At 61.0% G+C, this 708,590-nt stretch carries 615 protein-coding genes, 4 tRNA genes, 10 pseudogenes and 2 riboswitches; of the genes and pseudogenes, 325 read left to right on the forward strand and 304 right to left on the reverse strand.

What is annotated here, in order from left to right; translation table 11 throughout:
• Positions 1 to 36 precede the first annotated feature (36 nt).
• Positions 37 to 360, reverse strand: coding sequence for a DUF1820 family protein (locus AACY25_RS05525; protein ID WP_090249225.1), 324 nt, complete (start codon positions 358 to 360; stop codon positions 37 to 39).
• 135 nt (positions 361 to 495) lie between these two features.
• Between AACY25_RS05525 and miaB the strand changes: the two genes are divergently transcribed.
• The 5 genes from miaB (at position 496) to lnt (ending at position 5,966) form a co-directional block, all read left to right on the forward strand.
• Positions 496 to 1,821: a tRNA (N6-isopentenyl adenosine(37)-C2)-methylthiotransferase MiaB gene (gene miaB / locus AACY25_RS05530; RefSeq protein ID WP_304866648.1), complete on the forward strand. Its 1,326-nt coding sequence runs from the start codon at positions 496 to 498 to the stop codon at positions 1,819 to 1,821.
• A gap of 177 nt (positions 1,822 to 1,998) precedes the next feature.
• Positions 1,999 to 3,000 carry a PhoH family protein gene (locus tag AACY25_RS05535; RefSeq protein ID WP_339523007.1) on the forward strand — a complete coding sequence of 334 codons (1,002 nt, stop codon included), beginning with the start codon at positions 1,999 to 2,001 and terminating at the stop codon, positions 2,998 to 3,000.
• Complete coding sequence (ybeY, locus tag AACY25_RS05540; RefSeq protein WP_339523008.1) at positions 2,993 to 3,466, forward strand: rRNA maturation RNase YbeY; 474 nt, start codon at positions 2,993 to 2,995, stop codon at positions 3,464 to 3,466. The genes AACY25_RS05535 and ybeY overlap by 8 nt, the downstream gene beginning before the upstream one ends.
• Positions 3,467 to 3,506: 40 nt before the next feature.
• Positions 3,507 to 4,346 (forward strand): HlyC/CorC family transporter, encoded by an 840-nt coding sequence (locus AACY25_RS05545; RefSeq protein ID WP_339523009.1) that lies wholly within the window; start codon positions 3,507 to 3,509, stop codon positions 4,344 to 4,346.
• Positions 4,347 to 4,445: 99 nt separating this feature from the next.
• The gene (lnt, locus tag AACY25_RS05550; RefSeq protein WP_339523010.1) at positions 4,446 to 5,966 is read left to right on the forward strand and encodes an apolipoprotein N-acyltransferase; all 1,521 of its coding nucleotides are present in this window, start codon (positions 4,446 to 4,448) and stop codon (positions 5,964 to 5,966) included.
• Here lnt and AACY25_RS05555 read toward each other — a convergent pair.
• From AACY25_RS05555 to AACY25_RS05580, 6 genes are all read right to left on the reverse strand, one after another.
• Positions 5,963 to 6,865: a 5-oxoprolinase subunit C family protein gene (locus AACY25_RS05555; protein ID WP_339523011.1), complete on the reverse strand. Its 903-nt coding sequence runs from the start codon at positions 6,863 to 6,865 to the stop codon at positions 5,963 to 5,965. The two genes, lnt and AACY25_RS05555, sit on opposite strands and share 4 nt — an antisense overlap.
• Positions 6,862 to 7,539 carry a 5-oxoprolinase subunit PxpB gene (pxpB, locus tag AACY25_RS05560; protein ID WP_339523013.1) on the reverse strand — a complete coding sequence of 226 codons (678 nt, stop codon included), beginning with the start codon at positions 7,537 to 7,539 and terminating at the stop codon, positions 6,862 to 6,864. Before pxpB ends, AACY25_RS05555 begins: the two co-directional genes overlap by 4 nt.
• On the reverse strand, positions 7,536 to 8,279 hold the full coding sequence (locus AACY25_RS05565) for a 5-oxoprolinase subunit PxpA (protein WP_339523014.1): 744 nt from the start codon (positions 8,277 to 8,279) through the stop codon (positions 7,536 to 7,538). The genes pxpB and AACY25_RS05565 overlap by 4 nt, the downstream gene beginning before the upstream one ends.
• A 113-nt stretch (positions 8,280 to 8,392) precedes the next feature.
• The gene (locus tag AACY25_RS05570) at positions 8,393 to 9,010 is read right to left on the reverse strand and encodes a tetratricopeptide repeat protein (protein WP_339523015.1); all 618 of its coding nucleotides are present in this window, start codon (positions 9,008 to 9,010) and stop codon (positions 8,393 to 8,395) included.
• Positions 9,011 to 9,083: 73 nt separating this feature from the next.
• On the reverse strand, positions 9,084 to 11,606 hold the full coding sequence (locus AACY25_RS05575; RefSeq protein ID WP_339523016.1) for a sulfite reductase flavoprotein subunit alpha: 2,523 nt from the start codon (positions 11,604 to 11,606) through the stop codon (positions 9,084 to 9,086).
• A gap of 55 nt (positions 11,607 to 11,661) precedes the next feature.
• Positions 11,662 to 13,779, reverse strand: coding sequence for a TonB-dependent receptor (locus tag AACY25_RS05580; RefSeq protein WP_339523017.1), 2,118 nt, complete (start codon positions 13,777 to 13,779; stop codon positions 11,662 to 11,664).
• A gap of 304 nt (positions 13,780 to 14,083) precedes the next feature.
• Between AACY25_RS05580 and AACY25_RS05585 the strand changes: the two genes are divergently transcribed.
• The 4 genes from AACY25_RS05585 (at position 14,084) to AACY25_RS05600 (ending at position 17,709) form a co-directional block, all read left to right on the forward strand.
• The gene (locus AACY25_RS05585) at positions 14,084 to 14,683 is read left to right on the forward strand and encodes a PepSY-associated TM helix domain-containing protein (protein ID WP_339523019.1); all 600 of its coding nucleotides are present in this window, start codon (positions 14,084 to 14,086) and stop codon (positions 14,681 to 14,683) included.
• Between the two features lie 10 nt (positions 14,684 to 14,693).
• Positions 14,694 to 15,206 (forward strand): DUF2271 domain-containing protein, encoded by a 513-nt coding sequence (locus tag AACY25_RS05590; RefSeq protein WP_339523021.1) that lies wholly within the window; start codon positions 14,694 to 14,696, stop codon positions 15,204 to 15,206.
• Between the two features lie 32 nt (positions 15,207 to 15,238).
• A complete protein-coding gene (locus tag AACY25_RS05595; RefSeq protein WP_339523022.1) occupies positions 15,239 to 16,102 on the forward strand; it encodes a DUF4198 domain-containing protein in 864 nt (287 codons plus the stop codon).
• A 65-nt stretch (positions 16,103 to 16,167) separates the two neighbouring features.
• Positions 16,168 to 17,709 (forward strand): sulfite reductase subunit alpha, encoded by a 1,542-nt coding sequence (locus AACY25_RS05600; protein WP_339523023.1) that lies wholly within the window; start codon positions 16,168 to 16,170, stop codon positions 17,707 to 17,709.
• Positions 17,710 to 17,748: 39 nt separating this feature from the next.
• Here AACY25_RS05600 and AACY25_RS05605 read toward each other — a convergent pair whose 3' ends face one another.
• The 4 genes from AACY25_RS05605 to AACY25_RS05620 all read right to left on the reverse strand — a co-directional run bounded on the left by AACY25_RS05605 (position 17,749) and on the right by AACY25_RS05620 (position 23,297).
• Positions 17,749 to 18,870 carry an alpha-hydroxy acid oxidase gene (locus AACY25_RS05605; protein ID WP_339523024.1) on the reverse strand — a complete coding sequence of 374 codons (1,122 nt, stop codon included), beginning with the start codon at positions 18,868 to 18,870 and terminating at the stop codon, positions 17,749 to 17,751.
• A 1-nt stretch (position 18,871) separates the two neighbouring features.
• Positions 18,872 to 19,549: a Fe2+-dependent dioxygenase gene (locus AACY25_RS05610; protein ID WP_339523026.1), complete on the reverse strand. Its 678-nt coding sequence runs from the start codon at positions 19,547 to 19,549 to the stop codon at positions 18,872 to 18,874.
• A 76-nt stretch (positions 19,550 to 19,625) separates the two neighbouring features.
• Positions 19,626 to 21,899, reverse strand: a complete 2,274-nt coding sequence (locus AACY25_RS05615) for a catecholate siderophore receptor Fiu (RefSeq protein WP_339523027.1) — start codon at positions 21,897 to 21,899, stop codon at positions 19,626 to 19,628.
• Positions 21,900 to 22,133: 234 nt separating this feature from the next.
• Positions 22,134 to 23,297, reverse strand: coding sequence for a type III PLP-dependent enzyme (locus tag AACY25_RS05620; protein WP_339523028.1), 1,164 nt, complete (start codon positions 23,295 to 23,297; stop codon positions 22,134 to 22,136).
• A 473-nt stretch (positions 23,298 to 23,770) separates the two neighbouring features.
• Here AACY25_RS05620 and AACY25_RS05625 point away from each other — a divergent pair, with 473 nt between their 5' ends.
• Positions 23,771 to 25,354, forward strand: coding sequence for a peptide chain release factor 3 (locus AACY25_RS05625; protein WP_339523029.1), 1,584 nt, complete (start codon positions 23,771 to 23,773; stop codon positions 25,352 to 25,354).
• Positions 25,355 to 25,476: 122 nt separating this feature from the next.
• Here AACY25_RS05625 and AACY25_RS05630 read toward each other — a convergent pair whose 3' ends face one another.
• On the reverse strand, positions 25,477 to 25,851 hold the full coding sequence (locus tag AACY25_RS05630) for an endonuclease domain-containing protein (protein WP_339523030.1): 375 nt from the start codon (positions 25,849 to 25,851) through the stop codon (positions 25,477 to 25,479).
• A 61-nt stretch (positions 25,852 to 25,912) separates the two neighbouring features.
• Here AACY25_RS05630 and AACY25_RS05635 point away from each other — a divergent pair, with 61 nt between their 5' ends.
• Positions 25,913 to 26,707 (forward strand): TatD family hydrolase, encoded by a 795-nt coding sequence (locus tag AACY25_RS05635; RefSeq protein ID WP_339523032.1) that lies wholly within the window; start codon positions 25,913 to 25,915, stop codon positions 26,705 to 26,707.
• Between the two features lie 128 nt (positions 26,708 to 26,835).
• Here AACY25_RS05635 and AACY25_RS20905 read toward each other — a convergent pair whose 3' ends face one another.
• Both AACY25_RS20905 and AACY25_RS20910 read right to left on the reverse strand, forming a co-directional pair.
• Positions 26,836 to 27,549, reverse strand: coding sequence for a methyl-accepting chemotaxis protein (locus tag AACY25_RS20905; protein ID WP_445262127.1), 714 nt, complete (start codon positions 27,547 to 27,549; stop codon positions 26,836 to 26,838).
• A 144-nt stretch (positions 27,550 to 27,693) separates the two neighbouring features.
• A pseudogene (locus AACY25_RS20910) lies at positions 27,694 to 28,833 on the reverse strand (HAMP domain-containing protein); the annotation flags it as partial.
• A 252-nt stretch (positions 28,834 to 29,085) separates the two neighbouring features.
• Between AACY25_RS20910 and AACY25_RS05645 the strand changes: the two are divergent.
• Positions 29,086 to 29,979 (forward strand): ROK family protein, encoded by an 894-nt coding sequence (locus AACY25_RS05645; protein WP_339523034.1) that lies wholly within the window; start codon positions 29,086 to 29,088, stop codon positions 29,977 to 29,979.
• Between the two features lie 6 nt (positions 29,980 to 29,985).
• Here AACY25_RS05645 and ampE read toward each other — a convergent pair whose 3' ends face one another.
• The 3 genes from ampE to AACY25_RS05660 form a co-directional block, all read right to left on the reverse strand.
• The gene (ampE, locus tag AACY25_RS05650) at positions 29,986 to 30,822 is read right to left on the reverse strand and encodes a regulatory signaling modulator protein AmpE (RefSeq protein ID WP_339523036.1); all 837 of its coding nucleotides are present in this window, start codon (positions 30,820 to 30,822) and stop codon (positions 29,986 to 29,988) included.
• Positions 30,819 to 31,382 carry a 1,6-anhydro-N-acetylmuramyl-L-alanine amidase AmpD gene (gene ampD, locus AACY25_RS05655; protein ID WP_339523038.1) on the reverse strand — a complete coding sequence of 188 codons (564 nt, stop codon included), beginning with the start codon at positions 31,380 to 31,382 and terminating at the stop codon, positions 30,819 to 30,821. Before ampD ends, ampE begins: the two co-directional genes overlap by 4 nt.
• A gap of 140 nt (positions 31,383 to 31,522) precedes the next feature.
• On the reverse strand, positions 31,523 to 33,838 hold the full coding sequence (locus AACY25_RS05660) for a DUF1631 domain-containing protein (RefSeq protein ID WP_339523039.1): 2,316 nt from the start codon (positions 33,836 to 33,838) through the stop codon (positions 31,523 to 31,525).
• A gap of 354 nt (positions 33,839 to 34,192) precedes the next feature.
• Here AACY25_RS05660 and nadC point away from each other — a divergent pair, with 354 nt between their 5' ends.
• Positions 34,193 to 35,041 carry a carboxylating nicotinate-nucleotide diphosphorylase gene (gene nadC / locus AACY25_RS05665; RefSeq protein WP_339523040.1) on the forward strand — a complete coding sequence of 283 codons (849 nt, stop codon included), beginning with the start codon at positions 34,193 to 34,195 and terminating at the stop codon, positions 35,039 to 35,041.
• Between the two features lie 75 nt (positions 35,042 to 35,116).
• Here nadC and AACY25_RS20915 read toward each other — a convergent pair whose 3' ends face one another.
• Both AACY25_RS20915 and AACY25_RS05675 read right to left on the reverse strand, forming a co-directional pair.
• Positions 35,117 to 35,461 carry a pilin gene (locus tag AACY25_RS20915; protein ID WP_445262116.1) on the reverse strand — a complete coding sequence of 115 codons (345 nt, stop codon included), beginning with the start codon at positions 35,459 to 35,461 and terminating at the stop codon, positions 35,117 to 35,119.
• Between the two features lie 379 nt (positions 35,462 to 35,840).
• Positions 35,841 to 35,949: pseudogene (locus AACY25_RS05675) on the reverse strand (prepilin-type N-terminal cleavage/methylation domain-containing protein); the annotation flags it as partial.
• 223 nt (positions 35,950 to 36,172) lie between these two features.
• On the opposite strand from AACY25_RS05675, the gene pilB reads away from it, so the two are divergent.
• The 5 genes from pilB to yacG all read left to right on the forward strand — a co-directional run bounded on the left by pilB (position 36,173) and on the right by yacG (position 41,075).
• Complete coding sequence (gene pilB, locus AACY25_RS05680) at positions 36,173 to 37,876, forward strand: type IV-A pilus assembly ATPase PilB (protein ID WP_339523042.1); 1,704 nt, start codon at positions 36,173 to 36,175, stop codon at positions 37,874 to 37,876.
• A gap of 3 nt (positions 37,877 to 37,879) precedes the next feature.
• Positions 37,880 to 39,106, forward strand: coding sequence for a type II secretion system F family protein (locus AACY25_RS05685; RefSeq protein ID WP_339523044.1), 1,227 nt, complete (start codon positions 37,880 to 37,882; stop codon positions 39,104 to 39,106).
• Positions 39,107 to 39,109: 3 nt separating this feature from the next.
• Positions 39,110 to 39,979 carry a prepilin peptidase gene (locus AACY25_RS05690; protein ID WP_339523045.1) on the forward strand — a complete coding sequence of 290 codons (870 nt, stop codon included), beginning with the start codon at positions 39,110 to 39,112 and terminating at the stop codon, positions 39,977 to 39,979.
• A gap of 284 nt (positions 39,980 to 40,263) precedes the next feature.
• Positions 40,264 to 40,878 carry a dephospho-CoA kinase gene (coaE, locus tag AACY25_RS05695; protein ID WP_339523046.1) on the forward strand — a complete coding sequence of 205 codons (615 nt, stop codon included), beginning with the start codon at positions 40,264 to 40,266 and terminating at the stop codon, positions 40,876 to 40,878.
• Positions 40,875 to 41,075, forward strand: a complete 201-nt coding sequence (yacG, locus tag AACY25_RS05700) for a DNA gyrase inhibitor YacG (RefSeq protein ID WP_305589768.1) — start codon at positions 40,875 to 40,877, stop codon at positions 41,073 to 41,075. Before coaE ends, yacG begins: the two co-directional genes overlap by 4 nt.
• 3 nt (positions 41,076 to 41,078) lie before the next feature.
• On the opposite strand, the gene AACY25_RS05705 is transcribed toward yacG, so the two are convergent.
• Together AACY25_RS05705 and AACY25_RS05710 are read right to left on the reverse strand one after the other, a co-directional pair.
• Entirely contained in the window at positions 41,079 to 41,294 is a 216-nt protein-coding gene (locus AACY25_RS05705; RefSeq protein WP_305589770.1) for a hypothetical protein, read from the reverse strand.
• Positions 41,295 to 41,398: 104 nt separating this feature from the next.
• Positions 41,399 to 42,088, reverse strand: a complete 690-nt coding sequence (locus AACY25_RS05710; RefSeq protein WP_339523049.1) for an energy-coupling factor ABC transporter permease — start codon at positions 42,086 to 42,088, stop codon at positions 41,399 to 41,401.
• A gap of 133 nt (positions 42,089 to 42,221) precedes the next feature.
• Here AACY25_RS05710 and AACY25_RS05715 point away from each other — a divergent pair, with 133 nt between their 5' ends.
• From AACY25_RS05715 to AACY25_RS05730, 4 genes are all read left to right on the forward strand, one after another.
• Positions 42,222 to 42,851: a DUF1780 domain-containing protein gene (locus AACY25_RS05715; RefSeq protein WP_339523050.1), complete on the forward strand. Its 630-nt coding sequence runs from the start codon at positions 42,222 to 42,224 to the stop codon at positions 42,849 to 42,851.
• On the forward strand, positions 42,848 to 43,342 hold the full coding sequence (locus tag AACY25_RS05720) for an MOSC domain-containing protein (RefSeq protein WP_339523051.1): 495 nt from the start codon (positions 42,848 to 42,850) through the stop codon (positions 43,340 to 43,342). Before AACY25_RS05715 ends, AACY25_RS05720 begins: the two co-directional genes overlap by 4 nt.
• An 81-nt stretch (positions 43,343 to 43,423) precedes the next feature.
• Positions 43,424 to 43,597: a DUF3094 family protein gene (locus tag AACY25_RS05725; RefSeq protein ID WP_160085534.1), complete on the forward strand. Its 174-nt coding sequence runs from the start codon at positions 43,424 to 43,426 to the stop codon at positions 43,595 to 43,597.
• A gap of 63 nt (positions 43,598 to 43,660) precedes the next feature.
• Complete coding sequence (locus tag AACY25_RS05730) at positions 43,661 to 44,962, forward strand: NAD(P)/FAD-dependent oxidoreductase (protein WP_339523053.1); 1,302 nt, start codon at positions 43,661 to 43,663, stop codon at positions 44,960 to 44,962.
• A gap of 166 nt (positions 44,963 to 45,128) precedes the next feature.
• Here AACY25_RS05730 and AACY25_RS05735 read toward each other — a convergent pair.
• From AACY25_RS05735 to AACY25_RS05745, 3 genes are all read right to left on the reverse strand, one after another.
• Positions 45,129 to 45,204 (reverse strand) — tRNA-Lys (locus AACY25_RS05735).
• A 5-nt stretch (positions 45,205 to 45,209) separates the two neighbouring features.
• A tRNA-Pro gene (locus tag AACY25_RS05740) sits at positions 45,210 to 45,286 on the reverse strand.
• A 9-nt stretch (positions 45,287 to 45,295) separates the two neighbouring features.
• Positions 45,296 to 45,371: transfer RNA gene (locus AACY25_RS05745), tRNA-Asn, on the reverse strand.
• Between the two features lie 212 nt (positions 45,372 to 45,583).
• Between AACY25_RS05745 and AACY25_RS05750 the strand changes: the two genes are divergently transcribed.
• Together AACY25_RS05750 and AACY25_RS05755 are read left to right on the forward strand one after the other, a co-directional pair.
• Entirely contained in the window at positions 45,584 to 47,941 is a 2,358-nt protein-coding gene (locus tag AACY25_RS05750; protein WP_339523054.1) for a DUF1631 domain-containing protein, read from the forward strand.
• Positions 47,942 to 47,950: 9 nt separating this feature from the next.
• The gene (locus tag AACY25_RS05755) at positions 47,951 to 48,286 is read left to right on the forward strand and encodes a PilZ domain-containing protein (RefSeq protein ID WP_339523056.1); all 336 of its coding nucleotides are present in this window, start codon (positions 47,951 to 47,953) and stop codon (positions 48,284 to 48,286) included.
• Between the two features lie 82 nt (positions 48,287 to 48,368).
• Here AACY25_RS05755 and clpB read toward each other — a convergent pair whose 3' ends face one another.
• From clpB to rluD, 3 genes are all read right to left on the reverse strand, one after another.
• Positions 48,369 to 50,933: an ATP-dependent chaperone ClpB gene (clpB, locus tag AACY25_RS05760; protein ID WP_339523057.1), complete on the reverse strand. Its 2,565-nt coding sequence runs from the start codon at positions 50,931 to 50,933 to the stop codon at positions 48,369 to 48,371.
• Between the two features lie 154 nt (positions 50,934 to 51,087).
• Positions 51,088 to 51,813 carry a peptidoglycan editing factor PgeF gene (gene pgeF, locus AACY25_RS05765; RefSeq protein ID WP_339523058.1) on the reverse strand — a complete coding sequence of 242 codons (726 nt, stop codon included), beginning with the start codon at positions 51,811 to 51,813 and terminating at the stop codon, positions 51,088 to 51,090.
• A 49-nt stretch (positions 51,814 to 51,862) separates the two neighbouring features.
• Positions 51,863 to 52,837 carry a 23S rRNA pseudouridine(1911/1915/1917) synthase RluD gene (gene rluD, locus AACY25_RS05770; RefSeq protein ID WP_339523059.1) on the reverse strand — a complete coding sequence of 325 codons (975 nt, stop codon included), beginning with the start codon at positions 52,835 to 52,837 and terminating at the stop codon, positions 51,863 to 51,865.
• A gap of 147 nt (positions 52,838 to 52,984) precedes the next feature.
• Here rluD and AACY25_RS05775 point away from each other — a divergent pair, with 147 nt between their 5' ends.
• The 4 genes from AACY25_RS05775 (at position 52,985) to AACY25_RS05790 (ending at position 57,337) form a co-directional block, all read left to right on the forward strand.
• A complete protein-coding gene (locus tag AACY25_RS05775) occupies positions 52,985 to 53,968 on the forward strand; it encodes an outer membrane protein assembly factor BamD (RefSeq protein WP_339523060.1) in 984 nt (327 codons plus the stop codon).
• 210 nt (positions 53,969 to 54,178) lie between these two features.
• Positions 54,179 to 54,418, forward strand: coding sequence for a PP0621 family protein (locus tag AACY25_RS05780; protein ID WP_339523061.1), 240 nt, complete (start codon positions 54,179 to 54,181; stop codon positions 54,416 to 54,418).
• Positions 54,408 to 55,997, forward strand: coding sequence for a sensor histidine kinase (locus AACY25_RS05785; protein ID WP_339523063.1), 1,590 nt, complete (start codon positions 54,408 to 54,410; stop codon positions 55,995 to 55,997). The genes AACY25_RS05780 and AACY25_RS05785 overlap by 11 nt, the downstream gene beginning before the upstream one ends.
• Positions 55,998 to 55,999: 2 nt before the next feature.
• Positions 56,000 to 57,337 (forward strand): sigma-54-dependent transcriptional regulator, encoded by a 1,338-nt coding sequence (locus AACY25_RS05790; RefSeq protein WP_339523064.1) that lies wholly within the window; start codon positions 56,000 to 56,002, stop codon positions 57,335 to 57,337.
• A gap of 67 nt (positions 57,338 to 57,404) precedes the next feature.
• Here the strand turns inward: AACY25_RS05790 and thiO are convergent, their stop codons facing one another.
• A complete protein-coding gene (gene thiO / locus AACY25_RS05795; RefSeq protein ID WP_339523066.1) occupies positions 57,405 to 58,523 on the reverse strand; it encodes a glycine oxidase ThiO in 1,119 nt (372 codons plus the stop codon).
• Positions 58,524 to 58,568: 45 nt separating this feature from the next.
• Between thiO and AACY25_RS05800 the strand changes: the two genes are divergently transcribed.
• The 7 genes from AACY25_RS05800 (at position 58,569) to AACY25_RS05830 (ending at position 66,207) form a co-directional block, all read left to right on the forward strand.
• Complete coding sequence (locus AACY25_RS05800; protein WP_339523067.1) at positions 58,569 to 59,096, forward strand: GspH/FimT family pseudopilin; 528 nt, start codon at positions 58,569 to 58,571, stop codon at positions 59,094 to 59,096.
• A gap of 99 nt (positions 59,097 to 59,195) precedes the next feature.
• Entirely contained in the window at positions 59,196 to 59,654 is a 459-nt protein-coding gene (locus AACY25_RS05805) for a GspH/FimT family pseudopilin (RefSeq protein WP_339523068.1), read from the forward strand.
• Between the two features lie 13 nt (positions 59,655 to 59,667).
• Positions 59,668 to 60,228: a type IV pilus modification protein PilV gene (gene pilV / locus AACY25_RS05810; protein WP_339523070.1), complete on the forward strand. Its 561-nt coding sequence runs from the start codon at positions 59,668 to 59,670 to the stop codon at positions 60,226 to 60,228.
• The gene (locus AACY25_RS05815) at positions 60,225 to 60,785 is read left to right on the forward strand and encodes a PilW family protein (RefSeq protein ID WP_339523072.1); all 561 of its coding nucleotides are present in this window, start codon (positions 60,225 to 60,227) and stop codon (positions 60,783 to 60,785) included. The genes pilV and AACY25_RS05815 overlap by 4 nt, the downstream gene beginning before the upstream one ends.
• Positions 60,786 to 60,788: 3 nt before the next feature.
• A complete protein-coding gene (locus AACY25_RS05820) occupies positions 60,789 to 61,214 on the forward strand; it encodes a PilX N-terminal domain-containing pilus assembly protein (RefSeq protein ID WP_339523074.1) in 426 nt (141 codons plus the stop codon).
• Positions 61,215 to 61,258: 44 nt separating this feature from the next.
• Positions 61,259 to 65,827, forward strand: coding sequence for a pilus assembly protein PilY (locus tag AACY25_RS05825; RefSeq protein ID WP_339523076.1), 4,569 nt, complete (start codon positions 61,259 to 61,261; stop codon positions 65,825 to 65,827).
• Between the two features lie 8 nt (positions 65,828 to 65,835).
• The gene (locus AACY25_RS05830) at positions 65,836 to 66,207 is read left to right on the forward strand and encodes a type IV pilin protein (protein ID WP_339523078.1); all 372 of its coding nucleotides are present in this window, start codon (positions 65,836 to 65,838) and stop codon (positions 66,205 to 66,207) included.
• Between the two features lie 124 nt (positions 66,208 to 66,331).
• Here AACY25_RS05830 and ispH read toward each other — a convergent pair whose 3' ends face one another.
• From ispH to murJ, 6 genes are all read right to left on the reverse strand, one after another.
• Positions 66,332 to 67,276 carry a 4-hydroxy-3-methylbut-2-enyl diphosphate reductase gene (ispH, locus tag AACY25_RS05835; RefSeq protein ID WP_339523080.1) on the reverse strand — a complete coding sequence of 315 codons (945 nt, stop codon included), beginning with the start codon at positions 67,274 to 67,276 and terminating at the stop codon, positions 66,332 to 66,334.
• A 201-nt stretch (positions 67,277 to 67,477) separates the two neighbouring features.
• Entirely contained in the window at positions 67,478 to 67,915 is a 438-nt protein-coding gene (gene fkpB, locus AACY25_RS05840; protein ID WP_339523081.1) for an FKBP-type peptidyl-prolyl cis-trans isomerase, read from the reverse strand.
• Positions 67,908 to 68,432, reverse strand: a complete 525-nt coding sequence (gene lspA, locus AACY25_RS05845) for a signal peptidase II (protein WP_339523083.1) — start codon at positions 68,430 to 68,432, stop codon at positions 67,908 to 67,910. The genes fkpB and lspA overlap by 8 nt, the downstream gene beginning before the upstream one ends.
• Positions 68,425 to 71,256: an isoleucine--tRNA ligase gene (gene ileS / locus AACY25_RS05850; RefSeq protein WP_339523085.1), complete on the reverse strand. Its 2,832-nt coding sequence runs from the start codon at positions 71,254 to 71,256 to the stop codon at positions 68,425 to 68,427. The genes lspA and ileS overlap by 8 nt, the downstream gene beginning before the upstream one ends.
• Positions 71,257 to 71,303: 47 nt before the next feature.
• Positions 71,304 to 72,230, reverse strand: a complete 927-nt coding sequence (gene ribF, locus AACY25_RS05855) for a bifunctional riboflavin kinase/FAD synthetase (RefSeq protein ID WP_339523087.1) — start codon at positions 72,228 to 72,230, stop codon at positions 71,304 to 71,306.
• A gap of 76 nt (positions 72,231 to 72,306) precedes the next feature.
• Positions 72,307 to 73,851, reverse strand: coding sequence for a murein biosynthesis integral membrane protein MurJ (gene murJ / locus AACY25_RS05860; RefSeq protein WP_339523089.1), 1,545 nt, complete (start codon positions 73,849 to 73,851; stop codon positions 72,307 to 72,309).
• A gap of 177 nt (positions 73,852 to 74,028) precedes the next feature.
• Here murJ and rpsT point away from each other — a divergent pair, with 177 nt between their 5' ends.
• A complete protein-coding gene (gene rpsT / locus AACY25_RS05865) occupies positions 74,029 to 74,307 on the forward strand; it encodes a 30S ribosomal protein S20 (protein WP_136663161.1) in 279 nt (92 codons plus the stop codon).
• A 111-nt stretch (positions 74,308 to 74,418) separates the two neighbouring features.
• Here the strand turns inward: rpsT and AACY25_RS05870 are convergent, their stop codons facing one another.
• The 5 genes from AACY25_RS05870 to rplU form a co-directional block, all read right to left on the reverse strand.
• Positions 74,419 to 74,883, reverse strand: a complete 465-nt coding sequence (locus AACY25_RS05870; protein ID WP_339523090.1) for a CreA family protein — start codon at positions 74,881 to 74,883, stop codon at positions 74,419 to 74,421.
• Positions 74,884 to 75,035: 152 nt separating this feature from the next.
• Positions 75,036 to 76,154: a glutamate 5-kinase gene (gene proB / locus AACY25_RS05875; RefSeq protein ID WP_339523091.1), complete on the reverse strand. Its 1,119-nt coding sequence runs from the start codon at positions 76,152 to 76,154 to the stop codon at positions 75,036 to 75,038.
• A gap of 68 nt (positions 76,155 to 76,222) precedes the next feature.
• Complete coding sequence (cgtA, locus tag AACY25_RS05880; RefSeq protein ID WP_339523092.1) at positions 76,223 to 77,446, reverse strand: Obg family GTPase CgtA; 1,224 nt, start codon at positions 77,444 to 77,446, stop codon at positions 76,223 to 76,225.
• A gap of 168 nt (positions 77,447 to 77,614) precedes the next feature.
• On the reverse strand, positions 77,615 to 77,872 hold the full coding sequence (gene rpmA, locus AACY25_RS05885) for a 50S ribosomal protein L27 (RefSeq protein WP_003176049.1): 258 nt from the start codon (positions 77,870 to 77,872) through the stop codon (positions 77,615 to 77,617).
• Positions 77,873 to 77,911: 39 nt separating this feature from the next.
• Positions 77,912 to 78,223 (reverse strand): 50S ribosomal protein L21, encoded by a 312-nt coding sequence (rplU, locus tag AACY25_RS05890; protein ID WP_339414415.1) that lies wholly within the window; start codon positions 78,221 to 78,223, stop codon positions 77,912 to 77,914.
• A 246-nt stretch (positions 78,224 to 78,469) separates the two neighbouring features.
• On the opposite strand from rplU, the gene AACY25_RS05895 reads away from it, so the two are divergent.
• Complete coding sequence (locus AACY25_RS05895; RefSeq protein ID WP_339523093.1) at positions 78,470 to 79,438, forward strand: polyprenyl synthetase family protein; 969 nt, start codon at positions 78,470 to 78,472, stop codon at positions 79,436 to 79,438.
• Positions 79,439 to 79,594: 156 nt separating this feature from the next.
• A complete protein-coding gene (locus AACY25_RS05900) occupies positions 79,595 to 79,822 on the forward strand; it encodes a PA4570 family protein (protein ID WP_339523094.1) in 228 nt (75 codons plus the stop codon).
• Positions 79,823 to 79,925: 103 nt separating this feature from the next.
• On the opposite strand, the gene AACY25_RS05905 is transcribed toward AACY25_RS05900, so the two are convergent.
• From AACY25_RS05905 to ettA, 8 genes are all read right to left on the reverse strand, one after another.
• The gene (locus AACY25_RS05905; RefSeq protein ID WP_275960653.1) at positions 79,926 to 80,543 is read right to left on the reverse strand and encodes an FKBP-type peptidyl-prolyl cis-trans isomerase; all 618 of its coding nucleotides are present in this window, start codon (positions 80,541 to 80,543) and stop codon (positions 79,926 to 79,928) included.
• Between the two features lie 61 nt (positions 80,544 to 80,604).
• Positions 80,605 to 80,751, reverse strand: a complete 147-nt coding sequence (locus AACY25_RS05910) for a DUF2256 domain-containing protein (protein ID WP_339523096.1) — start codon at positions 80,749 to 80,751, stop codon at positions 80,605 to 80,607.
• Complete coding sequence (locus tag AACY25_RS05915) at positions 80,748 to 82,283, reverse strand: cryptochrome/photolyase family protein (protein ID WP_339523098.1); 1,536 nt, start codon at positions 82,281 to 82,283, stop codon at positions 80,748 to 80,750. The genes AACY25_RS05910 and AACY25_RS05915 overlap by 4 nt, the downstream gene beginning before the upstream one ends.
• 11 nt (positions 82,284 to 82,294) lie before the next feature.
• The gene (locus AACY25_RS05920) at positions 82,295 to 82,600 is read right to left on the reverse strand and encodes a DUF6482 family protein (RefSeq protein WP_339523100.1); all 306 of its coding nucleotides are present in this window, start codon (positions 82,598 to 82,600) and stop codon (positions 82,295 to 82,297) included.
• A gap of 141 nt (positions 82,601 to 82,741) precedes the next feature.
• Positions 82,742 to 83,239: a TIGR00645 family protein gene (locus tag AACY25_RS05925; protein WP_304866230.1), complete on the reverse strand. Its 498-nt coding sequence runs from the start codon at positions 83,237 to 83,239 to the stop codon at positions 82,742 to 82,744.
• Positions 83,240 to 83,441: 202 nt separating this feature from the next.
• Positions 83,442 to 83,783: a PA4575 family protein gene (locus AACY25_RS05930; protein WP_339523109.1), complete on the reverse strand. Its 342-nt coding sequence runs from the start codon at positions 83,781 to 83,783 to the stop codon at positions 83,442 to 83,444.
• 198 nt (positions 83,784 to 83,981) lie between these two features.
• Positions 83,982 to 86,444 (reverse strand): Lon protease family protein, encoded by a 2,463-nt coding sequence (locus tag AACY25_RS05935; RefSeq protein ID WP_339523111.1) that lies wholly within the window; start codon positions 86,442 to 86,444, stop codon positions 83,982 to 83,984.
• A gap of 198 nt (positions 86,445 to 86,642) precedes the next feature.
• Complete coding sequence (gene ettA / locus AACY25_RS05940; RefSeq protein WP_339523113.1) at positions 86,643 to 88,310, reverse strand: energy-dependent translational throttle protein EttA; 1,668 nt, start codon at positions 88,308 to 88,310, stop codon at positions 86,643 to 86,645.
• A gap of 265 nt (positions 88,311 to 88,575) precedes the next feature.
• Here ettA and AACY25_RS05945 point away from each other — a divergent pair, with 265 nt between their 5' ends.
• A complete protein-coding gene (locus AACY25_RS05945; RefSeq protein ID WP_339523115.1) occupies positions 88,576 to 89,268 on the forward strand; it encodes a DUF421 domain-containing protein in 693 nt (230 codons plus the stop codon).
• A 14-nt stretch (positions 89,269 to 89,282) separates the two neighbouring features.
• Here the strand turns inward: AACY25_RS05945 and AACY25_RS05950 are convergent, their stop codons facing one another.
• Both AACY25_RS05950 and AACY25_RS05955 read right to left on the reverse strand, forming a co-directional pair.
• Entirely contained in the window at positions 89,283 to 89,828 is a 546-nt protein-coding gene (locus AACY25_RS05950) for a hypothetical protein (protein ID WP_445262117.1), read from the reverse strand.
• 174 nt (positions 89,829 to 90,002) lie between these two features.
• Entirely contained in the window at positions 90,003 to 90,503 is a 501-nt protein-coding gene (locus tag AACY25_RS05955; RefSeq protein WP_339523117.1) for a YciE/YciF ferroxidase family protein, read from the reverse strand.
• 456 nt (positions 90,504 to 90,959) lie between these two features.
• On the opposite strand from AACY25_RS05955, the pseudogene AACY25_RS20920 reads away from it, so the two are divergent.
• From AACY25_RS20920 to AACY25_RS05975, 5 genes and pseudogenes are all read left to right on the forward strand, one after another.
• Positions 90,960 to 91,646, forward strand: a pseudogene (locus AACY25_RS20920) (PAS domain-containing protein); the annotation flags it as partial.
• 105 nt (positions 91,647 to 91,751) lie between these two features.
• A pseudogene (locus tag AACY25_RS20925) lies at positions 91,752 to 92,186 on the forward strand (methyl-accepting chemotaxis protein); the annotation flags it as partial.
• Positions 92,187 to 92,408: 222 nt separating this feature from the next.
• Positions 92,409 to 96,596, forward strand: a complete 4,188-nt coding sequence (locus tag AACY25_RS05965; protein ID WP_339523850.1) for a sensor domain-containing protein — start codon at positions 92,409 to 92,411, stop codon at positions 96,594 to 96,596.
• Positions 96,597 to 96,721: 125 nt separating this feature from the next.
• On the forward strand, positions 96,722 to 97,978 hold the full coding sequence (gene glyA, locus AACY25_RS05970; protein WP_339523121.1) for a serine hydroxymethyltransferase: 1,257 nt from the start codon (positions 96,722 to 96,724) through the stop codon (positions 97,976 to 97,978).
• A gap of 139 nt (positions 97,979 to 98,117) precedes the next feature.
• Complete coding sequence (locus AACY25_RS05975; protein ID WP_339413517.1) at positions 98,118 to 98,492, forward strand: PilZ domain-containing protein; 375 nt, start codon at positions 98,118 to 98,120, stop codon at positions 98,490 to 98,492.
• 248 nt (positions 98,493 to 98,740) lie between these two features.
• Here the strand turns inward: AACY25_RS05975 and radA are convergent, their stop codons facing one another.
• The 3 genes from radA to AACY25_RS05990 all read right to left on the reverse strand — a co-directional run bounded on the left by radA (position 98,741) and on the right by AACY25_RS05990 (position 100,780).
• Positions 98,741 to 100,105 (reverse strand): DNA repair protein RadA, encoded by a 1,365-nt coding sequence (gene radA / locus AACY25_RS05980; protein ID WP_339413515.1) that lies wholly within the window; start codon positions 100,103 to 100,105, stop codon positions 98,741 to 98,743.
• A 68-nt stretch (positions 100,106 to 100,173) separates the two neighbouring features.
• Positions 100,174 to 100,452, reverse strand: a complete 279-nt coding sequence (locus tag AACY25_RS05985) for a YdcH family protein (RefSeq protein WP_339523122.1) — start codon at positions 100,450 to 100,452, stop codon at positions 100,174 to 100,176.
• A gap of 85 nt (positions 100,453 to 100,537) precedes the next feature.
• The gene (locus tag AACY25_RS05990) at positions 100,538 to 100,780 is read right to left on the reverse strand and encodes a YdcH family protein (protein ID WP_339523124.1); all 243 of its coding nucleotides are present in this window, start codon (positions 100,778 to 100,780) and stop codon (positions 100,538 to 100,540) included.
• Positions 100,781 to 100,915: 135 nt separating this feature from the next.
• Between AACY25_RS05990 and AACY25_RS05995 the strand changes: the two are divergent.
• Together AACY25_RS05995 and mscL are read left to right on the forward strand one after the other, a co-directional pair.
• Positions 100,916 to 101,661: pseudogene (locus tag AACY25_RS05995) on the forward strand (EAL domain-containing protein).
• A 67-nt stretch (positions 101,662 to 101,728) separates the two neighbouring features.
• Positions 101,729 to 102,142: a large-conductance mechanosensitive channel protein MscL gene (gene mscL / locus AACY25_RS06000; RefSeq protein ID WP_339413510.1), complete on the forward strand. Its 414-nt coding sequence runs from the start codon at positions 101,729 to 101,731 to the stop codon at positions 102,140 to 102,142.
• Between the two features lie 57 nt (positions 102,143 to 102,199).
• On the opposite strand, the gene AACY25_RS06005 is transcribed toward mscL, so the two are convergent.
• A complete protein-coding gene (locus AACY25_RS06005) occupies positions 102,200 to 102,973 on the reverse strand; it encodes a ferredoxin--NADP reductase (RefSeq protein WP_339523126.1) in 774 nt (257 codons plus the stop codon).
• Between the two features lie 109 nt (positions 102,974 to 103,082).
• Positions 103,083 to 104,078 carry a DctP family TRAP transporter solute-binding subunit gene (locus tag AACY25_RS06010; protein ID WP_339523128.1) on the reverse strand — a complete coding sequence of 332 codons (996 nt, stop codon included), beginning with the start codon at positions 104,076 to 104,078 and terminating at the stop codon, positions 103,083 to 103,085.
• Positions 104,079 to 104,470: 392 nt separating this feature from the next.
• Between AACY25_RS06010 and AACY25_RS06015 the strand changes: the two genes are divergently transcribed.
• Positions 104,471 to 105,595: a class I SAM-dependent methyltransferase gene (locus AACY25_RS06015; protein ID WP_339523130.1), complete on the forward strand. Its 1,125-nt coding sequence runs from the start codon at positions 104,471 to 104,473 to the stop codon at positions 105,593 to 105,595.
• A gap of 111 nt (positions 105,596 to 105,706) precedes the next feature.
• Here AACY25_RS06015 and AACY25_RS06020 read toward each other — a convergent pair whose 3' ends face one another.
• The 8 genes from AACY25_RS06020 to AACY25_RS06055 all read right to left on the reverse strand — a co-directional run bounded on the left by AACY25_RS06020 (position 105,707) and on the right by AACY25_RS06055 (position 114,891).
• Positions 105,707 to 105,850: a DUF2474 domain-containing protein gene (locus AACY25_RS06020; RefSeq protein ID WP_339523131.1), complete on the reverse strand. Its 144-nt coding sequence runs from the start codon at positions 105,848 to 105,850 to the stop codon at positions 105,707 to 105,709.
• A 224-nt stretch (positions 105,851 to 106,074) separates the two neighbouring features.
• A complete protein-coding gene (cydB, locus tag AACY25_RS06025; RefSeq protein ID WP_339413504.1) occupies positions 106,075 to 107,082 on the reverse strand; it encodes a cytochrome d ubiquinol oxidase subunit II in 1,008 nt (335 codons plus the stop codon).
• Between the two features lie 2 nt (positions 107,083 to 107,084).
• Positions 107,085 to 108,524 (reverse strand): cytochrome ubiquinol oxidase subunit I, encoded by a 1,440-nt coding sequence (locus AACY25_RS06030; RefSeq protein WP_339413502.1) that lies wholly within the window; start codon positions 108,522 to 108,524, stop codon positions 107,085 to 107,087.
• A gap of 239 nt (positions 108,525 to 108,763) precedes the next feature.
• Positions 108,764 to 109,330: a nucleotidyltransferase family protein gene (locus AACY25_RS06035; RefSeq protein ID WP_339413501.1), complete on the reverse strand. Its 567-nt coding sequence runs from the start codon at positions 109,328 to 109,330 to the stop codon at positions 108,764 to 108,766.
• Between the two features lies 1 nt (position 109,331).
• Positions 109,332 to 110,303, reverse strand: coding sequence for an XdhC family protein (locus tag AACY25_RS06040; RefSeq protein WP_339523132.1), 972 nt, complete (start codon positions 110,301 to 110,303; stop codon positions 109,332 to 109,334).
• 16 nt (positions 110,304 to 110,319) lie between these two features.
• Positions 110,320 to 111,528, reverse strand: coding sequence for a cytochrome c (locus AACY25_RS06045; RefSeq protein WP_339523133.1), 1,209 nt, complete (start codon positions 111,526 to 111,528; stop codon positions 110,320 to 110,322).
• Between the two features lie 2 nt (positions 111,529 to 111,530).
• Positions 111,531 to 112,070 (reverse strand): (2Fe-2S)-binding protein, encoded by a 540-nt coding sequence (locus AACY25_RS06050; protein WP_339523134.1) that lies wholly within the window; start codon positions 112,068 to 112,070, stop codon positions 111,531 to 111,533.
• Positions 112,063 to 114,891, reverse strand: a complete 2,829-nt coding sequence (locus tag AACY25_RS06055) for a xanthine dehydrogenase family protein molybdopterin-binding subunit (RefSeq protein WP_339523135.1) — start codon at positions 114,889 to 114,891, stop codon at positions 112,063 to 112,065. Before AACY25_RS06055 ends, AACY25_RS06050 begins: the two co-directional genes overlap by 8 nt.
• Before the next feature lie 275 nt (positions 114,892 to 115,166).
• Between AACY25_RS06055 and AACY25_RS06060 the strand changes: the two genes are divergently transcribed.
• On the forward strand, positions 115,167 to 116,393 hold the full coding sequence (locus AACY25_RS06060) for an MFS transporter (RefSeq protein ID WP_339523137.1): 1,227 nt from the start codon (positions 115,167 to 115,169) through the stop codon (positions 116,391 to 116,393).
• A gap of 4 nt (positions 116,394 to 116,397) precedes the next feature.
• Here the strand turns inward: AACY25_RS06060 and AACY25_RS06065 are convergent, their stop codons facing one another.
• Entirely contained in the window at positions 116,398 to 116,952 is a 555-nt protein-coding gene (locus tag AACY25_RS06065) for a DJ-1 family glyoxalase III (RefSeq protein WP_339413493.1), read from the reverse strand.
• A 193-nt stretch (positions 116,953 to 117,145) separates the two neighbouring features.
• Here AACY25_RS06065 and AACY25_RS06070 point away from each other — a divergent pair, with 193 nt between their 5' ends.
• The 3 genes from AACY25_RS06070 (at position 117,146) to AACY25_RS06080 (ending at position 120,206) form a co-directional block, all read left to right on the forward strand.
• Positions 117,146 to 118,438, forward strand: a complete 1,293-nt coding sequence (locus tag AACY25_RS06070; protein WP_339413491.1) for an NCS2 family permease — start codon at positions 117,146 to 117,148, stop codon at positions 118,436 to 118,438.
• 54 nt (positions 118,439 to 118,492) lie between these two features.
• A complete protein-coding gene (gene trmA / locus AACY25_RS06075; protein WP_339413489.1) occupies positions 118,493 to 119,581 on the forward strand; it encodes a tRNA (uridine(54)-C5)-methyltransferase TrmA in 1,089 nt (362 codons plus the stop codon).
• Between the two features lie 130 nt (positions 119,582 to 119,711).
• A complete protein-coding gene (locus AACY25_RS06080; protein ID WP_339523139.1) occupies positions 119,712 to 120,206 on the forward strand; it encodes a DUF4136 domain-containing protein in 495 nt (164 codons plus the stop codon).
• 1 nt (position 120,207) lies between these two features.
• On the opposite strand, the gene AACY25_RS06085 is transcribed toward AACY25_RS06080, so the two are convergent.
• Positions 120,208 to 120,594, reverse strand: coding sequence for a DUF4345 domain-containing protein (locus AACY25_RS06085; protein WP_339413486.1), 387 nt, complete (start codon positions 120,592 to 120,594; stop codon positions 120,208 to 120,210).
• 128 nt (positions 120,595 to 120,722) lie between these two features.
• Here AACY25_RS06085 and AACY25_RS06090 point away from each other — a divergent pair, with 128 nt between their 5' ends.
• Positions 120,723 to 121,163, forward strand: coding sequence for a DUF411 domain-containing protein (locus AACY25_RS06090; RefSeq protein ID WP_339523140.1), 441 nt, complete (start codon positions 120,723 to 120,725; stop codon positions 121,161 to 121,163).
• A 70-nt stretch (positions 121,164 to 121,233) separates the two neighbouring features.
• Positions 121,234 to 122,103: a KPN_02809 family neutral zinc metallopeptidase gene (gene ypfJ / locus AACY25_RS06095; RefSeq protein ID WP_339523142.1), complete on the forward strand. Its 870-nt coding sequence runs from the start codon at positions 121,234 to 121,236 to the stop codon at positions 122,101 to 122,103.
• Between the two features lie 189 nt (positions 122,104 to 122,292).
• On the opposite strand, the gene AACY25_RS06100 is transcribed toward ypfJ, so the two are convergent.
• Positions 122,293 to 123,180, reverse strand: coding sequence for a PA4780 family RIO1-like protein kinase (locus tag AACY25_RS06100; RefSeq protein WP_339523143.1), 888 nt, complete (start codon positions 123,178 to 123,180; stop codon positions 122,293 to 122,295).
• A gap of 348 nt (positions 123,181 to 123,528) precedes the next feature.
• Here AACY25_RS06100 and AACY25_RS06105 point away from each other — a divergent pair, with 348 nt between their 5' ends.
• On the forward strand, positions 123,529 to 123,933 hold the full coding sequence (locus tag AACY25_RS06105) for a DUF2218 domain-containing protein (RefSeq protein ID WP_339523144.1): 405 nt from the start codon (positions 123,529 to 123,531) through the stop codon (positions 123,931 to 123,933).
• 3 nt (positions 123,934 to 123,936) lie between these two features.
• Here the strand turns inward: AACY25_RS06105 and AACY25_RS06110 are convergent, their stop codons facing one another.
• Positions 123,937 to 124,827 carry a LysR family transcriptional regulator gene (locus tag AACY25_RS06110; protein WP_339523145.1) on the reverse strand — a complete coding sequence of 297 codons (891 nt, stop codon included), beginning with the start codon at positions 124,825 to 124,827 and terminating at the stop codon, positions 123,937 to 123,939.
• Between the two features lie 100 nt (positions 124,828 to 124,927).
• On the opposite strand from AACY25_RS06110, the gene AACY25_RS06115 reads away from it, so the two are divergent.
• Complete coding sequence (locus tag AACY25_RS06115) at positions 124,928 to 125,569, forward strand: NAD(P)-dependent oxidoreductase (RefSeq protein WP_339523147.1); 642 nt, start codon at positions 124,928 to 124,930, stop codon at positions 125,567 to 125,569.
• 25 nt (positions 125,570 to 125,594) lie between these two features.
• Positions 125,595 to 125,876: a DUF2218 domain-containing protein gene (locus tag AACY25_RS06120; RefSeq protein WP_339523148.1), complete on the forward strand. Its 282-nt coding sequence runs from the start codon at positions 125,595 to 125,597 to the stop codon at positions 125,874 to 125,876.
• On the opposite strand, the gene AACY25_RS06125 is transcribed toward AACY25_RS06120, so the two are convergent.
• Together AACY25_RS06125 and AACY25_RS06130 are read right to left on the reverse strand one after the other, a co-directional pair.
• Complete coding sequence (locus AACY25_RS06125; RefSeq protein WP_339523150.1) at positions 125,877 to 127,064, reverse strand: response regulator; 1,188 nt, start codon at positions 127,062 to 127,064, stop codon at positions 125,877 to 125,879.
• 13 nt (positions 127,065 to 127,077) lie between these two features.
• Positions 127,078 to 130,584: a response regulator gene (locus AACY25_RS06130; protein WP_339523152.1), complete on the reverse strand. Its 3,507-nt coding sequence runs from the start codon at positions 130,582 to 130,584 to the stop codon at positions 127,078 to 127,080.
• A 122-nt stretch (positions 130,585 to 130,706) separates the two neighbouring features.
• On the opposite strand from AACY25_RS06130, the gene ada reads away from it, so the two are divergent.
• Positions 130,707 to 131,744: a bifunctional DNA-binding transcriptional regulator/O6-methylguanine-DNA methyltransferase Ada gene (ada, locus tag AACY25_RS06135; protein ID WP_339523154.1), complete on the forward strand. Its 1,038-nt coding sequence runs from the start codon at positions 130,707 to 130,709 to the stop codon at positions 131,742 to 131,744.
• A gap of 243 nt (positions 131,745 to 131,987) precedes the next feature.
• Here the strand turns inward: ada and AACY25_RS06140 are convergent, their stop codons facing one another.
• Positions 131,988 to 133,265: an acetyl-CoA C-acetyltransferase gene (locus tag AACY25_RS06140; RefSeq protein WP_339523155.1), complete on the reverse strand. Its 1,278-nt coding sequence runs from the start codon at positions 133,263 to 133,265 to the stop codon at positions 131,988 to 131,990.
• A gap of 170 nt (positions 133,266 to 133,435) precedes the next feature.
• Here AACY25_RS06140 and AACY25_RS06145 point away from each other — a divergent pair, with 170 nt between their 5' ends.
• Positions 133,436 to 134,791, forward strand: coding sequence for a 3-oxoacyl-ACP reductase (locus AACY25_RS06145; protein WP_339523156.1), 1,356 nt, complete (start codon positions 133,436 to 133,438; stop codon positions 134,789 to 134,791).
• A gap of 164 nt (positions 134,792 to 134,955) precedes the next feature.
• On the opposite strand, the gene speA is transcribed toward AACY25_RS06145, so the two are convergent.
• The 4 genes from speA to AACY25_RS06165 all read right to left on the reverse strand — a co-directional run bounded on the left by speA (position 134,956) and on the right by AACY25_RS06165 (position 139,464).
• Positions 134,956 to 136,869, reverse strand: coding sequence for an arginine decarboxylase (gene speA, locus AACY25_RS06150; protein WP_339523157.1), 1,914 nt, complete (start codon positions 136,867 to 136,869; stop codon positions 134,956 to 134,958).
• Positions 136,870 to 136,993: 124 nt separating this feature from the next.
• A complete protein-coding gene (locus tag AACY25_RS06155) occupies positions 136,994 to 137,365 on the reverse strand; it encodes a translation initiation factor Sui1 (RefSeq protein WP_339523158.1) in 372 nt (123 codons plus the stop codon).
• A 485-nt stretch (positions 137,366 to 137,850) separates the two neighbouring features.
• Complete coding sequence (locus AACY25_RS06160; RefSeq protein WP_339523159.1) at positions 137,851 to 138,387, reverse strand: NUDIX hydrolase; 537 nt, start codon at positions 138,385 to 138,387, stop codon at positions 137,851 to 137,853.
• Between the two features lie 3 nt (positions 138,388 to 138,390).
• A complete protein-coding gene (locus tag AACY25_RS06165) occupies positions 138,391 to 139,464 on the reverse strand; it encodes a DUF2333 family protein (RefSeq protein WP_339523160.1) in 1,074 nt (357 codons plus the stop codon).
• Between the two features lie 307 nt (positions 139,465 to 139,771).
• On the opposite strand from AACY25_RS06165, the gene AACY25_RS06170 reads away from it, so the two are divergent.
• The 29 genes and pseudogenes from AACY25_RS06170 (at position 139,772) to AACY25_RS06310 (ending at position 172,700) form a co-directional block, all read left to right on the forward strand.
• Positions 139,772 to 141,391: a PleD family two-component system response regulator gene (locus tag AACY25_RS06170; RefSeq protein WP_339523161.1), complete on the forward strand. Its 1,620-nt coding sequence runs from the start codon at positions 139,772 to 139,774 to the stop codon at positions 141,389 to 141,391.
• 1,615 nt (positions 141,392 to 143,006) lie between these two features.
• Positions 143,007 to 143,522 (forward strand): annotated as a pseudogene (locus AACY25_RS20930) (methyl-accepting chemotaxis protein); the annotation flags it as partial.
• A 136-nt stretch (positions 143,523 to 143,658) separates the two neighbouring features.
• Entirely contained in the window at positions 143,659 to 145,425 is a 1,767-nt protein-coding gene (locus tag AACY25_RS06180) for a protein-disulfide reductase DsbD (RefSeq protein WP_339523163.1), read from the forward strand.
• A gap of 119 nt (positions 145,426 to 145,544) precedes the next feature.
• A complete protein-coding gene (aroQ, locus tag AACY25_RS06185; RefSeq protein ID WP_160085619.1) occupies positions 145,545 to 145,994 on the forward strand; it encodes a type II 3-dehydroquinate dehydratase in 450 nt (149 codons plus the stop codon).
• 22 nt (positions 145,995 to 146,016) lie between these two features.
• Positions 146,017 to 146,475: an acetyl-CoA carboxylase biotin carboxyl carrier protein gene (gene accB, locus AACY25_RS06190; protein ID WP_339523165.1), complete on the forward strand. Its 459-nt coding sequence runs from the start codon at positions 146,017 to 146,019 to the stop codon at positions 146,473 to 146,475.
• Positions 146,476 to 146,492: 17 nt separating this feature from the next.
• On the forward strand, positions 146,493 to 147,842 hold the full coding sequence (gene accC, locus AACY25_RS06195) for an acetyl-CoA carboxylase biotin carboxylase subunit (RefSeq protein ID WP_339523167.1): 1,350 nt from the start codon (positions 146,493 to 146,495) through the stop codon (positions 147,840 to 147,842).
• Between the two features lie 144 nt (positions 147,843 to 147,986).
• Positions 147,987 to 148,865, forward strand: coding sequence for a 50S ribosomal protein L11 methyltransferase (gene prmA / locus AACY25_RS06200; RefSeq protein ID WP_339523169.1), 879 nt, complete (start codon positions 147,987 to 147,989; stop codon positions 148,863 to 148,865).
• Between the two features lie 203 nt (positions 148,866 to 149,068).
• On the forward strand, positions 149,069 to 150,406 hold the full coding sequence (locus AACY25_RS06205) for a DUF3426 domain-containing protein (protein ID WP_339523170.1): 1,338 nt from the start codon (positions 149,069 to 149,071) through the stop codon (positions 150,404 to 150,406).
• A 179-nt stretch (positions 150,407 to 150,585) separates the two neighbouring features.
• Positions 150,586 to 151,584 carry a tRNA dihydrouridine synthase DusB gene (dusB, locus tag AACY25_RS06210; protein WP_339523171.1) on the forward strand — a complete coding sequence of 333 codons (999 nt, stop codon included), beginning with the start codon at positions 150,586 to 150,588 and terminating at the stop codon, positions 151,582 to 151,584.
• Entirely contained in the window at positions 151,581 to 151,901 is a 321-nt protein-coding gene (fis, locus tag AACY25_RS06215) for a DNA-binding transcriptional regulator Fis (RefSeq protein ID WP_160013071.1), read from the forward strand. Before dusB ends, fis begins: the two co-directional genes overlap by 4 nt.
• A gap of 74 nt (positions 151,902 to 151,975) precedes the next feature.
• Positions 151,976 to 153,583 (forward strand): bifunctional phosphoribosylaminoimidazolecarboxamide formyltransferase/IMP cyclohydrolase, encoded by a 1,608-nt coding sequence (gene purH / locus AACY25_RS06220; RefSeq protein WP_339523172.1) that lies wholly within the window; start codon positions 151,976 to 151,978, stop codon positions 153,581 to 153,583.
• A 199-nt stretch (positions 153,584 to 153,782) separates the two neighbouring features.
• Positions 153,783 to 155,072 (forward strand): phosphoribosylamine--glycine ligase, encoded by a 1,290-nt coding sequence (gene purD, locus AACY25_RS06225; protein ID WP_339523173.1) that lies wholly within the window; start codon positions 153,783 to 153,785, stop codon positions 155,070 to 155,072.
• A 113-nt stretch (positions 155,073 to 155,185) separates the two neighbouring features.
• Positions 155,186 to 157,966 (forward strand): hybrid sensor histidine kinase/response regulator, encoded by a 2,781-nt coding sequence (locus AACY25_RS06230; RefSeq protein WP_339523174.1) that lies wholly within the window; start codon positions 155,186 to 155,188, stop codon positions 157,964 to 157,966.
• Between the two features lie 72 nt (positions 157,967 to 158,038).
• A complete protein-coding gene (locus tag AACY25_RS06235) occupies positions 158,039 to 158,635 on the forward strand; it encodes a MarC family protein (protein ID WP_090249576.1) in 597 nt (198 codons plus the stop codon).
• Between the two features lie 186 nt (positions 158,636 to 158,821).
• Entirely contained in the window at positions 158,822 to 160,624 is a 1,803-nt protein-coding gene (gene atzF, locus AACY25_RS06240) for an allophanate hydrolase (protein ID WP_339523175.1), read from the forward strand.
• Positions 160,625 to 160,628: 4 nt separating this feature from the next.
• Entirely contained in the window at positions 160,629 to 161,360 is a 732-nt protein-coding gene (locus AACY25_RS06245) for a GntR family transcriptional regulator (protein ID WP_339523176.1), read from the forward strand.
• Between the two features lie 97 nt (positions 161,361 to 161,457).
• Entirely contained in the window at positions 161,458 to 162,723 is a 1,266-nt protein-coding gene (gene urtA, locus AACY25_RS06250) for an urea ABC transporter substrate-binding protein (protein WP_339523177.1), read from the forward strand.
• A 116-nt stretch (positions 162,724 to 162,839) separates the two neighbouring features.
• Entirely contained in the window at positions 162,840 to 164,411 is a 1,572-nt protein-coding gene (urtB, locus tag AACY25_RS06255) for an urea ABC transporter permease subunit UrtB (protein WP_339523178.1), read from the forward strand.
• A gap of 148 nt (positions 164,412 to 164,559) precedes the next feature.
• Complete coding sequence (gene urtC, locus AACY25_RS06260; protein ID WP_339523180.1) at positions 164,560 to 165,651, forward strand: urea ABC transporter permease subunit UrtC; 1,092 nt, start codon at positions 164,560 to 164,562, stop codon at positions 165,649 to 165,651.
• Complete coding sequence (gene urtD, locus AACY25_RS06265) at positions 165,651 to 166,502, forward strand: urea ABC transporter ATP-binding protein UrtD (protein ID WP_339523182.1); 852 nt, start codon at positions 165,651 to 165,653, stop codon at positions 166,500 to 166,502. The genes urtC and urtD overlap by 1 nt, the downstream gene beginning before the upstream one ends.
• 132 nt (positions 166,503 to 166,634) lie before the next feature.
• Complete coding sequence (gene urtE / locus AACY25_RS06270) at positions 166,635 to 167,333, forward strand: urea ABC transporter ATP-binding subunit UrtE (RefSeq protein ID WP_339523184.1); 699 nt, start codon at positions 166,635 to 166,637, stop codon at positions 167,331 to 167,333.
• A gap of 63 nt (positions 167,334 to 167,396) precedes the next feature.
• Positions 167,397 to 167,813, forward strand: coding sequence for a hypothetical protein (locus AACY25_RS06275; protein WP_339523185.1), 417 nt, complete (start codon positions 167,397 to 167,399; stop codon positions 167,811 to 167,813).
• A complete protein-coding gene (locus AACY25_RS06280) occupies positions 167,810 to 168,643 on the forward strand; it encodes an urease accessory protein UreD (protein ID WP_339523187.1) in 834 nt (277 codons plus the stop codon). The genes AACY25_RS06275 and AACY25_RS06280 overlap by 4 nt, the downstream gene beginning before the upstream one ends.
• Entirely contained in the window at positions 168,643 to 168,945 is a 303-nt protein-coding gene (ureA, locus tag AACY25_RS06285) for an urease subunit gamma (RefSeq protein WP_269379893.1), read from the forward strand. Before AACY25_RS06280 ends, ureA begins: the two co-directional genes overlap by 1 nt.
• Positions 168,946 to 168,987: 42 nt before the next feature.
• Positions 168,988 to 169,500 (forward strand): GNAT family N-acetyltransferase, encoded by a 513-nt coding sequence (locus AACY25_RS06290; protein ID WP_339523188.1) that lies wholly within the window; start codon positions 168,988 to 168,990, stop codon positions 169,498 to 169,500.
• Positions 169,500 to 170,030, forward strand: coding sequence for a GNAT family N-acetyltransferase (locus tag AACY25_RS06295; RefSeq protein ID WP_339523189.1), 531 nt, complete (start codon positions 169,500 to 169,502; stop codon positions 170,028 to 170,030). The genes AACY25_RS06290 and AACY25_RS06295 overlap by 1 nt, the downstream gene beginning before the upstream one ends.
• Positions 170,027 to 170,332 (forward strand): urease subunit beta, encoded by a 306-nt coding sequence (locus tag AACY25_RS06300; RefSeq protein WP_339523190.1) that lies wholly within the window; start codon positions 170,027 to 170,029, stop codon positions 170,330 to 170,332. Before AACY25_RS06295 ends, AACY25_RS06300 begins: the two co-directional genes overlap by 4 nt.
• A gap of 101 nt (positions 170,333 to 170,433) precedes the next feature.
• On the forward strand, positions 170,434 to 172,134 hold the full coding sequence (gene ureC / locus AACY25_RS06305; RefSeq protein ID WP_339523191.1) for an urease subunit alpha: 1,701 nt from the start codon (positions 170,434 to 170,436) through the stop codon (positions 172,132 to 172,134).
• 101 nt (positions 172,135 to 172,235) lie between these two features.
• On the forward strand, positions 172,236 to 172,700 hold the full coding sequence (locus AACY25_RS06310; RefSeq protein WP_339523193.1) for a hypothetical protein: 465 nt from the start codon (positions 172,236 to 172,238) through the stop codon (positions 172,698 to 172,700).
• Positions 172,701 to 172,798: 98 nt separating this feature from the next.
• On the opposite strand, the gene AACY25_RS06315 is transcribed toward AACY25_RS06310, so the two are convergent.
• The 7 genes from AACY25_RS06315 to AACY25_RS06345 all read right to left on the reverse strand — a co-directional run bounded on the left by AACY25_RS06315 (position 172,799) and on the right by AACY25_RS06345 (position 178,326).
• Positions 172,799 to 173,245 carry a hemerythrin domain-containing protein gene (locus tag AACY25_RS06315; RefSeq protein WP_339523194.1) on the reverse strand — a complete coding sequence of 149 codons (447 nt, stop codon included), beginning with the start codon at positions 173,243 to 173,245 and terminating at the stop codon, positions 172,799 to 172,801.
• A gap of 75 nt (positions 173,246 to 173,320) precedes the next feature.
• Positions 173,321 to 173,587 (reverse strand): DksA/TraR family C4-type zinc finger protein, encoded by a 267-nt coding sequence (locus AACY25_RS06320; RefSeq protein WP_339523195.1) that lies wholly within the window; start codon positions 173,585 to 173,587, stop codon positions 173,321 to 173,323.
• A gap of 74 nt (positions 173,588 to 173,661) precedes the next feature.
• Positions 173,662 to 174,525, reverse strand: coding sequence for an isocitrate lyase/PEP mutase family protein (locus AACY25_RS06325; RefSeq protein WP_339523196.1), 864 nt, complete (start codon positions 174,523 to 174,525; stop codon positions 173,662 to 173,664).
• Positions 174,526 to 174,631: 106 nt separating this feature from the next.
• Entirely contained in the window at positions 174,632 to 175,630 is a 999-nt protein-coding gene (locus tag AACY25_RS06330) for a type II secretion system F family protein (protein WP_339523197.1), read from the reverse strand.
• A 72-nt stretch (positions 175,631 to 175,702) separates the two neighbouring features.
• The gene (locus tag AACY25_RS06335) at positions 175,703 to 176,458 is read right to left on the reverse strand and encodes a substrate-binding periplasmic protein (protein ID WP_339523198.1); all 756 of its coding nucleotides are present in this window, start codon (positions 176,456 to 176,458) and stop codon (positions 175,703 to 175,705) included.
• A gap of 54 nt (positions 176,459 to 176,512) precedes the next feature.
• A complete protein-coding gene (locus AACY25_RS06340) occupies positions 176,513 to 177,280 on the reverse strand; it encodes a substrate-binding periplasmic protein (RefSeq protein ID WP_339523200.1) in 768 nt (255 codons plus the stop codon).
• 104 nt (positions 177,281 to 177,384) lie between these two features.
• On the reverse strand, positions 177,385 to 178,326 hold the full coding sequence (locus AACY25_RS06345) for a substrate-binding domain-containing protein (protein ID WP_339523201.1): 942 nt from the start codon (positions 178,324 to 178,326) through the stop codon (positions 177,385 to 177,387).
• 332 nt (positions 178,327 to 178,658) lie between these two features.
• Between AACY25_RS06345 and AACY25_RS06350 the strand changes: the two genes are divergently transcribed.
• From AACY25_RS06350 to AACY25_RS06365, 4 genes are all read left to right on the forward strand, one after another.
• Positions 178,659 to 179,387 (forward strand): VC0807 family protein, encoded by a 729-nt coding sequence (locus AACY25_RS06350; RefSeq protein ID WP_339523853.1) that lies wholly within the window; start codon positions 178,659 to 178,661, stop codon positions 179,385 to 179,387.
• A 24-nt stretch (positions 179,388 to 179,411) separates the two neighbouring features.
• Positions 179,412 to 179,849 carry a YqaA family protein gene (locus AACY25_RS06355; RefSeq protein ID WP_339523203.1) on the forward strand — a complete coding sequence of 146 codons (438 nt, stop codon included), beginning with the start codon at positions 179,412 to 179,414 and terminating at the stop codon, positions 179,847 to 179,849.
• 145 nt (positions 179,850 to 179,994) lie between these two features.
• The gene (locus AACY25_RS06360; RefSeq protein ID WP_339523204.1) at positions 179,995 to 180,951 is read left to right on the forward strand and encodes a lysylphosphatidylglycerol synthase transmembrane domain-containing protein; all 957 of its coding nucleotides are present in this window, start codon (positions 179,995 to 179,997) and stop codon (positions 180,949 to 180,951) included.
• 159 nt (positions 180,952 to 181,110) lie between these two features.
• Positions 181,111 to 182,376 (forward strand): Hsp70 family protein, encoded by a 1,266-nt coding sequence (locus AACY25_RS06365; protein ID WP_339523205.1) that lies wholly within the window; start codon positions 181,111 to 181,113, stop codon positions 182,374 to 182,376.
• Positions 182,377 to 182,528: 152 nt separating this feature from the next.
• On the opposite strand, the gene AACY25_RS06370 is transcribed toward AACY25_RS06365, so the two are convergent.
• Positions 182,529 to 184,844 carry a YgiQ family radical SAM protein gene (locus AACY25_RS06370; RefSeq protein ID WP_339523855.1) on the reverse strand — a complete coding sequence of 772 codons (2,316 nt, stop codon included), beginning with the start codon at positions 184,842 to 184,844 and terminating at the stop codon, positions 182,529 to 182,531.
• Between the two features lie 233 nt (positions 184,845 to 185,077).
• Between AACY25_RS06370 and AACY25_RS06375 the strand changes: the two genes are divergently transcribed.
• Positions 185,078 to 186,955, forward strand: coding sequence for a diguanylate cyclase (locus AACY25_RS06375; protein WP_339523206.1), 1,878 nt, complete (start codon positions 185,078 to 185,080; stop codon positions 186,953 to 186,955).
• A gap of 267 nt (positions 186,956 to 187,222) precedes the next feature.
• On the forward strand, positions 187,223 to 189,127 hold the full coding sequence (locus tag AACY25_RS06380) for a diguanylate cyclase (RefSeq protein ID WP_445262118.1): 1,905 nt from the start codon (positions 187,223 to 187,225) through the stop codon (positions 189,125 to 189,127).
• Between the two features lies 1 nt (position 189,128).
• On the opposite strand, the gene alr (AACY25_RS06385) is transcribed toward AACY25_RS06380, so the two are convergent.
• Complete coding sequence (gene alr, locus AACY25_RS06385) at positions 189,129 to 190,208, reverse strand: alanine racemase (protein WP_339523208.1); 1,080 nt, start codon at positions 190,206 to 190,208, stop codon at positions 189,129 to 189,131.
• Between the two features lie 248 nt (positions 190,209 to 190,456).
• Here alr (AACY25_RS06385) and AACY25_RS06390 point away from each other — a divergent pair, with 248 nt between their 5' ends.
• Positions 190,457 to 190,822, forward strand: coding sequence for a VOC family protein (locus AACY25_RS06390; protein WP_339523210.1), 366 nt, complete (start codon positions 190,457 to 190,459; stop codon positions 190,820 to 190,822).
• A gap of 63 nt (positions 190,823 to 190,885) precedes the next feature.
• Positions 190,886 to 191,587, forward strand: coding sequence for a helix-turn-helix transcriptional regulator (locus tag AACY25_RS06395; RefSeq protein ID WP_339523212.1), 702 nt, complete (start codon positions 190,886 to 190,888; stop codon positions 191,585 to 191,587).
• Between the two features lie 30 nt (positions 191,588 to 191,617).
• Here AACY25_RS06395 and dnaB read toward each other — a convergent pair whose 3' ends face one another.
• From dnaB to rnr, 7 genes are all read right to left on the reverse strand, one after another.
• Positions 191,618 to 193,012, reverse strand: a complete 1,395-nt coding sequence (gene dnaB / locus AACY25_RS06400; RefSeq protein ID WP_304869401.1) for a replicative DNA helicase — start codon at positions 193,010 to 193,012, stop codon at positions 191,618 to 191,620.
• A gap of 119 nt (positions 193,013 to 193,131) precedes the next feature.
• Positions 193,132 to 193,578, reverse strand: a complete 447-nt coding sequence (rplI, locus tag AACY25_RS06405; RefSeq protein ID WP_298186889.1) for a 50S ribosomal protein L9 — start codon at positions 193,576 to 193,578, stop codon at positions 193,132 to 193,134.
• A 21-nt stretch (positions 193,579 to 193,599) separates the two neighbouring features.
• Positions 193,600 to 194,481, reverse strand: coding sequence for a hypothetical protein (locus AACY25_RS06410; protein ID WP_339523213.1), 882 nt, complete (start codon positions 194,479 to 194,481; stop codon positions 193,600 to 193,602).
• 35 nt (positions 194,482 to 194,516) lie between these two features.
• Positions 194,517 to 194,747 (reverse strand): 30S ribosomal protein S18, encoded by a 231-nt coding sequence (gene rpsR, locus AACY25_RS06415; protein WP_069519637.1) that lies wholly within the window; start codon positions 194,745 to 194,747, stop codon positions 194,517 to 194,519.
• Between the two features lie 28 nt (positions 194,748 to 194,775).
• Positions 194,776 to 195,198, reverse strand: a complete 423-nt coding sequence (gene rpsF, locus AACY25_RS06420) for a 30S ribosomal protein S6 (protein WP_339413376.1) — start codon at positions 195,196 to 195,198, stop codon at positions 194,776 to 194,778.
• A gap of 253 nt (positions 195,199 to 195,451) precedes the next feature.
• The gene (gene rlmB / locus AACY25_RS06425) at positions 195,452 to 196,207 is read right to left on the reverse strand and encodes a 23S rRNA (guanosine(2251)-2'-O)-methyltransferase RlmB (RefSeq protein WP_339523214.1); all 756 of its coding nucleotides are present in this window, start codon (positions 196,205 to 196,207) and stop codon (positions 195,452 to 195,454) included.
• A complete protein-coding gene (gene rnr / locus AACY25_RS06430; protein WP_339523215.1) occupies positions 196,204 to 198,750 on the reverse strand; it encodes a ribonuclease R in 2,547 nt (848 codons plus the stop codon). Before rnr ends, rlmB begins: the two co-directional genes overlap by 4 nt.
• A 215-nt stretch (positions 198,751 to 198,965) precedes the next feature.
• Between rnr and AACY25_RS06435 the strand changes: the two genes are divergently transcribed.
• Positions 198,966 to 199,052, forward strand: a tRNA-Leu gene (locus AACY25_RS06435).
• Between the two features lie 105 nt (positions 199,053 to 199,157).
• Here AACY25_RS06435 and AACY25_RS20935 read toward each other — a convergent pair.
• The 14 genes and pseudogenes from AACY25_RS20935 to AACY25_RS06500 form a co-directional block, all read right to left on the reverse strand.
• Positions 199,158 to 200,042: a methyl-accepting chemotaxis protein gene (locus AACY25_RS20935; RefSeq protein ID WP_445262128.1), complete on the reverse strand. Its 885-nt coding sequence runs from the start codon at positions 200,040 to 200,042 to the stop codon at positions 199,158 to 199,160.
• Positions 200,016 to 200,945 (reverse strand): annotated as a pseudogene (locus tag AACY25_RS20940) (HAMP domain-containing protein); the annotation flags it as partial. The pseudogene AACY25_RS20940 and the gene AACY25_RS20935, both read right to left, overlap by 27 nt.
• Before the next feature lie 284 nt (positions 200,946 to 201,229).
• Positions 201,230 to 202,525: an adenylosuccinate synthase gene (locus AACY25_RS06445; protein ID WP_339523218.1), complete on the reverse strand. Its 1,296-nt coding sequence runs from the start codon at positions 202,523 to 202,525 to the stop codon at positions 201,230 to 201,232.
• A 64-nt stretch (positions 202,526 to 202,589) separates the two neighbouring features.
• Positions 202,590 to 203,777, reverse strand: coding sequence for an ATP phosphoribosyltransferase regulatory subunit (locus tag AACY25_RS06450; protein ID WP_339523219.1), 1,188 nt, complete (start codon positions 203,775 to 203,777; stop codon positions 202,590 to 202,592).
• A 37-nt stretch (positions 203,778 to 203,814) separates the two neighbouring features.
• Positions 203,815 to 204,000: a DUF2065 domain-containing protein gene (locus tag AACY25_RS06455; protein ID WP_339523858.1), complete on the reverse strand. Its 186-nt coding sequence runs from the start codon at positions 203,998 to 204,000 to the stop codon at positions 203,815 to 203,817.
• A gap of 100 nt (positions 204,001 to 204,100) precedes the next feature.
• Positions 204,101 to 204,970, reverse strand: coding sequence for a protease modulator HflC (gene hflC / locus AACY25_RS06460; RefSeq protein ID WP_339413363.1), 870 nt, complete (start codon positions 204,968 to 204,970; stop codon positions 204,101 to 204,103).
• Complete coding sequence (gene hflK, locus AACY25_RS06465; RefSeq protein WP_339523220.1) at positions 204,970 to 206,127, reverse strand: FtsH protease activity modulator HflK; 1,158 nt, start codon at positions 206,125 to 206,127, stop codon at positions 204,970 to 204,972. Before hflK ends, hflC begins: the two co-directional genes overlap by 1 nt.
• 96 nt (positions 206,128 to 206,223) lie before the next feature.
• On the reverse strand, positions 206,224 to 207,525 hold the full coding sequence (gene hflX, locus AACY25_RS06470; RefSeq protein WP_339523221.1) for a ribosome rescue GTPase HflX: 1,302 nt from the start codon (positions 207,523 to 207,525) through the stop codon (positions 206,224 to 206,226).
• A gap of 14 nt (positions 207,526 to 207,539) precedes the next feature.
• The gene (hfq, locus tag AACY25_RS06475) at positions 207,540 to 207,800 is read right to left on the reverse strand and encodes an RNA chaperone Hfq (RefSeq protein WP_090249679.1); all 261 of its coding nucleotides are present in this window, start codon (positions 207,798 to 207,800) and stop codon (positions 207,540 to 207,542) included.
• A gap of 101 nt (positions 207,801 to 207,901) precedes the next feature.
• A complete protein-coding gene (gene miaA, locus AACY25_RS06480; RefSeq protein ID WP_339523222.1) occupies positions 207,902 to 208,879 on the reverse strand; it encodes a tRNA (adenosine(37)-N6)-dimethylallyltransferase MiaA in 978 nt (325 codons plus the stop codon).
• Positions 208,880 to 208,907: 28 nt separating this feature from the next.
• Positions 208,908 to 210,785, reverse strand: coding sequence for a DNA mismatch repair endonuclease MutL (gene mutL / locus AACY25_RS06485; RefSeq protein WP_339523223.1), 1,878 nt, complete (start codon positions 210,783 to 210,785; stop codon positions 208,908 to 208,910).
• A complete protein-coding gene (locus tag AACY25_RS06490) occupies positions 210,782 to 212,200 on the reverse strand; it encodes an N-acetylmuramoyl-L-alanine amidase (RefSeq protein ID WP_339523225.1) in 1,419 nt (472 codons plus the stop codon). The genes mutL and AACY25_RS06490 overlap by 4 nt, the downstream gene beginning before the upstream one ends.
• Before the next feature lie 19 nt (positions 212,201 to 212,219).
• Positions 212,220 to 212,687, reverse strand: coding sequence for a tRNA (adenosine(37)-N6)-threonylcarbamoyltransferase complex ATPase subunit type 1 TsaE (gene tsaE, locus AACY25_RS06495; RefSeq protein WP_339523227.1), 468 nt, complete (start codon positions 212,685 to 212,687; stop codon positions 212,220 to 212,222).
• Entirely contained in the window at positions 212,675 to 214,174 is a 1,500-nt protein-coding gene (locus tag AACY25_RS06500; RefSeq protein ID WP_339523229.1) for an NAD(P)H-hydrate dehydratase, read from the reverse strand. Before AACY25_RS06500 ends, tsaE begins: the two co-directional genes overlap by 13 nt.
• A gap of 60 nt (positions 214,175 to 214,234) precedes the next feature.
• On the opposite strand from AACY25_RS06500, the gene queG reads away from it, so the two are divergent.
• A complete protein-coding gene (gene queG, locus AACY25_RS06505; protein WP_339523230.1) occupies positions 214,235 to 215,296 on the forward strand; it encodes a tRNA epoxyqueuosine(34) reductase QueG in 1,062 nt (353 codons plus the stop codon).
• Positions 215,297 to 215,351: 55 nt separating this feature from the next.
• Here the strand turns inward: queG and orn are convergent, their stop codons facing one another.
• Together orn and AACY25_RS06515 are read right to left on the reverse strand one after the other, a co-directional pair.
• Entirely contained in the window at positions 215,352 to 215,894 is a 543-nt protein-coding gene (gene orn / locus AACY25_RS06510) for an oligoribonuclease (RefSeq protein ID WP_339523232.1), read from the reverse strand.
• A 76-nt stretch (positions 215,895 to 215,970) separates the two neighbouring features.
• On the reverse strand, positions 215,971 to 216,750 hold the full coding sequence (locus tag AACY25_RS06515) for a class I SAM-dependent methyltransferase (protein WP_339523234.1): 780 nt from the start codon (positions 216,748 to 216,750) through the stop codon (positions 215,971 to 215,973).
• Between the two features lie 119 nt (positions 216,751 to 216,869).
• Here AACY25_RS06515 and rsgA point away from each other — a divergent pair, with 119 nt between their 5' ends.
• Positions 216,870 to 217,901, forward strand: a complete 1,032-nt coding sequence (gene rsgA, locus AACY25_RS06520; protein WP_339523235.1) for a small ribosomal subunit biogenesis GTPase RsgA — start codon at positions 216,870 to 216,872, stop codon at positions 217,899 to 217,901.
• A gap of 124 nt (positions 217,902 to 218,025) precedes the next feature.
• Here rsgA and motB read toward each other — a convergent pair whose 3' ends face one another.
• Both motB and motA read right to left on the reverse strand, forming a co-directional pair.
• Positions 218,026 to 219,042 carry a flagellar motor protein MotB gene (gene motB / locus AACY25_RS06525; RefSeq protein WP_339413340.1) on the reverse strand — a complete coding sequence of 339 codons (1,017 nt, stop codon included), beginning with the start codon at positions 219,040 to 219,042 and terminating at the stop codon, positions 218,026 to 218,028.
• Between the two features lie 8 nt (positions 219,043 to 219,050).
• Positions 219,051 to 219,902: a flagellar motor stator protein MotA gene (gene motA / locus AACY25_RS06530; protein WP_339413339.1), complete on the reverse strand. Its 852-nt coding sequence runs from the start codon at positions 219,900 to 219,902 to the stop codon at positions 219,051 to 219,053.
• A gap of 119 nt (positions 219,903 to 220,021) precedes the next feature.
• Between motA and AACY25_RS06535 the strand changes: the two genes are divergently transcribed.
• From AACY25_RS06535 to AACY25_RS06555, 5 genes are all read left to right on the forward strand, one after another.
• The gene (locus AACY25_RS06535) at positions 220,022 to 221,536 is read left to right on the forward strand and encodes an HDOD domain-containing protein (RefSeq protein WP_339523236.1); all 1,515 of its coding nucleotides are present in this window, start codon (positions 220,022 to 220,024) and stop codon (positions 221,534 to 221,536) included.
• Between the two features lie 45 nt (positions 221,537 to 221,581).
• Complete coding sequence (locus tag AACY25_RS06540; protein ID WP_339523237.1) at positions 221,582 to 222,397, forward strand: rhodanese-like domain-containing protein; 816 nt, start codon at positions 221,582 to 221,584, stop codon at positions 222,395 to 222,397.
• Positions 222,398 to 222,433: 36 nt separating this feature from the next.
• On the forward strand, positions 222,434 to 223,294 hold the full coding sequence (gene asd / locus AACY25_RS06545) for an archaetidylserine decarboxylase (RefSeq protein WP_339523239.1): 861 nt from the start codon (positions 222,434 to 222,436) through the stop codon (positions 223,292 to 223,294).
• Between the two features lie 232 nt (positions 223,295 to 223,526).
• The gene (locus tag AACY25_RS06550) at positions 223,527 to 225,332 is read left to right on the forward strand and encodes a molecular chaperone (RefSeq protein WP_339523241.1); all 1,806 of its coding nucleotides are present in this window, start codon (positions 223,527 to 223,529) and stop codon (positions 225,330 to 225,332) included.
• A gap of 64 nt (positions 225,333 to 225,396) precedes the next feature.
• A complete protein-coding gene (locus AACY25_RS06555; RefSeq protein ID WP_339523242.1) occupies positions 225,397 to 227,466 on the forward strand; it encodes an EAL domain-containing response regulator in 2,070 nt (689 codons plus the stop codon).
• A gap of 54 nt (positions 227,467 to 227,520) precedes the next feature.
• Here AACY25_RS06555 and serB read toward each other — a convergent pair whose 3' ends face one another.
• The gene (serB, locus tag AACY25_RS06560) at positions 227,521 to 228,735 is read right to left on the reverse strand and encodes a phosphoserine phosphatase SerB (protein WP_090249722.1); all 1,215 of its coding nucleotides are present in this window, start codon (positions 228,733 to 228,735) and stop codon (positions 227,521 to 227,523) included.
• Between the two features lie 174 nt (positions 228,736 to 228,909).
• Here serB and AACY25_RS06565 point away from each other — a divergent pair, with 174 nt between their 5' ends.
• Entirely contained in the window at positions 228,910 to 230,445 is a 1,536-nt protein-coding gene (locus AACY25_RS06565) for an AhpA/YtjB family protein (RefSeq protein ID WP_339523243.1), read from the forward strand.
• A gap of 33 nt (positions 230,446 to 230,478) precedes the next feature.
• On the opposite strand, the gene AACY25_RS06570 is transcribed toward AACY25_RS06565, so the two are convergent.
• The 10 genes from AACY25_RS06570 to thiC all read right to left on the reverse strand — a co-directional run bounded on the left by AACY25_RS06570 (position 230,479) and on the right by thiC (position 241,725).
• On the reverse strand, positions 230,479 to 231,189 hold the full coding sequence (locus AACY25_RS06570) for a PqiC family protein (protein ID WP_339523244.1): 711 nt from the start codon (positions 231,187 to 231,189) through the stop codon (positions 230,479 to 230,481).
• Between the two features lie 152 nt (positions 231,190 to 231,341).
• A complete protein-coding gene (gene parC / locus AACY25_RS06575) occupies positions 231,342 to 233,594 on the reverse strand; it encodes a DNA topoisomerase IV subunit A (protein ID WP_339523246.1) in 2,253 nt (750 codons plus the stop codon).
• 7 nt (positions 233,595 to 233,601) lie between these two features.
• Positions 233,602 to 234,126, reverse strand: coding sequence for a retropepsin-like aspartic protease family protein (locus AACY25_RS06580; RefSeq protein WP_339523247.1), 525 nt, complete (start codon positions 234,124 to 234,126; stop codon positions 233,602 to 233,604).
• Complete coding sequence (locus AACY25_RS06585) at positions 234,123 to 235,109, reverse strand: esterase-like activity of phytase family protein (RefSeq protein WP_445262129.1); 987 nt, start codon at positions 235,107 to 235,109, stop codon at positions 234,123 to 234,125. The genes AACY25_RS06580 and AACY25_RS06585 overlap by 4 nt, the downstream gene beginning before the upstream one ends.
• Positions 235,106 to 237,010 (reverse strand): DNA topoisomerase IV subunit B, encoded by a 1,905-nt coding sequence (gene parE / locus AACY25_RS06590; RefSeq protein ID WP_339523250.1) that lies wholly within the window; start codon positions 237,008 to 237,010, stop codon positions 235,106 to 235,108. The genes AACY25_RS06585 and parE overlap by 4 nt, the downstream gene beginning before the upstream one ends.
• A gap of 15 nt (positions 237,011 to 237,025) precedes the next feature.
• A complete protein-coding gene (locus AACY25_RS06595) occupies positions 237,026 to 237,637 on the reverse strand; it encodes a YqiA/YcfP family alpha/beta fold hydrolase (RefSeq protein WP_339523251.1) in 612 nt (203 codons plus the stop codon).
• Positions 237,638 to 237,692: 55 nt separating this feature from the next.
• Positions 237,693 to 238,514, reverse strand: a complete 822-nt coding sequence (gene cpdA, locus AACY25_RS06600; protein WP_339523253.1) for a 3',5'-cyclic-AMP phosphodiesterase — start codon at positions 238,512 to 238,514, stop codon at positions 237,693 to 237,695.
• Positions 238,515 to 238,688: 174 nt separating this feature from the next.
• Positions 238,689 to 239,153 carry a DUF1249 domain-containing protein gene (locus tag AACY25_RS06605; protein ID WP_339523255.1) on the reverse strand — a complete coding sequence of 155 codons (465 nt, stop codon included), beginning with the start codon at positions 239,151 to 239,153 and terminating at the stop codon, positions 238,689 to 238,691.
• Positions 239,144 to 239,743: an NUDIX domain-containing protein gene (locus AACY25_RS06610; protein WP_339523256.1), complete on the reverse strand. Its 600-nt coding sequence runs from the start codon at positions 239,741 to 239,743 to the stop codon at positions 239,144 to 239,146. Before AACY25_RS06610 ends, AACY25_RS06605 begins: the two co-directional genes overlap by 10 nt.
• Positions 239,744 to 239,832: 89 nt before the next feature.
• On the reverse strand, positions 239,833 to 241,725 hold the full coding sequence (gene thiC, locus AACY25_RS06615) for a phosphomethylpyrimidine synthase ThiC (RefSeq protein WP_339523258.1): 1,893 nt from the start codon (positions 241,723 to 241,725) through the stop codon (positions 239,833 to 239,835).
• Positions 241,726 to 241,820: 95 nt separating this feature from the next.
• Positions 241,821 to 241,927, reverse strand: a riboswitch (TPP riboswitch).
• Between the two features lie 220 nt (positions 241,928 to 242,147).
• On the opposite strand from thiC, the gene AACY25_RS06620 reads away from it, so the two are divergent.
• On the forward strand, positions 242,148 to 243,590 hold the full coding sequence (locus AACY25_RS06620; RefSeq protein WP_339523260.1) for a TolC family outer membrane protein: 1,443 nt from the start codon (positions 242,148 to 242,150) through the stop codon (positions 243,588 to 243,590).
• Positions 243,591 to 243,722: 132 nt separating this feature from the next.
• Here AACY25_RS06620 and waaA read toward each other — a convergent pair whose 3' ends face one another.
• Together waaA and AACY25_RS06630 are read right to left on the reverse strand one after the other, a co-directional pair.
• Positions 243,723 to 245,018, reverse strand: a complete 1,296-nt coding sequence (waaA, locus tag AACY25_RS06625; protein ID WP_339523262.1) for a lipid IV(A) 3-deoxy-D-manno-octulosonic acid transferase — start codon at positions 245,016 to 245,018, stop codon at positions 243,723 to 243,725.
• Between the two features lie 254 nt (positions 245,019 to 245,272).
• Entirely contained in the window at positions 245,273 to 246,157 is an 885-nt protein-coding gene (locus AACY25_RS06630; protein ID WP_339523264.1) for a LysR family transcriptional regulator, read from the reverse strand.
• Between the two features lie 87 nt (positions 246,158 to 246,244).
• Here AACY25_RS06630 and AACY25_RS06635 point away from each other — a divergent pair, with 87 nt between their 5' ends.
• The 4 genes from AACY25_RS06635 (at position 246,245) to AACY25_RS06650 (ending at position 249,592) form a co-directional block, all read left to right on the forward strand.
• Positions 246,245 to 246,577, forward strand: coding sequence for a DMT family transporter (locus AACY25_RS06635; RefSeq protein WP_090249763.1), 333 nt, complete (start codon positions 246,245 to 246,247; stop codon positions 246,575 to 246,577).
• Between the two features lie 76 nt (positions 246,578 to 246,653).
• Positions 246,654 to 247,826 carry an NAD(P)/FAD-dependent oxidoreductase gene (locus AACY25_RS06640; RefSeq protein WP_339523266.1) on the forward strand — a complete coding sequence of 391 codons (1,173 nt, stop codon included), beginning with the start codon at positions 246,654 to 246,656 and terminating at the stop codon, positions 247,824 to 247,826.
• The gene (locus AACY25_RS06645; RefSeq protein ID WP_339523268.1) at positions 247,826 to 248,644 is read left to right on the forward strand and encodes an aldo/keto reductase; all 819 of its coding nucleotides are present in this window, start codon (positions 247,826 to 247,828) and stop codon (positions 248,642 to 248,644) included. Before AACY25_RS06640 ends, AACY25_RS06645 begins: the two co-directional genes overlap by 1 nt.
• 63 nt (positions 248,645 to 248,707) lie before the next feature.
• Positions 248,708 to 249,592, forward strand: a complete 885-nt coding sequence (locus AACY25_RS06650; RefSeq protein ID WP_339523270.1) for a metal ABC transporter ATPase — start codon at positions 248,708 to 248,710, stop codon at positions 249,590 to 249,592.
• Positions 249,593 to 249,653: 61 nt separating this feature from the next.
• On the opposite strand, the gene AACY25_RS06655 is transcribed toward AACY25_RS06650, so the two are convergent.
• The 4 genes from AACY25_RS06655 to msbA form a co-directional block, all read right to left on the reverse strand.
• A complete protein-coding gene (locus AACY25_RS06655) occupies positions 249,654 to 250,862 on the reverse strand; it encodes an acyl-CoA dehydrogenase family protein (protein WP_339523272.1) in 1,209 nt (402 codons plus the stop codon).
• Between the two features lie 12 nt (positions 250,863 to 250,874).
• Positions 250,875 to 252,158: an acyl-CoA dehydrogenase family protein gene (locus AACY25_RS06660; RefSeq protein ID WP_339523273.1), complete on the reverse strand. Its 1,284-nt coding sequence runs from the start codon at positions 252,156 to 252,158 to the stop codon at positions 250,875 to 250,877.
• A 112-nt stretch (positions 252,159 to 252,270) separates the two neighbouring features.
• On the reverse strand, positions 252,271 to 253,692 hold the full coding sequence (hldE, locus tag AACY25_RS06665) for a bifunctional D-glycero-beta-D-manno-heptose-7-phosphate kinase/D-glycero-beta-D-manno-heptose 1-phosphate adenylyltransferase HldE (protein ID WP_339523274.1): 1,422 nt from the start codon (positions 253,690 to 253,692) through the stop codon (positions 252,271 to 252,273).
• Between the two features lie 98 nt (positions 253,693 to 253,790).
• Positions 253,791 to 255,614, reverse strand: coding sequence for a lipid A export permease/ATP-binding protein MsbA (msbA, locus tag AACY25_RS06670; protein ID WP_339523275.1), 1,824 nt, complete (start codon positions 255,612 to 255,614; stop codon positions 253,791 to 253,793).
• A 36-nt stretch (positions 255,615 to 255,650) separates the two neighbouring features.
• Between msbA and AACY25_RS06675 the strand changes: the two genes are divergently transcribed.
• Entirely contained in the window at positions 255,651 to 256,265 is a 615-nt protein-coding gene (locus AACY25_RS06675; RefSeq protein ID WP_339523276.1) for a lipopolysaccharide kinase InaA family protein, read from the forward strand.
• Here AACY25_RS06675 and AACY25_RS06680 read toward each other — a convergent pair.
• The 14 genes from AACY25_RS06680 to glnE all read right to left on the reverse strand — a co-directional run bounded on the left by AACY25_RS06680 (position 256,235) and on the right by glnE (position 273,554).
• Positions 256,235 to 257,074 (reverse strand): lipopolysaccharide core biosynthesis protein, encoded by an 840-nt coding sequence (locus AACY25_RS06680; protein WP_339523277.1) that lies wholly within the window; start codon positions 257,072 to 257,074, stop codon positions 256,235 to 256,237. The genes AACY25_RS06675 and AACY25_RS06680 overlap by 31 nt on opposite strands.
• Positions 257,075 to 257,103: 29 nt before the next feature.
• Positions 257,104 to 258,327, reverse strand: a complete 1,224-nt coding sequence (locus AACY25_RS06685) for an O-antigen ligase family protein (RefSeq protein WP_339523278.1) — start codon at positions 258,325 to 258,327, stop codon at positions 257,104 to 257,106.
• Positions 258,328 to 258,407: 80 nt separating this feature from the next.
• Positions 258,408 to 259,691 carry a capsule biosynthesis protein gene (locus tag AACY25_RS06690; RefSeq protein ID WP_339523280.1) on the reverse strand — a complete coding sequence of 428 codons (1,284 nt, stop codon included), beginning with the start codon at positions 259,689 to 259,691 and terminating at the stop codon, positions 258,408 to 258,410.
• Position 259,692: 1 nt separating this feature from the next.
• Entirely contained in the window at positions 259,693 to 260,838 is a 1,146-nt protein-coding gene (locus AACY25_RS06695; RefSeq protein ID WP_339523281.1) for a glycosyltransferase, read from the reverse strand.
• Entirely contained in the window at positions 260,825 to 262,579 is a 1,755-nt protein-coding gene (locus AACY25_RS06700; RefSeq protein WP_339523282.1) for a carbamoyltransferase family protein, read from the reverse strand. Before AACY25_RS06700 ends, AACY25_RS06695 begins: the two co-directional genes overlap by 14 nt.
• A 14-nt stretch (positions 262,580 to 262,593) precedes the next feature.
• Positions 262,594 to 264,042 (reverse strand): lipopolysaccharide kinase InaA family protein, encoded by a 1,449-nt coding sequence (locus AACY25_RS06705; protein ID WP_339523283.1) that lies wholly within the window; start codon positions 264,040 to 264,042, stop codon positions 262,594 to 262,596.
• Entirely contained in the window at positions 264,042 to 264,785 is a 744-nt protein-coding gene (locus tag AACY25_RS06710; RefSeq protein ID WP_339523285.1) for a lipopolysaccharide kinase InaA family protein, read from the reverse strand. The genes AACY25_RS06705 and AACY25_RS06710 overlap by 1 nt, the downstream gene beginning before the upstream one ends.
• Complete coding sequence (locus AACY25_RS06715) at positions 264,782 to 265,519, reverse strand: lipopolysaccharide kinase InaA family protein (protein ID WP_339523287.1); 738 nt, start codon at positions 265,517 to 265,519, stop codon at positions 264,782 to 264,784. The genes AACY25_RS06710 and AACY25_RS06715 overlap by 4 nt, the downstream gene beginning before the upstream one ends.
• Positions 265,516 to 266,346, reverse strand: coding sequence for a lipopolysaccharide core heptose(I) kinase RfaP (gene rfaP / locus AACY25_RS06720; protein WP_339523288.1), 831 nt, complete (start codon positions 266,344 to 266,346; stop codon positions 265,516 to 265,518). The genes AACY25_RS06715 and rfaP overlap by 4 nt, the downstream gene beginning before the upstream one ends.
• Positions 266,343 to 267,464, reverse strand: a complete 1,122-nt coding sequence (locus AACY25_RS06725) for a glycosyltransferase family 4 protein (protein ID WP_339523290.1) — start codon at positions 267,462 to 267,464, stop codon at positions 266,343 to 266,345. Before AACY25_RS06725 ends, rfaP begins: the two co-directional genes overlap by 4 nt.
• Complete coding sequence (gene waaC, locus AACY25_RS06730) at positions 267,464 to 268,465, reverse strand: lipopolysaccharide heptosyltransferase I (RefSeq protein WP_339523292.1); 1,002 nt, start codon at positions 268,463 to 268,465, stop codon at positions 267,464 to 267,466. Before waaC ends, AACY25_RS06725 begins: the two co-directional genes overlap by 1 nt.
• Position 268,466: 1 nt before the next feature.
• Positions 268,467 to 269,501: a lipopolysaccharide heptosyltransferase II gene (waaF, locus tag AACY25_RS06735; RefSeq protein ID WP_339523294.1), complete on the reverse strand. Its 1,035-nt coding sequence runs from the start codon at positions 269,499 to 269,501 to the stop codon at positions 268,467 to 268,469.
• Between the two features lie 112 nt (positions 269,502 to 269,613).
• Positions 269,614 to 270,537 carry a branched-chain-amino-acid transaminase gene (ilvE, locus tag AACY25_RS06740; protein WP_339523296.1) on the reverse strand — a complete coding sequence of 308 codons (924 nt, stop codon included), beginning with the start codon at positions 270,535 to 270,537 and terminating at the stop codon, positions 269,614 to 269,616.
• 68 nt (positions 270,538 to 270,605) lie between these two features.
• Positions 270,606 to 273,554 (reverse strand): bifunctional [glutamate--ammonia ligase]-adenylyl-L-tyrosine phosphorylase/[glutamate--ammonia-ligase] adenylyltransferase, encoded by a 2,949-nt coding sequence (gene glnE / locus AACY25_RS06745; RefSeq protein ID WP_339523297.1) that lies wholly within the window; start codon positions 273,552 to 273,554, stop codon positions 270,606 to 270,608.
• A gap of 266 nt (positions 273,555 to 273,820) precedes the next feature.
• Between glnE and aceE the strand changes: the two genes are divergently transcribed.
• Together aceE and aceF are read left to right on the forward strand one after the other, a co-directional pair.
• Positions 273,821 to 276,466 (forward strand): pyruvate dehydrogenase (acetyl-transferring), homodimeric type, encoded by a 2,646-nt coding sequence (gene aceE, locus AACY25_RS06750; RefSeq protein WP_339523298.1) that lies wholly within the window; start codon positions 273,821 to 273,823, stop codon positions 276,464 to 276,466.
• Between the two features lie 11 nt (positions 276,467 to 276,477).
• Complete coding sequence (gene aceF / locus AACY25_RS06755) at positions 276,478 to 278,148, forward strand: dihydrolipoyllysine-residue acetyltransferase (protein WP_339523299.1); 1,671 nt, start codon at positions 276,478 to 276,480, stop codon at positions 278,146 to 278,148.
• A 96-nt stretch (positions 278,149 to 278,244) separates the two neighbouring features.
• Here aceF and AACY25_RS06760 read toward each other — a convergent pair whose 3' ends face one another.
• On the reverse strand, positions 278,245 to 278,721 hold the full coding sequence (locus AACY25_RS06760) for a hypothetical protein (RefSeq protein ID WP_339523301.1): 477 nt from the start codon (positions 278,719 to 278,721) through the stop codon (positions 278,245 to 278,247).
• A 131-nt stretch (positions 278,722 to 278,852) separates the two neighbouring features.
• On the opposite strand from AACY25_RS06760, the gene AACY25_RS06765 reads away from it, so the two are divergent.
• The 3 genes from AACY25_RS06765 (at position 278,853) to AACY25_RS06775 (ending at position 282,466) form a co-directional block, all read left to right on the forward strand.
• Entirely contained in the window at positions 278,853 to 281,495 is a 2,643-nt protein-coding gene (locus AACY25_RS06765; RefSeq protein ID WP_339523303.1) for a sensor domain-containing protein, read from the forward strand.
• A 65-nt stretch (positions 281,496 to 281,560) separates the two neighbouring features.
• On the forward strand, positions 281,561 to 282,208 hold the full coding sequence (msrA, locus tag AACY25_RS06770) for a peptide-methionine (S)-S-oxide reductase MsrA (RefSeq protein WP_339523304.1): 648 nt from the start codon (positions 281,561 to 281,563) through the stop codon (positions 282,206 to 282,208).
• A 60-nt stretch (positions 282,209 to 282,268) separates the two neighbouring features.
• Positions 282,269 to 282,466 carry a YjfB family protein gene (locus AACY25_RS06775; protein WP_339523306.1) on the forward strand — a complete coding sequence of 66 codons (198 nt, stop codon included), beginning with the start codon at positions 282,269 to 282,271 and terminating at the stop codon, positions 282,464 to 282,466.
• A gap of 42 nt (positions 282,467 to 282,508) precedes the next feature.
• On the opposite strand, the gene AACY25_RS06780 is transcribed toward AACY25_RS06775, so the two are convergent.
• Positions 282,509 to 284,161 carry a phytoene desaturase family protein gene (locus AACY25_RS06780; RefSeq protein ID WP_339523308.1) on the reverse strand — a complete coding sequence of 551 codons (1,653 nt, stop codon included), beginning with the start codon at positions 284,159 to 284,161 and terminating at the stop codon, positions 282,509 to 282,511.
• Between the two features lie 127 nt (positions 284,162 to 284,288).
• Between AACY25_RS06780 and AACY25_RS06785 the strand changes: the two genes are divergently transcribed.
• Together AACY25_RS06785 and AACY25_RS06790 are read left to right on the forward strand one after the other, a co-directional pair.
• A complete protein-coding gene (locus AACY25_RS06785) occupies positions 284,289 to 284,825 on the forward strand; it encodes a PadR family transcriptional regulator (protein ID WP_339523309.1) in 537 nt (178 codons plus the stop codon).
• 85 nt (positions 284,826 to 284,910) lie between these two features.
• Positions 284,911 to 286,164 (forward strand): HD-GYP domain-containing protein, encoded by a 1,254-nt coding sequence (locus AACY25_RS06790; RefSeq protein ID WP_339523310.1) that lies wholly within the window; start codon positions 284,911 to 284,913, stop codon positions 286,162 to 286,164.
• On the opposite strand, the gene AACY25_RS06795 is transcribed toward AACY25_RS06790, so the two are convergent.
• Entirely contained in the window at positions 286,161 to 287,009 is an 849-nt protein-coding gene (locus tag AACY25_RS06795) for a 23S rRNA (adenine(2030)-N(6))-methyltransferase RlmJ (protein WP_339523312.1), read from the reverse strand. The two genes, AACY25_RS06790 and AACY25_RS06795, sit on opposite strands and share 4 nt — an antisense overlap.
• A 123-nt stretch (positions 287,010 to 287,132) precedes the next feature.
• Between AACY25_RS06795 and AACY25_RS06800 the strand changes: the two genes are divergently transcribed.
• From AACY25_RS06800 to selO, 5 genes are all read left to right on the forward strand, one after another.
• A complete protein-coding gene (locus AACY25_RS06800; protein WP_339523314.1) occupies positions 287,133 to 288,176 on the forward strand; it encodes an NAD(P)H-dependent flavin oxidoreductase in 1,044 nt (347 codons plus the stop codon).
• Between the two features lie 339 nt (positions 288,177 to 288,515).
• Positions 288,516 to 290,333 carry an acyl-CoA dehydrogenase gene (locus AACY25_RS06805; RefSeq protein ID WP_339523316.1) on the forward strand — a complete coding sequence of 606 codons (1,818 nt, stop codon included), beginning with the start codon at positions 288,516 to 288,518 and terminating at the stop codon, positions 290,331 to 290,333.
• A 144-nt stretch (positions 290,334 to 290,477) separates the two neighbouring features.
• The gene (locus AACY25_RS06810) at positions 290,478 to 292,223 is read left to right on the forward strand and encodes a potassium/proton antiporter (RefSeq protein WP_339523860.1); all 1,746 of its coding nucleotides are present in this window, start codon (positions 290,478 to 290,480) and stop codon (positions 292,221 to 292,223) included.
• Between the two features lie 88 nt (positions 292,224 to 292,311).
• Positions 292,312 to 295,662: a mechanosensitive channel MscK gene (gene mscK, locus AACY25_RS06815; protein WP_339523318.1), complete on the forward strand. Its 3,351-nt coding sequence runs from the start codon at positions 292,312 to 292,314 to the stop codon at positions 295,660 to 295,662.
• A gap of 76 nt (positions 295,663 to 295,738) precedes the next feature.
• Positions 295,739 to 297,199, forward strand: coding sequence for a protein adenylyltransferase SelO (gene selO / locus AACY25_RS06820; protein ID WP_339523319.1), 1,461 nt, complete (start codon positions 295,739 to 295,741; stop codon positions 297,197 to 297,199).
• A gap of 79 nt (positions 297,200 to 297,278) precedes the next feature.
• On the opposite strand, the gene AACY25_RS06825 is transcribed toward selO, so the two are convergent.
• Positions 297,279 to 297,974: an aspartate/glutamate racemase family protein gene (locus AACY25_RS06825; protein WP_339523320.1), complete on the reverse strand. Its 696-nt coding sequence runs from the start codon at positions 297,972 to 297,974 to the stop codon at positions 297,279 to 297,281.
• A gap of 239 nt (positions 297,975 to 298,213) precedes the next feature.
• On the opposite strand from AACY25_RS06825, the gene AACY25_RS06830 reads away from it, so the two are divergent.
• The 4 genes from AACY25_RS06830 (at position 298,214) to AACY25_RS06845 (ending at position 301,927) form a co-directional block, all read left to right on the forward strand.
• Complete coding sequence (locus tag AACY25_RS06830) at positions 298,214 to 300,010, forward strand: SLC13 family permease (RefSeq protein WP_339408842.1); 1,797 nt, start codon at positions 298,214 to 298,216, stop codon at positions 300,008 to 300,010.
• A 55-nt stretch (positions 300,011 to 300,065) separates the two neighbouring features.
• Positions 300,066 to 300,500 (forward strand): thioredoxin TrxC, encoded by a 435-nt coding sequence (trxC, locus tag AACY25_RS06835; protein WP_339523322.1) that lies wholly within the window; start codon positions 300,066 to 300,068, stop codon positions 300,498 to 300,500.
• A 94-nt stretch (positions 300,501 to 300,594) separates the two neighbouring features.
• Positions 300,595 to 301,038 carry a PaaI family thioesterase gene (locus AACY25_RS06840; RefSeq protein ID WP_339523324.1) on the forward strand — a complete coding sequence of 148 codons (444 nt, stop codon included), beginning with the start codon at positions 300,595 to 300,597 and terminating at the stop codon, positions 301,036 to 301,038.
• Positions 301,039 to 301,126: 88 nt separating this feature from the next.
• Entirely contained in the window at positions 301,127 to 301,927 is an 801-nt protein-coding gene (locus AACY25_RS06845; RefSeq protein WP_339523326.1) for a universal stress protein, read from the forward strand.
• A 57-nt stretch (positions 301,928 to 301,984) separates the two neighbouring features.
• Here the strand turns inward: AACY25_RS06845 and AACY25_RS06850 are convergent, their stop codons facing one another.
• Positions 301,985 to 302,755 carry a ParA family protein gene (locus AACY25_RS06850; protein ID WP_339408847.1) on the reverse strand — a complete coding sequence of 257 codons (771 nt, stop codon included), beginning with the start codon at positions 302,753 to 302,755 and terminating at the stop codon, positions 301,985 to 301,987.
• 228 nt (positions 302,756 to 302,983) lie between these two features.
• Here AACY25_RS06850 and AACY25_RS06855 point away from each other — a divergent pair, with 228 nt between their 5' ends.
• From AACY25_RS06855 to AACY25_RS06960, 22 genes are all read left to right on the forward strand, one after another.
• A complete protein-coding gene (locus AACY25_RS06855) occupies positions 302,984 to 303,700 on the forward strand; it encodes a beta-ketoacyl synthase chain length factor (protein WP_339523328.1) in 717 nt (238 codons plus the stop codon).
• Complete coding sequence (locus AACY25_RS06860) at positions 303,673 to 304,488, forward strand: lysophospholipid acyltransferase family protein (protein ID WP_339523329.1); 816 nt, start codon at positions 303,673 to 303,675, stop codon at positions 304,486 to 304,488. Before AACY25_RS06855 ends, AACY25_RS06860 begins: the two co-directional genes overlap by 28 nt.
• Complete coding sequence (locus tag AACY25_RS06865; RefSeq protein ID WP_090249897.1) at positions 304,463 to 304,723, forward strand: phosphopantetheine-binding protein; 261 nt, start codon at positions 304,463 to 304,465, stop codon at positions 304,721 to 304,723. Before AACY25_RS06860 ends, AACY25_RS06865 begins: the two co-directional genes overlap by 26 nt.
• A gap of 11 nt (positions 304,724 to 304,734) precedes the next feature.
• Positions 304,735 to 304,995, forward strand: a complete 261-nt coding sequence (locus tag AACY25_RS06870; protein WP_339523330.1) for an acyl carrier protein — start codon at positions 304,735 to 304,737, stop codon at positions 304,993 to 304,995.
• Positions 304,995 to 305,540, forward strand: a complete 546-nt coding sequence (locus tag AACY25_RS06875) for a hypothetical protein (protein ID WP_339523331.1) — start codon at positions 304,995 to 304,997, stop codon at positions 305,538 to 305,540. Before AACY25_RS06870 ends, AACY25_RS06875 begins: the two co-directional genes overlap by 1 nt.
• Positions 305,537 to 307,207: an AMP-binding protein gene (locus tag AACY25_RS06880; protein WP_339523333.1), complete on the forward strand. Its 1,671-nt coding sequence runs from the start codon at positions 305,537 to 305,539 to the stop codon at positions 307,205 to 307,207. The genes AACY25_RS06875 and AACY25_RS06880 overlap by 4 nt, the downstream gene beginning before the upstream one ends.
• Positions 307,208 to 307,334: 127 nt before the next feature.
• Positions 307,335 to 308,117: a glycosyltransferase family 2 protein gene (locus AACY25_RS06885; protein WP_339523334.1), complete on the forward strand. Its 783-nt coding sequence runs from the start codon at positions 307,335 to 307,337 to the stop codon at positions 308,115 to 308,117.
• Entirely contained in the window at positions 308,114 to 309,043 is a 930-nt protein-coding gene (locus AACY25_RS06890; RefSeq protein WP_339523335.1) for an LpxL/LpxP family acyltransferase, read from the forward strand. Before AACY25_RS06885 ends, AACY25_RS06890 begins: the two co-directional genes overlap by 4 nt.
• Complete coding sequence (locus tag AACY25_RS06895) at positions 309,033 to 310,565, forward strand: HAL/PAL/TAL family ammonia-lyase (RefSeq protein ID WP_339523336.1); 1,533 nt, start codon at positions 309,033 to 309,035, stop codon at positions 310,563 to 310,565. The genes AACY25_RS06890 and AACY25_RS06895 overlap by 11 nt, the downstream gene beginning before the upstream one ends.
• Positions 310,558 to 310,983, forward strand: coding sequence for an acyl-CoA thioesterase (locus tag AACY25_RS06900; RefSeq protein WP_339523338.1), 426 nt, complete (start codon positions 310,558 to 310,560; stop codon positions 310,981 to 310,983). The genes AACY25_RS06895 and AACY25_RS06900 overlap by 8 nt, the downstream gene beginning before the upstream one ends.
• Positions 310,980 to 311,573, forward strand: a complete 594-nt coding sequence (locus AACY25_RS06905; RefSeq protein ID WP_339523340.1) for an outer membrane lipoprotein carrier protein LolA — start codon at positions 310,980 to 310,982, stop codon at positions 311,571 to 311,573. The genes AACY25_RS06900 and AACY25_RS06905 overlap by 4 nt, the downstream gene beginning before the upstream one ends.
• A complete protein-coding gene (locus AACY25_RS06910; RefSeq protein ID WP_339523342.1) occupies positions 311,563 to 313,929 on the forward strand; it encodes an MMPL family transporter in 2,367 nt (788 codons plus the stop codon). The genes AACY25_RS06905 and AACY25_RS06910 overlap by 11 nt, the downstream gene beginning before the upstream one ends.
• Entirely contained in the window at positions 313,926 to 315,077 is a 1,152-nt protein-coding gene (locus AACY25_RS06915) for a sodium:proton antiporter (protein WP_339523344.1), read from the forward strand. The genes AACY25_RS06910 and AACY25_RS06915 overlap by 4 nt, the downstream gene beginning before the upstream one ends.
• A complete protein-coding gene (locus AACY25_RS06920) occupies positions 315,064 to 316,308 on the forward strand; it encodes an NAD(P)/FAD-dependent oxidoreductase (protein ID WP_339523346.1) in 1,245 nt (414 codons plus the stop codon). The genes AACY25_RS06915 and AACY25_RS06920 overlap by 14 nt, the downstream gene beginning before the upstream one ends.
• A gap of 219 nt (positions 316,309 to 316,527) precedes the next feature.
• Positions 316,528 to 317,265: a class I SAM-dependent methyltransferase gene (locus tag AACY25_RS06925; protein ID WP_339523348.1), complete on the forward strand. Its 738-nt coding sequence runs from the start codon at positions 316,528 to 316,530 to the stop codon at positions 317,263 to 317,265.
• On the forward strand, positions 317,262 to 317,762 hold the full coding sequence (locus AACY25_RS06930) for a hypothetical protein (protein ID WP_339523349.1): 501 nt from the start codon (positions 317,262 to 317,264) through the stop codon (positions 317,760 to 317,762). Before AACY25_RS06925 ends, AACY25_RS06930 begins: the two co-directional genes overlap by 4 nt.
• Positions 317,762 to 318,985: a beta-ketoacyl-[acyl-carrier-protein] synthase family protein gene (locus AACY25_RS06935; protein WP_339523350.1), complete on the forward strand. Its 1,224-nt coding sequence runs from the start codon at positions 317,762 to 317,764 to the stop codon at positions 318,983 to 318,985. Before AACY25_RS06930 ends, AACY25_RS06935 begins: the two co-directional genes overlap by 1 nt.
• Positions 318,982 to 319,446, forward strand: coding sequence for a hotdog family protein (locus AACY25_RS06940; RefSeq protein ID WP_339523351.1), 465 nt, complete (start codon positions 318,982 to 318,984; stop codon positions 319,444 to 319,446). Before AACY25_RS06935 ends, AACY25_RS06940 begins: the two co-directional genes overlap by 4 nt.
• A gap of 14 nt (positions 319,447 to 319,460) precedes the next feature.
• Entirely contained in the window at positions 319,461 to 320,189 is a 729-nt protein-coding gene (gene fabG, locus AACY25_RS06945; protein WP_339523862.1) for a 3-oxoacyl-ACP reductase FabG, read from the forward strand.
• On the forward strand, positions 320,189 to 321,424 hold the full coding sequence (locus tag AACY25_RS06950) for a beta-ketoacyl-ACP synthase (RefSeq protein ID WP_339523352.1): 1,236 nt from the start codon (positions 320,189 to 320,191) through the stop codon (positions 321,422 to 321,424). The genes fabG and AACY25_RS06950 overlap by 1 nt, the downstream gene beginning before the upstream one ends.
• A 232-nt stretch (positions 321,425 to 321,656) precedes the next feature.
• Positions 321,657 to 322,100 (forward strand): excinuclease, encoded by a 444-nt coding sequence (locus AACY25_RS06955; RefSeq protein ID WP_339523354.1) that lies wholly within the window; start codon positions 321,657 to 321,659, stop codon positions 322,098 to 322,100.
• A gap of 144 nt (positions 322,101 to 322,244) precedes the next feature.
• The gene (locus AACY25_RS06960; RefSeq protein ID WP_339523355.1) at positions 322,245 to 322,484 is read left to right on the forward strand and encodes a hypothetical protein; all 240 of its coding nucleotides are present in this window, start codon (positions 322,245 to 322,247) and stop codon (positions 322,482 to 322,484) included.
• A 26-nt stretch (positions 322,485 to 322,510) separates the two neighbouring features.
• On the opposite strand, the gene hemE is transcribed toward AACY25_RS06960, so the two are convergent.
• The 11 genes from hemE to AACY25_RS07015 form a co-directional block, all read right to left on the reverse strand.
• A complete protein-coding gene (gene hemE / locus AACY25_RS06965; RefSeq protein ID WP_339523357.1) occupies positions 322,511 to 323,581 on the reverse strand; it encodes a uroporphyrinogen decarboxylase in 1,071 nt (356 codons plus the stop codon).
• 241 nt (positions 323,582 to 323,822) lie between these two features.
• Positions 323,823 to 325,241 (reverse strand): FAD-dependent oxidoreductase, encoded by a 1,419-nt coding sequence (locus tag AACY25_RS06970; RefSeq protein WP_339408868.1) that lies wholly within the window; start codon positions 325,239 to 325,241, stop codon positions 323,823 to 323,825.
• 34 nt (positions 325,242 to 325,275) lie between these two features.
• On the reverse strand, positions 325,276 to 329,724 hold the full coding sequence (gene gltB, locus AACY25_RS06975) for a glutamate synthase large subunit (protein ID WP_339523358.1): 4,449 nt from the start codon (positions 329,722 to 329,724) through the stop codon (positions 325,276 to 325,278).
• A gap of 240 nt (positions 329,725 to 329,964) precedes the next feature.
• Positions 329,965 to 331,521, reverse strand: a complete 1,557-nt coding sequence (locus AACY25_RS06980; RefSeq protein WP_339523360.1) for an AAA family ATPase — start codon at positions 331,519 to 331,521, stop codon at positions 329,965 to 329,967.
• Between the two features lie 10 nt (positions 331,522 to 331,531).
• On the reverse strand, positions 331,532 to 332,635 hold the full coding sequence (aroB, locus tag AACY25_RS06985) for a 3-dehydroquinate synthase (RefSeq protein WP_339523864.1): 1,104 nt from the start codon (positions 332,633 to 332,635) through the stop codon (positions 331,532 to 331,534).
• 51 nt (positions 332,636 to 332,686) lie between these two features.
• Positions 332,687 to 333,205, reverse strand: a complete 519-nt coding sequence (gene aroK / locus AACY25_RS06990; RefSeq protein WP_339523362.1) for a shikimate kinase AroK — start codon at positions 333,203 to 333,205, stop codon at positions 332,687 to 332,689.
• Between the two features lie 4 nt (positions 333,206 to 333,209).
• Positions 333,210 to 335,330, reverse strand: coding sequence for a type IV pilus secretin PilQ (gene pilQ, locus AACY25_RS06995; RefSeq protein ID WP_339523866.1), 2,121 nt, complete (start codon positions 335,328 to 335,330; stop codon positions 333,210 to 333,212).
• Positions 335,331 to 335,385: 55 nt separating this feature from the next.
• Positions 335,386 to 335,907 carry a type 4a pilus biogenesis lipoprotein PilP gene (gene pilP / locus AACY25_RS07000; protein WP_339523364.1) on the reverse strand — a complete coding sequence of 174 codons (522 nt, stop codon included), beginning with the start codon at positions 335,905 to 335,907 and terminating at the stop codon, positions 335,386 to 335,388.
• On the reverse strand, positions 335,907 to 336,530 hold the full coding sequence (gene pilO, locus AACY25_RS07005; protein ID WP_339523365.1) for a type 4a pilus biogenesis protein PilO: 624 nt from the start codon (positions 336,528 to 336,530) through the stop codon (positions 335,907 to 335,909). Before pilO ends, pilP begins: the two co-directional genes overlap by 1 nt.
• Positions 336,527 to 337,099, reverse strand: a complete 573-nt coding sequence (pilN, locus tag AACY25_RS07010; protein ID WP_339523366.1) for a type 4a pilus biogenesis protein PilN — start codon at positions 337,097 to 337,099, stop codon at positions 336,527 to 336,529. Before pilN ends, pilO begins: the two co-directional genes overlap by 4 nt.
• Positions 337,099 to 338,163, reverse strand: coding sequence for a pilus assembly protein PilM (locus AACY25_RS07015; protein ID WP_339523367.1), 1,065 nt, complete (start codon positions 338,161 to 338,163; stop codon positions 337,099 to 337,101). Before AACY25_RS07015 ends, pilN begins: the two co-directional genes overlap by 1 nt.
• Positions 338,164 to 338,347: 184 nt before the next feature.
• On the opposite strand from AACY25_RS07015, the gene AACY25_RS07020 reads away from it, so the two are divergent.
• Positions 338,348 to 340,762, forward strand: coding sequence for a penicillin-binding protein 1A (locus AACY25_RS07020; protein ID WP_445262119.1), 2,415 nt, complete (start codon positions 338,348 to 338,350; stop codon positions 340,760 to 340,762).
• Between the two features lie 98 nt (positions 340,763 to 340,860).
• On the opposite strand, the gene AACY25_RS07025 is transcribed toward AACY25_RS07020, so the two are convergent.
• The 4 genes from AACY25_RS07025 to rpmE all read right to left on the reverse strand — a co-directional run bounded on the left by AACY25_RS07025 (position 340,861) and on the right by rpmE (position 344,710).
• Entirely contained in the window at positions 340,861 to 342,129 is a 1,269-nt protein-coding gene (locus AACY25_RS07025; protein ID WP_339408879.1) for a malic enzyme-like NAD(P)-binding protein, read from the reverse strand.
• A gap of 102 nt (positions 342,130 to 342,231) precedes the next feature.
• Positions 342,232 to 343,671, reverse strand: a complete 1,440-nt coding sequence (locus AACY25_RS07030) for a M48 family metalloprotease (protein WP_339523369.1) — start codon at positions 343,669 to 343,671, stop codon at positions 342,232 to 342,234.
• Positions 343,668 to 344,468: a thermonuclease family protein gene (locus AACY25_RS07035; protein WP_339523370.1), complete on the reverse strand. Its 801-nt coding sequence runs from the start codon at positions 344,466 to 344,468 to the stop codon at positions 343,668 to 343,670. The genes AACY25_RS07030 and AACY25_RS07035 overlap by 4 nt, the downstream gene beginning before the upstream one ends.
• A gap of 26 nt (positions 344,469 to 344,494) precedes the next feature.
• A complete protein-coding gene (rpmE, locus tag AACY25_RS07040) occupies positions 344,495 to 344,710 on the reverse strand; it encodes a 50S ribosomal protein L31 (protein ID WP_275960444.1) in 216 nt (71 codons plus the stop codon).
• Between the two features lie 157 nt (positions 344,711 to 344,867).
• Between rpmE and AACY25_RS07045 the strand changes: the two genes are divergently transcribed.
• The 3 genes from AACY25_RS07045 (at position 344,868) to AACY25_RS07055 (ending at position 349,999) form a co-directional block, all read left to right on the forward strand.
• Positions 344,868 to 347,087 carry a primosomal protein N' gene (locus tag AACY25_RS07045; protein ID WP_339523371.1) on the forward strand — a complete coding sequence of 740 codons (2,220 nt, stop codon included), beginning with the start codon at positions 344,868 to 344,870 and terminating at the stop codon, positions 347,085 to 347,087.
• 235 nt (positions 347,088 to 347,322) lie between these two features.
• Positions 347,323 to 348,702, forward strand: a complete 1,380-nt coding sequence (gene dbpA / locus AACY25_RS07050; RefSeq protein WP_339523373.1) for an ATP-dependent RNA helicase DbpA — start codon at positions 347,323 to 347,325, stop codon at positions 348,700 to 348,702.
• 61 nt (positions 348,703 to 348,763) lie between these two features.
• Positions 348,764 to 349,999 (forward strand): diguanylate cyclase domain-containing protein, encoded by a 1,236-nt coding sequence (locus AACY25_RS07055; RefSeq protein ID WP_339523375.1) that lies wholly within the window; start codon positions 348,764 to 348,766, stop codon positions 349,997 to 349,999.
• A gap of 31 nt (positions 350,000 to 350,030) precedes the next feature.
• On the opposite strand, the gene AACY25_RS07060 is transcribed toward AACY25_RS07055, so the two are convergent.
• Positions 350,031 to 350,861 carry an alpha/beta hydrolase family protein gene (locus tag AACY25_RS07060; RefSeq protein WP_339523377.1) on the reverse strand — a complete coding sequence of 277 codons (831 nt, stop codon included), beginning with the start codon at positions 350,859 to 350,861 and terminating at the stop codon, positions 350,031 to 350,033.
• Between the two features lie 136 nt (positions 350,862 to 350,997).
• On the opposite strand from AACY25_RS07060, the gene AACY25_RS07065 reads away from it, so the two are divergent.
• A complete protein-coding gene (locus AACY25_RS07065) occupies positions 350,998 to 351,996 on the forward strand; it encodes a GlxA family transcriptional regulator (protein WP_339523379.1) in 999 nt (332 codons plus the stop codon).
• A gap of 35 nt (positions 351,997 to 352,031) precedes the next feature.
• Here the strand turns inward: AACY25_RS07065 and AACY25_RS07070 are convergent, their stop codons facing one another.
• Positions 352,032 to 352,769 carry a substrate-binding periplasmic protein gene (locus AACY25_RS07070; RefSeq protein WP_339523381.1) on the reverse strand — a complete coding sequence of 246 codons (738 nt, stop codon included), beginning with the start codon at positions 352,767 to 352,769 and terminating at the stop codon, positions 352,032 to 352,034.
• Positions 352,770 to 352,907: 138 nt separating this feature from the next.
• On the opposite strand from AACY25_RS07070, the gene AACY25_RS07075 reads away from it, so the two are divergent.
• The 5 genes from AACY25_RS07075 (at position 352,908) to AACY25_RS07095 (ending at position 359,432) form a co-directional block, all read left to right on the forward strand.
• The gene (locus AACY25_RS07075) at positions 352,908 to 353,483 is read left to right on the forward strand and encodes a GNAT family N-acetyltransferase (RefSeq protein WP_339523382.1); all 576 of its coding nucleotides are present in this window, start codon (positions 352,908 to 352,910) and stop codon (positions 353,481 to 353,483) included.
• Positions 353,484 to 353,538: 55 nt separating this feature from the next.
• Positions 353,539 to 354,723, forward strand: a complete 1,185-nt coding sequence (locus AACY25_RS07080) for an NAD(P)/FAD-dependent oxidoreductase (RefSeq protein WP_339523383.1) — start codon at positions 353,539 to 353,541, stop codon at positions 354,721 to 354,723.
• 88 nt (positions 354,724 to 354,811) lie between these two features.
• A complete protein-coding gene (locus tag AACY25_RS07085; protein ID WP_339523384.1) occupies positions 354,812 to 356,635 on the forward strand; it encodes an SLC13 family permease in 1,824 nt (607 codons plus the stop codon).
• A 146-nt stretch (positions 356,636 to 356,781) separates the two neighbouring features.
• On the forward strand, positions 356,782 to 358,953 hold the full coding sequence (gene yccS, locus AACY25_RS07090; protein ID WP_339408890.1) for a YccS family putative transporter: 2,172 nt from the start codon (positions 356,782 to 356,784) through the stop codon (positions 358,951 to 358,953).
• Positions 358,950 to 359,432: a GreA/GreB family elongation factor gene (locus tag AACY25_RS07095; protein WP_339523385.1), complete on the forward strand. Its 483-nt coding sequence runs from the start codon at positions 358,950 to 358,952 to the stop codon at positions 359,430 to 359,432. The genes yccS and AACY25_RS07095 overlap by 4 nt, the downstream gene beginning before the upstream one ends.
• Here the strand turns inward: AACY25_RS07095 and AACY25_RS07100 are convergent.
• Positions 359,429 to 360,184 carry a substrate-binding periplasmic protein gene (locus AACY25_RS07100; protein ID WP_339523386.1) on the reverse strand — a complete coding sequence of 252 codons (756 nt, stop codon included), beginning with the start codon at positions 360,182 to 360,184 and terminating at the stop codon, positions 359,429 to 359,431. The genes AACY25_RS07095 and AACY25_RS07100 overlap by 4 nt on opposite strands.
• 152 nt (positions 360,185 to 360,336) lie before the next feature.
• Between AACY25_RS07100 and AACY25_RS07105 the strand changes: the two genes are divergently transcribed.
• Positions 360,337 to 360,570, forward strand: a complete 234-nt coding sequence (locus tag AACY25_RS07105) for a DUF2789 domain-containing protein (RefSeq protein WP_339408893.1) — start codon at positions 360,337 to 360,339, stop codon at positions 360,568 to 360,570.
• Positions 360,571 to 360,735: 165 nt separating this feature from the next.
• Here the strand turns inward: AACY25_RS07105 and AACY25_RS07110 are convergent, their stop codons facing one another.
• From AACY25_RS07110 to AACY25_RS07120, 3 genes are all read right to left on the reverse strand, one after another.
• Positions 360,736 to 361,239 carry a M48 family metallopeptidase gene (locus tag AACY25_RS07110; RefSeq protein WP_339523387.1) on the reverse strand — a complete coding sequence of 168 codons (504 nt, stop codon included), beginning with the start codon at positions 361,237 to 361,239 and terminating at the stop codon, positions 360,736 to 360,738.
• 80 nt (positions 361,240 to 361,319) lie between these two features.
• Positions 361,320 to 362,420, reverse strand: coding sequence for a PQQ-dependent sugar dehydrogenase (locus tag AACY25_RS07115; RefSeq protein WP_339523389.1), 1,101 nt, complete (start codon positions 362,418 to 362,420; stop codon positions 361,320 to 361,322).
• 31 nt (positions 362,421 to 362,451) lie between these two features.
• Entirely contained in the window at positions 362,452 to 362,907 is a 456-nt protein-coding gene (locus tag AACY25_RS07120; RefSeq protein WP_339523391.1) for a hypothetical protein, read from the reverse strand.
• Positions 362,908 to 363,083: 176 nt separating this feature from the next.
• On the opposite strand from AACY25_RS07120, the gene AACY25_RS07125 reads away from it, so the two are divergent.
• Positions 363,084 to 364,052: an alpha/beta hydrolase gene (locus tag AACY25_RS07125; RefSeq protein ID WP_339523393.1), complete on the forward strand. Its 969-nt coding sequence runs from the start codon at positions 363,084 to 363,086 to the stop codon at positions 364,050 to 364,052.
• A gap of 3 nt (positions 364,053 to 364,055) precedes the next feature.
• Here AACY25_RS07125 and AACY25_RS07130 read toward each other — a convergent pair whose 3' ends face one another.
• Entirely contained in the window at positions 364,056 to 364,388 is a 333-nt protein-coding gene (locus AACY25_RS07130) for a hypothetical protein (RefSeq protein ID WP_339523395.1), read from the reverse strand.
• 514 nt (positions 364,389 to 364,902) lie between these two features.
• Here AACY25_RS07130 and AACY25_RS07135 point away from each other — a divergent pair.
• Positions 364,903 to 365,589, forward strand: coding sequence for a polysaccharide lyase family 7 protein (locus AACY25_RS07135; protein WP_339408899.1), 687 nt, complete (start codon positions 364,903 to 364,905; stop codon positions 365,587 to 365,589).
• Between the two features lie 112 nt (positions 365,590 to 365,701).
• Here AACY25_RS07135 and fba read toward each other — a convergent pair whose 3' ends face one another.
• The 6 genes from fba to tkt form a co-directional block, all read right to left on the reverse strand.
• On the reverse strand, positions 365,702 to 366,766 hold the full coding sequence (gene fba / locus AACY25_RS07140) for a class II fructose-bisphosphate aldolase (protein ID WP_296222065.1): 1,065 nt from the start codon (positions 366,764 to 366,766) through the stop codon (positions 365,702 to 365,704).
• Positions 366,767 to 366,934: 168 nt separating this feature from the next.
• Positions 366,935 to 367,261, reverse strand: a complete 327-nt coding sequence (locus tag AACY25_RS07145; RefSeq protein ID WP_339523397.1) for an MliC family protein — start codon at positions 367,259 to 367,261, stop codon at positions 366,935 to 366,937.
• 12 nt (positions 367,262 to 367,273) lie between these two features.
• On the reverse strand, positions 367,274 to 367,462 hold the full coding sequence (locus AACY25_RS07150) for a hypothetical protein (RefSeq protein ID WP_339523399.1): 189 nt from the start codon (positions 367,460 to 367,462) through the stop codon (positions 367,274 to 367,276).
• A 127-nt stretch (positions 367,463 to 367,589) separates the two neighbouring features.
• Positions 367,590 to 368,753 carry a phosphoglycerate kinase gene (locus tag AACY25_RS07155; RefSeq protein ID WP_339523401.1) on the reverse strand — a complete coding sequence of 388 codons (1,164 nt, stop codon included), beginning with the start codon at positions 368,751 to 368,753 and terminating at the stop codon, positions 367,590 to 367,592.
• Positions 368,754 to 368,839: 86 nt separating this feature from the next.
• Positions 368,840 to 369,946, reverse strand: a complete 1,107-nt coding sequence (gene epd / locus AACY25_RS07160) for an erythrose-4-phosphate dehydrogenase (RefSeq protein WP_339523402.1) — start codon at positions 369,944 to 369,946, stop codon at positions 368,840 to 368,842.
• A gap of 66 nt (positions 369,947 to 370,012) precedes the next feature.
• Positions 370,013 to 372,010: a transketolase gene (gene tkt, locus AACY25_RS07165; RefSeq protein WP_339523404.1), complete on the reverse strand. Its 1,998-nt coding sequence runs from the start codon at positions 372,008 to 372,010 to the stop codon at positions 370,013 to 370,015.
• A gap of 196 nt (positions 372,011 to 372,206) precedes the next feature.
• Here tkt and AACY25_RS07170 point away from each other — a divergent pair, with 196 nt between their 5' ends.
• Together AACY25_RS07170 and metK are read left to right on the forward strand one after the other, a co-directional pair.
• Positions 372,207 to 373,238 (forward strand): ArsR/SmtB family transcription factor, encoded by a 1,032-nt coding sequence (locus tag AACY25_RS07170; RefSeq protein ID WP_339408906.1) that lies wholly within the window; start codon positions 372,207 to 372,209, stop codon positions 373,236 to 373,238.
• Positions 373,235 to 374,425, forward strand: coding sequence for a methionine adenosyltransferase (gene metK, locus AACY25_RS07175; RefSeq protein WP_339523406.1), 1,191 nt, complete (start codon positions 373,235 to 373,237; stop codon positions 374,423 to 374,425). The genes AACY25_RS07170 and metK overlap by 4 nt, the downstream gene beginning before the upstream one ends.
• A gap of 67 nt (positions 374,426 to 374,492) precedes the next feature.
• Here metK and AACY25_RS07180 read toward each other — a convergent pair whose 3' ends face one another.
• Positions 374,493 to 375,356 (reverse strand): hypothetical protein, encoded by an 864-nt coding sequence (locus tag AACY25_RS07180; protein WP_339523408.1) that lies wholly within the window; start codon positions 375,354 to 375,356, stop codon positions 374,493 to 374,495.
• Positions 375,357 to 375,487: 131 nt separating this feature from the next.
• Between AACY25_RS07180 and ligB the strand changes: the two genes are divergently transcribed.
• Complete coding sequence (gene ligB, locus AACY25_RS07185; RefSeq protein WP_445262120.1) at positions 375,488 to 377,170, forward strand: NAD-dependent DNA ligase LigB; 1,683 nt, start codon at positions 375,488 to 375,490, stop codon at positions 377,168 to 377,170.
• A gap of 7 nt (positions 377,171 to 377,177) precedes the next feature.
• Here the strand turns inward: ligB and AACY25_RS07190 are convergent, their stop codons facing one another.
• Positions 377,178 to 377,627 carry a c-type cytochrome gene (locus tag AACY25_RS07190; protein ID WP_339523412.1) on the reverse strand — a complete coding sequence of 150 codons (450 nt, stop codon included), beginning with the start codon at positions 377,625 to 377,627 and terminating at the stop codon, positions 377,178 to 377,180.
• Between the two features lie 122 nt (positions 377,628 to 377,749).
• On the reverse strand, positions 377,750 to 378,136 hold the full coding sequence (locus AACY25_RS07195; protein WP_339523413.1) for an MAPEG family protein: 387 nt from the start codon (positions 378,134 to 378,136) through the stop codon (positions 377,750 to 377,752).
• Between the two features lie 190 nt (positions 378,137 to 378,326).
• A riboswitch (S-adenosyl-L-homocysteine riboswitch) is annotated at positions 378,327 to 378,420 on the forward strand.
• Positions 378,421 to 378,442: 22 nt separating this feature from the next.
• Between AACY25_RS07195 and ahcY the strand changes: the two genes are divergently transcribed.
• The 4 genes from ahcY (at position 378,443) to AACY25_RS07215 (ending at position 384,479) form a co-directional block, all read left to right on the forward strand.
• Positions 378,443 to 379,837: an adenosylhomocysteinase gene (gene ahcY, locus AACY25_RS07200; RefSeq protein ID WP_339523415.1), complete on the forward strand. Its 1,395-nt coding sequence runs from the start codon at positions 378,443 to 378,445 to the stop codon at positions 379,835 to 379,837.
• 99 nt (positions 379,838 to 379,936) lie between these two features.
• Entirely contained in the window at positions 379,937 to 380,782 is an 846-nt protein-coding gene (gene metF / locus AACY25_RS07205; protein ID WP_339523416.1) for a methylenetetrahydrofolate reductase [NAD(P)H], read from the forward strand.
• Positions 380,783 to 381,006: 224 nt separating this feature from the next.
• A complete protein-coding gene (gene ppnN, locus AACY25_RS07210; protein ID WP_339523418.1) occupies positions 381,007 to 382,380 on the forward strand; it encodes a nucleotide 5'-monophosphate nucleosidase PpnN in 1,374 nt (457 codons plus the stop codon).
• Positions 382,381 to 382,610: 230 nt separating this feature from the next.
• Positions 382,611 to 384,479, forward strand: a complete 1,869-nt coding sequence (locus AACY25_RS07215) for a DEAD/DEAH box helicase (protein ID WP_339523419.1) — start codon at positions 382,611 to 382,613, stop codon at positions 384,477 to 384,479.
• 111 nt (positions 384,480 to 384,590) lie between these two features.
• On the opposite strand, the gene AACY25_RS07220 is transcribed toward AACY25_RS07215, so the two are convergent.
• Entirely contained in the window at positions 384,591 to 385,169 is a 579-nt protein-coding gene (locus AACY25_RS07220; protein ID WP_339523420.1) for a YceI family protein, read from the reverse strand.
• Positions 385,170 to 385,229: 60 nt separating this feature from the next.
• Complete coding sequence (locus AACY25_RS07225) at positions 385,230 to 385,775, reverse strand: cytochrome b (protein WP_339523422.1); 546 nt, start codon at positions 385,773 to 385,775, stop codon at positions 385,230 to 385,232.
• Positions 385,776 to 386,079: 304 nt separating this feature from the next.
• Here AACY25_RS07225 and AACY25_RS07230 point away from each other — a divergent pair, with 304 nt between their 5' ends.
• Both AACY25_RS07230 and AACY25_RS07235 read left to right on the forward strand, forming a co-directional pair.
• Positions 386,080 to 387,486, forward strand: a complete 1,407-nt coding sequence (locus AACY25_RS07230; protein WP_339523423.1) for an adenosylmethionine--8-amino-7-oxononanoate transaminase — start codon at positions 386,080 to 386,082, stop codon at positions 387,484 to 387,486.
• Positions 387,487 to 387,646: 160 nt separating this feature from the next.
• On the forward strand, positions 387,647 to 388,366 hold the full coding sequence (locus AACY25_RS07235; protein WP_339523424.1) for a 16S rRNA (uracil(1498)-N(3))-methyltransferase: 720 nt from the start codon (positions 387,647 to 387,649) through the stop codon (positions 388,364 to 388,366).
• 57 nt (positions 388,367 to 388,423) lie between these two features.
• Here the strand turns inward: AACY25_RS07235 and AACY25_RS07240 are convergent, their stop codons facing one another.
• The 8 genes from AACY25_RS07240 to pilG all read right to left on the reverse strand — a co-directional run bounded on the left by AACY25_RS07240 (position 388,424) and on the right by pilG (position 401,864).
• Positions 388,424 to 388,894: a chemotaxis protein CheW gene (locus AACY25_RS07240; RefSeq protein WP_339523425.1), complete on the reverse strand. Its 471-nt coding sequence runs from the start codon at positions 388,892 to 388,894 to the stop codon at positions 388,424 to 388,426.
• 31 nt (positions 388,895 to 388,925) lie between these two features.
• On the reverse strand, positions 388,926 to 389,945 hold the full coding sequence (locus tag AACY25_RS07245; protein ID WP_339523426.1) for a chemotaxis protein CheB: 1,020 nt from the start codon (positions 389,943 to 389,945) through the stop codon (positions 388,926 to 388,928).
• Positions 389,942 to 397,375, reverse strand: coding sequence for an Hpt domain-containing protein (locus AACY25_RS07250; protein WP_339523427.1), 7,434 nt, complete (start codon positions 397,373 to 397,375; stop codon positions 389,942 to 389,944). The genes AACY25_RS07245 and AACY25_RS07250 overlap by 4 nt, the downstream gene beginning before the upstream one ends.
• A 30-nt stretch (positions 397,376 to 397,405) precedes the next feature.
• Positions 397,406 to 398,263, reverse strand: coding sequence for a protein-glutamate O-methyltransferase (locus tag AACY25_RS07255; protein ID WP_339523869.1), 858 nt, complete (start codon positions 398,261 to 398,263; stop codon positions 397,406 to 397,408).
• Positions 398,264 to 398,331: 68 nt separating this feature from the next.
• The gene (locus tag AACY25_RS07260; RefSeq protein WP_339523428.1) at positions 398,332 to 400,377 is read right to left on the reverse strand and encodes a methyl-accepting chemotaxis protein; all 2,046 of its coding nucleotides are present in this window, start codon (positions 400,375 to 400,377) and stop codon (positions 398,332 to 398,334) included.
• Between the two features lie 84 nt (positions 400,378 to 400,461).
• Complete coding sequence (locus AACY25_RS07265) at positions 400,462 to 400,998, reverse strand: chemotaxis protein CheW (protein WP_160012894.1); 537 nt, start codon at positions 400,996 to 400,998, stop codon at positions 400,462 to 400,464.
• 45 nt (positions 400,999 to 401,043) lie between these two features.
• Positions 401,044 to 401,409, reverse strand: a complete 366-nt coding sequence (gene pilH, locus AACY25_RS07270; protein ID WP_090250086.1) for a twitching motility response regulator PilH — start codon at positions 401,407 to 401,409, stop codon at positions 401,044 to 401,046.
• A gap of 47 nt (positions 401,410 to 401,456) precedes the next feature.
• Positions 401,457 to 401,864 (reverse strand): twitching motility response regulator PilG, encoded by a 408-nt coding sequence (gene pilG, locus AACY25_RS07275; protein ID WP_160012893.1) that lies wholly within the window; start codon positions 401,862 to 401,864, stop codon positions 401,457 to 401,459.
• Positions 401,865 to 402,104: 240 nt separating this feature from the next.
• On the opposite strand from pilG, the gene gshB reads away from it, so the two are divergent.
• From gshB to AACY25_RS07310, 7 genes are all read left to right on the forward strand, one after another.
• The gene (gene gshB, locus AACY25_RS07280) at positions 402,105 to 403,067 is read left to right on the forward strand and encodes a glutathione synthase (protein WP_339523429.1); all 963 of its coding nucleotides are present in this window, start codon (positions 402,105 to 402,107) and stop codon (positions 403,065 to 403,067) included.
• A gap of 56 nt (positions 403,068 to 403,123) precedes the next feature.
• Complete coding sequence (locus AACY25_RS07285; RefSeq protein WP_339523431.1) at positions 403,124 to 404,020, forward strand: energy transducer TonB; 897 nt, start codon at positions 403,124 to 403,126, stop codon at positions 404,018 to 404,020.
• 72 nt (positions 404,021 to 404,092) lie between these two features.
• The gene (locus tag AACY25_RS07290) at positions 404,093 to 404,662 is read left to right on the forward strand and encodes a YqgE/AlgH family protein (protein WP_339523432.1); all 570 of its coding nucleotides are present in this window, start codon (positions 404,093 to 404,095) and stop codon (positions 404,660 to 404,662) included.
• Entirely contained in the window at positions 404,662 to 405,099 is a 438-nt protein-coding gene (gene ruvX / locus AACY25_RS07295) for a Holliday junction resolvase RuvX (RefSeq protein ID WP_339523433.1), read from the forward strand. Before AACY25_RS07290 ends, ruvX begins: the two co-directional genes overlap by 1 nt.
• Positions 405,100 to 405,322: 223 nt before the next feature.
• The gene (gene pyrR / locus AACY25_RS07300; protein ID WP_339408929.1) at positions 405,323 to 405,829 is read left to right on the forward strand and encodes a bifunctional pyr operon transcriptional regulator/uracil phosphoribosyltransferase PyrR; all 507 of its coding nucleotides are present in this window, start codon (positions 405,323 to 405,325) and stop codon (positions 405,827 to 405,829) included.
• Between the two features lie 10 nt (positions 405,830 to 405,839).
• Positions 405,840 to 406,850 (forward strand): aspartate carbamoyltransferase catalytic subunit, encoded by a 1,011-nt coding sequence (locus AACY25_RS07305; RefSeq protein ID WP_339523434.1) that lies wholly within the window; start codon positions 405,840 to 405,842, stop codon positions 406,848 to 406,850.
• A complete protein-coding gene (locus AACY25_RS07310) occupies positions 406,850 to 408,121 on the forward strand; it encodes a dihydroorotase (protein ID WP_339523436.1) in 1,272 nt (423 codons plus the stop codon). Before AACY25_RS07305 ends, AACY25_RS07310 begins: the two co-directional genes overlap by 1 nt.
• A gap of 129 nt (positions 408,122 to 408,250) precedes the next feature.
• Here the strand turns inward: AACY25_RS07310 and AACY25_RS07315 are convergent, their stop codons facing one another.
• Complete coding sequence (locus AACY25_RS07315) at positions 408,251 to 408,649, reverse strand: TM2 domain-containing protein (protein ID WP_339523438.1); 399 nt, start codon at positions 408,647 to 408,649, stop codon at positions 408,251 to 408,253.
• Between the two features lie 156 nt (positions 408,650 to 408,805).
• Here AACY25_RS07315 and AACY25_RS07320 point away from each other — a divergent pair, with 156 nt between their 5' ends.
• Both AACY25_RS07320 and AACY25_RS07325 read left to right on the forward strand, forming a co-directional pair.
• Entirely contained in the window at positions 408,806 to 410,017 is a 1,212-nt protein-coding gene (locus AACY25_RS07320; RefSeq protein WP_339523440.1) for a putative DNA modification/repair radical SAM protein, read from the forward strand.
• Positions 410,017 to 410,895 (forward strand): TIGR03915 family putative DNA repair protein, encoded by an 879-nt coding sequence (locus AACY25_RS07325; protein ID WP_339408934.1) that lies wholly within the window; start codon positions 410,017 to 410,019, stop codon positions 410,893 to 410,895. Before AACY25_RS07320 ends, AACY25_RS07325 begins: the two co-directional genes overlap by 1 nt.
• Here AACY25_RS07325 and AACY25_RS07330 read toward each other — a convergent pair.
• Together AACY25_RS07330 and AACY25_RS07335 are read right to left on the reverse strand one after the other, a co-directional pair.
• Entirely contained in the window at positions 410,861 to 412,006 is a 1,146-nt protein-coding gene (locus AACY25_RS07330) for a PilT/PilU family type 4a pilus ATPase (RefSeq protein WP_275960388.1), read from the reverse strand. The genes AACY25_RS07325 and AACY25_RS07330 overlap by 35 nt on opposite strands.
• A gap of 106 nt (positions 412,007 to 412,112) precedes the next feature.
• The gene (locus AACY25_RS07335; RefSeq protein WP_090240439.1) at positions 412,113 to 413,147 is read right to left on the reverse strand and encodes a type IV pilus twitching motility protein PilT; all 1,035 of its coding nucleotides are present in this window, start codon (positions 413,145 to 413,147) and stop codon (positions 412,113 to 412,115) included.
• 63 nt (positions 413,148 to 413,210) lie between these two features.
• Between AACY25_RS07335 and AACY25_RS07340 the strand changes: the two genes are divergently transcribed.
• The 14 genes from AACY25_RS07340 to AACY25_RS07405 all read left to right on the forward strand — a co-directional run bounded on the left by AACY25_RS07340 (position 413,211) and on the right by AACY25_RS07405 (position 428,237).
• On the forward strand, positions 413,211 to 413,897 hold the full coding sequence (locus AACY25_RS07340) for a YggS family pyridoxal phosphate-dependent enzyme (RefSeq protein WP_339523441.1): 687 nt from the start codon (positions 413,211 to 413,213) through the stop codon (positions 413,895 to 413,897).
• Between the two features lie 36 nt (positions 413,898 to 413,933).
• Positions 413,934 to 414,752: a pyrroline-5-carboxylate reductase gene (proC, locus tag AACY25_RS07345; RefSeq protein WP_339523443.1), complete on the forward strand. Its 819-nt coding sequence runs from the start codon at positions 413,934 to 413,936 to the stop codon at positions 414,750 to 414,752.
• Positions 414,753 to 414,761: 9 nt separating this feature from the next.
• Positions 414,762 to 415,352, forward strand: a complete 591-nt coding sequence (locus tag AACY25_RS07350) for a YggT family protein (protein ID WP_090380362.1) — start codon at positions 414,762 to 414,764, stop codon at positions 415,350 to 415,352.
• 305 nt (positions 415,353 to 415,657) lie between these two features.
• Entirely contained in the window at positions 415,658 to 417,640 is a 1,983-nt protein-coding gene (locus AACY25_RS07355; RefSeq protein WP_339523446.1) for a dynamin-like GTPase family protein, read from the forward strand.
• A gap of 375 nt (positions 417,641 to 418,015) precedes the next feature.
• On the forward strand, positions 418,016 to 419,155 hold the full coding sequence (gene metX / locus AACY25_RS07360) for a homoserine O-succinyltransferase MetX (RefSeq protein WP_339523448.1): 1,140 nt from the start codon (positions 418,016 to 418,018) through the stop codon (positions 419,153 to 419,155).
• A 2-nt stretch (positions 419,156 to 419,157) separates the two neighbouring features.
• A complete protein-coding gene (metW, locus tag AACY25_RS07365; RefSeq protein WP_339408942.1) occupies positions 419,158 to 419,778 on the forward strand; it encodes a methionine biosynthesis protein MetW in 621 nt (206 codons plus the stop codon).
• Positions 419,779 to 419,816: 38 nt separating this feature from the next.
• Positions 419,817 to 420,236, forward strand: a complete 420-nt coding sequence (locus AACY25_RS07370) for a DUF4426 domain-containing protein (protein WP_339523450.1) — start codon at positions 419,817 to 419,819, stop codon at positions 420,234 to 420,236.
• A gap of 13 nt (positions 420,237 to 420,249) precedes the next feature.
• Positions 420,250 to 420,846, forward strand: a complete 597-nt coding sequence (gene rdgB, locus AACY25_RS07375) for an RdgB/HAM1 family non-canonical purine NTP pyrophosphatase (protein ID WP_339523452.1) — start codon at positions 420,250 to 420,252, stop codon at positions 420,844 to 420,846.
• On the forward strand, positions 420,843 to 422,003 hold the full coding sequence (gene hemW, locus AACY25_RS07380) for a radical SAM family heme chaperone HemW (RefSeq protein WP_339523454.1): 1,161 nt from the start codon (positions 420,843 to 420,845) through the stop codon (positions 422,001 to 422,003). Before rdgB ends, hemW begins: the two co-directional genes overlap by 4 nt.
• Before the next feature lie 30 nt (positions 422,004 to 422,033).
• The gene (locus tag AACY25_RS07385) at positions 422,034 to 422,357 is read left to right on the forward strand and encodes a DUF3392 domain-containing protein (protein WP_339523456.1); all 324 of its coding nucleotides are present in this window, start codon (positions 422,034 to 422,036) and stop codon (positions 422,355 to 422,357) included.
• A 284-nt stretch (positions 422,358 to 422,641) separates the two neighbouring features.
• Positions 422,642 to 424,903, forward strand: coding sequence for a type II secretion system secretin GspD (gspD, locus tag AACY25_RS07390; RefSeq protein WP_445262121.1), 2,262 nt, complete (start codon positions 422,642 to 422,644; stop codon positions 424,901 to 424,903).
• Between the two features lie 223 nt (positions 424,904 to 425,126).
• Positions 425,127 to 425,807, forward strand: a complete 681-nt coding sequence (locus AACY25_RS07395) for a hypothetical protein (protein WP_339523460.1) — start codon at positions 425,127 to 425,129, stop codon at positions 425,805 to 425,807.
• 36 nt (positions 425,808 to 425,843) lie between these two features.
• Positions 425,844 to 427,640, forward strand: a complete 1,797-nt coding sequence (locus AACY25_RS07400; RefSeq protein WP_339523462.1) for a zinc-dependent metalloprotease family protein — start codon at positions 425,844 to 425,846, stop codon at positions 427,638 to 427,640.
• Between the two features lie 66 nt (positions 427,641 to 427,706).
• Positions 427,707 to 428,237 carry a type II secretion system protein N gene (locus AACY25_RS07405; protein ID WP_339523464.1) on the forward strand — a complete coding sequence of 177 codons (531 nt, stop codon included), beginning with the start codon at positions 427,707 to 427,709 and terminating at the stop codon, positions 428,235 to 428,237.
• A 118-nt stretch (positions 428,238 to 428,355) separates the two neighbouring features.
• Here the strand turns inward: AACY25_RS07405 and AACY25_RS07410 are convergent, their stop codons facing one another.
• The 5 genes from AACY25_RS07410 to AACY25_RS07430 form a co-directional block, all read right to left on the reverse strand.
• Positions 428,356 to 429,699 (reverse strand): DUF1329 domain-containing protein, encoded by a 1,344-nt coding sequence (locus AACY25_RS07410; RefSeq protein WP_339523466.1) that lies wholly within the window; start codon positions 429,697 to 429,699, stop codon positions 428,356 to 428,358.
• Positions 429,700 to 429,882: 183 nt separating this feature from the next.
• Positions 429,883 to 430,602, reverse strand: a complete 720-nt coding sequence (trmB, locus tag AACY25_RS07415; RefSeq protein WP_339523468.1) for a tRNA (guanosine(46)-N7)-methyltransferase TrmB — start codon at positions 430,600 to 430,602, stop codon at positions 429,883 to 429,885.
• A gap of 211 nt (positions 430,603 to 430,813) precedes the next feature.
• Positions 430,814 to 431,608 (reverse strand): thiazole synthase, encoded by a 795-nt coding sequence (locus AACY25_RS07420; protein ID WP_339523470.1) that lies wholly within the window; start codon positions 431,606 to 431,608, stop codon positions 430,814 to 430,816.
• A 47-nt stretch (positions 431,609 to 431,655) separates the two neighbouring features.
• A complete protein-coding gene (gene thiS / locus AACY25_RS07425) occupies positions 431,656 to 431,856 on the reverse strand; it encodes a sulfur carrier protein ThiS (protein WP_339523471.1) in 201 nt (66 codons plus the stop codon).
• A gap of 102 nt (positions 431,857 to 431,958) precedes the next feature.
• On the reverse strand, positions 431,959 to 432,345 hold the full coding sequence (locus AACY25_RS07430) for a DUF423 domain-containing protein (RefSeq protein ID WP_339523473.1): 387 nt from the start codon (positions 432,343 to 432,345) through the stop codon (positions 431,959 to 431,961).
• 67 nt (positions 432,346 to 432,412) lie between these two features.
• On the opposite strand from AACY25_RS07430, the gene mtgA reads away from it, so the two are divergent.
• A complete protein-coding gene (gene mtgA / locus AACY25_RS07435; protein ID WP_339523474.1) occupies positions 432,413 to 433,150 on the forward strand; it encodes a monofunctional biosynthetic peptidoglycan transglycosylase in 738 nt (245 codons plus the stop codon).
• Position 433,151: 1 nt separating this feature from the next.
• On the opposite strand, the gene AACY25_RS07440 is transcribed toward mtgA, so the two are convergent.
• The 7 genes from AACY25_RS07440 to AACY25_RS07470 all read right to left on the reverse strand — a co-directional run bounded on the left by AACY25_RS07440 (position 433,152) and on the right by AACY25_RS07470 (position 440,901).
• On the reverse strand, positions 433,152 to 433,763 hold the full coding sequence (locus AACY25_RS07440) for a hypothetical protein (protein ID WP_339523475.1): 612 nt from the start codon (positions 433,761 to 433,763) through the stop codon (positions 433,152 to 433,154).
• A 212-nt stretch (positions 433,764 to 433,975) separates the two neighbouring features.
• Complete coding sequence (gene rpoH / locus AACY25_RS07445) at positions 433,976 to 434,830, reverse strand: RNA polymerase sigma factor RpoH (RefSeq protein ID WP_160012860.1); 855 nt, start codon at positions 434,828 to 434,830, stop codon at positions 433,976 to 433,978.
• A gap of 112 nt (positions 434,831 to 434,942) precedes the next feature.
• A complete protein-coding gene (gene ftsX / locus AACY25_RS07450; protein WP_339523476.1) occupies positions 434,943 to 435,962 on the reverse strand; it encodes a permease-like cell division protein FtsX in 1,020 nt (339 codons plus the stop codon).
• Positions 435,959 to 436,627: a cell division ATP-binding protein FtsE gene (ftsE, locus tag AACY25_RS07455; RefSeq protein ID WP_339523477.1), complete on the reverse strand. Its 669-nt coding sequence runs from the start codon at positions 436,625 to 436,627 to the stop codon at positions 435,959 to 435,961. Before ftsE ends, ftsX begins: the two co-directional genes overlap by 4 nt.
• 1 nt (position 436,628) lies before the next feature.
• A complete protein-coding gene (gene ftsY / locus AACY25_RS07460; protein WP_339523478.1) occupies positions 436,629 to 438,092 on the reverse strand; it encodes a signal recognition particle-docking protein FtsY in 1,464 nt (487 codons plus the stop codon).
• Positions 438,093 to 438,300: 208 nt separating this feature from the next.
• The gene (locus AACY25_RS07465) at positions 438,301 to 439,050 is read right to left on the reverse strand and encodes a TorF family putative porin (RefSeq protein ID WP_339523479.1); all 750 of its coding nucleotides are present in this window, start codon (positions 439,048 to 439,050) and stop codon (positions 438,301 to 438,303) included.
• Between the two features lie 108 nt (positions 439,051 to 439,158).
• Entirely contained in the window at positions 439,159 to 440,901 is a 1,743-nt protein-coding gene (locus AACY25_RS07470; protein WP_339523480.1) for an amidohydrolase, read from the reverse strand.
• A gap of 108 nt (positions 440,902 to 441,009) precedes the next feature.
• Here AACY25_RS07470 and AACY25_RS07475 point away from each other — a divergent pair, with 108 nt between their 5' ends.
• The 5 genes from AACY25_RS07475 to AACY25_RS07495 all read left to right on the forward strand — a co-directional run bounded on the left by AACY25_RS07475 (position 441,010) and on the right by AACY25_RS07495 (position 446,734).
• Entirely contained in the window at positions 441,010 to 441,939 is a 930-nt protein-coding gene (locus AACY25_RS07475) for a LysR family transcriptional regulator (protein ID WP_339523481.1), read from the forward strand.
• 245 nt (positions 441,940 to 442,184) lie between these two features.
• On the forward strand, positions 442,185 to 443,540 hold the full coding sequence (locus tag AACY25_RS07480) for a M16 family metallopeptidase (protein ID WP_339523482.1): 1,356 nt from the start codon (positions 442,185 to 442,187) through the stop codon (positions 443,538 to 443,540).
• Positions 443,533 to 445,014: a M16 family metallopeptidase gene (locus AACY25_RS07485; protein WP_339523483.1), complete on the forward strand. Its 1,482-nt coding sequence runs from the start codon at positions 443,533 to 443,535 to the stop codon at positions 445,012 to 445,014. Before AACY25_RS07480 ends, AACY25_RS07485 begins: the two co-directional genes overlap by 8 nt.
• On the forward strand, positions 445,014 to 445,622 hold the full coding sequence (gene rsmD / locus AACY25_RS07490; RefSeq protein ID WP_339523485.1) for a 16S rRNA (guanine(966)-N(2))-methyltransferase RsmD: 609 nt from the start codon (positions 445,014 to 445,016) through the stop codon (positions 445,620 to 445,622). Before AACY25_RS07485 ends, rsmD begins: the two co-directional genes overlap by 1 nt.
• Positions 445,623 to 445,744: 122 nt before the next feature.
• Positions 445,745 to 446,734, forward strand: coding sequence for a hydrolase (locus tag AACY25_RS07495; protein WP_339523486.1), 990 nt, complete (start codon positions 445,745 to 445,747; stop codon positions 446,732 to 446,734).
• A gap of 139 nt (positions 446,735 to 446,873) precedes the next feature.
• Here AACY25_RS07495 and AACY25_RS07500 read toward each other — a convergent pair whose 3' ends face one another.
• Entirely contained in the window at positions 446,874 to 447,533 is a 660-nt protein-coding gene (locus AACY25_RS07500) for a TetR/AcrR family transcriptional regulator (RefSeq protein WP_339523487.1), read from the reverse strand.
• A 236-nt stretch (positions 447,534 to 447,769) separates the two neighbouring features.
• Between AACY25_RS07500 and AACY25_RS07505 the strand changes: the two genes are divergently transcribed.
• The 7 genes from AACY25_RS07505 (at position 447,770) to ggt (ending at position 454,594) form a co-directional block, all read left to right on the forward strand.
• Positions 447,770 to 449,224, forward strand: coding sequence for a coniferyl aldehyde dehydrogenase (locus tag AACY25_RS07505; RefSeq protein WP_339523488.1), 1,455 nt, complete (start codon positions 447,770 to 447,772; stop codon positions 449,222 to 449,224).
• 32 nt (positions 449,225 to 449,256) lie between these two features.
• A complete protein-coding gene (locus AACY25_RS07510; protein WP_339523489.1) occupies positions 449,257 to 449,802 on the forward strand; it encodes a twin-arginine translocation pathway signal protein in 546 nt (181 codons plus the stop codon).
• A gap of 173 nt (positions 449,803 to 449,975) precedes the next feature.
• Entirely contained in the window at positions 449,976 to 451,568 is a 1,593-nt protein-coding gene (locus AACY25_RS07515; RefSeq protein ID WP_339523491.1) for a GMC family oxidoreductase, read from the forward strand.
• Positions 451,569 to 451,590: 22 nt separating this feature from the next.
• Positions 451,591 to 451,971 (forward strand): phosphopantetheine adenylyltransferase, encoded by a 381-nt coding sequence (locus AACY25_RS07520; protein WP_339523492.1) that lies wholly within the window; start codon positions 451,591 to 451,593, stop codon positions 451,969 to 451,971.
• A 79-nt stretch (positions 451,972 to 452,050) separates the two neighbouring features.
• On the forward strand, positions 452,051 to 452,530 hold the full coding sequence (gene coaD, locus AACY25_RS07525) for a pantetheine-phosphate adenylyltransferase (protein WP_339408974.1): 480 nt from the start codon (positions 452,051 to 452,053) through the stop codon (positions 452,528 to 452,530).
• 106 nt (positions 452,531 to 452,636) lie between these two features.
• The gene (locus AACY25_RS07530) at positions 452,637 to 452,888 is read left to right on the forward strand and encodes a YfhL family 4Fe-4S dicluster ferredoxin (protein WP_339523493.1); all 252 of its coding nucleotides are present in this window, start codon (positions 452,637 to 452,639) and stop codon (positions 452,886 to 452,888) included.
• The gene (gene ggt / locus AACY25_RS07535) at positions 452,885 to 454,594 is read left to right on the forward strand and encodes a gamma-glutamyltransferase (RefSeq protein WP_339523494.1); all 1,710 of its coding nucleotides are present in this window, start codon (positions 452,885 to 452,887) and stop codon (positions 454,592 to 454,594) included. Before AACY25_RS07530 ends, ggt begins: the two co-directional genes overlap by 4 nt.
• A 78-nt stretch (positions 454,595 to 454,672) precedes the next feature.
• Here the strand turns inward: ggt and AACY25_RS07540 are convergent, their stop codons facing one another.
• From AACY25_RS07540 to AACY25_RS07555, 4 genes are all read right to left on the reverse strand, one after another.
• Positions 454,673 to 455,011 carry a multidrug transporter gene (locus AACY25_RS07540; RefSeq protein WP_339523495.1) on the reverse strand — a complete coding sequence of 113 codons (339 nt, stop codon included), beginning with the start codon at positions 455,009 to 455,011 and terminating at the stop codon, positions 454,673 to 454,675.
• A 76-nt stretch (positions 455,012 to 455,087) separates the two neighbouring features.
• The gene (locus AACY25_RS07545) at positions 455,088 to 455,666 is read right to left on the reverse strand and encodes a lysophospholipid acyltransferase family protein (RefSeq protein WP_339523496.1); all 579 of its coding nucleotides are present in this window, start codon (positions 455,664 to 455,666) and stop codon (positions 455,088 to 455,090) included.
• 81 nt (positions 455,667 to 455,747) lie between these two features.
• Positions 455,748 to 456,560, reverse strand: a complete 813-nt coding sequence (gene mutM, locus AACY25_RS07550) for a bifunctional DNA-formamidopyrimidine glycosylase/DNA-(apurinic or apyrimidinic site) lyase (protein ID WP_339523499.1) — start codon at positions 456,558 to 456,560, stop codon at positions 455,748 to 455,750.
• A gap of 71 nt (positions 456,561 to 456,631) precedes the next feature.
• On the reverse strand, positions 456,632 to 457,444 hold the full coding sequence (locus AACY25_RS07555; RefSeq protein WP_339523871.1) for an HDOD domain-containing protein: 813 nt from the start codon (positions 457,442 to 457,444) through the stop codon (positions 456,632 to 456,634).
• A 185-nt stretch (positions 457,445 to 457,629) separates the two neighbouring features.
• Between AACY25_RS07555 and AACY25_RS07560 the strand changes: the two genes are divergently transcribed.
• From AACY25_RS07560 to AACY25_RS07580, 5 genes are all read left to right on the forward strand, one after another.
• A complete protein-coding gene (locus tag AACY25_RS07560) occupies positions 457,630 to 458,826 on the forward strand; it encodes a class I SAM-dependent rRNA methyltransferase (protein ID WP_339523501.1) in 1,197 nt (398 codons plus the stop codon).
• Between the two features lie 274 nt (positions 458,827 to 459,100).
• Positions 459,101 to 460,213, forward strand: coding sequence for an ABC transporter ATP-binding protein (locus AACY25_RS07565; protein ID WP_339523503.1), 1,113 nt, complete (start codon positions 459,101 to 459,103; stop codon positions 460,211 to 460,213).
• A gap of 37 nt (positions 460,214 to 460,250) precedes the next feature.
• A complete protein-coding gene (locus AACY25_RS07570; protein WP_339523505.1) occupies positions 460,251 to 461,324 on the forward strand; it encodes an ABC transporter substrate-binding protein in 1,074 nt (357 codons plus the stop codon).
• Positions 461,325 to 461,378: 54 nt separating this feature from the next.
• Complete coding sequence (locus AACY25_RS07575; protein ID WP_339523506.1) at positions 461,379 to 462,611, forward strand: ABC transporter permease; 1,233 nt, start codon at positions 461,379 to 461,381, stop codon at positions 462,609 to 462,611.
• 276 nt (positions 462,612 to 462,887) lie between these two features.
• Positions 462,888 to 463,742: an ABC transporter permease gene (locus AACY25_RS07580; protein ID WP_339523508.1), complete on the forward strand. Its 855-nt coding sequence runs from the start codon at positions 462,888 to 462,890 to the stop codon at positions 463,740 to 463,742.
• A gap of 29 nt (positions 463,743 to 463,771) precedes the next feature.
• Here AACY25_RS07580 and AACY25_RS07585 read toward each other — a convergent pair whose 3' ends face one another.
• Positions 463,772 to 464,617, reverse strand: coding sequence for a poly(ethylene terephthalate) hydrolase family protein (locus AACY25_RS07585; RefSeq protein ID WP_339523510.1), 846 nt, complete (start codon positions 464,615 to 464,617; stop codon positions 463,772 to 463,774).
• 474 nt (positions 464,618 to 465,091) lie between these two features.
• Here AACY25_RS07585 and ilvD point away from each other — a divergent pair, with 474 nt between their 5' ends.
• Positions 465,092 to 466,939, forward strand: a complete 1,848-nt coding sequence (gene ilvD, locus AACY25_RS07590; RefSeq protein ID WP_339523511.1) for a dihydroxy-acid dehydratase — start codon at positions 465,092 to 465,094, stop codon at positions 466,937 to 466,939.
• A 70-nt stretch (positions 466,940 to 467,009) separates the two neighbouring features.
• On the opposite strand, the gene AACY25_RS07595 is transcribed toward ilvD, so the two are convergent.
• The 3 genes from AACY25_RS07595 to AACY25_RS07605 form a co-directional block, all read right to left on the reverse strand.
• Positions 467,010 to 467,657 carry a YitT family protein gene (locus AACY25_RS07595; RefSeq protein WP_339523513.1) on the reverse strand — a complete coding sequence of 216 codons (648 nt, stop codon included), beginning with the start codon at positions 467,655 to 467,657 and terminating at the stop codon, positions 467,010 to 467,012.
• Between the two features lie 166 nt (positions 467,658 to 467,823).
• On the reverse strand, positions 467,824 to 468,336 hold the full coding sequence (locus tag AACY25_RS07600; RefSeq protein WP_339523515.1) for a dihydrofolate reductase: 513 nt from the start codon (positions 468,334 to 468,336) through the stop codon (positions 467,824 to 467,826).
• A 64-nt stretch (positions 468,337 to 468,400) separates the two neighbouring features.
• Positions 468,401 to 469,576: a GGDEF domain-containing protein gene (locus AACY25_RS07605; RefSeq protein WP_339523517.1), complete on the reverse strand. Its 1,176-nt coding sequence runs from the start codon at positions 469,574 to 469,576 to the stop codon at positions 468,401 to 468,403.
• Positions 469,577 to 469,748: 172 nt separating this feature from the next.
• Here AACY25_RS07605 and AACY25_RS07610 point away from each other — a divergent pair, with 172 nt between their 5' ends.
• Together AACY25_RS07610 and AACY25_RS07615 are read left to right on the forward strand one after the other, a co-directional pair.
• Positions 469,749 to 471,143 carry a DUF2868 domain-containing protein gene (locus tag AACY25_RS07610; protein ID WP_339523519.1) on the forward strand — a complete coding sequence of 465 codons (1,395 nt, stop codon included), beginning with the start codon at positions 469,749 to 469,751 and terminating at the stop codon, positions 471,141 to 471,143.
• Positions 471,144 to 471,248: 105 nt separating this feature from the next.
• Complete coding sequence (locus tag AACY25_RS07615) at positions 471,249 to 472,640, forward strand: GTPase/DUF3482 domain-containing protein (protein WP_339523521.1); 1,392 nt, start codon at positions 471,249 to 471,251, stop codon at positions 472,638 to 472,640.
• Here AACY25_RS07615 and AACY25_RS07620 read toward each other — a convergent pair.
• The 4 genes from AACY25_RS07620 to AACY25_RS07635 all read right to left on the reverse strand — a co-directional run bounded on the left by AACY25_RS07620 (position 472,622) and on the right by AACY25_RS07635 (position 476,275).
• Positions 472,622 to 473,689 carry a transporter substrate-binding domain-containing protein gene (locus tag AACY25_RS07620; protein ID WP_339523522.1) on the reverse strand — a complete coding sequence of 356 codons (1,068 nt, stop codon included), beginning with the start codon at positions 473,687 to 473,689 and terminating at the stop codon, positions 472,622 to 472,624. The two genes, AACY25_RS07615 and AACY25_RS07620, sit on opposite strands and share 19 nt — an antisense overlap.
• A gap of 198 nt (positions 473,690 to 473,887) precedes the next feature.
• Positions 473,888 to 474,682 (reverse strand): thymidylate synthase, encoded by a 795-nt coding sequence (locus AACY25_RS07625; protein ID WP_339523524.1) that lies wholly within the window; start codon positions 474,680 to 474,682, stop codon positions 473,888 to 473,890.
• Positions 474,679 to 475,482 (reverse strand): prolipoprotein diacylglyceryl transferase, encoded by an 804-nt coding sequence (gene lgt, locus AACY25_RS07630; RefSeq protein WP_339523526.1) that lies wholly within the window; start codon positions 475,480 to 475,482, stop codon positions 474,679 to 474,681. The genes AACY25_RS07625 and lgt overlap by 4 nt, the downstream gene beginning before the upstream one ends.
• Positions 475,483 to 475,492: 10 nt before the next feature.
• Positions 475,493 to 476,275 carry a sulfite exporter TauE/SafE family protein gene (locus tag AACY25_RS07635; RefSeq protein WP_339523528.1) on the reverse strand — a complete coding sequence of 261 codons (783 nt, stop codon included), beginning with the start codon at positions 476,273 to 476,275 and terminating at the stop codon, positions 475,493 to 475,495.
• 122 nt (positions 476,276 to 476,397) lie between these two features.
• On the opposite strand from AACY25_RS07635, the gene AACY25_RS07640 reads away from it, so the two are divergent.
• The gene (locus AACY25_RS07640; protein WP_339523529.1) at positions 476,398 to 476,766 is read left to right on the forward strand and encodes a hypothetical protein; all 369 of its coding nucleotides are present in this window, start codon (positions 476,398 to 476,400) and stop codon (positions 476,764 to 476,766) included.
• A 3-nt stretch (positions 476,767 to 476,769) separates the two neighbouring features.
• Positions 476,770 to 477,516 (forward strand): NRDE family protein, encoded by a 747-nt coding sequence (locus AACY25_RS07645; RefSeq protein ID WP_339523530.1) that lies wholly within the window; start codon positions 476,770 to 476,772, stop codon positions 477,514 to 477,516.
• A gap of 18 nt (positions 477,517 to 477,534) precedes the next feature.
• Here AACY25_RS07645 and ptsP read toward each other — a convergent pair whose 3' ends face one another.
• Together ptsP and AACY25_RS07655 are read right to left on the reverse strand one after the other, a co-directional pair.
• Positions 477,535 to 479,814: a phosphoenolpyruvate--protein phosphotransferase gene (ptsP, locus tag AACY25_RS07650; protein ID WP_339523531.1), complete on the reverse strand. Its 2,280-nt coding sequence runs from the start codon at positions 479,812 to 479,814 to the stop codon at positions 477,535 to 477,537.
• An 18-nt stretch (positions 479,815 to 479,832) separates the two neighbouring features.
• Positions 479,833 to 480,312: an RNA pyrophosphohydrolase gene (locus AACY25_RS07655; protein ID WP_339523533.1), complete on the reverse strand. Its 480-nt coding sequence runs from the start codon at positions 480,310 to 480,312 to the stop codon at positions 479,833 to 479,835.
• Between the two features lie 143 nt (positions 480,313 to 480,455).
• On the opposite strand from AACY25_RS07655, the gene AACY25_RS07660 reads away from it, so the two are divergent.
• Positions 480,456 to 481,109, forward strand: coding sequence for an HAD family hydrolase (locus tag AACY25_RS07660; RefSeq protein WP_339523534.1), 654 nt, complete (start codon positions 480,456 to 480,458; stop codon positions 481,107 to 481,109).
• Positions 481,110 to 481,177: 68 nt separating this feature from the next.
• On the opposite strand, the gene AACY25_RS07665 is transcribed toward AACY25_RS07660, so the two are convergent.
• Entirely contained in the window at positions 481,178 to 481,618 is a 441-nt protein-coding gene (locus AACY25_RS07665; RefSeq protein WP_339523535.1) for a DUF2269 family protein, read from the reverse strand.
• A gap of 162 nt (positions 481,619 to 481,780) precedes the next feature.
• The gene (gene ilvA, locus AACY25_RS07670) at positions 481,781 to 483,295 is read right to left on the reverse strand and encodes a threonine ammonia-lyase, biosynthetic (protein WP_339523536.1); all 1,515 of its coding nucleotides are present in this window, start codon (positions 483,293 to 483,295) and stop codon (positions 481,781 to 481,783) included.
• A 189-nt stretch (positions 483,296 to 483,484) separates the two neighbouring features.
• On the opposite strand from ilvA, the gene rpiA reads away from it, so the two are divergent.
• Both rpiA and AACY25_RS07680 read left to right on the forward strand, forming a co-directional pair.
• A complete protein-coding gene (gene rpiA / locus AACY25_RS07675; protein WP_339523537.1) occupies positions 483,485 to 484,159 on the forward strand; it encodes a ribose-5-phosphate isomerase RpiA in 675 nt (224 codons plus the stop codon).
• 117 nt (positions 484,160 to 484,276) lie between these two features.
• Positions 484,277 to 486,061, forward strand: a complete 1,785-nt coding sequence (locus AACY25_RS07680) for a GspE/PulE family protein (RefSeq protein WP_339523539.1) — start codon at positions 484,277 to 484,279, stop codon at positions 486,059 to 486,061.
• 148 nt (positions 486,062 to 486,209) lie between these two features.
• Here the strand turns inward: AACY25_RS07680 and AACY25_RS07685 are convergent, their stop codons facing one another.
• The gene (locus AACY25_RS07685) at positions 486,210 to 486,920 is read right to left on the reverse strand and encodes a murein L,D-transpeptidase catalytic domain family protein (protein WP_445262122.1); all 711 of its coding nucleotides are present in this window, start codon (positions 486,918 to 486,920) and stop codon (positions 486,210 to 486,212) included.
• Positions 486,921 to 487,039: 119 nt separating this feature from the next.
• On the opposite strand from AACY25_RS07685, the gene AACY25_RS07690 reads away from it, so the two are divergent.
• The 4 genes from AACY25_RS07690 to AACY25_RS07705 all read left to right on the forward strand — a co-directional run bounded on the left by AACY25_RS07690 (position 487,040) and on the right by AACY25_RS07705 (position 491,431).
• On the forward strand, positions 487,040 to 488,626 hold the full coding sequence (locus tag AACY25_RS07690; RefSeq protein ID WP_339523541.1) for a L,D-transpeptidase family protein: 1,587 nt from the start codon (positions 487,040 to 487,042) through the stop codon (positions 488,624 to 488,626).
• 124 nt (positions 488,627 to 488,750) lie between these two features.
• Positions 488,751 to 489,671, forward strand: coding sequence for an SPFH domain-containing protein (locus tag AACY25_RS07695; protein WP_269379685.1), 921 nt, complete (start codon positions 488,751 to 488,753; stop codon positions 489,669 to 489,671).
• 3 nt (positions 489,672 to 489,674) lie between these two features.
• Positions 489,675 to 490,130 carry an NfeD family protein gene (locus AACY25_RS07700; protein WP_339523542.1) on the forward strand — a complete coding sequence of 152 codons (456 nt, stop codon included), beginning with the start codon at positions 489,675 to 489,677 and terminating at the stop codon, positions 490,128 to 490,130.
• A gap of 17 nt (positions 490,131 to 490,147) precedes the next feature.
• A complete protein-coding gene (locus tag AACY25_RS07705; protein WP_339523544.1) occupies positions 490,148 to 491,431 on the forward strand; it encodes an esterase/lipase family protein in 1,284 nt (427 codons plus the stop codon).
• A 79-nt stretch (positions 491,432 to 491,510) separates the two neighbouring features.
• Here AACY25_RS07705 and gcvH read toward each other — a convergent pair whose 3' ends face one another.
• The 5 genes from gcvH to AACY25_RS07730 form a co-directional block, all read right to left on the reverse strand.
• Entirely contained in the window at positions 491,511 to 491,900 is a 390-nt protein-coding gene (gene gcvH / locus AACY25_RS07710) for a glycine cleavage system protein GcvH (RefSeq protein WP_339523545.1), read from the reverse strand.
• 142 nt (positions 491,901 to 492,042) lie between these two features.
• Positions 492,043 to 493,125 carry a glycine cleavage system aminomethyltransferase GcvT gene (gene gcvT, locus AACY25_RS07715; RefSeq protein ID WP_339523546.1) on the reverse strand — a complete coding sequence of 361 codons (1,083 nt, stop codon included), beginning with the start codon at positions 493,123 to 493,125 and terminating at the stop codon, positions 492,043 to 492,045.
• Between the two features lie 167 nt (positions 493,126 to 493,292).
• Positions 493,293 to 494,909 (reverse strand): ABC transporter permease, encoded by a 1,617-nt coding sequence (locus AACY25_RS07720; protein ID WP_339523548.1) that lies wholly within the window; start codon positions 494,907 to 494,909, stop codon positions 493,293 to 493,295.
• Positions 494,910 to 495,119: 210 nt separating this feature from the next.
• Entirely contained in the window at positions 495,120 to 496,121 is a 1,002-nt protein-coding gene (locus AACY25_RS07725) for an extracellular solute-binding protein (protein WP_339523550.1), read from the reverse strand.
• A gap of 111 nt (positions 496,122 to 496,232) precedes the next feature.
• On the reverse strand, positions 496,233 to 497,882 hold the full coding sequence (locus AACY25_RS07730; protein WP_339523552.1) for an acyl-CoA synthetase: 1,650 nt from the start codon (positions 497,880 to 497,882) through the stop codon (positions 496,233 to 496,235).
• Positions 497,883 to 498,125: 243 nt separating this feature from the next.
• Here AACY25_RS07730 and AACY25_RS07735 point away from each other — a divergent pair, with 243 nt between their 5' ends.
• Complete coding sequence (locus AACY25_RS07735) at positions 498,126 to 500,036, forward strand: beta-ketoacyl synthase (RefSeq protein ID WP_339523554.1); 1,911 nt, start codon at positions 498,126 to 498,128, stop codon at positions 500,034 to 500,036.
• Positions 500,037 to 500,085: 49 nt separating this feature from the next.
• Here the strand turns inward: AACY25_RS07735 and cysQ are convergent, their stop codons facing one another.
• A complete protein-coding gene (cysQ, locus tag AACY25_RS07740; protein WP_339523556.1) occupies positions 500,086 to 500,907 on the reverse strand; it encodes a 3'(2'),5'-bisphosphate nucleotidase CysQ in 822 nt (273 codons plus the stop codon).
• A 20-nt stretch (positions 500,908 to 500,927) separates the two neighbouring features.
• Positions 500,928 to 501,494: an ADP compounds hydrolase NudE gene (gene nudE, locus AACY25_RS07745; RefSeq protein ID WP_339523558.1), complete on the reverse strand. Its 567-nt coding sequence runs from the start codon at positions 501,492 to 501,494 to the stop codon at positions 500,928 to 500,930.
• Between the two features lie 133 nt (positions 501,495 to 501,627).
• Between nudE and yrfG the strand changes: the two genes are divergently transcribed.
• Entirely contained in the window at positions 501,628 to 502,290 is a 663-nt protein-coding gene (gene yrfG / locus AACY25_RS07750) for a GMP/IMP nucleotidase (protein WP_339523560.1), read from the forward strand.
• Between the two features lie 76 nt (positions 502,291 to 502,366).
• Here yrfG and lysM read toward each other — a convergent pair whose 3' ends face one another.
• Entirely contained in the window at positions 502,367 to 502,801 is a 435-nt protein-coding gene (lysM, locus tag AACY25_RS07755) for a peptidoglycan-binding protein LysM (RefSeq protein ID WP_339523562.1), read from the reverse strand.
• Positions 502,802 to 502,995: 194 nt separating this feature from the next.
• On the opposite strand from lysM, the gene AACY25_RS07760 reads away from it, so the two are divergent.
• The 4 genes from AACY25_RS07760 (at position 502,996) to AACY25_RS07775 (ending at position 507,731) form a co-directional block, all read left to right on the forward strand.
• Positions 502,996 to 503,904, forward strand: coding sequence for a LysR family transcriptional regulator (locus tag AACY25_RS07760; RefSeq protein ID WP_339523563.1), 909 nt, complete (start codon positions 502,996 to 502,998; stop codon positions 503,902 to 503,904).
• A gap of 97 nt (positions 503,905 to 504,001) precedes the next feature.
• A complete protein-coding gene (gene fdhD, locus AACY25_RS07765; protein ID WP_339523565.1) occupies positions 504,002 to 504,844 on the forward strand; it encodes a formate dehydrogenase accessory sulfurtransferase FdhD in 843 nt (280 codons plus the stop codon).
• Positions 504,841 to 507,162 (forward strand): FdhF/YdeP family oxidoreductase, encoded by a 2,322-nt coding sequence (locus AACY25_RS07770; RefSeq protein WP_339523567.1) that lies wholly within the window; start codon positions 504,841 to 504,843, stop codon positions 507,160 to 507,162. The genes fdhD and AACY25_RS07770 overlap by 4 nt, the downstream gene beginning before the upstream one ends.
• A 143-nt stretch (positions 507,163 to 507,305) precedes the next feature.
• Positions 507,306 to 507,731, forward strand: a complete 426-nt coding sequence (locus tag AACY25_RS07775) for a glycine zipper domain-containing protein (RefSeq protein ID WP_339523568.1) — start codon at positions 507,306 to 507,308, stop codon at positions 507,729 to 507,731.
• 70 nt (positions 507,732 to 507,801) lie between these two features.
• Here AACY25_RS07775 and AACY25_RS07780 read toward each other — a convergent pair whose 3' ends face one another.
• The 4 genes from AACY25_RS07780 to AACY25_RS07795 all read right to left on the reverse strand — a co-directional run bounded on the left by AACY25_RS07780 (position 507,802) and on the right by AACY25_RS07795 (position 512,565).
• Positions 507,802 to 508,245: an acyl-CoA thioesterase gene (locus tag AACY25_RS07780; RefSeq protein ID WP_339523569.1), complete on the reverse strand. Its 444-nt coding sequence runs from the start codon at positions 508,243 to 508,245 to the stop codon at positions 507,802 to 507,804.
• Between the two features lie 28 nt (positions 508,246 to 508,273).
• Positions 508,274 to 509,437, reverse strand: coding sequence for an iron-containing alcohol dehydrogenase (locus tag AACY25_RS07785; protein WP_339523570.1), 1,164 nt, complete (start codon positions 509,435 to 509,437; stop codon positions 508,274 to 508,276).
• A 69-nt stretch (positions 509,438 to 509,506) separates the two neighbouring features.
• Positions 509,507 to 511,297 (reverse strand): acyl-CoA dehydrogenase C-terminal domain-containing protein, encoded by a 1,791-nt coding sequence (locus AACY25_RS07790; protein ID WP_339523571.1) that lies wholly within the window; start codon positions 511,295 to 511,297, stop codon positions 509,507 to 509,509.
• Positions 511,294 to 512,565, reverse strand: coding sequence for a 3-hydroxyacyl-CoA dehydrogenase (locus tag AACY25_RS07795; protein WP_339523572.1), 1,272 nt, complete (start codon positions 512,563 to 512,565; stop codon positions 511,294 to 511,296). The genes AACY25_RS07790 and AACY25_RS07795 overlap by 4 nt, the downstream gene beginning before the upstream one ends.
• A 209-nt stretch (positions 512,566 to 512,774) precedes the next feature.
• On the opposite strand from AACY25_RS07795, the gene AACY25_RS07800 reads away from it, so the two are divergent.
• The 3 genes from AACY25_RS07800 (at position 512,775) to AACY25_RS07810 (ending at position 516,748) form a co-directional block, all read left to right on the forward strand.
• Positions 512,775 to 513,674: a LysR family transcriptional regulator gene (locus tag AACY25_RS07800; protein WP_339523573.1), complete on the forward strand. Its 900-nt coding sequence runs from the start codon at positions 512,775 to 512,777 to the stop codon at positions 513,672 to 513,674.
• Positions 513,675 to 513,740: 66 nt separating this feature from the next.
• Positions 513,741 to 514,385, forward strand: coding sequence for a methylamine utilization protein (locus AACY25_RS07805; protein ID WP_339523574.1), 645 nt, complete (start codon positions 513,741 to 513,743; stop codon positions 514,383 to 514,385).
• Positions 514,382 to 516,748 (forward strand): putative bifunctional diguanylate cyclase/phosphodiesterase, encoded by a 2,367-nt coding sequence (locus AACY25_RS07810; RefSeq protein WP_339523575.1) that lies wholly within the window; start codon positions 514,382 to 514,384, stop codon positions 516,746 to 516,748. Before AACY25_RS07805 ends, AACY25_RS07810 begins: the two co-directional genes overlap by 4 nt.
• 241 nt (positions 516,749 to 516,989) lie before the next feature.
• Here AACY25_RS07810 and AACY25_RS07815 read toward each other — a convergent pair whose 3' ends face one another.
• The 3 genes from AACY25_RS07815 to AACY25_RS07825 all read right to left on the reverse strand — a co-directional run bounded on the left by AACY25_RS07815 (position 516,990) and on the right by AACY25_RS07825 (position 519,611).
• Entirely contained in the window at positions 516,990 to 517,160 is a 171-nt protein-coding gene (locus AACY25_RS07815; protein ID WP_339409031.1) for a hypothetical protein, read from the reverse strand.
• Between the two features lie 182 nt (positions 517,161 to 517,342).
• Positions 517,343 to 518,833: a flavin-containing monooxygenase gene (locus AACY25_RS07820; RefSeq protein WP_339523576.1), complete on the reverse strand. Its 1,491-nt coding sequence runs from the start codon at positions 518,831 to 518,833 to the stop codon at positions 517,343 to 517,345.
• A gap of 175 nt (positions 518,834 to 519,008) precedes the next feature.
• Positions 519,009 to 519,611, reverse strand: coding sequence for a nitroreductase family protein (locus AACY25_RS07825; protein WP_339523577.1), 603 nt, complete (start codon positions 519,609 to 519,611; stop codon positions 519,009 to 519,011).
• 153 nt (positions 519,612 to 519,764) lie between these two features.
• Here AACY25_RS07825 and AACY25_RS07830 point away from each other — a divergent pair, with 153 nt between their 5' ends.
• Together AACY25_RS07830 and AACY25_RS07835 are read left to right on the forward strand one after the other, a co-directional pair.
• Positions 519,765 to 520,703 (forward strand): class I SAM-dependent methyltransferase, encoded by a 939-nt coding sequence (locus AACY25_RS07830; protein WP_339523578.1) that lies wholly within the window; start codon positions 519,765 to 519,767, stop codon positions 520,701 to 520,703.
• A gap of 98 nt (positions 520,704 to 520,801) precedes the next feature.
• The gene (locus AACY25_RS07835; protein WP_339523579.1) at positions 520,802 to 521,455 is read left to right on the forward strand and encodes a DUF3313 domain-containing protein; all 654 of its coding nucleotides are present in this window, start codon (positions 520,802 to 520,804) and stop codon (positions 521,453 to 521,455) included.
• Between the two features lie 11 nt (positions 521,456 to 521,466).
• Here the strand turns inward: AACY25_RS07835 and AACY25_RS07840 are convergent, their stop codons facing one another.
• On the reverse strand, positions 521,467 to 521,808 hold the full coding sequence (locus AACY25_RS07840; protein WP_339523580.1) for a cupin domain-containing protein: 342 nt from the start codon (positions 521,806 to 521,808) through the stop codon (positions 521,467 to 521,469).
• 191 nt (positions 521,809 to 521,999) lie between these two features.
• Here AACY25_RS07840 and AACY25_RS07845 point away from each other — a divergent pair, with 191 nt between their 5' ends.
• From AACY25_RS07845 to AACY25_RS07865, 5 genes are all read left to right on the forward strand, one after another.
• Positions 522,000 to 522,926 (forward strand): exopolyphosphatase, encoded by a 927-nt coding sequence (locus AACY25_RS07845; protein ID WP_339523581.1) that lies wholly within the window; start codon positions 522,000 to 522,002, stop codon positions 522,924 to 522,926.
• Between the two features lie 274 nt (positions 522,927 to 523,200).
• The gene (locus tag AACY25_RS07850) at positions 523,201 to 524,346 is read left to right on the forward strand and encodes an MlaE family ABC transporter permease (protein WP_339523582.1); all 1,146 of its coding nucleotides are present in this window, start codon (positions 523,201 to 523,203) and stop codon (positions 524,344 to 524,346) included.
• Complete coding sequence (locus AACY25_RS07855; protein WP_339523583.1) at positions 524,343 to 525,131, forward strand: ABC transporter ATP-binding protein; 789 nt, start codon at positions 524,343 to 524,345, stop codon at positions 525,129 to 525,131. The genes AACY25_RS07850 and AACY25_RS07855 overlap by 4 nt, the downstream gene beginning before the upstream one ends.
• On the forward strand, positions 525,132 to 526,049 hold the full coding sequence (locus AACY25_RS07860) for an MlaD family protein (RefSeq protein WP_339523584.1): 918 nt from the start codon (positions 525,132 to 525,134) through the stop codon (positions 526,047 to 526,049). It begins immediately after the preceding gene.
• Positions 526,046 to 526,657 (forward strand): ABC-type transport auxiliary lipoprotein family protein, encoded by a 612-nt coding sequence (locus AACY25_RS07865; RefSeq protein WP_339523585.1) that lies wholly within the window; start codon positions 526,046 to 526,048, stop codon positions 526,655 to 526,657. Before AACY25_RS07860 ends, AACY25_RS07865 begins: the two co-directional genes overlap by 4 nt.
• 175 nt (positions 526,658 to 526,832) lie before the next feature.
• Here the strand turns inward: AACY25_RS07865 and AACY25_RS07870 are convergent, their stop codons facing one another.
• Positions 526,833 to 527,183, reverse strand: coding sequence for an antibiotic biosynthesis monooxygenase family protein (locus tag AACY25_RS07870; RefSeq protein ID WP_339523586.1), 351 nt, complete (start codon positions 527,181 to 527,183; stop codon positions 526,833 to 526,835).
• Positions 527,180 to 527,527, reverse strand: a complete 348-nt coding sequence (locus tag AACY25_RS07875; RefSeq protein ID WP_339523587.1) for an NIPSNAP family protein — start codon at positions 527,525 to 527,527, stop codon at positions 527,180 to 527,182. The genes AACY25_RS07870 and AACY25_RS07875 overlap by 4 nt, the downstream gene beginning before the upstream one ends.
• 74 nt (positions 527,528 to 527,601) lie before the next feature.
• Between AACY25_RS07875 and AACY25_RS07880 the strand changes: the two genes are divergently transcribed.
• A complete protein-coding gene (locus tag AACY25_RS07880; protein ID WP_339523588.1) occupies positions 527,602 to 528,345 on the forward strand; it encodes an ArsR/SmtB family transcription factor in 744 nt (247 codons plus the stop codon).
• A gap of 21 nt (positions 528,346 to 528,366) precedes the next feature.
• Here the strand turns inward: AACY25_RS07880 and AACY25_RS07885 are convergent, their stop codons facing one another.
• Positions 528,367 to 530,301, reverse strand: coding sequence for a RecQ family ATP-dependent DNA helicase (locus AACY25_RS07885; RefSeq protein WP_339523590.1), 1,935 nt, complete (start codon positions 530,299 to 530,301; stop codon positions 528,367 to 528,369).
• A gap of 137 nt (positions 530,302 to 530,438) precedes the next feature.
• Here AACY25_RS07885 and AACY25_RS07890 point away from each other — a divergent pair, with 137 nt between their 5' ends.
• A complete protein-coding gene (locus AACY25_RS07890; protein ID WP_339523592.1) occupies positions 530,439 to 530,864 on the forward strand; it encodes a hypothetical protein in 426 nt (141 codons plus the stop codon).
• A gap of 62 nt (positions 530,865 to 530,926) precedes the next feature.
• Here the strand turns inward: AACY25_RS07890 and AACY25_RS07895 are convergent, their stop codons facing one another.
• Together AACY25_RS07895 and hslO are read right to left on the reverse strand one after the other, a co-directional pair.
• On the reverse strand, positions 530,927 to 532,468 hold the full coding sequence (locus AACY25_RS07895; protein ID WP_339523593.1) for a phosphoenolpyruvate carboxykinase: 1,542 nt from the start codon (positions 532,466 to 532,468) through the stop codon (positions 530,927 to 530,929).
• 321 nt (positions 532,469 to 532,789) lie between these two features.
• Positions 532,790 to 533,677 (reverse strand): Hsp33 family molecular chaperone HslO, encoded by an 888-nt coding sequence (gene hslO, locus AACY25_RS07900; RefSeq protein WP_339523594.1) that lies wholly within the window; start codon positions 533,675 to 533,677, stop codon positions 532,790 to 532,792.
• Positions 533,678 to 533,893: 216 nt separating this feature from the next.
• Between hslO and AACY25_RS07905 the strand changes: the two genes are divergently transcribed.
• A complete protein-coding gene (locus tag AACY25_RS07905; RefSeq protein WP_339523596.1) occupies positions 533,894 to 534,688 on the forward strand; it encodes a phosphatase PAP2 family protein in 795 nt (264 codons plus the stop codon).
• Here the strand turns inward: AACY25_RS07905 and AACY25_RS07910 are convergent.
• Positions 534,685 to 535,116: an RNA-binding S4 domain-containing protein gene (locus AACY25_RS07910; RefSeq protein ID WP_339523598.1), complete on the reverse strand. Its 432-nt coding sequence runs from the start codon at positions 535,114 to 535,116 to the stop codon at positions 534,685 to 534,687. The two genes, AACY25_RS07905 and AACY25_RS07910, sit on opposite strands and share 4 nt — an antisense overlap.
• A gap of 99 nt (positions 535,117 to 535,215) precedes the next feature.
• On the opposite strand from AACY25_RS07910, the gene rimB reads away from it, so the two are divergent.
• Together rimB and rimK are read left to right on the forward strand one after the other, a co-directional pair.
• The gene (gene rimB, locus AACY25_RS07915; RefSeq protein WP_339523599.1) at positions 535,216 to 535,683 is read left to right on the forward strand and encodes a retropepsin-like aspartic endopeptidase RimB; all 468 of its coding nucleotides are present in this window, start codon (positions 535,216 to 535,218) and stop codon (positions 535,681 to 535,683) included.
• Positions 535,680 to 536,585: a 30S ribosomal protein S6--L-glutamate ligase gene (gene rimK, locus AACY25_RS07920; protein WP_339409051.1), complete on the forward strand. Its 906-nt coding sequence runs from the start codon at positions 535,680 to 535,682 to the stop codon at positions 536,583 to 536,585. Before rimB ends, rimK begins: the two co-directional genes overlap by 4 nt.
• Before the next feature lie 155 nt (positions 536,586 to 536,740).
• Here rimK and AACY25_RS07925 read toward each other — a convergent pair whose 3' ends face one another.
• The 3 genes from AACY25_RS07925 to ompR form a co-directional block, all read right to left on the reverse strand.
• Positions 536,741 to 540,511, reverse strand: a complete 3,771-nt coding sequence (locus AACY25_RS07925) for a bifunctional diguanylate cyclase/phosphodiesterase (protein ID WP_339523600.1) — start codon at positions 540,509 to 540,511, stop codon at positions 536,741 to 536,743.
• 64 nt (positions 540,512 to 540,575) lie between these two features.
• The gene (locus AACY25_RS07930) at positions 540,576 to 541,889 is read right to left on the reverse strand and encodes an ATP-binding protein (RefSeq protein WP_339523601.1); all 1,314 of its coding nucleotides are present in this window, start codon (positions 541,887 to 541,889) and stop codon (positions 540,576 to 540,578) included.
• A 112-nt stretch (positions 541,890 to 542,001) separates the two neighbouring features.
• Positions 542,002 to 542,736 carry an osmolarity response regulator transcription factor OmpR gene (ompR, locus tag AACY25_RS07935; protein WP_339523602.1) on the reverse strand — a complete coding sequence of 245 codons (735 nt, stop codon included), beginning with the start codon at positions 542,734 to 542,736 and terminating at the stop codon, positions 542,002 to 542,004.
• A gap of 225 nt (positions 542,737 to 542,961) precedes the next feature.
• Between ompR and AACY25_RS07940 the strand changes: the two genes are divergently transcribed.
• The 6 genes from AACY25_RS07940 (at position 542,962) to mgtE (ending at position 551,595) form a co-directional block, all read left to right on the forward strand.
• Positions 542,962 to 545,289, forward strand: a complete 2,328-nt coding sequence (locus tag AACY25_RS07940; RefSeq protein WP_339523603.1) for a Tex family protein — start codon at positions 542,962 to 542,964, stop codon at positions 545,287 to 545,289.
• A gap of 224 nt (positions 545,290 to 545,513) precedes the next feature.
• Positions 545,514 to 547,094, forward strand: coding sequence for a glutamate--cysteine ligase (gshA, locus tag AACY25_RS07945; RefSeq protein WP_339523605.1), 1,581 nt, complete (start codon positions 545,514 to 545,516; stop codon positions 547,092 to 547,094).
• Between the two features lie 158 nt (positions 547,095 to 547,252).
• The gene (gene rmf / locus AACY25_RS07950) at positions 547,253 to 547,462 is read left to right on the forward strand and encodes a ribosome modulation factor (protein WP_445262130.1); all 210 of its coding nucleotides are present in this window, start codon (positions 547,253 to 547,255) and stop codon (positions 547,460 to 547,462) included.
• A 282-nt stretch (positions 547,463 to 547,744) separates the two neighbouring features.
• Positions 547,745 to 548,626 (forward strand): N-carbamoylputrescine amidase, encoded by an 882-nt coding sequence (aguB, locus tag AACY25_RS07955; RefSeq protein ID WP_339523609.1) that lies wholly within the window; start codon positions 547,745 to 547,747, stop codon positions 548,624 to 548,626.
• Positions 548,627 to 548,734: 108 nt separating this feature from the next.
• The gene (aguA, locus tag AACY25_RS07960; protein WP_339523611.1) at positions 548,735 to 549,841 is read left to right on the forward strand and encodes an agmatine deiminase; all 1,107 of its coding nucleotides are present in this window, start codon (positions 548,735 to 548,737) and stop codon (positions 549,839 to 549,841) included.
• Between the two features lie 122 nt (positions 549,842 to 549,963).
• Positions 549,964 to 551,595, forward strand: a complete 1,632-nt coding sequence (mgtE, locus tag AACY25_RS07965) for a magnesium transporter (protein WP_339523613.1) — start codon at positions 549,964 to 549,966, stop codon at positions 551,593 to 551,595.
• A 57-nt stretch (positions 551,596 to 551,652) separates the two neighbouring features.
• On the opposite strand, the gene AACY25_RS20945 is transcribed toward mgtE, so the two are convergent.
• From AACY25_RS20945 to desA, 10 genes and pseudogenes are all read right to left on the reverse strand, one after another.
• Positions 551,653 to 552,093, reverse strand: coding sequence for a methyl-accepting chemotaxis protein (locus tag AACY25_RS20945; RefSeq protein ID WP_445262131.1), 441 nt, complete (start codon positions 552,091 to 552,093; stop codon positions 551,653 to 551,655).
• Positions 552,094 to 552,192: 99 nt separating this feature from the next.
• A pseudogene (locus AACY25_RS20950) lies at positions 552,193 to 552,969 on the reverse strand (PAS domain-containing protein); the annotation flags it as partial.
• Positions 552,970 to 553,075: 106 nt separating this feature from the next.
• Positions 553,076 to 554,797: a SulP family inorganic anion transporter gene (locus AACY25_RS07975; protein ID WP_339523616.1), complete on the reverse strand. Its 1,722-nt coding sequence runs from the start codon at positions 554,795 to 554,797 to the stop codon at positions 553,076 to 553,078.
• A complete protein-coding gene (locus tag AACY25_RS07980) occupies positions 554,787 to 555,650 on the reverse strand; it encodes an MBL fold metallo-hydrolase (protein WP_339523617.1) in 864 nt (287 codons plus the stop codon). Before AACY25_RS07980 ends, AACY25_RS07975 begins: the two co-directional genes overlap by 11 nt.
• A gap of 38 nt (positions 555,651 to 555,688) precedes the next feature.
• Entirely contained in the window at positions 555,689 to 556,105 is a 417-nt protein-coding gene (locus tag AACY25_RS07985) for a DUF6691 family protein (protein ID WP_339523619.1), read from the reverse strand.
• A 2-nt stretch (positions 556,106 to 556,107) separates the two neighbouring features.
• Positions 556,108 to 556,539, reverse strand: coding sequence for a YeeE/YedE family protein (locus AACY25_RS07990; protein ID WP_339523621.1), 432 nt, complete (start codon positions 556,537 to 556,539; stop codon positions 556,108 to 556,110).
• Positions 556,539 to 556,862 carry an ArsR/SmtB family transcription factor gene (locus AACY25_RS07995; RefSeq protein WP_339523622.1) on the reverse strand — a complete coding sequence of 108 codons (324 nt, stop codon included), beginning with the start codon at positions 556,860 to 556,862 and terminating at the stop codon, positions 556,539 to 556,541. The genes AACY25_RS07990 and AACY25_RS07995 overlap by 1 nt, the downstream gene beginning before the upstream one ends.
• Before the next feature lie 178 nt (positions 556,863 to 557,040).
• Positions 557,041 to 558,303, reverse strand: coding sequence for an OprD family porin (locus tag AACY25_RS08000; RefSeq protein WP_339409065.1), 1,263 nt, complete (start codon positions 558,301 to 558,303; stop codon positions 557,041 to 557,043).
• Positions 558,304 to 558,777: 474 nt separating this feature from the next.
• Positions 558,778 to 559,749 (reverse strand): GGDEF domain-containing protein, encoded by a 972-nt coding sequence (locus AACY25_RS08005; RefSeq protein WP_339523623.1) that lies wholly within the window; start codon positions 559,747 to 559,749, stop codon positions 558,778 to 558,780.
• A 166-nt stretch (positions 559,750 to 559,915) separates the two neighbouring features.
• On the reverse strand, positions 559,916 to 561,103 hold the full coding sequence (gene desA / locus AACY25_RS08010; RefSeq protein ID WP_339523625.1) for a delta-9 fatty acid desaturase DesA: 1,188 nt from the start codon (positions 561,101 to 561,103) through the stop codon (positions 559,916 to 559,918).
• A 168-nt stretch (positions 561,104 to 561,271) separates the two neighbouring features.
• Here desA and dibA point away from each other — a divergent pair, with 168 nt between their 5' ends.
• The 10 genes and pseudogenes from dibA to AACY25_RS08055 all read left to right on the forward strand — a co-directional run bounded on the left by dibA (position 561,272) and on the right by AACY25_RS08055 (position 575,131).
• Positions 561,272 to 563,560, forward strand: a complete 2,289-nt coding sequence (gene dibA, locus AACY25_RS08015) for a phosphodiesterase DibA (RefSeq protein ID WP_339523626.1) — start codon at positions 561,272 to 561,274, stop codon at positions 563,558 to 563,560.
• A 10-nt stretch (positions 563,561 to 563,570) separates the two neighbouring features.
• Positions 563,571 to 564,704, forward strand: a complete 1,134-nt coding sequence (locus AACY25_RS08020) for an HDOD domain-containing protein (protein WP_339523627.1) — start codon at positions 563,571 to 563,573, stop codon at positions 564,702 to 564,704.
• 1,192 nt (positions 564,705 to 565,896) lie between these two features.
• A pseudogene (locus AACY25_RS20955) lies at positions 565,897 to 566,361 on the forward strand (GAF domain-containing protein); the annotation flags it as partial.
• A gap of 3 nt (positions 566,362 to 566,364) precedes the next feature.
• Positions 566,365 to 569,205: pseudogene (locus AACY25_RS20960) on the forward strand (PAS domain S-box protein); the annotation flags it as partial.
• Entirely contained in the window at positions 569,198 to 569,584 is a 387-nt protein-coding gene (locus tag AACY25_RS08030; protein WP_339523629.1) for a response regulator, read from the forward strand. The pseudogene AACY25_RS20960 and the gene AACY25_RS08030, both read left to right, overlap by 8 nt.
• Positions 569,577 to 571,229 (forward strand): diguanylate cyclase, encoded by a 1,653-nt coding sequence (locus AACY25_RS08035; protein ID WP_339523631.1) that lies wholly within the window; start codon positions 569,577 to 569,579, stop codon positions 571,227 to 571,229. The genes AACY25_RS08030 and AACY25_RS08035 overlap by 8 nt, the downstream gene beginning before the upstream one ends.
• 8 nt (positions 571,230 to 571,237) lie before the next feature.
• Positions 571,238 to 571,696, forward strand: coding sequence for a GNAT family N-acetyltransferase (locus AACY25_RS08040; protein WP_339523633.1), 459 nt, complete (start codon positions 571,238 to 571,240; stop codon positions 571,694 to 571,696).
• Positions 571,697 to 571,783: 87 nt separating this feature from the next.
• A complete protein-coding gene (locus AACY25_RS08045) occupies positions 571,784 to 573,073 on the forward strand; it encodes an NAD(P)/FAD-dependent oxidoreductase (protein ID WP_339523634.1) in 1,290 nt (429 codons plus the stop codon).
• Between the two features lie 129 nt (positions 573,074 to 573,202).
• Complete coding sequence (locus AACY25_RS08050; protein WP_339523636.1) at positions 573,203 to 573,760, forward strand: helix-turn-helix domain-containing protein; 558 nt, start codon at positions 573,203 to 573,205, stop codon at positions 573,758 to 573,760.
• A gap of 24 nt (positions 573,761 to 573,784) precedes the next feature.
• On the forward strand, positions 573,785 to 575,131 hold the full coding sequence (locus AACY25_RS08055; RefSeq protein WP_339523873.1) for a glutamine synthetase family protein: 1,347 nt from the start codon (positions 573,785 to 573,787) through the stop codon (positions 575,129 to 575,131).
• A 40-nt stretch (positions 575,132 to 575,171) separates the two neighbouring features.
• On the opposite strand, the gene chrA is transcribed toward AACY25_RS08055, so the two are convergent.
• A complete protein-coding gene (gene chrA, locus AACY25_RS08060; protein ID WP_339523637.1) occupies positions 575,172 to 576,515 on the reverse strand; it encodes a chromate efflux transporter in 1,344 nt (447 codons plus the stop codon).
• Positions 576,516 to 576,657: 142 nt separating this feature from the next.
• On the opposite strand from chrA, the gene pbpG reads away from it, so the two are divergent.
• Positions 576,658 to 577,575 carry a D-alanyl-D-alanine endopeptidase gene (gene pbpG / locus AACY25_RS08065; RefSeq protein WP_339523638.1) on the forward strand — a complete coding sequence of 306 codons (918 nt, stop codon included), beginning with the start codon at positions 576,658 to 576,660 and terminating at the stop codon, positions 577,573 to 577,575.
• A 55-nt stretch (positions 577,576 to 577,630) separates the two neighbouring features.
• Here the strand turns inward: pbpG and AACY25_RS08070 are convergent, their stop codons facing one another.
• The gene (locus tag AACY25_RS08070; RefSeq protein WP_339523639.1) at positions 577,631 to 579,304 is read right to left on the reverse strand and encodes a putative bifunctional diguanylate cyclase/phosphodiesterase; all 1,674 of its coding nucleotides are present in this window, start codon (positions 579,302 to 579,304) and stop codon (positions 577,631 to 577,633) included.
• A gap of 266 nt (positions 579,305 to 579,570) precedes the next feature.
• Here AACY25_RS08070 and rep point away from each other — a divergent pair, with 266 nt between their 5' ends.
• Both rep and AACY25_RS08080 read left to right on the forward strand, forming a co-directional pair.
• Entirely contained in the window at positions 579,571 to 581,580 is a 2,010-nt protein-coding gene (rep, locus tag AACY25_RS08075; protein ID WP_339523640.1) for a DNA helicase Rep, read from the forward strand.
• 183 nt (positions 581,581 to 581,763) lie between these two features.
• Positions 581,764 to 582,336 (forward strand): xanthine phosphoribosyltransferase, encoded by a 573-nt coding sequence (locus AACY25_RS08080; RefSeq protein WP_339523641.1) that lies wholly within the window; start codon positions 581,764 to 581,766, stop codon positions 582,334 to 582,336.
• A gap of 12 nt (positions 582,337 to 582,348) precedes the next feature.
• Here AACY25_RS08080 and AACY25_RS08085 read toward each other — a convergent pair whose 3' ends face one another.
• The 6 genes from AACY25_RS08085 to dadA form a co-directional block, all read right to left on the reverse strand.
• A complete protein-coding gene (locus tag AACY25_RS08085) occupies positions 582,349 to 584,478 on the reverse strand; it encodes an acetyl-CoA hydrolase/transferase C-terminal domain-containing protein (protein ID WP_339523642.1) in 2,130 nt (709 codons plus the stop codon).
• A 165-nt stretch (positions 584,479 to 584,643) separates the two neighbouring features.
• Positions 584,644 to 585,066: a c-type cytochrome gene (locus AACY25_RS08090; RefSeq protein WP_339523643.1), complete on the reverse strand. Its 423-nt coding sequence runs from the start codon at positions 585,064 to 585,066 to the stop codon at positions 584,644 to 584,646.
• A 252-nt stretch (positions 585,067 to 585,318) separates the two neighbouring features.
• Positions 585,319 to 585,867, reverse strand: a complete 549-nt coding sequence (locus tag AACY25_RS08095) for a cupin domain-containing protein (protein WP_339523644.1) — start codon at positions 585,865 to 585,867, stop codon at positions 585,319 to 585,321.
• A 102-nt stretch (positions 585,868 to 585,969) separates the two neighbouring features.
• Positions 585,970 to 587,043, reverse strand: a complete 1,074-nt coding sequence (gene alr, locus AACY25_RS08100; protein WP_339523645.1) for an alanine racemase — start codon at positions 587,041 to 587,043, stop codon at positions 585,970 to 585,972.
• A gap of 88 nt (positions 587,044 to 587,131) precedes the next feature.
• Complete coding sequence (locus tag AACY25_RS08105; RefSeq protein WP_339523646.1) at positions 587,132 to 587,482, reverse strand: RidA family protein; 351 nt, start codon at positions 587,480 to 587,482, stop codon at positions 587,132 to 587,134.
• Positions 587,457 to 588,755 carry a D-amino acid dehydrogenase gene (dadA, locus tag AACY25_RS08110; protein ID WP_339523647.1) on the reverse strand — a complete coding sequence of 433 codons (1,299 nt, stop codon included), beginning with the start codon at positions 588,753 to 588,755 and terminating at the stop codon, positions 587,457 to 587,459. The genes AACY25_RS08105 and dadA overlap by 26 nt, the downstream gene beginning before the upstream one ends.
• A gap of 155 nt (positions 588,756 to 588,910) precedes the next feature.
• Between dadA and AACY25_RS08115 the strand changes: the two genes are divergently transcribed.
• On the forward strand, positions 588,911 to 589,399 hold the full coding sequence (locus tag AACY25_RS08115; RefSeq protein WP_090240673.1) for an Lrp/AsnC ligand binding domain-containing protein: 489 nt from the start codon (positions 588,911 to 588,913) through the stop codon (positions 589,397 to 589,399).
• Position 589,400: 1 nt separating this feature from the next.
• Here the strand turns inward: AACY25_RS08115 and AACY25_RS08120 are convergent, their stop codons facing one another.
• Positions 589,401 to 589,754, reverse strand: coding sequence for a YkgJ family cysteine cluster protein (locus AACY25_RS08120; RefSeq protein WP_339523648.1), 354 nt, complete (start codon positions 589,752 to 589,754; stop codon positions 589,401 to 589,403).
• A 175-nt stretch (positions 589,755 to 589,929) separates the two neighbouring features.
• On the opposite strand from AACY25_RS08120, the gene AACY25_RS08125 reads away from it, so the two are divergent.
• Complete coding sequence (locus AACY25_RS08125; RefSeq protein WP_339523649.1) at positions 589,930 to 591,243, forward strand: NAD(P)/FAD-dependent oxidoreductase; 1,314 nt, start codon at positions 589,930 to 589,932, stop codon at positions 591,241 to 591,243.
• 43 nt (positions 591,244 to 591,286) lie between these two features.
• Here AACY25_RS08125 and AACY25_RS08130 read toward each other — a convergent pair whose 3' ends face one another.
• Complete coding sequence (locus AACY25_RS08130) at positions 591,287 to 591,529, reverse strand: DUF1127 domain-containing protein (RefSeq protein WP_339523875.1); 243 nt, start codon at positions 591,527 to 591,529, stop codon at positions 591,287 to 591,289.
• Positions 591,530 to 591,709: 180 nt separating this feature from the next.
• On the opposite strand from AACY25_RS08130, the gene AACY25_RS08135 reads away from it, so the two are divergent.
• On the forward strand, positions 591,710 to 593,170 hold the full coding sequence (locus tag AACY25_RS08135; RefSeq protein WP_339523650.1) for an aminotransferase-like domain-containing protein: 1,461 nt from the start codon (positions 591,710 to 591,712) through the stop codon (positions 593,168 to 593,170).
• Here AACY25_RS08135 and AACY25_RS08140 read toward each other — a convergent pair.
• Positions 593,160 to 594,308, reverse strand: coding sequence for an MFS transporter (locus tag AACY25_RS08140; protein ID WP_339523651.1), 1,149 nt, complete (start codon positions 594,306 to 594,308; stop codon positions 593,160 to 593,162). The two genes, AACY25_RS08135 and AACY25_RS08140, sit on opposite strands and share 11 nt — an antisense overlap.
• Positions 594,309 to 594,601: 293 nt before the next feature.
• A complete protein-coding gene (locus tag AACY25_RS08145) occupies positions 594,602 to 596,095 on the reverse strand; it encodes an aldehyde dehydrogenase (RefSeq protein ID WP_339523653.1) in 1,494 nt (497 codons plus the stop codon).
• Between the two features lie 394 nt (positions 596,096 to 596,489).
• Here AACY25_RS08145 and AACY25_RS08150 point away from each other — a divergent pair, with 394 nt between their 5' ends.
• The gene (locus tag AACY25_RS08150; protein WP_339523654.1) at positions 596,490 to 596,855 is read left to right on the forward strand and encodes a cupin domain-containing protein; all 366 of its coding nucleotides are present in this window, start codon (positions 596,490 to 596,492) and stop codon (positions 596,853 to 596,855) included.
• Between the two features lie 205 nt (positions 596,856 to 597,060).
• On the opposite strand, the gene rpmG is transcribed toward AACY25_RS08150, so the two are convergent.
• Together rpmG and rpmB are read right to left on the reverse strand one after the other, a co-directional pair.
• Entirely contained in the window at positions 597,061 to 597,216 is a 156-nt protein-coding gene (rpmG, locus tag AACY25_RS08155; protein ID WP_007894709.1) for a 50S ribosomal protein L33, read from the reverse strand.
• A gap of 10 nt (positions 597,217 to 597,226) precedes the next feature.
• On the reverse strand, positions 597,227 to 597,463 hold the full coding sequence (rpmB, locus tag AACY25_RS08160) for a 50S ribosomal protein L28 (RefSeq protein WP_090240685.1): 237 nt from the start codon (positions 597,461 to 597,463) through the stop codon (positions 597,227 to 597,229).
• A 344-nt stretch (positions 597,464 to 597,807) separates the two neighbouring features.
• Here rpmB and AACY25_RS08165 point away from each other — a divergent pair, with 344 nt between their 5' ends.
• A complete protein-coding gene (locus AACY25_RS08165) occupies positions 597,808 to 599,397 on the forward strand; it encodes an ABC transporter substrate-binding protein (protein WP_339523656.1) in 1,590 nt (529 codons plus the stop codon).
• Here the strand turns inward: AACY25_RS08165 and radC are convergent.
• Complete coding sequence (gene radC, locus AACY25_RS08170) at positions 599,394 to 600,068, reverse strand: RadC family protein (protein WP_339523657.1); 675 nt, start codon at positions 600,066 to 600,068, stop codon at positions 599,394 to 599,396. The genes AACY25_RS08165 and radC overlap by 4 nt on opposite strands.
• 191 nt (positions 600,069 to 600,259) lie before the next feature.
• Between radC and coaBC the strand changes: the two genes are divergently transcribed.
• From coaBC to AACY25_RS08195, 5 genes are all read left to right on the forward strand, one after another.
• Positions 600,260 to 601,468, forward strand: a complete 1,209-nt coding sequence (gene coaBC, locus AACY25_RS08175) for a bifunctional phosphopantothenoylcysteine decarboxylase/phosphopantothenate--cysteine ligase CoaBC (RefSeq protein WP_339523659.1) — start codon at positions 600,260 to 600,262, stop codon at positions 601,466 to 601,468.
• A gap of 28 nt (positions 601,469 to 601,496) precedes the next feature.
• Positions 601,497 to 601,952 (forward strand): dUTP diphosphatase, encoded by a 456-nt coding sequence (gene dut, locus AACY25_RS08180; protein ID WP_339523661.1) that lies wholly within the window; start codon positions 601,497 to 601,499, stop codon positions 601,950 to 601,952.
• Positions 601,953 to 603,208: 1,256 nt separating this feature from the next.
• On the forward strand, positions 603,209 to 604,597 hold the full coding sequence (algC, locus tag AACY25_RS08185) for a phosphomannomutase/phosphoglucomutase (RefSeq protein WP_339523876.1): 1,389 nt from the start codon (positions 603,209 to 603,211) through the stop codon (positions 604,595 to 604,597).
• A 30-nt stretch (positions 604,598 to 604,627) separates the two neighbouring features.
• Entirely contained in the window at positions 604,628 to 605,533 is a 906-nt protein-coding gene (gene argB / locus AACY25_RS08190; protein ID WP_339523663.1) for an acetylglutamate kinase, read from the forward strand.
• A 271-nt stretch (positions 605,534 to 605,804) separates the two neighbouring features.
• Positions 605,805 to 606,251 carry an acyl-CoA thioesterase gene (locus AACY25_RS08195; protein ID WP_339523664.1) on the forward strand — a complete coding sequence of 149 codons (447 nt, stop codon included), beginning with the start codon at positions 605,805 to 605,807 and terminating at the stop codon, positions 606,249 to 606,251.
• Between the two features lie 2 nt (positions 606,252 to 606,253).
• Here the strand turns inward: AACY25_RS08195 and AACY25_RS08200 are convergent, their stop codons facing one another.
• Positions 606,254 to 606,847 (reverse strand): DUF4124 domain-containing protein, encoded by a 594-nt coding sequence (locus AACY25_RS08200; RefSeq protein WP_339523665.1) that lies wholly within the window; start codon positions 606,845 to 606,847, stop codon positions 606,254 to 606,256.
• A gap of 22 nt (positions 606,848 to 606,869) precedes the next feature.
• A complete protein-coding gene (pyrE, locus tag AACY25_RS08205; RefSeq protein ID WP_305284982.1) occupies positions 606,870 to 607,511 on the reverse strand; it encodes an orotate phosphoribosyltransferase in 642 nt (213 codons plus the stop codon).
• A 93-nt stretch (positions 607,512 to 607,604) separates the two neighbouring features.
• On the opposite strand from pyrE, the gene AACY25_RS08210 reads away from it, so the two are divergent.
• Positions 607,605 to 608,384: an exodeoxyribonuclease III gene (locus tag AACY25_RS08210; protein WP_339523670.1), complete on the forward strand. Its 780-nt coding sequence runs from the start codon at positions 607,605 to 607,607 to the stop codon at positions 608,382 to 608,384.
• Positions 608,385 to 608,517: 133 nt separating this feature from the next.
• Here the strand turns inward: AACY25_RS08210 and AACY25_RS08215 are convergent, their stop codons facing one another.
• Positions 608,518 to 608,889, reverse strand: coding sequence for a DUF4870 domain-containing protein (locus AACY25_RS08215; RefSeq protein WP_339523672.1), 372 nt, complete (start codon positions 608,887 to 608,889; stop codon positions 608,518 to 608,520).
• Positions 608,890 to 608,929: 40 nt separating this feature from the next.
• Positions 608,930 to 609,652 carry a ribonuclease PH gene (gene rph, locus AACY25_RS08220; protein ID WP_090250558.1) on the reverse strand — a complete coding sequence of 241 codons (723 nt, stop codon included), beginning with the start codon at positions 609,650 to 609,652 and terminating at the stop codon, positions 608,930 to 608,932.
• A 142-nt stretch (positions 609,653 to 609,794) separates the two neighbouring features.
• On the opposite strand from rph, the gene AACY25_RS08225 reads away from it, so the two are divergent.
• From AACY25_RS08225 to AACY25_RS08250, 6 genes are all read left to right on the forward strand, one after another.
• The gene (locus tag AACY25_RS08225; RefSeq protein WP_339523673.1) at positions 609,795 to 610,658 is read left to right on the forward strand and encodes a YicC/YloC family endoribonuclease; all 864 of its coding nucleotides are present in this window, start codon (positions 609,795 to 609,797) and stop codon (positions 610,656 to 610,658) included.
• 49 nt (positions 610,659 to 610,707) lie between these two features.
• A complete protein-coding gene (gene gmk / locus AACY25_RS08230) occupies positions 610,708 to 611,328 on the forward strand; it encodes a guanylate kinase (protein ID WP_339523674.1) in 621 nt (206 codons plus the stop codon).
• Positions 611,329 to 611,442: 114 nt separating this feature from the next.
• Complete coding sequence (rpoZ, locus tag AACY25_RS08235; RefSeq protein ID WP_090250565.1) at positions 611,443 to 611,706, forward strand: DNA-directed RNA polymerase subunit omega; 264 nt, start codon at positions 611,443 to 611,445, stop codon at positions 611,704 to 611,706.
• A 60-nt stretch (positions 611,707 to 611,766) separates the two neighbouring features.
• Positions 611,767 to 613,875 carry a bifunctional GTP diphosphokinase/guanosine-3',5'-bis pyrophosphate 3'-pyrophosphohydrolase gene (gene spoT / locus AACY25_RS08240; protein WP_339523675.1) on the forward strand — a complete coding sequence of 703 codons (2,109 nt, stop codon included), beginning with the start codon at positions 611,767 to 611,769 and terminating at the stop codon, positions 613,873 to 613,875.
• Between the two features lie 144 nt (positions 613,876 to 614,019).
• The gene (locus tag AACY25_RS08245; RefSeq protein ID WP_090250570.1) at positions 614,020 to 614,400 is read left to right on the forward strand and encodes a RidA family protein; all 381 of its coding nucleotides are present in this window, start codon (positions 614,020 to 614,022) and stop codon (positions 614,398 to 614,400) included.
• Between the two features lie 48 nt (positions 614,401 to 614,448).
• Positions 614,449 to 615,183: a hypothetical protein gene (locus AACY25_RS08250; RefSeq protein ID WP_339523677.1), complete on the forward strand. Its 735-nt coding sequence runs from the start codon at positions 614,449 to 614,451 to the stop codon at positions 615,181 to 615,183.
• Positions 615,184 to 615,196: 13 nt separating this feature from the next.
• Here AACY25_RS08250 and AACY25_RS08255 read toward each other — a convergent pair whose 3' ends face one another.
• The 14 genes from AACY25_RS08255 to AACY25_RS08320 all read right to left on the reverse strand — a co-directional run bounded on the left by AACY25_RS08255 (position 615,197) and on the right by AACY25_RS08320 (position 631,017).
• Complete coding sequence (locus AACY25_RS08255) at positions 615,197 to 616,048, reverse strand: SDR family oxidoreductase (RefSeq protein ID WP_339523679.1); 852 nt, start codon at positions 616,046 to 616,048, stop codon at positions 615,197 to 615,199.
• Positions 616,049 to 616,078: 30 nt separating this feature from the next.
• Positions 616,079 to 617,554, reverse strand: a complete 1,476-nt coding sequence (gene nuoN / locus AACY25_RS08260; protein ID WP_339523681.1) for an NADH-quinone oxidoreductase subunit NuoN — start codon at positions 617,552 to 617,554, stop codon at positions 616,079 to 616,081.
• A gap of 7 nt (positions 617,555 to 617,561) precedes the next feature.
• Complete coding sequence (nuoM, locus tag AACY25_RS08265) at positions 617,562 to 619,091, reverse strand: NADH-quinone oxidoreductase subunit M (protein WP_339523683.1); 1,530 nt, start codon at positions 619,089 to 619,091, stop codon at positions 617,562 to 617,564.
• A gap of 15 nt (positions 619,092 to 619,106) precedes the next feature.
• Complete coding sequence (gene nuoL, locus AACY25_RS08270; protein ID WP_339523685.1) at positions 619,107 to 620,957, reverse strand: NADH-quinone oxidoreductase subunit L; 1,851 nt, start codon at positions 620,955 to 620,957, stop codon at positions 619,107 to 619,109.
• Positions 620,954 to 621,262, reverse strand: a complete 309-nt coding sequence (gene nuoK / locus AACY25_RS08275; RefSeq protein WP_090250586.1) for an NADH-quinone oxidoreductase subunit NuoK — start codon at positions 621,260 to 621,262, stop codon at positions 620,954 to 620,956. Before nuoK ends, nuoL begins: the two co-directional genes overlap by 4 nt.
• Positions 621,259 to 621,768, reverse strand: a complete 510-nt coding sequence (gene nuoJ / locus AACY25_RS08280) for an NADH-quinone oxidoreductase subunit J (protein WP_090250589.1) — start codon at positions 621,766 to 621,768, stop codon at positions 621,259 to 621,261. Before nuoJ ends, nuoK begins: the two co-directional genes overlap by 4 nt.
• Before the next feature lie 9 nt (positions 621,769 to 621,777).
• Complete coding sequence (gene nuoI, locus AACY25_RS08285; protein WP_160086025.1) at positions 621,778 to 622,326, reverse strand: NADH-quinone oxidoreductase subunit NuoI; 549 nt, start codon at positions 622,324 to 622,326, stop codon at positions 621,778 to 621,780.
• 13 nt (positions 622,327 to 622,339) lie between these two features.
• Positions 622,340 to 623,332: an NADH-quinone oxidoreductase subunit NuoH gene (gene nuoH, locus AACY25_RS08290; protein WP_160086028.1), complete on the reverse strand. Its 993-nt coding sequence runs from the start codon at positions 623,330 to 623,332 to the stop codon at positions 622,340 to 622,342.
• Positions 623,329 to 626,049 (reverse strand): NADH-quinone oxidoreductase subunit NuoG, encoded by a 2,721-nt coding sequence (gene nuoG / locus AACY25_RS08295; RefSeq protein ID WP_339523688.1) that lies wholly within the window; start codon positions 626,047 to 626,049, stop codon positions 623,329 to 623,331. Before nuoG ends, nuoH begins: the two co-directional genes overlap by 4 nt.
• 147 nt (positions 626,050 to 626,196) lie before the next feature.
• The gene (gene nuoF / locus AACY25_RS08300; protein WP_339523877.1) at positions 626,197 to 627,570 is read right to left on the reverse strand and encodes an NADH-quinone oxidoreductase subunit NuoF; all 1,374 of its coding nucleotides are present in this window, start codon (positions 627,568 to 627,570) and stop codon (positions 626,197 to 626,199) included.
• A 5-nt stretch (positions 627,571 to 627,575) separates the two neighbouring features.
• A complete protein-coding gene (nuoE, locus tag AACY25_RS08305) occupies positions 627,576 to 628,076 on the reverse strand; it encodes an NADH-quinone oxidoreductase subunit NuoE (protein ID WP_339523690.1) in 501 nt (166 codons plus the stop codon).
• A 1-nt stretch (position 628,077) separates the two neighbouring features.
• Complete coding sequence (nuoC, locus tag AACY25_RS08310; RefSeq protein ID WP_339523691.1) at positions 628,078 to 629,859, reverse strand: NADH-quinone oxidoreductase subunit C/D; 1,782 nt, start codon at positions 629,857 to 629,859, stop codon at positions 628,078 to 628,080.
• A gap of 56 nt (positions 629,860 to 629,915) precedes the next feature.
• Entirely contained in the window at positions 629,916 to 630,593 is a 678-nt protein-coding gene (locus AACY25_RS08315; protein WP_108489146.1) for a NuoB/complex I 20 kDa subunit family protein, read from the reverse strand.
• A gap of 10 nt (positions 630,594 to 630,603) precedes the next feature.
• Positions 630,604 to 631,017 carry an NADH-quinone oxidoreductase subunit A gene (locus AACY25_RS08320; protein WP_339409111.1) on the reverse strand — a complete coding sequence of 138 codons (414 nt, stop codon included), beginning with the start codon at positions 631,015 to 631,017 and terminating at the stop codon, positions 630,604 to 630,606.
• Positions 631,018 to 631,277: 260 nt separating this feature from the next.
• Between AACY25_RS08320 and AACY25_RS08325 the strand changes: the two genes are divergently transcribed.
• The 3 genes from AACY25_RS08325 (at position 631,278) to AACY25_RS08335 (ending at position 635,785) form a co-directional block, all read left to right on the forward strand.
• A complete protein-coding gene (locus tag AACY25_RS08325) occupies positions 631,278 to 632,204 on the forward strand; it encodes a hydrogen peroxide-inducible genes activator (RefSeq protein WP_339409112.1) in 927 nt (308 codons plus the stop codon).
• Positions 632,205 to 632,212: 8 nt separating this feature from the next.
• Positions 632,213 to 634,288, forward strand: a complete 2,076-nt coding sequence (recG, locus tag AACY25_RS08330; RefSeq protein WP_339523694.1) for an ATP-dependent DNA helicase RecG — start codon at positions 632,213 to 632,215, stop codon at positions 634,286 to 634,288.
• 90 nt (positions 634,289 to 634,378) lie between these two features.
• Positions 634,379 to 635,785: an aminoacyl-tRNA deacylase and HDOD domain-containing protein gene (locus AACY25_RS08335; RefSeq protein WP_339523695.1), complete on the forward strand. Its 1,407-nt coding sequence runs from the start codon at positions 634,379 to 634,381 to the stop codon at positions 635,783 to 635,785.
• Between the two features lie 55 nt (positions 635,786 to 635,840).
• Here the strand turns inward: AACY25_RS08335 and AACY25_RS08340 are convergent, their stop codons facing one another.
• The 6 genes from AACY25_RS08340 to AACY25_RS08365 form a co-directional block, all read right to left on the reverse strand.
• Complete coding sequence (locus tag AACY25_RS08340; protein WP_339409115.1) at positions 635,841 to 636,578, reverse strand: hypothetical protein; 738 nt, start codon at positions 636,576 to 636,578, stop codon at positions 635,841 to 635,843.
• A 79-nt stretch (positions 636,579 to 636,657) separates the two neighbouring features.
• Positions 636,658 to 637,050 carry a helicase gene (locus tag AACY25_RS08345; RefSeq protein ID WP_274087006.1) on the reverse strand — a complete coding sequence of 131 codons (393 nt, stop codon included), beginning with the start codon at positions 637,048 to 637,050 and terminating at the stop codon, positions 636,658 to 636,660.
• A 140-nt stretch (positions 637,051 to 637,190) separates the two neighbouring features.
• Positions 637,191 to 637,463 (reverse strand): HU family DNA-binding protein, encoded by a 273-nt coding sequence (locus AACY25_RS08350; protein ID WP_090250753.1) that lies wholly within the window; start codon positions 637,461 to 637,463, stop codon positions 637,191 to 637,193.
• Positions 637,464 to 637,649: 186 nt separating this feature from the next.
• Complete coding sequence (locus AACY25_RS08355) at positions 637,650 to 638,798, reverse strand: NAD(P)/FAD-dependent oxidoreductase (protein ID WP_339409116.1); 1,149 nt, start codon at positions 638,796 to 638,798, stop codon at positions 637,650 to 637,652.
• Between the two features lie 63 nt (positions 638,799 to 638,861).
• Positions 638,862 to 639,029 (reverse strand): rubredoxin, encoded by a 168-nt coding sequence (locus AACY25_RS08360; RefSeq protein WP_090379673.1) that lies wholly within the window; start codon positions 639,027 to 639,029, stop codon positions 638,862 to 638,864.
• A gap of 241 nt (positions 639,030 to 639,270) precedes the next feature.
• Entirely contained in the window at positions 639,271 to 639,438 is a 168-nt protein-coding gene (locus AACY25_RS08365; RefSeq protein ID WP_090240746.1) for a rubredoxin, read from the reverse strand.
• A gap of 213 nt (positions 639,439 to 639,651) precedes the next feature.
• Here AACY25_RS08365 and AACY25_RS08370 point away from each other — a divergent pair, with 213 nt between their 5' ends.
• From AACY25_RS08370 to AACY25_RS08390, 5 genes are all read left to right on the forward strand, one after another.
• Positions 639,652 to 640,206 carry a chorismate--pyruvate lyase family protein gene (locus AACY25_RS08370; protein WP_339409117.1) on the forward strand — a complete coding sequence of 185 codons (555 nt, stop codon included), beginning with the start codon at positions 639,652 to 639,654 and terminating at the stop codon, positions 640,204 to 640,206.
• A gap of 153 nt (positions 640,207 to 640,359) precedes the next feature.
• On the forward strand, positions 640,360 to 641,253 hold the full coding sequence (gene ubiA, locus AACY25_RS08375; RefSeq protein ID WP_339409118.1) for a 4-hydroxybenzoate octaprenyltransferase: 894 nt from the start codon (positions 640,360 to 640,362) through the stop codon (positions 641,251 to 641,253).
• Between the two features lie 91 nt (positions 641,254 to 641,344).
• Complete coding sequence (gene phoB / locus AACY25_RS08380) at positions 641,345 to 642,034, forward strand: phosphate regulon transcriptional regulator PhoB (protein WP_090379663.1); 690 nt, start codon at positions 641,345 to 641,347, stop codon at positions 642,032 to 642,034.
• Between the two features lie 69 nt (positions 642,035 to 642,103).
• Positions 642,104 to 643,411, forward strand: a complete 1,308-nt coding sequence (gene phoR, locus AACY25_RS08385) for a phosphate regulon sensor histidine kinase PhoR (protein WP_339523696.1) — start codon at positions 642,104 to 642,106, stop codon at positions 643,409 to 643,411.
• Positions 643,412 to 643,480: 69 nt separating this feature from the next.
• A complete protein-coding gene (locus tag AACY25_RS08390; protein WP_339523698.1) occupies positions 643,481 to 644,821 on the forward strand; it encodes a hemolysin family protein in 1,341 nt (446 codons plus the stop codon).
• 68 nt (positions 644,822 to 644,889) lie between these two features.
• Here the strand turns inward: AACY25_RS08390 and AACY25_RS08395 are convergent, their stop codons facing one another.
• From AACY25_RS08395 to AACY25_RS08425, 7 genes are all read right to left on the reverse strand, one after another.
• Complete coding sequence (locus AACY25_RS08395) at positions 644,890 to 645,786, reverse strand: peptidoglycan DD-metalloendopeptidase family protein (protein WP_339523699.1); 897 nt, start codon at positions 645,784 to 645,786, stop codon at positions 644,890 to 644,892.
• A gap of 279 nt (positions 645,787 to 646,065) precedes the next feature.
• The gene (locus AACY25_RS08400; protein ID WP_339523700.1) at positions 646,066 to 646,977 is read right to left on the reverse strand and encodes a response regulator; all 912 of its coding nucleotides are present in this window, start codon (positions 646,975 to 646,977) and stop codon (positions 646,066 to 646,068) included.
• Between the two features lie 133 nt (positions 646,978 to 647,110).
• Positions 647,111 to 647,842, reverse strand: coding sequence for a phosphate signaling complex protein PhoU (phoU, locus tag AACY25_RS08405; RefSeq protein ID WP_339409123.1), 732 nt, complete (start codon positions 647,840 to 647,842; stop codon positions 647,111 to 647,113).
• 142 nt (positions 647,843 to 647,984) lie between these two features.
• Positions 647,985 to 648,818, reverse strand: a complete 834-nt coding sequence (gene pstB / locus AACY25_RS08410) for a phosphate ABC transporter ATP-binding protein PstB (RefSeq protein WP_339409124.1) — start codon at positions 648,816 to 648,818, stop codon at positions 647,985 to 647,987.
• Between the two features lie 65 nt (positions 648,819 to 648,883).
• Entirely contained in the window at positions 648,884 to 650,560 is a 1,677-nt protein-coding gene (gene pstA / locus AACY25_RS08415; RefSeq protein ID WP_339523702.1) for a phosphate ABC transporter permease PstA, read from the reverse strand.
• A 15-nt stretch (positions 650,561 to 650,575) separates the two neighbouring features.
• Positions 650,576 to 652,861 (reverse strand): phosphate ABC transporter permease, encoded by a 2,286-nt coding sequence (locus AACY25_RS08420; RefSeq protein WP_339523703.1) that lies wholly within the window; start codon positions 652,859 to 652,861, stop codon positions 650,576 to 650,578.
• Positions 652,862 to 653,041: 180 nt separating this feature from the next.
• Positions 653,042 to 654,013, reverse strand: a complete 972-nt coding sequence (locus AACY25_RS08425) for a PstS family phosphate ABC transporter substrate-binding protein (protein ID WP_339409127.1) — start codon at positions 654,011 to 654,013, stop codon at positions 653,042 to 653,044.
• A gap of 310 nt (positions 654,014 to 654,323) precedes the next feature.
• Between AACY25_RS08425 and AACY25_RS08430 the strand changes: the two genes are divergently transcribed.
• Entirely contained in the window at positions 654,324 to 654,725 is a 402-nt protein-coding gene (locus AACY25_RS08430) for an acyl-CoA thioesterase (RefSeq protein ID WP_339409128.1), read from the forward strand.
• Between the two features lie 65 nt (positions 654,726 to 654,790).
• Here the strand turns inward: AACY25_RS08430 and AACY25_RS08435 are convergent, their stop codons facing one another.
• Complete coding sequence (locus AACY25_RS08435) at positions 654,791 to 655,891, reverse strand: TRAP transporter substrate-binding protein (protein WP_339523704.1); 1,101 nt, start codon at positions 655,889 to 655,891, stop codon at positions 654,791 to 654,793.
• A gap of 196 nt (positions 655,892 to 656,087) precedes the next feature.
• Between AACY25_RS08435 and AACY25_RS08440 the strand changes: the two genes are divergently transcribed.
• The 29 genes from AACY25_RS08440 to AACY25_RS08580 all read left to right on the forward strand — a co-directional run bounded on the left by AACY25_RS08440 (position 656,088) and on the right by AACY25_RS08580 (position 696,258).
• On the forward strand, positions 656,088 to 656,633 hold the full coding sequence (locus AACY25_RS08440; protein WP_339523705.1) for a TRAP transporter small permease subunit: 546 nt from the start codon (positions 656,088 to 656,090) through the stop codon (positions 656,631 to 656,633).
• Positions 656,626 to 658,002 (forward strand): TRAP transporter large permease, encoded by a 1,377-nt coding sequence (locus AACY25_RS08445; RefSeq protein WP_339523707.1) that lies wholly within the window; start codon positions 656,626 to 656,628, stop codon positions 658,000 to 658,002. The genes AACY25_RS08440 and AACY25_RS08445 overlap by 8 nt, the downstream gene beginning before the upstream one ends.
• A 104-nt stretch (positions 658,003 to 658,106) precedes the next feature.
• Positions 658,107 to 659,012 (forward strand): D-hexose-6-phosphate mutarotase, encoded by a 906-nt coding sequence (locus tag AACY25_RS08450; RefSeq protein ID WP_339523709.1) that lies wholly within the window; start codon positions 658,107 to 658,109, stop codon positions 659,010 to 659,012.
• A gap of 468 nt (positions 659,013 to 659,480) precedes the next feature.
• Positions 659,481 to 661,043 carry a type VI secretion system protein TssA gene (gene tssA / locus AACY25_RS08455; RefSeq protein ID WP_339523711.1) on the forward strand — a complete coding sequence of 521 codons (1,563 nt, stop codon included), beginning with the start codon at positions 659,481 to 659,483 and terminating at the stop codon, positions 661,041 to 661,043.
• Between the two features lie 33 nt (positions 661,044 to 661,076).
• Entirely contained in the window at positions 661,077 to 661,583 is a 507-nt protein-coding gene (tssB, locus tag AACY25_RS08460) for a type VI secretion system contractile sheath small subunit (protein ID WP_090379617.1), read from the forward strand.
• Between the two features lie 24 nt (positions 661,584 to 661,607).
• Complete coding sequence (tssC, locus tag AACY25_RS08465) at positions 661,608 to 663,083, forward strand: type VI secretion system contractile sheath large subunit (protein WP_108489172.1); 1,476 nt, start codon at positions 661,608 to 661,610, stop codon at positions 663,081 to 663,083.
• Positions 663,084 to 663,091: 8 nt separating this feature from the next.
• Positions 663,092 to 663,499, forward strand: coding sequence for a type VI secretion system baseplate subunit TssE (gene tssE / locus AACY25_RS08470; RefSeq protein WP_339409138.1), 408 nt, complete (start codon positions 663,092 to 663,094; stop codon positions 663,497 to 663,499).
• Positions 663,500 to 663,508: 9 nt separating this feature from the next.
• A complete protein-coding gene (locus tag AACY25_RS08475; protein WP_339523712.1) occupies positions 663,509 to 665,044 on the forward strand; it encodes a PAAR domain-containing protein in 1,536 nt (511 codons plus the stop codon).
• The gene (locus AACY25_RS08480) at positions 665,037 to 665,423 is read left to right on the forward strand and encodes a hypothetical protein (RefSeq protein ID WP_339523714.1); all 387 of its coding nucleotides are present in this window, start codon (positions 665,037 to 665,039) and stop codon (positions 665,421 to 665,423) included. Before AACY25_RS08475 ends, AACY25_RS08480 begins: the two co-directional genes overlap by 8 nt.
• Positions 665,424 to 665,449: 26 nt before the next feature.
• Positions 665,450 to 667,240 carry a type VI secretion system baseplate subunit TssF gene (gene tssF / locus AACY25_RS08485; RefSeq protein ID WP_160013785.1) on the forward strand — a complete coding sequence of 597 codons (1,791 nt, stop codon included), beginning with the start codon at positions 665,450 to 665,452 and terminating at the stop codon, positions 667,238 to 667,240.
• Positions 667,241 to 667,316: 76 nt separating this feature from the next.
• A complete protein-coding gene (gene tssG / locus AACY25_RS08490; protein WP_339523716.1) occupies positions 667,317 to 668,354 on the forward strand; it encodes a type VI secretion system baseplate subunit TssG in 1,038 nt (345 codons plus the stop codon).
• A gap of 11 nt (positions 668,355 to 668,365) precedes the next feature.
• Positions 668,366 to 670,981, forward strand: a complete 2,616-nt coding sequence (gene tssH, locus AACY25_RS08495) for a type VI secretion system ATPase TssH (RefSeq protein ID WP_339523718.1) — start codon at positions 668,366 to 668,368, stop codon at positions 670,979 to 670,981.
• A 10-nt stretch (positions 670,982 to 670,991) separates the two neighbouring features.
• A complete protein-coding gene (locus AACY25_RS08500) occupies positions 670,992 to 672,503 on the forward strand; it encodes a sigma-54 interaction domain-containing protein (protein ID WP_339523878.1) in 1,512 nt (503 codons plus the stop codon).
• 17 nt (positions 672,504 to 672,520) lie between these two features.
• A complete protein-coding gene (locus AACY25_RS08505) occupies positions 672,521 to 674,599 on the forward strand; it encodes a type VI secretion system Vgr family protein (RefSeq protein WP_339523720.1) in 2,079 nt (692 codons plus the stop codon).
• Positions 674,584 to 675,426, forward strand: a complete 843-nt coding sequence (locus tag AACY25_RS08510) for a DUF4123 domain-containing protein (RefSeq protein WP_339523722.1) — start codon at positions 674,584 to 674,586, stop codon at positions 675,424 to 675,426. Before AACY25_RS08505 ends, AACY25_RS08510 begins: the two co-directional genes overlap by 16 nt.
• On the forward strand, positions 675,423 to 678,599 hold the full coding sequence (locus AACY25_RS08515) for a hypothetical protein (protein WP_339523724.1): 3,177 nt from the start codon (positions 675,423 to 675,425) through the stop codon (positions 678,597 to 678,599). Before AACY25_RS08510 ends, AACY25_RS08515 begins: the two co-directional genes overlap by 4 nt.
• A complete protein-coding gene (locus AACY25_RS08520) occupies positions 678,589 to 679,545 on the forward strand; it encodes a tetratricopeptide repeat protein (protein WP_339523726.1) in 957 nt (318 codons plus the stop codon). Before AACY25_RS08515 ends, AACY25_RS08520 begins: the two co-directional genes overlap by 11 nt.
• A gap of 431 nt (positions 679,546 to 679,976) precedes the next feature.
• Positions 679,977 to 680,108, forward strand: coding sequence for a type VI secretion protein (locus AACY25_RS08525; RefSeq protein WP_160016316.1), 132 nt, complete (start codon positions 679,977 to 679,979; stop codon positions 680,106 to 680,108).
• 19 nt (positions 680,109 to 680,127) lie between these two features.
• Entirely contained in the window at positions 680,128 to 681,324 is a 1,197-nt protein-coding gene (gene tagH / locus AACY25_RS08530; RefSeq protein WP_339523730.1) for a type VI secretion system-associated FHA domain protein TagH, read from the forward strand.
• A gap of 5 nt (positions 681,325 to 681,329) precedes the next feature.
• A complete protein-coding gene (gene tssJ, locus AACY25_RS08535; protein WP_339523731.1) occupies positions 681,330 to 681,812 on the forward strand; it encodes a type VI secretion system lipoprotein TssJ in 483 nt (160 codons plus the stop codon).
• A gap of 3 nt (positions 681,813 to 681,815) precedes the next feature.
• Positions 681,816 to 683,147, forward strand: a complete 1,332-nt coding sequence (tssK, locus tag AACY25_RS08540; RefSeq protein WP_339523734.1) for a type VI secretion system baseplate subunit TssK — start codon at positions 681,816 to 681,818, stop codon at positions 683,145 to 683,147.
• 2 nt (positions 683,148 to 683,149) lie between these two features.
• Positions 683,150 to 684,031, forward strand: coding sequence for a type IVB secretion system protein IcmH/DotU (gene icmH / locus AACY25_RS08545; protein WP_339523736.1), 882 nt, complete (start codon positions 683,150 to 683,152; stop codon positions 684,029 to 684,031).
• Positions 684,028 to 687,567 (forward strand): type VI secretion system membrane subunit TssM, encoded by a 3,540-nt coding sequence (gene tssM / locus AACY25_RS08550; RefSeq protein WP_339523738.1) that lies wholly within the window; start codon positions 684,028 to 684,030, stop codon positions 687,565 to 687,567. Before icmH ends, tssM begins: the two co-directional genes overlap by 4 nt.
• Positions 687,567 to 688,295, forward strand: a complete 729-nt coding sequence (locus AACY25_RS08555) for a PP2C family protein-serine/threonine phosphatase (RefSeq protein WP_339523739.1) — start codon at positions 687,567 to 687,569, stop codon at positions 688,293 to 688,295. The genes tssM and AACY25_RS08555 overlap by 1 nt, the downstream gene beginning before the upstream one ends.
• A 10-nt stretch (positions 688,296 to 688,305) precedes the next feature.
• Positions 688,306 to 689,301 (forward strand): serine/threonine-protein kinase, encoded by a 996-nt coding sequence (locus tag AACY25_RS08560; RefSeq protein WP_339409155.1) that lies wholly within the window; start codon positions 688,306 to 688,308, stop codon positions 689,299 to 689,301.
• Between the two features lie 54 nt (positions 689,302 to 689,355).
• Positions 689,356 to 691,404, forward strand: coding sequence for a type VI secretion system Vgr family protein (gene tssI, locus AACY25_RS08565; RefSeq protein ID WP_339523740.1), 2,049 nt, complete (start codon positions 689,356 to 689,358; stop codon positions 691,402 to 691,404).
• Between the two features lie 59 nt (positions 691,405 to 691,463).
• Positions 691,464 to 694,406 (forward strand): hypothetical protein, encoded by a 2,943-nt coding sequence (locus tag AACY25_RS08570; protein ID WP_339523741.1) that lies wholly within the window; start codon positions 691,464 to 691,466, stop codon positions 694,404 to 694,406.
• Positions 694,406 to 695,353 carry a hypothetical protein gene (locus tag AACY25_RS08575; protein WP_339523742.1) on the forward strand — a complete coding sequence of 316 codons (948 nt, stop codon included), beginning with the start codon at positions 694,406 to 694,408 and terminating at the stop codon, positions 695,351 to 695,353. Before AACY25_RS08570 ends, AACY25_RS08575 begins: the two co-directional genes overlap by 1 nt.
• A gap of 404 nt (positions 695,354 to 695,757) precedes the next feature.
• Positions 695,758 to 696,258 (forward strand): hypothetical protein, encoded by a 501-nt coding sequence (locus tag AACY25_RS08580; protein ID WP_339523744.1) that lies wholly within the window; start codon positions 695,758 to 695,760, stop codon positions 696,256 to 696,258.
• A gap of 68 nt (positions 696,259 to 696,326) precedes the next feature.
• Here AACY25_RS08580 and AACY25_RS08585 read toward each other — a convergent pair whose 3' ends face one another.
• The 4 genes from AACY25_RS08585 to purE all read right to left on the reverse strand — a co-directional run bounded on the left by AACY25_RS08585 (position 696,327) and on the right by purE (position 698,834).
• Positions 696,327 to 696,860: a DUF3299 domain-containing protein gene (locus tag AACY25_RS08585; RefSeq protein WP_339523747.1), complete on the reverse strand. Its 534-nt coding sequence runs from the start codon at positions 696,858 to 696,860 to the stop codon at positions 696,327 to 696,329.
• 34 nt (positions 696,861 to 696,894) lie between these two features.
• Positions 696,895 to 697,140 carry a GlsB/YeaQ/YmgE family stress response membrane protein gene (locus AACY25_RS08590; RefSeq protein ID WP_136663682.1) on the reverse strand — a complete coding sequence of 82 codons (246 nt, stop codon included), beginning with the start codon at positions 697,138 to 697,140 and terminating at the stop codon, positions 696,895 to 696,897.
• Between the two features lie 113 nt (positions 697,141 to 697,253).
• Positions 697,254 to 698,339, reverse strand: a complete 1,086-nt coding sequence (locus AACY25_RS08595) for a 5-(carboxyamino)imidazole ribonucleotide synthase (RefSeq protein WP_339523753.1) — start codon at positions 698,337 to 698,339, stop codon at positions 697,254 to 697,256.
• A 3-nt stretch (positions 698,340 to 698,342) separates the two neighbouring features.
• Positions 698,343 to 698,834: a 5-(carboxyamino)imidazole ribonucleotide mutase gene (gene purE / locus AACY25_RS08600; RefSeq protein WP_339523754.1), complete on the reverse strand. Its 492-nt coding sequence runs from the start codon at positions 698,832 to 698,834 to the stop codon at positions 698,343 to 698,345.
• Positions 698,835 to 699,138: 304 nt separating this feature from the next.
• Here purE and AACY25_RS08605 point away from each other — a divergent pair, with 304 nt between their 5' ends.
• From AACY25_RS08605 to AACY25_RS08620, 4 genes are all read left to right on the forward strand, one after another.
• Positions 699,139 to 699,933, forward strand: a complete 795-nt coding sequence (locus tag AACY25_RS08605) for a hypothetical protein (protein ID WP_339523756.1) — start codon at positions 699,139 to 699,141, stop codon at positions 699,931 to 699,933.
• A 101-nt stretch (positions 699,934 to 700,034) separates the two neighbouring features.
• On the forward strand, positions 700,035 to 701,027 hold the full coding sequence (locus AACY25_RS08610) for an AraC family transcriptional regulator (protein WP_339523757.1): 993 nt from the start codon (positions 700,035 to 700,037) through the stop codon (positions 701,025 to 701,027).
• 283 nt (positions 701,028 to 701,310) lie between these two features.
• Positions 701,311 to 702,339, forward strand: a complete 1,029-nt coding sequence (locus tag AACY25_RS08615) for a histone deacetylase family protein (RefSeq protein WP_339523760.1) — start codon at positions 701,311 to 701,313, stop codon at positions 702,337 to 702,339.
• Positions 702,340 to 702,481: 142 nt separating this feature from the next.
• Positions 702,482 to 703,594: a polyamine ABC transporter substrate-binding protein gene (locus AACY25_RS08620; protein ID WP_339523762.1), complete on the forward strand. Its 1,113-nt coding sequence runs from the start codon at positions 702,482 to 702,484 to the stop codon at positions 703,592 to 703,594.
• A 23-nt stretch (positions 703,595 to 703,617) separates the two neighbouring features.
• On the opposite strand, the gene AACY25_RS08625 is transcribed toward AACY25_RS08620, so the two are convergent.
• The gene (locus AACY25_RS08625; protein ID WP_339523765.1) at positions 703,618 to 704,523 is read right to left on the reverse strand and encodes a LysR substrate-binding domain-containing protein; all 906 of its coding nucleotides are present in this window, start codon (positions 704,521 to 704,523) and stop codon (positions 703,618 to 703,620) included.
• A gap of 169 nt (positions 704,524 to 704,692) precedes the next feature.
• Here AACY25_RS08625 and aspA point away from each other — a divergent pair, with 169 nt between their 5' ends.
• The 3 genes from aspA to AACY25_RS08640 all read left to right on the forward strand — a co-directional run.
• Entirely contained in the window at positions 704,693 to 706,117 is a 1,425-nt protein-coding gene (aspA, locus tag AACY25_RS08630) for an aspartate ammonia-lyase (protein ID WP_339523881.1), read from the forward strand.
• A gap of 163 nt (positions 706,118 to 706,280) precedes the next feature.
• Positions 706,281 to 707,534, forward strand: coding sequence for a dicarboxylate/amino acid:cation symporter (locus AACY25_RS08635; protein WP_339523766.1), 1,254 nt, complete (start codon positions 706,281 to 706,283; stop codon positions 707,532 to 707,534).
• Between the two features lie 514 nt (positions 707,535 to 708,048).
• The coding region (locus AACY25_RS08640; RefSeq protein ID WP_339523767.1) for an alanine:cation symporter family protein at positions 708,049 to 708,590 on the forward strand (542 nt) is incomplete at its 3' end.

Below are 708,590 nucleotides of genomic sequence, written 5' to 3' on the forward strand. Positions count from 1 at the left end.
GACATCCACCCTACGCCCACATACCAGACGAAACCCTTACTTATCCGGCATCGGCATGGGGAACGGCATAACATTGCCGCCGCCCTTGGCCTCGCTGATCTTTGGCGTGCCCAAGCGCTCGACTTCGTCGATGCGGATGATCGCGTGCATGGGGATAAAACTGCGCACCACACCGTCAAACTGCGCCTTGAGCTTTTCCTCGCTGGGGTCGACGACCACCTGGGTGCGCTCGCCGAAGACGAACTCTTCTACTTCCAGAAAGCCCCACAGATCGCTTTGAAAGATCTGCTTGGCGTACATCTCGTACACCTGACCCTGGTTGAGGAAAATCACCTTGTAGATGGGTTCGCGCTTGCTCATGGCTATGCAGTTCGTACCGATGGGTTAATTGAAAGGGCGCGGATCATAGCATAGCCGCCTAGCAGCCAACGCTAGGAACCCTGGCACTAGCTCCCTATAATGCGCGGTTCTTCGAATCACCCTTTTTGAGCGCGCATGACCAAGAAGCTTTATATCGAAACCCACGGTTGCCAGATGAACGAGTACGACAGCTCGCGCATGATCGACCTGCTGGGCGAACATCAAGCCCTGGAAGTCACCGAGAAGGCCGCAGACGCTGACATCATCCTGCTCAACACCTGCTCGATCCGTGAAAAAGCACAGGACAAGGTGTTCTCGCAACTCGGCCGCTGGCAAAAACTGAAGATTGCCAATCCCGACCTGGTGATTGGAGTCGGTGGCTGTGTGGCCAGCCAGGAAGGCGCGGCGATTCGTGATCGCGCGCCCTACGTCGACGTGGTCTTCGGCCCGCAGACCCTGCACCGCCTGCCGGAAATGATCGACGCCGCGCGCACCACCAAGATCGCCCAGGTCGACATCAGTTTCCCCGAGATCGAGAAATTCGACCGCCTGCCCGAACCGCGCGTCGATGGCCCCAGCGCCTACGTGTCGGTGATGGAAGGTTGCAGCAAGTACTGCACCTTCTGCGTGGTGCCTTATACGCGCGGCGAAGAAGTCAGTAGGCCGATGGCCGATGTACTGGGTGAAATCATCCACCTGGCCGAACACGGCGTGCGTGAGATCACCCTGCTGGGGCAGAACGTCAACGGCTACCGCGGCGCGACCCAGAATGGGCAGATCGCCGACTTCGCCGAGCTGCTCTACGCCGTGGCCGCCATCGATGGCATCGACCGCATCCGCTACACCACCAGCCATCCGCTGGAGTTCTCCGACGCACTGATCCAGGCCCACGCCGAGATTCCCGAGCTGGTGAAGTACCTGCACCTGCCGGTGCAATCGGGCTCCGACCGCATTCTCGCGGCGATGAAGCGCAACCACACCGCACTGGAATACAAGTCGCGCATCCGCAAGCTGCGCGCCGCCGTGCCGGACATCCTGATCAGCTCGGACTTTATCGTCGGCTTCCCCGGTGAAACCGAGAAGGACTTCGAGCAGACCATGAAGCTGGTCGAGGATGTCGGTTTCGACTTCTGTTACTCCTTCGTCTACAGCTCGCGCCCCGGCACCCCGGCAGCAGACCTGCCCGACGACACGCCGCTGGAGCTGAAGAAACAGCGCCTGGCATTGCTGCAACACCGCATCACCCAGCAGGGTTTCGAAAACAGCCGACGAATGGCGGGCACTGTGCAGCGCATCCTGGTCAACGATTACTCGAAGAAGGACCCCGGCATGCTCCAGGGCCGCACCGAGAGCAACCGGGTGGTTAACTTCCGCAGTGATAACCCACGCCTGATCGGCCAGTTCGTCGACGTGCATATCGACGAAGCAATGCCCAACTCGCTGCGCGGCACATTGCTGTAGGGTGGATGTCGTTTTTTACATCCACCATGGCTGCGTGATTGGTGGATGGGTGAGGCGTCATCCACCCTACGCGAACGGCTCTGCAACAGGTTGCTGGCGGCCCGAGCTTCCCCCTCGCGGCCGCTAGCGCTATTCTTCGTTTCACTACCCCAGCCGACTGGCGGCCATCACACGACCTTGAACGCATCCATAGAACCACTCCGTTTTATCCTTGAACCCTTTGAGGCTCGCCGCTTCGCTAACCTGTGCGGCCAATTTGATGAGCACCTGCGCCTGATCGAGCAGCGCCTGGCCATCGAAATTCGCAACCGTGGCAACCAGTTCGAACTGGTCGGCACAGCCGGCCAGACCCGCGCCGCCGAGCAGCTGCTGCACCGCCTTTATCGCGAAGCCGAAAACACCGAACTGTCGCCCGAGCTGGTGCACCTGTTTCTGCAGGAGTCCGGGATCGAGGAAATGAGCAACCCGACCGTCGAAGCCAGCGTCGCCCTGCGCACCCGCAAGGGCATGATTCGTCCGCGCGGGGCCAATCAGCAGCGCTACGTCAAAGCCATTCTCGACCACGACATCAACTTCGGCGTCGGCCCGGCCGGTACCGGCAAAACCTACCTGGCCGTGGCCTGCGCGGTGGATGCGCTGGAGCGCGAGCAGATTCGCCGCATCCTGCTGGTGCGCCCGGCAGTAGAGGCCGGCGAGAAGCTCGGTTTCCTGCCTGGCGACCTGTCGCAGAAGATCGATCCCTACCTGCGCCCGCTGTACGACGCACTCTACGAGATGCTCGGCTTCGAGCAGGTGGCCAAACTGATCGAGAAGCAGGTGATTGAGGTCGCGCCGCTGGCTTATATGCGCGGCCGCACGCTGAACAACAGTTTTATCATCCTCGACGAAAGCCAGAACACCACCCTGGAACAGATGAAGATGTTCCTCACCCGCATCGGCTTCGGCTCGACCGCGGTGATCACCGGCGATATCACCCAGGTCGACCTGCCGCGCGGCACCAAAAGCGGTCTGACCCACGTGATCGACGTGCTGCGTGACGTCCCCGGCATCAGCTTTACCCACTTCAAGCCCAAGGACGTGGTGCGCCACCCACTGGTGCAGCGCATCGTCGAAGCCTACGAGCGCTACGACAACCGCATGCACGGCAAGCTTGTCGACGAGCAAGACGACAATGCTTGAACTCGACCTGCAAATTGCCAGTGAAGCTGCCAGCCTGCCGAGCGAAGCGCAGTTTCGCGCCTGGTGCGAAATTGCCCTGCGCCAGCGCAGCGCCGACTCCGAGCTGACCATTCGCCTGGTGGATGAAGCCGAGGGCCGCGAACTCAATCACACCTGGCGTCATAAGGATTACGCCACCAACGTACTATCCTTCCCTGCCGATGTACCGGACGAGGTGGGCGGCACTCCGCTGCTCGATATTCCTCTGCTCGGCGATCTGGTGATCTGCGCGCCGGTGGTTGAGCGCGAAGCACAGGAACAAGCCAAAACCAGCGAAGCGCATTGGGCGCACCTGGTGATCCACGGCTGCCTGCACTTGCTCGGCTACGACCACATCGAGGATGAAGAAGCAGAAGAGATGGAAGCGCTGGAACGAGAATTGCTCGCCGAACTGGGTCACCCCGACCCTTACGCCGACCACGAATAATCCCCTCAACGAAAATACAAAAGGTTCCTGAGTAACCACCATGAGCGAAGACCGATCGAGCAACGAGCAGAAGTCCTGGTTTAACAGACTGACCCAGGCTTTTGCTCATGAGCCGAAAAACCGCAAGGAATTGCTGGAAGTGCTGCGCGAAGCGCATCAGAACAAGCTGCTCGACAGCGAAGCACTGGCCATCGTTGAAGGTGCAATTCAGGTCGCCGACCTGCAGGTTCGCGACATTATGGTGCCGCGCTCACAAATGATGAGCATCAAGGCCAACCAGACGCCCAAAGAATTTCTGCCCTCGATCATCGAGGCTGCGCACTCGCGCTACCCGGTGGTTGGCGAGAGCCTCGACGATGTTATCGGCATCCTCCTGGCCAAGGATCTGCTGCCGCTGATCCTCTCGGGCGAACAGCCCAACTTCAATATCAAGGACCTGCTGCGTCCGGCCACCTTTGTGCCCGAGTCCAAGCGCCTCAACGTGCTGCTGCGCGAGTTCCGCGCCAACCACAACCACATGGCCGTGGTGATCGATGAGTACGGCGGCGTTGCTGGCCTGGTGACCATCGAGGACGTGCTGGAGCAGATCGTCGGCGATATCGAAGACGAGCACGACGTAGAGGAAGACAGCTACGTCAAACCACTGCCTTCAGGTGATTTTCTGGTCAAGGCGCTGACGCCGATTGAAAGCTTCAACGAAGCCTTCGATACCGAATTCTCCGATGACGAATTCGACACCGTCGGCGGCCTGGTGATGAGCGCCTTCGGCCACCTGCCCAAGCGCAACGAAGTCACCCAGATCGGCGAATTCCGCTTCCGCGTCCTCAATGCCGACAGTCGCCGCATCCATCTGCTGCGCCTGAGCCCGGTTAGCAACTAACAGCCACCGGCCACCTTCAGGGTGGCCGGTTCGCAACACTTCCCCCGCCTGCTCTACCGCTTTACCCTTGCGCCACCTCAATCCAAGGACCTGCATGCAATGCACTGGATAACCCGACCTGGCTGGCCCGGCAACCTGATCGCGCTGCTCGCTGGCGCTATCACGCCCCTGGCGCTGGCGCCTTATGACCTGTGGCCGCTGGCCATCCTCTCCATCGCCCTGTTCTACCTCGGCCTGCGTGACCTCAGGCCGCGCCAGGCAGTGCTGCGTGGCTGGAGTTATGGCTTTGGCATGTTCGCCGCCGGCACCAGCTGGGTGTACGTAAGCATCCACGATTACGGCGCGGCCTCGCCGCCCCTGGCGGTCCTTCTGACCCTACTGTTTGTCGGCGGCCTCGGTCTACTGTTCGCCCTCAGCGCCTGGGTCTGGACGCGCTGGCTGCGCCGGGTCGAAGCGCCGCTGGCCGACGCATTGGCCTTCGCCGCCCTGTGGCTGGCGCAGGAAGCCTTCCGCAGCTGGTTTCTCACCGGTTTCCCCTGGCTGTATGCCGGTTACAGCCAGTTGGATGGCCCGCTGGCCGGGCTGGCCCCGGTGGGCGGCGTGTGGCTGCTGTCCTTTGCCTTGGCACTAAGCGCCGCGCTGCTGGTGAATCTGGCGCAACTGCGCACGCGCAAGGTGTTTCTCGCCATCGGCGTTGTGCTGCTAATCGCCCCGTGGATTGCAGGTATCGCCCTCAAGGGTCACGCCTGGACCCAGCCGCTGGGCGAGCCGCTTAGCGTGTCGGCCATGCAGGGCAATATCGAACAGAACATGAAGTGGGACCCCGAGCAGCTCAACGCGCAGCTCGCGCTGTACCGCGACATGACCTTCAGCGCCAAGCCGACTGACCTGATCGTCTGGCCGGAAACCGCCATCCCCGTGCTCAAGGACCGCGCCCAGGGCTACCTGGGCATGATCAATCGCTTCGCCAATGAGCGAAATGCTGCGCTGATTACCGGCGTACCGATTCGCCAGAGCAACGAGCGCGGCGAACAGCGCTACTACAACGGCATCAGCGTGGTCGGCCAGGGCAGCGGTGATTACCTCAAGCAGAAGCTGGTGCCGTTTGGTGAATACGTGCCGCTGCAGGAAGTGCTGCGCGGGCTGATCGCCTTCTTCGACCTGCCGATGTCCGACTTCGCCCGTGGCTCCGCCGAACAAAGCCTGCTGCAGGCCAAGGGCCATTCGATTGCCGCGTTTATCTGCTACGAAGTGGTCTACCCGGAGTTTTCCGCCGGCCTGGCCGCGCAAAGCGACCTGCTGCTGACCATCAGCAACGACACCTGGTTTGGCCGCTCCATCGGCCCGCTGCAACACCTGCAGATGGCGCAGATGCGCGCCCTGGAAGCCGGCCGCTGGATGATCCGCGCGACCAACAACGGCGTCACCGCGCTGATCGACCCGCAAGGCCAGATCACCACGCAACTGCCGCAGTTCGAACAGGCGGTGCTGTATGGCCAGGTGCAACCGATGCAGGGCCTCACGCCTTACCTGTACTGGCGCGGCTGGCCCATGCTGATCATCTGCCTGCTGTTATTCGCCTGGGCGTTGCTGGCCAGCCGTATGGCCAAGACCCTTTAACGGCGAAAGAATCGGTAGAACTCGCGCAGCTCAGCCTGCGCGTCGCCGATGCTGACCGGGGTAAAGCGCAGCGGATGGTGCGCCGGGCATTGCGCCAGGCGACCCTGATCGAGGGGATGCAGCCAACCGAGCAGCGGGTAACCGCCCATGCTCTGGTGGTCGGCCTGGAGGATGATCGGCTGGCCATCCGGAGGCACCTGAATCGCCCCCCGGCCAACCCCCAATGACCACTGCCGCACGGGCGGTTGCACGGCCTCGCCGAGCAGCCGCGCGCCCATGCGGTCGGAGTGCGGGCTGAGCTGCCAGGTCTGAGCGAAAAAGCCCTGCAACTGGCCTTCCTCGAAACTCGCCGCATCGCCGCCGGTAATCACCCGCAACAAGGGTTTGCAGCGGTAATCCGGCAGATAAGGCCAGGGCATGCTGGCGGCGTGAGTGAAATGTGCGGGCCGGCAGGCCAGCAGATCCCCAGTCTGCAACGCCTGCCCCAGCCCTTCACGCAATTGCACGCTGACGCTGCCCAGCACCGGCGCCGCATTGAAGCCGCCGGCCACCGCCAGATAGGCGCGCTGGCCGCTGCGGGCAAAGCCCAGACGCAGCAGCTGCCCCTTGCGCAGCGGCAAGCGCGTCCACAACGGCTGCGGCTGATCATCCAGGCTCAGCGGCACCTGGGCGCCGCAAACCGCCACCCAGGTGTCGACCTCGGCCTGCAACTCGACGCCGCCCAGGGCGATTTCCAGCAGCGGCGTGCCCCAGGGATTGTTCAGCAGATGATTGGCCCAGGCCGCACCATGCCAATCCAGCGGCCCGGCTGGTGATACGCCCAGGTGTTGCCAGCCCTGCCGCCCGGCGTCCTGCAGCAGGCTTTGCGGCCCTGGTTTGAGCACCCGCAGGCCGCTCATGGCTGACCGCCTTCGCGGATAAAATCACGCTCATCAATGCTGCGAAAACGTACCCGATCACCCAGCGCCAGCGGACATGGCGGGGTTCGCGCGGCATCGAACAGCGACCAGGGGCAACGGCCGATCAAGTGCCAGCCGCCGGGCGAGCTGTGCGGGTAGATCGCCGTTTGCCGCTCGGCAATCGCCAGGCTACCGGCCGGTACGGCGATACGCGGGGTGGTGCGACGCGGCAACGCCAGGCGCGCGTCCAGCTCGCCGAGGTAGGCAAAGCCTGGGGCAAAACCAATCGCGCCAACGCGGTACTCGCTCGCCGCATGCAGTTCGATCACCTGAGCGACACTGAGCTGACACAGAAGCGCGACCTCGGCGAGGTCTTCACCGTTATACAAGATAGGGATTTCATGCAGCCGCCCGGCCTGCGCGACAAAAGGCTCGTCCAGCCAGCGCTCCAGCAGCGGTTTGAGTCGCTCGGCCAGCTCCAGGTGATCCGCGCGCATTAGGTCGTAGTGCAGTAGCAGGCTGGTCCAGCCCGGCACCAGATCGGTAAGCACCTCACCCAACTCGCCACGGATGCGCTCGGCCAGCAGGGCGATACGCTGCGGCAGCTGCGCATCCGGCTGCTCGGCCAGCACCAGCAGCAGCGCTTCGGCACCGGCCGGTTCGAGGCGGATCATAGGGCGTCCAGGCTGGCCCGCAAACGCCGCAGTACGGCCAGGGAGTCGGCGTTATCGCCATGCACGCACAGGCTGTCGGCGCGCAGCTGCAGCGGCTTGCCGTCAATATCAGCGAACGGCTCACCGCGAGCAATCGACAACGCCTGCTGCAAGATCCGTTGCGGATCATGGTGCACCGCGCCACTCAGGCGTCGGGGCGCCAACTGACCATCGGCCAGGTAGGCGCGGTCGGCAAAGGCCTCGAACATCAGCGGCACATCGGCCGTATCGGCCAGCTGCAGCTCACGGCTGTTGTCAGCCAGCGCCAGCACCATCAGCGGCAAGCCTTTGCGGTAACTGGCGCAGGCCTCCAGTACCGCGTTGAACAGCGCATCGTCACGTACCAGATCGTTGTACAGCGCGCCATGGGGTTTGACGTAGGCCAACTGGGTGCCGGCCGCGCGACAGAAGGCATCCAGAGCGCCAAGCTGATACAGCACCAGCGCGGTGACCTCCTCCGGCGAGCAGGCGATATGCCGGCGGCCAAAACCGAGCAGATCCGGATAGGCCGGGTGCGCACCAATGCTCACCCCATGCTGCACCGCCAGGGCGACGGTGCGTTGCATAGTCATCGGGTCGGAAGCATGAAAGCCACAAGCCAGATTGGCCTGATCAACCAGCGGCATGGCATGCACGTCATCGCCCATGCTCCACACGCCGAAGCTTTCACCCATATCGCAGTTCAGCAGGATTCTTTTCATGCCCACAAGCTTAGAGCCGGAGGACAAACGGCACCAGCCCGGGTGCCGTTTGGTCTGATGCATTCCCAAGTATAAGCACGGATGCGATCAGCAAGCCTCGGCAGAGCAATGTCTCACTGCAATGCAGGAGCGCCATACTCCCTACCCGCCCCCGGCAGGCGAGAGATGGCCAGCTGTCGATCATCCAGCCCCTGGTTGTCGCCCAGACGCTGGCGTGCCACGCCACGCCCGTACAACGCGCGCATATTTATCGGGTTTTCCGTCAATGCAGCCTCAAAATCTACCAAGGCATCCTCATTGCGCTGCAGCGCTAGATACGCTTGCCCCCGAGCAACCAGCGCGTTCCCCTGCTTACCGGGCTGTGCCAGCGCCTTGCTGCAATCGGCCAAGTCCGCACTGGCGGGGGCTGCAACAACCCGCGCGACACAGCGCGCGCCAAGATAGCGTGGGTTATTTGGCTGCCGCGCTACAGCGTGATCGAGATCGGCCAGGGCCTGTTGCACCTGACCCAGGCTCAGCAGAATCTGCCCCCGGTCGAATCGCGCGCTGGCGTGCTGCGGATCGAGCGCCAAGGCCTGATCAAGCACCCTGGCCGCAGCCTGAGTGCGTCCCTGCTCGGCCAGTTTGTGGCCTTGCCGGGCCAGTTCGTCGGCTGACTCAGGGCTCACAGAGTGGCTTGAGCAGCCAGAAAGAAGAACAGCGCTAAGGGTTATGGTGACGGCTACTTTCATGCAAAACACTCCATTGATTGATTTAAAACATCCTGTTGTTGCAAGCAAAAAGCCACGCAGCACGTCACTCCACTCAGTAAACGTCGCGGCGATAACGGCCCTCTTCGCGTAGCGTGTTGACTGCGGCTTCGCCGAGCAGCTCATGCAACACCTGATCCACCCCGGCGGCCATGCCATCGAGGCTGCCGCAGACATAGATCGCCGCGCCCTCGGCTAACCATTCGCGCAAATGCTCGGCGGACTCACGCAGGCGATCCTGCACATAGACCTTGGTCGCCTGATCGCGGGAGAAGGCCAGGTCCAGGCGCGCCAGCTCGCCTGAGGCCAGCCAGCCCTGCAGCTCGTTCTGGCAATAGAAGTCATGCGCCGCATTGCGCTCGCCGAACAGCAGCCAGTTAGCGGTATGTCCGGCGACGATCCGCGCCTTGAGCAGGCTGCGCAACCCGGCCAGGCCAGTGCCATTGCCGATCAGCATCAGTGGCCGCGCATCTTCCGGCGCGTGGAAAGCGCTATTTCGCCGCACCCGCGCCAGCAACTGGCCGTGCAGCGCCGCGCCTGCGGTCAGCCAACCGGAGCCGAGGCCCAGCAAGCCGTCGGGATGCCGCTCCTGACGCACGATCAGTTCCAGCTCGCCGTCGCTGGGCAAGGAAGCAATGGAATATTCGCGAGCGGCCAACGGTACCAGTGCATCGAGCAGAGCCTGGGCGTGCAGACCGACCAGATGGGTGAACTGCTCGGGTAGCTGCTTGCCGCGCAGCGCCTGCTGCAGCGATTGCGTCAGGCCATCGAGGCTGACCGTCTGGCTGCAGTCCAGCGCATGGGCCTGCAACCAGGCCTGCACGGTGGCGTCGCTGTGACGCGGCGGCACTTCGAGAATATCGCCGGCATTCCAGTTAGTCGGCTGTTCAGCACGCAACGCCAGCAGATAGGTCGGTGCGCCCTGGCTGCCAGGGTTGAGCAGTTCGCGGCGCGTCAGCGTCCATAGGCCATAGGGTGTTTCGCCCTGATGCAGCGGTTGGGCGCCAGTCAGCTCACTGAGTTGGCGCTGCCAGCTGGCCAGCGCCGCTGTATCGGCGGCATCTACCTGCACCGCATCGAACAGGCTGCGTGCGCCCTGCCGCGCTAACCAGTCCTGCACCCGCAGGGCAAAGCCGCAGAAGTGCTGATACTGGCGATCACCAAGGGCGAGCACGGCGTAACGCAGTTGCGGTAGATCCAGGGCCTGGCCGAGCAACTTGCGCTCGAAGCCGCGCGCGCTGTCCGGGGCCTCACCGTCGCCAAAGGTGCTGAGCACAAACAGCGCGTTGTTGGCCTGGCGCAGCACCTGTTCATTGAGTTTGGCCAAGGGTTGCACACTGACGGCCAGGCCGGCGGCCTGCAACTGCCCGGCGGTTTGCCAGGCCAGTTGCTCGGCGAAGCCGCTCTGGCTGGCAAAGCCGATCAACCAGCCATCGCCCTGCCCTGTGCTCGGCTGCAAGGCACCACGCGCATGCAACATCGCACGCTTCTTGCGCCGACGGTCGAGGTAGAGCAGCCAACCGGTGATGGCGAACAGTGGCATGCTCAGGCTAGCGAGGAACATCAGAATGCGCCCGCTCAGGCCGAAGTAGCTGCCCACATGCAGGGCATACACGCTGGTCAGCAACTGATCGCCAAATGCCTGCTGGTCATAGCGTTTGTGCTGCTTCGCCGCGCCGCTTTGCGCATCCAGGCTGAGTTGGTTAAAGGCACGTTCATGGGGCGCATCGGCCCGCAGATAGAACACCGTCGCCGGCTCCTCGGCGCTAGCCGGCAAACGCAAACTGTAGCCGGTCAGCTGCGAGCCGGCAGCCTGTTGCAGACCCGACCAGAGCGCCGGGTAATTCACCTCTGGCACAGCGCCGGCAGTTGGCCGGCCACCGCGCTTACGCGGCTCACCGGCAGGCTCGCTACTAAGCAGGCCGGTCAGGCCTTCGCGGTACCAGTCATAGGACCAGTACAGCCCAGTCAGACCCGCACACAGGTAGAAAATCAGGCACCAAGTGCCGGCCACCGCATGCAGATCCCAATTGAATGCACGGCCGCGCTTGGCCCAGTCCAGAGTCAGCCAGGCGCGCCAGTTCAAGGCCTGGCGTGGCCAACGCAGGTAAAGGCCGGAGAGGCAGAAAAAGATCAGCGCCAGGGTGCTGGCAGCGGTGATCTGCTTACCGTATTCGCCCATGGCGAGAAAGCGGTGCAGCTCCACCATCAAATCGAAAAAACCCTGACCACGCGGTTCGCCCAACAGCTCGCCCGTGTAAGGGTTGAAATAGCGCGACTCGCCACGCCGTTCGCCCACAGGCGGCGCGAAGCCTACTCGTCCGGCGTGCTCGGCATCCGCTTCGACATTCAGGCGTACTACGCGCTGCTGGCTGGCGGCCTCAATCCGCGGCACCAGCACGTCAGGCGACAGCACGCCGCTGGCACGCACTTCAACCTGCAACACCTCGGGGTTAAACGCGCGCAGCAATTCGTCCTGAAACGAATACGCCGCGCCGGTCACGCCCATCAGCGCCAGCACCAACCCGGCCGTGATGCCGAAAAACCAGTGCAGTTGGAAGAGGACTTTCTTCAGCATTTTTCCGACTCAGTAACGGCCCGGTTTGGGCTCGCGATGGTTTAAAAGCGGCTTTTTAGAAACTGAGTCGATAACCCAGAGTCACAGTGCGCCCACGGCCCATAAACATCTGATCGTCACGCTTGCTGGCAGCCTGGGCGTAGTAGCTCAGGTATTCCTTGTTCAGCAGGTTTTCGATGCCCAGGCTGGCCTCACCGACCGGCAGGCGATAGCCAAGCGAGGCGTCAACCAAGCTGTAGCCGTCGAAGTCCAGATCCGGGTCGTCAAAGCCACGGCTGGCGTAGTGATTGGCCTGCACGCGGGTGTTCAGCTTGTCGGTCCAGTTGGCCTGCCAGCTGACGCCGTAACGGTCCGGGGAGATGTTGGCACCATCCAGATCGGTATCGACCTTGCCGTCGCCGTCGGTGTCGGACTGACCATTGACCTGGGCATAGGTGGCCTGCATGCGATGCACCGGGGTGATCTGCCAGCCGGCCGTGGCCTCGATACCGTCGATTTCGCTGCGCTCGCGGCGAATCTGATAGACCCCGCCGACATTCTCCAGGCGCGCGCCCAGGTCGGCATTGGATTCGAAGTAGCCGATTTCCGCATCGAACGGACCATGGTTGAAACGCAGGCCAACCTCGCGGTTGTCGGTGACGATCGGCTGCAAATCAAGAAAGCTGTCGACACTCATACCCGGCTGGCTGATGCCGCGCAGCACACGGCCAACATCAGGCATGCCAAAACCTTCGGAGTAGTTGGCGTAGAGCTGCGCCCAGTCGGTGAGCTCAAACACCAGGCCGGTGTTGAACAGGGTTTCCTCGAACGTCGGGCTACCGCCTTCGACACTTACCCCACCGCGCGGCGTGGTGGTCGAAGCGATGGTGTGGAAGCTGCCCACCTCCAGTTCGGCATACTCGTGGCGCACCCCGGCGTGCAGGGTGAGGCGCTCGTGGGCGCGGATTTCCGCCTGGAGAAAGGGTGCGAAGTTGCGGAAGCGGGTTTCCGGCACCCACTCTCGGCCGGTGGCGATCAGCATCTGGCTGGTGGTGTCCTGCAGCACATCGAGACCACCGGTGAGCATCAGGTGGTTGTCGAACAGGCCATCGCGGCTCAGGGTGAACTTGCCGCCGTACTTGTCCGACTCATTCTGCGACTGATCGAACAGGGTGCCGACCGGCGCAATCGAGGCATCCTGAAAAGATGCCAGGCTGTTACCCCCAAAACGCCCGCGGAAGCGCTGACTGTAGAGCTGCGCGCTCAGACGGTTGCCGTACAGGTCGTCATGCTTGTAGCTCAGGCTGGTGGCCAGCACCTCGTTTTGCGGCGCTTCACCCGGCGGGCTGCCCTTACGTGAGGTGGCCGGCGTACCCGCGGCGCGATTGCCCGGCACATTGACGTACTCGTGCTCGCCCTCGATCTGAAAGCGATTGACCATCAGTTCCAGGTTCTGGTCGGCGTCGAACCAGTAACCGAGCTTGAGCAGCAGGTCGCTGCTGACCGAATTCATGATGTCGCCCTGGGTGTCGTCGACGCCGATCAGCGTGCCGTTGGCATCGTAGGACATGCCGCGGGTCTGCCAGCTGGCGGCGGCCAGGTAATCCCAGCTGCCTTCGTTGCCTTCAACCCGGTAATCCAGCTTGTAGCCCAAGCCGGCGGATTCATAGTCAGTCGGCGCGTCAAAGCTGACTCCGGCATGCTGCTTGAGCGTACCGCCCTGGGGACGACGGGTGACGTAGTTGATGATCCCGCCAGTGGCGCCCAGGCCGTGTTCGGCGCTGGCACCGTGGATCACCTCGATGCGTTCGACCATCGCCATATCGATGGTGTAACCGTCGCGGGCGCTATCGCGCAGCGGCGTGGACTGCGGCACGCCATCGATCAGCACCAACGCCGAGCGCCCACGGAAAGTCTCGCCGGCGCTGCTCATCTTCTGCCGGCTCGGCGAATAGGACGGAATCAGGTTGCTGAGGATCTGCCCATGATCGGAGGTGATCGCCAGTTGCTGCTCGATCTGCTCGCGAGTGATCACGGTGATCTTCTGCGGCGTCTTGCCCGCCTCGCTCTTGGCGCGGGTGGCACTGATGGTCACGGCCTCCAGCTCGACCGCCTCTTGCGCAAATACAGAAACACCCGGCAAGGCGAGACAGGCCAGGGAAATGCTCAGACAGAGGGGAGAACGGTAGAACACAGGGGGCGGCCTCTTGAAGGAATTGCGCAGGGAACGCATCAGGGGCGCGCACAATACATCAATTGCGAATAGCTTGCATTAGCGCTTGTATCAAGATATCAACGCGCGCGATATGCCGAACCACCGCCCTCGGTTCGCAACCAGGATAAAAGCGCTAGACGCCTCAGCTCTCGCCCTAACCGTGGCAAATACAGGGCACGGTATGGGCGACATACTTATCGAGAATGTATAGCCTTTGTAAATATTTAGTATTTGCATCCAAGCCTTTATAGAATCCCCCTTCTTTCCTGACCTCGCGAAGCCTATGAACGCTCTCCCCTGGCTCGGCACCCTGCGCCAATGGCACTGGATCAGCTCGGCGCTGTGCCTGGCCGGCATGCTGCTGTTTGCCGTCACCGGTATCACCCTCAACCATGCCGCGCAGATCGAGGCCAAGCCGCAGGTGATCAACCATCAGGCGCAGTTGCCCGAGGCGTTACAGGCTGCGCTGCAAGACAAGCAGCCAAGCCAGGGCCTGCCGTTAGATCTGCGCCAGTGGCTGGAAGCGGAACTGGCGATTCGCCTGGATGGCCGCGACGCCGAATGGTCGGATGGCGAGTTGTATATCGGCCTGCCGCGCCCCGGCGGCGATGCCTGGCTAAGCCTGGATATCGAATCCGGCACGCTGGAGCTCGAGTCCACCGACCGCGGCTGGATCGCCTACCTGAATGACCTGCACAAGGGCCGCAATACCGGTACGGCCTGGTCCTGGTTTATCGATGCATTCGCCGTCCTGAGCGTGGTGTTCTGCCTCAGCGGCCTGTTGCTGCTGCAACGCTACGCCGGTAACCGCCCCAGTACCTGGCCGATGCTCGGCCTCGGCTTGGTACTCCCTGTTCTGCTGGCTCTGCTGTTTATTCACTAAGGACATCCTTATGCCGAAAAGCTTGCTGTTGCCCCTGTGCGCCCTGTTGAGCACGCCCGTTCTGGCTGCTGAGTTGCAGCTTGAGGTGGAAATCCCGCGTATGCAGGTCGCCGAGTATCACCGTCCCTACGTCGCCATCTGGCTGGAGCAACCGGACCAGAAACACGTCGCCAACCTGGCCGTGTGGTACGACCAGAAGCTCAAGGACAAGGAAGGCGAGAAATGGCTGAAAGACATGCGCCAATGGTGGCGGCGCAGCGGCCGTAGCCTGGAGATGCCGGTCGATGGCGTCAGCGGTGCGACCCGCGCCGTGGGCAAGCAGAGCCTGAGCTTCAACAGTGCCGATGCGCCGCTCAAGCAGCTGGCACCTGGCGAGTATCGCCTGGTAGTGGAAGCCGCCCGTGAAGTCGGCGGCCGCGAACTGCTGCGCCTGCCGTTCACCTGGCCACCACAGCAAGCCGCCAGCCACAGCGCCCAGGGCAGCAGCGAGCTGGGCCAGATCAACCTGCGACTCAAGCCTTGAACTTCAGACCCAACTTATTAAGGAAGCCTGCCATGCACCCACTCGTAAAATGGACCGCCCTGACCCTGGCCATCTGCCTGCCGCTATCCGCCCAGGCCCACCGCGCCTGGATGCTGCCATCGGCCACCGTACTGTCCGGTGAAGACCCGTGGGTGACCGTGGACGCGGCCATCTCCAACGACCTGTTCTACTTCGAGCATTTCTCCATGCACATCGCGGGCGTGGGTGACGTCAGCACCCAACCCGCCGGCCAGCGCGCACGCCAGGCCGCGACGCTACGCGTGATCGCCCCGGATGGCAGCGAAGTGAAGCCGCAGAACGGTGCCATCGGCCGCTACCGCAGCACCTTCGACCTGCACCTGACCGAGAAAGGCACCTACAAACTGGCCATCGCCAACAGCGGCCTGTTCGCCAGCTGGAAGGAAGGCAAGGAAAACAAGCGCTGGATGGGCAAGGCCGAAGATTTCGCCAAGCAAGTGCCGGCCAACGCCGCCGAGCTGAAAGTGGCGCAGAACAGCAGCCGCATGGAGGTCTTCGTCACCTCCGGCAACCCGACCACCAGCGTGCTGAAAACCACCGGCGTGGGCCTGGAGCTGGCACCGATCACCCACCCCAACGACCTGTTCGCCGGTGAAGCAGCCGAGTTCAGCCTGCTGCTCGATGGCAAGCCTGCCGCCGGTGTGGAAGTCAGCGTGATTCCCGGTGGCAACCGTTACCGCGACGAACTGGGCGAGATCAAAACCACCAGCGACGCCAACGGCAAGATCAGCATCACCTGGCCGAACGCCGGCATGTACTGGCTGGAAGCCGAGCTGAAAACCAGCGAAGGCATCAGCGCCCCCGCCACCGAACGCCGCGCCTCCTACAGCGCGACTCTGGAAGTTCTGGCGCCCTGATACCAGCCCGAACGCTGTCGCCGCCCGGCGACAGCGCTTCCTACCTCATTAGCTGAATACTCGACTTGATCACCACCCCGCGACTTCACGCCCTGCTCCATTGGCCCCTGCCGACCTGCCTGCTACTGGCCGGACTGCTGCTGTGGCTGCAACCGGCGCGCGAACTCAGCGCTGGGCTGATCAGCGTCACCTATCTCGCGCTGTGCCTGCATTATTGCTGGCCGCAGCGTCGCCAGGCGCAGACCGGCGAACTGCTGGTCGCCTACGCCAGCCAGGGCGGCAAAGCCCAGCGTTTGGCCGAACGCAGCTGCGCGCAATTACTCGCCAGCGGCATGCCAGCACGTTGCATCGCCCTCAACCAGTTGAGCAGCACGCAGCTGAAAAACCTCGAACGCCTGCTACTGGTGGTCAGCACCTACGGCGACGGCGAAGCACCGGACAACGCCGCACGCTTCGAGCGCATGCTGCTCAGCCAACAGGCGCTACCGCAACTGCACTTCGCCATCCTGGCCCTGGGCGACAGCAGCTACCCGCAGTTCTGCGCCTTTGGCCAACGCTTGCAACAGCGCTTGCACGCACTCAAGGCACAGCCGCTTTTCGACCTGCTCAGCGTCGATTGCCTGGATGCCGGCACCCTGCGCCACTGGCAGCAACAGCTCGGCCACCTAAGTGGCAACAGCGATTTTGTCGACTGGCAGCCCGCGCACTACCACCCGTGGCGGCTAGACCGACGCAACTGCCTTAACCCCAGCAGCATCGGAGCACCGATCTTCCACCTGAGCCTGAGCAGCACAGAAGCAGTCGACCGGCGCGCCGGCGACATTGCCGAAATCGGCCCACGCCATGCCCCGCAACGGGTAATCGACTGCCTACAGCAACTCGGCCTTGAACCGCGCACTCGCCTGGCTAACGGCCAGTTGCTAAGCGATGCCTTAAGCAAACTCCATCTGCCCACAACCAGCCCTGATAAGAACGGCATAGAACAGTGGCTGGCGGAGTTGACGCCCCTGCCCCACCGCGAATATTCGATTGCCTCCAGCTACGGCAGCTCGCTTGATCTGCTGGTGCGCCTGCAATACCAGGCCGATGGCAGCCCCGGCCTGGGCTCGGGCTGGTTATGTGAGCATGCCGAAGTGGGCGGCACGCTCGACCTGCGCATCCGCCGTAACCCCGGCTTCCATGGCCAGGACGCCGCCACGCCGATGATTCTGATCGGCAGCGGCAGCGGCCTCGCTGGCCTGCGCGCGCACCTGCAGGAGCGCGCCACCAATCCACACTCACGCAACTGGCTGCTATTTGGCGAACGTAACGCCGCCCACGACGCCCTGCTGGTCGACGAACTGCGCGCCTGGCAACACAGCGGCCACCTCGCACGCCTTGACCTCACCTATTCGCGCGACGGCAACCCACAGCGTTATGCGCAGGACGCCCTACGCGATGCCGCCCCCACTCTGCACACCTGGCTTGCAGACGGCGCGGCCATCTACCTATGCGGCAGCCTCGAAGGCATGGGCCGCGACGTCGATACGTGCCTGCGTCAGTTGCTGGGTGATGAGCAGCTGGAACAGCTAAGCCAGAGCGGTCGCTATCGGCGGGATTTGTACTGAGGATCGCGAAGTCTGAATCCGCATAGATCACCGCGCTGGTTATTTAGGTGCGAAGGGCCAGTCACCGGCGCGGCACAGCAAATCCGCAGTTATCTCGCTCAGAGTGCGGCAACCACTCAACGCCATGGTCATCTCCAGCTCCTCGCGCAGCAGCCTGATTAGATGAGCCACACCTAAAGCCCCGGCCGCGGCCAAGGCGTAAATATAAGGTCGACCGATCAGCACAGCATCGGCGCCGAGCGCCAGGGCCTTGAACACATCGGTACCGCGCCGAATACCGCCATCCACCAGAATAAGTGCCTCTGCACCCAATTCATCGCGAATGCCGGGCAAGGCCTTGAGCGCCGGCCACTGCGAGTCCAGCACGCGGCCGCCGTGGTTAGAGACGATCACACCTGCCGCACCCGCCTCCATGGCCAAGCGCGCATCGCTCGGATGCAAGATGCCCTTTAGCAGCACCGGCAAACGGGTCTGCCGACACAACCAGCGCACATCGTCCCAGGTCGGTGCGATGGCCAGCATGGCGTCGAATACCGCACTGCCACCGGGCGGCACCTGCGGCACAACCGGCGGCGTTGCGATATTCACTGCGGCGATGCCTTCCGGCAGAGTAAAACCTGCACGCTGCTCGCGATTGCGCAGCCCCGACACCGGCGCATCCACCGTCAGCACCAGCGCGCGATAGCCCGCCGCCTCGGCGCGTTGCGCCAGGGCCAGGGTCGCCGGCCCGTCGCCCTGCCAATACAGCTGAAACCACAGCGGGCCAGGCGCCGCCTCGGCGACCTCTTCCAACGGCGTGGAGGCGAACGAACTCAACACCGCGGCACCGCCCATCACCCCGGCACCCAGAGCAGTGGCCAATTCGCCCTCGGCGTGGAACAGGCGCTGATAGGCTACCGGCGCGAGCAATATGGGGTGCTGCAGCTCATCGCCCAGCAACTGACAACGGGTATGACCACCACGCAGATCGCGCAACAGGCGCGGCACGATTGCCCAGTCGCGCCAGGCATCCAGATTGGCCTGGCAGGTCAGCTCATCCGCCGCACCGCCCTGCAGGTAGGCCAGGGCATTGGCATCCAGCCGCTCCAGGGCATAACGCTGATAATCACAGGCCGCGACCAGGTCGGCCGGGATCGCACTCTGAGGTTCGCGCAAGGCCATCTCAGTCCGCCCACTGGCGCAGCAGGTTGTGATAGGTGCCAGTCAGACTCACCACCTCGGCACTGTCGCCCAGCTCGTGACGCAGCTTAAGGATGGTCATGTCCAGATCGAAGAGCATCTTGCGTTGCCAGGCATCGCGTACCCGGCTTTGCGTCCAAAGGAAGGAGGCTATACGTGCGCCACGGGTCACCGGTTCGACGCGGTGCAAGCTGGTCGCAGGATAGATGATCGCATCGCCCGCCTCCAGCTTGATCTCGTGCTCGCCGTAGGTGTCCTCGACGATCAGCTCGCCGCCGTCGTACTCGTCCGGCTCGCTGAGAAACACCGTGGTGGAAACATCGGTGCGCAGCTGATCATTACTGAAGCGGTCACGCTGCAGGGCGTTGTCTACATGGTTGCCATAGCGCCCGCCGGCCTGGTAGCAGTTGAACATCGGCGGCAGCATATGCCGTGGCAGCACCGCGGAAACGAATAGCGGGTGACGCGCCAGGGCATCGGCCACGCGCTGCGCCAGCCCAGCGAAAGCTGGCGAGTCCGCCGGGAACTGCAGATTTTGCTTGAGGCTCGCCGCCTGCGCGCCGGAGGTCTGCACGCCATCGACCCAGTCATGGGCCGCCAGTTCGGCACGCAGCACCATGGTTTCCTGCTTACTCAACACCTGGGGAATATGCAGCAGCATCGACCTTCTCCCATCAATACAAAATGCAAAAAGCCCGCGCTTGCGCGCAGGCTTCAGGTACGGCTGGTTGTTTCTATCAGAAGCTGAGCTCGGTGGTAAACATCGCCGAGCGCGGAACGCCCATACGGGCACGGGCACCGCTGTTGTTTAGCGACTCGATGTATTCCTCGTCGAACAGGTTGTACAGGTTCACCCGCAGGTTGACATTATCGTTGACGCGATAAGCGGCCATGGCGTCCGCAACCCAGTAGGATGGGATTTCCGGCATGTTCTGGGTCGCCAGGTCGGTGCCAGAGGTGATCACTCGATCCTGCTCAGACACATAGCGCGCGCCGCCGCCCAAGGTCAGATCACCCATGGTATAGGACGTCCACAGGGTGGCGGTCAGGTCCGGCGACCAGCGCACGCCAGTGCTCTCGCTAACCACGCCCGAGTTATTGCGGCTGGCTTGGTCGATCTGCTTGGTTTCCATATGCGCGATACCCGCCGACACCTGCCAGAAGTTGCTCAGCTGGCCAACCAGACCCAGCTCGACGCCGTCAACACGGGTCTTGCCTTCCTGGAAATAGGTGGCAGTGAAGGAGTCGTAGCTGACCTGGTTTTCGTTCTCCGTGCGGTAGGCCGCCAAAGTCAGTGCCAGGCGCTCATCCAGCAGATCCCACTTGGTGCCCAGTTCGACGTGCTCGGTTTCTTGCGGGTCCAGGCCCTCCTGCTCATTGGACGAGGACGTTGCAGAGTTAGCGGCCAGGTTGAAGTTGCCACTGCCTGGAGGCGTTAGCGAGTTGGCATAGGACAGATAGATACTGCCGTTCTCTAGGGGTTTAAACACCACGCCGGTATTCCAGCTGGTTAAATCACCCGACTCATAGCCCTTGCCCGGAACACGAGCGCCAGAGGTAATGGCAACACTGTCAGTCTCGGTGCGGAAGTGCTCGAAACGTACACCGCCATTAAGCGCCCACTGCTCGTTCAGGTGCAGGGTGTCGAACAGATAAAGCGCCGCAGTCTTGGTTTCACCGTCGGTTTTGGCGCCGGTCTTGTAAGGATCGCCAAGGCCGTCGTGCGCACTCGGATCATAGAGATTGCCAGGAGGGAGCGGTACAGCAGGGTAAGCCACACCGTCGATAACCTGAGCAGCCGTGGCGTAACTGCGATTGAGCTGTTTCTCGCTCATCAGCTCGAGGCCTGCGGCCAGTTCGTTGCGCAGGCCGAAGGTGTCGAACTCGGCGTTCAGGCTGGTCTGGTTGGCAAGAATTTCGTTTTCCTGATCGACCACCTGGCGCGAACGAGCAACGGTCCAGTTCGCAGGGTCAGCCGAGGCATTGGTGGCCAGGCCGTTTATCCCGGTGAGAGTACGGTCGTTATTGCTGCGGCCCCAACGCGACAGGTTGCGTATGGTAAGAGCGTCATTGACGTCGTGCTCGACCTTGAGGGTGAACATGTCACCGTCGATGCGCTCGGAGTCACCCTTGGCGCCATAGTAATTGTCAGTATCGACTTTACGACCGGAGTTCAACGCAGCATCTGCGTTGTAGAAGCCATGCATGCCGATGGTGGGGATGCCGCCATCCGGAGTGTTGTCCTGGCGAACATGCTGGGAATAGACGTAAACGCGAGTGTCCGTATCCAGGCCAAAAGCAATCGACGGCGCCACGCCGTAGCTGCTGTTGTCGACATAATCGCGGCCATCAACATCGCCATCGCGACGCATCAGGTTCAAACGGAAGGCCGAGCTGTCGCCCAGTTGCTGATTGATATCGGCAGTGAGGTTGCTCTTATCCGCAGTGCCGTAACCGACGGTCGCGAAGACCTCGTTAGTCAGGGTCGGCAGCTTGGAAATCAGATTTATATAGCCGGACGAAGCACCGCGGCCGATATCAGAACCGGCAGCGCCTTTCACCACTTCAACCTGCTCGAGGTTGAATACGTCACGGCTCACTGCACCGAGGTCACGCACACCGTCAACGAAGGTCGAGTTCTGCGTGGAGAAACCGCGCATCATAAAGGTGTCGCCGGCCGAGGTATTACCGTTCTCACCCAGCTGCATGGTGATACCGGGAGTATTGCGCAGCGCTTCCATCAGGCTGTTGGCACCCTGCTCGCGCAATACTTCCTTCTTGATCACCTGGATGGTTTTCGGCGTATCCAGCAGCGGCTGGGTCAGCTTGCTGTTGGCGCTTTTGTTGGCCTTGTAAGGCACCTCGGTCTTGGCTGTCACAGTAGTAGCCGGCAAGCTGAGTTCCTCTTGCGCAGCGCCATTCTGGGCGGCACATGCCATGCCAGGAACGGCTGCGGCGATCAACAGCGCCAGATGACTGCTCTTGTAATGCTTGCGGCTACGAATGGACATGGTTTTTCCCCGGATCTAAAGGTATTCCGCCCACCGCAAATGCTGCGTAAGAGCGAATAATTCTGAAAGCGCGCGGATGATAATTATTAACAACAAATACAGCAATACATGTTGAGAACTATTTGCATCGCTGTTTGTCTTCCTCGAAATGTTGTCGGCAGGCGGTTTCCAAGCGGCGAATCGCAGGCATAAAAAACCCCGCCATTAGCGGGGTTTTCAGTCGGACGTCGGCTGTTACAGGTAGAACGACTTCAGGGGCGGGAAGCCGTTGAACTCCACTGCGCTGTAGCTGGTGGTGTAGGCACCGGTCGAGAGCCAGTACACACGGTCACCAATGGCCAGGTTCAGAGGCAGGCCGTACTTGTAGTTCTCGTACATGATGTCGGCGCTGTCGCAGGTCGGGCCGGCGATCACCACCTCTTCCATCTCACCCTTCTTCTCGGTGTAGAGCGGGAACTTGATCGCCTCGCCCATGGTTTCGATCAGGCCGCTGAACATGCCGACATCGACATACACCCAGCGTTCCACGGCGGTGCGCGACTTGCGCGCAACCAGTACCACTTCGCTGACCAAGATGCCGGCGTTGGCGATCAGCGAGCGGCCCGGCTCTAGGATGATTTCCGGCAGGTCATCGCCGAAGTCTTCCTTGAGGAAACGGATAATTTCCTCGGCATAGGTTTCCAGGCTGTTGGTGCGGGTGATGTAGTTAGCCGGGAAGCCGCCGCCCATGTTGATCAATTTGAGTTCGATGCCGTCTTCTTCTTTAAGGCGCTCGAAGATCACCTTGACCTTGGCAATTGCCGCGTCCCACACAGAGATATCACGCTGCTGCGAGCCTACGTGGAACGACAGGCCGTAGGGCACCAGACCCAAGTCACGCGCCAGGATCAGCAAATCCATGGCCATGTCGGTCTGACAGCCGAACTTGCGCGACAGCGGCCAGTCGGCCGTGGTCGAGCCCTCTGTGAGAATGCGCACATAGACTCTCGAACCCGGCGCAGCCTTGGCGATGTTACGCAGGTCGGCTTCGGAGTCGGTGGCAAACAGGCGCACGCCCTTCTCGTAGAAGTAGCGGATGTCCTTGGATTTCTTGATGGTGTTGCCGTAGCTGATGCGCTCTGGGCCAACACCACGGCTCATGACCTTATCCAACTCGTAGATAGAGGCGATATCGAAGCTGGAGCCTTTTTCCTTGAGCAGATCGATAATTTCGACGGCTGGGTTGGCCTTGACCGCGTAATACACCTTGGCAAACTCGAAACCGGCACGCAGGTCATCGTAAGCCTGGCTGATGATCGCGGTATCGATCACCACGAACGGGGTTTCTTGGGTGTCGGCGAACGCCTTCATGCGCTGAAAAGTGGCGGGTGCGTAATAATCTTCGACCTTGATCGACATACTCGGACTCCAGTGGCTGAACCAGTTAAAACAGTTTAGTCAGGCAAGCGCTGCACTCGCAGACCGCTGCCCATCATCTAGGGAGGCTCGGCGGATGACCGCACAAGCAGAACGTCTGATCAGTTTCCCCACTTTGGTTCGCCTACTTCCCAAGGCATGTCGCCGAGCACCCTGCGGGTCTCTCGTCGTCAGTACTTGAGCCGGATGGATCGTTGCCAGCATGGACGTTCGGGCGCGAACTTTAGGGCCATGGGGGGCTGAGATCAATCAAAAATGCCGTGCTTTTGATCCTCGCTGTCGCCATATTGATTGAACGTTTTATATTCAAAACAAAACGTCAGGAATGCTGCACAAAGAGCGAAAAAACGGTGATTCTGTCCTCTGACTACAGGTCGCCGCGTTGATCGACGTTTACCGTTATAATCGCCGCCTTTTTTGACAGACCGACTATTCAGTCGACGGGTTCCCGCACAATGACCACCCAGGCCATCGAAGTCGGCAAACGCCGCACATTCGCGATCATTTCCCACCCCGACGCCGGTAAAACCACCATTACCGAAAAGCTCCTGCTGATGGGCAAGGCGATCGCCGTGGCCGGCACGGTGAAGTCGCGTAAATCCGACCGCCATGCCACCTCCGACTGGATGGAAATGGAGAAGCAACGCGGCATCTCCATCACCACCTCGGTGATGCAGTTCCCCTACCGCGAGCACATGGTCAACCTGCTCGACACCCCCGGCCACGAAGACTTCTCGGAAGACACCTACCGCACCCTGACTGCGGTGGACAGCGCGCTGATGGTTCTCGACGGCGGCAAGGGTGTGGAACCGCGCACCATCGCCCTGATGGACGTGTGCCGCCTGCGTGACACGCCCATCGTCAGCTTTATCAACAAGCTCGACCGCGATATTCGTGACCCGATCGAGTTGCTCGACGAGATCGAAGCGGTACTGAAGATCAAAGCTGCGCCGATCACCTGGCCAATCGGTTGCTACCGCGATTTCAAGGGCGTGTATCACCTGGCTGACGACTACATCATCGTCTACACCCCGGGCCACGGCCACGAACGCACCGAAACCAAAATCATCGAGAAGCTCGACTCCGACGAGGCCCGCGCCCACCTGGGCGATGAGTACGAGCGTTTTGTTGAACAGCTGGAATTGGTCCAGGGTGCCTGCCACGAGTTCAACCAGCAAGAGTTCCTCGACGGCCAACTGACCCCAGTGTTCTTCGGCACCGCGCTGGGCAACTTCGGCGTCGACCATGTACTCGACGCCGTGGTCGACTGGGCACCCAAGCCGCTGGCGCGGGTTGCCAACGAGCGCACCGTCGAGCCGGTGGAAGAGAAGTTCAGCGGCTTCGTGTTCAAGATCCAGGCGAACATGGACCCCAAGCACCGCGACCGTATTGCCTTTATGCGCATTTGCTCGGGCAAGTACTCGCAAGGCATGAAAATGCGCCACGTACGCACCGGCAAGGATGTGCGCGTTGGCGATGCCCTGACCTTCTTCTCCAGCGAGCGCGAGATGCTGGTTGAGGCCTACGCCGGCGACATCATCGGCCTGCACAACCACGGCACCATCCAGATCGGCGACACCTTCAGCGAAGGCGAAGTGCTGGGTTTTACCGGTATCCCGCATTTCGCCCCAGAGTTATTCCGCCGCGTACGCCTGAAAGATCCGCTGAAATCCAAGCAACTGCGCCAAGGCCTGCAACAGCTGGCCGAAGAAGGCGCAACCCAGGTGTTCTTCCCCGAGCGCAGCAACGACATCATCCTCGGCGCCGTCGGTGTGCTGCAGTTCGATGTGGTCGCCAGCCGCCTGAAGGAGGAATACAAGGTCGAGTGTGCCTACGAGCCGATTACCGTGTGGTCGGCGCGCTGGATCGATTGCGCGGACAAGAAGAAGCTTGAGGAATTCAGCAACAAGGCCGTGGAAAACCTCGCCCTGGATGGCGGCGGCCACCTCACCTACCTGGCTCCGACCCGTGTCAACCTGAGCCTGATGGAAGAACGCTGGCCGGACGTGAAATTCCGCGCGACGCGCGAGCATCACTAAGCCATACACCCTCTCCCCAACCCTCTCCCGCCGGCGGGAGAGGGAGCCGAACGCAGCAGGCCGTAGATGCGCTAGCAACGCCTTGACCATTGGCTGAATCACTAATCCAACAAGCTACGCGGTCAACTCCCCTCGCCCGCTTGCGGGAGAGGGGCCGGGGGAGAGGGCCGCTGTTGCTCTACCCACAAGCGCAACTGCTCCAACACCGCATCTGTTTGCAGCAACACCTCATGATTCCAGAAACGCAAAACGTCAAAGCCCTGCGCCCGTAGCCAATCATCACGCTGCTCGTCATAGGCCGCCTGCTGCACATGCTGGCCGCCGTCTAGTTCGATGATCAGTCGCCTCTCCTGGCAAACGAAATCCACGATGTAACAACCGAACGGCTTTTGCCGTTTGAACTTCAGCCCCATAAAGCGATGGGCGCGCAGTTGATACCAAAGACACCACTCTGCCTCGGTCATCTCACGTCGCAGCGTTCTGGCACGCTCACTCATCAGCCCGCCCATAAGCTACCCTGCTCCCTGCAAAGCCCACTGTTTGAGCAAACACTAGACCATGCATCTGACCGACACCCACACCCACCTCGACTTCCCCGACTTCGATGCGGACCGCAGCGAGCTGCTGGCCCGTTGCCACACCGCAGGAGTCGAGCGCCTGGTGGTATTGGGTGTACATCAAGCCAACTGGCAGCGCTTGTGGGATCTGGTACAGGCCGAAGACAGCCTGTATGCCGCCTTCGGCCTGCACCCGGTTTACCTAGATGAACACCAGCCCGAGCACCTAGGTGAACTGCATGACTGGCTGGCACGCTGCGCCGGTCACCCCAAGCTCTGCGCGGTGGGCGAGATCGGCCTGGACTACTTTCTCGAACAGCTTGATCGTGAGCGGCAACAACAGCTGTTCGAGGCGCAGCTCAAGCTCGCCATTGAGTTCGAACTTCCGGCGCTGCTGCACGTGCGCCGTGCCCACGCGGCGACCATTGCCACGCTAAAACGTCTCAAGCCCGTGCGCGGCGGCATCATCCATGCCTTTTCCGGCAGTTACGAAGAAGCTCGCGAGTACCTCAAGCTCGGTTTCAAACTCGGCCTGGGCGGTGCCCCAACCTGGCCGCAGGCCTTGCGCCTGCGCAAGGTGGTGGCGCAATTGCCACTGGAGGCGATCGTGTTGGAAACCGACTCACCCGACATGGCGCCTGCCATGCACCCTAACCAGCGCAACAGCCCGGAACACCTGCCGGACATCTGCGCAGCCCTGGCCGAACTCCGCGGCATCAGCGCCGATGAGCTTGCCTGTGCCAGCAGCCGCAACGCAGTCGAAATATTCGCCTGGAATGCTGACGCAACGCAGTAGCCCGGATGCAATCCGGCGATATCTATCCGCTGACGCCGCCCCTGGACTTCATCGCTTAAGCCGCAACCGACAGCACAGAAAGCACAAAGCCCGCCAAATGGCGGGCTTTGTTGGTGTTGCAACCGAGATCAGACGCGGAATGCGCCGATCAGCTGCTTCAAGCGCGCCACCAGCCCGGACAATTCACGGCTGGCCTGCTCGGTCTGGCTAGCACCTTCGGCAGTGCGCTCGCCCGCCTGACTGATTTCGACAATGTTCTGGTCGATATCATGCGCCACGGCAGTCTGCTCTTCGGCAGCAGTGGCGATCTGCTGGTTCTGATCGACTATCATGCCCACCGCGCCGAGGATATTCTCCAGCGCCTGCTGTACCTTGCCCGACTCGTTGACCGTGCTATCGGCCATTTGATGGCTGGTGTTCATCGCCTTAACCGCCGCACCAACACCGCTTTGCAGCTTGGCGATCATTGACTCAATTTCCTCAGTGGACTGCTGCGTACGCTTGGCCAGATTGCGTACCTCATCAGCCACCACAGCAAAGCCGCGGCCCTGCTCACCAGCACGCGCCGCCTCAATTGCGGCGTTGAGCGCCAGCAGATTGGTCTGCTCGGCAATGCCCTTGATTACATCCAACACCTGGCTGATCGACGCACTGTCGCTGGCCAGTTTGTTAATCACCGCCACCGACTGATCGATCTCACCGGCCAGGCGCTGAATGCTGCCTACCTGGGACTCAACCAACGCGCGACCGCTGACCGTTTCATCATTCACGCTCTGCGCGCTGCCCACCGCCGCAGCGGCGCTGTGCGCCACTTCCTGTGCGGTCGCTGACATCTGATTCATTGCGGTGGCGATCAGGTCTATCTGTCCACGCTGTCCGGCGACCGCCTGGTTACTCTCACCGGAGACCTGTTGCACGCGGTCCGCCTGGCGCTCGACCTCAACCACGGTCTGGCCTACGCGCTCGATCAACTGGTGAATCTTGCTCACCGTCTCGTTAAATACCTGACCCAGCTCGCCCAGTTCATCCTGACTCTGCGCCTTGAAGGTTACGGTCATATCGCCGGCGGCTACTTGATTCATTACCTGGCCGAGCTTCTTCAACGTGGTGCGAATCGATACGTAGAAGCCGCCGTACAGGTAGACAATCAGCAGGAACACCACGACCAGGGCGGCGACCAGCAGCACCATTTGCGTACGGTTTTCCTCCAGGCGTACCTGCAATTGCTTGTCGAGGAATACCAGCACTGCATCATTTAACTGATAGGTCTGCGCCATGGCTCCGCTGACATCAGCGTAGAACTGCGCCCAGGGCGTATCCAGCGAGTCGGCGATAACCACCTTGTCTTCAAACAGCACGGCTGTGGTTTTCAAGGTTTCCAGGCTGCTCGCGGCCTGGCTGGCGAGCTCTGTGCGGGCCTGCGCGCTGCTGTTGAGTGATGCCTGCAGGTTCAAACCATACTCGGCATGCAGCTTTTCCAGCTCCAGCAGCAGTTCGTCAAATGTGGTACTTGCCGATGAATTGAGAAAACCCTGGGCTAGCGAATAGGCCCCCACCGCACGGCCCTCACTAAGCGCCACAGTGACTTTGGGCGTGTCCACTGTGATCAGTTCGATCATCTGCCGCACGGCGCCCTGACGGTCCTGGCTCAGACCGGCTTGCGCGGCGACCAGCTTGATAAACACCTGAGAGCTGCCCAACAGTTTTTCGGCCAAAGCAATCTTGCCCTGCAACGAGGTTTCGGCTTGCACCGCGCCCAGCTCAGCAATCAGCTGATCACGCTGGTTGTTGAATTCCTCGACCTGCTCAGGTTCGCGCACGACCGCGACCATAGCTTGCAGCGTTTCGCCGAGGCCGTCTTGCACCTTGACCAGACGCGCCACAAGGTCACCCGCTTGGCCGGACTGGCCAATCATCGCGTTGATCTCAATAAGGTCGACGAAGTCTTCAAGATTACGCCGCAGCGTCAGGCTTTGACCGAGCAGATCAATACTTTCGAGGGCCGCCTGGGTACTGACGAACTGCCGATAGGAATCACGCACCAGATAGAAGTTGGTGACCAGCATGGGCAGAAAGAAAAGAACACTGATCAGACTGAACTTCATGCCGAAGCTGAGGCGATTCATTAGCGCGATGGCCGGATACAACACGCTCTTCACAGGACGTCTCCAGTTCTAATTATTGTCGTGTAAGGTTACAAAACGGCCGCGCAGAATCTCAAACGGCGGACTGCATGTCCCTTGCTGCTCGACCTGTGGCATTTGCATCAACGGAGTAAATACGGGCAGATTAACGTGAGCAATGTCACAAAATAACGGCCGAGCATGGCGCCATGTATACCTCTTATCGACCTCAACCTCTGTAACTTAAGGTTAATGATGCGCACCCCACTAAAGCTCGGCATTGATCTGGGTGGTAGCAAAGTCGAAATAATTGCACTGGAAGATGGCCTGCCTGTATTGCGCCGCCGCGCCCCAACACCGCAGGGCGACTACCAGAAAACCGTCGCACTGATTGCCAGCTTAGTTGAAGATTGCGACCGCGAACTGGGTCGCCGTGGCAGCGTCGGTGTCGGCATACCCGGCACCCGCTCCCCCGACCACGGACGAATTAAAAATGCCAACTCGCAGTGCCTGATCGGTAAGGACCTGCAGGCCGATCTTGAGCAGCGCCTGCAACGGCCGGTGCGCCTGGCCAATGACGCCGACTGCTTTGCTCTCTCGGAAGCCTGCGATGGCGCGGGCCGAGGTGCCGCAAGTGTTTTCGGGGTAATTCTTGGTACTGGCGTCGGCGGCGGTCTGGTCGTGCATCAGCAACTGCTCAGCGGTCCTAACTCCATCGCCGGCGAATGGGGGCACAACCCGCTGCCCTGGCGCCGCAGTGAGGATGGTCCGAGCCGGCGCTGTTATTGCGGCTTGGAGGATTGCATCGAGACCTTTCTCAGCGGTCCGGGCTGGGCGGCGCGTAGCAATCTTGGCCTGGATGCAAGCGCCTTGGTGAGCGCTGCAGAAGCGGGCGATCCAGCAGCGCAGCAGGCCGTTGCCCGCTACTGCGACCAGCTGGCCCGCGGCCTGGCGTCAGTAATCAACCTGATTGATCCGCATGTGATTGTGCTGGGCGGCGGGATGTCCAACAGCGCCGCGCTCTATTCCCAGGTAGCGCCACAGCTGCAGCGCTATGTATTTTCCGATCAGGTCAACACGCGCCTGCTGCAGGCCAGGCATGGCGACTCCAGCGGTGTGCGGGGCGCGGCCTGGCTGTGGAATGAATAAAACGCCTTAGATGAGCAGGGTCCACACGGCAAACACCGCGTACCAAAACACTGCGGCACGCACCAACAACTGCCAAAGCCCGTCCAGGCTGCTGACGCCGATTTCGCCAATCACCGGCTCCGGCGTCTCGCCAGCAGCCCTCGCGGTAATGATCACCAACTGCGCAGCGCTGATATCCCAGCTGAGCAGCTCATGCAGCAAGGTCCGGCTAACCCCGGCAAAATTGCCCACCAAGGCAAAGCTGGCAGCCAACACACGCACTGGCAGCCAGTCGAAGCCGTGACGCACCTGTACGGCGGCATCACGTAAAGCAGGCAGAGTCGCATGCTCGCTAACCAGGGCAATTAACCGATACGCCAGCGCCGCCAGCGGCCCGAGCAACGCGTACCAGAAAATCACCGCAAAAAAGCTCTGGTAGGCCTGCCACACCAGATACCCCTGCACGCGCTGCAGCAACTCGCCCTCTTCGTCCGCCTCCAGAGCCAGATCACGACGCGCCACCAGATACGCGGCTTCGCTATCCTCACGGCGCCAGCTGTCGCGGAATGGCCCCAGCGCCGTCAGCAAATCACCACGCCCCAGACTGTAAATCACCACCAGCAGATGCACTGGCAGGGCTAACCAGCCGTACGCCACGGACTCCAGCATCAGCAGAATCAGCCCCAACGCCAGTAGCGGCAACAGCACCAGCAACGCCAGCGTCAGCCAGGGCCGCTCAGCCCACTGCGGCTTGCCCTCAACTGCGACCAACAAGCGCAGCCAAGGGCCATCATGTTGAATGGGTTTACGCCAGGACGAGAACTTCTCTATCCACAGCACCAGCAGTAGCACCAGAAAATTCATGTCAGTTCCTTGTCTTGCTGCAATGCCATGCACACACGCTGCCAGTCGAATGCTGGGCCGGGATCGGTCTTGCGCCCTGGCGCGATATCGCTGTGGCCACAAATGCGCTGCAGGGTGATGGCCGGGTAAGCAGCTTGCAGCTGGCGGATCAGCTTAATCAGAGACGAATACTGGGCGGTCGTGAACGGCAGATCATCGGTGCCTTCAAGTTCAATACCCAAGGAAAAATCATTGCAGTTCTCCCGTTCGGCAAACCGCGAAACACCAGCATGCCAGGCGCGCTCGTTACAGGAGACGAATTGCGTTACGACGCCATCACGTTCGATAAAGAAATGTGCGGATACCTGAAGGCTGGCAATGCTTTCGAAATAGGGATGCTCATGCGCATCCAGGCGGTTCTGAAAAAAAGCCTGCACCTTGGCCGTGCCGAACTGCCCCGGCGGCAAGCTAATGTTATGGATGACCAATAGAGAAACTTCCCCCAGCGGCCGCTGGTTGAAATTCGGCGATGGGCAGCGCTGAATACCATCGCACCAGCCACTGGAAGGATCTAACTGCATAAAGACTCCTTGAACGAGCCACCACTCTAGTGCAGCGCTTGCTCAAGGCCAAGGGCGAATACCCGAGCAAACATGCAGAAGCAAAAACGCCGCCAAGGCAATAAGCCCGGCGGCGTTGTCGTGGCATCAAGGCAAGTCGATCAAGCGCCTTTGAGCTTACGCAGGTTGCCGATCACCGACTCCAGCGCCCGATCAAACAGCAGCGCATCATCAAGTAGGCGAATCGCACTGCGGCGGAACTCCACGGCCAGGCCCATACGGGTTTTCTCCAGCACCTTCATACCGGTACGGTTGACGAAGATGTACTTGCCGGTTGGCTTGATAACCGCCGCCAGCTTGCAACGCAGCTTATGCTCTTCATCTTCCTGAAACTCGACCCAGCTGCCGACCCGCAGGTTATCAACCTGCAGCAGCGACTCATCGTCATCCGGCAGGCTAGCTTCCGGCTCAGCGGCACGCAGTTCGCCAGGCGCCAGCAGAATGATCTCTTCGACTACCTCGACCATCGCTGGCTCTTCAACCACTTCCGCCGCCGGCAGCTCCAGCAATGGCAACTCGATACCGGCCTCGGCCAAAGCAGCGCGCTGCTCTTCATCGATTTCAGCAAGCGCTGGCGCATCGCCTTGTGGGTTTTCTTCCGGCAGGCTGCGCTTGAAGCGCTGGAAGGCCTGCACATGCAAAGCTTCCAGCTGGCTGAAGAATTCACCGGTGGAGAACGGATCAAAAGCGGCGCTGGCCATACCTTCACGCAGCGCCTTGAGCAACCCCGGTACCATCTCCAACAGACGCATACGCGCTTCCGGCTCTTCGTGCAGCTCAACACTCCAGACCAGATCGTCCATAGTCGTCAGCGCAGCCTGCCACTCGGCTGAATCAATGCCGTGCTTCAGGCAGGTCAACATCAGCACCTTGCTCCAGGCTTCCTGCAGCAGACGCACCACTACTTCCGGTAAGGTCTTGCCGAGCAAACGCTCATTCAGCGCCTGTTCGACTTCACGCCGCGCCAATGCAGCCTTGGCACTGCCCTCTTCGGCATCGCGGGTGCGCTGCTCAAGCAATTCGCTACGACGGCGCTCATCACCGGTGAATGCCAGGAACTCTGCCAGCAGTTCGGAGAAGATCACCGGATCATCGACAAAATCATTGAGCAGACGTTGCACCACCTGCTCGATCTTTTGATACAGGCTGTCGCGCTGCGCATCGTCCTGCTCACCCCAACCCAGGGCAGCAGAAGCAATTTCATTGAGTAAACGGCGGGCCGGGTGGCTGCCGCGGCTGAAGAAGGTTTTGTCGATCACCGCCACTTTCAACATCGGGATCTGCAAGCGTCCGATAAGCGCCTTGAGCGAGTCCGGCAAGGTGCGGTCGTCGAGAATAAATTCAAATAGCATCGACACTAGGTTGATAACGTCTTCATCAACCTCACCGACTACCCGCGCCTTGCCGGCTTTGGCACTGGCACGGGTCAGCAAACCTTCCAACTGCTCACGCAAATCAAAGTCATCACTGACCTGCGCGGGCGCACGCTGTTGCATATGCGAGAGCAGGCGCATCAGGTCATTGCTGGAGATCGGCATGGCGTCCGCCGGCCGATTGCGTCGAGGCACCAGCGTGCCGCGAGCCTGGGACAGCAGCTCCTGCAATGCGCCGAATACCTCCTGCACACCTTCATCGGCAAACTCCGCCGATAGTTCTGGCGATGCGTCCTGCCGGCTGCTGCTGGTCGATGCGCTGGCGCGCGAAGGATTACGCCGCGCAGGGGCGGATTTAAGCTCAGGCAACACACCGGCCGCGATTAATGCCTGGTTGGCCTCGGCATACAGCTGATCGAGGTCACTAAGTACATACTTCTCGAACAGCTTAAGGATGATCAGCTTGACCCGGATCTCGACACCCAGGCTGCTGCAAGCATCAAGGAAGAATTCGCAGAGGCTGGCAGGACCGACGGGATTGGTCTTGTCATCCAGCTTCTTGCTGACCATGGCGTTGAAGCGCGTTGTCAGGTGACCGAGCGCCGTAGCATCTCGGCTCATGACCTTGGCGACCATAGAATCCAGCGCCACCGATTCTTCCAGCGCGTCGTTCTGCACCAGCGACAGGCTGTCAAACGACACCGCATCTAAGGGTGCAGGCTTGCCGATCTCATATTGATTCAGGGTGGCGAAGGCTTCGAAGACCTTCTGCAGAAAGCCACGCTCGATATTTTTGCGCTTCAAGCGCAGATCGCGCATCGCCTCAAAGAAAGCATTCTGCTCGGTATTGCTGGTGGCACGATCAGCCATCTCGAACAGCGTATCGTCCGCATTGTCGAACAGCGCCTGCAACGCCGTTTTCAGCTGTTGCGCCGCTTTGTCACGCACATTTGTCAGCGCCACAGGCAGTCTTCCTACCGGCGAGGTGGGCGATTGCTCAGAGGCCACCTTATTCAGGTGAACCACGTTCGCATCAGTCTTCATTGCGAGTCTCCTGCAGACTGCCCCTCTTGGGCGAACCGATCTGCACAGCGATCAACTGAGCGTCATCCGTAACGTCAAAGGCCTGGCGTCAACAATTCTAAAAAGTAAAGCCATTATAGGGATGCGCGCGCGCATACCAAGCGGACTTTTCCTTCAGACATGACCCGCGTCACAGATGCAGCACCACAGCTTCCCAACGGCTACCTGCATACGACCAACGCAACAATCCTATACATATCGGCGCATACAGCCAACGAAGAACCTTCACCAGCATAGCCTCACAGCCGCCAGAGAACACTGCGCAAACAGCTATCAATCCCTATAATCGGCGCATTCTGCTGACTGGAGCTCATCATGCCTAACCTTATCCTCGCCGACCTCGCCAACGAAATCGAGGCCAATGTGCGCCGTGCACTGGCAGAGGATATTGGCAGCGGCGATATCACCGCCCAACTGATCCCCGCCGAGCGCTTGGCGCATGCCAAGGTCATCACCCGCGAGTCCGCGGTAATCTGCGGCACCGCCTGGGTAGACGCGGTATTTCGCCAACTCGACCCACGGGTCGCCGTGCACTGGCATATCCAGGACGGCCAACGCGCCGAACCCAATCAGGTACTGTTTGAACTCGAAGGCCCCGCCCGCGCCCTGCTCAGCGGCGAGCGCAGCGCCCTGAATTTTCTGCAAACACTCTCAGGCGTGGCCACCCGCTGCCAGCACTATGCCGACCTAGTGCAAGGCACCGCCGTCAAACTGCTCGACACCCGCAAAACCCTACCCGGCCTGCGCCTGGCGCAGAAATACGCCGTAACCCAAGGCGGTTGCCACAACCACCGCATCGGCCTGTATGACGCCTTCCTTATAAAGGAAAACCATATCGCCGCCTGCGGCGGTATTACCCAAGCAGTAGCCGCCGCCCACAAGATTGCCCCCGGCAAGCCGGTGGAAGTCGAAGTGGAAAGCCTAGGGGAGCTGCGCCAGGCACTGGATGCCGGAGCTGATATCATCATGCTAGATGAACTGAGCCGGGACGAGATGCGCGAAGCTGTCGCGCTCACTCAGGGCCAGGCAAAACTCGAAGCCTCGGGCGGAGTGAATGAAAGTACCTTGCGGGGGATTGCCGAGACCGGGGTAGATTACGTGTCGATTGGCGCAATGACTAAGGATGTCAGGGCGGTGGATTTGTCGATGCGGCTAAGCCTCTGAGATGATTAACGGGCAGCATGGCCGCACTTTCGTCGCCCGGCCCTATGCAACCTCGTTATTGCGCAAGAAAAAGCTTCAGTTATGAGTGCAGGCTCCACCGGAGGCTAGATTGCAGGTTACTGTACCAGTGCCGGGAGTACGGGGAGTAGCTGTAAAAGAGCCGACCAGGGTCAAGGTAGCGCCAGCACCAACATAGGCAGAACAGGCACCATTAACGGCAACTGCGGGGCTTTCGGAACTATTCAATCTCACCAGAGCGTCATTAGCATAGCCTTTTGCCTCAATCAGGCAGGCATTGTTTGCCGATTTGACGGTGTAGTTCTGATAGGCCGGTAGTGCAATAGCAGCCAAGATACCGATAACCGCAATGACGATCATCAATTCAATAAGGGTGAAACCTTTCTGCACTTGATCCTGCATGTGCATCTCCTTGAAGCAATAGGCATCAGGCTGCGAGAGACAGGACGCCCTTTAACGTGACTGAAAAAAATGCCCCGCATAAAGCGAGGCCTTTTTTATAACCGGCATAGAGTGGAAGCGCCTTAGGCGACCCCACTCTACAAATCAATCCGATCCGATTATGGCAGGGAGCAGGAAGCGCTTTCGGTACAAGTAATAGTTGCATCACCTGGGGCCTTGGCAACAACGGTGAAGTCTGCAGAGGTGTTAGGAATTTGCGAATTGCAGGCTTGCGCGGTGTGCACTGGAGCGGTACCCGTGCTGCCATTGGAAAGATAAACCAGTACAGCGCCAGAATGGCCTTTGGCTTCAGCCAGACAGGCTTTGTTACCAGCCGACTTGGTGTAATCCTGATAAGCCGGCAGTGCGATAGCAGCCAAAATACCGATGATCGCCACCACGATCATCAGTTCGATCAGGGTAAAACCTTTTTGAGCTTGAGCTTTCATAATCATTCTCTCCGAAATATGGACAGGTCCAGCGACCTGCATCATGCAATGCAGGCAACATGCCAACTTCTACAAGTCTGCCGGCCAAGCCCTGGCATAACTAGCTAGAGCGTCACATACGCACAGGCAAGGCACTAACTGCCATTTTTCGTCACCCGCATCCGCCGTATTTGGCAGCCTAAGGCAACTAGGCTATAACGCAGGCATTGTTATGGAGCCTGCGATGAACGATCACGTCACCCTTACAGGCCTGGCCAAGCAAATGGTGCTGGCCGAGCTACTGGATGAAAAAACTGCCCAACAAGCCCAACAACAGGCCCAGCGCAATAAGCTGTCGCTAGTGACTTATCTGGTGCAGAACAAGCTGGTTAAAAGCCGGGCGCTGGCCGATCTGGCTAGCGAACAGTTTGGCGTGCCTTTTATCGACCTAAATACGATCGACAAAGATAGCCAACCCAAGGATTTAGTTGCGGAAAAGCTGGTACGCCAACACCGAGCACTACCACTCTGGCGGCGCGGCAATAAGCTATTCTTAGCCGTATCCGACCCCACCAACCACCAGTCGGTTACCGATATCCAGTTCAGCACCGGGATGAATACCGAGGCCATTCTGGTCGAGGATGACAAACTCGGCGAAGCCATCGAGAAATTTTTCGACAGTGCCAATAGCGGCATGGAAGACCTGGGTGATGTCGACCTGGATGGGCTTGATGTAGAAGCGGTTAATGACGATGGCCAAGACGCCGGTGATGGCAACTCGGCAGACGATGCCCCGGTGGTGCGTTTCGTCAACAAGATGCTGCTGGATGCGATCAAGATGGGCTCATCCGACCTGCACTTCGAACCATATGAGAAGACCTACCGAGTACGCTTTCGCACCGACGGCATCCTACAAGAGATTGCCCGCCCACCGATCCAGTTAGCTCCACGTATTTCCGCACGACTAAAAGTGATGGCAGGACTGGACATTTCCGAGCGCCGCCGCCCGCAGGATGGCCGCATTAAAATGCGCATATCCAAGACTAAATCCATCGATTTTCGCGTCAGCACCTGCCCAACCCTATGGGGCGAGAAAATTGTGATGCGAATTCTCGACTCTGCCAGCGCACAAATGGGCATCGACGCCCTGGGCTATGAGGAGTCGCAAAAAGACCTGTATATGACTGCTCTCAAACAACCCCAGGGCATGATCCTGGTCACCGGCCCTACCGGCTCGGGCAAGACAGTATCCCTCTATACCGGCCTCAACATCCTCAACACCGTGGACGTAAATATTTCTACAGCGGAAGACCCGGTCGAGATCAACCTAGAGGGCATTAACCAGGTCAACGTCAACCCCAAGCAAGGTATGGACTTTACCGCCGCCCTGAAATCCTTTCTGCGCCAGGACCCGGATATCATCATGGTTGGCGAGATTCGCGACCTAGATACCGCATCCATCGCCATTAAAGCCGCGCAAACAGGGCATATGGTGATGTCTACCTTGCATACCAATAGCGCGGCAGAAACCCTGACCCGCCTACGCAATATGGGCGTGCCCTCCTTCAATATCGCCACGTCGGTCAACCTGATCATCGCCCAGCGTCTGGCGCGCAAGCTGTGCAGCAATTGCAAGAAGGAAATCAATATCCCTCGGGAAGCCCTACTTGAAGAAGGCTTCCCGGAAGACCAAATCGGCAAATTCAAGATTTACGAACCCGCAGGCTGTGAAAACTGCAATGGCGGCTATAAAGGTCGTGTCGGGATTTATGAAGTGGTTAAAAACACGCCAGCCCTGCAACGGATTATCATGGAGGAAGGAAACTCTATCGATATTTCCATCCAGATGCGCAAAGACGGCTTTAATGACCTACGAACCTCGGCGCTGCTAAAGGCCATGCAGGGCGTAACGAGCCTCGCCGAAGTCAACCGCGTGACCAAGGACTAACCCATGGCGACGACAAATACACTAAAAAATAGCACCTTCGTTTGGGAAGGCACTAACAAGCAAGGCGCGAAAGTCAAGGGAGAGTTAAGCGGCGCAAACCCAGCCTTGGTAAAGGCACAGTTACGCAAGCAGGGCGTCAACCCAACCAAAGTGCGCAAAAAAGCTGCCTCATTGTTCAGCGCCGGGAAAAAGATCAAACCGCTGGATATCGCCCTGTTTACCCGGCAAATGGCCACCATGATGAAGGCCGGCGTACCGCTGCTGCAGAGTTTCGACATCATCAGCGAAGGTTTTGAGAACCCCAATATGCGCAAGCTTGTGGACGACCTGAAACAGCAGGTGGCCGCCGGTAACTCCTTTGCCTCAGCTCTGCGCAAACAACCGCAATATTTCGATGACCTATACTGCAATTTGGTGGACTCCGGCGAGCAATCCGGCGCACTGGAAACACTGCTCGAGCGAGTAGCTTCCTACAAAGAGAAAACCGAAGCCCTTAAAGCCAAAATCAAAAAGGCCATGACCTACCCGATCTCGGTCATCGTAGTCGCGGTTATTGTCACCACCATTTTGCTGCTCAAGGTTGTGCCAGCGTTTGAAGATGTATTCAAAGGCTTTGGCGCTGAACTACCCGCCTTTACTCAGATGGTCGTGGCTCTATCGAAAGGGTTACAAAAATGGTGGTTTTTGATCACGGTCGCCCTGTTTGCCTTTGCCTTTATCTTTAAAGAAGCGCGCAAGCGTTCAGAGGGCTTTCGCAATTGGCTGGATCGCTCACTGCTGAAATTACCGGTTGTTGGCGACATTCTCTATAAATCAGCAGTCGCACGTTATGCCCGCACGTTGTCCACCACCTTCTCTGCGGGAGTGCCCTTGGTGGAAGCGCTCGATTCGGTATCCGGCGCAACCGGTAATATCGTCTTCAAAAACGCAGTCAATAAGATCAAGCTAGATGTTTCCAGCGGCGTGCAACTGAACTTTGCAATGCGCTCAACCGGAGTATTTCCGAGCCTAGCAGTGCAAATGACCGCCATTGGTGAAGAATCTGGAGCACTTGATGCCATGCTCGACAAGGTGGCCACCTTCTATGAAGACGATGTGGATAACATGGTCGATAACATGGCCACGCTGATAGAGCCGATGATAATGGCGGTATTGGGTGTACTGGTGGGCGGCCTGATTATCGCCATGTATCTACCAATCTTCCAACTCGGCCAAGTAGTAGGCGGATAGTTGATGACCCTTACTAATCTTCTGGCCGGCAATTTGCCGGCCTTTGTTTGTGTAGGTCTACTGCTGGGTCTTTTGATTGGCAGCTTCCTCAATGTGGTGGTTTATCGGTTGCCCAAAATGATGCAGAGCGATTGGCGCGAGCAGGCCCGTGAAATATTGGAGCTGTCCGACGAGCCCCCGGCAGCACCATTCAATCTGGTATTACCCAATTCAAGCTGCCCGCACTGCTCCCATGAAATAAAGCCGTGGGAAAATATTCCGGTTATCAGCTACCTGTTTCTGCGTGGTAAGTGCTCAAGCTGTAAAGCGCCTATCAGCATGCGCTACCCACTGATTGAGTTGGCTTGCGGCTTGTTGTCGGCCTTTATTGCCTGGCACTTCGGTTTTACCTGGCAGGCGGGCGCGATGTTGCTGCTGACCTGGGGCTTGCTGGCGATGAGCCTGATCGATATTGATCATCAGCTGCTGCCAGACTCGCTGGTGCTACCACTGCTGTGGCTCGGCTTGATTGCCAATAGCTTTGGCTTATTTACCAGCTTGGAGGATGCACTATGGGGCGCTATTGCTGGCTACTTGAGCCTCTGGTCTGTGTACTGGCTGTTTAAGCTGGTAACTGGCAAGGAAGGTATGGGTTATGGCGACTTCAAGTTGCTGGCCATGCTCGGTGCCTGGGGTGGTTGGCAGGTGTTGCCGCTGACAATATTGCTGTCGTCATTGGTTGGTACAGTGTTGGGGCTGGTCATGCTGCGCCTGCGTAACGCTGAAACCAGCACGCCTATCCCTTTCGGCCCTTATTTGGCGATTGCCGGCTGGATTGCCTTGCTTTGGGGTGAGCAAATCACTTCCAGCTATCTGCAGATCGCCGGGTTCTAGGTTTGTGGCTTGTGATGAGTCAACACCCGTAGGATGGCGTTGAGCGCAGCGATACCCATCATGCGTTAATCAGCCTATACCGCTGATGGGTTGCAGCGCGCCCGACCACGCACAACGTGACAGCCCGCCGACATGCACCTAACCTATCCTACGAACTGCTGTAACTCACAACGACACGTCGAAACCCCATACGCCTTGCGGGCATGGCCCGGCCCTACCGTTCGCCAGCAGCCAGGCAGCTGCACTACAATCGCGCCCCTGGATGACCGACACGAGCGCGCACATTGACGAAAAAACCCTGGATTCTTGGCCTTACCGGCGGCATTGGCAGCGGCAAGAGCGCTGTGGCCCAGCACTTTATTGATCTTGGCGTGCATTTGGTTGACGCTGACCATGCGGCACGCTGGGTGGTTGAGCCTGGTAAGCCGGCGCTGACAAAGATCGCCGAGCACTTCGGCAGCGATGTGTTGCAGGCCGACGGCCAGCTTGATCGCGCGGCGCTGCGCAGCCGGATTTTTTCCGACGCCGCCGAGCGCCGCTGGCTCGAAGCCCTGCTGCATCCACTGATCGGCCAGGAAATCATCCAGTACCTGGCGCGTGCAGAATCGCCCTATGCCATTCTGGTTTCGCCGCTGCTGGTTGAATCCGGCCAGCACAAATTGACCCAGCGCATACTGGTGGTGGACGCCCCTGAGCAACTGCAAATGCAGCGCACCATGGCCCGGGACCAGAGCTCCAGCGAGCAGGTGCAAGCCATTCTCAAAGCCCAGGCCAGCCGTGAAGAGCGCCTGCGCCACGCTCATGATGTGCTGGTTAATGATCAAGACTTGCCCTGGCTGCGAGCCGAAGTGGAACGACTCCACGCCTTTTACCTGAACCTACGCGGAGGCCAAGCATGAGTACGCCAACCCTAGTCGCCTGCCCCACCTGCAACGCACCCGTCGAGTGGGGCCCGCAAAGCCCGAGTCGGCCATTCTGCTCTGAACGCTGCAAGCTGATCGACCTCGGCGCCTGGGCTTCGGAAGAACACGCGATTGCCGGCAACCCGCTGGAAGACGATCTGTTCTCTGGCGAGCTGCCGCCGCGCGAGCACTGATATTCACGGCCGCATAAAGCTGTAATCGCGCTCGTCATCCAGATTGTCAGCGAGGAACTGCAGCTCTGCGGCCAGATCCGCCGCGCTGCGCCCTGCCCGGCTACGTTCGACCACGGCGCTAAGCAATGCCCGCAGCGCCATAGCCTGATCAAAACCCTGCGCCTCGACGCCCTGCAAGCTTTGCTCGATTGCCTGCCTTGCCCATTGATGCACACCCATCTCACGCCCTCCCTATTGATAGGTGAAAGATCGCGGATAGCCGTTCGCGCAGCTTGATCTGAATCAACCCACGCAACGCAATCGAAACGCTGAAGGGCACGCCATCAGCGCGGCAGATCATCATCCTTCCAGGGCGCGGCCAGATAGCGTGTGCGATTGAAGGTTTCCAACCAATCCGGATAGAACACCACCAGCGCCGTAACCAGCATGCCGTTGATAAAGGCCTCGGGGAAAATCACCAGCCAGAGGTAGCCGATAAAATCCTCCAGCCAGGGCGGCATTGGAAACAGCCCATCTATCCAGAGCAAGGTGAAGGCGGCCGCAATACACAGCAAGGCCGCCAGTGCTGCAGCGAAGAAGCCACTGCAGAAGATGTAGACGAACAGATTGCGCGGCTGCTTTCTCTCAACCCAAAGCGCGCAGGCCTCGGTCACCCACACAGGAATGACCACCAGCAGCACACCATTGACGCCCAGCGCGGCCAAGTCCTGCCGGCCCAGCGCCAGCAATCCCAGCTGGGCAATCAGCCCCACCAGCATGGCCAACGGCCAATCCAGCAACAGGGTGACCGCCGTCATGCCGATAAAGTGATAGGACAAGCCCGAGTCGAAATCGCGGCGCACCAGCCACAGCACAAATAGCGCCAGCGCCGTGCCGCAAAGCAGATGTTGGCGGCGCAGATCACTGCATAACTCGACCCAGGGCGCACGCCAGATCGCCCAGCACAGCAGCGGTAGATAAATCAGCCAACCCAGTATCTGACTGGTAGACGACAATACGTGCGCAGCAATCATGTGGAACAACCTCCAAGCCATCGTGGCCGACTTGCGCAGTCTACAACTGCCGCCTCCAGCAACGCATGAAAAGCCCGCAACAAGCGTCGCAGAGGGGTACCAACAACCCAACCGCGCAGGCTAAGCTGAGCTCATGGACGACTCAGATTACCTACGCCTGCTGACGCATCAGGCCGAACAAGCCAACGCCTTTCTCTCCAACGCGCGCAAGTGGGAGCGCGAGCGCTGGGTTTGCCAACGCCTGCTGCAAGCGCTGAATGTCAGCCACCGCCTGGACGAGTTCAACGCCGCCGACCATGAACCGCCTGACGTATTGTTCCGTGAGGCCAGCTTTGAAGTGTTCTTCGTCCTCGACGAAGGTCGCCGCCTTAATGATGAATGGCGCGCCGAACTGGAGCGGCGCCGCAGCGCGTTTTCCCTCAGCCAACTGGTGCGCCGCGAGGCCAAACCACGGCGTATAGCCGCAGCCGAACTGCAACAGCGGCTGACGCCAACCCTGCGCAAGAAAGCCCACAACTATAAAGAGCGCGGCCTCGACCTGGGCGAGCTAGACCTGCTCGCCTACGTCAACCTGAAACGCGCGGTGCCGGACTTCAACAGCCACTTCCCGCCACCGACCGAGTTTCTCCGCCAGGGTTGGCGCTCGTTGTCTCTGGTCGGTCCGACCTTCGCCCGCGTGTTATTTGCCCACCCAGATGCGCCAGATTTCCTGCGCAATAACCTTGGTCGCTCGGTGCTGTTTGATGTAGGCATCAGCTTGTGAGCCCTTTGCATGAGTTGCTCGCAGCCGTGCCGCAACAAGGCTGCGTTCGCTGGATTGGCGTGCGCCCCGCCTCGCGCGCAGACATGATCGAGCTGGAGGCCGTCGAAGCGCGCCGCGAAGCCGGCCTCACCGGCGACCACAGCCGGCCAGGGCCACGCAATGCCAGGCAGGTCACCCTGATCCAGTGGGAACATTTGGCGGTGATCAGCGCATTGATGGGCCGACCTGCCGAACAGCCAATCAGCGCGCCTGAACTACGCCGCAATATCGCCATCAGCGGCATCAACCTGTTCAGCCTCAAAGGCCGGCGTTTTCGCCTCGGCCAGGCGATTCTGGAAACCACTGGCTGGTGCCAACCCTGCGCAAAACTGGAAGAACGCCTGGGGCTTGGCACCTTTCAGGCCATGCGCGGCCACGGCGGAATTACTGCGCGCGTGCTACAAGGGGGCATAATTCGCCTGAATGACGCCCTGCGCGTTGAGCCTTTATAAGCCGCGCGGCTAGAATGCCCAGCACTTCAGCCCGCAATCGATCCCATCAATTGCCAACCGGCCCCTTAATTCGAGGCACGCATGTCCAGTCGCCTGAACCCTGATGATCAAAAACGTGTCGAGCAATACCTTAGCGCTCCGCAACATCAGGTCGAGCGTCAGCCGTTCAAGGTCTGGCGACTGCTGCTGATCATCGTGATGGTCACGATTGGCCTGGGCGTGCTGAGCCGTCTTCTGAGTCGACTGGTGCTATGAGCTGCTTAGCGCTCGCCCACAGCGACTCGCCACTTTTTCTTAAAAGCCTTGTGAGCGTGTCTGATGACTCATCAAATCGTAATTGTCGGCGGCGGCGCCGGCGGACTGGAGCTTGCCACCCGCCTGGGTAGAACCCTGGGTAAACGCGGCCAGGCCAGGATCACCCTGGTCGACGCCAACCTGACGCACATCTGGAAGCCGCTGCTGCATGAAGTGGCCGCTGGCTCGCTGAACTCCTCCGGCGACGAACTGAACTACGTGGCGCAGGCCAAGTGGAATCACTTCGAGTTCCAGCTGGGCCGGATGTGCGATCTCAACCGCGCAGAAAAACGCATCAGCCTGGCGGCCACCCTGGACGACCACGGCCAGGTGCTGATGCCTGCGCGCGAGCTGAGTTATGACAGCCTGGTCATCGCCGTGGGCAGCACCACCAATGACTTCGGCACCGCCGGCGCCGCCGAACACTGCTTGTTTCTCGACACTCGCGAACAGGCCGAGCGCTTCCATCGCCAACTGCTCAGCCATTACCTACGCGCCCACGCCAGCCAAAGCGCGACCACCGAGCTGATCAACATCGCCATCGTCGGCGCAGGCGCCACGGGCGTTGAACTGGCGGCCGAACTGCATCACGCCGCACGCGAACTGGCGGCCTACGGCCTGGACCGGATCAGCCCAGAAAACATGCGCATCACCCTGATCGAAGCCGGCCCACGGGTCTTGCCGGCCCTGCCGGAGCGCATTAGCCAGCCCGTACACAAAACCCTGGAAAAGCTCGGTGTTACCGTACTCACGGGCGCCGCCGTCAGCCAGGTGACTCGCGAGGCGCTGCATACTGCGCAGGGCCAAGTTATCCCCGCCACCTTGAAAGTCTGGGCGGCAGGAATTCGCGCACCTGATTTCCTTAAAGAGCTGGACGGTCTGGAAAGCAATCGCATCAACCAGCTGCAAGTTCGCCTGACGCTGCAGACCACCCTGGACGACAACATTTTTGCCTTCGGCGACTGCGCCGCCTGCCCACAACCTGGCAGCGAAGGACGCAACGTACCGCCACGCGCACAAGCGGCGCACCAACAAGCATCGCTACTGGCCAAATCGCTGAAGCTGCGCATTGAGGGCAAAGCCCTGCCGGAATACCGCTACCGCGACTACGGCTCACTGATATCACTGTCGACCTTCTCGGCGGTGGGCAACCTGATGGGCAACCTGACCGGCAGCGTTATGCTCGAAGGCTGGCTGGCCAGGATGTTTTACGTGTCGCTTTACCGGATGCACCAGATCGCGTTGTATGGCGTAACCCGCACGCTGCTGATGATGCTCGGCGACCGCATCGGCCGCAGCACCGAACCGCGCCTTAAGCTGCACTGAGATATATCTGCAAAGCCCGTAGGAACGGGCCATGCCCGCGAAGCTATGCTCGCGGCCATGGGCCGCTCCTACATTTATTTGCGCGCCAGAAAGGTTACCGCCGTAACTAGCAGGCAATAAAAAACCCGCACTAGGCGGGTTTTTTATCATTCAAGCATGCTTGAAATGGTGGGTCGTGTGGGATTCGAACCTACGACCAATTGGTTAAAAGCCAACTGCTCTACCAACTGAGCTAACGACCCAAAAATGGTCGGGGTAGGGGGATTCGAACTCCCGACATCCTGCTCCCAAAGCAGGCGCGCTACCGGACTGCGCTATACCCCGATGAAAGATTGGCTCCGCGACCAGGACTCGAACCTGGGACCCAATGATTAACAGTCATTTGCTCTACCGACTGAGCTATCGCGGAACTACTTGCTTCCTTTCTCATAAACTGGAACCGGTTGTTAAATCGTTTCCCGTGTCTGAGGCGCGCCATTTTACGTTTCCGCGCGCGCCTGTCAACCCCTTAAATTGCTTTTAGTACAATGATTTGCAGCTGAGTGAGCGGCTGCTATATCTTCCCTATGCCTGTATTCATTGCAGGACGCATCAGCCGCAAGGCTCCAGCCAGGAAAGTCCATGAGTAACCAGGGCATACCGCCAAATTCACCCGGCTCAACGCACACCCTTGCGAGCCGAGGTATCCAGCCGCGCTTCGGTGACCTGGTGCAAAGCTGTCGAAAACTGGTGATGAACCGTCTGGCCGAACACCTGACCGGAGTCTTCGCCCAAGTCGACGACACGTTGTTTGAGTGCGCCGAAAAGGCCGAGAACAATCAGGTACAGACCCTGTTTTTCGACAACATGCGCGAGATCCGCAGGCAGCGCCCACAGATAGAGCGCAGCTACCACCAGCAGATCGCGCAGAACTTCTCCGATTTCCTCGATGGCAAGCTCAAGCCGCCGCCCAGCGCCAGTGAACTGGACGCGGAACACATGGCCCTGGTGCAGAACGAGGATTATGAAGAAAGCCTGCAAGTCACCAACATGGTCAGCCGGGTCAAGGCACGCTGCGCGCAACCGCTGTTTGCTCTGGAGCAACGCCTGGCGTTGCTGAATAACGGTCAGAAGCTCGGCGAGGACATCAATCCCTTCGGCCCGCAGATGATTGCCCAAGCCTTTCGCGATGCCCTGACGCCCTGCCCGTTTCCGCTGCGTATAAAAGTCATCCTTTATACGTTGTTTGACACCCACGTCATGCAGAGCCTGGACAGCATCTATGCCGCGTTGAATCAGCGCCTGATTGATGCTGGCGTACTGCCTAATCTGAAGTACACCGCACAACGCAACAACCCGCCCGAACGCCCCAAGTCGACGCCCTCCGCACCGGCCGAACAAACGACCGAGAGCAACGCCAGCAGCAGCAAAAAGCAGGGCACTACAGCAGTTATGCAACCGGCAGGACAACCCTACAGCGCCGGCAGCACAGACTTGAGCGGCCCACCGCCGAGCGATCCGCAGGAATTACTCGGTAGCCTGGCAACCTTGCTGGGCGAACACCGCCAGCGCGACATTGACGCGCCGCTCCTTGGCGGCACTCGCAGCATTGCCAGCTTCACTCCGCGCGAGGCGACCAGCACCTACAGCGCCTCCGCCTTGCTGGATGCGCTCAACCGCATGCAGCAACAATCGGCCAACGACCTGTCACAACGCCTGCATCGCCCGCAGCAGGTAGAAGGCCTGAAAGCGGATCTACAGCAACAGCTGGAAGCCCACAGCGAGCTGCCTGGCCAGCAGAAGGTTTCCGATCAGGAAGCCGACGTGATCGACCTGGTCGGCATGCTGTTCGACTTTATCCTGGATGACGACAATCTACCGGACAGCTGCAAGACCACTCTGTCCCACTTACATACGCCCTACCTGAAAGTGGCGCTGCTGGACAAAGCGCTGTTCACCCAACACCACCACCCGGCCCGCCGCCTACTCAACACCATGGCCCAGGCTGGCGTGCTGTATGGCGGCGAAGGCGATGAGCGCGGCCTGCTAGCCAAGATGCAATGGGTGGTCGAGCGGGTTATCCATGATTTCTTCGGCGACCTGCAGCTGTTTGAAAGCCTGCTGGAGGAGTTCAACGAATTCGTTGCCACCCTCAGGCACAAGGTCGAACTGCGCGAACGCCGCGCAGTGGAAGCCGCCAAAGGTCGCGACAAACTACTCGGCGCACGCCAGCATGCGGTCGAGGTGATATCCAACAGCCTGAATAGTCGTCAGCCACCAACGATCATCCGCAACTTCCTCGAGCTGACCTGGGCCGATGTACTGGTATTCGTGCTGCTGCGCAATGGCGAACAGAGCCCGGAATGGCAACGCGCCTGTGAAGCGGCTGAGCAGCTGGCCTGGAGCGGAACGCTGCTCGATGAAGCAGGCCGTGAACGCCTACAAAAACTGCGCGTGCCGCTACTCGAGGACCTACGCAAAGGCCTGGAGTTGCTTGGGGGTTACCACGAGGACGGCATCCGCCGCCTGCTGCAAGACCTGGTGGCCTGCCAACACGCTGTACAGGCCAAACAGCCACAGGTGGCCGCCCAGCTCAAACCAACACTGCCAGAGAGCCCACTGGCAGCCATGCTCGGCGAAGACGCCGCACTGGCAACCCTGGCACCGCGCGAATCGACACTCTCGGCACGCGCCCAGGCGCTGGCCAAAGAGCTGGGGCATATTGAGTTCGGTACCTGGTTCGAGTTCGTCAATGGCCAGCAGGTGCGCACACTCAAGCTGTCCTGGTTCAGCCCAACAACTCGCAACTATATGTTTGTCGACCAGAGCGGCCAGCGTGTGGCAATCAAGCCACTCACTCAGCTGGCCACTGAAATGGAACAAGGGCTGGCGCGCATCGTCACCCCCGAACGAGGCGCACCGTTGGTGGACCGTGCCCTTACCGCCATTTACCGCGTGCTCCAGCGTTTCACCGGACGCACGGCTGAGCCCCAAGAATAAGGAACTCCTATGGATGACGAACGTCGCCTGCACAACCGGCATAACGCCGACGTGCAGCTGGAAGTCTTCGACTTACACACCGGTCAGCGCCTGGGCCGCGTGGTCGATCTGTCCGCCGATGGCTTTATGCTGTTCAGCGACACGCCGCTGACCGCCGACGAGCTGGTGGAGTGCCGCCTGGTCAGCGAACAGGTTATTGAAGGCGTATGCGAAATAACCCTGGGGGCCGATTGCCTGTGGAGCCGCCCTGGCGCCGACGGCCAGCACTGCTGGGCCGGCTTTCACATCATTGATCTGGCCGAAGACCAGGCGGCCGCACTGGAGATCCTGCTCAAGCACCTGTAATCCAGCTTCATAAAAATACCCCGGTCAGCGCAAACTGAACCGGGGTGTTTTTATTCGGCAGCCTTAATGCTACCGACAGCGCTTAGCCGAATACGATCTCATCGCCATCAACCCTGCCAGTCACGCTAGTGCCAGGGGCAAACTTGCCGGCCAGAATCAGCTGCGCCAAGGGGTTTTCGATCCAGCGCTGCACCGCGCGCTTGAGCGGGCGAGCGCCGTAGACCGGGTCGTAACCCACGGCAATCAGCTTGTCCAAGGCCTCATCGGACAACTCAAGACTCAGCTCACGCTCAGCCAGGCGCTGACGCAAGCGGCCCAGTTGGATCTGCGCAATACCCGCAATCTGATCGCGAGCCAGCGGCTCGAAGATCACCACCTCGTCGATCCGGTTGATAAATTCCGGACGGAAGTGCGTGCCCACCGCATCCATCACCGCCGCGCGCTGCGCCTCGCGATCACCGACCAGCTCCTGAATCTGCGTGGAGCCGAGGTTGGAGGTCATCACGATCACGGTGTTCTTGAAGTCCACGGTGCGGCCATGACTGTCGGTCAGACGCCCATCTTCCAGCACCTGCAACAGCACGTTGAACACATCCGGGTGGGCCTTCTCCACCTCATCCAGCAGGATCACCGAATAGGGTTTACGGCGTACGGCCTCGGTCAGATAGCCACCCTCCTCGTAACCGACATAGCCCGGCGGCGCACCAATCAGCCGCGCTACGGAATGCTTCTCCATAAACTCGGACATATCGATACGCACCAACGCCTCTTCGGTATCGAAGAGGAACTCGGCCAGCGCCTTGCACAGTTCGGTTTTACCGACCCCGGTCGGGCCGAGGAAAAGGAACGAACCGCTCGGCCGGTTGGGATCGGACAGCCCAGCACGAGAGCGCCGCACGGCGTTAGCCACGGCGACTACAGCTTCGTTCTGACCGATGACCCGTTGATGCAGCAGGCCTTCCATCTTCAACAATTTGTCGCGCTCGCCCTCGAGCATCTTGCTCACCGGAATACCGGTCCACTTCGATACCACTTCGGCGATTTCTTCCTCGGTGACCTTGCTGCGCAGCAGCTGGTTCTCGCTCTTACCGTGCTGATCGACCATCTGCAGACTGCGTTCCAGATCGGGAATAATCCCGTACTGCAATTCGGCCATACGATTGAGATCGCCCTTGCGCCGCGCCGCCTCTAGCTCCTGACGGGCCTGCTCGATCTTCTGTTGAATCTGCGCCGAACCTTGTACCTCGGCCTTTTCCGATTTCCAGATATCTTCCAGATCGGCGTATTCGCGCTCCAGGCGAGCGATATCCTCGTTGAGTTTGGCCAAGCGCTTGATCGCTGCTTCGTCGTCTTCTTTCTTTAACGCCTGAGCTTCAACCTTGAGCTGAATCAGACGCCGCTCAAGGCGGTCCAGCACTTCAGGCTTGGAGTCGATTTCCATACGAATGCGGCTGGCCGCTTCGTCGATCAGGTCGATGGCCTTGTCCGGCAGCTGACGGTCGGTGATATAGCGGTGCGACAACTTGGCCGCGGCGATAATCGCGCCGTCTGTGATGGCCACCTTGTGGTGCACCTCGTAACGTTCTTTGAGGCCACGCAGGATGGCGATGGTGTCCTCTTCGCTCGGCTCATCGACCAGCACTTTCTGGAAACGCCGCTCTAGCGCCGCGTCTTTTTCGATGTACTGGCGGTACTCGTTGAGCGTGGTCGCGCCGACGCAATGCAGCTCACCGCGCGCCAAGGAGGGCTTGAGCATATTGCCGGCGTCCATCGAGCCTTCGCCCTTGCCGGCGCCAACCATGGTGTGCAGCTCGTCGATAAACAGAATGATCCGCCCTTCCTGCTTGCTCAGCTCATTAAGCACCGCCTTCAGGCGCTCCTCGAACTCGCCGCGGAACTTGGCGCCAGCAATCAAGGAGCCCATATCCAGCGACAGCAGGCGCTTGTCCTTCAAGCCATCCGGCACTTCGCCGTTAACGATGCGCTGGGCCAGGCCTTCGGCAATCGCCGTCTTGCCCACGCCCGGCTCGCCGATCAGCACCGGGTTGTTCTTGGTGCGGCGCTGCAACACCTGGATGGTGCGGCGAATTTCGTCATCACGGCCGATCACCGGATCGAGCTTGCCTTCCTCGGCACGCTTGGTCAGGTCGACGGTGTACTTATCCAACGCCTGGCGGTTTTCCTCGACGTTCGGATCATTTACCGCATCGCCGCCGCGCAGGTTGGTCACGGCGTTTTCCAGCGCCTTGCGGCTGACGCCCTGACCGAGCAACAGCTTGCCCAACTTGGTGCTGTCATCCATCGCAGCCAGCAGCACCAGCTCGCTGGAGATAAATTGATCACCCTTCTGCTGTGACAGGCGATCGGCCTGATTGAGTAGGCGCGCCAGATCCTGCGACAGGTTGACGTCGCCGGACGGATTCTGGATTTTGCCCAGCTGATCGAGTTCCTTGCCCAGAGCCAGGCGCAGGCTGTTGACATCAAAACCGACCTGCATCAGCAGCGGCTTGATCGAGCCGCCCTGCTGCTCGAGCAAGGCCTGCATCAGGTGCAGCGGCTCAATCGCCGCATGGTCCAGACCAACGGCCAGGGACTGCGCATCGGATAGCGCGAGTTGCAACTTGCTGGTTAAACGATCAATACGCATAAACAATCAACCCTCGTGGTGGTGGCAGGCCGGCGCACTGAATCGCACCCAAACAGAAAGCCTACGAGATGAAGAGTAGATGAGGACGATTGTGCGGGTTTCAAGCCGAGCGGCGTTGACCTGGATCATTTGCCGCAGGCGCGGCACGTGAGGATCAGTTGCCTAACCAGATCATGCTGGCAAAGCGCCCGGTTTGCGCCGAACGGCGGTAGGAGAAGAAACGTGGATCATTGAACGTGCAAAAATCGCCGCCGTACACCGCATCAACGCCACAGGCGGCCAGGCGAATACGCGCCAGCTGGTAGATATCAGCCATAAATTTGCCCGCATTGACGCCAGGTTGGAATGCCGCTGCGGCCTGCACATGCTGGGCGACAAAGGCCTCACGCACTTCCGCGCCCACTTCAAATGCGTGCGGCCCAATTGCCGGGCCCAGCCAGACCAGCACCTGATCAGCCGGCACCGCCAATTGATCCAGGGTGTTTTCAAGCACCCCAGCTGCAAGCCCGCGCCAGCCAGCATGCGCCGCCGCAACACGGGTGCCGGCACGGTCACAGAACAATGCGGGCAGGCAGTCCGCGGTCATCACCGTACAGGCGATACCTGGATTACTCGCCCAACTGGCGTCAGCTTCAAGTACTAAGGCAGGATCGGCCTCAACCACCGCGACACCATGCACCTGTTGCAACCAGGCGGGCTTGCAGCCGAGCAGGCTGACCAACCGCTGACGGTTTTTCAGCACTGCCTTTGGGTCGTCGCCAACGTGCTCGCCGAGATTGCAACTGTCGAACGGTGCAAGGCTCACGCCGCCTGAACGAGTAGTAACGCTAGTTTTTACTCTTGCCGGTGCGGGCCATTGCGGCGTTAGCCAGTCGTGCATCCTGTCACCCTGCTCCCTGTTACTCACTTGTGTTAGCCAGAGACCGTTATCAGCCGATAAAAGCTTCACGATCCTGACGCAGCAGCGTCAGCAGCCAGACAAAGTCGTCCGGCAATGGCGACTGCCATTTCATCCGCTCACCGGTAATCGGGTGGTCCAGCTCTAGGAAACGCGCATGCAGCGCTTGGCGCGGGAACTCTTTGAGGGTCTGCACCATGCTCGGGTTTGCCGCTGGCGGAATGCGGAAACGCCCGCCGTAAACCGGATCACCTACCAGCGGATAGCCGATATGGCTCATATGTACGCGGATTTGGTGGGTCCGGCCGGTTTCCAGCTTGACCCGCGCATGGGTATGCGAGCGATAGCGCTCCAGCACCCGGTAGTGGCTGACCGCAGGCTTGCCGCCATCGCTCACTGCCATGCGCTGGCGCTGCGAGGAGCTGCGACCGATCGGTGCGTTGATCTTGCCGCCGGAGGTAATCACACCGATCACGATGCATTCGTAGATGCGGCTGACCGAGCGCTTCTGCAACTGATCGACCAGACGGGTCTGCGCTTCGATGGTCTTGGCCACCACCATCAGGCCAGTGGTGTCCTTGTCCAGGCGATGGACGATACCGGCACGCGGCACATTGATAATGTCCGGCACGTGGTGCAGCAAGGCGTTGAGCAAGGTGCCATCGGCATGCCCGGCAGCCGGGTGCACAACCAGACCGGCGGGTTTGTCGATGACCAGGATCTGTTCGTCTTCGTAGACGATATTCAGCGCGATATCCTGGGCAACCCATTCGCCTTGGGCTTCCTGCTCGGCCTTCAGCGCCAGCAGCGCACCACCATGGACGATGTCGCGCGGACGCAACACCTCACCATCGACGGTCAGCAGACCCTCTTTGATCCAGGCAGACAGACGCGAACGCGAGTGCTCGGCGAACAGGAGTGCGGCGATTTGATCGAGGCGTTGACCGCCCATTTCATAGGGCACCTCGGCGTTCAGTTCAATAATCTGCTTATTAATAGAGGACATGCTCGGCAACAGAGGGGGTCTAGCCTTTGGTTTCGGCTACACGCTTGTGGTTAAATACGGCGTCTTTGCCCCAGGGGTACCGGGGGCGCTCATCATAACAGGACGGCTTTGCTCAAGACAGCCGCCGTCACAGGGACGCAAGCCGCCATGCAAGTGAAACACCTGCTGCTGATCGCAATCCTCGCCCTCACTGCCGCCTGCTCATCGAAACAGGTGGTCGACGAAAACCTCAGCGAGGCCGAGCTCTACCAGCAGGCACAAGCCGACCTGGACAATAGTAGCTACACCGCAGCGGTGGCCAAGCTCAAGGCATTGGAATCGCGCTATCCATTCGGCCGCTATGCCGAACAAGCCCAGCTGGAGCTGATCTACGCCTACTACAAGAATGTGGAGCCGGAAGCTGCCAAATCCGCAGCGGACCGTTTTATCCGCCTGCACCCGCAGCACGCCAATGTTGATTACGCCTACTACCTCAAAGGTCTCGCCTCGTTCGACCAGGACCGCGGCCTGATTGCCCGCTTTGTCCCGCTGGACATGACCAAGCGCGACCCAGGTGCCGCCCGCGACTCGTATAACGAGTTCGCTCAACTCACCAGCCGCTTCCCCACCAGCCGCTACGCGCCGGATGCCAAGCAACGCATGATCTACCTGCGCAACCTGCTGGCCGCTTACGAAATTCACGTGGCGCACTACTACCTGACCCGCAACGCCTACGTGGCTGCCGCCAACCGTGGCCGCTATGTGGTGGAAAACTTTCAGGAAACCCCAGCAGTCGGTGACGGCCTGGCGGTAATGACCGAAGCCTATCAGCGCCTGACTCTGGATGACTTGGCTGCCACCAGCCTGGAAACCCTCAAGCTCAACTACCCGGATCACCCAAGCCTGGTCGACGACCAATTCGTCCCACGCGAAGAAGAAGCTGATAGCCGCTCCTGGCTGGCCAAGGCCACCCTGGGCCTGATCGAAACCGATACGCCGCTACCACCGGGCGAAACCCGCGCCAGCCAAGACGTGATTCGTCAGTACGAAGATGCTGAGGAGCAGATTCCGGACGAACTCAAGACCGACTCCGGTAAAGAACAGCCGAGCCGTTCCTGGTTCAGCTACCTGACCTTTGGTCTTTTCGACTAAGCCGGCAAAGCACTGAGAAAGGGAGGCCAGAGGCCTCCCTTTTTATTGGCCAAGTGGCGATGCCAGGTCTGGCCGCACCCTAGCGACCAACCACAAAACCCTGCTTATCGCTCGAAGCAGCGGAAAACAACGGCCCGCACACTGTTTCAGCGCTGGGCGCGCACAGACGGGTTAGCTAAACTGCCCGCTTACCGATAGAAAGAGAGCGCCATGGGCTTGTTCCGCTTACTGTTCTGGATTGCCATAATTGCGGCCGCGTTTTGGCTGTGGCGACGCTTCACCAGGCCTGCTGCGCCTCGCAGCGAAGACCGCGACACCACGGCAGCCCCCATGGTGCGCTGCGAGCATTGCGGCACCCATGTACCGCGCGATCATGCGCTGGCGAAGGGTGAACAGTGGTTCTGCAGCCAGGCGCATTTAGAACAAGGCCCACAATCCGGTGAGCGCTGATTTCTCCCTGAGCGGGGAGCAAAGCTGGCGAATCCTGCGGCTCTATCACCTTTACCGCCTGGTTATCGGCATCACCCTGGCACTGCTGATTTCCAGCGACCTCGACGCCCAGCTGCTCGACATGATGCACCCGACGCTGTTTCGCAATGGCAGCTGGCTGTATCTGGCACTCAACGTCCTTGTCATCGCTACCGTGCGCCGCCCCAAGCGCCTAGCACAGATATTCAGCCTGGCTCTGGTCGATGTGATTCTGCTCTCCGGCCTTTTCTATGCCGCCGGCGGCACACCTAGCGGCATTGGCAACCTGCTGATTGTCGCTGTAGCAATCGCCAACATCCTCTTGCGCGGGCGTATCGGCCTGCTGATTGCCGCAGTCGCCGCAACGGGCATGATCTACCTGACCTTCTACCTCAGTCTTAGTCGGCCCGCTGCTGCAGCGCAGTACGTTCAAGCCGGCGCACTTGGCGCGCTGTGCTTTGCCGCAGCACTGTTTGTACAGGGGCTGACGCGTCGCCTGCAGGTCAGCGAAAACCTGGCCGAGCAGCGCGCTGCCGACGTGGCCAACCTGGAAGCACTCAACGCACTGATCCTCCAGCGCATGCGCACCGGCATTCTGGTGCTGGATGAATTACACCGCGTACTACTGGCCAACCAGGGGGCCAACCACTTGCTTGGTCATGTCGACCTGACGGGCAAGATTCTTGACCCACATTGCCCCGAACTGATCAAGCGCATGCAGCAATGGTCACACAACCCCAGCCTGCGACCTTCCAGCCTACAAGCGGCGCCCGATGGGCGCGTGTTGCAGCCGAGCTTTATTGCCCTGCAGCGCGGCGAGCAAAAACACACGCTGATCTTTCTTGATGACATCTCGCAGATCGCTCAGCAGGCGCAACAGCTCAAGCTCGCCTCGCTGGGCCGCCTGACGGCCGGTATCGCCCACGAGATTCGCAATCCACTGGGGGCAATCAGCCACGCCGCACAACTGCTGCAGGAGTCGGAAGAGCTGGAAGGTCCGGACCTACGCCTGGCGCAGATCATTCAGGACCACTCGCGGCGGATGAACCTGGTGATAGAGAACGTGCTGCAACTGTCGCGACGCCGCCAGGCGGAACCACAACTGCTCGACCTGAAATACTGGTTGCACCGCTTTGCCAGCGAGTTTCGCAGCAGCGCCGGCCCCGGCCAGACCCTGCACCTGGAAACCAGCAGCGGCAGTATTCAAACCCGCATGGATCCGCACCAGCTCACCCAGGTGCTAAGCAACCTAGTGGAAAACGGCCTGCGCTACAGCGCACAGAAGAATAAACACGGACAAGTCTGGCTGAAGCTATTCCGCGATCCGGAAAGCGAGCTACCGGTACTCGAGGTATTGGACGACGGTCCCGGCGTTGCCGAAGAACAGCTGCATCACCTGTTCGAGCCCTTCTACACCACGGAAAACAAGGGCACCGGCCTGGGTCTGTATATTTCCCGTGAATTGTGCGAAAGCAATCAGGCCCGCCTCGACTATAAACTTCGTGAAGGTGGCGGTAGCTGCCTGCGTATCACCTTCGCCCACCCGCGCAAACTGAGCTGACCATGACCCGCCAGAGAGCCCTGATCGTCGATGACGAACCCGATATTCGTGAACTCCTGGAAATCACCTTGGGGCGCATGAAGCTCGACACCCGCAGCGCGCGTAACGTCAAGGAAGCCCGCGAGTGGCTAGCGAAGGAACCCTTCGACCTATGCCTGACCGATATGCGCCTGCCTGACGGAACCGGACTGGAGCTGGTACAACATATTTTGCTGCGTCACCCACAAGTGCCGGTGGCGATGATCACCGCCTACGGCAGCCTGGATACCGCGATCAACGCTTTGAAAGCCGGCGCGTTCGACTTTCTGACCAAACCGGTGGACCTCGGCCGCCTGCGCGAACTAGTTGCCGCCGCCTTGCGCCTGCGCAGCGCCGATGGTGAAGAGCTGCCGGTGGACAGCCGCCTGCTCGGCGATTCACCGCCGATGAAGGCGATGCGCAAACAGATTCTCAAGCTGGCGCGCAGCCAGGCACCGGTGTACATCAGCGGCGAATCTGGCAGCGGCAAGGAGCTGGTCGCCCGCCTGATCCACGAGCAGGGCTCACGCGGCGAACAACCCTTTATCCCGGTCAACTGCGGCGCCATCCCCACTGAACTGATGGAAAGCGAGTTCTTCGGTCACAAGAAAGGCAGCTTCACTGGCGCCATCGAGGATAAACAAGGGCTATTCCAAGCGGCCAATGGCGGCACCCTGTTCCTCGATGAAGTAGCCGATCTGCCATTGCCGATGCAGGTCAAACTGCTGCGCGCAATTCAGGAAAAAGCCGTACGCGCCGTGGGCGGCCAGCAAGAATTGATCGTCGATGTACGTATCCTCTGCGCCACCCACAAGGACCTGGCCGGAGAAGTCGCTGCCGGGCGCTTTCGTCAGGACCTGTATTACCGCCTTAACGTAATTGAACTACGCGTGCCCGCTCTACGCGAGCGCCGCGAAGACATCGCCCTACTGGCCGACATCATGCTCAAGCGCCTGGCCGACGGCACCGGCCTCAGTCCGGCCAAGCTGGATGAAGACGCACTGGAAAAACTCAAGAGCTACCGTTTCCCGGGCAACGTGCGCGAACTGGAAAACATGCTCGAACGCGCCTACACCCTGTGCGAAGACGACCGCATCACCACCAGCGACCTGCGCCTGGCCGACAGTGTACCGATCAGCGAGAACGGCGAAGCCAACCTCGCGCAGATCGACAATCTGGAAGACTACCTCGAAGCCATCGAGCGCAAACTGATCATGCAGGCCCTGGAAGAAACCCGCTGGAACCGCACGGCTGCCGCGCAGCGTCTGGGTCTGAGCTTTCGCTCCATGCGCTATCGGTTAAAGAAGCTTGGTATCGACTAACTCTCGTCACAACACAGCACTTACGGGAAGAGCTGTCACCGCGAAACTCTTCTCACAACCAGTCGACTCAAACAACCGCACGCAACCGCCTAGCCGGCGCATAGGGCGCAGGATCCACGATCGGCTCACGCCCGAGCATCAGGTCCGCCAGCAACTGGCATGATGCCGGCGCCAGCACCAGTCCATTGCGGTAATGCCCGCAGTTCAGCCACAGCCCATCATGCCCCGGCACCGGCCCAATAAACGGAATGCCCTCAGGTGAGCCGGGGCGCAGCCCTGCCCAATGCCCCACGACCTCTGCATACGCCAGCGCCGGCAACAACTCGATAGCGGAAGCTTTTAAGCTGGACAGCGCCTCGTCGGTCGGCGTCTTGTCGAAACCGGCATGTTCAAGCGTGCTGCCTATCAGAACATGTCCATCACGTCGCGGAATCGCATAACGCCCTTTGGCCAACACGATGGCAGGCAAAAAGTCTTCGGCGCACTTGTATAGAATCATCTGCCCCTTGACCGGCACCACCGGCAACTTGATGCCGAGGGTTTTCATCAACTCACCGCTCCAGGCCCCCGCTGCGAGCACTACCTGATCTGCGTGTATGTCTCCGCGGGCCGTATGCACACCTGTGACGCGCCCACCCTCACGAATAAAACCGCTGACAGCACAATGCTCATGCAAGGTCACATTAGGCATCTGCTGCAATGCCGCACGTAGCGCCTTGACCAAACGCGGATTGCGCACATTCGCCACATCCGCCATCTGCAACGCTCGTCCAAAGCCCTCGGCCAAGGCCGGTACCGCCCGCTCTACCGCCGCAACATCCACACGCTGCAACGGCCGACCCTCACGCTGCGCCCAGGCAAGCGCATCAGCCTCGTCATCAAGATCCAGCCAATACAAGCCTGTGGCATACACTTCCGGGTCAATCTGCGTCTGCGCCAACAACTGCTCACCCAGCCGCGGATAAAAATCCTGCGACCAATGCGCTAACGCGGTCACCGCGGGGCTATAACGCCAAGGATAAAGCGGCGAAACGATACCGCCACCGGCCCAGGACGACTCGCGACCGGCTACTTGACGCTCCAGCAGGACCACGTGCACGCCTGAACCGGCCAGAGCCAGCGCGCTGAGCAGGCCAAGCGCCCCCCCCCCAACTACCACGGCATTGAGCGCAAATTTGGCTTGCATATTGAGAAACCATCCTATAATTCCGATGCCTTAACTTCAGCAAGGATGCCCGAAGTGATGAAAAAAACATGCGGCTATGGCCTGGTAGAACTGTTGATTGCTTTAACGATTCTCGCCATCACAGCCAGCATTGCCATTCCCGCCCTAGAACAGTTGCTCGAGAACCAACGCAAAACTCAGACCCTGAACCAGATGATCGGCGCGCTTGGCTATACCCGTAGCGCCGCTGTCTTCAGTCGCATGAACACCAGTCTCTGCGCCGGACAAGCCGACTGCGACGGCTCACCTGCCTGGGCACAACGCCTGATTATTTTCCATGATATCAATGCCAATGGCAGGCGCGAACCAGATGAGTTCATGCTGCGCGAAGAAACCCTGTCTGACGGCTACAACTGGTACTGGGCGAGCTTCCGCAAACTCTCTCACGTAACCTTCGAGGCCGATGGAACCTCACGCGCAGCGAATGGCACTCTAACGCTGTGCAAGGCCGGACAACCAAAACGGCAGATTATCATCAACCTGGTCGGACGCATTCGCCACCAGGCGCCAACAGCAATGGCCGCCTGCAACTAAGTCGCTTATCGCGTTTTTGCTACGCTCATCCGCCTCCGGTGGTAACTGGAAAGCACCCGCCCTAAGATTCAAACCATCCCAATCCACGAGCCATACCCCATGTCCATCCACCGGGCGAAATACTTGCAGCGGGCGCGAAACCAAGGCTTCACCTTGATAGAAGCCATGGTCGTCGTTGTCATCATTGCCATTATTGCTGCTGTTGCCATCCCCAATTACCAGAGCAGCGTTGATGCGAGTCGCAAGACCTCTGCAACCAACAACTTGCTCGGAGCACTGCAGTTCGCCCGAAGCGAAGCGGTCATCCGCCGCAGCAACAAGGTGAAAGTGTGCGCCAGCGCCGACGGCAGCACTTGCAGCGGCACCGACTGGAGCACCGGCGGCGTGGTGCTCGACGACACCACTCTGCTGCGCAGTATTCCCGCGGCCCCTGACGTAACCATCAGCGGCAATGCCATCACGTTCAAGAACGATGGCACCACTACCGCCAGCAGCATCAGCGTGACAGGCGGCAAGACCATCTCGATCAACATCATCGGCCACGCCAAGATCAACTGACAGGGACATGACAATGCACAAAACGCATCGCTCACGCCACCGCGGCTTCACCCTGATCGAGGTCATGGTCGCCATGGTCATACTTGCCGTCGGCCTGCTCGGCATGGCCAGCCTGATGGCACACAGCCAAAAATCCACCGAAAGTGCCTATTCGCGCAGTCAGGCAACCCTGCTGGCCTATGACTTCGTCGAACGCATGCGCTCCAACGTGGTAGATCCCGAGGACACAGGCAAGAATTACAAGGTGCTGTTCGTCACCGATCCCAGCAGCAATGAGACAGCAGGCAACACAGGCACCTACGCACTGGCTAGCCTACCCAACTGCAGCGCACCAAGCGGGGCGGTTCCAGCTGGCGGAGCGAGCCGAGCCAGCTACGACATCGCTGCTTGGTGCGCGACCCTCAAATCCAGCCTACCTAGTGTGGACGCAGCAAACACCAAAGTTTCATTCCAGACAGGGACGCAGTTCAAGGACTTCGGCATCGCTACCGTCACCGTAAAAATCCAGTGGCAGGACAACAGTGCAGGTCAGGAAAACCAGACGCAGTATGTTGAAGTGGTGACTACTCTATGAACATGCATAAACAGACTGGCCTTTCCTTAATTGAAGTAATGGTAGCCGTAGTCATCAGCTCGATCCTTATCCTAGGCGTCACCGATCTGTTCAACAGCGCTTTCATGTCCGGACGCAGCAATTCGGAGCTGACCCGCGTACAGGAAAACGGCCGCCTGGCCATGGAAATTATCGGCGCCGATGCCCGCCTCGCTGGCCTCCAGAGTTGCACATCGGACAACTGGACAAAAGAGCCTCTTACGGACGCCGTTACGCTCACCAGCACACTGAAAAGTCTGACCCTGAGCTTCTCCCCAACATGCGACCCCGATGACATACAAAGTGTTACTTACACCTTCGCCAGCAACGGCCTGACCCAGGCGAAGAACGGCGGCACGGCACAGACATTGCTCGACGATGTAGACGGCACATTCACGTTGCTGCCCGCCAACAGCACCCCCGAAACGGCCAATGCAGTACTGATTGCCGTCAAGGTGAAAAGTCTTCAGGCCAATTTTACTGCACGTGATTTCAGCTCCACCTATGAATTCAAGAACCGACTCATTGCCCGGGACTGACCCATGAACACAAACAAACAACAAGGCATGGTATTGCTGGTCAGCCTGATCCTTCTACTGATGCTGACCCTGATCGCGATCACTGCCTCCAACCAGGCCACCCTGCAACTGCGTATTTCCTCCAACAGCGAGCAGCGCAATATGGCCTTTCAAGCGGCGGAAGCCGGTATATCCAGCTGGGTCGGCGCCTACCTGAACAAACAGGCCGTCCTCCCCAGTACCGGCACCATTGGTACAACCCAATTCAATGTCGCCGGGAGCAAATCCCGCTGGGACGTACCCTGCCCCGGCTCCGGCCTGACCCCAGGCTCTCCCCAAATGGACTGCTTCGACCTGAACGTCGAAGGCGGTAGCGTCTGCGACGGCGGAACATGCTCGGTAACCACCAGCCACCGCCAGGGCGGGCAGCGCCGAGGAGAAATCCTGTGAACACACCAAGCACTTTCCACCGTCGAGCCAATAGGGCCTACACAATGAATCCATTCCAGTTCCTGCGCCGCACCTGCGCCTTCGGCCTGGCCGGCACACTGCTCTTGCATAGCGCCATTAGCACCGCAGACGACACCGAAATTTTCTTCGGCACCAAACCGGATAATGGCATTCAGCCCAACGTACTGTTCATCCTCGACGACTCCGGCTCCATGGGCTGGTGTCTCAATAGCAACAGCACATGCAATAACAACAGCAATCGGATGAAGGTCCTCAAGGACACCATGACCAACCTGCTCAACACCACCAGCGGCGTCAACGTCGGCCTGATGGTGTTGAACAACTCTGCCGGTACACCAAGCGATGCCAGCGTGCCGCGCCTGCTGCAAAAGGTTGAAGACATAGACGCCCCGATCAACGTCAGAGTTTCCAGCCCGGAAATCAAGACCAGCGCAGACGATGCGAGCCGCTACAATGGTAGCAACAACATTAATGACCAGGCTCTGGTCATGGGCTATGTCAACGATCCCGGCAGCCCGATCATCCGCAGCCTGGGCGAACCTAATGTCTACTCCAACAACAACAGCACCTATTACCTACGTACCAGCGGCGGCAACACCTACACTTGCTCAGTGAAGATGGATGCCACCACCGAGTGTCCGGATGACAAGATAACCACCCTGAACTCTGGCTCTGGCACCTCCGGCCGCGATGGTCTGCTGTTGTTTCGCAACCTGAACATTCCCAAGGGAGTGAGCATTACCAGCGCCGTTCTCGCAATCACCCCAACGAGCAATGTGGCCAGCACCACTTTCAACATTAGCCGGGTCAACTCCAAGACTCCGGAAGCCTTTAACCATAGCTCTGTATTGGCCAGCACCTTTACCGCCAACAGCTCCAAGCCCAGTACGGTGATCGCTGGCGTACACCAGCTCGACATCACTGACCTGATGCAGGCGCAGCAGAACCTTAGCCCAACCCACAATCCTATCGGCGACTTGGCCATTCGCCTGCGTGCAACCAGCAGAACCACTTTCAACTACGCCGTGGGTGACGTAGCTAACGCACCGCTACTGACCATCACCTATACCGGCAGCGAAAATACCCCTCGCACCACTGGCCTGCGCTTCCAGACAGTGAACGTGCCGCAAGGAGCCATCATCACCGGTGCCACCCTGAACTTCGTTCCCGCCAGTTCGGACGACCGCACGGTCAGCTTCAGCGTCGCCGCAGAGAACAGCGACAACGCCAGCGATTTCAGCGGTGGAGACTTCACCGCCCGCGCAACCACTGCCGCCACCCCCTGGACACCTGCTCCCTGGCGGACGGAAAATCCGCCGGTGCATACCGCAAACGGCGCAGATGTCACCACTCAGGTGCAGGCCGTTGTCAATCGTGCAGGCTGGTGTGGCAACAACGCCATGGCCTTCACCCTCACGCCCAGCGGTGGCACTGGCAGCCGCACTGCAGTCAGCCTGGACGGCAATGATGGCTTTAAACCCACGCTCAGCATCAGCTATACGGGCGGCGAATCCGGATGCATGACCCCCATCGTCGATCTCAGCCTGCTTGAGGACAAGGACGACGCCCGCCAGTACAGAACCGACAAATGGAACACCAAAACCGTAAGCGTCAGCGAAAGCACAGTGTCGTTCGACGACACCAACGTTTATATCGGTGCACGTTTCCAGAAGGTGCCTTTCAAGAAAGGGGCTACCATCAAGGACGTGCGTCTGATAGTGACCCCCAGCAGCGCCCAAAATAGCGCCGTCACCGCCGACGTCTACTTCGACAACGCCGACGACTCGGCGGCCTTCAGCGCTAGCAACGACAACCTTGGCCAACGCACCGCGAGTGCCAAGACCAGTTGTACCCTAACTAGCCAGGGGCCTGGCATCCCGGTGTACTGCGACGCTCCAGGGCTGAAAACCGCCTTGCAGAACGTACTGGCGCGCAGCGGCTGGGAAGACGGCAACGCCCTGAGTGTGCTGATCAAACAGACCTCCGCCTCCTCCGCCCTTAGCCTGCGGGCCTTTGAAACCAGCAAAGCGGATGCCATTCGTTTGCAGGTTACATTGGACAAGGCCAGCGACCTCACCGACAACACCTACAAGGTGCGTGACTACCTCAAGGGTGTGGTCAGCGACATGAGGGCCAATAGCGGTACTCCGCTGGTCAACCTGCTTTACCAAGCTGGCAGCTATTACACGGCCCTGCCGGGCAAGCACAAAGGGCCGTCCACTCCTATAGAAAGCAGCTGCCAGGCCAACTACCTAGTACTAATGAGCGACGGCCAGGCCAACGGCAACAGCACTACCATCATCAATAATGCAAAATCGCTGACCGGTGGCGGCTGCGTAAGTCGTAACAGTGGCGAACAAACCGATGGCGAAACATGCGGTGTGGAAATCGCCAAATGGCTGAACGAAACCGACCAGTCCAACAGCCTGGATGAAAAAAATCTGGTCACAACACACACTGTAGGCTTTGCCATGCAGGCTAGCACCGGAGCCAAGAAGTTCCTCGCCGATGTAGCAACAGCAGGCGGAGGCAAGGCCTATACCGCCGACGACGCCAGTGACTTGGCCAACGCTTTCAACGCCATCATTCAAGAAGCATTGGCAAGCGACACCACGTTCGTCAGCGCCACCGCACCGGTAAACTCCTTCAACCGTCAGGATCACAAGGATCAGTTGTATTTCTCCTTGTTCCGCCCAGCTAGCACGGATCGCTGGTCCGGAAACCTTAAGCGCTACCGCATGGGCATCAGTAATGGCCTGCCATTGATCCTCGACCAGGACAGCGCGCCTGCTATCGACGCCAATACCGGGGTGTTTCGCACAAGCGCCCGCAGTTGGTGGTCCACTGCCAACGATGGCAGCAACGTCACTGCAGGGGGAACCGCCAGTAAGCTACCAGCTCCAGCTAGCCGCAACCTGTGGGTCAATATCGCGGGCGATACAACTCTCAACAAGCTTGATACCACTCTGACCGCCGCCCAGATTGGCGCGACGAACAACACCGAACGCGACGAACTGATCAACTACATCCGTGGCTTTGAAACAGGAACCAATAATCTGCGTCAAACCATCGGTGACCCCATTCACTCCACCCCTAGCGTGGTGACTTATGGCTGCAACGCCAAGAATGCCCAAGGTGAATGCACCGACGAAATAGAGAGCGCGATCATCGGCACCAACGAAGGCTTCGTGCAGATGTTCGACACCAAAACGGGGGTTGAGCAGTTCGCCTTCATGCCCAAGGAACTGCTGGCAAATCTCAGACGTCTAGCTGATAACGAAAATATCGGGGATCGCTCCCACCTCTACGGCATGGACAACAGCGTGACCGTATGGGCAGAGGACAAGAGCAAAAATGGAGTAATCGATGGCAGCGACTTTGTTTACGCCTACGCTAGTATGGGCCGTGGCGGACGCAATCTCTACGCCTTGGACATCACCAATCGCACATCACCCAAACTCAAGTGGCTCATCCAAGGCGGCAGCGGCAACTTCACTCGCCTGGGTCAAACGTGGTCAGCACCGATCAAGACCAAGATCAAGGTCGGCAGCAGCATCACCGACGTGCTGATTTTCGGCGGTGGCTATGACCCAAACCAAGACAAGCTGCTCCCACCGGATAATGTCCGTCGCGCCGACGGCCAAGGCAATGACCTGTTTATCGTTAATGCAGAAACCGGCGCACTGCTCTGGTCCGCGTCCGCATCTGGTGTCGACATGAAATACAGCATACCGAGCAAGGTCAGCGTTATCGGCCTGGAGGTAAATGCAGCTAATCAACCCACAATCAACTCGGATGGGCTGGCTACACAGCTCTTCGTTGGCGACATGGGAGGCCAGGTCTGGCGCTTCCTTATCAATAATGGCGGCAGCGGTAACAGCTTGGCTTCGGGCAAGGTGCTTGCTAGTGTGGCTGGAGCCGATGCAGCCAGCGCACGACGTTTCTACAGCGAACCAGCAGTTACTCTGGTCAACGCTAAGAACAAGCTCAACCTGAGTGTAAGCATCGGCTCCGGTTACCGTGGCCACCCACTGGACAAAGTGATTCAGGATCGCTTCTACTCTTTCCGCACCGAAGACTTGAACAAATTCGGCCCAACCTTGGTAGAAGGCGATCTGTACAACGCTACCGACTTGCTGAAAGTGGAAACAGCAAGCGACGAGGCCAAACAAAAGGCACTGCTGGATAAGAGTGGCTGGTATATCAACCTGACCCGCGATGGTGAGAAGGTACTGTCGAGCACGATGGTCATTGGCGGCGAACTGTACTTCAACACCTACCAGCCGGTGCTCGCGCAAAGCGCCTGCCGCGCTAACTTGGGTGTATCCCGTGGCTACCGAGTGAACCTTCTGGATGGCACAGCTGTAGGTGACACACGTTTCAGCGTGCTCAAGGGGGCCACTCTACCGTCCAACCCACAGGTCTACTGCAAGGGCGACACCTGCTGGGCCTATAACGACCCGTCACAGCTGGCCGAAACACCACCCAACCCACCACAATGCACCGGTCCGAACTGCCCAAGCCCGCCGAAAGGCTATGACATGGCCAGCAAGAGCCGGCTGTACTGGACCGATAAACCAGAAGACGAATGAGCAGATAGATGAATAAGCAAAACGGCTTCACCCTGCTTGAGCTGGTCATCACCGTGGCTATCCTGGCGATCCTTGCCTCGATAGCGCTGCCCAGCTACATCAGTTATGTGGAGAAGGCTCAGTGCGAGGACGGTAAGGCGCTACTAAATAGCGCCGCCCAACAAATGGAACGGCGTAGGGCCGAGAACGGAGGCAAGTACGACGCCAATACCGCTCTTAATAGCAGCACCAAAGTATTCGGCATAGCCGCCAGCAATGTCAGCGCGACGGACTACACGCTGACCGCCTCCACCACCTCAGGAGCCCGTATCAGTGGCAACATGACGCTGACAGCAGCAAGCACGCATGGTGGCTCGCTGACCGGGAAGTGCGGCTGGTAACTGCCGCCACATCTACTAAGTAAAAACACCGCGCTCTTACAGAGCGCGGTGTTGTCTATGGGCACCGTATATATTGGGGCACGCCCTCTTCCGAGTGATGATTGACGGCCAACTCAGCAGTACGTTAGAGCGCCTTTACCCGCAATTCCTTCGGCATAGAAAACGTCACGTTCTCCGGCCGCCCCAGCAGTTCTTGCGCACCAGCCGCACCCCACTCACTCAGCTGCTGAATCACGCCCTGCACCAGCACTTCCGGGGCCGATGCACCCGCAGTAATACCAATACCTGCCACACCCGCAAACCACTCCTGCTTGAGGTCTTCTGCCCCATCAATCAGATAGGCAGGCGTACCCATGCGCTCGGCCAGTTCGCGTAGGCGGTTGGAGTTGGAGCTGTTGGGGCTGCCGACCACCAGTAGCACATCGCATTCGGCGGCGAGTTGCTTGACCGCGTCCTGGCGGTTCTGGGTGGCATAGCAGATGTCGTCTTTGCGCGGGCCGCCGATGGCGGGGAATTTGGCGCGCAGGGCGTCGATGACTTTGCTGGTGTCGTCCATCGAAAGAGTGGTCTGGGTGACGAAAGCCAGCGCCTCTGGGTTGCGTACCTGCAGCTCGGCGACGTCGGTTTCGTCCTCCACTAGGTAGATGGCGCCGCCGTTGCTGGCGTCGTACTGGCCCATGGTGCCTTCAACTTCGGGGTGGCCTTCGTGGCCGATCAAGATGCACTCACGCCCCTCGCGGCTGTAGCGCACCACTTCCATATGCACCTTGGTCACCAATGGGCAGGTGGCATCAAAGATCTTCAGCCCACGCCGCTCAGCTTCGTTGCGTACCGCCTGGGATACACCATGAGCGCTGAAGATGACGATAACGTCGTCAGGAATCTGATCCAGCTCTTCGACGAAGATCGCGCCACGTGAACGCAGGTCTTCGACCACAAACTTGTTGTGCACCACTTCATGGCGCACATAGATCGGCGGACCAAAGACTTCCAGTGCGCGGTTGACGATTTCAATGGCGCGGTCGACACCGGCACAGAAGCCACGGGGATTGGCGAGTTTGATATACATGCTGATTATCTCGGCGCGCGTAAACGAAAGTTGCCGTCGGTTGGGTTAGTGGCACATTGCGGCGTAAGCCACGATGCCATCTAGCCAAACAGCACGGCGCCCGACATATGAGCCATGGTGGTTTACGCCGCGCCAAACAACATGCTGCAAACTCAAGCTGCGCCTGTGCGGCTAACCCACCCTACAAAATTATTGCGCTGATCAGAGCGCTTTAACCTCAATAATTTCCACATCGAAGCTCAGCGCCTTGCCGGCGAGCGGGTGGTTGAAGTCGATGGTTACCTGGCTGTCGTCAAAGGCTTTGACCACACCGGGCAACTCGGCATTGGCCGCATCATTGAAGATCACCAACAGGCCTTCAGACAGGTCCATATCCTGAAACTGGCTGCGCGGCATAACCTGGATATTCTGTGGATTGCCTTGACCAAACCCTTGCTCCGGGCTGATCGACAGGCTGCGTTTATCGCCGGCTTTCAGCCCGTAGATGGCCTGTTCAAAGCCCGGCAGCAGGTTGCCATCGCCGACCTTGAAGGTGGCGGGCTTTTTATCGAAGGTGCTGTCGACCACATCGCCGTTGTCCAGCTTGAGGGCGAAATGCAGGGTCACTTCCTTGTCCGGACCGATACGTACGTCAGTCATGAGCTTTTTCTCCGGACTTTTCGCTTTTGAACATATCCAGCGCCAGCAGGATTGCACCGCCGGTAATGGCCATATCGGCCACATTAAAAGCCGGGAAGTACCACTGCTGATGCCAGTGCAGCAGAATAAAGTCGACTACATGGCCAAACACCACGCGGTCCACCAGGTTCCCCAGCGCGCCGCCGAGCACCAAGGCTAGGGCTACTGCCAGACAGGTTTCGCCAGGCTTGAGGCGCTTGAGCCAAACCACCAGCACTCCGCTCACCACCACGGCAATCGCGGCAAAGAACCAGCGCTGCCAGCCCGCCGCATCGGCCAGGAGGCTGAAGGCCGCACCGGTGTTGTAGGCCAGAGTCCAGCTGAAGTAATCGGGGATGATCACGATCTGCTGGTACATGCTCAGATTGTTGTCGAACCAGAACTTGCTCGCCTGATCGACCACAAACACCAACAGGCTCAGCCACAGCCAGGCCAAGCGCCCGAAACGACTGACGTTAGGCGTGCCGTTACTAAGCATAGTGACGAACCTCGCCCGCGCCTTCGATGTTGTCCACGCAGCGACCACAGATTTCCGGATGCGCCGGGTTTACCCCGACATCTTCGCGGTGGTGCCAGCAGCGCGCGCACTTGGCGTGGCCGGATTTCAGCACTTTCAGCTTGAGGCCAGCGACTTCCGTTTCCACGGCATCGCTTGGCGCGCTGGCAAGCGGTGACAGGCTGGCGGTAGAGGTGATCAGCACAAAGCGCAGTTCGTTGCCCAGCTTGTTCAGATCGGCGATCAGGCTGTCTTCGGCGTACAGAGTCACTTCCGCCTGCAGGTTGCCGCCAATGGCCTTGGCCGCGCGCAGGTTTTCCATTTCCTTGTTTACCGCGACCTTCACCGCCATGACCCGCTCCCAGAACGCACGGTCCAGCTCGAAACCTTCCGGCAGTGGACTCAGGCCCTGATACCAGCCATTGAGCATCACCGACTCGTTACGCGCGCCCGGCAGGTATTCCCACAGTTCATCGGCGGTGAACGAAAGCACCGGAGCGATCCAGCGCACCAGGGCTTCGGCGATATGGAACAGCGCGGTCTGACAGGAACGCCGCGCCACGCTGTCGGCGGCGGTGGTGTACTGACGGTCCTTGATGATGTCGAGGTAGAAGCCACCCAGCTCCTGCACGCAGAAGTTGTGCACCTTCTGGTACACGTTCCAGAAGCGGTAGCTGTCGTAGGCCTCCTCGATTTCGCGTTGCAGCAGCAAAGCGCGATCCACCGCCCAGCGATCCAACGCCAGCATCTCGTCGACCGGCAGCAGATGCTGCGCCGGGTCGAAGCCGCTGAGGTTGGAGAGCAGGAAGCGCGCGGTGTTACGAATGCGCCGATAGGAGTCGGCGCTGCGCTGCAGGATCACCTTGGATACGGCCATCTCGCCGGAGTAGTCGGTGGACGACACCCACAGACGCAGGATATCGGCGCCCAGGCTGTCGTTGACTTCCTGCGGGGCCACCACGTTGCCCAGGGACTTGGACATCTTGCGGCCGTTCTCATCGACCACGAAACCGTGGGTCAGCAGCTCCTTGTACGGTGCATGGCCATCGATGGCAGCCCCGGTGAGCAGGGAGGAATGGAACCAGCCGCGGTGCTGGTCGGAACCTTCCAGATAGAGATCGGCACGCGGGCCGCTGGCATGGCCCAGGTTGTGCGAGCCGCGCAGCACGTGCCAGTGAGTGGTGCCGGAATCGAACCAGACGTCCAGGGTGTCGCTGATCTTGTCGTAGTCCGCCGCCTCGTCACCGAGCAGCTCGGCAGCGTCCAGCTTGAACCAAGCCTCGATGCCCTGCTGCTCGACACGTTTGGCCACCTCTTCCATCAGCTCGGCGCTGCGCGGGTGCAGCTCGCCGGTGGCCTTGTGCAGGAAGAACGGAATCGGCACGCCCCAGTTGCGCTGACGCGAGATACACCAGTCCGGACGACCGGCGATCATGCTGTGCAGACGCGCCTGGCCCCAGGCGGGAACGAATGCGGTCTGCTCAATGGCGGCTAGCGCGCGCTCACGCAGGGTGTCGCCTTCGTTGGGTTGCTTGTCCATGCCGACGAACCACTGCGCGGTGGCGCGGTAGATCAGCGGGGTTTTGTGGCGCCAGCAATGCATATAGCTGTGCTGGATAGCTTCGTGCTTGAGCAACGCGCCGACTTCTTCCAGCTTGGCAACGATGGCCGGATTGGCTTTCCAGATAAACTGGCCGCCAAAGAACGGCAGCTCGCTGACATATACGCCGTTGCTCTGCACCGGGCTGAGGATGTCGTCATTGCTCATGCCGTAGCCTTTGCAGGAGCGGAAGTCGTCCTCGCCATAGGCTGGGGCCGAGTGCACCACACCAGTACCGGCGCCCAGTTCGACGTACTCGGCCAGGTAAACCGGTGCGAAGCGCTCATAGAACGGATGGCGGAAACGGATCAGCTCCAGCGCGGCGCCTGGCGCGGTGGCGATCACTTCGCCCTGCAGGCCGTAACGGGCCAGGCAGCCTTGCACCAGCTCTTCAGCCAGCAGCAGCAGGCGCTCGCCGGTGTCGACCAACGCGTAGGTAAATTCGGGGTGGACGTTCAGCGCCTGGTTGGCCGGAATGGTCCAGGGCGTGGTGGTCCAGATCACGATGGACGCCGGTTTCGGCAAGCTGGCCAGGCCAAACGCGGCGGCCAGCTTATCGGCATCTTCAACCACAAAGGCAACGTCGATGGCATCGGACTTCTTGTCCTGATACTCAACTTCAGCCTCAGCCAGTGCCGAACCGCAATCGAAGCACCAATTGACCGGCTTCAGGCCCTTGAACACGAAGCCCTGCTTGACCATCTCGGCCAGAGCACGAATCTCCCCGGCCTCGTTGGCGAATGCCATGGTCTTGTAGGGGTTGTCCCAGTCGCCGAGCACGCCCAAGCGGATAAAGTCGGCCTTCTGCCCTTCGATCTGCTCGCCTGCGTAGGTACGGCAGCGCTCGCGGGTCAGGTCGGACGGCTGATTCTTGCCGAATGTGGTCTCGACCTTGTGCTCAATTGGTAGGCCATGACAGTCCCAACCCGGCACATAAGGGGCGTCGAAGCCGGCCAGGGTCTTGGAACGGGTGATGATGTCCTTGAGGATCTTGTTGACCGCATGACCGATGTGAATGCTGCCGTTGGCATAGGGCGGGCCATCGTGCAGAACAAACTTCGGCCGGCCTTCGCCCTGCGCGCGCAGCTTCTGATACAGGCCAATCTCGTTCCAGCGCTGCAGAATCTGCGGCTCGCGCTGCGGCAGGCCGGCCTTCATCGGAAATTGGGTGTCAGGCAGATTAAGCGTGGCTTTGTAATCGGTCATTTCAGGCTCTTCGTAAGCGATTGGCACCCAGCATTGAAACCGGGGGTTTAAACGCGCCAATGGGCACGGGCGGCAGCAATATCGGCAGCAATGGCCGTCTTCAATGCCTCAAGGGAGGCGAAACGCTGCTCATCGCGCAGCTTGTGGTGGAAAGCCACCGTCAAACGCCGGCCATATAAATCACCGGCAAAGTCCAGCAAATGCACTTCCAGATGAGCGCGGCCATCACCTGCCACGCTCGGGCGCACACCAATGTTGGCCACACCCGGCCAAGTCTGGCCGTCGATCTCGGTGCTAACCAGGTACACGCCCTTGAGCGGTACCCGCTTGCGCTTGAGTTGCACGTTGGCGGTCGGCGCATTCAGCTGGCGACCCAGTTTCTGCCCGTGCAACACCCGCCCAGCAATCTGGAAGGGCCGCCCGAGCAAGTGCTGCGCCAAGGCGAAGTCACCGGCATCAAGGGCTTCACGCACCCGCGTACTGCTGACCCGGATGCCATCCAGTTCGACCGTGGTCGCGGCCTCAACACTGAAGCCTTCGCGCTCGCCGGCCTCGGCCAAGAAGGCAAAGTCGCCAGCGCGGTCGCAGCCGAAACGGAAGTCATCACCCACTTCCAGATGCTGCACACCCAGGCCTTCCACCAGCACGCGATGCACGAACTCAGCAGCGCTCAGCTCACGCAGGCGGCGGTTGAAGCTAAGGCACAGCACCCGATCAACGCCCTCGGCCGCCAGCAAGGCCAGCTTGTCGCGCAGTCGCGCCAAGCGCGCCGGTGCGGTATCGGGAGCAAAAAACTCGCGCGGCTGCGGCTCGAAAATCAATACGCAGCTGGGCACCCCGAGCTCGGCGGAGCGCTCACGCAAACGCGCCAAAATGGCCTGATGACCACGATGGACGCCGTCGAAATTACCGATAGTGGCGACACAGCCCCGATGCTGGGGCCGCAAATTGTGTAGGCCTCGAACCAGCTGCATAACGCGCTTCTTGCTCATAAAGTGGCCGATTATACGCACACCGAGCAACGGACAACAGGCAACAAATCAGCCTCAGTCAGACTGAGCTGCGCCGCGCAAAGTCCCGCAAACGAAAACCCAGCAGCGCCAGTACGGCCAAGTAGGTCAGCATGCCCACGCCAACCAGCCCACCCAGACGCAGCAAACGCCAGAGCATGGTCCCATCCGCCCAGGCCGGCAACTGCTGCATGGTTAGCAGCAGCACCGCCACCATCGCCAGCAGAGCCAGCAGTAATTTACCGAAAAACAGCGCCCAACCCGGCTGCGGCTGGAACATGTCGCGCTTGCGTAGCTGCCAGTACAACAGCCCGGCATTCAGACAGGCAGCCAGACCAATAGCCAGCGCCAAGCCGGCATGGGCCAGGGGAATCACGAAGATAAACAGCACATTCATCGCCTGGGTCGCCAGTAGCGTCACCAGCCCGATACGCACCGGTGTCTTGATGTTCTGTTGGGCGTAGAAGGCTGGAGCAAGAATTTTCACCAGAATAATCCCGACCAAGCCGAGCGAGTAAGCAACCAAAGCTCGCTGGGTCATCAAGGTGTCGTCGGCAGTGAACTTGCCATACTGAAACAGTGAAGCGATCAGCGGCTCGGAGATAACCGCCAGCGCCACCGCACTGGGCAGCGCTAACACCAGACACAGACGCAAGCCCCAGTCGAGCAACTTGGAGTAGTCCTCGCGGTTGGCGCCGGAATGGGTTTTCGACAAAGCCGGCAGCAGAATGGTCCCCAGCGCCACGCCGAGCACACCGGCCGGCAGCTCCATCAGGCGGTCGGCGTAATACATCCAGGACACCGAACCTGCGATTAGAAAGGACGCAAAGATCGTATTGATGATCAGCGAAATCTGGCTGACCGACACCCCAAAGATCGCCGGCCCCATCTGCTTGACCACACGCCAGACGCCAGTGTCTTTGAGGTTTAGGCGCGGCAGCACAAGCATGCCGATCTTGTGCAGGTGCGGCAGCTGAAACAGCAGCTGCGCCAAGCCGCCCACCAGTACCGCCCAGCCCAGCGCCATGATCGGCGGGTCGAAATAGGGCGTCAGAAACAGGGCAAAGACGATCATGCTGACGTTCAGCAGCGTCGGCACAAAGGCCGGCACCGAGAACCGGTTCCAGGTATTGAGCACCGCCCCCGCCAGCGAGGACAGGGAGATCAGCAAGATATAAGGAAAGGTTATCCGCAACAGATCGGTGGTCAGCTCAAAACGCTCCGCCTCATCGGCAAAACCAGGAGCAGACGCCCAAACAATCCACGGCGCAGCAAGAATCCCGATAAAGGTCACCAGCGCCAGCACCAGGGTCAGCAGGCCGATGACGTAAGCCAGAAACGTGCGCGCAGCTTCATCACCCTGCTGGGTTTTATATTCGGCCAGAATCGGCACAAAGGCCTGGGAAAACGCGCCTTCGGCAAAAATCCGGCGCAGCAGATTGGGCAGTTTGAACGCCACCACAAAGGCGTCCGAAGCCACGCCAGCACCAAAGATGCGAGCGATAATGGTGTCACGCACAAAGCCCAATACACGCGAAAGCATGGTCATGGAACTAACGGCGGCCAACGACTTGAGCAAATTCATGTAGTATCCCGGCTCCGCAAACAAGCACTGGCGCGCAAAAGCGACGAGTGTAGCGGTCTGCCACTGGTCAGGCCAGCACAGGGAAAAGCCATCAGGCTTGACAGCACTCCCTCATATCGGCATGATTCGCGGCCTTATTTGTTTGTAACCCCCAGAATTTTTTCGAGGAGCTTGACGGTGGCCAATACACCTTCTGCCAAAAAACGCGCAAAACAGGCTGAGAAGCGTCGTAGCCATAACGCCAGCCAGCGCTCGATGGTCCGTACCTACATCAAGAACGTCGTCAAGGCTATCGAAGCCAAAGACGTAGCTCTTGCCACCACTGCTTACACCTTGGCTGTGCCAGTTATCGACCGCATGGCCGATAAAGGCATCATCCACAAGAACAAAGCCGCTCGTCATAAGAGCCGCCTGAATGGCCACATCAAGGCCCTGGGCGAAGCTGCAGCTGCCTAAGCTGTTAGCGACAAGCTGACTGTTCTTAAAAAAGCCGGCTTAATCGCCGGTTTTTTTATTGCCCGCAAAATGACCATCAACAAAAAGCCCGAATCGCTTCGGGCTTTTTGTTTAGGGCTTTTGTGGCCAGGGCAGAATCGGAATGGCTGTCACCGCATTCTGCGGACTACCCTCGATTACCCGATCGCTGTAGACCAGATAAACCAGGGTATTGCGCTTCTGATCGAAGAATCGCACCACCTGCATGGTCTTGAATACCAGCGAGGTGCGCTCACGAAAGACCTCTTCGCCCTCCTTGAGCTTGCCTACAAAGCTGACCGGCCCAACCTGGCGACAGGCAATCGAGGCCTCAGCCCGATCCTCAGCCAAACCCAGGCCGCCCTTGACGCCGCCGGTCTTGGCCCGCGAAAGATAACAGGTCACACCCTCGACTTTAGGGTCATCGAAGGCCTCGACCACGATCTTGTCGTTCGGTCCCATCAGCTTGAATACCGTCGACACTTCACCGATCTGCTCGGCAACCGCCAACACAGGCAGCAACACCAGCACACCCAACAATCCCTTTACCACTCGCATCAGCCTTCCCTCAAAACCCATTCAAAGCCTCGCGAGCTAGAGCCATGCAAGGCAAAAACAAGCGAGGAAGCGGAGTGTACTTTTGTACATGAGCATTCTGAGCCTGTTTTTAACGCAGCAGGGCCGACGCGCAGCAGGCTTTGTGTAGGTTTTCAAATCAGGATTAAATTATCCCGATGCACCAACTCGGGCTCATCAACATAACCCAGCAGCCTCTCGATGGCATCCGACGACTGGCCGATGATTTTTTGCGCCTCAAGCGCACTGTAGTTGGCCAACCCACGAGCAATCTCGCGACCATCCGCACTGACGCACACCACCATCTCGCCGCGGCGAAAGCTGCCCTGCACGGCTTTCACGCCAACCGGCAGCAAACTCTTGGTGCCGGTTGCCAACGCCTTGACCGCGCCGTCATCCAGCACCAGGGTGCCGCGGGTCTGTAGATGCCCGGCCAACCACTGCTTGCGCGCCGCCAGCATGCCGCGCTCAGGCGCCAGCAGCGTACCCAAGCGCTCGCCCGTCTTGAGCCGCGCCAGCACCTGCTCGATCGCCCCACCGACAATCACCGTATGCGCACCGGAACGCGCAGCCAGGCGCGCCGCACGCAGCTTGGTCTGCATACCACCACGCCCCAGCGCACCACCCACACCGCCAGCAACTGCATCCAGCGCGGGATCATCGGCGCGCGCCTCATAGATCAGCTCAGCACCAGGGTTATGCCGCGGGTCGGCGTTATACATGCCGTCGCGATCGGTGAGGATCACCAGCAGGTCGGCCTCGACCAGATTGGCCACCAGCGCCGCCAGGGTGTCGTTATCACCAAAGCGGATCTCATCGGTCACCACCGTGTCGTTCTCGTTGATCACCGGCACCACATCCAGATCCACCAGCGTGCGCAGCGTACTGCGCGCGTTCAGGTAGCGCTTGCGATCAGATAGGTCGTCGTGGGTCAGCAGAATCTGCGCCGTGCGCCGGCCATGCTCGGCAAAGCTCGACTCCCACGCCTGAATCAGCACCATCTGGCCGATCGCTGCGGCTGCCTGCAACTCATGCATGGCACTCGGTCGCGCAACCCAGCCTAGCTTGCTCATGCCCGCCGCCACCGCGCCAGAAGACACCAGCACCAACTCAACGCCCTGCTCGCGCAGCGCGACCATCTGCCTAACCCACACGGCCATGGCCGCACGATCCAGACCACGCCCATCGGCGGTCAACAGCGCACTGCCAATCTTCACCACCCAGCGCTGCGCACCGGTTACCTTGTCACGCATGATCTTCCAACCTTAGCGGCGACCTGTGATTACAAAAACGCCGCAATTAAGCGGCGTTTTGTAGTTGCTTAATCCCGGACGTAAATAATTTCCGGGCCATCATCTTCGTCTTCTTCATCCCAGAAGCTGTCGTCTTCATCGATATCACCGACCGCCTTGACCCCGGAACGACGCAGCGCACGCTTGTCGTCCAGTGCCTGCAGCTGAGCGCGCGCTTCGTCTTCGATGCGCGTATCCAACTCGGCCAGCTCGGCTGCGTACTCTGGGTTTTCCTGAATGCGCTCAGCGCGCGCCTCAAGGAAGTCCATGATGTCATAACAGAGCTTCTCGGTACCCTGGCGCGCCAGGGCAGAAATCACATAAACCGGCCCAGCCCACTCGATCCGCGCAACGATCTCGGCGATACGCGCCTCCTGCTCCTCATCGAGGATCTGGTCAGCCTTGTTCAGCACCAGCCAGCGCTCGCGCTCGGCCAGCGACGGGCTGAACTTGGTCAGCTCATCAATGATGGTGGCGGCCGACTCAGCCGGATCGGTCAGATCCAGCGGCGCCATATCAACCAGGTGCAGCAACAGACGGGTACGCGACAAATGCTTGAGGAAGCGAATACCCAGGCCAGCACCGTGAGAAGCACCCTCGATCAGCCCCGGAATATCGGCAATCACAAAGCTCTTGTAACGATCAACACTGACCACACCCAGGTTTGGCACCAGGGTGGTGAAGGGATAGTCGGCGACTTTCGGCTTGGCGGCCGACACCGAGCGGATAAAGGTGCTCTTGCCGGCATTCGGCAAGCCAAGCAGACCGACATCGGCCAACACCTTCAACTCCAGCTTAAGGTCGCGCGCATCGCCTGGCTTGCCTGGCGTAGTCTGCCGCGGAGCACGGTTGGTGCTGGACTTGAAGCGAGTGTTGCCCAGACCGTGCCAACCGCCCTGCGCCACCAGCAAACGCTGACCGGCACGGGTCAGGTCACCAATCACTTCCTGGGTACCGGCATCGATCACCGTGGTACCGATTGGCACCGGCAGGATCAGGTCCTCGCCCTTGGCGCCGGTACAGTCGGTACTGCCACCTTTCTCACCATTCTGCGCCTGGAAGCGACGGGTATAGCGATAGTCCACCAGGGTGTTGAGGTTCTCCTGGGCCTCGATATAAACCGAGCCACCGTCGCCGCCATCACCACCGTTAGGGCCGCCCTTTTCGATAAACTTTTCACGACGAAAAGCCATCATGCCGTTACCACCGTCGCCGGCTTTTACAAAAATCGATACTTCATCGACGAATTTCATTTTTACGCCTCCCGCAATCACGCGGGTCATCTAAACCGAGAAACACTAGGTTCTTGCAAAATTGACCTGCATTCAAATCGAACGCTAACACCCAGGACAGTTTGGCAAGAACCCTAAGAAACAAAAAAGCCCCGTCGCATGGACGGGGCTTTCCCAGCAGTCGCGCTATTAAGCCGCAACGACGCTCACGTAACGGCGGTTGAACGCGCCTTTTACTTCAAACTTGATCACGCCTTCGATTTTCGCGAAGAGGGTGTGATCTTTACCCATGCCTACGCCGTAACCGGCGTGGAACTGGGTGCCGCGCTGACGCACGATGATGTTGCCAGGAATGATTTTCTGGCCGCCATACATCTTCACGCCAAGGCGTTTGGCTTCTGAGTCGCGACCGTTGCGGGTACTACCGCCAGCTTTTTTGTGTGCCATGAGTTCAATACTCCTATAAAGGGATCAGCGCTAAACGAATTAAGCCTGAATACCGGTGATTTTGATCTCGGTGTACCACTGACGGTGGCCCTGGCGCTTCATGTGGTGCTTACGACGACGGAACTTGATGATGGTGACCTTGTCGTGACGGCCTTGAGCGATCACTTCAGCAACAACTTTGGCACCTTCAACAACCGGAGCGCCGATTTGAACGTCGTCGCCATTGCCGATCAGCAGAACACGGTCAAAAGTCACAGCTTCGCCAGTGGCCAGCTCGATTTTTTCGACCTTGAGGAATTCGCCTTCGGTGACTTTGTATTGCTTGCCACCAGTAACAATTACTGCGTACATGGTAAATCTCCGTTAATCCTGCTCACCCAGCGCTTTATAGGAATAAGTGTCGGCTGGCATGGCTGCTTGGGGCCTTCAAGGACACCCTTGCAATTGCGTAAGGCAGGGAAATACCCAGGGGGAAGTTCAGGGTGCGCGATTGTACGCAAGCAATCGACACCATGCAAGTGCGCCAAGCGCTTGCCTTGACAGCCCCTACCCTGCCCCCTAGCATGCCGCGCAACCCATGAGTAGCAGGTGCAAGCGATGCAACCCCAGGCTTTCTACCGCGTGGTGGCGGATGACTTTACCGCCGTCGACGGCATCATCCGCGCGCAACTGGTGTCGCGAGTCCCTCTGGTCGAAAAGATCGGCGACTATATTATCTCCGCTGGCGGCAAACGCCTGCGCCCGCTGCTGGTTCTGCTCAGCGGCAAGGCCCTGGGCATTGAAGGCGACAATCTGCGCCTACTGGCCGCCACCATCGAATTTCTGCACACCGCCACCCTGCTGCACGACGACGTGGTCGACATGTCCGACATGCGCCGCGGCCGCAGCACCGCCAATGCCCAGTGGGGCAATGCCCCCAGCGTACTGGTCGGCGACTTCCTTTATTCGCGCTCCTTCGAAATGATGGTCGAACTAGGCTCCATGCCGGTGATGAAGATCCTGTCCAAGGCCACCCGGGTGATCGCCGAAGGCGAAGTGCTGCAGCTGTCGAAGATCCGTGACGCCAGCACCACTGAAGAAACCTATATGGAAGTCATCCGCGGCAAGACTGCCATGCTATTCGAGGCCTCGACCCATAGCGCCGCCGCACTGGCTGGCGCCAACATCGAACAGACCGAAGCCCTGCGCACCTTTGGCGACCACCTCGGCGTGGCCTTCCAGCTGGTCGACGACCTGCTCGACTACCGCGGCGACGCCACCACCCTGGGCAAGAACGTCGGCGATGACCTCGCCGAAGGCAAACCGACGCTGCCGCTGATCTACACCATGCGCGAAGGCACGCCCGAGCAGGCCTTACTGGTACGCCAGGCAATCCAGAAAGGCGGCATTGAGGATCTGGAAAGCATCCGCAACGCTGTGGAAGCCGCTGGCGCGCTGGACTACACCGCCCAGCTAGCGCGCGATTATGCTGACCGAGCCATTGCCTGCCTGGATGCGCTGCCCGCTAGCGAATATCGCGACGCACTGATCGAGCTCAGCCGCTTTGCCGTAGCCCGCACGCACTAAGGCTTACCGCGACAAATAAAAGCCCGCCCATATGGCGGGTTTTTTATTGCCTGCGATCCACAGCAATCACACCACGCGACGAAAGGCAGCGATTAATCCTTGCTATAAATATAATAGGAATTATTCTCATCTAACCACTTGAAAGGGAGATGAGTCATGACCTATCTGATCGATGCCTGGCTGGACCGCCCGCAGCCGTATCTACGCATTCTCAATCGCAACACCGGCGAAGTCTGCGCCCTGATTAAGGAAGATGCCCTGGATGAGCTGCGTGACCAGGGCGATCTGGATCTGCACGAGCTGAACTCCAGCGAGCCGCTGGTGCTTAAGGAGTTGGTGCGTAATTTGTTTCTTTATTGCTACGCACGGGCGTTGCGCCCCTGAAACGCATCGCGGGCATGGACTAGGCGTCCCCGCCGCTCCTACACCAGACTTGCTGGAACCTCGTAGGAGCGGGCCATGCCCGCGAAGGAAAGCGCCTGAGACGTTAGAGAACGTCCAGCAGCTCCACATCAAACACCAGCACGCTGTGCGGCGGGATGCTGCCAACGCCTTGTTCGCCGTAAGCCAGCTCGCTCGGCACATACAAACGCCATTTGCTGCCGGCATTCATCAGCTGCAGGGCTTCGGTCCAGCCGGCGATTACGCCGCCAACCGGAAACTCGGCTGGCTGGCCACGATCGTAGGAGCTGTCGAACACAGTGCCGTCGATCAGGGTGCCGTGGTAGTGGGTACGCACGCTGTCTTCGCGGGAAGGCTTGGCGCCTTCGCCTGCGGTCAGCACTTCGTACTGCAGGCCGGAAGCCAATACGGTGATGCCGTCGCGCTTGGCGTTTTCGGCGAGGAAGGCCAGGCCAGCACCGGCAGCGGCCTCGGCCTTGGCGGCTGCTTCGGCTTGCATGATGTCGCGGATGACTTTGAAGCTGGCGGTCAGTTCAGCTTCGCTGACGCGGCTTGGTTGGCCGGAGAACGCATCAGTGATACCGGCGATGATGGCGTCCAGGCTGGCACCCGGCGGCGGGTTGTCGCGCAGCTGACCACCCAGTTGACGGCCGATGCCGTAGCTGACGCGGGTTTCGTCAGTCGAGAGATTGATATCGGACATAGCACTGCTCCGCTGGAGGCTAAAAAAGGTCGGCCAGCCTAGCACAAACCGCCTGCCCGCCCTACCCGCCTGCCGCGCCCTGGCGATTGCGCCGACAACGCTCGGAGCAGTACTTCACCTCACCCCAGCAGCGCGCCCATTTCTTGCGCCAGGTAAAGGGCAGCCCGCAGACCGCGCAGGTCTTGACCGGCAGCTCGGCCTTTTTCACAGCACCTCGCCAGCATCCAGCCGCGCCAGCAGCTGCTCGCCGCGCGCCCACAAGCCCTGCTGCTTGGCCTCGCTCATCTTGTCCAAGCCGCGGTAAATCATGCCCAGCCGATGGTTACCCGACAGCTGCTGGCGGTGGCGCATAAGGAAATGCCAATACAGCGCATTAAACGGACAGGCCTGCTCACCGACGCTCTCGGTGACCTTGTAGGCGCAGCCGCCGCAGTAATTGGACATCCGCTTGATGTACTGACCACTAGCGCAATAGGGCTTGGAGCCCAGATACCCGCCATCGGCGTGCATGACCATACCTAGGGTGTTGGGCAACTCGACCCAGTCGAAGGCATCCATATACACCGCCAGATACCAGTCGCAGACCTGGCTGGGCGCAATGCCGGCCAGCAGGGCGAAGTTGCCGGTGACCATCAGCCGCTGGATATGGTGGGCATAGGCATGTTCCAGCGTCTGGCCGATGGCCTGGCTCATGCACTTCATGCGGGTTTTGCCGGTCCAGTAAAACTCAGGTAGCGGCCGGGTATTGCCGAAGGCATTGCGCTCGGCGTACTCGGGCATGTTCATCCAGTAGATGCCGCGCACGTATTCGCGCCAGCCAATCAACTGGCGGATAAATCCCTCAGCGGCGTTTAGTGGCACCTGGCCGCGCCAGTAGGCCGCCTCGACATCCGCACACAGACGGCGCACATCCAGCAGGCCGATATTCAGCGCCGCACTGATCCGCGCATGAAACAGAAACGGCTCACCAATGGCCATGGCGTCCTGATAATCGCCAAAAGCCGGTAAGGCGAAATCGAGAAAATGCTGCCACAGCGCCTCGGCCTCGGCGTGGGTCACCGGGTAATCGAAAGACCCCAGGCTGCCGTAATGGTGACTGAAACGCTCGGCCACCTGCTTCAGCACGTCCCGGGTAATGGCGTCCGCCGGGAAACGCGCGGTCATCGGCGCCTTGATCTGTTTGGGCAGCGCCTTGCGGTTTTCCACATCGAAGTTCCACGCCCCGCCCACCGGAGTGCCGTCGCCATTGATCAATAAGCCAGTCTTGCGGCGCATTTCGCGATAGAAGAACTCCATACGCAGCTGCTTACGCCCTTCGGCCCAGCGCGCGAATTCGTCACGAGCGCAGATAAAGCGACTGTCTGCATGCCAAGTGATCGGCAGGCCACTGCGCTTCAACTCATCCTCCAGGCGCCACTCACCACATTCGGTGAGATGCACCTCAGCCGCCTGCACCTGCGTAGCCCAGCGCTGCAACTCACCCGGCAGCGAGCCGCTGTTCTGCGCATCGTCCAGCTTGACGTAATGCACGCGCCAGCCACGCTCGCCCAGGGCCTCGGCAAAGTGGCGCATGGCACTGAAGATCAGGGCGATCTTCTGCGGATGGTGCGGCACATAGTCGGTTTCCGCCGCCACCTCAGCCAGCAGCACGGCATCGCGCTGCGGATCCATGGCCTGCAAGCTGGGCAGATCGAAAGACAGCTGATCACCCAGTACCAGGGCAAGCCGGCGAATAGCCATAGATGGGGTCGTTACCAGGAAGAGTTGAAGGAAATCGGCACGCGCAAGGTGTCCTGGGTGCCGTCCTGCATGCCGCACATCTCGTCATGCACCACCGCATGCACCAGATGAAACGGCACGCGCGGCAGGTCGTGCAGCAGGTCGCGGGCATGCTCGACCGAGCGCAGGTGCAGGGTCTTGCCATGACCATCAGTAAGCGGGTGGGCACAGCCATCCATGTGCGCCTCCAGCAGGTAGATGCCACCTTCGATGGAGATCAGGTTGAGTGCGTCGATATGCCCGGCATGGGCGTGTAGCGACAAGTCTTGCAGATTCATGGCGATATCCTCGGGCAAGCAAAGCTATACAAAAATCTATACAAATACAATTTTTGTACAACAACAGAAAAGCACAAGGCACAACGCAAACCGCCCGTCCGTTTTGCAACGGCCGGGCGGCGAGGACGCATTAGTGAAGGATCAGCTCGATTCGTACTTGGTCAGCTTATCCAGATAACCCATGGCGAAGGCCGAGAGGACGAAGGCCATGTGAATGATCACGTACCACATCAACTTGCTGTCGGGGATGTTCTGCGCATTCATAAACACTTTGAGTAGATGGATCGAGGAGATCGCCACGATGGAGGCCGCCACTTTCATCTTCAGCGAACTGGAGTCCATCTTGCCCAGCCAACTGAGCTTCTCGGTACCCTCTTTGATATCCAGCTGGGAAACGAAGTTCTCGTAACCGGAAATCATCACCATCACCAACAGGCCGCCGACCAGCGCCATATCAATCAGCGAGAGGATCACCAGAATCAGATCCGCCTCGGCCATACCGAAGACGTTGGGCAGAATGTGGAAGACTTCCTGAAAGAACTTCAGCGCCAGTGCCAGCAGACCCAGCGAGAGGCCAAAGTAGATAGGCGCCAACAGCCAGCGCGAGGCATACATGGCATTTTCGATAAAGCGTTCCATAAGGGCTCACTCAGGGTTCAAGACTGCCGGCGAGTATACCCAGCGCCCTCGCTCAGACAACCCTGGAGTGTGGCAATCGATGACCGTGCAGGTTATCCCCGACAACTGTGGATAACCTTGTGGGCAGGCTCAGGATCAATGGCTGCAAGCCAGTCGTCTGCAGGGTTGGGTGCACCTGGTCAAATACTCGACAAACGCCCGCTCAGGTTTCCGGCTGAAACTGGTAATCACCCAGGTGATGACCGCGTTCGCCATTCAAACGACGCAGCTCGGCCTGGATATGCAGCCGCCAGATGGGCACATCGGTAGATTGCTCGTAGCCCATACCGCGCAGGTTTTCAGCGATATCCGTGAGGATACTTTCGGCAGCAAAAGCCCCGTGAAATGGGCCCTGCGCCTTGATCGTAGAAGGCTGCGCACCGGCCATGCCGGCGGCGCAGATCAGTGTCCAGAGGCCATTGTTGCCGGCCAGCGGCAACACCACGCATTCGATACGAGTATCCAGGCCCAGACAGTGGCGAGTGAGATTGAGGCTGCGCGACATGGCGACGACCCTCTCAGGAGCAGGCCTTCAGCCTACACCCGAGCAACCGCCAGTGGGAAGCCAACAGTTATCCCCGCTTGCTGTGGATAACTGTGTGGATGAAGTGAGGAAAAGCCGGCCCGAGCCAGTCGCACGGGCCGGCGGCGCAATTCGCTCAGTGACTGACCAGCCACCGGGCGAATTGTCGCAGCCGGTCGGTCATTCAGCAGCGGGCTTTTTCGTCCGCGGCTTCTTCTCCTTGACCGCAGCAGCCGGTTCTTCCTTCTTCGGCTCTTCCTTGTCGTCCTCTTCCATCCCCATGGCAGCGATATCGCGCAGGCGCTCAACCACCCGTGCGTTGACGCTGCCCGCCGGGAATTGCCCCTGTTCATTGGGCGAACCGGCATCCGTGCCGACCAGCAGGCTCAACGCCTCATCGACCTGACGCACCGCATAGATATGAAACTGCCCGGCCCGTACCGCCTGCAGCACGCGCTCGTCGAGCATCAGGGTGGTGACGTTGGAGTGCGGGATGATCGCACCCTGCTCGCCGGTCAGGCCGCGGGCCTCACACAGACGGAAGAAGCCTTCGATCTTCTCGTTGACCCCGCCAACCGCCTGCACCTCGCCGAACTGGTTGATCGAGCCGGTAATGGCGAAACACTGCTTGAGCGGGGTGCGCGACAAGGCCGAGATCAATGTGCAGACCTCACCGAGCGAGGCGCTGTCACCGTCGACATAGCCGTAGGACTGCTCCAAGGCGATGCTCGCGGAGATTTCAAGAGGGAACTCCTGGGCATAGCGGCTACCGAGATAACCGGTGAGGATCATCACGCCCTTGGAGTGAATCGGCTGGCCAAGGTTGACCTCACGCTCGATGTCGACGATGCCGCTGCCGCCCGGATAGACCGTGGCGGAAATCCGCGCCGGCACGCCGAAGGCAGAGTCGCCGACTTCCAGCACGGTCAGGCCGTTGCACTTGCCCACCGCGGCACCGGCGGTGTCGATCAAGATGATCCCGGCCAGCATGTCGTCGATGATCCGCGCCGAGACGCGGCCGGTGCGAGTGGCCTTGGCCTTTAGCGCACGCTCGATATGCCCGGCGTCGGTCACCTCGTCCCCGGCCAGACTACGGATAAAGTCGGCTTCGCTGATCAGCTGGAACAGATCACCAATACGCGCCGACAAACGCCCCTGGTGCTCAGCCAGTCGCGCGCTATAGGTCGCCACGCGCGCCACGGCAGCCGCGGTCAACGGCGCCATGCCCTCTTCCGAGGTGCGGGTTTTCATTAGCTGGGCGAACTGCTCCAGACTGTCATCGGCAAGCGGGATGTCCTCATCAAAGTCGACCAGCACGCGGAACATTTCCTGGAAGTCCGGATCGTGGTCCTGCAACGCGTAATACAGCTGGCGCGAGCCAATGATCAACATCTTGAGCTGCAACGGGATGACCTGAGGATTGAGGGTCACGGTGGCGATGCGCCCGAGATCGCCCAACGGCGACTCCATCTTCAACTGGCGCGATTGCAGGGCGCGCTTGAGCGCATCCCAGACAAACGGCTCGCCAAGCATCTTCTCCGCTTCAAGAACCAGGAAGCCGCCGTTGGCGCGATGCAGCGCACCGGGACGCAGCTGACGGTAGCTGGTGTAGAGCGCGCCTTGGTCGGTGTTGTATTCGATGCGCCCGAACAGGTTGTCGTAGGTCGGGTGCGGCTCGAACACCACGGGCGCACCGCCCTGGGCGTGATGGCCGACCACCAGGCTCGGGCAGTACTGTTCTTCAAGCAACTTGCGGGTTTGGGCGTCAATACGCTCCACTTCGACCAGCTGATCAACCACGGTCTTTAGCAGGTTGATCTGCATCGCTTGCAAATAGGCGCAGACCTCGGCGTTTTCCGCGTATTTCTGCGACAGTGGTGCGAGCAGCGGCTGCAAGGCAACGGTTATGGTTTCTTCATTAAGCTGGCGCAGCAGGTTGCTCGACTCACGCTTCCACTGTGGCAGGCTGGCCAGTTCCTCATTGAGGCGCTCTTCCAGGTTGGCAATATCGGCATGGAAGCGCTCGCGCTCGGCTTCTGGCAACTGGGCGAACTCAGCTTCATCCAACGCCTTACCATCAAGCATCGGCGTGAAGGCGATATTGCTGCTGTCGCGGTACAGCGCCACGCTTTTTTCCAACGACAGGCGCTCGATCACATCCAACGCCTGGTCGTAGCGCTTGTTGAAGGCGCGGTCGATGGCGTTCTTCTTCTGCTGGAACGAGGGGTGCTCGAACACCGCCGGGAAGGTCGCCAGCAGATTGTCGATCAGGCCGTTGATGTCAGCAAGAAACTCGCCAGCAGTGCCAGACGGCAGCTCCAGCGCACGCGGCTCGCGCGGCTCATCAAAATGGTTGACGTACAGCCGGTCAGCCGGGGTCTCCAGGCGCTTGGCTTCAGCCTTGAGGTAGCGTTTGACGAAAGAAAAGCGGCCGGTGCCGGGCTCGCCCATGACAAATACGTTATACCCAGGGCGCGGCATGGCCACGCCGAACTGCAACGCCTCGACGGCGCGCTCCTGACCCAATACACCACGGAAGGGTTCCAGGTCTTCGGTATTGGTGAAGTTGAACTGCTCAGGAGAAAACGGACGGGTAAGTGCTTCAGGTGCCAACCGCAAATGGGCTGCGACGGAGTCTGGCATTGGAAATCCTTGGACGGGGGCCTGGTGGAAATCATGGCCGCATCGGCCGCGCTCCACAAGCCAATAAGCGCGATCCTGTGCACGTACGCCTGCGCGCAACGCACAAGAGCTCGCGCAACGTGCGCCCAGGCAGGCTGTTGGCTAAAACCCAGAAACAAAAACGGAGCCTTGCGGCTCCGTTCTGTTGAACAGCGTGGCTTACTGCGCCAGCTTCTTGTAACGCACGCGGTGCGGCTGTGCAGCAGCATCGCCGAGACGCTTCTTACGGTCAGCTTCGTACTCGGTGTAGTTGCCTTCGAAGAACTCGATATGCGAGTCATCTTCGTACGCCAGGATGTGGGTCGCCACGCGATCCAGGAACCAGCGATCGTGGGAGATCACAATCGCCGCGCCTGGGAAGTCGAGCAGCGCCTCTTCCAGCGAACGTAGGGTTTCCACGTCGAGGTCGTTGGACGGTTCGTCGAGCAGCAATACGTTGGCGCCCTCTTTCAGGGTCAACGCCAGGTGCAAGCGACCGCGCTCACCACCGGAGAGGTCCTTGACGAACTTCTGCTGGTCGCCGCCTTTGAAGTTGAAGCGACCGACGTAGGTGCGCGACGGCACTTCATAGTTGCCGATCTTGATCATGTCGGAGCCGCCGGACACGGCTTCCCACACGCTCTTGCTACCGTCGAGGTCGTCGCGGCTCTGATCGACACAAGCCAGCTGCACGGTTTCACCGATCTCGATGCTGCCCGAGTCCGGCTGTTCCTTGCCCATCAGCATGCGGAACAGGGTCGACTTACCGGCGCCGTTACCGCCGATCACACCAACGATGGCACCCTTGGGCATGCTGAACGACAGGTTGTCGATCAGCGCGCGCTCGCCGTAGCCCTTGCTGACATTAACGAAGTCGATGACCTTGTCGCCCAGACGCGGGCCCACCGGGATATAGATTTCGTTGGTCTCGCTGCGTTTCTGGAATTCCTGCGACTGCATCTCTTCGAAACGCTGCAGACGTGCCTTGGATTTCGACTGGCGGGCTTTGGCGCCTTTGCGCACCCACTCCAGTTCTTCCTTCATGGCTTTTTCATGAGCCGACTGTTGCTTGGATTCCTGGGCCAGACGGTTCGATTTAGCCTCCAGCCAACCGGAGTAGTTGCCCTCGTACGGAATACCGGCGCCGCGGTCGAGTTCAAGAATCCAACCGGCGACGTTATCCAGGAAGTACCGGTCGTGGGTAATCGCCACCACGGTGCCCTGGAAGTCATGGAGGAAGTGCTCCAGCCAAGCCACCGAGTCGGCATCCAAGTGGTTGGTCGGCTCGTCCAGCAGCAACATGTCGGGGGCCGAGAGCAGCAGGCGGCACAGCGCCACACGACGCTTTTCACCACCGGAAAGCACGGCGACCTTGGCGTCCCAGGCCGGCAGACGCAAGGCGTCGGCGGCAACTTCCAGCTGACGCTCAAGGTTATGGCCGTCGCTGGTCTGCAAGATGGCTTCGAGCTTGGCCTGTTCGGCGGCCAGCTTGTCGAAGTCGGCATCCGGCTCGGCGTAAGCGGCGTACACCTGATCCAGACGCGCCTGGGCGTCCTTGATATGGCTGACGGCCTCTTCCACCACTTCGCGCACGGTCTTGCTCGGGTCGAGCTGCGGCTCCTGCGGCAAGTAGCCGATATTCAGCTCCGGCATCGGCCGGGCTTCGCCATTGAACTCGGTATCGACCCCCGCCATGATTTTCAGCAGGGTGGATTTGCCCGAACCGTTGAGGCCGAGTACGCCGATCTTCGCGCCAGGGAAGAACGACAGGGAGATGTCTTTGAGAATTTCCCGCTTCGGCGGCACCACTTTGCCGAGTCGATGCATGGTGAAGACGTACTGAGCCAAACTGAATACCTCGCAAAAAACGTAAAAAAATTGCGCCCATCTTATGACAGATAGGGGTGAATCGACCATTTACATATCGAAGCAATCGCTAAGGCAGCCAAGCAAGCCACTGATCGCCCTCATTGGCCTGTCAATGAAGTGAGAAGCCTGAAACTCTCGAGTCGATGAGGCGTGAAGAAATACGCCTTTCAGCGCAGCTTTGGAACTGACCCATTCGCCGCGCCCACGGTCTCAACGATAAGTGAATCGCTCAGTGGAGCTGCGGATGACCGCTTTCGATTGGCAACGCATGTTGATGGATAATTTTTCCGTGCTGTTCTTGGGCGAGGTCGCGCTCCGTGCGCTCTTCGCTTTCGTTGTCGTATTTCTGTTTCTCAAGGTCAGCGGTCGCCGTGGCATCCGCCAGTTGTCGCTGTTCGAGCTGGTCATGATCCTAACGCTGGGTTCGGCAGCTGGTGACGTATCGTTTTACGAAGATGTACCGCTGCTACCGGTGGCCGTGGTGTTCGCCACGCTTCTACTACTTTATCGAACCACCGTTCTCTTGATGAGCCATAGCACACGGCTTTCGAACTGGTTGGAAGGCAAGCCCGTGACGATCATCAAAGACGGGCTGTATGAACTGAGCAGCCTGGATCGCCTGAATATTTCTTCCGATGAGTTTTTCATGGAGCTGCGCCAACAGAGCGTCGACCACCTCGGCCAAGTTCGCCTCGGCATCCTTGAAACCGATGGCGATATCAGCCTCTATTTCTACGCTGCCGAGGAAACCAGACCGGGGCTTTCAGTGCTGCCTCCCGAACACCGGGCAGTGTATGAGCGTGTGCCTGCTAGTGATCTCTATGCCTGTATCCGTTGCGGGAACACGCAACTCGTCGAAGGCCAGCAGCACACCCTCTGCGTGCGCTGTGATCACAGCAGCTGGTCGCCCGCGCTGAGGCATTCGCGGCTACGCTGACACCCCTGAGGCCGTTAAAGCTTCACCGCACTCAACTGCAACCACAGCGAAAACGCCCCCAGCACGCCCCAGAACACGGCGAACAGCCAGGGGGAGCGCAGCGAGAACAGCAGCGATTTGTAATAGCTGTCCTTGTTCGACTCCTGCTCACTGAACAATGGCGAGTCATCGTAGGCGTGGCCGAACTTGGGATCACTGCGCAGCAGGTGGTCCTGCTTGAAATGCCAGTGGCCGATGATGTTTGCCGACGCCTTGATACCTGGCCAGGCGTGCAGTGAGCTGACGATACCCAACAGCGCCAGGAGGGCCGGCACCACCAGGGTGAAAAGATCGCCCCATTTCGTGTTGAGGTTAGCCATGGAAGAGGCATAGGCAATCACCAGAAACGACTGCGCCGACAGGTAGGCATTGGTCCGATTGGCCAGCAGACTGGTTTCGTACTGGATTTCCCGGCGGTAGAAATCCAACCGCTCTCTCGGCGTACCGAACATCAGTGGATCGGATGCTGGGTTTGCGTCGACGGCGGGGTTCTCGGAAGAAATGATTCTGGACACGTTCATTACCGCGATACAGGGAGTAGATCAGCACTATCTCGGCGCCGAGCCATTAGCGCTCTGTTACCGCAGACGGGGCCGGTTCTGCCAACCGCCCACCGCGGCGCCAGAAGCAGCGTTGCGCGGCAAGCTGGGTAAGCCGCTGCCAGCAAGAGTACCTGTCGGCAACGGCGCGCAGCATCAGGAGTTCATAGTGGCGGCCTGGTTACCACCTTGTTCGGCGATCTTGGTCAACTTCTCATCGATGGATTTCTCTTCAGTCAGGGTGTCCTTGAGAAGTTGAATGGCGGCGACCTTCAAACCGATGTGCTTGGCCATGGCGATCAACGTGCCGTAGCTGGCGATTTCGTAATGCTCGACCTTCTGCGCGGCACCGATCAGACCGGCATCGAGCACTGGACCTTTATCGATTTCTTCCATCAACTCCTTGGACTCTTCAACGAGCCCTTCCATCGCCACGCACTTCATGCGTTTGAGCTTGAGCCCGGCCAGTTCGACCAATTGATCGATTCGTTCGATCTGCCCTTGCGTCTCTTCCAAGTGTGCAGTGAAGGCATCGGCCAGCAAGGGGTTGGTAGCGGCGCGGGCCATGCGCGGCAGCGCTTTGGTGATCTGCTTCTCGGCGCTATACATATCGGAAAGTTCATGGACGAACAGGTCTTCAATCGTTTTGCGAGCCATCGTAATTCTCCTTGAGACTTTACGTTCACAAGCCTGGACGGCGGTTTCCTCGCCCAATATTCGTGTGTGACTGGCCGTCGCAATAATGAGTTCAGACTCTTTGAGCGGCGCACAACCGACGCGCCAGGGACGCCTGGCACCGTGCGTGGTGATGGCACCCGTTCGCCGCCCTTCCGCGCGGAAGGTTTCTGCAGGTTTGGGCCTGTCGACGGGCCGAAAGCCACAACAACCTTGCTACTCGACGAGGTAACGCGCTACCGGCGAAACCGTCACCAAGCCCCAGGAATATTGTGTAACTACACTTCAGAATCCCCAGGGCACGCCGACTATCTGAATGGCCGTCCACTAACCAGCGAGTCTCCCGTCATGTTCAACACGCATTTAAAGAAGGAACTGGAAGCGCTTCGGGAAGAGAATTCCAAGAACCAGCAAATCAAGGAATCGATCTATGCGGAGATGCTGGTGCTGGAGCTGGACGCGCGTGGGCATATCATCTTCGCCAACGAGCATTTCGTCCGGGAAATGCTGCACCGCCGCGAGGACCTGATCGGCCGTTCGATAGAAGATTTCATCCCAGATTCTTTCCGCCGCGAAGCCAACTACAGCAAGCTCAAGACCGCGTTGGCGCGCGGCGAGCACGTTAGCGGTGCCTACCGCATGCTGCGCGCCAATGGCGAGGAAGCCTGGCTGCGCTCGATCTGGCAGCCGCTGAAAAACAGCAAGGGCCAGGCCACGGGCTTCACCCTGTGCGCCAATGACCTGACCCGCACCATCGAGACCTCGAAGGAGCATGAGGGCCTGATTAATGCCCTGCTGCGCTCAACCGCCGTCATCGAATTCAATCTCAAGGGTGAGGTGCTGACCGCCAATGACCGCTTCCTCCAGGGCATGGGCTATCGCCTGGAACAGATCAAGGGCAAGCACCACAGCATGTTTTGCGAGCCAGAGGAGTACAACTCCCCCGCTTACCGCGAATTCTGGGCTCAGCTCAACCGTGGCGAATTCGTCGCCCACCGCTTCAAGCGTGTAGACGCCATGGGCCGCGTGGTTTGGCTCGAAGCCTCTTACAACCCGGTACACGACGCCCACAACAAACTCTACAAAGTGGTGAAATTTGCCACGGTGATCACCGACCAGGTGGAGCGGGAGGAAGAAGTGGCGGCCGCAGCCAGCATCGCCTACGGCACCTCGCAGCAGACTGACGCCACCGCCAAGAAAGGCGCTGCGGTGATCAGCGAGACCGTGACAGTGATGCGCCGCATCTCTGATCAGGTGCAGGAAGCGGCGCAAGGCATCGAGGCACTGGATAAGCAATCGCAGTTGATCAGCTCGATCATCAAGACCATCAGCGGCATTGCCGGCCAGACCAACCTGCTGGCACTCAACGCGGCCATTGAGGCGGCCCGAGCGGGCGAACAGGGTCGCGGTTTCGCGGTGGTGGCCGATGAGGTCCGGCAACTGGCCGGACGCACCAGCCAGGCGGCCGAGGAGATCGTCGAGGTGGTGCAAAAAAACCAGAGCCTGGCGCAAACGGCAGTGGACAGCATGGCCAGTAGCCGCGAGCAGGCGGAACAAGGGCTGCACCTGGCCAACGAGGCCGGAGCAGTAATCGTTGAAATCCAAGACGGCGCGCAAAAGGTGGTCGATGCTGTCGGCCAGTTCGCCAATCAATTGAAGAGCTGATTGGCGGATCGCTGGCACTAACCCGGGTTCGCAAACGACGCTCGTCGGCCGCACTGGCACTTTGCCACGTTTATGGCATGCTAGCCGCCCCTTGGCTGCCGGCCGTTTCGCGCACCCGCCAGGGACCCGCACATTGCCGCCAAGCCCCCAGGATGTACGTCTTTGCCAACAGTCACGCCCCCAACCACGCCGCGTACTCCTGGCGCCCCGCCGGCTGAGGCGATGCGTGGGCCGACCCGCGGCGCACTGGTGGTGCTGGTCCTGAGCATGCTGGTGCTGCTGCTCTGGCAACTGCGTCAGGAATCCCAGCAACTGCTGGACAATCAACGCCAACTTGGCCTGGCCTACAGCTCGCAGCTGGCCAACCATTTGAGCCTGAACATGGCGCTCAAGGCCAGCGCCGGCCAGGCCCTTCTGCAACCCCATGTACTGCCGCCGAAGAACCCAGATGAACTGGAAGAGCTGCTACATACGTTGCGCGGCGTATTCCCAACCCTACGCAGCCTGGCCTGGCTGAATGGCCAGGGCCGCATTGTCGCCGACAGCCATACCCCAACCGAAGATGCGCTGTACCTGGCTGAATTGCTGCAGCGTGGCGCCCGTGAAAGCTTCTTCTATACCTTCAGCGCCAACGACCATGGCCGCATCTATCTGTTGCTGCGACATAACCCCGACAGCGCCGCCAGCGGTTTCTGGGTGTTGCGTCTGACCAACAAAGCCTTGATCAGTTGGCTGCATGAACACCATCAAAGCCCGCACCAATGGCAGCTGGAAGACCGCAACGTGCAGCGAGTCATTGCCAACAACAGCTCGCAGGCTTCCGGCACCTCATCAGTGGCCCCCCCGGTTACCGCAGAAAACCTCGACCAGAGCATGCTGGAGACGCCACTCAAGGGCAGCGACTGGCAGCTGCGCGCGCTATTCAATGAGCGCAAGGTACGTGCGCAACAACTGCCGCAACAGGCCAGCAAATTGCTGCTGTTTATCCTCTGCGCCACCCTTACGCTGCTGGCCCTGTATCGCCTGTTGAATGAGCAGCGCAGCCTGCATGCGCTAAACACCGCTTCACGGCGCTCGCTGCAGCAAGCCGCCAGTGTGCTGGGCGCCATCGAAGAGCGCGTGCTGGTCACCGACAGCAACGGCCAGCTGCAATACCTCAACCCACAGGCCGAGGCGATGTTCGGCCTGAGCAACGACGAGGCGCGCGACTGGCATCTGCTCAAGCTGCTGCCGCGCCTTGACCCGCTGCTGCTGCATGACACCGCCCTGCACAACGATCTCGGCCCCGACCTGGTGGAGATCCAGCAGAACGGCGTCGTTCACCTGTACGACATCAGCCGCAGCGACCTCAGCGAGGACAACAAGCGCACCGGTTTTGTCTGGGTGCTGCGCGATGTCACCGAAGAACAGCACGCCTCGCAGGTGCTGCAGGAAACCCGCCGGCGTTATCAGGACATCTTCGACGGTACCGGCACTGCGCTGTGCGTGCTCGACCTGGCCGAGCTGCAGCGCTATCTGCAACAGCAGCAATTGCGCAGCATGACAAGCCTGCAGCGTTGGCTGGAGGCCGACCCGCAGCACCATGTTGAGCTCTGTCAGCGTATGCGCCTGACCGAAACCAACCATGTAGCCCTGCAACTGCTTGGCGTCGACTCCAATCAGCAAGCCTGGCAGCACCTGTTCAACAGCGGCCCGCTGCGCCCGGAAGGCTTCCGCATGCAGCTGGTCAATGCCCTCCTGAGCGGTGGCGGCCAGTTGGAGATGGAACGGCAGATCTGCACCCCGCAAGGCCACGAACGCCATCTTTGGTTGCTGATGCACCTGCCGGAAAGCATCGACGATCTGCAGGCCGTAACCCTCAGCATCAGCGACATCACCAACCGCAAGCGCATTGAAACCTCGCTGATCGAACGCGAGCGCTTCTGGTCCGATGTGGTCAGCGCGGTGCCCGACACCATCTATGTGCACGACATCGCCGGCAAACGGGTGATGTACAGCAACAACCACCTCGGCCCGCAGCTGGGCTACAGCAAGGCGGAAATGCTTCAGTTCGGCGAGCGGCTTTGGGAGAAAATTCTCCACCCTGACGATGTCGAGTTGTATCAGCGCATGCGCAATATTCAGCAAGTGCAGGGCAATGGCCTGCTGATGCAATTCGAATTGCGCTGGCGGCACCGCGATGGCAGCTGGCATTGGTTTGATATCCGCGAGCAGGCCCTTTCGCGCGACACCAAGGGTCGGGTCAGCCGGCTGATCGGCGTGGCCAAGGACATCACCGAGCAGATCACCCACAGCGAATCCCTGCGCACCAGCGAGCAACGCTATCGCCTGCTGGCAGAGAGCATCAGCGACGTGATCTTCTCAACCGGCAGCGACCTGCAGCTCAATTACGTCAGTCCCTCGGTGATGCCGGTGCTCGGCTATGACAGCGAGTGGGCACTGGCCAACGGCTTCCAGAATCTGGCCACCAACCCGCGCCAACTGATCGGTTTCTACGCCCTGCTCGACCGCGTGCGTAATGCGCTCGGTGATCCGCAACGACTGGCTGAACTGCGTGCGGAGTTTCTCCCGCAGTTATTCGTTTTTGACGCCCTGCGCGCCGATGGCCAGAAGATTCCGGTGGAGCTGCGCCTGGTGCCCATGTGGGATGACAGCGGACGCTTTGAAGGCCTGCTGGGCGTGGGCCGCGACATCAGCCTGCAACGCCGCGCGGAGAAAGACCTGCGCATGGCTGCCACGGTTTTTGAGCACTCCACGGCGGCGATTCTGGTCACCGATCCGGCCGGCTATATCGTTCAGGTCAACAATGCCTTCAGCCGGGTCAGCGGCTACAGCTCCAAGCAAATTCTCGACCAGCTGCCGAGCATGCTCACCGCCGATACCCAGCAAGCCAGCCACCTGGCCTATGTGGTCAAACAGCTCAACCAGCAAGGCAGCTGGGAAGGCGAAGTGTGGCTCAAGCGCAGGAGCGGCGAGAAATTCCCGGCTTGGGTCGGCATCACCGCAGTCAAGGACGATGAAGGCGACCTGGTCAGCTATGTGTGTTTCTTCAGCGATATCAGCGAGCGCAAGGCCAGCGAACAGCGCATCCACCGCCTGGCCTACTACGACGCCCTGACTCAGCTGCCTAACCGTACGCTGTTCCAAGATCGCCTGCACAGCGCCCTGCAGCATGGCGAACGGCACCAGGAATGGGTGGTGCTGATGTTCCTCGACCTCGATCGTTTCAAACCGATCAACGACTCCCTCGGTCACGCCGCCGGCGACCGCATGCTCAAGGAAGTGGCCGTCCGCCTGTGCGCCTGCGTTGACAGTGACGACACCGTGGCACGCATGGGCGGCGACGAATTCACCCTGCTACTGCAATCCCAGAGCCAGCGTGAAATCGCTCTGACCCGCGCGATCCACGTCGGCGAGCAAATACTCGCCAGCCTGGCACAGCCGTTTGTTCTCGAAGGCCGCGAGTTCTTCGTCACCGCCAGTATCGGCATCGCCTTGAGCCCGCAGGATGGTAACGAGCTAAGTCAGCTGATGAAAAACGCCGACACGGCGATGTATCACGCCAAGGAACGCGGCAAGAACAACTTCCAGTTCTACCAGGCCGACATGAACGCCAGCGCGCTGCAACGCCTGGAGCTGGAAAGCGACCTGCGTCATGCCCTCGAACAGGGCGAATTCAGGCTCTATTACCAGCCGCAATTCTCCGGTGACGGCAAGCGCCTGACCGGGGCCGAAGCGCTCTTGCGCTGGCAGCATCCTACCCGCGGCCTGGTACCGCCGAACGACTTTATTCCAGTGCTCGAAGAACTGGGTCTGGTGGTACAGGTCGGCGATTGGGTCCTGCGCGAAGCCTGCCGGCAACTGGCCGAATGGCACCAGGCAAAGATTCGCGTACCGAAAATATCGGTCAACCTCTCGGCGCGCCAGTTTGCCGAAGGCGATCTGCACCTGCGCGTGGCGCAGATCATCGAACACAGCGGCATTCCCGCCGACCGCCTGGAGCTGGAGCTGACCGAGAGCATTCTGATGGAGGACGTGGCCAACGCCATGCAAACCCTCAGCAGCCTCAAGCAGCTCGGCGTATGCATCGCCATCGACGACTTCGGCACCGGCTACAGCTCGCTGAACTACCTCAAGCAGTTCCCCATCGACGTGCTAAAGATCGACCGCAGCTTTGTCGATGGCCTGCCCCACGGCGAACAGGACGGGCAAATCGCGCGCGCGATCATCGCCATGGCTCACAGCCTCAACCTCACGGTAATCGCCGAAGGTGTGGAAACCCTGGCCCAGCTGGATTTCCTGCGCGGCCACGACTGCGACGAAGTGCAAGGCTTCCTGCTCGGCAGGCCAATGCCAGCGCACCAGTTCACCGCCCTGTTTACCGGCTCCGCGCTGTTTATGCTCGGCTGATGTGCGCCCGCGCATGAGCCCCGCTTGTCCGCCAGATGACCACGCTTCATATGCCTGTTTCTCACGGATGGGGTAGAATTCGCCCCCTCTTTCTACCGCCCAGCTGATTTTCTCAGGGGAATGCTATGTTCAGCCGTGATTTGACTATCGCCCGTTATGACGCCGAATTGTTTGCCGCGATGGAGCAAGAAGCCCAGCGCCAGGAACATCACATCGAGCTGATCGCCTCGGAGAACTACACCAGCCCAGCGGTGATGGAAGCCCAGGGTTCGGTACTGACCAACAAGTACGCCGAAGGCTACCCAGGCAAGCGTTACTACGGCGGTTGCGAATACGTCGACATCGTCGAGCAGCTGGCCATCGACCGTGCCAAGGAACTGTTCGGCGCCGACTACGCCAACGTCCAGCCGCACTCCGGTTCGCAAGCTAACAGCGCCGTGTATATGGCCCTGCTGGAAGCTGGCGACACCGTACTGGGCATGAGCCTGGCCCACGGCGGCCACCTGACCCACGGCGCCAGCGTCAGCTTCTCCGGCAAGATGTACAACGCCGTGCAGTACGGCATCGACAACGTCACCGGCCTGATCGATTACGACGAAGTCGAGCGCCTGGCCGTTGAGCACAAGCCGAAGATGATCATTGCCGGCTTCAGCGCCTACTCGCAGATTCTCGACTTCCCACGCTTCCGCGCCATCGCGGACAAAGTCGGCGCTTACCTGTTCGTCGACATGGCTCACGTAGCCGGTCTGGTTGCTGCTGGCGTGTACCCGAACCCGGTGCCGTTCGCCGACGTGGTCACCACCACCACCCACAAAACCCTGCGCGGCCCGCGCGGCGGCCTGATCCTCGCGCGTGCTAACGAAGCGCTGGAGAAGAAATTCAACTCGGCGGTATTCCCAGGCGGCCAAGGTGGCCCGCTGGAGCACGTAATCGCCGCCAAGGCCGTGTGCTTCAAAGAAGCCCTGCAGCCTGAGTTCAAGGCCTACCAGCAGCAAGTGATCAAGAACGCCCAGGCCATGGCCAGCGTGTTTATCGAAAACGGCTACGACGTGGTTTCCGGCGGTACCGAGAACCACCTTTTCCTGCTCAGCCTGATCAAGCAAGACATCACTGGTAAAGACGCCGACGCCGCCCTAGGCCGCGCCTTTATCACTGTGAACAAGAACAGCGTGCCGAACGACCCGCGCTCGCCGTTCGTCACCTCCGGCCTGCGTATCGGCACCCCAGCCGTAACCACCCGCGGCTTCAAGGAAGACGAGTGCCGCGCACTGGCTGGCTGGATCTGCGAGATCCTCGCCAATCTGGGCGACGACGCGGTTGAAGCGCGCGTGCGCGAGCAGGTCAAAGCGGTCTGCGCCAAGTTCCCGGTTTACGGCAACTAAGTCTCTGAACCGCTGTCGAAAAGCCCGCCTTCTGGCGGGCTTTTTTATATCTGCCAGGTAGCTCTCAAGCACAGATAAAATCAAGCCATCGCCAGCAGCCTTGGCTATAGTGGATAAAACCTCGCAGGAGTTTCTTTGCATGAGCGAAACAGCCAATGAGCGTCGGCGCTTTCACCGCATCGCTTTTGACGCCCCCACCGAGATAGTGCAAGGGGAGCGGCGCTGGGCGGTCGAACTGCATGACGTATCGCTGAAAGGTCTGCTGATCAAGCGCCCCGACGGCTGGAATGGCGACCCAAATCAGCCATTCGAAGCCAATATCCAATTGGCCGACGACACCCGCGTGCTGATGGAGGTGGTGCTGACCCGCACCCAGGCCGACCTGCTCGGCTTTGTCTGCCGGCATATCGACCTCGACTCGATCAGCCACCTGCGCCGCCTAGTCGAGCTCAACCTCGGCGATGACAGCCTGCTGGAGCGCGAACTCGCTGCCCTAGGCGAAGACGACGAGTAAACCAAAAGGAGGCCGAGGCCTCCTTTTTTCATCCTGCCTGCGCGGGTTTAGAACGTGTTTACGATTTCGCGAGCTAGAGCCAGACAAGGCAAAAACAGCCGAGAAACGCAGCGCAGCGGAGTAACAGCCAACGGCTGACCCGCAGGGTGAGCGAAGCGAATCACGCGCAGTTTACGAGCTGTAAATGAGCATTCCGAAGCTGTTTTTAACGCCAGATGGCCGACGCGCAGCAGATCGTAAACAGGTTCTTACTCGAACAACGCATCCAGCGCTTGCTCCAGGCGCGTTACGGCAATCACCTGTAAACCCGGCGGCGGATCTTTCGGCGCATTGCCCTTGGGCACGATGGCGCGCTTGAAGCCGTGCTTGGCCGCCTCCTTAAGACGCTCCTGACCGCTCGGCACCGGGCGGATCTCGCCAGACAGCCCCACCTCGCCAAACACCAGCAGATCATGCGGCAGTGGCTTGTTACGCAGGCTGGAAATCACCGCGGCCATCAGCGCCAGATCCGATGCGGTCTCCAGCACCTTGACCCCGCCCACCACGTTTAGGAATACGTCCTGATCATAGGTCGGGATGCCGCCATGCCGGTGCAGCACGGCCAGGAGCATAGCCAGACGGTTCTGATCCAACCCCAGGGTGACACGGCGCGGGTTGGCCATATGGCTGGTGTCGACCAGCGCCTGCACTTCCACCAACATCGGCCGGGTGCCTTCCCAGGTAGCCATCACCACGCTGCCCGGCACTTCTTCCTGGGCGCGGGTGAGGAAGATCGCCGAGGGGTTGGTGACCTCTTTCAGGCCCTTGTCGGTCATGCCGAACACGCCCAGTTCGTTGATCGCACCAAAGCGGTTCTTCACCGCGCGTAGCAAGCGCAGACGACCATCAGACTCGCCCTCGAAATACAGCACGGTATCGACCATGTGTTCGAGTACACGCGGGCCGGCCAGAGCACCTTCCTTGGTCACGTGGCCAACCAGGAAGATCGCCGTGCCACTCTGCTTGGCAAAGCGCACCAGCAACGCCGCACTTTCGCGCACCTGGGCGACGCCGCCGGGGGCCGATTGCAGTTGTTCGGTAAAGATGGTCTGAATCGAGTCGATCACCATCACCTTGGGCTTTTCCAGCCGTGCGGTGGCGATGATGCTTTCAATGCAGGTTTCGGTCATCACCTTGAGCTTGTCTTCCGGAAGACCCAGGCGGCGTGCGCGCATGGCCACCTGCTGCTGGGATTCCTCACCAGTGACATACAGCGCGGGAAAGCGCGTGGCGATATTGCACAGGGTCTGCAAGAGGATGGTCGACTTGCCGATACCGGGGTCGCCGCCAATCAGCACCACCGAACCGTCCACCAGGCCGCCGCCGAGCACCCGATCCAGCTCGCCGGAGGCAGTGGAGAAACGCGGCACTTCCTCAACACTGACCTCGGCCAGGGTCTTGATCTGTACCTGATCACCCGCCCAACCAGCACGCCCGCTGGGAGTGGCCGCATTGGCTTCGAGCAGGGTTTCGACCAGGGTATTCCAAGCCCCGCACTCGCCGCACTGGCCGGCCCATTTCGGGAAGGTGGCGCCGCACTCGGTGCAGCCATACATGCGCTTGGCCTTGGCCATGCCGGACTCCTATAAACGCTGAGCCCGGATCATACGAAATAGCTGGATATATTTACAGTCCCGCGCACCTACGATTTGCAGCCGTTGCCACAGCCACAACATTGCCCTGCGGAGCGTTTAAGCCGGCGCGCGAGATCATCCTTGAGGCCAACGCGTTCCTGCTTGAGGGCAAGCAGTGCATCGTCAGCCAGCAGTTCGCCGCCCGCCTCAATCCGGCAGATGCGTTTATCCAGGGTTTCGTAGGTGTCGGCCAGGCGGGCGAAGTCGGCGTCGCCCTGGCGCAGCTCATGCAGCGCGCCGCGCAGTTCGGGGAAGTCCTTGATCAGCGGATGGTGTTCAACATGCATGCGGGCGTTCCTCTGGGATAGTCATTGTCTGCAGACTATCCCCTGAGCCGGGGTCAACACTTGACCCGGATCAAGCCCAATGACGCTATGACGCACCGCCGAGAAAGCCGGCCAGTTCGTCCTTGAGGCTGACGCGCTGCATTTTCAGGCCCAGCAGCAACATCTCATCCATGGCAACTCGGCCGCTTTCCGCCTCATAGATGCGCTTATCAAGCTCTTCATATTCCTCGGCCAACCGGGCGAAATGCCCATCACTGGACAACAAGGCGTGCAGCTGCGTTTTGAATTCTGGAAACTCGCGGTGCAGCGGATGATGTTCCAGTGGCATAACGGCATCCTCATGGCGGGCCTCCATTGAGCCTAGCCCAGTCACGCCGGCTCTGCCGAAACGCTTGCAACACGGGCGCCAGGCGACTTCTGCTATCTTTCCCCAAGCGTCAGGAGCCACTAATGAGAACAGGTTATGAGTACAACATCAGGATGTTCGGCGTGCCGTGACGGCCAAGGGTTGGGCTTTCCCATCAGCATGGCCTTTCAGCCCATTATCAACCTGAGCACCGGCACCATATTCGCCCACGAAGCGTTGGTTCGCGGCACTGCCGGCGAATCCGCCGGCAGCCTGATGAGCAAGCTCAACGCGGACAACCTCTACCCGTTCGACCAGGCCTGCCGGATTACCGCCCTGGAATGGGCCGCCAAGCTGCAGGTGCCGGCCATGGTCTCGATCAACTTTATGCCCAACGCGGTGTACAAACCCGAGACCTGTATCCGCGCCACGCTGGAGGCGGCCAAACGCTTCAACTTTCCTCTGCAGCGGATCATCTTCGAGTCACCGAACAGGAGCAGGTACTGGATGTCGACCACCTTACCGGCATCCTGCGCGCGTACCGTAAACAAGGTTTTATGACGGCGATTGATGATTTCGGCGCAGGCTATGCCGGCCTCAATCTGCTGGCCGACTTTCAGCCCGACCTGATCAAGCTGGACATGCAGCTGATCCGCAATATCGAGCAGGACAGCGTGCGGCAAATTCTGGTCGAAGCCGCCTTGCAGATGTGCCGCAAACTGAATATCCGGGTGATTGCCGAAGGCATCGAAAGCCTCGGTGAACTGCATGCATTGCGCGACATGGGGGTGGAGCTGTTTCAGGGTTACCTGCTGGCCAAACCGAGTTTCGAGTCGCTGCCCGAGGTCCACTACCCGGCCTGAGAAGTAGCTGGCAAGCGGCGCGCGCTGGATTACACTCAGCCCAACCTCACCTACCAGGGAACGCAGCATGAGCATACTCAGTGAATTCAAAGCCTTTGCAGTCAAAGGCAACGTGGTCGACATGGCCGTGGGCATCATCATTGGCGCGGCCTTCGGCAAGATCGTCTCGTCCTTTGTCGGTGACGTGGTGATGCCACCCCTGGGCATGCTGATTGGCGGCGTGGATTTTTCCGACCTGGCCATTGTGCTGAAAGCCGCCGAAGGCGAAGCCCCGGCGGTGACCCTGTCATATGGCAAATTTATCCAGACGATTATCGACTTTGTGATTGTTGCCTTCGCCATCTTTATGGGCGTCAAGGTCATCAACAGACTCAAGCGCGAAGAAGAGGCCGCGCCGGCGGCCCCCGCCGCACCAACCAAGGATCAGGTATTGCTCAGCGAAATCCGTGACCTGCTCAAGGCCCAGCAAACCAAGGAATAGCCCGGCAACAACGCACAAAGGCACCCTCAGGTGCCTTTCGTTTGCCTGCGGCAATGGCTACCAGTAGTTCTCCACCGCAACCTGCCCCGGCCGGCGGGTCAGGCTGAGCTGCAGACCGCGCTGCTTCAACAACGCGCGGGTATCGTCGATCATCTGCGGATTGCCGCAGATCATCAGCCGTGAGTTCGCCGGGTCCAGATGTAATCCCGCCGCCCGCTCCAGCTCGCCACTTTCCAGCAAGGTGGTGATGCGCCCATGCAGGCAACCGGGCACCTGCTCGCGGGTGACCAGCGGCAGGTAGACAAAGCGCTCGGCGTATTCCAGCAGATGTTCCTGCTGCATCAGCCCGTCAATCAGTGGTTGATAAGCCAACTCGCTGGCCGTGCGCGCGCTGTACACCAACACCACGCGCTGAAAACGCTGCCACACCTCCAAGCCCTGCAGGATCGACAGAAACGGCGCGAGCCCCGTGCCGCTCGCCAGCAGCCAGAGGTCGCGGCCATCGGCAAAGCGATCAAGGGTAAGAAAGCCCAAGGCCTGCTTTTCCACCAGCAAGCTGTCGCCGACCTTTAGCCGGCTCAGCTCGGAGGTGAACTCGCCGCCAGGCACGACGATGGAGAAGAACTCGAGAAACTCGTCATGGGGCGCCGAGGCCATCGAATAGGCACGCCAGACCACCGAACCATGGGCCTTCTGCACACCCAGGCGGGCGAACTGCCCAGCGCCAAAGCGAAAGCCCGCATCGCGCGTACAACGCAGGCTGAACAGGCTGGGTGACCAGACCTGAATAGAGGTAAGGGTTTGCCGGGTGTACTTGTCGTCATCGATCATGCGAACACCGGGTTTATGCGGATTGCACAAACCCAGTGTGGCGCAACACCGGCCAGACAAACACCGGCAAAAGCTGGGGACTCTTGGCCAGCGCCCTTAGAACCGGCTCTTAGCGACGGTTGACGGCCTGCGCGGCGCGCAACACATCGGCGCCAATTTCAGCTTCATAGGTCTTCCACAGCGGGCTCAGCGCAGTGCGCCAGGCGGCGCGTTCATCGGGCGTAAGGGTGACCACTTTGGCGTTGCCTGCGGCAATGATGCGCTCACGATCATTGTTGTTCAGCGCTTCGGCGTCCTTGTTCACCGAGAAAGAAACCTCTTCGATGATCGCTTCCAGCTCGGTACGGGTCTTGTAGGGGATGCTGGTCCAGAACTCCTTGCTGCTGATCAGCATATAGCTCAGCGAGCCGTGGTTGAGCTCGCTGATAAACGGCTGCACGGTGTCGACCTTCTGGCTGGCGATATTCGACCAAGGGCCTTCGGTGCCCTGGATGGTGCCGGCCTGCAGCGCCTTGAACGCCTCGGCGAACGGCATCTTCACGGTCTTGGCGCCAAGCTGACCGAACTGCGCTTCCAGCACTGACGAGGGCTGGATGCGGAAGGCCAGGTCCTTAGCATCTGCTGGCTTGCGCAGCTCACGACTGGAGGTCATCTGCTTCATGCCGTTATTCCAATAAGCCAAGCCGTAGATGCCCTGATTGGCCATGGAGTGCAGCAGCTCGCGGCTTTTGTCACGCTTCTGAAAGCGCTTGACCGCTTCCAGGTCATCGAACAGAAACGGCAGGTCAAACACCTGCAGCTGCTTGGTGTAAGCCTCAAACTTGGACAGCGAAGGCGCCAGCATCTGCACCTTGCCTTCGCGCAGCGCGGTGATCTCCTCGCCATCACCGAACAGCGTCGAGTTCGGGTAGACCTCGACCGAAATCTGGCCAGCCAAGCGCTCTTCCACCAGTTTCTTGAACAGCAATGCGCCCTTGCCCTTGGGCGTGTTCTCGGCCACCACGTGGGAGAACTTGATAACAATTGGAGCCTTACCTTCCGCCAGGGCCGGGCTTGCCGCAACCAGCAACGCAGTGAAGGTTAAAGACAACAGGGACTTGAACATGAACATACCTTTTTGCAAATAGAACGCCGTGAAGCCTGCATAAGCAGGCCTCATTGAGTGGGGGTGTGGGCTATGGATGATCCGGCAGACGCAGCAGAGCAGCGGCGCAATCCTGATCATCAGGCGCTACCAGATCGCAGCCGGGCATAACGCTCGGGGCCTGGTTATTATTTGAATGCGGGCCTTGCTGACTCATGCTTGCTGACTCGTGGGTATCAGACACGACTGAGCAGATCTGCAAGGGGGCGGCATTCTTCGGCAAAGCCGTGCGCGGCACAACCGCGATTTGCTGAACCAGCTCTCAGTTCAGAGACTTTTCCGCCACTTGCACCGACAATAGCGACCAATTGCACTTTCTATCGCGCCCTTGCGGCCTGCTACCCGAGTTTTCCATGCCTGTGTTCAGCAACCCGTTCGCCCAACTCGATTTGATCCGCCAACCCGACCAGCCTCACGAGCCGCTGCAGGCTTTCGATGCGGCGGACGAGTACCTGCTCAACCATCTGCATGCACAAGGGATGACGAACGGCGCGCGGGTATTGGTGCTGAATGACAGCTTTGGCGCACTGGCGGCCAGTCTTGCCGGACATGCGCAGGTCACCAGCAGCGGCGACTCGCACCTCGGCCACCTGGGTTTGCAGGTCAATCTGCAGCGCAATCAGTTGTCGGCGGATGCCGTGACATTTGTCTCAGCGTCCGCTGTTGCGCAAGGGCCATTCGATGTCGTGTTGATCCGCGTGCCGAAAACCCTGGCGCTGTTGGAAGAGCAACTGATTCGCCTACACGGCCAGCTCGCGCCCGGCGCGCAAGTGATCGCAGCAGCGATGGTCAAACACCTGCCGCGCGCTGCCGGTGATCTGCTGGCGCAATATGTCGGCCCTGTGCAGGCCTCACTAGCAGTGAAAAAAGCCCGCCTGCTGTTTGCCACACCGCAAATCAAAGCCGCGCCTGTATCGCCCTACCCCACGCGTTATCGCCTGGAAAAACCAGCCATCGAGCTGCGCAACCACGCCAATGTGTTCTGCCGCGAAGACCTGGATATCGGCACCCGCGCCTTCCTCCCGCACCTGCCCAAACACCTCAGCCGCATGCGCGTGGCCGATCTCGGTTGCGGCAATGGCGTGCTGGGGATTGCTTACGCTCTGGGCAGCCCGCAGGCCGAACTGACACTGGTGGATGAGTCGTATATGGCGGTGCAATCGGCCGAGGAAAACTGGCGAATGGCGCTAGGCGAGCGCGCGGTGGAAATTCGCGCGGGGGATGGCCTGGCCGAGCAGGCAGAGGATTCGCTGGACCTGGTGCTGTGCAACCCGCCCTTTCACCAGCAGCAGGTAGTTGGCGACTTTCTCGCCTGGCGCATGTTCCAGCAGGCTCGCGCCGCGCTGGTGACCGGCGGCGAACTGTGGATAGTCGGCAACCGCCACCTGGGCTATCACGCCAAGCTGAAACGTCTGTTCCGCGGCGTAGAACAGGTAGCGGCCACACCGAAGTTTGTGGTGCTTAAAGCGATCAAATAAGCCCCGGACCGTAGGGTGGATCACGCGTCACCGATCCACCATGGCGTCGGCACGGTGGATGAAAAAGGCGTCAGCTACGCGCCCCGACCCACCCTACAAAAGGGTCCGCCGTTACGGCGTGCCCATCCCCGCCGCCCGCATAAACAGGCGCAGCAGATAGGACACCGCACCCAAGGCCAGCACGCTGCAGGTCCAGATCAGCACCAGCCAGCCAAGGCGCTGCCACAGCGGTTTTTTATCTTCTACATCCTTCATCTTGCGGCCTCAGAACCTATTCGAGGTCTCGCGAGCTAGAGTCCTGCAAGGCGCTACGTTAGTAACAGCCTCCGGCTGGTCAAAGCAGGCGAGAGCTTTTGTAAATGAGCATTACTCGTTTCACTCGCCCTTCGGGTCGCGCTAAAGCGCGTTAGCCGCAAGCGGCTTTCCTAGCCGGCTTTTAACGCCGCAGGGCCGACGCGCAGCTGACCGGAAGCCGAGCCTCAGTGATAGCCATCTTCTTCAGTGACCTTGCCGCGAAACACGTAATAGCTCCAGGCGGTGTAGATCAGAATCAGCGGGATGATCAGCAGCGCGCCGACCAGCATAAAACTCTGGCTTTGCGGCGGCGCGGCGGCGTCCCAGATCGATACCGACGGCGGGATGATATTCGGCCACAGGCTGATACCCAGGCCGCCGTAGCCGAGGAAGATCAGCGTCAGGGTCAGCAGAAATGGTGAGTAGTTGGCGTTGCGTTCGATTGCCCGCAGCAGGGCGAAGGTGGCCGCCAGCACCAGCAGCGGCACTGGCATCAGCCAGAAAATATTCGGCACGCTGAACCAGCGCTCAGCGATGGCGCTATGCGCCAGAGGCGTCCAGAGGCTGACCGCACCAGTCACCCCGAGCACCACAAACACCAGCGGCCGGGCGATATCGTGCATCTGCCGCTGCAGGCGGCCCTGGGTCTTCATGATCAGCCAGGTGCAGCCAAGCAGCGCATAGGCGGCGATCAGCGCCAGGCCGCAGAACAGCGAGAATGGCGTGAACCAGTCCAGCGAACCGCCGACAAACACTCTGTCCACCACCTCAAAACCATCAACATAGGCGCCCAACGCCACGCCCTGGAAGAAGGTCGCGGTGAGTGAACCGCCGATAAACGCCTTATCCCAGATATGCCGCTTTTCCGCCTTGGCCTTAAAGCGGAACTCGAATGCCACGCCGCGAAAAATCAAGCCAAGCAGCATAAAAATCAGCGGCAAGTAGAGCGCGCTAAGCACCACCGAATAGGCCAGTGGAAAGGCGCCGAACAAGCCGGCGCCGCCGAGCACCAGCCAGGTTTCGTTGCCATCCCAGACCGGCGCTACGGTGTTCATCATCACATCGCGCTCGCCTTCACTTTTCACAAAGGGAAAGAGGATGCCGATGCCCAGGTCGAAGCCATCCATCACCACATACATCATCACGCCAAAGGCGATGATGGCGGCCCACACCAGTGAAAGATCGAAGTCCATGATTAATTCCTCTCGCCCAGTTGGTCGCCGTGGCCTTCGTCCAAGCCCTCGTCCGCCGCGGACAGCGGCCGCGCTGGCGTGCGTTTCTGGCCAGGGCCGCCAGTGCCCTCTTCTTTGCCTTCGTGTGTAACCGGGCCTTTACGCACCAGGCGCATCACATAGCTGACACCCGCGCCGAACAGCGCGAAATACACCACCACGAACAGCACCAGCGTCAGGCTCATTTGCGCGAAGCTGTGCCCGGATGAAGCATCCGCGGTGCGCATCAGGCCATGAATAACCCAGGGCTGACGGCCGATTTCCGTGGTGTACCAACCCGCGAGGATGGCGATAACCCCCGACGGGCCCATCCACACTGCCAGATGCAGGAACGGCCGACTCTGGTACAGCTTGCCGCGCACGCGTAACCACAGCCCCCAGAGACCAGTAACAATCATCAGCATGCCTAGGCCGACCATGATCCGAAAGGTCCAGAACACGATGGTCGAGTTGGGTCGGTCTTCCTTGGCGAACTCCTTGAGCGCCGGCACCTGTTTGTCCAGGCTGTGAGTCAGGATCAGGCTGCCGAGCGCAGGAATCTCAAGTTTGAAGCGGGTTTCCTCGGCTTCCATATCCGGCCAACCGAACAGGATCAGCGGAGTCGGTTCGGCGCCGTGGTTTTCCCAATGGCCTTCTATCGCAGCAATCTTCGCCGGCTGGTATTTGAGGGTATTAAGCCCGTGGAAATCGCCAATTACTGCTTGGATCGGGGCCACGAGCAACGCCATCCACAGGGCCATCGAAAGCATCTTGCGGATCGCCGGATTGTCGCGGCCGCGCAGCAGATGCCAGGCTGCCGAGGCGCCGACGAAGAATGCGGTGGCGAGGAAGGCCGCAACGGACATATGCGCCAAGCGGTAGGGGAACGATGGGTTAAACACCACGGCGAACCAGTCAACCGGGATCACCCGCCCGTCGATAATCTCGAAGCCCTGCGGGGTGTGCATCCAGCTGTTGGAAGCGAGAATCCAGAAGGTCGAAATCAGCGTGCCGACCGCCACCATCAGCGTGGAGAAGAAGTGCAGGCCCGGGCCTACGCGGTTCCAGCCGAACAGCATAACGCCGAGAAAACCTGCTTCGAGGAAAAACGCGGTGAGCACCTCATAGGTCAGCAGCGGCCCGGTGACTGCCCCGGCAAAATCGGAGAAGGCATTCCAGTTGGTGCCGAACTGATAAGCCATGACCAGGCCGGAGACCACGCCCATGCCGAAGTTGACCGCAAATATCTTCGACCAGAAGTGATACAGATCGCGGTAAACCTCCTGGTGGGTTTTCAGCCACAACCCTTCGAGCACTGCCAGGTAACTGGCCAAGCCGATGGTGATGGCCGGGAAGATAATGTGGAAGGAGATGGTGAAAGCGAACTGGATCCGAGCGAGGTCGAGAGCCTCCAATCCAAACATGACGTTTCCTCTGTCAGGTGATACGGGGCATGGTCGCGGGCGCACATGCCAGTCACGGGCAAATCAGTCGGGGAAATTATTGTTTTGGGTGGACCACTAGCGAGCCGAAAAAAAAGCCCTCACAACCACGCGCCGAAGGTGTTGACGCGAGTCAAGATATGTACAGAGAGTAGCGTTTGCCGGGGTAAGTTCAGCTGTGGTCGATTGTCGCGCGACCGGCTGCCACAAGGGCTGTTGACTTATAACAGCGCCTCGGGACGATCTACATCACGCAGTACACCAGGGTCATTTACCTCAACGCTGTGGCTGGCAACTGGATGAGCTTGCAGCAGCGCACGTGCACCTTGATCACCGTGCAAAGCCTGCAGTTGCGGCCAGAACGCACGACCAAACAGCACCGGATGGCCGCGCTGGCCGTCGTACTGCGGATAGACGATGCGCTCGGCCGTCGCTTGAGTAATGAGCTGGCGCAGGCTGTCGGCGGCAACCCAGGGCATATCACCAAGCAGCACGGCGATGGCCTCGGCGGGGTCCCCCGCTAAAGCCTGCACGCCAGCCGCCAGGCTATGGCCCATGCCCTGATCGGCCTCGCTGCAACGGATAATCCGGCACTCAGCCGGCAGCCCTAACGCCTGCGCATCGTCTTCATCGCGCAGCAACACATGCACCTCTGCAAACACCTGCAGCGCGCGCTCGGCGCTGGCCGCGAGCAGGCCACGACCGTCCGGCAAACGGGCCAGGCGCTTGTCGCTGCCAAAACGCCGGCCGCGCCCGGCGGCCAACAACAGAGCCAGGACGCGCGGCATGCTAGAGCGCGTCCCGTGCAAGGCCGTTGCGCACCCGCAGAATATCGGCGAGTACCGCCAGGGCGATTTCCGCTGGGGTCTTGCTGCCCAAGTTCAGACCAATCGGCGCGATAATTCGCGCCAGCGCGGCATCATCCAGGCCGCCGGCCCGGCGCAGGCGCTCGAAACGTTTGGCGCTGGTGGCCATCGAACCCATGACGCCGATATAGAACGCCTCGGTTCGTACCGCCTCGATCATCGCCAGATCGTCGATACGCGGGTCATGGGTCAGCGCCACCACAGCGGTGTCGGCATGGCAGCCGCCAAGACGGATCACCTCGGACGGCAGCTCACGGCGAATTTCCACTCCTGGCAAGTTGACGCCTTGCAGCACTTCTTCGCGGGGATCGCAGAGCACTACCTCAAAGCCCAGGCCCTGAGCGAACTGCGCACAGACCTGCGCCACCGAGGAGTAACCCGCCAACAGCAGACGCTGAGCCGCACCAACACGCAAACGCAGCAGGCTTGGCTGACGTTCAACTCTTGGCCCCTGCGTGTTGTCGGCCAGCAAGCGGCGCTCACCGTTTGGTAGCGCCACTTCGCGGATCAGCCGGCGCTGGCCCGCCAAAGCGCTTTCCAGCTCACGCAGATGGGCCTGCACGGCGCAATCGGCCGGCAGGTTTTCCACTAGAACTTCCAGTACGCCGCCACAGGGCAGACTGATCTGCGAGTGCGGGTCGCTACCATCACCGTAACGCAGCAGGTAGACAGCTTCAGCAAAAGCACCGGAGGCCAGGCGCTCAAGGAATTCATCCTCAACGCAGCCGCCGGACAGCGAGCCGATCCACTCGCCATTAGCGGTGGCGGCCAGCAGCGAACCCGGCGCACGCGGCGCCGAGCCGTAGGTGGCCAGCACCGTGCACAGCCAAACGCGCTGCCCCGCCGCCGACCATTGCAGCGCCTGGCGTACCACCTGCTGATCAAGGTGCTGCATCAGGGTTCACCCGGTCTCAATGGCCCTTCTCGCTGCGCAACTGACTAACCTGCTGTGGGCTCAGCTCGGCCGCCTGGCCACCCCAGGTCTGGCGCAGGTAATGCAGCAGGTCGCGCATCTGTCCGTCGTCGAGCTTGTCGCTGAAGCCCGGCATTGGCTGCATACGCTCGAACCCGGTGAACTGCTGCTCCTTGATGCCATCGTCAATGACCCGCAGCAGGTTGCGGGCCTCGTTCAGGCGCAGGGTGGTGTTGCCATCCATCGCCACAGCCACATGCGGCACACCTTCGCCCGCCGCCCCATGGCAACCGGCGCATAGATTGAGGTAGTGCTGACGGCCCTGCTGAGCACTCTCGCCGAGCTGGTCCAGCGCCACGCTGGCAACTTTGCGCGGGTCTGGCGGTTGGTCGCCAAGCAGGTAGGTGGCCATGGCCTTGTGATCGTCCAGCGGCAGGTACTGGGTGCTGTGGTGAAACACCGGGTACATCTCGTTGAACATCGAACCCTGGGCACTGATGCCGTGTTTGAGGAAGGTCGCCAGGTCGTCTGTGCTCCAGCCGCGCGCGGCCAGGTCGTCTGCCAACAGGCTGGGGGCCTCATAACCGAGCATCACAGCGCCCTGCAGACGCTCGTCCTGCTGCAATGCGCCAATGACATTGCGCGGGGTATGGCACTCGCCACAGTGGCCGAGCACTTCGACCAGATACTGACCGCGCTGCCAGGGCTCACTTTTGCCTTCAGCCGGCTGCAACTGCACGCTGTCCTTGTAGAGCATGTTCCAGAAGCTCAGACCGAAGCGCAGATTGAACGGAAAGCTCAGGTCAGTCTGCGGGCTGGGCTTGGCGATCGGTTCCAGGCTCATCAGGTAGGCGTAGATGGCGTCGGAGTCTTCGCGCTTGAGCAAGTGATAGGAGGTATACGGCATCGCTGGGTAGAGGTTGCTGCCATCACGCCGCTCGCCCTCGGCCACCGCGCGGTAGAAGTCATCGGCGCTGTACTCGCCAATGCCGTACTGCTTGTCTGGGGTGATATTGGTGCCGTAGATGGTGCCGAACGGCGACTCCAAAGGCAGGCCGCCAGCGTATTCGGCGCCGCCCTCGATGCTGTGGCAGGCCACGCAGTCGGCGGCGCGCGCCAGGTACTTGCCGCGCTCGATCAGTTGCTTATCGGCCGCCTGGGCAGCCAACGGCAGCAACAGGGCGGCAGCGATCAGAATGCTCTTCATGCTTAACCTTCCTTGACCAGGCCGAGGGACTCCACCACATCGCGCGCGGCGCTGTAGTAGCGCACGTAGCCAGTGCAGCGACAGATGTGCTTGCCCAGGGCGTCTTCGATCTCGCCTTCCAGCTCGCTGCGTTTGACCGGCTGACGCTGCAATTTCTCCACTAGCACGGTGGCGGCATTGACGTAGCCTGGCGTGCAGTAGCTGCACTGGAAGGCAAACTGATCGACGAACTTCTGCTGGATCGGGTTGAGCTGGCTGACCTCACCCTGAGCATCGCGCTTGGCGTGGCCCTCAATGGTGCGGATGCGCTTGCCGTCGAAGAAGTGCGCGCCGGTGATGCAGGTGCGGATCTCCTCGCTGGTGCCGTCAAGCTTGTCGAGGATTGCCACGCAAGCGTGACACACACCCTGACCGCAGCCCAGACGCGAGCCAGTGAGGTTCAGGTATTCGTGGAGAAAGTCGATCATCATCAGGTCGTCGGCCACTTCCATTGGGCCGACTGCCTGGCTGTTGATAATCATGCTGAGCAGGCGCTTAGCCATGGAGGGCCTCCTTGATGCGGGCCGGAGTCAGAGGAAGGTCGCGCAGGCGCTTGCCGGTGGCGTGGGCCACCGCGTTGACGATGGCGCCGACCACCGGAATCATCACCACCTCGGCGATACCCTTGGCCGGGTCGCTGGGTGATAGGGGCGGCAGAATCTCCGCGCTTTGCGACCACACCGCGCAATCCTTGGCGCGTGGCAGCTGGTAGCGGTTGAAGTTCCAGGTGCCGTCGCCGGGGCCGCCTTCGTACAGCGGCATTTCCTCCAGCAGGGCATGGCCGATGCCCATGGCGATACCGCCTTCGAGCTGCCCCAGCACCAGCTCCTCGACAATCACCCGGCCGCATTCGAGCCAGGAGTGATGGTTGATCACCCGCGCCTCGCCGCTGCCCTTGTTGACCTTGACCTCGACCAGGGTGGCCACCGGGCTGTAGTAGGTGACCATGGCGTTGTTCAGCTGAGTCACCGGGTACTTGATGCTGGCGCGGTCGAGCAGGTGGAAGCCGTTGCGGCTCATCAGCGCTTTTTGCGCGGCGGTTGCGCCGTCACCGTATTTCACCGCCAGGGCATCCAGCGGCACACGCTCGCGCTGGCCGTTGATCTCGAACTCGCCTTCGGCCCAGCTCCAGCGGTTGAAGCCGTGCACGCTGATACCGGTGACCAAACCCAGCTCATGGGCCTTGTGCGCCAGCAGTTTGAACGGAATCGGCGGCATGCCATCGGCGGTCAGCTTGCCGTCTACCCAATGCGCATTCTCGCGGCGCACCACATAAGGGTTGGCCAGGCCGCCATGTTCACCACGGCCCCAGATGGCGAGGGCCGCCGGCCACAGGCCATGAATAAACAGCAGGCGCGCCGCCTCGCGGGTGGAGTGCCCGGTGTAGTAGGACGAGTTGGTCGCCGACGACGGCGAGGCCAGCTTGCCGACCCAGCGCGGGTTCCGCAGCGCCGCGTCCTGTTCGGCCTGGCTGATCATGTAGGGGTTGCCGCTGGTGGTCAGGGCCAGCTCGCTCCACTCGGTTTCGCCGGTCTTGATTTCATCGGCAGGCTGACCGAGGTAATCGGCGACCAGCAAGGCCTGCGAAGTGGCCATGCCGGTGCCCATGTCGATGGCGATCTGACGCAGGCTGACGCGGCCGTCGGCGCTGAACTCCAGGCTGGCCATCGGCGCTTCGGAACCGGTACCGAAGTCCTTCTGGCAGATGGCGAAACCAACGCCATAAAGATTGTCCGGGTCTTCGGCATCGAAGCGCTGCTTGCGCTCGACTCGGTTCTTCCAGATCTCGTGCTGCGCGGCCTTGTCGAGGATTTCGTCGAGACGCAGAGCACCCGCCGGGATCGCGCCCTGGGTGTTCTTCATGCCGGACTGAAACACGTTCTTCTTGCGCAGCTCGATGGCGTCGATGTTCAGCCGCCCGGCCACTTCGTCCACCATCATCTCGGTAGCTGCCATGGTTTGCAGGGTTCCGTAACCGCGCATTGAACCAGCTTCCACGCCGCGCGAGTAATAGGCCGTGGCCGCCAGATCGCTGCGCGGCAGGTAGTAGATCGACTGCGCTGCAGTGGCGCCGACTGCAGCCACCGATGAGCTGTAGTTGGCGCGGCCGCCGCCATCAACATCCATGTGCGCACGAAAGATCTGGAAGCTGTGGTCCTGCTTGTTCACCGCCAGCTGGTAATGCATGTCGAAGGGATGGCGCTTGATCCCGCTCTGGAACTGCTCGTAGCGATCATTGGCCAGGCGCACCGGCACCCCGTCGCCGTACATAGCCGCAAGGGCGGCGTAGAACACGAAGATGTTGTTGTCCTTGGAGCCGTAACCAACGGTGTAACCGGGGTGCATGTTCAGCGTCTTTACGGCGAAACGTGACGGCGCAAGCATGTGCGCAGTCTGCTCGGCCACTTCGAACGGGCACTGGGTGGCGACCACGAAATGCAGGGTGCCGCTAGCCGGATCGAACCAGCCGTTGCCGTTGTCGGCTTCCAGCGCAGCCGGCTCGATGGATTGGGTGGTGAAACGCTCATCGAACACCAGCCAGTTATCCGGCGGCGTTTGCAGTTGGTTGAGCATCTGCTCTGCGTGATACAGGCCCTGCTGGGTCAGGTCGCCACTGATCTTGCCCTCGCCCCAGGCCGGTTTGCGGTTATGGATCAGCGGAAACAGCATGCTGTCCTTGAGGCTGGAGAAGGTGTCCAGATCAAACGGCGTGGTGCCGCCCACGCGCACGAAGCGGAAGCTGCCATAAGGGTCGCTCTGGAACGCCGGAGCTTGATCGCCATAGCGGATCACTTTGTCATTGAACTTGAGGATGTTCTTGGCTTGGCGATAGCGCTCGAAGTCATGCCAAATCAACAGCGCCACCGGGTGCCCGATAAACATCGGCACCTGGCCTTCGGGCAACAGCGGATCGAGGTTATGACCATCAGGAAAGCTGATGCCCTCCTTGCGCAGATCGCTGGCGGTGACCACCCGCTGCGGTTGCAACTCGGCCGGCAACAGCGACAGGTCAAACCCCTGGTACAGCTGCTCGGTGCGCGTGGCCTTGAGCAACAGGGCATGACCTTGCTGCTGCGGCCAACCGGGCATGTCCTTGGCGCGGATATCGCGGGCAAACACCTTGCCGCCCACGGCTTTGGACACCCCATCAATACGCGCCACGGCCTTACCGCTGGCGTTGTACCAGGGTAGCGGCATGCGCGTAACACGCTCTTCAAACAGGGCGGCGAACGCCTTGCTGCCCAATGGCGCGAAGCTGATACCGATGCCGGCGATGACGCTGCCTTGCAGAAAGGCGCGGCGGGATAAATCAGGAGTGGACATGTCCGTTCCTCGGGGCCAGATCAGCTTGGCCATTTGCGTGAACAAAAGAGAGACAGGCGCGCCGCTTAACAAGCACGGAGCATTAATCAGCGTAGACGACAGATTTATTGACCTGAAAGTCAGATTCTACCCAAGTCATTGCTACAACAGAATAAAAACCTGTCTTTTAAGTCAGACAAATTTGTCATTGCTGCTCTAAACCGGCCTTCTGCGCACTGTTAACGCGGGCGCATGCTAGGCTGCGCCTCCCGCCAACCGTGCGAGCTCTTTCGGCCATGTCTCAGCTTTTACGTCACCAGCGCCCATTCCTGGCTTTCTGGTTCGCACGGGTATTCACCGCCAGCGGCTTCCAGATGATTACCGTGGCGATTGGCTGGCAGATGTATGCGCTGACCGGCAACGTGCTCGACCTCGGCCTAGTCGGGCTGATCGAATTTCTACCGAAGATCCTGTTTATCCTGCTCACCGGGCATGTGGCCGACCGCTTCGACCGGCGTAAGGTGGCCGCGCTCTGCCAGGGCGCGCAGGGGCTGATAGCCCTGGGCCTGTTGCTCGGCAGCAGCGCCGGCGGTATCAGCCGCGAAATGATCTTCGTGATTGCCTTTCTGCTTGGCACCGCTCGCGCCTTCGAGATGCCCACCACCCAGGCCTTGCTGCCAAATATCGTGCCGCCAGGGCTATTCCCAGCGGCTGTAGCTGCGTCGGCCTCGGCCATGCAGGCTGCCACCATCATTGCGCCAGCACTGGGCGGTTTGCTCTATGCCGTTGGCACGCAGTGGGTCTATGGTCCCGCGGTGCTGCTGTATGGCTGCGCCCTGAGCCTGATGCTCAGCCTGCCGGCGCGCCAGTTGCCACTGAAGCAGAAGGTCTCGCTGGATTCGCTACTGGCTGGATTTCGCTTTATCCGCAGCCGCCCCGCCGTGTTCGGCGCGGTGTCGATGGACATGCTGGCGGTGCTGCTCAGCGGCGCCACTGCGCTGCTGCCGGTGTTTGCCAAGGACATCCTGCTCACCGGCCCCTGGGGCCTCGGCCTGCTCCGCTCGGCGCCGGCGGTGGGCGCGCTGCTGATGTCGCTGTGGCTGGCGCGCTTTCCCATTGAGCGCCGGGTCGGCCCGGTGATGTTCAGCTCGGTGGCGATCTTCGGCGTGGCGACCATCGGCTTCGGCCTGTCCACCTCACTCTGGTTTAGCCTGAGCGCTCTCGTCGTACTGGGTGCGGCGGACATGATCAGCATGGTGATCCGTGGCGCCTTTGTGCAGCTGCAAACCCCGGATGAAATGCGCGGCCGCGTCGGCGCGGTCAACGGCCTGTTTATCGGCGCGTCCAATCAGCTCGGCGACTTCCGCGCCGGGGTCAGTGCCGCCTGGTTCGGCACCGTGCCGGCGGTGCTGATCGGCGGCGTAGGGGCGATTCTGGTCACCGGGATATGGATTCGTCTATTTCCCGAATTGGCCAAGCGCGACCATATGCACCCGCAAGGCCCAGAGCGAACCAACGACTGATGGGTTAGCCGACCAGCATGGCCTCGGCTACCTGCTTGCGCACCGCCTTGCCACACAGCTGCTCAACCAGCGTCAGAGCGAACGCCAGGGCGGTGCCGGGGCCCTGACTGGTGATGCAGTTGCCATCGACCACCACCGGTTGATCGACAAACACGCAACCGCTCAGCCGATCACTGAACGCCGGATAACAGGTCATGCGCCGCTGCTTCAGCACGCCGTACTGCTGCAGGGCCACGGCCGGCGCTGCGCAAATGGCGGCAAACAGCTTGCCGGCCTTGGCCTGCTCGCGCACCTTCTCAGCCAGTGGCTGATGCTCGGCCAGGTGCTCGGCACCGGGCATGCCGCCGGGTAGCACGATCAGGTCAAAATCCTGGGCCAGCACATCCACCAACATGGTGTCGGCCGTCAGGCGTGTGCCGCGGGCGCAGGTGATCATCCGCCGCTCTTCGATGCTGGCTACCACCACTTCGATTTCGGCGCGCCGCAGCACGTCGATCAGGGTCACGCACTCGATGTCTTCATTGCCGTCAGCGACGCTGATCAGGGCTCGCGTGGTCATATTGGCCTCCTTCTTGCCTATACAAATAGCCGATGCAAGCTGACCATTTGGTCATAAATTCACCCCCTCGGGGCGAGCTGATATGATGCGCGCCTTTTCCCGGATCGCCAGCAAAAACACACGCACACGCGCCGATGTGCTTTGCTTTCGATTTGCATATTCACGGCACAAAAGCCGTTACGGAGTGTTGCAGATGCTGGAAAGATTGTTCCAACTCAAGGCACATAACACCACGGTGCGCACCGAAATGCTCGCCGGGCTGACCACCTTTCTGACCATGGCCTATATCCTCTTCGTCAACCCGGAGATGCTGGCCAAGACCGGCATGGACCATGGCGCGGTATTCGTCGCCACCTGCCTGGCAGCCGCCATTGGCTCGCTGATCATGGGCCTGTGGGCCAACTACCCGATTGCCCTGGCGCCCGGCATGGGCCTCAACGCCTTCTTCACCTACACCGTGGTAATGACCATGGGCCACACCTGGCAGGTGGCGCTGGGTGCGGTATTCCTCTCCGGGGTGATCTTCTTTCTGTTGTCGATCTTCAAGATTCGCGAGTGGATCATCAACAGCATCCCCCTGGCCCTGCGCGCCGGCATCGCCGCCGGTATCGGCCTGTTCCTGGCAATTATCGCGTTGAAAAATGCCGGTATCGTGGTCGATCACCCTGCCACCCTGGTGACCCTTGGCGACATGACTCAGGGCGGAGCACTGTTGGCCTGCCTGGGTTTTTTCGTGATCGCCGCGCTGGCGCAGCGCCGGGTCACCGGAGCAGTGATGATCGGCATCCTGCTGATCACCGCTCTGTCCATTCTGTTCGGGCTGTCCAAGCTGAATGGCGTGGTGTCCATGCCGCCATCGGTGATGCCGACTCTGATGCAACTGGACATCATGGGCGCGCTGGATATCGGCTTGGTCAGCGTGATTTTCGCCTTCCTCTTCGTTGACCTGTTCGACACCTCCGGCACCCTGGTCGGCGTTGCGCAGAAAGCCAACCTGCTGGACAAAGACGGCAAGATGCCCAAGCTCGGCCGTGCCCTGCTGGCCGACAGCACCGCGACCATGGCCGGCGCCGCACTCGGCACCTCGACCACCACCAGTTATATAGAATCCGCTGCGGGCATCAGTGCCGGTGGGCGTACCGGCCTGACCGCTTGCGTGGTGGCCGCGCTGTTCCTTCTGGCGCTGTTCTTCGCCCCGCTGGCTGGCGCCGTACCGGCCTATGCCACCGCACCAGCGCTGCTGTTCGTCGCGGTGCTGATGATGAGCAGCCTGGCGCAGATCGAATGGGACGACCTTACCGTCGCCGCCCCAGTAGTCGTGGCCGCCCTGGCCATGCCTCTGACCTTCTCGATTGCCAACGGCATCGCCTTCGGCTTTATCGCCTGGACCCTGATCAAGCTGCTGGCCGGCCGCTGGCGCGAACTCAACCCGGCGCTGGTGGTGCTCTCGGTGCTGTTTGCGATCAAACTGGCGTACTTCGCCTGATGACCTTGCGGGTGAGTCATCACTCACCCGCTTCTAATTTGAAAAGAGTCCCGCATGAGCCGTTCCCAGTTCGATCCCGCCAACTACGCCGCCCAGCTTGCTGACAAGCAGCAGCGCCTGATCGAGCTGCTGGCGCCGTTCAACGCCCCTGCACCCGAGGTATTCGAATCGCCACGCGAGCACTATCGCCTGCGCGCGGAATTCCGCCTGTGGCGTGAAGGTGAGGATCGCCATTACGCGATGTTCGAGGCAGGCGATAACCTCAACCCGATCTTCTTCGAAGACTTCCCCATCGCCAGCGCGCAGATCAATGCGCTGATGCCGCGCCTGAAGGCCGCCTGGCAAGCCAGCAGCGCCCTGAGTTTCAAACTGTTCCAGGTCGAATTTCTTACCACCCTGGCCGGCGACGGACTGATTACCCTGTGCTATCACCGCCCGCTGGATGCCGCCTGGCAGGCCGAGGCCGAAAAGCTGGCTGCAGACCTGCAGGTCAGCATCATTGGCCGCTCCAAGGGCAAGCGCCACGTTATCGGCAAGGACTATGTCGAGGAAAAACTGCAGGTCGCTGGCCGCACCTTCAGCTATCGCCAACCAGAAGGCGCGTTTACTCAGCCCAACGGCGAGGTGAACCAGAAGATGCTCACCTGGGCCTACGAAGCGCTGGGTGAACGCACGGACGACCTGCTGGAACTGTATTGCGGCAACGGCAACTTCACGCTGCCGCTGGCCACCCGCGTGCGCAAGGTGCTGGCTACCGAGATCAGCAAGTCCTCGGTGAATGCCGCCCTGGCTAACCTGGCCGACAACGGTGTGGACAACATCACGCTGGTACGCCTGTCTGCCGAAGAGCTGACCGAAGCGCTGAATGAGGTGCGGCCGTTCCGCCGCCTGGCTGACATCGACCTGAAGAGCTACGACTTCGGCTGCGTATTTGTCGACCCGCCGCGCGCCGGCATGGACCCGGACACCTGCGAGCTGACCCGACGCTTCGAGCGCATCCTCTATATCTCCTGCAACCCGGAAACCCTGGCCGCCAACATTGCCCAACTCAGCGACACCCACAAAGTGACGCGCTGCGCGCTGTTCGATCAGTTCCCCTACACCCACCATATGGAGTCGGGCGTACTGCTGGAGCGTCGCTAGCGTTACCGCGCCACCCACAGCTACACCGGGTGCAAGCAGCAGACCCATCGGCGGATTGGCGTAAGGTTGCACCACCCGGCCTAGACTGCGGTGGCCAGGTGCCTGGCAACCATCCGCCAAGGAGTCGTCGATGCGTCGTTATCTATTAGCCCTGCTGCTGCCCCTGCTGAGCGCCTGCACCAGCACGCCAGAACCGTCGATACAGGTGCTGCAGCCTGTGCAAACTGCGCCGTATGAGACCTTCAGCGTGCGGGCGGTCAGGGCCAGCGGTCATCGTATGGATCTGGAGCAGCGCTTTAACCAGGCGGTGCAGAACGCACTCAGCGCCAAGGGTTACCGCTTCACTGAAACGCAGCCTGATATGCAAATCATTTATGCCCTCGGCCTGGAACAGGAAACAGGCATTGAACGTGCCCCGGTGGCTGTCGGCGGCACGGTCTACACCCAGACCCGCGCCACCGAAGACGAGCGCGCGCGACTGGCTCTGCGCATTCTCGATAGCAAGACCCAGGCGGTGCTGTTCCAGGCACAGATCAACCGGCAACTGCACAACCCGGACATGAGCCAGGAAAACTTCGACCGTGGCGTAGCCAAGATCCTCGAGGACTTCCCCACCGCACGCTGACTCAGACGCGCGGCAAACCGCGCAGCGCCCAGAAGCTCAGCCCCGCAGAGACTACTTCCAGCAGCAACGCGTAGAGGTTAAAGGTCTGCTGCGCGCCGCCATCCAGCCACAGACCGCCGATGCGCGCTAAGGCCAGGGCACTGTAGAGCAGCACCAGCAGGGTCAGCGCGGCGCGGGTGAAATCAAGCCGGCTTAGCGATAGGCCGATAAACGCCGCCAGACCCAGTTGCAGCCCGCCATAGAAGGCCCGCACATCGGTTGCGGCCGCCGGCGACATCAGCAGCATGCCGCTGAGATTGGTCATTTCATGGGGCTGAACAAAATAGGCCAGGCCCAGACCCGCCAAAGCCAACAGTTGAATCACCAGTACAACGCGTGCAAACAGCATGACCAACACCCCACCCAAAAAAATCGAGCATGCAGCATAAGCCGCGCCCGTCCGATTCGGAAATCGCCAGTGGTTAGTCACTGCTGCCCGGCGCTATGCTCAGCCTTTCACCTGCCAGGAGTCACCCCATGCGCCAGCTACTTGTTCTCGCCGGGCTGTTTGTCAGCAGCCTGAGTTTCGCCGCCGAGCCCTTGACCATAGACGTGCACCGCGACGCCAACTGCGGCTGCTGCAAGGCCTGGATCAGTCACCTGCAGGACAATGGCTTTAACGTGGTCGATCATGTCGAAACCGATATGAGCGCGGTCAAACAGCGCCTGGGCGTGCCGCCGCGCCTGTCGTCCTGCCATACCGGAGTGATCAACGGCCAGTTTGTCGAAGGCCATGTACCGGCCGCCGACATCCTCAAAATGCGCAAACAGCCCGACCTGCTCGGCGCGGCCGTGCCGGGCATGCCAGCCGGCTCGCCGGGTATGGAATACGGCAATGTGCGCGACGCCTATCAGGTCATTGGCCTGGATAAGCAGGGCGCAGAACAGGTAATAAGCGAGTACCCGCGCATCGAATAGGTAACACCTGCACTGGCGTAGCTCAGGCCAGCGGACGACACTCAAGCTCGACATACACAGGACGATAGCGATGCGCTGGAAACGCGGAAGACGCAGTGACAACGTGGTGGATGCGCGCGGCAGCGGCTCACGCATGGGCGGTGGCAAGGGCCTGACTCTAGGCGGGGTGGCCATCGTGGTGATCGTCGGTCTGCTCAGCGGCCAGGACCCGATGCAGATTCTCGGCCAGCTGGCCGGGCAAGCCATGCAGGGCGGTTCAGTCAGCGCACCGCAAAGCTCCGCGCCTGCGGCCAATGACGAACAATCGGAGTTCGTCCGCGCGGTGCTCGGCGACACCGAGGACACCTGGCGGGAAATATTCCAAGGCGCCAATCGACAGTACAGGGACCCGACCCTGGTGCTGTTTCGCGGCGGGGTCAATTCCGCCTGCGGTTTCGCCAATTCAGCAGTGGGACCGTTCTATTGCCCTGGCGATCAACGGGTGTATATCGACCTGGCGTTCTTCCGCGAGCTGGAACAGCGCTTTGGCGCGGCCGGCGATTTTGCCCAGGCCTATGTGATTGCCCATGAAGTCGGTCACCACGTACAGACCCTGCTCGGCGTCTCGGCCAAGGTCAACGCCGCCCGCCAACGTGGCGAGCGGGTGGAAGGTGCAACCGGGCTATTGGTACGTCAGGAGTTGCAGGCCGACTGTTTGGCGGGCGTGTGGGCTTTCCATGGCCAGCGCCGACATGACTGGCTGGAACCAGGCGATATTGAAGAGGCGCTAAACGCCGCCAATGCCATCGGCGACGATCGCTTGCAGAAACAGGCGCGCGGGCAAGTGGTGCCGGACTCCTTTACCCACGGCACCTCAGAGCAGCGCGTGCGTTGGTTCAAGACCGGTTTCGACGGTGGTGATGTCGGTCGTTGCGACACCTTTAAGGCCACACGACTTTAGCCTTACCCCAGTAGGGTGGATGTCGCCCCACCCATCCACCACTGCGCATCCGAATGGCGGATGAAAAAAGCGTCGGCTACGCGCCCCGATCCACCCTACAGCTGGACACTGGCAGGCCTGGATAACTGACACAAAAAATGCCGCTCACCTGATCAGGTAAGCGGCATTTTCATCAGCCGCACTCTCTGTTTATTGCGCCCAGGGCGGTGGCGGCTCCTCACCCTTGGGCGCATCTTCGGCATTGAGCAGCGCCTGACGACGCTCTTCGTCGGCCAGGGCGGCCTTGATCTCGCGCATTACCGCATCGATATCGGCTTCTTCTTCCGGGTCATCGAATTCGCCGGTCAGTGGGGTTTCCGGAGTCAGTTCACCGGCCTCATACAGCGCCCACATTTCCTTGGCGTACTTGGTGAACTTCAATTCCGGGGCGAACTGACCAAAATACGCCGACATGTTGCCGACATCCCGCTCAAGCATCTTGAACGCATGGTTGTTGCCTGCAGCGTCCACCGCCTGTGGCAGGTCGATGATCACCGGGCCGCCCGGATCAAGCAGCACGTTGAACTCCGACAGGTCGCCATGCACCAGTCCGGCGCAAAGCATTTTCACCACTTCATGAATCATAAAGGCGTGGAATTCGCGGGCATCGTCCGGATGCAGGTCAACATCGTTGAGGCGTGGAGCGGCATCGCCCTCGCCGTCATCGACCAGTTCCATCAGCAACACGCCTTCAAGGAAGTCATATGGCTTGGGCACTCGCACGCCAGCGTTTGCCAAGCGGAACAGCGCAGCCACTTCGGCGTTCTGCCAGGCGTCTTCCTGACCCTTGCGGCCGTACTTCGAGCCTTTGGCCATGGCCCGGGCATCACGGCTGTTACGCACCTTGCGGCCTTCCTGGTACTCGGCGGCCTGACGGAAGCTACGTTTGTTGGCTTCTTTATAAACCTTGGCAACGCGCAGTTCTTCGCCGCAGCGCACCACATAGACCGCGGCTTCTTTACCGCTCATCAGCGGGCGTATCACTTCATCGACCAGCCCGGCTTCAACCAGGGGCTCAATACGTTTTGGCGTCTTCATCAGCTTTAATCAGGGGTCCTGTGTTGCCCAAGTCGTATCTGCCGCCCGTTATACGGCAAACTTTACGCAGCGCCCACCCTCCTGTCAGCACGCCACCTATTACTGGTGCTCACCCAGACGTGCCCGGCGCAACAAGAGCCGCTCAATTACGCCGACTGGCGGCGCACTAAAACCGACCAAACGGAGCGAGCCGGGCGCTACAGGCAAGCGATCGATGCAACCAAACGGGATTAAAGACTGTCCCATAGGCTACATATTCGCCAGTAACCCATGCCTGAACGCACCGGACCATATCTTGATTTTGCAAAGACGCTTTGCCCGAGCCTGCAGTGATTGGGGGATACAAGGATGAAACGCGCCCTATCTGGCCTCGGCACCTTTAACCAGAGGCCAGCTTTCTACCCGCGCACCACACTGGACACCCTTGCCGCCCAGCGTCATGCCATCCCCAGCCGGTGCAACGGCATCGGTGCGCCCTGTATCGCCTCCAGCTATGTCCCCACGCCGACGCCAGCGCGCTATATCAGCCGCCTCTGCGCGCAATTTGCGCACAAGCTGCAGGTCAGTTGCGATGAGCATCACGGCCGCATCGAGTTCGACTTTGGCCTCGCGCACTTGCACGCAGACAGCACAGGCCTGCATATCATGGCCCTTAGCAGTAACCCGCAGGACCTAGAAAAGCTCAAGCACCTGATCGCCGCGCACTTCGAGCGGTTTGCCTGGCAGGCCGAAATAAGCCTCGACTGGCAATAGCAGTCAGAACCCCTGCAGATGCTGACGCAGCGCCTCGATGGCATAGCGCACCTTGGCCGGCTGCGCATCGCGGCGCGGTGTCACCAGGTAGATGCCGAATGGCGGCAAGCGCCAGTGCGGTAGCAGCTCACGCAGACTGCCGTTGACCAACTCCTCACGCACTTCCTGCTCCGGCTGCAGCGACACGCCCATGCCGGCTAAAGTGAAATGCCGCACCGCCAGGATGTTATTGCAGCCCACCCGGCTCTCCACACGTAGCTTTTCCACCTGTGCATTCGGCCCGTGCAGCTCCAGCACGTTGAACGCGTTATCACCATGCAGAATCAACCAGTCCAGACCGACCAAGTCTTGCGGTTGATTGATCGGCGGCTTGCGCAGCAAGTACGCCGGCGCGGCGCACAGCAGCATGCGCGAGTCGCCGATATGCCGCGCTACCAGGCTGGAGTCCTCCAGATTGCCGACGCGAATGGCGAGGTCGATGCGCTGCTCAATCAGGTCGATCTGCTCATCATGGAAAAACAGCTTGAGGCTCAGGCCACTGTGCGCGTGCAACAGCGGCGCCAGTGCAGCGCTGAGCCGCCGCCCGGAAAACCCCACGGGCGCGGCAATACGCAGCTCACCCACTGGCGCATCACGCAGCTCGGCCAACCTCTGCTCGGCCTGCTGCGCCAGCGCCAGCACCTGTGCGCAGCTCTGATAAAAAGTCGCGCCCGCCTCGGTCAGGGTCAGCTTGCGCGTAGTGCGGTGCAGCAGGCTGACCTGGGTGCTTTCTTCCAGCTTGCGAATCTGCTGGCTGACCGCCGATGCGGTCATACCCAACACCTCAGCCGCCGCCACCATGGAGCCACGGTCGACCACGGTGGCGAACACCGCCATGCGCTTTAGCTGCTCCATTCGTAAGCCCTGCTTAATAGTTAAAGCCTTTTTAGCCTATTTTTCTGACCTTTATCCAGCTGCGATTATCTCTCGCACTTAATCCCATCTGGAGATACCCATGAAACTCGCTCTGATCGGCGCCAGCGGCTTTGTTGGCGCAGCTGTTCTGCAAGAAGCCCTGGACCGTGGCCACCAGGTCAGCGGCATCGTCCGTGATCCCGCGAAACTGCCGCAGCACCCGGCGCTGACCGCCGTGGCCGGCGATGCCTACAACGCCGAGACATTGGCCGAGCAACTCAAGGGCCATGACGCGGTGATCCACGCGTTCAATCCGGGCTGGGGCACGGCAGATATTCGCGAGCGCTTTATCCAGGGCAGCCAGGCGATCATCGCTGCCAGCAAACAAGCCGGCGTACAGCGCCTGCTTGTTGTCGGCGGCGCGGGCAGCCTGTATGTCGCCCCAAACCTACAGCTGATCGATACCCCGGACTTTCCCGCCGAGTACAAGGAAGGTGCCGAAGGCGCACGGCAGACCCTAAACCTGCTGAAAGCTGAAACCAAACTGGCCTGGAGCTTTATCTCGCCGCCAGCCCTGTTGCAGCCTGGCGCGCGCAGCGGGCAGTTCCGCATCGGCGGCGACCAGTTGCTGATGAATGGCGATGCCCCGGCGCAGATCTCGGTGGCAGACCTCGCCGTAGCGATCATCGATGAGCTGGAACACCCGCAACACCTGCGCCAGCGCTTTACCGTCGGCTATTAAGCCGCCCACGATTAAGGAGAACCCCATGCAACTGAACGCCAGCGCCTATGTCGCCACAGACACACCGGCCCGCTATATCAGCCGGCTGTGCAAACACTTCGCCCACAAGATTCCGGTGAGTTTCGATGAGCAGCAGGGACGTATCGAGTTCGACAGCGGCCTGGCACTGCTGCAGGCCGAGGCCGACGGTTTGCGCCTGAGCGTGCAAAGCGCCAGCAATGAAGGCCTGGAAAGCCTAAAGAAGGTCGTCACCAGTCATTTCGAGCGCTTTGCCTGGCAGGCCGAGCTGAGCCTCGATTGGCAGTGATCAGCTCGCCGGCAGGGTCAGTTCGATGCGCTCCCCCAGCGACTCATCCAGGCGCTGCAGTTCGGCATGAATCGCCGCTGCGTCGTCGGCCAGGTGCTGGGCGATGTTGGCGAAGTCATCGGCGGCCTCGATAAAGGCCAGCACCACCGAGGGATCGAAACGCGTACCGCTGGCCGCGCTGATTTGTTTAAGCGCGTCGGCGTGGCTGCAAGACGGCCGGTACAGGTGGTGGCTGGTCAGCTCTTCATAGGCGCCGACCACCGCCATCAACCTGGCTGTCAGCGGAATCTGCTCACCCAGCAAGCCCTGCGGATAGCCACTGCCGTCCCAGCATTCATGCTGGCTGTAGACGATATCGCGGGCATCGCGCAAGAAATCGGTGACATTACCCAGCTTGGCCTCGGCGGCCAGTAAGGCATCACGCCCGGCTTCGGTATGCCGGTGTAGCAACTGCAGATCATCACCCTCCAACTGCAGGATCGGATTGAGCAGAATGCGATCCGGCAGCACCAGCTTACCGATGCCATGCAACAGTGCCGACTTGCCCAGCTGGGTGATACGTTCGCGGTTCAGCTCATCGGCCAGCGCCGGCTGCTGATGGGCCAGCGCCGTGGCCAGGGTGGTCATATAGGGTTCGATGCGCGCCAGGTGCTTGCCGCAAGGGTTGTCGCGCATGGCCGCAAGGCTGGCCATGGCCTCGATGGTCACCTCCTGCAGGCGCTGCATATCGCGGGTGCGGCGGCGCACTTCCAGCTCCAGGTACTCACTCTTGTCACGCAGGAAATCCGCGCTGGCCTTGAGCTGCAGCTGCGCCTTTACCCGCGCCAGCACCAGCGGCGGGCTGATCGGCTTGGTGATGTAATCCACCGCGCCCAGATCAAAGCCCTGCTGCTCGTCAGCCACCTCGGTCTTGGCGGTGAGAAACACCACCGGAATATCCGCCGTGGCCGGGTTGAGCTTGAGCAGGCGGCAGACTTCGTAACCGTCCATCTCCGGCATCATGATGTCGAGCAGGATCAGGTCCGGCTGCTGGCTGCCAGCGGCGATGCGTAGCGCCTTGACGCCACTGCTGGCGACCTTGACCCGGTAATCATCAAGTAGCAACGCGCTCATCAGCTCAAGGTTTTCCGGGGTATCGTCCACCACCAGTACCAAGGGCTGGTCCGGCCGGTCGAGTATGTTGTCCATCACCATTCCCCACTCATAGTGTCAGTTGCCGTTGCCCGGCTGCGGCTTGCAGCAGCGCCAGCGCCTGCTCGAAGTCAAAACCTCGCACCGCGGCAGCCAGCGCCGGGTACTCACTAGTAAAGGCGCTGCGCAGCAGTTCGGCCTGCTCATCGAAGAGTTTTCCGGCGCGCGGATCATCCTCGGCGAATAACCGTTGCAGTTGCCGACACAGCTGTTGCAACTGTTCGGCATCCACGGCCTGCAACGTACCAAGCGATTGCGCTGGAAACTGCGTGCGAATCGCAGTTACCAGTGTGGCCAGACTCTGTTCCAGCTCAAGCAGCAAGCCGTCCAGCTCATCGTGGCGGGCATCCTTGATCGCGCTTTCCAGAGCCGCCGCCTGGGCCGCCAGATCCATCGCGCCGAGGTTACCCGCCAGACCCTTGAGGCTATGGGCCAGACGCTCGGCGCTTTCCTGCTGATTAGCCGCCATCGCGGCGCGCAACTGCGCCGGGAAATCGCCCTGACTGGCGACAAACTTGCCGAGCAAGCGTTGATACAGCTCGCGCTTACCAAGTACCCGGCGCAGGCCGCTGTCGATATCCACGCCTGGCAGTTGCCAGTCCACGGCCGCTTCGGCTATGCGGGGCGACTCAGCCAGCGGCTCGGCCTTGGCCACCATCCAGCGCGACAAGGTCTGCCACAGCTCGTTCGGCTCAATCGGTTTGCCCAGGTGATCATTCATCCCAGCGGCCAGGCAGCGCTCGCGGTCGGCGGGCATGGCGTTGGCGGTCATGGCGACGATTGGCAGCTGGGCAAAACGCGACTCGCGGCGGATGGCCTCGGTGGTGGCGATGCCATCCAGCACCGGCATCTGCATGTCCATAAGCACCAGGGCGTAATAGCCGTCGGCATGGCTGCGCAGTAGCTCAAGAGCGATGCCACCATGCTCGGCCTGATCGATCTGCAAGCCGCTTTCCTGCAACAGGCCGCAGGCCACTTCGCGGTTCAGCTCGTTGTCTTCCACCAGCAGCACACGCAATGAGCTGAAATTGGGAATCTGCTCACCCACCGGCAGGCGCGCAAAGCCCTGCGCCGGGCCGTCGCCAGCCAGGCTGCGGATCAGCGCATCGAACAGCAGCGAGGGGTTGAGCGGTTTAAGCAGCACGTCTTCGACGCCGACCTTCTCCGCCCCCAGCAGCACTTCCTCGCGGCAATGAGCGGTGACCATCAACAGGTGCGGCGGCGGTTGCAGGTTGAGTTCGCGCACCCGGCGCAGGGTTTCGATGCCATCCATGCCAGGCATCTGCCAGTCGACCAGTAGCACCTCGAACGGCTCACGCTGCCGGCTGGCCTGTTGCACTTGCTGCAAGGCGGCCATACCCGAGGCCACGGCTTCGACGCGAAAGCTCATGCTTTCCAGCATGTCGTGCAGCACCTGGCGTGCGCTGTCGTTGTCATCCACCACCAGCACCTTGCGTCCACGCAGGTCAGCCTGCGGCAACAGCCGCGGAGTTTGCTGACGCGCAATCCCCAGCGGCACCCGGCACCAGAACAGACTGCCCTGCCCCGGCTGACTCTCGACCCCGACGCTGCCGCCCATGGCTTCGGCCAGGCTTTTGCAGATCGCCAGCCCGAGGCCCGTGCCGCCGTATTTACGCGTGGTCGAGGTGTCGGCTTGCTGGAAGGATTCGAACAACCGGCCCATCTGCTCGGGCGTCAGGCCGATGCCGGTGTCGCGCACGCCGAGGTACAACAGCAGCTGCTCGGCGTCGCGCTGCTCGACACGCAGAATCACCTCGACCTCGCCCTGCTCGGTGAACTTCACCGCGTTGTTGGCGTAGTTGATCAGAATCTGCCCTAGGCGTAGCGGATCGCCGACCAGTTGCTGCGGCAGCTGCGGGTCGAGGTTGAATACGAGTTCCAGGCCCTTGGCCGCGACCTTGTCGCCGATCAGGTTGGCCAGGTTTTCCAGCACCTGCTGCAGGCCAAAGTCGATGCGCTCAATGGTCAGCTTGCCGGCCTCGATCTTGGAGAAGTCGAGGATGTCGTTGATGATCCCCAAAAGGTGCTGGCCGGACTGCTGGATCTTGCCCAGGTAATCGCGCTGGCGCGGGTTCAGCTCGGTTTTCAGGGCCAGGTGCGACATGCCGATAATCGCGTTCATCGGCGTGCGGATTTCGTGGCTCATATTGGCCAGGAAGTCCGATTTCAAGCGCGCCGCCTCTTCGGCCAGCTCCTTGGCCTCGGCCATGGCCTGCTCGGCCTGCTTGCGCGCGGTTATGTCGCGGCTGATGCCCACCAAGCCAAGCAACTGGCCCTGCTCGTCATAAAAGGTGCTGCGCAGCGTATCGAAAATCACCCGCCGGCCATCCGGATAGATCGAATAGCCTTCGCTTTCAAATGGCTCTGACTGGCTTCTGGCGATACGGTCATGCTCGGCGCGCGAGGCGGCCCAGGCCGGATCGAGCAGCGCCTCGTCACGCTGGCCCTGCACCTCCTCGCTAGGCCGGCCGAACAGCGTGGCGCAGGCCTGGTTGATGCCAACATAACGGCCGTCGACATCCTTGAACCAGATCGGATCGGGAATCGCGTTGATCAACGCCAGCAAGGTGCTGCGCTGGCGGCTGGCTTCGGCCTCAGCGCGCTGACGCTCGGCGATCTGCACCGCCAGGCGGCGGTTCCACACCAGAACGAAAATCACCAGCGCCAGCAGGCCGAGCAAGTAGGGCCAACCCACGGCCAGCAGGCGCCGCCAGTTGAAAGCGGTCAAGGGCGGCAGCCAACGTTGCTTGATTGCCTCCTGCTCGCTGTCGCTTAGATCGTCCAGGGCCAGGTTGAGCAGGCTGACCAGCTGCGGCCAATCGGGGCGCACGGCAAAGCGAAACTCGCTGCTGGACAAGCCGGTTTCGCCGCGCAGTTCGAGGTTGGTCAGATTGAGTTCTCGGATCAGGTGACTGGCCACGATCATGTCGCCGACATAGGCATCCGCGCGCCCGGACGACACCGCGCGCAGGGCCGCTTCAGTGTCCGCCACTTCAAGCAAGCGCACGCCCGCCACCCGCTCGCGCAGCGCCTGCTGCAAAACATAGCCGCGCTCGATGGCCACCTGCTTGCCAGCCAGATCCTTGATGCGCTGCACCGCCAGCTCGCTGCGGGTAAAGATCAGACTGCTACTGGTCAGATAGGGCTCGCTGAACGCCATAAAGGCTTCGCGCTCGGCGGTCTTGGCCACTGAAGGCAGCAGGTCGACCTGGCCGCTGCGCAGAGCTTTCAGCGCGGTATCCCAGTCATCCATCAGCACCGGTTCAAAGCGCAGCCCCAGGCGCTGACCGAGCAGCGCCAGGTAGTCGCCACTCAGGCCACGATGCTGACCGTCCTTGTCCAGTACATCGAACGGCGGCCAGCCGCTGCGCTCAACGCCCACACGGATCACCCGATGCTCGGCGACCCAGGCACGCTGCTGTTCGTTCAGCGGCAGCACCGCCGCTGCCAATGACGGAAGCAGGCATAACAGCAACAGGCAACAGAGGCGCGACATGGCGGCATCCTTGCGGACGATCAGGTGTTCTTCAGCTTAGTCAGCAGTTTGAAAGTCAGATGTGGATTGGCAGACCGCCAGCCGCAGCCGACAATCAGCCCATGTTTCTTGAGGATCGCGCCATGCTTGATGCCGACCGCTGCTGGCAAGCCGTTTGCGACCGTGATGCCGCGCAGGATGGACGCTTTGTGTTTGCCGTGCGCAGTACCGGTATCTATTGCCGGCCTAGCTGCCCGGCGCGGCGGCCCAAGCGCGAAAACGTCAGCTTTCATGTCGATGCTGACGCAGCTTCGACGGCCGGCTTTCGCCCGTGCAAGCGCTGCTCGCCACAGGGACAGAGCCCGGCCGAACAGCTGGATACACTGGTGGTGGCCGCCTGCGGGCTGCTTAACACCAGCGAGCAACCGCTAACCCTGGAACAATTGGCTGCGCGCATCGGCCTGTCCGCCTCACACCTGGCGCGCGCCTTCAAGGCGCGCACCGGGCTCACGCCAAAAGCCTGGAGCGAAGCGCAACGCCGCGCGCGTCTAGAGCAGCAGTTGCCGGCAGCAGAAAGCGTGCTGGATGCCGCGCTAAGCGCCGGTTACTCCGGCACCCGCGCGCTGTATCAACAAGCGGAGCCGCTGAGCCCGGCGCAACGGCGTAAACAGGCTGCTGGTGAGCAACTGCGCTACAACATCGCGCCCTGCCCGCTCGGCCACTTGCTGCTGGCCAGCAGTGCGAAGGGCATCTGCGCGCTGCTGTTTGGTGACGACCCGGCGCTGCTGCTGAGTGAACTGCAGCAACGCTTTGCCGCCGCTGAACTGCACGCGGATGACACAGACCTGGGCGATAGTTTGAGGCACGTGCTGGCGCAGATCAGCGAACCGCAGCGCGCCGCCCGGCTGCCGCTGGATATTCGCGGCACGGCGTTTCAGCAACAGGTGTGGCGCGCTCTACAGCAGATCCCGGTTGGGCAGACGCGTAACTACGCCGAACTGGCCGCGCAACTGGGCAGCCATCCACGCGCCATAGCCCGCGCCTGCGCCAGCAACCCGCTGGGCCTGCTGGTGCCGTGCCACCGGGTAATCGCCAGCAACGGCAGCCTCAGCGGTTACCGCTGGGGCCTGGCACGCAAGGCAGCGCTGCTTGAAAGTGAGGCCGAAAGCCAGGCGCAATAGTCCACCTCAGCCTGAGCGGTTGGTTGGATGAAAAGCGTTGGTGGGAGGGGCTTTGGCCGCGACAGATATTGGCGTCGCTATAAGTCGCGGCTTAAGCGGAGTGCCGCCCAGCAGCTCCCACAAAGCGCGTGGCCGTCGAGTGACGATCCACAAAAAAAGAGCGGCGCCACCTGCGTGGGCCGCTCCAAATCACGGAGTTGCATACATCAGTACCCCGCACAGCGTGCGGATACTGCTGTTTGATTACTTTTCCAGGATTGCAGTCACACCTTGACCGCCAGCGGCGCAGATCGAGATCAGCCCGCGGCCTTCCTGCGCCACCGAAAGCAGCTTGGCCAGGTTGGCGACGATGCGCCCGCCAGTAGCAGCAAAGGGGTGGCCAGCAGCCAGGGAACTGCCCTTGACGTTCATCTTGCTGCGGTCGATGGAACCCAGTGGCGCATCCAGGCCCAGGCGATCACGGCAGTAGTCGACGTCTTCCCAGGCCTTGAGGGTGCAGAGCACCTGCGCGGCAAAGGCCTCGTGAATTTCGTAGTAATCGAAGTCCTGCAGCGTCAGCTTGTTGCGCGCCAGCAGGCGCGGCACCGCGTAAACCGGGGCCATCAGCAAGCCTTCCTTGCCGCCGACAAAATCCACCGCTGCCGCTTCGCCATCCTTCCAGTAAGCCAGAATCGGCAGACCACGGGCCTTGGCCCAGTCCTCGCTGGCCAGCAGCACCAGGGACGCGCCGTCTGTCAGTGGCGTCGAGTTGGCCGCAGTCATGGTGCCGCGCGGGCTGCGCTCGAAACAGGGTTTGAGCGTGGCGAGCTTTTCCAGGCTGATATCGGCGCGCAGGTTCTGGTCGCGGGTCAGGCCACGGAATGGCGTCAGCAAGTCATCGTGCCAGCCTTCGGCATAGGCGGCGGCGAGTTTCTGGTGGCTGGCCACAGCCAGTTGGTCCTGCTCGTCACGCGGAATGGCCCAGGTTTGCGCCATCAGCTCGCAGTGCTCGCCCATCGATAATCCGGTGCGCGGCTCGCCGTTGCGCGGAATGGCCGGGGCCAGATGGCGTGGGCGAATCTGCAGCAGGCTCTTGATCTTCTCGCCGGTGCTTTTGCCGCGATTGGCCTGCAAGAGAATCTGCCGCAGCCCTTCGTTGACCCCGATCGGCGCATCCGAGGTGGTGTCAACGCCGCCGGCGATGCCGCACTCGATCTGCCCAAGGGCGATCTTGTTAGCCACCAGCAGCGCTGCTTCCAGGCCGGTGCCGCAGGCCTGCTGCAGGTCATAGGCTGGGGTTTCCGGGGCCAGACGCGAGCCAAGCACGCATTCACGGGTCAGATTGAAATCCCGTGAATGCTTGAGTACCGCGCCGGCTACCACCTCACCGAGGCGTTCGCCATGCAGGTTGAACCGCTCGACCAGGCCATCCAGTGCGCTGATCAGCATCTCCTGGTTGCTCGCGGTGGCGTAGACGGTGTTGGAGCGGGCGAACGGAATACGGTTACCACCGACAATGGCGACGCGACGCGGCTGGGTCATGGCGAACTCCTGAGTTGGAATGGGTCTGAAGTGAATGGCGCACAGGCTAACCTGTCGCCGCAGTGTCGCATTGGCCGCCTTGCCAGTGCAGCAGGCGATGCGGTCAATTGCGCATTTCTGTTGCCTGCGTAGAGTGGGCGCACTTTTGATCTGTGTGCAGGAGCTGCCCCATGTCCGACCGTTATCTCGCCTTTGCCAACTCCACCTCCGGTCGCCGTCTGGTAAGCGCGCTCGGCCTGCCTGCCCCGCTGCTGCTGGAGCGCTGGATGGCCGGACGCAGCCGACCGGTAGATGGTGCGCTGCTGATTGGCGGCGAAGGCAGCCTGGCCAGCGCCGTGCTGCCGTTTGCCAACAAACTGACCGACGCCCTGTTCGCCGCCCGTGAAGGCCAGTTCGAGCTGCCACGCTGGACTGCCGAGCATGGCCCCAAGCTCAAGGCCCTGGTGTTTGACGCAAGCCACCTGACCCGTTTCGAGCAGTTGATCGAGCTGCGCGACTTCTTCCAGCCGGCCTTCAAAGGCCTGGATAAATGCCCGCGCGTGGTGATCCTTGGCCGCGCCCCGGAATCGTTGAAAGACCCGATTGCCGCCAGCGTGCAGCGCTCGCTGGAAGGCTTTAGCCGCTCCCTGGGTAAGGAAATCCGCCGCGGCGGCAACGTGCAGCTGGTCTATGTCGGCAAGGGCGGCGAGGCGCAGCTGGAAGGCGCGCTGCGCTTCTTCCTCTCGCCGAAAAGCGCCTATGTCTCCGGCCAGGTGCTGCGTTTGAACACCTGCGGCGAACAGGTCAACGACTGGACCCGTCCACTGGCCGGCAAGAAGGCGCTGGTCACCGGTGCCTCGCGCGGCATCGGCGCGGCCATTGCGGAAACCCTGGCCCGTGACGGCGCCGAAGTGGTGCTGCTGGATGTACCGCCCGCCAAAGACGCGCTTGATGCCCTGGCTGCACGCCTGGGCGGCCGTAGCCTTGCTCTGGATATCTGCGCCTGCGATGCCGCCGTACAGCTTATTGAGGCTCTGCCGGACGGCATTGATATCGTCGTGCACAACGCCGGCATCACCCGCGACAAGACCCTGGCGAAGATGAGCGACGAGTTCTGGAACTCGGTGATCAACGTCAACCTCAATGCCCCGCAGGTGCTGACCCAAGCCCTGCTGGACGCCGGCAAGCTGCACGACAATGGCCGCGTGGTGCTGATCGCCTCGATCAGTGGCATCGCCGGTAATATGGGCCAGACCAACTACGCGGTGAGCAAGGCCGGGATAATCGGCCTGGCCCAGGCCTGGGCACCGATGCTGGCCAAGCGCGGCATCAGCATCAACGCCGTAGCCCCCGGTTTTATCGAAACCCAGATGACCGCTGCCATCCCGCTGACCATCCGCGAAGCCGGCCGGCGGATGAACTCCATGGGCCAGGGCGGCTTACCGCAGGATGTCGCCGAAGCCGTAGCCTGGTTCGCCCAGCCCGGCTCAGGCGCCGCCACCGCACAAGTGCTACGCGTATGCGGGCAAAGCCTATTGGGGGCTTAATCGCCGCCAACAGTCGTAGGGTGGATGACGCTTCACCCATCCACCACCTGCGTTCTGATGCCTGATGGTGGATGAAAAGAGCGTCATCCACCATCAGGCTCCTCATGACCTCGGCAGACAGCAAAATGCCCCGCAGTGCGGGGCCTTTTGCATTCAGTGCGAGTTTATGAGGATAGGTAAGACGAACGGGTCAACCCCAAACGCAGCGCATCGAGGAACTGGGTGCGTTCGCGCGGGCTGATCTTGGCGCTGGCGACCTTGTCGCGGTAGTGCGTCATCAACTCCTCCGGGGACAGGTGCACGTAGCGCAGCATGTCCTCGATGGTGTCGTGGGTCTCGATACCGGCGTGGTACACGCTGCCATCGGCGTTCTGGTAGATGTTCACCGAGTCGGTGTCGCCGAACAGGTTGTGCATATCACCGAGAATTTCCTGGTAGGCGCCGACCAGGAAGATCCCCAGCAGGTAGTCCTCACCCTCGCGCACTTCGTGCACCGGCAGGCTGGTTTCGATGCTCTGCTCGTCGACGTACTGGCGGATCTTGCCGTCGGAATCGCAGGTCAAATCCTGCAGCACGGCGCGGCGCAGCGGCTCTTCGTCGAGGCGGTTGAGCGGCAGAATCGGCAGCACCTGGCCGATGGCCCAGGTGTCCGGCAGGCTTTGGAATACCGAGAAGTTGCAGATGTACTTGTCGGCGAGCTTGTCGTTCAGCTCATCCAGCACCTGACGGTGCGAACGCTGACGCGCCTTCAGCGAGTTATGCAGGCGACGGCACACGGCGAAGTAGCACTGCTCGGCCAGGGCCTTCTCGGTCAGGCTGAGTTTGCCGTCGGCGTACTGAGTGGCCACGTCGCTCATATAGTGGGTGGCGCGCCAGTAGGTCTCGGTGACCATCTCGATATCGGTTGGGCCGAGCAGCTCGACCAGGTAACGCACGGTTTCCGGCAGGCTGGTGACGTCTTCGATCTTGGGGATCTCGTCGTTGTGCTTTTCCACGTCGGTGACCTGCACCACCAGCATGGCGTGGTGCGCGGTCAGCGAGCGGCCGCTCTCGGAGAAGATGTGCGGATGCGGCAACTCTTGCGCGTCGCAGAATTCCTTGAGCATGCCGACTACGACACCGGCGTAGTCGTCCATGTCGTAGTTGATCGAACTGGCGTTGCGCGAGTGGGTACCGTCGTAATCCACACCCAGGCCGCCGCCGACGTCGATATGGTCTACCGGCAGGCCCAGCCCGCGCAGCTCGCCGTAATAGCGGATGGCTTCCTTGAAGCCGTGCTGGTAGTCGGACAGGTTGGCGATCTGCGAACCCATATGGAAGTGCAGCAGGCGGATGCCCTGATCCAGCTTGGCCGCGCGGAAACGCTCGACCACCGACAGCAGCTGCGCCGCCGACAGGCCGAACTTGGACTTCTCGCCGCCGGTGTCAGCCCACTTGCTCGAGGCCAGCGAGGATAGACGCACGCGCAGACCGATCTGCGGCGCGACTTTGAGTTCGGCTGCTTCGTCGATCACCAGCTGCACTTCGGATTCTTTCTCGATCACGATAAACACGTTGTGACCGAGCTTCTGCCCCATCAGGGCCAGCTTGATAAATTCGCGGTCTTTATAACCGTTGCAGACGATGGTGCCGCCCTTCGGCGCCAGCGCCAGCACGGCCATCAGCTCCGGCTTGGAGCCGGCTTCCAGGCCAATGGAAACGTTCTGCGTAGCGATGATGTTTTCCACCACCGCTTCCTGCTGGTTGACCTTGATCGGGTACAGCGCGGTATACGGGCTCTGGTATTCCAGACGCGCGATATTGGCGTCGAAGGCCCCAGTCAGCTGACGTACGCGGTCTTGCAGGATGTCCGGAAAGCGCACCAATAGCGGCAGCGAAAGACCACTGGAACGCAGTTCGTCGATCTGCTCATAGAGGTCGATCGGCGTACTTTGCGGGCCATTCGGGCGCACCTCGACACGGCCCTGGTCATTGATCGCGAAGTAACCCGCGCCCCAATGGCGAATACCGTAAACGCTGCGGCTGTCCGCTACGGTCCACTGGCTGCCGTCATCTTTGCGTGTGCGTCGTGCAGACATCGAAGTCTCCCTTGCTGGCGATAGTGGCCTTGGCACAGCCAAGACGCGTACAGATTAAAGTCTGGAAATGACGATTGCTCAGCTGTGACCAAGGTCCAGCTGAGGAAGTTTAGGAAAGACTGGCTTAGCCGCCGGATTTCTTGGCTTTAAAGCCGTGCTTGATCAGCTCGGCGATCAGCAGTTCGACGTGATCACCCTGAATCTCGATCACCCCATCCTTGAGCGAACCGCCGCAACCGCAGCGTTTCTTCAAGGCGCTGACGAGGTCCTTCAGCGGTTCTTCGGCCAATGGCACACCACTGATGGCGGTCACCGTCTTACCGCCGCGCCCTTTGGTTTCGCGGCGCACGCGGGCGATGCCATCACCCTCGGGAATCAGGGTCTGTTTACAGATGCAGGCGTCCACCGGCTGACTGCAGTCCGGGCAATGCCGGCCGCTGTCGGTGGAATACACCAGGCCGCTGAGCGCGGCAAATGAGGAAGCTTTCTTGACCACCGGTTTGTCCTCGAAGGGGTCAGGATAGCGACTGGTCGACAGTGCAGCTAAGAACCTGTTTCGGATCTCGCGAGCTAGAGCGAGACAAGGCAAAAACAGCTGAGGAAGCGGAGTTTACGGGATGTAAATGAGCATTCCGAGGCTGTTTTTAACGCAGTATCGCCGAAGCGCAGCAAATCAGAGACGGTTCTAGGTGTCGACCGCGAAGCCCCACTCATGCAGGGGCAGCGCACCCTGGCGATACACGGCCAGGGCTTGAAGGCGGCGCAGTGTAACGGCAAAAACCGCAGCTGCTAAGTGTAAAAATGCGCCATTAATCGGTGGATTGGCGACGCTGTGCGGGATGCCGAACAAAACGTCCAGATATCCTGCACAAAGCCATAAATCACGCGGCTTTAGCGGGCCTGACGGTGACGGCCGGATATGGGTTGGCGAGCGATATCCATGCTGCCAAGGCGATGGGTTACGCCTACGGCTAACCCATCCTACGCAATAGCCGCCAGATAACGCTGCAGGGCGGCCAACGAATCAGGGCAATACGGCAGGTGCTGAGTCTCGTCCAAAGCTTCGTCAATGGAGATAAAGCGCGCCTCCAGCACTTCCTCCGGCTGCAAACGCAACGGCGCATCGGACACCGCCGAATAGGCCATGCACCACAGGCGGCTTTCCGGGGCATCGTAGAGAAAATGCGCATGCTCAACCAGCGGCGCATCCTCGATCCCCAGCTCTTCAGCCAGCTCACGTGCGGCAGATTCGGCGTAGCTTTCGCCTTCGAGCACCATGCCGCCGGCCGCCACGTCCCAGTAACCGGGATACAGCGCCTTACTCAGGGTGCGGCGATGGACGCAGAGTAGGCCGGCGCTATTGAACAGCAGGATATAGGTGCCACGTCCGAGCAGATGCCGCGCACGCAGCTCACTGCGTAACACACCACCGAGCGGACGATCGTCTTCGTCGACCCAGGCGATGCGCTCGGCATCGGAGGCGGCGCGGTGCGCCACCTCGGCTTCGGACCAAGCCATCGCTTAGCCCTGCGACAGCAGTTGGCGCAGGTCGATCAGTCCGGCATTGGCGCGCGAGATGTAATTGGCCATCACCAGCGAGTGGTTAGCCAGCAGGCCATAACCGCTGCCGTTGAGGATCATCGGGCTCCACAGGGTTTCCTGCGCGGCCTCCAGCTCACGGATGATCTGCCGCACGCTGACGGTGGCGTTCTTCTTCGCCAACACATCGGCGAAATCCACCTCGATGGCGCGCAGCAGGTGCGCCAGCGCCCATGCCTGACCACGAGCCTCGTAGAACACGTTGTCGATCTGCAGCCAAGGTGTTTCGTAGTCCACCCCTTCGACAAAATCGGCCTGCACCATACCCTCAGCCAGCACTGGATCGACCTCGTTGGTATTCAAGCGTACCCGCCCAACACTGGCCGACAGGCGCTGAGACAGCGAACCCAGACGCGTGGCGGCATCGCCCAGCCAGTTGTTGAGGTTATCGGCGCGGGTGTAGAACTGCGCGTTAGGCTGGCTCGAGTCCGACAGACGCGCCAGGTAGCGGTCCAGCGACTTGATGCCTTCGGCATATTCGGCCTCGGAAGCGGGCAGCGCCCAGCTTTTGTTATCAAAATGGAAACGCGGCTCGGCCTTGGCCAGATCCGGGTCTTCGGTGGACTGTGACTGCGAACGGGTAAAATCCTTGCGCAGAGCCCGCGACATGTCACGCACCTGTACCAGCACACCAAACTCCCAGCTCGGCATATTGTCGAGCCACAAGCCCGGTGGCGCGAGGTCGTTGGACAGGTAACCGCCCGGCTTGTCGAGCAAGGTGTTGGCCACCTGCTTGAGGGTTTCGGCGGTGGTGTAACCATTCACCAGCTTGTGCCCGCGGGCCTGGGAAGCCGCCTCGGCGCGCTGCTGCACGGAGAATTGCGCCGGCTCCTGACTCCAGTACCACCCCACCACCAAGGCGACAATCAGGTAGAGCCCCACGAGGCCAACGATCAGACGCGTAGTCAGGTTTGCGGTGGATTTGCTTGGTGAAGTGTTAGCGGCGCCTGCCGCGTCAGCATGCGCTCCGGCAGTTCGATTCTTCCAATCCAGCATGGCAATGTCCTTTTGTTACCCAAGTAGCAAGCGGCGACCGGACTGTACAAACCGGTGGCTGCTCATTCGACCACAACCCTCAAGCAGGGTTGCGCAACTGCCTTGCACTATAAGGGAAGCATGGCCGGCTGCGCAGCGGCGAAGGACAAACTTACCGACGGTGAAGCCGATTACGTATCTGTGATGTCATAGACAGAAGGCCGACGCCAATAGATCGACGGCACTCGTAAAAAATCAAACGGGTGTTAGCATTGCTAGCACTAAGCCATCACCTGCAGCTGTGCGCTGCACTTACCGAAACCGGGCCATGATCGAGCAAGAAGACCCCAGCCGCGACCGCCTCAAGCAGCACTTCGCCCAGCGCGTGATCAACCAGGCGCGCCAGGTGCTGGAAGTCTGGCAGCGCCTGCAGCGAAGTGAGTGGAGCGAGCCGGGGATGCGCGAGCTGAGCGAGGCGACGCAGCTATTGCAGCGCTATGCCGAACGTTTCGATCAGGCCGAGCACAGCCAACTTGCCCAGGAAATCGATAACTGCCTGCAGTTGGTGGCCGACAACCGTGGCCGGCTCAACAGTCAGCTGATCAGTCAACTCAACGAGCTGCTGCAGCGCCTTTCACGCACCGGCCTGCGCCACGGCGACCGTTTCGAGCAAACTGTGCTGCCACCGCTGCGCAAGCCGGTATACCTGGCCCTGCAGCACTTGGAACGCGCCGAGCAATTGGTGCAGCGCCTGGAGTTCTTCGGCATGAATGCCATTGCGCTGGATAGCGCCAATGCCTTTCGCAACGCCATGCGCGAGCGCCACCCAGCGGCGATTCTGATGGAAGTCGACTTCTCCGGCCCCGGTTGCGGCCTGCTGCTGGCAAAAAGCGTGCAGGAAGGTCTGGAACACCCAATTCCGCTACTGTTCTTCAGCCCGGAAGATACCGACACCATGACCCGCCTGTCCGCTGTGCGCGCCGGCGGACAGGAGTTCTTCACCGGCAGCCTGGATGCCTCGAACCTTTTCGAGCGCATCGAGGTGCTGACCAACGTCGCCCAGTACGAACCCTACAAGGTACTGATCATCGATGACTCGCGGGCTCAGGCGACGCACACCGAGCGCGTCCTCAACAGCGCCGGCATCGTCACCCGCACCCTGATCGAGCCGATCCAGGCCATGAGCCATCTTGCCGATTTTCAGCCAGACCTGATCATCCTCGACATGTATATGCCCGAGTGCAACGGCCCGGAGCTGGCCCAGGTGATTCGCCACAACGACCGTTACGTCAGCGTGCCGATCATCTACCTGTCCGCCGAAGACGACCTCGACAAGCAGCTCGATGCGATGAGCGAAGGCGGCGACGACTTCCTCACCAAGCCGATCAAGCCACGCCACCTGATCGCCACCGTACGCAACCGAGCAGCCCGCGCGCGCAGCCTCAAGGCGCGCATGGTGCGTGACAGCCTGACTGGCCTGTACAACCACACCCATACCCTGCAACTGCTCGAAGATGCGCGCTTCCGTGCCGAACGCGACGGCCAGCCGCTGAGCTTTGCGATGATCGATATCGACTTCTTCAAGAAGGTCAACGACACCTACGGCCATCCCATGGGCGACCGGGTGATCAAGAGCCTGGCGCTGTTTCTCAAGCAACGCCTGCGCAAGAGCGACCATATCGGCCGTTACGGCGGCGAAGAGTTCGCCGTGGTGATGCCCGACACCGACGCCGAATCCGCTCGCCGAGTGCTCGACGAAATCCGCCAGCGCTTCGCGGAAATCCAGTATTCGGCGCAGCCGCATGACCTGTCCTGCACCTTCAGCTGCGGTATCGCCCAGCTGGCACCGCAACTGGACGGCAAACTGCTCTCGCAACAGGCCGACGAAGCGCTGTATGTAGCCAAGCACGGCGGGCGCAACCAGGTGGCAATCTATCAGGGCGACTGAGACTCGCCCCGAAGCAACTGCGCAGGTACCAACCACCCCTGCAGAAAACTGTGACGCAGTCGGCGCTGTCACATTACGGTCACGAAAAAGCAATAAATTCTGAGGCTTAGCAGCCGCCCTGACGCATCCGTCGGCGGCCGGAACCGTTCGTTGTCGGTCGAGCCCTATGCGCCTTAAATCCCTTACTAACCTCAATACTCTGCTGCTGGTCACCGTTTGCGTGGCCCTGGCCGTCACCCTCTGGTGGTCGCAGCGCGCCCTGGAGCGCCCGTATCTGCTGATGGCGCGCTACCTAAGCCTGTCCCAGCAATTTCAAGGTGAAGCCGCGCAGAACATCAGCGCCTACCTGGAAAGTGGCGACGCCCTGCGCCACAGCGCTGCCCTGAAATCGCTGGACAGCCTCGAACAGGCCATGACTGAACTGCCCGCAGAACTGGCCGCCAACCTACGTCCCAGCCTTGCCGAACTCAAAGCCTTTAGTGCCAACGAGCTGCTGGCTGCCGGCAAACTCTCCGCCGACCCGCAAGGCTTACTGCTACAAGCCGAGCGGGAAATGGACGCCGCACTTGAACAACTCGCGCAGTACGCCAACAGCGGCGAAGCCAATGCCGCCGCCAATTACCGTAGGCCGCTTTTTAGCGCAGCACGCCACCTCACTCGCCTGGCGCATGCCCGCGACAAGCTGGTGCGCAGCGGCCGCAGCGAGTTGGCCAGCGAAGTCGAACGCGAACTGGCAGCCCTGGGCAAACAGGCGCAAACCCTCAGTGACCTGGCGCTGCTCGGCGTGGCCGATGCCAGCCAGTCGTCCAGCGATTCGTTTGCTGACATGCTGGGCCTGGACACCAGCAGCGAGAGCAGCCAGGCCGAGGACCGTGGCATTACCCTCAAACGCGACCTGGCCAACCTGATCAACCGATACCCGGCCGAGCTGCAGCGCACCCGCGACCTGATCGAACAACGCGCAGCCCTGGCCAACAGCACGCGCACGCAGATCGACCAGGTGCAGCAGGCACTGGCCGCACTGGAACCTCTGGTACGGGCCGAGCACGGACGCATTCAGGGCGAGGTGCAACTGATCCTCGGCCTAATGATCGGCCTGATTCTGTTCATCGCGCTGATCATCGACACCCTCCAGCGGCGCCTGACCCGCGTGCTTGAACGCCTGGTTCCAGCCCTGTCAGCCTGGGCCGCCGGCGACTTCGCCGATGATATCCATCTCAATTCACGCACCCGCGAGCTGCGCGACATTGAAGAGTCGCTAAATCGCTTGCGTGCCTATCTGGTCGACCTGGTCGGCACCATTCGCCGGCACGCCGAACAGGTGGCTGGCTCCAGCCGCACCCTGGCCAACCTCAGCGGCGGCCTGCACAGCGGCGCCGAACGCCAGGCCGGCGACACCGCGCAGATCCGCGATGCCCTCGGCGAGTTGCAGGCCACCATCCAGCAGGTGGCCGGCGATGCCAGCCAGGCCGCCGATGCCAGCCGCGACGCCAACCGCGCCCTGGAACAGGGCCAGCAGGTGATTGGCCACAGCCTTACCGGCCTGCATTCGCTGGTCGATGAAGTACAGGGCAACGCCCAAGCCATCGAGCGTCTGGCTGAAGAAACCGCGACCATCGGCAATGTGCTGACGGTGATTCGCAGCATCGCCGAGCAAACCAATCTGCTCGCCCTGAATGCCGCCATCGAAGCGGCGCGGGCCGGCGAGCTGGGCCGCGGCTTTGCCGTGGTCGCCGATGAAGTGCGCTCGCTATCGCAACGCACCAGCGGTGCGACGGCGCAGATTCAGGAGCTGATCGGCCGCCTGCAACAGGCCGCACTGCAATCGGTACAGGCCATGCGTACTCAGGTGGAACATGCAGAAGCCACTGCCAGCCAGGCCGAAGCCGCCGATGGCGCGCTGGATGAAATCGTCGCGGCGATCCGCACCATCGCCAGCATGGCCGAACGCATCGCCGATGCCACAGCGCAGCAGAGCGGCGCGGTCAGCGAGATTCGTGGGCACAGCGAGCGCATCCATCAACTTGGCGGCGACAACCTGCAACGCATCGGCGAGGGGCGCCAGCAGGGCGAGCAGCTGCTACAACTCGGCGGCCAACTGCATATCGCCGTACAGGCGTTCAGGGTTTAAAGACGGTTAACGGCTGCTGGCGCGGCAATCTGTCGCGCGCCCTTCAGCCTGCGGACAAGACCGCTTACAGCCTGAGCCGTGCCCTGAGCCGCCCGCCTCCGCTATGATGCGGCGATTCCCGCATCACGAGCCTGCCATGCACCGTTTACTCAGCCTACTTTTGCTTCTGGTCGTACTGCCGGCCAGCGCTGGTCTGTTCGACAAGCCGCCTGCCCCTGCGCCACTGGGCGCACCACTGAACAACAGCGCGGACTTCCTGCCGGTACGCGAGGCATTCAAGCTGAGCCTGATCAGCAGCTCCAGTGAGTCGGTGAAATTGCGTTTTGTCGCTGCCGAAGGTTATTACCTGTATCGACACCGCTTCAGTTTCAGCAGCGAGCCAGCCGACATACGTCTGGGCCAGGCCGTGTTGCCGGCCGGACAAGCCAAACATGACGAGTACTTCGGCGATGTCGAGGTGTACTACGAGGTGCTGGATGTCGAGGTGCCGGTCGACAACCCGGACAATCGCCCCTTCAACCTCAGCGTCAACTACCAGGGCTGCGCCGACAAAGGCCTGTGCTACCCGCCGGAAACCGAAGTGCTGGCCATTGGCGGCGGTGCAGCTTCCAGCAGCGCTGTATCCGATGCTGCAACACCGTGGAGCTGGACCGATCTGGCACTGTTCTTTCTCGGCGGCCTGGCGCTGACCTTCACCCCGTGCGTACTGCCGATGCTGCCGATCCTCACCGGCGTGGTGCTGCGCGGCCAGCCGGGCGGTATGCGCAGCCTGGTGTTATCGCTGGCCTATGTACTGCCGATGGCCCTGAGCTTTGCCATCCTCGGCGCGCTAATGGGGCTGTTCGGTGCAGAACTGAATCTGCAGGCACGCCTGCAGTCGCCCTGGGTACTGGTGCCCTTTGCCATCTTCTTCGCCCTGTTCGGCGCGGCCAGCCTGGGCTTTCTTGAACTGCGCCTGCCAGCCGCCATCGACGGCCGGCTGCAGCGCCTGAGCCAACGCCTGCACGGCGGCACGATTTTCAGCGCAGCGGCCCTCGGCGTGCTGTCCAGCGTACTGGTATCACCCTGCGTCTCCGCGCCCCTGGCCGGCGCGCTGCTGTATATCAGCGCCAGCGGCGATGCCCTCGGTGGCGGTCTCAAGCTGCTGGCCCTGGGCCTCGGCATGGGCGCACCACTGGTACTGTTCGCCGTCGGTGGCGGCGCCTTGCTGCCGAAATCCGGCCCGTGGATGCTTACGGTGCGCAACCTGTTCGGCGCATTGCTGATGGCCGTGGCTATCTGGCTGCTCGAGCGCGTGGTACCCGGCCCGGTTAGCTTGGCGTTATGGGGTTTGCTCGCCGCAGGTATCGCACTGTGGCTCGGGGTGCTGGAACTGACGCTGAAAACCCATCACCAGAAGCTCGCGCAACTAATCGGCCTGCCATTGCTGGTCTACGCGCTGGTAGCCTGGGTCGGCGCGCTGCAAGGCCAGGATGACCCGCTACGACCACTCGGGCGGATGGTCAGCAGCGCGGAAGCCACCCAGATGCAGTCCGGCCAGTGGCTAACCATCAGTACCCCCGCCGAGCTGGACGCCACCCTGCTCGCCGCAAAGAACAACAGCAAGCCGCTGCTGCTCGACTGGTATGCCGACTGGTGCATCAGCTGCAAGGTGATTGAGCGTGAAGTGCTCAGCGCCCCGGAAGTCGGCCGCCAGCTGGGCGACTATCAGCTGGTGCGTTTCGACATCACCGAAAGCAACCCTGCGCAACGCGCCCTGCTCGATCGCTACCAGCTGTTCGGCCCGCCGGCGATTCTGCTGTTCGACGCCAAGGGTGACGAATGGCTGGATCTGCGTGTCGTAGGTGAGGTGGATGCGGCGACCTTTGCTGCCCGCCTGAGCACGGCACGGGAACGTTTTTAACGCCCCGAGTCATATATCTGCCGCAATCTGCGGTCATCGTGTCGACTATTGCTGAGAACTGGACAGTCCTGCGCTGTCGCGGCATAGTCCTGCGCAGTAGAAAAACGAGGAAGCACCCCATGGCGACCCTACTGGTACTGCACGGCCCCAACCTCAACCTGCTCGGAACCCGCGAGCCAGGGGTTTACGGCGCCGTCACCCTGGAGCAGATCAACCTCGACCTGGAGCGCCGCGCGCGCGAGGCAGGCCACCATCTGCTGTACCTGCAGAGCAATGCCGAGTACGAGCTAATTGACCGTATTCACGCCGCAAAAGGCGAAGGTGTCGACTTTATCCTGATCAATCCTGCCGCTTTTACTCACACCAGCGTCGCATTACGTGACGCATTGCTGGCAGTGAGCATCCCATTCATCGAAGTGCATTTGTCCAACGTGCACAAACGCGAAGCTTTCCGCCATCACTCCTACTTTTCAGATGTTGCGGTGGGAGTGATCTGCGGCCTTGGCGCCAGCGGTTACCGACTGGCCCTGGAGGCTGCACTCGAACAACTTGAACTTAAGCGCCCCTGACCTCACCGGGAGTTAAACCACTATGGATATTCGTAAAGTCAAAAAACTGATCGAGCTGCTGGAAGAATCCGGTATCGACGAGCTGGAGATTCGCGAAGGCGAAGAATCCGTGCGGATCAGCCGTCACAGCAAGCAGCCGGCCTTTATGCAACAGCCGATGTACGCCCAGGCACCTGCGCCTGCTGCAGCACCTGCTACAGCCCCTGCTGCTGCCGAAGCTGCGGCCCCGGCTGCCGCCAAACTGAACGGCACCGTGGTGCGTTCGCCGATGGTCGGCACCTTCTATCGCGCCTCCGGCCCAACCTCGGCGAACTTCGTCGAAGTCGGTTCGAGCGTGAAGAAAGGCGACATCCTCTGCATCGTTGAAGCGATGAAAATGATGAACCACATCGAGGCTGAAACTAGCGGCGTGATCGAATCCATCCTGGGCGAGAACGGTCAGCCGGTGGAATACGACCAGCCTCTGTTCACCATCGTTTGATCCACGGAGAGCCAGCGATGTTGGAAAAAGTTCTGATCGCCAACCGCGGCGAGATCGCCCTGCGCGTCTTGCGCGCCTGTAAAGAGCTGGGCATCAAGACCGTCGCGGTGCACTCCACCGCCGACCGCGAATTGATGCACCTTGGTCTGGCCGACGAGTCGGTGTGCATCGGCCCGGCTTCTGGCGCGCTGTCTTATCTGCAGATTCCAGCGATTATCGCTGCCGCAGAAGTCACCGGCGCCACCGCCATTCACCCCGGCTACGGCTTCCTGGCGGAAAATGCTGACTTCGCCGAACAGGTGGAAAACTCCGGTTTCGCCTTTATCGGCCCTAAAGCCGAGACCATCCGCCTGATGGGCGACAAGGTTTCAGCCAAGGACGCCATGAAGCGCGCCGGTGTACCAGTCGTGCCTGGCTCCGATGGCCCTCTGCCGGAAGACGAAGAAATCGCCCTGGCGATTGCTCGCGAAGTCGGTTATCCAGTGATCATCAAGGCTGCTGGCGGCGGCGGTGGTCGCGGCATGCGCGTGGTGTACAAGGAAGAAGACCTGATCAAGTCGGCCAAGCTGACCCGCAGCGAAGCGGGCTCGGTATTCGGCAACCCGATGGTCTATCTGGAGAAGTTCCTCGGCAACCCACGTCACGTGGAAGTTCAAGTGCTCTCCGACGGCCAGGGCAACGCCATCCACCTGGGCGACCGTGACTGCTCGCTGCAGCGCCGCCACCAGAAGGTACTGGAAGAAGCGCCGGCGCCGGGCATTGATGAAAAAGCCCGCGCTGAAGTGCTGCAACGCTGCGTCGATGCGTGCATCGAGATCGGCTACCGCGGCGCTGGCACCTTCGAATTCCTTTACGAAGACGGCAACTTTTACTTTATCGAGATGAACACCCGCGTTCAGGTTGAGCATCCGGTTTCGGAGATGGTTACCGGCATCGACATCGTCAAGGAGATGCTCAGCATCGCCGCCGGCAACACGCTGTCGTTCAAGCAGAGTGACGTGGTGATTCGCGGTCATTCGCTGGAATGCCGAATCAACGCCGAAGACCCGGACAACTTCATGCCCTGCCCCGGCAAGGTCAAACACTTCCACGCCCCGGGCGGTAACGGTGTACGGGTGGATTCGCACCTCTACAGCGGCTACACCGTGCCACCGCACTACGACTCACTGATCGGCAAGATCATCACCTACGGCGCCACCCGCGATGAGGCCATGGCCCGCATGCGTAACGCCCTGGACGAGATCGTGGTCGACGGCATCAAGACCAACGTGCCCCTGCACCGCGATCTGGTCCGCGACAAAGGCTTCTGCAAAGGCGGCGTGAATATCCATTACCTAGAGAAAAAGCTAGGCATGGATAAGCACTAAGCTTCGGCGTAGCGCACAGACAAGGGCTGCCATTCGGCAGCCCTTGTCGTTTCCGCCCTGCCTATGCTGGCAGCCGCCCCACCGCTTCAAGTAAGCTGCGCGCCAATTTGCGCCATCCCGCCACAAGGTTCATGAGGTTTACCAATGCCCTGGTTACAAGTCCGTCTCGCCATCACCCCGGAGCAGGCGGAAACCTACGAAGACGCGCTGCTGGAAGTCGGCGCCGTGTCGGTGACCTTTATGGACGCCGAAGATCAGCCGATTTTCGAACCGGACCTGGGCACCACGCCGCTGTGGTCGCACACGCACCTGCTCGCCTTATTTGAAGCCGATACCGACGCGAGCGCGGTATTTGCCCACCTGCAACTGCTGACTGGCGCCGAATTGCCCGAGCACCATGCCGAGGTAATAGAGGATCAGGACTGGGAACGCAGCTGGATGGATGGCTTCCAGCCAATGCGCTTCGGTCAGCGCCTGTGGATCGTGCCGAGCTGGCACGCCGCACCGGAGCCGGACGCAGTCAATCTGCTGCTCGATCCGGGCCTGGCCTTCGGCACCGGCACCCACCCGACCACCGCACTGTGCCTGGAATGGCTGGACGGCCAGAACCTGCAGGATTGCAGCGTGATCGACTTCGGTTGCGGCTCGGGCATCCTGGCGATTGCCGCCTTGCTGCTCGGCGCGCCGCAAGCAGTCGGCACCGATATCGATATCCAGGCCATCGAAGCCTCGCGCGACAATGCCGGACGCAACAACATTGACCCGGCGCGCTTCCCGCTCTACCTGCCGAACGATATGCCGCAACAGCCGGCCGATGTGGTGGTGGCCAATATCCTCGCTGGTCCACTGGTGGCGCTGGCGCCGCAGATCACCAGCCTGGTCAAGACAGGTGGCCGCCTGGCACTGTCGGGCATCCTTGCCGAGCAGGCCGAAGAGGTGCGCGCCGCCTATAACGAGGCCTTTATTCTCGACCCGACCGCCGATAAAGACGGCTGGGTGCGTATTAGCGGCGTACGCCGCTAACAGGCTGCTGAAAAACTACCTGCGTTGCCATCGCGGCGTTAAAAACAGGCTCAAAATGCTCATTTACAACTCGTAAACTCCGCTTTTTCGCCTGCTTTTGCCTTGCGCTGGCTGCCTCGCCTACGTTTTTTCAACAACCTGCTAAGTGCTGCATTGCCAAGCACTTGCGTTAGACTAGCCGCCTTGTTTAGCCGGATCGCCGCATGACCCAGAGCTTCGTCACCCAGTGCCCCCATTGCCGCACCAGCTTTCGCGTGAACCTCACGCAGCTGGGTGCCGCCCATGGTGCCGTGCGCTGCGGAGCCTGCCTGCATGTGTTCAATGCCGCACAACAGCTGCGCGAGCAGGGCCAGCAACTGCCCGGCCCGGCAACGCCAGCAGCTGCGCCAATGCCGGCGCCGCAACCCAGCAAACCGTCCGCGCCACCATTACCGCAGCCAGCCGTACCCAGCGCGCGCCCTGCGACACCAGCCGCGCCGGCCAGCAACAAAGCCAGCGACACGCTGTGGATTCATGACGACTTGGATCTCGACAGCCTCGACCTGGATGAAGAGCTGGCCAAGCTCGAAGCCCAGGAACAGCAGCTGTCCAAGCAGTTTCTGGCGATTGATAGCGCACCGAAATACAACGAAAGTTTTCTGCAGCCCGAACCAATTGAGCACGACCCGCACGACGAGCGCTGGGCCGAAGCCCTGCTGCAGGATGAACTGAGCAAGCCCAGCGTCAGCCTGAGTGTCAAACCTCAGCCGCTGAAGCCTCCAGTACGCCCGACGACGCCGCCAACCCCGGTAACGCCCGAGCCAGTCAACGAGCCCGATGACGAGCCGTCGCTCGACCTCAACAGCATCGACCGCCGCCACCCCGAGCCGGAAATCGAGCACATTGAGCTGCATGCCGAGCGCGAGCCCTTTAGCGCGCTGACAGACAGCCCAGTAGATGAAGAGCCCGCCGTAGCAGCGCCGAAAAAGGCCGCGCGCAGCGAGCCTGAACTGCGTGACGAACACCTGTTCGAGCTGGATGACGAACCACTGCAACTGGACTGGCAACAGCCGAAGAAGCCCTGGGGCCGCTGGATCGGCTGGGGGCTGCTGAATTTTCTGGGTGCTACCGCGCTTGCCGGGCAGTACGTGATGTATCACTTCAATGAACTGGCGCGCCAGGATCAGTACCGCCCCTGGTTCGAGCAACTCTGCCCGGCGGTCGGCTGCCAGCTGCCATCCAAGGTCGATATAACCCAGGTCAAGAGCAGCAACCTGGTGGTGCGCAGCCACCCGGAATTCAGCGGCGCACTGGTGGTCGATGCCATCCTCTACAACCGCGCAGCGTTCTCCCAGCCCTTCCCGCTGCTGGAAATGCGCTTTGCCGACATCAACGGTCAGCTGCTCGCCAGCCGTCGTTTCAAGCCCAGCGAATACCTTGCTGGAGAGCTGGCCGGCAACTCAGAAATGCCGCCGCAGACGCCTATTCATATCTCCCTGGACATCCTCGACCCAGGTACCCAGGCGGTGAACTACAGCCTGAGCTTCCATTCGCCGGAATAGGCTGCACGCAGCGGATTGCTTGAGAATCCGCCGCAACCAAACCCTTCGCGATAAGCCCAGAGCTGTTCAGAATTTGTTCAAAACAGCCTTTCTCCGGTCATCCAGAGCGGGTATCATGCCCACCCTTTTTCGCACTCTCCTATTTGTTCAACAGCAGGTCTCTTGAGCAGGGAAGCCCTATGTCGGCGCTACGCATCGGCCCCTACACATTGCCAAACTCACTGATCCTCGCCCCCATGGCGGGTGTCACTGACCAGCCGTTTCGACAGCTGTGCAAGCGTATGGGTGCGGGTCTGGTGGTGTCGGAAATGGTCACCAGCGATGTGCGTCTATGGAACACCCGCAAGTCGAGCCTGCGCATGATGCACAGCGGTGATCCCGAGCCACGCTCGGTACAGATCGCTGGGGGTGATCCCGAGATGCTCGCCGAAGCGGCGCGGCGCAACGTAGAAATGGGCGCGCAGATCATCGACATCAATATGGGCTGCCCGGCCAAGAAGGTCTGCAACAAGGCCGCCGGTTCCGCCCTGTTGAAAGACGAAGTTTTAGTTCGCGAGATTCTTCAGGCTGTGGTCGCCGCCGTGGATGTGCCGGTGACCCTGAAGATCCGCACCGGCTGGGACCGTGAGAACAAGAACGGCATTGCCGTGGCGAAGATCGCCGAAGACGCCGGCATTGTCGCGCTGGCCGTGCATGGCCGCACCCGCGCCGACCTGTATATGGGCGAAGCCGAGTACGACACCATCGCCGCGATCAAGCAGGCGGTGTCGATTCCGGTGCTGGCCAATGGCGATATCGATTCGCCGCAGAAGGCCAAGGCGGTATTGGCTGCCACTGGCGCCGATGGCCTGCTGATCGGTCGCGCGGCTCAGGGCCGGCCGTGGATATTCCGTGAGATCGAGCATTACCTGCGTACCGGTGAACAGCTCCCGGCACCTAGCCTGCTCGAAGTGGAACGCATTCTGCTTGAACATTTGGCTGCACTGCACGCTTTCTACGGCGATGTAATGGGCGTACGTATTGCCCGCAAGCATGTCAGTTGGTATCTCGCAACCTTGCCGGGCGCCAGGGAGTTCCGCGCCCAATTCAATCGTCTGGACAGTACGGACGCGCAGTGCACCAACGTTCGCGAGTTCTTCAGCGAACGTCATAACAATGGAGAAGGGGTGGCCGCATGACGATGTTGACTGAGACCTTAGAGAGTGGAATGGCTCCCGTGAGTGACAACAGCAGTTTGAAGCAGCATCTCAATACGCCAAGCGAAGAGGGGCAAACCCTGCGTGGCAGCGTTGAGAAGGCCCTGCACAATTATTTCGCCCATCTTGAGGGCGCAGACGTCAGTGACGTGTACAACCTGGTGCTCACCGAAGTGGAAGCACCACTGCTGGAAACCGTGATGAACTACGTCAAGGGCAACCAGACCAAGGCCTCCGAACTACTCGGCCTGAATCGCGGCACCCTGCGCAAGAAGCTCAAGCAATACGACCTGCTGTAACCCCGAACTCCCGAAAAGGGCGGCCCACATGAGCCGCCTTTTTTGCTGATATCCCCGCTCTGATGGACTCTGAAATGACCGACCAGACCACCCGCCTCCCCGTTCGCCGTGCCTTGATCAGTGTTTCCGACAAGACTGGCATCCTCGAGTTTGCCCGCGAGCTCGTCGCCCTGAATGTGGAAATTCTCTCCACCGGCGGCACTTACAAGCTGCTCAAGGACAACGGCATTGCCGCCGTGGAAGTGGCCGACTACACCGGCTTCCCGGAAATGATGGACGGTCGCGTCAAGACCCTGCACCCGAAGATCCACGGCGGCATCCTTGGCCGTCGCGCCATCGACGGCGCAGTGATGGACGAGCACGGTATCAAGCCGATCGACCTGGTCGCGGTCAACCTCTACCCCTTCGCCGCCACCGTGGCCAAGCCGGGTTGTGACCTGGCCGACGCCATCGAGAACATCGATATCGGCGGCCCGACCATGGTCCGCTCAGCGGCGAAGAACCACAAAGACGTGGCCATCGTGGTCAACGCTGGCGACTACGCCGGCATCGTCGAATCGCTGAAAGCCGGTGGTCTGAGCTACGCCCAGCGCTTCGACCTGGCCCTGAAAGCCTTCGAGCACACCGCTGCCTACGACGGCATGATCGCCAACTACCTGGGCACCATCGACCAGAGCTGCGACAGCCTGTCCACCGAAGAGCGCGGTGCCTTCCCACGCACCTTCAACAGCCAGTTCATCAAGGCCCAGGAAATGCGCTACGGCGAGAACCCGCATCAGAGCGCGGCGTTCTACGTGGAAGCGCAAAAAGGTGAGGCCAGCGTGGCCACTGCCATCCAGCTGCAAGGCAAAGAGCTGTCGTTTAACAACGTGGCCGACACCGACGCCGCGCTGGAATGCGTGAAGAGCTTCGTCAAGCCCGCCTGCGTGATCGTCAAGCACGCCAACCCGTGCGGCGTAGCCGTGGCCCTGGACAGCGAAGGCGGCATTCGCCAGGCCTATGAACTGGCCTACGCCACCGACACCGAGTCGGCGTTCGGCGGCATCATCGCCTTCAACCGCGAGCTGGACGGTGCCACCGCCCAGGCCATCGTCGAGCGTCAGTTCGTCGAAGTAATTATCGCGCCGAAAATCAGCGCCGAAGCCCGCGCCATCGTTGCCGCCAAAGCCAATGTGCGCCTGCTGGAATGCGGCGAGTGGCCAGCAGAGCGCAGCGCTGGTTGGGACTTCAAGCGCGTCAACGGCGGCCTGCTGGTCCAGAGCCGCGATATCGGAATGATCAAGGCAGAAGACCTGAAGATCGTTACTAAGCGCGCGCCAAGCGAGCAGGAAGTGCACGACCTTATCTTCGCTTGGAAAGTGGCCAAGTTCGTCAAATCCAACGCCATCGTCTACGCCAAAGGCCGCCAGACCATCGGTGTCGGCGCCGGCCAGATGAGCCGCGTCAACTCGGCGCGTATTGCTGCTATCAAAGCCGAGCACGCCGGCCTGCGGGTCGCCGGCTCGGTGATGGCCTCCGACGCCTTCTTCCCATTCCGCGACGGCCTGGACAACGCTGCGGCCAATGGCATCACTGCGGTGATCCAGCCAGGTGGCTCGATGCGCGATGCGGAAGTCATCGCCGCCGCTGACGAAGCCGGCATCGCCATGGTGTTCACCGGTATGCGTCACTTTAGGCACTAAAATCGGCCGCACTCGGACAGGCATCTGCGGCGTTGTCCGGCCCTCCCCCCCATGCTCATTGCCAGAAGGCAACTCCGCTGGGTGAAGGGCCAGACGCCTTGCATCTACCAGCCCGATCGCGACCTCGAAATTTGTAGGGTGGATAACGCTTCGCTTATCCACCAAACGGCCATACGCCGACCTCCATTGGGAGAGAAACATGAACGTATTGATCATCGGCAGCGGCGGTCGTGAACACGCCCTGGCCTGGAAGGTTGCGCAGGACAAGCGCGTCAACAAGGTCTTCGTCGCCCCGGGCAACGCCGGCACCGCCACCGAAGCCAAATGCGAAAACGTCGCCATCGACGTACTAGACATCGCCGCCCTGGCGGACTTCGCTGAAAAGAACGTGCAGCTGACCATCGTCGGCCCAGAAGCACCGCTGGTGGCGGGCGTGGTAGATCTGTTCCGTGCGCGCAAGCTGGATATTTTCGGCCCTACCGCCGCCGCTGCGCAGCTGGAAGGTTCCAAGGCCTTTACCAAGGACTTCCTCGCCCGCCACGCGATTCCTACCGCCGACTACCAGAACTTCACCGAAGTCGAGCCGGCACTGGCCTACCTGCAAAAGGTCGGCGCGCCGATCGTGATCAAGGCCGACGGCCTGGCCGCCGGTAAAGGCGTAATCGTCGCCATGACCCTGCAAGAAGCCGAAGACGCCGTGCGCGATATGCTCGCTGGCAACGCCTTTGGCGAGGCCGGTTCGCGCGTGGTGATCGAAGAATTTCTCGACGGCGAAGAAGCCAGCTTTATCGTTATGGTCGACGGCGAGAACGTGCTGCCAATGGCCACCAGCCAGGACCACAAGCGCGTTGGCGATGCCGATACCGGCCCGAACACCGGCGGCATGGGTGCTTACTCGCCGGCTCCGGTGGTCACCGCCGAGGTGCATCAACGAGTGATGGACGAAGTCATTTACCCGACAGTGCGCGGCATGGCCAGCGAAGGCAACGTCTATACCGGCTTCCTCTACGCCGGGCTGATGATCGACAAGGCCGGCAAGCCCAAGGTCATCGAATTCAACTGCCGCTTCGGCGACCCAGAAACCCAGCCGATCATGTGCCGCCTGGAATCTTCCCTGGTACTGCTGGTCGAAGCTGCATTGGCCAAGGCTCTGGACAAGGTTGAAGCCACCTGGGACCCGCGCCCGACAGTAGGCGTGGTGATTGCCGCCGGCGGATATCCGGCCGATTACGCCAAGGGCGATGTGATCGAAGGCCTGGATGCTGCTGCGCAATTGGAAGGTAAAGTCTTCCATGCCGGCACGGCACTGAAAGACGGTCAGATCGTCACCGCCGGTGGGCGCGTACTCTGCGCCACCGCCATTGGTCGTACGGTAGAGGAAGCCCAACAACAGGCCTATCGCCTGGCCGAAAAGATCAGCTGGAGCGGTAGCTTTTACCGCAACGATATCGGTTACCGCGCCATTGCCCGCGAACGCGGGGATAAGTGAAGGTAAATAGAGGGTAAAACCCGGCAAAGGTGACCAATTGGCCACCTTTGTCATATTTCCCTCGCGAACAGCTTGGCTATAATCCGACCACTTATTTCTGAAGGGACTTCAATGTGCGCCGGCTGAGGATTGCCACCCAACTGCTACTCAGCATGCTGCTGATGGCGCTCACCGTAGCGTCGGCTCAGGCAGCGCCGCAGGCATCCTGGTCAAGCCTCACCGACCCGACCGCCGAGCTGCAATTCAATGATGTCAGCAGCCCCGAGCGTCAGGCGCAGTTCCGTTCCACCGATCTCACCCAGCTATACACCCCCGGCGGCAACAGCGCGCTGTGGCTGCATCACCGTATGCCGGCCAACACTGACGCACAGATGCTGCGAGTATTTGCGCCCTACCTGGCCTACCTCGACCTGTATGTACTGCAAGGCGACACGCTGATCGAGCAGGCGCACACCGGCAGCAACCTGCCGTTTTCCAGCCGACCGCTGGCTAGTCGCGATTTCCTCCTGCCACTGCCCAAGGCCGAACAGCCGTTGGATATCTACCTGCGTCTGGCCTCGGAACACTCGCTGCGGCCCAGCATTACCCTGCAAAGCGCGCAGGCAATGGTCGCTGATGACAATCGCCCGCTGATGTTTGGCTTGCTGCTCGGCTGCCTCGGCATGCTGGTGGCTTACAACCTGGTGCGTTTTGCCTACACCCGTGCAGTCAGCGGCCTGTGGCTGGCAGCTACCCAGGTCTGTCAGCTGATTGCAGTGGTCAGCCTGCTGGGGATCAGCACGCCCTGGCTCAATGATTGGCAAAGCCTACAGCCACAGATCGCCAACCTGTCGATGCTGCTGGCCGCGCTCTGCGCCCTGTGTTTTACCGCCAGTTTCTTCCACAAGGTCTGCCCGAGCACGCCGCTGAACCATCTGCTTACCGGGGAAGTGATAGTGATCAGCCTGGTCTGCGTGGCCCTGCTGGTGGCGACCAATCTGCAGTTCAATCAACTGGTCTACCTGCTCAACGCCGTCGCTGGCCTGACGATCCTCATGGTATCGCTGACTCACTGGCGCCACGGCTACAAGCCAGCGCGGCTGTTCAGCCTGGCGGTGCTGCTGTTCTGTGTGGCCTTTATCTGCGCTCTGCCGATCCTCTTTGGCTACTGGGCGGTGCAGAGTGAGTGGATGGCCTACGGCCTGCTCGCCGTGACCACCGCCAGCGGTTTTATCCTCAGCATGGCGCTGAGTGAACGACAGCGACGCATCATGCAGGACCAGTTCAGCACCAGTCGCGCCCTCGCCGCCAGCTCCGCCGAACTGAAAGCCAAGGCGGAATTTCTCGCCAAGATCAGCCACGAAATCCGCACCCCCATGAATGGCGTACTGGGCATGACCGAACTGCTGCTCGGCACGCCGCTGTCGGCCAAGCAGCGCGACTACGTACAGACCATCCACAGCTCGGGTAACGAGCTGCTCACTCTGATCAACGAAATCCTCGATATCTCCAAGCTCGAGTCCGGGCAGATCGAGCTGGATGATGTGCAGTTCGACCTCAATGCGTTGATCGAAGACTGCCTGGATATCTTCCGCGCCAAGGCCGAGCAGCAGAAGGTCGAGCTGATCAGCTTTATGCAGCCGCAAGTGCCAAGAGTGATCAGCGGCGACCCCACGCGCCTGCGCCAGACCCTGCTAAGCCTGCTGGACAACGCTTTTAAACAGACCGACGAAGGCGAAATTCTTCTGGTCGTGGCCCTCGACACCAATACCGAGCAGCCGCGCTTACGCATTGCCGTGCAGGACAGCGGCAAGCCGCTGGATGCCAGCGAGCGCGATGCGCTGCTGAATGCCGAACTGCACAGCAAGGACTTCCTCGCCGCGACCAAACTCGGCGGCCGCCTCGGCCTGATCATTGCCCGCCAGCTAGTGCGCCTGATGGAAGGCGAGTTCGGCATCCAGAGCGGCGGCAGCCAGGGTTCGACCCTGTGGCTGACCCTGCCACTGGACGCCACGCGCCTGGAACAACCCACCGCCGACCTGGACGCCTCGCTGCAAGGCGCGCGTCTGCTAGTGGTGGACGACAACGACACCTGCCGCAAGGTTCTGGTGCAGCAGTGCAGCGCCTGGGGCATGCAGGTCAGCGCCGTGCCGTCGGGCAAAGAAGCCATGGCCCTACTGCGCACCAAGGCGCACTTGCACGAATACTTCGATGCCGTACTGCTTGATCAGCACATGCCTGGCATGACCGGCATGCAGCTGGCCGCGCGGATCAAAGAAGATGCCAATCTCAATCACGACATTCTGGTGATCATGCTCACCGGCATCAGCAATGCGCCGAGCAAGATCATCGCGCGCAACGCCGGAATCAAGCGCATCCTGGCCAAGCCGGTAGCCGGCTATACGCTGAAAACCACCCTGGCCGATGAACTGGCGCAGCGCGGTAAAGGTGATTCGCCAATGTTCAACCCGGTGCCACAGAGCCCGCCGCTGAACGTGCCCAATGATTTCCGCATCCTAGTGGCCGAGGACAACACCATCTCCACCAAAGTGATCCGCGGCATGCTCGGCAAGCTCAACCTGCAGCCCGACACCGCTAGCAACGGCGAAGAAGCCCTCAGCGCGATGAAGGCGCAGCAGTACGATCTGGTGCTGATGGACTGCGAAATGCCAGTGCTCGACGGCTTCTCCGCCACCGAGCAGCTGCGCGCCTGGGAGGCCGCCGAACAGCGCGCGCGCACCCCGGTGGTCGCGCTTACCGCGCATATCCTCAATGAACACAAAGAACGTGCGCGCCAGGTCGGCATGGACGGGCATATGTCCAAGCCGGTGGAAATGTCGCAACTGCGCGAGTTGATCGAACACTGGGTCGTCGAGCGGGAAATCCGCCGCCAACGTGACGCCCTACCATCCTGATCGACAGACCGGGTTGCCCCTGGGCCGCTACCCTCTTACCCTGCCTGTTCTTTTGCCAAGCGAGTCTTGTTCATGGCGTCCGCGCTGTTCAGCCTGTATTTGAAACTGCTGGTGCTCTATAGCCCGTTCTTCGTGCTCTCGTGTTTTATCGGCTTGAGCCGCGGCTACACGGTCAAGGAGCGCAAGCGCCTGGCCTGGAAGGTCGCGCTCGGCGTGCTGATCGCCAGCGTGCTGCTGTACCTGTTCGGCAAGCACATCTTCACCCTGTTCGGCATCACCATCGACGCCTTCCGCATCGGCGCCGGCAGCGTACTGTTTATCTCGGCCCTAGGCATGGCCCAGGGCAAATCGGCGGTGCAGAGCGATAACGTGCAGCAGGACGTGACCATCGTGCCGTTGACCATCCCGCTTACGGTCGGCCCCGGCACCATCGGTGCGCTGCTGCTGATGGGTGCCAGCCAACCCGACTGGGGCGATAAGGCCGTGGCCGTGCTGGGCATCGCCCTGGCCAGTCTCACGGTGGGCGTGGTGCTGTATATGTCCAACCAGTTCGAGCGCCTGCTCGGCGATCAGGGTCTGCAGATCGTCAGCCGCCTGATGGGGCTGTTTGTCTGCGCCCTGGCTGCGCAGATCATCTTTACCGGGGTAAAGAACTACCTCGCCCTCTGACACCATGCAGTTCGGGCTGCACCATAAGCTGGCAATCAGCCCCGCCGCGGTGCACAAACCGTCCTGCGCCCCCCCTAAAAAGCCGCAGCGCGCGGCTAACTCATTGAAATAGATCAACTTGGCAAACCTGGCACCGGGCTTGCTCTGGCCACTCCATCACTTGGATACAAGATGGAATTTCAGAGCATGTCCAGCGCTCCTATCGCCTTCACCCTCGCCGATTGGCAGCAGACCTACCGCGACGGCCAATCGCCCGCCGAGCTGCTGCATAGCCTGCGCCTCGAACTGAGCACAGAGGACAATGCCTGGATCGCCCTGGCTAGCGAAGCGCAGCTCAACGCTCAACTCGATGCCTTGTCAGCGCTACTCGACACTGCCAGCGGCGAGCCAAGCAAGCTGCCGCTGTACGGCGTGCCCTTTGCCATCAAGGACAATATCGACGCCGCTGGCTGGCCGACCACCGCCGCCTGCCCGGAGTTCGCCTACACCGCTGCGGCCGACGCCACGGTGGTGGCCAAATTGCGCGCCGCTGGCGCCATCCTGATCGGCAAGTCCAACCTCGACCAGTTCGCCACCGGCCTGGTTGGAACCCGTTCGCCTTATGGTGCGGTGAGCAACAGCTTTAACCCGGATTACGTCAGCGGCGGCTCCAGCTCCGGCTCGGCCAGCGTGGTGGCGCGCGGTCTGGTGCCCTTTTCGCTGGGCACCGACACCGCCGGCTCCGGCCGCGTGCCGGCTGGCTTTAACAATATTATCGGGCTCAAACCGAGCAAGGGCTGGCTGTCCAACAGCGGCCTGGTGCCGGCCTGCAAGACCCTCGATTGCATCTCGGTCTTTGCCCTGACCGTCAGCGATGCCCTGAGGGTGGCGCAGATCGCCAGCGGCTATGACGCAGCCGATCCTTACAGCCGCAAGAACCCGTGCAGCGCCAAGGTCGGTATGCCGGCCAAGCCGCGTTTTGCGGTGCCGGCCAACCTCGAATTCTTTGGTGACGCGCAGAACCAGGCAGTGTTTGAGCTGGCCCTGGGCCAGCTGCGCGAGCTGGATGTGCAGTTGGTGGAAATCGACTTTGCGCCCTTCCAGCAACTGGCCGAGCAGCTCTATTACGGCAGCTGGGTTGCCGAGCGCACCGTGGCGGTGGACGGCGTCAACCCCGAGCATATCAACCCGGTAGTGCGCGGCATCGTCAAGAACGGCCATAAATACAGCGCCTGCGATGCCTACAAGGCCGAGTATATCCGCGCCGAACTGAGCCGGAAGATCAATGACATCCTGACCGGCTTCGATGCTCTGGTCGTGCCAACCTCGCCGACCATTCGCAGCCTCGCTGAGATGGACGCAGAACCGGTGCTGTTCAACAGCCAGTTCGGCACCTACACCAACTTCACCAACCTCGCCGACCTGTCGGCCCTGGCGGTACCCGCCGGTATGCGTGCCGACGGCCTGCCCGCCGGTATCACCCTGATCGCTCCGGCCTGGCACGACCAGGCACTCGCCGCCTTTGGCCAGCGCTGGCAGCAGGCGCTCAACCTGCCGTTGGGCGCAACCGGCAAAGCGCTGCCCGCACAAACGCCGAGCGACAAACCAGCCCCCGGCAGCGTGCGTGTAGCCGTGGTCGGCGCGCACCTGACCGGCATGCCGCTGAACTTCCAACTCACCAGCCGTGACGCCGTGCTGGTGGAGCAAACCAGCAGCGCCGCCACGTATCGCCTGTATGCCCTGCCCGGCACCGTGCCGCCCAAACCGGGCCTGGCGCGGGTGACTGAGGACGGGGCGGCGATCATCGTCGAGCTGTGGGATATCCCCCAGGCGCGCTTTGGCGAATTTGTCGCGGAAATCCCCGCGCCGCTGGGCATCGGCAATCTGCAGCTGGCCGATGGCCGCTGGGTCAAAGGCTTTATCTGCGAGCCGTACGCGCTCGCTGGCGCCCGCGATATCACCAGCTTCGGCGGCTGGCGCGCGTTTATCGCCAGCCAGCAGCAGGGCTGAATCCATGCAGCTGAGCGGCACACCTGGCACGGGCAAGGAGCGCCCGGAGAATCTCGCCGAGCGCATCTACCAGCAGCTCAAGGACGACATCTTCGAGTTCCGCCTGCTGCCCGGTGATCGCTTCTCCGAAGGCGAGATCGCCGAGCGCATGGCGGTCAGCCGTACGCCGGTGCGCCAGGCTCTATATCGGCTGCAGCGAGAGGATTATCTGCAGGTGTATTTCCGCAGCGGCTGGCAGGTCAAGCCGTTCGACTTCGCGCATTTCGAGGAGCTGTACGAGGTGCGCATCGTCCTCGAACTGGAAGCCGTGCGGCGTTTGTGTGAACGCCCCCAAGACGAGCAATCCGCCGCACTGGAGCAACTCAAGCGCACCTGGTTGGTGCAACCCGAGCAGCGCTTACAGGATGGCCGCGAGGTTTCACGCCTGGATGAGCGCTTTCATTGCCTGCTGGTGGAAGCCACTGGTAATCGCGAAATGGCCCGCCTGCACGCCGAGGTGAGCGAGAAGATCCGCATTATCAGGCGCTTGGACTTCACCCAGGGCCCACGCGTGACGGCCACCTACGAGGAACACGGACAAATTCTCGCGGCAATTCTGTCGCGCCGATGCGAAGAGGCACAGCTATTGCTCAAGACCCATATAGAGGTCAGCAAGGCGGAAGTGCGCAAGATCACCCTGCACATGCTGCATAGCGCGCGTCAGCGCACCATGCCGGCACCAGAGGTGAGGACCTGAGGTGAAGACCCTAGGGGGCGGAACCTGTTTTAACTGCCAGACAAACAACTAAAAACCAGCAGCTCAAACACTTAAGTTCGTGAATGGAGATCGCACCATGCAACGTCGCAATCTGATCAAGGCCTTTACCCTATCCGCTTCCATCGCCGCCATGGGCATGACCTGGACCGTGCAGGCCGCCGAGACTATCAAGGTCGGCATCCTCCACTCGCTGTCCGGCACCATGGCCATTTCGGAAACCTCGCTGAAAGACATGGCGTTGATGACCATCGACGAAATCAACGCCAAGGGCGGCGTCAATGGCAAGCAGCTGGAGGCCGTGGTGGTCGACCCGGCGTCGAACTGGCCACTGTTCGCCGAGAAAGGCCGTCAGTTGCTGACCCAGGACAAAGTCGATGTGGTGTTCGGCTGCTGGACCTCGGTGTCGCGCAAATCCGTGCTGCCTGTATTTGAAGAGCTCAACGGCCTGCTGTTCTACCCGGTGCAATACGAAGGCGAAGAGATGTCGCCGAACGTCTTCTACACCGGCGCGGCGCCTAACCAGCAAGCCATCCCGGCAGTCGAATACCTGATGAGCGAAGACGGCGGCGCGGCCAAACGCTACTTCCTGCTCGGCACCGACTACGTCTATCCGCGCACCACCAACAAGATCCTGCGCGCCTTCCTGATCAGCAAAGGCGTGGCTGAAAAAGACATCGAAGAGGTCTACACCCCGTTCGGTCATAGCGACTATCAGACCATCGTCGCCAACATCAAGAAGTTCTCCGCCGGCGGTAAAACTGCGGTGATCTCCACCGTCAACGGCGACTCCAACGTGCCGTTCTACAAGGAGCTGGCCAACCAGGGCCTGGAAGCCACCGACGTGCCGGTGGTGGCCTTCTCCGTGGGTGAAGAAGAGCTGCGCGGCATCGACACCAAGCCATTGGTCGGCCACCTGGCCGCATGGAACTACTTCCAGTCGGTAGAGAACCCGGTCAACACCGAGTTTGTCGCCAAGTGGAAGGCCTACGCCAAAGCCAAGAACCTGCCCGGCGCCGACAAGGCCGTGACCAATGACCCGATGGAAGCCACCTACGTCGGCATCCATATGTGGGCCCAGGCCGTGGAAAAAGCCGGCACCACCGACGTCGATAAAGTGCGTACTGCCCTTTATGGCCAGACCTTCGCCGCACCGAGCGGCTACACCCTGACCATGGACAAGACCAACCACCACCTGCACAAGCCGGTGATGATCGGTGAAATCCAGGACGACGGTCAGTTCTCCGTGGTCTGGGAAACCAGCAGCCCGGTCCGCGCCCAGCCGTGGAGCCCGTATATCGAAGGCAACGACAAGAAGCCGGATTACGCGGTCAAGTCGAACTAAGCACCTGCCAGTAAGCCCGGATGTAATCCGGGAACGCCCTGCCCGGACCGCATCCGGGCCAAGGCTGGCCATCCGCAGCGTCAGTGCTGCGGATGGCATTTCCAAAGGACTGCCCCATGCCCACTGCCTTTACCCGAATTTTGCTGAGCCTGCTGTTGCTGCTGCCCCTGGCCGCGCACGCAGGTGATGCCCAGGACTTTGTCGCCGCCAACCCGGCCAAGCAGGCCAGTCTGCTGGAAAGCTGGTCCGCCGCACCCGATAGCGCACGCCTACCGCTGCTCGAAGCCCTGCAACAAGGCCGCGTCGCCGCCGACAGCACAAAGACCGCCTTTATCGAAGTAGGTGGCGTTTATCAGCCAGCCGAAGGCGAAGCTGTGCCCACTGAAGCACCGCGCAAACTGCGCCTGAATAACCGACTGCGCGGGCTGATCAGCACTGCCGTGGCCAGCCACCAGCTGCTGGCCGAAGACCCGGCGCTGCGCCTGGCTGCCGCTCAGCAATTGCAGAAGAGTGCCAAGCCGGCGCAGCTGCAACTGCTCAATGCCCAGGTCGCCAGCGAAACCGACGATGCGGTGCGTGATGCCCTGACCCTGGCCCTGGCCAACCTGCAGCTGGTCGACAGCGACCTGGCCGTGCGCCTGGCCGCCGTGCGCCTGCTCGGTGAAACCGGCGACCCGCTGGCCCGCACCCGCCTGGAAGCGCTACTCGACCCAAGCGTGGAAAGTGACCCGACAGTGCGTACCGCCGCGGAAACCAGCCTGGCCCAGGTCAAACGCAAACTGCTGATCGGAGAGATCCTTGGCCAGGCATTCAGCGGCCTGTCGCTCGGCTCGATCCTGCTGCTGGCCGCGCTGGGTCTGGCCATCACCTTCGGCCTGCTCGGCGTGATCAATATGGCCCACGGCGAGATGCTGATGCTCGGCGCCTATTCCACCTATATGGTGCAGGTGCTGTTCCAGCGGTTCGCTCCGGAAGCCCTGGCGCTGTATCCGTTGGTGGCACTGCCGGTGGCGTTCTTCGTCACCGCTGCCATCGGCATGGCGCTGGAACGCACGGTGATTCGCCACCTCTACGGTCGCCCACTGGAAACCCTGCTGGCCACCTGGGGCATCAGCCTGATCCTGATCCAGCTGGTGCGGATGATCTTCGGCGCGCAGAACGTTGAAGTGGCCAACCCCTACTGGTTGTCCGGTGGCATCCAGGTGTTGCCGAACCTGGTGCTGCCGTACAACCGCATCGTGATTATCGGCTTCGCCCTGTTTGTGGTGCTGCTGACCTGGCTGCTGCTGAACAAGACCCGCTTGGGCCTTAACGTGCGCGCCGTCACCCAGAACCGCAATATGGCCGCCTGCTGCGGCGTGCCGACCGGCCGCGTAGACATGATGGCGTTTGGTTTGGGGTCAGGGATCGCTGGCCTCGGCGGTGTGGCTCTAAGCCAGATCGGCAACGTCGGCCCTGACCTCGGCCAGAGCTACATCATCGACTCCTTCCTGGTGGTAGTGCTCGGCGGCGTCGGCCAGCTCGCCGGCAGCGTGATGGCGGCCTTTGGCCTGGGCATCGCCAACAAGATTCTAGAACCGCAGATCGGTGCCGTACTCGGCAAGATCCTTATCCTCGCGCTGATCATTCTGTTTATTCAGAAACGCCCGCAAGGTCTGTTTGCTTTGAAAGGACGGGTGATCGATTGAGCCAGATTAGCTGCATTGAAATCGTAGGAGCTGGCCATGCCTGCGACCGCGTTGCCACCATTGTTCGCGCGCATGGCGCGCTCCTACAGGCTGACGAACTCAGCCCAAGCCAACAATCATTTGCCGCGACAGGATGGGTGATCAACTGATGACCATGCCACTCAACCAAACGCTATTGGCGCGCGCCAGCGCCAAGCTCGGCCCGCGAGTTTCCATCGCTATCGGCCTGCTGGTACTCACCCTGCTGATCGCCATGCCGCTGTTGCACCTGTTGCCGGCGGACAACGCCCTGCATGTGTCGGCCTATACCCTGACCCTGGTCGGCAAAATCCTCTGCTACTGCATCGTCGCCCTGGCGCTCGATCTGGTCTGGGGTTACGCCGGCCTGCTGTCGCTCGGCCACGGCCTGTTCTTCGCCCTCGGCGGTTACGCCATGGGTATGTACCTGATGCGCGAAGCGGCCGGTGATGGCCTGCCAGCCTTTATGAGCTTCCTCGCCTGGACCGAGCTGCCCTGGTATTGGTACGGCACCAGCAACTTCCTCTGGGCGCTATGTCTGGTGGTGCTGGCCCCCGGTTTGCTGGCGTTGGTGTTCGGCTTCTTCGCCTTCCGCTCGCGGATCAAGGGCGTGTACTTCTCGATCATGACCCAGGCCCTGACGTTCGCCGGCATGCTGCTGTTCTTCCGCAACGAAACCGGCTTTGGCGGCAACAATGGTTTCACCAACTTCCGCACCATTCTTGGTTTCGATATCACCTCGGCGCACACCCGCGCGGTGCTGTTTCTCGCCACCGTGGCGCTGCTGGTCGCCAGCCTGTACCTGGGCTGGACCCTGGCACGCAGCAAGTTTGGCCGGGTGCTGACGGCGCTGCGCGATGCGGAAAACCGCCTGATGTTCTGCGGCTACGACCCTCGCGGCTACAAGTTGTTTATCTGGGTGCTTAGCGCCGTGCTGTGCGGCCTGGCTGGCGCGCTGTATGTACCGCAGGTGGGCATCATCAACCCCAGCGAAATGTCGCCGACCAACTCCATCGAGGCCGCCGTGTGGGTCGCCTTGGGCGGGCGCGGCACGCTGATCGGTCCGCTGCTCGGCGCCGGTTTGGTCAACGGTATGAAGAGCTGGTTTACCGTGGCCTTCCCCGAGTACTGGCTGTTCGCCCTGGGCTTTCTGTTTATCGTCGTGACGCTTTTCCTGCCTAAAGGCGTGATCGGCTTGTTACGCAAGAAAGGAGAGCAGTGATGCGCGCCACTCCGGTACCCGAATTTATGCTCGAACCCGCCTTTGATCGAGCCGGCAGCGGCCGCGATGCGATTGGTGCCAGCACCCTGGCCAGCAAGGGTCTGAACGTTCGTCACGGCACCATCCTGACCCTAGAAGACATCAACGTCAGCTTCGACGGCTTCAAGGCCCTGACCAACCTGACTCTGTATATCGGTGTCGGTGAACTGCGCTGCATCATCGGCCCCAACGGTGCCGGCAAGACCACCATGATGGACGTGATCACCGGCAAGACCCGCCCGGACAACGGCGTCGCCTACTTCGGTGAAACCCTCGACCTGACACAGATGAGCGAAGTAGAAATCGCCCAGTCCGGCATCGGTCGCAAGTTCCAGAAGCCGACTGTGTTCGAAGCGCTCAGCGTGTTCGAAAACCTCGAACTGGCGCAGAAAACCAACAAGTCGGTGTGGGCCAGCCTGCGCGCCAAACTCAGCGGCGAGCAGAAAGACCGCATCGATGAAGTGCTGCAGACGATCAAGCTCGACGCCTCGCACAATCGCCCGGCCGGATTGCTCTCGCACGGGCAGAAGCAGTTTCTCGAGATCGGCATGCTGCTGGTGCAGGACCCGCAACTGTTGCTGCTGGACGAGCCGGTGGCGGGCATGACCGACGCCGAAACCGAGTTCACCGCCGAGCTGTTCAAGTCCCTGGCGCGCAAGCACTCGCTGATGGTGGTGGAACACGATATGGGCTTTGTCGGCTCTATCGCCGACCACGTCACCGTGTTGCACCAGGGCAGCGTGCTGGCCGAAGGCTCGCTGGAGCAGGTGCAGAACGATGAACGGGTGATCGAGGTTTATCTCGGCCGCTGAGCCGGTCGCCGTTGATGGGTAAGACGTAGGGTGGATGACGCCGTTTTCATCCACCAATGACATCGCACGGTAGATGGATAAAACGCCATCCACCTAAGCACTGCCAGACTCCACAGAATTGAGAGGCGGAACATGCTGCAAGTTAAGCAACTGCATCAGTACTACGGCGGCAGCCATATCCTCCGTGGCCTGTCGTTCGACGTGAAGGTCGGCGAGGTCACCTGCCTACTTGGCCGTAACGGTGTAGGCAAGACCACCCTGCTGAAATGCCTGATGGGCCTGATCCCGGCCAAAGAAGGCGCGGTGCAATGGGAAGGCAAAGCCATTACCGGTTTCAAGCCGCACCAGCGCGTACACGCCGGCATCGCCTACGTGCCCCAGGGCCGGGAAATCTTCGGCCGCCTGACCGTGGAAGAGAACCTGCTGATGGGGCTTTCCCGTTTCCCCGGCAGCGAAGCCAAGGTGGTGCCGGAGTTTATCTACGAGCTGTTCCCCGTGCTGCGTGAGATGAAGCAACGCCGCGGCGGCGACCTCTCCGGCGGCCAACAGCAACAGCTGGCCATCGGCCGGGCACTGGCCAGCAAGCCGCGCCTGCTGATCCTCGACGAGCCCACCGAAGGCATCCAGCCCTCGGTGATCAAGGAGATCGGCGTGGTGATCAAAAAACTCGCCGAGCGCGGCGATATGGCCATCCTGCTGGTCGAGCAGTTCTATGATTTTGCCGCCGAACTGGCCGACCAGTACCTGGTCATGAGCCGTGGCGAAATCGTCCAGCAGGGCCGTGGCGAGACCATGGAAACCGACGGTGTTCGTGGCCTGGTCGCAATCTGAATGGCGACGCCGCGCCTGCACTTTGCGCATAATCAGGCTTTCGCTCATGGACTCGAGGCCCTAATGCCACCCCTGCGCACGCTTCTTCTCCCGCTTACCGCACTGGCCGGTATGGCACTGGTGATCTGGGCCGGCAGCCTGCCGTACTACTGGATGCTGCGCGCCATGCCGGTTGGCAGCGAAGCGGTCTATCCGCTCAAGCCGGTGCTGATCTTCTGCGCCATTGTCCTGATCGAATGCGGCCTGCTGCTGGCGATTTTACGCCCGCGCTCCTATTGCCGTTCCTGGGGCCGCGCCCTGTGTGCCAGTGTGCTGGCCGTGGGCCTGGCGCTGTTCTGGATCCAAGGAATTCTGCATGCCCCGCCCTACTACAGCATGCACTTGCAATGGTGGTTAGTGGTCAGCCTGGGGCTCGTGCTGCTGACTGCTTACTCCGCATTTCAGGCCTGGCGGCAACGCCGTGCCGGGGTAGCGGCGTGAACGCACCCGCCACCGTATTTACCCCCAGCTGGCATGCCGAGCTGGAGCTGGGCTATGGCCGCGAGGGTGATTGCACACGACCAACCCTGCGTCGTCACAATGGCCCGCTGCGCGTGCAAAAGCACCTGTACGCCGAAGGGCCCGAGGTATGCCAACACATTATCGTGCACCCGCCCGGCGGCATCGCCGGCGGTGATCGTCTGGATATCTCGGTCAGCGTTGGCAGCGGTGCATGGGCACAGTTGACCAGCCCCGGCGCGGCCAAGTGGTACCGCGCCGCCGGCCCGGCCTACCAGAGCCTCACGCTGCGCGTCGAAGCCGGTGCCACCCTGGAATGGCTGCCGCAGGAAACCATCGTCTACGCCGCCGCCCAGGCCGAACTGACCACCGATATCGAGCTGCTCGGCGATGCCAAGCTGCTCTACTGGGACATCGTTGCCCTCGGCCGCCCGGCCAGTGGTGAACGCTTCGATAGCGGACACTTCCAGGCCCAGCTGAATATCCGCCGCGACGGCCAACTGCTCTGGCACGAACGTCAGCGCGTGGTTGGCGGCGATGGTCTGCTCGACTCGCCCATCGGCCTGGACGGTAAACCGGTGTTCGCCACCCTGCTGATCAGCGGCGAAATCGACAGCGAACTGCTTGAACACTGCCGCAGCCTGAACACTCAGGTGCGCGGCGACCTGAGCCAATTACCCGGCCTGCTGGTGGCCCGCTGCCTGGCCAGCGAGGCCCTGCACGCCCGCGCCTGGCTGATCGAACTCTGGCACCTGCTGCGCCCGGCCCAGCTCGGCCGCACCGCCGTGCCCCCACGTATCTGGAGTACCTGATGGACCTGACCCCGAGAGAAAAAGACAAACTGCTGATCTTCACCGCCGGCCTGGTGGCCGAACGGCGCCTGGCCCGTGGCGTGAAACTCAACTACCCGGAAGCCATGGCCTATATCTCCGCAGCACTGCTCGAAGGCGCCCGCGACGGCCAGACCGTGGCCGAGCTGATGCACTTCGGCACCACCCTGCTGAGCCGTGATCAGGTGATGGAAGGCATCCCGGAAATGATCCCGGAAATCCAGGTCGAAGCGACCTTCCCGGATGGCACCAAGCTGGTAACCGTTCACCAACCTATCGCCTGAGCGGCGCTTGCAACGACCTTGAATGGACTCCAGGAACCGCCAATGAAGATCCAAGAAGCCACAGTTGACGATCTGCCCGCCATCCTGGCCATCTACAACGACGCCGTGCTCAACACCACGGCGATCTGGAACGAAACCCAGGTCGACCTGGCCAACCGCCAGGCCTGGCTGAGCGAACGCAACGCCGCCGGTTTCCCCGTACTGGTAGCCCACGATGCTGCTGGCGAGGTCGTCGGCTACAGCAGCTACGGCACTTGGCGCGCCATCGAAGGCTTTCGCCATACCGTCGAGCACTCGGTGTATGTACGTAGCGACCAACGCGGCCAAGGCCTCGGTCCGCGGCTGATGCAGGCGCTGATCGAGCGCGCCCGAGCAGCCGAACTGCACGTTATGGTCGCCGCCATCGAGAGCGGCAATAGCGCCTCAATCCGCCTACATGAACGCCTAGGCTTCGTCACCAGCGGCCAGATGCCGCAAGTCGGCCGCAAGTTTGGCCGCTGGCTGGACCTGACCTTTATGCAGCTGATGCTTAACCCTGAGCGGAGTGGGTCCTGATGCTGAGCATCGCGCGCCTCGCGGCAGCAGATTTTGAGTCGTATCGCCAAGGCCTGCGGAACCTGCTGCTGGACTGCGTGGCACATGGCGCCTCGGTGGGCTTTCTCGCCGATCTCGATATTGACGCGGCCAACATCTATTTCGACCAAGTCCTCGCTGGCATACGCGCCGGCACTCACCTGCTCTGGCTGGCCCATGAGCAGGGCCAGGTGCTAGGCAGTGTGCAACTGGTGCTTTGCCAGAAGCCCAACGGCCTCAACCGCGCCGAAGTGCAGAAGCTCCTGGTACACAGCAACGCCCGCCGCCGTGGCATCGCCAACAGCCTAATGCAGCGCCTGGAAGGCGAAGCAGCCGAGCTGCAACGCGGTTTGCTGTACCTGGACACCGAAGCGGGCAGCGATGCCGAAACCTTCTACCAGGCACTTGGCTACATCTGTATCGGCGGGCTACCTGACTACGCCTGCGGGCCTGACGGGCAGTACCGAGCAAACGCCATCTACTACAAAACCTTGTCGAGGCCCCACCCATGACTCCCGGCGAATACCAGATTCAGGACGGCGAAATCGAGCTCAACGCCGGCCGCCGCACACTGCACGTCACTGTGGCCAATAGCGGCGACCGACCGATCCAGGTCGGCTCGCATTACCACTTCTTCGAAACCAACGATGCCCTGACCTTCGACCGCGCAGCCGCGCGCGGTATGCGCCTGAATATCCCGGCCGGCACTGCGGTGCGCTTCGAGCCCGGGCAGAGTCGCGAAGTCGAACTGGTCGACCTGGCCGGCCATCGCCGCGTATTCGGCTTTGCCGGACGGGTGATGGGCGACTTGTAGTCGCAGCTCATACGTAGGGTGGAAATGTCGAAGACGTTTCCACCGGAACCCAATCGCGGTGGACAAGCTTCGCGTTGTCCACCCTACGAAGGATCGAGTCGATGAAGATTTCCCGCCAAGCCTACGCCGATATGTTCGGCCCCACCGTCGGCGACAAGGTGCGCCTGGCCGATACCGAGCTGTGGATCGAAGTTGAAAAAGACTTCACCACCTACGGTGAAGAGGTGAAATTTGGCGGTGGCAAGGTGATTCGCGACGGCATGGGCCAGGGCCAACTGTGCGCCGCCGAGGTGGTCGACACGCTGATCACCAATGCGCTGATCATCGACCACTGGGGCATCGTCAAGGCCGACGTCGGCCTTAAAGACGGGCGCATCGCCGCCATCGGCAAAGCCGGCAACCTGGATATCCAGCCCGACGTGACCATCGCCATCGGCGCCGGCACCGAGGTAATCGCTGGCGAAGGCATGATCCTTACGGCGGGTGGGATAGATACGCATATCCACTTTATCTGCCCGCAGCAGATCGAAGAGGCGTTGATGAGCGGCGTCACCACCATGATTGGCGGCGGTACCGGGCCGGCCACCGGTACCAACGCCACCACCTGCACCTCCGGGCCCTGGCACATGGCGCGCATGCTCCAGGCCGCCGACGCTTTCCCGATGAACCTGGGTTTTACCGGCAAGGGCAACGCCTCCTTGCCGGAGCCGCTGATCGAGCAAGTCAAGGCCGGCGCCATCGGCCTTAAGCTGCATGAAGACTGGGGCACCACCCCGGCGGCCATCGACAACTGCCTGAGCGTGGCCGACCAGTACGACGTACAAGTGGCGATTCACACCGACACGCTCAACGAGTCCGGCTTTGTCGAAACCACCTTGGCCGCATTCAAGGGCCGCACCATCCACACTTATCACACCGAAGGTGCCGGCGGCGGTCACGCACCGGACATCATCAAGGCCTGCGGCTTCCCCAATGTACTGCCGAGCTCGACCAACCCGACCCGGCCGTTTACCAAGAACACCATCGACGAACACCTGGACATGCTGATGGTCTGCCACCACCTCGACCCGAGCATCGCCGAGGACGTGGCCTTTGCCGAAAGCCGTATCCGCCGCGAGACCATTGCCGCCGAAGACATCCTGCATGACCTCGGTGCGTTCTCGATGATCAGCTCCGACAGCCAGGCCATGGGCCGTGTCGGCGAGGTGATCACCCGCACCTGGCAAACCGCCGACAAGATGCACAAACAGCGCGGCCCACTGGACGGCGACGGCCCTGGCAACAGCAACTTCCGGGTTAAACGCTATATCGCCAAATACACCATCAACCCGGCGATCACTCACGGCATCAGCCATGAAGTGGGCTCCATCGAAGTGGGTAAATGGGCCGACCTGGTGCTCTGGCGCCCGGCGTTTTTCGGCGTCAAACCGACCCTGATTCTGAAAGGCGGGGCGATTGCCGCGAGCCTGATGGGCGACGCCAACGCCTCGATCCCCACCCCGCAGCCAGTGCATTACCGACCGATGTTCGCCAGCTACGGCGGCAGCCGGCATGCCACCAGCATCACCTTTATCAGCCAGGCGGCGTTTGATGCCGGCGTACCTGAGCAGCTGGGTTTGAAGAAGAAGATCGGCGTGGTCAAAGGCTGCCGCGCGGTGCAAAAGACCGACCTGATCCACAACGACTACCTGCCGACTATAGACGTGGATCCGCAGACCTATCAGGTCAAGGCTGACGGCCAATTACTCTGGTGTGAGCCGGCCGACGTGCTGCCAATGGCGCAGCGCTATTTTCTGTTCTGAAGCCTGGCGGCTGCACTCGTCGGCAATCTCGAGACTGCAATGGCCGCAGTCTATGCCGGGGCTATAGTGACGGCTTACCCCATTTCCGAGAGACCGACATTATGCACGCGCCCACTCGCTACCTACTCGGCGCCCTGTTGCTGCTCGGCCTGCCACTGGCCCAGGCGGAAACACTGACGCCCCTGCAAGGCCAGAGTTCTGAACAGATTCAAAGTGATACCGCCGCCTGTCAGGCGCAGTCTGGAAGTAGCCAACAACAACCTGACAGCAACTCCGTAGGCGGAGAGCGGCTACGCGGTGCAGCCAAGGGCGCCGCCGTCGGCGCAACGGCCGCACAGATCCGCGGCAATCAACATGACGAGATCTATGACCGCGTGGATGACGACGTAAAACAACAATATCGGCAAAACAGGGCGCGTGATGCGGCGGCCGTTGGTGTGGCCGTGGGCGGCTCGCGCCAGCGCCAGGACCGCCGCGAGAATCGTCGTAACGCCGAAAGCAGCGCCGATTCACAGCAGGCCTACATCAATTGCATGAGCGGGCGCGGCTACTCTGTAGTGCCCTGATCGTATAAGCCGGTCATGCGCGAGCCGGCAGACCAAGCTAGCAAACAGTGCGTGTTTAAACGGCAAAGCCCGTACGCTAAGCGAGGGCCACGTGGGGCTCAATTTGCCGCGACTTTCTGTTCGTCATAGGTGCTGAGATAGGCACCTGAGAGTTGTTTCTTTTGCGCCTCACTCAATAACTTGCCGGCCATTTGGAAAAACTTTTGCTCTTCCTCCTGCAGGTGATGGTGCACCTTCTCCGACAAGGCCTTCGCCTGGACCAACCAGCTAGGGCTGCTGAGATCGGTTTCTTCCAGCCCCTCAACCATTTCATCCATCTCATGATGCTCGGCAATGGCATGACGTGAAAGGTCGACGCCCAGGTCATCCTGCATCAGCGGAATATAAAAGTGCCGCTCCTCGGCCACTGAGTGGGCTGCCAACTCGTCTTTAAGCTCGGCAAACAGGGCCTCGCGCTCAGGACTATCACCGCTGGTCGCCACCATTTTTTCGGCCAACTCACGTTGGCGGTCGTGGCTGATGCGCAAGGCTTCGAAAATTGTCATGGGTTACCTCTTCCGTGATCATCGATACACCCCGCTATGACCGCCATAACCAGCAGAAAGTGCCGCATCGCTTGTTCAGCGCAGCTGGCTGTCCTTGCTGCCCCGGCGGTTATAGCCGTTGAATTTGGCCTGTTCTTTGTCGTGCTCGGTCTGGCAGGCCACGCACAGGCGCACGCCGGGGATGGCTTTGCGCCGCGCCTCGGGGATGGCGGCGTCACATTCTTCGCAATGGCTCAGGCTTTCGCCACTCGGCAGCTGGCGGCGGGCGCGCTGGATGGCGTCCTCAATGCTGCTGTCGATCTGCTCCTGTACCGCGCCGTCATTTGCCCAGCCACCGGCCATCAGCCTCGTCCTCCGTTGTGTGCTCCTGTAGATATGCGCCGTCTGCCGGCGAATCTCAAGAGCACGCGGTCGCCCTACTCCTTGACCTGCATAAACTCGCGCGCCCAGACGATGTAGTCTTCGGGCTGAGTGTAGGTGTGGGTCAGTTCGGTGGCGCTAAGGTCGCGGGCATCGACGCCGCGCTGCTCGCGCAGGCAGTCGTAGGTGGCCTTGATCGCCGCGAAGTAGGCGGCGTGGCCGTTGACCACGATGCGCACGCCGAGGCTGGCCAGGCGCGCGTTGTCGCGCAGCTTGGGGTTGCCGTAGGTGACCAGCATCAGCGGAATACTCAGGGCGGCGGCAAGCTGTTCCAGGTGGGCAAAATCCTCGACACCGACCAGGCAGATGGCATCAGCACCGGCCGCCTGATAGGCCTGGGTCCGGCGAATCACCTCGCTGACCTCCAGCACCCCGGCGTGAGTACGGGCGATGATCGCCAGTTCCGAATCAACCCGCGCTTCCAGGGCCGCGCGGATCTTGCCAACACCTTCATCAATGCTAATCAGGTCGGTGGACTTACGGCCGAATTGCGCGGGCAACAGGGTGTCTTCGATGGTCAGCGCGGCAATCCCGGCGCGCTCCAGCTCGACCACTGTGCGCATCACATTGAGCGCATTGCCGTAGCCGTGGTCGGCATCGGCGATCACTGGCAGACGGCTGACCCGGCCAATGCGGGTGGCCTGCTCGACGAATTCGCTGAGGGTAATCAGGGCGAAATCAGGTGCGGCCAGAACTTGTAGTGAAGCTACAGAACCGCCCAGAATGCCGACTTCAAAGCCTAGATCAGCCGCAATCCGAGCGGCCATGGGATCGAATACAGAGGCCGTGTGATAACAGCGATTTGCGGCAAGAAGCGCGCGGAACTGCGCACGGAGGTCGTGATGCGAGGCTCTTTGCATAAAATGCACCATCGGTCAGGGTCGGTCAGGACAAGCAATTATGTAGTAAAACTACATTATCAACCAGCAACCTTGCGCTTGCCTTTCAGTAGCCGACAACAGCGTGCTACTGCAGTTCGACCGGCAGTCGCGGGCCAAAGCCGGCACCAGTAAGCAGCCCATAAGCCATCCACAGCATCACGCCGGCATACAGCAGACGCGGCAGCCAGCTAGCCAGCTGCTCGGTCAGGCTATCCAGCTTCTGGGTTTCCACCCCGGCGTAGTTGAGCAGACTCGCCGGCAGGGTACCGCTCGCCTCGCCGGTGCGGATCAGACCAAGGGCCAGCCCCTGCCCGGGAAAATCGACAGACGCCAATGCCTGAGCCAGTCCCTGACCACGCTGAATTGCTACCTTTACGCTGCTGAAGCGTCTGCGCAGCGGCGCATGGCTGATCACCGCGCAGGCCTTCGGCAAGGCTTCAAGCATGGGCATGCCAGCCTCCAGCATCAGTCCCAGGCTGTCGAAGAAATCCCGCAGATTACGCCGTAGCAGCGCGGGGCCGACGATCGGCAAGCTCGCCAGCAGACCATCGAGCGGCGAAGCAGCGCCAGCGGGCGCGTGCTCACGCCGCAGATAAAGCCCACGACCCAGACCATGCAAAGCCCCCAGCACCAGCAACGGCGCCAGTACGCCCCACAGATAACCGGCGATGCTTAGCTGACCGCCGACCAACGCCGGCAGCGGCTGGATAAACAGCGCCAGCACCAACACCGCCGCCGGCATCAGCAGGCGTGATTTTACGGCGGCGGCCTGCTGCGCCCGATGGTTGTAACGGTCGGCCAGACGCTGATAAACCGCCGCCAAGCAGCCACTGACCTGAGCGGCGTGTAGCAAGGTGCTGTCCAGCTGGGTGAACAAGCCGCTGCGCAGCCCGGCACTGGCCATATCGCCGCCGCCTGCGATCTGTGTTTGCAGGTTGGCTAGCGCCGCCCTGGCACGCGCCGGCACTTGTACACTGAGCAGCGCCCGCTCGACCGGCACACCGGCTTTCTCCATGGCCGCCAGATGGCCAAACAACTGCGCGCGCGCAGCAAGATCAAGCAGGGCAGGACGTGAGGTGGGCATAGGCAGGCTCAGCGAGGAGAGAACGACGCGAAAGACGCCAGACTAACAGGCCGCGTGGCACGCAGCAGCGGACTATTCGGTGGTCGTCGGTAACTCGGCATGGGGCAGCCAGCGACGGAATATCTGCGCGAAACTGCCGTCCTGGTGCATTTCATCGAGGGCGCGCCGCCAACGCTCAACCAGCGCCGCATCGGTCTGCAGGGAGAAGGCGATGTAATAGGCCGAACGCATAAAGGGCAGATGCGCCTGCACCTGCTCTGGGCGCAAACCTCCGGTAGCCAGTTCTTCCTTGAGGGTTAGGTCTTCTGTAGCGATCAATTGCACCCGCTCATGCTTGAGCATGGTCACCATATTCTTCGAGCTGGTGACCCCATAGATATTCTTGAAGCCACGCGCATTCAGGGTTTCAAAGGTGTACCACTGTTTCGGCACCGCCAGCGGGCCGCTTTCGGCAGCCTGCTGCAGGCTGTCAAAATGCAAGTTGCGCGATTTCAGCGAGTAGAAGCTTGTGGTGCCGATCAGCAGTGGGCCGACCCACTGAAATTTGGCCTCACGCTCCGGGGTGCGCACGGTGGAGAAGATCGCCGTATCAGGCTCGAGCTGAGCCAGGTGATAGGCGCGCGTCCAGGGCAGCAACTCAATCTCACCGGAGTCGCCGGTACGTTCGATCAACGCACGCACCACCTCTACGGCCAAACCGTGCAGCTCACCATCGCGGCTAAAGCTGGTCGGCGGTGCGTCCTCGGTGAGCAAATGCAAATCGGCAAGCGCAGGCCCGGCCAAACAGGCCAGCAGCAAAAGCAACAGCGCGCCGCGTGATTTCAGCAAAGTAGGTTCTCCCGGTACTGGCTTCAGACTAGCCTAGAGCCGGGCAAGTTCGCATTAATGCGCTAACGGCTCGCCAGGCGCAGGTATGGAGAAGGGCTGGGCAAACCAGCGCTGATGGATGCGCTCCAGGCTGCCGTCGCGCAGTAATTCATCAAGGGCCTGCTGCCATTGCCGAACCAGGGCTGGATCGGTGCTTTTGGAAAAGGCGATATAGGAATTGTTGTCCATCAGGGTGAACTGCCATTCGACTTCATCACGGCGCATGCCTTGCTGAGCAAGCATGTCATCCAGGGCCAGGTTGTTAGCCAGCAGCAACTCGATACGGCCGTGCTTGAACATCTTCATCATGTGCTGAGGCGTTGGCACGCCATAGAGGTTTTTCAGGCCTTGATCACTGAGGTATTCATAGGAGTACCACTGCTTGGGGACGGCGAGGGTGTTGAAGCGCTCAACATCTTGCAACGTGCGCACATTTAACCCGGCACCACGCCGCGCATAGAAGCTGGTGTGCCCGCGGGCAATGGGTCCAACCCACTGGAACAACGCCTCACGCCGGGCGGTACGCACCGTGGAAAACAAACCGCTGTTGGCCTCGTGTTGTACCTGGTGATAACCCCGAGTCCAGGGTACCAATTCAATGCGCGTTTCCTGCCCCGTACGCTGAATCAGCAGCTCGATCACTTCCACCGCCATGCCGGTCAGCTTGCCGTCCTTGATATAGCTCAGTGGCCGGTATTCCTCGGTATACAGACGCAACTCAGCTGCCAAAGCCGGGGTAACGCAACCAAGCAACAACACACCGAGCCAAAACTTCAACCGCATTGGGTAATACCTGAAAAACATAAGAATCATGGAGCAAGAGGCTGAATGATAAACAGCCATCAGCCCACCAACCAGCCCAGTTATGCGGTGCAGCGGGACGATGGCTAGGGGCTCGCGGACAGCTCTAATTTGAGCATCCGCTGCCATTGCGCAAGGTTATCGCGATTAACCCGCTTGGCCTGCAAGGCGACGCTTACTGGTTGCAACGGCAGCTCACCACGCAAACTTTTCGCCGCCAATTCGACGGCCTGGTAACCGATAGCATGGGCCTGCTGAACCATCAGGCTGTGAATCTCGCCTTTGCTCAACGCATCGATTAGCAGCGGATCAGCATCGAAGCCAACATGCAGCAAAGCCCCCGCTTTGCCGAGCCGACGCAACGCTGCAAGAGCTGCGCGCGAACTGGTGCTGTTAGGGGTAAATACGCCATCCAGCTGTGGCAGTTGCTCACGTAACGCCTCCACGGCAGCCTGGCTGTCGTCGCCGATATGGGCATCAACCAGAATATTCAAGCCGCCGGCTTCCGCTCCCTGGCGAAAGCCTCGCTCACGCTCGCTGGTTGACGGCACACCGGCTCGCAAACGCAGCAACGCCACCTGGCCTTGCCCACCCAGCGCCGCTGCCAAAGCCTGACCAGCCTGCTCGCCGGCGCGGAAGTTATCGGTGGCAACCACACCACGTACCTCACTGCCCGGCAGATTGCGATCAAAGTAAATGGTGTCGACTCCGCTGAGGGCCAACTGCCGCACTCGCGACGCAATCTCGGGGCCGCTCGGCGCGATAACCAATGCCTTGCAGCCATGTGCCAGCACCCAGTTGATCATTTGTAATTGCGTTTCCACCCGCCCCTCACGGTTTGGTCCACGGATATGCACATCCAGCTCAAGCGCCTGGCCCGCCTGCCGCGCGCCCGCCTCTACCTGCATCCAGAAGGGCGTGGCCCCCGCTGCCACCACACCGATACAGTCCTTTGCCATCGCTTGGGTGGACCAACTGCTTAGCAGAAGAAAGAGCAGTAAATAGTTCGATTGGCTTCGGCTGGACATCTGCATCACTCCTAGATCAAGCCACGCCATGGACGTTTAAAACAGGCGTAGGCGTTAACGTAGAATGCCTAATAGCACTTTAGCATCAGGCTATTAGCCGCGCTGTGCACAGGACTAGCGGTCATCTGCCAAAAAACCGTAAGTCAAAACAGTAGCAGCCAATCCGCCCAGCTTTTTATGACCAGCGGTTTTTTCTGGGCACCGCTGGGCGGTTGTTGCGCAACGCGAAAATGCGTGCCGGCAATTATTTTTCACACTCCAGGCGACGGCTGGGCTGGCAGCTGTCGCCCAAGCAGGCGATGATCGTGTTTCTTTCCTGCACCTTGAATGACATGACCGATACCACGCAAAGCACTCAGCCAACGCACAAGCCCCGTCCGCTGATCGATTTACTGGTCAGCATCCTGATTCCCTCACTGATTCTGATGAAGCTCAGCAGCGAGACCAAGCTCGGTGCCGATGGTGCGCTGATGCTGGCGCTGGCCTTCCCGCTGGCCTGGGGCAGTTTCGAGCTGCTCAAGTACCGCAAATTCAACTTTATCGCCCTGCTCGGCTTGGTCAGCGTGCTGCTTACCGGTGGCATTGGTCTACTCAAGCTGGACAACCAGTGGCTGGCGATCAAGGAAGCGGCAATCCCCGGCATTATTGGCATCGCGGTACTGATATCGACCCGCACCCGTTTCCCGCTGATTCGCACCATGCTGTTCAACAAGACCGTGCTCAACGTCGACAAGATTCATGAGCGTCTGGAACAAGCCGGCAATACCGAGCTGTTCGAAACGCGCCTGCTGCGCGCCACCTACTGGCTGAGCGGCACCTTCTTCTTTTCCTCGGCGATGAACTTCGTTCTGGCCAAGTGGATTGTCATCAGCCCCGCCGGCAGCGAGGCCTTCAATGCTGAACTCGGGCGGATGAATCTGCTCAGCTACCCGATGATCGCAATCCCCTCGATGATCATGCTGATGGCCATCTTTTATTACCTGTGGCGCACCATCCACGGCCTCACCGGCCTCAAGCTGGAAGACGTGATGGCCAATGCCGAGCAGGAAAAACAGCCCTAAGCCAACGGGCTCGAAGCACTCGGGATGCTGACGCTCTCTGCCTACCTAGGCCTGTTTATTTCAGCCCTGGGCGCCGCCACCTTGCTGCCGCTGCAATCGGAAAGCGTGTTGGTGGCACTGCTGCTTAGCGGCGCCTATTCGCCCTGGGCCCTAGTGGCCGTGGCCAGCGCCGGCAATATCCTTGGCGCTCTGCTCAACTGGCTGCTCGGCCGTTACCTCGAACACTTTCGCCACAAGCCATGGTTCCCGGTCAGCGATGCACGCCTGCAACAGGCGCAGCGCGGCTATGCGCGTTACGGCCGTTGGTCGCTGCTGCTGAGCTGGGTGCCGGTTATCGGCGACCCACTGACCCTTGTGGCTGGCGTAATGCGCGAACGCCTGTGGGTTTTCCTGCTGATCGTCAGCCTGGCAAAAACCGCCCGCTATTCGGTATTGGCAGCACTGACCCTGGGCTGGAGCTGAGTTAACCTAGGTGCGACATAGGCCGTAACCTCACTCCCACATGCGGTTGAGCATCGGCGAAACCTCCGCGATACTGCGCAGCCTTCACACCGGTCGTGTGCGAGGCACCACAGAGCGAAGGAGTGAACTCAGTGGAACTGCACCCGTGATGAAAAGGAGCGACCTGATCTGGACCCTGGTGGGCCTCGGAGCCGTGCTGCTGTCGTGCTACTTGCTCTATCACCAGGTACGCACAATCTCGCTGGATGAAATCGCCGACAGCCTGCGCGCCATTCCGCTCCTGGATTGGCTTCTGGCCGCAGGCGCTACCCTCGGGGCTTACTGCGCCCTGGCCTGGTACGACCGCATCGCCCTGGCTCATTTGGGCAAAAACATTCCCTGGCGCTTTATCAGCCTGTGCTCCTTCACCACCTATGCGCTGGCTCACAACATCGGCGCCTCGGTGTTCTCCGGCGCTCTGGTGCGCTATCGCGCTTACCGCAGCAAAGGTATGACACCTCAGGAAATCGGCCTCCTGATCGTCTTCTGCTCCTTCACCTTCGTCCTTGGTACCCTGCTGGCCAGCGGCTGCGTGCTGGTGCTGCAGCCAGACCTGATCCACCGCGTGGGCAAGGTCTCCCCGCTGGTCTCCGAAGTCATCGGCGTGTTTTTGCTGCTGCTGGTCGCCTTGTATGTACTCGGCTCCTGGCGGCGCTTCAAACCCTGGCACTGGCGCAAACTGCGTATCGAGTACCCGCGCCTGGGGATTGTCGCTCGCCAGTTATTGGCCGGCCCGCTGGAGCTGGCCTGCGCCGCAGCGATCATCTACTTCGCCCTACCAGCTGAGAACAACCCTGGCTATCTGGTGGTGTTCGGCGTGTTTCTCGCCTCATTCTCGCTGGCGCTGCTGTCTCATGCCCCAGGCGGTCTTGGCGTACTCGAAGTGACCTTCCTTGCAGCGATGCCCGAACTGCCGGCGGTAGATGTACTCGCCGCACTGATCGTGTTCCGCTGTTTTTACCTGCTGCTGCCGTTCGCCCTGTCGCTGCTGGTGGTGCTCGGCTTCGAGTGGACGCAGTGGCAAAGCCGGCGCACACCGCCGAATAATCCGCCCCTGCCCTAAACCGGACAAACAGCGGTTCGCCAGGGCAGCATTGCGCTGCGCACTCGCATAGAATGCGCGGCCGTTTTTGGGCTCATGCTCGCGATGACGAGCATTCTCAGGCCATCGCTGGACGATGCCTAAAAACCTCTTGGTAATTATTCAGGAACAGCGCGTCGCATGACCTTTTCTACGCCCGCCCGCGCCTGCGGCATCGACTTCGGCACCTCCAACTCCACCGTCGGCTGGCTGCGCCCCGGCGCCGAAACCCTGATCGAACTGGAAGACGGCAAGATCACCCTGCCCTCGGTGGTGTTCTTCAACCTCGAAGAACGCCGCCCGGTGTATGGCCGTCTGGCCCTGCAGGAATACCTGGAAGGTTATGAAGGGCGCCTGATGCGCTCGCTGAAAAGCCTACTGGGCAGCAAGCTGCTGAAAAGCGAGACCACGGTGCTGGGCAGCGCCCTGCCCTTCAAGGACTTGCTCGGTTTCTTTATCGGCGAGCTGAAGAACCGCGCCGAAGCTGTAGCTGGCCGAGCATTCGAGGAAGTGGTGTTAGGCCGCCCGGTGTTTTTCGTCGATGACGATCCGGTCGCCGATCTGGAGGCGCAAAACACCCTGGTGGCCGTGGCGCACAAGCTCGGTTTCAAGGATGTGTCGTTCCAGTACGAGCCGATTGCCGCGGCCTTCGACTATGAGTCGGGCATCAGCGGCGAAGAGCTGGTGCTGATCGTCGATATCGGCGGCGGTACGTCGGACTTCTCCCTGGTACGCCTAGCGCCCGAACGCCGCGCGGTGGCCGACCGGCATAACGATATCCTCGCCACCGGCGGCGTGCATATCGGCGGCACCGACTTCGATAAGCAGCTCTCCCTGGCCGGCGTGATGCCGCTTTTCGGTTACGGCAGCCGGATGAAAAGCGATGCGCCGATGCCTACCAGCACGCACCTCAATCTGGCCACCTGGCACACCATCAACGCGGTGTATTCGGCTCAATCGCAACGCCAGCTGCAGAGCATGCGCTACGACATCGTCGACCCGACTGGCATCGATCGCCTGTTCCAGCTTATAGAACGCCGCGACGGCCATTGGCTGGCCATGCAGGTAGAAGAAAGCAAGATCGCCCTGACCGAGCAGGACGCACGCCCGATCGACCTCAGCCGCCTGGAAGACGGCCTGGTCGCCGAGCTGAACCGTGAGCTGTTCGAAGGCGCCATTGAGCCACTGCTGGAGCGCGTGCGCGCCAGCGTCACGCAACTGCTCAGCGATGCCGGAGTCAGTGTGGCTCAGGTCGATACGGTGTTCTTTACAGGCGGCTCCAGCGGCATCCCAGCCTTGCGCCAGAGCGTTGCGGCGATGCTGCCCAACGCCCGCCATGTGGAAGGCAACACCTTCGGCAGCATTGGCAGCGGCCTGGCCATCGAAGCGCAGAAGCGTTACGGCTAAGGCCGTAGGGTGGATGGCGCGTTATCCATCCACTGCGAGCGGCGCTGTGGTGGATGAGAAAAGCGCCATCCACCCTACACAGCTGAACAGCGGCCCCTGCCTCCACCATAAAAAACGCCAGCACGAAGCTGGCGTTTTTTATTCCGGCAGAATCAGCGCGGCACGGCCGGTTTTTTCACCGGCTTCTTACCTTTGCCCTTGGCGGCGTCGGCGCGCTCCTTGGCCGCCTGCTGGTTACGCAGCTGCGCGGCCGCCTTGGCCTGCTCTCGCTTGTCCCAGGGGTTACCACCCGCAGAACCGGTGTCACGCGGCGGCAAGCCGGTGTGCTGAGTCAGCATCGGCTTGCTCTTGGTGGTGTCCTTGGCGACCTTATGACTGCCAGCCGGCGTCGAGTTCTTGCGGCGCGCGCTCTGGTAGCTGTCGGTGGCCGGCTGGTGCAGCGGGATCAACTGGTTCTTGCCCGGCCCGATCAGGTCGGCACGGCCCATACGCTCCAATGCCTCGCGCAGCATCGGCCAGCCTTTCGGGTCGTGATAACGCAGGAAGGCTTTGTGCAGGCGGCGCTGCGCCTCGCTCTTGACGATGGTCACGCCGTCGCTCTTGTAACTGACCTTGCGCAACGGATTCTTACCGGAGTGGTACATGGCGGTGGCGGTGGCCATTGGCGACGGGTAGAAGGCCTGCACCTGGTCGGCGCGGAAGCCATTGCCCTTGAGCCACAGGGCGAGGTTCATCATGTCCTCATCGGTGGTGCCTGGGTGCGCAGCGATAAAGTACGGGATCAGGTATTGCTCTTTGCCCGCCTCTTTCGAGTACTTCTCGAACATGCGCTTGAACTTGTCGTACGAGCCAATGCCCGGCTTCATCATCTGATTTAGCGGGCCTTCCTCGGTGTGCTCCGGGGCGATCTTCAGGTAGCCACCGACGTGGTGGGTCACCAGCTCTTTAACGTATTCCGGCGACTCGACCGCGAGGTCGTAGCGCAGACCGGACGCGATCAAAATCTTCTTCACACCCGGTAGGGCGCGAGCGCTGCGATACAGCTGAATCAACGACGAGTGATCGGTATTCAGGTTCGGGCAGATGCCGGGGAACACGCAGGACGGCTTGCGGCACGCGGATTCGATTTCCGGGCTCTTGCAGGCGATGCGGTACATATTCGCGGTCGGCCCGCCGAGGTCGGAAATCACCCCAGTAAAGCCTGGCACCTTGTCACGGATCTCTTCGATCTCGCGAATGATCGACTCTTCCGAGCGGTTCTGGATGATCCGCCCTTCGTGCTCAGTGATCGAACAGAAGGTACAGCCGCCGAAGCAGCCACGCATGATGTTCACCGAGAAACGAATCATGTCGTAGGCCGGAATCTTCTCCTTGCCGTACGCCGGGTGCGGGACGCGCGCATAGGGCATGCCGAACACGTAGTCCATCTCTTCGGTGGTCATGGGAATGGGGGGCGGGTTAAACCACACATCCACTTCGCCATGCTTCTGCACCAGCGCGCGGGCGTTGCCCGGGTTGGTTTCCAGGTGCAGCACGCGGTTGGCGTGGGCGTACAGCACCGGGTCGTTACGCACCTTTTCCATCGACGGCAGGCGAATCACCGTTTTGTCGCGGGTCATCCGTGGGCTGGCGAGAATCTGCACGACCTTCGGTTCGTTCGGATCCTCCTGCGGGCCTTTTTCCTGCTCGATGGCACAAGCCTGGGTGTCCTGGGTGTTCACGTACGGGTTGATGATCTTGTCGACCTTGCCCGGCCGGTCGATGCGGGTGGAGTCCACCTCGTACCAGCCCTGCGGCGTATCACGGCGGATAAACGCGGTGCCGCGCACGTCGGTGATGTCTTCGATCTTGTGGCCGTAGGAGAGGCGCTGGGCCACTTCAACGATGGCGCGCTCAGCGTTGCCGTACAACAGGATGTCGGCGCTGGCGTCGATCAGGATCGAGTTGCGCACGCGGTCCTGCCAGTAATCGTAGTGGGCGATACGGCGCAGCGAGGCTTCGATGCCGCCGAGCACGATCGGCACGTTTTTGTAGGCTTCTTTACAGCGCTGGCTGTACACCAGGCTGGCGCGGTCCGGACGCTTACCGGCCATGCCGCCGGGGGTATAGGCGTCGTCCGAGCGAATTTTCTTGTCGGCGGTGTAGCGATTGATCATCGAATCCATGTTGCCGGCCGCGACGCCGAAGAACAGGTTCGGCTCGCCGAGCTTCATAAAGTCGTCTTTCGACTGCCAGTTCGGCTGGGCAATGATGCCGACGCGAAAGCCTTGCGACTCCAGCAGCCGGCCAATAATCGCCATGCCGAAGGAGGGGTGATCCACATAAGCGTCACCGGTGACGATGATGATGTCGCAGCTGTCCCAGCCAAGCTGATCCATCTCTTCCCGGCTCATCGGCAGGAAAGGCGCCGGCCCGAAACACTCGGCCCAATACTTTGGATAATCGAATAACGGCTTGGCGGTTTGCATGGACATGGAAAGTAACCGGTGTAGGCGAACAGGGATGGAAAATCGCGGGCGCGGAATATAGCACAAATTTTAACCAAACCCGACTTAGACGCTAGGTTAAATGGCTGAAATAGCTACCACGCTGTAGCTGCAGCGTAGTGGCTTACGGCTATACTCGGGCGCATAACATCGGCGGCCAGCAGCCGGGACAAGGGGTGAACGTGGTGCAACGCTTAGCTTTTTCAATCCTAATAATGCTGAGCCTAGCCCTGCTGCCTGGCCTGGCGAGCGCAGCCATCACGCTAACGCCCGCCAGCAGTGGCACGTCCCTGAACACCGAAATCGAGCTGCTGGAAGACAGCAGCGCACAACTGACCATTGCCGACATGGCCGATCCGGCCATCCAGAGTCGCTTCAAGCCAGCCAATGGACGCGCCAGCGTAGGTCAGAGCCTTAACCCCTGGTGGATCAAGGTTACCCTGCAGCGCACCAGCGATGCCCCCAGCCAGTGGTGGTTGGAAGTCAGCTCGGTCACCCAGCTAGACCTGCGACTTTACTTGCCAGGGCAGAATGGCAATTGGCAGGAGCGCCAATCAGGTGAGCTGGTCAGCCACAAAGAAGGTCGCGATCATGAATTTCGCCACATGCTGTTCAAGCTGCCGGAGCTGAATCCACAACCCTTGACCTTCTATCTGCGCAGCTATGACCCGGCCGGCAACTCCTTCCCGATGCGCGCCTGGCAGTTAGATCATCTGACCCAGGCGGCCGCAGAAGAAAACCTCGCCCTCGGCGTGGTCTACGGCATCATCGCCGCCCTGCTGCTGTACAACCTGTTTATCTTTTTCAGCCTGCGCGACTCGGCCTACTTCTGGTACGTGCTGACCACCGCCGGCGCCCTGCTGATGATCCTCAGCATGAGCGGTCATGGCTTCCAGTACCTGTGGCCAAACAATCCCGTGCCCTTCTGGCTGGACCGCATCACCCTGCCGTCGTTGTGGGGCTTCTGCGCCTGCTGCTTCACCCAAGTGTTGCTGCAAACCCGCAGTCACGTGCGCTGGGCCCACCACCTGCTGAGCCTGGCCTGCGTCTGCTATGTACTGGCGGTCGCCCTGGACGGTCTGGGCCAGCGGCCTACCGCCGCCTGGATCATCGCCCTGCTGTCGCTGACCAGCATCCCGGCAGCGCTGGGCTCGGCCTTGATCCGCTGGCGCCAGGGTTACTTCCCCGCCCTGCTGTATCTCTGCGGCTATGGCCTGATTCTCGGCAGCATCAGCCTGGCACTGATGCGCGCCACCGGCCTGGTGCAACCAGCCACCTGGAATGCCTATGTGTTCCCACTCTCCGTGGCAGCCGAGTCAATTCTGTTCTCCTTCGCCTTGGCGTACCGCATCCAGACACTCAAACAGGAAAAAGCCCAAGCCCTGCAGCAAGCCGACCGTGAAAAAACCGCACGCCTGGCCCAGGCGCAAGCCAATGCGGCAGAACTCAAGCACTCGGTCGCACAACGCACAGCCGAGCTCGCAGCCACCAATGAACGGTTGCTGCAGCGCGAAGTCGAGCTACAGCACGCCGCTTTCCATGATCCACTGACCGAGCTGCCCAACCGTCGTTTTCTGGTCGAACGCTGCGAAGCGGCGCTGGCCAATGCTCGCCGGAACAGTGAAGCCACTGCCCTGTTGCTGATCGACCTCGACCACTTCAAACCGATCAACGACAAATACGGCCACGACGCTGGCGATCTGATGCTGCAAAGCATCGCCCAGCGCCTGCGCGAGCATGTGCGCTCGGGTGATGCAGTAGCGCGTCTGGGCGGCGATGAGTTTGCCGTGCTGATCTGCGGTGAAGATGCCGAGCAGCATGCCCGCGACATCGCTCGCCGCCTGCTGAACGAGCTGGCCAAGCCGGTAGCCTACGGCGCTGACCGCCTTACCGTAACCATCAGCATCGGCGTGGCGTTGTACCCGCGCCACGCCAGCAACTTCACCACGCTATACAAGGCTGCCGATGAAATGCTCTACAAGGTCAAGAGCCGAGGCCGCTCTGGTTCGGCCGTTTGCGGGGAAGACGGCGAGTTGAGCAGCAGCGCCCGCCTGCAACTGGATGTGCTGAATGTACCCAGTGGCCTGAGCTGATTACTTAAAGGTAGCGGTGGCCCGGTTATCGCCAAACTAATGCCTGGCAGGCCGTTGAAAAACGTAGGCGAGGCAGGCAAGACAAGGCGAAAAGGGCCGAGGAAGCGGAGTTTACGAGCTGTAAATGAGCATTCCGAGACCGTTTTTAACGCCGTATTGCCAACGCAGGTAGTTTTTCAATGACCTGCTGGCAGGCAACTTCTGTGAACGATCTTACAGCTGCGCCTATACTCGCGAAAAACGCCACTCGACATCAGGAAGTCCGCAGTGCAGCGCCTAACCTTAGCCACCCTCCTATTGCTGAGCCTGTTTAGCCGCCTAAGCGTTGCCAGCCCGGTACTGCTGAGCGCGCCAAGCAGCGGCAGCGTGCTCAATGGCCAGATCGAACTGCTGGAAGATGTCGGCGGCCAATTGAGCATTGCCGATATGGCCGATCCCGCCGTGCAAAGTCGCTTTCAACCAGCCGCCGGACGCACCAGCGTTGGCCAGAGCAGCAACCCCTGGTGGATCAAACTCAGCCTGCAACGCAGCAGTGATGCGCCTGCTCAGTGGTGGCTGGAAGTCGGCGCAGTAACTCTGCTCGACTTGCAAATCTTTCTACCCACCGCGACAGGTCAATGGCAGCTGCGCCAGGCCGGTGAGCGCGTCGGTTTTGCCGAAGGCCGCGACCACGATTACCGCCGCGCGGTATTCAGCCTGCCGCCGCTGGGCGAGCAGCCGCAAACCCTGTACCTGCGCACCTACGATCCGGCAGGAAACTCCTTCCCGCTGCGTATCTGGCAGCTGCACGACCTTGAGCAGTTGGCCAAGCGCGAGCATCTGGTGCTCGGCCTGATCTACGGGGTGATCCTCGCCCTGCTGCTGTACAACCTGTTTATCCTGCTAGCCCTGCGCGACCCGGCGTACCTCTGGTACGTACTGACCATGGCGGCCTCACTGGTGTTTATCGCCAGCATGAGTGGCCACGGCTTCCAGTACCTCTGGCCCGGCGGCCCGGTGCCCGCCTGGCTGGATCGCATCACCCTGCCCATTCTGGTCAGCCTGGGCATCCTGCGTTTTGCTCAGGAACTGCTATCCACCCGTACCACTCTGCGTATTGCCCACTACATCCTCAATGGCTGTATCGCGATTTACCTGCTGGCCCTGGCGGTTAATCTGGCTGGCTATCGCAGTGAAACGGGCCTGCTGATCGGGCTGATCCCGATTGTCACCGTGCCCACCTTACTGCTAAGCGCGGCCATCCGCTGGAAACAGGGCTTTACCCCAGCGTTGTTCTACCTGCTGGGCTACGGCAGTGTGCTGCTGAGCTTTGTAATTCTGGTGCTGCGCGCAGCCGGCGTGGTACAGCCGGGCGAGTCCACCGCCTACCTGTTCCCACTGGCCGTCGCGGCTGAAGCCATCCTGTTCTCCTTCGCCTTGGCCTATCGCATCCAGATTCTCAAGCAGGAAAAAGCCGACGCAATCCTCCAGGCCGACCGCGAAAAAACTGCACGACTGACCCAGGTCCAGGCCAATGCCGCCGAACTGCAGCGCTCGGTTGATTTGCGCACCGCTGAACTGGCCGCCACCAATGAGCGCCTGCGCCAACGTGAACAAGCTCTGCAACACGCGGCGTTTCACGACCCCCTGACCGAGTTGCCAAACCGCCGCTATCTGGTCGAGCGCTGCGAAACCGCACTAGCCAACGCCCGTCGGCACAGCGAAGCGATTGCCCTGCTGCTGATCGACCTTGACCACTTCAAGCCGATAAACGACAAACATGGCCACGATGCCGGTGACCTGATGCTGCAGCAGATAGCCCTGCGCCTGCGTGAACATGTGCGCGCAGGCGATGCCGTGGCGCGCCTCGGCGGCGATGAGTTTGCCGTACTGGTGTGCGGCGCCGATGCCGAAGAGCACGCCAGGGAAATCGCCAATCGCCTGCTCGCAGAGCTGGCCAAGCCGGTGATGTACGGCGCCGAGCGGCTGACCGTGACCATCAGTATCGGCGTCGCACTGTACCCGCAACACGCCGGCACTTTTACCGCGCTATACAAGGCCGCCGACGAGATGCTCTACCGGGTCAAAACCCGCGGCCGCTCAGGCGCGGCCGTATGCGGCGAGGACGGCGAGCTGAGCAGCAGCGCGCGCCTGCATCTGGATGTGCTCAGCGTGCCCAGCGGCCTGCTCTGACTCAGCTGTTGCAATAGCGCCGTGGCACCCGCGCGGTAACCTTGCTGAGCAGCTCGTAGCCAATGGTGCCGGCAGCATGCGCCACCTCATCCACCGGTAATTGCGCGCCCCACAGTTCGACCGCATCGCCCACAGCGCCAGCGGGCAGATCCGTCAGATCGATCGTCAGCATATCCATGGACACCCGCCCGACCAGCGCCACCCGCTGCCCCTGAATGACCACAGGAGTTCCGGCCGGCGCGTGACGCGGGTAGCCATCGGCATAACCACAACTCACCGTGCCGATACGCGACGGCCGCTCGGCGCGCCAGGTGCCGCCATAGCCAACCGCTTCACCCACTGCCACATCGCGGCAGGCAATCAGCTGCGCGGTCAGACTCATCGCCGGGCGCAGGCCCAGCTCAGCCACACCCAGGTCGGCAAAAGGCGTCGCGCCGTAGAGCATGATGCCCGGACGTAGCCAATCCATATGCGCAGCAGGGATGGTCAAAATCGCCGCCGAATTGGCCAGCGAGCGCTGGGCAAAATCCAGATCCAGCAAATCGAGAAACTGCTCAAGCTGCAGCTCGGTGGTTTCACTGCCGCGCTCATCGGCGCAGGCAAAGTGGCTAAGCAGATTCAGCTCGGCCACCTGCGCCGCGCCCCGTAAACGGCCGTGCCATTCACGCACGGCAGCGGCGCTGAAACCGAGGCGGTGCATACCGCTGTCCAGCTTCAGCCAGACATTCACCGGCCGCGCCAGACTGGCGGCGAGCAACTGCTGCGCCGGTTGCTCGCCGTGCAGCACCACATCCAGACCCAGTTGCGCGGCGAACTGGCACTCGTCCTCCTCGAAGCAGCCCTCGAGCAATAGAATCCGCGCCTCACCATGCAGCGCGCGCACCTCGGCGGCCTCCTCCAGGCTGGCCACGGCAAAGCCGTCGGCCATATCGTGCAGCGCCGTCACCACCTCACGCACGCCATGCCCATAGGCATTCGCCTTGACCACCGCAAACGCCTGCCGCCCAGGCGCACAGCGCTTGGCCACCGCATAGTTATGGGCAATGGCAGACAGATCGATGGTGGCAACAAGAGGGCGCATGACAGGGCTCCACGGCAGGCTAAAGCCGAGCATCTTAACCCTCAGCTCTTGGGCTGCAAGCTCCAGGTAGCCCAGCACAAGTCACATACCTACGATGCCGCAGCTAGCGACTGATATTTAATTGCTCCGAGGCAAAAGCTACTGACAATAAGCTGTCAGTAGCACTCCCCTAAAGTGGGCTCCACAGGCTAGAACGCGCCGTCAGATACTGCCGATGCCTGTCGCCCACAACCATCAAGGAGAGAAAAATGAACGCGATCAATTGGTTCGAACTATTTGTCAGCAACTTCGAGCGTGCCCGTGGCTTCTACGAACGCGCCCTGGCTACGCCCCTGGAAGTAATGGAAGGCATGGGCGGGCGCATGGCCCTGTTCCCTCACGCACAGGACAGCGGTGTCGGTGGCTGCCTGAGCGAGTCTGCAGAGCAACAGAGTGGTATTGGCGGCACCCGGGTCTACCTAAACGTCGAGGGCCAACTGGATGCCGTGGTAAACCGAGTGCCCTCGGCCGGAGGCGTGATTATCCATAGCAAGATGTCGATCGCGCCGCATGGCTTTATCGCTGTGATAAAAGACAGCGAAGGTAATGAGGTGGGCCTGCACAGCATGTCCTAAAACCGGCATTCCGGGCGTGCGTCAGCGCGCCCGGTAATCCAGAGCGAGAACAGCTGAGACAACATGAGACGCGCCGACCGTCTATTTCAAATCGTGCAGTTTCTGCGCAGCCGTCGCCTGACCACCGCCCAGTGGTTGGCAGAGCGCCTGCAGGTATCGGTGCGCACAATTTATCGCGACATACAGGACCTCTCGCTTTCCGGAGTTCCCCTGGAAGGTGAAGCCGGTGTCGGCTACGTGCTGCGTCAACCGATGGATTTGCCGCCCCTGATGTTCGAGCGCGAAGAAATAGAGGCATTGCTGGTGGGCGCGCGCATGGTCAAAGCCTGGGCGGATCCACAACTGCAAAGGGCCGCCGAATCGGCACTGGCCAAGATCCACAGCGTGTTGCCCAACGAGCTGCGTGCTGAGCTCAATCGCAACCAGCTGTTTGCCCCCGAAACCAATCCGTACCCTGTGCACTGGCTCGGTCGGCTGCGCCAGGCCATTCGCCAGCACCACAAACTGCTAATCAGTTACCGCGATGAACGCGGCGAAGCGAGCCAACGCTGCGTCTGGCCGCTAGGGCTGTTCTTCTGGGGGCAAACCTGGACCCTGTGCAGCTGGTGTGAGCTGCGCAACGACTTTCGCAACTTCCGCATCGACCGCGTAGAGCAGCTGCAGGACCTTGCGCAGACCTTTGAAGCGGTAGAGGGGCAACGCCTGGAGGACTACCTCAAACCCTACATAGGCGAGCACGCCACCGCCCCGCTGTACAACAGCTAAACGCCGCAGATCGCGGTAGAACAGGCCGTGTCACTCGTCGTCGAACTGATAACTACCTGGAGCGAGGTTCTCGAAACGCGAGAACTTGCCGAGAAACGCCAGCCGCGCCGTCCCCAGCGGACCATTACGCTGCTTGCCGATAATGATTTCGGCAACGCCCTTGTACTCGGTCTCGGGGTGATACACCTCGTCGCGGTAAACGAACATGATGATGTCGGCGTCCTGCTCGATCGCACCCGATTCACGCAAGTCGGAGTTGATCGGGCGTTTGTTCGGGCGCTGTTCGAGGCCGCGGTTAAGCTGCGACAGGGCGATAACCGGGCAGTTGAATTCCTTGGCCAGGGCCTTCAGCGAGCGGGAGATTTCGGAAATCTCGTTGACTCGGCTGTCACCGCTGGAGCCGGGAATCTGCATCAGCTGCAGGTAGTCGACCATGATCAGGCCGATCTCGCCGTGCTCGCGGGCCAGACGGCGGGTCCGCGCGCGCATCTCCGAGGGCGAGATACCGGCGGTATCGTCGATAAACAGCTTGCGGTCGTTAAGCAGGTTGACCGCCGAGGTCAGGCGCGGCCAATCGTCGTCATCCAGGCGACCGGCACGTACCTTGGTCTGATCGATGCGCCCCAGAGACGCCAGCATACGCATCACGATGGAGTCAGACGGCATCTCCAGCGAGTACACCATCACCACCTTGTCGCTGCGCATCAGCGCATTTTCCACCAGGTTCATGGCGAAGGTGGTCTTACCCATCGACGGTCGGCCGGCGACGATGATCAGGTCGGCCGGTTGCAGGCCGCTGGTCAGATCATCCAGGTCGGTAAAGCCGGTGGACAGGCCGGTGATGGCGTCGCCGGCATTAAACAGGGTGTCGATGCGGTCGATGGCCTTGACCAGGATATCGTTGATCCCCACCGGCCCGCCGGTCTTCGGCCGCGCCTCGGCAATCTGGAAGATCAGGCGTTCGGCCTCATCGAGAATCTCGGCGCCGGTACGGCCCTGCGGCATATAGGCGCTGTCGGCGATTTCACCACTGATACCGATCAACTGGCGCAGCGTGGCGCGCTCACGAATGATCTGCGCATAGGCCTTGATGTTGGCCACCGATGGCGTGTTCTTCGCCAGCTCGCCGAGGTAGGCCAGGCCGCCGACTTGCGACAACTGCCCTTCCTGATCGAGCTGCTCGGAGACAGTGACCACGTCGAAGGGGTGGTTACGCTCAGCCAGCTTGAAGATCGCGCGAAAGATCAGGCGGTGATCGTGTCGATAGAAGTCGCCATCGGACACCGCATCGAGCACCCGCTCCCAGGCATTGTTGTCGAGCATCAGGCCGCCAAGTACGGCTTGCTCCGCCTCGATCGAGTGCGGCGGCACCTTCAGGGCGGAGGTTTGCAGGTCGTACTGTTCGGGCAGGCTAATGTCGTTCATAAGGCTCTGGGCAAAATTCTGTGTTCACAAAACAAAAGGCACGACACCGCTTGCGCAATGTCGTGCCTGATTGTTAGCGGCCAGGCACCTGAGTGCAAGTCCACTTAGTCGCGAGCTTATTAGGCTGCTACTACGACAACCTTAACGGTTGCTTCAACGTCGCTGTGCAGGTGCACGGCTACGTCGTATTCGCCGAGTTGACGAATGGTGCCGTTCGGCAGACGCACTTCAGCTTTAGCCACTTCAACGCCAGAGGCGGTCAGGGCTTCAGCGATGTCGTGAGTACCGATGGAGCCGAACAGTTTGCCCTCATCGCCCGCAGTAGCGGTGATGGTGACTTCCAGTTCAGCCAGCTGAGCAGCACGGGATTCAGCGTAAGCTTTCTTCTCGGCAGCCAGTTTTTCCAGCTCGGCACGACGTGCTTCAAACGCAGCCACGTTGGCTGGGGTTGCAGCAGTTGCTTTGCCGAATGGCAGCAGGAAGTTACGACCGTAACCGGCCTTAACATTCACTTTATCGCCCAGGTTGCCCAGGTTGGCGACTTTTTCCAGCAGGATCAGTTCCATTTGGTAATAACCTCTTAACTTTTAACCTTCACCGTTCGCGGGGCCCGAGCCAACATCACTTTTGCGTGCAAGGCGACCGCGAAAATCAAACAGACCATCAACTACAGCCAAGAGACAGATCAGGTTCCCAAGCATAAACACTGCTACGTACATCCCTATCAGCCAAAAGCTGGAGAGACGCTTCATTTCAATGAGCCCATGACCTAAAGCGAGCCCAGCGAACAGCAGTGGAACGGTGCAGATAGGTGCAAATACGGCTGCTTGTACACCCAGCTTTGGCATTACCAAAAAACCGAGCAACAACGCCACCGCAACAGGCCACTTTAAACGCACCGCTCGAAACTCTCGGCCGAAGCCACCCTGGTTGTACAACACGCCCTGCCAGTATCGCGCTAGAACGAGACAGAGCAGACAAGCCACCTGCAGCGAGGAAGCCAAAAGCCCTGTAACGAGCGGGATCAGCGACTCATGCAAGTTTGCAAGCTGCTCGACCGACATTTGGCTTTCATCCGCAAACTGCTGCAGCATCTTGCGGATCGTGTCCGCCAATACTTCAATCAGCTCTGCGGATGTAGCAGCCAAAATCAGCGCAAACATCCCACCCAGCACAACACTGGCCAACAACGTATTGGCCCAAGACCCTGTCACACGCAGTACCTGCGCTAAAATCAAGGTCCCTAGCATGATTAGAAGGATGCTCGGATCACCGAGAAACCACCAAACAAGCGCAGGCAACAATGCCCAAACCAAGATACCGAAAGCATCACTCATACCGCGCCGGAGTAAAACAAGACTGCCCGACGCAGCACATAGCCAGAACAACAGCGGTAACACTGCAGAACCTACAACCACCAAAGTGGCTTGCATACGGCCGCGCATAATGAATTCAGCTAAAGCGCGCATGCGATCAATCCCCTACCTAAGTCGACGACCCGGTCTCAGCGGCCGTGGCTGTCGGTGTAAGGCAGCAGGGCCAGGAAGCGGGCGCGCTTGATAGCGGTAGCCAGCTGACGCTGATAACGGGCCTTAGTACCGGTGATACGGCTAGGAACGATCTTGCCGGTTTCCGAGATGTAAGCTTTCAGCGTGTTGAGATCTTTGAAATCGATCTCTTTCACTTCTTCTGCAGTAAAACGGCAGAATTTACGACGACGGAAGAAACGTGCCATGAGAGTGGCTCCTCAATAGATCCGTGGATTACTCGTCAGCGTTGTCGCTGTCGTTGTTGTCGCTGTCATCGCCATCATTGGAATCGGCGTTGTCAGGACGGTCACGACGCTCACGGCGCTCACTGCGGTTTTCTTCGGCCTTGAGCATCTCGGACTGGTCAGTAACGGCCTCGTCGCGACGGATGACCAGGTTACGGATCACGGCATCGTTGTAGCGGAAGTTGTCTTCCAGCTCAGCCAGGGCCTTACCGGTGCACTCAACGTTAAGCATCACGTAGTGAGCTTTGTGGACGTTGTTGATGGCGTAAGCCAGCTGACGACGGCCCCAGTCTTCCAGGCGGTGAATCTTGCCGCCGTCTTCTTCGATCAGCTTGGTGTAACGCTCAACCATGCCGCCGACTTGCTCGCTCTGGTCCGGGTGAACCAGAAAGATGATTTCGTAATGACGCATAAATGCTCCTTACGGGTTGTAGCCTGCCGCTAAATACGGTCAGGCAAGGAGTGAAGTTCACTTGTTTGTCTTGCTGAAACAGAAAGGCGCAAAAGCACCTGCCGTCGCGGCAAGGGGCGACATTCTAGTGAAGCCCCCTGCGGCACGCAAGGTGAACTGGTGATTATTTGAACAACTCAGTGTGAATGCTTGAGCAGAAAAGATGCGATTACAGCTCAACCGTAGCGAGCGCCTTGTGGGCGCCCGCACCGGGTTACTTCTTGCCGCCAGCCTTGCGCTGACGCAATGCCTCGAACAGGCACACACCGGTTGCTACTGACACATTGAGGCTGCTGACGCTGCCTGCCATCGGCAGCTTGACCAAGTAATCACAGTGCTCACGGGTCAGCCGGCGCATGCCTTTGCCTTCAGCCCCCATGATCAGCACGGTCGGTCCGGTCAGATCATGCTCGTACAACTCCATCTCTGCCTCGCCGGCAGTGCCGACCACCCACAGCCCGCGCTGCTGGAGCTTCTCCAGGCTGCGCGCCAGGTTAGTCACGGCCACCAGTGGAATCACTTCAGCCGCACCGCAGGCGACTTTACGCACGGTAGCGTTGAGCGTGGCGGATTTGTCCTTCGGCACGATTACGGCCAGCGCACCGGCCGCATCGGCGGTACGCAAACAGGCACCGAGGTTGTGCGGATCGGTCACGCCATCAAGCACCAGCAACAAGGGCGCACCCTCGGTACGGTCAAGCAGCTCATCAAGCATCGCCTCACCCCAGACCTGACTGGGGCTGACATCGGCGACTACGCCCTGATGCACACCACCCTCGACCCAGGCATCCATCTCGCGGCGCTCGCACTGGCCGACCGCAACTCGCGCATCTGCCGCCAGCGCCAACAACACCTGAACCCGTGGATCATTACGCCCTTCGGCCAGCCAGATCTGCTTGACCCGCTTCGGGTGATGACGCAGCAAGGCCTCTACGGCATGCACGCCATAGATCTTTTCCAGCTGACTCATGACTTCGCCTTACGCTTGCGTGCACCACCAGAAGCAGGCGCACCACCTGCAGGCGCCCCCTTGCGATGCGCGCCCGGCTTGCCAGCTTTGCTGGCCGGTTTGGCCGACTCACCCTTGGCCGCACCTTTGCTGGTTTTGCCCTTCGAATCACTGAGCAGCGACTTCTTCAGTGCACGGCTCTTCTCTACATCGGTATTACCCGGAGCAGCACGCTCGCCACGACGACCGGTTTTACCCGCTGCCGATTCAAAACCACCACGGCGCTGACCGGCAGGCACTGCCGTTTTGCCTTCAGCCAGCTCGAAGTCAATCTTGCGCTCGTCCAGATCAACGCGCATGACCTTGACCTCGACGCTATCGCCAAGACGGAAACTACGACCACTGCGCTCGCCCGCCAGGCGGTGATGCACGGGGTCGAAGTGGTAGTAATCACCCGGCAAGGCGGTGACGTGCACCAGGCCTTCGACGTAGATGTCCTTCAGCTCGACGAACAGACCGAAACCAGTCACCGCCGTGATCACACCTGGGAAGGTTTCGCCAACACGATCCTTCATAAACTCGCACTTGAGCCAGTTCACTACATCGCGGGTCGCCTCATCGGCGCGGCGCTCGGACATCGAACACTGCTCGCCGAGCTGCTCGAGAATCGCATCGTCGTACGGGTAGATCCGCGCACGCGGCATGATCGTCGCACCGGCACGCTTGACGTGCGGGGTGTCGAGCTTGGAACGGACCACGCTGCGAATCGCCCGATGGATCAGCAGATCCGGATAGCGGCGAATTGGCGAAGTGAAGTGCGCATACGCCTCATAATTCAGACCGAAGTGGCCCTGATTGTCGGCGCTGTAAACCGCCTGGCTGAGCGAGCGCAGCATCACGGTCTGGATCAAATGGTAATCCGGACGCTCGCGGATGCTTTCCAGCAGCAGTTGGTAATCCTTGGGCGACGGACCGTCCTTGGATTTGCCACGGTGCAGTGACAGCCCCAGCTCGGTGAGGAATGCTTTGAGCTTCTCCACACGCTCCGGCGGCGGGCAGTCGTGCACGCGATACAACGCTGGGATTTCATGCTTTTGCATAAAGGCGGCAGTGGCCACGTTGGCGGCCAACATGCATTCTTCAATCAACTTGTGCGCATCGTTGCGCTGAGTTGGGCGAATCTCGGCGATCTTGCGACCGGCGCCGAAGATGATCCGAGTTTCCTGGGTTTCAAAATCGATGGCGCCGCGCTCATGGCGTGCAGCCAACAGCACCTGATACAGCGAATACAGCTGCTTGAGGTGCGGCAGCACTTCTTTGTACTCGCCACGCAACGCCTTGCCTTCGCTACCCTTGGGCTGCTCAAGCATGGCGCTGACCTTGTTGTAGGTCAGGCGCGCGTGGGAGTGGATCACCGCTTCGTAAAACTGGTAATCGGTCATCTTGCCGGTTTTCGAGATACTGATCTCGCACACCATGGCCAGACGATCGACATGCGGGTTCAGCGAGCACAGGCCGTTGGACAGCTCTTCCGGCAGCATCGGGATAACCCGCTCTGGGAAGTACACCGAGTTGCCACGTACCTGGGCTTCAGCGTCTAGCGCCGAATCGATCTTCACATAATGGGAAACGTCGGCGATGGCGACATAGAGCTTCCAGCCACCGGAAAACAGCCGCCAGTTGCTGCCGTTTTTCTCGCAATACACGGCGTCATCGAAGTCGCGCGCGTCTTCACCGTCGATGGTGACGAACGGCAGATGGCGCAGATCGATGCGCTTCTCCTTGTCCTTCTCCTCAACTTCCGGCTTGAGCTTGCGCGCCTCTTTGACTACGGCCTCGGGCCAGACATGGGGAATATCGTAGCTGCGCAGAGCAACGTCGATCTCCATACCCGGCGCCATATAGTTGCCAACTACTTCAACCACATCGCCCTGGGGCTGGAAGCGCGTGGTCGGCCAGTGGGTGATTTTCACCTCAACGAACTGGCCCTGCTTGGCACCGGCATTACGCCCTGGCGTGACCAGCACCTCCTGCTGAATCTTCGGGTTATCTGCGACGACAAAACCGACGCCGCTTTCTTCGTAATAACGACCGACGATGCTTTCGTGAGCGCGGGAGATCACTTCAACCACGGCGCCTTCACGACGGCCACGACGGTCGAGCCCGGAAACCCTCGCCAGCGCACGGTCGCCATCGAACACAAGACGCATTTGCGCTGGGCTCAGGAATAGGTCATCGCTGCCGTCATCCGGCACCAGAAAGCCGAAGCCATCGCGGTGCCCGCTGACGCGACCGAGAATCAGGTCAAGCTTGTCGACCGGAGCATAGGTGCCGCGACGGGTATAGATCAGTTGGCCATCGCGCTCCATGGCGCGTAGACGGCGACGCAGCGCTTCGAGCTGCTCTTCAGTAGCCATACCAAATTCATCGGCCAGCTCTTCGCGAGCTGCTGGAGAGCCTCGCTCATCCAAGTGCTTCAGAATCAGCTCGCGACTTGGAATGGGGTTTTCGTATTTTTCCGCTTCACGAGCGGCCTCGGGATCGAGGGATTGCCAATCGGCCATTAGAGGTAATTCACCTTATCTACACAAATTCGGTTTGCCATGTGCCTATTGAAGCGCGAAACCACTGTCCAGGTCAGCCCGGCACACAGAATAAAATTTTTTAACAACAGGGGTTTACAAGTAAAAACACGGTCCGTATTATGCGCGCCACAACGACGGGAAACGAAGTTAACCGAGTTGTAGTTGATAGCAAATAAGCAAGTTTTGCAATCAATGCCCAGGTGGTGAAATTGGTAGACACGCCAGCTTCAGGTGCTGGTGACCTTACGGTCGTGGAAGTTCGAGTCTTCTCCTGGGCACCAATTCAAAAAAACCGAGCTACTGGCTCGGTTTTTTATTGCCTGCGATTTAACCCGGCAAGCTGCGACCAACTGGGCGGGCACTAGACGCACCTGCCCTGAATCGCTTTAAACGCGAAACTGTCCCAGACTGGCCTTGAGCTTCTTCGCCAAGCCATCCAGCACCCGACCGCTGTTCGCCGTCGCCGCTACTGCCTCAGCCGCGCGCTGCGCCTCGACATGAATCACCTCGACACGCCCACGCACTGCGTCCGCACCCTCCGCCTGGTGCGCCGCGGCTTCGGTCGCGGTGTTGATTGCGCCGTGCACTTCTTCCACCGCCTCACGCACCAATTGCTGCACCCGCGCACTTTCGCGCAATGCCGCCAGACCTTGATCCGCCTGCTTGCCAGCCTGCCCAATCGCCTCAACCGCTTCGCGCGCACCCTGCTGCAACGCGCCGATATGGGTCTGGATATCACCGGTTGATTGCTGCGTCTTGCTGGCCAGCGCGCGCACCTCATCCGCGACCACGGCAAAGCCACGACCGCTTTCACCCGCACGCGCCGCCTCAATTGCCGCATTCAGGGCCAGCAGGTTGGTTTGTTCGGCGATTGAGCGAATCACCGTCAGCACCACTTCAATCTGCTCACTCTGCTTCGCCAACCGTTCGATGACTGCTGCACCGGTTTCCACACGCCGCACCAACTCCTCGATCGAGCCACCCACGCGCAGCGCAATCGCGGCATTGTCATCCGCCGCCTGGCGAATCGCGCCGACGCGCTGCAATGCCTCGCGCATGGCGTGACTTTCCGCCTGCGCCTCACCGGCCATTTCCGCCAGCGCCTGCAGACTGCCCGCCACCTCATCGCGCTGACGCTCGGCAGCCGACTCGGCCGCCGCACTGCGCGCGGCCAGACTGCCGATTTCCTGCCCGGTGAGCGATGCTACCTCACCCGCCTCGCGCACAATCGGCTGCAACTTGGCAACAAAGCGATTGACCGCTGCCGCCATATCACCAATTTCATCACGACTATTGAGCTCGACCCGGCGCGTCAGATCCCCCTCACCCGCCGCCCAGTCATTCAGTACCGCAATCAAGGTATGCAGCTTGCTGACCACTCGCCGCCCCAGCACCAGCGCCAACACCAGCAGAATCACCACCGCGACCACCACAAGACCCATGCTGATGTTCCAGCGCAAACCGGCTGCGGCTTGCTGCACCACCTCGCGACTGCTCTGCTCCATGCCGCCGGCTGCCTCACGCGCCACGCTCAACCGCGCCGCCAAGGCGTCCGCACTGCTGGTGGCCGCACCACTCAAACTGTCGGAAACCAACTGCCCACTGCTGTCGATCAGGCTGACGAAACGCTGATCCAGCTTCGCCAGCTCCTCATCCACCGACGCCGTGGAAACCCCCAAAAGAACCTTGCCGATATCCGAACCCATCGGGCTGATCGTCGCCTCGGCGATATACACACCCGGATCACTGGCGGCGGCCTGCAGCACTTTATCCAATGCGCCACCACCCTCACCCTTGGCCATCAGCGTACGGACGCGGGAATCCTGTCGATTGAGGTGACGCGTCAAGCGCGCGCCTTGGGCATCGATATACACAGCAAACAACACTGCCGGATTGCGGTGAGCGCCACGCACCAACTCCGTCAGCGCGGGTACGTCAGCGTCCCAGATTGCCTTGGGCGCAACAGCGGATAGCAGCTGCGCCAACTCATCGGCGGAACGCTTGAGGTTGCTGTCCAGCACGCCGCGAATCTGCGCCTGCTCCTCGGCCAGCCGAGCGGAAAGGCCTTTGGCTAACTGCGCCTGAGTACTGGCGGAAAGGCTGTCCAGGCCGCCACGCACCTCATCTCCGGCCTTGGTCAGCTCTCCAACCAGACGCGCCGTATCGGCCTGCATGCCTTTGGCCAAATCCGCCTCAAGCGTCGCCACTGTGGTTCGCGTCAATGCCACTGCCACAACCACCTGCACCAACAGGGCCACGCCCAACGCCAGAAACACCGGCAACAGCAGGCGACTGCGCAACACAGAAATAATGGCTAACACGGCAGACACTCCTGACAACAGTAATGCTATAGCGGCGGGGAAACCGATTTATGAAGGCTAGCTCGGATATTTTTACGTGGACCATAAACGACAAAGGGCCGCCAAATTGGCGACCCTCTGTGCACTGCCTGTGACTATCAGGCAAACGGATGGCGCAACACAATAGTCTCGTTGCGGTCCGGGCCAGTGGAAACGATATCAATCGGCGCACCGACCAACTCTTCCACGCGATTGATGTAAGTACGCGCCGCCGCAGGCAGCTCTTCCAGGGTTTTCGCGCCCAAGGTCGACTCACCCCAACCTGGCAGCTCCTCGTAAACCGGCTGCAGGCCCAGGTAGCTGTCGGCATCAGTCGGCGCATCAACCAACACGTCGCCGTTCTGGTCTTTATAGCCAACGCAGATACGGATGGTCTCCAGGCCGTCGAGTACGTCGAGCTTGGTCAGACACAGACCGGAGATGCTGTTGATCTCGATGGCGCGACGCAGGATCACGGCATCAAACCAACCGCAACGACGCGCGCGACCGGTGGTGGAGCCGAATTCGTGCCCACGCTTGGCGAGGAACGCACCTGTTTCGTCGAACAGCTCAGTCGGGAACGGACCCGAGCCAACGCGGGTGGTGTAGGCCTTGGTGATACCGAGGATGTAATCCAGGTACATCGGACCAAAACCGGAACCGGTGGCGATGCCGCCCGCGGTGGTGTTGGAGCTGGTGACGTAGGGGTAGGTGCCGTGGTCGATATCCAACAGCGAGCCCTGAGCGCCTTCAAACATGATGTCCTTGCCCTCACGACGCATGTCGTGCAGCACGGCGGTCACATCGGTCATCATAGGCTTGAGCAGCTCGGCGTATTCCATGCACTCATCGAGCGTTTTCTGGAAGTCGATGGCCGGCTCTTTGTAGTAATTGACCAGTACGAAGTTGTGGTAATCCAGCAGCTCACCGAGCTTGGCGGCGAAGCGCTCACGGTGGAACAGGTCGCCAATGCGCAGGCCGCGTCGCGCCACCTTGTCTTCGTAGGCCGGGCCAATACCACGACCGGTGGTGCCGATCTTGGCATCACCACGGGCTTTCTCACGAGCCTGATCGAGGGCTACGTGGTACGGCAGGATCAGCGGGCAGGACGGGCTGATACGCAGGCGCTCGCGCACCGGCACACCCTTCTCTTCCAGCTTGATGATTTCACGCATCAGCGCATCGGGCGCAACCACCACGCCATTGCCGATCAGGCACTGCACGTTTTCGCGCAGGATGCCGGAGGGGATCAGGTGCAGAACGGTTTTCTCGCCATCGATCACCAGGGTGTGGCCAGCATTGTGACCGCCCTGATAGCGCACGACGGCTGCAGCCTGTTCGGTCAGCAGGTCGACGATCTTGCCCTTGCCCTCATCGCCCCACTGGGTGCCCAGGACTACGACATTCTTACCCATAACACTAACCCTCTTCGCAAACTTGATGCCGGCCATAGCCGACGGAAACTTTTCGCACGACCGCTTAGGCTGTCAGCGCAGCCAACTGCCAGCGGCCATCACGCAACAGCAACTGACGATCACAGCCTGCAGCCTCGGCGTCAGCCGCGACCTGCCCAGGCAATGCCTGAACCACGCGCTGACCGTCCTGGCGCAAGCGCACAATCGCCTGCCACAAAAACACATCATGGTTATCCGGCGCCCATATTCCGGCCGGCTCTTCACCCAACTGCATCTGCCCCAGGCTTACCAGGGTTTTCAGGTCGGTGGAGAAGCCAGTTGCAGGCCGCGCACGGCCAAAGTCGGCGCCGATGTCGTCATAGCGCCCGCCCTGGGCGATGGCATAACCCACGCCCGGGACGAAGGCCGCGAACACCACACCTGTGTGGTAGTGATAGCCGCGCAGCTCGCCCAGATCGAAGTACAGCGGTAATTCCGGGTAGCGCAAGCTCAGCGCATCGGCAATCGCCATCAAGTCATCCAGCGCCGCATGCACATCGTCCGGCGCATCCACCAGACAAGCCTGAGCCAGGTCCAGCACCTCACGACCACCGCACAGCTCGCTAAGCGCGCGCAGCATCTTGCGCAAGTCATCCGGCAGGGTTTCGGTCAGTTCAACGACCTCATCCATCGCCTTGCGCTGCAGCGCATCGAACAGCTGCTGCTCGACCTCGCCAGAAAGCTCGGCGGCGCGCGCCAGGCCGCGATAGATACCAACATGGCCAAGGTCCATGTGCACATCCGGCACCGCCGCCAGCTCAAGGGTGTTGACCAGCAGACTGATCACTTCCACATCGCTGGCCGGGCTAGCGTCGCCATACAGCTCGGCGCCCAACTGGATCGGGCTGCGCGAGGTGGTCAACGCGCGCGGCTGGGCATGCACCACGCTACCGGCGTAGCACAGACGGCTCGGCCCTTCGCGGCGCAGGGTATGCGCATCGATGCGCGCCACCTGCGGCGTGATGTCGGCACGAAAGCCCATCTGCCGGCCGGACAGCGGATCGGTCACCTTGAAGGTGCGCAAATCTAGGTCCTGGCCCGCGCCAGTCAGCAGCGATTCCAGGTACTCGATATGCGGAGTGACCACAAATTCATAGCCCCAACGCTGGAACAGATCCAGCACCTGGCGGCGCGCCACTTCAATACGCCCTGCGTACGGTGGCAGTACTTCTTCGATGCCATCTGGCAGCAGCCAGCGGTCTACCGTTGCCATTTCGCCATTCCCCTCTTGAACCGGGCGGCACAAGCCTTCAGTGAAGCCAATAAAGGACGGTTGTTCCCAGCAGCATGCTGGCCAACCCCAGCAGACGCAGCTGCCTGTCAGACAACTGCATCAGTTGTAAAAGCGTGTCACGCCAATGGCGCGGACACAGGAAGGGCAGGATGCCTTCCATCACCAGCACGAGACACAACGCGATGCCTAATTCCTGCCACATGCTTCCCGCAGACGCAAAAAAGCCGGGATTTTCCCGGCTGCCGCATGATACCACGTTTTCCACAAGGATCACCCCGACTGCTGCCCGCCGGGGTGATGACTTAAGGCTTGGACTTCTCTAGATAACGGAAGAAGTCGCTCTTCGGATCCAGCACCAGCACGTCACGCTTATCCGCGAAACTTTCGCGGTAAGCCCTCAAGCTGCGATAGAACGAATAGAACTCCTGGTCCATGCCGTAGGCCTTGGAATAGATCGCAGCAGCCTGGGCATCACCCTCACCACGCAGCTCTTCCGCCTGACGGTAGGCATCGGCGAGCAACACGCGACGCTGACGGTCGGCGTCGGCGCGAATACCTTCGGCCAGCTCTCGACCCTTGGCGCGGTGCTCACGAGCCTCACGCTCACGCTCGGAACTCATGCGGTCAAACACACTGCGGTTAACTTCCTTCGGCAGGTCGATGGCCTTGACGCGTACATCAACCACCTCAATACCCAGCTCACGCTGCGCGGCGCGGTTCAGCGATGCAGTTACATCAGCCATCAGCGCATCACGCTCACCGGATACCGACTCATGCAGGGTGCGCTTACCGAACTGGTCACGCAGCGATGCTTCTAGACGACGCGCCAAGCGCTCGTCGGCTATCTGCTTCATACCGGAAGTTGCGGTGTAGAAACGTTCAGCATCCAGCACTCGCCACTTGGCGAAGGCATCAACCATCAATGCCTTCTTTTCCAGGGTCAAGAAGCGCGAGCTGGTGGAATCCAAGGTCAACAGACGTGCATCGAACTTGCGCACCTGGTTGACGTACGGAATCTTCACATGCAGGCCCGGCTGCACATCCGGCTGGACGATACGACCGAACTGCAACAGCACCGCGCGCTCAGTTTGCGCAACGATGTAAAAGCTGTTCCAGGCGACCAGCGCCAGAACCACGCCAACAATAAGGGCGATCAGCGATTTATTGCTCATCAACGGCTCTCCCTTGTACGCAGCTCAACCTGACGCGGATCGGTAGTGACCCGCGAACCAGTATCCGCGCTGTTCGCAGCGCCGGATATCGAGCTAGGTGAAGACGTGCTGCGACCATCGATCATCTTATCCAGCGGCAGATAAAGCAGGTTGTTCTGCCCCTTGTCACCGGTCACCAGCACCTTGCTGGTATTGGTCATCAGCTCTTGCATGGTGTCCAGATACAGACGCTCGCGAGTCACCTCTGGCGCCTTGCGGTACTCAGTCACCAATGCAGTAAAGCGATCCGCCTCACCCTGTGCGCGGGAAACCACCTCATCACGGTAACCGTTGGCATCCTCAATCAGACGCTGCGCCTGACCACGGGCTTCCGGCACCACGCCATTGGCGTAGGTTTCCGCCTGATTCTTCTCACGCTGCTCATCTTCACGGGCGCGAATCACGTCATCGAAGGCTTCCTGCACTTCGCGCGGTGCGGCTGCACTCTGCAGGTTGACCTGGGTCACGGCGATCCCGGTGCGGTAGTTGTCGAGGAAACGCTGCAAACGGTCCTTGACCTCGCTGGCCATCAGCTCACGACCTTCGGTCAGCACCTGGTCCATCTCGGTGGAGCCAACCACATGGCGCACAGCGCTGTCAGTCGCATGCTGCAGGCTGACTTCCGGCTGATCGACGTTAAGCACGAAATCCTGCAAGTTGCTGATTTTGTACTGCACGGTCAACGGCACTTCGATGATGTTCTCGTCCTCGGTCAACATCTGCCCCTGCTTACTGTAAGCACGCTCACGGGTGACATTTTCCTGGAACTTGCGGTCAATCGGCGGGAAATAGATATTCAGGCCCGGACCGACTGTTTCGTAATACTTGCCGAAGCGCAGCACCACGGCCTGCTCCTGCTCATCAACGACATAGATCGCGCTGTACAGCCAGACCGCAGCGAGCAGCCCCAGACCCACGAACAGCAAGCCGAAGCCGCCGCCATTGCCCGAGCCCGTCTCACCGCCTCGTTTCTTGCCGCCACCGAACAGCCCATTAAGGCTCTCCTGCAGCTTGCGGAAGGCCTCATCGATATCCGGCGGCCCCTTGCGATCACCGTTCTTACGGCCACCCCATGGGTCCTGATTATTCGAGTTGCCACCCGGCTCATTCCAAGCCATAGCGCTCTCCATCTGATAAAGCAAAGACGCGCCCACGGCGCGTCCGCCAATGCTACAGAATGCATGCAACCAGCGGCAAAGCCACTGACGCAGGCTTTATTGCAAAGTGTGTTGCTCGATAAATTCCTGCGGCTTCAGCCCTTCACGGCTGACCAGCCGATTCAGCTCAATGCGCGGCAAACGCACAGCCAACAAACTGCTACCGTCCTCGGCATGCGACTCGCTCTGCACTGCGCCCAAGGCGAAGAACTGCGCACGCAAACGCCCCAGGCGCTGCGGCAACTGCAATGTAGCGACAAACAGGTCATCGCCCAACAGCTCGGCGATAGCCTGACGCAGCAACGGCAAGCCCCGCCCGTCGCGCGCCGACAGCCAGACCCGCTGCGGCTTGCCATCTGCATCGCGCTGAATCTGCGGCTCCACACCTTCGAGCAGGTCGAGCTTGTTATACACCTCAAGCATCGGCAGCTCATGGGCACCGATTTCGCCCAACACCGCCAACACCTGCTCGATCTGCTGATCGCGCTCGGGCTCGTGGGCGTCGATCACATGCAACAACAGGTCAGAGTTGCTTGATTCCTCAAGCGTGGCGCGAAAGGCCTCAACCAGCTTGTGCGGCAAATGCCGGATAAAGCCCACCGTATCGGCCAGCACGATCGGCCCCAGATCGTCCAATTCCAGACGACGCAAAGTGGGATCGAGGGTGGCGAATAGCTGATCAGCCGCGTAAACATCCGAGGTGGTCAGGGAGTTGAACAGGGTCGACTTGCCGGCATTGGTGTAGCCCACCAGCGATACCGAAGGAATATCCGCCCGCTGACGGCCGCGCCTAGCCTGCTCACGCTGGCTGCGCACCTTCTCGAGCTTTTGTTTGATCTGGCGAATCCGCACGCGCAACAGGCGGCGGTCGGTTTCCAGCTGGGTTTCACCCGGGCCGCGCAGACCGATACCCCCTTTCTGCCGCTCAAGGTGGGTCCAGCCGCGCACCAGCCGCGTGCTCATATGGTCGAGCTGGGCCAGCTCCACCTGCAACTTACCTTCATGGGTACGCGCGCGCTGAGCAAAAATGTCGAGTATCAGACCGGTACGGTCCAATACTCGACACTCGAAAGCCCGCTCAAGGTTGCGTTCCTGGCTCGGCGTAAGCACGTGATTGAAGATAACCAGATCAGCCTCGGCGGCCTTGACCTGATCACGCAACTCTTCAACTTTACCGCTGCCGATCAGGTACTTGGCCGTCAGTCGATTACTCGGAACACTGAGGAACGCGATGGTTTCAGCACCAGCCGAGATGGCCAGTTCCTGAAACTCCTGCGGGTCCTCGCGCGCCTCGGAATTTTGGCCGTCCAGATGTACCAGAATGGCCCGCTCTCCACCTTCATGGCGCTCGAAGAACAATGCAGCCTCCTAAATCAGGCGTTACCAGGCTCAGCTTCAGCTTGCTCGGTTTCGCTGGCGCTCGGCAGACGCACCGGACGGCTAGGCACCACAGTGGAAATGGCGTGTTTATAGACCATCTGGCTGACAGTGTTTTTCAGCAAAATCACGAACTGGTCGAAAGATTCGATCTGGCCTTGCAGCTTGATGCCGTTAACCAAATAAATAGAAACCGGGACGCGTTCCTTACGCAAGGTATTCAGGTAAGGGTCTTGTAGCGAATGCCCTTTTGACATGTGCCGCACTCCTTTAAGGATCAATTTTCAATAATTTTAGTAACCCAACGAACGGCTTAAAGCCGTCATACCCCCAAGGATAGACGGCCAACGGCAAGGTCTCAGGTCAATATGGAGACCGCTGCCAGGTATTTCAAGGCACGCGGCAGATTGTCGCAGTCGGCGCTATCGAGCCAGTGCACATCCTGCTGCCAACCACGTAACCAGGTGAACTGTCGCTTGGCCAGCTGGCGCGTGGCGATAACGCCGCGCTCCTGCATCTGTTCGGCATCGAGATTGCCGTCCAGATAATCCCAAACTTGGCGATAACCCACCGCCCGTATAGATGGTAGGCCAACGTGCAAGTCACTTCGCTGGCGCAGGAGTTCGACCTCAGCAACCAGCCCCTGTTCCAGCATCAGGCGAAATCGCAGGGCAATTCGCTCATGCAACAGCTGCCGTTGTGCCGGGGCAATGGCCAATTGCGCCACAGTATAGGGGAATTGCCGCGCCACCGATGCGCCACCGGCAGTATTTTCTGTCGCCTGGCGCTGACGATGAACGGTCATGCTTTGCCCGCTCAGGCGATAGACCTCAAGGGCGCGAATCAAGCGCTGCGGGTCATTGGGGTGGATACGCGCAGCCGATTCTGGGTCGACCGCATGCAGTTCGGCATGCAGCACCTCCCAACCTTCGGTCTGGGCACGCGCCTCCAACTCGGCGCGCAACGCCGCGTCAGCACTGGGCATTTCGGCCAGGCCTTCGAGCAACGCCTTGAAATACAACATGGTGCCGCCCACCAGCAGCGGAATACGTCCGCGCGCGGTGATATCGGCCATGGCGGCCAGGGCATCACGACGAAACTCGGCCGCCGAGTAGCTCTCCGCGGGGTCACGGATATCGATCAGACGGTGAGGGAACTCAGCCAGCGTGGCCTTATCCGGCTTGGCCGTGCCGATGTCCATGTCGCGATAGATCAACGCCGAATCGACGCTGATCAGCTCGCACGGCAGCACCCGTGCCAACTCGATAGCCAGATCGGTCTTGCCGGCCGCAGTTGGCCCCATAAGGAAAATCGCCGGAGGCAGGCGCTCGGACATGCTTAAAAATCTCTAGGTGGCGCGGCGCTTAGCGGCCGCGCAGGAACAGCTTGTCCAGGTCATCCATGCCCATCTGCGTCCAGGTCGGGCGCCCATGGTTGCACTGGCCGCTGCGCTCGGTGTGCTCCATATCGCGTAGCAAGGCGTTCATTTCTGGCAGGGTCAAGCGTCGGTTGGCGCGCACAGCACCGTGGCAAGCCATGGTGCCGAGCAGCTCGTTGAGGTGAGCCTGGATGCGATCGGTGGTGCCGTATTCGAGCAGATCACCCAACACATCCTGAACCAGACGCGTCGCCTCAGCCTGTTTGAGCAAGGCGGGAATCTGCCGAATTGCCAGGGTTTCCGGACCCAAGCGTTGCAATTCAAAACCCAAACGCTGGAACCACTCGGCATGTTCCTCCGCGCAGTCAGCTTCACGCTGGCTTACGGCAATCGACTCCGGCACCAGAAGCGGCTGGCCGCGCAGGCCCTCACTGGCCATGGCAACTTTGAGCCGCTCGTAGGTGATGCGCTCATGGGCGGCGTGCATATCCACCACCACCAGGCCCTGGACGTTCTCGGCAAGGATATAGATGCCCTTGAGCTGGGCGATCGCATAGCCCAGAGGCGGAATATCACCCTGCGCATCCGGCAAGCCAGCGGGAGCCGGCGCAGTAGCCATCGGCGAGAAAAACTCACGATAGGCGCCCTGGGCTTCCGCTGCAGGCAAGGCCGTTTCTGGCCGAGCTCCCTGATAGCCAGCACCCGGCGAACGCCACACCGAGCTGCTGGGCGCCAGCTGCAGCAGGCTGGCGGCCAAGCCAATTTCACCCTGTGGGCCAAACTCACCCGCCGCCTGGCCGGTAGGACGCAGCATTTCGTTGACCGTCGCTGGCGCCGCCAGCTGATCCTCCGGGCGCACCTCGCCTAATGCGCGATGCAAAGTGCCGTAGAGGAAGTCATGCACCATACGCCCGTCACGGAAACGTACCTCGTGCTTGGTCGGGTGCACGTTGACGTCGACCACCGAGGGATCGATTTCCAGAAACAGCACAAAGGTCGGATGGCGTCCGTTGAACAGCACGTCGCGGTAGGCCTGGCGCACTGCGTGGGCGACCAGCTTGTCGCGCACCATGCGGCCATTCACATAGAAGTACTGCAGGTCCGCCTGGCTACGGGAAAAAGTCGGCAAGCCAACCCAGCCCCACAGGTGCAGGCCGTTGCGCTCGATATCGATAGGCAGCGCCTGCTCAAGAAACGCCGGACCACAAACCGAAGCCACCCGCCGCGCGCGGCTCTGTTCATCTGGAGCCTCATGCAGACCGAGAACGGTCTTGCCGTTGTGGCGCAGATGGAAGGCCACATCGAAGCGCGCCAGGGCCAGGCGCTTGATTACTTCCTGTAGATGATCAAATTCGGTTTTTTCAGTCTTGAGAAACTTGCGCCGTGCCGGGGTGTTGAAGAACAGGTCACGTACTTCCACCGAAGTGCCGACCGGATGTGCCGCAGGCTGTACCCGCGGCTGCATATCCCGGCCTTCGGTTTCCACCTGCCAGGCCTGTTCGGCGCCTTCAGTGCGCGAAGTCAGAGTCAGGCGTGCCACCGAGCTGATCGACGCCAACGCCTCACCGCGAAAGCCCAGGCTCATCACCTGTTCAAGGTCTTCCAGTTCGCGGATCTTGCTGGTGGCGTGGCGGGCCAGCGCCAGGGGCAGGTCATCCGGAGAAATGCCGCTGCCGTTGTCGCGCACTTTAAGCAGCTTGACGCCGCCCAGCTCGACATCCACTTCGATACGCTTGGCACCGGAATCGAGGCTGTTTTCCAACAGTTCCTTGATTACCGAGGCGGGACGCTCGACCACCTCACCAGCAGCAATCTGGTTCGCCAGCCGCGGGCTGAGCAGCTGGATACGCGCAGCTTCACTCATGGTTGCCCAGCCAGAGCAGTCGCGGGGACCTGCAGACGCTGACCGACCTTGATTACATCACTTTTCAGCGAGTTGCTACTGCGCAGCACGGCCAGGCTGACCTGATAACGCTGCGCAATCAGCGCCAAACTTTCGCCGGAGCTGACTACATGCTCGCGCGGGCCGAGGGTAATCTTGCCGTTGTCACGCAGCCAGGCCACGTGAGTGCCTGGCGGCGGGTTTTCATGGAAGAACTGCCGCACGCCCGTAACGATCGAGCGGGCCAGCGTTTGCTGATGGCTAGAGCTGGAAAGCTTGCGAGCTTCGTTGGGATTGGAGATAAATCCGGTTTCCACCAAGATCGATGGAATATCGGGTGATTTCAGCACCATAAAGCCGGCCTGTTCCACTCGCCGTTTATGCAACGGAGTGACGCGCCCCATATTGCCCAGCACCTTGTTGCCGACGTTCAGGCTGGATGAGAGCGAGGCGGTCATCGACAGGTCGAGCAATACCCCGGCGAGCATCTTGTCCTTGTCGTCCAGGCTGACGTTGCCGGCGCCGCCGATCAGGTCCGACTGGTTTTCCGCATCAGCCAACCAGCGTGCGGTTTCCGAAGTGGCGCCGCGATCCGACAGGGCATACACCGAGGCACCAAATGCCGCAGCCCGTGGTGCAGCATCGGCGTGGATGGAGACAAACAGGTCAGCGCCCTTCTTGCGAGCGATCTCGGTGCGCTTGCGCAGCGGGATAAAGTAGTCGCCGGTACGCACCAGCTCGGCGCGGAAGCCCTTCTCGGCATTGATCTGCCGCTGCAGCTCCTTGGAAATCGCCAGGGTCACGTGCTTCTCATACTGGCCTTTGACCGGAGACAGCGCGCCGGGGTCTTCGCCGCCGTGGCCCGCATCGATGGCAATCACGATATCGCGCTTGCCGTTGGGTATCGGCGTCAGCTTCGGCGGGGCCTGGGTTGGTGTCACCGGCACCTGCGGCGCAGTGGCCACGGTGGTGGTTGGCAGGCTGGGTGTTGCGCCGCTTTCCTGGTCAAACAGATCAACCACCAATCGATGGCCGTACTGCTGATTGGGGGCCAGGGTAAAGCTTTTTGGCGTGACCGCTGCTGACAGGTCAATCACCACGCGCAGGTCATCGGGGGTGCGCTGCGCCGAGCGCACGCCGGTGATCGGAGTGTTACTCAGGGTCAGTTGATTAAAGCTGGTGGCTAACTTGGCACCGCTGACATCAATGACGATGCGGTTGGGCGAGGACAGCAGAAACACGCTGTGCTGCACCGGGCCAGACAGATCAAACACCAGACGGGTGTTATCTGGAGCACGCCACAGCCGCACACTGCGCACATCCGAAGCGGCCATTACATCGGCGGCCAAGCCCACCAATGCCACTCCTATTGCGATGAAACGCGCGCTTATGCGCATAGCCAACCCCATAATTGATTCATGCCCCGACGGCCAAAGCGGCGCACCAGGTGGTGCCGCGTTCGCCTTGCGCCTGCAAACGCAGCGCCCGGCCAGCCCCTTGCGGGCTAATGGTAATGTCCAGGTCAGCCTTTGGCAAAACGCCTGCACCGCGCTGCGGCCACTCGACCAGGCACAACGCATCGCCGTCGAAGTAATCGCGAATCCCCAGGTACTCCAGTTCCTCTGCATCTACCAGGCGGTAGAGGTCGAAGTGAAAGGCACGTAACGCGCCAATCTCGTAGGGTTCCACCAGGGTAAAGGTCGGGCTTTTCACCGCCCCGATATGCCCCAGGCCGCGAATAATGCCGCGAGACAAGGTGGTTTTGCCGGCACCGAGGTCGCCATGCAGATAGATCACGCCAACGCCGCCGGTCGACTCGGCGATGCGTGCGCCCAGCGCCAGCATCGCCTCTTCATCGGCGGCAAACAGTTCTAATTCAGACACGCAGACTGCTCCTGCAACAATTCACGAATAACCGCACACAAATCGCTGGCCGCCAGGCCGCGGCCCTGCAGCGCCAGCCGCTCGCCCGCGCAGGCATGCAGATAGACCGCCAACTGAGCCGCCGAAAGCGCAGGCAGCCCCTGGGCCAGCAGCGCGCCGATCAAACCGGCCAATACATCGCCCAAGCCGGCACCGGCCATAACCGGATGGCCACGATCACACAACCATAAACCACCGTCTGGCGCAGCAATCAGGCTGCCGGCGCCTTTCAGCACGCAAACCGCCTGGTAGCGCTGGGCCAGGGCACGTGCTGCCGCCGGACGATCGGCCTGCACCTCGGCCGTGCTGATACCCAACAAACGCGCGGCTTCGCCAGGATGAGGCGTAAGCACGCTATCTTTCGGTAACTGGACCTGTCCTTGCGCCAGCAAATTCAGCGCATCGGCATCCCAGACTTGCGCTGCGCTGCTGACCGCTGCCGCCGATAACAGACTGCGGCTCCAGGCGCCCTGCCCCAAGCCCGGACCGACCACCCAAACGCTGGCATCAGCACCCAGCGCCAGCAGTTGATTGGCCGAGGCCACACCAGAGGCCATGACCTCGGGCAGACGCGCCTGCGCCGGCGGCAGATGCTCACTGCGGGTCGCCAGACTGACCAGCCCGGCACCACTGCGCAGCGCGCTTTGTGCGGCCAGCAAACCAGCCCCGGCAAAACCACGATCCCCGCCGACCACCAGCACATGACCCAACTGGCCCTTGTGCACGTTGCGCGAGCGTACCGGCAACTGCGGCAAGCTGGCCTGCGCCAGACGCTGCGCGCTAAAGGCCTGAGCCGCGACCAGGGCCGCGTCGGCCTGCAGATCATCAAACTGCAACTCGCCTAGATAATCTGCCGACTGCCCAGTAAACAGGCCCAGCTTCAGGCCGATCAGAGTGACCGTCAGTTGCGCACGCACGGCAATACCCAGCACCTGACCGCTATCGGCGCAGAGCCCGGACGGAATATCCACGGCCAGCACCGGCAGATCACTGGCATTCAACAGGCGGATAGCCTGGGCATACGGCTCGCGCACTGCGCCCTGTAAGCCCGTACCGAGCAGAGCATCAAGCACCACGCCCTGCAGCTCGGCGCATTCGCTCCAGGGCTGCATCGACACACCAGCAGCAATCGCATGGTCACGCGCCAACGCGGCATCGCCCTGCAATAGCGCCGCATCGCCGACCGCCAGCACCTGCACCCGCCAACCCGCACGCAGCGCCAGGGCCGCCACCAGATAGCCGTCACCAGCGTTATTACCGCGCCCAGCCAACACCGTCAGCACACCCGCATCCGGCCAGCGACGGCGCAGGGCACGCCAGATGGCATGCGCGGCGCGACTCATCAGCTCGAAACCCGGCGTGCCGGCAGCGATCAATCGCGCATCCAGCTCGCGCACTTGTGCGGCGCTGTATAGCGGAAGAGGAAGATTGTCAGGCGAATGCAGCATGCGTCGGCTCCGATGTCTGGCAGAATTATACGCACCTGCGCCCCGGTTACCCGCCCTGATATGAACACTGACACCCTTGACCTTATCGCCCTCGCCCAGTCGATCAAAGACTGGGGCCGCGAGCTGGGCTTTCAGCAGGTCGGGATTGCCGACGTGCAACTGGGCGAGCACGAGGCGCACCTGCAGCGTTGGCTGGACGCTGGTTACCAGGGCGAGATGGACTATATGGCCGCCCACGGCAGCAAACGCTCCCACCCGGATGAACTGGTGCCCGGCACCCTGCGCGTGGTGTCGCTGCGCATGGACTACCTGCCCGGCGACACACAGATGGCTCAGCGCCTCGCCCAGCCAGAGAAGGCCTACGTGTCGCGCTACGCCCTGGGCCGCGATTATCACAAGCTGATCCGCAAACGCCTGCAACAACTGGCCGAACGCATCCAGCAGCAGATCGGCCCGTTCGGCTTTCGCGCCTTTGTCGACAGCGCGCCAGTGCTGGAGAAGGCCATCGCCGAACAAGCCGGGCTTGGCTGGATCGGCAAGAACACCCTGGTACTCAACCGCAAGGCCGGTAGCTACTTCTTCCTCGGCGAGCTGTTCGTCGACCTGCCGCTGCCGGTGGACCCGCCCCACACCAGCGAACATTGCGGGCGTTGCACGGCCTGCATGGATATCTGCCCCACCGCCGCCTTTGTTGGCCCCTATGTGCTGGATGCGCGGCGCTGCATTTCCTACCTGACCATCGAGCTCAAGGGTTCTATACCAGAGGAACTGCGCGCACCTATCGGCAACCGGGTATTCGGCTGTGACGACTGCCAGATGGTCTGCCCGTGGAACCGCTTTGCCAAACCCACAGAGCAGAACGACTTCCAGCCGCGCCACAGCCTGGACAATGCCGAGCTGGCCGAACTGTTCTGTTGGAGCGAAGACGAATTTCTCAGCCGCACCGAGGGCTCGCCACTACGCCGCGCCGGCTACGAGCGCTGGCTGCGCAACCTGGCCGTCGGCCTGGGTAACGCGCCATCAAGCATCCCGGTACTGGAAGCACTCAAAGCGCGCCGCGAGCACCCATCGGAGCTGGTACGCGAGCATGTCGAATGGGCCCTGGCCCGCCACGGCCTGTAGCCGAATACATCTGAACGCACATAAAAAAGCCCGCAGTAGCGGGCTTTTTTATGCGTCACACTTTGAGGAAGTGCTGGCGGTAGTGCTTCAGCTCGGCGATGGACTCGCGGATATCGTCGAGCGCCTGGTGCGTACCCTGCTTCTGGAACGATTCCTTGACCTGCGGCGCCCAGAGGCCAGCAAGAATTTTCAGGGTCGAAACATCCAGATAACGGTAGTGGAAATAGGCTTCCAGGTTCTGCATGTACTTATAGAGGAAGCGCCGGTCCTGGCCGATGCTGTTACCGCAGATCGGCGACTTGCCCTTTGGCACCCACTGTTCGAGAAAGGCGATGGTCATGGCTTCCGCTTCAGCCGGGCCAATCTTGCTCTCCCGCACGCGCTGGGTCAGCCCGCTCTGGCCGTGGGTACGGGTGTTCCACTCATCCATGCCGGCAAGCAGCTCATCACTCTGGTGCACGGCAATCACCGGCCCCTCGGCGAGGATATTCAGGTCGCTGTCGGTGACGATGGTAGCCATCTCGATGATGACGTCCCTCTCGGGCTCCAGACCGGTCATTTCCAGGTCGATCCAGATCAGGTTCTGCGGGTTCTGCATGCGGGGCTCCTCAACTAAGGCCGACAGTTTAACAGGCCACCGAAAAACTACTGCGTTCGACTGTACCGCATTGAATTCAAGCCGCACCGCGCATGCGCCACAACAGCAGACGGGACTTGCGCCAGTCATGCAGCTCGATCTGCTGATCCGCCGGCTGCCCCGTCACCTCAAAGGTGTTGCTAATCAACAGACTGCCCGCCGGCATCTGCGCACAGGCCTTGGCCCACAATTCCGGCATCGGTGCAGGCGAAAGAAAGCAATACACCACATCAAACGCCGACAGATCGCTGCGCCAGAGGTTTTCATAACGGATCTGGCAATTGCTCTGGAGCAAGGCGCGCAACCAGGCGATGGCAAAGGACAGCGGTGCGGTCTCCACCCCGACAAACTGCGCCTGCGGATAGTGGCGAGCCAAACTCAGCAACGTGCCGGCCGGACCACAACCCAGATCGATAAAGCGAAACGTTGCGGGATACTGGTCAAGCACCGACCGCAGATGCTGACGCGTACCGGCAGCAGTCAGGTACAGCGGCACGCGCTCGCCAAAGCTGTTCCAGTTAAGCAGCAACAGCAGAACAAATCCGCCAAGAAATACCCAGGACGGCAGCGGCGCACCATTGGCCAGCAACAGCGCAGGAACAAACAGCAGGTTCAATCCGCACCACCAGCGCGACAGCCCCAGGTAGTGCGCCAGCGTGGCAGCCAGTAACCCTTGCAACAGGCCGACAGCCATTAAGGTCGGACGCCAGGGTGACAGCTGAGCGATCAGGTACAGCGCCAATCCGACCAGCAGGGTCGCGCCCAGCTGAGCAGACAAGGCCAGTAGCGCCGGATATTGGCGGGCAACGCGCAGCATGCAAACTCCTCAACCGTCCGACCGATGATGCGCCGCAGTTTAGCCGCGCCAGCGGCTCAATAGGCAGCCCGTGCTAGACTCGCGGCCGTTTATTGCGCAATTCAACTCTCGGAAGACCCATGGCCAAACGCCAACTCAATCGCCGGCAAAACTGGCGTATCGAAAAAATCCAGGGCGAGCGTGCCGCCCGCGCTGCCAAGCGCGAATCGCAGGCTGTACAGATCCTTGAAGGCGGCGACCTAGGCCCGGAACAGACCGGCCTGGTGATCGCTCATTTCGGTGTACAGATCGAAGTTGAAGCACTGGAGGGCGAACTGGCCGGCCAGGTATTCCGCTGCCACCTGCGTGCGAACCTGCCGACCATGGTCACCGGAGACCAGGTGGTGTGGCGCGCCGGCAACCAGGGCATTGGCGTAATCGTTGCCCAATTGCCGCGCAGCACCGAACTTTGCCGTCCGGACACCCGCGGCCAGCTCAAGCCGGTAGCCGCCAACGTCGACCTGATCGTGATCGTTTTCGCGCCACTGCCCGAGCCCCATGCCAACCTGATCGACCGCTACCTGGTGGCAGCCGAGCACGCTGGCATTCACCCACTGCTGCTGCTAAACAAAACCGACCTGTTGGATGAGCAGAACGCCGTGGCGCTCAATCGCATGCTCGGCGTTTACCGCGAACTGGGTTATCCGCTGCTGGAAGTGTCTGCCCATGGCGGCGACGGCATGCAACAGCTGCAGCAGCAACTCGACGGCCATGTCAGTGTGTTCGTCGGTCAGTCCGGGGTGGGCAAATCGTCACTGGTCAACAGCCTGCTGCCGGAAGTCGATACTCGCGTCGGGCCGCTCTCCGAGCTGACTGGTAAGGGCACCCACACCACGACCACCGCGCGGCTGTTCCACTTTCCAGGCGGCGGCGAGCTGATCGACTCCCCGGGGATTCGCGAATTCGGCCTGGTGCATGTCAGCCGTGATGACGTCGAAGCCGGTTTTATCGAGTTTCACGACCTAATCGGCCAATGCCGCTTCCGCGACTGCAAGCACGACCGTGAACCTGGCTGCGCCTTGCTCAAAGCGTTGGAAGATGGCCGCCTGCACCCGCAGCGCATGGCCAGTTACCGGCATATTCTGGCCAGCCTGCCAGAAGCCGAGTACTGAAAAAATCGCCGGGGGCGAGCTATAACGTCGCGCCGCGACGGCGCGCAGGGTGCGCCGCCTGGGATAACAGGCCATCAACAAAAAAGGCCGCGACATGTCGCGGCCTTTCATTCACAGCCAGCGTTTATTCGGCGGGCTGATCGAACTGCAACACGCCTTCCTCGAAGATATTCAAGCGCTCACGTAACTGCCCACCGGGCAACGGATCACCGGGCACGACAGGTGGTGTGATGGCAGGCGCATCCGAAGGGCTTCCCGCCTCAGCAGGTGAATCAGTCGAATCACTTTGCGAACCCTCAATGGCCCGCTGGGCTTTCTTGGTCAGCACCACGATATCGATACGTCGGTTGACCGGATTAAGTGGCTTCTCCCGATCAAACAAGGCCGAGGAGGCATAACCCACCACCCGCGCTACCTGCTCGTCGTCATAGCCGCCCGCAATCAACACACGCCGCGCGGCATTGGCGCGGTCAGAAGACAGCTCCCAGTTCCCGTAACCGCCGCGCCCGACAAAGGGCGCGGCATCGGTATGACCACTGACGCTGATCTTGTTCGGCACTGCGGCGATGGTGTCGGTCATGGCCAGCAAAATGTCTTCGAAATAGGGCTGCAAGCGCGCACTACCGGAAGCGAACATCGGCCGATTCTCAGCATCCATGATCTGGATACGCAGACCGTCCTGGGTGATTTCGAAAAGGATCTGATCCTTGAAGTTCTGCAGCTGAGGGTTTTCCTCAACCTTGTTCTGCAATTCCTGCAGCAACAACTCCAACCGCTCGCGCTCGACTTCTTCGGCTATCGACTCGGCCTGCAGTTTGTCCACGTCAGCCTGGGCATCCTCGGCCGGGCTCTGCTCTTCCTGCGGTTCCGGGTTCAGGGTGCGATCAGGGGCCGGCGTCGGCGTGCCGCCCAGATCAATCACATAAGGACTGGCACTTTCCGAGAACCCCACAGGGTCCTGAAAGTAGCCAGAAATCAGCTTCTTCTGCTCGGGCGTAGCCACAGACATCAGCCACATCACCAGAAAGAACGCCATCATCGCCGTGGCAAAGTCGGCGAAGGCGATTTTCCAGGCCCCCCCGTGGTGGCCACCGGCAACCTTCTTGACCCGTTTGACGATAATCGGCTGGTTGTTTTCCATGCTATGCCTTAGCCCCCACGCATGGCCTGTTCAAGCTCAGTAAAGCTCGGACGATGCGCAGGCAATAACACCTTGCGGGAAAACTCCACGGCCAGCGATGGCGGCATGCCCGAGGCCGAAGCCACCAGACCGGCCTTGATCGCCTCATAGACGTTCAGCTCTTCCTTAGCATCGTGCTCCAACGCACCCGAGAGCGGGCCGAAGAAGCCGTAGGAAGCCAAAATCCCGAGGAAGGTACCCACCAACGCGGTACCAACCTTCTGGCCGATCTCCGCGTTATCCGCCTCGGCGAGGATCGACATGGTGATCACGATGCCCAGCACCGCCGCTACGATCCCCATGGCCGGCATACCGTCGGCCACCTTGGCTACAGCATGCGCCGGGTGTTCGAGCTCTTCCTTGAGGCTGGCGATTTCCATGTCGAACAGGCCTTCCAGCTCGTGCGGGGCCATGTTGCCGGAGGACATGATGCGCAGGTAATCGCAGATGAAAGAGGTCATCTGCTGATCTTTGAGGATGCCGGGGTACTTGCTGAAAATCGGGCTGGCGGCCGGGTCTTCGACGTCGGCTTCGATGGCCATCATGCCTTCACGGCGGCTCTTGTTGAGAATCTCGTACAGCAGTTTGAGCACATCGAGGTAGTAAGCATGGGTGAAGCGCGAGCTAAACATGCTCAGCGACTTTTTGAACACATGCATAAAAGCGCTACCTGGGTTGGCCTGTAGGAAAGCACCCAGCGCCGCACCACCGATGATCATCACCTCAAAGGGATGCACCAACGCCATAAACTGGCCACCGGAAAGGATAAAGCCGCCCAATACGCTGGCGAATACAACAATGATGCCGATGATTTTTGCCATAGAAAGAGACTTGCCAGAGAGGGTAGAAAGGGGCTTTGCAAAACAACCCTTCTATTTATCGGAAGTTTTGCGCGAGACTATAGCCAGTTAAGGTCAAAAGCCAGCTTGTCTCAACCCGCATGCCAAAGCCCGTCCACTATCCGCGCACCCTGACCGACTGGCTCAAGCAGCTGGACAGCCAGCTATTGCCCGCATCTACCGATAGCCAGCAGAAACTCCGACGCGCCCTGGCGGACAGTAATCGCTCAATGCGTGAACTGGCGGATTTGATGCAGGACTGCCCGGCACTGGCGCTCAGCGTATTGCGCGAGGCCAATCGCAAAAGTAGCGGACTCAGCGAGCAAACCGAAAGCCTCGAAGCCGCCATCAGCCGCCTCGGCATCAAGCGCACCGAAGACCTGCTAAATGCCCTGCCCTCCCTTCCGCAACAGGAGCTGCCCAAAGCACTGCGGCAAATCCAGCTGATCAGCCAGCATGCCAGCCACCAGGCCAACGGCCTGTTTGCCGGCCGCCTGGCGCGGCTGTGGCAGGAGGTTCACTGGGGCAGCCTGCTGTTTCTCGCACCGATCTGGACCTTGCTGGCCGCCCATCCTGAGCTGTTCGAGGTCTGGGAGCAGCGTGTACTGGTCAAGGGCGAAGCGGCGAGCACAGTGGAGCAGGAGCTGCTCGGCGTACCGCTGCTGAAGCTGTGCCTGGCCCTGAGCGAGCAGTGGCATTTACCGGAATGGGTCACGCAGGGCTATCGGCTGCTGGTCAGCGATCGCCGCCTGCTGGTCAAGGCGCTGCATATCGCCCGCGACAACGAACACCCGCTGCACCAGCAACAAATTCTCGACGCCGATAGCAACCTGCGCCGCTGGCTGACTCAACCGGCCAACAGCATTCTGCTGGCCAATGGCCTGGCGCTCTCCGCGCACTACGCCTGGAACAGCCCGCACAGCCTGCGCTGGCAGCGCCTGACTGGTTTATTCCTGCAACTGCCGCTCGATAACCTGCAGCAGTTGCTGCATCAGAACGCCGTGAGTAGCGCCCGCCAAGCATCCGGCACTGACCTCTGGCACCCGGCCGAAGCGCTGCTCTGGCCATGGCAGGCGCGACACCTGCAAGCCACAGCAGAGCAGCCCAAGCCTGCGGTCGTTAGCGAATGGCGCCAGCAATGCGCGCAACTGCTCGCCCAACCCAGCGCCTTTACCAATGTGTTGCAGCTCACCGCCTGCGCCAATCAGGCATTGCAGGCCTGCGGCATGCAACGTGTACTGATCCTGCTCGCTGATCGTAACCACACACGTCTGATCGCCCAGCAGCAGAGCGGCCTGGACAAAGCCGCCGCCAGCCTCAGCCTTGATCCGCAACAAAGCCAGGTGCTGCGCCGCCTGCTCAGCGCTCCTGCACAGCTAAAATTGAGCCCGGCCAACATCGCGCAGTTTTCCGCCATGCTGCCCGGTTCGCTGAAAAGCCTGTTCCCCAGCGAACATCTGCTGATTCGCTCGATAGCCAGCAACAACCGCGTGGTTATGCTGATCTTCGCCGACCAGGGCGGCCGTCCGCTGAGCGATGCCAGCGTGCAAGGCTTCGGCAAAACCGTGCAATGCATTGAGCGCGCTCTGGCCAGCTTTGCCAACCGCGGGCGCTAGGCTTTCCGCTACAATCCGTCCCTTTCCCGCCAAAAGAGGCCCGGCATGACCGCCTTCGCTGAGTTGCCCCTGCTGATCGAACCCGCGCAACTGGCCAGCCGCCTGGATGCGCCCGAGCTGATCCTGGTCGACCTGACCAGCAGCGCCCGCTACGCCACCGGGCATATCCCCGGCGCCCGCTTTGTCGACCCCAAACGCACCCAACTGGGCCAGCCGCCAGCACCTGGCTTGCTGCCTGAGCAGGCGCAGCTTGAGCAATTGTTCGGCGAGCTGGGCCACAACCCCGACGCCGTCTATGTGGTGTATGACGATGAAGGCGGCGGATGGGCTGGGCGCTTTATCTGGCTGCTGGATGTGATCGGCCACCAGCGTTACCACTACCTGGATGGCGGCCTACAAGCCTGGCTGGCAGAAGAGCGCGAGCTCAGCACCACAGTGCCGATTGCCGGCACACAGGCTGTTGCACTGCAGCTGGATGCAACGCCAACCGCTACCCGTGAATACCTGCAAAGCCGCCTTGGCGCCGCCGACCTGGCCATCTGGGATGCGCGTGCGCCAAGCGAATACAGCGGTGAAAAGGCCCTGGCACAAAAAGCTGGGCATATCCCCGGCGCCATCAATTTCGAATGGACTGCAGGCATGGACCCAGCCCGTGCGCTGCGTATTCGTCAGGACATCCAGGCGCAACTCAATAGCCTCGGCATCACGGCCGACAAAGAAATCATCACCCACTGCCAGACCCACCACCGCTCCGGCTTTACCTACCTAGTCGCCAAGCTCCTCGGCTATCCACGGGTAAAAGCCTACGCCGGCTCCTGGGGCGAGTGGGGCAACCATCCGGACACCCCGGTCGAGCGCTAAGTACCCGCAGACCGCCAGCCACTTTAAGGAACGCCAATGAAAGATCGCCTGTTTATCCTCAGCCAGTACCTGCTGCCGCACCACCTGCTCTCTCGCCTGATCGGCTGCGCAGCCGAATGCCGCGCGGGCTGGTTCAAGAACCGCCTGATCACCTGGTTTGCCAAGCAGTACCAAGTCAACATGAGCGAAGCCCAGGTCGAAGACCTGAGCGCCTTTGCCCACTTCAATGATTTCTTTACCCGCGCCCTGAAAGACGGCGCTCGTCCGCTCGATAGCACCCCTGGCGCAGTGCTCAGCCCGGCTGACGGCGCGGTCAGCCAGCTTGGCAAAATCGAACAAGGCCGGGTCTTTCAGGCCAAAGGCCACAGCTTCAGCGTGATCGAGCTACTGGGCGGCGACAGTGAGCGTGCTGCCGCCTTTATGGGCGGCGATTTCGCCACCATCTACCTTTCGCCCAAGGACTACCACCGCGTGCACATGCCGCTGGCCGGCACCCTAAAAGAAATGGTCTACGTGCCGGGTCGGCTGTTTTCGGTGAATCAGACCACGGCGGAAAATGTGCCCGAGCTATTTGCCCGTAACGAGCGCGTAGTGTGCCTGTTCGATACCGAACGCGGCCCAATGGCCGTGGTACTGGTCGGTGCAATGATTGTGGCATCGATTGAAACCGTCTGGGCGGGCCTGGTCACGCCGCCAAAACGCACACTGAAAACATTCAGTTACGACGACGCTGCGCGCGCACCGATCATGCTGGAAAAAGGCGCGGAACTCGGGCGCTTCAAGCTGGGCTCCACGGCCATCGTGCTGTTTGGTCCAGAACAGGTGCAGTGGGCCGAAGAACTGACCGCCAACAGCCCAGTCAGGATGGGCCAGCGTCTCGCCGCAGCACGCGGCTAAATCGCCCAAGCCGGGGCTGTCAGCGTGCGCGGACAGTGCCGGGACGACAGATCAGAGTGAACCTCTGCCTACGAAAACCAGTCACAACAATGACTTCCAGATGATTTGTGTGTCGCGCAAGCTTGGCAACCCAGCCAAGGACATGGCTGCGGGAGGCGCGAGATGCTGCTAGAGTCGAAACATAATTCCTAGACTCACCTGCCTTGCCCGTGCGCTGGAGTATCCGATTTAGATGGATAAACAGAATTCTCACTTGCTGCTGCGCGTCACCACGCCGGACAAGCAAAGCCTGTCATTCTGCGAAGCCAGCCCTCGTGATCTAAAGAAATGGGTTGATGGCTTGCCCAAAGCCAATATTGGCGAAACCGCACGCCAGCTTTACCAAGCACTAGTCGAGCTCAATCAGCTGCTGACGCCCTCGGAAAATCGCCTGCAACTGCTGGAAATCCTTCGCCCGGAAATCTACTTCGTCTGCAAACAACTGGAAAAACACTTTCTTAACCAGGCCATCGTCCTCGATGAGCGCCCGCGCAAGGTTGCCAACCTCTGTCAGGCCCTGCAGAACCACCTCGCAGTGGGTTATAAACTGATCGTTTCGCGCCTGGCGGGACAACCTGGCCGCGAACGCCATCAACTGCTTGCCGTTGCTCTGCAGCGCGCCACCCACAGCCTGTGCGGCCCATTGATTCGCGCGAGCCAGCTGTACTGCCCGGTCCCTGAAGGACTCTGGCTTGAGCTGCATCAGCTCTATCAGATCGCCTTGGCGCGCGGCCTGCACAAGACCATGATTCGGGACAACCAGGCACTGCGCACACAAGGCCTGAGCACTGAACAAAGCTATTTGGTCGCCCTGCTGCTCGGTTGTGCACGCTGCAATCAAATGCGCCAAAGCGCTATCGCGCGCCTGGCCGAAGTACTCGAGCCCTGGAGCGCACTGGTCACCCTACAGCCCGGCAACGAGCCCACCAGCCTGTTCGCGGTTGCGCCGCAACTGGATGGTCCACCGCGCTATGTCTCGCTGTTCCAGCAAAACGAGTTGCACAAAGCGCTAGGGATCGACCCCAGCCAGCTCGTGGACGCCATCAAGGAGCACCTGCTGCTGCCGGCCGAGAGCATTGCTCAATCGCGCCTGACTGTGCCCGAGGGGTTCAGTCACGACATGCTGCAGCATCTGGCTGCTGCCTGGGGCGATATTGCCGAACGCACCTTCCAGCGCAGCCAAGGCCAAGGCGCCCTGACGCTATGCATTGGCATGAGCGCGCTGCATTTTTACCTGGCGGGCAAACGCCCATTCAACGAAGTGCTACAGCTACCGGTTACGACCAATGCGGCGGTATTCAAGGCTGACACCGGCGCGCCAGATGTCTGGTCAAATGCGTTCGATGCGCAAAAGAACAACCTGTGGGAAAACGGCCTGCCCTTCGAAGAAATCCAGTACAACCAACCGGAAAGTACGACTCAGAGCGCCGACAGCAACAGCGCGGATAGCTATCCAGTTTTTGAAGTAGCCATTGTCAACATCAGCCCTGGCGGCTATTGCCTGTCGTGGCCGAAGGATGTGCCCAGCCAGCTCCAGGCAGGCGAACTGCTCGGCGTACAAAGCCTGCCGCAACAAGGCTGGAGCATTGCCGTGGTGCGCTGGATTCGTCAGGTAAGGGGTGGCGGCACGCAGATGGGCATCGAGTTAATCGCCCCGCATGCCCAAGCCTGTGGCCTGCAGCTGGTGCGCAAGGCCGAACAGAATAGTCAGTATCTGCGCGCCCTGCTGCTGCCAGAAATCAGCGCCATTTCAAGGCCGGCCAGCCTGATTACCGCGCGCCTGCCGTTTCAAGAAGGCAACAAGGTCAGCATCAATCTGAACGGCAGCGAGCATCGAGCAGTGCTCAGCCGCCGACAAACCAGCACCGGTAGCTTCAACCAGTTCGAATACCGCGGCGTCGAGCAGATCAGCAGTGAGCACGGGAAGCCTGTCACAGCGCCGAAAGGCCGCACGCCAGGCGGGGAGGAAGACTTTGACTCCCTCTGGAAGTCGCTGTAGATTGCCGACGCACTCCCTTTTGTCGCCTTTTCGCGCCCGTTCGGCGCAGATTTGATACCACACCATGGCCATCGAAAAAAAAACCATTCGGCTACTGATACTTGAAGACTCGCAGAACGAGGCCGAGCGCCTGGTCAGCCTGTTCCGTAATGCCGGGCGGGCAACGCGCGTGCATCGCCTGAGTTCCAGCGAAGACCTCAACGAAGCCCTGCAGCAAAGCTGGGACTTGTTGATCTGCGCACCAAGCAGCGAACAGCTGGCACCGAGTGAAGCGATTGGCGCGATCCGTCGGCAGGCGAAGGATATTCCGGTTATCCAGTTGCTCGCTGACAATGACTCCGACAGCATCACCGAAGCCTTGATGCTCGGCGCCCAGGACGCATTGCCACAAGGTGAAGACGAGCGCCTGGTATTGGTCGCCAAGCGCGAGCTGGCCAATCTGGAAGAACGCCGCGCCCGGCGCGCCTCAGAAGTGGCGCTGCGCGAGACGGAAAAGCGCTGCCAGCTGCTGCTCGACAGCTCCGTCGATGCCATTACCTATGTGCATGACGGCATGCATATCTACGCCAACCGCGCCTACCTGGAGCTGTTCGCCTACGAAGATGCCGATGAACTGGAAGGCATGCCGATGATCGATCTGATCGCTGGCTGTGATCAGGTCAACTTTAAAGACTTCCTGAAAAACTACCAAAGCGCCGATGGCAGCGCCGAGCTCAGCTGCACCGGAATCAAGGCCAACGGCCAGAGTTTCCCTGCGCAGATGAGTTTCTCCCCGGCCACCTACGATGGCGAGCCCTGCATCCAGGTGGTAATTCGCGCCGAAACCAGCAATGCCGAGTTGGAAGAGAAACTGCGCGAAATCAGCAGCCAGGACCTGGTCACCGGCCTGTTCAATCGCATCCATTTCATCGAGTTGATGGATGGCGCGGCTGAGCGGGCGGTAAACGCCGGACAACCATCTACCCTGGCTTATATCCAAGTCGACAGCTATGCCAGCCTGCTTGCCGATATCGGCCTGGCAGGTATCGATATTCTGCTGACCGATCTGGCCAACCTGCTGCGCGCGCACTTTAGCCCTGACGCACAGCTGGCGCGTTTTGGCGATGACGTATTTGCGGTGTTGCAGCCTGGCGTCAGCCCAGAACGGACTCTAGAGAACCTGAACAGCCTGCTGAAAAAGGTCGAAAGCCATTTGTTCGACGTCAGCGGCCGCACCGTACAAAGCACCTTGTCGATTGGCGTGGCCGGGCTCAACGAGAGAACCGCCAAGGCCCAGGAAGTGGTCGATCGCGCTCACCGCTGCGCCGACGAGCTGAGCGATGGCAACGCCATCAAGGTGTTTAACCCGGCGGATGAGCTGGCCGCAGCGGCAAGTCGCGGCAACATCGTCGCGATGATTCAACAGGCGCTGGAGAAGAACAGCTTCCGCCTGCTGTTCCAGCCGATCATCAGCCTGCGCGGCGACAGCTTTGAGCACTATGAAGCGCTGCTGCGCCTGATCAACCCGCAGGGCGAGGAAATCCCGCCCGTGGAACTGTTCAATGCCGCCAAGGATGCTGGCCTGGCTGAGAAAATCGATCGATGGGTGATCCTCAACTCGATCAAGCTGCTCGCCGACCATCGCAGCAAGGGCCACAACACCCGCCTGTTCGTGCACTTGTCGAGCGCCAGCCTGCAGGACCAGACCCTGCTGCCGTGGCTTAGCGTAGCCCTGAAAGCCGCACGCCTGCCATCAGACTCGCTGGTGTTCCAGTTCAGCGAGCCGGATGCGATTGCCTACCTCAAACAGGCCAAGGCCATTACCCAAGGCCTCAACGAACTGCACTGCAAAACCGCACTGACCCAGTTCGGTTGTTCGCTGAATCCGTTCAACACGCTTAAGCACCTGCATATCGACTTCGTCAAAGTCGACAGTTCCTTCTCCCAGGACCTGAGCAATGTCGAAAGCCAGGAGGCACTGAAAACCCTGCTGGCCAGCCTGCACTCCCAGGCCAAGCTGACCATCGTGCCCTTTGTCGAGAGCGCCAGCGTGCTGGCCACTCTCTGGCAGGCCGGGGTCAACTATATCCAGGGGCATTACCTGCAGGGCCCGAGCCAGTCGATGGATTACGACTTCTCGGCCGGCGACGAGTAATTTACGCCGACAAATAAAGCCGCCCTCGGGCGGCTTTTTTATTGAGGGAACGCTTTACTCCAAGCCATCCCGGTCACGAAAACCGAGCAGGTAGAGGATGCCATCCAGACCAAGGGTAGAAATGGCCTGCTTGGCCGACTGTTTGACCAGCGGCTTGGCGCGAAACGCCACGCCCAGACCGGCAATCGCCAGCATCGGCAGGTCGTTGGCGCCATCGCCGACGGCGATGGTCTGTTCCAGACGCAGCCCTTCCTTGGCCGCCAGCTCGCGCAGCAAGTCAGCCTTGCGCTGAGCATCGACAATCGGCTCAACCGCCACCCCAGTGACCAGGCCATCGACGATCTGCAGTTCATTGGCAAACACATAATCGATGCCTAGCTTGGCCTGCAGCTGCTTGGCAAAGTAGGTAAAGCCGCCAGATAGGATCGCAGTCTTATAACCCAGACGGCGCAGTTCGCTAAACAGCGTCTCCGCGCCTTCGGTCAGGCGCAGCGAAGCGCCGATATCCGCCAACACGGTTTCCGGCAAGCCCTTCAGCAGCGCCAAGCGCTCGCGGAAGCTGGCGGCGAAATCCAGTTCGCCGCGCATTGCACGTTCGGTGATTTCCGAAACCTGCTCACCCACGCCTGCGGCCTTGGCCAGCTCGTCGATTACTTCAGCCTCAATTAGCGTCGAATCCATATCGAACACCGCCAGGCGGCGATTACGCCGGAACAGCGAATCACGCTGGAAGGCGATATCGACATTCAGCTCCTGCGCCACGCTAAGGAATTCGGCACGCAGGGCTGCCGGATCAGCCGGTTCGCCACGAACGGAAAACTCGATACAGCCTTTGCCTTGCTCAGCCGGCATATCCAGCGGCATACGCCCGGATAGACGGTCAATATGATCAATATTCAGGTCATAACGCGCGGTGATGGCACTGACGCGCTGCAACTGCTCAGCGGTGACCTTGCGCGTTAGCAGGGTAACGATATGCCGAGCCTTACCCTGACCACTCACCCACTGCTGGTAATCGGCCTCGGATACCGGGGTGAAGCGCACCTGCTGGTCCAGCTTGTAGGCAGTAAAGAGAATGTCCTTGAGCACCGACGAGGCGCGTTCGGTATCGGGGATTTCCACCAGAATGCCGAACGACAGGGTGTCATGGATCACCGCCTGGCCAATATCGAGGATATTCACCCCGCCCTGGGCCAGTACACCAGTGATGGCAGCAGTCAAACCGGGGCGATCTTCGCCGGTGATATTGATCAGGACGATTTCGCGCAAGGCTCGGTCTCCAGTACAGCGTCAGGGGCAACGGCTTGCTGAACGAGTCACAAGCCGTGGAAAAGGCGCACATTCTACCCATTTTCAGCGGTAAACAGCCACGCACGGCGCTTTGCCCGCTGCCGGGGCGCCGCTATACTGCGCGCCAACTACAGTCGACATGAGCCGAGCTCTGTGAACCGGCCCGCCCCCGTAAAACCCGATAATTTCTTTCTGCTGTTGTTCCAGGCCCTGCGCCAACGGCGCATCCCCCTGGCGCTGCGCATTGTCAGCCATAGCCTATTGCTGGTGGCCCTGGCCCTGGTGATCTATGGCTGGGTGATCGGCATGCAGTTCAAGCACGCCATGCAGCAGCAGGCCGAAGCCCTGGGCACCAGCCTGATCACCCAGACGGCCGCCTCGGCGACCGAGCTGCTGGTGTCCAACGACATCCTCAGTCTCAACGTACTGCTCAATAACCTGGTGAAAAACCCACTGGTAGCCCACGCCGCCATCTACAGCGTGGACAACCGCATTCTCGCCGAAGCCGGCTCGCGCCCGAGCCAGAGCATGCTCGGCGAAACCGAAGGGCTGTATTCGACGCCGATCACCTTCCAGGAGGTGATCGCCGGACAGCTGCGCATCAGCCTCGACATGCAGCAATTCCAGCAACCAATGACCATCAGTCTGCAGAGCATGGGCATTCTCAGCCTGATTTTGCTGGCCTTAACCCTGTCCTTGAGCATGCGCCTAGGGCGGCATATCTCCACCCCGCTGCTGCAGTTGCGGGTATGGCTTCGCGATCCGGATGATCCCGCGCCAGGCGCTGGCCGCCAGGACGAAATCGGTGATCTGGCGCGCCAGCTGCAAGCGCGCCTGGTGCCGGAAAAGCCAGCTGTATCAGAAGAAGAGGAAGAGCCGTTCTACGACGACGAGCCAGTCGCCCAGGACGATGACGACTATCTACCTGAATCGTTCGATGATGAGCCGGACTTCGCAGTGCGTGATCTGCACGATGATCGTTTCGATGATCAAGACGAGTTAATCGAGCCTCTCCATGACGATGACGCCCCATACGCCGACAGCGCAATGGACGATCCGTTTTCCGAGTTGCGCGATCAGCCCACGCAGGAACCCGCTCCAGCATCCGTGACTCAAGAACCGCTGCCTAGTGCCGTGCTGGCGATTCAGCTAGGCGCGCAGGAGCAGCTGCGCCGCCTGCCGCGCACGCGCCTGATGGAGTTGTTGCAACGCTACCGTGACTGTCTGGACCGGGCCGCCAACTTGTATCAGGGCGAGCTGCATACCCTCAGCGACGGCAGCAGCCTGATGCTGTTTCACCAGTTGGATATTGGTGAGGACTACCTGACCCACGCCATCTGTTGCGGCGAGCTGATGCGCGCGCTCGGTCATGCCCTGCAGATCGAAGTAGCCGACAGCGGCATCACCCTGCAACTGCAACTTGGTTTGACGCTGGGCGAAAACCTCAGCGACCTCAGCCAGGGCGACCTGCTGCTCAGCGAGACGGCGCAGAACGCCCTGGCGCTGTCACAGCACAGCCGCAACCTGCTGCTGGTCGAGCGCAGCATTGCCGACGATGCCCTGGTCAGCCAGCGTGCGCGCATTCGCGCCATCGCCAGCCCGCAAGGTGCTTGCTGTGTGGAACGTCTGCTGGAACCCTACCCATCGCTGCTGGAGCGCCAGCTGGCGCGTATGCACGAAAGCAACTAATCGCACGCCCCAGACAAGCGCTAGGAGCGCCTGCTAGAAGCGGAAGACCTCGCTTTCATCACGCATGGGCTCCACCACTGGAATCCGAGGGGGAGCCGGGGGCACAGGCTTTACCGGTGCCGGCTTACGCACCGGCGCGGGCGCAGCGATTGGTGGCACTGGCGTGCCATGGGTTTCGATGGCGATCGCCAGCTGCTCAACCAGTTGTTGCAGCAGCAGACTCTGCGCCCGCACTTGATCAACAATAGTGCCGCTATGGGCTTCCTCCAGACGCACCAGACGCCCATCGAGCAACTTGCCATCGCCACCCGCCAAGCGCCACTGGGCTTCCAGCACAGCAGGACGCTGCGGGCCGGAATCCAAACGGGTAATTGCCAACCCCAGGCGCACCTGCGGCACAAAGCCCGCGGTGGTAGGAGCCAGCACCAGGCGCTGGCTGTCTAATCGCGAAGCCAGCTGACGCAAGAGTTGCTGATCGATGTCAGCCGCTAGGCTGCCGGCCCAGCTGGCATCATCGGCGACGGTCAGGCTGCCGTCAGCTTGGCGCTGCAATAAGGCTTCGCGCTGCAGGTAATCGGCAACTGCGATCGGGCCGAGTAGCACCGCAATGCCCTGCTCGGTCGCAGGTACGTGAATATCGCCGCTATCGAGCTGATACAGCGGCGCTTGTTGAAAGTGCGTACAGCCAGCCAGACCAAGAACGCCAGCCAATAGCAGAGTTCCGGGGAAACGCAGTGGGATCATCTCACTCATCCAGCCGGCAAAGCTGCCAGCATGTATACCAAAAGAGGTGCAAGTGGACCTTTGGGTCAGCCCACCTTGCGGCCAGTATCATCCTTGAAAGCCGCCCGCTACTCCAGCGCAGCACTTGTTACGACTTATGCCCAGGGCTAGCCCTAGGCTTCAACCAATAGGCTATCGACGCGCTGGAAACCGCGGGGCAGCTTGTTGCCACGCCGCCCGCGCTCGCCTTTGTAGTGCTCCAGGTCATCAGCCTTGAGCGACAGGGTACGCTTACCGGCCTGCAACACCAGGGTCGCTCCGACGGGTAGCACGGCCAAATCGGTAAGGTACTCCTCGCGGCTGGCCACTCGCTCACCAGGGATGCCGATGATCTTGTTGCCCTTGCCCTTGCCCAGTTGCGGCAGATCACGCACCGGGAACAGCAGCAAACGGCCTTCGGTGGTCACCGCCGCCAGCCAGTCCTCTTCACGGTTAGCCAGCGGTTTCGGTGGCACCACTAGCGCGCCGGCTGGCAGGCTGAGCAAGGCCTTGCCGGCCTTGTTCTTGGCTTGCAGGTCTTCACCCTTGACCACAAAGCCGTAGCCGGCATCGGAGGCAATCACATACAACGCATTGTCATCGGGCAGCAACACGCACTCGAAGGTTGCCCCCGGCGGCGGTGTCAGGCGCCCGGTCAGCGGCTCGCCCTGACCACGGGCAGATGGCAGCGAATGCGCCGTCAGCGAGTAGCTGCGCCCGGTGGAGTCGATAAACACCGCGTACTGGTTCGAACGGCCCGGCGCGGCAGTCTTGAAGCCGTCACCGGCCTTGTACGACAGGCCGGTGGCGTCGATATCGTGCCCCTTGGCGCAACGCACCCAGCCTTTCTCCGAGATCACCACGGTGACCTGCTCGGTTGGCATCAGCTCGGTTTCGCTCAGCGCCTTGGCTTCGGCGCGGGCAACGATAGGTGAACGGCGATCGTCACCGTACTTCTCGGCGTCAGCGAGAATTTCCTGGCGTACCAGTTTCTTCAGCTTGGTTTCACTACCTAGCAGGGCCAGCAGCTTGTCGCGCTCCTTGGCCAGCTCGTCCTGCTCGCCACGTATCTGCATTTCCTCAAGCCGCGCGAGCTGACGCAGGCGGGTTTCAAGGATGTACTCGGCCTGGATCTCGGTAAGGCCGAAGCGCTCCATCAGCACCGGCTTGGGCGAATCCTCGGTGCGGATGATGCGGATCACTTCGTCGAGGTTGAGGAACGCAATCAAGCGGCCCTCCAACAGGTGCAGGCGATGCTCGACCTTATCCAGACGGAACTGCAGGCGACGGCGCACGGTGCCGACGCGGTACTGCAACCACTCGGTGAGCAGAGTGCGCAGGTCTTTTACCGACGGTTTGCCATCCAGGCCAATCACGTTGGTGTTGACCCGGTAGCTGGACTCCAGCTCGGTGGTGGCGAACAGGTGCTGCATCAGCTCGTCGGCATCCACCCGATTGGAGCGCGGGATGATGACGATGCGGCAAGGGTGTTCGTGGTCCGATTCATCGCGCAGGTCGGCGACCATCGGCAGCTTCTTCGCCTGCATCTGCGCGGCGATCTGCTCCAGCACCTTAGCCCCGGACACCTGATGCGGCAGCGACGTGACCACCACATCGCCATCCTCAACGCGGTACACGGCGCGCATACGCACCGAGCCCTTGCCGGTTTCGTAGATTTTCAGCAGGTCGCTGCGCGGGGTGATGATTTCCGCTTCGGTCGGGTAGTCCGGGCCGAGGATATGTTCACAGAGCTGCTCAACCGTGGCGTTCGGCTCGTCCAGCAGGCGAATGCACGCTGTCGCGACCTCGCGCAGGTTATGCGGCGGCACGTCGGTGGCCATGCCCACAGCGATACCGGTGGTGCCGTTAAGCAGGATATTCGGCAGGCGCGCCGGCAAGGTCGCCGGCTCATTCATGGTGCCGTCGAAGTTCGGCACCCAATCCACGGTGCCCTGGCCCAGCTCGGTGAGCAGCACTTCCGAGTAACGCGACAGGCGCGCCTCGGTATAACGCATGGCGGCGAAGGACTTCGGATCATCCGGCGCACCCCAGTTGCCCTGGCCGTCGACCAGGGTGTAGCGGTAGCTGAACGGCTGCGCCATCAGCACCATGGCTTCGTAGCAGGCGCTGTCGCCGTGTGGGTGGAACTTGCCGAGCACGTCACCGACAGTACGCGCCGATTTTTTGTGCTTGGAATCAGCGTCCAGGCCCAACTCGCTCATGGCGTAGACGATGCGCCGTTGCACCGGCTTCAAGCCGTCGCCGATATGCGGCAGCGCGCGGTCCATGATCACGTACATGGAGTAATTGAGGTAAGCCTGCTCGGTAAAATCGGCAAGGGAACGGCGTTCGACACCGTCCAGGCTCAAATCGAGGGATTCGCTCATGCGTGCCTCATTGCAAGGTTGATTTGCGCAGCATCAAGGTGCCACCGCGCTGGGTAAATTCGAGTTGTTTCAGGGCACTCATGCCCAGTAATACGTCATCGCCGCCCATACCGGGGGCAATCAAAGCTTCTACATCGGTCAGTACGATATCGCCCAGCTGCAAGCGCTGTAGACGCGTACGGTGCGCTGTGGCGCGGCCATTGGCGGTGCTGATGGTAATTGCCGCACCGGCCTGCAAACCCAGGCGCTGCGCCACTTCAGTCGGCACCGCGACCTGCGTCGCACCGGTATCAAGAAGAAAGGTCACCGCCTCGCCGTTGATCTTGCCGCCGGCCATATAGTGGCCCTGGCGACTGCTGGCCAAATGCACTTCGACATAACCACTGCCATGCAACGACTCAGGCGTCTGATTGGGGTTGCGCTGGGCGTCCTCCCAGTCGCCAAAGAACTTGGTCGCCAGCAGCAACGCAGCGCCCCAGGCCAGCACCAGCATCACGCGCCCGGCACGCTTGCCGGCAGGCTGCTCGCTCACGGCTTGCTGCCCCAACCGCCATTGGGCGCGGCAAAACGCCAGATAATCGGCCGCGATTCACCGTCGGCACGACTGAAGTGGCTGTTATCAACACCCACCCACGCGCCGGCCTGATCCACCCACAACGCCTCGGCCAGGCCATAGGACGGCGGATAAAGGCGCTCCGGGGTCAGCGCTTCAGCGGCAAACGACCAGCATTTCTCGACCTGGCCACTGCTCAGGCTGCGCCGACAGATACGGTGCGCCTGCCGCTCAAGGGTAAACAGCTTTTCGTTATGGAAGGCCAGACCGGAGAAATCCCGCGGTTGTTCTTTCGCGCCCAACTGCTCCGGTGCCGGCTCCGTGCCCGCCTCGCTAAACAGCACGCAGCCACCGGTGCAACGCCAAAGGGCATTTTGCTTGTGCGCCACCAGCAAGCCGCGACGCATGCGCTCGGCCGCTAGATACAGGCGCTCGCCTGCAGGGTCGATGGCAATACCTTCGAACAACGAGTTGTAGTGCAACAACATGCCGCTGGCGCGCGCCTGGCGAACCAGCCCGCGAGGCAGTTTCAGCCAGTTCGGCTCGCCAACCATGGGCAACTGCAGCACGGCCGCTTTTGCCTCACTGACTAGGTAACGGTTACCGAGAGCGTCACAACTGATGCCCTCGAAATCCAGCTCACCACCGCGTACCAGGCCGGCGGCCCAGCTGCGCATGCGCAAACCCCAGGGCAGCTGCATATCCGGCGCAGGCGGCGCGACTAAGGTCTCGGCCGTAGCCTGCCACTGCGACTCCTCGGACTCGAGGCGATACAGCTGCTGATCATCACGATCGGAAACCGCCCACAGCGCGCCATCGCACCAGGCCAACCCGGACAAGTTGCCACCACTGATGCCACTGACCGCCTGCTCGTTGAGCAGTTTCAGTTCTTCCAATGCGGACGCATTCGCCAGCCAGGGTGAGCAAAACAATAGGCAGACAGCCAAAAGCCGCTGCATCAGAGCAACACCTCGGCCAGGTTACCCTTGGACTCCAGCCAGGATTTCCGGTCGCCGGCGCGCTTCTTGGCCAGCAGCATGTCCATGATTTCCTGGGTACCTGGATAGTCTTCCAGGGTCAGCTGCACCAGACGCCGAGTGTTCGGGTCCATGGTGGTTTCGCGCAGCTGCGGCGGGTTCATCTCACCCAGGCCTTTAAAGCGAGTGACCTGCGGCTTGCCACGGCGCTTCTCGGCCACCAGACGGTCGAGGATGCCGTCACGCTCGGCTTCATCCAGGGCGTAAAAAATTTCTTTGCCCAGGTCGATGCGGTACAGCGGCGGCATGGCGACATAGACGTGGCCGGCATCCACCAGCGGGCGAAAATGCTGGACGAACAACGCGCAGAGCAAAGTCGCGATGTGCAGGCCATCGGAGTCGGCGTCGGCGAGGATGCAGATCTTGCCGTAGCGCAGCTGCGAGAGATCGCTGGAGCCCGGATCGAGGCCAACCGCCACGGCAATGTTGTGTACTTCCTGGCTGGCCAGCACTTCGCTGCCATCGACTTCCCAGGTATTCAGAATCTTCCCACGCAGTGGCAGGATCGCCTGAAACTCCTTGTCGCGCGCCTGTTTGGCCGAACCACCAGCGGAATCACCTTCCACCAGAAACAATTCGGAGCGCATCGGGTCCTGACCGGCGCAATCGGCCAGCTTGCCAGGCAGCGCCGGCCCCTGGGTGATGCGTTTGCGCTCAACCTTCTTGCCGGCCTTGAGGCGGCGGTTGGCGTTGCTGATGGCCAGTTCGGCAAGCTGCTGGCCCAGCTCCGGGTGGCCGTTAAGCCACAGGCTAAAGGCGTCCTTGACCACACCGGAAACAAAGGCTGCCGCCTCACGGGACGACAGACGCTCCTTGGTCTGCCCGGAGAACTGCGCGTCCTGCATCTTCATCGACAGAACGAAGGCAATGCGCTCCCAGATGTCTTCCGGAGCCAGCTTGACCCCGCGCGGCAGCAGGCTGCGGAACTCGCAGAACTCGCGCATGGCGTCCAGTAAGCCCTGGCGCAGGCCGTTGACGTGAGTGCCGCCCTGAGCGGTGGGGATCAGGTTGACGTAGCTTTCCTGCACCGCATCGCCGCCTTCCGGCAGCCACAGCAGCGCCCAATCTACCGCTTCCTTGTTACCCGCTAGGCTGCCGCAGAAGGGTTCATTAGGTAGCCGTTCAAATTCGCTGACCGCATCCACCAGGTAGGAGCGCAGGCCGTCTTCGTACATCCATTCGACTTTCTCGCCGCTGGCCTTGTCCTCAAAGCTGACGGACAGCCCCGGGCACAACACCGCCTTGGCTTTTAGTACGTGCTTGAGGCGGCTGACCGAGAACTTGAAGGAGTCAAAATATTTGGCATCCGGCCAGAAATGCACGCTGGTGCCGGTGTTGCGCTTACCCACAGTGCCGACCACGGCCAGGTCGCTGGCCTTGTAGCCATCGGCAAAACTCATCTGGTATTCGTTGCCGTCGCGCTTGACCGTAACGATCACGCTGGTCGACAGCGCGTTGACCACCGAGATACCCACGCCGTGCAAGCCGCCGGAGAACTGGTAGTTCTTGTTGCTGAACTTGCCGCCGGCGTGCAGCTTGGTGAGGATCAGTTCGACCCCTGGCACGCCCTCTTCCGGGTGAATGTCCACTGGCATGCCGCGACCGTCGTCGAGCACTTCCAGGGAGTTGTCCTCGTGCAGGATCACCTGAATCGATTTGGCATGCCCGGCCAGTGCTTCGTCGACGCTGTTGTCGATGACTTCCTGGGCCAGGTGATTGGGCCGGCTGGTGTCGGTGTACATGCCCGGGCGTTTGCGCACCGGGTCGAGGCCGGAAAGGACTTCGATGGCATCGGCGTTGTAAGAGCTAGAACCTTGCTGGGCCATGGGGTCTCTTGTTCGTCAATTGAGAGCGGAAAAGTCGATATCCTGCCACAGATGGCGAGGAATACCGGCGAAAGCGAAAAGCATCGGCAAACGCTCGGCAAAACCCTGAAAGCCGTGATCGCCACCAGCCTGGATACGCAGCGCGCAGGCGCGGTAATAGCTCTGGGCATCGCGGTAATCGAGGGTTTCGTCAGCGGTCTGCAACCACACCTGATAGCGCGCCGGATCTTGCAGCACTGTCACATTAAGCTCGGCCAAGGCCGTTACATGGTCGGCCGTCAGCTCCCAGGTCTCATCGCTGTAATAGTTCTTCTGCGGGCCCAGGTAGCCGTCGAAACGCAGGTGCGGGCGCACGGCGGGGTTGATCACCAGAGCCGGCAACCCATGGCGTTCGGCCAAGTGGGTCGCATAGTAGCCGCCCAGCGAGCTGCCAACCAGCACGGGCCGACCAAGCTCGGCTATAAGCGCTTCGAGCTGGGCAATTGCCTGACGTGGGTGGTGATGCAGCGCCGGCGCCCGCAGCTGCGCATCAAGGCCCAGCTGCGCCATGGCGCGCTGCAACTGGCTGGCTTTGAGCGATGCCGGCGAGCTGTTAAGCCCGTGAATATAGAGAATGGATGTGGTCATGGGGCGGGAGGCTAACCGGTTGCGGCGACCGGCTGCAACCGGTTAGCCAAGCGGCTCAATAGCCCTTGATGGTGTAATCGATTTCGAACTTGATACCAGTCACCCGCGACACCCCGGTTTCCAGGCGGCCATCGTCGAACAGACGCAGCCAGCGATAGCCTGGTGCGGTTTTATCGACCTGAAACTCCTCGCTGCCCGGGGCGAACTGCACGCAGGTCGAGGGCGACGCCAGCAGACGGATCGGGCCGCGCTGCTGATCAAGCTCCTGGTGGATATGCCCCCAGAGCACCGCACGCACCTGACTGAAACGCTCCAGCACGGCAAACAGGGCGTCCGGATTGCGCAGGCCGATGGGCTCCATCCATTTGCAACCGATGGACACCGGATGGTGGTGCAGGCAGATCAGGTGATGACGATCCGGCGCCTCACTTAGCGCACGCTCCAGCAAAGCCAGTTGCTGATCGCTGAGGTAACCGGGCACGGCACCAGGGATCGAAGAGTCGAGCAGAATTACGCGCCAGTTGCCGAGATCGATCACCGGCTCCAGCAGATCACTGCCAACGCAGACCGCCTGCATCGCCGGCACTTCATCATGGTTGCCGGGGAACCAGCGCGCGGGCGCGGGGATGCCGGCGGTCATCTCGCGGAAACGCTGGTAGGACTCAGCGCTGCCGTCCTGCGAGAGGTCGCCACTGGCCAGGATCAGGTCAATCTGCGGCTGCTCCTGCAACACGCGCTCAATCACCCGCTGCAAGCTGTCCTGGGTATCCATGCCCAATAGCTTGCCTGCTCCGTCGGCAAACAGGTGACTATCGGACAACTGCACCAGCAGTACCGAGCGATCAACAGCAGTGGTTTTAGTCGGCGCGCCCGGCAAGACCTTCTCCTTGAGCGGAATGCGTGAATTATGCTGGGTAGCCCTGTGGGCGGTAAACCCGCGAAAGGGGAATAGATCACAGAACGCCCGCTGTAAATCCAGCGCCCAACCTTAGGCTAGCGCGTATCGCAATAATGCGCCTGCGCCTGATTATCAGCAGAAAGAGAAAAAAGCCTAACGTACTGGAGCCAGTTCGTGACCGCAGGCCAGGCAATGGCTTAGCCACTCACCCAGAAACAGATTGAGCTGGGTCTTCTCATCCGGTTGGTGCATGGCGGCATTTGGATAGGGATAAATGCCGTGGAAGCGCCGCGCACTCTGCGTACCGACCACCTCGGCCATGCGCGCATCGTGATAGACCCGTACCTCCAGACGCGGCACCGGTAACCAGGACAGGCTGTGTTCCTGACGCACTTCGATGGTTGAGGTATACGGACAGGTCTCCAGCACCTCAAGGGCCAGCACACCGAGCAGATGCTCACCTTGACTGAGCGCCACGCGGCGAATCTGCTGACGCTCATCCGTATCCCCGCGCATGTTCGGCAGTAACTGCAGCAGGCGTACATAGTTGAGTTCGCAAGCAGTCTGCAGCTCGACCAGATCGACCCGATAACGCTCGCGCAGCAGGTTCACGACCACAGTCCCCGCACTTCGACGCGGTTCAGCGCCAACCACTGCAAAGCGATGATGCTGGCGGCATTGTCGATACGCCCGTCTTTGACCGCATCCAGGGCATCTTCCAGTGGCCAGACATGCACGCGAATGTCCTCGCCTTCTTCCGCCAGACCATACACACCGCCGGCACCTTCGCTGTCGCAGCGGCCAACAAACAAGTGCACTCGCTCATCCGAGCCGCCGGGGGATGGGTAGTATTGGGTAATTGGCCACAACGAGGTCAGCGGCAGATTCGCCTCCTCGATAGCTTCGCGGCGCGCGACTTCTTCGGGCTCTTCGTCCTTGTCGATCAAGCCAGCGACCAGCTCCAGCAGCCAGGGATTGGCACTTTTCTCCATCGCACCAACGCGGAACTGCTCGATCAATACCACGCAATCGCGCTGCGGGTCGTAGGGCAATACGCACACCGCATCAAAGCGCACAAACAGCTCGCGGCTAAGTTCCGGCCCCATGCCACCCGCAAACTGGCGATGGCGCAAACGCAGCCGATCGAGTTTGTAGAAACCGCTAAAGCAGCTCTCGCGCTCAATTATCTCAACATCATCTCGCTGCATATCCATCCCCTATTCAACAGGAACGGGCCCGAAGGCCCGTCCTGGTTACACCCTATGCTGCGCCGAAACATGGCGCAGCAAAAGCTCTATCAGACCTTGTGGTAGAGCTGCGCACCCTGCGCCTTAAACTCGGCTGCCTTGGCTTGCATGCCCGCCTCGGCATCCAGGTCGAGTGCGGCAATGCGTTGCTCTTCAGCATAGACGCGAACTTCCTGGGTGATCTTCATCGAGCAGAATTTCGGCCCGCACATGGAGCAGAAGTGTGCCACCTTGGCCGAGTCCTTGGGCAGCGTTTCGTCGTGATAGCTGCGGGCGGTGTCGGGGTCCAGGCCAAGGTTGAACTGATCTTCCCAGCGGAACTCGAAGCGCGCCTTGCTCAGTGCGTTGTCGCGAATCTGCGCGCCCGGATGGCCCTTGGCCAAGTCCGCAGCGTGCGCAGCGATCTTGTAGGTAATGATCCCGGTCTTCACGTCATCCTTGTTCGGCAGGCCCAGGTGCTCCTTGGGCGTAACGTAACAGAGCATGGCGCAACCGAACCAGCCGATCATCGCCGCACCGATGCCGCTGGTGATGTGATCGTAGCCCGGCGCGATGTCGGTAGTTAGCGGGCCGAGGGTGTAGAACGGCGCCTCGTCACAGCATTCGAGCTGCTTGTCCATGTTCTCCTTGATCAGCTGCATCGGCACGTGACCGGGGCCTTCGATCATGGTCTGCACGTCGTGCTTCCAGGCGATCTTGGTCAGCTCGCCGAGGGTTTCCAGCTCGCCGAACTGCGCCTCGTCGTTGGCGTCGGCAATCGAGCCCGGACGCAGGCCATCGCCCAGCGAGAAGCTGACGTCGTAGGCCTTCATGATTTCGCAGATGTCTTCGAAATGGGTGTAGAGGAAGTTCTCTTTATGGTGCGCCAGGCACCACTTGGCCATGATCGAACCGCCACGGGAAACGATGCCGGTGACTCGTTTGGCGGTCATCGGCACATAGCGCAGCAACACGCCGGCGTGAATGGTGAAGTAGTCCACGCCCTGCTCGGCTTGCTCGATCAGGGTGTCGCGGAACAACTCCCAGGTCAGTTCCTCGGCTGCGCCGCCGACTTTTTCCAAAGCCTGGTAGATCGGTACGGTACCGATCGGCACTGGTGAGTTGCGGATGATCCACTCGCGGGTTTCGTGAATGTGCTTGCCGGTGGACAGGTCCATGACCGTGTCCGAGCCCCAGCGAATACCCCAGGTGAGCTTGGCCACTTCTTCTTCAATCGAAGAACCCAGCGCCGAGTTGCCGATATTGCCGTTGATCTTCACCAGGAAGTTACGGCCGATGATCATCGGTTCCAGTTCGGTGTGGTTGATGTTGGCCGGGATGATTGCGCGGCCACGGGCGATCTCTTCACGAACAAATTCGGGAGTGATGATTTTCGGCACGCTGGCGCCGAAGCTGTGGCCGGCGTGCTGCTGATCGAGCAGGCCGGCGGAACGCGCCACTTCCAGCTTCATGTTCTCGCGGATGGCAACGTATTCCATCTCGGCGGTGATGATGCCTTTGCGCGCGTAGTGCATCTGGCTCACGTTAGCCCCGGCCTTGGCGCGGCGCGGGTTGTTGACGTGGGCAAAACGCAGCTTGGTCAGCTCGGCATCGGCGAGGCGCTGCTGGCCGAAATTGGAGCTCAGGCCAGGCAGGCGCTCGGTGTCACCACGCGCTTCGATCCATGACGAGCGCACATCGGCCAGGCCCTTGCGCACGTCGATGATCACATTCGGGTCGGTGTACGGGCCGGAGGTGTCGTAGACCACCACGGGCGCGTTGATCTCGCCGCCGAAGTCGGTAGGGGTGACGTCCAGGCTGATCTCGCGCATCGGCACCAAGATGTCCGGGCGCGAGCCCTGCACATAGACTTTCTGCGAACGCGGGAAGGGTTGGATCGACTGTTGGTCGACCTGGGCTGACTCACTCAGGATCGGATTGAGGTTTTTTTCTTGTGTGCTCATCGGCGGCTCTCCAGGGCTATATGTCGGAGCGAACCTGGAGATAAATGAGCGGCGAAAGGCGCACCAGGGGCGGTGCCAGAGGCTCGCCAGGGGAAAGGCGAGCACATCTTGTTCCCTACGCAGGCCTTAACCTGATCAGGTTCAACGGGATCCGGCAGCTGCCAATCTCAGCCCCGCAATTGGGGCACCCCGACAAGAACGCGGCCAGTCTAATCAACCCCAGCCAATAAAACCAACTCGGGAGTCAATTTCTTATGACCCACGCGTCGGAAAGTGACGCTGGCAACCACTACAAATATCCGGCACACAGAACACGCCATGGCTTGTTGCAATCTACACTCACTCAGCCCCAGACAAATCTTGACCCTCTAGGCAGCGCCCCTATAGCCTTGTCGATTACCGCCAAAATCAGGATCACCTCCATGTTGCGCAGACTCTCTCTGGCTCTCGCTGTGGCCGCCGCGTCCAACGGAATGGCCTGGGCTGCTGAACAAGCCCCGCTGTCCACCAAAACTGACCTGGTCACGGTTTACCAGGAAGCCGCCGCCAACAATGCCGACCTGGCCGCCGCCCGTGCGGATTATGAAGCGCGCAGCGAAGTGGTCCCCCAGGCCCGCGCCGGCCTGCTGCCTAACCTGTCTGCCGGCGCCAATTTGAGCGACACCCGCACCAAGGTCGACTCACCGGCCATTACCAGCTCGCGCAGCGGCACGGTGTACCAGGCGAACCTCAGCCAGCCGCTGTTCCGCGCCGACCGCTGGTTCCAGTTGCAGGCCGCCGAGGCGACAAATGAGCAGGCTGCGCTGGAGCTGTCCGCCACCGAACAGAACCTGATTTTACAAAGCGCCGAGACCTACTTCGCGGTGCTGCGCGCCCAAGACAACTTGGCCTCGACCAAGGCGGAAGAAGCGGCGTTCAAACGTCAGCTTGATCAAGCCAACGAGCGCTTCGATGTTGGTCTTTCGGACAAGACCGACGTACTGGAAGCCCAGGCCGGCTTCGACACCGCCCGCGCCAACCGCATCATCGCCCAGCAACAGGTTGAAGATGCCTTCGAGGCGCTGATCACCCTGACCAATCGTGACTTTGTCTCCCTTGAAGGCATTGAGCACAGCCTGCCAATCCTCGCGCCGACGCCGAATGACGCCAAGGCCTGGGTCGACACCGCTGCCGCGCAGAACCTCAACCTGCAAGCCAGCAACTACGCCGTTGAAGCCGCCGAAGAAACCCTGCGCCAGCGCAAATCCGGCCATGCGCCGACCCTGGATGCGGTGGCCAGCTACCAGAAAGGTGACAACGACAGCCTCGGTTTCAGCAACAACGCCGCCAGCGTCAGTCGCTTCAGCGGTGATGTCGAACAACGCTCGATTGGTCTGCAACTGAATATTCCGCTGTACAGCGGTGGCCTGACCAGCTCCCAGGTGCGCGAGTCCTACCAGCGCCTTAACCAGACCGAGCAGCTGCGTGAAAGCCTGCGTCGCCAGGTGGTGCAGAACACCCGCAACCTGCACCGCGCGGTGAATACCGACGTGGAAACCGTGCAAGCGCGCAAGCAGTCGATCATTTCCAACCAGAGCGCCCTGGAAGCCACCGAGATCGGCTATCAAGTCGGCACGCGTAACATCGTTGACGTACTCGACGCCCAGCGCCAGCTGTACAGCTCGGTGCGCAACTACAACAACGCGCGTTACGACTACATCCTCAACAACCTGCGCTTGAAGCAGGCCGCCGGCACCCTCAGCCCGGACGACCTGGCCGCCCTGGAGCAATACCTGAAATCCGACTACAACCCGGACGAAGACTTCCTCCCGCCGGACCTGGCCAAAGCCGCCGAAGCCCAGCTGCGTGGCAACCCGCAGTACTGAGTTAGTATCCAACAAAAAAGCCCGCTGAATTCAGCGGGCTTTTTTATGACCGATACCCATGTAGGAGCGGGCCATGCCCGCGATTGCAATTTCGCGGGCATGGGTTAGGCACCCCCGCCGCTCCTACATAGCCTATTGCGACTTACCCTCAAGCAACCGCCCCAGACCTGCCAACAAACGCGCCAGTGCGCCTTGATTGGCCTGCATCACGGCCAACCCAGCATCACGCATGGCCTGCGCCGCTTCAGGCTCACGCCATAGTTGCGCGACTCGCTGCGCCAGACCCTCGGCATCAGCAACCTCACTCAGCGCCCCAGCAGCACGCAACTGCGCAGCAATTTCTAGGAAGTTGAACAGGTGCGGCCCGCTCAGCACTGGCTTGCCCAGCGCCGCAGGCTCCAGCAGGTTATGCCCGCCATTGGCCACCAGGCTGCCGCCAACAAAGGCGATATCAGCCAGGGCATAGAGAAACAGCAGCTCGCCCATGGTGTCACCGAGCAGCACTTGATCAACTGCCTGTACGTCCTCGCCCGTGGAGCGTCTCCGCGAGCGGAACCCCTGCCGTTGGCACAGCTCGAACACGGCATTGAAGCGCTCGGGATGGCGCGGCACCAGAATCAAAAGCGCATTAGGCTTCTGCTTGAGCAGCTCACGGTGGGCGGCGAGCACGATCTCGTCTTCACCGGCATGGGTGCTCGCGGCGATCCATACGGGGCGCTGCGTGGCCTGCCATTGCTCACGCAAGGCAGCGGCACGGTTCAGCAGCGCCGGATCAATGGTCAGATCAAACTTGATCGAGCCGGTGACTTCAACGTACTCAGGCCGCGCACCCAGGCTGCTAAAGCGTTCGGCTTCCAGCGCTGTCTGCACCGCCAGCAAATCCAGCTCGGCGAGCATCGGCGCAGTGAGGTTGGCAAAACGCGCATAACCACGGGCCGAGCGCTCGGACAGCCGACCATTGGCCAGCGCCACCGGAATGCCGCGCTTGGCGCACTGGTGGATATGGTTGGGCCATAGCTCAGTTTCCATAATCACGGCCAGCTTGGGTTGCACGCGACCGAGAAAACGCGCCGCCGCCCAGGGCAAGTCATACGGCAGGTAGCAATGCTGCACCTGCCCGGCGTACTCGCTGCCACCGAACATGGCCTGAATGCGCTCTGAGCCGGTCGGCGTCATGCAAGTAATGGTGATCGGCAACTGCGGGTAACGCGCCAGCAGCTCACGCACCAGCGGCGCGGCGGCGATGCTCTCGCCCACTGACACCGCATGCAGCCAGATGCCGCCAGGTTTGAGCGCCGGCAAGCCAATGGCAAAGCGCTCGCCGATACGTTTAACATAGGCCGGCGCTTGCCAGGCACGCCAGGCCAGACGCCCGGCCACCAGCGGCAGGCCGAGATGAAACAACAGGGTGTAGAGGCTTCTATTCATGGCGCGCAGCTTATGCACTTTGGCCAATACCGTCGAGTCAGGCGCAGGCCCGCATCAGCAGGCCGTTGAAAAATGTAGGCGAGGCAGGCAAGACAAGGCGCTACGTTAGTAACAGCCTCCGGCTGGTCAAAGCGGCGAGGAAGCGGACTGGGCTCGCACGCGAGTTTACGTGCTGTAAATGAGCATTCCGAGACGCCGCGTACCGGCCTGTTTTTAACGCAGTATTGCCAAGCAGGTAGTTTTTCAGCGGCCTGCTAGCCAATCGCCTGCAGATGCTGGGCGAAACACTCGGCCAGCCACAGCGCCGCAGGCCCCAGCGCCTCATCACGCCGGCAAACCAGCTCCACCACCAATGGCGGCGGCGTCCAGTCGCTGCTCAGCTCAACCAGCTGGCTCTGGTAGGTTGGGTACTGCACTACATGGCGCGGCAGCCAGGCCCAGCCGAGGTTGCGCATCAGCAGTTCGGCCATGGCGTAGAAGCTGTCGGTGCGCCAGACCGACGGGCTGATTTGCTCGCCGCCGGGGTAATGGCTGTCCTGTGGTGCCATCAGTAGTTGCCGATGCCGCGCCAGCTCACGCCGGTCGACATGCCCGGCCCGCGCCAAGGCGTGCCCTGCCCCGCACACGGTGACCATCTCGATAGTGCCCAAGCGCTGGCGCTCCAGCGCATCGGGCATCTGCTCATGATGGAACAGCAAGCCGAGGTCCGCGCGGTGTTCGAGCAGCTTGCGCGCCACATCGCCCTGAGCGCCGCTGGCCAGTTGCACCTCCAGCAGCGGGAATTGTTGAGCCAGCGCCTCAAGGCTGTCGAGTACCGGCTGATAGGGCATGGCCTCATCCTGCGCCAGGCGCAGGCACACCTCTTCACCGCGTACCAGGCCCAGCGCACGGCCTTCCAGACGCTGACACTGGCGCAGCACCTCGCGCGCCTCTTCCAGCAGAGCCGCGCCGGCCTCGGTCAGGCGTGGCTGACGGCCGCTACTGCGCTCGAACAGGCGCACGCCCAAGTCGGCCTCCAGCAGAGCAATCGCATTGCTCACCGCCGATTGCGCACGTTGTAGCTGCCGGCCCACGGCGGAGAACGATTGACCATCGGCGACACTGACAAACAGGCGAATCTGCTCCAGGCTCCACTGCATAACCCATCTCCAATTCAGATAGGTAATCACTTTATCCCATCGGCCAGATCACTAGAATGGCCGCCAGACCACCAAGGAGGCCACATCATGGGCGGCTATCTCTACCTCGCAATTGCCATCACTGCCGAAGTCATCGCCACCACCTCGATGAAGGCCCTGGATGGTTTCAACAAACCTCTGCCCCTGCTCTTGGTTGTGGTCGGCTACGCCATCTCATTCTGGATGCTCAGCCTGGTGGTGAAAACCATTCCAGTCGGAGTCGCTTATGCGGTGTGGGCAGGCCTGGGCATTGTCCTGGTGAGCATCGCTGCGGTGTTTCTCTACCAGCAGCGCCTGGACCTGCCGGCCATGCTCGGCATGGGTTTGATCGTTGCCGGCGTCGTAGTTATTCAGTTGTTCTCGCAAAGCGTCGGGCATTAAGCCGGTTCTGGGCCACGCAGGCGTGACAGCGCGAGCGGGTTATACTGCGCGCCTGTTTTCCCGGTGAGACACATGCATGTCCCAGGCGTTAAGCACTGATGTATTGATCGTGGGCGGCGGTATCGCCGGCCTCTGGCTGAATGCGCGCCTGCGCCGCCAAGGTTTCGCCACCGTGCTGGTGGAAAACGCCCAGCTCGGCGGCGGGCAGAGTGTGAAATCCCAGGGCATCATTCACGGCGGCGCCAAATACGCGCTGCATGGCGCGCTGACTGGCGCCTCCGAAGCCATTGCCGATATGCCACGGCGCTGGCGTGAAGCCCTGGCCGGTAGCGGTGAACTGGACCTCACAGGCGTACGCCTTCTCTCAGATGCCCACTACCTATGGTCGCCCGGCAGCCTGGCCGGCAATATCACCAGCTTTTTTGCCAGCAAGGCGGTGCGCGGGCGGGTCGATCAGGTCAAGGGCGAACAACTGCCGCCCGCGCTGCAACACCCGAAATTCAAGGGCAAGGTCTACCGCCTGGCCGAACTGGTGCTGGACGTGCCGAGCCTGATCAGCCGCCTCAGCGAACTGGCCGGCGATGGCCTGCTGGCTGCCGAGCACATCGAACCGCTGCGGGAAAATGGCGAACTGGCCGGACTAATTGTGGATGGCCGGGAGATCCGCGCACAGCGCGTCATCCTGAGCGCCGGCCGTGGCAATGCCGAGCTGCTCAGTAGCCTCGGCCTGAGCCAGCCAGCGCAGCAACTGCGGCCGCTGCATATGGCCTTGGTCAAAGGCCCGACGCTAAAACCACTGTATGCCCACTGCTTGGGCGGCGGGCCAAAGCCGCGCGTCACCATCACTACCCACCCGGCGGCCGATGGCCAATGGGTCTGGTATCTGGGGGGCGATCTGGCCGAAGCCGATGGCGTGGCCCGTGATGAAGCGGCGCAGATCCAGGCGGCGCAGAAAGAAATAAGCGAGCTGCTGCCCTGGGTCGACTTGTCCGCCGCGCAATGGGCCACGCTGCGGGTGGAGCGCGCCGAGCCGGCGCAATCCGGCCTGGTGCGCCCGGACAATGCCTTTTTGCATGAGCAGGACAAACTGCTGGTCGGCTGGCCGACTAAGCTGGCTTTAGCCCCGGACTTTGCCGACCGCGTGCTGGCGGCGCTGGCCCGCGACGGCATTCAGCCGGCGCAGCACGCACCACTGCCTGCGCTGCCGCGCCCGACCGTCGCCCCACCCGCCTGGGAGGAACTGTTCTGATGCATCCACTGCACAGCCTGCACAACCTGCATCGCCCACTGGGCGCCACCGAGCTGCTGGTTTCACCGCTGGGCCTGGGCACGGTCAAACTGGGCCGTGATCAGGGGGTGAAATACCCCAACGGTTTCACAATCCCCGATGACGCCGCCGCCTGCGAACTGCTGGCCCAAGCCCATGATCTGGGCATCAACCTGATCGACACCGCACCCGCCTACGGCACCAGCGAAACCCGCCTCGGCCCGTTGTTGCGCGGCCAGCGCCAGCAGTGGGTGATTGTCAGCAAGGTCGGCGAAGAGTTCGATAACGGCCAGTCGCACTTCGACTTCACCCCGGCGCACACCCGTTTCTCGGTGGAGCGCAGCCTCAAACGTCTGGAAACCGATTTTATCGACCTGGTGCTGGTGCACTCAGACGGCAACGATGTGGCAATTCTGCGTGACAGCGGTGTGTACGAGACGCTGGCCGAGCTTAAGCGCGAGGGCAAGATTCGTGGCTTCGGCCTCTCCGGCAAAACCGTTGACGGCGGCCTGTTGGCACTTGAGCACGGTGACTGCGCAATGGTCACCTTCAACCTCAATGAGCAGGCCGAACAGGCCGTGCTCGACTATGCCGAACTGCACGGCAAAGGCATCCTGATCAAGAAGGCCCTGGCAAGCGGCCACGCCTGCCTGAGTCCCGGTATCGACCCGGTACGCGCGAGTTTCGAGCTGATCTTCGGCCACCCGGCAGCCACCAGCGCAATCATCGGCACCATCAACCCGCACCACTTGGCGCAGAACGTCGCCACCGCCGCCGCTGTAATACAGGATATTGCCTAAGCGTTCACGCCCGCCCATCTGTGCCAAGCTCTCAGGCCGTACCTATGCCCGCGAGGAGTTGCCATGCCACGCACCCTGATCCGCAAAGACCCGAGCAACTTCAAGACCCTGCAGCTGTTTGTCGAAGCCAGCCCGGAAGGCCTGAGCTATCAGGGCCTGGGTATGCCGCTGAACTTCGCGCAGATGCTGGAGAAGCGCAAACCCGTATGCGTGGACGACACCCAGCGCTTTGCCGTGGAGCTGGCCAACCTCGGCGTCTCGGTGCGCCTGACCCTCTGCTGGCAGGGCCGCGAATACTGGGTTTTGGTGCGCCAGCGCCGCGCTGATCGCGGCGATGTGGTGCTCAAGCTGATCTCCGGTTACGTGCCGGCCCACGAACTCAACCTGCCGCTGCTCACCGCGATTCAGGAAGTGGCCGAAGAATGTCTGCTGGAAACCCCGGAAGGCTGGCTAAGCGGGCGCTTTGGCGACACCTGGCTGCCGACGCCCTACCAGAGCAGCCTGCGCTACCGGGAAACCGCGCACTTCAGCCTCAGCTCGCTTTCCGGCGCGGCGCGGCCGGTGCAGTGCGGCAACCTCAAGCTGCTCGAACGCCCGCGCGCCTACGTGCACCTGCCGACGTCCTCATTGCAGTTGGTGTATGACCTGCGCCTGGACCTGCCCAAGGAAACGCGTCAACTCAGCCTGCTGCATGTCGACGAACATCTGCAAGATGGTCAGCTGATCGCCCGCCTCAATCGTGCGCGCCCCGACCTGTTTCTGATTGCGCTGGACCAAGGCCGGCCGACCGCCGAGCTGCTGACCCTGAAGCAGGGCCAGCTATCACCCGCCAGCACCCGCGGCCTGTGGCTGGCCGAAAGCTTCGCACCACAGGATGGCTGGCTGGTGCGCGATGAGCGTATTCGCTGGAAGGATTGGCTGGCGCAAACGCAAAAAAGCCCCGCCTAGGCAGGGCAAAAAAGGGATTCTTCTGGCAAGCAGGCTGGGTTCACCCAGCCCGCATGAACAACTACTTCAATTCGCTGGAACTCTTGCCCAGCAGGCGCCTGGCGACGATCAGCAACTGGATCTGCTGGGTGCCTTCGAAGATGTCGAGAATCTTCGAGTCGCGCGCCCATTTCTCCAGCAACTCATCCTCGCCGTAGCCCAGCACACCGGCCAGCTCGACGCATTTCAGGGTCACCTCGTTGGCTACCCGCCCGGCCTTGGCCTTGGCGATGGAGGCTTCCTTGGAGTTGGGCAACTTGTTGTCGGCCATCCAGGCAGCTTTCAGGGTCAGCAGGCGCGCGGCCTCCCATTCGGCCTCTAGGCGATACAGCGTCGCCTCGGCATGCGTGACACTGAGCAGTGGCTTGCGGTAATCCAGCGTGCAGACCTTCTTCAGCAGCTCGCGGGTGCGATCCAGCGAGGCTTTGGCCACGCCAACCGCCATGCCGGCCACCAGCGGACGGGTGTTGTCGAAGGTTTCCATAACCCCGGCAAAGCCCTTCTGTACATCGACTTCCGGATTGCCCAGCAGATTGGCCGCCGGCACCCGGCAATCGCTAAAGCTGATCGACGCAGTATCGGAAGCCTTGATCCCAAGCTTCTTCTCCAGTCGCGTCACGCTCATACCCGGCGTGCCGTGCTCCACCACAAAAGACTTGATTGCCGCACGCCCGAGGTTCTTATCCAGGGTGGCCCAGACCACCACGGCATCCGCGCGCTCTCCGGAGGTGACGAAGATCTTCTCGCCGTTGAGCACGTAGTGATCGCCATCCTTGATCGCCGTGGTGCGAATCGCCGCCGAGTCCGAACCGCAACCCGGCTCGGTAATCGCCATGGCCGCCCAGGTGCCGCCGAAGCGCGCCAGCTGTTCATCATTGGCCACCGCAGCGATGGCCGCGTTGCCCAGGCCCTGACGCGGCATGGCCAGCAGCAGGCCGACATCGCCCCAGCACAGCTCCATCACGCCTAGCAGGGCGGACAGATTGCCGCCATTCTTGGTGCCTTCCTGCTGTTCACGGGCCGCTCCCCGCTTGCTCGCCGAGGTGGCACCGATGGCGTCCGGCGAGCCGGCATTCATGCCATCGAGTAGCGCCGCTAGCAGATCCAGCTCCTTGGGGTAGGCGTGCTCGGCCTTGTCATACTTACGCGAAAGCGGCCGGAAAAAATTCTCCGCCACCTGGTGGGCCTGATTGACCAGGCCACGAAATTTCTTTGGGGTTTCCAGATTCATTTTGAGGCGCCCTTAAAGCTGGAGACCGCCGGCCATAATCGCCAGCGCACGCAAATCGCGGTACCAGCGCTCGGCTGGATGTTCTTTGGTAAAACCGTGGCCGCCGAGCAACTGCAAGGCGTCGGTGCCAACCTTCATGGCTTTCTCGCTGCACAGCAGGCGCGCCAGATAGGCTTCGCGCTGGAACGACAAACCCTGCTCGGCACGTGCGCATGCACGCCAGACCATCAGGCGCATGGCATCAATCTCCACGGCCATATCCGCGACCATAAAGGCCACCCCCTGGCGATGACTGATCGGCTCACCGAAGGCCAGCCGTTCATTGCAGTAAGGCACCACATAATCCAGCGCCGCCTGCGCCGTGCCCACGGCCAGGGCGCACCAGGCAAGCCCGGCGTAATCGAGAAAGCTCTGGTAGTTGAAATGCTCAGCTGCGAGCCGCGCCTCAACCGGCACCTTGACGCCATTCAGCCGCACGCGCGCGGTGCTACCGGCCTTCAGGCCCATGGCCGGTTGCGGGCTGCGCTGTAAGCCTTTGGCGCCAGCCTCGACAATAAACAGCGCCGGGCCATCCGCCGCCTGCGCCGCGATGATCAGCTGACTGGCGTCCAGGCCACGCAGCACCAGGCTCTTCTCACCGCTGAGCACATAATGCTTGCCGCGTTTGCGCGCCCGGGTTGCCAGCTTCTGCGGGTCAAACAACGGCGTCGGCTCATTGACCGCAATGGCCATCACCGGCGCGGGCTCCTCGCTCACAAAGACCGGCAGCCAGCGCGCCTGCTGCGCCGCATTGCCCCAGCGACGAATGCAGTTGGCTGCTGATAGTGGCACCAGCAGCGCGGCGGCCAGAGACAAATCGCCTTTGCCTAGCGCCTCGGCGATCAGCGCATTACTCAAGGTGGTGCGCTCACCGGCCATACCGCCCTGGGCTTCGTTCACTGCGTAGTGCGTCAGTCCAAGCTCATGCGCCTGGTTAAGCAATGCAGCCGGCAGTGCGCCCTGCTCATCGGCGTCATAAGCCAGCGGGCGTAGCACTTCGCTGGCGAAGGCTTCCAGCATCTCCACCAGCATCTGCTGTTCATCGGACAAGGACAGATCAAACAGCGCGTCAGGGTCAGCCGCGCGCGGCAATTTGGCGACTTTACCGGCGCGCTGCGCAGCCGCACGAAAGCTCGCACGACTGCCGTTATAGATAAGTTTTTCGAAGGGTTTGCGCAGCTTCAAGCGGTCCGGCCAGTCAGCCTGGGCGACCCGGTTGAGCATTGCCAGGGCACGGCCCTGTACGTCGGAAGTCATGGCGTCTCGCTCCATGCGGGGGATGCCAATGATCATGCGCGCGGCCGGGGCAAGCGCCTATGACCGCGCCGACGGCAGCGACTGGCAAAGCAGCCAGTCGCTGGGCAGAGGCTTACTTGCTGCGGATCTTCTCGACGATGGCGGTGGTCGAGCTGTTTTCCACCAGCCCCAGCACCCGCACCTCGCCGCCATAAGCCGTGACGATATCAGCGCCGACCACCTGCTCTATGCCGTAGTCACCGCCCTTGACCAGAACATCCGGCTTGACCGCACGTAGCAGGTTTTCCGGGGTATCTTCACTAAAGCTCACCACCCAATCGACCGCGCCTAAACCAGCCAGCACGGCCATACGCCGATCCACTGCGTTGATCGGCCGACCGGGGCCTTTCAGGCGGCTAACCGAGGCATCGTCATTCACCGCCAGCACCAGTCGATCACCCTGGGCGCGCGCCTGCTCCAGATAGGTGACATGGCCAGCATGCAGGATGTCGAAACAGCCATTGGTAAAGACAATCTTTTCGCCATGGGCGCGGGCGTCTTCGATGGCCAGCAGCAGTTGATCAAGGCTTAGCACACCGCGCTCGGAGCCGGCTTCACGCTGGATAGCACGGCGCAATTCAGGCGCGCTGATCGCTGCAGTCCCCAGCTTGCCGACCACAATACCAGCGGCCAGGTTGGCCAGGGCCACCGCCTGCGGCAGATCTTCACCGGCAGCCAGGCTGGCGGCCAAGGTGGAAATCACCGTATCGCCAGCGCCGGTCACATCAAACACTTCGCGCGCGCGCGCCGGCAGGTGCAGCGCTGGATGTTCGGGGCGCAGTAGGGTCATACCGTGCTCGCCGCGGGTCACCAACAACGCCCCCAGATCCAGCTCAGCCATCAGGGCCGCGCCCTTAGCCACCAACTCGGCCTCGTCGTGGCACGGTCCGACGATGGTTTCGAACTCGTGCAAGTTCGGGGTAATCAGGCTGGCGCCACGGTAGATGGAAAAATCCTTACCCTTTGGGTCGGCCAGCACCGCAATACCTTTGCTACGCGCCAGCTGCACCAGCGCCTGATGGTTCTGCAATGCACCCTTGCCGTAATCCGAGAGGATCAGCACCTTGATGCCATCCAGCTGCGCTTCGACGCTGGCGGCCAGGGCGGCGCTGTCGGTGCGGAATGGTTCTTCGAAGTCCATGCGCAGCAGCTGTTGATGACGACTCATCACCCGCAGTTTGACGATGGTGGGTTGATCTTTGATCGTCTGAAAAAAGGTCTTCACGCCAACCGCCCGCAAGCTGTTGCGCAGGCTTTCGGCGGCTTCATCCTCACCGGTCACACCGAGCAACGTAGCTGGCGCGCCAAGCGCGGCGATGTTTAGGGCGACGTTAGCCGCACCGCCCGGACGATCCTCAATCTGCTCGACCTTGACCACCGGCACCGGCGCCTCCGGAGAAATCCGCGAAGTACCGCCATGCCAATAACGGTCAAGCATGACATCGCCCACTACCAGAACACTGGCCTGGTCGAAACGCGGCATGGACAATTTCATAAACACCCCGAAAGCGGCAGAAAATCTGCGCAAATCATAACATTGGTCACGCCCGCCAAGCCCCCCGGCAGCCAGCGGCCAGACAAGCCCGCAGACATTCAGGTCGCCGACTCCGGGACCGGCTGCAGCGCATCGACAAAATCCTTCTCGTGCAGACGCGCGTAGTAGCCATTGAGCGCCAGCAGCTCGGCATGGGTGCCGCGCTCGACGATCCGACCTTTGTCCATCACCAGAATCAGGTCGGACTTCTCGATGGTGCTCAGGCGGTGGGCGATCACCAGGGTGGTACGTCCTTTCATTACTTCGTCCAGCGCGCCCTGGATATGCCGCTCGGACTCGGTATCGAGGGCCGAGGTGGCCTCGTCCAGAATCAACAGCGGCGCATCCTTGAGCAGGGCCCGCGCGATCGCCAGGCGCTGACGCTGGCCGCCGGACAGCAGCACACCATTTTCGCCTACCAGGGTGGCGTAGCCCTGCGGCATCTGCTCGATAAACTCGGCCGCGTAGGCCAGCTCCGAGGCCTTGCGCACATCGTCAAGCGGCGCACCCGCCAGGTCGCCGTAGGCGATATTGTTGGCCACCGTATCGTTGAACAGGGTCACATGCTGGGTTACTAGGGCGATATGACGCCGCAGGTCGCGCAATGTGTAGTCCTCGACATCCACCCCGTCGAGCAGGATCTGCCCCTGATCGTGGTGATAGAAACGCGGAATCAGGTTGGCGAGGGTCGACTTGCCGCTGCCGGAACGGCCGACCAGCGCCACCATCTGTCCGGGTTCGGCCACAAAGCTGATGTCGTCCAGTACCGGCTTGTCGGTGCCCTCGTACTGGAAGCTCAGATTGACCACTTCCAGCCGCCCGCTGACGCGCTCGCGCTCCTGGGTGCCGTGATCGATCTCAGGGGCCTCGTCGAGTTGCTCGAAAATGCTTTCGGCACCGGCAATGCCCTTCTGCACCGTGGAGCTGACCTCGGACAACTGCCGGATCGGCTTGGGCAACAGCCCCGCCAGGGTGATATAGGCCACCAGATCGCCGGCCGAGGCATCCCCGCGCAACAGCAGTACCAGGAACATCAACACCGCCATGGCGCTGTAGATGACCAACTGAAGGCTCGGGGTGTAGACCGCGTTGGTCTTTACCATTTTCAGCTGCTTGTGCCGGTTCTCGGTGCTGGCACTGCAGAAACGCTGCTGCTCGTAATCTTCGCCACCAAAGCTGCGCACCACCCGGTAGCCGTGAATGGTTTCGGAGGCGACGTGGGTCACGTCGCCCATCGCCAGCTGGATCTTCTTGCTCTGCTTGCGAAATTTCTTGCTCGCGCTGACGACCATCAGACCGATGATGGGCAGAATCGCGACCATCACCAAAGTCAGCTGCCAGTTCATCCACAGCAGCGTGGCAAACAGGAAGATGACGGTCATGCCTTCGCGCACCACCACCTTGATCGCATCGGTGGCCGCCCCGGTGACCATGGTCACGTTATAGGTAATGCGGGAAATCAGATGGCCGGAGTTGTGGTTGTCAAAATAGCGATTGGGCAGGGTCAACAGGTTATTGAACAGCGCCACCCGCATGTCATGCACCAGGCCCAAGGAAACCTTGGCGAGGAAATAGTTGCCGAGAAAGGAGCCGATACCCTGCATGAGCGCGATCAGCACGATCAGCATCGGCACGGCCTGTAACAGCTTCAACTGGCTCAACCAGGCGATGTCACGCAGGTACGGCACAGCGGCGAAGAAGCTCGCCTCCGGGTTGTTCAAACCGTCCACAAAGAACTTGAGGATATAGCCCAGCATCGGCTGCGTGGAGGCGAAAATCAGGAAGCCGAGAATACTGATGGCGAACAGCCCCCAGTAAGGCAGCACATAGCGCAGCAACCGTAAGTACACTTTCAGACTGGATTGCTGGGTAGAATTGGCCATTCGGCAAGCCTCATACGACTGGCTAGAGAGACAAAGATGCGGATTGTAACAGCGAACGAATTGCAAGGCTGGCTGAGTGCCGGCGATGTTCTGGAAAAAGACACTAACGGCCCTAAGGTGTTGCGCTTGCCTGAGGGGGAGATTCTGAAGATATTTCGCAGCCGCCGCGCCCCACTATTAGCCCGCTTGCGTCCAGACGCCTTGCGCTTCGCTGAACACGCCCACCGCCTACAAAAATTGGGCATCGCCACACCCCTAATCACGGAGTGCTATTGGATCGACCAGAATCAAGGCGTGAGCGCATGCTTGTATGCGCCCCTTCAAGGCACATCGCTAGATCGATTATTTAACGACTCCCCCACAGAATTTGAGGGCGTACTGCCGCGTTTGGCCGACTACATTCATCACCTCCACCAGCAAGGCATCTACTTTCGCTCCCTCCATTTAGGCAACGTATTGCTTACGCCTTGTGGCGGCTTTGGTTTGATCGATTTTCTGGATATGCGGTTTAAACGCCGACCGCTTGGGTCGAGGATGATTCGGCGTAACTTCCAGCATATGTACAATTATCTGCAGCGGCGAAAAGTCCAAGACTTTCCCTGGCAACAGCTGATGGATCATTACGAGCGGGCGAGAAGCGCCTCGAACTGAACCAGATCGATTTTCGGCACTATCGTCGAAGGCATCCGGCTATCAGTTGATAAATTAAATACCTGAAAGTTTTCTCCGACGACTCGCTTCGCCATCAGCTGAAAACTGGGAAGAATGTAATCCACATAGTCATCGTCAAGACGGCTAGGTAACGCGTCCCCGGCTTGCTCATAAAAGCGCCCGGTCTGAGCATTGAGGTCCATTCCAACCAAAAAAACACGATCAAAGCCTAAGTGGAACGCAAGCTGAACGGCTGCATAGGGGATAGTTCTACCGCCAAAATAGCCAAACTGCATATTTCGACTAAAGCCAATGCGGTTGGGCTTACGCTGAAATAGAGAGAAACCGCATTCCAACTCAGCGTTACCGCGCGCCTGCCAGGCAAACTGGCGATCTGACAAGGGCGCACCTGCTAGAGGCCGATTAACCCGTAGCATCAAATGCGGATCTGCCATTTCGACAGCATCAGGAGAGGCCTGCATCAGGACTTTCAGGGCGTTAGCGCCAAGAGCCGCATGTTTGGCTAAACGAATACCATCCAACACCAGTTGACGACGCTCGCGGACAAACCCCTGATCATCGCAAAGATAAAACAGGGGGCGAACCGAGGTCTGGGAGAAACGCGCAATAGCCCCATTCATCGTAATGAAGGGCACTCGTGCGTAGCGCTCAAGGGGAAACTGGGCGGCAGAAGGGCCGGAGGCGAAAATGATCACGGGGCCGGAGTGGATACCCTTGCACTGCTGGAACTTTCGCCCCCCATCCCATAACTGCTGAAGCCGCGACTCAAGGGCCACTGGATCAGCCATCACGATAAGCGCTCACTGCTTCCGTGCATCTATACATCCCCCAAGCCCTTGGCGCTTTGCTCATCCGCAGCCAACTCGACGGCCTCAGGGCGCGTGGAGAAATATAAAAGGAACAGAGGAATCCAAAAACCAAACCACTCAATAGAAGGCCGGCTCAGCAACATGCGCCCGTTAGTGGACAAGCAGAGCAAGCCATAAACAAGCCAAAGCAGGAAAAACAGTCCACGACGATGGGTCATGGCGCCCTTACTGAGTGAAAACAACATTCCCAAGAGTAAACCACCACCAAGCAAACCACCGACTCTGAAAACCTCAAGCATTGAGGCGTGGGCATGAGTCACAAACTTATCCGCTTTTATCTGAATACCGGCCTCGTGGCCAAAACCCTGGCCGAATGCCCAATTTTGCTTAATCTGCTCCAGTGACGCCGTCCATATTTCCATACGGTAATTCGGCTCGGTCGCACGCTGTATGACTAGCGATAAAATATCCGTGGTAAGAACAATGGCCAGCGCGGCAAAACAGCCGGTGAGCAGCAACGTGATATCAGTCCGGCTGCGCCTACATAACGAAAGCAGCAGCAGTGTTGCAAACAGTGCCAGCATTGGGCCGCGGCTCTTGGTTAAAAACAAAATAACCATACTGACCGCAATAACCACTATGAGCCCAAGTTGGACATGCCGCGCCTCGTTTGGAAGTAACCACCAAGCCGCCAATATGGCAAGACCCAGGTAGATCGCCGAAGAAATAGGATTGCTCGCCCCCCAGCCCGTCAGGTCCCTGAACGAACTTCTATCGGCCAGCAACGTCGCAAAATCAGGGGTTTTCCAAAGAATCACCGCTAGGTATAAAAAAGCTGCGAAGCCGCCGACCCATGCAATCGACCGGGTGAAAAACTCAGGGGAGAAGCGCCGACAGGCAGCGTCAGCTCCCAGCATCAGGCAGAGGATACTCAGGCTGAATTTCAAGGAATCTTCCAGCGATTCAGAGGCCACACCTGACCACAAAGAGCTCGCAGAGAAGTAGGCCAAGAATGCTAAAACCGAGAGTAAAGGCCAGATATTCTCCCTAAGTAACGACTTGAATCTAATAAACAACAACAGCGATGGCACAGCCACCAGCATGTAGAACACCGTCTTCTGACGACTACTCGCCAAGAAGAAGGAGCTTGCCAAGAACACCAGAAAACCCGTTGCCGCCCATTTCTGAGCAACATCCACGGCATTCGCGCGAATAGTACTGACCAGCCCCATACCCTTTCCCCAAGTTCAAACTGCTAACAGAATATTTTTAGTTAAAAACAACACGAGACAGCAAAGCTGTCGGCTTCGATCTATGTACTCATCGTCAATATCGACTGTTCAATATCAGCCGGCAAGCCGGCCCCACTAGCAAGAGCTTCAAGAACTGCGACAGTTCTTTCCAGCCCCTTCACGCCGCCGGCCAAATGAAAACAAGCAAAGTCCTCGGCATGAGCAACATGCGTTGGATAATTCTGCTCAATTAGATTAATGCGTTCTTGCAAAACAACAGCGTTCTTAACGGCCAAGCCAAAAAAACGCTCCTGCTCAAAGATTTCAGGTTCCTGGCAGGTATTAACGTAGATCGCCGGACGACGAGCCAGACCGGCCTCTATAACGGCATTCGACATAAAGTTGATGGCAATGGCCGATTGCTCAAGCGCTTTCTCCAACGGGCAGTCGGCCGGCAATACTTCAATATTCGTTCGTGTCTGTGCCGCCTGTTTCCAGAACGACATACGGCTGCGTGGGTGACCCTTGATCAAAACATGACGATCAGCATGAGCTGCCGCCCAATCACTCACGAGCTGATAATTGTGAAGGTAGCACGGCTCTTTTTCCTTATCCGGCCCCACACCCAACACTAGGACTGTTTTCAACGCTTGCGAGGCCGCAGGCAAGTCGAAAGCCGAGTCAATCATGTGGGAACCTGCCAGTAGCAGAGTAGAGGTGCCGAATCGTAAAGAACGCTTTCTCAGCGCCTCCTCCGAACTTTTACCAAACAAGAGGTAATAGTCGTAGTCGTTCATTCCTAAGCGTCGGGAGTTCTCAACTGTCGAGGCATGCGCTAGATGAACAAGTAGCCGATGCCGCTGATTAAGTGATAAGCGCAAAAATGGGGCAAAAAAACTGCCATTGCGGTCATTTATAAGCAAGCGGGGGTCATACCGCTGAACCAGCCACTCCGCGTACGCCGCATAGCCAAAATAGCGCAGTGGCACTGGCTGCGGAGGACGAGACAACATCTTGTTTGCAATGACGCGACTCGGCTCTTCGAGAGCGCTTTCAATTAAGCGATGGCCGCGGGACCGCAACGTTTCGATTAATCGCTTCTTGCGCTGCAGTGGAACGACTTTGGGAGCCCCCTGTAGCAGTAAAAAGTCGCATGGCTCAGCCATGCCCATTCGACTAGGCAAGGCTAGATGTGCGCGGGCCCCAAAGACAAGATCAAACAATGCATCACGGCCGAAACGAAAAGCTGCACCAAGTAGCCCATGCCGCTCTCGTAGCATCAGCCAACGGTAGCGATCCAATGCACGGGCCTTCGCGGCCCAGGCTCCTGCTGTCGGAATATCTGGCTGGCTAGTGGTCGTCATGTTAATTACCGCCGAGCACTGGCGCGATCATCGGCAGCGCCCAGAAGCGCCGGCTAATAGCGGCATCCGAAAAGCGCTCTACTAGCCGTTCCTGCATGATTTGTGCGCACGCTAGACGCTGCGTCGAATCCAACTGCGCCATATGCAGCAAGCCTTGAGACAAAGCACGATCGTCGGCCAGCGGGAATAGCACGCCGACGCCTTCGACTACTTCGCGAGCGCCGCCACAGGCCGTCGCAATCAACAAAACGCCTGCTGCCATAGCCTCCAGCAGGACCATACCGAATGGCTCATGATCGGAGCTCAGGGCGAATACATCGAACGCTTTGAAGTAAAGCTTCGCCTCGGGAACCTGACCGAGAAACAAGACCTGCTGGCTCACGCCAAGCTCCATGGCGAGCCCTTTAAGACTGTCTTCCAGACGCCCGCTACCTAATATTGCCAACACGCTATCGGCAGGGAGCTGGGGCAATGCACGTGCAAAACCACGAACCAATGTGGCCTGGTCTTTATCGGGATGCAGGCGACCAACATTACCAACAATCCAGGCATCGGCAGGCAGTTGCAGGGCTTCGCGGGCGGCCTGGCGGCCCAATTGCGTAGCCTGTAATTGCTCGACATCGATGCGGTTGTGCAGAGCCTCAACGCGTTCGGCTGGCCAATCGGACAAGCAACGACGTATATCGTCGCGCACCGCTTCGGAAACTCCCAACAAGCTCAGGCGACGACGAAACGCCTGAGCGAACAAGCGCCGCGGCCAGCGCTGATAGACGCCAAAAGCGTGGCTCACTCCGATAATCGGCAAACCTGTGGCCAGGCACGCGATATAGAGCGGCTTGAAGCGGTGTGCGATACACAGTGCGAACAGCCTCGTACGGGCAATGGCACGTAAGTCGCGAATTGCCCGCAGCTTCAAACCACCAATGTCCTTGGAGCGGTAGTTGAGGAATATCACCTCGTCTGAGGCGCAACCGGACACCACCAGTGGATCAGGTGCACCAGTCAGAAACACCGTGAGTACTTTGTAGCGGGTGCCCGCGAATAGACTGGCGTATTGACGGGCACAGTCTAAAAAAGGCCCGTCGTAGCCGTGGCAAAATTGCAGCACCCACGGCTGGTCAGTCTCAGTAACCTCAGATGTTGTCATACCAACCCTTGCCGTCCTTGACCACCAAGATGTCTTCCATGATCAGGTACTGCAGATCGGAGCCGTAGAACATGTTCAGGGCGTCGGTGGGCGAGCAAATCATGGGCTCGCCGCGGCGGTTCAGCGAGGTGTTTAGCGACACGCCGTTGCCGGTGAGTTTTTCCAACTCCAGCATCATGTCGTAGTAGCGAGGGTTATATTCGCGCTTGAGCACCTGGGCGCGCGAGGTGCCATCTTCATGCACCACTTCGCCGACGCGGGTCTTCCACTCTTCGTTGACTTCGAAGGTGAAGGTCATAAACGGGCTCGGGTGATCGACCTTGAGCATCTGCGGGCCGACAGTGTCGAGCATCGATGGGCAGAAGGGGCGCCAGCGCTCACGGAACTTGATCTGTTCATTAATCCGGTCGGCTACGCCTGGCACGCTCGGGCAGCCGATGATCGAGCGACCTCCAAGGGCGCGTGGGCCAAACTCCATGCGGCCCTGGAACCAAGCCACTGGGTTGGCATCGACCATGATTTTGGCGATACGCTGCGGCATATTGTCGATTTGTTTGAACACCGGCTTGCTCGGATGGCGCACACAGGCAGCAATCACGTCTTCGTTGGAGTAGGACGGGCCGAGGTAGACGTGCTCCATCTTCTCCACCGGCACACCGCGCTGGTGTGAGACGTAGGCGGCAGCGCCGACTGCAGTACCTGCGTCGCCGGAAGCGGGCTGAACGAAGAGCTCCTTCACATCGTCGCGGGCGATGATCTTCTGGTTCAGTTTGACGTTCAGCGCGCAGCCGCCGGCGAAGGCGATCTTGCCGGTCTCACGAATGATGTCGCCCAGGTAGTGTTCCATCATCTGCAGCGCCAGCTTCTCGAACAGCGCCTGCATGCTGGCGGCATAGTGGATGTACGGATCATCGGCGATATCGCCCTGACGCTTCGGCCCCAGCCACTCGATCAGCTTCTTCGAGAAGTAGAAGCCCTTGCCGTTTTCTTTATAGCGGCGCAGGCCGATGACGTTGGCGTATTCGGTGTTGATGATCAGCTCACCGTTTTCGAACTTGGCCAGGCGCGAAAAATCGTACTTGCTGGCATCGCCGTAAGGGGCCATGCCCATCACCTTGAACTCGCCGTCGAGCATCTCGAAGCCGAGGAACTCGGTGATCGCGCCGTACAGACCACCCAGGGAATCTGGATCGTAGAACTCCTTGATCTTGTGGATCTTGCCGTTCTCGCCATAGCCGAAGAAGGTGGTGGCGTACTCGCCCTTACCGTCGATACCGAGGATCGCTGTCTTCTCGGTGAAGCCCGAGCAGTGGTAGGCGCTGGCGGCGTGGGCCAGGTGATGCTCGACCGGTTCGATCTTGATCTTCTTCAGGTCGAAGCCGAGCTGCTGCAGGCACCACTGGATGTGCTTGTAGTAGCGCTTGTAGCGACGGTTGCCCATGAGGATCGCGTCTAGCGCACGGTCCGGCGCGTACCAATAGCGCTTGGCGTACTGCCAGCGGGCCTTCTCAAAGATGCTGATCGGGGCAAACGGGATGGCCACTACATCAACGTCAGAAGGTTTGATCCCGGCCTGGTCCAGGCAGAACTTAGCGGACTCGTAGGGCATGCGGTTCTTCGCGTGCTTGTCGCGCACGAAGCGCTCTTCTTCGACGGCCGCGATCAGCTTGCCGTCGATATACAGGGCGGCGGAAGGGTCATGGCTGAGGGCGCCGGACAGGCCGAGAATGGTCAGTGCCACTGGTTTTGCCTCTTCTAGTCTGCTGAGCCGACGACGGGCGTCAGCGGTATACGTTGGTTGAGCAACTGGTGCAGCGCCGAATCAGCGGGCCAGTTACGCAGAAAACGGGCGCGATCGCGGGCATAGGCCCTGGCGAAACTGCGCGCGCTACGGTGCTGCTGCATGGCGTCGAGGTCGATCAACGACCAGCGACCCAGGTTTTCATCCCAGAACAGATTGCTCCCCTTGAAATCGCCGTGACTGATGCGCTCGCGCAGCAAGGCGGCAAACAAACGATCCAGCGCTAGCAGCTCGCTTTCCGGGGGAGTCCTATCCTGGTATGGCTGAAAGCGCGCGATTATATCCTGCCCGCCGCAGTATTCGGTAATCAGGTAGGCGCGCCCGCGTAGCCAGCACCAGCGCTGCTCTAGCACAGCCAATGGCTGCGGGGTGGCGATGCCCAACAGCAGCAGGCGATTGCCTTCAACCCAGCTGTGCCAGGCCCGACTGGGCCGCCAGAAACGCTTGAGCCAGTGAGCAACGCTCTTCACGTTGTAGCGTTTGACCACCAGCTCGCGTTCGGCCTGGTGGACCAGAGCCACTGTGGCCGAACCGCCCAACTTCAAGGCGCGCCCTTGCGCGAGCAGAGCGTCGGGCTGATCGAGCAATGGCGCAAGCTCAGCGGCGTAGTCACGGCGCACCACGCGCAGACCAAACGCACCGACCTTGGCGCTGAACAGGCTGCAATCGCGGGCAATCTTCTTCATATAATCGCGCAAACGCCAGCGCCGAAGCTTATCCACCTCGGTCAGCAGCGCCTCCAGCGGCAACGCGTGCTCACCATTGGCCAGCAGGTAGTGCACTAACAGCTCTTCGATAAAGGGCTGCACGTCCGCAGGCAGCTGAGCGAAGAACATGCCGAGGTTCTCCAGCACCCGCGCCTGCGACAGAGGCGTGCCAGCGACTTCGACGCACACCCCGCCACCATCGATAACCGACACGCTGCCAGCATGGCGCAACAGGTTGTCCAGGTGCAGGTCGGACTGCCACAGGCCCCTGGCGTGCATATGTGCGATCACGGCCAGGGCCTCGCCCAGCACAGCCTGCTGCGCCGCACTCAGCAGCGGCTGGCTCTCCACCTCTCGCCAGGCATCCCACAGGCTTTGCGCATCGGCGAGGTAGTCAAACAGCAGCCAACCACCCTCGCCTGCCTGCCAGCCCTGAGCCAGCAGCTCGGGGGTTCGTAAACCCTGCTCAGCGAGAAGGCGAGCACCTTGCAGTTCGCGCTGAAAATGCCGCTCGGCCTTGCCGCCAACCAGCAGCTTGGCCAGTACCGGCCGACCGCGCCACAGCGCAAGTGCGACGTAGCGTTGATCCGGCAACACGCGCAACAGGCGCTGCAGCTCCAGCATCTCGCCCGCCAGTTCGAGGCGCAGCGGCAGTGCCGGCGCACGACCGGCCTGGGCTAGTTGGGCCAGCTGCATCAACGCGCCTCCTTATGTCGCCGGCGTGCGCGCAGTTGCTGCCACCAGCCCTCTAGGTCGCCTGCAGCACCCAGGTAGGCCAGCAGCAGCTCGCGCACCTCGGCCTCGGTCCAGACGCTGGCTCGACGCAACAACGGCTCCAGATCCTTGATCCGATCACGCTGGCCGAACAATAGTGGGCGGGTCTTTTCCAGGTCGATCAGCTGCGCAGCAAAAGCCGCGCCGTTCGCCTTTAGGAAAATATGCTTGGGGTAGAAACAACCGTGCATCTGCCCCGCACCGTGCAGCTGCCGCGCCAGCTCACCGCAAGCGCGCAGGATGGCCTGGCGAGTAGCGCCGGGTGTAGAGCTCCAGCCCTGCAGCCAATGTTCGAGATCGTGCCAGCCGTCCAATGCGCGAGTCAGCAGGATGGCGCGCCGCTCGCCTGGCAAACGTCGCTCAGCGAAGAATGCCGCCTGCAGAGCAGGGATCCCCAGCCGACGATATGCCTGGATATTGCGAAACTCGCGAGCGAAGGTCGGCTCGCCGAAAGGATGCAGCAAACTGCGGGTCAGGTGGTTGCTCTGGCGCTTGAGGTAGAAGGCCGCACCGCCCAGCTCCAGGCGATACACACTGCTCCAACCACCGCGTTCGGTATTGGGCTCATCCACGGCTTCCAGTTGCAACGCCCATAGCGCCTCGAAACTGGCCAGGTTGCGACCTTCAAGCACGGCACGATCCTCGGCCGCGATAAAATCACTCATTCCCGCCCCTCGAAGAATTTGACGATGCGGCGCACCCTGCGTTTATCCGCAGCACTTAGCCGCTCGCGACCACAGTATTGCAGATAAAAGCGCAAGCGCTGAGTACGGCTCAAGTGGTGTTTGGCCACCTTATCCAGACAGGCCAGGTCCTTGATCATGCGGTAGCGGAGCAGCGGCCCCCACCAGAACGCTCCGGTCGGGCAATCGATAAAGAACAGCTCCGCGCGGTCGTTGACCAGCAGATTGCGCCACTTCAAATCGTTATGGGTGAAGTGGTGGTCATGCAGGGTGCGGGTGGCGCGGGCCAATTGCACACTGACCTGCTCGACCCAGCCCCGGTCGGCAAGGCGCTCGTCCTCACGCCGCGCTAACAGCGCCATATCCTCGGTACGGGGCAACTCGCGGGTGATCAGCGCGCCACGCACGAAGGACCCCGCGTTGCGCTCCAGGCCATAGGCCACGATGGATGCAGTGGGGATGCCCCACTTGGCAAAATACTTGAGGTTCTGCCACTCCGCCTTGACCCGTGGCCGACCGATATAGCGGCGCAACCCCTTGCCCGCACCCCAGTAACGCTTGACGTAGTAGCACACGCCATCACGCTCAATACGAACCACCTCAGACAACGGATCGCGGGTCAGCCGTTGCCCCTCGAGGGCAAACACGCTCGACAGGTCGGCCAGCTCGTCACGCAACGTAGCGGGACAGTTCTCGGTTACCCGCCACTCACTCATTGCCCAGTCCCCGGCGCATACTTGCGCGCGTAACGCTGCAACAATCGTTCTGCCTTGCGCTCCAGCCAGGCCAGCAGCCGCGCCTCTTCACGCAGAATCTGGCGCAATGGCTGATCGCCCTTTAACGCGGCAAAATAGCCCCGCAAAAATCGCAGTTTGTCGAGGCGGGTCATGCCAATACCCAGCGCCGAGAAATACAGGCCAGCCAGGTCCTTGTTGCGCCAGCGCAGCGGCACGGCGCTACGCACTTGGGCGCGGTGCAGGTCGATAACCGACAGGCGGAAATCCTCGGCGGTTACCGGTCTATCGGTGTGCAGCAGAAAGTGGCAGATATAGCAGTCGCGATGATTGACCCCGGCGCGGTGCATGGCTCCGACCATGTTCGCCACTCCCTCGATCAGCGCCCACTTGAGCCTTGGCTCGGGCGGTTGCTGCGCCCAGCTCAGACTGAGTTGTTCGAGGTCGGTGGTCGGCGCCAGCTCTTCGGTGACGATAAAGGAGTGCTGCGCCGCCGGATTGCTGCCGCGCTCACCGTAGGCCACGGCGGTCATCGTCGCCACGCCGACTTCTTTCAAGCGCTGAATGGCTTGCCACTCCTGGCGCGCGCCAAGCACCGGCAACTTGGCGGTGAGCAGGTTCTTGGCGATTTCTCCCCAGCCGATGCCGCGATGGATCTTGACGAAGTAACCACGCCCATCGACTTCGGTGCGCAGCGTGCGGCGGCCTTCCAGCTCGCGGTACACCTGCCCCTGCAGCGCCTCGACAGCAGCAAAGGCATCGCGACCGGCCCACAGGCTTTTAAAGGGTTCAGCCAGTACCAATTTCATGGACGCTTCGCCAGGATGATGTCGGCCGCATGCTGCGGCATGGAATACAGATCGGCGCTGTCCGCATAGGCCAGGCCATTGCGCGACCAGAGCGCCCGGCGTGAGTCGTCGGCCAGCATATCGGCGAGCAGATGATTAAGACGCTCTTGCTCAAACGGACTGGCCAGCACCCGCCCAGCATCGGCCTCGGCGATGTAGTGGGCATAGCCGCACACATCCGTCACCAGCACTGGCAGGCCGGAAACCAAGGCTTCCAGCAGTACGGTGCCGGTGTTTTCGTTATAGGCGGGATGGATCAGTAGGTCGGCACCCAGCAGAAAACGCGGGATATCGCTGCGACCCTTGAGAATTTGCACCTGATCAGACACGCCCAAGGCCTTGGCCTGCAGTTGGAACGCGCGCGGATCGTCCTGGCCGATGGCGATCAGCCGGGCGCGCTGTTTCAGCTCGCGCGGCAAGGCGGCCAGGGCCTTGAGGCTGCGATCCAGGCCCTTGGTCTTGAAGCCGGAGCCGATCTGCACCAGCAGCAGGTCGCTATCCGCCAGTTTGAACTCGGCGCGAAACTCGGCCCTGATCTCGGCTGCATTGGCCGGCGCGCGGCGGTCTGCGGCGATACCCGGCGGCAGCAGGTGAAAGCGCTGCAGCGGGGTGTGGTAATGCTTGATAAACAGCGGCTGCTGCACTTCGGAGATCATCAGAATCTCGGTCTTCGACTCGGGGGCAAACACCGCCCGCTCGTAATCGGCAAAGTGCTTGTAACGCCCCCAGCGCTTGTACAGCGGATTGCGCAGGGTCTGCGCCTTGTCTTCATAGCAACCATCGGCGGCATAGTAGACATCCAGACCAGGCATCTTGTTGAAGCCGATCACCCGATCCACTGGACGCTTGGCCAGGTCGGCCTCAACCCAGGCGGTGAGCTTTTCATTGCGTTTGTGGTTGAACAGCGCCTTGACCGGCACCACCACCACCTCGAAGCCCGCAGGCACTTCACCTTCCCAGATCGGCGTGTAGACGCGGATAGCATGACCGCGCGCCTGGCACTCCAGGGCGATGCGCATAAAGTCGCGCTGCAGGCCGCCGAACGGGAAATATTTGTAAAGGATAAACGCGAGCTGCATCAGACAACGTCCTCGGCCAGCAACAGGGCCTGCAATTGTGTGGCGACACGCTCGGCATCCAGACCGTCGAAACAGGCTTTGTGTCGATCACCCGAGCCCGCGTTCGGCCCGGTGGCGCACAGGTGTACCTGGCCACGGCCATAGGCACCGACGCGCCCCGGCAAAGTCGGGCCGTACAGGGAGATACTCGGCACATCCAGCGCAGCGGCCAAGTGGCCCAGGCCGGTATCCACCGCCACGCAGGCGCTGGCCCCAGCGATGACCTTGGCCACGCCTGCAAGATTTAATTTGGGCAGCACCGCGGCATTTTCAATGCCGACGGCGATCCGTTCGGCGCGTGCTCTCTCGGCTTCATTGCCCCAAGGCAGGCGCACAGCCCAGCCTTGTGCACTCATCTGCTCGGCCAGCGCACGCCAATCGGCTTCCGGCCAATGCTTGCTTGGCCAGGTGGTGCCATGCAGAAACAGCAAGTACGGCTGCGATACGGAGTCGGCCAATTGCGCGCGGTTTAGACCGTAGTCGCCGACGCCCGCTGGCAGCGTGTAGCCCAGCGCCTGGGCGAATAGCTGGCGAGTACGCTCAAGGGCATGCTGCTCCTTCGGCACCGCATAGAGGTGGTCGTAGAAACGACTGGCCAGCGGTTCGCGGGCCGAATCACGATCTAGGCCGGCAATCGGACCCCGCGCATAACGGGTTAGCCAGGCGCTTTTCAGCAGGCCCTGGGCATCGATGACAAGGTCGTACTTGGTTTCGCCAAGACGCTGCTTAAAGCGCTTCCACTCACCATTCTTAAAGGCGTTCCAGAGATGCTTGCGCCAGCGGCGGATGGCCACCGGAATCACCTGCGCCACGGCCGGATGCCAGGCCGGTATCTCGGCAAAACCCTCTTCGACGATCCAATCGAACTGGATACCGGGAATAGCGCGCGCCGCATCGGTGAGCGCAGGCAGGGTGTGCACCACATCGCCCAGCGAAGAGGTTTTGATCAACAGTACCCGCAAGCTATTCAACCTCGACCGGGTCACTGGCCAGGCGATCCAGCGCCTCGATCACCGGGCGCGGCTTAAGCTGAACCAGGCAGTTGTAGTGGCCGAAACGGCAGGTGCGGTCAAAGCATGGGCTGCATTCGATACCCAGGCGGACGATTTCCACCTGCTCGGCCAGCGGCGGGGTAAAACCCGGCGAGGTCGAACCGTAGACCGCCACCAGTGGGCGATTCAGCGCAGCGGCAACATGCATCAGGCCGGAGTCGTTGGACACCACAGCGCCAGCGCAAGACAGCAGGTCGATGGCTTCAGCCAGACTGGTTTCGCCGGCCATGTTCACCGCTTCCTCGCGTAGTCCGGGAATCAGCCGGCTGCGAATATCCTCGCCGACCGGGTGATCGCTCTTCGAACCGAAAATCCACACCTGCCAACCGGCACGAATTTTCAGCTCGGCGACCTTGGCGTAATGCTCGCTCGGCCAGCGCTTGGCTTCACCAAACTCAGCCCCTGGACACAGCGCCAGCACCGGGCGATCCAGGCTCAGGCCAAACTTGGCCAAGGCGGCCTCGCGACTCTGCGCATCGATCTGTAGAGATGGGCGCGGATAGGGCTGCGGCAGCGCAGCGCCCGGCTCGAAGGCCAGCGCCATAAAGCGCTCGATCATCAGCGGGTAGCGCTCTTTATCCAGCGTGCGGATATCGTTGAGCAAGCCATAACGCAGCTCACCCGTCCAGCCGGTGCGCTTGGGAATACCGGCGAAAAACGGCACCAGCGCCGACTTGAGCGAGTTGGGCAGCAGAATCGCCTGATCGTACTGACCGGCCAAGGATTTGCCGATCTTGCGCCGCGTGGCCAACTCCAGCACGCCGTGGCCGAGCGGAAAGCTCAAGGCCTGACGCACTTCGGGCATGCGCTCGAGAATCGGCCGGCTCCATTCGGGCGCCAACACGTCGATCTCGCAATTGGGCTGGCGTTGCTTGAGACACTGAAACAGCGTCTGCGCCATCACCATATCGCCCACCCAGCTGGGGCCTACGATCAGTATTTTCATGCCTATTCCAGAAACGACCGGGGAGGCTTTCGCCTCCCGGACAGACTCAACGCTCGACTATCAGCCTAGCCTGCATCGCCGGATGGAACCCCACCCGACACACGCGAGCGGCTTATTTAACCAGGGTGCGCCACTCGGCGTGGGCATCGGTTTTACCGGTCACCAGGTCGAAATAGGCGGTTTGCAGCTTCTCGGTGACCGGCCCACGGCGGCCTGCGCCGATCTGCCGGCCATCGACTTCACGGATCGGCGTGACTTCGGCGGCGGTGCCGGTGAAGAAGGCTTCATCGGCGATATACACCTCATCGCGGGTGATGCGCTTCTCGACCACTTCCAGGCCATGCTCGGCGGCCAGGGTCAGAATGGTGTTGCGGGTGATGCCGTTCAGGCAAGAGGTCACTTCTGGGGTATAGATCACGCCATTCTTGACCAGAAAGATGTTCTCGCCCGACCCCTCGGCCACGTAGCCTTCTGGGTCCAGCAGCAGCGCTTCGTCGGCACCGCCGGAGATGGCTTCCTGCAAGGCCAGCATAGAGTTGATGTAGTTGCCGTTGGCCTTGGCGCGGGTCATCGAGATGTTGACGTGATGGCGGGTAAAGGAGCTGGTGCGCACCTTGATACCGACCTGTAGGGCTTCATCGCCCATATAGGCACCCCAGCTCCAGGCAGCAACGATTACCTGGGTTTTCAAACCGCTGGCGCGCAGGCCCATGGCTTCAGATCCGTAGAACACCATTGGGCGGATATAGGCGCTTTCCAGGTTGTTCTCACGCACAGCGGCGCGGGTGGCTTCGTTGATCTCGTCTTTGCTGAACGGAATCTTCATGCCCATGATGTGGGCCGAGTCGAACAGGCGGTCGGTGTGCGCTTGCAGGCGGAAAATCGCCGTGCCTTGCGGGGTGTTGTAAGCGCGCACGCCTTCGAACACGCCCATGCCGTAGTGCAGGGTATGGGTCAGCACGTGAGTGGTCGCGTTGCGCCACGGCACCAGCTCGCCGTCATACCAGATCACGCCATCACGATCGGCCATCGACATAGTTGCCTGCTCCTCAAACTCGATTGGTACAACATTCGCCGGCCGCTGCGCGTCCGACATCCTGATATTCAGTTCAAACCCAGCTCACGCCAGATGCGCATTACCGTGCGCCGCTCTTCGGCAAACTGCTCACCGCTGACCACCCCAGGCTGCTTTTGCAGGGCCTGGCGGTGCGCCGCCGAGCGGTAAGCCTTGTAGATGTCCTGCAGCAAACGGGCATCTTCGCCCGGTAGCAAGCCGACCCGTTCCAGCCCTTCCAGAATGCGAATATTGTCAGTGAACTCAAGCAATTCCGGGTACTGGCGCGACCAGGCCAGGGCCGCGTATTGCACCATAAATTCAATATCGACGATACCTCCGGCGTCCTGCTTGAGGTCGAACGGCGCGGTGGCCTCGAAGGCATTCGCCGCCGTACCGGCCGCCGTGGCCTTGCTGCCAAGGTTGTCGCGCATCTTCGCGCGCATCTCGCTGACCTCGGTGCGCAGTGTGGCCAGGTCGCGTTCACGCCCCAACACGCCGGCGCGAACAGCCTCGAAGGCCTTGCCGACCCGCGCACAGCCGACCAGTACCCGTGCGCGCACCAACGCCTGGTGCTCCCAGGTCCAGGCCTCGCCCTGCTGATAGCGCTCGAAGGCGCCCAGCGAGCTGACCAGCAGGCCCGCAGCACCCGAAGGTCGCAGGCGCATATCCACTTCATAGAGCTGGCCAGAGTTGGTCTGGGTGGTCAGCAGGTGAATGATGCGCTGACCCAGGCGGTTGAAGAACTGCGCGCCGTCGATGGACTTTTCGCCATCGGTTTCCGCCTGCGAATCGCCATCGTGGATAAACACCAAGTCGAGGTCCGAACCGTGGCCCAGCTCAATGCCGCCGACCTTGCCGTAGCCGACGATAACGAAATCCGGATCACAAATAGTGCCGTCAGGGCGGCGCGGCGCACCGTATTTGCTCACTGTGTGGCGCCAGGCCAGGGCCAGCACCTGATCAAGAATCGCCTCGGCCAGCCAGGTCAGGTAGTCGCTGACCTTCATCAGCGGCAGGGTGCCGGCAATTTCCGAGGCGGCCACACGCAGGCGATGTGCCAGCTTGAAGTGGCGCAGCGCCTCCATCTGCTGCTCCAGGTCTTCCTCGGGAATACGCATCAACCGCTCGCGCAGCTCGGCGGCCAACTCAGGGGCCAGCGGCGGCTTAAATAGACGCCCTTCATTAAGTAACTCATCGAGCAACAGCGGGAAGCGGGTAATCTGCTCGGCAATCCAAGGACTGGCGGCACACAGAGTCAGCAGGCGCTGCAGCGCGCTGGGGTTTTCCGTGAGTAGCACTAGGTAGGCCGAACGCCGCGCCACCGCTTCGATCAGCGGCAGTACGCGCTCCAACACCAAATCCGGATTTTCATGCTCCACCGCTTGCGCCAGCAGGCGCGGAATAAAGGCATCCAAACGCTCGCGACCCAGGCGCTGCATGGCGCGCACCTGATTGCCGTTGCGCAGCCCCGCCAGGCGCTGCCAGGCCGATTGCGGCTCGGCAAAGCCAGCCTCGGCCAACTGTCGGCACGCGGCCTCTTCGTCCTGCACATCCTCCCAGAGCGGCAACCACTCGCAGCCCACGGCCTCTTCGACCGGCTCTCCGCCCTCCTCTTCATCAGGGTCGGCAATCACCTGACGGAAGTGCCAGTCCACCCGACCGCGCCAGTGCATTAGCTGCTCATGAAAGGCCTGCCAAGTGTCGAAGCCCATGATAAAAGCCACACGCGTACGGTCCTGCTCGTTGTCCGGGAGCATCTGCGTCTGCCGGTCATCAATGGCCTGCAGCGCGTGCTCGGCGTAACGCAGAAAGGCATACCCGTCGCGCAGCTCATCGGTCACCGCCGGCGGCAGGTAGCCCTGGTCGCGTAAGGTATTCAGCACGGCGAACAGCGAGCGCTGCTGCAGACTGAGGTCACGGCCACCGTGAATCAGCTGGAAAGCCTGGGCAATAAACTCCACTTCGCGGATGCCGCCAGCGCCGAGCTTGATGTTCTCGGCCATGCCCTTGCGCCGCACTTCCTGCTGGATCAGCTGCTTCATCGCACGCAGCGCTTCAATCGCCGAGAAATCCAGATAACGCCGGTAAACGAAGGGCCGCAGCATCTCCAGCAACTGCGCCCCGGCAACCTGGTCACCACCGACCACCCGCGCCTTGATCATCGCGTAGCGTTCCCAGTCGCGGCCCTGATCTTGGTAGTACTGTTCCAGCGCGTTAAAGCTGAACACCAGCGAACCGGAAGAACCATACGGGCGCAGACGCATGTCCGTACGAAACACAAAGCCATCGACGGTGATCACATCCAGCGCCTTGATCAGTTTCTGGCCAAGACGGATAAAGAACTCCTGATTATCCAGCGGGCGCTTCACCCCTTCGGTCTCGCCACCCTCGGGGTAGCCGAAGATCAGGTCGATATCCGAGGACAGGTTCAGCTCATGGGCACCCAGCTTGCCCATACCCAGAACGACCATGTGCTGCGCCTGGCCGCTGCGCCGGCCGATGGGCGTGCCGAACTGCGTGCAATGACGTGGATAGAGCCACTGATAAGCCAGATCGATACAGGAGTCGGCCAGGTCGGAAAGGTCGCGACAGGTCTCGATAAGGTCAGCCTGCCGGCTGATATCGCGCCAGATAATCCTCAGTTGCTGGCGGTTACGAAAACGACGCAAGCGTCGCCCCAGCTCGTCGTCATCGGCGCACTCCTCCAGCGCCAGGGCCAATTGGCCGCGCAACTCGCCCGCCGCCAGGCTGCGCTCCAACTCACCACTGGCGGCCAGATCGAGCAGCATCTGCGGGTCGCGCAGGCCCTGCTGCACCACGAAATCACTGGCAGCGCCCACCCGCTGCAACGCCTCCAGTCGCGCGTTTGGCCAGCCTGCGAAAGCGGCGGATGCCTCGCTGGAGAGATCGGCAAATGCTTGCTGCAGGGACTGTTCGGCACGCAGTGCGAGGGGTGACAAGGCAGCGGGCAAAGAGGCCAGCGCGGGCAGGCTCATGGTCTATCCTTTTTAGCGGTCTGCCAGTGCAGCGATCAGGAATGGCACCACCCACGCTAGAGCGGGTCGAATCACTGGCAGAAAAATAATTGTAGTTTTACTACCAAAGATTGTATCCAAAAGGCTGAAATCGGCGTCGGAATGTAGTAAAACTACACGCGGCCGGTCCTACCCCCGGTCAATCCAAGAATTCACGCGGCCACTCACGAAGTCGGCCACGAAACCTGGCCTCCGATTCTGGAAGCCTTTCCGCCCTGGAGCAAGCCATGCAAGACCTCGATCCCGTCGAAACCCAGGAATGGCTGGACGCCCTTGAGTCCGTCCTCGATAACGAGGGTGAAGACCGCGCACATTACCTGATGACCCGTATGGGCGAGCTGGCCACCCGCAGTGGTTCGCAGCTGCCGTACGCCATCACCACGCCATACCGCAACACCATCCCGCTGACCCACGAAGCACGCATGCCTGGCGACCTGTTTATGGAACGCCGCATTCGCTCGCTGGTGCGCTGGAACGCGCTGGCCATGGTGATGCGCACCAACCTGAAAGACTCAGACTTGGGCGGTCATATCTCCAGCTTCGCGTCCTCGGCGACCCTGTATGACATCGGCTTCAACTACTTCTTCCAGGCTCCCACCGAGGAGCACGGCGGCGACCTGATCTTCTTCCAGGGCCACGCATCGCCCGGCGTTTACGCCCGTGCCTTTATGGAAGGTCGCATCAGCGAAGACCAGATGAACAACTTCCGTCAGGAAGTCGATGGCAAGGGCCTGTCGTCCTACCCACACCCCTGGCTGATGCCGGATTTCTGGCAGTTCCCAACTGTTTCCATGGGCCTGGGCCCGATTCAGGCGATCTACCAGGCGCGCTTTATGAAGTACCTGGAAGCGCGCGGCTTTATCCCGGCCGGCAAGCAGAAGGTCTGGTGCTTTATGGGCGACGGCGAGTGCGACGAGCCGGAATCCCTCGGCGCCATCTCCCTGGCTGGCCGCGAGAAGCTGGACAACCTGATCTTCGTCATCAACTGCAACCTGCAGCGCCTCGACGGCCCGGTACGCGGCAACGGCAAGATCATCCAGGAACTCGAAGGCGTGTTCCGTGGCGGCGGCTGGAACGTCAACAAAGTGGTCTGGGGCCGCTTCTGGGATCCACTGCTGGCCAAGGATGTCGACGGCATCCTGCAGCGTCGCATGGACGAAGTCATCGACGGCGAGTACCAGAACTACAAAGCCAAAGACGGCGCGTTCGTCCGTGAACACTTCTTCAATACGCCTGAACTCAAGGCGATGGTTGCCGATCTGTCCGACGACGAGATCTGGAAGCTCAACCGTGGCGGCCACGACCCGTATAAGGTCTATGCGGCCTACCACCAAGCGGTCAACCACAAAGAGCAGCCGACCGTGATCCTGGCCAAGACCGTCAAGGGCTATGGCACCGGCGCAGGCGAAGCCAAGAACACCGCGCACAACACCAAGAAGGTCGATGTCGAAAGCCTCAAGCATTTCCGCGACCGCTTCGACATCCCGGTCAAAGATGAAGAGCTGGAAAACCTGCCCTTCATCAAACCGGAAGAAGGCAGCGCCGAAGCCCGCTACCTGAGCGAGCGCCGCGCAGCACTGGGCGGCTTCGTGCCGCAACGTCGCGCCAAAAGTTTCAGCATTCCAACGCCGCCGCTGGATACCCTCAAGGCCATCCTCGATGGTTCGGGCGATCGCGAAATCTCCACCACCATGGCCTTCGTGCGCATCCTCGCGCAACTGGTCAAGGACAAGGACATCGGCTCGCGCATCGTTCCAATCATCCCGGACGAAGCGCGCACCTTTGGTATGGAAGGCATGTTCCGCCAGCTCGGTATCTACTCCTCGGTCGGCCAGTTGTATGAGCCGGTGGATAAAGACCAAGTGATGTTCTATCGCGAGGACAAGAAGGGCCAGATCCTCGAGGAAGGCATCAACGAAGCTGGCGCCATGAGCTCGTTTATTGCGGCTGGTACTTCGTACTCCAGCCACAACCAGCCGATGCTGCCGTTCTACATCTTCTATTCGATGTTCGGCTTCCAGCGCATTGGTGACCTGGCCTGGGCCGCTGGCGACAGCCGCACCCGTGGCTTCCTCATCGGCGGCACCGCCGGCCGCACCACGCTGAACGGCGAAGGTCTGCAGCACGAGGACGGTCACAGCCACATGCTGGCGGCGACCATCCCCAACTGCCGCACCTATGATCCGACCTACGGCTATGAGCTGGCGGTGATCATTCAGGACGGCATGAAGAAGATGACCGAAGAGCAGCAGGACGTCTTCTACTACATCACCGTGATGAACGAGTCCTACCAGCAGCCGGCCATGCCGGCGGGCGTTGAGGACGGCATCATCAAGGGCATGTACCTGCTCGAAGAGGACAAGAAGGAAGCCGCGCACCACGTGCAGCTCCTCGGCTCTGGCACCATCCTGCGTGAAGTGCGCGAAGCAGCAAAAATTCTGCGTGACGAGTTCAACGTCGCGGCAGACGTGTGGAGCGTGACCAGCTTCAACGAGTTGCGCCGTGACGGCCTGGCCGTGGAACGCAGCAACCGTCTGCACCCTGGCCAAAAACCCAAGCAGACCTACGTGGAGAAGTGCCTGAACGGCCGTCAGGGCCCGGTCATTGCTTCGACCGACTACATGAAACTGTTCGCCGAACAGATTCGTCAGTGGGTTCCGAGCAAGGAATTCAAAGTCCTTGGCACCGACGGTTTCGGTCGCAGCGACAGCCGCAAGAAACTGCGCCACTTCTTTGAAGTGGACCGCAACTGGGTTGTTCTGGCGGCCCTGGAAGCACTTGCCGACCGCGGTGATATCGAACCGAAAGTGGTGGCCGAGGCCATCGCCAAGTTCGGTATCAACCCGGAAAAACTCAACCCACTGGACTGCTAAGGAGCGAAACGATGAGTGAATTGATTCGCGTACCCGACATCGGTGGTGGTGAGGGTGAAGTAATTGAGCTGATGGTGAAAGTCGGCGACCGTATCGAAGCTGACCAGAGCGTACTGACGCTGGAGTCGGACAAGGCCAGTATGGAAATTCCTGCGCCGAAAGCCGGCGTGGTGAAAAGCCTGAAAGTGAAGCTGGGTGACACGCTGAAAGAAGGCGACGAACTGCTGGAGCTGGAAGTAGAAGGCGCTACCGAAGCAGCACCGGCGGTGGCAGCTGCTGAAGCGCCCAAAGCCGCTGCAGCTGAAACGCCCGCAACACCTGCCGCACCTGCGCCGGCCGCACAGGCGAGCAGCAGCGTGCAGGACGTGCATGTGCCGGATATCGGCTCAGACGGCAAAGCCAAGGTCATCGAAATCCTGATCAAGGTCGGCGATACAGTCGAAGTCGACCAATCGCTGATCACCCTGGAGTCGGACAAAGCCAGCATGGAAATTCCCTCGCCGGCTGCCGGAGTGGTGGAAAGCATCAACGTCAAACTGGAAGACGAAGTCGGCACTGGTGACTTTATCCTCAAGCTGAAAGTGGCCGGCGCCGCTGCGGCACCAGCTGCGGCCGCAGAGCCAGCACCAGCACAGGCCGCCGCACCCGCAAACGATGTGCATAAGGTTCCAGCCGGCGCGCATCCGGCGGTCGCCGCCGAAGTCAGCGCGATTGCCTCTCTGGCAGCAGCGGCCGCAAGCGTTTCCGCCGCGCCTAAGCGCGACGGTGCCAAGGTTCATGCAGGCCCGGCTGTACGTCTGCTGGCACGTGAGTTCGGTGTCGAGCTGTCGGTCATATCGGGCACCGGGCCGAAAGGCCGCATCCTCAAAGAGGACGTGCAGGCTTACGTCAAAGCGATGATGCAGAAGGCTAAGGAAGCCCCAGCTGCCGGCGCAACCGGTGGCGCAGGTATCCCACCGATCCCGGTGGTGGACTTCAGCAAGTTTGGTGAAATCGAAGAAGTGGCGATGACCCGCCTGATGCAGGTCGGTGCCAATAACCTGCATCGCAGCTGGCTCAATGTGCCGCACGTGACCCAGTTCGACTCGGCTGACATTACCGAACTGGAAGCCTTCCGCGTCGCGCAGAAAGCCGTGGCTGAAAAAGCCGGGGTCAAACTTACTGTACTGCCACTGCTACTCAAAGCCTGCGCCTTCCTGCTCAAGGAGCTGCCGGACTTCAACAGCTCACTGGCGCCGAGTGGCAAAGCGATCATCCGCAAGAAATACGTGCACATCGGCTTTGCCGTGGACACCCCGGACGGCCTGCTGGTACCGGTGATCAAGAACGTCGATCAGAAGAGCCTACTGCAGCTGGCTGCGGAAGCGGCTGCATTGGCTGAGAAAGCCCGCAGCAAGAAGCTTTCGGCTGATGAAATGCAGGGCGCTTGTTTCACCATCTCCAGCCTCGGCCACATTGGCGGCACCGGCTTTACGCCGATCGTCAACGCGCCGGAAGTAGCGATTCTCGGTGTCAGCAAGGCAACCATTCAACCGGTCTGGGATGGCAAAGCCTTCCAGCCCAAGCTGATGCTGCCGCTGTCGTTGTCCTACGACCACCGGGTGATCAACGGCGCCGCTGCGGCGCGCTTCACCAAGCGCCTGGGTGACGTACTGGCGGACATCCGCACCATGCTGCTGTAACGCATCAACTTTCGAGCAGCCACGCTCGTACACTCGACCCCGCCCTGTTAGGCGGGGTTTTTTTTAGATTTAAGCCAGCGGAACCATGGGAGGCGATCAGCCTTTCTGCAGATTACGGATCAGAAAGCTCAGGGCCTTGGCCAGTTCGGCAGCGCCCTTGTGATCGCGCACTATGGTCAGCATTGGGCTGCCGTCGTTGGGGTTGTGCAGCACGCAGCTGATGCCGCTAGTGGGACACTCGTAACGCACGAAAGGATCGACGCCAAACAGCGACACCCGCTGGTTGCGTACAGCAATATCGGTACCCTGCTGGCCACGGGTTTCTTCACGCAGCAACAGCTCGCCAGACTCACCCTGACGCAGCTGATAAGTCAGGTCCTGACGCTGCGCCTGGCCGACCTGATAGGCGGCGCGCAGGGCGTAGGTTTTCAGCAGATCATTGCAGTGCGCCAACAGCGCCTGACGGTCGTTCTGAGTCAGATAGAGGCGTTTCAGTTCGAGCAGATAATTGCCCTGCTCGGCGCTGCTCAGCCCCGTATCAAGCTCAGCGGCGAATACCGTCGAGGTGGTCATACAGCTACTCAGTAGCACTGCGGATATTAGTTTTCTTGTCAGTCGCAATTGCATGATGCACCCTTACCCGACGCTATATATGAAGTGAGTCGATTGCCGCTCCGATCAGCATACTGGAAGCCAGCCTCCGAATGAAAAGCCATCCCGATGCCGCGAGTCGTTTAGCGGCCGAGGTTGTGACGCAGTTGCCAGTGCCCTCGCGCCTTGGCTTGCTGCGTTTCGAGCGCTTGAATGAAGCCAGCTGGACGCTGCTGTACCTCGACGCGGGCTGCGAACAACAGTTTGGTCTGCCGGCTCAGGAGCTCTGCTCACTGCTCGATGCGCCCTATGCCAGCCTGATGGAACCCGCGGCTCGCCATCAGTTGCACGACAGCATTGCGCAACAACTTACCGAACGTACGCACTACAGCGTGCAGTACCGCCTGCACACCCCGCGCGGCAGTCTGACACTGATGGAAGTGGGCGAAGCCTTCAAACAACGCGGCCGACACTTGCTGCGCGGCTATCTGCTGGTGATGAATGAGCAGAGCGCACCCTCGCCGCAGACCCTCGAGCTGTACCAGCGCAGCCAGGCCGAACTGCAGGCCCAGCAGCGGCGCACCCAGGCCCAGCAGCAGTTGATTGTCACTCTGGCACGCCATCACTACGGCGACACTGACCCCTTGCGCGAAGCCGCCGAGCTGATCAGCAAAAGCGCCTGTGAGCTGTATGGAGTCAGCCGTGTCGGCATCTGGAACCTCAATCAGCACATGCTGCAATCGGTGGCCCTGTACCAACAGGACCAGGGCCAGCATGTAGACCAGGCCGATATCGATGCCAGTCCCTACCCCGCCTATTTGCAGGCGCTGCACAGCGGCCGGGCCCTGGACGCGCATGACGCACACCACGACCCACGCACCTGCGAGCTGAGCAGCAGTTACCTGCAGCCCATGGGTATCAACGCCATGCTCGATGCCAGCATCCGCATCGCGGGCGAAGTAGTGGGGGTGCTGTGCCTGGAACATACCGGCGCGCCGCGCACCTGGCAGGCCGATGAGATTGCCTTTGCCGGCGAGCTGGCCGATCAGTATGCGCAGGTGCTGGCCAACCAGCAGCGGCGCTCGGCGACCAACGCCCTTTACCTGTTCCAGCGCGCCGTCGAGCAGAGCTCCAGCGCCTTTATCCTGCTCGACCGCGACGGCCTGGTGGAATACGTCAATCCGAGTTTTACCGCCATCACCCTGTACAGCGCCAACGAAGTGCAGGGCCGCCGCCTCTCCGAAATCCCCGCCCTGGAAAACCTCAGCGACCTGTTGTTCGATGCCAGCTCCAGCCTAGCCGAACACAATAGCTGGCAGGGTGAGTTCAAGAGCAGGCGTAAGAACCTCGACCCTTACTGGGGCCAGCTATCACTGTCCAAGGTGCATGCCGACGATGGCAACCTGACCCACTACATCGGCATCTACGAAGACGTTACCGCGAGCAAGCAGGCACAGCAGCATATTGAGCGCCTGGCCTTTCGTGACAACCTCACCGGCCTGGGCAACCGCTACGCCTTTATCCGATCGCTGGAGGGCCACTTCAGCGAACATTCAGGCAAACCGATCAGCCTGCTGCTGGTGGACATCGACAATTTCAAGCGGATCAACGACAGCCTCGGCCATCAGACTGGCGATAAACTGCTGGTCAGCCTGGCGCGCCGCTTGCGCAATACCTTGCACCCCAGCAGTGTGCTGGCGCGCTTTGCCAGCAATGAATTTGCGGTAATGCTCGACGCCAACCAGGCCGACAGCGAGCAGGTGGCACAGAAGCTCCTGCACACGTTGGACAAGCCGCTGTTTGTCGACAACCAACTAATCAGCGTCACCGGCTCCATCGGCCTGGCCTGTGCGCCCGAGCATGGCGACGACCCACAGACCCTGATGAAACACACTGGCCTGGCCCTGCATAAAGCCAAGGCCAACGGCAAAAATCAGCTGCAGGTGTTTACCGATGTGCTGAATGCCGAGGCGCACTACAAGCTGTTCGTCGAGAGCAATTTGCGCCGCGCGTTGATGCAGAATGAACTGGAAGTCTTCTACCAGCCCAAGCTGTGCCTGAAGAGCGGCCGGCTGCTGGGCCTGGAAGCGCTGCTGCGCTGGCACCACCCGGACAAGGGCATGATCAGCCCGGACAAGTTTATCAGCGTGGCGGAAGAAACCGGCCTGATCATCCCCATCGGCAAATGGGTTACCCGCCAGGCCTGCCGCATGAGTAAACAGTTGATCGCCATTGGCCACACGCCACTGCAGATGGCCATCAACCTGTCGCCCAAACAGTTCTCCGATCCGGACCTGGTCGGCGAGATCGCCGCCATTCTCCATGAAGAGCAACTCGATCCGGCCCTGCTCGAACTGGAGCTGACGGAAAGCCTGCTGCTGGAAGCCACCGACGACACCCGCCACCAGCTCAGCCGCCTGAAAAGCCTGGGCCTGACCTTGGCCATGGACGACTTCGGCACCGGCTACTCCTCGCTCAGCTACCTGAAGAAATTCCCCATCGACGTGATCAAGATCGATCGCAGCTTTATCAAGGACATCCCGGAGAATCAGGACGACATGGAAATCACCTCAGCGGTGATCGCCATGGCGCACAACCTGAAACTCAAGGTGGTGGCCGAAGGTATCGAAACCGCCGCGCAGCTGGGCTTTCTCCGCCGTCAGCAATGCGATATCGGTCAGGGCTACCTGTTCGACAAACCCATCGCCGGCCGCGACCTGCTGGAAAGCCTCAAGCGTTATCCGAACAGGGGCTAGCCGGCTGTAACAAGCCTGGGCTTTAACGGTCTATGACACACATGCTTCTGCTGAGGAAATGGCTCATGGTTCTGCGTTCGCAAATTCTCGCCCACAAACTCGAACTGCCCAGCGCCGAGCAAGCCCTGCCCGGCCGAGCCGAAGCCATGGCAGTGCCCGCTGCGCATTTCGTCAATGGCAACTCACTACAAGGGCCATTCCCAGCGGGCCTTGAGCAGGCGGTGTTTGCCATGGGGTGTTTCTGGGGCGCCGAACGGCGCTTCTGGCAGCAACCGGGCGTGTGGAGCACGGCGGTCGGCTATGCCGGCGGCCATACGCCGAACCCGACCTATGACGAAACCTGCTCGGGCCTGACCGGCCACACCGAAGTGGTATTGGTGGTGTTCGACCCAAAGCTCACCAGCTATGCCGCCCTGCTGAAAGTCTTCTGGGAGGCGCACAACCCGACCCAGGGCATGCGCCAGGGTAACGACATGGGCAGCCAGTACCGCTCGGCAATTTACTGTTACGGGGCAGAGCAACTGGCCGCAGCGCAAAGCAGCCAAACGCAGTTTCAGGTCGAGCTGGAAAAATCCGGTTTCGGAGCGATCACCACTGAAGTACGTGAGGCTCCACCGTTCTATTACGCCGAGGCTTATCACCAGCAGTATCTGGCAAAGAATCCAGGTGGTTATTGCGGGTTAGGTGGCACAGGCGTGTGTCTGCCGATATGAGCGGAACCCGCAGGGTGATAGCCGAGTCGATTGTTTATCGAACCTGCGGGAGTTTGCCCCATGGAACTAAGCAAAATCGCTAGCGCGGTTTCCGCCGCCAACGCCAGCCAGGCGTCGGCACAGATGTCGCTGCTAATCCTGCAAAAAACCCTGCAGCTGCAAGCCGAGAGCGCCGCCGGCTTGATTCAGAGCATCGCCCCGGTCAGCGCGCCGAGCAATCCACCCAACCTGGGCAACAGCGTGGATATAAGCGTCTAGCCTCATCAGATCCCACGCAGACCAGCCAATGGCGCCTGACAGCTAACGCTCCAGGCTGGCGGCTTCTTGAGCTTGCACTGGCGCGCCGTGCCGCCAATTTTTCAACACCCCGGCAACCCGATAACCGCGCCAACCGATCATGCGCGTGGCAGTCAACACCCCCGCCATCAGGGCACCGCCAACCCCGGCGGTCACCGTATCGGCGCCGGTCAGATACAGGCCCTTGATCGGCGTCTGGCTGTGAATCCAGTGCTGCTCGAAACGCTCAACCGTGTGGTCGATACCATAGATCTCACCCTGCTCGTTCCACTGGTACCACTCGGTAGACAGCGGCGTGCCTAGCTCGCAGAAGTCCAGTGCGCCGCGTAGTTGCGGCTGGTGCTGGTAAAGGGTTTCCAGCAGTTGCTCGGTGAGCTGCGCCTTGAAGGCCTCGTAGTCGGCGCCGCGCTTGCCCCAGGTCGTGCCTTTCCACTGGGCGAACCACTGCGGCTGGGTCGGCGCAACGATTTCCACCGTTGCCTTGTTCGGGTAATGCGCATCCCAGGCCGGGTCCTTGGCCGAGGGGAAGCTGATATAGATCAGCGGCATCGCCGGGTTCTGTCCGGCCATAAAGCTGCTGACGTTGTGGTCGTGATCATGGGTCGGGTAGACCCAGTAGTTGGTCTTCGGCAGCTTCAGCTCGGCGGCGCTGCCCTTGAAGCCGGCGTACAGGCACAGGGTGGCGGCCGACAGTTTGACCTTGGGCAGTTGCTCCAGCAGGCCATACTCGCTGGCCACCTGATGGTCGAGCAGGCGGCTATAGGTTGGCACCAGGCCGGCGCAGCTGACGATCTGTGGCGCGCGAATCTCGAAACCATCCTTTTGCATGCGCACGCCCACCGCGCGGCCTTTCTCCACCAGAATCTTGTCGACCCCAGCATAGGTGAACACCTGGCCGCCGGCCGCTTCGATCACCGGGATGATGGTTTCGGAAATCTTTATCGCGCCGCCCACCGGGTAGTTGCCGCCAGTGATGTAGTGCTTGGCGACCATGGCGTGCATGACGAAGGCGGCCTCAGCCGGTGGCAGACCGTAGTCACCCCACTGCGCGGTGAGCACACCGATCAGTTCCTGGTTATCAGTCAGGCCTTCGAGCACTTCGCGGGTGGTCTTGAAGAAGTAATCCGGCAACCACAACCGACGCAGCTTGCTATAAAGCATGCCCAGTGAACGTGGCAGCGCTTGCCCGGCGAAGAAGCGCGGCACCTTGGTGCTGACCTCGCTAAGCAGGTCGACATAACGCTCAAGCACCGCTGCTTCATCGGGGAAGTGGCGCAACATTTCGGCCTTGAACTCCTCGCGCCCGGCCACGTAGTCGTAGGTCTTATCGCCAATGACGATGCGGTCATAGTGGGCATCCATCGGCGCCCATTCGAGCTTGCCGTCAGAAATCACATCGAAGATCCGGCGGATCGCCGACCAGGGTTTGTGCACCTCGCCGATGTAGTGCACGCCCACATCCCACTCGTAGCCTTCGCGCTCATAGCTGTGGGTGTAACCGCCCGCAGTGTAGTGCTGCTCCAGCACGCACACACGCTTGCCGAGTTTGGCCAGCAGCGCCGCAGCGGTCAGCCCGCCAATGCCGGAGCCGATGATGATGGCGTCGTAATCACCCTGGACCAGGCGCGGACGGAAGCGGGTACCGGTGCGTTTCATGGGAAGCTCCTGCGTTATTCTTGTTATGCAATTATTTGCATACTAGGCTGCAAGTAGAACCCATGCAACTTTTTGCATAATCCGTATACTGCTGCGCACTTATAATAGCCGCCGGTGAAACCCGCCTATGTCGCTCAAGCACGCCATCCTTATCCTCCTGGAAAGCGAACCCGGCAGCGGCTACGACCTGCTTAAGCGCTTCAAGGATGGCCTCGGCTACTTCTGGAACGCCAAGCACCAACAGGTCTACCTGGAGCTGAAAAAACTCAGTGAAGCCGGTTGGCTGGAGTTCGAAGCGCAGGCCCAGGACACCCGTCCGGACAAGAAGAACTACCGCCTGACCCCCGCCGGCCACGCCGAGCTGCTGCGCTGGTTGGGCGAGCCGGTGCAGCCGAACAAGATCAACGATGCGCTGCTGGTGAAGTTGTACGCGGGCGCGCATACCTCGCTGGATAACCTGCGCGAGGAAATGAGTCGGCATGTGGCCGTGCACCGCAAGACCCTGGACAGCCTGCTGAGCATCGAGCGCGACTACCAGGCCCTGCCCACCGAGCAACGCAAGGCACTGCGCCTGCCCTACCTGACCCTGCGCCGCGGCATTCTCGGCGAACAGTCCTGGCTGGCCTGGGCAGATGAGGTCGAACAGGAGCTGCGGCAGCACTAAGCGCCGCAGAACTTATTGCAGATACTGCCAGCTGATAGGCAAACCGCTAGACTGCAAGCCAATAGCCACCAGTGCCGATACCCGCATGCCAGCGACCTCCGCCTACATATCCCCCGATCAACTGTGCGTCGGCCTGTATATCCAGCTCGAACTGGCCTGGTGGGAACACAACTTTGCCTTCAGCAACTTCAAGATCAAGGATGACGCGCAGATCAGTGCCTTGCGCGCTCTGGGCCTGGAGCGTTTGCGCTACGACCCGACACGCAGTGATTGCCCGCCGCTGGCCGCTGACACGACCCAAATTGCGGCCGAGCCCGTAACAGCGCCAACGCTAAGCCCCCAGCAGCAAGCCAGCCAGGCTCGCGCGGAAAAGCTCAAGGCGCTGCGCAAGCGTCTGGCGGAAGTGGACCGCAAGTTTGTCCAGGCCAGTCAGCAGGTCAAAACGCTGAACCAGACCCTGCGCAGCCGCCCGGAAGATGCCATCAAACAGGCCGGAGAGATTGTCGGCGCGATGGTCGAAACCCTGCTCGGCGGCAGCGGCGTGGTGCTGCACAGCATCAACAGCAAGGCCGCCGAAGACAGCTATTTCCATTCACTGAATGTCACCGTGCTGGCCCTGCTGCTCGGTCGCCAACTCGGCCTGGACAGCGAGGACTGCCATATCCTCGGTCTCGGCGCGCTGCTGCATGATGTCGGCAAGCTGGAAGTACCAAGCAAGGTGCTGCTGAAAAGCGAGCCGCTGACCCGCCCGGAACAACAGCTGCTGCAACTGCACTGCGAATTCGGGCTGCGCATGGGCCAGAAGCTGATGCTCGATGATGAGGTGCTGCGCATCATCAACGAGCACCATGAGTACTGCGACGGCAGCGGCTACCCACGCCAGCTGCGCGAGGCCGCCATCGGCCGGCTAAGCCGCCTGGTATGCATCGCCAACCAGTTCGACAACCTGTGTAACCCGCTCAACCCGCGCGATGGTCTCAGCCCGCACGAAGCGCTGGCACTGATGTTCAAGCAATACAGTGCGCGCTTCGATGCGGTGGCGCTAAAGGCCTTTATCCGGGTGATGGGCATCTATCCGCCAGGCTGCCTGGTGCAGCTGGACGACCAGCGCTACGGCCTGGTACTGGGCATGAACCCCAGCCAACCGCTGAAGCCGACGCTGATTGTCTACGATGCCGCAGTGCCCAAGAACGAGGCGCTGATCATCGATCTGGAGCAGGAACCGCGCCTAAGCATCGCCGCCGGCCTGCGCCCAGCCCAGCTACCGCGCGAAGCGCTGGAATACCTTAATCCGCGTCAGCAGCTGAGCTACTTTGTCGAGCCGGCCAAAGGTCGCTAACCAGCGCTGCTTTCCTCGATCAACCAATCCATGCGCCAGCCACCCTGGCTTTGCCCGAGCAGTTGGGCCAGCCAGGGCAGGATTTGTTTGAGTTCGTCTTCCAGGCCCCATGGCGGGTTGCTGATCACCAGGCCAGAGCCGTTGAGGCGCGCGGCTTCGTCGGTGGAGTGCACGTAAAGCTCCACCCGCAGCAGCTTGGGCGCCTTGCTCTTTTGCAGGTCGCTGTAGAAACGGCGTAACTGGCGCAGGTCTTTGATCGGGTACCAGATCGCCACCACCGCCTGGCGCATGCGGCCGATGGCTTCGCTCAGCGACTGGGCGCAGCGTTCCATCTCATCCACCTGCTCAAACGGCGGGTCGATCAGCAGCAGTGCGCGCTTCTCGCGGGTCGGCAGCAGGGCGCGCGGCACGTACCAGCCTTCACCCAAGTGCACCGCAACGCGGCGGTCGCCGTGCATGTTTTCCTTGAGCAGGCGGCCGTCTTCCGGGTGCTTCTCATTCAGGTGCAAACGGTCCTGTTCGCGAGTCAGCAGGCGCGCCAGCTCCGGCGAGCCTGGGTAATGGCGCAACTCGCCATCCGGGTTCATCGCCCGGATCACTTCCAGATAGTCCAGCAGCGGGTCCGGCACATCCGTGGCCTGCCACAACCGCGCGATGCCTTCCAGCCACTCGCCGGTACGGCTGGCCTGGTCGCCGCGCAGGTCATACAGGCCAATGCCGGCATGGCTGTCGAGGTAGGCGAACGGCGCCTCCTTGCGTGACAGCAGGGCAATCAGACGACTGAGGACATAGTGTTTCAGCACATCGGCATGGTTGCCGGCATGGAAGGCGTGGCGGTAGTTCATTTGGGCGAGCTCCTGTGGCCGCACAGTTTAACAGGCCGTCCTGAGCCCGACAGCCGCATTTGCCCGAGGGCCTCGTCAAGGGTTAGGGTGTCTCGCCACCCAGACCAAGCCAAGGAGAACGGCATGTCATTGCAAGCGCTATTGGGTATCGAGCTGCCCCTGATCCAGGCCCCCATGGCCGGCGTACAGAACCACAGGCTGGCCGCAGCCGTATCGAATACCGGCGCGCTTGGCTCACTGCCCTGCGCCATGCTCGACGCGGACGGCTTGCGCAAGGAGCTGCAGGCCCTGACTGGGGCAACCCGCAAGCCCTATAACCTGAACTTCTTCTGCCACACCCCACCACCTGTTGATAACGCACGTGCAATCACCTGGCGCGAGGCGCTGAGCCCCTACTACGCCGAGCTGGACATTGACCCCGCAAGTATCGCCAGTGGCCCTGGCCGTCTACCGTTCAGTGCCGAGATGGCCGACTTGCTGGATGAGTTTCGCCCGGCGGTAGTGAGTTTTCACTTCGGCCTGCCCTCGGCCGAGCTGCTGGCGCGGGTCAAGGCCTGCGGGGCCAAGGTGTTGGGCTCTGCGACCACGGTGGAGGAAGCGCTGTGGCTGCAGGACAACGGTGCCGATGCAATCATCGCCCAGGGCCTGGAAGCCGGCGGCCATCGCGGCATGTTTCTCAGCGACGAGTTGAGCAGTCAGCTCAGCACCTTCGCCCTGTTGCCGCAGATCGTCCAGGCGGTGCGCCTGCCAGTGATTGCCGCCGGCGGCATCGCCGACGCCCAAGGCGTGCGTGCCGCCATGACCCTCGGCGCGGCTGGGGTGCAGATCGGCACCGCCTACCTGTGCTGCGATGAGGCCAGCACCAGCGCCATCCACCGCGCCGCCCTGCACAGCCCGGCGGCGCAGCACACGGCCCTGACCAACCTGTTTAGCGGCCGACCGGCGCGCGGCATCGTTAACCGGGTGATGCGCGAACTGGGGCCAATTAGCCCACTGGCACCGGCATTCCCCTTGGCCACAGCGGCCATTGCACCGCTGCGTGCCAAAGCGGAAAGCCTGGGCAGTGGCGACTTTTCACCACTCTGGGCCGGGCAGAATGTCAGTGGTTGCAAGCCCATCGGCGCAGCTGAACTGACCCGCGAGCTGGCTCAAGGTTTGACCCAGTAAGTACGACCGCGACTGCACAACCTCGTAGGGTGGATGACGTCTTTTTCATCCACCATCGCGATCTGGTGGATGGATAAAGCGCCATCCACCCTACTCGATCGCTCCGGCCCCACCCGCAGTTATCACGCTTATTGATAGTGCTGGGAGCCGCACCCGCGGCTGCTTAGAATCTGTTTCGGATCTCGCGAGCTAGAGCGAGACAAGGCAAAAGCAGGCGAGGAAGCGGAGTTTACGAGCTGTAAGTGAGCATTCCGAGCCTGTTTTTAACGCAGTATCGCCGACGCGCAGCAGAGACGAGACAGGTTCTAGACTCGGCGCATCGCCACCGGAGGCACACCCATGTCCGAGTCCCTGCTCAGTTCCCGCAACCTGGCCTTTGAGCTGTATGAAGTGCTGGACGCCGAAGGCCTGACCCAGCGCGAGCGCTTCGCCGAGCACAGCCGCGAAACCTTTGATGCGGCCATCGACACAGCCCGCAGCATCGCCGAGAACCTGTTTGCCCCGCACAACCGCAAGAATGACGAACATGAGCCGGAGTATGTCGACGGCGCCGCGGTACTGATCCCCGAGGTCAAACCGGCAGTGGACGCCTTCCTAGAAGCCGGCTTTCTCAATGCCACTCGTGAGTTCGACGTCGGCGGCATGCAGCTGCCCAACCTGCTGTCGCAGGCCTGCTTCGCGCATTTCCAGTCGGCCAACGCGGCGACCACGTCCTACCCATTTCTGACCATGGGCGCGGCTAACCTGATCGAGGCATTCGGCAGCGATGAGCAGAAACAGCGCTTTCTGCAACCGATGATCGACGGGCGTTTCTTCGGTACCATGGCGCTGACCGAACCGCATGCCGGCTCCTCGCTGTCGGATATTCGCACCCGCGCCGAACCAGCCGAAGACGGCACCTACCGACTCAAGGGCAACAAGATCTTTATCTCCGGTGGCGACCATCCACTGTCGGAAAACATCGTGCATATGGTGCTGGCCAAGCTGCCGGACGCCCCCGCCGGGGTAAAAGGCATCAGCCTGTTTATCGTGCCGAAGTTTCTGGTCAACGCTGACGGCAGCCTGGGCCCGCGCAACGACGTGGTATTGGCCGGTTTGTTCCACAAGATGGGCTGGCGCGGCACCACCTCCACCGCATTGAATTTCGGTGACAGCGGCGGTTGCATCGGCTACTTGGTGGGCAAGCCGCACCATGGTCTGGCCTATATGTTCCAGATGATGAACGAGGCGCGCATCGGCGTCGGCATGGGCGCGGTGATGCTCGGCTATGCCGGCTACCTGTACTCGCTCGACTACGCCCGCCATCGCCCGCAAGGGCGCCTGCCGGACGGCAAAGACCCAACCTCCGGCCAGGTGGCGATCATCGAGCACGCCGACGTGCGGCGCATGCTGCTGACCCAGAAGGCCTACGTGGAAGGCTCCTTCGACCTCGGCCTGTACGCCGCGCGGCTGTTCGACGACACCCAGACCCTGGAGACCGAGGAAGAACGGCGCATTGCCCTGGAACTGCTCGATCTGCTCACCCCGATCGTCAAATCCTGGCCGTCTGAGTTCTGCCTCAAGGCCAACGAGCTGGCGATTCAGATTCTCGGCGGCCACGGCTACACCCGCGACTACCCGGTGGAGCAGTACTACCGTGATAACCGCCTGAATCCGATCCACGAAGGCACCCACGGCATCCAGTCGCTCGACCTGCTCGGGCGTAAGGTGTCGATGAATGGCGGCGCGGCGCTCAAACAGCTGCTCAAACTGATCCACGGCACCTGCCAGCGCGCCGAAGCCCATGCCTCGTTGACCGCCCTGCGCCAGCCGCTGGAGCAACTGCTGGCGCGCCTGCAAACCGTAACCCTGGCGCTGCTCGGCGACCTGATGAGCGGCAAGGTCAACCAGGGCCTGGCCAACTCGGCGCTGTACCTGAAGGTCTTCGGGCATATGGTGATTGGCTGGCGCTGGCTGGAACAGGCGATCCGCGCAGAGGAAGGCCTGGCCCGACTCAATAACGGCGAGGGCAATACTGCCGATGCCGACTTTTATCAGGGCAAGCTACAGGCCGCGCGTTACTTCCTGACCTGGGAAGTGCCGAGCTGCCACCACGACCTGGCCATCCTCGAAGCCCGCGACGATACATGTCTGGGCATGCAGGACGCCTGGTTCTAAACCTGCAGTCGCACTGTAGTTGTCGCCAGACGCCCCGCTAAACGCGGGGCGTTTTTTTTGAGCGGGGCTCGAAGGCAGCGGTTAGAATCTCTGGCACGCGCCATGCATAGTGGCACGTTCACCAACCCGCACGGAGTACGCGCCTTGGATGCCAGCACCATCAACAACCTGTTTTTGATCGGTGGCTTGCTGGTGGCAATGAGCATTCTGGTCAGCGCGTTCGGCTCGCGCTTCGGCATCCCGATTCTGGTGATCTTTCTCGGCGTGGGTATGCTCGCCGGCACCGATGGCCCGGGCGGCATCATCTTCGACAACTACCCGCTGGCTTACCTGGTGGGCAACTTGGCGTTGGCTATCATCCTCCTCGATGGCGGTATGCGCACACGGGTATCGAGTTTTCGCGTGGCCTTGTGGCCGTCCCTCTCACTGGCCACCGTCGGTGTGCTGATAACTGCCGGCCTCACCGGCGTGGCTGCGGCATGGTTGTTCAAGCTGACCTGGATGGAAGGCCTGCTGATCGGCGCCATCGTCGGTTCCACCGATGCCGCGGCGGTGTTTTCCCTGCTTGGCGGGCGCGGCCTCAACGAGCGGGTCAGCGCCACCCTGGAAATCGAGTCCGGCAGCAACGACCCGATGGCGGTATTTCTTACCGTGACCCTGATCGCCATGCTCGGCAGCGGCCAACAAGGGCTGAGCTGGGATCTGCTGCTGCAGTTGCTGCTGCAATTCGGCACCGGCGCGTTGCTCGGCCTGGGCGGCGGCTGGTTGCTGCTCAACCTGGTCAACCGGATGGAATTGGCCAACGGCCTCTACCCTTTGCTGGTGGTCAGCGGCGGGCTGATTATTTTTGCCGTAACCAACGCGATTGGCGGCAGTGGCATTCTGGCAATCTACCTGTGCGGCCTGCTATTGGGCTACAAACCGATCCGCTCACGCCATGGCATTTTGCATATGCTCGACGGCCTGGCCTGGTTGGCGCAGATCGGCATGTTCTTGGTACTGGGCTTGCTGATCACCCCCAGTGAGCTGCTGCCGATTGCCCTGCCAGCCTTGATCTTGGCGCTGTGGATGATCCTGTTTGCCCGGCCACTGTCGATTTTCGTCGGCCTGCTGCCCTTCAAGGGTTTCCATGACCGCGAACGCGCCTTTATCGCCTGGGTAGGCCTGCGCGGTGCGGTGCCGATCATTCTTGCGGTGTTCCCGCTGATGGCCGGCCTGCCGAATGCCCAGCTGTTTTTCAATGTGGCGTTCTTTATCGTGCTGGTCTCGTTGCTGTTACAAGGCACCAGCCTGCCCTGGGCGGCCAAGTTACTGCGCGTCACCGTACCGCCGGAGCCGGCCCCAGTGTCACGCGCCGGGCTGGACGTTCATCCGACCAGTCAGTGGGAGCTATTTATCTATCGCCTTGGCGCAGAGAAATGGTGCATCGGCGCGCCCCTGCGTGAATTGAAGATGCCCGACGGCACACGCATCGCCGCGCTGTTCCGTGGCAAGGAACTGCTGCATCCCTCCGGCAGCACCACCCTGGAAGCCGGCGATCTGCTCTGCGTAGTCGGCCATGAACACGACCTACCCGGCCTCGGTAAGCTGTTTAGCCAGGCACCAACGCGCGGCCAGGACCTGCGCTTCTTTGGTGATTTCGTGCTCGAAGGCGATGCCGAACTGGCGGCCATTGCTGCCCTCTATGGCCTGCAGCTGGAAGGCGCCGAGGGCCAGCTGCACCTGGGCCGCTTTATCGCCCACAAGATTGGCGGCTCGCCGGTTATCGGCGACCAGGTGGAATGGCAAGGCCTGACCTGGACGGTGGCGGCCATGGCAGGGAACAAGATCCGCAAGGTCGGCGTCAGATTCCCCGAGGGCAGCCGTCCCGGCCCTGGGCTCTTCCTCTAACCCACCCCAATAAGCCGTTTTCGACGGTACAGGCGCCGGTCCGTACGCCTGTTAAACTCAGCCTCTTTTCGAGCCAACGAACGTCACTATGCCTTCTCTTCGTACTTACCTCGCCGTCGCCCTACTCGGATTGTGCCTGAGCGCCCCCCTGCTGCACGCCGCAGTACCGCCGAACCGCGCTGACGTACAAAGCAACCTGGATAATCTGGCCGAGCGCAAATTGCCGGAAGCCGAGCAGCAGGCCATCAAGCAGACACTGGAAAAGACCCTGGCGCTGCTTGATGAGCAAGCCGACAGCATGAAACGCCTGGCTGATCTGGAGAAGCAACTGCAGCAGGCCCCACGCCTGATTGGCGAGGCGCAACGCGATTACGAACGGCTGAAAAACAGTGCGCCAACCGCGGTGAACCTGCGCCATGGCAAAAGTACCCTGCAGCAGCTCGAACAGTTGCTGGCCGAGCGCAACGCGCAACTCAACGAGTGGCAGAAGCAAATCATTGAAGCCAACAGCCTGGTGATCACCGCGCAAACCCGCCCGGAACGCGCTCAAGCCGAGATCAGTGGCAATCAGACCCGCAATCAGGAAATCAACAACATCCTCAAAAGCGGCCGCGAAGGCAGCAAGCCACTGAGCAACGAGCGCCGTGACCAACTGAATGCCGAACTGGCCAAACTCGAAGCGCAAACCCAATTGCGCCGCCAGGAGCTGGCTGGCAATAGCCTGCTGCAGGACCTCGGCAACAGCCGCCGCAGCCTGCTCGACGAGCGCATCAAGCGCCTGGAAAAAGAGCTGCTCGACCTGCAGAACCTGATCAATGAAAAGCGCCGCAACCTGTCCGAGCAAACCGTCGCAGAGCAATCACGCGAGGCCGAGAAAGCCGGCAGCGGCACCGTGCTGGCTCGCGAAAGCGCGCTGAACCTGAAGCTTTCCGACTACCTGCTGCGCTCCACCGACCGGCTCAATGAGCTGACCCGTCTGAACCTGCAGACCAAGCAGCAGCTCGACAGCCTGAACCAGAGTGACCAGGCCCTGGCCGAACAGATCAGCGTGCTACAAGGCAGCCTGCTGCTCTCACGCATTCTCTATAAGCAGCAACAAGCCTTGCCGACACTAAAGCTCGACAGCAGCCTGCCGGACCAGATCGCCGACCTGCGCCTGTACCAGTTCGAGCTCAACCAGCAACGCGAAGCCATCAACAACCCCAGCGTATATGTCGATAGCCTGCTCACCGATAGCGCGGCCGACAACGCGTCCCTGCGCACCGACTTACTGGAAATCATCAACACCCGCCGCGAGCTGATTGATCGCCTGAACCGTGAGCTGAATGCCCTGCTCAACGAGTCGATCACCTTGCAACTGAATCAGAAACAACTGAAAAGCACCGCCGAAACCCTGCGCACCACCCTCGACGAGCAGATGTTCTGGATCCCCAGCAACAAGCCGCTGAATCTGGAATGGTTCAAATCCGCGCCGCGCCTGCTGGAACGACAGATCGCCGATCTGCCCTGGGGCGCCAACCTGCGCCAGCTGGGCGCCGGTCTGACCGAACGGCCACTGCTGTTTCTGCCCTTGGTGCTGTTGATTGTTGTGCTGTTGTGGCGCCGTGGTTACCTGTACCGCAAGCTCAGCGAGCTGCACCAGGACATCGGCCACTTCAAGCGCGACAGCCAGCTGCACACGCCGATGGCGATCATGCTCAACGTCCTGCTGGCGCTGCCCGGTACACTGTTCCTGGCCTTGTGCGGCTTTGCTCTGCAGATGGACGCCCGCGGGCAGAACGCCAACCTCGGTGAAGCCCTGTTCCAGATGGCCCAGGCCTGGCTGGTGTTCTACACCCTGTATCGCATCCTCGCTGATGGCGGCGTGGCCGAACTGCACTTCCGCTGGGGCCGCCCGCAGGTAGCCTTCCTGCATCGCCAGGTTCGCCGCCTGGGCCTGGTGGTCATGGCCATGGTCGCCGTAGTGACTGTGGCCAAGCACCAACCCGCCGGTTTGGGCGATGACGTGATCGGCCTGACCGTGGTGCTGAGCTGTTACGCCTTGATGCTCTGGCTGCTGCACAAGCTGCTGCTCACCGGCCCGGCCCGCGAACATGCCTCGGCCTTCCGTATGCTGATCGGCATGGCCCTGAGCCTGCTACCACTGGCACTGATCATCGCGGTCGGCCTCGGTTACTACTACACCGCGCTGAAACTCAGCGACCGCCTGATCAACACCCTGTACCTGCTGGTGATCTGGCTGGTTATCGAAGCCACCTTTGTCCGCGGCCTGGGCGTGGCGGCACGACGCCTGGCCTACCAACGCGCGACGGCGAAACGCCAGGCGCAGAGCAAAGACAGCGGCGAAGGCACAGAAATCGTGGTCGAGGAACCGACCCTGGATATCGAGCAGGTCAACCAGCAGTCGCTGCGGCTGATCCGCCTGGCCCTGCTCGGCACCTTTATCGCTGGCCTGTACTGGGTCTGGGCGGACCTGATCTCGGTGTTTGCCTATCTCGACAACATTTCCCTCTATCAATACAGCAGCGGCAGCGGTGATGCCGCCACCCTGGTGCCGATCAGCCTCAGTGATGTGCTCGGCGCACTGATCATCGTTGGCATCACCATCGCCCTGGGCCGCAACCTACCTGGCTTGCTCGAAGTGTTGGTGCTCTCCAGGCTGAAGCTGGCCCAGGGCAGCGCCTACGCCACCACCACCCTGCTGTCCTACCTGATCGTGGCCATCGGCTTTGTCACCACTCTGTCGACCCTCGGCGTCAGCTGGGACAAGTTGCAGTGGCTGGTCGCAGCCCTGTCGGTGGGCCTCGGCTTCGGCCTGCAGGAGATCTTCGCCAACTTTATCTCCGGCCTGATCATCCTTTTCGAGCGGCCGGTGCGGATTGGCGACGTGGTGACCATCGGCAACCTGTCCGGCACCGTGAGCAAGATCCGTATTCGTGCCACCACCATCACCGATTTCGACCGCAAAGAAATCATCGTGCCGAACAAGACCTTCGTCACCGACCAATTGATCAACTGGTCGCTCAACGACACCGTTACCCGGGTTATCGTAAAGATCGGCGTAGCCTACGAAACCGACCTGCCACTGGCACGCAAGCTAATGATGCAGGCCGCCGAGGAAAACCCACGCGTGCTGCGCGACCCGGCGCCGTTGCTGTTCTTCCTGACCATCAGCGCGAGCACCTTCGACTACGAGCTGCGCTTCCATGTGCGTGAACTCGGTGACCGCAACGCCGCCACCGACGAAATTCTCACGCGCATCGCCCTGAGTTTCCGTGAGCACAACGTGGAAATGGCCTTCAACCAGGTCGAGGTGATGATCAAGAACCTGCAGGGTCAGGAGCTCAACCTAAGCAGCGGACAGCTCATAAACGCCGGGGCAGCGGCCGCCGCGAAACAAGAGCCACTGCCGCCAGTCCCTTCTGTAGACCCGCTGTAAGTCTGTTACTCGCCCGCCGCCGCGGGCCTGAACCCTCATCATCGCCGGGCCGCGCCAGCCCGGCCGGAGTCTGATCGTGAAGTCGCTCATTGAGCTGCAATTCGACAACCGTTTCGCCCGCCTCGGCGACGCTTTCTCCACCCACGTATTGCCTGAACCGATTGCCGAACCGCGCCTGGTCATCGCCAGCCCGGCGGCCATGGCCCTGCTCGACCTCGACCCAAGCGAGGCCGACAACGAGGTATTTGCGCAGATATTTAGCGGACACAAGCTATGGAGTACGGCCGAGCCACGCGCCATGGTCTATTCCGGGCATCAGTTCGGTGGCTACAACCCGCGCTTAGGTGATGGGCGCGGCCTATTGCTCGGTGAGGTAATCAACGACGCTGGCGAGTACTGGGATTTACATCTTAAAGGTGCCGGACAAACGCCCTACTCACGCATGGGCGACGGCCGCGCGGTACTGCGCTCATCGATCCGCGAATTTCTCGCCAGTGAACACCTGCATGCCCTCGGCATCCCCAGCTCCCGAGCGCTGTGCGTGACCGGTTCCAGCACGCCGGTGTGGCGCGAGAAGCAGGAAAGCGCGGCTATGGTGCTGCGCCTGGCACCCAGCCATATCCGCTTCGGTCACTTCGAGTATTTTTATTACACCCAGCAGCATGAGCAGCTCAAACAGTTGGCCGAACATGTGCTGCACAAGCATTACGCCGATTGCCTACAGCAAGAGCAGCCGCACCTGGCGATGTTCCGCGAAATCATCGAGCGTAACGCCGCCATGATTGCCCACTGGCAGGCCTACGGCTTCTGTCATGGCGTGATGAACACCGACAATATGTCGATCCTCGGCATCACCTTCGATTACGGCCCCTACGCTTTCCTCGATGATTTCGACGCCAAGCACATCTGCAACCACTCCGATGACACCGGCCGCTACAGCTTTAGCAACCAGGTACCGATCGCCCAGTGGAACCTCGCCGCCCTTGGCCAGGCCCTGGTGCCGCTGGTCGATGTAGAAGCGCTGCGCGAAACCCTTAACCTGTTTCTGCCGCTGTACCAGGCGCATTACCTCGACCTGATGCGCAAACGCCTGGGCCTGCTCAGCACCGATGAGGGCGACGAAACCCTGGTACAACGCCTGCTGCAACTGATGCAGAGCAGCGCGGTGGATTACACACTGTTCTTCCGCGAACTCGGCGACAGCCCGGCAGCGCAAGCCGTGGCGCGCCTGCGTGACGACTTTACTGACCTCGCTGGCTTCGACGTCTGGGCCGCCGACTACCTGGCGCGCGGCACTGAGGATGGCGATGACCCGGCGCAGCGGCGCGAACGCATGCACGCGGTCAACCCCAAGTACATTTTGCGTAATTACCTGGCCCAACAAGTGATCGAAGCTGCCGAGCAAGGCGACTACGCCCCGGTGCGCGAACTGCATCAGGTGTTATCACAGCCCTTCGATGAACAGCCCGGCTTCGAACGCTACGCCCAGCGCCCGCCGGAATGGGGCAAACATCTGGAAATCAGCTGTTCGTCATGAGCAGCGCTCAAGCAGTAGGGTGGATGACGCCTTTTTCATCCACCAACTGCCCCGGTGGATGGATAGAGCGCCATCGACCCTACGAACCCAGCATCCACTCCAACCCCATGGCCACATGCAACTCGGCGCTGTCGAGCAACGGCAGCGGCGCATCCAGGCCGTCGAGTAACAGGCCGATCTCGGTGCAGCCAAGGATGGCCACTTCGGCGCCCTGGGTTTGCAACGTACGCAAACAATCCAGATAGAACGCCTGCGCCTGTGGCAGAAACTGGCCCTGGCACAGTTCGGCAAAAATCACCCGATCGACTTCCGCCATCTGCGCCGCGTTCGGGGTAATCACCTCAATCGCGAAGCGCTCAGCCAGGCGTTGGCGGTAGAAATCTTCCTGCATGGTAAAGCGTGTACCGAGCAAGGCGGCACGGCGTACACCCTGGCGCTGCAGGGCTTGGCCGACGGCATCACCGATATGCAGCAGAGGAATCTGCACTGCCGCTTCGATGGCCGGCGCCACCTTGTGCATGGTGTTGGTGGCCAGCAGCAGGGCCGTTGCACCCGCCTGCTCGAGGCCCCGAGACGCCTGCGCCAGGACCTGCCCTGCCGCCTGCCAGTCGCCGCGACGCTGCAGCTCGGCGATCTCGGCAAAGTCCACCGAATGCAGCAGCAACGGCGCCGAATGCAAACCACCGAGACGTTCACGCACGCCCTGATTGAGTAACCGGTAATAGCTGGCCGTGGACTCCCAGCTCATCCCCCCGAGAATGCCTAACTGACGCATACCACCTCCTGCTCGTTAAAGCCTTGAGCCTAATCCGCGCCCCCTCCAACGCACAGACACAGTCCACGCTAGAGCAGCCGGTACAGCCTTATCTATTAAATCGAAAAGGCATATAAACCTTTCCAAACATTCTTAGACTCTCTAAGCAGCAACCCTTATCTTCTCCGCCTTGCGTGGCCGCGCCGTCTGGATTCGCCGCGCCCGATACCTCACACGAGATTCGCACGCTAAGGATGTTCATGTTCTGGGACTCTCTTCCCCTGCCCTTGTTGTTTGTCGGTGCCCTGCTGGTTTGGGTGCTGTACGCCTTTGTGCGCGAGAAGTGGAGCCCGGACATTGTTGCGGCCATCGCCGTAGCGGCGCTGCTGATTACCCAGCTACTGGAACCCAAGGAAGTGCTCAGCGTGCTGAGCAACTCGGCGCCAGTCACCATTGCCTGCATGTTCGTGCTCTCGGCCGCACTAGAACGCACCGGTTGCATCGACGCTCTCGGTAACTGGCTGGGGAATCTGGTCGGTACCAGCCCGATTCGCGTACTCACCGGGCTAACCATCACCGCACTGGTGATCTCGGCGTTCCTCAACAACACGCCGGTGGTGGCCATTCTCACTCCGGTGGCAATTTCCCTGGCGCGGCGCGCCGGCACCCTGCCCTCGAAGCTGCTGATTCCGCTGTCCTACGCCACCATCCTTGGCGGCACTCTGACCATGATCGGTACCTCGACCAACATTCTGGTCGACGGCGTGGCACGCAAGGCTGGCCTTGAGCCCTTTGGCATGTTTGAAATCACTGGTGCCGGGCTGATCCTGGCAACGGTGGGCATGCTCTATCTGCTGACCATAGGTCGCCATCTGCTGCCTGAGCGCGAGACGCTGTCCAAGCAGCTGCGCCCGAACCTCGACCGCACCTTTATGACCGAGCTGCTGGTGCCACAGAATTCGCCAGTGATCGGCAAATCCCTGCACGAAGCCAACCTCAATGGCGGCAGCGGCCTGCAGGTGCTGAAGATCTTCCGCGACGAGCAGGAACTCACCGAACCGGCCCACGACACCCTGTTAGTTGCCGGCGACCAGCTGGTGCTGCACGGTCAGGTCAAGGATGTGGTGGAGCTGCGCGAAAGCGGCCACCTGATCTTCAACCGCAGCGATGCCTTCGAAACCATTAGCAGCCATGACGTGATCCTCGCCGAGGCCATCGTCGGGCGTAACTCGCGCTACAGCCACCGCCCCATGCGCGACCTTGACCTCACCGCGCGCTATGGCATCGCCGTGCTTGCCGTGCACCGTCAGGATGAAAATATCCAGGGCAACCTGGATGAATTCGAGTTGCAGTTCGGCGATGTGATGCTCGTGGAGGGCACGCCAACGCAGATCAAGCGCTTTGCCGACAACGGCGAGCTAATCAGTCTTAACGCCGTGCAGGAGCGCGCCTTCCGCCGCGACAAAGCACCGATTGCGATCATCGCCACCCTGGCGGTGATGCTGCTGGCGGCCTTCGGCGTGATGCCCATCGAAGGCCTGGCGATCATCGGCGCGGTGACCGTGCTGGCAACCCGCTGCCTGGATGTGGAAGACGCCTACAAGGCGGTGGATTGGAAGATTCTCAGCCTGATCTTCGGCATGCTGGCCATCAGCATCGCCATGGACAAAGTCGGCCTCGTCAGCCTGATGGTCAGCAATGTCATGGACCTGATGCCCTGGGCCGGGCCGCTGCTGATGCTGTCGTTTATCTACCTGTTTACCTCGATCCTCACCGAGGTGCTGTCGAACAACGCTGTCGCCGTGCTGGTGACGCCGATTGCCATCGGCATGGCCCAGCATTTGGGCGTGGACCCGCGCGCCTTTGTGGTCGCGGTGATGTTCGCCGCCAGCGCCAGCTTCGCCACCCCCATCGGTTACCAGACCAACACCTTTGTGTATAACGCCGGCGGCTATCGCTTTACCGACTTTATGAAGGTCGGCATTCCGCTCAACTTGTTGCTGTGGGTAGTCGCCAGTTTCGTCATTCCCTGGTTCTTCCCGCTGACCCCAGTCTGACTTGATATCGCCGTGGCGCGACTCCATCTATTCGGCATTGCCCGAGGAGTCGCCCATGACCAATCCCCTGCTGATCCCCTGCCCAAGCTGCAATGGCCTTAACCGCATCCCCGCCGAACGCCTGAGCGATGCACCGCGCTGCGGCCGCTGCAAGGCAGAGGTGTTGCCGAGCATGCCTTTCGAGCTGACCCAGGCCAACTTCGATGCGCAGAACAAGGGCGACCTGCCGCTGCTGATTGATGTGTGGGCCAGCTGGTGCGGCCCGTGTCGCAGCTTCGCGCCGATCTATGAACAGGCCGCCGCGCAGCTGCAAGGCCACTGCCGCCTGGCCAAGCTGGACAGCGAAGCCAACCCGCAACTGTCGGCGGAAATGGGTATCCGCTCGATCCCGACGCTGATCCTGCTTAAGGGCGGCGTCGAGGTTGCCCGGCAAAGCGGCGCGCTGCCCTTGCCGCAATTGCTCGGTTGGTTGCGCCAGCAAGGCATCTGAGCGAATCGGTCAATCGACCGGCGGCCTGCCGGTCATTACCCCGCCACCAACCAACCTTTAGGCTGGCTGCACAACAATAACTGTGGAGCCGAGCATGACCATGCCTATCGAACTGGTGCGCCAGCTCACTGAAGAACAGATCGCCTTTGTCCAGCGCAGCGGGCTCAAGGCCGAAGTGCTGGAAGCTGGCCATGTGCGTCTGCGCATGCCGCTGGCGGGTAACCAGAACCATATCGGCAGCATGTACGCCGGCGCGCTGTTCACCCTGGCGGAAATTCCCGGTGGTGCACTATTTCTCACCAGCTTCGATGCCCAGCGCTTTTACCCCATCGTCAAGGAAATGAACCTGCGCTTTCGCCGCCCCGCCAGCGGCGATATCTGGGTCGAGGCATGCCTTACGGCGGAAGAAATCCAGCAGCTGCAAAAGCAGGCAACAGAACTCGGCAAAGCCGAGTATGTTTTACAGTTGCAGCTGACCGATGAGAGTGGTGAAGTAGTGGTCGAGAGTCGCGGCCTGTATCAATTACGCGCACGCTGACACCTGACCTTGCCCTGGGTCAAAAGTCCAGCTATGACTCGAGGTCACAATAAATGTGCCGACATGCATCGGCAGGAGAACGCCGACCATGCCCAGTCACATTCTTATCGCCCACGACTTGCGCGACACTGCCGACATGGCCCTGTGCCGCGCGGCGCAGCTGGCCAAGCAATTCAACGCCAAACTGACCATCCTGCATGTGCTCGACCCGAGCAAAAGCAGCCAGCAACACGAGCAGGCCAAACAGGCGCTGGATCGCAGCCTGACCCAATACGCCCCGCCCGGCAGCGAGTTGTTAATCTGCACGGGCATCAAGCCTTCGGAAATGGTGCTGCAGCAGCTCAATAAGCTTGGCTGCGACCTGCTGGTACTTGGCGGCCATCACCAGCGCCATGACTTCTTTTCCGGCACCAGCCTCGACCGCATTGCCCGCAACTGCCCGGTGCCGTTGTTGCTGGTCGCACGTAACGACTCGCGCCCGTATGAGCGCGCGCTGTCTGCCATCGACTTCTCGCTCTGCGCCTGCAGCGCCCTCGGCCAGGCTTATCGCTTGCTGCCGAAAAACGCCGAGCTGCATGCACTGCATGTGTTCGAACCAGACAAGGGCACGCCCAAACAGATCGAAACGCAACTGGCCACGCAGAAAGCCCTGATCGATCAGTTGCTGGAAGATGAAGCGCAAAATCTTCCGGCAGAAGGCCCGAACCTGACCCACTCAGTGGAGCAAGGCGGCATCCTGCGCTGCCTGCAAGCCCGCCTGAAAAGTACCAACACCGAACTGCTGGTACTCGGTAGCCACGGCCGCAGCGCACTGTCACAAGCATTGCTCGGCAGCCTGGCGCAGCATTTCCTGCATAAGGCGCCCTGCGACATCTACGTCGTCCGCTAGGTTTCTGCGCCCAACAAAAAAGCTGCCTAGGCAGCTTTTTTGTTGGGCGCGTAACGATCAGTTGGCGTTAAGCAGGTCATGCAACTCGACAAACTGCTGGGTCAGCTTGTGGCTGCGATCCAGATAGATCAGCGGGATGCAGGCCTGGTGTGATTCGCGCATCTTCACCGAGCTCATCAGGTTGACCGGCAGCACTGGCAGGCCCTCAGCGATCAGCTCATCGAGCAGCTGTTGCGGCAGGCTGGCGCGCGGCTGGAACTGGTTGACCACAATGCCTTCAACCTCCAGGCCCTCGTTGTGGTCTTCCTTGAGCTCTTCGATTTCGCGCAGAAGACCATACAGCGCCTGACGCGAGAAGCTGTCGCAGTCGAATGGAATCAGCACGCGATCGGCGGCAATCAACGCGGAGACGGTGTAAAAGTTCAGCGCCGGCGGGGTATCCAGGTAGATCCGCTCGTAATCCTCGCTGAGGTCTTCGAGCAGTTTGCGCAGCTTGTTGATCTTGTGCTTCTGCTCAAGCTTAGGCTGCAGATCAGCCAGCTCGGCCGTGGCGGTGACCACGTGAAGGTTATCGAACGGCGTTTCGTAGATATCCACGCTGCCTTTCTTGCCGAACGGCGTGGACGACAGAGTGCCCTTGAAGAACTCGGCGATACCCATGGGGATGTCCTCGCCGGTCAGGCCGGTGAGGTAATGGGTCGAATTGGCCTGGGCATCCAGGTCGATCAGCAGCGTGCGATAGCCCTGGGAAGCGCTGACCGCGGCCAGGTTGCAGGCAATACTGGACTTACCCACTCCGCCCTTCTGATTGAAGATCACGCGCCGCATAAAACACCCTCCTGAATCCCACATAAGCCCCGGAACGGGCTTGGATTCTATGCAAACTACGTGACAAGGGCGAGATTTTCGGAAAAACCGCCAGCGCCTCCGGTCAGAACGCTATGTCATGGATTTGCGCACAGCCTGCGCGGTCTGGATAATGCCAGCACTTCGCCACACCTGCTGCCAAGCCTCCGCTAGTTGCGGCTGGCTGTAGCCGACACGGACGCGCACCGCGTGACACATTTCAGGATCGAACAATGGCGTGCCTGGGCCCCTGGCCTGGACAGCACGGCTGACTGGTGCGCCTGGCATCAGGCACCGTCACGCCTGGAGGATGCTGGGCAACAACCGGATGTCAGCGCCCTGCCAGCCATGCAACGCCGGCGCCTGAGCCGCCTGGCGCGAATGGCCTTCCACGTCGCCTGGCCGCTGGCCGAAGCGCATCCACAATTACCCATGGTGTTCGTCAGCCGACACGGCGAAACTCCGCGCACCTTGAGCATTCTGACCGACCTGGCGCATAACGAACCGCTGTCACCGACCCAGTTCAGCCTCTCGGTGCATAACGCGATTATCGGCCTGTGGTCGATCCAGCGCGGCGATCACAGCGAAATGACCGCACTGGCCGGCGCTGGAGACGGCCTGGAAAACGCCGTACTGGAAGCCTGCGGCATGCTCCACGACGGCGCGCCGGCGGTGCTGCTGGTGATTGCCGAAGAAACTCCGCCGCAGCCCTATACACCCTTTATTCATGACGTGCCGTTCCCCTATGCCGTTGGCCTGCTGCTGACCCCAGGCGCGGACTGGCAACTGCAGCTCAGCCGAGGGGACGGCCCCGGCAGTGCATGGCCCCATGCGCTTAACCTGGTCCGTGCCCTGTGCAGCGACCAGCCCTCCTTACAGCACCACTGGAAGAGCCGAGAATGGACCTGGTCTCGCAACAAGGCCTGAGCCGGCACAGCGCGCCCTATTGGTGGCGGCTGATTGCCACGGCCCTGAGTTTCAGCCTGTTCGGTATCGGCGGGGTGCTGCTGCGCGTGCTGATCTTCCCGCTGCTGGCCCTGCTGCCGGGTGACTCCCTGAGTCGGCGCACGCGCGCCCGCGCCGTGGTGAGCAAGACCTTCTACCTGTTTGTGCGCTTTATGTACCGCAGCGGCGTACTGACCTATGAGGTTGAGGGTATCGAGCGTCTCGGCCAGCCGGGCCAGATGGTCATCGCCAACCACCCCTCATTGATTGACGTGGTGGTGCTGATCGCCTTTATTCGCGACGCCAACTGCGTGGTCAAACAGAGCCTATGGGATAACCCGAGCATGCGTGGGCCACTGCGCGCGGCCCACTACATCAGCAACAGCGGCAGCATGGATATGCTCGACGAGGCGGCCGGAGCGCTGCAAAGCGGCCAGACCCTGGTGATTTTCCCTGAGGGCACACGCACCACACCGGGGCAAAACCCGGAGTTTCATCGTGGCGCGGCGGCCATCGCCCTGCGTGGCGCACGCATCGTCACCCCAGTAGTGATCAGCGTCAGCCCCACCACCCTGACCAAAGCCGAGCCTTGGTACAGCATTCCGTCGCGCCGTTTTCACATTCGTCTGCGTGTAGGTGAGGATATTGACCCACAACAGTTCAATGCCATGGGGCCACCGCCGATAGCCTCACGCAAACTCAACGATTTTCTGCACCAACACTTTATGAAGGAGCTCGCCAAAGATGAGCGATTTACAGCTGGAAATTAAAAACCTGATCATCGACGCCCTCGGCCTCGAAGACATGGCGGCCGAAGACATCGCCGCCGACCTGACCCTGTTTGGTGAAGGCCTGGGCCTGGATTCGGTAGACGCCCTGGAACTCGGCCTGGCCATCCAGAAACGTTTCGGCATCAAGATCGACGCCGAAGCCAAAGACACCCGTAAGCACTTTGCCAACGTAGCCAGCCTGGCGGCATTCGTGTCATCGCAACAGACCGCCTGAGGAAGCCACCGATGCAAACCCGTGAAGAGATTTTCATCACCCTGCGCGACGCTCTGGTTGAGCTGTTCGAACTGGATGCTGAACGCGTTACGCCAGAAGCTAACCTCTATCAAGATCTAGAAATCGATAGCATTGATGCCGTTGACCTGATCGACCATATCAAACGCCAAACCGGCAAAAAGCTCGCCGCTGAGGAATTCAAGGCAGTGCGCACCGTGGGTGACGTGGTCGAGGCGGTGCTGCAGCTGGTCAACGCCCCAGCCAGCGAATAATGAGTCGCCTATTTGGCCTGCTCCTGCTGCTGGCCGGGCTGCTCTATCCGTTTGCCGTGTATTACGGCATGGAGCATCTGTCGCCACGCCTGTTCGCCGCCGTGCTCGGCGGCCTGTGGCTGGTGCGTGCACTCAGCCAATGGGGCAAACCGGGCAACCGCTGGATGACCGCCGTGGCCCTGGCGTTCTGCCTGCTACTGGGCCTGGCGGGTGAGCCCGCGCTGCTGCGCTGGTACCCGGTGCTGCTTAACGGTCTGCTGTTGGCGCTGTTCGGCCTTAGCCTGAAGTTCGGCCCGCCGCTGATCGAGCGCCTGGCGCGCATGACCGAGCCGCAGTTACCGGAAGTGGCGATCCGCTACACGCGCCTGGTCACCGCAGTCTGGGCCTGGTTCTTCCTGGCCAACGGCCTGGTGGTGGTGGCGCTGAATTTCTGGGCGCCGCTGAGCTGGTGGACGCTGTATACCGGGCTGATCGCCTACGGCCTGATGGGCCTACTGTTTGCCGGTGAGTGGCTGGTGCGCCAGCGTGTAAGGAGACATGAATGAACTGGCTGCCCCTCGAGCATCTGCTGCTCGACACCCACCCAGACCGCGCAGTAACCGCAGACTTGGATCAGCCCCAGCTGCGCCAGCACGCCCTGCAACTGGCGGCTGAGTTGCAACGCCGTGGCGTAAAGCGCCTGGCGCTGTACCTCGACGACGCCGCTGAACTGGCCATCGCGCTGCTGGCAGCCTGGCGCGCCGGAATTGCCGTACTGCTGCCGGCCGATGCCCAGCCGCAGACCCGCCTACGTCTCGGCGCGCAGTGCGACCTGTGGCTAGAAAGTCTTGACGGCCTGCTTGATACGAACAACGCTGCACTGCCGCCGGCCCCGCTCGATCTCGACCAGTGCCAGCTGACACTGTGCACCTCCGGCTCCAGCGGCGAAGCCAAGCTGATCGACAAATCCCTGCGCCAGCTGGCCAACGAAGTGAGCGCCCTGGAGCAACAGTGGGGGGAGCAACTGGGCAACGCGACCATCCTGGGTAGCGTCGCCACCCAACATATCTATGGCCTGCTGTTTCGCGTGCTGTGGCCGCTGTGCGCCGGCCGCGCCTTTCTGCGCCGCGCCCAGCCGTTCCCCGAAGACTTACAGCGCGAAAGCCTGGCAAGCGGCACTGACTTTGCCTGGGTCGCGAGCCCAGCACTATTGAAACGCATGGGCGACAACCTTAACTGGCCGGCGCTGCGTGCGGTGCGTAAGGTATTTTCCTCTGGCGGCGCGCTGCCAGCGGATACCGCCGCCGAGCTGCATGAGCTGCTTGGCCAATGGCCCACGGAAATCTACGGCAGCTCGGAAACCGGTGGTATCGCCTGGCGTCAGGGCGGTGAATTGTGGACGCCCTTCGCTGGGGTCGAGCTAGGACAAAACGCCGAAGGCGCTCTGCACCTGACCTCGCCCTACCTGCCGGCTGGCCACTGCGAACAGACCGCCGATGCGGTAGAGCTGCAGGCCGATCGCCGCTTCGCCCTGCGTGGCCGGCTGGACCGGATTATCAAACTGGAAGAAAAACGTATCTCCCTGCCCATGCTCGAACAGGCGCTAAGCAGCCACGAATGGCTCAGCGACGCACGCCTGGGCGTGGTACAGGAAGGCCGCGCCTACCTCGGCGCGCTGGTGGCCTTGAGCCCGGCCGGCCTGCATGCGCTGCGCAACCAGGGACGTAAGACCGTCACCGAAGCCCTGCGCCGCCATCTGGCCGGCCATTGCGAAGCAATCGCCCTGCCGCGCCGCTGGCGATTGCTTGCCCAGCTGCCTTACAGCAGTCAGGGCAAACTGGCCCAAGCCGAAGTGGAGCGGTTGCTGGCCGAATCCCGGCCAACTCAGGTAGAGCCACTGTCTGCCGTCGAGCAGGAAGGCGAATGGCAGCTGCAGCTAGTGGTGCCGCTGGATTTGGCGCACTTTACCGGCCACTTCCCGCAGACCCCGGTACTACCGGGTGTGGTGCAGATCGACTGGGCACAGCAACTGGCGCGCCGCCTGATCAAGGACCTGCCGCCACGCTTCAGCGGCATGGAAGTGCTGAAATTCCAGCAACTGGTGCGCCCCGGTGATCAGTTGCAGCTGACCCTGCGTTTCGACGCTGCGCGCGGCAAGCTGTACTTCGCCTTCCGCAATGGCGAAGCAGCCTGCTCGTCCGGACGGATTCTGCTGGGAGCTGCCGGTGTCTAAAGAACCCCTGGAAAGCGTTGGCGAGGCAGCCAGCGCGAGGCAAGAGCAGGCGAAGAAGCGGAGTTTACAAGCGCTAAATGAGCATTCTGAACCTGCTCTTAACGCAGCGATGGCAACGCACGACTGCATGGATGCAGGAGGTAGAGCGACGCAGGAAGCCAAAGCCGAGGTAGCTTTCCATAAACCCTGCGCGGTGATCCCTGTGTATAACCACGAGCACGCGCTGCCCGTGGTGGTTGCCGCTCTAAATAACGCCGGTCTGCCCTGCGTGCTGGTAGACGATGCGTCGAGTCCGGCCTGTGCGGCGGTGATGGATCAGCTTGTCGAGCAACCCGACTGCTATCTGGTGCGCCTGGCAGTCAATCAGGGCAAGGGCGGTGCAGTCATGGCCGGCCTGCGTGAAGCAGCGCGCCTGGGCTTTAGCCATGCGCTGCAGGTGGACGCCGACGGTCAGCATGACCTCAGCGACCTGCCGCGCTTTATCCAAGCCTCGCAAGCAGCACCCCAGGCGCTGATCTGTGGCTATCCGCAGTACGATGAAAGCGTGCCGAAAGGCCGCCTCTACGCGCGCTACCTGACCCACGTGTGGGTTTGGATTAACACCCTGTCGCTGAGCATCCGCGATTCCATGTGCGGCTTTCGCGTCTATCCGCTGCCGGCCACCCTGGCCTTGATCGACACGGTAACCATCGGCAAACGTATGGATTTCGACACCGAGATTCTGGTGCGCCTGGCCTGGCGCAATCAGCCGATGCACTGGCTACCAACCAAGGTGCACTACCCGCTCGACGGTCTCTCGCACTTTCGCCTGTGGCTCGACAACGCGCTGATCTCGAAGATGCACGCCAAGCTGTTCTTCGGCATGTTGCTGCGCGCGCCGCTGATTCTCTGGCACAGGTGGCGCGCATGAGTCATCAGCAGCACTGGGCCGGACAGCGCGAGCGCGGCAGTTTTGTCCTGATGAAATTCACCGCCTGGCTGGCACGCCTGCTTGGCCGCCGACTGATCAGCCCGCTGCTGTACCTGATCGTGCTTTATTTCTACCTGTTCGGCGCCAAGGCGCGGCGCAGCATCCGCCAGTACCAGCGCAACCTGGCCAACTGGAGCGGCCGTGCCGAGCTGCAACCCAGCCGCCTGTCAGTGCTGCGCCACTTTATGAGCTTCGCCGACGCCCTGCTCGACAAGCTCGATGTATGGAACGGCAAGCTCGGCCTGGAACAGGTGACCCTGATAGACCCAAGCAACGCCTGCGCCCAGTTGCACCGACAAGGCCGTGGGCAGATGCTGGTAGCCGCACACCTGGGCAATCTAGAAGTCTGCCGCGCCCTGGCCGAACTCGGCGAGCGAGTGACAATGAACGTGCTGGTGCACACCAAACATGCTGAACAGTTCAACCGCCTGCTCGGCGAGGCCGGTGCCACCCACCTGCGTCTGATTCAAGTCAGTGAACTGGACGCGGCGATCATGCTGCAATTGTCCGAGCGCCTGGAACGCGGCGAATGGCTGGCAATTGCCGGCGACCGCGTGCCGCTCAAGGGCAGCCGCAAGGTCAGCGTGGATTTTCTCGGCAAACCTGCAGCCTTCCCGCAAGGCCCATGGTTGCTGGCCGGACTGCTGCAATGTCCGGTCAATCTGATTCACTGCCTGAAAATCGATAACCGCTACCAGGTGATCATCGAACCCTTCGCCGAGCGCCTGCATTGGAAGCGCAGCGAACGGGACGAGGTGATCCGCCACTGGACCCAGCGCTACGCCGACCAGCTCGCGCAACGCTGCCTGGATGCCCCCCTGCAATGGTTCAATTTCTACCCGTTCTGGAATGAAGATGACAACTGATCCAATCGTGTTTGGCGAACAGCCCCTCTGCATCGAACAGGTTGTCGCCCTAGCCAGCCGCAGCGCCCCGGCGCAGCTGCAAAGCGATGCCGCCTACCGCGAAAAAATCGCCAAGGGCGCGCGCTTTCTCGACAGCCTGCTGGACAAGGAAGGCGTGATTTATGGCGTTACCACCGGCTACGGCGACTCCTGCGTGGTGGCGGTGCCGCTGCACCAGGTCGAGGCGCTGCCGCGTCACCTCTACACCTTCCACGGCTGTGGCCTGGGCAAGCTCCTTGATGAAGCCAGCACCCGTGCTGTGCTCGCCGCACGTTTGCAGTCGCTGTGTCAGGGCGTCTCCGGGGTGCGCGTGGAGCTGCTCGAGCGCCTACAGGCGTTTCTCGAATTTGATGTGCTGCCGCTGATTCCGGAAGAAGGCTCGGTGGGCGCCAGTGGTGATCTGACGCCGCTGTCCTATGTCGCCGCCACCCTCAGCGGCGAACGCGAAGTGATGTTCAAGGGCGAGCGCCGCAGCGCCGCAGATGTGCATAAGGAACTCGGCTGGACGCCGCTGACCCTGCGCCCGAAAGAAGCCCTGGCGCTGATGAACGGCACCGCAGTGATGACCGCCCTGGCCTGCCAGGCGTTCTCACGTGCCGATTACCTGCTCAAGCTGGCCACGCGCATCACCGCGCTTAACGTGGTGGCGCTGGAAGGCAACCCGGAACACTTCGACGAGCGCCTGTTCGCCGCCAAGCCGCACCCGGGTCAGATGCAGGTCGCCGCCTGGCTGCGCCAGGATCTGGCCATCGACGCGCCGACCGCGCCCCTGCACCGCCTGCAGGACCGCTACTCGCTGCGCTGCGCCCCCCATGTGCTCGGCGTGCTAGCCGATAGCCTGGGTCTGCTCCGCCAATTTATCGAGATCGAGCTGAACAGCGCCAACGACAACCCGCTGATCGACGCCGAAGCCGAACGCGTGCTGCACGGCGGGCACTTCTACGGCGGGCATATCGCTTTCGCCATGGACAGCCTGAAAAACCTGGTGGGCAACGTCGCCGATCTGCTCGACCGCCAGCTCGCCCTGCTGGTGGACACCCGTTACAACCATGGCCTGCCGAGCAACCTGTCCGGCGCGCCGAGCGTCAGCGCAATGATCAACCACGGCTTCAAGGCCGTGCAGATCGGCACCAGCGCCTGGACCGCCGAAGCCCTGAAAAACACCATGCCGGCCAGCGTGTTCTCGCGCTCCACCGAGTGCCACAACCAGGACAAGGTAAGCATGGGCACCATCGCCGCCCGCGACGCCCTGCGCAGCCTGGAGCTGACCGAGCAGGTCGCCGCCGCCACCCTGCTGGCCGCCAATCAGGGCGTGTGGCTGCGCCAGCGCGACGGCAAGATCGACATCCCGGCACCCGTTGCCGCCATGCGCGAACAACTGGCCGTGGACTTCCACCCGGTGATCGAAGACCGCGCCCTGGAAGCCGAGCTGCGTCTGTGCCTGGTGCGCATCCGCGACCAGCACTGGAGGCTCTATGCGTAGCAAGGGCGTATTGCAGGCGGAAATCGAACTGCAGGTGCCGTTCTTCGACGTCGACATGATGGAAGTGGTTTGGCACGGCCATTACGTCAAATACTTCGAAGAAGCGCGCTGCGCCCTGCTCGACAAGCTCGGCCACAACTACGTGCAGATGCGCGACGCCGGCTACGCCTGGCCGGTGATCGACCTGCAATTGCGCTATATCCGCGGCGCGCAGTTCGGCCAGAAGCTCACTATCCGTGCCGACTTGGTGGAGTGGGAGAACCGCCTGAAGATCAATTACCTGATCAGCGATGCCGCAACCGGCGAGCGCATGACCCGTGGCAGCAGTGTGCAGGTCGCGGTGGAAATCGCCACCCGCGAGATGCAGTTCGCTTCGCCCAAGGTGCTGATCGAAGCCGTCGAAAAGGTGCTGGCGTGAGACGCCTGCTGGTAGGCCTCGGCCTCTGGCTACTGAGCCAGAGTGCGCTGGCCTTCGACCTCGACCAGCTCAGCGCCCAGCTAGCCAAGCCTGCCGTGGTACGCGGCCCGCTGATTCAGGAAAAGCACCTGCGCGCCCTGCCGCAGCCGCTGACCAGTCGCGGCCAGTTTGTATTGAGCCGCGACCTCGGCCTGCTCTGGCAACTAAAAAGCCCGCTCAAGCAGGATTACCGCATCGACGATCAGGGCATCGCCAAACGCACGCCCAAAGGCTGGCAACAGCAGCCCGGCCAGGATGTCGCTGCCCAGCAGAGCCGGCTGTTTCTCGCCGTGCTCAAGGGCGATCACAGCGGTCTGGCGCGGGATTTCGAGCTGCAACTGAGCGGCACAGCTGACGCCTGGCAACTGCGCCTGGTGCCGAACTCGGTGTTGCTCAAGCAGATTTTCAGCCGCATCCAGATCGACGGCGGTGCCCTGGTGCAACGCATCGAGCTGCACGAAACCCAGGGCGACCACAGCGTATTGCGCTTGCCGGAAAGCCAGGTCGGCGAGGCCTTGACTGAGCAGGAGCGGCGCGATTTTGCCCAGTGAGCGCTGGCTGCCGCGTGGCTTTGTGCTGCTGCTCGCGGCGCTGCTGGCGCTTGCCGCCTGGCAGTGGCGCAATGGCCCGCCGGTAGCGGCGGATATGCTCGCGCTGTTGCCAGCCGGCAGCGGCGATGCGCTGGTGCAACAGGCCGAACAGCGTATGCAGGAACCGCTCAACCGCGACCTGTTGCTGTTGATCGGCCATCCGCAACGCGACCAGGCGATTGCCCTGGTGCAACAGGTGGGCGAGCAGTGGCGCGGCAGCGGGCGCTTCGCCCAGGTGCAGTGGAGCGTCGACAGCGACCTCGCGGCGCTGCGCGACTACCTGCGCAGTAACCGTCTGGCCCTGTTGCCGGCGGCAGATCGCCAGCTGTTAGTGGAACAGCCGCAACAGCTGATTGAACAACGCGCGGCCCAGCTGTTCGACACCTTCGCCGGGTTCAGCCTGCTGCCCATCGAGCGGGATTGGCTGGGCCTGGGTGCACGCGCACAGCAGGCACTGAACCCCGGCAGCCGTATCCAGGCCGACCTGAGCAGCGGCGCGCTGCTGCTGGAAGAACCGGGCATGACTTGGGCCCTGCTGCGCGCCAGCGCCCAGGGCAGCGCCTTCGATATGCAGGAGCCGCCACTGATTGCCGCACAGGTCGCCGCTACCCGCGCGCAGATCGAAACCGCCGGCGGCCAACTTCTGGCGGCCGGTGGCGTGTTGTATGCCGCCGCCGGGCAGGCCAAGGCCACTCGCGAGATCAGCCTGATTGGCGGCGGCGCCACCCTCGGCACCCTGCTGTTGTTGTTGCTGGCCTTCCGCCGCGTGCGGGTGCTGGTCAGCCTGTTGCCAATTGGTATGGCGCTGTTGGCCGGCTGCACCGCCTGCGTGCTGGTGTTTGGCCAGATCAACGCTCTGACCCTGGTGCTGGGCGCCAGTCTGGTCGGGGTCGCCGCCGACTATCCGCAACACTATTTAAGTAAGAGCTGGAGCAAAAGCTGGAACAACGCCGAGAGCGCAGACGGCTGGACTAGCTGGGGCGCATTGCGCGCTACCCTGCCGGGACTGAGCCTGAGCCTGGGCACCAACCTGATCGGCTATCTGGCGCTGGCCTTTACACCATTTCCGGCGCTAACCCAGGTCGCGCTTTTCTCCGCCGCCGGGCTGATTGCCGCTTATCTGTGCTCGGTATGCCTGCTGCCGGCCTGGCTGCGTGGCGTGCGGTTAAGCCCATCACCGCAGCTGCTGAGCTTTAGCCAACGCCTGCTAGCCGGTCGGACACGCCTGCTGGCCAAGATCGGCAGCGCGCCGCTGCTGGCGTTGCTACTGCTGTTTTGTGCAAGCGGGCTGTGGCAGCTGCATACGCAGAATGATCTGCGCCAATGGCTGGGCCAGGAGCCTGAATTGCTGGCCGAAGCCCAACGCATCGCCGAGCTGACCGGACAGCAGCCCACCAGCCAGTTCTTTCTAGTCCGCGCCGCTAACCCGCAGCAGTTGCTGGAGCGTCAGGCGGCACTAAGCCAGCGTCTGGATCAGGCAGTGCAGAACGGTCAGTTACGTGACTACCGCGCCCTGAGCCAACTGGTCGCACCTGACAGCCAATTGCAAAAGCTGCGCGCAGCACTGAGCGAACTGCCGCAGCACTGGCAGCCGCTGCTCGACCTGGGCATCCCGCCGGCCGCGCTACATAACGAGCTGCTGGAACTGCAACAGAACAACCAAGCGAGCCTTGAACAAGCCCTGGCCAGCCCCTTGGGCGAGGCCTGGCGACCGCTATGGCTGGGTGCCAATAACAAGGACGGGGCAAATGGCGTCGCCGGGCTGGTCAGCCTGCAAGGGCTTAGCAACAGCAGCGAACTCAAACCACTGGTTGAGGGCCTGCCGGGGGTGCAACTGGTTGATCGGATTAGCGAACTCAACGCGTTGTTTAGCGCCACCCAACTTAGCGCCGCAGAATTAAAACTCATCTCCAGCGTGGCGATCCTGTTACTGCTGTGCCTGCCCTTCGGCCTTGGCGGCGCGCTGCGGGTGGTCTGCCTGCCGCTGTTGGCGGCGCTGGCGGCGCTGGCCTGCCTGGGTTGGCTGGGCCAGCCACTAACGCTGTTCAGCCTGTTCGGCCTGCTGTTGATCACCGCCATCGGCGTCGATTACGCCATCCTCATGCGCGAAAACATCGGTGGGCCGGCGGTCAGCCTGCTCGGCACCCTGCTGTCGGCGCTGACCAGCTGGCTGTCGTTCGGCCTGCTGCTGATCAGCGACACCCCGGCGATTGCCAACTTCGGCCTGGCGATCAGCCTTGGCCTGCTGTTCTGCTTCCTGCTCGCGCCCTGGGCTGGCACCCGGCAAGCCACAGCTACCCAGGCGCAGACGCTATGACCATCGCCCTGGCCTGGCTGGTGTTGCTCGCGTTATTTGCCCTGGCTACCTGGCTGGGCACACGCCTGCGCCTGATCCCGATTGTCAGCCAGTTGCTGCTGGCCACCCTGGGCCTGCCGCTGCTGATGCTGTGGACTACGCCGCTGGGCTTCGGCGCCAGCGAGCTGCTCGCCCCGGTGTGGCTGGAGCCTCTGTATGGCGTGGCCTTCTGTCTATTGCTCGGGCATATCCTCAGTGATGTGGTTGATCTGCAACTGGAGCCGGGCAGCCTGCAGATCGCCTTGCCGAGTTTCTTTGTGCCGTTCTTCTGCGGCCTGGCCTGCGCCTTCTGGCTGCTGCCAGAGCAAAGCGGCCTGGCCACTATTGCTGTGGGCCTGTTGTTTGCCCTGACCGCCATTCCGGTGCTGTTTCTCTACCTGCAGCATCTCGGCTACCCGGTGGCCAAGATCCGCCAGCTGTTGCAGGCAGCAATCATCATGGATTTGCTGTGCTGGCTGATCTTCGGCCTTGCCCAGGGCAGCAGCGACCCGGCCACCCTGCTCTGGCCCCTGCTGGCCGCCGGCCTGCCGCTACCGTTGAAGCTGCTGCCGCTGCGCTCGGCGCTCCTCAATGGCAGCTGCTTTCTCGCCCTGCTGCTGCTGATGCAGCAGCTGCACTTGAATGCCCTGGTGTTCGGCATCGCCTACCTGTTGCTGCTCACCGCCTTGCGTCTGCCTTTGCGCCTGCCACTACCGGTAAGTGTGCTGCGGTGGCTGCAAACCTGGCTAGCGGTGCCACTGATTCTGGCTTTCGGCCTGCTGCAGATCGACTGGCACGACGCCTGGCTGGGGTACTCTGCCTGGCAGTTCAGCGCGCTGTTGTTGCTGCCGATCATCAGCAAACTGGCCGGTAACTGGCTGGGCCTGAGCTGGGCCGCCGGAAAGCTGCGCGCCTATGCGGGACAGTGGCGCGAAAGCCTGCTGTTGAATACCCGCGGCCTGACTGAAATCATCTTTCTCAATCTGCTGCTGCAACAGCAGATAATCAGCCCGGCCCTGTATTTCGCCCTGATGCTGATGGGCCTGATCTCGACCCTGTTACCGGCCTTGGCCGGTGCTTACCCACACGCCGCCAAACTTGAGGCAAGACGCCGCTATGAAGTCTCTTGAAGTCGAACAACGCCAAGTCGTAGTGATAGGTGCCGGCCCGTCCGGGGCGATTGCCGGCGCGCTGCTCAAGCGCAACGGGCATGACGTGCTGGTGTTGGAGCGCCAGCGCTTTCCACGCTTCTCGATTGGCGAAAGCCTGCTGTCGCACTGCCTGGACTTCGTCGAAGAAGCCGGCATGCTCGACGCGGTGCGTGCGGCGGGTTTTCAGACCAAGCATGGCGCGGCCTTTGGCTGGGGCGAGCGCTACACCGAGTTCGATTTCCGCGACACCTTCACCAAAGGCCAGGGTTCGACCTATCAGGTGCTGCGCGCCGACTTCGACAAACTGCTGGCCGACCAGGCCGAACTGCAGGGCGTGGAAATCCGCTATGAAGAGGAAATCTTCGCCGTCGATTTCAACGGCGAATGCCCGCGCCTGAGCGTACGGCGCTTGGCCGACGGCCATGAGTATCAGGTCGAATGCGCCTTCGTCCTCGACGGCAGTGGCTACGGCCGCGTGCTGCCGCGCCTGCTCGATCTCGACACACCGTCGAGCTTCCCGGTGCGCCAGGCGGTGTTTACCCACGTCGAAGACCGCAGCGAAGGCAGCGGCTTTGACCGCGAAAAAATCCTGATCAGCACCCACCCCGAACTGCGCGATGTGTGGTTCTGGACCATCCCGTTCAGCAACGGCCGCTGTTCGGTGGGCGTGGTCGCCGATGCGACCCGCTATCAGGGTCGCCCGGAAGATCTCGACGCCTGCCTTAAGCAATTTATCGAAGAGACCCCCAGCCTGCATAAGGTGCTGAAGAATGCCGTGTGGGACACCCCGGCGCGCACCATCGGTGGCTACTCGGCCAACGTGAAAACCCTGCACGGCCCGGGCTTTGCGCTACTCGGCAATGCGGCGGAATTCCTCGACCCGGTGTTCAGCTCGGGCGTGACCATCGCCATGCGTTCGGCGAGCATGGCCGCCGGCCTATTGCACCGCCAACTCAGCGGCGAGACGGTGGACTGGGAGCAGGACTTTGCCAAGCCGCTTAAGCGCGGCGTCGACACCTTCCGCGTGTATGTCGAGGGTTGGTACGACGGCAGCTTCCAGGACGTAATCTATTTCGAGAAAGCCCAGCCGGAAATCCGCCGCATGATCAGCTCGATCCTCGCGGGCTACGCCTGGGATGAAAAGAACCCCTATGTCGCCGAACCGCGCCGCCGCCTGCGGGTGCTCGCCGAACTCTGCGCCATTAACTGAGAACCTATTACGATCAGCTGCGCGTCAGCCCTACTGCGTTAAAACAGGCTCGGACAGTGACTCGTCACTGAACGTCCGCAGGACGGCCCGAAGGGCGAGCGAAGCGAGTTATGCTCATCGCTTCCTCGCCTGCTTGACCAGCCGAAGGCTGTTACTAACGTAGCGCCTTGTATGGCTCTAGCTCGCAAGCTCGTAAAGAGGTTCAACTAAGGACAGTCGATGCACGAAGCCACCCCTGCTTCACCCACCTACGTCGAGGAAACCCGCTTCGGCTTCTGGTTCTTGCAGAGCCACGTCTGGCAGCACCATGTGCTGCGCGTGGCGATCAATGACCTGCGTGGCCTGTTCGCCGGCCCGCTGCCAGAAGCGCCAGTGCTACTGGATGCTGGCTGTGGTCAGGGCAAGTCCTTCGGCCTGCTCGCCGAGGCGTTTGCGCCTGCGCGGATAATCGGCCTGGATGCCGACCCGCACAGCCTCGACTGCTCGCGCGCCGAGGCCGAGCGCCTGGGCCTGGATGTGCAATTGATCGCCAGCGACTGCGCGGCCATCGACCTGCCAGATGCCAGCGTCGACCTGCTGTTTTGCCATCAGACCTTCCATCACCTGGTCGAGCAGGAGCAGGCCCTGGCCGAGTTCTGGCGCGTGCTCAAGCCGGGCGGCCGTTTGCTGTTTGCCGAATCAACTCAGTACTACATCGACACCTGGGTGATCCGCTGGCTGTTCCGCCACCCGATGCATGTGCAGAAAAGCGCCGAAGGCTATCTGGACATGTTGCGCGACCAGGGCTTCGCGTTCGACGCCAATAATGTCTCCTACCCCTATCTATGGTGGAGCCGCTCCAAGGACTTCGGTCTGCTGGAGCGTTGGGGCCTGACGAAGCCCAAGCCGGTCGGCCAACGTAATGAAACCCTGGTCAATGTGGTGGCGCGCAAGCCGTTGGAGAGGACTTCGGCATGAAGCGCCTCGTCTTGCTCGGCCTCTGTTTGCTGCTGAGCGCCTGCGCCGCGCATACCCCGCTGCCGCTGACTACACCAATCTTTGGCGCGCCACTGCCCGCCGCGCTGCGCGTCGAACGCCAGCAAGGCGAGGATCAGCAAACCTGGTGGCTGGTGGTCCAGGCCGAGCAAACTGCTCTGCGCTGGTCGCTGTTCGATCCACTCGGCGTGCCCCTGGCGCGGCAGCTGCTAGAGAATGGCCAATGGCGCGCCGATGGCCTGCTGCCGCCCAACCGCGAGGCGCAGGAGCTGTTCGCCGCCCTGCTGTTCGCCCTCACCCCGATCGACAAGCTGCCCGCCAGCTATGCGCCGGACACCTGGCAGCAACTGGCCGACGGTCAGCGCCGGCTTAATCCGCACTGGCTGATCGACTATCACGCGCCGCTGGATTTCACCCTGAGCCAAGGCCAGGTACTGAGTTACCGGGTCTATGCCCTCGCCGACGAAGAGATTCCCTGATGCCGGTCTACCTCAACGCACTGGGCCTTAACTGCGCCCTCGGCCAAGGCAAGCAGGCGGTGGCGACAGCGCTGTTTGCCGGCGATAGCAGCGGCATGCAGGCGCAAAGCGGCTGGGTGGCCGAGCGCGTACTGACCGTCGGCGCTGTACCCGGCAGCCTGCCGGAGTTACCCGATTTGCCGGGCCATCCGCCGAGCCGCAATAACCAGTTGCTGCTGGCGGCCGCGCTGGAAATCGAACCTGAGCTGCGCGCCGCCATCAGCCGTTTCGGCGCCGAGCGGATCGCCGTGGTGCTCGGCACCAGTACCTCGGGCATCGAAGAAGCCAGCCAGAGCATCGCCACCTATCTCAACGAGGGCGAGTTACCGGCGCATTACCACTACGCCCAGCAGGAGCTGGCCGCGCCAGCGACCTTTCTCAGTGACTGGCTGGGTCTGAGCGGGCCGTACTTCAGCATTTCCACCGCCTGTACCTCGGGCGCGCGGGCGCTGCTTAGCGCGCAGCGCCTGCTGAACCTGGGCGTGTGTGATGCGGTGATCTGCGGCGGTGTGGACAGCCTGTGTCGCCTGACCCTGAATGGTTTTTCCGCCCTGGAAGCGGTCTCGGCCGAACGCTGCAACCCGTTTTCCGTGAACCGCCATGGCATCAATATCGGCGAAGGCGCGGCGCTCTTTCTTCTGACCAGAGAGCCTGGCCCCCGCAGTGGCGTACCAATCACCCTACTTGGCGGTGGCGCCGGTTCCGACGCCCACCATATTTCCGCACCGCAACCCGACGGCCTCGGCGCCCAAGCGGCAATGCACAAAGCCCTGGCTGCAGCCGGGATCTGCGCTGATCAGGTCGATTACCTGAACCTGCATGGCACCGCCACCACCCACAACGACGCCATGGAAAGCCAGGCGGTGCAGGCCGTCTTCCCCCATGGTGTGCCCTGTTCCTCCAGCAAGCCCATGGTCGGCCACACCCTAGGCGCAGCCGGTGCCCTGGAAGCCGCCTTCTGCTGGCTGACCTTGAGCGACTACAACCCGCAGCAGCTGCTACCGCCGCACCTGTGGGATGGCCAGGCTGATCCGGCCTTGCCGACGCTGAATCTGGTACAGCCTGGTGCGCAGCTGAGCAACAGTCGCCCACGCCGGCTGATGAGCAATTCCTTCGCCTTTGGCGGCAACAATATCAGCCTGCTCTTGGGTGAAGAGCTGGGTGAAGCAGGAGAACCCGCATGAGCCAATGGCCAATCGCCGAACTGATCCCCCACGCCGCCGATATGATCCTGATTGATCAGGTGCTGCGCTTTGGCGACGAGGACATCGAAACCCAGCTGCGCGTGCGCGACGGCGGGTTATTTAACCAGGAAGACGGCAGCCTGCCGGCCTGGGTTGGCATCGAATTGATGGCGCAAAGCGTCGCCGCCTACGCCGGTTGCCAGGCGCGCCTGCGCGGCGAACCAGTGGAACTCGGCTTTCTGCTCGGTACGCGCAAGTACGAATGCAATGTCGAACGCTTCCCGGCGGGGGCCGAGCTGCATATCCATGCGAGCCGCTCGCTGCAGGATGACAACGGCATGGGCGTATTCGAATGCCAGTTGCGCGGCCCTGGCATCGAGGCCCTGGCCCGCCTTAACGTATTCCGTCCGCCCCAGGTGGCCAGCTATCTTCAGGAAGAATTCGAGGGCTCTCAGTCATGAGCGAACAAGCAGCCATAAGCGAAACCATTCTGGTCACCGGCTCCAGCCGTGGTATCGGCCGGGCGATTGCCCTGCGTCTGGCCAAGGACGGCTATGACATCGTGCTGCACTGCCGCGCCCGCCGCGAGGAAGCCGAGGCGGTGCAGGCGCAGATCATCGAGATGGGTCAGCAGGCGCGCATCCTGCAATTCGATGTCTCCGACCGCGCCGCCTGCCGCACCGCGCTGGAGGCCGATATCGAGCAGCACGGCGCCTATTACGGCGTGGTGTGTAATGCCGGCCTGACCCGCGACGGCGCCTTCCCGGCGCTGAGTGAGGAGGACTGGGACATCGTTATGCGCACCAACCTCGACGGTTTCTATAACGTGCTGCATCCGCTGACCATGCCCATGGTGCGGCGGCGCAAGGCCGGGCGCATCGTCTGCATCACCTCGGTGTCCGGGCTGATCGGCAACCGCGGCCAGGTCAACTACAGCGCCTCCAAGGCCGGCATTATTGGTGCAGCCAAGGCCTTGGCGATCGAACTGGGTAAGCGCAAAATCACCGTCAACTGTGTGGCACCAGGGTTGATCGGCACCGAAATCCTCGATGCCGATGTTCCCATCGAGGAAATCCTCAAGATGGTTCCGGCGCAGCGCATGGGCACCCCGGAAGAAGTGGCCGGTGCAGTGAATTTTCTGATGTCCGAGGAAGCGGCCTACATTACCCGCCAGGTCCTCGCCGTAAACGGTGGATTGTGCTGATGAGCGGTTGCAAACGGGTTGTAGTCACCGGCATGGCCGGGGTGACCTCGCTGGGTAGCGATTGGCCGACGATTGAAGCGAATTTCAAGGCCGGCAAGAGTGGCATCCGCTATATGCACGAGTGGGACAGGTTCAGCGAGCTGAATACCCGCCTCGGCGGCCCGGTGGATGACTTTGTGCAACCCAAACACTGGAACCGCAAGCAGACCCGCAGCATGGGCCGCGTCTCCAAGCTGGTGGTCTACGCTGCCGAACGTGCGCTGGAACATGCCGGCCTGCTCGGCGACCCGTGCATTCAGGACGGCCGTATGGGCGTGGCCTGCGGCTCCTCCACGGGCAGCACCGACGAGATCAAGGCATTCGGCAATATGCTGCTCAACTCGGTGGCCGACGGCCTGAATGCCAACTCCTATATCCGCATGATGCCGCACACCACGGCGGCCAATATCAGCATCTTCTTCGGCCTCAAAGGCCGCCTGATCCCTACCTCCAGCGCCTGCACCAGCGGCAGCCAGGGCATCGGCTACGCCTATGAAGCAATCAAGTTCGGCCGCCTGCCGATGATGCTCGCAGGCGGTGCCGAGGAGCTGTGCCCCACCGAGGCCATGGTCTTCGATGCGCTGTACGCCACCAGCCTGAAAAACGATGCCCCGCACACCTCGCCGCGCCCTTATGACAGCGGTCGCGACGGCCTGGTGATCGGCGAAGGTGCCGGCATTCTGGTCCTCGAAGAGCTGGAACACGCCTTGGCCCGTGGCGCGACCATCTACGCCGAAATCGTCGGTTTTGGCTGCAATTCTGATGGCCAGCACGCCACCAAGCCGGTGCAGGCGACCATGCGCGGGGCGATGGAGTTGGCGCTGCAGGATGCCGGCTTAGAACCCTCCGCCATCGGTTACGTCAACGGCCACGGCACCGCCACCGACCAGGGCGATGTCGCCGAGACCCTGGCCACCCAGGAACTGTTCGGCAGCCAGATGCCGATCAGCTCGCAGAAGAGCTACTTCGGCCACACGTTGGGGGCTTGCGGCGCACTGGAGTCGTGGTTCAGCATCGAAATGATGAACGCGGACAGCTATGTGCCGACCCTGAATCTGGAAAGTATCGACCCGGCCTGCGGCGAGCTGGACTACCTGCGCGGTGAATTCCGCCAGATGAGTCACCAGTACGTGATGAACAACAACTTCGCCTTTGGCGGAGTGAATACCTCGCTGATCTTCAAACGCTGGAGCTGAGAGACTGTTCAATGTCTGCTGCGCGTCGGCCCTGCTACGTTAAAAACCGGCTCGGAATGCTCATGTACAAAAGTACACTCCGCTTCCTCGCCTGTTTTTGCCTTGCATGGCCCTAGCTCGCAATACATTGAACGAGCTCTCTAAAGCAGCTGGATTACACTTGCTGCGGCAGTAACACCTTTGCGCAACCCACAAGCAGTTCCCAGAAAAGCCTCATAACAAGGAGCAACTCATGAACGCCAAAACCTGGATTCTCGCAGCAGCCTGCATCAGCCTGTTCCCGGCCATTAGCCAGGCCCGTGATACCACCCACTTTCTGCCGTTCGACGCAGTGGTGCAGGAAGCTCTGAATGCCGGCCGCCTCGACGGCAGCGTAAAGTTCTACCTGGCGGGCAACAAGCCGGCCGGCGCGGTCAGCGTGGTGAAATCCGGCGTGACCACCAGCCAGAAAACCAACGCTTTTAACAAAAGTGATGAAGCCGCCTGCAGCTGGGCACTGCAGTCCGCGCTGATCCGTTTCCAAAACGCCGCTAAAGCTGCCGGCGCCAATGCCGTGGTCAACCTGGCCAGCAACTACAAGAATGTCGAGTACAAGGACAGCCAGAAGTACGAATGCCACGCCGGCGCGATCATGGCGGGTGTCGCAATCAAAGGTGACCTGGCCAACCTCAAGTAATAGCCTCCGTTACAGCCTGCCATGGACACCGCGGCAGGCTGTAACTAACCGCATAGAAATCAGCACGGAACCTATAAGCTGACCCCGGAGTCAATCAAAGCAATGCAGATCTGACCGCATTGCCACAGATCCCGAGGACAACCTATGCCATCAGCTCACTCGTTCGAAATCGCTTACCGTTTCAACAACGACCCACGTAGCCATCGCACTGACTCACATGAGAATGCGCTGCCAGTTCACGAGGCGGCGTTACAGCTGATCGAACTGCATTTCGCCGATGCCGAGAACAGCCTGATCATGCCAGCGCCCGATGCGACGCCAGCCGAGATCATGTCCCAGGCCGAAACGCTTGGCATCACCAACATCAGCGTGAACAACGCCTAAGCAGACGCTCACGCTGAGCTTCAATTTCAGGCGCGGTGATACTGCGCCGACAACTCATGCACCGCTTCGAAGAACGCACCGGCATGCGCCGGGTCGACTTCTGGGGTGATGCCGTGGCCGAGGTTGAAGACCTGACCGCTGCCATGACCGTAGGCAGCGAGGATGCGCCCCACTTCGGCTCGAATCGCCGCCGGGTTGGCGTACAGCACGCTCGGGTCCATATTGCCCTGCAGCGCCACCTTGTTGCCAACGCGGGCGCGGGCGCTGCCGATGTCACAGGTCCAGTCCAGGCCCAGGGCTTCGGCACCGCTGTCGGCCATCGACTCCAGCCACAGACCGCCACCCTTGGTAAACAGAATCACCGGTACACGGCGACCATCATGTTCGCGGATCAGGCCGTCGATGATCTTCTGCATATAGGCCAGAGAGAACTCCTGATAAGCCGCCGCCGACAGCGAACCGCCCCAGGAATCGAAGATCTGCACTGCCTGGGCGCCGGCCTTGATCTGCCCGTTAAGGTAAGCGGTGACCGACTGCGCCAGCTTGTCGAGCAGCGCGTGCATCGCCTGGGGGTTGTCGTAGAGCATGGCCTTGGACTTGCGGAAGTCCTTCGACGAGCCGCCTTCGACCATATAAGTGGCCAGAGTCCAGGGGCTGCCGGTGAAGCCGATCAGGGGTACACGGCCATTCAGCTCGTGGCGGATGGTACGCACCGCGTCCATCACGTAGCCCAGATCCTGCTCCGGATCGGGGATCGGCAGGGCCTCGATATCAGCCATGGAGCTGATGACTTTCTTGAAGCGCGGACCTTCGCCGGTTTCGAAATACAGGCCCTGGCCCATGGCATCGGGGATGGTCAGGATGTCAGAGAACAGAATCGCCGCGTCCAGCTGCGGGTAGCGGTCCAGCGGCTGGATGGTGACTTCGCAGGCCAGCTCCGGGTTCTTCATCAGCTTGACGAAATCACCGGCCTTGGCGCGGGTGGCGCGGTACTCCGGCAGATAACGACCGGCCTGGCGCATCATCCACACCGGGGTGACGTCAACAGGTTGCTTGAGCAGAGCACGAAGGAAGCGGTCGTTCTTCAGGACGGACATCGGCAGGATTCCTGGAAATTCGGCAAGGAAGCTTCACGACGAAGGATTGTGCGGGAGTCGGCCAGTGGCGTCCCCCTCCTCCAGGCGGGCTCCTGGGTCACAGGTGCGCCGCGCACCGTGACGCAGAAAAAGTGCGGGTATTTTCGCAGAGCGCAAAACAAAAGGCACGGCGAGTGCCGTGCCTTTTGTCTATTGCGACGATTTGCCTCGGCCCAAGGAGCCGAGCCAATTACGCAGCAGCTTAGACGCCCAAGTAGTCCAGGATACCTTCGGCGGCATTACGCCCTTCGAAGATCGCCGTCACCACCAGATCGGAACCGCGGACCATATCACCACCGGCGAAGATCTTCGGGTTGCTGGTCTGGTGTTTGAACTGGCTCTGCTCAGGCGCTACGACGCGGCCTTGGCTGTCGGTTTCGATCGTGAAATCGCTGAACCAGGCAGCCGGGCTTGGACGGAAGCCGAAGGCGATCAGCACGGCTTCCGCCGGGATGATTTCCTCGGAGCCGGGAATCGGCTCAGGACTGCGACGACCACGGGCATCCGGCTCGCCGAGCCGGGTCTCGACCACTTTCACGCCTTCGACCTTGTCTTCACCAACAATGGCGATGGGCTGACGGTTGAAGAGGAATTTCACCCCTTCTTCCTTGGCGTTCTTCACTTCCTTGCGCGAGCCCGGCATGTTTTCTTCGTCGCGGCGATAGGCGCAGGTGACCGACTTGGCGCCCTGGCGAATCGAAGTACGGTTGCAGTCCATCGCGGTGTCGCCGCCGCCGAGGACGACGATGCGCTTGCCCTTCATGTCGATAAAGTCTTCCGCGTTCTTCTCGAAACCGAGGTTGCGGTTGACGTTGGCGATCAGGAAATCCAGCGCATCGGTGACGCCCGGCAGGTCTTCACCGGGGAAGCCACCCTTCATATAGGTGTAGGTGCCCATGCCCATAAACACGGCATCGTACTCATCCAGCAGCTGCTGCATGGTGATGTCTGTGCCGATCTCGGTGTTCAGGCGGAACTCAACGCCCATGCCGGTGAAGACTTCGCGGCGATTGCTCAGCACGCTCTTCTCCAGCTTGAACTCGGGGATACCGAAGGTCAGCAGACCACCGATTTCCGGGTTCTTGTCGAACACCACCGGGGTCACGCCGTTGCGCACCAGTACGTCGGCACAGCCCAGGCCAGCAGGACCGGCACCGATGACCGCAACGCGCTTGCCGGTTGGCACCACGCGCGACATATCCGGACGCCAGCCCATGGCAAACGCCGTGTCGGTGATGTACTTCTCCACCGAGCCGATGGTCACCGCGCCGAAGCCGTCGTTCAGGGTGCAGGCACCCTCGCACAGACGGTCCTGCGGACACACGCGGCCGCAGACTTCCGGCAGGGTGTTGGTCTGGTGCGACAGTTCGGCGGCGGCGAGGATGTTGCCCTCGGACACCAGCTTGAGCCAGTTGGGAATGAAGTTGTGCACCGGGCACTTCCATTCGCAATAGGGGTTACCGCAGCCCAGGCAACGATGCGCCTGGTCGGCCGCTTGCGCAGGCTTGAAGTTGTCGTATATCTCGACGAACTCTTTCTTACGCTGACGCAACAGTTTCTTCTTCGGGTCTTTGCGCCCGACTTCGATGAACTGGAAGTCGTTATTCAGACGTTCAGTCATTGCAATACCTCATCAAACCACTTCAGGCGCATTCTTATTGCGGGTTGGCACGGGTGCTGGAGAGCAACGACTTCAGGCTTGCCGCCTTCGGTTTGACCAGCCAGAACTTGCGCAGGTAGTCGTCGAGGTTTTCCAGCAGGTTGATGCCCCACTCACTCGATGTTTCCTGGACGTACTCAGCAAGCACGCGCTCCAGGTGGCTACGGTAGGCCTCCATCGACTCATTATTGATCCGCTGAATTTCCACCAGCTCGTGGTTAACGCGATCGTAGAAGCTGTTATCCAGATCAAGTACGTAGGCGAAACCGCCGGTCATACCGGAACCGAAGTTGTAGCCGGTCTTGCCCAGTACGCAGACAAAGCCGCCAGTCATGTATTCGCAGCAATGGTCGCCAGTACCTTCCACTACGGTGTGCGCACCGGAGTTACGCACGGCAAAACGCTCGCCCGCAGTACCAGCGGCGAACAGTTTGCCGCCAGTGGCGCCGTACAGACAGGTGTTGCCGATGATGGCGCTGTCCTGGGTCTTGAACGGGCTGCCTTTCGGCGGGGTGATTACCAGCTTGCCGCCGGTCATGCCCTTGCCGACATAGTCGTTGGCGTCGCCTTCCAGGTACAGGTTCAGACCACCGGCGTTCCACACGCCGAAGCTCTGGCCTGCAGTACCCTTGAAACGGAAGGTGATCGGCGCCTTGGCCATGCCCTGGTTGCCGTGTTTGCGGGCGATTTCGCCGGAGACACGGGCACCAATGGAACGGTCGCAGTTGCAGATTTCCAGCTCAAACTCGGCACCGCTGGCAGCATCGATCGCAGGCTTAGCCAGCTCGACCATCTTCTCGGCCAGCAGGCCTTCGTCGAACGGTGGGTTGCGATCAACCAGGCAGAACTGCGGCTTGTCGGCCGGAATGTGGTCGCTGCCGAGCAGCGGCGTCAGGTCCAGATGACCCTGCTTGGCGGTTTCGCCCGGCAGCATTTCCAGCAGATCGGTACGCCCGATCAGCTCTTCCAGGCTACGTACGCCCAGCTTGGCCAGCCACTCGCGGGTTTCTTCGGCAACATAGGTGAAGAAGTTCATCACCATCTCGACGGTGCCGATGAAGTGATCCTTACGCAGCTTGTCGTTCTGCGTGGCCACGCCGGTGGCGCAGTTGTTCAGGTGACAGATGCGCAGGTATTTGCAGCCCAGAGCGATCATTGGCGCAGTACCGAAGCCAAAGCTTTCGGCACCGAGAATGGCCGCCTTGATCACGTCCAGGCCGGTTTTCAGGCCGCCGTCAGTCTGTACCCGTACCTTGCCGCGCAGATCGTTACCGCGCAGGGTCTGGTGGGTTTCGGCCAGGCCGAGTTCCCACGGCGCACCGGCGTACTTGATCGAGGTCAGCGGCGATGCGCCGGTACCACCGTCGTAACCGGAGATGGTGATCAGATCGGCATAAGCCTTGGCCACGCCGGCGGCGATGGTACCGACACCAGCTTCCGCCACCAGCTTGACCGAGACCAGCGCGGCCGGGTTGACCTGCTTGAGGTCATAGATCAGCTGCGCCAGGTCTTCGATAGAGTAGATGTCATGGTGCGGCGGTGGCGAAATCAGGGTCACGCCCGGCACTGCATAACGCAGCTTGGCGATCAGACCGTTGACCTTGCCGCCCGGCAGCTGGCCGCCCTCACCGGGCTTGGCACCCTGAGCAACCTTGATCTGCAGCACTTCGGCGTTGACCAGGTATTCCGGGGTCACGCCAAAGCGGCCGGTGGCCACCTGCTTGATCTTCGAGCTGCGCACGGTGCCGTAACGGGCTGGGTCTTCGCCGCCCTCACCGGAGTTGGAGCGCGCGCCCAGGCGGTTCATTGCCTCGGCAATGGCTTCGTGGGCTTCCGGCGACAACGCGCCGAGGGAAATCCCGGCGGAGTCGAAGCGCTTGAGAATCTCGCCCAGCGGCTCGACCTGATCCAGTGCTATTGGCTGATCGGCCAGCTTCAGTTGCAGCAGGTCGCGTAGCATCGACACCGGACGGGTGTCGACCAACGTGGTGTATTCCTTGAATTTCTCGTAGCTGCCCTGCTGCACAGCAGCCTGCAGGGTGTTGACCACATCCGGGTTGTAGGCGTGGTACTCGCCGCCGTAGACGAACTTGAGCAGACCGCCTTGCTGGATGGTCTTGCGCGCGTTCCAGGCTTCGGCCGCCAGCAGCTTCTGCTCGTTTTCGATATCGACGAAGCGCGCGCCCTTGATGCGGCTGGCCACACCACGGAAGCACAGCTCGGTAACGTCATCGGCCAGGCCGACCGCTTCAAACAGCTGCGCACCCCGGTAGGACGCCACGGTGGAGATACCCATCTTCGACAGGATCTTCAACAGGCCTTTGGAGATGCCTTTGCGGTAGTGCTTGAACACTTCATACAGATCGCCGAGCACTTCGCCGGTACGGATCAGGTCACCCAGTACTTCGTAAGCCAGGAACGGATAAACCGCCGACGCACCGAAGCCGAGCAGCACGGCATAGTGATGCGGATCGCGGGCAGTCGCAGTCTCGACCAGGATGTTGCAGTCGCAACGCAGGCCTTTTTCGGTCAGGCGGTGGTGAATCGCACCGGTAACCAGCGAGGCGTGAGCCGGCAGTTTGCCTGGCGCAATGTGGCGGTCAGACAGAACCAGCAGCACCTTACCGGCGCGCACGGCTTCTTCAGCCTGATCAGCCATGTTGCGCACAGCGGCTTCCAGGCCAATCGACTCGTCGTAGTTCATGTCGATCAGCTGACGCTCGAAGCCTGGACGATCCAGGTTCATCAAGGCGCGCCACTTGGCCGGGGAAATCACCGGGCTGCTGAGAATCACGCGAGCGGCGTGCTCTGGCGACTCTTCGAAGATATTGCGCTCGGCACCGAGGCAGATCTCCAGCGACATGACGATGGCTTCACGCAGCGGGTCGATCGGCGGGTTGGTGACCTGGGCGAACTGCTGACGGAAGTAATCGTACGGCGAACGCACGCGCTGACTGAGCACCGCCATCGGCGTATCGTCACCCATGGAGCCGACCGCTTCCTGGCCTTGTTCACCCAGCGGACGCAGTACCTGATCACGCTCCTCGAAGGTGACCTGGTACATCTTCATGTACTGCTTGAGCTGGTCGACGTCGTAGAACGCCGAACCGTGGTCGCGGTCTTCCAGAGTTGCCTGAATGCGCTGGGCACTCTTGCGCATCCACTGTTTGTAGGGATGGCGCGACTTCAGACGATTGTCGATATCGTCGCTGCCGAGGATCTGCCCGGTTTCGGTGTCCACCGCCAGAATCTGCCCCGGGCCGACGCGGCCCTTGGCCAATACGTCCTCGGGTGCGTAGTTCCACACGCCGATTTCCGACGCCAGGGTGATGTAACCGTTCTTGGTGGTGACCCAGCGCGCCGGACGCAGACCGTTACGGTCGAGCAGGCACACGGCATGACGGCCATCGGTAAGTACCACACCGGCCGGACCATCCCAGGGCTCCATGTGCATGGAGTTGTATTCATAGAACGCGCGCAGGTCGGCGTCCATGGTTTCGACGTTCTGCCACGCAGGCGGAATGATCATGCGCACGCCACGGAACAGGTCGATGCCACCGGTGACCATCAGCTCGAGCATATTGTCCATGCTCGAGGAGTCGGAACCCACGCGGTTGACCAGTGGGCCGAGCTCTTCGAGATCAAAGATCTGGTCGTTGGCGAACTTCAGGCGACGAGCCTGCGCCCAGTTGCGGTTACCGGTGATGGTGTTGATTTCACCGTTGTGCGCGAGGAAGCGGAACGGCTGTGCCAGCGGCCACTTCGGCAGGGTGTTGGTGGAGAAGCGCTGGTGGAATACACAAATGGCGGTCTGCAGGCGCTCGTCACCCAGGTCCGGGTAGAACTGCTGCAGGTCGGCCGGCATCATCAGGCCTTTGTAGATGATGGTCTTGTGCGAAAAGCTGCAGATGTAGTGATCGCTGTCAGCGGCATTGGCCACCGAGGAACGACGACGGGCGCTGAAAAGCTTGATCGCAAATTCCTGATCAGACAGTCCTTCGCCGCCGATAAACACCTGCTCAATCTGCGGCAGACGCTCAAGCGCCAGGCGGCCGAGCACGCTGGTGTCGATTGGCACTTTGCGCCAGCCGACCAGGCTCAGACCGGCTGCGAGAATCTCGCGATTCATGTTTTCGCGGGCAGCTTCGGCTTTCACCGGGTCCTGGTTGAAGAACACCATGCCCACGGCGTACTGCTTCGGCAGCTCGACAGCGAAGTGCTGCTGGGCCATGGCCCGCAGGAAAGCATCAGGCTTCTGGATCAGCAGACCACAACCGTCACCGGTTTTACCGTCGGCGTTGATACCGCCACGGTGGGTCATGCATGTCAGGGCTTCAATCGCGGTCTGCAGCAGGTGATGGCTAGCCTCACCCTGCATATGGGCGATAAGGCCGAAGCCGCAGTTATCCTTGAACTCATCAGGACGGTACAAACCTGCTTTCATAGGGACTCTCACCAGACGGCCTATCACAAGGCAATTACTTTCTAATTCAACCACTTTCCATGCGCGCAGGACTAAGCCCCAGCTTTGCGCAGGCGAAAGGGCAGTCATTGTACATACCCACCTAGGCCGTCACAAACCTTAGTGACGAAGCCTTGAAAAATAATGTCGCGAAAACGAAGGATAAGACCGGGAGGTCGTGGTAGCGACCGACCGGTCAGCGCGAGCGCTGAAGTGTATCAGCTAGCGCGCCTGGGCAATCTCTTGCTGAATGCCAGCAAAGTTACGCGGCCATGGCTTACCAGCCTGCACCTTTGCAGGCAGGGTACGCAAGGCCGCCTGCGCCGCATCACGCGTGGCAAAACTGCCGTAGGTGACCACGTACAGCGGCTTACCCTGATGCTGCTTTTTGAAATAGTGGTAATCCGCACCATTGGCTTTTACAAAAGCCTGCGCACCACTTTCCAACCGAGCCCCGAGGATCTGCAGGGTATAACGCGAGCCCGCCTGCGCGGCATACCAATCACCAACAACAGCAGGCTTGGCCGCAGCGGCCGGTGCTTGTGGCTTAATGGGCGGCGGCACTGCAGCCGTCACGGGCGCAACTGGCGGAGTAACCACTGGAGCAACCTTGATCGGCTCAGAAACCACAGGCGCAACCGGGGCACTCGTCGACACGACTGGAGCTGCTTCAGGCACTACATCTGCAGCCCCAGAAACACCCTCAGCGTCAGCCTCTTCTGCACCACTCAAGCCAGCCGCCTGAGCCAAAGGCTCGCGAATAACCGGCTGCGCCTCGCCCACCAAAGGCAGCGGCAGCGGCTGGTTTGCGCCTTCAAACTGAATTGCAGGCGCAACCGCAGCATCAGCTGGTGGCGCAACCACTGCAGCCGGTGCAGCCTCATCAAGCGGCAGCTGCGCAATAACAGGCGCATCAACATCTTCAACGACGCGCCCCTGCATAAACCAGGCAGCCAAAACCCCGATAGCGACCACGCACAATGCCAGCAGATGCTTGCGCGGCAAATTGAAGGCAAAACCACCGCGACTCGCCCCACCACGCTGCGCCAACATCGATTCAACCAGCGACTCACGCGCAACCTGATTGATTACACCCGGCCAGCCAGCAGATTGCTCGTGAATATCGGCAATCTGCTCATCGCTGAATACTTCAATCCCCTGCGCCGCACCTTCAAGGCGCTGGGCCAGATACTCGCGGGTTTCTTCCTCGCTGTAGGGCTGCAGCTCGATGACATGAAAACACTCATCGCCCGCCGCCACATTTTCAAGACGCGACAGCAGCTGCGACTCGGCAAACAGAAATACATGCGGACGGCCTTCAGCATTACCCACTGCCAAGCTCAATAGGCTAGTCAGCGCGGCGTCACTAAGATCCTCAGCGTCATCAACCAGCACATAGACGTCCTGCCCGGTCAGGGCCAACCGGCCGACCTGAGCAAGAATGGCCTGCAGCTCAGGGCGCTGCACCTGCAAGCCCTGGGCGACCTGACGCAGAATACTGGCAGGGTCAGAAGCGCCCTTGGCAGACACCACCACACTCTGCACAGCCTGCTTATTGGTGCTCGCTACCAGCGCCTGGCGCAGCAGGGTCTTACCACTACCATCGGGCCCACTGACTACCAGCAACAACTGGCTGTAGCGCGCCAAATGGTGCAACTGCCCAAGCACCGGCTTGCGCTGCGCCGGGAAGAACTTGAACCCCGGAACGCGCGAAGCGAAGGGGTCATGAGTGAACTGGTAGTGATCGAGAAACGCCTCGTCAGCATGCAAACTTGTCATGGGACACTCGTTAATTTCTAAGCTGAGCCAGCTGCGCCGCATAATCTGCGTTCAGCGTGGCATTCAAAATTTCCCGGGGAAAATCACCAGTTACAACCGCCTCACCCAAACCGCGCAACAACACCAGGCGCAGCTTGCCATCGAGAACCTTCTTGTCGACCGCCATATGCTCCATAAAATCCTCAGACGTCATATCCGCGGGAGGAACAACCGGCAAACCGGCAGCGACAAACAGCCTGACGGCCCGCGCACGCTCAGCCGCGCTAATCCAGCCCAGACGCTCGGACATATCCAACGCCATGACAGTACCCGCCGCCACCGCCTCACCATGCAGCCAGACACCATAACCCTGATGCGTCTCGATGGCATGGCCAAAGGTGTGGCCAAGATTCAAGGTGGCGCGCACCCCCGACTCACGCTCATCGGCCGCTACAACACGAGCCTTGGCCGCACATGAATGAGCAATCGCCGCGGTCAGTGCTTTCTGATCAAGAGCACGCAATGCAGGCATATGCTCCTCAAGCCAGGACAGGAATGGCTCATCGCAGATCAAGCCGTACTTGATCACCTCGGCCAAGCCAGCAGACAACTCACGAGCGGGCAAGGTAGCCAGCGTGGCGGTATCGATCAGCACTGCTTGCGGCTGGTAGAAGGCTCCCACCATGTTCTTACCCAACGGATGGTTGATCCCGGTTTTACCGCCAACCGATGAGTCAACCTGCGACAACAGCGTGGTTGGCACCTGGATAAAGTTCACACCGCGCTGGTAACACGACGCGGCAAAACCCGCCATATCACCGATTACACCACCACCCAAGGCGATGACAGTCGTGCGCCGGTCATGCCGCGCGCCCAGCAACCCATCAAAAACCAGCTGCAGGGTTTCCCAGGTTTTATAACTTTCGCCATCAGGCAAAACCACAGAAGTTACGGCAAAACCAGTAAGCGAGCGTTCAAGCGCTGCGAGATATAGGGGAGCAACTGTCTCATTGGTTACGATCGCGACTTGACGACCAACAATGTGGGCCGCCAACACATCATCACGAGCCAACAGCTTGCCACCGATATAGATCGGGTAGCTGCGCTCACCAAGATCGACATGAAGAGTTTGCATAAAGCCCCCAGGTTTCAAAGGGGCCTAGGATAGCGCAGTTCAGCCTGCGCTTTAACGGGGAGAAAGCGCCTCAAGACGCTCAAGGATCTCTTGTACCACCAGACGAGGCGGACGCTCGTCAGTTTCGACTACTACGTCGGCGATTTCACGGTAAAGCGGATCACGAACTGCCAACAGATCAGCCAGAACCTTACCCGGATCCGCCGCCCGCAACAGTGGACGATTACGATCACGCGAAGTGCGATCAACCTGCTGCTCAACAGAAGCATGCAAATAGACCACATGACCACCGCGCCTTAGAGCAACACGGTTTTCTGCCCGCATTACCGCACCGCCACCGGTAGCCAAGACCATACCGTCAACATCACAAAGCTCTGCGATCACCGCCTGCTCACGCTCACGAAACCCCTGCTCACCCTCAACATCAAAGATCCAGGGAATGTCCGCGCCCGTGCGCTGCTCAATCTCTTTGTCAGAATCCTTGAACGGCAAACGCAACTCTTTAGCAAGCAAACGCCCGATGGTGCTTTTACCAGCACCCATCGGGCCAACGAGAATCAAGTTTTGCACTGAATCAACGACTCACCGCGATGGCTTGATCGTTCATAATTCGCGGAGTAAGGAAAACCAATAACTCCGATTTATTATCCTGAACTATATCTCGACGAAAAATTCTTCCTAGGTAGGGTAAATCGCCAAGAAACGGAACTTTCTCTACAGAAGAACTTCGAGTATTAGAGAAAACACCACCAATCACGATGGTCTCACCATCACGCACAAGAACCTTTGCATTAACTTCATTCTTCTTGATTGGCGGAACCCCTAACACCGCATTGGGATAGTCAGGCTCGTCTTTAGTAACCTTGACCTCCATTATAATGCGATTGTCGGGAGTAATTTGCGGGGTAACCTCAAGAGAAAGCGCGGCCTCTTTAAAGGAAACTGTCGTGGCGCCGCTGGAGCTCGCCTCTTGATAAGGCACCTCAGTACCCTTGAGAATTTTCGCAGTTTCTTTATCAGATGTTACAACTTTCGGCTGAGAAACAATCTCCCCATTGCCTGTCTTCTCCATAGCAGAAAGCTGCAGGTCCAAAATAGCGTTATCCGTAATAAAGCCAATGCCAATTCCAGCCGAACTATTCACAACGCCAAGATCTACAAAAGGAACAGGCACATTTGTATCACCTATCGTAGGGCGAGTACAAACACCAGCAAATGGACCACAGCTCCCAGCTCCATCAGCATCGATACCTGTCGCACCATCCTTCCCGTTAGCGCGCCATTTTGCACCAGCCCCTCCCAACGTCCCCCCCCAGCGCACCCCCAAGCTCTTATCGTAATTAACGTTCGCCTCCACAATTCTCGCCTCAATCATTACTTGGCGCACAGCAACATCCAGCTGGGTAACAATACGACGAAGCTCATCAATGCGCTCCTGAGTCAAAGTAACAATCAGGCTATTGGTTCTGTCATCAGAAATAACAGTACCACGCATATCATCTTTCAACTCGCCTTCTTTATCTTTACTCTCATAGAGTTTTGCAATATCCGACGCCTTGGCGTAATTAAGCTGAATAAAATCCTTACGCAAAGGAGCCAACTCAGAAACTTGCTTCTGGGCCTCTAACTCTTGGCGTTCGCGCGCAGCAATTTCATCAGCCGGCGCGACCATCAGAACATTACCAACCCTACGCTTGTCCAAACCCTTTGTTTTGAGAACCAAATCCAAAGCTTGGTCCCACGGAACATTTTGAAGCCGAAGTGTTATATTCCCAGAAACAGTATCACTCGCAACTAGGTTTAGATCAGTAAAATCAGCGATTAGCTGCAATACAGAGCGAACATCAATATCTTGGAAATTTAAAGATAACTTTTCACCAGAATACGCAAAGCTATCAGATTTACGCTTCTCTGCTTCAACCTGGGTTAGCGGCTTCACACTGACGGTAAGCTTATTATCTGCTTGATAGACCAAATAGTCATAAACACCTGATGGCTCAATAACAATACTCGCCGCACCTGCAGAGCCAATAGCACTCACGAACTGCACAGGAGTTGCAAAATCTTTCACATCAAGCTTTACCCTAAGTGACTCAGGCAACTGCGTCTTGGCAAAATCTAACCGAATTTTACCGCCCTGATCTTGAATATCTGGGCTTATGGACGCGTCCGATAAGGTAATAACAACATTCCCTTCCCCTTGTTCGCCGCGCTGGAAATCAATATTACTAACTTCTCTCGACTGAGCGATGTACTTAGAAGCTGGAGTTGATATCGGAGCAGACACTTCTCGGCTACTGGCTAGCGAACCTCTAGCGCCCTCACCAACCACTACGAAAAGGTTATTCCCCTCAGCGCGGGTACTGTAAGGGGAAAGACTGGTCAGATTTATAATCAGCCGGGTGCGGTCCTTAGCCTCGACAACTGTTACGCTACGCGCGTTACCTGCCCCAAGCTCTCTATTTTTTGTACCAAGCTTGTTCGACACACCAGGCAAATCAAGCGCAATGCGAGCCGGCTGATCTATTGTATAACCTCGCGGAGCAAGTACTGGCTCGTCAAAAGTCAACTTCAGCTCAACAAGATCCCCGGGCAATGCAGCAACATCAAGCGTTTGCAAATTTGCAGCCATCAATAAGGGCGACAAAAAAGCACTTACCAGCGAAAAGCCAAAAAATGAGAGACTTTTTTTCATCATCATATTCCGTTGAGCAGGGCGATTATTCTTTTTCATATTCATTCCGCTCCGATTAAGAACGCTCCTTGAGGGACAGGCTGCGCGGCCGCTCCAACCAACCGCCCTCACCGTCCGGAACGATTTCAATTACATCAATCTTAGATTCGTCTATAGCAACTATTCGACCATGATTGCGACCGAGATAATCACCAACCCGAACCCTGTGAACCCCTCCCGCACCATTCACCAGAGCAAAAGCTCCGGAATCATTCGCCAAGGTGCCCACCATTACAAAAGTTTCTATATTGAAACCTTCGAGAAATTGCTTAGTACGTGCTTCATCGGGCTTTATGTTTTTAGAACCCTTCTGCCGATCGGCCACCTCCAACTTCACTGGAGGCTGGAATGGGCTTCTCAATGCTGCAGCGCTGTACGTAAAGCTTTCATAGGTCTGAAATTTTGGCAAAGGCTCAATTGAACCTTTCGGACGAGCGCGAACCTCATCCATATAAGCCTGCAGGTCTGCAAAATCACCGCCACCACTGCAACCAGAAACAATTAATATAGACAATAACAACGCGGGCCTGACAAGCATCACTGCGCCCCCCCCTTATCATTATAACGATAAGTTTTGGCCAATATTTTCATACGCAATTTAGTCGAGCCATCATCGCTAGCTGGCACCAGATCAAAATCGTGCAAGGTAACAATTCGTGGAAGACTTGCAACACCACTAACAAAAGTCGCCAAGTCGTGATAGGCACCCACTACTGAAATCTGAATAGGTAACTCTATATAAAACTGCTGAACTTCCTCAGGCAACAGCTTAATTTCCTCGAATTCCAGACCACTACCCAGCCCCGTCCGGGTTATATCCTCTAGGAGCCCGGGAACCTCGGTATCACTTGGCAGCTGCTTCAAAAGCGCACCAAATGACACTTCCATCTCCTGCATTTGCTCTTTGTAAGCATCAAGATTTGCGGCCTGGAAAGCCTTACCTGAAAACTGCTCCTTGAGGGATACCTCCTCGGCCTGCTTACCCTCTAGCTGAACCTGTAAGTCTTTAAGGTGAAAGCTATAACCTAAGGCTACGACTGCAACTAACAGCAGAACACCTGCAATAAACTTTACCGCTGCCGGCCACGAACCAACATTATTAAGGTCAAGATCATTTAAATCAATTTGCCGCAGGCTCTCTAAAGAATCGTTAAGACTCATTTTCCAGCCTCCTCTTCTGCAAGCCCAGGCTGAGTTTGCTGCACACTTAACTGAAAAACATTAGCCTGATCAACTGCACCCGCCGTCACAGACTTAACCTCAGTAAGGTTTGGCGCAGTCAGCCATTCCGATGCGTCTAAATTTCGCATCAGGTTCGACACACGGTTGTTAGATTCAGCAGCGCCAACAATAGCGATATTTTTTGCCGTCATTTTCACCCCAGTGAAATGAACACCATCAGGTAATGTTCTAACCAACTGATCGAAGACACGGCCGATAATCGGTCGGTTACCTTGCAAGTCCTGAATAATTTTCATCCGCTCAAGAAGCTGCTGACGACGAGTTTTCAATTCACTGATTTCTTTAATCCGAGCATCCAGAACGGCAATTTCCTTACGCACAAATTCATTCCGTGCATCCTGCTGCTCTATTGCCCCGCTCAGGTATTGATCGCCGAGAAACACAGCTCCAGCAGCAACAATAAACACACCTGCAAGCGTCACCAAAAAGCGCTGCTTGCGCTCTTCACGTAGTTGCTCGCGCCAGGGTAGAAGGTTAATCCGCGCCATTAGTCGAAGCTCCTCATCGCCAGGCCACAGGCAATCATCAAGGCCGGCGCATCGCTGGCGAGCGCGCCCGCGTTGACCTTGCCACTCAGCGCCATCTCAGCAAATGGATTGGCGACCAATGTTTGGGTGCCAATTTTTTGCTGTATCAAACGGTCAAGGTCTGGAATCGACGCGGTACCGCCTGCCAACAGGATGTAGTCGACATCATTGAATTGACCGGCAGCGAAGAAGAACTGCAAAGAACGTGCAACCTGCTGAACCACAGCCTCTTTAAATGGCTGCAGCACTTCACTGTCATAGTCGTCTGGCAAACCGCCTTGCTTCTTGGCAAGGCCCGCTTCTTCGACGGACAGGCCGTAACGACGCTGAATTTCTTCGGTGAGCTGCTTGCCGCCAAACAGCTGCTCACGGGTATAGATAGTGCGGCCGTTGTGCAGAACGCTGAGCGTAGTCATCGTTGCACCGATATCGACAACCGCTACGGTCAGTTCCTCACGACCACCACCCAGCTGATCGATCAGCAGACCGTACGCACGCTCAAGCGCATAGGCTTCGACATCGACCACTTTAGCGGTAAGGCCGGCAAGCGCCAGAGCGGCTTCACGAACCTCAACGTTCTCCTTGCGGCATGCCGCAAGCAGCACCTCGACGCGATCAGCATTGCGCGCAGAGGCACCCTGCACCTCAAAGTCGATTGCGACTTCTTCCAGGGGATAAGGGATGTACTGGTCGGCCTCGATCTTCAGCTGATTCTCCAGCTCATCATCGGAAAGCCCGGCTTCCATTTCGATGGTCTTGGTAATCACTGCAGAACCCGCCACCGCCACCGCCACGGTTTTCACACCGCTCTTGGCTTTGGCGAGCACGCGCGCGAGGGCTTGCCCCACACCCTCTAGCTCGGCAATGTTCTTTTCAACCACCGCGTTTGGCGGGAGCGGCTCGACTGCGTAAGCCTCTACCTTGTAGCGGCTTCCGGAGCGGCTCAATTCGAGGAGCTTGACGGAGGTCGAACTGATATCGATCCCGAGTAGCGTATTCGCTTTCTTATTGAAGAGCCCTAGCACGACCGATTTCCTATTGGCATCCGCGACTTACGGACTATTTATGTTTTTTCACATTAAATAACAGTCTTGACAGAAGCGCAAATGGCTACCCAGCAAAAAAACCGCTTATAATGTGATCAGTTTTTCTCTTTTAACCTTGTGTTTCGCTTAACCCGTTCTTTTATCTGGAAATCCAAAAATCTTGATGCGTCTTTTACGTTTTTTTTGCTGGTCTTGCCTCGCCGCTTTTTGTGGCCTGGTACTCAGTTTCAGCGGGGCCTTCCTCTATCTTAGCCCTAGCCTTCCATCCGTCGAATCTTTGCGCAGCATCCAGCTGCAGATTCCACTGCGGGTCTATAGCAGCGATGCCAAGCTAATTGCTGAATTCGGTGAAATGCGCCGCTCGCCAATCGCCTTTGCGGAAATCCCTCCAGACTTCATCAACGCTTTGCTGGCAGCTGAAGACGACAACTTTGCCAACCATTATGGCGTCGACCTTACTAGCCTGATGCGCGCTGCAACGCAAATCTTGAAAAGCGGGCAAATTCAAACCGGCGGCAGCACCATTACCATGCAAGTGGCGAAGAACTTCTTTCTGACCAGCGAAAGAAGTTTCACCCGCAAGATCAATGAGATACTTCTTGCCCTACAGATTGAACGAGAGCTCAGTAAGAACGAAATCCTTGAGCTTTATGTCAACAAGATTTACCTAGGCAATCGTGCATACGGTATCGAAGCAGCGTCACAGGTTTATTACGGCAAATCCATACGCGAGGCCAGCCTTGCGCAAATGGCAATGATTGCCGGCCTACCCAAAGCCCCATCACGCTATAACCCGCTGGCCAATCCAGCCCGTTCAATGGAGCGCAGGGACTGGATTCTTGGGCGCATGTACGGCCTAGGCCGCATCGATAAACAGCGCTATGAAGAAGCCCTGGCTGAACCCATCAACGTCAGCTACCACGTACCCGCACCGGAGCTGGCGGCACCCTATATAGCCGAGATGGCACGCGCAGAAATGGTCGGCCGCTACGGCAGCGAGGCTTACACCGATGGTTTTAACGTCACCACCACGGTATCCAGCGACCTGCAGCTCGCGGCCAACTCGGCAGTCCGCGAGGGGTTGATCGCTTATGATCAGCGCCACGGCTATCGTGGACCGGAAAGCCGTTTACCCGGCATGACCAAGGAAAACTGGCAAGCGGAGCTGAGCAAGCAAACCTCTCTCGGCGGCCTGGAACCGGCCATTGTTACTGGCGTAGAGAAAAGCGGAATTATGGTCCTGCTGCGCAACGGCGAAGAACACGCCGTGGCCTGGGACAGCATGAAATGGGCGCGACCGTTTCTGAATACCAATAGCCTCGGCCCTCGCCCACAGCAGCCCGCCGATGTCAGCCAGATCGGTGACCTGATCCGCGTGCAGAGCCAGGAAGACAGCAGCTTACGCTTTGTTCAGCTGCCGGCGGCGCAGAGCGCCCTGGTCTCGCTGGACCCAAACAACGGCGCAATTCGCGCGCTGGTAGGTGGTTTCTCCTTCGAGCAAAGCAATTACAACCGCGCCGCGCAGGCCAAGCGCCAGCCGGGCTCAAGCTTCAAACCCTTTGTGTACAGCGCCGCGCTGGATAACGGCTACACAGCCGCCACGCTAGTGAATGACGCGCCGATTGTATTCGCCGACGATGCGCTGTCGCAGGTATGGCGACCGAAGAATGACAACAACACCTTCCTCGGCCCGATCCGCCTGCGCGAAGCCCTGTACCGCTCGCGTAACCTGGTGTCGATTCGCCTATTGCAGGACCTCGGCATTGCCAACACCTTGAGCTATATCGAGCGCTTTGGCTTTGAGACGAAGGACCTGCCGCCCAATCTGTCTCTGGCGCTGGGCACCGCGAGCCTCACACCAATGGAAATTGCTGAGGGCTGGAGTGTGTTTGCTAGCGGCGGCTACAAAACCGAGCCTTACCTGATCGAACGAATCGAGGACCGCACCGGCAAGCAACTATTTAATGCAAGCCCCGCGCAAACCCCCACCGGCATAGCTCAACGCGCAGAACAGAGCAGCGCCTTGCAACTCAGCGTCGGCGACCAGCCACTGCCGCCTGAGCCTGTGCTTGCCGAACAGATCATCGATGAGCGCACCGCCTACATCATGACCAGCATGCTCCAGGACGTGATCAAGCGCGGCACTGGCCGCCGTGCCATGGCCCTGGGCCGCGATGACCTGGCAGGCAAAACCGGCACTACCAACGAGTCGAAAGACAGCTGGTTCTCCGGCTATAACGCGGACTACATCACCACCGTCTGGGCCGGTTTCGACCAGCCGGAAAGTCTTGGCCGCAACGAGTATGGCGGCACCGTGGCCCTGCCGATCTGGATGAGCTATACGGCCGCGGCCCTCAAGGACAAGCCCAGCCACCTGTTGGCAGAACCCGAAGGCCTGCTGACCCTGCGCATCGACCCACACAGCGGCCGCGCAGCCACGCCGGATACTCCGGAGGCCTACTTCGAGCTGTTCAAGAGTGAGGACTCGCCGCCGCCCATGGGCGAGTTTGAGCCTGGCATGTATATCCCTGGCAGCCCGCTACCGGCCGATGAAGCAGCGCCAATCGACCTGTTCTAAAACCTCTGTGGCAGTCGCGTGACGCCTGAGAAAGCCAAAATAGCGCCAATAAAAAAACCCGCCGAGGCGGGTTTTTTTATTGCTCTTGAGCTAAGCGCTTAGCCGTTGAACACGTCGTTTACCGACTGCAGCGGGTAATGCTTTGGATACGGCAGAGTCGCCACACCGCTCTCAATCGCAGCCTTAGCCACGGCATCGCAGACCACGGTGATCAGACGTGGGTCCATCGGCTTCGGAATGATGTACTCACGGCCGAACGACAGGGCAATGCCGCCGTAGGCGTCGCAGACTTCCTGCGGCACCGGCAGCTTGGCCAGGTCACGCAGGGCCAGTGCAGCGGCGATCTTCATCTCTTCGTTGATGCGGGTCGCGCGAACGTCCAGCGCACCACGGAAGATGAACGGGAAGCCCAGGACGTTGTTGACCTGGTTCGGGTAGTCGGAACGACCGGTGGCCATGATCACGTCATTACGCACTTCATGAGCCAGCTCCGGTTTGATTTCCGGATCTGGGTTGGAGCAGGCGAACACGATCGGGCTCGGCGCCATGCGTTTGAGGTCTTCCGGCGCCAGCAGGTTGGCCCCCGATAGGCCGACGAAAACGTCAGCACCGTCCAGCGCATCAGCCAGGGTGCGCTTGTCGGTTTCGCTGGCGAATACCGCCTTGTACTGGTTCAGATCGTCGCGGCCGGCGTGGATCACGCCTTTGCGGTCGATCATAAAGATGTTCTCGACCTTGGCGCCCATGCTCACCAGCAGCTTCATGCAGGAGATTGCTGCAGCGCCAGCACCCAGGCAGACGATCTTGGCCTCTGGCAAGGTCTTGCCGGCGATTTCCAGGGCGTTGAGCATGCCGGCGGCGGTGACGATCGCGGTGCCATGCTGGTCATCGTGGAACACTGGAATGTCGCACTGTTCGATCAGCGTGCGTTCAATTTCAAAGCACTCAGGTGCTTTGATGTCTTCCAGATTGATGCCACCAAAGGTGATCGAGATACGGCGTACGGTGTCGATAAAGGCCTGCGGGCTCTCGGACTCGACTTCGATATCGAATACGTCGATACCGGCAAAGCGCTTGAACAGCACGCCTTTGCCTTCCATCACCGGCTTGGAAGCCAGCGGGCCGAGATCGCCGAGACCGAGAATCGCAGTACCGTCGGAAATGACTGCCACCAGGTTGCCTTTGCCGGTGTAGCGGTACGCCAGCTCCGGATCACGCGCGATTTCGCGCACAGGCTCAGCGACGCCCGGGCTGTAAGCCAAGGACAGATCGCGTGCGGTTGCGGTGGGCTTGGTTAGCTCGACACTCAGCTTACCCGGACGGGGTTTGGCGTGATATTCGAGAGCGGCTGTTTTCAAATCAGACATGTTGGCATTTCCGCTTTGGGCTGTTGAACAGGCAGGCGGCCGAGGATACGCAAGTTGTATACAGCTGCACAAGACTGGCAAGTCCGGATGGGCACGCGGGCCCTAGCGCACGACCTTCAGCCAGTCGCCAGCACGCGGCTGACCTGTCGGGTAGAGGTTATTCAACAGGCGCAGAGTCTTCAGCGCGTCACCTGGCAACTTGCTGCCCTTGGTCAGCGCTTCAATGGTTTGCCCAGGCTTGACCTTGACCATTTGCAGGCGCAGCGGCTGCGCCTGCTGGTACTCGGCACTGGTCATCGGCCGGAAGCTTTTGATCACGCTGAGAAACTGCTCATCCTGGCTTTCCAACGAGGCGCGACCACGCACCGCACCGACAAACAGGTAAACCCGCACACCCTGCTGGATAACCGCCACGCGCTTGGCGGCATTGCCTGGAATCACCGCGCTGTAGCCCGTGAGACCAGCCTGCTGCAACTCGACGCCCGCCACCAGCCGCTGACCGCCGACACGCTGGCGCAGCAACTCAGCCGGCGTCAGGTTCTGCGGGTTATCTTCCAGGGTCATGGCAATAAACGCTTGCTGATCGGCGGTATGGCCGATCAGCGCATCCGGGCGATTGAGCAGGCTCCAGCCCTGGGGAAACGCCAGGGTAAAGTTCAGATCGGCGTGATAGAAGCGCTGGCCACGACGCACGCCAGTTTCGGCAGAGTCACCGAAGGGCAAACCTTCCAGTCGCTTGAGAAAGACCTCGCGATTGACCTCCTGCTGGCCGGTGGCCAAGGCCCGCGCAGGGCCTAGTACCTGCTGCAAACGCCGGTCGTTATCCGGATGGGTATCGAACAACCCGTGGTAACCGCCGGCCGGCTGCGCCTCACCGCTCGCTGCAGCCTGGTCGCGGGCGAAGTCTTCCTGATTTTTCAGCACCTTGACCACTTCGATCATCGCCTGCGGGTCATAGCCGCTGCGGGCCAGATACTGCGCGCCGAGACCGTCAGCCTCCAGCTCCATATCGCGGCCATAGCCCCGCACAAAGGCGCTGCCCACCACGCCGGTGACATCGGCAGCGGCACCCACGCCGGTACCAATCGCCACGGCCTGGCCCAGCAAGCCCCAGGCGGTGGACTGGCTTTGCTGCTGCACGCTGTGCCGCGCGGTAACGTGGCCCACTTCGTGGCCAAGCACAGCGGCCAGTTCGGCTTCCGAGCTGAGATAAGCCAACAGCCCGCGATGGATATAGATGTAACCGCCCGGCAAGGCAAAGGCGTTGATATCCGGGCTGTCGACCACGGTGAACTGATAGGCCAACTGGTTGCGGTGGCTGTGCTTGGCCACCCGCTCACCGATCTGTTGCACGTAGGCCTGCAACTTTTCGTCGGCGTAGAGCGGATTTTCTTTGAGGATCTGCTGATTGTAACGACGGCCGAGGTCGAGTTCCTGCTGCTCGCTCATCATCACAAAGTTGCTGCGGCCGGTGGCCGGGTTGACTGCGCAACCCACCAACTGCAGCAGCAGGACGAACACCGTCATTACGCGCAAGATCATGGCAACACCTCCAACATGGCCTTATCGGTCAACGGCAGCATCCAGCGCGCCTGCCCCGCGCGTAAACCGCCACGCTTGGAGCGGTCGATCACCCAACCGCGGGCCTCGACCTTGCGACCTTCAAGGCCTTGGACAGCACGCAGATCAAAATTGCCCAACACCCGGGGAGCAATATGCAGCACCAGCGCATCACCCATCTCCAACCACAGCCCGCCGCCATTGCGTTCGACACGCTCGACCTGACCCTGCAGCAGGGCAAAGCCACCACTGCTCAACTGCTCAGCGGTTTGCACCGGCGAACGCTGCCAGAGCCCGGCACGTACCTGCCGCGCACTGCGCTCGGCGGCTTGCTGACACGGCACCAGCGCCAGATTGGGCGCGACAGCCACCAGATAGCCCAAGCCCTCGGCCAGCAACTGCGCCTCCAGATTGCGACCGCGGTCGTCGTAGGCATGCGCCAGAGTGCGTCCGTAGTGATCCTTGGTCTGTTTGCCGTACTGCAACGAAACGCGCTCATCGCTGGCCGCGACCAGCGCCTGCAAGCGTTTGCGCGCAGCTTCGGCAAAAGGCTCAGCAGAGCGGCCCTGACGGCCCATTTCCGGAGTATTAAGGCCGATCAGACGCACAGTGCGCCCATCGACCAGACGCAGGGTGTCACCATCCACCACGCGCTGCACCTTGGCGCTGGGCAAGTTGCCCGGCGCCGGGCAGGACGCCAGGGCGCAGCCTGCATAAACGCCGAAAACGAAAAAGGCGCCCACTAGGGACGCCTTTTTCAGTAGCGCGGGGTAACCCATCAGGGCCTCCCTCGCTGCGCGCAAGCTTACTGCTTGGCGCCGAACATGCCGAAACGCTGCTTGAAGCGATCAACACGGCCGCCGGTATCCAGCATTTTCTGCTTGCCGGTGTAGAACGGGTGGCACTCGTTGCACACGTCCAGGCTCAGTGGCTTGGCCAGGGTGGAGCGAGTTTCGATCACGTTGCCACAGCTGCAGGTGGCGGTGATGGCTACATAGTTCGGGTGGATATCGGCTTTCATGGTGATTCCTCAGGACTGTCGTGCCGCCACCAGACACTATTGTCAGGTACCGCACGGAATTAGGCCGGCGATAATACCAGAGCACCGCAGCGACGCAAGGCCGGCCGTCGACTGGCTGCATGCTAAGATCGCGCCCTGCAACAAGGAGCCCTACTGCGTGCCCGACGTTATTCTGCGCCTCGCCCTGCCCTCACCGCTGCGCCGCCTGTTCGACTACCGTGCCCCGCCCGGTGTGCCGCGCAGCGCTCTGCAGCCAGGCGCGCGGCTGCGTGTGCCGTTTGGTCGGCGCGAGATGATCGGCATCCTGATCGAGGTGACCGAGCACAGCGACGTGCCGGCGGACAAGCTCAAGCCAGCCCTGCAACTGCTCGACGCCCAATCACCGCTGCCGCCGGCGCTGTTCAAGCTGTGCCTGTGGACCGCCCAGTACTATCAGCACAGCCTCGGCGACACCCTGAGTTGGGCGCTGCCGGTACTGCTGCGCCAGGGCGAACCAGCCGAAGTACGCCAGCAGCGTTTCTGGTCGGTCACGGAAGGCGCGCAGTTCGATGACCCGCGCCTAAGCCGCGCGCCGCGCCAGCGGGATGCGCTGAAAACCCTGGCCCAGCACCCCCACGGCGTCGCCCATCCACTGCTGAGCAAGCTGCAACTGAACAAAGACAGCCTCGACCTGCTGCTGGAAAAAGGCCTGGTCAAGGTCGAGGTACGCCGCCATGCGCCGAGCGAGCGCCACGCCAACTGGCTGGCGCAGCCGGAACTGCCGCTGAATGCCGAACAGCGCGCGGCCAGCGAGGCGATCCGTTCGGGCTTTGGCAGTTTCAACGCCTTTCTTCTCGCCGGGGTCACCGGCAGCGGCAAGACCGAGGTCTACCTGCAGCTGATCCGCGAAACCCTCGAGGCTGGCAAGCAGGCCCTGGTGCTAATCCCCGAGATCAACCTCGGCCCGCAGACCCTGGCGCGCTTCGAGCAGCGCTTCAACGCGCGTATCGCCCTGCTGCACTCGGCGGTAAATGATCGCGAGCGTCTGGACGCCTGGCTGGCGGCGCGCGATGGCGAGGCTGATATCATCATCGGCACCCGCTCGGCGCTGTTCACCCCGATGCAGCGCCCGGGACTGATCATCATCGACGAAGAACACGACGCCTCCTATAAACAGCAGGAAGGCCTGCGGTACCACGCTCGCGATCTGGCCGTGGTGCGCGCCCATCAGGAGAACATCCCGATTGTCTTGGGCTCGGCCACACCCTCGCTGGAAAGCCTGCACAACGCTCATAGCGGCCGCTACGCCATGCTGCATCTGCGCGAGCGCGCCGGCGGGGCCAAGCAGCCGCGCTTTCTGCGCCTGGATGTAAAAAGCCGGCCGCTCGATTCCGGTATCTCCGGCCCGATGCAGCAAGCCATCGCCCAGACCCTGCAAGCTGGCCAGCAGGTGCTGGTGTTCCTCAACCGCCGCGGCTTTGCCCCGACCCTGCTCTGTCACGACTGCGGCTGGCTGTCCGAGTGCCCGCGCTGCGACGCGCGGATGACCGTGCACCAGCGCTCGCGCGAGCTGCGCTGCCACCACTGCGGCCACGTCGAGCGCCAGCCGAGCAACTGCCCGAAGTGCAACAACGTCGACCTGCGCCCGGTCGGCGCGGGCACCGAGCGCGCCGAAGAGCGCCTGGAGATTCTCTTTCCCGACGTGCCGGTATTGCGCGTCGACCGCGACAGCACCTCGCGCAAAGAGGCCATGACCACCTTGTTTAACACCGTGCAGCGCGGCGAACCGTGCATCCTGGTCGGCACCCAGATGCTCGCCAAGGGCCACCACTTCCCACGCGTGACTTTGGTGGCGATTCTCGATGCCGATGGCGGGCTGTTTTCCGCGGATTTTCGCGCCAGCGAACGTATGGCCCAGCTGATTGTGCAGGTCGCCGGTCGTGCCGGGCGCGCCGAGGAACCGGGCAAGGTGATTATCCAGAGCCACCTGGCCGACCATCCTTTATTGGTGCAGCTGACCGAACAGGGCTACTTCGCCTTCGCCGAACAGGCTCTGAGTGAACGTCGCGGTGCCGGCCTGCCGCCGTTCTGCCACCTCGCCCTGTTGCGCGCCGAAGCCCATAAACCCGGCCAGGCCGAAGGTTTTCTCGACGACGCCTGCAGCGAAGCGGAGCTGCTACTCAGTGAGCTGAAACTCAGCGGCATCGAACTGCTCGGCCCAGTGCCGGCACCGATGGAGCGCCGCGCCGGTCGTTATCGCGCGCAATTGTTGGTACAAGCCAACGCCCGCGCGCCGCTGCACCGTTTGCTCAATACCTGGATGCACGCGTTGGAACAGATGCCCAGCGGCCGCGCGGTGCGCTGGTCGTTAGACGTCGACCCGATCGACCTCTTCTAGAACCTTTTTACGATCTGCTGCGCGTCGGCCCTGCTGCGTTAAAAACAGGCTCGGAATGCTCACTTACAGCAGTAAACTCCGCTTCCTCGCCTGTTTTTTCCTTGCATGGCTCTAGCTCGCGAGATCGTAAATAAGGTTCTAAGCCGCGCCGGCCCACGACCGGCCGCCTGTTAACGTCAGGGCGTAGAGCGCAGCCTGTTACACTGCACGCCATTTCGTTTAGCAGGCCTGTACCGTGACCAACACCGCTTTCTCTTCTCTGCCGCTTTCCGCCGCCATGTTGGCGAACCTCGAGTCGCTCGGTTACACCGAGATGACTCCGATTCAGGCGCAGAGCCTGCCCGTCATGCTCAAGGGCATGGACCTGATTGCCCAGGCCAAGACCGGCAGTGGCAAAACCGCGGCCTTCGGCATCGGCCTGCTCAACCCGCTTAACCCGCGCTACTTTGGCTGCCAGGCACTGGTGATCTGCCCGACCCGTGAGCTGGCCGATCAGGTGGCCAAAGAACTGCGTCGCCTGGCGCGCTCCGCCGACAACATCAAGATTCTTACCCTGTGCGGCGGCGTGCCATTCGGCCCGCAGATCGGCTCGCTGGAACACGGCGCGCAGATCATCGTCGGCACCCCAGGGCGCATCCAGCAGCACCTGAGCAAGGGCACTCTGAAGCTCGACGGTCTGAACACCCTGGTGCTCGACGAAGCCGACCGCATGCTCGACATGGGCTTCTACGACAGCATCGCCGAGATCATCGGCCAGACCCCAAGCCGCCGGCAGACCCTGCTGTTCTCCGCCACCTACCCGAGCGGGATCAAGCAATTGTCCGCAGCGTTTATGCGCGATCCGCAGCAGGTCAAAGCCGACGCCCTGCACGACGATACGCAGATCGAGCAGCGCTTCTACGAGATCGCCCCGGAAGAGCGCATGGACGCGGTGGTCAAGCTGCTCAACTGCTACCGACCGCAATCCTGTGTGGCCTTCTGCTTTACCAAGCAGCAGTGCCAGGAAGTGGTCGACCACCTGACCGCTAAAGGCATCTCGGCCGCCGCGCTGAACGGTGACCTAGAACAACGCGACCGTGATCAAGTGCTGGCGATGTTCGCCAACCGCAGTCTGTCCGTATTGGTGGCCACCGATGTGGCCGCGCGCGGCCTGGATATCGATGCGCTGGACATGGTGATCAACGTCGAACTGGCGCGTGACTCGGAAATTCATATTCACCGCGTCGGCCGTACCGGTCGTGCCGGTGAAAAGGGCCTGGCCATGAGCCTGGTTGCCCCCGCCGAAGGCCATCGCGCCCAAGCCATTGAAACCCTGCAAAGGGCGCCGCTCAACTGGCATCCGCTGAGCAGCCTGAAACACCAGGGCGGCGCGCCGTTACAGCCGCCAATGATTACCCTGTGCATCGGCGCCGGGCGCAAAGACAAACTGCGCCCCGGCGATATTCTCGGCGCACTGACTGGCGCTGCGGGCATCCCTGGCGCGCAGGTCGGTAAGATCGCGATCTTCGACTTCCAGGCCTATGTGGCCGTCGAGCGCGTTGTTGCTATGCAGGCACTCAAGTGCCTCAGTGAAGGCAAGATCAAGGGCCGCTCGCTGCGTATTCGTACCCTATAGTTTCCGCATGAGCTAAATAGACGGCTGCATTGACGCGGCCAGCGACAGAGGAGTAGCCCCCTTGCGCAATATTCTGGTGATCGAAGACAGCCCGCTGGTGCTGAAAATTCTCGAGCATCTGTTTCGCAAGGAGAGCGGTTTTCAGCCGATTTTCTGCGCCTCCATGGGCGAAGCCCAGGTGATGCTGGAAACCTCGGCCGAGCTGTTCTTCGCCGCCATCGTCGACCTCAACCTGCCAGACGCCCCGGATGGTGAGATCGTCGATGTGGTGATGGGCTATCACCTGCCGTGCATCGTGCTCAGTGGCACCTATAACGAGCAGCGCCGTGACCAGATGCTGCTCAAGGGCGTGGTCGACTACGTGCTCAAGGAAAGCCAGCACTCCTACGAGTACGCCTTCCGCCTGCTGCACCGCCTGGAAAGCAACAGCGAGGTGAAGATCCTCATAGCCGAGGACTCCGACGCCACCCGCCATTACATCCGCCACGTGCTGACCCCGCATCGCTACCAGATTCTTGAAGCCTGCGACGGCGACGACGCCCTGCGCATCCTCAAGGAGCAGCCGGATATCGACTTGCTGGTGGTCGACCACAGCATGCCGGGGCTGAGCGGTTTCGACCTGGTCAAACTGCTGCGGCAAAAGATGAAGCGCCACGAACTGATCATTCTCGGCCTCTCGGCTGACGTGAAAGGCTCGCTCAGCGCCAAATTTATCAAGCACGGCGCCGATGATTTTCTGCGCAAACCCTTCTGTCCGGAAGAACTCAACTGCCGGGTGATGTCGACCCTGGAACGCCGCGACCTGCTGCGCGCACTGAAACAAGCGGCACAGTTCGATGCCCTGACCGGCCTAAATAATCGCCGCGCCTTTTATGAGCATGGCCAGCAATTGTTCCAGCAGGCCCGCTCGGGCGGCCGCGACCTTAGCGTGGCAATGCTCGACCTGGACTTCTTCAAACGGATCAACGACGAACATGGCCACGCCAGCGGCGACGCAGCACTGATCGCCTTCTCCCGCGCGTTTTCCGCCACCTTCCCCGACGCCCTGCTCGGCCGTCTGGGTGGTGAAGAGTTCGCCATGGTCAGCCAGCAGGACGCCGCAACCCTGAGCGACACACTCGACCAGCTGCGCAACCACTGCGCCAATCTGAAATACGCCATCGGCGCACCGCCCCTGTCCTTCAGTGCGGGCATCTACCATGGCGCCCCGGACGACCTGGAAAGCCTGCTGCACCAGGCCGACCTGCGCCTGTATCAGGCCAAGAACCAGGGCCGCAGGCGCAACTGCTGGCAGTAACGCAGCAATAGAAAGCCACGCTGCTCCGTCATCAAGACGCCAGGCGCTGCGCCTGCAGATGCTTATCCAGAAACCCAATGACACGCTGCGCATAGCTCTGCGGCTGCGCGGCGTAGGCATGGGTATGCTCGGCCCCCGGCACCTGCCAGAACTCCACGGCGGTTTTGCCCTGCAAAGCCTGCAGCAGCAACTTGCCGTCTTTGACCGGGGTAAGCTCATCGGCCTCGCCGTAAATCAGCAACAGCTCCGGGCGGCCCACCAGGCGCTGCGCGGCGTAGGTGGGGCGCAAGCTGCGCTCACCAGCGGGATACACCAGCTTGGACAGCTGGATACCCAGCTTGGGAATGGGGTAACGCGACCAGAAGTGCAGCAGGGTCGGAAAGGCTGATTCCAGCACCGCCACCTTGAACGGATGATCGGGCTGCGCCAACGCGCACAGGCTCATGGCCGCACCCATGGAAGCACCGAGTACCGCAATAGGTAACGCCGGGTACTGCGCCTGCAGCGCCTGGCCGGCGGCGAGCACATCCAGCGGGTAATCCATAGTGGTCGAGGTGCTTTCGCCGAAGCCGTTCAAATCAAACAGCATCACGTGATAGCCCGCCTGACGCAGCAGCTCGGCATGCCCGTACTTTATCCAGAAGCCCTTGGCCGCCACGCCCATGGGGTGCGCCAGCAACACTGCGCCTTTGGCCTGCGCGGTGTGCGCCGCAGCCAGCAGCGCAGAGATGCGCGCACCCGACTGGCTATCGACGGTCAGGCGCTGCCACTGGCTCTGCTCAACATTTTCCGGCCAGCGCCAGGGCCGCACAAAGCGGCCGAAGAAAGGCTTTTTGAACAGTCGGTATGCCGTGTTCTTCATGCTGGAAATCCCTGTGTTATCGATGATCGGAAGCTGATAAGCACAGACTAGAGCGCACGCATGGCTGCCTCTATGGGCAGAAATGACATATAACATGCGATTTTTATCAGTACGCCCCGCAGACCGGAGAGTAGCAATGCGCGTCACCGTCCTGATGGCCGATCACTGCTCCTCTACCAGCGTGGCCGCGACCCTGGAGTTCTTCGCAACCGCCAATGTGTTGCACCACTATGCGACCGAGAAAAGCGCGAGCCATAAACTCGGCCAGGCACAGCTGTTCACCCTGCAAACCGCGTCAATCGATGGCCACAGCGTAGCCTGCACCGGCGGCCTGCGACTGACCCCGGACAAAGCCCTGGATGAGGTACACAACCCGCAGCTGATTATCGTGCCCGGCTTTATGTTCAACATTCTCGGCGTGCTGCCCGGCCTGGGCAGAATGGTCGAATGGCTGCAACTGCAGCACCAGCAAGGCAGCTATATCGCCAGCATGTGCACCGGTGCGTTTGTCACCGCCCAGGCCGGGCTGCTGGATGGGCGCTGCGCCACCACGCACTGGCTGTTCAGCGAACAATTCACGCGACGCTTCCCCAAGGTGAAGTTACAACCCGAGCGCACCGTAACGGATGACGGCCAGGTGCTGTGCTCGGGAGGCTCCACAAGCGGCAGCGACCTGTTGCTGCACCTGATCCGCAAATTTTCCTCACCCCAGCTGGCTGCCGAGTGCGCGAAGAAACTGCTGGTCGATGTCGCCGTGCGCAGCCAGACCCCCTACGCCTGCACCACCTTCAAGAAAAACCATACCGACGCCGAGATTCTCAAGATCCAGGTCTGGCTGGAGCATCGCCTGGCGCAGGGCATTGTTATGGAGCAGGTGGCTGAGGCGTTCTGCTTGAGCATGCGCAACTTTATCCGCCGGTTCAAAGCCGCCACTGAGCAAACGCCCATTGAGTATTTGCAGAATTTGCGTATCGAGCGGGCCAAGTTCTTATTGGAAAGCAGCCAGCAAGCGTTTGACCAGATCACCCTGCAGGTGGGCTATGACGACGGCAACTCCTTTCGGCGCCTGTTCAAACAACGGGTGGGACTTACGCCTAGTGCGTATCGCAAACGCTTTGAGAATGTACGCCCGTGATCAGCGCAACATGACCCAGAATTGACAGCAACGCTCTACAAGCCGTGACGCTTAAAGATCTGCGCATAGCTGCCATCGGCACGCATTTCCTCGATCGCCTTGTTGAAGGCATCGGCAATCTGCTGATGCTGCGGATGTTTGCGGCTGACCAGGATATGTAGGCCGTTCTCGCTTAACGGCTGCGGTAGAAATTCCAGCTGATCGCGAATCCCGACCAGGCCGCGGCTTAGGTGATAACGCGCTACCAGTTCATCTTCCAGGGTCAACTGCACCCGCCGTGCCTGCAGCATGCGTGCGCCCACTTCAAAGCCGACCACGCCGACCTTGGTCAGCCGGCTGTCCTGATCAAACTCATTGGAATAGGCATAACCACGCACCACGGCAATGCTGTAGGGGTACAGATCGGGCAACTGCTTGAAGCTGATCTGACTGCCCTTACGCTGCAGAAAGCGGATGCGGTTGATCAAGTAAGGCTGCGAGTAATGACCAAACACCGCCCGCTCATCGGTGTACCAGGCATTGATCAGCACATCATAGATGTCCTGCTGCAACCCCCGCACCGCACGCTCCCAAGGTACCTGAGCGTAACTGGTGGTGTAGCCGGCGCGCGTCAGGGCAGTGGTCACCAAGTCGGATGCCACGCCGTTGTTTAGCAGCGACTGGTCATTGAATGGCGGCCAGGGGTCAGCCACCAGACGCAAGGTCTCTGCAGCGTTGCCATACAGGGGTGCCAACAGCGCCCACGACAGCAGGCAGGCACGCAGTCCATTCATCAACGGCGGTTCCAGAGCAAGCGGAAAACTAATCCTAGCTGCCACAGCGTTTTTTGACAGCGCAGTCATAGCCGCGAACATCCCGGAAGCTACTCTGTGCAGGCAATAATCCACCGCGGCAAACAGGAGTTCTGCCACATGGGGCCACAACAATCCCTACTCATTCACGATGCCACACAGGCTGATCTAGAGACTTTGCAGCGCATCGGCTGCGATACCTACCGTGAGCATTTCAGTGGAGTCTGGACGCACGCGGGGATGCAGCGCTTTCTTTCCGATGATTTTTCAAGCGAGAACCTAGCCAGCTCGCTCGCAGCGACGAACCAGCATCTATGGCTGCTGGCCAAGGATGGGGCCGGCAACGCTCAGGGCTTTGCCAAACTCAACTGGAACAGCCCCATGCCGCTGCACAACACATTAGGCGCAGTGGGCGTAGAACTGCAGAAGATCTACCTGCTCAAGTCCGCGACCGGCAAAGGCTATGGTGAGCAGTTACTGCGGGTTATCTGTGGGCGTGCATTAGCACGGCAGCAACACCTGCTATGGCTGGATGTGCTGCAGAGCAATCGCGCGGCCCAGAACTTTTATGCACGCTTCGGTTTTCGCAGCTGCGGCGAAATCCCATTCAGTACCGACATGCTGGATATTGGCATGCAGGTGATGGCCTACGACCTCACGTCCCGCCCGCAAGCGCACCCGACAACTTGCAGTTAAGATGCGCGCTGTTTTGCGCCCGCCCTGGCGCACGTCGCAGGTTGAGGATATTGCTGTGCTTACACCCCAGGTCGTGATTATCGGAGCCGGTGCCGCCGGGCTTATGTGCGCGCTGACGGCTGCCGCGCGGGGCCGTCAGGTGCTGCTGTTGGATCACGCCAACAAGGCCGGCAAGAAGATCCTGATGTCCGGCGGTGGGCGCTGCAATTTCACCAATATGTATTGCGAGCCGAGCAACTTTCTCTCGGAAAACCCGCACTTCTGCAAGTCCGCCCTGGCGCGCTACACCCAATGGGACTTTATCGGCCTGGTGGCCAAGCACGGCGTGCCGTACCACGAGAAGAAGCTCGGCCAGCTGTTCTGCGATAACAAGGCCAGCGACATCCTCGGCCTACTGCTGGGCGAGTGCGATGAAGCCGGCGTCGATCTGCGTCTGGACACTTCGGTCAGCGAGATAAGCAAACTGGACAGCGGCTACCAGCTGCAGACCAGCGCCGGCGCAGTGCGCTGCGAATCGCTGGTGATCGCCACCGGCGGCCTGTCGATTCCGACCCTCGGCGCCAGCGGCTTTGGCTATCAGGTAGCCAAACAGTTCGGCCACGAGTTGCTGCCAACCCGCGCCGGCCTGGTGCCGTTCACCATTACCGACCCGCAGCTTAAGGAGCTGTGCAACGAGCTGTCCGGCACCTCGGTGGAAGACTGTGTGGTGAGCTGCAACGGGCAGAGCTTCAAGGAAAACATCCTGTTTACCCACCGCGGCTTAAGCGGCCCGGCGATTCTGCAGATTTCCTCGTTCTGGCAACCGGGCGAGGCCATCAGCATCAACCTGCTGCCACATATCGACCTGCCCGAGTGGCTGGCCGAGCAGCAACGCGAACGGCCGAACAGCGAGCTGAAAACCCTGCTCGCCGAGCTGTTTACCAAGAAAATGGCCGGCCTGCTGGCGGACAACTGGTTCGCTTCCAAACCGATGAAGCAGTACACCCACGCCGAGTTCAAGGCAATTGCCGGGCAGCTTGGCGACTGGCAACTGGTGCCAGCCGGCACCGAGGGCTACCGCACCGCCGAGGTCACGCTGGGCGGCGTGGATACCCGCGAGGTGTCATCGAAGACCATGGAATCGCTGAAATCACCGGGGCTGTATTTTGTTGGCGAAGTGCTGGATGTGACGGGCCATCTGGGCGGTTTCAACTTTCAGTGGGCCTGGGCCTCGGGCTATGCGGCGGCACACTATGTCTAAACCGCTGTCAGCACTGTGGTGTAGGCCGCCTATCGGCCGGGCATAGCTAAACCGCCATCTTTAACCTCTATCGAATAAGCGTATCGCCATGACCCAAGAGCAAGGACTGATCTTCGCCATTCTCGTCGCGACCATGGGCCTGTTTCTGTGGGGCCGCTGGCGTCATGACATCGTCGCGCTCGGCGCCCTGCTGGCTTGCGTGATCACCGGCCTGGTGCCGGATCAACAGGCGTTTATCGGCTTTGGCCACCCCGCAGTGATCACCGTGGCCTGTGTGCTGGTACTCAGCTTCGGTTTACAGAGGACCGGCGCGGTGGACGCCATGGCTCAGCGAATATTACCCGTTGATGCCGGCCCCATCCTCTCGATCGCTGCATTGACCAGCCTGGGCGCCTTGCTATCGGCCTTTATGAACAACGTCGGCGCTCTAGCCCTGCTGATGCCGATTGCCTTGAAAATCGCCAGCAAGCAAGAGCTGCCCCCCGGCCGCCTGCTGATGCCACTGGCCTTCGGTACCATTTTGGGAGGAATGACCACCCTGATTGGCACACCGCCCAACCTAATTGTCTCAAGCTTCCGGGCCGAGACCGACGCAGGGCCGTTCGCCATGTTTGACTTCAGCCTGGTGGGCGTCGCCGTGGCCCTGGCCGGCGTACTGTTTATTAGCCTGATCGGCTGGCGACTGGTGCCGCGCCGCGAGGTGGCCGGTGTCGCCAGTTTCGACACCGGTACTTACATTACCGAGGCCCGCGTCAAGCAAGATGCCAACGCCGTGGGCAAGAGCCTGCGTGAGGTCGAACAACTGCTGGAGGAGGCCGATGCCCAGGTAGTGGGCATGGTACGTAACAAGTTGCGCTTATCGGCACCCAACCCGCGGCGCATCCTTCAGGCTGATGACGTGCTGGTGATCGAGGCCGAGCCGGAATCTCTGGGAGAGGTCCTCAGCACCCTGGGGCTGACGCTCGAAGCGGCCAAGCAGGCAGCGGACGATGAAGACGCTGATGCAGGCACGGCCGAGAAAACCAAGACCGAGGAGAAGAAAGACAGCAGCGACGACGAACGAGTGCTGCAAGAATTGCTGGTGCGCCGGGACTCTCGGCTAGTCAGTCAGACCGCCAGCGATATTCATTTGCGCCACCGTTACAGCATCAACCTGCTGGCGATCTCGCGGCAGAGCCATCGCTCGATCAAGAGACTGCGGTCGACCCAGCTCGAACAAGGCGATGTCTTGCTGGTACAGGGCGAAGCGGGCGATATCGCCGACTTCGCCAATGACTTTGAGTGCGTACCACTGGCTGACCGCTCCATCAGCATCCCCAACCCGACCCAGGCCGGCTTTGCGGTTAGCGTAATGCTCCTGGCTGTGGCGCTGGCGGCGTTCGGCGTGTTGTCGGCAGCCGTGGCGTTCGCCGCCGGGATGCTGGTCTTTATGGTGGCCCGCGTGGTGCCGTTGCGCCTGCTGTATGAGTCCATCGACTGGCCAGTGATCGTGCTGCTCGGCGCCATGATTCCCATTGCCGGAGCCATGTCCGAAAGCGGTGCGGCCGACCTGCTTGCGCGCCTGCTGATGGAGCACCTAGCCCAGGGTAATCCGGTGGTGGTACTGACGCTGCTGTTGGTGGTGACCATGACCCTCTCGGACTTTATGAACAACGCCGCCACGGCTGCCGTGATGTGCCCGATTGCCCTGAGCGCCGCCAGCCAGCTCGGCGTCAACCCGGATGCCTTGCTGATGGCCGTGGCCATCGGCGCGTCCTGTTCATTCCTGACCCCCATCGGCCACCAGAACAACACCTTGATTCTTAGTCCCGGAGGCTTTCGTTTCGGCGATTACTGGCGCCTGGGCCTACCAATGGAAATTCTGGTGGTGGCAATCAGCGTACCGCTGTTGCTGCTGGTCTGGCCGCTTTGATGCAGAGCGCTCAGCTCAACGCAGAGCCTACCGGGCTCGCCAAGTGCCTTCACTGCCTGGCGGCCCAAGCCTGGCAACAGGGCGTGCCGTAGCCCGGGTTATTGCTTTAGTCTTGCGCGTACGTTTCACGCTAAGGCCACCGCCTGATGTCGCCACCCTCACTTCGCCACTCGTTTCGTCGCCTCTGGGCCCAGGACAAATTCAGCTACAGCCTGCGGGTGTATATCGCCCTCAGCGGGGCGTTGCTGCTGTGCTGGTCGCAGGGCTGGATGCATGCGCTGATTCCACTGTTTCTCGGCGTCATCGCCAGCGCCCTGGCGGAAACCGACGACAGCTGGCAAGGCCGCCTGGTGGCACTGCTGGTCACCCTCGGCTGCTTCAGCGTGGCGGCCTATGCGGTGGAGTTTCTGTTCCCCTACCCTTGGCTGTTCGTCTGCGCCCTGGCGCTGTCGAGCTTTGCCCTGACCATGCTCGGCGCACTCGGCGAACGCTACGCCACCCTTGGCGCAGCCACGCTGATTCTCGCGGTGTACAGCATGATCGGCGTGGAGCAGCGCGGCGGCGCGGCGGGCCTCTGGCAGGAGCCTCTGCTGTTGGTGGCGGGCGCAGCCTGGTATGGCCTGCTGTCCGTGCTGTGGAATACGCTGTTCGCCAACCAGCCGGTGCAGCACAGCCTGGCGCGGCTGTTTCGTGAGCTGGGCCAGTACCTCAAGCTCAAGGCGGCGCTGTTCGAGCCGCTGCGTCAGCTGGACGTGGAAGAGCGCCGCCTGGCCCTGGCCAAACAGAACGGTCGCGTGGTGGCCGCGCTGAATGCGGCCAAAGAAATCATCCTGCACCGCGTCGGCAATGGCCGGCCGGGGCCGAAGGTCAGCCGCTACCTGAAACTGTACTTTCTCGCCCAGGACATTCACGAACGCGCCAGCTCCTCGCACTACCCCTACAACGAGCTGGCCGAAGCGTTCTTCCACAGCGATGTGCTGTTTCGCTGCCAGCGCCTGCTGCGCTTGCATGGCGAAGCCTGCCAGCGCCTGGCCCAAGCCATCGAATTGCGCCAGCCGTTCGAATACCGCGAGCTGTGCCGCCAGGCGCTGGACGACCTGCACGATTCCCTCGAACACCTGCGCGTGCAGAGCAACCCGGCCTGGCGTCACCTGCTGCGCTCCCTCGGCGCCCTGGCTGGCAACCTGCGCAGCCTGGATACCCTGCTGGGCAACGCCAGCAACCCAGACGCCATGGCGGAGCAGCAGGATAGCAGCCTGCTCGACCGCGAGCCGCAGTCACTCAAAGATGTCTGGGAACGCCTGCGCCTACAGCTGACGCCGACCTCGCTGCTGTTTCGCCACGCCCTGCGTCTGTCCTGCGCCCTGACCGTCGGCTACGGCCTGCTGCACTGGATCCACCCGACCCAGGGCTACTGGATTCTGCTGACCACGCTGTTCGTCTGTCAGCCGAACTACGGCGCGACCCGGCTCAAGCTGATGCAGCGCATCAGCGGCACGGTGCTCGGCCTGCTACTTGGCTGGGCGCTGTTCGATCTGTTCCCCAACCCGCTGGTGCAGGCGTTGTTCGCGGTGGTCGCCGGGGTGGTGTTCTTCGCCCTGCGCAGCAGCCGCTACACACTGGCCACGGCTGCCATCACCCTGCTGGTGCTGTTCTGCTTCAACCAGGTCGGCGATGGCTACGGGCTGTTTATTCCACGCCTGGTCGACACCCTGCTCGGCAGCCTGATCGCCGGCCTGGCGGTGCTGCTGATCCTGCCGGACTGGCAGGGCCGGCGCCTGAATCGCCTGCTTGCCAGCACCCTGAGCTGCAACAGCCGCTACCTGCAGCAGATCATCGCCCAGTACGCCAACGGCAAGCGCGACGACCTGGCCTATCGCCTGGCCCGACGCAACGCGCACAACGCCGACGCCACGCTGTCGACCACCCTGGGCAATATGCTGATGGAGCCGGGGCACTTTCGTAAGGAGGCGGATATTGGCTTTCGCTTTCTGGTGCTCTCACACACCCTCCTGAGTTACCTCTCGGGACTCGGCGCGCACCGTGGCGAAACCAGCCTGAGCGGCAGCGACAACCCGCTACTGGCCAGCGCCAGCCAGTTGGCCGCCAGCCTGGAGGAAATTGCTAGCTGCCTGAACGAAGAGCGCCCGGTGGCCATCCACAGTGACGCCGAAGAGCAACTGGCGGCCGAGCTTGAACAACTCAGCGACGACCTGGATGACCAGCAACGCCTGGTGCAAACCCAGCTGGCGCTGATCTGCCGCCAGCTCGGGCCGCTGCGCACCCTGGCCGCACATCTACTGAAGAGCCACGCATGAACAAATCCCAGTTGCTGCAACAGGTTATCGCCCGCCTCGAAGATGACCTGCTGCAGGCCCAGCAGGCGGCGCAGACTGCCTATGAAACGGCGACCCATGAAGAAAACATCGCTGAAAACAAGTACGACACCTTGGGCCTGGAGGCTTCCTACCTGGCTACCGGGCAAGCACGCCGCGCGGCCGCCATTCGCCAGACTCTGGCGAACTGGAAGCAGCTGGTGTTGCGGAATTTCGACCCACTGCTGGGTATCCAGCTCGGCGCGCTGATCGAGCTGAGCGACGACGAAGATCGCCACCAATGCCTGTTCCTCGGCCCGGACGGTGCAGCCATGAAACTGCAACAGGACGGCCAGGCCGTTCAGGTGATCGGCCCGCACGCGCCACTTGGGCAGCTCTTGCTCGGCAAGGCCGTCGGCGACGAGGTGACCCTACGGGTGGCCAGCGGCGTGCAACTGCTGGAGATTGTGCGGGTGGTTTAAGGAATATCCACTTTCCAGTCGGCAGCCAACCGCGCGAGCCGGCCTTGCTCGATCATCTGCTCCAGCGCCAGGTCGAGTTCCTCACGTAAAGGCCTGTAGCGGTCCTTGCGGGGAAAGGCGAAGTAACCATCCTGCAGGTCGATCGGCGGTTCCAGCTGCTCAAGCTTATCGGCCAACCCCAACGCCACAAGCACCGGCTGGGTATTGCGCTGATTGCTGGCCAGTAGGTCCAGACGACCGGCGCCGAGCATCTTCAGGCCATTCTCGACGCCTTGCACGGTGACTAACTTGAGCTGCTCTCGCCGGCTGTCGAAATGCGCGCCATAGACCCACCCACGCACCACACCAATACGCCGACCGAGCAGCTGCTGATAGTCGCCATCCCAACGCAACCCGCGGCCACGTGGGCGGTAAAAAACGATGTGATCGCGGTAGAAGGGCCGAGCGGAAAAGGCGAAGAGTTGCTCACGCGCGGCGTTTTTGTAGGGCCCAATAAGGATATCGCCCTCACCGCGCGCCACCATGTGCTGTGCACGGGCCCAGGGATGCAGCTCGAAACGAACCTGATAGCCCAACGGCTCCAGTGCCTGGCGTAATACGCTGGTGGCGAGGCCGCTATAACCGCTGCCGTTCTGCTCGAACACGCCAGGAAAGTTGCTGCCTACCGCCAACAATTCGCGCGCAGACAGGGGCGCGATCAGCAGCACACAGCAAAACGCCAGCGACAGCCGGCGCAGAAAGTTCGAACACATGGAGTAGCGGCCTCAGCCACGGGATGGCGGTATTTGCCAGCCTAGCAGGTCAATCGGATACGCAAGTGGAGCAGTGCATCATCATGCAACTGTTTACGCATCTATTGGTCGACTAAAGGGCTATCAGCCGATAGCTTTCAGGGGAGATCTTCATGCAAACCAACACTCTAGAACTCGAAACACTGTTCCAGCAACTGGGTCTCGAGCATGACCCGATCAGCATCGACCTGTTTATCAAGCGTCACTCACCCCTAGCGGAGGACTGCCTGCTGGCCGACGCGCCGTTCTGGGACAAGGCCCAGGCAGACTTCCTCCGCCAGCAACTGCTGGCCGACGCCGAATGGGCCGAAGTGGTGGATCAGCTCAACTTACGGCTGCGGGGCTAGAACCTGCTTAAGATCTGCTGCGCCTCGGCCCTACTGCGTTAAAAACAGGCTCGGAATGCTCATTTACAGCACGAAAACTCCGCTTCCTCGCCGCTTTGACCAGCCGAAGGCTGTTACTGGCGTAGCGCCTTGCATGGCTTTAGCTCGCGAGATCGTAAACAGATTCTAGGGAACCGTGCCCGGCAATTCGCGCCAGGTCAGATACACCCGCAGGTCGAATTCCAACTGGTGGTAGCCGGGTAGCATGTACTCGCAAAGCTTGTAGAAGGCCTTGTTGTGCTCGGCTTCCTTCAGATGCGCCAGCTCGTGCACCACGATCATCTGCAGAAACTCCGGCGCGGCCTCGCGAAACAACGAAGCCACGCGGATTTCCTTCTTCGCCTTGAGCTTGCCACCCTGCACCCTCGAGATCGCCGTGTGCAGGCCGAGGGCGCGGTGGGTCAGGTCAAGACGATTGTCGTAGAGCACTTTGTCGATGGCCGGGGCATTGCGCAGATGTTCCTGCTTGAGCCCCTGGATGTAGGCATACAGCGCCTTGTCACTCTGGATCGCATGCTTGCCGCTATAGGATCGCGCCAGATAGTCGCCCAGACGCTGTTCGGCGATCAGCTGGCGAATCTTGTCTTGCAGCTGAGCCGGGTAGCCTTGCAGGTATTTAAGCGGGGTCATGGTCGAGGTGACGCGGCACGATAGGGCCGTGGATTATGCCAAAAGCTGCACGTATCAGGGTGCCGCTTTTGGTGACGTGGTTATTGACTCGGCACCACGCGCAGCAGGCGGCCGTCAGCACTGTCGGTGAGCAGGTACAGCGCGCCATCCGGCCCGCCGCGCACATCGCGAATACGTTCGGCCAACTCTTCAAACAACACTTCCTCACCGGCCAGCTTGCCATCCTGCAGACGGATGCGGCGCACGCTGCGCTCGGCCAGGGTCGAGGCAAACAGATCGCCCTGCCATTCCGGGAACAACGTGCCGCGATACTGGGTCAGGCTCGACGGTGCGACCGAGGGCGTCCATTGCAGCAAGGGCTGCTGCAAGCCGGGCAGCTCGGTGTAGGGCGAAATCTGCGCACCGGTGTAATCCACACCGAAGGTAATCAGCGGCCAGCCATAGTTGTTACCGGGCTCGATCAGGTTCAGCTCGTCGCCTCCGCGTGGGCCGTGCTCATGACTGTATAGACGCTGCAATGCGGCGTCATAGACGATGCCCTGCACGTTGCGATGGCCCAGGCTGTAGATCTCCGCCGCCGCGCCGGCCTGGCCCACCAGCGGGTTGTCCTTGGGAATACTGCCATCACGGTTGAGGCGCACGATCTTGCCGAGGTGGTTGCTCGGATCTTGGGCCTGCTCGCGCCAGTCGAAACCATCCCCCAGGGTCAGCACCAGGCTGTTGTCCGGCAGCCAGGCCATGCGCCCACCGTAATGCGCGGCACCGGACTTGGCCGGCTGTGCGCTGAACAGCACCTGCGCGTCCTGCAGCTGGCCATCGACCAGCCGCGCCTTGCTCAGACGGGTGTTATTGGCCTGGGCAGTGCCGTAGGCGTAACTCAGATAAAGCTGCTGATTGCTGGCGAACTCAGGGTCAAGCAGCACCTCCATCAGCCCGGCCTGGGCCGCGACAAACCCCTCGGGCACTCCGCCGACAGGTTGCGGGTTCAGACTGCCGTCCTGCTCGATGATGCGCAGGCGACCGACTCGCTCGGTGACCAGCATGCGGCCATCCGGCAGGAAGGCCAGCGACCAGGGATGCTCCAGGCCTGCGGTCACGGTTTCGATGCGGTAATCCATGGCGTGCGCCAGGCTGCTGCCAAGCAGACCAAGCAACAACAGGGCGCGGGACGTATTCAACATGGTTCGGGCCTTTTGCTTGCAGAGGGATAAATCAGGATTGCGCAGGCGATGAACGCCGCACCAGCACAGCAAATAACAGCGCGCCCAGGCTGCCGCAGGCCATCAGCCCGAGGGTGCCGGCCAGGCTGCGGTTGGCGCCGATCAGCGTCGGCATCGGCAGCAGCGCATTGGCCAGCGCCATCGCCGCCAGCACCGCGATGGCTCCGGCCAGGATAAACAGCAGCCAGCGTCCCATTGGCCAGGCGCGTGCCAGCCGGCTCGCCGCCGGTAAGGCAAAGAGAAAACCGAGGATCACCAACACCGCGAAAGTCGGACTAAAGCCCAGCAGGTCCAGGCAGGTGGTATGGGCGCGCACGCCAAGCGGCATGGGCGCGCCGAGTGCTTGCAGGTTGGCCAGATTGAACTGCGTCTGCAGTACGCTGCCCGCCACACTCGTCAGCAACACAGCGATAAAGAAGTACAACAGAGTGCGCAATTTGCTCGGCATGCGGGCGGACTTCCAGAGACGACGGTGGCCCGAGTATGGACCAGCACAGCGCACGGCACGTGGCCGGTGTTTTACATGGTTTTACCAAGCCCACAAATGGGCGATAGGCGCAGTTATGACTGCTGTAGCACAATGCCAGCAACCCGCCTGCCAACAACCCATACAAGAACTGCACGATGAAAAAAGCCCTGTTCTACTGTGCGCTGACCCTCGCGCTGCTCGCCGTGGCATTCGGCCTCGGTCCTGTGCCGCCAGTCGACATACAACTAAAGCCTGTCGAGCTGCCCGCTGACCTCAACCGCTACCTGGCCGAGGCCGAAGCGCGCCACCCGGACATTACCCCTGGGGCAGAAAAAACTATCGTCTGGGCCCACCCGGACCAACGCCAAACCGATGTGGCGATCATCTACCTGCACGGCTACTCAGCCACCCGCCAGGAAACCGCGCCGCTCAGCAATCAACTGGCCCAGCAATTGGGCGCCAACCTGTTCTATACCCGCCTGAACGGTCACGGCCGCAGCGGCGCGGCAATGGCCGAGGCTAGCGTGAACGACTGGTTGCAGGACAGCCAGGAAGCGCTGCAGATAGGTCAGCGCCTGGGCAAGCAGGTGCTGGTGATCGGCACCTCAACCGGCGCCACCCTCGCCACCTGGCTCGCGCTACAGGGCGATAGCCCGCAGGTGCTGGCCTATATCATGGTGTCGCCAAATTTCGCTCCCAAAGACCCGGCCGCCACCGTGCTGACCTGGCCCTGGGCCACGCAGTTTGTACCCTTGCTGCTGGGCCCTGAGCATCAATGGCAGCCGCATAACCCGCAGCAGGCGCGTTACTGGAGCCACCGCTACCCGGCGCAGGCATTGCTGCCGATGATGGCGCTGGTGAAATATGTGCGTGAACAGCCACTGGAGCAGATCAGGACGCCGCTGCTGACCATCTATTCGAACGACGATCAGGTGGTCAGCGCCGCCGCTATCGAAACAGCTTTCGCCCGCTTCGGTTCGCCGCACAAACAGTTGATTGCCCTCAAGGACACCCAGGACCCGTCGCACCATGTACTGGCTGGCGACATCCTTTCGCCGAATGACACGCCACGGGTACAGGCAGCGATTCTGGCGTTTCTGGCCAACTTGCCGGACAAATCCTAAGTGCTAGTCGACACGGCACACTGCCGCGCTGATGGGACAAGGTTTGTCCGCCAGGTAGCTGCGGTAAATCTGCAGCAACTGTTCGACCGTCAGGCGGCAGGCGGTTGTCCGGCACTGCCCATTAAAGGCAAAGGCGCTTTGCTCAGCCTCGGCCAGATGGATATACAGCGCCGGCCAGTCCGTGACTGGCGCATCGGCTGGAGTGAATAGCAGCCGACCCTCACGCTGCACCAACGGCGCGCCAGCAGCGGCATAATCGAAGACAAAGAGCAGCGTACGTGACAGTTTGATGCTGCACTCTGCGCGAGTAAGGCAGGCCTGCGGATCGCTCGGCAAGGGTGCCGCTAACGGTACTGGTGTTAATCGTGCAGGTCCTGCACAACCAACCAATAGGGCAGAAAAAATTGCCCACCAAAACGGCCTAAAAGCCCGGCGCCGGTAAGCCACTATGTATCCACTCGTCGGATATTTGCGCATAGAAAAACGCCCACCCCTGCCTGCCTTCCAAAAAACTGACGCCTTACTCAGAAAACTTTCCTTTATTTTCAAAGCGTGAATTTTATACACGCTTTTTTCACGTCTATTTTCTACTGGCAAAATAATAGCCAAACGCCAAGTAAACATTTTTTTGACGTCAAGAAAAACGCTAAGACCAATTAACAACCACCTCAATCACGCGTATAAAGCCTTCCGTCTCGATGGCCCAGGCCGTCGAGCGATGCGGCACCCCTGCCGCCTTTCCCTAGCCCTAACTTTTAGTTCGAGCACACAGGCCGGAATGCCGAGTACATCGCTACTAACTCGCGGATGAGAAATGCCCGACTGAAAGTTCTCTATCGAGAACTCAGTCATGATCGATCTTGCAATCTGGAACCTCTCCATTCCCGTCGGTGTACCGGCAACCACCATCGAGACCCCGCTGCTAGCGGGCGGCTATCAGGATTATTACTTCAAGTCAGATGACGGCTCGATTATTTTCTGGGCACCCGTCAATGGCACAACCACTAGCAATGCCAGCTATCCCCGTAGCGAGCTGCGCGAAACCTATGCCGACGGCAAACTGCGTAACTGGACTTACCCCAGCGCAGACAACATCCTGCGCGCGGCCGTAGCCGTTACTCAGGTGCCCTCCACCGGCAAGGTGGTGATCGGTCAGATTCACGCCCACGGCAGTAACAAGCCAATGGTGAAGCTGGAGTTCCAATACAAGACCAAGACCGGCACCGCCAATATCGTCGCCAAAGTGCGCACCCACCCACTGGATGAGGTGGGCCAGGTGATCACCGTACTCAGTGGCGTCCAGCTGAATCAGCGCTTCACCTACTCCCTGCGCCTGACACCCAAAGGGCTGCTGGCGGTAAACGTCAAGGGCACGCAATGGTCGACCCATGTTGATCCTGCGTGGGCACCCAAGCCGCTGTACTTCAAGGCCGGCGTTTACACCCAGGACAACAGCGGCTATGAAACCGAAGCCGGTGCGGCGACGTTCTACGTGCTGAAGGTCGATCATGTGACCACTGAGCCAGCGTCCAAGTAGGTCGCACATCAGCAGCAATGCGATCCACGTAGGTTCTCCCTAACAGGAGGCTGCAAAAAGAAAGCCCGCTGAATTCAGCGGGCTTTTTCTTGAGCGATTGACGCTGCAGTGATCAATTCACCTTGGCGGCCAACTCACCCTTGGCGTAGCGCTGGAACATGCCTTCCAAGGAGATCGGTTTGATCTTCGAGGCGTTGCCGGCGGTGCCGAAGGCTTCGTAACGGGCGATGCAGATATCGCGCATAGCGGTCACGGTGGCGCCGAAGAATTTGCGCGGGTCGAACTCGCTCGGGTTGGTGGCCATCAGGCGACGCATGGCACCGGTGGACGCCAGACGCAGGTCGGTGTCGATATTGACCTTGCGCACGCCGTACTTGATGCCTTCGACGATTTCCTCAACCGGCACGCCGTAGGTTTCTTTGATATCGCCGCCGTACTGGTTGATGATCGCCAGCCACTCCTGCGGAACCGAGCTGGAGCCGTGCATCACCAGGTGGGTGTTGGGAATGCGCTTGTGGATTTCCTTGATACGGTCAATGGCGAGGATGTCACCGGTCGGCGGCTTAGTGAACTTGTACGCGCCGTGGCTGGTGCCAATGGCGATGGCCAGGGCATCGACCTGGGTGCGTTTGACGAAGTCAGCGGCTTCTTCCGGGTCGGTGAGCATCTGGCTGTGATCCAGCACGCCTTCGGCGCCGACGCCGTCTTCTTCGCCGGCCATGCCGGTTTCCAAGCTGCCCAGGCAACCCAGCTCACCTTCCACCGACACACCGCAGGCGTGGGCAAAGGCCACGGTCTGCTGAGTTACGGCGACGTTGTAGTCATAGTCGGCCGGGGTCTTGCCGTCTTCTTTCAGCGAGCCGTCCATCATTACCGAGCTAAAGCCCAGCTGGATCGAGCGCTGGCAGACATCCGGGCTGGTGCCGTGGTCCTGGTGCATGCACACCGGGATATGCGGGAATTCTTCGATGGCCGCCAGGATCAGGTGACGCAGAAACGGCGCACCGGCGTATTTACGTGCGCCGGCGGAAGCCTGGACGATCACCGGGGAATCGGTCTTGTCAGCCGCTTCCATGATCGCGCGCATCTGCTCGAGGTTGTTGACGTTGAAGGCCGGCACGCCGTAGCCGAATTCGGCGGCGTGGTCGAGCATCTGACGCATGCTGATAAGTGCCATGGTTTTCCTGTCTCCCGTAAAGGATCGTTAATCGTTACCAGCCTGCCGCAGGGGCGTGCCGTGTTCAAGTTTCTGGGGCCAGGGGTTGCGCCCTTCCCGCCTCGCACACCAGCGGCGCGCGAGGGTAAAGCCAGGAGGGCCACGTAGGCCCACCATCAATCTTGTCCGCTACTGCGCCTCGCAGCCGCGACCGATCAGGTCGTTGTCGGCCACCCGGTAAACCAGGCCCTCATCACCTTTGGTGTGGAAGGCCAGCACACCGTCGCTGTACAGCGCGCCAGAGCCCGCGGGCTCCAGCGCCAGGCGGTAAACGATATCGCCGCCGCCCAACCTCAGGTCGACTGCTTCGCGGCTGCTATCGGTAAAGCGCCACAGCACTTCGACCTGGCTGTCGCAGACCCAGCGAGTCCACGCATCGCTCGGTGCCGGCTGGCTGGCACATGCCGCCAGCAACAGCATCGTGGCGGCCAGCCCAACCCATCCTTTCCCTGTCATCCGTTTTCCCTGTCAGCAGCGCTGATCCGGCATTCCGCCGTCGGCACCACTGCCGCTGTGACTATCAATACGCTGATCATTCTGATTGCTCGGCGTCTCGATCTGCGCAGGACTGAAGACCTTGCAGGTCTCTTCCCGGACATGATCAGCGCAACCGACCAACAACAAACCCATAACCACCCACACGACAAACCTGCCCATGGTCACACTCCTTGCTTGGTTACTCAGAAAACCCGATCTGCCGGGGATTACCCGCGCAGATTCAGAGACTCGTCCTTCACCCTAGCAGGGCCATGCTGACCACGCGCCGATCACACCGATACGCGCATCAATCCTTGGCGCGGGCTTCAAGCATTTCCACAGCCGGCAGCACTTTGCCCTCAACGAACTCAAGGAAGGCGCCGCCACCGGTGGAGATATAGGAAATCTGCGCGCCAACGCCGTATTTATCGATGGCCGCCAGGGTGTCGCCACCGCCGGCAATAGAGAACGCTGGGCTTTCGGCGATGGCCTGGGCCAGCACTTTGGTGCCATTGCCGAACTGATCGAACTCGAACACGCCAACCGGGCCGTTCCACAGAATGGTCTTCGACGACTTCAGCAGCTCGGCGAACTGCGCGGCGGTCTGCGGGCCGATATCCAGAATCATGTCGTCTTCGGCCACATCGGCCACCAGCTTGACGGTGGCTTCGGCGTCTTCGGCAAAGGCTTTAGCCACCACCACATCGACCGGCAACGGCACGCTGACCTTGGCAGCGATGGCCTTGGCGGTGTCGACCAGATCGGCTTCGTACAGCGATTTGCCGACCGGGAAACCGGCAGCCGCGAGGAAGGTGTTGGCGATGCCGCCGCCAACGATCAGCTGGTCGCAGATCTGGCTCAGGCTATTGAGCACGTCGAGCTTGGTCGACACCTTGGAGCCAGCAACAATAGCGGCCATTGGCTTGGCCGGATTACCCAGGGCCTTGCCCAGAGCGTCCAGCTCGGCCGCCAGCAGCGGGCCGGCGCAAGCAACCTTGGCGAACTTGGCCACGCCATGAGTCGAACCCTCGGCGCGGTGAGCGGTGCCGAAGGCGTCCATAACAAACACGTCGCACAGCGCGGCGTATTGCTGGGCCAGTTCGTCAGCGTTCTTTTTCTCGCCCTTGTTGAAGCGCACGTTCTCGAACAGCACGATCTCACCGGCCTTGAGTTCGACACCGTTCAGGTAATCTGCAACCAGCGGCACGTCGCGGCCCAGGGCCTTGCTCAGGTAGGCGGCGACGGGGGCCAGGCTGTTCTCTGCGCTGAACTCGCCTTCAGTCGGGCGACCCAGGTGCGAACAGACCATTACCGCAGCGCCCTTCTCCAGCGCCAGCTTGATGGTCGGCAGGGAGGCGAGGATGCGCGCGTCGCTCTTCACCACGCCGTCTTTTACCGGCACGTTGAGGTCTTCGCGGATCAGCACGCGCTTACCGGCGAGATCGAGGTCGGTCATCTTCAGAACAGTCATATATCAGTCCTTCACGGGGGCTGGTTGCGCCAAACCACAAGCGGCTGCACGTCGGCGATACTGCGTTAAAAACAGGCTCAGAATGCTCATTTACCACCCGTAAACTGCGCTTCTTCGCCTGTTTTTGCCTTGTCTCGCTCTAGCTCGCTCACTTGTGGGTTGGCTATTAAAAGGAAGTGTTCGGCAACATCGAGCATGCGGTTGGCAAAACCCCATTCGTTGTCGAACCAGGCCAACAAATTCACCAGACGCGGGCCGGAGACGCGGGTCTGGCTGCCGTCGACAATCGCCGAATGCGGGTCGTGGTTGAAATCACAGCTGGCGTGGGGCAGTTCGGTGTAGGCCAGCAGGCCTTTTAGCGGGCCGCTCTCGGCCGCCTGACGCAACACCGCATTGATCTCGGCCGCCGATGTATCGCGAGCGGTCTGCAGGGTGATATCCAGACAGGAAACATTCACCGTCGGCACACGTATGGCTTTGGCCTGGATGCGCCCAGAGAGTTCCGGCAGCAAGCGCTCAATGCCGCGCGCCAGACCGGTGGACACCGGAATCACCGACTGGAAGGCCGAGCGCGTGCGGCGCAGGTCTTCGTGGTGATAAGCGTCAATTACCGGCTGATCGTTCATCGCGGAGTGGATGGTGGTGATGGAGACATACTCCAGACCCACCGCCTCGTTGAGAAGTTTCAACAACGGTACGCCGCAGTTGGTGGTACAGGACGCGTTCGACACCAGCTGTTCGCGGCCACTCAGGCAATCCTGATTGACCCCGAAGACCACCGTGGCATCGATATCCGCCTCGCTGGCCATCGGTTGCGAGAGCAACAGCCGTGGCGCACCCGCATCGATAAAGCGCTGGGCATCAGCGCGGCTGGTGTACTGGCCAGAGCATTCCAGCAGCAGGTCGATATCCAGGGCGGCCCAGTCGATACCTTCCGGCGTCGCCTGGCGCAGCACTTTCACGCAGTCGCCATTGATATGCAGGCAATCGCCATCGACCTTCACCTCACCGGGGAAACGCCCGTGGGTGGAGTCGAAACGGGTCAGGTATTCGATGCTGGCCTGGTCGGCCAAATCATTCAGCGCAACGATTTCCAGCTGCGCCCCTGCACCACGTTCATGCAATGCACGCAGCACGCAACGGCCAATGCGGCCGTAGCCGTTGAGGGCGATTCGATAGGGGCGTTGGGACATGGTGATCTCGATAGGCAACCGTAGGATGGGTTAGCCGCAAAGCGGCATCACCCATCATTCGCCGGATCAGGCGTCCAGCAGCTCGGCGGCGGTTTCCAGGATGTTTTCGACGGTAAAGCCGAAATGCTCGAACAGAGCGCCGGCCGGGGCCGACTCGCCGTAGGTTTCCATACCGATAACGCGACCTTCAAGACCGACGTACTTGTACCAGAAGTCGGCGTGAGCGGCCTCGATGGCGATCCGCGCGGTGACCTGCAGCGGCAGTACCGACTGCTTGTAGCCCGCATCCTGCTGGTCGAAGACGTTGGTCGACGGCATCGACACCACACGTACCTGGCGACCCTGCTCGGCCAGCTTGTCGGCCGCCTGGATGGCCAAGCCGACTTCCGAACCGGTGGCGATAAGGATCAGCTCCGGCTCGCCGGCGCAGTCTTTGAGCACATAACCGCCATGGGCGATTGCCGCCTCGGTCTCGTGGTCACGCAGGTTATGCGGCAGGTTCTGGCGGGAGAAGATCAGCGCGCTTGGGCCGTCCTTGCGCTCGATGGCGAACTTCCAGGCCACCGCGGCTTCGACGGCATCGGCCGGGCGCCAGGTGTCCAGGTTCGGCGTGGTACGCAGGCTGGTCAGCTGCTCGACCGGCTGGTGGGTCGGGCCGTCTTCGCCGAGACCGATGGAATCGTGGGTGAACACGTACAGCACGCGCTGCCTCATCAGCGCCGACATGCGCACAGCATTACGGGCGTATTCCATAAACATCAGGAAGGTCGCGCCATAAGGCACCAGGCCGCCGTGGAGGGCGACGCCGTTCATGATCGCGCTCATGCCGAACTCGCGCACGCCGTAGTACATGTAGTTACCCGAAGCGTCTTCGGCAACCACTGGCTTACAGCCCTTCCACAGAGTCAGGTTGGAACCGGCCAGATCCGCAGAGCCACCGAGCAGTTCCGGCAGCAGCGGGCCAAAGGCGTTCAGGCAGTTCTGGCTGGCTTTGCGGCTGGCGATGGTCTCGCCCTTTTCGGCCACGGCGCGGATGAATTCGCTGGCTTTGGCGGAGAAGTCGGCCGGCAGCTCGCCAGCCATGCGGCGGACAAACTCGTTGGCCAGTTCCGGGTAGGCGGCGGAATAAGCGGCGAAACGCTGGTCCCATTCAGCTTCGGCAGCCAGGCCGGCTTCCTTGGCGTCCCATTCGGCATATATGTCAGCCGGGATCTCGAACGGCGCGTGGTTCCAGTTCAGAGCGGCGCGGGTAAGAGCGATTTCGTCGTGCCCCAAGGCGGCGCCGTGGGACTCTTCCTTACCCTGCTTGTTCGGCGAACCGAAGCCGATGATGGTCTTGCAGCAAATCAGGGTCGGCTGCTCGCTCTTGCGCGCGGTCTCGATCGCCATCTTGATTTCGTCGGCATCGTGACCGTCAACGTTGCGGATCACCTGCCAGCCGTAGGCTTCGAAGCGCTTCGGCGTGTCGTCGGTGAACCAGCCATGCACTTCACCGTCGATGGAAATGCCGTTGTCGTCATAAAAAGCAATCAGCTTGCCCAGGCCAAGGGTGCCGGCCAGGGAGCAGACTTCATGGCTGATGCCTTCCATCATGCAACCGTCACCGAGGAAGGCGTAAGTGTAGTGGTCGACGATGCTGTGACCGTCACGGTTGAATTGCGCGGCCATGACTTTTTCAGCAAGGGCGAAACCGACGGCGTTGGCGATGCCCTGGCCGAGCGGTCCGGTGGTGGTCTCGACGCCCGGCGCGTAACCGTATTCCGGGTGACCCGGAGTTTTGCTGTGCAGCTGACGGAAATTCTTCAGGTCTTCGATGGACAGGTCGTAGCCGGTCAGGTGCAGCAGCGAGTAGATCAGCATCGAACCGTGGCCGTTGGACAGTACAAAGCGGTCACGGTCGGCGAATTTCGGGTTGCTCGGATTGTGCTTGAGGAAATCACGCCACAGCACTTCGGCGATATCCGCCATACCCATCGGGGCACCGGGGTGGCCGCTGTTGGCCTTTTGCACGGCATCCATGCTCAGGGCACGAATGGCATTGGCTCGCTCACGACGGCTGGGCATCACTGAATCTCCTACGGGTTGCTTGGGCAACTGGGGTCGAAAAAGGCGGCCATTTTCGCCCAGCGGGGCCTGTCGGGGCAATGACAGATAGTCGCACAGCCAATGTTTTCTGGCCTGAGCGCCAGCAAGGGCAATATCAAAACTTTTTGATATTGCCCTTGCTGGATAAAAAATGACCGACTAGACTGCCCAGCCTATGAATATGCGCGCCTCCCATCTGGCCTTCGAGCCGGTCGATGCCCTCTCCGCCCTGTGCAAGGCCAGCGGTGATGCGCTGCGCCTGAACATTCTGCGCGCCCTGGCCAACGACTCATTCGGCGTACTGGAGCTGGCGCAGATCTTCGCCACTGGCCAGTCCGGCATCAGTCACCACCTGAAGGTGCTGGCTCAAGCGGGGCTCGTGGCCACACGCCGCGAAGGCAACGCGATCTTCTATCGCCGCGCTCTGGCTCAGGGCGAACAGCTGGGCAGCCGTCTACATGCCGCATTGCTTGATGAAGTCGATCAGCTGTCGCTACCGCTCGAGGTGCAGCAACGCATTGCCGCCGTGCATAGCCAGCGTGCCGCTGCCAGCCAGGAGTTCTTCGCCCGCAGCGCCGCGAGCTTTCAGGCGCAGCAGGACCTGATCGCCGGCCTGCCGCAGTACCGCGACAGCGTTCTAGCCCTGCTCGACTCCCTAGGCTTTGCGACCGATGCCAGCGCCGTGGAAATCGGCCCGGGTGACGGCGGCTTTCTGCCAGAGCTGGCGCGACGCTTCAAGCAGGTGCTGGCCCTGGATAACAGCGCGGCGATGCTCGAACTGGCCCGCATGCGCTGCGCAGAGGAAGGCCTGGACAATGTGGAACTACAGCTGGCCGACGCTCTGCAGGACGACTACCCGGCCGCCGATTGTCTGGTGCTGAATATGGTGCTGCACCACTTTGCCGCCCCGGCCGAGGCACTCAAGCAGCTGGCACAGCGCCTCAAGCCCGGCGGCAGCCTGCTGATCACCGAGCTGTGCAGCCACAACCAGAGCTGGGCCCGTGAAGCTTGCGGTGATCTGTGGCTGGGCTTCGAACAGGATGATCTGGCCCGCTGGGCCATCGCGGCCGACCTCAACACCTGCGAAAGCCTCTATATCGGGTTACGCAACGGTTTTCAGATTCAGGTGCGGCACTTCGCCAAACCTCCAATAACTCATGGCCTACGGGCTGCAATTACCGGCAACCAACAGGAACCCGCACGATGAGCGAATACTCCCTCTTTACCTCCGAGTCCGTATCCGAAGGCCATCCCGATAAAATCGCCGATCAGATTTCTGACGCGGTACTCGACGCCATCATCACCCAGGACAAACACGCCCGCGTCGCCGTGGAAACCCTGGTCAAGACTGGCGTGGCCATCGTCGCTGGCGAAGTCACCACCAGCGCCTGGGTCGACCTGGAACAGATCGTCCGCGATGTGATCTGCAACATCGGCTACACCAGCTCCGACGTCGGCTTCGACGGCGCCACCTGCGGCGTGATGAACATCATTGGCAAGCAGTCCCCGGACATCAACCAGGGCGTCGATCGCGCCAAGCCGGAAGACCAGGGCGCCGGCGACCAGGGCCTGATGTTTGGCTATGCCAGCAATGAAACCGACGTGCTGATGCCTGCGCCGATCCGCTTCTCCCACGCCTTGGTCGAGCGCCAAGCCGAAGCCCGCAAGTCCGGCCTGCTGCCGTGGCTGCGCCCGGACGCCAAATCCCAGGTCACCTGCCAGTACGAGAACGGCAAGGTGGTTGGCATCGACGCCGTAGTGCTGTCCACCCAGCACAACCCGGAAGTCTCGCTGAGTGATCTGCGTGAAGGCGTGATGGAGCTGATCATCAAGCACGCGCTGCCAGCCGAGCTGCTGCACAAAGACACCCAGTTCCACATCAACCCGACCGGCAACTTCGTGATCGGCGGCCCGGTGGGCGACTGCGGCCTGACCGGCCGCAAGATCATCGTCGACAGCTACGGCGGCATGGCCCGTCATGGCGGCGGCGCATTCTCCGGCAAGGATCCGTCCAAGGTCGACCGTTCGGCGGCGTACGCCGGGCGCTACGTAGCGAAGAACATCGTCGCAGCCGGCCTCGCTGATCGCTGCGAAATCCAGGTGTCCTACGCCATCGGCGTGGCCCTGCCGACCTCCATCTCGATCAACACCTTCGGCACCCACAAGATCGCCGAGGACAAGATCATCAAGCTGGTGCGCGAGGTGTTCGACCTACGTCCGTACGCGATCACCAAGATGCTCGACCTGCTGCACCCGATGTACCAGGAAACCGCGGCCTATGGCCACTTCGGCCGCACCCCGCAGCAGAAGACCGTCGGTGACGACACCTTCACCACCTTTACCTGGGAGAAGACCGACAAGGTCGCCGACCTGCGCGCCGCCGCCGGCCTGTAAGGGCAATCGGCTGCAGAAAAAACCCGCTACGGCGGGTTTTTTATTGTCTCAATATGACACTTCAGGGTTAGGGGGCTGGCACAAACCAATACTCTGGTTTGTCGAACGGATGCAGCGAGGAGAGATGAGGATTGGCAATCTTCAAGGTACGCCGGCGCTCCAGACCAAGCTGCTTGATGGTGGCGGCATACTCTTCAGCGAATAATCGATCCAGAGTGCCGTCGGCAATCAGCATGCGCATGCCTTCCTCGACACGCTGCGCACGCAGGCGGCCCTCATTAGTGCGAGCGAACCAGAAGTACACCGGCAACGGATAATACAACAGCAGCTCGTTCTCGATGATCATCTGCGGGTATTGCTTGCGCCAGTGCGCCAGCTCGCCGCTTACCTCGCTGACACCCCGGCCAAAGGCATCGAAACGCCGCAGCATCAGCATATGGAACAACCCTTCATAACTGCTGCCGGTGACCACCGGCAAGCCAGCCGCCTTATACACCGCCACATCGGACCACTCGCGCTGCTGGCCAAATCGCAGCTGACGCAACTGCTCAAGTGACTGTACGCCGGCAAAGCGCGGCTGATCGGCGGCTTGAATCAGGAATACCCGGTAACCGAGCAAGCCCTTGTCGACCGGGATCTTCACCGGCAACAGGGCTTCCTCCAGAGGCTGCGTGGCATCCAGCACCAGGGTATTGAGGCTGCCATGCGGACGCTGCATCTCGACCACCTGCAACTTCTCGCTCAGCGGCTGGCCGGGCTCAAGTTGATAGGCGCCGTATTGCTCGCGGGTTACCTCCAGCGCAGCGCGTAATACGCGCCAGTGATAAGCGTAGCGCTGATCATCGGCCGTCTCCGGCGCGTTGTGCACAAAGCGCCACTGCTCGGCCAGTGCATCGGCCGCACGCACCACGCCAAATGGCGCAAAACCCATGACAAGCAGGCACAGGCCTACACCCCAACACCGATGCAATCCCATTGGCATAAAGCTGCCACCCCCAAACACGCGCTTAAGCTGACCTATTAAGCATAGCTGCTACGCTGGATAAACCGTTCCGAGCAAGGATGCTCAGTATGAAAGCCGCCTTAGCGCTGTTACTCACCGCCCTGACCCTACACACCTGGGCCGCACCCTGCCCGGATTGGCAGAGGCAACGCGCCGAGCTGGAAATCGCTGCACTGAGCCAGCAATTGGCAGCCTGGGACGATGCCTACCATCGCCAAGGTGAATCGCCAGTGGCCGACGAACTCTATGACCAGGCCAGCGCCAACCTGCAGCGCTGGCGCGCCTGCTTCCCAGATGTCTCTGTCGCGACAACCGACCCGCTCAGCACCAGCAACGGCCGCCAATCGCATCCAACTGCACATACCGGGCTGCGCAAATTGGCTGATAGTGCCGCAGTGGAAGCCTGGGTCGCCAACCGCAAAGACCTGTGGATTCAACCCAAAGTCGATGGCGTAGCCGTCAGCCTGGTCTATCACAACGGCCAGCTGCAACAGTTGATCAGCCGCGGTAACGGCCGCACGGGACAGGACTGGAGCGTTCACGCCCGCCATCTGCAAGCTATACCCGCACAACTGCCAAAGCCAATCAGCCTGGTGCTGCAGGGCGAGTTGTATTGGCGTTTGCCAGGGCATATCCAACACAAATCCGGTGGCCTTGGCGCGCGCAGCAAGGTCGCCGGGCTGCTGAACAGGCGGACGCTGACCGCCGAGGAAGCCGCCGGCGTCGGCCTGTTTGTCTGGGATTGGCCCGATGGACCCGCACTGATGCCGCAACGCCTGCAGCAGTTGGCCGAACTGGGCTTTGCCGACAGCCAGCGTTTCAGTCAGCCGATTCGCACACTCGAACAGGCCACCCAATGGCGCGAGCGCTGGTACAACAGCGCCCTGCCCTTCGCCACCGACGGCGTAGTCCTGCGCCAAGGCCAACGCCCCGCCGCTGCGCGCTGGCAAGCCGAACCACCGCACTGGGCGGTGGCTTGGAAATACCCAGTCAGCCAGGCATTAGCCGTGGTGCAGGCAGTGGACTTTCGTATCGGCCGTAGCGGGCGCATCACCCCAGTACTGCGCGTACAGCCGGTCAAGCTGGATGACCGACGCATCGAATATGTCAGCGTCGGCTCGCTGCAGCGCTGGCAGGCCCTGGACATTCGCCCCGGCGACCAGGTGGTAATCCGCCTCTCGGGACTGACCATTCCGGTGCTCGACAGCGTGCTCTGGCGCACTCAACAACGCGTCGCACTGCGCGTACCAGACCCAGCGGCCTATCACGAACTGAGCTGCTGGCGCGCCACCCCGGCCTGCGCCAGCCAGTTTCGCGCACGCCTGGCCTGGCTCAGCAGCAAACAGGGCCTGGCGCTACCGGGCGTAGGCCCCGGCACCTGGGAAAAACTGCTGCATGCGCAACAGCTCGACAGCCTGCTCGACTGGCTGTCTCTCTCCGCCGAGCAACTGAAGGGCATTCCGGGCCTGGGACCACGTAGCGCAAGCGCTTTGCAACAGAGCTTCAACCTGGCTCGCCAACGACCCATGCAGGACTGGCTGCGCGCCCTCGGCCTGCCGGGCAATAGTCATCTGTCGCCGGACGCCGACTGGGACACCCTGGCGCAACGCAGCGTAGCCGACTGGCAACGTCAACCCGGTATCGGTCCGCAGCGTGCGGCGCAGTTACAGGCTTTTTTTCAACACCCGGAGGTGCAGGCCCTGCGCGCGCAATTGCGCGAGGCGCAGATAGCTGGGTTCTGAACAGTGCTTAGAACGCACGAAACTCTTCATGGCAGGCCTTGCAGCTGTCTTCGACACGCTGCATCGGTGCCTCCAGTGCCTGTGCCGTTAACGGCTGCACGGCAGTAGCCGCCACCAGCGCTGCAGTGCTGGCTTCCATAGCCTGAGCCAGTTCCTGAAAACGCGCCTGGCGCTGCCAGACGTCATCCTTGGCGCGGCTTTCCTCACCGTCTTCACGCATCTGGGGGAAGTGTTGCCAGGGCGTGCGTGTAAGCTGATCGAGCTTGGCCGCGCCCTCAACAAATGCCTGTTCCTTAAACGCCAGACGCCCGCGCAGCATGCCCCCGAGGTCTTCGCTGACCTTGAGCATCTGCTTGAAAATGCTCTGACGCTGGCCTTGCGGCGAATTGGGATCGACACCGCCGCAGCCACTTAGAGCCAGCGCCAGTACAACCAGAAACAGGGTTTTACGCTTCATAACACCTTCAATGCCAACAACGGGTGGATAACGGGCGACAGTATCGCCACCGGCCCGCTACCGGCCAAGCGTGGTGTTTTGCCGCAGACGCCAGAAGCGGCGAGAGTGCTGCGGCGTAAGCGTTAAGCGGAAACGACAAACAGCGCGACGATCAGCGCCATACCGGCGAACCACACCAGCGAACGGATCGGCCCCCAGTCGGCCAAATAGCAAAGGAAATACAGCACCCGACTGACCACAAAGGCGACCGCCAACTGATCCAGCAACCCCTGCGCTACACCACCGGCCTGGTGGGCGATGATCACTGCCGCAGCGAACGCTGGAGTCACCTCGAAGCCATTGAGCTGGGCGTTGTTGGCACGCTTGCGCCAGCCTTCAAGGCCCGAGAGAAAGGCGCGCGGGTCACTGTTGGCGCGCGGCCCGTAGCCAGCGCCAAGAAACTTGGCGCTGGCAGTGGCCAAATAAGGCAGGACGATAGCGATCAGCACGCACCAGTAGGCAAGGGTCATGGAGGCTCCAGAGATTGGGGAATGAGGCTTGCAGCCTGTCTCAGGCACCACACAAAGGCCATGGCTGAACTGGCCAGAATGCACGGCGCAACAGCCAATTCGCCCGACAGAAAACCTTGGGCTTCTGCACCGGGCTGGCTATACTTCGCCAGCTTCACGCAACCGGCACCGCTCCGGTTGCTCCCGCCACCCGTCCGAGGGGCGCTGCAGCAAACTCTGGATACCGGAGTTTTGTCAGGCTCGGATGGGGCGTTAACCATACGCATCAACGGCGCCCATTCGCAGACAACGAATGGAGAGCTTTTTATGAGCGCCGCTTTTAACGATTACAAAGTCGCCGACATTTCCCTGGCTGCCTGGGGCCGTCGCGAAACCATCATCGCCGAATCAGAAATGCCAGCCCTGATGGGTCTGCGCCGCAAATACGCTGGTGAGCAGCCGCTGAAAGGCGCGAAGATCATCGGCTGCATCCACATGACCATCCAGACCGCCGTGCTGATCGAAACCCTGACCGCACTGGGTGCCGAAGTACGCTGGTCGTCGTGCAACATCTTTTCGACTCAGGATCAGGCCGCTGCCGCCATCGCCGCCGCCGGTATCCCGGTATTCGCCTGGAAGGGTGAAACCGAAGAAGAATACGAATGGTGCATCGAGCAGACCATCCTGAAAGATGGCAAGCCGTGGGACGCCAACATGATCCTCGACGACGGCGGCGACCTGACCGAAATCCTGCACAAAAAATACCCACAGATGCTGGAGCGCATCCACGGCGTTACCGAAGAAACCACCACCGGCGTACACCGCCTGCTGGACATGCTGGCCAAGGGCGAGCTGAAGATCCCGGCGATCAACGTCAACGACTCGGTGACCAAGAGCAAGAACGACAATAAATACGGCTGCCGTCACAGCCTGAGCGACGCGATCAAGCGTGGCACCGACCACCTGCTGTCCGGCAAGCAAGCGCTGGTTATCGGCTACGGCGACGTGGGCAAGGGCTCGGCACAGTCGCTGCGCCAGGAAGGCATGATCGTCAAGGTCACCGAAGTCGACCCGATCTGTGCCATGCAGGCCTGCATGGACGGCTACGAAGTGGTTTCGCCATTCAAGGACGGCATCAACGACGGCACCGCCGCCAGCATCGACGCGCAGCTGCTGGGCAAGATCGACCTGATCGTTACCACCACCGGTAACGTCAACGTCTGCGACGCCAACATGCTCAAAGCTCTGAAAAAACGCGCCGTAGTCTGCAACATCGGTCACTTCGACAATGAAATCGACACCGCTTTCATGCGCAAGAGCTGGGCGTGGGAAGAAGTGAAGCCGCAGGTGCACAAGATCCATCGCACAGGCACCGGCAGCTTCGATCCGCACAACGACGACTACCTGATCCTGCTGGCCGAAGGCCGTCTGGTTAACCTGGGCAACGCCACTGGCCACCCAAGCCGGATCATGGACGGCTCGTTCGCCAACCAGGTGCTGGCACAGATCTTCCTGTTCGGCCAGAAGTTCGCCGACCTGATGCCGGCACAGAAGGCCGAGCGTCTGACCGTGGAAGTACTGCCGAAGAAGCTCGACGAAGAAGTGGCCCTGGAAATGGTCAAGGGCTTTGGCGGCGTGGTCACCCAGCTGACCAAGACCCAGGCCGACTACATCGGCGTAGCCGTGGAAGGTCCGTTCAAGCCGCACGCTTACCGCTACTAATGCGTAAGGTGGGTAAGCCTATGGCTTATCCACCGCCGACTTCCTGCAAGGTGGATGGAATAGCGCCATCCACCCTACGTCTGCAAGGCTAGAAATCCTATGAGCCAAGAACGCCGTTACAGCTTCGAGTTCTTCCCTACCAAGACCGAAGCCGGGCACGAAAAACTGATGAACGTGGCGCGCCAACTGGCGACCTACAAGCCGGATTTCTTCTCCTGCACCTACGGTGCCGGTGGATCGACCCGTGATCGCACCCTGAACACCGTGTTGCAGTTGAACAACGATGTTGGTGTTAGCACTGCGCCGCACCTGTCTTGCGTCGGTGACAGCAAGGCCGAGCTGCGCGAACTGCTCAATCTGTACAAAGATGCTGGAATAAAACGCATCGTCGCCCTGCGCGGTGACCTGCCTTCCGGTATGGGCATGGCCAGCGGCGAGCTGCGCTACGCCAACGAACTGGTCAGCTTTATCCGCACCGAGACCGGCGATCACTTCCATATCGAAATTGCCGCCTACCCGGAGATGCATCCGCAGGCGCGCAATTTCGAGGACGACATCGCTAACTTCGTACGCAAGGCCAAGGCCGGTGCCGACAGTGCAATCACCCAGTACTTCTTCAACGCCGACAGCTACTTCTATTTCGTCGAGCGCGTACGCAAGCTGGGCGTAGATATTCCGGTGGTGCCGGGCATCATGCCGATCACCAACTACAGCAAGCTGGCGCGCTTCTCCGATGCCTGCGGCGCAGAGATTCCGCGCTGGGTGCGCAAGCAGCTGGAGGCCTATGGCGACGACAGCGACAGCATCCGCGCCTACGGCGAGCAGGTCGTTAGCGAGATGTGCGAACGCCTACTGCAGGGCGGCGCCCCTGGGTTGCACTTCTACAGCATGAACTTGGTAGAACCGAGCCTGGCTATCTGGAACAACCTCAAACTGCCGCGCTAACGCGCCATGGCAGCAACCTCAGCACCCGCGCCCTGCGGAGGCTGAGGGCTCTTTATCCGACCCTGCGCCGCAGCCTTTTCACCACTCGCCCGGCAAACCACGGTAGCCTTTTGCAACGCACTACCCGGTTAACCCATAGTCCAAAGCACTCAGTCCCGACCATACTTCCAGCAAGCGTCTAGCCATGTAGGGCTTACGCGGTATCACAAACATGGAGCGCCGCAATGGCCACACGCAAAACCACCAATGCCACCGTGACGCCCAAGGGCAGCCTGGAAACCCTCTCGCAGCGTGAAGTGCAGCAGTTGCGCGAAACCGGCTCCGGTAGCGTCTATGCGCTGTTCCGCCAGTGCGCCCTGGCGATCCTCAATACCGGTTCACACAGCGATAACGCCAAGACCATTCTGGAAGCCTACCCGGACTTCGAAATCAGCATCCTGCAGCAGGATCGCGGCATTCGCCTGGAGCTGTTCAACGCGCCCGCCGACGCCTTCGTCGATGGCGAGATGATCGCCAGCACCCGCGAGATGCTGTTCAGCGCCCTGCGTGATATCGTCTACACGCAGAGCGAGCTGGAGAATCAGCGCATCGATTTCAGCAGCTCTCAGGGCATCACCGATTACGTCTTCCATCTGCTGCGTAACGCTCGCACTCTGCGCGCTGGCGTCGAACCGAAGATCGTAGTGTGCTGGGGCGGCCACTCGATCAGCACCGGGGAATACAAATACACCAAGACGGTCGGCCACGAGTTGGGCCTGCGCGGCCTGGATATCTGCACCGGCTGCGGCCCTGGGGTGATGAAAGGGCCGATGAAAGGCGCGACCATTTCCCATGCCAAACAGCGCAACGTGCAAGGCCGCTACCTGGGTCTGACCGAGCCGGGAATCATCGCCGCAGAAGCGCCCAATCCGATCGTCAATGAGCTGGTGATCCTGCCGGATATCGAGAAACGCCTGGAAGCCTTCGTCCGTGTCGGCCACGGCATCATCATCTTCCCTGGCGGCGCCGGTACGGCCGAGGAGCTGCTGTATTTCCTCGGTATCCTTATGCACCCGGACAATCAGAACATTCCCTTCCCGCTGATCATGACGGGACCACGCAGCGCCGCCGCCTACCTCGAACAGCTGCACGCGTTTATCGGCGCAACCCTGGGCGAGGCAGCCCAGCAACGCTACAGCATCATCATCGATGACCCCGAGCAGGTCGCACGAGAAATGGCCGAAGGAATCAAGGCCGTCAAACAGTTCCGCCGCGAATATAACGACGCCTTCCACTTCAACTGGCTGCTCAAGATCGACGAGAGCTTCCAGCACCCGTTCGAGCCGACCCACGTCAACATGGCCAGCCTCAAGCTGACCCGCGAACAGCCCTTGCATGAGCTGGCGGCCAACCTGCGCCGGGCGTTTTCTGGGATTGTCGCCGGCAACGTCAAGGACAAGGGCATCCGCCTGATTGAACAGTACGGCCCCTACGAGATCACCGGCGAGCGCGACATCATGCTGCAGCTCGATTTGTTGCTGCAGGCTTTCGTCGATCAGCACCGGATGAAGCTACCAGGCAACAGTGCCTATGTGCCCTGCTACAAGCTGACCAGCTGAGTCGGCGGAACCCGCGCCGTTGCTGGCATGGCAACGGCGCATCGACCATCGAGCAGGCAGACACTCGCACAGACCTGCCGCTCTGTTATACTCGGCCCTTCCCGCCAGGCTTGCGCCCGGATGCTAGCCCCCAGAGGCCAGTAGTACCGGACGGGATTACGCCCCCCAAGCGTGATTCAAGCCAGGCAATACACCCCATAGGGCCAAGCCCTCACTAGACAGGATTACACATGTCCTTTGCCTCCCTCGGTCTCTCCGAGGCTTTAGTCCGTGCGGTCGAATCCGCCGGCTACACCCAACCCACTCCGGTGCAACAGCGGGCCATTCCCGCCGCGTTGCAAGGTCGCGACCTGATGGTGGCGGCCCAGACGGGTACAGGTAAGACAGGCGGTTTTGCACTGCCGATCCTTGAGCGACTGTTCCCCAACGGTCATCCAGATCGCGAACAGCGTCACGGCCCGAAACAGCCGCGCGTCCTGGTATTGACCCCGACTCGCGAACTGGCCGCCCAGGTGCATGACAGCTTCAAGCTGTATGCCCGCGATTTGAAATTCGTCAGCGCCTGCATCTTCGGCGGCGTTGGCATGAACCCGCAGGTCCAGGCCCTGGCCAAGGGCGTCGACGTCCTGGTGGCCTGCCCCGGTCGCCTGCTCGACCTGGCCAACCAGCGCGCCATCGACCTGTCGCACGTGGAAATCCTCGTGCTCGACGAAGCCGACCGTATGCTCGACATGGGCTTTATCCATGACGTAAAGAGGGTCCTCGCCAAGCTACCGGCCAAGCGCCAGAACCTGCTGTTCTCGGCGACCTTCTCGAAGGACATCACCGATCTGGCCGGCAAGCTGCTGCACAACCCGGAACGCATCGAAGTGACGCCGCCGAACACCACGGTCGAGCGCATCGAGCAGCGGGTATTCCGCGTCCAGGCCAGCCACAAGCGCGCCCTGCTCGCTCACCTGATAACCGCGGGCGCCTGGGAACAGGTACTGGTGTTCACCCGCACTAAACATGGCGCCAATCGCCTGGCCGAATACTTGGATAAACACGGCCTGCCGGCTGTGGCGATCCACGGCAACAAGAGCCAGAACGCCCGCACCAAAGCTCTGGCCGACTTCAAGGCGAGCAAAGTGCGCATCCTGGTCGCCACCGATATCGCCGCACGCGGCCTGGATATCGACCAGCTGCCGCACGTGGTCAACTTCGAGCTGCCGAACATCGAAGAAGATTACGTGCACCGCATTGGCCGTACTGGCCGTGCTGGCCGCAGTGGCGAGGCGATCTCCCTTGTTGCTCCGGATGAAGAGAAGCTGCTCAAGGGTATTGAGCGCATGACCAAGCAGAAGATCGCTGACGGCGATCTGCTCGGTTTTGATGCCAGTACCGTTGAGGCTGAACGTCCAGAAGCGCGTGAACCGCAGAAACCACGTCAACCGCGTGGAGCTAAGCCGGAAGGCGAACGCCATGGCGGCGGGCGCAAGGACAAAGGCAAGGACAGCGGCCGTGATAACAACCGCAGCAAGCCACAAGGCGGCCGCAGTCAACAACCGCGCAACTCGTCCTCAAGCCGCGCCGCCGCACCGGCCGTGCCCGCACTCCCTCCGGACCGCGCGCCGGACGAGTTCCGCGACGATGAAATCGACAATTTCGGCAACCGTGCCGACTATGTAAGCCCGAACCAGAACAAGCAGCAGAACCGTGGCCGTCGGCCAGGTGCGCCTGCTTCAGGCCCGAGCGCCAGCAATGGTGTCGGTCAGGGTGCTCGCCCAGCCAAGCCACCGCGCAACAATGGCGGTGGCGCCAATGCTGGCGGCCAAGGCCGTCGTCAGGGTGCTGGGGCTAGCGGCCAAGGTGGTCAGGGCCGTAATGGTTCCGGCCGTGCACGTCCACCACGTGATACACGCACCACCTCGCTGAACCGCGATGAACTGCCACGCCAGGAAGCGGCAGTGAAAAGCCCACGCGACAAGCAACCCGTGATCGTGCACAAAGGCTCGCGCCTGGACCGCTTCCCGACACCGGAGCAGCTTGACGAATTGGCGAGCGCACGTCCGCGCGGGGAAAAGCCGGCCCTGCTGACGCGCAACCGCGAAGAGTCATAGTCAGTCAGCTAGCCACAAACAGAAACGCCGCCCATTGGGCGGCGTTTCTGTTTGTGTAGCTCAGAGCAGGGACGGGTTAAGCCGCTGCGCGACTAACCCATCCAGGCAGTCTTACTTGCGGACGCCTTCAACCGAGATGATCAGTTCGACGCTTTCCGAGGCTGGGCCCAGGTCTTTGCTGATGTCGAAGTCTTTCAGCTTCAGGGTGGTGCTGCCCTCGAAGCCGGCACGGTAACCGCCCCATGGGTCTTTGCCTTCACCGATAAACTTGGCGGCAATCACCACAGGTTTGGTCACGCCATTAAGCGTCAAGTCGCCGGTGATATCGGCAGTGCCTTCACCGGTGGATTTGACCGACGTGGACGCGAAGGTCGCGGTTGGGTGCTCGCTGACGTTGAGGAAATCATCGCTGCGGATATGCTTGTCACGCTCAGCATGGTTGGTGTCGACGCTGGTAGTGTTCAGCGTCACGTTGACCTTGCTGTCCTGCGGCTTGGCGGCGTCGAAACTAAAGCTGCCGTCGAAGTCCTTGAACGTACCGTATAGCCAGCTGTAGCCCAGGTGGCTGATCTTGAAATTGACGAAAGCGTGCTGGCCTTGTTTGTCGATGGCGTAGTCAGCCGCCATCGCCTGACCAGCGCCGATCAGTGCGCCACCAAGTGCCAGGGCTATGAGGGTTTTCTTCAACATGGGCATGCTCCTTGTGAGTATGGGATGGGGCCAATCCAGCCCCGGAAACAACAAACAGAACTAGCGACCGAACATCCGCGTGAGCGTACGGTCGCGGTCAATAAAGTGGTGTTTCAACGCAGCCAGAGCATGCACGCCGGCGAAGATCACCAGTGCCCACGCCAGGTACTCATGCACCAAACCAGCTACGTCTTCCTGATCAGGAATGCTGGTCAGGCTGGCCGGTACTTCAAACAAGCCGAATACCGGGATGCCGCGACCGTCTGCCGTAGAGATCAGGTAGCCGGAAATCATCAGCACAAACAGCCCGAGGTAGAGAAAGCTGTGGCCCAGCTTGCTGGCCAGGCGGGTCATCCGCCCGTGGTTCGGCAAACTCGCCGGCGGCGGACTAAACCAGCGCCACAGCACCCGACCGAGCATCACGGCAAACAGCACTAGGCCGATGCTCTTGTGCAGGTCCGGTGCGGTCTGTCTCCAGCTGCTGTAGTAGTCCAGGTCGACCATCCAGTAACCCAAGCCGAACAGGCCGAACACGACCAGCGCTACCGACCAGTGCAGCACGATGCTGACCAGGCCGTAGTGAGAAGTGCTATTGCGCCATTGCATTAAAAACTTTCCGGAGTGAAGGACTAAAACCGCGAGTGGAGCAAGACTAGCAATAAACCTATCGACTAAAAGCGGAAATTTTCGCTTTGAAATATCGGGAAATACGATACGTATTTTTTGCTTTTTTCCTCAGCCGCTTTAGGCTGGGGGCATTCGGCAAAGTTCAGCAGCCAGGCTACAGGCGGCATGATAGAGAGGATCAACGGGTTCCTGGGCAATCCACCCGTGGTTGTGCCGTCCATCCAGCGCAGTGCTTCTGATAGGCTTGGTGCAGATGATTGCGAGCCGAGGAAGAAGTACAGCGATGAGCCTGAATGACCAGTGGATGCAGCGTGACCTGAAAGTGCTCTGGCACCCTTGCACACAAATGAAGGACCACGAACAGCTGCCGCTGGTGCCGATCAAGCGTGGCGAAGGTGTTTGGCTCGAGGACTTCGACGGCAAACGCTACCTCGACGCGGTCAGCTCGTGGTGGGTCAACGTGTTCGGCCACGCCAACCCGCGGATCAATCAGCGCATCAAGGATCAGGTCGACCAGCTGGAACACGTGATCCTTGCCGGTTTCAGCCATCAGCCAGTGATCGAATTGTCCGAGCGCCTGGTCAAAATGACCCCGCCGGGCCTGGACCGGGTGTTCTACGCCGACAACGGCTCGTCCTGTATCGAAGTCGCGCTGAAGATGAGCTTTCACTACTGGCTCAACGTCGGCAAACCAGCGAAAAAGCGCTTCGTCACCCTCTCCAACAGCTACCACGGCGAAACCATCGCAGCGATGTCGGTGGGTGATGTCGCGCTGTTTACCGACACCTACAAGGCGCTGCTGCTCGACACCATCAAGGTACCCAGCCCGGACTGCTACCACCGCCCCGAGGGTATGAGCTGGGAAGAACATTCGCGCACTATGTTCACCGCCATGGAACAGACCCTGGCCGAGCATAGCCATGAGGTCGCGGCGGTAATCGTCGAGCCGCTGATCCAGGGTGCCGGCGGTATGCGCATGTATCACCCGATCTACCTCAAGCTGCTGCGCGAAGCCTGCGACCGCTATGGCGTGCACCTAATCCATGACGAAATCGCTGTCGGTTTCGGCCGCACTGGGACGATGTTCGCCTGTGAACAGGCCGGTATTCGCCCGGATTTTCTCTGCCTATCGAAAGCGCTGACTGGCGGCTATCTACCTCTGGCCGCCTGCCTGACCACCAACGAGGTGTATGAGGCGTTTTATGACGACTATTCGACCCTGCGCGCCTTCCTTCATTCGCACAGTTACACCGGCAACCCACTGGCCTGCGCGGCCGCCCTGGCGACCCTGGACATCTTCGAACAGGACAATGTGATCGAAGCCAACAGGGCCCTCGCCGCACGCATGGCCAGCGCCACCGCGCACCTGGCCGACCACCCGAATGTCGCTGAAGTGCGCCAGACCGGCATGGCCCTGGCCATCGAAATGGTCCAGGACAAAGCCAGCAAAACCGCCTACCCCTGGCAGGAGCGTCGCGGCCTCAAAGTGTTCCAGCACGCCCTCGATCGCGGCGCCTTGCTGCGCCCCCTGGGCAGCGTGGTGTATTTCCTGCCGCCCTATGTAATCACACCCGAGCAGATCGACTTCCTTGCCGAGGTGGCCAGTGAAGGCATCGATATCGCCACCCGCACCTCAGTCAGCGTGGCGCAAGGCAATACCAACTATCCGGGGTTTCGCGATCCGGGCTAAACAGGTAAGTAGGGTGGATGACGCTTCACCCATCCACCATCGCAATATTACGGTGGATGAAAAGAGCGTCAGCTACGCGCCCCGATCCACCCTACGGATATCCATGCGCACCGCGCGCCCTACAGCTAGAATTCGCGCCTTTACTCCAGGTTCACGTTTTATGCGCCTATCCCGTTTCTTTATCGATGCCCCCCTCGCCCTCGGCCAGCACGAGCTGCCGGAAACTCAGGCCCACTATATCGGCCGCGTGCTGCGCCATGCCGTGGGCGATGCGGTGCAATTGTTCGATGGCAGCGGCCAGGAATACCGGGGCGAACTGGTCGAGGTGGGCAAGAAAAGCGTGCGCGTCGAGTTGCGCGAAGCCTTTGCCGGCCAGGCCCAATCACCGCTGCATATTCATCTGGGCCAGGGTCTGTCGCGCGGCGAACGCATGGACTGGGCGATTCAGAAAGCCACCGAACTGGGCGCCAATGAAATCAGCCTGATCGTCAGCGAACGCTGCGAAGTGCGCCTCAAGGATGAGCGCGCCGACAAGCGCATGGCGCATTGGCGGCAAGTGGCGATCAGCGCCTGCGAGCAATGCGGGCGCTCGGTGCTACCGATCATTCATCCGCCCATCAGCCTGAACGACTGGCTGGGGCAGGTATCCGCCGAACTCAAGTTGGTGCTGCACCCGGTCGCCGAGCCTTGGGCCAGCCACCCACAGCCTAAGTCGCTGGCCTTTCTGATCGGCCCTGAAGGCGGTCTGAACGACAACGAAGTCGACTTGGCCAAGACCCAGGGCTTCCACGCCGCACGCCTCGGCCCGCGCGTACTGCGCACGGAAACCGCGCCAGTGGTCGCCCTAAGCGTGGCGCAGCAGTTGTGGGGGGATTTCTAGACCCACTTCAGCGTCATAAAAAAGCCCGCTGACGCGGGCTTTTTTGTTTGTTATCGGTCAGATCAATCCGGCATCGGCCAGCTTCCGCTCCAAGCCAATCAGGTCCGGAATCTTCAGCACAGCCTCACCAAACTGCACCGCATCCAGCTCCAGCGGCGACAGGGCGACATCGGCGCGTACCAGCTCGGCACCAACTTTGATTGAACGTGGAATGCCTTGCACCAGCACGGCAATGAACTTCACTGCGGGGCGGCCGCCGAGAGCGTTGATCACCGCCACCCGCGAGCCTGGGCTGACGTTGACCTGCCCATCCGAGGCGGCCTCGAACGACAGCAGCGGCAGGCGCAGATCACGCCAGGCAATTTGCCCGAGGAACCAGCTGGGCATGCCTTCACTGACCTGTGGCGCGCGATAAGGGATCAGCTCGGCCACCGCGACGTTGGGCAGCAGCAGGGTACGGTCAGTCAGCGGCATCAACAGGCCGGTAATGCTATTGGCGCTATTCTGCGTGGCGACGGCTTGGCTCATGAGAATTTCCTGTACAGGGCACGGCCCCGGATTATCGGCACTGCTCGGCCAGGTGATTGACCAGCGCTGCGGCCAGCTCTCGCGGATCGCCGCTAAGGCTGCTGTAGCCACCTTCACGCAGGCTGTCCGGCATGCTCGGGCAGGCGCAGCTGTCGGCGCGCTGGGTCCAGATCACACTGCCCTGGCGACGCACGTAGGCGGCTGCGGCGCTGCCGTCGCTGCCCATGCCGCTGAATACAATCACGCCGCTCAGCGCAGCAAAATGCTGGGCTAGATTAAGCATCATCTGATCGATCGACGGGCTGTAGGGTTCTGGCCAGCCGCGCTCGGAAATCTGCATCTGGCCATCATCGCTGAAGCCCAGTTCATAACTGATCGGCACCACCACCACTTCACCGCAACGCACCGCGTCGCCATGCCGCGCAGGGTTCACATGCCACTGACTGTGGCGCCCGACCGCTTGCGGCAGTGCATTTTCGAAACTCGCATCAATATGCTGCGCATAGACAAACCCGACCGGCAGACCGCCCGGCAAAGCATCGAGAAAGGCTTTCACGGCAGCTGGGCCACCCAGGGAGGCAGCCAGCAACCAGACCTGACGGGCCGGCTCTCCGGCTACCAGTGGGGTATCCGCCAGCTCAGCCGGCAGATCCAGACGTGATGGCCGCTGCGCTTCAGCCAGCAGGGCTTCCAGGCTAGGACCAACGGCCTGAGATGGGTCGCCAACCAGCTTCTTCAGCTTGCCAAACAGGCGGCGTTCCCAGCGCGGGTAGTTTTCCGAATGACGCTCCGGTGCGTGACCTTCGCCAAACAGCACTGGGGCCGAGGCACTTTCCATCAGGCTGTCGACCAGCGGCAAGTCTTCGGACTGCGCCAGGTCAACCAACCACAGATCGGTTTCACAGGCGTTCAGGGTTTCCTGATCGAGGCGCGCTGGGTCGCTATTCATCACCACCTGATAGCCGCTACCAGTCAACGCCTGTTGCAGCACATGGCGCTGCAGCGAGGTGTCGGCAATAACCGCAATACGGGCTGCAGTTTTCTCACTCATGTGCGGTTTACCGGGTGGCGGCCCACCAGTTGCTGAATGGTTTCAAGCAACAAGGACTCTTGGTAAGGCTTACCAAGGTACTCGTTGACGCCGATGCTCATGGCCCGCTCACGGTGTTTTTCACCCGTACGCGAGGTAATCATGATGATCGGCAAGTCTTTCAGGCCTTCATCGTGGCGCACCAGGGTTGCCACTTCGAAGCCGTCCATGCGTGGCATTTCGATGTCCAGCAGCATGATGTCGGGCTTGCGCTCCTGCAGCTGCGAGATGGCATCGACACCGTCCTTGGCGGTCAGCACGTTCATGCCGTTACGCTCGAGCAGGCGACTGGTGACCTTGCGTACGGTGACCGAATCGTCGACCACCATGACCAGGGTCGGCCGGTCCGCTTCGATCTCCGCCGCCGTCGCCGACTGCTTGAGTAGACGCGGTTGCAGCTGAGTCAGCAAATGCGCATGCAGTACGCGGATGGTCGCCAGCAGATCGAGAATGACCACCACGCGACCGTCACCAAGGATGGTCGCACCGGAAATCCCGTGTACGCCGGCGAACTGCGGGCCAAGGCTCTTCACCACGATCTCGCGCGAACCAGCCAGGGAGTCAACCTGCACGGCCACGGCGTGCTCTTTAGAGCGCACCAGAATCACCGGCAGCGGCAAGCTCTGGCCGACCAGCTTGGGCTGCTGGCCGTTGTTCAGCAGGTCGCCGAGGTAGCGCAGTTCATAGCTCTGCCCGGCATACTCGAAGCGCGGCGCATCGGGGGCGTAATAGGCTTCCAGCTCGTACGGGGACACCCGCACGATACCTTCGATGGTGTTCAGCGGAATGGCGTAGAGGTCTTCACCCGAGAGCACCATCAGCGCGCGGTTGACCGACACGGTAAACGGCAGCCGAATGGTGAAGGTGGTGCCAGTACCGGGGATCGACTCAATGCTCATCGAACCGCCGAGCTGCTTAACCTCGGAGTGGACCACGTCCATCCCCACGCCACGGCCGGAGATCTGCGTGACCTTCTCAGCGGTGGAGAAACCGGCCTCGAGAATAAACTGCAGCACTTCGTAGTCGGTGAGGTCCGAGTCGGCATCCATTAAGCCGCGCTCGATGGCCTTGCGCCGCACCGCTTCGAGACGAATACCGCCGCCGTCATCGGCCAGGGTCAGAACGATATCGCCACCCTCGCGGCCCAGCGCCAGGCGGATGGTGCCCTGCTCCGGCTTACCGGCAGCACGACGCACATCGGCGGCTTCGATACCGTGGTCGACGGCGTTACGCAGCATATGCTCCAGCGGCGCGACGATACGCTCAAGAACGGTACGGTCCATCTCGCCATCGGCGTTGCCGACGACAAACTCGACCTGTTTGCCCAGCTCACCGGAAATCTGCCGCACGATACGACGCAGACGCGGTACCAGACGGTCGAAAGGCACCATGCGCGTACGCATCAGACCTTCCTGCAGTTCGGAGTTAACCCGCGCCTGTTGCAGCAACAGGGTTTCCGCATCGCGGTTACGCGCGGCCAGGGTTTCTTTCAGGTCGAGCAAGTCGGAAGCGGACTCGAACAGTGCGCGCGAGAGCTGCTGCAGCTGTGAATGGCGGTCCATTTCCAGTGGGTCAAAATCTTCATAACCCATACGCTCGGCTTCAGCCTCGATACGGCTGAGAATTTGCGCCTGGGTTTCGGTATCGAGGCGGCGCAACTGATCGCGCACGCGGTCGATGGTGGCTTCCATCTCACTCAGGGTGAAACCGAAGTCACTGACCTGCTGTTCGACCCGGCCACGGAAAATCGACGTTTCACCGGCCAGGTTAACCAGGCCTTCAAGCAACTCGGCCGGCACCTTGACCAGCTCCTGCGGCGCACGACGGGAAGCCGCTTCCTGCGCCGCTTCTTCAGCCCGACGCACGAACGGTAGAACCTTGGCGACAAGCTCCTTGGCGGGCATGGTGCTGGCCGCGACAATCGGCGTGCTCAACTCCGGCAGGCGCGTGACTTGCTCGGCAACTGGCGCAGGCGCCTGAGTGCTCGCCGTATCGGCCACCAGGCTGTCATTCAGGCGCTGACGCAGCGCGTCGAGCTCCTGCTGCAAGCCTTCGAAGCCCGACTGCACATCGACAAACAGACTCTGCGGCCACGGCGCACCCTGGGCTTGCGCTTCGGTCAGGTGCTGTTCGAGGCTGTGGGTCAGATCGCCCAGACGTTTCTGCCCGGCCAGGCGCGCACCACCTTTGAGCGTGTGCAGGATACGCAGCATATCGTCGATGGCGGCGCCGTCTTCACGGTCAGCCTCCCAACGGCCGATGGCGACTTCCATGGCTTCCAGCAGGTCATCACCTTCCTCAAGGAAGATGTCGAGGATGTCCGATTCGGCATCGTCATCCTGCTGGGTTTCAGCAGCCTTGAGGGCAACCGCTGACGGCATGCTCAGTTGCTCGTCCGGGTTAGCGCGAAACCGCTTGATGGTTTCGATCAGCGCCTCGCCACTCGGCACGCCGCGTTTGTCGCGAACCGCTTCGAGCATCTCGGCCAGGCTGTCGTGGCAGGCCTGGAGCAAGGTGAAGAGGTCCTGACTGGCGCGCAAACGACCTTGACCAAGACCTTCGTAGAGGAATTCCAGTTCGTGGGCCAGGTCGCCGATCTCACGAATTTCGGCCATGCGTGCACCACCCTTTAGGGTGTGCAGATCACGCTGTAGCGACTCTAGCTCCAGGCTGTTGTTTACGTCGCCCATCCAGCGTTGCAGCGCCGCACCGGCGCTGTCGATGATGTCGAAACCTTCTTCGAGGAAGATTTCCACCAGTTCCGGATCGCGATCGTCATCGAATACGGCAGGCGTAGCAACAGCGACCGGCTCTGGCTCTGGCTCTGGCTCTGGCTCTGGCTCTGGCTCTGGCTCAGAGTCGGGGACCTGGGCAAGTTCGGCTTCAGGTTCGTTATCGAATTCGACCAACGGTTGCTCGTCGAGCTCAGCAGCAGGCAGCTCGAACGCCTCAATCTCCAGCGACTCGTTCGCCAAAGGCTCGCCGTCCTTTGGCTCGTGCGGCGCATCGGCCAGGATGCCAAAGTCGATCTCTTCTTCGATTTGCGGTAGCTCAGCAGGCTCAGGCTCTGTCAGATCAAATGACTCGACCAGCGGCAAGGCTTCGGCTTCGGCTTCGGCTTCGGCTTCGGCTTCGGCTTCGGCTTCGGCTTCGGCTTCGGCTTCGGCTTCGGCTTCGGCTTCGGTAACAGGCTCGGCGATAGCTGGGGACACTGGCAAGCTTTGTCCACCGCTCTGGCGGAAACTGCGAATAGCCTCGATCAGTTCCAGCGGCGAATGCATGGTAGCGCGCGCCTGCAGCTGCTCCAGCAGCTGGGCCAGTGAGTCGTGGCTTTGCTGCAGCAGGTTCGCCAGTGGCTGCGAGAAACTGTAACGGCGGTCGACCAAGCCCTCGTACAAGGATTCGAGCTCATGGGCGAGATCGCCAATCGGGCGAATCTCGGCCATGCGCGCGCCACCCTTGAGAGTATGCAAATCGCGCTGCAGCGATAATAGAGCGGCTTTGTTATCCGGGTCGGCCAACCAACGCTCAAGTGCCTGACCCGCACTTTCCAGAATATCGACGGCCTCTTCGAGGAAGATCGATACCATTTCTTCGTCGAGCGATTCGTAAAGCGAAGCTGCCGGCGGTTCGACCTGCACTTCACTCACGGCCTCAGTAGGCGCAGTTAGGTCTTCAACGGCTGGCGCATCAAGCTCAAGCGGCTCGATAGACTCATCCGGCTCAGCCAGGCTGAGCTCTTCCAGCGCCGCCGTAGCGTCGGCCAGTTCAACAACGTCAATGCCGGCGGCACCGTTGTTGGACAGCAGGGCCAACGTGTTAGGGTCCAGGGCTTCCATCAGCAGGTTACGCAGGGCGGTCACGCGCTCAGGAGCAGCGCTGACCTGCAGGCCGGCGGCGACCTGATCCATCATGCCAATCAGGGCTTCGTGTGCCTGTTCTGCTTCGCTGAAGAAGCGCTCGCTGACCGCCAGGCGGCCTTCTTCGACCGCACCATAGAGATCGAGCAGGGCTTCGCAGAGCTCATCAATCTGCGGCAGCTCAGCCATCTCGGCACCACGGCCAAGGGTGGTCAGCTCGTCCAGCAAGGAACTCAGCTCCTGGCGCTCGGACGGGTGTTCGCGCCATTTGCGCAGCAGGTCTTCGGCATCCAGCAGGATATCCATGCCTTCGGCAAGGAAGATGCTGATCATCTGTGGATCGCGCTTATCACCCTGATCACTCTGGCGGCTATTTTCGGCGTGCTCGAGCCGATCGCTGTGCAACTTCTGCACGCGCTCAAGGAACTCGGCAGCACCCGGCAAAACCGCCAGCGGCTGGCTTTCCAGCTGTTCAAGACCCAGGCGGAAGAGTTTCTCGGCGCTGCTGAGCAGCTCCGCTTCGGCCAGATCCATCGGGATCAGGTTGGTTTTGAATTCCTTGACCAGTTTTTCCAGCGGCGAAGCAATCTCTGCCACCGGCTGAATACCGGCCATCGAGGCACTGCCCTTTAGGGTATGCAGGGCACGCTGCAGGTCATCAGTGACCGGCTGCGGCAATTCCTGGGCACAGTCAGCCAGGAAGCCAACCAGGGTATCGAGGTGCATTTCCGCTTCGTTGCGGAAAATCTCCAGTAACTGCGGATCTAGCCCGTCTTCATCCTCAACAACTTCGTCGGTAGCAACTGGACTGCCCTCGGGCTCCGCTACCAGCTCAACCGGGGCTTGAGGTTTTGGGAGGCTTCGGCCTTTAGCCAAGGCGTGCGCCGTCGCGGCCAGATGATCAACATCGTCACGCTGACGTTGCGCTTTATTGGCAAATTCATCGACCAAGGCCGGCATCAACGCGACCACATCGGCGATCACCTGCTGTACCTCGGCACCCGGTTGAATGCTGCGGTCGAGCACACGGTTGAGCAGGTTTTCAATCGACCAGCCCAGCTCCCCAATCACCAGAGCACGGACCATGCGTCCACTGCCCTTGAGGGTGTGGAAGGCCCGGCGGATCTCGGTCAAAGCGTCCTTGTTATCGGTATCGGCGCACCACTGCGGGAAATACTCGCCAATGGTTTCCAGTACTTCACCGACTTCTTCGATAAAGACTTCCAGCAGCTCTTCATCAATCGGCTCTTCATCAGCCGGCGGCGGCAGCAGACTTGGCGGCACATCGTGAGCCGGTGGGTTGATCGCCTGCACCGGAGCGGCCATCACGTCAGCCATCGACAGGGCCTTTTCGGCTACAGGTTGCGCAGGCTCTTCGCTCAGCGGAGCGCTTGGCAGCTCGACTTCAGGCAACTCGAGGGCGGCCAGTTCGGCCTCGTTCCAGTTGGCGGGGCTGTCGGTTTCGTCTAGCTCAAAGCTGCCCAGTTGCAGCTCTTCACCAGCGAACGGCTGTTCTGGTTGAGCTTCAACCAGCGGCACTGGCTCGGCGTCGGGCAGGTCAATACTGAAATCAAGCAGCTCAAGATCAGCGGCTGGCGCGTCAGTAACCCACGCAGCCTCGCTGGATGGCGCTTCAATCGCTGTCGAATCCAGATCGGCAAACTCGGCACTGAGGTCGTCTGCCAGATCCAGGCTCAGGAGTTCTTCGACCACCGGTTCCAGGGTCGGGGCAATCTCGGCTGGCTGCTCTGGCTCGGCACTGAGCACCTCCATATCGTCCAGCGGATCCGCCAACGGCGCAAAGGACTCTACGGGAGGCTCGACGCGGTCGAGAATCGACGGTTTTTCTTTCAGCGGGTAGCCCAGGCTTTCCAGACTTTCCTCGGCCACGTCGAGAATCAGGTCGCCCTGCGTCGCGTGGTCTTCAGCCAGGCGTTCGAGGTAGTACTCGACGCTGGTGATGGCGTCCGCCAGGGTGTCGAGGTTCTGCCAGTTGGGCACGGCCTTGCGCGCCAGTAGCTGCTCTTGAATATAGCGATTGCAGGCATTCAGCAGATCGGCGGCGCGCTGCAGCGGAATCATCGCGAGCCCACCACGCACCTGAGTCAGCAGATCAGGCACGCGAGCCAGGTGCTCGTGGTTCCACTGCGAGGCGATAAATTCGATGATGGCGTCTTTGGCCTGCTCCAGGCCGTTGCGTGCCTCTTTAATGACGAGCTGGTGAATCTGCGCCACGTCGGTGGTCGGCAGATGGCTTTCTTCGCGACCGCCGTCCTGCGCGGGACCGACCATGCCGGCCAGGGTCGCTTCGACGTAGAGCAGAGCGCCGGCAACATCCATCAGCACCGCATCGCTCGGCTCGCCCTGGCCCTTGGCCAGGCCGTTGACCACATCGAGCTGGTCGACAATAACTTTGCGCGGCTGACCGAAACCCAGCACGGCGAGGGTGTCGGCAATCTGCTTGAGCGGCGCAGCAAGGGCATCCAGATCGGCAACCTGAGTACGGTCGCTGCGCACGAACAGATCGAGGCTATCCTTGACCCGCACCAGTTCTTCACAAAGCGCGGCGACTACCGAACGCATGGCGTCGCGGTCCGGACCGGCCAGGCGCGCCCGCTCTTCGTCGACAACATCGTTATCCGGCAACGCATCGTCGAGGCGATACTGCTCTTTAAGGTTGCGTACGCGCGGCGATTGCGCCGACGACTTGGCCACATAGAACAGCAGGTTCTTACTCAGCTCGTCGGGAGCAGCTTGATTAAGGCCATCGGCGCCCTGTTCGAGCAGGCGCTTGAGCTCCTTATCAACCTGACGCAACAGCGTACGAATCGAGGTGCCATTGGTCACACTGCCGTTGGCCAGACCTTCGACCACGCCGGAAGCAATCTGCCACAGCGGGCCGAGCGGTGAGTCCTTGCAGAGATTTTCCAGACGCGCGAACACCCGTGCCATATAGCCCAGGTTCGTCGGCAGATCTTGGTTGCGGATTACCCCGACCAGGGCCATTTGCAGCATTTGCCGCAGCTTGCGCAGCAACACCGGCAGCTCAGCGGTGCGAAGCTGGTCGAGAGTTTCATGGGGCAGCGCTGGCGTGCGACCGGACATGTCCGGAGCAAACAGGCTGGTTTCCGACAGCAGCTTCTCCCCACGCGCGGCACGCAGGTCGTTGAGCAGAGGCAGCACGACCATCGGCAGGTCGCGGCGAGCAGTTTGGATGCGGTCAAGGTACACCGGCAGCTGCAGAATCGACTGCATCAGCACTTCCAGGGCTTCACCCTGGTTGGTCACCCGGCCGTCGATCAGGGCGCCGGCCAGCTGTTCCATTTCCTCAGCCAGCAGTGCCGCACCGAAAAACTCGACCATCTGCAGGGTGCCGAGCACCTGATGCACATAGGTCTGGCAGAAACGCATGCGCGTAGCGTCCTGAGGGTTCTCAACGAACGCCTCCAGGGCCTGACGCGCCTGCTTCAGGGTTTCCGCGATCTCGCCCTTAACCCATTCCAGGGCGACATAATCGTGCCGATCACCCATAGCCACTCCACTCATAAACTTGGCTCTGCCTTATCCCTTGCGGGTAAACGCCAGAACTCGCTCGTCGGCTACCGGGATCAACTCCGGATGCTGCCAACCTGCTACTTCGCCCACTCCCACCACCAGCAGTCCTCCGGGCACCAGGCGCTCGGCCAGGCGGTTGAGGATCTCGCGGCGACGCCAGCGACGAAAATAGATCAACAAGTTCTGACAAAAAATAACGTCCATACCTGACATCGGTGCCTTGGCCAGCTCCAGCACATTGAGCCGGGCGCAACACACGCGCGCGGCCAGAGTAGGCACCACTTTGAAACGTCCATCGTCCTGGGCCAGGAAGTAACGCTGGCACAGATCGGCATCCAACTGCTCCAGACGGCGTGCGCCATATTGCCCATCGCGCGCCTTACTCAGGGCATTCAGGCTGATGTCAGTGCCTGTTACCCCGAAATGATCCGGGTGCTCACTTTCTCGCAGAACCTCGGCCGCACTGATGGCCAGCGAATACGGTTCTTCACCACTGGCACAACCCACGCTCCACAGCTCCCATGGCTGCGTCACGCCCCGCTGCAAACGCTCGCGCAAATAGCTTTCGAGCACTTCAAAGGAAGGACGATGACGAAAGAAACGGGTTTCCTGCACAGTCAGCCGGTCCAACAAGGTCGACCATTCCACCGCTCCGCGGGGACCATCGGTTACCTGCCGGTAATACGTGGCGTAATCCATCACGCCCAGCTCGCGCATCCGCGCACTCAGATTGGTTTGCAGAAACGCCCGCCGCCGTTCATTGAGAACGACCCCGGTGCGCTCCTCAAGCAGCGTCTGCCAGTCACGAAACTCCGTGGCTGTCATGTCTGCCAGAGGCTGCAAGGCCCAGACGCCTGACTGCATGTCGTGCCCCTCGCTCACGGCCATAGTCCTTGTGCGGCAAGCTTTTCAGCCTGCCGCGCAGCACCTGATTAAGCCTGTTCCCCACCCGGCAAGGTAAAGCCGGATACCGACTTACGCATCTCACTGGCCATCTTGGCCAGGTTACCAATGCTCTTGGCGGTTGCTGTGGTACCGGAGGAGGTTTGCGAGGTGATTTCCTGGATCACGTTCATCGTGTTGGAAATGTGACCCGCCGACGATGCCTGCTGGCGAGCAGCGTTGGAGATGTTCTGAATCAAGGCCGCGAGGGTTTTCGATACCTTCTCGATCTCTTCCAGTGCCACCCCGGCGTCCTGCGCCAGACGAGCACCGCGCACCACTTCGGAAGTCGTTTGTTCCATCGAGATAACGGCTTCGTTGGTGTCGGTCTGAATTGTCTTAACCAGCGCTTCGATCTGCTTGGTTGCAGCAGAAGAACGTTCCGCAAGGCGTTGTACTTCGTCCGCTACCACGGCGAAGCCTCGACCCGCGTCACCCGCCATGGAGGCTTGGATCGCGGCGTTCAGTGCGAGGATGTTGGTCTGGTCAGCAATGTCGTTAATCAGGCTAACGATGTCACCGATCTCCTGGGACGATTCACCGAGGCGTTTAATACGCTTGGAGGTGTCCTGGATCTGCTCACGGATGTTATCCATGCCGGTGATGGTGTTGTGCACCACTTCGTTGCCTTTGTTGGCGATGGCTACGGAACGTTCCGCTACCGCGGAGGACTCCGAGGCGTTCGCCGATACCTGGTCAATCGACACGGCCATTTCGTTGATCGCTGCAGAAGCACCTGCAATTTCCTGGGCCTGGTGCTCGGAAGCCTCAGCCAGGTGCATCGCCGTGGCCTGGGTTTCCTGTGCCGCACCGGCTACCTGAACGGCGGTCAGGTTGATCGTTGCTACCAGGTCACGCAGCTGGTCGATGGAGTAGTTGATGGAGTCAGCGATGGCACCGGTAAAGTCTTCGGTTACCGTCGCGGCCACGGTCAAGTCACCGTCTGCGAGGTCGGCGATTTCGTCGAGCAGTCGCAGAATCGCCGCCTGGTTACGTTCGTTCTTCTCGGCGGTGGACGCCAGACGACGGTTGGTTTCCCGCACCATCACCAGACCGATCAGGATGATCGAACCGAGCGCCAGAGCACCGAGCACATAACCGACCAGGGTATTGATAGCGCGACCAGTGGCCAGGTCATCAAAACCGACAGCCAGCTCGGAGGCCTTGTCCAACAGGGTCTGCGAAACGCTGAAGATCACGTTGGCCGATTCACGCACCTGGAACAGTTCAGGCGAGGTTTCGAGAATCTCATCCACCGAACCGGATACGAACTCAAACAGCTCGGAAATTTCCGCCAGACGCTCGAGGGCTTCCTCGTCGCTTACCTGGGTAATTTCCATGGCGGCGTTGCCTTCAAGCATCGCACTCAATACGCGACCGAACAGGCTGGCATCGCGACCGAACATGTCAGCGGCCTGCACCGAATCCTGGTCACCGGCGAGTACCTTGTTTACCGAACCCAGAATACGTTCTGCCAACAAGGACTGACGCTGAGCAACCGAGACCTGAGCCGCCGGCGCGCCGCTTTCCAGCAGAATGTCGACCACTTCTTCGTACTCGACCTGCAGCTGCGGAATGGTTTCCGCAAGAGTTGCGGCTACCTGGTGCAGCGACAGTACGGTCTGTTCGTTGGCCAGGATGGCGTCGGTGTTCTGCCGCAGCGTATCCCAGTCCTGCTGCACCACAGCGATCTGTGGCTGCAGGGATTCCGGCGCTGCGGGCAGCCCGGTCTCCTCGTTGCCGTCAGTCAGATAGCCCCAGCGAGTCTGGAAGTCGTTACGCGCATCGCGCAGCAAGGCGAACGCTTCGGCCGTACCGGCCGCCGCTTCCGTGGAGTTTTTCGCGATACGCTGGGACAGTACGCGCAGCTCACCGGCGTGACCGATGTACTCCGTGTCGTAATTGGATTGGGTGTTGATGTAGGCGAAGTTGGCGAACAACAGCACGATCGAAACGATCAGGACAATAAACAGTCCTGCGATCAACGTGCTACTACGCGCACCTGCTAACAAATTACCTGCATTTAGTTTTTTCATTTACTGGCCCCCGCCTGGACCGACCGCACTACGGTTCCCATGTAACGCCAAAAGGCCGACAAAGCCGGCCCCACCGATAAACTGTTAATACGCCACGTCGAGAAAACCCGGATTCTGGGCCAGCGCGTGTGGGCTGAACACCAACCAGGGCTGTTCACGTTGAAATACTCCGTGGATAAAAGGTGCTATGGACGCCTCGAGCGGCGGCAGCTGCTCGGAGAAGGTGTCCACAGGAAAATGCTGCATGCCGAACACTTCATCGACCGTGAGCCCGGCAAAGACTTCCTGGTGGTCAACCACCAGTACCCGGCGCTTCTTGCGCAGTGGCGACAACTCGCTGCCGAAAAAACCGCACAGGTCCATCACTGGCAGCAGACGACCACGCACGTTAGCCACGCCCTTGACCCAGTTTTTCACGCCAGGCAGCAGGGTATGGCGCGGCTCATGCAGCACCTCGCCAACCTCGCCCATAGGTGCGACGAAAAAACGTTCGCCCATGCGAAAACCGATACCGCTCCAGGTCTGCACAACCGCTTGCTGCGAAGGCAAGCCAGCAGCCAGCGAACGACAGAGCCTGTCGATATCTTGAAGGGTTTGAAAAGGTGTTTGCGCGTCCGACATGCCAGCTGCGGCCTTATTCTTTTTTAATTGCGGACTGACCCGGTATTAGCCGGCCAATACCGCATTCAAGGTTTTAACCAGGGTGTCTTCATCGACCGGCTTGGTCAGGTAATCCTTCGCGCCCTGGCGTTTCCCCCAGACCTTGTCGGTTTCCTGATCCTTGGTGGTGACGATGATCACCGGGATGTGACTGGTGTCGGCATCTTTGGTCAACTGACGGGTCGCCTGGAAACCGTTGAGGCCTGGCATGACGATATCCATCAGCACTGCATCCGGCTTTTCTTGGCGTGCCAAGGCAACGCCGTCGGCACCGTTCTCCGCTTTTAGTACCTGGTGACCATGCTTTTCCAGCATAGCGGTCAGCTTGTACATTTCAGTCGGCGAGTCATCAACAATCAGAATTCGAGCCATGGTGTTTCCCAATACTTTAAAAAGGCGCTCAGCTATTCAGCCAGGCGTCAGGACGCTTGTTCCACCGGTACAAAGTCAGGCACATGGGCTTTGATCGCGCCGAGCAGCTCTTCTTTGCTGAAGGGCTTGGTCAGGTACTGATCGGAACCGACAATGCGACCCTTGGCTTTATCGAACAGGCCGTCTTTAGAAGACAGCATGATCACCGGGGTGGATTTGAAAGCGCTGTTGTTCTTGATCAAGGCACAGGTCTGATAGCCATCGAGCCGCGGCATCATAATGTCGACAAAGATGATGTTCGGATGGGTATCGGCGATCTTTGCCAAAGCATCGAAGCCGTCAACTGCAGTAATTACCTCGCAGCCCACCTTTTTCAGCAGGGTTTCCGCGGTACGACGAATCGTTTTCGAATCGTCGATCACCATCACCCTCAAACCCTCGGAATGCTGTTCCATGTTTGCCCTACCATCGCCTCGGTGAGTCGTTATTTTTGCGTTATATCAGTGCGCCTGAGGCCCTGTCACCGACGGGCTACAACCCAATCGTCGGGCCTTTTTAGCACACTCTCCAGATGCAATCTATAAGCCGCGCTGGGCCAAGGTTTTTCCTTGACCACCCGTCTTGTCAGCGCCACCCTGACGCCACATCACGTCTTAGCACACTTTAATCGCTGCCATTTTACGGAGAACACCGCCATGAGCGTCCGCCTCGGCATTGTCATGGACCCCATCGCCCAGATCGCCTTCAAGAAGGACAGCTCGCTGGCCATGTTACTGGCCGCCCAAGCGCGCGGCTGGACCCTCTTCTATATGGAGCAGAAAGATCTCTACCAAGCCAAGGGCGAAGCACGCGCTCGACTTTCAGAGCTTAGCGTATTCAACGACCCACAGCGCTGGTTCGAACTGGGTAACGAGCACGATATCGCGCTCAGCGAGCTGGACGTGATCCTGATGCGCAAGGATCCGCCCTTCGATAACGAGTTTGTCTACTCCACCTACCTGCTGGAACAAGCCGAGCAAGCGGGCGTTCTGGTGGTCAACCGCCCGCAAAGTCTGCGCGACTGTAATGAAAAGTACTTTGCCACCCAATTCAGCCAATACACACCGCCGACCGTGGTCAGCCGCAGGGGCGACATTCTGCGCGAGTTTGCCAAAGAGCAGCGTGACATCATTCTCAAACCCCTCGATGGGATGGGTGGATCGATGATATTTCGTCATCGCGAGGGCGACCCCAACCTGTCCGTGATTCTCGAGGCCCTAACCAATCATGGCCAGCAGCAGATCATGGCCCAGGGTTACCTGCCCGCAATCAAGGATGGCGACAAACGCATTCTGATGATTGACGGCGAACCAGTGCCTTATTGCCTGGCGCGCATCCCCGCGGCCGGCGAAACACGCGGCAACCTCGCCGCAGGTGGGCGGGGCGAAGCCAGGCCGCTGAGCGAGCGCGACCGTGAAATCGCCGCCGCGGTCGGACCGACCCTACGCGAGAAAGGCCTGCTGTTCGTCGGCCTGGACGTGATCGGCGAGCACCTGACCGAGATCAACGTCACCAGCCCGACGTGCATCCGCGAGATCGACGCCGCCTTCGACACACGCATCGGCGAACAGCTGATGGACAAGATTGCCGAGAAGCTCAATGCGCGCAGTGCTTCATAGACTTTTCCATGCGCCCTCGGCAGACTGCGCGGCAACCTGAGCAGACCCGACACGCGATGAACGCAGCAGCCCAACTCCCTGAACTTTCCAGCGCCGGCGTACAGCCGGCGGACCGCCTGGGCTTCACCCTGTTCCTCGCCGCCGTGCTGCATGCCGCACTGATCCTCGGCCTGGGCTTTACCCTGGCCGAGCCGAGCCAGATCAGCAAAACCCTGGAAATCACCCTCTCCACCTTCAAAAGCGAAGAAAAGCCTAAAGAAGCCGACTTCCTTGCCCAAGACAACCAGCAAGGCAGCGGTACCCTGGAACACAAAGCCGCGCCGAAAACCACCGAGCAGGCACTGTTTCAGGACAGCGAGGTCAAGCGCATCACTCCACCCGCAGCGCCGCAACAGCCTGCAGTGCGCCAGCAAGCCCCCAAGGCCGCGGTCGCCACCCGCACCCCGCAACAACAGAAAACCCCGATCAAGCGCGAAGAAGCCAAGCCCACACCGCAAGCCCGGCCAGCACCGGTTTTCGACAGCGCGCAGCTGTCCTCAGAGATAGCCAGCCTGGAGGCCGAACTGGCCCAGGAAGTTCAGCAGTACGCCAAGCGACCGAAGATCCACCGCCTCAACGCGGCCTCGACCATGCGCGACAAAGGCGCCTGGTATAAGGATGAGTGGCGTAAGAAAGTCGAACGGGTCGGCAACCTGAACTATCCGGATGAAGCCCGCCGCCAGGGCATCTACGGCAGTCTACGGCTGCTGGTGTCGATCAATCGCGATGGCACGCTGTACGAGGTGCAGGTCCTGGAATCGTCTGGCCAGCGCACCCTCGACCAGGCCGCCCAGCGCATCGTGCGCCTGGCCGCTCCGTTCGCGCCGTTTACCGGCGATCTGGCCGATGTCGACCGCCTGGAAATCATCCGCACCTGGCGCTTCGAGCGCGGCGACCGTCTGTCGAGCAACTGATCGGGCAGACTTTTACCCCGCGATGCCGCGTCGCGCTTGAAGCCAATGGCCTGAAGCCTGAAACTAACGCCCATGAAAGACGCCAGCCCCAGCTACCTCAAGCACCACTTCCTGATTGCCATGCCGCATATGGCCGATCCGCGTTTCGCGCAGACCGTCACCTACCTGATCGACCACAACGAATTCGGCGCCATGGGCCTGGTGATCAACAAGCCCAATGGCCTCAACCTGGCTGACGTGCTCGAACAGCTGCGTCCGGATGACGAGCCGCCGGTGCTGTGCCAGAGCCTGCCGATATTTACCGGCGGCCCGGTACAGACCGATCGCGGCTTTGTTTTGCACCCCAGCGGCCCACAGTTTCAGGCCACCCTTGAGTTGGGCGAGCTTGGTCTGTCGACTTCCCAGGACGTGCTGTTCGCCATTGCCGACGGCAGCGGCCCGGAGAAATATCTGATCACCCTCGGCTATGCCGGCTGGGAAGCTGGGCAGCTGGAAGCAGAGCTGGCCGACAATGCCTGGCTGACCTGCCCGGCCGATAACACCATCCTCTTCGACCTGCCTTTCGACCAGCGCCTGAATGCCGCCGCCGCGCGCCTGGGCGTCAACCTAAGCCTGCTCACTTCACAAGCCGGGCACGCCTGATGGCCGAGAATGCAAAACCGCTGCGCCTGCTGCTGGGTTTCGATTACGGCAGCAAGCAGATCGGCGTTGCGGTCGGCCAAGTGATCACCGGCCAGGCCCGCGAGCTGTGCAACCTCAAAGCGCAGAACGGCGTACCGGACTGGCAGAAGGTCGAAGCGCTGATCAAGGAGTGGCAGCCAGACGCCATCGTCGTCGGCCTGCCGCTGAACATGGACGGCACAAAAAGCGAGATGAGCGATCGTGCCGAGAAATTCGCCCGCCGCCTTAACGGCCGCTTCAACCTGCCCGTGCACACCCACGACGAACGCCTGACCACTTATGAAGCCAAGGGCCAGCGCCTGCAGCAGGGACAGAACAGCGGCTACCGCGATCGCCCGGTCGACGCCCTGGCCGCCGCGTTACTGCTGCAAGGCTGGCTCGAAGAAAACAGCCCCTGAAAACTACCTGCGTTGCCCCCCTTCGCTAAAAGAGAGGGTGCGTTAAAAACAGGCTCGGAAAGCAGCTAACTGCTGACGTGCTTTAGCGCGGCCCGAAGGACGAGCGAAGCGAGCAATGCTCATTTACAACACGTAAACTGCGCTTCCTCGCCTGTTTTTACCTTGTCTCGGCTGCCTCGCCTACGTTTTCAAGGGCTGTTTTGTATATATCTGGAGTGTTGCCATGAGCTTACCCAACCCGGCCGAACTGCTACCGCAAATGGCCGCTGCCCTGACCAGCCACCTGAACCAGCGGCAGATCAGTGAACCGCGTTTTATCGGCATCCGCACTGGCGGCGTCTGGGTTGCTCAGGCGCTGCTGGAAGCTCTGGACCGCGACGACGCGCTGGGCATTCTCGATGTGTCCTTCTACCGTGATGACTTCACCCAGAACGGCCTGCACCCGCAGGTGCAGCCCTCGGAGCTGCCGTTCGAGATCGAAGGCCAGCACCTGGTGCTGATCGACGACGTGCTGATGAGCGGCCGCACCATCCGCGCCGCACTCAATGAGCTGTTCGATTACGGCCGTCCTGCCAGCGTAACCTTGGTCAGCCTGCTCGACCTGAATGCCCGCGAGCTGCCAATCCGCCCGGATGTGGTCGGTGCGACCCTGTCGCTGGCAGAGGATCAGCGGGTAAAATTGTCCGGCCCCACGCCGCTGACCCTCGAACTCCAGACGCTTGCCAACTGAGACTCGCCAGATGACGACCATAGCCGCCAAGCGCCCGCTGCAGCTGAATGACCAAGGCCAACTGCGCCACTTCCTGTCCCTCGACGGCCTGCCGCGCGAGCTGTTGACGGAAATCCTCGACACCGCCGACTCCTTCCTTGAAGTCGGTGCGCGCGCGGTGAAGAAAGTCCCGCTGCTGCGTGGCAAGACTGTGTGCAACGTGTTCTTCGAGAACTCCACGCGCACCCGCACCACCTTCGAGCTGGCGGCCCAGCGCCTGTCAGCGGACGTCATCACCCTCAACGTATCAACCAGTTCGACCAGCAAGGGCGAAACCCTGTTCGATACCCTGCGCAACCTCGAAGCCATGGCTGCCGACATCTTCGTCGTGCGCCACGCTGACTCCGGGGCCGCGCACTTTATTGCCGAACACGTTTGCCCAAACCTGGCGATCATCAATGGCGGCGACGGCCGCCACGCCCACCCGACGCAGGGCATGCTCGACATGCTGACGATTCGCCGGCACAAGGGCAGCTTCGAAAATCTTTCGGTGGCCATCGTCGGCGACATCCTGCACTCGCGAGTGGCGCGTTCGAACATGCTCGCGCTGAAAACCCTCGGCTGCCCGGACATCCGCGTAATCGCGCCAAAAACCCTGCTGCCGGTCGGCATCGAGCAATACGGCGTGTCGGTTTACAGCGACATGGCTGCCGGCCTCAAGGACGTCGACGTGGTGATCATGCTGCGCCTGCAGCGTGAACGCATGACCGGCGGCCTGCTGCCTAGCGAGGGTGAGTTCTACCGCCTGTTCGGCCTCACCGAAGAACGCCTCAAGCTGGCCAAGCCGGATGCCCTGGTCATGCACCCGGGCCCGATCAACCGCGGCGTGGAAATCGAATCAGCGGTGGCCGACGGCCCGCAGTCGGTGATTCTCAACCAGGTTACCTACGGCATCGCCGTGCGCATGGCCGTACTGTCCATGGCCATGAGCGGCCAGACCGCGCAGCGCCAACTCAATCAAGATGCCGAGGAGCAGAACTGATGCGTATCCGTATCCTCGGAACTCGGGTAATCGACCCCAACAGCGGCTTTGATCAGCTTGCCGATATCTACGTCGAAAGTGGCAAGATTGTCGCCATCGGCCAGATTCCTGCAGGCTTCGTCGCCGAGCAGAGCATCGACGCCCAGGGCCTGGTCGCCGCACCCGGGCTGGTCGATCTTAACGTCGCGCTGCGCGAGCCTGGCTATAGCCGCAAAGGCAGCATCGCCACGGAAACCCTGGCGGCAGCCGCCGGCGGCGTGACCAGCCTGTGCTGCCCACCGTTTACCAAGCCGGTGCTGGACACCCCGGCCGTGGCCGAGCTGATCCTCGACCGCGCCCGCGAAGCCGGGCACACCAAAGTGTTCCCTATTGGCGCGCTGAGCAAAGGACTGGAAGGCGAGCAGCTGGCCGAACTGGTAGCCCTGCGCGACGCTGGCTGCGTGGCCTTCGGCAACGGTCTGGACAGTTTCCGCAATAACCGAACCCTACGCCGCGCTCTGGAATACGCCGCCACCTTCGACCTGACGGTGATCTTCCACTCCCAGGACCATGACCTGGCTGAAGGCGGCCTTGCACACGAGGGCGCAACCGCCAGCTTCCTTGGCCTGCCGGGCATTCCCGAAACCGCAGAGACGGTAGCCCTGGCACGCGACCTGTTGCTGGTCGAGCAGACCGGCGTGCGCGCGCACTTCAGTCAGTTGACCAGCGCCCGTGGTGCCCAGCTGATTGCTGATGCCCAGGCCCGTGGTCTGCCCGTTACCGCCGACGTGGCGCTGTATCAGCTGATCCTTACCGATGAAGCGCTGAGTGATTTCTCCAGCCTGTACCACGTACAGCCACCACTGCGCACCGCCGCCGACCGCGACGGCCTGCGTGCCGCGGTGAAAAGCGGAGTGATCTCGGCCATATCCAGCCACCACCAGCCCCATGAGCGCGACGCCAAGCTGGCACCCTTCGGCGCCACCGAACCCGGCATCAGCAGCGTGCAATTGTTGCTGCCGCTGGCCATGAGCCTGGTGCAGGATGGCCTGCTCGACCTGCCCACCCTGCTCGCCCGCCTGAGCAGCGGCCCGGCGCAAGCGCTACGCCTACCCGCTGGCAACCTGAACGTGGGCGCGGCCGCCGACCTGCTGCTGTTTGACCCGCAAGCCTCAACTCTGGCCGGTGAAACCTGGTATTCGAAAGGTGCCAACTGTCCATTTATTGGCCATTGCCTGCCCAGCGCAGTGCGCTACACCCTGGTGGATGGGCACGTCAGCTACAAAGCCTGATTCATCGCCGCATAAAAAATCGCCGGGAGCGATTTTTGACGTCGCGCAGCGACGGCCCGCAGGGTGATCGCCATGGATGGCAGAACACAAAAAAGCCCGCCAATTGGCGGGCTTTTTCTTGCCTGAACCCTAGCTGCGTTCAGCGTTCTTGATCGACACCTGGGTGTTCAGCGTCCAGAAGTCGTACAGCACACCCAGCAGGAATAAGCCGCCGGTGCACAGGTAGATGATTCCCGTGATCCATTTGCCCTGATACATACGGTGCACGCCGAAAATGCCGAGGAAGGTCAGCAGAATCCAGGCAACGTTGTAATCGGTATCGCCGGCGGTAAAACGCAGATCGGCTTCACGATCCATCGCCGGAATCAGAAACAGATCGACGATCCAGCCAATAAACAGCAGGCCGAAGGTGAAGAACCAGATGGTCCCGGTCACGGGCTTGCCGTAGTAAAAACGGTGAGCGCCGAGAAAACCAAAAATCCACAGCAGATAGCCGATAAGTTTGCTGTGCGTGTCCTGTCGCTGCATGTGAATGCCTCCTGTTGGCTGATGACGCTTTGACGGCCCACTCTACGCAAGGTTCGCCGCTTGGGGAAATCCACCATGCCGTTAGCCACATCCACACTTGAAGCCCGCAGGCGATTGCTAAATACTGTATGCATAACCAGTTAAGCAGACCGAACCATGCAGCTGATCGAAAAACTTACCGTCCTCGCCGACGCCGCCAAGTACGACGCCTCCTGCGCCAGCAGCGGTGCACCGACGCGTAGCTCGAAAGGTAAAAGCGGCATAGGCTCGACCAATGGCATGGGCATCTGCCACAGCTTCACCCCAGACGGACGCTGTGTGGCCCTGCTGAAAATCCTGCTGACCAACTTCTGCCTGTATGACTGCCAGTATTGCGTCAACCGCCGCTCCAGCGACGTGCCGCGCGCGCGCTTCACCCCGGAAGAAGTGGTGGCCTTGACCATCGACTTTTACAAGCGCAACTGCATCAGCGGGCTGTTTCTCAGCTCGGGGATTATTCGCTCGGCCGACTACACCATGGAGCAACTGATTCGCGTGGCCAAGCTGCTGCGCGAAGAGCACGAGTTTCGTGGCTATATCCACCTCAAGACCATCCCCGACGCCGACCCGCTATTAATTGCCGAAGCCGGGCGCTACGCCGACCGCCTTAGCGTAAATATCGAACTGCCCACCGAGAGCAGCCTGATCCGCCTGGCCCCGGAGAAAAAGGTGCTCACCATCAAGCAGGCCATGCACTCGATCCATCAGGGCGAGAGCGAAGCCCGCGCAGAAATACGGGCGCCGAGTTTCGCCCCGGCCGGCCAAAGCACGCAGATGATCATCGGCGCCGACGCCACCGACGACAGCACCATCCTGCACACTGCCGCCTCGCTCTACGGTGACTATCGCCTGCGCAGAGTCCATTACTCGGCGTTCAGCCCGATCCCGAAAAGCCCCAACACTGTTCCGTTTGAAGCGCCGCCACTGCTGCGCGAACATCGCTTGTATCAGGCCGACTTCCTGATGCGCGGCTACGGCTTCGCTGCCTCCGAGCTGCTGAGCGGCCCTGGCAACTTGGCGCTGGATATCGACCCGAAACTGGCCTGGGCGCTGAATAACCGCGAGCATTTCCCGGTCGATTTAAACCGCGCAGAACCGGCGATGATCGCCCGTGTGCCGGGCATCGGCGTGCTCAGTGCAAACCGTTTGGTCGCCCTGCGTCGGCAGAAACGCATTCGTTTCGAGGATCTGACGCGCCTGCGCTGCTCACTGGAAAAGGCCAAGCCCTTTATCGTCACCCAGGATTACCGCCCCCTGCAGGCCAGCCGCGAATCCCTGCTGCTGCGCCAGCAACTCAGCGAAACACCTGCGCAGATGGCGTTGTGGTGATGCATTGCGCGCAATTCGACGGCAGCTTTGCTGGCTGGCGCGAGGTCGCCAGAAGCTTGTTACAGCAAGGCGTGCCACCGCACCAGGTCAACTGGCTGGGTGACGGCGACAGCGGTGGACTGTTTGACCAAACGCCGATAAGCCTCGGCCGCGCCGTAACGAGCCCGGCACCGCGCATTCCTAAACAGTTACTTGAACTGCTGCAGAGCGCCTCATACTTTCGCGTCGAGGATCGCTGGAGCCTGCTCTATCGGATTCTCTGGCGCGTCGCCCAGGGTGATCGCGCCGCCATGCTCGCGGGGGACATCGATGGCAGCCAGCTGCATAAGCGACTCAAAGCGGTACGCCGCGAAGCCCATCACCTGCATGCCTTTCTACGTTTTCATCCACGGCCGGAAAGCGCCGAAGGGCCACAGCTGGTGGCCTGGCATGAGCCTGTCCACGACATTCTGGCCAGTGCCTGTGGGCACTTTGCCGAACGCCTGGGGCGCAGTACCTGGTTGATTGCCACACCGGATGACGGCGTGTATTGGGATGGCCAGCGACTGCACTACCAGCGACCGTGTCCCAGTGAGTGGCAACGCCTGGCGCAAGCGCCCGAGGATGAGGGAGAGGCCCTGTGGCTCGCCTATTACGGCAGCACCTTCAATCCCGCGCGACTCAATCGCAGCGCCCTGGAAACCAGCATGCCCGTGCGCTTCTGGAAAAACCTGCCGGAAGGACCACTGATTCCACAGCTGATGAGTCAGGCGCGCGCCGGCGCGCAACGCGATGGTCAGGCCGAAGCCGTCGCGCGCCAGGGCGGCAAACGCATTCGCCACACCAGCGCGCAACCGCCAACAGTCAGCGAAAGCGCCGACCCGGATCTTCCTCGCTGACTTCCAGCGACAAGCCCTGGGCCATGCTGCTCAGATGGTCGCCGTCGGTTTCCGAGCCGAGCTTGATCATCAGGCGCAGGTCGTTGGCCGAGTCAGCGTACAGCAGCGCATCTTCGTAGGTGATCTCGCCCTGGCTGTAGAGGTTGTACAGCGCCTGATCGAAGGTCTGCATGCCCTGCTCGGTGGAGCGTTTCATCAACGCCTTGAGCTCGTGCACCTCGCCCTTGCGGATCAGGTCGGCGGCCAGCGGGGTGTTGATCAGCACTTCGATTACCGCGCGGCGGCCCTTGCCGTCCGGGGTAGGAATCAGTTGCTGGGCAACGATGGCCTTGAGGTTGAGCGACAGGTCCATCCACACCTGGTTCTGCCGGTCAGCCGGGAAGAAGTTGATGATGCGGTCCAGCGCCTGGTTGGCGTTGTTGGCGTGCAGGGTGGCCAGACACAGGTGACCGGTTTCGGCGAAGGCCACGGCGTGGTCCATGGTCTCGCGGGTACGCACCTCACCGATCAGAATCACGTCCGGCGCCTGGCGCAGGGTGTTCTTCAGCGCCACTTCGAAGGACTCGGTGTCGATGCCGACTTCGCGCTGCGTGACGATGCAGCTCTGGTGCTGGTGGATATATTCGATCGGGTCTTCGATGGAGATGATATGACCGCTGCTGTTCTTGTTGCGGTAGCCGATCATCGCCGCCAGCGAGGTCGACTTACCGGTACCGGTAGCACCGACAAACAGCACCAGGCCGCGCTTGGTCAGCGCCAGCTTCTTGAGGATTTCCGGCAGCTTTAGCTCATCCAGCGTCGGGATATTGGTCTCGATGCGGCGTAGCACCATGCCGGCCAGGTTGCGCTGGTAGAAGGCGCTAACGCGGAAACGACCAACACCGCGCGCGCTGATGGCGAAGTTGCACTCATGATTTTCGGTAAAGTCGCGGCGTTGCTGCTCGTTCATCACCGCATGCACGGTTTCACGGGTCTGCTCCGGCGACATGGGCGTCTTGGTGATCGGCATGATTTTGCCGTTGACCTTCATCGACGGCGGCACGCCAGCAGTAATAAACAGATCGGAGCCGCCCTTTTCCACCATCAGGCGCAGCAGTTTTTCGAATTCCATCGTTGTTCGCCCATGTGCATCACGCGGTTATGCAAGGCCAGCGGCAGGCGCGTGGATTGCCGCTGGGCTGAACCCGCCAGGCAGGTGCCTGCCGGGTACTGTCGATTTAGAAATTTTCTGGCGTTTTAGCTTTTTCGCGCGCCGCTTCGCGGCTAACGATGCCCTTGGAAACCAGGGTCTTCAGGCAGGAGTCGAGGGTCTGCATACCCAGCGAGCCACCGGTCTGGATTGCCGAGTACATTTGCGCCACCTTGTCCTCACGGATCAGGTTACGGATTGCCGGGGTGCCGATCATGATTTCGTGCGCTGCTACGCGACCGCCACCGATCTTCTTCAGCAGCGTCTGCGAGATAACCGATTGCAGCGACTCGGAGAGCATGGAACGAACCATAGACTTCTCTTCGGCCGGGAATACGTCGACCACACGGTCGATGGTCTTGGCCGCCGAGGTGGTGTGCAGGGTGCCAAATACCAAGTGGCCGGTTTCTGCAGCGGTCAGGGCCAGGCGGATGGTCTCCAGGTCGCGCATCTCGCCGACCAGGATGATGTCCGGGTCTTCCCGCAGGGCCGAACGCAGGGCTTCGGAGAAGCCGAGGGTGTCGCGGTGTACCTCACGCTGGTTGATCAGACACTTTTTCGATTCATGGACGAATTCGATCGGGTCTTCAACGGTGAGGATGTGGTGGTACTTGTTGCTGTTGATGTAGTCGAGCATCGCCGCCAGAGTGGTCGACTTGCCCGAGCCGGTCGGTCCGGTGACCAGCACCAGACCACGCGGCACATCGGAAATCTTGCGGAAAATCTCGCCCATGCCGAGGTCTTCCATGCTCAGTACTTTCGACGGAATGGTCCGGAATACTGCGCCAGAACCACGGTTCTGGTTGAAGGCGTTAACCCGGAAACGCGCCACGCCTGGCACTTCGAAGGAGAAGTCGGTCTCGAGGAACTCCTCGAAATCCTTGCGCTGCTTGTCGTTCATGATGTCGTAGATCAGTGCGTGCACCTGTTTATGGTCCAGCGCAGGCAAATTGATCCGGCGAACATCACCGTCGACCCGAATCATCGGAGGCAGGCCAGCGGAGAGATGCAGGTCCGATGCACCTTGCTTGGCGCTGAAGGCCAGCAATTCAGTGATATCCATGGGACTCCCTAATGACAGACAAGCAGGTAGAATGCCGCGAAACCCAGGCGGCGGGCGCAAGTAATGTCCACGATAGCAGAGAATATTGCAAAGGTCGGAGTGCGCATCCGTGAGGCGGCGCAAGCCTCGCAGCGAGATTGTGCGGCTGTTGGCCTGCTCGCAGTGAGCAAAACTAAACCGGCTGAGGCGATTCGCCAGGCATTTGCGGCCGGCACTCGCGATTTTGGTGAAAACTACCTGCAGGAAGCCCTGGACAAGCAGGCCGAGCTGAGCGATTTGCCGCTGACTTGGCACTTCATTGGCCCCATCCAGTCGAACAAGACCAAGCCCATCGCCGAGCACTTTGCCTGGGTGCATTCGGTGGACCGTCTGAAAATCGCCCAGCGCCTGTCTGATCAACGTCCGGCGCATCTGCCAGCGCTGAACATCTGCCTGCAAGTGAATGTCAGCGGCGAGGCCAGCAAGTCCGGCTGCAACCCGGACGAGCTGCCGGCACTGGCACAAGCGGTTACACAACTGCCCAACCTGCGCCTGCGCGGATTGATGACAATCCCTGAGCCGACCGACAACACCAACGAGCAACGCGCCGCCTTCGCCCGCCTGCGCGAGCTGCAGCAAGGCCTGAACCTGGAGCTCGACACCTTGTCCATGGGCATGAGCCATGACCTGGAAGCGGCGATTGCCGAAGGCGCAACCTGGGTGCGCATCGGTACAGCATTGTTTGGCGCCCGTGACTACAGCAGCAACTGATTGAGTTTGCCTTCAGCCATATAAAGGAAGCCCGTTATGACCACTCCCCGCATTGCCTTTATTGGCGCAGGCAATATGGCCGCCAGTTTGATCGGCGGCCTGCGTGCCCAGGGCATCGACGCCAGCGCGATTCGCGCCAGTGACCGTGGAGCCGAACAGCGCAGCAAGATCAGCGCCGAACATGGCATCGAAACCTTTGCCAGCAATGCCGAGGCGATTCAGGGCGCGGACGTGATCGTGCTATCGATCAAGCCACAAGTGATGAAAGAGGTGTGCCTGGATCTCGCCGCGCATATCGGCGAGCAGCAACTGGTCGTATCAATTGCCGCCGGCATCAGCTGCGCCAGCCTGGAAAACTGGCTTGGCCCGCGTGCGATTGTGCGCTGCATGCCTAACACGCCGGCCTTGCTGCGCCAGGGCGTTAGTGGCCTGTATGCTAATGCTCAGGTTTCGCAGAGCCAGCGTGAGCAGGCCGAACAGCTGCTCAGCGCCGTCGGCTTAGCGCTGTGGCTGGATAAGGAAACACAGATTGATGCCGTGACCGCCGTATCCGGCAGCGGTCCGGCATATTTCTTTCTGCTGATCGAAGCCATGACCGTCGCCGGCGAGAAACTCGGCCTGCCGCGTGACACCGCCGCCCAGCTGACCCTGCACACCGCCCTTGGCGCCGCCCGTATGGCCATAGCCAGCGATGTCGATGCCAGCGAACTGCGCCGCCGGGTAACCTCACCGGCCGGCACCACCGAAGCCGCGATCAAGACCTTCCAGGCCGACGGCTTCGAAGCCCTGGTCGAAAAAGCCCTGAACGCCGCCGCCCACCGCTCAGCCGAGCTGGCCGAACAACTCGGTCAATAAGGAACGAAAATGATCGGACTCAACACCGCCGCCGTTTACATCCTGCAGACCATTGGCAGCCTGTACCTGCTGATCGTGCTGCTGCGCTTTATCCTGCAACTGGTGCGGGCAGACTTCTACAACCCCGTCAGCCAGTTCATCGTGCGCGCCACCCATCCGCTGCTGAAACCGCTGCGCAAGATCATCCCGAGCCTGGCCGGGCTCGATCTGGCCTCGCTGGTGCTGGCAATCGTGGTGCAACTGGTGTTGATGGCGCTGACCCTGATGCTGCTCGGCTATGGCCTAGACAACCCGCTGCAGCTGCTGGTGTGGTCGATCATTGGCGTCACTGCGCTGTTCCTCAAGGTGTTCTTCTTCGCCCTGATCATCAGCGTGATTCTGTCCTGGGTCGCCCAGGGCAGCCATAACCCGACCGCCATGCTGATCAACCAGATCTGCGAGCCGCTGCTATCGCCGATCCGCCGCATCCTGCCAAGCATGGGCGGGCTGGACCTGTCGCCTATCGTGGCGTTTCTGCTCCTCAACCTGATCGACATGCTGGTGATTCGCAACCTGGCGATCATGACCGGTATGTATAAAGGCCTAAGCCTGGCGATCTGAAGGTTACGCGCGCAGGGGAGGTGTATCCCGCCCCTGCCGCCGCCCCCTGACCATTCAGTCACCCCGACCGACCATAAGGCGGGCGTGCGATGACATGCAATTGACGCCATAGCTGCGACCCGCATAATGCCAAGCAGGTCAATCCACGAACTTCTGGGATCTGGCGTAATTCCACAGGCTTTAAAAGCGTTATCTGCCGCGTCAGTCAGCTGCGCGGCACCGTTCAATCTGTGCCCGACTTAACCTGGGTGCCGTATAGCCCCAGTCGCCCCACAATGGATGCGCCAACCGGAGGAAAGCCCAGGATGAGCATGGAACGTCTCAGTCAGCAGGTCGATGCTTACGTCACCTGGAAGCGCGAGCTGATGCGCGAAATCACCCGCTATCGCAGCTGGCTGGTGACCAATCGGCTGAACTCCGACGCCGTGGAAGCCAAGCTCGAGCGCGCGCTGAAGCTGCTGCGCACCGACCACATCACCCTGGCCTTTGTCGGCGAGTTCTCGCGCGGCAAGACCGAGCTGATCAACAGCCTGTTCTTCTCCTCCTACGGCCAGCGCATGCTGCCGTCCCAGGCTGGGCGCACCACCATGTGCCCCACCGAGCTGTTCTTCGATCCGCGCTCGGAACGCTCCTATATTCGCCTGCTGCCGATCGAGACCCGCGTCTCCGAAGCCAGCGTGGCGCAGTTCAAACGTATTCCACGGCACTGGGTGAATATCCCGCTGGACCTCAGCGACCCGGACAATATGGTCCAGGCCTTTGTCCAAGTCGCGCGCACCAAACCCATGCCGGTCGAACAGGCGATTGCCCTGGGCTTTCACCCGGACATGCTGGAAAGCACCAATAAGCCCGGCGAAGTGCTGGTGCCGGCCTGGCGTCACGCCATGGTCAACTTCGACCACCCCCTGCTGCGTCAGGGTTTGCGCATCCTCGACACCCCAGGCCTGAACGCCCTCGGCAGTGAGCCGGAGCTGACCCTGTCGATGCTGCCTAGTGCCCAGGCGATCATCTTCCTGCTGTCCGCCGATACCGGCGTGACCGCCAGCGACATGGCCGTGTGGCAACAACATATTCGCCAGCTCGACGAAGACACCCAGACCAGCCTGTTTGCCGTGCTGAACAAGATCGACGTGCTGTGGGATGACCTGGCCGGCGAAGCCTTTGTGCAGAACGCCATCCGCCAGATCCAGACCAGCACCGCGCGCCAACTGGGCATCCGCGTCGAGGACGTACTGCCGCTGTCGGCCAAGCAAGCGATGCTGGCCAAGGTGCGCAAGGACCCGGAACTGCTGGCCCGCAGCCAGATGAGCAATCTGGAAAACCTGCTGTGCGAGCGGATCATCGCGCAGAAGGAACGCCTGCTCGAAGACCGCGTGGTCAATCAAGTCCTGGCGCTGCTGCAGAACAGCCAGCACGTACTCAACCTGCGCCTGGAAAAAGTCAACGAACAGCAGGCGCTGCTGAGCAACCACCAGCACGACAACGGCCAGATGCTCTTCGAGCTGACCGCCAAGACCAAGGAAGACCACAGCCAGCACCACAAGCGCCTGCTGGGCCTGAAAACCAACCAGCGCCTACTCAAGCGTCAGGGCGACCTACTGCGCCACGCCTCGCGCAGTGAACGCCTGGACGAACACCTGAACAAGGTACGCAAGAACCTTACCGGCAGCTGGACCACCCTAGGCATCAACCAGGCCATCCTGCATTTCTTCCGCAGCGTGGAGCAGGACCTGCACAATCTGTCGCAGGAAGCCGAGATGGCCAACAAGATGGTCGCGGCCATCTACCGTCGGCACAACGAAGAGAACCCGCTGCATGGCGTCGACGCGCCGCAGTTCAACGTCAACCGCTACCTGCGCGAACTCAAGCAGCAGCAGACCAAGGCCGACCAATTCCGCCTGCAGCTGAAAACCCTGCTGACCGAACAGCGCAGCCTGACCAAGCGCTTCTTCGCCACCCTGGTGCAGGAAGTGATCGGCCTACACCAGCGCATGCGCCAGGAAGCCGAACAGTGGGCCAGCGATGCGCTGATGCCACTGATGCAGCACACCCTGGAGCACAAGCAACTGCTGGAAACCCACATGCTGCGGCTCAAGGCCCTGGCCCAGGAAACCCAGCAGGCGCGCCAACGCGGCCAGCAGCTGGCACGCTACAGCGGTGAACTGGAGCAGCAACTGGCGCAGGCCAACGACATGCTGCGCATCCTGCGTCGCCCCGCCCCCGTGCAACGTCAGGGCAAAGTGGTCAACCTGCCAGGGGCTGCGCGCCCGCACAGCATCGGCGAATAGTCCTCGGCTTCAGCGCCACCACATCCGCCGTACCCCAGCCGCCCCATGCGCTTGCCGCCTGGGGCGGCGCTTTTAGGGTCTGTTCCCGTTTCGTGCGCAGCCGCGCCGGAGCCAGTTTTTACGCGAGGCAAGGCACGAGACACGAAGTTTGGTTGTTCCAAATGAGTGTCGAGAAACGCTGCATCACGTAAAAACTGGCCCGGCCCTGCGGATTGTGCGAAAAATTTCGCCATGCGGTGTTGGAGGACTTGGCAAGGGAACAACCAATACCTGCGCCCTCCGCCTAGCCTGGCGAAATTTTGCGCAGCAACGCGGCTTGCGACGAAATGGGAACAGACCCTAGACTGCGGCCTTCTTTTATTGCGAGCAGGGTCGATGTCGACTGCCTTTCCCCAAGACTCTGTTGGCCTGGTAACCCCGCAGGTGCTGCAGTTCGCAGAACCTCTGGCGCTGGCCTGCGGGCGCAGCCTGGCCGACTACCAACTGATCTTCGAAACCTATGGCGAGCTGAATGCCACGGCAAGCAACGCCGTGCTGATCTGCCACGCGCTGTCCGGCCATCACCATGCTGCCGGTTATCACAGTGCGGAAGACCGTAAACCGGGCTGGTGGGACAGCTGCATCGGCCCCGGCAAGCCCATCGACACCAACAAGTTCTTCGTCGTCAGCCTGAACAACCTCGGCGGCTGCAACGGCTCCACCGGCCCCAGCAGCCTCAACCCCGCGACCGGCAAACCCTTCGGCGCCGACTTCCCGGTAATGACCGTGGAAGACTGGGTGCACAGCCAGGCACGGCTGGCCGACAACCTGGGCATCCAGCAATGGGCCGCCGTGATCGGCGGCAGCCTCGGCGGCATGCAGGCCATGCAATGGACCATCAGCTACCCCGAGCGCGTGCGTCACTGCCTGGCAATTGCCTCGGCGCCCAAGCTGTCGGCGCAGAACATCGCCTTCAACGAAGTGGCGCGCCAGGCGATCCTGACTGATCCACAGTTCCATGGCGGGCACTTCCAGGAACAGGGTGTGATCCCCAAGCGCGGGCTGATGCTGGCGCGCATGGTCGGCCACATCACCTACCTGTCGGACGACGCCATGGGCGAAAAATTCGGCCGTGGCCTGAAGAGCGAAAAGCTCAACTACGACTTCCACAGCGTCGAATTCCAGGTGGAAAGCTACCTGCGCTATCAGGGTGAGGAGTTCTCCGGACGCTTCGACGCCAACACCTACCTGCTGATGACCAAAGCGCTGGACTACTTCGATCCGGCCGCGTCCTTCGATGGCGATCTGGCCAAGACATTGGCGCATGTCAGCGCTGACTTCTGCGTGATGTCCTTCACCACCGACTGGCGTTTCTCGCCGGCCCGCTCGCGAGAAATCGTCGATGCCCTGACCGCTGCGCGGAAAAACGTCTGCTATCTGGAAATCGATGCGCCTCAGGGCCACGACGCCTTCCTGATGCCGATTCCGCGCTACCTGCAGGCGTTCGACAGCTATATGAAACGGATTAAGGTGTAGCCATGCGCGCGGATCTCGAAATCATCCAAGAGTGGATTCCCGCTGGCAGCCGTGTGCTCGACCTGGGTTGCGGCAATGGCGAGCTGCTCGCCTGGCTGGCCGAACACAAGCAGGTGTTCGGCTATGGCCTGGAAATCGACGCGGACAACATCGCCCAATGCGTGAGTAAGGGCGTCAACGTCATCGAGCAGAACCTCGACAAAGGCCTGGGCAACTTCGCCAGCAACAGCTTCGACGTGGTGGTCATGACCCAGTCGCTGCAGGCCCTGCATTACCCGGACAAGGTGCTGGCGGAAATGCTGCGCGTCGGCAAGACCTGCATCATCACGTTCCCCAATTTCGGCCACTGGCACTGCCGCTGGTACCTCACCACCAAGGGCCGTATGCCGGTGTCGGACTTTCTCCCGTACACCTGGTTCAACACGCCGAACATCCACTTCTGCACCTTCGAAGACTTCGAAAACCTGTGCCACAACCAGGGCGCGAAAGTCATGGATCGCCTGGCCGTGGACCGCGACCACCGGCACGGCTGGGCCAGCCGGATCTGGCCTAATCTGTTAGGTGAAATCGGCATTTACCGGATCAGCGGCCCCACAGCCGAAGACGTGCAGATCGCCAACTAGGCGACTGCCCCGCAAGATTTGCTATCTGGAGAACCCTTATGCGTCGCATCGCATTTCTGTTTATCGCCCTGTGCCTGAGCCTGCCGGCGCTTGCTGAACGCAAGCAGACCTTCGGCGACCTCGACGTGCACTACATCGCCTTCAACTCCGAGTTTCTGCAACCGGACATCGCCGCCGCCAACGGCCTGGTACGCAGCAAGACCCAGGGCGTGGTGAATATCTCCGTGCTCAAGGCCGGTACCGCCAGCAGCGCCAGCGTCAGTGGTGAAGTGAAGGACCTGGTCGGCCGCAGCCAGCCGCTGACCTTCAAGCAGGTCAACGAAGGCGAGGCCATCTATTACCTGGCGCAATTCAACTTCACTCAGCGCGAGATGCTGCGTTTCACCATCAACGTGCGCGCAGTCGATGGCGTGGCGCACAGCTTCAATTTCAACCAGGAATTCTTCCCAGACGAATGATGGCCCTGAATCCATGATGCATTTCAACGAGCTTGTACTCGCCAGCCATAACGTCGGCAAACTCAAAGAGCTGCAAGCCATGCTCGGCAGCAGCGTGCACGTGCGCTCAGTCGGCGAATTTTCGATGGTCGAGCCGGAAGAAACCGGCCTGTCGTTTATCGAGAATGCCATCCTCAAGGCGCGTAATGCCGCTCGACTGTCCGGCCTGCCGGCGCTGGCCGATGACTCCGGCCTGGCAGTAGATTTTCTCGGCGGTGCGCCGGGCATCTACTCGGCACGCTACGCCGATGGTCAGGGTGATGCGGCGAACAACGCCAAGTTGCTCGACGCGCTAAAAAACGTGCCGGATGCCGAGCGCGGCGCGCAGTTCGTCTGCTGCCTGGCGCTGGTGCGGCATGCCGACGATCCGCTGCCGATCATCTGCGAAGGTCTCTGGCACGGGCGCATCCTGCACGCCGCGCAAGGCGTGGAAGGCTTTGGTTATGACCCGCTGTTCTGGGTGCCCGAGCGCGACTGCTCCAGCGCCGAGCTGCCGGCGGCCGAGAAAAACCAGATCAGCCACCGCGCGCGCGCCATGGCCCTGTTGAAACAGCGGCTGGGCTTGGCATGACCACGGCGTCCGGCGGCGGCTTCGAGCTGCCGCCACTTGCACTCTATGTGCACATCCCCTGGTGCGTGAAGAAGTGCCCGTATTGCGACTTCAACTCCCATGCCGCCGGACCGAGCCTGCCGGAAGAGGCCTATGTCGACGCCTTGCTGGCCGACCTGGATGCCGACCTGGCGCAGGTGCATAACCGACCGCTGAGTTCGATCTTCTTTGGCGGCGGTACCCCCAGCCTGTTTTCCGCCAAAGCCCTCGGTCGCTTGCTTGAGGGCGTGGAACGGCGCGTGCCGTTTGCCGCCGATATCGAGATCACCCTGGAAGCCAATCCGGGCACCTTCGAGCAGGCCAAATTCAAGGACTACCGCAGCCTGGGCATCAATCGCCTGTCGATTGGCGTGCAGAGTTTCCAGGCGCCCAAGCTGATCGCCCTGGGCCGCATCCACGACGGCGATGAAGCGGTGCACGCAGCCGATATGGCCCGCGCCGCCGGCTTCGACAATTTCAACCTGGACCTGATGCACGGCCTGCCGGACCAGTCCATCGAGGATGCCCTCAGCGACCTACGCATCGCCATTGCCCAGGGGCCGACGCATCTGTCCTGGTATCAGCTGACGGTGGAGCCGAACACAGTGTTCTGGAACCAGCCGCCGGTAATGCCCGAGGACGATATTCTCTGGGACATTCAGGAAGCCGGCCAGGCGCTGCTGGCCGCCGAAGGCTACGCGCAATACGAAGTCTCGGCCTACGCCCAGGCGGGTAAAGCGGCGCGGCACAACCTCAATTACTGGACCTTCGGCGACTTCCTGGGCATCGGCGCTGGCGCCCACGCCAAACTGAGTCACCCGGACGGCAGCATCAGCCGCAGCTGGAAAACCCGCCTGCCCAAGGACTATCTGGACCGCAGCAAACGCTTCAGCGCCGGCGAACGCCCCCTAAGCGCAGATGAGTTGCCCTTCGAATTTCTGATGAATGTGCTGCGCCTCACGGACGGCGTCGCCAGCGAACTGTTCACTCAGCGCACCGGTTTGCCACTCAGCCAACTGGCCGCAGCGCGCCTGGAAGCCGAGCAACGCGGCCTGCTGCACAGCGACCCGACACGCCTGAGCGCCACCCGCGAAGGCCAGCTGTTTCTCAACGACCTGCTGCAACACTTTCTACCCTGACGCATGCGCCCACACGGCTAAGGAAACCTGATGGACCTGCTACTCGACCTGATTGTCACCCTGTCGCGCTGGAGCCGCACCCACCTCTACGACATCTCACTGGCAATCATGGCCACCCTGCTGGTGCTGTTCGGCCCCGGCATCAATGCCTGGGTGCAGCGCAACACCAGCAGCATGAACTTTATCTTTCGCACGCTGATCTTCGTGCTGCTCTGCGCGGTGGGCTACGGCCTACTGATCGTCTTCGCCACCCCATACATGGCCAAGGGCCTGGGTTTCTTCAACAATTTCACGTTGGCCCCGGTGCTGATTCTGGTGTTCTTTATCATCGGCATCCTCGCCGACCGCAGCTGAGCTGCCGGCGAACTGATCGGGAGCCTGGCCTCAGGCTCCGCTTACAGACTCAACTGCCAACTGACGCCCATCACGCCCAGGCAACAAATCGCCGACTGACTGTGACGATCATCGCAGATCGCCATCACGCCTCAACACAGGCCGGCTTTTTTCATTAGCCTTGCGCCCCCAACACTGCTCGCAGTGCTGGTTGCAGCCGTTTTCTCCCGTCCGAACAGCGCCTCCAGCCTTCCCTTGTCCGACCTCGCGTCAGCTGCGGCAGTGCATTACGGCCACACATACTGATGCCCCTAGCCATGATCACGCCTGCCCTGCGCCATCTAGTCCGCCTGCTACTGCTGCACACTGCCCTGTTGCTAAGCATCGCCAGCCAGGCCAATGCGTCGACCGAGGCACCTGCGCAGAGCGAGGAAAGCTGGACGATCAATATGCAGAGCGCGGAGATTCGCGACTTTATCGAGCAGATTTCCAGCATCAGCGGGCAGACCTTTATCATCGACCCACGGGTGAAAGGCCAGGTCACCGTAATAGCCCAGCAGCCGATGAATATCGCCGAGGTCTACAAACTGTTCCTCTCGGTGATGAGCACCCATGGTTTCGCTGTGATGCCGCAGGGCAATCAGCTGAGCATCATTCCCAGCAGCGAGGCCAAGACCACCGCCGGCAGCCGCGGCAACCTGGAAACCCGCGTGCTGCAGGTGCAGCATGGCGCCGCCAACGACCTGCTGCCCCTGATCCGCCCGCTGGTGGCCAACCATGGTCACCTGGCCGCCGTGCCTTCATCCAACAGCCTGATCATCAGCGACACCCCAGCCAATATTGCTCGCATTGACGAAATCATCCGCCAACTGGACAGCCAGAATCAGGATGATTTCAGCGTCTATGACCTGCGCCATGCCTGGGTCCATGAGCTGGCTGCGGTGATCAACAGCTCACTGAAAAACACCCAGGCCAGCGGCGCCCAGGTAATTGCCGACACCCGCGCCAATCGCCTGCTGCTGCTTGGCCCCAGCGACGCCCGCGCCCGCCTGTTGAAGCTGGCGCAGAGCCTCGACACGCCCAGCTCGCGTTCGACCAATACCCGGGTTATCCGCCTGCGCCATGGTGATGCCAAGGAGATGGCAAAGACCCTCGGCGACTTCGGCGACAACCTGAGCCAAAGTCAGGGCAGTGAAAACGCCGCTCCGCTGAAGCTGATGATCCGCGCCGACGAGAGCCTCAACGCCATCGTCATCATGGCCGAAGCCGATATCGTCAACATGTTCGAGGACCTGGTGCGCCAGCTGGATATACCTCGCGCCCAAGTGCTGGTAGAAGCGGCCATCGTCGAGATGTCCGGTGATATCAATGACGCCCTCGGCGTGCAATGGGCCATCGACGGCCGCAGCGGCGGTGGCCTGGGCGGCGTTAACTTCAGTAACACCGGCCTGTCGGTCGGCACTCTGCTCGGCGCCATCGCCAGCGAAAACCCCGGCGAACTGGCTGCGGCGCTGCCCAATGGGGCGATTATCGGCGTCGGCAACGACAACTTCGGCGCACTGATCACCGCGCTTTCGTCGAACGGTAAAAGCAACCTGCTCTCCACCCCGACCCTGCTGACCCTGGACAACCAGGCCGCCGAGATTCTGGTCGGGCAGAACGTGCCCTTCCAGACCGGCTCTTACACCACCGACGCTGCCGGCTCGAGCAACCCCTTCACCACCATCGAACGCAAGGATATCGGCGTCACCCTCAAGGTCACCCCGCATATCAATGAAGGCGCCACCCTGCGCCTGGTGATCGAGCAGGAAATCTCCTCCATCGCCCCGAGCACCGGGCTGAATGCCCAAGCCGTGGATCTGGTCACCAACAAGCGCTCGATCAAGAGCACCGTATTGGCCGATGACGGCCAGGTAATCGTGCTCGGCGGTCTGATTCAGGACGACATCACCAGCAGCGAGAGCAAGGTGCCGCTGCTCGGCGATATCCCCGGGCTTGGCAGGCTGTTCCGCTCAACCCGCGAAGCCCGGCAGAAGCGCAACCTGATGGTGTTTTTGCGCCCCACCGTGGCACGCGACGGCGTCGGCCTGGCCAACCTGAGCCTGGGCAAATACCGTGACCTGCGCCTGCTCGGCCAGGCCAACGGTTACGACCATCTACCGCAGCAGGCCCATGCTTTGTTCAACCAACGCATTGAGGCACCTGCGACCGACCTGCGCCAACCGGCAAAAGCCATCCCGGCCAAACCAAGCAAGACTCTGATTGAGACGCCAAAACCTGTCGACCCAGCCACCCTGGGCGATGGCCGTGGAGGGGATAGCAAACCCAAGGTTGCATCGCGCCGCCACACCATCCAGTTGGTTGAGGGCAGCAGCCGCGAATTTATGCAGGCCCTGCTCGAGCGTCACCCCAAACAGCCGCTGCGCCTGGCCGAGCGCGAGCAGAACGGGGAAACCCGCTACGTCGTGCTCTATGGCAGCTACCCGAGCCGCGAAACCGCGCTCAAAGCCCTTGCTGCCCTGCCCGAACAGCTGCCAAAACGCGGCGCCAGCGCCCTGCCCGAGTAAGCAAAGAAGCGTTGCAGCACCACGCAGCAACGCCAAAGCCGAGCTGCGTGGAACTGTGCCCCATTCCGAGCGAGACGTGGCACACCCTGGATATGAGACCAACGTTCAAATTAAGCAAGCTGGCCCTGCCCATACCCTCTGCCTGTGAACTGCATAGCGAATAACCGCCAAGGCTCTACCTAGACTGCGCTGCTTCAACTTCCCAGACTAATGGAGCAGTCGCATGTCAAAACGCTGGATCACAGCCGCAGTCGCCACCGCCATTGTCGGCGGCGTCTTGGGGGTCGTGCTCTCGGCTGACCTTGAGCAGCCAAAGCCAACCCAAGCAGCATCGAATGACAGCCAGGGCAGCAAATCACCCGCCCCCAGCCAGAGCACTGCCGCGCCCGCAAGCCAGGCAGCCAGCCAAGGCGCAAGTGGCGTCTCTATCCTGGAGACCAAACCGCCCGTGGCCACCAGCAGCGCCGCGCAGGCCACGCTCTGGGATGCAGACTCACTGCAGGAAACCGAGAGCAACGGCATTACCCAGCACCTGACCCAGGTCGATCCGCAGCAGCTCAGCAACCTTGCAGTCGGTCAGGTGGTCTCTCTGGCCCTGCCGGGGCGCAGCAGCCCAACCCGCGCCACCCTCGGCGAAACCCGCAACACCGCAGGCAGCGCCGTATGGCAAGGCAGCCTGATCGATGGCGATGAGGTGGAAAGCATGACCCTGGTCAAGGGCACGCTGGAGACCCATATCACCGTTGCCACGCTCGACGGCAGCCTGTCGATCATCATCGATAACGCCACCGGCAAGACGGTGATCACCGATGAAAACCAGCTGGTACTGCGGGCCGATCCGAACGATCACCTGCACTACGACCATAAAGAACTGGCCCCGCTGCCACCGCCCGCTCAGGGCTGATCGCCTCTTTACCCACATCGCACAAGGAACGCTGATATGAAGAAAGTGCAATGGCTCTCTGCCCTCGCACTGGCCCTGACCGCCCATAGCGCCCAGGCCAACCCGGAAACCGTCGACATCATGGTGCTCTACACCAAAGACGCGCAGAGCTTGCCCAATGGCCGCGATATCGACGCACGCATCGCCAGCTATATCGAATACACCAACACGGCCTATGCCAAAAGCGGCGTGAATATCCGCCTGCGCCTGGTGCACAAGCAGCTGCTCGACTGGGCCAACTACTACGACGTCTCCGGCGCCAACCTCAACAAGTTCACTGACGACGCTCAGGTAAAACGCCTGCGTGAGCAATACGGCGCCGACGTAGTACAGCTGATCAACCGCACCACCCAAGGCCAGGGTTATGGCATCTGCGGTATCGCCTGGATGGGCACTGGCGCGAAGAACAGCGACCGCTTCAACAGCGGTGCCAAGGAAATGGCCTATGGCCTGACTGGCGTCGACTGCAGCCTCAGCACCTTCGCCCATGAAGCCGGCCACAATATGGGCCTGCGCCACTCCTACGAGCAGGACCAGCAGGAAGGCTACTACAACGCCAACGGCCACAACGGCACCCACGAATGGAGCCGTGGCTACGGCGTCCAGGGTCAGTTCAGCACCATCATGGCCTACCCGCAGGTCTTCGGCGCGCGCCGTCAGGCTCCGGTATTTTCCAACCCACGCCTGAATGACGCCGACTGCGCCAACCAGCCTTGCGGCATGCCCGATCGCTCCGATGCCGTGCGCTCGCTGAACACCATGGCCGCACAGATCGCCACCTTCCGCGCCACCCAGGTGCCCATCACCAACAACCCCGGCACCGGCAACCCGACCACACCACCGGCCGAACTGCCCTGGTGCAGCAAGCCAGCGCTCAAAGGCCTGGTCAGCAACGGCGAGTTCAACAGCAACGAAGGTTGGCGTGCGCTGTTCGGACAGGCTCAGCTGAGCCTGGTCAATGTGGCCCTGAACTGCCGCGACAACGCGCTGCAAATGGATGCCCAGGCCTTCGACGTACTGGCCACACCGGTCACCGGTCTGACGGCCGGCGCGAAATATCGCCTGAAAGCCAAAGCCATGCTCAAGGCCCGCGACAGCCGTGAAAACGTGCGCGTAGCGATCCTGCAGGAAAGCACCGATGGCCGCTTTACCTACAGCGCCGAGCAAACGGTCAACCTGTCGGTGACTGGCAACGAGTTCAGCCGCCTGGAAAAAACCTTCACCTACGCAGCGCCAAGCAACGTTCGCAATCTGTATGTAGCGATCTGGAGCGACAGCGGCAGCAGCCTGCTGGTCGATGAGGTCGAGCTACAGGAGGTCCAGGCTGCCGCACCTCCAGTACCACCTGCTCCGACCCAGTTCGGCTGGAACTTCGAGAACGGCATTGCTGGCTGGTCTGGCTTCCATGGCAGCGCCCGCGCCAGCACGTTCGCCAACGGCAGCCGCCAGGCGCTGGAAGCCTATCAGCGTAAGTACGAAGGCGCCGGCGCGAGCGTCAGCCTGGTCGGTAACGTCCAGGCCGGTAATCGCTATCGCGTTTCTGCCGACCTGAGTATCGGGCGCAGCAGCATGGTCAGCGCCATCGCTTACGCCTACCTGTATGTCGAAGATGGCAATGGCCGTGGCCAGTACCTGCCGCTGGGCCAGCGCACCACCCGTGGTGGCAGCTGGAGCAAGTTGCAGCATGAGGTACAACTGCCGGCAGGTACTCTGCGCCGCGTCGACCTGCTGATTTTGGGCACGCAACGCGCTGAGTCGCTGTTTATCGACAACGTCAGTATCAGCAAGCTGTAAACACCCAGCAGCACCCAAGCCCATGGCTGCCTGAGCAGTCATGGGCTTTTTCATGAAGGATTGTTTATGTTGCAGCTCGATAAACCAGCCCAGCCAATAATTCCGGAACATCTGATCACCGGCCTGTGCCTGCTGCTTGTGCTGTCCGGCAGCCTTAGCCTGGCCTATCAGGGCGCGGCGTTCTGGCGACTACTGCATCGTCCGATCAACCTGGCGCCCGTACAACAGGCCCAAGCGCAGCCGGTTATCGATCAACAGCAACTGGCGGGACTGTTCGGCGTCCCTCTACTCGACAGTAGCGGCCCGGCTCCGGCAACATCCCTGCAGCTGACCTTGATGGCCGCCTTCAATCACCCACAAAGCAGCCGCTCCAGCGCCATCATCGGTCAGGCCGGCCAGACTCCTGAGCGCTTTATGGTGGGTGCCACCGTCGCCCCAGGTGTGACCCTTGAGAGCGTGCAGCGCCAGCATGTCACCCTGCTCCGCCACGGTCGCCGCGAGAGCCTGCACTTCCCGGATAAATCCAACCGGCCGCTTAAACCTGCAGCCACTCCCGCCGCCACAGGGCTGCTCAGCCAGGTTACAGGCCACAACTAAATGTCCGCTGTGGATATCTCGCACGGCACGACCTGCTTTGCCACAGGCGCAGCGGCACTGTAGCTATCCCCATAAAAAAACCGCCTGCGAGAGGCGGTCTTTTTAGTTCATGCGAGGCTCAGTTGCCTTCGCGGCGTAGCGCCTGCGGAGTGAAATCACGTGGGCCCAACTTGGCGTTGAAGTTGTACATCGGCTCATTGTTATCCAGGCCATCGACAAAGTAGCGCTTGCCCTTGAAGTCGTAGATGGTTTCCAGAGTACTGCCGAACATCGGCACGTCGTAATAGCTGATCGGGTGGCTTTCTTGCGCACCGCTCAGCTCACCGCTCTTGTCGTACAGGTCCGCGGCGAGAATCTGCCAGCTGTCTTCGTCGATGTAGAAACGACGCTTGGCATACGGATGACTGAAGCCCTTGCGTAAATCGGCCTCGACTATCCAGACGCGGTGCAGCTCATAGCGCAGCAAATCGGGGTTAACCGTGGAGTTCTTGAGGATGTTGTCGTAGGGAATACCCTTCTGGTGCACGGCGTAGCTGTTGTATGGCACCAGCATTTCTTGCTTGCCGATCAGCTTCCACTCGTAGCGATCCGGTGCACCGTTGTAGGAGTCGACCTGATCGGCAGTGGCCATGCCATTGCTGTCCGGTTGCAGGGTGTCGTAGGCCAGCATCGGCAAACGACGCACGCGACGCTCGCCACGGTTGAAGCGCCAGGCCTTGCGAATCGCCAGTACCTGGTCGAGGGTTTCCTGCACCACCAGCGCCGAACCGGCGAGCTTAGCCGGCGCGACTACCTTGTACTTGTAGTAGAACAGGGTGTTGTCCAGATCCTGCGGGCTAACGCCTTCACGACCGTAGAGGAAGTAGATGTCGCGTTCCAGCTTGAGCAGGTTGTAGGCACCGTTGGACAGCACCGCAGCCTGGTTGGTGGCGAAGGTGATCTGGTCACCACGGTAACGCATGATGTGGTTCCAGATGACTTCCTGGCCGGTTGTCGGCAGCGGGAAAGGAATACCGGCTGCAGCACCGTCGACCCCATTACCACCGGAAATCAGCTCGGCACTCTGAGCATTGAACCGCGTAGCGTCATAGATACGCTGCGGCGCAGCCGCGCTGCGACGGGTCTGGAACACCCGCAGGAAGTAATCCGGGTTTTTCTCCAGCAACGCCTTGAGGCCCGCCGGCAGCTGCGCCTGATACTGCGCCAGATTCTGGCTGTTGACCTGATACAGCGGCGCATCGGCGCTGTATGGGTCAGGGTGATGCATGCCCGGCTGATAGTTGGCTGGCGGTTGTGCCAGGCCACCGTCCCAGGCTGGGATGGTGCCGGCGGCATTGCCGGCGCGCTCACCGCCCAGCGGGGTCAGGTCCTGGCCCAGGCGTGCAGCCTGAGCACTGTCGACTTTGGCTTGTGCCTGTAGCGCACACGTAGCCAGCAGCAGAATTGAAAGCGTTCTCAACACAGCGATCTCCTCGCAGCCTGGCCTAAGGCAGGGCTGCTGTTTTTATGACCGGGGAAGTGCTGCCCGGGTTTATGTGCCGTCTTGGTGAGGAGCCGTCCTGGCGGGCGTCGGATTATTCCGATCTTGTGCAATCGTCCTTGTGCTTATGGTCTTGCTGCGCCGATACCTCAGCGCGTGAATCTATCAATCGATGCGCTGGAACTTCAGATCCCATACGCCATGCCCCAGACGCTCGCCGCGGCGCTCAAACTTGGTAGTTGGGCGCTCCGTCGGACGCGGCACATACTGGCCATCCTCAGCCTGATTCTGATAACCGGGCGCGACATTCATCACTTCCAGCATGTGCTCGGCGTAAGGCTGCCAATCGGTGGCCATGTGCAGCACGCCGCCAACCTTGAGCTTCTGCCGGACCAGTTCAGCGAAGGACGCTTGAACGATGCGGCGCTTGTGATGACGGGATTTGTGCCACGGGTCCGGGAAGAATAGCAGCAGCCGATCCAGGCTGGCGTCGGCCACGCAGTTGCGCAGCACTTCCAGCGCATCGCAGCTGTAAACGCGCATATTGCTGAGGTTCTGCGTCATCAGACCGTTGAGCAGCGCACCAACGCCTGGGCGATGCACTTCCACCCCGATGAAGTCCTGCTCGGGCGCGGCAGCGGCCATTTCCAGGGTGGAATGGCCCATGCCAAAACCGATTTCGAAGGTACGCGGCGCGCTGCGGCCGAACACCTGGTCGAAATCACGCAAGCCGTCTTCCAGCTGCAAGCCGAACTTCGGCCAGCCCTGATCGAGACCGCGTTGCTGGCCTTCGGTCATACGCCCTGCACGCATCACGAAGCTCTTGATCGCGCGGTGCTTGGAAGTGTCTTCAGCCGGCTCCGGCTGTTGCTGCAATTCAGTCATGCTGTGCTCTTAGAGTGCTTTTACGATTTCGCGAGCTAGAGCCATGCAAGGCGCTACGTTAGTAACAGCCTCCGGCTGGTCAAGCAGGCGAGGAAGCGGACTGGGCTCGCACGCGAGTTTACGAGTTGTAGTTGAGCATTACGACCGGGCTGGCGCTCCAGCCTGTTTTTAACGCAGTAGGGCCGAAGCGCAGCAAATCGTAAACGTGCTCTTACTTGATCAGGCCATCCAGCGGCGATGAGGCGCTGGCATAGAGTTTCTTCGGCATGCGCCCGGCCAGGTAGGCCATACGCCCGGCAATGATCGCGTGCTTCATCGCCTCGCCCATCAAAATCGGGTTCTGCGCATGGGCAATCGCACTGTTCATCAGCACCGCCTCGCAGCCCAGCTCCATGGCGATGGTGGCGTCGGACGCGGTGCCGACACCGGCGTCGACCAATACCGGAACGGTAGCTTCTTCAAGGATGATGCGCAGGTTATACGGGTTGCAGATGCCCAGCCCGGTGCCGATCAAACCGGCCAGCGGCATCACCGCGATGCAACCCATGGCCGCCAGTTCGCGGGCGATGATCGGGTCATCACTGGTGTACACCATCACGTCGAAGCCGTCCTTGACCAGCACTTCGGCAGCCTTGAGGGTCTCGATCACATTGGGGAACAGGGTCTTCTGGTCGGCCAGCACTTCCAGCTTGACCAGCTTGTGGCCGTCGAGCAGCTCGCGAGCCAAACGGCAGGTCCGCACCGCCTCAACGGCGTCATAGCAGCCGGCGGTATTCGGCAGGATGGTGTACTTGTCGGGGCTGATCACATCGAGCAGGTTCGGCTCGTCCGGGTTCTGCCCGATATTGGTACGGCGCACGGCCACGGTAACGATTTCGGCACCCGAGGCCTCAATGGCCAGTCGGGTTTCTTCGAGGTCCTTGTACTTGCCAGTACCGACCAGCAGACGCGACTGATAGGTACGACCGGCCAGAGTAAAGGGCTTGTCGTTGGGCGAATGGCTCATGGGTAATCCTCGTAAAGTGGGCGGACTTTCAGCGGAATAGGCTGGCCTTAACCGCCGCCAATCGCATGTACCACCTCAACCTGGTCACCGTCGCGCAAGGCGGTGGTGGCGTGCTGGCTGCGCGGCACGATATCCAGATTGAGCTCAACCGCCACGCGGCGTCCGGCCAGATCCAGACGGTCGATCAACCCGGCGACGGTGGCGCCGTCGGGCAATTCGAATGCTTCACCGTTTAACTGAATATGCATGACGGGTCAGTCACAACTGGGAAAAGGGCCGGCATTCTAGCCTGATCATGGGCGTTGACCAAGGCTGAAGGCTGCCGCTCGTCCTGCTTTCTGACTTACGGGTCAGGCGATATTGCGCGAACCCAGCTTCCAGGCCGCCATTCCCAGACACAGCCAACCGGCGAGAAACGCCAAACCGCCGAAAGGCGTGACCATGCCCAATGCACTGATGCCGCTCAAGGTCAGTGCATACAGGCTGCCGGAGAACAGCAGGATACCCAGGGTAAAGAGCGCGCCGGCGCAATTGACCAGGGGCGCCGGCCGCAAGATGGCTAGCAGGCCGACACCGAACAGCGCCAGCGCGTGAATCAGCTGGTAGTGGGTGCCGGTCTGGAATACCGCAAGATAAGCCGGTGTCAGCTGACTCTTCAGGCCATGCGCGGCAAAGGCGCCGAGGGCGACACCGGTAAAACCGGCACAGGCGGACAGCAATAACCACAGACGAGCCATGCATCACTCCAGCTATAAAGACAGGGCTGGCTATAATGGCCGGCAAAATCACCCTGGCCAAGCACGCATGTTTCGATCCCTCGCCCGTCGCCTGCTCAAACTTCTGCTCTGGCTTGCCATCGGCTCGGTACTGCTGGTGTTGTTATTCCGCTGGGTGCCGCCACCCGGCACCGCGCTGATGGTCGAGCGCAAGATTGAGTCCTGGGTCGACGATCAGCCCATCAACCTGCAGCGCAGCTGGCGGCCCTGGAGTGAACTGCCGGACGATCTGAAGATGGCGGTGATCGCCGGTGAGGATCAGAAGTTCGCCGAACACTGGGGCTTTGATGTCGCGGCCATCCAGGCAGCCCTTGAGCACAACCAGCAAGGCGGCTCACTGCGCGGGGCCAGCACCCTTAGTCAGCAGGTGGCGAAGAACCTGTTCCTCTGGTCCGGCCGCAGCTGGCTACGCAAGGGCTTTGAAGTGTGGTTTACCGGCCTGATCGAACTGCTCTGGCCCAAACAGCGGATTCTTGAGGTGTACCTCAACAGCGTCGAGTGGGGCGATGGCGTGTTCGGCGCCGAGGCGGCAGCGCGGCATCACTTCAAGGTTGGCGCGCCCTATCTGTCACGCCAGCAGAGCAGCCTGCTGGCCGCCGTCCTGCCCAACCCGCGCGAGTGGAGCGCCAGCCGCCCGAGTGCGCACATCAGCCGCCGGGCCAGCTGGATTCGTCAGCAGATGTGGCAACTGGGCGGCAGCCACTACCTCAACCGCCTGCAACCCAGCTACCCCGAATGGTGGCCAGCGCGCTTGAAAGACCTCTAACTCAGCGCTGCTTGAGTAAATGTCGCGGCACGGCGTAAAGGAAGTACAGCTCTTCGTCTTGTAGGTGCGCGGTCATGCCCAGCTCGGGATAGACCCAGGCTTGCCCTTGCGCCAGCTCCAAGGTCAAGCGCGGTTGACCGATACTGGCGGCGAGACGCGCAACATCCAGCGGCGCAGGCGGCAACAGGGTCAGCGCAATAATCGGGCGATTGGCCAATGGCACCAGCATTTGGCTGCCCAGCGGCAGCTCCTTGTCCGTTGGCTTTAGCCCTGCGGCGGCCAGCAGGCTTTCAAGTTCGGCTTTATCCAGACCGACCTCCGCCTCCAGCGACCAGTTTGCATCGCCATCCTGCAGCTCACCGCGATACAGCAGACGCGCGCCATCCAGATTGGGCTGCAGCCAAAGCTCGCCTTCCAGAGCATCATTCAGGTGCACTAGGCTCAGCCGATCATCCGCCAGCGGCGTAAGCACCTTGGCTTGCCACTCTGCCAGCCAGGGCAAAGGTTGCGCGGCCGGCTGCGGGCGCATCAGCCAGGCGCCCCAGGCAAAAAACAGGGCGGCGACTACGGCAAAGATCAGCCAGTGCTGCAGACGTATGGGCGGTAATTTCATTGAGATTTCCTTGACCATAAAAATCGCCACTAGCGATTTTCAACGTCGCACAGCGGCAGCCCGAAAAGTGGCCGCCAAAGATGGGTGGCAGGCATAAAAAACTGCCCGGAGCAGTTTTTAACGTCGCACAGCGACGGCCCAAAGGGTGGCCGCGAGGGATGGCAGGCCATAAAAAAGCCGCACCTGGGTGCGGCTTTTGAAAGTAGCGCGATTTACGCGGCGATCGAGCCTTTGAGCTTGTTCATCGCGTTCTTTTCCAACTGACGGATGCGCTCGGCCGACACATTGTACTTGGCGGCCAGGTCATGCAGCGTGGCTTTTTCCTCGGCCAGCCAGCGCTGGTAGAGAATGTCACGGCTACGCTCATCCAGACCTTCCAGCGCCTCATGCAGATTGGCGGTGGAGCTGTCACTCCAGTCAGAATCTTCAAGCTGACGCGCCGGGTCGTAACGGTGGTCCTCTAGGTAATGCGCCGGCGACTGGAAGGCGCTTTCGTCGTCCGCTTCGGCAGCAGGATCGAAGGCCATGTCGTGGCCGGTCAGGCGGCTTTCCATCTCACGCACTTCACGCGGCTCAACACCCAAACTTTCCGCCACAGCATGCACTTCGTCGTTGTTCAACCAGGCCAGACGCTTCTTCTGGCTGCGCAGGTTGAAGAACAGCTTGCGCTGCGCCTTAGTGGTGGCGACTTTGACGATGCGCCAGTTTTTAAGGATGAACTCGTGGATCTCGGCGCGAATCCAGTGCACAGCGAAGGACACCAGGCGCACACCCATTTCTGGGTTGAAGCGCTTTACCGCTTTCATCAGGCCGACATTGCCTTCCTGAATCAGGTCGGCCTGGGCCAGGCCATAACCGGAGTAGCTGCGAGCGATATGTACAACAAAACGCAGGTGAGCCAGCACCATTTGCCGGGCGGCTTCGAGGTCTTGTTTGTAGAAGAGACTTTCCGCCAGCTCGCGCTCCTGCTCGGGGGTCAACAGCGGGATGCCGTTCACCGCATGCACGTATGCCTCCAGGTTGGCACCCGGAACCAGAGCATGAACAGGTTGCAAAGAAGTGGACATTTGAATCCTCCGACTTACGAATCGTGGAGCAGTCTAGCACTGCCCCATGGGACTTTATACCGGGGTACAAGTTCCCTTACACATAGTCAATATCAAGCAAAACAATAACTTACTATCTTGGAGCCAGTTCGCTCAAGTGCCGTGCGACTGCCAGCCAGGCGCCAATATAGCCCAACAGTACCGCGCCGAGCAGCAGGGATAGACCATCGGCTATCGGCACGCCCGCCAGGGCGAAGTCGCTGCCGTACAAACCGGCCAGACGCACCACGGCGTCATTCAGCCAACCCAGGCCGTAGGCCAGCAGCAGCCAGGCCAGCAGCCCAGCGCCCAAACCGTAAAGCGTGCCCATATAGAGGAAGGGCCGACGCACGTAGCTGTCGGTGCCGCCAACCAGCTTGATCACTTCGATCTCGGTGCGGCGATTCTCGATATGCAGGCGAATGGTATTGCCGATCACCAGCAGCAGCGCCATCACAAGAAGCAAGGTCAAGCCAAAGACGAAACGCTCACCGAGCTTGAGCATGGCGCTCAGACGCTCGACCCAGAGCAGATCAAGCTGCGCCTGCTGCACCTGCGGCAATTCGGCCAGACGCAAGCGCAAGGCCTCGAGGGCGACTTTGTCAACTTGCTGCGGCGTCACCACAATCACCCCAGGCAGCGGATTATCAGGCAATTCCTTGAGGGCCTCGCCGAGACCGGATTGTTGCTGAAACTCGTCCAGTGCTTGTTCGCGGCTAATCCATTCGGCCTCTTCCACATCGTCCATTGCCGCAATCTGCTCGCGCAGCGCCTGGCCCTGGGCCTCGCTGGCGTCGATCTGCAGGTACAAGGAAATCTGCGCCGCACGCTGCCAGGACACACCCAGGCGTTCGACGTTATCCAGCAGCAGCGCCAGGCCCATGGGCAGACTCAGGGCCACGGCCATCACCAGGCAGGTAAAGAAACTACCGATTGGCTGCTTGCCCAGACGGCGTAGGCTGTCGACCAAACTGGCACGGTGATTTTCCAGCCAGGCATGCAGCTGGTGGGTAAAGCTTGGGCCGTCATCACCCGGCGTCGGCGACTCGGACTTCTTCGGTGCAGCACCGACGCGCTGCGCGGGCTGCGGTGGCGGCATGCGGGTGGCGCTCATGCGGCCTCCCCGTCGCCGATCAGGCGGCCGCGTTGCAGGGTCAGCATGCGGTGACGCATGCGCGCGATCAGCGCCAGGTCATGGCTGGCGATCAGCACGGTGGTGCCCAGGCGGTTGATGTCTTCGAACACGCCCATGATCTCGGCCGCCAGGCGCGGATCGAGGTTACCGGTGGGCTCATCCGCCAACAGCAGCGCCGGGCGATGCACGACGGCGCGGGCAATACCGACGCGCTGCTGCTGACCGGTAGACAGGTCGCCAGGGGATTGCTCGGCCTTGTCGGCCAGGGACACACGCTCCAGCGCGGTGCGCACACGAGTGCCAATCTCGTCCTTGGACAGGCCGAGAATCTGCAACGGCAGCGCCACGTTGTCGAACACGCTGCGGTCGAACAGCAGCTGATGGTTCTGGAACACCACGCCGATCTGCCGACGCAGAAACGGAATCTGCGCATTGGTGATATGCGACAGGTCCTGCCCGGCCAGCAGCAGTTTGCCGCTGCTCGGCCGCTCCATCGCCAGCAGCAGGCGCAGCAAGGTGCTCTTGCCGGCGCCGGAATGCCCAGTGACGAAGAGGAACTCGCCACGGCGCACGTGGAAACTCAGTTCGTGCAGCCCGACGTGGCCGTTGGGGTAGCGTTTACCGACCTGCTCGAATTTGATCATCCTATTTCTCCGCGAACAACGCCTGAACGAAGGCTTCGGCCTCGAAGGTGCGCAGGTCATCAATGCCCTCACCCACCCCGATATAGCGAATCGGCAAGACAAACTGCTTGGCCAGGGCAAAGATCACCCCGCCCTTGGCGGTGCCGTCCAGCTTGGTCAACGCCAGGCCGGTAAGGTTGACCGTCTGATTGAACTGTTTGGCCTGGTTGATCGCGTTCTGCCCGGTGCCGGCGTCCAGCACCAGCAGCACTTCGTGCGGCGCGCTGTCATCCAGCTTGCCGATCACCCGGCGGACCTTTTTCAGTTCTTCCATCAGGTTGTCTTTGGTGTGCAGACGTCCGGCGGTGTCGGCGATCAGCACATCCATGCCGCGCGACTTGGCCGCCTGCACCGCATCGAAGATCACCGAAGCGGAGTCGGCGCCGGTGTGCTGGGCGATTACCGCAATCTGGTTGCGCTCACCCCATACCTGCAGCTGCTCGACGGCGGCGGCGCGGAAAGTGTCTCCCGCGGCGAGCATGACCTTCTTGCCATCCTGCTGAAGTTTTTTCGCCAGCTTGCCGATGGTGGTGGTCTTGCCTGCGCCGTTAACGCCGACGACCAGAATCACATAGGGCTGCTTGCTGCTGTCGATCTGCAGCGGCTGCTCGACCGGTTTGAGCAGCGCAACCAGCTCATCCTGCAGGGCCTTGTACAGCGCGCCGCTGTCGGCCAGCTCCTTGCGCGCCACACGCTTGGTCAGGTTACCGATGATCGCCGTGGTGGCCTCGACGCCCACATCAGCGGTCAGCAGGCGGGTTTCCAGGTCTTCGAGCAGGTCATCGTCGATGGCCTTCTTACCGAGAAACAGGCTGGCCATACCTTCGCCAAGGCTGGCGCTGGTTTTCGACAGGCCTTGCTTGAGGCGTTCGAGAAAGCCCGCCCGAGTTTCCTCGGCGCTTTTGACCGGGGCAACGACGGGTTGCACGACTGCAGGCTCGGCCACTGGCGGCGCGACGACCGGCTCAACCAGCGCTGGCTGTTCAATATGGGCATGCAGCACTTCGCTGCCGGCATTGATACGGAAACGCGACGGCCGAGGCAGCGGGCTCGCTTCGCTGGCTTCAGCCGGCGCGGGAGTGACGGCAGCGGCCTGCTCAACCGGAGCAACCGGAGCAACCGGAGCAACCGGAGCAACCGGAGCAACCGGAGCAACCGGAGCAACCGGAGCAGGCTCGACGGCAATGGCGGGTGATTCAACAGGCGCAGCGACTTCGCTTACCGGCGCAACGGGCGCAGATACTGGCTCGGCAACAGCCGGCACAACAGGCTGCTCGCTGACGGGCGTCGGTTGCGGCTCAGGGCTGGTCGGTGCTTGCGGCTTCTTGCGCAGCCAGCCGAACAGGTCTTTCTTCTCCGCAGGCTTCTCGGCAGAGGCCGGCGCAGAAGGCGCGGGAGTGTTCTTCTCGTCGTTGGGACCAAACATGGAGGACGGCTATCTCGAAAGGTGCGACACGCCGGTACAAGGCTCAGAAAGTATTACCCACGCAGCGCAACAGAGCTGAAGAGTGTGCGCAGTAATACCCGGATGCCCCAGCAGACACGGCCGCCAGTAAAACGGATGCGTATCCTAGCACCTCCGCGCCCGCTGGCGCTAAGGCCAAGCGGGCGCGTCCGACGGCATGTGTTGCTCCTTAGAAGGTCTTGCTCGCGCTGGCGACCAGGGTCGGCCCGCACAGGTCGTCGTAGCCGTTGAAGTTCAAGCACTCGGCTTTCGACTGATCGGTGTCGATGTAGCTCAGGCCCCAGGTCACGCCAATCAGATCGCGAGTCAGGTCGACCTGCCAGTAGTCATAGCTCTGCCGCGACCTGCTGAAGTCTTCATTCCAGAGCACATCGTCCTTGTAGTCGACGTTGCCGTAGCGGGCATCCAGGGACACGTCCAACGGCAGCAGGGTGCGATAGCCGATATATGCGTTGAGCTTGTCTTCGTCGGTATCGACCGAATACTTGCCGCCGACATAGGCACCATATGCCTCGAGGGTGACGATGATGTCGCTGCTGTTGAACTGGCTTTCGCCTGGGTAGGTGTACTTGCTGTACATGGCGTCCAGGCTGATGTTGTCGTTGATCTGCCAGTAGTAGCCGGCGTAGTAATCGACTTCCTGGCGGGTGCCGTAGTTATCATCATTTTCCCAGTCGTAGCCAAAGTTCACCTGGCTGGTCCAGGCCCCTAGGTAAGCACCGCTGACATGGCTGAGCATCACGTCGAGCTGCGCAGCCGGGTCGCCGAGGGTTTGCGAGACGCCGTCGGAGCGGTAGTCGCTGATCACTTTGGGGGTAATCAGCAGGGCGAACTGATCATTCAGCTCCACTGCCTGGCTGCAGAGGGGCAGCAGCGTCAGGCTGGCGAGGGTGAGGATGAGGATGGGTAATGCGCGCATTGGCTATTCCTTATTGTTATGGGTCTATGGCGTCTGCTGGACAAGGCTCCGCCCGCCCCGCCCGATGCGGGGAGCAGTACCGATAAGGCGGAGCGGGCGGAGTCGGGGTCAGGAGGCCGGGGCGTAAACCTGTTTGCCGGCGAAGAAGGTGCGCAGCACCTGGGTGTCGAACAGTTCCTCATCGCTGACCTTGAACACATCGCGGTCGAGGACGATCAGGTCAGCCTGCTTGCCGGGTGCCAGGGAACCGATCCGGCTGTCCAGGCGCAGGGCTTTGGCGGCATTCAGGGTGTAGGCCTGGAACATGCTTTCGCGGTCGATACTTTCCTTGGCATTCAGCACACCCATCGGGCCCTTGCGGGTGCTGGCCTGGGCGATGGCATTCCACGGATTGGGGCTGGATACCGGCCAGTCACTGGCCCCGGCGATGGTCGCACCGGCCTTGTGCAGCGAACGCGCAGGGTACTGGTACTGATAGGCGGCGGCGCTGACGTAGGGTTTGACCAGCTCCTCGGTGTAAGTCTCGGCGGTGGCCCAGAGCAGTTGCATCGAGGCGATCACGCCGAGCTGCTGGAAGCGCGCAAACTCCTTGGGATTGACCAGCTGCAGGTGGCTGATGCTGTGTGGCACCAGCGCCGGCTTGAGCGAGCGGGCGTACTCGAAGCCATTTAGCGCCTCACGCACCGCGCGGTCGCCGACCGCATGCACATGCATGATCCAACCGCGCTGTTCAGCCGCCACCGCCAGCTTGCCGAAGTTCTTCGGGTCGATCAGCAGCTCGCCGCGCTTGAGGCTGTTTTTGAACGGGTCGATCACCGAAGCGGTCTGGCCGGGGAACTCCATCACGCCGTCGGCGAATAACTTGATCCCCGGGAACGTCAGGTTCGGCACGCCTTGGAATTGCTGCATAACCTTGCCCAGCACTTCGAGGTCTGCCGGCTTGCTTTGAGGATGGGTGATCAGCAGCGCCGCGACATGGGCGCTCAGCTCGCCGCTCTCGGCCAGCTTGCGGTACAGCGGCAGTACGCCAACATCCTGCTCGGTGGGGCGCATTTCGAACAGCGAATCGCCGCTGCCGGCATTGGACGCCGCGTCCATCCAGGCGGTAACGCCGACCTGGTTGTTGACCTTCACCGCTTCACGCGCCGCGTTGAGCATCACCGCTTCGGTGGGTGCGGGCAGTTGGCTGCGCACCCGATCCCAGCCGTTTTCCGCCAGGTAGCCGCTGGGGGTGAAGTCGGCGCTATGGCCGATATAGTTGCGTTCCTTCTCCGGCAGGCTTTTCACCAGCGCCGCGTCGATCTTCACCCGCGCGAGCATGGCGTTGTTGGCCCAGCCGGTATGGCCGTCGATGCCATTCAGCACCACCGGCTGATCCGCCCAGCGGCCCTGGTTGAAGATCTTGCCCAGCCCCCCGCTCTGCCCCCAATAGCCCGAGCTGGCGCCGGAGATGACGATGATATCGCCCACCCGAGCCGCTCCGGCCTGATCCTGAGCGATGATCCACTGCTCCAACTCGGCCAGCGGTTTTACTTCGTCATACAGGTTGGAGCCCATGCTGTCGTAGGCCGCCACCACCGGATGGCTGTGGGTGTCGATCATGCCCGGCATCAGCACCTTGCCAGCCAGGTCGATCAGCTGCGTATCGGCATCGGCCAGGGCTTTGATCTCGACATTGCTGCCCACCTTGAGGATCTTGCCGTTCTCTACCGCCACGGCCTGAGCCAGAGGCTGGCCGGGTTCGGCGGTGTACACCTTGCCGTTGAAGAGCAGCAGGTCAGCGGCGGCCATGGCTTCCATCGAGGAAAAAGCCATAGCGGCGGCCAACAGGTTTGGAATAAATCGTTGCATTGCCTTAGCCTCTAGTTTTTATTGGTCTAGCCGCGAGACTAGCGCCTGCGCCCAGGCGGCAGAACCGCGCAGCCAAGCAAAACCTTTTTGCCTATCAGGAAAAACTCTATGGACAAGCTCAGCGCCCTGAGCATGTTTGTCGCCACCGCCGAGCACGGCAGTTTCAGCCGTGCGGCCGAGCAACTGGGCAAGACGCCTTCGGCCCTGACCAAGGCGGTCAGCCATCTGGAAGCCGAGCTGGGCGCGCAGCTGTTCGAGCGCAGCACCCGCCGCACCGCGCTGACCGAAGCCGGGCGGCTCTACCTGGATACCGCGCGCCAGGTGCTGCAACGCCTGCACGATGCCGGCGAAGAAATCGGCCAACTCAAGCACGGCCTGCATGGCAACCTGCGCCTGACCGCCCCACTGGCGTTCGGCCGGGCCTTTCTCGATGAGGCGTGCGGTGGATTTCTCGCCGCCAATCCGCAAATCCGCCTACGGGTGGATTTAAGCGACGCCTTCGTCGATCTGGTCGAGGGCGGCTATGACCTGGCCTTGCGCGAAGGCCGCAGCGACCTGCCGGGGCTGATCGCCAAACCCTTGGGGCACAACCGCATCGTGCTATGCGCCAGCCCCGCCTACCTGGCCGCCAACCCGGCACCGGTGCGCCCGGAGCACTTCAGCCAGCACCAATGGTTGCTCTACCGCCACCCTGCGCTGGATCAAGAGTTCTGGTGGCTAGCGCAAAACGGTGTGCGCCTGCGCGTCCCGGTGCCTAATGCCCGCCTGGAAAGTGACAATTACGACCTGCTGCTGGCCAATACCCTCAGCGGCGCCGGCCTGTACGGCTGCCCGACCTGGAGCGTGCAGCCGTATCTGGACAGCGGCCAACTGGTGCGGGTAATGGCTGAATATGACTTCGACCCGGACGCCTTCGGTCCGCTGATCCTCGCCGTGTACCCCAGCCATCGACGCGCCACGCGCAAGGTGCAGACCTTTATCGATTACCTGGCGGCGTTTCTTGACGCCCGCGGGCTGGGCCTCAACGCCACCGCCTAGATGGGGGTGATATCGGCACGGGTGGAACCGGGCTATAGCGGCAAGGTCACACGGTTCTGTTACGCGCCGCTTACCGTTAGAATCCGCCTCTGCCTGGCGCGCGGCAAAACAGCTGCGGTGGTTTGACTGCCGCAACACGCGGTACCCTGCCGCAGGTTTTCCCCAACACCTTGTACCTGCGCTTACAGCGTGCCGAGCCGTCCTTCGCGTCCCGGCAACCTGCCATTTACGGTGAACAGACTCCCATGCCAACGCTTGCCCATCGTGTCGCCGCCCTATGTTTCGGCGTGCTCTTTACACCGCTGCTGGCCCTGGCCGCCGAGCCGCAACCCACCCACGAATTCAGCCTGGACAACGGCCTCAAGGTCATCGTACGCGAAGACCACCGCGCCCCGGTGGTGGTCAGCCAGCTCTGGTACAAGGTCGGTTCCAGCTACGAGACGCCCGGCCAGACCGGCCTGTCCCACGCTCTCGAGCACATGATGTTCAAGGGCAGCCGCAAGCTCGGCCCCGGCGAAGCCTCGCGCATCCTGCGTGAACTGGGCGCCGAGGAAAACGCCTTTACCAGCGACGACTACACCGCCTATTACCAAGTACTGGCCCGCGACCGCCTGGCCATCGCCCTGGAACTGGAAGCCGACCGTCTGGCCAGCCTCAAGCTGCCGGCCGATGAGTTCGCCAAGGAAATCGAGGTGATCAAGGAAGAGCGCCGTCTGCGCACCGACGACAAACCGTCGAGCCTGGCCTATGAGCGCTTCAAGGCTATGGCCTACCCCGCCAGCGGTTACCACACGCCGACCATCGGCTGGATGGCTGACCTCGAACGCATGACCGTCGAAGAGCTGCGTGCCTGGTACGAAGCCTGGTACGCGCCAAACAACGCCACCCTGGTGGTGGTCGGTGACGTTAGCGTCGCCGAGGTGAAGACGCTTGCCGAGCGTTATTTCGGCGCCATCCCCAAGCGCAACGTGCCTATCGCCAAGATCCCGCGTGAGCTGGCCGCACCGGGCGAGCGACGTATCACCCTGTACCTGAAAACCCAGCTGCCGAATCTGATGATGGGCTTTAACGTCCCCGGCCTGGCCACCGCCGAACAACCGCGCCAGGTGCATGCTCTACGCCTGGCTGCCGCCCTGCTCGATGGCGGCTACAGCGCCCGCCTGCCGACACGCCTGGAGCGTGGCGAGGAACTGGTATCCGGCGCCTCGGCCTGGTACGACGGCTTCTCCCGTGGCGACAGCCTGTTCATCCTTTCCGCCACGCCCAACGTGCAGACCGGCAAGACCTTGGAGCAGGTCGAAGCCGGCCTGTGGCGTGAGCTGGAAGACTTGAAAAACACCCCACCGAGCGCCGAAGAGCTGGCCCGCGTACGTGCACAAGTGATCGCCGGTCTGGTCTACGAGCGTGACTCGATCACCAGCCAGGCCACCGCCATTGGCCAACTGGAAACTGTCGGCCTGTCGTGGAAGCTGATCGACCAGGAACTGGCCGAACTGGAGGCAGTCACCCCCGCCGATATCCAGCAAGCCGCCAGCACCTTCTTTACCCGCGACCGCCTGAGCGTCGCCCATGTTCTGCCTGAGGAGAAGCGCAATGAGTGAGCGCAATGGCCTGCGCTACGGCCTGCTCGGCCTAGCGCTACTGATATTGCTGGCGCTGCTGGCACTGGTGATCAACCGCCCGGATAGCAGCCCAACCCCGGCTCCGGCCGCCGAATCGACCAGCATCGAATCCCTGGCCGCCCTTGGCGATCAGCCGCCCAGCCGCCGCGACCTGAACATCCAGACCTGGCAAACCGCTGAAGGCGCCAAGGTGCTGTTCGTCGAAGCCCGCGAGCTGCCGATGTTCGACCTGCAACTGACCTTTGCCGCCGGCAGTAGCCATGATGATGGCGTACCGGGCCTGGCCATGCTGACCAACGCCATGCTCAATGAAGGCGTACCGGGCAAGGATGTCGGCGCGATTGCCGCTGGCTTCGAAGATCTCGGCGCCAACTTCGGCAACGGCGCATTCCGCGACATGGCCATCGCCAGCCTGCGCAGCCTGAGCGCCGCGGACAAACGCGAGCCGGCCATGCAACTGTTCAATCAGGTGCTCGGCCAGCCGACCTTCCCCGACGACGCCCTGGCGCGGATCAAAAACCAGCTGCTGGCCGGCTTCGAGTACCAGAAGCAGAACCCCGGCAAACTGGCCAGCCTGGCGTTGTTCGAACGCCTGTACGGCACACATCCTTATGCGCACTCCAGCGACGGCAATGCTGAGTCGATCCCGAGCATCAGCCGTGAGCAGCTGCAGGCCTTCCATGCCAAGGCCTACACCGCCAACAATGCGATTATCGCGCTGGTCGGTGACCTCTCACGCAGCGACGCCGAAGCCCTGGCCAGCCAGGTGTCCGCCGCCCTGCCGAAAGGCCCGGCGCTGCCGCGTATCGCCCAGCCGGAAGAACCCAAGCCGGGCCTGCAACATATCGAGTTCCCGTCCAACCAGACCCACCTGATGATTGCCCAACTCGGCATCGACCGCCGCGATCCGGACTACGCCGCGCTCTACCTGGGCAACCAAGTGTTCGGCGGCGGTGGTTTCGGCACCCGCCTGATGACCGAAGTACGCGAGAAGCGCGGCCTGACTTATGGCGTCTACTCCGGCTTCAGCGCGATGCAGGCGCGCGGCCCCTTTATGATCAACCTGCAAACCCGCGCCGAACTCAGCGATGGCACCCTGCAGTTGGTCAAAAGCATGCTGGCCGACTTCATCAAGGATGGTCCGACCGCTGACGAGCTGAACAACGCCAAACGCGAGCTGGCCGGCAGCTTCCCGCTGTCCACCGCAAGCAACGCCGCCATCGTCGGCCAGCTGGGCTCCATGGGTTTCTATGACCTGCCGCTGAGCTACCTGGAAGACTTTATGCGCGACGTCGACGCGCTGAGCGTGGAGCAGGTCAAGGCCGCCATGGCCAAGCACCTCAACCCCGACGCCCTGGTGATCGTCACTGCCGGCCCGAGCGTGGCGCAGAAAGAACTGCCTCCGCCCACCGACAGCCCCGTCGAGCAACCTTCTGCGATTCCGGAGCACTGATGAGCAAGCGACCCAAACCGCCAAAAGCCAACCCCGCCCACAGCGGCGATGGCCAGCTGCGGATCATCGGCGGGCAATGGCGTTCACGTCAGTTCAACTTCCCCATGGCCGCCGGCCTGCGCCCAACGCCGAACCGCGTGCGCGAGACCCTGTTTAACTGGCTGGCGCCCTATGTCGAGGGCGCCAAGGTGCTCGACCTGTTTGCCGGCAGCGGCGCGCTGTTTCTTGAAGCGCTGTCGCGTGGTGCCGGCAGCGCCCTGGCTCTGGACCTTAACCCGGCAGCCATTGCCAGCCTGCGCGGCCACCTGCAAACGCTGAACTGCGACAACGGCCAACTGCAGCAGACCGACGCCCTGCTCTACCTGCAACACCCGGCTGCAACGCCATTCGACCTGGTGTTTCTCGACCCACCGTTTAACCAGAACCTGCTGCTACCCGCCTGTACCCTGCTCGAGCAGAACGGCTGGCTGGCGGCCGATGCCTGGGTCTACACCGAAAGCGAAAACTCCCCCTCTAGCCTCGGCATGCCCGGCAACTGGCGTTTGCACCGCGAACAGAAGGCGGGCCAGGTGTATTACGCGCTATGGCAGCGCACGGCCGCAGCCTGAAGGAAAACGTTGGGCTTCACGCTGTGAAGCCCAACCGGGTTCTGTTATTCGCGCCACTCATATAGCTTCCGTTTCACCGTCGCAGGCCCTAGCCTGAGCGCTTTCCCAAGCGATATCTGCTCATGACCAAGCCCTTCAAACCTGCCTGGTGGCTGCCCGGCCCCCATCTGCAAACCCTGTGGAACCCGATGTGTCGCCAACCGGCGAAACTTGAGCGCCCGCGCGAACGGCTGTGGCTGGAGGATGGTGACTTTCTTGACCTCGACTGGCACGGCCCGCATCAGGCGGACGCGCCACTGGTGCTGGTGCTGCATGGCCTGACCGGCTCATCCGACTCGCTGTATGTACTGGGTTTGCAGCAGCAACTGGCGGCCCAGGGCTGGGCCAGCGTGGCGCTGAACTGGCGCGGCTGCTCCGGCGAACCGAACCTGCTGGCCCGTGGTTACCATTCCGGCGCCAGCGAGGACCTGGCGGAAACCATCCGTCACCTGCGCGCCCAACGGCCGATGGCGCCGATCTATGCCGTGGGTTATTCCCTGGGCGGTAATGTGCTGCTCAAGTACCTCGGTGAAACCGGGGCCGACAGCCAGCTGCAGGGCGCAGCGGCGGTGTCGGTGCCGTTTCGTCTGGATCAGTGCGCCGATCGCATCGGCATGGGCTTTTCCAGGGTCTATCAGCGCCATTTCATGCACGAGATGGTGGCTTACGTGAAGGACAAGCAGCGCCTGTTCGCTCATCAGGGCATGAGCGACCGCCTGTCTACCCTGGAGAAACTCGGCCCGCTTGACGGTATGCGTACCTTCTGGGATTTCGACGGGCGCATCACTGCACCGCTGCATGGCTACGCCGATGCCGAAGACTACTACCGCCGCGCGTCCAGCCGCTACTTCCTCGGCAAAATCGAGACGCCGACGCTAATTATCCAGGCCGCCGACGACCCCTTCGTCTTTACCCACAGCCTGCCCGAAGCCAGCGAGCTGTCGTCCAGTATCGAGTTCGAACTGCACACCCACGGCGGCCATGTCGGCTTTGTCGAAGGCGGCCTGGGTAAACCGGGTTATTACTTGGAGCGGCGTATTCCGCAGTGGTTGTCTGCGCAGGCCACGCAGTAAATGTAGGGTGGATGACGCCTTAATCATCCACCAATAAGGCAGGTGATATTCAAGTGGTTGTGTAGGTGACGGTGGGCCAGCTTCGCGTTGCCCCACCCTACGACTACAAAAGCGCCGCCGCAGCAAAGCCGGATGCCATTTAGATCACCTGATCAAGCGGCACATGCAGTTTGGCGTACAAGGCATCCAAGGCCTCGCGCGCTTGCGGGGCGGTGTAGCCGCCTTCCAGCGCAAGCACTTGGTAGATGCCACGGCGGAGCATTTCTTGGCTGAGGTCGCCGGGGTTGCCGCGAGTGGTGCAGAGAAAGCGCACCCAGGAGGTCATGATGATCCAGCTGTTGAGGGTCAGCGCCTCGATCTGCGCCGCATCCATCAGCAGGATGCCGGCCTCAACAAAGCCCTGGTAGATATTCTGCGCCTGCACCAGGCAGCGCTGGGCAAACAAGCGATAGCGCTCGGCCAGCTCTGCGTCGCTGTCGAGCAAGTGCTCCAGATCGCGGTGCAGAAAGCGGTAATGCCACATGGCCGCGAGCAGCGCTTCCAGGTAGAAAGTTTTGTCCTGCACCGTCAGCGCACGGCCTTCGGGGCGGCGCAGGAAGGTGTCTACCTGGCTTTCGTAGAGGCTAAACAGCTCGGCGATGATCGCCTGCTTGTTACGGAAGTGGTAGTACAGGTTGCCCGGCGAAATCCCCAGGTGCGCGGCGATATGGTTGGTGGTAACGCTGCGCTCGCCCTGGGCGTTAAACAGCGCCAGGCTCTCCTGAATGATGCGTTCGCGGGTTTTCAGTGGGGCTGACATAACGACTCGATCTCGGCTCAAAAGCCCGGCAAAGGTACAGGCAGAAACGTCAGAAGTGTTACCGGAAAAAGCCGCGGAGACATGCGCTAACTTTTCGTTGGGCTGCGTCCGTCGGCTGACAGCGCCATGCTATTTGACAGATTAGAGCAATTGCTCTAAAAATCCAGCACACCTTTTCTGCAGCGGCCTCAGCTCACCTGAAGCACTGCATTGCTGGAATGCCGAGGAGTAGCACCATGGTCGCCAACATCGCTGCCTTTGATAAAAGCCTGGAACAAAGCCTGCAACACAGCCAACAGCAGCTCAGCCAGTTGGAGAGCAGCTTTGCCCGACAGCGTCAGGCGTTCAAAGCCAACCCCATGCCCTCGGCCGAGCAACGCATACAGTGGTTGAATGTGTTGCGCGACCTGCTTCGCGACGAGCGTGAGACGCTGATCAGCGCCATCTCCCAGGACTTCAGCAACCGCAGCGCCGACGAAACCCTGCTCGCCGAGCTGATGCCCAGCCTGCACGGCATTCACTACGCGACCAAGCGCATAAAAAAATGGATGAAGCCGTCGCGCCGCAGCGTCGGCATGCAATTTATGCCCGCCGCCGCCAAGGTCATCTACCAGCCACTGGGCGTGGTCGGGGTGATCGTGCCGTGGAACTACCCGCTATTCCTCGCCATAGGCCCACTGGTCGGCGCGCTCTCGGCCGGTAACCGGGTGATGATCAAGATGAGCGAGTCGACCCCCGCCACCTCGCAGCTGATCAAGGACCTGCTGGCTAAAGTCTTCCCCGAAGATCTGGTAACCGTGGTGCTAGGCGAAGCGGAAGTCGGCATGGCCTTCTCCAAAATGCCGTTCGACCACCTGCTGTTCACCGGCGCCACCAGCATCGGCAAACACGTGATGCGCGCCGCGGCCGAGAACCTCACCCCAGTCACCCTGGAGCTGGGCGGCAAGTCGCCAGCCATCGTTTCGACCTCTGTACCGCTGAGTGATGCCGCCGAGCGTATCGCCTTCGGCAAGACCATGAACGCCGGCCAGACCTGCGTCGCGCCGGATTACGTACTAGTCCCGAAAGACCGTGTGGAAGGCTTCGTCGAGGCCTATCGCAATGCGGTGCAGAGCTTCTACCCGACGCTTGCGGACAATCCGGACTACACCGCGATCATCAACGAGCGCCAGCAGCAGCGTCTCAATAGCTATCTGCAGGACGCTGAGAGCAAGGGCGCGACCATCATCCCGCTGTACCCCGAAGCCCAAGGCCGGCGCATGCCGCAGGCCGTGCTGCTTAACGTGACGGATGAAATGAAGGTGATGCAGGACGAGATTTTCGGCCCGCTGCTGCCGATCATCCCCTACGACAAGCTGGAAGACGCCTTCGCCTTTATCAATGAGCGCGACCGGCCGCTGGCGCTCTACTACTTCGGCTACGACAAGAATGAGCAGCAGCGCATGCTGCACGAGACCCACTCCGGCGGCGTATGCCTCAACGACACCCTGCTGCATGTGGCCCAGGACGACATGCCATTCGGCGGCGTCGGCCCTTCCGGCATGGGCCATTACCACGGCCATGAAGGCTTCCTGACCTTCAGCAAGGCCAAGGGCGTGTTTATCAAACAGCGCTTCAATGCCGCCAAACTGATCTACCCGCCTTACGGCAAAGCCCTGCATAAGCTGGTGTACAAGCTGTTCGTTCGCTAACCCCAAATGGCCTGAATCGGTGATAACAAGAAATGCACAACACCACGCTTGAAGCGCCAAACCTGAGCAGGCGCAGCCTGCTCAAGGTCGGCCTGATGGGCTCGGCCTTTCTCGCCACCGCCGGGCTCACCGCCAGCCTCAGCGGCTGTTCGGCCAGCACCCCGAAAGCCGGCTTTGCGGTGATCCGCGAGTCCGATCTGGCCTTTCTGCATGCCTTGATCCCGGTGATGCTGGCCGGCGCGGTAACGGCCGAGAAGATGCCGCAAGCAGTCGAAGGCACCCTCGCCAGCCTCGACTACAGCCTTAATCACGTCTCGCCGGAATTGCTCAAACTGACCGTCCAGCTGTTCGACGTGCTGGCCATGCCGATCACCCGCGGCCCGCTGACTGGCGTCTGGGGCAGCTGGGAAAACGCATCGCCCGCCGATGTGCAGGCGTTTCTCGATCGCTGGCAGAACAGCTCGATTGGCCTGCTGAAAATGGGCCACGCCTCGCTGCTGCAGCTGGTGATGATGAGCTGGTATAGCCGGGCCGAGTCCTGGGCGCACTGCGGCTACCCCGGACCTCCGACTGTTTGACCACGATCTGCTGCGCGTCGGCCATGCCGCGTTAAAAATGGCCTCGGAGTGCTCATGTACAAAAGTACATTCCGCCTCCTCGGACATTTTTGCCTTGCCTGGCTCTAGCTCGCGAGATCGTCAATTAGCGGAACCACTGAACTCTAATAAGAATTCGTCTGAGAGCACCTTAAATGCCTGTACCGGATAGTTTCAAAGAGGGCTTGGCCCGTGGCTGGAAGACCTATAACGGCTCGCGCCTGGACAGCGACCTGACCCTGGAAGCCGACGTGGCCATTGTCGGCAGCGGCGCGGGCGGTGGCACCACTGCGGAAATCCTCAGTTCGGCAGGCTTCAAGGTGTTGCTAATCGAGGAAGGCCCGCTGAAAACCAGCGACGACTTCAAGATGCTCGAAGACAAGGCCTACGCCAGCCTCTATCAGGAAGGTATCGGCCGCATGAGCAAGGATGGCGCGATCACCATCATGCAGGGCCGCGCAGTCGGCGGTACCACGCTAATCAACTGGACCTCGAGCTTCCGCACGCCCGCACCAACCCTGGAACACTGGGCTACGGAACACGGCGTCAAAGGCCACGGCCCAGAAGAAATGGCGCCCTGGTTCGAGCAGATGGAACAGCGCCTGGGCGTCACGCCCTGGGCCGTGCCGCCGAACGCCAATAACGCGGTGCTCAGCAGCGGCTGTGAAAAACTCGGCTACGAATGGAAGGTAATTCCGCGCAACGTACGCGGTTGCTGGAACCTCGGCTATTGCGGCATGGGCTGCCCGACCAACGCCAAGCAATCGATGCTGGTTACCACCATTCCCGCGACCCTGGATAAGGGCGGCGAACTGCTCTATCTGGCACGTGCCGACAAGCTGCTGATCGAGGGTGACCAGGTCATGGGCATCGAATGCCTGGGCATGGACGAGCGCTGCGTCGCCCCAAATGGCCGCAAGATTACGGTCAAGGCCAAGCATTACGTACTCTCCGGTGGCGGCATCAACACACCAGGGATTCTCCTGCGTTCGAATGCACCGGACCCGCACCAGCGCACCGGCAAGCGTACCTTCCTGCACCTGGTGAACTTCTCCGCGGCCTTGTTCGATCAGGTGATCAACCCCTTCTACGGCGCGCCGCAGTCTATCTACTCCGACCATTTCCAATGGGATGACGGCACCGCTGGGCGCCTGTCCTACAAGCTCGAAGTCCCGCCGCTGCAGCCGGCACTGACCGCCACCCTGCTCGGCCGCTTCGGCATCGACAACGCCATGCGCATGGAACAGCTGCCCAATACCAACGTGATGCTGGCCCTGCTGCGTGACGGTTTCCACCCGGACAGCGCCGAAGGCCGCGTGGAACTGCGCGGCGATGGCAGCCCGGTGCTCGACTACCAGATGACCGACTACACCTGGGACGGCGTGCGCCGCGCCTTCCACAGCATGGCCGAGATCCAGTTCGCAGCTGGGGCCAAGGCGGTACTGCCACTGCACGCCGACGCCGGCTACGTGAAAACCTTGAGCGAGGCGAAAACCCTGATCGACAACCTCAGTCTTGAGCTGTACCGCACTCGCCTGGGCAGCGCCCACGTCATGGGCGGCTGCGCCATGGGTGAAGACCCGCAGCAGGCGGTCACCGACAGCCTTGGTCGTCACCATCAGTTGAGCAACCTGTCGATCCATGACGGTTCGCTGTTCCCCACCAGCATCGGCGCCAACCCGCAGCTGTCGATCTACGGCCTGACCGCCAAGCTGGCCAGCCAATTGGCTGAGCGGCTGCGCGCCTAGCTCACCTCGAAGGGGCCAGACCATGTCGCAAAAACTGGTTTCCGTGCTGCTGATCATCGCCGGCATCATCCACCTGCTGCCGCTCAGTGGCGTGCTCGGCGCTGAGCGGCTGGCGCAGCTCTATGGCCTGGCCTTCGAGGAACCCAACCTGCTCCTGCTGATGCGCAGCCGCGCGGTGCTGTTCGGCCTGCTCGGTGCCTTTCTGGTCTACGCCGCTTTTCGCCCAGCCCTGCAACCGCTCGCTCTGATTGGCGGCCTGGTCAGTGTGCTGAGCTTTCTTCTGTTGGCTTGGAGCAGCCCTACTTATAACGAGGCGCTGCGCCGGGTGGTAATCGCCGACTGGCTGGCGCTGGCCTGCCTGCTGATCGCCACGCTGCTGGTTGTTCTGGCGCGCAAGGTCTAAAGCCAACCGCGCTGACTTGGCCGACGTCGCCTTGCTGCGCTACCATCCGACTCCCCAACGGACCCGCCAGGACGTCACGATGAATCGAGTGTTATACCCAGGCACCTTCGACCCCATCACCAAGGGGCACGGCGACCTGGTCGAACGCGCCGCTCGGCTGTTCGACAGCGTGATCATTGCGGTCGCCGCCAGCCCGAAGAAGAACCCGCTGTTCAGCCTGGAACAACGCGTTGAACTGGCCCGGGAAGTCACTCAACACCTGCCGAATGTCGAAGTCGTGGGCTTTTCCACCCTGCTGGCGCACTTTGCCAAAGAACAAGGCGCGAATGCATTCCTGCGGGGCCTGCGTGCAGTGTCCGATTTCGAATACGAGTTCCAGCTGGCCAATATGAACCGCCAACTGGCCCCGGACGTGGAAAGCCTGTTCCTCACTCCGTCGGAAAAATACTCCTTTATCTCCTCAACCCTGGTGCGCGAAATCGCCGCCCTAGGTGGCGATATCTCCAACTTCGTGCACCCGGCCGTGGCCGCAGCGCTGACAGAACGCTTCAAGCGCTGATCGCAAAGCGTCGGCCGCGTGCAAGCGCGGCCTTGATGGGGCACAATTTGCGCATTGTTTCCCCAGTTTTATGGCTGTGCCCAAGAGAGCACAGCAGGAGTGCGTCATGTCCCTGATCATCACCGACGACTGCATCAACTGCGACGTCTGCGAACCCGAATGCCCGAACGCCGCGATCTCTCAGGGAGAAGAAATCTACGAAATCGACCCCAACCTGTGCACCGAATGCGTCGGCCACTACGATGAGCCGCAGTGCCAGCAAGTCTGCCCGGTCGATTGCATCCCACTCGATGAAAGCAATGTCGAGAGCAAGGACGAGCTGATGCAGAAGTACCTGATCATTACCGGTAAAGCATGAAGACCGGCCGCCTTTTCTGCGGCTGTCACTGGCGTACCTTGCTCGGTGCGCTTGCTCTACTCTGCGCCCTTGAGCTGCATGCCGCAGCCCAGCCTGAACGCATCGCCATCGCCAGCGCACACCCAGCCGCCACCGTGGCCGGCCAGGAAACCCTGGCCCTGGGTGGGAACGCCTTTGATGCGGCTGTAGCTATCAGTGCGGCATTGGCAGTGGTCGAGCCCTACGGCTCGGGCCTGGGCGGCGGCGGCTTCTTTCTGTTGCGCGAAGCCGGCGAGCAACCCACCTACCGCTTTCTCGATGCCCGCGAACGCGCCCCACAAGCAGCCCATGCCGATCTGTATCGAGTCAACGGCGAAATCAGCAAAGATCTTTCGCTAAATGGCGCATTGGCCGCTGCCATTCCCGGCCTCCCGGAGGCGCTGGTCGAGCTGGCCGAACGCTTCGGCCGCCTGCCGCTGCGCGACTCGCTGGCACCGGCCATCCGCCTGGCACGCAGTGGCGTCAGCATCGACCGGGTTTACCGCGAGCGCGCCGGCTGGCGCCTAGCGGCTATGCGCGACAACCCGGAAACCGCGCAGATATTCCTCGATAAAGGCGAAATCCCCGAAGAGCTCGGCCTGCTGCGTCAGCCGGAACTGGCCCGCACCTTGGAACAATTGGGCAAAAATGGCCGTGAAGGCTTCTACGGCGGAGTGGTGGCAGATCAGCTGGTCAAGGCAGTGCGTGAGGCAGGCGGTATCTGGACCCTCAAGGACCTGACTGACTACCGCATCGTTGAACGCCTGCCGCTGCGCGTTTCTCTGGCTCAAGGTCGGGAGCTGATCAGCGCACCGCCGCCATCAGCTGGCGGCATCGCCCTGGGGCAAAGCCTGCTGATGCTGCAGCAACTGCCCTGGCAACAGGCCGATCGCGTGCAGCGCACTCATCTGGTGGTGGAGACGCTGCGTCGCGCCTACCGGGATCGTGGCCTGCTGGGCGACCCCGATTTTGTTCGCAACCCAGCGCAACAACTACTAGCCCCTGCTTACCTGAAACAACTGGCCAGCAGCATAGACCCACAACGCGCCACACCGAGTGATAGCCTGCCGCCGAGCAGAACCTGGCAGGAAGGCGACCACACCACCCACTTCGCGGTGCTCGACACCGAGGGCAATGCGGTGGCGGCGACACTGTCGATCAACCTGCCGTTCGGCGCAGCCTTTACCGCACCTGGCACCGGGGTGCTGCTGAATAATGAGATGGATGACTTTGCCGCCGATGTACAAGGCAGTAATGCTTACGGCCTGAGCGGTAGCCAGGCCAACAGTATCGCCGCCGGCAAACGGCCGCTGTCGAGCATGAGCCCCAGCTTTATTGAAAGCACCGAGGGTTTCGCCAGCTTCGGCACGCCGGGCGGCAGCCGGATTCCCAGCATGGTGCTGCTGGCGATGCTCGAATACCTGGATCAACAACCAATCGAACACTGGCCCAGCGTCAGCCGCTACCACCACCAGTTCCGCCCGGACCTGATCGAGCACGAGCCGGACACCTTCAGCCCAGCAGAAATCACGGCGCTAGAAGCGCTCGGGCATCAATTGAAAGCAACCGGCAGGCAGTACGGCAATCAACAAGTGCTGTACTGGGACAAGCAAGACGGGAAGGTCGCAGCGGCCAGTGATCCGCGCGGGATCGGTACTGCGGTGATTACAACGGCAGCTCCCCGGTAAATCAAACTAAGGCGAGAGCTATGGGCTATACGGGGCTGCCTGGCCAAAATACCGAGCAGCCCAAGGGCGGCGAAGCTACTAGTCCTTGCGATAACCACTGGTAGTACAGCCGAGACAACGAACAAAAGCAGCCATACCAGGCTCAACAACCAGTGACTTGCCTGCTTCACCAATATTGCCACCAGCTGCGGAGAACGGCAGCGTTACAACAAAGGCGCCCGCACCGATAACAGTGGCAGCAATCAGGAGCGGACGAGCAATTACTAAATCGGCAACCATCGAAAACGCTTTTGGTGCTTCGACCGTATAAAGAGTGTCACCACTAGTGTTCTGCTGCGCTACGTCAGCATAAGCCGGCAGCGCCAGCAGGCCAGTGGTCAGCGCCAGAGCAGCAGCGGTTGAGCGGAACAGTTTCATGGGGCGATCCTTCAGCTATTAGGAGGCGGTAAAGCTAACTATAACAGCGCTCTGCGAATTGTCAGCGTGACGGCCGTCAATCCCCATAAAAGGCGTATTCAGGTTTTTTTGGAATAAATGACCGAAAGAACTCGAGTATTTCCCTGAGATCAGCCATTTCATCTCCGGTCGGCATAAAAGTCGGCCCGATAACCACACGTCGATTCTGGTAGTCCAGCGCGCCCAGCACAATTGGCACACCGGCCCCTAGAGCGATGTGATAGAAGCCCATCTTCCAGCGTTCCACCTTTTTGCGCGTACCCTCCGGTGAGAGGATCAGCATAAATTGCTGATGTTCGCTAAAGGCCTGCACCGCCTGCTCAACCGTATTGCCCTTGCGCTCGCGGTAAATTGGAATTCCGCCCCAAAGGCGCATCAGTCCGCCAAACGGCCAATTGAATATCGTGTGCTTTCCAAACCAGCGGGCATTCAGGCGCAGCACAAACTTCACGGCGATAAAGATCACGAAGTCCCAATTGGAGGTGTGGTGCGCACCGATCACCACAAACCTGTCGAGCTTGGGCAGCTCACCTTCGATACGCCAACCCATCAGGTTCAGCGCCACACGGCCAATCCATTCGGCCAGAGGGTTGCGGGGCAGATAGTTACCGGACATCAATACCTCGGTCTTTCTTATTGTTATGTAGTCAGTTCAGATACTCGTGCCTGACGGGCAAACCTACCCCGGCGAAAAACCTTAGCGTTGGCAGCGCGGACAATAGACGCTGGCGCGCTGGCCGAGCTTAACCTCGCGCAAGGTTATGCCACAGCGCTTACAGAATTCCCCGCCGCGACCGTAGACAAACAACTCCTGCTGGAAATAGCCCGGCTGACCATCTCCACCGACAAAATCACGCAAGGTGGTACCGCCGCGCTCGATGGCATGGGCGAGGATGCGTTTGATTTCATCCGCCAGCGTCAGGTAGCGTGCTCGCGACACCGAGCCAGCCTCACGGCGCGGGTCGATGCCTGCAGCAAACAGCGCTTCGCTGGCGTAGATATTGCCCACCCCGACCACCACGGCGTTGTCCATGATAAAGGGCTTGATTGCCATGGCGCGGCCACGGGACAGCTGGAACAATCGATCGCCATCGAACAGCTCGGTCAAGGGCTCCGGTCCCAGCTTGCTGAGCAGCACATGACTCAACGGATCACTGCTCCAGAGCAGCGCACCGAAGCGGCGTGGATCGGTATAGCGCAGGGCCAAGCCGGATTCCAGCTCGATATCCACGTGTTCATGCTTCGCCGCCGGCAAACCCACCTCGATCAGACGCAGACTGCCGGACATGCCCAGATGACTGATCAGGCTACCGGTTTCGGCCTTGATCAGCAGGTACTTGGCACGCCGCTCGACGCACTCGATACGCTGGCCGGACAGTTGAATATCCAGGTCTTCGGGAATCGGCCACCGCAAGCGGCGTTCACGCACGATCACCCGGCTGACGCGTTGGCCTTCAAGGAATGGCGCGATGCCACGGCGAGTGGTTTCTACTTCAGGAAGTTCTGGCATAGCGAGTGATCAGCTGAGCAATCCGAGCGGGCGCTCACCTTAGCAGGAATGCCCTGGAGCGACGAGACGGGCTAGCTCGCGCCCAGGTCGCGAATGCTCTCGCGCAGGTTTTCGAAGTCATAACCGGACAGGCCAACATACTCCAGCACTAGCTGCTCGATGCTCTGCCATTCATGGTCGTCCGGCTGATTACCCAGCACCAGATGGCTTTCACAGATGTGCTCGGCCATCTTCAAAATCGCCAGCAGGGTTTTCAGCTGCGCATCGCGGCTGGAATCCTCGTTGAAAATCGCCAGCGCATTGTGGTGGCTGGCAATCGCCTCGCACAGGTGCAGCGGCAGGTTCCACGACTTGGCGGTGAAATAGCCGACCACCGCGTGGTTGGTATTGAGAAGGCGGTTCTCGGTATCCACGACGCGGCGCTCACCGATAGCGCTGGCGTAGGCCTCCTCCAGCACAGACATGTAATTGGGGAAACGCTTGATCATCAGCGGAATGCCGCAGTTGTGGAACAGGCCGAGGGTGTAGGCCTCATCCGGCGAGTGGTAACCGATACGCTTGGCCAGGGTCAGGCAGGTCATGGCCACATCCTGGGCGGTGTCCCAGAAACGGTTGAGGGTGACAATGGCCTCATCCGTCAGTTCGCCACGGATCGACTGCGCATTGATCAGGTTGATCACCGTGTTGCAGCCGAGCAAATTGACCGCCTGCTGGATCGAGGCGATACGGTTGGTCAGGCCGAAGAACGGCGAATTCACCAGTTTCAGCAACGCTCCGGACAGGCCGGGATCCTGGCCAATCAGCTTGGCGATGGCACGCAGATCAGGGCTCGGCATCACCTGTTCCATCTGCAAATCCACCATGATCTGCGGCTGCGGTGGCACGCTGATGCCCTGCAGCACTTGCTGGATATATTCGGCGGAAAGCTCTTGGGACATGACGGGAACAACCGGAATGAGAAGTGAGCCACAGTCTAGCTAAACCCCCAGCACTTCCACAGGCGACTTTTGTAACCGCCGCGACGCTACTGAACCCGCTATAATTCCGCTCTTTTTTCGGAGTCCCCAGCATGTCCCTGCCCAGCCTGCGCCTGAAAGCCAACGCCGATCGACGCCTGCGCGCCGGCCATCTGTGGGTCTACAGCAACGAAATCGATGTCGCCGCCACCCCGCTCAGCGGTTTCCAGGCCGGCGACCAGGCCATTCTCGAGGCGACCGGCGGTAAGCCGCTGGGCATCGTCGCGATGAGCCCGAATAATTTGATCTGCGCGCGCCTGCTGTCGCGTGACGTCAAACACGTGCTGGACAAATCCCTGCTGGTGCACCGCATCAACGTCGCCATGAGCCTGCGCGAGCGGCTGTTCGACAAGCCTTGCTACCGCCTGGTGTACGGCGATTCCGATCTATTGCCGGGCCTGGTGGTCGACCGTTTCTTCGACATTCTGGTGGTGCAACTGGCTTCCGCCACCATGGAGCGCCATAAGGACGACGTGCTCGCCGCACTGATCCAGGTGTGTAAACCCAGCGGCATCCTGCTCAAGAACGACTCCGCCGCCCGCGATGCCGAAGGTCTGGCGCGTTATGTGGAAACCCCGTTTGGCGTGGTGCCGGAGTGGGTTGCCCTGGAAGAGAACGGCGTGAAGTTTGAAGCGCCAGTGATCGAAGGGCAGAAAACCGGCTGGTTCTACGATCACCGCATGAACCGCGCGCGCCTGGCGCCCTACGTCAAAGGCAAGCGCGTGCTCGACCTGTTCAGCTATATCGGCGGATGGGGCGTGCAGGCTGCGGCCTTTGGTGCCAGCGACGTGATGTGCGTGGACGCCTCCGGTTTTGCCCTCGACGGTGTGGAACGCAACGCTGCGCTGAACGGCCTGACCGACCAGGTTGCCTGCGTTGAAGGCGATGTGTTCGAAGCGCTGAAACAGCTGAAAGCCTCGGAAGAGCGCTTCGACGTGATCGTGGCCGACCCGCCCGCCTTTATCAAACGCAAGAAAGACCAGAAGAACGGCGAGGGCGCGTACCGCCGCCTCAATGAACAGGCCATGCGCCTGCTCAACAAGGACGGCATCCTGATCAGCGCGAGCTGCTCCATGCACCTGGAAGAAGACAACCTGCAGAACATCCTGCTCACCAGCGCGCGCCATCTGGACCGCAATATCCAGTTGCTCGAACGCGGCGCCCAGGGCCCGGATCACCCCGTGCACCCGGCCATTGCTGAAACCCGCTATATCAAGAGCCTGACCGTGCGCTTACTGCCCAACAGTTGAGCACCTGCACCTGCCGAGTGCGTGTCGGCAGGTGCTTCCTTCCCCCACCGTTGTTACCACTCCCCACACCCGCCTGGCGCAACCCCGCGCCTGGACTAGGCTTACACCCCAGCACCGCCGCGCTCGCGATGTGCCGCCACTGACTGGCACAGTGCTTGCGTAACTTGAACATTCAAACAAGTACCCGTTACGCCATAAAAACGGGCGCACGAATTCAAGTATTCAGATAGCGGCCACAAGCAGCTGTCTGTTCAGAGCACATTTGGGGAGGGGTATGGCTGACCTGGCTGGGGACAAACCGTTCCTGCAATTCACCAACGTCAAGAAGACTTACGACCACAAAAATCTGGTGGTCAAGGATTTCAACCTGGATGTGGCCAAGGGCGAATTTATCACCCTGCTCGGCCCCTCCGGCTCGGGTAAAACCACCTGTCTGATGATGCTCGCCGGGTTCGAGGACGTGACCAGCGGCGAGATCCTGATCAACGGCCGCTCGGTCACCAGTATCGCGCCTTACCAGCGCAATATCGGCATGGTGTTCCAGCAATACGCGCTGTTCCCGCACATGACCCTGCGCGAAAACCTCGCCTACCCGCTGAAGATCCGCAAGCAGCCCAAAGAAGTCATTCGCGCCAAGGTCGACGAATACCTGTCGCTGGTCGAGCTGCTGGATTTCGGCAACCGCTTCCCTGGCCAACTCTCCGGCGGCCAGCGCCAGCGTGTGGCCCTGGCTCGCGCACTGATCTTCGCCCCCGACATCGTACTGATGGACGAACCGCTGGGCGCACTGGACAAGAAGCTGCGTGAGCAGATGCAGTTCGAGATCAAGCGCCTGCACGAGCAGCTCGGTTTCACAGTGATCTACGTGACCCACGACCAGACCGAAGCCCTGACCATGAGCGACCGCATCGCCGTGTTCAATAACGGCATCGTCCAGCAGTGCGCGCCGCCTCATGTGCTCTACGAGCGCCCGGCCAACCTGTTCGTCGCCGACTTTATTGGCGAGAGCAACAAGCTCAAGGGCGTGATCGAATCGGTCGGAACTGAGACCGTCGAAGTCCGTCTGGACGACGGCGCCGTGGTCAGTTCGTTGAAGGCCAATTGCACGGAAGTCGGCTTGCCCACCACGGTGTCGATACGCCCGGAAAAACTCAGCTTTACCGACCGCCTGGGCACAGCCGGCAACCAGGTCATGGCGCGTTTCGTCACCCGCCACTATGTCGGCGAATACATCCGCTACCACTTCGAAACTGCCGACGGCACCGAGCTGGTGGTGAAGAACATGAATGACAGCAGCGCCCCGCAACTCAGTGCCAAGGAAGAAGTCGCCCTGGCCTGGCTGCCGCAAGACAGCCAGGCCCTGGATCGCCCCAACACACCAACCTGACCCCCATAACTAGAAGCAGAAGCAATGGAGCACAGCAATGGCTAGAACACTGACCACCCGCTTTTCCACCTTCGCACTCGCCGCCGCCCTGGGCACGGCAAGTTTCGCCGCCAGCGCCGAGGAAACCCTGACTGTTGTGTCATGGGGCGGTGCCTATGGCGCGGCCCAGCAGAAACACGTTATCGACCCGTTTATGAAAGATACCGGCAACAAGGTGCTATTCGAGGATTACACCGGCGGCGTGGCCGAGATCAAAGCCCAGGTCGAGTCCGGCAATATCCAGTGGGATGTGGTCGACTTCGAGGTGATCGACCTTGAGCGCGCCTGCTCCGAAGGCCTGCTGGAAAGCATCCCGCGCGACATCCTGCCGGCCGGTATTGACGGCGTTCCGGCCGAGAAGGACTTTATTCCCGAGGCCCTGGCCAGTGAGTGCGCAGTCGGCAACATCGTCTGGTCGGTGGTCTTCGCCTACAACGAGAAAACCATCGGCGGCACCAAGGCGGCGAGCATCACCGATTTCTTCGACACCAGCAAAATCGCTGGCAAGCGCGCCCTGCGCAAACGCCCTCAGGTGAACATGGAGTGGGCGCTGCTGGCTGACGGCGTGCCGCCGGGCGAAGTCTACGACGTGCTGTCCACCCCGGAAGGCCAGGCTCGCGCCTTCGCCAAGCTGGACACCATCAAGAAGGACATCGTCTGGTTCGACTCCTGGTCCCAGGCTCCACAGCTGCTCAACGATGGTGGCGCGGTGCTGGTGCAATCGGCGAACGGCCGCTTCTATGACGCCATCCGCCAGGAAAACAAACCCTTCGTCATCGTCTGGGACGGCCACGTCTACGACCTCGACGCCTGGGCCATCGTCAAAGGCTCGCCGAAAAAGGACCTGGCACTGAAATTCATTGCCTACGCCACCGGCTCCACGCCGCTGGCCGGCATGCCGGACGTGGCCTACGGCCCAACGCGCAAATCCTCCATGCCGCTGGCTGACCAAAGCGCCGCACCGCACCTGCCGACGGCTCACCTGAGCAAAGGCATTCAGGCCGGTTCGGACTTCTGGGCCGACTACGGCGAATCCCTCGGTGAAAAATTCAACGAGTGGCTGTTGAAGTAACCCGCTATGACCCCTCTCCTGCCGGAGAGGGGTCAGGATTTTCGGAGTAACGCCTTGTCCTCCCTCACGTCTACCGAAGCCAGCCAAGCCTCCAGCGCCCGCAACAAGAAGCGCCTCACCGCCTTTCTGTTTGTCGTGCCGCTGCTGGTGTTTATTCTGCTGACCTTCGTCGCACCGATTGCCAGCATGCTCTGGCGCAGCGTCCACCACCCGACGGTGACCGCCCTGATTCCGCTGACCCTGAGCGAGCTGCAACGCTGGGACGGCAAAGCGATTCCCGATGAGAAAACCCTGAGCGTATTCGCCCAGGAGCTGCACAGCCTGGCCAAAGAACGCCAGTCCGGCAAACTCGCCGAAGAGTTCAACCGCGCTTCGGCAGGCATGTCCAGCGTGGTCAAATCCACCGCCCGTAAAGTCTCGCGCCTAAATAGCGAACAACTTGCGCAGCAAGGTTCCGACACACTACTCAAAGCTCACCGCAAATGGAGCAACCCGGAAATCTGGTACGCCATCCAGCGCGCGGGCAAACCCTACACCTATGACTATTACCTGACCGCGCTCGACTTGGAACTGCACCCTGAGCAAGGCATTCAGGTGCGCGAAGACACGCAGATCTACCTGCAGCTGTACAGCAAGACCCTGACCATGGCGCTGGTCATCACCATCTTCTGCGCGCTGCTCGGCTACCCGCTGGCTTACTACCTGGCCGGCCTGCCGGAGAACCGCGCCAACCTGCTGCTGGTACTGGTGCTGCTGCCGTTCTGGACTTCGCTGCTAGTGCGCACCACAGCCTGGATTGCCCTGCTGCAAACCAACGGGGTGATCAACTCCTTCCTGCTCGGTATCGGCGTGATCGGCCAGCCCATCGAGATGCTCTACACCTCGTTCGCCACGGTGGTGGCGATGACCCATATCCTGCTGCCGTTTATGATTTTGCCGCTGTACAGCGTGATGCGCGGCATCGACCCCAGCTACCTGCGCGCTGCGCTGTCGCTGGGTGCGCGGCCAATCCCGGCATTTGCGCGCATCTACTTTCCGATGACATTGCCGGGCCTGAGCGCCGGCGCGCTGCTGGTGTTTATCATCTCGGTTGGCTACTACATCACCCCGGCGCTGGTCGGCGGCACCGATGGGCAGATGATCAGCAATATCATCGCCTTCCATATGCAGCGCTCGAACAACTGGGAACTGGCAGCCGCACTGGGCTCCCTGCTGCTCGCGCTGATCCTGCTGCTGTACTGGCTGTACGACCGTTTTGTCGGCGCCAGCAATATCAAACTGGGCTAGAGGGTCTGTTCCTGCTTCGTTCGCGACTGCGCCGGAGCCAGTTTTTGCGCGGAGCAAGGCATGAGGAGAGACGTTTGGTATTCCAAATGAACGACGAATAACGCAGCACCGCGCAAAAACTGGCCCGGCCCTCCGGGTTGCGCGGCAAATGATGCCATGCGGCGTTGCGGGACTTGGCAAGGGAACACCATTCCCCGCGTCCCGCGTCCCGCGCCTAGCCTGGCACCATTTGCCGCAGCAACGCAGCTCACGAACGAAGCAGGAGCAGACCCTACAATGAAGATTCCCGCCTACTACGGCTTCTGGCACCACCTAGGCGCCTGGCTGCTGAAAACCAGCTCCTGGCTGGTGCTCCTGTTCCTGATCCTGCCGATCCTGGTGATCATCCCGCTGTCGTTCAACGTCGAGCCGTTCTTCAGCTTTACCGAAGGCATGCTCCGCCTGCAGCCCGAGGCCTATTCACTGCGCTGGTACAGCGCCATCTTCAGCGATGACAAATGGCTGCTGGCGATCAAGAACAGCTTTCTGATCGGCGTCTTCGCCACCCTGATCGCCACCGTACTCGGCACCTGTGCGGCGGTGGGGCTGGCGCGCGACGATATGCCAATGCGTCGGCTGATCACCGCGCTGCTACTGTCGCCGATGATCGTGCCGCTGATCATCACCGCCGCCGGGATGTTCTTCTTCTATTCGGATCTGGGTCTAGCCGGCAACTACCTCGGGGTGATCATCGCCCACGCCGCGCTGGGTACGCCGTTCGTGATTATCACCGTCACCGCCACCCTCACCGGCTTCGACTACAGCCTGGCCCGCGCCGCGCTGAACCTGGGCGCCACGCCGCTGCGGGTGTTCTTCGACATCATCATGCCGCTGATCCGCCCTGGGGTGATTTCCGGCGCGCTGTTCGCCTTTATCACCTCCTTCGACGAGGTGGTGGTGATCCTGTTTATGGCCGGTCCACAGCAACGCACCATCCCTCGGCAGATGTTCTCGGGCCTGCGCGAGCAGATCAACCCGAGCATCCTGGCTATCGCCACCCTGCTGATTCTGGTGTCCATCGCCCTGCTGGTGACCATCGAACTGCTGCGCCGCCGCGCGGAGCGCATGCGCGGTATCGAACTGCCCACCTGAAAGCCCGCCCCGAAAGGCGGGCACTGCCCCTACTGAATACCGCGACGATTGACCGACCACTGCAGGCTGGTGCAGAGACGGCACAAGGTTCCAAAGAACGTGTCGCGCGCGCTCTGATCGTCCATCAGCTGGAAACGAAACCAGGCCGTGGTTGGCCCACGGTAGGCACCGCCATCACCCACAGGCTCAAAATGGCTGACCAGGCGACGCTCGCCCCAAAACACCGGCACATTGCTGCGCAGATAGACCGGCTGAGCGTTCAGGTAAGGAAATGCGATGGTGTCTCCGCCGCCGGACATCAGGAACATCGGCCCCTGCTGGCGACGCTGCGAGTTGGTATCGTGGCCCAGGCCGATGGTGTAAGGCTGAATCGGCGCAGTGGTTCGCACCCGCTCGTCCTGCCCAGCCATGATCGACCCGCCGCCGCCCTGAGAGTGCCCTGAAGTAGCCACGCGCCCGGTATTCAGCTTGCCGACATAGGTGCCATAGGCGTTGCTGTTTTCCCGCACCAGGTAATCCAGACAGGCCAGCATCTCCCGGCCGCTGCCGGCATTGGAGGTTTCTGCCGCCGCCACCACAAACCCGTGGCTGGCCCAATGCGATAACAACGCCGCATAGGTACTCGGCCCGGTCCCAGTGCCATTGCCCCAGAGAATCACCGGATGACGCACACCGTTCTGCCCCAGCGTGCGGGGCCGATAAATGCGACAGCTCGGACCCTCACTTTGGTTGGACGTGGCGTAGGGCCCATTACGTTCAAAGTTGGAGACAGTTGGAAACGGCGCCCCTGGCGTATCTGGCAGCGCCGCACCGAAAGCCGCGGTGGATATAAGAAGACAAGCAGCCGCCAGGCCGCCGAGTTTCAAGTCGAGCATCGAAGTTTCCTCGTTCTATTGTCGTTTTATACGAGTCGCCATCGCCTTCCCGAACCACTGCATCGGGCTGGGCTGCGCGGCACACACATCTGCGCTGGCGGTTGTGGGTGCCCGCCTTATCGGCAATACGCACCGCCAAGCACCCTAAATGACCAAACAGTCACGCCGGCAGTCGCTCAAAGGTGCTAAGCGGATGAACGGCATCGCACCGACGAGCGACACCACTCCGCCGTCCGCCGCATCTGCCGCAAGCGCCGTCAATCAATGCGCCTTGGCTCCGCGGCAGCGGCGGGCGTAGAATCGGCGCATCCCTCGCCGTCCATCCCCTGGCGGGTCTCTGAGCACGGGTCAGACCAGCGGCCATCCCGCAATGTCCTGTGGCCCCCGCCGAACGCACGGCCATCTCCCGTTTGCATCCGGTGCAGTCGACGCTCACCATACGAACATCACCTGATTAACCGCAGGAACCGTGTCATGCCCGATTACCGCTCAAAAACCTCCACCCACGGCCGCAATATGGCCGGCGCTCGCGCCCTCTGGCGCGCCACCGGGATGAAGGACGAAGACTTCAAGAAGCCGATCATCGCCATCGCCAACTCCTTTACCCAGTTCGTGCCCGGCCACGTGCACCTGAAGGACATGGGCCAGCTGGTCGCCCGCGAGATCGAGAAACACGGCGGCGTGGCCAAGGAATTCAACACCATCGCGGTCGACGACGGCATCGCCATGGGTCACGACGGCATGCTCTATTCGCTACCAAGCCGCGAGATCATCGCCGACTCCGTCGAATACATGGTCAACGCCCACTGCGCCGACGCCATCGTCTGCATCAGTAACTGCGACAAGATCACCCCCGGCATGCTGCTGGCCTCCTTGCGTCTGAACATCCCGGTGATCTTCGTTTCCGGCGGTCCGATGGAAGCCGGTAAAACCAAGCTGGCCAGCCACGGCCTGGACCTGGTCGACGCCATGGTCATCGCCGCCGATGACAGCGCCTCGGATGAAAAAGTCGCCGAATACGAGCGCAGCGCCTGCCCGACCTGCGGCAGCTGCTCCGGCATGTTTACCGCCAACTCGATGAACTGCCTGATGGAAGCCCTGGGCCTGGCCCTGCCAGGTAACGGTTCGACCCTGGCGACCCACAGCGACCGCGAGCAGCTGTTCCTGCAAGCCGGCCGCACCGCCGTCGAGCTGTGCAAACGCTATTACGGTGAAGGCGACGAGTCGGTGCTGCCGCGCAACATCGCCAACTTCAAGGCGTTCGAAAACGCCATGACCCTGGACATCGCCATGGGCGGTTCGACCAACACCATCCTGCACCTGCTGGCCGCCGCCCAGGAAGGCGAAGTCGATTTCGACCTGCGCGATATCGATCGCCTGTCACGCAAAGTGCCGCAACTGTGCAAGGTCGCGCCGAACATCCAGAAGTACCATATGGAAGACGTGCATCGCGCTGGCGGCATCTTCTCCATCCTCGGCTCGCTGGCTAGAGGCGGCCTGCTGCACACCGACCTGCCGACCGTACACAGCAAGACCATGGCCGAAGCCATCGCCAAGTGGGACATCACCCAGACCGACGATGAAGCCGTGCACACCTTCTTCCGCGCAGGCCCGGCCGGCATCCCGACTCAGACCGCGTTCAGTCAGAGCACCCGCTGGGACACCGTAGATGACGACCGCGAAAACGGCTGCATCCGCAGTGTCGAGCATGCGTATTCGCAAGAAGGCGGCTTGGCCGTGCTCTACGGCAATATCGCCCTCGACGGCTGCGTGGTGAAAACCGCCGGCGTGGATGAATCCATCCATGTCTTCGAAGGCACCGCGAAGATCTTCGAAAGCCAGGACAGCGCCGTGCGCGGCATCCTCGCCGACGAAGTGAAGGAAGGCGATATCGTCATCATTCGCTACGAAGGCCCGAAAGGCGGCCCGGGCATGCAGGAAATGCTCTATCCGACCTCGTACCTGAAATCCAAAGGCCTGGGCAAAGCTTGCGCTCTGCTTACCGACGGGCGTTTCTCCGGCGGCACCTCGGGCCTGTCCATTGGCCACGCCTCGCCGGAAGCGGCGGCGGGCGGCGCCATCGGCCTGGTCAAGGATGGCGACAAGGTGTTGATCGACATCCCTAACCGCACCATCAACCTTCTGGTCAGCGATGAAGAGATCGCCCATCGCCGCCACGAGCAGGACAAGAAAGGTTGGAAGCCGGTTGAAGTGCGCCCACGCAAAGTCACCACCGCACTCAAGGCCTACGCCCTGCTTGCTACTAGCGCCGACAAGGGCGCGGTACGCGACAAGGCCATGCTGGACAAACTGATGCCGTAACACGCATCCGTACAAACAAAAAAGCCCGGCACTGATGCCGGGCTTTTTTGCTTTCTGGATTCGACGAACGCTAACTCACGCCCATATAACGCCCGGCACGGTGATTGATCGCCAGCACCATATTCAGCGCCAACGCACCGAGGATCGACAACGCCACCTTGTCCAGCGGCACAACCATGACCGCGCCCAGCACGATCAGCACATCAATGCCCATCTGCACCTTGCCGGCACGCAGGCCGAAGCGCTCCTGCAGGTACAGCGCGAGGATATTCACCCCGCCGAGGCTGGCGCGGTGACGGAACAGCATCAGCAAACCCAGACCCATGGCGAAACCACCGAACAACGCGGCATAGACCACGTTGAGGTGGGTGAAGCCAATCCAGTGGGGCGTCAACTCCGCCAGCAGCGAGACCATCCCTACCGCGCAGAAGGTGCGCAGGGTAAAAGGCCAACCCATGCGCCAGATGGCCAGGGCATAGAACGGCAGGTTGATCAGAAAGAACACCAGACCGAAGGGCCAACCGAGCAGGTACTTCATCAGAAAGGCCAAACCCACGGTGCCACCAGTCAGCAAACCGGCCTGGCTGTAGAGGGTGATCCCCAGCGCCACCATGGCCGTACCCAGCAGCAACGCCAGACCGTCTTCCCAGAGCGGGTGGCGAATAAAGATCGCGGCAATACGATCCGGTTCGGCGTGATCGGTATCAGCGTCATGCATGGGGAACAACCTGTAGAGGCAAATGGCAATAGACAGCGTAGCGGCCAGCAAGGCATCGCTTGGCATGGGTTAACGCAACACAACGACGACGCGCAGCGTGGCACGCCAAAGCGGCGCCCACCCTGGCGGAGATCAATGCAGCACTGAAAAGCTCAGCCCGAACGGGCTATTTGCGGTTCCACACCTCGAACACGTAGCCCGGCGTTTCCAGGCCTTCCGTGTGTTCAATGGCCGAAGACAGATGCCAATCAGCCTCGGCCACTTCGGGGAAAAAGGCATCGCCTTGGGGGCTGATGCCGACGCGGGTCAGGTACAGACGCTCGGCCTGGGCCAGACCCAACTCGTACAGCTGCGCACCGCCGATCAGCATCAGCTCTTCCGCATCTTCCTCGCGCGCCCAGATCTCGGCACGCTCCAGTGCGGCGTCGAGACTGGCGAACACTTCCGCACCTTCCAGCTGCAAACCGGGCTGACGGCTGACTACCAGGTTAAGCCGGCCCGGTAAGGGGCGACCGAGGGAATCCCAGGTCTTGCGACCCATGATGATCGGCTTGCCCAGGGTCAGCGCCTTGAAGTGCTTGAGGTCCGCCGGCAAGTGCCAGGGCAGTTGGTTATCGCGGCCGATCACGCGGTTTTCCGCGAGGGCGGCGATCATGCAGAGAGGCAGGGAATTTTTCATAGGCGCGAGAATACCGTCTGCGTGGCGATCATTGAAGCCTTCCCTCAGAACCGGTTCAGTGCGCTTAACCATCCTGGCGCTTACCCACCACGCGGTTGCGCCCCTGCTCCTTGGCCAGGTAGAGCGCGACATCCGCCAAACGCAACGCATCGCTCAGGCTCTGATGCGGCTGCGCGGTGACGTAGGCCATACCGATGCTCAACGTGACCACACTGGCGGCATCTGAATGAGCATGCGTTAGGCCTAGGGCTTCGATGGCGCCGCGGATGTCCTGCAGAATCGCCAGCAACTGCGCCTCATCCAGGCCATACCAGATGCCGACAAACTCCTCGCCGCCATAACGCGCCGCGCAATCCAGCGGCCGCCGGGCATGCTCACCGATCACTCGAGCAACCTGGCGCAAGGCCTCATCGCCGGCGGCGTGGCCATAGTGGTCGTTGTAACGTTTGAAGAAGTCCACATCCATCATCACCACGCCCAGGGTCTGCTTTTCCCGTTGCGCCTGGCGCCAACTGCGCTCGGCACGTTCGGTAAAGGCGCGGCGATTGAGCAGCCCGGTGAGGAAGTCCTTCTCGGCCAGGTCCTGCAGCAAACCATGAGCGAGGAAATTCTGTCGCGTGGCATATTCCAGGGAATAGCAGCCCACCGAGCCGATGATATTGGCCAGGGCCAAGAACAAGGCATTATTGAGCAGTGTCTCGCCCGCCAGACCGACGCTTAATTCCACAGCCAGATAAACAACAAAGGTCAGCCAGCCGCACAACACGGCGGTGGCAAAGCGCAGGCCCGTGAGGAAGTAGAAGAACACCGTGACCAGGATGATGCCCTCGTAGGGCAAAGCGAAACCGTGATAGCGGGCAAGACCGATGATGCCCGCCACTGCCAGCCCGGAGAGCAACGCCACAATGCCGCCGATCAGCTGCAGGTGATCACGTAAGCCCGGTCGATAGGTGGCCAGCCAGGCCAACAGCAGCATCGGCTGAATCACTCCGAGGCGCAGGGCGAGTATCCGACCGCGCAGTGGGTCCGGCAGGTTGATCGCATCCAGCAGCACGAACAGCAGCGCCAGCAGCGTGGCCACCAGCAATGACCAACGCATACGCCGCAGGAACACATTGGCGTGATAGCGCTTGAACGCCTGCTCCAGTTCATCGTCAAAACTCAGCGCGCGAAAGCCCTGCTGATGCTGACGCAGGTACGGCGAATCCTGATTGACCCACTCCAGGTGCGGTAACTTCACGATGGCACTCGCTTTTTATTGTTATGCGTTCAGAAGCTGCTGACCGAGGCATTCGGCCACCCACTGCCATCAGCCTAGCTGGACTGGCCAGCGGAGTACACGCGTGCGCCGCTGTGCCATGTGCCGGCCGCTGCGGTTATGCTCTGGCTTCTATTCGTTTATGGAACACCGCGTGAATCCACTCGACCAGCCCACGCCCAGCCACCTGCAACGCCTCTGGCTCAGTGAAACCATCCGCCTGCGCGAGGAACATACCGGCCCGCTGGAAGACAGCGAAGCCAACCGCCGCGCCCAGGCCCAGGGTGGTGCTCTCAGCGAACGCGTCCAGGCCCGCGCCTGGCTGCTTGCCGAACGCGACGGCCAGGTGCAGGCACTGCGGCACTGGCTACAGGGCGCGCGTCTGGCTGCATTGCTGCTGGTACTGCTGGCCATCCTTAGCGGCAGTGGTCTGGCGGTGGCGGCGCTGGGCGATGGTTTACGCCCGGTCAATGTGTTCTGGGCCCTGGGCAGCCTGCTCGGGCTGAATCTCCTCCTGCTGCTGGGTTGGGCGCTGGGCCTGCTGCTAAGTCGTGACAGCGCGGGTGCCCTCGGCCACCTATGGCTATGGCTGAGCGCCAAACTCGCCCGCGATGCCCAGGCGGCGCAACTGGCACCCGCCCTGCTGCTGATGTTGCAACGCCAGCGCCTCAGCCGCTGGGGCCTCGGCGTGCTGGTGCAGGGCTTCTGGCTGCTGACCCTGCTTACCGCGCTGCTGACCTTGCTGGCGCTGTTAGCCACCCGCCGTTACGGCTTTGTCTGGGAAAGCACCCTGCTCGGCGGCGACAGCTTTATCGCCATGACCCAGGCCATCGGCAGCCTGCCCGCGCTCCTTGGCTTCAGCCTGCCGGATGCCGAGCTGATCCGCGCCAGCGGCGAAAGTGCCCTGGCCAACGAAAGCGCGCGGCTAAGCTGGGCCGGCTGGCTGGTGGGGGTGCTGGTGGTTTACGGCGTGCTACCGCGCCTGGGCTTGCTGCTGCTTTGCCTGTGGCGCTGGCGCAGAGGTTGCGCCACGCTGAGCCTGGACCTCAGCCTGCCTGGCTACAGCCTGCTGCGCGAACGCCTGCAACCGAGCAGCGAACGCCTCGGCGTGTGCGATGCCGCGCCAGCGCAGCTGCATCAACCTCAGACTGGCAGTCACGTAGCAGAAAGCCAGGGCGCGCTGCTGGTGGCGATCGAACTGGACCCGCAACGCAGCTGGCCACCCGCTTTGCCCAAGGGCATCGGCGATGCCGGGGTGATCGACAGCCGCGAACAACGCAACCAGCTGCTCGACCAGCTCAACCGCTTCCCGCCAGCGCGCCTGCTGATTGCCTGCGACCCACGCCGCTCGCCGGATCGCGGCAGCCTGGCACTGCTCGGTGAACTGGCGCGCACGGCCAGCGCCACGCGCATCTGGCTGCTGCCCCCGCCGCCCGGCGAAGCACTGGACAGCGCTCGCCTGGGCGACTGGCACCGCGCGCTGGAACAACTGCAGCTTAGCTATAGCGACAGCGCACCGTTCAGCTGGCTGGAGCATGGCCATGACTGACATCGATCAATGCGGACTATGCGACCTGGGTAGGGTGGATGCCTTTTTCATCCACCATCGTGGTTGGTGGATGGATAAAGCATCATCCACCCTACGGAGCCTACGATGAGCCATCCACTGAAACTCGCCGTGGTCGGCCACACCAATGTCGGCAAGACCTCGCTGCTGCGCACCCTGACCCGCGACGTCGGCTTCGGCGAGGTATCCCATCGCCCCAGCACCACCCGCCACGTCGAAGGCGCACGGCTGTCGGTGGACGGCGAGTCGCTGCTGGAGCTGTACGACACTCCCGGCCTGGAAGACGCCATCGCCCTGCTGGATTACCTGGAACGCCTGGACCGCCCCGGTGAACGCCTTGATGGCCCGGCGCGGCTGACGCGCTTTCTCGACGGCAGCGAGGCGCGCCAGCGCTTTGAGCAGGAGGCCAAGGTGCTGCGCCAACTGCTGACGTCCGACGCAGGGCTCTACGTGATCGACGCCCGCGAACCGGTGCTGGCCAAATACCGGGATGAGCTGGCGGTGCTCAACATGTGTGGTCGGCCGCTGTTGCCGGTGCTGAATTTCGTCTCCGGCAGCAACCATCGCGAAAGCGAATGGCGTAACGCACTGGCGCGCCAGGGTCTGCATGCCCTGGTTTGTTTTGACAGCGTGGCGCCGCCGCTGGATGGCGAACGGCGCCTATACGACAGCCTGGCGCTATTGCAGGAAAAGGCTCGACCACAACTGCAAAGGCTGATCGACGACCACCTGGCGCAACGCCAAGTGCGCAAAAGCAGCGGCGCGCGGCTGATCGCCGAATTGCTGCTGGACTGCGCCGCTTGCCGCCGTAGCGTGGCGACCGAGCCGGCGCTCGAACAGGCGGCGATCCGCGAGCTGCGCGACGCCGTCCGCCAACGCGAACAGCGCTGCGTCGAAGCGCTGCTGCGTCTGTATGCGTTCCGTAAGGACGACGCCAAGACCGCCGAGCTGCCGTTGCTCGATGGCCGCTGGGGCGACGACCTGTTCAACCCGGAAACCCTCAAACAGCTGGGCATTAATATCGGCGGCGGTATGGCCGCTGGCGCGGCCACCGGAGTCGGCGTCGATCTGCTGGTCGGCGGTATCACCCTCGGCGCCGCGGCCGTCGCGGGCGCACTGCTGGGCGGCGGCGCACAAACCCTGCGCGGCTACGGCGCGCGCCTGAAAGATAAACTCAGGGGCCAACGCGAACTGACGGTCGACGACGCCGTGCTTCGCCTGCTCGCCTTGCGTCAGCAGTTATTGCTGCAAGCGCTAGAAGCCCGCGGCCATGCCGCGGTAACAGCGATCACCCTGGCGATGCCCGAGGACAATACTTGGCGCCAGGGCCAGTTGCCCGAGGCGCTACGAAAAGCCCGCGCCCATCCCGAATGGTCGTCGCTTAACCTGCGTGCGCAGTTGCAACAGGCCGAACGCCAGGAACAGATCGACAGCCTGAGCAACGAGCTGCACATACCAACTCAGGGCTTACCCAGATAAAGCTCCAGGACCTCGTGCCAATCATCGCTCCCGGTGACGCGCAGTAGCTCGAGGTTAAGCCGCTCCCGGTAGGGGCTGCCAGCGGCCAGGGCGAAAGCGTATGACTGGTTCTCGAAGGTGCCTGGCAGCAAGCGCAAGCCGCCCTGGCCCAGCTCGCTGTTGCGGTACTGCATGATCGGCAAATCGTAGACCACCGCATCGGCCTCGCCCTGCTGCACCGCGCGCATCGCTTCGAGCAGGTTGGGGTAGTCGCTGTGGCGGATACGCTGGCTTTCCAGGTAGTGGCCGCTGGCGGTTTTGTCGATGGTCGCGACATGAGCGCGGCGCAGGTCGTCCGGGCCCTGGATGCCGCCTTGCAGATTGCCTACGGTCAGGGCGCTGGCAACGGCCGCGGTGAAGGTCGAGACCATGACCAGGCCGGCGAACATCCAGACCAGCGCGATCAAGCGCCCGCCGAGGGTGACCGGCGCCTTGTCACCGTAGCCGACGGTGGTCATGGTCACCGCCGCCCACCAGAAACTGGACCCCAGACCCTGCACCGGCGTGCCACCAAACTGCTGCTGATTGCTCCGCCGCTCGAACAGCCAGAGCAGACCGCCTACCACTAGCATCAGCGCGGCCAACCCCAGCACCAGGCTAAGGAACTGCCAGGACACCAAGCCCTTGACCGCAGCCCAACCGCTGCCGTCGCCACCTAGCGGCACGCCGATGGCCAGGCCGGTGCGATAAAACGGGTGCGTGAAGTCGAAGCGTTCCTCGCGCGCCGCGGTCATGGTCAGGGCGCCGGCCACCACATCCAGCTCGCCGGCTTCCAGGCTCGGCAGCAGGCGGCCGAAAGGCATCGCCTTGAATTCGTAGCGGTAACCGGCCTGCTCGGCGACGTTTTTCCATAGGTCGATGCTGATGCCGCGCCAACTGCCGTCCGGTTCATGGATCACAAACGGTGGCACCTCGCTAATTCCCACGCGCAATAGCGGCGCTTCCGTTTCCGCCGCTGCGGCGTTGCAGCTTAGTAAACCCAGCAATAGAACGATCAGAATCCTCGACACACGCATGCTCCTTCCCCACAGACAGACCGCCAGCGGCCTGCGCAGTTGGTTAGTTAATCCAGTTCGGATGACCTGTTCATGGGCTCAACGAGCGCCACGCAACCAGCCACACCGGCCCCAGGGTAACAAACCCCTGGTCGGTCTTGCGCGCGGGAGGGAGATGGCGCCTTGGCAAGGCGCCGAAAAACTGCAGGACGCTTAGACCGCCACAGGCGCGCTGATGTGCGGATGCGCCTGGTAGCCAACCAGCTCGAAGTCGTCGAACTTGAACGCCAGCAGGTCCTTCACTTCCGGGTTGAGCTTCATCACCGGCAGCGGCAGCGGCTCGCGACTCAGCTGCAGGTCGGTCTGTTCGATATGGTTGGCATACAGGTGGCAGTCGCCGCCGGTCCAGATGAAGTCCCCCGGTTGCAGGCCGCAGACCTGGGCGACCATCAGGGTCAGCAAGGCGTAGCTGGCGATGTTGAACGGCACACCCAAAAATATGTCCGCCGAGCGTTGATACAGCTGGCAGCTCAGCTTGCCGTCGGCGACATAGAACTGGAATAGCGCGTGGCATGGCGGCAGGGCCATTTGCTCGACCAGCGCCGGATTCCAGGCGGAGACGATCAGCCGGCGCGAGTCCGGGTTCTTCTTGATCATCTCGATCAACTTGCTGATCTGGTCGATCGACTCACCGTTCGGTGCCGGCCAGCTGCGCCACTGGTAGCCGTATACCGGGCCGAGGTCGCCGTTTTCGTCGGCCCACTCGTCCCAGATGCGCACGCCGTTGTCCTTCAGGTACTTGATATTGGTGTCGCCCTGAAGAAACCACAGCAGCTCGTGAATGATCGATTTCAGGTGGCACTTCTTGGTGGTCACCAGCGGAAAGCCGTCAGCCAGATTGAAGCGCATCTGATGAGCAAAAATGCTGTAGGTGCCGGTACCGGTGCGGTCACTTTTGAAGGTGCCGGTCTCACGCACCAGCCGCATCAGGTCGAGGTACTGTTTCATTGCACGGCCTCCTGTGCCGCTTGGCGTTTGTAGGCATAGGCGATCAGGCCCAGGCCGCCGAGCACCATCGGTACGCAGAGCACCTGGCCCATGGTCAGCCAGCCGCCCGCTAGGTAGCCGAGCTGGGCATCCGGCACGCGGACGAATTCGACGATAAAGCGGAAGATCCCGTAGCACACCGCGAACATGCCGGACACCGCCATGGTCGGCCGCGGTTTACGCGAGTAGAACCAGAGGATGGTGAACAGCGCCACGCCTTCCAGGGCGAACTGGTACAGCTGCGAGGGATGGCGCGCCAGTTGTTGCGGGTCGGTGGGGAAGATCATCGCCCAGGGCACGTCGGTGGCCTTGCCCCACAGCTCAGCGTTGATGAAGTTGCCGATCCGCCCAGCAGCCAGGCCGATCGGCACCAGCGGTGCAATAAAATCCATCAGCTCGAAGAAGCTCTTGTTGTTGCGCTTGCCGAACCACCAGGTGGCCAGCATCACGCCGATCAGCCCGCCGTGGAATGACATGCCGCCTTCCCAGATACGCAGCATGCGCACCGGCTCGGCGATATAGGCCGCCAGATCGTAGAACAGCACATAACCCAGACGACCACCGAGGATCACGCCCATGGCGACCCAGAACACCAGGTCGGAGAGCTTCTCCTTGTTCCAGCTTGGCGCGAAGGTGTTGACCCGGCGCGAGGCCAGCCACCAGGCACCGCCGATGCCGATCAGGTACATCAGGCCGTACCAATGGATTTTCAGCGGGCCGAGGGCCAGTGCAACCGGGTCGATCTGCGGGTAAGGCAGCATCAAAAACTCCTTAGATCAGGAAACTTAAGCCCACGCTAAACAGCAGCAGGGCAAACAGACGCTTGAGCAGGCGCGGCGACAGCTTGTGTGCCAGGCGTGCGCCGACACGGGCAAAGTACATGCTGGGGATGGCAATACCGACCAGCGCCGGCAGGTAGACAAAGCCCAGGCTCCACTCCGGCAGCGCTGGTTTATCCCAGCCCAGCCAGATAAAGCTCAGGGCACTGGCTATCGCAATCGGCAGGCCACAGGCAGACGAGGTGGCCACCGCCTGCTGCATCGCTACGCTGCGCCAGGTCAGGAACGGCACGGTGAGCGAACCGCCGCCAATCCCGAAAATTGCCGAGGCCCAGCCAATCACGCCACCGGCCAGGGTCAGTGCCGGCTTGCCTGGGACCGTGCGACTGGCTTTGGGTTTCAGCTCTAGGGCCATTTGCACCGCGATGATGATCGCAAATACACCGATGATCTTCTGCAGCAGCGGCCCCTGTATCGCGGCGGCGGTCATCGCGCCAAGCCCCGCGCCGAGCAGAATACCCAGGGTCATCCAGGCAAATACCGGCCACAACACGGCACCCTTACGCTGATGCTCAATTACAGAATTGATTGACGTGAAGATGATGGTCGCCAACGAAGTGCCTACCGCAAGGTGCGTCAGAATCATCGGATCAAAGCCCTGTGCGGCAAAACTCAGCACCAACACCGGCACGATGATAATGCCGCCGCCTACGCCAAATAACCCGGCAAGCGTTCCAGCTGCAGCCCCCAAGACCAAATACAGCAGCAGTTCCATCAGCACCCCCGCAAACAATCCGGCATGGTAACGGATGCACAGGGCCGGACTCTACTTTGGGCGATGGATGTCAGCCCTGGCTTTGCGTAAAGTGCCTTCCATCGCCTGTGGAATAGACCAACATGCGCCCGACCCTGTACCTGAAACTGAGCTGTAACCGGATGCACCTCACGCATCTGCAAAGTGGTCATACGCTGCACCTGCAGGCTGATCCGGCGTTCAGCAACCAGCGCCTGCTGGTGGCAGATTTTGCCGCGGCGCAGCAACTGCTGCAGCGCGGCATTGAGGAAATCCTACCCAAGCGTTTTCTGCGCCTGAGCCGCCCGCCACAACTGCTGATTCAACCGCTGGAGCGCCTGGAAGGCGGCCTGTCGCAGGTCGAAGAGCGCATTCTGCTGGAACTCGGCCTGGGCTGCGGCGCGCGCAAGGTGCGCCTGCACCTGGGCAACGAGCTGGACAACGCCGGCGTGCTGGCGAAGTTAAGGAGCTAATCCATGTGTCTGATTGTCCTGGCCTGGCGACCGGGCCATGCCCAGCCACTGTTGCTGGCAGCCAACCGCGATGAGTTCTATGAACGCCCCAGCCAGCCCCTGGCCGAATGGCCTGATGTGCCGGGGGTGATTGCCGGGCGCGACCTGCAAGCCGGAGGCACCTGGCTAGGTGTCGGCCCTAGCGGACGCTTTGCCGCCCTGACCAATATTCGCGATCCCGGCCAGGCTCAAGGCAGCCGCTCACGGGGTGAGCTGCCGGTGGCCTTTCTCACCAGTAACCACAGCGTCGAAGATTTTCTGCATGAGCTGCACGAGCAGCGCCGCCACTACAGCGGTTTCAATCTTCTGCTCGGTGATAGCCAACAGCTCTGGCACTTCAACTCCCTGACAGGGCGCGCCAGGCCGCTGGCAGAAGGCGTACACGGCCTGTCGAATGCTGACCTGGACACGCCCTGGCCCAAGCTGGAGCGGGCCAAGCAGGCACTGCAAAATGGCCTGCATGAGCCACACCCACAGATGCTGCTCAAACTGCTGGCCGACCCCACCCGAGCGACGGACGCCGAGCTGCCACAAACCGGCATCGGCCTCACCGGCGAACGCCTGCTCTCCAGCATATTTATTGCCAGCGTCACCTACGGCACGCGCGCCAGCACTGCGTTGATCGTCAATGCTGACGGAAGCCGCGTGGTGGCCGAACGCACGTTCGGCAGCCATGGTCGCTGTTTAGGTGAGGTTGTGCTGACTTGCTGATGCAGAGATCAGCAAGTCTCACGCCTGGATATCCGACGCCGGATTGATCATGCGACCCAGGCCGAGGTTGCGCAGGGCCAGTTGCAGGGTGCTGTGAATCACCTGCGGGTTGTCGATTCCCATCACCTGGCCGAGCAACTCCTGGGCTTTGCCCATGCTGATCTGGCGTAGCAGCCATTTCACCTTGGGCAGGTTGGTGGCGTTCATCGACAGGCCATCGAAACCCATAGCCATCAACAACACCGCGCACGCCGGGTCACCGGCCATCTCACCGCAGATACTCACCGGCTTGCCTTCGGCATGGGCGCCGGCCACCACCAGGCGCAGCGCCTGCAACACCGCCGGATGGAGGAAGTCGTATAGGTCGGCGACGCGCGGGTTGTTACGGTCCACGGCCAATAGATATTGGGTCAAGTCATTCGAGCCGACCGAGAGGAAGTCCACCTGCCGCGCCAGCTCACGCACCTGATAGACCGCCGCTGGAATCTCGATCATCACGCCGACCGGTGGCAGCGGCACATCGGTGCCTTCGTCGCGCACCTCGCCCCAGGCGCGATGAATCAGGTGCAGCGCTTCTTCCAGCTCCTGAATGCCGGAAATCATCGGCAGCAGGATGCGCAGATTATTCAGCCCTTCACTGGCTTTGAGCATGGCGCGGGTCTGCACCAGGAAGATTTCCGGGTGGTCGAGGGTAACGCGGATGCCGCGCCAGCCGAGGAAGGGGTTATCTTCCTTGATCGGGAAATAGCTCAGCGCCTTGTCGCCACCGATATCCAGGCTGCGCATGGTCACCGGCAGCGGATGGAAGGCGGCCAGCTGCTCGCGATAAATCGCCAGCTGCTCCTTCTCGCTAGGGAAACGCTCCTTGATCATAAACGGCACTTCGGTGCGATACAGGCCAACGCCTTCGGCGCCGCGCTCCTGGGCACGTTTTACATCGGCAAGTAGACCGGTGTTAACCCACAACGGCATACGGTGGCCATCGAGGGTTTCGCAGGGCAAGGCACGCAGCGCGTCGAGGCCCTGGGCCAGCTGGCGCTCTTCCTCGACCACTTCGGCGTATTGCTTGCGCAACACGTCGCTGGGGTTGGTGAAGACCTCACCGTGGTAACCGTCGACGATCAGCTGAATGCCATCGATTTTCGAATACGGCAGATCGACGACGCCCATCACCGTGGGAATACCCATGGCGCGCGCGAAGATCGCCACATGCGAGTTGCCCGAACCCTGCACCGACACCAAACCGACCAGCTTGCCTTCCGGCACTTCGCCAAGCATCGCCGGCGACAGCTCTTCGCTGACCAGAATGCAGTTGTCCGGGTAGACCAGCGTCTGCTGACGCGCCTGCTGCAGATAGGCCAGCAGACGCCGGCCGAGGTCTTTAACGTCACTGGCGCGCTCGCGCAGGTAGGCGTCGTCCATCAGTTCGAAACGATTGATGTGCTCGCCAATCACCTGGCGTAATGCGCCCTGGGCCCACTGGCCGGTGCGGATGACCTTGACCACCTCGTTACCCAAGGCGGCGTCTTCCAGCATCATCAGGTAGACGTCGAACAGCGCGCGCTCTTCCGGGCGCAGCTGGGTGGCCATCTTCGCCGACAGCGCGCGCATGTCGGAGCGCACGCCTTCCAGGGCGTTATTGAACAGGGTCAGCTCGGCGGCGATGTCGTCGACGGTCTTATCCGGCACCACCTCGAGGTCGGCCGGCGGCAACACCACCACCGCCGTGCCCACGGCCGCGCCGGGCGAGCCTGGCACGCCGACGAATTTGGCTTCCTGAATGCCCTTGCCCTGACGACCCAGGCCGCGAATCGAGCCTGTGGCCTCAGCGTGAGCAATAACCCCGGCGAGCTGCGCGCTCATGGTTACCAGAAAGGCTTCTTCGCCCTCGTCGAACTGCCGCTGTTCTTTCTGCTGGATGACCAATACACCCATCACCTTACGGTGGTGAATGATCGGCGCACCAAGGAATGAGGCGTAACGCTCCTCACCGGTTTCGGCAAAGTAGCGGTAGCGCGGGTGTTCGGAGGCGTGTTCGAGGTTAAGCGGTTCTTCGCGGGTGCCGACCAGGCCGACCAAGCCCTCATTAGGGGCCATGCTGACCTTGCCGATGGCTTTCTTGTTCAAGCCCTCGGTGGCCATCAGCACGAAGCGGTTGCTTTCCGGGTCGAGTAGATAGACCGAGCAGACCTGACTGCCCATGGCCGCGCGTACCCGCTGCACGATAATGCCCAGCGCCGCCTTGAGGTCCTTGGCGGCATTTACTTCCTGGACAATCTTGCGCAGCGTATTGAGCATGCTTGGCTCTAGCCTGTGTCAGTCCCGCGCCAAGAGGCGCGGAGCGAGTTCCTTGAGGGCGCGACGGTATACCTCGCGCTTGAATGTCACCACCTGGCCCAGCGGGTACCAGTAACTGACCCAGCGCCAGCCATCAAACTCCGGCTTGCCGGTCAGGTCCATGCGCACCCGATCTTCTGTTCCGGTCAAACGCAGGAGAAACCACTTCTGCTTTTGCCCGATACACAGCGGTTGACTGTGCGTGCGCACCAGGCGTTGAGGCAGACGATAACGCAACCAGCCCCGGGTGCAGGCGAGAATTTTCACATCCTGCTGTTCCAGGCCTACTTCTTCATTCAATTCGCGGTACAGCGCTTCTTCCGGCGTCTCATGGTCATTGATCCCGCCTTGCGGGAACTGCCAAGCGTCCTGGTTTATCCGACGCGCCCACAGCACCTGGCCGACATCATTGGTCAGAATGATGCCGACATTCGGGCGAAAACCATCAGGATCGATCACGGCGCACAACCTCGTAAACGCATGTTTCGGCATTGTTCCACAAAGGCCGCGGCAGCAGCAACGCGAGCGGGGCGCGTAATAGGAATGACCTATAAAAGCCGTTATCCTCAGCGCCCTCAGACTCTTGCGATGATAGGTGCCCCGTGCGTTTGGCTTTATTCGATCTCGACAACACCCTGCTCGGCGGCGACAGCGACCACGCCTGGGGCGATTACCTGTGTGAGCGCGGCATTCTCGACGGCATCGCCTACAAGGCGCGCAACGATGCCTTCTACCAGGATTACCTGGCCGGTCACCTGAATATCACCGACTACCTGAATTTCAGCCTGGAAATTCTCGGCCGCACGGAAATGGCCCAGCTTGCGCAGTGGCACGGCGAATTTATGCGTGATTGCGTCGAGCCAATCATCCTCGCTAAAGGCGAAGCGCTGCTGGCCGAGCACCGCGAAGCTGGCGATAAGCTGCTGATCATCACCGCCACTAATCGCTTCGTCACCGCGCCAATTGCCGCGCGCCTGGGCGTCGATACTCTGCTAGCCACCGAATGCGAAATGGCAGATGGCCGCTACACCGGCCGCACGACCGATGTGCCGTGCTTTAAGGAAGGCAAGGTCACCCGCCTGAATCGCTGGCTCGGCGAAAATGGCCTGAGCCTGGCCGATAGCAGCTTCTACAGCGACTCAATGAATGATCTGCCGCTGCTGGAACAGGTTGCCCGCCCCTTCGCCGTCGACCCCGACCCGAAGCTGCGCGCCGAAGCAGAAAAACGCGGCTGGCCGGTGATCTCACTGCGCTAACCCTCCCGCAAATAAAAACGCCGCCTGATCAGGCGGCGTTTTTATTTGGCGTTGCGTTAAGAGTCTGATTAGGCCGGCTTGGCCCCCATCAGCCCCATAATCACGAGCAACAGCAACAGGATCAGTCCGGCATATGCCGCGCAGAAGCGCAGCAGACTAACCGGTGCAGGGCTGTCGCCCAAGGCCTGCCATGCCGCCAGACGACCATTGAGCAGCAGGCCGAACAACACCAGCACGCCGAATAGCACGCTACTGGCGAGCAACCAGGTCTGCCCCAGCGGGAAGCCCGCCAGATTCACCAGCCACCAGCCGCTGATCGGCAGGCTCAACGCCAACAAGCCGAATACCGGCAAGCTGATCAACCGGGTGCGTTTGAGCTTGCGCTGTAGCACAGCGCTATCACCACCGCGCGCCGCCTTCCACAACATAAATACATGGGCCAGCACGCCCAGCAGTAACAGCACGCCTGGTGCGCTGTGGAGAATTTTCAGCAGTGGGTAGTGTTCCATCGATTCAGCTCCTGCCGATCAAAATTTGTTCAAAGTCTCGCGAGCTAGAGTCCTGCAAGGCAAAAACAGGCGAGGAAGCGGAGTGTACTGTTGTACATGAGCATTCCGAGCCTGTTTTTTTAACGCGGCAGGGCCGACGCGCAGCAGATTTTGAATAGATTTTTAGCCAAGAAAGAGTTTGTACGCCGGGTTATCGCTCTCATCCCAATAGGGATAGCCGATCGCCTCCAACGCCGCAGGCACCAGGTGACGCTCCGCCTGCGGCACTTGCAGGCCCGCCACCACGCGACCATCGGCCGCGCCGTGGTTGCGGTAGTGGAACATCGAGATATTCCAGCGCCCACCCAATTTCTGTAAGAAATTGAACAGCGCGCCCGGCCGCTCAGGAAACTCGAAACGGTAGACGCATTCATCCGGCACCGCTGCGGCATGACCACCGACCATATGACGGATATGCAGCTTGGCCAGTTCGTTCTCGGTCAGGTCCAGCACCGGAAAGCCCTGCTCACGCAGACCCTGTACCAGTAACGCACGCGGGTCGTTTTCCGGGTGGGTCTGCACGCCAACGAAGATGTGCGCTTCCTTATCCTCGTGGTAGCGGTAATTGAATTCGGTGATCTGCCGCTTGCCGATGGCCTCGCAGAACGCCTTGAAGCTGCCCGGCTGCTCGGGAATGGTCACAGCGATGATCGCTTCACGCTTCTCGCCCAGCTCGGCGCGCTCGGCGACGTGGCGCAGGCGGTCGAAGTTGACGTTGGCACCGGAATCGATGCCTACCAGCACCTGGCCGCTGCAGCCTTCGCGCTCGACGTATTTCTTGATCCCGGTCACGCTTAGCGCGCCGGCCGGCTCGGTGATCGAGCGGGTGTCGTCGTAGATGTCCTTGATCGCCGCGCAGATTTCGTCGGTGCTGACGGTGATCACCTCGTCGACATAGTCCTTGCACACAGCAAAGGTGTGCTCGCCGATTTGCGCCACCGCCACGCCATCGGCAAACAAGCCCACCTGCGGCAATACCACACGCTCACCAGCGGCCATGGCGGCTTGCAGGCAATTGGAGTCGTCCGGTTCGACACCGATGATCTTGATTTCCGGACGCAGGTATTTCACATAAGCCGCGATCCCGGCGATCAGGCCACCGCCGCCCACCGGTACGAAGATCGCATCGAGCTGACCCGGCTGCTGACGGAGGATTTCCATCGCCACCGTGCCCTGCCCTGCAATGGTGTGCGGGTCATCGTAGGGATGGATATAGATGTAGCCCTTCTCGTCGACCAGCTTCAGCGAATAGGCCAGCGCTTCGGGAAAGCTGTCGCCGTGCAACACCACCTTGCCGCCGCGCGAGCGCACGCCTTGCACCTTGATCTCCGGGGTGGTCTTGGGCATCACGATTGTGGCCTTGACCCCAAGCACCTTGGCCGCCAGCGCCAGGCCTTGGGCATGGTTGCCGGCCGAGGCGGTGACCACGCCACGCGCCTGTTCCTCGGCTGAGAGCTGCGCCAGCTTGTTGTAGGCGCCGCGAATCTTGAACGAGTACACCGGCTGCAGGTCTTCACGCTTAAGCAGAATTTGGTTGCCCAGGCGCTCGGAAAGCTGGTTGGCGGCTTGCAGCGGGGTTTCCACCGCCACGTCATAAACGCGCGAGGTGAGGATCTTCTTGACGTACTGTTCGAGCATGGCGGGCATCGCAGGCGGCTTTTCAGAGAGTCAGCGAGTCTACCCCAGCGTTGCGCCAATCGACCACACAAGCAGACCACGCGAGAGCTGCTGCGCTCGGTGATGCGGACTGAAAGGCAGGGTTTTAACGTCGCCGGCCCAGCCGCGCTATAATTCGCGCCTTTCCTCACTCCCACGCCAGGCCCCATGATGAACCAGGATCAACTCAAGCAAGCCGTCGCCCAGGCTGCCGTCGACTTTATTCTTCCCAAACTCGACGCCAAGAGTGTGATCGGAGTCGGCACCGGCTCCACCGCCAACTGCTTTATCGACGCCCTGGCCAAGCACAAAATGGAATTCGACGGCGCCGTCGCCAGCTCCGAAGCCACCGCCGCACGCCTCAAGGGCCACGGTATTCCGGTGTATGAGCTGAACACCGTCAGCGACCTAGAATTCTATGTCGATGGCGCCGACGAGAGCGATGAGCACCTCAACCTGATTAAGGGCGGCGGCGCAGCCCTGACCCGCGAGAAGATTGTTGCGGCTGTGGCGCAGACCTTTATCTGCATCGCCGACGCCAGCAAGCTGGTACCGGTACTGGGGGCCTTCCCACTGCCCGTGGAAGTGATTCCCATGGCGCGCAGCCATGTAGCTCGCCAACTGGTCAAACTCGGTGGCGACCCGGTGTACCGCGAAGGCGTGGTGACCGACAACGGCAATATCATCCTCGACGTCTTCAACCTGTCGATCACCAATCCGGCCGAGCTGGAAAGCCAGATCAACGCCATCGTCGGCGTGGTCACCAACGGCCTGTTCGCCGCCCGCCCGGCCGACCTGTTGTTGCTTGGCACCGCTGAAGGCGTAAAAACTCTCACGCGTGCTTGAGGTCTAGGGCGGCGGAAGCTGGCAGCTGCGCAAAAATGGACCAAGTCGGCAGACAGTTCACGCCCACGGCGTCATGCTGCTGAGATTGCTTAGTTTTCAGGATCATCAGGGAGCTTTATGTCCGCATTCGCCTCGTCCGCCCATGATCGCCAGCTCGACCTTGGCGACCTGTTGCGTGAGCTGGTCGCCCAGGGCCGGACCAATCAGGACAATGCCGAACAATGCCTGGCGATCCGCCGCAGCGCCGTAAACAATAAGCAGCACCCGCTGGAATTTCTTGCTGCCCAGCAACTCGATGACTTGAAAAACCCAGGCAAGAAACTTGACCTTGAAAGGTTGACGGCCTGGCTCGCGGAACAATGCGGGCAGCCCTTCTTGCGCATCGACCCACTGAAGATTGATGTCGCCGCCATCACCCCGCTGATGTCTTACGCCTTTGCTCAACGCCACAAGATTCTTGCCGTGGCGGTGGACAATGACAGCGTGACTATCGCCAGCAGCGAGCCGCTGGTGCACAGCTGGGAAGCCAACCTGACCCATGTGCTCAAACGCCCGATCAAACGCGTGGTAGCCAGCCCGACGGATATTCAGCGATTTACCGTAGAGTTTTACCGCCTGGCCAAATCGGTTAGCGGCGCCTCGGCTGGCGACAGCAAGATCAGCGGCGTGGGCAACTTTGAGCAACTGCTCAACCTCGGCGCCCAGGATCAGGAGCCCGACGCCAACGACGCGCATATCGTCAATATCGTCGACTGGCTGTTCCAGTACGCCTTCACCCAGCGCGCCAGTGACATTCATATCGAGCCGCGGCGCGAGCAGGGCAGTGTGCGCTTTCGTATCGACGGCGTACTGCACACCGTCTATCAGTTTCCGCCTCAGGTGACCATGGCCATCGTTAGCCGCCTGAAAAGCCTGGGCCGGATGAACGTTGCAGAAAAGCGCAAACCGCAGGACGGTAGGGTCAAGACCAAAACCCCGGACGGCGGCGAGGTGGAGCTGCGCCTGTCGACCCTGCCCACCGCGTTTGGTGAAAAGATGGTGATGCGGATTTTCGATCCAGAGGTGCTGCTGAAAAGCTTCGACCAGCTGGGGTTTTCCGCAGATGATCTGAAGCGTTGGAAAAGCATGACGTCGCAGCCCAACGGCATCATCCTAGTCACCGGCCCCACCGGCTCGGGCAAGACCACCACGCTGTACACCACCCTCAAGCAGCTGGCCACTCCCGAGGTGAACCTCTGCACCATCGAGGACCCGATCGAAATGGTTGAAGGCGCCTTTAACCAGATGCAGGTGCAACACAATATCGACCTGACCTTCGCCAGCGGCGTACGGGCGCTGATGCGCCAGGACCCAGACATCATCATGATTGGCGAGATCCGCGATCTGGAAACCGCCGAGATGGCGATCCAGGCAGCGCTAACCGGTCACCTGGTGCTGTCGACGCTGCACACCAACGATGCGCCCAGCGCCATCACGCGACTACTGGAGCTGGGCGTGCCGCACTACCTGCTTAAGTCCACCTTGCTCGGCGTGATGGCCCAGCGCCTGGTACGCACCCTGTGCCCACACTGCAAGGCCCCGCAGACCCTGGATGAAGACGGCTGGCAGAGCCTGACCAAACCCTGGAATGCGCCACTGCCAACCGGCGCGCATCAGGCCGTGGGCTGCCTGGAGTGCCGCGACACCGGTTACCGCGGCCGAGCCGGGGTGTATGAAATCATGCTGATCAACGATGCGATGAAGCCGCTGATTACTGCCGACACCGATCTACTCGCGTTGCGTCGGCACGCCTTCAAGGACGGCATGCGCAGCCTGCGCCTGTCCGGTGCGCAGAAGGTCGCCGCCGGCCTGACCACCATCGAGGAAGTGCTGCGGGTCACTCCGCAGAGCGAGCAGAAATAGCCTTAATGATCTGCTGCGCGTCGGCCCTGCTGCGTTGAAAACAGGCCGGGACGCGGCGTCTCGGAATGCTCATTTACAACAGTAAACTCCGCTTCCTCGCCTGTTTTCGCCTTGCATGACTCTAGCTCGCGAGATCATGAGCTGGCTCTCAGCCTTCCCCGACACGACTCAACGTCGCCACCCGCTGCTGCGGCTTGCAATCCAAGTAGGCAGAAGCCTTCAGCAAGCGTTGATTGGAGTGCCAGGCGAAGAGAAACTGCCCGCCCTTGAGCTGATCGACCACCATCCGCGCCACTTCCGGACGCACCGCCGGACAACCCAGGCTGCGGCCAATACGACCATGTTTCGCGACCCAGAGTGGGTTCACATAACCGGCACCATGAATGACTATGGCGCGCTCGCGGGCCAGATCATTCAACCCAGGCTCCAGGCCGTCCATACGCAGGGAATAGCCATGCTTGCCGCTGTAGCTTTCTGCGGTACGAAACAGGCCCAGGCTGGATTGATGGCTGCCCAGACGATTGGAAAACACCTCGGCAAAGTTCTCCCCGGACTTGCGCCCGTGGGCAACAAAATCGCGCAATAGCAAACGCTTGCGCTGCAGATCGAATATCCACAAACGCCGTTCGGTAGACGGCCGCGAATAATCGATTACCGCCAGGCGCCGCGCCGGGTCGGCACCATGATTGACCGCACACTGCATAGCCGCCAGGGCATGACGCAGTGCCTGCTGATTAAGCCCGGGAGCAATCCGCGCCAGATCCTTGAGCAGCCCATCCTGCTCGGCTGCGCTCGCCGAGAACGGCATATAAGCCAGCCACAACCCAATTAGGCAGAATCTGCCAAGGCGTCCAAACATTGTGTAATTACCTCGAGGTACGGACGTCCTGTCACAAGATCCAACTACGGCCTGTCTATACTTTTGTGTTAAATCCCACCTACGGGATTCTATTCAGAGCCAAGGACTGGAGCAGTAGATTGTTCAAAAAACGCACACTCTACCTGAGCGCTGCTCTGCTCGCCCTGCCATTGGTCGCCAGTACCGACGCTGCGCCCTTTACCAGCAACGTTGATCTGCGCCCATTACTGGTCCAGTTGCCGCAGCGTTGCAGCCCATTGCCGATAAGCCTAGACGAGAATGCCCAGCGCCTACTGCAGGCTTTTTATGCCCAGCGCGACGGCCAACCTGTATGGCAGAACAGCGAGCAGCTGCTGCAATTGCGCGAGCAACTGGCGCAACTGGCCGATGACGGCCTGCAGCCCAATGACTATGCACTACCCAATCTGGTTGCGGAAAGCTTCGCCGAGCAGCGCGACTGCGCGGAACTGCTGACTAGCCACAGCTATCTGCAGGCCCTGCTGCATCTGCGCCGTGGCCGCTTGCTGCAACAGCGCTTGGAACCGCTGTGGCAAGCGCCAGGGCAAACCAACCCAGACCCGCAACTGGCGACCCTCTCACTGGCGTTGTTGCACGTGCATATGCCTGCAGCGGCTTTTGCCAGTGCGCGGCCTGCCACCGTGCAATACCAGCGACTGCGTAATGCCTATGCGCAACAACGCCTGCTGCCGCTGCAAGAGTGGGCAACATTGGCCAGCGGGCCACAGCTCAAACCCGGCGGTAAGGATGCGCGGCTGCCCGAATTGCGCGCACGCCTGATCGCCCAGGGCTACCTAGCTGCATCGCTAGAAGATCTGGGCAGCACTTATGATCCAGCCACGCAAAGCGCCCTGGAGACTTTTCAGCGCGATCATGGCCTCAACCCGGATGGCATTCTCGGCCCCGCCAGCCTGACCGAGCTGAATATCAGCCCACAGATGCGCCGCGAGCAGCTGCGCGCCAATCTCGAACGCCTGCGCTGGCTGGCCGACACCATGGGCGATGCCGAAGTGCTGATCAATGTCGCGGCCGCTGAAATCCAGGTCCGGCGCAATAACCAGCTGCTGTGGCGCACCCGCACCCAAGTCGGTCGCGCCGAACGGCAAACGCCGCTGCTCGCCTCAAGCATTGTACGACTGACCCTTAACCCGACCTGGACCGTGCCGCCGACCATCCTGCGCGAAGACAAACTGCCGGCCATTCGCGACGACATCAGCTACCTGGAACGCCACCAGATGAGCGTGTTCGACCGCGACGGCAACCTGCTCGACCCAAACAGCATCGACTGGGAAAGCCCTGGGCCGATCCGTCTACGCCAGTCAGCCGGCAGCCACAACCCGCTCGGCCGCGTCGCCGTGCGCTTCGACAATCCATTCGCGGTCTATCTGCACGACACCCCCAGCCAACAGCTGTTCAGCAAGTCCCCGCGCGCGTTCAGCTCCGGCTGCGTAAGGGTCGAGGCCGTCGACACCCTGCTCGCCTGGCTGCTCACCCCGGATGAGCTGAGCAGCGTGCAGACGCGCATCGCCAGCGGCGAAACCCAGCAATACCGCCTGCAACGCCCAGCGCCGCTGCTGATCGCCTACTGGACGGTCGAAGCCAATACGGATGGAGCCCTGCGCTACTACCCGGACATCTACGCGCGCGACGCGCGCCTGGTCAAAGCCTTGGCGCCAAGCATGCATTGATCGGCAGCCATGACCGTTGATCGGCGCACTCTGCAACGGCATCGACAGCAGTGCCAACGCCGACTGTGCTTAGATATCTGAACAGCTAATCCGCAGACTAGAACCCGCCAAGGAATCGCACCACATGGAAATCGGCAGCGTCATTTTTCTCTTCGTCGGCCTAGCCGTCGCCATCGTATTTATGGGCTTCAAGGTTGTACCGCAGGGCTTCGAATGGACAGTGGAACGCTTCGGCCGCTACACCAACACCCTCAAGCCTGGCTTGAATATCATCGTGCCGGTGATGGACAAGATCGGGCGCAAGCTCAATGTGATGGAAAACGTGCTGGATATTCCGCCGCAGGAAGTGATCACCGCCGATAACGCCACCGTGCAGATCGACGCCATCTGCTTCTTCCAGATCATCAACTCGGCCCAGGCGGCGTACGAGGTGAACAACCTCGAGCACGCCATCCGCAACCTGGTGATGACCAATATCCGTACCGTGCTCGGTTCCATGGAGCTGGACGCCATGCTCGGCCAGCGTGACGCGATCAACGAAAAACTGCTGCGCACCGTCGATGAAGCCACCGCACCCTGGGGCATCAAGATCACCCGCATCGAGATCAAAGACATCAGCCCGCCCGCCGACCTGATGGCCGCCATGTCCGGACAGATGAAAGCCGAACGGATCAAACGCGCACAGATTCTCGAAGCTGAAGGTTTGCGCGCCGCGGCCATCCTCACCGCCGAAGGGCAGAAGCAGGGCGATATCCTCAAGGCCGAAGGTCAACGCCAGGCCGCCTTCCTCGAAGCCGAAGCGCGCGAACGTGCCGCCCAGGCAGAAGCCGAAGCCACGCGCATGGTTTCCGAAGCCATCGCCCAAGGTAATGTGCAGGCGGTCAACTACTTCGTCGCGCAGAAATACATCGAAGCCCTCGGCCAACTGGCCAGCGCCAACAACAGCAAGGTCATCCTGATGCCGCTGGAAGCCAGCCAGGTGATCGGCGCAGTCGGCGGCATCAGCGAAATTGTCAAAGCCACCTTCGGCGAGAAGAAGGGTTAAACCATGTGGGACTTTTTACAGCACCTGTCGTACTGGAACTGGCTGGCGTTCGGCACCTTGCTGCTGATCCTCGAAGTGTTCGGTGCCGGTGGCTATTTGCTGTGGATCGGCCTGGCCGCCGCCAGCGTCGGCCTGCTGACCTTTATCTTCCCTGGCCTGCCGTGGGCTGCGCAGTTCATCCTGTTCGGCCTGCTCTCGATATTGACGGCGGTGTTCTGGTGGCAGCGCCAACGCAGCGCGGCCAAGCCTTCCGACCAGCCAGGGCTGAACCAGCGCGGCAGCGAATTCGTCGGTCGTACTTTCGTCCTGCACGAAGCGATCAATGGCGGACGCGGCAAGATCAAAGCCGGTGACAGCCTGTGGCTGGTGATCGGCGCAGACCTGCCCGCTGGCACACCGGTGCGCGTGATCGGACAGGATGGCGTGCTGTTACGGGTTGAAGCCGAACAAGCAAGTTAAACCCACGAGGTGGCCAGATGAGCCTATGGCACGCATTACTGGCCACTGCACTGCTGCTCTGCAGCGGCTGCAGCCTGCTTAAGCTGGATAAGGAAATGCAGCAGGCCCGCCAGGAGCTGCTGCTGATCGCTGGCCAACTGCAAGTCTCGGACTCGGGGCGCAGCGCGCTGGTCGCGCTGCTCGACTCGGACAGCAAACTGATCGCCTACCGTATCGCCGCTCCCGGCGAGACCTTTTACTTCACCGCCGCGCCGGCCGCTTACCAGTTGCTGGGCTTCGATGATCGCAACGGCAACTTTATCCTCGACAACGACGAGCCCCGTCACTGGCTGAGCAAAGCCCAGAGCGCCCCCCTTAGCGTGCAGCCAGAGCCGGATGAGCGGGCGCGCCTGAGCCAGCTCAACCCGCTACGCCTCACTGCCAGTGACCTGCAGCAAGCCCCTGCGTTGGATCTCAGCCTTGAAGTGCTCTACCACGAACAGCCGCGCATGCAGAGTAACTACCTGCAGCCCGTGAGTTTCGATGATGCGCGCTTCAACGATAAAAACGTGCGGCTGGGTGCCTGGGAGCCACTGACCTTTATGCGCGAGCTGGGCTATGGCCTGTACCTGCTTGCGCCCTGGGATGAGGACAAGGAGCCGATCGTCCTGGTACACGGCATCAACTCCTCACCGCGCGTCTGGCAGGAACTGGCCGCCAGCCTCGACCTGCAACGTTATCAGTTGGTGCTCTACCACTTCCCCAGCGGCCTGCCACTGAACAACAGCGCCTATATGCTCAGCGTCGCCATCCGTGACCTGCAACTGCGCCACGCGCCAGAGCGCCTGCATGTATTTGCCCACAGCATGGGCGGCCTGGTCGCGCGACGGGCCGTGCAGCTGTTGAGCGAGGGCGACAGCCAGCGCCTCTGCCTGTTTATTACCCTGTCGACACCCTGGGATGGCCACCCCTCGGCGGCCAGCGGGGTGCGCGACGTGCCGTTGGATATTCCGGTATGGCGCGACATGGCGCCGGGCAGCCGTTACCTGCAAAGCCTGTTTGCCGCACCACTACCGGCGCATATGCGGCAATGGTTGCTGGTCAGCTATGGCGGCAACACGCGCATGCTGCCCGAGCCCAACGACGGCACGGTGCCACTGGCCAGCGAACTGCGCGCCGCCGCCCAGGATGAGGCCGAACGCCTGTATCTGCTCGACGAAACCCACACCAGCATCCTCAACAGCAAACGCAGCAATACACTGCTTGAGCGCGCATTAAGCAGCCTGCCCGTACAGGGCTGCAAAAAACTCGCGACTGACTAGCCGTAGTCACCCTCGGAGCGGGCAGGCAGAAACAAACAAGCCTCGACAGTGCGAGGCTTGTTGGCAGAGCAGGTGCGGCTTAAGCGTCGCTGTCGGCGCTGGCCTTGTAGGCAGCCGAGTCGAGCAGTTTGTCCAGCTCGCCAGCGTCGCTCGGCTTGAGCTTGAAGAACCAGCTGCCGTACGGATCGCTGTTGACACTTTCCGGGCTGTCGGCCAGGCCGTCATTGATCGCGATCACTTCACCGGAGACTGGTGCGTAGATGTCGGACGCGGCCTTGACCGATTCCACCACCCCGGCTTCCTGACCGGCATTCAGGCTCTTGCCGACTTCTGGCAGCTCGATGAATACCACATCACCCAGGGCCTCCTGCGCGTGATCGGAAATGCCTACGGTAACGCTGCCATCGGCTTCCAGGCGCGCCCACTCGTGGCTGGCGGCGTAACGCAGATCGGCGGGGATATTGCTCATGTGTCGTTCCTCATCTGACATGACGGCGACCACGCCGTCATGGAAATTTAGCAGGCCTTGGCCATACCGAAAGAAAGTCTTTAAAAACCTAGCGCACCGTTACAAAACGGGCGCTCTCGACCATCCATGGTCAGCTCAAGGCTCAGATAAGCGCCTTGCCGTTACGCACAAAGGTCGGCTTAACCACCCGCACCGGGTACCACTTACCGCGGATTTCCACCTCAGCGCGCTCATTGGTCTCTGCCGGCACACGCGCCAGAGCGATGGATTTACCCAAGGTCGGCGAGAAGCTGCCGCTGGTGATTTCACCTTCGCCCAGCCCTTCAACCCGCACTACCTGATGCGCACGCAGCACGCCGCGCTCTTCCAGCACCAGGCCCACCAGTTTAGAGGCGACGCCTTCGGCCTTTTGCTTCTGCAGCGCAGCCCGGCCAACAAAGCCACGGCTGGCCGGCTCCCAGGCGATGGTCCAAGCCATGTTGGCGGCCAGTGGGGTCACACTTTCGTCCATGTCCTGGCCGTACAGGTTCATCCCGGCTTCCAAGCGCAGGGTATCGCGCGCGCCAAGACCGATCGGGGAAATACCGGCACCGACCAGCTCATTAAGGAAGGCAACCACTTCGCTGGCTGGCAGCATAATTTCCAGGCCGTCTTCGCCGGTGTAACCGGTGCGGGCGATAAACCACTCGCCATCGGGCTGGCCTTCGAACGGTTTGAGACTCTGAATCAGGTTGGCGCGGGACTGGCTGACCAGCTCGGCAGTCTTGCTCCGCGCATGCGGGCCTTGAATGGCCAGCATCGCCAGCTCGGCGCGCTCTTGCAGCTGCACGTCAAAGTCGACGCTCTGTAGGCGCATCCAGGCCAGGTCCTTGTCGCGGGTCGAGGCATTCACCACCACGCGGTAACCAAATTCTGTCAGGTAGACGATCAAATCATCCACCACCCCGCCCTGCTCATTGAGCATGCCGCTATACAGGGCTTTACCGATGCTTTGTAGACGCTCGATATCATTGGCTAGCAGGTGTTGCAGATAGGCCTTGGCCTGGCTGCCGCTGACATCCACCACAGTCATGTGCGACACATCGAACACCCCGCAGTCGCGACGCACCTGATGGTGCTCCTCGACCTGCGAGCCATAGTGCAACGGCATGTCCCAACCGCCGAAGTCGACCATCTTGGCACCTAGAGCGAGGTGCAGGTCATAGAGCGGTGTGCGCTGTCCCATAAGTGTCTCCTTGCGGGCTGGGCAGTGCAGCGGCAACCTGGCTGAGCCCACAAAATCGGGCACTGGCACGGGCTATCAAAATGATCGGCCGCTGCGAATGGCGCGCATTGTAGCCGCAACACTGAGGGCGGTCATCCCAGCGCGGCAATCGCGCCAAGCGGGCTGGGTTAACCGTGACGCCGCGCCGAGCGGCGGATCAGCAGAATCACCGGCAATAGCCCGACCAACACCAGGGTCAGAGCCGGCAGCGCGGCACGCGCCCACTCGCCTTCGCTGGTCATTTCAAATACCCGCACCGACAGCGTGTCCCAGCCGAAGGGGCGCATCAGCAGGGTGGCAGGCATTTCCTTGAGCACATCGACAAACACCAGCAACGCCGCCGACAGCGCACCCGGCACCAGCAGGGGCAGATAGACCTTGAAGAACAGCCCAACGCCGCCGACACCGAGGCTGCGCGAGGCTTCCGGCAAGGACGGACGAATGCGCGCCAGGCTATTTTCCAGCGGGCCGTAGGCCACCGCCATAAAGCGGATCATATAGGCCAGCAGCAACGCCGACAGACTGCCGAGCAGCACCGGTTTGCCCGCGCCGCCGAGCCAAGTGGACAAAGGGATCACCAGCTCGCGGTCCAGGTAACTGAACGCCAGCATGATCGCCACCGCCAGCATCGAGCCCGGCAGGGCATAACCGAGGTTGGCTACGCCGACGGTGCCGCGCATCAAACGGGTCGGGGTCAAACGTCGAGAGAACGCCAGCAGCAAGGCCACGCTGACGGTGATCAGCGCCGCCATCGCGCCCAGATACAAGGTGTGCAGGATCAGGGCGCTGTAGCGCTCATCCAGATCGAAACGGCCGCGCTGCCAGAACCAGACGATCAGCTGCAGCACTGGGATAACAAAGCCGCAGGCGAATACCAGGCCACACCAGGCGCTGGCAGCCAGCGCCTGGCCGCCCTTTAGGTGATACAGCGCCTTGCCGCGTGGTCGTTCATTTACCGGGCGTACGGCACCTCGGGCGCGGCGCTCGCCATAGAGCACCAGCATCACCGCCAGCAGCAGCAGGCTGGCCAGCTGGGTGGCGCTGGTCAAGCTGTAAAAGCTGTACCAGGTCTTGTAGATGGCGGTGGTAAAGGTGTCGAAGTTGAACACCGCCACCGCGCCAAAATCCGCCAGGGTTTCCATGATCGCCAAGGCCAGGCCGGCACCAATCGCCGGGCGCGCCATCGGCAGGGCGACGCGCCAGAACGCTCGCCACGGGCTCAGACCAAGCACCCGCGCGGCTTCCATCAAGCCCTTGCCCTGGGCCAGAAAGGCATTGCGCGCGAGCAGATAGACGTAGGGGTAAAACACCAGCACCAGCACGATGATCACCCCGCCGGTGGAACGCACCCGGGGGAAACGCACACCGCTGCCGAACCACTCACGCAGCAGGGTCTGCAGCGGGCCGGCGAAATCCAGCAGGCCGACAAATACAAACGCCAGCACATAAGCGGGAATGGCAAACGGCAGCATCAACGCCCAGTCCAACCAGCGCCGGCCGGGGAATTCGCAGAGGCTGGTGAGCCAGGCCAGGCTGACACCGAGCAGCGTCACACCCACGCCCACACCGAACACCAACACCAAGGTATTGCCAAGCAGACGCGGCAACTGGGTTTGCCACAGGTGCGCCCAGATCTGCTGATCGACCTCATGCCAGCTAAACATCAGCACGCTCAGCGGCAGCAGCACCAGCAAGGCAACGGCAAAGGCGATGGGGTACCAGCGGCGCTGGGCAGGATGGGCCACGCAGATTCCTCAAAACTGGAAAACACAACGCCCCGGACTTAGCCGGGGCGTCGAGTATAACGGCGTAGGCCGTAGAACCTGTTTACGATTTCGCGAGCTAGAGTCCTGCAAGGCAAAAACAGGCGAGGAAGCGGAGTGTACTTTTGTACATGAGCATTCCGAGCCTGTTTTTAACGCCGCAGGGCCGACGCGCAGCAAATCGTTAAGTTCTTAGTTCCAGCCAGCGCGATCCATCAACATGGTGGCTTCAGCCTGGCGCTTACCAGCTACTTCGGTGGCGATTGAGTCAGCCTTGAAGGTACCCCAAGCAGCTACTTCCTTGGACGGTGCGACCGCCGGGTTGGCCGGGAACTCCTGGTTGACGCCGGCGAAGATGGTCTGCGCTTCTTCGGTGGTCATCCACTCCAGCAGCTTGCGGGCGGCTTCGGCGTTTGGCGCATGCTTGGTCACACCGGCACCGGCCAGGTTGACGTGCACACCACGGTCGTTCTGGTTCGGCCAGTACGGCTTCACTTTCAGGTCAGGCTGCTGCTGGTGCAGACGGCCGTAGTAGTAGGTGTTGGTAATGCCAACGTCGCACTGACCGGCGTCGATGGCCTGCAACAGCGCTGTGTCATCGGCGAACACGTCGGTAGCCAGGTTGTTGACCCAGCCCTTGATGATTTCCTCAGTCTTGGCCGCACCATGGGTTTCGATCAGGGTGGCGGTCAGCGACTGGTTATAAACCTTCTTGCTGGTACGCAGGCACAGACGACCTTCCCAGTTCTTGTCGGCCAGGGCTTCGTAGGTGCTCAGCTCGCTCGGTTTAACCCGCTCGGTGGAGTAGAAGATGGTCCGCGCGCGCAGCGACAGGCCAGTCCAGCTGTCGGTGCTGGAGCGGTACTGGGCTGGGATATTGGCGTTGATAAGCTCAGATTTGGTCGGCTGCAGCACGCCTTCCTGCTCGGCTTGCCAGAGGTTGCCGGCGTCGACGGTGATCAGCAGGTCAGCCGGGGTATTGGCACCTTCGGCCTTCAGACGCGCGATCAGCGGCGCTTCCTTGTCGGTGATGAACTTGACCTTAACCCCGGTTTTAGCGGTGTAGGCATCGAACACCGGCTTGATCAGCTCGTCGATACGCGAGGAATAAACCACCACTTCATCGGCGGCCTGCGCAGTGCTGGCCAACGCGGTGAGAGAGAGTGCGGCGAACAAGCCTTTGCTTACCTGCATGGATAGTGCCTCTTGGTATAGACGAGTTAAGGTGCCAAATACTAGTGAATGGCATTTAGGTTCTCAACTCGTTATCCATTTAAACCTGTAACAAGTGCCTTCAATCCTCCTTCATGCCACCGCCTGCCGCGCGGCCAATTGCTTGGCCTGCTCGCGCAACACAAACTTCTGCACCTTGCCGGTGCTGGTTTTCGGCAGGCTGGTGAACACCACGCAGCCAGGCACCTTGAAGCGCGCCATACGCTGCTGACAGAAGGCGATCACCTCCTCGGCGGTCAGCTCCGCACCCGGCTTGAGGGTGACGAAGGCGCACGGCGTTTCGCCCCATTTGGCGTGGGCCATGGCCACCACAGCGGCTTCCAGAATCAGCGGATGGCGATACAGAACGTCTTCCACCTCGATGGAAGAGATGTTCTCGCCACCGGAAATAATGATGTCCTTGCTGCGATCCTTGATCTCCACATAACCGTCGGCATGCCACACCGCCAGATCGCCAGAGTGGAACCAGCCGCCGGCAAAGGCCTCGGCGGTGGCCGACGGGTTTTTCAGGTAGCCCTTCATCACCACGTTGCCGCGCATCATGATTTCGCCGATGGTCTGGCCGTCTTTCGGCACCGGTTGCAGGGTGTCGGGATCGGCCACCATCAGGCCGTCGAGCAGCGGCGCACGCACGCCCTGGCGGGATTTCAGGCGGGCGCGTTGCTCCGGGCTTTCACTGTCCCATTCACTCTTCCACTCGCAGGCCACGCTGGGGCCATAGGTTTCGGTCAGGCCGTAAACGTGGGTCACGCGAAATTCCAGAGCTTCCATGGCTTCGATCACCGCGGCGGGTGGTGCGGCGCCAGCGGTAAGCACTTTTACCGGCTGGGTTTTCAGGGCTTTCAGCGCCTCATCGGCGTTGGCCAGCATATTCAGCACGATCGGCGCACCGCAGAAATGATCGACGCCATGCTCGGCAATCGCCGGATAGATGGCCTCGGCGCGTACATGACGCAGGCACACGTTGACCCCGACATAGGCAGCCAGCGCCCAGGGAAAGCACCAGCCGTTGCAGTGGAACATCGGCAGCGTCCACAGGTACACCGGGAAACGGCTCATGTCCCAGCACATGGCGTTGGACAGCGCATTCAGGTGCGCGCCGCGATGGTGATAGACAACGCCTTTGGGGTTGCCGGTGGTGCCGGAGGTGTAATTGAGGGAGATCGCCTGCCACTCATCGGCCGGCAACTGCCAGGGGTAGTCGGCGTCACCTTCGGCCAGCAGCGCCTCGTAATTCAGCTGACCGATCAGCAGACCTTCGGCATATTCCGGGTCGTCGATACCGATCACCAGCGGCGGTTGCGGCAAGTGACCGACCACACGCTGGGCCAGCTCGCCGAACTCCTTGTCCACCAGCAGCACCTTGGCCTCGCCGTGCTGCAGGATAAAGGCGATAGCTTCGGCATCCAGGCGGGTGTTGATGGCATTCAGCACCGCGCCGCACATTGGCACGCCAAAGTGCGCTTCGAACATCGCTGGGCCGTTGGGCGCGATCACCGCCACCGTGTCGCCCAGACCGATGCCGCGCAGGGCCAGGGCCGAAGCCAGACGAATACTGCGGCTGTAGGTTTCGCCCCAGGTCTGGCGCAGGCTGCCATTGATCAGCGCCAGGCGTTGCGGGTAGACGCTGGCAGCGCGCTCAAGAAAGCTCAGCGGGCTGAGCGCCTGAAAATTTGCCGCATCGCGGGGCATGCCGTATTCGTATGGATTGACGCTGTGCATTGTTGTTCTCCAGCTGGGCCGTTGTACGCAGAAACCATAACAGTCGTAAGGTTTTAGCGATGCGCTACCTTGGTCGAAACCGTGACTTGCAAGTCAGCAATCACGTCAGCATAGGCATCCGAACAGCCATGCTGGGCGCTTAACTGCGGTGCAATAACCGCCGCAGAGCGCTCCGGCCTGTGTGACAAGCCTCCATAGCTTTATCTCGGCTTGTCTGGCGCCCTCTTTTCAAGGAGTTATCGAGTGACCTCACGCTTACCTGTGATCGTTGGTTTTGGTGGCTATAACGCGGCCGGGCGCAGCTCCTTCCACCATGGTTTCCGCCGTACCGTGATCGAATCCATGGACACCCCCGCACGTCAGCAGACCCTGGCCGGTCTGGCGGTAATGATGAAACTGGTCAAGGTGCTCGACGGTAGCTATCAGGACAATGAAGGCAACAGCCTGAGCCTGGCCGAGATCGACAGCCGCTTCGCAGAGCAGATTCTCGCCTCGACCCTGGTGCGACGCATCGAGAAACAGCACCTGGATGTCGACGCGGCGCACTGGCAGAAGACCATCGATATCAGCGCTACCGCCGGTCAGCCGCTGAGCTTTATCACCCTGCGCAAGCACCTGCCCGAGCCGCTGCCCAGCGATTGGACGGTGGATGAGCTGAACGCCAGCGAAGTGTTGGTGACCCTGCACGACAACTGCGAATTCAAGGTCGACAGCTACCGCGCCCTGCCGGTGAAATCCGCCGGGCAGCTGCCCAGCGGCTTCGAGCCGAGCGAGCTGTACAACGCGCGCTTCCACCCGCGCGGCCTGGCCATGACCATCGCCGGCGTCACCGACGCGCTGCGCGCCACCGGCATCGAGTGGCAGACCATCATGCAGCACGTGGCGCCGGACGAAGTTGCGGTGTTCTCCAGTTGCATCATGAGCCAGCTGGATGAAAACGGCTTCGGCGGCCTGATGCAGTCGCGCCTCAAAGGCGGACGCGTCACCGCCAAGCAACTGGCCCTGGGCCTCAACACCATGTCGGCGGACTTTATCAACGCCTATGTGCTGGGCAGCGTTGGCACCACCGGCGCCATCACCGGCGCCTGCGCCACCTTCCTCTATAACCTGCAGAAGGGCATCGAACAGATTGCCAGTGGCAAAGCGCGGGTAGTCATAATCGGCAGCAGCGAAGCGCCAATCAATCAGGAATGCATCGAGGGATACGGCGCCATGGGCGCCCTGGCCACCGAAGATGGCCTACGCCAGATCGAAGGCAAGGAGGCCGTCGATTTCCGCCGCGCCAGTCGCCCATTTGGCGAAAACTGCGGCTTTACCCTGGCCGAAGCCTGCCAGTTCGTGGTGCTGATGGACGACGCCCTGGCCCTGGAGCTGGGCGCGGACATCCACGGCGCGGTGCCGGATGTGTTTATCAACGCCGATGGCTTCAAGAAATCCATCTCCGCCCCCGGCCCCGGCAACTACCTGACCGTGGCCAAGGCCGTGGCCAGCGCCGTGCAACTGCTGGGCATCGATGCAGTGCGCGAGCGCAGCTTTGTGCATGCCCACGGTTCCAGCACCCCGGCCAACCGGGTGACTGAGTCGGAAATTCTCGACCGCATCGCCAGCGCCTTTGCCATTGAGCAGTGGCCAGTAACGGCGGTAAAAGCCTTTGTCGGCCACTCGCTGGCCACCGCCAGTGGCGATCAGGTGATCTCCGCCCTGGGCAGCTTCAAGTACGGCATCATCCCAGGGATCAAGACCATCGATGCGGTGGCCGAAGACGTGCACCAGCAGCACCTCAGCTTCGCCACCCAGGATCGCTCCCGCACCCCCGAGCAACTGGACCTGTGCTTTATCAACTCCAAGGGTTTTGGCGGCAACAACGCCAGCGCCCTGCTGCTGGCCCCGCATGTAGCCGAACGTATGCTGCGCAAGCGCCACGGCGAGGCGGCCTTTGCCGCCTACCTGCAACGCCGCGAAGCCACGCGCAAGGCGGCCCAAGCCTACGACGCGCAGGCGCTGCTGGGTGATCTGGGGATTATCTATAACTTCGGCAACGACCTGATCGACGACCAGCAGATCGAGATCAACTGCGAGCAGATCAAGGTGCCGGGCTTCGCCCAGCCGCTGCTGTTCAAAAAGGACGAACGCTACGGCGATATGTTCGACTGACTGTCAGTGATGGGTTACGCCTGCGGCTAACCCATCCTACGGTCTGGACTTAATCCAGCGCGCGGGCCAGCTGAATCAGCTCGGCGCGCCAGGCGGCCGCCGCCGGCAAAGCCAGAAAATACGGATTAAGCAACGACTCGCGCGCCTCATAAGTAAGCGCCTCGCCCTTGAGCGTCAGCACCTCACCGCCCGCCCCTTCCAGCACCCCCTGTGCCGCCGCCGTATCCCACTGCGAGGTCGGCGCCAGGCGCGGGTAGCAATCGGCATTGCCCTCGGCCAATTGGCAGAATTTCAGCGAACTGCCGACACTGGCCAGTTGCAGATCACCAAAGCGCTCGCTCAAACCAGCAAGCAAGGCCTCTTGCGCCGGGCTGGAATGACGGCGGCTGGCCACCAGGGTAAAGGCCTCCTGCGGAGCCAGGCGCACGCTGATCATCTCACTGACACCCGCCGCATCGGCGCGCCAGGCACCCAGGCCAGCGCCGCCGTAATAGCACTGACCGGTGGCCGGAATGCCGACCACGCCGAATACCACGCGACCCTGCTCAATCAGCGCGACATTGACGGTGAACTCTTCAGTGCCCGCGATAAATTCTTTGGTGCCATCCAGCGGATCAACCAGCCACCAGCGGCTCCACTGCCCACGTTCGCTTATCGCAATATCGGCCGCTTCTTCAGAAAGCACCGGGATATCTGGGACAAGGGTCAGCAGGCCGTCGTTGAGAATATGGTGCGCGGCCATATCAGCGGCGGTCACCGGCGAGGCGTCGGCTTTTTCATTGACCGTCACATCGGCGCGCCAATACGGCAGCGTTGCCGCGCCGGCCTGGCGTACCAGCTCAATCACGGCAGGAATCAGAGGGTGACTCATGGTTTGGCTCATGCCCTGGCTCATGGTTTAAAAATCCCACGCTGAGTCAGCACATCGCGGGCCAGATACAGCGCGGCCAGGGCGCGGCCTTCGGTAAATTGCGGATGCTGGATCAGGCTCGACAGCTCGCGCAGGCTGGTCTGGTCGACGCGCATCGGCTCCGGCTCATCGCCCGGCAGGCGTTCTTCATACAAACCCGAAGCGAGCACCACCTGAATCTTCTGGCTCATATAACCCGGCGACAGGCTTAGCTCGGCCAGCAGCTCCAGGTGCTGCGCGCCAAAACCAGCTTCTTCTTTCAGCTCGCGGTTGGCCGCGTCCAGCACGTCCTCGCCCGGTTCAATCAGCCCTTTGGGTAGCGACAGCTGGTAGTCATCGGTGCCACCGCAATACTCCTCGACCAGCAGAGCGTGCTCGTCATCGATCATCGCCACCACCATAACCGCACCATAGCCTGCGCCCTTGCCCACCAGTCGCTCATAGGTGCGTTCCACGCCGTTGCTGAAGCGCAGCTGCAGCTCCTCGACACGGAACAGGCGGCTGCTGGCGACGATTTCGCGAGCGAGTACGGTGGGTTTCTGACGCATGGGGCGGCTCCTGGGCAGGACATAGCGGGTTATCATAACGCGGCTTTTCCTATTATCTGCGTAGGAGATTGCGCGATCACGACGCCGATGGCACAAATCGCGACTCTCTGCGCATCAGCCTGAAGAACTGCGCATGCCCGCCTTGCCCTGGAACGCCATCGACACCGTCCTGCTGGATATGGACGGCACTTTGCTCGACCTGCACTTCGACAACCACTTCTGGTTGCAGCACCTGCCGCAGCGTTATGCCGAGCACCACGGCGTCAGCCGCGCGCTGGCCGAGGCCGAGCTGCTGCCGCTGTTTCGCGAGCACGCCGGCACCCTCAACTGGTACTGCACGGATTTCTGGAGCCGTGAGCTAAGGCTGTCGATTCGCGACCTCAAGCGCGAAGTGGCGCACCTGATCGCCCTGCGCCCGGATGCTGACACCTTTATCCAGGCGCTGCGCCAAGCCGGCAAACAGGTGGTGCTGATCACCAACGCGCACCGCGATTCGCTGTCGCTGAAGCTGGAGCGTATCGAGCTGGCGCCCTATTTCGACCGACTGATCAGCTCCCACGACTATGGCTTCCCCAAGGAAGACCAGCAGTTCTGGCACGCCCTGCAGCAAGACATCAACTTCGAGCCTGCGCGCAGCCTGTTTATTGATGACAGCCTGCCGATTCTGCGCAGCGCCGGGCACTTTGGCGTCGACCACCTGCTCGCCGTGCGCCAGCCAGATAGCCAGGCGGGACCGAAAGACACCGAGGAGTTTGCCGCGGTCGAGGATTATCGGGAGCTGTTGCAGGGGCTGTAGGGTGGAAAACCGCGAAGCGTTTTCCACCTGTGGCAGCCGAAGGCCATTCTGGCGGATGTAAAAAGCGACATCCGCCCTACGGAATACGCAGCACCTGGCCCGGATAGATCTTGTCCGGATGGCTAAGCATCGGTTTGTTGGCTTCGAAGATTTTCGGGTAGTCATTGGCGTTGCCGTACTCAGCCTTGGCAATCGCGCTCAGGGTGTCGCCCTTCTTCACCGTGACAAAACGCGCCGCAGGGGCCGGCGTGGTCACGCTGATATGGTCTTCCACTTCAGCGACCCCAGCGACGTTACCCAAGGCCAGGAGAATTTTCTCCTTCTCTTCCTGGCTGGCCACTTCACCGCGAGCGATGACTTTCTCACCCTCGACGCTGACCTGAATATTCGGGTTACCCAACCCCACCTTGGCCACATGCGCGGTCAGTGATTCGGCCGCCTGGGCCTCCTGGCCGACCAGTGACTCCCAGAGTTTCGTCCCGGCTTCTTTAACAAAGGCAAACAGACTCATAAAGGCTTCCTCTTAACTCCTTGGAAAGTGACCAGGCGATGACGCCCGGAGCCAGGAGTCTAGACCCTGATTCATGACAACGTTGCCAGGCCCGGCGCTGTCGCTGCAGGCCGTGTCATAGGCCGCATTCAGCGCCAGGAAGCGCTTCACGCCCTGCTAGAATCGGCGCACCCCGGGGCACTGCAGGATTGAGCATGGATATCAAACAGCTGAAGTTTCTGATCGCCCTGGATGAAACCCGCCACTTCGGCCAGGCCGCTGCGCGCTGCCATATCACCCAGCCGACCCTGTCGATGCGCCTGCGTCAGCTGGAAGATGAACTGGGTCTTGAACTGGTTCGACGTGGCCAGCGTTTCGAGGGTTTCAGTGCCGAGGGCGAGCGCATTCTGGCCTGGGCGCGCAGCCTGATGGCCGCCCACGACGGCCTGTATGCAGAAGCGGCGGCCTGCCGTGGCCAGCTGGTCGGCACCCTGCGCCTGGGCGTAGTGCCGCTGGCCGGCTTTGATCCCATGCGCCTGGTGCAGTTCTTTGCCGAGCAACACCCTGGGCTGCGTTTTCAGCTGTTTGCCTTGAGCAGCGAAGAGATTCTCGAGCGCCTGGGCCGCAATCAGCTCGACCTCGGCCTGTCCTACCTCGACCGCCTCAACCCTGAGCATTTCGACAGCCTGGAGTTGGCGGAAACGCGCATGGGTCTGCTGTATGACCGCCGGCATTTCCAGTTCACCCGCCCGGCGCTGCGCTGGGAAAGCCTGATCGACCTGCCGTTGGGGCTGCTCTCCGCCGGCATGCATTTTCGCCAGTCGATCGACCACAGCTTCCGCTCCCGCGGCCTGACGCCCAACCCGCGGTTGGAAACCGATGCCGTGCATCAATTGCTGCAAGCGGTCAGCGCCGGGCTGTGTTGCGCGATCATGCCGCTCAACAGCGGCCTGGCGGAATTCACCGAGCACCTGGCGCTGACGCCCATCGAGGATGCCCACACCCTCGCCCCGCTGGGCCTGATCATGCGCCGCAGCGCGCCGCGCTCGGCCCTGGCCGAAGCCTGCTTTGCCGAAGCGCACACGCTGTTAGCCGGGCTGAAAGGCCCGGACTTGAAGCCATGATAGACAGCATCGATCACTAGATCGGCAACAGCGATTAGACGCACCCAGCACAGCGGCCTAGGCTGGCGCTATCACCTCGTCGCCGGGAGCATCGTCCATGCCACGCCACGCGCCCACCAGCCCGCCACACAGCGCACCGGCATTGCTGCCCGCGCCCACATACAGCTATGTAGAACTGGCGGACGCACAGCTGGATGGGGCGGCAGCGCTGGCCACAGAAGCGGCACTGGCGATCAGTTACAACGGCATCAGCCACAGCGTGATGATGGTTTCGCCCAGCGACCTTGAAGACTTTATCTACGGTTTCAGCCTGAGTGCCGGACTGATCGATCGCTTCGATGAGATCTACGATATTCGCCTCCAGCAGCACGACAGCGCCATCAGTGCCGAGGTACAGGTCAGCAACCGCGCATTCTGGGCGCTCAAGCAGCAGCGCCGCACGCTGGCCGGTAACAGCGGCTGTGGCCTGTGCGGGGTCGAAGCGCTGGAGCAGGCCCTGCCGCAACTGCAAAGCCTCACGCCCAGTCCGCTGCCAGCCGCGGCTCATTTGCAGGGTTTGCGCCAGCGCATTCAGGCCGTACAAACGATGGCCCGCCATAGCGGTGCAGTGCATGCCGCGCTGTTTGTCGATGCAAAGGGTGACATCAAGCTCTGCCGCGAAGATATCGGCCGGCATAACGCCCTCGACAAGCTGCTCGGCGCCCTGCACCGCGAAGGTGAGGACCCGCGCCAGGGCTTTGCCGTGGTCACCAGCCGCTGCAGCCTGGAACTGATTCACAAGGCGCTGCGCGCCGGTCTCGGCACCCTGGTCAGCCTGTCCGCGCCGACCACTCTCAGCGTGCAGTGGGCGCGCCAGCACAACCTCAATCTGATTCACTTGCCCCAGCACAGCGCGCCACGGGTCTACAGCCCGACCGCCCCCGGAGTCGCCCAGCCATGAGCCTGCAACCGATCAATCCGCGCTACCAACCCTACAGCGGTCCGGCCGCCGGCTGGGGTGCGCTGCGCAGCGTGACGCGCTTCTGGCTGGACAGTAAGCAGCCGTTCAAGAACCTCCGCGCCCTGCTCAAGACCAACCAGCATGGCGGCTTCGACTGCCCCGGCTGCGCCTGGGGTGATTCGCCGGAAGACGGGCGCATCAAGTTCTGTGAAAACGGTGCCAAGGCGGTCAACTGGGAAGCCACCAAACGCCGCGTGGATGCCGCCTTCTTCGCCCGCTACAGCGTCAGCCAACTGCGTGAGCAGAGCGATTACTGGCTCGAATACCAGGGCCGCCTGACCGAACCGATGCGTTATAACGCCGCCAGCGATCACTACCTGCCGATCAGCTGGGACGCCGCCTTCGCCCTGATCGCCGAGCACCTAAAACAGCTGGAAAGCCCCAATCAGGCCGAGTTTTACACCTCCGGCCGCGCCAGCAACGAGGCGGCCTACCTGTATCAGCTGTTTGTCCGCGCCTTTGGCAGCAATAACTTCCCCGATTGCTCGAACATGTGCCACGAAGCCAGCGGCGTCGCCCTCGGCCAGAGCGTGGGCGTCGGCAAGGGCAGCGTGACCTTCGCCGACTTCGAGCACAGCGATGCGATTTTCGTGCTTGGGCAGAACCCCGGCACCAACCACCCGCGCATGCTCGAACCGCTTCGCGAGGCGGTAAAACGCGGCGCCCAGGTCGTGTGCTTTAACCCATTGAAGGAGCGCGGCCTGGAGCGCTTCCAGCACCCACAGCATGCACTGGAAATGCTCACCAATGGTTCGGAGCCGTTGAACACCGCATTCTTCCGCCCGGCCCTGGGTGGTGATTTAGCCGCTCTGCGTGGCATGGCCAAATTCCTACTGCAATGGCATCGCGAGGCGCTGGCCAAAGGCGAGCCGGCCGTATTCGACCTCGCCTTTATCGCCGAGCATACGGACGGGGTGGATGACTACCTGGCACTGCTGGATGCCAGCAGTTGGGAGTCGCTGGTCGAGCAATCCGGCCTGAGCCTGGACGAGCTGCAACATGCCGCCCTGCTCTACCGCCGCGCCGAGCGAGTGATCATCTGCTGGGCTATGGGCATCACCCAGCACCACAACTCGGTGGCGACCATTCAGGAAATCGTTAACCTGCAGCTGCTGCGCGGTAACCTCGGCCGTTCCGGCGCCGGCCTGTGCCCGGTGCGCGGCCACAGCAACGTGCAGGGCGATCGCACCATGGGCATCAATGAGCGCCCGCCAGCGGCCTTTCTCGATGCGTTGGAGCAGCGCTTTAACTTCCAGGTGCCGCGCGCCCGGGGCCACAACACGGTTGAGGCGATCAACGCCATGCTCGATGGCCGCGCCAAGGTGTTTATCGGTCTGGGCGGCAACTTCGCCCAGGCCACCCCGGACAGCCCGCGTAGCCATAAAGCGCTGAGCCGCTGCGCATTGACCGTGCAGATCAGCACCAAACTCAACCGCAGCCACCTAACCACCGGAGCCGACGCGCTGATTCTGCCGTGCCTGGGCCGCACCGATATCGACCACCAGGCCGACGGCCCGCAGGCGGTGACCGTGGAAGACTCATTCAGCATGATCCACGCCTCCTACGGCCAGCTCGAACCGCTGTCGCCGCAAATGCGTTCGGAGCCGGCGATCATTGCCGGTATCGCGAAAGCCACACTGGGCAACCATCCGGTGGACTGGGACGCGTTGATTGCCGATTACCGGCGCATCCGCGAGCTAATTGCCGAAACCATTCCCGGCTTTAGCGATTTCAATCAGCGCCTACAACATCCCGGTGGCTTTTACCTGGGCAACGCCGTTGCCGAACGACGCTGGCTCACCCCCAGCAAACGAGCCAAATTCAAGGCCAACGCACTGCCTGCCGACCTGTTGCCGCCGCAAGTGCGCAGCACTGGGCAAACGCCGGATCTGATTCTGCAAACCCTGCGCTCCCACGACCAGTACAACACCACGATCTATGGCCTGGATGACCGCTACCGTGGCGTCAAAGGCCAGCGTCAGGTGCTGTTCGTCAACGAGGCGGATATCCTGCGCCTGGGCTTTCAGCCGGGGCAGAAGGTCGATATCCAATCCATCTGGGATGACAGCATCGAACGTAAGGTCGCCGGCTTTACCCTGCTGGCCTTCAATATTCCCGCCGGCCAGGCCGCCGCCTACTACCCGGAGGCCAACCCCCTGGTGCCGCTGCAGAGTTTCGGTGCGGGCAGCTTTACCCCGACGTCGAAGTACGTAGCGATTCACCTGCAGGCCCATCAGGCCAAAACACGCATCCTTTAATCACCGGTTGTGTGGCGGCGATCACAGCGGCGACCAGTGGTAGGGAATTTTTCGGCAAACCACCCTCTAACAGCATGCGTGGACTTTGTTTTTAAAACCAAAGACTTAAGTCCGCTGCCCACTTAATCGAGAAGGTCTGCCGTATGCGTACATTATTTTCTGCGTTGCTGTTCAGTGCCCTGGCCTCGCCCTTTGCCGTCGCGGGCGATACCGCCAAGGTAGCCATCGGTGGCGGTGTGGGCGGCGCCCTGGGCAATGTGATTGGTCAACAGGTTGGTGGCAGCACCGGTGCAGCGATTGGCGCTGGCCTGGGGGGCGCGGCGGGCGGAGTGATTACCGCACGCGACGGCAACAAGGCCGAAGCCGCACTGGGCGGTGGCCTGGGTGCAGCGGGCGGTTCAGTACTGGGTAACAAGGTCGGCGGCAGTACCGGCTCGACCATTGGTGCCGGCCTGGGCGGCGCAGCCGGTGGCGCGCTGGCCAATGAATACGCTGGCGGCGGCGAGCGGGAGCGCGGCCATTACCACGGCAAGAAACACAAGAAGCATAAAAAGCACAAACACCACTAAGTACCGAATGCAGATGCAAAAAAGCCGCTTAACAGCGGCTTTTTGCGTATGGCACCCACCCTTAACTCAGCTACACAGCCGGCTCTAACAACAGCACCGTCAGCGCCGCCCGCAGATTCTCGGGAATACTCACTGGGCGGTCGCTATTGCGGTCGACGAAGACATGCACAAAACGCCCGGCCGCGCAGGCTTCGTCTTCCCCGGCCTTGAACACCGCCAGCTCGTACTGCACCGAACTATTGCCCAACTTACCGACGCGCAGGCCGATCTCGATGCATTCGGGGAAGGCGATGGAGGCGAAGTAGTCGCAGCTGGAGCTGACCACAAAACCCACCACCTCGCCGTTATGGATATCCAGGCCGCCAACCTCGATCAGGTAGCTGTTCACCGCGCTGTCAAAGAAGCTGTAATAGGTGACGTTGTTGACGTGGCCGTAGACATCGTTGTCATGCCAGCGCGTGGTGATCGGCTGGAAATGCCGGTAGTCGCTGCGCAGGTGCTGGGGTTGGCTCATCGGAAGTCCTTGAAGTTAGCGAGGCAGCCTAATAAGCCACCTGGTAGATGGCCAGGGCATGGGCCTCGGTCATTTCCCGCGGGTTATTCACCAGCAGGCGCTGTTGCTGCATGGCATCGCGGGCCAGCGTTGGCAGCATGTCCTGCGGTACACCGGCATCACGCAGGCGTGTCGGCAGGGCGCTGCGCACGCTGAAATCGGCCATAGCGCCAATAAACTGCTCGGTCTGCTGCAATACGCTGCCGGCGCGCAGCTGCTCGCCCAGCACCAGCGGCGCCAGCTCGGCATACAGCGGTGCAGCCGAATTGGCGTTGAAGCCCAGCACATGCGGCAGCACCAAGGCGTTACTCAGGCCGTGGGGAATATGGAAGTGTCCGCCCAGTGGATAAGCCAGCGCATGCACCGCCGCCACCGGCGCGTTGGCAAACGCCTGACCAGCCAGGCAGGAGCCGAGCAACATGGCCTGCCGCGCTTCGCGGTCAGATCCGTCATGCACCACCTTATCCAGGTTGGCCGCCAGCAGGCGCAACGCTTCGCGGGCTAGCAGGTCGGACAGCGGGTTCTTTTTCAGCGCGCTGGTGTAGGCCTCGATGGCATGCACCATGGCATCGATACCCGTAGCGGCTGTGACCGCGGGCGGCAAGCCAAGGGTTAGCTCAGCATCCAACAACGCCAAGTCCGGTAACAACAGCGGTGAGACCACGCCCATCTTGGTAGTTTCACCGGTGGTGATAATGGAGATCTGCGTGACTTCCGAACCGGTGCCGGCGGTGGTCGGCACCAGAATCAGCGGCAGGCGCTGACCCCGGGCATTGCCGACGCCGTAGACCTGCGCCAGCTCCTGGCCGCATTCGGGATGCGCGAGCAGCGCTACCAGCTTGGCCACGTCCATCGAACTGCCGCCACCAAATCCGACGATCAGCTGCGCCTTGAGTGCTCGGGCCTGCTCGACCGCCGCCAGCAGAATGGCCTCGGGCGGGTCGGCGACCACCTGATCGAATACCTCGACGGTCAGCTCGGTGCGAGCAAAACCTGGCAGCACGTCCGCCAGCAGGCCAAGCTTGCTGATGCCTGGATCGGTGACGATCAGCACCCGTTGCGCGCCACGCTCGCGGCACAGCTCGGCCAGACGCCGGGACGCACCAATCTCGCAAAGAATCTGCGCAGTGGTGGCAAAGCTAAAGGGCAGCATGGAGTGATCCTCTTGTTGTAATAAATGGCTCGCGAGCAGCGTGGGTGCCACCCACGCTACGCGCTTCAGTCAGAAGGCGAAACTCGCCTCATCCATGGCCATCAGGCAGTCGGCACCGCCCAGCAAGGACTCGCGATGGGCGCTGGCCCGTGGCAACACCCGGCGCAGGTAGAAGTCGGCCGACTGCAGCTTGGCCTGGTAGAACGCCGCCTCGCCGCTGCCCGCCTCCAACGCATCCTGCGCCCGTGCCGCCGCCTGCAGCCAGAAACCGGCCAGCAGCACATAGGCCGAGTACTGGAGAAAATCCACCGATACCGCGCCGATCTCCTGCACATCGCGCTGACTGGCGGCAATCACTTCGCTGCTTAGTTCGCGCCACTCGCCCAGACGCGCCTGCACGCTTTTAGCTAACGCGGCCAGCACCGGGCGGCCCACCTGGGTATCACACAGCTCGCTGAATTCGGCTTGCAACGCCGACAGTTCGGCACCGCCGTCGCCGAGCACCTTGCGGCGGATATAGTCCAGCGCCTGGATACCGTTGGTGCCTTCATACAGCTGGGTGATACGGCTATCGCGCATCAGTTGCTCGATCCCCCACTCGCGGATAAACCCGTGACCGCCATACACCTGCACGGCATGGCTGGCGACCTCCTGACCCATATCGGTAAAGAAGGCTTTGACGATCGGGATCAGCAGCGCCGCACGCTTGGCGGCGGCCTTGCGCGAGGCGGCATCCGGGTGGCCGTGTTCCAGATCGAGTTGACGTGCACAGTAGGCGCCGAGCATGCGGCTGCCTTCGACCAGGCTCTTCTGCGTCAGCAACATACGCCGCACATCCGGGTGCACGATGATCGGATCGGCCGCCTTGCCCGGCTCGGCAGGCCCTGTCAGGGCGCGCGACTGCAGGCGCTCGCGGGCATAACGCAGCGCGCCCTGGAAGGCTGCTTCGCCAATGCCCAAGCCCTGCAAACCGACCTGAAAGCGTGCGTCGTTCATCATGGTGAACATGCAGGCCAGGCCCTGGTTGGCTTCGCCAATCAGCCAGCCGGTGGCGCCGTCATAGTTCATCACGCAGGTGGACGCGCCCTTGATGCCCATCTTGTGCTCAATGGCGCCACAAGACAGCGCGTTACGCTCGCCCGGTGCACCGTCGGCCGCGGCGATAAACTTCGGCACCAGCAACAGGCTGATGCCCTTCACTCCGGCCGGAGCGTCCGGCAGGCGCGCCAGCACCAAATGGATGATGTTTTCCGAGAGGTCCTGCTCGCCGCCGCTGATAAAGATCTTGCTGCCACTGACCTTGAAGCTGCCATCTGCCTGCGGCTCTGCCTTGGTGCGCAGCAGCGCCAGGTCGGTGCCGGCCTGGGGCTCGGTGAGGCACATGGTGCCGGTCCATTGGCCACTGACCAGTTTGTGCAGGTAGGCGTCTTTCAGCGTTTCGCTGCCATGTTTGTACAGCGCCAACACCGCGCCTTCGGTCAGCCCGGAATACACCCGGAACGACAGCGAAGCGCCCATCAGCATCTCGTGAAAGTTGCACGCCAGCATCTGCGGCAGCGCCTGGCCGCCGTATTCGCTAGGCCCGGTCATGCTCGCCCAGCCATTGTCGACGTATTGCTGGTAGGCCTCGGCAAATCCATCCGGCGTGCTCACCTGGCCATCGCGCAACTGACAACCCTGCTCGTCGCTGCTGCGGTTGAGCGGCGCGATTACCTCGGCGGCGTAACGCGCTCCCTCTTCCAGCACGCCGTCGATCAGCTCGCGATCGAGGCCATTACCGAGCAACTCGCAGTGGCCGCTGATATCGAACAGTTCGTGCAGGACAAAACGCATATCGCGCAGCGGGGCTTGGTAGCTCATACCCAGGCCTCCTGCAGATCGGATACCGGTACGTCGGAAGCCCGCACGTCAGCAAAGCGCTTACCGCTGGCCGCCAACTGTTCAATCAGACGTGCTGGCAGCCAGTGCTCGCCGAACGCCACCTGCAACGCCTTCAAGCGGTTATGGATGGCCGCCACACCCTGGCCATCGGCCCAGGTCATCGGCCCGCCTCTATCGGCTGGGAAACCGTAGCCATTGAGGTAGACCAGATCGATGTCATGGCTGTTGTTGGCGATGTTTTCTTCAAGAATCTTTGCCCCTTCGTTCACCAGCGCCAACAGGCAACGCTCAAGAATTTCTGTCGGGTCGATGTCACGACGCGCGAAGCCCAACTGCTCGGAGACCTGCAACACCAGGGCATCGACCTCAGGATCATGCTCGGCCTGACGGCTACCCTCGGCGTAGCGGTAATAGCCCATGCGCGACTTCTGACCGAAACGCCCCAGCTCGCACAGTCGATTGTCGACCTGCACCGCCGGATCATTCTGACCCTTGCCGGCCAGCTCGCGGGCGCGCCATTCCAGATCGATGCCGACCACGTCGTACATACGGAAGGGCCCCATGGCAAAGCCGAAGCCCTGCAGCGCAGCATCCACCTGATGAGGGTATGCACCTTCCAGCAACAACATGCGCGCTTCACGCACATAGGTGTGCAGCATGCGGTTACCGATAAAGCCGTCGCAGTTCCCGGCCACCACGCTGATTTTGCCGATCTTCTGGCCCATCGCTACGGCTGCCTCAAGCACTGCCGGCGCAGTCTTGGCACCGCGGACGATTTCCAGCAGCTTCATGATGTGCGCCGGGCTGAAGAAGTGCAGACCCAGCACCTGCTCTGGGCGCTTGGTGACGGCGGCAATCGCGTCGATATCCAGCGCCGAGGTGTTGCTGGAAAGAATCGCCCCCGGTTTCAGGATGGCGTCCAGGGTGCGAAAAATCTGCTGCTTGAGCTCGAGGTTCTCGTACACCGCCTCGATCACCAGATCGGCGTCCGCCAGCGCGGCGTACTCGCCCACCGGGGTGACGCAGGCCAGGCGCGCAGCCGACTGCTCGGCAGTAATCCGCCCGAGTTTGAGGTTATGGGCGTTAGTCTCGGCCACCACCGTCATGGCCTGCTCGAGCATTTGCGGGTTGTTGTCCAGCCACAGCACCTGAATACCGGCGTTGGCCAGGCTCATGACGATACCGCGACCCATGGTGCCCGCGCCGATGACAGCGGCCTGCTGAATGGTGAAAACGGAGTTGCTCATCGAGGACCCTCTGGCTGGAAATTGAATGGGCATGTCGCCTGATCGCTATTTCTGTAGGAGCGGGGGACGCCTAGTCCAATGCCCGCGATTCGCGGCCATGGGCCGCTCCTACAAGGGCTGGACTCCGGCATACAAAAAATTCGCCCACCACCATAAGCAAGGCGCTACTATTTTTGAAATTTAGTCTTGTGATAAGTCGTATTCAGCCAATGAATATCTCAACCTTCGACCTCAACCTGCTGCGCGTGTTCGATGCACTGATGCGCGAGCAGAATGTTTCCCGCGCCGCCGAACGTCTGTCGCTCAGTCAGCCGGCCGTCAGCAACGCCCTGAGTCGCCTGCGCGAATTGCTCGACGACCCGCTGCTAGTGCGGGTTGGCCGCAGCATGCAGCCCACGCCACGCGCGCAGGCGCTGGAAACCCCGATCCGCGCCGCTCTGCAGCAGATCGAGCAGAGCCTCAGTGCCGGTGAAGTGTTCGATCCGGCCAGCAGCCGGCAGCATTTCAGCATCGCCGTTACCGATTATGTCGAGTTGATCTGCATGCCACGCTTGCTCAAGCTGCTCAGTCAGCTGGCACCCGGCATGCGCATCGACATCCGCCATTTGAGCCCCAGCCTGCCGGCCGAGGCGCTGGACAAGGGCGAGCTGGACCTGGTGCTGGGCCGCTTCGAAGACATCCCCGCGCGCTTCTCCCGCCAGCACTGGATGAGCGAAACCCTGCAACTGGCGCTGCGCCGCGGTCATCCTCTGGTCAGCGGGCCCATGGATCTACCGACCTTTCTGCAGCTGCGCCACCTCTGGGTACACGGTGGTCAGACCCGCGGCATGGTTGACCAATGGCTGGGCGAACAGGGCCTGTGCCGGGAGATTCTCTACACCACACCTAACTACCTGCAGGCCGCGCATATCGTCGCCGACAGTGAGCTGGCCGCCGTGCTGCCGACCCAACTGGCGCGCCACTTCGCCAACCTGCTGCCGCTGCAGCTGTTCGAGTTGCCGTTCGCCCTCGGCCCGTTTCACCTGGAAATCGTCAGCCTGGCCCAGCGCCAGCGCGACCCGGCGCTGCACTGGCTGATCGAACAGATCCAGCAAATCGCCCAGCGCTGATCACCCGCAACGGGGCAAGCCTTCCTATACTGCCGGCTACTGTCGTGCAGTTTTGGGGAAACGATCATGCTCAAATCGGCTTTGGCGCTGCTACTGGCGCTGCTGGGTACACTGGCGCAGGCTAATTCTCTGGAGATCGTGCTCCTCGACAACCAAGGCAAACCGCTTAGCGACGCGGTGCTTTGGATCGAGCCTGGGCCGGCGCAGAGCCAGCCCACTACGGCGCTGATGGACCAGCAGAAACGCCAGTTCACCCCCTATATCCTGCCAGTGCAGGTGGGCACCACGGTGAATTTCCCCAACTCCGACCCGATCAACCACCACGTCTATTCCTTCTCGCCGGCCAAGCGCTTTGAACTGCGCCTGCACCAGCAGAAGGCCGCGCCACAGGAGATGCGTTTCGACCAGCCCGGCCTGGTCACCCTGGGCTGTAATATCCATGACTGGATGCTCGGTTTTATCTTGGTGCTCGACACCCCCTGGTTCGCCCAGACCGACAGCCAGGGCAAGACCAGCCTGCAGTTCGACGCTGCCACCGGGCAAACCCTGCACCTCTGGCACCCACGTATCGCCGACCCGCAAGAAGCCATGAGCCGTGCCGTACCCAGCGACGGCGCACTGACCTGGCAACTCACCGGCGCACTGAAGCGCGACCCGCGTCCGAAAGCACCGGCCATGCGCCCACAGGGTAAAGGCGGCTACGTGCCATGACCCTGCGCGGCAAGATTCTCGGCTTCTTTCTGCTGCTGTTGCTGGCGGTGATGGTGCTGCTACTGGCGCTGGTCTATCGCTCCACCTATCAGCACACCCTGAGCCAGGTAGCCGGGCAGCTGAGTTTTGCCCATGCGGTGCTGAGCAACGAGCTGCAGAGCCGCCGTCAGGCGCAAAGCGCCATGGCCGATCTGATCGCCAAGGACTTCACCCTGCTCGGTGAAATCGCTGACTTGATCGCCAGCCCACAGCAAGAGGCGCAATCACTGTCCGCCGCGCTGGAGTCCTTCGCCTCGCGCAGCCAAGCCAGCTTTGCCCTGGTCAGCGCGCCCGAGGGCTTGATTCTGGCCGGCACCAGCGGCGAACTGCTGCCCGGCGCGCCGCTGCCGTGGGCTGATCTGCTGGATAAAAACGACCCGCAAAGCGCCGAGCGCCTGGTGGTATTTGGCGAGCGAGTGCTACATATCAACGCCACGCCAATCTTTGCCCCACGGCCCAACCTGATGGGTTGGCTGCTGATGGCGTTTGAACTGGACGATCAGGCCACTGCGCACCTGGCCCGCCTCAGCGGCGCGGATGTCGCCCTGCTTGACGGCAGCCCCGGCCAGTACCGGGTGCTGGCCAGCAACCTGCAGGCATTACAACGGGCCGAACTGGCGGGCCAGTTGTTACCGAATGCCGATGGTGTATTTCGCTTCGAACTACAGGGCCTGGAACAGGTAGCCCTGCGTGCGCCACTGACCGGCACCAGCAGCGAACTGCAGGTGTTATTGATGCGCTCGCTGTCCGCCGAGCTGGCCGCTTACCAGCCACTGCAATGGCAGCTGGCAATTATCTTCACCATTGCTCTGCTGCTCGCTGGCCTCGGCGCGCTGTGGATCGCCAATACAGTTAGCCGCCCGCTCAGCCAGATGGTCGACAACGTGCGGCGCATCGCCAGCGGTGATTATCAAGTGGCGATGCAGGTGCCGGCCACCCAGTCCAGCGGTGAAATCGGCCTGCTGGCCCGCGAGTTCATCGCCATGCAGCAAGGCATTGCCGAGCGCGAAACCACCATCAGCTTTCTCGCTTACCGCGACCCACTGACCGAACTGGCCAACCGCAACCGCTTTGTCGCCGAGCTGCAACAGGCCCTGGCGCACTGTCCGCCGGGCGAAGGGGTAGCGGTGCTGCTGATGGACCTGGACAACTTCAAGGACCTTAACGACACCCTTGGCCACGATGCCGGCGACCACTTGCTCTGCCAGCTCGCCGCCCGCCTGCAGGCGCTGCTACGGCCAGGCGAGCAGCTGGCGCGCCTCGGCGGTGACGAGTTTGCCCTGCTGATCAGCCCCTGCCAGCCCGGCTGGCTGATCCCCGCTGCCGAGCATTACCGCACGGCCTTGCATGAGCCGTTCGCCGTGCGTGGCATCAGCATGACCCTCAACGCCACGGTGGGCATCGCCCTGTATCCAGATCACGGTGAAAGCGCCGGCAGCCTGCTGCAACATGCCGAGGTGGCGATGTACCTGGGCAAACAGCAGCGCTCACCCTACGCCCTCTACCGCCCGGAGTTGGATCGTCACAGCTTGCTGCGCCTGGCCCTAATGAGCGAATTAAAAGGCGCAGTGGAAGGTGGCCAGCTCAGTCTGTACTTCCAACCGAAACTGAATATCCGCGCGCGCAGCCTGTATGGCGTGGAGTGCCTGGTGCGCTGGATTCACCCGGTGCATGGGTTTATTCCGCCGGACGAATTTATTCCCCTGGCCGAGCAGACCGGCAACGTCTGCGCCCTGACACGCTGGGTGGTGCGTACCGCTGTGGCGCAGAGCCGCGCCTGGCAGGAACAAGGGCTGGAGCTGAAGACCGCGATCAATATCTCGGCACTGGATCTGGCCGACCCCGGCTTTGCCGGCTTTATCGCCGCGCAACTGACCGAGCATGCTGTGCCGCCATCGGGCCTGATCGTGGAAATCACCGAGAGCGCGGTGATGGCCGACCCGGAACTGGCCATGGGCCAACTGCAACAGCTTTGCGAACTGGGCGTGCAGCTGTCGATTGACGACTACGGCACCGGCTATTCGAGCATGGCCCAGCTCAAGCGCCTGCCGGTACATGAGCTGAAGATCGACAAGTCCTTTGTCCTCGACCTGCTGAGCAATCCCGATGACGACATCATCGTCCGCTCGACCATCGAACTGGGCCATAACATGGGCCTGAAGATCGTCGCCGAAGGGGTGGAAACCGAGGCCATCCTCGAACGCCTGGATCATCTCGGTTGCGATATCGCCCAGGGCTATCTACTCAGCAAACCGCTACCGCCGGCGGCGTTTGCCGACTGGCTGACGGCAACCCACTGGCAACTGCCTCGCCAAAAAGGCTAACCCGGCCACAAAAAAGGCCGCTGCCGATCATTGATCAGCAGCGGCCCGGGAAAACGGTGTCTTGGGGCGCAGAGCCTGTTTAGAGCCTCGCGAGCTAGAGTCATGCAAGGCGCTACGTTAGTAAAAGCCTCCGGCTGGTCAAACAGGCGAGGAAGCGGAGTTTACGAGTTGTAAATGAGCATTCCGAGACGCCGCGTCCCGGCCTGTTTTCAACGCCGCAGGGCCGACGCGCAGCAGGCTCTTAAAACGCGTTATCGCCAATCAACATCCCGTGCATAACCATATAGGTCTTGCGCCCGGACTGCAGGGTGAGTGGGCTTCGCTCGGCGATCACCCAGCCCTTGGCCAGCAGTTTGTCGATGTGCGCCCGCAGCTGTGGCAGGTAGCGTTGCTCTTGCTGAAGCGATTCCATTCTGCTCATCCTCTAGAGGACTCCTTTGTGACTACAACCAGGGAATACCTGGCCCACTCATCCGTGATGGCTGTCACAAAGCATAGTGGCCCTGTGCCTGCTGCTAAAGCGGCAAATGGCCACATCTCTGTAGGCATAACGCGCCAAGCAGCTATAGCGTTTGGCTTACATTGTTTTGCAGTCTAGACCGCACTGGCTGTGGCGGCGGGTTCGCCGACATGCGGTGAGCTGAACTCCAGATAACCATCGTCAACCTTGCCGTAACGCAGCAGCGCCAGGTCCAGCAGGTAGTTCTGGTAGAGCTTCCACGGCGCACGATCGCCCTGGCTGGGGATCTTGTCGGCCGCGCGCTTGATATAGCCGGAGGCGAGATCAAGGAACGGCGCATTTTTGACCTGCCGCGCCGTGTCGCGCGGGGTGCACTGACGCATGCCGTTGGCGTCCATATGGTTGATCAGGCGGCAGAAATATTCGCTTGAAAGGTCCGCCTTGAGCGTCCAGCTGGCATTGGTGTAACCCAGCACCACCGCCGCATTGGGCAGGTCACGCAGCATGATGCCGCGATAACCCATGCTCTTGGCCGCATCGAAGGGCACCCCATCCACCGCCACTTGCATGCCGCCAAACAGCTGCAGCTCCAGACCGGTGGCGCTGATGATCACATCCGCCGGCAGCTCTTTACCGGATTTCAGGCGGATGCCCTTGGCGGTAAAACCGTCGATGTGCTCGGTGACCACCGACGCCTTGCCCTCGCGCAGCACCTTGAACAGATCGCCATTGGGCACCGCGCACACCCGCTCATCCCAGGGTTTGTAGCGCGGGCTGAAGTGGCGCATATCGAAGCCCTTGCCCAGCTGATGCCGGGCCATACCGAGCAACGCTTTGCGCACCAGGCTGGGAAAGGCCTTGGAGAGTTTGTAAAAGCCCAGCTGCACCGCCACATTGCGCGTGCGCGCCAGGCGGTAGACCCAGGTTTCCGGCAGGAAACGGCGCAAGAAGGCAGAGATCGGATCGCCTTGCGGCAGGCTCACCACATAGGTTGGCGAGCGTTGCAGCATGGTCACGTGCCTGGCCGTGTCGGTCATCGCCGGCACCAGGGTTACTGCCGTCGCGCCGCTGCCGATCACCACCACGTTCTTGCCGCTGTAATCGAAGTTTTCCGGCCACAGCTGCGGGTGGATAAATTCACCCTGGAATTGTTCACGGCCCTTGAAATCTGGGGTGTAGCCCGCTTCGTAGCGGTAATAGCCGGTGCACATCAGCAGGTGCTGACAGCTCAGTTTGATCGGCTCGGGCGCATCGCCACGCTGTACTTGCAGGGTCCAGGTCGCGCGCTCGCTGCACCAGTCGGCCTTGAGTACCTTGTGCTGGTAGCGGATCTTTTCTTGGATGCCGTTTTCCTCGGCAGTTTCTTCGATATAGCTGCGAATCGACGGGCCGTCGGCGATCGCCAGCGGGTTGGTCCAGGGTTTGAAGTTATAGCCGAGAGTGAACATGTCCGAGTCGGAACGGATGCCAGGATAGCGGAATAGGTCCCAGGTGCCGCCCAAGGCTGCCCGGCCTTCGAGAATGGCGAAGCGTTTGCCGGGGCAATGCTTCATCAGGTGATAAGCCGCGCCGATGCCGGACAGACCGGCACCAATGATCAAGACATCCAGATGTTCGGCAGACATGGGGGCTCCTCAGGCTTCTGCTTATGGCTGCAGATCGATAGTTGTCGACCCTAATGCCTGCCAGATTCACCCCCAACAACGCTTTTGTCATCCAACCTTTAGTGGTGTGAACAGCCCAGGCTGACCACAGTTATGGCTGAAGAATGACTAAACCGCTCAGAAACCTGCCCAGCGATCAGAAGCTGTTGCGCAACACCACTTCGTTGAACGGCAGCTTGCCAATGCGCGGCTTCGGCTCGATGGTCTTCTTGCCGACGGCGACCATCAGGGCGATCACATGGTTTTCAGGCAGCTTGATCAGCTTGGCCACGGCATCGAAATCGAAGCCGTCCATCGGGCAGGAATCCAGACCCTTACCACGCGCGGCGAGCATCAATGTCTGCGCCATAAGGCCGCAGCTGCGCATGGTTTCGTCGCGCTGCACCTGCGGTTTGTCGCGGTAATAGGTGTCGATGGCACCGGCCATATAGGCCTGAACTTCCGCGGGCGCGCCTTCCCAGACGCGGCCAACATCCTGCTGCCAGCTGTCGAGCTTGGCGCACACCACCACCAGCATTGAGGCATCGGTCACCTGCGCCTGCCCCCAGGCCACTTCGCGCAATTGCTGACGCAGCGCCGGGTCGCTGATCTCAACCATGCGCACGTGCTGCAGGTTGAACGCCGATGGCGCGAGCAGGGCCAGTTGCAGCAGCTCGTCCTTGTCGGCATCGCTCAGAGTAAATTGCGGGTCATAACCTTTGACGGCGCGGCGGCTGCGGATGGCTTCGTAGATATGCATGGGGGTTCCTTATCTGCAGGGTATTTAAAGACGGCAATGCTAGGCACTTGCCGGCCCTAACGCCAAACGCCTTTACCGATAACAATGATCGACACAGACGATCCTAGGCGCTCGCCTGTTAAAATCGCCGCCTCGCCCAACCGACCACAGCCCATGACCCCAGACGCCCTTGCCACACTGCAGCAACACCTGCTCGACGCCCTGACTGCGCCGCCCAGTGAAACCCGCCGCCTGTTCCATGGCCGTGGCCGCTGCTGGCCGGGGCTGGAGCAGGTCACCGTCGATTGGCTGCAAGGTGTGCTGCTGGTGGCGCTGTTCAAGCCGGTAAGCGATGCAGAACTGGCCGCGCTGCAGCAGATGCTGCTCGACCTCGGCCAATCCACCGCCTGGCAGCAAAGCGGCGCACACAGCCTTTTGCTGCAGCAGCGCTACCTGCCGGAAAGCCCCACCCAATGGCTGCTCGGCGAGCCGGTGGAGCACTGGGATATCTGCGAGCACGGCCTGCACTACCGCCTCGACCTGGGCAAAAAGCAGAACAGCGGGCTGTTTCTCGATATGCGCTATGGCCGCCAATGGGTGCAGGCACAGGCGACGGGTAAGCGTGTACTCAACCTGTTTGCCTACACCTGTGGGTTTTCCGTGGCAGCGCTGGCGGGCGGTGCGCGCCAGGTGATCAATCTGGACATGGCCAGGGCCGCGCTCAGCCGTGGCCGTGACAATCACCGGCTAAACCAGCACGACCTAAGCCAGGTGGTGTTTCTCGGCCACGATCTGTTCAAGTCCTGGGGCAAGGTCGCCAAGTACGGTCCCTATGACCTGGTCATCATCGACCCGCCATCGTTCCAGCGCGGCAGCTTCGTGTTGAGCAAGGATTACCCGAAGGTCCTGCGCAGATTGCCCGAACTCTTGAGCGCAGACGGCGTGGTACTGGCCTGCAGCAACGAGCCGGAAATCGGCCCGAATTACCTAATCCAGGCCATGGCCAGCGAAGCGCCCAGCCTGCGCTTTAGCGAGCGCCTGCAGAACCCGCCGGAATTCCCTGACAGCCAGCCGGACAGTGCCCTAAAAGCCATGGTTTTTTGCCGCGACTGACACCTATAAGCACTGATCTAGAAGGCTTGCCCGAGCAGAAAATGACGTATTGCAAACTGGTCTACAGTTAGGCGACCAACCCTAGCGAGATCACCGCAATGATGTTGAAAACCCTTGGCCTTGCCCTGTCCGCCACATTATTACTGGCCGGCTGCGCCAGCAAAACCACGCAACCATCGCAGTATTCGGGCTTTCTCAGCGATTACTCACAACTGCAGCCCGCCCAGTCGGCCAGCGGCGCGCCGGTGATGCGCTGGGTATCGCCTGACTTCAAACCCGGGAACTACCGCTCGGTGCTAGTGGAGAGACCGGTGTTCTACCCCGCGCCAACCCCGAGTGCGCAAGTTAGCCAACAGACCTTGGACGAAATCGCCCTCTACCTGCAGCAGGCCATGCGCCTGGAGCTGGCCGGACGCATGCGGGTGGTCGAATATGCCGACCAGGAAACGCTGGTGCTACGCAGTGCCATCAGTGCGGTGAACACGTCGCCAGAAGGGCTGAAGGTCTACGAAGTCATTCCAATTGCCCTGATCGCAGCCGCCGCCAGCACAGCCGCCGGCACCCGCGATCAGGACTCCAATATTTATGTCGAGCTGGAAGCCATCGACGGCCGCAACAGCCAGCCAATGGCACGCGTAGTACGCAAGGGCCATGGCCTGCCACTGGAAAACGACAGCAGCCAGTTGCGCCTCAAGGACATCAAACCCGCACTGGATGAGTGGGCCAAGGATGCTCGCAACTTCAAACCCTGAGGCTTAACGGCTCAAGCAAATACAAAGTATTTGCGCACCGTCTCGACCACCTCCCAGGTGCCCTTCATCCCGGGTTCGACGATAAAGATATCGCCGGCGCGTAGATGAATCGGCGCCTGCCCCTCCGGGGTGATGATGCAATACCCCTCCTGAAAGTGGCAGTACTCCCATTTCTCATAGGCCACCTGCCATTTGCCAGGTGTGCAAATCCAGGTACCCATGATCTTGCTGCCGTCCGCCGAGGTGTAGGCGTTGAGGTTGACGGTGTGCGGCTCGCCGGCGATGCGCGTCCACTTGCAGGCATCCAGCAGCGGAGTCGGCTGGGTATCACGCAGTACGGTAATCGGTGACATGGGTGGCTCCTGAGGTCGGTAGAACAACAAGCGCCAGCCTAGAACCGCCACCTTGCTGGGACTGTCCTGAGGTCGACCTGCAACTGCCTGGAAACGCAGCCCCTTCGCCCAGGCTGACGGGTAAAACGCGTGCTACTTTGAAGAGGGCCTGTTGGTTTGTTCCCGCCGCTTGCCCGATCCGGAGATGCTTTATGTCCAGTCTTTACCGCTTGGTCACCCGCAGTGATTTCGACGGCCTGGTGTGCGCCGCCTTGCTTAAACACCTCAACCTGATCGACGACATCCTCTTCGTCCACCCCAAGGACATGCAGGACGGCAAGGTGGCGATTACCAGCAACGACATCACCACCAACCTGCCCTACGTCTCCGGCTGTTACCTGGCCTTCGATCACCACCTCAGCGAGACCATCCGCAACCAGCCGGCGAGCAATCACCTGATCGATGCCGATGCCCCTTCGGCGGCGCGCGTGGTATGGAAACACTACGGCGGCCACGAGGCCTTCCCGCGTGACTGGGACGAGATGATGGAGGCCGTGGACAAGGCCGATGCCGCGCAATTCAGCCGCGACGACATCCTCGACCCGCAGGGCTGGGAACTGCTGAGCTTTATCATGGATGCACGCACCGGCCTCGGCCGTTTCCGCGACTTCCGCATCTCCAACTACCAACTGATGATGCAGCTGATCGACTTCTGCCAGACCCATGGCATCGCGGAAATTCTCGAACTGCCGGATGTCGATGAGCGTGTGGCGCTGTACCTGGAGCACCAGCGCGAAGCCAAGGCGCAGATCCAGCGCTGCGCCACGGTCTATCACAACCTGGTGGTGCTCGATCTGCGCAACGAAGAGACGATCTACGCGGTCAACCGCTTCGTCATCTATGCGCTGTATCCGCAGTGCAATATCTCGATCCACGTGATGTGGGGCGTTAAACAGCAGAACACTGTGTTCGCCATCGGTAAATCGATCCTCGACCGCAGCTCCAATACCAATGTCGGCGAGCTGTGCCTGAGCTACAACGGCGGCGGCCACGCCAACGCCGGCACCTGCCAGGTGGCCAACGAGGATGCCGAAGCAGCGCTGCGTGAGCTGATTGCTGAAATCACCGCTGACGGTTAAGCCTGGCGGCGGACTGGGCGCAGCCTCAAGCAGGTGGTTTAAAAACGTCGGCGAGGCAGCCGAGACAAGGCGCTACGTAGTAACAGCCTTTGGCTGGTCAAAACAGGCGAAAACGCGGAGTGTACGAGCTGTACATGAGCATTTGATTCGCTTCGCTCACCCCTTCGGGGCCGCGCTAGACGCGTTCAGCCTTCGGCTGTGAGCCTGTTTTTAACGCCGTATCGGCAACGTAGATAGTTTTTAAACCGTCTGCCAGAGGGTTAAGCTGTGGCGCATGAGCACAGCGCCCTTTATCACGCAGCTTGAGTCCAGCCGCACGAATGCGCCCCCTGGTTTGCGCATTGGCGGCGACTGGACATTGCCTCACTACGCCAGCCTGGAAGCCGAAGTGTTAGCGCTACGCGGCACGTTGGACAGCGCCGCCAGTATCGACCTGCAAGACCTTGGCGCGCTGGATACCGCCGGCGCCGCCCTGCTGGTGGAGTTACTCGGCGGCCAGCGTCTGGCGCAACTGGCCAACGATGCACCGGAACTGGCCAGCGAGCGCCGCGCACTGCTGCAGACGGTTGGCAATGCGATTGCCGATGCTGGCGACGCCCTACCGCCCAAACACGTCCCCGCCTGGCGCGAATTTTTCGGGCAGATCGGCCAGGCTCTGGAAGAGCTCTGGCAGCAAGGTGTGGCGCTGCTCGGCTTTATCGGCATGACCCTGGCGGCGATGTTTACTATTCTTCTGCGCCCCGGCCGCTGGCGCATCACCTCACTGGTCGCGCACCTGCAGCAGAGCGGCCTGAATGCCGTGCCCATCGTCGCCCTGCTGACCTTTCTGGTTGGCGCGGTGGTGGCTTTTCTTGGTGCCACAGTGCTTGCCGATTTTGGCGCGAGCATCTACACGGTCGACCTGGTGGCGTTCTCCTTCCTACGCGAGTTCGGTGTACTGCTCACCGCTATTTTGATCGCAGGCCGCACCGCCAGCGCCTTTACCGCGCAGATCGGCTCGATGAAGGCCAACGAGGAAATCGACGCCATCCGCACCCTTGGCCTGAGCCCCATGGAATTGCTGGTCCTACCACGGGTGTTCGCCCTGCTGATAGCTCTGCCGATCCTGACTTTTATCGCCATGCTCAGCGGCATTCTCGGCGGTGCGGTGGTCTGCGCCCTTAGCCTGGATATCTCGCCGACCATGTACCTGGCCATGCTGCAGGAAAATATCGCCCTCAAGCACTTTGTCGTGGGCATGGCCAAGGCACCGGTGTTTGCCTTCCTGATCGCCGTGATCGGCTGCCTGGAAGGTTTCAAGGTCACCGGCAGTGCGCAGTCGGTGGGTGAGCGCACCACCTCAAGCGTGGTCCAATCGATCTTTGTGGTGATTGTGCTCGATGCCCTGGCGGCGCTGTTCCTGATGGAGATGGGCTGGTGACGGGCGAAGCGATTATCGAAGTACGCAACCTGGTCAATCGTTTCGGTACGCAGACCGTGCACCAAGACCTGGCGCTGGATTTGTATCGCGGCGAAGTGCTCGGTGTGGTTGGCGGCTCCGGTACCGGCAAGTCGGTGCTGCTACGCAGCATTGTCGGTCTGCGCCACGCCAACTCCGGTACCGTGCGGGTATTTGGCGAAGAACTGCTGAGCCTGCCACCCGAGCAGCGCTCGCAACTGGAACGGCGTTTCGGCGTGCTTTATCAACGCGGCGCTCTGTTTTCCTCGCTGACGGTGACCGAGAACATCGCTCTGCCATTACTCGAACATGCCGGCCTCAACCGTCCCTCCGCCGAACGCCTGGCCCAGGTCAAACTGGCGCTGGTCGGACTGCCGCGCGAAGCCGGCGACAAGTACCCAACCGAACTCTCCGGCGGCATGATCAAACGTGCAGCCTTGGCACGCGCACTGGCGCTGGAGCCGGACATCCTGTTTCTCGACGAACCTACCGCCGGCCTTGATCCCATTGGCGCGGCGGCTTTCGACCAATTGATTCTGACCCTGCGCGACGCCCTGGGGCTCAGCGTATTTCTGGTCACCCATGACCTCGATACGCTCTACACCATCTGCGACCGGGTGGCCGTGCTGGCGGAAAAACGCGTACTGGTGGCCGACCGCCTGAACGTCGTGACTGCCAACGATAACCCTTGGATACACGAGTATTTTCACGGCCCGCGCGGACGCGCAGCCGAACAGGCCGCCAACGGCGCGGCAGGGAGCAGCTGAATGGAACCACGAGCCCACCACGTATTGATTGGCCTGTTTACCGTACTGATGGTCGCGGCCGCTCTGGGCTTTGCCCTGTGGCTGAGCAAAGCCAGCTCGGATCAGGAATTCAATGACTACGATGTGATTTTCACTGAAGCGGTCAGCGGCCTGTCCCAGGGCAGCGCCGTGCAATACAGCGGGATCACGATCGGCGATGTAGTCAGCCTGCGCCTCGACCCGAATGACCCACGCAGAGTACGCGCACATATCCGCGTCAGCGCCGACACGCCGATAAAACAGGACACCCGCGCACGCCTATCAATCACCGGGATCACTGGCACGTCGCAGATCCAGCTGCACAGCGGCACGCCGGAAAGCCCGCCACTGCTTAGCACGAGCGATGAGCGCGCGGAGATCATCGCCGACCGCTCCCCCCTCTCAAGGCTGATGTCGAATGGCGAGGACCTGGTGCTCAGCGTTACGCGCCTGCTCAACCGTGCCAATCAACTGTTCTCCCGCGACAATATCGGGCGCATCTCGCGCACCCTGGAAAACATCGAACAGACCAGTGCCAGCGTCGCCGAACAGCGCGATGAGCTGCGCCAGGCCCTGCAGCAGATGAGCACAGCCAGCCAGGAAGCTGCCGACCTGATGCGCAATGCCAACCAGCTGCTTAGCGGCCAAGGCCGCGAGGCAATGGACAGCGCCAGTCGCCTGATGGCCTCGCTGGAGCGCAGCAGCAGCAACGTCGAACGCCTGCTGACCGACAACCGCGCCGCCCTCGACGGCGGCATGCAGGGCATCGGCGAACTGGGCCCGACCATTATCGAACTGCGCGAAACCCTCAGCGCCCTGCGCTCCTTCGCCCGCCGCCTGGAGGAAGACCCGGCCGGCTATCTGCTGCGCAGCGACACCATCAAGGAGTTTCAACCATGAGTCGTCTTCGCATGCTCGCCGCCCTGCTGCTGATCGGCAATCTGGCTGCCTGCTCGGTATTGCCGAAAAGCCAGGAGCTGAGCATCTATCGCCTGCCGGCCAGCAGCCTGCCCAGCCACAACACCAGTGCCGATTGGGCGCTACGGGTAAACAAGCCCTACAGCAGCCAGCTACTCGACAGCACGCGGATTGCGGTGTTGCCGCCGGGCGATCAGATCAGCGCCTACCAGGGCGTGCGCTGGAGCGACCGCGCGCCGCTGTTGCTGCGCGACCGGCTGATCGACGCCTTCCTCGACGATGGCCGCCTCAAGGCTGTCAGCAGCGATGAAAGCCGCCTGCAAGCCGATCTGGAACTGGGCGGCGACCTGCGCGCCTTCCACAGTGAATACCGAGACGGCATTCCGGCGGCGAGCATCCTGTTCGAGGCCCGTCTTGTAGAGAGCGGCAGCCTGCGCATCCTCGCCAGCCGGCGCTTCGAAGTCAGCCAGACGGCCAGCGACACCTCAGTGCCGGCAGTGGTCAACGCGTTTGGCCAGGCCGGCGACCAACTGGCCCGCGAGGTGCTGGAATGGACCTTGAGCCAGGGCAAGGCGGTGCAGCAGCAGTGAACTGAACACGCTCACAAACAGCGAGAGGCAGGCACATAGGCTCGGCGAAGAAGCGCTGCTGCGCGAGCCTGAAGCTCAGAGCTAGTGCCTGCACATAGTGTTAGGTTATCGGCGCTCAACCGGTGCTGTGGAGCGGAAATTTCGGCGAGTAACCCCACCAGTAGCGCCCTGACGGTTACAGCGGGTCATGTACGCGGCGCGAATCACTCGGCGCTTGTTCGCGCTCATGCAGTCCATAGTCGCGCATCACTTCGGCGACGCGCAGCCGATACTCGGCGAACACGCCACCACGCCCGGCTGTCTGGGCCTGGCGATGCACCTCCAGAGTGCGCCAACGCTTGACCGCCGCCTCGTCTCGCCAGAACGACAGCGACAGCAGCTTGCCCGGCTGGGAAAGGCTGGCAAAACGCTCCACCGAGATAAAGCCATCCACCTGCTCGAGCTGCTCGCGTATCGCCGCTGCGGTGTCCAGATACTCCGACTCCCGGCCAACCTGGGGCTGCACCTCGAAAATCACCGCGATCATGCTGCAATCTCCGCGAAGCCAGGCTGAAGGCCCAAGGTACCCTCGACGCCTTCAACGAAGGAGCGCTCTTCGCGCAGGATAAAGCGCATCTGTTGGGCCATGGCGAAGTTGGCGCGCCCCTCTGGATCATCCTTGAGCCGCGCCCGATAGGCCTCGTAAGCGGCCAGGCTGGCAAAGCCGATCAAGCCCCAGGCGACATAGTTGCTGCCCTCATGCGGTAGGAAGTAGCCAAGCAACTGGCCGCCGCAGCGCGGAATGATGCGCCCCCAGTTCTCCGCATACGCCTTGAAGGCCGCACGCTGAAATGGGTCGATTTCATAGCGGATTACACACGTAATTTGCATGGGGTCACTCCTGTGGTTGGTGAAGGAGACCTTAGCCAATTGCCGCTGCTATATGGTTCGACTAGCATCGAACCATGATCGAAGGCCCCAACATCACCCGTATCGCCGCCCTGCTCGGCGACAACGCCCGCGCCGCGGTGCTGTCCGCACTGATGGCTGATCGCGCATTGACCGCTACCGAGCTGGCCGATATCGCTGGCGTGACCAAACAGACCATCAGCTCGCACCTGGGCAAATTGCTCGACGCTGGCCTGCTCAGCGTCGAGCAGCAGGGCCGGCATCGTTACTTCCGCCTGGCTGGCCGGGAAATCGCGCAATTGCTCGAGTCGATGATGGGCCTCGCCTTGCGCGCCGGGCCGCCGCTACCGCGCACCGGACCACGTGACCTGGCCTTGCGCCGCGCGCGGGTCTGCTACGACCACCTGGCCGGTGAACTGGGGGTGCTGGCCTATGAGGGGCTGCTGCGCCGCGAGTTGCTGCAACAGCTGGACGCCGGGCCCGCGCTCACCACCAGCGGGCGTCAGTGGTTTCGCCAGATTGGCATCGACCCCGACGCCCTGGCGATGCAACGCCGCTCATTCTGCCGGGCCTGCCTGGACTGGAGTGAACGCCGCCATCATCTGGCCGGCGCGCTCGGCGCCGCCCTGTTTGTGCGAATCCAGGAGCTTGGTTGGGCCAAGTGCGCAGGCGACTCGCGCGTGGTGGCGTTCACTGCCGCCGGCGAGCGCTCATTCCGCGCCTGGTTCCAACCGGCCCCTGGCGAGCCGCTCAGCCACCCCGCCGATAGCGCAACCACAACGCTGGATGCGCTCGCTTAGCAGCAGCTGCAGCACTCCTTCCTAAGCCTTGAGCCAGTCACGCACCTCGGCGTAGGGATAATCTTCCAGCGCGGCAAAACCGCCGAGCTGGCGCGCCTTGAGTTTGCTAAACAGCGGCACGCTGATACCGCAGAGAAAGCGCGTCAGGCATTCGGCGCTTGGCTCGCTGCCTTTGAGCTCCTGATGCTTGCGCACAAACCCGTCGCATAGCCCGCGTACATCCTGCTCCGCCAGCGGCGGCAAAGCAGGTGGTGCGGGCAGCCGAGCCACCTGCCCACGGCACACCGAACAATGCCCACACTGCTGCGGTGCATTGGCATCACCGAAATAGGCGGCCAAACGCTGGCTGAGGCACTGCTCGCTGGCAAACAGTGCGAGCATGGCGTGAACCCGACGGATTTCGCTGGCTTCCTGCTGGCTGAAATAGCCATGCAGTTCGCCGCTCAGGGCCGCCGGGTCGAAGCCTGGGTCGAGCAGCGCATAGACCTCGGTCATCTGCTTGCTTTCCAGCTCGATCCAGCCCTTCTCCTGGAAGTAGTCCAAGGCCTTGATCACCCGGCCGCGCTCGGCCTGGTGCTGCCCATAGAGTTGGTCGAAATCCACCGTGCACCAGGTGCGGGCGCGCTGTGAGGTGCTGATCAATGCTTCGACAAACTGCCGCCGCTCACCCTCGAACTTCGCCAACAGCGCCTCGGGTTCCAAGAGGAATTTGAAGCGATATTCGGCGAAATAGGCATAACGCGGGGCGATGATGCCGCGTAGCTCCAGTTGCACCAGCAGGGTTTTCAGCGGCAGCTGGCGGATATTGCTCTGCTCGGAAAGCTGGTTAAGCATCAGCTCCCATTCGACGCTGCCATTGTTTCCAGGCGCAGTGCTGCCCAGCAACTCATCCAGTACACAACGAATGCCGTCCAACTCCGGCGTATCGCCATAGACGAAGTTCTCCAGCACATTGAGGCTGTCGCGGTTGGCCAGCACCAGGCAGTCCGAGGGCTGACCATCGCGGCCGGCGCGGCCGATTTCCTGGCTGTAATTCTCGATGGATTTCGGCAAGTCGAAGTGCAGCACATTGCGAATGTCCGACTTATCGATACCCATGCCAAAGGCGATGGTGGCGACGATGCAGTTGATCTGCCCAGCCATAAACTGGCGCTGGATCGCCTCGCGCGCCTCATGCGGCATGCCGGCGTGGTAGGCGCTAGCAGCAATGCTGCGCTGGCTCAGGCGCGCGGCCACCTGCTCGGCGGTTTTCTGCTGGGTCACGTAAACGATGCTTGGCTGCCCGGCCTTGGCTCCCAGCCACTGCTCCAGACGGCGCTGCTTGTCGGCACCACTGACCGGCTCGACCAGCAGGTTGAGGTTGGCGCGGTAGAAGCCGGTGGTGACCACGTCATCGGCGGCGATGGCGAATTTTTGCTGCATATCGGTAATCACCGGCGGCGTGGCCGTGGCGGTCAACAGCAGCACCTGCGGGATGCCGAACTGGCGCTGATAGTCCGGCAGCTTGAGATAGTCCGGGCGGAAGTTATGCCCCCACTCGGAGATGCAGTGAGCCTCGTCGATCACCAGCAGGGAGATCGGTACCTGGGCGATAAAGTTGCGAAAGCGCTCATTTTTCAGGCGTTCGACCGAGATCATCAGAATCTTCAACTCGCCGGATTTCGCCCGCGTCATCACCGCACTGGCATCCTCGCGGCTTTGCGCCGAATCGATACTGGCAGCGCTGATGCCACGGCCATGCAGAAACGCCAGCTGGTCCTGCATCAGTGCCAACAAGGGCGAGACCACCAGGGTCAGGTGCGGCAGGTGCAGCGCCGGCAGCTGGTAGCACAGCGACTTGCCTGAGCCCGTGGGGAATATCGCCGCCGCTGAGCGTCCGGCCAGCACAGCCGTGACCACACGCTCCTGACCGGGACGCAGCTGCTGAAAGCCAAACACACGCTCAAGGGTACTCATAGCTGTCACTCCATCGACCGCACCTGCGGCAAACAATGATTAATTCCTACGGTCCACTCCGCTATTGCCAATCCAACTAACAGCCCCTCCAGCGCTGGAGTACAGTCTATTCACTGCAGGCAACAACGGAGGTGAGTATGCAGGTATCTGGTTACAGCGGCAGCTTGCCCCTCTCGACCCAGATCATTAAAAAAGCCGGACAGGCTGCACAATCACCCACGTCTCCGGTCAATCCAGAGCAGGTGAACAAAACAGTTGACCGCGCCAGTGATCGAGTCGCCGAGCAGCAAGAAAGTCGAGAACTGAGTCAGTCTAACCGGCGTAGCGCCGCCACTCAGTTGTACAGCGCCACCAGCCAGCAGCGGCAAATCGATACATATCTGGCAGTAGCCAGCGAAGGTGAGATCGACAGCCCGCCGAGCAAGGTGGAAACAGCACTGGAACTGCGTGACGACGTACGTCGCTACGAAGTGGCACAGAATATTGCGAGTGACACCAACCGCCCCGAGCGGCCCGAAGCACCCCCGGTGAAACCGGAGCCCTACATCAGCACCCGTGCCTGATTGCTCCTACAGCAGTGCACAAAAAAGCCGCCCTAGGGCGGCTTCTTATTGAGCGCTCGCGCTTACAACTGCGGGCCGGCGTTTTTGATGGCGTCGCTCACATCGAACTTCTGGAAGTTTTCGATAAACAGCTTGGCCAGGCCTTTGGCGGCTTCGTCGTAGGCGTTCTGGTCAGCCCAGGTGTTGCGTGGGTTGAGCAGATTGGTTTCAACGCCCGGTACCGACTTCGGCACGCTCAGGTTGATGATCGGCAGCAGCTCAGTTTCGGTGCCGATCAGTGCGCCGCTCTGGATCGCTGCGATCACGCCACGGGTGGTTGGGATGTTGAAGCGCTTGCCAACGCCGTAGCCACCGCCGGTCCAGCCGGTATTGACCAGGTAGACCTTGGAGCCGAAGCCGCGGATACGCTTGATCAGCAGCTCAGCGTATTCGCCAGCCGGACGCGGGAAGAACGGCGCGCCGAAGCAGGTGGAGAAGGTCGACTTGATGCCGCCGCCGCTGCCCATTTCGGTAGAGCCGACCAGCGCGGTGTAACCGGAGAGGAAATGGTAAGCCGCTTGCTCTTCGTTGAGGATCGACACCGGCGGCAGTACGCCAGTCAGGTCGCAGGTGAGGAAGATCACTGCGTTCGGCTCGCCGCCGAGGTTCTTCTCACTGCGCTTCTCAACCAGTTCCAGCGGGTAAGCCGCACGGCTGTTCTGGGTCAGGCTGTCGTCGGCGTAATTCGGTACACGGTTCTCATCGAGCACCACGTTTTCCAGCACGGCGCCGAACTGGATGGCTTTCCAGATCACCGGCTCGTTCTTCTCGGACAGGTCGATGCACTTGGCGTAGCAACCGCCTTCGATGTTGAACACCACGCCCACGCCCCAACCGTGCTCGTCGTCGCCGATCAGGTAGCGGCTTTCGTCAGCCGAGAGGGTGGTCTTGCCGGTACCGGACAGACCGAAGAACAGGGTCACGTCGCCTTCTTCACCGATGTTGGCGGCGCAGTGCATTGGCAGCACGTCGGCGTCGGGCAGCAGAAAGTTCTGCACGCTGAACATGGCTTTCTTCATTTCACCGGCATAACGCATGCCGGCGATCAGGACTTTCTTGGCAGCGAAGTTGAGGATCACGCAGCCATCGGAATTGGTGCCATCACGCTCAGGTACACACTCGAAGTTGGCGACGTTGAGCACTTGCCACTCGTCCTTGCCAGCCGGGTTGTACTGCTCCGGATTGATAAACAGGCAACGGCCGAAAAGGTTCTGCCAGGCGGTGGCAGTGGTCATCTTGACCGGCAGGTAGTGCGCGTCGGCAGAACCTACATGAACGTAGGAAACGAAGCTGTCCTGCGCGTCGGAGAACGCCTGAACGCGGTCCCACAGGGCATCGAACTTGTCAGCCGGGAACGGACGGTTGATCGCGCCCCAGGCGATTTTCGCCTCGGTGCTCGGCTCTTGCACGATGAACCGATCAGCCGGCGAACGACCCGTGCGATGGCCTGTGCGTACGACCAGCGAGCCGTTGGCGGCCAGCTCGCCTTCACCGCGACGAAGGGCTTCTTCGACCAGTTGGGCAGCGCTGATGTCGGTGTACACGGCGTTGTTGGCTTGCGTCATGTGGGTCCCCGTCGGCCACGCGGCCGAGTCTTCCGAACGTTTTGTAGTAGAAAATCAAGCACTACTACAGCGAAAAAAGTGCGCCGGATTATGCCAGAAAAGCCGGCTGCGGGTGCAGCCTCTGATCAGATCATTCCGGCACGGTTTACGTGCGATTTGCCTCATAACCTGCTTACGATCTAGCGAGCTAGAGCCTTGAAAGGCAAAAAACGAGCATAACTCGCTTCACTCGCCCTTCGGGTCGCGCTAAAGCGCGTTAGCCGCAAGCGGCTTGCCGAGCCTGTTTTTAACGCAGCAGGGCCGACGCGCAGCAGATCGTAATCAGTGGCGCGTATCCGATGGAGCGTCGATGCTCCCATCGATAAACAGTTGCAACACATCGGCGGCATCGAAGAGATAGCGCTCGTTGCAGAACTGGCAATCGATTTCCACGCTGCCGCCATGTTCCTGAACCAGCGCTTCGGCATCGGCCTGGCCGAGACTGATCAGCGCGCGACTGGAGCGCTCTCGCGAGCAGCTGCAGCGGAACTGTAGGTCGCGAGGGTCAAACAGACGCAGCGCTTCCTCGTGATACAAGCGGTGCAGCAGGGTTTGGTTATCCAGGCCCAGCAATTCCTCAGCCTTCAGAGTATCGGCGAGAGCCATGGCGTGCTGCCAGCTGGCTTCACGCTCATCGGCTTCCTTCAAGCGGTCGGCCGGCAGCTGCTGCAACAGCAGGCCGCGAGCACGCTGGCCATCGGCGCTGAGCCAGAAGCGGGTCGGCAACTGCTCGGAAGTGGCGAAGTAATTGGTCAGGCAATCGGCCAGGGTGTCCCCTTCCAGATCGACAATGCCCTGATAACGCTGCCCGGATTTCGGGTCGACGGTCATGGCCAGCACGCCGTCGGGCATCAGTTCACGCAGGTTGGCATCGGCAGTGATCTGTTCAGCGTGGTAACGGGCGATACCGCGCAGCTCGCCTTCGCTGGAACATTCGACCATCAGCAGTGGCACGGCACCGGAGGAACGCGCCTGCAGGATCAGCAGGCCGTCGAACTTCAGTGTGCCGATCAGCAGCGAGGCGGCGGCCAGCAGCTCACCCAGTAGCTGGGCGACCGGTTGCGGGTAGGTGTGTTTGGCCAGCACATGACTGTAGCTGTCGGTCAAACCGACCAGTTCGCCACGAATATCGCTGTCGTCGAACAAGAAGCGTTGGGAAAAATCAGACATGCCAACTTCACTGAATGTGACTCGGCCCGCGATTTTAGGCGCAAACGCCCATCCGACCAAGCGCCTCTTATCTATCAGCGCTGCGGGCGGAAGCTATCGATACCCACCCGGGTCACAGTTGTCGACAAAAGGTAGAGCGAATCTTTGCAATCAGAAGACAGAATACCTAGCATGCGCGCCGCCTCAATCCCTTACAGATGACAAGGATGCCACTGCATGCCCCCTTCTTTTATTAACCAGCAGTGGCGTGTCCGCCCGCTGATTGCCTGCCATATCGCCGCTCTGCTGCTGCTCGCCAGCTGGCTATGGGCGCCTAGCCGCGCGCTGTGGGACCAATTCGACCTGCAACTGTTTGCCCTGCTCAACGAGCCCGTGCACAGCGCGGGCCTATGGGCGAAAACCTGGGCGATCGGCAGCATGCGCCCGGTGGACCTCGGTGTTGGCGTGCTGATGCTGGCGGTGATGCTCAAGGCTGACCTGGTATTCAGCGGTGTCCAGGTGCGTAAAGCGCTGTATGCCTTTCTCGCGGCGCTGATCGTGATGCTGCTGTTTCGCGTCGGCTTCGCTGAACTGGTCAAACTCATGGATTGGCAGCGACCGAGTGCTTCCTTGGTAGTGGAAGGCGCAGCGCGCTTGACTGAACTGTTCCCGACCTGGGAAGAGCGCTGGGATATGAAAGACAGCGCCACTCGCAGCTTCCCCGGCGATCACGCTTCCGTACTGCTGATCTGGGCGTTGTTTCTGAGCTTCTTCGCGCGCAACTGGCGCCTGCTGCTGGTCTGGAGCATGGCCGTTATCTTTATGCTGCCGCGCCTGGTCGCGGGCGCTCACTGGGCCTCGGACGCTCTGGTAGGCGGCGTATTCCTCGCCCTACTGGGCTTGGCCTGGGCCTGTTTCACCCCGTTTGCCTACAAAACCAGCGAATGGCTGGAGAAGATCACCCTTCCGCTGATGCGTCTGCTCGCCAGGCTGCCACTGTTGGGTCGCCTGAGCGTCATCAGCGGCCGCTAGACCTCTTCGTCAGCCCAGGGATGGCGCAAGCCGCCGTCCTGTCGCTCATTGAAGTCGTGAATCTGCCGACGCTGCTTCTTGCTCGGTCGCCCATCGGTCTGCATGCCCAGCCCGCCGGCCTTGCGTTGCGCTGCCGCCTGCTCGCGGCGCGCGATGCTTTCTTCCGTTTCGGCATATAGCGCCTGCGCCTCGGGCGCGCCACGGCGCACTACGGAAAGCGCCTGCACCACCACACTGCGCTCCTCAAAGCCGGTGCGAATCACGTAAATATCGCCCACTTTCGGTTCCTTGCCCGGTTTGCAGCGCTCGCCGCGGTGGTGCACCTTGCCGCCCTCGATTGCGGCCTTGGCCAGGGCGCGGGTTTTATAGAAGCGCGCAGCCCACAGCCATTTATCCAGGCGTACCTTGTCGTCGTTTTTATCGCTCATCTGATCCCCTCTGATGCCCACTGTGCAGGCGGACATTTTGCCTGATGCAGTTGTCATAAGGGCCAACTAGAATGCCCCGCAAATACCATGGATCGCCCTTTGAAGACTTTTGACCAACTTGGCGTAATCGGCCTGCGTGAATGGATCAACCTGCCGGAACTGGGCATGGTCGGCCTGCGCGCCAAGATTGATACCGGGGCCAGCACTTCCAGCCTGCACGCCAGCGATATCCAGCCGTTCGACCGCGATGGCGAGCCCTGGGTCCGTTTTACTGCGCACTTGGGCACCCTGGTGCAGCGCCGGCATCGCTGCGAGGCGCAGCTGGTATCGGTAAAAACCATAAAAAGCTCCAACGGCCACACGCAGTCGCGTTATGTGATCCGCACCAACCTGACCCTGGGCGAACGCGAATGGCCGGTGGAGTTCACCCTGACCTGCCGCAAGACCATGCGCTACCGCGTATTGCTTGGCTCCAAAGCGCTGATTGCCGGACAGTTGCTGGTCAACCCGGCGCTGACCTACGTACAGAACAAACCTACCCTCGCTGACTCCCCTGGTGCCCAATGAAGATCGCCGTGCTGTCGCGCAACCCGCGCCTGTATTCCACCCGCCGCCTGGTTGAAGCCGGGGAGCTGCGGGGCCACGAGATGGTGGTGATCGACACCCTGCGCGCTTATATGAATATTGCCAGCCACAAGCCGCAGATCCACTACCGCGGCAAGCCGCTGGAGGGCTTTGATGCGGTGATCCCGCGAATCGGCGCGTCGGTGACCTTCTACGGCTGCGCGGTGCTGCGCCAGTTCGAGATGATGGGCGTGTTCCCACTTAACGAGTCGGTGGCCATCGCCCGCTCGCGGGACAAACTGCGCTCGCTGCAACTGCTCTCCCGCCGTGGCATCGGCCTGCCGGTGACCGGCTTTGCCCACTCACCGGATGACATCGCCGACCTGATCGACATGGTCAACGGCGCGCCGCTGGTGATCAAAGTGCTGGAAGGCACTCAGGGTATTGGCGTGGTGCTGTGTGAAACGGCAACCGCTGCCGAATCGGTGATCGAGGCCTTTATGGGCCTCAAGCAGGACATCATGGTGCAGGAGTACATCAAGGAAGCCGGCGGCGCGGATATTCGCTGCTTTGTGGTCGGCGATAAGGTGATCGCTGCAATGAAGCGCCAGGCCAAGCCCGGCGAGTTCCGCTCCAACCTGCACCGTGGCGGCAGCGCCAGCCTGATCAAAATTACCCCGGAGGAGCGCATGACTGCGATCCGCGCGGCCAAGGTCATGGGGCTAAGCGTGGCCGGTGTGGATATCTTGCGCTCCAACCACGGTCCTCTGGTGATGGAGGTCAACTCATCCCCCGGCCTGGAAGGCATCGAGACCACCACCGGCAAGGACGTCGCCAGCCTGGTGATTCAGCATCTGGAGAAAAACAGCGGCCCGAATCTGACTCGCACCAAGGGCAAAGGCTGAGCATAGGCGAAGCCCGGTCAAGGATGGCAAACGCCGCAGGCTGTAGGGTGGATGACGCTCTTTTTATCCACCATGAGGCAGCCGCTGGTGGTCGGGTGAAGCGTCATCCACCCTACGCCTGAGGGACGCAGGGATGCCAAACCGTAGACTCAAGCCTATAGCTGATGCTGCTCCATCCAGGCCTGAAAGTCCGCTTCCTTCAGCGGTCGGCTGAAGTGATAGCCCTGCCCCAGCGAGCAGCCATGCTGACGTAAACAGTCGAGTTGCCACTGGCTTTCGATGCCTTCCGCCACGCACTCCAGGCCCAGGTTGCGGGCGATGACCAGGATGGTTTGCACCAGCATCAAGCCACTGCCGTCTTCACCGTCCATATCCCAGGTAAAACTGCGGTCGATCTTCAACCGGTCCAGCGGCAGGCGTTTGAGGTACGTCAGCGAGGAGTAGCCGGTACCGAAATCATCAATGGCGAAACGCACACCCAGCGCCTTGAGCGCCTGCATATTGCTGATGCATTGCTCGACCTCCTCCAACAGCACGCCTTCGGTGATTTCCAGCTCAAGCGCCGTGGCTGGCACCTGATGGCGTTTCAGGCATTCGCTGATACGCGCCACACAACTGCGCTGGCGCAGCTCACGCGGGCTGAGGTTGACCGCCAACACCAGCTGCGGCCACTGCGGTAACCAACGCGCCAGCGCCGCGCAGGCCTGCTCCAGCACCCAGGCACCGAGGTCCTCAATCAAGCCGGTTTCTTCGGCCAGCGGAATAAAGTCGCCGGGCATCACTTCACCGCGCTCGGGATGAATCCAGCGCAGCAGTACTTCCGCACCGGCTATGCGCTCGGTGGCCAACGCCAGTTGCGGCTGAAACACCAGATACAGCTGCTTGCGCTGCACCGCCTGACGCAGTTCGCTCTGCATCTGCAAACGCTGATCGATGGCCGCCTGCATCTCAGGGGCAAAGAAGTGCAACGCGTTACGCCCGCCCTGCTTGGCCCGATACATGGCTGTGTCTGCTTGCTTCAATACATCGGCAGCAACCTGGCTGCCGAAGGGGTGCAAAGCGATACCAATACTGGCGCTGATCGACAGCTCATGACCATCAATCCAGCAGGCGCCAACCAGGCTTTTCAGCAGCTTTTCCGCCGTAACCGCCGCCGCCTCTGCCGCCAGTTGCGGGTTGCTGTCGAGCCCTTCGAGCAGCACCACAAACTCATCGCCGCCCATCCGCGCCAGAGTGTCTTCGGCGCGCAAGCCGCTGGCCAGCCGCGTGGTGACCTCGCGCAGCAGGCCATCACCGACCAGATGGCCGAGACTGTCATTAACCGTCTTAAAGTGATCGAGGTCGATAAACAGCAGGGCACCCAGGGTGTTTTCGCGCTGCTCGCGGTCCATCGCATGTTGCAGACGGTCGAGCAGCAGGCGCCGGTTGGGCAGGCCGGTGAGTTCGTCACTGAAAGCCAACCGCTCGATCTCGCGCTGATAGCGCTGACGCTCGGAAATATCGGTGATGCTGCAACGAATCAACACCGGCTCGCCGGGCATGCGCACCAGACGTGCCTCACAGGGAATCTGCCGGCCCTTGCTATCGCGGTGCAACCAGTCAAATACCGGCGCCTCACCGGCCATCGCGCGCTGCAGATAGACCTGGCCGAGCTCGGCAGTCAGCTGGCCGTCCGCTTGCTTGCTTGGGCTCAGGTCAAATACGCGCTTGTTGGCGATTTCCTCGCGGCTGTAACGCAGCAGGCGCAAGGCGTTGTCGTTGCACTCGACCAGCGTGCCGTGCAGGTCGAACAACATGATCGCCTCGGGCGCATTCTCGACAATGGTGCGGTAGCGCGCCTCGGCCTGCAGGCGCTCGCTGATGTCCTCAACCAGCAGCAGAAACATGCGTACCCGTCCGGTGCTGTGGCGCACCGCGCGCAAGCTGACACGGGTATGCACCAGGCTGTCGTCGGCGCGGCGAAAGCGTTTTTCCAGCTCGAAACCTTCACGACGGCCGCTGAGCACCTGGTCGAGCAGTGGCAGTTCACTCTGCAGGTCGGCTTCCAGCGACAGCTCTTCCCAGCTGGACGCCAGCAGCTGTTCGCGTGAACGCCCGAGAATGCTGCAGAGCTTGTGATTGACCTCCTCCCAGGCGAAGTTCGGACTGGTCAGGGCCATGCCGATCAGCGGCGCCTCGAAAAATAATCGCAGACGCTCATCACGCTCGCGCAGCTGCTGCTCGGCGTATTTACGCGCACTGACATCCTGCAGCGCGCCATACACCCGCACCAGCTCAGCTCCGTCGCGCTCGGTAATGCCGCGAATGCGCAGCCAGCGCGTCTTGCCCTTGGCGGTAAGCAAGCGCACCTCAATATCGAACTGCTCCAGCCCCTCTAACAGTTGCTGCAGCACCTGTTCAGCCAGTACCCGACCGCTGGCGTCCAAGTAACTCAGAGCGCCATTGAGGTCAGGCGTGCCGTTCTTTGGGTCCAGCTCGTAGATGCGAAAGCAGCCGGCGCTCCAATCCATATCCTGCTCAGGCATGTTCAGCACCCAGCCGCCGAGGTTGGCAATATGCTCGGTCTGGCTGAACAGATAACTCTGTTTGAGCAGCTCGTCGCTTTGCGAACGTACCTGGGTGGCCAGTTGCTCGCGCGCGGTGACATCGCTCTGCAGGGCAACAAAATGGCTGATGCCCTGGTCGTCACGCATTGGCGCGAGGGTGAATTCATTCCAGAACGGCTGACCGTCCTTGCGATAGTTGCGTAGCACCACGTCGCAGCCCATGCCCTCGCGCACCGCTTGCTGCAAGCGGCTCAAGCCCTGTTGCTGCTGATCATCACGCAGCAGGAAATTCCAGTTGTTGCCCAGGGTCTCCTCGCGGCTGTAGCCGGTAATCTGCTCGAACGCCGGGTTGCAGTAGATCAGCGGCAACGTCGGCTGACGCGCATCAGCAATAATCACCCCCAGCGGACTGGCCTCCAAGGCCAGGTTGGCCAATGCCAGCTGCTGCTGCATCTGTGCACTGCGCGCCAGTGCCTGGCGCAGGTCACTCAGGCTGCGCCCCACCAGCAGGGTGGCGAGCATAAACAGCAGCACGCTGAAGTGCAGTTCCAGGCGCTGCGGGTCGAGCCAGGCGTCGCTATTCACCAAGCCGCGCAGCAGTGGCAGGATCAGCACCATCAACACGCTGAGCACTGCGCCACAGAGGCCGCCGGCAAAACCCCATACCAACGCGAGACCGAGCATCATCACGCCAATCAGCGGCAGATTGAGGGTCAGTGGCAATACGCCAAGCAGCCACGGCATGCCGATTAACAGCAGCACCAGCAGTGGCCAGGGTGGCAACTGCCGTAACACCTCGGGCACCTGCTCGCTGCCGCTGCGCACGGGCTCAGCCAGCCAGCCGCGACGGCGCAGCCAGGGCGTCAGGTAAACCAACAAGGGAATGGCGATAGCCAAGGCAGTGAGGCTATCGGCCAGCCATAGCGTCACGCTGCCCAGGGGCAGTTGCTCCAGCGTGGCGTAACCGAGCAGCCAGAGATTGCCCTGCACGCCAAGCGCCACCGGGATGATTGGCAATAGCACGCCAAGCAGCATAAAGCGCAGCAAATGATTGAGGTCGGGCAGGGCCGGATCAAACGGCCGCCGCCGCAACAACAACCAGGCCAGCGCTACACCGAGGGTTTCCGGCAGGGCATAGAGCGGAGCCCACTGCCACTCCAGCCCCCATAACGGGATCGACAGCATGGCATTCAGGTACACCGCCAGCAGCACCCGCGGGCCCCACCACAGGGCAAACACCAGGGCCAGGGCAAACGGTGGATACCAGAGCGCCGCCCCGTCGGTGAACTGGGTCGCCAGGGAAAGCCAGGTGGCCAGATGGAGCAATGGCAGCGGCAGCAGCCAGGTCCATGGGGAAAGAGGGTGTGGAACTACCGGCATGCCGACCTCATGTCATCGCGCTGCTACAGCATAGTTCAGCGCAGTGATGACAGTATGCCAGTGGCTATGCCGCGTCGCGTGGCAGAAGCAACCCCAAAGGTAGACAGACCCGCGCTTCCAGGCCGCCACCGGAGCGGTTGCGCAATTCGACGCTGCCGCCGTGCAGCGCGGCGATGCGCTTGACGATGGCCAGCCCCAACCCGGCACCCTGGCCGCCACGGGCGCGATCGCCGCGGATAAAGGGGTTGAAGATGCTGCCCAGCTCGGCCGGGTCGATGCCCGCACCACGGTCCAACACACTCAGCACCACATAAGGCGCGCTGCAGTCGCCGGACAGCGAAACCGCCACTTCCACCGCGTCGCCGCCGTAGCGCAAGGCGTTTTCGATCAGGTTGACCAACAGCCGCTTGATCGACACGCGGCGCAGCGGGAACACCGGCACGGCCTGCAAACACAGGCGCACCTGCTCTTGTTTCTGGTTGTAGGGCGCGACCACTTCGCGAATCAGTTCAAGCAGGTCGAGCTGCTCCAGTGGCTCGTCACGGCCATCGCGGATAAAGGCGAGGAATTGATCGAGGATCGCATCCATGTCTTCGATATCGCGGACCATGTCCTCGGTCAGTTCCGAATCGGTGTGCAGAAACTCCATGGACAGGCGCAGGCGAGTCAGCGGCGTACGCAGATCGTGGGATACCCCGGCGAGCATCAGCTCACGCTCGCGGGCCGCCTGCTCCACGTCCTCAGCCATCTGATTGAAGGCGCGGTAAACCTCGGCCATCTCGCTCGGCGTATCGCCAACCGGCAGGCGCACGCTACGCCCCTTACCGAGTTGCCTCGCGGCGAACACCAGGCGCTTGAGTGGCGCACTGAGCTGACGCACGAATATCCACGCGGCCGCCGTCGACAGCAGACCAATGGCCAGAAACCAACCCAGCACACTCCAGATCCGCTGACCCCTTAGCGGATGCGGATACAGCGGCACCCGTAACCAGTCGTCACCCAGCGCCGGCGCATGCACCCAGAGCGCCGGCGGGCTCTTGGCGCGCACCCGCACTTCAGTGTCCGGGCCCAGCTCGGTTTGCATCTGCCGGGCAAAAATCTCGCTATACGGCCAGTGCTGCTCGGTGGCCGGCACCTGCTCGTGCGGCACACGCTTGAGCCCGGCGGCTTCGGCGATGGTGGCGCGGTCTTCCGGCTCCGCCGCCCAATAGGCACGCAGGGTCAGCGCCGCCCCGTGGCTGTACTGACGGTCGACCAGCACGTCCTCGTTCATCATCAGATAAACCAGGGTCAGCGCCTTGGAGAACAGCACCACGATCAGCACCAGCCACAGGGTGCGGGCGAAGAAACTTTGCGGGAACCAGAGCGGGGTTTTCATAGGCACTTAATAGGGATATGTAGGAGCGGGCCATGCCCGCGATTGGACTGCGGATCGCGGGCATGGGACAAGGTGTCTCCCACCGCTCCTACAATGGATCATTACGCCGGGGTCACTTATTGCCGTCCGGCACAAACACATAACCCACGCCCCAGACCGTCTGGATATAGCGCGGCTTGGACGGGTCCGGCTCGATCAGCCGGCGCAGACGGGAAATCTGCACGTCGATGGAGCGCTCCAGGGCATCCCACTCGCGGCCACGGGCCAGGTTCATCAGCTTGTCGCGGGTCAACGGCTCGCGGGCGTGCTGCACCAGCGCCTTAAGCACGGCGAACTCGCCGGTGGTGAGCATATGCACCTCGTCACCCTTCTTCAGTTCGCGGGTGGCCAGGGACAGTTCGTATTCGCCGAAACTCACACTTTCGTCTTCGCTGCCCGGCGCGCCCGGTACTACCGGGGCCTGACGGCGCAGCACGGCCTTGATCCGCGCCAGCAGCTCGCGCGGGTTAAACGGTTTGGCCAGGTAATCGTCGGCGCCCAGTTCCAGGCCTTGGATACGGCTGGCCTCGTCGCCCTTGGCGGTGAGCATGATGATCGGCACCTGGTTGTTCGCTTCACGCAGGCGGCGGCAGGCGGACAGGCCGTCCTCGCCTGGCAGCATCAGGTCGAGCACCACCAGATTGAACAGCTCGCGGGCCAGTAGACGGTCCATCTGCTCGACGTTTTCCACCGCGCGCACACGGTAGCCCTGCTCGTCGAAGAAACGCTCGAGCAGGCGACGCAGACGTGCATCGTCGTCGACGATAAGGATTTTTTCACCTTCAGCGGGAAGTACAGTGCTGCTCATTCAGGGCTCCTTGACCAGGCCTCCGCCGGGCGCGGGCGCGCTGGCAGTATGCAATGGCCAGCATTATGGCTCAGGAGCCGCAGCCGACGTGCAGCCCATTGTTAGCAGATTTTTCCCCGACTGGTTCCCGGTGCGTTGCCGGGCAGTGTTTATAATGCGCGGCTTTCGTGTCTGGCCCGTGGTCTGCGTGGCTGGTTTTTCGTTTCAGTGTGGGTAGCTTTTTCTATGCTCAGCATCAACAACCGCATCGCCGAAGAACTGGGCGTACGCCCGCAACAGGTCGCCGCCGCCGTGGCGCTGCTCGATGAAGGCTCCACCGTGCCGTTTATCGCGCGCTACCGCAAAGAGGTCACAGGCAGCCTGGACGACACCCAGCTGCGCAACCTGGAAGAGCGCCTGCGCTACCTGCGCGAACTCGACGAGCGCCGCGCCAGCATCCTCGCCAGCATCGAGGAACAGGGCAAGCTGACCCCGGAGCTGACCCGCGAAATCAACCTGGCCGAAACCAAGACCCGCCTGGAAGACTTGTACCTGCCGTTCAAGCAGAAGCGCCGCACCAAGGGCCAGATCGCCCTGGAAGCCGGTCTCGGCGAACTGGCCGACGCACTGTTCAACGACCCAACCCTGACTCCCGAAAACGAAGCCGAGCGTTTTATCGACGCCGAAAAAGGCTTTGCCGACATCAAGGCCGTGCTCGAAGGCGCCAAATACATCCTCATGGAACGCTTCGCCGAGGACGCCAACCTGCTGGCCAGCCTGCGCAGCTACCTGAAAGACAACGCCATCCTCAGCGCCCGCGTAGTCGCTGGCAAAGAGAACGAAGGGGCCAAGTTCCGCGACTACTTCGAACACGACGAAAAGCTCAAGGGCGCGCCGTCACACCGCGCCCTGGCGATCTTCCGTGGGCGTAACGAAGGCATCCTCAGTGCCAGCCTGAAAGTCGGCGACGAGCTGCCCGGCAGCATGCACCCCTGCGAAGGCATGATCGGTGAGCGCTTCGGCATCAGCGCCCGTGGCCGCGCCGCGGACAAATGGCTGGGCGAAGTGGTGCGCTGGACCTGGAAGGTCAAGCTCTACACTCACCTGGAAACCGACCTGTTCGGCGAACTGCGCGAAGCGGCGGAAGACGAGGCGATCAACGTTTTCGCGCGCAATCTGCACGACCTGCTGCTAGCCGCCCCAGCTGGCCCACGTGCCACCCTGGCACTGGACCCGGGCCTGCGCACCGGCTGCAAGGTCGCAGTGGTCGATGCCACCGGCAAAGTCTTGGAAACCAGCACGGTTTACCCCCACGCACCGCGCAATGACTGGGACGGCACCCTGGCGATCCTCGCCAAACTGTGCGCCAAACACGCCGTTGATCTGATTTCGATTGGTAACGGCACCGCCAGCCGCGAGACCGACAAACTGGCCTTGGAGCTGATCAAGAAACTGCCGGGCCTGAACCTGACCAAAGTCATGGTCAGCGAGGCGGGTGCCTCGGTGTATTCCGCCTCGGAATTGGCCGCCAAAGAATTTCCGGACATGGACGTGACGCTGCGCGGCGCCGTGTCCATCGCCCGCCGCCTGCAGGACCCGCTGGCCGAGTTGGTGAAGATCGACCCTAAATCCATCGGCGTCGGCCAGTACCAACATGATGTGTCGCAGCTCAAACTGGCACGCTCGCTGGACGCGGTGGTCGAGGACTGCGTAAACGCTGTGGGCGTGGACGTGAACACCGCCTCCGTCGCCCTGCTGGCACGTATCTCCGGCCTCAACAGCACGCTTGCGCAAAACATCGTGGCGTTCCGCGATGCCAACGGCGCGTTCAATAGCCGTGCCGAGCTGCTCAAGGTGCCGCGCCTGGGCGACAAGACCTTCGAGCAGGCCGCCGGTTTCCTGCGCGTGATGAACGGCAGCAACCCGCTGGACGCCTCCGCCGTGCACCCGGAGACCTACCCACTGGTGCAGCGCATCGCCGCCGATACCGGTCGCGACATCCGCTCATTGATCGGCGACTCGGGCTTCCTCAAGCGCCTCGACCCGAAACAGTTCACCGACGACACGTTCGGCCTGGTGACCGTCGGTGACATTTTGAGCGAACTGGAGAAACCCGGCCGCGACCCACGGCCCGAGTTCAAGACAGCCGAGTTCCAGGAGGGCGTAGAAACCCTCAACGACCTGCAACTGGGCATGATCCTCGAAGGCGTGGTAACCAACGTCACCAACTTCGGTGCCTTCGTCGACATCGGTGTACACCAGGACGGCCTGGTGCACATCTCGGCACTGTCGGAAAAATTCATCAAAGACCCACACGAAGCGGTCAAGGCCGGCGAAGTGGTCAAGGTCAAGGTGATGGAAGTCGACATCCCGCGTAACCGTATCGCCCTGTCGATGCGCATGGGCGACACCCCCGGCGAGAAGGTCGAAGGGCCACGTGGCGGCGCACGTGGCAACGGCAAAACGGGCAGCAATGCACCACGTACTGAACGTCACTCCAGCCAGGACAAACCCGCGCCGGCCAGTGGCGGCATGGCGGCGTTGTTTGCCAATGCCAAGCAGCTGAAAAAGTAGGATCGCGCCAATCCAGTGGGGTGGGTTGAGGTGCGCAGCACCGATACCCGCCCTACGGCCTGTGCGTCGCCCTGACACACAAGCGCAGCGCTCAGCTATAACCCTCCTCGCCCGCCTCGGGTTATAAAGCGCTATCGGCCGGTTCAATCCGGTTTTCTCGCCCCCTTGTAGAGCACGTCTGGCGCCCCCATATTGAGGCGACCGATGCGTGAAGGAATGCAATCTTGAGCGACCTGTTCTCCCGCCGCCTGGCCCAGCTTGGCGAACGCGCCAACCTTTCCCTGCTGTCCCAGTGCCTGCACGGTATCGAGCGCGAATGCCTGCGCGTTGATGCGGACGGCCAGCTCGCGCTGACCCCGCACCCGGCTGCATTGGGCTCGGCACTGACCCACACGCAGATCACCACCGATTATTCCGAATCGCTGCTGGAGTTCATCACCCCAGCCGAAGCCGATCCGGCGGCAACCCTGGCCGAGCTGGAGCAGATTCACCGTTTTGCCTATAGCAAACTGGACGGTGAATACCTGTGGAGCCCGTCGATGCCCTGCGTCCTGCCGGACGAAGAGACGATCCCGATCGCCCGTTACGGCAGCTCGCACATCGGCGAACTCAAATACGTCTACCGCAAAGGCTTGGCCCTGCGTTATGGCAAAACCATGCAATGCATCGCCGGCATCCACTACAATTTCTCGCTGCCGGAAGCGCTGTGGCAATTACAGCAGCAGGCCGAAGACAATACCTGCAGTGCAAGGGATTATCAGTCGGCGCGCTATATCGCCCTGATCCGCAACTTCCGCCGCTACAGCTGGCTGCTGATGTACCTGTTCGGCGCCTCGCCGGCGCTGCACAAAGGCTTTATGCGCGGCAACCCGCATCAGCTGCTGGAGCTGGACGCCGAGACACTCTACTTGCCTTACGCCACCAGCCTGCGCATGAGTGACCTGGGCTACCAAAGCAATGCCCAAGCTGGCCTGACTCCGTGCTACAACGACCTAACCAGCTACACCGACAGCCTGCGCCAAGCCGTCGGCACGCCCTACCCGCCTTACGTGGAAATCGGCGCAAAGCAGGACGGCGAATGGTTGCAGCTCAACACCCATATCCTGCAGATCGAAAACGAGTACTACTCCAATATCCGCCCCAAGCGAGTCACCCATAGCGGTGAACGGCCGATCCAAGCCCTGATGGCCCGTGGCGTGCAGTACATTGAAGTGCGCTGCCTGGACATCAACCCCTACTTGCCGTTGGGTATCGACCTCACCGAGTCACGCTTCCTCGATGCCTTCCTGCTGTTCTGCACGCTGCAGGACAGCCCGCTGCTGGAAAGTGCCGAGTGCCATGCCTGCACCGACAACTTCCTCGCCGTGGTCAAAGAGGGCCGCCGCCCAGCGCTGAATTTGCAACGTGACGGCCAGCCCGTAGCACTGCAAACCTGGGCCAGCGAATTACTCGAACAGATCATGCCGCTGGCTGAGTTGCTCGACCAGAGCCGGGGCGGTAACGCCCACAGTCTGGCCCTGCAGGCGCAACAAGCGAAGGTCGATGATGTCAACCTGACGCCGTCGGCCCAAGTGTTGGCACAGCTGCAACAAGGCCTGAGCTTCACCGCGTTCGCCCTGCAGCAGAGCAAGCTGCACGCCGAGTACTTCCGCAGCCAACCGCTGAGCGCCGAACAGCAGGCCGCCTTCGAGGCCAGCGCCGCCCAATCGCTGCTGAACCAGGCCGAGCTGGAAGCTCAGGAAGAAGGCGACTTCGACTTTTTTGCCGCCGCCTACCAAGCCAGCATCCTCGCTCCGGCTACCTAGCCAGGCGGCTGGCGAGTACAACCGGCCTACCCCAGGCCGGCATTTCGCCAACTGCATCACATAAACTGCCAGCGGTGGCAAAAGCGGGATCAGCGGCGCAGCCCTGCATGGCCTATGCGGCTAGCATTGCACGGGTATATCCACTGCGAGCTGCCACCATGGCCTGCGCCGACCTCAACACGGAAGATGACCAGCACTGGAGCCTGGAAAGCCTTAACAAGGCTTACCAACAAGGCTACATGGCAGGGCTCACCGGGCAAACCAACGCTCCGCGTGCACTCGCCGCCGATGTGCTGGTTGCCGCCTGGGAAGCCGGCTGGGACGACGGCCACGAGCAATTCGAGCTGCACAAACGCTACAGCGCCTGACCCCTCACCTGCACACACCGCCCACGCCCGTAGCACATCAGCTGCGCAGCGGCGTATCGCCCTGCCTTAGCTCTGCACTCCCCTGCCATGAAGAAAATTCGATTTTTATTCGATATAAAACGATAAATAATCATTTTCAGACTTATATTCTGCTTTTAAAGCCGATTTTTATCGGATATAAATAGACCATTCGCTGCCATGAGTCGCCCGCGAGGCATGGCACAGTCGCAGGCCTCTGCTAGTGTCAGATGACCGCCCCAACTGCTCTTGAGGTGCCAAACCATGCCCCGTATCGTTACCGTCGCCGCCACCCAGATGGCCTGTTCCTGGGACACCGCAGCTAACCTCGCCAACGCTGAACGCTTAGTCCGTCAAGCCGCCGCCAAAGGTGCGCAGATCATCCTGCTGCAAGAGCTGTTTGAGGCCCCGTACTTTTGTCAGAAACCCAATCCGGACTACCTGCAACTGGCCACTCCGGTCGAGAGCAACCCGGCGATCCTGCACTTCCAGAAAATCGCCAAGGAGTTGCAGGTGGTTCTGCCGATCAGCTTCTATGAACTGGCCGGCCGGGCGCGCTTCAATAGCATCGCGATCATCGATGCCGACGGCAGCAACCTCGGGATTTATCGGAAAAGCCACATCCCGGACGGCCCTGGCTACCACGAGAAGTACTACTTCAATCCCGGCGACACCGGCTTCAAGGTGTGGAACACCCGTTACGCCAAGATCGGCGTGGGCATCTGCTGGGATCAGTGGTTCCCCGAGTGCGCGCGCAGCATGGCGCTGCTCGGTGCCGAGATTCTGTTCTACCCGACCGCCATCGGCACCGAGCCGCATGACCCGAGCATCAGCTCGCGCGACCATTGGCAGCGCGTGCAGCAGGGTCACGCCGGGGCCAACCTGATGCCGCTGATCGCCAGTAACCGCATCGGCCGTGAAGACCAGGGCGACTACCACATCAATTTCTATGGCTCGTCGTTTATCGCCGATCAGTTCGGCGCCAAGGTGCAGGAAGCCAACGAAACCAACGAGGCCGTGCTGATGCACAGCTTCGACCTGGATCAGCTGGAGCATATCCGCAGCGCCTGGGGTAGCTTCCGTGACCGCCGCCCGAACCTCTACGGCCCGCTAAAAACCCTCGACGGCCATCTGGCCTGCGAGTAAAAACGCCTCGTAGGTTGGGTTGAGACGCGCAGCGTCGATACCCATCATTACCCTCGATGGGTATCGACGCTCGCCCCATCCGCCCCTGCTCAATGTTTTGGTGAATTTATGACAACCCTGACGACTACCCCACGCGCCGACGGCTTCCGCATGCCCGCCGAGTGGGAAAGCCACAGCCAAACCTGGATGGTCTGGCCCGAGCGCCCGGACAACTGGCGCCTGGGCGGCAAGCCCGCGCAAGCCGCGTTCACCACCGTGGCCAGGGCGATTGCCGAATTCGAACCGGTAACCGTGTGCGTGTCCGCCGGCCAGTATGAAAACGCCAGCGAGCGCCTCGCCCACGCCAGTATTCGCGTGGTAGAAATCACCACCAACGACGCCTGGGTACGCGACACCGGGCCGACTTTTGTCACCAACAACAGCGGCGAAGTGCGCGGTGTGGACTGGGCATTCAACGCCTGGGGCGGTCTGAATGGCGGGTTGTACGCCAACTGGGGGCGTGACGATCAGGTAGCGCGCAAGATCCTGCAGATCGAAGGGCAGCAACGCTACCGTACCGATGAGCTGATCCTTGAAGGCGGCTCGATCCACGTCGACGGCGAAGGCACCCTGATCACCACCGAAGAATGCTTGCTCAACCCCAACCGCAATCCGCATCTGAGCCGCGAGCAGATTGAGCAGTACCTGGCCGATCACCTGGCCATCGACAGCGTAATCTGGCTGCCGGACGGCCTGTTCAATGACGAGACCGACGGCCACGTCGATAACTTCTGCTGCTACGTGCGCCCCGGCGAAGTGCTGCTGGCCTGGACCGACGACGCCAGCGACCCCAACTACCCGCGCTGCCAGGCTGCCATGCGCGTGCTGGAAAGTGTTCGGGATGCCAAAGGTCGTAAGCTAGTCGTACACAAAATGCCAATTCCAGGCCCGCTGTATGCGACAGATAAAGAATGCGCCGGGGTCGATCTGGCGGCCGGCACCCAAGAGCGTGATCCGTCGATCCGCCTGGCCGGCTCCTACGTCAACTTCCTGATCGTCAACGGCGGCATCATCGCGCCCAAGTTCGACGACCCCAAGGACGCCGAAGCAGAAGCGATTCTGCAGCGCCTGTTCCCGCAGCACCGCGTGGTCATGGTGCCGGGCCGCGAAATACTGCTGGGCGGCGGCAATATCCACTGCATCACCCAACAGCAACCCGCGCCGCAACACAGCTAAGCGCAAACGCTCAGCTAGCGCTGGGCGTTTAACAACCTATTGGCAAGCGGCGAGTGTGCCTCTGTGCAAGCAAATTCCCGCGTTAGAGTGCGAGTGTTATTCTCGCACCCATGAAATCACCCTTGCCCTCCTCCAGCGACAACGCCTCCCAACACAGCCTCTCCGACTCCAATGCCATCATTCAGGCACTGGACAGCGGCAAGAATAAACGCGCGCGTAAACTGCTGGCGCGCATGCACCCCGGCAAAATTGCAGCGTTGCTGGAGCGGCTGGACACCGAGCAACGCCTGAGGTTGTGGCAGCAGATTGGCCCTGAGGTGGAAGAACGTACCCTGCATCACCTGAGCCCTAGCCTCAGGGCGCAGTTGGCCGGTGATTCTGCCGAGGCCAGCATTACCGCTAGTGACGAGCCTGACAACAGCAACACCAGCCAGCTGGAAGCCGTACGCCAGGCGTTGACACAAGGCAAACTCAAGCGACTGGGCAAGCTGCTGCACCGCATGCATCCCGCCAAAGTCGCCGGCTTGCTGGAAGCCATGCCACCCGCGGAGCGCAACCGCGCCTGGAGCATGGTCGAGACCGAGCGCGCAGGCAAAGTGCTCACCTATCTGCATGACGAGATCCGCACCGCGCTGGCGCTGGAACTTGATCCTGAAGACCTGATCGCTGCCACTGCCCAGCTCGAACTGGATGACCGCGTCGACCTGATCCAAGCCTTGCCGGCCAAACTGGGTAACCAACTGCTGCATGCCAGCAGCACAGCCCAGCGCCAGCAGCTTGAGTCGATGCTGTCCTACCCCGAGGATTCGGCTGGCGGCCTGATGAACGCCGACCCGATCCAGGTGCGCGCCGACGTCCAAGCCGGTGCCGTGTTGCGCTACCTGCGCCTACTCGAACGTCTGCCACCACAAACCGACTTGCTGATGGTGGTCGACCGTAAAGGCCATTACCAGGGCGCCCTGCGCCTGAGCGAATTGGTCACAGCTGAACTGGATCAACGCGTCAGTGAACTGATGCACCACGACATCGCCGGGATCGTTGTCACCACCAACAGCAATGAAGTCGCCCAACTGTTTCAGGACCACGACCTACTTTCTGCGCCCGTGGTCGATGAGCACAATCGCCTGCTCGGGCGGATTACCGTGGACGACGTGATTGACCTTATTCGCGAAAACTCCGACCGCGCCCTGATGCACATGGCCGGCCTGGATGACGAGGCCGACATCTTCGCCCCCGTACTGGTTAGCGCACGCCGTCGTGCACTGTGGCTAGGCATCAACCTGATCACCGCCTTCGGCGCCGCCTGGGTCATCGGCCTATTTCAGGCGACCCTGGAGCAGCTGGTCGCTCTTGCCGTGTTGATGCCGATTGTCGCCAGTATGGGTGGCATTGCCGGTAGCCAGACCCTGACCCTGGTCATCCGCGGCTTGGCCTTGGGCCAGGTGCAAAAAGGCAATATCCGCATTCTGCTCAACCGCGAGCTGGGGATCTCCATCCTCAACGGCATACTCTGGTCAGTGGTGATCGCCCTGCTCGCTGTTGCCTGGTTCGGCAACTGGGGGATTGGCGCGGTGCTCGGCGCAGCGATCCTACTCAACCTGCTCTGCGCCACCCTGTCCGGCTGGGGCATTCCGCTGTTGTTGCACCGCATGGGCATTGACCCGGCGTTGGCCGGCAGTGTGATTCTGACGACGGTCACTGACGTGATCGGCTTCTTCGCCTTTCTCGGCCTGGCCACCTTATTGTTGCTCTAGCCCGGCGACTTCATCCATGCACACTGAAAACACCCGGCACAAGCCGGGTGTTTTTTCTCAATCCTGCATGGCCTCGGTGAACTGGCCGATGGCATCGACCACGCGCTGGGCCTCATCGCGAATTTCCAGCATCACCTCACCCGCCCTGTTGGCCAGCAGCACACCCTGCTCCGCCTTCTGCTTACTGCCGTCCATGCCACTGACCGCTTTTAGCGCGAGATCATGATTGAGCAGCACTACATCATTAATTTCCACCGTGGCCTGACTGGTGCGGGCCGCAAGGTTGCGCACCTCATCGGCGACTACCGCAAAACCTCGGCCCTGTTCGCCAGCACGAGCAGCTTCAATGGCCGCATTAAGGGCCAACAGATTGGTTTGCTCGGCAATCCCACGGATCACCTGGACGATGCTGCTGATACGGTCAGACTGAGTACTCAGCGCCCCAATATTTTCAGCCACCTGGCCCAGTTCAGCGGCAATACCGCGCACTACCTGCACGGTATCCTCGACCGTTTCCGCGCCCTTGATCGCACTCTCGTCGGTTTCCCGAGCAATATCAAAGGCCAGCTGGGCCGCAGCGGACTCGGCTTCGCGGTGTTCAACCTGACTGGAGATATCACTGGCAAACTTGACCACCCCATACAGGCGCCCAGCTGCGTCATAGAGCGGATTGTATGAAGCCCGTAACCACACAACGCGCCCATCTTTGGCAATCCGTTTGAAACGGTCGGCAATAAACTCGCCCTGGTTCAGGCGCTGCCAGAAACGCCGATAGTCATCACTCGACGACTCATCGTGGGTACAGAACTGGCGGTGATGCTTGCCGCGGATCTCATCCAGACGATAGCCCATGGTGCTGAGAAAGTTCTCATTAGCATCTTGCACCTCCCCCACCAGATTGAATTCGATTACTGCCGTTGAACGGTTGATCGCTTTTAGGTAGCTGTCGTGCTGATGCTCGGTATGCATGCGCGCGGAGATGTCAGTGGCCAGCTTGATCACCTTGGCAACTCGCCCCTGAGCATCACGCACCGGCAAATAGCTGGCCTCCAGCCATATCTCACGACCGCCATTGGCAACCCGCATATAACGGTCACTGAAGCTTTCACCATCAGCCAGTCGCCGCCAGAACTGCGCATAGGCAGGGCTTTCCACCTGCTCTTGGGTGCAAAACATGCGGTGGTGCTGGCCACGCAGCTCCTCCAGCCGATAACCCATAGCCGCGAGAAATGGCGCATTGGCATCCAGAATCTCGCCTTGGGCGGTGAATTCGATCATGGCGAAGGTCTGCCGGATGGCACCTATAACCTGCTGACTGGCTGCTAATTGCAACTGACACTGCTGCAACTCACTGCGAAGGCGTGATCCGAACATAGAGCAACCTCAGGAGGAACAAGCGTTTGGCAGAACAAGGCCGGGCTAATCACGCCCCGCATCCAATCAGGGTATCGACAGCCCAGTGATAAGTTGTAGCCCAGTTTTACTCAGGTGTCAGTGCGCGCACGGCACACACAGGGTCCAACGTGCACAGCGCTTGGTAGTGGCTAATAAACACCTGGCCGCCAAAGCGCTGGAGAAAATCCGAGCGCAGTAACCGATCCATCACCGGGCCTTTGACTTCAGACAGATGCAGCTGCACCTCGGCACTCTGCAACTGTTCGGCGATCGCTTCGAGAGTATCCAGCGCACTGGCATCAATCTGATTGACCCCTGAGCACATCAACACCAGATGACGTACCTCAGGACTCACGGCAATCAGCTCGCCGATGCGGGCCTCCAGGTAGCGTGCGTTGGGGAAATACAGGCTCTCATCAACCCGCAACGACAGCACGCTCGCGCTCTGCACCGTGTCGTAGCGCTGCACATTGCGAAAATGCTGGCTGCCCGGCACCTGCCCAACAACAGCCATATGCGGCCGACTGGTGCGCCAGAGAAACAACAACAGTGACAGGGCAACGCCGAGCATAATTCCGGCCTCCACACCCTGTAACAGCACACCGAAGAAGGTGGCTAACTGCGCGCAACCTTCCGCTTTTGAGTAGCGCCAGGTGTGGCGTAAGGTCGGCACATCAATCAAGCCAAGCACCGCCACCAGAATACTCGCCGCCAATACCGCCTGTGGCAGATGGCGCAATACCGGGGCCAGGCCAAGCACCGCTGCCAACATCAAACCCGCCGCAAAAATACCCACCAGCGGCGTAGCCATATTGCTTTGCCGGGCCACCGCAGAACGGGAAAAACTCGCCGCCACTGGCATCCCGCCGCTAAAGGCCGAGGCCACATTGGCTGCGCCCTGGCCCAGCAGCTCCAGATCAGGGCGGATCAGTTGACGCTTGCGCATAGCCAGGCTTTGGGCAATGGAGATGGACTCGATAAACCCCACCAGAGCAATCAATAGCGCGGCCGGCAGTAGCTCACGTAGCAGGCCCAGCTCCAGGTTCGGTAAACCCAACGTCGGCAACCCCGCCGGGACCTGCCCCACAACCCTGATTCCATAGGCCTCCAGCTGCAAAAGTCCGCCTACGGACATGGCCAACAGCATCACCAGCAAGGCACTGAGCTGCTTCAGCCGCAGCGCCCAAGCAACTGACACGCCCAACAGACTCAGATTGCGCAACACCACCAGTGCCACCAGGCTCACCACGCCCAGCAGCAGGGTCGGTTTATGTAACTCCGGCAATTGGGCGTATAACGCTGGGAGCACCTGCGGCAGGGTCAGGCCGTCGACGGACACCCCCAACAAATAACGCAGCTGGCTCACCGCAATCAGCACTGCCGCACCACTGACGAACCCGGAGATCACCGGATGGCTGAGAAAGTTGGCAATAAAGCCCAGGCGCAACAGCCCCATCAGCAACAGCAGCGCACCGACCAGCAGCGTCAGCCCGATCGCGGCCGCACTGTAAGCTTCGCTACCGGCCACCGCGATCGGCGCTAATGCCGCCGCGGTCATCAGTGACAAGACCGCCACCGGCCCGAATGACATGGCCACCCCAGGGCTCGCACCGATCAACGCATACACCACCAGCGGTAAGATACTCGCGTACATCCCCGCCACCGCTGGCAACCCGGCTAACTGCGCATAAGCCAAGGCTTGCGGCACCAGCAACAGGCAGATCAGGCAGGCCGCCAATAGATCGCGGCCTGCCTGACTACGGTCGTAGTTGCGCACGGTGTTGAGTAGCGGCCACTTATAACGCATTCAACGGTACCTTGAGGTAGCGCACGCCATTATCTTCGGCGGGCGGCAGATGGCCGGCACGCATGTTCACCTGCACTGCCGGTAACATCAGCGCAGGCATGCCCAGCCCCGCGTCGCGGGCCTGACGCATGGCAACAAACGCGTCTTCATCAATGCCCTGATGCACGTGCACGTTGTTCGCACGCTGCTCCGCCACCGTAGTTTGGTAACGATGCTGCTCACGACCTGGAGCCAGATAATCGTGGCACATAAACAGCCGGGTGCTGGCTGGCAAGGCAAATAGCCGGGCAATGGAACGGTACAGGACTCGCGCATCGCCACCGGGAAAGTCGCAGCGCGCGGTGCCATAATCGGGCATAAACAGGGTGTCGCCGACAAACGCCGTATCGCCGATCAGGTAAGTCATACAGGCTGGGGTATGCCCGGGGGTATGCAGAGCGCGGGCATTTAGCGAGCCGAGCTGAAACACCTGTTCATCGTGGAACAACTGATCGAACTGGCGGCCATCAACGGCGAATTCGCCACCGGCATTGAACAACTTGCCGAAGGTGTTCTGCACCACGCGGATCTGCTCGCCAATTGCCAGTTGCCCACCCAAGACAGCCTTGAGATAGGGCGCGGCGGACAGGTGATCGGCATGCACATGGGTTTCCAGCAACCACTGCACACTCAGGCCATGCTCGCGCACGTAGGCGATCAGACGGTCGGCACTGGCCGTCGCAGTTCGCCCGGCCGCCGCATCGTAATCCAGCACCGAATCGATAATGGCGCACTGGCCTGTGGCCGAATCACTGACCACATAGCTGTAGGTCGAGGTGGCAGGGTCGAAAAAGGCCTGAATTAGCGGTGACATGGCAGCTCCTGCTTTGATAGTGATCTCCCGATCATCAATTACCCGCGCCGGCGTTCCAGCGCAGCAAACACAACCATGCCCACCAGCATGGCCGCCACGAACAGCAGCACCTGCCAGCGCCCGGTGAGCAGAATCGCCACGGCCGGCCCCGGACAGATGCCGGCAATCCCCCAGCCAATACCGAACAACAGGCTGCCGCCGATCAACCGCCGATCCAGCTCGCGCTTGCCCGGCAACTGCATCGGCGCACCGAGCAGACTGCTGCGCTGCGCGCGCGCCCAACTGTACGGCAGCAACGCCACGCCAATCGCCGCCACCATCACCAGGGCCAGCGATGGGTCCCAGGCACCTGCCAAATCGAGAAAGGCCAGCACCTTGGCCGGGTTGGCCATGCCGGCGCTAAGCAGGCCAATGCCAAAGGTCACACCGGCAAGAAAGGCCAACAGTTTGCGCATGCTCAAGCCCCCAGCAGATGACGCAGGACAAATACCGTGGTGAAACCGGCGGCCATAAAGCTCAAGGTGGCGGCCAGCGAGCGCGAGGACAGCCTCGATAAGCCGCAAACACCGTGCCCGCTGGTACAACCTGCGCCATAGCGGGTGCCGACGCCGACCAGCAAACCGGCAACGATCAGCGCCAGCCAGCTGCTGTGAAGTTCAATCTCGGGCAGGTGGGCAAACAGCTGCCAGAGCAGCGGCGCGAGCAGCACGCCTAGCAGAAACAGGCCCTTCTCGCCCCAGCCTTCACCACGCTCCAGCAGACTGCCAAGCAGGCCGCTGATACCGGCCACCCTGCCATTCATCACGACGAACAAGCTGGCCGCCAAACCGATCAGCGCACCGCCAGCCATGGCGCTCCCGGGCGTGAAGTTGTACCAATCGATAGTCATCAATGCTCACCGGCGCAGAACAGCTGATATAGGGTGTTGATCACTGCCAGCGCGGCCGGGCTGCAGATGCGGTAATAAATCTGCTTGCCCTCACGCCGGGTTTCCACTAGGCCCTCACGGCGCAACACCGCCAACTGCTGCGACAGGGTCGGCTGTTGAATACCCAGCAGCGTTTCCAGCTCGCTGACATTGCGTTCGCCCTGGGAGAGCTGACACAGCAACAACAGGCGATCCGGATTACCCAGGGCCTTGAGCAACTGCCCAGCCGCATCGGCATTGGCGCGCAGTTGCTGGATATCGATTGGTGGATGTTCAAGCGTCATGGCAAGCAGCTCAATTAAGATAAAAACAATCTATTCTTTTATAGAATGAATGACAAGCACTGCCCGCGTCACTGCACAGAGGTAAATCGCAGGTGATAAAAAACCCGGAACAGAGTCCGGGTTTCGTTTGCTGCTCAGGCTGAACTGGATGCAACAGTTCAGCCTGAAACCACCACAATCAGAGCAATGGCAGAGTGTAGCTGACGATCAGACGGTTTTCGTCGATGTCACGGCTGAAGTTGTTGCGCATGGTCGCATTACGCCAGCGCACACCCAGGTTCTTCAGGGCGCCTTCTTGGAATACATACATCAGTTCGGTGTTGCGCTCACGCTCTTTACCCTCAGATACGTTACGACCGCGATCGATGTTGTCGCCCGACAGGAAGCGCGTCATAAAGGTCAAACCAGGCACGCCAACAGAAGCAAAGTCGAAGTCATAACGTGCTTGGTAGGACTTCTCGTCCTTGGCCGCGAAGTTGCCAATCTGCACATAGTTGACCAGGAACGGATCAGTACCACCGACATAGGCGAAACCGGTGTCACCACTCATCTTCTGGTAGCCGAGGCCAAATTTATGGCCGCTCAGGGCATAGGTCACCATCGCGCCGAATGCCTTGTTATCGACATTGCTCAGGCCGTCATCGGTGGAGCGAGCATAGCGCACGTCGGTCTTCAGGCTCTGCTTGTCGCCCAGCGGCAGTACATGTACCAGATTGAAGGAGTGCTGTTTGTACAGGTCTTCCAGATTGGAATAGTAATAACCCGCCGTCAGATCCTTGGTGAGTTTGTAGTTACCGCCAGCAAAGACGAACTCGTTGGACTGGTTGACGGCACCACCCTTAATTTGGATACCGCTCAAGGAGTAGGTATTCAGGGTCATGTCTTCGTAGTCTTGCGAGTTGCGGTTGTTGACCTCATCGAGGTAACCCGCATCCAGAGTCAGGCCATCAATTTCCTGGGATACCAGGTTACCGCCGCGGAAAATTTGCGGCAGCAGGCGGCTATCGCTGGAGGCGATCGCCTGGTTCTTGAACTGCATCTGGCCGACGCGCAGGGTGCTTTTGGAAACCTTGGCCTTGGCCGCTACAGCCAGACCCGAGTAGTTGTCCTGCGAACCATTGGACGAACGATCCGGAACCAGCAGACCACTACCTGCAGTGCCGTCTCCCGAGTCCAGCTTGAAGCCGAGCATGCCGATGGCGTCGAGACCGAAACCGACGGTGCCTTCGGTGAAGCCCGACTCAGCGCGCAGGATAAACCCTTGAGCCCACTCTTCGGACTTGTGCGGACCCGCGTCTTCACGGAAGTCGCGGTTGAAGTAGAAGTTACGCGCTTCGAGGCTGGCTTTGCTATCGCCAATAAAATCGGCATGGGCGACTTGGCTCAGGGACAAGCCTAGGGTGCTGGCTGCGACGGCCAGGGCCAGGGAGGTCTTTCTCATTATGTGTTCTCCAGTTGTGTGTGGGTTGCACATCGGCACGGGTACTGTCTTCAACTCATGAAGCGGCAGGCGCGCACCGAATTCGGGTGGTTATTGCAGGGCCAAGCGCCGGGCAGGCGAAAAGCCACCGCAGCCAGGGCAGCGGTGCAATAAGCGAAAATCAGGTGAGCGCGTGAAGACAGTCAGCGCGAGCTGGGGAATGAGGACATGGCAGCGGACAGGTAATAATCATGGCGCGGGTCTCTGCATTTTTATTGTCGGCCGATGATCCAGGCCGTTATGCGCTGAGCCCTACGCAGTTACTGTGCCAGCTGCCCAAAACACCCCGCCAGAGCCTCTATTGCAAGGCTTTACAGATTTAAAGGGAGTTTTTTCAAGCCTCGCGGAGACGCCGTGAGCGGTTTTTTGCCTATGGCAAAAAACAAAAAGGCGGTTTATCGCCGACACACCGATCCAACCGCATGCCGCACGCGATCAATCAACCACTACCTGGTTTTTACCCTGGCGCTTGGCCTGGTACATCGCGGCGTCGGCGCGGGTATACAAGGCATCCAGGCTGGTATCCGTAGAACGCAGGCTGGTCAGGCCCTGACTCAGGGTCACACCGAAGCTTGAGTCCTCGTGGTTGAAGCTCAGACGGCGTACCTCACGCTGCAGGCGATCGGCAATCTGCTCGGCCAGCGCTGGCTCGCAACGTGGAAACACAGCGGCAAACTCCTCACCACCGATGCGCCCGAACAGGTCGCCGCGGCGCAGTGTAGTGGCGCAGCTGTAGGCCAGGCGCTGCAGCACCTGATCGCCCATCTGGTGGCCATAGCGATCATTGATCTGCTTGAAGTCATCCAGGTCGAGCAGCAGAAAGGCCAGCGGGCTGTCGTACTCACGGGCCTGCTCAAACTCACGCTGGGCGCACTCGAAGAAGTGCCGACGGTTGCTGCTTTGGGTCAGCACGTCGGTGGTGGCCAGGCGGTGCAGCTCGCCTTCGAGCTGCTTCTTCTCAGTGATGTCTTCGGCGATGCCGACGATGATATGCGGCTTACCCGGCGCGCTTTCACGGCTGACAAAGCATTTGTCACTGAGCCAGCGCAGCTGCCCGTCGGCACGGATGATGCGATACTCGCGCGCCTCGACCGCGCCGGTTTCCAGCACTTGAACGAAGCTCTCGGCGGCGTAATCCAGATCATCGGGGTAGATGCTGTTACGCCACTCTTCATAACCGGCGAGCAAGAGTGCGGCAGATCGGCCAAAGATTCGCTCGTACGCAGGGCTGACGTAGACCACCCGCTTGGCATCCCAATCAAAAGCCCAGAGCACTGCATTAACGCTGCCCAGCAGAGTACTGAATAACTGCTCGCGCTCCTGCAAACGCGCGACCTCAGCGCGGGTATGCAACAGCGCGAGGGTCAACTCTTCCTGTTCGAGCTGCTCTCTGCTGATTTCGTCCATATCAACCGCCATTGCATAGAAGTACCGAGCAAAGACAGCGGCAGGCGCCAGAAATTCAAACCGATCGGACTGGGCCGTGCGCAAAATCTAGTCTGAAAAGGGTCTACCTGAATGGTAGGCCATAAAAAGCCCGCCAATGGGCGGGCTTGAGTAACCAAACGGCGCGTTATGCAGCGACAGTAGGGCGCAGCGAATAGGTTTTCAGCTGTTCGGCAAATTCGCGTAGCGACTGAATACCGCTGGCTTCAGCATCGCTGACCCAATGCTTGATAGCCTCGAGCATATCGTGGCCATTGGCGCTGGTTTTTACCCAGATCTGCTGCAGGGCCAGACGTTTCTCGTAGATCACCTTGAGCGCCTGGCTTTGTTCCAGCATGCGCTGGATACGTACCTGGTGGCCTTCGTCGAGCAGGCTCGGCTCGCGCGACAACAGACGCTTGGCACGGTGGAAGTGGTGGCGAACCGAGGCGTCGGCCTTGGCCAGCTCCTGCTGCACCAGCGGCGCGATGACCAGCTTGCGGTACTGCGCCATGATCTGGAAACGGTTGTTGAGGATGGCCATGGCGGTGTCCATGTCCAGGCTGCGCTTGCCTTCCACTCGGTGGGCGATAGGGGCAACACGCTGCACCTGGGCGAGACCAAGCAGGCTGAACAGCTTGATCCAGAACCAGCCCATGTCGAATTCCCACTTCTTCACCGACAGCTTGGCCGAGTTCGGGTAAGTGTGGTGGTTGTTATGCAGTTCTTCGCCGCCGATCAGGATGCCCCAGGGCAGCAGGTTGGTCGCGGCATCGCGGCATTCGAAATTGCGATAGCCGACGGCATGGCCAAGACCGTTGATCACCCCCGCTGCCCAGACCGGAATCCACATCATCTGGATCGCCCAGATGGTGATGCCCGCAGCGCCGAATAAGGCCAAGTCGATAGCGCCCATCAGCGCTACGCCGGCAACGGGGAAGCGCGAGTAGAGGTTGCGCTCGATCCAGTCTTCCGGGCAGTTCTTGCCGTAGATACGCAGGGTTTCCGGGTTCTTCGCCTCTTCGGCGTACAACTCGGCGCCGGTACGCAGCACCGTGCTCAGGCCTTTGATCACCGGGCTGTGCGGGTCGTCTACGGTTTCGCATTTAGCGTGGTGTTTGCGGTGGATCGCGGTCCATTCGCGAGTGTTCTGCGCCGTGGTCAACCACAGCCAGAAGCGGAAGAAGTGTTTTAGCGCCGGATGCAGCTCCAGCGCGCGGTGCGCCGAGTAGCGATGCAGATAAACCGTGACGCTGACGATGGTCACATGCGTCATCAGCAGGGTAACTGCGATCAACTGCCAGACCGACAGGTCAAGAAAACCGTTGTACCACATGGATCGTGTGCCTCGTGCAGAAGGAAGGACGCCGCTGATGTTTAGCGCACGTCGATGACCATTATCCCTGACCCCGATCAGAAAACCAGTTGGTCTTTTGCATAAGAATGTTGCTTCCTTATCAGCATCTATACTGCCGGTCTTAGACAAAGGACTGACTTATATTCCATGAATGCTCCGCAAGGCGCTTGGCGCCTGACTCTCTGCTATATGCTGGCCGCTGGTCTCTGGGTAGCGTTCAGCGACAGCTTGCTGGTCAACCTGGGAATGTCGCAGCCGCAGCTGGAACGCGCGCAATTGCTCAAGGGGCTGGCGTTTGTGCTGCTTACCACGGGCTTGTTATATGCCGTGCTACGGGCCCACCACGAGCAGCAGCGCCTGGCGCATCACGCCGCGCAGCGCAGCGAAAGACGCCTACAGGAGGCATTGGAAGCCGCTCAAAACGGTATGTGGGACTGGAATCTGCAGACCCAGAGGCTATACGTCTCCCCTGGCTACACGGCCCTGCTCGGTCTGCGCGCCAATGAGCTGGGTAATGATCTACAGCGCTGGCTGCAGCGCCTGCACCCCAATGACCGCACAAGCTTCGACCGCCACCTCGAGGAACGTCTGGCGGCGCGCAACCCCGCGCCCTATGAGGTCAACTATCGCCTGCTGCATCAGGATGGCAGCTACCGCTGGATTCAATCACGCGGGCGCTTGCTGTTCGACGAGCATGGCCAGGCCGAACGCCTGATCGGCACGGCCAGCGACATCACCCAGCGACGCAAGGATGAAGACAGCCTGCGCCAGGCCGCCGCGGTGTTCGATGCGACTCAGGAAGGTGTGCTGGTCACCGATTCGCAGCAGCATATCGTCCACTGCAACCCCGCCTTTACCCGCATTACCGGTTACAGTCAGGCGGAAATACTCGGCCAATCACCGAGCATGTTGAAATCCGGGCGGCACGATAAAGCCTTTTATGACAGCCTGTGGAACGCCCTGCAAAATCGCGGCGCCTGGAGCGGCGAAGTGTGGAACCGGCGCAAGAGCGGCGAGATTTACCCACAATGGCAATGCATCCGGGTGATTCACGATGAGCAGGGGGAGATCAGCCATTACGTCGCGGTGTTTTCCGATATCAGCGCCCTCAAACGCTCGCAACGCGAGCTGGATTACCTGGCGCACCACGACCCGCTAAGTAACCTGCCCAATCGCTTGCTGTTTACCGAGCGCGTCCAGCACGCCCTCGAACGCGCCAGGCTTGATGGGCAGAGCGGCGCGGTGCTGTTGATCGACCTCGACCACTTCAAGCACATCAATGAAAGCCTCGGCCACAACATCGGCGACCTGCTGCTCAAGGACGTCGGTGAGCGCCTTGTTCAGCAACTCGGCAAACGCATGACCCTGGCGCGTCTGGGCGGTGACGAGTTCGGCCTGCTCGACGAAACCTGCAGCAGCGCCGAACAGGCCGCAGTGATGGCGCAGCGTCTGCAGGCGTGCCTGATGCAAGCCTTCCAGGTCACCGACACAGAACTGTTTGTCACCGCCAGTATCGGTATCAGCCTGTACCCCAGCGAGGCCAGCGATGTCGGCCAGATATTGCGCAATGCCGACTCGGCGCTGTTTAAAGCCAAGAGCAGCGGCCGCGAAAGCTATGCCTTCTACACTCAGGAGCTGACTGAACATGCCAGTCAGCGCGTTGAACTGGCCAGCGCCCTACGCCACGCCCTGGATAATCAAGAACTGCGCGTCTATTACCAACCGCTGATTTGCCTGGGCAGCCAGGAAATGATCGGCGTCGAAGCCCTGGTGCGCTGGCAACACCCGCAGCGCGGGCTAGTGCCCCCCGGCGAGTTTATCCCGATTGCTGAGGAAACCGGGCTGATCGGCGCCATCGATGCCTGGGTGCTGGAGCAGAGTTGTCGGCAAATGGTTGCCTGGCAAATTGCCGGGCATAAACTGCGTTTCGTCGCGGTGAATGTTTCCAGTCGCTTGTTCAGCCGCGGCGAGCTGGATGTGCGGGTGGCCGAGGTGCTGCGCAATACCGGCCTCGACCCCGCCAATCTGGAATTGGAAGTCACCGAAAGCGCGGTGATGGACAATCCCGATGCCGCCCTGGCCTTGCTCGAACGCCTGCGCGCCCTGGGTATTCGCCTGGCCATCGATGACTTCGGCACCGGCTACAGCTCCCTGGCACGCCTCAAGCGCCTGCCAGTACACAAACTCAAACTCGATCAGAGCTTTGTTAGCGGCCTGCCGGATGATCAGGACGACGTGGCGATCACCCGCGCGGTGATTGCCCTCGGCCACAGCATGGGGCTCAAGGTGCTGGCCGAGGGTATCGAACAACTCGAACAGGTCGAATTGCTCCAGCAGCTCGGCTGCGATCACGCCCAAGGTTACTATTTCGGGCGCCCACAACCGGCAGAACAGCTAGCCAGCCACCTGGCGCTCAGCGTCGCGAATACAGACTAAGGCAGAAAGCATGCGTGTAATGATTCTCGAGGACGACAGCTGGATCGCCGACCTGCTCAAGCAGATCGTCCTCAGCGTGCGTCCCGGCAGCCAAGTGGTGTGCTTGGACAGCGTCAGTGGCGCGTTGCGTGAGTGGCAGCAGCGTCCAGCCGATGTGGTCATCTGCGACTGGAATCTGCCAGACGGCCCCGGCACCCTGCTGCTGGAACGGGTGCGCCATGACAATAGCAGCACACCACTGGTGGTGATCACCGGCCGCTCCGACCGCGCCAGCGTAATAGCCGTGCGCGCCTTGAAGATCAGCGCTTTTATCAGCAAGCCGTTTCAAGCCGCGCATGTCGCCGCCAGCCTGGAAACCCTGCTGCCCGCAGACACCGGCGAACACCCGCTGCAGATCAGCGACACGCAGAACGATCTGCTCGACCACCTGCGCAGCCTGCCCAGCAGCGCCTTGCAATTGCCCCTCAAAGCCCATGTTCGTGATCGCCTGCTGCAAAGCTTCAAGGGCGAACAGATTGATCTGCGCGAGCTGGCCAGCGAGTGGCAGTACGATCCGGCACTCAGTGCGCGCCTGCTCACCGTGGCCAACAGCAGCGCCTATAACCAGGCAGGGAAACCCTGTACCAGCCTGCTCGAAGCGCTGCAGAAACTGGGCGCCGCCAATAGTCTGAATCTGGCCATGGGTCTGGCCCTACGCCAATGCAGCGCGCTGGATAACGGCCTGCTGCGCATGCTTGCCCAGGCGCATATGGACAGCACCGAATTGCTGATTGAACGCAGCACCCGCCTCGCTCGTCAGTGCGCCATGGACCCCGCGCCCTTCCACAGTGCGGCGCTGCTGCACCGCATGGGTGAGCTGTGTGTGCTGTATCTGGCACAAGCGTGGCAGGACAGTGGGCAGAGTTTCAGCGAAGCCCAGGTGATGCAGGCCGTCGATCAGTTCAGCGGCCCCTTTGCCATCAGCATCAAGGCGCAATGGCAGCTGCCGATGCACCTGCGCGAGCTGATCGGCGCGTGCTACGCCCTGCCGAGCCATAACGTCAAACGCGAGAATATCCTGATGCGCTTGGCCGCCTGCGAGCTCAACAGCGCAGCCGATGATCCCGAACTGGCGCGCCTGCGCCGGCTGGCAGGGTTGACCTGAATGATGTTCTCGGTGCCTAACCGGGTGATGGAGCGGATAGATGCTTAAGCGGCTTATGCCCAGCACGATCCACTGGATCGTTGGCCTTGGCAGCCTGGGGCTGGCGGTTTTCTTCAGCGTACTCGGCGGCTTTGCCCTCAACGAGCGGGAAAACCTGTGGAACCTGCAAGTCGCCAAACAGCATGAGATGCAAAGCCTGACGCTGCGCAATAGTCAGCAGGAGTTGCAACAACAAGCGCAGCTGCTGGCCGAAACCATCGCTGCCGACGCCTGGCTGGTCGAGCTGGTGCGCCAGGCCCACACGCTACAGAGTACTGAACCGCTAGATACGCAAACCCTGAACGCCATCCGCAACCAGCTGTATACCCGCCTCGCCCCGCGCTGGCGCAACCTGCAAGGTATCCGTCCGTTTGCCCTGTATATCCATCTGGCGCCCACGGCCGAAGTGCTGTTACGCGTGCATGAGCCGCAGTGGTTTGCCGACTTTCCCGCCGCGCAGCGGCCCATGCTGCTCGACAGTCTGCAGCAGTCCACCGCAATTACCGGCATGGCAGTGGATGGCGACAAGCTCAGCATGCGCGCCATCGTGCCGCTGCAGATTGACAGCCTTGAGGGTCGGCTTAACGTCGGTGCGCTGGAGGTCAGCCTTGATGTCCTAGGCAACCTGCAACAGCTGGACCGCGAGCTGGAGGCCGGCGTTGCGCTGCTGCTCAAGCGTTCTGTGCAAGCACCCAGCAGCAGTGGCGAGGCACTGCGCGCTACCGTTGACGGCAGTGATTACTGGCACCTGGCCGGCTTTTCCCAGGTGCAGGTGCAGCACTGGCAGGCGCAGCATCGCCTGCCGCCCCCTGAGGCGGGCAACACCTTCAAGCTGCTCGATGATCAGGGCCGCACCTACCTGCTCAACCAGATCAGCCTGAATGGTTACCAGCCTGTCGCTGGCCTGGACAATTCGGTGCGGGCACTGACCTGGCGCGATATTACGGCGCTGTACAGTGTGCACCAGCGGGACAACCGCTGGCTGGTGGTCAAGTGGTTGCTGGCCTGGCTCGCTGCCGAAGCACTGCTGTTGGCCTTGCTGCAAGCCACCCGGCACAGCAGCCAGAGGACCATGCGCCACCACCATGCTGAGCTGCAGCACAAGCACCAGCAAACTGAGGAGTCGCGGCAGTTGCTGGCGCTGATCACCCAGATGCAGGCGGCCTATATCAATGCAGGCAACCAGCGCGAGGCTTTCGAAACCCTTCTCGGGCGGATTCTCGAAGTCAGCGCCAGCCAGTTCGGTTTTGTCGGTGAGATCCGTCACGACGAAGCGGGAGCGCCCTTTCTGCGGACCTTCGCCATCAGCAATATCGCCTGGGATGCGCAAAGTCGCGCCTTCTATGCCGACCATTCACCCCAAGGCCTGGAATTTCGCAACCTCAACACGCTGTTCGGCCAAGTCATCCGCAGTGGCCAGATGTTGATCAGCAACAACCCCGGCAATCACCCGCAAAGCGCCGGCCTGCCGCCAGGCCATCCACCGCTGCAGGCATTTGCCGGCCTGCCCATTCACGCCAACGGTGAGCTGCTGGGCATGCTCGGCCTGGCCAACCGCGAAGGCGGCTACAGCGAGCAGTTTGCCGCCCAGCTACAACCGCTGCTGACTACCCTAGGCCAGTTACTCGAAGCCCTGCGCCGCGATAGCCAGCGCGAGCAGACCCAGCAGCGCATGCAGCGCCAGCAGGCGGCCTTGCGTGCCCTCAACGAGATTGCCGCACTGCCCAAGCTGAGCGCCCACGAGCAATTGCGCCAGGCCCTGCAATTAGGATCGGAGTTCTATGGCATGCCGATTGGCATCATCAGCCAGATCGAAGCTGACACCTACCGGGTAAGGGTCCAGGTATCGCCGCCCGACACCCTGCAGGACGGCCAGTGTTTCCCCCTCGGCGATACCTATTGCAGCATCACCCTGCGCTGCACGGATGTGCTGGCGATTGCCGCCATGGGCCAGAGCGAACATGCCGCCCACCCCTGTTACCCACTGTTTGCCCTGGAAAGCTATATCGGCACCAGCATCTGGGTTGCCGGCAAACGCTTCGGCACCCTGTGCTTCGCCTCAAGCGAGGCGCGCAATAGGCCCTTTGACGATGCCGATGAAGAGTTTATGCGTCTGTTCGCCCGCTGGGTCGGTGCCACCCTGGAACGCCTGCGTCATGAAGACCAGACACGCGAGGCGCGGCGCTTCCTGCAGGCGGTGCTTGATTCGGCCACCGGTGTGTCCATCATCACCACCGACTGCAGCGGCCTGATCACCCTGTTCAACTCCGGCGCCGAGCGCCTGCTGGGCTACCGCAGCGCAGAGGTGATCGGCCTGCACAGCCCGGCGCTGTTCCACCTGGCCGAGGAAATACGGGACCGTGAACAGCAACTGAGCCTGCAGTTCGGCACTGAAGTCAGCGGTTTTGCGGTGTTTACCCACCTCCCCGCCCAGGGCGAGCCGGAAACCCGCCAGTGGACCTACCTGCGCAATAATGGCGAGCAGCGCATCGTCAACCTCACGGTCAGCGCCATGCGCAATGCCGAGGGGGTGATCACCGGCTACTTGGGCATCGCCAGCGACATCAACGACCTGCATCAGGCCACCCGCGCCCTGCAGAAAAGCGAGAGTCGCTTCCGCGGCCTGGTCAGCAGTTTGCCGGGGGCGGTGTATCGCTGCCGCAACGATGAAAACTGGTCGATGAGTTACCTCAGCGAGGAAATCCAGGCACTCAGTGGCTATCCGGCCAGCGACTTTATCAACAACCGCGTGCGCAGCTTCTCCAGCGTGGTACACCCTGACGATCTGCCGATTACCTATAGCGCGGTGACTGCCATCGAACGCCAGGAGTCCTTCGAGCTGACCTACCGCCTACTGCACGCCGACGGCCATAGCGTCTGGGTAAGGGAAAAAGGCCGCGGGGAATACGACAGCCACGGCGAGCTGCAATGGGTTTCCGGATTTATCTGGGACATCAGTGACCGCAAGGCAGTGGAAGACCAACTGCGCCTCAGCCAGCAGCGCTTCAGCAGCGCCTTCAGCACCGCGCCTCAGGGCATGGCCCTGGTCTCGCTGCAAGGGCAGTGGTTGGAGGTCAATGAAGTGCTTTGCGAAATGCTCGGCTACAGCCGCGAAGAACTTCTGTGCAGCAACTTCCAGCAAATTACCCATCCCGACGACCTGGATGCCGATCTGCAACATATCGAAGAGCTGCTGGCCGGCGAGATCAGCACCTACCAGATGGAAAAACGCTATCTGGACAGCCAGAGGCGGATCATTTGGGTACTAATGAGCGTGTCGCTGGTGCGCGACAGCAATGATGCGCCAGTGCACTTCGTGGTGCAGATTCAGGATTTCAACGAGCGCATCGCCGCGGAAATGGCCATCCGCGAGCGTGAGGACTACCTGCGCACGCTGCTCGACAACGTGCTCGACGCGATTGTCACCATCGACCAGCAAGGCTATATCGAGACCTTCAACCACGCCGCCGAGCGCATCTTCGGCTACAGCCACCTGGAGGTCTCAGGGCACCGGGTAACGCTGCTGATGCCCGAACCACAACGCTCAATGCGCGCACGCTACCTCAGCCATTACCTGAAAACCGGCATCAGCCAGGTGCTCGGCAAGGAAATCGAGCTGACCGCCATGCGCAGCAATGGCGAAACCTTCACCGTCGAGCTGGCCATCTCGCAGATTAGCCACCAGGGCGAACGGCGCTTTATTGCGGTGATCCGCGATATCGAGGAACGCAAACGTATCGAGCGAATGAAGAACGAATTCGTCTCCACCGTCAGCCACGAGCTGCGCACCCCGCTGACCGCGATTTCCGGATCCCTCGGCCTGGTCAACGGCGGCGCTCTGGGTGCAGTGCCAGCGAGCATGCAGCAGATGCTGCAGATCGCCCAGGACAACAGCCAGCGCCTCAACCTATTGATCAACGACCTGCTCGACATGGAAAAACTAGTGGCCGGCAAGATGCTTTTCGAACTGCACGATGAGGCGCTACAGCCGCTGTTGGAGCAAGCCATCGAAGAAAACCAGCCGTACGCCAGCCACTACCAGGTGCAACTGCAGCTGCAAGGCCCGCCGACCCAGGCCCGCGCGCGCGTCGACAGACTACGCTTGGCCCAGGTGCTGGCCAATCTTCTGTCGAATGCGGCGAAGTTCTCGCCCCAAGGACAGAACGTGGAGATACGCGTGCAACAGCACGACGCGCGTATTCGCGTCAGCGTGACCGACCATGGCCCTGGCATACCGGAAAATTTCCAAGAGCGGATATTCAGCAAGTTCTCCCAAGCGGATGCCACCGACACCCGACAGAAAGGCGGCACCGGCCTGGGCCTGGCGATCAGCAAGGAAATCATCGAGCGCATGGGCGGACAGATCGGTTTCGACTCAAGCCCCGGTCACGGCGCGACTTTCTGGTTCGAACTGACTACCCTGGCCTTAGAAGCCAGCCCTGAGGAAAATCGGCATGCCTGAGCTGCAACGTATTTTGCATGTAGAGGATGACCCATCGATCCAGGCCGTAGCCAAGCTGGCACTAGAGGCCGTCGGTGGTTTTCAAGTGCTCAGTTGCTCATCCGGGCAAGATGCTCTGGATCAACTGCAAGGCTTTGCTCCGGACTTTATTCTGCTGGACGTGATGATGCCGGACATGGACGGCCCGCAAACCCTGGCGCAGATCGCCCGACTGATCGACCTCAGCCAGGTGCCCGTGGCCTTTATGACCGCCAAGGTGCAACCGGCGGAGATCGCCCATTACCGCAGCCTCGGCGCTCGCGATGTGATCATTAAGCCTTTCGACCCGATGCAGCTGGCCGCACAGGTACGCAAGATCTGGAGCCTGGCCCATGAGTAAAGGCAAGAGCGCCGCCGATGAACTGCAGCGGCACCTGCAGCAACTGAGCGATGCCTTCGCCCTGCGCCTGCAGGTAGAGCTGCCCGTCCTCGCGGAAAATGCCGAACGCCTGCTGCACGCCGCCGACCCGCAAGAACAACTGCAGCATTTGCAGAGCCTGCGCGATCAACTGCACAAGCTCGCTGGCGCCGCTGGCACGTTCGGCTTTAGCAGCCTTGGCCAGCGCGCGCGCGAGTTGGAACAGCAAGCCGATCAGTGGCTGGAAACCCTGCAGCAGGAACAACAGAGCCTGCAGGACTTCAGTCACAGCCTGCAGCAACTGGCGCGCCAGCAGTTCCAGGCCGAACGCAGCCAGGAACCCGCCACCCGCGCAGTCAAACCGCCACGGCAGAACAGCAGCGCGCGGCGCATTTATATCCTCGAAGATCAGCATTCGATTGGCGAAAATATGCGCCTGACGCTGAACAACTTTGGCTACCACGCCGAGCACTTCAGCCACATCAGCGAGCTCGACAGCGCCCTGCAGCAGCAATTGCCCGATGCGTTGATCGTTGACGTCAACCTGCCCGACGAAAACCTCACCGGTCTGGAATATGCCGCTGGTCTGCAGCAACGTCTGGACGAGCCGCTGCCGCTGCTGGTGATCACCACCCAGGACGACTTCGCCACCCACCTTGAAGCGGTGCGCGTCGGCGCCATGGGCTTTTTCACCAAACCGGTGGACATTCCGCAGTTGGAAAACCGCCTGGAGCGTTGCTTCGCTCAACAACAGGGCGAGCCCTACCGGGTGCTGATCATCGACGACGACCGCGAGCTGGCCAGCCGCTTCAGCCTGATTCTGCGCGGTGCCAATATGTTGGTGGAGATGCTGCACGAGCCAGCCGAGATCTTCGCCTGTATGCGCAGCTTCAACCCCGAGGTGGTGCTGCTGGATGTCAGCATGCCGGACTGCACAGGCCCAGAGCTGGCACAGATCATTCGGATGAACGACGACTGGCTGCGTGTGCCAATTATTTACCTGTCGGCAGAAACCGATATCAGCCGGCAGATGAACGCACTGATCAAGGCTGGCGACGACTTTGTAACCAAACCAATTTCCGACAACGCCCTGGTCGCTGCGGTGTTCTCCCGTGCACAGCGCGCCCGCCTGCTGAGCAATGCGTTGTCCCGCGACAGCCTCACCGGGCTGCTCAAGCACGCCGATATCAAGGAGCAGGCCGCAGTCGAACTGGAACGCGCGCAACGCAGCGGCAAGCCCGCTAGCGTGGCCATGCTGGATATCGACTTCTTCAAGAAGGTCAACGACAGCTACGGTCATGCTGCCGGTGACAACGTCATCCGTGCCCTGGCCAACCTGCTGCGCCAACGTTTACGGCGCATAGACAGCCTAGGCCGTTACGGCGGCGAAGAATTCCTCGTGGTCCTGCCGGATTGCCCATCGACCCAGGCGCTGCGCATTCTCGATGAAATCCGCCAGCGTTTTGCCGAGCTGCACTTTATCGCTGGAGGCCAGCAGTTCTCGGTAACCCTGAGCGCCGGCATCGCCTCCACCGAAGACGCACCAACAAGTGCCGACGACCTGCTGGAGAAAGCCGATCGCGCGCTGTACGCCGCCAAACATGGCGGCCGCAATCAGGTGCGCTGAACCCGCCAATGACTCGACCCATCCATATCCGCGCGTGCAGTGCGGCGCAGCTGCCGATGGCCCTGCTGCTGGAGGCCGATCCACACCTGCCTTATGTGCAGGCTTACCTGGCGCATGGTCACTGCTACCTCGCCGAGCACGATGGCGCGACCGTCGGCGTCTATGTGCTTCAGGCGCGCAGCCCTAGCACCCTGGAATTGATGAATATCGCCGTTGCGCCGAACTGCCAGGGCCAAGGCATCGGCACACAACTGCTGCAACACGCCCTGCACAGCGCCAGACAGTTGGGCGCAACGCGTCTGGAAGTCGCCACCGGCAGCTTCGGTCACCCGCTAACCTTCTACCAACGCGCCGGCCTGCGGGTGTATGCCGTCGAGCCAGACTACTTCCTGCTCTACTACCCCGTGCCGCTGTTCGAACAGGGCCTGCAGCATAAGGATCGCCTGCGTCTGGCCATCGACTTCTAGAGTCCAGAACCCTTCGCCCTTGGCTTTGTGAAATTTATCGCGTAAATTTTCATGAAATTATTTAAATAGAATTTCATGAGGCGCGCCATGTTCAAACAATCCGCCCAGCATATCGGCACCTACTACGCCGGCACCTACCCAGGCCCGATCCCCCTTCGTCCGCACCTGCAGGAGGCGTTGCAGTGTGATGTGCTGATCATCGGCGGTGGTTTCAGCGGCCTGCACAGCGCACTGCGCCTGGCACTGGCGGGCAAGAAAGTGGTGCTGCTCGAGGCCAGTCGCCTGGCGTGGGCGGCCTCCGGCCGCAACGGCGGCCAGGCGCTGCCGGGCTGGTCCTGCGATATGCCGCCGTTCGAGAAGGCCCTCGGCCTGGAACGCGCCCGCCGCCTGTGGGACAGCATGGTCTGGGCCGCCGAGGAAATGCGCGAGCTGCCCGAGCGGCATAACTTTGATATCGATTACCGCACTGGCGCGATCTACACCGCCGTGCTGCCGCGCCGCGTGCGCCAGTTGCAGGAGAGCCTGGAAGAGGCCGAGCAGAAGTACGGTTACTCGCAGCTGAGTTTTATCCCCAAGGAGCAATTGCCCGAGTGGATCGCCAGCCCACGCTACCTGGCCGCCCTGCATGACAGCGGTGCCGCTCATCTCAACCCACTGAAACTGGCCCAGGGCCTGGCCGATGCCATCGAAAAGGCGGGCGGAAAGATCTTCGAGCAGAGCAAGGCGCTGGACTACCGCGAAACTGCCGAAGGTTTTGTAGCGCGCACCGAACAGGGAGAAGTACGCAGCAATGTGCTGGTACTGGCCTGCAACGCCTATATCGATAAGCTCGATGCGCCGCTGGCGAAACGCCTGCTGCCAGTTGGCTCCTACCAGGTCGCCACCGCGCCACTGGACCCAGAGCTGGCGCGCTCGCTGTTCCCGCACGGCACCTGCGCCATCGACAACCAATTTGTTCCCGACTACTTCCGCGTCACCCCGGACAACCGTCTGTTGTTCGGCGGCGGCTGCACCTACCTGGGCGGCATCCCCAAGGATGTACCGGCGGCCACTCGACCTTATCTGGAGCGGGTGTTCCCGCAGTTGCGCGGCGTGCAGATCGACTATGGCTGGGGCGGGCATATCGACTGCACCATGCACCGCACCCCGGACGTTGGCCACAGCGGGCAGAAGTACTGGCTGCAGGGCTTCTCCGGTCACGGCATCCTGCCGACCCTGGCCGCCGCCCGCGCGGTCACTGATGCGATTCTCGGTGACGCCGACCTACTCGATCTGTACCAGGGTTTGAGCAATCCACGCTTTCCCGGCGGCGATCTACTGGCTGCGCCAATCGAGGCAGTAGGCAAGGCCTGGTATCGCCTGCGCGATGTCATTTGATGATGGCCAGAACGCTCTCGTAGGGTGGAAAACCGCACAGCGTTCTCCACAGGGTGGCCAACCACCAACGCCGGTGGATGGAAAAAGCGTCATCCACCCTACAAGAGCCCTCACACCAAGGAACACCTGATGGATATGCAGGAAGAAGTCGAAGGTCTGGCGATCCTGATCCGCGACCTGCGCAAGCACAAGAACCTCACCCTGGGGGAACTGGCCGCGCGGATTGACCGTTCGGTGGGCTTTCTCTCCCAGGTCGAGCGCGGCCTGTCGCGCCCAACCGTGGCTGACCTCACCGCCATCAGCGAAACCCTCGGCGTGCCGACCACCTATTTCTACAGCCTGAACAAGCCGCGCGCCGTGCCCTGGGTCACCCGCCCCGGCGAGCGCCGCACGCTGTATTACGCCGGCGGCATCACCGATGTGCTGGCCTCACCGACCATGTCGGGCGGCTTCTCTATGCTCGAAAGCCGCCTAGAGCCCGGCGCAACCAGCGGCGAAGGGCATTTGAATGACAGCTCCGAACAGGGCGGCTTTGTCCTCGAAGGCGAGCTGACGATCTGGTACGGCGGCGACGCCGAGCCGGTCACCCTCGGCCCAAACGACAGCTTTCAGCTGCCGCCGCACGCACAGTTTCGCTACGCCAACCTTTCCGATTCCCCAACACGAGTGCTTTGGGTCTTCACCTGACCCGTGCAGATAGCCGCCATGACAATAACAACCGCATTTCCCGACCTGCTTAGCGAAGTCCACGCCTTCCGCGCCGCCAACCCCGAGGTGCGCTATGTCGACCTGATCAGCCTGGACATCCCCGGGCATTTCTACGGCAAGCGCTACCCCATCGACATGCTGGAAAAAGTCGCCGCCGGCAGCCCGCTGAAAATCCCGCAGAACTGCGTGCTGCTTGGCGTGCAGGGCGGCCTGCACCCGATTGGCGATTACTGCTTTAACGACGGCGACCCGGATGCGCCGCGCCGCCTGATCCCCGGCACGCTCAAGCCGGTGCGCTGGGAAAGCCAGCCGCTGGGGCAGATGCTGATCAGCTCCGATGGCACCGAAGCACCGATCGAGTTCGAACCGCGTGAAGTGCTCGCACGCGTTCTCAAACGCTTGGCCGCACGCGGTATCCGCCCGGTGGTGGCGTTCGAGCTGGAGTTCTACCTGTTTGATCGCAAGCTGCAAGACGGCCTGCCGCAGTTCCCTCGCGACCCGCTGTGCGGCGATGAAGATGACCAGCCGAACATGCATATCGAACGGCTGTCGCGTTTTGCCGATGTGCTGCACGAGATCGTCGATGCCGCCAATGAGCAGGGCGTGGACGCCAACGTGATCACCGCCGAACTCGGCCCCGGTCAGTTCGAGATCAACTTCGGCCATTGCGACGACGGCCTGCGCGCCGCCGACTGGGCCGCCCTGTTCTGCCGCAGCACCCGTGGCGTGGCGCTCAAGCATGGCCAGCGTGCCAGCTTTATGAGCAAACCCTACCTGCACGCGCCGGGCAGCGGCATGCATGTGCACGTCAGCCTGTATGACGCCGCCGGCAACAACCTGCTCGCCGCCGATGAGCAACGCCCGCTGCGCCATGCAGTGGCCGGCTGTCTGGAGTTGCTGCCGCATTGCATGCCGATCTTCTCCGCCAACCACAATGCTTTCCGCCGCTATGGCGCCATGGTCAACGCCGCCAGTCGCGCCAGCTGGGGCTTCGAGGACCGCGATGCGTGCATCCGTATCCCCGAATCGGACGGCAAGAACCTGCGCATCGAACACCGCCTAGCCGGCGCCGACGCCAATCCGTATCTAGTGCTGGCGGCGATCCTCACCGGCATGGAACACGGCCTGAATGCCGGCAAGGAGCCGATTGCCCCGCTCAACGAAAACCGCCAGAGCGGCATCGACTTCCCCCAGGACATGCTCAGCGCCGTCAGTGCCATGCGCGACCACCCGGTGGTCAACCAGGGTCTGGGCGAGGAATTCGTGATGGTCTACTGCGAGAACAAGCGCCAGGACCATCTGGCGTTTATGCAGGAAGTCAGTGCGCGGGAATACCGCTGGTTCCTCTGACGGACAGCGCGCCCGTTGCCTCGGCAGCGGACGCGCGACTTCAACGCAATAGATACACCGCCAGCCCGGCCAGCGCCGACACCAGCAGCACCTCCATCACCCCACGCTTGAAGCGCAGCAGCGCCAGCGCCGCCGCTACGGCAAGCAACGCCGACGGCCAATCGAAAGTGCCGCCGAAGCCTTGCGGCCAGAGCACGTGGTAGGCAAAGAACAGCGCCAGATTAAGGATCACCCCGACCACCGCCGCAGTAATCGCGGTCAGGGGTGCGGTGAATTTCAGCTCGCCGTGGGTCGATTCCACCAGCGGCCCGCCGGCGAGGATGAACAGAAAGGACGGCAGAAAGGTGAACCAGGTGACCAGCGCTGCCGCCAGCGCACCACTGACAAAACCCGAATCGCCGCCGAACACCGGCTGCAAATAAGCCCCGACAAACGCCACAAACGCCACCACCATGATCAGCGGCCCCGGCGTGGTTTCGCCCAAGGCCAGGCCGTCGATCATCTGCGTCGGGGTCAGCCAACCATAATGGCCGATCGCACCTTGGTAGACATACGGCAGCACCGCATAGGCGCCGCCAAAGGTCAGCAGCGCCGCCTTGGTAAAGAACCAGGCCATCTGCGTCAGCGTGCCGTCCCAGCCATACAGCCAGGTCAGCAGGCCCATCGGCAGCAGCCAGAGCAGCGCGCCCACCGCCAGCAACAGCGCCAGGCGCGATGCGCGAAAGCGCGTATGCGCAGCCGGCGGGCTGTCATCATCGATCAGCGCCGGGCCATAGGAATGACTAGCCGCCGCATGCCCGCCCCCCAGGCTGAACTGCTGCGGCAGCAGGCGACCGCCCAGATAGCCGAGCAGGGCTGCGCCAATCACGATCAACGGAAACGGCAGGTTAAAGGCAAAGATGGCGACAAATGACGCGCCGGCAATGCCCCACAGCCAGTTGTTCTTCAGCGCCCGTGAGCCGATGCGCCAGGCCGCCTGCATGACGATGGCGGTGACCGCCGGCTTGATCCCGTAGAAGATCCCCGCCACCAGCGGCACATCACCGAAGGCGATATACAGCCAGGACAGGCCAATCAGGATAAACAGCGACGGCAGCACGAACAGCGCACCGGCGATCACGCCGCCCCAGGTGCGGTGCATCAACCAGCCAATGTAGGTGGCCAACTGCTGCGCCTCCGGCCCCGGCAGCAGCATGCAGTAGTTCAGTGCATGCAGAAAACGCCGCTCGGACAACCAGCGGCGCTTCTCCACCAACTCCTGATGCATGATCGCGATCTGCCCGGCCGGGCCGCCGAAGCTGATCAGCCCAAGCTTGAGCCAGAACCAGAAGGCCTCACCCAGGCTGACGGCGGGTGGCGCAGGCTGTGCAGACGATTCGGACATGCGGGCAACTCACGGTGATAAAAACGGTCGCACTATAGCGTGAGTGCATGACGATTTAAGCCCGCACGGCTCAAGCTCAGATACGGATTTCCGTATACTTGGCAGCGCTGTGCCCACCCTCAACCTGCCCGTGAAGCTCTCTGTGAAAATCCGCCATTCGATAGTAAGCCTGCTGCTAATCTGCAGCAGCGTTGTAGTTGCATCGAACACCCAGGCCGCCCCCGCCAAACAACAGGACCTGGCCGCCGGCAGCGCCCTGCTGGTCGATCTGCAGACCAATCAGGTGCTCTACGAGCGCAACGCCGACAGTGTGGTGCCGATTGCCTCGGTAACCAAGCTGATGACCGCCATGGTCACCCTCGACGCCAAGCTGCCGCTGGATCAGCAGCTGCCGATCATGATTCGCGATACCCATGACATGCGTGGCGTGTTCTCCCGCGTACGCGTGGGCAGCGAACTGAGCCGTCGCGACATGCTGTTGCTGGCCCTGATGGCCTCGGAAAACCGCGCCGCCGCCAGCCTGGCGCACCACTATCCGGGTGGCCACGCGGCCTTTGTCGCGGCGATGAACGCCAAGGCACGCGCCCTGGGCATGAAGAGTTCGCGCTTCGTTGAGCCCACCGGCCTGTCGGAGCACAACGTCTCCAGCGCCCGCGACCTGGTGCTGATGCTCAAGGCCGCGCGCCAGTACCCGCTGATCAGCCAGTTCAGCACCACCTCGGAAAAGACCCAGGCGTTCCGCAAACCCAACTACACCCTGGGTTTTCGTAACACCAACAACCTGGTGCGCAAGCCCGGCTGGAGCGTGCAGCTGAGCAAAACCGGTTACACCGGCGAAGCCGGCCGCTGCCTGGTGATGAATACCGTGATGAATAACCGCCCGGTGGCGTTCGTGGTGCTGGATGCCTTCGGCAAGTATACCCACATGGCCGACGCCAACCGCCTCAAGCGCTGGCTGGAAACCGGCAAGGTCACCGCCGTGCCGCCAGCGGCCATCAGCTACCGCCAGCAGAAACTGGCACAGCGCCAGGCTCAAGCCCAGAGCCAGGCCGCGCAATAAGCCCGCAAAACAAAAGGCCCGCAGCGAATGCGGGCCTTTTGCATCAGCAAGCAGCTCAGCTGTTGTTCAGACCAAGCAAGGGCTGGCGCATGCCGAACACCAGAAAGCGCGCCAGCTCGGGGAGCGGCAAAGCCTTGCTGATCAAGTAGCCCTGCACCTGATCGCAGCCGTACTGGCGCAGCAGCGCCAGCTGTTCGGCGTTTTCCACGCCCTCGCCCACCACCTGCAGGTTGAGGTTGTGCGCCAGATTGATCATCGCCCGAACCAACTGACGGTTTTCCGCGCGCTCGCCCATGCCGCCGACAAAGCTCTTGTCGATTTTCAGCAGGGTGATCGGCAGGTTGTTCAGATGGACGAAGGAGGAGAAGCCTGTGCCGAAATCGTCCAGTGAGAAGCGCACACCGAGGCGGGCCAGCGCCAACATGGTCTGCTGCACCTGATCGCTGCGGCGCATCACCGCGGTTTCGGTCAGCTCGAACTCCAACCACTGTGCATCGACGCCGCGCTCTTCGATCAGACGACTGAGGGTCGGCAGCAACTGGCTGTCCTGAAACTGGCGGAACGACAGGTTGATCGCCATATGCAGCGCCGGCAGGCCACGCCCGCGCAGCCACTGCATATCGCGTAGGGCGCGGCTGATCACCCAGTAGCCAAGCGGCACGATCAGCCCGCTTTCCTCGGCCAACGGTACAAATTCGTTTGGGGCCAGCAAACCATGTTCGCTATGACGCCAGCGCACCAGCGCCTCCAGGCCGACGATGCGCCCGGTCTGCAAACACAGACGCGGCTGGTAGTGCAGCTCCAGCTCGTCGCGGCGCAGGGCGCGGCGCAGCTCGCTTTCCAGGTCAGCCTGGTTGCGCGCACTGCGGTTGATCCGCTCGTCATAGATATGAAAGGTGCAGCCCTGCTGGCTCTTGGCCTGCTGCATGGCGATATGCGCGTGCCACATCAGCGGATCTGCACTGCCCTCGGCGCGGGAATGGGCCAGGCCCAAGCTGCAACCGATCAGCAGGCTTTCGCCGTCGATCCAGTAAGGCTCACCTAGAGCTTCGGTAATCTGCGCGGCCAGACGCTCGGCTCGCTGCGGGTCGCGGCGGCTGTCGAGCAGCAAGGCAAATTCATCGCTACCCAGCCGGGCCACCTGGTCGCCAGCTTGCAGCTGCGCCTTGATCCGCGCCACCACCTGCAAAATCAGGCTGTCGCCGCCCTGATAACCGAGGGCATCGTTGGCGTGGCGGAAGTTGTCCAGATCGAGATGGCCGAGGGTCAGGCCACGGCCTTCATATTCAGCCAGGCGCGCGGCGAGCAGGGTCTGAAAGCCCTGGCGATTGGCGATGCCGGTCAACGCGTCCTGCTCGGCCAGGCGGTGCAAGGTGTCGTTGAGGTTGCCGCGTTCGCGCACATAGCGCAGGCAGCGGCGTAGCACCTCGGTGCTGAGCTGGTTGCGCACCAGCCAGTCACATACGCCCTCTGGCTCGGCTTCGGGCTCGACATCTAGCAGCAGGACAATCGGTAGGGAACAGCGCCCGGAGGCAGGCAGGTATTTGGCAGTAGTCAGGAGCACGGCGTTGCTGGGTTTATCGAACAGTGCGCTGGCCGCTTCCCAGGAGGGTGCAGTGATCAGCGCATAACCACTGCCGAGCGCACCCAGGCGCTCACGCAGCAATTGCGCCCAGCCCGGCGTTTCCGCCAGCAAAAGCAACCGTAATGGTTCGACGAACGCGGACAAACAGCTTCCCCCACTGCACAAATAAAGAGCATTGAAACCGCTCGGATGCGTCGTAATCGACGTCTAATCACGCACATCCTTGTGTCAGTGGCGCGCCCCCTGCGGCATGGCAAGGACCCGAAAGTGGCACCAGAGTACTGGATTAGCAAAATTAACCAAGCCTGGCGGTTTGCCATTATGTGCACTGCAACACACTTCCAGATGGTCACAGCACAAAGCGCCAGGCCTGTTAAAATGCGCGCCCATTCCGCCTGACGATTGACTCCATGTCCCGACTGAACCCCCGGCAGCAGGAAGCCGTGAACTATGTCGGCGGCCCACTTTTGGTGCTCGCCGGCGCAGGTTCCGGCAAGACCAGCGTGATCACCCGCAAGATCGCCCACCTGGTGCAGAACTGCGGCATCCAGGCCCGCCATATCGTCGCCATGACCTTTACCAACAAGGCGGCGCGCGAGATGAAGGAGCGCGTAGGCACTCTGCTCAAAGGCCCTGAAGCACGCGGCCTGACAGTGTCGACCTTTCACAACCTGGGCATGAACATCATCCGCAAGGAATACGCGGCGCTGGGTTACAAGCCGGGTTTCTCGATTTTCGACGAGGGCGATATCAAGGCGCTGCTGTCGGACATCATGCAGAAGGAATACTCGGGTGATGACGGCGCCGACGAGATCAAGAACTACATCGGCAGCTGGAAAAACGACCTGATCCTGCCCGAGCAGGCCCTGGCCGAGTCGCGCAATCCCAAGGAACAGACCGCCGCCATCGTCTACCTGCACTACCAGCGCACGCTCAAGGCTTACAACGCGGTGGACTTCGACGACCTGATCCTGATGCCGGTGAAGCTGTTTCAGGACAATCCCGACATCCTGGAAAAGTGGCAGAACCGCATCCGCTACCTGCTGGTCGACGAATACCAAGACACCAACGCCAGCCAGTATCTGCTGGTTAAGTTACTGGTCGGCATGCGCAACCAGTTCACCGTGGTCGGCGACGACGACCAGTCGATCTACGCCTGGCGCGGCGCGCGCCCGGAAAACCTGATGCTGCTCAAGGACGACTATCCGTCGTTGAAAGTGGTGATGCTCGAGCAGAACTACCGCTCCACCAGCCGCATCCTCAAGTGCGCCAACATCCTCATCGCCAACAACCCGCATGCCTTCGAGAAACAGCTGTGGAGCGAGATGGGCATGGGCGACGAGATCCGCGTGATCCGCTGCAAGAACGAAGACGCCGAGTGCGAACGGGTGGCCCTGGAGATTCTCACCGAGCACCTGCGCACCGAGCGCCCCTACAGCGACTACGCCATCCTCTATCGCGGCAACTACCAGGCCAAGCTGATGGAGCTGAAGCTGCAGCACCATCAGATTCCCTATCGCCTCAGTGGCGGCACCAGCTTCTTCGCCCGCCAGGAGGTGAAGGACCTGATGAGTTACTTCCGTCTGCTGGTCAACCCGGATGATGACAACGCCTTCCTGCGGGTAATCAACGTGCCGCGCCGCGAGATCGGCTCCACCACCCTGGAAAAACTCGGCAACTACGCCACCGGCCGCAAGATCAGCATGTATGCCGCCGCCGGCGAAATCGGCCTGGGCGAGCAGCTGGATGCGCGCTACACCGAACGCCTGGCGCGCTTTACCAAGTGGATGGACCGGGTGCGCCAGGAGTGCGCGCAGAACGACCCGATTGCAGCGATCCGCAGCATGGTCATGGATATCGACTACGAGAACTGGCTGCGGCAGAACGCCTCCAACGACAAGGTCGCCGACGCGCGCATGGGCAACGTCTGGTTCCTCGTCGAGGCGCTGAAGAACACCCTGGAGCGCGATGAAGACGGCGACATGACAATCGAGGACGCCATCGGCAAGCTGGTGTTGCGCGACATGCTTGAACGCCAACAGGAAGAAGAGGAAGGCGCCGAAGGCGTGCAGATGATGACCCTGCACGCCTCCAAGGGCCTGGAATATCCCTCGGTGTATATCCTCGGCGTAGAGGAGGAAATCCTCCCGCACCGCTCCAGCATCGAGGCCGATACCGTTGAAGAAGAACGCCGCCTGGCCTACGTCGGCATCACCCGCGCCAAACGCAACCTGACCATGACCTTCGCCGCCAAGCGCAAGCAGTACGGCGAAATCATCGATTGTTCACCGAGCCGTTTTCTCGATGAGCTGCCGCCCGAGGATCTGGTTTGGGAAGGGCTGGAAGACGCAGCACCGGAGGTCAAGGCCGCCACGGGGAACTCGGCGCTGGCTAATATGCGCGCGATGCTCAAGAAGTGATCGAAAGTCATGTTTCACGACGCGCCTGCATGGTGGCTGCCAGGGATGGCCGGCCGTAAGAAACAACCGGCGAAGCCAGGATTCCGCCCGGCGCGCATTTCGCCGCTGATTGCATCCGCGCTACGCTGCACCATTACATCCCGGCACAGACCGGGCATCGGAAAGAACGACGAGGGTAACCGCGTGGAAGCGCTAAAACAGAAGATTCGCGATGAAGGCAGCGTGCTCTCGGAGCATGTGCTCAAGGTCGATGCCTTTCTCAACCACCAGATCGATCCTGCATTGATGCAGCAGATCGGCCATGAGTTTGCCCAGCGCTTTGCCGGCCTGGGCATCACCAAGATCGTCACCATCGAAGCCTCGGGCATTGCTCCGGCGGTGATGGCCGGTCTGGAGCTGGGCGTGCCCGTGATCTTCGCGCGCAAGTACCAGTCGCTGACGCTCAAGGACGATCTGTATATCTCCAAGGTGTTTTCCTTTACCAAGCAGACCGAAAGTACCCTGGCCATTTCAGCCAAGCACCTGAACACCACGGATCATGTGCTGCTGATTGACGACTTCCTGGCCAACGGCCATGCCGCCCGCGCCTTGATCGACCTGATTGGCCAGGCCGGCGCAAGTATTGCCGGTATTGGTGTGGTGATCGAGAAGTCCTTCCAGCGCGGCCGCGCCGAACTGGACGCCCAGGGCTACCGGGTCGAGTCACTGGCGCGCATCGGCTCTCTCAAGGATGGCCAGGTCAGCTTTCTCGACTAAGCCCGCAACGCCTCAGCCTGTGGCCCGCAAGCCGGCCAACAGCAGACGCCGCTGCACACGCTGGCGCAGCCCCTTCGGTTGGGTCAGCGCCATGCGCTGCAGGTGCGCGCTGTATGCGCCGGGTGCTGGCGTGCGCAGCATTGCAGCGGCCAACTCCAGGGCACAGGCGAATTTCAGTTTGCTCTTCAGCCAACTCAGCGCGCGCAGCAGATCACGCTCCTCGTTATCAAAATCACAGCCCAAGGGGTATTCGGCGAACAGTCCCGGATGACGGTTCTGCACCGCCTGCAAGCGCTCGGGCAGGTTGTCGGCGAAGCGTGGATCTAGGCGGAAATCCTTGGGCAACTTGCCGGCGCGTTGCGCCTGCTCGATCAAGCCTGGCTGAAAGCGCGAGTCGCTGATATTGAGCAGCGCCTCTATTACCTCGGCATCGGTCTTGCCGCGCAGGTCAGCGATGCCATATTCGCTCACCACCATATCGCGCAGGTGCCGCGGAATCGTGGCATGTGCATAGTCCCAGACAATATTCGAGCTGACCTTGCCGTTCGCGTCACGCCAACTGCGCAGCAGTAGAATTGAGCGAGCGCCTCGTAAAGCATGGCCCTGGGCGACGAAGTTGTATTGCCCGCCAACCCCGCTGAGCACCCTGCCGTCCTCCAGCTGATCGGCCACCCCGGCGCCCATCAGGGTCATGGTGAAGACCGTATTGATAAAGCGCGCATCGCGGCGCTGCAAACGCTTGAGCGCTTCCTGGTGATGCAGCTCGTTGATAAAACAGATGCCGGTCATGGCAAAGCGCTCCAACTGCGCCGCGCTCAATTCGCACAGCCGTTGGTAGAAGGCTTGCGGCCCGAGAAAGAAGCCGCCGTGCACCACCACGCCGCCGCGCGCACGCCCCAGGTGCTGCTGCAATACCTGCTGGGTGTGGGCATCGCGAAGGTCGCTTGGCAGCTGTTGCCCGCCCGGCACCAGCAGGCCGCCCTCGGCCCAGCGAATGCTCTCGGCCAGCAAACCGCTGGCCTGCAACTGGTGCAACGCCTGGGCATCCAGTTGCGGCGACAGGCCAGCATCGAGCAGGGCCTGCACACTGAGCGGCATACCCTGATCATCCAGCGCACCGCCAGAGGCCAACCGCTGCAGCGTCAACTCGGGGTAGACCGGGCGTCGCACAATGCCGGCATCGGCCAAGGCCAGCAGACCATTGACGAACATCTCGCTGCAGCCATACAGACCTTGGCTAAAGGGCTGCACACCACCAACCTTGTCGATCTCGGCCTTCCAATGCTGGGTGCAGCGCAATTCGTCCAGCAGCGCCTGATAAGCCTGATTGTCCGCCTGACGCGCGAGCAAGGCCGCAGTCAGCGCATCGCCCATGGCGCCAATGCCGATCTGCAGCGTGCCACCGTCGCGGACCAAGGCACTGGCATGCAGGCCGATGCAATGATCCTGCAGCGTCACTGGCATATTGGGGGTGGAAAACAGCGTGCTGCGGTCTTCTTCCAGCACCTGCAGATCGAAGCTGCGCCGCGGCACTTCGGCATCGCCCGTCATATAGGGCAGCGCGCTGTGCACCTGAGCCAGGCACAGAATGGTCTCGCCAGCGGCGCGGCGCCGCTCCAACAGAGGCAGCAGATCCAGGGTGATATCCGGGTTGCAGCTGAGGCTGAAATGCTCGGGACGCTGCGTGTCCTGGGCGACCAGTTGGGCGATCAGGTTCAGACCCTTGTCATTCAGATCACGGGCGACATGGCTGTAATTGCTACTGATGTAGTTCTGCTGGGTTGTCGCGCTATCAAGCAGGCTGCCCGGCTGTAGAAAGAACTGCTCGACACGCACGTTGGCCGGAAGGCTGTCGCGCTGCAAATCAGTGAGAAAATCCAGTTCGGGATAATCGCCATAGATACGCTCGACGAAGGGCTCAAGCAGGCGGCGCGGCAAACCCGCAGCAGCTCGAGGGCGACCCAAGCATAGCGCGGTGTAGATCACCAGCTGACGATCGGGCAATTGCCTGATACGCGCATAGAGCGCGTTCACCCACTGGTTGGGTTTGCCCAGGCCGAGAGGTAGCCCAAGCCGAATGGGGCCGTCGAGCGCGGCGAGTACGTAATCAACGGCTTCCTCAATGGAACAAGGCTTCTGCATCCGATTCCCTGCGGGTGAAATGGCTGGGTTGGGAGCGGCGCAGCGCACAATGCCGCGGTACGCGTTGCCTATGCTGGTAGACCTACGGCAACGAATGAAAGTACCAATTTTTCATGGAAAAACAAAAAAACCGCCCGAAGGCGGTTTTTTACGAGCTGATGTGGCTTACAAGCCGGACATCTTCTGGATCGCTTCACGCAGCTCGTCATCCGAGCAATCGGCGCAGGTGCCTTTGGGCGGCATGGCGTTAATGCCGGAAATCGCCTTGGCCAGGATGCCGTCAAGACCACCCTCTGCATCAGCACGGGCTTTCCAGGCTGCGGCGTCGCCAATTTTCGGCGCACCCAGAATACCTGGGGTATGGCAGGCACCGCAGTGCTTGGCAATGATGTCATCGGCAGTACGCGCACCGCCGCCAGCAGCAACGGCTACAGCACCCACGCCCTTGCACTCTTCACCCATTACGCAGACTTGACCTACCGGCTTCAGTCGCTCGGCAATGGCTTCGTCGGTCGTGGCTTGAGCAGTCACTGCCCACAGGGCCAATACGGTAGCCGGTGCTACCAGGAGCTTTTTAATCAGGTTCACGGTACACCCTCTTCGTGGCTAGTCACGCTCGCGGCCACGGTTTCGCGAGCGGGCGTCAGTATAACGGCAAGCTGCTGTCGCCGAAACAACCCATATTGTCGCAGGGTTATTAAGAACCTTTCACGACCTTGCGAGCTAGAGATAAACGGTGGCGAAACCGGCCGAGGAAGCGGAGTTTACGAGCTGTAAATGAGCATTCCGAGGTCGTTTTCAACACCGTTTAGCCGACGCGCAGCAGGTCGTGACAGGTTCTTAGAAATTGGCCGGCGTAGTCGCGCTAATCAGCCGTGCCGGCTGCTCGAACGGATTGCGGAAACGGTGCGGTTTGCTGCTCTCGAAGTAGTAGCTGTCGCCCGGCTCGAGGATAAAAACCTCGTCGCCCACGGTCAGCTCCAGTTTGCCTTCGACCAGCATGCCAGCCTCCTCACCTTCGTGGGCGTACATCTCGTCGCCGGTATCAGTGCCGCTGGGGTAGGTTTCATCAAGGAAGGCAATGGCTCGGCTCGGATGCGCCTTGCCCACAAGCTTCATGGTGATGGCCCCGCTGCAGATATCGGTGAGTTCGGCGGCGCGATAGACCACCTGGGCCTGGCTATCCTGCTCCACATCCAGGGAGAAAAACTCCACGAGCGACATGGGGATACCCGCTAACACCTTTTTCAACGAACTGATCGAAGGGCTTACGCTGTTCTTCTCGATCATCGAAATGGTGCTGTTGGTGACGCCCGCCCGCTTGGCGAGTTCACGCTGGGAAAGGCCTTTGAGTTTGCGAATGGATTGCAGTCGTACACCGACGTCCAATGCTGGAGTCCCCCTTGGGATAGATACGGAAAAGTCGCCGTATCATGGCATAGCGTTCGGAATTTACAACACTCGCGTTCAAACTCGTCTACAGCGTGCGTGTTAGTGCCCGGGGTAGAGCAGCGGCGCCCTCCGCAGGTTGCAGAAAAGCTGGTAAGGAATACTGCCGGCCTGGGCGGCTACGTCACTGGCCAGCACCTGTTTGCCCCAAAGTTCGACCCGGCTGCCCAGGCCCACTTGCGGTAGATCGGTCAGGTCGACGGTAAGCATGTCCATCGACACGCGGCCGATCAGGCGGGTCAGTTGGCGGTCCACCGCCACTGGCGTACCGGTCGGCGCATGGCGTGGGTAGCCGTCGGCATAGCCCATGGCGACCACACCGACGCGGGTCGGCCGCTCGCTGACAAAGCGTGCGCCATAACCCACCGGCTCGCCGGCCGGCAGTTCGCGCACGCTGATGATCTTCGATTCCAGGGTCATCACCGGCTGCAGCCGCGCCGCCACGGCCTGCGCCTGCTCGAACGGGGTGGCGCCGTAGAGCATGATGCCGGGGCGCACCCAGTCACTCGGAACGCTTGGCCAACCGAGCACGGCTGGCGAATTGCGCAGGCTGACCTCGGCGACTATGCCCTGACATGCCTGCTGGAACACTGCCAATTGCTCATCGCTGCGCGGGCAATCCAGCTCATCGGCGCGAGCGAAGTGGCTCATCAGCACAATCTTCGCCACCTTGCCGCTGGCTAGCAGGCGCTGGTAGGCCGCCTGGTAATCAGCCGGGTGCAGGCCGACGCGGTGCATACCGCTGTCCATCTTCAGCCACACCGTCAGCGGGCGGCGCACAGTGCTGCGCTCAATCGCCTCCAGTTGCCACAGCGAATGCACCACGCACCACAATTCGTGCTGCTCGATCAGCGGCAATTCGTCGGCCTCGAAAAAACCCTCCAACAACAGGATCGGCCCACGAATACCTGCCTCTCGCAGCTGCAGCGCTTCCTCGATACAGGCCACGGCAAAACCATCGGCCTGCTCCTGCAACGCCTGCGCACAACGCACCGCGCCATGGCCATAGGCATCCGCCTTGATTACCGCCAGGGCGCGCGCGCCGCTGACTTCACGGGCCAGCTGGTAGTTGTGACGCAAGGCTTGCAGGTCGATCAGGGCGCGGGCAGGACGCATGACGTTCTCGGCTATCAGCAGTTTTCGGATTAAAAAAAGCCCGGTGTGATGGCCGGGCAAACACTTATCGCAAACGGGACGAGGCGCGTTACAACGCAGCCACGATCATCATTTCTACCAGCACCTCGGGCTTGTACATCTTCGCCTCGACGCATGCCCGCGCAGGTGCAGCGCCGGGCGCGACCCAGGCGTCCCAGACCTGATTAAGCCCGGCGTAGTCGCGGTCCATGTCCTTCAGGTAGATGGTCACGGAAAGAATTTTCGACTTGTCGCTGCCGGCCTCGGCCAGCATGCGGTCGGTGTTGGCCAGGGTTTCACGGGTTTGCTGCACGATGTCGCCGCTGTAGTTGTCCGCCAGTTGCCCGGCCAGGTAGACCGTGCCGTTATGGACAACGATTTCGCTGTAACGACTTTCAGTGTGCAGGCGCTGTACTGACATGCTTATGAGTCTCCTGGGAACGGCTGTAACGGGAAATATCCAGACCTTCGGCGCTGATCTGCGGGCGCTTTTTCGCCATCAGATCGGCGAGCAGGCGACCAGAGCCGCAGGCCATGGTCCAGCCCAGTGTGCCGTGACCGGTGTTGAGGAACAAATTACGCAAGCCTGTGGCACCGACAATCGGCGTGCCGTCCGGGGTGGCCGGGCGCAGGCCGGTCCAGAACTCGGCCTGGCTCAGATCGCCGCCTTGCGGGTAGAGATCGGCAGTGATCATTTCCAGGGTGGCACGGCGACGCGGGTTGAGGCTCAGATCGAAGCCGGCAATCTCGGCCATGCCGCCAACGCGGATGCGGTTGTCGAAACGGGTAATCGCCACCTTGTAGGTTTCATCGAGGATGGTCGAGGTTGGTGCCATCGCTGCATTGGTGATCGGCACAGTCAGCGAGTAGCCCTTGAGCGGATACACCGGCGCCTTGATGCCCAGCGGTTTGAGCAGTTGCGGGCTAAAGCTGCCGAGGGCCAGCACGTAGCGGTCGGCAGTTTCCAGCTTGCCGTCGATCCACACGCCATTGACCCGGTCACCCACGGCGTCGATGCGCTGGATGTTCTGGCCGAAGCGGAATTCCACACCCAGCGCCTTGCCCATCTCTGCCAACTTAATGGTGAATAGCTGGCAATCGCCGGTCTGGTCATTCGGAAGACGCAGCGCGCCGGCCAGCTTGTCGGTGACCGCCGCCAGGGCCGGCTCAACGCGGGCGATACCAGCGCGGTCGAGCAGCTCGTAAGGCACGCCGGACTGTTTCAGTACGGCGATGTCCTTGGCCGCGTTATCCAGTTGCGCCTGGGTGCGGAACAGCTGGGTGGTGCCCAGGCTGCGGCCTTCATAGGCGATGCCGGTTTCCGCACGCAGTTCGTCGAGACAGTCGCGGCTGTACTCGGACAGACGCACCATGCGCTCCTTGTTCACCGCGTAGCGGCTGGCGGTGCAGTTGCGCAGCATCTGCGCCATCCACAGGTACTGATCGATATCGGCGGTGGCCTTGATCGCCAGCGGCGCGTGCTTTTGCAGCAACCACTTGATGGCTTTCAGCGGCACGCCCGGCGCGGCCCAGGGCGAGGCATAGCCCGGAGACACCTGGCCGGCGTTGGCGAAGCTGGTTTCCATGGCCGGGGCATTCTGCCGGTCGACCACCACCACTTCGAAACCCTGACGCGCCAGGTAATACGCGCTGGCTGTACCAATCACACCGCTACCGAGAACCAGAACCCGCATGCCGCTCTCCTCGCCGCGACAACGCGCGACGGATAATTCCTGAGATCACAATTGAGCGCAGTATAGGAAGAGATCAGCAGTGCTTTTCACTATATAAATAGCTATATTTGGCGACAATTCTTGGCAATATCGCCTTCTGTAGAGGGGTATCCACCATGCGCACCCAGCATCAAAGCCGCCGCGAACTGGACAAGATCGACCGCAATATCCTGCGCATCCTGCAGGAAGATGGGCGCATCAGCTTTACCGAGCTGGGCGAGCGGGTCGGCCTGTCGACCACGCCCTGCACCGAGCGCGTGCGCCGCCTGGAGCGCGAAGGGATCATCATGGGCTATCACGCCCGCCTCAACCCGCAACAGCTCAAGGCCAGCCTGTTGGTATTCGTCGAGATCAGCCTGGACTACAAGTCCGGCGACACGTTCGAGGAGTTCCGCCGCGCGGTGCTCAAACTGCCGCACGTGCTGGAATGCCACCTGGTGTCCGGCGACTTCGACTACCTGGTGAAGGCGCGGATCAATGAAATGGCCAGCTACCGCAAGCTGCTCGGCGACATCCTGCTCAAGCTGCCGCACGTGCGCGAGTCGAAGAGCTATATCGTGATGGAAGAGGTGAAAGAAAGCCTGAGCCTGCCGATTGCCGAGTAGCTCACACCAGCACTTGGCGGGTGGTCGCAATCAGGTTGTGCACCTGCTTCGCTACCGCTGGCTCAATCATCTGCTCCGGCCCCTGACCACGCGGGCAAGGCAAGCTGGGCGTGGTGCCGAACAGCCGGCAGATCAACGGGCGCTGGTCATACACCTGGCAACCTTGTGGGCCCAGGTGCACGCAGTTGTACTCGGCCAGTGCGGTGTCATGCTCGGCATCGCTTTTCACCGGCAGCCGCGACATCTCCTCGGATGAAGCCGTGACCGGGCCACAGCAATCGTGGCAGCCCGGCACGCAGGCAAAACTGGGAATCTGCAAACGCAGCTGGTCGATCTTGCGGCTGGTACAGCTCATGGGCATGGTCCTGAAACACAGGCCGCCATAGTAACCGCGCAACCCACTAAATCGCGGCAGTTGCACAGCCAAGCCGACGAAAATCCACTTATTTCGCGATTGCCTCTTGGCGTTTGGCAAATCCCACGCTTATGCTTCGTAAAATTTTCCAAACACAATAATCAGGATTCCACACATGAACGCCCGCGTTCACCAGCCGGTTCACAACAGCCAGCACGCCAGCTCCTATTACGCCGCCAGCGCCAATCGTCAGCTTGACTACCCCGTCCTAGGTGGTGAGCTGCGCGTGGATGTGTGCATCGTCGGCGGTGGGTTCTCCGGCCTCAATACGGCTATCGAGCTCGCGCAGAAAGGCCTTTCGGTGGCGCTGTTGGAAGCGCATAAGATCGGCTGGGGCGCTAGCGGGCGCAACGGCGGCCAGCTGATTCGCGGCGTCGGCCATGGCGTGGAGCAATTTGAATCGGTGATTGGCGCGCAAGGCGTGCGCGAACTGAAACTGATGGGCCTGGAAGCGGTGGAAATCGTTCGCCAGCGTATCGAACAGTTCAATATCGACTGCGACCTGACCTGGGGCTACTGCGACCTGGCCAACAAACCCAGCCACCTCGCCGACTTCGCCGAAGACATGGCCGAACTCAAGCAACTGGGCTATCGCCATGAAATGCGCCTGCTGCAGCCGGAACAGATGCATGAAGTGGTCGGTTCCAGCCGTTATGTGGGCGGCATGATCGATATGGGCTCCGGCCACCTGCACCCGCTCAATCTGGCCCTCGGCGAAGCCGCAGCGGCGCAGAGCCTGGGTGTGCAGCTGTTCGAGAATTCGACGGTAACGCGCATCGACTATGGCAGTGAGATCAAGGTGCATACCGCCCAGGGCGTGGTGCGCGCAACCAATCTGGTGCTCGGCTGCAACGCCTACCTGAATGGCTTGAACAACAGCCTAGGCGGCAAGGTGCTGCCCGCTGGCAGCTATGTGATCGCCACCGAACCACTGTCCGAAGCCGAAGCGCGGGCGATCATTCCGCAGAACATGGCTCTGTGTGACCAACGCGTGGCTCTGGATTACTACCGCCTTTCTGCGGACCGCCGCCTGTTGTTCGGCGGTGCCTGCCACTATTCCGGGCGCGATCCGGCAGACATCGCCGGTTATATGCGGCCGAAAATGCTGGAAGTCTTTCCGCACCTAAGCGACGTAAAGATCGACTACCAATGGGGCGGCATGATTGGCATCGGTGCCAACCGCTTGCCGCAGATCGGCCGCCTCAAAGAACAACCCAATGTGTATTACGCCCAGGCGTACTCAGGCCACGGGGTGAATGCCACACACCTGGCTGGCAAGCTGCTTAGCGAGGCCATCGCTGGCCGGGCCAGCAGCGGTTTCGACCTGTTCGCCAAGGTGCCGCACATGACCTTCCCCGGCGGCAAACACCTGCGTTCGCCCCTGCTTGCGCTGGGTATGCTCTGGCATCGGATGAAAGAGCTGGTCTGATCGCCCTACGCAGCAGGCCGCAAAGGCCTGCTGCGCACTCCCCTCACAGCTTCCAGAACGGCAAAAACGCCTCGCGCCGGGCCTGCTCTCGGCTCAGGCCAACATCCTTGAGTTGCTCATCGGTCAGCGTCAGCAATGCCCGGCGAGTGCTCAGGCGCAGCCAGAATGCGTTCCAGCGTCGTACAGCCGGCTTAGCCGCACCCGTCTGAGCATACAGATGCCCGCCAACGGACTCCTGCAACTCGCCTGATTTCATGGTTAACCTGACATCACTTAGTCCGTTCATCGCCTGCTCCTGCCCGTAAGCCTGATGGGAGATCATGATGAGGTACGCGGAAAAAGCATGACAGATGCAAAAATTCACTTTTAAATCCATACAGAATTCAAAGAACAAGCTCTGAATGGTCGATTTACTGCTTATCTGTACTGGCTTGGTACAAAACACAGAGAAATTGCGAGGCAACTGATGACGCTTTACGTCAACCTGGCCGAATTGCTCGGCGCGCGGATTGAGCAGGGCCTGTATCGCCCCGGTGATCGCCTGCCCTCCGTGCGCGCCCTAAGCCTGGAACATGGCGTCAGCCTGAGCACAGTGCAGCAAGCCTATCGCCACCTGGAAGATCAGGGCCTGGCCACGCCCAAGCCGAAGTCCGGCTACTTTGTACCTCAGGCGCGCCACCAGCCTGCGCTGCCCATGGTCAGCCGCATGGCCCAACGCCCGGTGGACGTCTCGCAATGGGATCAGGTGCTGGAGCTGATCAGTCGCTCGCCAGGACAAGAAGGCCTGCTGCAACTCGGTCGTGGCCGACCGGATATCGACAGCCCGACGCTCAAACCGCTGCTACGCTCGCTGTCACGCCTGAGCCGCCGCCAGGACGCGACTAGCCTGACCTACGGCTGCATTTACGGGCACCTGGGCATGCGTGAGCAGATCTCGCGATTGATGCTCGACTCCGGCTGCAGCCTGTCACCCGAAGAGATCGTCGTCACCACCGGCTGCCACGAGGCGCTGTCGGCGGCGATTCGTGCGGTGTGCGAGCCGGGCGATATCGTTGCGGTCGACTCACCGAGCTTTCACGGCGTGATGCAGGCGCTAAAGGGCTTCGGCATGAAAGCCCTGGAGCTGCCCACCGACCCGATCAGCGGCATCAGCCTGGAAGCCCTCGAACTGGCCCTGGAGCAATGGCCGATCAAGGCCATCCAGCTGACCCCAACCTGCAACAACCCACAGGGCTACATCATGCCCGAGGCCAACAAGCGCGCCCTGCTGGCCCTGGCGCAGCGCTATGACGTGGCGATCATCGAAGATGACGTTTACGGCGACCTGGCCTACAGCTACCCACGCCCACGCAGCATCAAATCCTATGACGAAGATGGCCGTGTGCTGCTCTGCAGTTCGTTTTCCAAAACCCTGGCGCCCGGCCTGCGCATCGGCTGGATCGCTCCAGGCCGCTACCTCGATCGCGTGCTGCATATGAAATACATGGGCACCGGCAGCACCGCCCAGCTGCCACAGCTGGCCATCACCGAATACTTGGAAGCCGGCCACTACGAGCCGCATCTGCGGCGCATGCGCGCGCAATATCAACGCGGGCGCGACCTGATGATCGACTGGATCAGCCGCTACTTCCCTGCCGGCACGCGGGTCAGCCGGCCGCAGGGCAGTTTTATGCTGTGGCTTGAACTACCGACCGGCTTCGACAGCCAGCGCCTGAACCGCGAACTGCTGCCACACGCCATCCAGATCGCGCCCGGCAGCATCTTTTCCGCCGCTGGCAAATACCGCAATTGCCTGCGCATTAACTACGCAGGCAAGCCCACGCCAGAGCTTGAACAGGCGATTCGCCAGGTCGGCGAATGCGTGGCTGCACTGCTGGCCGAGCAGCAACTTGTGCACAACGGCGAAGAGCGTGCGCTTATGCCTTAACGACCGCTACCTCGCTGAATGCACCGCGCTGAAACGCCAGCCAGACAAACACCGCGGCGCCAATCGCCATCAGGATGGGCAGCGCGTGACCGCTGACCCACTGACTGGCGGCGCCGGTCGACAGCGGCCCGAGCAGGCAACCGGCACCCCAGAGCAAGGCGATATGCGAGTTGGCGCGCACCAGCGCATCGTCGCGGTAACGCTGGCCGACCAGAATCAACGACAGGGTGTACAAACCGCCCGCGCTGGCACCGAACAGCACCAGCACAGCCCAGATCAGCGGCGTGTGCAGCAATGACGGAATGCTCAGGCTCGACAGCAGCAGCACCACCCCGCAGCAGCGAAACAGCGTTTGCCGTGGTACGCGGTCGGCCATCCAGCCAATCGGCAACTGCAGCGCCGCATCGCCAACCACCACCGCACTGACCATGATCAACGCCATTTGCTGAGCGAAACCTTCGCGCAGCAAATACACCGGCAGTAGGGTCAGCACCATCGCCTCGAAGGCGGCAAACAACACCACGGCCCAAGCAATTGCCGGCGAAGTGCGGCAGAACGCCAGAATGCCGCGCCCGGACGCACTCTGCGCATTGACCTTGGGCGCGCCATCGCGACCCAACAACAGCAGGCTACCGCCCACCAACAGCGCGGCAGAGAACCAGAAACCGCGGTCACTTTCCGTACCCAGCAGGGTCAGCAGCAGCGGCCCACACAACTGACTAAGCGCAAAGCCGGTGCCATACAGCGCCACCAGACGACCACGCAGACGGTCCTCGACCAGCTGATTGATCCAGCTCTCGCCAAGCACAAACACCACGGTCAATGAGATACCAATCAGCAGGCGCAGCAGCAGCCACAGCGGGTAGCTCGGCATCACGCTGAGCAGCGCAACCGACGCCGCGCTGGCCAGCAGACACAAGCGCAAGGTCTGCGGTGTGCCGAACCAACCCGCTAGATGCCCGGTAAGGCGAGCGCCAAGCAGCACGCCGATAGCCGGCATACAGGCCATCACGCCAATGGCAAAGGGGCCATAGCCCCATGATTCAAGACGAAACGATACCAGTGGCAGCGTCACACCCAGCGCCAACCCCACGATTACCACCGCCGCACTGACGGCGAAATAGGTCATCCAGTTCAATGTTCTCACTCCATTCCCTGGCCCGCGCGGCACCCGCTGCACAGATGCAAAACGGCCGGGCTCCATAGGAACCCGGCCGCAGGTTTGGCCTAGCGGTGCCATCAATCGAGAGCTACGGGACTAAGGCCAGGACCAACGACCAACCGGAGTAACAGCCAAAGGCTGGCCCGCAGGGTGAGCGCTAGCGAATCAGGCGCCCCGGAGCTTTTAAGCGCAGCGTACTGCAGTACGTGAGCTTAAAAGCGAGGACGCAACGCAGCATGGCCGACGGCCCGGAGGTCGCCCCGACAGCGTTACAGCTTGATCCAGGTCGCCTTAATCTCGGTGTACTTGTCGAAGGCATGCAGCGACTTGTCGCGGCCGTTGCCGGACTGCTTGAAGCCACCAAACGGCGCCGTCATATCGCCGCCGTCGTATTGGTTGACCCACATGCTGCCGACGCGCAGGGCTTTGGCAGCCAGGTGCGCCTTGGACAAGTTACTGGTCCAGATGGCAGCCGCCAGACCGTAGATGCTGTCGTTGGCAATCTGAATGGCCTCCTCGGTGCTATCGAACGGAATGACGGTCAACACTGGGCCAAAGATCTCTTCCTGAGCGATGCGCATGGCGTTGTGCGCGTCATCGAAGATGGTCGGCTCAACATACTGGCCGCCCGTCTCCTCCAGGGTACGCTTGCCGCCGCAAAGCAGCTTGGCCTGATCCTTATGGCCGGCGTCGATGTAGCCGAGCACGGCATTCAGGTGACCGGCATCGACCAGTGCACCGACCTTGGTATCCGGGTCAAGGGAGTGGCCGGCTTTCCAGTCCTGCATGGCTTCCAGGACCATGGGCATAAATGTGTCCTTGATCGAACGCTCCACCAGCAGACGCGAACCCGCGGTGCACATCTCGCCCTGGTTGAAACAGATCGCGGCAGCAGCAGCCTCGGCCGCAGCCTTGAGGTCCGGCGCATCGGCGAAGACGATATTCGCGCTCTTGCCGCCCGCTTCCAGCCAGACGCGCTTCATGTTGGATTCGCCAGCGTAGATCATCAGCTGCTTGGCGATCTTGGTCGAACCAGTAAACACCAGGGTGTCGACATCCATATGCAGCGCCAGCGCCTTGCCGACGGTGTGGCCGTAACCTGGCAGCACGTTGAGCACGCCAGCCGGAATGCCCGCCTCAAGTGCTAGCTGCGCCAGACGCAACGCAGTCAGCGGCGACTTCTCGGACGGTTTGACGATCACTGAGTTACCCGTGGACAACGCCGGCCCGAGCTTCCAGCAGGTCATGATCATCGGGAAGTTCCACGGCACGATGGCGGCAACCACGCCAACCGGCTCACGGGTCACCAGGCCCAGCTCATCGTGCGGGGTGGCGGCTACTTCGTCATAGATTTTGTCGACCGCTTCGCCGCTCCAGCGAATCGCCCGCGAGGCACCCGGCACATCGACACCCAGGGCGTCGCTGATTGGTTTGCCCATGTCGAGGGTTTCCAGCAGGGCCAGCTCTTCAGCGTGCTGATCCATCAGATCAGCAAAGCGGATCATCACGCGCTTGCGCTGCGCCGGGGCCATGCGCGACCAGACGCCGGATTCGAAGGTGGCGCGAGCATCGGCTACGGCCAGCTCGGCATCGGCCAGATCACAGCTGGCCACCAGGCCGAGCAAGCGACCGTCAACCGGGCTGATGCACTCGAAAGTGGCCCCGGAGACAGCGGCGCGGTACTCGCCATGAACAAAGGCACGGCCTTCGATCTTCAGGTTGTTGGCGCGCTGCTCCCAGTCGGCACGAGTCAGGCTAGTCATTCGAACATCCTCTATCGCTAGTAAAGCGCCGCAGGTCGGCCGCACGCGCTGTCAATTATTCTGCATGGGTTGCAGAACCTGCTCACGACCTGCTGCGCGTCGGCCCTGCTGCGTTAAAAGCAGGCTCGGATGCTCATGTACAACTCGTACACTCCGCTTCCTCGCCTGTTTTTGCCTTGCATGCCCCTAGCTCGCTAAATCGTGAACAGATTCTTACGACCCAATCCTGCCGGCAACACTAAACCAGAGGCCTGCACACTTCCAATATTTTTTACAAAAACTGGCAAAGCCGCCTTGTTATGTGTGCTTTATTAAACATAGACTGCCGAAATCGCCACCCCGACCGACAACAAGCCTGGCCATAACAGGCGCTCAATCCCTACCGGACATGCTTATGAATATCGAAAAGATCGTCGACTTCGCCACCGCCACTACCACACCCGAACATTACCGTCCGGCTGCAGAGAAAGTCCTCAAGGGCGACCCCGAGCAAAGTGTGCGCAACCATTACGGCAGCCCGTGCGGTCAATTCAATACGGGGATCTGGGAAGGCGGCGTCGGCCACTGGACCATCAACTACACCGAACACGAGTACTGCGAGATTCTGCAAGGCGTCTCGGTACTGCGCGACAAGGACGGCAATGCCAAGACTCTGCGCGCGGGCGACCGTTTCGTGATCCCGGCCGGCTTCTCCGGCACCTGGGAAGTGCTGGAGCCGTGCCGCAAGGTCTATGTGATCTTCGAGCAAGCCAGCAACTGATAGCTATTCATGCGTCACCCCTTCGCCCGCCTTGTGCGGGCTTTTTATCGCCTGCCAATCCAGGCGGCCACCCTGCGAGCCGTTGCTACGCAACGTTAAAAATGGCTCACGGCCATTTTTTATCGCCCAGGGTTTACCAAGCCAAATCGCAGACAAGAAAAAGCCCGCTGTAAAAGCGGGCTTTTTCGGCAAGGAGCCAGATCAATTACTTGATCTTGCCTTCCTTGTAGATCACGTGCTTGCGAACAACCGGATCGAATTTTTTGATTTCGATTTTGTCCGGAGTGGTGCGCTTGTTTTTGTCGGTAGTGTAGAAGTGACCAGTACCGGCACTCGAGATCAAACGGATCAATTCACGCATGACTTTCTCCTTAAACCTTTTCGCCGCGAGCGCGCAGCTCGGACAGAACGACGTCAATACCACGCTTGTCGATGCAACGCATGCCTTTGGCAGAAACGCGCAGACGCACGAAACGGTTCTCAGACTCGACCCAGAAGCGGTGATGCTGCAGGTTCGGCAGGAAACGACGACGGGTTTTGTTGTTTGCGTGGGAAATGTTATTCCCGGTTACCGGACCCTTACCGGTAACTTGACAGACTCTCGACATGCCTCAGCCCTCTAAAACCACATGCCCAACCCGGCATGGGTTGGCCGCTAATATTCAATCTTGGCGCTTAACGCCGCGTATCTCGAGGGTCTTACCGGCCGTACCTGAAAGCGCAAGAACCGGGCCCCTACAAAAGAGCGCTGCTTTATACCAGAAAGCCCCCAGTGCAACAAGGTTAAACGTACTTTACCCGGCAAAGAGCAACCCGCTATTCCTGTGCCGAGGCCAGCCGGCAACGGCAATAGCGCAGATCGACCGCTCGTCGCCAAGACTGATTGATCCGCCGCCAAATAATGGCCTAGGGTAAGACCCTCGCCCACGCGCCACCCTGTCAGGAGTTTGCCATGCGTCTCGCCACCCTACCGCTGCTGCTCGCCCCGCTTCTTGCGCCCGCCCTGGTTCAGGCCAGCACGCTCAGCGTCTGCACTGAAGCCAGCCCCGACGGCTTCGACGTGGTGCAGTACAACTCGCTGACCACCACCAATGCCTCGGCCGACGTGCTGATGAACCGCCTGGTGGATTTCGACGCAACCAGCGGCACCCTGCAGCCGAGCCTAGCCCAGGCCTGGGAGGTCAGCCCGGATGGCCTGAGCTACAGCTTCACCCTGCGGCCGGACGTGCAGTTCCACCAAACCGAGTATTTCACTCCCAGCCGCCTGCTGAATGCCGATGATGTGCTGTTCAGTTTTCAGCGCATGCTCGACCCGGCACATCCATGGCACAAGGTGGCGCCCAGTGGTTACCCGCATGCGCAATCGATGCAGCTGCCGAGCCTGATTAAGAGCATCGACAAGACCGGCGAGCAGAGCCTGCGCTTCACCCTTACCCGCCCGGATGCGACCTTTCTCGCCACACTAAGCATGGGCTTCGCCTCAATTTATTCCGCCGAGTACGCCGCGCAATTGCTGGCAGCCGGCACGCCGGAAACGCTCAACAGCCAGCCAATCGGCACTGGACCGTTTGTCTTCAACCGCTTCCAGAAGGATGCCAGCGTTCGTTACAGCGCCAACCCGAGCTACTTCGCTGGCAAACCTGCGGTGGACAATCTGGTGTTCGCCATCACCCCCGACGCCAACGTGCGCCTGCAGAAGCTGCGCCGCGGCGAGTGCCATATCGCCCTGTCGCCGAAACCGCAGGATGTGCAGTCCATCAGTGGTGATAGCAATCTACAGAGCGCGCATACCGCCGCCTTTATGACCGCCTTCGTCGGCATTAACAGCCAGCACCCACCACTGGACCAGTCCGCCGTGCGCCAGGCGATCAACCTGGCTTTCGACAAGGCCAGCTACCTCAAGGCGGTGTTCGAGAACAGTGCTGAAGCCGCTAATGGCCCCTACCCGCCCAACACCTGGAGTTACGCCAGCGAACTGCCCGGCTACCCGTACAACCCTGAGAAAGCCCGCGAACTGCTCAAATCCGCCGGCCTGGCCGATGGCTTCAGCACCACCATCTGGACCCGCCCCACCGGCAGCGTGCTCAACCCAAACCCAAGCCTGGGTGCACAGTTGCTGCAAGCGGACTTGGGCAAAGTCGGCATCAAGGCGGAAATTCGCGTGATCGAATGGGGCGAACTGATTCGCCGCGCCAAAGCCGGCGAGCATGATCTGCTATTTATGGGCTGGGCCGGCGACAACGGCGATCCGGACAACTTCCTCACCCCGCAATTTGCCTGCGCTTCACTCGAATCCGGGCTGAACTTCGCCCGTTATTGCGACCCGCAACTGGACAAGCTGATCGCCGATGGCAAAAGCACCAGCGACCAGGCGCAGCGCAGCCGGATATATAAAGAAGCGCAGCAGATCATCCAGCAACAGGCGCTGTGGCTACCACTGGCCCACCCGACCGCCTACGCGCTGACGCGCAAGCAGGTCGATGGCTATCACGTCAGTCCATTCGGGCGCCAGGATTTCTCCAAGGTGCGCCTGAAGCCCTAAAGCCAGCCGTACTCGGCCATCGACAGCGGCTCACCTTCACCGACGATAAAGTGGTCGAGTACGCGCACATCCACCAGCTCCAGCGCCTCTTTCAGGCGACGGGTCAGCACCCGATCCGCCTGACTGGGTTCGGCAACGCCGGACGGATGGTTATGGGTCAAAATCAGCGCCGCCGCGTTATGTGCAAGCGCTCGCTTGACCACCTGCCGGGGATAAACGCTGGCGCTGTCGATGGAGCCATGAAACAGCGCCTCAAAGGCCAACACGCGGTGCTTCGCATCCAAAAACAAACAGCCAAACACCTCGTGCGGCTCATGCCGTAGCAGCGCTTTCAGGTAATCACGCACGGCCTGCGGACTTTCCAGCGCCGAGTCGCGGCGCAATTGCTCGGCCAGATGTCGGCGAGCCATCTCCAGCACGGCCTGCAACTGGGCAAACTTGGCCGGCCCTAGGCCCAGGCGCTGGCTGAACGACGGTAAATCAGCCTGCAGCAGGGCCCGCAAACTGCCGAAGTCGCCTAGCAGATGACGCGCCAGATCCACCGCACTCTGCCCGGCCACGCCTGTACGCAAGAAAATCGCCAGTAGTTCCGCATCGGTCAGGGTGCCAGCGCCCTGCGCCAGGAGCTTTTCCCGCGGGCGCTCTGCCGCGGGCCAATCACGAATGCTCATCACACCTCCTTGTGTGTTGTCGGGCGCGGCAAAGCGCCGCGCCCGGGTGCCGCAAAGCCAAGCCTGGCAAGCGCTTGGCAGCGCTACTCCGCTGCAGGCTCTGTGCTATCGTAGCCCAACTTTTGCGCGGCGCCTGGCCTGGGGAGGTGTCAGCGTCGCGGTGTATATCCATCTTTATAAAAGGCAGGCCTATGCAGCGGCTGTATCGGAAACGCATCATTGTTGGCGTGGGCGGCGGTATTGCCGCGTATAAAAGTGCAGAGCTGATTCGCCGCCTCAAGGACCAGGACGCCGATGTGCGTGTGGTCATGACCAAAGGCGGTCGCGAATTCATCACCCCGCTGACCCTGCAGGCCCTGTCCGGGCATCCGGTGCACCTCGATCTGCTCGACCCCGAGGCCGAAGCCGCCATGGGCCATATCGAGCTGGCGCGCTGGGCCGATCTGGTACTGATTGCCCCGGCCACCGCCGACCTGATGGCGCGCCTGGCCCAAGGCGTTGCCGATGACCTGCTCACCACCTTGGTACTGGCCACCGATGCCCCTGTCGCCCTGGCCCCAGCAATGAACCAAGCCATGTGGCGCGATCCAGCGACCCAGGCCAATGCCCAGCTTCTGACCCAGCGAGGCTTGCACCTGTTTGGCCCCGCAGCCGGCAGCCAGGCCTGCGGCGATGTTGGCCTGGGCCGTATGCTCGAAGCTGAACAGCTGGTGCAGTGCGCCGCCGACTGCTTCCAGCAGCAGGCACTGACCGGCAAGCACGTGCTGATCACCGCCGGCCCGACCCAGGAAAATATCGACCCGGTGCGCTACATCACCAACCACAGCTCCGGCAAGATGGGCTTTGCCCTCGCCGAAGCGGCTGCCGAAGCTGGCGCCAAGGTCACCCTGATCAGCGGCCCGGTGCACCTGCCGACACCCGAGCGTGTCACCCGCATCAACGTTACCAGCGCCCGTGACATGCTCGCCGCCTGCGAAGCCGCGATGCCCTGCGACCTGCTGATCGCCGCAGCTGCCGTCGCCGATTACCGCCCGGAAGTGGTCGCCCAGCACAAATTGAAAAAAGACCCCACCAGCGGCGACGGTTTGCTCCTGCAAATGGTGCGTAACCCGGATATTCTCGCCACCCTGGCAGGGCGCAGCGACCGGCCGTTCAGCGTCGGTTTTGCCGCCGAAACCGAGAACCTGCTGGAGTATGCTTCGCGCAAACTGCGCGACAAGAACCTCGACCTGATCGTCGCCAATGACGTGGCCAACCCCAGCATCGGCTTCAACAGCGAAGAAAACGCCATCACCATCATCGACCGTGAGCTCCAGCAGAGCAGCTTCGCCCAGACCAGCAAAAGCAAGATTGCCCGCCGCCTGGTGAGCTTTATTGCCGAGCGTATGGCGCAAAACTGACGCCCACTCACCGACTACAGAGCCTGATATGCACGCCTTACAAGCCAAGATCCTCGACCCGCGCCTGGGCAACGAATTCCCCCTGCCGCATTACGCCACGCCTGGCTCCGCCGGCCTCGACCTGCGCGCCATGCTGAAACAGGAACTGGTTCTTGAGCCCGGGCAAACCGTACTGATCCCCACCGGCCTATCGATCTATATCGGCGATCCTGGCCTGGCCGCGATGATCCTGCCGCGCTCAGGCCTGGGCCACAAACATGGCATCGTCCTCGGCAATCTCGTTGGCCTGATCGACTCGGATTACCAGGGCGAGTTGATGGTGTCCTGCTGGAACCGTGGTCAGAGCGCCTTCACCATCGCTATTGGCGAACGTATCGCCCAGCTGGTCCTGGTCCCGGTGGTGCAGGCGCATTTCGAACTGGTCGAACAGTTCGATGAGAGCCAGCGTGGCGCAGGCGGCTTCGGCCACTCCGGCAGCCATTGATTGCCTTAACCTAATTTCAGGATGAATTGCCGAGGAGACGCCGCATGAAACTCTTCCAGCGCACTGCCAAGGACGCTGACGCGCTAACACCTAGCGCCCAGCTGACCAGTGCCACAGCCGAAGCCAAAGCGGCCAAGAAAGGTCCCAACGCCCTGCTTCCAGGCGTGCTGGCGGCATTGGTCGGCATCATCCTGGCCGGCGCCCTACTCTGGTTTGGCCCACTTAACAGTGCCTACCAACAGCAACTGCAGCAACTGAGCCAAGCATGGGGTGGTGGCCAGGCGACGGTGTTGCAAAAAGCCCTGCAGCAACTGAGCGCCGACACCCAGGCAGCTGCGCGAAACCCGCAATTGCTGCAGGCGCTGCAAAGCCAGGACATCAACCAGATCCGCGGCGCCGAACGCAACCTCACTTACTGGCACGGGGTGGTTGATGCTCACCTCAACGCCCGTGGCCAGGCTGTACAGGACATGGGCCGCAGCGCGCCGATGAACTTCGCCGCACTGGACATGCTGCGCCGCGCAGAAAACGGCCAGACGCCGGCACCGGAAGCTTATAAGGTAGGCCAACGCTGGCTGGTCTATAGCGCCGCGCCATTGCGCCTGAGCGAAGGTGAGCCGCTACATGGCACCTTGCTGCTGGCCGTGGACCTTGAGCGGCTGCTCGCCAGCCTACCAGTGATGCCCGCTGAGATCGGCCAAATCCAGCTAATCCAGCAGTTCAACAACACCGCTGCCCAAGTACTCGCCCAGCGCGGCCAAGCCGAGGGCATCGCGCAAACATTCGGTACCGGCAACCCCAACTGGACGGTCAGCTTTACCCCCGGGCCGTCACTGACCAGCCCGGTTTTTTCGCCAATTTTGCTGGCCATCGCCGGCCTGCTGGCCCTGGCGGGTGCCATTGCCGGCCTCTACCTGCTGCACAGCAGCCTGCAGCGCCTTTTGCGCGCCGACGTGCTGCAGCTAGGACAAATGCTCAAGGAACTGTCCGCCGGCAAGGCCGTCAAAGCCTTCAGCTTGACTCTGCCGGCCTTGGATATCCTCGCGCAGAACCTCGCACGCATGCCGCGCCGCGCGACTGAACCTGCTGTCGCGCCAGCCGCCGGCACAGGTACAACCAACCCAGGACTCGCCGCCATGCAAAAGCCCACCAGCGCTATGGTTGACCCGCTATTCCAGGACACCGACATCCTCGATATCGATATTCTCGACGAAGACCAGGACCTGCTCGGTCTTGATGAACCAGAACCCGCACCCGTGCAGGCCAAAGCGCCCAAGCTGCCGGCAGATATCTTCCGCGCCTACGATATCCGTGGCGTCGTCGGCCGTACTCTGAATGCCGAAACCGCTTACTGGATCGGCCGCGCGATCGGCTCGCAAAGCCTGGCTCAGGGCGAACCGAATATCGCCGTCGGCCGTGATGGCCGCCTGTCCGGCCCAGAGCTGGCGCAGCAACTGATTCAGGGCCTGCTCGATTGCGGCTGTCACGTCAGCGACGTCGGCATGGTGCCGACACCCGTGGTGTATTACGCCGGGCATATCCTCACCGGCAAATCGGCGGTGATGCTCACCGGCAGCCATAACCCGGCGGATTACAACGGTTTCAAAATCGTTATCGCTGGCGACACCCTAGCCAACGAGCAGATTCAGGCACTGAAAGCACGCATCGACAACAACGACCTGGCCAGCGGTGTCGGCACCGTCGAACAGGTTGATGTCCTTGAGCGCTACTTCAAGCAAATTCGCGACGACATTGCCATGGCCAAGCCCATGCGCGTGGTGGTTGATTGCGGCAACGGCGTCGCCGGGGTTATCGCCCCGCAATTGATCGAGGCGCTGGGTTGCTCGGTGATTCCGCTGTACTGCGAAGTCGACGGCAACTTCCCCAATCATCACCCCGACCCTGGCAAACCGGAAAACCTGGCAGACATGATCGCCAAGGTGAAGAGCGAAAAAGCCGATATCGGCCTGGCCTTCGACGGCGACGGTGACCGCGTGGGCGTAGTAACCAATACCGGCATGATCGTCTACCCGGATCGCCTGCTGATGCTGTTCGCCAAGGACGTGGTATCGCGCAATCCTGGCGCCGACATCATCTTTGACGTCAAATGCACACGCCGCCTGACTCCACTGATCAGCGGTTATGGCGGCCGCCCGGTGATGTGGAAAACCGGTCATTCGCTGATCAAGAAGAAAATGAAAGAAACCGGCGCACTGCTGGCGGGCGAAATGAGCGGGCATATCTTCTTCAAGGAGCGCTGGTTCGGCTTCGACGACGGCATCTATGCCGCTGCGCGTTTGCTGGAAATCCTCAGCCAAGATCGCCGCGACGCCGACCACGTATTCAGCGCCTTCCCCAACGATGTCTCCACCCCGGAAATCAATATCCAGGTCACCGAGCAGAGCAAGTTCAGCATCATCGAACGCCTGCAGCGCGATGGCGTATGGGGTGAAGGCAATATCACCAACCTCGACGGCGTGCGTGTTGACTACCCGAGAGGCTGGGGCCTGGTGCGCGCCTCCAACACCACGCCCGTGCTGGTGCTGCGCTTCGAGGCGGAAACCGAACAGGAACTCGAACGGATCAAGGAAATTTTCCGCGCCCAGCTCTACAGCGCGGTGCCCGACCTTGACCTGCCGTTCTGATTGATTAGTGACTTTTAACTGGAGCCCTGCATGACCCTCGAACGCGATGCCGCCACCAATGTCGCCAAGGTACTGTCCGAAGCACTGCCGTATATCCGCCGGTTTGTCGGCAAGACCCTAGTGATCAAATACGGCGGCAACGCCATGGAAAGCGAAGAGCTCAAGCAAGGCTTCGCCCGCGACATCGTGCTGATGAAGGCGGTCGGCATCAACCCGGTCGTCGTCCACGGCGGCGGCCCGCAGATCGGTGATCTGCTCAAGCGTCTGTCTATCGAGAGTCACTTTATCGATGGCATGCGCGTGACCGACACCGCGACCATGGATGTGGTGGAAATGGTCTTGGGCGGCCAGGTCAACAAGAGCATCGTCAACCTGATAAACCAACACGGCGGCAGCGCCATCGGTCTGACCGGCAAAGACGCCGAACTGATCCGCGCAAAGAAGCTCACCGTAACCCGCCAGACACCCGAAATGACCCAGCCAGAAATCATCGATATTGGCCATGTCGGTGAAGTTACCGGGGTCAATACCGACCTGCTGAACATGCTGGTCAAGGGTGACTTTATCCCGGTGATTGCGCCGATTGGCGTTGGCCCACAAGGCGAGTCCTACAACATCAATGCCGACCTGGTGGCGGGCAAAGTGGCCGAGGCCCTGAAAGCCGAAAAACTGATGCTGCTGACCAATATTGCCGGCCTGATGGACAAGCAAGGCCAGGTGCTCACCGGGTTAACCACCGAGCAGGTCGATGGACTGATCGCTGATGGCACTATTTATGGCGGTATGCTGCCGAAGATCCGCTGCGCTCTGGAAGCCGTGCAAGGCGGCGTGACCAGCGCGCATATCATCGACGGCCGCGTACCGAACGCCGTGCTGCTGGAGATTTTCACCGACAGTGGTGTGGGTACCCTGATCTGCAACCGCAAACGGCACTGAGAACCGATTTACGATCTGCTGCGCGTCGGCCCTACTGCGTTAAAGGCTCGGAATGCTCACTTACACCAGTGAACTCCGCTTCCTCGCCTGTTTTTTCGCCTTGTAGGACTCTAGCTCGCGAGATCGTAAACAGATTCTAAACGGCCAGTAAGTAAATAAGTCGGCTAATCCTGGCTGATTCGCCCCCCTGCTGGCCTGCTGCAACCCTTGCAGCAAGCCGCCGCAACACCGAAGCTCAGTGATCCTGCACTGCCAGCCAGAGGTGTACCGCATGCCAACCGCGCCTTCCCGCGAGACTTTCAGCTTTTTCCATACTCTGCGCGTGCGCTGGGCCGAGGTCGATCCGCAGAGCATCGTGTTCAACGGTCACTACCTGACCTACGCCGATGTCGCCATCACCGAATACTTCCGCGCGCTGGGCGTTCGCTACCCGGAAGACCTGAGCCGCGAGGGCGGCGATTTCTTTGCGATCAAGACCGTGCTCGAGTACCTGGCACCGGCACGCTTCGATGATGAACTACAGATCGGTATTCGCGTCGCCCGCCTGGGCCGCTCCAGCCTGAGCTTTGCCATGGGCATCTGGTGCGGCGAGCAGGCGCTGACCGCCGGCGAAGTGATTTACGTGCACGCAGACAGCGCAAGCCGCCGCAGCAGTCCACTACCGGTGTGGTTGAGGGAGAACGTTATGGCCTTTGAACGCTGTGCGCCGCAGCACTAGCCTTACTGGTTGCGGCCCAACAGTTCCTTTAGCCGATCACGGTCGGCATTGAAGCTGCTGTCCGCCTCTTTGCGCGCGGCCTGATAACGCAGAATGTCGCCTTTGAGACGCGCCTGTTCGGCCTTCTGGTTATCGATCTGCGCCAGCAAATGCGCCGGCACTGCGCGCCCGGCACGCTCATGGTCGGCAGCCTGGCTCTGCAGATTGGACTGCTGCGTGCGCACCGACTGCAGGTTACCGCGTGCCACGCCGATCAAACCATCCAGCTCGGCCAGCTTGCGCTGGCGCGCACGCTCGACATCATCCGGCGTGCTGTATAGGCGCAGCAACTGCGCATCGCTGCTCGCGCGGGCCTTGTCGGCAAGAATTCGCTTCATCTCCTCAGGGCTGGGTGCAGGTGGAATCACCTTAATCACCCGCCCCTGGTCATTCAGCACTTCATAACCCTTACTGATGTGCTCCGGCGGCACGCCCTGACGGCTGAGCACCGTGGTGCCCTTATCATCGACATAACGGTACAACTCGGTCGCACCTGCCACAACCGGTAACAGTAGGCCAAGCAACAGCGAACAGCAGGTCAGGACAGTTTTATACACAACACAGCACCTTATCAGCAGGTTAGATTCCGTACTCAGCACGATAGGCTTGTACCGCAGGGAGATACTGCTTGAGTTCAGCATCCTCTGCCAGATATTCCAGTACCTGTTCGAGTGACACAATACTCACCACCGGCATGCCGTAGTCGCGCTCGACCTCCTGTATCGCTGAAAGCTCGCCCTTGCCACGCTCCTGACGGTTCAGCGCAATCAGCACGCCGGCCGCTTGTGCGCCCTGGGCCTGGATGATCTGCATCACTTCACGAATCGCCGTACCGGCGGTGATCACGTCATCGATGATCAGTACGCGCCCGGCCAGCGCGGCACCCACCAGCGTGCCACCTTCGCCGTGATCCTTGGCTTCCTTGCGGTTGAAACACCAGGGCATATCACGCTGATGGTGCTCAGCCAGCGCCACTGCGGTGGTCGCAGCCAGGGGAATACCCTTATAGGCCGGGCCGAACAGCACGTCAAAATCAATACCGCTGTCCACCACCGCAGCGGCGTAGAAACGCCCAAGCTGGGCCAGGGCCAAACCGCTGTCAAACAGCCCGGCATTGAAGAAATAAGGACTTATACGCCCGGATTTGAGGGTGAACTGACCGAAGCGCAGAACCCCACGCTCGATGGCAAAACGGATGAAATCACGTTGATACGCTTGCATTAAAAAGCCCCGGACAGCACGGATTTACTAGGTAATTTAGCTAATAGAGGTGAGCTCGGGTATCATACACGCACGTGATTTTGGGGGCCATTTATGCGGATCATCAGTGTGAACGTGAATGGTATTCATGCGGCAGTCGAGCGCGGTTTGCTCAGTTGGCTGCAAGCACAGAATGCCGACGTCATCTGCCTGCAGGACACCCGCGCCTCCGCCTTTGAACTGGACGACCAAGCCCTCCAACTGGACGGCTATTTCCTCTATGCCTGCGATGCAGAAGTGCCAAGCCAAGGTGGCGTGGCGCTGTATTCGCGGTTGCAACCCAAGGCGGTAATCAGCGGCCTCGGCTTTGAAATGGCCGACCGCTATGGGCGCTACCTGCAGGCCGATTTCGACAAAGTAAGTATTGCCACCATACTGATGCCTTCGGGGCAGCAGGGTGATGAAAGCTTGAATCAGAAATTCAAGTTTATGGACGATTTCACCCATTATTTGGACAAGCAGCGCCGCAAGCGCCGCGAGTACATCTATTGCGGCTCGTTCTATGTGGCGCATCAGAAACTCGACGTGAAGAACTGGCGTGACTGCCAGCAATCACCAGGCTTCCTCGCCCCGGAACGCGCCTGGTTGGATGAAGTGATTGGCACCATGGGCTATGTCGATGCACTGCGCGAAGTCAGTCGTGAGGGCGACCAGTTCAGCTGGTGGCCGGACAGCGAGCAGGCTGAGCTGCTCAACCTAGGTTATCGCTTCGACTATCAGCTGCTCACGCCGGGCATGCGCCGTAGCATCCGCAGCGCGCGCCTGCCGCGCCAGCCACGCTTCTCGCAGCACGCGCCGCTGATCGTTGATTACGACTGGATGCTCAGCGTATAGCCGATCAGCAGACAGTAAAAAGCCGGCTAAGCGCCGGCTTTTTATGATGTGCCATCCCTGGCCACCACCCTGCGGGCCGTCACGATGCGACGTTAAAAATCGCTCCCGGCGATTTTTTGCATCTGCGTAACGCTTATTTCACTATGCGCCAAGCAAAGGGATAACGATAAGCCTGACCTTCATTGGCCTTGATACCGGCAATGATGGTCAGCACCAGCGCCGCGATGCTGACCAGCACCAGCAGCGGGAAGCCCACAACAACGACCATCAGCAGGAAGCACAGCAGCGCAGCCAGGGCCACGCTGATCTGGAAGTTCAGCGCTTCTTTGCCTTGAGCATCGACGAACGGATCAAGGTCCTTCTTGATCTGCCAGACGATCAACGGCCCAAGCAGATTGCCAAAGGGAATCACCAGCCCGAGAAAGGCAGCGAAGTGGCAGAACATCGCCCATTGGCGGGCTTCAGGACCGGGAACCGGCTGTGGCGCTTGGGACTCGTCGCTCATGGTGCTTCTCCTTGCGTTACGAACCTGTAGTACAGCTCAATCAGTCAGCCAGCGCCGCTTGCTGCAGCTCGAACAGCTCAGTCATGCCTTTCTGCGCCAACGCCAGCATGGCGTTCAGCTCAGCCGGCTGGAATGGTGCGCCTTCGGCAGTGCCCTGCACTTCGATAAAGCCACCGGCGCTGGTCATCACCACATTGAGGTCGGTTTCGGCGGCGGAATCTTCCAGATAGTCCAGATCCAGCACCGGCTCGCCCTGATACATACCTACCGATACAGCAGCAATCATCTGCTTGAGCGGATCACCACCTTTCAGACCGCCACGTTTCTTGATCACTTTCAGCGCGTCGACCAGAGCCACCATGGCACCGGTGATGGACGCGGTGCGGGTGCCGCCGTCAGCCTGGATCACGTCGCAGTCGACGTACAGGGTGTTCTCGCCCAGCTTCGACATATCCAGCGCAGCGCGCAGCGAACGGCCGATCAGACGCTGGATTTCCAGGGTGCGGCCACCCTGCTTGCCACGGCTGGCTTCACGCTGATTACGGTCGCCAGTGGCGCGCGGCAGCATGCCGTACTCGGCGGTCAGCCAGCCCTGGCCCTGGCCCTTAAGAAAGCGCGGAACTCCCGACTCGACACTGACCGTGCAAATCACTTTGGTATCGCCAAATTCCACCAGTACCGAACCCTCGGCATGCTTGGTGTAGTTGCGGGTGATGCGAATCGAGCGCAACTGATCGGCGGCGCGGCCACTAGGACGTTTCATCTAGGAATTCCTGCTCTGAATAAAAAATCTGCTCGGCATTATAGGGCCGTAAGCCCGTAGCGGGTGTGCCGAATTGGGAGCGGCCGACGCACTGCGTTACAATCCTGCGCCTTTAGCTACGACTTTTCGCGAGGTTCGCCCCATGATCCACAGCATGACTGCCTTCGCCCGCGCCGAGCAGGCCGGTGCCAGCGGCACCCTGAGCTGGGAGCTGCGCTCGGTCAACCATCGCTACCTGGAACCTCACCTGCGCCTGCCGGAAAGTTTTCGTGACCTCGAAGGCGCGGTGCGCGAGGCGCTGCGCAACGGCCTGTCGCGCGGCAAAGTCGAATGCACCCTGCGATTTAGTGACGACAATGCCGGCAAGGCCCTGCAAGTCGACCTGGAGCGCGCCGCCCAACTGATTGCCGCCGCCGAAAGCGTGGCTGGCCTGATCAAGCAGCCCGCCGCCCTCAACCCGTTGGAAGTGCTCGGCTGGCCCGGTGTACTGGTGGCCGATAGCGCCGACCCGCAGGCACTCAATCAAAGCGCCCTGAGCCTGTTCAGCCAGGCGCTGAACGAGCTGAAGCAAAGCCGCGAACGCGAAGGCGCGGAACTGGCCAAGCTGCTCAATGAGCGCCTGGACAGTATCCTCGAACAAGTAGTCGCCCTGCTCGAACTGGTGCCGCAGATGCTCGCCGGGCAACGGCAGAAGATTCTCGACCGCTGCGCCGAGATGCAGACCGAGCTGGACCCGCAGCGCCTGGAGCAGGAGCTTGTTCTTCTTGCCCAGAAAAGCGATGTCGCCGAAGAGCTGGATCGCCTCAGCACCCACGTCAGCGAAGTACGGCGCGTGCTGAAAACCGGCGGCCAAGCAGGCCGGCGCCTGGACTTCCTCATGCAGGAGCTCAACCGCGAAGCCAACACCCTCGGCTCCAAGGCCTTCGACACCCGCAGCACCCAGGCGGCGGTAAACCTTAAAGTGCTGATCGAGCAGATGCGCGAACAAGTGCAGAACATCGAGTAAGGCAAACCGCTACTGCTACTCTTCGAACAACGCGTTCCAGGATTGATCCATGAGCATAACCACCGGCACTCTCTACATCATTTCCGCCCCGTCCGGCGCAGGCAAGACCAGCCTGGTCAAGGCGCTGATCGACAGCGAGGCGCAGATTCGCGTGTCCGTGTCGCACACCACCCGCGCCATGCGCCCGGGCGAAGTGGACGGAGTGAACTACCACTTCGCCAGCCGCGAGCAGTTTCACGCCATGCTCGACAAAACCGAGTTCCTTGAACACGCGGAAGTCTTCGGCAACCTCTATGGCACCTCGCAAGAGTGGGTCAAACAGACCCTCCGCGAAGGCTTCGACCTGATTCTCGAGATCGACTGGCAAGGGGCGCAGCAAGTACGTCGGCTAATGCCGGAAGCCAAATCGATCTTTATTCTGCCGCCGACCCAGGAAGCGCTGCGTCACCGCCTGACCAACCGCGGCCAGGACAGCGGCGAGATCATTGAGCGACGCATGCGTGAAGCCGTCAGCGAGATGAGCCACTACGTCGAATACGATTACTTGCTGATCAACGATGACTTCGCCCACGCCTTGAGCGACCTAAAGGCGATTTTCCGCGCCAATCAGCTGCTGCAAGGCCCGCAACAGCAACGCCACAGCGGCCTGCTCAGCGAGTTACTGGTCTGACTTATCGCGCGGCGGCAAATCAAAGCTTCCCTTAATGCTGGTGATTTTTTAGACTATCCAGTCCGCTCGCCCATTTGGGCCAAGCTCTATTACGCATTTGCTACGAGGAACACCATGGCCCGCGTTACCGTCGAAGATTGCCTGGATCACGTTGATAACCGCTTTGAGCTGGTCATGCTCGCCACCAAGCGCTCGCGCCAATTGGCTACCGGTGGCAAAGAGCCGAAGCTGGCTTGGGAAAATGACAAGCCTACCGTAGTCGCGCTGCGCGAAATCGCCGCTGGCCTGATGAGCTACGACGTCATCGCCCAAGACGATATCGTCGAAGAAGAACCACTGTTTGCTGCATTCGAGGAAGAGGCTAACGAGCCTCTGTAAGCCTATGCCGGGTCGACGTCGTCAGGCGCAGGGTCATCTGAATCGGCAAGGGGAACGCCCATGCCGAGCATAGACGCCCTCGCCGACAGACTTTCGACCTACCTCGACGGCGACCAGGTCAATCTGGTTCGCCGCGCTTATTTCTACGCCGAACAAGCCCACGACGGCCAACGCCGCCGCAGCGGCGAAGCCTACGTCACCCATCCCCTGGCGGTGGCGAGCATCCTGGCTGATATGCACATGGACCATCAGAGCCTGATGGCCGCGATGCTGCATGACGTGATCGAAGACACCGGTATCGCCAAAGAAGCTCTGGACGCGCAGTTCGGCGAATCCGTGGCGGAGCTGGTCGATGGGGTCAGCAAACTGACCCAGATGAACTTCGAAACCAAGGCCGAGGCCCAGGCCGAGAATTTCCAGAAAATGGCCATGGCCATGGCCCGCGATATCCGGGTGATTCTGGTCAAACTGGCCGACCGCCTGCACAACATGCGCACCCTGGAAGTGCTGTCCGGCGAAAAACGCCGACGCATCGCCAAGGAAACCCTGGAAATCTACGCACCGATTGCCAACCGCCTGGGCATGCATAGCATGCGCATCGAGTTCGAAGACCTGGGCTTCAAGGCCATGCATCCGATGCGCTCCGAGCGCATCCGCACAGCAGTCAAGCGTGCTCGGGGCAACCGCAAGGAAATCGTCAACAAGATCGAAGAGTCGATCACCCACTGCCTGGCCCGCGAAGGCATGGAAGGCGAGGTGATGGGCCGCGAGAAGCACCTCTACGGCATCTACCAGAAGATGCGCGGCAAGCGCCGAGCGTTCAACGAGATCATGGACGTCTACGCCTTCCGCATCGTCGTCGACAAGGTCGACACCTGTTACCGCGTGCTCGGTGCCGTGCATAACCTGTACAAGCCCCTGCCCGGCCGCTTCAAGGATTACATCGCGATCCCCAAGGCCAACGGCTACCAGTCGCTGCACACCACGCTGTTCGGCATGCACGGCGTACCGATCGAGATTCAGATCCGTACCCGTGAAATGGAAGAGCTGGCCAATAACGGCATTGCTGCGCACTGGCTGTACAAATCCAACGAGGAAGACCAGCCCAAAGGCAGCCACGCCCGCGCGCGGCAGTGGGTCAAGGGCGTGCTGGAGATGCAGCAACGCGCCGGCAACTCGCTGGAATTTATCGAGAGCGTGAAGATCGACCTGTTCCCCGACGAGGTCTACGTGTTCACGCCCAAGGGCCGCATCATGGAGCTGCCAAAAGGCTCCACGGCGGTCGACTTTGCCTACGCCGTGCACACCGACGTCGGCAACACCTGCATCGCCTGCCGCATCAACCGCCGTCTGGCGCCCCTGTCGCAAGCACTGGAAAGCGGCTCGACGGTAGAAATCGTCACCGCGCCTGGCGCGCGGCCGAATCCGGCCTGGCTGAGCTTCGTGGTTACCGGCAAGGCGCGCACGCATATTCGTCACGCGCTGAAACTGCAGCGCCGCTCGGAATCCATCAGCCTCGGCGAACGCCTGCTGAACAAGGTGCTCGCCGGTTTCGACAGCCGCGTCGACAAGCTCTCGCCCGAGCGGGTGCAGGCGGTGCTTGCCGAATACCATCAGGAGGTGATCGAAGACCTGCTGGAAGACATCGGCCTTGGCAACCGTATGGCCTATGTGGTGGCGCGCCGGCTGCTCAGCGAAGGCGGCGAAGAACTGTCGAACCCTGAGGGCCCGTTAGCGATCCGCGGCACAGAAGGTCTGGTGCTAAGTTACGCCAAGTGCTGCACACCAATTCCGGGCGACCCAATTGTCGGCCACCTGTCCGCCGGCAAAGGCATGGTGGTGCACCTGGACAGCTGCAAGAACATCGGCGAGATCCGGCACAACCCGGAAAAATGCATCCAGCTGTCCTGGGCCAAGGACGTTACCGGCGAGTTCAATGTCGAACTGCGCGTCGAGCTTGAGCACCAGCGCGGCCTGATCGCCCTGCTGGCCGGCAGTGTGAATGCCGCCGACGGCAATATCGAGAAAATCAGCATGGACGAGCGCGATGGTCGCATCAGTGTCGTGCAGCTGGTGGTCAGCGTGCATGACCGTGTGCACCTGGCGCGAGTGATCAAGAAGCTGCGCGCCCTGACCGGGGTAATCCGCATCACCCGCGCGCGCGCCTGATCCGCCAACTTCAAAATTGAACAGCGCAATCAGCCGCCAGCTGTACTTTGACAGCTGCTGTGGCTTCACCCAACCTAGGCAATCTAACTGGCAGCGCGCCCATGTGCGCTGCAGTGTTCCTCCATCAGCTTTACAGGAGTTCCCATGAGCAAGAGCGTTATCACCAGCGACAAGGCCCCAGCCGCAATCGGCACTTACTCCCAGGCGATCAAAGCGGGCAACACCGTGTACATGTCCGGGCAGATCCCGCTGGACCCGAAAACCATGGAGCTGGTGGAAGGCTTCGAAGCCCAGACCGTGCAGGTATTCGAGAACCTCAAGGCCGTGGCCGAAGCTGCTGGCGGTTCATTCAAGGACATCGTCAAGCTGAACATCTTCCTCACCGACCTGTCGCACTTCGCCAAGGTCAATGAAGTCATGGGCCGTTACTTCGAGCAGCCCTACCCGGCCCGTGCCGCCATCGGCGTAGCCGCCCTGCCACGCGGCTCGCAGGTGGAAATGGACGCTATTCTGGTTCTCGAATAAGTCCCGCAGCGGGGCCGCTGCCCCGCCCTTCCCCTTTGAGGACGCTCCATGCGCTGCCTGTCTGCTGCCCTATTCACCGGCGTCCTGCTCAGCGGTTGCGCCAGCACACCGCACGACCCCAGCGGCACCTGGATCAACCAGGCGGCCATTGAAGCGGCTGTCGAAGGCGGCAACCTGCGCGAAGCTCTGCTGGCCTACGGCCCCAACCTGGAATGGCAAATCGATAACCCGCGCCAGCTGGCCAGCTTCAGCAATGGGTTTGAACGCGGCGAAGGCAACTTCGAACGCCAGGCCGATGGCCAGCTGCGCGTGCAGTTCTACGGTGATTTTCAGGAAACCCTGAATCTCAGCGACGATGAGCTGGTCCAGGCGCAGAGCGATACCTGGCCGGAGCAGCGCTTTGTCCGCGCACCTGCCGCGCCGGGCCCGCTTGCGCCACCGGGAAGTAGCTTCGAGCAGGCGTTATACAGCGCTTACCTGGGCGGCACCTGGTTGATCGAGGAAGGCCTAGGCGAAGGCGGCCTGGTGCTGTTCCAGGCTGATGGCAGCCTGCAGGGCCTGCCAGGCGCCGAGCGTTATGCGCTGTGCCTCGCGGGTGACTGCGCGGCCATGAGCGGCGAGTTCGACAGCCTCTGGCTGCAACTGGGCGACCAGGGGCAAAGCTGGCTGTTCGAGCGTGAAGGCGAGCAGTTGCGCGTCTTTGAAGCGCTCAACCACTCACAGATCGATGAAATGCCCAGCTACTACAAAGGCCAGCAGCGCTGGCTGCTAGTCAAACGCTAGACCGATCCGAACGCTACAACTGCTGCAGAATCGCCCGATAACCCTCGCGATAGCTCGGGTACTGCGGCGTCCAGCCCAAGGCGCGGGCGCGGGCGTTGCTGCAACGCTTGCTACCTGAGCGGCGCACCGTCGACTGCTCGGACCAATGGCCGACATCCAGCTGCTCGCGCAACCAGGCCACCACCTCATGCAGCGGCGCAGGCTGATCGTCGACGCCGATATAGCAGTCATCCAGCGCCACCCCACTGGCATCGGCCTGCAGCAGATAGGCCAGTAGCCCCGCCGCGTCATCGACATGGATGCGGTTGCCGTATAGCGGCGGCTCGCTGACTACCCGATAACCCTGACGCACCTGCTTGAGCAACCACTCGCGGCCTGGGCCGTAGATGCCGGTAAGACGGACCAGGCTGGCGGGCAGCCCGCTATTCAAGGCAAGTTGCTCGGCCTCCCGCATGATCCGTCCAGAGTAGCTATCGGCTTCTGCGGGAGAGCTTTCATCCACCCATTCACCGAGCTGTTGGCCATACACGCCACTGCTGGAGACAAATAGCAGGCGCTTGGGCCGTTGGCCCTGTTGCGCCAGCCAACCCAGCACGCGGCGCAGGCCGTCAACATAGGCGGCGCGGTAGCCGGCCTCGTCATGGTCGGTGGCGGCCGCGCAATACACCAGGTAATCCAGCGGTTCGCTAGGCCAGGCGGCCGGGCAGGCATCGGCATGCAGATCACCGGCAACCGGGCGAATGCCCTGTGGCAACAGCGCCACACTGCGGCGCAGGCCGTACACCGTCCAGCCCGCAGCGTTCAGCTGCTGACCCAGACGGCTGCCAACATCACCACAGCCGGCAATCATCAGTGTCTTACTCATCGTTGCGTATTCCTTAGGGTCTGTTGCTTATCAGGGCAACAGTGCCACCAAGCTGGCCTGTTGCACCAGCTCAAGCAGCGGCTGCGGATACACACCGAGGAAAAACGCCAGCACGGCGACAAACAACAGCATCATGCCGCCAGCACGCTGCGCCCAATTGAACGGCGCATCGTGACGACGCAGGTTCGGCTCGACCATAAACAGCGTGACCATCACCCGCAGGTAATAGAACACGCCGATAGCGCTGCCGATTACCAACGCGGCGAGCAGCCACCACTGCTGCGATTGCACGCCCGCAGCGACCACGTAGAACTTGCCGATAAACCCAGCTGTCAGCGGAATGCCGGCCAGTGACAGCATCATCACGGTGAGCACCGCCGTCAGATACGGACGGCGCCAGAACAGACCACGGTATTCGTACAGGGCATCGGCATCACGGCCGTTGTAAGGCGTCGACATCAGGGTGATCACGCCGAACGCACCCAGGCTGGTCAGCACGTAGGTGGCCAGGTAAACGCCAACCGCCTCAACTGCTAAACCCTTGCTGGCGATCAGCGCCACCAGCAGATAACCGAAGTGGGCGATGGAGGAATAACCAAGCAGGCGCTTGAGGTTGTTCTGCAGCAGCGCCAGCAAGTTGCCGAAGATGATCGAGGCGATGGCGATCAGCGTCAGCAGGTCATTCAACCAGCCGCCTGCTGTAGCAGGCGACATCTGATACAGACGCAGCAGCACGGCAAATACCGCGACCTTGCTGGCCGTGGCGAGGAAGGCTGCCACCGGAGCCGGCGCGCCCTCGTAAACGTCAGGCGTCCACAAATGGAACGGCACCAGCGACAGCTTGAAGGACAGACCGATCAGCATCATGCCCACGCCCAACTGCGCGAGCATGCTCGGCAGGCCGTCAGCGGCCAGTTTGGCGCCGATACCGGCGAAGGTCAGGTTGCCCGACTCGGCGTACAGCAGCGCCATGCCGAACAGCAGAAACGCAGAGCCTGCGGCGGACAGCACCATGTACTTGATACCGGCTTCCAGCGAACGCTTGTTGAAGAAGGCGTAAGCGATCATGCCGTAGGTCGGCACCGAGAGCAGTTCCAGGCCGATAAACAGGCCCGCCAGATGCTGCGCGCTCACCAGTACCAGACCGCCAGCGGCGGACAGCAGCATCAGCAGGTACAGCTCTTCGCGGTTGCCCGGGTAACCCTTGCCGGACTCGCCGCCCAGGTAGGCGTGGGTCAGGGTCACACAAGCCAGTGTCGCAGCCAGCACCAGGGCCATGTAGTAGCAGGCGAATTTATCCACCAACAGCAGCGGCGTGACCTCGATGGGCGTTACGCCCAGGGCCGGCAACAGTGACAGCAGCGCCAGGTTGAGGCCCAGCACCGAGAGGCCGAAGGTCAGCGTGTGGTTGCGCTTCCAGGCGATGGCCAGCATCACCAGCACCACCGTGGCACTGGTGATCAGCAGCGGCAGCAGCGCGATAAAGTGTTGAGTCGTGAATTCCATACGCTACTTACCGGGCCGGAACAGGTTGATTGAGGGCACTACCCAGCCACTGCTGCACGCCTTGCATGCTGGCGGCGGAGGTGTCGAGCACCGGCTGCGGGTAAACACCGAGCAGGATCAGCAGCACAGCGAGGCCGAGCACCATGCTCAGTTCACGCAGCTGCAGGCCAGGCAAGGCAGTGTCCGCCTTAGCCGGGCCGAAGTAGGCGCGGTGAATCATGATCAGCGAGTAGACCGAGCCGAACACCAGACCAGTAGCAGCCACCACGGTGACCCATGGCGCGCTCTGGAAGCTGCCGACCAGAATCAGGAACTCGCCGACGAAGTTGCCAGTGCCCGGCAGGCCCAGCGCTGCGGCAGCAAAAAACAGGCTAAGCGCTGGCAGCCAGGGCATACGCGCCCAGATACCGCCCATCTCGCGCATGTCGCGGGTGTGCAGGCGCTCGTAGAGCTGGCCGCAGAGGATAAACAGCGCCGCAGCGGACAGACCGTGGGCGAGCATCTGCACCACCGCGCCCTGCAGGGCGATCTCGCTGGCCGAGTAGATGGCGATCAGCACAAAGCCCATGTGCGACACGCTGGAGTAAGCCACCAGGCGCTTGATATCGGTCTGCGCGAACGACAGCAGCGCGCCGTAGATGATGGCAAACACGCCAAGCCACTGGGCAATCGGCGCAAACTCCGCCGAAGCGTTGGGGAACAGCGGCAGGGCAAAACGCATCAGGCCATAGGCGGCAGTTTTCAGCAGGATACCGGCCAGGTCCACCGAGCCGGCGGTCGGTGCCTGGGCGTGGGCGTCCGGCAGCCAGGAGTGGAACGGCACCACCGGAAACTTCACCGCGAAGGCGATAAAGAAGCCGAGCATCAGGATGTACTCGGTGCCGGCCGCCATCTTGGTGTTGAGCAGATCGGCGTAGTTGAAGGTCAGCACACCGGTCTGGTCGAAGTGCACAAACACCAGGCCGAGAATCGCCAGCAGCATGATCAGGCCGCTGGCCTGGGTGAAGATAAAGAACTTGGTGGCGGCGGTGATGCGCGTCTTGCCGTCGCTGCCGCTATGCCCCCAGAGCGCGATGAGGAAATACATCGGCACCAGCATCATTTCCCAGAAGAAGAAGAACAGGAACAGGTCGGCGGCAAGGAACACGCCGACCACGCCGCCGAGAATCCACATCAGGTTGAGGTGGAAGAAGCCGACGCGGTTCTGGATCTCGTTCCACGAGCACAGTACCGAGAGCACACCGAGCAGGCCGGTGAGGCTGATCATCAGCACCGACAGGCCATCCAGCGCCAGGTGCACGCTGATGCCGAAACGCTCGATCCACGGCACCTGGAACTCGGCCGCCCACTGCGGCGCAGCGCCAGGCGCAGGCGCCAGGCTGAAGTCGCCAGTGGCCCACAGCCACAGGCCCAGACCGAACAGCAGGGCCATGGTCAGTAGGGCGATCCAGCGCGGCAGGGTGCTGCCGAAGCGCTCGAACTGCCAGCACAGCAGGCCGCCGATAAAGGGGATCAGGATTAGCCAGGGCAGAATCATGACGGGCTATTTTCCTTAATTCAGAAACAGGAGAACGGCGAGCACCAGCACGGCACCCCCGGCTATCGATGTGGCGTACCAGCGCACCTGGCCGGTCTCGCTGCTGGCCAGCAAGGCGTTGCCGCCTCGCGCCAGACGCGGAATCAGGCCAATGCTGCGATCGATCGGGTCATGCCCGAGCAGGCGGCAGACCAGCAGATACGGCTGCACAAACAGCTTGTCGTAGAGCCAGTCGAAGCCCCAGGCCGCGAACCACCAGGCCGAGAGGAAACGCCCCGGTGCACTCTGCGCCACCGCCGTGGCGAAGCTGCGCTTGCCGAGAAACAGCAGCGCGGCCAGAACGATGCCAATGATCGCAATGGCCCCAGAAGCGATTTCCAGGCTGTGCTTGGCGTCACCGCCGGCATGGCCGACGCTCTGCGGCAATACGCCCGCCAGTGGCGGGCTGATCAGCGCGCCAATAAAAGTCGACAGCACGATCAACACACTCAGCGGCAGCCAGTGAGCGACGCCATGACCGGCATGGGCCTCGGTCTGCTGCTCGCCGTGGAAGGCGATAAAGATCAGGCGGAAGGTATACAGCGAGGTCAGGAAGGCACCGACCAGGCCGGCGTACAGCAGCCACTGGTGGCCACTGGCAAAGGCTTCCCAGAGGATTTCGTCCTTGGAGTAGAAGCCAGCGGTGATCAGCGGCAACGCCGCCAGCGCTGCGCCGCCGACGATAAAGCTGGCGTACGCCAACGGCAGTTTCTTCCACAGCCCGCCCATCTTGAAGATGTTCTGCTCATGGTGGCAGGCGTTGATCACCGCACCGGAGGCGAGGAACAGCAGGGCCTTGAAGAAGGCGTGGGTCATCAGGTGGAAGATCGCCGCGTCCCAGGCGCCAACGCCCAAAGCGAGGAACATGTAGCCGATCTGGCTCATGGTCGAGTAGGCGAGGATGCGTTTGATGTCGGTCTGCACCAGCGCGGCAAAGCCGGCCAGCACCAGGGTCACGCCGCCGACGATGCCGACCAGCTCGAGAATCTCCGGGGTCAGCAGGAACAGGCCGTGGGTCCTCGCGATCAGGTAAACGCCGGCGGTAACCATGGTCGCGGCGTGGATCAACGCAGAAACCGGGGTCGGGCCGGCCATGGCGTCGGCAAGCCAGGTTTGCAGCGGCAGCTGCGCGGATTTACCCACCGCGCCGCCGAGCAGCATCAGCGTGGCGATCCACAGCCAGCTATCGCCTTCCACGTACTTCTGCGGCGCCAGCACCATCAGCTCCTGAATATTCAGGGTGCCCAGGTGGAGGAACAGGATAAACAGGCCGATGGCCATAAACACGTCGCCGATACGGGTGACGATAAAGGCCTTGAGCGCCGCGTTGCCGTTGGCGGTGTGCTTGAAGTAGAAGCCGATCAGCAGGTAGGAGCACAGCCCCACGCCTTCCCAGCCGAAGTACAACACCAGCAGGTTATCGCCGAGCACCAGCAGCAGCATGCTGAAGATAAACAGGTTGGTGTAGGCGAAGAAGCGCGAGTAGCCCTCTTCACCGCGCATGTACCAGCTGGCGAACAGGTGGATCAGGAAACCCACCCCGGTAACCACGCCAAGCATGGTCAGCGACAGACCATCCAGGTACAGGGTGAAGCTTGGCGCAAAACCGGCCACGCTCATCCACTGCCACAGCACCTGGGTAAACACGCCGTTTTCCGGCGGATTGAGGTTGAACTGCACGATCACCCAGGCCGCCGTCAGCGCGGACAAGCCCACCGAACCAACGCCGATCAGCGCAGACAGACTTTCGGAGAAACGCCCGCGCGAGAAGGCCAGGAGAAACCAGCCCAGCAGCGGAAATACACAGGTCAGGAATAGAAGATTCATCCGCGCATCTCGCTGGCAGCGTCGACATCGAGGGTGTTGAAGCGGCGATACAGCTGCAACAGGATCGCCAGGCCAATACTGGCTTCGGCGGCGGCCAGAGTGATCACCAGGATAAACATCACCTGGCCGTCAGGCTGGGCCCAACGGCTGCCCGCCACCACAAAGGCCAGGGCGGTGGCATTCATCATCACTTCCAGGCTCATCAGCACAAACAGGATATTGCGCCGCACCATCAGGCCAATAAGGCCGAGGCTAAATAGCACGCCGGCCAGCGCCAGGCCGTGCTCCAGGGGAATCGCATTCATGCCGTGGGCTCCTTGGCATCGTGACGGCCGAGGTGATAGGCCGCGACCAGCGCAGCGAGCAGCAGCATCGAAGCCAGCTCCACCGCCAGCAGGTAAGGCCCGTACAGGGCGATACCGACCGCTTTGGCATCAATAGTCTGCAAACCGAGGGCCGCGCCACTGGGCGACTGGAACAGCACATAGAGCAATTGCCCCAGCAACAACGCCGAGAGAATCGCCGGGCCGGTCCAGATGCCCGGCGTCAGCCACTGGCGCTCCTGCTCGACCGCCGCCGGGCCGAGGTTGAGCATCATCACCACAAAGACGAACAGCACCATGATCGCGCCGGCGTAGACGATGATTTCCAGCGCGCCGGCAAAGGGCGCGCCGAGGGCGAAGAAGGTCATCGCCACGGCCAGCAGCGAGAGAATCAGATACAGCAGGGCATGCACCGGATTACTCGCGGTGATCACCCTGAATGTGGCCGCCACGGCAACGCCGGCGGCGAGGTAGAAAGCGAATTCCATGTCCCCTCCTTAGGGCAAAAGGCCTTTGACGTTGATCGGTTCGGCTTCATTCTGCGCCGCGCCTTTCGGCTTGCCGGCAATGGCCATACCGGCGACGCGGTAGAAGTTGTAGTCCGGGTTCTTGCCCGGACCGCTGATCAGCAGGTCTTCTTTCTCGTACACCAGGTCCTGGCGCTTGAACTCGCCCATCTCGAAATCCGGAGTGAGTTGGATCGCCGTGGTCGGGCAGGCTTCTTCGCACAGGCCGCAGAAGATGCAGCGCGAGAAGTTGATGCGGAAGAAATCCGGGTACCAGCGGCCATCCGGGGTTTCCGCCTTCTGCAGCGAGATGCAGCCCACCGGGCAGGCCACCGCACACAGGTTGCAGGCCACGCAGCGCTCTTCGCCGTCGGGGTCGCGGGTCAGCACGATGCGGCCACGGTAACGCGGCGGCAGGTAAACGGCTTCTTCCGGGTACTGCAGGGTGTCGCGCTTGCGAAAACCATGGCTGAACACCATGACCATGCTGCGCAGTTGGGTGTAGGTGCCGTGCACCACATCCCGTATGTATTTAAACATTCTGTGGTTCTCCTTACTGGGCCGCGGCCAGCACGAATGCGCCGGTCACCAGCAGGTTGATCAGGGTCAGCGGCAGGCAGAACTTCCAGCTGAAGGCCATGACCTGGTCATACCGTGGGCGCGGAATCGAGGCGCGCAGCAGGATGAAGATCATGATGAAGAAGCAGGTTTTCAGGGCGAACCAAAAAAACGGAATCTGCGGCAGGATGCCAAACGGCCCGTGCCAACCACCAAAGAACAGCGTTACCAGCAGCGCCGAGATGGTGATGATGCCGATGTATTCGCCGACGAAGAACATGCCCCATTTCATCCCGGCATATTCGATGTGGTAACCGTCGGCCAGCTCCTGCTCAGCTTCCGGCTGGTCGAAGGGGTGACGGTGTGTCACCGCCACGCCGGCGATAAAGAAGGTACAGAAGCCGAAGAACTGCGGAATGATGAACCAGAGGTTTTCCGCCTGGTAATCGACGATATCGCGCATGTTGAACGAGCCAACCTGAGCGACGATGCCCATCAGCGCCAGCGCCAGGAACACCTCGTAGGACACCGTCTGCGCCGAGGCGCGCAGCGCGCCGAGCAGGGCAAACTTGTTGTTACTCGCCCAGCCAGCAAACAGCACGGCATACACCGACAGGCCGGCCATGGCGAAGAAGAACAGGATGCCGATGTTCAGGTCCGCGACGCCCCAGTTCGGGGTAACCGGGATAATCGCAAAGGCCATCAACATGGCGGCGAAGGCGATCATCGGCGCCAGGATAAAGATGAACTTGTCGGCGAACGGCGGCGTCCAGTCCTCCTTGAAGAACATCTTGATCATGTCCGCGGCAATCTGAAACATGCCGAACGGTCCAACCCGGTTGGGCCCGTAGCGGTCCTGCCACCAGCCCAGCAGGCGCCGTTCGACAAAGCTCAGCAACGCGCCGCAAACCACCACCACCAGCAGAATCACGATGGCCTTGAGTACGGCGATCAACACGTCCAGCACTTCGGGGGTCAGCCAACTCATTGCGCGGCCTCCTCAATGCGGGTGACCACGCGACCTGCGATCAGCGCCGGCATGCCCGGCAAACCGACTGGCAGACCGACCACGCCGATGGCCAGCTCTTCGGTGATCTGCAGCGGCAGACGCAGGGTCTGTCCGGCGACTGTCAGGCTCAGCAATGCGCCGTCATTCACGCCCAGGCGATCCGCTTCGGCCTTGGCCAGCAGCGCGTAAGGCGCGGGGATGCGTTCTTGCAGCGGCGCGGCGCCGGCCGAGGTTTCCTCACTGCCGAACAGGTGATGCAGCGCCACGGCCTGCAAGGTGCCCGGCGCCGGGTTAAAGGCGGCCGGTACGCTAAACCAGGGCAGCACACTACCCTTGGCTTCGATCAGGCGTACGCCCGGATCGCCGGCGCGCAGATGGCCGCCGACTTCGTCCTGAAACTTGTTCCAGGCTTGCGGCGAGTTCCAGCCAGGCGACCAGGCGAAGGGAATCTGCTGACGGTCTTCCTTGCTGCCGGAATAGCCTTCCATGGAGAAGGCAAACGCCGAATCCTGGTCCTGCGGCTGACGCGGCTCGTGCACGCTGATATTGGCGCGCATGGCGGTGCGACCGCTGTAACGGTGCGGCTCACGGGCCAGCTTGAGGCCCTTGATGCGGAAGGTGGCGTTGGGCGCGGCTTCGCCGATGCGCGCCAGCAGGCTGTTACTGGCAGCAACGGCAGCGGTCACCGCATCCAGTTGGGTCCAGTCGAGCGGCTTGCCCTGCAGCGTGCTGTGCAAGGCATGCAGCCAGCGCCAGCCTTCGCGAATCAGGATATTGGCGTCGTAGTAGCTCGGCTCGAACACCTGGAAGAAGCGCTGGGCGCGGCCTTCGAAGCTGACCAGGGTGCCATCGCCTTCGGCGAAGCTGGCCACCGGCAGCAGCAGGTGGGCTTTTTCGCTGGTGGCGGTGTGCTGATGGTCGGCGACGATCACCAGCTGGGCCGCCGCCAATGCGGCATCGACCTTGGCTGCATCGGCGCGGCGGTACAGGTCGTTTTCCAGCACGATCACAGCATCGGCCTGGCCGGACGTCAGCGCCTGCAGCGCCGCATCGACAGACTCGCCACCCAGCAGGGCCAAGCCCATGCTGTTGGCTTCCGGCACCACCAGGCTGATGGAGGCATTCTTCTCGCGATTTTTCAGCGCGCTGGCGATATTCGCCGCAGCCTCGATCAGGCTCTTCTCACCGAGAGATGCACCGGAGACGATCAGCGGACGCTTGGCTTCAAGCAGCGCCTCGGCAATCAATTCCACCAGCTCGCCGACATCCGCATCCAGGCCGTTAACCGCTGGTGCGCTCGGGTCGATGGCGTGGGCCACGGCGAAACCGATACGCGCCAGGTCGGCCGGCGCGGCATGCACGCAGGCTTCGGCGATGTCATCCAGGCGCGTAGCGGTGACGCTGGCGATAAACAGCGGGTGCAGCGCGTCCTGAGCGACGTTCTGCACGGCGGCCATGTGCCAGTCCTGAATCTTCATTGATGCAGCGATTTCAGTGGCCTTGCCCTTGACCGTCTGACGCAGGGCCAGGGCCAGGCGCGCGGCGGTCTGGGTCAGGTCTTCGCCGAGGATAAACACCGCGTCGTGCAGTTCCACTTCACGCAGGGTCGGCACAGGCAGCGGGCCGTTCTGCAGGATGTCGCGGATCAGACGGATATTGTCCAGCTCGCCCGCGGCGATACCGGAGTAGTAGTTGGCTTCGCCGACCAGCTCGCGCAGGGCGAAGTTGCTTTCCAGGCTGGCGCGCGGCGAACCGATGCCGATTACGCGTTTGCCCTTGAGCAGCTCGGCGGCCTTGTCCAGCGCAGCGTCGATGCCGAGCTTTGCGCCACCGTCTTTATTCACCAGCAGCGGCTGGCGCGGACGATCCGTGCGGTTGACGTAGCCGTAACCGAAACGGCCACGGTCACAGAGGAAGTACTGGTTCACATCGCCGTTGAAGCGGTTCTCGATGCGCCGCAGTTCGCCATAACGCTCGCCGGGGCTGGTGTTACAGCCGCTGGCGCAGCCATGGCAGATGCTCGGGGCAAACTGCATGTCCCACTTGCGGTTGTAGCGCTCGGAGTGGGTCTTGTCGGTGAACACACCGGTCGGGCAAACCTCGACTAGGTTGCCGGAAAACTCGCTTTCCAGCACGCCGTCTTCGACCCGGCCGAAGTACACGTTGTCATGCGCGCCGTACACACCGAGGTCAGTGCCGCCGGCGTAATCCTTGTAGTAACGCACGCAGCGATAGCAGGCGATGCAGCGGTTCATCTCGTGGGAAATAAACGGCCCGAGCTGCTGGTTCTGGTGGGTGCGCTTGGTAAAGCGATAACGGCGCTGGTTGTGGCCAGTCATCACCGTCATGTCCTGCAGGTGGCAATGGCCGCCCTCCTCGCACACCGGGCAGTCGTGCGGGTGGTTGGTCATCAGCCACTCGACGACGCTGGCGCGGAACGCCTTGGATTCTTCATCGTCGATGCTGATCCAGCTGTTGTCGGTGGCCGGCGTCATGCACGACATGACGATGCGCCCGCGCGTATCGTTTTCATCGGTGTACTGCTTGACCGCGCACTGGCGGCAGGCGCCGACGCTACCGAGCGCCGGGTGCCAGCAGAAGTAAGGGATATCGAGACCGAGGGACAGGCAGGCCTGTAGCAGGTTGTCCGCCCCATCGACTTCGAAATCTTTGCCGTCTACGTGGATAGTGGCCATGGTTCAGGTTTCTTCTTTGCCCACCGAAGCGGGCTTGGCTAATGGAATCACGTTGTGCTGCGGGGCCAGGTCAGTGGCCGCCAGAGCGCCAATTTTTTATGGCCTGCCATCCATGGCGGCCACCCTTCGGGCCGTCGCTACGCGACGTTAAAAATGGCTCCCTGCCATTTTTAGCGCGGGGACGAATTGCCCCGTCGTCGCCGGAGCGGCCGAGCTGGCCACGCCAGCCTCGAACTCCGAACGGAAATACTTGATCGCACTGCCCAACGGCTCAACCGCACCCGGTGCATGGGCGCAGAAGGTTTTGCCGGGGCCAAGGAAATTGACCAGACCAAGCAGCGTGTCGATGTCCTGCTGCGTGCCTTGCTTGCGTTCTAATGCGCGGAGGATTTTCACGCTCCACGGCAGGCCGTCGCGGCACGGGGTACACCAGCCGCAGGACTCGCGAGCGAAGAACTCTTCCATATTGCGCAACAGCGAAACCATGCTGATGCTGTCGTCCACCGCCAGCGCCAGGCCAGTACCCATGCGCGTGCCGACCTTGCCGATACCGCCGGCATACATCAGCGCATCGAGGTGCTCGGGGAGTAGGAAGCCGGTGCCTGCACCGCCAGGCTGCCAGCACTTGAGGGTGTAGCCATCGCGCATGCCGCCGGCGTAGTCCTCGAACAGCTCGCGGGCGCTGACGCCGAAGGGCAGCTCCCACAAGCCGGGGTTCTTCACCTTGCCGGAGAAGCCCATCAGCTTGGTGCCGTGGTCTTCACTCTCGGGGCGGGCCAGGCTCTTGTACCAATCCACGCCGTTGCCAACGATAGCCGGCACGTTGCACAGAGTCTCGACGTTGTTTACGCAGGTCGGTTTGCCCCACACGCCAACGGCGGCCGGGAACGGCGGTTTGGCGCGCGGGTTGGCGCGGCGTCCTTCGAGGGAGTTGATCAGCGCGGTTTCTTCACCGCAGATATAGCGCCCGGCACCGGTGTGAACGAACAGTTCGAAATCGAAACCGCTGCCGAGAATATTCTTGCCGAGCAGGCCGGCGGCCTTGGCTTCCTCGATGGCGCGATTGAGGTTGGCTGCTGCGTCGACGTACTCGCCGCGCAGGAAGATATAACCACGATAAGCCTTGAGCGCCCGCGCGGAAATCAGCATGCCTTCCACCAACAGGTGCGGCAGCTGCTCCATCAGCATGCGGTCCTTCCAGGTATTCGGCTCCATCTCATCCGCATTGCACAGCAGGTAGCGGATGTTCATGGACTCATCGGCAGGCATCAGCCCCCACTTCACCCCAGTGGGGAAGCCTGCACCGCCACGACCTTTAAGGCCGGAGTCTTTAACGGTCTGCACGATGTCCGCCTGGGCCATTTCGGCCAGGGCCTTGCGCGCGGCGGCGTAACCGTTTTTCTGCTGATATTCCTCCAGCCACACCGGCTGGGCGTCGTCACGCAGGCGCCAGGTCAGCGGGTGAGTCTCCTCGCTGCGAGCAATGCGGTTAGCCGGGCCGATGGAGGTCAGGGTTTTCATAACACTCATTGATAGGCCTCCAGCAGTTGAGCCACGCCGTCAGGTTGCACGTCGCCAAAGGTGTCGTCGTCGATCATCAGCGCCGGAGCCTTGTCGCAGTTGCCCAGGCAGCACACCGGCAGCAGAGTGAAACGGCCGTCGGTGGTGGTTTGCCCTGGAACGATGCCGAGCTGTTTCTGCATTTCGGCGACGACCGACTCATGGCCACCGACATAGCAAGTCATGCTGTCGCATACGCGGATGATGTGGCGGCCCACCGGCTGACGGAAAATCTGACTATAGAAGGTGGCCACACCTTCGACATCGCTGGCGGGAATACCGAGGATTTCGCCAATCGCATCGGCGGCGCCATCCGGCACCCAGCCACGGGCTTTCTGCACGATTTTCAGCGCTTCGATCGACGCCGCACGCGGGTCTTCGTAGTGATGCATCTCGTGCTCGATGGCCGCCTGTTCGGCTTCGCTCAGAGCAAAGCGGTCGGTTTGAATCAGGGTTGTCTGGCTCATATCAGCGGTCCACGTCAGCCATAACGAAGTCGATACTGCCCAGGTACGCGATCAGGTCGGCGACCATGCTGCCGCGAATCACCGACGGGATCTGCTGCAGGTGCGGGAAGCTCGGCGTGCGAATACGCGTGCGGTAGCTCATGGTGCTGCCGTCGCTGGTCAGGTAGTAGCTGTTGATGCCCTTGGTCGCTTCGATCATCTGAAAGCTTTCGTTGGCCGGCATCACCGGGCCCCAGGAAACCTGCAGAAAGTGAGTGATCAGGGTTTCGATGTGCTGCAGCGTGCGCTCTTTCGGCGGCGGCGTGGTCAGCGGGTGATCGGCCTTGTACGGACCTTCCGGCATATTGCGCAGGCACTGGTCGATGATCTTGATGCTCTGACGCATCTCTTCCACGCGCACCATGCAGCGGTCGTAGGCATCGCCATTGGCGGCCAACGGCACTTCGAACTCGAAGTTCTCGTAGCCGGAATACGGCCGCGCCTTGCGCAGATCGAAGTCGCAGCCGGTCGCACGCAAGCCAGCGCCAGTGGTGCCCCACTCCAGCGCTTCCTTGGTGTTGTACTGCGCCACACCGATGGTTCGCGCCTTGAGGATGCTGTTCTGCAGCGCAGCCTTCTCGTACTCGTCGAGGCGCTTGGGCAGCCAGTCAACGAACTCCTTGACCAGACGATCCCAGCCACGCGGCAGGTCGTGGGCCACACCGCCGATGCGGTACCAGGCCGGGTGCAGGCGGAAGCCGGTAATGGCCTCGATCACCTTGTAGGCGCGCTGGCGGTCAGTAAAGGTGAAGAACACCGGGGTCATCGCGCCGACGTCCTGAATATAGGTGCCGAGGAACAGCAGGTGACTGGTGATGCGGAAGAACTCGGCCAGCATGATGCGGATCACGTCGACCCGCTGCGGCACGGTGATGCCTGCGAGTTTTTCTACGGCCAGCACGTACGGCAGGTTGTTCATCACCCCACCGAGGTAATCGATGCGGTCGGTGTAGGGAATAAAGCTGTGCCAGCTCTGCCGCTCGGCCATCTTCTCGGCACCACGGTGGTGGTAGCCGACTTCCGGTACGCAATCGACGATCTCTTCACCGTCGAGCTGCAGGATGATGCGGAACGCACCGTGGGCCGAGGGGTGATTAGGGCCGAGGTTGAGGAACATATAGTCCTCGTGCTCGCTGCCGCGTTTCATGCCCCAGTCTTCCGGTTTGAAGCGCGCGGCCTCTTCTTCCAGCTGCTGCTTGGCCAGAGTCAGGCTAAACGGATCGAACTCGGTGGCGCGCGCCGGGTAATCCTTGCGCAGCGGGTGACCTTCCCAGGTCGGCGGCATCATGATCCGCGTCAGGTGTGGATGGCCGCTGAAGTGAATGCCGTAGAGGTCCCAAACTTCGCGCTCGTACCAATTGGCGTTGGGCCAGATGCTGGTGACGCTGGGCACATTCAGATCGCGCTCGGACAGGGCGACCTTGATCATCACGTCGCTGTTCCGCTCCAGCGACATCAGGTGATAGAACACGGTGAAATCCGCACCCGGCAGACCACGACGTTGGGTGCGCAGACGCTCATCGACACCATGCAGGTCATACAGCATGACGTAGGGACGCGGCAGGTTGCGCAGGAAGGTCAGGATCTCGACCAGGCGCTCGCGGGCCACCCACAGCACCGGCATGCCAGTACGGGTGCTTTGTGCGGTAAAGGCGTCAGCGCCAAAACGGGAATTCAATTCGACGACCACATCTTGGTCGTCAGCCTTGTACGGCGGTATGGACAGAATGCTGTCTGCAGTCATGGTCTCGGTCGCTATCGGTCAACGGCGTCAGTAGGCGGGCTCAATCGAGCCCAGGCTCACACTTCGTCGGGGCTACGCAGATTGGTCACGGCGATCCGCTGCTCGCGACGCTGTTCTTTCTGCGAAGGCATGTCGGCACGGTAAACACCCTGATCACCGACCACCCAGGACAACGGCCGGCGCTCCTGACCGATGGATTCCTGCAGCAGCATCAAGCCCTGCAGAAAGGCCTCCGGACGCGGCGGGCAACCAGGAATATAGACGTCGACCGGCAGGAACTTGTCGACTCCCTGGACCACGGAGTAGATGTCGTACATGCCGCCAGAGTTGGCGCAGGAGCCCATCGAGATCACCCACTTGGGTTCCAGCATCTGCTCGTACAGGCGCTGGATGACCGGAGCCATCTTGATAAAGCAGGTGCCGGCGATGACCATGAAGTCCGCCTGGCGTGGGGAGGCTCGAATCACTTCCGCACCAAACCGCGCAACGTCATGCGGCGCGGTAAAGGCGGTGGTCATTTCCACATAGCAGCAGGACAGGCCGAAGTTATACGGCCACAGGGAGTTCTTGCGCCCCCAGTTCACTGCACCATTCAGTACATCGGCAAGCTTGCCCATGTAGATGTTTTTGTGGACTTGATCATCTAGCAGCGGGTCGGAAACAGTCTCCCGCTCGCCGACCGGATAGCGCTCATTGGGCGCATCCGGATCGATCCGAGTAAGTTTGTAGTGCATCGCCAAAGCCTCATTGTTTTAGCTTCGCCTGCCGCTCGCGACGGCCCTGAGGTGCCCAATCGAGCGCCCCGATCCGCCAAAGGTAGACAAGACCTGCCAACAGAATTGCTATAAAGACTGTAGCTTCGATCAGCCCAGCCCAGCCGCTTTCGCGTACCGAAACTGCCCAAGCGAAGAGAAAGAGGGCTTCAACGTCGAAGATCACGAAGAGCATCGCGACCAGATAGAATTTGGCTGACAGGCGCAGGCGCGCGCTGCCGACGGGCAACATGCCGGATTCGAAGGGCTCGTTCTTACTGCGCCCCCAGGCTTTGCTACCCAGCAGGCTGGACAGGCCAAGCATGAACGCAATGAGGCCGCAGACCCCAAGCAAAAAAACAGCAAAAGCCCAGTTATGGGATATGGTCGTTACCGCATCAGGCATGCCGGTACTCCTTGATAAAGGAACGGCTTCTATAATTTTTATTGCGCGCAAGTCCAAACAGGATGCCCGCCAAGTATGGTCGCAATTCTATGCGCGCTACGAATTAGTAACCAATTATTTTATGTTCACAAAGCGACATAAACGCGTAACCAATCGCCAAAACCGTTTTGCGGCTTGAGCCAGCGCTGCAGAGCGGTATCAACAGTTGGTTCCATTGAATACAGCCGCTATGCTTGGCTGCATCTCAATGGATAAAGACTATGACCCTCACCGAACTGCGCTACATAGTCACCCTCGCTCAGGAACAGCACTTCGGCCGCGCCGCCGAGCGTTGTCATGTCAGCCAGCCGACCCTGTCGGTGGGGGTGAAGAAACTCGAAGATGAGCTGGGTGTGCTGATCTTCGAACGCAGCAAGAGCGCAGTACGTCTGACTCCGGTCGGTGAAGGCATCGTCACCCAGGCGCAGAAGGTGCTGGAGCAGGCCCAAGGCATCCGCGAGCTAGCCCAGGCCGGCAAGAACCAGATGGCCGCACCGCTGAAAATCGGTGCGATCTACACCGTCGGCCCTTATCTATTCCCTCACCTGATTCCACAGTTGCACCGCGTCGCGCCGCAGATGCCGTTGTATATCGAAGAAAATTTCACCCACGTGCTGCGCGACAAACTGCGCAATGGCGAGCTGGACGCGATCATCATCGCCCTGCCGTTCCATGAAGCCGATGTGCTGACCAAACCGCTGTACGACGAGCCGTTCTACGCCCTGCTGCCTGCCGGCCACCCCTGGGCCGCGATGAAAACCATCGACAGCAAGCTGCTGAATGACAAGAGCCTGCTGCTGCTCGGCGAAGGCCACTGCTTCCGCGATCAGGTGCTGGAAGCCTGCCCGACCCTGCGCAAGGGCGGCGAAGACAGCGCCAAGCACACCACGGTGGAGTCCAGCTCGCTGGAAACCATCCGTCACATGGTCGCCTCGGGCCTCGGCGTATCGATCCTGCCGTTCTCCGCCGTCGACAGCCACCACTACGCCCCCGGGGTGATCGAAGTTCGCCCGCTTAGCGCGCCCGCACCATTCCGCACCGTAGCCATCGCCTGGCGCGCCAGCTTTCCGCGACCGAATGCCATCGAAGTGCTGACCGACTCGATCCGCCTGTGCTCGGTGGCCAAACCACTGCCCAAGAGCAGCTAAGACAGACGATGACCGAGCTGGCCGCGGTTTCTGTCACCGCGCTGAAAGGCGTGGGTGCAGCCCTGGCCGAAAAGCTCGCCAAGGTCGGCCTGGAAACTCTGCAGGACGTGCTGTTCCACCTGCCGCTGCGTTATCAGGATCGCACCCGCATCGTGCCGATTGGCGCGCTGCGCCCCGGTCAGGACGCGGTGGTTGAAGGCATAGTCGCTGGCGCCGATGTGGTCATGGGTCGCCGGCGCAGCCTGTTGGTGCGCCTACAGGACGGCAGCGGCACCCTATCCTTACGCTTCTACCATTTCAGCCAGGCGCAGAAAGAAGGCCTAAAGCGTGGCACTCAGGTGCGCTGCTACGGCGAAGTGCGCCCCGGCTCATCGGGCCTGGAAATCTATCACCCTGAGTACCGCGCGCTATCCGGCAGCGAGCCGATTGCCGTGGAACAAACCCTGACGCCGATCTACCCGACCACCGAAGGCCTGACCCAGCAACGCTTGCGTCAGCTCAGCGAGCAGGCCCTGGCACGCCTGGGTCCGCACAGCCTGCCAGATTGGCTGCCGCGCGAACTAGCCGACGATTACCAACTCGGCCCGCTCGACCAGGCCATTCGCTACCTACATCGACCACCACCGGATGCCGACCTGGAAGAGCTCGCCGAAGGCCGCCACTGGGCCCAGCACCGCCTGGCCTTCGAGGAACTGCTGACCCATCAACTGTCGCTGCAACGCCTGCGCGAGAGCGTACGCGCGCAGCAGGCTCCAGCGCTGCCCCTGGCGAAAAGCCTGCCGCAGCAATATTTGGCCAACCTGGGCTTTACCCCCACCGGCGCACAACAGCGGGTCGGCGCGGAAATCGCCTACGACCTCAGTCAGAGCGAGCCGATGCTGCGCCTGGTGCAAGGCGATGTGGGCGCCGGCAAGACCGTGGTCGCCGCCTTCGCCGCCCTGCAGGCGCTGGAAGCCGGTTATCAGGTGGCGCTGATGGCGCCTACCGAGATTCTTGCCGAGCAGCACTTTATCAATTTCAGCAAATGGCTCGCGCCGCTGGGCCTGGAAGTCGCCTGGCTGGCCGGCAAACTCAAGGGCAAGGCGCGCGCCAGCGCTTTGGAGCAGATCGCCGCCGGCGCGCCCATGGTGGTCGGCACCCACGCGCTGTTTCAGGATGAAGTGCGCTTTGCGAAGCTCGCCCTGGTAATCATCGATGAGCAGCACCGCTTCGGTGTGCAGCAACGCCTGGCCCTGCGGCAGAAAGGCATCGGCGGGCGCATGTGTCCGCACCAGCTGATCATGACCGCCACGCCAATCCCGCGAACCCTGGCGATGAGCGCCTACGCCGACCTCGACACCTCGATCCTCGACGAACTTCCGCCTGGTCGTACGCCGGTGAATACCCTGGTGATCGCCGACAGCCGCCGCCTGGAAGTGGTCGAACGGGTGCGCCTGGCCTGCAATGAAGGGCGGCAGGCCTACTGGGTCTGCACGCTGATCGAGGAATCCGAAGAGCTGACCTGCCAGGCTGCGGAAACCACCTTCGAGGATTTATCGGCGGCGCTCGGCGGGCTGAATGTCGGGCTGATTCACGGGCGCATGAAACCGGCAGAAAAGGCCGCGGTGATGGACCAGTTCAAACAGGGCCAGCTGCAACTGCTGGTGGCCACCACGGTGATCGAAGTCGGCGTCGACGTGCCCAATGCCAGCCTGATGATCATCGAGAACCCGGAGCGTCTGGGCCTGGCCCAGCTGCACCAGTTGCGCGGCCGGGTCGGTCGCGGCAGCGCGGCCAGCCATTGCCTGCTGCTCTATCACCCGCCGTTGTCGCAGCTGGGCCGCGAACGCCTGGCAATCATGCGCGAGACCTGCGATGGTTTCGTTATCGCCGAAAAGGATCTGGAACTGCGCGGCCCCGGCGAAATGCTCGGCACCCGCCAAACCGGCCTGCTGCAGTTCAAGGTCGCCGACCTGATGCGTGATGCCGACCTGCTGCCTGCTGTACGCGACGCCGCACAGGCCCTACTGGAACACTGGCCGCAGCACGTCAGCCCGCTACTTGAACGCTGGTTACGGCATGGCCAACAATACGGGCAAGTGTGAAGCAGCGCACATGGCAACCGTCGCCTGTGCCGCACTTTCACCAACCCGCTGTTTATACTCGAAACATTGCTGCCTCTGCCGGATACCGCCATGACTGAACTTGCCCTAGCTCCCGACACCGCTCCGCGCCCGCCAGCGGTGATTCTGCAACTACTGGAAAAGCTCGGCCTGCCCTACCAAGTCTGCCGCGACCTGCCCGGCCTGCCGGCGGCGCAGCGTTTGCAGGCGGTATTACTGGATGACGCTGTGGGCGCGCTGCTGGTGCTCTACCCCCAGAGCCAGCTGCTCGACCTCAATCGCCTGACCGAACTGACCGGCCGACAATTGACTGCGGTCAAGCCGGAGCGCCTGGAGCGCATGCTCGGCAAGCACAGCCTGAAAGTGCTGCCCGGCCTGCCGCCACTGACCAGCTCGCCCTGCCTGTATGACGAACGCCTGCTGCAGGTGCCCAGTCTGTATATCGAATCCGGCCAGCGCGGCGTGCTGCTGGAGCTGAGTACCGAGGCCTTCAAGACTCTGCTGAGCAAGGCCAGCGCCGCACGTTTCGGCGAGCCGCTGAGCAATATCCGTTTGAACCTCGATCGCCCGGACGACGACCGCGCGGAAATCACCCTGGCGGTGCAGGCCTTTACCGCACGGCGTATCCAGCAACGCCTGGAAGAAACCATCGAGATTCCGCCACTGCCGGAAACCGCGCAGAAGATCATCAAGCTGCGCGTCGACCCCGATGCGACCGTCGATGACATCACTGGTGTGGTCGAAACCGATCCGGCGCTGGCCGCCCAGGTGGTCAGCTGGGCCGCATCCCCCTACTACGCCGCACCCGGCAAGATCCGTTCGGTGGAAGATGCCATCGTCCGCGTGCTGGGCTTCGATCTGGTGATCAACCTGGCCCTCGGCCTGGCCCTGGGGAAAACCCTGAGCCTGCCCAAAGATCATCCGCAACAGGCCACGCCGTACTGGCAACAGGCAATCTACAGCGCTGCGGTGATCGAAGGGCTGACCCGCGCCATCCCGCGCGCACAGCGCCCGGAAGCCGGCCTGACCTACCTCGCCGGCCTGCTGCACAACTTCGGCTACCTAGTGCTGGCGCATGTGTTTCCGCCGCACTTCTCGCTGATCTGCCGCCATTTGGAGGTCAACCCGCACCTGTCGCACAGCTATATCGAACAGCATCTGCTCGGTATCAGTCGCGAGCAGATCGGCGCATGGCTGATGCGTTACTGGGATATGCCCGAAGAACTGGCCAGCGCCCTGCGCTTCCAGCACGACCCGGAATACACCGGCCCCCACGCCACCTACCCAAACCTGGTGTGCCTGTCGGTCAGCCTGCTGCGCAATCGCGGCATCGGTGCCGGCCCACAGAGCGAGATTCCACAAAGCCTGTTCGACAACCTCGGCATCAGCCGGGAGAAAGCCGAAGAAGCCGTGAGCAAGGTGCTGGCCGCCGAAGTCGCGCTGCGCGAACTGGCGGCGCAATTCCACCCGCCGCACTAATACTGCAGAAAATATAAAGGGGCCTAAGGGCCCCTTTATCGCTACAGTCGAATGATTACTTCCTCAGCTGGGCACGCCGTGCGGCGAACAATTCCGGCAACACCTGCGCGCTGCCATCGAGCAATTGCGCCACGGCTGGCTGCTCATACAGGGCAGCATATTCGGCCAGCTTTTCGCTGGGCATCTGCCGGTAGGCGTAAAGCATAAATGACTCCACTGCCTCAGCGCTGGAGATACGCAGCGCATCTTCCTGAGCCTTGGTCTGAGTACTCAAGGCCTTTTCGTCGATGCTTTCACCACGGCCCTGCAACGCCAGAAGCGCCTGGGTCTTGCCGACTTCATAGCGCAGCAGGGTAGCCAGAATGGTCGTGTGTGCGGCGGCATCCAGACGTCGCACCAGAGCCAGGCGCTCCTCACGCGGCGGGCGCTCGTTCAGTTGTTTGCGATAGGCCGCCAGGCCTTCTGCGCCACCCTCACCAACCGAACGCTCGGCGGCGGTAAAACCCTGCGCCAGTGGGCTGTCCAACAGGCGCTTGGCCTGCTCCAGCTGGGCTTGATCGAGTTTGCCGGTCAGACGTTTAGCCAAATCCAGGCACAAGCCATCGGCGGCAAACACCTTGGCCAACTGCGCTTGCTGCTTATCGGCCAGGCCACGCTGCACCAGCGGTGCGCTCTGTTCGCAGAGCAAACGGATGCCCGCCAGTTCGAATAGCGGCGCAAAGGCTTCGGCTTTAGGGGGTGCGGCGTGGGCAAGGGAGGTGGAAAACAGCAGGGCACTCAGCAGCAAACGCATGGGCAAACTCTCACTAGGGCTATGCCCAGCCTAGCGAATGCGGTGCGCGCAGGCCAGCCCTGGCGCGCACGGCTGCGAATCAGGCAGCTTTTTTGGCAGCGTCTTTCTTTTTCGGCATCAGGTATTTGGTCAGCCCCTGGAACCAGATCACCAACGCCGGGTTGCCCTGAATCTGGATGTCCTTGTTCTGAATGCCCTGCATAAACGCCAGCTGCTTGTTTTTCGCGCTCATGGTGGCAAAACCATAGGCCGCATCCTTGAAGCCAAGGGCAAATGCAGGTTCGCTGACCGGGCCGCGTTTGCTGGTGATGCGCTGGTCTTTGACGATGAAGTGACGGGCAACTTTGCCGTCCAGGGTGTGCAGTTGAAAGACCATGTCGCGGTCGACCAGTTGTTGTTGGAAAGCCGGGTTTTCACGGCTGGCCTTGGCCATCAGACGGCCCAGCATCCACAGAAGAAAACGGAATTTCATGCGCGAGGCCTCGCAAAGGATAGAGAAAAGGCGGCGCATTGTAGCGGTTTGCGGCGGGGACTACATCCGGCTGAAAGAAGGGCGTGAACACGCTGACCGGGGTAGTGCAGCCCGGAGCCAAAGGCTCCGGGCTCAAGGACTCAGTTGACCGCGTCTTTCAGGGACTTGCCCGGTTTGAAGGCGACGGTATTGCTGGCCTTGATCTTTACCGGCTCGCCGGTTTGCGGATTTTTGCCGGTGCGAGCACCACGGTGGCGTTGTACGAAAGTACCAAAGCCTACCAGGGTGACGCTGTCCTTGCGGTTCAGTGCGTTGGTGATTTCTTCAAGTACTGCGTTAAGTACACGGTTTGCCTGATCTTTAGTCAGATCCGCCTTATCGGCGATGGCGGCGGCGAGTTCCGGTTTACGCATAAATGCCTCTTTACGGTTTTTTGTTGTTGTGTCCGGGCTGCTCTGCGCGAGCAGATACCAAGGCGCGGCAACAGCTCTAGGCTGCGGCAGACTGAGGGAGAATGGCATGCCATCGGGCCCTGCGCCAGTCTTGTCCGACAGTTAAACCAAGCAGGCTTATGGCATATACGACAGAACGACCGCCATTTAAGCCAAAAGTGCAGGCAGTAGCTTATTCAGAGCCAATTTTTCCTGCACGGCCGTACCGGTCAACGCATAACCGAGCAGCGCGCCGCTGCTGTCATGACACAGCGCCTTGATGTCGGCGCCGCTGCCCTCCACGCTCCATTCGCCCTGCTGGCCGCGCGGCGGCGGCGAGACAACCAACGGGCAAACCGGGGTTTTTACCGTTACCGGCATAGGCCCGTAACTCACTGCGGTCGGAGTGCCAGCCAGGGTTTGCGCCAGCGCACGGGCGCTGGTCATCAGCGGCATCACATAGAGCAGATTGATCCCGTCGACCTCGGCGCAGTCACCCAAGGCATAGATATTGGCATGTGAGGTGCGCAGGTGACGGTCGACCACCACCCCACGATTGACTGTCAAACCTGCAGCGGTGGCCAGTGCGATGCGCGGGCGCAGCCCCACGGCTGAAAGCACCAGATCGCACTCAATCAGCGTGCCGTCGGACAGGTGCGCTTGCAGTGCATCGCCCTGGTGGTTCAGGCTGGCTAACACCGGCCCGAGATGAAAGCGTGCACCGAGCCCTTCCAGACCGGCTTGAACTGCGGCTGCGGCAGCCGGGTGCAGCAGGCCTGGCATCACCTGCTCGCAGGGCGCCACCAGCTCGACCTGATAGCCGCCAAGACTGAGGTCATTGGCAAACTCGCAGCCGATCAGACCAGCGCCCAGCAGCAGGACGCGCTGCTTGCCGGCGGCCGCCGTGCGAAAGCGCGCGTAGTCTTCCAGATCATTGATTGAGAAAATCGCATCATCGGCATCGCCTTCCACCGGTACGCGAATCACCTCGGCGCCCCAGGCCAGCACCAGATCGCGGTACGGCACGGACTCTTCGCCGATCCACAGTTGCTTGTGGCCGGGGTCGATGCCGCTGATGTGGGTATGGGTGCGGATTTCCGCCTTGAGTTGCTCGGCCATGGCACCCGGCTCAGCCATGCTCAGGCCATCGGCGTCCTTGTTCTTGGCAAAACCGGTGGACAGCATCGGCTTGGAATAGGAGCGGCCGTCGTCAGCGGTGATCAGCAGCAGCGGGGTTTCGCTGTCCAGCTTGCGAAATTCACGAGCCAGGTTGTAGCCGGCCAAGCCGGTGCCAACGATGACGACAGGTGCACTCATGCTGCATTCCTCACACAGGCCACGCATTACTGTGGCCGTAATAAATTTCGGGGCGGCCGCGGTTCAGGCGATTTCGATCATCTCGAAATCCAGCTTGCCTACGCCGCAATCGGGGCACAGCCAATCGGCGGGAATATCTTCCCAGGCCGTGCCAGGGGCGATGCCTTCCTCGGGCAGGCCGAGGGCTTCGTCATAGATAAAACCGCACACCACACATTGCCACTTGCGCATAGCCACCTCGGCGCTTATCCAGCTCGTTCGGGGGTGTTGAGTATGCGCACTCGCGAAACAAAACGGCGACCCTCGGTTCGCCGCCTAGAGCAGCATGGACTTAGAAGCGGTTTCAGATCTCGCGAGCTAGAGCGATGCAAGGCAAAAACAGGCGAGAAAGCGGAGTTTACGGCTGTAAATGAGCATTCCGAGCCTGTTTTTAACGCAGCAGCGCCGACGTGCAGCAGATCGGAGACGGTTCTTAGCCGATTTCGATCATTTCGAAATCAAGCTTGCCCACGCCACAGTCGGGGCACAGCCAGTCTTCCGGGACATCCTGCCAGAGTGTACCGGCGGCGATGCCTTCATCAGGCCAGCCCTGGCTCTCGTCGTAAATCAGTCCACAGACCACACATTGCCACTTCTTCATAACTACCTCAGACGGATCACACGGCTATTGCGCCGGGGAAACTACCGCATATGTGCAAGTGCGCCAAGCCGCCGGGCGATGAATAGCGCGCCATCGAGGCCAACCAAAGTCGGGTTCTGCCCGGCGTAGCGGCCAATCGCCGCGCGTTGCGCCACCTGCCGGGCGCAAGTGCCGTGCTAGACTCGCGCGCCTCAGCTCAAGTGAAATCTGCTCGTGCCCCACGCCGCCCTCGCCCATCCGCCGCGCTGGCTGACAGCCAGCCAACTGCACCCTGCGCCCACTACCGCGGTGCGTGACTGGCTATTCAATGAGGACTCGCTGACGCGCCGGCTGACCGCCCTGTCCGCCAATGGCTTCAGCGTCACCCCGCTGCAGGAAGGTTGGCAGCGCCTGCGCAACGATGAATGCAGCGCGCTGGGCGTGGTCAACGGCAGCCAGGGCTGGGTGCGTGAGGTGTACCTGCGCGGCCACGGCCAGCCCTGGGTATTCGCCCGCAGCGTAGCTGCACGCAGCGCCCTGGAAGGATCCGGTCTGGCAATGGATCAACTGGGCAGTCGTTCGCTGGGTGAGTTGTTGTTCAGCGACCGCGCTTTTGATCGTGGTGAATTGCAGGTGTGCCGCTACCCGGCGCAATGGCTACCAGCAGAGGCCTGCAACGAGCGCTTGTGGGCACGGCGTTCGTGCTTTAGCCGTGGCGCATTGGGGGTGCTGGTGGCAGAGGTATTCCTCCCCGAGTTCTGGCAAGCCGCCAAGATCGACACGCCGTAGGGTGGGCCGCTGCTGACATCGAGTCGTAAGGCGGCCCGTAGGGTGGATGTCGTTTTTTACATCCACCTTATAGCCACAATGGTGGATCGATAAAACGTGATCCACCCTACGCGCTCCGTATAATCAGCCGCAACTCGCACGGAGACGCGCTCGATGTATACCCGCCTGCTGCATTCGCTCAATCGCCTGCACCCCCGCGCCTGGGACTTTATCCAGCTGATGCGCCTGGACAAGCCCATCGGCATCTACCTGCTGCTGTGGCCAACGCTGTGGGCGCTGTGGGTCGCTGCCGAGGGCGTGCCGAGCGCAAAGAACCTGTTTATCTTCGTCGTCGGCGTATTTTTGATGCGCGCCGCTGGCTGCGTGATCAATGACTACGCTGATCGCAACTTTGACGGCCACGTCAAACGCACCCAGGCGCGCCCGCTGGCCAGTGGCAAGATCCAACCACGCGAGGCGTTGATTCTGTTCGCCGTACTGGTGGCGCTGAGCTTCGTTCTGGTGCTGTTTACCAACGCCACCACCGTCTGGTTGTCGTTTGGCGGCCTGGCCCTGGCCGCCTGCTACCCCTTTATGAAGCGCTACACCTTCTACCCGCAGGTGGTACTGGGTGCGGCGTTTTCCTGGGGCATGCCCATGGCCTTCACCGCAGAGACCGGCAATCTGCCGCCCGAGGCCTGGCTGCTGTATATCGCCAACCTGCTGTGGACGGTGGCCTACGACACTTACTACGCCATGGCTGACCGTGAAGACGACCTGAGGATCGGCGTGCGCTCCACCGCCATCCTGTTCGGCGATGCGGACCGCCTGATCATCGTCACACTGCAGGGCCTGGCGCTGCTGTGCCTGCTACTGGCGGCGGCCCGCTTCGAGCTGGGCCTGTACTTCCATCTCGGTTTACTGGCGGCGGCCGGTTGTTTTGCCTGGGAGTTTCACAAGACCCGCAACCGCAAGCCGATGGCCTGTTTCAATGCTTTTCTGCATAACCATTGGGCCGGCTTGGCGATCTTTATTGGCCTAGTGCTCGACTACGCCTTACGCGGGTAGAACAGGTGCGTGCCGCGCGACTGTCATATCGCTGCAATAATTCCGTTATCTAATGCAGTCCATTACAGCGAGATGACCCGAGGCTTGACCCATGGTTGGCAAGAACATCCTGATCGTCGATGACGAAGCACCGATCCGTGAAATGATCGCCGTGGCCTTGGAAATGGCCGGCTACGAGTGCCTGGAAGCGGAGAATACCCAGCAGGCGCACGCCATCATCGTCGACCGCAAACCTGATCTGATCCTGCTCGACTGGATGCTCCCCGGCACCAGCGGCATCGAACTGGCACGGCGCCTCAAGCGCGATGAGCTTACCGGCGACATCCCGATCATCATGCTCACTGCCAAGGGCGAAGAGGACAACAAGATCCAGGGCCTGGAAGTCGGCGCCGACGACTACATCACCAAGCCGTTCTCCCCACGCGAACTGGTCGCACGCCTGAAAGCCGTGCTGCGCCGCGCCGGCCCGACCGATAGCGAAGGGCCGATCGAGGTCGGCGGCCTGCTGCTCGACCCGGTCAGCCACCGCGTCACTATCGACGGCAAACCAGCCGAAATGGGCCCCACCGAATACCGCCTGCTGCAATTCTTTATGACCCACCAGGAGCGCGCCTACACCCGTGGCCAGCTGCTGGATCAGGTCTGGGGCGGCAATGTGTATGTTGAGGAGCGCACCGTAGACGTGCATATCCGCCGCCTGCGCAAAGCACTTGGCGAGGTTTACGAAAACCTGGTGCAAACCGTCCGTGGCACCGGCTATCGTTTTTCCACCAAGAGCTAAGACGGTTAGGATGGCCTGCAGGTTGTATACCTGACCTGCATAAAGGATTGATTGGCGGATGAGTTTGAATTGAATCAAGACTGGCGCGGCCCCCTGATACGCCACTTGCTGCTTCTGGCCGGTGCCTGCCTGCTGCTCGGGCTGATCACTGGCGAATACGCCTGGACCCTGCTGCTCGGCTTGGCCGGCTACCTCGGCTGGCACCTGCAACAACTGCTGCGTCTGCACAAGTGGTTGCGCACCCGCCAGGGTGACGAAGCGCCGCCCGATGGTTACGGCCTGTGGGGCGAAGTGTTCGACAGCATCTATCACCTGCAACGCCGCGATCAAAAAGTCCGTGGCCGCCTGCAGGCCGTGATCGACCGTGTGCAGGAATCCACCGCCGCGCTGAAAGATGCGGTGATCATGCTCGACCGCGACGGCAACCTGGAGTGGTGGAACATCGCCGCGGAAAAACTCCTGGGCCTGAAAACTCCGCAGGACAGCGGCCAGCAGATCACCAATCTGGTGCGCGACCCGCGCTTTATCGAATATTTCGAAAACCACAATTACAACGAGCCACTGGAGCTGCCTTCACCGGTCAGCGACCGCCTGCGCCTGCAGTTTCATATCACCCAATACGGCAACCGCGAACACCTGATGCTGGTGCGCGACATCACCCGCCTGTATCAGCTGGAGCAGATGCGCAAGGACTTCGTCGCCAATGTCTCCCACGAACTGCGCACGCCGTTGACAGTGATCGCCGGCTACCTGGAAACCCTGCTGGATAACGTAGAGGATGTTAATCCGCGCTGGCTGCGTGCCTTGCAGCAGATGCAGCAGCAAGGTGGACGCATGCAGAACCTGCTGAATGACCTGCTGTTGCTGGCCAAGCTGGAAGCCACCGACTATCCCTCGGACAACCAGCCAGTGGCCGTTGACCTGCTGCTGCTGAGCATCAAGAACGATGCCCAGGCGCTCTCTGGCGAACGTCACCACCGCATTAGCCTGGACGCCGACCCGCACCTCAAACTCAAGGGTAGCGAAACAGAGCTGCGTAGCGCCTTCTCCAACCTGGTGTTCAATGCGGTGAAATACACCCCGGACGAAGGTGATATCCACATCCGCTGGTGGGGTGATGAACAGGGGGCGCACTTGGCCGTGCGGGACAGCGGCCTGGGCATTGAAGCCCGGCACCTGCCGCGCCTGACCGAGCGTTTCTACCGGGTGGACTCCAGCCGCGCCAGCAACACCGGCGGCACCGGCCTGGGCTTGGCCATCGTCAAGCATGTACTCCTGCGGCACCGCGCACGGCTGGATATCGTCAGCAACCTCGGCAAGGGCAGCACCTTCACCTGCCACTTCCCCACCCTGCAGGTAGTACGGCGCGGCCAGTAGCCGCGGCGTACTTGCAAAGCCGGCTCTCTGCCCCCACCCTTTAGCGGTCATTCACTACCCGAACCCCCTATGGACCCCTCCACGAGTTACGTCGCCAGCACCTATTTCGCCGATTTCGGCCTCGTCCTCTTCGCCCTGTTTCTAGTGCTACTCAATGGCTTTTTCGTTGCCGCCGAGTTTGCCATTGTTCGCCTGCGCGCCACCAAGGTCGATGCCTTGGCTGAAGCCCACGGCTGGCGCGGGCATATCCTGCGCACCGTGCACAACCAGATGGACGCCTACCTCTCAGCCTGCCAACTGGGTATCACCCTGGCTTCGCTGGGCCTCGGCTGGGTCGGCGAACCGGCCTTTGCCCACCTGCTCGAACCGCTGCTCGCCGCCATAGGTATCGAGTCGCCCAAACTGGTGCACGGCATCGCCTTCTTTACCGCCTTCGCGATCATTTCCTACCTGCATATCGTGGTCGGCGAGCTGGCCCCCAAGTCCTGGGCGATTCGCAAACCGGAGCTGCTGTCGCTGTGGACGGCCGTGCCGCTGTATCTGTTCTACTGGGCCATGTACCCGGCGATCTTCCTGCTCAACGCCAGTGCCAACGCCATTCTGCGCATTGCCGGCCAGGGCGAGCCGGGGCCGCACCATGAACATCATTACAGCCGCGATGAACTCAAGCTGATCCTCCACTCCAGCCGCGCCAGTGACCCCAGTGATCAGGACATGCGCGTGCTGGCCTCGGCCGTAGAGCTGGGCGAGCTGGAAGTCGTGGACTGGGCCAACTCCCGCGAGGACCTGGTCTACCTACCGCTGAACGCCGCCCTGGATGAAGTCTTCAGCGTGTTTCGCCGGCACAAGTACAGTCGCTACCCGGTCTACGACGACACCAGCGGCGAGTACGTCGGCGTGCTGCATATCAAGGATTTACTGCTTCACCTGTCGCTCTTGGAAATGCTGCCCTCGGCGCTGAAGCTGGCCGACCTGATGCACCCGGTCGAACGGGTCGGCCGGCATATGCCGCTGTCCAGCCTGCTGGAACAATTCCGTATGGGCGGCTCGCACTTTGCCCTGGTCGAAGAGGCCGACGGCAAAGTGATCGGCTACCTGACCATGGAAGACGTGCTGGAAGCGCTGGTCGGCGATATTCAGGACGAACACCGCAAGGCCGAACGCGGCATCCTCGCCTACCAGCCGGGCAAGCTGCTGGTGCGCGGCGACACGCCGCTGGCCAAGGTCGAACGCCTGCTCGGGGTCGATCTTGATCACGTCGAAGCGGAAACCCTTGCCGGGCTGATCTACGACACCCTCAAGCGCATGCCCGAGGAAGAGGAAGTGCTGGACGTCGACGGCCTGCGGATCATCGTGAAGAAGATGAAAGGCCCGAAGATCGTGCTGGCCAAGGTGCTGAAGCTGGATTGAGGCACCGACGCAGCTGGTGGGTAGCGCTGCGCTTAACCCGCCTTACGCCCGCCCGGCTTCGCCCCTACCTATTCCCCACCCACTGCAAAGTTGGGCAGGCTGTTGACCGGCTGGGCGAAATTGAAGGGAATCGATTCAAGCGCCAGGCCGACATTGCGCTGCACCACGAAGTGCAGGTGCGGGCCGGTGCTGTTGCCGGTATTGCCGGAGCGCGCGAGCATGCTGCCAGCGTTGATGCGAGTGCCTTCCCTGACTGCAACCGAGCCCTTCATCAGGTGCAGATAAACGCCCATGGTGCCGTCGTCGTGCAAGACGCGCACATAGTTGCCGGACGGGTTGTTGCCGCGACCGCTTTGCTGATTCTCGGTTTTCACCACGATACCACCGCGCGCCGCAACGATTGGCGTGCCTTCGGGCATGGCGATATCCATGGCGTAGCGGCCTTTCGGAGTGAAGTGACTGTACTTGCCGTTGGCGCCCTGCGTCAGGCGGAACGGGCCACCACGCCACGGCAGCGGGTAGCTCTTCTGCGTCGGCAGCAAGCGCGGATCACCCATGGCGTAGCGCAACTTGGGGGTGTAGCGCATGGGCTTGCTGGCATCACGTGGGGCCAGGGTAGCGAGGCGGATATTGCTACGCGGCGGCAGCACCCAGCTGATCGGCTTGTTCGGCACACCGGTGACATTGTCAGTGGCCTCCAGGCGCAGCTCAATCTGCACGGGGGCAAACAGGTCGTTACGCACCAATAGGGTTTCACCGGCTTCGTGCTTTTTGGTTTCCAGCTTTACCTGGTTATCCAGGCGCTCGACCATGCGGTCGCGAAACACGAACACCTGCGCACCGGGCGCGGCCTGGTCGGTATAGGTGACCACACCATTAGCATCGGTGTACTTATAAATAGTCAACGCCGCTGCCTGGCCGGCAAGGGTCAACAAACTGCAGAGAAGTATCAGACGCCCTAGCATAACGACTCGGATCTTATGGTTTGTCTGTCCGGATCGTTGAGATTAGCAGCGCTACCGCCTGCGCGCGAGGTAACGAGGGCCAGGCTGTGAACCGGCTCACCGCCATCGGTCGGTATGGCTTGCCAGATTCCCACCTTTTATTGCATCAGGGCTGCAGCGACATACAACAGATAAAAATGACATGGAGTGATGATCAAGCTGACTTCGGCGGTGCGTCTGCCACCGCTCGTCAGGCTCCGTCGCTAAGCGCCTCAACCTAATCTGTGCACTCAAGCCAACCTATGCGCCGGGGCTGAAATGCTTCTGCGCCGTACCCCGGGCGATCAGCCGGGAGATGTAGTCGAGCTTCTGCGGGTCGCGGTCAACAAATCTGAAGGTCAGTTGCAGCCACTCGCTGTCCGGTTTTGGCTCGAAGGCCGCAACGGCATGCAAGTAGCCATTAAGCCGTGCGGTTTCCGCCGCCTCGCCCTGTTCCAGATCGAGCACCGCGCTTTCCAGCACCTGCGGCAATACCTCCGTGCGTTTGACCACCAGCAGCGCTTCCTTGAGGCTCAGCGCTTTGATCACGCAAGACATGGTGGCACCGCCAGGCAAACGTAACTGGCCCTGGCCACGGCCGCTAGGCGCGCTGGCGGCAGGTGCTTTGGCGGCAGGTTTGCCAGCAAAGGCAGCAGCGGCTTGCACTGCCGGCCCTGCTGCGGGTTTGACCACATCGGCTTTGCCGCCGGTCAGGGCAGACAGCGAGTCATTGGCGAACGCGCCGCTGCTAAGCATTTTCGGCGGAGCACTGGACATCAGGGTCTGCAATTTGCCGGCACGGCTGAGGGCCTTCTTCACCTTGGTGGTCAGTTGCTCATTGGAGAATGGCTTGCCGATAAAGTCGGAAACGCCGGCCTGGATCGCCTGTACTACGTTTTCCTTGTCACCGCGACTGGTGACCATGATGAAGGGGACGATCTTCAGGCTGTCCTGCTCGCGGCACCAGGTGAGCAGCTCCAGGCCAGACATTTCCGGCATTTCCCAATCACAAAGAATCAGGTCAACCGGCTGGCGAGTCAGCATTTGCTGGGCTTTGCGCCCATTTACCGCTTCCTCGATCTGGATGCCTGGGAAGTGGTCGCGCAAACCCTTTTTTACCAAATCGCGGATAAAGGTTGCGTCGTCCACCACCAGCACACTGACTTTGCTCATCGGCCACTCCCGTTGTCATGGCCTTAAGCATAGTCACGGCTACTGGCCAAAGGCCAACCGAAATACCGCCTATATCAAGATCCGGGTATTTTTCTGCGCGGGCAGCGCCTCGGCACCGCCCGTGCAAAACGGTTCAGTTGCCTTTGTTGATGCCCTGCACTTCTTCCTGCATGCGGGTTAGACCGATGTGCTTCACATCGGTACCGCGCACCAGATAGATCACCAGTTCGGCGATATTGCGTGCGTGGTCGCCGATGCGCTCCAGGGAACGCAGGGCCCAGATGATGTTGAGCACGCGCGAGATCGAGCGTGGATCTTCCATCATAAAGGTCACCAGCTCACGCAGCGCGGTCTTGTATTCGCGGTCGACGGTCTTGTCGTACTGCGCCACCGACAACGCCAGGTCGGCATCGAAGCGAGCGAAGGCGTCCAGCGCCTCCTGCACCATCTTGCGCACCTGATCACCGATATGCCGCACTTCCACGTAGCCACGCGGCGCCTCGCCTTCCTCACACAGCAGGATGGCGCGCTTGGCGATCTTGGTGGCCTCGTCGCCGATGCGCTCAAGATCGATGACGGACTTGGAGATGCTGATGATCAAGCGCAGGTCAGACGCGGCCGGCTGGCGACGGGCAAGAATGCGTACGCACTCTTCGTCAATATTGCGCTCCATCTGATTGATCTGGTCATCGATCTCGCGCACCTGCTGAGCCAAGCCGGAGTCGGCATCGATCAACGCGGTAACCGCGTCGTTGACCTGCTTCTCAACCAGGCCACCCATGGCCAGCAAGTGGCTGCGCACCTCCTCCAGCTCGGCGTTGAATTGCTGGGAGATATGCTGAGTAAGGTTTTCTTTGTTGATCATGTGCAAACCCTTGAATTAACCGAAACGTCTCTGCATAGGATGGGCTTTGCCAGAGCGTGCCCGGCAAGGCGGCGAAGCGCAGACAGTACGATTTTGTACGGCAAGCTTCGCCAACGCCGCCCGGCGCGTTCTGGCATGGCCATCAGCCGTAGCGGCCGGTGATGTAGTCTTCTGTCTGTTTCTTCGCCGGGTTGGTGAACAGTGTGTCGGTGTCACCAAACTCGATCAGCTTGCCCATGTACATAAACGCTGTGTAATCCGACACACGCGCTGCCTGTTGCATGTTGTGGGTCACGATGACGATGGTGTACTTGGATTTCAGTTCGTAGATCAGCTCTTCAACTTTGAGCGTGGAAATCGGGTCAAGTGCCGAGCAAGGTTCGTCGAGCAACAGCACTTCCGGCTGGACCGCCACCGTACGGGCAATGATCAGGCGCTGCTGCTGACCGCCGGACAGGCCGAGTGCCGAGTCATGCAGGCGATCTTTCACTTCATCCCACAGCGCCGCGCTTTTCAGCGCCCATTCCACGGCTTCATCAAGCACGCGCTTCTGGTTGATGCCCTGGATGCGCAGACCATAGACCACGTTCTCATAGATGCTTTTGGGGAACGGGTTGGGCTTCTGGAATACCATGCCAACCCGGCGACGCAGCTCGGCAACGTCTTCACCCTTGCGGTAGATGTTCTTGCCGTCGAGGTTGATCTCACCTTCCACACGGCAGCCGTCGACCAGATCGTTCATCCGGTTGAAGGTGCGCAGCAGAGTGGATTTACCGCAACCGGACGGACCGATAAACGCGGTAACGCGCTGCTTGGGGATGGTCATTTGCACGTCGAACAACGCCTGCTTGTCGCCGTAATACAAATTCAGCCCGGGCACAGCGATAGCCACCTGCTCGTTGGCCATGCTCAAGCCCTGACGTTCGCGGCCTAACGCTGTCATGTCGATACCGTGTGTGTGTGCTTCGTGCTGCATGGGATGCTCCCTACGCTAACAATTCATTCAGGCCGCCCCGGCAGATACCGGGGCAACACAATAGATTAATGATCCAGCGCTTTGTATTTTTCGCGCAGGTGGTTACGGATATAAACCGCTGCCATATTCAGCACCACGATCACCAACACCAGCAGCAACGCTGTGGCGTATACCAGCGGCCTCGCGGCCTCGACGTTGGGGCTCTGGAAGCCGACGTCATAGATGTGGAAGCCCAGGTGCATGATCTTCTGATCGAGGTGCAGGTACGGGTAGTTGCCATCGAGCGGCAAGCTCGGGGCCAGCTTGACCACGCCCACCAGCATCAGCGGCGCCACTTCGCCAGCGGCGCGGGCCACGGCGAGGATCAGACCAGTCATCATCGCCGGACTGGCCATTGGCAACACCACGCGCCATAGCGTTTCTACCTTGGTTGCGCCGAGGGCCAGGGAGCCTTCACGCACGGCCCGTGGAATCCGTGCCAGACCTTCTTCGGTGGCGACGATGACCACCGGCAGGGTGAGGATCGCCAGGGTCAGCGAGGCCCAGAGCAGACCCGGCGTACCGAAGGTCGGCGCTGGCGCGGCTTCCGGGAAGAACATGCGATCCAGCGAGCCACCCAGCACGTAGACGAAGAAGCCCAGGCCAAACACGCCGTAAACGATGGCAGGCACACCTGCCAGGTTGTTCACCGCAATACGGATCACCCGGGTCAGCGGGCCCTGCTTGGCGTACTCACGCAGGTAAATGGCCGCCACCACGCCGAATGGGGTGACGATCACGGCCATGATCAGGGTCATCATCACGGTGCCGAAAATCGCCGGGAAGATGCCACCCTCGGTGTTGGCTTCACGCGGGTCGTCGCTGACGAACTCCCACAGCTTGGCGAAGTAGAAGCCCAGCTTGTCGAGCGTATCCATGGCGTTGGGCTGGAAGGCCCGTACCACCTTACCCAGGCTGATGGTCACTTCGCGGCCATCAACTGTCTTGAGCGTGACACTGTCGCGGTTGAACGCCTGGTTGAGGGCGATCAGCTCGGTTTCCAGCACCTTGTACTCGGCATCCCACTGCGCGCGCTCGGCATCCAGCTCAGCCTGGGCGACGTCGTCCAGCTTGCCCTGCAGCTCCAGTTTGCGGGTTTGCAGGCGAATGCGCTCGAGACCGGCGTTGATCCGGCCGATGTCTTTCTTCTCCAGGCGCACCAAATTCTTATGCAGCTGCTCCACGCGCTCAATGCGTTCCTGCACCGCAGGCCAGCTGGCATCGCCTTCTGCAACCAGTTCGCCAGCTTCCTTGACGTTGACCAGGTAACCGTAGAAGTTGCCCCACTCGCGGCGCTCCAGCGCCGTGAGATTTTCTGGCGTGCGCAGGTTGCTCAGCCACTCACCGACCACCCAGGTGAAGTCCGCGCCATACACATCGCGATTACCCACCTTGAACAGTTCGCGGGTCATAAATTCGCCGCCTTCGGCCTGCACCGGCAAGCCGGAAGCGGCCAGACGCGCACGCGGCACTTCTTCGATCTGGGTGACCTCACCGGCCATCACACGGGCTTCCTGACCAGGGATCTGGTAGTCGGCCTCAACGATATCTGCCGGCCAGAAGTGGCCGAGGCCGCGCACGGCAATCACCATCATCAGACCCAGGGTCATGATCACCGCGATCGACACCGCGCCGGCATTCATCCAGATCCACGGCGTACCGCTCTTGAACCAGGTTTTCAGGTTGTTCTGTTTCACGGACATATACCTTCCCAGACCTTAGAGCGAGGCGTACTTGACGCGCAGACGCTGGCGCACCAGCTCTGCCAGGGTGTTCATGACAAAGGTGAAGCCGAGTAGCACCAGCGCCGAGAGGAACAGCACGCGGTAGTGGGTACCACCCACTTCCGATTCGGGCATTTCCACCGCCACGTTGGCGGCTAAGGTGCGCAGACCTTCGAAGATGTTCATGTCCATGATCGCGGTGTTGCCGGTGGCCATCAGCACGATCATGGTTTCGCCCACGGCACGGCCCATGCCGATCATCACCGCCGAGAAGATGCCTGGGCTGGCGGTGAGGATCACCACACGCGTCAGGGTCTGCCACGGCGTAGCACCAAGGGCCAGGGAGCCAAACGTCAGGCTCTTCGGCACGCTGAACACGGCGTCTTCGGCAATCGAATAGATGGTCGGGATGACCGCGAAGCCCATGGCCAGGCCGACCACCAGGGCGTTGCGCTGGTCAAATGGAATCCCTAAGTCATTGCTCAGCCACATGCGCATATTGCCGTCGAACAGCCAGTTCTCCACATGGCCACTCATGGCCAACGACACATAGCCAACCAGCAGAATCACCGGGATCAGCATCGCCGACTCCCAGCCATCCGGCACGCTCAGGCGGATCGATTCCGGCAGGCGGCTCCACAAGTAGCCGGCCAGCAGAATGCCGATCGGGGTAAAGATCAGCAGGCTGAAGATACCCGGCAGGTGACCTTCCACATAGGGCGCGAGGAACAGGCCGGCGAAGAAGCCGAGGATCACCGTCGGCAGCGCTTCCATCAGTTCGATCACCGGCTTGACCTTGCGGCGCAGCGCCGGGGCCATGAAATAGGCGGTATAGAGCGCGGCAGCAATGGCCAGCGGCGCGGCCAGGAGCATGGCGTAGAACGCAGCTTTCAGGGTACCGAAGGCCAACGGCGCAAGGCTCAGCTTGGGTTCGTTGTCGGTGCTGGCCGAGGTGGACTGCCAGACATGGCCCGGTGCGTCGTAGTTCTCGTACCAGACCTTGCCCCACAGCGAACTCCAGGAGATTTCCGGATGCGGGTTGTCGATGATCAAACGCTGCAGCTGGCCATCGCTCTCCACCAGCAGGCGGTTGGCCCGTGGCGAAAGAGCAGCTAGCGCTTGACCGTCGGCTACTGGTTCGACCAGCAGGGTGCGGTGCGCAGTGCTGTGGAAGATACCCAGATTGCCTTTGGCGTCCAGGGCGTAGAAGCCTTTGCGGCGTTCTTCCGGGAGAATCTGCACGATCGGACTGTCAGCCAGCTGGAAGCTACGGATCGACTTCAGCACGGCCTTGCCGTCCGCTTCGCGCACCATAAACCACTGGGCGATACCGCCGCTGCTGTTGCCGATCATCAGCGAGATACCGCCGAGCAGCGAGGTGGCGTTACTGACTTCCAGCTTGCCGTCTTCCAGCAGCTTGTAACGACCGTTCAGGCTGTTGCTGCGCATGTCGAACACATCGGCGGTAGCGCGGCCGTTGACCACATACAGCCACAGGTGACGTGGATCGATGATCAGCGCCTTGATCGGCTCGGCGATCTGCGGCAAAGCGACGCGCTCTTCGCTGAGCGTCACCTCACCAGTCATCAAGTTTTCTTCGCGGCCCAGGCTAAGCACGTGCAGCTCGGTGCCGGTGGAGCCGGCCAGCATCAGCGTGCCGCTATTCAAGCTGACGCCCATGTGATCGAGCTCGCGACCCTGAGGGTCGAGTTCGATCGGCGCTTCACCGAACGGATACTCAATGCTCGGCGTGATGGTTTGCACATCATTCGGGTAGCTGAGCTTGTAGACGTGCTGGAACACCAGCACCTGGCCGTTGGACAGGCCGAGGGCTACGCGGTTGCTGCCGGGCTGATCCTGGCCGACCGAAGCAATCCGCACCTCCGCCGGGATCGGCAGCTGCACACTGCTCAGCGGCTGCATCTTCTTCGCATCGAAGAACTGCACCTTGCCGCTCTGGTCCAGGCGCATGGCCATTTGATTCTGTTCTTCCAGAGTCAGCAGCAGTGGCGCGGCAGCCTCACTCAACCACGCAACCTGCACCGGCTTGCGAGTGTCCAGACTGGCACCCTGGAACATCGGCAGCACCACGTAGGCCAAGTAGAAGAAGATCAGGGTGATGGCGCCGAGTACGGCCATACCACCGATGGATACCGCCCAGCGGGCGAAACGATCTTTCAGCGCGCGGATACGCCGCTTGCGCTGCAGGGCCGGAGTGTTGAAGTCCAGCCCGAGAGATTTGGAGGTGGCGGTCATGGTTTCACTAGCCAAGTCATTCATAGGTAAGAGCGTCTCTGCGCAGCCATGAGCGCGCCATAGTGATTTCTGTCGCTATACGAGGCGCTAACTCTAGCCGCCCTATGTGACAGAAAAGTTACAGCGCTTTGACAAAGCAACGCCCGCCTCTCGTGAACGAAGGCGGGCGTGCGACTTACTGAGGCGTCCTTGCCTATACCGGGATTACTCCAGGCCCAGCTCCTTCAGGGTTTTCGCAGCCACTTTGCTCGGCAGCGGGATGTATCCGTCTTTCACCACTACTTCCTGGCCTTGCTTGGACAGCACCAGCTTGACGAACTCGGCGTCCAGCGGGCTCAGCGGCTTGTTCGGTGCCTTATTGACGTATACGTAGAAGAAGCGAGCCAGCGGGAACTTGCCAGCCAGGGCGTTTTCTTCGTTGGCGTCAAAAGCTTCGCCGCCCTTCTTCGACAGAGGAACAGTCTTCACGCTGGAAGTCTTGTAGCCGATGCCCGAGTAACCGATGGCGTTGATGGTGCTGGAGATCGACTGCACCACGGAAGCCGAACCCGGCTGCTCGTTGACGTTAGCCTTGTAATCGCCTTTGCACAGAGCTTCTTCTTTGAAGTAACCGTAAGTGCCGGATACCGAGTTACGACCGAACAGCTGGATCGGCTTGGCAGCCCACTCGCCGGTCATGCCCAGGTCACCCCAGGTTTTAATATCGGTAGCGCCACCGCACAGGCGGGTGCTGGAGAAGATCGCGTCAACCTGAGCCATGTCGAGGCTCTTGATTGGGTTGTCTTTGTGTACGAATACCGCCAGGGCGTCGATGGCCACCGGCACGGCAGTCGGCTTGTAGCCGTATTTCTCTTCGAACGCCTGGATCTCAGCATCCTTCATCGCACGGCTCATCGGGCCCATGCTGGCGGTGCCTTCAGTCAGAGCGGGTGGCGCAGTGGAAGAGCCGGCGGCCTGGATCTGGATGTTGACGTTCGGGTATTCCTTTTTGAACTCTTCAGCCCACAGGGTCATCAGGTTGGCCAGGGAGTCGGAACCGACGCTGGACAGGTTGCCCGATACGCCGGAGGTCTTGGTGTAGCTCGGCAGAGCCGGATCGACAGCAGCAACCGCAGTGGCCGTAGCCACGCCAGCGGCGACAAAAGTCATGGCCGCCATCAAACGCTTAAGTTTCATGCCTTACTCCTAGCAGACTAGTGTTGGATTGAACGGGGCCAAGTATCTGTAGGCCGCATGACGACTGTATGTAAGCAATGTGACAGTTAGATGAACGCTGTCGAAGTTTTGCCGCAGTCGATAAATAGCTGAGCAGAACCCGTCGGCCAAGTGCCATGGTCGCCCTGCGACTGCCGAGTCGCTATACTCGCTGCGCCCGCACTCCCGCGGGCCTGCTGGGCCAACCCGCGATAGCCGCAGAGCCTGACTCGCCGCCACCGCCAAGCCCCGCACCGCGCCAATAACAACAACCGCGCCGCGAGCCTATCCGATGCACGATTTCGAACAGGAAGACCCCATTCCGCAAGGCGACCTGGCTTTGCAGATCACCGCGCTGCCGCGTGAAACCAACGGTTTTGGCGATATCTACGGCGGCTGGCTGGTATCACAGATGGACCTGGCCGGCACGGCCATGGCTAGCAAGGTAGCCGGCGGGCGCGTAGCCACCGTGGCCATTGATCGCATGGCGTTTCTGGTGCCGGTAGCGGTTGGCGCGCAACTGTCCTTCTATACGCAAACCGTGGAAGTGGGCCGTAGCTCGATCCAGATGCTGGTCGAAGTGTGGAGCGACGATCCGCTGTCCAGCGAATGGCGCAAGGTCACCGAAGCGGTATTCGTCTTCGTCGCCATCGACGGCAGCGGCCGTACGCGCTCGGTACCGGCGCGCCGTTAACGGCAACACTGCCGAAACGAAAACGCCGGCTATTAGCCGGCGTTTTGCTGTGCGCTACGAAGTAATCAGCCGCGAATGTTGTAGATGTCCTTTTCGTTCAGCTCGGCGTATTCGTACAGACGCTGCAGATAAGCCTTCTGCTGAGCCCACACCTTGCTTGCCACCGGATCGGCTGCAGCGCTGGTGTCGACCACCTCGGCCGCCACTTCCTTGAGCTTGGCCAGCACTTCGTCCGGCAGACGGCGTACTTCCACGCCCTCACCCTTGAGCTGCTCCAGGGCTTCCATGTTCTTCGCGTTGTAGTCGTCGAGCATGTCGCCGTTCACATCGCGAGCGGCGGCGCGGACGATGGCTTGCAGGTCGGCTGGCAGGGTTTCCCACGCCTTGATGTTGATATCCAGCTCGAAGGTTACGTTCGGCTCTTGCCAGCCCGGGGTGTAGTAGTACTTGGCGGCTTTGTGCAGGCCCAGGGCCTGGTCGTTGTATGGGCCGATCCACTCGGTGGCGTCGATGGCGCCGGTCTGCAGCGCGGTGAAGATTTCACCGGCCGGCATGTTGACCACAGTGCCACCCATTTTGGTCAGCACTTCGCCGCCCAGGCCTGGGGTGCGCATCTTCAGGCCTTGGAAGTCCTCAACCGAGTTGATTTCCTTGTTGAACCAGCCGGCAGTCTGCACGCCAGTGGAGCCACAGGCCATCGGCAGCACGCCGAACGGCTTGTAGACCTCTTCCCAGAGCTCGATACCGCCACCGCGGTGCAGCCAGGCGTTCATTTCCTGGGCATTGGGACCGAACGGCGAAGCACAGAAGAACTGCGCGGCCGGCACTTTGCCTTTCCAGTAGTACGGAGCACCGTGGCCCATTTCCGCGGTGCCGCGACTGACGGCATCGAATACTTCCAGCGCAGGCACCAGCTCGCCGGCGGCGTAGACCTTGACCTTCAAGCGGCCATTGCTCATTTCATCAACCAGCTTGGCGAAGCGCTCGGCACCGACGCCTACGCCGGGGAAGTTCTTCGGCCAGGAGGTAACCATTTTCCAGTTGAAGGTTTGGCTGCTCGCGCCTTCTTGGGGCTTACCAGCGGTTTCAGCCTTGTCTTTGCAGCCGGCCAGGGCCGTGGCTGCCAGGCCTACACCTGCTGCTGCGAGAATTTGACGACGTTTCATGCAAAGCTCCTTTATTGTTGTAGTGGTCTGACCACAGGATCACTGCGGACCCACCGCGCCTGAGTAACATAGGGGTAAGTGACTCTCAAGCCTAGCGGATACGACTAAAGTTGTAGTGCCATTGCCGCATGCGTACGGGCCTGCCTAGAATCGCCGGCCTACCTGCCCACAAAGCCCATAACCATAAGGACTCATAATGTCCGATAAGCCTCCTATCTTGCTCGGCCTTGCTCATCTGATCGATTCATTCAACGCCCGTTTCGGTAAAGCCTGCGCCTGGCTGACCCTGTTTCTGGTGCTTGGCACCGCCATCGTGGTGATCCTGCGTTACGGTTTCGGCATCGGCGCTACCGCCCTGCAGGAAGCCGTGCTGTATGGCCACGCGTTGGTATTTATGGGGGCCGCCGCCTGGGTGTTGCAACGCAACGGCCACGTGCGCGTCGACATCTTCTACCAGAAGTTCAGCGCCAAACGTAAAGCCTTGGTCGACAGCCTCGGCACCCTGTTGTTTCTGCTGCCGGTGTGCCTGTTTCTCGGCTGGGCCAGCTGGGATTACGTCAGCAATTCCTGGGCAACTCTGGAAGGCTCCAGCGAGTCGGGCGGCCTGAAATTCGTCTACCTGCAGAAGAGCATCATCCTGGTACTGGTGGTCAGCCTGGTCTTACAAGGAATCTCCGACTTGATCAAATTCGCCAATATCCTCACCGGCCGCCTGCAAGGCGAGGAGGTGAACCATGGCTGAGTTGATGGCGATTCTGCTGTTTATCAGCATCTGCGCGGCCCTGATGGCCGGCTACCCGGTGGCCTTCACCTTGGGCGGTGTATCGCTGCTATTTGCCGGTATCGGCATTCTTACCGGCACCTTCGATGGCGGCTACCTGAGCGCCCTGCCCAACCGCCTGTTCGGCATCATGAACAACCAGACCATGCTGGCGGTGCCGCTGTTCGTGTTTATGGGGGTGATGCTGGAGAAATCCAGGGTCGCCGAAGACCTGCTGGAGTCCATGTCGCGGCTGTTCGGCACCTTGCGTGGCGGTCTAGCGATTTCGGTGTGCGTGGTCGGCGCGCTGCTCGCCGCATCCACCGGTATCGTTGGCGCCACCGTGGTGACCATGGGCCTGCTGGCCCTGCCGACCATGCTGCGTCGCGGTTATGACCCAGCGATTGCCACCGGCACCCTGGCCGCCACCGGCACTTTGGGGCAGATTATTCCGCCATCCATCGTGCTGGTGCTGCTGGGTGACGTGATGTCTAGCGCCTACCAACAGGCGCAACTGAAGATGGGCATCTTCTCGCCGAAGACCGTCTCGGTCGGTGACCTGTTCGTCGGTGCGCTGATCCCCGGTTTGCTGCTGGTAGGCATGTACATCCTCTACATCATCGGCGTGGCGATCCTGCAACCGAAGAAGCTACCCGCCTTGCCGCAGGAAGAGCTCGGGCCGATTGAATGGGGCAAGCTGATCAACGCCCTGGTGCCACCGCTGCTATTGATCGGCGCGGTACTCGGCTCGATCCTCGCCGGCTACGCCACTCCGACCGAAGCCGCTGCACTCGGCGCCCTGGGCGCCATGCTGCTGGCCTTCTACAAGGGCAAGCTGAACTTCGGCCAGCTGCGCCAAGTGGCCTACGGCACCACCGAAATCAGCGCCATGGTGTTCCTCATCCTGATCGGCGCCTCGCTGTTCTCTCTGGTGTTCCGCGGTTTCGGCGGCGAAGCAATGATCGAGGACATTTTTGCCCAGTTGCCTGGTGGCGTGCTTGGCGCGTTCTTCCTGGTGATGGTGGTGATCTTCCTGCTCGGTTTTATCCTCGACTTTATCGAGATCACCTTTGTGGTGGTGCCGATTGTCGGCCCGGTATTGCTGGCCATGGGGTTGGACCCGGTTTGGCTGGGCGTAATGATCGCGCTCAATCTGCAGACGTCCTTCCTTACCCCACCGTTTGGTTTCGCGCTGTTCTACCTACGCGGCGTCACTCCCGCATCGGTGCCCACCAGCACCATCTATAAAGGTGTGCTGCCGTTTATCCTGATCCAGATTCTGCTGCTGGTGATTGCCTACCAGTTCCCGGGACTGATCACCTGGCTGCCGGAACAGATCTACGGCAAGTAACGCCTGACACCAGCCACAAAACGCCCGTCACTGACGGGCGTTTTGCTTTCTACACACAAGCTGGGCTCCAATAGCTTTTTATTCTTCCTTCCGGGAGCACACCAATGGCCAGAACCCACGTTGAACGCCTTGAGCTGGACGAGCTGACCTGCTGGCGCGCACGCGTTGGTGCACGCGTGCTGCTGATCAGTCAGCAAGGCGCACAGATTCTCAGTTACCAGGAAGATGACCAGCCACCGCTGATCTGGCTCAGCGAGCAAGCCGCCTATAAGCGCGGCCAAAGCGTGCGCGGCGGCGTGCCGGTGTGCTGGCCCTGGTTCGGCGGCCTGCAACGCAACCCACAGGTGGTGCAGGCCATGCACCTGCAGCCAGATACCGCGCCCGCCCATGGTCTGGTGCGCAGCCTCGACTGGCAACTGCAAGGCATCGACAGCCGTGATGACGGCGTCCACCTAGAGTTCGTCTACAACAGCGCCACTCAACCATTGCCCGACTGGCCCCACGCCGCCGAACTGCGTTTATCCATTCGTCTGAATGAGCGCCTGCATATCCAGCTGAGCAGCCGCAACCTGGGCGACACACCGCTGGCGATCAGCCAGGCGCTGCACAGCTACTTTGCCGTCAGCGATATCCATCACGTGGCGGTCGAAGGCCTGCACGGCTGCCGCTATATCGAAACCCTGGAAGATTGGCAGCAACGCCAGCAGAATGGCCCGCTGCAGTTCAGCGGCGAGACCGATCGCATCTACCTCGATACACCGGCACAACTGAGTATCCTCGACCACGCCTGGCAACGGCGCATCCAGCTGCACAGCAGCGGCTCGAATTCGGCCGTGCTGTGGAATCCCTGGGTCGACAAAGCCCAGCGGCTCTCGCAATTCGCCGCCGATGCGTGGCCCGGCATGCTGTGTATCGAGCACGCCAACGTGCTGGATGACATCCGTGTACTGGCGGCAGGCGAACAACATCAGCTCGATTTGACCCTCTGGGCAGACCCCTTAAGCGACTAACCGACCAACGGTTGCTTGTCTCTCATCGTCGAGCCCGATCGGGCTCGGCCGCCGATAAGCCGTCACACGCCAATCCAGCAAAACCCGCACTGCGTCACACTTAATTGCCGCAGTGGCACAACTTTTGTGACGTGCCACTAATTTGCCAGTAAGCCATTTCTTACATATAGAGCGGCATATCCCTACATCAACTTCATGATTAATTTACTTGTGCATTAGTTCTCACATTTTTCAGGAACTATCGTCCCAGTTATTAATCGTCGAATATCGCCCACTGTTACATATTTCACACTTTCACTGGTTGTCCGACACTGTTGATGCGGCTAGGATGCCCACCTCACTAGGACGTGCGCAACTTGTTGCACATTCAAGTGCGCAACTTTTTGCGCACTTGTGGCGGCACAGGATGAACTTCAGAAGCCCCTCCGGTTTCTCGTAAGTTACCCGCAGCGATAATCGAGTCATGGAATGACCTATTCAAACAAACTCACTGCTCATTATTTAGAGCTGGCCAAACTTCCTATTAATGAAGGGAACTTTGCCGGTGATGACGTGCGTTATTCCAGCGAGTATGAAGTACTCGAAAACGAGCTGGGCAAGGCCACGGCGCTGCATGAAACGGCGGCGATTGACTGGCAAAAGGTTCGCGAAAACAGCGAGATATTGCTCAGCGCCCATTCCAAGGATTTACGCGTCGCCTCTTGGCTGATTTGGGGGCTTTACCAGCGCGAATCCTTCCCCGGCCTGCAGGCCGGTTTCAGTTTGCTGCACTACCTGTGCCTCAACCATTGGGCCGAGCTGCACCCACGCAAACCGCGCACCCGCGCCGCCGCTATCAGCTGGTTGATCCCACGCCTGGAACAGGCGCTGGCCGAGCACGTGCCGATTGGCGAACAACTGGCGCTGTTCCGCAGCCTGGCCGAACAACTGCGCGCCCTGGAAGCCTGCCTGGCCGAGCATCTGGGTGAAGACGCGCCGCTGCTGCTGCCGCTGTGCCGTCGCCTGGATGAACTGGTCAAGCGTGCCAGCCAGGGTCAGCCAGAGCCCGGTTCCGTCGGCGCGGCGATTGCCCAGGTCAAGCAGGCCGCCAGCCAGATGCTTACGCCGGGCGCGCCTATCGAAAACGAGAAAGAAGCGCACAAGAGCCTGCGCAGCCTGCAAGACCAGGCCCGACCGCTCTGTGCCTACTGGCTCAAGCAGAAGGCCAGCGACCTACGCGCCCTGCGCCTGGCTCGCACCCTGCTCTGGCTGCCTATCGATGGCCTGCCGGAGCGCAACGCCGAACAGATCACCGCCCTGCGCGGCCTGCCGACGGACAAGCTGACCAGCTATCAGGAGCGCTACCAGAACGGCCAATACGCCGATCTGCTGGTCGATCTGGAAGCCAGCATCGCCCGCGCGCCCTTCTGGCTCGACGGCCAGCACCTGGTCTGGCAATGCCTGCATGAGCTGGATGCCGAACAGGCTATGCGTGAAGTGGAAATTCAGCTGGCGCTGTTTATGCAGCGCATGAGCGGCCTGGAAGAACTGCGCTTTCACGATGGCAGCGCCTTTGCCGATGCGCAGACCCGCGCCTGGCTCAGCTCCCATGTGATGCCGCATGTACAAGCCCCAGTCAGCGAAAACACGCCCGTCGCCACCGACGGCAACGCACTGCCAGCCTGGGATATCGCCCTGCAGGAAACTCTGCCCAAGCTGCGCAAGGACGGCCTGAAATCCGCCGTGCAGCAACTCAAGCTCGGCCTGGCCAAGGCGCGCGGCGGCCGCGAACGCTTCTTCTGGCAGCTGACCCTGGCGCGCCTGTGCTACAGCGCGAAGAAATACGAACTGGCCAAGACCCAACTCGAATCGCTCGACCAGACGCTACAGGCCACCGGCCTCGGCGACTGGGAACCCGATCTCGCCCTGGACGTACTGCGCATGCTGCACAGCTGTTGTGAGCTGTTGCCGCAGAACCACGCGGTGCGTGAAAGCAAGGAAGAGATCTACCGCAGGTTGTGCCACCTCGATCTTGAAGTGGTACTGGACTAGGCCCTCGGGCCATAACCGTAACGGAGAATGACCATGGCCAAAGAAGGCTCGGTAGCCCCCAAGGAACGCATCAACGTCACTTTCAAACCCGCCACCGGCGGTGCTCAGGAAGAGATCGAACTGCCACTGAAACTGATGGTTCTGGGTGACTTCACCCAGCGCGCCGACGATCGCAAGATCGAAGACCGCAAGCCGATCAGCATCGACAAAAACAGCTTCGACGAAGTGCTGGCCAAGCAGGAACTCAACCTAACCTTCGCCGTGCCTAACCGTCTGCAGGACGATGCTGAAGGCGACGACATGGCCGTGCAGCTGCGCATCAACTCGATGAAGGACTTCAACCCAGCCAATGTGGTCGACCAGGTCCCTGAGCTGAAAAAGCTGATGGAACTGCGCGACGCCCTGGTGGCTTTGAAAGGCCCACTGGGCAATGCCCCGGCCTTCCGCAAAGCCATCGAAAGCGTGCTGGCTGACGACGACTCGCGTGACCGCGTACTCGGCGAACTCGGCCTGGCTGCCCAAGGCAAGCTGGACTCCTGATTCAATTAACAAGGAAGCTAATTCATGAGCACTAGTGCAGCAGTAGAAAGCGGTCGCAGCGCCGCCGACCTCGGCATCCTCGATCGCATCATTGCCGAGACCAAACTGACTCCAGACGACGAAGCCTATGACATCGCCAAGCGTGGCGTGTCGGCCTTTATCGAAGAGTTGCTGAAGCCGCAGAACGAAAATGAGCCGGTGAAAAAGGCCATGGTCGACCGCATGATCGCGGAGATCGACGCCAAGCTCAGCCGGCAGATGGACGAAATCCTCCACAACGCTGAATTCCAGGCGCTGGAATCCTCCTGGCGCGGCCTCAAGCTGCTGGTGGATCGCACCAACTTCCGCGAAAACATCAAGCTGGAGATCATCAACGCCTCCAAGCAGGATCTGCTCGATGACTTCGAAGACAGCCCTGAAATCACCCAGTCCGGCCTGTACAAGCACATCTACACCGCCGAATACGGCCAGTTCGGTGGCCAGCCGGTCGGCGCGCTGATCGCCAACTACTTCTTCGACCCGAGCGCTCCGGACGTCAAGACGCTGCAATACGTTGCCAGTGTCGCCAGCATGTCCCACGCGCCGTTTATCGCTGCTGCCGGCCCGAAATTCTTCGGTCTGGAAAGCTTCACCGGCCTGCCGGACCTGAAGGATCTTAAGGATCACTTCGAAGGCCCACAGTTCGCCAAATGGCAGAGCTTCCGCGAACAGGAAGATGCTCGCTACGTCGGCCTCACCGTACCGCGCTTCCTGCTGCGCAACCCGTATGACCCGGAAGACAACCCGGTGAAGACCTTCGTCTACAAAGAGAACGTCGCCAACAGCCACGAGCATTACCTGTGGGGCAACACCGCCTACACCTTCGCTTCCAAGCTGACCGACAGCTTCGCCAAGTTCCGCTGGTGCCCGAACATCATCGGCCCGCAGAGCGGTGGCGCGGTAGAAGACCTGCCGCTGCACCATTTCGAAAGCATGGGCGAGATCGAAACCAAGATCCCGACCGAAGTGCTGGTCTCCGACCGTCGTGAATACGAGCTGGCCGAAGAAGGCTTTATTGCCCTGACCATGCGCAAAGGCAGCGACAACGCCGCGTTCTTCTCCGCCAACTCGGCGCAGAAGCCGAAGTTCTTCGGCATCAGCGAAGAAGGCAAGACCGCTGAACTGAACTACAAGCTCGGCACCCAGTTGCCGTACATGTTCATCATCAACCGTCTGGCCCACTACCTGAAAGTGCTGCAGCGCGAGCAGATCGGCGCCTGGAAAGAGCGCACCGACCTGGAACTGGAACTCAACAAGTGGATCCGCCAGTTTGTCGCCGACCAGGAAAACCCGAGCTCCGAAGTGCGTAGCCGTCGTCCGCTGCGCGCCGCTCAGGTGATCGTCAGTGATGTTGATGGTGAGCCGGGCTGGTACCGCGTTAGCCTCAACGTGCGTCCGCACTTCAAGTACATGGGTGCCGATTTCACCCTGTCGCTCGTCGGCAAGCTGGACAAGGAATAAGCATCCTTATGTCAGGTTACGGAAGCCTATTCGAACGCCTCGGCGGTGAAGCCAGCCAGCGTGCTGGCTGGAGCCGCGAGGTTGCCGCCATGGCGTCGGTGGCTACCCACCTGGCGAAAATGCTCAGCACCCGGGCGGGCAGCGTGCAAACGCTGCCCGACTACGGGTTGCCCGATCTCAACGATATGCGCCTGTCGCTGCACGATTCGCTGCAGCAGGCGCGTATCGCTATCGAACGCTTTATCGAAGCGTACGAACCGCGTTTAAGCGAAGTGCGGGTGATTTCCCTGCCCCGCGACAACAACCCGCTGAGCCTGGCCTTTGCCATCGAAGGCCTGCTGGAAGTGGACGGATTTAAACGCCAAGTCAGTTTCTCCGCGCGCCTGGATGGCAGCGGACAGGTCAAGGTCAATTAAGGAGAGCCCATGTCCGGTAAACCCGCCGCCCGCGTCAGCGACCCCACTGCCTGCCCGATTCCAGGCCACGGCACCAATCCGATTGTCGCCGGCTCCCCCGACGTACTGTTCGACAGCCTGCCCGCGGCGCGCATGGGCGACCCCACCGGCTGCGGCAGCTCACTGGCCAGCGCAGTCATCCCCACCGTGCTGATCAACAACAAGCCAGCCACCGTGCTCGGCACCGTGGGCAACCATGGCAATCCGGTTATCGCGGGTTCGGGGACGGTGCTGATCGGTACCAGTGGCGGCGGCGCTGCCGTCAGCCCCGTTGCAGCCCTGACGATGGCAGCGGTTGCTGCGCCGAAAGCCGCATCCGGCGGTGGCGGTGGCGGTGGCGGTGGCGGTAAATCCTCCGCAGCCGCGGCGAGCACAACCCCGGTAGCTGCCGCGACTGCCAGCCAGGCGAATAACGCCAAGCAGGAGGCCATTGAGCTGGACTACCGCCTCAAGCTCAAGTCGGGCGGCAACCATTTGCTGACCCCACTGGAAATCCCTGACTACGACGAACTCGCTGGCGCGACGACGAAGAACCAGGAAAGCATTGATTTCCTCGTCGACAACCGCAAGCAAGCGGCGGACAGCCTGACCTTGGAAGTCTTCGACGGCAGCACACTTCTCTATTCCGAGTCGGATACCTCTGCATTGCTACCTGCAGGCAAACATCCGTGGCAGTGGGACGGCTACGACATGGCCGGGGTACTGGATACCCAAGTGCTGAAGAGCCCGAACCTCTGTATCCGCCTGACCGCTCATAAAGGCGGTCAGCGCCAGATCGCCGAGCTGCGCCTGGACAACTCGGCGGAAGAAATCGACTGGGTCGACGCCCGCATCGACCGCAACGCCAAGACAGTCGAGATCACCGTTCGGCCGAGTTTTTCCGATGGCGGCGTGTCAGGCAAGGACGCCAAGCTGACGGCGAAAACCTTTACCCAACTCAAGGCCATGGCCAAGGCCGGTATCGAACGCTACTGGTCGCGTAATGGCAGTCGTGCGCCAGGTATAGGCCCAGCAATCCAAACAGCCAAGGGCGCCTACAAAGTGACAGTGGTGGCAGACGTGAACGTCGAGCCAAGCGCCAAGAACTTTCCCTTGATCGAGGCGCTCGATGCCGACTTCGGCCGCTCCACCAGCTTTGCCATGTTCAAGAAGATCTATCACAACCAGGGTTTCTGGAGCGCCGCGAGATACCCGGCGGACTTCGCCGACGGCGATTTTGAGCACACTGCCGCCCATGAAGTGGGTCATCTAATCCTTAACGAATACGGCGACGGCGGGCTGGTCCCGGAATACTCCTGGAGCCACAAGAAAACCTCCACAGTGCTGACCCAATCCCCGCTGGAAAACCACCCAGTGCCGGGCAGCGGGGAAATTGATGTGATGCATTACCACTCCGACTACCCCAGTGGCCCATCTGGATACCAGAATTTCTGGAGCCGCTCCGTTGCCTCGGAACAAGACGTCAAGGGCTTGCTGTGGCTAACGCGGGTGCAGTTCGATGACTAAGCCATTTGCTCTGCTCTGCTTCCTCGTTCTCGGAGGTTGCACCGCGCAATCGAAAACGGTGTTTATTGCCGACTTCGAGAACGCCTGCGCCTACCCGGTAAACATCACCACCCACGAATACTCCAATGCCAAAGAACCTTTCGTACAGGACCAACTCCTGGCGCCGGGTGAAGTCACCGAAGTGCTGTCCTATATCTCCTTCGACGACGAGCTGCAGAACAGTTTCCCGGACACCTATCGCCTCAATATCGCCGCGAATGGCCGCTCCCACTCACTGGACAAGCCACGTTTCCTAGCCCTCCTCGAACGCTCGCACCACGAGCGCCGAGGCAACGCTATATACAACTGGAGAATCAGCGACACGACTCTGTGTCCATGATCAACGCCCACGGATGAGCACCTTGAATGTCTTTTAACCACTACTACCAGAGCGAACTCACCGCCCTGCGCCAACTCGGCAAGCGGTTTGCTGAGCGCAGCCCGGCGTTGGCGCCGTTTCTTGGGCAGAGCGGGCGCGACCCGGATGTCGAGCGGCTGCTGGAAGGTTTCGCCTTTCTTACCGGACGTCTGCGGCAGAAGCTTGATGACGAGCTGCCGGAGCTGACCCATTCGCTGATGCACCTGCTGTGGCCGAACTATATGCGCCCGCTGCCGGCGTTCAGCATGTTGCAGTTCGACCCACTCAAACGCTCGGGCGGTGCCTTGCTGGTGCCACGCCATACACCTGTGGAATCCAAGCCGATCCAGGGCGTGACCTGCCGTTTTCGCACCGCCTTTGCCACCGAGGTGCTACCACTGGCACTGAATGGCCTGGACTACTCGATCAAGGGCGCTGGTGCGATGCTCAGCCTGCGCCTCGGCATGACCGCTGACGGCCACCTTGGCGAACTCAACCTCAAGCAGTTGCGCCTACACCTGGCTGGCGAGCGCTATATCAGCCAGCTGTTGTACCTCAGCCTGTTGCGCCACCTTGGCGGTATACAGCTGGTGCTGCTCGATGCCGCGGGCAAACCACTGCAGGACACCCTCGGCCGTCCATTGGATGCCTTGAGCCTACCCAGCAGCAATGTCCAACCTGTCGGTTTTGCCGAAGATCAGGCGCTGATCCCCTACCCGCTGAATACCTTCCGCGGCTATCGCTACCTGCAGGAATACTTCGCCTTCCAGGACAAGTTCCTGTTTGTCGACCTGCTCGGCCTGGATGCGCTCAAGCGCGTCCCCGAAGACGTGCTCAAACAGGCGCGCGGCATCGAACTGCGTTTTGATATCCACAAGGCCGGCGTGCAACGTATCCGCCCGACCCTGGATAACGTGCGCCTGTACTGCACGCCTGTGGTCAACCTGTTCGCCCACGACGCCATCCCGATTCGTCTGGACGGCAAGCAGGATCAGTACCTGCTGCTGCCATCGGAGCTCGACTCCGAGCATTGCGGCGTGTTCTCGGTGGATCGCGTCACCGGCTGGAAGCCCGGCGGCAAGGGGTATGAAGAGTACGTGCCGTTCGAATCCTTCGAGCACGATGCCAGCTTTGACGTGCCCCTGGCGCGCCCGCACTACAGCGTGCGCCAGCAACCTTCGCTGCTTGGCGATGGCCTGGAAACCTACCTGAGCTTCGGACTGCGCAACCTCGATCAGCATGAAACGCTGTCCATCGAACTGACCTGCACCAACCAGAACCTGCCACGTCAGCTGGGCCTCGGTGATATCTGCATGCCCTGCGAGGACACCCCGGAGTTCCTCACCTTCCGCAATATCAGCGCGGTCACCCCGAGCTACGCGCCGCCGTTGCACCGCGACTTTCTGTGGAAGCTGATCAGCAATATGTCGCTGAACTACCTGTCGCTGGCCAACGTCGAGGCGCTCAAGGTAATTCTCGAAACCTACGACCTGCCGCGCTACTACGACCAGCACGCAGAGAAGGTCAGCAAGCGCCTGCTCGACGGCCTGAAAAGCATCAGCCACCAGCACGTCGACCGCCTGCATCGCGGCCTGCCGGTGCGTGGTGTACGCACGCAATTGACGATCAACCCCGAGGGTTATGTCGGCGAGGGTGACCTGTTCCTCTTCGCCACCGTACTCAATGAATTTTTCGCCCTGTATGCCAGCTTGAACTCGTACCACGAGCTGCGCGTACAGAGCACACAGGGAGAGGTGTACCAATGGACGCCGCGCATGGGGCTACAGCCCCTGCTATGAGACCCTGCGCAAAGGCATGCGAGCTAGAGCTAGGCAAGGCGCAGTCGGGCGAAGAAGCGCAGTTTACGAGGTGTAAATGAGCATTCTGAGTCCGACTGCAACGCCGCCTGGCCGACGCGCAGCAGACTTTGAGCCGGGTCTCACCCGGCTTAGCCAGGGCATCCGCGAGTACAGCCTGTTTCAGGGTGTGCAGCTGGTGCTGGAACGCTTGCACGCTGCTCATCCTGACCTGGATGAAGAAGCGCTGTATCAGCGACTGGAACTGCAGGCCAACCCGAGCATGGGGTTCCCCGGTAGCGATATCGATCGCGTGCAGTTCTTTGAAGAGCACGGCGAACTGCGCGCACGCATGCGCATCAACTTGGTCAGCCTGTTTGGCGCCGGCTCACCACTGCCAGCGTTCTACGGTGAGCAAGCGCTGGGCGACAGTGAAGATGGCAACCCGACCCGCGACTTCCTCGACCTGTTCAACAACCGCCTACAGCGCCTGTTGCTACCAACCTGGCAGAAGTACCGCTACCACTCGCGGTTCCAGAGCGGTGCGGTCGATGCGTTCTCCGCCCAGCTGTTTGCTCTGATCGGCCTGGGCGGCGAAACCATTCGCCAGGCTAAAGAGTTGAACTGGAAACGCCTGCTGCCCTACCTCGGTTTGCTCAGCCTGCGCGCTCACTCGGCGGCACTGATCGAGTCAGTGCTGCGCTACTACTTCAAGCACGCCGACCTGCATATCGAGCAGTGTCTGGAGCGCCAGGTGGAAATCCTCGGCGAGCAGCGCAACCGCCTGGGTCTGGCCAATAGCCAACTCGGCGAGAGCCTGGTGCTCGGCGAATTCGTGCGGGATCGCGGCGGCAAGTTCCGCATCCATGTACGCCAGCTGAACTGGGACCGCTTCCATGAATTTCTGCCCATCGGCAGCGGCTACCAACCGCTCTGTGCGCTGGTGCGCTTCACCCTGCGCGACCCGCTGGATTACGACATACGCCTGGAACTGCGCCAGGACGAAATACGCGAATTGCGCCTCGGCGCGGACAACCCCTGCCTGCTGGGCTGGACCACCTGGCTGGGGCGTGAAAACGCCGACGGCGTGGTCACCCTCGGCAGCAAAGCTCATTAAGGATTGATGAAATGATCAACGTCGATTTACAGCAACTGGTGCAAGCCCTCGACGCTGCCAGCAAACATGACCTGGAATGCGCCGCCGAACGTTGCGTAGTCCGTGGCGGCAGCAAGATTCTGGTGGAAGACCTGCTCCTCGGCCTGCTTGAGCGCCCGGAAGGCTTGCTGCCGCGCGCCCTGCAGGATGCCGAAGTGGACGCCGGCGAGCTGGCCCGCGCCCTGCAACCGCGTGGCGAACACAGCGAATCGCGCAACCCGGTGTTTGCCACCGAACTGGTGCAATGGCTGCAGGACGCCCTGCTGGTTGCCAGCCTGGAACTCGGCCAGAGCCAGGTCGATGAAGCCGCGCTGATCCTCGCCCTGCTGCGCAATCCGATGCGCTACGCCGGCAGCCACTACCAACCATTGCTGGCCAAGCTGAATGCCGAACGCCTGCGCGAATTCGCCATGGCTCAGCAGCCGCAAACCGCCGCAGGTAAACCCGCAACCGGTGGCGAATCGAACCTCTCGCGCTTTACCCACAACTTCACCCAGCAGGCGCGTGACGGCAAGCTCGACCCGGTGCTGTGCCGCGACGGCGCAATTCGCCAGATGATCGACATCCTCGCCCGCCGCCGCAAAAGCAACCCGATCGTGGTCGGCGAAGCCGGTGTCGGCAAAACCGCCATCGTCGAAGGCCTGGCCCTGCGTATTGCCGCTGGTGAAGTGCCGGCCGCGCTCAAGGGGGTCGAACTGCTGTGCCTGGACCTCGGCCTGCTGCAAGCCGGCGCCAGCGTCAAAGGCGAGTTCGAACGCCGCCTGCAGGGCGTGATCGATGAAGTCAAAGGCTCGCCCAAGCCGATCATCCTGTTTATCGATGAAGCCCACACCCTGATCGGTGCCGGCGGCCAGGCCGGCAGCGGCGACGCGGCCAACCTGCTCAAGCCCGCCCTGGCACGTGGCGAGCTGCGCACCATCGCCGCCACCACCTGGAGCGAATACAAGAAGTACTTCGAGAAGGACCCGGCCCTGGCCCGCCGCTTCCAGCTGGTGCAGCTGCATGAGCCGACAGTCGATGAAGCCGTGACCATCCTCCGGGGCCTGGCGCCTGTCTACGAGAAAAGCCACGGCATCTACCTGCGTGACGACGCCGTGGTCGCCGCCGCCGAGCTGTCCGCGCGCTATCTGGCCGGCCGGCAACTGCCGGACAAAGCCGTTGATGTACTCGACACCGCCTGCGCCCGTGTGCGCATCAGCCTGGCCGCCGCCCCGGAAGCGCTGGAGCGCTTGCGCGGCGAAATCGCCGAAGGTGAACGGCAGAGCGAGGCCATGGGCCGCGATATGCAAGCCGGCCTGCAGATCGACAGCGAAATCCTCGAACAGCTCGAAGCACGCCTGGGCCAGGCGCGCGCCGAGCTGGAGCAGATCGAAACCCGTTGGGCGGTGCAGCGTGAACTGGCCGAGCGCCTGCTGGAATTGCGCAAGCAATGCGCCAGCCTGCGCCACAACCCTAGCGACACCGAAGCCAAAGCTGAAGACAGTGACGGCCAGGCGGTGCAGCTGGAGCAACTGGAAGACGAACTGCGCGCCGTGCAAGCCGAGCTGGCTAGCGCCCAGGTGAATGAGCGCCTGGTCAGTTTCGAGGTCTGCCCGCGCCTGGTCGCCGAAGTGATCAGCCACTGGACCGGCGTACCACTGAGCCAGCTGGCCCGCGAGCACAACAGCAAGGTGCTGACCTTCGCCCGCGACCTCGGCCTGCGCGTACGCGGCCAGGAACAAGCCATCGCCGCGCTGGACCGCTCGATGCGCGCCACCGCCGCCGGCCTCAATCGCGCCGATGCGCCGGTCGGGGTATTCCTGCTGGTCGGCCCCAGCGGCGTCGGTAAAACCGAAACTGCGCTGGCCCTGGCCGATCTGCTGTACGGCGGCGAGCGCTTCCTCACCACCATCAACATGTCAGAGTTCCAGGAGAAGCACACCGTTTCCCGCCTGATCGGCGCACCACCCGGCTACGTCGGCTATGGCGAAGGCGGCATGCTCACCGAAGCCGTGCGGCAGAAGCCGTACTCGGTGGTGCTGCTTGATGAGGTGGAAAAAGCCGACCCGGACGTGATGAACGTCTTCTATCAGATCTTCGATAAAGGCGTGGCCAACGACGGTGAAGGCCGCGAGATCAACTTCCGCAACACCTTGATCCTGATGACCAGCAACTTGGCCAGCGAGCGTATCGCCAGCCTCTGCCAGAACGGCCAGCGCCCGGATGCGGAAGATTTGGAACAAGCGATTCGTCCGACCCTGACTCAGCACTTCAAGCCGGCGCTGCTTGGCCGCATGCGCGTGGTGCCGTACTACCCGATCAATGGCGAGGTGCTCAACGAGCTGGTCGGCCTCAAGCTGGAGCGCTTCACTGAGCGCCTGCAACGTCGCCAATTGCAGTTCAGCTACGCGCCTGCCCTGTTGGAGAATCTGGCCGAACGCTGCAGCCACAGCGACAGCGGCGCACGCCTGATCGATCACCTGATCGACCAACACCTGCAACCGCTGGTGGTCGACCGTCTGCTCGACGCCATGGCCAGCGGCGAAAGCCTGCAACGCGTGCACGCCACCCTGGACGGCGAAGGATCGGTGGTCTGTGAGTTCGCTTAACGTGTCGCTGATGTTCAGTCAGGTGCCGCAGCCGCTGCGCTATGCCGAAGCGCTGTTGCAACGCTTCGCCACGCTGGCGCGTGCGTCCAATAGCGATGCCCTGCTCGGCGGCCTGGTGGAAAGCGCCGCACAGCTGTCCGGCAGCGAACTGAGCCAGCTGTACCTGCTCGACGACACTCATACGCGCCTGACGCTGTCCGCCGAATGGCAGGACGGCCTGCTGCAACCGCGTGCGGACGCCAGCCTGTCCAGCGACTACGACGGTGAACAGCTGCTGCAGTACTGCCTGTGCCAGAACCAGACGCTGAGCCTCAATGAGCTGGACAGCAGCCTGCACCAGACCGGTTTCCTCCCAGAAGCACAACAGCCCTGGCGCAGCCTGCTGTGCCAACCGCTGCTGGATGAGCAGAAGGGCGTCAGCGGCCTGCTATTAATTGCCAGCCAGCGCTCACGTGAATTGCAGGGCTTTGCCGACTCACTGGGCCACCTGGGCAGTTTCGTCATCGCCCACCTGCACCTGCTGCAGCGCCTGCATTCACCGCACGACGAGCCGTCGGCACCCGTGGTCAGCACAGCCTGCGCCAGCGGCTATGGCTTGATCGGCGACAGCCCGGCGATGCGCAGCGTTTATCAGTTGATCAGCAAAGTGCTGCACAACTCGGTCAGCGTTTTGCTGGTGGGCGAAACCGGCACCGGCAAGGAGCTGGTGGCTCGCGCCATTCACGATTGTGGATCACGCCGCAGCAAAGCGTTTGTCGTGCAGAACTGCGCCTCACTGCCGGAAAATCTGTTGGAAAGCGAGCTGTTCGGCTACCGCAAAGGCGCCTTCAGCGGCGCCGACCGCGACCATCAGGGTCTCTTCGATGCAGCCAATGGCGGCACCCTATTTCTCGATGAAATCGGTGATATGCCGCTGAGCCTGCAAGCCAAATTGCTGCGAGTGTTGCAAGAGGGTGAAGTGCGCCCGCTCGGTTCGACCCGCACGCACAAGGTCGATGTGCGCATCGTCTCGGCCACGCACCACAACCTGCGCAGCTTGGTCGAGGAAGGACGCTTTCGCGAAGACCTGTTCTATCGCTTGTCGCACTTTCCTATCGAGCTGCCACCGCTGCGCGCCCGCGCCGAGGACATCCTGCGACTGGCACGACACTTCGCCGTCGAGGCCGCCTGCTTTCTGCAGCGCGATGCCTATCGCTGGTCCGAGGCGGCGCTGGACCATCTGGCCGAATACACCTTCCCCGGCAACGTGCGCGAGCTTAAAGGCATGATCGCGCGCGCCGTGCTGCTCTGTGAGGGCAATGAGCTGCTGCCTGAACACTTCAGCCTGCACCCGACCACCCCGGCTGACGATAACAGCATGAACCTGCGTGAACGCCTGGAGAAGGTCGAGCGCAGCTTGCTGCTCGACTGCCTGCGTAAGAACCGGGGCAACCAGACCAGTGCCGCCAGCGAGCTGGGCCTGCCGCGCCGCACCCTGCTGTACCGCATGCAGCGGCTGAATATCAGCCCGGCTGACGTGTAAGGCTTAAGGAGAAGAGCATGTTCAACGCCGCCAACCAGACCCATTTCAGCCTGAGCATCGAAGGTGCCAGCCACGATCTGCAGGTGCTCGAATTTACCGGCCGTGAAGCCATCAGCCAGCCGTTCGTGTTCGAGCTGGAACTGATCAGCGAGCGCCCCGATCTCGATCTGGAAAGCTTGCTACACCAGCCCGCCTTTCTCGCCCTTAGCCCTAGCGGCACTGGCATTCACGGCCTGATTTACCGCATCGCCCAGGGCGACTCCGGGCAGCGCCTGACTCGCTATCACGTGACCCTGCGCCCGCAATTGGCCTATCTGGCGCACCGTATCAATCAGCGGATCTTCCAGCACCTGAGTGTGGAAAAGATCATCAGCCAGGTGCTCGAAGAGCACGGCATCCAGAGCAATGCCTATAAATTTCAGTTCGGCCCGACCGTCTATCCCGAGCGCGAATACTGCGTGCAGTACGACGAAAGCGATCTGCACTTTATTCAGCGCCTGTGCGAGGAAGAAGGCATTCACTACCACTTCCAGCACAGCGAACAGGGCCATGTGCTGGTCTTCGGCGATGACCAGACGGTGTTCCCGAAACTGGCGCCCACTGCGTACCAGCAGGACAGCGGCCTGGTTGCCGACGACCCGGTGATCAAGCGCTTCGCCCTGCGCCTGGAAACCCGCAGCAACCGCGTAACCCGCCGCGACTACAACTTCGAGAAGCCCAAACTGCTGATGGAAGCCGCCTTCAACAGCGAGTTCCAGCCCGACCTCGAGGACTACGACTACCCCGGTAGTTTTGTTGAACGCGAGCGCGGTAAACACCTGGCCAAACGCAACCTGGAACGCCATCGCAGCGACTACGAACTGGCCACTGGTGAAAGCGATCAGCCGCTGCTGGTCAGCGGCCACTTCCTCAACCTCAGCGAACATCCGCGCGGGGACTGGAACCAGCTCTGGCTGCTGACGGAAATCAGCCATGAAGGGAAGCAGCCACAGGTGCTGGAAGAATCCGTCACCAGCCACACCCAGCTCAGCGACGGCTTCCAGCAGGGTTACCGCAACCGCTTCAGCGCCACACCCTGGGATGTGCTGCATCGCCCAGTGCTGAAGCACCCGAAACCCAAAGTACTCGGCAGCCAGACTGCCGTGGTCACCGGGCCAGAGGGTGAAGAGATCCACTGCGATCAGTACGGCCGCGTCAAAGTGCAATTCCACTGGGACCGCGAAGGTCAGGCGGATGACACCACCAGCTGCTGGCTGCGCGTGTCCTCCAGCTGGGCCGGCGATGGCTACGGCGCTATCGCCATCCCGCGCATCGGCATGGAAGTGCTGGTGACCTTCCTCGAAGGTGATCCCGATCAGCCGCTGGTTACCGGTTGCCTGTACCACGCCGCCCATGTCGTGCCCTACGCCCTGCCGGCGAACAAGACCCGCAGCCTGTTCAAAACCCTGAGCAGCCCAGGCGGTGGCGGCTACAACGAGCTGCGCATCGAAGACAAAAAAGGTGCCGAGCAGATCTACCTGCATGCTCAGCGCGACTGGGACGAAAACATCGAGCACGACCAGAAAATCCGCGTGGGTAACGAGCGCCACGATACGGTCGAAGCCAACAGCTACAGCGAGTTCCAGGCCGAAGAACACCGCACCACCCACGCCGACCGCAAAGTAGAAACCCGCAGCAACGACCACTTAACCGTCGGGCAAAAACAGCATGTGAAAGTCGGCACCGGTCAATTCGTCGAAGCCGGCAACGAAATCCACTACTACGCCGGCAGCAAAGTGGTGATAGACGCCGGCATGGAACTCACCGCCAGCGGCGGCGGCAGCTTCCTCAAGCTCGACCCCAGCGGCGTCACGCTCAGCGGTGCAACCATCAAGATGAACTCCGGCGGCGCACCGGGCGTAGGCACTGGAATTGGCATTGTGCTGCCGATTATTCCGGGGGCGGCGGATGCGGATAAGGCTGGGGAGCTACTGCAACCGATAGCCCCAGGGGCCTTTATCCTCAGTACCCACCGCAGTCAGCCGCTCATTTCACGTTGTGGCAAGCAAAGTAACGGCGCCTGTAGCCGTAAGGATTGCCCATGCATACGTGGCTAACAACGCTTGAAGACCTGCCCCAGTCCACACCTGAAGAGTGGCACGCAGAGGGTCAGGTGTACTTCATTCTAGATCGGGTGCTCCACCCCCAGGCGCTGGAAAAGCTCTATCAGGCAGAAGGCGCTATCGAAACTCGCATGCTCTTCCAGAGCAGCGATTATGCAGCCTTAATCGATAGCAGCCCTGTCTGGATTTCGGCCCAAGCCAATAGTCAGGCCGAGAGTCTGGCCGCTCAGCTTTGCCATGACCGACTGTCTGGCATAGCCATCCAGTCCAACCAAACGGCAGAGGATGCTTTCAGTCATGCGCAATCGCTGCTGACTGTAAACAGCACGACCCACGGCGAAAGCCTCTGCCGGTTTTACGACCCTCGGCTGTGGAGCGCACTGGCTTTATCGTTTGACGAAAATAACCAAGCAGACCTCTTCGGCCCATGGAGTCGCGTGTTTACACCCGGCAACACGCTTATTGGTTCAGAGAACTCCTGGCTGCAATGGCAACGCCCACAAACAACGCAAGACGCCGCCACTCAACAACTGACGCTGGGAAGCCATGAACTGCAGCTGCACCAAGAAGTCCGTTGGCTCTATTGGCTGTCACACCACACAACAGCATTTGCAACCCCGCTTAGCCAAGCGGGAATCCGTACGGTTATCGATAACCTGCAACTGCTGAGCATTCACGGGGTCGATGAGGCTAGACACTTACAACGCTTGCTAACGCGGCTGAATAAACAGCCGCTGCAGGAGCAAGACGCAACTATGTCGATTCTGCGCAGTGATCTGCCCCTACTCCAGAAACTCGAAAAATTGGAAACGCTGACATGACAGGAACGTCCACTTCCCCAGCGAACAGCTGCAAAGCCAACCCAATTCCCTTGCCGCAGATCGCCCGCGGAATAACGGCCGACCAAAGTGTGTTCTCCGACGACGCAGCCCCAGCATGCTCGCCGAAAGCCTTTGCTGATATCGCCTATGTCACCGGCCAACGCAAATTCTGGTTGCTACCTGAACGCTTGCAAACACTACTGATCGAGTGCTCCAACGAGCTGAGTGCCTCAGCCATGCTGAAGGATCGCGATGCGCGCAACCAAGCCCTTGCCGAGCATGGTCTGCATGAACCGTTTATCCCAATCGATGCGTATGTTTTCCTCAGCCCAGAAGACCAACAGCACTATGACGCCATCGAAGAAGAGATACGCAGCCTAAAAGAACAGATTGCAGCCGATGAACCGCGCGTGTTGCAGCGTTACGATGCGGCCGAGCAAAAAGTGCTGAGCCAACGCGGCATTAACGCCCAGAAACCCTACCTGGCAGAACTCAGAGACGCGCGCGCCGAGTTACACAGCGCACTACGTGATCGCCGTGAACGTTTGCGCAAGCTGCACCTTAAGCGCGGCATGCTGCGCAGCAAAGGCTACAGCATCGCCAAGGGCGTCGGTTTTCATATCGAAAACGAGAAAATGTACGGCCTGCGTGAAGTTCAAGTGCGCGAAGCGCTGCAGGCCTACAACAGCTTTATGGCGAAAGTCAGGGGTATCGACTTCACCGAATACAACCGCCTCACCAATGAGTATCAGCCTGTCTGGGATGTACTCAACGCCTACCGCAAGGTCATTGAGTCGTGCCAGAGCGGCGCACTGGACTGCCAGGCACTGGAAGACTTTCGCGCGCGCTACGACTACCTCGTCGAGTACCGCCTAGGTGGCTATATCGAGCCCATCATCGCCCTTGCGAACCTAGGTATCGCGACACCAGAGTTCGCCCTGTGTAGCAATAGCGATATGGCCAGCGGCCTGAAGGAATACAAGGATTACCTTGAGGCCTACAAGAAGAAGCAACAGGTCATCAACGACGCCGAAGAACGCTTCGATGCATTCGTCAAAGCCACAGGTGGCTACTCACCGCCCCCCTCCGAACTATTAAGTAAACAGCGGGCAAAAATTGCCGAGCTACAGCCCATTCTCGACCGGCTACGACAGCAAGCGGATGCCAACATGCAGCGCATGCGGCCAACGCGTCAGTTGCTGTGGGACACCCACAGCTACGAAATGCGCCATCAGGACAGTGTCTGCAATGACGACATCCCCTTACGCGAGTTCTCCCTTGCCTCAGGTACACGCCCGCTGATCCACCTCAGCCTGTATGACCTGGCCAACAAAAGTGACCCTGAACTGGCCGCGACCCTGAAAAAGGATCACGCACGCACTGCACGCTTCGCCTCACTCTATCGAGCCGACCCGGACGCCATCTTTTCTGCGTTTCTTGAACGCCAGGGCGCGATCCCTCTTGAAGAACAAGACCCAAGATGGTTCGACAAGAACGGCCTGTTTGTCGCCGATGATTTCTTTAACTACCTGCAAGAAAGTGGCTGGCAGGTGAAAAGCCTGGAAAGCCAGGCAGAAACCTGGGGCAAGAAGCTCTTACAAATGATTTTCGAGGACTCGACCCGGCAACAACTGCGGCTGTTCGACACCTCCTATCAAGCCCAGTTTGTCCGCCTGTTAGGGATGGATGCCAGCGAAGTCAACGTTAACGCGGTTGTCCGCACGGCATCACCGCAAGTAATACCCGCCGCCAAGCTGGATGCTCTGACCACCCGTACAGAGTGGATGGAAACCACCACCACAGCAGAAGCATCCGGCCCCGACAACTCCCCGAAGACTCTCAAGGAGCGCACCCTGGCATCCGCCGCCCTCGGCATGACCGTCGATATTGGCCGCGGCGAAGTCGACTTGGTGAACATCGAAATACCTAAAAAAGCTGAAGCCTCTGCCATCACGTTGCGCTTCAACACACCAGAGGGCACCGAAGCCAGCCAACCCATCGGGCATTTCTACCTGAGCTATAGCGTGGTCGCCTGGGGGTTTGCCGGGGTCAGCCTGATGCTCGCCCGCGAGGTCGTACTGGAAGTTGATAACAATGGTCGCCCCAGCATCAGCGGGGTGGATTTCGGCCAGCGCCAAGGGCAAGCCGCCAGCCTCAAACTGTTTGCCGGCGCGCAGGTCGGCTGCACCATCAAAGGTGGCCTGCACTGGAAGCCGCCACTGGATGCGTTAATCCTCAGCCCAAACTTGGATGACAAGAAAGAAGCCAGCTGGCAAACACTTAGCGCCTTTATGGCAGAGGGCTCCTTGGGGGTCGGCATTGGTCGTGAGTTCGACTTCCGTGTGGGGCTTATTGGCGGCAAGCTGATGTTCAGCATTAAGGCCTCAGTGTTCTTCGGCCCAGGTGCCAAAGGCGCCTACAGCTTCGAGCTGGACTATCAAGGCATTAAACAACTGCTGATGCTGTATCGCCGTGTGCTGATGCGTAACAACTTCAGCCGCATCGACTGGATTGATGAAAACGCCTTCACCTACCTCAGCAAAATAACCTTGTTCGGCACCCTTACCCTCGCCAACGTTTCCGAATTTAGTGCGTTATTGTTAACCAAACTCGACTCACTGATTGATGAAGTGGTCGGCAACCCAAGCAAACGCGCTGGGCAAATCGCCTACACCATCGTTAACGAGATGCGCCAGGAATCCATGGCACAGTGGTTTTTGGGTATGCCCCCGGAAACGCTGGGGCCGTTGCTTTATACGCTGAGCAGCGAGCCCCGTGGTTTCGATATACAGAGTGATGGGCAAACAGAACCCGATACATATTCGACCCAGCAAGCAAGTGACTTCCAGCAAATCGCCATCGCTCGCTGCTTGGAATGGACAGCCGGTAATGCTAGCGGAAAGCGCTTTAGTGAACTTGACCCAAACCCGGCACAAGTACTTTTTCAAAAAGCGCTTGAGCGGATGAGTATTGATGCGAGCCACTCTGATGACAAACTTGTGGAGGCTAAAGAAAATTTATCCGCACTAGAAGAATTTATGCGTAACCCCGGTAAAAGCGTGGAAGCATTAACCAGCCAAGCCAATTTCAAACAGTTAAAAACAGCACTAACACTTCACCTAAAAATTTCATTCGACATACTTAAGACAAATAGAGACCGAAATGCGCCATAAACTTTTCCGGTTCATAATGCTAAGCGCAATTTGCTTATCAGCGATTGCCGCCCAAGAAAACGCTGACTTAAGTAGAGGTTTCACGTTATACAACCAACACGACTGGATTAACTCACAAGAGCCGCTTAGAAATGCAGCTAAAACCGGAAACAGTGAAGCACAGTATTATTTAGCAGAAACCTTGAGACTTTCTAATCGCTATATGACGGAAGAGTCTCAGCAATGGTATGAAGCTGCAGCCGAACAGAACGACCTCTTTGCGATGATACGCCTTTCAAAGAGCGATGATCTCTGCGGGGCACTACAAGTCAGCTGTAAAAAAGATCGAGTCTATTGGAAGAGTAGGGCTAAAGACCTAGCACAGGAACAGGCACAGAGCGGAAATAATGTAGCTATGCATGCCCTCTACTATCTAACGGGCGACAGAGACTGGTTAAAAAAGGCTGCAGACGCCGGCAATCATGAAGCTGGATATTTTCTCGCTGACTTAATACTGAGCGAAACGAGGAAACAAGAAACAGGAAAAACGAAATTAACCCGTGAGGGCGAAAAAATTCTCAGAAAGTCAGCAGAGGAAGGCAACCCCAAAGCTATGTCGCTTCTTTCGTTAAGACTAAATAGAGCAGAAAACTATATTGAATCGAAAAAATGGTTAGAGAAGTGTTTATTAACCAGTCATGCCGATTGTGTGTTGGCACTAGAAACAATTCACAAAGGTCGAACTGACATATATCAAAACCCCGAGTACACGCCCAATAAGGCTATCGCGTATGGCTTACTACTTTTCAGGCGAGATGCACTAGGTAAAGCAAAGACTAGCTGGATACTCGACACATTCGAAGACGAGCTAACTTCCGAACAAAAGGCCGAGGGGGAGAAGTTTTTCCATAAATGGAAGAAAACTCATCCACCACTTTCATTCCACGTCCCCAAGCTTGGCTTTTAATATCTAACCTATTGATGGGAAGGCAATATTAATAAAGCATTAATGCATGTTTTTATTAATAACGGACTACCAGCAACAAACGATGAAATTTGGTCACTTAAAATCTGATCAATTTCAAGCCGACAAGCAAAACTGAGGCTTAACCAGCCGGATCAAAAATGGATCACCAAGCTCAAATGACAAATAGCCACTGGTTTGCCACTGACTCAAACAGCGGGTTGGTAAGCCTACAAACACAGAAGGTGCAGCGGTGAAGATCAACACAAGCACTGCGGTCACAGCTCCCAGTTTCGGGCGCTCATCCGCCATTTTTATGAACCAGGTCACCTGACAAGGCTTTGTCTTGCATTTCAATGCCCGCCCACAAGCAGCACTTTGCCACTACAACGGTGACTACCGTTGCCATTCACGCTTTCAAGGAGGAAATCCGCGTGCCTAAACGCTATTACGCCCTCGTTCTTCTCGCAGCTCTGAGCCTCTCTGCCTGCAGCGGCAATTACAAGTTCAGCGACGACGAATACCGCCCCCTGGGCGAACCGCAAGCAGTGAAACGCGGCAACTGACCGCAAGGAGTTAACAACCATGGAACTGGTCTTCGATGTGGTCAGTGCACAGCAGTTCGTGCCAGGTCTATTGACCACCAAAACCTTCAAGCAAGCCGGCGGAATTATTGGGCGTGCGGAGGAATGCGACTGGGTGATTCCCGATCGCAAGCGCGTGTTGTCCAGTCGGCATGCCGAGGTGAGCTATCGCAATGGCTCGTTCTTCATAACCGATACCAGCAGCAACGGTATTCAGCTGAAAGACAGTGGCGCCAGCCTGCGCAAGGGTGAGGCCCAGCGTATCGAGCATGGCAGCGTGTATTGCTTCGGTGATTTCGAAATTCGCGCGCGGCTGATTCAGGACCCGGCGCTGTTCGCCGGTGATATCGGCCGCTCGCAACCGGCCGGCAGCATCATCCCGGATGACGCCTTTCTTGATCTTGACCCGATGACTGCGCTTGATCAGCAGGAGCGTGTGTACGCTCAGGTCGATGACCTGACGGCCGTGCTGCAGCCGCACAACGTGCATGCCCAGCAACGCGACTATGCGCAGATCGATGAAGAGAACCTGCTGGTTCCGGAGCTGATTGCACCGCCAGTAATCACGCCGCCCAAGCCCGCGCCGGAACCGGTGCGCCTGCCTTTGAGCTTCTGGGAAAAATTCGGCGAAGCACTCGGGGTCAAACTGGATGACCTTGACGATGACGCCCGCGAAGCCCTGGCGCTGAATGCCGCCAAGCTGCTCAAGCAGAGCGTCGGCAGCCTGCAACAGAGCCTGCGCACCCGCAGCGAGCTGAAGAACGAACTGCGCCTGGCCCTGACCACCGTGCAAAGCGCCGGCAACAACCCGCTCAAGCACACCGCCGACAGCAGTGAAGCGCTGAGTGCCCTATTGCGTGGTGGCAAGGCCGGGCAACTCAGTGCCGAGCAGACCATCAGCCGCAGCTTCCGTGACCTACAGGCGCACCAAGTTGCGCTGCTGGCGGCCAGCCGCGCGGCGGTCAAAGGCATGTTCGAGCAGCTGTCGCCGGAGCAGCTGAGCCTGCGTTTCGAGCGTGAAGGGCGCAAGCCACTGATCGCCACTGCGGGCAGCCGTTGGCGCGCTTACCGGCGCCTGCACAGCGCGCTGGAGCAGAACGACGACTGGAGCGACCGTCTGTTCGCCCGCGACTTTGCCCGCACCTATGAAGAGCAGGTTCGCCTGATCGCCACCCTCAACAACGACGTTCAAGGATGATTTCCATGTACCGCTTGCTCACCCTGGCCCTGTTGGCCACCCTGCTCGGCCTGACCGGTTGCGCCGCACTGTCGCCATATTCGGATATGACCAAACTCGACCTGACCCTGAACGGTCGGGACGAACTCAACCCGGACCTCAATGGCCGCCCTTCACCGATCGTCCTGCGCCTGGTCGAACTGAAACACCCGGTGTCGTTTGAAACGGCCGATTTCTTTTCGCTGTATCAGCGCCCGAAAGAAGCCCTGTCGCCGGACATGGTGGTGCTCGAAGAGCTGGAGCTGCGTCCTGGCGAGCAGCGCAAACTGAAACTCTCGGTACAGCCGGGCAGCCGCTATGTCGGTGTGCTGGCCGCGTACCGCGACCTGCCGGAAAGCAACTGGCGCACAGTGATTGCGTTGCAGGAAAAGGAGCACAACTACAGCGTGCTGACGCTAGATGCCAAAGGCATTCAAGCCCCGGATAAAGCCGACAAGGACGAGGATTAAGCCATGGCCATGCATAAAGTGGTCTGGCAGGAAGGTATGTTGCTGCGCCCGCAGCATTTCCAGCAGAACGACCGTTACTACGATTACCAGCTGAAAACCCGCACGCAGAAGCTCGACAGCTACGCCTGGGGCTTTTTCGAGCTGGAGATCGACCGTCAGTTCCTCAACATGGGCAAGCTGGTCGTGAGCAAGGCCAGCGGCATTCTGCCCGATGGCACCTTGTTCGATATCGGCGCCGAGCGCGAGCCACTGGCCCTCGACGTGCCGCCGAATACCGGCAACACCCCGGTGTACCTGGCCCTGCCGCTGGTCACCGGCAACCATATCGAGAGCCGTCGTCCGGAACAGCAGGACGTGCTCGCGCGCTTCACTGCATTCGATGAAGATGTGGCCGACTCCAACGCCGGCGACAGCGCGTCGAGCCAGGTCAGCTGCGGCCGCCCGGATTTCCGCCTGCTGCTGGGTGAACACCAGAGCGACCAGGCCTACGTCAAACTGCAACTATGCGATGTGCTCGATACCACCCCAGATGGGGTCATTAGCATTGACCCAGAGTTCATCCCGACCTACGTCAACTTCCAGGCTTCCGGCTACCTGCTCAGCTGCCTGAAAGAAGTGATCAGCATGCTCGCGCACCGCGGCGACATTCTCGCCGAGCGGATTCGCGCCACTGGCAAGGTCGGCGGAGCGGAAGTCGGCGACTTTATGATGCTGCAGCTAATCAATCGTTTCGAACCGGTGCTGCGCCATTACCTAGGCATCGAGCAGGTGCACCCGGAGCAGATCTACCGCGAACTGCTCGGCTTGCTCGGTGAGCTGGCGACCTTTTCCAGCGAGATCAAACGCCCGCGTCTGGAAGGCCGTTACCTGCACAGCGATCAGGGCACCAGCTTCCGCAAGTTGATGGACGCGATTCGCCAAGTGCTGTCGATGGTGCTGGAACAACACGCCATCGAAATGCTCCTGCAGCAGCGCCAGTACGGCATTCAAGTGTCGCCGTTGCACGACCACAAGTTGCTCGCCACTTCCACCTTCGTCCTCGCAGCCAGCGCTCAGTGCGACTCGGAAGAGCTGCGCAACCGCCTGCCGGCGCACCTCAAGGTCGGCCCAGTGGAGCAGATCCGCCAACTGGTCAACCTGCACCTGCCGGGGATCAAGGTCAAACCGATGCCCGTGGCGCCACGGCAGATCCCCTTCCATTCGGGCAAAACCTACTTCGCCCTGGAACTGGGCTCCGAAGACCTGGCGCAGCTGGAACGCTCCGGCGGCTTCGCTTTCCACGTGTCCGGCGAGTTCTCCGGGCTTGAGATGAAATTCTGGGCGATCAGGAACTGATTATGACGACCAAGGAAATGGAATACGGCCAGGACGACAAAACCGTCATCCTCAACCGTAAAGGTGATGCCCCAGCGCACAGCCCGCTGACCGATTTTGCCGCACCGCCGAAGTTCGAACAGCTGGAAGAGCGGATGATCTACGCCGCGCGCCTACGCCCGGCGGAGAGCTTCAATATCAGCCTCAACCCGCTGGTAGCCGCAGCCGCCAATTTGCTCTCAGAGGTGGTGCGCCTCAAGCACAGCTTCGACAGCGAAGACATGCACGCGCTTAACCAGCGTCTGGCCAGCGCCATCAAGCTGTTCGAGCATCGCGCCCTGCACGAAGGTGCGGAAAGCAGCCAGGTCATGGCCGCCCGTTATGTGCTCTGCACCGTGGTCGATGAAGCCGTGGTGACCACGCCGTGGGGCAATGAGAGCACGTGGTCGCAGATGAGCCTGCTGTCGAGCTTCCACAACGAGACCTTCGGCGGCGAGAAGTTCTTCCAGCTGCTTGAGCGCCTGTCGCGCAACCCGGTCAAACACCTGCCGATGCTTGAGCTGATGTACCTGTGCCTGTCGCTCGGTTTCGAGGGCAAGTACCGCGTGCTGCCACGCGGCATGCTCGAACTGGAAGCGGTGCGCGACAGTCTGTACCGACAGATCCGCCAGATGCGCGGTGACGTGCCGCGCGAAGTCTCGCCGCACTGGCAGGGCCTTAAAGACACCCGTCGGCGCCTGGTGCGCATCGTGCCGTGGTGGCTGGTGGCGCTGTTCACAGTGGTTTGTTTGGTAGTGATGTATGGCGGTTTTGCCTGGGTACTGGGCGAGCAACGCGAAACAATTTTGCAGCCATACGAGCAACTTGACCCGTCCGCGGGTGCATTCATGGATGAGACGAAATGAAGAGTTTCTTCGGCAAATTAGCCAATTTTTTCCGCAAGACCTGGGTCTGGAGTCTGTGCCTGGTACTGGTGCTGGCCCTACTGGTGTGGTTCGTCGGCCCGTTACTGGCCGTTAGTGATTACAAGTTCTGGGAATCGGCCACCAGCCGCTTGCTGAGCATCAGCCTGCTGTTCCTGATCTGGGGCCTGGCCATGGTGTTCGCCAGCTGGAAGGCCACCGCCCGCAAGAAGGCCGAAGAAGATGACGCCGACGCCCAAGAGCGCCTGCGCCGTGAAGGCCTGATCAATGAAGAACAGATGGAGTTGCGCCATCGCTTCAAGCAGGCGCTGCATACCCTGAAACGCTCCAGCCTTTACCGTGGCCGCAGCGAGAAATGGCGCAGCGAGTTGCCCTGGTACATGCTGCTCGGCCCACAAGGCAGCGGTAAAACCACGCTGCTGGACTTCTCCGGCCTGGACTTCCCACTCAACCGTGGTGACCAGCAACGCCTGACCAAAGACGTATCCGGCACGCGCTACGCCGACTGGTACTTCGCCGACCACGCCGTACTGATCGACACCGCTGGGCGCTACCTGACCCAACCAGACGCGGCCATCGACGGCCGCGCCTGGGAAACCCTGCTCGGCCTGCTGCGCAAACGCCGCGCGCGCCCGCTCAATGGCGTGCTGGTGAATATCCCCGTCGAGTACCTGCAAGGCGGTAGCGAAGTCGAGCTGGAAAACCTCGCCCGCCAGACCCGTCAGCGTTTGCAGGATATTCATCAGCGCCTTGGCGCCAACGTGCCGGTGTATCTGGTGCTGAGCAAAGCCGACAAGGTGCTGGGCTTCGATGAGTTCTTCGACCAGCTGTCACGTGAAGAAAGCGATCAGGTGCTCGGCGCCAGCTTCCGCAAGGAGCAGAACGCCACCGACGTACAAGTGATCCGTCAGGAGTTCGAAGAGCTGCTGCGCCGCCTCAACAGCCAGGTGATCCTGCGCATGCACCAGGAGCGCGACACCCAGCGCCGTGGCCGCATTCTCGACTTCCCGCACCAGTTGGGCCTGCTCGGCGAGCGTCTGTGCCTGTTCAGCGAACTGGCCTTCAGCGGCAACCGCTATCAGCGTGCCAGCCAGCTGCGCGGTTTCTACCTGACCAGCGCACCGGAACTGAATGACCAGCTTGATGCGAGCACCAGCAGCATTGGTCGCAACCTCGGCCTCTCCAGCAGCGCCCTGCCGACCTTCCGCAGCGGCCGCGCACGCTTTATCAATCATGTGCTCAATCGAGTGATTTTCCCCGAGGCCGACCTGGCCGGGCTGGATCAAAAAGAAGTGCGTCGTATCGACTGGGGCCAGCGCGCCATGTACGCCACGGCCCTGGTCGTGCTCGGTGTGTTTGGTGTGGTCTGGGCCAATGGTTTTTCCGGTAACCACGGCCGCCTGGAACAACTGCGCGATCTCGCTCAGCAACTGACTCAGCAACACGAAAGCCTGAGTGCGCAAGACGATGCATTGCGCACTCTCAAGGCTCTGGATCAAAGCTACGCGGCCACCCAGGTATTCCCGCCGGTGGATCAGGCCTCCTATTTGCAACGTGGTGGTTTGTATCAGGGTGAGAGAACCGATCCAACCGTACAGCGGGCCTACCGTGGCGAACTGGAAAATCTGCTGTTAAGCCGTGTTGGCCGCCAACTGGAAGCCCAGGTCCGCGCTAACCTCAATGACCGTGAACGCCTGCTCAACAGCCTGCGCGCTTACCTCATGCTCAACCTCGAAGAGCGTCGCGACAAAGCCTTCCTGCAAGAATGGCTGGCAGCCGATTGGTCGCTGCGTTATGCCGGCAACAGCGACGGTCAGCGCGGTCTCAACGAGCACTTCGACCGTTTGCTGTCCGAGTCGTTTACCCCTTACTCGCTCAACGCTCCATTGGTCGCAGAAGCGCGCAAGATCCTGCGTAGCGAATCGCTAGCCAACGTGGTTTACCGCATGCTCCGCGACCAGGCCCGCAGCCTGCCGGAGTACCGCTTGAGCCAGAAGCTCGGCCCGCAAGCCGGCGTATTTGTCGGCAGCGACTACGCCATTCCTGGCTTCTATACCCAGGCTGGCTACCAGAAAACCTTTACCGCCAAGGGTGCCGACCTGGTACGCGAACTGCTGCGCGATAACTGGGTACTGGGCGACAGCGACACCCTGAGCAGCAGCGACCTCAGCCGCCTGTTGGTGGAAATGGAACAGCTGTACTTCCGCGATTACGCCAACTACTGGGGCGAAGCCCTTGCTCAGTTGTCGCTGGACCCGATCGGCAGCGCCAATCAGGGCGCTCTGCAGCTTTCCAGCCTCACTGCGGCCAACTCACCGCTGCTGCAGCTGTTGGTCGAAGTGCGTGATAACACCCGTTTCAAAGGCATGGCCGAAGCCGCCGATGATGCCGGTGCCGCCGCCGAAGCGCTGGAAGGTGCCAAGGGCAAGCTGGGCAAAGTTGCCAAACTGGCCGGTGCTGCCGCCGAACAGGCGCAGGCTGCCCTGGTGAAAAACCTGCCGGACACCGCGCGCAAAACCCTTGAGCGTCGTTTCGAGCCACTGCACCGCCTGCTTGATGAAAATGGCGGTGCCGGGACTGAGCTGGCTGCCAGCATGCAAGCGCTGGATGCTTTGCAACTGCAACTGGCCAGCCTGGCCCACGCCAGCGCACCGGAGCAGGCTGCGTTCGAGCTGGCCAAGGCGCGCATGGGCGGCCAGCGTGATGCGATCAACCAGGTACGCAGCAGTGCCGCGCGTCTGCCGCAACCGGTTGGCAATTGGCTCGGCCTGCTCGCCGAAGACAGCTGGATGCTGGTGCTCAACGACGCCTACCACTACCTCAACCAGCGCTATAAGAGCGAGCTCTATGCCGCTTACGATGGCTCGTTGAAGCAGCGTTATCCGTTCAGCGCGCACAGCGAAAGCGATGTGGCGATTGCCGACTTCCGCGAGTTCTTCAAGGCTCAGGGTATTGCCGAGCGCTTCTTCGACAGCTACCTCAAGCCATTTGTCAGTGGCACCGCCGGCCAGTATCAACTGCGCCGTATGGATGGCCGTGGCTTGCCGCTGTCGCGCGAGTTCCTGTTGCAGATGAGCCATGCGCAAACTATCCGCCGCAGTTTCTTTGCCGAAAATCCCAACGAGCCGAAAGTGCTGTTCAAGCTCGAGCCCTACTCACTGGATTCCAGTCTGGGCCGTGCCGATTTCCGTTTCGGCAACCAGCAGATGGAATACCGCCACGGACCTATCGTGCAGACCGCCTTCAGCTGGCCGACCGAGGCCAATGAAGGACGCACCAGCCTGGTTGTGGAAGAGCTCGGTGGACGCAAGGTGGGGATCGAGAAGAACACCGGCCCCTGGTCGCTGTTCCGTCTGCTCGACCTGATGAGCGTGGACTACCACAGTGGTCGTGACGTGCTGATGCTCAAGGCCGACCTGGGCGGCCTGCGCGCCAACTACCTGTTGCACAGCCAGCGCTCGCCGAACCCGTTTGATCTGGACCAGCTGCGCAGCTTCAAACTGCCGGCCACGCTTTGATGCAGGAAGTTGCCAACCTCTGGCGCAGCGCTGCGCGTACCGACACCGGCAAGGTGCGGGCGCGCAACGAGGATGCCTTTCTGGCCCTGCCAGAGCAGGGCCTGTGGGTGGTTGCCGACGGCATGGGCGGGCACCAGAACGGTGCCCTGGCCAGCCGCCTGATTGTCGAGCAGCTGGCCGAGCCGAGCGCAGGCGATTTGCCGCAGCGTCTGGATGAGCTGCGCAAACGCCTGCATTCGCTCAACCGTCGCCTGGGCCAGGAGCTGACGGTTACCGCCGCCCATCCGGACCCGGTGATCGGCAGCACGGTAGTGGCGCTGCTGATTGAGGGCGACCGCGCCGCCTGCGTGTGGGCCGGCGACAGCCGCTGCTACCTGTGGCGCGGCAGTCGGCTGTATCAGCTCAGCCGTGATCACTCGCTGCTGCAGCAACTGATTGATGAGCAGCAACTCAGCCCAAGCGAAGCTGCTCGGCATCCGGCAGCGCACGCGCTGACCCGCGCCATCGGCGCCAGTGACGAGCTGAAGCTGGAAATTCTCGAACTCGATGTGCTGCCCGGCGATGCCTTTCTGCTGTGCAGCGATGGTCTCTACCAGGACCTATCAGCCGATGCTCTGGGTGCTGCGCTGAACCTGCCGTCACCGCAGCTGACCCTGAATCGTTTGTTCCAGCAGGCCCTCGACGGCCCCGCGCGGGACAACCTGAGTGCGGTGGTGATTCGCCGATGAGGACTCACGGATGAGTGAACAGCTGCTCGACGAACTGCAGCTGGCCAGCAGCCCGGCCAGCGACCTGACCTACTTCGCCCTGGCCGCGACTGCCGCCAAACCGGCCACGCAAGCCCCGCGCGAAGTACTCAGCGAACTGCCGGAAGTACTCGGCGGCCGCTACAAGATCGAGCGCCTGCTCGGCGTTGGCGGCATGGGTGCGGTGTATCGCGCCCGTGACCTGCTGCGCGAACAGTTCGGTGATCCCGAGCCCTATGTGGCACTGAAAACCCTCAGCGATGACTTCGCCGAATACCCGGACGCCAACTCGCTGCTGTACAGCGAGTTCGCCCTCACCGCGCGGCTTAATCATCCGCATGTGGTGCGCCTGTTCGGTTTCGAGGTGGATGTGCCGAGTCAACGCGCCTTCCTCACCCTGGAGCTGCTCAAGGGCCTGACCCTCGACCAGTTACTTAGTGAACGCCCCGAGGGCCTGCCCTGGAGCGAGCTGCAGGAAATCGCCATCGCCCTGCTCGATGCCCTGAGCTATTCGCACAGCCTCGGCGTGCTGCATGGCGACCTGAAACCCAGCAATGTGATGCTCGCCGAAGACGGCCTACGCCTGTTCGATTATGGTCTCGGCCAGCCCGTGGAAGGCCTGCTACCTGGCCTGCCGCGCCTGTGCCGTAACCGCTTTACCGCCTGGACGCCGCGTTACGCCGCCCTGGAGTTGCTCGACGGCGCACCGCTGACTGCCGCCGCCGATGTCTATGCCCTGGCGTGCGTGCTGTATGAGCTGGCCAGTGGGCGCCACCCGTTCCGCCGGCAGAGTGCCAAACAGGCCAAGGCCATGGAGCTGGATAAGCAGCTGCAACGTCCGGAGCAGTTACCGACGCATTGCTGGCCCGCTTTGCGCACCGCGCTGGCGTTCGATGAAGCGCAGCGCAATATCAGTTGCGCACAGTTGCTCGAGGTATTTCGCCAGCCCACACCCAGCGGCTGGCGGCGCTGGCTACGGCGCAGTTGAACGCAGCACGCGCACAGCAGCATCAATGGATGATCTTTTAACAAGGAAATGACTATGTTCAACCCGGCCAATGAAACCCACTTCAGCCTAAGCATCGAAGGCCTTGAGCACGACCTGCAAGTGCTCGAGTTCAGCGGCCGCGAAGCCATCAGTCAGCCCTATCGTTTCGAGGTGGAACTGATCAGCGAGAACGCCAAGCTGGATCTGCAAAGCCTGCTGCATCAGCGCGCCTATCTTGCTTTTACCCCAGACGGCCTGGGTATTCACGGCCTGATCTATCAGGTCGCCCAAGCCGAATCCGGCAAGCGCCTGACACGCTACAAACTGAGCATCGTGCCGCAGCTGAGCTACCTGGCCCTGCGCACCAACCAGCGCATTTTCCAACACCTGACAGTGCCGCAGATCGTTGCTCAGGTGTTGCAGGAACACGGCATCGTCGAGGGCGGCTACCAGTTCCTGCTCGGCCCCACGGTTTACCCCACGCGCGACTACTGCGTGCAGTACGACGAGAGCGACCTGCACTTCATCCAACGTCTGTGCGAGGAGGAAGGCATTCACTACCACTTCCAGCACAGCACCCAAGGCCACGTACTGACCTTTGGTGATGACCAGACCGCATTCGGCAAACTCGGCCAACCCACCGCCTACCTGCAAGACAACGGCATGACCGCCGATGAACCGGTGATCAAGCGCTTCGCCGTGCGCCTGGAAACCCGCACCAGCCGCATCACCCGCCGTGATTACGACTTCGAACAGCCACGCCTGCTAATGGAAGCCGCTTTCAAGGAGGATCGTGACCCCGAGGCCAAGCCGCTGCCGGACCTTGAGGATTACGACTACCCCGGCCGCTTTGTCGACCGTACTCGTGGCAAACACCTCAGCCAGCGCAATCTCGAACGCCACCGCGCCGACTACCGCCTGGCCGAAGGGCGTGGCGATCAACCGAAACTGCTCTGCGGGCATTTCCTCGAACTCTCCGACCACCCGCGCCAGGACTACAACGACCTCTGGCTGCTGCACGAGGTGATTCACCAGGGCAAACAACCCCAGGTGCTGGAAGAGTCGATCACCAGCCATACCGCAGCCAGCGACGGTTTCCAGCAGGGCTATCGCAACCACTTCATCGCCGCCCCCTGGGACGTGCCCTTCCGCCCACCACTGGCCCATCCAAAACCCAAGGTGCTAGGTAGCCAAACCGCCGTGGTCACCGGCCCAGAGGGTGAGGAAATCCACTGCGACGAATACGGCCGCATCAAGGTGCAGTTCTTCTGGGACCGTGAAGGCCAGGCCGACGACACCACCAGTTGCTGGCTGCGCGTGGCCTCCAGCTGGGCCGGCGATGCTTACGGTGGCATCGCCATTCCACGGATCGGCATGGAAGTGTTAGTGACCTTCCTTGAAGGCGACCCCGACCAACCGCTGGTCACCGGCTGCCTGTACCACGCTGAACACGTGGTGCCCTACGACCTGCCGGCAAACAAGACCCGCACCGTGTTTAAAACCCTCAGCACACCGGGCGGTGGTGGTTACAACGAACTGCGCATCGAAGACAAGAAAGGCGCCGAGCAGATTTACCTGCACGCCCAGCGGGACTGGGACGAAAACATCGAGCACGACCAGAAGATCCGCGTCGGTAACGAACGCCACGATACGGTCGAAGCCAACAGCTACACCGAGCTGCAGGCCGAAGAAAACCTCACCGTCAAAACCGAGCGCAAAGTCGAAGTCAAACCCGACGACCACCTCACCGTCGGGCAAAACCAACACATCAAACTCGGCACCGCACAACTGACCAAAGCCGGCCGCGAAATCCACCTCAAAGCCGGGCAGAAAATGGTCATTGAAGCCGGCACCGAGCTGACCCTGAAAGCCGGCGGCAGCTTTATCAAACTCGACCCCGGCGGCATCACCCTGGTTGGCCCCATGGTCAAAGTCAACGCCGGCGGCGCACCGGGCAAAGGCTCAGGTATCAAGATCAAACCACCGGTGCTGCCCGGTGCGGCCGATAGTGATAAGGCGGGAAATTTGTTGGATGAGGCGCTGCTTAATCAGCTTGAGCAGACCACGAAAAAGCCAAAACGTACGCTCAACTTCTCGGGTTAACAGGGATAGGTACGAGCCGCTTACGGCTTGCAAACAAGGATAGGGATTCGGTAAATCACATGGCAGACAGCAAACCAATCAATTGGGCGTATCCGTTTAAAACCGCTGGCGAAAGCAGCAAGGAAGTTACTGATCCGCAGCTCTATTTCGACGCGCTGGCTAAAGCCGAGAATGGCTTCTACCCAATGGGTGCCAATGGCCTCTGGCATGGCGGCGTGCACTTTGATGCCAATACCGGTGCGCTGCTTGATCAGAGCCAAGTTCGCTGCATCGCCGATGGCGAAGTAATTGCCTACCGCATCGATGACAAGTACCCCGAGACGCCCTATGCAGCAACCAACCAACCCGGTATGGGTCCAGAGCCTGTTGGAGCCAAGTACTCGACAGGGTTTGTACTGATCAAGCATCGCTTGGTTATACCCGAGCCACCCGCGCCTGCCACCAATGGCGAAAGCAGCGGCGCAGAACCTGCCCCGGTAACCTCTGCAGGCGCAACAACCCCGACAGCAACGGCGACTGATACAGCGCAGATAACCACGCCTGATCCTGCTGCCGCCGAACCTGAGGGGCTGACGTTCTATAGCCTGTATATGCATCTACTTGACTGGGCCGGTTACCAAGCCACTAACGCCCCCAAGCCGCCCGAATTCATTGCACCAACCCGCTATGCAGTCAAGGACACAACAAGCGACGCGCAATTGGGATTACGTGTCCGTGCCTCGCCCAGCGGTGGTACTACACAAGTGCTTGCCTTGCTGCCCAAAGGCTGCACAGTCACCCTTGGCGAAGCCAGCACGACCAATCCTAGCTGGAAACAGTTACTGAGCGTCGATGGCGGCGCTGCGATACCCGCCTTGCCAGCCGACACCATCGGCTGGGTGTATGCCAGTGAATTGACTAACAACACCGTTGCCGATTTGGCCAAAGACTCCGAGCCGACACTAACCCTAAGCCATCAAGGCTTGAATGTGCGCAAAGAGGGCAAACGTACCGGAGCTATCATCGGTGTTCTCCCCCGAGGCGCAATATTAAACGTTGGCGAGAAGCTGCAAAGCGGTTACTGCAAGGTACTGGAGGTCATGGATTATCGTGACGTCCCTGCTCTACCCAATGGACCTGACGGCAAGCCGCTGGGCTACGTCTATTTCGGTGAGCTCAATGCACAACAAACAGCGCCCAGCGATCTCGGGCTTGTGCATCTGCTGCCAGAACCTCACTCGATCAAGGCTGGTGAGCTGATTGGTCATATCGGCCGTTACCAAGACCAAGGCGATGGCACCGCCCAACCGCGCCTGCATCTGGAAGTATTTAGCTGCGATGATGTACCCGCGTTTATCACCAAGAGCCGTACCTTGGCGGCCAGCTTACCGGCCGATCAGAAGACGCTACTAAAAATCCATAAAGGGGCCAGCAAACTCATCCCCCACAACGACGCCATCAACGCCAGTAACCCACCAACAATCACCGACACGGGCGTCACCATTGCCGTTGAGCTGACCCTTCCCGTCAGCGTGCTGGAAAACCTGCCCGCCGAGCGCAAAATCCAAGTCAGCGAAACCTTGCCCGGCAGCCCCACACCGCACATTACCAGCTGGTGGCGGCTCGATAACCTGTTGGCTGACGACGCCGACAACCGCATCAGCGGCTGGCTCGCCGAACAAGACATGATCACCACCCGGCACAGCCCATGGGAATGGGAGGGCTTTGACTTTATCAGCGAAACCACCTGCGCTGCCGACCACCTGGCCTGCCATTTCGCCGCACAACGTCTACTGACAGAAGAAGAAAAGCCAGACTACCAAGCCCAAATAAGTACCGCGGACCACGGCCCCATTAAAGAGCGTCTTTACGACATCATCGACGGTGCCGATGGCAGCGTGCGCGACAACATACTGAGCGTTACTGAAATAAAATCCGCCCTCAAAAAAACCTGGCACGCCCAATCCATCTCCCGCCTCATCACCCACTACGAAAGTGAATGGTTCTGGCAGGATGCCAAATGGGATGAGCTGGACAAGTTGATGCAGCACACTGAGGAAGACCAAAATCCACAGTGGGTTAAGGAGAAAGAGCGGATTAAAAAGCTCTGCTTGTGGCGTGAGTTGACGGGTAAGCAAGGGATTAATACGGATGGGAAGGTTTGGCATTTTCATGTACTAGCTTTGCTAGAAAATTTTTCCTCAAACGGGTGCAAATGTAAAAACAAGCTAACAAAAGAACAGCTTCGCGCAATCGCCCCTCATGCATCCTCAACCAACATTGATCTTTATATTGATCCGATTAATGAGATGTTTGATAAATTTAAAATTGATCATTGCATCAGCCGAGCTCATGTCCTTGCACAAATGCTGCATGAGAGCGGAAGCATGAACTTTGTAACTGAAGGACTTAACTCAAACGATCCTCTACCTGCCTATCACCCATATATTGGAAGAGGTTTATTACAGATAACTTGGGAGACAAACTATCGCACGTATGGCAATTATATGGGCGAAAATTTCATCGGACACCCACACTATTTAAAAATGTCTCAACCCCCACACTGCGTGGTATCTGTCGGGTGGTTCTGGAGTGAATTTAAGAATTTAAACAGATTTTCAGATAAAGACGACTTTATCTATATAACCTATTTGATTAACGGCGGATTTAATGGTTACGACCATCGCCTTTCATTTATTAATTCCGCAATTCAAGAACTTAAAATAAGTGCTTGCAGCAAGTTAAATTTTGACGGATTTTATAAACTAGAAGATAGCGAGGCATATAATAAAGCAAAACCGTCTTTCGCATGGGGACTCTGGAGCGATCCAGGCTCAAGTTCCTCCGGAAAGACGAAAGACAAGGCCCAAGCCATTGCTGGCTATTCACGGTATATCGAAATATATAACACCACACAAAGCGTAAGAGACGACACAACCACCAAGTATTACTCTTCTACTCGAAGAGCGTTACAAGCGAAAGAGCATGCCGAACAACGCATAGAAATACTAAGGAACTCTTAATGTTCAAATACATATCCCTAGTGATATTTTCAATTTTACCGATTTTCGTAAAGGCAAACGACTGTAGTTACAATTTCGACCAAGACAACAAATGCGACTCTTACACTGTAACGCCTTTGAGTGAGTCTGAAGGTTTAAATCTGTTAACAATATCCCTAGGCAATGGGAAGAATATTTCTGGAACTTTCAACACAGGCTCGGCAGGAATAACTTCCGGATATTTTCCAGGTGAAATAATAGTACCACTAGATTTTTACTCGCCAAAAACAGTACAGCAAAGCACATATACATTTCGCTGGAATAATGGCCTGAAAAATTGGGTCCTCATCAAAGAAGCTAATTGGTCTGAGCCCTATCGAGATGAAATCTACTCGCTAAATGGAGCGCCCATTCCTGAAGAGGCAAAATTCCCCACTGAATTTGAAGTTAAGCGTATTAAGTGCTGCGTTTTACTATCTGACTTCAAAGAAAAAAAACCTACATACCATGAACTAGCTAAAGGCCAGAGCATAGCAGCGATAAATGAGGATATAGATCACTTAAAAGAAAAGCTCAAGTCAGGAAAAGAAAGCCATTTATTTTACAAAACGACGCCAGCAAGCGAGGAAAATAGAAAGCCTATTCCGGCAGATTTAATTTACGAAATAAGCACCAACATTACAGACCAGAATGTAGAACCCTTGAATAACTATGCTTTTTACATGCAACAAACCGGCAGCAACATACTTGCCACCATATTACTCCGCAGTATTTATGAAAAATACCCGCGGCGCATAGCGACAAAAATTAATCTAGCGGACAGCTACTGGGAAATAGATCTCATAGAAAAATCTTGTCACTTATACGATGAATATATAAATAGCATGCTATTGGCTGGGAAAAAAACGTTGATTCCAAGTCGTGCTTACTCGCGATCTGACTGCGCGCCTCATCAAAATATTAAATAATTAAATTTCTGAGCGTTAACTCGATGATTACCAGTGGCGCGCCACATCAGTAGCCCCGTAAAAAACCTAGCTCTATTTTCAATTCGCACTAAAACTTCTGCTCTTTAACAATTAACCCACAACTAACCTGGCGTCATCTGACGCCAAGCACGAAGCCATCAGCCGCCTTTCTCGCCTTTAGCCCAGACGGGCTGGGCATTCACGGCCTGACCCATCAAGTTGCCCAAGGCGGTCCGGCAAGCGTCTACCCCCTATAAAATGTGCATCATGCCGCAGATCGACGTAACGGCACTGGAGGAGCACAGCATCCAGACCATGCCTACAAACTCCTGCTCGGCCCGACATGCCGACTTTAAATAAGTCACGATTTATTTATAGGGCGTACTCTCACTGGATATCTGTATATGAAAATACTGCCACTTATATTTATTTTAACGAGCCTCGGTGCTTTTGCTGACGAGGACAAATTTTGTAATGAGGATATAAAGACAAGAAGCTTCCTCTCTGAATGGAGAGAAGGGAATACAGTGTTTAATATTCTAACAAGTATTCATGACCTCAAAATTTACAGAGAGAGAGGACGAATCGCCTATCAGGATGATTTCAACGGCGACGGCAATATTGATTATATCTTCGAGTCTTTCAACAGCGAAGGATCGGCCAAAGATAGAACCCACAGCATTTACATTCAATGCAAAGGATTCCTTAAGTTTGTAGGCGGGGATTATTTTGCCGGAGTGAGCGGGATTAAAATAAATAACGAAAAATCTAAGAACATTGTGTTTCTTTCTTATCAGCGCGATAAGTCTAGCAAGATCATCTATAACAATGAGGAGGCATTAACAAAAACCCATGTATGGAGCTTCAACCAAAACATCGGTAGATATGAAGAAGAAATGGATTAGACAACCACCGCCAAGAGTTGATGCAAATCGGGAAAAGTTACAGGGATTTAGACCGTCTCAAGACCGAATTACAGATCGCTTTCCTCCACAACCCGCACCACATCCGCCTCCAACGCATACGCCGCATCCGCCAGCTCGTTGTTGACCTGTTCGACCTGCAGCGTGCCGCTGACCCACAGCGGTGCGTAGATGTCTTCTAGCTCAATGCCTTTGGGATAACGAACGAGTACAAGTTGGTTGGGCGGTGGTGGCGGGACGTGGATGCAGGCGCCGGGGTATGGCACCAGGAAGAACAAGGTGCTGCGGCCTTGGCTGTCGGTTTCCAGCGGCACGGGGTAGCCGCCAAGGCGCAGCGCTTTGCCATCCAGGGCGGCAACGGTGTTGGTGGAGTACATCACCGCTGGCAAGTTTTTGTCCTGCTGCTTGAGGCCGCCAGGGTTGTAGAACTCGCTGTCTTGCTCGGAGCCTTGATGGTCAATTTCCGGCATGGCTTCCAATGCCGCCCGATCTTGCGGCGGCATCAGCTCAAGCCAATCGGTTTCCGGCAACTCGGCGCAGGCCAGGGTGCTTATAAACAACAGTGGCAACAGCAGGTAGCGCATTAGTTGGCTCACATAACGATTGGATGAGGGCTTGTCAGTCCTTTTTCACCGCCGCATAAATAACCAGCAACACCACTGCGCCGATCACCGCGCCGATAAAGCCAGCGGTTTCGCCGGCCTGATAGATACCCAGCGCTTGACCGCCATAGGTTGCGGCGATAGAGCCGCCGACGCCGAGCAGGATGGTCATGATCCAGCCCATGCTGTCGTTGCCCGGCTTGAGAAAACGAGCCAGCAAGCCAACGATCAGGCCGATAAAAATAGTGCCGATGATGCTCATGCGATTCACTCCAAGTCAGTTGCGGGTCAGCCATAGTGGCGTTAGGCAATCAGACGGGAATCCGCCAGCAAGGTTCAATCTGACGCCACCGCATAGGCGGCGTCAGGTTGTGCTCAACCCTTGGCGATCAGCGCTTCGACCACGGCAATCTGCTTGTCCAGCGTGGCGCGATCCACGCAACGCAGGGTGGCGTGGCCAACCTTGCGCCCGGCCTTGAAGGCTTTGCCGTAGTGATGCAGGCGGCAGTCGTCGATGGCAATAACCTGCTCCACCGGCGGCACGCTGCCGAGGAAGTTGAGCATGGCGCTCTCGCCGATCTTGGCGGTCGAGCCCAGCGGCAGGCCGGCGACGGCGCGCAGGTGGTTCTCGAACTGGCTGCACTCGGCGCCTTCGATGGTCCAGTGCCCGGAATTGTGCACACGCGGGGCGATTTCGTTGGCTTTCAGGCCGCCATCGACTTCAAAGAACTCGAAGGCCAGCACGCCGACGTAATCGAGCTTGGTCAGCACGCGGCCAACGTAGTCCTCGGCCAGCGCCTGCAACGGGTGATCGGTGCTAGCGATGGACAACGCCAACACGCCGCTGTCGTGGCGGTTATGTACCAGCGGGTAGAAGCGCGTTTCGCCATCACGGGCACGCACCGCCACCAGCGACACTTCGCCGCTAAAGGGCACGAAGCCTTCCAGCAAGCACGGCACGCTACCCAGCTCGGCGAAGGCGCCAGTCACGTCTTCGGGCTTGCGCATCACCTTCTGGCCCTTGCCGTCGTAACCCAGGGTGCGGGTCTTCATCACGGCCGGTAAACCAATAGCGGCCACAGCGGCATCCAGGTCAGCTTGCGACTGGATATCGGCGAAATCCGGGGTGGGAATGCCCAGGTCCTTGAACATGGACTTTTCAAACCAGCGATCACGAGCGATGCGCAGGGCTTCGGCGCTCGGATAGACCGGCACGAACTGCGAGAGGAAGGCTACGGTTTCCGCCGGTACGCTCTCGAACTCGAAGGTCACCAAGTCGACTTCATCAGCCAGCTGGCGCAGGTGATCCTGGTCGCCGTAATCGGCGCGGATATGCTCGCCCAACGCTTGCGCGCAGGCATCCGGAGCAGGGTCGAGGAAGGCGAAGTTCATCCCCAGCGGGGTGCCTGCCAGAGCCAACATGCGACCCAGCTGGCCGCCACCGATTACGCCGATTTTCATGGGTTAAGCCTCACGCGGGTCCGGATTTTCCAACACGGTTTCAGTCTGATCCTGACGGAACTGCTTGAGCGCGGTATGGAACTGCGGGTGCTGGTGGCCGAGGATGCTCGCGGCGAGCAGCGCAGCGTTGACGGCCCCGGCCTTGCCGATGGCCAGGGTGGCGACCGGAATACCAGCGGGCATCTGCACGATCGACAGCAGCGAATCGACCCCCGAAAGCACCGCCGATTGCACCGGCACACCAAGTACCGGCAGGTGGGTCTTGGCCGCACACATACCTGGCAGATGCGCCGCGCCGCCGGCACCGGCGATGATCACCTGAATACCGCGCTCGTCAGCCTGCTCGGCGTACTGGAACAGCAGGTCCGGGGTGCGGTGGGCGGAAACCACCTTCACTTCGTACGGAATGCCCAGCTTGTCCAGCATATCGGCGGTGTGGCTAAGGGTGGACCAATCGGACTTGGAGCCCATGATCACGCCAACCAGTGCGCTCATCGTCGTGCCTCTTCTTCATCAAGTGCCCGTAGGCGCTGCAGAAACTAACAAGCCACGCTGGAAACCAGGCGTGGCTTGTTAGTGAATGAATTATGGCGGTGCGGCCCGCCAAAGGCCGCGCAGTATACCGTAAAGCCTGGACTGGCGTGCACCCCGGCGCGCCGTTTGTCGCTGGCCGCTCGCCGCGATACTAGGCGCAGGTCAAAGCAGCGCCGGGCGACGGCCACGAGCAGACCTGGCGCACAAATCGCAGCCGGAGGCCTGGCTATACTGGGCGTTCTTTTAATCCAACAAGGACACCACCATGACAAGGCTGTCACTGCTACTCGCCGCTTCGCTCTTCACCCTCAACGCCAGCGCCCTCGAACTGGCCAAATATCCCCAAGTGTTCGGTGCCGGCAAAGGCATCAGCGTCACTGTTGCGCCCAGCAGCGATGACACGCAGGCATTGGTTCAGGTCAGCGGCATCAATCATCCACTGGATGAAGTGGTACTGCTGACCACGATCAAAGAGCGCGGCAACGAGGAGCGCGATTACACCACCACCCTCAATGGCAGCGCCTACAACATGCTGGTCAAGCGTCAGGGCTGGGGTGGCGAGCGCTTCCAACTCTATTTGCCCAATACCGACGGCTTCGAACTGGGCTTCGATGAAACCAAGAGCAAAGAGGCCAAGCCGGCCAATCTGCTGGCACTCTATGAGCAGCAGAAGAAGAAAGGCATTCAGGACAAGCTGAGCCGCTTCGACCGGGAAAAGCGCGTGGCCGACTTCACCCAGCAGCTGCAACAGATTGACCAGGAAGCATCGCAGAGCTGCGGTACGCCACTGACCACCGCGGTGGACTGGAAAGCCCTCGACGACGACAAACTCAAGCGTCTTGGCGTGCCGAGCTTCTGCGGTGAAGTGGTCCGCCAGATGGCCAGCTTGTGCGAGAGCAGCACGGCGTTCAAAGCCCAGGCCCAGCAGCTGAAAACCGTGCAGTGCAGCTTTGACGCCGAACTCAAATTGCGCGAGGGAGATGCAGGCCTGCTGTTCACTACCCACGAGAAAGCACCAAACCAGGGCGATTTTATCAACGCCTTCCTGCGTAATCGCTAACTCTGACTAGACCGCAGCGGTCCGGACAGCCCCGGACTGCTGCGGTGCCGCGGCATAGTTCTTGCCTCATTCAGGCATTCTGAACTGTAGCGGTTGCCTCGATGTTGCACGCCCACCTGACCACCCTGCATGTGGTTTCGCAGATCCTGGAAATCTTTGCCACTCAACCTGAACTGACCGAGCCGCTATTGGCTGGCAGCGGCATTGCTGTGGCTGACCTGGCCTGCGCTGATACGCGCATCACCCGCACCCAGGAATTGCAGGTCTGCGCCAATGCCCTGCTGCTGCGCAGTGATCTGGGCCTGGAGCTAGGCCGGCGCATGCACGTGTCGGCCTATGGCATGGTCGGTTACGCCGCGCTCTCCAGTGCCACCTTTGGTGACGCCTGGCGGCTGATGCTGCAGTACCCGGCGCTGCTCGGCACCTACTTCAAACTGGATATGCAACTCGAAGGCGAGCTGGCCTGGGTCAGCGCCAGCGACTATCAGCACCGCCCAGAGCTGGAGGTGTTCAACCTGGAAATGTGCCTGGCCTCGCTCAAACTGATCAGCGACGACCTGCTCGGCCAGCCCCTGCCGCTTAGCGCCGCGCAGTTTCGCTATGGCCAACCGGACTACAGCGAGCGCTACCCGCACAGCTTCGCCTGCCCGCTGCAGTTCGATGCCACGCGCAACGCCTTCGCCTTTCCTGCCAGCTGGTTGCAGCGACCACTGCCTCTGGCCGATACGGTGACCCACCGCGAAATGCTCGACCGCTGCCGCAAGCAGAACAGCGAGTTCAACAGCCGTCAGGCCTGGCTTGCGCGCATCCACCAGCTACTGGCCGAACAGCTGACCGCGCCACCTGGCCTGGAACAGCTGGCGCAGCAGATGCACTGCTCACCGCGCACTCTGCGCCGGCACTTGCAGGAACTTGGCACCCACTACCAGGAACTACTCGACGAGCTGCGTTTCGAGCGGGCGAAGACCCTGCTTGGCCAGGAGGGTTGGCCAATCTGCCGGATTGCCGAATACCTCGGCTTTAGCGAAACAGCCAGTTTTCGCCATGCCTTCCAACGCTGGAGTGGCGTGCCGCCGAGCCGTTTTCGCGCCTGAGACGCGGCATAGGCTTTGTAGGAGCGGGCCATGCCCGCGAAATCCATCGCGGCCATGGGCCGCTTCTACAGGGTGTGGGCCTGCCAGATGGCGACCGGCCGCGCAATTTATGCGCTCAGCCATCCCAGGCAGCCACCCTGCGGGCCATCGCTGCGCGACGTTAAAAATCACTCCCGGCGATTTTTTTGGCCACTTCGATCCCCTTTTGGCCGTTGTCAGCGTTCTCCATCCGGCGATGCAGGCGAACAATGCAGGCACAACAACAAGCCTGGAGCCGCGCCACATGCTCACCTTTTACAGCGACGACCATCACCTGCACCACGGCAGCTGCGAGCTGATCGACGGCCAACTGATGCCCTGTTTCGAGAAGCCGCAACGCGCCGACCACATCCTGCAACGCGTCAAGGACCGTCAGCTCGGCGAGGTGCGCCCGCCGCAGGATTTCGGCCTGGCGCCGATTGAGCGCATTCACAGCACGGCCTACCTGAACTTTTTCAAGGGTGCCTGGCAACGCTGGCAGGCGCAGAACGGCAACGGCGACCTGCTGCCTTTTACCTGGCCAGCGCGCACCCTGCGTGCGGTCCTTCCCAAGGACCTGCACGGCCAGCTCGGCTACTACAGCTTCGATGGCGGCGCACCGATTACCGCCGGCACCTGGCAGGCCGCCTATAGCGCCGCGCAAGTAGCCCTTAGTGCCCAGGCCGAGATCACCGCAGGCGCCCATAGCGCCTTTGCCCTGTGCCGTCCGCCAGGTCACCACGCCGCCGGCGAGCTGATGGGTGGCTACTGCTACCTGAATAATGCTGCCATCGCCGCTCAGGCCTTTCTCGACCAAGGCAAGCAGCGCGTGGCCATCCTCGATGTCGACTACCATCACGGCAACGGCACCCAGGACATCTTCTATTCGCGTGGCGATGTACTGTTCGCCTCGATTCACGGCGACCCGGCCGATGAATTTCCGTTCTTCCTCGGCTATGCCGATGAGCACGGCGAAGGCGCGGGTGAAGGCTGCAACTTCAACTACCCGCTGGCCATGGGCAGCCCATGGGAGGTGTGGAGCGCGGCGCTGGATGAAGCCTGTCAGCGCATCGCTGAATACGGCGCCGAGGTGATCGTGGTGTCGCTGGGCGTGGATACCTTCAAGGACGACCCGATTTCCCAGTTCAAACTCGACAGCCCGGACTACCTGGCCATGGGCAAGCGCATCGCCGCCCTTGGCAAGCCGACCCTGTTTGTGATGGAAGGCGGCTATGCGGTCGAGGCAATCGGCGTCAACGCGGTCAACGTGCTGGAAGGGTTCGAGGGTGCGTAGGGTGGACGACGCTCTTCTCGTCCACCAAATAACGCGATAGACGCCCCTGAAGATTTGCCACATGCCTGGTGGACGGATACAGCGCCAACTGCGCGCCCCGATCCACCCTACACACCTCACAATGTCTAAAGGGTGAAGAACGATGAAAACAATCAAACACCTGCTCGCCGTCGCCATCTGCGGCGCAACCCTGCTGGCGACTGCGGCCCAGGCGCAAACCCCAGAAAAGCAGCGCGAACTGCGCGTGTACAACTGGGCCGACTATATGCTGCCGTCGGTACCAAAGGAATTTCAGGAGAAAAGCGGCATCACGCTGACCTGGGACATCTTCGACACCAACGAAGGCCTGGAAGCCAAGCTACTCACCGGTAACTCGGGTTACGACCTGGTGGTGCCCACCAACACATTCCTTGAGAACGAAATCAAAGCCGGGGTATTCCAGAAGCTGGACAAATCCAAGCTGCCCAACTGGCAACATCTGGATCCCGGTTTGCTGCAATTGATGACCGCCAACGACCCCGGCAACCAGTACGCCGTGCCCTACATGTACGGCACCGTGCTGATTGGCTTCAACCCGGACAAAGTCAGGGAAGCGCTGGGCGCCGATGCCCCCGTGGACAGTTGGGACCTAATTTTCCAAGAAGAGAACATCAGCAAGCTCAAGCAGTGCGGCGTGGCCATGCTCGACTCGCCGGGCGAAATTCTGCCCATTGCCCTGCACTACCTGGGCCTGGACCCCAATAGCACCAAGCCGGATGACTACAAAAAAGCCACCGAGCTGATGTTGAGAATTCGCCCCCACGTCGCCTACTTCCACTCGGCCAAGTACATGACCGATATCGCCAACGGCAACATCTGCGTGGCCATCGGCTATTCCGGCAGCTTCTACCAGTTCGCCAACCGCGCCAAAGAAGCCGGCAACGGCGTGGTGGTTGACTGGCGCCTGCCGAAAGAAGGCGCGCCGTTGTGGTACGACTCCTTCGCCATCCCAAAAAGCGCACAGAACGTGGCTGAAGCCCATGAGTTCCTCAACAACCTGCTCGACCCGAAAGTCGTGGCGCCAATCAGCGACTTTCTCGGCTACCCCAACCCGAACAAAGACGCCATGCCACTGGTAGGCGCGGAAATTCGCGACAACCCCGGCCTGACCCCAACCGCCGAAGCGCAGAAGACCCTCTACGTGCTGCAGCCGCTGCCGCAGAAGATCGAACGCGTACGCACGCGTGCCTGGACCACTATCAAGTCGGGGACCTAATCCGCGCCACTCGGCGAGGTCGGTTAAGCGCCGACCTCGCCACTTTCCAATTTGCGCCACAGCAAGCGCACCGAGGCTTTGCGCACCAGGGCACAGCGGTACAGGCGAATCTCCAGCGGCACTTGCCATTGTTCGCCGCCACATACCACCAGCTCACCACGGGCCAGCTCGGCGGTCACGGATAGGCGCGGCACCCACGCCACGCCCATGCCCTGTAAGGCCATGCTTTTCAGGCTGTCGGCCATCGCTGTTTCATACACCGTGGTTGAGCGCAGCGCGCGTTGGCGCAGCAGCAGGTTGACTGAACGACCGAGAAAGGCGCCAGCGGTATAGGCCAGCAGCGGCACACTCTGGCCGTTGTTGAGGTCGAACAGCGGCGCACCGCCCTCCGCTACCCCACACACCGGCAACATCTCGGTGCGTCCGAGGTGCAGCGAAGGGAAAATTTCGGGGTCCATCTGCAACGCCGCATCCGGGTCGTAATAGGCAAGAATCAGATCGCAAGCGCCTTCACGCAGCGAATGCACCGCCTCACCAACGTTGGTGGCGACCAGCCGGGTGGTCAGCGGCAAACCCTCACGGCGCAGGCGGGCAATCCATTCAGGGAAAAAACCCAGGGTCAGCGAATGCGCCGCGGCGATCTGCATCACCTCGCCTTGCTGGCCTTCAAGGTTGTGCAGATGACGCACCACTTCCCCCAACTGCTCGACCATGCTCCGTGCAGTGACCAGAAACAGCTGGCCGGATTCAGTCAGCTCGACCGGCGTGCAACTGCGGTCCACCAAGGTCAGGCCGAGCATGTTCTCCAGGCTGCGGATGCGTCGACTAAACGCCGGCTGGGTGACGAAGCGCTTTTGCGCCGCCTGGGAGAAGCTGCGGGTGGCGGCCAGGGTGACAAAGTCTTCCAGCCATTTGCTTTCGAGGTTCATGGATCAGCCCTTGTGCATGCGAACACGTCGGTCGACGTTGAGCGGTCACACCAACATTATGCCGATTATGCATGACCCAGCGCTTAACAGCATTGGCCAGCATCAAGCTGCAGCCCATAACCTACGCGCCATCGCGGCATATGCCGTATTTCCTGAGATAACCTTGATCATGTCCCCTGCTGCATCCACTCGCCTCGAAAAAGACCTGCTCGGCACCCTCGACGTTCCGGCTGACGCCTATTACGGCATTCAGACCCTGCGCGCCGTGCAGAACTTCCGCCTGTCCGGCGTGACGCTGTCGCACTACCCAAAACTGGTAGTCGCCCTGGCCATGGTCAAGCAGGCCGCCGCCGACGCCAACCGCGAGCTGGGCCACCTGTCCGCTGCCAAGCACACGGCGATCAGCACTGCGTGCGCACGCATCATTCAGGGCGAGTTCCACGATCAGTTCGTGGTCGACATGATCCAGGGCGGCGCCGGCACTTCGACCAACATGAATGCCAACGAAGTGATTGCGAATATTGCGCTCGAAGCCATGGGCTTCGAGAAAGGCGATTACCTGCACCTGCACCCGAACAACGACGTGAACATGGCGCAGTCGACCAACGACGCTTACCCCACCGCCATTCGCCTGGGCCTGCTGCTCGGCCACGACAGCCTGCTGACCGCGCTGGACAAGCTGATTCAGTCGCTGTCGAAAAAACACTTGGAGTTCGGCCACGTGCTGAAGATGGGCCGCACCCAGTTGCAGGACGCGGTGCCGATGACCCTCGGCCAGGAATTCCGCGCCTTCGCCACCACTCTGGCCGAAGACCTGCAGCATCTGAAACTGCTTGCCCCAACCCTGCTTACCGAAGTGAACCTGGGCGGCACCGCGATTGGTACCGGGATCAACGCCGACCCGCAGTACCAACTGCTGGCGGTCAAACGCCTGGCGATTATCAGCGGCCACCCGCTGACCCCGGCCGCCGACCTGATCGAAGCCACGTCGGATATGGGCGCCTTTGTGCTGTTCTCCGGCATGCTCAAGCGCACCGCAGTCAAGCTGTCGAAGATGTGCAACGACCTGCGCCTGCTCTCCAGCGGCCCGCGCACCGGCATCAACGAGATCAACCTGCCGCCGCGCCAGCCGGGCAGCTCGATCATGCCTGGCAAGGTCAACCCGGTAATCCCGGAAGCGGTCAATCAGGTGGCCTTTGAAGTGATCGGCAACGACCTGGCCCTGACCATGGCAGCCGAAGGCGGCCAGCTGCAGCTCAACGTTATGGAACCGCTGATCGCCTACAAGATCTTCGACTCGATCCGCCTGCTGACCCGGGCCATGGATATGTTGCGTGAGCTGTGCATCGACGGCATCACCGCCAACGAAGAACGCTGCCGCGAACTGATGGAAAACTCCATCGGCCTGATCACCGCACTCAACCCTTACATCGGCTACGAAAACGCCACGCGTATCGCCAAAGTGGCGCTGGAAAGTGGTCGCAGCGTGCTGGAATTGGTGCGCGAGGAGAAGCTGCTGGGCGACGCCGAGCTGGCCGACATCCTCCGTCCCGAAAACATGATCGCCCCACGCCTGGTACCACTAGCAGGCTGACCCCAGAGCAATACAACGCGCCGTATCCGCAAGGACCGGCGCGTTTTTTTAGCCATGTATCAGGCCTTGATGCCGGGTACAGAGTTTGCCGCCCTGCCTACTGGGCGGCACCACTCAAGGCTGCATAGACAGCCCCACAAAAACGATAATTCGGGTGATACACATGAGTCAGAGCACAACCTTTTCCCTCGGCTTCCTGCGGCGCATGCCGCTGTGGCAGCAAATCCTGATTGGCCTCGGCCTCGGCGTTCTCACCGGCGTGGTATTCAAAGCCGACGCACTGGTGCTCGCGCCCATTGGCACGCTGTTTCTCAATGCGATCAAGATGCTCATCGTGCCGCTGGTGTTTGTATCGCTGGTAGCCGGTATTACCGCCATGAGCGACAGCGCCAAGCTGGGCCGTATCAGCGTTAAAACCATCGCCATCTACCTGGTCACTACCGCATTTGCGGTGAGCATTGGCTTGCTGTTCGGCGCCCTGTTTGCGCCAGGCGAAGGCATGAACATGGTCGCCAGCGGCATCCAGGAAGCCAAGCAGGCACCCTCGCTGGTGCAGATTCTGGTCGGTCTGGTACCCACCAACCCAGTCACCGCTTTTGCCGAGGGCAATATCCTGCAGATCATCGTGTTCGCCATCGCCCTGGGCGTGAGCATGAACCTGATCGGTGAGAAAGCCGCGCCGGCAGTCAAGCTGTTCGATAGCCTGGCCGAAGTCTTCTACAAACTCACCGACCTGGTGATGCGCTGCGCGCCAATTGGCGTGTTTGCCCTGATCGCCGGCGTGGTCGCCTCCCACGGCATTGAAGTGTTGCTGCCATTGGCCAGCGTAATCGGCGTCATCTACCTGGCCAGCATCGCCCATATGCTGCTGGTTTATGGCGGCCTGCTGGCCATGCTCGCGCGCCTCAGTCCGCTGCGTTTTTTCAAAGGTGTAGCGCCAGCTCTGGCCGTTGCCTTCAGCACCTCAAGCAGTGCCGGCACTCTGCCGGTGTCGATTGAATGTGCCCGCAAGAACCTCGGTGTATCGCAAGGTGTGGCCGGTTTCGTGCTGCCGGTAGGTGCCACTATCAACATGGATGGCACCGCTATCTATCAAGGTGTACTGGCGCTGTTTATCGCCCAAGCCTTCGGCGTCGACCTCAACGGCGGCCAGTACCTGATGATTATCCTCACCGCTACCCTGGCCTCGATCGGCACCGCCGGCGTACCGGGCGCGGGACTGATCATGCTCGGCCTGGTGCTGACGTCGGTCGGCCTGCCGCTGGAAGGCGTGGCGCTGATCGCAGGTATCGACCGCATCCTCGACATGGCGCGCACCACGGTGAACGTCGCCGGTGACCTGATGACCACCACCCTGGTGGGCAGCAGCGAGAAGGAACTGGATCGCGACATCTACAACAGCGACAACGCGCAATAACGCGGCGCTGCTCACGGGCAACACCCGCACAAGGATGTGCGGGGCTTTTGCGCCAACCCGGCGCAGCGGCACTGCCGGCAGGACCCGGCAGCCAACGAGATGCCTATCGGCATCCAGGGCATACCAATAAAAACAACCACACAGGGTGACCCCATGAACGCATTCGACCCCGGTCGTCTCTCTCCGCCAGGCAGCAGGCCACCCCCGCTGCCCTAGTGCCTGAATAGCCCGTTCAGTCGGCTCGGCGGCGAATCCTCCTGCGGCGGTTTATGGCATGCCATTAGCCATCGCGGGGTTTCTGTGTCGGCGCACAACCCTCGTCACCGACCGACTGCACAGGCTCCCAGCACACGGAACACCCGTGCCGTCCGCCAGCGTCGCCCTACCCGGGCGGCGCTGCGGCGTCATCATCATCATCAACAGGCTGTTGAAAACCTACCTGCGTTGCCATCGCGGCGTTAAAAACAGGCTCAACCTGTTATTCCCCGATAAATACAAAAAAGGGAGAGACCCCATGCTCGATATTCTCAATGACCTGATCTGGAGCAAGCTGCTGATCGTGATGCTGATCGGCCTTGGTCTGTATTTCACCATCGCCTCGCGTTTCGTCCAGTTCCGCTACTTCGGCAGCATGTTCCGCATCTTCGCCGAAGCCTTCCAGCGTCAACCTGGCCAACTCAGTTCGTTCCAGGCGCTGATGCTCTCGGTAGCCGGTCGCGTCGGTGCCGGCAACATCGCCGGTGTGTCGGTGGCAATCATGCTCGGCGGCCCGGGTGCGATTTTCTGGATGTGGGTCGTAGCACTGGTCGGCATGGCCACCAGCTACTTCGAGTGCTCTTTGGCGCAGCTGTACAAGCGCCGTGAAGACGACGGCACCTACCGTGGTGGCCCGGCCTTCTATATCCAACACGGCCTCGGCCAGCGCTGGCTGGGCATCGTTGTATCGATCCTGCTGCTGGTGACCTTCGGCTTCGGCTTTAATGCGGTGCAGTCCTACACCGTGGCCAGCTCGATGCATGACACCTTCGGCATGCCGACTTATGTCAGCGGCCTGAT

This window comes from Pseudomonas sp. EA_35y_Pfl2_R111 (assembly GCF_963970955.1).
Classification (GTDB): Bacteria; Pseudomonadota; Gammaproteobacteria; order Pseudomonadales; family Pseudomonadaceae; genus Aquipseudomonas.

What these genes read in the sequence shown, in the direction of transcription:
- AACY25_RS05525 (WP_090249225.1), bottom strand. Translation starts at nt 360, where the DNA reads ATGAGCAAGCGCGAACCCATCTACAAGGTGATTTTCCTCAACCAGGGT.
- miaB (WP_304866648.1), top strand. Translation starts at nt 496, where the DNA reads ATGACCAAGAAGCTTTATATCGAAACCCACGGTTGCCAGATGAACGAG.
- ybeY (WP_339523008.1), top strand. Translation starts at nt 2,993, where the DNA reads ATGCTTGAACTCGACCTGCAAATTGCCAGTGAAGCTGCCAGCCTGCCG.
- AACY25_RS05545 (WP_339523009.1), top strand. Translation starts at nt 3,507, where the DNA reads ATGAGCGAAGACCGATCGAGCAACGAGCAGAAGTCCTGGTTTAACAGA.
- lnt (WP_339523010.1), top strand. Translation starts at nt 4,446, where the DNA reads ATGCACTGGATAACCCGACCTGGCTGGCCCGGCAACCTGATCGCGCTG.
- AACY25_RS05555 (WP_339523011.1), bottom strand. Translation starts at nt 6,865, where the DNA reads ATGAGCGGCCTGCGGGTGCTCAAACCAGGGCCGCAAAGCCTGCTGCAG.
- pxpB (WP_339523013.1), bottom strand. Translation starts at nt 7,539, where the DNA reads ATGATCCGCCTCGAACCGGCCGGTGCCGAAGCGCTGCTGCTGGTGCTG.
- AACY25_RS05565 (WP_339523014.1), bottom strand. Translation starts at nt 8,279, where the DNA reads ATGAAAAGAATCCTGCTGAACTGCGATATGGGTGAAAGCTTCGGCGTG.
- AACY25_RS05570 (WP_339523015.1), bottom strand. Translation starts at nt 9,010, where the DNA reads ATGAAAGTAGCCGTCACCATAACCCTTAGCGCTGTTCTTCTTTCTGGC.
- AACY25_RS05575 (WP_339523016.1), bottom strand. Translation starts at nt 11,606, where the DNA reads ATGCTGAAGAAAGTCCTCTTCCAACTGCACTGGTTTTTCGGCATCACG.
- AACY25_RS05585 (WP_339523019.1), top strand. Translation starts at nt 14,084, where the DNA reads ATGAACGCTCTCCCCTGGCTCGGCACCCTGCGCCAATGGCACTGGATC.
- AACY25_RS05590 (WP_339523021.1), top strand. Translation starts at nt 14,694, where the DNA reads ATGCCGAAAAGCTTGCTGTTGCCCCTGTGCGCCCTGTTGAGCACGCCC.
- AACY25_RS05595 (WP_339523022.1), top strand. Translation starts at nt 15,239, where the DNA reads ATGCACCCACTCGTAAAATGGACCGCCCTGACCCTGGCCATCTGCCTG.
- AACY25_RS05605 (WP_339523024.1), bottom strand. Translation starts at nt 18,870, where the DNA reads ATGGCCTTGCGCGAACCTCAGAGTGCGATCCCGGCCGACCTGGTCGCG.
- AACY25_RS05610 (WP_339523026.1), bottom strand. Translation starts at nt 19,549, where the DNA reads ATGCTGCTGCATATTCCCCAGGTGTTGAGTAAGCAGGAAACCATGGTG.
- AACY25_RS05615 (WP_339523027.1), bottom strand. Translation starts at nt 21,899, where the DNA reads ATGTCCATTCGTAGCCGCAAGCATTACAAGAGCAGTCATCTGGCGCTG.
- AACY25_RS05620 (WP_339523028.1), bottom strand. Translation starts at nt 23,297, where the DNA reads ATGTCGATCAAGGTCGAAGATTATTACGCACCCGCCACTTTTCAGCGC.
- AACY25_RS05625 (WP_339523029.1), top strand. Translation starts at nt 23,771, where the DNA reads ATGACCACCCAGGCCATCGAAGTCGGCAAACGCCGCACATTCGCGATC.
- AACY25_RS05630 (WP_339523030.1), bottom strand. Translation starts at nt 25,851, where the DNA reads ATGAGTGAGCGTGCCAGAACGCTGCGACGTGAGATGACCGAGGCAGAG.
- AACY25_RS05635 (WP_339523032.1), top strand. Translation starts at nt 25,913, where the DNA reads ATGCATCTGACCGACACCCACACCCACCTCGACTTCCCCGACTTCGAT.
- AACY25_RS20905 (WP_445262127.1), bottom strand. Translation starts at nt 27,549, where the DNA reads ATGAATCAGATGTCAGCGACCGCACAGGAAGTGGCGCACAGCGCCGCT.
- AACY25_RS05645 (WP_339523034.1), top strand. Translation starts at nt 29,086, where the DNA reads ATGCGCACCCCACTAAAGCTCGGCATTGATCTGGGTGGTAGCAAAGTC.
- ampE (WP_339523036.1), bottom strand. Translation starts at nt 30,822, where the DNA reads ATGAATTTTCTGGTGCTACTGCTGGTGCTGTGGATAGAGAAGTTCTCG.
- ampD (WP_339523038.1), bottom strand. Translation starts at nt 31,382, where the DNA reads ATGCAGTTAGATCCTTCCAGTGGCTGGTGCGATGGTATTCAGCGCTGC.
- AACY25_RS05660 (WP_339523039.1), bottom strand. Translation starts at nt 33,838, where the DNA reads ATGAAGACTGATGCGAACGTGGTTCACCTGAATAAGGTGGCCTCTGAG.
- nadC (WP_339523040.1), top strand. Translation starts at nt 34,193, where the DNA reads ATGCCTAACCTTATCCTCGCCGACCTCGCCAACGAAATCGAGGCCAAT.
- AACY25_RS20915 (WP_445262116.1), bottom strand. Translation starts at nt 35,461, where the DNA reads ATGCAGGATCAAGTGCAGAAAGGTTTCACCCTTATTGAATTGATGATC.
- pilB (WP_339523042.1), top strand. Translation starts at nt 36,173, where the DNA reads ATGAACGATCACGTCACCCTTACAGGCCTGGCCAAGCAAATGGTGCTG.
- AACY25_RS05685 (WP_339523044.1), top strand. Translation starts at nt 37,880, where the DNA reads ATGGCGACGACAAATACACTAAAAAATAGCACCTTCGTTTGGGAAGGC.
- AACY25_RS05690 (WP_339523045.1), top strand. Translation starts at nt 39,110, where the DNA reads ATGACCCTTACTAATCTTCTGGCCGGCAATTTGCCGGCCTTTGTTTGT.
- yacG (WP_305589768.1), top strand. Translation starts at nt 40,875, where the DNA reads ATGAGTACGCCAACCCTAGTCGCCTGCCCCACCTGCAACGCACCCGTC.
- AACY25_RS05705 (WP_305589770.1), bottom strand. Translation starts at nt 41,294, where the DNA reads ATGGGTGTGCATCAATGGGCAAGGCAGGCAATCGAGCAAAGCTTGCAG.
- AACY25_RS05710 (WP_339523049.1), bottom strand. Translation starts at nt 42,088, where the DNA reads ATGATTGCTGCGCACGTATTGTCGTCTACCAGTCAGATACTGGGTTGG.
- AACY25_RS05715 (WP_339523050.1), top strand. Translation starts at nt 42,222, where the DNA reads ATGGACGACTCAGATTACCTACGCCTGCTGACGCATCAGGCCGAACAA.
- AACY25_RS05725 (WP_160085534.1), top strand. Translation starts at nt 43,424, where the DNA reads ATGTCCAGTCGCCTGAACCCTGATGATCAAAAACGTGTCGAGCAATAC.
- AACY25_RS05730 (WP_339523053.1), top strand. Translation starts at nt 43,661, where the DNA reads ATGACTCATCAAATCGTAATTGTCGGCGGCGGCGCCGGCGGACTGGAG.
- AACY25_RS05750 (WP_339523054.1), top strand. Translation starts at nt 45,584, where the DNA reads ATGAGTAACCAGGGCATACCGCCAAATTCACCCGGCTCAACGCACACC.
- AACY25_RS05755 (WP_339523056.1), top strand. Translation starts at nt 47,951, where the DNA reads ATGGATGACGAACGTCGCCTGCACAACCGGCATAACGCCGACGTGCAG.
- clpB (WP_339523057.1), bottom strand. Translation starts at nt 50,933, where the DNA reads ATGCGTATTGATCGTTTAACCAGCAAGTTGCAACTCGCGCTATCCGAT.
- pgeF (WP_339523058.1), bottom strand. Translation starts at nt 51,813, where the DNA reads ATGCACGACTGGCTAACGCCGCAATGGCCCGCACCGGCAAGAGTAAAA.
- rluD (WP_339523059.1), bottom strand. Translation starts at nt 52,837, where the DNA reads ATGTCCTCTATTAATAAGCAGATTATTGAACTGAACGCCGAGGTGCCC.
- AACY25_RS05775 (WP_339523060.1), top strand. Translation starts at nt 52,985, where the DNA reads ATGCAAGTGAAACACCTGCTGCTGATCGCAATCCTCGCCCTCACTGCC.
- AACY25_RS05780 (WP_339523061.1), top strand. Translation starts at nt 54,179, where the DNA reads ATGGGCTTGTTCCGCTTACTGTTCTGGATTGCCATAATTGCGGCCGCG.
- AACY25_RS05790 (WP_339523064.1), top strand. Translation starts at nt 56,000, where the DNA reads ATGACCCGCCAGAGAGCCCTGATCGTCGATGACGAACCCGATATTCGT.
- thiO (WP_339523066.1), bottom strand. Translation starts at nt 58,523, where the DNA reads ATGCAAGCCAAATTTGCGCTCAATGCCGTGGTAGTTGGGGGGGGGGCG.
- AACY25_RS05800 (WP_339523067.1), top strand. Translation starts at nt 58,569, where the DNA reads ATGCCCGAAGTGATGAAAAAAACATGCGGCTATGGCCTGGTAGAACTG.
- AACY25_RS05805 (WP_339523068.1), top strand. Translation starts at nt 59,196, where the DNA reads ATGTCCATCCACCGGGCGAAATACTTGCAGCGGGCGCGAAACCAAGGC.
- pilV (WP_339523070.1), top strand. Translation starts at nt 59,668, where the DNA reads ATGCACAAAACGCATCGCTCACGCCACCGCGGCTTCACCCTGATCGAG.
- AACY25_RS05815 (WP_339523072.1), top strand. Translation starts at nt 60,225, where the DNA reads ATGAACATGCATAAACAGACTGGCCTTTCCTTAATTGAAGTAATGGTA.
- AACY25_RS05820 (WP_339523074.1), top strand. Translation starts at nt 60,789, where the DNA reads ATGAACACAAACAAACAACAAGGCATGGTATTGCTGGTCAGCCTGATC.
- AACY25_RS05825 (WP_339523076.1), top strand. Translation starts at nt 61,259, where the DNA reads ATGAATCCATTCCAGTTCCTGCGCCGCACCTGCGCCTTCGGCCTGGCC.
- AACY25_RS05830 (WP_339523078.1), top strand. Translation starts at nt 65,836, where the DNA reads ATGAATAAGCAAAACGGCTTCACCCTGCTTGAGCTGGTCATCACCGTG.
- ispH (WP_339523080.1), bottom strand. Translation starts at nt 67,276, where the DNA reads ATGTATATCAAACTCGCCAATCCCCGTGGCTTCTGTGCCGGTGTCGAC.
- fkpB (WP_339523081.1), bottom strand. Translation starts at nt 67,915, where the DNA reads ATGACTGACGTACGTATCGGTCCGGACAAGGAAGTGACCCTGCATTTC.
- lspA (WP_339523083.1), bottom strand. Translation starts at nt 68,432, where the DNA reads ATGCTTAGTAACGGCACGCCTAACGTCAGTCGTTTCGGGCGCTTGGCC.
- ileS (WP_339523085.1), bottom strand. Translation starts at nt 71,256, where the DNA reads ATGACCGATTACAAAGCCACGCTTAATCTGCCTGACACCCAATTTCCG.
- ribF (WP_339523087.1), bottom strand. Translation starts at nt 72,230, where the DNA reads ATGCAGCTGGTTCGAGGCCTACACAATTTGCGGCCCCAGCATCGGGGC.
- murJ (WP_339523089.1), bottom strand. Translation starts at nt 73,851, where the DNA reads ATGAATTTGCTCAAGTCGTTGGCCGCCGTTAGTTCCATGACCATGCTT.
- AACY25_RS05870 (WP_339523090.1), bottom strand. Translation starts at nt 74,883, where the DNA reads ATGCGAGTGGTAAAGGGATTGTTGGGTGTGCTGGTGTTGCTGCCTGTG.
- proB (WP_339523091.1), bottom strand. Translation starts at nt 76,154, where the DNA reads ATGCGTGACAAGGTAACCGGTGCGCAGCGCTGGGTGGTGAAGATTGGC.
- cgtA (WP_339523092.1), bottom strand. Translation starts at nt 77,446, where the DNA reads ATGAAATTCGTCGATGAAGTATCGATTTTTGTAAAAGCCGGCGACGGT.
- rpmA (WP_003176049.1), bottom strand. Translation starts at nt 77,872, where the DNA reads ATGGCACACAAAAAAGCTGGCGGTAGTACCCGCAACGGTCGCGACTCA.
- rplU (WP_339414415.1), bottom strand. Translation starts at nt 78,223, where the DNA reads ATGTACGCAGTAATTGTTACTGGTGGCAAGCAATACAAAGTCACCGAA.
- AACY25_RS05895 (WP_339523093.1), top strand. Translation starts at nt 78,470, where the DNA reads ATGCAACCCCAGGCTTTCTACCGCGTGGTGGCGGATGACTTTACCGCC.
- AACY25_RS05900 (WP_339523094.1), top strand. Translation starts at nt 79,595, where the DNA reads ATGACCTATCTGATCGATGCCTGGCTGGACCGCCCGCAGCCGTATCTA.
- AACY25_RS05905 (WP_275960653.1), bottom strand. Translation starts at nt 80,543, where the DNA reads ATGTCCGATATCAATCTCTCGACTGACGAAACCCGCGTCAGCTACGGC.
- AACY25_RS05915 (WP_339523098.1), bottom strand. Translation starts at nt 82,283, where the DNA reads ATGGCTATTCGCCGGCTTGCCCTGGTACTGGGTGATCAGCTGTCTTTC.
- AACY25_RS05920 (WP_339523100.1), bottom strand. Translation starts at nt 82,600, where the DNA reads ATGAATCTGCAAGACTTGTCGCTACACGCCCATGCCGGGCATATCGAC.
- AACY25_RS05925 (WP_304866230.1), bottom strand. Translation starts at nt 83,239, where the DNA reads ATGGAACGCTTTATCGAAAATGCCATGTATGCCTCGCGCTGGCTGTTG.
- AACY25_RS05930 (WP_339523109.1), bottom strand. Translation starts at nt 83,783, where the DNA reads ATGTCGCGCAGCCTCAATCTCACTCGCCACTGTCTGGGCCTGGATACT.
- AACY25_RS05935 (WP_339523111.1), bottom strand. Translation starts at nt 86,444, where the DNA reads ATGCCAGACTCCGTCGCAGCCCATTTGCGGTTGGCACCTGAAGCACTT.
- AACY25_RS05945 (WP_339523115.1), top strand. Translation starts at nt 88,576, where the DNA reads ATGACCGCTTTCGATTGGCAACGCATGTTGATGGATAATTTTTCCGTG.
- AACY25_RS05950 (WP_445262117.1), bottom strand. Translation starts at nt 89,828, where the DNA reads ATGAACGTGTCCAGAATCATTTCTTCCGAGAACCCCGCCGTCGACGCA.
- AACY25_RS05955 (WP_339523117.1), bottom strand. Translation starts at nt 90,503, where the DNA reads ATGGCTCGCAAAACGATTGAAGACCTGTTCGTCCATGAACTTTCCGAT.
- AACY25_RS05965 (WP_339523850.1), top strand. Translation starts at nt 92,409, where the DNA reads ATGCGTGGGCCGACCCGCGGCGCACTGGTGGTGCTGGTCCTGAGCATG.
- glyA (WP_339523121.1), top strand. Translation starts at nt 96,722, where the DNA reads ATGTTCAGCCGTGATTTGACTATCGCCCGTTATGACGCCGAATTGTTT.
- AACY25_RS05975 (WP_339413517.1), top strand. Translation starts at nt 98,118, where the DNA reads ATGAGCGAAACAGCCAATGAGCGTCGGCGCTTTCACCGCATCGCTTTT.
- radA (WP_339413515.1), bottom strand. Translation starts at nt 100,105, where the DNA reads ATGGCCAAGGCCAAGCGCATGTATGGCTGCACCGAGTGCGGCGCCACC.
- AACY25_RS05985 (WP_339523122.1), bottom strand. Translation starts at nt 100,452, where the DNA reads ATGCATGTTGAACACCATCCGCTGATCAAGGACTTCCCCGAACTGCGC.
- AACY25_RS05990 (WP_339523124.1), bottom strand. Translation starts at nt 100,780, where the DNA reads ATGCCACTGGAACATCATCCGCTGCACCGCGAGTTTCCAGAATTCAAA.
- mscL (WP_339413510.1), top strand. Translation starts at nt 101,729, where the DNA reads ATGAGCATACTCAGTGAATTCAAAGCCTTTGCAGTCAAAGGCAACGTG.
- AACY25_RS06005 (WP_339523126.1), bottom strand. Translation starts at nt 102,973, where the DNA reads ATGATCGATGACGACAAGTACACCCGGCAAACCCTTACCTCTATTCAG.
- AACY25_RS06010 (WP_339523128.1), bottom strand. Translation starts at nt 104,078, where the DNA reads ATGTTCAAGTCCCTGTTGTCTTTAACCTTCACTGCGTTGCTGGTTGCG.
- AACY25_RS06015 (WP_339523130.1), top strand. Translation starts at nt 104,471, where the DNA reads ATGCCTGTGTTCAGCAACCCGTTCGCCCAACTCGATTTGATCCGCCAA.
- AACY25_RS06020 (WP_339523131.1), bottom strand. Translation starts at nt 105,850, where the DNA reads ATGAAGGATGTAGAAGATAAAAAACCGCTGTGGCAGCGCCTTGGCTGG.
- cydB (WP_339413504.1), bottom strand. Translation starts at nt 107,082, where the DNA reads ATGGACTTCGATCTTTCACTGGTGTGGGCCGCCATCATCGCCTTTGGC.
- AACY25_RS06030 (WP_339413502.1), bottom strand. Translation starts at nt 108,524, where the DNA reads ATGTTTGGATTGGAGGCTCTCGACCTCGCTCGGATCCAGTTCGCTTTC.
- AACY25_RS06035 (WP_339413501.1), bottom strand. Translation starts at nt 109,330, where the DNA reads ATGCCGCGCGTCCTGGCTCTGTTGTTGGCCGCCGGGCGCGGCCGGCGT.
- AACY25_RS06040 (WP_339523132.1), bottom strand. Translation starts at nt 110,303, where the DNA reads ATGCAGCACCTTGATCAGCAGGTGGTACGCCAGGCGCTGCAATGGTCG.
- AACY25_RS06045 (WP_339523133.1), bottom strand. Translation starts at nt 111,528, where the DNA reads ATGAAGAGCATTCTGATCGCTGCCGCCCTGTTGCTGCCGTTGGCTGCC.
- AACY25_RS06050 (WP_339523134.1), bottom strand. Translation starts at nt 112,070, where the DNA reads ATGGCTAAGCGCCTGCTCAGCATGATTATCAACAGCCAGGCAGTCGGC.
- AACY25_RS06055 (WP_339523135.1), bottom strand. Translation starts at nt 114,891, where the DNA reads ATGTCCACTCCTGATTTATCCCGCCGCGCCTTTCTGCAAGGCAGCGTC.
- AACY25_RS06060 (WP_339523137.1), top strand. Translation starts at nt 115,167, where the DNA reads ATGTCTCAGCTTTTACGTCACCAGCGCCCATTCCTGGCTTTCTGGTTC.
- AACY25_RS06065 (WP_339413493.1), bottom strand. Translation starts at nt 116,952, where the DNA reads ATGACCACGCGAGCCCTGATCAGCGTCGCTGACGGCAATGAAGACATC.
- AACY25_RS06070 (WP_339413491.1), top strand. Translation starts at nt 117,146, where the DNA reads ATGCTGGAAAGATTGTTCCAACTCAAGGCACATAACACCACGGTGCGC.
- trmA (WP_339413489.1), top strand. Translation starts at nt 118,493, where the DNA reads ATGAGCCGTTCCCAGTTCGATCCCGCCAACTACGCCGCCCAGCTTGCT.
- AACY25_RS06080 (WP_339523139.1), top strand. Translation starts at nt 119,712, where the DNA reads ATGCGTCGTTATCTATTAGCCCTGCTGCTGCCCCTGCTGAGCGCCTGC.
- AACY25_RS06085 (WP_339413486.1), bottom strand. Translation starts at nt 120,594, where the DNA reads ATGCTGTTTGCACGCGTTGTACTGGTGATTCAACTGTTGGCTTTGGCG.
- AACY25_RS06090 (WP_339523140.1), top strand. Translation starts at nt 120,723, where the DNA reads ATGCGCCAGCTACTTGTTCTCGCCGGGCTGTTTGTCAGCAGCCTGAGT.
- ypfJ (WP_339523142.1), top strand. Translation starts at nt 121,234, where the DNA reads ATGCGCTGGAAACGCGGAAGACGCAGTGACAACGTGGTGGATGCGCGC.
- AACY25_RS06100 (WP_339523143.1), bottom strand. Translation starts at nt 123,180, where the DNA reads ATGAAGACGCCAAAACGTATTGAGCCCCTGGTTGAAGCCGGGCTGGTC.
- AACY25_RS06105 (WP_339523144.1), top strand. Translation starts at nt 123,529, where the DNA reads ATGAAACGCGCCCTATCTGGCCTCGGCACCTTTAACCAGAGGCCAGCT.
- AACY25_RS06110 (WP_339523145.1), bottom strand. Translation starts at nt 124,827, where the DNA reads ATGGAGCAGCTAAAGCGCATGGCGGTGTTCGCCACCGTGGTCGACCGT.
- AACY25_RS06115 (WP_339523147.1), top strand. Translation starts at nt 124,928, where the DNA reads ATGAAACTCGCTCTGATCGGCGCCAGCGGCTTTGTTGGCGCAGCTGTT.
- AACY25_RS06120 (WP_339523148.1), top strand. Translation starts at nt 125,595, where the DNA reads ATGCAACTGAACGCCAGCGCCTATGTCGCCACAGACACACCGGCCCGC.
- AACY25_RS06125 (WP_339523150.1), bottom strand. Translation starts at nt 127,064, where the DNA reads ATGGACAACATACTCGACCGGCCGGACCAGCCCTTGGTACTGGTGGTG.
- AACY25_RS06130 (WP_339523152.1), bottom strand. Translation starts at nt 130,584, where the DNA reads ATGTCGCGCCTCTGTTGCCTGTTGCTGTTATGCCTGCTTCCGTCATTG.
- ada (WP_339523154.1), top strand. Translation starts at nt 130,707, where the DNA reads ATGCTTGATGCCGACCGCTGCTGGCAAGCCGTTTGCGACCGTGATGCC.
- AACY25_RS06140 (WP_339523155.1), bottom strand. Translation starts at nt 133,265, where the DNA reads ATGACCCAGCCGCGTCGCGTCGCCATTGTCGGTGGTAACCGTATTCCG.
- AACY25_RS06145 (WP_339523156.1), top strand. Translation starts at nt 133,436, where the DNA reads ATGTCCGACCGTTATCTCGCCTTTGCCAACTCCACCTCCGGTCGCCGT.
- speA (WP_339523157.1), bottom strand. Translation starts at nt 136,869, where the DNA reads ATGTCTGCACGACGCACACGCAAAGATGACGGCAGCCAGTGGACCGTA.
- AACY25_RS06160 (WP_339523159.1), bottom strand. Translation starts at nt 138,387, where the DNA reads ATGGCTTGGTCCGAAGCCGAGGTGGCGCACCGCGCCGCCTCCGATGCC.
- AACY25_RS06165 (WP_339523160.1), bottom strand. Translation starts at nt 139,464, where the DNA reads ATGCTGGATTGGAAGAATCGAACTGCCGGAGCGCATGCTGACGCGGCA.
- AACY25_RS06170 (WP_339523161.1), top strand. Translation starts at nt 139,772, where the DNA reads ATGATCGAGCAAGAAGACCCCAGCCGCGACCGCCTCAAGCAGCACTTC.
- AACY25_RS06180 (WP_339523163.1), top strand. Translation starts at nt 143,659, where the DNA reads ATGCACCGTTTACTCAGCCTACTTTTGCTTCTGGTCGTACTGCCGGCC.
- aroQ (WP_160085619.1), top strand. Translation starts at nt 145,545, where the DNA reads ATGGCGACCCTACTGGTACTGCACGGCCCCAACCTCAACCTGCTCGGA.
- accB (WP_339523165.1), top strand. Translation starts at nt 146,017, where the DNA reads ATGGATATTCGTAAAGTCAAAAAACTGATCGAGCTGCTGGAAGAATCC.
- accC (WP_339523167.1), top strand. Translation starts at nt 146,493, where the DNA reads ATGTTGGAAAAAGTTCTGATCGCCAACCGCGGCGAGATCGCCCTGCGC.
- prmA (WP_339523169.1), top strand. Translation starts at nt 147,987, where the DNA reads ATGCCCTGGTTACAAGTCCGTCTCGCCATCACCCCGGAGCAGGCGGAA.
- AACY25_RS06205 (WP_339523170.1), top strand. Translation starts at nt 149,069, where the DNA reads ATGACCCAGAGCTTCGTCACCCAGTGCCCCCATTGCCGCACCAGCTTT.
- dusB (WP_339523171.1), top strand. Translation starts at nt 150,586, where the DNA reads ATGTCGGCGCTACGCATCGGCCCCTACACATTGCCAAACTCACTGATC.
- fis (WP_160013071.1), top strand. Translation starts at nt 151,581, where the DNA reads ATGACGATGTTGACTGAGACCTTAGAGAGTGGAATGGCTCCCGTGAGT.
- purH (WP_339523172.1), top strand. Translation starts at nt 151,976, where the DNA reads ATGACCGACCAGACCACCCGCCTCCCCGTTCGCCGTGCCTTGATCAGT.
- purD (WP_339523173.1), top strand. Translation starts at nt 153,783, where the DNA reads ATGAACGTATTGATCATCGGCAGCGGCGGTCGTGAACACGCCCTGGCC.
- AACY25_RS06235 (WP_090249576.1), top strand. Translation starts at nt 158,039, where the DNA reads ATGGCGTCCGCGCTGTTCAGCCTGTATTTGAAACTGCTGGTGCTCTAT.
- atzF (WP_339523175.1), top strand. Translation starts at nt 158,822, where the DNA reads ATGTCCAGCGCTCCTATCGCCTTCACCCTCGCCGATTGGCAGCAGACC.
- AACY25_RS06245 (WP_339523176.1), top strand. Translation starts at nt 160,629, where the DNA reads ATGCAGCTGAGCGGCACACCTGGCACGGGCAAGGAGCGCCCGGAGAAT.
- urtA (WP_339523177.1), top strand. Translation starts at nt 161,458, where the DNA reads ATGCAACGTCGCAATCTGATCAAGGCCTTTACCCTATCCGCTTCCATC.
- urtB (WP_339523178.1), top strand. Translation starts at nt 162,840, where the DNA reads ATGCCCACTGCCTTTACCCGAATTTTGCTGAGCCTGCTGTTGCTGCTG.
- urtC (WP_339523180.1), top strand. Translation starts at nt 164,560, where the DNA reads ATGACCATGCCACTCAACCAAACGCTATTGGCGCGCGCCAGCGCCAAG.
- urtD (WP_339523182.1), top strand. Translation starts at nt 165,651, where the DNA reads ATGCGCGCCACTCCGGTACCCGAATTTATGCTCGAACCCGCCTTTGAT.
- urtE (WP_339523184.1), top strand. Translation starts at nt 166,635, where the DNA reads ATGCTGCAAGTTAAGCAACTGCATCAGTACTACGGCGGCAGCCATATC.
- AACY25_RS06275 (WP_339523185.1), top strand. Translation starts at nt 167,397, where the DNA reads ATGCCACCCCTGCGCACGCTTCTTCTCCCGCTTACCGCACTGGCCGGT.
- ureA (WP_269379893.1), top strand. Translation starts at nt 168,643, where the DNA reads ATGGACCTGACCCCGAGAGAAAAAGACAAACTGCTGATCTTCACCGCC.
- AACY25_RS06290 (WP_339523188.1), top strand. Translation starts at nt 168,988, where the DNA reads ATGAAGATCCAAGAAGCCACAGTTGACGATCTGCCCGCCATCCTGGCC.
- AACY25_RS06295 (WP_339523189.1), top strand. Translation starts at nt 169,500, where the DNA reads ATGCTGAGCATCGCGCGCCTCGCGGCAGCAGATTTTGAGTCGTATCGC.
- AACY25_RS06300 (WP_339523190.1), top strand. Translation starts at nt 170,027, where the DNA reads ATGACTCCCGGCGAATACCAGATTCAGGACGGCGAAATCGAGCTCAAC.
- ureC (WP_339523191.1), top strand. Translation starts at nt 170,434, where the DNA reads ATGAAGATTTCCCGCCAAGCCTACGCCGATATGTTCGGCCCCACCGTC.
- AACY25_RS06310 (WP_339523193.1), top strand. Translation starts at nt 172,236, where the DNA reads ATGCACGCGCCCACTCGCTACCTACTCGGCGCCCTGTTGCTGCTCGGC.
- AACY25_RS06315 (WP_339523194.1), bottom strand. Translation starts at nt 173,245, where the DNA reads ATGACAATTTTCGAAGCCTTGCGCATCAGCCACGACCGCCAACGTGAG.
- AACY25_RS06320 (WP_339523195.1), bottom strand. Translation starts at nt 173,587, where the DNA reads ATGGCCGGTGGCTGGGCAAATGACGGCGCGGTACAGGAGCAGATCGAC.
- AACY25_RS06325 (WP_339523196.1), bottom strand. Translation starts at nt 174,525, where the DNA reads ATGCAAAGAGCCTCGCATCACGACCTCCGTGCGCAGTTCCGCGCGCTT.
- AACY25_RS06330 (WP_339523197.1), bottom strand. Translation starts at nt 175,630, where the DNA reads ATGCCCACCTCACGTCCTGCCCTGCTTGATCTTGCTGCGCGCGCGCAG.
- AACY25_RS06340 (WP_339523200.1), bottom strand. Translation starts at nt 177,280, where the DNA reads ATGCGGTTGAAGTTTTGGCTCGGTGTGTTGTTGCTTGGTTGCGTTACC.
- AACY25_RS06345 (WP_339523201.1), bottom strand. Translation starts at nt 178,326, where the DNA reads ATGTCCAGCCGAAGCCAATCGAACTATTTACTGCTCTTTCTTCTGCTA.
- AACY25_RS06350 (WP_339523853.1), top strand. Translation starts at nt 178,659, where the DNA reads ATGACCGATACCACGCAAAGCACTCAGCCAACGCACAAGCCCCGTCCG.
- AACY25_RS06355 (WP_339523203.1), top strand. Translation starts at nt 179,412, where the DNA reads ATGCTGACGCTCTCTGCCTACCTAGGCCTGTTTATTTCAGCCCTGGGC.
- AACY25_RS06365 (WP_339523205.1), top strand. Translation starts at nt 181,111, where the DNA reads ATGACCTTTTCTACGCCCGCCCGCGCCTGCGGCATCGACTTCGGCACC.
- AACY25_RS06370 (WP_339523855.1), bottom strand. Translation starts at nt 184,844, where the DNA reads ATGCAAACCGCCAAGCCGTTATTCGATTATCCAAAGTATTGGGCCGAG.
- AACY25_RS06375 (WP_339523206.1), top strand. Translation starts at nt 185,078, where the DNA reads ATGCTGAGCCTAGCCCTGCTGCCTGGCCTGGCGAGCGCAGCCATCACG.
- alr (WP_339523208.1), bottom strand. Translation starts at nt 190,208, where the DNA reads ATGCGCCCTCTTGTTGCCACCATCGATCTGTCTGCCATTGCCCATAAC.
- AACY25_RS06390 (WP_339523210.1), top strand. Translation starts at nt 190,457, where the DNA reads ATGAACGCGATCAATTGGTTCGAACTATTTGTCAGCAACTTCGAGCGT.
- AACY25_RS06395 (WP_339523212.1), top strand. Translation starts at nt 190,886, where the DNA reads ATGAGACGCGCCGACCGTCTATTTCAAATCGTGCAGTTTCTGCGCAGC.
- dnaB (WP_304869401.1), bottom strand. Translation starts at nt 193,012, where the DNA reads ATGAACGACATTAGCCTGCCCGAACAGTACGACCTGCAAACCTCCGCC.
- rplI (WP_298186889.1), bottom strand. Translation starts at nt 193,578, where the DNA reads ATGGAACTGATCCTGCTGGAAAAAGTCGCCAACCTGGGCAACCTGGGC.
- AACY25_RS06410 (WP_339523213.1), bottom strand. Translation starts at nt 194,481, where the DNA reads ATGCGCGCTTTAGCTGAATTCATTATGCGCGGCCGTATGCAAGCCACT.
- rpsR (WP_069519637.1), bottom strand. Translation starts at nt 194,747, where the DNA reads ATGGCACGTTTCTTCCGTCGTCGTAAATTCTGCCGTTTTACTGCAGAA.
- rpsF (WP_339413376.1), bottom strand. Translation starts at nt 195,198, where the DNA reads ATGCGTCATTACGAAATCATCTTTCTGGTTCACCCGGACCAGAGCGAG.
- rlmB (WP_339523214.1), bottom strand. Translation starts at nt 196,207, where the DNA reads ATGAGTCAGCTGGAAAAGATCTATGGCGTGCATGCCGTAGAGGCCTTG.
- rnr (WP_339523215.1), bottom strand. Translation starts at nt 198,750, where the DNA reads ATGGCCGATTGGCAATCCCTCGATCCCGAGGCCGCTCGTGAAGCGGAA.
- AACY25_RS20935 (WP_445262128.1), bottom strand. Translation starts at nt 200,042, where the DNA reads ATGGCGGCAGCGGTCAATCGCTTTGTTGCCAAGTTGCAGCCGATTGTG.
- AACY25_RS06445 (WP_339523218.1), bottom strand. Translation starts at nt 202,525, where the DNA reads ATGGGTAAGAATGTCGTAGTCCTGGGCACCCAGTGGGGCGATGAGGGC.
- AACY25_RS06450 (WP_339523219.1), bottom strand. Translation starts at nt 203,777, where the DNA reads ATGGCAACGGTAGACCGCTGGCTGCTGCCAGATGGCATCGAAGAAGTA.
- AACY25_RS06455 (WP_339523858.1), bottom strand. Translation starts at nt 204,000, where the DNA reads ATGTGGCAGGAATTAGGCATCGCGTTGTGTCTCGTGCTGGTGATGGAA.
- hflC (WP_339413363.1), bottom strand. Translation starts at nt 204,970, where the DNA reads ATGAGCAATAAATCGCTGATCGCCCTTATTGTTGGCGTGGTTCTGGCG.
- hflK (WP_339523220.1), bottom strand. Translation starts at nt 206,127, where the DNA reads ATGGCTTGGAATGAGCCGGGTGGCAACTCGAATAATCAGGACCCATGG.
- hfq (WP_090249679.1), bottom strand. Translation starts at nt 207,800, where the DNA reads ATGTCAAAAGGGCATTCGCTACAAGACCCTTACCTGAATACCTTGCGT.
- miaA (WP_339523222.1), bottom strand. Translation starts at nt 208,879, where the DNA reads ATGTCCGAGCGCCTGCCTCCGGCGATTTTCCTTATGGGGCCAACTGCG.
- mutL (WP_339523223.1), bottom strand. Translation starts at nt 210,785, where the DNA reads ATGAGTGAAGCTGCGCGTATCCAGCTGCTCAGCCCGCGGCTGGCGAAC.
- AACY25_RS06490 (WP_339523225.1), bottom strand. Translation starts at nt 212,200, where the DNA reads ATGCGCATAAGCGCGCGTTTCATCGCAATAGGAGTGGCATTGGTGGGC.
- AACY25_RS06500 (WP_339523229.1), bottom strand. Translation starts at nt 214,174, where the DNA reads ATGCTGCATTCGCCTGACAATCTTCCTCTTCCGCTATACAGCGCCGCA.
- queG (WP_339523230.1), top strand. Translation starts at nt 214,235, where the DNA reads ATGAACACTGACACCCTTGACCTTATCGCCCTCGCCCAGTCGATCAAA.
- orn (WP_339523232.1), bottom strand. Translation starts at nt 215,894, where the DNA reads ATGCAGAACCCGCAGAACCTGATCTGGATCGACCTGGAAATGACCGGT.
- AACY25_RS06515 (WP_339523234.1), bottom strand. Translation starts at nt 216,750, where the DNA reads ATGCTGCGCGTTGCCCGCCAATATCCGGCGCTACTGGCCTTGTCTGCT.
- rsgA (WP_339523235.1), top strand. Translation starts at nt 216,870, where the DNA reads ATGGCCAAACGCCAACTCAATCGCCGGCAAAACTGGCGTATCGAAAAA.
- motB (WP_339413340.1), bottom strand. Translation starts at nt 219,042, where the DNA reads ATGGAAAACAACCAGCCGATTATCGTCAAACGGGTCAAGAAGGTTGCC.
- motA (WP_339413339.1), bottom strand. Translation starts at nt 219,902, where the DNA reads ATGGCAAAAATCATCGGCATCATTGTTGTATTCGCCAGCGTATTGGGC.
- AACY25_RS06535 (WP_339523236.1), top strand. Translation starts at nt 220,022, where the DNA reads ATGCCAAAGCCCGTCCACTATCCGCGCACCCTGACCGACTGGCTCAAG.
- AACY25_RS06540 (WP_339523237.1), top strand. Translation starts at nt 221,582, where the DNA reads ATGACCGCCTTCGCTGAGTTGCCCCTGCTGATCGAACCCGCGCAACTG.
- asd (WP_339523239.1), top strand. Translation starts at nt 222,434, where the DNA reads ATGAAAGATCGCCTGTTTATCCTCAGCCAGTACCTGCTGCCGCACCAC.
- AACY25_RS06550 (WP_339523241.1), top strand. Translation starts at nt 223,527, where the DNA reads ATGGATAAACAGAATTCTCACTTGCTGCTGCGCGTCACCACGCCGGAC.
- AACY25_RS06555 (WP_339523242.1), top strand. Translation starts at nt 225,397, where the DNA reads ATGGCCATCGAAAAAAAAACCATTCGGCTACTGATACTTGAAGACTCG.
- AACY25_RS06570 (WP_339523244.1), bottom strand. Translation starts at nt 231,189, where the DNA reads ATGATCCCACTGCGTTTCCCCGGAACTCTGCTATTGGCTGGCGTTCTT.
- parC (WP_339523246.1), bottom strand. Translation starts at nt 233,594, where the DNA reads ATGAGCGAATCCCTCGATTTGAGCCTGGACGGTGTCGAACGCCGTTCC.
- parE (WP_339523250.1), bottom strand. Translation starts at nt 237,010, where the DNA reads ATGGCCCAGCAAGGTTCTAGCTCTTACAACGCCGATGCCATCGAAGTC.
- AACY25_RS06595 (WP_339523251.1), bottom strand. Translation starts at nt 237,637, where the DNA reads ATGACCACATCCATTCTCTATATTCACGGGCTTAACAGCTCGCCGGCA.
- AACY25_RS06610 (WP_339523256.1), bottom strand. Translation starts at nt 239,743, where the DNA reads ATGCAGCGAGATGATGTTGAGATAATTGAGCGCGAGAGCTGCTTTAGC.
- thiC (WP_339523258.1), bottom strand. Translation starts at nt 241,725, where the DNA reads ATGAGCACACAAGAAAAAAACCTCAATCCGATCCTGAGTGAGTCAGCC.
- AACY25_RS06620 (WP_339523260.1), top strand. Translation starts at nt 242,148, where the DNA reads ATGTTGCGCAGACTCTCTCTGGCTCTCGCTGTGGCCGCCGCGTCCAAC.
- waaA (WP_339523262.1), bottom strand. Translation starts at nt 245,018, where the DNA reads ATGAATAGAAGCCTCTACACCCTGTTGTTTCATCTCGGCCTGCCGCTG.
- AACY25_RS06630 (WP_339523264.1), bottom strand. Translation starts at nt 246,157, where the DNA reads ATGCAGTGGAGCCTGGAGCAGATTCGCCTGTTTGTCAGTGTCGCCGAT.
- AACY25_RS06635 (WP_090249763.1), top strand. Translation starts at nt 246,245, where the DNA reads ATGGGCGGCTATCTCTACCTCGCAATTGCCATCACTGCCGAAGTCATC.
- AACY25_RS06640 (WP_339523266.1), top strand. Translation starts at nt 246,654, where the DNA reads ATGTCCCAGGCGTTAAGCACTGATGTATTGATCGTGGGCGGCGGTATC.
- AACY25_RS06645 (WP_339523268.1), top strand. Translation starts at nt 247,826, where the DNA reads ATGCATCCACTGCACAGCCTGCACAACCTGCATCGCCCACTGGGCGCC.
- AACY25_RS06650 (WP_339523270.1), top strand. Translation starts at nt 248,708, where the DNA reads ATGCCACGCACCCTGATCCGCAAAGACCCGAGCAACTTCAAGACCCTG.
- AACY25_RS06655 (WP_339523272.1), bottom strand. Translation starts at nt 250,862, where the DNA reads ATGAATCTGGAAACCCCAAAGAAATTTCGTGGCCTGGTCAATCAGGCC.
- AACY25_RS06660 (WP_339523273.1), bottom strand. Translation starts at nt 252,158, where the DNA reads ATGACTTCCGACGTACAGGGCCGTGCCCTGGCAATGCTCAACCGGGTC.
- hldE (WP_339523274.1), bottom strand. Translation starts at nt 253,692, where the DNA reads ATGAAATTGTCCATGCCGCGTTTCGACCAGGCCAGTGTTCTGGTAGTG.
- msbA (WP_339523275.1), bottom strand. Translation starts at nt 255,614, where the DNA reads ATGGCCAATTCTACCCAGCAATCCAGTCTGAAAGTGTACTTACGGTTG.
- AACY25_RS06675 (WP_339523276.1), top strand. Translation starts at nt 255,651, where the DNA reads ATGCGGATTGTAACAGCGAACGAATTGCAAGGCTGGCTGAGTGCCGGC.
- AACY25_RS06680 (WP_339523277.1), bottom strand. Translation starts at nt 257,074, where the DNA reads ATGGCTGATCCAGTGGCCCTTGAGTCGCGGCTTCAGCAGTTATGGGAT.
- AACY25_RS06685 (WP_339523278.1), bottom strand. Translation starts at nt 258,327, where the DNA reads ATGGGGCTGGTCAGTACTATTCGCGCGAATGCCGTGGATGTTGCTCAG.
- AACY25_RS06690 (WP_339523280.1), bottom strand. Translation starts at nt 259,691, where the DNA reads ATGACGACCACTAGCCAGCCAGATATTCCGACAGCAGGAGCCTGGGCC.
- AACY25_RS06695 (WP_339523281.1), bottom strand. Translation starts at nt 260,838, where the DNA reads ATGACAACATCTGAGGTTACTGAGACTGACCAGCCGTGGGTGCTGCAA.
- AACY25_RS06705 (WP_339523283.1), bottom strand. Translation starts at nt 264,042, where the DNA reads ATGCAGCTGGCCCAACTAGCCCAGGCCGGTCGTGCGCCGGCACTGCCG.
- AACY25_RS06710 (WP_339523285.1), bottom strand. Translation starts at nt 264,785, where the DNA reads ATGAGTGATTTTATCGCGGCCGAGGATCGTGCCGTGCTTGAAGGTCGC.
- AACY25_RS06715 (WP_339523287.1), bottom strand. Translation starts at nt 265,519, where the DNA reads ATGAGTGAGTGGCGGGTAACCGAGAACTGTCCCGCTACGTTGCGTGAC.
- rfaP (WP_339523288.1), bottom strand. Translation starts at nt 266,346, where the DNA reads ATGAAATTGGTACTGGCTGAACCCTTTAAAAGCCTGTGGGCCGGTCGC.
- AACY25_RS06725 (WP_339523290.1), bottom strand. Translation starts at nt 267,464, where the DNA reads ATGCAGCTCGCGTTTATCCTTTACAAATATTTCCCGTTCGGCGGCCTG.
- waaF (WP_339523294.1), bottom strand. Translation starts at nt 269,501, where the DNA reads ATGAAAATACTGATCGTAGGCCCCAGCTGGGTGGGCGATATGGTGATG.
- ilvE (WP_339523296.1), bottom strand. Translation starts at nt 270,537, where the DNA reads ATGTCGATGGCCGATCGTGATGGCGTGATCTGGTATGACGGCGAGCTG.
- glnE (WP_339523297.1), bottom strand. Translation starts at nt 273,554, where the DNA reads ATGAGCCTGCCCGCGCTGGCCTCTTTGCCCGCTGCCTTGTCACCCCTC.
- aceE (WP_339523298.1), top strand. Translation starts at nt 273,821, where the DNA reads ATGCAAGACCTCGATCCCGTCGAAACCCAGGAATGGCTGGACGCCCTT.
- aceF (WP_339523299.1), top strand. Translation starts at nt 276,478, where the DNA reads ATGAGTGAATTGATTCGCGTACCCGACATCGGTGGTGGTGAGGGTGAA.
- AACY25_RS06760 (WP_339523301.1), bottom strand. Translation starts at nt 278,721, where the DNA reads ATGACCACCTCGACGGTATTCGCCGCTGAGCTTGATACGGGGCTGAGC.
- AACY25_RS06765 (WP_339523303.1), top strand. Translation starts at nt 278,853, where the DNA reads ATGAAAAGCCATCCCGATGCCGCGAGTCGTTTAGCGGCCGAGGTTGTG.
- msrA (WP_339523304.1), top strand. Translation starts at nt 281,561, where the DNA reads ATGGTTCTGCGTTCGCAAATTCTCGCCCACAAACTCGAACTGCCCAGC.
- AACY25_RS06775 (WP_339523306.1), top strand. Translation starts at nt 282,269, where the DNA reads ATGGAACTAAGCAAAATCGCTAGCGCGGTTTCCGCCGCCAACGCCAGC.
- AACY25_RS06780 (WP_339523308.1), bottom strand. Translation starts at nt 284,161, where the DNA reads ATGAAACGCACCGGTACCCGCTTCCGTCCGCGCCTGGTCCAGGGTGAT.
- AACY25_RS06785 (WP_339523309.1), top strand. Translation starts at nt 284,289, where the DNA reads ATGTCGCTCAAGCACGCCATCCTTATCCTCCTGGAAAGCGAACCCGGC.
- AACY25_RS06790 (WP_339523310.1), top strand. Translation starts at nt 284,911, where the DNA reads ATGCCAGCGACCTCCGCCTACATATCCCCCGATCAACTGTGCGTCGGC.
- AACY25_RS06795 (WP_339523312.1), bottom strand. Translation starts at nt 287,009, where the DNA reads ATGAACTACCGCCACGCCTTCCATGCCGGCAACCATGCCGATGTGCTG.
- AACY25_RS06800 (WP_339523314.1), top strand. Translation starts at nt 287,133, where the DNA reads ATGTCATTGCAAGCGCTATTGGGTATCGAGCTGCCCCTGATCCAGGCC.
- AACY25_RS06805 (WP_339523316.1), top strand. Translation starts at nt 288,516, where the DNA reads ATGTCCGAGTCCCTGCTCAGTTCCCGCAACCTGGCCTTTGAGCTGTAT.
- mscK (WP_339523318.1), top strand. Translation starts at nt 292,312, where the DNA reads ATGCCTTCTCTTCGTACTTACCTCGCCGTCGCCCTACTCGGATTGTGC.
- AACY25_RS06825 (WP_339523320.1), bottom strand. Translation starts at nt 297,974, where the DNA reads ATGCGTCAGTTAGGCATTCTCGGGGGGATGAGCTGGGAGTCCACGGCC.
- AACY25_RS06830 (WP_339408842.1), top strand. Translation starts at nt 298,214, where the DNA reads ATGTTCTGGGACTCTCTTCCCCTGCCCTTGTTGTTTGTCGGTGCCCTG.
- trxC (WP_339523322.1), top strand. Translation starts at nt 300,066, where the DNA reads ATGACCAATCCCCTGCTGATCCCCTGCCCAAGCTGCAATGGCCTTAAC.
- AACY25_RS06840 (WP_339523324.1), top strand. Translation starts at nt 300,595, where the DNA reads ATGACCATGCCTATCGAACTGGTGCGCCAGCTCACTGAAGAACAGATC.
- AACY25_RS06845 (WP_339523326.1), top strand. Translation starts at nt 301,127, where the DNA reads ATGCCCAGTCACATTCTTATCGCCCACGACTTGCGCGACACTGCCGAC.
- AACY25_RS06850 (WP_339408847.1), bottom strand. Translation starts at nt 302,755, where the DNA reads ATGCGGCGCGTGATCTTCAATCAGAAGGGCGGAGTGGGTAAGTCCAGT.
- AACY25_RS06860 (WP_339523329.1), top strand. Translation starts at nt 303,673, where the DNA reads ATGGACCTGGTCTCGCAACAAGGCCTGAGCCGGCACAGCGCGCCCTAT.
- AACY25_RS06865 (WP_090249897.1), top strand. Translation starts at nt 304,463, where the DNA reads ATGAGCGATTTACAGCTGGAAATTAAAAACCTGATCATCGACGCCCTC.
- AACY25_RS06870 (WP_339523330.1), top strand. Translation starts at nt 304,735, where the DNA reads ATGCAAACCCGTGAAGAGATTTTCATCACCCTGCGCGACGCTCTGGTT.
- AACY25_RS06875 (WP_339523331.1), top strand. Translation starts at nt 304,995, where the DNA reads ATGAGTCGCCTATTTGGCCTGCTCCTGCTGCTGGCCGGGCTGCTCTAT.
- AACY25_RS06880 (WP_339523333.1), top strand. Translation starts at nt 305,537, where the DNA reads ATGAACTGGCTGCCCCTCGAGCATCTGCTGCTCGACACCCACCCAGAC.
- AACY25_RS06885 (WP_339523334.1), top strand. Translation starts at nt 307,335, where the DNA reads ATGGATGCAGGAGGTAGAGCGACGCAGGAAGCCAAAGCCGAGGTAGCT.
- AACY25_RS06890 (WP_339523335.1), top strand. Translation starts at nt 308,114, where the DNA reads ATGAGTCATCAGCAGCACTGGGCCGGACAGCGCGAGCGCGGCAGTTTT.
- AACY25_RS06895 (WP_339523336.1), top strand. Translation starts at nt 309,033, where the DNA reads ATGACAACTGATCCAATCGTGTTTGGCGAACAGCCCCTCTGCATCGAA.
- AACY25_RS06900 (WP_339523338.1), top strand. Translation starts at nt 310,558, where the DNA reads ATGCGTAGCAAGGGCGTATTGCAGGCGGAAATCGAACTGCAGGTGCCG.
- AACY25_RS06915 (WP_339523344.1), top strand. Translation starts at nt 313,926, where the DNA reads ATGACCATCGCCCTGGCCTGGCTGGTGTTGCTCGCGTTATTTGCCCTG.
- AACY25_RS06920 (WP_339523346.1), top strand. Translation starts at nt 315,064, where the DNA reads ATGAAGTCTCTTGAAGTCGAACAACGCCAAGTCGTAGTGATAGGTGCC.
- AACY25_RS06925 (WP_339523348.1), top strand. Translation starts at nt 316,528, where the DNA reads ATGCACGAAGCCACCCCTGCTTCACCCACCTACGTCGAGGAAACCCGC.
- AACY25_RS06930 (WP_339523349.1), top strand. Translation starts at nt 317,262, where the DNA reads ATGAAGCGCCTCGTCTTGCTCGGCCTCTGTTTGCTGCTGAGCGCCTGC.
- AACY25_RS06935 (WP_339523350.1), top strand. Translation starts at nt 317,762, where the DNA reads ATGCCGGTCTACCTCAACGCACTGGGCCTTAACTGCGCCCTCGGCCAA.
- AACY25_RS06940 (WP_339523351.1), top strand. Translation starts at nt 318,982, where the DNA reads ATGAGCCAATGGCCAATCGCCGAACTGATCCCCCACGCCGCCGATATG.
- AACY25_RS06950 (WP_339523352.1), top strand. Translation starts at nt 320,189, where the DNA reads ATGAGCGGTTGCAAACGGGTTGTAGTCACCGGCATGGCCGGGGTGACC.
- AACY25_RS06955 (WP_339523354.1), top strand. Translation starts at nt 321,657, where the DNA reads ATGAACGCCAAAACCTGGATTCTCGCAGCAGCCTGCATCAGCCTGTTC.
- AACY25_RS06960 (WP_339523355.1), top strand. Translation starts at nt 322,245, where the DNA reads ATGCCATCAGCTCACTCGTTCGAAATCGCTTACCGTTTCAACAACGAC.
- hemE (WP_339523357.1), bottom strand. Translation starts at nt 323,581, where the DNA reads ATGTCCGTCCTGAAGAACGACCGCTTCCTTCGTGCTCTGCTCAAGCAA.
- AACY25_RS06970 (WP_339408868.1), bottom strand. Translation starts at nt 325,241, where the DNA reads ATGACTGAACGTCTGAATAACGACTTCCAGTTCATCGAAGTCGGGCGC.
- gltB (WP_339523358.1), bottom strand. Translation starts at nt 329,724, where the DNA reads ATGAAAGCAGGTTTGTACCGTCCTGATGAGTTCAAGGATAACTGCGGC.
- AACY25_RS06980 (WP_339523360.1), bottom strand. Translation starts at nt 331,521, where the DNA reads ATGACAAGTTTGCATGCTGACGAGGCGTTTCTCGATCACTACCAGTTC.
- aroB (WP_339523864.1), bottom strand. Translation starts at nt 332,635, where the DNA reads ATGCAAACTCTTCATGTCGATCTTGGTGAGCGCAGCTACCCGATCTAT.
- pilQ (WP_339523866.1), bottom strand. Translation starts at nt 335,330, where the DNA reads ATGAAAAAAAGTCTCTCATTTTTTGGCTTTTCGCTGGTAAGTGCTTTT.
- pilP (WP_339523364.1), bottom strand. Translation starts at nt 335,907, where the DNA reads ATGCTTGTCAGGCCCGCGTTGTTATTGTCTATATTAATTGTTTCTGGT.
- pilO (WP_339523365.1), bottom strand. Translation starts at nt 336,530, where the DNA reads ATGAGTCTTAACGATTCTTTAGAGAGCCTGCGGCAAATTGATTTAAAT.
- pilN (WP_339523366.1), bottom strand. Translation starts at nt 337,099, where the DNA reads ATGGCGCGGATTAACCTTCTACCCTGGCGCGAGCAACTACGTGAAGAG.
- AACY25_RS07020 (WP_445262119.1), top strand. Translation starts at nt 338,348, where the DNA reads ATGCGTCTTTTACGTTTTTTTTGCTGGTCTTGCCTCGCCGCTTTTTGT.
- AACY25_RS07025 (WP_339408879.1), bottom strand. Translation starts at nt 342,129, where the DNA reads ATGTCTGATTTGAAAACAGCCGCTCTCGAATATCACGCCAAACCCCGT.
- AACY25_RS07030 (WP_339523369.1), bottom strand. Translation starts at nt 343,671, where the DNA reads ATGATCTTGCGCGTAATGACGGTGTTCGTCCTGCTGCTGCAGTTGGTG.
- AACY25_RS07035 (WP_339523370.1), bottom strand. Translation starts at nt 344,468, where the DNA reads ATGGGTTACCCCGCGCTACTGAAAAAGGCGTCCCTAGTGGGCGCCTTT.
- rpmE (WP_275960444.1), bottom strand. Translation starts at nt 344,710, where the DNA reads ATGAAAGCCGATATCCACCCGAACTATGTAGCCATCACCGCCACCTGC.
- AACY25_RS07060 (WP_339523377.1), bottom strand. Translation starts at nt 350,861, where the DNA reads ATGAAGAACACGGCATACCGACTGTTCAAAAAGCCTTTCTTCGGCCGC.
- AACY25_RS07065 (WP_339523379.1), top strand. Translation starts at nt 350,998, where the DNA reads ATGCGCGTCACCGTCCTGATGGCCGATCACTGCTCCTCTACCAGCGTG.
- AACY25_RS07070 (WP_339523381.1), bottom strand. Translation starts at nt 352,769, where the DNA reads ATGAATGGACTGCGTGCCTGCCTGCTGTCGTGGGCGCTGTTGGCACCC.
- AACY25_RS07075 (WP_339523382.1), top strand. Translation starts at nt 352,908, where the DNA reads ATGGGGCCACAACAATCCCTACTCATTCACGATGCCACACAGGCTGAT.
- AACY25_RS07085 (WP_339523384.1), top strand. Translation starts at nt 354,812, where the DNA reads ATGACCCAAGAGCAAGGACTGATCTTCGCCATTCTCGTCGCGACCATG.
- yccS (WP_339408890.1), top strand. Translation starts at nt 356,782, where the DNA reads ATGTCGCCACCCTCACTTCGCCACTCGTTTCGTCGCCTCTGGGCCCAG.
- AACY25_RS07095 (WP_339523385.1), top strand. Translation starts at nt 358,950, where the DNA reads ATGAACAAATCCCAGTTGCTGCAACAGGTTATCGCCCGCCTCGAAGAT.
- AACY25_RS07100 (WP_339523386.1), bottom strand. Translation starts at nt 360,184, where the DNA reads ATGTGTTCGAACTTTCTGCGCCGGCTGTCGCTGGCGTTTTGCTGTGTG.
- AACY25_RS07105 (WP_339408893.1), top strand. Translation starts at nt 360,337, where the DNA reads ATGCAAACCAACACTCTAGAACTCGAAACACTGTTCCAGCAACTGGGT.
- AACY25_RS07110 (WP_339523387.1), bottom strand. Translation starts at nt 361,239, where the DNA reads ATGACCCCGCTTAAATACCTGCAAGGCTACCCGGCTCAGCTGCAAGAC.
- AACY25_RS07115 (WP_339523389.1), bottom strand. Translation starts at nt 362,420, where the DNA reads ATGTTGAATACGTCCCGCGCCCTGTTGTTGCTTGGTCTGCTTGGCAGC.
- AACY25_RS07120 (WP_339523391.1), bottom strand. Translation starts at nt 362,907, where the DNA reads ATGCCGAGCAAATTGCGCACTCTGTTGTACTTCTTTATCGCTGTGTTG.
- AACY25_RS07125 (WP_339523393.1), top strand. Translation starts at nt 363,084, where the DNA reads ATGAAAAAAGCCCTGTTCTACTGTGCGCTGACCCTCGCGCTGCTCGCC.
- AACY25_RS07135 (WP_339408899.1), top strand. Translation starts at nt 364,903, where the DNA reads ATGATCGATCTTGCAATCTGGAACCTCTCCATTCCCGTCGGTGTACCG.
- fba (WP_296222065.1), bottom strand. Translation starts at nt 366,766, where the DNA reads ATGGCACTTATCAGCATGCGTCAGATGCTCGACCACGCCGCCGAATTC.
- AACY25_RS07145 (WP_339523397.1), bottom strand. Translation starts at nt 367,261, where the DNA reads ATGACAGGGAAAGGATGGGTTGGGCTGGCCGCCACGATGCTGTTGCTG.
- AACY25_RS07150 (WP_339523399.1), bottom strand. Translation starts at nt 367,462, where the DNA reads ATGGGCAGGTTTGTCGTGTGGGTGGTTATGGGTTTGTTGTTGGTCGGT.
- AACY25_RS07155 (WP_339523401.1), bottom strand. Translation starts at nt 368,753, where the DNA reads ATGACTGTTCTGAAGATGACCGACCTCGATCTCGCCGGTAAGCGCGTG.
- epd (WP_339523402.1), bottom strand. Translation starts at nt 369,946, where the DNA reads ATGTCCCAACGCCCCTATCGAATCGCCCTCAACGGCTACGGCCGCATT.
- tkt (WP_339523404.1), bottom strand. Translation starts at nt 372,010, where the DNA reads ATGCCCAGCCGTCGTGAGCGAGCCAATGCCATTCGTGCCCTGAGCATG.
- AACY25_RS07170 (WP_339408906.1), top strand. Translation starts at nt 372,207, where the DNA reads ATGAATATGCGCGCCTCCCATCTGGCCTTCGAGCCGGTCGATGCCCTC.
- metK (WP_339523406.1), top strand. Translation starts at nt 373,235, where the DNA reads ATGAGCGAATACTCCCTCTTTACCTCCGAGTCCGTATCCGAAGGCCAT.
- AACY25_RS07180 (WP_339523408.1), bottom strand. Translation starts at nt 375,356, where the DNA reads ATGGGTTTTGCGCCATTTGGCGTGGTGCGTGCGGCCGATGCACTGGCC.
- ligB (WP_445262120.1), top strand. Translation starts at nt 375,488, where the DNA reads ATGCTCAGTATGAAAGCCGCCTTAGCGCTGTTACTCACCGCCCTGACC.
- AACY25_RS07190 (WP_339523412.1), bottom strand. Translation starts at nt 377,627, where the DNA reads ATGAAGCGTAAAACCCTGTTTCTGGTTGTACTGGCGCTGGCTCTAAGT.
- AACY25_RS07195 (WP_339523413.1), bottom strand. Translation starts at nt 378,136, where the DNA reads ATGACCCTTGCCTACTGGTGCGTGCTGATCGCTATCGTCCTGCCTTAT.
- ahcY (WP_339523415.1), top strand. Translation starts at nt 378,443, where the DNA reads ATGAGCGCCGCTTTTAACGATTACAAAGTCGCCGACATTTCCCTGGCT.
- metF (WP_339523416.1), top strand. Translation starts at nt 379,937, where the DNA reads ATGAGCCAAGAACGCCGTTACAGCTTCGAGTTCTTCCCTACCAAGACC.
- ppnN (WP_339523418.1), top strand. Translation starts at nt 381,007, where the DNA reads ATGGCCACACGCAAAACCACCAATGCCACCGTGACGCCCAAGGGCAGC.
- AACY25_RS07215 (WP_339523419.1), top strand. Translation starts at nt 382,611, where the DNA reads ATGTCCTTTGCCTCCCTCGGTCTCTCCGAGGCTTTAGTCCGTGCGGTC.
- AACY25_RS07220 (WP_339523420.1), bottom strand. Translation starts at nt 385,169, where the DNA reads ATGTTGAAGAAAACCCTCATAGCCCTGGCACTTGGTGGCGCACTGATC.
- AACY25_RS07225 (WP_339523422.1), bottom strand. Translation starts at nt 385,775, where the DNA reads ATGCAATGGCGCAATAGCACTTCTCACTACGGCCTGGTCAGCATCGTG.
- AACY25_RS07230 (WP_339523423.1), top strand. Translation starts at nt 386,080, where the DNA reads ATGAGCCTGAATGACCAGTGGATGCAGCGTGACCTGAAAGTGCTCTGG.
- AACY25_RS07235 (WP_339523424.1), top strand. Translation starts at nt 387,647, where the DNA reads ATGCGCCTATCCCGTTTCTTTATCGATGCCCCCCTCGCCCTCGGCCAG.
- AACY25_RS07240 (WP_339523425.1), bottom strand. Translation starts at nt 388,894, where the DNA reads ATGAGCCAAGCCGTCGCCACGCAGAATAGCGCCAATAGCATTACCGGC.
- AACY25_RS07245 (WP_339523426.1), bottom strand. Translation starts at nt 389,945, where the DNA reads ATGAGTGAGAAAACTGCAGCCCGTATTGCGGTTATTGCCGACACCTCG.
- AACY25_RS07250 (WP_339523427.1), bottom strand. Translation starts at nt 397,375, where the DNA reads ATGGGTGATCGGCACGATTATGTCGCCCTGGAATGGGTTAAGGGCGAG.
- AACY25_RS07255 (WP_339523869.1), bottom strand. Translation starts at nt 398,263, where the DNA reads ATGCAGTCAGGCGTCTGGGCCTTGCAGCCTCTGGCAGACATGACAGCC.
- AACY25_RS07260 (WP_339523428.1), bottom strand. Translation starts at nt 400,377, where the DNA reads ATGAAAAAACTAAATGCAGGTAATTTGTTAGCAGGTGCGCGTAGTAGC.
- AACY25_RS07265 (WP_160012894.1), bottom strand. Translation starts at nt 400,998, where the DNA reads ATGTCGGACGCGCAAACACCTTTTCAAACCCTTCAAGATATCGACAGG.
- pilH (WP_090250086.1), bottom strand. Translation starts at nt 401,409, where the DNA reads ATGGCTCGAATTCTGATTGTTGATGACTCGCCGACTGAAATGTACAAG.
- pilG (WP_160012893.1), bottom strand. Translation starts at nt 401,864, where the DNA reads ATGGAACAGCATTCCGAGGGTTTGAGGGTGATGGTGATCGACGATTCG.
- gshB (WP_339523429.1), top strand. Translation starts at nt 402,105, where the DNA reads ATGAGCGTCCGCCTCGGCATTGTCATGGACCCCATCGCCCAGATCGCC.
- AACY25_RS07285 (WP_339523431.1), top strand. Translation starts at nt 403,124, where the DNA reads ATGAACGCAGCAGCCCAACTCCCTGAACTTTCCAGCGCCGGCGTACAG.
- AACY25_RS07290 (WP_339523432.1), top strand. Translation starts at nt 404,093, where the DNA reads ATGAAAGACGCCAGCCCCAGCTACCTCAAGCACCACTTCCTGATTGCC.
- ruvX (WP_339523433.1), top strand. Translation starts at nt 404,662, where the DNA reads ATGGCCGAGAATGCAAAACCGCTGCGCCTGCTGCTGGGTTTCGATTAC.
- pyrR (WP_339408929.1), top strand. Translation starts at nt 405,323, where the DNA reads ATGAGCTTACCCAACCCGGCCGAACTGCTACCGCAAATGGCCGCTGCC.
- AACY25_RS07305 (WP_339523434.1), top strand. Translation starts at nt 405,840, where the DNA reads ATGACGACCATAGCCGCCAAGCGCCCGCTGCAGCTGAATGACCAAGGC.
- AACY25_RS07310 (WP_339523436.1), top strand. Translation starts at nt 406,850, where the DNA reads ATGCGTATCCGTATCCTCGGAACTCGGGTAATCGACCCCAACAGCGGC.
- AACY25_RS07315 (WP_339523438.1), bottom strand. Translation starts at nt 408,649, where the DNA reads ATGCAGCGACAGGACACGCACAGCAAACTTATCGGCTATCTGCTGTGG.
- AACY25_RS07320 (WP_339523440.1), top strand. Translation starts at nt 408,806, where the DNA reads ATGCAGCTGATCGAAAAACTTACCGTCCTCGCCGACGCCGCCAAGTAC.
- AACY25_RS07325 (WP_339408934.1), top strand. Translation starts at nt 410,017, where the DNA reads ATGCATTGCGCGCAATTCGACGGCAGCTTTGCTGGCTGGCGCGAGGTC.
- AACY25_RS07330 (WP_275960388.1), bottom strand. Translation starts at nt 412,006, where the DNA reads ATGGAATTCGAAAAACTGCTGCGCCTGATGGTGGAAAAGGGCGGCTCC.
- AACY25_RS07335 (WP_090240439.1), bottom strand. Translation starts at nt 413,147, where the DNA reads ATGGATATCACTGAATTGCTGGCCTTCAGCGCCAAGCAAGGTGCATCG.
- AACY25_RS07340 (WP_339523441.1), top strand. Translation starts at nt 413,211, where the DNA reads ATGTCCACGATAGCAGAGAATATTGCAAAGGTCGGAGTGCGCATCCGT.
- proC (WP_339523443.1), top strand. Translation starts at nt 413,934, where the DNA reads ATGACCACTCCCCGCATTGCCTTTATTGGCGCAGGCAATATGGCCGCC.
- AACY25_RS07350 (WP_090380362.1), top strand. Translation starts at nt 414,762, where the DNA reads ATGATCGGACTCAACACCGCCGCCGTTTACATCCTGCAGACCATTGGC.
- AACY25_RS07355 (WP_339523446.1), top strand. Translation starts at nt 415,658, where the DNA reads ATGAGCATGGAACGTCTCAGTCAGCAGGTCGATGCTTACGTCACCTGG.
- metX (WP_339523448.1), top strand. Translation starts at nt 418,016, where the DNA reads ATGTCGACTGCCTTTCCCCAAGACTCTGTTGGCCTGGTAACCCCGCAG.
- metW (WP_339408942.1), top strand. Translation starts at nt 419,158, where the DNA reads ATGCGCGCGGATCTCGAAATCATCCAAGAGTGGATTCCCGCTGGCAGC.
- AACY25_RS07370 (WP_339523450.1), top strand. Translation starts at nt 419,817, where the DNA reads ATGCGTCGCATCGCATTTCTGTTTATCGCCCTGTGCCTGAGCCTGCCG.
- rdgB (WP_339523452.1), top strand. Translation starts at nt 420,250, where the DNA reads ATGATGCATTTCAACGAGCTTGTACTCGCCAGCCATAACGTCGGCAAA.
- hemW (WP_339523454.1), top strand. Translation starts at nt 420,843, where the DNA reads ATGACCACGGCGTCCGGCGGCGGCTTCGAGCTGCCGCCACTTGCACTC.
- AACY25_RS07385 (WP_339523456.1), top strand. Translation starts at nt 422,034, where the DNA reads ATGGACCTGCTACTCGACCTGATTGTCACCCTGTCGCGCTGGAGCCGC.
- gspD (WP_445262121.1), top strand. Translation starts at nt 422,642, where the DNA reads ATGCCCCTAGCCATGATCACGCCTGCCCTGCGCCATCTAGTCCGCCTG.
- AACY25_RS07395 (WP_339523460.1), top strand. Translation starts at nt 425,127, where the DNA reads ATGTCAAAACGCTGGATCACAGCCGCAGTCGCCACCGCCATTGTCGGC.
- AACY25_RS07400 (WP_339523462.1), top strand. Translation starts at nt 425,844, where the DNA reads ATGAAGAAAGTGCAATGGCTCTCTGCCCTCGCACTGGCCCTGACCGCC.
- AACY25_RS07405 (WP_339523464.1), top strand. Translation starts at nt 427,707, where the DNA reads ATGTTGCAGCTCGATAAACCAGCCCAGCCAATAATTCCGGAACATCTG.
- trmB (WP_339523468.1), bottom strand. Translation starts at nt 430,602, where the DNA reads ATGACTGAATTGCAGCAACAGCCGGAGCCGGCTGAAGACACTTCCAAG.
- AACY25_RS07420 (WP_339523470.1), bottom strand. Translation starts at nt 431,608, where the DNA reads ATGAGCCATTCGCCCAACGACAAGCCCTTTACTCTGGCCGGTCGTACC.
- thiS (WP_339523471.1), bottom strand. Translation starts at nt 431,856, where the DNA reads ATGCATATTCAGTTAAACGGTGAAGCATTCGAATTGCCCGACGGCGCC.
- AACY25_RS07430 (WP_339523473.1), bottom strand. Translation starts at nt 432,345, where the DNA reads ATGGCTCGTCTGTGGTTATTGCTGTCCGCCTGTGCCGGTTTTACCGGT.
- mtgA (WP_339523474.1), top strand. Translation starts at nt 432,413, where the DNA reads ATGTTTCGATCCCTCGCCCGTCGCCTGCTCAAACTTCTGCTCTGGCTT.
- AACY25_RS07440 (WP_339523475.1), bottom strand. Translation starts at nt 433,763, where the DNA reads ATGAAATTACCGCCCATACGTCTGCAGCACTGGCTGATCTTTGCCGTA.
- rpoH (WP_160012860.1), bottom strand. Translation starts at nt 434,830, where the DNA reads ATGTCCACTTCTTTGCAACCTGTTCATGCTCTGGTTCCGGGTGCCAAC.
- ftsX (WP_339523476.1), bottom strand. Translation starts at nt 435,962, where the DNA reads ATGAGCGCCACCCGCATGCCGCCACCGCAGCCCGCGCAGCGCGTCGGT.
- ftsE (WP_339523477.1), bottom strand. Translation starts at nt 436,627, where the DNA reads ATGATCAAATTCGAGCAGGTCGGTAAACGCTACCCCAACGGCCACGTC.
- ftsY (WP_339523478.1), bottom strand. Translation starts at nt 438,092, where the DNA reads ATGTTTGGTCCCAACGACGAGAAGAACACTCCCGCGCCTTCTGCGCCG.
- AACY25_RS07465 (WP_339523479.1), bottom strand. Translation starts at nt 439,050, where the DNA reads ATGCGCGCATTACCCATCCTCATCCTCACCCTCGCCAGCCTGACGCTG.
- AACY25_RS07470 (WP_339523480.1), bottom strand. Translation starts at nt 440,901, where the DNA reads ATGCAACGATTTATTCCAAACCTGTTGGCCGCCGCTATGGCTTTTTCC.
- AACY25_RS07475 (WP_339523481.1), top strand. Translation starts at nt 441,010, where the DNA reads ATGGACAAGCTCAGCGCCCTGAGCATGTTTGTCGCCACCGCCGAGCAC.
- AACY25_RS07480 (WP_339523482.1), top strand. Translation starts at nt 442,185, where the DNA reads ATGCCAACGCTTGCCCATCGTGTCGCCGCCCTATGTTTCGGCGTGCTC.
- AACY25_RS07485 (WP_339523483.1), top strand. Translation starts at nt 443,533, where the DNA reads ATGAGTGAGCGCAATGGCCTGCGCTACGGCCTGCTCGGCCTAGCGCTA.
- rsmD (WP_339523485.1), top strand. Translation starts at nt 445,014, where the DNA reads ATGAGCAAGCGACCCAAACCGCCAAAAGCCAACCCCGCCCACAGCGGC.
- AACY25_RS07495 (WP_339523486.1), top strand. Translation starts at nt 445,745, where the DNA reads ATGACCAAGCCCTTCAAACCTGCCTGGTGGCTGCCCGGCCCCCATCTG.
- AACY25_RS07500 (WP_339523487.1), bottom strand. Translation starts at nt 447,533, where the DNA reads ATGTCAGCCCCACTGAAAACCCGCGAACGCATCATTCAGGAGAGCCTG.
- AACY25_RS07505 (WP_339523488.1), top strand. Translation starts at nt 447,770, where the DNA reads ATGGTCGCCAACATCGCTGCCTTTGATAAAAGCCTGGAACAAAGCCTG.
- AACY25_RS07510 (WP_339523489.1), top strand. Translation starts at nt 449,257, where the DNA reads ATGCACAACACCACGCTTGAAGCGCCAAACCTGAGCAGGCGCAGCCTG.
- AACY25_RS07515 (WP_339523491.1), top strand. Translation starts at nt 449,976, where the DNA reads ATGCCTGTACCGGATAGTTTCAAAGAGGGCTTGGCCCGTGGCTGGAAG.
- AACY25_RS07520 (WP_339523492.1), top strand. Translation starts at nt 451,591, where the DNA reads ATGTCGCAAAAACTGGTTTCCGTGCTGCTGATCATCGCCGGCATCATC.
- coaD (WP_339408974.1), top strand. Translation starts at nt 452,051, where the DNA reads ATGAATCGAGTGTTATACCCAGGCACCTTCGACCCCATCACCAAGGGG.
- AACY25_RS07530 (WP_339523493.1), top strand. Translation starts at nt 452,637, where the DNA reads ATGTCCCTGATCATCACCGACGACTGCATCAACTGCGACGTCTGCGAA.
- ggt (WP_339523494.1), top strand. Translation starts at nt 452,885, where the DNA reads ATGAAGACCGGCCGCCTTTTCTGCGGCTGTCACTGGCGTACCTTGCTC.
- AACY25_RS07540 (WP_339523495.1), bottom strand. Translation starts at nt 455,011, where the DNA reads ATGAAACTGTTCCGCTCAACCGCTGCTGCTCTGGCGCTGACCACTGGC.
- AACY25_RS07545 (WP_339523496.1), bottom strand. Translation starts at nt 455,666, where the DNA reads ATGTCCGGTAACTATCTGCCCCGCAACCCTCTGGCCGAATGGATTGGC.
- mutM (WP_339523499.1), bottom strand. Translation starts at nt 456,560, where the DNA reads ATGCCAGAACTTCCTGAAGTAGAAACCACTCGCCGTGGCATCGCGCCA.
- AACY25_RS07560 (WP_339523501.1), top strand. Translation starts at nt 457,630, where the DNA reads ATGTCCCTGCCCAGCCTGCGCCTGAAAGCCAACGCCGATCGACGCCTG.
- AACY25_RS07565 (WP_339523503.1), top strand. Translation starts at nt 459,101, where the DNA reads ATGGCTGACCTGGCTGGGGACAAACCGTTCCTGCAATTCACCAACGTC.
- AACY25_RS07570 (WP_339523505.1), top strand. Translation starts at nt 460,251, where the DNA reads ATGGCTAGAACACTGACCACCCGCTTTTCCACCTTCGCACTCGCCGCC.
- AACY25_RS07580 (WP_339523508.1), top strand. Translation starts at nt 462,888, where the DNA reads ATGAAGATTCCCGCCTACTACGGCTTCTGGCACCACCTAGGCGCCTGG.
- AACY25_RS07585 (WP_339523510.1), bottom strand. Translation starts at nt 464,617, where the DNA reads ATGCTCGACTTGAAACTCGGCGGCCTGGCGGCTGCTTGTCTTCTTATA.
- ilvD (WP_339523511.1), top strand. Translation starts at nt 465,092, where the DNA reads ATGCCCGATTACCGCTCAAAAACCTCCACCCACGGCCGCAATATGGCC.
- AACY25_RS07595 (WP_339523513.1), bottom strand. Translation starts at nt 467,657, where the DNA reads ATGCATGACGCTGATACCGATCACGCCGAACCGGATCGTATTGCCGCG.
- AACY25_RS07600 (WP_339523515.1), bottom strand. Translation starts at nt 468,336, where the DNA reads ATGAAAAATTCCCTGCCTCTCTGCATGATCGCCGCCCTCGCGGAAAAC.
- AACY25_RS07615 (WP_339523521.1), top strand. Translation starts at nt 471,249, where the DNA reads ATGAGCCATCCACTGAAACTCGCCGTGGTCGGCCACACCAATGTCGGC.
- AACY25_RS07625 (WP_339523524.1), bottom strand. Translation starts at nt 474,682, where the DNA reads ATGAAACAGTACCTCGACCTGATGCGGCTGGTGCGTGAGACCGGCACC.
- lgt (WP_339523526.1), bottom strand. Translation starts at nt 475,482, where the DNA reads ATGCTGCCTTACCCGCAGATCGACCCGGTTGCACTGGCCCTCGGCCCG.
- AACY25_RS07635 (WP_339523528.1), bottom strand. Translation starts at nt 476,275, where the DNA reads ATGGAACTGCTGCTGTATTTGGTCTTGGGGGCTGCAGCTGGAACGCTT.
- AACY25_RS07640 (WP_339523529.1), top strand. Translation starts at nt 476,398, where the DNA reads ATGCGCCCGACCCTGTACCTGAAACTGAGCTGTAACCGGATGCACCTC.
- AACY25_RS07645 (WP_339523530.1), top strand. Translation starts at nt 476,770, where the DNA reads ATGTGTCTGATTGTCCTGGCCTGGCGACCGGGCCATGCCCAGCCACTG.
- ptsP (WP_339523531.1), bottom strand. Translation starts at nt 479,814, where the DNA reads ATGCTCAATACGCTGCGCAAGATTGTCCAGGAAGTAAATGCCGCCAAG.
- AACY25_RS07665 (WP_339523535.1), bottom strand. Translation starts at nt 481,618, where the DNA reads ATGGAACACTACCCACTGCTGAAAATTCTCCACAGCGCACCAGGCGTG.
- ilvA (WP_339523536.1), bottom strand. Translation starts at nt 483,295, where the DNA reads ATGCTCGAACAGTACGTCAAGAAGATCCTCACCTCGCGCGTTTATGAC.
- rpiA (WP_339523537.1), top strand. Translation starts at nt 483,485, where the DNA reads ATGAACCAGGATCAACTCAAGCAAGCCGTCGCCCAGGCTGCCGTCGAC.
- AACY25_RS07680 (WP_339523539.1), top strand. Translation starts at nt 484,277, where the DNA reads ATGTCCGCATTCGCCTCGTCCGCCCATGATCGCCAGCTCGACCTTGGC.
- AACY25_RS07685 (WP_445262122.1), bottom strand. Translation starts at nt 486,920, where the DNA reads ATGTTTGGACGCCTTGGCAGATTCTGCCTAATTGGGTTGTGGCTGGCT.
- AACY25_RS07695 (WP_269379685.1), top strand. Translation starts at nt 488,751, where the DNA reads ATGGAAATCGGCAGCGTCATTTTTCTCTTCGTCGGCCTAGCCGTCGCC.
- AACY25_RS07700 (WP_339523542.1), top strand. Translation starts at nt 489,675, where the DNA reads ATGTGGGACTTTTTACAGCACCTGTCGTACTGGAACTGGCTGGCGTTC.
- AACY25_RS07705 (WP_339523544.1), top strand. Translation starts at nt 490,148, where the DNA reads ATGAGCCTATGGCACGCATTACTGGCCACTGCACTGCTGCTCTGCAGC.
- gcvH (WP_339523545.1), bottom strand. Translation starts at nt 491,900, where the DNA reads ATGAGCAATATCCCCGCCGATCTGCGTTACGCCGCCAGCCACGAGTGG.
- gcvT (WP_339523546.1), bottom strand. Translation starts at nt 493,125, where the DNA reads ATGGGACAGCGCACACCGCTCTATGACCTGCACCTCGCTCTAGGTGCC.
- AACY25_RS07725 (WP_339523550.1), bottom strand. Translation starts at nt 496,121, where the DNA reads ATGCAGGTAAGCAAAGGCTTGTTCGCCGCACTCTCTCTCACCGCGTTG.
- AACY25_RS07730 (WP_339523552.1), bottom strand. Translation starts at nt 497,882, where the DNA reads ATGCACAGCGTCAATCCATACGAATACGGCATGCCCCGCGATGCGGCA.
- cysQ (WP_339523556.1), bottom strand. Translation starts at nt 500,907, where the DNA reads ATGAGTCACCCTCTGATTCCTGCCGTGATTGAGCTGGTACGCCAGGCC.
- nudE (WP_339523558.1), bottom strand. Translation starts at nt 501,494, where the DNA reads ATGCGTCAGAAACCCACCGTACTCGCTCGCGAAATCGTCGCCAGCAGC.
- yrfG (WP_339523560.1), top strand. Translation starts at nt 501,628, where the DNA reads ATGCCCGCCTTGCCCTGGAACGCCATCGACACCGTCCTGCTGGATATG.
- lysM (WP_339523562.1), bottom strand. Translation starts at nt 502,801, where the DNA reads ATGAGTCTGTTTGCCTTTGTTAAAGAAGCCGGGACGAAACTCTGGGAG.
- AACY25_RS07760 (WP_339523563.1), top strand. Translation starts at nt 502,996, where the DNA reads ATGGATATCAAACAGCTGAAGTTTCTGATCGCCCTGGATGAAACCCGC.
- fdhD (WP_339523565.1), top strand. Translation starts at nt 504,002, where the DNA reads ATGCCACGCCACGCGCCCACCAGCCCGCCACACAGCGCACCGGCATTG.
- AACY25_RS07770 (WP_339523567.1), top strand. Translation starts at nt 504,841, where the DNA reads ATGAGCCTGCAACCGATCAATCCGCGCTACCAACCCTACAGCGGTCCG.
- AACY25_RS07775 (WP_339523568.1), top strand. Translation starts at nt 507,306, where the DNA reads ATGCGTACATTATTTTCTGCGTTGCTGTTCAGTGCCCTGGCCTCGCCC.
- AACY25_RS07780 (WP_339523569.1), bottom strand. Translation starts at nt 508,245, where the DNA reads ATGAGCCAACCCCAGCACCTGCGCAGCGACTACCGGCATTTCCAGCCG.
- AACY25_RS07785 (WP_339523570.1), bottom strand. Translation starts at nt 509,437, where the DNA reads ATGCTGCCCTTTAGCTTTGCCACCACTGCGCAGATTCTTTGCGAGATT.
- AACY25_RS07790 (WP_339523571.1), bottom strand. Translation starts at nt 511,297, where the DNA reads ATGAGCTACCAAGCCCCGCTGCGCGATATGCGTTTTGTCCTGCACGAA.
- AACY25_RS07795 (WP_339523572.1), bottom strand. Translation starts at nt 512,565, where the DNA reads ATGAGCAACTCCGTTTTCACCATTCAGCAGGCCGCTGTCATCGGCGCG.
- AACY25_RS07800 (WP_339523573.1), top strand. Translation starts at nt 512,775, where the DNA reads ATGAATATCTCAACCTTCGACCTCAACCTGCTGCGCGTGTTCGATGCA.
- AACY25_RS07805 (WP_339523574.1), top strand. Translation starts at nt 513,741, where the DNA reads ATGCTCAAATCGGCTTTGGCGCTGCTACTGGCGCTGCTGGGTACACTG.
- AACY25_RS07810 (WP_339523575.1), top strand. Translation starts at nt 514,382, where the DNA reads ATGACCCTGCGCGGCAAGATTCTCGGCTTCTTTCTGCTGCTGTTGCTG.
- AACY25_RS07815 (WP_339409031.1), bottom strand. Translation starts at nt 517,160, where the DNA reads ATGGAATCGCTTCAGCAAGAGCAACGCTACCTGCCACAGCTGCGGGCG.
- AACY25_RS07820 (WP_339523576.1), bottom strand. Translation starts at nt 518,833, where the DNA reads ATGTCTGCCGAACATCTGGATGTCTTGATCATTGGTGCCGGTCTGTCC.
- AACY25_RS07825 (WP_339523577.1), bottom strand. Translation starts at nt 519,611, where the DNA reads ATGCATATCTACGAAGCCATCCGCAGCCGCCGCGCCGTCAAAGGTTAT.
- AACY25_RS07830 (WP_339523578.1), top strand. Translation starts at nt 519,765, where the DNA reads ATGACCCCAGACGCCCTTGCCACACTGCAGCAACACCTGCTCGACGCC.
- AACY25_RS07835 (WP_339523579.1), top strand. Translation starts at nt 520,802, where the DNA reads ATGATGTTGAAAACCCTTGGCCTTGCCCTGTCCGCCACATTATTACTG.
- AACY25_RS07840 (WP_339523580.1), bottom strand. Translation starts at nt 521,808, where the DNA reads ATGTCACCGATTACCGTACTGCGTGATACCCAGCCGACTCCGCTGCTG.
- AACY25_RS07845 (WP_339523581.1), top strand. Translation starts at nt 522,000, where the DNA reads ATGTCCAGTCTTTACCGCTTGGTCACCCGCAGTGATTTCGACGGCCTG.
- AACY25_RS07850 (WP_339523582.1), top strand. Translation starts at nt 523,201, where the DNA reads ATGAGCACAGCGCCCTTTATCACGCAGCTTGAGTCCAGCCGCACGAAT.
- AACY25_RS07860 (WP_339523584.1), top strand. Translation starts at nt 525,132, where the DNA reads ATGGAACCACGAGCCCACCACGTATTGATTGGCCTGTTTACCGTACTG.
- AACY25_RS07865 (WP_339523585.1), top strand. Translation starts at nt 526,046, where the DNA reads ATGAGTCGTCTTCGCATGCTCGCCGCCCTGCTGCTGATCGGCAATCTG.
- AACY25_RS07870 (WP_339523586.1), bottom strand. Translation starts at nt 527,183, where the DNA reads ATGATCGCGGTGATTTTCGAGGTGCAGCCCCAGGTTGGCCGGGAGTCG.
- AACY25_RS07875 (WP_339523587.1), bottom strand. Translation starts at nt 527,527, where the DNA reads ATGCAAATTACGTGTGTAATCCGCTATGAAATCGACCCATTTCAGCGT.
- AACY25_RS07880 (WP_339523588.1), top strand. Translation starts at nt 527,602, where the DNA reads ATGATCGAAGGCCCCAACATCACCCGTATCGCCGCCCTGCTCGGCGAC.
- AACY25_RS07885 (WP_339523590.1), bottom strand. Translation starts at nt 530,301, where the DNA reads ATGAGTACCCTTGAGCGTGTGTTTGGCTTTCAGCAGCTGCGTCCCGGT.
- AACY25_RS07890 (WP_339523592.1), top strand. Translation starts at nt 530,439, where the DNA reads ATGCAGGTATCTGGTTACAGCGGCAGCTTGCCCCTCTCGACCCAGATC.
- AACY25_RS07895 (WP_339523593.1), bottom strand. Translation starts at nt 532,468, where the DNA reads ATGACGCAAGCCAACAACGCCGTGTACACCGACATCAGCGCTGCCCAA.
- hslO (WP_339523594.1), bottom strand. Translation starts at nt 533,677, where the DNA reads ATGTCTGATTTTTCCCAACGCTTCTTGTTCGACGACAGCGATATTCGT.
- AACY25_RS07905 (WP_339523596.1), top strand. Translation starts at nt 533,894, where the DNA reads ATGCCCCCTTCTTTTATTAACCAGCAGTGGCGTGTCCGCCCGCTGATT.
- AACY25_RS07910 (WP_339523598.1), bottom strand. Translation starts at nt 535,116, where the DNA reads ATGAGCGATAAAAACGACGACAAGGTACGCCTGGATAAATGGCTGTGG.
- rimK (WP_339409051.1), top strand. Translation starts at nt 535,680, where the DNA reads ATGAAGATCGCCGTGCTGTCGCGCAACCCGCGCCTGTATTCCACCCGC.
- AACY25_RS07925 (WP_339523600.1), bottom strand. Translation starts at nt 540,511, where the DNA reads ATGCCGGTAGTTCCACACCCTCTTTCCCCATGGACCTGGCTGCTGCCG.
- AACY25_RS07930 (WP_339523601.1), bottom strand. Translation starts at nt 541,889, where the DNA reads ATGAAAACCCCGCTCTGGTTCCCGCAAAGTTTCTTCGCCCGCACCCTG.
- ompR (WP_339523602.1), bottom strand. Translation starts at nt 542,736, where the DNA reads ATGAGCAGCACTGTACTTCCCGCTGAAGGTGAAAAAATCCTTATCGTC.
- AACY25_RS07940 (WP_339523603.1), top strand. Translation starts at nt 542,962, where the DNA reads ATGCTCAGCATCAACAACCGCATCGCCGAAGAACTGGGCGTACGCCCG.
- rmf (WP_445262130.1), top strand. Translation starts at nt 547,253, where the DNA reads ATGGCCTGCGCCGACCTCAACACGGAAGATGACCAGCACTGGAGCCTG.
- aguB (WP_339523609.1), top strand. Translation starts at nt 547,745, where the DNA reads ATGCCCCGTATCGTTACCGTCGCCGCCACCCAGATGGCCTGTTCCTGG.
- aguA (WP_339523611.1), top strand. Translation starts at nt 548,735, where the DNA reads ATGACAACCCTGACGACTACCCCACGCGCCGACGGCTTCCGCATGCCC.
- AACY25_RS07975 (WP_339523616.1), bottom strand. Translation starts at nt 554,797, where the DNA reads ATGCGTTATAAGTGGCCGCTACTCAACACCGTGCGCAACTACGACCGT.
- AACY25_RS07980 (WP_339523617.1), bottom strand. Translation starts at nt 555,650, where the DNA reads ATGTCACCGCTAATTCAGGCCTTTTTCGACCCTGCCACCTCGACCTAC.
- AACY25_RS07985 (WP_339523619.1), bottom strand. Translation starts at nt 556,105, where the DNA reads ATGCGCAAACTGTTGGCCTTTCTTGCCGGTGTGACCTTTGGCATTGGC.
- AACY25_RS07990 (WP_339523621.1), bottom strand. Translation starts at nt 556,539, where the DNA reads ATGACTATCGATTGGTACAACTTCACGCCCGGGAGCGCCATGGCTGGC.
- AACY25_RS07995 (WP_339523622.1), bottom strand. Translation starts at nt 556,862, where the DNA reads ATGACGCTTGAACATCCACCAATCGATATCCAGCAACTGCGCGCCAAT.
- AACY25_RS08000 (WP_339409065.1), bottom strand. Translation starts at nt 558,303, where the DNA reads ATGAGAAAGACCTCCCTGGCCCTGGCCGTCGCAGCCAGCACCCTAGGC.
- AACY25_RS08005 (WP_339523623.1), bottom strand. Translation starts at nt 559,749, where the DNA reads ATGGACGAAATCAGCAGAGAGCAGCTCGAACAGGAAGAGTTGACCCTC.
- desA (WP_339523625.1), bottom strand. Translation starts at nt 561,103, where the DNA reads ATGTGGTACAACGGTTTTCTTGACCTGTCGGTCTGGCAGTTGATCGCA.
- dibA (WP_339523626.1), top strand. Translation starts at nt 561,272, where the DNA reads ATGAATGCTCCGCAAGGCGCTTGGCGCCTGACTCTCTGCTATATGCTG.
- AACY25_RS08020 (WP_339523627.1), top strand. Translation starts at nt 563,571, where the DNA reads ATGCGTGTAATGATTCTCGAGGACGACAGCTGGATCGCCGACCTGCTC.
- AACY25_RS08030 (WP_339523629.1), top strand. Translation starts at nt 569,198, where the DNA reads ATGCCTGAGCTGCAACGTATTTTGCATGTAGAGGATGACCCATCGATC.
- AACY25_RS08035 (WP_339523631.1), top strand. Translation starts at nt 569,577, where the DNA reads ATGAGTAAAGGCAAGAGCGCCGCCGATGAACTGCAGCGGCACCTGCAG.
- AACY25_RS08040 (WP_339523633.1), top strand. Translation starts at nt 571,238, where the DNA reads ATGACTCGACCCATCCATATCCGCGCGTGCAGTGCGGCGCAGCTGCCG.
- AACY25_RS08045 (WP_339523634.1), top strand. Translation starts at nt 571,784, where the DNA reads ATGTTCAAACAATCCGCCCAGCATATCGGCACCTACTACGCCGGCACC.
- AACY25_RS08050 (WP_339523636.1), top strand. Translation starts at nt 573,203, where the DNA reads ATGGATATGCAGGAAGAAGTCGAAGGTCTGGCGATCCTGATCCGCGAC.
- chrA (WP_339523637.1), bottom strand. Translation starts at nt 576,515, where the DNA reads ATGTCCGAATCGTCTGCACAGCCTGCGCCACCCGCCGTCAGCCTGGGT.
- rep (WP_339523640.1), top strand. Translation starts at nt 579,571, where the DNA reads ATGTCCCGACTGAACCCCCGGCAGCAGGAAGCCGTGAACTATGTCGGC.
- AACY25_RS08085 (WP_339523642.1), bottom strand. Translation starts at nt 584,478, where the DNA reads ATGCAGAAGCCTTGTTCCATTGAGGAAGCCGTTGATTACGTACTCGCC.
- alr (WP_339523645.1), bottom strand. Translation starts at nt 587,043, where the DNA reads ATGCGTCCTGCCCGCGCCCTGATCGACCTGCAAGCCTTGCGTCACAAC.
- AACY25_RS08105 (WP_339523646.1), bottom strand. Translation starts at nt 587,482, where the DNA reads ATGTCAGTACAGCGCCTGCACACTGAAAGTCGTTACAGCGAAATCGTT.
- dadA (WP_339523647.1), bottom strand. Translation starts at nt 588,755, where the DNA reads ATGCGGGTTCTGGTTCTCGGTAGCGGTGTGATTGGTACAGCCAGCGCG.
- AACY25_RS08115 (WP_090240673.1), top strand. Translation starts at nt 588,911, where the DNA reads ATGCGCACCCAGCATCAAAGCCGCCGCGAACTGGACAAGATCGACCGC.
- AACY25_RS08120 (WP_339523648.1), bottom strand. Translation starts at nt 589,754, where the DNA reads ATGAGCTGTACCAGCCGCAAGATCGACCAGCTGCGTTTGCAGATTCCC.
- AACY25_RS08125 (WP_339523649.1), top strand. Translation starts at nt 589,930, where the DNA reads ATGAACGCCCGCGTTCACCAGCCGGTTCACAACAGCCAGCACGCCAGC.
- AACY25_RS08130 (WP_339523875.1), bottom strand. Translation starts at nt 591,529, where the DNA reads ATGAACGGACTAAGTGATGTCAGGTTAACCATGAAATCAGGCGAGTTG.
- AACY25_RS08135 (WP_339523650.1), top strand. Translation starts at nt 591,710, where the DNA reads ATGACGCTTTACGTCAACCTGGCCGAATTGCTCGGCGCGCGGATTGAG.
- AACY25_RS08145 (WP_339523653.1), bottom strand. Translation starts at nt 596,095, where the DNA reads ATGACTAGCCTGACTCGTGCCGACTGGGAGCAGCGCGCCAACAACCTG.
- AACY25_RS08150 (WP_339523654.1), top strand. Translation starts at nt 596,490, where the DNA reads ATGAATATCGAAAAGATCGTCGACTTCGCCACCGCCACTACCACACCC.
- rpmG (WP_007894709.1), bottom strand. Translation starts at nt 597,216, where the DNA reads ATGCGTGAATTGATCCGTTTGATCTCGAGTGCCGGTACTGGTCACTTC.
- rpmB (WP_090240685.1), bottom strand. Translation starts at nt 597,463, where the DNA reads ATGTCGAGAGTCTGTCAAGTTACCGGTAAGGGTCCGGTAACCGGGAAT.
- AACY25_RS08165 (WP_339523656.1), top strand. Translation starts at nt 597,808, where the DNA reads ATGCGTCTCGCCACCCTACCGCTGCTGCTCGCCCCGCTTCTTGCGCCC.
- radC (WP_339523657.1), bottom strand. Translation starts at nt 600,068, where the DNA reads ATGAGCATTCGTGATTGGCCCGCGGCAGAGCGCCCGCGGGAAAAGCTC.
- coaBC (WP_339523659.1), top strand. Translation starts at nt 600,260, where the DNA reads ATGCAGCGGCTGTATCGGAAACGCATCATTGTTGGCGTGGGCGGCGGT.
- dut (WP_339523661.1), top strand. Translation starts at nt 601,497, where the DNA reads ATGCACGCCTTACAAGCCAAGATCCTCGACCCGCGCCTGGGCAACGAA.
- argB (WP_339523663.1), top strand. Translation starts at nt 604,628, where the DNA reads ATGACCCTCGAACGCGATGCCGCCACCAATGTCGCCAAGGTACTGTCC.
- AACY25_RS08195 (WP_339523664.1), top strand. Translation starts at nt 605,805, where the DNA reads ATGCCAACCGCGCCTTCCCGCGAGACTTTCAGCTTTTTCCATACTCTG.
- pyrE (WP_305284982.1), bottom strand. Translation starts at nt 607,511, where the DNA reads ATGCAAGCGTATCAACGTGATTTCATCCGTTTTGCCATCGAGCGTGGG.
- AACY25_RS08210 (WP_339523670.1), top strand. Translation starts at nt 607,605, where the DNA reads ATGCGGATCATCAGTGTGAACGTGAATGGTATTCATGCGGCAGTCGAG.
- AACY25_RS08215 (WP_339523672.1), bottom strand. Translation starts at nt 608,889, where the DNA reads ATGAGCGACGAGTCCCAAGCGCCACAGCCGGTTCCCGGTCCTGAAGCC.
- rph (WP_090250558.1), bottom strand. Translation starts at nt 609,652, where the DNA reads ATGAAACGTCCTAGTGGCCGCGCCGCCGATCAGTTGCGCTCGATTCGC.
- AACY25_RS08225 (WP_339523673.1), top strand. Translation starts at nt 609,795, where the DNA reads ATGATCCACAGCATGACTGCCTTCGCCCGCGCCGAGCAGGCCGGTGCC.
- gmk (WP_339523674.1), top strand. Translation starts at nt 610,708, where the DNA reads ATGAGCATAACCACCGGCACTCTCTACATCATTTCCGCCCCGTCCGGC.
- rpoZ (WP_090250565.1), top strand. Translation starts at nt 611,443, where the DNA reads ATGGCCCGCGTTACCGTCGAAGATTGCCTGGATCACGTTGATAACCGC.
- spoT (WP_339523675.1), top strand. Translation starts at nt 611,767, where the DNA reads ATGCCGAGCATAGACGCCCTCGCCGACAGACTTTCGACCTACCTCGAC.
- AACY25_RS08245 (WP_090250570.1), top strand. Translation starts at nt 614,020, where the DNA reads ATGAGCAAGAGCGTTATCACCAGCGACAAGGCCCCAGCCGCAATCGGC.
- AACY25_RS08250 (WP_339523677.1), top strand. Translation starts at nt 614,449, where the DNA reads ATGCGCTGCCTGTCTGCTGCCCTATTCACCGGCGTCCTGCTCAGCGGT.
- AACY25_RS08255 (WP_339523679.1), bottom strand. Translation starts at nt 616,048, where the DNA reads ATGAGTAAGACACTGATGATTGCCGGCTGTGGTGATGTTGGCAGCCGT.
- nuoN (WP_339523681.1), bottom strand. Translation starts at nt 617,554, where the DNA reads ATGGAATTCACGACTCAACACTTTATCGCGCTGCTGCCGCTGCTGATC.
- nuoM (WP_339523683.1), bottom strand. Translation starts at nt 619,091, where the DNA reads ATGATTCTGCCCTGGCTAATCCTGATCCCCTTTATCGGCGGCCTGCTG.
- nuoL (WP_339523685.1), bottom strand. Translation starts at nt 620,957, where the DNA reads ATGAATCTTCTATTCCTGACCTGTGTATTTCCGCTGCTGGGCTGGTTT.
- nuoK (WP_090250586.1), bottom strand. Translation starts at nt 621,262, where the DNA reads ATGAATGCGATTCCCCTGGAGCACGGCCTGGCGCTGGCCGGCGTGCTA.
- nuoJ (WP_090250589.1), bottom strand. Translation starts at nt 621,768, where the DNA reads ATGGAATTCGCTTTCTACCTCGCCGCCGGCGTTGCCGTGGCGGCCACA.
- nuoI (WP_160086025.1), bottom strand. Translation starts at nt 622,326, where the DNA reads ATGTTTAAATACATACGGGATGTGGTGCACGGCACCTACACCCAACTG.
- nuoH (WP_160086028.1), bottom strand. Translation starts at nt 623,332, where the DNA reads ATGAGTTGGCTGACCCCCGAAGTGCTGGACGTGTTGATCGCCGTACTC.
- nuoG (WP_339523688.1), bottom strand. Translation starts at nt 626,049, where the DNA reads ATGGCCACTATCCACGTAGACGGCAAAGATTTCGAAGTCGATGGGGCG.
- nuoF (WP_339523877.1), bottom strand. Translation starts at nt 627,570, where the DNA reads ATGAAAACCCTGACCTCCATCGGCCCGGCTAACCGCATTGCTCGCAGC.
- nuoE (WP_339523690.1), bottom strand. Translation starts at nt 628,076, where the DNA reads ATGAGCCAGACAACCCTGATTCAAACCGACCGCTTTGCTCTGAGCGAA.
- nuoC (WP_339523691.1), bottom strand. Translation starts at nt 629,859, where the DNA reads ATGACTGCAGACAGCATTCTGTCCATACCGCCGTACAAGGCTGACGAC.
- AACY25_RS08315 (WP_108489146.1), bottom strand. Translation starts at nt 630,593, where the DNA reads ATGCACTACAAACTTACTCGGATCGATCCGGATGCGCCCAATGAGCGC.
- AACY25_RS08320 (WP_339409111.1), bottom strand. Translation starts at nt 631,017, where the DNA reads ATGCCTGATGCGGTAACGACCATATCCCATAACTGGGCTTTTGCTGTT.
- AACY25_RS08325 (WP_339409112.1), top strand. Translation starts at nt 631,278, where the DNA reads ATGACCCTCACCGAACTGCGCTACATAGTCACCCTCGCTCAGGAACAG.
- recG (WP_339523694.1), top strand. Translation starts at nt 632,213, where the DNA reads ATGACCGAGCTGGCCGCGGTTTCTGTCACCGCGCTGAAAGGCGTGGGT.
- AACY25_RS08335 (WP_339523695.1), top strand. Translation starts at nt 634,379, where the DNA reads ATGACTGAACTTGCCCTAGCTCCCGACACCGCTCCGCGCCCGCCAGCG.
- AACY25_RS08340 (WP_339409115.1), bottom strand. Translation starts at nt 636,578, where the DNA reads ATGCGTTTGCTGCTGAGTGCCCTGCTGTTTTCCACCTCCCTTGCCCAC.
- AACY25_RS08345 (WP_274087006.1), bottom strand. Translation starts at nt 637,050, where the DNA reads ATGAAATTCCGTTTTCTTCTGTGGATGCTGGGCCGTCTGATGGCCAAG.
- AACY25_RS08350 (WP_090250753.1), bottom strand. Translation starts at nt 637,463, where the DNA reads ATGCGTAAACCGGAACTCGCCGCCGCCATCGCCGATAAGGCGGATCTG.
- AACY25_RS08355 (WP_339409116.1), bottom strand. Translation starts at nt 638,798, where the DNA reads ATGAGTGCACCTGTCGTCATCGTTGGCACCGGCTTGGCCGGCTACAAC.
- AACY25_RS08360 (WP_090379673.1), bottom strand. Translation starts at nt 639,029, where the DNA reads ATGCGCAAGTGGCAATGTGTGGTGTGCGGTTTTATCTATGACGAAGCC.
- AACY25_RS08365 (WP_090240746.1), bottom strand. Translation starts at nt 639,438, where the DNA reads ATGAAGAAGTGGCAATGTGTGGTCTGTGGACTGATTTACGACGAGAGC.
- ubiA (WP_339409118.1), top strand. Translation starts at nt 640,360, where the DNA reads ATGTATACCCGCCTGCTGCATTCGCTCAATCGCCTGCACCCCCGCGCC.
- phoB (WP_090379663.1), top strand. Translation starts at nt 641,345, where the DNA reads ATGGTTGGCAAGAACATCCTGATCGTCGATGACGAAGCACCGATCCGT.
- AACY25_RS08390 (WP_339523698.1), top strand. Translation starts at nt 643,481, where the DNA reads ATGGACCCCTCCACGAGTTACGTCGCCAGCACCTATTTCGCCGATTTC.
- AACY25_RS08395 (WP_339523699.1), bottom strand. Translation starts at nt 645,786, where the DNA reads ATGCTAGGGCGTCTGATACTTCTCTGCAGTTTGTTGACCCTTGCCGGC.
- AACY25_RS08400 (WP_339523700.1), bottom strand. Translation starts at nt 646,977, where the DNA reads ATGAGCAAAGTCAGTGTGCTGGTGGTGGACGACGCAACCTTTATCCGC.
- phoU (WP_339409123.1), bottom strand. Translation starts at nt 647,842, where the DNA reads ATGATCAACAAAGAAAACCTTACTCAGCATATCTCCCAGCAATTCAAC.
- pstB (WP_339409124.1), bottom strand. Translation starts at nt 648,818, where the DNA reads ATGCAGCACGAAGCACACACACACGGTATCGACATGACAGCGTTAGGC.
- pstA (WP_339523702.1), bottom strand. Translation starts at nt 650,560, where the DNA reads ATGTCCGTGAAACAGAACAACCTGAAAACCTGGTTCAAGAGCGGTACG.
- AACY25_RS08420 (WP_339523703.1), bottom strand. Translation starts at nt 652,861, where the DNA reads ATGAATGACTTGGCTAGTGAAACCATGACCGCCACCTCCAAATCTCTC.
- AACY25_RS08425 (WP_339409127.1), bottom strand. Translation starts at nt 654,013, where the DNA reads ATGAAACTTAAGCGTTTGATGGCGGCCATGACTTTTGTCGCCGCTGGC.
- AACY25_RS08430 (WP_339409128.1), top strand. Translation starts at nt 654,324, where the DNA reads ATGCACGATTTCGAACAGGAAGACCCCATTCCGCAAGGCGACCTGGCT.
- AACY25_RS08435 (WP_339523704.1), bottom strand. Translation starts at nt 655,891, where the DNA reads ATGAAACGTCGTCAAATTCTCGCAGCAGCAGGTGTAGGCCTGGCAGCC.
- AACY25_RS08440 (WP_339523705.1), top strand. Translation starts at nt 656,088, where the DNA reads ATGTCCGATAAGCCTCCTATCTTGCTCGGCCTTGCTCATCTGATCGAT.
- AACY25_RS08445 (WP_339523707.1), top strand. Translation starts at nt 656,626, where the DNA reads ATGGCTGAGTTGATGGCGATTCTGCTGTTTATCAGCATCTGCGCGGCC.
- AACY25_RS08450 (WP_339523709.1), top strand. Translation starts at nt 658,107, where the DNA reads ATGGCCAGAACCCACGTTGAACGCCTTGAGCTGGACGAGCTGACCTGC.
- tssA (WP_339523711.1), top strand. Translation starts at nt 659,481, where the DNA reads ATGACCTATTCAAACAAACTCACTGCTCATTATTTAGAGCTGGCCAAA.
- tssB (WP_090379617.1), top strand. Translation starts at nt 661,077, where the DNA reads ATGGCCAAAGAAGGCTCGGTAGCCCCCAAGGAACGCATCAACGTCACT.
- tssC (WP_108489172.1), top strand. Translation starts at nt 661,608, where the DNA reads ATGAGCACTAGTGCAGCAGTAGAAAGCGGTCGCAGCGCCGCCGACCTC.
- tssE (WP_339409138.1), top strand. Translation starts at nt 663,092, where the DNA reads ATGTCAGGTTACGGAAGCCTATTCGAACGCCTCGGCGGTGAAGCCAGC.
- AACY25_RS08475 (WP_339523712.1), top strand. Translation starts at nt 663,509, where the DNA reads ATGTCCGGTAAACCCGCCGCCCGCGTCAGCGACCCCACTGCCTGCCCG.
- AACY25_RS08480 (WP_339523714.1), top strand. Translation starts at nt 665,037, where the DNA reads ATGACTAAGCCATTTGCTCTGCTCTGCTTCCTCGTTCTCGGAGGTTGC.
- tssF (WP_160013785.1), top strand. Translation starts at nt 665,450, where the DNA reads ATGTCTTTTAACCACTACTACCAGAGCGAACTCACCGCCCTGCGCCAA.
- tssG (WP_339523716.1), top strand. Translation starts at nt 667,317, where the DNA reads ATGAGCATTCTGAGTCCGACTGCAACGCCGCCTGGCCGACGCGCAGCA.
- tssH (WP_339523718.1), top strand. Translation starts at nt 668,366, where the DNA reads ATGATCAACGTCGATTTACAGCAACTGGTGCAAGCCCTCGACGCTGCC.
- AACY25_RS08500 (WP_339523878.1), top strand. Translation starts at nt 670,992, where the DNA reads ATGTTCAGTCAGGTGCCGCAGCCGCTGCGCTATGCCGAAGCGCTGTTG.
- AACY25_RS08505 (WP_339523720.1), top strand. Translation starts at nt 672,521, where the DNA reads ATGTTCAACGCCGCCAACCAGACCCATTTCAGCCTGAGCATCGAAGGT.
- AACY25_RS08510 (WP_339523722.1), top strand. Translation starts at nt 674,584, where the DNA reads ATGCATACGTGGCTAACAACGCTTGAAGACCTGCCCCAGTCCACACCT.
- AACY25_RS08515 (WP_339523724.1), top strand. Translation starts at nt 675,423, where the DNA reads ATGACAGGAACGTCCACTTCCCCAGCGAACAGCTGCAAAGCCAACCCA.
- AACY25_RS08520 (WP_339523726.1), top strand. Translation starts at nt 678,589, where the DNA reads ATGCGCCATAAACTTTTCCGGTTCATAATGCTAAGCGCAATTTGCTTA.
- tagH (WP_339523730.1), top strand. Translation starts at nt 680,128, where the DNA reads ATGGAACTGGTCTTCGATGTGGTCAGTGCACAGCAGTTCGTGCCAGGT.
- tssJ (WP_339523731.1), top strand. Translation starts at nt 681,330, where the DNA reads ATGTACCGCTTGCTCACCCTGGCCCTGTTGGCCACCCTGCTCGGCCTG.
- tssK (WP_339523734.1), top strand. Translation starts at nt 681,816, where the DNA reads ATGGCCATGCATAAAGTGGTCTGGCAGGAAGGTATGTTGCTGCGCCCG.
- icmH (WP_339523736.1), top strand. Translation starts at nt 683,150, where the DNA reads ATGACGACCAAGGAAATGGAATACGGCCAGGACGACAAAACCGTCATC.
- tssM (WP_339523738.1), top strand. Translation starts at nt 684,028, where the DNA reads ATGAAGAGTTTCTTCGGCAAATTAGCCAATTTTTTCCGCAAGACCTGG.
- AACY25_RS08555 (WP_339523739.1), top strand. Translation starts at nt 687,567, where the DNA reads ATGCAGGAAGTTGCCAACCTCTGGCGCAGCGCTGCGCGTACCGACACC.
- AACY25_RS08560 (WP_339409155.1), top strand. Translation starts at nt 688,306, where the DNA reads ATGAGTGAACAGCTGCTCGACGAACTGCAGCTGGCCAGCAGCCCGGCC.
- tssI (WP_339523740.1), top strand. Translation starts at nt 689,356, where the DNA reads ATGTTCAACCCGGCCAATGAAACCCACTTCAGCCTAAGCATCGAAGGC.
- AACY25_RS08570 (WP_339523741.1), top strand. Translation starts at nt 691,464, where the DNA reads ATGGCAGACAGCAAACCAATCAATTGGGCGTATCCGTTTAAAACCGCT.
- AACY25_RS08575 (WP_339523742.1), top strand. Translation starts at nt 694,406, where the DNA reads ATGTTCAAATACATATCCCTAGTGATATTTTCAATTTTACCGATTTTC.
- AACY25_RS08580 (WP_339523744.1), top strand. Translation starts at nt 695,758, where the DNA reads ATGAAAATACTGCCACTTATATTTATTTTAACGAGCCTCGGTGCTTTT.
- AACY25_RS08585 (WP_339523747.1), bottom strand. Translation starts at nt 696,860, where the DNA reads ATGCGCTACCTGCTGTTGCCACTGTTGTTTATAAGCACCCTGGCCTGC.
- AACY25_RS08590 (WP_136663682.1), bottom strand. Translation starts at nt 697,140, where the DNA reads ATGAGCATCATCGGCACTATTTTTATCGGCCTGATCGTTGGCTTGCTG.
- AACY25_RS08595 (WP_339523753.1), bottom strand. Translation starts at nt 698,339, where the DNA reads ATGAAAATCGGCGTAATCGGTGGCGGCCAGCTGGGTCGCATGTTGGCT.
- purE (WP_339523754.1), bottom strand. Translation starts at nt 698,834, where the DNA reads ATGAGCGCACTGGTTGGCGTGATCATGGGCTCCAAGTCCGATTGGTCC.
- AACY25_RS08605 (WP_339523756.1), top strand. Translation starts at nt 699,139, where the DNA reads ATGACAAGGCTGTCACTGCTACTCGCCGCTTCGCTCTTCACCCTCAAC.
- AACY25_RS08610 (WP_339523757.1), top strand. Translation starts at nt 700,035, where the DNA reads ATGTTGCACGCCCACCTGACCACCCTGCATGTGGTTTCGCAGATCCTG.
- AACY25_RS08615 (WP_339523760.1), top strand. Translation starts at nt 701,311, where the DNA reads ATGCTCACCTTTTACAGCGACGACCATCACCTGCACCACGGCAGCTGC.
- AACY25_RS08620 (WP_339523762.1), top strand. Translation starts at nt 702,482, where the DNA reads ATGAAAACAATCAAACACCTGCTCGCCGTCGCCATCTGCGGCGCAACC.
- AACY25_RS08625 (WP_339523765.1), bottom strand. Translation starts at nt 704,523, where the DNA reads ATGAACCTCGAAAGCAAATGGCTGGAAGACTTTGTCACCCTGGCCGCC.
- aspA (WP_339523881.1), top strand. Translation starts at nt 704,693, where the DNA reads ATGTCCCCTGCTGCATCCACTCGCCTCGAAAAAGACCTGCTCGGCACC.
- AACY25_RS08635 (WP_339523766.1), top strand. Translation starts at nt 706,281, where the DNA reads ATGAGTCAGAGCACAACCTTTTCCCTCGGCTTCCTGCGGCGCATGCCG.